Here is a 922,746-nt window from a genome sequence, read left to right as displayed (position 1 = left end):
CCGCCGGTGGCGTCGCTGAGCGCTTGTTCAGCAGCTTTGTGCGTATCGTCGATCGCCTGTTTGGCGCTTTCGGCCGCCTTGCCCATCAACTGCTGGGCACTTTTCTCGGCCTGATCGCAACCGGCCATGAGCAGTAAAGACGTAAACATCAATGCAGGGATTGTGTATTTCATGAGACTTCCTTCGAATGAACAGACAGGGTCACAGACCACCCGTCGATGGCTGGGCATTCTAGGGAGACAAACACTTCAGGAAAATTCGTATTTTTAGCGGCTATACTTCGGCTTTAACGAACTATGACCATCAGTGCAGGAGCTGTCGAAGGCTGCGATCTTTTGATTTTTTTAGCAAGATCAAAAGATCGCAGCCTGCGGCAGCTCCTACAGGGAGGGGGAACCTTAGAGTGCTCAATTACCGACAACTGCATTACTTCTGGGTGGTCGCCAAGACCGGCAGCATCGTGCGTGCCTGCGAGCAACTCAACCTCACTCCGCAAACCATCAGCGGGCAGATTTCGCTGCTCGAACAAACCTACGGTATTGAACTGTTTCAACGGGTCGGCCGCCAGCTGGAGCTGACCGAAGCCGGACGCCAGGCCCTGCCCTACGCTGAGCAGATGTTCCAGTTGGGCGGCGAACTGGAGTTGATGCTGCGTGCCCAGCCCAACGAACAGCAGATCCTGTTTCGCGTCGGCGTGGCCGACGTGGTACCCAAGTCCATCGTCTATCGGCTGATCGCGCCGACCATGGAGTTGCACGAACCGCTGCGCATCACCTGCCGCGAAGACAAACTCGAACGCCTGTTGGCGGACCTGGCGATCCAGCGTCTGGACATGGTGATTTCCGACAGCCCGATGCCGTCGCACCTCGACATCAAGGGCTACAGCCAGAAACTCGGCGAATGCGGGATCAGTTTTTTCGCCACCGCACATTTGGCGGCGCAATATGGGCAAGACTTTCCGCGCAGCCTCAACGGCGCACCGCTGCTGATTCCCGGCGCAGAAACCGTGGTGCGCAGCCGTCTGCAGCGCTGGTTTGCCGAGCAGCAGATCCAGCCACAAATCGTTGGGGAATTCGATGACAGCGCCCTGATGCAGGCCTTCGGCCAATCGGGCAGCGGGATTTTCATCGGTCCGAGCGTGATTGCCGATGAAGTCAAACGCCAGTACGGCGTTGAGGTGATTGGCCAGACCGACGCGGTGACCGAGTCGTTCTATGCCATTTCCGTGGAACGCAAGGTCAAGCACCCCGGCATCGTGGCGATTACCGAAGGTGCCCGACGCGAGCTGTTTACCGCGTTATGAGGTCTGGGCGCACTCTTCGCGCGGCTTGAGCGTCATCAAGACCATGGCGAGGAATACCGACAACAGAATGAACCCGGCAGCGGCGAAGCCGAGAAAGCTCAGGCCAGCACTGTCGATCACCCGCCCGCCGATCATCGCGCCCAGGCCGATACCGAGGTTGGCGCCGGCGATGTTCAGCGACGCGGCAAACGCGGGCGCTTGCGGCGCGGCTTTCATCAGGCGCACATGGCTGACCAGAAACAGCGCCGCCTGGGTGATTCCCCAGATGCCCATGGCCACCGCCAGGCCCAGCGTCGAGTGGATATTCGGCACCAGCGAGACCATGCCGGCAATCATGAACGCGCAGAACAGCACGGACGCCCCCAACGGATGACGATCCACTGCACGCCCGCCCAGCGAATTGCCGATCAGCCCGACCGCACCGAAGCCCATCAGGCACCAGCCAACCACGGTGCCGTTAAAACCCGCCAGACGCTCGAGAATGTCGGCCAGATAGGTGTAGGCGGTGAACATGCCGCTGAACACCAGAATCGACAACAGTACATGGCCGAGCATCAGCGGGCTGCGCAGGATCTTGAACTGCGAGCTGAAGCTGACCTGGTGCTGATGCAGGCTGGTTTTCGGCAGATAAACAAACAGCAGCAAGGCCTTGGCAAAAGCGATCACCGCCAGAATCGCGAATGCACTGCGCCAGCCGAACGCATCGGAAATCAACGTGCCCACCGGGATGCCGAATACCGTGGCGCAGACGATGCCGAAGCCGATCTTGGCAATCGCACGGCCGGCGTGATCCGGGCCGACGATGTCCACCGCTGTCTCGCTGGCCAAGGCCCAGAACACCGGCAGGCCGAGGGCCGGGATCAAGCGCGCAATGGCCATGACCCAGATGTTCGGCGCCAGCGCGGCAACGGTGTTGGCCAGGCCGAACATGATCAAAATGGTGATGAACAACTTGCGCCGCTCGAAGCGGGCGAAATAGGCGGTCAAAAACGGGCCGAACATCGCCACCGTGAAAGCGAACAGCGTCACCAGCAGACCCGCCTGCGGAATGGTTACCGCCAGGTCTCGGGCAATGGCCGGCAACAGGCCGACGATGACGAATTCCGTGGTCAGCACCGTGAATCCGGCAGCAGACAACAGAAGAATGGGCAACAGCATGAGCAACTCCAGCAAAACGACGACACCAGCGATGACCGGAAGGCCCGCTGGCAATGATTAAAATGAGGATGGCGAATCTTAACAGAGTGTTTCAGCAGTGACTTGCATAAACCTGCCGACTTGGCGATCAATCCGGTGGCAGATCGTCACAGGCCTGAAGGATAACGCCTACGCTGTGATAAAGTCCGCGCCCTGAAAAACGTACACCCTGTTCAGCGCCCGTTTAACAGCGTTGATCGCGCGTCAGCCCTTTCGGTTCGTGCCGGTGACCTGCCCCCTTGATGTATCACCGGTTTCACGCAACCTTGCACCCTATAAAAAATCAGAGATGCCGTTATGACCGCTTCATCCCCTTCTCTATTGCAACGCCTGAAAAACCTCAGTCTGGTCACGCAGATCTTGATCGGCCTGATCGCCGGTATCGCTCTGGCGTTGTTCGCCCCGGAAGCGGCAAAAGGCTCGGCGTTCATCGGCAAAGTATTTGTCTCGGCGCTGAAAGCCGTGGCACCGATTCTGGTGTTCGTGCTGGTAATGGCGTCGATTGCCAACCACAAGCACGGTCAGGAAACCCACATCAGGCCCATCCTGTTCCTGTACCTGCTCGGTACTTTCGCCGCAGCCGTGGTCGCGGTGATTGCCAGCATGGCGTTTCCCTCGCATCTGGTGCTGTCCACCGACAACGTGTCGGTCACCGCGCCGGGCGGCATTGCCGAAGTGCTGCAAAGCCTGTTGTTGAGCGTGGTCGACAACCCGGTCAGCGCGCTGATGAATGCCAACTTCATCGGTATTCTGGCCTGGGCGATCGGCATGGGCGTCGCGATTCGCCATGCCGGCGACACCACACGCGAGGTGCTGGGCGACCTGTCCAACGGCGTGACCGTGATCGTGCGTGTAGTGATTCGTTTCGCCCCGCTGGGTATTTTCGGTCTGGTGGCGTCTACCCTCGCCACCTCGGGCTTCGGCGCGTTGATCGGTTATGCGCACCTGCTGGCCGTGCTGCTGGGCTGCATGCTGTTTGTGGCGCTGGTAATGAACCCGCTGATTGTGTTCTGGAAGCTGCGCCGCAACCCGTACCCGCTGACCCTCAAGTGCCTGCGCGAAAGCGGCATCACTGCCTTCTTCACCCGCAGCTCGGCAGCGAACATTCCGGTCAACCTGGAACTGAGCAAGCGCCTGGGCCTGCATGAAGACACCTACTCGGTATCGATCCCGCTGGGCGCCACCATCAACATGGCCGGCGCAGCGATCACCATCACCGTGCTGAGCCTGGCTGCCGTGCACACGCTGGGGATTGCCGTGGACATTCCGACCGCGATCCTGCTCAGTGTCGTCGCGGCGATCTGTGCCTGTGGCGCCTCGGGCGTGGCCGGTGGCTCGCTGCTGCTGATTCCGCTGGCGTGCAGCCTGTTCGGCATTCCCAGCGAGATTGCCATGCAGGTGGTAGCGGTGGGTTTCATCATTGGTGTGCTGCAGGACTCGGCGGAAACAGCGCTGAATTCGTCCACCGATGTGCTGTTCACCGCGGCGGCTTGCCTCGGTGAAGAGGCGAAAATTCAGCGTTCAGTCTGAAGATCAAAAGATCGCAGCCTGCGGCAGCTCTTACATTAGGAATGCATTTCCCTGTAGGAGCTGCCGCAGGCTGCGATCTTTTGCGTTATCCAATAAAAAGCCCGCCAAGGCGTGAACCTTGGCGGGCTTTTTTGTTACGGGGTGTTTTAGTACGCGCCCATGTAATCGCGCTTACCCACTTCAACACCGTTGTGGCGCAGCAGCGCATAGGCAGTGGTGACGTGGAAGAAGAACTGCGGCAGACCGTAGCTCAGCAGGTAAGCCTGACCGCTGAAGCGCTTCTCCTTCGGCGTGCCCGGACGGGTCACGATCTCGATGCCTTCCTTGCCGTTGATCTGCTCCGGCTTGATCTCGCCGATGTAGGCCAGCACCTTGGCGATCAGCGCCTGCAGTTCGGCGAACGTGGTTTCAGTGTCGTCATACTTCGGGATTTCGACTTCGGCCAGACGCGAGGAAACGCCCTTGGCGAAGTCGACGGCGATCTGCACCTGACGCACCAGCGGGAACATGTCCGGGTACAGGCGCGCTTGCAGGAAGGCGTTCGGGTCGATGTTTTTTTCGGTGGCGTGGGCTTCAGCCTTTTTCAGGACATCGCTCAGGGCATTGAGCATTTGTTGAAAAACCGGGACGGATGCGGCGTAAAGGGAAATGGTCATGGCAGTCTCGTGTGGTGGCTGGGTGGAACGTGGAGGCGATTATAGCCATGCTTGATGACCACACGGCTTGCCTTTTGTTAGCCAAGGATTAGGCTAGGCGCCTTCGACTGCTGAGGGAACGCGCGATGACCACCGAACTTGCAACCACCACCGACGAACCACGGCTCAACGCCACGGAAATCCGCATTCTGGGTTCGTTGATCGAAAAACAGGCCACCAGCCCGGAAACCTATCCGTTGACCCTCAATGCATTGGTGCTGGCCTGCAATCAGAAGACCAGCCGCGAGCCGGTGATGAACCTGACTCAAGGCCAGGTCGGCCAGAGCCTGCGGGCGCTGGAAAGCCACGGTTACACCAAACTGGTCATGGGCAGTCGCGCTGATCGCTGGGAGCATAAGCTGGACAAGGCGCTGGAACTGGTGCCGGCCCAGGTGATTCTCACCGGTTTGATGTTCTTGCGTGGCCCGCAGACAGTGAATGAGTTGCTGACCCGCAGCGGCCGCATGCACGATTTCGAAGATGCCGAGCAAGTGGTGCATCAGCTTGAGCGCCTGATCGCCCGTGGGCTGGCGGTGTTGATACCGCGTCAGGCCGGACAACGCGAAGACCGCTACACCCATGCGTTGGGCGATCCGGCGGACATCGAGGCGATCCTGGCAGCGCGACAGAATCCTGGGGAGCGCGCGACCAGCGGCGTTTCGGTCGAGCGCATCGAAGAGCTGGAAGCACGGATTGCCGCGCTGGAAGAGCGCCTGGCGCGCCTCGAATAACCCCCGAAATCCTACTGTGGGAGCGAGCTTGCTCGCGAATGCGGTGTGTCATTTAGCAATGATGTGAATGACACATTGCATTCGCGAGCACGCTCGCTCCCACTGGGGCTGCACCAAGCCGAAGGTCTCTATTTACTCACCATCCCAGTAATCCACCCCGTCCGCCTGCCGCGCCACGGCGACAAAACCTGACGCATTGCCCTCGGCATCAACCTTGAAGTTGTCCATCACTGCGTATTTGTTGGAGTCCGGGTATTCGCAGATATCCGGTTGCTGCTGGGTGCTGACCGCCAGGTAACGCAGTTCCGCGTCGCTGGTATTGATGATCTGATGCGCCGTTTCCGGGCCGCCCGGCGGGCAGGCGATCACGTCGCCCGCGCGGATCGGAAAGCGTTCGGCACCCAAGCGCACTTCGCCCTCCCCGGCCACTACATAGAACATCTCTTCATTGACCCGGTGGCTGTGAAACGGACTACCGCGCATGCCTGGCGGCAAGGCGTACAACCGATAGCCGAGTTTCTGCGCGCCGAGCTGCTGGCCGATGCGCGCCATGCTTTGCTGGTAGCGACCCGCGGTTTCACCTTCCGGGGCAAGGGCTTCAGGCAGGGGTTCGAGTTCGACCTGGTGCAGGTTGAGGATGGGCGGATGCATGGGGTGCCTCGATCAGGTTTTTATGAGGGACAAGTCTTGGCTTGCTGAGGCCGCAGTATAGGCAACCCGATAAACCAAGTTGAATTCATCGCTGGCAAGCCAGCTTCCACAGGATTTGTGGTTGCTCACCTGGTTGTGTTGCAACCTGACACCTGTGGGAGCTGGCTTGCCAGCGATGGGGCCAACTCATCCGACACATAATCCAGAACATCAGCTGCGGGCGAAATTCACCGCCGCCGCAAACTGCTCTTCGCTCGGCCGCACCCCGGTGTACAACACAAACTGCTCCAGCGCCTGGATCGCAATCACCTCCAGTCCGGTAATCACTTTTTTGCCCTCGGCCCGGCCGCGCACGATCAGCGGTGTTTCCGACGGAATCGCTACCACATCGAACACGATCCCGGCTGCCTGGATCACTTCAGGCTCGAACGCCAGTTGCCCCGCCTCCGGCCCGCCGTCCATGCCCACCGGGGTGACGTTGATCAGCATCTGCGGACGTTCTTCACCCAACTCGGCCCGCCAGCGGTAACCCAGCGAGTCCGCCAGCGCCTGCCCGGCGCGCTCGTTACGCGCAACGATCAAGCCATTTTTGTAACCACCATCGCGCAAGGCGCTGGCCACCGCTTTGGCCATGCCGCCGCTGCCGCGCAGGGCGAACGTCGTATCCTTTGGCACCGCGTGGGTTTCCAGCAGCTGGGCGATAGCGATGTAATCGGTGTTATAGGCCTTGAGATGACCCTTGGTGTTGACGATGGTGTTGATCGACTGGATCGCTGCCGCCGATACATCCAGCTCATCAACCAGCGCGATACACGCTTCCTTGAAAGGCATCGACACGCCGCAACCGCGAATCCCCAGCGCACGAATCCCGCCGACAGCCCCCGGCAGATCCTGACTGCTGAACGCCTTGTAATAGAAGTTCAGGCCCAACTGCTCGTACAAATGGTTATGAAAACGCAGACCGAAATTCCCCGGGCGCCCGGACAGGGACATGCACAGCTGGGTGTCTTTGTTGGGATTCATCTGCATGAAACTTCTCCTTCAAACGGACTTTCGGATGGACGGAGTTAGCCATTCCATCGGGTTCTGAACGATCATAAGCGCCTGTCTGCAACGGGCCGCGTGCCCCTTTGACCCACCGGTAAAGAAGCCGGTACAGACCTTACACAAAATTTACCCAGCGGCTGTGCTGATTTTCAGAATTTCGCTGTCATAGAAGTATCCCCGCGACAACGTTGGGCCTGGTGCAGGCCCGGACGCCGGGTCGAAGAACCGAGGAATTATCATGATTCGTAAACTCCCCATCGTGGCCTTGTTGATTGGTGCATTCGCGATCACAGGTCAGGCAGAAGCCCACGGCGGTGGCTGGCAGGGTCCGGCCGTGTTTGGTGCGATCGTCGGCTCGGCCATCATCGGCTCGGCGCTGATCAACCAGGACCGGCCAGTCTACGTACAACAGCCTGTTTACGCTCAACCGGCACCGGTTTATGTGCAACAACCGCCGCCACCGGTCTATTACCAGCCGGCCCCGGTTTACGTGCAACAACCGGTCTACGTGCCTGGCCCGGTCTACTACGGCCCACCACGCGGCTATTACGGCCGGCCACACGGCTACTACGGTGGCCCGCGCTGGTAATCGCCAACAATCAGCCCTGCTTTATAGCGGGGCTTTTTTATGACCGTCGGTCGGGCAACGTCTGAAAAAATCTTGCCAAGGTCGCTGTGAGGACAGTTCCAGCGGCTAAAGTCGGCATGATGGACTTGACCGTTGGGGGCAAAACACAGAACGGTCATCGATTTGTCATGACGGAACCGCAATCTGAATCCGTCCGTAAACAACAGGTTGATAACAACAAGGACGACCCATGCCTACTCAGAATCCGCACCGCATCGTCGGCCTGTGCACTTCAAGCAAGGTGTACAGCGCGCTGACCGAACTCAAACACCTGGAGGGCCACCGCTGCGCCAAGTTCCTTTCGCTGCTGGCGGAGAACCTGGTGCACAAGGGCTTGCTCAACGAGCGCGAAGTGGTGCACATGCTCGACCAGGTTGTCGACTGAACCCGTCCTCACTGTTATCAATGACCACTATCGAGAGCGTTGATTGTCCCTGAGCACAGCGAATCCCTAAGGTAGCTCCACAGATTGATGGAGGTACTGGTCATGGCTCAGGTTCAAATCATGTCGGTCATCGGCAGCGCTGTTCCCGCATCGCTCAGAGCGTCGGGATTGCTCGCCTGCTGGTATCTGGTGCGCGACGGTGAGCCCATCAGCGGCCCGCTGACTTCGCTCCCGGCAGCGCAGGCACTGTCGCAGAAAATCGTCAGCGCGCCGTTCCATGCTTAAGGCAACTGGACTTTCGGTTTGGTCTCGATAAACAGCGCCCAGCTCGACATGAAGAGTGCCGCGATCAGCGGCCCGATCACGAAACCGTTGAGGCCGAACACTGCGAGGCCGCCGAGGGTCGAGATCAGGATCATGTAGTCGGGCATGCGCGTGTCTTTGCCGACCAGAATCGGGCGCAGCACGTTGTCCACCAGACCGATCACAAATACCCCGAACAGCGCCAACACCACGCCCTGCCAGATCATCCCGCTGAGCAGGAAGTACACCGCCACTGGCGCCCAGACGATTCCCGCGCCTACCGCCGGCAACAGCGACAGAAAGCCCATCAGCACCGCCCAGAGCAACGCGCTGGGGATGTCGAGAAACCAGAAAATCGCCCCGCCCAATGCGCCCTGAGTGACCGCCACCACCAGGTTGCCCTTCACCGTCGCCCGTACCACCCGGTTGAACTTCAACTGCAAACGACGTTTGTGGGTCTCTTCCAGCGGCACTGCGGTGCGTACCTTGCGTACCAGTTCGGCGCCATCGCGCAGAAAGAAAAACAGCAGGTACAGCATGATGCCGAAGCTGACCACAAACTCGAATGTGCCCTGGCCGAAACTGAAGGCCTGACTGGCCAGCACCTGACTGCCCTGCATCGACGCCTTGACGATTTTCTCGCGCAGACCGTTGAGTTCGCCCATGCCGAAGCGATCGAGCAAATGCTGAAAGTAAGGGGGCAAGCTGTGTTTGAACTGTGCCAGGTAGGCACCGATGTCCAGTTGACCGCTTTCGATGTTGTTGTACACCGTCGCGCCTTCCTGCACCAACAGGACGCTGAGAATGATCACCGGGAGAATCGCGATCACCAGGCAAATGCCCAGCGTGCAAAGCGCGGTCAGGTTGCGCTGCCAGCCGAATTTGAGCTGTAACTTGCGCTGCATCGGCGCAAACAGAATGCCGAGAATCACCGCCCAGAACACCGCACCGTAGAACGGCAGCAGGATCCAGATGAAGGCGACCGTCACCAACAGCAACAGCACGGTGAGGGATTTGAATTGCAGCGTTTTTTCGTTCATGTCCGATCCATGTCAGTCAGGCGTCACGCACGCCTCGAACCTTAGTCCACCGGGGCGTGCACGAGTGCCATCTTTGTTCATGGAGCATAGATCGCCTGGTAGAAGCAGCTCGCTGCACCTGATGCAGCGGGACCTTGTCATGGTGCCGGCGCGGCACAGATCAGCGGCACCCGCGCAAAGATAGATCCAGATCAATAAACCGCAGTTGCCGCTGCACTACCCTGCCGCGCTTTTGCGACCGATGCCGCCATGATCCCTGACCTCCCCCTCGCCGCCCCGGAGCTGCTGGCCCCCGCCGGCACCTTGAAGAACATGCGTTATGCCTTCGCCTACGGCGCCGATGCGGTCTACGCCGGCCAGCCGCGCTACAGTCTGCGGGTGCGTAACAACGAGTTCGACCACGCCAACCTCGCCCTCGGTATTCGCGAAGCGCAGGCCCAGGGCAAGCGCTTCTACGTGGTGGTCAACATCGCCCCGCACAATGCCAAGCTGAAGACCTTCCTCAAGGACCTGGCGCCGGTGATCGAGATGGCGCCGGATGCCCTGATCATGTCTGACCCGGGCCTGATCATGCTGGTGCGCCGGCATTTTCCGCAGATGCCGATCCACCTTTCGGTGCAGGCCAACACGGTGAACTGGGCGAGCGTCGAGTTCTGGCAGCAACAAGGCCTGAGCCGGATCATCCTGTCGCGGGAATTGTCACTGGAGGAAATCGCTGAAATCCGCGAACAGGTGCCGGGCATGGAACTGGAAGTGTTCGTCCACGGCGCGCTGTGCATGGCTTACTCCGGGCGCTGCCTGTTGTCGGGCTATATGAACAAGCGCGACGCCAACCAAGGCACCTGCACCAACGCCTGCCGCTGGAAATACTCGGCGCAGGAAGCCACGGGAAACCAGCTCGGCGAGATCGTGCAGAGCTTCCAGTCCGAGCCGACCCTGGGCATCGGCACGCCGACCGATCAAGTGTTCCTGCTGCAGGAAGCCAATCGTCCCGATGAGTTGATGCCGGCGTTTGAAGACGAGCACGGCACCTACATCATGAACGCCAAGGATCTGCGCGCGGTGCAGCACGTCGAACGGCTGACGCGCATGGGCGTGCATTCGCTGAAGATCGAGGGTCGCACCAAGTCGCACTTCTATTGCGCACGTACTACCCAGGTTTATCGCCGGGCAATCGACGATGCCGTAGCCGGACGCGAGTTCGATCGCAGCCTGATGACCGACCTCGAATCACTGGCCCAGCGCGGCTACACCGAAGGTTTCCTGCGCCGGCATGTGCATGACGAATACCAGAATTATCAGAACGGCAGCTCGGTGTCGGAACGTCAGCAATTCGTCGGCGAACTCACTGGTGAGCGCCGTGACCGGTTGGCCGAGGTCAAGGTGAAAAACCGGTTTGCACTGGGCGACCACCTGGAACTGATGACGCCCAAGGGCAATTTCCACTTTGATCTGCACCAGTTGCAGAGCGCCAAGGGAGAGGCGATCGAGGTGGCGCCAGGGGATGGGCACACGGTGTATCTGCCGATTCCGGATGCAGTGGATTTGCGCTTTGGGTTGCTGATGCGTGATCTAGCTGCCAATCCGGTATAAGGATACGCAACACCTTGCAGGCGTCACTGATCTTCAGCGACATTGCGGCCGCCATCGCTGGCAAGCCAGCTCCCACAGGGGTTGTGTTGAACACAAAATCCCATGCCACCAACAACCACTGTGGGAGCAGGCTTGCCCGCCAAGAGGCCGGCATGAACAAAACACCCCGCCACTGACCGACCAAAAAAACCCGGCACCAGAGCCGGGTTTTTCTCTACCGGCGATCATCCGACAACGGCGTCGGCTCATCCGCCGGCGGCACATCATCGTCTGTCGCCGGGTCCTTCAAGTCTTCCGGCCGATCGGCATCACTCAACGGATCGCGCCCGGGACTCATGCCCGGTGGCGCATCGTGATCGGCCAGTGTCGGCTCATCCGTGCCGGGCACCGGACGGGTCGGATCGGTCGGCAGCACACCACCCTGAAACAGCAAATCATTCGCCATGACACACCTCACCAAGGAGGTCCGGAAAACCCGGGCCATACCGCTTGGAAGCAGGCCTGCGCAGGCCGTGCCATCGAGCAGACCAACGGCAATCAGCCCTGCGCACCGAAGCGGTCGCGGCTGTTGGTCAGGTGCAGCCACATTGCCGCGCGCGCTGCGTCCGGGTCCTGGCGCTTGATCGCATTCAGGATCGCTTCGTGCTCCAGATGCGCCAACTGCCCCAGCTTGCTCAAATCCGCCGCCCCACGCTCGGCCGCGTTGAGCCGCTGACGCGGAATCATCGCGCTGCCCAGATGCTGCATGATTTCGCTGAAGCAGACGTTGCCGGTGGCTTCGGCGATCAGCAGATGAAAACGCCGATCCGCCTCGACGCAACTGTCGTTGCTGTCCAGCAGACGCTGATAGTCATCCAGCGCCTGGCGCATCTGCAGCAATTGTTGTTCGCTGCGCCGTTGTGCGGCCAATGCGGCGGCCTGAGTTTCCAGGCCCATGCGCAATTCAAGAATGCTGCGCACGCCGAGCGCGGTGTCGACATTCAGGCGCAAACCCTGCTCGGCGGCGCGTTCGATGACAAAAGTGCCAATGCCGTGCCGCGTCTCCACCAACCCTGATGCCTGCAACTTGGAAATCGCCTCGCGCACCACCGTGCGACTGACGCCGTGCTCCTGAACGATGGCGTTCTCCGACGGCAGCTTGTCGCCGGGCGACATCTGACCAAGCAGGATGCTCTGGGTGAGTTTCTCCACCAGATCATGGGCGAGGTTATGCGCACGTTTGGGCGCGGGAGCGTCAAGATTTTCTTGCATGATCGATTCCGGTCATCGGGGCTTGCGGATCGTAGCACTGCACGGTGGCTGACAAGATTGATTTTAGTCCTGGAACAAGCGTCGACTTGTATGACAACACTCAAGAAAACCGGAAATACGGGATTCGCGACAGACCCAGGAACAATGGCGAATAGCAGTTTCCTTAACACCGACAACCAGCTAAACCTCCATACAATCCCAATAAACAGGGATGAATTGACAAAAAAGCAATAAAAAACCAGCCCGCCAGAAAAAATTAATCACCGCACCCCACTTGTAGGACAAAAAATCCAAGTTGTATGATGTCTATCAACAACGCAGCACCAGCCCTACCCCCGCATAAAAATAATCAGTGGGAGAAAACCAAGTGAAAACCTCCGTCTCCGGGATCAACGAGGGCGTCGATTCGACACTCGCGTCCGCCATCTCGAAAGTGAAACGCCACGTCCTGCCGCTCTTCGTGATCATGTTCATCGTCAATTACATTGACCGGGTGAACATCGGTTTCGTCCGCACTCACATGGAACATGACCTGGGCATCGGGGCGGCCGCCTACGGCTTCGGCGCCGGTCTGTTCTTCATCGGGTACGCGCTATTCGAAGTACCCTCCAACATGCTCCTGCAGAAAGTCGGCGCGCGTATCTGGCTGACCCGCATCATGCTCACCTGGGGCCTGGTCGCCGCCGGCATGGCATTCATCCAGAACGAAACGCACTTTTACATCCTGCGCTTTCTGCTTGGCGTGGCCGAGGCCGGATTCTTTCCCGGGGTGATCTACTACTTCACTCGCTGGCTACCCGGCGCCGAACGCGGCAAGGCCATCGCGATTTTCCTCAGTGGTTCGGCGGTGGCCTCGCTGATCTCCGGCCCATTGTCCGGCCTGTTGTTGCAGATCAACGGCCTGGGCATGCACGGCTGGCAATGGATGTACTTCATCGAGGGGATGTTCTCGGTCGGGCTGTGCGTGTTCGTCTGGTTCTGGCTCGACGCCAAACCTCACGACGCGAATTGGCTGACCCGCGCCGAACAGGACGCACTGGTCAGCGCCATCGATGACGAACAGAAGGCCCGCGAAGCGGCGACGCCGATCCGACCTTCAATGGCCAAATTGCTCAAGGACCGGCAGATCATCCTGTTCTGCCTGATCTACTTTTTTATCCAGCTGACCATCTACGCCGCGACGTTCTGGTTGCCAAGCATCATCAAGAAAATGGGCGAGATGAGCGATTTCCAGGTCGGGCTGTTCAACTCGATTCCGTGGCTGCTGTCGATCATCGGCATGTACGCCTTCGCTGCCTTCTCGGCCAAGTGGAAGCATCAGCAAGCCTGGGTCGCCACCGCGTTGTTGATCGCCGCGGCGGGGATGTTCATGTCCACCACTGGCGGGCCGATTTTTGCCTTTGTCGCGATCTGTTTTGCCGCGCTCGGCTTCAAGTCCGCCTCCTCGTTGTTCTGGCCGATTCCGCAGGCGTATCTGGATGCGCGAATCGCCGCAGCGGTGATTGCGCTGATCAACTCGGTGGGCAACCTCGGCGGCTTCGTCGCGCCCACCACCTTCGGCCTGCTGGAACAACACACCGGCTCGATTCAGGGCGGCCTCTACGGTCTGGCCGCGACCTCGATCATCGCCGCGATCATCGTCTTCGCGGCCCGCACCACACCGAAACCGGCTGCTGACCTTGCCGTGGCCGAAGCCGCGCCGAAGCACGCCTGAACTCTGTCTGATTAGGATCAAAACCATGACTGCACACGACACCGCCAAAGCGCCGATCATCACCGCCATGCAAGTGATTCCAGTGGCCGGCCACGATGGCATGTTGCTCAACTTGAGTGGCGCCCACGGGCCGTTTTTTACCCGCAACATCGTTATTCTCAAGGACAACGCCGGGCACACCGGCGTCGGTGAAGTGCCCGGTGGCGAGCGCATCCGCCAGACGCTGGAGGATGCTCGCAGCCTGGTGCTCGGCAACCCGATCGGCAACTATCAGAAAATCCTCAATCAGGTGCGCCAGACCTTCGCCGAGCGTGACGCCGGCGGCCGTGGCCTGCAGACGTTCGACCTGCGCATCACCATTCACGCAGTGACCGGACTCGAAGCCGCCCTGCTCGACTTGCTCGGCCAACACCTCGACGTACCGGTCGCGGCGCTGCTCGGCGAAGGCCAGCAGCGCGACCAAGTGAAGATGCTCGGCTATCTGTTTTACGTCGGTGACCAGCGCGAAACCAGCCTCGCCTACCGCAGCGAACCGGACGCCGATAACGACTGGTTCCGCGTCCGTCACGAGAAGGCCATGAGCGCCGAAGCGGTGGTGCGTCTGGCCGAAGCGGCCCACGCAAAATACGGTTTCCAGGATTTCAAACTCAAGGGCGGCGTGCTCAGCGGTGATGCGGAAATCGAAGCCGTGACGGCACTGGCCGAACGATTTCCCGAGGCGCGTATCACCCTCGATCCGAACGGTGCCTGGTCACTGAAGGAAGCGATCCGCCTGTGCCGCGATCAGCATCACGTGCTGGCTTATGCCGAAGACCCTTGCGGTGCGGAAAACGGTTACTCCGGGCGTGAAGTCATGGCCGAATTTCGCCGCGCCACCGGATTGAAGACGGCGACCAACATGATCGCCACCGACTGGCGTGAAATGGGCCACGCCATTCAGTTGCAGTCGGTGGACATCCCGCTGGCCGACCCGCACTTCTGGACCATGCAAGGCTCGGTACGTGTCGCGCAACTGTGCCACGAGTGGGGCCTGACCTGGGGCTCGCACTCCAACAACCACTTCGATATCTCTTTGGCGATGTTCACCCATGTCGCGGCCGCAGCACCGGGCGACATCACCGCCATCGATACGCACTGGATCTGGCAGGACGGCCAGCGCCTGACCCAGACGCCGCTGCAAATTGTCGACGGTTGCGTGCAAGTGCCGCAGAAACCGGGGCTGGGCGTGGAGCTGGACATGGACCAAGTGGCCAAGGCTCATGAGCTGTATAAAGGCATGGGCCTCGGTGCGCGGGATGACAGCGTGGCGATGCAGTTTTTGATTCCGGGGTGGACGTTCGATAACAAGCGGCCGTGCCTGGTGCGTTGACATTTGCCCTGTAGGAGCTGCCGCAGGCTGCGATCTTTTGGTCTTGATCTTCAAAAATCAAAGTCAAATGATCGCAGCCTGCGGCAGCTCCTGCAAAGGATTTGTGTCAGGCAGAGATTTGCAGCAACCAGTTTTTGAACGCACTCATCGCCACCGTCTCCGGCCGCGACTGCAAACGCGTCAGCCAATAACTGCCGGTGGTGATTTCAATCGCAAACGGCTGACGAATCACATCCGCCGCCAATTGCCGGGCGAACATCAGCGGCGGTGCCAGCGCTACGCCGCTGCCCTGCAGCGCGGCCTCCATCATCGCCAGCGACGAGTCGAACACGATGCTCTGCGGCGGCGCGGCGTGGGTCGCCAGACCGGCGGCGTGAAACCATTGTGGCCATTCATCGGTACGATACGAGCGCAGCAAACGCTGCTGCAACAGGTCACCCGGGGATTGCAACTGCCGGGCAATTTCCGGCACGCACAACACCGACAGTGGCGCATCGAGCAAGCGCGTGGCCTCGATGCCATGCCACGCCCCGGCACCGAAGCGAATCGCGTAATCCAGGCCTTCGGCGGCGACATCGACCCGGTTGTTGTGAGTCGACAGCCGCAAATCTATGAGCGGATGTTTCGCCTGGAAGTCTGCCAGCCGTGGCAGCAGCCAACCGACCGCAAAGGTTCCCACGGCACCCACGGTCAACATTTCCCGATACTGACCGCCCGCCAGCCGCTCAAGCATCTGCGCGATGTGATCGAACGACGTGGTCAGCACGGGCAACAGGGTCTCGCCTTCACTGGTCAGCATCAGCCCACGGGGCAGGCGTTTGAACAGGGTGACGTTGAGTTGCGCCTCAAGGCTTTTCACCTGATGGCTCACCGCCGCCTGAGTCACGCATAACTCCACGGCGGCGCGGGTGAAGCTCAAATGACGCGCAGAAGCTTCGAAAGCGCGCAGTGCATTGAGCGGCAATTGAGGTCGAATCATGCCCAGTCCCAAATTTTTCTAATGGCTCGTCCGAATTTTCATCGTTTGTCGATCGCCGCCGGACTGCCTAAATTGACGGCGCTGATCAGTCGCCCAACAAGAAGATCGCCCGCAGTGTAGCGGGATATCACCCTCAACACTCATGGAGAGTGGGTCACACATGTCCTTCATCAACCCGAGAAAAGTCAATATCTGCAGCGCATTTGGCGTGATTTTCGCTGCTACCACGTGCATGGCCGCCCCCCCCAGCGACGAGCAATTGCAAGCCTTGGTAAATAAAGCCGTCACCCCGGTGATGCAGCAACAACAGGTTCCGGGCCTGGCCGTGGCTGTCACCGTCCACGGCCAACCGCATTACTTTAATTACGGCGTCGCCGCCAAGGATACCGGACAGAAAGTCAGCGAAAACACCCTGTTCGAAATCGGCTCGGTGAGTAAAACCTTTGCCGCGACCCTGGCGGGCTACGCGCAGGCCACCGGCAAACTGGACCTGTCGACCAAAGCCAGCCAGCTCTGGCCGGAACTGAAAGGCAGCGCTTTCGACAACATCAGCGTACTGCAACTGGGCACCTACAGCGCTGGTGGCCTGCCGCTGCAATTCCCTGACCCGTGGGATTCGGCAGACAAGATGCTCGGCTATTACCAACAGTGGAAACCGAGCTTCCCGGCCGGTAGCCAGCGTCTGTACTCTAACCCGAGCCTGGGCCTGTTCGGCTATCTGGCCGCCAAGACTCTTGGCCAGCCCTATGATCAGGCGATGAGTGAAACCCTGCTGCCGAAACTCGGCCTGCAACACACTTACCTACAAGTGCCGAAAGCGCAAATGAGCCTGTACGCGCAGGGCTACGACAAGAACAACCAACCGGTGCGCGTCACCCCGGGCGCGATGGATGCGCAAGCCTATGGCGTGAAAACCAGCGCCGCCGACCTGCTGCGTTACGTTCAGGCCAACCTGAAACCGACAAGCCTGGAAGCCCCACTGCAACAAGCCATCGCCAACACCCACAACGGTTACTACACCGTCGGCGACATGACCCAAGGCCTGGGTTGGGAAATGTACCGTTACCCGATCAGCCTCGACCGCTTGCTGGCCGGTAACAGTACAGAAATGGCCATGCAACCGCACAAGGTGAAGTGGCTCAACCCGCCGCAACCGCAGGCGGATAATGTGCTGCTGAACAAAACCGGGTCTACGGGTGGCTTTGGCAGTTACGTGGCGTTTGTGCCGTCGAAGGATGTCGGCGTGGTGATTCTGGCTAACAAGAACTTTCCGATTCCGGAGCGGGTGAAGATTGCTCACACGATCCTCAGCGCTTTGACCGACTGAAAATCAAATGATCGCCGCCTGCGGCAGCGCCTGCACCGGCCCCATGCAGGAGCTGCCGCAGGCGGCGATCTTTTTGGCGGGCAATAAAAATGGGCGCCTGTAGAGGTCGCCCATTTTTTTAATTCAGGCCATGCCATCAATCATCCGGCATTTCCGGTGGTTTGCTCGGTTTCGCCGGTTTGCTCGCCTTCGCGCCCTTCTCGCCTTTCTTGGCTGCCGGTTCGGCGGCGGTGGCCTTGGTTTCAGCGACCGTCGGTGCGCTGATTTCCTTTTCGCTGGCCGGCAGCGCATCAACGGTGTCGAAGATTTTTTTCAGGTCCACCGACTTCGCTTCATCGCCCGAGGCCGAGAGTTTGGTCTCGCCGTCCTTGCCCAGCAGGAACACTTTCGGGTACGCCCCGGCGCCCAGCTTCAGCGAGCGCAACAGGGCCATGGTGTCCTGCTGGCCGAGATCTTTGCCGTCGAGCTGACCGGCCATATTGAGGATGGTGTAGACCTTGATGTTGCGGTCAGTCACACCTTTCTTGTTCGCCGGATCTTCCAGCGACTTTTTCAACCCCACCCACACGGGGTCGACGGTGCTTTGTGCGATCACGATCAACGGTCGAGCCCGTCCCATATCCCCGGCTATGGGCGAATCGTTGTCAGCGGCGAACAAGGGGCCGGCAATCGCCAGCAAGAGTGTCAGGGTCAGAGACCTGATGAGCATGCGCATCTCCTTTTGATATCCACGCTCTAATGATTGCGCATCGCGGCGATTGTTCCGAACCTGTGCCCGGCAAATATGTTTCGCCTTGTCAGAAGCTTAGGTCAGCCGCGTCATTGCGCAACCGCATCGGCGTAATCGTGACGCAGATTTGATTACGTTTTGTGAGCGCATTAGGCTGGCTGTTCCGCCCATGAAAAGGAGTTCAGCCCATGCACATCGACTACCTGTGCGATCACCCGCATTTGATTGAGGAACTGGCCGAACTCAATTTCAAGGAATGGGGCGAATTCCGTGACGGCGATACCCTTGAGGCTCGTACCGAGCGGATGCGCGCCGCCTGCGGCAAGGGTGCGGTTCCCAGCGTGGTGGTGGCCATTGAAGACGACAGATTGCTCGGTGGCGCGCTGCTGATCGACAGCGACATGAAGATCCGCCCGCAACTGACGCCGTGGCTGGCGGGGGTTTATGTGAAGGCCGAGGAGCGTGGACGCGGGATTGCTACGCAACTGGTCAAACGTATTGTTGAAGAAGCCAGAGCGTTGGGTGTACAGACGTTGTATCTGTACACCGATGCGGCGCAAGCACTGTATGCGCGGTTGGGTTGGGAGGTGGTCGAGGATCTGGTCTACGAGGATTTGCCGGTGACCGTCATGAAATTCAACATCCTTCATACCCCAGTGCAGGAGCTGCCGCAGGCTGCGATCTTTTGATCTTGATTGTAAAAACGAAGATCAAAAGATCGCAGCCTGCGGCAGCTCCTACATCAGAACGCCAGTTTATAGCCGATCAACAGCAACATGGTCGCCAGACACGGGCGCAGCAATTCATCGGAAATGCGCCCGGTCAGGTGGCTGCCCAGCCAGATGCCCGGCAGCGAACCCATCAGCAGGAAACCCAGCACGCCCCAATCCATGTTGCCCATGCTCGCGTGGCCAAGACCCGCAACCAGGGTCAGCGGCACGGCATGGGCAATTTCGGTGCCGACCAGACGGCGGGTTGGCAGCAGTGGATAGAGAATGAACAACGCGACCGTGCCGAGGGCGCCGGCGCCGATCGAGGTCAGGGCTACCATGGTGCCGAGGATCAGACCGGTGACCACGGTCATTACGTTCAGGCGCGCGCCGCTCGGGTTGTAGTTGCCGCCCGCGCGGTTATGGGCGAATTCGAGCAGGCGCTTCTTGAACAGAATCGCCAGCGCGGTGGCGAACAACACCCAGCCCAAGGCTTGCTTGATGATCGCGTTCATCGCCTCGGGCGCGGTGTGCAGACTGCTGAGAAACCACAAGGTCAGGGCGACTGCCGGCACGCTGCCAAGGGTCAGCCAACCGGTGATCGCCCAATCGATGTTGTTGTTCTTCTTGTGAACCAGCACGCCACTGGATTTGGTGATGGCCGCGTACAGCAGGTCAGTGCCCACCGCGGTTGCCGGGTTGATACCGAACCACAGCAGGATCGGCGTCATCAACGAACCGCCGCCGACACCGGTCATGCCGACAATAAAACCCACCACCAGCCCGGCGATGACCAGGCCGAAATTTGCCAATTCCATTAAGACGTCCAGAAAAACGACAGGAAAAATCTGGCCCGCAGCATAGCGATTTTTCATATAACCACATATATCGATGCGGTCTATCGTTATGCCCGATTCCTACATCTAACACTGTAGGAGCTGCCGGAGGCTTCGATCTTTTGATCTTGATTAAAAGACAAAATCAAAAGATCGCAGCCTCCGGCAGCTCCTACACTGGAGGTGTGGTTCAGTGCACGCGCCGGCCCGGCTTGAAACTGTGATGCCGGTTGATCCACACCGTTGCCAGCGCAATCAGCGACAGGATCAACAGCGCCCACGGAAACGACATTGCCCCCGCCTGATCCAGCAGCAACCCGCCAAACAGGCCGCCGCCGGCAATTGCCACGTTCCAGGACGTGGTGAGCATCGCCTGCACCACGTCCACATGCTCGCCAGCCGAATCCGCCGCAGCCGTCAGCAGCAACGTTGCCGAGCCGCCAAATGACAGGCCCCACACGGCCGTGCAGGTGTAGATCAGCCACGGCGACGCAGACATCAGCGCCAGCACCAGTGCAGTCACGGCAAATGCCGCGAGGCTGATCAGGGTCAGCCAGCGCAGCCAGCGATCCACCAGCAAACCGATAATCCAGATCCCGACCAGCGAACACAGGCCGAACACCAGCAGCACCAGATCGACGCGCTCGGCCAATCCGGCTTGCATCAGGAAAGGCGCAATGTAGGTGTAGAGAATGTTGTGCCCGAGCATCCAGGTCAGCACCACGAACAGCACCGGCCGCACGCCCGGCAGGCGCAATGACTGCAGCAACGGCAGGCGCTCGGCGCTGGCCTGGCCCGGACGATCAGGCACCGCCAGCACAATCCACGCAGCCAGCACCAATGCCAGCGCCGACATGATCCCGAACGACGCACGCCAGCCGATCAGGTTACCCAGCCACGTCCCCGCCGGGGTACCCAGCGACAGCGCCACCGGGGTACCCAGCATCGCGATTGCCAGCGCCCGCCCCTGCTGGTGCACCGGCACGATCCCGCGGGCGTACCCGGCCATGATGCCCCACGACAGTCCTGCGGCCATCCCGGCGAGAAAGCGCGACGCGAGGGTCAGGCCGTAATGGCTGGAGAACGTGGTCACAGTGTTGAACAGCAGGAAACCACCGACCGTCATCAGCAGCACCCGGCGCCGTGGCCAGCCCCGGGTGGCCACGGTCAACGGAATCGCCGCGACAATCGAACCCAGCGCATACAGCGTCACCAGTTGCCCGGCGAGCACTTCACTGACTCCGAGCCCGGCGCCGATCTGCGGCAGCAGCCCGGCCGGCAGAGTTTCGGTGAGGATGGCGATGAAGCCGGTCATGGCGAACGCCAGTAACGCGGCGTACGGCAGTTTTTCTGTACGGGCGACGCGGTCGATGCGGTTGAAGTCGGTGCTTGCGGAGTCGGTCATGACAGGTGCAGCTCCCTTTTGAGCTAATTTTTATTTGAAACTGTATACAACTTACACCACCAACCCCTGTAGGAGCTGCCGCAGGCTGGAATCTTTTGACTTGGTTTTTTAAGATCCAGGTCAAAAGATCGCAGCCTGCGGCAGCTCCTACAGGGTTCACTGCACCGGGAGGAAATTCAGGAACAGCAGGCTCTGCGCGTAATTCAGGCCAATACGCCGGTAACGCTCATCGAGCATCTGCGTCAGCAAGTCGAGTCGCGCGACGATCTTGCCGAATTCGGTGGCGAAGCTCAGGTTGCTGCCCTCCTCCGAGATTTCATTGGAGAACAGCAGCGGCTGGCCTTCCTTGTTCTGGCGCTGGGCCAGGATCCACGTGGCTTTCTCGATGTTACGCGCGGCGTTGTGGACGAAGGTCGGGTTGATTGCGTCGGTCATGTAGAACTCGACACGGTTGCCATGAGCGGTGACCAGCATGCTGCCGATGGCATAGATGAAGGCGCCGACCCGATCCCCGAGAAACTCCGGACTCATCGCATAGCTGAGCGCCGCCAGATCCTTGCGCCCGCCCAAAACCGGCAACGGTTGCTGCTGCTCGACCGCCAGGCGCACCTGTTTCACCGCCGTGTTGATGTCGAGGAACCCCGACTTGCGCAGTTCTTCCGGGTTGCGCAAATACAGCTTGCCCATCAATCGATAAAGACTGTTGAGGTTGTCGCGCATCGCCAATGTGGCCATGCGGTCGACGCTGGTCTGCAGGAATTCCTGCGGTTGACCGTCACGCATCTGAGCGATGAAGCCGTTGCCGGTCTGGTGCGTGCAACCGCTGACAAACAGCGATGACAAACAGGCCAGCAGCAGACACGGGCGGCGAACAAATCGGATGATCGGGTGAAAAGCTCTCGGCATGAATTCTCGAACGGGCACATTCCTGCGCGGCGGGCGTCGCCGCATCCTGGCCAAGGATAGAGCCGGCAATTGCAAAAAAGTGCAGTGGCGGATCTGCCCGGTTGATTGGCGGCGAATGAGCGCCAAGCTAATTAGTCAGTCTTTATTGTTGAAATACATGATCGATCAGCTATAAATCTTCTTCAACAACCAAAATAGATTGACTAGTTGCGTGTAGGAGCTGCCGAAGGCTGCGATCTTTTGACCTTCGTTTTTAGAATCAAGATCAAAAGATCGTCCGAACGCGGCCCGAGCCTGCGGCAGCTCCTACAGGGGAATTGTGGTGTTTTCAAAACAACAACAAAAAGGAAGGTCAACCATGCTTCAATCCCGTCACCTGCTTTCCGGCCTCGGACTGTCCCTGATGATCGCCACCCTCTCCGCCAACGCAGCCGGCCTGAGCGCCGAACACAAAGCCTTTGGCAAAACCAATGACGGCACGCCCGTCGAGCAATACATCCTGCGCAACAGCCACGGCATGCAGGCGACCGTCATCACCTACGGCGCCACCTTGCAATCGCTGCTAGTACCGGACAAACACGGCAAAGCTGCTGACGTGGTGCTCGGTTTCGACGATGTTCAGGGTTACCAGAAAGGCACGGCGTATTTCGGCGCGACCATCGGCCGTTTCGGCAATCGCCTGGCCGAGGGTGCATTTGAACTCGACGGCAAGCGCTATCAAGTGCCGCAGAACGACAAGTCCAACGCCTTGCATGGCGGCACCCAGGGTTTCGACAAGAAAGTCTGGAAAGCGCAGGAAACCAAGGACAAGGATTCAGTCGGCGTGACCCTCACCTATCTATCGGCGGACGGTGAAATGGGCTTCCCCGGCAATCTCACCACCGAAGTGACCTACCGCCTGACCGACAACAACGAGTTGCGCATCGACTACAAGGCCAGCACCGATAAACCGACGGTGCTCAACCTGACCAACCACAGCTACTTCAACCTCGCCGGTGCCGGCAATGGCGACATCCTCAAGCAGGTGGCCACCTTGCACGCCAGCCATTACACCCCGGTCACCGGCAAACTGATCCCGACCGGCGAACTGGCGCCCGTGGCCGGCACGCCGATGGACTTCACCCAGCCCACTGCCATCGGCACCCACATCAAGGCTGAACACCCGCAGCTGAAATTCGCCGAACCGAAACAGGGCGGCTTTGATTTCAACTGGGTGCTGGATACCAAAGGTGATGTGAGCAAAGTCGCCGCCGAGGTCAGCGATCCGCAATCCGGACGGCATCTGCAGCTGTTCACCAGCGAGCCGGGCGTGCAGTTCTACACCAGCAACTTCCTCGACGGTACGGTCAAGGGCAAGGGCGGCAAGGTCTATCCGCACTGGGGCGCGTTTACCCTGGAAACGCAGCACTATCCGGATGCGCCGAATCAGCCGGACTTCCCGAGCACGCGGCTGGATCCGGGGCAGACTTACAGCCATAGCGTGGTGTTGAAGTTCTCCGCGAAATAGCACCGGCCTTGTGGTGAGGGGATTTATCCCCGATGGGTTGCGCAGCAACCCTGCTTCTTGGGGGCGCTACGCGCCCATCGGGGATAAATCCCCTCGCCACAGGTTCATCGCCCTCCATTGGAACCCCTGCGCTATCCTGCTGCCCACTAAGGTATGACCATCAGCACAGGAGGTTTGAATGCGTACCCTCGAACTGGCAGGCGTGCAGGTTCCAGTGATCGGCCAAGGCACCTGGCGCATGGGCGAAGACCGCTCGGCGCACTCGCGTGAAGTGTCCGCGCTGCGCCAAGGCATCGAACTCGGCATGACCCTTATCGACACCGCAGAAATGTACGCCGAAGGCGGTGCCGAAGCTGTCGTCGGCGAAGCCATCGCGGGCCTGCGCGATCAGGTGTTTCTGGTGAGCAAGGTCTATCCGCACAACGCCAGCCGCAAAGGTATCCCGCAAGCCTGCGAACGCAGTCTGCGCCGGCTCGGCACCGATTACATCGACCTCTATCTGCTGCATTGGCGCGGCCAGTATCCGCTGGAAGAAACCGTCGAAGCCTTCGAACGCCTGCGCGAGGACGGCAAGATTGGCCGTTGGGGCGTGTCGAATTTTGATGTCGATGATCTCGAAGAATTGTCTTCCCCGGCCTGTGCGACCAATCAGGTGCTGTACAACCTGAAAGAGCGCGGCGTCGAATTCGATCTGCTGCCATGGTGCCAGCAGCAACGCATGCCATTGATGGCGTACTGCCCGATCGGTCAGGGCGGTGCGATGCTGGCTGAACCGGTGCTGAACACGATTGCCACTCGTCACAACGTTAGCCCGGCACAGGTTTCACTGGCGTGGATTCTGCGTCAGGATGGTGTGATTGCGATTCCCAAGGCTGTGCGACCGGAACACGTGCAACTCAATGCACAAGCGGCGCAGTTGCAACTGGATGCCGGGGATCTGGCGGCGCTGGATCAGGTATTCAAAGCGCCACAACGCAAGCAACGGCTGGCGATGGTCTGAGTCGCTGGCCGTTGGCGAGGGCTTCGTCATGAGAAGCACTGATCAGTACGATCCGTTCAATCTGCAGCGTTTCGTCCAGGCGCAGGACCCGGTGTTCGAACGGGTTCAGCGCGAACTCGATGAGGGGCGCAAACGCAGTCACTTGATGTGGTTTGTGTTCCCGCAGTTCGCCGGGCTGGGCGGCAGCGAAATGTCCCGGCGTTACGCCATTCAATCCGCCGAAGAGGCGCAGGCCTATCTGGCCCACGATCTGCTTGGCGCACGGCTGCGCACCTGCACGCAACTGGTGCTGAACATCCGTCAGCGCTCGATAGCCGAAATTTTCGGCCACCCCGACGACCTGAAATTCCACTCCTCGATGACCCTGTTTGCGCAGTTCAGCGCCGACGACTGCCCGTTCGCTCAGGCACTGGAGCGCTACTTCCATGGCATCCTTGACGAATGGACGTTGCAGCTACTGGACTCAAAACAGGCCCAGTTGCCCCCCGATCAGGGTTGAAAAATCGTCATCGACGAACGGCAGAATCGCATCCGCCACCGGTTGCAGTTGGCGAGTGATGTAGTGGTCGTAGTCGATCGCGGCGCGGCGCACTTCCAGCGGTTCCGGCCCGGCCAGGGTGATGACGTAACTGATCCAGCCGCCATTCTGGTACTGCCGTGGACGCCCGTGCTGCGCGTTGTAATCATCGGCCAGCCGCGCCGCCCGCACATGCGGCGGCACGTTGCGTTCGTAGTCATCAAGAGTGCGGCGCAGGCGCTTGCGGTAGACCAGTCGTTCATCGAACTCGCCGGCCAGAGTCTTGCGCACGTAATCGCGCACGTAATCCTGATACGGCTTGCGCTGGAAGATCCGTTCGTAGAGCTCCTGCTGAAATTGCCGGGCCAGCAGCGACCAGTCGGTGCGCACGGTTTCCAGGCCTTTGTAGACCATTTCTTCACTGCCGTCGGCGCGGGTCACCAGTCCGGCGTAGCGCTTCTTGCTGCCCTCCTCGGCGCCGCGAATGGTCGGCATCAGAAAGCGTTTGTAGTGGGTTTCGTACTGCAATTCGAGGGCGCTTTGCAGGCCGTATGCTTCCCGCACGTGCTCGCGCCACCAGTCGTTGACGTGCTTGACCAGCGCTTGGCCGATCTGCGCCGCCTCCTCCTGACCGTGAGGCCGGCGCAGCCAGACGAAGGTCGAATCGGTGTCGCCGTAGATCACCGCATGGCCCTGCGCTTCGATGAGCTGGCGCGTGCGCAGCATGATCTCGTGGCCGCGCAGAGTAATCGACGACGCCAGACGCGTATCGAAAAAACGGCAGCCGCTGGAACCGAGCACGCCGTAGAACGCGTTCATGATGATCTTCAGCGCCTGCGACAGTGGCGCGTTGTGCTCGCGTTTGGCGGTCTCGCGACCTTCGGCGACCCGCGCGACAATCGACGGCAGGCAATGCCGGGTGCGCGAGAAACGCGCGCCGCGAAAACCCGGAACCGAATCGGCATCGTCCGGGTGCTGCAAACCTTCGATCAGCCCCACCGGGTCGATCAGAAAGGTGCGGATGATCGACGGATACAGGCTCTTGTAATCAAGCACCAGCACCGACTCGTACAGCCCCGGCTGTGAATCCATGACGAAGCCGCCCGGGCTGGCCTGTGGCGGATTGGTGCCCAGATTCGGCGCTACGAAACCCTGACGGTGCATCAGCGGCATGTACAAATGGGTAAACGCCGCCACCGAGCCGCCGCTGCGGTCCGCCGGCAGGCCAGTGACGCTGGCGCGTTCGAGCAAAAACGTCAGCAGTTCGGTTTTGGCGAAGATCCGCGTGACCAGTTCGCAGTCCTTGAGGTTGTACTTGGCCAGCGCCGGTTTGTCCTCGGCGAACATGCGGTTGATTTCGTCCATGCGCTGGTATGGGTTGTCGATCGCCTTGCCTTCGCCAAGCAAGGTCTGGGCGACGTTTTCCAGGCTGAACGAAGGGAAACTCCAGGTCGCCGAACGCAGCGATTCAATGCCATCGATGATCAGCCGCCCCGCCGCCGAAGCAAAGAAATGCGTGCGACTGCCGTGTTCGCGCCATTGCATCTCTTCACCGCCACGACCGATTTTCAGCGGCACGCCGAGGCGCCGCGCGTGTTCGTGGAGGACGCGCAGGTCGAACTGCACGACGTTCCAGCCGATGATCGCGTCGGGGTCGTGGAGGGCGAACCAGTCGTTGAGCTTTTTGAGAAGGACGGTGCGCGAATCGCAGTATTCGAGATCGAAGTCGACAATGCTCGCATCACCGTTCGGTGCGCCGAGCATGTACACCTGACGCTGGCCGCAGCCTTCCAGGGCAATGGAATACAGCTCGCCGGTTTCGGTAGTTTCGATGTCCAGCGATACCAGCCGCAGTTGCGGTCGGTAGTAGGGGTCGGGTTTCAGTTGGGCATTGAGCAAGACGCCGTCGTCATCGGCACTGCCACTGAACAGCACCGGCGCGGTGATGAAGCGCTCCATCAGGTAGCGTTCCGGCGGGCGCACGTCGGCTTCAAAGACGTCGACCCCGGCGCGGTTGAGCGCGGTTTCCAGGCGCATCAATTGACCGTGTTGCTGGCAATACAGGCCCAGCACCGGGCGATGCTCGAAATCCTGCAGGGCCAGCGGGCGCAGCTCGACATTCTTTTCATCGTGCAGCAGACGTTCGGCCGCTTCGCGTTGTGCAGCGGGGATAAACGCCACTGACGTCTGCGGCGCCAGACGCACACGGCGCGGTCCGGCGTCGGTCGCCAGCCAGAACTCGACTTCGGTGCCGGCCGGGGTGTCGCGCCAATGCCGGGTCAGGACGAAGCCCTGCTGTAAATCCACCACTGCAACCTCAGGAATTGAATCAGAGGGGCATTCTACGCTGCCATTCAGGGGATAACCCCATACCCTGTGGCGAGGGAGCTTGCTCCCGCTCGGCTGCGCAGCAGTCGCAAAACCAGGCAATGCCGTGCATCAGGCAAACCGAATTCTCAAGGTTTGGGCCTGCTACGCAGTCCAGCGGGAGCAAGCTCCCTCGCCACAGGGTTAGCGGTAAGCCCGAAAAACCGGCAAATGACGTTTTTTGCGTGCTATCTGCCGCTTTGCCACCTTGCCCTGCGCGCCAGCGTCTACGATGCTTGGAGAACAACGACAACACCTGAGTAACCACCATGAAGACCGTCGCCCAACTGCTCAAGCTCAAAGATCAGAAAAATCAGGAAGTGCACCATATCGATCCCGGTCACATGGTGCTCGAAGCGCTGATGAAAATGGCCGAGAAAAACGTCGGGGCCTTGGTGGTGATGGAAGATGACAAAGTGGTCGGCATCATCAGTGAGCGTGATTACGCGCGCAAACTGGTGCTGCACGGGCGCTCGTCAGTGGGCACACCGGTGCGCGACATCATGGTCAAGGACGTCATCACCGTGGACACCCACCAGACCGTCGACACCTGCCTGGGCATCATGTCCGACAAACGCCTGCGCCACTTGCCGGTGGTGGAGAACGGCAAGCTGATCGGCCTGCTGTCGATCGGCGACCTGGTGAAAGAGGCGATTGCCGAACAGGCCGAGCTGATCAAGCAGCTGGAGCAGTACATTCGCGGGGAATAATCCGCAAGATCAAAAGATCGCAGCCTCCGGCAGCTCCTACAGAGAACAGTGTAGGAGCTGCCAGAGGCTGCGATCTTTTGATCTTTACACTCTTAAACCGGCCAATGCCGGGCGAAGACAGGCGCCAGCACCGGGTGCCGGTCAATGCGCTGCAACCATGCGTAGAACCCGGGGCGGGTCTGGCGCAGGTGCTCGCGACTCCCCGACCAGCGCGTCACCACCGCTGCCAGCACGTCCAGGGCGCCGGGCGTCTCGTCGTCCAGGTACAACTCGGCGGAAAACTGGTCGGCAAATACTTCCCAACTCCAGTGCAAGCGCTCGCGGGCACCGGCCATCAGATTCTGTCGTGAGGCTTCGTCCGGCATCACCAGCCAGCGCTCGGGGTAATCGATGACGCCGATGGCCGCGTAGCAATTGCTCGCGATGTAGACCATGCCGCGAATCGCCTGATCGCGATCAGCCGCCTTGGCCGGCAACAGACCGGACTCGGGAAAACTCAAGCCCAGATGAATCAGAATCGCCACACTCTCGGTGATCGCACTGCCATCGGGCAACTGCAGGGTCGGCACCTGTTTCAGTGGATTGAGGCGCGCCAGGGCTTCGGCCGCCTCGCTCGAAGCTTCGATATCGATGAAGCGATAGGCGATCTGGCATAACTCCAGCGCTGCTTCGATGGCTGCAGCACCCGAATTGCGATGTCCGTACAGTTGATACATGCCCCCTCCTCGATCTCGACGGATCTGTGTAGCCCTATTTATAGCGGGTGTATCGGCTTTGGCACGTTTTTCCCATGCATTCGCGACTTGCGAATTCAAACCCCGCAAAACTGCGCTGGCGGTGCCCATCCCGCACCAAGAGCAATCATCGAACGCTATCCGCGTTCTTGTAAGGTGCGATACCGGACCAAAAGTTCGCGTATCCGAACTGGCAACAAGGAGGTCACTGCGTGAATCTTCAATCGTTCTGCCGTTTCACGGCCTGTTTATACCCATCCGCGCAATGTCGAGTTCACCTGAACAGCACCGGCCACCCGCGCATTTACGTCATTACCTGAACCTGATAACCGACCACTCTGCTGGCGCTGAATAATGCGCCGACGGCAGCGTGATATTTATTTTTTAAATAAGACCCATGAAGTTGTTGAGCCAGCACTGAGTTAATCAGCGACTGCCAAATTGTCGAACAATAACTTCAATTGATTTTTTAATTGCACCAAAAGCGTTCCTGCACACGCAACTAACGCAGATCCGGAATACTGATTTCATTTAAACAAAAACAAGGAACATGCGCCGTGACCCGCTAAAACATTGACCCGCACCAAATCAGTCCGTCGCGCACCATCAAGCGCCCTGGAGGACCCGAGCTCAGCGGCTCTATCTGGCTAATCCGGCCGATACAGCGCCCGGTCTGACTCGCCTGCAAAAAAGCCCCGGCGTTCGGGGCCGCGGACAGTCATGCACTAAATAAAATGGGGACTGTCTGTAAAATTTATATAAATGCGACATGGGTAACAGCCATGAAATAACCGCGCTACATTTCAGCAATATTTGGCACAGCGGTTGCAAAATGAATCACGACCATTGAAACAATCCATACCGATACAGAACAACACCAGGGAATGGCGAATGAACAAACGAAGTCATTGGCGTTAAGCCAGTAAGCCTGCACAAGCCTATTCAATAGATAGTTCAACTATCGGCTTGCGTACACCCAAAAGAAAGTTACACCCACCCACTCGAACATCAACGAAATGTTCGGACGGCACCTTATTGCCCTTCATCAACCCGAGGGAGCTTTAATGAACGATGCGGTAAAGCACAGAACCCTGCCGGGGCCGTTACGGGACGCGCCAGTCCCGCCACCACCGGGCAGACCGGCCTTCACGGCCAACACTTCGCAGCCCGGCGGGTTGAACAAGCAGCAGATGCTGTTGCTGGTGGCGGTATCGGCACTGATACACGGCGGTGCCTGGTGGTTTTTCCAGCAGACCCGGCCCGAGCCCCTGCCGACGCCGCCGCAGATTCCGGAAATGACCGTCGAGCTGAGCAGCCCGACGCCACCGGCACCGCCCACACCGGAACCACCACCGCCACCACCGCCCCCTCCACCTCCGGAGCCGGAACAACCGGTGGAGGACGAAGACGCGGTCAAGCCACCGCCCAAACCGGTGGAGAAACCCAAGCCGATCGAAAAACCGAAACCGCTCGAGAAGCCCAAACCGGTGAAGAAGGTCGAGCCGCCAAAAGCCCCGCCCGCCCCGGCACAACCGGCCGCTCCCGCTGCGCCGGCGACACCGAGCGCGCCACCGGCCCCGGCCGCCGCGCCGGGCCCGGTCAAGGAATCGGCCGCGATTTCCGGCCTTGCCAGCCTTGGCAACCCGCCGCCGGAGTACCCGTCACTGGCGCTGCGGCGCAACTGGGAAGGCAGCGTGGTGCTGCGCATTCAGGTGTTGGCCAACGGACGTGCTGGTTCGGTGACAGTGACCAAGTCCAGCGGCAAACCGCAACTGGATGACGCCGCCGTCGCGGCGGTAAAGAACTGGAAGTTCATTCCGGCCAAACGCGGTGACACGCCGATTGACGGCTTTGCCACCCAGACCATCGATTTCAAATTGCCGCAATAACGGCAAACCCAACTCACAACCGACTTAATGCAAGCGAGGTGTAGCGATGAACAATTCACTGTCTTCGATGATTGTCCCCGGTGTGCTCTGGGGCCTGGTGCTGTTTTCCGTGGTCAGCTGGGCGATCCTGCTGGTCAAGTCGGCGCAATACCTGCGCCAGAAAGCCCAGAACAAACAGTTCAGCAAAGCCTTCTGGGGCGCGCCGGATCTGCTCACCGCGGCCGAGCACGCCAGCCAGTATCCGGGCTCGCTGGCGCGCATCGCCAGCAGCGGTTTCGAAGCCTTGCTGGTGGAAGAATCGCCACGGACCACGCAACAACTGGCGCACACCATCAACCGTTCCGATCGCCTGGAGCGCAACCTGCGCCAGCAGATTCAGAAGGAACGCCGCTCGCTGGAAAACGGCCAGGCAATCCTCGCCAGTATCGGCAGCACCGCGCCGTTCATTGGCCTGTTCGGTACCGTGTGGGGGATCATGGAAGCCCTGCAAAGCATCGGCGAAACCGGTTCGGCGAGCCTTGAAGCGGTCGCCGGCCCGATCGGTCACGCGCTGATCGCCACCGGCGTCGGGATCGCCGTCGCGGTCCCGGCGGTGCTGATTTACAACTTCTTTTTGCGCCGCCTGAAACTGGCCTCGGCGGACATGGATGATTTCGCCCACGACTTCGATGCCCTCGCCTCGCGCAGCGCGTTCTCCATCAGCCGCCAGGCCATCGCCAGCAAAACCACTGCCGCCGTGCGGGAGGCCAGCTGATGTCCTTTTCCACCCAAGACAGCGATGAAGTACTCAGCGAAATGAACGTCACGCCGCTGGTGGACGTGATGCTCGTGCTGCTGGTGGTGTTCATCGTCACCGCACCGCTGATGACCAACGCGATCAAGGTCAACCTGCCGAAAACCGACGCCGTCGCCCCCGCCGAGAAGAAAGACCCGGTGGTGGTCAGCGTCGATCAGGACGGCAAGTTCTACCTGGCGAAAACCGAACTGGCACCGGAATCTCTGGAGGCCAGCCTCAAGGAGGTCAAGGCCAAGGACGCCGAAGTGCGCGTGCAGCTGCAGGCCGACGCCAACGTCAATTACGGCCAAGTGGCCAAGGCCATGGCGTCCATCGAACGCTCGGGCATCAGCAAGATTTCGGTGATGACCACCCACTGAGTGCGGTGTCGGGCGCGCGTTGAGAAACGCGCCCGACACCGCGAACCGCTTCCCGTCGCAATCAGCCGACCGAAAAACGCCAGACGTCTTCGGAGGGGATCGGCTTGCTTGAAGAAAGTGGCTTTCCGCATGCGGTATCACCGAAAGCGGAGCAATGAGGGGCTCACAAGGCCAATTCGATAACGTCTGATCAAGTCGGAAACAACCATGCTGATGAACACTCCACGCTTCACGCTCAAACCTTTGGTGGCAACGATTTCTCGTCACCGTTTTGTTCCGTTGTACCTGGTGGCCATGGGGATGGGCGCCGGGACCGTGCAAGCCGCCGAGGACGACAACGTCGCCGTTCCCGCTGCAGCCGCAGTGGTGGCACCGACCACACAATTGCAACGGGTGGAAGTGACCGGCTCGGCGATTCGCCGGGTCGATGCGGAAACGGCCGTGCCGATCACCATTCTGAAAGCCGATGAGCTGCGCAAACAGGGCGTGACCACTACCGCCGAACTGGTGCAGCGGATCACCGGCAGCCAGTCGATCAACAACAGCGCCGGCTCAGTCGGCGCCGCCACCGGTGGCGCCTCGTTTGCCGACATGCGCGGCATCGGCGCGAACAAGACCCTGGTGCTGCTCAACGGTCGGCGCCTGGCCAACAACGCCTTGTCCGGCACCAACTCGGCCGGCGGCGCGGTGGATCTGAACATGATCCCGTTTGCCGCCATCGAGCGCGTGGAGGTTCTGCGCGACGGCGCATCAGCCCTGTACGGCACCGACGCCATCGGCGGCGTGATCAACTTCATCACCAAAAAATCCCTGACCGACGGCCAGCTCACCCTCGGTGGCGAAACCCCGACCCACAGCGGCGGCGGTGCCACCAAAGACATGAGCGCCAGTTGGGGCTATGGCGATCTGGAAGAAGACCGCTTCAACGTGCTCGGCGTGTTCAACTACAACAAGCAACAGAACCTCGACGCCAACGACCGCTCCTTCGCCCGCGACTACGACCCTGGTCGTGGCCTGGACCAGACCTCCGGCACCGCGTTCCCCGGCAACTACAGCCAGAACGGCAACGCCACCAACCCGTTGGCCAACAGCAATTGCAATGGTCCGAACCTGGTCGCGCGCGATGGGCTGTGCCGCTTCAGCACCCGCGAATACATCGACCTGATTCCGCAAACCGAGAAGACCTCGTTCTTCGGCAAGACCACCGGCAAACTCGGCGACGATCACAACGTCAACCTCGAATACTTCTGGTCACGCAACAACAACGCCACCGCGGTCGGCCCGGCCCCGCTCACCGGCCTGAGCCTGGATTCCTCGTCGCCGTACTACCCCGGCAACGGCATCACGCCTGGCCCCACGGGCTTCGCCCTCGACCCGACGCAACCGGTCGATGTGAACTGGCGCGAAACCGCCGCCGGCCCACGGGAATCGAAAGACCAGAACACCAGCCAGCGCTTTCTGTTGAGCTTCGACGGTCTGGTCGGCGGCTGGGATTACAACGTCGGCGCCTCGTACAACCAGAACAAAATCGTCTCCAGCGTCACCAGCGGCTATATCAGCGATCAGGCGATGATCAACGGTCTGGCCAGTGGTCTGCTCAACCCGTTCGGCCCGCAGACCAGCGCCGGTCAGCAATACATCGATCAAGCGATGTACCACGGCGCCTACTCCACCGCCGTCGGCCGCGTGGCCGGTTTCGACGGGCGGGTCAGTCGCGAGATCGGAGACTGGTTCGGTGCCGGGCCGGCCGGTCTGGCGCTGGGAGGCGAGTACCGCAAAGAGAAATTCCATCAGGATTTCGAGTCGTTTGCCGGTGACATCCAGAGCCTCGGTATCGACCCGGCCGGCAGCGTCGAGGGCGACCGCAGCGTGAAAGCCGCGTACGCCGAAATCAATGTGCCGGTGCTCGACAGCCTCGAACTGTCCGCCGCTGTGCGTCACGACAAATACAGCGACTTCGGCAGCACCACCAACCCGAAATACTCGTTCCGTTATCAGCCGCTCAAAGAGCTGGTGGTGCGTGGCGCGTACAGCGAAGGCTTCCGGGCGCCGTCGCTCTACGAGCTGTATTCGCCGCGCAGCATCACCTACACCCAGGGCTACTACAACGATCCGGTGCTGTGTACCGGCGGCGTGGTGCAACCGGGCGGCAACGGCGGGCGCGATTGCGGTCAGCAGTTCCTCAATCAGATCGGCGGCAATGAAGATCTGGCTCCGGAGAAGGCGCGCAACGTGACGCTGGGCTTCGTCTATCAACCGGTCAGCAACCTTTCCGTGGGCCTGGATTTCTGGTGGATTCATATTTCCAACCAGATCCAGCCGTTCCCCGAGTCCACCGTGTTCGATCAGGCCGGCAGCTACCCGGATCGCTTCGTGCGCAACGCCGACGGCACGCTTAACTACATCGTCACCGGCAATGCCAACCTCGGCATCGTCGAAACCAACGGCGTCGATGTGTCGCTGGACTACCGCTTCCCGAACACCCCTTACGGCCAGTTCGGTCTGGGGCTGCAAGGCACTTACGTGGACGAGTACGACTTCCAGAGCACCATCAAAGGCCCGTTCACCGACAAGGTTGGCGACTTCGAAGGGGACGGCGTGATCGCGCGCTGGAAACACAACCTCACCGGCAGCTGGACCTTCGGCGCCGCAAGGGCGTCGCTGACCAACCGCTTCACCACCGGTTACAACGACTACGACCGCGATACCCACGCACGCGTGGCGTCGTATTCGGTGTGGGACCTGTCGGCCGGCTACACCTTCAACAAGGTGCTGGATGTCGATGCCGGGATGAAGAACATGTTCGACCGCAACCCACCGTTCTCCAACCAGGCCTACAACTTCCAGAGCGGCTATGACCCGCGCTACACCGACCCGCTGGGCCGCACGCTGTTTGCGCGCATGACGTATCACTTCTAAAGAACGAGCGCCAAAAAACCCTGTGGGAGCTGGCTTGCCAGCGATAGCGTCGTATCAGTCGACATTTACTTCACTGACATACCGCTATCGCTGGCAAGCCAGCTCCCACATGGGAACCGGGTTTCTTCAGGGATTTTCAGGGTGACCTCATGAGTTTTTTGCGCAACATGGCAGGCCTGCTGCTCGGCGGCGCCTTGCTCTGCGCCGCTGTGCCAGCAATGGCCGCCGGCAGCTATGCACTGACGGTGTACGGCGAAGCGCCGAAGTATCCGGCGGGTTTCCAGCATTTCGATTTCGTCGATCCCGACGCGCCCAAGGGCGGTTCGCTCAGCCGGGCGTCGATGGAAATCGGCCAGTACAACTACATCACCCCGTATGCCGATCAGGGCATTTCCGTGGTGCAGGTCAACGACTGGGTGTATGCGCCGCTGGCGTTCCGTTCGCTGGACGAGCCCTACACCGTTTACGCACTGGTCGCGCAACAAATGGAACGCGATCCCGAGGGGCTCTGGGTGCGCTTCACCCTCAACCCCAAGGCCCGCTTCGCCGACGGTACGCCGATCACCGCCGAAGACGTGCGCTACACCTTCAACCTGCTGATGACCAAGGGCAGCCTCAGTTATCGCCAGCAGTACGCCGACGTGCAGGACGTGCTGATCGAAGGTCCACGGCAGGTGCGTTTCACCTTCAAGAACAACCTCAACCGCACCCTGGCGCTGGACCTGGCGACGCTGCGCGTGGTGCCCGAACACTGGTGGAAGACGCGCGATTTCGCCAACGGCGGCGGCTTCGAACCGCCGCTGGGCAGCGGCCCGTATCGCGTGAGCAAGGTCGACGCCGGGCGCAGCATCAGTTTCCAGCGCGACCCGGACTGGTGGGGCAAGGACTTGCCGGTCAGTCGCGGAATGTACAACTTCGACACGCTCACGGTGAATTTCTACGGCGACACCGACGTCGCTCGCCAACTGCTGCAGGCCGGTGCGTTCGATTACAACCGCGAGTTTTCTTCGTCCGGTTACGTGGTCGGCTACGACAGCCCGGCATTGCGTGACGGGCGTTTGCAACAGGCGATTCTCGCCCCGGAAAAACCCACGGCGGCGCAAGGCTTCGTGTTCAACCTGCAAAACCCGATTTTTCAGGATCGCCGCGTGCGTCAGGCGATCAGTCTGCTGTGGGATTTCGAGTGGACCAACAAGCAGATGATGCGCGGCTTCTACGTGCGTCAGAACAGCTTCTGGCCGAAGAGTGAAATGGCCGCCACCGCCCTGCCCGACGCCGAGGAATTGAAGATCCTCGAACCGTTGCGCGGGCAGATCCCGGACGAAGTGTTCACCGAGGTCTATCAGGCGCCGAAAACCGACGGCAGCGGTTACATACGCGACAAGCAGTTGCAGGCGCTGAAACTGCTCGCCGAGGCGGGCTGGACGCCGCAACACAGCCGATTGGTCAACGCCGCTGGCGAGCCGCTGGCGTTCACCTTCCTCGACGGTCAGGGCGGCTTCGACCGCATGCTGTTGCCATTCAAACGCACCCTCGCGCAGATCGGCATCACCCTGAATCTACGGCGGATCGATTCGGCGCAATACGTCAATCGGCTCAACGCCCGCGACTACGACATGATCGTCACCAGTTTCCCGCGCAGTGGCGATCCGATCGTCTCCCCCGGCCGCGAACTGTACAGCCTGTATGCCTCGCAAAGTGCCACGCAGGTCGGCAGTTCCAACTCAATGGTGCTGGCCAACCCGGCGGTCGATCAACTGATCGACGGGCTGGTCAAGGCCGACACCCGCGACGCCATGGTGCATTACGCCCGCGCCCTCGACCGGGTGCTGCAATGGGGTTACTACATGATTCCCAACTACTACTCCAAAGGCACGCCGACGGTGTATCAGAACCGCTTCGGCAGGCCTCCGGTGCAACCGGCCTACGACGAAGGCCTCAACACCTGGTGGGAGGTCTCGGCCAAGCCGTTGACCACGCAACAGATGCACGCCCAGCTTGCGGGGGGCCAGTGACATGCTGCGTTATCTGAGTCGACGTTTACTGCTGATCATCCCTACGCTGCTGTGCATTCTGGTGGTCAATTTCCTCATCGTGCAGGCCGCGCCGGGCGGCCCGGTGGAACAAGCCATCGCGCGTCTGCAAGGTTTCGGCGGGCACAGCATGGGCGGTGGTGGCGAAGTCGCTGCGACGGGCGGTGCCGGGCGCAGCAGCCGTGGCCTCGACCCGGCGCTGATCGAGGAAATCAAACACCACTACGGTTTCGACAAGCCGATGCACGAACGCCTGTGGCTGATGCTGAAAAACTACGCGCAGCTGGACCTGGGCAGCAGTTTCTTTCGCGGTGCCAAGGTCACCGATCTGATCCTGCAGAAACTGCCGGTGTCGTTGTCGCTCGGCGTGTGGGCGACGCTGATCACCTACCTGATTTCGATCCCGCTGGGCATTCGCAAAGCGATCAGGAACGGCAGCGCATTCGATGTCTGGAGCAGCACCGCGATCATCATCGGCTACGCGATGCCGGCGTTTCTGTTTGCGATTCTGCTGATCGTGGTGTTCGCCGGCGGCAGCTACGTCAACTGGTTCCCGGTGCAAGGGCTGGTGTCGGATAACTTCGACAGCCTCAGCACCTTGGGCAAGGTCGGCGACTACCTCTGGCACCTGGTGTTGCCGGTCACGGCGCTGGTCATCGGTGGCTTCGCCACCCTGACCATCCTCACCAAAAACAGCTTCCTCAACGAGATCAGCCGCCAGTACGTGATTACCGCACGGGCCAAGGGGCTGACCGAACGCCGCGTGCTTTACGGCCACGTGTTTCGCAACGCCATGCTGCTGGTGGTGGCGGGTGTGCCGTCGGCGCTGATCGAAGTGTTTTTCGCTGGCTCCTTGCTGATCGAAACCCTTTTCAACCTCGATGGCCTCGGGCGCATGAGTTACGAAGCGGCGGTGTCGCGGGACTATCCGGTGGTGTTCGGCGCGCTGTTCCTGTTCACCTTGTTCGGCCTGTTGATCAAGCTGATCGGCGACCTCAGCTACACCCTGCTCGACCCGCGCATCGACTTCTCGGCGAGGACTGCCTGATGTTCACACTCTCTCCTCTGGGTCAGCGCCGGGTCGCGCAGTTCAAGGCCAACCGTCGTGGACGCTGGTCGCTGTGGCTGTTCATTGGCCTGTGCCTGATCTGCCTTGGCGGCGAACTGATTGCCAACGACAAACCGTTGGTGATCCGCTACCACGGCGCTTTGTACTTCCCGATCCTCAGCGATTACCTGGAAACCGATTTCGGCGGCGAGCTGCCGTTCCAGCCGGATTACGCCAGCGCTTACGTGCACTCGCTGATCGAGGATCAGGGCGGCTGGATGCTGTTTCCGCCGATTCCGTTCAGCTACGACACCGTCAACTACGACCTCACCGAACCGGCGCCAAGCCCGCCCTCGGCGAGCAACTGGCTGGGCACCGACGATCAGGCGCGGGACGTGTTGGCGCGAGTGATTTTCGGCACACGAATTTCGATCCTGTTTGCGCTGATCCTCACCGGCATCAGTGCGTTGGTCGGTATCGTTGCCGGCGCGTTGCAGGGTTATTACGGCGGTTGGGTGGATTTGCTCGGGCAACGGCTGCTGGAGATCTGGTCGGGACTGCCGGTGCTGTACCTGCTGATTATTCTGTCCGGGTTTGTCTCGCCGAGTTTCTGGTGGCTGCTGGGGATCATGGCGCTGTTTTCCTGGCTGGCGCTGGTGGATGTGGTGCGCGCCGAGTTCCTCCGTGGACGCAATCTGGAATACGTCAAAGCCGCGCGGGCGCTGGGGCTGACCGACAGTGAGCTGATGTGGCGGCACATCCTGCCCAACGCAATGACCTCTACCCTGACCTATTTGCCATTCATTCTGACCGGCGCCATCGCCACCCTCACCGCGCTGGATTTTCTTGGCTTCGGCATGCCGGCGGGCACCGCCTCACTGGGCGAACTGATTGGCCAGGCCAAACGCAATCTGCAGGCGCCGTGGCTGGGCCTGACGGCATTTTTTGCCTTGGCGCTGATTCTGTCGTTGTTGGTGTTCATCGGTGAGGCTTGCCGAGACGCGTTTGATCCGAGGAGCTGACATGCAAAACCATTTGATCGAGATTCGCGACCTGCGTGTAGCCTTTGGCGAGCAGGCCGTGGTGCACGGTTTGAACCTCGACATTCGCCGTGGTGAATGTCTGGCGCTGGTCGGTGAGTCCGGCTCGGGCAAGTCGGTCACGGCGCATTCGATCCTGCGTTTATTGCCAGGTAAAAGCGTCAGCAGCAGCGGTTCGATAACTTACAGCGGAGTGAACTTGCTGCAGGCCAGTGAGCAACACCTGCGCGGTTTACGCGGCAACCGGATTGCGATGATTTTCCAGGAGCCGATGACCTCGCTGAACCCGTTGCACACGGTGGAAAAGCAAGTCAGTGAAGTGCTGGAGATTCATAAAGGCCTGAAGGGTCGCGCGGCACGTGAGCGGACGCTGGAGCTGCTGGAACTGGTCGGTATTCGCCAGCCTTTGCAGCGCTTGAAAGCCTATCCGCATCAGCTGTCGGGCGGACAACGGCAACGGGTGATGATCGCCATGGCGCTGGCCAACGAGCCGGAACTGCTGATCGCCGATGAACCGACCACCGCGCTGGACGTGACCGTGCAGCAGAAGATTCTTGAGCTGTTGATCGAACTGCAACAACGCCTGGGCATGTCACTGTTGCTGATCAGTCACGATCTGAATCTGGTGCGACGCATCGCGCAACGGGTGTGCGTGATGCGCCACGGCGAAATCGTCGAACAGGCCGACTGCGAGACACTGTTTCGCACCCCGCAACATCCTTACAGTCGCTTGTTGATCGAAGCCGAACCCAGCGGTGCTCCGGTGCCAAGTGCGTATCAACACAATCTGCTGGAAGTCGATGATCTGAAGGTCTGGTTTCCACTGCCCAAGGCACTGTTCAGTCGTTCGCAGGCGTACATCAAAGCGGTGGACGGCGTCAGCTTCCGCCTGCAACGCGGCAAAACGTTGGGGATTGTCGGCGAATCCGGTTCGGGCAAATCCACGCTGGGCCAGGCGATCCTGCGGCTGGTGGAATCCGAGGGCGAGATCCGCTTCGGCAACAAGCAACTGAGCCTGCTCAATCAGCGTTTGATGCGCCCGTTGCGGCGGCAGATTCAAGTGGTGTTCCAGGACCCGTTCGGCAGCCTGAGCCCGCGCATGTCGGTGCAGCAGATCATTGCCGAAGGTCTGCTGACTCACGGCATCGGCACCGAGGCCGAGCGCGAGGCGGCGGTGATTCGCGTACTGGAGGAAGTCGGCCTCGACCCGAAGAGTCGCCATCGCTACCCCCACGAATTTTCCGGCGGCCAGCGCCAGCGCATCTCCATCGCCCGCGCACTGGTGCTGGAGCCGGCGCTAATCCTGCTCGACGAACCGACCTCGGCGCTGGATCGCACGGTGCAGAAACAAGTGGTGGAGCTGTTGCGACAATTGCAGATCAAGCATGGGCTGACCTATCTGTTCATCAGCCATGACCTGGCGGTGGTGCAGGCACTGGCTCATGACTTGCTGGTGATCAAGGACGGCCAGGTGGTCGAGCAAGGGGCGTCGCGGGAGATATTTGCTGCGCCGCAGCATCCCTACACCCAGGAACTGCTGAAAGCCTCCGGCCTGAGCGTCCCGCGTAAAACTGCCGAGCTTGTGTAGGAGCTGACGCAGGCTGCGATCTTTTGATGTTGTTTTTTCAAGAGCGAAAGATCGCAGCCTGCGGCAGCTCCTACAGGGGATTGGTGGGGCCTGGAGAATATTTTTCGGGCACTGCATCCAAACGCCTCCGTCACGGGTAGTTCCAGTAGCAGCCCTCTTCGGCTGTCAGCGGTTTACCCCTTTCGGAGATAACACAGATGAACATCACTCAACTGATTGGCCTCACCGGTTTGCTCGCCCTGTCCTCGACAACCTTCGCCCAGAGCAGCTATCCCGACGCGATCAAAGTCCCGGAAGGCCACAAGATCGCCATGGAAACCACCGGCGTCGGCGAGATCACCTATGAATGCCGCGACAAGCCCAACGCGGTCGGACAAACCGAGTGGACCTTCGTCGGCCCGAAAGCGGTGCTCAATGATCGCAGCGGCCAGCAAGTCGGCACCTACTTCGGCCCGCCCGCCACCTGGCAGGCCAAGGACGGTTCGAAAGTCACCGGTACGCAATTGGCCGTCGCCCCGTCGAGCCCGGGCAACCTGCCCTATCAACTGGTCAAGGCCAACCCCGCCGAAGGCAAAGGCGCGATGAGTGGCGTGAGTTACATCCAGCGTGTCGCGCTCAAGGGCGGCGTGGCCCCGGGCAGCGAATGCACGGTGGCGAACAAGGGCAAACAGGAAGTGGTGAAATATCAGGCCGACTACATTTTCTGGGCGGCGAACTAGCTCCTTGATGCTTCTATGGGAGCGAACTGGTGGCGAGGGGATTCATCCCCGATGGGGCGCGAAGCGCCCCAAAATCCGGCAACTGCGGAAGCAGGAATTCATCGCAACCAACGGTTACGGCTGCTGTGCAGCCGGTCGGGGATGAATCCCCTCACCACAAAGGCTCGCTCCCACAGTAGAAGACTGTTGGCTGGATGTTTGAAGAATGTGAGCTAGATTGCACCCCATGTCTTTGCCTGAACCGCTGTTCGATTACGAAGCCCGTCTCACGGCCTGCGCCCGCGGCGAGCACTCGGCCCTGCGCGATTTATATGTGCAGGAAGGCCCGCGCCTGCTCGGCGTGGCCAAGCGGCTGCTACGTGACACGGCGCTGGCCGAAGACATCGTGCATGAAGCATTCATCAAGATCTGGAACGGTGCGGCGCAGTTCGATCCGGCGCGCGGCTCGGCGCGGGGCTGGATGTTCAGCGTGACCCGGCATCTGGCGCTGAATCTGCTGCGCAATCAGGCTCGGGAGACGCCGTTCAGCGAAGATCATGAAATGCCTGCCGAAGAAGATGACGGCTTCTATGCCCAGGCGCATTCGGGGCGCATCCATCGCTGCCTGGAACAACTCGACCCACAACGCCGAAGCTGCATCCTCCACGCCTATGTCGATGGCTACAGCCACGCGCAGATTTCCCAACGATTGGGCACGCCGCTGGGCACGGTCAAAGCCTGGATCAAACGCAGCCTCAACGCTTTGCGGGAGTGCATGGGATGACCACTGAAGCGGCGCAGGAACGCGATGAACTGGCCAGTGAATACGTGCTCGGCACCCTGTCGGCGCCGGAGCGTGAAGCGGTGCAACGACGCTTGCCCCACGAGCCCGAACTGCAAGCGGCGGTGGACGCGTGGGAGCGGCGCTTGCTCGACCTGACCGATCTCGCCGGGACGCAGCAGCCATCGCCGCACTTGTGGCCGCGTATCGAGCGCAGTGTCGAGCAACGCTCACGAAAAACACCGGCTCCGGCGCCCACCTCATGGTGGAATCTGCTGCCGCTGTGGCGTGGGCTGAGTGCGTTCGGACTGGCTGCGACGCTGATCCTGGGCTCGATTCTGCTGACCCAGACCACGCCGAAACCCAGTTATCTGGTGGTGCTGGTCGCGCCGCAGGACAAGGCGCCGGGCTGGGTGATTCAGGCCAGCAACGCCCGGGAAATTCAGCTGATCCCGCTGGGCGTGGTCGAAGTGCCGGCGGACAAGGCGCTGGAGTTCTGGACCAAGGCTGACGGCTGGCAAGGGCCGGTGTCGCTGGGGCTGGTCAAGCCGGGCCAGGCGCTGTCGGTGCCGCTGGACAAGCTGCCGCCGCTGCAACCGAATCAGCTGTTCGAGCTGACGCTGGAAGGCGCCAATGGCTCGCCGATCGGTAAACCGACCGGGCCGATTCAGGCGATCGGCCGCGCCGTCAAAGTGCTTTGAACCCGCGTTAACCGGCCTTGGCCATGCAGCGCTTGTAGCGCTCATCCACGCGTTTGGCGAACCACGCCGTGGTCAGTTTGCGGGTGATTTTCGGGCTCTGCAGGACGATCCCTGGCAATACCGCGCGCGGCAAGGACTTGCCTTCCGCCTTCTCGGCCAGTTCAAACACGCGCTGGTAGAGTTGAGTCTCGTCGAACTCCAGGGTCTTGCCTTTCTCCAGTTGATCGCGAATCGTCGGGTTACGCAGGCCCAGCGCTTTGCCGAGGGTGCGCACCGCCAGTTCGGTGCTGCCGGGCATGATCGAGTCGTAGCGGATCAAGTCGCCATCCAGCGCCAGCGGGATGCCCGAGGCTCGGCTGACGGCGTTCTGGAACGCGGCATTGCGGCTGGCGTACCAGCCGGCGTTGAAGTCGGCGAAGCGATACAGCGGCTCGCGGTAACTCACCGGGTAGCCAAGCAAATGCGCGATGCCGAAGTACATTCCGCCTCGGCGGGTGAACACTTCGTGGCGGATCGTGCCGTCTACCGGGTACGGATACTCCTTGGCGTGCTGCTCGGCGAATTCGATACTGACCTGCATCGGTCCGGCGGTGTGTACCGGGTTGAAGCCGCCGAACAAGGTGCGGCCCATCGGCACCCTGCCGATGAAGTCGTCAAAAATGGCGCTGAGTTCTTTTTCACTGCGCGCCGCGTTCAAGCGTTCGCTGTAGGTCTTGCCGTTGGTGGAGCGCACTTGCAGTGCGCCGCTGACCAACAGGCCGGGGATATGCACTTTGGCGGCACGACGGTCGATTTCGTCGCGAGCGATCTTGCCCAGCCCCGGCACCGTCGGGTCGACCTGATAGGTCGATTCCTGCTCGGCCACGGCCAGCACTGAACAGAGATTCTGTGTGGTCGGGCTGATGTGCTGAGCGGCGAACGCGGCGTAGATGTCGGTGGCCCAGCCCTCGCGGTCGGGCACTTTGGCCGGCATCAGCCGCACTATTTCGGCCTTCACTTCGGCGGGCGCACGCGGCGCCGGCTCCTGACTGCGCTGGCCGGCACAACCGGCGAGCGCCAGCAGCGCAGCGAGGGTAATGAGTAATCGCATGTTGCTCCATCCAGTCCAATAAGCCAGAAACACCATACACAATCCGTGTAGGAGCTGCCGCAGGCTGCGATCTTTTGCCTTGGTTTCTAAAAGACAAGATCAAAAGATCGCAGCCTGCGGCAGCTCCTACAGGTGAATGTGTTTTCCGGATTGATGACAAACTGATTGCAAAACGTTACTGCGAACTCCTATCATTTGCGCCTGGAGTCGTATTTGCGCAAGGAGTTCCCCGCGCAGTTCTAATTTTCTCACCGGCCGTACGCCTCCAGGTATCGACATGCCCGCTTCAACTCGACTCGCTGTCCCGTTCCGCCCGACGCTTCTCGCCCTGCTGTGCTCCTTGACCGTCACCGCCCACGCTGCCGATGAAAACGGCAAGGCGCTGGTGCTCGACAATGTCAACGTCAACGCCCAGGCACCGACGCCCAACGCCCTGCCCCCGGTCTACTCCGGCGGTCAGGTCGCCCGTGGTGGTCAACTCGGCGTGCTCGGCAATCAGGACATGATGGACGTGCCGTTCAGCGCCGCGTCGTACACCGAACAGCTGATTCAGGACCAACAGGCGGAAAACGTCGCCGACGTCCTGCTTAACGATGCCTCCGTGCGTCAGGCTTCGGGCTTCTCCAACCAGGCGCAGGTGTTCATGATTCGCGGCCTGCCGCTGAACGGTGACGACATTTCCTATAACGGTCTCTACGGCGTGCTGCCCCGGCAGATCATTTCCAGCGACGCCCTGGAGCGCGTGGAAGTGTTCAAAGGGCCGAACGCCTTCATCAATGGCGTGACCCCGACCGGCTCCGGCATCGGCGGTGGCGTCAACCTGCAGCCCAAGCGTGCCGGCGACGAGCCGCTGCGCCGCTACACCACCGACATCAACAGTGAAGGCCGGATCGGTCAGCACCTCGATATCGGCCAGCGTTTCGGCGAAGACAACCGCTTTGGCGCGCGGGTCAACCTGTCCCAGCGCGAAGGCGACACCGGCATCGATCACGAAAACCAGCGCTCGAAACTGTTCGCCATCGGCCTCGATTATCGCGGTGACGCGCTGCGTATTTCCGGTGACTTCGCCTACCAGAAAGAACGCGTCAACGGTGGCCGCAACTCGGTCAACCTCGGCACCGCCACGCACATTCCGGACGCGCCGTCGGCCGACACCAACTACGCGCCAAAGTGGGGCTACACCGACATCGAAGACACTTTCGGCATGCTCCGCGCCGAATACGATTTGAACGACAACTGGACCGCTTATGTCGCCGGCGGCGCCAAGCACACCCGCGAAGTCGGCCGCTACAACTCGACCACGCTGGTGGGCAACAACGGCGCCTCGTACACCACCGGCTCGTTCATCCCCCACGACGAGGACAACACCAGCCTGATGGCCGGCCTCAACGGCAAATTCAACACCGGCGCGGTTAGCCACAAGCTCAATTTCGGTTTGAGCGGCCTGTGGGCCGAACAGCGCAGCGCCTATGATTTCGACCTGACCCAGTACGCCAACAATATCTACCACCCGGTGGAAACGCCGTCGCCGGTCGGTAATTTTTCCGGCGGAGACCTCAGCGATCCGGGCATCGTCGGCAAGACCTTCAACCGCAGCCTCGCGCTCTCCGACACCCTCGGTTTCTTCGATGACCGCCTGCTGATCACCGCCGGGCTGCGTCGTCAGCAACTGGTGGTGCAAGGCTACAACTACGCCAGTTACGGCAGCGGTAGCCGCAAGTCGAGCTACGACGAATCGATCACCACGCCGGTCTACGGCATTGTCTTCAAACCGTGGGAGCACGTGTCGTTCTACGCCAACCACATCGAAGGTCTGGCGCAAGGCCCGACTTCGCCGACCAGCACCGGCGGTTTGCGCGTGACCAACGGCAACGAAGTCTACGCACCGGCGCGCTCCAAGCAGACCGAGGCCGGGGTCAAGGTCGACATGGGCACTTACGGCGCGAGCCTTGGCGTGTATCGCATCGAACAGCCGAGCGACGGTTACTGCGAAATCAACAGCGCCACCACCTGCACCTACGTGCGTGAAGGCGAGCAGATCAACAAAGGCGTAGAGATGAACGTGTTCGGCGAGCCGATCAACGGCCTGCGCCTGATCAGCGGCCTGACGCTGATGGACACCGAACTGCGCAACACCCAGAACGGTGCCAACGACGGCAACCGCGCCATCGGCGTGCCGAGCTTCCAGTTCAACGCCGGCGCCGACTGGGATGTACCGGGCCTGCAAGGCGTGGCGCTGAATGCGCGGATGCTGCGCACCGGCGGCCAATATGCCGATGCGGCCAACAACCTCAGCCTGCCAACCTGGAACCGCTTCGATGCCGGTGCGCGTTACGCCTTCAAGGTCGCGCAGAAAGACGTGACCCTGCGTCTGGGCGTCGAAAACCTGGCCAACAAGAAGTACTGGGAATCGGCGCAGGGCGGCTATCTGACCCAGGGTGAGCCACGGGTGGCGAAGTTGTCGGGCACCATCGACTTCTAAGCGTCATCCCGTCGTAACAAAGGCCCCGCAGCTTGACCGTTGCGGGGCCTTTTTTTGTTTTTGTGGCGGGAGGCAAGCCCCCTTCGCGAGCAAGCTCGCTCCCACATTGGAATGCGTTCGACTGTGGGAGCGAGCCTGCTCGCGAAGAGGCCGGCACTGGCTAGCCTTTCCATCTGATCCATACTTGCTCCACAGCCAACGGAGGACAGGCTCATGCACCGCAGCGACGTTCTGATCATCGGCGCCGGCCCGACCGGTCTGGTGCTGGCTCTGTGGCTGAGCAAACTGGGCGTGCGCGTGCGCATCATCGACAAGACCTCCACGCCCGGCACCACCTCGCGGGCGCTGGCGGTGCAGGCGCGCACGCTGGAGTTGTATCGTCAGCTGGATCTGGCCGACACCGTGGTGCGCAACGGGCACAAGGTCGCGGCGGCGCACTTCTGGGTCAAGGGCAAACCGGTTGCGCAGTTGCCGCTGCAGCGCATCGGCGAAGGCCTGACGCCCTACTCGTTCATCGAAATCTTTCCCCAGGACCAGCACGAACGGCTGCTGCTCGAACGCCTCGAAGACTATGACGTGGTGGTTGAGCGCAACACCGAACTCGAAAGTTTTGAAGAACTCGGCGACGGCCTCACCGCGCATCTGCGCTTGCCCGACGGGCAGCAGGAAATATGTCAGGCATGCTTTCTCGCGGGCTGCGATGGCGCGCGTTCGGTGGTGCGCAAAACCCTCGACACCGGTTTCCCGGGCGGCACCTATCAGCAGATTTTTTACGTCGCGGATGTGCAGGCCAGCGGCCCGGCGCTTAACGGTGATTTGCACCTGGATCTGGACGAAGCGGATTTTCTCGCCGTCTTCCCGTTGGCCGGCGAAGGCCGTGCGCGATTGATCGGCACGGTGCGCGATGAGCGTGCCGACCGCGCCGAAACCCTGCAATTCGCCGACGTCAGCCGCCGCGCCATCGAACACCTGAACGTACACATCGACGAGGTCAACTGGTTCTCCACCTACCGTGTGCATCACCGCGTGGCCGAGCATTTTCGCAGCGGTCGGGCGTTTCTGCTCGGTGACGCGGCGCACGTGCACAGCCCCGCCGGCGGCCAGGGCATGAACACCGGGATTGGCGATGCGATCAACCTGGCGTGGAAACTCGCCGCCGTGCTCAACGGCAGCGCCACGGCGCAACTGCTCGACACTTACGAAACCGAGCGTATCGCGTTCGCCCGCCGATTGGTGTCGACCACCGACAAAGTATTCACGTTCGTCACCGCCGAGGGGCGCATCGCCGATCTGCTGCGCACGCGCCTCGCACCGTTTCTGATCCCGAAAATGGCCACGTTCGACGCCAGCCGCGAATTCCTCTTTCGCACCGTCTCGCAAGTCACCCTCAACTATCGCGGCATGCCGCTGAGCCAGGGCAGCGCCGGCCACGTCCACGGCGGCGACCGCTTGCCGTGGGCGCATGATGGTGAGGGCGATAATTACGAGCCGCTACGCCAGCCCTGCTGGCAGGTGCATGTGTACGGCGACACCAGCGACGAGATGATCGCCTGGTGCCACGAACATCATTTGCCGCTGCACGTGTTCGATTGGCGCCCGGCGTTTGACACGGCGGGGTTGGGGCGTAACGGGTTTTATCTGCTGCGCCCGGATACCTATGTGGCGATTGCCGACAACAGTGCGGATCCGAAGGTGATCGAGCGGTATTTCCGCGATCACGGCATCCGGCCCTACTTCAACGGCCCCTGACCCAAGAACACCCTGAATACCTGTGGGAGCTGGCTTGCCAGCGATAGCGATGGATCAGCCAACATTGATTTTGACTGCACCGACGCAATCGCTGGCAAGCCAGCTCCCACAAGGGTTCTGCGGTATTCGTCAGATCCCGGCCAGCGCCAGATCCATCGCAAAGTAAGTGAAGATCAGGTCCGCACCCGCGCGCTTGATTGCGCCCAGGCTCTCGCGCACCACGCGATCCTCGTCAATTGCACCGGCCTGTGCGCCGAACTTGATCATCGCGTACTCACCGCTGACCTGATACGCCGACAGTGGCAGGTTCGAGGCTTCACGGATGTCGCGGATGATGTCGAGGTACGCTCCGGCCGGTTTGACCATCAGCGCATCGGCGCCTTCCTGCTCGTCGAGCAGCGATTCGCGCAGGGCTTCACGGCGGTTCATCGGGTTCATCTGATAGCTTTTGCGGTCACCCTTCAGCGCACTGCCGCCGGCTTCACGGAACGGGCCGTACAGCGCCGAGGCGAATTTGGTCGAGTAGGCCATGATCGGAATCTGGGTGAACCCGGCGGCGTCCAGCGCCTGGCGGATCGCCCGCACCTGACCGTCCATCGCTGCCGACGGCGCGATCACGTCAGCACCGGCACGCGCCGCCGCCACGGCTTGCTTGCCGAGGTTGATCAGGGTCTGGTCGTTGTCGACTTCGTGGTTGTGCATCACGCCGCAGTGGCCGTGATCGGTGTATTCACAGAAGCAGGTGTCGGACATCACGATCATTTCCGGCACTGCGTCCTTGGCAATCCGCGACATGCGCGAGACCAGGCCGTCTTCACGCCAGGTGTCGCTGCCATTGGCGTCCAGATGATGGGACACGCCAAACGTCATCACCGACTTGATCCCGGCACGGGCGTAACGCTCGATTTCGCCGGCCAGCTTGCGCTCGGGAATGCGCATCACCCCGGGCATGCTCTTGATCGGCACGAAGTCATCGATTTCTTCTTCAACGAAAATCGGCAACACCAGATCATTCAGGCTGAACTCGGTTTCCTGGAACAGGCTGCGCAGGCTCGCATTGCGGCGCAGACGGCGGGGACGTGCTTCGGGGAACTGGCTGGACATGAGGCTTTCCTGAAATCGGAAGATGAGACGAAAGTCGTAGGGGGCGAAGCTTATGCCTTCGCCGGGCGCAGGTACAAACCTGGATCAATCAAGACAGCATTACCGGCGGTGCAATAATCCTCGGAACAATCCGATTACCTGTGGGAGCTGGCTTGCCAGCGATAGCGGTGGGTCAGGCAACATAGATATTGACCGTGCCGGCTTCATCGCTGGCAAGCCAGCTCCCACAGGGTCGGGTGAAGGTCAGGAAGGTATGGTCAGCCCGCGAACAACCGCCGGCCGCGCCAGAAACCGCTCCAGCACCCGGGTCACATTCGGGAAATTGCTGATCCCGACCAGATCGCCCGCCTCATAGAAGCCGATCAGGTTGCGCACCCACGGGAACGTGGCGATGTCGGCGATGGTGTAGCGCTCGCCCATGATCCAGTCGCGACCTTGCAGACGTTTGTCGAGCACGTTGAGCAGGCGTCTGCTCTCCTCGACATAACGGTCACGCGGACGCTTGTCCTCGTAGTCCTTGCCGGCGAATTTGTTGAAGAAACCGAGCTGGCCGAACATCGGGCCGATACCGCCCATCTGGAACATCAGCCACTGAATCGTCTCGTAACGCAGCGCGCCCTCCTGGGCCAGCAACTGGCCGCTCTTGTCGGCGAGGTAGATCAGGATCGCGCCGGACTCGAACAGCGCCAGCGGTTGGTCCTCGGGGCCGTGCGGATCGAGGATCGCCGGGATCTTGTTGTTGGGGTTCAGCGAGAGGAATTCCGGTGACATCTGATCCTGCGTGTCGAAGCCCACACGGTGCGGCTCGTACGGCAGGCCGATCTCTTCGAGCATGATCGAGACCTTGACGCCGTTGGGGGTCGGCAGGGAATAGAGCTGAATCCAGTCGGGGTACTGCGCCGGCCATTTCTGGGTGATCGGGAACGCGGACAGATCGGTCATGGGAAACATCCAGTCACATGGAAAGCACTGATCATAATGTAGGAGCTACACGAACCGTAACATCCTGCGGGTAATGTGCATGAACCAAACCGGTCTCAGAGGACTCTGAGCTATGCCCTTCGTAACGGAAGCGCGACACACGACATGGACAACACCCGGTGCAGGGAGCCCGTGGTGCAAGCGTTGGTCAGCCCCAACCGAATTTGCTGAAGAATCCTGTACTCAATGACGAACCTCATGAGTTTCGCCAAACGCTTCAAACATCGCGCCTGCGTGGCCCTGCCCTCCCTGTTGGCGGTCAGTGCGCTGACCTTGTCGCTCGAATCGAGCCAGATTCGCGCGCAACCGGTGGACGGTACGCAGACGCTGATCTTCCTGCGCCACGCGGAAAAACCCGAGGGCGGTCTCGGCCAGCTCAACTGTCAGGGTCTGAACCGGGCGATCGAGCTGTCGACCCTGCTGCCGGAAAAATTCGGCAAGGCCGATTACGTGTTCGCTGCCGACCCGACACGCAATGTCGAGGAAGGCGAGCTGGACAACTCCTACAGCTACATTCGCCCGCTGATGACCATCAGCCCCGCCGCGATCAAGCTCGGCCTGCCGGTGAACATCGAATTCTCTGCCAACGATACCAGCGACCTGGCGCGGGAACTGACCGAAGACAAGTACCACAACGCGACGATCTACACCGCGTGGTCCCACGGTTATCTGCCGGAGCTGATCAACAAGGTCGCGGGCAACGCGGTCGGCGAAAAGCAGACCATCACCGACGACTGGGCCTCAGGCGATTTCGATTCGCTGTATGTGCTGACCCTGACCTGGCACAACGGCAAAGCCAGCCTGCAGAGTCACAGCTACAAGCAGGGGCTGGATAACGGCAAGGCGACGTGCCCGACTTGAGTGATTGGCTGTCTGTCGGTTCCTCATCGCTGGCAAGCCAGCTCCCACAGGGTTTGGGTGATGCTTACATTTACAGCATCCCCAAAACACTGTGGGAGCTGGCTTGCCAGCGATTGGGCCAGCCAAGCCACCCTCACACCCGCTGATTCACTCGCTCGCGCAAATACTCCAGCACCGCCCCGCGCTCCCCGGCGAACTCGATCCGCCCGCCTTTCTTCTCCCGCTGGAACGCATACATCGGGTCGTAGTATTCGCGCAGCAACCCTTCGATCCAGCTACGGTGCAAATCCACCGACCCGCTGCGTGCCTGTTCGGCCAGTGCGTCTTCCATCAGCAGCAACATCCGCCGATGACGCTCACCACCCAGCCGCTTCTGAACTTTGTTCAGGCTCTCCAGCAAGCGCTCGGAGAACAAAGCAAAACCTTCCTCGCCATGCACTGCGCAAAACTCGGCCGACAGATCCACCACGTAGTCGCGCAGGATCCGCTCGACCCGATCTTCGAAACTGTCTTCCAGCCAGACCATCGGGTACTGCTGCATGCCCTGATACAGCGGTAGCGGCAGCGCACAACTGCCAACTACCCGACTCTCGTCTTCCAGAACAAACTGTTCGATACCGGCATCGCGCTTCTTGAGGATATCGATGGCCAGACGGTTCTCGAAATCAATGTTCGACGGTTGACCGGTAGCACGTTTGCCAAAGCTCGAGCCACGGTGATTGGCGTGCCCCTCCAGATCCACACCGTTGCGCAACTGCACCAGGACCTCGGTCTTGCCGGTCCCGGTCATGCCACCCAGCAACACGAAATCACACTGGCCGATCGCCTGCTCAAGCGTATCAAGCAGGAAGCTGCGCATAGCCTTATAGCCGCCGCCAACGCGCGGATAGTCGATACCGGCCTCGTCACGCAGCCACTGCTGCGTGATCTGCGAACGCAGGCCGCCACGAAAACAATAGAGATAACCATCAGGATGGGCCCGGGCGAAATCAGCCCAGGCCTGAATGCGTTCGGCCTTGATCGCGCCGGACACCAGCTGATGACCCAGTTCGATGGCGGCTTGCTGACCGTGCTGTTTGTAACAGGTACCGATCTTCTGCCGTTCGATGTCGTTCATCAGCGGCAGGTTGACCACACCGGGAAACGCACCTTTGTGAAACTCGACCGGCGCGCGGGCGTCCATCAGCGGCCGATCGTTGAGGAAAATGTCGCGGTAATCGGTGCAGTCGCGGTACATCAGATCACCTCGACTGCGTGGGTCTGTCGCTCAACCAGTTCGCCAATCGGCGCCAGGTCCAGGCCCAGTTCGGTGGCCACGGCGAGGAACTCGTCGTTGCCTTCAGGGGTGACCGCAATCAGCAGACCACCGCTGGTCTGCGGGTCGCACAGCACGCGCTTGTGCAGTTCCTGCAGACGGCCAAGCTTGCTCGAATAGCTGTCAAAGTTACGCAGGGTGCCACCAGGCACGCAGCCTTGTTCGAGGTAGTACTCGACGCTGTCCAGACGCGGCACGTGGTTGTAGCTGATGCGAGCGGTCAGGTGGCTGCCATCGGCCATTTCCACCAGGTGCCCGAGCAGGCCGAAACCGGTGACGTCGGTCATTGCGGTGACGCCGGCCAGTTTGCCGAAGCGGCTGCCGGGTTTGTTCAGGGTGCACATCCAGTCGCGGGCCACACCAATGTCGCCGGGGCGCAATTTGCCCTTCTTCTCGGCGGTGGTAAGGATGCCGATGCCCAGCGGCTTGGTCAGGTACAGCAGGCAACCGGCGGTGGCAGTGTCGTTGCGCTTCATGTGGCGCTTTTCCACCAGACCGGTCACCGCCAGGCCGAAGATCGGCTCCGGCGCATCGATCGAATGCCCGCCGGCCAGCGGAATGCCAGCGGCGTCGCACACCGCACGCCCGCCGCGAATCACTTCCCGCGCCACTTCCGGCGCCAGCACATTGACCGGCCAGCCGAGGATCGCAATCGCCATCAGCGGATCGCCGCCCATGGCATAGATGTCGCTGATCGCGTTGGTCGCGGCGATCCGGCCGAAATCGAACGGGTCGTCGACAATCGGCATGAAGAAGTCCGTAGTCGACACCACACCACGCTCGGCATCGATCTCGTACACCGCCGCGTCATCACGCGAGGCATTGCCGACCCACAGTTTCGGGTCAAGGTTCTGCGCACCGCTGCCGGCCAGAATCACTTCCAGCACCTGCGGGGAAATCTTGCAGCCACAACCGGCACCGTGGCTGTATTGGGTCAGGCGAATCGGCTCGCTCATGGGAGAGTCTCTGGCAGTTGATGGGGCGGATTCTAGCAGAGCGCGGGCCGGCAGATTTTTGCGCTGAATGTCCGGCCCCCTTCGCGAGCAAGCTCGCTCCCACAGGGGATCGCTGTCATCCACAAATCCTGTGTTCACTGAAGATCCGTGTGGGAGCGAGCTTGCTCGCGAAAGCTATCGACGGGTCTCCACGGTTTCACGGCCGGGCACAAAAGGTGCCCTGATGAAAAACCATCTGCCACTGCTCCCCCTGCCGCCGCCACACCGAACTGCGCAGACTGTCCGCCGGCACCCGCTGGCCGCCAGCGACGGTATGGCAGTGATATGTCACCAGCGCCGAATCTTCCGACAATTGCTTGAGCGTGAACTGACTGACGTTACGTTGTGCGAAAGCTTGCTGCGGCAGCGCTTCCAGCACATCAAATTTGTTCCAGATGCCGCCGCTGGCGCCGAATTCGACAAAGTCGTCCGCGATCAATCTCGCCAGTTCTGCGGCATCCTCGCGCACGGCGCGCGACAGCAGGCGGTTTTCCAGATGTAACAAATGCTTCGACAGATCCATCTCGTTCCTACCTCAATGCAGAAATCACTCGCCACAAAGACTTTCGATTGTGCAAAAAAAACCGCCCTTTCGGGCGGCTAAAGTACTTCGACCATGATTCAGAAGCTTTGACTGAAGCTGATGTTGAACGCGCTGTCGTTGTTGTCGCTCGACACCTGGCCCGAGTAGCCGATGCCCAGCTTGCCGGTCGGGGTGACCTGGAAGTCGATGCCGGCTTCAAGCAATGCGCTGTCCTTGGCAATCGGCACGCCCTGGGTGCTGAACGAGGCGCCGCCGTCGATGAAGGTCAGGTCGGCGTCAGGTTTGGTGTCGCCGTAGGCGTGCCGCCAGCCGATGGCTGCGCGTGGCGTCAGTTGACTGCCGTTGGCCAGGGTCACCAACTTGCCGATGCGCACGCCGAGGGTCGAGTAAGTGATGTCCTGATCGGCGTCGGCCTTCAGGCGCCCCACTCCGCCTTTTTCCTTGGCGGTATCGCTGTCGTAATTGACGTAGGCCAGACCCGCAAACGGTTCGATGGCAACACCGGCGGCGTTGATCGCGTAACCCACTTCACCGAACACCTGCGCACTGCGCGCGTCGTAATCGGCCTTCAGGCGATCCTTGTAGCTGCCGACGCTGACGTCGCGTTTGGTCTCGATGCTGTGCCAGCTGTAAGCCGCGCCGAGGCGCACCGCCAGTGCATCGAATTGCGAGTTCAGATAACCGGCCAAGTGGTAGCTGTCGACCTTGGCGTCCGAGTTGCGATCATGCGCGTTGAGGTTGCTGCGGGTGTAGCCGGCCGCCATCCCGGCACGCCAGTTGTCATCCAGCGCCTTGTCGGTACCGAGCATGAAACCGCCGAGGTTGCGATCGACTTTGGCTGTGTTGCTGTCGCCGCCCATGTCGCCCCAGGCACCGATGGCCCGGATCCAGCCGACCATTTCACCGTGGCAACCGTTGCTGCTCAGTTGCGTGTCGCTCGGTGCCAGGGTACGACGCGGATCATCCGCAGCGCTGCACGATGGCTGGCGCATGCGGTCGTTGACCGCCTCGCGAATGAAGCGCGAGTCTTCAAGCATGGCGCTGGCGGTGCTGGCGTGGATTTCCCCGGAGAGGCTGTCGAACGCATTGCGCGCACCGGCCACGCTGAGGTTGACGATCTGGTTCTGCAACGCTGCGCCAGCCGCACCGTTATTGGAGAGCGCCGTGGCGGTGCCGCGCTGGTTGCCCGTGGCGGCGACGTCGGCGAACGAGTTGCCGTTGCGGCTGACGGCCAGGGTGACCGAATCGGCGCCGTAGACCAGCGAGCTGTCGAGGAACGCGTACTGCGGCAGATCGGCTGCACTGAAAGTGCCAGTCACGCCGCCACCGGCGGTGATCAGCGAGTAAGTGGTATTGCCGGTGAATGGCGCGAGGCTGTTGACCACCAGACCGCCGCCCAATGCCGCCGTACCGCCCACCGCCAACGGTGTTGCGGTTGGCGAGCTGACCGTCAGCGCCAGCACACCATCACTGCTGTTGGTCAGGTTGCCGGCCACGCTCAAGGTGCCGTCAGCACCACCGGAAGCCACCACACCGTGGTTGACCACCGAACCGACGCTGCCATTACCGCTCAGGCCTGCGCCGTTGGCGACCGTGACTTGTGCGCCCAACGAAGCCCGGGCCGCACGGCTGCCGACTTGCAGCACGCCCTGATCAACCGAGACGGTGCCACTGAACGGCTGATTGCCGGTCAGCAGCAACGTGCCGGCGCCGCGTTTGGCCATCGCCCCGAGTCCGCTGAGGAAGCCGTTGAACTGGCCATTGGCATTCTGCTGGAACACCAGTGTGGCGTTGTCGGTGATGTTGCCTTGCAGGCTCGTGGTGTTACCGATCAGCGTACCGCCACTGACGGTTGTGCCACCGCTATAGGTGTTGGCGCCACTGAGCACCAGCGTGCCGGAGTCAAGTTTCTCGATCCCCCCCGTCCCCACCAGCGGTACGGAAATTTCCGCACTCGCCCCGGCATTGACCCGCACCGGCGCCAGACTGCCGTCGGCACCGTTGACCGGCGTCAGCGTGCCGCCAGCCCCTGGAACCAGGCTGTAACCCCCGGTGAGGAACTGCAGACCGGTGAAGTTCTGATTGCCCTGCACAGTGACAGTACCGGCCTGGCCACCAAACACCGCGAACTGACCATTGGCCGCCAGTGCCTGCGTGCCGCTCGGATCGGTCCAGTTGGTGCCCGGGCCCCACACGCCACTGCCGCCACCGATGCTGCCGTCAGGGTTGGTGGTGCCGCCGTTCCAGAACTGCACTTCACCCGGCGTGCCCTGCACCAGCAGGTTGACCTGATTGGCGATCGCGGTTTGCAGAGTCAGGTTGGCCGCCGACACCGGCAGGCTGCCGTAGACCAGACCGTTGTCGGTCAGGCTGCCACCGTAGCGAAACAGTTGATAGACCCCAGTGCCGAAGCCGCCGGCGTTGCTGATATTCAGCGTACCGTCGAGGGTCAGGTTGCCGGCGACGTTGACCACCGTGGTCGAACTGGCCGCCGAGCCGAGGCTGAAGTCCAGGTTGGTCCCCGAGGACAGCGCCAGCGCACCGACCGACAACGGCGTGGCCGAGCCGCCACCGCTCAGCGTTGCACCGCTGGCCAGTTGCACGTTGCCACCCAGTTGCCCGCTGCCGCCGATTTGCGCACCGCTGGCGACGTTGACGTTGGCGCTGTTGAGCACGCCGTTGACGATCAGATTGCCGGCCTGCACCGAGGTGTTGCCGGTAAAGGTATTGTTGCCGGTCAGGAGCAACTGGCCGGTACCGGTTTTGTTCAGCGTACCGCTGCCGGTGAGGTTGCCGGTGTAGCTGCCGTCGGCGTTCTGTTCGAAAGTCAGCGCCGCGTTGTTGACGATGGCGCCTTGCAGGCTGCTGGTGTCGCCAGTGGTCGTGCCAGCGTTCAGCGTGGTGCCGCCGCTGTAGGTGTTGGCGCCGCTGAGCAGGAGATCACCGCTGCCGTTTTTCACCAGACTGCCGGTGCCTGTAATCGCCCCGATCAGCGCGGTGTTCTGGGTGCCGGCCAAGGTCAGTTGCGCACCAAGGTTGACGGCATTGGCCAGTTGCAGCGCCGAGCTGCTGTCGAGGCTGCCGTTGCCGGTCACGCTCAATGCACCGCTGCTGATTGCGCTGTTGTTGCCCAGCACCAGCGTACCGCCAGCGAGCTGAGTGCCGCCGCTGTAAGTGTTGCTGCCGTTGAGGGTCAGGCTCGAAGCGCCGGACTTGATCAGGTTGCCCGCCCCACTGACTACACCGTCGAGGGTCAAGGCGTTGCTGCCAGCGACGCTCAGGCCACCGTTCACCACCACATCGTTGCCCAGCGTGACGACCGCGTTGCTGTCCAGTGCGGTGCCGTCAGCGGCAGTCAAGACGCCAGTGCCCAGCGCCGTGTTATTACCGACGACAATCTTGCCGCCGTTGAGCGCGGTGCCACCGGTGTAGCCGTTGGCGGCATTGAGCACCAGCGTACCGCTGTCATATTTGCCGAGGGTGCCGCTGCCGTTGAGCGCGACGCCAAGGGTCGCGGTGGCGTTCGGATCGACTCGCACGGTGGCGTTACCCAGCGAACCGTTGACCAGGTTCAGCGCACCGGCCGTGCCGTTCTGCAGGTTGTAGCCATCAGTGACGAACTGCAGGCCGGTGATGGTTTGTGCGCCGTTGACGGTGACCGTGCCGGCTGTGCCCTGGAACACCGCGAAGCTGTTGGTCCAGGCCTGATTGGTGGTGCCGTTGACGTCGGTCCAGTTGGTGGTGCCGGTGCCCCAAGTGCCGCTGCCGCCATCGACCGAACCGTTGGCGACGAGTTGGTTGCCGTCCCAGAACTGCACGGTGACGCCCGGTGCGGTGACCAGCAGATTGATCTGGTTGGCCAGCGCGGTTTGCAGGGTCAGATCCCCCGGGGTGACGCTGCCCGGCACCGTGCCGATCAACATGCCGTTGTCGGTCAGGCCGCCGGTGTAGTTGATCAACCGGTACACGCCGCTGCCAAAACCGCCGATGTCGCTGACGTTGAGGGTGCCGTCGAGGGTCAGGTTGCCACCGACGTTGACCAGCGCATTGCCGCCACCGGAAACCGGCACACCGAGGCCGACATCGAAGTTGGAATTGGCGTTGAACACCAGCGAGTTTACCGACAGGGTGCTGCCGGTGGCGCCGGCCAGATGACCGCCATCGGCCACGGTCACGGCACCGGTCAGTGAGCCGCCGCCAGTCAGGGTGCCGCCGCTGCTGACCAGCACGCTGGCGCTGTCCAGCGAGCCGCTGACGTTCAAGGTGCCGGCGTTGACCGTGGTGTTGCCGGTCAGGCTGTTGAGGCCGGCCAGGGTCAGCGTGCCGGTACCGAGTTTGCTCAATTCGCCAGTGCCGGTGAGTACACCGGCGAAAAGGCTGCTGGCGTTGCTGCCGCCGATGCTCAAGGTGTTGCCGCCGCCGATCAGTGCGGTGCCGCTGCCGGTCAGGCTGGCGAGGCTACCGGAGCCGCCGAGATTCAGCGTCGCCGCAGCGCCGAGATTGACCCCGGCGTTGCTGCCCAGTGCCGAGTTGCCCAGCGTGGTCAGGCTGCCGGACTGCACATCAAAGGTGCCGCTGAAGGTGTTGTTGCCGGTCAGCGTCAGGTCGGCCAGGCCATTCTTGGTCAGGGTGCCCGCCCCGGCAATCACACCACCGAGGGTCAGGTTGTTGTTGCCGGCCACGCTCAGGTTGGCATTGACGTTGACGTTGTTCGCCAGCACCAGCGGCGCGGTGGTGTCGAGGGTCGACGCACCCGCCACGGTGACCGCGCCGGAGCCCAGGCCCGCCGAGGTGCCCAGGGTCACGGTGCCGGCGTTCAGCGTGGTGCCGCCGCTGTAAGTGTTAATACCGTTGAGGGTCAGGTTGGACGCGCCGTTCTTGATCAGACCGCCGGTACCGCTGACCACGCCGCTGAGGGCCACGTCGCTGTTGCCGGTGTTGGTCAGATTGGCGTTGAGCACCACGTTGTTGCCCAGCGACACCGAGGTGTTGCTGTCCAGCGCCGAGGCACCGGCCACGGTCAGGTTGCCCAGACCGAGGGCGCCGTTGCTGCCGGTGGTCAGGGTGCCGGCGTTGAGGGTGACGCCACCGAGGAAGTTGTTGGCCCCGCTCAGGATCAGGTTGGCCGCGCCGTTCTTGGTCAGGCTGCCGGCGCCGTTGATCGCGCCGCTCAGCGTCAGATCGTTGCTGCCGACGATGCCGAGGTTGCCCGCCAGGTTGATCGCGTTACCTGCCGTGAAGGCGCCGCTGGCATCCAGGGTGGTGCCGTTCGCCGCGTTCAGGGTCGCCGAGCCCAGCGCGCTGTTCGACGCCAGAATCAGACCGCCCGCATTCAGCGCCACCGGCCCGAGGAAAGCGTTGTTGCCACCGAGGGTCAGGCTGGCCGAACCGTTCTTGATCAAGCCGCCGGTGCCGGAAATGACACCGTTGAGGGTCAGGGCATTACTGCCCAGCAGGGTGAGATTGCCATTGAGCGTGGCCGCGTTGGCCAGGGTCACGGCGGTGTTGCTGTCGAGTTGCGTGCCGGCATTGGCAATTAACGCGCCGCTGCCCAGGGCGGTGTTGCTGCCGACCACCAGGGTGCCGCCGTCCAGTTGCGTGCCGCCGGTGTAGCTGTTGGCGCCGTTGAGTACCAGGGTGCCGGCATCGAGTTTGTTGAGGATGCCGCTGCCGTTGATGTTCACGCCGACCGTGGCGGTCACGCCCGGGTCGACCCGCACCGCCGTGGTGCCACCGCTGCCATTGACGGCGGTCAACAGGCCCGACGCGCCGTTGATCACGTTGTAGCCATCGGTGAGGAATTGCATCCCGGTGAACAGTTGCGTGCCGTTGACCGACACTGTACCGGCCGTGCCCTGGAACACCGCAAAGTCGCCGGCCCAGGTCTGGTTTAGCGTACCGTTGGAATTGGTCCAGTTGGTGCCGCCGGCAGTCCATGTGCCGGTGCCGCCGTCCACATTACCGTTCGGGATGGTCTGGCTGCCGTCCCAGAAGCGCAGGTTGGTGTTAGGCGCCGACACCACCAGATTCACCTGATTGCCAAGGGTCTGCACAAGGATGTCGCCGAGGCCGTAACCCACCGGTACACCGGCCACGGTCAGGCCGTTGTCGGTCAGTGCGCCGACGTAGTTGAACAGGCGATAGACACCGACGCCGAAGCCGCCGGCATCGGTGACGTTGAGGTTACCGTCGAGGGTCAGGTTGCCGCCGACGTTCATCAGCGAAGTGGTCGATGGCGTGGCGAGGTTCGCATCGATATTGCTGTTGGCGGCCAGCACCAGTGACGCGGCAGACAGGGTGGTACCCGAGGACAACGCCAGGTGGCCGCCGTTGTTGATGTTGAGAGTGCCGAGCAGCGAACCGCTGCCGGTTACGCTCGCGCCGGTATTGACATTGACCTGGGTACTGGCCAGCGACCCGCTGAGGTTCAGGGTGCCGCCGTCGACGGCGGTGTTACCAACAATGCCGTTGATCCCGGTCAGGTTCAGGGTGCCGGTGCCGACCTTGGTCAGGCCGCCGTTGCCACTGAGGTCGCCGTCGAAGGTGCTGGTGCTGCTGACGCCGCCCACAGTCAATGTGTTGCCGCCGGCGATCTGCACGCTACCGCTGCCGCTCAAGCCGTCGAGGCTGGCGTCGCTGCCGAGGTTGAGGCTGGCGCCGGCGCTGATAGTCGCGCCGGAGGTGTTGCCCAGGGCTCCGCTACTCAGGGTGGTGACGCTGCCGGCGGCAATGTTCAGCGCGCCGGTGAAGGTGTTGGTGCCGCTGAGAGCCAGGTCATCCAGGCCGGTTTTGGTCAGGCTGCCCGCACCGTCGATCACACCGCTGAGGGTCAGCCCGTTGTTGCCGGCCAGGGTCAGCCCGGCATCGAGGGTGATGTTGTTGCCGAGGGTGAAAGCGCTGCTGTTGTCCAGCGTCGCGGCGCCACCGACGGTCAGGGTGCCACTGCCCAAGGCGCCGGGCGCACCGACGGTGAGGGTGCCGGCATTGAGGGTGCTGCCGCCGCTGTAGGTGTTGGTGCCGTTGACGGTCAGGTTGGCCGCGCCGTTCTTGATCAACTGGCCGGCGCCGCTGATCACGCCGCCGAGGGTCAGGTTCTGCGTTCCGCCCACGCTCAACGCCGCATTCAGCACGACCGCGTTGGCCAGGCTGACCAGCGGCGAACTGCTGTCGAGGGTTGCCGCACCGCCAACGGTCAAGACACCGGTGCCGAGAGCCGAGCTATTGCCGACGGTCACCGTACCGGCATTCAGTGTGGTGCCACCGACGTAGCTGTTGGTGCCGTTGAGGCTCAGATTGGCCGCGCCGTTTTTCACCAGGCTGCCGGCTCCGGCGACAGTTCCGGTGAGGGTCAGGTCTGCGCTGCCACCCACGCTCATCGCACCGGCCAGATTGACCTGATTGCCCAGCGTAACGGCAGTGTTGGTATCCAGCGTGGTGCCCGCCGCGGCGTTCAATGCGCCGCTGCCCAGCGCGGTATTGCTGCCGACAATCAGCTTTCCGACGTTGAGTGCGGTGTTGCCGAAGTAGGTGTTGGCGCCGTTGAGAATCAGGTCGGCGGGGCCGCTTTTGGTCAACCCACCGACGCCGGAAACCACGCCCGCGAGGGTCAGCGCGTTGCTGCCGCCGACGGTCACGTTGCCGCCGAGGTTGACGTTGTTGGTCAGGCTGGTCGCGGTGCTGGCGTCCAGCGTGGTGTTGTTGCCAGCGTTGAGCACGCCGGTGCCGAGGGCAGTGTTAGAGCCGACGACCAGTGTCCCGGCGTTCAGCGACGTAGAGCCGGTGTAGGTGTTGTTGCCGGTGAGGGTCAGGGTCGAAGAGCCAGTCTTGATCAGATTGCTGCCGCCGCTGATCACGCCACCGAGGGTCAGCGGGTTGGCGCCGCCGGCAGTCAGGTTGGCGTTCAGGGCAATCGCGTTGTTCAGCGTCACGTTGGTGCTGCTGTTGAGCGTTGCGCCCGCACCGCCCACGGTAAGCGTGCCGGTGCCGAGTGCCGCGCCGTTGCCGACGGTCAGACTGCCGGCGTTGAGCGCGGTGCCACCGGTGAAGGTGTTGGCGCCGTTGAGGGTCAGGTTGGCGGTGCCGTTCTTGATCAACTGGCTGGCGCCACTGATCACGCCACCGAGGGTCAGCGCGTTGCTGCCGCCGATCCCCAGATTGTTGTTGAGAATGACGTTGTTGTTCAGCGTCACCGCTGTATTGCTGTCGAGAGTCGCAGCGCCGCCGACGGTGATATCGCCGCTGCCGAGCGCAGCATTGGCACCCGCGGTGATGGTGCCTGCGTTCAACGCAACAGCACCGAGGAAAGTATTGGCGCCGTTGAGAATCAGGTTGGCCGCGCCGTTCTTGGTCAGCCCGCCGCTGCCGCTGACCACACCACCGAGGGTCAGGTTGGCGTTGCCGGCAATGTTCAGGTTACCGCCAAGGGCGACCGCATTGCTCAGCGCCACGGTGGTGCTGGCGTCGAGGGTAGTGCCCGCCGCCGTGGTCAGTGCGCCGGTGCCGAGCGCGGTGTTGCTGCCGACGATCAGCGTACCGGCATTGAGCGCCGTGCCGCCGGAGAAGGTGTTGTTGCCGCTGAGGGTCAGGTTCGCAGTGCCGTCCTTGATCAGGTTGCCGGCGCCGCTGATGACGCCACTCAAGCCAAGCGCCTGAGTGCCACCGATGGTCAGCCCGCCCGCCAGCGCCACAGCGTTGGCCAGCGTCACCGCCGTGGTTGCATCCAGTGTTGTGCCGGCCGCAGCGTTCAATGCGCCTGTGCCGAGGGCAGTGTTGCTGCCGACGAACAAGGTGCCGCCGTTGAGCGCGGTGGTGCCGCTGTTGGTGTTGTTGCCGGCCAAAGTCAGACTAGCAGTGCCGCTCTTGGTGATCGCACCAGTGCCGGAGACGATGCCGCCCAGGGTCAGCGCATTGCTGCCGAGCACGTTCAGCGCACCGGTGATGCCGACGTTGTTGCCCAGGGTCACGTTGCCGGTGCTGTCGAGGCTGGTGCCGTTGCTGGTGTTGAGCACCCCGGTACCCAGTGCGTTGTTGTTGCCGACGCGCAAGGTCCCGGCACTGAGACTGGTGATCCCGGTGTAGGTGTTGCTGCCGTTGAGGGTCAGGCTGCCGCTGCCGGTTTTGGTGAGGTTGGCGGCGCCGCTGATCACCCCGCCCAGGGTCAGCGCACCGGTGCCGGTTGCGGTCAGGGTGCTGTTGAGCGTGATCGCGTTCGCCAGCGAAATGGGCGTCGTTGCCGAGATACTCGAAGAGCCGCCAACCGTGATGCCACCGGTACTGAACGACTGGTTGTTGCCCACCAGCACCACGCCGCCATTGAGCACGGTGTTGCCGGTGTAAGTGTTGATGCCGTTGAGATTGAGCTGGCCGCTGCCGATCTTGGTCAGGCCGCCCGTGCCGGAAATCACACCGTTGAGGGTCGTGCCGTTGATGCCCTGCAGGGTCAGGCCGCCGGCGCCCAGGTTGATCTGGTTGGCCAGCGTCAAACCGGCATTGCTGGCCTGCAGAATCCCGCCGTTGGACGTCAGCACGCCACTGCCGAACGCCGCGTTGTCGTTGAACTGCGCGACACCGCCATTAAGCGTGGTCGCACCGCTGACCAACGGCCCTTGCAAGGTCCAGGTGCCGCTGTTGAGGGTCAGGTTGTTGAAGTTGACGTAGGTCGCGCTGGACGCCGTGCCGGTCCCGGTGGTGCCACCGCCGAGGCCGATCGGGTTTTGCAGGATCAGCGTGTTGGTGCCGGCCGCGCCGCCATCGATCGTCCCGGTCGGGGCGAAGGTCAGGTTGATGCCGATCAGGCCCCCGAGGCCGACGGAGACTTGCACACCGTCGCCGACGTTAACGCTGGAACCGGTGATCGCGTAGAAGGTGTTGGTGCTGCCCGCCCCCATCGACACACCGCCGGTGATGTTGCCGGCGTTGGTGAAGGTGTTGCCCGCAACCGACGTCTCGAACGCAATCCGACCGTTGATGGTGCCGCTGGCGCTGTTGGTCATGTTGACTTGCGAACCGCCATACACCCCGACCACCGGGGTATCGGCCAGGGTGATGCCGCCGACCGACAGCCCGGTGGAAGTGATGGTGCCGTCGTTGGTGATGGTCGTGGTGCCCGACACCGAGTTGTTCACGCCAATCCCCAGCCCGTCGATGCTGGTCAGGTTGAGCCCGAGCAGCATGCCGGTACCGCGAATGATCCCGGTGGCGTTGTTGACGATGCTCACCGTGCTGGTCGCGCCGGTACCGATGAACGCACCGCCACTGAGGATCGACACCAGGCCCAGCAAGGCCGGGTCGAGGGTGCCGGAGTTGTTCAGGTTGATGTTGGCCCCGGTCAGGTTGATGACCTTGCCACCCAGGGTCGCGTTCATCTGCGCCCCGGAGTTGACGTTGACCGTCAAGCCGCTGGTGGCGCTGCTGTAGTCATTGAGAAACAGCGGCAGCGTCGGGACGCCCGAACAGGTAATCGTCGAACCTGCCGCCGAGCACGTCGCGAGCGCCTGCTCGCTGACCCCACCGAACAAAAGTCCGGCAACGCTCAGGTGCACGGCAAGGGAAAGAGGGGAAAAACGCGAAACGAGGGCGACACCAAACCTTGCTTCCACGGGCTACTCCTTGTCGTGGCCAAATTCTTCCTTGAAGGCGTGCACGTCGGGCTTATTCCACACGCGAATCAAGACTGCGACGGTCATCACAAAACCGCGTCATGGCTGACAAGCTAGTAGACGCCCCGCAATGGGGCACTGATTAAATGGTGTTAATACTTTAATACTAGGGCCGTCTAAACCGCGGGTTTCGGCCCCTAAACACAGGACTTTGCCTAAACGACATCCCCCTGTAGGAGCTGCGGCACGCTGCGATCTTTTGATCTTGATCGTTAAAAACAAAATCAAAAGATCGCAGCGTGCCGCAGCTCCTACAGGGGCGAACGGTGCGACTTGGTACGTGTTGTGCAAACGTTTGCGACCTGCCTATATCGGCTTTTTCGTAACAAAACCGTACAGACCCGCAGAACCCGGGCCTTGATCCGCAAAAAAAGGACTTTGAATGCACGCTGCTTCCCTTCTTCGCGCCCCGTTTGCGCGCACGTTTGCTGTTTCCCTGCTACTGACCGGCGTTACCGGAGTTCTCAGCCACAGCGCATTGGCGCAACCGGCACAACAGGCGCTGCCCGACGAATCGGCCCAGGGCGAAGCCCTCAGCCCGGAAGCTGCCCCGGCGAAAAAAGGCGCGTATCTGTCGGACTGGTACAACCAGGACCTGACGTTGATCGGCAGCAAGGACATCAGCTTCGGCCCGCAACCGGCCGATGACATCTATCTGGAATACGAGTACTTCGGGCGCAAGGGGCCGTTCGAGCTGTACGGCTACATCGACATTCCGAAGATTTTCAACATCGGCAACAGCCACGACAAAGGCGTGTGGGACCATGGCTCACCGGTGTTCATGGAGCACGAGCCGCGCATCTCCATCGACTACCTCGCCGGCCGCAGCCTGGCCATCGGCCCGTTCAAGGAATGGTACGTGGCGTTCGACTGGATCTACGATCACGGCAGCCGTAAAGAGAACCGCGCCAACACCCTGTACAGCGGCTTCGGCACCGACATCGACACCCATTCGCGGGTCAACCTGTCGGCCAACCTGTACGGGCGCTACCAGTGGGAAAACTACGGTGCGAGCAATGAGTATTCGTGGGACGGCTACCGCGCGCAGCTCAAATACATCGTGCCCATCGACAAGTTCAGCAACGGCGCGTCGCTGACCTACATCGGTTTCACCAACTTCGACTTCGGCTCCGACATCCACAAGGACAACCCGGCGCGCACCGCCAACGCCACGGTGGCGACCAACGTGCTGCTGTACTCGTTCACCCACTTGCGTTTCACCCTGGTCGGCCGTTATTTCCACAACGGCGGCAACTGGGAGGATGGCAGCGAGCTGAACTTCGGCGACGGCAATTTCCGCGCGCGTTCCAACGGTTGGGGTTACTACGCCGGCATCGGCTACCAGTTCTGAATTCAGGAGATTTTCATGCAAGCAATGACGCGTCTGACTTTGGCCGCTGCGGCCCTGCTCTCTTCCACGGCGTGGGCGGCGCAAGCGCCGATCCAGCCGAAAGTGGTGCTGATCACCATGTTCGCCCCCGAGGCGCAGCACTGGATCGAGCGCCTCGATCTGCAACAGGAAATCCGCGTGCCGGGCCTGTCCGCCGAGTACCCGACCGTGCGCTGCAACGCACAACAGGTGTGCCTGCTGACCACCGGCATGGGTCAGACCAACGCCGCTGCTTCAACCCTGGCACTGGCCCTGTCGCCGAAATTCGACCTGCGCAAAAGCTGGTTCCTGATTGCCGGGATCGCCGGCATCAGCCCGAAACACGGGACCCTCGGCACCGCCGCGTGGGCGCATTACCTGGTGGAGTTCGGTACGCAATGGGAGCTGGATTCGCGCGATGCGCCGGCGAGCTGGCCGACCGGCTACCTGGGCATCAACACCAAGGGACCGAACGAAAAACCACCGCTGGACTACAAGACCGAAGTCTTCGAACTCAACCCGAAATTGCAGGCCAAGGCCTTCGCCCTGAGCCACAAGGTCGAACTGAGCGAGAGCAAGGAATCGGCGGCGTGGCGCCGGAAATACCCGTCAGCCCCGGCCAACCAGCCGCCAGTGGTTACGCGCTGCGACACGCTGGCAGGCAACACCTGGTTTTCCGGTACGCGCCTGAGCGAACGCGCGGAGGTCTGGACCCAATTGCTGACCGACAACAAGGGTGAGTACTGCACCACGCAACAGGAAGACAACTCCACTTACGAAGCCCTGTTGCGCGCCAGTCGCGAAGGCCTGGTGGATGTGCAGCGTCTGGCCGTGGTGCGTGCTGGCTCCGACTTCGACCGCCCGGCGCCGGGCGGCAGTGAAGTGGACAATCTGCTGAAGTACGCCGATCAGGGCGGGTTCGTGCCGGCGCTGGAAAACCTCTATCGCGCGGGTAATCCGCTGGTGCAGGACATTCTGAAAAACTGGTCGGCGTGGGAAAACGGCGTTCCACAATCCTGAGCACAAAACGAGCCCTGTGGGAGCTAGCTTGCCAGCGATGGCGCCAGTTCAGTCAATATCTTGATCGACTGTTCTACCGCTATCGCTGGCAAGCCAGCTCCCACAGGTTATGCGGTGTCTGGAAGATCAGGGGATGAGGATGACCTTGTCCCCACTCCCATGATTCACCTCTGCATAGCTCTGCACTCCCTGCGCCAGAGGCACTTCCACCCACGCCTGCGGCAACGGCAACAGTCCCTCATCGAAGAACCGCCCGAACTGCTCGAGCATCGCCGCACAGGCTTGCACGCCGTACAGCAGCGAGTTGATCCCGACCACCGAACCGCCCTTGCGGTACAACGCCAGCGCTGGCAATTGCACATGGCCGTCGACCGGCGCGGCGATGATCGCGATGCGGCCGAACGCTGCCAATGCCGCCACCGAGGCCGGCAGCCAGAAACCGGTGGTGTCGAAGATTACGTCAGCGCCGCCGCTGTACACCGCGTTGACCTGCGCGCCGAGGTCTTCGGGCTTATCCAGCTGAATCGTCGGATAGCCCTGCGCCTGCAACGCCTTGACCTGCTCCGGCCGCCGCGCAGCCGCGAGGATCTGCGCGCCGCGCACCTTGGCCAATGCCAACGCCGCGGTCGCCACCGCACCACCGCCGATCACCAGCAAACGGGTTTCAGCGCTCACCAGGCTGCGCTCCAGTGCATCCCAAGCGGTGGTGTAAGGCACGCCGAGGCTGGCTGCCTGAGCGAAGCTCAAGTGCGACGGTTTATGCGCCACGCCGTTGGCCGGCAATTTGACGAATTGCGCGTGCGAACCATCGGCAAAAAAGCCCAACTCGCGCCCGGTGCCCCAGACTTCCTGACCGAGCAACGCCTGCGGGCCTTCGACCACGACACCGGCGAAATCGCGCCCGGGAATCCGCGGCAACGTGGTGTAGGGAAAACGCCCGAGCACGTTCTTCACATCGCTGGGGTTCAGGCCGGCGGCCTTGATCTCGACCAGCACGTCATCAGCGCCGGGCATTGGGGTCGGTACGTCGACGAAACGCAGGGAGGACAGATCGCCGGTTTTATCAAATTGCAGTGCTTTCATGAGGACATCCACCAAGGGGAAAAAAAGACATTCAGGACAACCAACCGGCGACCAGTTGCCGGCCCAGCGGCCACAGCTGCTCACCCGCGAGCATGCCCAGCAGCCCCACCAGCGCGATGGCCGGTGGCGCCGGGGAACGAAAATCCAGCGCGCCATAGAGCAGGCCGACGCCCAGACCGATGGCCAGCGAAATCAGGTAGTTCATGGAAAACTCCGCCGCGTGAAAGGAATGGGCAGAGTCTAGGGAAGGATCGGCAGAGGTGTCGGCCAAGGACTTCTGAATTTCGGCCAAAAGACCGACATCCCCCTGTAGGAGCTGCCGCAGGCTGCGATCTTTTGATCTTGTTTTCAAAATCAAAGTCAAAAGATCGCAGCCTGCGGCAGCTCCTACAGGGATCGGGTTCAGGCCGTGGAGAATTGCGAAGGCGCCACACCCAGTTCACGCCGGAACATGTCACTGAAACTGCTCGGCGAATACCCCAGCTCCCGAGCGATCGCATTCACCGGCACGCCCTGAATCAACTCGGCCACCGCCGTCGCCAGTTGCACCTGCCGCCGCCATTCGGCGAAGCCCATGCCAAGGCTGTCCTTGAACAACCGCGCCAGCGTGCGCACGCTGGCCCCGGCGTTTTCCGCGTGCTGCTCGAACGGAATGTCCAGCGACGGCGCCGCCATCACCGCCTGACACAGGTTCATCAGGCGCCGGTCGGAATCGTCGGGCAGCGGGATCTTCAATGCCGAGCGCCGGGCACGCTTGAGCTCCAGCAGCGCCAGCCCGACCAGGGCGTCGTAATAAGCCGGCTCGCCGCTGTCACCCTGCGCCACCAAACCGACGATCAACTCGCGCAACAAACCACCGACCTCGATCACCTGCACGGTCGCATCCAGCGTCGCCGCCAGCGCCGGGCGCAGGTAGATGTTGCGCATCTGCAAGTCCGAGACCACGCGAATTCCGTGCGGCACTCCGGGCGGCAACCACACCGCGCGCTGCGGCGGCACCACCAGCGCCTCATGCGGGGTCTCGACCCACATCACCCCGCTCATCGCATACAGCAACTGCCCCCAGACATGCTCATGCGGCTCAATAAACAAACCACGCGGATAGGTACGCGCCAGCGGTTGCACCGGCACATCGGTATCCGTCAGATCGGGGGGTGCGGCGAGGGCCATGGCGAGTATTCATTGGGGTTGCCGAAAGGCGCATGGCAACCAGTCGGTCACAGCGTCGCCAACGATAGATACCGTCGGACAATCCGAGTGAATTTTCCCGACGCGCCGCGATCCTTCTAATACCACAGGGAGGAATACGGGCTTTATGAACAACGCAAAACTGTTTGTCATCGATTACACCCTTCACGGCACGCCCAAATCGTTCATTATCCGCTCGGACAAAATGGACAACGCCGAGGCGTGGCACTGGGCAAGCTGTGATGCCGGCGTGGGTCGCATCCCGCGTTTCGGCCGGGAAAAAGTGCAAAAGACCAGCAAACCGATGGCGGAGAAATTCGGCGTGGAAAACGTCACATGGCGACCGGCGAGCTAGACTCTCGCCAGGCAATGGGGACTCTTCGGGGGCGTACACAATGACCAGCATCTTCAGCCCGGCGCATCTGGATTATGGCCTGGACACCCTTTTCGGACGTATCACCAGAAGCGTGGACTGTCAGGTGGGTCTTGAAGCTGTCGAAGACGACCCCTATCGCTTCGCCCTGCGCGTACCGGCGCCGTTACCGGAGGACCTCGACCAGGCGAAAACCGTGGTGGTCAGGGTCGAAGGCCGGCGTCTGCAAGGCACGGTTCGCCAAACCGAACGGCTGGATGATGAAAGCCTGAAACTGCAAGTGGAGCCTGATTAGGCTCCACTTTTTTTGCGCGCGGTTATTTGGGGTGGGCGCAATGACAGCCTTTGCTTGAACACTCTTCACCGCCCTTGTGGTGGTGCGCGCAAGCCTCGCAGCAATAGTGTTTGCCGTGCACGGCGTAGGCGTGTTCGCCTTCCTTGATGGTGCATTTGCAGTTGGGGCAGTCGCATTTTCTATCGGGCATGGGGGCAGACTCCTTTTTGGGTGGTTGTCTGGGCTTGTGGGATAAGCCGTAAATAGCAGTGTAGGAGCTGCCGAAGGCTGCGATCTTTTTGATCTGGTGTTTTTTGCGGGATTGGGTGTATATCCGTTTTTTCGGGTGCTAGCGATATCGGGTGAATATCCGTTGCTTCGGGTGTTGCTGATTACGGTTCCGCCCTTACGGCGGGTCACTTTTTCCAAACGCCGAAAAAGTAACCAAAAAGGCTTCCCCCAGCGTACGGCACTTCGCCGAGGCTCAGTGTTCCCTCGCTACGGTGCCCATCCGGGGGCATCGCCTACGGTTTGCTTCGCTGCACCTCCTCTCGATGTATGCGGCTTCGCCGCATGGCGCTACGCGCCTCCCCCCCGGATGGACACCTTCGCTCGGCCTGCCGAAGGGGCTGAAGATCAAAAGCCAGATCAAGAGCCAAAGCCAAAGCCAAAGCCAAAGCAGATCAAAAGATCGCAGCCTTCGGCAGCTCCTACAGGGGATTGGGTGTATTCAGATAGAAATTGGTCGCTGTCAGGCCGCCTTCGCTGGCAAGCCAGCTCCCACAGTGGGATCGGGTGTTTTCAGTTAGAAATTGGTCGGCTGTCAGGCCGCCATCGCTGGCAAGCCAGCTCCCACAACTTTATTCGTGCACACCCCATGCGGCGAAGCCGCCCCACTCAACACGATGAGCGTTAGCTCGAGTACCGCTCTTGATCTGAGGGCCCGTCGGCCGGCTGAGTGGAGGGATTTATCCGGGGGTGGGAGCGCAGCGACCGTTTGGCGCAGCCAAACACAGCGAGAGGAGGTGCAGCGAAGCAAACCGTAGGCGCTGCCCCCCGGATGAATCCCGCAGCGAAGGAACCCGAGCCCAAGCGAGGGCCGAACGTCAGGGTAAAGCCCTTTGGTTACTTTGGGGCGTTTGCCAAAGTGACCCGCCGTCAGGGCGGAACCCTAGGTGGCCGTTACCACAGCAACGGATATTCACCCAAATCTCAATCAGAACGACGAACACTGCTGCGATACATAAAAACCAAAGCCAACCCCAGACAAACCATCGCCAACACCCGTGAAGACGAAAGCTCGATCGCCGGATTCCCCAGCCAGCCAAAATTATCGATCAACATCCCCATCCCCAATTGCCCGACGATCACCGCAACAGTCGCCACCGCCGTACCCACGACAGGCACAGCACCGACCATGACCATCATGTAAACCACACCAAACAGCGCCCCGGTGAGCTGCCACTTCGGCACGTCCAAGAGGCTGACCGCCTGCGCCGGCTCAAAAAACACAATCAACAATCCGGTGGTCACAGCCCCAACGACAAACGTCAGCAGACTACTGCGCAACACCCCGACGGTCTCGCCCAAGCGCCCATTGATCGCCGCCTGCACACTCAACACCGCACCAGCCAACACCACCACTGCCAACAAAATAACCAGACTCATCTCTTCAACCCCGCGCAATCAGAACCAATGCCACCACAATCAACACCAACGCCAGCCAGCGCTCGGCATTGACCTTCTTGCGCGTCGCGCCGAACCAGCCGAAATGGTCGATCAGTACGCTCTTGCCGACCTGCCCCGAGAGAATCGCGATCATCGTCATCGCAATCCCGATATGCGGCGTCGCCAGGGTCAGCACCACCACGTACATCGGCCCCAGAAATCCTCCGATCAACTGCCAGCGTGGCAGCTCGGTCAGCGCCGGGCCCTTTTGCGGCCCTGCGAACAACAGCAGCAAAAACAGAATCGCCGAACCCACACCGAAGATGCTCAAGGTCGCCCACAGATGCCCGACTTGCTCACCCAATGGCCCAAGCAATCCGGCCTCCACCGACAGGCCCATGCCGGCCAGAATCACCAGCGGCAGCAACAACAGGCGCAGCCCCGACCGGGTAACCGGTGCCGCCCCACTTACTTCATCCAGCGTTTGCATATTCAAATTCCCCTGCAAGTAAACGATGGCGCGGATTATCGGCTGGCGCCGCTGTGCGATAAATGGGAGCATCCAGACAACACTTTTGCGCAACTCGCACAACAGGACAGATTCATGCACGGGCTGAACGAACTGGGGTTCAAGACATTGAGGCTGTTTGTGGCGGTACTCGACCACGGCAGTTTCTCTGAAGTCGCCCGTCGCGAGGGCGTGGCGCCCTCTTCGATCTCGCGGCAGATCCAGTTGATGGAGCAGGCGCTGAACCAGCAATTGCTCTACCGCCACACCCGTGCCGTGACGCCGACCGAGGCCGGGCGCATGCTCGGCCACCATGCGCGGCTGGTGCTGGTGCAACTGGAAGAAGCCGAACAGGCGCTGCAGGAGCAGCAAAGCGAACCCACCGGGCTGGTGCGCATCAATGCGCCGGTGGTGTTCGGCCAGCGTCACCTGACGCCGTGGCTGGGGAAATTGTGCGCGCGCTATCCGAAGCTGCAACTGGACATCCAGCAGACCGACCATTACGTCGACCCGCTGCAGGAAGGTGCCGACCTGCTGTTTCGCATCGGCCCGCTGCACGATTCAAGCATGCAGGCGCGGATACTGGCACCGCACAGTTTTCAGGTCGCCGCCAGTCCGGCCTATCTGCAGCGCCACGGCACCCCGCAACACCCGGAAGATCTGGCGCAGCACCAGTGTCTTGCCTACAAAGGCGCAACCGGTCAGCAGCGCTGGTTCTTTCGTCAAGGTCAGGGCGACTGGACGCCGTACTCGGTCAAAGGCCCGATCACCGGCAACCACGCCGACACTCTCACCCAGGCCGCCGAACAAGGCCTGGGCCTGGTGATGTTTCCGTCATGGCTGATTGGTGAGGCGGTGCGTGAAGGCACGCTGGTGCCGGTGTTGCGCGAATATCAGGTGTCCAACAGTCTGGAGCCGCAGCAGATTGCGGTGCTGTGGCCGGGTAGCCGGCGACTGTCGGTGAAGGTGCGTACGGTGATCGACTTCTTCATCGAATGTTTCGGCGAAATCCCCTACTGGGACAGACCCTGAGCCTTACACCGCCCCTGTAGGAGCTGCCGGAGGCTGCGATCTTTTGACTTTGATCTTTTAAAGCAAGATCAAAAGATCGCAGCCTCCGGCAGCTCCTACACGGTTCGGCTAAAACGTTAAATTCGGAACTGCCCCACCAGTCTGCCCAACCGCTGCCCCAGCTCCGCCAGACTGCGCGAAGTCTGCGCGCCCAACTGGGTCTCATCCGCCACGCTGTCAACCGCCACGGCGATCTGATGCACGCTGCGGTTGATCTCTTCGGCCACCGCCGTCTGCTCCTCCGCCGCACTGGCGATCTGCGCGTTCATCGAATTGATGGTCGCAATCAGCTCGGCCATCGCATCCAGCGACGCGCCAGCCTGATTGGCTTGCGCCGAGGTGCCATCGCCCGCCTCGCTGGAGCGGCGCATCGCCTCGACCGCCGACTGCGTGCCCGCCTGCAAACGATCGATCATGCCCTGAATTTCCTGGGTGCTGATCTGCGTGCGGCTGGCCAGTGCCCGCACTTCGTCCGCCACCACCGCAAAGCCACGCCCGGCCTCCCCGGCCCGCGCCGCCTCAATTGCCGCGTTCAGTGCCAGCAGGTTGGTCTGTTCGGCAATCGAGCGGATCACTCCGAGCACGCCTACAATCGACGACACGTCTTGCTGCAGGCTGTCGAGCGATACGCCGCTGCTGCGAATGTCATCCACCAGCGCATGAATCTGTTTGATGCTGCCAGCCACCACGCGCTTGGCGCTCTGGCCCTCCTCGTCGGTCTGCTGCGCGGCCACCGCGGCGTTCTGCGCGCTTTTGGCGACGTCCTGGGCGGCGGCGGACATTTCGTTGATCGCCGTGGCAACCTGATCGGTCTCGTGACGCTGACGCTCCATCGCCTGATCGGAACGCTGGGCCTGATCCGATACTTGGGTCACCAGGCCGGTCAGTTGCGTGGTCATCTCGGTGATCTGTCGCACCAGGCCGTGGATCTTGTCGACGAAGCGGTTGAACGAGCCGGCCAGTTCGCCGAGTTCATCCTGGCTGCTGATGTTCAGCCGGCGGGTCAGATCGCCCTCGCCTGCGGCGATGTCGTCGAGGTTGGCTTTCATCAGGTTCAGCGGCCGCAAAATGGTGTTGGCCAACAGCATGCCCGCTGCGGCGATCACCAACAGCACCAGCACGGCCACGCCGACGATGCTGAGAATCACGCCTTGCATACGCTCCTGCACTTGCGCCTCGACCACCGCCACTTGCGCTTCAATGCCGTCGAGGTTGACCGACGTGCCCACCGCCATGTCCCACTTCGCCAGGTATTCGGTGTAGCCGAGTTTCGGCACCAGCACGTTGGCATTGCCCGGCAGTGGCGAGCTGTATTGCAGATAGTGGGTGCCGTCCTTGGCTACGCTCACCAGGCCGCGATTGACGTAAACCCCGTTGGGGTCGCGGTTGTCCTTGAAGCTTTTGCCCACACCTTCCGGGTCGTTGGCCTTGAACAGGCGTACGGTCTCGGAGTCGTAGCCGAAGAAGTAGCCGTCCTTGCCGTAGCGGATGCCCGACAGCAATTTGATCGCCTGCGCCCGCGCCGCGTTATCCCCGGGGGCGGCCGCGTCGTACAGCGGTTTGATCGTGGTCATCGCCACGGCGACGTAACTTTGCAGCGTGGCCTTGGCGTCGGCGAGCAGGCGTTCGCGGGTCTGCTCGACCTCGGTGTGCGCCTGCTGCTGGAGGATGAACAGCGTGGTCAGACTGATGACCAGCGCAAAGAGCAGCACCGGCAGGACGGCAAGGGACAGGACTTTAGCCTTGAGACTCAAGCGCATTGGGGGGGCTCACTCTTTTGGTTTTATTGGCGTGGTTAAAGGCGTTAACGGCACGCGCGAGCAAAAGTTGAACCCAAAAAAAGATCGCAGCCTTCGGCAGCTCCTACAGATATTGATGTAGGAGCTGCCGAAGGCTGCGATCTTTTGATCTTCAGCTTTTAATCAGAGGACCATCGCCGCCACCCAGCCGAACGCCAGCAGCGGCAGGTTGTAGTGCAGGAAGGTCGGGACCACGGTGTCCCAGATGTGGTGATGCTGACCGTCGATGTTCAGGCCGGAAGTCGGGCCCAGCGTCGAGTCCGAGGCGGGCGAACCGGCGTCACCCAGGGCTCCGGCGGTGCCGACGATGCAGACAATCGCCAGCGGGCTGAAACCCAGTTGCACGCACAGCGGCACGAAAATCGCCGCCAGAATCGGCACGGTGGAGAACGACGAACCGATGCCCATGGTCACCAGCAGCCCCACCAGCAACATCAACAGCGCGCCGATGCCCTTGCTGTGATTGATCCACGACGCCGACGATTCGACCAGGGTCTGCACTTGTCCGGTGGCCTTCATCACTTCGGCGAACCCGGACGCGGCAATCATGATGAAACCGATCATCGCCATCATCTTCATGCCTTCGGTGAACAGGTCATCGGTCTCACGCCACTTGACGATGCCGGACACCGAGAAAATCAGGAAACCGACCAGCGCCCCGATAATCATCGAGTCCAACAGCAGTTGCACAATGAACGCCGCCGCAATCGCCACACCGGCGATCATCAGGCTCAGCGGGTTGTACTGCACGGCCACTTGCTCGACCTGCTCGATTTTCTGCAGATCATAGACGCGCTTCTTGCGGTAGCTGATGAACGCCATGGCCAGGCCGAACAGCATGCCCAGCGCCGGAATGCCCATGGCGTGGGTGACGTTGATGCCACTGATGTCGACGCCGCTGCGCGCGACGTTGGCCAGCAGGATTTCATTGAGGAAGATGTTGCCGAAGCCCACCGGCAGGAACATGTACGGAGTGATCAGGCCAAACGTCATGACGCAGGCGATCAACCGGCGATCGAGTTGCAGCTTGGTCAACACATATAACAGTGGCGGCACCAGCAACGGAATGAACGCAATGTGGATCGGCAGAATGTTCTGCGAGGCAATCGCCACCACCCAGAGCAGGCCGATCAGCAGCCATTTGACGTTGCCGCCCCCGGTCGCGTGTTGCCGATCGACCATCGCCAGCGCCTTGTCGGCCAGCGCATGGGCCAGGCCGGACTTGGCAATCGCCACGGCGAACGCACCCAGCAATGCGTAGGACAAGGCCACGGTTGCGCCGCCACCCAGACCGCTGTTGAACGCCTTGAGCGTGGCATCGATGCCCAAACCACCGGTCAGACCACCGACCAGCGCACCGACGATCAGGGCGATCACCACGTGCACACGGGACAGGCTGAGGATCAGCATGATGCCGACCGCAGCAATCACTGCATTCATTTCATTACCTCAAAAACACGGCGATGACATCATCACCGCCAGACAGGATGAGTCCGCCAACGGTTAACCGGCGGATTGGCAAAGAGGGTCTTATTAGAAGGGCGCGCACTGTGCCGCAGAGTGGCGATGGTGTCAAAGCAACCGAATGCAACAACCGATGAACCACCCTGTAGGAGCTGCCGAAGGCTGCGATCTTTTGATCTTGTTTTTAAAAATCAAAATCAAAAGATCGCAGCCTTCGGCAGCTCCTACAGGGGATTGGTTGCATGCGGCAATCGGTCATATTGCGCTTGAACAATAAAGAAAGCCGAAACGCGGCCGTTACAGTGCAAAGTCTCAGATATTTATCGAATAAGGACGTCTCCATGTCGCTCAGACAACTTTCCATTCAATGGAAAATCACCCTGCTCGCCGGCCTGTGCCTGGCGGGCATCGTGACCCTGCTGGTGGGTCTTTCGCTGTACCGCATGGAGCACAGCTCCGAGCTGGTGAAGGCTTCGAGCATGGAGATGCTGACCGAGTCGGCCCAGGCGCGCATTGAATCGCAAGGCGAAGTGCAGGCTGCCGGGATTCGCCAGCAGTTCATGGACGCCTATCAATATGGCCACGGTTTTTCGCGGCAGGTGCTGTTCCTGCGCGAGCAGGCCGAGAAGCGCTTCCTCGATGCTTTTGACCTGCGCGAAGACATGACCCGCCAAGTCAAGTCCGCGCTGCAGGCCAATCCGGACCTGCTCGGCCTGTCGCTGGTGTTCGAAGCCAACGCGCTGGACGGCAAGGATGAGCTGTTCGCCGGTCAGGCCGAGCTGGGCAGCAACGACAAGGGCCGCTTCGCCCTCTACTGGTCGCAGCCGACTCCCGGCAAAGTCACCTCGATGGCTCTGCCGGAAAGCGACATGACCGACACCAGCACAGGCCCCAGCGGTCAGGCGGCCAATGCCTGGTTCACCTGCCCGCGCACCACGCTCAAACCGTGCGTGATCGAACCGTACTTTTATGTGATCGACGGCCAGAACGTGCTGATGACCAGCATCGTCTTTCCGCTGATGGTCAACGGCAAAGTCATCGCCTCGCTGTCGGTGGACATCAATCTCAACAGCCTGCAGGCGATCAGTCAGGGCGCGAGCAAAAAACTCTACGACGGCCAGACCGCCGTGAGCATCATCAGCCCCACCGGCCTGCTCGCCGGTTACAGCCCGGACGCCAGCAAGCTGAGCAAACGTCTGGATGCCGTGGACACCGTCAGTGGCGCCGAACTGCTGCGTCAACTCGGCGCCAGCAGCAGCGTCAGCAGCCTGCACAGCAACGGCCAGTTGAAAGTGCTGTCGCCGTTCCAGCCGATCCCCGGCGGCCCGTCGTGGGGCGTGTTGCTCGACGTGCCGGAAAAGGTGCTGGTCAGCCGCGCCGAAGCACTCAAGCAGCAACTGGATGCGAGCAACCACTCCGGCACCCTGATCGAACTGAGCCTCGGCGTGCTTGCGGCGCTGATCGGCCTGTTGCTGGTGTGGCTGATGGCACGCAGTGTGACCAGACCGATCCTCGGCGTGGCCAACATGCTTGAAGACATTGCCAGTGGCGAAGGCGATCTGACCCGCCGCCTGGCCTACGACAAAAAAGATGAACTCGGCCAATTGGCCGGCTGGTTCAACAAATTCCTCGACAAGTTGCAACCGATCATCGCCGAAGTGAAACGCTCGGTGCAGGACGCGCGCAACACCGCCGACCAGTCCTCGGCCATCGCGACTCAGACCAGCGCCGGCATGGAGCAGCAATACCGTCAGGTCGATCAGGTCGCCACCGCATCCCACGAAATGAGCGCTACCGCGCAGGATGTAGCGCGCAGTGCTGCGCAAGCCGCCGAAGCGGCCAAAGACGCCGACCGCGCCACCCGTCAGGGCCTGACCGTGATCGACCGCACCACCGCGAGCATCGACACCCTCGCCGCCGACATGAGCGCAGCGATGGTGCAGGTCGAAGGCCTGGCCGCCAACAGCGAGAAGATCGGTACCGTGCTGGAGACCATCCGCGCCATCGCCGAACAGACCAACCTGCTGGCGCTCAACGCGGCAATCGAAGCGGCGCGTGCCGGTGAAGCCGGGCGCGGTTTTGCCGTAGTCGCCGACGAAGTGCGCAACCTCGCCCGCCGCACGCAAGAGTCGGTGGAAGAAACCCGTCAGGTGATCGAGCAACTGCAGACCGGTACCCAGGATGTGGTCGGTTCGATGGGCAACAGCCATCGTCAGGCGCAGGGCAGTGTCGAGCAGGTCGGTCAAGCGGTGACCGCACTGCGCCAGATCGGTGATGCGGTGACGGTGATCAGCGACATGAACCTGCAGATCGCCAGCGCGGCGGAAGAACAGAGCGCGGTGGCCGAGGAGATCAACAACAACGTGGCGACCATTCGCGACGTCACCGAGTCGCTGTCCGGACAGGCCAATGAGTCGGCGCGGGTCAGCCAGTCGCTGAACAGCCTGGCGAATCAGCAGCAGAGTCTGATGGATCAGTTCCGGGTCTGACTGCATCACCCTCGCCTGTAGGAGCTGCCGAAGGCTGCGATCTTTTGACTTTGATTTTTTAAAAACCAAGATCAAAAGATCGCAGCCTTCGGCAGCTCCTACAGGGGGTTTGTGGGGAACCGGGGTTAGCGTTTGGGCAACTCGATCACCACCTTCAACCCGCCCCACTCGCTCTCGCCCAGCACCAGCAACCCGCCCCACGTCTCGACAATATCCCGGACAATCCCCAGCCCCAGACCATGCCCGTCAGTCTGCTCGTCGAGCCGCGTGCCACGGCTGAACACCTGAGTGCGCTGTTCTTCGGGAATCCCCGGGCCATCGTCTTCCACGCTCAGGGCGAAGCCGTCCGCTCGTTCGATCACGCTCAGCCGCACCTCGGCATCCGCCCATTTGCAGGCGTTGTCCAACAGGTTGCCGAGCAGCTCCAGCAAATCCTCGCGATCCCAAGGCAATAGCAGCCCCGGCGGCGCGACGTAGCTCAACGTCAGATGCTCGCCGTGAATCATGTTCAACGTCGCCAGCAGCCCCGGCAGTTCCGCATCACAATCAAACAGCGCGCCGGGCAGTGCATCACCGGATAAACGCGCGCGATTGAGTTCACGATTGAGCCGCTGCTGCACTTGCTCCAGTTGCTCCTTGAGGATCTTGCGCAGCTCCGGATGGGCGTCGAGTTTTTCGTTCGAAGCCAGACTCAGCAGCACCGCCAGCGGGGTCTTCAGCGCATGTCCCAGATTGCCCAACGCATTGCGCGAGCGCTTGAGACTGTCTTCGGTGTGCGCCAGCAAATGGTTGATCTGCGCCACCAACGGCTCGAGCTCGACCGGCACCTGATCGTCCAGTTGCGAGCGCTGGCCCTGTTGCAACTGGGCGATCTGCTCGCGCGCGCGTTCCAGCGGCTTGAGCGCGCGACGCACCGTCAACCGTTGCAGCAGCAGAATCAGCAGCAAGCCGGCCAGGCCCAGCCCGAGGCCGATCTGGCGCATACGCTGGAAACTCTCGCGCACCGGGGTGTAATCCTGGGCGACGCTGATGGAGATTGACTGCCCCAAACGCCGATAATCCGAACGCAACACCAGCAACTGCTGACCGTCCGGCCCCAGTTGCAAATTGCTGTGCAAACCCGGGTGCTCCAGCAGTGGCAGATCCTGATCCCACAGCGAACGCGAGCGCCAGTGGCTGTCGGCAAAATCGATGCGGAAGTAATGCCCGGAAAACGGTCGCTGATAGGCCGGCGACAGGTGCCGCTCATCCAGTTGCAAACCTTGCGGGCCACGCACCAGCGCCACCAGCAGGCTTTCGCTGTCGTTGCGCAGGCCGGCTTCGAGATAACGCTGCAAACCGACTTCGAACAACCACAGGCTGGTTTGCGCCAGTACCAGGCCGACGATCACCATCACGCTGATCAAACCCAGGCTCAAACGGCGCTGGATCGACCTCACGAAGCCTGCCCGCCGAACAGGTAACCCTGGCCGCGACGGGTTTCGATCACCGATTTGCCGAGCTTGCGCCGCAGGTGGTTGACGTGGACTTCGAGGACGTTGGAGTCACGCTCGGTCTCGCCGTCGTAGAGGTGCTCGGCGAGGTGGGTTTTCGACAGGATCTGTTCCGGGTGCAGCATGAAATAACGCAGCAGGCGGAATTCGGCGGCGGTCAGCTGAATCTCGCTGCCGTCACGAATCACGCACTGGCGACCTTCGTCCAGATGCAGGCCGGCGGCCTTGAGCGTCGGCTGGTTGGCCTGGCCCTTGGAGCGGCGCAGCAACGACTGCACGCGCAGGTGCAGCTCTTCAGGGTGAAACGGTTTGGTCAGGTAATCATCGGCGCCGGCCTTCAGGCCTTCGATGCGCTCGGCCCAGGAATCGCGGGCGGTAAGGATCAGCACCGGAGTCGACAGGCCACCGGCGCGCCATTGCGCCAGCACCTCCAGCCCGGGAACGCCAGGCAGACCAAGGTCGAGAATGATCAGGTCATACGGCTCGCTGCTGCCCTGATACACCGCATCGCGTCCGTCCGCCAGCCAGTCCACCGCGTAGCCTTGGCGCTGCAAGCCGGCGATCAATTCGTCAGCCAGCGGCACGTGGTCTTCCACCAGAAGCAAACGCATCGGTCAATCTTCCTTGTCTTTAACTAATTCGCCAGTATCGGCCTTCAGGTGCAGCTCGCGCGCCACGCCCTCGACGGTCAGCAGCTCGACTTCATACACGTAGACGTCGTGCTTTTCCTCCAGCTCGACTTCCAGCAGTTTCGCGCCGGGGTAGCGATCCAGCGCCTGTTGCAGCACCTGCTCCAGCGGCAGGATCACCCCCTGCTGCCGCAGCCGCAGCGCCTCGTCCTGATCGAGATCGCGGGCCATCGCCGCCGAGCAAACAATCACAAGCGCCAACGCCGTGCGGCTGGTGGCGCGAACATTAACCTTCATTACGTATCCTGATGATCCTTGAGAACCTGCCCAGTCACCGCGTCTAATTCCAGATCCCACTCCAGCCCTTGTGGATCACGCATTTCGACCTGGTAGACGTACTTGCCGTACTGCTCTTCCAGCTCGGTATCGGTGATGGTCGACCCCGGATGTCTGGTCAGCGCCGTGGCGTTGAGCTTCTCGAAGGAGACGATAGTACCAGCGTCGCGCAGGCGCAGGGCTTCGTCGGGGCCAAGATCGCGGGCATGGGCGAGGCTGGCGGTCAGACCGATGATCGCGGCAATGGACAGGGCAGTCAGGGTTTTCATGGATGTCTCCGTATTTTTATGTGCAGCTACGGTGAGCACCTTAGCGGGATCAACTTAACTGAAACTGAATTGCCATCATTGCCCCTGAAGGAGCTGCCGCAGGCTGCGATCTTTGATCTTGCCTTTAAAAATCAAAAGATCGCAGCCTGCGGCAGCTCCTACAGAGATCGGTAACATGTGCTTATAATTGTTCGCGTGCTAACGATCGAGACCGGTATGACTGCCATTCACATCAAGTTCCCCGCCCTCACCCTCAAGGCCGGCCCTCGGGCCATGGCGCGCATTCGTGCCGAAGGCCTGAACGCCGCCGACGTCGGCACCCTGCCCGGTGCGGCCGGAGGGCCGAAGGCGCTGGGGATTCAGGGGCTGGACCTGGCGTTGTTCGGCGAATGGCTGCCGAGCGCGCCGCGTGAGCGCTCGCTGATCGGTGCCTCGGTCGGTTCCTGGCGCTTCGCCAGCGCCTGCCTGCCGGACGCCGCTGAAGGCATCCGCCGCCTCGGTCAGTTGTACGCCGAGCAGAATTTCAACAAAGGCGTGACCATGGCCGAGATCAGCGCGAGCTCGCAGCGCATGCTCAATGACCTGCTCGACGGCCGCGACGCCAGCATCCTCAACAATGCCGACTACCGCCTGAACATCATGGTCGTGAAAAGCCACGGGCGCCTGGCCGATGATCACCGCGGACGCCTCGGCCTGGCGCTGGGCTCGGTGATCGCCGATAACCTGCGCGGTCGCGCACGGCTGTCGCGGCACTTCGAGCGCCTGATCGTTCACGACCCGCGCCTCGCCCCACCGGTGAATGCGTTGAATGACTTTCCGTCGCGCTTCGTCGCTCTCAATGCGGGCAACCTGCGCCAGGCGCTGCTGGCGTCCGGTTCGATCCCGATGGTCATGGAAGGCGTGCGCGACCTGCCGGGTGCCGGTGCCGGCACCTTCCGCGATGGCGGTCTGCTCGATTATCACCTCGACCTGCCCTACAGCGGCGATGGCATCGTGCTCTATCCACACTTCACCGACCGGGTGATCCCGGGTTGGTTCGACAAGACCCTGCCTTGGCGCCGCGCCTCGGTCGAGCGCTTGCAGGACGTGCTGTTACTGGCGCCTTCGAAGGACTATCTGGCGCGCCTGCCCTACGGCAAACTGCCGGATCGTAACGACTTCAAGCGCTTCATGGGCGATGCGCCGAGCCGGCAGAAATACTGGCACGCGGCGATGGACGAAAGCCGCCGCCTGGGCGACGAGTTTCTCGAATTGACCGCCAGCGGTCGCCTCGCCGAGCGCTTGCTGACCCTTTAGTCAGTGTTTTCCCGCATCGCCAAACACAAGCTGGTAAACTCGCCGCCTGCCCGAATCGCTGCGGCGAACGCCACCTGAACAGAGCCGAAAATACTGTGGAAATCTTCAAGGAATTTACTTTCGAATCCGCCCACCGCCTGCCGCACGTCCCGGACGGCCACAAGTGCGGACGCCTGCACGGCCACTCGTTCAAGGTGGCGATTCACCTGAGCGGCGACCTCGATCCGCACACCGGCTGGATCCGCGATTTCTCCGAGATCAAGGCGATTTTCAAGCCGCTGTACGAGCGTCTGGATCACAACTACCTGAACGACATTCCTGGCCTGGAAAACCCGACCAGCGAAGTGCTGGCCAAATTCATCTGGAATGAAATGAAGCCTCTGCTGCCGGAACTCAGCGCGATCCGCATTCACGAGACCTGCACCAGCGGTTGCATCTATCGCGGTGAATGATTGAACACAAATCCCCCTGCAGGAGCTGCCGCAGGCTGCGATCTTTTGATCTTGATCTTTAAAAACAAGATCAAAAGATCGCAGCCTGCGGCAGCTCCTACAGGGAAGAGTGTGTTGTCAGGGAAATAGAAAACAGCCTTCGCGGCTGTTTTTTTATGCCTATGCTTTTTGGCTCAAACCCGCCAAGAGGACACCTTGTCCAGGAAAACGCCCCGGAAGCGGTCATCGCCGCCCTGCTCAGATTCCTCTGACCCAACACCCAGCCCTTGTGGGAGCGAGCCTGCTCGCGAAAGCGGAATATCAGCCATTGCAGATGTCGCCTGACACGCCGCCTTAGCGAGCAGGCTCGCTCCCACATTGGGCCCGGGTGCATTCAGTTGCACCGCTTTCGCGCCAATCCACGTGTCTCGTCTATACATAACCCGCGCCAACCGGATTTGGCACGACCACTGCAACCTGCTTCGCGTCCCCCCCTCTTCAGCAAGGAACGCCCCATGACGCAGAACGATCCCGGCAACGACTACCCCCTCAGCGAAGTCCCGATGCATGCGCGAAAAGGCCTGGCCTCGACCGCCATGGTGTTACTGGGATTCACATTTTTCACCGCAACCATGTTTGCCGGCGGCAAGCTCGGCGTGGCCTTCAATTTTGGCGAGATGATGGCGGTGATCATCGTCGGTAACCTGCTGCTCGGGCTGTACGCGGCGGGGCTGGGTTATATCGCCTTCAAGAGCGGGCTTAATTCGGTGCTGATGGGGCGTTTCTGTTTTGGTGAGGTCGGCAGCAAACTCAGTGACCTGATCCTGGGATTTACCCAGATCGGCTGGTACGCCTGGGGCACTGCAACCGCCGCGGTGGTGATTGGCAAATACTTCGCGCTGGAGCAAGGCACGGTGCTGGGCCTGATGGTGCTGTTCGGCCTGGTGTTCTGCGCCACGGCGTATGTCGGTTATCGCGGCCTGGAGATCCTCTCGTACATCGCGGTGCCGGCGATGATGCTGCTGCTGATGCTGTCGATGTGGGTGGCGACCGTGAAAGTCGGTGGCCTCGATGGTTTGCTGGCGGTGGTGCCGAGCGGTTCGCTGGACTGGTCGACCGCGATCACGCTGGTGTTCGGCACCTTCGTCAGCGGCGCGACGCAGGCTACCAACTGGACACGTTTCTCGCGCTCGGCACGGGTTGCCGTGCTGGCGAGCCTGATCGGATTTTTCATCGGCAATGGCCTGATGGTGCTGATTGGTGCCTACGGCGCAATCGTCTATCAGCAGCCCGACGTGGTTGAAGTGTTGCTGCTGCAAGGCTTCGCCATGGCCGCAATGGCCATGCTCTTGCTGAATATCTGGAGCACCCAGGACAACACCATCTATAACTTCGCCGTCGCCGGTTGCAACCTGCTGCGCACCGGGCGGCGCAAGACTGTGACCCTGGCCGGCGCGGTGATCGGCACCCTGCTCGCGCTGCTGGGCATGTACGACATGCTGGTGCCGTACCTGATCCTGCTGGGCACGGTGATTCCACCGATTGGCGGGGTGATCATGGCCGACTTTTTCTTCCGCTGGCGCGGGCGCTATCCGCGTCTGGCCGACACACGGCTGCCGGCGTTCAACTGGCCGGGGCTGGGGGCTTACGCGGTCGGTACGCTCGCCGCGTTCCACTCGCCGTGGGTCGCACCGCTGGTAGGGATTGCCGCCGCCGCGCTAACGTATGTCATCGTTACCGGCCTGCTCGGCGCCCGTCGCGCCAGTGCGCCACTACCAGACCTATAAGAAGGATTCGCCTGATGCATATCATCAACGCCCGGCTGCGCAACCAGGAAGGTTTGCACGAATTGCACCTGGAAGACGGCCTGATCCGCAGCATCGGCCGCCAGACCGAAGCCCCGAGCCTCAACCCCGGCGACCTCGACGCCGGCGGCAATCTGGTGGTGCCGCCCTTTGTCGAGCCACACATCCACCTCGACGCCACGCTGACGGCCGGGGAGCCGCGCTGGAACATGAGTGGCACACTGTTTGAAGGCATCGAGTGCTGGGGCGAACGCAAGGTCACCATCACCGAAGAAGACACCAAAACCCGCGCCAGGAAGACCATTCAAGCCTTGGCCGCTCACGGCATTCAGCACGTGCGCACCCACGTCGACGTCACCGACCCGCAGCTCACCGCGCTCAAGGCGATGCTCGAAGTGCGCGAAGAAACCCGGCATCTGATCGACCTGCAAATCGTCGCGTTCCCACAGGAAGGCATCGAGTCGTACCGCAACGGTCGCGAGCTGATGGAAGAAGCGATTCGCATGGGCGCCGATGTGGTTGGCGGCATTCCGCATTTCGAGTACACCCGCGATCAGGGCGTCAGTTCGGTGAAGTTTCTGATGGACCTGGCCGAACGCACCGGTTGCCTGGTCGATGTGCATTGCGACGAAACCGATGACCCCCATTCGCGCTTTCTTGAGGTACTCGCCGAAGAGGCCCGCAGCCGCGACATGGGCGCGCGGGTCACGGCCAGCCACACCACGGCGATGGGCTCTTACGACAACGCTTACTGCGCGAAATTGTTCCGTTTGCTCGGTCATTCCGGGATCAGTTTCGTCTCGTGCCCGACCGAAAGCATTCACTTGCAGGGGCGTTTCGACAACTTCCCGAAACGCCGGGGCGTGACCCGGGTCAACGAGCTGCTGGAGGCCGGGATGAACGTGTGTTTTGGCCAGGATTCAATCGTCGATCCGTGGTACCCGCTGGGCAATGGCAACATCCTGCGCGTACTCGAAGCCGGGTTGCACATCTGCCATATGCTCGGCTACCGGAATCTGCAGAATGCGCTGGACCTGGTCACCGACAACAGCGCCAAAGCCATGCATCTGGGCGAACGTTATGGACTGGAACAGGGGCGCCCGGCCAACCTGCTGATTCTGTCGGCGGACAGCGATTACGAAGTGATCCGCAGCCAGGGGCTGCCGCTGTATTCGATTCGTGACGGAAAAGTGCTGATGCAGCGAAAAATGCCGGTGGTGGAGTTCAGCAGCCCTCTTGATTGACCGCCATTTCCTGTAGGAGCTGCCGCAGGCTGCGATCTTTGTTTTTGATTCTAAAAACAAGATCAAAAGATCGCAGCCTGCGGCAGCTCCTACAGAATGCTCGCGATCCTGCATGGCTATGCATTGCCCTGTGGGAGCTGGCTTGCCAGCGAAGGCAATCACCGCTTCAACCGATCAAGCGAGCCGTGCCAAACAACCTGACCCGCATCAATTCGCCCCGCTCTTCTTCAAGCAACACCGGCGCCGTCCCGCCCGGCATGACGACGTGCACCTCCCCGCTCGCCACCCAACCCACTGCCCATGCGGCACAGGCCACTGCACTGGCGCTGGTGCCGGAAGACGCCGTCGGTCCTTCACCACGCTCGAACACTCGGGCGACGATGCGCTGCGCTGACTCAAGCGCGGCCCATTGCAGATTGACGCCCGCCGGGCATGGCTGGCCGGCGCCCGTCGGCATCGCGTAGGCGATTCGGGTCAGGCCTTCGGCCCATGGCGATTGGCGCATTTGTGAGTTGTTCGGCAATTCGGCGATGTCGGTCAACAACGTTACGCAATGCGGATTGCCGATGCGCACGAACTGACTGTGCTGCCACGCGGAATCGAGTTGTGCCAACGGTGCTACGTGGCTCACCTCATGACCATTGAACATGCACTTTTCAACCTGCTGCGCACCCACCGCTGAAGGCCCGAAGCCCGGTTGACCAAGGTCCAGCCAGAAACCGTTCACGCCTTCGACTACGGCCGGTTTCACCGAGGTTTCCACGGCAACACCCTTGTCGTGATGCACTCGCAGCGACGCCCCTTCCGGCGGCATCAGCCCTTGCTCCAGCAACGACTGGGAAAAAATTGTCAGGCCATTGCCACTGCGCTCGGCCAAGGTGCCGTCAGTGTTGACGATCAGCACGTCGAACGGCGGCGCTGACTGGAACGGGCCGATCAACAGACCGTCGCTGCGGTGCGACTTGCTCCCCACCGGACGCTGGCCCTCGGGCCAGTCGCAACACAGGGCAATGGCCGCCTGACTCCAGGACGGTCTCGACACCGCACACTGCGCGGCTCCCATCGGCAAATCGATCCCCGACTCACGAAGTGCCTGCGGCGAAATCACCCCGTATATATTGCCCCGCGCATCGTAGAACTGCGTCATCACCGCCCCTGTTCGTCTTGTGGAAGCACTCACTTTAAACCGCGATCCCCTGTCGGCGTGAGCCTGCTCGCGATAACGGGCTGTCAGGCGCCCTGTTCATTGCCTGATCCACCGCTATCGCGAACAGTCTCATGCCTACAGGTTAGGATGTCGGCTGCCCCGCCCCGAGACCTGCGATCGAACCTCGCCGCGCGATGACTGTCATTCGGGGGACGCGACGTTTTTTGCCAAGGATCGATATGACCAGCCTCAACCCCCAAGACACTTTTGTCCCCGGACGCCTGCAGCAGATGTCGACGCGCATCGCTTTCTTCATCGCCGGCCTGGGCATTGCCGCGTGGGCGCCATTGGTGCCGTACGCCAAGGCCCGCGCCGGGCTCGACGAAGGTACGTTGGGCCTGCTGCTGTTATGCCTCGGCGTCGGCTCGATTCTCGCAATGCCACTGGCGGGGATTCTCGCCACGCGCTTCGGCTGCCGCAAAGTCGCCACCGGCGGCACCCTGCTGATCTGCGCGGCGCTGCCGTTGCTGGCGACGGTATCGTCGGTTCCGGCGCTGATCGCCACGCTGTTCATGTTCGGTGCCGGTCTGGGCACGGTGGATTCGACCGTCAACCTGCAAGCGGTGATCGTCGAAAGGGCCAGCGGCAAGCACATGATGTCGGGCTTTCATGGCCTGTTCAGCCTTGGCGGGATTGTCGGCGCAGCGGGGGTCAGTGCCCTGCTCGGCCTCGGTCTGACGCCGCTGGCAGCGATGCTGGTAGTGGTAGCGGTGTTGGCCGGCGCGCTGTTCAAGTGTGTACCGCACATGTTGCCGTACGGCAGTGAAAGCTCGGGACCCGCCTTCGCCATTCCCCACGGCATTGTGCTGTTCATCGGCGGCATGTGCTTCATCGTGTTCCTCACCGAAGGCGCGGCGCTGGACTGGAGTGCGGTGTTTCTTGCGCAGGAGCGCGGGATCGACACGGCGTACGCGGGATTGGGTTATGCGGCGTTTGCATTGACCATGACGGCCGGACGTTTGATGGGTGACCGGATCGTGCGGACTGTCGGTGCAACGCGGATCATTCTGTTTGGTGGTCTGTTGGCAGCTGCAGGTCTGTTTCTCGCGACATTCGCGCCGAGCTGGGAAGCGGCATTGGTCGGTTACGCACTGGTGGGTGCGGGTTGTTCGAACATCGTGCCCGTGCTGTACACGGCGGTGGGCAAGCAGACGGTGATGCCGGAGAGCATCGCGGTGCCAGCCATTACCACCCTGGGCTACGCAGGGATTCTGGCGGGACCGGCGGTGATCGGCTTTGTCGCGCATGCCAGCAGTCTGAGTTTTGCCTTCGGGTTGATGGCGCTGCTGTTGGTGGCCGTCGCCATCGGCGGCAAAGTCCTCAAGGTCTGAACCCCATCATTGTGGCGAGGGAGCTTGCTCCCGCCGGGTTGCGGAGCGCCCCGAAAAAATCGGGCCTGCTGCGCAGTCCAGCGGCAGCAAGCTCCCTCGCCACAGGGTCAGGCGTTATCAGAAACCGACACTGGCCTGTACAAAGAATGTGCGTGGCGCACCGACATACATCCCCGAGTTGTTGTCGCTGGAACGGGTGAAATACTGCTTGTCGAAGACGTTTTTCACCCCGGCGCCGAGCTTCAGGTTCGACACCTGCGGCCCGAAGTCATACCCGCCGCGCACGTTCCACGTCATGTAGCCGGGAATATCGCCGTACTGCCCGTCTGCCGAGCCTTCGGTGATGTAATTGCCGTTGAAGCTGCCGTCGGCGTTCATGCCGGTGCCAGGGGCGCGCTGTTTGGACTGGGCGAAACCGTCGATGTTGTAGGTCCAGCGGTTGATGTCGTAACGCAGCCCCACGGTCGCCACCTGCCGCGAATAGAACGGCAGATCACGGCCCTTGAAGCCCGGAATCTCACCCTCGTAGGTCGCGCGGGTGTAAGTGAAACCAGCGTTGGCGGTCAGCCCGTCAAGGCGTGGATCGAGCGCGGCCATGTCGTAATGCACCGACGCTTCGATGCCCTGATGCTTGGTCGCGCCGAGGTTGGTCCAGCCGACATCGTTGCTGATGTATTGCAGTTCGTCATCGAAGTCGATGTAGAACAGCGTCACTTCCCCGCCCCACACATCATCGTTGTAGCGTGTGCCGATCTCGTAGGTCTTGGCCTTTTCCGGCTCCAGGCCGTTGGCGGTCTGGTCACCCGAGCCGCCCTGGCCGAGCTGGAAATACTGCAGGCTGCCAAACGAGGTTTCGTAGTTGGCGAACAGTTTCCATGCATCCGACAGGTGATACATCACGCTCAGTGCCGGCAGCGGTTCGTTGCTTTCGATGCTGCGGTTTTTCTCCGGCACGCGCTTGCCTGCGGTGTCGAGCACGGCGCGGTCATGCCAGTCGGTGCTGATGTGTTCGAAGCGAATGCCCGGGGTGATGGTCCAGTTGCCGACGTCGATCTTGTTGTCGACGTACACCGAGTTGGCTTCGGTGCCACCGGTGCGGTCCTGGAACACATGGCCATCGGAGGTCGGGGTGACCACCGGCTGATTGTTGACCAGCGCCAGACGGCTCGACTGCTCGTGCATCGCCTCTTTCAGGTAGCGATAACCGACGCTGACTTCCTGAGTGGTCGGGCCGACATCAAACACCCGCGACACACGCGGCTCGACACCGAGGGTGTAGTAGGAACGCGGGTACGAACTGAGGGTTTTCTGGTCGCGGGCGGCGATGGTGCTGCCGCGAAAGCTGTCGGTGTAATAGGTCAGGATTTCTGCCTGGGTACGCTCGTCGATCTGGCGAATCCACTTGAACGATACGTCCTTGCGCCGACCGCTGAAGTTGTCGTAATCGCGCACCGAGTCGTACGGCTTGTCGTCGTACTGTTTCTGCGTCAGACCGCCGGGCATGTTGGCGCTGGCGTCGTAGTAATGGAAGTTGAGGCTGAAATCGTCCTGATCGGTCGGCGCCCAGTGCGTCTTGAGCAGCACATCGTCGATGTCGTTACCGTTGTTGCGCTCGCGGTAACCGTTGCCGTTGACCCCGGAATACAACAACGCCACACCCATGCCATTGTCGGCGGTGCCGCCGAGGAACGCCGTGTCGATGTGTTTCCAGCCGCCGTAACGGGAGGTTTCCAGGGTGGTGCCGATTTCCCCGGTGGCTTTTTCCGGGATGGCGCGGGTGACGAAGTTGATCACGCCGCCGACGTTCTGCGGCCCATAACGCACGGAACCGGCGCCACGCACCACATCGATGCTGTCGAGATTGCCGGAAGAGATCGGTGCCATCGACAGTTGCGGCTGGCCATACGGTGCGAACGCGGCCGGCACGCCGTCGATCAACACCGTGGAGCGTGGCGACAGTCGTGAAGTCAGACCACGCACGCCAACGTTCAGCGCGATGTCGCTGCCGCCGGTGCCGTTGGAGTCCTGCACCTGCACGCCGGGCACGCGCTTGAGCACATCACTGACGTTCATCGCGCCCTGCTCGACCATGGCTTCGCGGCGGATCACCGTACGCGCACCCGGGTGGTTCTGCACCACTGCGGCATCAGCGTCACCGAGCCAGTCGCCGACCACTTTGATGTCGGTCACACCCAGTTCCAGCGGGCCATTGCTGGCAGCGGTCGCGGCCGGTGCAAGGGTCACCGAGCCCTCATTGATCTGATACTCCAGGCCGCTGCCCTGCAACAACTGACGCAGCGCCTGCTCGGGAGAAAGGTTGCCGTCGACCGCCGGTGCCTGTTTGCCAGCAACCAGCTCCGGGCTGAAGAAAACCTGCAGCGAAGTTTGCTGGCCGAGTTCGCTCAGGGCCTGGCCCAGCGGCTGGGCGCGGATGTGAATGGCTTCAGCGGCGAAGGCCAGCGGTACGGCGGCATTGACCGCCAGCGCGAGAGCCAGCGGCAGCCAAGGGGATTTTTTGTTGTGGGCTGAGGTGTTTTTCACGTCGAACGTAGTCCTGTGGATCGCAAGAGTGTGCGTCTGTTAATGCAAACCAGTTGCAGTTGAACAGGAAGACGATGAACTCGAAAAAAACCTGAATGTTATTTGGAAATTATTTCCTGACTGCCATCGGCCAGGGTGCGTACGGCCACCGGCAGGATGTTTGGCAGGGCCTTGAGCAAGGCGTCGGTATTGTCGGATTTGAACACGCTGGTCAGGCGCAGGTTGGCCACCGTCGTGTTGGCGACCTTCAGCGGTTTGTCGCGATAACGCGAAACCTCCGCCACCACTTCGCTGAGGCTGGCGTTGTTGAACACCAGTCTGCCGCTGCGCCATGCCGTCAGTTCGACGGGGTTGACCGCATAGGCCGCAGCGACTTTGCCCTCGGCGTCGACATGGGTGCCGAAGCCTGCGGTCAGGTTGATGAAAGCATTGTCCGGTGCATTGCGCCCCTGCACCTTGACCGTGCCCTGCTCCACCGCAACCCGGGTTTGCGTGGCATCGCGGCGCACATCGAAACGGGTCCCGGTGACCGTGACCTTGCCACTACCGGTCTCGACCACGAACGGTCGCGCGGTGTCGTGCTGAACGCTGAACATCGCTTCACCTTCACTCAATTCGATGAGGCGCCGATCCTGCTCAAAACGCACCTGCAGACGGCTGCGGCTGTTCAGATCAATCACTGAACCGTCCGGCAACGCCACATGCTTGCGTTCGCCCAGCGCCGTGGCGAACTCGGCGTGATAGCCGCCCGGATGATTCAAACCACTGAACAGACCGAGCCCGAGCGCCACCGCCAACACGCTGGCGGCCACGGCATAACGCAGTAAAGGACGTCGCTCGCGGCGGGTTGACGGTGTTTCAACAAGCGCCTTGAGGCGTGGCGACGGTAACAGATCGGCGGCGGTCCACAGACCTTGCAGCAACTGGAATTCATCACGGTGCTGCGGATGCTGGTTCAGCCAGGCGTCGAAGCGCTGCTGCTCGTCGGCACTGATCAGCGGTTCCTGCAAACGCACAAACCAGCGTGCCGCCTCATCGCGCACCGTTGTTTGCCCGCACGCGCAATCACGGGTATCCATCATGGAATGTCCTGTCGGGCTGGGGATGAAAAGCGGCGGCCGCTCATGACTGCATGCCATCGAGACGGTCGCGCAGGTGCCGCAGGGTGCGAATCATATATTTTTCGACCATGTTCCTGGACAGTCCCAGGCGTTCGGCGATTTCTGCCTGAGTCAGCCCTTCGATCTTCTGCCAGACGAAAATCCTCCGGCAATTGAGCGGCAGTTCCTGCAGCGCCCGTTCGATGGAGTCGGCCAACTGGATCGCCTGCATGTAATGCTCCGGGTCGCCGGTTGACGACACACTGTGATCGATCGCCTGCGACTCCATGGCTTCCCGCCGATCCTCACGCCGATAACCGTCGACCGCGATATTGCGTGCGGTCTGGTGCAGATACGCCCGTGGCTGCTGCACCGCTGCCGAATCGGATTCGAGCACCCGCACAAAGGTGTCGTGCGCCAGATCCTCGGCCTGCGCGCGATTGCGCAGGCGCCGGGTCCAGGTGCCGATCAACTCTTCGTAATGCTCGAAAAAGCCGGGTCTGCGGGGCAGCATGGGGTTCATGACAGCGTGCTGGGGGAAAGAGGCGTGAATAGTAATGCTTCCTATTAAGCCCGGCAATTCATTCCTTGGAGACGCTCGATTCAAGGGTAATCGTCAGTAAAAACGCGCCTTCTCCCACCTATTGTGTAAAATGCCGCCCGGGTGCCACCGCAACAACGCGGCAGGGCAGGTTTAATTCAGCGCAGGTCGGGCCGCCGCGCGGAGTTCCCGTGCCTATGAGCCACGATCCGTCACGCCTGCAGGCTGCCCCTGCCCGTCAGCAGTCGCCGTCTGCTTTGGCCTTTCTTTCCCGATTTTTCGCCGCCGAGTCCGCCGGTGGCCTGATCCTGATGGCCGCCGCCCTCGCCGCGCTGCTGGTCGCCAACTCGCCTTGGGCGACCACCTACTTCTCGACCCTGCACATCAAAGTCGCTGGGCTGTCGATCGAACATTGGGTGAATGATGGCCTGATGGCGATCTTCTTCATGCTGGTGGGCCTGGAGATCAAGCGAGAAATGCTCGCCGGTCAGTTGTCGACCTGGGGGCAGCGCGCGCTGCCGGGCTTTGCCGCACTGGGCGGGATGCTGGTGCCCGCCCTGATCTACGTCGCGATCAACTGGGGCAATCCGCAGACCCTCAGCGGCTGGGCGATCCCCGCAGCCACCGACATTGCTTTCGCTCTGGGCGTACTGTCGCTGCTGGGCAAACGGGTGCCAGTGTCGCTGAAAATTTTCCTCTCCGCGCTGGCCATTCTTGATGATCTGGGTGCAGTGGTGATCATCGCGATTTTCTACACCAGCGGCCTGTCGATAAGCATGCTGTTGGCCTCGTTGGCGGTGATCGCATTGCTGGTGATCCTCAACCGCTGCGGCGTCAGAAAGCTGTGGCCGTACCTGATCGCTGGCGCCCTGCTGTGGTTCTTCATGCTGCAATCGGGGATCCACGCGACCCTCGCCGGGGTGATTCTGGCCCTGTGCATTCCGCTGGGTAACCCGGAAGACGAGCACAACTCGCCGCTGCTCTACCTCGAAGAAAAAATGCATCCGTGGGTGGCGTTCGCCGTGGTGCCGATCTTCGGCTTCGCCAACGCGGGCGTGTCATTGAGCGGCATTTCCCCGAGCAACCTGCTTGAGCCGGTGCCGCTGGGCGTCGCGTTGGGCCTGTTGTTCGGCAAGCAGATCGGCATCCTCGGCCTCGGCGCCCTGGCGATTCGCAGTGGTCTGGCGCAACTGCCGCAAGGCGCGAGCTGGCTGCAACTGTACGGCGTCGCCCTGCTCTGCGGGATCGGCTTCACCATGAGCCTGTTCATTGGCGCACTGGCCTTTCCGGGCGCGCCGCATTTGGTCGATTCGGTGAAGGTCGGTGTGTTGCTGGGTTCGATCCTGTCGGCGCTGCTGGCGGTGGTCGTGCTGATGAATGCGGGTAAGGCGAAGGCTTCGAGCTGACTTCAAGGTCTCATCGAAACAAAAAACAATGTGGGAGCGAGCCTGCTCGCGAAGGCACCGGTTCAGTCAACAGCTTCGCTGACTGAACTGACGCTATCGCGAGCAGGCTCACTCCCACAGTTTTTATAGCAGTGCTGCTCAGCCTTTTTCGTCAATCCCGGCCTGCAGGGTCTGGCTGTCCAGATTGCCACTCAGGGTCACCGGACCGACTTTCAGATTGCCGTTATCGAACGATACCTTCGGTGCGTTCTCCTCGGTTTTCTGCGGCAGGTCCAGTCCGGCTTTCACGCCGTATTCACGGTTGACCAAGTCACGGCTACCGACCTTTGAACCGCCCAGATCGACCTTGCCTTCAGCCGATGAAATCCGCGCGCCGGTCAGCTGTGTCGCGCCGTCCACCGCAAGGTTCACCCCCTGATTGCCACTGATGCCGGACGCCTGCGCCACGCTGTCCTTGTGCGCGTATTCGCCCTGCGCCTTCAGCGTTGGTTTGTAGTCGGTGCCGGCGAGTTTTTCCTTGTCACTCGGCGGATTCTTCTTCGCGGTCAGGCCCAGATCGACATCGACCCTGGCTTGCGTCTTCGAGTCCTGACGGCTGTCGACGGTCAGGTCACCGGCAACCTTGCCACTGACAGTGTTCGCGTCGATCCGCGCGCCCGACAGTTGTGCATCGCCTGCGCTGTTGAGGACCACGCTGTCAGCCTTGATCTGGCTGTCCTGCTGAGTGGTGCCTTGCAGGTAATCGACGCCGACCTTGGCCCCGGCGTTGAAGCCGTGGTCGCTGCTGGCCTTCTCATCGGCAGCGGTCGGAGTCTTGCTGCTCAGGTTGCCACCGGCATTCAGCGCGACGTTCCAGTTGTTTCGCGTCTCGGTGGATTGCGCCGACTCCTGAACCAAACCGCCCTTCTGCGCATTGATGCTGACGTTCGGCGCGCTGACTTGCGTGCCTTGCAGGTGCACCGCATCACCGCTCAACACGACGTTACTCTGGCTGTTGAGCTGGCCACCGGTCAGGGTTTGCGAGTGTTCGTTGACCCGACCGATGTTGAAGTTGCCGATCAGATTACCGCCCTGATCGCGACTCTTCTCGCTGCTGGATTTGCTGCCGCCGCCTTTCAAGCCGCCGCCGAGATTGCTGCCGGTCACGCTGTGCGTATCGGTGGCCGCTTGCAGATCAAGCTTGCCGTCAGCGTGCAGATCGATGCCGCCGGCGCTGTCGATCTTCGTGCCCTGGTGAACCTGATTGCCACCGCTGCTCAGTTGCACCGGGCCATTACCGCTGATGCTCGCGACGTGAGCCTGAGTGTCAGTGGTCTGCTTGCCGGTGTGATCGAGCTGGAAGCCTGCGCCGAGGTCAACGTTGGTGCCGTCGGTGCCCGGCAAGGTGCCGACCGTCAGCGAGCCGTTGCCGCGCAGGCTGGAGTCGCTGCTGCTCTGGCGGTCACTGGCCTGATTCAGCGCCAGATCGCCGCCGGTCTTGATGCTCACACCGCCCTGCCCGCCGTCGAAACGGCTGCCAGCGAACTGCGCATCTGCGCCAACGTTGATGTTCACGCCCTGATTGCCGGCATACCCGCCGACTACCGCCGTGCTGCTGTCCTTGCTGCTGTAGCTGTTGCCGCCCGCACCGCTGCCGGCGACGTTCACGTCTTCGCCGGTCTTGGTGTAAACGCGCACGTCGACCTTGGCATCGACTGAGTTATCGGTGCTGCCGTGAGTGTTGCTCGCGGCATCGGCAACCAGTGTGTCGGCGTTGATGTTGACCTTGCCGTTGCTCGCGCTGTACTGAGTGCCCTGGTCGTGCAGGGTGCCGGCGGTTTTCACCTCGACACTGCCGCCGTCGAAACGACTGACCACGGCGTTGCTGTTGTGCTCGGTCTTGTCAGCGCTGCCGTGACCGATCGCCACGTCGAGGCCGACGTTTGGCTGGCCGAGATTGCTCAGGGCTTCCTTGTCCGGCACCTTGCCGTTGAGCACATCCTTGACCGCACCGGCAATCGGGCGGGCGATGTCCTTGTACTCGACATTGGCGCCGATGTCCGCCGACCAGTTGCTCTGGTTATGGCTGCTGCTTTCGGTGTTGCTGGCGGCGCGGTTGTCGATTTCGTTGGCCGCGACGTTCAGACCGTTGCCAGCCTTGACCTGCGCGCCTTCGGTCACCAGCTTGTCGGCATTGATGTTCAGGCTGCCGCTGCTTTGCACGTGGGTGGTTTGCGCGGTGGTTTTGCTGCTGCTGTCTTGCGTGGTGCTGTGGGCAAAATCGACACCACTGCCGGCGCGGTCGAGGCCACCGGTGTAGTAGAAACCACCGCCGGTGCTGGAGGTATCGGTCGAAGTTTTGTGGCTGTCCTGTTCGGCCAGCAACGACACATTATTGCCGCTCAGTGTGGTGTCGCCGGCCGTGGATTTGACTTCACCGCCCTTGATGGTCAGATCGCCGCCGGCCTTTACCTGCACGCTGGCGCCGCTGAGGCTGGAGCCTTGCTGGTTGACGTCGTTGCGGGTGACGGTCTGCTGCTTGTCTTCGTAGTGCACCCCGGCGCGGTATTGCTCCGGCGTTTGCTCTTTGGCGTAGGCATCGAAGCCACGGGTCTCGGTGGTAGAGCTGCTGTCGTGGCTGTTCTGCGTGGAATGCACGTTCACATCACCCGCTGCGTCCGCCGTCAGCGCGCCGCCAGCCTTGACCGTGGAGCCGGCCACTTCGATGTCCTTGGCGCTTTTGAGCTTGAGGTTGCTGTCGGAAACCAGCTCGCTGCGCACCGTGGTGCTGTCCCTGGCGTTCTGCCGCGATTCGTCCTTGCTGATGCCGAAGAACTTGCTGTCCTTGTCGTGGTTGTTACTGTGCGAGGTGTCCTGCACGCCGTCGATCACCAGCGAACCCTGATCGCTGATCACGCTGGCCTCGGTGCCACCACGGACCTGGCTGCCGCTGATGCGCACGTCATCAGCCTTGACGATCAGTTTGCCGGCCGCATTGATTTTGCTGCCCTGATGCCGGGTCTGGCCCTTGTCGGCGTCACCGGTCTTGCCGAAAAATCCGCCGCCGACCAGGTCGCCGGAGTAGCTGTTGTTATTACTGCGACTGGTGCGCGTGGCGGTGGTGACGTCCACTTGCTTGCCCGCCAGTTTCACATCGCCGGCGCTGTTCAGTTCGGCGCCTTCGGAACGCAACAACGCGGCGGTTTGCAGCGCGATATTGCCACCCTTCAACTGGCTGCCAAGGCTGCGCTGCTCTTCGCTGCTGCTGTTCCAGTCAGCCTTCCACAAATGCTTGCGATGGTTGCCCTGATCGGTCTGAGTATGGCTTTCGGTGGCTGCAGTCAGGCGCAGATCACCGCCGCTGTGCACATCGAGATTTTTCGCCGCTTCAACCTTGGCGGCTTTGAGTTCGGTGTCTTTGCCGGAAGACAATTTCGCATCGCGGCTGGCGACGATCTGGCTGCCGTGCTGGCGAGTTTCACTGTCGGTCTGGGTGCGGTCGTAGGTTTCCCAAGTGATGCCGATGGTGCTGTTGCTCCAGTTTTCGCGTTTTTCCTGAAGCTTGCGGCTTTCGACGGTACTCAAGGTCAGGTTGCGCTTGGCATTGACGCTGACATCGCGACCACTGACGTCGGTGGCGGCCAATGTCAGATCGTTGCCGCTGTGCAGGCCGACATCGCCCTGACTGCTGCGAATGCCGGCACGGGTCACGTCGAGGCTATTGGAGATAGCCGCACCGCTGACGCTGAGGTCGCCAGCCGAACGGATCTGCACGCCGTCACGCCCGGCCACTTGTACCGCGCCCACACGCACGCCCGCGCCTTCGGCGGTGCTGACGATATTGATGCGCCCGGCCTGCATCGCCCCGAACAGGCTGGCGTCGATGCGTTGATCGGTGGTGTTGCCCGCCGGGTCCACGGTTTTCACCTGACCGCTGGCGTAGTCCACCTGATTGCGCCCCGCCGTGAGGTTGAGTTGATCGCGGGCGTCAATGCGGCCCTGGCTGTCGATACGCGGGGCAATCAGGTTGACCGAACCCTCGGCATTACGCAGGCCGCCACTCTGAATCTGCAACTGACCACTGGCGTCGCGGGTGTTCAGCGCTTGCAGTTTGCCGTCGTTCAATTCAGGACGACCGACCAGCAGACTGGCGTTCGGCGTGTTGATGAAACTGCCGCCGTTCACCGAGATGCCGTTGGGGTTGGCCAGCACGTAATCGGCAGCGCGGCCGAAGATTTCCTGGGCGCCATTGATCGCCGAAGGGTTACGGCTGATCACCTCGTTGAGGATCACGCTCGCCGCCTGCCCCTGCAGTTGCGGGTTGGCCGCCAGTTGCCCGGCGAGCTGCGATTGCCCGGCCTGCAAGGCGTTGTTCAGCACCAGACCCTGACGGTCGACGTTGTAGTCGAGGAACTGGTTGTGCGACAGGCCCGAGCCGTTGGGCGCGACGATATTGACGATGGGCACGCCGCCCTGAGTCTGCAATTGCGCGGTGCCGCCGGGGCCGGGTGCGACCACCACACCGCCGGCGATAGCGGTCGGCAGGTGCACGGCGAAGAACAGGCTGGCGATCGCCCAGCGCAGTTTGCCCCGAGGAGAAAGATGAAATGCAAAGGTGTGTGCTGGCATAAAAACGTCTCCATGTAAGTACGGCATCACGGCGCGCGATTGAGTGTTGGCCGTGGCTGTCGCGCTCAGATCCGACGGCTGTTTGTTCACTGCTTGATGAGTCTCGGTGGTGCTCATATCTGCAACCCTACGCGCATCAGCCAGGTCTCTGGCTCGTGCTGCAATCCGTTGGGGGTGTTGAGGGCGCGCTGGTAATCGACGTCCACTTGCAGATTCTTCCAGCCCAGATTCAGCCCGACGCTGGCGCCGCTCAGGCGTTGGCCCTGGGCACCGTGATCGGCCTTGAGCCAGCCGTTGTCCAGCGCCACGCGCGGGGTGATCTGCAGCGGCCAGTCGTTGCGCAGGGGCAGACGCAAGGTGTTGCGCCAGATCGCGCCGCTGGCAGCAGATGCGCTGTTGACCCGATAGCCGCGCACTGCCGAATCGTCGGTGCCGAGCAACTGTTCGATGGCTGGCAACGGGTCGGGGCTGTATTGCAAATTGAGCTGGCTTTGCCACTGCCACGCTTGCGCGCCGAACTGGCCGTTGCGCCATTGGCTGAGGCCAGCGCGGTACTTGTGAAATTGCGCTTTGGGCAGATTGTTGACCGCGTGATGGGCGTCGTCATCGGCGCCCAGCCAGCGCAGGCCTTGCGAGTAGGTGAAGTCGAGGTTCCACACCGCACGGTCGAGCCAGAACAGATTGAGTCCGGCTTCGGCCACGGTCAGGGTCGGGCTTTGAATGCCCAGACGGACATTTTCCAGATAGCTGTCGACGTCCTTGTGCGCCAGTTGCAGGTTGGCGCTGAGCTGGCGGCTCTGGTCGCGCCACAACACGCGGTAGGCGCGCAGGCTCAGTTGATCGGTGATGCCGGTGCTGTACAAGGTCGCGCTGGGCAGTTTGAACGGCGCACGATACTCGGCGTGGCTGGCGAACGCGCTATAGGTCCAGTAGCCGTAGGGAATCGCGTAATACAGGCTGGCGTTGCGACTGTAGCGGTCGCCCTGATTCAACGTGTCGCTGGCGCTGAGGCTCAGCAGGTCGTTGAGTTGCAACGGACTGTCGAAGCTCAGGCTGACGCTGTTGCGATCCCGCCCGGTGCTGGCGCTGCCGAGGTTGTCCATGCCCAGCCCCAACGCCCAGCGCGACTGTCCAGAAGTGCGCGAGCGCAGGATGATTCGCGACGCGCCAGGCTGGCTGCCGGGGGCGATGTCGGCGGTCAGGTCAAGCGAGCGCAAGCGGTTCAACTGATCGAGGCCTTGCTCCAGATCGCGCAGGTTCAGCGGTTGGCCGAGCATATGCGGGAACGCGCCCCCCAGCGAAACGGGCAGGCTCTGATCGGCCAGTTCGATCGACTCGATGTAGCCTTCGTCGATCATGATGTCCAGAGGCTGCCCCGCCGCCGGCGCGCTCAACAGGTACGGGCGGCTGGCGATGTAGCCATGCTCGACATAGATCGCGGTGATGGTCGCCAGCAAATGATTGATCTGGCCGACGCCCATGCACGGCGCCAGCAGCGGTTTGATCCGGGCGTTGAGTTTGTCGCTGTCGATCAGCGTGACACCGCCGATGCGCGTACCACTTAGCGGCCAGCAACGTTCATCGGGGGCGACTGTCTGCGGGAGCGCTGGTGTGGCCGGCGCCGGGCCGAACGCACCGCGCTCCAGTTGGCGCTTGCGTTGTTCCATCTGCAGTTGTTGCAGATCGCGCTGTTGCTGTTGCTGCTGGCGCAGCACTTCCTGGCCCGGCGCAACAGAGTCAGCCGCTTGAATCGAGGAGGCACACACACTCAACACAAAGGCCGACAACAGCGGGCAAAGCGTGAAGCGACGACGAGAAACAGCGCAAAGCAAATACGGCACGCAACATCCTTGCAAGCATGAAATGGCGTAATGCCACTTCATCAATGCGAGTGATAGTCAGAGCCTTCCTACACAAATGCAAGACGCTTCCTACAGCGCTTACATTTCTTAAACATTTGATTTTGCTGCGTTCAACGCTAGGCCATCAGGGTTTCCCCGAGGGCTCTCATCGAGTTCTCAAAGACCTGCCCCGCATTACCGGGACTGACATTTCTCGAAACCGCTCCAAACCCCGAGGCCGGGTAAGCAACTGACGATCGGCACAAAAACATAATTGCCACAAAATATTACTTGCGTCATATTACGACTGTAATAACCAATCGTTCCCGCAGGTATTACGCTATGACCGCCATGTCCACCCTCGAGCCCGACCTGTCATCCCCGGTCACCCCCGCCAAACCGCCGTTGCGCAAGCGCTTGCTGCTGACCGGCTCTGGCCTGATCGCGCTGGTCATGGTCGGCGTGTACGCCAGTCATTGGTGGAGCACCGGGCGTTTTCTCGAGGAGACTGACGATGCCTACATCGGTGGCGACGTCACGGTGATCGGGCCGAAGGTTGCCGGCTACATCGAAGAAGTGCTGGTCAGCGACAACCAGTCGGTCAAGACCGGCGATGTGTTGATCCGACTTGATGCGCGCGACTATCGCGCCAACCTCGCCAAAGCCGAAGGCGCAGTAGCCGCCGAAGAGGCACTGCTGGCCAACCTCGATGCCACTGAACAACTGCAGCACGCCGTGATCGGCCAAGCCCGCGCCGGCATCGATGCCGCTGGTGCCGAAACCGCCCGTTCGCGGGACGACAACGCGCGCTATAAACGCCTGGTCAGCAGCAATGCCGTGTCGGTGGAAAGCGCCCAACGCGCCGACGCCAGCTTCAAGACCGCCCAGGCCCTGAGTGCCCGCGCCCAGGCCGAACTGCTCGCCGCCCAGCGCCAACTGGCGGTGATCGACACCCAGAAACAACAGGCCCGTGCCGCCCTGCAACAAGCCCGGGCCGAGCGTGATCTGGCGCAGTTGAACCTCGGCTACACCGAACTGCGCGCGCCGGTTGATGGCGTGATCGGCAATCGCCGCGCACGGGTCGGCGCCTATGCCCAGGCCGGGTCGCAACAATTGTCGGTGGTGCCGGCCAGCGGTCTGTGGGTGGATGCCAATTTCAAGGAGGACCAACTGGCGCGGATGAAACCCGGGCAACGGGTGAGCATCCGCGCCGACGTGCTTTCCGGCCAGGAGTTCCACGGCCGCCTCGACAGCCTCGCCCCCGCCACCGGCTCGCAATTCAGCGTGCTGCCGCCAGAGAACGCCACCGGCAACTTCACCAAAATCGTCCAGCGGGTGCCGGTGCGAATTCTGCTCGATCCGGCCGACGGCGTGCTCGGGCATCTGCGGCCAGGCTTGTCGGTCACCGCTGAAGTCGACACCCGCGCGCCTGCTGAATCCAGCGCCGTGGCCGTCGCACCATGAGCACCACCCTCACCGCCCCGGCGCAACCGTTCAACGCCGCCGACATGGCCACCGCGACCAAAGTATTCGCCTTCGCCACGATGTGCATCGGCATGTTCATTGCGCTGCTGGACATCCAGATCGTCTCGGCCTCGCTGCGTGACATCGGCGGCGGACTCTCGGCCGGCACCGACGAAACCGCGTGGGTGCAGACCAGTTACCTGATCGCCGAAATCATCGTGATCCCGCTGTCGGGCTGGCTGTCGCGGGTGTTCTCCACCCGCTGGCTGTTCTGTGCTTCGGCGGTCGGCTTCACCCTGGCCAGTTTGCTTTGCGGTGTGGCGTGGAACATCCAGAGCATGATCGCCTTTCGGGCGCTGCAGGGCTTTCTCGGCGGCTCGATGATCCCGCTGGTATTCACCACCGCGTTCTTTTTCTTCACCGGCAAACAACGGGTGATTGCCGCCGCAACCATCGGCGCCGTGGCGTCACTGGCGCCGACCCTGGGTCCGGTAATCGGTGGCTGGATTACCGACATTTCCTCATGGCACTGGCTGTTCTACATCAACCTGGTGCCGGGAATTTTCGTCGCCGTGGCCGTGCCGATGCTGGTAAAGATCGACCAGCCGGAACTGGCGCTGCTCAAGGGCGCGGACTACTTGAGCATGGTATTTCTCGCGCTGTTTCTCGGCTGCCTGGAATACACCCTCGAAGAGGGCCCGCGCTGGAACTGGTTCAGCGATCAAACGATTCTGACCACGGCGTGGATCAGCGGTCTGGCGGGTCTGGCCTTTATCGGGCGCACCTTGCACGTGGCCAATCCGATCGTTGATTTGCGCGCACTCAAGGATCGCAATTTCGCCCTCGGCTGCTTCTTTTCCTTCGTCACCGGGATTGGTCTGTTCGCGACGATTTACCTGACGCCGCTGTTTCTCGGCCGGGTGCGAGGCTACAGCGCGCTGGACATTGGTCTGGCGGTTTTTTCCACCGGGGTGTTCCAGATCATGGCGATTCCGTTGTACGCCTTTCTCGCCAATCGCGTGGATTTGCGCTGGATCATGATGCTTGGGCTGGGCTTGTTTGCGGTGTCGATGTGGGAGTTCAGTCCGATCACCCACGACTGGGGTTCCGCTGAGTTGATGTTGCCGCAAGCGCTGCGCGGGATCGCCCAGCAACTGGCGGTGCCGCCGGCAGTGACGCTGACCTTGGGAGGCTTGGCACCGGCACGCTTGAAGCACGCTTCGGGGCTGTTCAACCTGATGCGCAATCTGGGCGGGGCCATCGGCATTGCCGCCTGCGCGACCATTCTCAATGACCGCACCAACCTGCACTTCACCCGCCTGGCCGAGCATTTGAACAGCAGCAACGAGGCGCTGAATCAGTGGCTGGCGCAGGTCGGTGGCAACCTGGAAACACTGGGTCAGAGTGGTGACGTCGGGATCACCGCCGGTCTGCGTCAGCTGTGGCTGCTGACTTACCGCGAGGCGCAGACCCAGACCTACGGCGATACCTTTTTGATGATCATGCTGTGCTTCATCATCGCCACGGCGATGGTGCCCTTGATGCGCAAGGTGCAACCACCGGCTGCGCCGAGTGCAGATGCGCATTGATGCCTCGCCCGTGTAGGAGCTGCCGCAGGCTGCGATCTTTTGATCTTGTCTTTAAAAGATCGCAGCCTCGTTTCACTCGACAGCTCCTACAGGGTTATGGGTTGCGGCTTAGAGCTGCGGGGTTTTGCGGAAACCCACGGCCAGGCGGTTCCAGCTGTTGATGGTGTTGATCGCCACGCTCAGGTCGACCATTTCCTTGGGCGTGAATTGCGCGGCGACGATGTCGTAGTCTTCGTCCGGGGCGTGGGTCAGGCTCAGTTGGGTCAGCGACTCGGTCCACAGCAGTGCAGCACGTTCGCGCTCGGTGAAGAATGGCGCTTCCCGCCAGGCAGTCACCGCGAACAACCGGCGCGGGGTCTCACCGCCCTTGATCGCGTCAGCGGTGTGCATGTCAATGCAGAATGCGCAGCCGTTGATCTGCGATGCACGCAGCTTGACCAGCTCGATCAGGGTCTTTTCCAGCGGCAGTTTCGAGACCGCAGTTTCCAGGGCCATCATCGCTTTCAGGGCGTCTGGGGAAGCAGTGTAGAAATCGGTACGAGCTTTCATGGTGGAGTTTCCGGGGGCCAGTGAATGTGTGACTAAGGTAGTCCCGCCACTGCCCCGGACAAATAGCCAATCTCCCGGAAGACGAGTAGACCACCGCGTCACACGCGCTGGCGCAACCAGTGCAGGAACCCGGTTTTCGCCACCACGGTCGGCACGTCCTGGGTCAGGGTCTGAGCCTTGTGCAGGCGATAATCGAGCAAGGCTTTCATCGCCTCGTTGATGTCGTGGCGGGCATCCAGGCACGGCTTCAGGTAGGTCTTCTCGATGCGATACAGCGCGCAGAAGGTTTTCGCCGCGAAGGTCGCCGGTACTGAAGAATCGGACAGAATCCCGGCCTCGCCGATCACTTCGCCCGGCCCCATGCGCCCGGATTCGAACGGGCTGCCATGGCGGGTCAGGGTCACGCTGACCACGCCGGATTCGATGATGAACAAATGATCGCTGACCTCCCCGGCCTCGAGGATCGTTTCCCCGGCGCGGAAGGTTTGCAGGGTCATGTTCTGGCTGAAGGTGTCTTTCTCTTCCTGGCGCAGGGTGGAGAAAATCGGTGAGCTGTCGAGCAGCGCCCGCGGCCGCGAAAGGTTGCCGGTGACGATCGGTTCGACACTCGACAACAGATTGACCCCGGACGCCTGCAGATGCCGGTAAGCCAGATCGAACAACTGATTGCGCACCGGACGTTTCTGGTCCATCGACGACACAAAGCCGCTGATTTCGTATTCGACACCGGTGCTGCTGGCGCTTTTCAGCGCGACGCTCGGCGCGGGATTGTCCAGCAGCGGACGGCAGCCCTGCATCGCCCGCTCCAGCGCATCGATCACCGTATTGGGCCGGGCATGCGGGCTGACCTGGACACTGACGGCCAGGCCGAACATGTTGCTCGGCCGGCTGAAGTTGATGATCTTGGCCTTGGCCGCCAGCGAGTTGGGAATCACCGCCATGCTGCCCTGGCTGGTCTGCAGACGCGTAGCGCGCCAATCGATGTCGATGACCCGGCCTTCGGTGCCGTCGATGGAGATCCAGTCATCGATCTGATACGGCTTGGTGGTGTTGAGCACGATCCCGGAAAACACATCACTGAGGGTGCTCTGCAACGCCAGACCGACAATGATCGCCAAGGCCCCGGACGTCGCCAGCACGCCTTTGACCGGTAGATCGAGCACGTAGGCCAGAGCGGCGATAATGGCGATCAGGAAAATCACCGCCCCGAGCAGATCCTGCAACAGCCGCCCGGTGTGCCCGACCCGCTGCATCATCACCGCGCCGATCAACACGGTCAGGGTGCGCGCGCCGAACAGCCACCAGCCGATCTGCAACCCGGTCGCCGCCAGATGCAACGGCACATTGTCCGCCCACGGCGCCGGCTCCATCGGGTTGAGGCCTTCGTTGAACAGCACCGCGCTGAACAGGCTGAAAATCAGCACCCGCACCAGCAGCTTCCACTCGCTGCCACGGGCACTGATCAGGCGCCACAGGCCCAGATCGAGCAGGATCAGAATCAACGCGCAAAACAACGGATGTTCGGTCAAGAAAGACAGCATCAAACCACTCCGATACGGGCCAATCGCGAGAAGATCGCACAGATTGGGCAAGTGTAGGAGCAATTGATTTCAGAGGCAGAACACCCGCGCAAAAACACCGAAAATCCCCTGTGGGAGCGAGCCTGCTCGCGAAGGCGGTGGATCCGTCAGACACGCATCGACTGTAAGTCCGCTTTCGCGAGCAAGCCCGCTCCCACAGGGATGAAATTTACCCGTGCATTTGGCCAAAACGCCCGGACTGGAAGTCGGCGAATGCCTGATGAATTTCCTGCTCGGTGTTCATCACGAACGGGCCATGGCCGACAATCGGTTCGTCGATCGGCTCGCCGCTGAGCAGCAGCACCACCGCGTCTTCACCGGCCTCAAGGGTCAACTGACGCCCCTCACGTTCAAACAGCACCAATTGCCCGACACCCGCCGTTTGCGCACCGTTGATCTGCACCGACCCTTTCAACAGCACCAGCGCAGTGTTGCGCCCTTCGTGCAGATCCAGGCTCAGCAACTTGCCGGCATTGAGCCGCAGGTCCCAGACGTCGATCGGCGTGAACGTGCGCGATGGGCCTGTATGCCCCTCGAACTCACCAGCGATCAGCCGCAGGCTGCCGGCGTCGTCCTTCAGCGCGATATTCGGAATATCGCCGTCGAGTATGGTCTGGTAGCCGGGCGCGGCCATTTTGTCCTTGGCCGGCAGGTTGACCCACAGCTGCACCATTTCCAGATTGCCGCCGGTTCTGGCGAAATCATCCGAGTGAAACTCTTCATGCAGGATCCCGGACGCAGCCGTCATCCACTGCACGTCGCCCGGGCCGATGGTGCCGCCGCTGCCGGTGGAGTCACGGTGCTGCACCTCGCCGTCGTAGACGATGGTCACGGTTTCAAAACCACGATGCGGATGCTGGCCAACACCGCGGCGCTCGGTGGTCGGGGTGAATTGCGCGGGTCCTGGGTGATCGAGCAGCAGGAACGGGCTGATGTGCTTGCCCAGGTTGTCGTAGGAAAACAGGGTGCGCACCGGGAAACCATCGCCGACCCAATGGCCGCGAGGGCTGGTGTAGATACCGATGATGTTTTTCATGGTTGCCTCCAGAAAAGTGGGTGACGCAATGGATTAAGCTTAAATCCATGACGGTCGGAGGACTAGACGGCAAAAATCAGCTTAAGTGTTCCATCTGCAGGACAGTAGTGCACCTTTCGCGAGCCATTCACAACCCCCTGTAGGTGCTGCGGCACGCTGCGATCTTTTGATCTTGTTGTTTAAAATCAAAAGATCGCAGCGTGCCGCAGCGCCTGCAAGATTCGTGACTTCTGCTCAACAGTGCTTTGCCCCACCAGCGGTTTTTCTCAAGGACGCAGACGCGGATACTCCCGCCCATTCTCACTGCAACCCTGGAGTCATCAATGTCTGTTCCCGCTTTTGGTCTGGGTACGTTTCGCCTGCAAGGCCAGGTGGTCATCGATTCGGTGCGCAATGCGCTGGATCTCGGTTACCGCGTCATCGACACCGCGCAGATCTACGAGAACGAAGCCGAGGTCGGTCAGGCCATCGCCGCCAGCGGCATTGCTCGCCAGGATCTGTTCATCACCAGCAAGATCTGGATCGCCAACTTCGCCAGGGATCGCTTGATCGACAGCCTCAAGGAAAGCCTGCGCAAGCTGCAGACCGACTACCTCGACCTGACGCTGATCCACTGGCCATCGCCGGAAGATCAAGTGCCGGTCGCCGAGTTCATGGGCGCACTGCTCGAAGCCAAACGTCTGGGCCTGACCCGGCAGATCGGCGTTTCCAACTTCACCATCGAGCTGATGCAACAGGCGATTGCAGCGGTCGGCGCAGACAACATCGCCACCAACCAGATCGAACTGCACCCGTACCTGCAAAACCGCAAAGTGGTCGAGTTCGCGCAAAGCCAAGGCATCCAGATCACCTCGTACATGACCCTGGCCTATGGCGAAGTGCTCAAGGACCCGCTGATCCAGCAGATCGCCACACGCCTGCAAGCGACCCCGGCGCAAGTCACTCTGGCCTGGGCGATGCAACAGGGCTACGCGGTGATTCCATCGTCGACCCGTCGCGCCAATCTGCAAAGTAACCTCGGTGCTACGGCGCTGACCCTGAGCGACGCCGACATGGCGTTGATCGCCACACTGGAGCGTGGCCAGCGCCTGACCAACCCGAAAGGCATTGCCCCGCAGTGGGACTGATCGTTCAAGTCTGAAGGCGCTGCGCGAGACTGAGCATGGTCTCGCGCAGCATCTCGACCGAGCGCTCGACCACCTGAGTTTCGGCGTCTCGGCAGGCCTGCTCAAGGTCCGCACAGGCTGCCGCCACTCGCGCGGCACCGACCATCTGCGCACCGCCCTTGATGTGATGCGCCAGCGTACGCAATTCGCTCAGATTGAGGGGCCGGCATGCGACGTCCAGCCGTTGCAGGTCGTCCAGCAGACTGCACAAGACTTGCTCTCGCAATCGTTGCATCAGCGCATGATCGTTACCGGCCATTTGCTCCAGCGCGCTCAGGTCGAGTTCGGTCAAGGGCAGTGGCGGCTTTGGCTCGCCTGCATTTTCGCTGTGTCCGGCGCCCTGCAATGCCAGCGCCAGATCAGCCAGGCGGATCGGTTTGAACAGGCAGTCATCCATACCGGCCTCAAGACACCGCGCCTTTTCCTCGATCTGCGCATTGGCGGTAAAGCCGAGAATCAGACACCGTGCCCGGCCGCTCGCCGCCTCTTCGCCACGGATGGCCCGCGCGAGTTCGTAGCCGTTGCGCCGGGGCATGTTGCAGTCGGTGATCAGCACGTCAAACGCTTGTGCCCGCCAGCGTTGCAGCCCCTGTTCACCGTCTTCGATATCGACGGTGCGGTGGCCGAGTTCACTCAACTGCCAACAGAGCAGCAGCCGGTTGAGCGGATGATCATCCACCACCAGCACGCTCAGCGAGCGCGCCGGCGTGTCCGCCACCGCGGTGCTTGCAGCCTCGGCGGCAAGCGCGGCCAACGATTGCAATTGCAGACTGATCTCGATCTGTGTTCCATGCCCCGGCTCGCTGGCAAGGCGCAGCGTACCGCCCATCATTTCGCAGAGCTCACGGCTGATCACCAAGCCCAGCCCCGAACCACTGCGCGCGGACTGCCCGGGGTTGCCGGCCTGCACAAACGGGCTGAACAGGCGCTGGCGGTCATGCTCGCTGATGCCGATGCCACTGTCTTCGATCACCACCGTCACGCCCACGCTTGCGAGCGGCATCGCGTGCACTGACAGCCGCACGCTGACCTCGCCTTGCTCGGTGAACTTGATCGCATTGCTCAACAGGTTCGACAGCACTTGCTTGAAGCGCACCGGATCAATCAACACGTCAACGTCGCTGCCCGCCCCCAGCTCGATGTGCCATAACAGGCACTTTTGTCGCGCCAGCCCTTCGAATACCCGGCACACCGAAGCCACCAGTTCGCGCAGGTTGGCCCGCTGCGGCGCGAGGGACAACTGCCCGGATTCGATGCGCGCGATATCGAGAATGTCGCCGATCAGCGCAAGCAGTTGCTGACCGGCGCCCGACGCAACCTGAATCGCCAACCGGTCAGTGACACCCTCCTCGGCACGTTTGAGCGCCAGTTCGAGCATGCCGATCAACGCGTTCATCGGCGTGCGGATTTCATGGCTCATGGTCGCCAGGAAAGTCGTCTTGGCGCGGTTGGCATCGTCAGCCGCCTCCTTGGCTTGCTGCAACTGATGCAACCATTGCTGACGCTGACGTAACTGCCGACGCTGAAAACCGATCCAGGCCAATGCCAACACCAGCAACCCCGCCGCGGTGACAAACCCCAGAACAATCTCGCGGCGGTGGCGCACCCAATAGCTCTCCTCCACCACCACATCATGGCTCCAGCGCTCGACCAACTCGTCCATCTGCTGAGGTGCGATGCTCAGCAGTGCCTTGTTCAGCAATGTGTGCAGCGCCGTGGCCTGCGGTGCGGTCGCCAACGCGATGCGTGCCGGTTGATCGCCAACGGTGTTGGTGATGCGCAAACGCTCGCGGTACTGGCGGGCAAGCAGAAAGCGCGCCACCAGCAGGGAACTGACCGTCGCATCGGCCTGGCCCTTGACGATCAGTTCCATGCCCTCAGCGGGACTGCGCACCTCCACCAGAGTTAATCGTGGCACGCGCCGCTCCAGGTATGCGCGCAACGGATGCCCGCGATAAATGGCCAGTCGTTTACCCTGTAAATCGTCGCGGCTGCGCGGGCTGCCGGCCGTTGTCGCACTGATCAGCACAAACGGGTTGTTCAGATACGCGCGGGTGAACTGCAGCTCGGCTTCACGCTCGCTGCTCGGCGTCACCACCGGCAACACGTCGAGCTCACCGGCCTGGAGCTGTTCGATCTGGCGGTCCAGCGAACGCCCCCGAACCACGTCGAATTGCAAACCGGTGCGCTGGCTGATCAGGTTGAGCAGCTGTGCCGACAGACCACTGAAACGGCCCTCGGCATCAAAAAAACTCAGCGGCGCAAAGTCCTCGATCACCCCCACCCGCACCACCGGGTGCTGCGCCAACCAATCCTGCTCACTGGCACTCAGACGTACCCGCGACTGCGCGGCCATCTGCGCGCGCCCTGCGCTCCAGCGTTGCTCGATAAGCTGACGACGTTCCATGGGAATCGCCGCCAGTGCCTTGTCGATGATGCGTTTGAGGCGTACTTCACTGCGCCGCAGGGCGAAACCGAAGGCGTTGGCATCCAGCCCCGACGGCCCGGCCAATTGCAGGTCATTGCGATAATTGGTGTTGATCAGGTAATTGGTGCTGATCAGATCGCCTAGGTAGCCATCATCGACACCGAAAGCCACTGCCCCCAGTGCGTCCATCGCCGAGGGATAGCGCAGCACCTGCGCCTTGGGATAGAACGCCTGCACACTGGCCAGCGGCAGATAGTCCTCGACCATGGCGATGCGTTTGCCGGCCAGGTCCGCCGGCAACGTTTCGTCTAACCGGGTCACCAGCATCGGCTGATCGTCGGCGTAAGTTCGCGACAGCACAAAGTCGGGGTCGGCGAGTTCAAAGCTGTTGGAGGTGCCCAGCAGGTCGAGTTCGCCCTGTTTGAGCGCAGCCATGACTTGCTCGCGATTGGCGAAACGTTGCACATCGATGCGCACCCCGAGCAGTTGCGCCAGCAGGTCGGCGTAATCGGCGGTGAGCCCTTCCAGCTCGTGTTGATTGCGGGTGATTTCGAACGGCGGATAGTCCGCACCGGAAATGCCCATGCGCAAGACCGGATGCTGGCGTAACCACTGACGGTCACGCTCATCGAGCGCGACAGGGATATTGTCCAGTTCGGCCTGGGCCAACAGTTCCAGGTGCTGCGCCGGCTCACTGGCCCAAGAGGTGGCCGTGATGCTCAACCACAGGACACAGCACCAGCCTTGCAGATTCATCAGGTCACTCAGAGCAGATGATTGCGTTTGGCGAGTTCACGCAAGTGCACCGTCGAGGTGATCCCGAGTTTTTTCATCAAACGGGTTTTGTAGGTGCTGACGGTTTTATGGCTCAGGTGCGTGTCTGCGGCGATCATTTTGTTGGCTTTGCCATGCGCCAATTGCACAAGGATATTCAACTCACGATTGGACAGGTCGTCGATCATCTGTTTTTCGCTGCGGTGCAAAGGGGTCGACGTATAGTCCTTGTCAGACGACGCCGCAAAATAGGCATAGCCTGACATCAACGCCTGAATTGCCTTGTGCAATTGCAGCAACTGGTTGGTTTTGGCCACGAAGCCCAAGGCACCGGCACGCAAGCAGCGGTCCTGATAATACTGCGGGTCTTGAGAGGTGAAGATCAGCACCTTGCATTTGGGGTCAATGGTCTTCAGCCGTTCCAGCAGCTCCAGGCCACCGATCCCCGGCAACTTGAGGTCGAGCACCACCAGGTTGGGTTTGTGCTCACGATTCAGGGCCAAGGCCTCGCTGGCGCTCGCGGCCTCGTGAATCTCCTTGAATCGCTCGGTCTGGAGTACGAGTCTCACGGCTGCGCGCACCACCGGATGATCGTCGACGATCAGCGCTGACTTCATGACGGCTCCCCGTGCAACTACCTGACAAAGGCGCCACAGCGTCGGATGCTGCGGACGCCGTTGCTGTGCAAAGACTGTTACACGGGAATCACGCGGGATCTACCTGTCAGATCTGACAGTTGCAGCAAACGCCAAACCGTGCTCAAGCCCGGCGCTGCGGGGCCGATGCCGGGTTCCAGGCATTCGCTGCGCACACCGGCGAACCATCGGCCCGATCCATCAGGTGCTTGATCGCCGCCAAGTCGGGCAGTGCGACATGGCTGATCTGCATGTTCTCCTGAGCAAAACCTGCCGGCGTCTGCACCGGGGCCGAAGGTTCGTTGTAGATCAGCACATGACGGACATGCGGGTTGTTCAGGAAAAAGCCCGACAGATCCAGCGACCCGGCCGCCAGTTCGGCATTGATGACCACGGCATCGAAGGGGTCGCAGCCGTACTCCACCAGCGTCAGCAACTCCAGCAGACTCTGCACCGGAGCGACGCGGAAGTATTCGAGATGGTTGAACAGCCGCTCGATTTTCATTCGGTGAAAATGCTGCGGATCGGCAATCAGGATGCGCAGGGTTTTATTGATCATGCTCGATGTCCCGAAGCTCGGAGGTGGCGCGCCAAGACTACGCATCTCGCCGGAACAGCTCTGTAGGACCTTTCCTAAAAATCCGCTCATTCGTCTGTTCCTTTGCCGTGGTTGCGCCGTTGCAGCCAGTTCAACAGATCGACCCCGGCCATCGGCCGTGCGTACCAGTAGCCCTGCCCTTGCGTGCAGCCCGGCGCCAGCAGTTCGCGACGTTGCGCGGCGGTTTCGATGCCTTCGATGACCACGCTCATGCCCAGGGCTTCGCCTAACGCCAGAGTGCTGCTGATGGCCGCGCGACAACGGGGTTCATGCGCAAGGTTGCGAATGAAATCGGCGTCGAGCTTGATCTCGTTGAAGGGCAACTGACACAGGCGCTGCAACGAAGAGAATCCGGCGCCGAAGTCATCGATCGACAAGCGACAGCCCATCATCCGCAACCGCACCAGCGTCTCCAGGCTGGTGGCCGGTGCTTCGGGCAGGCCGCTTTCGGTCAGCTCGAAGGTCAGGCCCGAACCGCTGCTTGCCTGTTCGGCCAGCAGGCTGTTCAACGTCGACGTCAGTTGCGCATTGGCCAGTTGCACGGTTTGCAGGTTGAACGCCACGTTCAGGACACAACCGTGCGCCCGGGCGCTGCGCTGCATCTGCAAGTCGCACAGGGCGGTGTCCACCGAGTTCATGACAGCGGCGGCGATTGTAATCGCCGAGAGCCACGCCGAATGGCAGCCCGATATGGTTGCCTTATTCGGTGGTACTCGGACTCCAGAACGCCTGCACCACCAGCGCTGAAGTCGAGATTCGCGCCACCAGTGCGTCCAGCTCGTCACCGTCCACCGAGGTGGTCGCCAGCGTCGCTTCGATCTCGATTTCGTCGGCACCGAAGGCATGTACATCGACGTCGCTGGCCGGGTAATTGCTGCGTTCCAGCTCGGCTTCGAGCAGGGCGAACACGGCTTTCTGCTGCGAGCGCCGGGCGATCACGTAAACGATGTTGGTGACTTCGGCCGAGACCACGTCCAGTGGCTGGCGGTTGATGTTGTTGACGATCGGCCGCAGCAAGGTGTTGGCGGCGAGGATGAACAGCGTGCCGAGCACCGCTTCGGCCAACAGATCAGCCCCGGCGCAAGCGCCGACGGCGGCGGAAGTCCACAAGGTTGCGGCGGTGTTGAGGCCACGGACGTTACCTTCCTCGCGCATGATCACGCCTGCGCCGAGAAAGCCGATGCCAGAAACCACGTACGCGACCACCCGCACCGCGCCTTCTGCGCCGCCGAGACGGTTGGCCATGTCGACAAAAATCGCCGCACCGACCGCCACCAGCACGTTGGTGCGCAGGCCGGCGGTGCGTTGCCGGTACTGGCGCTCGAAACCGATCAGGCCACCGAGGATGAACGCCGCGCTGAGGCTGACGAGGGTGTCGAGCAGCGAGGTGAGGTTGAGGTTGTTGATGGCTTGCATGATGAAGCTCCTTGAATAGTCCACAGTCCCTTTGTCGGGCTTGCTGCCAATTCACTTGAAATACCCGTTCCCTGTAGGAGCTGCCGCAGGCTGCGATCTGTTGATTTTGTTTTTAAAAGACAAGATCAACAGATCGCAGCCTGCGGCAGCTCCTACAGGGGCAGCATTACTGCCAGCCGAACCGGCGGATGTAGAAGCCTTTCACCGCCTGGGTCAACGCCATGTACGCCAGCAGGATCATCGGCAGGAACACGAAGTACAGCGACGGCAGTGCCTGCAGTTTGAAGTAGTTCGCCAGAGGCCCCATCGGCAGGAAGATCCCGACCGCCATGATGATCCCGGTCATCACCAGCAGCGGCATGGCTGCACGGCTTTGCAGGAACGGAATCTTCGGCGTGCGGATCATGTGCACGATCAGCGTCTGGGTCAGCAGCCCCACCACGAACCAGCCGGACTGGAACAGCGTCTGGTGATCCGGGGTGTTGGCATCGAACACGTACCACATCAAGGCGAACGTGGTGATGTCAAAGATCGAACTGATCGGCCCGAAGAACAGCATGAAGCGCCCGACATCCGCCGGCTGCCAGCGCTGTGGCTTTTTCAGCATCTCGTCATCGACGTTGTCGAACGGAATGGCGATCTGCGAAATGTCGTAGAGCAGGTTCTGTACCAGCAGGTGCATCGGCAACATCGGCAGGAACGGAATGAACGCACTCGCCACCAGCACCGAGAACACGTTGCCGAAGTTGGAGCTGGCCGTCATCTTGATGTACTTGAGCATGTTGGCGAAGGTGCGGCGCCCTTCGAGCACGCCCTCCTCCAACACCATCAGGCTCTTTTCCAGGAGGATGATGTCAGCGGCTTCCTTGGCGATGTCCACCGCGCTGTCCACCGAAATACCGATGTCGGCGGTACGCAGCGCCGGGGCATCGTTGATGCCGTCGCCCATGAAACCGACCACATGGCCGTTGCCTTTGAGGATGCGCACGATGCGCTCCTTGTGCGAGGGCGTGAGCTTGGCGAAGACGTTGGTTTTCTCCACCGCCACGGCCAGTTCGGCATCGCTCATGCGCTCGATGTCGTTGCCCATCAGCAAGCCCTGTTGCGCGAGGCCGACTTCGCGGCAAATCTTCGCGGTCACCAGTTCGTTGTCACCGGTCAGCACTTTGACCGCGACGCCGTGCTCGGCCAGCGCCTTGAGCGCCGGCGCAGTGCTTTCCTTGGGTGGATCGAGGAACGCCACGTAACCGATCAGCGTCAGTTCCTGCTCATCCGCCAGGCTGTAAGTGTCGCGACCTTCCGGCATCGAACGGGCAGCCACCGCCACCACGCGCAAGCCTTCAGCGTTGAATGCTGCGGTGACCTGACGAATCCGGGTCAGCAATTCATCGCTCAAGGCTTCTTCGACTTCGCCGTGCTGCACACGGGTGCACACCGCCAACACTTCTTCCACTGCGCCTTTGCAGATCAGCAGATGCGGTTCACCACGCCCTTCGACCACCACCGACATGCGCCGGCGATTGAAGTCGAACGGGATCTCATCAACCTTGCGAAACGCCGTGCCAACCTTCAGTTCGCGATGGATTTCCACGTGTTCCAGCACCGCCACGTCGAGCAGGTTTTTCAGCCCGGTCTGGTAGTAGCTGTTGAGGTAGGCCTTTTCCAGCACATCGTCGGAGTCTTCACCCCAGACGTCGACATTGCGCGCGAGGAAGATCTTGTCCTGGGTCAGGGTGCCGGTCTTGTCGGTGCACAGCACATCCATGGCGCCGAAGTTCTGGATCGCGTCCAGACGTTTGACGATGACCTTTTTGCGCGACAGGAACACCGCACCTTTGGCCAGCGTCGAGGTGACGATCATCGGCAGCATTTCCGGGGTCAGGCCCACGGCAATCGACAGCGCGAACAGCAGCGCTTCGGTCCAGTCGCCCTTGGTGAAACCGTTGATGAACAGCACCAGCGGCGCCATGACGAACATGAAGCGGATCAGCAGCCAGCTGACTTTGTTCACGCCCAGCTGGAACGAGGTCACCGCGCGGTCAGTTGCGCCCACACGCTGTGCCAACGCGCCGAAATAGGTGCTGTTGCCCGTGGTGAGAATCACCGCCACCGCCGTGCCGGACACCACGTTGGTGCCCATGAACAGAATGTTCTCCAGCTCCAGCGGATTGCGCGTGTCGCGGTCGGCCTGACGGGCAAACTTTTCCACCGGCATCGATTCGCCGGTCATCGCCGCCTGGCTGACGAACAGATCCTTGGCGCTGAGCACCCGACAGTCAGCGGGAATCATGTCGCCGGCGGACAGCACAATCAGGTCGCCCGGCACCAGCTGCTTGATCGGCAGTTCGATGCGCGGCTCGTCGCGGCGCATTACCGTGGCGGTGTTGCTGACCATCGCCTTGAGCGCGTCGGCGGCCTGGTTGGATTTGCTTTCCTGCCAGAAGCGCAGCAGCGTCGACAGCACCACCATGGAGAAAATCACCGTGGCGGCTTTCAGGTCTTCGGTCAGCCAGGAGATCACCGCCAACAGGGTCAGCAGCAGGTTGAACGGGTTTTTGTAGCAGTGCCACAGGTGGGTCCACCATGGCAGCGGCTGCTCGTGTTCGACTTCGTTGAGGCCGTACTGCGCGCGCAGTGCGTCGACTTCAAAATCGGTCAGGCCGTCGGTGTGAGTGCCCAGCGACGAGAGCAGTTCGCCGCTGTCGCGATGGGCCGCATCGACCAGGGTGTTGGCCAGCGTGGGCGGGACTTCACGGCTGACCGTGGTGTCGTTGATCGATTCCAGCAGCGCCAGACGGCGGAAGTGCCGGGCGATGTGGCGTGTGCGCAGGAAGCCTGCGAAAAATTCCTTGAGCGTAAGTTTCATGGCTGTTGCCCCTATGGTCAGCCGGGAAACCGTCGAGCAGGTACGACCATGCCTCGTTGACCGGAAAATCCGGCACGGCAAGGCTTGGCGCGCCGGTCAGAAAAGACAGGCGTGTCGATAGGTTTGCGATCGCGACCACACGGTCGCAATCACATACTTTCAGTGTCGATGAGAAGGACGTCGGGACATGGTCTCAACTGACCATGATCGGGATGCCGCTGCTCGCTTTACGGCGAGACAACGGCAGAGAAAGGCTGCGCGTTATCTTGCCGAGAATCTGCCGGTTACCGAGACCGGCCGACAACTGTCACTCGAACAAGTACCCACTGTGGGTCTCCGCTATTGATGAAAACGCGCGAAGCTTACGCCTCGATGATTGGAGAGTAAACCCGCAAAAGGAAGTGTGTCGGGGAATGTGGCGGGTGTTCAGGAAGGGTTCAGGATTCAGATTTTTCGCTGGCCTCCAGGGCCCTATCGCGGGCAAGCCCGCTCCCACAAGAATCTCCAGTGAATACAAGTTTTGCATCCGACACAGATCCTGTGGGAGCTGGCTTGCCAGCGATTGCGGTGTATCAGGCAAAGCAGATTCAGCTGGCCGTCGCCAACAACAGATCCGCCATCGAACGATGCCCACGGTTCTTGTCATGCTCATACAGCGAACCGGCAATCTCGTCGGCACGCACCGGCAACACCGACAGCAAGGTGTCGCTCAGACCATGGCTGGCCTGGCAGAAGCCCTGCATGTAGATGCCGGCCTTGCAGCGTTCGTCGGTGATCAGTTTGTAGTTGCGATCGACCTCGAAGTCACCGAGGTATTCTTCCAGCGGTGCCAACAGTTTGCGGTGCATCTGCCGCTCGTAACCGGTGGCCAGGACCACGGCGTCATAGATACGCACGCTGACTTCGCCGGTAGCGTTGTTGCGCACCGCCAGTTCGATGCCGCGTTCGGTGGCGCTGGCGCTCTCGACGGTGGTCAGGGTGCGGAACGCATGGCGGGCGATGCCCGAGACTTTCTGCCGATAGAAGATGCCGTAGATGCGTTCGATCAGGTCGATGTCCACCACCGAGTAGTTGGTGTTGTGGTACTCGTTGACCAGGCGCTCACGCTCGGCGCTGTTTTGCTGGAACACCAGATCGGTGAACTCCGGCGAGAACACTTCGTTGACGAACGGGCTGTCGTCCGCAGGCTTGAGCGCCGAGCCGCGCAGAATCATGTCCACTTGCACCGACGGGAACGAATCGTTCAGATCGATGAAGGCTTCCGCCGCGCTCTGCCCGCCGCCGATGATCGCGATGCTCATCGGTTGATTGTTGATGCAAGGCTGCTTGGCCATCTGCGACAGATACTGCGAGTGGTGGAATACGCGGCTGTCACCCTTCAGCGCCTTGAACGCCTCCGGAATACGCGGCGTGCCACCGGCACTGACCACCACCGAACGCGCGGTGCGCACGAACTGCTGGCCTTCGCTGTCGCGGGAGATCACGCGCAACGCTTCAACCTGATGGTTGTGCAGCACCGGTTCGATGGTCAGCACTTCTTCGCCATAGCGGCTCTGCTCAGTGAACTGCCCGGCGACCCAGCGCAGGTAATCGTTGTACTCCATGCGGCACGGATAGAAGGTGCCGAGGTTGATGAAGTCCACCAGGCGGCCGTGAGCCTTCAGGTAATTGACGAACGAGTACGGACTGGTCGGGTTGCGCAGGGTCACCAGATCCTTGAGGAAGGAAATCTGCAATTCGCTTTGGGTCGACAGGGTGTTGCCGTGCCAGCTGTAGTCGGCCTGCTTGTCGAGGAACAGCACATCCAGCTCGCCGTGGGTCGGGCCGCGCTCTTGCAGAGCGATGGCCAGCGCCAGGTTCGAAGGGCCGAAACCGACGCCGATCAGGTCGTGAACGATGGGCGATGCAATTGCCTGAGTCATTTCCAGTGTCCTCTGGATGAACCCCTCAACAAGGGGAAAGGAGAGCCTAAGTGACCCGACTGGCCTTGAGCAGGACAGCAGGTCGTCTGTTGAGTAGGAACGAGGACAGGGAAATAAAATTTAGCGACGGCGGCTCAATGGGCATCCCATTGCTTGATGCGCAGGCGGCAATGCTTCATCGCATTGACGATGTGTTTTTCCACCAGTGCCTTGGAAATCCCCAGCTGTTCGGCGATCTGCGGGTGCGACAGGCCTTCGATCTTGCGCAGCAGAAAACTGTCGCGGCACAGCGGCGGCAATTCTGCCAGGGCGCGCTGGAGCATCTCCAGACGCTGGCCGTGATCGAGGGTGCCGTGGGGCGACGGGGTGAAATAACGCTCTTCGCTGTCGAGCACTTCCAGCGGCTCGACCTGACGCAAGGCGTTGCGCCGATGATCGTCGATCACCAGATTCAGCGCAGTGCGATAGAGAAACGCCCGGGGCTGCTCGATGGGCGTGTCGCTGGAGCGTTCCAGTACGCGCACATAAGCGTCATGCACCACATCTTCGGCGACCTGACGGTTGCCGAGCTTGGCGTTCAGGAAACACACCAGCTCGCGATAGTAGTTTTCCAACATGACTCCCGGCCGCTTCGATGCGGATTCGATCCTTGAGCACACTGATCGACGGCCCCGCAAACACGGGTAGCAAGATAGTGGCAACTTGAGGTGCGTAATTTATAGTAATTCTCATATAGATTTAAAGTGGCGTTTGTCGTTGCCCGCCAAATAGTGCCGTTCTATACCTGTAACATCCTGTGTCTTCGCTTAAATTCCCCTGCGCATTCATCGTTTACAGGACAGCTCCCCGTGTCTGTCGTGCCCTGCGACAGCGTTCAGCGGCTGCGCGCTGTGGCGTGCAGCCGAACGACGGGCCGAATTCCACTGGCCGGAACCCTGCATGAAACGTCCCCGCCCCGCCCGACGCGCCCTGCTCGCAGCCCTGTGTCTGATTCCCGTTGTTGCCTACGCCGCGTGGCAAATCATGCCGCCGGGCCGCGAGCGCTTCGCCACCGTTCAAGTCAGCCGTGGCGACATCGAAAGCAGCGTCACCGCACTGGGCACCCTGCAACCGCGCCGTTATGTCGATGTTGGCGCGCAGGCCTCCGGGCAGATCCAGAAAATCCATGTCGAAGTCGGTGACGTGGTCAAGGAAGGTCAACTGTTGGTGGAGATCGATCCGTCCACGCAGAAGGCCAAACTCGACGCCGGGCGCTTCTCCATCGAAAACCTCAAGGCGCAATTGCAGGAGCAGCGCGCCCAGCATGAGCTGGCGCAGCAGAAGTATCAGCGGCAGCGGCATCTCGCCGCCGGCGGCGCCACCCGTGAAGAAGACGTGCAGACCGCCCGCGCCGAACTGAAAGCCACTCAGGCCCGCGTCGACATGTTCCAGGCACAGATCCGCCAGGCTGAAGCCAGCCTGCGCAGCGATCAGGCTGAGCTCGGCTACACGCGGATCTACGCGCCGATGGCCGGCACCGTGGTCGCCCTCGACGCCCGCGAAGGCCAGACCCTCAACGCGCAACAGCAGACGCCGCTGATCCTGCGCATCGCCAAACTGTCACCGATGACCGTGTGGGCCGAGGTTTCCGAGGCCGACATCGGTCATGTCAAACCGGGCATGACCGCCTACTTCACCACCCTCAGCGGCGGTCAGCGGCGCTGGAGCAGCACCGTACGGCAGATTCTGCCGGTGCCGCCCAAGCCGCTGGATCAGACCAGCCAGGGCGGTGGCAGCCCGGCCAGCAGCAGTAAAAGCGGCAGCGCCCGCGTTGTGCTGTACACGGTTTTGCTTGACGTTGATAACGCCGACAACGCCTTGATGGCCGAGATGACCACCCAAGTGTTTTTCGTCGCCAATCAGGCCAAAGGCGTGCTTACCGCACCGGTCGCCGCGTTGCAGGGCAGCACTAGCGCCAACCTGCAGACCGCACAGGTGGTCGCGGCCAACGGCGACATCCAGCAACGCGAGGTGCGCACCGGCATCAGCGACCGGCTCAAGGTGCAGATTGTCGACGGCCTCAACGAAGGCGATCACTTGTTGATTGGCCCGGTCGACGGCAACGGAGGCTGAATGCAAACGCCTCTGATCGACCTGCAGGACATTCGCAAATCCTACGGTGGCGGTGACGCTCCGGAGGTTCACGTGCTGCGCGGCATCGACCTGTCGATCCACGCCGGTGAATTTGTGGCGATTGTCGGCGCTTCCGGCTCCGGCAAATCGACCTTGATGAATATCCTCGGCTGCCTCGACCGCCCGACCTCCGGCGAGTACCGCTTCGCCGGGGAAAACGTTGCCGGCCTCGACAACGACGAGCTGGCCTGGCTGCGCCGCGAAGCCTTCGGCTTCGTGTTCCAGGGCTACCACCTGATTCCCTCCGGCTCGGCCCAGGAAAACGTCGAGATGCCGGCGATCTATGCCGGCACCCCGGCTGCCGAGCGTCACGCCCGCGCCGCCGCCCTGCTCGACCGCCTCGGCCTCGCCTCGCGCACCGGCAATCGTCCGCATCAGTTGTCCGGTGGCCAACAGCAACGGGTGTCGATTGCCCGGGCGTTGATGAACGGTGGCCACATCATCCTCGCCGACGAACCCACCGGCGCCCTCGACAGCCACAGCGGCAAAGAGGTGATGGCGCTGCTCGATGAACTGGCGAGCCAGGGCCACGTGGTGATCCTCATCACCCACGACCGCGAAGTCGCGGCCCGGGCCAAACGCATCATCGAAATCCGCGACGGCCTGATCATCAGCGACAGCGCCCGCGACAACCCAGAAGCTCAGACCAGCGCCAACCCCGGCGCCCTGCAAGCGGTGGATCTGCGCCAGCGTCTGGCCGACGGCGCCGAAGCCACCGGCGCCTGGAAAGGCGAACTGGTCGATGCCCTGCACGCCGCGTGGCGAATGATGTGGATCAACCGCTTTCGCACAGCGCTGACCCTGCTCGGGATCATCATCGGCGTGGCGTCGGTGGTGGTCATGCTGGCGGTCGGCGAAGGCAGCAAACGCCAGGTGATGGCGCAGATGGGCGCGTTCGGTTCGAACATCATTTACCTGAGCGGCTCGGCGCCCAACCCGCGCACGCCGCCGGGGATCATCACCCTCGACGAGGTGCACGCCCTGGCCAGCCTGCCGCAAGTGCAGCGGATCATGCCGGTCAACGGCGCCGAGGCCGGCGTACGTTACGGTAATGCCGACCACCTGAGTTACGTCGGTGGCAACGACACCCACTTTCCGGCGATCTTCAACTGGCCGGTGGTGCAAGGCAGTTACTTCACCGAGGCCGATGAGCAGAACGCTGCAGCCGTCGCGGTGATCGGCCACAAGGTCCGCAGCAAACTGCTCAAGGATGTGCCGAACCCGATCGGCCAATTCATCCTGATCGAGAATGTGCCGTTCCAGGTGGTCGGCGTGCTCGCGGAAAAAGGCGCCAGTTCCGGCGACTCCGACAGCGACAATCGCATCGCCATTCCCTATTCGGCGGCCAGCGTCCGGCTGTTCGGCACGCGCAATCCGGAATACGTGGCCATCGCCGCCGCCGACGCGCGCAAGGTCAAGGACACCGAGCAGGCCATCGAGCAACTGATGCTGCGCCTGCACAACGGCAAGAAGGACTTCGAACTGACCAATAACGCCGCGATGATTCAGGCCGAGGCGCGCACCCAGAACACCCTGTCGCTGATGCTCGGCTCGATTGCCGCGATCTCGCTGCTGGTCGGCGGGATCGGGGTGATGAACATCATGCTGATGACCGTGCGTGAGCGGACTCGCGAGATCGGCATTCGCATGGCCACCGGCGCCCGCCAGCGCGACATCCTCCGGCAGTTCCTCACCGAAGCGGTGATGCTCTCGGTGGTCGGCGGCCTTGCCGGCATCGCCCTGGCGCTGCTCGTCGGCGGCGTGCTGATCCTCAGCGAAGTGGCCGTGGCTTTTTCCATGATGGCGGTGCTCGGTGCCTTCGGTTGCGCCCTGGTCACCGGTGTTGTCTTCGGCTTCATGCCTGCCCGCAAAGCTGCCCGGCTCGACCCGGTCACGGCCCTTACCAGTGAATGATCGATCTATGAAACCGCGCCTCAGCCTGTTGACCGTGTGCCTGTTGCTCAGCGCCTGCGGCAGTCCCGTCCAGCGTCCCGACAGCGGCGTGCAGCCGCCCGCCGCCTGGCAATCGGCGCCGGCGGCCAGCCTTGCGCGCAACAACCCGCAATGGTGGACGCAATTTGGCAGCCCGGAACTGGATCGCCTGATCGAACAGGCGCGCGTCGGCAGTTTCGACCTCGCGGCCGCCGTTGCTCGCGTGCGTCAGGCGCAGGCGGGTACCGTCATCGCTGGCGGCTCACAGCTGCCGGAGGTCAAGGCCGGCCTGAATGCCAATCGGCAGAAACTGCTGCGCGGTAATGGCTACAGCCAACTCGATGCCAACAGCAGCAACAAGGCTGTGGACTATTTCGATACCAACCTCAGCGCCACCTACGAAATCGATTTCTGGGGCGGCAAACGCGCGTCGCGCGACAGTGCCCAGTTCGCCCTGCAGGCCAGCGAATTCGACCGGGCGACGGTCGAGCTGACAGTGCTCAGCAGCGTTGCCAGTACGTATGCGCAAACCTTGTCGCTGCGCGAGCAGAGTCGCATCGCCGAACTCAATCTGGCCAACGCACAAAGCGTGCTGAAACTGGTGCAGACGCGGTTTGATTCAGGCTCCGCCACCGCACTGGAACTGGCCCAGCAGAAAAGCCTGGTCGCCGCCCAGCAATGGCACTTGCCGCGCGTGCAACAGCAAGCCCAGGAGGCGTTGATCAGCCTCGCCGCCCTGCTTGGCCGACCGGTGCAGCAACTGTCGGCGACAGAGTCCTTCGATCACCTGCAATGGCCAGATATCGCCGCCGGCGTCCCCAGCGAGTTGCTCACCCAGCGTCCGGACATCGCCCGCGCCGAAGCACAACTGGCCGCCGCCGAAGCTGACGTCAAAGTCGCTCGCTCGGCCATGTTGCCGGCACTGACCCTGACCGCCCAACTCGGCTCAGGCGCCAATCAGTTCGACGATTTGATTCGCAGCCCTTTCTACAACCTGACCGCCGGACTGGTCGCACCGATTTTCAATAACGGTCGCCTCGGCGCTGAGCGCGACAAGGCCACGGCGCGCCAGCAAGAGCTGCTGGAAACCTACCGTGGGGCGATCATCAACGGGTTCGCCGATGTGGAAAAAGCGCTCAATAGCATTCGTCGCCTGGATGAGCAGCGGCTGTGGCAGAACGAAGAACTGAATCAGGCGCAGACCGCGTTCGACATCGCCCAGAGCCGCTACCAAGCCGGCGCCGAAGACTTGCTGACCGTGTTGGAAACCCAGCGCACGCTGTACGCGGCCCAGGATCAGCATGCACAACTACGGCTGTCACGAGTGCAGGCGAGCATTGCGCTGTACAAGGCACTTGGCGGCGGGTGGCAGACGCTGTAATCGAATCAACACAACAACCCTGTGGGAGCTGGCTTGCCAGCGATGAGGCCAGCACTCCCGACATCAACGTTGCCTGACCCGATGCTATCGCTGGCAAGCCAGCTCCCACATTGATTGACGGTGTTGCCGCTCTCTCGGGCTGACACATAACCCTGTGGGAGCTGGCTTGCCAGCGATGAGGCCAGCACTGCCAACATCAACGTTGCCTGACCCGATGCTATCGCTGGCAAGCCAGCTCCCACATCGATTGGCGGTGTTGCCGCTCTCTCGGGCTGACACCTGAACCTGTGGGAGCGAGCCTGCTCGCGCATGATCGATGACGCAGCCCTCAAGCCGGGCTGGTTTTAGCCTTCAGATTGCGCGCATACCATGGCCGTTGCGGCACGCGACGGAACAGGCCGGCGAGTTTTTCCTCGTCGGTGATGAAGGTGATGCGCAGCGCCAGCTTCATGGTTTCCGGATCCATCTCCACCGACTTGCCCACCTGCAATCCCGGCGTGGTACTGCAACCATGGGTGATCGGCCCGAGCCACGGGTCATCGACTTCCACCCAGCGCCCCGGGGCAAACCATGGCACGCCATTGACCTGCAGCCGCGTGACTTCGCCCGGGTGAAAACGCTCGTGGGCGCGGAACCAGTCCTCGATGCGATCATCGATCCAGCCATGGAAATGCCAGAACGTCGGGTTGACGTGGGAAGAAAACGGATCGCCAAGGAAGTCGTTTTCGGCGTTGTACCAGCGGGCCGCGAAGTCCGCCGGATCGCGGGCAAATGGCACCGGCTGACCGTTGGACGGATCGCGCGGCACGGAGGCCCAGCGCATGTGCAGCCAGTCGTGCAGGCCCAGTTCGACTTCGGAGCCAAACTGGCCGAGGGTGAGCCGGGCCAGATACGCCGGATCGCGGTACTGCGACTCCCAGACCTGGAAGTTGCTTTCGTAGGTTTCGGCGGTCTTGATGTCGCTGACCCATTGGCTGAATTCGTCATCGCCCGCCGCCGTCCAGGTGGGTGGCAAGGCTGAGCCGTCGTGGTTGTCGAAATAGCGGGCGAAGCCGACGCGGTCGCGGATCAGCTCCGGCTGCGGCAGCGGGAAGAATTCCCACGACGGCAGATCCTGCATCGACCGCGCCGTCCCGAGCATGTGCCGGTGCATGAAGAAAAAGTCCACGCCCGAACCATTGCGATCCTTGCGCGGGCCTCGGGCATCGCGCTCCTTGTCGCGCGGGCCGGGCTGCCAGCCGATACCGCGCAAGGCTTCGCGTTTGTCCTCGGGCAGCTTGTGCCACTTGTCCCGGGTCGCATGCCACAACTGGTGAAACAGGCGATGCTCGGGCGAGATCAACCACGCCAGCAACGTCGGGTTGAGCGGCGTGCGCTCGCGCGCTTCGGGAAACAGCCGCTTGACGGCGACAAAGCGGTTGTCCTGCGCCGGCAAGGCCAGCGACCGGTCCAGGCGCAAGGCCTTGCCGCTGAGGGTGCCACTGCCGGCATTGCCGAAGTCGGCCCAGACCTCATCGAGGATCATCTCCAGCTCATAGCTGATCTGGCCATCGGCACCGATCAGGCGCCAACTCAACTTCGCCGCATCGGCTTTCGCGAGGTCGCCAAGAATCCGGTAACGCGGGGTTTCAGCGGAACGCAGGCGCTCGGGCGTGTCGAGAAAACCGCACACCCCGCGCCCCTTCTGGCCGATGTCGAGAAACACTTGCAGACCCTTGGGTGGCAAGCCTTCGAGACCGGCATCGGCACCTTCGAAACGGATATCCCACACCCCGCGCAACGCATTTGCCAAGCGCTGCCCGGCCCTGTCCGCGACGTCGAAAGACGCTTCGCCCGGGGTGATCGTCGGGTCCGGCTTCGTCCATTCACGATGCCCGAAATACGCCGCAGGCACGGCAGCGCCGGTCAGCGCCAGGCCCGCCATGAACCATCGTCGAGAAATCTTCATTGCCCTACCTGTGTCAGCCATGAAGCAGGCTTTATCCAAGCTAGAACGTTTGTTGCGCGGGTAAATTTATGTGGGTTTGAAAAGATCGCAGCCTTCGGCAGCTCCTACAGTGATCGCGTTCCAATGTAGGAGCTGCCGCAGGCTGCGATCTTTTAACCTGGCAACCTAAATTCCACGGCCAACCACTCGTTCTTCCCAGATAGCGAAGGCCCCCGCGCCTGCACCTCGATGGCGAACCTGACTGAGATGGCAATGACAAAACCACGTTCGAAAAAGGCTCTATTCATCGGCCTGCCGTTGGCCCTGGCGATCAGCGCCGGTGCAGGCTTTGCCGTGTGGCACCACTGGTTCAAGGACGACCTCGGCTACCCGGCCAAAGTCATGAAGCAGGCCGATGAGCTGCACGAACGCATGCTGTCTTTCGACAGCCATGTCAGCCTGACGCAAAATTTCGGCACCGACGGCCACGAGGCCGACAAGGACGGCGACGGCCAGTTCGACCTGGCCAAGGCCAGCCGTGGACGCCTGTCCGGCGCCGCGCTGACCATCTTCGGCTGGCCGGAAATGTGGAACGGCCCGAACGCCCCGCACAAGCCGACCCCCGGCTTCGTCGACGAGGCACGCAACCAGCAGGAGATCCGCTTCAAGATCATCTCCGGCATGGTTCGCGATTACCCCAATCAGGTCGCCATCGCCTACACCCCCGACGACTTCCGGCGCTTGCACGGCGAAGGCAAATTCGCGATTTTCATCAGCATGCTCAACGCCTATCCGCTGGGCCACGACCTCAACCTGCTGGACCTGTGGACGGCGCGCGGCATGCGCATGTTCGGCTTCAGCTACATCGGTAACAACGACTGGGCGGATTCGTCGCGACCGTTGCCATTCCTCAATGATTCGCCGGACGCCCTCGACGGTCTCTCGGATCTGGGCAAGCAAGCGGTCAAGCGTCTCAACGATCTGGGCGTGATCATCGACGTCTCGCAAATGTCGACCAAGGCCCTCGAACAAGTTGCGCAACTGAGCCGCACGCCTTTGGTGGCCTCGCATTCGGCGCCGCGTGCGATGGTCGATATTCCGCGCAACCTCAGCGACAAGGAAATGCAGCTGATCAAAAACAGCGGCGGCGTGGTGCAGATCGTTGCGTTTTCGCAGTACCTGCGTCCGCTCACCCAGCAAACCCAGGACAAGCTCAACGCGATGCGCAAGGACTTCGACCTGCCGCCGCTGCCGAACCTGGCGATGGCGTTGATGCCGGGCGACCCGATCATTGCCGCGTGGTCGGAGCAGAAGTTCGGCCAGTACGCCAGTCGCCTGTACGCGATCCTCGAAGAGGAACCGAAAGCCAGCCTCAAGGATCTGGGCGATGCCATCGATTACGCGGTGCGCAAGATCGGCATCGACCATGTCGGCATCAGCTCCGACTTCAACGAAGGTGGCGGCGTCAAAGGCTTCGAGAACGTCGGCGAAATTCGCAACGTCACCGCCGAGCTGATCTCGCGCGGTTACTCCGAAGCGGACATCGCCAAGCTCTGGGGCGGCAACTTCCTGCGGGTTTGGGATCAGGTCGAGAAAGCCGCGAAACCGGCCCTGGCCGCTGCGCCGGGAACTGCCAAGCCATGAGCAATCGTCGTGAGTTCTTGAAGCAGGCGGGGATTCTCGCGGCGGCGCTGCCACTGGGCGCGAGCCTGCCGAATGTCGCCGGTGCCGCGAGCGCTGCGCCCGTGACTGGCAACAAGTGGGCGCAGTTGCAGCAGCTGTTCGATCAGGATCCGGCGTATCTGCACTTCTCCAACTTTCTGATCACCTCACACCCGAAACCGGTGCGCGAGGCGATTGAGCGGCACCGCGCCGCCCTCGACAACAATCCCGGCCTGGCCATGGATTGGGACCACGGCGTGATCGAACAGCGCGAAGAGAACGTGCGGGTCTGGGCCGGTCGCTATCTGCAAGCCGATGCAAAACAGATCGCCCTGACCGGCAGCACCACCGAAGGTCTGGCGACGATCTACGGCGGCGTACACGTGCGCCCCGATCAGGAAATCCTCACCACCGAACACGAGCACTACGCGACCCACACCATCCTCGCCCTGCGCACCGAACGCGACGGCACCCGGGTGCGCAAGATTCGCCTGTTCAAGGATCCGTACAACGCGAGCAAAGCAGAAATCCTTGCTGCCATCGACAGCGCCATCCGTCCCGAAACCCGGGTGTTGGGCATGTGCTGGGTGCATTCGGGCAGCGGCATGAAACTGCCCATCGGTGAAATCGGCGCCATCGTCGACCGGCACAACCGTGGGCGCAGCGACGCCGAGCGCATCGTTTACGTGGTCGACGGGGTGCATGGCTTCGGCGTAGACAACCTGAACTTCGCGCAAATGAACTGCGACTTCTTCATCGCCGGCACCCACAAGTGGATGTTCGGCCCACGCGGCACCGGCATCGTCTGCAGCCGCTTCGCCGAAGTCAGGTACGTGACCCCGATCATTCCGACGTTCTCCGAAGCCACGGCGTTTTCCACCACCATGACGCCTGGCGGCTATCACTCGTTCGAACACCGCTGGGCGCTGGACGAAGCGTTCAAATTGCATCTTGAGCTGGGCAAGGCCGAGGTCGAGGCGCGCATTCACGCGCTCAACAGCTACCTGAAACAACGCCTGCAGCAACGTCCGCAGATCGAACTGGTCACGCCGCTGAGCCCTGAGCTGTCCGCCGGTTTCACCTTCTTCCGGGTCAAGGGCAAGGACAGCGACAAGATCGCCGCGCACCTGATGGCCAAGCGGGTGGTGGCCGATGCCGTGCACCGCGACGTCGGCCCGGTGATCCGCACCGCGCCAGGTCTGCTCAACGACGAAGAGCAAATCGACCGTTTGCTGGCCGTGCTCGATCAGGCCCTTTGACCCGGACGCTCCCTTTTTCCCTTTTAGCGAGACTCGCAATGAACAGTGAACTGCGTCGATTTTCCTTGAAGGCGCTGCCGGCGCTGATGCTCACCGCCCTCGCCGCCGGCCTGCTGCCGGGTGCCGCGCAGGCCGCCACCCCGCCTGCGCCGGGCAAGGTGTTCAAGGACTGCAAGGACTGCCCGGAAATGGTCGTGCTGCCCACCGGCACGTTTACCATGGGCACGCCGGAGGATGAGGTTGGCCGCGAACCGGATGAAGGGCCGATGCACCCGGTGACGTTTGCCAAACCGCTGGCGATCAGCCGTTTCCAGATTCTGCGCGGCGAGTGGGACGCCTACCTCAAGGACAGCGGCTACAAGATGCCCGACGGCGACACGCGCCCCGGTCGCGCGTGCAAGGCGGGCATCCCGGATTATCAGGGCAGCGACCCGCGCAAGCAGTACACCGACAAGCACCCGGCGGTGTGCATGGATTTCCCGGAGGCCGAAGCTTACGTGGCCTGGCTGTCGAAGAAGACCGGCCAGCCCTATCGACTGGTCAGCGAATCGCTGCGTGAATACGCCGCCCGCGCCGGCAGCACGGGGCCGTTCCCTTTCCCGTTTGACGAAGGCAAGGAATACAGCATCGCCAAACACGCCAACACCTACGGCGCCGCCGATGGCTACAACTTCACCGCGCCGGCCGGCAGCTTCCCGGCCAATGCCTTCGGCGTCTACGACATGCACGGCAATATTTATGAGTGGACCGCCGATTGCTACAACGACAACTACGTCGGCGCGCCAAGCGATGGCAGTGCCTGGTTAAGCGGCAAGTGCGACGTGCGGCGCATCCGTGGCAACGACTGGGGCGAGGCACCGGTGTTCTCGCGTTCGGGCAACCGCAACGCCACCTACACCGACACCCGTGGCGACTGGATCGGCTTCAGGGTCGCCCGCGATCTGTAAGGCCATCGCCCGGCTAAATTAGCCGTCCTGCCAGTCGTTCTACAGGTGGGCGCGATCTCCACGGTGCGCCCACCGCCCTCTACGTCATCCAGGCGAACCCCACGCGCAGTGCCGGTGTTCGCCGCTCCTTCAAGCAGGGAACCTCCATGAGCAAACCAACACGCGGGGTGATCAATGAATTGTTCGCCCTGCTCAAACCCTTTCGACTGATCGTCAGCGTGTCGATCCTGCTCGGCATGGTCGGTGGCCTGAGTGTCACCGCGTTGCTGGCGACCATCAACAATGTGCTGCACGCCGAGGGCGCACTGACCAGCACCATGGTCGCGGTGTTCGCCGGCCTGTGCCTGCTGGCGCTGACCAGCTCGATCTTTTCCGACATCGGCACCAATTTCGTCGGCCAGCACATCATCGCTACATTGCGCAAAGAGCTCGGCGAGAAAGTCCTCTCGGCGCCGATCGAGCAGATCGAGCGCTACCGCAGCCATCGGCTGATTCCGGTGCTGACCCACGACGTCGACACCATCAGCGACTTCGCTTTCGCCTTTGCGCCGCTGGCGATTTCCCTGACCGTGACCCTCGGTTGCATGGGCTACCTGGCGATGCTGTCGTGGCCGATGTTCCTGATGATGGCGGTGGCGATCCTGATCGGCACGGTCATTCAGTACATCGCGCGCGGGCGCGGCATGCAGGGTTTCCTCAAGGCCCGCGACTACGAGGACGAGTTGCAGAAGCACTACCACGCGGTCGCCGAGGGCGCCAAGGAACTGCGCATCCACCGCCCGCGCCGGCATCGCATGTTTGTCTCGGGCATCGAAGGCACGGCCGACAAGATCTGCGCGACGCAGGTGCGTTCGGTAAACATTTTCGTGGTCGCCAAGACTTTGGGCTCGATGCTGTTCTTCGTGGTGATCGGCCTGGCGCTGGGCCTGCAATCGCTGTGGCCGAGCGCCGACAAAGCGGTGATGAGCGGCTTCGTGCTGGTGCTGCTGTACATGAAAGGGCCGCTGGAACACATCATCGGCACCTTGCCAATCGTCAGTCGCGCGCAGATTGCGTTCCGCCGCATTGCCGATCTGTCCGAGCAGTTTTCCTCGCCCGAACCGCACCTGTTGCTCAGCGATCAGGGCCATCAAAAGACCCCGGTGCACAGTTTGGAACTGACCGATGTCTCGTACAGTTTCCCGACGGTAGAAGGCGCCAAGCCGTTCCGGCTGGGGCCGGTAAACCTGAAAATCGAACAGGGCGACATCATTTTCATCGTCGGCGAAAACGGCTGCGGCAAGACCACGCTGATCAAATTGCTGCTGGGTCTGTACGCGCCACAGCAAGGCGAAATCCGCCTCAACCAGCAGCTCGTCGACGCCAGCAACCGCGACGATTACCGCCAGTTGTTCACCACGATTTTCGCCGACTATTACCTGTTCGACGACGTGGTTCAGGGCGACACCCATATCCCGGAAGACGCCAACCAATACCTGGAGCGCCTGGAAATTGCGCACAAGGTCAGTGTGCGTGACGGCTCGTTCACCACCACCGATCTGTCCACCGGCCAGCGCAAGCGTCTGGCCCTGATCAACGCCTGGCTGGAGGAACGTCCGGTGCTGGTGTTCGACGAGTGGGCCGCCGATCAGGACCCGACTTTCCGGCGGATTTTCTACACCGAGCTGCTGCCGGACCTGAAGCGTCTGGGCAAGACCATCATCGTCATTTCCCACGACGATCGTTACTTCGATGTCGCCGACCAACTGGTGCGCATGAGCGCCGGCAAAGTGGTCACTGAGCTGCAACCCGCCTGACTGTGAAAAATTTGTAAAAAAAATGGCAGTGAGCTTTCCGGTTTTCGGAAGGCTCAACGTCTTACTAACAGTTAATAGAAATAGTTCTCAGTCAAAACTTTGAAGAGTAGAAGAACAATGCCCGCACCGCACGGACTCCACCCGCTCGCCAAGGCTCTGCTGATCCGCCGCTCCTTCCGTTGCACCTTGCCAGCGTTCTGCGCCATGGCCCTGACCGTACCGATGGCCGGCCAGGCCCAGGCCGCTGCCGTGGCGATCAATATTCCTGCACAGTCGCTGGGGAGCGCGCTGCAGGAATTCGGTCGCCAGACCAACCTCCAAGTGCTGTACAGCCCGGATGAGGTCAGCGGTCTGCGCAGCAGCACGGTCAGTGGCAACCTGGAACCGACCGCCGCCATCGCGCAACTGCTGCAAGGCACGAACATCGCCTACAGCGTCGAGGGCAACAACGTCGCCTTGCGTTCGCGCAGCAGCGGTGGCGCCAGCCTCGATCTGGCCCCGACCAGCATTTCCGCCACGGCAGAATCGGCTTGGGGCCCGGTCGACGGGATCGTCGCCAAACGCAGCGCCACCGGTTCGAAGACCGATTCGTCGCTCAAGGAAATCCCGCAGACCATCAACGTCGTCACTCAAGACGAAATCAAGATGCGCGGCTCGAAGACCGTCACCGAAGCTCTGCAATACACGCCGGGCATGACCGGCGGCGGTTTCTCGGACCGGGTGAAGATCTTCGACGAACCGACATCCCGTGGCTTCTCCCCTACTCCGCTGTACCTCGACGGCCTGCACATGCCTTACGGCGGCGGCAGCACCGGCGGTTCGCTGCAGATCGACCCGTACACCCTGGAGCGCGTCGAAGTGCTCAAGGGCCCGGCCTCGGTGCTGTACGGCCAGAACCAGCCTGGCGGTATCGTCAACATGGTCAGCAAGCGTCCGACCGCGACCCCGCTGCACGAAGTGAAGCTCGGTGGCGGCAGCTATGACCGCAAGTACGGTGCCTTCGACCTCGGCGGCCCGATCGATGATCAGGGCGAATTCCTCTATCGCCTGACCGGCGTGGTCAACGACAGCGGCTCGGCCATCGACTACGCCAGCCAGAACCGCATGCTGCTGGCGCCAAGCCTGACCTGGCTGCCTAACGATCAGACCACCATCACCGTGTTCGGTCAGTACCAGAAAGACCACGACGTACCGGAAGCCCAGGGCCTGCCGGCCAACGGCACCGTGCATCGCAGCCAGGCCGGGCGCATCAGCCGCAGCCTGTTCCTCGGTGAGCCGGACGTGAACAAGTACCACCGCGAGCAGTTCGTGGTCGGTTACGAGATTGCCCACGAACTCAACGACGTCTGGACCCTGAAGCAGAACGCGCGTTACGCCGACATCAACGACCAGTACGTGGCGCCGCTGCACGGTTATGCGTTCCCGACCAACCCGGTCACCGGCCTCAACGACGGCAGCTACCAGAGCCGTTATGCGGTGGACTGGTCGCAGCACAACAAGGTCTACGGCATCGATAACATCGCCCAGGCCAAGTTCAACACCGCCGACGTCGAGCACACCGTGCTGCTGGGCGTGGACTACTACCACTACAATTCGAGATTCCTCGGCCTGTACGACCGCACCGCTCCAGGTCTGGATCTGTACAACCCGGTGTATGGCAGCCAGATCAATTTCCGCCAGCCGTACAAGTGGGACAACACCATCACCCAGACCGGCCTGTACGCTCAGGATCAACTGCGCTGGAACCAGTGGTTCCTGACCCTCGGCGGTCGTTATGACTTCGCCGAAACCGACAACAAGCAACCGCTGAGCGGCGGCCACAGCAACCAGAAGGACGAGAAGTTCACCGGGCGTGCCGGCCTGGGCTACGAGTTCGACAACGGCATCACACCGTACGTCAGCTACGCCGAATCGTTCCTGCCGCAAACCGGTACCGACATGAGCGGCAGCGCCTTCGAACCGACCACCGGCAAGCAGTACGAAGTCGGCGTCAAGTACGAGCCGAAGTCGATCGACGGCTTCATTCAGCTGTCGGCGTACCAGATCGACCAGGACAACATGCTCACCACCGACCTCAACAACCCGGGCTTCAGCACCCAGAGCGGCTCCGTGCGTTCGCGCGGTATCGAGCTGGAAGGCAAGGTCAACGTCACCCGCAACCTGCGCGTGCTGGCGGCGGTGTCGCGTAACCAGACCAAGTGGGAGAAAGACAACGACGGTCGCGAAGGTCGCACCCTGGCCATGCGTCCACCACTGACCGCCTCCGCGTGGGTCAACTACGACTTCGACATCTCCACCGCCCTCGCCGGTTTCGGCATGGGCCTGGGCGCCCGCTACGTGCGCAGCAGCTACGGTTCGGATTACGAGTCGGACTCGTTCCAGATTCCGTCCTACACCGTGTATGACGCCATGGTCTCTTACGACCTGGAGAAATCGCCGCTGCACGTCAAAGGCGTGAAGCTGCAAGCCAACCTGCAAAACCTCACCGACGAGAAATATGTGGCAGCGTGCAACGGTACCCTCGATTGCTACTACGGCGAAGGCCGGACCATGACTGCTGACGTGACCTACAACTGGTAATACGTTTAGCGCTCACTGAAACGCCGGCATTTGCTGGCGTTTTTTTTGGGGGCTGATTGGGGCTTGGCGGCCTTTGGGCCGACCAGGCTCTTGGGGTTTTGGGGGCATATCCGTTGCTGCGGTTATGGCCGCTTAGGGTTCCGCCCTTACGGCGGGTCACTTTTTCCAAACGCCGAAAAAGTAACCAAAAAGGCTTCCCCCAGCGTACGGCACTTCGCTGAGGCTCAGTGTTCCCTCGCTACGGTGTCCATCCGGGGGCATCGCCTACGGTTTGCTTCGCTGCACCTCCTCTCGATGTATGCGGCTTCGCCGCATGGCGCTACGCGCCTACCCCCCGGATGGACACCTTCGCTCGGCCTGCCGAAGGGGCTGAAGATCAAAAGCCAGATCAAGAGCCAAAGCCAAAGCCAAAGCAGATCAAAAGATCGCAGCCTTCGGCAGCTCCTACAGGGGATTGGGTGTTTTCAGTTAGAGATTGGTCGGCTGTCAGGCCGCCATCGCTGGCAAGCCAGCTCCCACAGTGGGATCGGGTGTTTTCAGTTAGAAATTGGTCGGCTGTCAGGCCGCCATCGCTGGCAAGCCAGCTCCCACAAAAGTCACAGCAGACCGCACCCGCTTTTCACCACTCAACACGATGAGCGTTAGCTCGAGTACCGCTCTTGATCTGAGGGCCCGTCGGCAGGCTGAGTGGAGGGATTTATCCGGGGGTGGGAGCGCAGCGACCGTTTGGCGCAGCCAAACACAGCGAGAGGAGGTGCAGCGAAGCAAACCGTAGGCGCTGCCCCCCGGATGAATCCCGCAGCGAAGGAACCCGAGCCTAAGCGAGGGCCGAACGTCAGGGCATAGACCTTTTGGTTACTTTTGGGGCGTTTGCCAAAAGTGACCCGCCGTCAGGGCGGAACCCTAGGTGGCCGTTACCGCAGCAACGGATATTCCCCCCCACCCCGGTCAAGCCAAAGCAAACACCTCCACCAAGCGCCCAGCAATCAACCCCAGCGCCTCCTCAGCCTCATCAACAATCGCCCCCATACGCATAAAGTCGTGGGTCATCCCCTCATAAACCTTCAGCGCCACAGCAACCCCCGCCGCCTGCAAACGCCGCGCATAAGCCACCCCCTCATCGTGCAACGGATCACACTCGGCCAACACCATCAGCACCGGCGCGACATTGGCCGGAACTTCGCCGAGCAACGGCGAGAAACGCGGATCGAGACGATCGCTGGCATCACGCTGATAGTGCTCGTAAAACCACTGCAGCGAAGCCTTCTCCAGCAGATAGCCTTCGGCGAAACGCTCGATCGACGGCGTGCTGCGACTGGCATCGGTGACCGGATAAATCAGCACCTGCAAGCGCGGCTGCTCAGCGGCAGCCGTCAGTTGCGCAGCCAGCACCGTGGCCAGACTGCCACCGACGCTGTCACCGGCAATCGCCAGTCGCGCCGTGTCGATGCCCAGATCTGCAGCACTCGCCACCAGCCAGTCCCAGGCATCGCGGGCGTCATCGGCCGCTGTCGGAAAACGATGTTCCGGCGCCAGTCGGTACGCCACCGACAGCACCACGCAATCGGCCAGCGAGGCCAGCGCGCGGCACAGCGAATCATGCGAGTCGAGGCTGCCGACCACATAGCCGCCACCATGGAAATACAACAGCGCCGGACGACCGGCGCCCGCCTGCAACGGATGATTGCTGTAGATCCGCGCGTGCAACAGTGCGCCGTCACGCACCGGCAATTGCAGCTCATCCACCACGGCCAGTTCTTCACCGCCGGCGTCCATCAGCAACGATGACTGATCGAATTGTTCGCGGGCTTCGGTCGGGCTCAACTCATGCATGCCGACGCGTTTGCCACTGGCCCGGCCGTTGCCGACCAGTTGCAGAAATGCGGCGATATCAGGATTCAATGACATTCAAATCTCCAAAGCGATCGGGCGCCATCAGCGCCCGATCGGTTTTACTTGGGTTTCACAGCAGGTTTCAGGACATGACTACTGATTCAACGATCTGGCCGAGCATTTCTTCAGCCTCGGACAGGAAAGTTTCATCGCGCGGGATCTGGAAGTGCCCGCAATCCAGCCATTCGCCGCCCATGCCCGGCTGACCCAGTTGCGCCGCCAGCTCCAGTGCCTCGGCTTCGCGACCCAAGGTCCACCAGCACACCGGGTTGACGGTCAGCGGCGCACAGCGCTCAAGCTTGAGCGACAACTGCTTGAGCCGGCGCGCCACGCTGAACACATGCGCCAGTTCATCGGCACCCAGTGCCACGTAAGTCGACGCCCCGCGCTCGGCACTCATGGCACGCTGGAACAGCGCGCGCAGGTTGTGCGGCGCTTCTTCACCGTCGATGGACAAGCCCGGTACGGCGTCCGGCAACGTCACTTGCAGGAAGTCGCGCAGGTCGGTTTGCCAGTCATCGACCGCCCCGGCGTCGACCGCCGCCGACGGCACGAAGCTGTCGACCAGCCCGACAAACTTGACCTGTTGCCCGGCCTGCTCCAGTTGCGCGGCGATCAACATCGCCAGCGTACCGCCCAGCGACCAGCCCAGCAGGTGATACGGCCCCTGCGGCTGTTTCTGGCGAATCTGCGCCAGATACTCACTGGCCATTTCCTGCAGCGAGGTGTCGTTGAACGCCGGATCCAGCAGCATCCGCGACTGAATCGCCAACACCTGACGCCGACCGCTCAAACGGCGCGCCAGCGGCTCGTAGTCGAACACCGTGCCGAATCCGGCGTGCAGGCAGAACAGCGGCGCCACGCCCTTGACCTCGGCATTCATCGCCAGCAACCCGGAGGCTTTTTCCGCCGTGCCCTGAACGCTGGCCACTAGTTCGCCGATGCTCGGTTTCTGCATCAGATCGCGCAGTTTCAGGCTCAGGCCCTGAGCCTTGAGCGCGCGGCTGCGGGCCACCACTTGCAGGCTGAGGATCGAATCGCCACCCAGCTCAAAGAAGTTGTCGGTGAGCCCGACCCGTTCGATTTTCAGCACTTCCTGCCAGATCTTCGCCAGGGCTTTTTCCAGCTCGGTGCGCGGTTCGACATAGGCCAGACGCTGTTCGGCGTCCGGATTCGGCAAGGCCTTGCGGTCGAGCTTGCCGTTCGGCGTCAGCGGCATGCGCTCAAGTACCATCAAGTGTGCCGGCACCATGTAATCCGGCAAGCTGGCCTTGAGTTGCTCGCGCAGACGCTCGCCCAAACCGTCGGCCGGCGTGTCGGTAGCGGCCAATACATAGCCGAGCAGTTGCTTGCCGCTGACACCCTCGCGGGCCACCACGGCGGCGTCACGCACGCCCGGCTGCTGCTTGAGGCGCGCTTCGATTTCACCCAGTTCGATGCGGAAACCACGGATCTTCACCTGATGGTCGATCCGCCCGAGGTAGTCGACGGTGCCGTCGGCACGCCGGCGCACCAAGTCGCCGGTGCGGTACAGGCGACTGCCGTCGGCGCTGAACGGGTTGGCAACGAAACGTTCGGCGGTGCCACCGGCGCGTCCCAGATAACCGCGCGCCAACGCACCGCCCAGGTACAACTCACCGGCAATGCCGGCCGGCAGCGGATTGAGGTCGCTGTCGAGTATATAACCCGTGCGCTCGCCGACCACGCTGCCGATTGGCGCATAGGCCGCGCCGCATTGATCGTCGACCGCGGCCTTCCAGATCAGCGGCGTGACCACCGTTTCGGTCGGGCCATAGCCGTTGATGATGTACTGCGGTTGCAGTGCGCGTTTGGCCAGTTCGAAACTCGCCACCGGCACCGCATCCCCGCCGAAGCAGTAGATCCGTACCGGCGGCGGATTGCCGTGCTGCTCAGCGTGTTCAGCCAGTTGTTGCAGATACACCGGCGGGAACGCGGCCACAGTCACGCCATGCTGATGCAAGGCGTCAAAGGTTTGTTCGGCCGTCCACAGATTATCGTCGCGAATCAGCAAACGAGCGCCGTGCGTGAGGGTGGTCAGCCAGCGCTCATGCGCGCCGTCGAAAGCGAACGACATGAAATGCAATTCGCAATCGGCCGCACTCATTTCATATCGCTGGCCGATCGCCTGACAGTGCATCGCCAACGGCCCGTGCGCCACGCCGACACCTTTCGGCTGACCGGTGGAGCCGGAGGTGTAGATCACGTAGGCCAGGTTGCCCGGCTGCACCGTGACCTGCGGCGCCGAATCCGGCTGAGCACGCAGATCCAGCTGATCGAGTTCCAGCACCTGCAGGTTGGCCTGGGTCGGCAGCACCTGACGCAGACTCGAATCGCTGAGCAGCAAGGCGATGCCCGAATCGTGCATCAGATAACTCAAGCGCTCGCGGGGATAGGTCGCGTCCAGCGGCACATAGGCGCCACCGGCCTTGAGCACCGCCAACAGCGCGACGATCATGTTTTCGCTGCGTGGCAGGGCCACACCGACCCGCACTTCCGGACCGACACCTTCGGCGATCAGCGCATGCGCCAGACGATTGGCCCGCGCGTCGATCACGCCGTAGCTGAAGGCTTGCTCATTGAAGATCACGGCGGTTTGTTCGGCCCGCTGCGCGGCCCACCCGGCAATGCGCTGGTGCACCAGCGTGGTCTGCGCTTGCGCGACAACGTGCGGCGCAGGCGCGACGTGCCCGGTCGGCAGACCGATGCGTCCCAGCGCCTGCCCGGCGTCCTGAACCAGCGCGGTGAGTAGGCCTTCCATGTTGCTGCGGATGCCTTCCACGGTCGCCAGATCAAAATGTTCGCGCAGGAACATGTACTCGATCACCAACCCGTCTTCGAGGGTGACCATCAGGTCCATCGGGAAGTTGGTCAGGCCCGAGTTGTTGATCTCGCCAAACGTCAGCGAATCATCGCGCCACTCGCGCAGCGCCTGATCGATCGGGTGGTTTTCGAACACAATGATGCTGTCGAACAGCGACTGCCCGGCACGCCCGCCCCAACGCTGGACGTCGGTCAGCGGGGTGTACTCGCGCTCGCGCATCTCCAGGTTGAAATCCTGCAACTCGCGCAACCAGGCGCCCACGGCCTGCTCGGCCGGCACGTCCTTGATCACTGGCAAGGTGTTGATGAACAGGCCCAGTATCGATTCCGAAGCCGGCAGGCTCGCCGGACGCCCCGCCACCGTGGCGCCGAACGCCACGCAACGCTGGCCGCTGTAACGGCTGAGCAGCACCAGCCACGCGCCTTGCACCAAGGTATTGAGGGTGACCTGCTGCGCCTGGGCAAAGGCTTTCAACTGTTCGGTGCGGGCCTCGCCCAGACGGCTGTACAGCGCCTGGTGACCGCGACCGCTGCCGGTACGCGTCACCGCGTCCGCCAGATAGGTCGGTTCGTCGAGCAGGCTCAGGTGCTGACGCCAGAAACCTTCGCTGGCGTTCGCGTCCTGCTGTTGCAGCCAGTTGATGTAACCGCGATACGGCACCGCGTCGGCCAGTGGTCGTCCGGAATACTGGCTCAGCACCTCACCGATCAACTGCGAACTGCTCCAGCCGTCGATCAGAATGTGATGGTAGGTCCAGATCAACTGATAGCTGTGCTCGCCGACTTGCACCAGCGTCAGGCGTTGCAGCGGTGGCTGGTCAAGGTCGAAGCCCTTGGCCCGCTCGGCATCCGCCAGACCTTGCAAGGCTTCGGCCGAATGATCCCGCTCACGCCAGTCGAGCAGACTGAACGGCAACTGCGGATCGGCGAGCACAAATTGCAGCGGCTCGGCCATGTCCTGCCAGAGGAAGCCGGTGCGCAGAATGTCGTGGCGACGGCTGACGCTTTCCCACGCGGCTTGCAAACGCAACGGCTCAAGGCCCTGCACCGGAACGCTCAACTGGTTGACGTACAGGTCCGATTCCGGCGAATTCAGGCCGAGAAACAGCATGCCCTGTTGCATCGGCGACAAGCGATAGAGCCCGTCCAGTTGCCCGGCCGGCAGTGGTAGTTGCGCGACTTGCGCCTCGCTCAAGCCGTGCAGCGGCAGGTCGATCAGCGCCGGCTCCGGCGCCACACGCCCCTCGGCAGCCTGCACGCACAGGGCCAGTTGCTGAATGGTCGGTTGCTGGAACAGGTCTTTCGGGCTCAGCTCCAGCCCTTGCTGACGGGCGCGACTGACCACCTGAATCGAGATGATCGAATCGCCGCCCAAGGCAAAGAAACTGTCGTGGGTGCTGACCTGCTCAAGGCCCAATACCTCTTTCCAGATCTGCACCAGCGCCTGCTCAATGGCATTCGCCGGTTCGACATGCAACTGCGCGGCGCTGAGTTCCAGTGCCGGCAGGCGCTTGCGATCGATCTTGCCGTTGGGGGTCAGCGGCAACTGCGCCAGCCACAGGCGATGGCTCGGCACCATGTAATCCGGCAGGGTTGTGCCCAGCCAGTTGCCGAGGCTTTGCTGCAGTTCGGCCTGTTGTTCGGCGTTGGCGTCGATGATCGCCGGATCGCTCGGCACCAGATAGGCAATCAGTTGCTGGCTGCCCGACACTTCGCTGGCGACGACCACCGCTTCACGCACGGATGCATGCGCCAGCAGGCGTGCTTCGATTTCGCCCAGCTCGATACGCAAGCCGCGAATCTTCACCTGATGGTCGATCCGGCCCATGTACTCCAGATCGCCCTCCTCGCGCTGACGAATCAGGTCGCCGGTACGGTACAGGCGCTCGCCGTTGCCGCCGAAAGGATTCGGCACGAAACGCTCGGCGGTCATCGCCGCACGTCCCAGATAACCGCGCGTGATGCCGGCGCCGGACAGGTACAGCTCCGCCGAAACGCCCTGCGGCACCGCGTGCAGATCGGCATCCAGCAGATGACTGGCGCTGTGATCAAGGGCACGCCCGATCCGCGCCTGACCGCCAGCACCGCGGCGGGTCCAGGTCGAATAGGTGGTGTCTTCCGACGGGCCATACAGGTCGTAAACGTGTTCGACCGTCGACTGCTGGTACAGCGCCTCCACCAGCGCTTGCTTCAGCGGCTCGCCAGCGAGGTTGATGATGCGCACGTTCGACGGAATCTGCCCGGCACGCTGCAGCGCGGCAATCGCCGACGGCACAGTGTTGATCAAACGAACTTGATCGCGAGCCGGCAAGTGCGGCAGCTCCAAGGCATTACGGGCGATGATCAGCGAGCCACCGTTAGCCAGAGTGACAAACAGCTCCCACACCGACAGGTCGAAGCACACCGACGTCGAGGCCAGTACGCCTTGAATGTCCTCGCGGCGGTAGACCTTGGCCGACCAGTCGATCAGCGCCATGACGTTGCGATGGGCAATCGCCACGCCTTTGGGTTTGCCGGTGGAGCCGGAGGTGTAGATCACGTAGGCGAGGTTGTCCGGAGCGACCGATGTTTGCGGCGCGCTGCTCGGATAATCGCTCAACGAAAGCTGATCCAGCAGCACTTGGGTATCGCCCGGCACGCTCAGGGTCGCGGCAACCGCCTGCTCGGTGAGCAACACCCGCGCCCGACTGTCTTCGAGCATGTAAGCCACGCGATCCGCCGGGTAGTCCGGGTCCAGCGGCACGTAAGCGCCACCAGCCTTGAGCACCGCGAGCAAGGCGACCAGCAACTGCTCGGAACGCGGCATTGCCACGCCCACGCGCACTTCCGGGCCGACACCCAACTCAAGCAGTTTGTGCGCCAGGCGATTGGCCTGGGCGTCCAGTGCGGCGTAGGTCAGTTGCGTATGGGCGAAGGTCACCGCCAAGGCATCCGGGGTCGCCGCCACTTGATGGGCAATGGCTTGATGGATGCATAGATCGGTGGAGAAGTCGGTGTTCGCCTGCGGGCTGTGCTCAATCAGGTTCAGCTCGCTGAGCGAACGCTCCCCCGACTCGCTCATCTGCCCGAGCAAGCGCTGCAGATACCCGGCCAGTTGCATCACGCTGTGCGCGGCAAAGCTTTCGCACTGGTAGCTGAAGTGCATCGACAATTCGTCGCTCAAGTGCACCAGCAGTGTCAGCGGGTAGTTGGTCTGCTCATGATTGTGGATTTCACCGAAGCGCAGTTCTTGTGGTGCGCCCTGCGCCAGCGCCTCGGACACCGGGTAGTTCTCGAACACCAGAATGTTGTCGAACAGCGCCTCACCGTTGCGCTCGGCCCAACGCTGAATATCGAACAGCGGGGTGTGTTCATGTTCACGCAAGGCGAGGTTCTGCGCCTGCACGCTCTGCAACCATTCGCCAACGCTCGATGAGGACTGCGGGCTGGCGATGACCGGCAAGGTGTTGATGAACAGACCGATCTGCTGCTCGACCCCTTTGAGTTCAGCCGGACGCCCCGCCACCGTGGCACCGAACGCCACACACGGCTGGCCGGTCAGGCGCTGCAACAGCAGCAGCCATGCCGCTTGAATCAGCGTGTTGAGGGTGACTTTCTGCTGGCGCGCGAACTCGCCCAGACGCCGCGTCTGCTCAGCGTCGAGCACGCAGAAATGCTCACCATGGCCGTCGCGCGGTGCATCGCCGTGCTGCGCCTGCAACGCTTGCGCGAGCAAGGTCGGCGCTTGCAGGTCAGCCAGTTGCGCGGTCCAGTAACGTTCGCTGGCCTGCACGTCCTGGCGCTGCAGCCATTCGATGTAATCGCGATAACGCCCGGCCAGTGGCGATTGGGCAACTCCGCTGTAGCGTTGCAGGACTTCGCCAAGCAACTGCGAGTTGCTCCAGCCGTCCATCAGGATGTGGTGGTTGGTGTAGATCAAATGGCAACGCTGCTCGTCCAGACGCACCACGACCATACGCAACAGCGGCCCCTGGCTCAGGTCGAAACCTTGCGCCTGTTCGGCTGCGGCCAGCGCATTCAGATCGCTCTGGCAAGCGTCGCGATCACGCCAGTCGAGGACGCGGAACGGCATATCCAGTTGCTTGTGCACCACCTGCACTGGACGCGCCAGTTCACCCTGCCAGACAAAGCTGCTGCGCAGGATGTCGTGGTTGTCCACCGCCGCTTGCCAGGCCTGCTGAAAGCGTTGCGGATCGAGGCCTTCGACATCGAGCCGGACCTGGTTGATGTAATCGCCGGTGGCCTGCTCGTAGAGGCTGTGGAACAACATGCCCTGCTGCATCGCCGACAGCGGATACACATCGGCGACCTGGCGTGGCGCCAGCGGGAACTGATCGAGCTGCGCCTGCGTCAGGCCAGCCAGCGGGAAGTCCGACGGGGTCAGACCTTCGACGCCCGGGGTCAGGCAATGGCCGATCAGTGCCGCGAGTTCTGCGGCGTAATCTGCGGCCAGGGCTTCGATCACCGCGCTGTCGAAACGCTCGCGGCTGAACGTCCAGCCGACCCGCAGCTCGCCGCCATACACTTGACCGTTGAGGGTCAACCAGTTGCCCAGCGGCGCCTCCGGGCTCTGATCAAGGCCGGCGTTGTCCGGCGACGGCACGAACAGCGCAGCGTGATCGCCGGCGAAACTGCCGTCGAACTGCCCGAGGTAGTTGAAGGTGATGCGCGGGCTCGGCAAGGCCTGCAGGCGCTGCTGCGCTCCGGCATCACCGAGGTAACGCAAGGCACCGAAACCGATACCCTTGTCGGGGATCGAGCGCAGTTGTTCCTTGATCTGCTTGATCGACTCGCCAAGCGTGTCTGCCGGTGTCAGGCGCACCGGGAACAGGCTGGTGAACCAGCCCACCGTGCGGGTCAGATCGACGCCGTCGAACAGTGCTTCGCGACCATGGCCTTCGAGCTGGATCAGCGTCGACGCCTGCCCGCTCCAGCGGCCGATGACCCGCGCCAATGCCGTCAGCAACAGATCGTTGACCTGGGTGCGGTACGCCGCCGGGGCCTCTTGCAGCAGTTGCCGGGTCAGCTCGGTGCCGAGGCGGGTTTGTACGGTCTGGGCCAGACGATTGTCCTGGCTGGCGTCAACGCGTTTGCACGGCAGATCGGTGCTCACATCGCTCAGGCAGGCCTGCCAATAATCCAGTTCGGCCTGCAACGCCGGGCTGTTGGCGTAGCGCTGCAAGTGCTCACCCCAGTCCTTGAAGGCGCTGGTCCGGGACGGCAGGCTCAACGGCTGATCATTCAGCAATTGCTGATAAGCGTTTTGCAGGTCTTCCAGCAGAATCCGCCACGACACGCCGTCCACCGCCAGGTGATGAATCACCAACTGCAAACGCTGCGTGCCATCGGCCAGAGTTGCCAGCACCGCACGCAGCAACGGCCCGTGTTGCAGATCGAGGCTGCGCTGGGCGCGATTACCCAAGGCTTCAAGGGCGGCGGCATCAGCAACGTCTTCCTGCCAGAGCAGGTTCTGTGGCAGCGCCTCGACCGCGCGGTGCTCGGCCTGCCACACGCCATCGTGCTGGGTGAAGCTCAGGCGCAAGGCATCGTGATGGGCCACCAGGGCGCGCAACACTTGCTCGATTTTCTCAGCGTCCAGCGTCTGCCGCGGTTGCAGCAGCACCGACTGGTTCCAGTGGTGACGCTGCGGAATCTCGTCGGCGAAGAACTGCTGCTGGATCGGCAGCAACAACGCCGCACCGCTCGCGGCTCGCTGATCAATGCTCGATTCTTCGCCACCCCACTGCGCAACCAGCGCCAGACGCTGCACGGTCTGGTGCTGGAACAGGTCTTTGGGATTGAGGCGAATGCCGGCCTGACGGGCGCGGCTGACCACCTGAATCGAGATGATCGAGTCGCCGCCCAGTTCGAAGAAGTTGTCGTGGATGCCGACTTGCGACAGCTTCAGTACGTCCTGCCAGATCGCGACCAGCCCCTGCTCCATCGCGCTTTGCGGCGCCTGATAGGCCTGCTGCGCCTGGCTGGCGTCCGGTGACGGCAAGGCGTTGCGATTGAGTTTGCCGTTGGCGGTCAACGGCAATTGTGCCAGCAGCAACAGGTGCGCCGGAACCATGTGAGCCGGAAGATTGGCCTTGAGTTCGGCGCGCACGCTGTCGCGCCACAGCGCCTGTTCGGCCGGGCTTGCGTCGAGCAGCGCGGCGTCGCCTGGCACCAGATACGCCACCAATTGCTGACCGCTGAGCCCTGGTTGCGCCAGCACCACGGTCTGGCGCACGGCAGCCTGTTCCAGCAGTTGCGCTTCGATCTCGCCGAGTTCGATACGGAAACCGCGAATCTTCACCTGATGATCGATGCGCCCGATGTATTCGATCACGCCGTCGGCGCGGTAGCGCGCCAGGTCACCGGTACGGTACAGACGCCCGCCATCGGCGGCGAACGGGTCGGGAATGAAGCGCAGGCTGGTCAGATCCGCACGGTTCAAATAACCGCGAGCCAGGCCGGCACGACCGACGTACAGCTCACCGATGCAACCTTTGGCGACCGGGTTCAGATCTCCGTCGAGCAAGTACCAGGACAGGTCCGGGATCGGCTCGCCGATCGGACTGCTGGCATCACGCTGCAAGTCGGCCAGCGAAATCGGCCGGTAGGTCACGTGCACGGTGGTTTCGGTGATGCCATACATGTTGATCAGTTGCGGTGCCTGATCGCCGAAACGCTCGAACCACGGACGCAGGCTCTTGACCTCCAGCGCCTCGCCGCCGAACACCACGTAACGCAGCGCCAGTGCTTGCGCCGCGTGCTCCGGGGCGCAGGCCACTTGCATCAATTGCTTGAACGCCGACGGCGTCTGGTTGAGCACGGTGACGCCTTCGCGGCAAAGCAAGGCGAAGAAATCTTCCGGCGAGCGGCTGACCTCGTAAGGCACCACCAGCAGTTTGCCGCCGTACAGCAGCGCCCCGAAAATCTCCCACACCGAGAAATCGAACGCGTAGGAATGGAACAGGCTCCAGACATCCGTGGCGCCAAAACCGAACCACGCATCGGTGGCCTCGAACAGGCGCAACACGTTGCGATGGGCCAGCAACGTGCCCTTCGGTTGACCGGTAGAACCGGAGGTGTAGATCACGTAAGCCAGGTTATCCGGGCTCATGTGTACGTGCGGATTGCTGTCGCTGTAGCCATCGAGACCGTCGCGTTCCTGATCGAGCATCAGGCTGCGCAGCGAATCGGGTACTGGCAGACGTCCCAGCAGATGACTCTGGGTCAGCAGCAAGGCGATGCCGCTGTCGCCGATCATGTAGCTCAGGCGTTCTTCCGGGTAGGTCGGGTCCAGCGGCACATAGGCGCCGCCGGCCTTGAGAATCGCCAACAGGCCGACCAGCATGTCGAGGCTGCGCTCCACCGCCAGACCGACGCGCACATCCGGGCCGACACCGCTGGCAATCAGCTTGTGGGCCAACTGGTTGGCGCGGCTGTTCAGCTCGCCGTAGCTCAGGGACTGCCCGGCACAGCTCACGGCAATCGCTTGCGGGGCGCGGGCGGCTTGTTGTTCGATGCGCTGATGCAGGCACTGCTCGCTCGGGAAATCGCGGATGGCCGGGTTCCACTGCTGCAAGGTCGCCGCGTGTTCGGCGGCGTCATGCAGCGGCAGTTCGGCGATGCGCTGAGCGCAGTCGGCGACGATGCCTTGCAGCAGACGGGTCCAGTGCTGCGCCAGACGTTCGATGGTTTCGACGTCGAACAGATCGGTGGCATAGGTCAGCTCGGCCCAGACGTTGTCGCTCGATTCAAAGGTGTTCAGGGTCAGGTCGAACTGCGCGGTACTGGACGCCCAAGGCAAGCCTTCAATCGCCAGCTTTGGCAGACGTGTGGCGCCCTGCGCCTGACGCACCTGGCTCTGGTGGTTGTGCATCACCTGGAACAGCGGGCTGTGGCTGAGGCTGCGCTCCGGTTGCAGCGCGTCGACCAGTTGTTCAAACGGCAGATCCTGATGCGCCTGCGCGCCGAGCACCGTATTTTTCACTTGTTGCAGCAGGCTGCGGAACGTCTGCCGACTGTCGAACTCGGCCTTCAGAACCTGGGTGTTGACGAAGAAACCGATCAGGCCTTCGGTCTCGACCCGGTTGCGGTTGGCCACCGGCACTCCGACGCGGATATCGGCCTGACCGCTGTAGCGATGCAGCAAGGTCTGGAACGACGCCAGCAACAGCGCAAACAGCGTAACGTTCTCGCGCTGCGCCAGTTGCTTGAGCGCGGTGGCCAGTTCGCGGCTCAGCGGGATATCGCGACGGGCGCCACGATAGCTCTGCTCGGCTGGACGCGGACGGTCGATCGGCAACTCCAGCAGCGGTTGATCGCCAGCGCCGAGTTGTGCGGTCCAGTAGCTCAATTGACGCTCGCGTTCACCGGCGTCCATCCACTGTTTCTGCCACACGGCGTAGTCGGCGTATTGCACCGGCAGCGCCGGCAATTGCACGCGCTGGCCCTGGCTGTAGGCGGCATACAACGCCACCAGTTCATCAACCATGACATTCATCGACCAGCCATCGGCGACGATGTGATGCAGAGTGATGACCAGTGCGTGGTCATCGGCGGCCAGACGCAGCAGTTTGACCCGCAGCAACGGGCCTTGCTGCAGATTGAACAGGTGCAAGGTTTCGGCGGCGACCAGCGCTTGCAGCGCCGCCTCGTCGAGATCCGCCGCCACGTCCTGCACCTGCATATCGAGCGTGCCGTGAGCCTGGATCACTTGCAGGGTCTGACCCTGCTGTTCGACAAAGCAGGTGCGCAGCGATTCGTGGCGTTCGATCAGCGCGTCGAAGCTGCGCTGCAACGCCGGCAGATCCAGCTCACCGCGCAGACGCAACGCCGCCGGCACGTGATAAGCGGTGCTGGTCGGTTGCAGTTGCCAGAGGAACCATTGACGTTCCTGGGCATAGGACAGCGCTAGCGGTTGCAGACGTGGCAACGCAACAATCGGCGGCTCCTGATGCGCCTGATCGACACCCAGCGCGGCGACAAAATCTTCCAGCGTGCTGTGTTCGAACAACGTGCGCAGCGGCACCTGCACGTTCAGCGCCTGACGGACGCGCGAGACCACTTGCGTGACCAGCAACGAGTGCCCGCCCAGTTCGAAGAAGTTGTCGCTCAAGCCCACGCGATCAAGCTTAAGTACCGCTTGCCAGATCTCGGCGACACTGTGTTGAGTGGCGGTTTGCGGGGCGATGTAAGTCGATTGCAGTTGGCTGGCGTCAGGTGCTGGCAAGGCTTTGCGGTCGACTTTGCCGTTCGGCGTCAGTGGCAGTTGCGCGAGGAACAACAGGTGCGCCGGCACCATGTATTCCGGCAGTTCGGCCTTGAGGCTGGCTTTCAATGCAGCACGCAGTTCGACTTCATCAAAAGCGCCGGCGGTGGGCACCACATAGCCGACCAGTTGCGGGCCGGTCGGGCCGTCCTGAGCGACTACGACGGTTTCGCGCACGCTGTCGAGGGCGAGCAAACGCGCTTCGATCTCGCCGAGTTCAATCCGGAAACCACGGATTTTCACCTGATGGTCAATCCGCCCGATGTACTCGATCACGCCTTCGGCGCGGTAACGGGTCAGATCGCCGGTGCGGTACAGGCGCGCGCCGGTTGTCGAAAAGGGATCCGGGACAAAACGTTCGGCAGTCAGGCTCGGGCGCTGGAAGTAACCACGCGCGAGGCCGTCGCCGCCGATCAACAGCTCCCCCGGGGCGCCGAGCGGATTGAGCTCCAGGTCGCTGCCGAGGATGTACAACGCGGTGTTGTCGATCGGCGTGCCGAGGAATGGACGGCTGTTGTCCGCACTCAAGGCGTGCTGCGCCGACCAGATGGTGGTTTCGGTCGGCCCGTAGAGGTTCCACACCCTCGGCGTCAGTGCGAGCATGCGTTGCGCCAGTTCCTGCGGCAGCGCTTCACCGCCACAGAGGAACGTGCGGCCCGAAAGGATGGGCGCCTGTTCGCTGTCCAGCAGCATGCGCCAGGTCGAAGGTGTGGCTTGCAGCGTCGTCACGGCGTGACGCGCGATCAGTTCGAGCACCGCTTGCGGGTCTTGATGCACGTCCTTGCCAGTCAGTACCACACAAGCGCCGGCCAGCAATGGAGCGTAGATTTCCAGGCCGAAAATATCGAACGAGAAGGTGGTCAGCGACAGCACGCGATCCGTGGCCACGATGCCCGGCTGCTTGATCATGCTCGCGACAAAGTTGCTCAGCGCCGCGTGGCGCACCATCACGCCTTTCGGTTTGCCGGTGGAACCGGAGGTGTAAATCGTGTAGGCCAGATGCTCGCCATTAACTGCAACGTCCGGCGCGCTCTGTGGATAAGCCGCCAGCCACTCGCGAGGTTGATCCAGCAGCAGCGTTTGCACGCCCGGCGGGATCGGCAACTGCGCCTGCAAGTGGCTTTGGGTCAGCAGCAATGGCAGGCCGCTGTCCTCGATCATGTAGGCCAGGCGATCCTGTGGATACGCAGGGTCCAGCGGCACATAAGCGCCGCCGGCCTTGAGGATCGCCAGCAGGCCGACGAGCATTTCCACGCTGCGCTCGACGGCGATACCGACCAATTGATCCGGGCCGACACCGGCCTCGATCAGCTTGTGTGCCAGTTGACTGGAGCGGGCATCCAGCTCGGCGTAGCTCAGCACGTGTTCGCCGATGATCAATGCAGTGGCTTGCGGCGTTTGCTGCGCACGTCGGGAGAAATCCTGCTGCACGCATTCGGCTTGCGTGCTGCGGTCAGCGATGCGCAGCCAATCCTGCAACAGCACGCCGTGTTCGGCGCTTTCCAGCAACGGCAATTCGCCGACGCGCTGGTTCGGTGCGGCGACGATGCCGCGCAGCAAGTTCTGCCAGTGACGCGCCAGACGCTCGACGGTATCAGCTTTGAACAGATCAGTGGCGTAGATCAGCTCGGCGGCAAAGCCGTCGCTGGACTCGTAGGTATTCAGCGTCAGATCGAACTGCGCGGTGCGCCCTTCCCACTGCACATCCTCGACACTCAGTTGCGGCAACTGCGCCGCGCTGCGGCCTTGGTCTCGGCTGGTCTGGTGGTTGAACATCACCTGGAACACCGGGCTGTGGCTCAGGCTGCGCTCCGGTTGCAAGGCTTCGATCAGTTGCTCGAACGGCAGATCCTGATGCGCCTGCGCAGCCATCGCCGCCTGCTTGACCTGAGCCAGCAACTGGTTGAACGGCAACTGCCCGCTGACCTCGGCACTCAGCACCTGCGTGTTGACGAAGAAGCCGATCAGGCCTTCGGTCTCGACCCGGTTACGGTTGGCGGTCGGCACCCCGACGCGAATCTGCGCCTGACCGCTGTAGCGATGCAGCAGCGCCTGAAACGACGCCAGCAGCAGCATGAACAGGCTCGCACCTTCGCGCTGCGCCAGCTGTTTGAGGGCATTACCGAGGTCTGCCGGCAGGTTCAGTTCCAGCCGCGCACCGCGCAGGCTTTGCACGGCCGGACGCGGGAAATCGATCGGCAGTTCCAGCACCGGCTGCTCGCCGTCCAGGGTATTGACCCAGTAGGCCAACTGGCGCTCACGCTCGCCCGCTTCCAGCCAGTGGCGCTGCCAGATCGCGTAGTCGGCGTACTGTATTTCCAGTTCCGGCAGGCTCAGCGTATGCCCGGCGGTGTCGGCGGCGTAATGCTGGATCAGCTCGTTGACCAGGACTTTGATCGACCAGCCATCGGCGATGATGTGGTGCTGGATCAGCACCAGCACATGGTCGTCTTCCGCCACTTTCAGCAGCGCCACCCGCAGCAGCGGGCCCTGCTGCAAATTGAACGGGCGTGCGGTTTCGCTCTCGACGAAGGCCTTGATCGCGGCGTCTTCCCCGGCGGCGTCGAGGCCCTCCGGCAATGGCGTCAGGCTGATGCTCAGCGGCAACTGCGGGTGAATCACCTGGCAAAAGCTTTCACCCTGTTCGGCAAAAGTGGTGCGCAGGCTTTCATGGCGCGCCGCCACGGCGTTGAAGCTGCGTTCCAGTGCCGCCACATCCAGCCGCCCCTTGAGGCGCAGGGCGCTGGGGATGTGATACGCGGTGCTGTGCGGGTCCATTTGCCAGAGGAACAGTTGACGTTCCTGAGCGTACGACAGAGGAATCGCCGCAAACCCGGAACGTGTTTCCGGGATCGGCAGGTTGGCCGGAGAGACACCCTCTTCGAGCATCTTTTCCAGGTACAGCTTACGTTTGTCCAGCGGCAGAGTGATAAAGCGCTTGGCTACCCTCAAAGCAACACTCTTGTCCATCAGACTTCCTCCATATCGTCAAGCAGGGCTTCCAGCTTGCTCAGTTTCTGTTCGTTGATTGCCCCGCCTCCTGTATCGAGTCGAGCGACAAAATCGCTCAGGACGGGGTGCTGGAATAACAGTTGCGGGGTCAGCGTCAGGCCCAGTTCCAGAGCCATGCGCGACACCACGTTGACCGCCAGCAGCGAGTGCCCGCCGAGTTCGAAGAAGTGATCGTTCAAGCCGATGCGTTGCACTTCGAGCACTTGCTGCCAGATCGCCGCGACCTGTTGCTCAAGCTCACTGTGCGGCGCGACATACGCGGCCTGCATCTGGCTGGCATCGACCGCCGGCAGGGCCTTGCGGTCGAGTTTGCCGTTGGGGGTCAGTGGCAACTGCTCAAGGAACAGCAGGTGCGCGGGAATCATGTAGTCAGGTAACGAAGACTTGAGGCCAGTCTTTAGTCCCTCGCGCAGTTGCCGCTGCGCGTCGCCGTCGTGCATGTTCAATTGCGGGGCGACCACATACGCCACCAGTTGCGCCCCGGTGTCGCTGTCGACGGCCAGCACCGCCGCTTCGCTGACCGTCGGCTGGGCGAGCAATCGCGCCTCGATTTCCCCCAGTTCGATGCGGAATCCACGAATTTTCACCTGATGGTCGATCCGGCCCATGTACTCCAGCTCGCCCTCCTCGCGCTGACGAATCAGGTCGCCGGTGCGGTACAGGCGCTCGCCGTTGCCGCCGAAAGGATTCGGCACGAAGCGCTCGGCGGTCATTGCCGCACGCCCCAGATAACCGCGCGTGATGCCGGCGCCGGACAGGTACAGCTCGGCCGAAACGCCCTGCGGCACCGCGTGCAGATCGGCATCCAGCAGATGGCTGGCGCTGTGATCAAGGGCACGCCCGATCCGCGCCTGACCGCCAGCACTGCGGCGGGTCCAGGTCGAATAAGTGGTGTCTTCCGACGGGCCGTACAGGTCGTAAACATGCTCGACGGTCGACTGCTGATACAACGCCTCCACCAGCGCTTGTTTCAGCGGTTCACCCGCCAGATTGATGATGCGCACGCTCGGCGGAATCTGCCCGGCACGCTGTAGCGCAGCAATCGCCGACGGCACAGTGTTGATCAGGCGCACCTGATCGCGCGCCGGCAGGTGCGGCAGCTCCAAGGCATTACGGGCGATGATCAGCGAGCCACCGTTAGCCAGAGTGACGAACAGCTCCCACACCGACAGGTCGAAGCACACCGACGTCGAGGCCAGTACGCCTTGAATGTCGTTACGGCTGTAGACCTTGGCCGACCAGTCGATCAGCGCCATGACGTTGCGATGGGCAATCGCTACGCCTTTCGGTTTGCCGGTGGAGCCGGAGGTGTAGATCACGTAGGCGAGGTTGTCTGGAGCGACCGATGTTTCAGGCGCGCAGCTCGGATAATCGCTCAAGGAAACCTGATCCAACAGCAGCACCTGCGTATCGCCCGGTACGCTCAGCGTCGCGGCAACGGCCTGCTCGGTGAGCAACACCCGCGCGCGGCTATCCTCGAGCATGTAAGCCACGCGATCCGCCGGGTAGTCCGGGTCCAGCGGCACGTAAGCGCCACCAGCCTTGAGCACCGCGAGCAAGGCGACCAGCAACTGCTCGGAACGCGGCATCGCCACGCCCACCCGCACTTCCGGGCCGACGCCCAGCTCGAGCAGTTTGTGCGCCAGACGGTTGGCCTGGGCGTCCAGTGCGGCGTAGCTCAGTTGCGTAAGGGCAAAGGTTGCCGCCAAGGCATCCGGGTTAGCTGCCACTTGGCGGGCGATGGCTTGATGGATGCACTGCTCGGTAACGAAATCGCTGTTCACCGGCGGGCGGTGTTCGATCAGGTTCAGTTCGCTGAGCGAACGCTCACCGCCATCCGCCATCTGGCTCAGCAGACGCTGCAGATGCGCGCCCAACTGCGCCACGCTGGCTGCCGCGAAGCTGTCGCGCTGATAACTGAAATGCACCGACAGTTGCGCGCCCATGTTCACCAGCAGGGTCAGCGGATAGTTGGTCTGTTCCTGATTGGCCACCGCACCGAAGCGCAGACCTTGCGGCGCACCACGCTCCAGTGCTTCGCCGATCGGGTAGTTCTCGAACACCATCAGGCTGTCGAACAGCGCGTCACCGCCCTGCCCGGCCCAGCGCTGAATGTCCGCCAGCGGCGTGTGTTCGAACTCGCGTGAGGCGAGGTTCTGCGCCTGCACCGCTTGCAGCCAGGCGATCACGCTCTGCTGCGCGGACGGCGCAGCGATCACCGGCAGCGTGTTGATGAAAAGGCCGATCTGCGCTTCGGCACCCGGCAGGTCCGCCGGGCGCCCGGCGACGGTGGCGCCGAACGCCACGCAATCCTTGCCGGTGTAGCGCTGCAACAGCAGCAGCCACGCCGCTTGCACCACGGTGTTGACGGTCACTTTCGCGGCCCGGGCAAACTCGCCCAGGCGCTGGCTCAGCTCAGCGTCCAGCACCTGGTAATGATCGCCGTAACCCACGCTCGGCAAACCGGCCTGCGGCCGTGCGATGGCATTGGCCAGGCGCGTCGGTTCCTGCAGATTGCCCAGCGTCGCCCGCCAGTAAGCTTCAGCCGCCGCGCCATCCTGACGTTGCAGCCAGGCGATGTAATCGCGATAGCGACCCGCACCACGGGCGACCGCTTCGCCGCTGTAGTGCTGCAACACTTCGCCGAGCAACTGCGCGCTGCTCCAGCCGTCCATCAGGATGTGATGGTTGGTGTAGATCAGGTGATAACGCTCGGCTGCAGTGCGCACCAGCACCAGACGCATCAGCGGTGCGCAGCTCAGGTCCAGACCCAGTGCGCGCTCCTCATCGGCGAGGGTTTGCAGCGCTGCCTCCAGATCAGTCCTGTCGTGCCAGTCGAGCACGCTGAACGGCACCTCGACCTGACGCTGCACCACTTGCACCGGTTGCGGCAGATCGCCTTGCCAGAAGAAGCCGCTGCGCAGGATGTCGTGGGCATCTACCGCCGCCTGCCACGCTGCGCGGAAGCGTTGCGGATCGACGCCGTCGACGTCCAGGCGCATCTGGTTGATGTAGTCGCCATTGCCGTGTTCGAGCAAGGTGTGGAACAGCATGCCCTGCTGCATCGGCGACAGCGGATAGATGTCGTCGATGCCTTGCGGCTCCAGTACCAGCGCGTCGAGTTGCGCTTGCGACAGTTGCGCCAACGGGAAGTCCGACGGCGTCACACCACGGTTGGCAGTGTCGCAGCAGTGGCCGATCAGCGCCGTCAGTTCCTGCACATAGTCGTCGGCCAGACGCTGAATGGTGGCGGTGTCGAACATCGCACCGCTGTAGGTCCAGCTCAGGTCCAGCTCGCCGCCGAACACCTTGCTGTTGAGCGCCAGCGGATTGCCCAGCGGCCCTTGCAGATTGACCTCTGCGCCGCCGGACTCGCTGGTCGGCACGAACAGAGCATCGCTGGCAGCATCGAAGCTACCGTCGAACTGGCCAAGATAGTTGAAGGTCAGGCGCGGCGCCGGCAAGGCTTGCAGGGCGGTACGTGTCGGCTCATCACCGAGGTGCGCGAGTGCGCCGAAGCCGATGCCCTTGTGGGGGATCGCCCGCAGCTGTTCCTTGATCTGCTTGAGCGACGCGCCGAGTTCCGCAGCCGGTGCCAGGCGTGCAGGGAATACGCTGGTGAACCAGCCCACGGTGCGGGTCAGATCAATGTGTTCGAACAGGTCTTCGCGACCATGGCCCTCAAGCAATACCAACGCATTGCCGTCCCCGGTCCAGCGCACCAGCACCCGCGCCAGCGCGGTCAGCAACAGGTCGTTGACCTGGGTGCGATAGGCCGCCGGGGCTTCCTGCAACAGCTGACGGGTCAGGGTCTGATCGAGTTTGCGGCGCAGGGTCAGCGCCTGATCGTGTTGCTGCCCACCGTTCGGATGGTCGTAAGGCAAAGCCGCCGAAGCGCCCTGCAGCTGCTGCTGCCAGAAGCCCAGTTCGGCCTGCAACGCTGGGGTTTGGGCGTAGTCCTGCAACGCTGCCGCCCAAGCTTTGACTGCGCTGGTTTTCGCCGGCAATTGCACGGGCTTGCCTGCGAGGAGCTGGCGATAGGCGTTTTGCAGATCTTCGAACAGAATCCGCCACGACACGCCATCGACCACCAGGTGATGGACGATCAACAGCAGACGTTGAGTACCATCGGCCAGGTTCGCCAGCACCGCACGGATCAGTGAGCCGCCACTCAGTTGCAGGCTGCGCTGGGCCTTGTCGCCCAGTGCCTCAAGGGCGGCGAGATCAGCGACCTCGACCTGCCAGAGAATGATTTCCCCCGCTTGCGTGGCGACGTCGCGGTAATGCGCCGACCAACCCGTGGCTTGCTCGACAAACTCCAGACGCAAGCTGTCGTGCTGCACCACCAACGCATCCAGCGCCTGCTCCAGTACCTGAGCATCCAACGCCTGCGTCGGCTTGAGCATCACCGACTGGTTCCAGTGGTGACGGTCGGGAATCGCCTCGGCAAAAAAAGCCTGATGAATCGGCAGCAGCGCGGTTTCGCCGGTTTGCGCGTGCTGATCGATGGGCTGCACCGCCTCGCCGGTCTGCGCCACCGTGGCCAGGGCCTGAATGGTCTGGTGCTGGAACAGGTCTTTGGGGCTGAAGCGAATCCCGGCCTGCCGCGCCCGGCTGACCACTTGAATCGAGATGATCGAGTCGCCACCCAGTTCGAAGAAGTTGTCGCTGACGCCGACCTGCTCAAGCTTGAGCACGTCTTGCCAGATCGCCGCCAGTTGCTGCTCCAGCGCCGTGTGTGGCGCGAGGTAGGTCTGTTGCAGTTGGCTGACGTCCGGTTTTGGCAGGTTCTTGCGATCGAGCTTGCCGTTCGGCGTCAGCGGCATGCGCTCAAGACGCAGGACATACGCCGGCACCATGTGCGCCGGCAGGCTGGCCTTGAGCTGCGCGCGCAGGTGGTCGGTGAACTCGGCACTCACTGAATCACCGACCACGTAGGCCACCAGACGCTTGCCACTGCCGGCGCTGCCTTCCTGCGCCACGACCACCGCTTCACGCACGCCGTCGAGGGCTTGCAGCGCCGCTTCGACTTCGCCCAGTTCGATGCGGAAACCGCGAATCTTCACCTGATTGTCGATGCGATCCAGATAGTCAAAGGTGCCGTCGACACGCTGGCGCACCAGGTCACCGGTGCGATAGAGCAAGCCGCCATTTGCGCTGAACGGGTCGGCGACAAAACGCTCGGCGGTCAGCCCCGGACGGTTCAGATAACCCCGCGCCAACCCGGTACCACCAAGGTACAACTCACCGGCCATACCTTGTGGCAACAGGTTCAGATCGGCGTCGAGCACGTAGGCGCTGCGGTCGCCGATCCGGCTGCCGATTGGTGCGTAAGCGGCGCCGCACGGTTCTTCACGGCCAGCCTTCCAGATCAATGGGGTGACCACGGTTTCGGTCGGGCCGTAGCCGTTGATGATGTAGTCCGGATCGAGCGCGCGTTTGACCCGCTCGAAACTGGCGTTCGGCACCGCATCGCCACCGAAGCAATAGATCCGCACCTTCGGCGGGTGGCCGACACGCTCGGCGTGTTCGGCCAGTTGTTGCAGGTACACCGGCGGGAACGCGACCACGCTCACGCCGTGTTCGATCATCGCGTTGTAGGTCTGCTCCGGCGTCCACAGCGTGTCGTCGCGAATCAGCAGCGAAGCCCCGTGGGTCAGGCTGGTCAGCCAGCGTTCGTGGGCGCCGTCGAAGGCGAACGACATGAAGTGGAATTCGCAGTCGCTGTCGCGCATTTCGTAGCGCTGACCGATGGCTTGGCAATGCATCGCCAATGGGCCGTGGGCAACGCTGACGCCTTTCGGATTGCCGGTGGAACCGGAGGTGTAGATCACGTACGCGAGGTTGTGCGGATCGACTGCGACCTGTGGCGCCGTGCTCGGCAACTCGCGCAGGTCGAGACGATCCAGCTCCAGCAACGGCACCGATTCGCCGACCGGCAATTGCGCCGACACCGACGAATCGCTGATCAGCAGCGCCAGCCCTGAATCCTCGATCAGATAGGCCAGGCGTTCACGCGGGTAACTGGTGTCCAGCGGCACATAGGCACCGCCGGCCTTGAGCACCGCCAGCAGCGCGACGATCACCGCCTCGCTGCGTGGCAGGGCCACACCGACCCGGGTCTCGGCGCCGACGCCACGGGCGATCAGCGCGTGAGCCAGTTGATTGGCACGCTGCTCGATCTCGCCATAACTGAAGTGCTGACCGTTGAAGATCACCGCGGTGCGCTGCGGACGCTCGACCGCCAGCGTGGCAATGCGCTGATGCACAGCGATGTCCAGCGGGTACGGCTGCGGCTGGTTTTCGGCTTGCTGGCGGGCATGCTCGTCAGCGCTGGCCAGAGCGATTTCGCCGAGGTTGCGTTCGGCCGACAGCGCAAACTGCTCAAGCAATTGCAACAGATGGGCACTGATGCCTTCGATCACTTCACCGGCAAACTGGCTGCGGTCGAAGCTGTAGTGCAGCGCCAATTGCTGACCGAGGGTGACCGCCACGCTCAGGGCGTAGTGGGTCTGCTCCAGGTTGCCGACCTCACCGAATGTCAGGCCCTGCCCGGCCTCGCTCAGCGCCTGGGCAACCGGGTAGTTTTCGAACACCAGAATGTTGTCGAACAGCGCTTCCCCGCCCTGCCCGGCCCAGCGCTGGATATCCGCCAGCGGCGTGTGTTCGAAGTCGCGCAGGCTGAGGTTTTGCGCCTGCACCGCTTGCAGCCACTGGCCCACGCTTTGGTCCGGACGCGGCGCGCCGATAACCGGCAGAGTGTTGATGAACAGGCCGACCTGCTGCTCGATGCCCGGCAAATCCGCCGGACGCCCGGCCACGGTCGCTCCGAATGCCACCGCTTCATGACCGGTGTAGCGCTGCAGCAACAGCAGCCACGCAGCTTGCACGAGGGTGTTGACGGTGACTTTCTGCTGCCGGGCAAACGCTTCCAGCGCCTGAGTGCGCGGCACGTCCAGGATCAGGTAATGGTCACCGTGGCCACTGTCGCGCTCGCCGCCGGTAGCGGCGCGGGCCAGTCGGGTCGGCTCTTGCAGCGTGGCCAACTGAGCGCTCCAGAAGTCCTGACTCAGTTGCGCGTCTTGACGCTGCAGCCAGGCGATGTAATCGCGATAACGTCCGCCGCCATGGGCCGGGGTGCGACCGCTGTAGCGCTGCAAGACTTCGCCGAGCAACTGCGAGTTGCTCCAGCCGTCCATCAGAATGTGGTGATGGGTGTAGATCAGGTGCCATTCCTCGGCAGCGGTCTGCACCAGCACCAGACGCAGCAACGGTGCATAGCTCAGATCAAATCCTTGCTGACGCTCGGCATCAGCCAGCGCCGCGAGCGCTGCCGGCTGATCGTCGCGCTCGCGCCAGTCGAGGATGCTGAATGGCAACTGCACCTGCTTATGGACGATCTGCAGCGGTTGCGCCAGTTCGCCCTGCCAGACGAAACCGCTGCGCAGAATGTCCTGCGCAGCGACGGTGGCCTGCCATGCAGCGCGGAAGCGCTCAGGGTCAAGACCTTGCACATCCACGCGCAACTGGTTGATGTACTCCCCCGCCGCTTGCTCGTAGAGGGTGTGGAACAGCAACCCCTGCTGCATCGGCGACAGCGGATAGACATCATCGAGCTGACCGGCCGGCACCGGCAGCGCATCCAGTTGCGCCTGGGTCACCCGAGCCAGCGGGAAGTCCGACGGCGTCGCTTGCGCAATGGGTAGCGTGCAGCAGTGTTCGATCAGCGCCTGCAATTCGCTGGCGTATTGATCGACCAAGTGCTGCACCGTGGCGCTGTCGAACATCTCGCGGCTGAAGCCCCAGCTCATCGACAGTTCGCCGCCATACACCTGACCTTCCACGGTCAGCCAGTTGCCCAGAGGCGCCGACGGATCCTGCGCCACGCCGCTGGTTTCAACCGACGGCACGAACAGCGCCGCCTCGTCGAACTGACGGTCGAACTGGCCCAGATAATTGAAGGTGATACGCGGTTGCGGCAACCCGGCCAATTCAGCACGCACCGACGGCGCGGCCAGATGCCGTAGCACGCCGTAACCCAGACCTTTGTCCGGCACCGCGCGCAGTTGCTCCTTGATCGCCTTGATCGAACCGTCGAGATCCTCGCTCGCAGTCAGGTTGACCGCGAACAGGCTGGTGAACCAGCCCACGGTGCGGGTCAGGTCGACGTCATCGAACAGGTCTTCGCGGCCGTGGCCTTCCAGCTCGATCAGCGTGCCCGGCTGCTGGCTCCAGCGACTGATGGTGCGCGCCAGTGCAGTAAGCAACAGATCGTTGACCTGGGTGCGATACGCGGCCGGCGCCTGTTGCAGCAACTGGCGGGTGCGCTCGGCGTCGAGGCGCCATTCGATTTTCTCGCCATGCAAATTGTGCAGGCTGCCATCCGGGCGGTCGCACGGCAGATCCTTGGCGCCCTGATGCTGGGCTTTCCAATAACCCAATTGTTCATCGAAGCGCGACGCATCCTGCGCCAGACGCGCGGTCCAGCTCTGGAAGGCGCTGGTCTTGACCGGCAACTGAATGCCGCCACCCGCCGCGAGTTGCTCGTAGGCCTGCTGCAGATCTTCCAGCAGCACCCGCCAGGAAACGCCATCGACCGCGAGGTGATGAATGATCAGTGCCAGTCGCTGCGAGCCGTCAGCCATCGTCACCAACAACGCGCGCAACAGCGGGCCGTTTTGCAGGTCGAGGCTGCGCTGGGCTTCGTTGCACAGCGCCTGCAATTGTTCGGCAGATTCGGCATCGCGTTGCCACAGCTCGGCGCCGGTCAGCAGCGGGCCGTGGCTTTGCTGCCAGCCTTCGCTGCCTTCGACAAAACGCAGGCGCAAGGCGTCGTGGTGATTGATCAGGTGGGTCAGCGCAACATCGAGCCAGTGCGCATTCAATGCCTCACGCGGAGTCAGCAGCAACGACTGGTTCCAGTGCTCACGCACCGGCATCGCGCGGCTGAAGAAATCCTGCTGGATCGGCCCGAGTACGGCATCGCCGCTCACCGGTCCCTGATCCACCGAGGACAGATGATCGTGGCTCGCGACCAGCGCCAGACTGCGCACGGTCTGGTACTGGAACAGGTCACGCGGGCTGATACGGATCCCGGCCTGCCGCGCGCGGCTGACCACTTGAATTGAGATGATCGAATCGCCGCCCAGCTCGAAGAAATTGTCTTCGAGGCCAACACGTTCAAGGCCGAGCACAGCTTCCCAGATCGCCGCGAGGGCTTTCTGCATGGCGTCCTGTGGCGCCACGAATGCCTGTTGTGGCGCGGCATCCGGTTGCGGCAAGGCCTTGCGGTCGAGTTTGCCGTTGGCGGTGACCGGCAATTTGTCGAGGGTGATCAGGTAGGTCGGCACCATGAATTCCGGCAGGCTGCCGAGCAGCCACACCTTGACCTCTTGCTGCCACTGTTCGTCCGCTTGCGCCTGTTCCAGCACAAGGTAAGCCACCAGATGCTTGCCGCCCTGCACCAGCACCACCGCCTCACGCACCCGCGAGTGCTGCATCAGGCGGGTCTCGATTTCACCCAGCTCGATGCGCAGGCCGCGCAACTTCACCTGATGGTCGAGACGACCGAGGTATTCGATCACCCCGTCGGCGCGCTGCCGCACACGGTCGCCGGTGCGGTACAGGCGCGCGCCGTCATGGAACGGGCACGGCACAAAACGTTCGGCCGTCAGCGCCGGACGCTGGTGATAACTGCGCGCCAGCCCGGCGCCACCCAGATACAGTTCACCGGCGACACCGCTCGGCACCGGCAGCAATTCGGCATCGAGGACATGGGTGCGCAGGTTGGCGATCGGCCGGCCGATCGGCACGCTGTCGGCGCCTTCATCGACACAGGTCCAGTGGGTGACGTCGATGGCCGCTTCGGTCGGGCCATACAAGTTGTAGAGGCTGGCGCTCGGCAGCTTGGCGAAGACTTGCAGCTGCGCATCCAGCGGCAACGCTTCACCGCTGCAGACAATCCGCTTGAGACTGCTACAGCTTTCCACGCCCGGTTCGTGGATGAACGCCTGCAACATCGACGGCACGAAGTGCAGCGTGCTGATGCCGTGGCGGTTGATGCTATCGATCAGTTGCAGCGGATCACGGTGCGCGCCCGGCGCGGCCACCACAAGGCGCGCGCCGGTCAGCAGCGGCCAGAAGAACTCCCACACCGACACGTCGAAGCTGAACGGGGTTTTCTGCAACACCGAATCACGGGCGTCCAGCGCATAGGCTTGCTGCATCCAGCACAAACGGTTGACCAGCGCCGCGTGGCTGTTGCCGGCGCCCTTCGGCTTGCCGGTGGAACCGGAGGTGTAAATCACATACGCCAGATTCAGCGGATCGACACTGATGTCGGGACGGCTGGCACTGTAGCGGTCGAGCAGCCCCGGCTGATCCAGGGTGATGACGTTCACGCCGTCAGTCGGCAGCGTTGCCAGCAGGGCTTCTTGCGTCAGCAGCAACGTAATGCCGCTGTCCTCGATCATGTAGGCCAGACGTTCCTGCGGGTACTCCGGATCGAGCGGCACGTAGGCGCCACCGGCCTTGAGAATCGCCAGCAGCGCGACGACCATTTCCACCGAACGCAGGGCGCAGATGCCGACCAGACTGTCCGCTTGCACGCCCTGTTCGCGCAGCAGATGCGCCAGGCGATTGGCCCGGGCATCCAGTTCGGCGTAACTCAGGGTCTGTTCGCCGAACAGCAGTGCCGGTGCCTGCGGCGTACGCGCGACCTGCGCTTCGATCAACTGGTGAATCGGCGTGTCGCTCGGGTACTGCGCGTGGACGTTGTTCCAGTCATGCACCAGCGTACGCTGCTCGTCAGCTTCCAGCAGCGGCAACTCACCAATGCGCTGCGATGGATCGGCGACCATCGCCGTCAACAAGCGTAGCCAGTGCCGCGCCATGCGTTCGATGGTCGGTGCAGAGAACAGGTCGCTGGCGTAGGTCAGCGCGGCGTGCAGCTTGCCGCCCTGCTCCCAGGTGTCCAGCGTCAGGTCGAACTGGGTGGTGCGGCTCTGCCAGTCGAGGCTGTCGAGTTGCAGGCCGGATGCGGTGCGGAGGGTGGCGATATCGGCCACGTGCGGCTGGTGGTTGTACATCACCTGGAACAGCGGCGTGTGGCTGAGGCTGCGTTCCAGCTTCAGCGCTTCGACCAGTTGCTCGAACGGCAGATCCTGATGCGCCTGCGCACCCAGTGCGGTTTCCTTGACCGCCCGCAGCAACTCGTCGACCCGGGTCTGGCCGTCGACTTGCGTGCGCAGCACCTGGGTGTTGACGAAGAAGCCGATCAGGCCCTCGATCTCGCCGCGATTGCGGTTGGCGATCGGCACGCCGACACGCAGGTCGGTCTGCCCGGTGTAACGGTGCAGCAGCGCATTGAAGGCGCCGAGCAGGAACATGAACACGGTGACCTGATGCTGTTGCGCCGTGCTGCGCAGTTGCTCGGCCAGTTGGCCATCGACCGCGAATTCGTAACGGGTGCCGCGATAGCTCGGCATCGCCGGGCGCGAATGATCCAGTGGCAATTCCAGCACCGGGTGTTCGTCACCCAGTTGCGCCTGCCAATAGTCGAGCTGGCGCGCCTGCTCACCGGCCTCCAGCCAGCGGCGTTGCCACAGCGCGTAGTCGCTGTACTGGATCGGCAGTGGCGGCAATTGCGGCGCCTGACCCGCGTCGAACGCGTCGTAGCAACGGATGAACTCGTCGATCAACACGTTCATCGACCAGCCATCGGACACGATGTGGTGCAAGGTCAGCAGCAGCACGTGTTCCTGCTCGGCCAGCTTGAGCAAGGTCACTCGCAGCAACGGGCCGACCGCCAGATCGAATGGCAGCAGCGACTGCTGTTCGGCGGCATCGATCACCGCCTGTTCGCGCTCACTGGCCGACAGAGCGCTGAAGTCTTCCCGGCTAATCAGCAGCGGCGCGGTGGCCGGCACTTGCAGCAGGCTGTCATCGGCCTGGCGCTGGAACACTGTGCGCAGGGTTTCGTGACGCTCCACGAGGCTGGCGAAGGCTTGCTCCAGCGCTGTCAGGTTCAGCCGCCCGTTGAGCCGCACCGCACCGGGCAAGTTGTAGGCGCCGCTCTGCGGATCGAGTTGCCACAGGAACCACATACGGCGCTGCGCGTAGGACAGCGCCTGACGATCCTCGGCTTCTATGCCGGCGGGTATCGGGAACCGCGCGAAATCCACGCCCTCCTTGTGCAGGGCCGCGAGGAACATCTGGCGCTTTTCCAGGGGCAACCCGATAAACCGGCGAGCAAGTTTCAAGGAGTCTTCAGCATTCATTTCTCAGCATCCGGATCAGTAGGCAGGAAGCACAAAGGCACGTCGTCCCTATAAAACGAATGCAGACCGGAAAAATTAGCGAATGAGAACAAGTGTCAGGCGGGAGGTAGAGCAGGGAATTTCAGATCTGCGAAATACCCTGTGGGAGCGAGCTTGCTCGCGAAAGCGGCATGTCTGCCAATACAGATGTTGACTGATATTGCGTCTTCGCGAGCAAGCTCGCTCCCACAGGTTCTACGGCGTTCAGGCGATTGCGGCCATGATATGCCGGCGATGATGTCCTTCCAGTTGATCCTTGATCACCTTCAGCACTTTGGCTTCATGCTCATGAATGAAAAAGTGCCCGCCGGCGAGCATGTCCACCGAAAAGCTGCCGCGGGTTTCCTTGCTCCAGCCGATCAGTTGCTCGGTGGTCGCGCGATCCGCCTTGCCGCCCAGCACATGCACCGGGCAGTTGAGCAACGGCCGTTGCAACGGTTCAAATTTGCCGCAGAGCAGGAAGTCGGCGCGCAGGATCGGCAGGGTCAGGCTCATCAGCTCGGCATTGGCCAATACCTCTTCACTGGTGCCGTTGAGTGTGCGCAATTGATCGATCAGTTCGGCGTCGGTTTTCGGCTCGGCAAAACCGCGATCGTAATCGGCGCGCATCGTCGGCGCCGCCGTGCCCGAGGCAAACAGCGCCACCGGTTCCGGACAGCCCAATGCGCGCAGCGCGTGAGCGATTTCGCAGGCCAGCAGCGCGCCCAGGCTATGGCCGAACACCGCATACGGCGCCTTGAGATTGGGCCGCAATTCCTTGGCCAGTTGCATCGCCAGCGCACGCATATCCGTGTGCAGCGGCTCGTCGAAACGCGCACCGCGCCCCGGCAGTTCCACCGGTTGCAATTGCAACCATTGCGGCAGTTTAGGCCGCCAGCGGCTATAGACCATGGCGCTGGCGCCGGAGTACGGCAGGCACAGCAGGGTCAGCTTGTTCACCCGGCTTTCCTCGAAAAATGTGTCTGTAGTGAGAAACGGATTACGCCCTCGGCAAATTAGTCGCGCGCCGGTAAATCGCGCCTACAGGCGCTCGTTAACTGTTCAGGCCAAAACCAATAACGAGGATTCACCGTGGACCTGCAGAGCATCCTGGGCAAGTTGTTCGCCAACGCCGGTGCCGTCGGCATCGAAGGCGTTTTCCAATTCGTGTTTGGCCCGCAGCAGGCCTACTGGTCGGAGGTCAAGGCCAGCAGTCGCACCGCGCCCGGACGCCACCCCAGCCCCGACGTGACCATTGAAGTCGCCGAGAGCGATTTTCTCGGGATCATGGGCGGCCGGGTCAATGTCGAAGAACTGTTCGCCAGCGGCCGTCTGAAAATCGGCGGCAACATGGGCCTGGCGACGCTGCTGCCGCAGATCATCGAGCACGCGATGCACGGTGGCGCCGTGGCGCAAAAAATCGACATGAACAAGCGCTACCCGACCCCACCGCGCTTCAGTGAACAACTCACCGCCGGGTTACCGGTCCAGACCCGCGTCGAGCGTGTTGCCCGCAGTGAGTTGTCGGTCAGCGAATTCAAAAGCCAATACTTGCCCAACGGCATCCCGGTGGTGATCAGCAATGCCCTGCAGGACTGGCCGCTGTTCAAGCTCAGTCGTGAAGAGTCGCTGGTGCATTTCGCCGAATTGCAGGGCATCACCCGCCACGGCGATTACGTGAAGAAGACCTTTTCCACCGAACGTGATTTCCGCTCGACGTCGATGGCCGAGTTCATTGCCTCACTCGACCAACCGGCAGTCAAACGGGCTGACGGCGAACCGCCAGCCTACATGGGCAACAACATCCTGCCGGCGCAATTGCTGCAGCAGATCAAGTACCCGCCCTACTTCGATGCCTCGCTGTTCATCCCGCCTCGGATCTGGATCGGCCCCAAAGGCACGCTGACGCCGCTGCATCGCGACGACACCGATAATTTGTTCGCGCAGGTCTGGGGCCAGAAGCAGTTCACCCTCGCCGCCCCACATCACCGCGAAGCACTGGGCACCTGGTCGACGGCGCCAAAGGGTGGCCTGGATGGCTGCGACTTCAACCCCGACGCGCCGGACTATGAGCGCTTTCCCGCAGCACGCGATGTGACGTTCCTGCGCGTGACGCTGGAAGCCGGGGATCTGCTGTTTTTGCCGGAGGGCTGGTTCCATCAGGTGGAGTCGGTGTCAACGTCACTGTCGGTGAATTTCTGGGTGAATTCGGGACGGGGTTGGTGACCGACACCACCAAACGCCTGAAGGTATCGATAACTGTGGCGAGGGAGTTTGCTCCCGCTGGACTGCGAAGCGGTCCCAAGCTCTGAGTCTCAATGATTTCTGAAATCTGGCCGACTGGCTTGCGATTGCTGCGCAATCGAGCGGGAGCAAGCTCCCTCACCCCAACAGCTCATCAATGCCGGCTTATTTCAGGTGCCGATAGCTCTGAAACGCCGACGCCAACACCACCGCCCCCGCCACAATCGCCAGCCAGAAACCGCTACGCGCGCCAAACGCGTCCACCAGCGCGCCGGAGCCGGCGGCGCCAATCGCCACGCCGATACTCAATCCGGTCACCAGCCAGGTCAGCCCTTCAGTCAGTTTGGCTGGCGGCACAATACGCTCGATCAACGCCATGGCAACAATCAGCGTCGGCGAAAAGAACAATCCCGCGACAAACACTGCCAGCGACAAGCTGACAATATTGCTCGCCAGCAACAACGGCAGCGTGGTCACCGCCGTCGCCACGCCGCCGTACAGAAACAGCCTCGGCAACGGCAGTGTCGAACGCATCGCGCCGAAAGCGATACCCGCCAGACACGAACCGATGGCGTACACCGACAACACGATGCTCGCCGCCGCCGGCTGGCCCTGCTGCTGGGCGAAGGCGACGCTGACCACATCGACCACGCCAACGATGATGCCCATGGCGAGCATCAGCGCCAGCAGCCATTGCACGTCGGTCGAGCGAATGATCGAACCTTGCTGCTGTGATTCCTGCGGGTGCACCGCCGGCTCGGTGCTGCGCTGGGCGACAAACGCGGTCACCCCGATTGCCAGCGCCAGCAGCGCGGCCAACGGCCCGGCCTCGGGAAACGCCACCACGCACAAGCCCACTGACAGTGGCGGGCCAACGATGAAACAAACCTCATCGAGTACCGATTCCAGCGCATAGGCGGTCTGCAATTGCGGCTGGCCACGATAGATCTCGGTCCAGCGTGCGCGCACCATCGCCGACATGCTCGGCATGCACCCGGCCAGCGCGGCGAAGATGAACAACGTCCAGGTCGGCGCCTGCAAACGCGTGCACAACAGCAACATCAACAGCGCCCCGCCACCGATCAACGCCGACAGCGGCAGCACGTTGCCCTGGCCGTAACGATCCACCAGCCGCGAGACCTGCGGTGCACAAAACGCCGTGGCCAGGGCAAACGTCGCCGCCACTGCACCGGCCAGTGCGTACCCGCCCTTGAGTTGCGAGAGCATGGTGATCACGCCGATGCCGGTCATGGAAATCGGCATGCGCGCGATCATCCCGGCCAGAACAAAGGCACGGGCGCCGGGGGCGGTGAATAATTCGCGGTAGGGGTTTGCCATGGGTACAGCCTCATCAGGGGCCGCCAAGTTGCCATAAAGGTTGATGAGCGTGGAAGCGGGGAATTGTTGGTGGAATGTGAAGGCGCGAAACTCGACACCTTGCGATTCCAGGCACTCTCCGAGGATCTCTCCCCAAGACCAATGGCATTGCCGCCGACGTCTGGAATCACATAACCAATAATCGAAAATCGCGCACACCTGTCAGGTTTTACAGGTGCCTTTGCATGCGATTGCAGTTCTCATGAGGCCTTGACTCAATGGCATACCGCTCCTGAATGAACGGGCAACTGCTCTTGAGCCTATCCCGTAGCGCACGCGCCAAGGAGCCTTGCCATGGAAGAACAGCTTATTCTGGTATCGCCCAAGGATCGCCAGACCGGTGTAGCCTCAAAGATGGAAGTGCATCACCAGGGACTGCGCCATCGCGCATTTTCGATTCTGCTCTTTGACTCACAAGGTCGGATGCTGATGCAGCAATGCGCGTTGGGCAAATATCATTCTGGCGGATTATGGACCAACACGTGCTGCGGGCATCCTCGACCTGGCGAACGCACGGCCGCCGCAGCCCTGCGCCGACTGCAGGAGGAAATGGGCACGACGTGCAAACTGCAGAAAGTCGCCTCGATGCTCTATTACGAGCAAATGTCCAATCAACTGATCGAGCATGAATTTGACCACGTGTTTGCCGGCCTCAGCCAGCTCGATCCGGTAGCCAATCCGGAGGAAGTCGAAAGTTGGGAGTGGCTGTCGCTGGAGGAGATCACCGAACGGATCGAACAGACACCCGAGCAGTTCACGATCTGGTTTCGCCGGATGTTCGAGCAGTTCGGGACAGGGGGTGTAAGGCAATGGTTCGAGGCCGCCCGCGATGCGTCAGCGGCACGATCAATGCCTGATGCTTTTGGGAAAAACGCAAGATCACCCTGGGCCGTCCCGCCGTTGTATTGTCCGGCGCCGTTCCGGATTGATACGGCGCTGGCCGAGGCTGTCGAAGATCGGCTTATGCCATGGATCAAGGAGGTCGGCATATTTGCGGGACAACTCGAAAAGGTCCGCGCCATGGGGTTCGGTCGCTTCGCCATGCTTTGCCATACCGACACTCACGATCCCGATCGCCTGCTGCTTTCGGCACAGTGCATCGCCGCCCTGTTTGCCGTGGATGATTACTACTGCGATGACGAGCGAACCGGCTCCGAACCGCGCCTGGTAGGGCCCCGACTTTCGCTGGCGCTGGCCGCACTGGAGCCGGCGCACCTGCCCTCTCGCTTTCGTTGCGGTCTTGATCAGGCGCTGAACAGTGACCCGGTACTGGTTGCGCTTCGCGCCTATATGGACCGCGTTCAGGCATTCGCATCTTCCGTACAAGTGGCCAGGGTACGCCACGAAATCATCGCCATGTTTGTCACCATGACTGCCGAAGCGGCCTGGCGTCTGGAAGGATTGACCCCACCCATCTGGGAATACCTCGCGCAACGCCAGACCAACAGTTTTCTACCCTGCATGTCATTGATCGACGTGATCGGCGGATACGAACTGCCAGCACACATTTATAGCGCCCCTGCGGTGCGGCGCGTGACCACGCTGGCCGCCAGCGCCACGATCGTCGCCAACGATCTGTATTCCGCACACAAGGAAAATCAGACCGCAATCGGCGATTTCAATCTGCCGCTGTTACTGGCTCGCGAACACAATTGCACGCCCCGACAAGCGATGATCAAGTGTGCGCACGTTCATGACGAAATCGTGCACCTGTATGAAGCGGCGGAACAAGCCGTGCTGCCGGATGCATCGCCGCTGCTGCAGCGTTTTCTGACCGGCATAAAAAGCTGGGTCTCCGGCAGTCTTGAATGGCACCGGCACAGTGGCCGCTATCACGTCTGAATGTGTCGATCTTTTCATGCATGCGGATGAACTCTCGCAGCTCGCCATGGGTCAGCTGACTGAGCCCTTAACCCAGGCATTTCGAGCATGCAGATTTCCCTCGCCCGCCAAGTAGCACTGGTCACCGGCGCCAGCTCCGGCATTGGCTATGCCGCCGCCAAAGCGCTGGCCGCTGCCGGCGCCGCCGTCGTCATCAATTACCACAGCCAAGCCGAACCTGCTCAAGCGCTGGCGCAGCAAATCATCGCCGACGGCGGTCAGGCACTGGCCATCGGCGCCGATATTTCCAAGGAAGATGAAGTCGAACGGCTGTTCGCCGAGACCCTCGAGGCCTTTGGTGCGCTGGACATTCTGGTGGCCAATTCCGGCCTGCAAAAGGATGCCGCGGCGGTGGACATGACTCTGGAAGACTGGAACACGGTGATCGGCGTCAACCTCACCGGGCAGTTTCTCTGCGCCCGTGCCGCGCTGCGGATTTTCAACCGTCAGGGCGTGCGTGAAGGCGTGTCCCGCGCGGCCGGCAAGATCATTCACATGAGTTCGGTGCATCAGCGCATTCCGTGGGCCGGGCATGTCAACTATGCGGCGTCCAAGGGCGGCGTCGATCAGTTGATGCAGACCCTCGCCCAGGAAGTCAGCCAGCAGCGCATTCGCATCAACGGCATCGCGCCGGGGGCGATTCGCACGGCGATCAATCAGCAAGCCACCGAAGGCGCCGCCGCTGACAAACTGCTGGAGCTGATTCCCTACGGGCGCATCGGCGACGTCGAGGACATCGCCAACGCGGTGGTGTTTCTCGCTTCCGACGCCGCCGACTACATCGTCGGCACCACCCTGTTCATCGACGGCGGCATGAGTCTTTATCCGGAGTTTCGCGGCAATGGCTGAGCATCATTCTGAACGACAAAGCCCGATTGACGCCCACGGCATCATCGGCGACCTGCGCAGTGCCGCGCTGGTCAACGACAAGGGCAGCGTGGATTTTTTCTGCTGGCCGGAATTCGACAGCCCGTCGATCTTCTGTTCGCTGCTCGATACCCCAGAAGCGGGGATTTTCCAGCTCGCCCCGGACTTGCCCGATGCGCGGCGCGAGCAAATCTATCTGCCGGACACCAACGTTCTGCAGACCCGCTGGCTCAGCGAACAGGCCGTTGTGGAAATCACCGACCTGCTGCCGATCGGCGACAGCGTCGATGATCTGCCGCTGCTGATGCGCCGGGTGCGCGTGGTCAGCGGTGAAGCGACGTTTCACATGCGCTGCGCGGTGCGCCATGACTACGCGCGCGCCAACACCCGGGCGCAGATGGATGAACAATCGGTGATTTTCAGCGCCGAGGGTCAGCCGTCGTTGCGGCTGGTGGCGGATCAGGCGTTGCGCATTGATGGCGAATCGGCCGTTGCTTCCTTCAGTTTGCAACAGAATCAACACGCCGAGTTCGTCCTCGGTGGCGCCGACGATCCGCGCTTCAAGGATGACGGTGCGAAAATGTGCCTGGAGCGCACGCTGAAGTTCTGGCGCGACTGGATCGGCCAGTCCAACTACCGCGGGCGCTGGCGGGAGATGGTCAATCGTTCGGCCCTGGCGCTCAAGCTGCTGACCTCGCGCAAGCACGGCGCGATTCTCGCCGCCGCCACGTTCGGCCTGCCGGAAACCCCCGGCGGCGAGCGCAACTGGGACTACCGCTACACCTGGATCCGCGACGCCTCGTTCACCGTCTACGCGTTCATGCGCCTGGGCTTTGTCGATGAGGCCAACGCCTACATGGGCTGGCTGCGCGGACGGGTCAGCGATTGCCATGGTCATTCAACCAAACTCAATATCCTGTATGCCATCGACGGTCGCCAGCAACTGCCGGAAACCGAACTCTCGCACCTCTGCGGCCATGGCGGCGCGCAACCGGTGCGCATCGGCAATGGCGCGTATGACCAGATTCAACTCGACATCTTCGGCGAGCTGATGGACGCGGTGTACCTGGTCAACAAATACGGCGACGCGATTTCCCACCAAGGCTGGAAACACGTGCGCGAAGTGGTTGATCAGGTGTGTGAGACCTGGCAGACCAAGGATGTCGGCATTTGGGAAATGCGCGGTGAGCAGCATCACTTCTTGCACTCGCGACTGATGTGCTGGGTGGCCCTGGACCGGGCGATACGGCTCGCTTCAAAACGCTCGCTGCCGGCGCCGTTCGCCCAGTGGGATCAGACTCGCCAGGCGATCTATGCTGACATCTGGGACAACTTCTGGGACGAGGAGCGCGGGCATTTCGTCCAGTACAAGGGCGGCACCGCGCTCGACGGTTCGATGCTGCTGATGCCGCTGGTGCGCTTCGTCAGCGCCAAGGACCCGCGCTGGCTGTCGACCCTTGAAGCGATCGAAAAGACGCTGGTGCGCGACGGCATGGTTTACCGCTATCGCAATGATGACGCCAACATCGACGGCTTGACCGGCACCGAAGGCGCCTTTGCCGCCTGCTCGTTCTGGTACGTCGAATGCCTGGCCCGGGCCGGTCAGGTGGAAAAGGCGCATCTGGAGTTCGAACAACTGCTGCGTTATGCGAACCCGCTAGGGTTATACGCCGAAGAGTTCGACAGCCATGGCCGGCACCTGGGCAACACCCCGCAGGCGCTGACGCATCTGGCGTTGATCAGTGCGGCGAGTTTTCTTGATCGGCGTTTGAGTGGGGAAAAGGGTGAGTGGCAGCCGTAATTTCGCCAGTATCTGTAGGAAATATGCCGCATCAGCACGCTTCGCTGGGCTAACCCCTACACAGAAATAAACAGATCAGATCTCCTGTGGTGAGGGGATTTATCCCCGATGGGCTGCGCAGCGGCCCCGCTCTTTGCCTGCTTATTTGTTCAGCAGTACCGCATTGCATGGCTTTGCGACTGCTGCGCAGTCGATCGGGGATAAATCCCCTCGCCACAGTTTGGGTAATTTGTTCCTGCTTCTTGTAAACAACACCCAGGCAAATCCCTCCCCCGCAACCTGCACTTACACCCTGAAATACCCTGTTGCCAGCTGTTACATCCCCCCCTACCATCCACCGCAACGGGCACAGCGGAGCTGTCCAATAAAACCCGAATTCAAGGAACCAGAATGACCCAGCACGTCCACCGCCCCATCGCCACGCCCCTGCGCACCGGCCTGACCCGCACCCAACTCTGGGAAGCCGCCGACAAAGGCCTGATCAAGTGCTGGGAAATCGGCCGCCAGCGCGCCAGCCGCTTCCCCGACCTTGCGCAACAATGCCTCGCCGGCGAACTGCCGGTACTCGGCTGGAAAGGTGGCGTCAGCCGCAGCCTGAAGAAAAACGAGAAATACGGCTCGCTGAAATACCTCGCTCAGTGGCAGGGCTTGCGGGGCGAGGATCTGGATATTGATCTGGCTGAAGAGCGCTCGCTGACCTGCTCACGGACAAAGATGCGGGTGACGTTTACCCCGGATCGGACGAAGTATTTCAATCAGGTGGCGGAAGCCGAGGCTTAAGAAGCAACGCCGACAAGTGACGCTTCCCCTGTGGCGAGGGAGCTTGCTCCCGCAGGCCTGCGCAGCAGTGCATTTAAGTATGGGGTCGCTTCGCAACCCGGCGGGAGCAAGCTCCCTCGCCACAACGGAATGGTCTAGTGTTGCCTGACGCCCAATTGCTGTGGAGTCTGCCGTGTCTGACATTCAACGCATACTGACACCGAACCTGACCGTTGCCTTTGAACAGCACGGCCCGTCCAACGGCGACGCGGTCGTATTGCTGCATGGCTTCCCCTACTCGCCCAGGGCGTACGATGAAATCACCCCCGCCCTCGCCGCCCACGGTTATCGGGTGATCGTCCCTTATCTGCGCGGTTACGGGCCGACCCGCTTCAACCACCCCGAAACACTGCGCTCCGGCCAGCAAGCAGCCCTCGCCCAGGATTTGCTGGAGTTGATGAACGCACTGGGTATCGAACACGCCACGCTTTGCGGTTACGACTGGGGCGGTCGGGCAGCGTGCATCGTTGCGGCGTTGTTTCCCGAGCGGGTGCGCGGGTTGGTGACGGGGGATGGCTATAACGTGCAGGACATCGCCAATTCGACCCGGCCTCTGGATCCCGAGACCGAGCACCGTTATTGGTACCAGTACTATTTCCACACGCCTCGAGGCGTCGCGGGCCTGACGCAAAACCGGCGGGCGCTATGTGAATTGCTCTGGAGCTTGTGGTCACCGACCTGGACACGCAACGCCGAACGTTATCCGCTGAGCGCTCCGGCCTTCGATAACCCGGACTTCGTGGACGTGGTGATTCATTCCTACCGTCATCGCTTCATGTACGCCGCAGGCGATCCGGCACTGCAATGGATGGAAGACGCGTTGATCAGACAACCGCCGATCAGCGTGCCGACTATCTCCCTGTGCGGTGCCGACGACGGGGTCGGTCCGGCGCCGGAAGTCGATGAAGACATTGCGCACTTCACCGGGCTGTACGAAAGGCGCGTGCTGCCCGGTGTCGGCCACAACATTCCCGAAGAGGCGCCCCAGCAAACCCTCAAGGCATTACTGGATCTGCTCCAGCACTGACCGAAAACCGCTCCCGATACGCCTGCGGCGTCACGCCCATGGTCCGCAGAAAACTGCGGCGCAAGGTTTCTTCACTGCCAAACCCGCAATTGGCGGCGATGCGTTTCACCGGCAGCCCGGTGTCGCTGAGCAGACGCCGCGCGGTTTCGACGCGGATCAGTTCGATGGCGCGGGCCGGGGTCTGGCCGGTGTCGGCGCGGTAGTGGCGGACGAAACTGCGTTCGCTCATGCCAGCCTGTTCGGCCAGGGTCGGGACGCCGAGGTCGCAGGTGAGGTTTTCGGCGATCCAGGCGTGCAAATCATCGAAACGGTTGCCTTGTTTTTGCAGTGATAACGTCACGCTGAATTGCGACTGCCCGCCCGGACGCTTGAGGAACACCACCAATTGTCGGGCGACGTCCAGGGCCATGTCGCGACCGAGGTCGTCTTCGACCATGGCCAGCGCGAGGTCGATGCCGGCGGTGACGCCCGCCGAGGTCCAGACCGGGCCGTCGTTGATGAAGATCGGATTGGGCTCGACTTGCAATTGCGGGTGCTGCCGCGCCAGTTGTTCGCAGCGTGTCCAGTGGGTGACGACCCGGCGACCGTCGAGCCAGCCGCTGGCCGCCAGCAGAAACGCGCCGGTGCAGACCGAGGCAACCCGCCGGCATCCACCGGCATGTTCACGCACCCAGCTCACCAATTCAGCGTCTTCGGCAGCCGCGTAAACACCCCAGCCACCGGCGATGATCAGGGTATCGCTGGGCTGCTTCGGCAGCGGCTCGGCCAGCATCGCCAACCCGGCGGAAGCGTTCACCGCGCCGCCGCCGCTGGCGATGACTGTTGGCGCGTACGGCGCAGGCAAACCCTGCTGGCGGGCGATATCGTTGGCCGAGGCGAATACTTGCAACGGGCCCGTAACATCGAGCAATTGCACATTGGCGAACGCGAGAACGTGGATGGTTTTCGACATTTGGCGTAATTCGTGGGCTGATTGGCGTATGCGCCAAAACCTACGCGCCTACAGTGAAGCCGTCTACCCCTTTTCACGGAGAAGAATCATGGCGTTGCAGATCGGTTTTCTGTTGTTTCCACAGGTGCAGCAACTCGACCTGACCGGCCCCTATGATGTGCTGGCCTCGTTGCCGGACGTGCAGGTGCATCTGGTCTGGAAGGATCTGGTCCCGGTCACCGCCAGCACCGGGCTGGTGCTGAAACCGACCACAACCTTCGAGGACTGCCCGGATCTGGATGTGATCTGCGTACCCGGCGGCGCCGGGGTCGGGCCGTTGATGGAGGATGAACAGACGCTGGGGTTCATCAAGCGTCAGGCGGCGCAGGCCAGGTATGTGACGTCGGTGTGCACCGGTTCGCTGGTGCTGGGCGCGGCGGGACTGCTGCAAGGCAAACGCGCCACCACGCACTGGGCTTATCACGAGCTGCTGCCAAAACTCGGCGCAATTGCGGTGCAGGACCGGGTGGTGCGCGACGGCAATCTGTTTACCGGTGGCGGGATTACCGCAGGCATCGACTTTGCGCTGGTGCTGGCGGCTGAACTGGTGGGGGCCGAGGCGGCGCAGTTGATTCAGTTGCAACTGGAATATGCGCCGGCGCCGCCGTTCAGCTCCGGAAGCCCGGAGACGGCGCCGAGTGCAGTTGTTGAAGAAGCCCGCAAGCGTGCAGCTCCGTCGTTGAAGTTGCGCACTGAAATCACCGAGCGCGCGGCGGTGAAATTGAACCTGCGCTGATCTTTCAGCCTTGCACGAATCCCTGTGGGAGCTGGCTTGCCAGCGATGGCGGTACATCAGGCGATGAAGATGTCGGCTGTACAAGCCTCATCGCTGGCAAGCCAGCTCCCACATTTTTTTGCGTCAGCCACAGGTCTGCATGTTGTCCCGGTTTCTCGCCTCAACTTCACTTGTACCCTCGCCCCCACCCGTGTAGAAAGCCAGTCCACGAATCGTGCACAAGGACTTTCCATGACAGCTTTGCCATGGCTCTATCTCGGACTTCTCAGCCTCGGTTATGGACTGGCGCTGAGCTTTGGCCAACTCGGCTGGCTGGCGCTGATCTCCTTCGGACTGTTGCTGGTGGCCGGTTTCGCCGTGCGCCAACAACAGGTGCCGGTGGCGCGCCTATTGGGGCATGCCGTGTTCATCTTCCTCGCGCTGTCGCTGGCGCTGCACTGGTTGCCAGGATTCGCCAACGGCCGGGCCATCGCCCCGCTGCGTTTCACCGACAACGCCGTGCCGTTTTCGATGTACCTGAATCTGGACAAACCCCTGATCGGCTTCTGGCTGTTGCTCGCCTGCCCGTGGATTGTCGCGGCACGCTCGCTGCGTCTGACAGTGTTCGCCAGCGTCCTAGGGCTGACGTTGAGCGCCGTAATGGCGCTGGGTGGAGCGCTTCTGTTCGGCATGATTGCCTGGGCGCCGAAGTGGCCCGATCAGGCGTGGCTGTGGCTGCTGAACAATCTGCTGTTGGTGACGCTGGTCGAGGAAGCGCTGTTTCGCGGCTATATACAGGGCGGTTTGAGCCGGCTGTTCAAGCACCTGCCTTACGGCGAAAACCTCGCCCTGCTGCTGGCCTCGCTGATCTTTGCCCTGGCGCATGTGGGCGCAGGCTGGCACTGGGTGCTGCTGGCAGGTCTGGCGGGGGTCGGCTATGGTCTGGCCTACCGTTTTGGTGGGCTGGCGGCGGCGATCGCCACGCATTTCGGGCTTAACCTGCTGCATTTTGCGCTGTTCACCTATCCGATGCTGGCCGGTTGAAGCAAGGGCGGTTTTGCGACGCCGTACTTATATCTGAAAAAAAACTTCAATAATTTCCTGTCAGCGCCGACAACCTTTCAAAGCCTTGCGGATTGAAAAACCATGCGTAACAACCAGCCCATTACACAACGCGAACGGACTTTCCCGGCTCAGCAGCGGTTGATTTCCACAACCGACGCCAAGGGCGTGATCACCTACTGCAACGACGCTTTCGTCGAAATCAGCGGGTTTTCGCGTGAAGAACTGATCCGTGCGCCGCACAACCTGGTCCGTCATCCTGACGTGCCGGCCGCGGTGTTTTCGCACATGTGGGGCACACTGAAACAAGGCTTGCCATGGATGGGCATTGTCAAGAATCGCTGCAAATCCGGTGACCATTACTGGGTGAACGCCTATGTGACACCGGTGTTCGACGGTAATCAGGTGGTCGGTTACGAGTCGGTGCGGATCAAACCCACCGCCGAACAGATCCGCCGTGCCGAAGCGCTCTACCAACGCATCAACCAGGGCAAGTCGGCGATCCCTTCCAGCGACAAATGGCTGCCGGTGCTGCAGGACTGGCTGCCGTTCATTCTGGTCAGCCAGCTGAGCTTCGTGATCGGCGCGACGCTGAACTCGCACTGGGGCTTTGCCCTCGCGGCCGGTTTGTCGGTACCACTGGGCCTGATGGGCCTGCAATGGCAGCAACGCGGGCTCAAGCGCCTGCTGCGCCTGGCCGAGCAGACCACCTCCGACCCGCTGATCGCGCAGATGTACACCGACAGCCGTGGCGCGCAGGCGCGTCTGGAAATGTCGATCCTCAGCCAGGAAGCGCGCCTGAAAACCTGCCTGACCCGTCTGCAGGACACCGCCGAGCACCTGACCGATCAGGCCAAACAGTCCGACGCCCTGGCGCACAACAGCTCCAGCGGTCTGGAGCGCCAGCGCGTGGAAACCGAACAGGTCGCCACCGCCGTCAACCAGATGGCCGCCACCACCCAGGAAGTGGCCAGCCACGTACAGCGCACTGCTGACGCGACGCAAGAAGCCAACCGCCTGACCGGTCGCGGTCGCGACATCGCCGGGGAAACCCGCGAAGCCATCCAGCGCCTGTCGGTTGTCGTCGGGGAAACCGGCCTGACCGTCACCCAATTGGCCAAGGACAGCGACGAAATCGGCGGCGTGGTCGACGTGATCAAAGGCATCGCCGACCAGACCAACCTGCTCGCGCTCAACGCTGCGATTGAAGCCGCACGTGCCGGCGAGATGGGCCGTGGTTTTGCTGTGGTCGCCGACGAAGTCCGCCAACTGGCACAACGCACCAGCGAATCCACCGGGCAGATCCACGCCCTGATCGCCAAGCTGCAGCAGACTGCATCCAGCGCTGTGCAAACCATGGAAGCCGGCCATCGCCAGGCGGAAGAAGGTGTCGCGCGGGTACTGGAAGCGGATCAGGCCCTGGTAGGCATCAGCGAAGCGGTGGCCAACATCACCGACATGACCACCCAGATCGCCGCCGCGACCGAAGAGCAAAGTGCCGTGGCTGAAGAGATCAGCCGCAACATCAGCAACATTTCGGAACTGGCGGACCAGACCTCGGAACAGGCGCATAACTCGGCGCTGTTGAGTGAAGAGCTGACGAAGACGGCTAATACGCAGTATTCGTTGGTGGAGCGGTTTAACCGCTGATTGGATTGGTAATAAAGAAACCCCGGACAGCGAAAGCTTCCGGGGTTTTTGTTTGTTGATTCCTACGATTGACGACTATTGCGGCAACCGAAGCTTGTCCAGCAGCCGATTCACCAGCAACTCGTTCAACATGATCAGCTGTTGCAGCGCCAGCAGCGGTTTGCGCTCCGGGCCTTTTACCGAGTTGGCGATATTGCCGGCCATGGCGTTGGCTGACGACAGCGATTCGCAGGCTTCGACGAGCAGTGTTTCGTCATCGAGCGTGGGATCGACCATGTAGATGGGGCGGGCCTTGGGTGGGAAGTACTTCGGGATTTCGGGGCCGAGATAAAAGTCGAGTGCGCGGTCGGCGGCTTCTTTTGTCTTTTGGGACTCTAGCGCGGGGTCGTTGGAGGTTGGATCGGTTTCTGGCGGATTGGGTGTGGCTTTGAACATGAATAAAACTCCAATTCGAAAAAATAGGAGCCATCACCCTCGCTACCAAACGGCGGGTGGCGGCCATGCGCGGGTTGGTAGACCGGTCGAATTGGGAAACCCGGCGCTCACGAATGAGCCCCACGCATGCCCACCATAAAATGCTGAACCTCAAAAAAGAGACAGCATTGAAGGTGTCGCAATAACCACAACTCGAATCGGGCTACCAAACCCAGTCACTTCTCAGTGACAGGGAAACGATATAGCCCTCTCCAAGCTGCGTAAGCCGGCGGATTCTGGCGTACGCGTAGGCAACGACGCAAGGTGTTGTAGCCCTTATGGCGTAACGGTTCGTGTACTTTAAACGCGCTCGCAAAATTGCGTTTATGCCCTCCCCGACCTACAGCAAAACCGGAATCGACTGACTTGTGCACCAAAGGAGCAGGCCCCATCGTTCGCACTCATTAAGAATTCAAAATCGGGAAACACCAATGACCACCACCAGAAAGAACGACAAAAAACCTGTTCACGATGAACTGAGTTTTCTTGATGTCCGGCAAGCCGTGGTTGATGGACAGAAAGCGTTCGATGAATTTGTGATCTCTGGCGAGTTGCCTGTTGCGGAGCAGCACAATTCGGCATTGCTGAGTTCCCCAGGCTCATTTCTCGCTGGCGGGCGGGTTAACCGTTGATTGGATGGGTGGTAACAAAAAACCGGATGGTGAGAGCTATCCGGTTTTTTTGATTTGGCGTTATTCGCAGCTCTCAACGAATACTGCTGTAAATGGAGCCTGTCCAGCAATCGATTCACCAGCAGCTCGTTCGACACAATCAGCCAAGTAAAATCGGCCGCAATTAACCTAAAACCATCCATGCAAATCGTCACCACCGAACTCGCCAGCCAAACCGAAGAAGACGTAGAACACAATAGTCGCCCCGAATGGCCAGAACTCTCCGATATCACCAGTGAGTACCACACCAACCACGGTCACTGGCCAGGACAGATTTGACAGTTCAGCGAAGCCGGCCCTGCAGCCTCACTACGGCGACGGAGACCGACAATTCGCCATCGTCGGCAGTAACTAACCGTATGCGGCGACGATGCAATTTAGTGGGCGGCAGGTAGATTTTCCGCAACTGAGGGACGATATTCTGGTAGAGCCATATCTACCGATGCAGGCAAAAGGAACATTGCAACCTGAGCCAGAACGACTCCTGCTGAAGCTAAAGCTTGTGTATGCAATACGGACCGTAGCCATCTAATATGAAAAAAGCGGTAGTCGAAGTTCGCGAAAAGGGAGTCATTTTTGATCATCGATCTGTTTTTTGCCGATGAAGCAGAGTGAATCAGGTTCTGCCTTTCGTATAAAATTAGTTTAAAATTCGTTTGTTTCAAACAGAAAAATAAATGATCTATCTTAGATATCCAGAGTGGACGAACGTTAACCAACCTGAAATATTGCGAACTTTTCACACCTCATGAACATCCGCACTCACCTGAGGAGTTTTTATGCATCGACCACCAACAGCTTCTGAAAACCATCTACATCTCAACAAACCCAAGGCATTATCAATAGTAAACAGAGGCAGCAAAAAATGAATAGACTTGAGGAGAGAATCAGGGATTATCTAGCACTAAATCTCAACATCATTGAACCGAACCTAACTATTATCCGCAAGGAGTATAGATTGACAAATGACTTCGGCTCAAACGGAAGCATCGACATACTAGCAAAGGATAACTTTGGCCACTACGTAATAATAGAGATCAAAAGAAGCGATCAAGCTGCTAGAGCAGCTTTGCACGAACTTACAAAATACGTGGCCTTACTTCGATCGTCCTTGGGAATTCCATCTGAAAAAATACGAGCCCTGCTAGTATCAACAGAATGGAACGAGTTATCCATTCCATTTTCCGAGTACCAGAAAATATGCGAAGTCCCTACGACGGGATATACAATATCAGCAACTGACTCTGGCGAGGTTGTTAGCTGCACTATATTCACCCCAATTCATGTAGAACAGGGACTCTCTATCAGCAGACAACAAAGCCTTATACTTTATGAAAATATCGAAAAAAGAAATGATGGAATCAAAATTGTTGCAAAAGCTGCGTGTCATTCACAATTATCAGACTTTGTAATATTGACAGCAGACCACAAAGAAAAAAATAATAAAGTCATCTATCCGTATGGTCTATATTTTGGTTTTTCCTCACCAATTTCAAATCTTGAAAGTGAAGAAGCAAAACGTATCATGCAGACTCTGAACTGGGATGAATACTTAGATGACCCTGATGAAAATTTTCTCTGTGCAATGATGGAGGAAATTCGAGGACATGACACTGTGGAAATAGGCCACCCTGAAAAGCTCAAGCTAATGGAGGAATCTGGATGGTCAATTTCAGTAGCATTTCGCAGTGGTCGCTATCAAAAAAATATTGAGCTTTTATCTGATTACCAGCTTATATCCGAGTTCGCAAAAACTGAAGGAGGAGCTAATTATTACTTACAAAGCACATCCTCACCCAAATACCTACCTAGCTGGAGCAAATTCAAAAATGATGTATTACTGGTACTCATGGGAAGTAAAAAATGGGTATCCTTTTTCAATGCATTAGCGAGTGAGATCGAGGCTGATCCTTCTTACCCCACAGTATCAATCAATATCTACAATCCAGGAAATATATTATTTGGCCTTTGCAAGGCATTTGGAGAAAGAGACTTCAGATACCTACCAAGTTTTCAACTGATCATTTCCGGAGAAAAGCAAACAACCATGTATCTGGGGCAGCTATCTTGGAATGGCGAGATAGTAAACACCAGTGCTCATGAATGGGTGGAGAACTCATACGGTTCACTAGAAGATTTTTTCCTCATGAATGCGTTTGGTGAACAGTTCACGAAGGAAGATTTAGCTTGTAAAAATCTTGGCCTTCAGCACGCCATTTATAAAATAATAAATCCAGGAAGCACCGGCGAGAGCGTATATTCAATCATATTAAAAGGCGGCCTGAATATTTCTAAAGCTCTTCCAAAGGAAGGGCCTCTCACGACAAATGACTTTTACAATTCAAATATGATATTCGGAACGAGATTGGTCACCCTTGTTAAAGGATGTTCCTCGGGGCTCATTGATTAATTCATGTTAGCCCTCACAAATAGAGCACGCACTTTGCCTGCTCTATTAAAACCAGCATGACGGCAATTAGCTGCAACCCCAGCCTGCTATTTGCCCTTGCCGAACCTCGACTTAGATTGAAACACTCCTTTAAGCTTATCCAGTGAAACGTGAATTGAATTCATCGACTCAAGCATATAGTTAAAATCATTCCCGATATTTTCTTTATGCCCGGGCCACATCACATCTTCCTTGATTGCTTCAAGTACATGATTGAGTTTTTCCGACACACGCTTTTGATCTTGATCCACGGGCGACATCGGAAGGCTGAGTGGAGGGATTGATCCGGGGGTGGGAGCGCAGCGACCGTTTGGCGCAGCCAAACACAGCGAGAGGAGGTGCAGCGAAGCAAACCGTAGGCGCTGCGCCCCGGATCGATCCCGCAGCGAAGGAACCCCGAGCCTCAGCGAGCGGGCCGGACGTAGGAGCAAGACCTTTTGGTTACTTTTGGGGCGTTTGCCAAAAGTGACCCGCCGTAAGGGCGGAACCCTAAGCAGCCATAACCGCAGCAACGGATATACACCCCAAAACCAAACCTCAACGAAGAAACCCGGCAACCTTCTCCACCGCCGAAGCCAAATGATCCGAATGCGTAAACCCGGAAACCTTCAGCGGCTTCAAATCATGATCCCCAGAGGCCAGCCAAAACACCTCAATACTCGGCGATAGATCGTAAGCCTCGACAGCCTCCCGATTGCCAAGCGCATCCCGCTCCCCCTGAAGAATCAACGTCCGAGTCCGCAAACAAGCCAAATGCTCAACCCGCGGCTTCTCCGGTTTCCCCACCGCATAAAACGGGTAACCCAGACAAACCAACGCATCAGCCCCCAACTCATCGGCCAAGAGACTGGCCATCCGCCCCCCCATCGACTTCCCGCCAACCGCCAAAACCCCAGCGACATGACGTCGCACTTCAGCGAACACTTCGCGCCAGCACTCAAGCAGTTTCGGCGCCGGATTAGGCGGCCGTTTACTACCGTCGATACGCCGCTGCGCCATATAAGGAAACTCAAACCGCAACACGTTCACGCCCAACCCAGCAAGGCGCCCAGCCATATCCGTCATCCAGTCACTGTCCATCGGCGCACCCGCCCCATGGGCCAGGATCAATGTCGCCGAAGCCTCGCCCGACGCTGCATCCCAAAGCCACCCGTGATCCCGCACGCACTGCGCCCATTGATCCCCGTCAATACTGGCCTTGTGCTGTTTGTCCATGCTTGCCTCGCTTTTAGTCTGCCTATAACTCCAGACGAAGGATTCGCGGCGTTTTCTGCGCGCGCTCACTTCGGCTGAACCGTGGATGGGGAACCATGAACACTTCTATCAGTACCGCCTACAACTACAAGGTGGTCCGCCAATTCGCCATTATGACGGTGGTGTGGGGCATCGTCGGCATGGGCCTCGGGGTTTTTCTCGCGGCCCAATTGGTCTGGCCGGAACTCAACTTCAATTTGCCCTGGACCAGTTTCGGCCGTCTGCGCCCGCTGCACACCAACGCGGTGATCTTCGCCTTCGGTGGTTGTGCGCTGTTCGCCAGTTCGTTCTATTCGGTGCAGCGCACCTGCCAGACGCAATTGTTCGCGCCGAAAATCGCCGCGTTCTGCTTCTGGGGCTGGCAACTGGTGATCCTGCTGGCAGCCATCAGCCTGCCGCTGGGTTACACCAGCTCCAAGGAATACGCCGAGCTGGAATGGCCGATCGACATCCTGATCACCATCGTCTGGGTCGCCTACGCCATCGTGTTCTTCGGCACGATCATGCAGCGCAAAACCAAGCACATCTACGTCGGCAACTGGTTCTTCGGCGCGTTCATCATCACCGTGGCGATTCTGCATATCGTCAACAACCTTGAGTTGCCGGTGAGCCTGACCAAGTCCTACTCGGTGTACGCCGGTGCGACCGACGCGATGGTGCAATGGTGGTACGGCCACAACGCCGTAGGCTTTTTCCTCACCGCCGGTTTTCTCGGGATGATGTACTACTTCGTGCCGAAACAGGCCGAACGTCCGGTGTATTCGTATCGCCTGTCGATCGTGCACTTCTGGGCGCTGATCACCCTGTACATCTGGGCCGGCCCGCACCACCTGCACTACACCGCGCTGCCAGACTGGGCGCAGTCGCTGGGCATGGTGATGTCGCTGATTCTGCTGGCACCGAGCTGGGGCGGCATGATCAACGGCATGATGACCCTCTCGGGCGCCTGGCATAAGTTGCGCAGCGACCCGATCCTGCGCTTCCTCGTGGTGTCGCTGGCGTTCTACGGCATGTCGACCTTCGAAGGTCCGATGATGGCGATCAAGACCGTCAACGCCCTCTCCCACTACACCGACTGGACCATCGGCCACGTACACGCCGGCGCGCTCGGCTGGGTGGCGATGATTTCCATCGGCGCGCTGTACCACATGATCCCGAAAGTCTTCGGCAAAGAGCAGATGCACAGCATCGGCCTGATCAACGCGCATTTCTGGCTCGCGACCATCGGCACCGTGCTCTACATCGCCTCGATGTGGGTCAACGGCATCGCCCAGGGCCTGATGTGGCGCGCAGTCAACGAGGACGGCACGCTGACCTACTCCTTCGTCGAAACCCTGGTGGCCAGCCACCCAGGCTTCATCGTGCGTCTGGTGGGTGGGGCGATCTTCCTCAGCGGCATGTTCCTGATGGCTTACAACACCTGGCGCACCGTGCGGGCCTCGCAGCCTGCTGACGTCGTTGCTGCCGCGCAGATGGCCTGAGGAGTCCGCCATGAAACACGAAACGATTGAAAAGAACGTCGGCCTGCTGATGCTGCTGATGGTGTTTGCCGTGAGCATCGGCGGCCTGACCCAGATCGTCCCGCTGTTCTTCCAGGACGTCACCAACAAACCGGTGGAGGGCATGAAGCCCTACACCGCGCTGCAACTGGAAGGCCGCGACATCTACATCCGCGAAGGCTGCGTCGGTTGCCATTCGCAGATGATTCGCCCGTTCCGCGCCGAAACCGAACGCTACGGGCACTACTCGGTGGCCGGTGAGAGCGTGTGGGATCACCCGTTCCTGTGGGGCTCCAAGCGTACCGGTCCGGACCTGGCCCGGGTCGGCGCGCGTTACTCGGATGACTGGCACCGTGCGCACTTGTACAACCCGCGCAACGTGGTACCCGAGTCGAAAATGCCGGCCTACCCGTGGCTGGTGACGCAAGCGGTCGACAGCAGCCACACCGAAACCAAGCTCAAGACCATGCGCACCCTCGGCGTGCCGTACACCGACGATGACATCAGCGGCGCGGTTGCCAGCCTCAAGGGCAAGACCGAGATGGACGCCCTCGTCTCCTACCTGCAAGTGCTTGGCACTGCGATCAAGAGCAAGAGGTGAGCCATGGTCATTGAAATGAGCACAGGCCTCATACGTGGCCTCGGCACGGTCGTGGTGTTCGTCGCCTTCGTCGGTCTGACCTTGTGGGTATTCAATCGCAAGCGCACCCCGGAGTTTGCCGAAGCACGTCTGCTGCCGTTCGCCGACGAGCCGCAACCCGACACTACCCCCGCATCTGAAACAAGGAGTACCCGGCCATGACCACCTTCTGGAGTACGTGGATCTGCGTACTGACCATCGGCAGCCTGATCGGCCTGACCTGGCTGCTGATCGGCACGCGTCGGGGCGAGACCAAGGGCAGCGTCGACCAGACCATGGGCCACAGCTTCGACGGCATCGAGGAGTACGACAACCCGCTGCCGCAGTGGTGGTTCATGCTGTTCGCCGGCACGCTGGTGTTTTCCGTGGGCTATCTGATCCTCTATCCGGGTCTGGGCAACTGGAAAGGCATCCTGCCCGGCTACGAGGACGGCTGGACCGGTGTCCACGAGTGGGAAAAGGAAATGAGCAAGGCCGACGCCAAATTCGGGCCGATCTTCGCCAAGTTCGCCGCCATGCCGGTGGAAGAAGTGGCGAAGGATCCGCAGGCGCTGAAAATGGGTGGCCGACTGTTCGCCTCCAACTGCTCGGTGTGCCACGGTTCCGACGCCAAGGGCGCGTTCGGTTTCCCCAACCTGGCGGACAAGGACTGGCGCTGGGGCGGCAGTGCCGAGACCATCAAGGCCACCATCATGGGTGGGCGGATGGCGGCGATGCCGGCCTGGGGCGAAGTGCTCGGCGAGACCGGGGTGAAGAACGTCGCGGCGTATGTGCGTCACGAACTGGCCGGCCTGCCGCTGCCGGCCGACAGCAAGGCTGACCTGCAGGCCGGACAGCAAGCGTTCAGCACCACCTGCGTAGCCTGTCATGGGGCAACCGGCCAAGGCACTGAAGCCATGGGTGCGCCGAACCTGACGCACCCGGCCGGATTTATCTACGGCACCAGCCTGACGCAGCTTGAGCAGACCATTCGCCATGGTCGCCAAGGCCACATGCCGGCGCAGAACGAACTGCTGGGCAACGATAAAGTGCAATTGTTGGCCGCTTATGTGTACAGCCTGTCTCACCGATTGAATACAGAAAAACTTATTACTGAAGACAAAAAGCAATAAGCATTGCGTACACCTCTGCCGCATCGTTCTCGATGCGGCAGCATCCCGCCCCTTTGCGACGCATTGTCGCACCCCGTCACACCCTCTCCTTTCGAATCCTCCGAAACGGGTCTACGCTTGCTCGATGCGGACTGGCCCGTGCCGGTTCCAGGTCGACCTTGAGCGATGTGTTCGACAAATCGCCTGACTGACAGGGCGCAAAGCCCGGTACATACCGGCTGTCGCGTCGATGACCGTCCGTCACCCGATCACTGCGTTCGAACACACCTCGTTACAACCGACCTGAACCCCTCGCTTTTTTCGTCCGCTGCGACATTTTGTCCGAGGCCGATTTTGTCCTTACGCGGCGTATGGAAAGGCCGCAGAATCAGCGTTGGAAAGCATTGACCCAGGTCATGGCGCGTTGCAATGACCCCCTGCTCTCTGCATACTTGCGGCCGATTTTAATCCTAATAAAACACCCAAACCGTGGAACCTTAGAATGAGCACAGCAATCAGTCCGACTGCTTATAACTATAAGGTAGTCCGCCAGTTCGCCATCATGACGGTGGTCTGGGGGATCCTTGGCATGGGGCTCGGTGTCTTCATCGCCTCGCAACTGGTCTGGCCGGAATTGAACTTCGGTCTGCCGTGGACGAGCTTTGGACGCCTGCGCCCGTTGCACACAAACCTGGTGATTTTCGCCTTTGGTGGTTGTGCACTGTTTGCCACTTCCTACTATGTCGTGCAGCGAACCTGCCAGACGCGACTGATCTCCGACAGCCTCGCCGCCTTCACCTTCTGGGGCTGGCAGGCAGTTATCGTCGGCGCAATCATTACCTTGCCGCTGGGCTACACCACCACCAAGGAATACGCCGAACTGGAATGGCCGCTCGCCATTTTGCTGGCCATTGTCTGGGTCTCCTACGGGCTGGTGTTCTTCGGCACCATCACCAAGCGCAAGACCAAGCATATCTATGTCGGTAACTGGTTCTACGGCGCGTTCATCGTCGTGACCGCAATGCTGCACATCGTCAACCACGCCTCCTTGCCGGTGAGTTTCTTCAAGTCCTACTCCGCCTACTCGGGCGCGACCGACGCGATGATCCAGTGGTGGTACGGCCACAACGCCGTGGGCTTCTTCCTGACCACCGGCTTCCTCGGGATGATGTACTACTTCGTGCCGAAACAGGCCGAACGTCCGATCTACTCCTATCGCCTGTCGATCGTGCACTTCTGGGCCCTGATCACCCTGTACATCTGGGCCGGCCCGCACCACCTGCACTACACCGCATTGCCGGACTGGGCGCAATCGCTGGGCATGGCGATGTCGATCATCCTGCTGGCACCGAGCTGGGGCGGCATGATCAACGGCATGATGACCCTGTCGGGCGCCTGGCATAAGCTGCGCACCGACCCGATCCTGCGCTTCCTCGTGGTGTCGCTGGCGTTCTACGGCATGTCGACCTTCGAAGGTCCGATGATGGCGATCAAGACCGTCAACTCGCTCTCGCACTACACCGACTGGACCATTGGCCACGTACACGCCGGCGCGCTCGGCTGGGTAGCGATGATCTCGATCGGCGCGATCTACCACATGATCCCGAAACTGTTCGGCCGCGCGCAGATGCACAGCGTCGGCCTGATCAACGCGCACTTCTGGCTCGCGACCATCGGTACCGTGCTGTACATCGCCTCGATGTGGGTCAACGGCATCACTCAGGGCCTGATGTGGCGTGCAATCAACGATGACGGCACCCTCACCTACTCGTTCGTCGAAGCGCTGCAGGCCAGCCACCCGGGCTACATCGTCCGTGCCTTGGGCGGTGCATTCTTCGCCAGCGGCATGTTCCTGATGGCTTACAACGTCTGGCGCACCGTGCGCGCCTCGAACCCGGTTGAAGCCGAAGCCGCCGCCCAGATCGCTGTCGTTGGAGCTCACTGATGAAGCATGAAGCTGTCGAGAAGAATATTGGCCTGCTGGCCTTCTTCATGGTTATCGCCGTCAGCATTGGCGGCCTGACCCAAATCGTTCCGCTGTTCTTCCAGGACGTCACCAACAAGCCGGTCGAAGGCATGAAGCCGCGCTCGGCACTGGAACTGGAAGGCCGCGACGTCTATATCGCCAACGGTTGTGTCGGCTGCCACTCGCAGATGATCCGTCCGTTCCGTGCCGAAACCGAACGCTACGGCCACTACTCGGTCGCCGGTGAAAGCGTCTGGGACCACCCGTTCCTGTGGGGTTCCAAACGTACCGGTCCGGATCTGGCTCGCGTGGGCGGTCGTTACTCCGATGACTGGCAGCGTGCGCACCTGTACAACCCGCGCAACGTGGTGCCTGAGTCGAAAATGCCGGCTTACCCGTTCCTCGTGGAAAACAAGCTCGACGGCAAAGACACGGCCAGGAAAATGGAAGTGTTGCGCACGCTCGGCGTCCCTTACACCGACGAAGACATCGCCGGTGCAAAAGAGGCCGTGAAGGGCAAAACCGAAATGGACGCGCTGGTGGCCTACCTTCAAGGCCTGGGCACCATCATCAAAAGCAAACGGTGATTCTTTATGGATATCGGGATGATTCGCGGCCTGGGCACCGTTGTCGTGATGGTGGCCTTCATCGGTTTGGCGTTGTGGGTATTCAGCCCCAAGCGCAAGTCGGAGTTTGAAGACGCAACCTTGCTGCCTTTTGCGGATGATCCCGAAGCCATCAAGCACGTCGAGCAAGCTTCTAGGAGTAACAAAGAATGACTACATTCTGGAGTCTGTACGTCACAGTCCTCAGTCTCGGTACGATCTTTTCCCTGACCTGGCTGCTGCTGTCGACCCGCAAGGGCCAGCGCAGCGAGCAGACGGAAGAGACCGTGGGCCACTCCTTCGACGGGATCGAGGAGTACGACAACCCACTGCCGAAATGGTGGTTCATGCTGTTCGTGGGCACCATCGTCTTCGCCCTCGGTTATCTGGTGCTGTACCCGGGTCTGGGCAACTGGAAAGGCCTGTTGCCGGGCTACAACTACCTTGATAACGACAAGCAGACCGCGTTCGCCAACGGCCAGACCGGCTGGACCGGCGTGCACGAGTGGGAAAAGGAAATGGCCCGCTCGGACGCCAAGTTCGGTCCGATCTTCGCCAAGTTCGCGGCGATGCCGATCGAGGAAGTCGCCAAGGATCCACAGGCACTGAAGATGGGCGGCCGTCTGTTCGCCTCCAACTGCTCGGTGTGCCACGGTTCCGACGCCAAAGGCGCCTATGGCTTCCCGAACCTGACCGACGCCGACTGGCGCTGGGGCGGCGAGCCGGAAACCATCAAGACCACCATCATGGGCGGTCGTCACGCGGTGATGCCGGCCTGGGCCGACGTCATTGGCGAGCAAGGCGTCGCCGACGTCGCAGCCTTCGTGGTCACTCAACTTGATGGCCGCAAACTGCCGGAAGGCACCAAGGCTGACCCGGCCAACGGCCAGAAACTGTTCGCCGCCAACTGCGTGGCCTGCCACGGACCGGAAGGCAAAGGCACCCCGGCGATGGGCGCACCGAACCTGACCCACCCGGCCGCGTTCATCTACGGTTCAAGCTTCGCCCAACTGCAACAGACCATCCGTTACGGCCGTCAGGGCCAGATGCCTGCGCAGGAACAACTGCAAGGCAACGATAAGGTGCACTTGCTGGCGGCGTATGTTTACAGCCTGTCCCACGGTGAAAAACCCGCTGAAGCCGAGGCCCAATAAGGCCAACGCCTGACGCAAAATAAAGCCCCCGCCAGTGCTCTGGCGGGGGCTTTTTCATGGGCGACTGGCCCAGATCGATTTCACCGGCACTGTGGCCACCGGCTGACGATTGCGCCACTGATTACCCTCGACCAGACTCACCTCCAGTTGTTTGCGGTCTTTGGAAAAGCTCGCCGTCAGGTACGTCTGTTGAGAAGCGGCACCGCTGAGAAACATCGGCACACTGCCCATGTAGGTCTGGCTGCCACCCTCGCCGTGATAATGGCCAGCAAACATCGCCGTCACCTGATACTTTTCAATCATGTCGCGAAAGCGCTTCTGTTGCTCCCAACTGCCTGCCCAGTCATAGGGTTTGTGCATGTTGATAATGATCGCGTAGCCTTGCGCTCGCGCTATTCGCAAATCATTTTCCAGCCAGTCCAGCGACTCTTTGATGTCGAACGAAGTCGGATTCAGCGCATGGGAAATCTTCACCTGGTAAGTCGGTTCATTGTTCAACTGCACCAGGTGGACTTCACCGATATTCTTTGAATACGCCAGACTGCCGAGATAGTGCTTATTCAAAAAGCTGCCGCTCACTTCAAGATCAAACTCATCGACTTTATCCACGTGATGATCGCGATAATCGACAATGCTGCCCGCCGCACAACTCTCACTAAAACAATCATTCACGTTGTTCTGGTAATCATGATTGCCCAACCCATAGAGAAAGTGATCGCCAAAGTATTTGCTCAGCATCGTCCTCATGAAGGAGCGCTGCCAGCCATGGCCGAACGCAGTGATGTCGCCGTTGATCATCAACGGTACGCTGGCCTGGCCGCCCATCTCGTTGCGAAACTGCGCAATACTCGCGAACTGATTCTCCACCAGCCATTTCGAGCGTTTTTCAAAATCCGCGCTCGGCTCATCTTCACCACTGTCCGATTTTTCCGTCCACGGGTATTGCGGGTCCGAGGCAAATACCATGTGCTGCGGAACACCCTCATTGGCACTGGCGAGAGAGGTCAGCGATAACAGGTACAGACAAGCGAACAGCTTTTTAACTTCCTTGATTTTCATAACATTCCATTATTGCGTTAACTTTCAAAACACGAACATGCAACTAGCACGCTGCAGAACAGCCACCAAGCTATTCGAAAATAATAAAAAATTAAAAGCCCTCAATTAACTAATTATATTTCTACGTTATTGGCATAGCCGTTGAAATTAATACTTTGAGACACATGTGCGGTGGACGCGTTTCAGCATGCTCTGTAGGGTCTGCCACAGCCCGGTGACCCGCACCGGAGCCACTTCAAGGATGAAGCCGCTATGTTGAATAACGACAAACATTGTCTTCCGGTTGATCAGCCGCTGACTGAATCTGATCAACCAATTGAATCATTGGAAACAACTGTAGAAACCATTACCGTGACATTCGACAATCCGTCACAACCCGATTCCAAGAGCACCACAAAACGCCATCGAAATACCGGCAGTCTCGACAGCCTGGGCGGCGGCAGGCTGCCCTGAGTCTTGAAGCCACGTGTGAATCAACCTGAGCCGGCCTGCGCCTTGTGCGGGGCTGGCTCGACTAATGCCAGCCATGGACCGACCAACGGACGGCTGAGTCCTGTCTTCCTCGATTGCCGCCCTAAAGGCGGAGTAGCGAGAGGTCAACCATGATGGCAATCACCACCATCTCCAGCCGTGAATTCAATCAGGACACCAGCAGCGCCAAAAAGGCTGCGCGTCTGGGTCCAGTGATCATCACAGACCGTGGTAAGGCTTCTCATGTTCTTTTGAGCATTGAGGAATATCAGAAACTGAGCGGCGCAAACACAAGCATTGTCGATTGGTTGGTCATGCCGGAGGCTGCCGACATCGATTTCGAAACCGAGCGCGCAGTCATCATTCATCGTCCCGTGGACCTGTCCTGATGTATTTACTCGACACCCATGTGATTTCCGAACTTCGCAAGCCGCAAGCCGATGCCAATGTGGTCAGTTGGGCCAAAGGCGTCATCGCCCCGTGTGTGTACATTTCCGCCATTACTCTGAAAGAACTGGAAACCGGAGTCCTGCGAACGGAACGGCGTGATCCTGCTCAAGGAAAGCTGTTGCGCAGTTGGCTGACGCGTCACGTCATGCCGGCATTCGAAGCTCGAATCCTGCCGGTTGATGCTGCAGTAGCGCTACGTTGTGCCAGCCTGCATGTGCCCGACCAGACCAATGAAAGCGATGCATTGATCGCTGCCACGGCCCTGGTGCATGGACTCACGGTGGTCACGCGTAATGTCGATGATTTCCGCTCGAGCGGCGTCGCCGTGATCAATCCGTGGGAACAATGAATTAGCTGCCACTGCAAAACCGTCCATACTCAACAAGTCAATTGATCTGCATCAGGCTTTTCTGCATTCGCTACACCAATAATGCTTTTTTCCCAACGCGACCAAAGGTCGCACCCTTGAGTTAGAGCGACAGGCGTATCATTGCGCCACTGCAACACCCCTTTCTGACCGCGGTCGGCACGTATCGACCGAGGCATTTGTCCACTGCCGTGGGATGCAATGATGAGCAACCAGATTCCGGTACACGACGTCACACCACCGAGCAAAAACGCGAACAACAGCGTCGACCTTTACGCCTCTCGAGAAAAAATCTACACCCGTGCTTTCACTGGCCTGTTCCGCAATCTGCGGATGATGGGCGGCGCTGCGCTGTTCCTGTTGTATTTCGGTACGGTGTGGCTGAACTGGGGCGGGCATCAGGCGGTGTGGTGGAACTTGCCGGAGCGCAAGTTCTTCATCTTCGGCGCCACGTTCTGGCCGCAGGACTTCATCCTGCTGTCCGGCCTGCTGATCATTGCCGCGTTCGGCCTGTTCTTCATCACCGTTTACGCCGGCCGCGTCTGGTGTGGCTACACCTGTCCGCAAAGCGTGTGGACGTGGATTTTCATGTGGTGCGAGAAGGTCACCGAAGGCGATCGCAACCAGCGTATCAAGCTCGATAAAGCGCCAATGAGCGGCAACAAGTTTCTGCGCAAGCTCGCCAAACATTCGCTGTGGCTACTGATCGGTTTCGTCACAGGCATGACCTTCGTCGGCTACTTCTCGCCGATCCGCGAACTGGTATTCGATTTCTTCACTGGCCAGGCCGATGGCTGGTCGTATTTCTGGGTCGGCTTCTTCACCCTCGCCACCTACGGCAACGCTGGCTGGCTGCGCGAACAGGTGTGCATCTACATGTGTCCGTATGCACGCTTCCAGAGCGTGATGTTCGACAAGGACACCCTGATCGTGTCCTACGACCCGCGTCGCGGCGAAAGCCGTGGCCCGCGCAAGAAAGGTGTCGATTACAAAGCCATGGGCCTGGGCGATTGCATTGACTGCACCATGTGCGTCCAGGTGTGCCCGACCGGTATCGACATCCGCGACGGACTGCAGATCGAGTGCATCGGTTGCGCCGCGTGCATCGATGCTTGCGACGCGATCATGGACAAGATGGACTACCCGCGCGGCCTCATCAGCTACACCACCGAACACAACCTCTCGGGCCAGAAAACCCATAAACTGCGGCCGCGCCTGATCGGCTATGCGGTGGTGCTGCTGGCGATGATCAGCCTGCTGGTGACCGCATTCTTCATGCGCTCGCTGGTCGGCTTCGACGTCAGCAAGGACCGCGTGCTGTACCGCGAGAACGCCGAAGGCCGGATCGAAAACGTCTACAGCCTGAAGATCATGAACAAGGATCAGCGCGACCACACCTACGTGCTGGAGGCCGCCGGCCTGCCGGATCTGCGCCTGCAAGGCAAACGCGAGATCACGGTCCCGGCCGGCGAAATCTTCAGCATGCCGGTGGAGTTGTCGAGCGCACCGGAACAATTGCCGTCGAGCACCAACGAGGTGAAATTCATCCTCAAGGACGCCGACGACGACAGCGTCCACGTTGAAGCCAAGAGCCGATTCATCGGCCCACAAACCCGTTGAGAGAACTGAACATGCCCGCCGCAAACGCCGCAAGCCCTTGGTACAAGCACCTCTGGCCATGGATCATCATCGGGATCCTGGCCTGCTCGGTGACGTTGACCCTGTCAATGGTGACCATTGCGGTGAACAACCCGGACAATCTGGTCAACGACAACTACTACGAGGCCGGCAAAGGCATCAACCGCTCGCTGGATCGCGAACTGTTGGCGCAGGAGTTGAAGATGCGCGCCAACGTCCATCTGGATGAACTCACCGGCGAAGTCGACCTGCGCCTGAGCGGTGCCAGCCAGCCGAAAACCCTGGAACTGAACCTGATCTCGCCGACCCAGCCGGAGAAGGATCGCAAGATTGTCCTGACCCGCAGTGAAACCGAAGCCGGCCGTTACATCGGCCAGTTGGGCGACAAGGTCCAAGGTCGGCGTTTTGTCGAATTGCTGGGTACTCAGGACGACCACGTGTGGCGCATGTTCGAAGAAGAACAGGTCAGCCATGACAAGGATCTGCTGCTCGGTGACGAACCGTTGCAGGGCGCTGAAGACCAGAAGAAGTAAACCGAACCCTGTAGGAGCTGCCGCAGGCTGCGATCTTTTGATCTTGCTTTGAAAAACAAAATCAAAAGATCGCAGCCTGCGGCAGCTCCTACAAGGATGGTGTTGATTCAGCAGTATTAGCGAATATTCGATGACCACCCCACTCCCCTGCTACCACTGCGCCCTGCCCGTTCCGTCGGGCAGTCGCTTCACCGCCGTCGTGCTCGGGGAGTCCCGCGAGTTCTGCTGTCCCGGCTGTCAGGCCGTGGCCGAAGCCATCGTCGCCGGCGGTCTGGAAAGTTACTACCAGCATCGCAGCGAAGCCTCGGCCAACCCCGAAGCCTTGCCGGTGCAATTGACCGATGAACTGGCGCTGTACGACCGCGCCGACGTGCAAAAACCCTTCGTCCGTCACGCAGGCGAACTCGCCGAAACCACGCTATTGATGGAAGGCATCAGTTGCGCCGCCTGCGGCTGGCTGATCGAGAAACACCTGCGCACCTTGCCGGCAGTGGCTGAGGCACGACTGAATCTGTCCAACCATCGCCTGCATGTGCAATGGGTCGACGCGCAATTGCCGCTGAGCCAGATCCTCACCGAGCTGCGCCACATCGGTTACGTCGCCCACCCGTATCAGGCCGACCGCGCCAGCGAACAACTGGCCAGCGAAAATCGCCTGGCCCTGCGCCAGCTTGGCGTCGCCGGATTGCTGTGGTTTCAGGCAATGATGGCGACCATGGCCACCTGGCCGGAATTCAACATCGATCTCAGCCCCGAATTGCACACGATCCTGCGCTGGGTCGCGCTATTTCTCACAACACCGATCGTGTTCTATAGCTGCGCGCCGTTCTTCAAGGGCGCGATGCGCGATCTGCGCACCCGCCACCTGACCATGGACGTCTCGGTGTCGCTGGCCATCGGCAGCGCCTACATCGCCGGGATCTGGACCTCGATCACCGGGGTCGGCGAACTGTATTTCGATGCGGTCGGGATGTTTGCGCTGTTCCTGCTCGCCGGGCGATATCTGGAACGCCGTGCCCGCGAGCGCACCGCCGCTGCCACCGCGCAGCTTGTAAACCTGCTGCCGGCCTCGTGCCTGCGTCTCGACACCGACGGCCAGAGCGAACGCATCCTGCTCAGCGAACTGCGCCTGGGTGACCGGGTGCTGGTGCAACCAGGTTCGATCCTGCCGGCGGATGGCAGGATTCTCGATGGCCAGTCAAGCATCGACGAATCGCTGCTGACCGGCGAATACCTGCCGCAACCGCGCACGCTGGGCGATGCGGTCACCGCGGGCACGCTGAATGTCGAAGGCGCGCTCACCGTCGAGGTATTGGCGCTGGGTCAGGACACGCGCCTGTCGGCCATCGTCCGCCTGCTTGATCGCGCCCAGGCCGAGAAACCGCGCCTGGCGGAAATCGCCGACCGCGCGGCGCAGTGGTTCCTGCTGTTGTCGCTGATTGCGGCGGCGGCCATCGGCCTGTTGTGGTGGGAACTGGATGCGTCGCGGGCGTTCTGGATCGTCCTGGCGATGCTGGTCGCGACCTGCCCTTGCGCGCTGTCGCTGGCAACCCCGACGGCGTTGACCGCCGCCACCGGCACCCTGCACAAACTCGGCCTGTTGCTGACGCGCGGGCATGTGCTGGAAGGCCTGAACCAGATCGACACGGTGATCTTCGACAAGACCGGCACACTCACCGAAGGCCGCCTGGTCCTGCGCTCGATTCGCCCGCTGGGCACACTCAGCAGCGACCAGTGCCTGAGCCTTGCCGCCGCCCTGGAAAACCGTTCGGAACACCCGATTGCCCGCGCCTTCGGTCGTGCGCCACTGGCCGCTGAAGATGTGCACAGCACGCCGGGACTCGGTCTCGAAGGACGGGTAGGTACACAGCGCTTGCGCATTGGTCAGGCGGAGTTTGTCTGCGCCCTCAGCGGTTCGCCACTGCCGGCGATGCCGGATGAGCCGGGTCAGTGGCTGCTGCTCGGTGATGACTCGGCAGCGCTGGCGTGGTTCGTCCTCGACGATCGCCTGCGCGACGATGCGCCCGCCCTGCTCGCCGCCTGCAAGGCGCGTGGCTGGCGCACATTGCTGCTGTCCGGCGACAGCTCGCCGATGGTCGCCAGCGTCGCCGCCGAACTGGGTATCGACGACGCCCGTGGCGGTCTGCGTCCGGATGACAAACTGCGCGTGCTGCAACAACTTCATCAGGAAGGACGCAAGGTGTTGATGCTCGGTGACGGGGTCAACGACGTGCCGGTGCTGGCCGCTGCCGACATCAGCGTGGCCATGGGTTCGGCCACCGATCTGGCGAAAACCAGTGCCGACGCGGTGCTGCTGTCCAACCGCCTCGACGCGCTGGTGCACGCCTTCACGTTAGCGCGCAGAACCCGTCGGGTAATCATCGAGAACCTGCTGTGGGCGGCGCTGTACAATGGCCTCATGTTGCCGTTCGCCGCCCTCGGCTGGATCACCCCGGTGTGGGCCGCCGTCGGCATGTCGATCAGTTCGTTGACCGTGGTGCTCAACGCCCTGCGCCTGACTCGCCTGCCGAGCGCGCCGGTTGTCGGCACGCGTTCAGAAACCCGCCCGCTGCCGGCTTGAGCCGTGCGGGCCTGGAGTACCGATGCCAGCTCTTTACGTGATGATCCCCGCCGCCCTGCTGATCGTGGCCATCGCTGTGTACATCTTCTTCTGGGCGGTGGACAGCGGCCAGTACGACGACCTTGATGGCCCGGCCCACAGCATCCTGTTCGATGATCAGGACCCGAACCACACCGCCGCCGTCGACGAAGCCAAATCCGACAAACCGCAGGACAAGGCGCCACCCCATGCTTGAGCTGGCGCCTCTCCTGGTGTCTGCGCTGATCCTCGGCCTGCTCGGTGGCGGGCATTGCCTGGGCATGTGCGGCGGCCTGATGGGCGCGCTGACTCTGGCGATTCCCAAGGAACAGCGCAGCCGGCGCTTTCGCCTGCTGCTGGCGTACAACCTCGGACGGATCCTCAGTTACGCGACGGCCGGGCTGCTGATCGGGCTGGCTGGCTGGGCGGTGGCGAACAGTCCGGCGGCGATGTTCATGCGTATTCTCGCCGGGTTGCTGTTGATTGCCATGGGCCTGTATCTGGCCGGCTGGTGGAGCGGCCTGACCCGTATCGAAAGCCTTGGCCGTGGCTTGTGGCGTTACATTCAGCCGGTGGCCAACCGCTTGCTGCCGGTGTCGAGTTTGCCCCGCGCCCTGCTGCTCGGCGCACTGTGGGGCTGGCTACCGTGTGGACTGGTTTACAGCACGCTGCTGTGGTCGGCGAGCCAGGGCAATGCGCTGGACAGTGCGTTGCTGATGCTGGCGTTCGGGCTGGGCACGTGGCCGGTGCTGCTCGCGACAGGGCTGGCTGCCGAGCGGGTGACGGCGTTGCTGCGCAAACGCAGTGTGCGCGTGGCCGGGGGCTTGCTGGTGATTCTGTTCGGGATCTGGACCCTTCCCGGCCCCCACCAACATTGGCTGATGGGTCACTGATCCGATCAAAGCCCTGAGAAGATCCATTGTGGTGAGGGGATTTATCCCCGATGGGGTGCGAGGCGCCCCTGCATTCTTCCATTCATACATTGCAAACAGGTTTACGACTGCTTCGCAGTCGATCGGGGATAAATCCCCTCACCACAAAGCAGTCACTACCAATCCGCCGTTGATGCAAATCAACAGCCCCGTCGCCGCACCCCGATAGACTCGCCACACTGCCAGCCTATCCGGGGGAATGCCCGCATGCTCGACGCCATTCGTTGGGACACTGATCTGATCCGCCGCTACGACCTGGCGGGGCCGCGCTACACCTCGTACCCGACGGCCGTGCAATTCAACAGTCAGGTCGGCACCTTCGACCTGTTTCACGCCCTGCGCGAAAGTCGCAAGGCGCTGCGCCCCTTGTCGCTGTACGTGCACGTGCCGTTCTGCGCAAATATTTGCTACTACTGCGCCTGCAACAAGGTCATCACCAAGGATCGCGGGCGGGCACAGCCGTATCTGCAACGCCTGGAACAGGAAATCCAGTTGATTGCCTGTCACCTGGAACCGGCGCAGAAAGTCGAGCAGTTGCACTTCGGCGGCGGCACCCCGACCTTCCTCAGCCATGACGAGCTGCGGCAGTTGATGGCGCACCTGCGCAAACACTTCAATCTGCTGGATGATGACTCCGGCGACTACGGCATCGAGATCGATCCGCGCGAGGCCGACTGGTCGACCATGGGCCTGTTGCGCGAACTCGGCTTCAACCGGGTCAGCATCGGCCTGCAAGACCTCGACCCGGCGGTGCAACGGGCGGTCAATCGCCTGCAGAGCCTGGAAGAAACCCGCGCAGTGATCGACGCGGCGCGCACCCTGCAGTTTCGCTCGATCAACATCGACCTGATCTACGGCCTGCCGAAGCAGACTCCGGAAAATTTCGCGCGAACCGTCGAGGAAGTCATCAGCCTGCAACCGGACCGGCTCTCGGTATTCAACTATGCGCACCTGCCGGAGCGCTTCATGCCACAGCGGCGAATCAACAGCCAGGAGCTGCCAAGCCCTGCGCAAAAACTGCAAATGCTCCAGCGCACCATCGAACAACTGACCGCCGCCGGTTATCGCTACATCGGCATGGATCACTTTGCCCTGCCCGACGATGAGTTGGCGATTGCCCAGGAAGAACAGACCCTGCAGCGCAATTTCCAGGGCTACACCACTCATGGCCATTGCGACCTGATTGGTCTGGGGGTGTCGGCGATCAGTCAGATCGGCGATCTTTACTGCCAGAACAACAGCGATCTGAACCAGTACCAGAACACCCTCGCCGCCGCGCAACTGGCGACCAGCCGGGGCCTAGTGTGCAATGCCGATGATCGCCTGCGCCGCGCGGTGATCCAGCAACTGATCTGCAATTTCAGCCTGGAATTCGCCGAAATCGAGCAAGCGTTCAACATCGACTTTCAGGGCTATTTTGGCGCACTGTGGCCGCAACTGCAGGGCATGGCCAACGACGGGCTGATCAAGCTGGAGCGCGAGCGCATCGAAGTGTTGCCGGCCGGACGCCTGCTGGTGCGCTCGGTGTGCATGGTGTTCGACGCGTACCTGGAACAACAGAACCGTCAGCGTTTCTCGCGGGTGATCTGAAACACCCTGCTCATGAAACCGATGTATCGCGAACGCCCCGTGTCTTTGTTTGCCCTGCGGCCTTATGCCCGCAGGGCAATCTCGCCCCAGACTGGCCTGAATGTCCTCCCGTGGGTTACCCTTACGGCTTATGTGTGTTTTCCCACAAGGATTTAAGAAATGTCCGAGCCAGTCAAACTGCGCGCTCACAACCAGGCCCATTGCAAGGATTGCAGCCTGGCTCCTCTCTGCCTGCCACTTTCTCTGAATCTGGAAGACATGGATGCGCTGGACGAAATCGTTAAACGTGGTCGCCCGTTGAAAAAGGGTGAGTTCCTGTTCCGCCAGGGTGACACCTTCGATTCCGTTTATGCAGTACGCTCCGGCGCCCTGAAGACCTTCAGCCTGAGCGACACCGGCGAAGAACAGCTCACCGGTTTCCACCTGCCGAGCGAACTGGTCGGTCTGTCCGGCATGGACACCGAGAAACATCCAGTGTCGGCCCAAGCGCTGGAAACCACCTCGGTCTGTGAAATCCCTTTCGAACGCCTCGACGAACTGGCCCTGCAACTGCCGCAGCTGCGCCGGCAACTGATGCGGGTGATGAGCCGCGAGATCCGTGACGATCAGCAAATGATGCTGTTGCTGTCGAAGAAAACCGCCGACGAGCGCATCGCCACGTTCCTGGTCAACCTGTCGGCCCGCTTCCGCGCTCGCGGGTTCTCGGCCAACCAGTTCCGCCTGAGCATGTCGCGCAACGAAATCGGCAATTACCTGGGCCTGGCGGTGGAAACCGTGTCGCGGGTGTTCACGCGCTTTCAGCAGAACGAACTGATCGCCGCCGAGGGCAAGGAGATCCACATCCTCGACCCGATCCAGCTCTGCGCCCTGGCCGGCGGCTCGCTCGAAGGCTGATCTCGATCCGCGGTTGAGCGAAGCGTTTCAGCCGCGGGTATACTGCGCCGTTTGCAGCCCTGCCAGGACACCTCGACGATGGTCTTCGACTCCTTCGACATCAAATCCCTGATCCGCCCCGTGATCGACTTCCCGAAACCGGGCGTGATCTTTCGCGACATCACCCCGCTGTTCCAGTCGCCCAAGGCCCTGCGCCTGGTGATGGACAGCTTCGCCCACCGCTATGTGGAAGCCGACTTCACCCACATCGGCGCGATGGATGCGCGCGGCTTCCTGATCGGTTCGGTGCTGGCCTACCAGTTGAACAAGCCGCTGGTGCTGTTCCGCAAGCAGGGCAAACTGCCGGCGGACGTGTTGGCCGAAGGTTACGCGACCGAATACGGCGAAGCGTTCCTCGAAGTCCACGCCGACAGCCTGTGCGAAGGTGATTCGGTGGTGATGTTCGATGATCTGATTGCCACCGGTGGCACGCTGATCGCAGCGGCCAACCTGATCCGCCGCATGGGCGCGCGGGTGCATGAGGCGGCGGCGATTATCGATCTGCCAGAGCTTGGCGGTTCGCAGCGTCTGGAAGACATGGGCATCCCTACTTTCTGTCTGACGCAGTTTGCTTTGACCGATAAATAGTAAAGATCAAAAGATCGCAGCCTTCGGCAGCTCCTACAAGGGATGCGTTTCCCTGTAGGAGCTGCCGAAGGCTGCGATCTTTTGCTTTTAAAGCCCCATCTGCTTGCTGATGATTTCGTTCATCACTTCCCGCGTCCCGCCGCCGATCGACAGAATGCGGTTATCCCGATACAGCCGCTCCACCAGGCTCTCGCGCATGTAACCCAGGCCACCGAGGATCTGCACCGCTTCGCGGGTGATCCGGTCCGAGGTGTCCGTGGCGACGTTCTTGGCCATGGAAATCTCCTTGATCACGCTCTGCCCCGCCGCCATTTTCGCCGCTTGCCGATAGGTGAACTCGCGTGACACTTCCAGCGCCGTGGCCATTTCGGCCAACCGATGTTTGATCACCTGAAACTTGCCGATCGGCTTGCCGAATGCTTCACGCTCGCGCGCCCATTTCAGCGCTTCTTCGAGGGCGAGCTGCGAGGTCATGTTGGCCATCAACGCCAGCGCCAGCCGTTCGCTCTGGAAATTGCCCATGATGCAGGCAAAACCCATGTTCTCGGCGCCAATCAGATTGCCCACAGGCACCCGGCAATCGTCGAAGAACAGCTCAGCGGTGTCCGAGGCCCACCAGCCCATTTTTTTCAACTGGCGGCCGACGGTGAAGCCGGGGGTGCCCTTCTCGATCAACAGCAGGCTGACGCCGCCGAAACCCGGCGCTCCGGTGCGCACGGCGACGGTATAGAAGTCGGCGCGTACGCCACTGGTAATGAAGGTCTTGCTGCCGCTGACCCGGTAGACGTCGCCGTCACGCACGGCGCGGGTTTGCAGGTTGGCGACGTCGGAACCCCCGCCGGGCTCGGTAATCGCCAACGCACTGATTTTCTCGCCGCTGAGCACTTGCGGCACGACGCGCTCGCGCACCTCGGGCCGGGCCCATTTGACGATCGGTGGCAGGCCGATATCCAGCGAACCGAGGCCGGCGACCAGACCACCGGAACCGCAGCGCATCAGTTCTTCGCTGGCGGCAACCTTGGCGAACAGATCACCTTCGTGGCTGCCACCCAGCGCTTCGGGATAACCGATGCCAAGAATCCCCGCCGCCCCGGCCTTCATGTACAGCTCACGGGGAAAGCCTTCGGCTTCTTCCCACGCGTCGATGTCCGGCAGGATCTCGCGCTCGACGAAACGTCTGACGCTGTCGCGAACCATTTGGTGGCTGGGGTCGAAGTATTCCTGGAAGGCAGGCATCGGCGAACTCCATCGAAGGGTTGGCCGACGTTAACCGAGCGCTTGCTTGGTTTTCAACACAATTGTGTGAATCAGCCAAATCGAGGTGCGCCCATCGCTGGCAAGCCAGCTCCCACAGGTTTCTTTAGTGTGCACAACATTTGTGAACGACCGAAATCACTGTGGGAGCTGGCTTGCCAGCGATGGGGCCAGATCAGGCGATACACCTGTCAGAGGGAAATCGGTTTACGCCCGGCAAACGAATGCGCCAGAGTCCCGCCATCCACCAACTCCAGCTCCCCACCCAACGGCACACCGTGGGCAATCCGCGAGGCGATCAGGCCTTTGTTGGCCAGAAGTTGAGCGATGTAATGCGCAGTAGCTTCACCTTCCACCGTCGGGTTGGTGGCGAGGATGACTTCGGTAAACGTGCCCGCCTCTTCAATGCGCGCCATCAACTGCGGAATACCGATAGCTTCCGGCCCCAGACCGTCGAGCGGCGACAGGTGGCCCTTGAGCACGAAGTAGCGTCCACGGAAACCGGTCTGCTCCACCGCATAGACGTCCATCGGCCCTTCCACCACGCACAGCAGTGTGTCGTCGCGGCGCGTGTCGGCGCATTGCGGGCACAGATCGTCTTCGGTCAGCGTGCGGCACTGACGGCAGTGACCCACCCCTTCCATGGCTTGGCTCAGAGCCTGGGCCAGGCGCGTGCCGCCGCTGCGGTCACGTTCGAGCAACTGCAACGCCATGCGCTGGGCGGTTTTCTGACCCACGCCGGGCAAGGTGCGCAGGGCGTCGATCAGTTGGCGAATCAAAGGGCTGAAGCTCATGGGTAAAAAGTCCGACAAAACAACGAGACGCGGTTTATACCCGCGCCTCCGGCCAGCGTCAAATGCTCAGTCCTGGGCGACCTTCACCACCAGTTTGCCGAAGTTGCGCCCCTCCAGCAGACCGATAAACGCCTCGGGCGCTTGCTCCAGACCTTCCACCACGTCTTCGCGGAATTTCACCTTGCCGTCACGCACCCACGGCACCATGTGGCTGATGAACTCCGGCTGACGGTCGCCGTAGTCATCAAACACGATAAAGCCCTGAATCCGCACACGCTTGGTCAGCAACGTACGCTGCAGCATCGGCAGGCGATCCGGACCTTGCGGCGCTTCAGTGGCGTTGTAACCGGCAATCAGCCCGCACAGCGGAATGCGTGCCTTGGGATTGAGCAGCGGCACCACCGCATCGAACACATGCCCGCCCACGTTTTCATAATAGATATCGATGCCGTTCGGGCAGGCTTTGGCCAGTTGCTCGGCAAAGTCCGGCGCCTTGTGATCGATGCAGGCATCGAAACCCAGCTCCTCGACCACGTATTGGCATTTGTCGGCACCACCGGCCACACCCACGGCGCGCAGGCCTTTGATTTTTGCCACTTGACCCACCACCGAGCCGACGGCGCCGGACGCAGCAGCCACGACAAGCGTTTCACCTTCTTTCGGCTGACCGATGTCGATCAGCCCCATATACGCAGTCATACCCGGCATGCCCAACACGCCAAGCGCCATCGACGGACTCGGCAGGCCGGACGGGATCGGCATGATGTTGCGCCCATCGCTGATGCTGTGGCTCTGCCAGCCGGTGAGGCCGACCACCAGATCGCCTTGGTGGAATTTCGGATGACGCGAATCCTCGACTCGGCTGATAGCACCACCGGTCATCACTTCGCCGATTTGTACCGGCGCGGCGTAGGACGGTGCGTCACTCATGCGTCCGCGCATGTAGGGGTCCAGCGACAGGTACAGGGTCTTGAGTAGCACCTGGCCGTCTTCCAGGTCAGGCAACGCTTCGCGCTCCAGACGGAAGTTTTCCGGGGTTGGCGCACCGACCGGGCGCGAGGCGAGGACAAAGCGTTGATTGAGGGTCAGAGGGTCGGACATGTCAGCGTCTCCTGTGAATGATGAATTCGGGGGTATAGGGAGCAGACCTTGGTGGCATCACAGCGTTCGATGTTTCTACTAGACGCCTGTGGCGAGGGAGCTTGCTCCCGCTGGAGTGCGAAGCGCTCCCCTGCTTCCTTTCAGGTATACCGGGTTTTCAGGGTTTACGACGACTTCGTCGCCGAGCGGGAGCAAGCTCCCTCGCCACAAACGAATACCGAACGCCCCAGAAACGGAAAAAAAAATGCCAGGCGCGATGCCTGGCATTTTGTGTAGCTCATCCAACCCGCGTTGGCGAATCAGAATGGCAGTTTCATCCCCGCTGGCAGGTTCATGCCGGCGGTCATGCTGCCCATTTTTTCCTGGCTGTTGGCTTCGATCTTGCGCACGGCGTCGTTGACGGCGGCGGCGACCACGGCTTCGAGCATTTCCTTGTCGTCTTCGCTCAGGCCTTCAACCAGGCTTGGGTCGATGCTGACGCTTTTCACGTCGTGACGACCGGTCATGACCACGGTGACCATATCGCCACCGGCCTTGCCAGTGACTTCGGCGTTGGCCAGTTCTTCCTGCATCTTGGCCATTTTTTCCTGCATCTGCTGCGCCTGCTTCATCAGGCCGGCCATGCCACCTTTCATCATGGGAATCACCTCAAAAGTACTTGGATCAAAACAGCGCCCGGCGCTTAACGCCGAACGCCCTCAGTTATTAGCCTTGGGCGACCAAGGCATCGACAGGTTCAATAGTATCGTGTCGCACCACCGCACCGAACTGCTGGACCATCTGCTGGATGAACGGATCGCCGTGGATCGATTCCTCCGCCTCGCGCTGACGGTTGGCCCGACGCCGCGAAGCAGCTTGCGCCGGGGTTTCCTGCTCGGGCTTGATCAGCTCGATGGTCAGGCTCAGCGTGCGACCGTGGAACTGGTTCAACGCATCGTTCAGGCGCCGCTGTTGCGTGGCGTTGAACAGTGCGCTGTGCGCCGGGTCCAGGTGCATCAGCCAATGGTCGCCATCGACCGCAATCAGCGTGCAGTTGGCGGCGATGCTGCCGGTCATGCCGGAGATCGGCAGTTGCGGGAACAGCTCCAGCCATTGCAACGCCAGACCGGTGGCCGGCGCGGCGGCAGGCTCTGGCTCAGGTTCCGGGGCCGGCTCGGCGGTGTGTTCGCTGGCCAGGTCGTCGAGGTAGCTGTAGGCCGAATCCATGTCCGGCTCGATGTAGTCTTCGTCCAGGGGCGGCTCGTCGTCCAGATCCATACCGGGTGTAGCGGCATCAACGTCGGCGACCGACGGTTCGGGAATCGGCGCAGCGGCCCACTCCGGCGCATCCGGCACCACGCTGTCCGGGGTCGGCAACGGCATCGGCGGCAATTCGGGCTGCTCGCTGGCGGTTTCCAGTACTGGCTCGACGGCCGGCTGCTGCACAGGCGCGGGTTCCGGCTCAGGTTCGACCGGATCGTTCCACGGCAGGTCGACCATTGCTTCGGCGACTGGCTCTGGTTCTGCTTCCGGCGCAGGTGCCGGCGCGGCGGTCACCACAGGCGCTGCCTCCGGAACCGGCGCAGCAACCGCCGCTGGCGTTGGCGCAACGGCCGCAGCGACTACCGGCGCAGGCTTGGGCGCGGCAGCCACGGAGTTTGCGGAATCAACTGTGGCCTGGCTGATCCCCACTGGCTTTAGCGGTTGCCTCGGGGCGTCCGCGGTGTCGGCGGGCCGGAAGGCCAGCATCCGCAGCAGCACCATCTCGAAACCGCCACGCGGGTCCGGCGCCAGCGGCAAGTCGCGGCGGCCGATCAGGCCCATCTGGTAATAGAACTGCACGTCTTCGGCCGGCAGCGCCTGAGCCAAAGCCAATACGCGGTCACGGTCGCCATGACCGTTGTCGACACCTTCAGGCAAGGCCTGGGCAATGGCGACACGGTGCAGCACGTTGAGCATTTCCGAGAGCACGCCATTCCAGTCCGGGCCTTGCTCGGCCAGGTGGCGCACGGCTTCGAGCAACGCCTTGGCGTCGCCTTCGATCAGTGCGTGCAGCACGTCGAAGACCTGGCCGTGATCCAGCGTGCCGAGCATCGCCCGCACATCGGCGGCCAATACCTTGCCTTCACCGAAGGCGATGGCCTGGTCGGTCAGACTCATGGCGTCACGCATCGAGCCGTCAGCGGCGCGGCCCAGCAGCCACAGCGCGTCGTCTTCGAACGGCACGTTTTCGGCGCCGAGCACGTGGGTCAGATGCTCGACCACGCGCTCGGGCGTCATGTTCTTCAGCGAGAACTGCAGGCAACGCGACAAAATCGTTGCCGGAAGTTTCTGCGGATCCGTGGTCGCGAGGATGAACTTGACGTACGGCGGCGGCTCTTCGAGGGTTTTCAGCAGCGCATTGAAGGAATGGCTGGAGAGCATGTGCACTTCGTCGATCAGGTAGACCTTGAAACGCCCACGGCTCGGCGCGTACTGCACGTTATCGAGCAGTTCGCGGGTGTCCTCGACCTTGGTCCGGCTCGCGGCGTCGATCTCGATCAGGTCGACGAAGCGCCCTTCATCGATCTCGCGGCACACCGAACACTCGCCGCAGGGGCTGGAAGTGATACCTGTCTCACAGTTCAGGCATTTGGCAATGATCCGCGCAATGGTGGTCTTGCCGACCCCGCGAGTACCGGTGAACAGGTACGCGTGGTGCAGCCGCTGGCTGTCCAAGGCATTGATCAGAGCCTTGAGCACATGGGTCTGGCCGACCATTTCGCGGAACGAGCGCGGACGCCATTTACGTGCAAGAACCTGATAACTCATCGAAAACCGTCGCAACGAAGGAAGCTGAAGCGGCTAATGCTAGCGGAGCAAGGGCAAAATTGCATCCGGTGTGCTCGTCTAATCTGGCTAAGCTGCTGTTGGCGAGGAAATTTCGCTCGTGGTCGGGACTCATCGGAGCATTTATGCGTTGGGCCTTGGGAGCTTTGTTGGGGATCAGTCTGAGCGTGAACGCCGCCGAACCGCCGCTGCGCTTCGTCGTGGCCGACAGCTGGGCGATGCCCATGGTGCAAATCGAGCACGGCCGCCCCACCCAGGGCATTCTCCACGACATCATGCTCAGCCTGGCGACACAGGTCGGCGTACCCGCCGAATTCCATGTGCTGCCGCGCGCCCGGGTGCAGAACGCCATGGAACACGGTGAAGTCGACGTGCGCTGCTATGCCGCACAATCGTGGCTACCGAATCAGTCCGGAGACTACATCTGGAGCCTCCCGCTGCTGTTCCAGCGCGATCTGCTGATCAGCCGCGACAATCAACCGCTCCACATCGATCCCGCCCGCCTGCCCCGGCAATCGATCGGCACCGTGCTCGGCTACACCTACCCGACTCTGCAGCCGCTGTTCGACGCCGACCACCTGCAACGCGACGACGCGCGCAATCAGGAACAAGTGCTGGAAAAACTCCTGGCCGGGCGTTATCGCTATGCGGTGAGCAATCAATGGACACTGGACTGGTTCAATCAGCGCCTGCTGCCCGAACAGCAACTGCGAGGGGTGGCGGTGCTGCAGGAGCAGCATGTCGGCTGCTATGTGAGGAATGATCCGCAGGTGCCGGTGCAGCGGATCCTGCGCACGTTGCTGCGGATGAAAATGTCGGGGGAGATTGATGACATCATCCGGCTGTATACCGGTTCCTCGGAAACCACCCCATAACCCCTTTTTATGGGGGGGGATATTTCCCACAGAGGATTATTCAGTAACCGTGCGACTCACGGAATTTCTGGTAGTCGTGAAACTCGATCCACTCGACCACATCGTACGGCAGATAAAGCTGCTGGCGGGCGCGGGAGATGGCGATGTACACGGCGCAGATCCGCTGATCGAACGCGTAGGCGTCCTTGAACTGCACGTTGGTCAGCAGTTCGGGCGTCAGCAGAACGCGGTCGAACTCCATGCCGCCCGCCTCCTGCGCCGGCATCAGCAGGCAGCTTTTGCCGGGGCTGCCGATCATCCGGTTGAGCCGGGTCAGGTCAGCGACCTTGAAGCCCTTCTCCAGCTCGGCCTCGACCCACAGAAACGCCTCGTCGTATTGGTTGGCCTCGCGCACCTGCTGCCACTTCGGCACGTCGCTGAAATAGCGATGCGCGCCCTTCTCGCTGTGCGTGGAACTGTAGTAATCGACCCTGAACAACTCGATGGCACTGGTCATGAAGTGTTCGAGGTCGCGCTGCGCTTTCATGTCGGCAAAGCTGAACGGGCAATTGGCATCGTGCAGCTGCATCGCCCACTTCATGGTGTCCCACGGTGACGCCGTCAGCACCACACAACCTTGCGGCGGGACAAAGCCCTGTGGATAAAACTCGATGCCGACGTCCGCCTCACGCGCGCCTTCGAAGGGTATCTTGCTCTTTTCCGAGTGCCGGGAAATCAGCGGATTGACCAGACGCTCGACGTTGCACCCCGAACGCACTGAATAAGTGATATCGCTCTGGCGCACTTCACGCTTTCTTTTCACCAGATCGCGCTCGGCGTGCTGGTACTCATCGCCCAGCGTGATCAGCACCTGCCGGCCGCGCTCGATAATCTGCAGCAGCGACGCGGGAATGTCCTGACTCTCGTCGATCAGCACATGGGTATACCGCGGCGGCACCACGCAGCCCGCGAGGCTTGCCCGCTTGATCAGCAACAAGGCTTCGAAGCCGCTCTGCCGGCCCCATGCCGGGTTGGCCTCGAGGTAAGTCCAGACGCGGCTCGAATACTCCAGCAACACCTTGGACTCAAGGCTGGACAAGGACAGTTTGAAATGCGGCAGATGATGCGCCGACAGGCTGTAGTCCCGGGAGTGGCAATAGCGCTCGAGGGTTTCCAGACAAACGCTCAGGGTGCGTTGCGCGTCGTGCTCGCGAAAGCCCAGGATATTCAGCGCCTGCGCCAGACTCTGTTTGCTCGCGACCCGGCCGGCGGCGCCTGCGGGTGGCAGCTTGCGCCCATAAATCAGCCCGCGTGCGAACGCTTCAAAGGTGATGCCGGGTTTGCGGTCACCGGTAACGCCCATGCGTTGGCGGAGCGTCGCGAGTTTTTCCGGCGTGCGTGCCAGCAGCAGGGTTTTCGCGGGATCCAGACACTCGGTCAAGGCGCCGATCAGGTGACTCTTGCCGATCCCGGCGTAGCCTTGGACGTGCAGGTCTTCATCGAGGTTGGCGCGGAAGGTTCTGACCAGTTTGTCTTGCGCAGCGCTGAGCCAGCGCTCGCGGTGTGCCGGGCTGATCATCTGCTGGCTGAACGGATTATTGGCCGCGTGGTGGCGCGTTTTGAACTCATCATCCCACTTGCCATCGGGCAGCAAGTAATCCTGCGCCGACACCTCGTCAGCCAACAGCAAACGCAGATTCAATCCCCTGATGGCGTTCAGGCCGAAATACAGCTGACGCGGATCGAACAGTCGTTGCGCCTCGGACAGCAACCCTGTCCGGCCATCGACCGCCCACGCAATCAGCCGCGCCAGCACCTTCTCCGCCGCAGCGGCAGTGAGATCCTTCTCGGCGGCCTGAGCCAGATTCTGGATGACCAGCACGGCGGCGAGCTGCGCATCGGTCAGCGTGTCGAGGATTGTCACGCCATCGGGCTGCAACAGGCTCGCGCAGGTCTCGTCCGTCACGGGCAAGTAAACGGCGGTGGATAAATCGTGATGTTCCGGGTGCATACAACCTCGTAGCCAGGGCGCGAACTTGTCAACGACGCGCGCAGCAAGACGGTGGAGTATGCCACTGTTCAACCTTGGTGGCTGAACAGGCATCGGGGGGCAGCCTTCGCGAGCAGGCTCGCTCCCACAGGGGCTGGCGTGAAAGCCCAAATCGCGGGCATAAAAAAACCGCAGTGGGCGAAACCCATGCAGTTCTGTTGAAGCGTTCTTTGTTCGTTAAGGTGGTAACCCCACCAGCCACACCCCGGCACACAATGTTCCCGCTGTGGCTGCTTCCTTCCGGATCTGACCAGGTTCACGGGTAATCGTTGCGGGGGGACCGATGGGGTCACCATAACGACACTCACCTGTCGGCGAGCCGCGCCATTGTACCTGTCTGAGATGAAGTTACAACCGTTGGTTGCAGATAAAAATATGAACGGGTTCAAGGACATGCGCTGAGCCCGAAAAGATCGCAGCCTGCGGCAGCGCCTACAGGGTCAGCACCTCGTCCGCTTTGCCGCCCGCCTGCTGGATCACCAGATGAATGAAGTGCAGCTTGGCAATCGCCGCCGCCGGCAGCACGAACGGGTAGAAATCCGGCTGGCCCATGCTGCGCGACAGTTCGTTGAGCATGCCCGCCAGTTCGATCCAGGCGTTGACGAACGACAGGAACGCCGCGCCGCCGGGATGCTCTGGGTCATACAGTGTGCTGGGTGGAAACGGCTGATAGTCGAAGTCCATCTCCCGTGCACTCATGCCGAAACCCAGTGCGGTGTCCACCGCGTCCATCATGTGCAGGTAATGCGCCCAGGTTTCCGCCCAGTCTTCCCACGGGTGCATGGTCGCGTAGGCGCTGACGTAGTGTTGTGGCCAGTCCAGCGGCGCGCCTTGTTGATAGTGACGGTCGAGCGCTTCGGCGTAACTGGCGCGCTCGTCGCCGAACAGGTTGCGGAAGGCTTCGAGCCACGGGCCGTTGGCGATCAGACGATCCCAGTAATAATGCCCGACCTCATGCCGGAAATGCCCGAGTAGCGTGCGATAAGGTTCATGCATCGCCGCCCGCACCTGCTCGCGATGGGCGTCGTCGGCTTCTTTGATGTCGAGGGTGATCAGGCCGTTGGCGTGGCCGGTCATTGGCGCGTTGCCTTCGAGGTCGACGCCGATGAAATCAAAGGCCAGGCCGCGCTCTTCATCCACGGTTTTCGGGATGACCGGCAGCCCGAGGGTGATCAGTTGCGCCACCAGCCGGCGCTTGGCGATTTCCACTTTGCGCCAGCGCTCAGGGTTTTCCGGCACCGAGAGGTCGGGGATGGTGCGATTGAGGCTGCAGGCGACGCACAGGCTGTCGCGGCCGTTATCCGGCAGCAGCCAATTGCAGGCGGCGGGAGTGTCGAGATTGGCGCAGCGGCGGAACAATCCGGCATCGGGATCGGCATCGAGTGTCCAGCTACCGTCCTGCGGCCCGGGCTGCAGCGAGGTCAGGCGACTTGCTTCAGGCTGATAGCCGAGCATGGCGCTGCAAGCCAGGCACTGGCTGTTGCGAAAGAACAGCGACTGGCCGCAGCGGCACGGCCAGATTTTGCTGTTGCGTGAAGACTCGCCCATGAACGGCGCGACGATGCGAGAACTGAGCTGCTCGAAAAAGCGGTACATGGCGATCTCTCCCTGGGGCTTGCCAAGACTAGATCATCCTCGTGCGCTGATCGTTCCCACGCTTTGTGTGGGGAAAAGCAAAAGATCGCAGCCTGCGGCAGCTCCTACAGAATTAGTGTCTTGCCACATTGATCCCCTGTAGGAGCTGCCGAAGGCTGCGATCTTTTGTTCTTAAACGGACAGACCGTGTCCCTTCAGGAAAGCGATAAACGCCTCTTCGTCCATCACCTTCACCCCCAGCTCATTGGCCTTGGTCAATTTCGAACCGGCTCCGGGCCCCGCCACTACGCAGTGGGTCTTGGCCGATACCGAACCGGCGACCTTGGCGCCAAGGCTTTCCAGATGTTCCTTGGCCACATCACGGCTCATCAGCTCGACCTTGCCGGTCAGCACCCAGGTTTCGCCGGACAACGGCAGGCCTTCGACGACTTTCTTCTCGCTGAGCCAGTGCATGCCGAAATCACGCAGCTGTTTCTCCGCCGCTTCGGCAATCTGCCGGTGCTCGGCCACAGCAAAAAACTCACGCACCGAATTGGCCTGCTTCTCCGGCAGCGCCTGGCGCATGTCCAGCCAGTCGGCATTCATTACCGCTTCCAGCGAACCGAATTTGTCCGCCAGTTTTTGCGCGCCGCCCGGGCCGACAAAGGGAATGTGCAACTTGTCGAGCAGACCGCCGAGCGTGGTGCTGGCGGCGAACTCGGCGCCCAACTCGCCCTGATCCTGAATCTGCAAGCCATGCCCCAGCAACTCGCTGATCACCTGCTGGTTGTGCGCATCTTCAAAGAAGCTGTGAATCTCGTGCGCCACTTCCAGACCGATGTCCGGCAGGTAGGTCAGCACTTGCGGCAACGCCTGCTGCACGCGCTCCAGCGAACCGAGCGAGCGCGCCAACACCTTGGCCGTTTCCTCACCGACGTCGGGAATGCCCAGCGCATAAATGAACCGCGCCAGCCCCGGCTGCTTGCTGTCTTCAATCGCCGCCAGCAGCTTGTTGCTGGAGACTTCAGCGAAGCCTTCCAGATCGACAATGTCGTCGAACTTCAGCGCATACAGATCGGCCGGCGAACTGACCAGACCTTCGTCGACCAGTTGCTCGACGCTCTTGTCGCCAAGGCCTTCGATGTCCATCGCCCGACGCGAGACGAAGTGAATGATCGCCTGCTTCAGCTGCGCACCACAGGCCAGACGGCCAACGCAACGGTACACCGCACCTTCGCTGATGGTTTCCTTGCCTTTGCTGCGCTTGACCAGTTGCGTGCGCTCGACATGGGAGCCGCAGACCGGGCAGTTCTCTGGAATCGCTACAGGACGCGCATTCTCGGGGCGACGTTCGGTGACCACTTGCACCACCTGCGGAATCACGTCTCCGGCACGGCGGATGATCACCGTGTCGCCGATCATCAGGCCCAGACGCGCCACTTCGTCCATGTTGTGCAGGGTGGCGTTGGCCACGGTGACGCCCGCGACCTTGACCGGTTTCAGCCGCGCCACCGGGGTGACGGCGCCGGTGCGGCCGACCTGGAATTCCACGTCGAGCAGTTCGGTGAGCTCTTCCATGGCCGGGAATTTGTGCGCAATCGCCCAGCGCGGTTCGCGGGCACGGAAGCCCAGCTCGCGCTGATCGGCGATGCTGTTGACCTTGAACACCACACCGTCGATTTCGTAGGCCAGCGCGTTACGCCGTTCGCCGATGTCGCGGTAATAATCCAGGCACTCGCCGATGCCTTTGGCCAGTTTCAACTCGTGACTGATCGGCAGGCCCCACTTCTGCAACTGCTTGAGGTTGCCGATGTGGGTATCGGAGATATCGTGGGAGACCTGGCCGATGCCGTAACAGCAGAATTCCAGCGGGCGGTTGGCGGTGATCTTCGAATCCAGCTGGCGCAGGCTGCCGGCCGCGGCATTGCGTGGGTTGGCGAAGGTCTTGCCGCCGACTTCCAGTTGCGAAGCGTTAAGGCGCTCGAAACCGGCCTTGGACATAAATACTTCACCACGCACTTCCAGAGTCGCCGGCCAGCCTTCGCCATGCAGCTTCAACGGAATGTTGCGCACCGTGCGCACGTTGACGCTGATGTCTTCACCGGTGGTGCCATCGCCACGGGTGGCGCCGCGTACCAGCACACCGTCCTGATACAGCAGGCTGACCGCCAGTCCATCGAGTTTCGGCTCACAGCTGTATTCCACCGCCGCACCGCCACCGAACAGATCACCGGCCGGCAGATCCAGACCTTCGGTCACCCGGCGGTCGAATTCGCGCATGTCGGTTTCTTCGAAGGCGTTGCCGAGACTGAGCATCGGCACTTCGTGACGCACCTGGGTGAAGGCAGTCAACGCCACGCTGCCGACACGCTGGGTCGGCGAGTCGCTGGTGATCAGTTCGGGATTGGCCGCCTCCAGCGCCTTGAGCTCGTGGAACAACCGATCGTACTCGGCGTCCGGAATGCTCGGCTCGTCGAGGACGTGGTACCGGTAGTTGTGCTGATCGAGTTCAGCGCGCAGCTCTAGAATGCGGTTTTTGGCGGCGGTCATGGGTGTTCTCTCATAAAGCAAAAGAGCAGCCGAGGCTGCTCAATCTCTAAATCACAGTGGCTCAGGGCTATGGACATTGTGGCGAGGGAGCTTGCTCCCGCCGGGCTGCGCAGCAGCCCCAAAATCACGGCGGCTTCGCCACCGAGCGGGAGCAAGCTCCCTCGCCACAACTGCGCTCTGGCCTTAGCGCTTCTGGGTCAGGGCGCGGCGCTCGAATTCGACGATGCGCTGACGGTAGTGCTCGATAGTCTGCGCGGTCAGCACGCTGCGCTGGTCGTCTTTCAGCTCGCCGTTCAGCTCCTGGGACAGCTTGCGCGCTGCCGCCACCATCACGTCAAAGGCCTGCTTCGGATGACGCGGGCCTGGCAGACCGAGGAAGAAACTCACCGCCGGCGTGCTGAAATGGTCGATGTCGTCCAGATCAAAGATCCCCGGCTTGACCGCGTTGGCCATGGAGAACAGCACTTCACCGTTGCCGGCCATGCTTTCGTGGCGGTGGAAAATATCCATCTCGCCAAAACGCAGACCGCTTTCGAGAATGTTCTGCAGCAAGGCCGGGCCTTTGAAGCCGGCGGCGTCACGGCAGATCACGCTGATCACCAGGACTTCTTCGGCTTGCGGCTGATCCTTGTCGGCCACGGCCGGCGCAGGCTTGCTGTCTTCGACGAAGTCGTCATCACGGCTGCTGAAGCTCGGACCGCCGTCCAGATCCAGGTCGAGGTTCAAGTCGCCCTGGGCCGGACCGTTGCTGCCGCGCTTGCCACGTTTCGAACCGGATTCGCGAGGCTCGCGTGCTTCGCGGGCCGGCATGCTCACCGATGGCAGATCGTGTTCGTCCAGTTGTGGCTCTTTGTGCGTATCCAGCACGCGGGCCGGGCCCAACAGCTCAGCGCTGGTGTCCTCGTCCGGCAGGTTGGACAGACTTCGGTCAAGACGGAATTTCAGTTTTCCCTTGCCGCCGCGCATACGGCGCCAGCCATCGAAAAGAATACCGGCTATCACAATGATGCCGATGACGATCAGCCACTCGCGCAGACCGATTTCCATGTAATCCCGTGCCTCTATAAAAAATGCTGAAAAATAAGGGGTTTACATTGTGCAAACCGCTTTAAAACGTGGCGCCAACTCTATGTTCTGACAGGCGTTTTGCCCACGTATACGAAAAATTGACATTAAACTAGCACGACCAAAGACAACTTTACACCGTCTGTCACGTTGGCTTGCGCGAATATGTCGATTGGCCAGCAAGTCGAAGTCGGTAAAAAAGTCCTACAGGCTATTCATACCCTTCCGACACCACGCTGACTCAGGCGTCCACCATCGCCATCGCCTCCTCGACATCCACTGCAACCAGTCGCGAACAACCCGGCTCGTGCATCGTCACGCCCATCAGTTGATCGGCCATTTCCATGGCGATCTTGTTGTGGGTGATATAGATGAACTGCACGGTCTGCGACATCTCTTTAACCAATCGTGCGTAGCGTCCAACGTTAGCGTCATCCAGTGGCGCGTCAACTTCATCGAGCATGCAGAACGGCGCCGGATTCAATTTGAAGATCGCAAAAACCAGTGCCAGCGCGGTCAGGGCTTTTTCCCCGCCGGAGAGCAAATGGATGGTGCTGTTCTTCTTTCCTGGCGGCCGCGCCATGATCGTCACCCCTGTATCGAGTAGATCTTCGCCCGTCAGTTCCAAATACGCGCTGCCGCCACCGAAAACTTTCGGGAAAAGCGCCTGTAAACCGCCATTGATCTGATCAAAGGTATCTTTGAAACGGTTACGGGTTTCCTTGTCGATCTTGCGAATGACGTTTTCCAGGGTCTCCAATGCTTCGACCAGATCGGCGTCCTGCGCATCCAGATAACGTTTACGCTCGGATTGTTGCGTGTATTCGTCGATGGCCGCGAGGTTGATCGCGCCCAGGCGCTGAATCCGCGCATTGATCCGTTCGAGTTCTTCTTCGGCGGCGCGTTCACTGGCCTCAGGCGTCAATGTCGCGAGCACGCCATTGAGATCGTAGCCGTCTTCAAGCAATTGATCCTGCAACGCCTTGCGCCGCACGGTCAGCGCCTGCCATTCCATGCGCTGCTGTTCGAGCTGACCACGGATCAGTTGCGATTGCTGCTCGGCCTGGGTCCGGCGCTTTTCCGCCTCGCGCAATTCGCGGTCAGCGTCTTCCAGCGCGATCTGCGCGGTCTTCAGTTCTTCGTCGACGGTCATGCGCTTGTCGAGCAGTTCTTCGAGTTTCAGGCGCAGCTCTTCCAGCGGCGCCTCGCCCTCCTCCAGATTCAGACTCAACTGTTCGCGTTTTTCGCTCAGGCGCTCGGCCTGCATTTCCAGACGCTCCAGCGCCTGGCGCGTGGAATCGTGCTGCGCACGCAGCGAACCGAGACGCACCGCCAGTTGATGGGCGTGATCCTTGTGCTGGCGAGCTTCCTGGCGCACGCGATCAAGGCGTTCGCGCAAGCTGTCACGCTGGGCCAGCAGCAATTCGCGCTGCTCGGTGTCCAGCGCCATGGCATCGAGCGCTTCCTGCAATTGCATGCGCGCTTCGCCGACTTGTTCGTGCTCAAGCTCGCGCTGCTCGGCGAGCTCGATCAGCTCTTCGTCAAGCCGCGTGCGGCGCAGCGTCAGTTGTTCTGCCTTGGCTTTACCGGCAGACAACTGGGCTTTCAATTCACCTTGGGAACGGGCTTCGTCCTGCAGCAAACGGCGCAAGTGTTCGCGGCCGTTTTCCTGCTGCCGCTGTTGCGCACGCAAGGTCTGCAAGCGGGTTTCCATGGCTTCGACCGTGGCTTCACGCTCTTCGCGTTCGGCCTGCAACGCCTCGATTTCCTGGCCACGGGCGAGCATGCCGCTCTCGGCTTCACTGGCGCGACGTACGCGCAGAAAGTGTCGACCAACCCAGTAACCGTCGCGACTGATCAGGCTCTGCCCGGCACTCAACTGCCCGCGCAGGGCCAGCGCCTGTTCGAGGCTGTCGACCGGTTTGACCTGGCCGAGCCATGGCGACAGATCGATCTGCGCCTCGACTTTATCCAGCAAACTGCCCGCGACGCGCACGCCATCACTGGCGGGGCTGAGCAGGCGCAAATCGCCTTGGGTGAAACCGGACAGATCGAAGCCGCTGAAGTCATCCACCAGCACCGCTTGCAGATCGGCGCCGAGCACGGTTTCCACCGCCAGCTCCCAACCAGCCTCGACCTTCAGGCCTTCGGCCAGACGCGGCCGTTCGGCGAGGTTGTGTTCTTTCAGCCATTCGGCGGTGCCGGTGCCCGGATCGAGCGCAGCTTGCTGCAAGGCTTCCAGCGACGCCAGTCGCCCGTTGAGCCGTTGCAGATCGCCCTGCGCCTGTTGTTGCGCGGTCAGTGCCTGCTGCAATTCCTGACGCAGTTGTTCAAGTTTTTCGACCTGCGCTTCTTCGCTGGTCTGCAAATCTTCGAGGGTCGCTTCGGATTCGGCGAGCTGCTCGTTGAGCGCCATGATCGCCGCGTCTTCCGGGTCGGCGGAGAGCAAGTCGCGCTCCTCGGCGAGACGCTTTTGCCGATCGGCCAGCCGTTCCATGCTGGTTTCCAGTTGCTGGATCCGCGACTGCTGCACTTCGGCCTGGCGCCGGGGTTCGGCGGCAGTCAGGTTGAAGGTGTCCCACTGCTCCTGCCAGCCGTGCATGACGCTTTCGGAATCTTCCAGTGCGGCGGCGGCTTCTTCGGCGGCGGCGCTGGTGACTTCCTGCTCGGGGATGAGCATGTCCAGCTCTTCGCCGAGGGTCAGCAGCAACGTACGGTCATGACCCAGGTGCGATTCGGTTTCCAGGCGCGCGCGCTCGGCTTCTTTCAGATCGTCCTGCAACTGACGCAAGCGCTGCTGGCCGTGCTGAATGCTCTGCTCGACCCGGGCGATGTCGCCGCCGACCGAATAGAAGCGTCCCTGCACCAGATTGAAGCGTTCGGACAGTTCATGGTGCCCGTCGCGCAGGCGCTCGATGGCGGCATCGGCATTGCGCTGCTCGGCGACCAGCGCTTCGAAACTGACTTCCTGGTTGCCGATGATCGATTCGCGCTGGCCGACCTGATCGTTCAGATCCTGCCAGCGCAGGGCCGACAGTTGCGCCTTGAGCTGGCGCTCTTCGGCTTTGTATTCCTGATACTTCTTGGCGGACTCGGCCTGCCGGTGCAGGCGTTCGAGCTGGCGCTCCAGCTCTTCGCGCAGGTCGGTCAGACGCGCAAGGTTTTCGTGGGTGCGGCGGATGCGGTTTTCGGTTTCGCGCCGACGCTCCTTGTACTTGGAGATGCCCGCCGCTTCTTCGATAAAGTTGCGCAGGTCTTCCGGCTTGGCTTCGATCAGCTTGGAGATCATCCCCTGCTCGATGATCGAGTAGCTGCGCGGGCCGAGGCCGGTGCCGAGGAAGATGTCGGTGATGTCGCGACGGCGGCACTTGGCGCCGTTGAGGAAATAGCTGTTCTGGCTGTCGCGGGTGACTTTGCGGCGAATGGAAATCTCGGCGTACGCCGCGTATTCGCCGACCAGCGTGCCGTCGGAGTTGTCGAACACCAGTTCGATGCTCGCCTGACTCACCGGCTTACGACTGGTCGAGCCGTTGAAGATGACGTCGGTCATCGACTCGCCACGCAGGTTCTTCGCCGAACTCTCGCCCATCACCCAGCGAACGGCGTCGATGATGTTCGACTTGCCGCAACCGTTCGGCCCGACGACTGCCGCCATGTTACTGGGGAAGTTCACCGTGGTCGGGTCGACGAAGGACTTGAACCCCGCCAGTTTGATGCACTTTAGCCGCACGCTCAGGCACCCGTCAGGGCGGAGACCACCAGATCGCAGCTGCGCTGGGCATAAGCCGTCAGCACGATGCGGATCTGCGGCAAATCACGGGCGAGGACAGCGGCCAGCAGGCGTTCGAACAGTTCGAGGAACTCGCTCATTTCGGCCTTGCGCTGTTCGAGGGCGAGGAAATACGCACGGCTCATGGCCGGCTGCAGGTTCTCGACGGTCTCTTGCAGGTACGGGTTGTTGGCAAACGGGTACGCCGCGCGCATCACGGCGAAGCTGTCATCGACGAAGGTGCGGATGTCCTGACGCTCATAGCTGGCGGTGAGGCGCTGCTGGATCTGCACGAACGGCGCCATGTCGGCCTGGGTCTGCCAGCCATTGGCGACCGCATTGCCGAGCAGGATGTACAGCTCGCTCATCAGCGTGCACAGGCTCTGCACCTTGTGTGCGGTAAGTTCGGTGACATGGGCGCCACGTCGCGGCAGGATCGCGATCAGGTGACGGCGTTCGAGGATCAGCAGGGCTTCGCGGACCGATCCGCGGCTGACATTGAGGGCCAGCGTGACCTTCTGTTCCTGAATGCGCTCTCCCGGCTTCATTTCGCCGCGAATGATGCGTTCGGCGAGGTGGTGAGCGATTTGCTCGGCGAGGCTGTCCGGCGCCTTGAACGTCATGGTTGTCCTTCAAACTCTTCGATCTGCACAAGCGGCGCAGTGTAGCGCAAATGCACGTGCATGGCGGAGTGCCCGCACGGCGCTTTTTGGCACGATTCAAGCAAAAAAGCAGGGGTTCCGCTCAGGGTCAATACTCAATAGAGCACGCGTTAATCGACAAAACCGATTTTCCTGACCTTTAAGTCAGAAAACCATTGACCGAAAAGTCAGACCTGCTAAATTCGGCTCACGTCGGTTAACAACAATAATGAGTCTGCGAGGCCTTCCGTGATCCAGTTTTTACTTAACCAGGAACTCCGTAGCGAGCACGCCCTGGACCCGAATCTGACCGTGCTCAATTACCTGCGTGAGCATGTAGGCAAATCCGGCACCAAAGAAGGCTGCGCCAGCGGCGACTGTGGCGCCTGCACCGTAGTAGTCGGCGAGTTGCAAACCGATGACGCCGGCCGCGAACACATTCGCTATCGCAGCCTCAACTCGTGCCTGACCTTTGTGTCGTCGCTGCACGGCAAACAACTGATCAGCGTCGAAGACCTCAAACACCAGGGCGAACTGCACAGCGTGCAGCAAGCCATGGTCGAGTGCCACGGCTCGCAGTGCGGCTTCTGCACCCCCGGTTTCGTCATGTCGCTGTTCGCCCTGCAAAAGAACAGCGATGCACCGGATCAGGCCAAGGCGCACGAAGCGCTGGCCGGCAATCTCTGCCGCTGCACCGGCTACCGGCCGATTCTCGCCGCCGCCGAGCAATCCTGCTGCGGCAAACAGCCGGACCAGTTCGATGCCCGCGAAGCCGAGACCATCGCCCGCCTCAAAGCCATCGCCCCGACCGATATCGGTGAACTCAACAGTGGCGACAAGCGCTGCCTGGTGCCGCTGACCGTGGCCGATCTGGCTGATCTGTATGACGCTTACCCACAAGCGCGGCTGCTGGCCGGCGGTACCGATCTGGCGCTGGAAGTCACCCAGTTTCACCGCACCTTGCCGGTGATGATCTACGTCGGCAACGTCGCCGAAATGAAGCGCATCGAAAGCTTCGATGACCGCCTCGAAATCGGCGCCGCCACCGCCCTCTCCGACTGCTACGAAGCGCTGACTGCCGAATACCCGGACTTCGGCGAACTGCTGCACCGCTTCGCCTCGCTGCAGATCCGCAACCAGGGCACCCTGGGCGGCAACATCGGCAACGCCTCGCCGATCGGTGATTCGCCACCGCTGCTGATCGCCCTCGGCGCGCAGGTGGTGCTGTGCAAGGGTGAAACCCGGCGCACCCTGAACCTGGAAGATTACTTCATCGACTACAAGGTCACCGCCCGTCAGGAAAGCGAGTTCATCGAGAAGATCATCGTCCCGCGTGCCACGGCCGAGCAGCGTTTCCGCGCCTACAAGGTCTCCAAGCGCCTGGACGATGACATTTCCGCCGTCTGCGCCGCCTTCAATCTGCGTGTCGAGAACGGCGTGATCACTGACGCACGCGTAGCGTTCGGCGGCATGGCCGCGATCCCCAAACGCGCCGCGCATTGCGAAGCCGTACTGCTCGGCCAGCCATTCAGCAACGCTGTGATCGAACGCGCCTGCGCCGCACTGGGCGAAGACTTCACGCCGCTCTCGGACTTCCGCGCCAGCAAGGAATATCGCCTGCTCAGCGCGCAGAACCTGCTGCGCAAATACTTCATCGAACTGCAAACACCGCACATCGAGACTCGGGTGACCGCTTATGTCTAACCATCACGCCGTAGAGAAGACTCAAGCCGAACTGGCAGAACTGTTCGCCAGGGACCTGACCACCGGCGTCGGCCGCAGCGTCAAGCACGACAGCGCCGCCAAGCATGTGTCCGGTGAAGCGCAGTACATCGATGATCGCCTGGAATTCCCCAATCAACTGCACGTTTACGCACGGCTGTCGGACCGCGCCCACGCGAAAATCATCCGCATTGACACCAAGCCCTGCTACGCCTTCGAAGGCGTGCGCATTGCGATCACCCACGAAGACGTGCCGGGCCTGAAAGACATCGGCCCGCTGCTGCCGGGCGATCCGCTGCTGGCGATCGATGACGTGCAGTTCGTCGGTCAACCGGTGCTGGCCGTGGCCGCGAAAGATCTGGAAACCGCGCGTAAAGCCGCGATGGCCGCGATCATCGAATACGAAGATCTGGAGCCGGTGCTGGACGTGGTCGAAGCCCTGCGCAAACGCCATTTCGTGCTCGACAGCCACACCCATCAGCGTGGCGATTCGGCTTCGGCATTGGCCACCGCTGAACACCGCATTCAAGGCACGCTGCACATCGGCGGCCAGGAACACTTTTATCTGGAGACGCAGATCTCCTCGGTAATGCCCACCGAAGACGGCGGCATGATCGTTTACTGCTCGACGCAGAACCCCACCGAAGTGCAGAAACTGGTGGCCGAAGTGCTCGACGTGTCGATGAACAAGATCGTCGTCGACATGCGCCGCATGGGCGGTGGTTTCGGCGGCAAGGAAACCCAGGCCGCCAGCCCGGCGTGCCTGTGCGCGGTGATCGCGCACCTCACCGGCCAGCCGACCAAGATGCGCCTGCCACGGGTCGAAGACATGCTGATGACCGGCAAGCGCCACCCGTTCTATGTCGAGTACGACGTCGGCTTCGACAGCACCGGGCGCCTGCACGGCATCGCCATGGACCTGGCCGGCAACTGCGGCTGTTCGCCGGACCTTTCCGCTTCGATTGTCGACCGGGCGATGTTCCACTCGGACAACTCTTATTACCTCGGTGACGCGACCATCAACGGCCACCGCTGCAAGACCAACACCGCGTCGAACACTGCTTACCGGGGTTTCGGCGGCCCGCAAGGGATGGTCGCCATCGAAGAAGTGATGGACGCGATTGCCCGCCATCTCAACCTCGATCCACTGGCCGTGCGCAAGGCCAACTACTACGGCAAGACCGAGCGCAACGTCACTCACTATTACCAGACCGTCGAGCACAACATGCTCGAAGAGATGACCGCCGAGCTGGAAGAAAGCAGCCAGTACGCCGAGCGCCGCGAGGCGATCCGCCGCTACAACGCCAACAGCCCGATCCTGAAAAAAGGCCTGGCGCTGACCCCGGTGAAATTCGGCATCTCCTTCACCGCCAGTTTCCTCAACCAGGCCGGCGCGCTGATCCACGTTTACACCGACGGCAGCATCCACCTGAACCACGGCGGCACGGAAATGGGCCAGGGCCTCAACACCAAAGTCGCGCAGGTGGTGGCCGAAGTGTTCCAGGTGGAAATGGATCGCGTGCAGATCACCGCAACCAACACCGACAAAGTGCCAAACACCTCGCCGACCGCTGCCTCCAGCGGCGCCGACCTCAACGGCAAGGCCGCACAGAACGCCGCCGAGATCATCAAGCAGCGGCTGGTGGAATTCGCCGCGCGGCACTACAAGGTCAGCGAAGAAGACGTGGAATTCCACAACGGCCATGTGCGCGTGCGTGACCACATCATGACCTTCGAGGCGCTGATCCAACTGGCGTATTTCAATCAGGTCTCGCTGTCGAGCACCGGTTTCTACAAGACCCCGAAAATCTACTACGACCGCAGCCAGGCCCGGGGCCGGCCGTTCTACTACTTCGCCTTCGGCGCAGCGTGCTGCGAGGTGATCGTCGACACCCTGACCGGCGAGTACAAGATGCTGCGTACCGACATCCTCCACGACGTCGGCGCCTCGCTGAACCCGGCCATCGACATCGGTCAGGTCGAGGGCGGTTTTATCCAGGGCATGGGCTGGCTGACCATGGAAGAGCTGGTCTGGAACAACAAGGGCAAGCTGATGACCAACGGCCCGGCCAGCTACAAGATCCCGGCCGTGGCGGACATGCCGCTGGACCTGCGGGTGAAACTGGTGGAAAACCGCAAGAACCCGGAAGACACGGTGTTCCATTCCAAGGCCGTCGGTGAGCCGCCGTTCATGCTCGGGATTGCCGCGTGGTGCGCGATCAAGGACGCGGTGGCAAGCCTCGGTGACTACAAGCATCAACCGCAGATCGATGCACCGGCGACCCCGGAGCGGGTGTTGTGGGGGTGTGAGCAGATGCGCCAGCTCAAGACGGTGAAAGCGGTCGAAGCTGAAACCGAGTTGGCTCCGCTCTAGACCGAGGCGCGGCCAATCGCTGGCAAGCCAGCTCCCACAGTGATCCGTGGTGATTTCACGATTTGCGGTACACCACAAAACCTGTGGGAGCTGGCTTGCCAGCGATGCGGCCCGAACAGACAACGACAGATGTCGAGGTGAACATGTACAACTGGATCGACGCCCTCGCCGACCTGCAGAACCAGGGCGAACCCTGTGTTCTGGTGACAATCATCGAAGAACTCGGCTCGACCCCGCGCAACGCCGGTTCGAAGATGGTCGTCAGCGCGAAACAGACCTTCGACACCATCGGTGGCGGGCATCTGGAATACAAAGCCATGCAGATCGCCCGCGAGATGCTCGCCAGCGGCAAGCAGGACACCCATCTGGAGCGCTTCAGCCTCGGCGCCAGCCTCGGCCAGTGCTGCGGTGGCGCCACCGTGTTGCTGTTCGAACCGATGGGCCAGGTGCAGGCGCAAATTGCCGTGTTCGGCGCCGGACATGTCGGCCGCGCGTTGGTGCCGCTGCTCGCCAGCCTGCCGTGCCGGGTACGCTGGATCGATTCGCGGGAAGAGGAATTCCCCGACCAGATTCCCCACGGCGTGCGTAAAATCGTCGCCGAAGAGCCTTTGGATGAAATTGATGACCTGCCCGCCGGCAGCTACTGCATCGTCATGACCCACAACCATCAGCTCGACCTGGAACTGACGGCCGCGCTCCTCAAGCGCAACGACTTCGCTTACTTCGGCCTGATCGGTTCGAAGACCAAACGCGTCAAATTCGAACATCGCCTGCGTGATCGCGGTTTCGACAGCAGCGTCGTGCAACGCATGCGCTGCCCGATGGGCATCGGCGAAGTCAAAGGCAAACTGCCCGTGGAAATCGCCATCTCCATCGCCGGCGAAATCATCGCCACCTATAACGCCAATTTCGGCCAGCACAGCGCCAGCGCCGAACCGATTGCCAAACTGCTGCCGGTTTCCCGGCGCAGTCAGGCCGCCACACTCAAAGCCTCAAACTGATTAGAGAACCCTCATGCCTCTGACTCGCAAAGCCTACCGCGCCGCCATCCTGCACAGCATCGCCGACCCCGCCGAGGTCGGTATCGAAGCCTCCTACGAATATTTCGAGGACGGCCTGCTGGTGGTCGATGGCGGCAAGATCAGCGCCCTCGGCCACGCCAGCGAACTGCTGCCGACCCTGCCGGCGGACATCGAGATCACCCACTATCAGGATGCGCTGATCACCCCGGGCTTCATCGACACCCACATCCACCTGCCGCAAACCGGCATGGTCGGGGCCTACGGCGAGCAACTGCTGGACTGGCTCAACACCTACACCTTCCCGTGCGAAAGCCAGTTCGGTGACAAAGCCCACGCCGACGACGTGGCCGATATCTTCATCAAGGAACTGCTGCGCAACGGCACCACCACCGCACTGGTGTTCGGCAGCGTGCACCCGCAGTCGGTGAACTCGTTCTTCGAAGCGGCCGAGAAGCTCGACCTGCGGATGATCGCCGGCAAGGTGATGATGGACCGCAATGCGCCGGACTACCTGACCGACACCGCCGAATCGAGCTACGTCGAGAGCAAGGCGCTGATCGAACGCTGGCATGGCAAGGGTCGTTTGCACTACGCGGTCACCCCGCGTTTCGCCCCGACCAGCACCCCGGAACAACTGACCCTCGCCGGCCAGTTGCTGACCGAATACCCGGATCTGTACATGCAGACCCACATCAGCGAGAACCTCAAGGAAATCGAGTGGGTCAAGGAATTGTTCCCGGAGCGCAAGGGCTATCTGGACGTTTACGATCACTACCAGCTGCTCGGCGAGCGCTCGGTGTTCGCCCACGGCGTGCACCTGTGTGACGACGAATGCGCGCGACTGGCGGAAACCGGCTCGGCGATCTCGTTCTGCCCGACCTCGAACTTCTTCCTCGGCAGCGGCCTGTTCAACCTGCCGATGGCCGAGAAGCACAAGCTGAATGTCGGTCTGGGCACCGACGTCGGTGGCGGCACCAGTTTCTCGCTGCTGCAAACCCTGAACGAAGCCTACAAAGTCATGCAGTTGCAGGGGGCGCGCCTGAGTCCGTTCAAGTCGCTGTACCTGGCGACCCTCGGCGGTGCGCGGGCACTGCGCCTGGAAGACAAGATCGGCAACCTGCAACCGGGTTCCGACGCCGACTTCCTGGTGCTGGACTACAACGCCACGCCGCTGCTGAGCTATCGCTTGAAGCAGGCCAACAACATTGCCGAGACGTTGTTTGTGCTGATGACGCTCGGGGATGACCGCACGGTGCAGCAGACGTATGCGGCGGGTGCACTGGTGCATCAGCGCTGAGTTTTCTCCAGGCATAAAAAATCCCCCGGTGGTGTTCACCCCGGGGGATTTTTTGTTGCCTGTAGGAAGATCAAAAGATCGCAGCCTGCGGCAGCTCCTACATTGGATCGCACTCCCCTGTAGGAGCTGCCGAAGGCTGCGATCTTTTAAAGCTTGGCCGCAGGGCGCCCAGGCTTCTTGGTCTGCAACAAATGCGAGAACACCGCATGCAGGTCATCCGACGCACTTTCCTCATCGAGGTTGAGCTTGCTGTCGATGTGGTCCATGTGGTGCATCATCAGGTCCACCGCCAGCTCACCGTTGCGCGCTTCGATGGCGTCGATCAACTGGGTGTGCTCGTCGTAGGAGCAATGCGAGCGGTTGCCGCTTTCGTACTGGGCGATGATCAGCGAGGTCTGCGAGACCAGGCTGCGCTGAAAGCTGATCAGTGGCGCATTTTTCGCCGCTTCGGCGAGTTTCAGGTGAAATTCGCCGGACAGACGGATACCGGCGCCGCGATCGCCACGGGAGAAGCTGTCGCGCTCGTCGTTGACCATCTGGCGCAGTTCGGCGATCTGCTCGGCGGTGGCGTGCTGCACGGCCAGCTCGGTGATCGCACGCTCCACCAGACGGCGGGCCATGAACACCTGCCGCGCTTCTTCTACGCTCGGGCTAGCGACGACGGCGCCACGGTTCGGCCGCAACAGCACCACGCCTTCATGGGCCAGACGCGACAGCGCGCGGCGAATGATGGTGCGGCTGACCCCGAAGATTTCCCCCAGCGCTTCTTCGCTCAATTTTGTACCGGGCGCCAGACGCTGTTCGAGGATCGCCTCGAAAATGTGCGCGTAGACAATATCGTCCTGGGTTCCGCTGCGGCCGGCTTTGCCTGCTCGCGGTTGTTTCTTGAGGGGTTGCAACTGTTCGTTCATGGGCACTCGAGTCGGGAGAACTGCGGCGAATAGACCGTGACTGTAATACGGCACAGTAGGTCGCTGGCAAGTATCGCGTAAAAAACAGCGCGATTGTACACAATGGATGGTGGCAACACGACTGTATGGCTGTTTGTGACCACGGCTGTATTGCAACGATCCGTTACGATTGAGTTTAGGCTTGATCGCAGAATCCGCTTTTGCGCACACCTGCTCTTATGTAGGAGCTGCCGAAGGCTGCGATCTCTTGATCTTGCTTCCAAACATCAAAATCAAAAGATCGCAGCCTTCGGCAGCTCCTACACAGGTTCAGCGTAAATGCGGGGATCTCCATCTGTATAAGGAACACCGCCGTCATGAACGACGCCACCTACACCCGCCTGCGCCCTCTCGCCGACACTTCGCCCTCGGCGATCGTCGCCGGGTTCATTGCGATGATGACCGGCTACACCAGTTCGCTGGTGCTGATGTTCCAGGCCGGGCAAGCGGCGGGCCTGAGCAGCGGACAGATTTCCTCGTGGATCTGGGCGATCTCAATCGGCATGGCGGTGTGCTCGATTGGCTTGTCGCTGCGCTATCGCACACCGATCACCATCACCTGGTCGACCCCCGGTGCAGCCCTGCTGATCACCAGTCTGGGCGGTGTCAGCTACGGTGAGGCCATCGGCGCCTACATCACTTGCGCAGTACTGGTGACCATTTGTGGGCTGACCGGCAGCTTCGAACGTTTGGTGAAAAAAATCCCGGCATCGCTGGCGGCGGCGTTGCTGGCGGGGATTCTGTTCAAGATCGGCAGCGAAATCTTCGTCGCCGCACAGCACCGTACCGGGCTGGTGCTGGGGATGTTTTTCACCTATCTGCTGGTCAAGCGCCTGTCGCCGCGTTACGCCGTGCTCGCTGCATTGCTGATCGGTACCGCGCTGTCGGGCTTCATGGGGCTGCTGGATTTCAGCGGTTTTCACCTGGAAGTGGCGACGCCAGTCTGGACCACGCCGCACTTCTCCCTCGCGGCGACCATCAGCATCGGCATTCCGCTGTTCGTGGTGGCGATGACCTCGCAGAACATGCCCGGCATCGCCGTGCTGCGCGCCGATGGCTACAACGTCCCGGCCTCGCCACTGATCACTACCACCGGCATCGCCTCGCTGTTGCTGGCGCCGTTCGGTTCCCACGGCATCAACCTCGCGGCGATCAGCGCAGCCATCTGTACCGGGCCGCACGCCCATGAAGACCGCAACAAACGCTACACCGCCGCGGTCTGGTGCGGGATTTTCTACGGGATTGCCGGGGTGTTCGGCGCGACATTGGCGGCGCTGTTTGCCGCGTTGCCGAAAGAACTGGTGCTGTCGATTGCCGCATTGGCGCTGTTCGGTTCGATCATCAACGGTTTGAGCATTGCCATGACCGAGGTGAAAGAACGCGAGGCGGCGCTGATCACGTTCATGGTCACGGCGTCGGGGTTGACGCTGTTTTCCATCGGTTCGGCGTTCTGGGGGATTGTCGCGGGGGTGCTGACCTTGCTGATACTCAACTGGCGTAAAGCTTAAAGCAAAAGATCGCAGCCTGCGGCAGCTCCTACAGCGATCGGTGCAGGAGCTGCCGCAGGCTGCGATCTTTTGATCTTCCCAAAAAAAACGGCGACCCGAAGGTCGCCGTTTTTTTCAGTATCACTTGGCCGCGTTGATCGGCTTTTCCGGATACCAGACGTCCAGCAGCGGGCTGACGGTCATGCCGGTCAGTTCGCTACGGTTTTTCAGCCAGGCTTCAACGGCAGCGCGCTGCTCTTCGTTGACCGAGCCACGCTTCTGCAGGCATACCAGACCGAAGTCATCGCCGCCAACATAACCCAGACCGTTGGCTTCCATGGCTTCTTTGATGAATGCTTCGAGGAAAGCGTCAATGGCTTCTTCGGACAAGTCTTCTTTGAAGTCCAGGTTCAGTTCGAAACCCAGCTCTTGAAATTCATCAACGCACAGTTTTTTGCGCAGACGCTGGGAACGGTTAGTCGCCATTGGAACAATCCTCTTAAGTAATAACGGCCGGCACTTTACCAGTTTAAGCCGTCAATTGCCCGACTCTCTGGGCGCTATGGCCGACCGCCTGTAAAAAAAATAACGAAATGGCCGCCCCGGGCAAGGCACAAGCTGTTACACCTTGGGGCATAATGCCGACACTTTCATGACCACTGAGGGTTTTTTCATCCATGCCCTCGTTATTTTTCCCCTCTTCTGCAGGGTTTTATTTCATATGATCAAATCGTTGCGTCCTCTCTTTCTTGCCGGCCTTATTCTGCCCCTGGCCCTGCCGGTTGCCGCTGCCACCATCAACACCGCCCTCACCCCCAACGTCGAAAAAGCCCTCAAGGCCAGCAAGCTGCAGCCGACCGCGCTGTCGCTGGTGATGATTCCGCTCGACGGCCCGGGCAATCCGACCGTGTACAACGCCGATGTCTCGGTCAACCCGGCCTCGACCATGAAACTGGTCACCACCTACGCCTCGCTGGAAATGCTCGGCCCCAACCATCAGTGGAAAACCGAGTTCTACACCGACGGCGACCTGAGCGGCGGCATCCTCAACGGCAACCTCTACCTCAAGGGTGGCGGCGATCCGAAGCTGAACATGGAAAAACTCTGGCTGCTGATGCGCGACCTGCGCGCCAACGGCGTGACCCAGGTCACCGGCGACCTGATCCTCGACCGCAGCTTCTTCATCCAGCCGCAACTGCCGGAATTCAACGACGACGGCAACGACGAGAACAAGCCGTTTCTGGTCAAACCCGACTCGCTGCTGGTCAACCTCAAGGCCCTGCGCTTCGTCGCGCGCAATGACGGTGGCCGGGTGCTGATCTCGGTGGAACCGCCGATTGCCAGCGTGCGCATCGAAAACACGGTTAAGGCGCTCAATTCCAAGCAGTGCACCGGTGGCGTGCGCTACAACCCGGTGACCCAGCCTGATGGCAGCGTGACCGTGACCGTCGCCGGCCAGTTGGGCGATGGCTGCAGCTCGCAGACTTATCTGTCGCTGCTCGACCACGCGACCTACACCGCTGGCGCCGTGCGCGCGATCTGGAAAGAACTGGGCGGCAGCATCCAGGGCAAGGATCGCCTCGCCGCGACCCCGAGCAGCGCCAAGCTGCTGGCCCGCGCCTACTCGCCGGATCTGGCGGAAATCATCCGCGACATCAACAAATACAGTAACAACACCATGGCCCAGCAGCTGTTCCTGAGCCTCGGTCAGAAGTATCGCAACGAAGCCGACGGTGACGACGCCAAGGCCGCACAACGCGTAGTCCGCCAGTGGCTGGCGAAGAAAGGCATCACCGCGCCGCACCTGGTGATGGAAAACGGCTCCGGGCTGTCGCGCGCCGAACGCGTCAGCGCCCGCGAGATGGCCAACATGCTGCAAGCCGCCTGGCACAGCCCATACGCTGCCGAGTACATCAGCTCGCTGCCAATTGCCGGCACCGACGGCACCATGCGCAAACGCCTGAAAACCACCGCGATGCGTGGCGAAGCCCACGTAAAGACCGGCACCCTGAACACCGTGCGCGCCATCGCCGGCTTCAGCCGCGACGTCAACGGCAACACCTGGGCGGTGGTGGCGATCCTGAACGACAAGGCCCCGTTCGGCGCGTCGTCGGTGCTGGATCAGGTGCTGCTGGACCTGTACAAGCAGCCGCGTTTGCCGCAGACCGCTTCAGCGCTGTAATACGATCCTGCGAACACCACCAAACCCTGTGGGAGCTGGCTTGCCAGCGATAGCGGAATGTCAGCCACCAAAGATGCTGACTGAAACGCCCCTATCGCTGGCAAGCCAGCTCCCACAGGATTGTGGTGTATTGAATCTCAGCTCATCTGCTCCACCCGATCCCTACCACCCTGCTTCGCCGCATACACCCCCGAATCCGCCCGCAGCAGCAGCGCATCCGCGCCTTCCCCCGGACGCCAGCTGGCGATGCCGAAACTGGCCGTCACCACCCCGACCACGTCCACCGGCGCGCTGCGCAGGCCTTGCCACAATTCCACCGCCAGCATGTACGCGTGCTCGCCGTCGATGTCCGGGCACAGCACCATGAATTCCTCGCCACCGAGACGACAGAACACATCGGTCCGCCGCAAGCGATGGCCGATGCGCTCGCACACCGCCTGCAGCACCCGATCGCCGACGGCATGGCCGTACTGGTCGTTGATGCGTTTGAAGTGATCGATGTCGAGCATGATCACCGACAGCTCACCGCCGCCGCGCTCGACCCGGGCCATTTCGGTGGTCAAGCGCTCCTGGAAGTAGCGGCGGTTGTGGATGCCGGTCAGTGAGTCGGTGACCGACAGCGCCCGCAGTTCCTCTTCCACTCGTTTCAAGTCGGAAATGTCCGAGATGTAGCCGTGCCACAGCACGCCGCCGCCCGGCAGTTCCTCCGGCGTCGCCTCGCCGCGTACCCAGCGCAGGCCACGCTCGGGCAACTGCACACGGTATTCCTCGCGCCATGGGCTGAGGCTGTCCGCCGAAGTACGGATCGAGCTGCGCACCCGCGAAACGTCCTGCGGATGAATGCGGGTGAAAATCGCCTCGGCATTGAGCAGCAACACGTCGGGCTCCAGCTCGTAGATCTCGCGGATGCCGTCGCTGGCATAAATCACGCTGAAGCGCCCGTCGAATTCCATCTTGAACTGGTAGATGCCGCCGGGCACGTGGGCGCTGAGCTTTTTCAGCAATACATCCCGCGCCGCCAGCGCCTCGTGCACGCGCTTGCGCTCGGTGATGTCGATGCAGATCGCCAGATGGCCGACCCACAACCCCTGCTCATCCAGTACCGGGGTGGCGAGCATGTTCACCGGCAGATGACTGCCGTCGCGGCGTACCAGCGTCCATTCGCGCGCCTCATGACCGCCGACCTCGCCGCCCTCGACCAGCATCGCGTGGCAGGTCGGAATGCTCTTGCCGTAACGCGCACTCAACTCCGCCGAACGCGCGGCCAGTTCTCGCGGCAGATGCAGGTTTTCCAGGGTCATGTGGCCGACCACATCGGCGCTGCTATAGCCGAGCATTTGTTCCGCGCCGGGGTTGAAGGTGTTGATCACCCCGCGCAGATCCGTGGCAATGATCGCCACCTGGGTCGCGGCATTCAGCACGCCGCGCAACTGACCGTGGGTGCCGCGCAATTCCTGCTCGCGGGCGTGCAGCTCCTGCGTGCGCAGTTCGACCATGCGCAGGGCGCGCTGGCGTTGACTGACCAGCACATACAGCAACGCGCTGAGCAACAAGCTCAGCAGCGCGCCCAGCACCACCAGGCTGCTGATGGAAGAATGGTTGGCCTGTAAAAATGCCTCGCTGGGCTGAATGTCCACTTGATAATCATGGTCGGCCATGCGAACCAAACGTGTGGCCGACAGGTCGCTGGCCCCGGCCTTGTTGGCGGACTCGTAGAGCACTTCATGCTGATCGTCGGTGGACAGGTCGAGAATACGCACCGTGAGGAAATCCTGGGTTTCCTCCGGCAGTCCGTCGGCCAGCAACTGCTGCATGCTGATCACCGCCATCACGTACCCTTGCGCAGAACCTTTCGCCGCGCCCTCCTCGGTGACCGGCGCCAGCAGCAAGACGCCCCGGGCATAGGCCGGATCAATTCCCACCAGATGCAACGGCTGCGACACCGCCATGTGCCCGCTGCGGTCGGCGCGCTCCAGCGTCGCCCGGCGCAACGGTTGCGCCAGCAGGTCATAGCCCAGCGGGGTGGGCAAGCGGCTCTGGCTCTGGGTGTAGATCACCGGAACGTATTCGGGACGATCACCGGCCGTCTGCAACTGGCCGTCAGCATTCAGCTCGCGAAAGGTGAAGGTGCTGAACCCTTCGTTACGCACCGCTTGTTCGATCGCCGGACGCTCGGCACGGCTGACCCGCGGCGCATAAGAATAGGCCTGGGTGCGTAATAGAAGCGGTTTGGCATAGCCGTCGAATTCGCTGCGCGAAACCGAATCGGAATTGGCGAAAAAACGGCGCAGGCCGTCGAGACGTTGTTCCTGATCCTGGAAACGTTCTTCAATGCGGCTGTAACGCTCATTGGCCAGCAGCTGAAAGCGTTGGCGCAGTTGATGGTGAAACTGATTGAGGGTGGCCCAGGCGAGCAGCCCCGTGAGAATCCCGCCGGCGAGCAATACCAGTATCGCGACCAGCCAGGCCGAGACGTCTTCACTGATAAAACCCAGAATCTTTGGGCGCACGGGGTGCAACGACATAGGGGCAACTCACGACGCCATTGTTTCGGGGGAAAACCCATTGGCCATGCGTTGAGTTATAGCTATTAGCCATTAATTTGGCTAGCACTGATCGGATCCAAGAGCCTTTAAAAATCAAGGCTCTGTGGATCCAACCACGACAAGTGTCAACGCGCCGTGATTTTCCAGGCGCGGTGAATCCTGGTATTGCGGGCGAAATCCGGATCAATGGTCTGCGCGCTGATTTCCTCGACCGCGTAACGCTCGGCAAGGTTCTCCTCCAGCTGGAACTTGCGGAAGTTGTTGGAGAAGTACAGCACACCGCCCGGGGCCAGGCGCGCCATGGCCAGGTCGATCAACTGCACCTGGTCACGCTGCACGTCAAAGATGCCTTCCATGCGCTTGGAGTTGGAGAAGGTCGGCGGGTCGATGAAGATCAGGTCGTACTCGTCGCGGCTGCTTTCCAGCCATGCCATCACGTCGCCCTGCTCCAGACGGTTCTTGTCGGAGAAGCCGTTCAGCGACAGGTTGCGCCGCGCCCAGTCCAGATAAGTCTTCGACAGGTCGACGCTGGTGGTGCTGCGCGCACCGCCCTTGGCCGCGTGCACACTGGCGGTCGCGGTGTAGCAGAACAGATTGAGGAAGCGCTTGCCGGCCGCCTCTTTCTGAATGCGCATGCGCATCGGCCGGTGATCGAGGAACAGCCCGGTGTCGAGGTAGTCGGTGAGGTTCACCAGCAGCTTGACGCCGCCTTCGCTGACCTCATTGAACTTGCCCTGCGCGGCCTGACGCTCGTACTGCTTGGTGCCGCTCTGGCGCTCGCGGCGTTTGACCACCACGCGGCTCTTGTCGACGTTCAGCGCCTGCGGGATCGCGGCCAGGGCGTCGAACATGCGTGCCGAGGCCTTTTCCGGATCGATCGACTTCGGCGCGGCGTATTCCTGCACGTGCACCCAGTCGTGATACAGGTCGATGGCCATGGCGTATTCCGGCATGTCAGCATCGTAGACGCGGTAGCAGTCGATGCCTTCGCGCTTGACCCACTTGCTCATTGCCTTGAGGTTTTTCTGCAGGCGGTTGGCAAACATCTGCCCGCCTTCGCTCAGGCGCGGCTGCTCGATCACCGGGGCCGGGGCTGGCGTCGGTTTGATCGGGTTGCCGTTCTTGTTGAACTTGCGCTCTTGCGGCTCGTTCGGGGTTTGATCGTAAGCGGCTTGCTCACGCTCGGCCTGACGCTGTTCCGGGGTCCGCCGCTCGCCGGTGACAAACTGATCCGGCAGCACTTTGATCAACAGCAGTTTGCACGGCAACGCGCCGTTCCAGAACGAATACTGTTTGTGGCTGCGAATGCCCATGCGTTTGCCCAGATCCGGCGCGCCGGTGAACACCGCCGCTTCCCAGTTCAGGCAGGCCTGACGCAGGCGCTCGCCAAGGTTCTGATAGAGGTAAAGCAGGCTGGCTTCGTCGCCCAGACGCTCGCCGTACGGCGGGTTGCAGATCACCAGACCTTTCTGGTTCTGGTCCGGACGCGGCTCGAAGGTCGCGACTTCGCCCTGATAGATCTTGATCCACTCGCTCAGACCGGCACGCTCGACGTTGTTGCGACCCGGTTGAATCAGGCGCGGGTCGGCTTCGTAACCGCGAATCCACAGCGGCGGCTTGGCCAGACCGGCAGCGGCACGCTCGACGGCTTCTTCATGGAGTTTTTTCCACAGCGCCGGAACGTGCCCCAGCCAGGCGGTGAAGCCCCACTGCTCACGGCGCAGGTTCGGCGCCATGTCGGCGGCGATCATCCCCGCTTCGACGAGGAACGTACCGACACCGCACATCGGGTCAGCCAGCGCGCCGCCTTCGGCCGCAATGCGCGGCCAGCCGGAACGGATCAGGATCGCTGCGGCGAGGTTTTCCTTCAGCGGTGCCGCGCCCTGCTGCAGGCGGTAACCGCGCTGGTGCAAGCTGTGACCGGACAGGTCGAGGGACAAAATAGCTTCGCCGCGATCCAGGCGCAGGTGAATGCGCAGGTCCGGGTTGAGCTTGTCGATCGACGGACGGTCGCCTTGCGGGGTACGCAGTTTGTCAACAATGGCGTCTTTGACTTTCAGCGCGCCGAAGTGGGTGTTGTCGATGCCCGAGCCGTGGCCGCTGAATTCGACGGCCAGAGTGCCGTCGGCGAGCATGTGATCCTGCCACTCGACGTCAAGCACGCCGTGGTACAGGTCTTCAGCGTCTTTCATCGGGAAGCGCTTGAGCACCAGCAGCACCCGGTTGGCCAGACGTGACCACAGGCACAGGCGATAAGCGGTTTCCATGGTCGCCATGCCACGCACGGCGGAGGTGTGCTCGCGGGCCTCTTCAAGGCCAAGCCCGACGGCTTCCTCGATGAGCAGGCCTTCAAGGCCTTTGGGGCAAGTGAGGAAGAGTTCGAAACGATCGGACATGGTATTTCCAGAGCCTTTGGCTAGTGAACCGGCAACGCATTGCCGATCCGGTTTTCAATCAGGCGCTTTTCCACAAGAACGCCCGCGTGGCACGAAGGTGTGCCGTTCCATCCCCGCTGCTCGGGTTAAAAGAGCTTAGATGCCGGGACAGATAAAAAAGTTGATGAAACAAAAAGTCTTAAAGCGACCCTTCGTCGCATATTACCCAAGCGCAAACGTGGGTCATTCTCACTAAAGGATTAACCCCATCATCCAGCGCGGGGCTGATCATACCGGGGTTTGCTGCAGAAACCTTCATGAAACCCGTCGTTACTTATGGCTGTAGCACTACTTTCGTTACGTCCTTATGACAAAACGATCATTCCCTCGCTGTGACTCATTGGTTAGAACTGACCACAGGTTGACGTCGCAACGGCGTCAACACCTTGGCTCGCCACGCCGGCAGCGAGCCGCCCAACGGCAGAGTTTTTTCTGCCAGACCTCGATTGAGGTCAACGCGACGAAAACAGTCAACAAGTGAGGGAAACACCCTATGAGAAGACTTAAGCGTGATCCGTTGGAAAGAGCATTTTTGCGCGGATATCAATATGGCGTTGGTGGCAAATCCCGCGAGCTTTGCCCATTTACTCTACCGTCGGTACGTCAAGCCTGGATCAACGGCTGGCGAGAAGGACGCGGCGACAACTGGGACGGTATGACCGGCACTGCGGGGATCCACAGACTCAACGAACTTCACGCCGTCGGCTGACACAGGGCACTTATTGCAACACGACAATCTGAATTTCTAGCGACTTACCATGCACGTCCTTCCCGGACGGCGGGCTACGGCCCAGGGGCTCCTTCGAGGAGCCCTTTTTTATGCTTGCCTGAAATGACACACATCTCATGTAGGAGCTGCCGAAGGCTGCGATCTTTTGATCTTGCTTTTGATATTAAAAAACAACATCAAAAGATCGCAGCCTTCGGCGGCTCCTACATTGACCGGGTCAGCCTGGGTTATTTGCGCAGCGCGGCGATCGCGTCTACCGCTTCACGAATCAAGGCCGGGCCCTTATAGATGAAGCCCGAGTAAACCTGCACCAGGCTCGCACCCGCCACGATCTTCTCGGCCGCATGCTTGCCCTCGGTGATGCCGCCAGCGGCAATGATCGGCAAGCGCCCCCCCAGCTCAGCCGCCAACACCTTCACGGTATGGGTGCTCTTGTCGCGCACCGGGGCGCCGGACAGACCGCCCGCTTCGTCACCGTGCTCCATGCCTTCGACGCCGACGCGACTCAGGGTGGTGTTAGTGGCGATCACTGCGTCCATCCCGGTTTCGATCAATGCCTGAGCCACTTGCGCGGTCTCTTCGTCGGTCATGTCCGGGGCGATCTTGATCGCCAGCGGTACATGTTTGCCGTGGCGCAGGGCCAGTTCGGCGCGGCGCGTGGCCAGGTCCGCCAGCAACTGCTTGAGCGAATCACCGAACTGCAGACTGCGCAGGCCCGGGGTGTTCGGCGAGCTGACGTTGACCGTGACATAGCTGGCGTGGGCATACACCTTGTCCAGGCAAATCAGGTAGTCATCCACGGCGCGCTCGACCGGAGTGTCGAAGTTCTTGCCGATGTTGATCCCCAGCACGCCCTTGTATTTGGCTGCAGCGACCCGCGCCAGCAGGTTATCCACACCGAGGTTGTTGAAGCCCATGCGATTGATGATCGCCTCGGCCTCCGGCAGGCGGAAGATCCGTGGTTTCGGGTTGCCCGGCTGCGGACGCGGGGTCACGGTGCCGATTTCGACAAAGCCGAAACCCAGTTGCGAGAAACCGTCGATGGCCGCGCCATTCTTGTCCAGACCGGCCGCCAGACCGACCGGATTCGGGAAGTCCAGACCCATGACCGTCACCGGCAGGTTAGCCGGCTTCTTGCACAGCAAGCCGTTGAGGCCCAAACGCCCACCCGCGCCGATCAGATCCAGCGACAGATCGTGGGAGGTTTCCGGGGAAAGTTTGAACAACAGCTGACGGGCCAGGGTGTACATGGGCGGCGATGACTCGGGCGGCGAAAAGAGGCGGCGATTATAGCCGGGCATCGCCCCCCGGCGCGAGGCGCACGGGCAAATCAGCCTGACTGGCATATGCCTTGCACTTTCAGGGTATCAGCCCACAGGCCAATGGCGGCGTGCGGGCACGGACAATGGCGTCGTCCTCAGGTTTGCTCGGGCAAAGCCTGGGACGGCGCTTTTTTTTCAAGGTGGTTTTATATGAATGATTCGTCCGTCGGGCCACTGGCCTGGGTCAATGGCAGTGATGCCCCGGAAAAAAGCGTGGTCAATCTCGGTTTCATGGCCTTGAGCGACTGCGCCTCGGTGATCGTGGCCGCCACACAAGGCTTCGCCCAGCCTTACGGCCTGACAATCAACCTCAAGCGTCAGGCGTCCTGGGCGACCTTGCGCGACAAACTGGTCAGCGGTGAACTGGATGTCGCCCACAGCCTGTACGGGCTGATTTACGCGGTGCATCTGGGTTTCGGTGGCGTGGCGCCGAGCGACATGGCGGTGCTGATGGGGCTGAACCAGAACGGCCAGAGCCTCAACCTGTCCCACGGTTTGCAGCAACTGGGCGTGACCAGTCCTGAAGCGCTGGATCGGCACGCGCACCAAACCCGCGCAAAACTGACCTTCGCCCAGACTTTCCCCACCGGTACCCACGCGATGTGGCTGTATTACTGGCTGGCGAGTCAGGGCATTCATCCGTTGCAGGACGTCGACAGCGTGGTGGTGCCGCCGCCGCAAATGGTCGCGCACCTGCAAGCCGGGCGCATCGATGGTTTCTGCGTCGGTGAGCCGTGGGCGGCGGCCGCCGTGCAACAGGATCTGGGGTTCACCCTGGCGACCAGCCAGAGCATCTGGCCCGATCATCCGGAGAAAGTCCTCGGCTGCACCCGCGCGTTCGTCGAGCAATACCCCAACAGCGCCCGGGCGCTGGTAATGGCGATTCTCGAGGCCAGCCGTTTCATTGAACAAAGCGCGGAAAACCGCCGCAGCACCGCGCAGTTACTGAGCGCCCCGGAATATCTCGACGCCCCGCTGTCCTGCATCGAACCGCGTTTTCTCGGGGATTACGCCGACGGCCTCGGCAATCGCTGGCAGGACCCGCACGCCTTGCGTTTTCACGGCAACGGCGAGGTGAATTTGCCGTATCTGTCCGACGGCATGTGGTTCATGACCCAATTCCGTCGCTGGGGCCTGTTGCGCGAGGATCCCGACTACCTCGCGGTGGCCCGCCAGGTTCAGCAACTGGACATCTACCGCGAAGCCGCCACCGCCGTTGGTGTCGCCGCGTGGGGCAAGGAGATGCGCAGCAGCCAGTTGCTCGATGGCAAAGTCTGGGACGGCAGCGATCCGGCCGCTTACGCCCGCAGTTTCAAGCTGCACGCCCTGAGCGACGCCGCTCCTCTGCTCGCCCGCCGCTGACAGGAGACCGCCAATATGCTGCGCATTCTGCTGATCAACGACACCGCGAAAAAAGTCGGGCGCCTGAAGGCCGCGCTGACCGAGGCGGGTTTCGAGGTCATCGATGAGTCCGGTCTGACCATCGACCTGCCAGCGCGCGTCGAAACGGTGCGCCCGGACGTGATCCTGATCGATACCGAGTCACCGGGCCGCGATGTGATGGAGCAAGTGGTGCTGGTCAGCCGCGACCAGCCCCGGCCGATCGTGATGTTCACCGACGAACACGACCCGGGGGTGATGCGTCAGGCGATCAAATCCGGGGTCAGCGCCTACATCGTCGAAGGCATCCACGCCCAGCGCCTGCAGCCGATTCTTGATGTGGCCATGGCCCGCTTCGAAAGCGATCAGGCCTTGCGCGCGCAACTGCTGGCCCGCGACCAGCAACTGGCCGAGCGCAAACGCATCGAGCTGGCCAAAGGGCTGCTGATGAAAATGAAGGACTGCAACGAAGAAGAGGCCTACACCCTGATGCGCCGCCAGGCCATGAGCCGTCAGCAGAAACTGATTCAGGTGGCGGAGCAGATCATTGCCATGAGTGAGTTGCTCGGCTGATTGAAGAGCAAAAGATCGCAGCCTTCGGCAGCTCCTACAAAGGCACGCAATTTCCTGTAGGAGCTGCCGAAGGCTGCGATCTTTTGATCCTTGGCACAAATCTGGCTAAGCATTCAGCACAGGTAACCAACGGCGGTTGCCCCACCCACGACAAAGACGTCGCTCACCCCGCTCGCCCCATCGGCGAACCAGGTAGCGGCGTTTTTGCGTTTTGGCCCCACAGCCCGGGGCCGGTGGTGCGGCCGTGGCGGCGCTCCACCTGCTGTGACTCCTTTCGAGACTCTTTTCAGCTGAGGTGCGCGATGAATTCAAGCTTCTGGAAATCCGGCCACACCCCGACCCTGTTCGCAGCGTTCCTGTATTTCGACCTGAGCTTCATGGTCTGGTACCTGCTCGGCCCATTGGCGGTGCAGATCGCCGCCGACCTGCACCTGAGCACCCAACAACGCGGGCTGGTGGTGGCGACGCCGATACTCGCCGGTGCGGTGCTGCGCTTTGTGATGGGCATGCTGGCCGATCGTCTGTCGCCGAAGATCGCCGGGCTGATCGGCCAGGTGATCGTGATCTGCGCGCTGTTCGGCGCGTGGAAACTCGGTATCCACAGTTATGAACAGGCGCTGCTGCTGGGACTGTTCCTCGGCATGGCCGGTGCCTCGTTTGCTGTGGCCCTGCCGCTGGCCTCGCAATGGTATCCGCCACAACATCAAGGCAAGGCGATGGGCATCGCTGGCGCCGGTAACTCCGGCACCGTGTTCGCCGCGCTGATCGCCCCGGTGCTGGCCGCGTCGTTCGGCTGGAGCAACGTGTTCGGTTTCGCCCTGATTCCGTTGATCCTGACGCTGGTGCTGTTCGCCTGGCTGGCGAAAAACGCCCCGCAGCGGCCCAAGGCCAAAGCCATGGCCGACTACTTCAAGGCCCTCGGCGACCGCGACAGTTGGTGGTTCATGTTTTTCTACAGTGTGACCTTCGGCGGCTTCATCGGCCTGGCCAGCGCCCTGCCCGGCTACTTTAACGATCAGTACGGCCTGAGCCCGGTGACCGCCGGTTACTACACCGCGGCCTGCGTGTTCGGTGGCAGCCTGATGCGCCCGCTGGGTGGTGCGCTGGCGGATCGTTTCGGCGGCATCCGCACCTTGCTGGCGATGTACACCGTGGCGGCGATCTGCATCGCCGCCGTCGGTTTCAACCTGCCCAGTTCCTACGCCGCCCTGGCGCTATTCGTCTGCACCATGCTCGGGCTCGGCGCCGGCAATGGCGCGGTGTTCCAGTTGGTGCCGCAACGCTTCCGTCTGGAGATCGGCGTGATGACCGGACTGATCGGCATGGCCGGTGGCATTGGCGGCTTTGCCCTGGCGGCCGGCATGGGCGCGATCAAGCAAAGCACCGGCAGCTATCAACTGGCGCTGTGGTTGTTCGCCAGCCTCGGCGTGTTGGCGTGGTTCGGCCTGCACGGGGTCAAGCGGCGCTGGAGAACCACCTGGGGTTCGGCGGCGGTCACTGCTGCACGCGTGTGAGGCGGCAATGCCCCTGCAACTGAGCTTTGCCCAGGCCAGCGCCACCGGCCCGCGCGCGGAAAACCAGGACGCCCTGCGCCTGGTGACACCCGCCCCGGCGCTGGCCGCGAGCAAAGGCTATCTGGTCGCCATTGCCGATGGGGTCAGCCAGTGCGCCGACGGCGGCCTGGCCGCACGCTCAACCCTGCAAGCACTGGCGCTGGACTACTACGCCACGCCGCAAACCTGGAGCGTGGCCCAGGCACTGGATCGCCTGCTGCTCGCACAAAACCGCTGGTTACAGGCCAACGGCGGCGGACAGCCACTGCTCACCACCGTCAGCGCGCTCATCCTGCGCGGCCAGCGTTTCACCCTGGCCCACGTCGGCGATTGCCGGGTCTATCGCTGGCACGCCGACGCTTTGCAGCGGATTTCGCAGGACCATGTCTGGGAGCAGCCGGGCATGCAGCACGTGCTCAAGCGTGCGCTGGGGCTGGATCAGCATCTGGTGCTGGACTTTCTCGACGGCGAATTGCGCGAGGGTGAATGCTTCGTGCTGGTCAGCGACGGCGTGTGGTCGACTGTGGGCGATACCGCGATTGCAGCGATCCTGCGCGATCAACCGGATCTCGACAGCGCCGCACACACGCTGGTCAACGCCGCGCATCTGGCCGGCAGCCAGGACAACGCCAGTGCTCTGCTGGTGCGGGTCGATGCGCTGGGTGAAGCGAGTATTGGCGACGCGCTGATCCATTTGCAGCAATGGCCACTGCCGCCAGCGTTGAAAACCGCGCAGATGTTCGAAGGCTGGCAGGTGCAGGGCGTTGTCGCCCAGAGCCAGCAATCGCTGCTGTATCGCGTGCTGGACGGGCAAGGTCGGAGCTGGTTGTTGAAAACCCTGCCGCCACGGCTGGCCGATGATCCACAGGCCGGGCAAGCCTTGTTGTCGGAAGAATGGTTCCTCAGGCGTGTCGCCGGGCGGCATTTTCCTGAAGTCCACAGCGGCACGCAGCGTCAGCATTTGTACTACGTGATGCGCGAATATTCCGGGATGACCCTGGCGCGGCTGTTTCAACACAGCAGCCCGTTACCGTTGGCACAGTGGCAGGACATTGCCGAGCGTCTGCTGCGGGCGGTGGGCCTGCTGCATCGACGGCAGATTCTGCACCGCGACATCAAACCGGAGAATCTACACCTGGGCGACGATGGCGAGTTGCGCCTGCTGGATTTCGGTCTGGCGTATTGCCCCGGCCTGTCCGAAGACGCACCGTCAACGCTGCCGGGAACCCCGAGTTATATCGCCCCGGAAGCGTTTCGCGGCGAGCCACCGAGTGCGCAACAGGATCTGTACGCGGTGGGCGTGACCTTGTATTTCCTGCTCACGGGGCATTTTCCCTATGGCGAAATCGAAGCCTTTCAACGGCCGCGCTTCGGTGTGCCGGTGAGTGCCGGTCGCTACCGCCCGGACGTGCCGGAATGGCTTGCGCAGAGTCTGGAGCGAGGCGTGGCTGCCGATCCGCAACAGCGCTTTGAAACGGCTGAAGAATGGTTGCTGGTGCTGGAGCAAGGCGAACGACGCAGTTTGAGTGTGCGGCCCAGGCCTTTATTGGAGCGCGAGCCGTTGAAGGTCTGGCGGACGGTGGCGTTGCTGGCCCTGCTGGGGAATCTGGTGCTGCTAGTTGTGTTGTTTCACGGCTGAGACCGCGTCGCGTCATTCGCGAACAGGCCAGCCCAATCACAGCAATTCTGTCTGCCTGAATGCCCCGCGAACGAGCAACCCGCGTCGATTCGGTGCAAAAAATCCCCGTCTATAACCGCTTTCGCCTAATAAACACGCCACTCTCCCACTTGGCACAACCACTGCATTACCCGTTTCACCATACATAAAGCCCAACCTTCAACGACGAAGGTTGCGCTTCCCGAGAGAACGGGACCAGGACAAAGGCGTCCTCGCTAGGCAACTAGCGGGACGCCTTTTTTTGTTTGCGCAACTTTTGTCGAGCACGGCCTGACTGCCCACAAGAGGCCAGCCACCGCTCCCCGGAGAACCTGATGAAAAAACTCAAACTGGTGATGATCGGCAATGGCATGGCCGGGGTTCGCACCCTGGAAGAACTGCTCAAGCTGAGCAAAGAGCTGTACGACATCACGGTCTTCGGTGCCGAACCGCACACCAACTACAACCGCATCCTGCTGTCGCCGGTGCTGGCCGGTGAACAGACCTTCGAAGAGATCGTGCTCAACGACCTCGACTGGTACCTGGAAAACCACATCAAGTTGCTGCTCAACCGCAAGGTGGTGCAGATCGACCGGGTCAAACGCCGGGTGATCGCCGAAGACGGCACTGAAGCCGAATATGATCGCCTGCTGATTGCCACCGGCTCGACACCGTTCATCCTGCCGATCCCGGGCAATGACTTGCAGGGGGTGATCGGCTACCGCGACATCGCCGACACCCAGGCCATGATCGACACCGCCAGAACCCACAAGCACGCGGTGGTCATCGGCGGCGGCCTGCTCGGCCTCGAAGCCGCCAACGGCCTGATGCTGCGCGGCATGCACGTCACGGTGGTGCACATCGGCGAATGGCTGCTGGAGCGGCAACTGGACAAGACCAGCGGGCAACTGCTGCAAAGCGCCCTCGAAGCCCGTGGCCTGCACTTTCGTCTGTGCGAGCAGACCCAGGCCCTGCACGACGCGGGCAATGGCCGGGTCGGCTCGGTGCAGTTCAAGAACGGCGAGATCATCCCTGCCGATCTGGTAGTGATGGCGGCCGGCATCCGCCCCAACACCGAACTGGCGGAACGCGCCGGCATCCCGTGCAATCGCGGGATTCTGGTCAACGACACCCTGCAAACCTACGATCCGCGCATCTATGCCATTGGCGAGTGCGCCAGCCATCGCGGCATCGCGTATGGCCTGGTGGCGCCGCTGTTCGAACAGGCCAAGGTGTGCGCCAACCATCTCGCGCAACTGGGTTTCGCCCGGTATCAGGGTTCGGTCACCTCGACCAAATTGAAAGTCACCGGCATCGACCTGTTTTCCGCCGGCGATTTCATGGGCGGCGAAGGCACCGAAACCATCACCCTCTCCGACCCGATCGGAGGCGTGTACAAAAAACTGGTGATCAAGGATGACGTGCTGGTCGGCGCCTGTCTGTACGGCGATACGGCAGATGGCGGTTGGTATTTCCGACAGATTCGTGAGAATCACGCCATCGGCGAGATCCGCGATCACCTGATGTTTGGTGAAAATTCTATCGGCGACGTAGGACATCAGGGCCAGGACAAAGCCATGACCATGGCCGACACCGCCGAAGTCTGCGGCTGCAATGGCGTGTGCAAGGGCACCATCGTCAAGGCGATTCAGGAACACGGTCTGTTCAGCGTCGATGAAGTGAAGAAGCACACCAAAGCTGCAAGCTCGTGCGGCTCCTGCGCCGGGCTGGTCGAGCAGATCCTGATCAACACCGTCGGCGGCGCGGCGGACGTCAAACCGAAAAGCGAAAAAGCCATCTGTGGTTGCAGCGACCTCAACCACGGACAGATCCGCCAGGCGATCCGCGAACAGCATCTGCTGACCATCGCCGGCACCATGAGCTACCTCAACTGGCGCACCCCGAATGGCTGCGCCACCTGCCGTCCGGCGCTGAACTACTACCTGATTTCCACCTGGCCCGGCGAAGCCAAAGACGATCCGCAATCGCGCCTGATCAACGAACGTGCCCACGCCAACATTCAGAAGGACGGCACCTATTCGGTGGTGCCACGGATGTGGGGCGGCGTGACCAACCCTTCGGAACTGCGCCGGATTGCCGACGTGGCGGACAAATACAACGTACCCATGGTCAAGGTCACCGGCGGTCAGCGCATCGACCTGCTGGGGATCAAGAAACAGGACTTGCCCGGCGTCTGGAAGGACCTCGACATGCCCTCCGGCCACGCCTACGGCAAATCCATCCGCACCGTGAAAACCTGCGTCGGCAGCGAGTTCTGCCGTTTCGGCACGCAGAATTCGACGCAGCTGGGCATCGAGCTGGAACACGACCTCTTCAACATGTGGTCACCGCACAAAGTGAAACTCGCTGTCTCCGGGTGCCCACGCAACTGCTCGGAAGCGGGGATCAAGGACGTAGGAATCATCGGCGTCGACTCCGGTTGGGAGATGTACATCGGCGGCAACGGCGGGATCAAGACCGAAGTCGCCGAGTTCTTCGTCAAGCTGAAAACCGCCGAGGAAGTCCGCGAATACAACGGCGCGTTTCTGCAGCTGTACCGCGAAGAAGCCTTCTACCTCGAACGTACCGTGCACTACCTGCAACGGGTCGGCATGGAGCACATCAAGAAAGCCGTGCTGGAAGACCCCGAGCGTCGCAAGGCCCTGAATGAGCGCCTGCAGTTCTCCCTGTCGTTCGAACAAGACCCGTGGAAAGAGCGCCTCGCGCAGCCGCAACTGAAGAAAGAATTCGACGTGATCCCCGTGAAAAACCTGGAGGTGTCGGCATGAACTGGCTCGATATCTGTGCCCTGGAAGAGATCAATGCCCTCGGTTCGCGAATCATTGCCGGGCCGAAAGGCGACATCGCGATTTTTCGGACGAGTGATGATGAAGTTTTCGCCCTCGACGACCGCTGCCCGCACAAGGGCGGTCCGCTGTCACAAGGTTTGATCTACGGCAAACGCGTGGCCTGCCCGCTGCACAACTGGCAAATCGACCTGCAAACCGGCGAGGCCCAGGCTCCGGACATCGGCTGCGCGCACCATCATCCGGCCCGGGTCGAAAACGGCCGCGTGCAATTGGCCCTGCGGGAAGCGGTCTGATGAACCGCCAGACGACCGCCTCGACCTGCTGCTACTGCGGCGTCGGCTGCGGCGTGCTGATCGAGCATGACGGCGAGCGCATTCTCGGCGTCAGCGGCGATCCGGCGCATCCGGCCAACTTCGGCAAACTGTGCAGCAAAGGCTCGACCCTGCACTTGACCGGCGATCTGGCTGCCCGGGCGCTGTACCCGGAGCTGCGCTTGGGCAAAGGCCTGGCGCGCAGCCGTTGCGACTGGGACACGGCGCTGGATCACGCGACCCAGGTTTTTGCCGAGACCATCGTCGAACACGGCCCGGACAGCGTGGCGTTTTACATTTCCGGGCAGTTGCTGACCGAGGACTATTACGTCTTCAACAAATTGGCACGAGCACTGGTCGGCACCAACAACATCGACAGCAATTCCCGGCTGTGCATGTCGTCGGCGGTGGTCGGTTACAAGCGCAGCCTCGGCGCCGATGCGCCGCCGTGCAGTTACGAGGATCTGGAGCTGAGCGATTGCGTGATGATCGCCGGCAGTAACATGGCCTACGCCCATCCAGTCCTATTCCGACGCCTGGAAGAGGCAAAATCGCGCCGGCCGCAGATGAAGGTCATCGTCATCGATCCCCGGCGCACCGACACCTGTGAGCTGGCGGACCTACATCTGGCGATTCTGCCCGGCACCGATGTCGCGCTGTTCCATGGGATTTTGCATTTGCTGCTGTGGGAAGACCGGATCGACCGCGACTTCATCCAGGCGCACACCGACGGTTTGCCCGAGCTGAAAAATCTGGTGCGCGACTACACCCCGCAAATGGTTGCGCAACTCTGCGGGATCAGTGTCGAAGATTTGCAGCAGTGCGCGGAATGGGTGGGCACCGCGCCAAGCTTCCTGTCGCTATGGTGCATGGGCCTGAATCAGTCCACCGCTGGCAGCGCAAAAAACAGCGCGCTGATCAATCTGCACCTGGCCACCGGGCAAATCGGCCGCCCGGGTGCAGGACCTTTCTCTTTGACCGGTCAGCCAAATGCCATGGGCGGGCGGGAAACCGGCAGCCTGTCCAATTTGCTGCCCGGTCATCGTGAAGCGGCCAATCCCGAGCATCGCGACGAAGTGGCAGCCTGTTGGGGTGTCGATCAACTGCCTCAAACCAGTGGCCTCAGCGCTGTAGAGCTGTTCCAGCGGATGCGCAGCGGCCAGATCAAGGCGCTGTGGATTGCCTGCACCAATCCCGCACAGTCCATGCCTGATCAGCAGGCGGTGCGCGAGGCGCTGCAGACCTGCCCGTTCGTGGTGTTGCAGGAAGCCTTCCGCACCACCGAAACCGCCGCCTTCGCCGACCTGTTGTTACCCGCTGCCAGTTGGGGCGAGAAGGAAGGTTCGGTGACCAACTCCGAACGGCGCATTTCCCACGTACGACAGGCCATTCTCCCACCGGGCGAAGCACGGCCGGACTGGGCGATCACCGTGGATTTCGCACAGCGGCTGGAGAAACGTCTGCGCCCACTTCAGCCGAGCCTGTTTGCTTTCGAACAGCCGGCGCAGTTGTTCGACGAATATAAACAACTGACCCGTGGACGGGATCTGGACTTGTCGGGCCTCAGCCATCAATTGATCGATGAACTGGGACCGCAGCAATGGCCCTTCCCCGCCGGCGCCCGGCAAGGCACGGCACGCTTGTATGGCGACGGGATTTTTCCCACGGCTAACGGTCGTGCGCAGTTCGTCGCCGATCCCTATCGCGCCGCCAAAGAACAACGCGATGCACGGTTCCCACTGACGCTGATCACCGGCCGGCTGCGCGATCAATGGCACGGCATGAGCCGCACCGGCACGGCGGCGCAATTGTTCGGGCATGTCAGCGAAGCCGTGTTAAGCCTGCATCCGGACGAGCTACGCCGGCAGCGCTTGCAGCCGGGGGATCTGGTCAACCTGAAGAGTCGGCGCGGTGCCGTTATCGTCGCGGTCGCCAGCGATGACAGCGTGCGCCCCGGCCAGGCGTTTCTGCCGATGCATTGGGGCGACCGGTTTCTCAAGGGCGGGGTCAACAGTCTGACCTTGCCGGCCTTCGATCCTCTGTCGAAGCAGCCCGAACTCAAACACAGCGGCGTGCGTCTGGAAGCGGTAAATCTGCCATGGCACTTGTTCGCCCTGATCGAGGGCGATGTTCAACGGCATTTCGAGACGCTACGCCCCCTCTGCGAGGCGTTTTCCTACGTGAGCCTCAGCCTTGTCGGACGTGAGCGGCCCGCGCTGCTGATACGCGCTGCCAGCGTCACGCCGCCAGAGCCGCAACGGCTGCGCGATATCGACCAGTGCCTGGCGCTGCTCGACGGCCCAGTGCTGGCCTACGACGACCCGCGCCGCGCCATTGGCAAACGGGTACGCATTGAAAACGGCCGTATCACCGCAATCCGCCTCGCGGGCGAAACCCTGGCTCAGCACTGGCTGCAAGGCTTGTGGCTGGAGGGTCGCGCCGATGAACAACTGCGCCGCTGGCTTCTGGCGCCGATGAGTGCACCACCCGGCAATGCCGGCGCTCAGGCCAATCCCGGCAAAACCCTGTGCAACTGCAAAAACGTCAGTCACAGCGCGGTATGTGCCGGAATTCGCCAGGGCCTGGATCTGCAAGGTCTCAAACAACAACTGGGGTGCGGCACGCAATGCGGCTCGTGTGTCCCCGAAATCAAGCGTTTGCTGGCCGCTGATCTGCAGCCGGTATCGGTCATCTGAAGGAAAACACCATGAATGCAAAAGTCTGGCTGGTGGGCGCAGGCCCCGGTGATCCCGAGTTACTGACGCTCAAAGCGGTACGCGCGTTGCGCGAAGCAGAGGTGGTGTTGATTGACGATCTGGTCAATGACGCCGTGCTGGAGCATTGCCCTACGGCGCGAATCATTGCCGTGGGCAAGCGCGGTGGCTGTCGCTCGACGCCGCAGGCCTTCATCCACCGGCTGATGCTGCGTTATGCCCGCCAGGGCCAATGCGTGGTGCGGCTCAAGGGCGGTGACCCGTGCATTTTCGGCCGTGGTGGCGAGGAGGCGCAGTGGTTACGCGAACGCGGGGTTGAGGTCGAGCTGGTCAACGGCATTACCGCCGGACTTGCTGGCGCGACACAGTGCGATATTCCGCTGACGTTGCGTGGCGTGGCGCGCGGGGTGACGCTGGTGACCGCGCATACCCAGGACGATAGCCAATTGAACTGGCAGGCGCTGGCGCAAGGCGGGACGACACTGGTGATCTACATGGGGGTGGCCAAACTGGACGAGATCCGCGATCAACTGCTGGCCGGCGGGATGGCGGCGGATATGCCAGTGGCGATGATCGAGAATGCCTCTCTGCCAGAACAGCGCGAGTGCCGCAGTGATCTGATGAGCATGGGTGACGACGCCTGCAGGTTTGGACTGAAAAGCCCGGCCATTCTGGTCATTGGCGCGGTGGCCGCAGTTGTTGAAAATCAGAGGAGCGCAGCCTTCGGCAGCGCCTACAGGAGCAGCCCCTGTGCAGGAGCTGCCGCAGGTTGCGATCTGTAGCGCTTCAACGCCAAATCGCAGGCAAAGAAAAGCCCGGCCTGAGCCGGGCTTTTCTCGTAGCGGCAGCTAATTACTTAGCTTGAGCTTCAACCTGCGCTTCTACGCGACGGTTAACAGCACGGCCAGCTTCAGTTTTGTTGTCAGCAACTGGGCGGGATTCGCCGTAGCCGATCGACTGAACGCGGGACGACTCAACACCGTACTGCTGGGTCAGAACTTGCTTAACGGCGTTTGCACGACGCTCGGACAGTTTCTGGTTGTAAGCGTCAGGACCGACGGAGTCAGTGTGACCTTCAACAGTGGTGTGAGTGGCTGGATACTGCTTCATGAAGTCAGCCAGGTTCTTGATGTCAGCGTAGCTGTTTGGCTTGACGACCGACTTGTCGAAGTCGAACTTCACGTCCAGCTCTACACGAACAACTTCAGCAACTGCCGGGCAGCCATCAGCGTCAACAGTTACGTTGGCTGGGGTGTCCGGGCACTTGTCAACGTTGTCGCAAACGCCGTCGTTGTCGCTGTCGGAGCAGACTTCAGCTGGAGCTGGAACTGGAGCAGCAGCTGGCTTGCCGCCGCCACCGAAGTTCACACCCAGACCAACCGATGGAGCGTAGTCCCAACGGCCGTTGTCCAGTTTGTAGTCAGCTTCTACGCCAGCACGGGCGAAGAAGTTTTCGGCGAAGTAGTACTTAACGCCAGCGCCAGCAGTCAGGAAAGTCGACTGGTCGCGACCGGTGTGGCCGTCAGCAGCTACGTTGGTCAGGTTGCCGTGCTTAACGCCACCTTCAACGTATGGACGCAGAGCGTCGCCAGCGTTGTTGAAGTGGTATTGAGCGGTCAGACCGAAGTTGTCACCACGCAGTTTCTGGCTGCCGGTACCGTCGTTCGAACGGGTGTGGTTGTTACGATCCCAGCCGAAGTTGATCGAGACGTCATCGGTCAGGAAGTAACCGATTTTGGCGCCTGGGTTGAAGCCGTCTTCGACATGATCAATGCTGTCGTTGTACTGCTTCTTGTAGTTGATCTCGCCTTCAACTGCGCCTTGGCCTTGTGCCAGTGCGCCGAACGAAGTAGCGGCAATAAGAGAACCAATGGCCAAGCCCAAGGTGTTTTTCAGTTTCATCCGTTAAATCCCCATCTGGTGATTGTGAAGCAGTCCCGCAAACCGGGGGACAACTCGGCGGCAAGTCTATCAGAACTTGCCTACACGTAAGAGATATTTGCGCTGAACTAAGTTTCAGCAATGCCTGCAAATTTCTCACGCAATTTGTCTAGAGCACGTTTGTACCGCATTTTTGTCGCACTCAAACCCATGTGCATGATGTCTGCGATCTCCTGAAACTCCAGCTCTGCGACAAATCGTAGCACCAGAATTTCACGGTCAATCGGGTTCACATACACCAGCCAGCGATCAAGTCCGCCCTTCTCCTCGGGTTTCGGCGCCTTTTCTTCCGACGCTTCTTCCAGCGGGTCCAGACTCAAGGCGTCCATCAAGCGACGCTTTCGCCGTTCCTTCCGATACTGCGTGATGCATTCGTTATACGTGATGCTGTAGAGCCAGGTTTTGAACTTCGATTTCCCCTCGAAGTTCTTCAGGCCATACAACACCTTAAGCATCACTTCCTGACAGACATCGTCTGCGTCGCGATCGTTCCCAAGATATCTCGCACAAACGTTAAATAATGTTCTCTGGTAACGCCGCATCAGCTCTTCATAGGCGCGCGTCACGTGAAACAGCTCGGTATGCGAGCGCGCGACCAGCTCCTCATCAGAGAGCTCACGGGGGTCGTAGCGCGTGGATAGCGTTTGGGCTTTATTCAAAACAAGTCGTGCCGACAGTCAGGTCAATGTCCGCCGCACCCCTCTCAGGGCATTTTGCGGCGGCATACATTAGCAGGGTTTGCCGGGTTAGCGGCTACTCACATGCTGTTCCAGCAGGATCCGATTGGAAAGTGAGACTAGCTCACCCTCATCGGTCAGCAATGTGGTTTTAACCGTGCCGATCTCTTCGATCTGGCCTTCGACCTCACCAACACGCACTTGTTGCCCAACCTGGTACAACTCACGCACATAGATTCCCGCAAGAATCTGACCGGCAATTTCCCGGCTTCCCAACCCCATGGCCAGCGCTACGGCCAGACCAACGGTAATCAATACGATGACAATCACATGGTTCAGCAGGTCGGTCTTGACCTCAAGCTGACTGATCGCGACCGAGATGCTGATGATGATCACGAGTCCCTGGGCAATGCGGCCCAAACCCGAAGCGTAGTCCAGCCCTACGCCTTCTGCCGCCCCGCGCACGAGGCCATTGGCCAATTGCGCGAGCAAAACACCCACCAGCAACACCAGCGCGGCGCCGAAAACTTTCGGCAAATACAACGCCAGCATGTCCAGCGTAGCTGAAACTCGCTCAAGTCCAAGGGACTCTGCTGCAGAAACCAGAAAAATCAGCAGAACGAACCAGTAAACGATCTTGCCGATCAAGGTCGAGATCGGCACTTGCAGGCCGGCTCGCGACATCAATTTGGTCAGACCGGTGCCGCCCATCAGGCGATCAAGGCCCAGCTTGGCCAGCAGCTTGGACAGCAAGGTATCGAGCAACTTGGCCACCACGAAGCCCAACAGCAGCACGACCAGTGCGCCGAACAGGTTCGGGATGAAATTGGCGACTTTGGTCCACAACGCAGTCATTGCAGTGACGAGGCTCTGAGTCCAGAGATCAAGTTCCATATTCAATCAGCCTTATCAGCAGTGCGTGCAGTAGTTTTACGAAGACGGGAAACCGGCGAAACGTGGGCCGATCCGTTATTCAGGGCGATCATCAGCGCGGGCAACCAGCGGCCCAGCAGGCTGAACAGATCACCGGCGCCCACCTGGCGGTTGGCGGTTTTGAGTACGCGACCCAGGCAGGCATCGTCGTCGCGGCTGGACGGCGAAGCGTTGAGCATGTCGCGCAAAGACTGTTCAAACGGATCGTGCATACGCACCTCTCGTGATGTCTGTGAAAGACGCGGGCAAATTTGGTCGGGTCACATGTTGCATATTCACACCCAGCGCAAACGGCGGAATAACCACCATTGACCGAAGGCCATCGCCAGCACTGTCAGACAGGCAATCAGGAAACCATAAGGGCTGCTCGAGAACGGAATGCCGCCCACGTTGATACCCAATAGACCGGTGAGAAAACTCATCGGCAAAAAGATGCAGGTGATGATGCCGAAGCGGTACATCGTGCGATTCATGCGCACGTTCAAACGCCGGTCTTCGGCCTCCAGCACAAGCCCCATGCGCTCTCGGGTCAGTTCCAGCTCTTCGAGATAGCGGGTCAGGCTGTTGTTCAATTCGTTCCAGTAGTCGGCGTCATCATCGACAAACCATGGCAGTTTTATCCGCGTCAGTTGTCCGAAAATATCCCGCTGCGGCGCCAGAAAACGTTTCAATCCGGCCGCTCTGCGACGGATGTGCAAAATCGAGCCATGTTCGGGGGTATACCGTTCGTCGGTATCCAGCTTTTCTTCCTCTTCATCGACCAGCTCCGACAGGCAGGTGACCAGATCCTGCACCTTGTGGGTGAGGAATTGCGCCAGATACAGGATCAGTTCAGAAGAGGTTTTCGGGCCTTTGCCTTCGCTCAGCAGCGCCAGCAGTTCATCGGTGGCACGCAACGGGCGCAGACGCAGCGAGATGACGCGCTGGGCGGAGGCGAAAATCCGCACCGAGACCATGTCTTCCGGCTCGGCCCCCGGGTTGAGGTTGACCCCGCGCAGAAACAGCAGCAACTCGGCATCCGGCAACGGCAGGAGGCGCGGCCGAGTGTTCTCCTCCAGCAGCAGGTCGCAGGCGAATTCATTCAGGCCGCTGGATTTGCGCAGCCAGGTCTGGGTTTGCGGATGACTGCGATCCCAATGCAGCCACAGGCTCTCATGGGCCTGCAGTTGCAGATCGTCGAGCTCAGTCCGGGCAATCGAACGCGCACCGCCTTTACCGTCCAGCACCAGGGCATGCACCAGCCCCCACTGCGCGTTTTCTTCCTCGAACATCCGCATCCCTTTGTCGAAAACTTTATTCAGGCATCTGCAGCGGGCTCGGCGAAACGATCACGCCGTTGTTGTCCGCATAGATGTAATGGCCCGGATGGAACGTCACGCCAGCGAAAGTCACCGCTACGTTGAGATCACCGATGCCACGTTTTTCGGTCTTCATCGGATGGCTGGCCAACGCCTGAACGCCGAGATCGGTCTGGGCAATAACGTCGACATCACGGATGCAACCGTAGATGACCATCCCTTCCCAGCCGTTTTTCGCGGCTTTCTCGGCGATCATGTCGCCCAGCAGCGCGCGACGCAGCGAACCGCCGCCATCGACCACCAGCACCTTGCCGTTACCCTTGAGTTCGGCTTGCTCCTTGACCAGCGAGTTGTCTTCGAAACATTTGATGGTCACGATTTCGCCGCCGAAGGAATCACGGCCGCCGAAATTGCTGAACATCGGTTCCAGCACCTGCACCAGCTCCGGATAGGCGTCGCACAGGTCAGGCGTAAGGTAATGGTTCATCGAAAAACTCCTGTAAAAAGGAAGACGATCTAGGATGTCGCACTCTGTTGAAACGAGTCCCGGCGGTCGCTGTTTACCTTAGTTCATGCCATGGTCGCTGAACGAACCTGAACAAACGCTGAAACGTAATAGCTAAACAGCCACCAAATATGACCAGAACCGCACAATGCGTCATATCTTAGCCGCAAGCCGACCTGAACGAAATGCCCTTTTCAGAGCCCCCGGCTCAGACCGCAGCAGCAAGATCCGGCTTGTCGCCGAGCAACGGCGTCTGCTGATCGCTCAACCAGCGCGCCACCAGTGGCCAGACCTCGGCCTGCGCCGCTTTGCTCACCAGCATCTCGACATGCCCGAAGTTGTCGCTGAAGCCCTGCTCGCGCCCCAGATTGACGAACTGTTTGTGCTCGGAGCCGATCTGCTCGAACAGTTTGCGACAGGCCCACGCCGGATCCTGGTGATCCCCCGCTGCCGTCACGGCCAGCACCGGCACCTGCACCTCGGCAAGTCCCGCCCACCAATCCTTGTCCTTGTCGCCAAACCGCCCGAACAGGCCGTACCAGCGCATGCTTTCCAGCGCCAGACCGATGGGTTCGTCTTCCGGTCCGCGCTTGAGGCGTGAGCCCGACAACTGCGCGAAGCGCTTGAGAATGAAGCGCCCGCTCCACTCCACTGGCGGGATCTTCAACGGCCAGTAAGTGCGGCTGACCTGCGTGCCGAAAAACGCCGCCGAGGCCACCGCCGGCTCGCCGAGGTATTCGCCACCGAGCGCCGCCGCCAGGGTAATGCCACCCAGCGAATGGCCGATCCAGTGCGGGACCTGCTCGCTCTGCTCACGGACGAACGCGGCAATCGCCGGCAGATCGTAACGGGCGTAGTCAGCCACGCGGTTGCGCCGGTAATCCTCGTTGCGCTGCGACAGGCCGTGACCACGCATTTCCGGGATCCACACGTCGAAGCCCAGACGCGTCAGGTAAGCGCCCAGGCCCAGGCCTTTGGGGGAAAACCAGAAGCGCCGGTTGGAAAAACTGCCATGCAGCAAAATCACCGGCACGCCGCGCGGCGCCGTGTCATCCGCCATGCCCAAGCGGGTCACGGCGATTTCCACGGACCAGTCGGGACTGTTGCCGGGTTTGAGTCGATAGACATCTTCGCTCAGATCACCGCGACGTTCGGCGCTGATCAGGGCGACAGGAAACAGGTTGCTGCTGCTTTGCATAATGCTCTTGCACAAAAAAGGGCGGCATCTACAGGAGCCCGCCCTACTCAAATCTCAAACCCGCCTCCTGTGGGAGCGAGCCTGCTCACGAAAGCGGAGTGTCAGCCAACATCACTGATGAATGTTGCTCCGTCTTCGCGAGCAGGCGCGCTCCCACAAGGGAACGGGCCGTTCACATCTGCTTACGCCTGCGCTTGGCCTTCAGCGAGGAAGAACCAGGTTTCCAGTACGGAGTCCGGGTTCAGCGACACGCTTTCGATGCCCTGCTCCATCAGCCATTTGGCCAGGTCCGGGTGATCCGAAGGGCCCTGACCGCAAATGCCGATGTACTTGCCGGCCTTGTTGCACGCGGCAATCGCATTGGCCAGCAGCTTCTTCACCGCCGGATTACGCTCGTCGAACAGGTGCGCGATGATCCCGGAGTCACGGTCAAGGCCCAGGGTCAACTGGGTCAGGTCGTTGGAACCGATGGAGAAACCGTCAAAGAATTCGAGGAATTCTTCAGCGAGAATCGCGTTGGATGGCAGTTCGCACATCATGATCACGCGCAAGCCGTTATCGCCACGGGCCAGGCCGTTTTCGGCGAGCAGATCGACCACCTGGCTGGCTTCGCCCAGGGTACGGACGAACGGCACCATGATTTCGACGTTGGTCAGGCCCATCTCGTTGCGCACGCGTTTCAGCGCGCGGCATTCGAGTTCGAAGCAGTCACGGAACGATTCGCTGATGTAACGCGAAGCGCCACGGAAGCCGAGCATCGGGTTTTCTTCTTCCGGCTCGTACAGCTTGCCGCCGATCAGGTTGGCGTACTCGTTGGACTTGAAGTCCGACAGACGCACGATGACCTTTTTCGGCCAGAACGCGGCCGCGAGGGTGCTGATGCCTTCCACCAGTTTTTCGACGTAGAAACCGACCGGATCGTGGTAACCGGCGATGCGCTTGTCGACGCTGTCCTTGATTTCCTGCGGCAGGCCGTCGTAGTTCAACAGCGCTTTCGGGTGTACGCCGATCATGCGGTTGATGATGAACTCCAGACGCGCCAGGCCGACACCGGCGTTCGGCAACTGCGCGAAGTCGAAGGCGCGGTCCGGGTTGCCGACGTTCATCATGATTTTGAACGGCAGCTCCGGCATGGCGTCCACGGAGTTTTTCTTGACGTCGAAGCCCAGTTCGCCTTCGAAGATGTAACCGGTGTCGCCTTCGGCGCAGGACACGGTCACGCCCTGGCCATCCTTCAGCAGTTGGGTGGCGTTGCCGCAACCCACCACCGCCGGAATCCCCAGTTCACGGGCGATGATCGCCGCGTGACAGGTACGGCCGCCACGGTTGGTGACGATGGCGCTGGCGCGCTTCATCACCGGTTCCCAGTCCGGGTCGGTCATGTCGGAGACCAGCACGTCACCGGCCTGGACTTTGTCCATTTCCGAGACGTCCTTGATGATCCGCACTTTACCGGCGCCGATGCGCTGGCCAATGGCACGACCTTCCACCAGCACAGTGCCGGTTTCTTTCAGCAGGTAACGTTCCATGACGTTGGCCTGGGTGCGGCTTTTCACGGTTTCCGGGCGGGCCTGCACGATGTACAGCTTGCCGTCGTCACCGTCCTTGGCCCACTCGATGTCCATCGGGCAGCCGTAGTGCTTCTCGATGATCATCGCCTGCTTGGCCAGCTCGCTGACTTCAGCGTCGGTCAGGCAGAAACGTGCGCGCTCAGCCTTGTCGACATCGACGGTCTTCACCGAACGACCGGCCTTGGCCTCGTCGCCGTAGATCATTTTGATGGCTTTGCTGCCCAGGTTGCGACGCAGGATCGCCGGGCGACCCGCCTCCAGCGTGCCTTTGTGCACGTAGAACTCATCCGGGTTGACCGCGCCTTGGACGACGGTTTCGCCCAGACCGTAGGCGCCGGTGATGAACACCACGTCACGGAAACCGGATTCGGTATCGAGGGTGAACATCACGCCGGCGGTGCCGGTTTCCGAACGCACCATGCGCTGCACGCCAGCCGACAGGGCGACCAGTTTGTGGTCGAAGCCCTGGTGCACGCGGTAGGAGATGGCGCGGTCGTTGAACAGCGAAGCGAACACCTCTTTGGCGGCGCGGATAACGTTTTCCACGCCACGGATGTTCAGGAAGGTTTCCTGCTGACCGGCGAACGAGGCGTCCGGCAAGTCTTCGGCGGTGGCGGAAGAGCGCACGGCCACGGCCACGTCAGGATTACCGGCCGACAGCGCGGCGAACGCGGTGCGGATCTCGGTATTCAGTTTTTCGGGGAATTCGGCTTCCATGATCCATTGACGGATCTGTGCACCGGTCTTGGCCAGCGCGTTGACGTCATCGACGTCCAGGGCGTCGAGAGCCTTGTGGATCTGGTCGTTGAGGCCGCTCAGTTCGAGAAAGTCGCGATAGGCCTGCGCGGTGGTGGCAAAGCCGCCGGGGACCGACACACCGGCACCCGCCAGGTTGCTGATCATCTCGCCCAGGGATGCGTTCTTGCCCCCCACATGCTCAACATCGTGTTTGCCGAGCTTATCGAGGGAAACTACGTACTCTACCAAGGTGATCTCTCCACTAACTGTGTTGGAAAAGCTCAGAAACCGGCAGCTCGGGGGAGCGTTGGCCGGCTGTATGGCCTGGACCTGGAAAATAAGTGAGAATGCGGGCCAATGGCGGCCGGCAAATCGCGCCTATCATATCCAAGAATGCTCATTAGCTTAAGGCCCAAGGTGCAAATGAAACGATCTGCTTTCTTTATCTCCGATGGCACCGGCATTACCGCCGAAACCCTGGGTCAAAGCCTTCTGGCGCAGTTCGAAAACATTACCTTCACCAAGCTCACGCGGCCGTATATCGACAACGCGGACAAAGCGCGGGCCATGGTACAACAAATCAACAAAGCCGCTGAAACCGACGGCTTTCGCCCGATCATCTTCGACACCATCGTCAATCAGGACATCCGTGAGATTCTCGCAACGTCCAATGGTTTCATGATCGACATTTTCTCGACCTTCCTCGCCCCGCTCGAACAGGAGCTGACCGAACATTCCTCCTACACCGTCGGCAAGTCGCATTCGATCGGCCACAACTCCAATTACATGGAGCGCATCGAAGCGGTGAACTTCGCTCTCGACAACGATGACGGCGCACGCACCCACTATTACGACAAGGCCGACCTGATACTAGTGGGCGTGTCGCGATGTGGTAAGACGCCGACGTGCCTGTACATGGCGATGCAATTCGGCATTCGCGCGGCCAACTACCCGTTGACCGAAGACGACATGGAGCGCCTGACCCTGCCAACCGCCCTGCGCGCCCATCAGCACAAGCTGTTCGGCTTGACCATCGACCCCGATCGCCTCACCGCGATCCGTAACGAGCGCAAGCCCAACAGTCGTTATTCGAGCTACGCCCAGTGCGAATTCGAAGTGCGCGAAGTGGAAAACCTGTTCCGCCGCGAAAACATCCCGCACATCAACTCCACGCATTTTTCGGTGGAAGAGATTTCGGCGAAGATTCTGGTGGAGAAAGGCGTCGAGCGGCGTTTCAAGTAACACCACTCGCCTCCTGTAGGAGCTGCCGCAGGCGGCGATCTTTTGATGTTGATCTGAAAAAATCAAAAGATCGCAGCCTGCGGCAGCTCCTACAGTGTTTGGCTTCAAATGACGAACAGGTCGATGAAACGATTCACGGGGGTCGCTTCAAGCTGCGCCTGATTCTTGCACAATGCGAAGATCTCGCCGCTGCGCTGCGCAGTGAATCGGGTCAGCAGATTCGCCTTGAACTTGTCCTCCAGCAATGGAATACCTTCGACCCGGCGCCGACGGTGGCCGATCGGGTATTCGACCACCACGTTCTCGGTGCTCGATCCATCCTTGAAAAACACCTGCACCGCGTTGGCGATCGAGCGCTTGTCAGCCTCCAGGTATTCGCGGGTGAAACGCGGGTCTTCGACGATGACCATTTTCTCGCGCAGCACATCGATGATCGGGTGCGCGGCGTGGAAGTCGTCCTCGTACTGCTCGGCCAGCAGATTGCCGAACGCCAGCGGCACGGCGGTCATGTACTGCAGGCAGTGATCGCGGTCGGCGGCGTTGGCCAGCGGTCCGACCTTGGAGATGATGCGAATCGCTGACTCATGGGTGGTGATGACGATGCGGTCGATCTCATGCAAGCGGTTGCGCACCAACGGATGCAAGGTCACCGCCGCTTCGCAGGCCGTTTGCGCGTGGAATTCGGCGGGGAAGCTGATCTTGAACAGCACGTTTTCCATCACGTAACTGCCGTAGGGCCGCGAAAAACTGAAGGTGCGTTTGCCCTCCGGCTTGAGCGCCAGATCGTTGTTGGTGTGGCTGAACGACACGTCATAGAAGCCCCACTGTTTGGCCGTCAACACCCCGGGAACGCCCATCTCGCCACGCAGGGCGATGTCGGCCAGACGCACGCCGCGGCTGGTCGCATCCCCCGCCGCCCAGGACTTGCGCGACCCGGCGTTCGGCGCATGACGATAAGTGCGCAAGGCCTGACCATCGGCGAAGGCATGGGACAACGCCGACAGCAGCTGCTCGCGATTGGCGCCCATCAGTTTCGCGGTGACGGCTGTGGAGGCGACTTTCACCAGCAACACATGGTCGAGGCCGACGCGGTTGAAGGAATTTTCCAGGGCTATCACGCCTTGAATCTCGTGGGCCATGATCATTGCTTCGAGCACGTCGCGCACGGTCAGTGGCGCTTCGCCGTTGGCGACACGCTTCTGCGACAGGTGATCGGCCACCGCGAGAATCCCGCCGAGGTTGTCCGACGGATGCCCCCATTCGGCCGCGAGCCAGGTGTCGTTGTAATCGAGCCAGCGCACGATGCAGCCGATGTCCCACGCGGCTTTCACCGGATCCAGGCGATAGGGAGTGCCAGGCACCCGCGCCCCGAACGGCACGACAGTGCCCTCGACAATGGGGCCGAGGTGTTTCGTGCATTCGGGGAACCGCAGCGCCAGCAGGCCACAGCCCAACGTGTCCATCAGGCAGTTGCGGGCGGTGTCGAGGGCTTCGGCAGATTCGATGTTGAAGGTGAGGACGTAATCGGCGATGTCCTGCAGGACACGGTCGTAGTCGGGGCGGTTGTTCAGGTCGACGTTGGCGCTCATGTTCGATTCACTCTGGCAGTGGTTCGTTGATGGGACCTCGGTTCAGGCGATGGATTTTTATTTTTGAAAAGCAATCTCTGTAGGAGCTGCCGAAGGCTGCGATCTTTTGATTTTGCTTTTCAAGATCAAGATCAAAAGATCGCAGCCTGCGGCAGCTCCTACAGTTCTGTTCGGTGTTGGATTCAGAAGGAGTCGCCAGGGATGCGCACGTAGCCTTCCATGAGGACGCGCGCACTGCGACTCATGATGGCTTTTTTCACCACCCACTCACCGTTTTCCAGGCTGGCTTCGGCACCGACGCGCAAGGTCCCGGACGGGTGGCCGAAGCGCACGGCATTGCGTTCGATACCGCCCGCCGCAAGATTCACCAGCGTCCCGGAAATCGCCGCCGCCGTGCCGATCGCCACCGCTGCCGTGCCCATCATCGCGTGGTGCAGTTTGCCCATCGACAATGCACGCACCAGCAGATCGACATCAGCGGCAGCAATCGATTTGCCGCTGGACGCGACGTAATCCGCAGGTTTGGCGACGAACGCGACTTTCGGCGTGTGCTGCCGCTTCGCTGCTTCATCCAGAGTCGAAATCAGGCCCATGCGCAACGCACCGTAGGCGCGGATGGTTTCGAACATCTGCAGCGCTTTCGGGTCGCTGTTGATCGCGCCTTGCAGCTCGGTGCCGGTGTAGCCGATGTCTGCGGCGTTGACGAAAATCGTCGGGATCCCGGCGTTGATCATGGTCGCCTGGAACGTCCCGACACCCGGCACCTCCAGCTGATCGATCAGGTTGCCGGTGGGGAACATCGAACCGCCGCCGCCCTCTTCTTCCGCCGCCGGGTCCATGAATTCGACCTGCACTTCGGCGGCCGGAAAGGTCACGCCGTCGAGTTCGAAATCACCGGTCTCCTGCACTTCGCCGTTGGTGATCGGCACATGGGCGATGATGGTCTTGCCGATGTTGGCCTGCCACACGCGCACCACCGCGACACCGTTGTGCGGAATGCGGCTGGCCTCCACCAGACCGTTGCTGATGGCGAACGAACCGACCGCTGCCGAGAGGTTGCCGCAGTTGCCGCTCCAGTCCACGAACGGTTTGTCGATGGAGACCTGACCGAACAGGTAATCGACGTCGTGATCAGCCTTGATGCTTTTCGACAGGATCACGGTTTTGCTGGTGCTCGAGGTGGCGCCGCCCATGCCGTCGATCTGTTTGTCGTAAGGGTCGGGGCTGCCGATTACCCGCAGCAGCAAGGCATCGCGGGCCGGGCCGGGAATCTGCGCGGCTTCGGGAAGATCCTTGAGGCTGAAAAACACGCCTTTGCTGGTGCCGCCGCGCATGTAGGTGGCGGGTATTTTGATCTGCGGTGCGAAATTAGCTGCGTGAGCCATGGTTGTTCCTCAAAGGACCAAGGGATTCATCATCCCTTGGTCGCTTAACTTGTTTTAAACGGCAACCGCCGACTCTTCAAGGAAGTCCTGGGCGAAGCGTTGCAACACGCCGCCGGCCTCGTAGATCGACACTTCTTCTGCGGTGTCGAGGCGGCAGGTCACCGGCACTTCAACGTGCTCGCCATTCTTGCGGTGGATTACCAGCGTCAGGTCGGCACGCGGGGTGCGGGCGCCGATCACGTCGTAGGTTTCGCTGCCGTCGATGGCCAGCGTGTGACGGTCGGTGCCCGGTTTGAACTCCAGCGGCAACACGCCCATGCCCACCAGGTTGGTGCGGTGGATACGCTCGAAGCCTTCGGCGACGATCGCTTCGACACCCGCCAGACGCACGCCCTTCGCCGCCCAGTCGCGGGACGAACCCTGACCGTAATCGGCGCCGGCAATGATGATCAGCGGCTGCTTGCGCTCCATGTAGGTTTCGATGGCTTCCCACATGCGCATCACCTTGCCTTCCGGCTCGACCCGCGCCAGCGAACCCTGCTTGACCTTGCCGTTTTCCTGGACCATTTCGTTGAACAGTTTCGGGTTGGCGAAGGTTGCGCGTTGCGCGGTCAAGTGGTCGCCACGGTGCGTGGCGTAGGAGTTGAAGTCTTCTTCCGGCAGACCCATCTTCGCCAGGTATTCGCCGGCGGCGCTGTCGAGCATGATCGCGTTGGAGGGCGACAGGTGGTCGGTGGTGATGTTGTCCGGCAGCACCGCCAGCGGGCGCATGCCCTTCAGCGGACGCGCCCCGGCCAGTGCGCCTTCCCAGTACGGCGGCCGACGGATGTAGGTGCTCATCTCGCGCCAGTCATACAGCGGCGCGACTTTCGGGCCGGTGTCTTCGTGGATGGCGAACATCGGTATGTAGACCTGCCGGAACTGCTCAGGCTTGACCGAAGATTTCACCACGGCGTCGATTTCTTCGTCGCTCGGCCAGATGTCTTTCAGGCGGATTTCCTTGCCATCGACCACGCCGAGCACGTCTTTTTCAATGTCGAAACGGATGGTCCCGGCGATGGCGTAAGCGACCACCAGCGGCGGCGACGCGAGGAACGCCTGTTTGGCGTACGGGTGAATGCGGCCGTCGAAGTTGCGGTTGCCGGAGAGCACAGCAGTCGCATACAGATCGCGGTCGATGATCTCTTGCTGGATCACCGGATCGAGTGCGCCGGACATGCCGTTGCAGGTGGTACAGGCAAACGCGACGACGCCGAAACCGAGTTGTTCCAGCTCCGTGGTCAGCCCCGCTTCGTCGAGGTACAGCGCTACGGTTTTCGAACCCGGCGCCAGCGAGGATTTGACCCATGGCTTGCGCGTCAGCCCCAGCTTGTTGGCGTTACGCGCCAAGAGGCCGGCGGCGATCACGTTGCGCGGGTTGCTGGTATTGGTGCAGCTGGTGATCGCGGCGATGATCACCGCGCCGTCAGGCATTTGCCCCGGCACGTCGTCCCACTGCCCGGAGATGCCTTTGGCCGCCAGATCCGCTACCGCCACACGGGCGTGCGGGTTGCTCGGGCCGGCCATGTTGCGCACCACCGAAGACAGATCGAAACTCAGGCCACGCTCATATTGCGCGCCTTTCAGGCTGTCGGCCCACAAGCCGTTGAGTCTGGCGTACTGCTCGACCAACTGCACTTGCTGGTCTTCACGCCCGGTGAGTTTCAGGTAGTCGATGGTCTGCTGGTCGATGTAGAACATCGCCGCCGTGGCGCCGTATTCCGGGGCCATGTTGGAGATGGTCGCACGGTCGCCAAGGGTCAGCGCGGAGGCACCTTCGCCGAAGAACTCCAGCCAGGCGCCAACGACTTTCTGTTTGCGCAGGTACTCGGTCAGGGCCAGCACCATGTCGGTGGCGGTGATGCCCGGTTGCAGCTTGCCGGTCAGTTCAACGCCGACGCTTTCCGGCAGGCGCATCCACGAGGCGCGGCCGAGCATCACGCTCTCGGCTTCGAGGCCACCGACGCCGATGGCGATCACGCCCAGTGCATCGACGTGCGGGGTGTGGCTGTCGGTGCCGACGCAGGTGTCGGGGAACGCCACGCCGTCGCGCACCTGGATCACCGGAGACATTTTCTCCAGGTTGATCTGGTGCATGATGCCGTTGCCCGGCGGGATCACGTCGACGTTCTTGAAGGCCTTTTTGGTCCAGTTGATGAAGTGGAAACGGTCTTCGTTGCGCCGGTCTTCGATGGCGCGGTTCTTCTCGAACGCCTGCTTGTCGAAACCGCCCGCTTCCACCGCCAGCGAGTGGTCGACGATCAGTTGCGTCGGCACCACCGGGTTGACTTGCGCCGGGTCGCCACCCTGCTGGGCAATCGCGTCACGCAGGCCAGCGAGGTCCACGAGCGCGGTCTGGCCGAGAATGTCGTGGCAGACCACGCGCGCCGGGAACCACGGGAAGTCGAGGTCGCGCTTGCGTTCGATCAGTTGCTTGAGGGAGTCGGTGAGCGTGGCCGGGTCGCAGCGACGCACCAGGTTCTCCGCCAGCACGCGGGAGGTGTACGGCAGGGTGTCGTAGCTGCCGGGCTGAATCGCCTCGACCGCCGTACGGACGTCGAAATAATCCAGGGAACTGCCGGGCAGGTTTTTGCGGAATGCTGTGTTCATCGGGTCAGGACTCGGGTCACGGTGGTTTCAAAGGGAGAGCCCTCCACACCGCCCCCCTGTAGGAGCTGCCGAAGGCTGCGATCTTTTGATCTTGATCTTGAAAAACAAAATCAAAAGATCGCAGCCTTCGGCAGCTCCTACAGGGGTTGCGCTTTGTGGCTGGCCCTCACCATTCAGCGACGTTCGATTGGCACGAACTTGCGCTGTTCAACGCCGACGTACTCGGCGCTCGGACGGATGATGCGGTTGTTGGCACGCTGTTCGAACACGTGCGCGGCCCAGCCGGTCAGGCGCGAGCAGACGAAAATCGGCGTGAACAGCTTGGTCGGGATGCCCATGAAGTGATACGCCGAGGCATGGTAGAAGTCGGCATTGGGGAACAGTTTCTTCTGCTCCCACATGGTCTTGTCGATGGCTTCGGAAACCGCGAACAACACCTTGTCACCGACTTCGTCAGCGAGTTTTTTCGACCAGCCCTTGATCACCTCGTTGCGCGGATCGCTGTCCTTATAGATCGCGTGGCCGAAGCCCATGATCTTGTCCTTGCGCTCCAGCATGCCGAGGGTGCCCTTGATCGCCTCTTCCGGCGACGAGAAGCGCTCGATCATTTCCATCGCCGCTTCGTTGGCGCCGCCGTGCAGCGGGCCGCGCAACGAACCGATGGCCGCGGTGACGCAGGAATACAGGTCGGACAGGGTCGATGCGCAAACACGAGCGGTAAACGTCGAAGCGTTGAATTCGTGTTCGGCGTAGAGGATCAGCGACACGTTCATCACTTTGACGTGCAGTTCGCTCGGTTTCTTGTCGTGCAACAGGTGCAGGAAGTGGCCGCCAATCGATGGCTCATCACTGACGCAGTTGATGCGTTTGCCGTCGTGACTGAAGCGATACCAGTAGCACATGATCGCCGGGAAAGCGGCGAGCAGACGATCGGTCTTGTCGCGCTGCTCGGAGAAATCTTTCTCCGGTTCGAGGTTGCCGAGGAACGAACAACCGGTGCGCATGACGTCCATCGGGTGAGCGTCGGCAGGGATGCGTTCGAGCACTTCTTTCAGTGCTGGCGGCAGATCGCGCAGCTTGCTCAGCTTTTGCTGGTAGGCGTCGAGTTGCGCCTGGGTCGGCAGTTCGCCGTACAGCAGCAGGTACGCCACTTCTTCGAACTGCGCGTCGGCTGCCAGTTCACGCACGTCGTAGCCGCGATAAGTCAGCCCGGCACCGGCCTGGCCCACGGTGGACAGTGCGGTTTGCCCGGCAACCTGGCCCCGGAGCCCGGCGCCACTGAGTACTTTTGCTTCGGCCATTGCTGTCTCCAATCTTGAATTTGTTAGGGAATCTGCAATTACGGTGTTGTTGGCAAAAGATCGCAGCCTTCGGCAGCTCCTGCATCGACCGCGTTCCTGTAGGAGCTGTCGAGTGAAACGAGGCTGCGATCTTTTGATCTTCGCCTTTATTTTTTAGCGGCAAACAACGCATCGAGCTTCTGCTCGAAGGTGTGGTAGTCGATGCGATCGTAAAGCTCCATGCGTGTCTGCATGGTGTCGATGACATTCTGCTGGGTGCCGTCGCGGCGGATCGCGGTGTAGACGTTTTCCGCGGCCTTGTTCATCGCGCGGAACGCCGACAGCGGGTACAGCACCAGCGACACATCGGCGCCAGCCAGTTGCTCGGTGGTGTACAGCGGTGTCGAGCCGAACTCGGTGATGTTGGCGAGGATCGGTGCCTTCACGCGGTTGGCGAACAGCTTGTACATCTCAAGTTCGGTGATGGCTTCCGGGAAGATCATGTCGGCGCCGGCCTCGATGCACGCGGCGGCGCGATCCAGTGCCGACTCCAGGCCTTCAACCGCCAGCGCGTCAGTGCGCGCCATGATCACAAAGCTGTCATCGGTACGGGCATCGACCGCTGCCTTGATGCGGTCGACCATTTCCTGCTGGGTGACGATTTCCTTGTTCGGACGGTGGCCGCAGCGCTTGGCGCCGACCTGGTCTTCGATGTGAATCGCCGCCGCGCCGAACTTGATCATCGACTTCACGGTGCGCGCCACGTTGAACGCCGAGGCGCCGAAACCGGTGTCGACGTCCACCAGCAGCGGCAAGTCGCAGACGTCGGTAATGCGCCGCACGTCAGTCAGCACGTCATCCAGGCCGGTGATGCCCAGGTCCGGCACGCCGAGCGAGCCTGCGGCCACCCCGCCACCGGACAGGTAGATCGCCTTGAAACCGGCACGCTTGGCCAGCAGCGCATGGTTGGCGTTGATCGCGCCGACCACCTGCAATGGATGCTCGCTGGCGACTGCATCGCGGAAACGCTGGCCTGGAGTGTTCTGCTTGGAACTCATGACTCACCTCGTTCAGTGGCTGTCTTATTGTCGGCGCCGTCCTGGTAATGACGGGCGATGTTGCGTTTCGAGGCGCCGATGTGGCGGCGCATCAACAATTCCGCGAGCTCGCCGTCACGGTCGGCGATGGCATCGAGAATCCGGTGGTGTTCGGCAAACGCCTGACGTGGCCGATTGGGCGTGGTGGAAAACTGGATGCGGTACATGCGCACCAGTTGATACAACTCGCCGCAGAGCATCTGGGTCAGGGTGCGATTGCCGCTGCCCTGAATGATTCGATAGTGAAAGTCGAAATCGCCTTCCTGCTGGTAATAGCCGACGCCGGCCTGAAACGCCGCGTCGCGCTCGTGGGTTTCCAGCACCCGGCGCAGTTCGTCGATGTCTTCGACGCTCATGCGCTCGGCCGCCAGACGGCAGGCCATGCCTTCAAGGGATTCGCGGATTTCGTAGAGTTCGAGCAATTCGGCATGGCTGAGCGACACCACTCGCGCGCCGACATGCGGTACGCGCACCAGCAGGCGTTGACCTTCGAGCCGATGAATGGCCTCGCGCAGCGGCCCGCGGCTGATGCCGTAGGTGCGCGCCAGCTCCGGCTCGGAGATCTTGCTGCCGGGGGCGATCTCACCTTTGACGATGGCCGCCTGGATGCGCCGGAAGACGTTTTCCGAGAGCGTCTCGGAATCGTCGCCGCTGATGACCGGGGGATCGAGTTGATCCAGCATGATTGTCGACACCTTCAAATCCAATGCGGCAAAAACTAGCCAATTAGCCCGCACCAGTCAAAGGATAAATCCACATTGTCGACAATCGTCTAATAACCCTCTCCAACAACCCCAAGGGTTATAGACCGGCGCGAGCGCTGGCGCCATAAAACCACCGTGCTAGAATGCCGCCCGCATTTGCTGGCCATTTGTACGGCTTGTCATAAAAAGCTGATAGGCACACGCAGGCGCTTGCGCAAGTTTTGCCAGGAACCTGAACCGTAAACGGAACGCTGCGCACCAGGATTTATGAGACTCAAGCCCTTCCCCACATTTTTTGCGCTGTTTTGCCTGCCCGGCCTCGCCGCGGCGGGGGAAAAAACCGTGTACGGCCTCAACGAATATGCATCGCTTGACGGCATCAATCTGCAAGTCGCGGCCAAACTCGACACCGGCGCCAAAACCGCCTCACTGAGTGCCCGCGACATTAAACGCTTCAAACGCAATGGCGAGTCGTGGGTACGTTTCTACCTGGCGATCGACGCTGCGCATTCGCACCCGATCGAACGGCCGCTGGCCCGGGTCAGCAAGATCAAGCGCCGCGCTGGCGACTACGACCCGGAAGAAGGCAAGAAGTACACCGCGCGTCCGGTGATCGAGCTGGACATCTGCATGGGCACGGCGCTGCGCAGCATCGAAGTGAACCTGACCGACCGTAGTGCGTTCCAATACCCGCTTTTGATCGGCTCCGAAGCGCTGAAACGCTTCGACGCGCTGGTCGACCCCAGTCTTAAATACGCTGCCGGCAAACCCGCCTGCACCATCGCCGCTCATACCGCCGAGTAATTTCCATGCGTTCTCTAACCTTCCACCTGAAAATCCTGATCACCATTCTGGTGCTCCTGGGCGTTTCGGTTACGGCCTATCAGATTTTCGTGCTCGGCATCCCGGTGACCGAAGACGCTACCGACGACCTGTGGAACATCGACGCCAAAGTCGAGTTCATCGCCAGCACCAAGGATCCGGTGAAAGTCCAGATGTTCGTGCCGCCGCTGAGCCGCGATTACGTCAGCCTCAACGAAAGCTTTATCTCCAATAATTACGGCGTGGCGGTCAACCGCGTCGACGGCAACCGCAAGGTCACCTGGTCCGCGCGCCGGGCCAAGGGCAACCAGACCCTTTATTACCGTCTGGTGCTGACCAAACGCTATACCGCAGAAAAATCCAAGATCAAAGGCCCGACCTTCCGCGACAGCATCGCCATCGAAGGCCCGGAAAAAATCGCCGCAGAAGCCCTGCTCGCACCGATCCGCCAGCACTCGGCCGACGTCGAGACCTTCATCGGCGAAGCGATCAAACGCGTCAACAACGTCAACGACGATAACGTCAAACTGCTGCTGGCCGGCGACCCGTCAACGCCGCACAAGGCGAAGATCGTCGAACTGCTGTTGTCGATCGCCCACGTGCCGGTAGAAAAAGTCCATACCATCCGCCTCGTTGCCGATCAACCGCAAACCCCGGAGCTGTGGCTGCGCAGCTTCAATGGCAACGACTGGCTGTACTTCAATCCGGAAACCGGTGAGCAAGGCCTGCCGACCGACCGTCTGCTGTGGTGGACCGGTGATGAAAACCTGATCACCGTCGACGGCGCGAAGAAAGCCAACGTGACCTTCAGCCTGAACAACAGCGAGATGAACGCGATTCGTCTGGCCAAGCTGACCGACGAAAACACCGATGCCAACTTCCTCGAATACTCGTTGTACGGCCTGCCGCTGCAGACCCAGCAGACGTTCATGATCATGGTGATGATCCCGATCGGCGTGCTGGTGATCCTGATCCTGCGCAACCTGATCGGCCTGCAGACCCTCGGCACCTTTACCCCGGTGCTGATCGCCCTGGCCTTCCGCGAAACGCAACTGGGCTTCGGCATCCTGCTGTTTACCGTGATCACCGCGCTGGGCCTGTCCTTACGGTCGTACCTGGAACACCTGAAGCTGCAGATGCTGCCGCGCCTGTCGGTGGTGTTGACCTTCGTGGTAGTCCTGATTGCCGCCATCAGCCTGTTCAGCCACAAGCTGGGGCTGGAGCGTGGCTTGTCGGTGGCGCTGTTCCCGATGGTGATTCTGACCATGACCATCGAACGCCTGTCGATCACCTGGGAAGAACGCGGCGCCAGCCATGCCATGAAAGTGGCGATCGGCACCCTGTTCGCCGCCTCGCTGGCCCACCTGATCATGACCGTGCCGGAGCTGGTGTACTTCGTGTTTACCTTCCCGGCGATCCTGCTGATTCTGGTCGGTTTCATGCTGGCGATGGGTCGCTATCGCGGTTACCGCCTGACCGAACTGGTGCGCTTCAAGGCTTTCCTGAAGAAGGCTGACGCCTGATGTTCGGTTTCTGGAAGACCTGGAAGGCTCTGGAGGCGCGGGGCATCATGGGCATCAATCGGCGTAACGCCGACTACGTGCTCAAGTACAACAAGCGCAGCCTGTACCCGATCGTCGATGACAAGATCATCACCAAGGAGCGCGCGATCGAGGCCGGCATTCATGTGCCGGAGCTGTATGGCGTGATCTCCACGGAGAAGGAAATCGACAAGCTCGACGCGATCATCGGCGGGCGCAACGATTTCGTGATCAAGCCGGCTCAAGGTGCGGGCGGTGACGGCATCATCGTCATCGCCGACCGCTTCGAAGGCCGCTATCGCACGGTCTCGGGCAAGATCCTTGCCCACGAAGAACTCGAGCACCACATCTCGAGCATTCTCACCGGCCTGTATTCGCTGGGCGGCCACCGCGACCGCGCGCTGATCGAATACCGGGTGACCCCGGATCAGATCTTCAAGAGCATCAGCTACGAAGGCGTGCCGGACATCCGCATCATCGTGTTGATGGGCTATCCGGTGATGGCCATGCTACGCCTGCCAACCCGTCAGTCCGGCGGCAAGGCCAACCTGCACCAGGGCGCCATCGGCGTCGGTGTCGATCTCGCCACCGGCCTGACCCTGCGCGGCACCTGGCTGAACAACATCATCAACAAACACCCCGACACCACCAACGCGGTGGACGGCGTGCAACTGCCCTACTGGGACGGTTTCATGAAACTCGCCGCCGGCTGTTATGAACTGTGCGGCCTGGGCTACATCGGTGTGGACATGGTGCTGGACCAGGAAAAAGGCCCGCTGATTCTCGAACTGAATGCGCGGCCGGGGCTGAATATCCAGATAGCCAACGACTGCGGGCTGACTCAGCGTACGCATGCAGTCGAAGCGCATCTGGAGGAGCTGAAGGCGCGTGGCGTGACCGAGTCGGTCGAGGAACGGGTGGCGTTTACTCAGGAGATGTTTGGGCATATTCCGGCGGTCGAGGGCTGATCCCTGTGGCGAGGGAGCTTGCTCCCCCTCGGCTGCGCAGCAGTCGTAAGATTTTTGGGGAGCGCTTCGCACTCCAACGGGAGCAAGCTCCCTCGCCACAGGTTGCTCGTCAGCCGCTGCGGATCTGCCAATCCCCGACATCCCCTCTAGGAGCAATTCCCGCAGAGGACTACAATCCCCACCCCGCCTCGATGGCCGATCTGCCCCGCCCATGTTGACCTGTTCCGTACACCCGCTGCCCTACCGTGCCAACCCCGCCGACTACTTCGCGGCCATCCGCCATGCACCCGGCGCCGTGCTGCTCGACAGCGGCCGGCCAAGTGCCGACCGTGGCCGTTATGACCTGCTCAGCGCCTGGCCGCTGGCACAACTGGCGGTGTTGCCCGATGAAAGCGGCGACGTATTCCTGCAACGCCTGCGGGATAATCTGACTCGCCTGGGCGAAGCGCAACTGCCTGCCGAATATGACCTGCCTTTCGCCGGCGGCCTGATCGGCTATCTGAGCTACGACTTCGGCCGACATCTCGAGAATCTGCCGAGCCTGGCCCGGGACGATCTGCAACTGCCCGACGCGCGGTTCGGCCTGTACGACTGGGCGCTGATCAGCGATCACCAGACCGCCACCAGTCAATTGGTGTTTCACCCGTCACTGGCCGACAGCGAGCGGCAACGGCTGATTGCGCTGTTCAGCCAACCAATCTCAGCGCCGCTGACGCCGTTCAAGCTGCACACGCCGATGACTGCCGATCTTTCGCCGGACGACTATCGCCAGGCACTGGAGCGCATTCACCAGTACATCCAGGCCGGCGACTGCTATCAGGTCAACTTCGCCCAGCGTTTCCGCGCAACCTGCCAAGGCGATCCATGGCTGGCCTACTGCGCGTTGCGCGAGGCTTGCCCGACACCGTTTTCCGGTTTCCAAAGCCTGCCCGACGGCGACGCGGTGTTGAGCCTGTCGCCAGAGCGCTTCGTCAAAGTCAGCCAGCGCCAGGTGGAAACCCGCCCGATCAAAGGCACTCGCCCGCGCGGCCTGACGCCTGCCGAAGACGCGGCCAACGCCGCCGAACTGCTGGCCAGCCCCAAGGATCGCGCGGAAAACCTGATGATCGTCGACCTGCTGCGCAACGACCTCGGCCGCACCTGCCGCATCGGCTCGGTGCGGGTACCGGAGCTGTTCAGCCTGGAAAGCTATCCGAACGTGCATCACCTGGTCAGCAGCGTGACCGGGGAACTGGCGGATGACCGCGACGCACTCGACCTGATCGCCGGCAGCTTCCCCGGCGGCTCGATCACCGGCGCCCCGAAGATCCGCGCGATGCAGATCATCGACGAACTGGAGCCGACGCGACGCGGGTTGTATTGCGGCTCGCTGCTGTACCTGGACGTACGCGGCGAGATGGACAGCTCCATCGCGATTCGCAGTCTGTTGGTCAAGGATGGGCAGGTGTGTTGCTGGGGGGGTGGCGGGATCGTGGCTGATTCGGATTGGCAGGCGGAGTATCAGGAGTCGATTACCAAGGTCCGAATCCTCCTCGAAACCCTGCAAAACCTCTGAATGACGCAACCCCTGTAGGAGCTGCCGAAGGCTGCGATCTTTTGATCCTGTTTTTAAACAATCAAGATCAAGATCAAAAGATCGCAGCCTTCGGCAGCTCCTACAGAGGGATTGAGGGTTACAAGGACAGGTCGCGGTTCGAAGCCTTGAGGAACTCCTGCTTCAGCTCGGCAAACGTATGCACCGCCGGGAACTGCGGGAACTCGCGAATCACGTTGTCCGGCGCATGGAACAGAATCCCCGCGTCCGCCTCGCCGAGCATGCTCGTATCGTTGTACGAATCGCCCGCCGCAATCACTCGGTAGTACAGGCTCTTGAATGCCAGTACCGACTGACGCTTGGGGTCTTTCTGACGCAGTTGATAACTGGTCACCCGCCCACTGTCGTCAGTGATCAGGCGATGGCAGAGCAAGGTCGGGAAGCCCAGTTGGCGCATCAGCGGCTGGGAGAATTCGTAGAAGGTGTCCGAGAGAATCACCACCTGGAAGCGCTCGCGCAGCCAGTCAACGAACTCCACCGCGCCGTCCAGCGGCTTGAGGGTGGCGATCACTTCCTGAATGTCCGAGAGCTTCAGGCCGTGCTCGTCGAGGATGCGCAGACGCTGCTTCATCAGCACGTCGTAATCGGGAATGTCCCGGGTCGTGGCCTTGAGGGATTCGATTCCGGTTTTTTCGGCGAAGGCGATCCAGATTTCCGGTACCAGTACCCCTTCAAGATCCAGGCAAGCAATTTCCACAAGACACTCCCGTTTGTAGTGATTATCGAGTCGAGCGAGCCCGAACTCTAGCGACTCCCCCGCGACCGCGCAACGCAGCGGGCGCCCCTTACTCCGCCGCTTTTTGTTACCATCGGCGCCATATAGAGCGCCCAGCGCCACCGACCTGTAGGAAGCCGCCCTGATGAGCCCAACGTTCGATGTCGTGGAACTCGCCACGACCTATGCCAACAAATCCGCCCAGGACATCCTGAAACTCGCGTTCGCCGAGTTCGGTGATGAACTGTGGATCTCTTTCAGTGGCGCCGAGGATGTGGTGCTGGTGGACATGGCCTGGAAGCTGAACAAGAACGTCAAGGTGTTCAGCCTCGACACCGGCCGCCTGCATCCGGAAACCTATCGCTTCATCGATCAGGTGCGCGAGCACTACAAGATCGATATCGAACTGGTGTCGCCGGACTACACGAAACTCGAACCTTTCGTGAAGGAAAAAGGCCTGTTCAGCTTCTACAGGGACGGTCATGGCGAATGCTGCGGCATCCGCAAGATCGAGCCACTGCGCCGCAAACTGTCTGGCGTCAAAGCCTGGGCCACCGGCCAGCGCCGCGACCAGAGCCCGGGCACCCGCAGCGCCGTGGCGGTGCTGGAAATCGACACCGCGTTCTCAACCCCGGAACGCACCCTGTACAAATTCAACCCGCTGGCGCAAATGACCAGCGAAGAGATCTGGGGCTACATCCGCATGCTCGAGCTGCCCTACAACAGCCTGCATGAGCGCGGCTTCATCAGCATCGGCTGCGAACCCTGCACCCGCCCGGTCCTGCCGAACCAGCACGAACGCGAAGGCCGCTGGTGGTGGGAAGAAGCCACGCAGAAAGAGTGCGGGCTGCATGCGGGGAATATCATCAGCAAGGCCTGATTTCCAAATCCATTGACATCCCTGTGGGAGCGAGCCTGCTCGCGAATGCGGAATCTCAGTCGACATCTTCGCTGACTGATCCAACGCATTCGCGAGCAGGCTCGCTCCCACTTTTTTGCACCTGCGCGACCTTAAAAATGTGTACACACGAATGTCACCATCGGTGCCATTTATGTGTGCACTTTTTGTTTTCACGCCCTGAAAAGTTACATCCCTTGGCAAAACGCCTCTGTCTTGCCACCTCCGCAAAATCCCCCGCAAAAAATAAATACCTGTTCAATCGGTCAATTTATAACCAAATATTTTCAACCACTTAGCGTTCATTGATAACTTTTCGAAATGAGCGCAGCGCTCCATAGATCGCTAATTGGCACAGATCTGGCTTTGGTGCATACATGTTTTGTATACAAAACTGCAAAACATCTATCCACACTTTCGATCCGCAAGCCTGAAGCGCCCTATCCCGTACAGGCTGCAGATGCCCCGTAACCAGTGATGTTTGCTGGCCGCGACGAAGATTTGTCGAGCCCTGAGCTCATGCACAGTCATCGCGGCCCCGCCCATCAGGAGCCTGCCGGAATGCGTACAAGTCTCTCCAACAACATCGCGTTGAATCTGCCCGCCTCTGCCCTCGACCAACCATCGCCCGACGCGGCTCTGGCCGCCCCGCTACAACTGAGCCCACGCCTGCACAACAGTGACCTCGCACCGACCCGGGCCGAAGGTCGGCGCTGGGGCAAATACAGCATCTTCGCGCTGTGGACCAACGATGTGCACAACATCGCCAACTACTCGTTCGCCATCGGCCTGTATGCGTTGGGCCTGGGCGGCTGGCAGATTCTGCTATCGCTGGGGATCGGTGCGGCGCTGGTGTACTTCTTCATGAACCTGTCCGGCTACATGGGGCAGAAAACCGGGGTGCCGTTTCCGGTGATCAGCCGGATCAGTTTCGGCATTCACGGCGCGCAGATTCCGGCGTTGATTCGCGCGGTGATCGCCATCGCCTGGTTCGGCATTCAGACGTATCTGGCGTCGGTGGTATTTCGCGTGCTGCTGACGGCGATTCACCCCGGCTTCGCCGACTACGACCACAACTCGATTCTCGGCCTGTCAACGCTGGGCTGGGTGTGCTTCGTGGTGATCTGGTTCGTGCAACTGGCGATCCTCGCCTATGGCATGGAAATGGTCCGCCGTTACGAAGCCTTTGCCGGGCCGGTGATTCTGCTGACCGTCGCCGCGCTCGCCGCGTGGATGTACACCCAGGCCAATGCGACCATCGCCTGGTCGATCCGCGACCCGCTGACCGGTGGCGAGATGTGGCGCAACATCTTTGCCGGCGGCGCGCTGTGGCTGGCGATCTACGGCACGCTGATCCTGAATTTCTGCGACTTCGCCCGCTCCTCGCCATGCCGCAAAACCATCAAGGTCGGCAATTTCTGGGGCCTGCCGGTAAATATTCTGGTGTTCGCTGCCATCACCGTCCTGCTCTGCGGCGCGCAATTTCAGATCAACGGGCGGGTCATCGAAAGCCCGACCGAAATCATCGCTTCGATTCCCAACACATTCTTTCTGGTGCTCGGTTGCCTGGCGTTCCTGATCGTCACCGTGGCGGTGAACATCATGGCCAACTTCGTCGCCCCGGCCTTCGTGCTCAGCAACCTGGCGCCGAAATACCTGACCTTCCGCCGCGCCGGGCTCATCAGCGCGACCATCGCCGTGCTGATCCTGCCGTGGAACCTCTACAACAGCCCACTGGTAATCGTGTATTTCCTCTCAGGCCTCGGCGCCCTGCTCGGCCCGTTGTACGGCGTGATCATGGTCGACTACTGGCTGATCCGCAAAGGCCGGATCCACGTCCCGCAGTTGTACAGCGAAGATCCCGACGGTGCCTATTACTACAGCCGCGGGGTGAATTTCCGCGCGGTGGCGGCGTTCATTCCGGCAGCGCTGATTGCCATCGTCCTGGCGCTGGTCCCGGGTTTCCACAGCATTTCGCCGTTCTCCTGGCTAGTGGGTGCCGGCATCGCCGCCCTGCTCTACCTGATCATCGCCAAGCGTCAGCCGCACTACGCCGACGTCAGCGGCGAATCCATCGCCGTCGATAACGTCAGCCATTAATTTCCTCGCGGCCCGGACTTCGGGCCGCCGAACTGCCCGCAATAAGGACTTCTCATGCGTATTCTTGTGGTCAACGTCAACACCACCGAATCCATCACCCAGGCCATCGCCCGCTCGGCGCAAGCGGTCGCTGCCCCCGGTACGGAAATCGTCGGTCTGACGCCGTTCTTCGGCGCCGACTCGGTGGAAGGCAATTTCGAAAGTTATCTGGCGGCCATCGCCGTGATGGATCGGGTGATGTCCTACGACCAACCGTTCGACGCGGTGATTCAGGCGGGTTACGGCGAACACGGTCGCGAAGGTTTGCAGGAACTGCTGAACGTGCCTGTGGTGGACATCACCGACGCCGCCGCCAGCACTGCGATGTTTCTCGGCCACGCCTATTCGGTGGTCACGACGCTGGATCGCACCGTGCCGCTGATCGAGGATCGGCTGAAACTGTCCGGCTTGTGGGATCGCTGTGCATCGGTGCGGGCCAGCGGTCTGGCGGTGCTGGAACTGGAGCACGAGCCACAACGGGCGCTGGAAGCCATCGTGCAACAGGCGGAACTGGCAGTCACCCAGGACAAGGCCGAAGTGATCTGTCTGGGCTGCGGCGGCATGGCCGGGCTGGACGAACAGATCCGCCGCCGTACCGGGGTGCCGGTGGTGGACGGCGTGACGGCGGCGGTGACCATTGCTGAATCGCTGGTGCGGCTGGGGTTGTCGACGTCCAAAGTGCGGACTTATGCGACGCCGCGGCCGAAACAGATCATTGGCTGGGCGGAGCGGTTTGCCCGTTAGACCGGGTTATCGTTCATCGCGGGCAAGCCTCGCTCCCTCAGGTTTCGCGTTGTATCACCATCATGTGAACGACGAAGAACCTGTGGGAGCGTGGCTTGCCCGCGATGGCCACACCTCGGTCCCAAAGTCCTGCTCAAACAGCACTGAACCGCCGAGCCAACCCCCGCTCTGCAAACTGCTCAATCACAAAATCGACAAACGCCCGAGTCTTGCCTGGCAACAATTTATGCTCGGCGTAGTAGATCGAAATGTTGCCGTCATCGATGTACCAGTCCGGCAGTACGCGCTGCAATGTGCCAGCCTCCAGATACCCCACGGCAAACGGCATGCTGACCAGCGCGATCCCCAGCCCCTGCGCTGCCGTGGCGCAGGCGGCTTCGGAGTCGCTCATGGTCATTCGCGTCTTCAGGGTCAAGGGCTGACAGAGCTGACTGCCGCTGCTGATCAACTGCCAGGAGCGCACACGACCGGTTTGCGGCGAACGAATCAGGATGCCATCGTGACGTTGCAGGTCGTCCGGTTCGGCAATCGCCTCGTGCTTTTGCAGGTAGTCAGCAGACGCCACCAACACACGATGCGCGGGTGCCAACTTGCGTGCGACCACGCCTTGGGGCAATTCAAAGCCCCCGCCAATCGCCGCATCGAAACCCTGCCCAATCAAGTCGACCTGACGGTTATCAAAATGCCAGTCCGGGTTGATCGCCGGAAACCGACGTAAAAACTCTTGCAGCAACGGCACGATGTACAAACGCCCGAACACCGTGCCCATGCTGACTTTCAACGTCCCCGCCGGCAGTCCTTCCACACTCGACAGATTGGCCACCGCATTCTGAATCGTCGTCAAACTGCCACTGACCTGACTCAAAAACAGCTTGCCGGCCTCGGTCAGGGTCAGGCTGCGTGTACTACGCTGGAACAGCCGTACACCGAGCCGCACCTCAAGCTTCGCCACACTCTTGCCGACGGCGGCCGGGGTCAGGCTCAAGCGCCGGGCGGCCTCGGCAAAGCTGCCGACTTCGGCGCTGCGCACGAAGCATTCGATACTGCTGAAAGTTTCCATGATCGCCACTATAAACTTCTGGTTTACACAGACTATAGCAATCATGGTCTACACGGTTGTCGATGCGAGGCCGATACTCGGCTCCAACAACAAGGCACCCCGCCTTGAATTTTCTGGAGATCGAACATGACCACTCAACACCTCAGCGGCAAAGTCGCTCTGATTCAAGGCGGTTCCCGTGGTATCGGCGCCGCCATCGTCAAACGTCTGGCCGCCGAAGGCGCCGCGGTCGCCTTCACCTACGTCAGCTCCACCGCCAAGGCCGAAGAATTGCAAAACAGCATCACCGCCAACGGCGGCAAAGCGTTGGCGATCAAGGCCGACAGCGCCGACGAAGGCGCTATCCGCAACGCCGTCAGCGCCACCGTCGACGCCTTTGGCCGCCTGGATATTCTGGTGAACAACGCCGGCGTCCTGGCCATCGCGCCGCTGGAAGACTTCAAACTGGAAGACTTCGACCAGACGCTGGCGATCAACGTACGCAGCGTGTTCATCGCGTCTCAGGAAGCCGCCAAGCACATGGGCGAAGGTTCGCGCATCGTCAACATCGGCAGTACCAACGCCGACCGCATGCCCTTCGGCGGTGGCGGTGTGTACGCGATGAGCAAATCAGCACTGGTCGGTCTGACCAAAGGCCTGGCCCGCGACCTCGGCCCGCGCGGCATCACCATCAACAACGTGCAACCCGGCCCGGTCGACACCGACATGAACCCCGCGCACGGTGATTTCGCTGAAAGCCTGATCCCGCTGATGGCGGTGGGCCGTTACGGCACTGCCGATGAAATCGCCGGTTTCGTCGCCTATCTGGTGGGCCCGGAAGCCGGTTACATCACCGGTGCCAGCCTGACCATCGACGGTGGTTTCGGCGCCTGATTGCGCTGAATCCCGGGTACAAAAAACGCCGCACCTCTTTACAGAGAGCGGCGTTTTTTATGGGCGCGTTACTGGGGGCTCAAGTCCACTCCAGCGCTGGCAAACCGCAGGCACTCGGGGTGAATGCCTTGAGCGTGCGCAGAATCCCGTCGGCGTGAGTGTATTTTTCATCAGCCATGGCCGCGTCGGGAATCGCGATGGCAGTCATCCCCGCCGCTTTCGCCGCGGTAACGCCAAACGGCGAATCCTCGAACACCAGGCAATCCTCAGGCGCGACACCCAGACGCCGGGCCGCAGTGAGGAAGATGTCCGGCGCCGGCTTGGCTGCGCCGACTTCCGGGTCGTCCGCCGTGACAATGAAGTCGAACAGCGCAAACCAGTCGCGGTGCAAGGTGGTTTTCTGGCCGAACGACTGTCGCGACGAACTGGTGCCCACGGCGATCGGGATGTTGTGTGCCTTGAGGTGGCGAATCAGCTCCTCCGCGCCCGGCATCGCCTGAGCATTGGGAAAGCGTTCACGCATCAGCGGCTCGCGGATCACCAGAAACTCTTCAGCGCTGATCGGCAGATCCAGCGCCTGCACCACGTAGTTCGCCAAGTCATTGGCGCCGCGACCGATGATGTTCTGTTTAACGCTCCAGTCGAAGGTCCGCCCATAGCGCTCGGCAATGAGCGAGGTGACCTCGGTGTAGATGCCTTCGGTGTCCAGCAGCAAACCGTCCATGTCGAAAATCACGGCCTTGATCGGGCCAAACGTCTTCATCGGTGCATTCATCATCGGATCCGTTATCAAAAACATCCCGGGCGGCCCAGCTGGCGCCGCTGCTTGGATCTGATTAATGGGTTCAGCAGCATAGCGAGGCCAGCAGACATTGAGCAACGGGCAATGTTTATCGGCCGTGGAATGACTCGCTGATGTTTAGCGAAATGCCCTACAGATAACGCCTGATTTCCCGACATTTTTACCTAGGTGCTGGCGAGACCTTCAGAGTCACACCAGAGGCGCTACTCCTCCTCATCCTCCAACGGCAACTCATCCCGCCCTAAAGGATCCGTAGGAGAAGGCAGCGGATACTCCGGCGTTTGATCGACATCGTCATCTTTCTGCTCACCACCCATCTCACACCTCCCAAGGGCCTGACAGAACCCCAGGCCCTAAAGACTCGCATCACCACCGATCAGGATCAAAAGAACAAGCAATTACTGCTCATCCTCATCCTCTTGATACTCCATGTCTGCTTCATCCGCATCATTCAACGGCACCGTCGCATCATCCATCAGCGACCCCGGATCCTCGTTGCCCGGATCATTGATAAACGGCAAACCGCTCGGGCCTTTTTCTTCCTTGCCTTCGGTTTCGGGCGTCATGGCAAACCTCTACGTCTGGTGGGTTGTATAACGTTCGAAAAGCCCTACAGCCAATCGTTCCAGTGTCCGACCGCCAGACATGAAAAACCCGGCACCAGGCCGGGTTTGCTTTCGAATATTCAATCAATGATGGCGGTTTTTATGTTTGTACTTGTTGTGCTTGTGACCACCGCCGGAATGCCCGCTTCCGCCGTCGTCACCCAGGTTGTTGCCCACCGCACCACCGGCTGCACCGCCCAAACCGGCACCGATAGCGGAGCCGGTGGAGCCGCCCAGGCTATTGCCAACCACCGAGCCGCCGGCAGCGCCGAGACCACCGCCGATGGCGGCTTCGGTGCGATTGTGTTTATTCGCTCCGACCGCGCTGCCTGCTGCGCCACCGACGCCTGCGCCAACCGCGGCACCAGTGCTGCCGCCGAGCTGGCCACCGACCACGTTACCGAGCACACCGCCCAGTCCGCCACCGACGGCGGCGCTACCATCGCCGGCGGCCATCGCACCTTGGGCGACCAGTAATCCGAAAAACAGTGCAGATAATGACAAACGCATTTGAACCTCACAGTTCCCGAATCGGGACGGTATGCCCACAGGGCCTATGTCAGATTGGAGACATTTTTCGGAAAAACGTTCAGCCATGAAAAAGCCCGGCGTCGAGCCGGGCTTTTTCTGACAAACGTTCGCAATCAGTGACGCTTGTGACCTTTGGACAGGTTGGCGCCGACGGCACCACCGGCAGCGCCACCCAGGCCGGCGCCAATGGTCGCGCCATTTCGGCCGCCCAGGCTGTTGCCGATCACCGAACCACCGGCCGCGCCGACACCACCGCCGATAGCCGCCTTGGTGCGGCTGCCTTTGCCGGCGGCCATCGCACTGCCGGCCGCGCCTGCAACACCGGCACCAATCGCCGCGCCGGTGCTGCCGCCCATTTTCTGGCCGACCACATTACCCAGCGCACCACCCAGACCGCCGCCGAGTGCCGCAGTGCCTTCACCAGCCACCGCACCTTGAGCAACCAGAAGCCCCAGAACCAGAGCGGGCAATGTTAGACGCATGACAAAAACCTCAAAAATAGGGAGACCAAAAAGGGGCCGAGATTGAAAGCTGCCGACGCGCTGAAGTCCAGAAAAATCAGCTGCCGCCGAGCACTAGGCGCCGATTGGACAGCGTTTTTGCAAAAGGTTTTATTGCAGGCAAAAAAAAGCCCGCTGGGGAGACGGGCTGGAGACTTGCTTTCTAACGGATGGCTTCACCCTACGTCCGTGGACGTGAAAAGTTTGTGAAAAAAAAACCGAATCTGCCCTATCACTTGTAGGAGATTTCCTTTCATAAACATCAGGCATAAAAAACCCCGTTCATAGACGGGGTTGTTTGGTCTCACCTTACTTTCTTGAACGGGCCGAAACCTTCGGAAGGAATTTGGCTTTCGGCCCCTTGGGCGTGGTGGACTTGATCTTGCCGGTCTGCACCGGGTCCTCGCCAAAGCCCGATTGGTACTCCGTCTGGCCGCAACGGACACAGTTGTTGAATGAAAACTCGGCTCCATCGTCTTCGATATACGGATCAGTCATAGCCTCTCCCCTTTGCAATAGATCGACACCGGCAAAGCCCTTTTGCCTGAAAAAATATCGACCTCCAAGGCTTTTGAGACTAGCCGGTCATTACTGGACTTGCGGTTCAGCTCGACCGATGCCCGACGAATGGCCTACACCTCTTCAACATCCCGTTACCCGAAGGCGCCCTGAAGCTTAAGGGATCCAAGCCATGGCGCTGACCTGCACAACATCAACGCAACTTGACCGCTGTGCCGGTCGCGAACACCACAACCATGCCGCCCTTGCCCGCCGGCATACTGATCTCGAAATCCAGCCCGACCACCGCATCCGCCTGCAACGCTCGAGCCCGCTCCTTGATCTCGTCCGTCGCCTGAACCCGCGCCTCTTTCAAGGCCCGCTCCAGCGTCTGCGAGCGCCCACCGAAAAAGTCGCGCATACCGGCAAACAGATCACGAATCACATTGACGCCCTGCACCGACTCCGCGCTGACAATGTCCAGGTACGCGGTGATCTGGCGGCCTTCGATGGCGTGGGTGGTGGAGATGATCATGGGAACCGTCCTTTTTCTGCGGATAAAGTGGCGATTGTAATGTGCGATGGCACATCAGACCGAGCACTTGCGCGCATGACTTGCGCAGCGGATTAAAATCCAGACGCCAGAAACCACAAAACCCCTGATCTCTTTCGAAATCAGGGGTTTTGTGTATTGAATTTGGCGGTGAAGGAGAGATTCGAACTCTCGATACAGTTTCCTGTATACACACTTTCCAGGCGTGCTCCTTAAGCCACTCGGACACTTCACCGTATCTCTTCAAACATGTTCTGTCTGTCGAGGCGCGCTAATGTAGTCGAAAGCTTTTCTGATGGCAAACTTTTTTTCAGAATTTTCATGCGCTTAAGGCATAAAGGCGTTTCGTCCCACCTTGGGCGATGGCAAACCGGACAATCTCTGGTGACGGCCACCCTTTTATATAGAAGCAGAACGGCGTGCTACGCCGGGCGCGGCCGGAAACGGTGACTGGCGGGTCAGTCACGGCGCTTTACCTGGCCTGCGGTGGTGGGTAACGTCTGCCCATCTTTCTTACAAGGAATAGCGTCATGAGTGAGTTGATTGCCTACCACCTCGAAGACGGTATCGCGACCCTGACCTTGAACAACGGCAAGGTCAATGCCATTTCCCCGGACGTGATTGCGGCGTTCAACGCGGCGCTGGATCAGGCGAAGACTGATCGTGCCATCGTGATCATTACCGGTCAGCCGGGAATTCTGTCGGGCGGCTATGACTTGAAGGTGATGACCGCCGGGCCTAAAGAAGCCGTGGCGCTGGTCACCGCTGGCTCGACCCTCGCCCGCCGCCTGCTCTCTCATCCGTTCCCGGTGATCGTCGCCTGCCCTGGTCACGCGGTGGCCAAAGGCGCGTTCCTGCTGTTGTCTGCCGATTACCGCATCGGCGTCGATGGCCCGTTCAGCATCGGCCTGAACGAAGTGCAGATCGGCATGACCATGCACCACGCCGGCATCGAGCTGGCCCGTGACCGCTTGCGTCGCTCGGCGTTCCACCGTTCGGTGATCAACGGCGAGATGTTTGATCCGAAAAGCGCGGTGGATGCCGGTTTCCTCGACAAGGTGGTGACTGCCGAAGAGCTGCAAGGCGCAGCCCTGGCAGCAGCGCGTCAGTTGAAGAAGATCAACATGAACGCGCACAAGAACACCAAGCTCAAAGTGCGCAAGGCACTGCTCGAAGCCCTCGACAACGCGATCATTCAGGATCAGGAGCATCTGGGTTAAACCCACGCTTCGCGAGCCGAAGAAAAGCCCGACCGTCGTGTCGGGCTTTTTCTTGCGCGTTCGGTTGATCAAGCATCAACGGCTCTAGGACGGGTCTGACGGTCAACTCGGAAACATGCGCTTAAACATCGCCTATCTCCGCACTCTATAGCAGCAATTGCCGAAAACAGTGCACATCCGTACACTGCGCCACCTTTTGTCCCGGTGGGGCCTGAAAATGCTGTTTGTGTTTCGTATGTTATTGATGGGCCTGCACTTTATTCTGGCCGGCGTGCTGGGCGTGATCCTCGGGCTGTGCCGTCCGTTCAACCCGGACAACAGCCGACTGTGCGCCCGCCTCTACGCGCTACCTGCCATGTGTATTTTGCGTTTGCGTGTGAAGGCTGATGTCGGCCCGTTGATGAACAAGCCCGACAGCTGCGTGATCGTTGCCAACCATCAGTCCAACTACGACCTGTTCGTGTTCGGCAACGTGGTGCCCCGGCGGACTGTGTGCATCGGCAAGAAAAGCCTGAAATGGGTGCCGCTGTTCGGGCAACTGTTCTGGCTGGCAGGCAACGTGTTGATTGATCGTGGGAACGCGCACAAGGCGCGCAAGTCGATGCTCACCACCACCCACACCTTGCAACACGAAGACACGTCGATCTGGGTGTTCCCGGAAGGCACGCGCAACCTCGGTGAAGAACTGCTGCCATTCAAGAAAGGCGCGTTCCAGATGGCGATCGCCGCCGGTGTGCCGATTGTGCCGGTATGCGTCAGCAGCTACATCAAGCACATGCGCCTGAACCGCTGGCGCAGCGGGAAAATTCTCATACGCTCGCTGCCGGCGATTCCTACAGCCGGGCTGACCATGGATGACATGCCCATGCTCATGTCCCAGTGCCGTGAACAGATGCGGGAATGCATCGCCGCGATGGATCAGCAGCTGCAAGCTGCGTGAAAAACCAACCCGCCTCGTGCGGGTTTTCTTTTGCCGGGTGAACTGTGCAGATTTCACTGACTCTCAAGCAGCGACACGGCTAAGCTGAAGCCTTGTATTCCCTGCCATCTGCCAAGAAGAAGTGAATCACCACCATGGGTCGAGTTGTTGCTGCTGCGGTTTACAGCGCCGGTAAGAAAGTCACCAATATCACGCTTGACGAAGGCGCCGCCTGGGCCGCAAAAACCGGGCATTTTGTCTGGATCGGTCTGGAAGAGCCGGACGCTCAGGAGCTGGCCAATCTGCAACGCCAGTTCAACCTGCACGAACTGGCCATCGAAGACGCCCTGGAAAAACACAGCCGGCCAAAGCTGGAAACCTTTGGTGACGCCTTGTTTATCGTCACCTACTCGCCGATCCGCGAGCATGGGATTTTGCAGTTCATCGAAACGCATATCTTCGCCGGCAAGGGCTACATCATCACCGCCCGCAACGGCCACTCGGCGTCCTATGCGCATGTCCGCCAGCGCTGTGAGGCGCGGCCGCTGTTGCTCGAGCACGGCGAAGATTTCGTCCTCTATGCACTGCTGGATTTCGTGATCGAAAACTACCAGCCAGTCGGCGAAGCGATTCATGCCGAGATTGATGAACTGGAGCGCAACGTGCTGTGCAGTGCGTTGAACGAGCATGACATCCAGAAACTTCACGGCCTGCGCCGCGATGTGTTGCGCCTGCGCCGTTATGCAGCGCCGATGGTGGAGATTGGCGAGGAGCTGCAGAAACTGAGTTTCCCGTTCATCGACAAGAACATGCGCCCGTACTTCCGCGACGTGCAGATTCACGTCACGCGGCAGATGGAAGACCTGACAACGCTGGCGGACATTGCCAGCCAGACCATCGAGATCGGCGTGTTGCTGGAGGCGTCACGGCAAAGTGTGGTGCAACGCAAGTTTGCCGCGTGGGCGGCGATTCTGGCGTTCCCGACGGCGGTGGCGGGGATTTACGGGATGAACTTCCAGAACATGCCGGAGCTGAGCTGGCATTACGGCTATTTCGCTGTGCTGGGGTTTATCACGGTGGGGTGCGTGAGTTTGTGGGCGAGTTTCAAGAGGTCGGGGTGGTTATAGGGAAGCAAATGCAAAAGATCGCAGCCTGCGGCAGCTCCTACATTGGGATGGTGTACACCCTGTAGGAGCTGCCGCAGGCTGCGATCTTTTGATCTGCTATCAAGCAGCTTCTGGCTTGTGCGCCACAAACCGCATCATCCATTCCGCCACGGTGGTGCCATGGTGCTCCTGCTCCAGGCTGGCCACGCCTTGGGAATAGATCTGTGACCCCAGCGCGTCCTGGCGCAGATCCAGCAGTGCCCGCGAATAGTCGTGGATGAATTCCGGGTGGCCCTGGAAGCACAGCACCTGATCGTTGATGTGGTACGCGGCAAACGGGCAGAAATCGCTGGAGGCAATGACCGTGGCGTTTTCCGGCAACGCCGTGACCTGATCCTGGTGGCTGATCAGCAACGTCAGCTCTTCCCGCACCGGGCTCATCCACGGCGCCTTGGCCGCCAGTTTGTAGTTGTGGGTGCCGACACCCCAGCCCTGAGTGGCGCGCTCACTCTTGCCGCCCAGCAACAGCGCCAGCAGTTGATGGCCAAAGCACACGCCGAGCAGCTTGTCGCCACGCTCGTAACGGGTCAGCAGGTATTGCTTGAGAGTCTGGATCCACGGGTCGGTGCCGAACGAATCGGCCTTGCTGCCAGTGATCAGGTACGCATCGAAGGTCAGATCGTCGCTTGGGTATTCACCCTGCATCACGTTGTACACGGTGAACTCGGCGGCAATCGGTTGCTGCGAGAACAGGCGCTGGAACATCTGCCCGTAACCCTGATATTGATCGACCAGTTCCGGACGCAGGATGTCGGTTTCCAGAATGCAGATGCGTAGCGACATAAAAAATACCTGACACGTGATGGGAATAATGAACACCCAGAGCCTGCCTTGAAACACCCCGGCAAGGCAAGCCCCGCAGCGCTCAGCCGATCACTTAAAACAACTCGCCTTTCGCGGCTTTTTCCAGCAACAACGCCGGTGGCGCAAAGCGCTCGCCGTACTGCTCGGCCAGATACTGCGCGCGTGCGACGAAGTCCTGCACGCCGTACTGATTGATAAATTGCAATGCGCCGCCGGTCCATGGGGCAAATCCAATGCCGAAGATCGAGCCGACGTTGGCATCCGCCGTCGAAGTCAGCACGCCCTCCTCCACACAGCGCACGGTTTCCAGGGCCTGCACGAACAGCAGACGATCACGCACATCCTTCGGCGAAATCTGCCCGTCAGCCTTCTCGAAACGCGTCTTCAGCTCCGGCCACAGATGCTTCTGACCACCCGCCGGGTAATCGTAGAAGCCCCCGCCGGCAGCTTTGCCCGGGCGCTTGTATTCGTTGAGCAGCAAGTCAATCACAGCGAACGCCGGATGCTCTGTCAGCGGTTTCCCTTCCGCTTGCAGGTCCTTGGCCGTTTGCTGACGGATATGGCTCATCAGGCTGAGGGAAACTTCGTCGGAGATCGCCAGCGGCCCGACCGGCATCCCGGCCTTGCGCGCTTCGGTCTCGATCATCGGCGCACTCACACCCTCGCCGAGCATGGCGATACCTTCGTTGGTGAAAGTGCCGAACACCCGCGAGGTAAAGAAGCCACGACTGTCGTTGACCACGATCGGGGTTTTCTTGATCTGCAGGACGAAGTCGAAACCACGCGCCAGGGTTTCAGCACTGGTCTGCGCACCCTTGATGATTTCCACCAGCGGCATTTTGTCCACCGGGCTGAAGAAATGCAGACCGATGAACTTGCTCTGATCGGGTACTGCCGTCGCCAGTCCGGTGATCGGCAACGTTGATGTGTTGGAGGCAATCACCGCGTCAGGACCGACAATCTTTTGCGCTGCAGAGGAAACGTTGGCCTTCAGTTCACGGTCTTCGAACACCGCCTCGATGATCAGATCGCAACCCGCCAGATCGGCATCGCTCTCGCTGGCCTGGATCCGTGCCAGCACCGCCTCGCGTTTTTCAGCCGTCATCTGCCCACGGGCGACTTTCTTGTCCAGCAATGCCGCCGAGTGGGCCTTGCCCTTCTCGGCCGCCGCCAGGTTGATGTCCTTGAGCACCACGTCGATACCGGCCGAAGCACTGACGAAGGCGATACCGGCGCCCATCATGCCTGCGCCGAGCACACCGACCTTGCGCGTGACATAGGGCTCAAAGCCCTGCGGCCGCGAACCGCCGGCATTGATTTCGTTGAGCTGAAACCAGAAGGTGCCGATCAGGTTTTTCGAAATCTGCCCGGTGGTCAGTTCGGTGAAGTAACGCGTTTCGATCAGGTGCGCGGTGTCGAAGTCGACCTGCGCGCCCTCCACCGCCGCGCAGAGGATTTTCTCCGGCGCGGGCAGCGTGCCCTGAGTCTTGCTGCGCAGGATTGACGGCGCAATCGCCAGCATCTGCGCGACCTTCGGATTCGACGGCGTGCCGCCGGGAATCTGGTAGCCCTTCACATCCCAGCGCTGCACCGCACTCGGGTTGGCGACAATCCAGGCGCGCGCCTTGGCCAGCAACTCGTCACGATCCGCCGCCAGCTCATCGATCAGACCGGCCTGCAACGCCTGCTGTGGGCGGATCTTCTTGCCTTCGAGCAGATACGGCAGCGCCTTTTCGATCCCCAGCATACGCACCATACGCACCACCCCGCCGCCGCCCGGCAACAGTCCGAGGGTTACTTCCGGCAGACCGAGTTGCACCGCCGCATCGTCCAGCGCCACCCGGTGATGGCACGCCAGGCAGATTTCCCAGCCTCCGCCGAGCGCCGCACCGTTGATCGCTGCGACCACCGGTTTGCCGAGGGTTTCCAGGGTGCGCAATTGCCCCTTGAGGCCCAGCACCATGTCATAGAACGCTTTGGCCTCGGGTTTACCGACCTTGATCAGCTCATTGAGATCGCCGCCGGCAAAGAAGGTTTTCTTCGCCGAGGTGATGATGACCCCGGCAATGCTGTCTTTTTCCGCCACCAGCCGCGCGACGCAGGCGCCCATGGCCTGGCGGTATACGGCGTTCATGGTGTTGGCGCTCTGGCCCGGCATGTCGATGGTCAGCACGACGATGGCGTCCTGACCTTTTTCGTAACGAATGGCTTCGCTCATAACAAGATTCCTTGAATTCGGGGCTCAAAGGCGTTCGATGATGGTGGCAATGCCCATGCCGCCGCCGACGCACAGCGTCGCCAGGCCGTAACGCAGACCCCGGGTTTCCAGCTCATCGAGCAAGGTGCCGAGGATCGCGCAACCGGTGGCGCCCAGCGGATGGCCCATGGCGATCGAGCCGCCGTTGACGTTGACCTTGTCCGGGTCGACCGCCATGTCCTTGATGAACTTGAGTACCACCGAAGCAAACGCCTCGTTGACCTCGAACAGGTCGATGTCTTCCACGCGCAAACCGGCCTTGGCCAGTGCCTTGCGGGTGGCCGGCGCCGGGCCGGTGAGCATGATCGTCGGGTCAGTACTGGTCACCGCCGTGGCGACGATACGCGCCCGAGGCTGCAAACCCAGCGCACGGCCCTTGGCTTCGGAGCCGATCAACATCAGCGCCGCACCGTCGACGATCCCGGAGCTGTTGCCCGGCGTGTGTACGTGGTTGATTCGCTCGACGTGGCTGTAAACCCGCAGCGCGGTGGCATCAAACCCCATCTGACCGATCATTTCGAAACTTGGCTTGAGTTTGCCCAGGCCTTCCATCGTCGATTCGGCGCGAATGAATTCGTCGTGGTCGAGCAGGATAATGCCGTTCTGGTCCTGCACCGGCACCAACGACTTGTTGAACGAACCGTCGGCCCGTGCCCGCGCAGCTTTCTGCTGCGAGTGCAACGCATAGGTATCGACATCCTCACGGCTGAAGCCCTCAAGGGTAGCGATCAGATCCGCGCCAACGCCCTGCGGGGTGAAGTGGCTGTGCAGGTTGGTCTGCGGGTCCAGCGCCCAGGCGCCGCCGTCGCTGCCCATCGGCACCCGCGACATCGACTCGACGCCACCGACCACCACCAGATCCTCGAAACCGGAGCGGACTTTCATGGCGCCGAGATTCACCGCTTCCAGACCGGAAGCGCAGAAGCGGTTGATCTGTACACCGGCAACGCTGACGTCCCAGTCCGCCACCTGCACCGAGGTTTTGGCGATATCGGAACCCTGATCGCCAATCGGCGTGACGCAACCGAGTACCACGTCATCGACTTGGCTGGTGTCCAGCGCGGTACGGCTCTGCAGTGCGGTCAACAGCCCCGCGACCAGATTCACCGGTTTGACGCTGTGCAGCGCGCCATCGGCCTTGCCTTTGCCGCGGGGCGTACGCAGCGCATCGAAAATCAAAGCTTGGGTCATGACGTCCTCGAACCTGTGCGGTGAGTGAATTTCGTGGTTTCACTGTTATCCCGCGCCGTCGAGGATTCAATGACCACAGCGCTCAATGATGTTGACGCGCACGCTCAGACGGACGGTCATCCACCTTCAGGTGAACCGGTTCAGGTCAGCGAGTTGTCTAGCAAGCGGTCGGCGCAGAAGCTGGCAATACGCCTCATGTCTTTTTTATTGCCAGCAGCAGTAAATACATACGAAATGGATCTAAGCCGCGCGTGACGCGGGCTCTAAGGTAGTACATGTACGTCAGGGTCGTCGGGTTTTGCCGGGGCCGACGTTCTTCTACAGGAAGTGCAGCGTTTGCCGTCATGGATATGCAGGCAAACATCAGGAAATAACAATAAAGGCGGTCAAGCCATGTTCAAACAACCGAAAGTTCGTCAAGCCGGGCTCATTCTTTTCGCCACCACGCTGTTGCTGATTTTGCCGAACCTGACCAAGGTCATTGGCTGACTCAACGGCCGGGTGCATTTCATTGCCATCAACAATGTGACTGGCCCGCTTCCCGGGCCAGCGTGGCTGTGCCAACCTTTGCGCACTCCTACGACATGGAAGGCGATCATTTGAAAACGCTCATTGTGTTCTGGGCCTTGCTGCTGAGCATGCCCTTGTCTGCCGCACAGCTGGATCTGCAGCTCGGCGCAACCCATCACACCTGGCAGACCGAGGAATTGCTCAAGCACCCTCAGGTACAAACCCTGACCATCAAAAATGATGTGTCTTACAAGAAGGACATGACTTATCGCGCCGTCCCGGTCGCGGCGCTGCTCACGGGCATCAAACCGGGCGATCATCTGCAAGCGGTGGCGCTGGACGGCTTTGCCGCCGAGCTCAGCGCTGCACCGTTGCTCAATACCAAAGGCGCACGGGCCTGGCTGGCGATCGAAGACCCGGCGCAGCCGTGGCCGCCGCTGTCCGAAGGCAAGCACAGCGCAGGGCCGTTCTATCTGGTATGGACCGACGCGCAGGCCGGCAATATCAGCCCGGAACAATGGCCGTTCCAGGTGGCAAGCATCAAGCGCATGGCGCCAGTGGCCGAGCGCTTCCCTGCCCTGTTGCCGGATCCCGCGCTGAAAGCGAATGACCCGGTGAATCAGGGTTTTGCGCTGTTCCAGAAGAACTGCCTGGCCTGCCACCGCTTGAACGGTGCGGGCGATGCGCAGTTCGGACCGGACCTGAACATCCCGTACAACCCAACCGAGTATTTCGACGCGGACTTCCTCAAGCGCTACATTCGTGATCCACAGAGTTTGCGCCAGTGGCCGCAGGCGAAGATGCCGGGGTTTTCGGCGGAGGTGTTGCCGGAGGCGGATTTGCAGTTGTTGATTGGCTATTTGCAGCACATGGCTGGGCGCAAGATCAAGCCATAAGCGTTGCGGTGATATCACCAGCCTCTTCGCTGGCAAGCCAGCTCCCACAGGATTACCGCGGCTTCAGAGTCAGCGCATAACCTGTGGGAGCTGGCTTGCCAGCGATAGCGGTATCCCGGATCTACTGTTGCTGCACGGAAATGACTGGCGTCGGCGACACCAACACCTTCGCATGCATCTGCTCGCTCCCCCCGCCCCGGCGCATGCCGCGCACCGGGCAGGCATCCAGATAATCCAGGCCCACCGCCAGTTTCAAGTGCCGCTCCGGGCGGGCCAATTGGTTGGTCACGTCAAAGCTGTACCAGGCGTCATCCAGCCATGCTTCGGCCCAGGCATGGCTGGCCAGATGCTCGGCGTCCTCGCTGTACAGATAGCCGGAAACGTAGCGTGACGGGATCCCCAGGCTGCGTGCACAGGCGAGAAAGGCATGAGTGTGATCCTGGCAAACCCCGGCGCGCCCGGCAAAGGCTTCGGCGGCACTGGTGTCGACTTCGGTGGAGCCCGGCGTGTAGGTCATGTGCTGATTCAAGCCGTGCATCAGATCGATCAGGGCGGTGCGGTCACGTCGCTGCTTGCAGGATTTTTCGGCAAACGTACGTAACGCTTCGTCCGCCTCGGTCAGGCGAGTGAAACGCAGGAACGGCAGCGCCGACTGACTCTCATGCTCGGCCTCACGCAACTCGTCGATATCCACTTGGCCGCGGGCGCCGATAATGATCGCTTCGTGCGGTTCGTCCATGGTCAGCACATGCAAGATGTTGCCGAACGGATCGAGCTGCGCGCGCACCGGTCGCGGCAGGTCAAGCTGCCAGCTCAATACGTGCTGACGCTCGCTGTCGTGCGGGGTCAGGCGCAGATACTGGATGCTCGCCCGCACCTGATCTTCATAGTGATAGGTGGTCTCGTGGCTAATGGAAAGTCTCATGCAGCCTCCAGGTATGAACTGTGAATCGCATTGCCCAACTGGCGCACCAGCGGGATGAATTCGGTGAGCCAGGCGTGCAGGCCTTCGGCAAGGATTTCGTTGATGCCGGTGTAGCGCAGACGCGCGTCCATCTCAGCGGCCAGACGTTGCGCCGGACGGCCGTTGGCCCCCGGCAACTGGGCGAGAATCTGGTCGATTTCCTCGGTGCAGGCACGCAACGAACGCGGGACATCGGCGCGCAACAGCAGCAGCTCGGCGACATGCCGGGCGCCGGGGGCGTCGCGGTAGATCTCGGTGTAGGCCTCGAAAGACGACAGCGCCCGCAACAGCGCACTCCATTGATAGTAAGCGTGGGCGGTGCCGTCACTGACGGCCTCGGCCTGATCGCCAGCCATTTCGTAGCGCGCATCGAGCAGGCGCAGCGTGTTGTCTGCACGCTCGATGAAGGTGCCCAGGCGAATGAAGCGGAATGCATCGTTGCGCATGATCGTGCCGTAGGACGCGCCCCGGAACAGGTGCGAGCGCTCCTTGATCCACTCGCAGAAACGGCTCATTCCGTATCGGCTGAGGCCCTGCTCGGCAATGCCGCGAATCTCCAGCCAGGTGGCGTTGATGTTCTCCCACATGTCTGCGGTGATTCGTCCACGCACCGCGTGCGCACTGGCCCGCGCCGCGCCGAGACAGCTGTAGATGCTCGCCGGGTTGGCCGCATCGAGGGCGAAAAAGTGCAGCAGGCGTTCGGCATGCAGTTCGCCATGACGCTCCAGGTAATCGTCGAGGGTGCCGGTAATCAGCAGCGGCATGGCCAGCTCGTGCAGACCGTCGCCGCGACCGTCCTGCGGCATCAGCGACAGCGAATAACTGACATCGAGCATCCGCGCGAGGTTTTCCGCCCGCTCCAGGTAACGCGACATCCAGTACAGATCCGAGGCAGTTCTACTTAACATGGCAAGCTTCCTTCAATCCTCGACCACCCAGGTGTCCTTGGTTCCGCCACCCTGGGAGGAATTCACCACCAGGGAGCCTTCACGCAGGGCGACACGGGTCAAACCGCCGGGCACGACCCGGGTTTCGCGGCCAGACAGTACAAACGGACGCAGGTCGATATGGCGTGGTGCAATGCCGTTTTCGACAAAGGTCGGACAGGTCGACAGTGACAACGTCGGCTGCGCGATGTACGCGTGGGGTTTGGCTTTGATCCGCTCGCGGAATGCATCGATTTCCGCCGCCGTCGCCGCCGGCCCCACCAGCATTCCGTAACCGCCGGAGCCTTGGGTTTCCTTGACCACCAGATCCGGCAGATTGGCCAGGACGTGGGAAAGTTCCGAAGGGTTGCGGCACTGCCAGGTCGGCACGTTCTTCAGGATCGGCTCTTCGTCGAGGTAAAAGCGGATCATGTCGGTGACAAACGGGTACACCGACTTGTCGTCCGCCACGCCGGTGCCAATGGCGTTGGCCAGCACCACGTTGCCCGAGCGATAGGAAGACAACAGTCCCGGCACGCCGAGCATTGAGTCCGGGCGGAACGCCAGCGGGTCGAGGAAAGCGTCGTCGAGACGCCGGTAGATCACGTCCACCGCTTTCGGCCCGTCGGTGGTGCGCATGAAGACCTTGTCGTCACGCACGAACAGATCCGCGCCCTCCACCAACTCGACGCCCATTTCCCGTGCCAGAAAGGCGTGTTCGAAGAACGCACTGTTGAAGCGCCCCGGCGTCAGTACCACCACGCTCGGGTCGTCGATCGGGCTGGAGCTTTTCAGGGTGTCGAGCAACAGGTTCGGGTAGTGATCGATGGGCGCGATGCGCTGGGCAGCGAACAGCTCCGGAAACAGGCGCATCATCATCTTGCGGTCTTCAAGCATGTAGCTGACGCCGCTCGGGGTACGCAGGTTGTCTTCGAGCACGTAGTAGGTGCCGTCGCCGTCGCGCACCAGATCAACGCCGGAGATATGCGAATAGATATCGCGGTGCAGGTCCAGGCCCTGCATCGCCAACTGGTACTGCTCGTTGGCCAGCACCTGTTCGGCGGGGATGATCCCGGCCTTGATGATGCGCTGTTCGTGATAGAGGTCGGCGAGGAACATGTTCAGCGCCTTGACCCGCTGGATGCAGCCGCGCTCGACGGTCCGCCACTCGCTGGCGGGGATGCTGCGCGGAATGGTGTCGAAGGGAATCAGGCGCTCGGTGCCCTGCTCGTCGCCATAGAGCGTGAAGGTGATCCCGGCCCGGTGGAACAGCAGGTCGGCCTCGCGCCGCCGTTGCGCCAGCAACTCGTCAGGCGTGTCGGCAAGCCAGCGGGCGAACTCCCGGTAATGCGGGCGGACCTGGCCGCCGGCATCGTACATTTCATCAAAATAGGTGCGGATCATGCCGTACTCCTTGTCACCCGGACCTACAGGCCTTCGCAAGGCCCGTGCCATCGGCATAAACGCTTTGATTTCAATCGGTTGGATAATCAAGCCGCAAACACCGCACCATTCCTGTGCGGCAAATGCTCCAACAGGATTGCCCCCGCTTCATTGCGACGCACTGCATCGCCTATCACCAGCATAGTCAGAGTTGATTTCACTGCTTGCGTCGGGCTGCGGATAATCGGCGCATCCGCTGAAAACTTCCCCACTGAAGGCTTCAGCTCCACTGATCCGGACTGCCCACGCAGTCCCCGCAGGCCGTAACCCTGACCGGTTTCCTCTCCTTATCGGTCTTCCCTTTTAGCCACCCTCTCCGGTGGCTTTTTTTTGCCTTTCTGAAATGTTTTGAAAGTAAAAAGCAAAAGATCGCAGCCTCCGGCAGCTCCTGCAGGTGATTGGTGCAGGGGCTGCTGGAGGCTGCGATCTTTTGATCTTTGAAAACGACAACGGCCAACCCGAAGGTCAGCCGTTGCTCAATACCTGAAACCAGAGATCAGTTCAGACGATGGCGGTTGCGCACCTCCTGCTTGACGCCCCAGCCCTCGATGATGCCGCCCAGCGGCTCGACCACGGCAGAAAAGCCCTGCTCGAAATCGCCAATGTCGTCATAGGTCGCGTGCATCACTTTGCTCAGTTCCAGTGACCAGGCGCCATCTTCGCGCGCACTGACCTGGGCATTGATGGATTCACCACGAAATTTGCCCGCCGCCCTGCGCGCCCGCTCCTCGTCCGGGAAAATGGCGTAGAACTCGATGGGATGGAACCGGGAAAAGTCGAAACCGCCTTCTTTCATGCGGCGCAGTACGTTGCTGCTGATGTCTTCTTGATAGGCTGTGCTCATGAAACGTCCCCCTCGGATAGATGGATAGACTTTCCGTATTCCCGCCCCGGGCCTTACAGGCCAGAAGTACATCGGCAACCCGGTTGCCGGCGGGAAACAAGCATGTAGCTGACAAGACCAGACCTTAGCGATTCGTTCGCTGATCTCGCTTGCAGAGTAGCCCCAAGATAGAGCTGCTGCCAAGGCCTGGTTGTTTCGGATGAAAGGAAGATTTTCAGATTGGAGTGATGCTGCGGATCTTGATGCTGTTCTGGGTTTCGAGGCTTTTGACGCCCGCATCAGGGGTTCGCCCTTCCAGATCGTTCAGATCCAGTTTGGCGGCCACCGGCAGGAGCCGTTCCTTGATCAGGCGTGCAGCCTCGTCATCACTGGGGCATTCCGCGCGCTCGAACACCTCATCGACAATTTCACCATGATCGTCCACGAAAGTGACTTTCCACTTTTGCATCGGTGCCTCCTCGATCAAACCCGCAAATGGGCTTACTAGTATCTCGACTTTTGGCGAGATTGATCGTTCAAAAGGATTGCGGCGCACGAACATGAAAAAAAATTAACCGATGGGGAAACAGGCTTGTGTGGCGAGGGGATTCATCCCCGATGGGCGCGAAGCGTCCCTGAATTCAGCGAACGCATAGTGTCAGTTCCAACGCGTCTGCCGATTTTACGACTGCTGCGCAGCCGGTCGGGGATAAATCCCCTCACCACAGGGGATCTATCACCGATCCGGGAATAGTGCGTCAGTCGTTGCTTGGCTTGTTGATCGCCTGCAGCACGTACTGTGGCAGCGCGAACGCGCCGATGTGGATTTCCGGGTTGTAGTAGCGGGTGACGATGCCGCTGCCGATGAAGCGCTGCTGCAGGGTTTCACGGCTCAGCTTGCGGTAAGCCGGGTTGGTAGAACCCCAGGCGAAGGTCATCGAACCGCCAATGTAGGTCGGCACGGCCGCTTGATAGAAGTGCCAGTCCGGGAACAGGCTGCGCAGGCGACCGGCGGTGGTTTTGACTTCGTCGATCTGCATGAACGGCGTGCCGTTCTGGGTCACGAGGATCCCGCCTTCGTTCAGGCAACGGTGACAGGCCTGGTAGAAGTTCTCCGAGAACAGCACTTCGCCCGGACCGATCGGGTCGGTGGAGTCGGAGATGATCACGTCGAATTTTTCTGTGGTGGTGGCAACGAAACGCATGCCGTCGTCGATCACCAGGTTCAGGCGTGGATCGTCATAGGCGCCCTTGGAGTGGTTCGGCAGGAATTCCTTGCACATGTCGACCACGGTGCCGTCGATCTCGACCATGGTGATGTGCTCGACGCTGGCGTGTTTGGTCACTTCGCGCAGCATGCCACCGTCACCGCCGCCGATGATCAGCACGCGCTTGGCGGTGCCGTGGGCGAGGATCGGCACGTGGGTGAGCATTTCGTGGTAGATGAATTCGTCGGCTTCGGTGGTCTGGATCACGCCGTCCAGCGCCATCACCCGCCCCATGCGCGGGTTCTGGAAGATCACCAGGTGTTGGTGTTCGGTGCGCACTTCGTGCAGCAGTTTTTCCATGCGAAAACGCTGGCCGTAGCCTTCGTAAAGGGTTTCCAGGTACTCGCTGGTCTTGGTGACGGTCATGGTCAAGTGCTCCGATGAATGCGCGGGCGTCGATCGTGGGGACGATTGCCCGGGAAAGGCGCGCATTCTACGTTGCCGAAGATGACAGGTCGAACCTCTGTTCATCGACAATCCACAATCCCTGTAGGAGCTGCCGAAGGCTGCGATCTTTTGATCTCTGTTTTAAAAAAAACAAAGTCAAAAGATCGCAGCCTTCGGCAGCTCCTACAGGGGTATTACAGTGTTCTTCAGACCCGCACATTGCCCCGCGGTCCGGCAATCGCCCAGATGATCAGGCCCAGCACCGGCAGGAGGATGATCAGCAGGACCCAGAGGATTTTCATCCCGGTCTCGGCACCGCTTTTCAGTACGTTGATAATGGCCCAGATGTCGAGGGCAAGAATGATCAGGCCAATCAGCCCGTTGAACGTGGAACCCATGGTGTCACTCCAGATTAGTGGCATGCACTTTTAGGATAGACGGTCGCGCGCAGGGTTCCCTTTTATTGCGTTCAGACGTGAACGGCGACTTTCAGCGCTTCCAGCGACGGCGCCGCCGCGATGCCGACTTCGGCACACAGCTCCAGCACTCGTGGCACGTCGTTGCCGTAGACCAGCACCACTTGCAGCTCGTCATCGAGCAGCTGACTGAAGTTCATCAGCGTGTAACCGCCGTTTTCCTTGTTCAGGCTGCTCATCTGCACCTGAATGCGGTTGAGTGCGGTCAGTGCCTCGGTCTTGGCCAGTTGCTTGGGCTTGAGGTTGAATTCGACGCCCGGGCCAAACGAGGCGACGATCTGTGCGAACAGGTCAACGTAGGTGTCGGCCTGGAACAGCACGGTGTCCGGCAGGCTGCCGACCACCACCCACTCACCCAGCGGAATCGGGAAGGTGTCGTCGTAGTTGATGTCCGGGTTGGCCGCGAGGAACGCATCGGCATCGGCGTAAGCCTGCGCCGCTTCGTCGGCCACGTTCAGGATCTCGTCCTCGCCCATGCAGCCGGAGCTGATTTTGCTGATGAGTTCGACGAGTGCGGCTTTCATGGGGGCGGATCCTGTGGCGAAGGTGAATTTCGAGGGCGCGAAGGATAGCGCATTGCGACCTCCGGCTGCACACAGAACAATGTGGCGAGGGAGCTTGCTCCCGCTGGGGCGCGAAGCGGCCCCCAAACAGTGAATTCACCATTTTTACCAGCGCTGCGCACTGGAGCGGGAGCAAGCTCCCTCGCCACAACATCTCGACAGTCCTCAGGCCAGCAGTTTTTCCAGCTGCGCCGTGGTATCGACTGCGCCCATGGTGCGGGCCGCGTCCAGCGCGGTGATGCCGTTGGCATCCTTGGCTTGCGGGTTGGCGCCCTTGCTGATCAGGTATTCAACGATTTCAACGCGGTTGAACATCGCCGCCATCATCAACGCCGTGCGCCCGTCGAAGGACGAACCTTCGATCTCGGCACCCGCTTCCACCAGCGCCTTGACCACCGCCAGATCGCCCTTGAACGCGGCGCCGGCAATCGGGCTCTGGCCGTTGCCGTTACGCATTTCCGGGTCGGCCTTGTGCTTGAGCAGCACCTGCACCGCGTCGACGTGGCCGTAGTAACTGGCGAGCATCAAGAGCGTATCGCCCTTGCTGTTTTTCAGGTTCACCGGCAAACCGGCGCTGATCAGCCGATCAAGCATCAGCGCATCACCTTCGCGCGCCTTGTTGAACACCTGCTCGGTGAATTCGGCAGCTTCTTCAGGGGTCATCTGGCGGCTTTGGTCAGACATGGGGCAACTCCACTTTCGGTTATTCGCAAAGCCGACAGTTTCCCGAGCGCGACGATAGCTGTCACCCCCTTTTTCTCAAGTCCTGCCATAGCCAATCTCAATAGCGGTACTTGCCCTGATGAATATCGGCCAGCACCTGATCCGTCACCTGCACGTAAGTCTGGGTGCCGGGCAACCAGGCATAGATTGGGTCATCCCCCGTCTGGGCGGGGTCGAAGCCTTCGTTTTTCAAACGGGTCTTCTGGTATTTGAACGTCCCGGTGGTCTCCATTTTCACCTTCACCCGCAGGAACAGCGGTACCGCATACGCCGGCATACGCTGACGGGCGAACGCGAGCAATTCAGTGAAATCCAGGGTCGCCAGTGACTCGGCGGGCGTAATGGCGGCCATGCCGGCGCGACCGTTGGTGTTGCGCACTTCTACACCGTAGGCCACCGCCTCGGAAATGTGCGGATGCTGCAACAACAGGTTTTCCACTTCCGTGGTCGAGACGTTTTCGCCCTTCCAGCGGTAGGTATCGCCGAGGCGATCGACAAACTGCGCATGGCCGAAACCGATATTGCGCAGCAAGTCGCCGGTATTGAAGAAGCGGTCGCCCTTGCTGAACACATCGTGCAGCACCACTTTGGCGGTTTTCTCTGGGTCGGTGTAGCCGTCCAGCGGGGCCTTTTCGTCGATCCGTGCCAGTAGCAAGCCCTGCTCGCCCTTGCCGACCTTGCGCATGAAGCCGTTGGCGCTGCGCAGCGGCTGCCCGCTGTCGTGGTCGTAAGCCACCAGTTCCCAGGCCATCAGCGAGAAACCAATGGTGTTGTCGAAGTTGAGAATGTTGCTGAAGCCGATATTGCCATCACTCGCCGCGTACAGTTCGCAGATGTGCTCGACGGCAAACCGGGTCTTGAACTCGGCCCAGGCGCCGGGACGCAAGCCGTTGCCGATCATCTTGCGCACGGCGTGACGGCTGTCATCGGCGCTGGGCGGCTGATCGACCAGGTAGCGGCACAATTCGCCGACATACCCGAGCGTGGTCGCGTTATAGCGACGCACGTCCGGCCAGAACTGGCTGGCGCTGAACTTGCGGCGGATGGCGAACCCGGAAGCGCCATTGATCGCCGAGCCCCAGCACACGCAGAGGCCGGTGGCATGGTACAGCGGCAAGGTGCAATAGACGACGTCGTCGGGCGTCATGTTCAGAGCGATCATGCCGAAGCTGGCCGAGCTGCGCATCCAGCGGCCGTGCTTGAACACCCCGGCCTTGGGCAGGCCGGTGGTGCCGGAGGTGTAGATGTAAAAACACGGGTCGTTGAAGAACACTTCGCCGCTGCTGGGCGGGTTGTCACCGCGCGCATCGGCGCTGGCACTGATCAGGTTGATGTAGCCCTCGGGCGCAATGCCCGGGTGGCTGTAGGTGTCGCGGTCAGCGATAAACCAGGTGCGCTGCGCCGGGATCGACACCTGCTCGCGGATCGCGGCAAACGCCGGTTGCAGTTCTTCACCGAGCACGATCGCCACCGGCGCTACCAGATTGATGCTGTGAATCAGCGTGTCGCGGGTCTGCGAAGTATTGAGCAGCGCACTGACCGCGCCGAGTTTGGCCAAGGCCAGAATGGTCACCAGCAGTTCCGGGCGGTTTTCGATGAACACCGCGACCACATCGCCCTTGCCGATGCCCTGCGTACTCAAATAGTGGGCGATGCGATTGGCCCACTGGTTGACCTGCGCGTAGGTCAGCAAGACGTTGTCCTGCAGGATCGCCAGGCCTTCAGGGTTACGCAGGGTTGCCTGCTCGAAGGTCCAGCCGAGGCCACACGTTTGGGTCGGATCCGTGACGTTGGCGACTTTCATGCCCTTGACCACCCGCGGGATGGCTTTGGCGATTGTCGGCAGTTTGCGGAGCATCATGCTCCAGGTAATCGTGTCGCTCGGCGCGTGACGCATGGCAGTTCCCCGTTCGACCTGACTGGCCGGTTTCTTATTGTTCGGGCCGTGGCATGACCTGCGTTGCGGGCAAGGTCGGGATCGAAAATACGACAGCGCTTCTCAAGCTGTACACGCGGTTTTTGCAATGTTTTGTATCCGCCCGCTCATGCCTGGCAGCGGAGATTGCGCCTTTGCCATTTGGTTCCGTCCAACTGAAGAGAATCCCGCAAAATGCAGGATGCACGATGGCCATTCATGCAGTTTGCACGACCCGTGCAAATTTCATGATTTTTAAGCAATTGATTTTAAAGGATTTTTTATTTTTCAAATGCTGGCACAATCGCTGCAACCTCCTGTGCATGCTTGCCCTTCAAGTGCATACGGAGCTGAAAGACATGAGCCTGATTCAAGAAAAATTTACCTCCCTGTTCTCCAACTTCAACGTCACCACTGCACCGCGTCCTGATGGCGGGATTTTGCTGACCTTGCGCAGCAGCGAAGGCAAAGTGTTCAAGCGCGCCTTGACCTACCAGCAAATGCACAACGCCGACCAACTGTCGTGGGCAATCAGCGCCATCCGTCGTGACCTGGCAGAAGAAGCCAGTGAACTGCCGCAGATTGCAATGCTGCAAAGCCAGCAGCGTTTTGCCCTGCCGACGTATCACTCGCTGTAAAAACGTAAACGCATTAAACAAAAAAGGCCGTGGAGCAGATGCTCCACGGCCTTTTGTTTGTACGCGATTCTTATGTAGAAGCTGCCGAAGGCTGCGATCTTTTGATCTTGATCTTTTAAATCAAAGTCAAAAGATCGCAGCGTTCCGCAGCTCCTACAGGGACTTGTGTGGTTAGAAGGCTTCGGGTTCGATGCCGGTGAAGCTGTCGACGGTGATATGGCTTGCCAGTTCTCCACCCTCGCGGGCCAGGCCACAGGTCTGCAAACCGGCAGCCTGCGCGGCATCCAGTTCCTCGACGATATCCGACAGAAACAGAATCTCCCCCGGCTCGACGCCAATTGCCTGTTGGATGTTGCGATAGGACTGTTCTTCGCGTTTAGGCCCCGACGTGGTGTCGAAATACCCGCTGAACAGCGGCGTCAGATCCCCCGCTTCGGAACAACCAAAGATCAGTTTCTGCGCCTGGATCGAACCGGACGAATACACAAACAGTTGATAACCAGCCTGATGCCAGCGCTTGAGCGCTTCAACGGCGTCCGGGTAAACGTGGCCTTTCAACTGCCCGGCCTGATAGCCCTGCGCCCAGACCATGCCTTGCAGCGCTTTGAGCGGCGTGGCCTTGCGGTCTTCGGCGATCCAGCTCAGGAGGATTTCCACCACCCGTTCAACATCGGCCTGCGGCTCGTTGCTGTCGCGGCGCACGGCGGCGATCTGCTCGGCGACATCGGCGCGCTCGACATTCTGCCGCACGAAGTCCGGCAGGTGTCTGGCGGCATACGGGAACAGCACGTCGAAGACGAAACTCACCGCGCTGGTGGTGCCTTCAATGTCGGTGAGGATGACTTTGATCGACATCGGCTCAGTCCTCCAGACGCGGGAAGCGCCCGGCGATGTCTTCGCCGGTGAAGTTGGCGACCCAGCCTTCCGGATTGTTGAACAGGCGAATCGCCACGAAGTGCGGGTGCTCGCCCATGTCGAACCAGTGTTTGGTGCCGGCCGGCACCGAGATCAGGTCGTTCTTCTCGCACAGCACCGCGTAGACGTAATCGTCGATGTGCAAAGTAAACAAGCCACGACCGGCGACGAAAAAGCGCACTTCGTCCTCGCCATGGCGGTGCTCTTCAAGGAACTTGGCGCGCAGCTCGGCTTTTTGCGGGTGATCGCTGTTGAGGCTGATCACATCGACGGTGATGTAACCGCGCTCGGTCATCAGTTTGTCGATCTGCTCCTGATAGGCGCTGATCACCTCTTCCTGGCTGGCGCCGGGCTGGATTTTCGTCGCGGCTTGCCAGCGGTCGAAGCGTACGCCCTGCTCGGCGAGCGTCGAGGCGATGTCTTCGAAATGGGTCAGCACCTTGTTCGGAATCTCGGGACTGGATACGTGATAAACGGACAGGCTGCTCATGGGCAATTCCTCGGTAACGGCCTTGCCGTCCGGTTCTTGCAGACCGGTCGGGCAGTGCATTTGATCAGGCAAACGGGCGGCTTCTGGTGAAGTCAGCCTTGGCGGTTCATGACGCTGCGGGTTTTCAACTCGCATTCAAACAGAAATTCAAAAGCCTCGATCTGCCGCAGGGCGTCGCTCATCTGCGCACCCCAGGTGTAGAGGCCGTGGCCGCGAATCAGGTAACCGACGCAATCGGGATGGGCGTCGAGCCAAGGCTGCACCTTGGCGGCGAGGCGCGCAATGTCCTGATCGTTGTCGAAGATCGGCACGCGCACCCGGGATTCGTGGGTGGAGATGCCGCTGAAGGCTTTTTGCAGTTCGTAGTCTTCGAACTCGATAAAGTCTTGCGGTGTCAGCCGCGACAGGACCGTGGCGTTCACCGAATGGGTGTGCAGCACCGCACCGATTTCCGTGCGCCAGCTATAGAGCTGGGTGTGCAGCAGGGTTTCGGCGGACGGTTTTTTGCCCGGTTCCAGGCTGTTGCCGGACAGATCCGTGGCGAGCACATCGTCCAGCCCCAACTGGCCCTTGTGTTTACCGGACACGGTCAGCAGCGCTTGGCTCGGCGACAGGCGCGTCGAGTAATTGCTGCTGGTGGCCGGCGACCAGCCGCGACCATAAAGAAAACGCCCGGCGTCGACGATTTGCTGGGCGAGCTGTTCACGCGTAAGGCTCATGGCCTGTCCTCTTGCATACGTGTGGCAATGATAACGGCAGCAGCGAGCGCCGCGAGACTGGCAATACTAAAGGTCAATGTCGCGCCGAGGGCATTCCAGCTGTAACCGGAATACAACGCACCGAGCGCGCCACCGGTGCCGGCCAGCGCGGCGTAAAGCGCCTGGCCCTGACCTTGCTGGCGCGCACCGAAGCTACGTTGCACGAAAGCGATGGCAGCCGCATGAAAGCTGCCGAAAGTCGCCGCGTGCAGCACCTGCGCAAACAACAGCAGCCACAGGAATTCGGCGAACGAACCTAGCAGCAACCAGCGCAGCGCCGCCAGCAGAAAACTCACCATCAGCACCCGACGCAAGGAAAACCGCGCGAGAATCCGGCTCATCGCCATGAACATCAGCACTTCCGCCACTACGCCGACGGCCCACAACATGCCGATCACGCCTCGGCTGTAACCGAGTCGTTCAAGGTGCAAGGTCAGAAAGGTGTAATACGGGCCGTGGCTCATCTGCATCAGCGCGACGCAGACGTAAAACGCCAGCACACCGGGGCTGCGCAGTTGCTTGAGGAAGCCTTCGCCGTTTGGCCGGTTACCCTGCGGCGGTTGCGCATTCGGCACCCACAGGCTACTGAGGACGATACCGGCCATGATCAGCACCAGCGCCGCCGGGTAGATATCGAGACTGAGCCATTCGAACAAGCGCCCCAGCGCGACCACGGTGATGATGAAACCGATCGAACCCCACAAGCGAATCTGGCTGTAGCGCGAGGTTTGTCCCTGCAAATGCGCGAGAGTGATGACTTCGAATTGCGGCAATACCGCGTGCCAGAAGAACGCATGCAGCGCCATGACCATCGCCAGCCAGGCGTAGGTCTTGCTGACGAAAATCAGCGAGAACGTCAGCAGCGTGCACACTGCGCCGAAGCGCACGATGGCCAGGCGTTTGCCGGTGTAGTCGCCGAGCCAGCCCCAGATGTTCGGCGCCACACAGCGCATCAGCATCGGGATCGCCACCAGTTCGCCGATGCGCGCGGGGCTGAAGCCGAGGTGATTGAAATACAGCGCCAGAAACGGCGCTGTCGAACCGAGCAAGGCGAAATAGAACAGATAGAAACTGGACAGCCGCCAGTATGGGAGCGCCGCCACGGTCAGACCGCGACGGCTTGGCGATCAACCATCAAAGCTGACCCAGCACCGGCGTGCTGACGCGCACGTCGGCGTTCTGCCCACGGTGACGCAGCAGGTGGTCCATCAGCACGATGGCCATCATTGCTTCGGCAATCGGCGTGGCGCGGATGCCGACGCACGGGTCATGGCGGCCCTTGGTGATCACGTCCACCGGGTTGCCATGAATGTCGATCGAACGACCCGGGGTGGTGATGCTCGACGTTGGCTTCAACGCCAGGTGCGCAACAATCGGCTGACCGGACGAGATCCCGCCAAGAATGCCACCAGCGTTGTTGCTGAGGAAACCTTCCGGGGTCAGTTCATCGCGATGCTCGGTGCCACGCTGGGCGACGCAGGCGAAACCGGCGCCGATTTCCACGCCTTTCACCGCGTTGATGCTCATCAGCGCGTGCGCCAGTTCAGCGTCGAGGCGATCGAAAATCGGCTCGCCCAGGCCCGGCATCACGCCCTCCGCAACCACGGTGATCTTCGCCCCGACCGAGTCCTGATCGCGGCGCAACTGGTCCATGTAGGCTTCCAGCTCCGGCACCTTGTCCGGGTCCGGGCTGAAGAAGGCGTTCTGTTCCACGGAATCCCAGGTCTTGAACGGAATTTCGATCGGGCCGAGCTGGCTCATGTAGCCACGAATGACAATGCCTTGGGTGGCGAGGAATTTCTTCGCAATCGCCCCGGCCGCCACGCGCATGGCCGTTTCGCGCGCCGAGCTGCGTCCACCGCCGCGATAATCGCGCTCACCGTATTTGTGGTGGTAGGTGTAGTCGGCGTGCGCCGGACGGAACAGATCCTTGATCGCCGAATAGTCCTTGGACTTCTGGTCGGTGTTGCGGATCAACAGGCCGATCGAGCAACCGGTGGTGCGCCCTTCGAACACGCCGGAGAGGATTTCGACTTCGTCGGCTTCCTGACGCTGGGTGGTGTGGCGGCTGGTGCCCGGCTTGCGCCGATCGAGGTCGCGCTGCAGGTCTTCAAGGGAGATCTCCAGGCCCGGCGGGCAGCCGTCGACAATGGCGACCAACGCCGGACCATGGCTCTCGCCAGCGGTGGTGACAGTGAACAACTTGCCGTAGGTATTGCCGGACATGCAGGACGCTCCGTGAAATCAAACCCGAATTCGTGATGCGCGCCAGTATACGCAGGCTAACCGAGTAGTTCATCCTCGAACCTTAGTGGTGTTGGTGAGTCCAACCGGCACCTTGGCGAATGATGGCGTGATGATGCTGCGAGTTCTGATCTTGAGTCTTACCCTGTTGACCGGTTTTGCCCATGCGACTGTCCTGCAGCGCCCGATCTCTCTGGACACCGGCAACGGTGAGCTTTTCGGCTCGCTGTTGCTGCCAAAATCCGACACCCCGGTACCGGTTGTCCTGATCCTTGCCGGTTCCGGTCCTACGGATCGTGACGGCAACAACCCCGATGGCGGGCGTAATGACAGCCTGAAACGGCTGGCCTGGGTGCTGGCCAAACACAACATTGCCAGCGTGCGCTACGACAAGCGCGGGGTCGCTGCGAGCTTCGCGGCCACGCCCGACGAGCGCAATCTGTCGGTGGAGGCCTACGTTAACGATGCTGTGGCCTGGAGCCAGAAGCTGAAAAGTGATCCGCGCTTCGGCCCGCTGATTCTGCTCGGTCACAGCGAAGGCGCCCTCATCGCCACCCTCGCTGCCCCGCGCACGGAGGCTGCTGCGCTGATTTCCCTGTCCGGCAGCGCAAGGCCAGTGGATCAAGTGATTCGCGAACAACTGGCGCGCAGCCTGCCACCACCGTTGATGCTGCGCAGCAATCAGCTGCTCGACAGCCTCAAGGCCGGCCATACCGACGCCAACGTGCCGGCGCCACTGCAACCGATTTTTCGCCCGAGCGTGCAGCCGTACCTGATTTCGCTGTTCCGTCAGGATCCGGCCAAGGCGTTTGCACAGTTGAAGATGCCGGCGCTGATCGTTCAGGGCAGCAACGACATGCAGGTCGGCGTCGGCGATGCACAGGCGCTCAAAGCGGCCAATCCCAATGCCGAACTGGTGGTGATCGACGGCATGAACCACGTCATGCGCATCGTCGCCGCCGATGTGAAGCGGCAATTGGCCTCCTACAAGGACCCGAATTTGCCACTGGCGGCGGAGCTGGGCGGCAAACTCATCGAATTTATTGACGGACTTCGCAGCCGTTAAACGGTGTTTACCCTCCAGTCCTGAAAAAAACGGCCGATAAGCCTTTGTCGCCAGCGTACCGGCTGGCGACAAGCAGGGCTTGGACAGGATCTCGCCGTTATGACTGATACCCAGACTTCACCCGACACCACCGCTGAAAAAGACGCACCGCCAGCGGTCGAGCTGCCATGGGCGGACGTCAGCGTCGAGCACCACAAGATGCTCCGCCTGGCTCCGCTGCAGACTGACCGTCACACCGGTGGCCGGCCGTTGCGTTTTGTCGAATTCGGCTATGCCGAGCGCAACAGCAAAGAGCACAGCCTGATGCGCATGGCAATCAAACTGCCCGGCCAGCGCGTGCGCAAAGAACAGAACCATCTCGATGTGTGGGTCAATCACACCAGCAAGCGTGTACATTTCGGCCCCGACAGCGGCTTGCAGATCGAACCGCTGAACCGTGGCATCGGTCGCTTCCTGGCCGCGCAAGGCATCAATTGGGCGAAAAAACGCTGGCCCGCCTACACCGTCGACGGCATGGACCTGAACAACAAAGACGCGCTGAATGAAGACACCCGCCTGCGTCGCGATCACTTCTTGCGCGTGCATGGGTTTGACGTGGTCTACGCCGACGCCCAACATTTGAAGGGCAGCGTCAAAGAGGTGCAGGTCGGTGACTTGCTGGGCGACTGGAACAGCGAGAAGCTGCAGATCGTCGAGATTCTCGAAGCGGCGCAGATGCTGCAGCAGGCCGAGCAGAACCTGGCCGAGCAGGAAGTAAAGCTGAAGAAGCAGGAAGAGAAGGTCAGCAAGTTCAAGCGTGAAGACGCTGGCTTGCGCTTCACCATTACCTGTCTGGTGGCGTTTGCGGTGTTTCAGGCGGGGTTGTTGATCTGGATTGCCACACACCGCTGAAATCAGCGATGACCTGTGGCGAGGGAGCTTGGTCCCGCTCGGCTGCGAAGCAGTCGTAAAACATGCACATGCAGTATGTCTGGTGCACCGTCATTGCATATTTTGGGTCTGCTTCGCAGACCAGCGGGAGCAAGCTCCCTCGCCACAGAAGTCAGTCAGGTCAAACGCGGGAGGCGAACAGGGCCTGATGAGCGCGGCACTGCTCTGCGGTCAGCATGAACACGCCATGCCCGCCGCGCTCGAAATCGAGCCAGGCGAAATCGACTTCCGGGTACAACGCTTCGACGTGCACCTGGCTGTTGCCCACTTCCACGATCAGCAAACCCTTCTCGGTCAGGTGATCCGCCGCTTCGGCGAGCATCCGTCGCACCAGGTTCAAGCCGTCATCACCACAGGCCAGACCCAGCTCCGGTTCGTGCTGGTATTCGTCCGGCATGTCGGCGAAATCTTCTGCGTCAACGTACGGCGGGTTCGACACGATCAGATCGAAACGCTGCCCCGGCAGACCATCGAAACCATCGCCCTGCACGGTGTACACGCGCTCATCGACGCCGTGGCGCTCAATGTTCTGGTTGGCCACTTCCAGCGCTTCGAACGACAGATCGGCCAGCACCACTTCAGCGTTCTGGAACTCGTAGGCGCAGGCGATGCCGATGCAACCGGAGCCGGTGCACAGGTCGAGAATCCGCGCAGGTTCGTCACCGATCCATGGGGCAAAACGGTTTTCGATCAGCTCGCCAATCGGTGAACGCGGGATCAGCACGCGCTCATCGACGATGAACGACATGCCGCAGAACCACGCCTCGCCCAGCAGGTAGGCAGTCGGGATGCGCTCTTCGATGCGGCGCTTGAGCAGGCGTTGCAGGTTGACCAGCTCGTCGTCTTCCAGCGCGCAGTCGAGGTAGCTGTCGGCGATCTCCCACGGCAGGTGCAAGGCACCGAGGACCAACTGCCGGGCTTCATCCCAGGCATTGTCGGTGCCATGGCCGAAAAACAGATCCTCCCCATGGAAGCGGCTGACGGCCCAACGGATGTGGTCGCGCAGGGTACGAAGTCGGGAAGTGATCACGGGGCAGAACTCCAGAAAAAACGACTGGCGATTCTACCAGCCAAATCGCGCGCCGACGACGCAGGAAAATCCGCGGAGCGACAGTAGGACCTTTCTGTTTTTTGCATCAGCTATTGAACAGAACGTGTAACTTGACAAGGCTGCAGGCCAGTAACGACGGCGTCTACGATGGTAGCGGTTCACAGAAGCGCTCAGCCAGAGGACAATGCCGCAAAAGCCCCACCCCAAGGAGCCCCAGAATGTCCGTTCCAAAAACGATGTTTCAACTCAGCGGCCGCGGTTATGCAGCGGCCACACTGAGCCATGCCACCGTGGTCATCATCGATGCCCAGAAAGAGTACCTCAGTGGCCCGCTGGCCCTGAGCGGCATGGACGCGGCCGTCGCGAACATCAAACAACTGGTCGCTGCGGCCCGTGCAGCCGGTCGGCCGATCGTGCACGTGCGTCATCTCGGCACCGTCGGTGGCCTGTTCGACCCGCAGGGCGAACGCGGCGAATTCATCCCCGGCCTTGAGCCACAAGGTGACGAAACCATCATCGGCAAACTGCTGCCGAGCGCGTTCCACGGCACCGAACTGCTCGACCGTTTGCAGAATCTTGGCTCGCTGGACCTGATCGTCTGCGGTTTCATGAGCCACTCCAGCGTCAGCACCACCGTACGCGCGGCGAAGAACCTGGGCTTCCGTTGCACGCTGGTCGAAGACGCCTGCGCCACCCGTGACCTGCCGTTCAAGGGCCGCGTGCTCAGCGCCGCCGTGGTGCAGGAAGCGGAAATGGCGATCATGGCCGACAACTTCGCCACCCTTGCCCTGACTCAGGATCTGATCTGATCTGCTCTGATGAGCGGCTCACCGCGCCGCTCATCCGCAAAAGCCTCGCATTTGCTTCAATTGCCTTAGCCTCAGGAACAACCCGGTCAACTCCCGGTCGAAGGGCCGATACCCATTGAGGAAGGTCGGAATGAAGTTATCCGATGGATTTGACGCACGCCGCTTGCGGCCCAAAGGCCAAAGCAACTGGCGTTTTCGATTCGGCGCAGCGATCGCCGCCATGCTGGCGACGTTCGGTGTGCTGCTGGCGATGGCCGGTGCCGCCAGCCTGCTGGGACGCCCGCCGGCGCTCGGCGACTTGAATGCCACGCCGATGGGTTCGGCGATCATTCTCGCGGTCGGCTTGTTGTTCCTGTACTTCGGCGTGGCCCTGTGGCGTCGATGCCGGCGTCGCGCCCGGCAATCGCGGGAACTGAACATGTCCCCGCACCTGATGAAAAAACACGACTGACTGCACGGCCTGGCTTTTTGCCGGGCCGTTTTGTTTCGACTTGGGTAAACTGGCCGCCCTTCGCGGAGGCTGACATGCAAGACGACGATTTTTCCCTGTTCAAAAATGCGATCCAAGGCGTCAAGCCGATCAAGCACGACCGCGCCGACACCGGCAAACCCAAGGCTGACCGCGCGCAGATTGCCAAGCTGCGCCAGTCCGCCACCGTGCGCACCGACACCACCACCGTGGATGGCCTGTCCGATCAGTTCGTGATCGACGTCGGCCCCGAAGACGAGTTGATGTGGGCGCGCGACGGGGTGCAGGAAAGCCAGATGCGCAAGCTCAAGATCGGGCAGATCCCGTTCGAAGGCAGCCTCGACCTGCACGGCATGAACGTGGAAAAGGCCCGCGAGACGCTTTGGGCGTTTCTCGCCGAGGCGACCAAATTCGAAATCCGCTGCGTGCGCGTCACCCACGGCAAGGCCGTGCGCCTGGACGGCAAGCGGCCGATGATCAAAAGCCACGTCAACACCTGGCTGCGCCAGCATCCGCAAGTGCTCGGTTTCTGCTCATGTCAGGCAAAACACGGCGGTGCCGGTGCGGTGTATGTGATGCTCAAACGCACCATGATGGAAGGCCGCGACGAATAATCGCGTAACACCGAACTTGCAGGGTTGTGTCCGCCACCGTACCCTTGCCCTTTGCGAAAATCCCCACAGGTAGTTTCATGTCCCTGGAACAGAATTACACCGCGATTCTCGGCCAACTGGGCGAGGACGTCTCCCGCGAGGGCCTGCTCGACACGCCAAAGCGTGCCGCCAAAGCCATGCAGTACCTCTGCCGCGGTTATGAACAGACGCTCGAAGAGGTCACCAACGGTGCCCTGTTCAGCTCCGACAACAGCGAAATGGTGCTGGTCAAGGACATCGAGCTGTACTCGTTGTGCGAACACCACCTGCTGCCGTTCATCGGCAAGGCGCACGTCGCCTACATCCCGAGCGGCAAGGTGCTGGGCCTGTCGAAGGTCGCGCGGATCGTCGACATGTACGCCCGCCGCCTGCAGATCCAGGAAAACCTCAGCCGCCAGATCGCCGATGCAGTGATGCAAGTCACCGGTGCGCTGGGCGTGGCCGTAGTGATCGAGGCCAAGCACATGTGCATGATGATGCGCGGTGTCGAGAAACAGAATTCGTCGATGATCACTTCGGTGATGCTCGGTGAGTTCCGCGAAAACGCGGCGACTCGCAGCGAGTTCCTCAGCCTGATCAAATAATCGGCTGCAGAAAAAACCGGCGTTGATCGCCGGTTTTTTTTCGTCCGTGAAAAATCGGGTAAGCTGCGCGCCCTTCTCTCTTTGCACCGTGAGGCTTTCAACGTGTTCGTAAAAGCGCTTCGTGTCGGCCTTGGCCAACTGATCATCTTCATCGACTTCATCACCCGCCCGGGCAAGAAACAGCGCCCCGCCGAGGTACAGGCGCAAGTCAACGCGGCCGCCAAAGGCCTGACCCTGTATCAGTTCCACGCCTGCCCGTTCTGCGTGAAAACCCGCCGCACCCTGCGTCGCCTGAATGTGCCGGTCGCACTGAAGGACGCGAAGAACAACGAACAGGATCGCCAGACCCTGCTGGACCAGGGCGGCAAGATCAAGGTGCCGTGCCTGCGCATTGAAGAGAATGGGCAGACGACGTGGATGTATGAGTCCAAGGTGATCATTGATTATCTGGATAAGCGGTTTGCTGCGGTCTGATATTGATGTTGTGTTGCTTATGGCCCCATCGCTGGCAAGCCAGCTCCCACAGTGATCTGTGGCGTTCACAAACCTGTGGGAGCTGGCTTGCCAGCGATGCGGCCCGCAAGAGCAACACATTACTCAGACAAAAATAAACCGGCCCTCGAGCCGGTTTATTTATTTTTCACGCCGCTTTATTTATCTGCGCCTGACGCACCACCGCCGCCAGTCGCTTGAGCCCTTCATCCAGTCGCGCCGGGTCGATGTGGCTGAAGTTCAAACGCAGGTGCCCAAGGTTTTTATCCGGTTCGGGAAAAAACGGTTCGCCCGGCATGAACGCCACGTCATTGGCCAGCGCCTCGTTGAGCAGCGTTCGCGTATCCAGCGGTTGCTTGAGCGTCAGCCAGAAAAACAGCCCGCCCTGCGGCATGTTCCAGTCCGCCAGATCAGAGAAATGCGTTTCCAGCACCGCTTGAAACGCATCGCGGCGCTGCCGGTAGAAGCCGCGCAACTCACCCAGGTGCTGCTGATATTTTTCACTGCCGATCCATTGCAATGCCTGCCACTGGCCGATGCGGTTGGTGTGCAGATCCGCCGATTGCTTGAGCTTGAGCAGGTGCGGAAACAGGTCCGGGCTGGCGATCAGGTAGCCGACGCGCAAACCCGGGAGCAAGGTTTTCGACACGGTGCCGGTGTAGATCCAGCTGGCTTTCTTCAAACGCCCGGCAATCGGTTTGGCGCTGCCGCCATCGAACGTCAGTTCGCGATACGGCTCGTCTTCGATCAGGGTCACGCCGAATTCGTCCAGCAGCGCGGCGACGGCAGCGCGCTTGGCTTCGCTGTAGCGCACGGCGGATGGATTCTGAAATGTCGGGATCAGATAGATGAATGCCGGGCGGTGTTGCTCAAGTCGACTGCGCAGTTGAGCCAGGTTCGGGCCATCGGCCTCTTGCGGCACGGTCAGGCAATCGGCGCCGAACAGCTGGAAGATCTGCAACGCGGCCAGGTAGGTCGGGGCTTCCAGAAGAATTTCGGTGCCCTTGTCGATGTACAACTTGGCGGCCAGATCGAGAGTCTGCTGGGAACCGCTGACCACCAGCACCTGACTCGCCGTGCACGCCAGACCCAAAGCTTGCGCCTGCGCCGCCAGCGCTTCACGCAGCACCGGCTCGCCTTCGCTCATGCCGTATTGGCCGAGGGACAGCGGCATGTCGGCCCATTCGACTTTCGGCAGCATGGCTTCAGCAGGCAAGCCACCGGCAAACGACATCACCTCCGGGCGCTGGGCGGCGGCGAGGATTTCACGGATCAGAGAACTTTTAAGGCGCGAAACACGTTCGGAAAAAGCCATGGGAGTCACCGGTAGCGAGGGCTGGAGAAAATGAGTCAAACTGGTTGACTGAAACTACGACAGCTTGAGCGAGTACGTCAACATGCTTGACCTTAAAAACCCCGCCAGCCAGCAGCAGGCGATGGAAGCGTTTTTCTTCGGCTATCAGGCGTTCACCGCCAAGGCCGACGAAATGCTCGAACGTCGCGGCCTGTCCCGGGTGCATCAGCGGATTGTGTTTTTCATCGCGCGTTATCCGAATTTGAGCGTGAAGGAGTTGCTGGGATTGCTCGGCGTGAGTAAGCAGGCGCTGAACATGCCGTTGCGCCAGCTGCAGGAAATGCACTTGGTAGACAGCGTGGCGTCGGAGGCGGACAAGCGTAAGCGCCTGCTGGAGCTGACCGTAGAGGGTGCGAAGTTCGAGCAGGCGTTGCGCCGTGAGCAGGTGAAGTTGCTCGAGCGGGTGTTTGCCGAGGCTGGGGAAGCGGCGGTGAATGGGTGGTTGGCGGTGAACATGGCGCTTGGGAGCACTCAGTCACATCTTGATTGACTGATCCGGCCTGATCGCTGGCAAGCCAGCTCCCACAATGATCGGCAGCGTACACAAAACCTGTGGGAGCTGGCTTGCCAGCGATGGGGCCTCTGAGGGCGATATATCCCTATCGCCTGACCTTTCGTAAACAAAACCAAAAACAATATTTGCTTTATTTGTACACAAAAGCATAATCCACTGCGTGCGAGTTCCTGACCGCATGGTCAACAAATTCGCGTATGCCTCAAAGGGCTGCTGCCACCCCTCATGGGTCCGGCCCTGGAAATAACAATAAAACTCTTGAGGAGTACTCGCTGTGGAAAGCCGCAAATCCGAAGCATCGACGCTGGAACTCTCGCCGCCATTACGCACAGGCGTGCTGGAGCGCATCTTCAAACTCAGCTTGCATGGCACCACGGTGAAGACCGAGCTGATTGCCGGTCTGACAACCTTCATCACCATGGCTTACATCATCTTCGTCAACCCGAACATCATGGCCGATGCCGGGATCGATCACGGTGCAGCCTTCGTCGCCACCTGCATCGCCGCCGCACTCGGCTGCCTGCTGATGGGCCTGTACGCCAACTGGCCGGTGGGCCTGGCACCGGGCATGGGCCTCAACGCCTTCTTCACTTACACCGTGGTCGGCACCATGGGCTACAACTGGGAAACCGCGCTGGGTGCAGTGTTCGTTTCCGGCGTGCTGTTCATGATCCTGACCTTCTCGCGGATTCGCGAATGGCTGCTCAACAGCATCCCGGTCAGCCTGCGCTTTGCGATGGGCGCCGGTGTCGGTCTGTTCCTCGGGCTGATCGGACTGAAAACCGCCGGTATCGTCGTCGACAGCCCGGCGACTCTGATCAAGCTCGGCTCCCTGCGTGAACCCGGCCCGCTGCTGGCGGCGATCTGCTTCCTGATGATTGCGATCCTCAGCTACCACAAAGTATTCGGCGCGATCCTCATCAGCATTATCACCGTGACCCTCGCCGGTTGGGGCCTGGGCATCGTGCACTACGAAGGAATCATGTCGACCCCGCCAAGCCTGGCGCCGACCTTCATGGCAATGAACGTCGCGGGCGTGTTCAACGTCAGCATGATCAGCGTGGTCCTGGCTTTCCTCTTCGTACACATGTTCGACACCGCCGGCACGCTGATGGGCGTCGCCCAGCGGGCCAATCTGGTCAACGCTGACGGGCGTATCGAAAACCTCTCCCGCGCGATGAAAGCCGACAGTGCCTCCAGTGTTTTCGGCGCGGTGGTCGGTGTTCCTCCTGTTACCAGCTATGTGGAAAGTGCCGCTGGCGTAGCCGCTGGTGGTCGGACTGGTCTTACCGCAGTCACCGTGGGTGTGCTATTTATAGCCGCGATGTTTTTCGCACCACTCGCTGGGATGATTCCGGCTTACGCCACCGCCGGTGCGCTGATTTACGTCGCGATGCTGATGATGGGCGGCATGGCCCACATTGAGTGGGACGAAGCCACCGATGCGATTCCGGCGATCGTCACCGCAATCATGATGCCGCTGACCTTCTCGGTCGCCGACGGCATTGCGCTGGGCTTCATCACCTACGTGGCGTTGAAGGCCGGTACCGGCAAGTACAAGGAAATTTCCGTCAGCCTGTGGGTGCTCTGCGCGATCTTCATCGCCAAGTTCATCTTCTTGTAAGCGTCACGCGGTTCAAGCGTCAAACCAGCCTCACCCTCACGGGTGGGGCTTTTGCACATTCTTGAGTACAACAAAAAAAGGAGCAAAGTGATGAGTCTGGAAACCTGGCTGCTGTTCAGCGGCGCTGCATTGGTGGTGATCCTGATTCCGGGGCCGCTGTCTTTGCTGATGATCAGCAACAGTCTGAACTACGGCTTGCGCCGCTCTTACCCGGCGTTTCTCGGCGGCGTGATCGCCTCGATCTGCCTGCTCAGCGCGTCGGCGCTGGGGCTTGGCGCTCTGCTGCTGGCGTCAGAACAGTTGTTCAGCGCCCTGAAAATCGTCGGCGCGCTGTACCTGTTCTACCTCGCCTGGCAGAGCTGGCAGCAATCGCGTCAGCCAGCGGTGGGCGCCGAAGTGCCGCAGGCCGCACCGGTGCCACGTTTCCGCACCCTATTCGGCCGCGCGTTTGTGCTGGGCGCGAGCAATCCGAAGGACATTCTGTTTTTCGCTGCGTTTCTGCCGCAGTTCCTCAGCGCGCAACAACCGTTCTTGCCGCAGTTACTGATCATGATCGCGACCTGGGTGGTGCTCGACCTGTGCTGCAAACTGGCTTACGGGCTGGGTGCGCATGGTGCGGCGCGCTATTTGCGTAGCGGCAAGGGGCAGAGCTGGTTCAACCGGGTGAGTGCCGGGTTGTTCAGTGGTGCGGGCGCTGCGTCGCTGTTGAGCCGTTAAAGAGCAAAAGATCGCAGCCTGCGGCAGCTCCTACAGTTTGGAATGCAATCCTCTGTAGGAGCTGCCGCAGGCTGCGATCTTTTGACTTTAAGGCAGACAAAAAAAAGCCCGCAGTGTGAGCGGGCGAAAGACCAAAGAAGCTATATGCGCAGTCGCTTCCCGGTGGGGGCAGCTGCTTGGGGGTCAGCTGCCCCGGTAGGTGGAATAGCTGTAAGGCGAGATCAGCAGTGGCACGTGGTAGTGATCCTGTTCGGCAGAGATGCCGAAACGCAGCACCACCACGTCGAGGAACGCCGGTTCCGGCAGTTGCACGCCACGGGCGCGGTAGTAATCGCCGGCGTGGAACTGCACCTGATAGACCCCGGTGCGGTAGTCATCGCCTTGCAGCAGCGGCGCATCGACCCGGCCATCGCTGTTGGTAACGGCACTGGCGACCAATTCCAGATGCGAACCTTCAACGCGGTACAGCTCGACCTTGATCGAACTGCCCGGGCAACCGTGTGCAGCGTCCAAAACGTGTGTTGTCAAACGTCCCATTGATTCTGCGCGCCTGGCCGCAAAGAGCAGTCAGACTTCGCGCCTCCCGAAGTCAGGTAAAAGGAGACCGCACCGATTCGGAGCACGAAAAGCTGCGGCGAGCGACTGATTAAGACACTTTTCAAAAAAATTGTACACAATAAAAACGACATTTTTCGCACCACCCCCGCCATTCGGGTGTTTCACCTTGATCTGCCCCTCAAGCGCCAGAGTATTGAACCTCACAGCCATTAGCTGACTGATCAGGCAGGTTTCTTGCAGGCTCACGCCATTAGCAGCAAAAGATGACAGTCGGTGAAAAATGCAAAAATTCAGGCTTACAAATTGCGAATAAAGTTGTATACAATCAGCCCATCGCTGTGACGCCAGCCTGCGCAGGCCGTTACACAAACCTGTCAACGAATAAGAAGGAAGACTGCAGTGAGCGCTGACTACCCACGCGACCTGATCGGTTACGGCAGTAACCCTCCTCACCCACACTGGCCGGGCAACGCGCGCATCGCGCTGTCCTTCGTGCTCAACTACGAAGAAGGCGGCGAGCGCAACATCCTGCATGGCGACAAAGAATCCGAAGCCTTCCTCTCGGAAATGGTTGCTGCCCAGCCGCTGCAAGGCGCGCGCAACATGAGCATGGAATCGCTTTACGAGTATGGCAGCCGTGCCGGCGTCTGGCGGATCCTGAAACTGTTCAAGGAATTCGACATTCCGCTGACCATTTTCGCCGTGGCCATGGCCGCCCAGCGCCACCCGGATGTGATCCGCGCGATGGTCGAAGCCGGCCACGAGATCTGCAGCCACGGCTACCGCTGGATCGACTACCAGTACATGGATGAGGCGCAGGAGCGCGAGCACATGCTCGAAGCGATCCGCATCCTCACCGAACTCACCGGCGAACGCCCACTGGGCTGGTACACCGGCCGCACCGGCCCGAACACCCGGCGCCTGGTGATGGAAGAAGGCGGTTTCCTTTACGACTGCGACACCTACGACGACGACCTGCCCTACTGGGAACCGAACAACCCGACCGGCAAGCCGCACCTGGTGATCCCGTACACCCTCGACACCAACGACATGCGCTTCACCCAGGTGCAGGGTTTCAACAAGGGCGACGATTTCTTCGAATACCTCAAAGACGCGTTCGACGTGCTCTACGCCGAGGGCGCCGAAGCGCCGAAGATGCTTTCGATCGGTCTGCACTGCCGCCTGATCGGTCGTCCGGCGCGTCTGGCGTCGCTCAAGCGCTTCATCGAATACGCCAAAAGTCATGAACAGGTGTGGTTCAGCCGTCGCGTCGATATTGCGCGCCACTGGCACGAAACCCATCCGTATCAAGGGGCCACAAAATGAGCCGCTTTCAAACCCTGCAACCGTCGACCCTGAGCCGCGACGCTTTCGTCAACGCTTTCGCCGACATCTACGAACATTCGCCATGGGTGGCCGAGAAGGCCTACGACCTGGGCGCGGACGCTTCGATCGACGAGATCGAAACCCTGCACCAGCGCATGAGCGACATCCTGTTGAGCGCCGATCACGCCAGCCAGCTTGCGCTGATCAACGCTCACCCGGACCTGGCCGGCAAAGCCGCCGTCCAGGGCCAACTGACCGAAGCCAGCACCAATGAACAGGCTGGCGCCGGTATTCACCAATGCACGGCCGAAGAGTTCCAGCGCTTCACCGAGCTGAACGACGCCTACAAGGCCAAGTTCAAGTTTCCCTTCATCATGGCGGTAAAAGGCAGCAACCGGCATCAGATCCTCGCGGCGTTCGAAACGCGCATTCACAACTCGGTCGACACCGAATTCAAATGCGCGCTGGCGGAGATCAACAAGATCGCCCTGTTCCGTTTACTGACTCTCTAGCGAAGCCTGGCCCGAGTGCGTCAAACGCGGAGAGCACCCAGGGCCTTGCAAGCATCCCCAGCCAACTTATTAAAGGCAGACAAGAAGAATGAAAGCTTACGCCGTACCTTTCGAGAAGTTCGTCAACCTGGCCGATGCCCGTCTGGGCACCAAAATCATCTCGGTCACCGATGACTGGTTCGCAGACGCCAATCGTCTGTTTCAGCCGACCCCGGCCGTGTGGAAGGAGGGTGTGTTCGACGACAACGGCAAGTGGATGGATGGCTGGGAATCGCGCCGCAAGCGCTTCGAAGGCTACGACAGCGCGGTAATCCGCCTGGGCGTACCAGGTTCGATCAAAGGCGTGGACATCGACACTTCATTCTTCACCGGCAACTTCCCGCCATCGGCCTCGCTGGAAGCGTGCTTCCTGGCCTCCGGCGAGCCGGACGAAAACACCCAGTGGACTGAAGTGCTGTCGGCCGTCGAGCTGCAGGGCAACAGCCACCACTACCATGAAATCAGCAACGACAAAGCGTTCAGCCACCTGCGCTTTAACATCTACCCGGACGGCGGTGTCGCCCGTCTGCGCGTGTACGGTATTCCGTTCCGCGACTGGTCCGCAGTTGGCGACAACGAGCAAGTCGACCTGGCAGCAGCCCTCAACGGTGGCCGCGCCCTCGCCTGCTCCGACGAACACTTCGGCCGCATGAGCAACATCCTCAACCCGGGCCGTGGCATCAACATGGGCGACGGCTGGGAAACCGCACGTCGTCGCACGCCAGGCAATGACTGGGTGATCGTCGCGCTGGGCCACCCGGGCGAGATCGAAAAAATCATCGTCGACACCCTGCATTTCAAGGGCAACTACCCGGACACCTGCTCGATCCAGGGCGCGTTCGTCAAGGGCGGCACCGACAGCCAGATCGAAACCCAGTCCCTGTTCTGGCGCGAACTGCTGCCGAGCCAGAAACTGGAAATGCACGCCGAGCACACCTTCGTCGAGCAGATCAAGGCACTGGGCCCGATCACCCACATCCGTCTGAACGTGTTCCCGGATGGTGGTGTGAGTCGCCTGCGCGTTTTGGGCAAGGTCGCGAAGTAATGCTGAGCCTGTAGGAGCTGCCGCAGGCTGCGATCTCTTGATCTTGATCTTGATCTTAAAAAACAAAGTCAAAAGATCGCAGGCTTCGCCAGCTCCTACAGGGATCGCGCAAGACGCACTGACAAGTTGAACAACACAGAATTCGGATAAGAACAGCATGCGCACACTACAGATTGAACCGCTGACCAAAGAAGCCTTCGCCCCCTTCGGTGACGTGATCGAAACCGACGGCAGCGACCACTTCATGATCAATAACGGTTCGACCATGCGCTTCCACAAACTGGCGACGGTCGAAACCGCTACGCCTGAGGACAACGCGATCATCAGCATCTTCCGCGCCGACGCGCAGGACATGCCGTTGACCGTGAGCATGCTGGAACGCCATCCGCTGGGCAGCCAGGCTTTCATTCCGCTGCTCGGCAACCCCTTTCTGATCGTGGTCGCGCCACTTGGCGATGTACCTGTATCAGGCTTGGTCCGCGCCTTCGTCACCAACGGCAGGCAGGGCATCAATTACCATCGCGGCGTCTGGCACCACCCGGTGCTGACGATCGAAAAGCGGGATGACTTCCTGGTGGTTGATCGCAGTGGCACAGGCAATAACTGCGATGAGCATTTTTTCAAAGAGGATGAGCGGTTGATCCTCGCCCCCCACCAATAAGAGAAGGTCTGATCACTCGACAACAAGAGTGACAGGCGAGAGGTAAAGACTGTGGAAGCACATCTGTTGGAATGGCTGAACCTGAGCGTGCGCTGGGTTCACATGATCACTGGCGTGGCCTGGATCGGCGCGTCGTTCTACTTCGTCTGGCTGGAGAACAACCTCAACCGCGTCAACCCGAAAACCGGTCTGGCCGGCGATCTGTGGGCGATCCACGGCGGCGGTATCTATCACCTGGAAAAATACAAACTGGCCCCACCGTCGATGCCGGAGAACCTGCACTGGTTCAAATGGGAAGCCTACTTCACCTGGATGTCGGGGATCGCGCTGCTGTGCGTGGTGTTCTACTCCAACCCCGTGCTCTACCTCGTGGCACCCGGCAGCGGCCTGACCGGCCCTGAAGGCGTGGCCATCGGCATCGGTTCGCTGATCGCCGGCTGGTTCATCTACGACTTCCTTTGCGATTCGGCCCTTGGCAAGAAACCGGCCCTGCTCGGCTTCATCCTGTTCGTGCTGATCATCGGCGCGGCGTATGGCTTCAGCAAAGTGTTCAGCGGTCGTGGAGCGTACCTGCACGTCGGCGCGATCATCGGCACCATCATGGTCGGCAACGTGTTCCGCATCATCATGCCGGCGCAGCGTGCACTGGTGGCGGCGATTGCCGAGAACCGCACGCCGGACCCGGCGCTGCCCGCCAAAGGCCTGCTGCGTTCGCGTCACAACAACTACTTCACCCTGCCGGTGCTGTTCATCATGATCAGCAACCACTTCCCGAGCACTTATGGCAGCCAGTACAACTGGTTGATCCTGGCCGGGATCGCGGTGTTGGCGGTGTTGGTACGTCACTATTTCAACACCCGTCACGACAGCCACAAGTTTGCCTGGACCCTGCCCGTGGCAGCGGTGGGCATGATCACCCTGGCGTACGTCACCGGCCCGGCGCCGATGCCGACCGCACCGGACGTGGCCAAGGCACCCGCGAAAATCGAGTACCAACCGCTGCCGGAAACGGCACTGGGCGGTGGCGCGAAACCGGCTGAAGCGGCGGCACCTGCGGCGCCAGCAGCAGCCCCGGCTGCGGCACCGGCGCAAGCGTCCAACGCCGGTCCGGCCTTCGACAAGGTGCACAACGTGATCCAGGAACGCTGCGCGGTTTGCCACTCGGCCAAACCGACCAGCCCGTTGTTCAGCGCGGCACCGGCCGGTGTGATGTTCGACACCCCCGAGCAGATCCGTCAGAACGCGGCGCGGATCCAGGCGCAAGCCATCACCACGCAGATCATGCCACTGGGCAACATCACACAGATGACCCAGCAGGAACGTGACCTGATCGGTGCATGGATCGCGCAGGGAGCCCAGACCAACTAAGCAACACAAATTGTGGCGAGGGAGCTTGCTCCCGCTGGGTCGCGAAGCGGCCCCTCTCTTTGCCTGAAGAGCAGGGACTGCTACGCAGTCCAGCGGGAGCAAGCTCCCTCGCCACAGACCTGATGCAAAGAAACAGCTGTGAGCAACCCGACAGCTGTTAATCACAAGAATAAAAAAGATCCGAGGTGTTGCATGTCCGAGCTGTCCAAAGCGCGCATCCCCGACGCACCCGCCATTCAGCGTTTGCCCCTTTTGCAACTGATCCTGGTCGGTTTGCAACATGTTCTGCTGATGTACGGCGGTGCCATCGCGGTGCCGTTGATCATCGGACAGGCCGCTGGCCTGAGTCGTGAAGAAATCGCCTTCCTGATCAACGCCGACCTGCTGGTCGCCGGTATCGCCACCATCGTCCAGTCGCTCGGGATCGGCCCGATGGGCATCCGCATGCCGGTGATGATGGGCGCCAGTTTCGCGGCGGTCGGCAGTATGGTCGCCATGGCCGGCATGCCCGGTATCGGTCTGCAAGGGATCTTCGGTGCGACCATCGCCGCCGGTTTCTTCGGCATGCTGATCGCGCCGTTCATGTCCAAAGTCGTGCGTTTCTTCCCGCCGCTGGTGACTGGCACGGTCATCACTTCGATCGGTTTGTCGCTGTTCCCCGTGGCCGTGAATTGGGCCGGTGGCGGAGCCGCCGCGGCGCAATTCGGTTCACCGATTTATCTGGCCATCGCCGCGCTGGTGCTGGCGACCATTTTGCTGATCCACCGCTTCATGCGCGGTTTCTGGGTCAATATTTCCGTGCTGATCGGCATGTGCCTGGGCTACGTGCTCTGCGGCGCCATCGGCATGGTCGACCTGAGCGGCATGGCCAACGCGCCATGGGTTCAGTTCGTCACCCCGCTGCACTTCGGCATGCCGAAATTCGAATTGGCGCCGATCCTGTCGATGTGTCTGGTGGTGGTGATCATCTTCGTCGAGTCCACCGGGATGTTCCTCGCGCTGGGCAAGATCACCGGTCAGGAAGTCTGCCCACGCATGCTGCGTCGCGGCCTGCTGTGCGATGCCGGCGCCTCGTTCGTCGCCGGTTTCTTCAACACCTTTACCCACTCCTCGTTCGCACAGAACATCGGCCTGGTGCAGATGACTGGCGTGCGCTGCCGCTCGGTGACCATCGTCGCCGGTGGCCTGCTGATCGTGCTGAGCCTGCTGCCGAAAGCGGCGTTCCTCGTCGCGTCTATTCCACCGGCAGTGCTGGGTGGCGCGGCGATTGCGATGTTCGGCATGGTCGCTGCCACCGGGATCAAGATTCTTCAGGAAGCCGACATCGGTGACCGTCGCAACCAGTTGCTGGTGGCAGTGAGCATCGGCATGGGCCTGATCCCGGTGGTGCGTCCGGAGTTCTTCGCGCATCTGCCGCTGTGGATGAGCCCGATCACTCACAGCGGTATCGCCATGGCCACGCTCAGCGCACTGACCCTGAACCTGCTGTTCAACATCCTCGGCGGCGCCGAACGCGCCGCGATCAACGACTGCCACGCACATCAGCATTAACCAAGTCACCACAAAACCTTGTGGGAGCGAGCCTGCTCGCGAAAGCGTTGTGTCATTCAACAGTGATGGCGACTGACACGCCCTCTTCGCGAGCAGGCTCGCACCCACAGGGGACGTGCAACACCCTGCCTCAACAATAAAAACAAGAGGGAGCAACCGATGATTCGCACGCAAACCAACGTTCTGTTGAGTGGCGGCCTGCTGGCCGCGAGTCAGGCCATGGCCGGCGATTTACTGCTGTGGCAGACCAACAGCCTGAGCTACCTGTACGGCAAGAACTTCGCGATCAACCCGTCGATCCAGCAGACGGTGACGTTCGAGCACGCCGACAAGTGGAAGTACGGCGACAACTTCCTGTTTGTCGACAAGATCTTCTACAACGGCCAGGAAGACCGCAACAAAGGCCCGCACACCTTCTACGGCGAATTCACCCCACGCTTCTCGTTCGGCAAGATCTTCGACCGGAGAATCGAATTCGGCCCGATCAAGGACGTGCTACTGGCGATGACCTACGAGTACGGCGAAGGCGACAGCGAAGCCTACCTGATCGGCCCCGGCTTCGACCTGAAAGTGCCCGGCTTCAACTACGTGACCCTGAACATTTTCCGCCGCCAGACCGAAGGCCCGCGCCCCGGCGACGGCGTCTGGCAGATCACCCCGGGCTGGTCGTACAGCGTGCCGCTGGGCAACTCCGACCTGCTGATCGACGGCTATCTGGACTGGGTGGTCGACAACGATCAGAACTCGCGCGGCACTTACCACGCCAACCTGCACATCAATCCGCAGATCAAATACGACCTCGGCAAAGCCTTGGGCTGGAGCCAGAAGCAGCTGTACGTCGGCACCGAATACAGCTACTGGAAGAACAAATATGGCGTCGAAAGCAGTCACAACCTCGACACCAACCAGAACACCGCCAGCCTGCTGGTGAAGGTGCACTTCTGAGATGGCCCGCAACCGTGCCCCATACCTGTCGTCGGTGCTCTGTTGCGGGGCACTTGAGAGCTGGCCGAGGAGTCAGTATTCTCCGCGGCCTCTTGAATTCGGTCTAAAAAAAAGCCCGGATTTAATTCCTGACCGACAGGCCAACTTATCCCGGCCCCGGCCAGTACCGAGGCATCCCGAAAACACGCGCAATCGACTGTTTTTCAGCAGCCGAACGGGCGTTTTTTTGCTTTTCGAAAGCGTTGGCCCAGCTCTTGCTATCACCAGCGAAGCTGACCGATCGGATGACTTTTGCAGCAACGAAAAAAGGCGCCACACCAGAGCGCCGATCTTAAAAAAATAAACGTGGAACACCTACTTTGGGAGCAACCGAATGAAACGTATGTGCACCAGCCTGATGCTCGCGGGATCGATGCTGGCCGGCGGCCAGGCCATGGCCGATGGCCTGCTGCAATGGCAGAACAACAGCCTGACCTATCTCTACGGCAAAGACTTCAAGGTCAACCCGGCGATCCAGCAGACCGTCACCTTCGAGCACGCCGATGCCTGGAAGTACGGGGATAACTTCCTGTTCATCGACAAGATCTTCTACAACGGCAAACCAGACGGCGGCGTCGGCAACAACACCTATTACGGTGAGTTCCAGCCGCGCATCTCGCTGGGCAAAGTCCTCGACCAGAAGCTCGAGTTCGGTCCGATCAAAGACGTGCTGCTGGCGATGACTTACGAGTTCGGTGAAGGCGACGTCGAGTCGTACCTGATCGGTCCTGGCTTCGACCTGGCGATCCCGGGTTTCGACTACTTCCAGCTGAACTTCTACCAGCGCCACACCGACGGCTCGCGTCCGGGTGACAACGTCTGGCAGATCACCCCGGTCTGGTCCTACACCATCCCGGTCGGCAGCTCGAACGTGCTGATCGACGGTTACATGGACTGGGTGGTCGACAACGACGTCAACAGCAAAGGCGAATACCACGCCAACCTGCACTTCAACCCGCAGGTCAAATACGACCTGGGCAAGGCGCTGCATTTCGGCGAGAAGCAACTGTACGTCGGTGTTGAATACGACTACTGGAAAGACAAGTACGGGATCGACGACACCCGTGGCTTCACCACCAATCAGAACGTGACCAGCTTCCTGGTGAAGTTCCACTTCTGATCCTGGTATCGCTGGCGTCTGCAAGGACGCCTGCGCTGGCAAGCCAGCTCCCACAAGGTTATGTGTCGTTCACTTTTTTGTACCCATCCAAAAACCTGTGGGAGCTGGCTTGCCAGCGATTCGCCGTACCGCAAATCTCAGGCCGGAACCACCGACTCGGTGATCCCCAGAAACCGGCACAACTCCTCGCGCTTGGCCAACGCATCGCGCCGTCCCAGGTCGATCAGCTCGCTGCAATATCCCGCCTCGAACAGCAGATAACTCAGCACCCCTGCCCCACTGGTCTTGGTCGCCCCCGGGCCGCGCAGGAACAGACGCAACGCCGCCGGTAACTCCTGGCGATGCCGCGCGGCGATCTCGTCGATCGGCTGACTCGGCGCAATCACCAGCACGTCCACTGGCGCTACCCCCAGTTCGCGAGTCGGCACGCCATCGGGCATCAGTCGACTGAACTGGTTCAGACGCTGGAGCAACTCGATGTCGCTTTCCAGACTGTCAATGAACGTGCTGTTGAGCATGTGCCCGCCGATCTGCGCCAGGGTGGGTTGCTGACCGGTGTAGGCGCGTTCCAACGGCTGCTGCGGATCAAAACCGCGCGGGTTGCCGCTCACCCCCACCACCAGCACCCGACTCGCGCCTAGGTGCAGCGCCGGGCTGATCGGTGCCGATTGGCGGACTGCGCCGTCGCCGAAATATTCCTCACCGATTTTCACCGGGGCAAACAGCAACGGGATCGCCGAACTGGCCAGCAAATGGTCCACCGACAATTGCGCCGGCACGCCGATCCGTCGATGGCGCAACCACGCATCGATCGTGCCGCCGCCCTGATAAAAGGTCACCGCCTGCCCCGACTCGTAGCCGAACGCGGTTACCGCCACCGCATGCAACTGCTTGCGGGCGATGGATTCGGCGATGCCGGGCATGTGCAGTTTTTCATTGAGCAGGTCGCGCAGCGGCGAACTGTTGAGCAGCGCCACCGGCAGGTGTCGCCCCATACCCAGCAGGCTGTGACTGACAAAGCGGCTGGCCTGACGGATCACCCCCGGCCAGTCGCTGCGCAGCACCCGATGGCTGCGAAAACCTTGCCAGAACAGCGTGAGGCGTTCGATGGCCGCGCGAAAATCAGTGGCGCCACTGGCCAGGCTGACCGCATTGATCGCCCCGGCCGAGGTGCCGACGATCACCGGAAACGGATTGTCCGCGCCCAGCGGCAGCAATTCGGCAATCGCCGCCAGCACCCCCACCTGATATGCCGCCCGAGCCCCGCCGCCGGAAAGAATCAAACCTGTAACCGGTTCAGCTGGGCTCATCGCAACGCTCCGTGGTGCTTGAAAGGGTGAGTGAATCAGCCGCGCCGTTTCGGGTAAAGCTTCGGCTCGCCCGGTGGACGGCTCTTGAAGCGGCGATGCGCCCACAAGTATTGCTCAGGGCAGGCGCGCAAGGCGCTTTCCACCCACTGGTTGATGCGGATGCAGTCGGCCTCTTCAGTTTCACCCGGAAAGTCTTCCAGCGGCGGATGAATCACCAGCTTGTAACCGCTGCCGTCGGCCAGACGCTCCTGAGTGAACGGCACCACCAGCGCTTTACCCAACCGGGCGAATTTGGTGGTCGCGGTCACGGTCGCTGCCTGAATGCCGAACAGCGGCACAAAGATACTCTGCTTGGCGCCATAGTCCTGATCCGGCGCGTACCAGATCGCCCTGCCCGAACGCAGCAGCTTGAGCATGCCGCGCACGTCGTCACGCTCCACCGCCAGCGAATCGAGGTTGTGCCGCTCGCGGCCGCGACGCTGGACGAAGTCGAACAACGGGTTCTTGTGCTCGCGGTACATGCCGTCGATGGTGTGCTGCTGGCCGAGCAGTGCCGCACCGATTTCCAGGGTAGTGAAGTGCGCGGCCATGAGGATCACGCCTTTGCCTTCGCGCTGAGCCTTTTGCAAATGCTCCAGGCCTTCGACGTGAGCCAGTTTGGCCAGACGCTCACGGGACCACCACCAGCTCATCGCCATTTCAAAAAACGCGATGCCGGTGGAGGCGAAGTTTTCCTTGAGCAGACGCTTGCGCTCGGCGGCGGATTTTTCCGGGAAGCACAGCTCCAGATTGCGTTTGGCGATGCGCCGCCGGTCGCCGGCCACGCGATACATCACTGCGCCCAGCACACGACCGATCGTCAGTAACACCGCATAGGGCAACTGCACGACCAGCCACAACAGCCCCAGACCGCACCAGAGCGGCCAGAAGCGGGGAGAAAGATAGGCTCTTCGAAAACGCGGGCGATCCATTAAAGCTTCCGTAAATTCAGTGGCCGCGCATTCTACATCGTTCGACCCGGCTTGCGGCTCGCGGGCGTTCTCGTTATAAGTCTCGGCACTTTTAGTGACAAGCCGTTGTATGCCGATATGAGCCAAAACGAATCGCCAGACCGAGATCCCGTGTTCCAGTTGAAGGGCAGCATGCTGGCCATTACGGTGCTGGAACTGTCCCGCAACGACCTCGACAGCCTTGATCGGCAATTGGCCGCCAAAGTCGCCCAGGCGCCGAATTTCTTCAGCAATGCGCCGCTGGTCCTGGCGCTGGACAAACTGCCGCCCGGCGAAGGCGCGGTCGATCTGCCCGGTCTGATGCGCGTGTGCCGCCAACATGGTCTGCGCACCCTGGCGATCCGCGCCAGCCGTATCGAAGACATCGCCGCCGCCATCGCCATCGACATCCCGGTGCTGCCGCCGTCCGGCGCCCGTGAGCGGCCGCTGGAAGCCCCGGAACCGGAAGTCAAAAAGAAGCCGGAAAAGCCGCCGGAGCCGACGGTCAAACCGACCCGCGTCATCACCACGCCAGTACGTGGTGGCCAACAGATATACGCCCAGGGTGGCGATCTGGTCGTGGTGTCCTCGGTCAGTCCGGGGGCGGAACTTCTGGCCGATGGCAACATCCATGTATACGGCCCGATGCGCGGTCGCGCCCTGGCCGGCGTCAAAGGCGACACCAAGGCGCGGATTTTCTGTCAGCAATTGAGCGCTGAACTGATCTCCATCGCCGGGCATTACAAGGTTTCCGAAGATTTGCGCCGCGATCCACTGTGGGGCTCCGGTGTACAGGTCAGCCTGTCGGCCGACGTGTTGAACATCATTCGGCTTTAACGGATACTGCCGCATTTTCCAAGCATCTCTAAAACGTAGCGAAAACGGCTCAAACGAAGTAGGAAAAAGGATCAAGGAGCGTTTGCCCCCGGCAAGTGCGACTTGCGCCGAATTCCAGCCAAGGCTGTCCGACTGCAGTAGTTTTCAAGAGATGTTTTTCAGGGGCTAAACAGTCCTTCTTCCTTAGGGGTGAAACACCTTGGCCAAGATTCTCGTGGTTACATCCGGCAAGGGTGGTGTGGGTAAGACCACCACCAGCGCCGCTATCGGTACCGGCCTCGCTCTGCGCGGCCACAAAACAGTGATCGTCGACTTCGACGTGGGCCTGCGTAACCTCGACCTGATCATGGGTTGCGAGCGTCGCGTGGTGTACGACTTCGTCAACGTGGTCAACGGCGAAGCCAACCTGCAGCAGGCCCTGATCAAAGACAAGCGCCTGGAAAACCTCTACGTACTGGCCGCCAGCCAGACCCGCGACAAAGACGCGCTGACCCAGGAAGGCGTGGAAAAAGTCCTGATGCAGTTGAAGGAAGACTTCGACTTCGTGGTCTGCGACTCCCCGGCAGGCATCGAGAAAGGCGCACACCTGGCGATGTACTTCGCCGATGAAGCGATCATCGTGACCAACCCGGAAGTGTCCTCGGTACGTGACTCGGACCGCATGCTCGGCCTGCTGGCCAGCAAATCGCGGCGTGCCGAACTCGGCGAAGAGCCGATCAAGGAACACCTCCTGCTGACCCGTTACAACCCGCAGCGTGTCAGCGATGGCGAAATGCTGGGCGTCGAAGACGTGAAGGAAATCCTGGCCGTGACCCTGCTGGGCGTCATCCCTGAGTCGCAGGCAGTCCTGAAGGCTTCCAACTCGGGTGTCCCGGTGATTCTCGACGACCAGAGCGATGCCGGTCAGGCCTACAGCGATGCCGTTGATCGTCTGCTGGGCAAAGAAAAAGAACATCGTTTCCTCGATGTTACGAAGAAGGGATTCTTCGAGCGCCTGTTTGGAGGTAGGTAATGAACCTTTTTGACTTCTTTCGTGCCAACAAAAAGCCAAGTACCGCCTCGGTAGCGAAAGAGCGTCTACAGATCATCGTGGCGCATGAGCGCGGCCAGCGCAGCACGCCGGATTACCTGCCAGCCTTGCAGAAGGAACTGGTCGACGTGATCCGCAAGTACGTCAACATCGGCAACGACGACGTACATGTTGCACTGGAAAGCCAGGGCAGTTGCTCGATTCTGGAACTCAACATCACCCTGCCTGATCGCTGAGTCGATCCGGCAGTCGCTACGGCGGCTCGGGCTGTTGATAACCCTGTAGGCGCTGCCGAAGGCTGCGCCTACAGGGTTATCAACAGTCTGAGCCGCCGTTGGCATTTGTTACGAGGCTGTTTTAATGCCGTTGTCCAACATCCGCATCATCCATCAGGACGCCGCTGTACTGGTGGTCGACAAGCCGACCTTGCTGCTCTCGGTGCCCGGTCGCGCCGACGACAACAAGGACTGCCTGATCACCCGCCTGCAGGAAAACGGCTACCCGGAGGCGCGTATCGTCCATCGCCTGGACTGGGAAACCTCCGGCATCATTCTGCTGGCCCGTGACGCCGACACCCACCGCGAACTGTCGCGACAGTTTCACGACCGCGAAACCGAAAAGGCCTACACCGCCCTGGCCTGGGGTCAGCCGGAACTGGACAGCGGCAGCATCGATTTGCCGCTGCGCTACGACCCACCGACCAAACCGCGCCACGTGGTCGACCACGAATTCGGCAAACACGCACTGACCTTCTGGCGCGTACTGGAACGTTGCGGCGACTGGTGCCGCGTCGAACTGACGCCAATCACCGGGCGCTCGCACCAGTTGCGCGTGCACATGCTGTCCATCGGGCACCCGTTGCTGGGCGACGGGCTCTACGCCCACGAACAGGCCCTCGCCGCCTGGCCGCGCCTGTGCCTGCACGCCAGCATGCTCAGCTTCACCCACCCGCAAACCGGCGAACGTCTGCGCTTCGAATGCCCGGCACCGTTCTGACAAGCACCACCGAACCCATGTGGGAGCGAGCCTGCTCGCGAAAGCAATTGATCAGTCAGCATCAATGTTGAATGTCATAGCGCTTTCGCGAACAGGCTCGCTCCCACAGGGATCCGGTCCGGATTCAATTCCCCGGCCGATGCGTTAAACTCGCGCCCATTGCTGTCTGGAGCTTCTTATGCGCGAAGAGTTGAACCAAGGCCTGATCGACTTCCTCAAGGCCTCCCCTACCCCGTTCCACGCCACCGCCAGCCTTGTTCAGCGTCTGGAGGCCGCCGGTTACGTGCGCCTCGACGAGCGCGAGCCATGGACCACCGAGGCCAACGGCCGCTATTACGTCACCCGTAACGACTCCTCGATCGTCGCGATCAAAATGGGCCGCAACTCGCCGCTGCACGACGGTATCCGCCTGGTCGGCGCCCACACCGACAGCCCGTGCCTGCGGGTCAAGCCGCAACCGGAACTGCAACGTCAGGGCTTCTGGCAACTGGGCGTTGAAGTGTACGGCGGCGCACTGCTGGCGCCGTGGTTCGACCGCGACCTGTCGCTGGCCGGCCGCGTCACCTTCCGTCGCGACGGCAAGGTCGAAAGCCAGTTGATCGACTTCAAGGCACCGATCGCGATCATTCCCAACCTGGCGATTCACCTCAACCGTGAAGCCAACCAAGGCTGGGCGATCAACGCACAGACCGAGCTGCCGCCGATACTCGCGCAGTTCGCCGGTGACGAGCGCGTCGACTTCCGTGCGGTACTGACCGATCAACTGGCTCGCGAACACGGCCTGAACGCCGACGTGGTGCTGGATTATGAGCTGAGTTTCTACGACACCCAAAGCGCGGCGATCATCGGCCTGCATGGCGACTTCATCGCCGGCGCGCGCCTGGACAACTTGCTGTCCTGCTACGCCGGCCTGCAAGCCCTGCTCAGCGCCGACACCGAAGAGACCTGCGTGCTGGTGTGCAACGATCACGAAGAAGTCGGCTCCTGCTCGGCGTGCGGCGCCGATGGCCCGATGCTCGAACAGACCCTGCGCCGCCTGCTGCCGGAAGGCGACGAGTTCGTGCGCACCATTCAGAAATCGCTGCTGGTCTCGGCCGACAACGCCCACGGCGTACACCCCAACTACGCCGAGAAGCACGACGCCAACCACGGCCCGAAACTCAACGCCGGCCCGGTGATCAAGGTCAACAGCAACCAGCGCTACGCCACCAACAGCGAAACCGCCGGATTTTTCCGCCACCTGTGCATGGCCGAAGAAGTGCCGGTGCAGAGCTTCGTGGTACGCAGCGACATGGGTTGCGGTTCGACCATCGGCCCGATCACCGCCAGCCACCTGGGCGTGCGCACCGTCGATATCGGCCTGCCGACCTTCGCCATGCACTCGATCCGCGAACTGTGCGGCAGCCATGACCTGGCACACCTGGTCAAAGTGCTGAGCGCGTTCTACGCCTCCCGTGAATTGCCGTAATCGCTAAACGATCATCTCTCGGGGTGATCACAAATCTCTGCAGGGGCTGCCGCAGGCTGCGATCTTTTGATCTTGTTTTTTGCAGTTCAAAAGCAAGATCAAAAGATCGCAGCCTGCGGCAGCTCCTACACAGATCAATACAGCTTCAATGAAACCGACCTAGACTTACATCATCCCCTTCGACAAGGCAGTCTCCATGATCTCGATGTCTTCGTTCCATGCCATGCTCGTCCCGATCCTGAGCGGGATGATCCTGCTGGCCATCGGCTTCAACTTCCGCGACAAGAACGCCGGCGTCTTCGCCATGTGGATCGGCATGCTGATGATCCTGGCGACCGTGGTCTACAAGATCCTCGCCAAACTCAACGAATAAATCCGCGCCCGGCTCGCATTGATTCTGACTGCCTCGTACACTCGCTCAATTCGCCCCTTTGCGAGGTTGACCGCCTAGTGTTCGCTCGTCTGTTTGCTCTGCCCTGCCTGTTCCTTGTCTGCCTGATGACGCTGCTGCCGCTGGCCCCTGCCCACGCGGTCGGCTTGCCGGGACTGCTCAACTCCACCAAGGCGCAGCCCGAGGCGCAGGAACCGTTGGGCCAGTCGCTGGATGAAGTCATCAAGTCGCTGGAAAACGACAAGCAACGCGCACAGTTGCTGAGCGATCTGAAAAAGCTGCGCGACGCCACAAAGAAAGCCCAGGTTTCACCGGAAGAAGGCGTGCTGGGCCTGATTGGCGGCACGCTGGCCAGTTTCGAGAAGCAGTTCTCCGGCGACGACAGTCCGCTGACCCGCTGGTCCGACGAGTTCGACCTGGCCAAGGACGAACTCGATAACCTGATGTTGCCAGCCAGCGAGTGGCTGCCGATCATCTTCGGCTTCGCGGTGATCCTGATGGTCTGGAGCCTGCTCGCCGCCGCGCTGATCTGGCTCGGTCACCGGGTGCGCATGCGCTTCGGCCTGACCGAAGAACTGCCGCAGCACCCCAAGGCCCTCGACATGCTGCGCTTCGCCCTGCGCAAGCTCGGGCCATGGCTGATCGCGTTGGTCATCACCGTTTACATGAGCTACGCGCTGCCGTCGTCATTGGGCAAGAGCCTGGCGATGGTGCTGGCGTATGCGCTGGTGGTCGGCACCTGTTTCTCGGCGATCTGCGTGATCGCCTTCTCGCTGCTCGACGGCCCGCACCGGCACCGGGCGCTGTACATCCTGCGGCATCAGGCGTTCCGTCCGTTATGGCTGATCGGCAGCTTCGCCGCGTTCGGTGAAGCGCTCAACGACCCGCGCCTGGTGGAAAGCCTCGGCGTGCATTTGGCGCACACCACCGCGACCGTCACCAATGTCCTCGCGGCGCTGTTCACCGGGCTGTTCATCCTGCGTTTCCGCCGGCCAATCGCCCATCTGATCCGCAACCAGCCATTGTCCCGTCGCCTGACCCGCCGCGCCCTCAGCGACACCATCGATATCCTCGGCACCTTCTGGTACGTGCCGGCGCTGGTGCTGGTCGGGATTTCGCTGTTCGCCACCTTCGTCTCTGCCGGCGACACCAGCACCGCCCTGCGCCAGTCACTGATCTGCACGGTGCTGCTGGTGATGTGCATGGTGATCAACGGTCTCGTGCGCCGGCACTCACTCAAACCGCAACGCGGGCCGAAGCGCCATGCCTTGTACTCGGAACGCCTGAAAAGCTTCTTCTACACCCTCGCCCACCTGCTGGTGTGGCTGATCTTCATCGAACTCGGCCTGCGCGTATGGGGCAAATCGCTGATCGGCTTTGCCGAGGGCGAAGGCCACGACGTCAGCGTCAAACTGTTCAGCCTGATCGGCACGCTGATTTTCTCCTGGCTGATCTGGATCCTCGCCGACACCGCCGTGCATCACGCCCTCACCCGCTCGCGCAAAGGCCTGGCGAATGCCCGCGCGCAGACGATGATGCCGCTGATCCGCAACGTGCTGTTCGTGGCGATTTTCATCATTGCGCTGATCGTCGCCCTGGCGAACATGGGCATGAACGTCACGCCACTGCTGGCCGGTGCCGGTGTGATCGGCCTGGCCATCGGTTTCGGTGCGCAATCGCTGGTGGCGGATTTGATCACCGGCCTGTTCATCATCATCGAAGACTCGCTGGCCATTGATGACTACGTCGATGTCGGCGGGCATCTGGGCACTGTCGAAGGCCTGACCATCCGCACCGTGCGCCTGCGCGATATCGACGGCATCGTTCACACCATCCCGTTCAGCGAAATCAAAAGCATCAAGAACTACTCACGGGAATTCGGCTACGCGATCTTCCGCGTGGCGGTGCCGTACAACATGGAAATCGACGACGCGATCAAACTGATGCGCGAAGTCGGCCAGAAAATGCGCACCGACCCGCTGCAACGGCGCAACATCTGGTCGCCACTGGAGATCCAGGGCGTGGAGAGTTTCGAGTCCGGCAGCGCAATTTTGCGTGCGCGCTTCAAGACCGCGCCAATCAAGCAATGGGAAGTTTCCCGGGCCTTCAACCTGTCGCTCAAACGCCATCTGGACGAGGCCGGGCTCGATCTGGCGACGCCACGCATGAGCGTGCAGGTCATCACTGCCGGTGGTGGCCAGCCGAAGGAATAGCACTTCGCGCAGACACTCGGGTCACAGGCAGGGAAGCCAGAAAAACAATAACCATGGAGAAAACCCGATGCAGCTGACACGTATCACCCAGACCGTTCTGCTCACCCTGCTGGCCGGCACCGCCAGCGCCGCCACCCTGGACAGCACCCGCGAACAGATCGCCACGCAAGCCAAGGCACTTGAACCGGAGCTGCTGGAAACCCGCCGCGACATCCACGCCCACCCGGAACTGGGCAACACCGAAACACGCACCTCTGAACTGGTCGCCAAACAGCTCAAGGCCATGGGCCTGGAAGTGAAAACCAACGTCGCCCGCACCGGCGTGGTCGCCATCCTCAAAGGCGCCCTGCCCGGCCCGACCGTGGCCTTGCGCGCCGACATGGACGCACTGCCGGTCAAGGAAGTCGCCGACCTGCCCTTCGCCTCGAAAGCCAAAGGCACCTACCTCGGCAAAGAAGTCGACGTGATGCACGCCTGCGGCCACGACGCCCACACCGCGATCCTGTTGAGCACGGCGAAAATCCTCACCGGTCTGCGCGACACCCTGCCCGGCACCGTGGTGTTCTACTTCCAGCCCGCCGAAGAAGGCCCGAGCGACTTCATCCCCGACGGCAAGAACACCTGGGGCGCAAAAATGATGGTGCAGGAAGGCGTGATGAAATCACCCAAACCCGACGCCGTATTCGGTCTGCACGTCTGGGCCGGCGTTCCCGCCGGACAGATTGCCTACCGCCCCGGCGCCACCCTGGCCAGCTCCGACGACCTGCGCATCAAAATCCTCGGCAAACAAACCCACGCCGGCCGCCCGTGGGACGGCATCGACCCGATCACCGTCGGCGCACAAACCATCGTCGGCCTGCAAACCGTGGTCAGTCGGCGCACCGATATTTCGTCTTACCCGTCGGTGGTCAGCATCGGCACCATCAATGGTGGCACCCGCTACAACATCATTCCCGAGTCCGTGGACATGAGCGGCACCATCCGCTCCTACGACTACGGCATCCGCCAGAAACTCCACGCCGACGTACGCCAGACCATCGAAAACATCGCCGAAAGCGGCGGCGCGAAAGCCGACGTGACCATCATCGAAAAATACGACCCCACGATCAACAACCCGGCACTGACGGAAAAAATGCTGCCGACGTTGAAGTGGGCAGCCAAGGATGACGTGGTCAATGCGCCGCTGGTGGGCGGCGCGGAAGACTTCTCGTTCTTCGCCAAGGAAGTACCGGGGTTGTTCGTATTTCTCGGCGTCACACCACGGGATCAGGACATGAGCAAGGCCGCGCCGAATCACAATCCGGGGTTCTTTGTGGATGAGTCGGCGCTGGTGGTGGGCGTACGCACACTGGCCTCACTGGCAACAGACTACCTCTACACCAACACCCACTAACCTGAAGGAGCTGACGAGTGCAACGAGGCTGCGATCTTTTAGTGTGCTGAAGATCAAGATCAAAAGATCGCAGCCTTCGGCAGCTCCTACACAGGATGAGCGTTAGCTCGGCTGCAGCTCTTGATCTTGATCCACGGGCGACGTCGGAAGGCTGAGTGGAGGGATTGATCCGGGGTGGGAGCGCAGCGACCGTTTGGCGCAGCCAAACACAGCGAGAGGAGGTGCAGCGAAGCAAACCGTAGGCGCTGCCCCCGGAACAATCCCGGAGCGAAGGAACCCCGAGCCCCAGCGAGCGGGCCGAACGCAGGAGCAAGCGTTTTTGGTTACTTTTGAGGCGTTTGTCAAAAGTGACCCGCCGTAAGGGCGGAACCCTAAGCCGCCGTTACCGCAGCAACGGATATTCACCCAAAACGATCAAACCACATCAACCCCCACATGAATCGCATCATGCCGCCAAAACTCCAGATCACAATCAATCAACCGCTCATGCTGATCATAATTGACCCGAGCAATCCGTAACCCCGGACTCCCCACAGAAACCCGCAAAGCCGCCGCCGCATCCACCGCCAACGACGTCGGCACAATCTCGAACCGCACCCGCCCATAGTGCAAATCGTAATGCCGCGCATACAACTCGGTCATCGACTGATTCAAATCGAACCCCAGAATCCCCGGAAAATACTGCGGATTCAGATAATGCTCCACATACAGCACCAGCCGCCCGTCAATCCGCCGCGACCGGCAAATCTGGATCACGCTGGACAACGCCGGCAACTGCAACCAGGCACACACCGCCGCCGAAGCCGGCTGCAGACGCGCGGAAATCACCTCGGTCGACGGCACCCGGCCCTGCGCACTCACCATCGCGTGAAAGTGACTGCGCTGCATCAGGTTGTACGCCAGACGCGGCGGCGAAACGAACCAGCCTCGGCGCTCCTCGCGATAGATCTGCCCCTGTGCCTCCAGTTGCAACAACGCCTCACGCACCGTAATGCGCGTAGTGCCGAACAACTCACTGAGCTTGCGCTCGGCCGGCAGCTTGCTGCCCGGCGCCAACAGGCCGTGATCGAGCTGCTCCTGCAGCACCTGGCCGATGGCTGTCACCGCTTTTGTTGCCTCATCGCGCATCAACGTTACCTATCTGGACTAGACCAGCACTGTTTCGGGGCAAAAACCGTACGGCCTGCAAGCCGTTTCCATGTCTTGCAAGCCTAGGCAGTGCAGATGACCGAGAGATGACAAACCCGCCCGACGGTCGCCCTCATGACTTGCAATACCTCGGCCAAGTCCCTTGCCAGCCGGGGCTTTGACCTTGGTCTACGCTTAGCGGGCAAGCGCCGAAACCGGGCCAATAAAAGGCCTGCCGGGCGACCGCCGACATCAAAGTGTCATCCAGCCCCCTTAAATTGGCTCAGGTATTGCTGACCTAGACCAACACAAACCGCAATCGCAGCGTTGAACACGACCAAGGAGCTTCGGAATGAAACAGCTTTTCCTGGCAACACTGTTAGGCTCGACCATTGCAATGTGCACCGCCGCCATGGCGGCCGACACCGATCTGAAAACCCTCGAAGCCGCTGCGAAAGCGGAAGGCGCCGTCAACAGCGTCGGCATGCCCGATGACTGGGCAAACTGGAAAGGCACCTGGGAAGACCTGGCCAAGACCTACGGCCTGAAACACATTGATACCGACATGAGCTCGGCCCAGGAAATCGCCAAGTTCGCCGCTGAAAAAGACAACGCCACCGCCGACATCGGCGACGTCGGCGCCGCCTTCGGCCCGATCGCGGTCAAGCAGGGCGTGGTGCAACCGTACAAACCGAGCACCTGGGATCAGGTGCCGGCCTGGGCCAAGGACAAGGACGGCAACTGGGCATTGGCCTACACCGGCACCATCGCCTTCATCGTCAACAAGAAGCTGCTGCACGGTTCCGAAGTACCGACCAAATGGGCTGACCTCAAGGGCGGCAAATACAAGGTTTCCATCGGTGACGTGAGCACCGCCGCGCAAGCCGCCAACGGCGTACTCGCCGCGGCCCTGGCCAACGGTGGCGACGAGAAAAACCTCCAGCCGGCCCTGCTGCTGTTTGCAGACATCGCCAGGCAAGGTCGCCTGTCGATGGCCAACCCGACCATCGCCACCATGGAAAAAGGCGAGATCGAAGTCGGCGTGGTCTGGGACTTCAATGGTCTGAGCTACAAGGCCAAGATGGCCAACCCGGATGACTACGTGGTGCTGATCCCGTCCGACGGCTCGGTGATTTCCGGCTACACCACCATCATCAACAAGTACGCAAAAAACCCGAACGCCGCCAAGCTGACCCGCGAATACATCTTCAGCGACGCCGGCCAGACCAACCTGGCGCGCGGCAACGCCCGTCCGATCCGTGCCGAACATCTGCAACTGCCGGAAGACGTGAAAGCCAAGCTGCTGCCAAACGAGCAGTACAAGAAGGTCACGCCAATCAAGGACGCCGACGCGTGGGAAAAAACCTCCAAGGCCCTGCCGCAGAAGTGGAACGAAGAAGTCATCGTCGAGATGAAGTAATCCTTCATCTGTAGGAGCTGCCGCAGGCTGCGATCTTTTGATCTTGCTTTTAAAAGGCAGAGTCAAAAGATCGCAGCCTGCGGCAGCTCCTACATTGAACGATCCAAGTTTTGTTTTCGGAGTTTTTGCCCCTATGAAGCACAACGTCATCCTTGTCGTGCTCGACGGTCTCAACTACGAGGTCGCGCGGCACGCCATGGGGCATCTGCAGGCTTACGTTGGCGCAGGACGCGCCGCGCTCTATCAGTTGGAGTGCGAGTTGCCGGCCCTGTCCCGACCGCTTTACGAATGCATCCTTACTGGCGTGCCGCCGATCGACAGTGGCATCGTCCACAACAACGTCGCGCGTCTGTCCAACCAGCGCAGCATCTATCACTACGCCCGCGACGCCGGTCTGAAAACCGCCGCAGCGGCCTATCACTGGGTCAGCGAGCTGTATAACCGCTCGCCGTTCGTCGTGGCCCGCGACCGGCACACCGAAAACCTGTCATTGCCGATCCAGCACGGCCACTTCTACTGGAGCGATCACTACCCGGATTCGCACCTGTTTGCCGATGCGGAAAACCTGCGTCTGCGCCATGCGCCGAACTTTCTGCTGATTCACCCGATGAACATCGACGACGCCGGCCACAAGCACGGCCTCGACTCCACGCAATACCGCAACAGCGCACGCTCGGCGGACATCATCCTCGCCGACTACCTGCAAGGCTGGCTCGATGCGGGCTATCAGGTGCTGGTCACCGCCGACCACGGCATGAACAACGACCGCTCGCACAACGGCCTGTTGCCGGAAGAACGCCAGGTGCCGCTGTTCGTTTTCGGTGACGCCTTCAGCTTCAATATTGATGCCGCGCCGAAACAAACCGAGATCTGCGGCACCGTCTGTGAACTGCTCGGCGCCCCCCACGACAAACCTGTATGCCGGGAGCTGCTCAAGTGAATGCCATGACTCGCGGCAAATGGCTGGCAGCCCTGTGCCTGGTGCCGTTCGCCCTGTTCTTTATCGTGTTCGAAATCGCCCCGCTGGTCTGGGTGATGATCAACAGCCTGCAATCGGAAGAATTCGGCTGGGGCTTCGCCAACTTCAGCAAGATCTTCAGTTCCAAGTTCTATCTGCAGGCGATTCAGTACAGCCTGGAGATCAGTTTCTGGTCGAGTGTGTTCGGCATCATCATCGCCGTGCTCGGTGCGTATTCCCTGCGCCGGGTCGACTCGAAACTGCGCAACTTCGTGAATGCCTTCGCCAACATGACCAGCAACTTCGCCGGCGTGCCCCTGGCCTTCGCGTTCATCATCCTGCTCGGTTTCAACGGCAGCATCACCATCATGCTCAAGCAGGCCGGGATCATTCAGGACTTCAACCTGTACTCGAAAACCGGTCTGATCATTCTCTATACCTACTTCCAGATTCCCCTCGGCGTGCTGCTGCTCTACCCGGCCTTCGACGCCTTGCGTGAAGACTGGCGCGAATCCGCTGCGCTGCTCGGCGCCAACGGCTGGCAGTTCTGGCGGCATATTGGTCTGCCGGTGCTGACCCCGGCACTGCTCGGTACGTTTGTGATCCTGCTGGCCAACGCTCTCGGCGCCTACGCCACGGTGTACGCCTTGACCACCGGTAACTTCAACGTGCTGCCGATCCGCATCGCGGCAATGGTTTCCGGGGACATTTCCCTCGACCCGAATCTCGCCAGTGCCCTGGCCGTGGTGCTGGTGGCGTTGATGACTATCGTCACCGTCGCGCATCAATTGCTGCTGAAGAGGAGCTACCATGTCTCGCGCTGAATCCGGCCCGGCCGGCGTCTACCACCGCGTCGTGGTTTATTTGCTGTTCGCGATCCTGCTGCTGCCGCTGGTGGGTACGCTGATCTATTCGATCGCCAGCAGCTGGTCGGCGACCATCCTGCCCAGCGGCTTCACCTTCAAGTGGTACCTCCAGCTGTGGAGCGATCCACGCTTTCTGCATGCTTTCGGCCAGTCGCTGCTGGTGTGCGTGGGCGCGCTGGTGCTGTCGGTGGTGCTGATCCTGCCGTTGCTGTTCGTGGTGCATTACCACTTCCCGAAGCTCGATGCGCTGATGAACATCCTGATCCTGCTGCCCTTCGCGGTGCCGCCAGTGGTGTCGTCGGTAGGCCTGTTGCAACTGTACGGTTCGGGGCCGCTGGCGATGGTCGGTACGCCGTGGATCCTGATCGGTTGCTACTTCACCGTGGCGCTGCCGTTCATGTACCGGGCGATCACCAACAACCTGCAGGCGATCAACCTGCGCGACCTGATGGACGCCGCGCAACTGCTCGGCGCCAGCACCTTTCAGGCCGCGTTTCTGGTGGTACTGCCGAACCTGCGCAAAGGCCTGATGGTCGCGTTGTTGCTGTCGTTCTCGTTCCTGTTCGGGGAATTCGTGTTCGCCAACATCCTCGTCGGCACGCGCTACGAAACCCTGCAGGTATACCTGAACAACATGCGCAACAGCAGCGGCCACTTCACCAGTGCGCTGGTGATCTCGTACTTCTTTTTCGTGCTGGTCCTGACCTGGATCGCCAACATCTTGAACAAGGACAAAAACGAATGAGCTACGTCAGCGTCCAACACCTGCAGAAAAACTACGCGGGCACCACGGTGTTCAGCGACATCAACTGCGAGATCAACAAGGGCGAATTCGTCACCCTGCTCGGCCCGTCCGGTTGCGGCAAGTCCACCCTGCTGCGTTGTATCGCCGGGCTGACGCCGGTGGATGGCGGCAAGATCCTGCTCGATGGCGTCGACATCGTGCCGCTGAGCCCGCAGAAACGCGGGATCGGCATGGTATTCCAGAGCTACGCGCTGTTCCCCAACATGACCGTCGAGCAGAACGTTGCCTTCGGTCTGCGCATGCAGAAGGTGAATCCTGACGACAGTCACAAACGCGTCAGCGAAGTGTTGAAACTGGTTGAACTGCACGACTTCGCCAGCCGCTATCCGCATCAGTTGTCCGGTGGCCAATGCCAGCGTGTCGCCCTCGCCCGCTCCTTGGTCACCCGCCCACGCCTGTTGTTGCTGGATGAACCGCTGTCGGCGCTGGATGCGCGAATCCGCAAACACCTGCGCGAACAGATCCGCCAGATCCAGCGCGAACTCGGCCTGACCACCATCTTCGTCACACACGACCAGGAAGAAGCGCTGACCATGTCCGACCGGATTTTCCTGATGAACCAGGGAAAGATCGTGCAAAGCGGAGACGCCGAAACCCTCTACACCGCACCGGTCGATGTGTTCGCCGCCGGCTTCATCGGCAACTACAACCTGCTCGACGCCGACAGTGCCTCAAAGCTGTTGCAACGGCCGATCAACCACCGCATCGCCATACGTCCGGAAGCCATCGAACTGAGCCTCAATGGCGAACTCGATGCGCAGATCCGCAGCCACAGCCTGCTCGGCAACGTGATCCGCTATCGGGTCGAGGCGCGCGGCGTAGAACTGGTGGTGGATGTGCTCAACCGCTCGGCGGCGGATCTGCATCCCGACGGTCAGCGTCTGGCGCTTTCCATCGATCCGACGGCCCTGTGTGAGGTAGCCTGATGACTTTGCTGACGTTGAAGAGAGAACTGCACTGATGGCCCTGGCAATTTTTGATCTGGACGAAACCCTGATCCACGGCGACTGCGCCACCCTCTGGAGTGAGCAGATGGGGCGCCTGGGCTGGGTCGATCCCGAGTCGTTCATGCGCAAGAACAACGAGCTGATGGACGCCTACAGCCATGGCAAATTGCGCATGGAAGAATTCATGGCGTTCAGCCTCGAACCGCTGATCGGCCGTACCCCGGAAGAGCTCGAGCACCTGGTCGGCCCATGGGTCGAAGACTTTATCGAACCGATCATCTTCAGCGACGCGACCAAAACCATCGCCGCCCATCGCAAGGCCGGCGACCGGATCCTGGTGATCTCGGCCTCGGGCACGCACCTGGTCAAACCGATCGCCGACCGCCTGGGCATCGACGAAATTCTCGGCATCGAACTGGATGTCGCACACGGTGTTTACAGCGGCCAGACCGTCGGCACGCTGACCTACCGCGAAGGCAAGATCACCCGCCTGCTGGAATGGCTGGACGCCGAGGAAGAGAACCTGGAAGGCGCGAGTTTCTACTCCGACTCACGCAATGACTTGCCGTTGCTACTGAAGGTGGATTTCCCGCATGTGGTGAATCCGGATCCGGTGCTGCTGGAGCATGCCGAAAAAGCAGGCTGGCCGATCCATCTCTGGAAGTAAAAACAAAGATCGCAGCCTGCGGCAGCTCCTACAGGGTGTACACCCTCCCACTGTAGGAGCTGCCGCAGGCTGCGATCTTTTGATCTTGCCCTTCCAATCAGCTCAGACTGTCGTCAATCACCAGCACCACTTTCCCCGAAACCGTATTGCTCGCCAGCTCGGCAAACGCCGCCTCGGCGTCTTTCACCGGAAAGGTTTTCGCCAGTTGCGGACTCAACCGTCCTTCGGCAAACAGCGGCCACACATGCAGGCTCAAGTCGCTGAACAGGTCGGCCTTGAACTGATCATCGCGACTGCGCAACGTCGAACCGAGCAACTGCACACGTTTGGCCAGTACCTGTGCCAGGTCCAGTTTCGCCTCACGCCCGCCCATCAGACCAATCAGCACCCAGCGTCCATCCAGCGCCGTCAGCTTGAGGTTCAGCGCCGCATAATTGCCGCCGACCGGATCGAGGATCACGTCAAACGGACCGAAGTCGCGCAGACTCTCCAGGTCATCGCTGCGCACCACCCCGCCCTGGGCGCCCAGCGCTTCACAGTAGGCCAGACGCTCGGGCGAGCCAACGCTGACCCAACAGGGATTGCCAAACGCCTTGCACAGCTGAATGGCGGCTGAACCAATTCCACTCGCGCCAGCATGCAGCAGAACCTTCTCGCCCGGTTTCAACGCCGCCAGTTGAAACACGTTGAGCCAGACCGTTGCATAAACCTCGGGTAATGCCGCGGCCTCGATCAACGAAACACCTTCGGGCACCGGCAGCACGTGCCGTCCGTCGACGACCACCTCTTCAGCCATTCCGCCCCCGGCCAGCAACGCGCAGACCCGGTCGCCGACCTGCCAGGACGAGCCGGCGCCGACTTCGCTGATCACCCCGGAGCACTCAAGACCGAGCACCTGACTGGCACCGGGCGGCGGTGGATAAAGCCCGGCTTTCTGTAATAAATCGGCGCGATTGAGGCCGGCTGCCGCCACACGAATGCGCACTTGTCCTACATCACATGCCGGACTCGACTCTTCAACCCATGCCACTTGACCTTCAACGCCTTGCAATGCCTTCACAGTGCCTCCATAGTGAGTCTGGACTGAGCCCGAAGCTGTAGCGCCGGGCTTTTTGCATTATGCGACCGGCTCTCGTAGAACCGGCGACTTCAAAGACGGCCTAATATGCGTTATCAATTGTCCCCGCGTCGAATCAGCATGAAGCATTTGCTCCCCAGCACCGCCCTCGCTCTTTTCATCGGTATCGGCTTGTTGCCGATGTCGGGCAAAACCTTCGCAGCCAACAGCTGGGACAACTTGCAGCCTGATCGCGACGAAGTGATCGCCAGTCTCAACGTCGTCGAGTTGCTCAAGCGTCACCACTACAGCAAGCCGCCGCTCGACGATGCGCGCTCGGTGATCATCTACGACAGCTACATCAAGCTGCTGGACCCGTCGCGCAGCTATTTCATGGCCAGCGACATCGCCGAATTCGACAAGTGGAAGACCCAGTTCGACGACTTCCTCAAAAGCGGCGACCTCAACGCCGGGTTCACCATCTACAAGCGCTATCTGGACCGCGTCAAGGCGCGTCTGGACTTCGCTATTGCGGAGCTGAACAAGGGCGTCGACAAGATGGACTTCACCACCAAGGAGACCTTGCTGATCGATCGCAAGGACGCCCCTTGGCTCAAATCCACCGCTGAACTCGACGACCTGTGGCGCAAACGCGTCAAGGACGAAGTGCTGCGGCAGAAGATTGCCGGCAAGGATTCCAAGCAGATCCAGGAAACCCTGACCAAGCGCTACAAGAATCAGTTGGCGCGCCTCGATCAGACCCGCGCGGAAGACATCTTCCAGGCGTACATCAACACCTTCGCCATGTCCTACGACCCGCACACCAATTATCTGTCGCCAGATAACGCGGAGAACTTCGACATCAACATGAGCCTGTCCCTGGAGGGCATCGGCGCCGTGTTGCAGAGCGATAACGATCAAGTGAAAGTCGTGCGTCTGGTGCCGGCAGGCCCGGCCGACAAGACCAAGCAGGTCGCACCGGCCGACAAGATCATCGGCGTTGCCCAGGGCAACAAAGAGATGGTCGACGTGGTGGGCTGGCGTCTGGACGAAGTGGTCAAGCTGATCCGCGGCCCGAAAGGCACCGTGGTGCGCCTGGAAGTGATTCCGGCGAGCAATGCGCCGAACGACCAGACCAGCAAGATCGTGCCGATCACTCGCGAAGCGGTGAAGCTTGAAGACCAGGCGGTGAAAAAGTCCGTGCTGAACCTGAAACAGGACGGCAAGGACTACAAGCTCGGCGTCATTGAGATCCCGGCCTTCTACCTCGACTTCAAGGCGTTCCGTGCCGGTGATCCGGATTACAAGAGCACCACCCGTGACGTCAAGAAACTGCTGACCGAACTGCAGAAAGAGAAAGTCGACGGCGTGGTCATCGACCTGCGCAACAACGGCGGCGGCTCCCTGCAGGAAGCCACCGAACTGACCAGCCTGTTCATCGACAAGGGCCCAACCGTCCTCGTGCGTAATGCCGATGGCCGCGTCGATGTCCTCGAAGATGAAAACCCGGGCGCGTTCTACAAAGGCCCGATGGCACTGCTGGTCAACCGCCTGTCCGCTTCGGCTTCGGAGATTTTTGCCGGCGCCATGCAGGACTACCATCGCGCACTGATCATCGGTGGCCAGACCTTCGGCAAAGGCACCGTACAGACCATTCAGCCGCTGAACCATGGCGAACTGAAACTGACGCTGGCCAAGTTCTACCGGGTGTCCGGGCAGAGTACCCAGCATCAGGGCGTGCTGCCGGACATCGACTACCCGTCGATCATCGACACCAAGGAAATCGGCGAAAGTGCCCTGCCGGAAGCCATGCCGTGGGACACCATCAAGGCGGCGATCAGGCCGGCCTCCGATCCGTTCAAACCGTTCCTCGCGCAGCTCAAGTCCGAGCACGACGCACGCAGCGCCAAAGACGCCGAGTTCGTGTTCATCCGCGACAAGCTGGCCCTGGCGCAGAAGCTGATGGAAGAAAAAACCGTCAGCCTCAACGAAGCCGATCGTCGTGCCCAGCACGCGGACATCGATGCCAAGCAACTGGCGATGGAAAACATCCGTCGCAAAGCCAAAGGCGAAGAGCCGCTCAAAGAGCTGAAGAAAGAAGATGAAGACGCGCTGGCCGCAGCCGAGCCGGACAAGGTCAAACCAGAAGACGACGCCTACCTGAGCGAAACCGGGCGCGTGCTGCTGGATTACCTGAAGCTGAGCAATCAGGTGGCCAAGAAGTAAGATGATGGCAATTTAGTGGTGACGCTCCCCGGAGCGTCATCAAACAGTCATCATTCTGTCGTGAAATAAAGGACTGGGAGCGCCTCTTCAAACAAGAGCGCTCCCAGTCCTTTTTTTATCGCCAGAGATTGCCATGACCACGACCGAACAGCTGAGTGCCTTGAGCTCGATCCTGACTCAAAGCGGTTTGCACAGCCTGTTCCAGCCGATCATCTGTCTCTCCGAGCGTCGCATTCTCGGCTACGAAGCCCTTACCCGAGGCCCGTCCAACAGCCCGCTACACTCGCCTATCGCGCTGTTCGCCGTGGCGCGTCAGGCTGGCCGCTTGAGCGAACTGGAGATCGCCTGCCGCCAGTCGGCCTGCCGTCGTTTCAACGAGCAGCAACTGCCGGGCAAGCTGTTCCTCAACGTCTCGCCGGAGTCCCTGCTCGAAGCCGCGCACCAACCGGGACGAACCCTGCAACTGCTGCAGGACTTCGGCATTCCGCCGAGCCAAGTGGTCATCGAACTCACCGAACAGACGCCGATCGACGATTTCCAGTTGCTGCAAACCGCGCTGCATCACTATCGGGCGATGGGCTTTTCGATTGCACTGGATGACTTGGGTGCCGGCTATTCGAGCCTGCGTCTGTGGTCGGAGCTGCGCCCGGACTACGTGAAGATCGACCGGCACTTTATCGACGGCATTCATCAGGACGCGTTGAAACGAGAGTTCGTCGGCTCGATCCTGCAAATCGCCAAGGCCTCGCGCGCGCAGGTGATCGCCGAGGGGATCGAGTTGCCGGAAGAATTGGCGGTGCTGACCGAAATGGGTGTCGATCTGGTGCAGGGCTACCTGCTCGGTCGCCCACAGGAACATCCATCTCGCGATGCCCGGGCCTTGATGCCGAAACACGACAGCAGCGCCGTGGCGTTGAATGACGAAGGCAGCGACCTCAGCGCCCTGCTCAACGACCAACCGGCGGTGCATCGCGACACGCCGACTGCCACGGTGTTGGAGGCCTTCCGCCGCCAGGCCAATCTGAATTCACTGGCAGTGCTCGACGAACAGGGCCAGCCATGCGGCATCGTCCATCGCCATTCGCTGTCCGACGCACTGCTGAAACCGTTCGCCACCGGCCTGTTCGCGCGCAAACCGATCAGCCGCCTGATGAACGACGACTTCCTTGCCGTGGAAATGAGCCAGTCGCTGCAACAGGTCAGCCGCCTGATCACCAGCCGCGCCCGACAGCGCATCGAAGAAGATTTCATCATCACCCTCAATGGCGGCTATCTCGGCCTCGGTCGGGTGATCGACGTGCTCAAACTGATCACCGAACTGAAAATCCAGCAGGCGCGCTACGCCAACCCGTTGACCCTGCTGCCCGGCAACGTGCCGATCCAGCAATGCCTGACCCGCCTGCTGCAACAGGGCCGCGAGTCGATCATCTGCTACGTCGACATCGACAGCTTCAAACCCTTCAACGACATCTACGGCTACGGCCGTGGCGACGAAGTCCTGCTGTGCCTGGCGCAATGCCTGAACGAACGCGTCGACCCGTCCCGCGACTTCGTCGGCCACATCGGCGGCGACGACTTCCTGCTGGTGCTCGGCCCGGAAGACTGGCGCAAACGCCTCAATCAACTGCTCGACGACTTCCAGAGCCAATGCCGCCGTTTCTATCGCCCGGAGCACCTTGAAGCTGGCTGCTTCATCGCGCCGAATCGCCAGGGTGTGCGGCAGGAGTTTTCGCTGCTCTCGTTATCGATCGGCGTCGTCCACCTGCAACCCGAGGCCTGCGCAGAACTGGATGCCAGCCAACTCGCGGAAATGGCTTCGCAGGCGAAGCATCATGCGAAGAATGTTCCGGGGTATAGCGTGCATGTGATTGATAGTCTCACTGCTGCCGACCTGCAACCGCCGCAACTGATTGGCCAGCGCTGACTCCCCGCACGACAGAGATCCCTGTGGGAGCGGGCTTGCTCGCGAAGGGGTCAGTCCATACAGCTCATATCTAACCCCGAGCCAATTTCACAAAGCTTTCGCGCACATTATCAAAAACATCACCACGTAGTTTTTTCTTCGCCTGCAGCCCTTGAGAGATCTTCTTTCCAAACTTCCTGTGCTAATTGATAGACACTCTGAAAAAAACTGCGCGGTTCGTTTAAGGAATACCATTCCTCCCGTGGCCAGCTATTCGCTTCACACTCATCGATTTCAAAGGGTCTTTGAAAGTCAAATTTCGGATCTTCGAGCGCTCGCTCTAGAAATTCAAATAGTACGCATTTATGCCTATAAGAAAGATAAGGCAACACCAAACAATATTTTCTTATAAGAACCTCCCTATCAACTGGATCATCCGGATTATAAACACCAAGCTCTACGCCTCGAGTTTCCTCTCGATCATAAACATCAAACCTACTAACAAACCAAGTCAAACTCGGTTCAAACGGCTCATTCAAAAACGGATCCTTCAACATTACCTACCCTCCGCCGGGAAGCCCGTGAATGGTTCCTGCGTATTTATCTGATCAAATTTCACTTCAAACCAGTTCAAATTCTCATTAAGAGTTGGATTTTGCTCATCTCGTTTATTCGGTCTATATCCGCGCCCCGCACCGGGTAGTTCCAATCTAACTATTGGAGCATGGTTCTGGTCCTTCCCTGTGTGCATTATTCGGCCATTTTTGTCCTTCGTCATCGCTTTATTCAGTGCACCCAAATGCATTCGCCAGTTATGGAACTGAGAGCTAAGATTTCCTCTGGCACCTCTTGGGACTATACCTGTATGAGGATCTGCTCCATTGATGCCACGTTGCTTCAGTGCTGGATCGGATATTTCCGAACTATGTTTTTTCACAGTGTGCATGCCATAAAGATTTTCATATTCATATACCCGACGCTTCGCGTTCTCCTCAGCCACCTCATCAAGCCTCGCCCGCCGCTCCTGCGTTGTCATCTTTGGCAGCGAAGGAGAGCCCTCTTCAACAACTACGCGGCCTGCCTCGTATCGCATCGGGCGACGCGGATTCGTCGGCGGACAACTGCAGCTCAACCCCAACGGATCCACCCACCCCGTCGGATTCGGCACGTACTGGTATTGGTTGAGTCCACCCGCCAACTTGATCGGATCCGGCGTCAGATACCGTCCCAACCTCGGGTCGTAAAACCGATGCCGGTTGTAATGCAGCCCACTCTCCGCGTCGAAATACTGCCCCTGAAAGCGCAGTGGCTGGTCCAGGTAGTCCTCGCCCGCCAGGGTGATCGCGGCGACTTTGCCGTAGGCGTCGTATTGCGCCGACCAGACGATTTCGCCGCTGTAATCGGTCAGTTCCTGCGGGGTGCCGAGGTGGTCGAGCTGGTAGTAGAACGGGCAGGCGCGTTTCGCGCCTTTACCGTCGAGCAGCGCCAGCGGGCGGAAGGTGCCGGGTTCGTAGACGTAGCTGCGGTATTGGACCTTGCTGCTTTCGGCGACGAGATGGTCGCCTTGCCAGAAGAACTCGGTGCTGTGGCCGTCGACGGTCTTGCGGATGCGTCGACCAAAAGCGTCATATTGGTAGGTCGCGGTTTGGCCGTCCGGGCGGGTCAGGCCGATCAGGCGGTGCTGGCAGTCGTAGCGGTATTCGGTGATCAGCAGTTGATCGCGGCCGCGACGCTCGCGGATCAGGTTGCCGAAGGCGTCATAGTCGTAATGCCGGTCGCCCTGCATCAGCAGGCGGTTGCCCTTGATCCGCGTGGGGCCGGGACGGTCCTGCATCAGCAGGTTGCCGGCCGGGTTGTGGGCGAAGGCTTCCGGCAGTTCGTCGCGCGAATGACGTACGCGGATCAAGCGGTCGAGGGCGTCGTAGCCGTAGGTGCGCTGACCGTGACGGCTGTCGGCAATGTGTTCCAGATTGCCGTTGGCGCTGTAGGCATAATCGCGGCGATACAGCGAAGCGTGCTGATGACCTACAGCGTGGGCCAGCAAACGGCCCTGGTCGTCATAGGCGTATTCGCTGAGCAGCAGGCCTTGCTGGCGTTGTTGTTCACGACCCGATTGATAGATGTGGCTGGTCAGCCGTGTGCCATTAAGGTCGATGGCGGTCAGCGCACCGCCCTTGGCGTAGTGATAGTCGAGCTTGCTGTTGTCCGGCAGACGCTGGCGTTTGAGCTGACCGCAGGCGTCATAGGCATAACGCAGGGTGCCCCAGCCCTGATGCTCGGTGATCAGTCGGTCCTGCAGGTCGTATTCAAAGGCCAGTGGATGTTGCTGGCCGTCATCGACGCCGATCAACCGGCCCAGGCGGTCATAGCGATACTCGACCTGAACTCCGTCGGGCAGGGTTTTCAGCAGCAGACGCCCGGCCGCATCACGCGCGTAGGCAGTGACCAGCGTCGAGCCGTCGTCGCCGAACTCGGTCTTCTCCAGCAGGTGCCCGTTACGGTCGTAGGCGTATGCGGTGCGCCGGCCGTCGAAGCCGGTTTCCTGTCGGATCAATCCGCTAGGCGTGTAGTCCAGTCGGTACTTTTCGCCGGATTCGTTCTCGATTTCAGTCAGCAGCAGTTGCGCATGGTCGTAGCGATACTGCACCCGCGTGCCGTCGGGATTGATCCTGCGCGAGACCAGATGCAGGTCGTCGTCATACTCGTAACGGGTGATGCGCCCGAGCTCGTCGCGCTCGGCCGTGACCTGGCCGTACGCGCCGTAGCTGTAGGCGCGGGTGGCGCCTGTAGGCAAAGTCATCTGAACCAGTCGGCCAATGGCATCCCACTGCTGGCGAGTAACGGCACCGTGTTCGTCGCAAGTGGTCGTCCGTCGCCCCAGCGTATCGTAGGAAAAACGCCGTACACCGCCGTCAGGCAGGGTTTCCTCGATCAGTTGGCCGAGGTCATTCCACGACAACTTGTGCCGGCTGCTGTCCGGATAGCGGATCGACAGCAACTGCCCGCGCGTGTCGTAGTAGTAATGGGTGACCTGGCCGTCAGGATCGACCGCCTCGGTGACATCCCCTTCGGCGTTGCGCCGATACGTCCAGACCGCGTCACCACGAGAACGGCTGTGCAGGAAACCGTTGCGATACTCGTAGGACGTTGGCTCATTGTCCGGCGGAAGCAGCGCGATCAGCCGTCCGACGTCGTCGTAGCGGTATTCGGTGACCGCACCCAGCGGATCCTGCTCGGCGATCAACCGGCCCGCAGCGTCATACGCCTTGAGATGCTCACCGCCATCGGCCTCGACCTTGCGCACCAGCCGTGCGCTGTCATCGTGGACGTAGGTTTCCTCGGTGCCATCAACGTAATGCACCGTGACGCGGTCGCTGTCGTCCCAGACATACCGCGTATTCATCTGCGCGAACGAGGCCCAATGGCGCACGCAACGCGCGGCTTTGCCGGAACGCTCCCACTCCCAGAAAAAGCTCGCGCCGCCGCTCAGTTGCCGCTGCAGGATGACGTGCTGATCGTCGTAGTCGTAACGCTCGCTGTCCCCGACGGCATTGGTCGCGGCCAACAATCGCTGACGGGCGTCGTAGCAATAACTGACCAGCGTTTGCTCGGTGCGCCAGCCACCCGCCTCAAACACCTGGTAATCAACTGCCACCAGATGCGCCCGGTCGTAGCGCAACAGCAGCGAGCGCCCGGCCCCGCTATCCAGACGCTGCACACGCTCGGAATGATCGCGATGCACCGTCAGACGATTGCCATATGCATCACTGACCGCCGTCAGTCGCCCGGCACGAAAGTGATAAAACCGCGCCGCATCCCCCGCCAGCGCGAGGATCAGTTCCTCGGGCTCATCGCCGAGAAAAATCGCCGCCCGTGACAGGCTGTTGTGGATCTGCGGCCGTTCAACACTGGGCAATGGGAACCGCGTGCGCCGGTTCTCGTGATCGACCCAGACCACCGCCTCGCCATCGAACTCCAGCCGATGCGCCAGCGAATGGCTCCAGCCAAACCCCAGCCCGACATCGATCTCCACCGCGCTGGTGCGGTACAACCGGGTGAACTCGAACGGCAGCAAGCCATCGAGCGTGCCATCGGTCAGGGTCAGCAGTTCTTCGCCGGTGACCATCGACACCGGGCAGCCGTTGGTGCAGGTCAGCGGCGCGCAATCGGCGCTGTCGCCGTTGGGGTTTTTCGCTTGTTCCGGCGAGTCGTCGTGATGCTCGTTTTTCTTCAGGGCGGCATTGCGCTTCGCATCCCAGCGCAACTGCATGCGGCCCTTTTTAACGCCGGCGGCAATGCCCCGCGCGGCGACAGTTTTGTACTGGTCGACGTAATGGATGAACGTGTTGACGATGCCGAACATCGCCTTGACCAGACGTTTCACAACCGTGAGCAGCTGGGCGGCGCGATCCGCCAGACGTAGCGTCAGATAAGCGATCCCTGCGCCAGCCCCGACGAATGTCAACACAACGCCGATCAGCACATCGAGCAGCACCTGCACGATCATCATCGACGCCATTTCAGCGGTTTTGCCGGCGATCTGGCTGGGCGGCAGCATCTCCAGCCAGAGACTCGCACTGCGCAGCAGCAAACACAGCGCCGCCTCATCGCTGACCAGCAACTGCAGCTTTTGCATGACATCCGGAGCTGATTCTGCGAGGCGGATCAGATCGGCCGCGCCGCTTCCAAGGCGATCGGCAAACGCGCCTGGATCCTGCAGAATTTCCGACAGCATGCCGAGGCTGTCCCACACCCCCTCGATCGCCGCCCAGCTCCCGGCGAGCATGCCGTTGCCTGCCGCTGTCGCCACCGACTGCGACCACTGCGGCTTGAACCCCTGCCACTCGCTGCGCAGCCAGCCCTCCAGATTACCGGTCAAGCCGTCGTAGGACTTGAACAGCGCCTCGATCTGCTCCGAGGTAACCTCGCTGTGCACCTGCACGCGATAGAACTTGCCGGGCGTCCCGGTGAATGTTCCCCGGCCTTGCGCATCAAGTCCGACGGGGAAGATTTGGCCATCATCCACCGCCACCACATCGACCACGATGTCGCCCAGCGGAATGTCGTACACCGACTCGAATTTGCTCTCGATCGTCAGCACCCCGCTTTTCGGGCACTGCACGACGCCGGAGGCAAACTCACTGTCTCCTGTGCTGACAGCGGTGATGCGATCACCGAAACGGATGATCCGCTCCATGCCCATCAGCGACGGCAGATCCGCCGCGTGGCTGACCTGATCCGCCGCGCTGCTGAACCAGTGTTCAAGCTGCTGGCGATAGAGGCTGAGGGTGTCGGGAAAGCTGTCGAGTTCCTGCTCGATACGGCTGACGGCTTCCATCAGCGCACGCAACGATGCGGGGTGGAATGAAAAACCGGGTCAAACATGAGCGTTCCCTCGCGCAAAAATTAGGCGCGGGGACTTTGCGGGGGATCAATCAGGAAAGAAGTCAGGCGAGTAGGCTTTTGCTGTAGGACAAATCTGCAAAGGACTGATTACTACAAAACGTATGGCGATAAACGCAAACGTGGCGTGAGGTTTCCCTCACGCCACGTTTATCGGTCGATACAAAATGATTTACTGGGTTTAATCCCGAGCGCTCAACTCTTGGAGTTTGAGCTCGGCCAACGGGTGGCCGGCCTTGGCGGCCAGCGTCCACCAGCGCGCCGCTTCTGTCGGATCCGGCGCTTTGCTCGGAGTACCGGCCAGGCTGATCACGCCGACCTGATAAGCCGCTTTGCCATCGCCGGCGAGCGCCGCCAGACGCAACAGCCGCACACCTTCTTCGCGGGCGCCCAGGCCAACACCGCGAAACGTCAGAATGTGCCCATAAAAGCTTTGCGCGCCGACATCGCCAAGATTGGCCATGCGCGCAAACTGCCCTTCGAGCCAGCGCCAGCCTCTGGGCTGGCGGACGAACCACGACCAGTGAAACAGCCTGCGGGCCAACCAGTAACTGGCCGACGCCTTGAGTCGAAAGAACACTCAGGCCTCCGCCGATTCCGGGTACTCGTATTCGAAGACCCTGACCACTTCCGACGCATGCCAAGAGGCAGCCGCAACGCCATCGGATGGCCCGGAGAAACGTCCCAGACGTTCAACGCATTCAAAAAAACCGGTTCGGGGCAAACGGCTGGCCCCTTGGCTGATCACCAGCGAACTGCGCAATGGCTGCTCGGCCTTGGCGTCGAGTGCGGCCAGATGCTCAAGTGCCGCGGTCAGCGTCTGCATCGCCGGCGTCGGCAGTTGCAAACGTTCGAGCAAGGCTCGATAGGTCAACAGATGGCGCTGCCTGCGCGCCTGATCCAGCTCCCCCAGCAATCCGTCCCAATGTTGACGACTGATGCGTACGCTCACGATTCATCCCTCCAACCCGGCACCGTCAGTTCCCAGGCCAGGCTGCGGCGAATCGCGGCGTCAGGTTGACGCTCGCCGCTTTCGATCATGGCCAGATAAGACGGGCTGATGCCTACCGTGCGGGCCAGCGCCTCGATGGCGATGCCCTTCCCTTCGCGCAAACTGCGTAGTTGATCCAGACCTGGAAGAATCGGGTCTGGCGCTGCGGCGGCCGGCGCTGGCGCCTGCTGCTGCGGTATGTCGTTGATGCCTGCTGCTTTCAGTAGAGCCTGATACTGGCCCCATGGCAGAACCGCGTATTCGGGTTCGCCATCGCGTGCAATTATCTGAATATCCATGACTACCCCGTAGGACAACAACACTTAGCGAGTCGGCACTTTTCCCTAGAAGTGTAATCCTAACAGCGGCCAAGGTCGCGGGGGGTATCAATCTGCCTGCAGGCGAGGTGAATCAGGTTTTTTTCGGGCCCTGCAGTTGAAGTTGCTCGGGGGTATCGGGCAAACGTTCGACCACTGCGAGTTTTTCCGGCTGTTGTCGATTGCGCCAGAGCCGGAAGACAGCGAGTTCGTCGTCGAGGGTTTTCATCAGCCAGGCGAGAACAGCAATGTCATCGAGCATGCCGAAGACGGGGATGAAATCCGGGATCGCGTCCACCGGGCTGAGGAAATACATCAACCCTGCCACCACCGAAACGATGGCTTTCGGACTGATCGCCCGGTACTCGCCGCGCCAGTAAGCCAGACACAAGGCCTGGAGCAAGCGCAGATCATCCTTGAGCTTGCCCAGGCGATTACCTTGCGCAGCGCCCTTGCTCGCCACGGCGAACAGCAGAGTCGGCAGCCGGCCACGGGCCAGCAGGCGTCCCGCCAGAGGCAGAAACCGGGCGAAATTCCACGGCGCTTTCATCTATTTCTCCCGTTGAAATGTTATCCACACAAATTGTGGATAACCTTGTGAACAGAGCTGCATTTCAGCGCTGAGAGCCCCGTTTCATAAGGGCTTCGCTCAGATCGGGCGTTTTTTACTCACATAAAAAACCCAATATTTCATTGACTTGGCGGCTCAGGACGTCTACCCACGGTGGCCTCAATCTCTAGGACTGCTGTCAGCGGCATCCGTTCGCTCTGTTTACCTGCGCCATCCTTCAGATGCAACAACGCCCCGCATAAGCGAGGCGTTGTTGGCGAAGCCGTTACCGATGCCTGTTACTTGGCAGCGGCGTCTTCTTTGGCTGGATCCTTGATGGCCAGCAGTTCCAGGTCGAAGACCAGAACCGAGTTGGCCGGGATTGCCGGGCTTGGCGATTGCGCGCCGTAAGCCAGATCGCTAGGGATGTACAGTTTGTACTTCTCGCCAACGTGCATCAGTTGCAGACCTTCAACCCAACCCGGGATCACGCCGCTGACCGGCAGATCGATCGGGCTGCCACGTTCCACGGAGCTGTCGAACACGGTGCCGTTGGTCAGCTTGCCGGTGTAATGAACAGTCACTACGTCGGTCGGCTTGGGCTGCGGGCCGTCGGCTTTCTTGACCACTTCGTACTGCAGACCGGAAGCGGTGGTGGTAACGCCAGGCTTTTTGCCGTTTTCTTCGAGGAATTTCTTGCCGGCGGCTGCCGACTCTTCGCTCATCTTGGCCATACGCTCTTCGGCACGCTTTTGCAGCGCGGCGAAAGCTTCGACCAGTTCTTCGTCTTTCAGCTTCTGTTCTTTCTTGCCGACGGCATCTTCGATGCCCTGGGCTACCGCTTTGGAGTCCAGATCATCCATGCCTTCCTGAGCAAGGCTCTTGCCCATGTTCAGGCCGATACCGTAGGAAGCTTTTTGCGCCGGGGTTTTCAGCTCTACGCTGGTCTGCGAATCACAACCCGCGAGGACCAGGCTAACCAGGGCTACCGCCGCCGCCAACCGATGCTGTTTCATGCTATTTCCTTGTTCATGCGCCGAAAGGGCAATCGAGTAAAGCCGCGAGCTTATCAGGCCGCCACGACCAATGGCTACCGGCATGAGAGCAGGAAACGTCCGATAAGTTCAGGGATTAAAACGCATTCGAGCAAAGCGACGATGAAGCTTCTGTCATCTGGGCCTGACAAGGACTGACGAGACTTCCTACGACAGTTGGCGTAATGGCCACTTGCCGCACCTGCAGCAGCTGAGGCATAACAGCGCAACAACTCGACAAGGATGTTTATCTTGCGCCTCTTATTCCGTTTGCTGACTCTGATCGTGGTACTGCTGGGCCTGGTCCTGGCCGTGATTCTGTACTACGTCGCCAACCCGAAACTGCCCTTCTATACCCCCGCCCAACAGGTGCATTACCTGCAACAGTGGAGTGAGGAGGAGCGCCAGACTTACTATTTCACCCCGCAAGGGACGCAGGTCAAAGGCCTGCGCTATGAATGGTTCCAGGCGCTGGAGCTGCCCTTCTCGCAGCAGCGTTTCGCGTCCCCGGAATACCTCGCACGCTTCGGTTTTCTGGTTGATCCGCAGCAGAAAGCCACGCCGAACAATCCGGGCAATCTGCCGGTCGGTTTCGCGCGCCATCAGAACCCCGGCGGTACCGAGCAATACCTCGATATCACCTGCGCCGCCTGCCACACCGGCGAACTGCGCTTCAACGGCCAGGCCGTGCGGATCGACGGCGGGTCGGCGCAGCATGTTTTGCCTTCCAGCGTTCCTACATTGCGCGGTGGCAGTTTCGGGCAGGCATTGGTCGCCAGTCTGACGTCGACTTACTACAACCCGTGGAAATTCGAACGCTTCGCCAGAAATGTTCTGGGCGATGACTACGAGCCGCGCCGCGAGCAACTGCGCAAAGACGTCAAGCAATCGCTGAACACCTTCCTCAAAGTCGCCTGGAACGATACCCATCGCGGCCTCTACCCGACCGAGGAAGGCCCTGGACGCACCGATGCGTTCGGCCGCATTGCCAACGCCACCTTCGGCGACGCGATTTCCCCCGCCAACTACCGCGTGGCGAACGCCCCGGTCGACTACCCGCAACTGTGGGACATGTGGACCTTCGACTGGGTGCAGTGGAACGGCTCGGCGCAGCAACCGATGGCGCGCAACATCGGTGAAGCGTTGGGCGTCGGCGCCACGCTGAATTTCTTCGACAGCAACGGCCAGCCGCTGCAAGGCGATGCGCGTTATGCCTCGAGTGTGCGCGTACGCGATCTGCACACAATCGAGGAAACCCTGCAACGCCTGCAACCACCAGCCTGGCCGGAAGATGTCCTGGGCGCCATCGACAAACCGCTGGCCGCCAAGGGCCGCACGCTGTTTGCCGAGAACTGCGCCGGTTGCCACGTGCCGCGCAAGACTCAGGAAGGCGAGCGCTGGGTGCAGCACTTGCACATGTTGCCGGTGGAGGTGATCGGCACCGACCCGAATGCCGCGACCAATATTGCCACCCACCGTTTCGACCTGACCCCGCTGCAATGGGACCCGAAAGAACTCGAACAGATGGATGTGAAGTTGCATCCGACGCCCACCGAACCACTGGATCTGAGCCAGCTGTCGGTGGCCAAGGGCCTGGCCTACGTCACCGCGTTCGTCGAGAACCGTGCCTATCGCGAGGCCGGCGTCACCGCTGAGGAAAAGCCACAACTCGACGGCTTCGGCCTGCCGATCGGTGTGCGTGAAAAGGTTGCCTACAAGGCCAGGCCACTGGCCGGCGTCTGGGCCACCGCGCCGTTCCTGCACAACGGTTCGGTGCCAAGCCTTTATCAGTTGCTGTCGCCGCAGGATGAGCGCGCGACGACTTTCTATAAGGGTTCGTTCGAGTATGACCCGCGCCATCTGGGTTATCGCACCGAAGCCTTCACCAACGGCTTTTTGTTCGATACGCGAATCACCGGCAACCACAACAGCGGCCACGAGTTCCGCGCTGGCGAGCGCGGCAATGGGGTTATCGGCCGCCTGCTGCAACCGGAAGAACGCTGGGCCTTGCTGGAGTACCTGAAAGTATTGGGCGGGCCATTGGAGGCGCAACTGCCATGATGATCAACTCGTACAAAAAACCCTCCCTTCTCGCCCGCTTCTGGCTGTGGCTGGGGCGACTGCTGGGCAAAACCCTGCTGGCCCTGCTGATTGTCGGCCTGCTGGGCTGGGCGATCGCGAGCGCGTGGTTCATCTGGCAATACAGAGGTCCGGTGTCGGCGCAGGAACAGATTCCCGCCGGTGAAGCGGCCATGACCGAGGACGTGATCCAGACCGCCGTGCGTATCGTCGATCAACACCGCGAAGGCACACGCTACTTGCGCGATGCGCATGCCAAGGCACACGGTTGCGTAAAAGCCGAGGTCACGGTGTTGCCAGAACTGACGCCAGCGCTGCGCCAGGGTGTTTTCGGCGAACCGGGCAAAACCTGGCAGGCGCTGATTCGCTTGTCCAATGGCAACGCCTACCCGCAATTCGACAGCATCCGCGACGCCCGGGGAATGGCAATCAAGCTGCTCGATGTCCCCGGCAAGCAGCTGCTCGGCGACCTTCCGGTGCGCCGTGAACAAGACTTCGTGATGTTCAGCCATCCGAACTTCTTCGTCAGCGATGTCGCCGAGTACCGTCAAAATGTGGCTGCTCAGGCTGACGGCAAAAAAATCATGGCGTTTTTCCCCGGTTGGGATCCGCGCACCTGGCAGATCCGTCACCTGCTCATCGCCTTGGCGACTCTGTCACCGCCGCCGGACAGCCCGACCGCGACCACCTACTTTTCGGTATCGCCTTACAAATTTGGCGAGGCCAATGCCAAGTTTCGCGTTGCGCCGGATCCGGACAACTGCCCGACCTACACCCTGCCCGCACAAAATCACGACCTGCCGAATTTCCTGCGCAGCGCCTTGAACCAACAACTGTCGACAGATCGGGTACCGGCGTGTTTCGTGCTGCAGATTCAGCGCCAGGATGCGAACAAGTACATGCCGATCGAGGACACCAGCATCGAGTGGCGCGAGCAGGATTCAGCGTTCGAAACAGTGGCACGGATCACCCTGCCGGCGCAGGACTTCGACACGCCAGCGCTGAATCTGGCATGCGACAACCTGTCGTTCAATCCGTGGTTTGGTATCGAGGCGCATCGGCCGATTGGCGGGATCAATCGCTTGCGTAAAGCGGTGTATGAGGCGGTGAGCGATTATCGGCACAGTCGCAATGCCGAATAGTGAGAAGACGAGGAGATGATTTGTGGTGAGGGGATTTATCCCCGATGGGATGCGAAGCAGCCCCAGCTTCAAGACTATGGGCCTGCTGCGCAGGCCATCGGGGATAAATCCCCTCACCACACAGGCATTGCAGAAATTCTCAAATCGCAGACAGCAAAAAGCCCGCACTCGGCGGGCTTTCTGTGGTGACCTGGCGTTCAGTGGGTCCAGGTGACCGAATATGGCGCAGCGGACGGGACTCGAACCCGCGACCCCCGGCGTGACAGGCCGGTATTCTAACCGACTGAACTACCGCTGCGCGAAACGCTTGAAACGAATGGTGGGTGATGACGGGATCGAACCGCCGACATTCTGCTTGTAAGGCAGACGCTCTCCCAGCTGAGCTAATCACCCTTCGCTTCGTTACGGGGCGCATTATGCCACAAGTTTTCGTAATGTGTTGATTTAATTGAAGTTTTTTTCAAATAAATCCGAAAACCGGTGAAACGACACAAACCCGATGGAACAAGGTACAAACGTGAGACAGAAAAAAACCCGCTTCAGCGGGTTTTTCCGTGGTGACCTGGCGTTCAGTGGTCCAGGTTACCGAATATGGCGCAGCGGACGGGACTCGAACCCGCGACCCCCGGCGTGACAGGCCGGTATTCTAACCGACTGAACTACCGCTGCGCTAAACACTTGAAACGAATGGTGGGTGATGACGGGATCGAACCGCCGACATTCTGCTTGTAAGGCAGACGCTCTCCCAGCTGAGCTAATCACCCTTCGCTTCGGTGTGGCGCGCATTCTACGGAGCGACCCAACCTCTGGCAAGCACTTTTTTAATTAATTTTCTCAGGCCTTCCAAAGGCTTAGAGAAGGGTTGGCCTATGCCACGGCGAAGACAATAATGCCCCCCTTTGTATAAAGGAGAGACTCACCCCATGTGGTTCAAAAACCTGCTGATCTATCGCCTGACCCAAGACCTGCCTGTCGATGCCGAGGCGCTGGAAACTGCACTGGCCACCAAACTGGCGCGTCCATGTGCAAGCCAGGAGTTGACCACCTACGGTTTCGTCGCGCCGTTCGGCAAGGGCGAAGATGCGCCACTGGTGCACGTCAGCGGCGACTTCCTGCTGATCGCTGCACGTAAGGAAGAACGTATTCTGCCGGGCAGCGTCGTGCGCGACGCGGTCAAGGAAAAGGTCGAAGAGATCGAAGCCGAGCAAATGCGCAAGGTCTATAAGAAAGAACGCGATCAGATCAAGGATGAAATCATCCAGGCGTTCCTGCCGCGTGCCTTTATCCGTCGTTCGTCGACCTTCGCTGCCATCGCACCGAAACAGGGCCTGATCCTGGTGAACTCGGCCAGCCCGAAACGCGCCGAAGACCTGCTCTCCACAATGCGTGAAGTGCTCGGCACCCTGCCCGTGCGTCCGCTGACCGTGAAAACCGCGCCGACCGCGGTGATGACCGAGTGGGTCACCACCCAGCAAGCAGCACCGGACTTCTTCGTGCTGGACGAATGCGAGCTGCGCGACACCCACGAAGACGGTGGCATCGTGCGTTGCAAGCGTCAGGACCTGACCAGCGAAGAAATTCAGTTGCACTTGAGCACCGGCAAAGTCGTCACTCAGCTGTCGCTGGCCTGGCAAGACAAGCTGTCGTTCATGCTCGATGACAAGATGACCGTCAAACGCCTGAAGTTCGAAGACCTGCTGCAGGATCAGGCAGAACAGGACGGTGGCGACGAGGCCCTGGGCCAACTGGACGCCAGCTTCACCCTGATGATGCTGACTTTTGGCGACTTCCTGCCGGCGCTGGTGGAAGCGTTGGGCGGGGAAGAGACTCCGCAGGGGATCTAAACCTCTCTCCGGCGCCCTCCTTTATTGAGGGCGCCTGAAAAAGCAAAGATCGCAGCCTTCGGCAGCTCCTACATTTGGAATGTGTTTTCCTGTATGAGCTGCCGAAGGCTGCGATCTTTTTGCTGGCACCGTATGCTTAGCGTCCTAACGCTTTCACATAATAAGGAACACGCCATGCGAGCACTGGCTGCACTGAGCCGCTTTGTCGGCAACACTTTCGCTTACTGGGTTCTGATTTTCGCCGTGATCGCATTCCTGCAACCGGCGTGGTTTCTCGGTCTCAAGGGTGCGATCGTGCCGCTGCTGGGGCTGGTGATGTTCGGCATGGGTCTGACCCTCAAACTTGACGACTTTGCTGCCGTCGCCCGCCATCCGTGGCGTGTGGCTCTGGGCGTGGTCGCACATTTCGTGATCATGCCCGGTGTGGCGTGGTTGCTCTGCCAGATCTTCCATCTGCCACCGGAAATCGCCGTCGGGGTGATTCTGGTGGGCTGCTGCCCAAGCGGCACCTCCTCCAACGTCATGACCTGGCTGGCCCGCGGCGATCTGGCGCTGTCGGTGGCGATTGCTGCCGTCACCACCCTGCTCGCCCCGCTGCTGACCCCGGCGCTGATCTGGCTGCTGGCTTCGGCGTGGTTGCCGGTGTCGTTCATGGAGTTGTTCTGGTCAATCCTGCAAGTAGTGTTGCTGCCGATCGTGCTCGGCGTGGTCGCGCAACGCGTGCTCGGCGACAAGGTGCGCCACGCGGTGGACGTGTTGCCACTGGTGTCGGTGGTCAGCATCGTGATCATCGTCACCGCCGTGGTGGCCGCCAGCCAGGCGAAGATCGCCGAGTCCGGGCTGCTGATCATGGCCGTGGTGATGCTGCACAACAGCTTCGGCTACCTGCTGGGTTACTTCACCGGACGCCTGTTCAAGCTGCCACTGGCGCAGCGCAAGTCGCTGGCACTGGAAGTCGGCATGCAGAACTCGGGGTTGGGCGCGGCGTTGGCCAGTGCGCACTTCTCGCCGCTGGCGGCGGTGCCGAGCGCGCTGTTCAGCGTCTGGCACAACATTTCCGGGGCACTGCTCTCGACCTGGTTCCGGCGCATGAGCGAGAAGCAAGACCGTGAGGCGCTGGCGCAACAGCCGGCCGACTGACCGGGAAACTTGATCCCCGGATTAATGCTCGGCAGACTGTTGCGCTACGCGGGGACGACCCTGCGGCTCGATCGAGTTATCAATCTGGGGACGGCCCCGTCAATCGATGGAGGTCTCTCATGTCCTGGATCATTCTGTTTTTCGCCGGCCTGTTCGAAGTCGGCTGGGCCGTCGGCCTGAAATACACCGACGGCTTCACCCGCCCGCTCCCCACCGTCCTGACCGTGGCGGCCATGGCCATCAGCCTCGGCCTGCTGGGCCTGGCGATGAAGGAATTGCCGCTGGGTACAGCTTATGCGATCTGGACCGGAGTCGGCGCTGTCGGCACGGTGATTGCCGGGATCATGCTGTTTGGCGAGTCGATGGCGTTGATTCGGCTGGCCAGTGTGGCGTTGATCATTACCGGGTTGATTGGCCTTAAAGTAAGCGCTTAAGCCAATGGCCCCATCGCTGGCAAGCCAGCGATGGGGCCAGCACTATCACCGATTACCTGACGGCCCCGCGCAACGCCCCCACCAACCCCTGCAATTTCGCCGGCTCCGCCGCATCCACCGCCACCGCCGAACCAGCCACCAACGTCACCCGCGACCACAACCGCTTGAACAGCCCCTTGTTCGGATCGCGACTGAAGAAACTGCCCCACAACCCCTGCAACGCCAGCGGAATCACCGGCACCGGGGTTTCTTCGAGAATCCGCGTCAGCCCGCCCTTGAACTCGTTGATCTCGCCGTCAGTGGTCAACTTGCCTTCCGGGAAGATGCACACCAGCTCACCGTCCTTCAGATACTGGGCGATCCGGGTGAAGGCCTTTTCGTAGATCTGGATGTCTTCGTTGCGTCCGGCAATCGGAATCGTCCCCGCCGTGCGGAAGATAAAGTTCAGTACCGGCAGGTTGTAGATCTTGTAGTACATGACAAAGCGAATCGGCCGACGCACCGCGCCGCCAATCAGCAAGGCATCGACGAACGACACGTGGTTGCACACCAGCAATGCCGCGCCCTCGTCCGGGATCGCCTCGAGGTTGCGGTGCTCGACGCGGTACATGGAATGGCTGAGCAGCCAGATCATGAAACGCATGCTGAACTCGGGGACGATCTTGAAGATGTAGGCGTTGACGCCGATGTTCAGCAGCGACACCACCAGGAACAATTGCGGAATCGACAGTTTGACCACACTCAGCAACACGATCGAAACGATCGCCGACACCACCATGAACAGGGCGTTGAGAATATTGTTGGCGGCAATCACCCGCGCCCGCTCGTTCTCGGCGGTGCGCGACTGGATCAAGGCGTACAGCGGCACAATATAGAAGCCGCCAAAAATCCCGAGTCCGAGAATATCGACCAGCACCGCCCAGGTATGCGCAAAGCCCAGCACTTCGATCCAGCTGTGGCCGGTGACGCTTTCCGGGATTCCACCGGAATGCCACCACAGCAACAGGCCAAACACGGTCAGGCCGAACGAACCGAACGGCACCAGACCGATCTCGACCTTGCGCCCGGAGAGCTTCTCGCACAGCATCGAACCCAACGCAATGCCTACCGAGAACACCGTGAGAATCAGCGTCACCACGGTTTCGTCGCCGTGCATCCATTCCTTGGCGTAGGCCGGGATCTGCGTCAGGTAAATCGCCCCGACAAACCAGAACCACGAGTTGCCGACAATCGAGCGCGACACTGCAGGGGTCTGGCCCAGACCGAGTTTGAGGGTGGCCCAGGACTGGCTGAAGATGTTCCAGTTCAGGCGCATTTCCGGCGATGCCGCGGCAGCGCGTGGAATGCCGCGACTGGCGAGATAACCCAGCACGGCAATGCCGACAATCGCGGTCGACACCAGTGGCGCGTAATGGGTCGAGGACATAATGATGCCGGCGCCGATGGTCCCGGCGAGAATCGCCAGAAACGTGCCCATCTCCACCAGCCCGTTGCCGCCAACCAGTTCATCCTCACGCAATGCCTGCGGCAGGATCGAATACTTCACCGGCCCGAACAGCGCCGAATGCGTGCCCATGGCGAACAGCGCGACCAGCATCAGCGACAGGTGATCGAAGAGGAAACCGACCGATCCTACGGCCATGATCGCGATTTCCGCGAGTTTGATCAGACGGATCAGCGCGTCCTTGGCGAATTTTTCCCCGAACTGCCCGGCCAGCGCCGAGAACAGGAAGAACGGCAGGATAAACAGCAGCGCACACAGGTTGACCCAGATCGAACGGTCACCCTCGATGGTCAGCCGATACAGAATGGCGAGAATCAGCGACTGCTTGAACACGTTGTCATTGAACGCGCCCAGCGACTGCGTGATGAAAAACGGCAGGAAGCGCCGGGTGCGAAGCAGGTTGAACTGTGAGGGGTGACTCATCTTCCGTGTTTCCCTGAGGTCGGTAGAGAATGGCCTGGATCTGCTTATTGGAATCTCGATCGGCGCTCCAGGCCACACCTTACCTAAACTTTTCAGGTTATTTCTTCAAACCTGCAATACACGGCGAGACAAACAACTCACCGCGCCACGCGCCTTGCACGGTGCGTTTACCGACGATCAGCCACATCACTGCCAGCAACGCTACCAGCACGCAGTCCACCACACTGAAAAAACCCAGGTTTAGCGTGCTGGCAAGCTTGAGGGTTGCCAGCGAATACACGCCCAGCGGGAAGGTGAAGCCCCACCAGCCGAGGTTGAACGGGATGCCGTCACGCAGGTAACGCGCGGTGATCAGCAGTGCCATCAACATCCACCACAAGCCGAAGCCCCACAGGGTAATCCCGGCAATCAGCCCGAGGCCCGCAGCGATTTCACCGATGCCCGGCAGGCCGTTGGCGGCGAAGATCGCCGGTGCATCGCTACCCAGCAGCAACATGCCCAATGCACCGGTACCGATCGGGCCGAGGGCCAGCCAGCTCGAGGCGGCCATGTTTTCATGCGGCAGTTTATGCAAGGCCATGCGCAGCAACAGGATGGTCAGAATGCTGAACGCCACCGGCAGGGAGAATGCCCAAAGCACGTAGCTGGTGATCAGCACCACCAGTTGCGCGTGAGCATCGGCCAGATGCGGCGCGAGCAAACCGCCGCTGGCCGCCGCCACTTCCGCCGCCACCACCGGCAACAGCCAGACGGCGGTCATCTGGTCGATGCTGTGTTCCTGACGGGTAAACATCATGTACGGAATCAACACACCGCAGGCCAGCGACATCGCCACATCGAGCCACCACAGCACTTCGGCAAGATGAATCACCCCATCGCCCCAGCGTGGCAGACCAAACACCAGAAAACCGTTGATGATGGTCGCCAGGCCCATGGGGATGGTGCCGAAGAACATCGAAACAGTGGAATGGCCGAAGATCCGCCGCGCTTCATCGAAGAAGAGAACCCAGCGCGCGGCATAGGCAAAGGTAAACAGGGTGAACAACAGAATGTTGAACAGCCACAACCCTTCGGCCACCGCGTGCAACACGGGGATCGCCACCGGCAGTTGCGCCAGCGCCAGGGCCAGCACGCCGGTGCCCATGGTTGCGGCGAACCAGTTCGGGGTGAATTGTCGGATCGCTTCACGCGGATGCTGAAGCTGGCTGAACGGCTTGATACCGGGTTTGGCGGTGCTGGGGCAAATCATCATGAACTCCTGTCCTCAGGTGAGGTTGAGTCCATGGTAGAACCGAATCGAATATCTATATAACGGGTAATTTCTCTATCTGTTATCTACTTTGCAGATAAGCGTCTAGACACTGCCTTCGCTTTCGATCACCAGAATCCGCGCCGCGCCCTGCGGATGTGCCACGTGCTCGGTGCCGACCGAAGCGTAGAAAATGTCGCCGACCTCCAGCAGCACCTGCTTTTCCTCGCCCTGTTGGCGATAGTGCATCTGCACCCGCCCATCGAGCACCACGAACACTTCCTCACCGTCGTTGATGTGCCATTTGTACGGCTGATCGGTCCAGTGCAGGCGCGTGGTGATGCCGTTCATGCTGGCGATGTCCAGCGCGCCCCAGGCACGCTCGGCGGTGAACGACTTGCTGCGGATAATCTTCATCTGTCGATCCGTGAAAAGAAGGCCGGACAAAGGTAACTGAAACCACCGCGTTTATGGAGTGCTGCAAGCCTTGACTGCTTGCGGGCGCAGGCTGAGCAACAGCGCGGCGACGGCCAGGACGATCAATCCGGCGCCGTAGCCGTCGGTGGTCGTCAGCAATCCATAGGCGCGGGTCAAATGCCCGGCCAACAAGGCCGGCAGGCAGAACGCCAGATAACTCAGCGCGTAGTACGCCGACATCAAACCGGCCCTTTCATGCGGCGAAGCCAACGGCACCAGGCTGCGCACCGCGCCGAGGAAACCCGAACCAAAGCCGCACCCGGCGATCAGTGTGCCGAGGAAAAACAGCGCCAGACTGGCGCTGTGCACGCCAAGCAGAATCAGCAGCACGCCGACGGGCAGCAGACTGGCGCCGACTTGCAGGGCTTTGCCGGCGGGACGATTGCGCAAAGTGAAAATCATCACGGCACCGGTCACGGTCAGCGCCGAGACGGTCGCACCGCCGATCAGGTTCGACGTCGAGCCCGTGGCGGTGCGCACCAGCGACGGCGCCAGCGAGGCAAAAAAGCCGCCGAGGGCCCAGGTTGCGGTGTTCAGCGGTAGCACACGCCATAAGGTCGAACGCGCCTGAACCGGCACATGCAGGGTTGGCCGCAACGAAGCCCAGGCCCCGGCTTGCGGGGTGACGCTTTCCGGCAGACGCCAGAGAAACACCGCTTGCAACACAAACAGCGCCAGCAACAACCCGTAAGTCAGTTGCAACGGCGCCGGGGCGAATTCGGCCAGCAGGCCACAGCCCATGCTGCCCAGCGCCATGCCGAGCAACGGTGCGACGCTGTTGATCAACGGCCCTTGCTGGCGGTCGGTGTCGAGCAGTGTGGCGCTCAAAACAGCGGTGGCCATGCCGGTGGCAAAACCCTGCAGCACACGGGCGCTGATCAGCCAGGCAACACTGTCGGCGCTGATGAACAGCAGCATCGCCAGCGCGTTGAGCAGCACGGCAGTGAAAATCACCGGCTTGCGCCCCAGGTGATCGGACAGCGATCCGACCGTCAACAACGCCGCCAGCAGACTCAGCGCATACACGCCGAAAATCAGGGTCAGCACCGCTGCCGAGAAGTGCAGTTGATCCTGATACAGGTGATACAACGGCGTCGGCGCTGTGGAAGCGGCGAGGAAACTGAGTAAGGTGATCGCCAGGAAAATCAGGCTGCCACGGTTGGAAGCAAGGCTGGTCATGCGCACACTCCGCAAAAGCTAATTTTTTGCTTTTGCGGAGTGTGCGCTCGACTTTGGCTTAAAGCAAATTCTTTGTGTTAAGGTCTGGCGCATGGCTATTAAAGAAGGTTTACGCCCCGGTGGCCGCAGTGCCCGGGTGCAAGAGTCGATTCATTCGGCAGTCCGCGCACTTCTGCAAGAACAGGAGCGCAGCACCGTGACCGTCCCGCAAATCGCGGCGCGCGCCGGGGTCACGCCGTCGACGATCTATCGGCGCTGGGGTGATCTGGCAGCATTGCTCGCCGATGTCGCCCTCGCCCGCATGCGCCCGGACAGTGAACCGGCGGTGACCGGTGACCTGCGCGGTGATATCCGCGCCTGGGCCGAGCAATATCTGGACGAAATGAGTTCGGAGCCGGGGCGTAACATGATGCGCGACGTGCAGGCCAGCGCCACGCCCGGGTATTGCGTGACGATCATTGGCGCGCAGTTGCAGACCATCATCGAGCGTCACCCTGACGAGCCGGCGCCGAGCGTTGATCATCTGATCAATCTGGTGGTGGCCCCGGTGGTGTTCCGCATTCTGTTTTCGGCGGCGGCGCTGGAGGTGGATGAGCTGCATCGGTTGATCGATATCGCACTGCGACAGGACTGACGCTTTCGCTGGCAAGCCAGCTCCCACAGGGTCTGTGATGTTCACAAAATATGTGCCCACTGGAGTTCCTTGTGGGAGCTGACTTGCCAGCGATGGGGCCTGACCGGTCACCCGAGAAACCACCCGGTTTCAAACCTGCGACACCCCGCCACGCCACGACCTTGGTCGACACTGACTAACCGCCGCACTCATGCGAGACTGTCCGCCCGGGCAGGATTGCCGGGGAGTCTTTTGTCGGGAGTGTTGCATGTCGTTGTCCACCGGGCTGATCGCCGCCGTCGCCCTGGCCTATATGGCCATCATGTTCGCCATCGCCTTCTACGGCGACCGTCGCAGCACGCCGTTGCCGCCGCGGATGCGCGCGTGGGTGTACAGCCTGTCGCTGGCGGTTTATTGCACCAGTTGGACGTTCTTCGGCGCGGTCGGCCAAGCCGCCGAACAGCTGTGGTCATTCCTGCCGATCTACCTCGGACCGATCCTGTTGCTGCTGGGCGCGCCGTGGGTCCTGCAGAAAATGGTGATGATCAGTAAACAGGAGAACATCACCTCGATTGCCGACTTCATCGCCGCGCGCTACGGCAAATCGCAATCGCTGGCAGTGGTGGTCGCGCTGATCTGCCTGGTCGGCGTCCTCCCTTATATCGCCCTGCAACTCAAAGGCATCGTGCTCGGCGTGAACCTGTTGATCGGCGCCGGTGCCGACGCCATGGGCACCCGCGCCCAGGACACCGCGCTGATCGTGTCGCTGGTGCTGGCGCTGTTCACCATCGTCTTCGGTACGCGCAACCTCGACGCCACCGAGCACCACCGCGGCATGGTGCTGGCGATTGCCTTTGAATCACTGGTCAAGCTGTTCGCCTTTCTCGCCGTTGGCGCCTTCGTCACCTTTGGCCTGTATGACGGTTTCGACGACCTGTTCAATCAGGCCATGCTCGCGCCACGACTGGAGCAATACTGGAAAGAAACCATCAACTGGCCGTCGATGGTGGTGCAGACCGGTGTGGCGATGATGGCGATCATCTGCCTGCCACGACAGTTTCACGTCACGGTGGTGGAGAATATCGACCCGCAGGACCTGCGTCTGGCCAAGTGGGTGTTCCCGGCCTATCTGGCGCTGGCCGCGCTGTTCGTGGTGCCGATCGCCCTCGCCGGGCAGATGATGCTGCCGAGCCACGTACTGCCCGACTCCTTCGTGATCAGCCTGCCACTGGCCCAGGCCCATCCGGCCTTGGCGTTGCTGGCGTTCATCGGCGGTGCGTCAGCGGCCACCGGCATGGTGATTGTGGCCAGTGTGGCGCTGTCGACCATGGTTTCCAACGACATGCTCTTGCCGTGGTTGCTGCGCCGTAACAACGCCGAGCGCCCGTTCGAAGTGTTCCGCCAGTGGATGCTTTCGGTGCGCCGCGTGAGCATTGTGCTGATTCTGTTGCTGGCCTACGTCAGCTACCGTTTGCTCGGCTCCACCGCGAGCCTGGCGACCATCGGCCAGATCGCCTTCGCCGCCGTCACCCAACTGGCACCGGCGATGCTTGGCGCGCTGTACTGGAAACAGGCCAACCGCCGTGGGGTATTCGCCGGTCTGGCCGCCGGTACATTCCTCTGGTTTTACACGCTGATCCTGCCGATTGCCGCCCACAGCCTCGGCTGGTCGCTGAGCACGTTCCCCGGCCTTTCGTGGCTGCACAGTAACCCGCTGAACCTGCCGATCACCCCGTTGACCCAAGGTGTGGTGTTGTCGCTGGCGGGCAACTTCACGCTGTTTGCATGGGTCTCGGTGTTGTCGCGCACGCGGGTCTCGGAGCACTGGCAGGCCGGGCGCTTCATCGGCCAGGAAATCAGTGCTCGGCCGAGTGCGCGCTCGATGCTCGCGGTGCAGATTGATGATTTGCTGCAACTGGCGGCACGCTTTGTCGGTGAAGAACGCGCGCGACAGAGCTTCATTCGTTTCGCTTACCGCCAGGGCAAGGGCTTCAACCCGAACCAGAATGCTGACGGCGAATGGATCGCCCACACCGAACGCTTGTTGGCCGGCGTACTCGGCGCTTCTTCGACACGGGCGGTGGTAAAAGCCGCAATTGAAGGTCGGGAAATGCAGCTGGAGGACGTCGTCCGAATCGCTGACGAAGCTTCGGAAGTCCTGCAATTCAACCGCGCCTTGCTGCAAGGCGCGATCGAAAACATCACTCAAGGCATCAGCGTGGTCGACCAGTCGCTGAAACTGGTGGCGTGGAACCGGCGCTATCTGGAGCTGTTCAACTACCCGGACGGTTTGATCAGCGTCGGCCGGCCGATTGCCGACATCATTCGCTACAACGCCGAACGCGGCTTGTGCGGCCCCGGCGAGGCGGAAGTCCACGTTGCCCGGCGCCTGCACTGGATGCGTCAGGGCCGTGCACATACCTCCGAACGCTTGTTCCCCAACGGCCGGGTGATCGAGCTGATCGGCAACCCGATGCCCGGCGGCGGCTTCGTCATGAGTTTCACCGACATCACTGCGTTCCGCGAGGCCGAGCAGGCGTTGACCGAGGCCAACGAAGGTTTGGAGCAACGGGTCAGCGAGCGCACCCAAGAGCTGTCGCAGCTCAACGTTGCACTGACTGAAGCCAAGGGCCATGCCGAGGCCGCGAATCAGTCGAAAACCCGTTTCCTCGCCGCCGTCAGCCATGACCTGATGCAGCCGCTAAACGCCGCGCGCCTGTTCTCTGCCGCCCTATCCCACCAGGACGACGGCTTGAGCAGCGAGGCGCAGAAACTGGTGCAACACCTCGACAGTTCGCTGCGTTCGGCAGAAGACCTGATCAGCGACCTGCTGGATATTTCCCGCCTGGAGAACGGCAAGATCAACCCCGATCGCAAGCCGTTCGCGGTCAACGAGCTGTTCGACACCCTCGGCGCCGAATTCAAGGCGCTGGCACAGGAACAAGGGCTGACGTTCCGGGTGCGCGGCAGCCAGTTGCGTATCGACAGCGACATCAAGCTGCTGCGGCGGATCTTGCAGAACTTCCTGACCAACGCGTTCCGCTACGCCAAAGGGCCGGTGTTGCTGGGCGTGCGTCGACGCGGCAGTGAACTGTGTCTGGAAGTGTGGGATCGCGGACCGGGGATTCCGGAAGACAAGCAACAGGTGATTTTCGAGGAGTTCAAACGCCTCGACAGCCATCAGACCCGCGCCGAAAAAGGCCTCGGCCTGGGCCTGGCGATTGCCGACGGTTTGTGTCGCGTGCTCGGCCATACCTTGCGCGTACGTTCGTGGCCGGGACGCGGTAGCGTGTTCAGTGTCAGCGTGCCATTGGCCCGGGCGCAAGCGCTGCCGCAAAGCGCCGCGGTGGAGTTGAACGGCAAGTTGCTCAGCGGCGCGCAAGTGCTGTGCATCGACAACGAAGACAGCATTCTGATTGGCATGAACAGCCTGCTGACCCGCTGGGGCTGTCAGGTGTGGACGGCGCGCAATCGCGAAGAATGCGCGGCGTTGCTCAACGAGGGTGTGCGGCCGCAACTGGCATTGGTCGACTATCACCTCGACAACGGCGATACCGGGACCGAGTTGATGGCGTGGCTGCGCACCACGTTAGGCGAGCCGGTGCCGGGGGTGGTGATCAGCGCCGATGGCCGCCCGGAGACGGTGGCGCAGGTGCATGCGGCAGGGCTGGATTATCTGGCCAAACCGGTGAAACCGGCGGCGTTGCGGGCGTTGTTGAGTCGGTATGTGCCGCTGTAAAAGCAAAAGATCGCAGCCTGCGGCAGCTCCTACATGGGATTTGCATTCATCCTGTAGGAGCTGCCGCAGGCTGCGATCTTTTGCTCTTTACTCTGGCAGTTCGACCAGCCCATCGACATCGGTCATCGCCCGTTCCAGCAAATCCGCCGGCAGACTCTTGCTGGCCCGCGCGCCGAGCAGTTTGAGCTGCTCACTGCGGCTGACCAGGTTGCCGCGCCCTTCCGTGAGCTTGTTGCGCGCCGAGCTGTAAGCCTTGTCCAGCTGTTGCAGGCGATTGCCGACCTCGTCCAGATCCTGAATGAACAGCACGAATTTGTCGTACAGCCAGCCGGCACGCTCGGCGATTTCCCGGGCGTTCTGGCTCTGCCGCTCCTGCTTCCACAGGCTGTCGATCACCCGTAACGTCGCCAGCAACGTCGTCGGGCTGACGATCACGATGTTGCGGTCGAATGCCTCCTGGAACAACGTCGGCTCGGCTTGCAAAGCGGCGGAAAATGCCGCTTCGATCGGCACGAACAGCAACACGAAATCGAGGCTGTGCAGGCCTTCCAGACGCTTGTAATCCTTTCCGGCCAGGCCTTTGACGTGACTGCGCAGCGACAGCACGTGCTGCTTGATCGCGACCTGGCCGAGGGTGTCGTCTTCAGCGGCGACATACTGCTGATACGCCGTGAGGCTGACCTTGGAGTCGACCACCACCTGTTTGTCGCCCGGCAGGTAAATGATCACGTCCGGCTGGAAGCGCTCGCCGTCCGGCCCCTTGAGGTTGACCTGGGTCTGGTACTCGCGCCCCTTCTCCAGACCGGCGTGCTCCAGCACCCGTTCAAGAATCAACTCACCCCAATTGCCTTGGGTTTTCTGGCCTTTGAGGGCGCGGGTCAGGTTGGTCGCTTCGTCACTCAGACGCAGGTTCAATTGCTGTAGACGCTCCAGCTCTTTGGCCAGCGAGAAGCGCTCGCGGGCTTCGGCCTGATAGCTCTCTTCCACGCGTTTTTCGAAGGACTGGATGCGCTCTTTCAGTGGATCGAGCAACTGGCCGAGACGCTGTTGACTGGTCTCGGCAAAGCGCTGTTCACGCTCATCGAAGATCTTCCCCGCCAGCTCGGCGAACTGCGCGCGCAACTCATCGCGTGAGCCTTGCAGGTCGTTGAGGCGTTGTTGATGGCTTTCCTGTTGCTCGCGCAGTTCGGCGTTCAGCGACGCGGCCTGGGCGTCGAGACGACGCAATTCGGCCTCTTTGTTGGCGCGCTCGATGTTCCAGGCGTGGGACGCGTCACGGGCGTCATCGCGCTCGATCTGCAGCAACTCGACTTCGCGACGCAGGGCCGCCAACTCCGCCTGCCTGGCGGCATTGGCCTGGCCGAGGTCGACGATTTCATCGCGACTGGCTTCCAACTGCGCGTTAAGCCCGTCCTGCGCCAGTTGCGCCATGGCCAGGCGCTCTTCGAGCAAGGCGGCCTCGGCTTGCCGGTCGCTGGCCCGCCGCTGCAGTTGCCAGGCCAGCGCCAGCAGCGGCAATCCCGCGCCCGCCAGACCGAGCAACACGCTGGTCAAGTCCATAGCCATAGCCACTCCTGCCGATCCGATAAAGCCTGAAGGTTAACCAAGGCGTGGGGTGTTGGACAGCTCAGTCTTCGAGCAGACCGAGTTCCCGTTGTGCACGACGGTCGCCGGCGCGAGCGGCCTGGCGCAGCAGATCCTGGCCGATGCGCCGATCCCGGGCATTGCCACACTCGCGGCACATCAATTGGCCGAGGCGACTTTGCGCCGTGACTACGCCTTCGCGTGCCGGTTGCTTGAGCAGGCGCCCCGCCAGATGCTTGGCATTACGGCTATCGCCCAGCCGCGGGCTGTCGAGCAGCCATTCGGCCACACGCACGGAAAATCGCTTGGGAGAGGTAACACGAGGGTGTTCGGAGGTAACAGAGTCTGATACTGAGCGAAACTTCATAAAACACTGTGGGACAGATCGGAAGGCGCGCCACTCTACTCTCTTTTTCGTACAGGTAAAGTCGAAAAAAACCCGGCACGCCCGTGCTAGAGCAAGCGCTAGGGACAATCCACAGAAGCTGTGGATAACTCAGTGGACAACCGCTTCCGAACTCGCGCAAAGCCTTGTGGAATGGGGCTCGCAGTCAAACTGACGATTTTTTCACCAACAAAAAAAGACGATATTTTTCATTGACTTAAACTTTTGATGCAGGCAGCCATCGGGGTCAGGATTGATATGACAGTGAGGTTACCGTCTGCGCAACTAATGTGCACAAGTACCTGTTACCCGGTTATATCGATGCGCTTTTTCGGGTCGTTTTGCACCCTGAGCAGTGGATAAGCGGGTTGGCGATGGGCATGACTGCACGCTTTTGTGGCGACGGACGGCTCCTTCGCGAGCAGGCGCGCTCCCACATTCGGATCCCTGTCTCCTGCGGGAGCGAGCCTGCTCGCGAAAGGGCCAGCCCTGTCACCCACGATCCGCGCCACCGACCGAAATCTTTTTTGCCGCAGGGTTTGCATTGCCCAGGACGTTCCGTTACTATCCGCGGCGTTAGTACCAAGCTGAAAGTCAATTCCGGTCGAACACATCCCCACGGTCAACCTTCTTCCCAGAAGCCCTTCACCGAAAAAAGCGGGAACGACCCCTCGATGGTTTCCAGGTAAATCTTGCGCCAGCACAGCCTTTGAATGAATGCAAAGGGTGCTGCGAAGACCACTTACTCTGACCGAACCAACCTGCAAATTGATCAGGATCTTCACCCCGGGCCCAGAACCTCTGCCCTCGATGTGTTGCCTGTCCTCCTAAGTACCTACCTGCCAGCCCAAGCGCGCCAACTTAATAGCGCTTCAAACTGGCTGCTTTGTTCCAGTCGGGTTCTTTGTTCGACCAATGGTGGTCGACATTACTGGAACGTTTTAACGTTGCACGGTTCTTATCCGTGTCATTTGTAGGAACACCTAATAACTATGTCTACTCAAATCCAGACTCAGGATGCCATTCGCACCCTAACCAACGCTTTTGCCCCAATGAACTGCCTGATCATGGCCGCTCGCAAAGGCTGCTTCAGCTTCACCGTGGTCAATGAACACGGAATCGCCCGCCACAGCGAGCGTCTGTACCCCGATCAATACTCCAGCGCCGAGCCGCTGCAGGCCATTATTGATCGTACGCGTCAGGCGTTGATTGCCTGAGAGCCGAAAAGGCTGCAAAAGCAAAAACCCCGCACACAATGCGGGGTTTTTTATTGCCCGATGTTTCGCTTTTAGCCGCTGGTGCCTAAGCACCATCGGATATAACGCTTTTCGCTCGCTGCTGGAAATATTTTAAAAACAGGCCTTTACGTCGTGAATATGACACTACACTTCAACTCAAGCGGCTTGATCCGCTTCCGGCGAGCCTGAGTCGATCCACCGCTGCCAAAGCCCCTTCAGGTTTCGCCGCCCCATTACAAGAATCGAGGGCATTATGGGTATCGCTGCCAGCGAACTGTGTCGCTACGTGATCCGTCCCACATTGATTTATCTGGGACGTCATTGCGCAACCGCCGAATCCCTGCTGCTGGGAATCGCCGCCAGCCAGTCCGCCCTCGGCTCCGCCCTGCATGACCGCCGTGGCCACGGCCTCTACCGGATAGCCGAGCATCGCCACCAAGCCCTTTGGGATCACTACCTGGCTCTGGATCCGGAGCGCGCGAGCCTTGTTCGCGGTCTCGCCAGCCAGCATGCTTTTCTTAGCGGCCCGCACTTGGAATTGACCGTCAATCTGCGTTACGCCACCGCCATCGCCTGGCTGCTGGTAGAAGAACAACACCCCACCCTCCCCGCCCCGGGCGATCTGCTGGGCATGGCGCGAATCTGGCGTCAGACCTTCCAGCCGCAAGGCCGTCTGCGCGACTTCACCTACGCCTGGCAAACCTGTGTTTCACCGGTGAATCAGGTCGCTTGTTGACTGGCGAGTTTTGAAAGATCGCTCAACAGGTCGCGAATCTGGTCGGATTGTCCTACAAAACCGCTCTAACTCAAGGCATAGGGACTATAGCGCTGGAACGAAAATGTTGGTAATTTTCGCCCCGGTGATCACCAGGAGTTCTAATAATGAAAAAAGTCATGCTCAAAACCACCCTTAGCCTCGCCGTTACCATGGCATCCACCCAGATCTTCGCAGCTGGCTTTGCCATCAACGAACACAGCATCAGCGGGATGGGTACTGGTTACGCTGGGCGATCCTCTTCTGCCGACGACGCAAGCACTGTTTATGGCAACCCTGCCGGCATGTCGCGCCTCACGCGTGAACAAGTCACCGGCGGTGTTGCATTCCTCGATGCCAAGACCGATATCAGCGACGCCAGCTCCAGCCCTAACGGCGGCAGCAACAAAGGCGACATGGTGCCCTTCACCTCCGTACCTATGGGCTTCTACGTCAAACCGATCGACGAGCATTGGGCATTCGGCCTCGGCGTTTATGTGCCGTTCGGCCTGATTACCGACTATGAAAAAGGCTTTGGCGGCCGTTACTTCGGCAGCAAGTCCGAAGTACAAGTCATCACTTTCCAGCCAACTGTCAGCTACAAGTTCAACGATGTGGTGTCGATCGGTTTCGGTCCGACCATCAACCGTATCGACGGTACGCTGGAATCCAACCTGTCGATCACCCAGGCCGCGCCGGACGGCAAGGTCAAGATCAAGGGTGACGACACCGCGCTGGGCTACAACATCGGCGTGCTGGTACAAGCCACCGACACCACGCGTCTGGGTCTGACCTACCACTCGAAAGTCGATTACAAGCTCGAAGGCAACACCAAGGTCAATTACAGCGTGTTGGGCGCAGTCGGTCTGGGCGCCGAGCAGAAGTACGACGCTTCGCTGAAGATCACCACGCCTGAATCGGTGGACTTCTCCATCACTCAAGCGATCAACGATCGCTGGAACGTCTACGCCGGTAGCACCTGGACCCGCTGGAGCCAGCTGGAAAAGATCACCGTCAAGAACTCCGGCGTGCAGCCGCTGTTGGCGGGTCAGTTCGGCGAGATCACCGAAGACCAGAACTGGCACGACTCCTGGGCTTACGCCGTGGGTACTTCGTACCAGCTGAACAAGGAATGGGTACTGCGTACCGGTCTGACCTTCGACCAGTCGCCGACCAACAACGTCGACCGCTCGCCACGCATCCCTACTGGCGACCGCACAATCTTCAGCATCGGTGCCGGCTGGAGCCCGACCGAAGACCTGACCATCGACGTGGCTTACTCGTACCTGAAAGAAGAGTCGGTCAAGGTCCACAACCAGAACGATCGTGGCCAGACCTACGACGCCAAGTATGAAAACTCGGCAAACGGTTTCGGTGTTGGCGCTACTTACCGCTTCTGATGCTGCACGGCGAGGCTAAACCCTCGCCCACAGAAAAGCCCCGCTCTCTTTGCAGAAAGCGGGGCTTTTTTGTGCCTGAGATTTACAACCTGTAGGAGCTGTCGAGTGAAACGAGGCTGCGATCTTTTGATCTTGTTTTTTAAGATCAAAAGATCGCAGCGTTCCGCAGCTCCTACAGGGTCAGGGTTGCAGTGGTTTTGAGGCAATGGCCTTTTCAACTGCCGCGATAAACTCCGGATCATCCGGCTTGGTCAGGCTGGAGAAATTGGCAATCACCTTGCCTTGCCGATCGATCACGTACTTGTAGAAATTCCACTTCGGCGCACTGCTCTGTTCGGCCAGCACCTTGAACAGATGAGTCGCATCGTCGCCTCGGACCTTCTGCGGCTCGGTCATGGTGAACGTCACGCCGTAGTTGGCGTAGCAGACCTTGGCGGTTTCGGCGCTGTCCTTGGACTCCTGCTTGAAGTCATTGGACGGCACACCGAGCATTTCCAGGCCTTGCGCCTTGTAATGCTGATTGAGCGCTTCGAGGCCCTCGAACTGAGGGGCGAAGCCACAGAAACTGGCGGTATTGATCACCACCAGCGGTTTGCCGGCGTAGCGCTGGCACAAATCGACGGATTCCTTGGCGCGCAACTTGGGCAACGAACCTTGCAGCGCCTCCGGGCAATCGGCCGCTTGGGCCAATCCGGTCAACGCCATCAGCAACGCAGGTACAGCACACCAGCGCATGAGCATGTCGGGCATCCTTTGAGCAGTCATCAGACTCCCGACGTTACTCGCCATCCAAGCCTACAAGCAAGCGCCCAGGCCCAACTGCATCAACGCCAGGCCGCCCTGATGCCAGCCCCACCACACCAGCGCCAGCAACAGCGCGCCGAGTGCGGTAAAGGCGATGCGCGGCCAGGAACGCTTCATACGGCACCGACCGCCGGCTGCAGACGCGCCACCGGACGCTCGCGTACCGGCCAGTTCAGCGCGGCCGCCAGCAGACTCAAGAGAATCGCCACTTGCCAGATCAAGTCATAACTCCCGGTACGGTCATACACCACGCCACCCAGCCAGCCGCCGAGGAACGAGCCAAGTTGATGAAAGAGGAACACGATACCGCCGAGCATGGACAGATTGCGCACACCAAACAAGGTCGCCACGGTGCCGTTGGTCAACGGCACCGTCGACAGCCACAGGAAGCCCATGGTCATGCCGAACAGGTACGCCGAAGTCGTCGTCACCGGCAGCCACAGGAACAGCACGATCACCACTGCACGCAACAGGTACAACGCCGTCAGCAGACGCGGTTTGGACATGCGCCCGCCGAGCCAGCCAGCAGTGTAAGTGCCGAAGATATTGAACAGCCCGATCAGCGCCAGCACCGTGGTCCCGACCGTGGCCGGCAGATGCTGATCAACCAGATAGGTCGGCAGATGCACACCGATGAACACCACCTGAAAGCCGCAGACGAAAAAGCCGAATGCCAACAGCCAGAACCCCGAGTGCGAACAGGCTTCGCGCAGTGCTTCAGACAAGGACTGCTCATGGCCCAGCACCGGCAGCGGCTTGTCCTTGAGCATGCTCACCAGCGGCACGATCAGCGCCACCAGCAGGCCCAGCACCAGCAACGCCGCCGACCAGCCGAGCCAGCCGATCAAACCCAGTGTGCCCGGCAACATCGCAAATTGACCGAAGGAGCCGGCGGCACTGGCAATGCCCATGCCCATGCTGCGTTTTTCCGGTGGCACCGCACGCCCGACCACGCCGAGGATCACCGAAAACGAGGTGCCGGACAGGCCGATACCGATCAATAGACCCGCACTCAGCGACAAGGTCAGCGCCGAATCGGACAGACCCATGCACACCAAGCCCAGAGCGTAGAGTACGCCGCCGACCAGCACCACTTTGGCCGCACCGAATCGGTCAGCCAGCGCGCCAGTGAACGGCTGCGCCAGCCCCCAGATCAGGTTTTGCAAAGCGATGGCGAAGGCAAACACTTCGCGCCCCCAGCCGAACTGTGCACTCATCGGCGACAGGAACAGGCCGAAGCCGTGCCGCACGCCCAATGACAACGCCAGAATCAGCGCACTTCCCAGCAACACCCAACCGCACGTACGCCACATCGATGTCATTGTTATTCTCCGTTCGCGGGTATATACCCGCTTAAATCCGGAAAAACCGGCCTTCAGGCCAGTTCGTCCAACAGTCGCAGCAAGGTTTCACGCTTCTCGGCGCCCAGGCGATCGATCAATCGCTGTTGCGCCGCTTCCCAGGCCGGCAGCGCTGCCGCAAGGCGCTGTGCACCGGTTTCGGTGAGCCGGACGATGCGGTTGCGCATGTCCTCGCCCTCGGCCAGCGCCACCAGGCCCTCGCCTTCGAGTACCCGCAGGTTGCGCCCCAAAGTGCTGCGATCCAGGCCCATGGCTTCGGCCAGTTCCGAGATGCTCGGCTGATCCAGACGCTGCAGGTTGCACAGCAAAGAATACTGGGCAACGTTGATCCCGAAGCCGTCGAGAGCGCCGTCGTAATGCCTGCTGACGCCACGAGCGGCGCGACGCAGGTTGGTGCACAAACACTGAGAAGGAAGCATGATGCGTGTATATACCCGCGACTGTGTTAAATCAAGTTACACATGAGTTTATCAATAAGGATTGTGGCGTCTGACACTTCCCCATCGCTGGCAAGCCAGCTCCCACAGTTTTTTGCAAGTGTTCAAAAAATCTGCAAACGCCTCAATACCTGTGGGAGCTGGCTTGCCAGCGATGAGGTCCGAACAGGCAACAGGCACCTGTCAGACCAACACAACCCCAACCAGCACCGCCACCTCCAGCAATTCCAGCAACGCTCCCGCCGTATCGCCCGTGGTCCCGCCCAACCGCCGCATCATCACCTGCCGCAGCCAGACAAACCCGACGAACGCGACAACCAGTGCAACAATCGCTTTCACCCCGGCAATCAGCAAGCAGGCCAGCGCACTTGCCCCCAGCACCCACCAACCGGCCCGGCGCGGCAGATGATCAGCCAACGCCTGCCCCAACCCACCCGCGCGAACATACGGTGTGGTCAGAAACAGCCCCAGCAACGCCGCGCGCCCCAGCAGCGGCACGATGATCAACATCACCGCGTGCCCTTGCTCGACCAGCGCCAACAACGCGCAAAACTTCAGCAGCAACACCAACACCAGCGTCACCACGGCAATCGGCCCGCTGCGCGGGTCCTTCATGATCGTCAGCGTGCGCTCGCGATCACCGAAACCACCAAGCCAGGCGTCGGCGCTGTCAGCCAGACCATCCAGATGCAGCGCGCCGCTGAGCAGCACCCACACCGTCAGCAACAGCGCCGCATGCAACAACAACGGCGCGCCGGCCAATACCAGGTTGAATACCCAGAGGATCACCCCGAACAGCAACCCCACCAGCGGATAAAACAACAGCGAACGCCCGAGTTGTTGCGGCTCCGGCATCCCCGGCAGACGAATCGGCAAGCTGCTGAGAAATTGCAAGGCGATCCACAGTGGCAGCATCTCAGTGACCTTCCTTGAGCACGCCATCGGCCTCGACGCTGAGCGCGAACAGCGAAGCATGCGCGACTTCGACATTGAGCAACTGCTCACGCGGCAAACCTCGCGCCTGCGCCAGCAACAGACGCATCACGCCGCCATGACTGATCAGCAGAACGCGTTCACCGGCATAGGCCTGATGCAACCGCGCAACCGCGCCCAGCACGCGCGCCGCAAAATCACTGACCGGCTCACCCTGTGGCGGCGTGAACGCATACGGATCGGCCCAGAACAACCCCAGCGCCTCGGCATCGGTCTCCATCAGTGCCACTGCGCTCTGCCCTTCCCAGGCACCGAAATGCAGTTCTTGCAGATCTTTATCCAAATGAACCGGCAGCCCCAACTGCTCGCCCAGGTCGGCGGCAAACCGCGCACAACGCTGCAACGGCGAGCTGATCAAGCGATCCCACGGCCCTCCGGCGATCACGGCGGCACGCATCTGCGCCCAACCTTTTTCGGTGAGCGCATCATCGAGACTGCCGCGCAAACCGCCGCCCAGCTCAGTCTCACCGTGGCGCAGCAGGTCCAGACGCAACGTCATGCCGGACGATCCGCCACCGCCGCTTCGGCGAACGTCGCCATCTGCCCGTGCAGGTCGCAGGCCAGACGCAACAGCGGCACAGCCAACGCCGCCCCGCTGCCCTCGCCCAGACGCAAACCGAGTTCCAGCAGCGGTTCGGCATTGAGGGTTTCCAGCACGTGACGATGGCCCGGCTCGGCGCCACGATGGCCGAACAGCAGCCACTCGCGGCAGGCCGGATTCAGCCGCACCGCGACCAACGCGGCGACCGTGCAGATAAAGCCGTCGACCAGCACCGCGACGCCTTCCTGCGCACACGCCAGGTACGCGCCGACCAGTGCGGCAATTTCAAAACCGCCGAGGTTGAACAGGGTTTGCAGCGCATCGCCACGTTGCGCCGCGTGCAGCGCCAGTGCGCGCTCGATCACTTGTGCTTTATGGCTGACGCCTTCGGCGTTCAACCCGGTGCCGGGACCGGTCAGGTGCGCCACCGGGCAATCGAGCAAGGCACACGCCAGCGCACTGGCGGCAGTGGTGTTGCCGATGCCCATTTCGCCGCCGATGAACAACTGTGCGCCGGCCGCTTTGGCTCGCAGCACACTGTCACGACCGGCCTGCAAGGCGAGTTCGCCCTGCGCCTGGGTCATCGCCGCGCCTTTGGCGAAGTTCGCCGTGCCCGGGCCGATGTTCAGATGACGCACGCCCGGCAGATTCAACGTCGGTGTCACGGTGCCCAGATCGACTACTTCCAGCTGCGCATCGAGCTGGCGCGCCAGCACGCTGATCGCCGCACCGCCGCTGACGAAGTTGAGCAGCATCTGCCCGGTGACTTCCTGCGGAAAGGCGGAAACACCTTCCGCGACCACACCGTGATCACCGGCAAAAATCGCGATCCAGACCTGCTCCAGCGTCGGTTTGATCTGCCCCTGCAACCCGGCCAATTGCACCGCCACGCTTTCGAGGCGACCAAGGGAGCCGGCCGGTTTGGTCAGTTGCTGCTGGCGCGCCGCCGCTTGTTCAACGATCTCGGTATTTACGGATTGGCACGGGTTCAACCACCACGCTTGAGTCATAACGCAGGTCCTTTCAGGGTCAGGGGCAGGCCGGCGACTGTCAGGACGACTCGCTGACAACGCTCGGCCAGAGCTTGATGCAGCCAACCGGCTTCATCGACGTAGCGGCGAGTCAATTCGCCCAGCGGCACGACACCCATTCCGGTCTCGTTGCTGACAAAAATGATTTCTCCCGGCAATGACGCCAGGCCGTCCAGCAGGGCTTCGCGCTCGGCGGCGAGACGCGCGGCGTCATCGAGCATCAGCAGATTGGTCAGCCACAGGGTCAGGCAGTCCACCAGCAGGCAACGCTCGGCGCCGGCGTTTTCACGCAGGACGCGGGCCAGTTCTACGGGTTCTTCGATCAGTGCCCATTCGGCCGGACGCCGGGCGCGGTGATGAGCGACGCGCTCGTTCATTTCGCCGTCCAGCGGCTGGCTGGTGGCGATGTAAGTGACCGCCAGCTGGCTGTCGCTGGCGAGTTTTTCCGCCAGGCGACTTTTGCCGGAGCGGGCACCGCCGAGGATCAGTTGGAGCATGGGGACATCCTGAAAATTATGTGTTGAGGCCACCGGCCCCTTCGCGAGCAAGCCCGCTCCCACAGTGATCGCAGTGGCTGAAACACCTCACTCCCCTGTGGGAGCTGGCTTGCCAGCGATGGGGCCTGGGCAGGCCACTCAAATCCCGCAGAGCTCACGCAACAAATCGGTATCCAGATGCCGCTCCACCAGATCCGCCAACCGCTCGATATCGCGCTCGCGCAAGCCGTGGTAATCCACCGTCTGCACATCACTCAACCCGGCCCAGCGCAGTAACGCGACACTGGCTTGCGGTGATTCGAACAAGCCATGCAGATAAGTGCCAAAAACCTGCCCGTCCAGACTCTGCGCGCCATCGCAACGACCATCATCCAGATGCACCGCCGCATTCTCCAGCGCCGGCCCCACCGTCACGCCCGCATGGATTTCATAGCCACTGACCTCGGCGTTTTCCAGCGCCAGATGCCCGCGCACATTGCGCAATTGCTTCTCGGCTTCCAGCGTGGTTTCGAACGCCAGCAAACCCAGGCCGGCACTGGAGCCCGGCGCGCCTTCCAGGCCCAGCGGATCGTGCACCTGCTCGCCGAGCATTTGCAGACCGCCGCAGATCCCCAGCAACTTGCCGCCATAGCGCAAGTGCCGATTGATCGCCGCGTCCCAGCCATTGGCACGTAAATAGGCAAGATCGCTGCGCACGCTTTTCGAGCCGGGCAGGATGATCAGGTCGGCGGCAGGGATCGCCTGCCCCGGGCCGATGAATTGCAGATCGACCTGCGGATGCAAACGCAGCGGATCGAAGTCGGTATGATTGCTGATACGCGGCAGCACCGGCACCACCACTTTCAGCACTTGCTCGGCCTTGTCGGTCTGACGCTGGTCGATACCGTCCTCAGCCTCCAGATGCAGATCCATCACGTACGGCAGCACGCCGACCACCGGTTTGCCAGTGCGTTGTTCCAGCCAGTCGAGGCCCGGTTGCAGCAAGGCGATGTCACCGCGAAAACGATTGATGATGAAACCTTTGACCCGTGCCTGCTCGCTCGGCGACAGCAACTCCAGCGTGCCGACCAGATGCGCAAACACCCCGCCGCGATTGATGTCGGCGATCAGCAGCACCGGGCAATCCACCGCTTCGGCGAAGCCCATGTTGGCGATGTCACCGGCACGCAGATTGATTTCGGCCGGCGAGCCAGCGCCTTCAACCATCACCAGCGGATAGGCCGTGCTCAGCCGCTCGTGCGACGCGAGCACCGCTTGCATGGCGATGGCTTTGTAGTCGTGATACGCCACTGCGTTCATGCTGGTGACCGCGCGGCCATGGATGATCACCTGCGCGCCCGTGTCGCTGTTGGGCTTGAGCAGCACCGGGTTCATGTCGGTGTGCGGTTCGAGATGCGCGGCTTGCGCCTGCACCGCTTGCGCCCGGCCAATCTCGCCGCCGTCGGCGGTCACCGCACTGTTGAGCGCCATGTTCTGCGGTTTGAACGGCACCACCGCCACGCCCTGACGGGTGGCCCAGCGGCACAGCGCCGTCACCAGTGTGCTTTTACCGGCGTCGGAGGTGGTGCCTTGCACCATCAGGGTGGTCATTTCGATTCCTTGGCAAAGGCTTGCAGCGCTTGTTCGAGGCGCGCTTCTTCAGCGGCGTTGGCGGGCAGGCCAAAACGCAAACTGCTGTTGTGGGTGAAGATGCGCAGAAGGATCCCGCGTCGCGCCATGAATTCGTGTAGCGCTTGCGCGTGCTCGGTGATCAGCCACTGAAACAACGCACAACCCCCATGGGGTTTGAAGCCATAACGCTCCAGCAGCAGCGCCAGACGTTCACTGGCCTCATCGCTGCGAATACGTTGCCGAGTGTGCGCTTCAGTGTCCTGCAGACAGGCCTGACCGAGCACCCGTGTCGGCCCGCTCACCGCCCACGGTCCGACCTGTTCCGCGAGCAACCTGAGCAACTTGCGCTCGGCCAGCACAAACCCCAGACGCACCCCCGCCAGACCAAAAAACTTGCCGAACGAGCGCAACACGATCAGGCCAACTTGATGAGTGTGCGAGGCCAGGCTCAGCTGCGGCGTGTTATCCATGAACGCTTCATCGACCACCAGCCAGCCGCCGCGCTGGGCCAGCCGCGCATGCCAGTCGAGCAGCCGCGCCGGGGTCAGGCTCAGGCCAGTGGGATTGTTCGGATTGACCACCACCAGCACGTCGAGGCTGTCGAGAAAGAATTCCACTTCCTGCTCCAGCACTTCGCGCACGATATAACCACTGCGACGCCAGGCTTCGGCGTGCTCGGCATAACACGGCGACAACACACCGACCTTGCCGGCACGGCGCAAACGCGGCAGCAGCTGGATCGCCATTTGCGAACCGGCCACCGGCAGCACCTGCGAAGCACCGTAGTAATCACACGCGGCCTGCTCCAGGCCGTCGTCGGTTTCCGGCAAGCGTGCCCAGGCGCGCAACGGAATCTGCGGCACCGCAAATGGCCACGGCGCAAGCCCGCTGGACAGGTCGAGCCAGTCGGCCTCGGCAATCCCGTAATCGAGTGCAGCCTTGCGCAGCCGGCCACCGTGCTCAAGCATAGAATTCAGCCCCCACGCAGAGAATCAGCAGCCATAACCATACCCCGCGCTGGACCAATTGCCAGCCGCGATCAATCGAATCGGCATCCGCCGGCGCACCTTCGCCCAGTTGCGGACGCTCATGCAGTTCACCGTGATAGATCGCCGGGCCGCCCAGTTCGACGCCTAACGCACCGGCGCCAGCCGCCATCACCGGACCGGCGTTGGGGCTGTCCCATTGCGGGCCCTGGCTGCGCCAGCATTTCCAGGCGAGCCGGGTGTTGCCCAGCAGCGCGTAGGTCAGCGCCACCAGTCGGGCCGGAATGTAGTTGAGTACGTCGTCGATTTTTGCCGCGCACCAGCCGAAGCGCTCGAAGCGTTCGTTGCGATAGCCCCACATTGCGTCGAGCGTATTGCTCAGGCGATAGAGCACCACGCCCGGCGCACCGGCCACGACAAACCAGAACAGCGCGGCGAACACCGCGTCACTGCCGTTTTCCAGCACCGATTCAGTGGCGGCGCGGGCGACGGCGGTGCTGTCCAGTTCGCTGGTCTGACGGCTGACCAGATAACCGACGCGTTTGCGTGCTTCTTCCAGATCATCAGCGCGCAAGGCGCAGGCTACCGGCGCGACATGCTCACCGAGGCTGCGCATGCCGAGGGCACAATACAGCGCCAGAATCTCGACGATCCAGCCCACGTACGGCGCCCAGGAAAACGCGGTGGCGAGCAAGGTCAGCGGCAGCACCGCGATCACCCACGCGGTGACCCCGTGACTGCGCCAGCCGCGTCCGCCCGCATTGAATCGGCGCTCGATGCGCCCGGCAAAATTGCCGAACGCCACCAGCGGATGCCAGCGTTTCGGTTCACCCAGCAGCGCATCCAGCGTGACTGCGGCGACACTCAACAACGCCACACTCATTGACTCACTCCCCAATAATTTTCGTACAGCAACTCATTGAGCGGCCGCGCCTGCGCCCACCCTTCGAGTACCAGCATCGGCGCCGGATAGAATGCCTTGACCGGCCCCAGGCACAACACTGCCAATGGCTTGGCCCCGGCCGGCAACTGCAGCAGATCGGCCAGCGCCTGCGGTTCGAACAGCGACACCCAGCCCATGCCCAGCCCCTCGGCACGGGACGCCAGCCACAGATTCTGAATCGCGCAGGACAGCGAGGCCATGTCCATTTCCGGCAGCGTACGACGGCCGAAAATGTGTTTTTCACGATCGTCCATCAGCGCCGCGACCAGCACTTCGGCGCAGTCGTTGATGCCTTCGACCTTGAGCTTCATGAACTCGTCACTGCGCTCGCCGAGGGCTTCGGCGGTACGCACGCGTTCTTCTTCGACGAGGTTCTGGATCTGCCCACGCAGGGCGCGATCGCTGATGCGGATAAAGCGCCATGGCTGCATCAGACCGACGCTGGGCGCCTGATGCGCGGCTTCGAGCAGACGGCGCAGCAGCTCCGGCTCGACCGTGCCGCCGGTGAAGTGGCGCATGTCGCGGCGCTCGGCGATGGCTCGGTAGACGGCTGCGCGTTCGGCCTCGGAATAGGCGTTGTCGATCATGGCCCCATCGCTGGCAAGCCAGCTCCCACAGGGAATCGCGTTTCTTCAGGCATGACACCGGCCACTGTGGGAGCTGGCTTGCCAGCGATGGCGGCCTTGAGATCTGGCGCAAACAATGCGGCAATCGCCGCCGGATTCGACGGAAAGTAAAAATGCACGTACGACGCCGTCATCCGCCCCTCCCGATAAACCGCCTCCGCCCCGCGCCCGCCATTCGGGCTGACTCCCCGGGCAATCGGCGTCAGTTCGGTGCTGGTCAGGGAATGGTGATAGGTGTGGCCGCGCAACGAACCTTCTGGCAAATCCACCGCTTGCAGTGCCAGTGCCGCCAGACGTTTTTGCATCACCGCCTCACCGCGCAGCAGCCCGACCAGTTTGGCGCGGGTGCCTTCGACATCGGTCAACGCGTCGAGCAGATAGAGCATGCCGCCGCACTCGGCAAGCAGCGGTTTGCCGGCAGCGTGGTGCGCGCGAATCGCATCCAGCATCGCGGTGTTTTGCCCCAGCGCCACATGGTGCAATTCCGGGTAGCCACCGGGCAGATACAGACTGTCGGCGTCGGGCAACTGCGTATCGCGGATCGGCGAGAAGAAACTCAACTCGGCGCCCATCGCCCGCAGCAGATCGAGGCTGGCGCCGTAGGTGAAGGCAAAGGCTTCGTCACGAGCGACGGCAATGCGCACGCCGTCGAGCAGCGGTTCGGCAGGGATCACTTCAGGCGCGGCGAACTCCACGGCCGGTGGCAGCGCTACCTCGCAACTGCTGGCCAACGCTTGGGCGGCCGCGTCGAGACGCAGGTCCAGATCATTCAATTCGCTGGCCTGCACCAGACCGAGATGGCGACTCGGCAACTCGATCCCGGTTTCCCGCGACAGCGCGCCGTACCAACGCAGACCTTCGGTGAGACTGCCTTCGAGCAATTGCGCATGACGCAAGGTGCCGACTCGGTTGGCCAGCACCCCGGCAAACGGCAGGTCCGGCTGATAGCGCGCCAACCCCAGCGCCAGGGCACCAAAGGTCTGGGCCATGGCGGTGCCATCGATCACACCAAGCACCGGCACACCAAAATGGCGCGCCAGATCAGCGCTGGACGGCGTGCCGTCGAACAGGCCCATCACGCCTTCAATCAGGATCAGATCGGCTTCGGCGGCGGCTTCCCACAACAGGCGGCGGCTTTCCTGCTCGCCAACCATCCACATGTCCAGTTGATACACCGGCGCACCGCTGGCGCGCTCGAGAATCATCGGGTCGAGGAAGTCCGGGCCGCACTTGAACACGCGCACCTTGCGCCCCTGGTTGCGATGCAAGCGAGCGAGCGCGGCGGTGACAGTGGTCTTGCCCTGACCGGAGGCCGGCGCGGCGATCAGTACCGCCGGGCAGTGACGTGGTTGATTCAAAGTTCGACGCCTTTCTGCGCTTTGATGCCGGCCTGGAAGGCGTGCTTGAGCATGCCCATTTCGGTGACGGTATCGCCCATTTCGATCATTTCCGGCTTGGCCGCGCGACCGGTGACGATCACGTGCTGCATCGGCGGACGCGCCTGCAGGTCGCTGAGCACTCGATCCAGATCGAGGTAGCCGTGTTTCAGGGCGATGTTCAGTTCATCCAGCACCACCAGGCCGATCGACGGATCACGCAGCAGCTCGCGGGACACTGCCCACGCAGCTTCAGCGGCGGCGATGTCACGCTGGCGATCCTGGGTTTCCCAGGTGAAACCCTCGCCCATCACGTGAAAACGCACTTGCTCGGGGAAGCGGCGGAAGAACAACTCTTCACCAGTGCTATTGCGGCCCTTGATGAATTGCACCACGCCACACTGCATGCCGTGGCCCATGGCACGGGCAAGCATGCCGAACGCCGAGCTGCTTTTGCCTTTGCCATTGCCGGTCAACACCAGCACCAGGCCGCACTCGTCAGGGGAATTGGCGATGCGTTCGTCGATCACGGCTTTTTTGCGCTGCATACGCGCCAGATGGCGTTCGTCGCGCTCGGGGGAATCGGTCATGGGGGAGCTCTCCGTTGAGGCTGGATAACGGCGGGCAGGCACAAGAACAGACGGCAAAAAGCCTGGCATCGCCCACCGTGATGCCGCTGGATGGATCAGGCCGGTCTCCGGGCTCATGAGCGGCGAATCGCCCGACTGCGCGCCTTCCCGCGTCGGTCGACACAGTGGCTCAATGCGCAGTTTTCACTCATTTACCGTTGCGGGGGCAGCGCCGGGATCGTGATCGTGCTTCACCTGAAGACAACCCTCACCGGCTTCCCTGTTTCACTCTGTCGACACGCGTCACAGAGCACCTGAAACAAGCCGCGAAGGTTAGAGGGTTGGGGGTGGAGCGTCAATTAAAGAGGGGGCCGTCGGGCGAATAACTGCCGCCGATCAATTATCTGACGCCAATCTTGTGCCACACTGAGACAAGTGATATCAAAGAGCCATGCTTTTGATTGAAAAAGCACACCACAACAATAAGGATGATGACGATGCAAGGCATGATCATCAGCAACCCGCGCCTGGAATTCCTGCGCCCGGTGCTTGAACGCTGGTTTGACTGTATTGACCGTTACAACGCGGTACGCGGTGACAACGACACGCCCTATTGGCATGACGAGAAAGCCAATCTCGGCTTGCTTTCCGCTGCGGCCTGGATGGCCGAACTGGTGACCCTCTGCGATACCACCACCCGCAAACAGAACGAGGACGGCGAGCGCAATGCCCGCGCCGACCTGTTCATCGCCGGGGCCGAAGACCGCGCCTACCTCCAGGCGACCCAGCGCTGGCCACGGGTCAACAACCTCAATCTGACCCAGGCCCTGCTGGACATCACCAGCGATGCCAAACGCATCAGCTTCGCCAGCGACCTCAAGCTCGGCTGCCTGTTCGTCGCCCCGCAGAAGGCCCAGCACAGCGCCAGCCCCGAAGAGTTGCAGGACATGGTCGACGACCTGCAAAAGGAGCATTGCTGCGCCGTGGCCTGGTATTTCCCCTACGCCTACCGCAAGTTGCGCAGCGAAGCGGGCAATTATCACCCGGGCATCGCCGTGCTGTTCAAAGAGGCCCGCGGATAGCGGTTGAACCATCGGGTGCGCAGGGTTCTCTATGATTAAGCATGCATTCATAGGGAAGATCAGCAATGCGCAAAACCCGACTCGCTCTCGTCATCGCTCTCGCCGGAGGGCTCGCCGCCTGCGGTGAATCCTCCAGCCTGCAAGTTTCCGACGGCACTGGACCGTCACCGAAACTGCCTGAACCGAACAAAACCCTGATCCCGACGGTGAACATCGCCCCAGCGGTCGGCTGGCCTGCAGGTGGCAAACCGACCGCCGCAGCCGGTACGCAAGTGGCTGCATTTGCCGAAGGCCTCGATCACCCACGCTGGCTCTACGTGCTGCCCAACGGTGACGTATTGGTGGCGGAAACCAACGCGCCACCGAAACCGGATGACAGCAGCGGTATTCGCGGCTGGGTGATGAAGAAAGTCATGGGCAAAGCCGGTGCCGGCGTGCCAAGCCCGAACCGCATCACCCTGCTGCGCGACGCCGATCACGACGGCGTGGCCGAGACCCGCACGGTGTTTCTGCAGAACCTCAACTCGCCGTTCGGCATGACCCTGGTCGGCAACGATTTGTACGTCGCTGACACTGATCGCCTGCTGCGCTTCCACTACGAACCCGGTGCGACGGAGATCAACACACAGCCGATCAAGGTTACCGACCTGCCGGGCGGTACGCTGAACCATCACTGGACCAAGAACGTCATCGCCAGCAAGGACGGTAGCAAGCTCTATGTCACCGTCGGCTCGAACAGCAATGTCGGCGAGAATGGTCTGGATAAAGAGGAAGGTCGCGCCGCGATCTGGGAAGTGGATCGCGCCACGGGCAATCACCGGATCTTCGCCTCGGGCATTCGTAACCCCAACGGCCTGGCGTGGGAGCCCACCACAGGCGCGCTGTGGACAGCGGTCAACGAACGTGACGAAATCGGCAGCGACTTGGTGCCGGACTACATCACCTCGGTCAAGGACGGTGGCTTCTATGGCTGGCCTTTCAGCTATTACGGTCAGCACGTGGATGTGCGGGTGAAGCCGCAGAATCTGGATCTGGTGGCCAAGGCCATCGCTCCGGATTATGCCGTCGGCCCGCACACCGCCTCGTTGGGCCTGACCTTCGCCGAGGGCAACAACTTGCCCGCGCAGTTCAAGGAAGGCGCGTTTATCGGCCAGCACGGCTCATGGAACCGCAAACCGCACAGTGGCTATAAGGTGATTTTTGTACCATTCACCGCCGGCAAGCCGAACGGAGCACCGGTGGATGTGCTGACCGGCTTCCTCGACAAGGACGAGAACGCATTGGGCCGCCCGGTTGGCGTAGTGATTGACCAGCAAGGTGGTTTGCTGGTGGCCGATGATGTGGGGAACAAGGTGTGGCGGGTGTCGTCCGCCAAGTAACTTGGGCTCGCCACAAAACAACTGTGGGAGCGAGCCTGCTCGCGAATGCGGAGTGTCAGCATCCATTGAGTTGACTGATACACCGCTTTCGCGAGCAGGCTCGCTCCCACATTAGGATTGCTGCGATTTTTTACTAGGGGTTATGCGCCAGATGCTCCGGCTGCAACACCCGCTTGGCACTCAGATACGCCTTCTGCCAATACGCCTTCGACAGGCTGTCCAGCTTCACTGTGCCGCCGGTGGCTGGCGCATGCACGAAGCGACCTTCCCCCACGTAGATCCCCGCATGGCTGACCTGAGAGCCGCCGTTGGTGGCGAAGAAGATCAGGTCGCCGGTCTGCAACCCTTCCTTACCCACATTCGGCGCCTGCATCACGATCATCTCGCGGGTGGAGCGCGGCAGGGAGATGCCGGCGGCATCGCGGTAGACGAAACCGATCAGACCGCTGCAATCAAACCCGGAGTCTGGCGTGTTGCCGCCCCAGCGATAGGGCGTGCCAACCAAGCCCAGCGCGCGAAACAGCACATCCTCAGCAGCGGGCGAAAAAGCTTGGGAGGGCCCGAACACCACCGGAGCGCGTACCACGGGCGCAGGCGGCGGGGTGCGGCTGGCGCAGGCGCTGAGCAGCGCTGCAAAGAAAATCAATGTGAGGCGGGCCGACATCGTCATAAGCAGAACATCCTGATCTGGCTGCGGCTTTCTCTGCCGAATGGACAGAAACAAAACCGCCTGCGGAGCACGCAGGCGGTTTGCCATCAATATAGATACAGGATTCTAGCGGCTACACGGCAAACTTCAAGTAAGACTTTAACTTCACCTTGTAAAGTCTAGGTCTACTCCCTTGCCGGGATCCGTTTTTGTCGCCACGGACGTGGCGACAACGGGGAATTACTTGCGAGCGGTGACCACGGTCGGTGCCATCGCGAGGGCGCGCTTGGCTTCGATGAAGGTCTTGCTCCAGTAGCTGTCACCCAGGCTGTCGATGCGGACACCGCCGCTGCGACGGCTGCTGGAGTGAATGAACTGGTTGTCACCCAGGTAGATCCCGGCGTGGCTTACACGACCGCGACGACCATTGGTGGCGAAGAACAGCAGATCGCCCGGCTCAAGATTACCGCGCGAGACCAGAGGCGCATCCACGTTGATCATTTCGCGGGTGGAGCGCGGCAGATTCATGCCGGCTTCTTCGCGGAACAGATAACCGATGAAACCGCTGCAGTCAAAACCGGCTTCAGAGGTACCGCCGAAACGGTAACGGGTACCGATCAGGGACATGCCGCGTTCGAGGATGCTGTCGGCCAGAACCGGAAGCTCGTAGGGCTTCTTGCCGTTGAAATCGGCGAGTTCTTTTTCGGTGGCCAGCTCTTCCTGGTAAATAACGGAAGACTGGGCAGTGGCAGAATTTTTAACCTGTTGAGGCTGCTCTTGAACTGGAGAATGAGCAGCGCAACCGAACAACAGGGTGACGAGTGCGAGAGGCACGAGGGGTGCGAAGCGATTTAGCATGGGCACGACCGTGGCTGAAGTTGTAAAGAAGCCGAGACTATGCCCGCTATCGGCCTCATTTGCAAATTCAATCGATCTTTTTGTGACTTCCCGGTTTCTCGTTTACATCTAAGCGCTTAAGCCCATTTGACTCGATACGCAGTCTGCACCCCGTGCGGAAAAGCGGATTTTCTGGCGCCTGAAATACGTCGAAACCGCCTGAAACCTGCGGATTTCAAGGGCTGCACTACCAGCCGAGGGTTTCCTTCAGGAACGGAATGGTCAGCTTGCGTTGCGCCTGCAACGAAGCCTGATCCAGCTGTTCGAGCAGGTCGAACAATGCACTCATGCTGCGGGTGCCACGGGTCAGAATAAAGTGTCCGACTTCATCGGTCAGGTGCAGGCCGCGTCGCGAAGCACGCAATTGCAGGGCACGCAATTTGTCTTCATCGGAAAGCGGGCGCATCTGGAAAATCAGCGCCAGCGTCAGACGCGATTTGAGGTCTGCCAGTTTCACCGGCAGCTCGCGAGGCGAGGTTGAAGCGGCAATCAGCAAGCGTCGACCGCTGTCGCGCAGACGATTGAACAGATGAAACATAGCCTCTTCCCAGTCCGGCTTGCCGGCAATCACCTGCAAGTCATCGAGACAGACCAGTTCATATTGTTCAAGGTTGTCGAGAATTTCGATGCCGCGATCCATCAATTCGGCCAGCGGCAGGTACACCGCCGGCTCACCCATCTGCTCAAAACGCAGGCAAGCCGCCTGCAACAGATGCGTACGCCCTACCCCATGCTTGCCCCACAGGTAGATCAGGCTTTCGGTCCAGCCGGCGTCGGCTTCGCATAGGCGCTCGACATAGCCGAGTGCAGCGGCATTGGCGCCTGGGTAGTAGTTGATGAAGGTGGCGTCGTCACGCAGACGCACACCTAGGGGCAGCTGAATCGGTTTCATGCTGACTGAACAGTTCTCAAGGAACCGTTAGTGGCCTCTGTGTAAAGTTTGCGAAGTTTATACCCGTGAAGCTGAGCGCACAATGCGACAGACCTCAAGCAAAATCAAAGGTTTGCGTTAACACGCTGGTTTTATGACAGTTTCTCTGACGCGGCGCCGAACGAACTCACCGCAAAACACGGGCCAACCCGGCGCAATGCCGGGCCACCCGTGATCGGATCACAGCTCGGGCTCATCGGTCCCGCTGTAAATATCCGAGTCCTTGTACAAATCGTGCACGTGACGCACCAGCACCATGATCACCGCCGCCACCGGTAGTGCCAGCAGCACACCGGTAAAGCCGAACAGCTCGCCGCCGGCCAGAATCGCGAAAATCACCGCCACCGGATGCAGACCGATCCGGTCACCCACCAGCAAAGGCGTCAGCACCATGCCTTCGAGCGCCTGTCCGACCATGAACACCGCCACAATCCCGATCATCGGATACAGATCACCACCGAACTGGAACAAGCCGGCAATCAGCGCCGCGCCAATCCCGATCACGAAGCCCATGTACGGCACGATGGCCGCCAGACCGGCGATCAGGCCGATCAACAGCCCCAGTTCCAGCCCAACGATCATCAGACCTGCTGCGTAGATTACGCCCAGCGCCAGCATCACCAGCAACTGCCCGCGCACGAACGCGCCGAGCACCTCGTGGCACTCCCCCGCAAGCGAGACGATGGTTTCTTCACGATCACGCGGCAACAGGCTGCGGATCTTGGCCATCATCACGTCCCAGTCGCGCAGCAGATAAAAACTCACCACCGGGATCAACACCAGATTCGCCAGCCAGCCGATCAGCGCCAGGCTCGAGGCCGTGGCCTGACTCAGCACCACACCGACGATGTCGGTGGTCTGCCCCATGTGCTCGCTGATCGCGGCCTTGACCTTGTCGAACTTCCAGAAGCCATCCGACAGCCCCAGTTTCGACTGCGCCCACGGCAACGCCGTGTGTTGCAGCCAATCAAGCATCTGCGGCGCCAGTTCGTACAAGCGCAGCAACTGCTTGGCGAGCATCGGTACCAACACCAGCAACAACGTGGTGACAATCAGGGTGAACAAGGCAAACACCGCGATCACGCCCCAGGTTCGCGACAGACCCAGCCGTTCCAGACGATCCACCAGCGGATCGAACAGGTACGCCAGCAGCAACGCCACCAGAAACGGCGTGAGGATCGGGTGCAGCAACCAGACAAACGCGCAAAGCAGGACTACCCCACCGAGCCAGAACCAACGCCGCGTATCGGCCATGTATCACTCCTGCTTCTATATAAGGAAAGACTTACCAGCGAAACCGCAACGAAGGCGCTATCGGTGCAGGCGCTGGAGCCGCAACAGGCGCCGCACCTGCGACGGCTGGCTGCGGCACTGGCACTGGCACTGGCACTGGCGTCGGAGCTTCGGCCGGCAACTCCTGCAACTTCGCCAGCGACAATTGCGCGCGCAACTGATCGGCACTGCCGTTGACCCGATACACGATGCGATCACCATCGACACTTTGCAGACGCACACCGAACGGTTCGAGTAACCGCAGCAGCGAGGCGTAATGCTCAAGATTCATACCCTGCACTTCCAGAGTCTGTTGACCCGAAGCGCCAGGCCTGGCGACAAAGCGCGGCGCCAGACGCTCCGCTACCGCCAGCATCACCGCATCGGCCACGGCAGCCTGATCGGCGCCCTGCACACTGCCGGCCTCTTTCTGATCGCCCAGCCACAGATGCCACTTGGCCTGCCACTGCCCGCCCTCTTCGTGCGCATGCACCGCCAGCAAGGCATCTGCGCCGTAACGCTCCGAAGCCCCGCGCAATGGCGCGGGATCGGTGCCATCCAGCACCGGCGCGGTGGCCACCAGTTGCTCACTCAGATCCGCCAGCGGCAAACGCAAGGGCAAACCACGATGCTGAGCCGCCGCACGCAGTGGTGCCGCCGCTGCCTGACCGTCGCCGACCAGGCTCGAACCTTCAGTCGAATCGTTCAGCCACCAACTCAGGATCGACGGCCGGCTCGCGCCCCACAGCGACAATCCCGCACGACGCAGCGCCTGCTCAGTGGTGGCCGGGTCGAAATCGACTTTCAGCACTTCCGGTGGCCCGGCATCAAAACCGAACTGGCTGATGATCTGCTGCGGGTCTTTGCGAATCGTTGCCAACCCTGGATTTTGCACCGCCTTCGGGTCGCCGGTCAGGCGCAATACCAGCGTATCCAGCGCCGCCTGCGTGGCGCGATCGCGCTCTTCCGGCGCCTGGCTGCTGACCGGCTGACGCACTTGATAGAGACCTTTGAGGTTTTCGGCATGACTCGCCAGGCTGACCACGGACAAACAACCCACAACCAACAATTTACAAAAACGCATGGAAAATTCCCGTCGACAGGAGCGGCTGGAACAGGCCGCGTGAACCGGTTAAGCAAGGCTGTGACAATCTGCCATCGCAAAACATTCACACGGCGGCGGTAAGTTTTTGCACAGGGATAACGATAGACGGTTAATCGGTACACCTTATACAGGCAGCCACCCGGCACAATTGCAAAAAATTTCCGCTGATTATGCCCCTGCCCGTCGGCGCGAGGATGGCCGCTGCCCCTCAAGCCTGATAAAATCGCGCGCCTTCGCAGACCGGCAACAGCCGGGCACCCCGAAATTCGCGTGAGGCCATCGCCCTCTCGATTTCGATGTTCCCGCTGAACTCGGTCGTTACCCCTGAATCCCCTCCCCTAAAGGCCTGGATCATGAGCAAGCAACCCTCCCTGAGCTACAAGGACGCCGGTGTAGACATCGACGCCGGTGAAGCATTGGTCGAACGCATCAAGAGCGTCGCCAAGCGCACTGCGCGCCCGGAAGTCATGGGCGGCCTGGGCGGTTTCGGCGCCCTCTGCGAAATCCCGGCCGGCTACAAGCAGCCTGTGCTGGTTTCCGGCACCGATGGCGTTGGCACCAAGCTGCGCCTGGCGCTGAACCTGAACAAGCACGACAGCATCGGCCAGGACCTGGTCGCCATGTGCGTCAACGATCTGGTGGTGTGCGGCGCTGAACCGCTGTTCTTTCTCGACTACTACGCCACCGGCAAGCTGAACGTAGACGTGGCCGCCACCGTCGTCACCGGTATCGGTGCAGGCTGCGAACTGGCTGGTTGCTCTCTGGTTGGCGGCGAAACCGCTGAAATGCCTGGCATGTATGAAGGCGAAGACTACGACCTGGCCGGCTTCTGCGTCGGCGTCGTGGAAAAAGCCGACATCATCGACGGCTCGAAAGTCGCCACCGGCGACGCGCTGATCGCCCTGCCATCGTCCGGCCCGCACTCCAACGGCTACTCGCTGATCCGCAAGATCATCGAAGTGTCCGGCGCCGACATCGAAACCGTTCAGCTCGACGGCAAGCCGCTGACCGACCTGCTGATGGCCCCGACCCGCATCTACGTGAAGCCGCTGCTCAAGCTGATCAAGGACACCGGCGCAGTCAAGGCCATGGCCCACATCACCGGTGGCGGCCTGCTGGACAACATCCCGCGTGTTCTGCCAAAAGGCGCTCAGGCCGTGGTTGACGTGGCCAGCTGGACTCGCCCGGCGGTCTTCGACTGGCTGCAGGAGAAAGGCAACGTTGACGAGACCGAGATGCACCGCGTATTGAACTGCGGCGTTGGCATGGTCATCTGCGTGGCTCAGGAACACGTTGAAGTCGCCCTCAACACCTTGCGTGACGCTGGTGAGCAGCCTTGGGTCATCGGCCAGATCGCTGCCGCTGCCGAAGGCGCTGCTCAAGTCGAGCTGAAAAACCTCAAGGCTCACTGATGTCCCAGACCTGTGATGTCGTGGTGCTGTTGTCCGGCACCGGCAGTAACTTGCAGGCTCTGATCGACAGCACGCGGACCGGCGACAGCCCGGTCCGCATCGCCGCGGTGATTTCCAACTGCGCCGACGCCTACGGCCTGCAACGCGCCAGTGACGCGGGTATCGCCACCCGCTCGCTGGATCACAAGGCCTTCGAAGGTCGCGAGGCCTTCGATGCGGCCCTGATCGAACTGATCGACGAATTCAACCCGAAACTCGTGGTGCTGGCCGGCTTCATGCGCATTCTCAGCGCTGATTTCGTGCGTCACTACCAGGGTCGCCTGCTCAATATCCACCCGTCGCTGCTGCCCAAATACAAAGGGTTACACACTCATCAGCGGGCGCTCGAGGCCGGCGACGCGGAACACGGCTGCTCCGTGCACTTCGTCACCGAGGAACTCGATGGTGGACCACTGGTCGTACAGGCAGTAATACCGGTAGAGTTGCACGACACGCCGCAGACACTTGCGCAGCGAGTGCATGTCCAGGAACACCTGATCTACCCGATGGCTGTACGCTGGTTTGCCGAAGGCCGACTGGCACTCGGTGAGCAAGGTGCTTTACTGGATGGCCAGTTACTCGCGGCCAGCGGCCACTTGATTCGACACTAGGAGATTTTATGCGTCGCGCCCTGCTCTTCGCTTGTGCTCTGCTCGCCCTGCCCTTCGCGCAGGCGGCAGACCTTCAACCGTTCTCCGCGAGCTACACCGCCGACTGGAAACAGTTGCCCATGAGTGGCACCGCTGAACGCAGCCTGACCAAGGAAGCCAACGGCGTCTGGAAACTCAGCTTCAAGGCGTCGATGATGATCGCCAGCCTGACTGAAGAAAGCACCCTGACCCTGGACAAGGACACCCTGCTGCCGCAGTCCTACCACTTCGAACGTGGCGGTCTGGGCAAGGCGAAAAAGGCTGACCTGGACTTCGACTGGAACAGCAAGATGGTCACCGGCACCGACCGTGGCGACGCGGTGAAAATCCCGCTGAACCGTGGCATGGTCGACAAGTCGACCTATCAACTGGCGCTGCAACACGACGTCGCCTCCGGCAAGAAGACCATGAGCTACCAGGTGGTCGATGACGGTGAAGTCGATACCTATGACTTCCGTGTACTGGGTGCCGAGAAAGTCGACACCAAGGCCGGCAAGATCGATGCGATCAAGGTCGAGCGCGTGCGCGATCCGACACAAAGCAAGCGCACCACCGTGCTGTGGTTCGCCAAGGATTGGGATTACCTGCTGGTCCGCCTGCAACAGGTTGAAACCGACGGCAAGGAGTACAACATCATGCTCCAGGACGGCACGGTCAACGGCAAAACCGTTAAGGGCAGCTGATCCGCCGCTACAACAAAAAGCCCCGCAGATGCGGGGCTTTTTTGTGCCTGCAGTTTTCGCGACGACACATATCCCCTGTGGGAGCGAGCCTGCTCGCGAAGGCGTCAGTTCAGCCGACATGTTTGTGGCGGATACACCGCTTTCGCGAGCAGGCTCTCCCACAGGGTTCAGCTCGATCATCAAGGGTCAGATCAGACCGAAAATCTGGCCACCATATTGTTCAAATCCACCGCCAGCCGCGACAACTCCTGGCTCGCCGCACTGGTCTGATTAGCCCCGGCAGAAGTCTGCGTCGCCAGATCGCGAATATTCATCAGATTGCGGTCCACCTCACGCGCCACTGCCGCCTGCTCCTCCGAGGCACTGGCAATCACCAGGTTGCGCTCGTTGATCAAGGTGAACGCCGAGGCGATTTCCTCCAGTGCCTCACCCGCCGCCTTCGCCAGTTCCAGCGTTGAATTGGCGCGAAGGCTGCTCTGCTGCATCGAATTGACCGCCGAATCGGTACCCTGCTGGATACCGCCGATCATCTGCTCGATTTCCTGGGTCGATTGTTGGGTGCGGTGCGCCAACGCGCGCACTTCATCGGCCACCACCGCGAAGCCGCGACCGGCATCGCCGGCCCGCGCTGCCTCGATCGCAGCGTTTAGCGCGAGCAGGTTGGTCTGCTCGGCAATCGAGCGGATCACATCCAGCACCTTGCTGATGCCGTGAACCTTCTGCGCCAGATCCTCCACCTGCGTGGCATTCGACGTGACGTCATCTGCCAGGGATTCGATTGACGTCACGGTCTGCCGCACCTGCTCGCGACCACGCTGGGCGATGCGATCAGACTCGCGTGACGCCTCGGACGTCGCCACCGCATTGCTCGCCACTTCCTCAACGGCAGCCGTCATCTGATTGACCGCCGTGGCGGCCTGTTCAATCTCCAGGCTCTGCTGGTGCAGCCCACGTGTGGCGTCTTCGGTGACGCAACTCAGCTCCTCCGAAGCCGAAGCCAACTGACTGGACGACTCGGAAATCTGCCGGATGGTGTCGCGCAGGTTGTGCTGCATGCTTTTCAGCGCCTGCAGCAGCCGCGCCGGTTCGTCCTTGCCGGAGATATTGATATCGCCCGTCAGATCGCCACCGGCCACCACTTCCGCCACGCCCAGCGACTGCGTCAGAGGCAGCACGATGCTGCGGGTCAGCAACAGCGCCAGACCGATGGTGATCAGTGCAGTGATGCCGATCATCACCCCGACCCACACCCGAGAATTGATGAAGACCAGGCGCGCCGCTTCGGTGGCAAGGTTGGCGTTGTGCTTGTTCAGCTCGACCAACTCTTTCAGAGTGACCGCCATGTCGTCGGCCAACGGGCTCATCTCACCGTTGAGAATCGCCGCCGCCTCCTCCACCCGATTCTGCGCGGACAACTGCATGACTTGCGCCTGAAACTCCAGATACTGGTGCTCGGCGACTTTGAAGCGGTCGAACAACTTGCGCTCTTCGGGCAGCACGATCAACACGTCATAGCGTTGCTGGGCTTCGCTCAACACGCCGCGCAGGTCATTGAGCTTGGCGACATTCTGCGCCAGCGCCTGCGGATCCCGATTGAGCAACAGACGCATGGTCAGCGCACGCAGGCGCAGCATGTCCTGACTCATCTCGCCAACCGCCATCACACTCGGCAGCCAGTTGTTGTCGACCTCATCCGACTGGGCGCGCATGTTCGCCATTTGCAGCAAGGCGAACGCCCCCAAGGCAAACACCATCAAGGCCAACACACCAAAACCCAGGCCGGCACGCGGCGCGATATTGAGACTACGGATGCTCATTACTCTGGTTCCTTCCAAAAGCGCTGCATCAACCCTGCAGCTGGTTGCTCTAGAAGGTATCGGCCCGGCGCAAATTTGCGTAAGACCAAAAGGTGATATCAAAAGGCCTTGATACTTCGAACCCTCGGCATTAACGATTCAGCGCGGTTGACCGGACTTTGCTGCTGTTCGCGGCAATATCGCCAGGAAGTTATCCCGGGCGACTTTACGCGCCACGTCTTCGGGCAAGGCATCAAGGAACGGCGTGAAACTGCGCATTTCCTCACCGAGCTTGTTGAATCGGCCTACAACATCCGAACCCAGCATGAAGCGCTCAGGGTATTTCTCCACCAATGCCAGCCATTGCGCACGCGGCTTGCCCTGCTCATCCAGCAGATACGGCGTGAGCATGCTCCACGACAGATCGATGAACAGATTCGGGTAAGCCTCCAACATCCGGCTGACGGTGGGCAGAAGGAATTCCAGCTGCGTCTGGTGCCGATGGATCTCCGCACTGGTGCCGGCGTGCGCCCAGATGAACCGGGTGTGCGGGTGATTTCGCAGCGGTTCTTCGACTTCCTTCAGGTACAGCGGATTTTTCTCACGCTTGGAGGTGATGTTGGAATGCAGCATCACCGGCAGATCGTTTTCGGCAGCCAGGTGATATATCCGCTTCATCGCTTCGTTATTGGCCCGAGGGGTATCGCCAGCGGTCAGTGCCGTCAGGTCATCATGGCGGGTGAACACTTCGCCGATACCCTGCCACAGCCCCGGATACAGATCGAGCAGGCGCTGGATGTGTGCGGCGGAGTTCTTGTCGTTAGGGTTGAAGCCCGAGAGGAATGGGTGAAAGTGCAGACGCTGCTCCGGCGTCAGTTTCTGCACGGCATCGGCAACGATCATGTCGGTGGCGCTGTACCAGTAGGCGTCGGCGTCATCACCGGCGTAATAGCGCGGACGTTTGGGTTCGTCTTCATGCCATTTCTTCGCCACGGGAATGCCGGAAATCATCACGTGGTCGATGGAATTGTCCTGCATGGCCGTGAGCAATTTCGCCATGCCGGCGGTTTCCTGGAAAAAATCCACGTAGTGCAGGTGCGCATCGCTGTAAGTGTAATCACGGGCGCTGGCGCTACCGGCAGATGCCAGCAGGCAGGCAAGACTCAAACGAAACAAGGACACAAGTAATCTCCGACAGGTAGGCATAGCCTAGACCCTGAGCCGGACACAAGGGTTCATCCTGCAGGAAAGTGGAACGCGCCTCCTTAGGAATGCTCTATAACTGCAAGGTCTTTTTTGATCGCACGACTTTTTCCTACTGCCAGTGAGGTTGCCATGACTGTTACCGTCAATACCGTCTCCGCCGAAGGTTTTCGTCACACCGTACAGATCGATGACCACGAATTGTTTGCCGACGTGCCGAAGTCTGCCGGCGGCGAAGGCTCGGCCCCCGAGCCACACGACTACTTCGATGCCGCGCTCGGTGCCTGCAAGGCCCTGACCCTGAAAATGTACGCGAAGAAGAAAGACATCCCGCTGACCGGCGTGGGTGTCGAGGTCAAGCGCGACAACAGCGAAGAGCAGAAAGGCAAATACGCCCTGCATGTGACGCTTACCCTCAAGGGCGTCCTCACCGATGCCCAGCGTGAAGAACTGCTGCGCGTCGCCGATCGCTGCCCGATTCACAAACTGATGACCACCAGCGACGTCAGCATTGAAACCCACGCTCCACAAGGCTTCGACAGCCAGTAATCACCCTCTTGCCAGCGGCGGGTTATGCTTCTGGCATCACCCGCTCAGCCTGGAATGCACCATGGACACGCAACCACTGATCATCCGCCCGCGCGCCGAAGACGTCGAAGGCCAGCCGATCCTGCGCCCGCTGCCGTCAGCCAAATGCCGCAGCGTCGGGCCATTTGTATTTTTCGACCACATGCTCGAGACGGTTTATCCGACGGGCAAAGGCATGAACATCCGACAGCATCCGCACATTGGTCTGTCGACCTTGACCTACCTCTTCGAAGGGCAGATCCAGCACAAGGACAGCCTTGGCTCCAATCAGGTGGTCAGCGCCGGCGATGTCAGCTGGATGACCGCCGGCAGTGCGATTGCCCACGTCGAGCGCACGCCCGAGCCGTTGTGGGCGCAAAGCTTCACGATGCACGGCTTGCAGATCTGGCTGGCTTCGCCCAAGGATCATGAGCAAGGCCCTGGGCATTACAGCCATCACCCGGCCGCAACCCTGCCGGTCAGCGACAACCTTGGCGTGCAGATTCGGATGATTGCCGGGTCAGGCTTTTGCCTGGAATCACCGGTACCGGTGCTTTCTCCTACGCTGTATGCCGAAATAAAAATGCAGACCGCGACTACACTGCTGATCCCGACCGAGCACGAAGAACGCGCGGTGTATGTGCTGAGTGGCGATGCGCAGTTGAATGGCGAACCCCTCGAGCCCCACGCACTGGCGGTGTTGCCGGGCGGGGAAGCGATGAGTCTGTTTGCCGAAAGCGGTGTGCACGCGGTGGTGTTTGGCGGCGCCGCACTGGACGGGCCACGGCGGATCAACTGGAATTTTGTCGCGAGCGATCCGGCGGCGATCGATGAGGCGCGACGAAAGTGGGCGGTCGGGGATTGGCCGACGGTGCCGGGGGAAGTTGAGCGGATTGAATTGCCTTAGCTCTGTGTCGCCTGTTAGTCAGCCATCGCTGGCAAGCCAGCTCCCACAGGTTTAGCGCCGGACAAATATCCAGCAAACGAATCGAACACTGTGGGAGCTGGCTTGCCAGCGATGAGGCCAGATCAGGCACCGACCGAGTCAATGCCTGACTGCACAATCAGCCGTTGAACACTTCTTCCAGCAAATCATGCATCGACTTGAACGCACGCTTGGCGGTCTTCGCGTCGTACATCATCTTGCCTGGCACATTGGCATGCGGATCGGTAAATGAGTGCACCGCACCGCCGTAACTCAGCAACTGCCAATCGACCTTCGCCGCGTTCATTTCATCTTCGAACGCCGGCAATTGCTCTTTCGGCACCAACGGGTCGGAAGCACCGTGCAGCACCAGCACCGAGCCCTTGATGTTCTTGGCATCCGCCGGATTCGGCGAATCCAGCGTGCCATGGAACGACACCGCCGCCTTCACCGGCGCACCGGTCCGCGCCAGATCCAGCGCGCAGCAACCACCGAAGCAGAACCCGAACACCGCCAGTTTTGAGGTATCAACCGCCGCCTCACCCTGCTTCTGCAACTGCTCGAACGCCGCCTGCATGCGCTTGCGCAGCAGTGCGCGGTCGTTCTTCAGCGGCATCATCGCCGCGCCGGCCTCGTCAGCATTCTGCGGACGTACTGTTTGCCCGTACACGTCAGCAATCAATACCACGTAACCCTTGGCCGCGACCGACTTGGCGATCTCCTCGGCACCGGCGCTGACGCCCATCCAGTTCGGCGCCATCAACAGACCCGGGCGCGCGCCCTTGTGCTCGGCGTCGAACGCCAGACGACCTTCATAGGGCTGACCATCCAACTGATAGACCACGGAACGAACAGTAACTTGGCTCATTTCTGACTCCTGATTAGTTAAACACCAGAATGAAAAAACCCGCCGAAGCGGGTTTTTCTACATCGTGATTAGGCTGACAGCTCAACCAGCAGCTTGTTCAGACGGGTCACATAAGCGGCCGGGTCTTTCAAGCTTTCGCCAGCCGCCAGAGCGGCCTGATCGAAGAGGATGTGCGACAGGTCGCCAAAACGCGCTTCGTTCTGCTCGCCATCGAGTTTCTCGATCAGCGGGTGGCTCGGGTTGAATTCGAAGATCGGCTTCGACTCCGGCACTTTTTGCCCGCTGGCTTCGAGGATCTGGCGCATTTGCAGGCCCAGGTCCTGTTCGCCGATGGCCAGAATGGCTGGCGAGTCGGTCAGGCGGTGAGAGACGCGAACCTCGGCAACGGAATCGCCCAGCGCGGTTTTCAGGCGCTCGACCAGACCTTCTTTGGACTTGGCGACTTCTTCTGCAGCTTTCTTGTCCTCTTCCGAGTCCAGGTTGCCCAGATCGAGGTCACCGCGTGCTACGTCGACAAAGGTCTTGCCGTCGAACTCGCTGAGGTAGCTCATCAGCCACTCGTCGATACGATCGGTCAGCAGCAGCACTTCGATGCCTTTCTTGCGGAAGACTTCCAGGTGCGGGCTGTTCTTGACCTGCGCATAGGTTTCACCGGTGAGGTAGTAGATCTTGTCCTGACCTTCCTTGGCGCGCGCCAGGTAGTCCGCCAGACCGACGATCTGCTCGCCGTCACCTTCGGTGGTCGATGCGAAGCGCAGCAGACCAGCAATTTTTTCCTTGTTGGCGAAATCTTCTGCCGGGCCTTCTTTCATGACCTGACCGAAGTTTTTCCAGAAGCCCTTGTATTGCTCAGGCTCGTTCTTCGCCAGTTTTTCCAGCATGTCCAGCACGCGCTTGGTCAGCGCCGACTTCATCGAATCGATGATCGGGTCTTTCTGCAGGATTTCCCGCGACACGTTCAGCGACAGGTCGTTGGAATCGACCACGCCTTTGATGAAGCGCAGGTACAGGGGCAGGAACGACTCGGCCTGATCCATCACGAACACGCGCTGCACGTAGAGCTTCAGGCCTTTCGGCGCTTCCCGCTGGTACAGGTCGAACGGCGCGCGGGCCGGCACGTACAGCAACGAGCTGTACTCGAGCTTGCCTTCGACTTTGTTGTGGCTCCAGGCCAGCGGGTTTTCAAAGTCGTGGGCGATGTGTTTGTAGAACTCCTGGTATTCCTCGTCCTTCACTTCAGTGCGCGGACGGGTCCACAGGGCGCTGGCGCGGTTGACGGTTTCCCATTCAACGGCTGGTTTCTCTTCGCCCTCGGCAGCAGCCACTTCTTTCGGCAGCTCGATCGGCAGCGCGATGTGGTCGGAGTATTTCTTGATGATGTTGCGCAGACGCCAGCCATCGGCGAACTCGTCTTCACCAGACTTCAGGTGCAGGACGATGCGGGTACCGCGCTCTGGTTTGTCGATGGTGGCGACTTCGAACTCGCCCTCGCCTTTCGACGACCAGTGCACGCCTTCGCTGGCAGGAGTGCCGGCGCGACGGCTGTACACATCGACTTTGTCCGCCACGATGAAGGCGGAGTAGAAGCCGACACCAAACTGGCCGATCAGGTGCGAATCTTTCTTCTGATCGCCCGAGAGATTCTTCATGAAATCGGCGGTACCGGATTTGGCGATGGTCCCCAGGTGGGTGATCACATCGTCACGGTTCATGCCGATACCGTTGTCTTCGAGGGTGACGGTCTTGGCGTCCTTGTCGAAGCTCACACGGATTTTCAGTTCAGCGCCACCTTCGAGCAATTCCGGCTTGGCCAGAGCTTCGAAGCGCAGCTTGTCGACAGCGTCAGAGGCGTTCGAGATCAATTCGCGAAGGAAGATTTCCTTGTTGGAATACAGCGAATGGATCATGAGGTGCAGCAGTTGCTTTACCTCGGTCTGGAAGCCCAGGGTTTCCTTTTGAGTTTCCACACTCATGGTCATCAAACTCCAATCAGATGGCAGTGGCCGCGACCCGGAGGGTCGGCGGCGGGTTGTTCACTGAGTTGGGGGCAGCGTTCAGGATTTCAAGGGCTCATCGATTTTGAAGTGTGCACGGGCGGTGGCGATCGGTTCGCTTTCGGTACTTTGCCATGCCGTAATCGCGACGTTGGCCACACGCCGGCCCTGGCGGCAGACCTGACATTTGGCCCAGGTGTCGCGAAACTGCCCGGCGCGCAGGTAATCCAGGGAAAAATCGATGATCTTCGGCACCCCGGGCGCTCCGGTGAAGATCAGCAAATGCAACGCGGCTGCCAGCTCCATGAATCCGGCGATCACCCCGCCATGGATCGCAGGCAATAAAGGGTTACCAATGTTGTCCTTGTTCGCCGGCAGCTTGAACAGCAGGTCATCACCGACTCGCGAGCATTCGACGCCGATCAGCCCGGCGTAGGGAATCATCTGCAGCAAAGGCGCGTAATCGCCCTGAGCGTGAGCCAGCAGCAGTTGTTGCTTCCAGTCATCGCTCATCGAAGTTCTCCTTTGATCCTGCCGCCAAATCCCTGGGTGCCTTTCAGCCCCTTGCCCATGCGCATGAAGGTGCCAACAACATGGGCTATGGGTTGCTGCGGGTCGTCCTGATAGGCAAAACCGCGGGCGAAGATCACATCGGTGGTGACCCGATAACACTCGGCGAAACCGTAGACGTCCTTGTTCGGCTCTGCGGCGTGCATGTAGTCGATGCGCAGGTCCAGGGTCGGGCAGACTTCGAATTCCGGCAAAACGCACAACGTGGACATGCCGCATGCGGTGTCCATCAGCGAAGTAATCGCACCGCCGTGGATGACCCCGGTTTGCGGATTGCCAACGATTTGCGCGCTGTACGGCAGCTTCACTGTCAGCCCTTCGCTGCTGGCGCTGTGCACCGTCAAACCGAGCACCTGACAATGGCGCAGGGCGGAGAGAAAGCGTGTCGCGCGCTCAAAAACGGGGTTTTCAGCCATTTGATAATTACTCTCGTTAGAGCCTTTTGCCAGTAGTAAGCAATACGGCAAAAGTTCCACTGAAAAACAAACTTATATATCTGAACAAAATGAGGAACTTAACCTTTGGCGCTGCGCTCTTAAGGCCAGTAGTTATTTTCCATAAGGAGAAACACCCCATGCGTAAGACTTTAGCTATTGCCTTGATGTTGACCGCTTCCCTCGGTCTCGCTGCCTGCGATAAAAAATCCGAGGACAAAGCTCAAGATGCCAACCAACATGCTGAGCAAGCTCAGCAAGACATGAACAAAGCTCAGGATAAAGTGAACGACGCAGCAAAAGAAAACGCCGAAGCTGCCAAAGCTCAGGCTGAATCGAATCAAGCTGCTCAGGAAGAAGCTGCCAAGAAGCAATAATTGCGACTTGATGCAGAAAAAGAAAACCCGCCAAGTGCGGGTTTTCTTTTGCCTGTGATTTTTGGTCAGTCTTGGCTTAGAGGCTTTCTTAGAGCAATACGGTTCTAAAAGTCGGACTAATCATCAGCAACAAACTGCAGAGCAGGCCGACCAGCCACACCAGGCTGCGCAGGGATGGTTTATCCGCCAGATACAACCACACGTAAAGAACCCGCGCGATCACAAAGATGATTGCCAGAGCATCAATCAACCAGCCTTGGGTTTGCGTGGTGTGCGCCATCAGCACACCCACGGCGAACAGGATGAACGCTTCGATGCAGTTCTGATGCGCCGCCAGCGCCCGCGCGCCGTAACCAGTGAGTTGCGCCTGTTGTTGGCGCGGCAGGTGGTTGTTGTAACCGCCCTGCTCTTTCATGGCTTTAGCCACCGGCATACGCGCGATGTAGATCAACAATGCACTGATAAACACACACCAGAACGGAATACTCATCAAACAGCCTCTTTATTGGTTTCGGGCAATGGCGCCTCTGTAGGGGTATAGACCATCACATCGAGCACGTCGGAATGAAACTCGCGACGGTACAACACTAGAACCACACCGGCACTCATCAACATGAACAACCACGGGCTGACAAACCACGCCAGCATGCTCATGCCGAAGTAGTAGGAACGCAGACCGAAGTTGAACTGGTTGGCCGCCATCGAAATCACCCGTGCCGCCCGCAGTGCGAACGCCTTGCGCTCCTGCTCGGACACCTGGCGCTCGCCGATCATTGGCGCTGAGCCGACCAGTACCGCGGCAAAGTTGTACTGACGCATGCACCAGCTGAACGTGAAGAACGCATAGACGAACACCAGCGCCAGGCACAGCAACTTGATCTCCGACATGCCCTGCGATGCCTGTTGCACCATCGGGATATCCGCCAGCAACGACACGGCGCGTTCGGATGCACCGAGCACGGTCAGAATACCGGCAAGAATAATCAGGGTGCTGGAGGCGAAGAACGAGGCGTTGCGTTCCAGATTGCCAATCACGCTGGCGTCGGCGATGCGGTTGTCACGCAGGAGCATGCGGCGCATCCAGTCTTCGCGGTACAGGTGCAACACACTGGCCAGGCACGCGGTATCGCGGGCCTTCCACGACGCATAACGGGTGTAGCCGCCCCAGCAGATGACAAACCAGAGCGCGGCCAGCAGGTGGATCAGGTTGGCTTGGATGAACGACATGCAATTCCCTGTGAAGTATGGATGCTACCTGTGGGAGCGAGCCTGCTCGCGAAAGCGGCGTATCGCACAACATTGATGGCGGCTGACACAACGCTTTCGCGAGCAGGCTCGCTCTCACATTAAGACTTCGGCAACCTTTCGACGTTAGCTCGCGAAAAAAGACACTGCCAGACGCCCATAAAAAATGCCCCGTATCGATTGATACGGGGCATTTCCGTTTAAGCGCTGAAGACCCGCTTGTGGCGGGTCAGACAACGTCAGGCAACGGCTTCGCTGCGCTTGCCCAGCAGGCGATCGCAGACCACGGCGACCACCAGGGTCATCACGCATGGCACCAGCCAGGCCAACCCCTGCTCGCTCAGCGGCAGGTGCGCCAGCTGCGACGGCATCCAGTCAGCCAGACCGGCGCCCTTGAGCGCGTCGATGGTGCCGAACAGGAACGACACCAGCATGACCGGGCCGAGGATCCGCCCGTGTTCATGCCAGAAGTCCTTGCAGAAGCTCAGGGCCACCAGAACGATGCACGGCGGGTAGATTGCGGTCAGTACCGGGATCGAGAACGCGATCAGCTTGGTCAGGCCCAGGTTGGACACCAGCAGCGAGAACGCGGCGAGGATGATCACCAGGGTCTTGTAGGACAGCGGCAGCACGCGGCTGAAGTATTCAGCGCAGGCGCAGGTCAGACCGACCGCGGTCACCAGGCACGCCAGCGAGATCAGCACCGCAAGGAAACCGCTGCCCAGCGAACCGAAGGTGTGCTGCACGTAAGCATGCAGCACCGCCGCGCCGTTGGTGGCACCGACCGCGACTTCATGGCTGCCGGAACCGAGACGGAACAGGCTGATGTACACCAGCGCCAGACCGACACCGGCGATGAGGCCGGCAATGATCGCGTAACGGGTGATCAGCGCAGGCGACTCGACGCCACGGGAGCGGATTGCGTTGACGATGACGATGCCGAACACCAGCGCGCCGAGGGTATCCATGGTCAGGTAACCATTGATGAAGCCCTGGGAGAACGGTGCCGCGACGTATTCAGGCGTGGCCTGGCCAATATCACCGGCCGGCAAAGCGAACGCGGCGATGCCGAGTACCGCCAGGGCGATGATTTTCAGCGGCGCGAGGAATCGCCCCACGGTATCGAGCAGACGGCCCGGATACAGCGAGATGAAGAACACCAGCAAGAAGTACACCGAGCTGTAGAGGAACAGCGCCAGCGGGCTTTCGCCGGTCAGTGGCGCCAGACCCACTTCGAACGACACGGTCGCGGTCCGCGGGGTGGCGAACAACGGGCCGACCGCCAGGTAGCACGCCGCGGCGAGCACACCACCGGCGATCTTGCCGATCGGGCTGCTCAGCGCATCCATCGCACCACCGACCTTGGCCAGAGCGACAACGGTGACCACCGGCAGACCGACTGCCGTGATCAAAAAGCCCAGCGCCGCCATCCAGACGTTAGGTCCGGACTGCAGGCCGACGATAGGCGGGAAAATGATGTTGCCGGCCCCGACGAACAGGGCAAATGTCATAAAGCCCAGTGCCAGGATGTCCTGACCTTTCAAAACTTTCATTAAGGAAATACCACACTACTGAATCGGAATTTAGAGGGGGATTTCCCTGTGGGGTTAGGGAAATGCTGTCAGTCCGTATGGGGCTGACCCGTTTAGCGCGTTGCATGCCTTGTGGGCGGCAGACGCAAAAATGGCTGCTAGCCTAACGAATTTGTCTGACAAACGCACTGTTTGAGGGCGAACTATCCGATACACGACGTGTCGGTGTCGCGTTTACGCATCTAAATTTCATAAAGAACGCAAAGATCAAAAGATCGCAGCCTGCGGCAGCTCCTACAGATAATCCTGTGTAGGAGCTGCCGCAGGCTGCGATCTTTTGATTTTCAGAAACAACAAAGGCCACCCGAAGGTGGCCTTTGTCTGGTGAAGCGTCAGTCAAGCACGAGGCTTACTTGACAGCCCAACCGGTCAGCTCGGCCAGGGCCTTGCCGATGTCTGCCAGCGAACGCACGGTTTTTACGCCTGCGTCTTGCAGCGCAGCGAATTTCTCGTCTGCAGTGCCTTTGCCGCCAGAGATGATTGCGCCCGCATGGCCCATGCGCTTGCCCGGAGGAGCAGTCACACCCGCGATGTAGGAAACAACCGGCTTGGTCACGTGTGCCTTGATGTAGGCAGCCGCTTCTTCTTCAGCCGAACCGCCGATCTCGCCGATCATCACGATCGCTTCGGTCTTCGGGTCTTCCTGGAACAGCTTCAGGATGTCGATGAAGTTCGAACCCGGGATCGGGTCACCACCGATGCCGACGCAAGTCGACTGACCGAAACCGGCGTCAGTGGTCTGCTTCACAGCTTCGTAGGTCAGGGTGCCGGAACGCGAAACGATACCGACCTTGCCTGGCAAGTGAATGTGACCTGGCATGATGCCGATCTTGCATTCGCCTGGAGTGATCACGCCTGGGCAGTTAGGGCCGATCAGGGTAACACCCAGCTCGTCGCACTTAACTTTAGCGTCCAGCATGTCCAGGGTAGGAATGCCTTCGGTGATGCAGACGATCAGCTTGATGCCGCCGAATGCCGCTTCCAGGATCGAGTCCTTGCAGAAAGGAGCCGGAACGTAGATCACGCTGGCGGTAGCGCCAGTGGCTGCGACTGCGTCTTTAACGGTGTTGAACACTGGCAGACCCAGGTGCTCGGTGCCGCCTTTGCCCGGAGTTACGCCACCAACCATCTTGGTGCCGTATTCGATGGCTTGCTGGGTGTGGAAACTACCTTGCGAACCGGTAATACCCTGGCAGATAACTTTGGTGTCTTTATTGATCAGGACGCTCATTATTTGCCCTCCGCAGCTTTGACAACTTGTTGAGCAGCGTCGGTCAGGCTGGTAGCAGCGATGATGTTCAAACCGCTTTCTGCCAGTACTTTAGCGCCCAGCTCAGCGTTGTTGCCTTCAAGGCGAACAACAACCGGGATTTTCACGCCGACTTCTTTCACGGCGCCGATGATGCCTTCGGCAATCATGTCGCAGCGAACGATGCCGCCGAAGATGTTGACCAGTACTGCAGCGACGTTGGTGTCGGACAGGATGATCTTGAAGGCTTCGGTCACGCGCTCTTTGGTAGCACCACCACCTACGTCGAGGAAGTTGGCTGGCTTGCCGCCGTGCAGGTTGACGATGTCCATGGTACCCATGGCCAGGCCGGCACCGTTGACCATGCAGCCGATGTTGCCTTCCAGAGCTACGTAGTTCAGTTCGAACTTGGCAGCGTGCGCTTCGCGCGGATCGTCTTGCGACGGATCGTGGAAAGTCTTCAGCTTAGGCTGACGGTACATGGCGTTGGCGTCGATGTTGATCTTGGCGTCCAGGCAGTGCAGATCGCCGTCAGCCTTGATCACCAGCGGGTTCACTTCCAGCAGGGCCAGATCGTGATCCTGGAACAGTTTGGCCAGACCGACGAAGATCTTGGCGAACTGGGCAACTTGCTTGCCTTCCAGACCCAGTTGGAACGCCAGCTCGCGACCCTGGAATGGCTGAGCGCCAACCAGTGGATCGATAGTGGCTTTCAGAATTTTTTCTGGCGTGTCGTGAGCGATTTTCTCGATGTCCACGCCACCTTCGGTGGAGGCCATGAACACGATGCGACGGCTCGAACGGTCAACGACAGCGCCCAGGTACAGCTCTTTAGCGATATCAGTGCACGATTCAACCAGGATCTTGGTGACTGGCTGACCATTGGCGTCAGTCTGGTAAGTCACCAGACGCTTGCCCAGCCACTGCTGTGCGAAGGCCTTGGCGTCTTCTTTGTTGCGAACCAGCTTGACGCCGCCCGCTTTACCGCGACCACCGGCGTGGACCTGGGCTTTGACAACCCACTCGCTGCCGCCGATTTTGTCGCAAGCTTCTGCTGCTGCTTCCGGGGTGTCTACTGCGTAACCAGTGGAAACTGGCAGGCCGTATTCAGCGAACAGCTGCTTACCCTGATACTCGTGAAGATTCATGCTTTTTACCGTCTTCGTTAGGTACTGCGCATTCGGCGCTGCGCTCTTGATGAGTGCCGCGCCACCTGTGACTGCTGCTTGCGCAGCCTTCCGGTTACCCGGTTCAGCTACGCAAGACTGCGTCCAGCGGACATTCCGCGGTGAGACTTGCTCGCAAGGCTCACGACGGGCCGTTACCGCCGTGGTTTCTTATTTTGTGTCTTAACGCTTCTTGCGGTTGGCAATGTGGATGGCGCCGCCATTCACCGCCAGAGCAGCTTCGTGCAAGGCTTCAGACAGGGTCGGATGGGAGAAAACCATCATGCCCAGGTCTTCAGCGCTGGTGCCGAATTCCATACCGATCGCGCCCTGCTGAACCAGTTCTGCAGCGCTCGGGCCAATCACGTGCACGCCCAATACGCGGTCGGTCTTGGCATCAGCGATGACCTTGACGAAACCACCGGTATCGTTGGCGGCCATGGCACGGCCGGAAGCGGCGAACGGGAAGGTGCCGACGTTAACTTCAACGCCTTCGGCTTTCAAGGCCTGCTCGGTTTTGCCAACCCACGCGATTTCCGGGTGAGTATAAATAACCGAAGGGATCAGGTCATAGTTCATCTGGGCCTTGTGGCCCTTGATGCGCTCGACAACCATGATGCCCTCTTCCGAGGCCTTGTGCGCCAGCATCATGCCGCGAACCACGTCACCGATGGCGTAAACGCCCGGTACGGTGGTGGCGCAGTGATCGTCAACGTGCACGAAACCGCGCTCATCCAGGGTCACGCCGCTGTCGGCAGCCAGCAGATCAGTGGTCACCGGACGGCGACCAACGGCTACGATCAGTTTGTCGAAAGTGATGGTCTGTTCGCCGTTGGCATCGGTGTAGTTAACAACGACTTCGTCGCCGTTCACTTTCGAACCGGTCACGCGAGCGCCCAGCTTGATGTCCAGGCCCTGTTTGGTCAGGGTTTTCAGCGCTTCCTTGGAAACAGCGGTGTCGGCTGCCATCAGGAAAGTGTCCAGGGCTTCCAGGACTGTCACTTCTGCACCCAGACGCGACCACACCGAACCCAGTTCCAGACCGATCACGCCAGCGCCGATCACGCCCAGACGTTTAGGGACGGCCTGGAATTCCAGAGCACCCGTCGAATCGACGATGACTTTCTGATCGACCGGAGCCGGTGGAATGTCGATCGGACGCGAACCTGGGGCCAGGATGACGTTTTCGGCTTCGATGACTTCAACCGAACCGTCCGGCTTGGTGACTTCGACTTTCTTGCCAGCCAGCAGCTTGCCGTGGCCCTGGATCGAAGTAACGCCGTTGGCCTTGAACAGGGTGGCAACGCCGCCAGTCAGGTTCTTGACGATGCCAGCCTTGCGGCCAACCATCGCAGCGACGTCCATTTTGACTTCGCCGGTCGAGATACCGTGAACGTTGAAGCTCTCTTTGGCTTCCTTGTACTTCCAGGAGCTGTCCAGCAGCGCCTTGGACGGAATGCAGCCGACGTTCAGGCAAGTACCGCCGAGGGCCTGTTTGCCTTCAGCGTCGGTGTACTTCTCGATGCAGGCAGTGGTGAGACCCAGCTGCGCGGCCTTGATGGCAGCAACATAGCCGCCAGGGCCGGCACCGATCACTACTACGTCAAATTTCTGCGACATTCAAAAAATCCTCTTTAGCGAAAAGCTTCAAGCCGCGCGCTGCGGGCCGTACCGCCGTTGCCGACGGTACGCCACCCGCAGCGCATGGCTGCTTCTATCAGATATCCAGCAACAGACGAGCCGGATCTTCCAGCAGGTTCTTGATGGTCACCAGGAAGGTTACAGCTTCTTTGCCATCGATCAGACGGTGATCGTAGGACAGCGCCAGGTACATCATCGGACGGATCACGACCTGACCGTTGATGGCCATAGGACGCTGGATGATGTTGTGCATGCCCAGAATCGCTGCCTGCGGCGGGTTGACAATCGGGGTCGACATCATCGAACCGAAGGTACCACCGTTGGTGATGGTGAAGGTACCACCGGTCATCTCTTCCATCGACAGTTTGCCGTCACGGGCTTTTTTGCCGAATGTGGCGATGCCGCCTTCGATTTCAGCCAGGCTCATCAGCTCGGCGTTACGCAGAACCGGAACAACCAGACCACGGTCGCTGGAAACGGCAACACCAATGTCGGCGTAGCCGTGGTAAACGATGTCCGCGCCGTCGATCGAAGCGTTGACCGCCGGGAAGCGTTTCAGCGCTTCGGTGGCCGCCTTGACGAAGAACGACATGAAGCCCAGGCGTACGCCGTTGTGGGACTTCTCGAACAGGTCCTTGTACTTCGAACGCAGGGCCATGACTTCGGTCATGTCGACTTCGTTGAACGTGGTCAGCATGGCCATGTTCGACTGGGCTTCAACCAGACGCTCGGCAACCTTGGCACGCAGACGGGTCATCGGCACACGTTTTTCAACGCGGTCACCGGCAGCGAATACCGGGGCAGCAGCGGCCGGAGCAGCAGCTTTCGCAGGAGCGGCAGCCGGAGCGGCTTTCTTCGCGGCAACAGCAGCCACCACGTCTTCCTTGGTCACACGACCGCCTTTGCCGGTGCCGGCAACGGAGGCGATGTTGATGCCGTTTTCTTCAGCCAGCTTGCGCGCAGCCGGAGCAGCAACAGGATCGTCTTCGCCTTCGGCAGCAGCCGGGGCAGCGGCAGCAGCGGCCGGAGCAGCAGCGGCGGCTGGAGCAGCGGCAGCAGCGCCACCTTCAGTGATGGAGCCCAGGACTTCGTCGGACAGAACGGTGTCGCCTTCGTTCTTGACGATTGCGCCCAGCACGCCGTCGGCGGTAGCCAGCACTTCCAGTACGACTTTGTCGGTTTCGATGTCGACGATCAGTTCGTCACGCTTGACGGCGTCGCCCGGTTGTTTGTGCCAGGTGGCAACGGTGCCATCGGCAACCGATTCCGGGAAAGTGGGGGCTTTGATCTCGATAGCCATTATCTGTGGTTCCTTAAATTCGGTTTCAGGTGCGCGAAGGCGTTAAACGGTAAACGCGTCTTGCAGCAGTTTTTCCTGCTGCTCGGCGTGCATCGATGCGTAACCACATGCAGGTGCAGCAGAAGCCTCACGGCCCGCGTACTCGAGTACGAGAGATTTGTTGAGGTTACCGATGCTGCGACGCAGGTGGTGCTGGCTGCAGTACCAGGCGCCCTGGTTCATTGGCTCTTCCTGACACCAGACGGCCGCTTTGGCGTTGGTGTAAGGCGCCAGGACTTCTTTCAAGTCGTCCTCAGGGAATGGATACAGCTGCTCGATACGCACGATGGCGATATCGTCACGGCCTTCGGCACGACGTTTTTCCAGCAGGTCGTAGTAGACCTTGCCGCTACACAGAACAACACGCTCGACCTTTTTCGGGTCCAGGGCGTCGATTTCCGGGATCACGGTCTGGAACGAACCTTCGGCCAGATCTTCCAGAGTCGAGACGGCCAGCTTGTGGCGCAGCAACGACTTTGGAGTCAGAACGACCAATGGCTTGCGCAGCGGGCGAATCACCTGACGGCGCAGCAAGTGGTAGATCTGCGCCGGCGTGGTCGGCATGCACACCTGAATGTTGTGCTCGGCGCACAGTTGCAGGTAACGCTCAAGACGTGCCGAGCTGTGCTCAGGACCCTGACCTTCGTAGCCGTGCGGCAACAGCATGGTCAGACCGCAGAGACGGCCCCACTTGTGCTCGCCGCTGGTGATGAACTGGTCGATAACAACCTGTGCACCGTTGGCGAAGTCGCCGAACTGGGCTTCCCAGATCACCAGCGCGTTTGGCGTGGTGGTCGAGTAGCCGTATTCGAAGGCCAGTACCGCTTCTTCCGACAGGAACGAGTCATACAGGTCAAAACGTGGCTGACCTTCGTACAGGTGTTTCAGCGGAATGTAGGTGCCGGCATCTTTCTGGTTGTGCAGCACAGCGTGACGGTGCGAGAACGTACCGCGGCCGATGTCCTGACCGGTCATGCGGATCGGGTGACCTTCGAACGCCAGGGTCGCGTACGCCATGGTTTCGGCGTAACCCCAGTTGATCGGCAGGCCGCCGGCTTGCATCTTCTGACGGTCTTCGTAGATCTTCGCAACCTGACGCTGAACCACGAAGCCTTCCGGAATTTCCAGCAGCTTGGCAGACAGTTCCTGCAGGGTCTTGAGATCGAAGCGTGTGTCGTGACGCGCAGTCCAGGCGTGGCCCAGATACGGACGCCAATCCACGAACAGCTCTTTGTTCGGCTCTTTGACCAGCGATTTCACCACGTGCAGACCGTTGTCCAGCGCGTTGCGGTACTCGTCGACTTTCGCCTGTACACGCTCTGCGTCGAGCACACCGGCCTGAGTCAGACGATCAGCGTACAGCTCACGGGTGGTGCGCTGCTTGGTGATCTGCTGATACATCAGCGGCTGGGTGCCGCTTGGCTCGTCGGCCTCGTTGTGGCCGCGACGACGGTAGCAGACCAGGTCGATCACCACGTCACGCTTGAACTGCATGCGATAGTCGATGGCCAGCTGGGTCACGAACAGCACGGCTTCCGGATCATCACCATTCACATGGAGGATCGGCGCCTGGATCATCTTCGCAACGTCGGTGGCGTACTCGGTGGAACGCGAGTCCAGCGGGTTGCTGATGGTGAAACCGACCTGGTTGTTGATCACGATGTGCACGGTACCGCCGGTCTTGAAACCGCGGGTCTGCGACATCTGGAAGGTTTCCATGACCACGCCCTGACCTGCGAATGCAGCGTCACCGTGGATGGAGATCGGCAGAACCTTCTCACCGGTCGGGTCGTTACGACGATCCTGACGGGCGCGAACCGAACCTTCTACCACCGGGGAAACGATTTCCAGGTGGGACGGGTTGAACGCCATGGCCAGGTGAACTTCACCGCCGGCGGTCATCACGTTGGACGAGAAGCCCTGGTGGTATTTAACGTCACCGGAACCCAGCTCGACCTTCTTCTTGCCTTCGAACTCGTCGAACAGCTCGCGCGGGTTCTTGCCGAAGGTATTGACCAGCACGTTCAGACGGCCACGGTGGGCCATGCCGATGACGACTTCCTTGGTGCCGTAGGAACCGGAACGCTGGATCAGTTCGTCGAGCATCGGAATCAGGCTTTCGCCGCCTTCCAGACCGAAACGCTTGGTGCCCGGGTATTTGGTGCCCAGGTATTTTTCCAGGCCTTCACCGGCAGTCACGCGCTCAAGCAGGTGGCTCTTGATATCGGCGGAGTACGTCGGACGACCGCGCACGCTTTCCAGACGCTGCTGGAACCACTGGCGCTGCTCGGAATCGGTGATGTGCGTAAATTCAGCGCCGATGGTGCGGCAATATGTCTGCTGCAACGCTTCGTGAATTTCGCGTAGGCTCGCTTCCTCTTTGCCGATGAACAGGTCGCCGGCACGGAAGGTCGTATCAAGATCGGCATTGGTCAAGCCGTAATGATTGATCGACAGGTCTGCAGGTGCAGGACGCTGCCACAGCCCCAGCGGGTCAAGCTGGGCTGCCTGGTGGCCACGCATACGGTAGGCCTGGATCAATCGCAGCACTTCAACTTGCTTCTTCTCGTGCTCACTGCTCACGCTCCCGGCGGAAACCGGTTGAGCGCGGCGCTGGTTCTTTGCCAGCAGCACGAAATGATCGCGAATTGTGGAGTGCGAAACATCAGTGGCAGAGCTGCCGTCGGCAGGCAGCTTCTGAAAGTAGGTGCGCCACTCTTCTGGCACAGCGTTAGGGTCGTGCAGGTAGAGCTCATAAAGCTCTTCCACATAGGCAGCGTTTCCACCTGAAAGGTAGGCGCTGTTCCACATGCGCTGCATCACGCTTTCTTGCATGCTTGGTCACCCTCGGTTAGGGGAACACCATCGGCGTCAATACCGAGCAAACTTGCAGAAGTCCGAATGCAGCGACCAAAACAAGCCACTTAGGATCACGCTGATAGTCCGGGTACCAGCCCGGATGCCCCTGCTTGTCTCATTTCTTCAAAATAAGAGCTGCAGCTTGTGGCTACTGCTCTGGTTATAGCCATGACGCGGGTTGAAGCCCGCGCCACAGCCTCTTCGTTACAGCGGTTCTACGGTTACAGCAGCTGAATCACACGCCGCTCGAAAGCAGCATGTTACGGATGTGACCGATGGCCTTAGTCGGGTTCAGGCCTTTCGGACATACGTTGACGCAGTTCATGATGCCCCGGCAGCGGAAGACGCTGAACGGGTCATCGAGCGAAGCCAGACGCTCGGACGTCTTGGTGTCACGGCTGTCTGCCAGGAAGCGGTACGCTTGCAGCAGGGCAGCTGGACCCAGGAATTTGTCCGGGTTCCACCAGAAGGACGGGCACGAGGTCGAGCAGCAGGCGCACAGGATGCACTCGTACAGACCGTCGAGCTTTTCACGCTCTTCAGGGGACTGCAGACGCTCGATGGCCGGAGCCGGAGTGTCGTTCTGCAGGTAAGGCTTAACCTTCTCGTATTGCTTGTAGAAGATGCTCATATCGACAACCAGGTCACGGATAACCGGCAAACCTGGCAGCGGACGAACGATCAACTTGTTGCCTTTTACGACAGCGGACAGCGGCGTGATGCACGCCAGACCGTTCTTGCCGTTGATGTTCATGCCGTCGGAGCCGCAGACGCCTTCACGGCAAGAGCGACGATAGGAGAAACCCTCGTCCTGCTCTTTGATCAGGGCCAGCACGTCCAGCACCATCAGGTCTTTACCACCGGTATCGACCTGGAATTCCTGCATGAACGGCGCAGCGTCCTGATCAGGGTTGTAGCGATAAACACTGACTTGCAACATGGCGATCACCCTTAATAAGTCCGGACTTTAGGTTCGAAAGTCGGAACAGTCTTCGGCGAGAAGTTTACGGCACGCTTGGCGACGCGTTTCTCACCCGGGAAGTACAGGGTGTGGCACAGCCAGTTTTCGTCGTCACGGTCTTCGAAGTCTTCACGGGCGTGAGCGCCGCGGGACTCTTTACGTACTTCGGCCGCGATGGCGGTAGCTTCAGCCACTTCCAGCAGGTTTTGCAGTTCCAGAGCTTCGATACGCGCAGTGTTGAACGCTTGCGACTTATCGTTGATCTTCACGTTGGCGATGCGCTTGCGCAGATCGGCCAGCTGAGCGATACCCTTCTGCATGTATTCGCCAGTACGGAATACGCCGAAGTAGTTCTGCATGCAGCTTTGCAGCTCGCGACGCAGGGTTGCCACGTCTTCGCCATCGGAACGGCCGTTCAGCGCGTTCAGACGCGACAGGGCTGCTTCGATGTCGGCTTCGGTAGCGTCGTCGTATTCGATGCCGTCGGTCAGCGCCTTCTCCAGGTGCAGGCCGGCAGCGCGGCCGAATACCACCAGGTCGAGCAGCGAGTTGCCGCCCAGACGGTTGGCACCGTGTACCGATACGCAAGCCACTTCACCTACGGCGAACAGACCAGGAATGATCTGATCCACGCCTTCGGCGTTCTGGGTGATTGCCTGACCATGAATGTTGGTGGCAACGCCGCCCATCATATAGTGGCAGGTCGGAACCACCGGAACCGGAGCAACCACCGGGTCAACGTGGGCGAAAGTCTTCGACAGCTCGCAGATACCTGGCAGACGGCTGTGCAGCACTTCCTCGCCCAAGTGGTCGAGTTTGAGCATTACGTGGTCGCCATTCGGACCGCAACCGTTGCCGGCGATGATTTCTTTAACCATCGAACGGGCAACCACGTCACGACCAGCCAGGTCTTTCGCGTTCGGAGCATAACGCTCCATGAAACGCTCGCCGTGCTTGTTGATCAGGTAACCACCTTCACCACGGCAGCCTTCTGTAACCAGTACACCGGCGCCGGCGATGCCGGTCGGGTGGAACTGCCACATTTCGATGTCTTGTACCGGTACACCAGCACGCAGCGCCATGCCAACGCCGTCACCGGTGTTGATCAGGGCGTTGGTGGTGGAGGCGTAGATACGACCGGCACCACCAGTGGCCAGTACGGTGGCCTTGGCGCGGATGTACGAAGTTTCGCCGGTTTCGATGCAGATCGCGATCACACCGACAAACTCGCCTTCCTGGTTTTTCACCAGGTCGACAGCGTAGTACTCGTTCAGGAACGTGGTACCGGCTTTCAGGTTGCCCTGATAAAGGGTGTGCAGCAGCGCGTGACCGGTACGGTCGGATGCTGCGCAGGTGCGAGCAGCCTGGCCGCCTTTGCCGTAGTCCTTGGACTGACCACCGAATGGACGCTGGTAGATACGGCCTTGCTCGGTACGCGAGAACGGCAGACCCATGTGGTCCAGCTCGAAAACGGCAGCCGGGCCTTCCTGACACATGTATTCGATAGCGTCCTGGTCACCGATGTAGTCGGAACCCTTGACGGTATCGTACATGTGCCAGCGCCAGTCATCGTTCGGGTCAGCGGACGCGATCGCGCAGGTGATGCCGCCCTGGGCGGATACAGTGTGCGAACGGGTCGGGAAAACCTTGGTGATCACCGCAGTCTTGTGACCGCCTTGTGCCAGTTGCAGCGCAGCGCGCATGCCGGCACCGCCACCACCAATAATGATGGCGTCGAAAGAAATCGTTGGAATGTTAGCCATGACTCAGATACCCCAGAGAATCTGCACACCCCAGACGAAGTAAGCGAACATCGCAACGCCGCATACTGCCTGGAAAAGGAAACGTACTGCGGTCGCGGACTTGCCCAGCGCCATTGGCGTCAGGTAGTCGGTCGCGATGGTCCACATGCCGACCCAGGCGTGAGCGCCAAGGGCAACGAGGGCCAGCAGACTGAAGATACGCATCCCGTTGTGAGCGAACAGGCCGTGCCACTGGTCGTAGCCAATGCCCGGATTCACTGCAAGGTATCCGATCAGAAAGATGAAATAAGCCGCGAGAACAACCGCAGACACACGTTGCGCCATCCAGTCATAGAGGCCCGATCGCGAAAGGTTCGTAACGCTGGTTACCATATCCAAACTCCTGCCAGAACGATCAGCACCACGGAAACCGCGATGATAATTTTCGAGCCCAGGCGGCCGCCTTCCAGCGTCTCACCGATGCCCATATCCATGATCAAGTGGCGCACACCGGCTACCAGGTGATACAGCAGAGCGGACAGGAGGCCCCATGCTACGAACTTGGCCAGCGGGCTGGTCAAGCATGCCTTCACGTCGGCAAAACCTTCCTCGGAACCCAGAGACTTGCCCAATGCATAAAGCATGAAGCCGATACCCAGGAAGAGGATGATGCCGGAAACACGGTGAAGAAACGACGTAACGCCGGTGATGGGGAGTTTGATGGTCCTTAGGTCTAGGTTTACAGGTCGTTGGCTTTTCACGGCTTTTTTTTCACACTGAAGAGCCCCTAACAATCAGGGCAAAGTTGTTGGGGAGTGCACTGGTCAGGTAACCACCACCCAGGGATGCGACCCCCAATAAAGCAGGCCCAAAAGCCCTTGGCGGTCGGTGGCCGAGTATAGACAGTTAGGCTACTAATGACAACGCAATCACCTACCCCAAATAGCTGATTGCACAAGTCGTATAAAAGGCGTAAATGGCAGTCAATTTCGAGGAAAAAGTGCGCTTAAAGCCTTCTGGAGCAAGACTTTAGGCAAATTGACATTCGAATTTATCTCACTATAGTGGTGCGGGCCCTGCGTGGGGGGTCTGTCTGATGGTTCAAGCATAAATAGGAGGCCACATGGCTGACAAAAAAGCGCAGTTGATCATCGAGGGCGCAGCCCCCGTCGAGCTGCCCATTTTAACCGGCACCGTTGGTCCCGATGTAATCGATGTTCGGGGCCTGACGGCCACGGGCCGCTTCACTTTCGACCCGGGTTTCATGTCGACCGCCTCGTGCGAATCGAAGATCACCTATATCGACGGCGACAACGGCATTCTGTTGCACCGCGGCTACCCGATCGAACAGCTGGCTGAAAAGTCGGACTACCTGGAAACCTGCTACCTGCTGCTCAACGGCGAATTGCCGACTGCAGAACAGAAGGCCCAGTTCGTCAGCACCGTGAAAAACCACACCATGGTTCACGAGCAGCTGAAAACCTTCTTCAACGGCTTCCGTCGCGACGCCCACCCGATGGCCGTCATGTGCGGCGTAGTCGGCGCCCTCTCGGCCTTCTACCACGACTCCCTGGACATCAATAACCCGCAGCATCGCGAAATCTCCGCGATCCGTCTGGTTGCCAAGATGCCAACCCTGGCAGCGATGGTTTACAAGTACTCCATGGGCCAACCCATGATGTACCCGCGCAACGACCTGACGTACGCGGAAAACTTCCTGCACATGATGTTCAACACCCCGTGCGAGATCAAACCGATCAGCCCGGTACTTGCCAAGGCCATGGACCGGATCTTCATCCTCCACGCCGACCACGAGCAGAACGCATCGACCTCCACCGTGCGCCTGGCAGGATCTTCGGGTGCCAACCCGTTCGCCTGTATCGCCGCCGGCATCGCCGCACTGTGGGGCCCTGCCCACGGCGGTGCGAACGAAGCCGTTCTGACCATGCTTGACGAGATTGGCGATGTTTCCAACATCGACAAGTTCATCGCCAAGGCCAAGGACAAGAACGACCCGTTCAAGCTGATGGGCTTCGGTCACCGCGTTTACAAGAACCGCGATCCTCGCGCGACGGTCATGAAGCAGACCTGCGACGAAGTACTGAAGGAGCTGGGTATCAACAACGATCCGCAACTCGAACTGGCCATGCGCCTGGAAGAGATCGCGCTGACCGACCCGTACTTCATCGAACGCTCGCTGTACCCGAACGTCGACTTCTACTCGGGGATCATCCTCAAGGCGATCGGCATTCCAACCAGCATGTTCACCGTGATCTTCGCCCTGGCACGTACTGTCGGCTGGATTTCGCACTGGAAAGAAATGCTCTCCAGCCCGTACAAGATTGGCCGTCCGCGCCAGTTGTACACTGGCTACGAGTCGCGTGACATCACCAAGCTGGAAGACCGCAAATAAGGCTTGTCTTGCGATAATGTCTTGAAGTTGTATCGGGAACGGCCTCTTATATAGAGGCCGTTTTTGTTTGTCTGGTCGCAGCGGCCTGTGGGCCGACTGGGTTTTGGGGTTTTGGGTGTATATCCGTTGCTTCGGGTGTTGCTGATTACGGTTCCGCCCTTACGGCGGGTCACTTTTTCCAAACGCCGAAAAAGTAACCAAAAAGGCTTCCCCCCGGCGTACGGCACTTCGCTGAGGCTCAGTGTTCCCTCGCTACGGTGTCCATCAGGGGGCATCGCCTACGGTTTGCTTCGCTGCACCTCCTCTCGATGTATGCGGCTTCGCCGCATGGCGCTGCGCGCCTTCCCCCTGATGGACACCTTCGCTCGGCCTGCCGAAGGGGCAAAAAATCAAAAGCCAAGTCAAGATCAAAAGCCAGAGCCAGAGCCAGAGCCAGAGCCAGAGCCAGAGCCAGAGCCAGAGCCAGAGCCAGAGCCAGAGCCAGAGCCAGAGCCAGAGCCAGATCAAAAGATCACAGCCTTCGGCAGTTCCTACAGGGGATTGGGTGTATTCAGTTAAAAATTTGGTCGGCTGTCAGGCCGCCATCGCTGGCAAGCCAGCTCCCACAAAAGTCACAGCAGACCGCACCCGCTTTTCACCACTCAACACGATGAGCGTTAGCTCGAGTACCGCTCTTGATCTGAGGGCCCGTCGGCAGGCTGAGTGGAGGGGTTTATTCGGGGGTGGGAGCGCAGCGACCGTTTGGCGCAGCCAAACACAGCGAGAGGAGGTGCAGCGAAGCAAACCGTAGGCGCTGCCCCCCGGATGAATCCCGCAGCGAAGGAACCCGAGCCTAAGCGAGGGCCGAACGTCAGGGTAAAGCCTTTTTGGTTACTTTTGAGGCGTTTGTCAAAAGTGACCCGCCGTAAGGGCGGAACCCTAAGCCGCCGTTACCGCAGCAACGGATATGTACTCATAACCACCAACCACGAAGGCCCAAGTCCGATAACCGCCCACAAAAAATGCCCCGATCTCTCAACCAGGGCATTCCACTCAAACCATGTGACCAGATCTTAGTGCGAAACCGCCCCACTCGCCCCCAACCCCGTCTGCGAACGCACAAATTGCGGGAAGAACAGCGCCCGCTCGTTCTCGGCCGCCGCCGACTTGTCGGTGATCGAGAAGAACCAGATACCGATGAACGCAATGATCATCGAAAACAACGCCGGGTACTCGTAAGGGAAGATCGCCTTCTCGTGATGCAGAATCTGCACCCAGATGGTCGGGCCGAGGATCATCAGACCCACCGCACTCACCAGCCCCAACCAGCCACCGACCATCGCGCCGCGGGTCGTCAGCTTCTTCCAGTACATCGAAAGCAACAGCACCGGGAAGTTGCAGCTCGCCGCAATCGAGAACGCCAGGCCGACCATGAACGCGATGTTCTGGCTTTCGAACAGGATGCCCAGACCAATCGCCAGCACACCCAGGGCGATGGTGGTGATCTTCGACACGCGAATCTCATCCTTGTCGTTGGCCTTGCCCTTCTTGATCACACTGGCATACAGGTCGTGAGACACCGCCGAAGCACCGGCCAGGGTCAGACCGGCCACCACCGCCAGAATGGTCGCGAACGCCACCGCCGAGATGAAGCCGAGGAAAATACTGCCACCCACTGCGTCAGCCAGGTGCACCGCCGCCATGTTGTTGCCGCCGAGCAGAGCGCCCGCTGCATCCTTGAAGGCCGGGTTGGTGCTGACCAGCAGGATCGCGCCGAAGCCGATGATGAAGGTCAGGATGTAGAAGTAGCCAATGAAGCCGGTGGCATACAGCACGCTCTTGCGCGCTTCTTTCGCGTCACTCACGGTGAAGAAGCGCATCAGGATGTGTGGCAGGCCAGCAGTACCGAACATCAGTGCCAGGCCCAGGGAGAACGCCGAAATCGGGTCTTTCACCAGACCGCCCGGGCTCATGATCGCCTCACCTTTGGGGTGAACCTTGATCGCCTCGGAGAACAGCATGTTGAAGTCGAAGTTGACGTGCTTCATCACCATCAGCGCCATGAACGAAGCACCGGACAGCAACAGCACCGCCTTGATGATCTGCACCCAGGTGGTCGCCAGCATGCCGCCGAACAGCACGTAGAGGCACATCAGGATACCGACCAGAATCACCGCCACGTAGTAGTCGAGGCCGAACAGCAGCTGGATCAGCTTGCCGGCACCGACCATTTGCGCGATCAGGTAGAACGCCACCACCACCAGCGAACCGCAGGCAGACAGCGTGCGGATCTGGGTTTGCCCGAGGCGGTAGGACGCCACGTCGGCAAAGGTGTATTTACCCAGGTTACGCAGACGCTCGGCGATCAGGAACAGAATGATCGGCCAGCCCACCAGGAAGCCGATCGAGTAGATCAGGCCATCGTAGCCAGAGGTGAACACCAGCGCGGAAATCCCCAGGAAGGACGCCGCCGACATGTAGTCGCCGGCAATCGCCAGACCATTCTGAAAGCCGGTGATCTTGCCGCCCGCGGCGTAGTAGTCGGCAGCCGACTTGTTGCGCTTGGACGCCCAGTAGGTGATGCACAGGGTCGCACCGACGAACACCACGAACATGGCGATCGCGGAAACGTTGAGCGGTTGTTTGTGGACTTCGCCGGTCAAGGCGTCAGCAGCCCAGACAGCCGGAGCGAATGCTGCGATGCTCAAAAGAGCCAGTAGACACCGGATCATTGCTGAGCCTCCTTGAGAATCGCATTGTTCAGGTCGTCAAACTCGCCATTGGCGCGTCGCACGTAGATACCGGTCAGGACGAAGGCCGAGACAATCAGCCCGACACCGATCGGAATGCCCCAGGTAATCGAAGACCCGGGGCTGAGTTTCGCGCCGAGCACTTGCGGCCCGTAAGCAATCAACAGGATGAATCCGGAATACAGCCCGAGCATGATCGCCGAGAGTATCCAGGCGAATTTTTCTCTTTTTCTCACCAGCTCCTTGAAGCGCGGGCTGTTTTGAATCGAGAGGTAAATGCTGTCGTTCATTGTTTTTATCCTCGCAGCACAGATTATTGTTGGAACGTATCCACTGTATGCGGCTGCGGAACGGCTTCCAGACGACCTTAGTATTAGAACGACATGACGTTTTCGCCAATTTTCGGACGCTAATTAGCCGAAAGAATTGGAAAGCGGCTTTGAAACAGCCGTAAACCCTGCAAGACGGGACTTGTCGCTGGAAATAAATGTGGGAGCGAGCTTGCTCGCGAAGGCGTCGTATCAGTCAACATTTCTGTCAACTGTTACACCGCTTTCGCGAGCAAGCTCGCTCCCACAGGGGTCAGGCGTTGTTGGTACTTTTATTTGGTCCAGTCAGCCACGCGGTCCGGGTGCTTGGCGACCCAATCCTTGGCCGCCGCGTCAGGCTTGGCGCCATCCTGAATGGCCAGCATGACTTCGCCGATCTCGTCTTTCGACGCCCACTGGAAGTTTTTCAAGAACTTGGCCACTTCCGGTGCCTTGGTAGCCAATTCTTTGCTACCGATGCTGTTTACGGTTTCAGCCGCGCCATACACGCCTTTCGGGTCGTCAAGGAAGCGCAGTTTCCACTTGGCGAACATCCAGTGCGGCACCCAACCGGTGACGGCAATCGATTCGTTCTTCTTCTCGGCACGGGTCAGCTCGGCAATCATGCCGGCGCCGGAACTGGCCTTGAGGGTGTATTTGTCCAGACCGTAATCCTTGATCGCCTGATCGGTCTTGAGCATCACGCCCGAGCCGGCATCGATGCCGACGATGCGGTTCTTGAAGCTGTCATCGGTCTTGAGGTCTTCGATCGATTTCGCCTTGACGTACTCCGGCACGATCAGGCCGATTTTCGCATCCTTGAAGTTCGGGCCGTAATCGACGACCAGATCCTTGTTCTTCGCCCAGTATTCGCCATGGGTCACCGGCAACCAGGCCGAGAGCATCGCATCGAGTTTGCCGGTGGCCACGCCCTGCCACATGATCCCGGTGGCGACGGCTTGCAGCTTCACGTCATAGCCGAGTTTCTGCTTGATCACCTCGGCCGCCACGTGGGTGGTCGCGACGCTGTCGGACCAGCCGTCAACGTAACCGATGTTCAGGGTCTGTTTTTCAGCGCTGGCGAATGTGGAACTCATCGCAAGCACCAGAGCGGCACCTGCGCCTAAAAGTCGTCGCATCTTCATCGTTTACTTCCCCGAAATGCTGCGCCCGACGGATGCCGGGCATCGTCAACGTATTGTTATGGTGCACAGCGCCCCCATCACGCCTGACCGTAAACTCGTCCGAACATCAGTCGTCTTTTCTATAAGGGTACTGACGCTTTCGATCATCGGCCTGACGCCAAACGCGACCTGCTCTGTCAGCGACCTCAATACACCGAGAAACGACATCAGAAGGCCATTAATCACCACTGAATAATTGGCGCCAGACAATCCGCCCGAACTTTGCATGTGCAAATCATGCAGGCCACCAACCCGCGGATAAATGCAGGTAACATGCGTCGCTTTGCAGCCACTCGGCCTGACCATGTCCGCAACCTCCCGCTTCCCGCTTGTTCCTTATCTCTTTGCCTGCCTGCTCGGCCTGTCGGCCCTCGGTGGCTTCTGGTACGGCCTCGGCAAACCGGTGATTCTGCCGGATGCCGCGACCCCGACGCACAAGTTGCAATGCGCCTCCTACACGCCGTTCGACAAGGATCAGTCGCCGTTCGACGTGCCGTTCAAACTGCGCCCGGAGCGCATGGATGCCGACCTCGCCCTGCTGGCGACGCGTTTCGAATGCATCCGCACCTACTCGATGACCGGCCTCGAAGCCCTGCCGGATCTGGCGCGCAAGCACGGTTTGAAGCTGATGATCGGCGCCTGGGTCAACAGCAACCCGGTGGACACCGCAAAAGAAGTCGACCTGCTGATTGCTTCGGCCAACGCCAACCCGGATGTGATCAGCGCAGTCATCGTCGGCAACGAAGCCTTGCTGCGCAAGGAAGTCACCGGCGCGCAACTGGCGAAGCTGATCAACAAGGTCAAAAGCCAGGTCAAGCAACCGGTCACCTATGCCGATGTCTGGGAGTTCTGGCTCAAGCACCCGGAAGTCGCGCCGGCGGTGGATTTCCTGACCATTCACTTGCTGCCGTACTGGGAAGACGATCCGTCGAACATCGACGTCGCCCTGCAACATGTGGCGGATGTACGTCAGGTGTTCGGCAACAAATTCGCGCCCAAAGACGTGATGATCGGCGAGACCGGCTGGCCCAGCGAAGGTCGCCAGCGCGAAACCGCCCTGCCGAGCCGGGTCAACGAGGCCAAGTTCATTCGTGGTTTTGTCGCGATGGCCGAAAAGGAAGGCTGGCACTACAACTTGATCGAAGCGTTCGACCAGCCATGGAAGCGTGGCAGCGAAGGTGCAGTCGGCGGTTACTGGGGCCTGTTCGATGCCGATCGCCAGGACAAGGGCGTGCTCGCCGGGCCGGTGAGCAATGTGCCGTACTGGAAAGCATGGCTGGGCGTCGGCGGACTGATTTTCCTCGGCACCCTGCTACTCGGCGGCCGAGTGCGCACCACCCGATCGGCATTGATCCTGCCGCTGCTCGGTGCGCTGGCCGCCTGTTCGATCGGCGCCTGGGGCGATCTGGCGCGAGTGACCACGCGGTTTGCCAGCGAATGGCTGTGGGTCGGCTTGCTGACCGTATTGAATCTGTTGGTGCTGGCACATGCCGCGCTGAGCCTGAGCGCCCGCCAGGGTTGGCGTGAACGCGCGTTCAGTCTGCTGGAACGCCGCGCCGGATGGCTGGTTGCCGTGGCCGGTTTTGCGGCAGCGGTGATGATGCTGGAGATGGTTTTTGACGCACGCTATCGCAGCTTTGCCAGCATGGCGTTCATTCTGCCGGCGCTGGTGTATGTGTGCCGCCCGGTCAGCGTGCCGCGCCGGGAAATCGCCCTGCTGACCTTTATCATCGGCGCCGGCATTGCGCCGCAGCTGTATGAAGAAGGCTTGTTGAATCAGCAGGCGTGGGGCTGGGCGCTGGTCAGCGGGTTGATGGTCGCTGCGTTGTGGCGCTGTCTGCGGGTTCGCGGTCGCTGATTAGACAGCAAGATCAAAAGATCGCAGCCTTCGGCAGCTCCTACAGGGTTCACTGCCCCTTGCAGGAGCTGCCGAAGGCTGCGATCTTTTTCTGTCAGGCGCTGCGGGATGCCCGGACCAGCCGCAATCCGGCAATCACCACCGCAAACACCGCCAGCGTCGTGTTGTACAACGCCAGCGCCGGCAACCCGAACACCAGCGCCAGCACCGCCAGCCACCACCCTGCCCGCCCCGGCAGCACAAAACCCAGCAGCGCTGCACCCAGCGCGGTCCAGCCCAACACCTTGAAGTGAATCATCAGTCCCAGGTTCGAGCGCACCGCGCATTCCCAGCGGCTCGCCTCATCGACGCAGATGCCGACCCACTGCCCATCCTCCATGAAGCCATAACGCGCGCCATAACTGGCGGCCAGCCACAGCGGCAACAGCACGAGCAATAGAATCACGGGCAAGCGGCGGGACATGAATCTCTCCAATCAACGAAATCGGCGGCCAGCTTAATCTGCCCGCACGCATTGGCAAGCACTAACAACTGTTAACTGGTCATCCGCGCCTTGCAGAGTGTATCGTCCAGCTACTATTACTCCGAATTCTGCCTGTTTGGTGCCGAGGCATGGCACTTTGGCGCAAGCCCGGTGGTCATAGCCTGCGAACTTCATTCGGCACCTTCCTTTAAGGGATCCAGTCATGCTCCGTTCCTTGCGCTTCGCCGCGCTGTTCAGCGGCCTTATTCTGAGTGCGTCCGCACTGGCGGTGGATATCGATGCCGCCAGTTATGGCTATCCCCTGACCAACCCGTTCGAGGCGACCATCGCCACGACGCCGCCGGACCTGCGTCCGGAATTGCCGTCGAACGACGAGATCAATCAGTCCGACCACAGCATCACCCTGCGCCCGGAACGGGCCTTCATCCTCCCGGACAACTTCTGGCCGGTGAAAAAACTCACCTACCGTATCGCCGAGCAGGACAAACCGGCGCCGCTGATCTTCCTGATCGCCGGCACCGGTGCGCGTTATGACAGTTCGCTCAATGAGTACCTGAAGAAGCTTTATTACAAGGCCGGCTACAACGTCGTGCAGTTGTCGTCGCCAACCAGCTTCGACTTCATCAGCGCCGCTTCACGCTTCGCCACCCCGGGCATCACCAAGGAAGACGCCGAAGACATGTACCGGGTGATGCAGGCCGTGCGCGCGCAACATCCGAAACTGCCGGTCACCGAGTACTACCTCAGCGGCTACAGCCTTGGCGCGCTGGATGCCGCGTTCGTCGCGCACCTGGACGAGACCCGACGCAGTTTCAACTTCAAGAAAGTCTTGCTGCTCAACCCGCCGGTCAACCTCTACACGTCCATCAGCAACCTCGACAAGCTGGTACAGACCGAGGTGAAGGGCATCAACAACAGCACCACTTTCTATGAACTGGTGCTGAACAAGCTGACCCGCTACTTCCAGCAGAAAGGCTACATCGACCTCAACGACGCCCTGCTCTACGACTTCCAGCAGTCCAAACAGCACCTGACCAACGAGCAGATGGCGATGCTGATCGGCACCTCGTTCCGCTTCTCGGCCGCCGACATTGCCTTCACCTCCGACCTGATCAACCGTCGGGGCCTGATCACTCCGCCGAAATTCCCGATCACCGAGGGCACCAGCCTCACGCCGTTTCTCAAGCGTGCGCTGCAATGCGACTTCGACTGCTACCTGACCGAACAGGTGATCCCGATGTGGCGCGCCCGTACCGACGGCGGCAGCCTGCTGCAACTGATCGACCAGGTCAGCCTGTACGCACTCAAGGATTACCTGCATGACAGCCCGAAAATCGCCGTCATGCACAACGCTGACGACGTGATCCTCGGCCCTGGCGACCTGGGTTTCCTGCGCAAGACCTTCGGCGATCGCCTGACTGTTTACCCACTGGGCGGCCATTGCGGCAACCTTAACTACCGCGTCAACAGCGACGCCATGCTGGAGTTCTTCCGTGGCTAAATATCTCCTGCTGATTGCAGCGCTCCTCAGTGCAGGCGTGGCCCAGGCCGACAACAGCAAAGCCAACGCGCCAGTGGTGGTCGACAGCGACGGCTTCAAGGAGCCGCTGTCCAAACTCAAGTTCAACCCGGGGCTGGACCAACGCGAGTTCGAACGCTCGACACTCAACGCGCTCAACGTCTATGACCCGCTGGAGTCGTGGAACCGCCGCGTCTACCACTTCAATTACCGCTTCGACCAATGGGTGTTCCTGCCGGTGGTCGACGGTTATCGCTATGTGACGCCGAGCTTCCTGCGCACCGGGGTGAGCAACTTCTTCAACAACCTCGGCGATGTGCCAAACCTGGTCAACAGCCTGCTGCAGTTCAAGGGCAAGCGTTCGATGGAAACCACCGCGCGCCTGTTGCTCAACACCACCATCGGCATTGCCGGCCTGTGGGACCCGGCGACCGCCATGGGCCTGCCGCGCCAGAGCGAAGACTTCGGTCAGACCCTGGGTTTCTACGGCGTACCGGGCGGCGCCTACTTCGTCTTGCCGATTCTCGGCCCGTCGAACATCCGCGACACCGCCGGCCTGGCCGTGGACTACACCGCCGAATCGGCGATCAACTACCTGAACGTGTCGAAAGTCAGCGAAAACCACCCGGAAATCTGGGCCCTGCGTGCAGTCGACAAGCGCTACCAGACCAACTTCCGCTACGGCCAGATGAACTCGCCGTTCGAGTACGAGAAAGTGCGCTACGTCTACACCGAGTCGCGCAAGCTGCAGATTGCCGAGTAACTTCAGCGGCAACAAAAAAGGGCCATTCGATGCGAGTCGAATGGCCCTTTTTCATGGATCACTGAAATCCAGTGTGGGAGCGAGCCTGCTCGCGAATGCGGTGCATCAGACCCGAAAGGGGTGACTGACTCGACGCCTTCGCGAGCAGGGGTGATGGGTTTATCCCTTGATCGCACGCCAGATTTTGCCCACGACCGACACCACCGCCAGCACTGCCGCGCCCGCGATAATCCCCGCTACGCCATTGAGCAACACAGGCACGGCAAACCCGGCACTGCCAGCCGCTGCGCCGACACTTTCAATCCAGTGATGAACCACCGGGATGCCGTGGGTCAGGATGCCGCCACCGACGAGGAACATCGCCGCTGTACCGATCACCGACAGGCCTTTCATCATGTACGGCGCGGCGCGCAGGATCGCATTGCCGATGCTTTTTGCTGCCGAGCCGGATTTCTGCGTCAGCCACAGACCGAGGTCGTCGAGTTTGACGATGCCGGCCACCAGACCATAAACGCCCACGGTCATGACGATGGCGATGCCCGACATCACGATCACTTGCTGGGTCAGCGAAGCGTCGGCCACGGTGCCGAGGGTAATGGCGATGATTTCTGCGGAGAGGATAAAGTCGGTGCGGATTGCGCCTTTGATCTTGTCCTTCTCGTAGGCCACCAGATCGGTGCTCGGCTCGGCCACTGCCGCGCTCAGTTGCGCATGCTCGGCGTCATCTTCGGCCTTGCTGTGCAGGAACTTGTGCGCGAGTTTCTCGAAGCCTTCGAAACACAGGTACGCGCCGCCGACCATCAGCAGCGGCGTCACCAGCCACGGCACAAATGCGCTGATCGCCAGCGCCGACGGCACCAGAATCAGTTTGTTGACGAACGAGCCCTTGGCCACCGCCCAGACCACGGGAATTTCCCGCTCGGCGCGAACCCCGGAGACTTGCTGGGCATTGAGCGCCAGATCATCGCCGAGTACCCCGGCGGTCTTCTTCGCGGCCATTTTGCTCATCAACGCCACGTCATCCAGAACGGTGGCAATATCGTCGATCAGCACCAGCAAACTGCTTCCTGCCATGAATCGTGTTTCCTTATGTGAATAATGCCGCGCAGCATACCGCGACTGCGGGCCACACGGGGCATTCTTGAGCCATGCGCGAGGCCGGTGCTACCATGCGCAACCGCCAGAACAGGCAAGGAACCACCGGGTTTATGAGCACAATCCGCGAGCGCAACAAAGAACTGATCCTGCGTGCCGCCAGTGAGGAATTCGCCGACAAGGGCTTCGCTGCGACCAAAACCAGCGACATCGCCGCCAAGGCAGGATTGCCCAAGCCCAACGTCTACTACTACTTCAAGTCCAAGGAAAACCTCTACCGCGAGGTGCTGGAAAGCATCATCGTGCCGATCCTGCAGGCCTCGACCCCGTTCAACCCGGACGGCGTGCCGAGCGAAGTGCTCAGCGGCTACATCCGCTCGAAGATCCGCATCTCCCGCGACCTGCCCTTCGCCTCCAAAGTGTTCGCCAGCGAAATCATGCACGGCGCCCCGCACCTGAGCGCCGACCTGGTCGAGCAGCTCAACAGCCAGGCCAAGCACAACATCGACTGCATCCAGAGCTGGATCGACCGCGGCCAGATCGCCCCGCTCGACCCCAACCACCTGATGTTCAGCATCTGGGCCGCGACCCAGACCTACGCCGACTTCGACTGGCAGATTTCTGCGGTGACGGGAAAGGACAAGCTGGACGAGGCGGATTACGAGGCGGCGGCGCAGACAATTATCCGGTTGGTGTTGAAGGGGTGCGAGCCGGACTGATAGACCGCGGTGACTGCTTCGCGAGCAAGCTCGCTCCCACAGGGATTTGTGAACGCCGCAGATCCAATGTGGGAGCGAGCTTGCTCGCGAATGGAGCGACCAGGTTTGACTGTCAGACCCAAATGGCATCCCACAGCGGATAGTCGCCAAGCTTCTGCACTAAACCTGCCCGCAATGGGTTGGCCACGACATATCGCGCTATTTTCACCAGATCCTCCTCTCGCCGTAGTGCCCTATCGTGAAATCCCTGCTGCCATAGGCTGCCTTCTCTATTCGCAGCCAGATTCACTGCCCGCGCGCTTAAGGATTTTGTCCGTTGCATCAGGTCACTCAAGGAACCTCGCTTCAAATCGATCAACCAATGGAAGTGGTCAGGCATAACCACCCACGCCAAAGAGTTGGCAAAGCCCTGCTCTTGGGCGCTTCGAAATTGGGCAACGACCAACCTGCCTAACGCAAAATCGCGGAAAACGGGTTCGCGATTTAGCGTATTGGCAGTCAGCAGATAAATTCGGTTGAGCTCGTCGTAACGACCAAAGCGCAAGCGATGTGAAGCGGACAGTTTCGGCATTCCTTTGCCCCTTTCAAGAGATGACTTGAAAGGTTAGATCTGCACACGGGGAGGAAGCGTCAAGACTGTTAGCCAGATGTGTCCGTTGAATCGCCTTCGCGAGCAAGCTCGCTCCCACAGGAGATTTGAGGTGTTCACACTTTATGTGTCAGAACACAAACCTGTGGGAGCGAGCTTGCTCGCGAAAACTTCAGTTCAGACGCTACAAAATCAAGCAGCCACCCCCGCATCCGCCCTCAACTCCAACGCCTCCACAGCCCTGATCGCGACCTGCTCGTCAATATCCGACAGATCACCGCTGATCCCGATCGCGCCCAGCACATTTCCCGCCTGATCACGAATCAACACTCCGCCCGGCGCAGGCACGACGCTGCCCTGGCCCATGCTGTTGAGTGCGGCGATGAACGCCGGGCGTTGTTGCGCATCCAGTGCCAGCAGGCGTGAGCCCTTGCCCAGGGCGATGGCGCCCCAGGCTTTGCCGATGGCGATGTTCGGGCGCAGCAGGCTGGCACCGTCTTCGCGTTGCAGGGTGATCAGGTGGCCGCCGGTGTCGAGTACCGCGATGGTCAGCGGCGCGGCGTTGATCCCGCGCCCGGTAGTGATGGCCTGTTCGACCAGGTTGACTGCGACTTTCAAGGTTAAAGCGCTCATGGTGCCGTCCTCATTTTGTTATTGGGAAAGTCGTGGAACTGCGCGTTTGTGCCGCAGCCCGATGCCACAAATAGAACACAATGAATTATTTTTTTGTATACAATAATTCTCGAAAAGCGCCACATGCGACGAAAAGCCACAGTAAAAATGGCTTCCGACGAATGAAACAGACGCTTGAGAAAATGGATTGACCTGCGCCGTCCGCCGTGAATACACTCTGCGCAAAGCCACTTGTATACAATTACAAAACGTAAAGAGGCACAAAACCATGAGCAAAATGAGAGCAATCGAAGCCGCCGTTCTGGTGATGCGCCGTGAAGGGGTTGATACCGCTTTTGGCATTCCGGGTGCAGCGATCAACCCGCTGTACTCCGCACTGAAAAAAGTCGGTGGCATCGATCACGTCCTCGCTCGCCACGTCGAAGGCGCGTCGCACATGGCCGAGGGGTACACCCGCACAAAGGCCGGCAACATCGGCGTGTGCTTCGGTACGTCCGGCCCGGCCGGCACCGACATGGTCACCGGGCTCTACAGCGCCTCGGCCGACTCGATTCCGATCCTCTGCATTACCGGCCAGGCACCCCGCGCCCGTATGCACAAGGAAGACTTCCAGGCGGTCGACATCACCAGCATCGTCAAGCCCGTCACCAAGTGGGCGACCACCGTTCTGGAGCCGGGCCAGGTACCTTACGCGTTCCAGAAAGCCTTCTACGAAATGCGCTCCGGCCGTCCAGGCCCGGTGCTGATCGACCTGCCGTTCGACGTGCAGATGGCTGAAATCGAATTCGACATTGACGCTTACCAGCCACTGCCGCTGGCCAAACCGACCGCGAGCCGCGTTCAGGTCGAAAAGGCGCTGGCGCTGCTGGATCAGGCCGAGCGTCCATTGCTGGTAGCCGGTGGCGGCATCATCAACGCCGATGCCAGCGATCTGCTGGTGGAGTTCGCCGAGCTGACCGGTATTCCGGTGATCCCGACCCTGATGGGCTGGGGCACCATTCCTGACGATCACCCGCTGATGGTCGGCATGGTCGGTCTGCAGACGTCGCACCGTTACGGCAATGCGACGATGCTCAAATCCGATGTGGTGCTGGGCATCGGTAACCGTTGGGCCAACCGTCACACCGGTTCGGTCGACGTCTACACCGAAGGTCGCAAGTTCATTCACGTCGACATCGAAGGCACGCAGATCGGCCGTGTGTTCACCCCGGACCTGGGTATCGTCTCCGACGCTGCTGCCGCGCTGACCGTGTTCATCGAAGTCGCCCGCGAATGGCAAGCCGCCGGCAAGCTGAAAAACCGCAGTGCCTGGCTGCAGGATTGCCAGCAGCGCAAGGCCAGCCTGCAGCGCAAGACCCACTTCGACAACGTGCCGGTCAAGCCACAGCGCGTTTACGAAGAAATGAACCAGGTGTTCGGCAAAGACACCTGCTACGTCAGCACCATTGGTCTGTCGCAGATTGCCGGCGCGCAGTTCCTGCACGTCTACAAGCCGCGCCACTGGATCAACTGCGGTCAGGCCGGCCCGTTGGGCTGGACCATTCCGGCAGCGCTGGGCGTGGTCAAGGCCGATCCGAACCGTAAAGTCGTGGCCCTGTCGGGGGACTATGACTTCCAGTTCATGATCGAGGAGCTGGCGGTCGGCGCTCAGTTCAAACTGCCTTACATCCACGTCGTGGTGAACAACTCGTACCTGGGCCTGATCCGTCAGGCTCAGCGCGGGTTCGAAATGGACTACTGCGTGCAGCTGTCCTTCGATAACCTGAACGCGCCGGAACTCAACGGTTACGGTGTCGACCACGTCGCCGTCGCCGAAGGCCTGGGCTGTAAAGCGCTGCGTGTGTTCGAACCGGCGGACATCGCCCCTGCCCTGCGCAAGGCCGAAGAGCTGATCGAAGAGTTCAAGGTGCCGGTGATCGTCGAAATCATCCTGGAGCGTGTGACCAACATCTCCATGGGGACCGAGATCAACGCCGTCAACGAATTCGAAGACCTGGCGCTGGTCGGCAACGACGCGCCAACGGCGATTTCGCTGCTCGACTGATCTGCCGGGATTTGATGGCCGCGGTTACTCCCCTGTAGGAGCTGTCGCAGGCTGCGATCTTTTGATCTTGTTTTTCAGGATCAAGATCAAAAGATCGCAGCCTGCGGCAGAACCTACACAAAGCCATCATCATTAATTCGCAACAGGAGACCACCATGCCGCGTTTCGCAGCCAACCTGTCCATGCTGTTCACCGAACAGGATTTCCTTGCCCGTTTCGACGCCGCCGCCAAGGCCGGTTTCAGTGGTGTGGAATACCTGTTCCCGTACGACTTCAGCTCTGCCGAAATCAAGGCAAAGCTCGATGCCAACGGGCTGACCCAAGTGCTGTTCAATCTGCCGGCCGGTGACTGGGCCAAGGGTGAGCGCGGTATCGCCTGCCTGCCGGATCGCGTTGAAGAGTTCCGCGCCGGGGTCGATCTGGCGATTGCCTACGCGCAGGTGCTGGGCAACACCCAGGTCAACTGCCTGGCCGGTATCCGCCCGCAAGGCGTCGACGATGCCACCGTGGAAAAGACCTTCGTCGCCAACCTCAAGTACGCGGCCGACAAGCTGCAGGCGGCGGGCATCAAACTGGTGATGGAAGCGATCAACACCCGCGACATCCCGGGCTTCTACCTGAACAACACGGCGCAAGCCCTGTCGATTCGCGAGCAGGTCGGCAGCGCCAACCTCTTCCTGCAATACGACATCTACCACATGCAAATCATGGAAGGCGATCTGGCCCGCACCCTGCAATCGCACCTGGCCGAGATCAACCATGTGCAGCTCGCGGACAACCCGGGTCGCAACGAGCCGGGCACTGGCGAGATCAACTACCGCTTCCTGTTCGAACACCTGGATCGGATTGGTTATCAGGGTTGGGTCGGCTGTGAATACAAGCCGCTGACTACCACTGAAGCCGGTCTGGGCTGGCTCAAAACGCATAACGCAATCTGATCGAACACGGTCATTCCTGTAGGAGCTGCCGAAGGCTGCGATCTTTTGACTTTGCTTTTCAAGATCAAGATCAAAAGATCGCAGGCTTCGCCAGCTCCTACAGAGAGCCACACAAAAACAAGAGGATTTTCTCATGGCTAAAATCGGATTTATCGGCACCGGCATCATGGGCCACCCAATGGCTTCGAACCTGCAGAAAGCCGGTCACAGCCTGTTCCTGTCGGCGCACCACGACGCCGCTCCGGCCGACCTGGTGGCTGCTGGCGCCGTCGCCCTGGCCAACCCGCGCGAAGTGGCGCAGGAAGCCGAATTCATCATCGTCATGGTGCCGGATACCCCGCAGGTCGATGACGTGCTGTTCCGCGCCGATGGCGTCGCGGCTGGCATCGGCAAAGGCAAAGTAGTGATCGACATGAGCTCGATCTCGCCGACCGCCACCAAGGCCTTCGCCGCGAAGATCAACGAAAAAGGCGCGCAGTACCTCGACGCCCCGGTATCCGGCGGTGAAGTCGGCGCCAAGGCCGCGACTCTGAGCATCATGGTCGGTGGCGACGCCGATGCCTTCGAACGCGCCCTGCCGCTGTTTCAGGCCATGGGCAAGAACATCACCCTGGTCGGTGGCAATGGCGACGGTCAGACCGCCAAGGTGGCGAACCAGATCATCGTCGCGCTGAACATTCAGGCCGTGGCCGAAGCCCTGCTGTTCGCTTCGAAAAACGGTGCCGATCCAGCCAAGGTGCGTGAAGCGCTGATGGGCGGTTTCGCTTCGTCGAAGATCCTCGAAGTACACGGCGAGCGCATGATCAAAGGCACCTTCGACCCGGGCTTCCGCATCAGCCTGCACCAGAAGGACCTGAACCTGGCCCTGCAAGGCGCCAAGGAACTGAACATCAACCTGCCGAACACCGCCAACGCCCAGCAAGTGTTCAGCACCTGCGCGGCGATCGGTGGCAGCAACTGGGACCACTCGGCGCTGATCAAGGGCCTGGAACACATGGCCAACTTCTCGATTCGCGACAAGAAGTAATCTGCGCTTCTGGCTCGCTCCCTGTGGGAGCGGGCTTGCCCGCGATGGCATCGACTCGGTCCGCCTGAATGACCGCGGCGCCTGAATCGCTGGCAAGCCAGCTCCCACAAGGATCGCGTCGCTGCACCGTTGTCGTTCCATCCCAATAACAAGAATTCCGGGAGCCCGCCATGTCGGTCGATCCGCAACAACTGCTGCGTGAGCTGTTTGCCACAGCCATCGACGCGGCCCATCCGAACCAGGTCCTCGAAGCCCATCTGCCTGCCGATCGCACGGGTCGGGTGATCGTCATCGGCGCCGGCAAAGCCGCCGCTGCCATGGCACAAGTGGTCGAGCGCAGCTGGCAGGGCGAAGTCTCGGGCCTGGTAGTGACCCGTTACGGTCACGGCGCCCCGTGCGAAAAAATCGAAGTGGTCGAAGCCGCGCATCCGGTACCGGACGCTGCCGGCCTGGCCGTGGCCAAACGCGTGCTGGAACTGGTCAGCAATCTGACTGAAGACGACCGCGTGATCTTCCTGCTATCCGGTGGCGGCTCTGCCCTGCTCGCCCTGCCGGCCGAAGGCATCACCCTGGCCGACAAGCAGTCGATCAACAAAGCCCTGCTCAAATCCGGCGCGACCATCGGCGAAATGAACTGCGTGCGCAAGCACCTTTCGGCGATCAAGGGCGGCCGCCTCGGCAAGGCTTGCTGGCCTGCCACCGTCTACACCTACGCAATTTCCGATGTGCCGGGCGACCTCGCCACGGTCATCGCCTCCGGCCCGACCGTGGCCGACCCGAGCACTTCCGCCGAAGCGCTGGCGATCCTTAAGCGCTACGGCATCGAAGTCCCGGCGTCCGTGCGCACCTGGCTGCAAAGCCCGGAATCGGAAACCGTCAAACCCGGCGATCCAAGCCTGACCCGCAGCCATTTCCAGTTGATCGCGCGCCCGCAGCAATCGCTGGATGCCGCGGCGGTGAAATGCCGCCAGGCCGGTTTCAGCACGCTGATCCTTGGCGACCTGGAAGGTGAATCCCGCGAAGTGGCGAAGGTCCACGCCGGCATCGCCCGGCAGATCATCAATCACGGGCAGCCACTGGCAGCGCCGTGCGTGATTCTCTCCGGCGGCGAAACCACCGTGACCGTACGCGGCAATGGCCGTGGCGGGCGCAACGCCGAATTCCTCCTCAGCCTCACCGACAGCCTCAAAGGCCAGCCCGGCGTCTACGCGCTGGCCGGTGACACCGACGGCATCGACGGTTCGGAAGACAACGCCGGCGCGATCATGACCCCGGACAGCTACGCCCGCGCCGCCGCCCTCGGTTTGAGCGCCAGCGACGAGCTGGATAACAACAACGGTTACGGCTACTTCGAGGCGCTCGACGCGCTGATCGTCACCGAACCGACCCGCACCAACGTCAACGACTTCCGCGCCATCCTGATCCTTGAGAACTGCAAATCATGACGCCTGATAAAAAGGTCAAAATCCTCGCCACCCTCGGGCCTGCCGTCGACGGCATCGAAGACATCCGTGAACTGGTCGAGGCCGGGGTCAACATCTTCCGCCTGAACTTCAGCCACGGCGATCACGCCGACCACGCCAAGCGCTATCAGTGGATCCGCGAAGTCGAGCGCCAGCTCAACTATCCGCTGGGCATTCTGATGGATTTGCAGGGGCCGAAACTGCGCGTCGGCAAGTTCGCCGACGGCAAGGTGCAGCTGCATCGCGGTCAGGCGTTCCGCCTCGATCTGGACGCGACCCCGGGCGATGAACGCCGGGTGAACCTGCCGCACCCGGAGATCATCGCCGCGCTCGAAGCCGGCATGGATCTGCTGCTGGATGACGGCAAACTGCGCCTGCGCGTGGTCAGCAAATACTCCGACGCGATCGACACTACCGTGCTCGCTGGCGGCGAACTGTCGGACCGCAAAGGCGTGAACGTGCCGCAAGCGGTGCTCGACCTCAGCCCACTGACCGCCAAGGATCGCCGCGACCTGAGCTTCGGTCTGGAACTGGGCGTGGACTGGGTGGCGCTGTCGTTCGTGCAACGCCCGCAGGACATTCTCGAAGCCCGCGAGCTGATCGGCGACAAGGCCTTCCTGATGGCGAAAATCGAGAAGCCGTCGGCGGTTGAGCAACTGCGCGAAATCGCCCAACTGAGCGACGCGATCATGGTCGCTCGCGGCGACCTCGGCGTGGAAGTGCCGGCAGAAAGCGTGCCGCAGATCCAGAAAAACATCATCAGCACCTGCCGCGAACTGGGCAAACCGGTGGTGGTGGCGACGCAGATGCTCGAATCGATGCGTTTCTCCCCGGCCCCGACCCGCGCGGAAGTCACCGACGTGGCCAACGCCGTGGCTGAAGGCGCAGATGCGGTGATGCTGTCGGCCGAAACCGCCTCCGGTGAATACCCACTGGAAGCGGTGCAGATGATGAGCAAGATCATTCGCCAAGTGGAAAACGGTCCGGACTATCAGACCCAACTCGACGTCAGCCGACCGAAAGCCGAGGCAACGGTGTCCGATGCGATCAGTTGCGCGATCCGCCGCATCAGCAACGTGCTGCCAGTGGCGGTGCTGGTCAACTACAGCGAATCGGGCGCTTCGACGTTGCGCGCGGCACGGGAACGACCGAAAGCGCCGATCCTCAACCTGACGCCGAACCTGCAGACCGCGCGGCGCTTGAGCGTGGCGTGGGGTATTCATTCGGTGGTCAACGATCGTCTGCGTCAGGTCGATGAAGTGTGCTCCACCGCGCTGGAAATCGCCCAGGCGCAAGGCATGGCCGAGCGTGGCGATACCTTGCTGATCACCGCCGGTGTGCCGTTCGGGCAGCCGGGATCGACCAACTCACTGCGGATCGAAACGCTGATCTGACCCATATTTTTGATGTGAATACAAAACCTGTGGTGAGGGGATTCATCCCCGATTGACTGCGCAGCAGTCACCGCTTCAAGAGAGTGACGGTTTTCACAGAAAAACCGCATTCACCGATTTGGGGCTGCTTCGCAGCCATCGGGGATAAATCCCCTCACCACAGGTAAGCAAGACCTTTTGATTGTCCAACTGCCCAGATTTTTTCAACATGCCTGCCAATCATTTCAACACCCACTGCCCCGACTGGGCCGAGGCTTTGCTCAACGGTTTCAGTCAGATTTTCCTCCAGCGCCATCCGCTGTGCGGCCTGTTGTGCCTGCTGGCGATCCTGCTCACTGCGCCGGTGCTGTTTGCCGGCGCGCTGCTCGGTGCAGTCGCCGGACTGCTCACCGCGCAACGACGCAACTATGCCAAGGCGGATCGTCAGGCCGGGTTGTTCAGTTACAACGGGGTGCTGCTTGGCTTGGTGCTGAGCCTGTATTTCCCGTGGTCGCCGATGCTGCCGCCGCTGATTCTGGCGGCCGGTGGCCTCAGTGCGATGGTCACTCAGCAATGGCTCAAACACGTCTACCGCAGCCGATCGATACCGGCCTACACCTCACCGTTTGTAGCAATGAGCTGGGTGTTACTGTTGTTCGCCGAACCGTCTGCGCCGATGACTCACATCGAGATGACCACGCTGAACCTGCTCGCCGCTGAACTGCGTGGACTGGGTCAGGTGATGTTCCTCGGTCATCCGCTGGCCGGCGCGTTGATCGGCATCGGTCTGTTGATCGCCGATCGCCGCGCGTTCTGCTGGGCGCTGCTGGCTTCCGGCATCGGCCTGGCATCCAGCCTGCTGCACCACGAAACCGCTGCAGCGTTGCTGGGACTGGGCAGTTACAACGCGGTGCTCGCCGCCCTCGCCTTCAGTTCACAGCGTCAACAACCGTGGCTACCGCTGCTGGGCATCGTCCTGGCGCTGCTGGTCACCCCGCTGTTCGCCGCCCTTGGTCTGGCGACGCTGACCGCGCCGTTCATCCTCGCCGGCTGGCTGATCCGCGCCGGGATCCAGATGCTCGGCAAAGCGGCCGTCGACGCCACGCCTTGCGCACAGGGGGACAATCAACCTAGGCTGCGCTGATCTTCAATTCAGGCGTTATCCATGGACAGCAGCAACAGTTGGCGTGAACGGCTTTACGTGATGATTTTCCAGAGCGACACCCTCGCCGGGCGGCGCTTTGACGGCACCTTGCTGTTGATCATCCTTGCCAGCCTGGTGGTGGTGATGCTCGACAGCATCGACAGCATTCACCAGAACTACGCCGATGTGCTGGCCTACATTGAGTGGGGCTTCACCGTCATTTTTCTCGGCGAGTACATCCTGCGCCTGTATTGCTCACCGAAGCCGTTGCGCTACGCCTTCAGTTTCTACGGACTGGTGGATCTGCTGGCGATCGTGCCGGGGATCCTCGCGCTGTATTACAGCGATGCGCAGTACCTGCTGATCATCCGGATCATCCGGATGCTGCGGATCTTCCGCGTACTCAAGCTCAGCCCATACCTCAAGCAAGCCAACTATTTGATGTCGGCGCTGCGCGGCAGCAAGCAGAAGATCGTGGTGTTCCTGGTCAGCGTCTGCACCCTGGTGACGGTGTTCGGCACCCTGATGTACGTGATCGAAGGCCCGGAACACGGCTTCACCAGCATCCCCAAAGGCATCTATTGGGCTATCGTGACCCTGACCACCGTCGGCTTCGGCGACATCGTCCCGAAAACCCCGCTGGGCCAGGTAATTTCCTCGCTGGTGATGATCACCGGTTACTCGATCATCGCCGTGCCCACCGGGATCTTCACCGCAGAACTGGCCAACGCCATGCGCGGCGAACAGCTGCAACACGACTGCCCGGTGTGCAAGAAAAACAGCCATGAACATGGCGCGGCGTTCTGCTCCCGTTGCGGTAATGCGCTGTTCAAGAAACTGGAATAAGCACAGATCTTTTTAATCTTTAAACGACTATGCATGCCCCGTTATAGTCACTAGCAAATTGGCATCACCCACAATCCCTGTAGGAGCTGCCGAAGGCTGCGATCTTTTGATCTTGTTTTTAAAATCAAAGTCGAAAGATCGCAGCCTTTGGCAGCTCCTACACATAAACAACAAGGAATGCGCAGTGAAAAAACTCTTTGGCGCCTCACTTCTCGCCGCCGGTCTTGCCTTTGGCAGCGTGGCTCAAGCCGCACCGACCCTGCTCAACGTCTCCTATGACGTGATGCGCGATTTCTACAAGGACTACAACACGGCGTTCCAGAAACACTGGCAGGCCGAGCACAACGAAAACATCACCGTGCAGATGTCCTTCGGCGGTTCGAGCAAGCAGGCGCGCTCGGTGATCGATGGCCTGCCGGCTGACGTCATCACCATGAACATGGCGACCGACATCAATGCCCTCGCCGACAACGGCAAACTGGTGCCGGACAACTGGGTCACCCGCCTGCCGAACAACAGTGCACCGTTCACCTCGGCCACCGTCTTCATCGTCCGTAAAGGCAACCCGAAAGCCCTGAAAGACTGGCCGGACCTGTTAAAGGACGGCGTGCAGGTGATCGTGCCGAACCCGAAAACCTCGGGCAACGGCCGCTACACCTACCTCTCGGCCTGGGGCTACGTGCTGAAAAATGGCGGTGACGAGAACAAGGCCAAGGACTTCGTCGGCAAACTGTTCAAGCAAGCGCCGGTGCTCGACACCGGTGGCCGCGCCGCGACCACCACGTTCATGACCAACCAGATCGGCGACGTGCTGGTGACTTTCGAGAACGAAGCCGAGATGATCGCTCGCGAATTCGGTCGCGATCAGTTTGAAGTGATCTACCCAAGCGTCTCCGCCGAAGCCGAGCCACCGGTGTCGGTGGTCGACAAAGTGGTCGACAAGAAAGGCACCCGTGCTGCCGCCGATGAATACCTGAAGTACCTGTGGTCGCCGCAAGGCCAGGAAATCGCCGCCGCCAACTACCTGCGTCCACGGGACCCGGCAGTGCTGGCGAAGTACACCGATCGTTTCCCGAAAGTCGACTTCCTGTCGGTTGAGAAGACCTTCGGCGACTGGCGTTCGGTGCAGAAGACCCACTTCAATGATGGCGGGATCTTTGATCAGATTTATACCGGTCAGTAAGGCGTGAACTGAAATGAAAAAGGCGACCTCAACAGGTCGCCTTTTTTGTGGCGAACCCCTGTAGGAGCTGCCGCAGGCTGCGATCTTTTGACTTGGATTTTAAAAACCAAGATCAAAAGATCGCAGCCCGGCAGCTCCTACAGTTACATCGGCGGCGTGACGCCATCCTTGCCGGCGGAAATCGATTGGGCGGTCAGCGTGCCGTCCGCGCCTTGCGTGACGAACGTCACGATCTTCACCCCAACCTTGAGCAAACTCCGATCCCCTGGCATCAGGTTGACGATCGGCACATCCTCCGGCACCAGAATCTTCTGCTGCCCGCCCTTGTAGTTGACGGTCAGCACCCGGCCATTGCTCACCACCAGATCACCGACGCTGCCATTGGTCATGCTGCTGCCCTTGGCCAGGTCGAACCGCCGATGGCCGTCGCCGCTGCCGGCCAGTTCTGGTGGGAATACATGCACTTCCAGCGCCTTGAGCGTACCGTCCTCTTGCGGCATGGCCGCCGAGCCGATGTAACTGCCGGGTTTGATGTCCTCGATATTGGCCAGGGTGACGGCGCGCACTTTGGTGTCAGCGGTCAATTGAATCACCACGTTCTCGCCGCTATTGACGTGGACTTTCAACGAGTCAGCGCTGACTCCGGTGATCTCGCCGCGTACGCCGATCCGCATCCCCGGGGCATCCGCAGCCTGTACTGCGCTGGCGCCAAGCAGACCGATCAGGACAATCGTGGTGATGTGACGCAGCAGCCGACGCAACATGGCAATCCTCCGTTGGTAAACAGTTGAACAGCAGCGGTAAACATAAGCACGCTATCGAAGAAGATGTAAGTGAATGTATCATCGACGCTCTCCGGCCGGACGCAAGGTTCGCCGATGGACGACACCGCGCTTGAAGCCAATCATTCCGCAACGGAATAACTGATATCGATACAAGGCTTCTACCGCCACGTCGGTGCGTCCCTTAGCCTCACCGCATTCCCTTTCGCTGGATCGAGAAACCTTATGAACGCTACAACTCACGCAATGACCCGAGGCATGGTGCTGCTGTTCGCCTTCTGCTGCGGTGCCATCGTCGCCAACATCTACTACGCGCAACCGATCATTGGTCTGATCGCACCGGACATCGGCCTCTCCGACACCATGGCCAGCTTCATCGTCTCGCTGACACAGATCGGTTATGCGCTGGGTCTGTTTTTCCTGGTGCCGCTGGGCGACCTGCTGGAAAACCGCCGACTGATGATCATCACCACCGTGGTGGCCATTGCCAGCCTGCTCGGCGCGGCGTTCACCAGTCAGCCGAACGTGTTCCTGCTGATCTCGTTGCTGGTGGGCTTCAGTTCGGTGTCGGTGCAGATCCTGATTCCGCTGGCTGCACATCTGGCGCCGGAAGAATCCCGTGGCCGGGTGGTCGGCGGGATCATGGGTGGCTTGCTGTTGGGCATCCTGCTGGCAAGACCGGTATCGAGCGTCGTCGCTGACCATTTCGGCTGGCGCGCGATGTTCATGATTGCTGCGGCGTTGATGGCAGCGATCAGCGTGGTGCTGGCGCTGACCGTGCCCAAGCGTCAACCGGATCACAGCGCCACATACGGCCAACTGATCGGCTCATTGTGGACATTGCTGCGCCAGCAACCGGTGCTGCGTCAGCGCGCGTTTTATCAGGGTTGCATGTTCGCCACCTTCAGCCTGTTCTGGACCGCCGTGCCACTGGAGCTGGCGCGTAACCATGGCCTGTCGCAGAGCGAGATCGCGATCTTCGCCCTGGTCGGCGCCATCGGTGCCATCGCCGCGCCGATCAGCGGACGCCTGGCGGACGCCGGCCACACCCGAATCGCCTCGCTGCTGGCCATGCTGTTCGCCAGCCTGAGCTTCCTGCCCGCCTTCATCCACCCGGCCTACAGCGTCATCGGCCTGGCCGTGACCGGCGTAGTACTGGATTTCTGCGTGCAGATGAACATGGTTCTCGGCCAGCGCGCGGTCTACTCGCTGGACGCCAAAAGCCGTGGTCGCCTGAATGCGCTGTACATGACCAGCATCTTCATCGGCGGCGCCTTCGGCTCGTCGGTCGCCAGTGCGGTATATGAGCACGGCGGCTGGTTGTGGATCGTGATTGTCGGCAGCGCGTTCCCGCTGCTGGCGCTGGTGCGGTTTTTGAGTGCTTCGCAACGTGGTTCATTGGCAACCGCTTAAGACGTCAAAAGCATCGCAAGCAGGTTCGCTCCCACAGGTTGTTCACCGGGCCCATGGGAGCGATGACGCTCAATACCGAACCAGTTTCTCCATCGCCGCATCCGCCAGAAACGAAGAACGGCTTTTGACATTGTGTTCACGCACATAGCGATCGATGCGCTGGATCACATAGCCTGGCAACGTCACGTTGACCTTCTCGGTCTTGCCCATGTACGGCGAGATATCCAGTTCAAGCATGCCCCAGCCCATGTCGGCAAACTCCGGATTATTGCGATGCGCCGCTGCCGACGTCGGCATCGGAATCGATTCGCCGTCCGCCGCCATCTCCTGCAGCATGAGATGGGCGACTTCAACGGCTGCGTTATAGGCGTCCTCGAAAGTGTCCCCGGCCGTGACGGCGCCGGGAATGTCAGGTATCTGAATACCGATGGCGGTGTTGTCGTCACCCCATTCGATGCAGATCGGATATTGCATTATGGATCTCCCTTGCAGCTGGCTGGCGGGTGGTACAACCCGGCACGCCTCCTGATGCTTTTGACCGTCCCCAGCGGCAAATCCTTCTTCGGGTGGGGAACGGGAATGGTGTACGGGTTGTAACGATGCCTGAAGATGTGATGACTGCCGGTGACTCGATCCAGCGTCCAGCCTGCCTCCTCCAGCTCCTTGATCAATAGCCTGCTTTGCACCTACCGCCTCCTTGCTCCGGCCGAATAAAAGTAACTCTAGAGTCATCTTTACTCAAGCACATGAATCTGCTGAACGACGTTCGGTTGTTTTACCGCATGTGATCGATGGCACAGTCTTGTCCACGGATTAAACTCAGCGACTCGCAAAGCTACATCCTGGCCAACACCCTGTTCCCCTGTGGGAGCGAGCCTGCTCGCGAAAGCGGTCTGATATTCAACAAATGTACTGGCTGATCCGACGCCTTCGCCAGCAAGCTCGCTCCCACAGGGCTCGTCTGAATGCTTGAAGATTGCACAAGGACCTGAGATGGACCGCCTCGCCGCCATGGAAACCTTCGTCTGCGTTGTCGAAACCGGCTCGTTTTCCGCCGCCGCGCGACGCTTGAATATCGGCCAGCCCGCCGTGTCGAAAACCATCGCTCAGCTGGAAAAGCGCCTGGCGGTCAGCCTGTTGCTGCGCTCGACCCGTGGCCTGACGCCAACCGAAGCCGGCCTGGCGTTTTTCGAGCGAGCCAGACGCGCCATCGATGAAGCCAACGAAGCCGATAACGCCGCCCGTGGCAGCGCCGGCGGTTTGCGCGGCAACCTGCGGATCAGCGCGGCGGTGACGTTCGGTCGCCTGCACGTCGTGCCGCAAATGGGGGCGTTTCTCGCTCAGCATCCGCACCTGAACATCGACCTGATGCTCGATGACCGCAACATCAATCTGGTCGAAGAAGGCATCGACGTCGCCCTGCGCATGGGCCCGCTCAGTGACTCCAGCCTCACCGCGCGCAAAATCGCCGACTGCCGCCGCGTGGTGCTCGGCAGCCCGGCCTACTTCGCCCGCCACGGTGAGCCGTGCTGCCCGACCGATCTGGATCAGCATCAAGGCATTGTCTACAACCTCAGCGGCGGCGCCACCTGGACCTTCACCAAAGGCAGCGAACAGCAGACACAAACCTTGACCGGCCGCCTGCGCGTCAGCGCCGCCGAAGGTTTGCGCGCAGCCGTGCTGGCCGATCAGGGCCTGGCGATTGCCTCGCAATGGATGTTCGCCCCGGAGCTGGCAAGCGGCGCGGTCAGGGCGGTGATGAGTGATTGGGCATTGCCGGATCAGGATTTGTGGGCGGTGTTCCCCACGGGACGGATGGTCAGTGCGAAGGCGCGGGCATTTGTGGAGTACATGGAAAACTTGCTGACACACCTGAACTGAACCAGCGCCTGTTTCGTTTATTGCGGTTTTCGTTTAATTCGAATAACGTTCAGGCATCTTATTCAGAATGCTGGAATCCATTATGTCGATTGTCCTCCACCCCTCTCTCAACCTCCCGGTGGAGCGCGAAGTCAAAGCCGCCATCGAAGGCAAACGCGCGCTCGCCGCCTATCTGGCGACCCAATTCGAAACACAGCACATCCAGATTTTCGACGAACAGAACCAGGCGCATCAGGTCGAGCTTCCGACGTCGGCACTGCGGCTACTGATGGATATTCTGGCGGAGCTGGCTGAAGGAAACGCCGTCAAAGTCGTACCGGTGCATGCCGAACTGACCACTCAGGAGGCCGCCGACCTGCTCAATGTCTCACGCCCGCACCTGATAAAACTGCTGGAAAGCGGCGAGTTGTCCTACCACAAAACCGGCAAGCACCGACGTGTGCGTTTCGCCGATTTGATGGACTATAAAACCCGGCGCGATACCGCCAGCGAGCAGGCAATGGCGCTTCTCGCGGAGCAGGCACAGGCTTTAAGGACAGGATACGAGTGAGGCATTCCCCTTTCACCGCTGTATACGATGCATGTGTTTTGTACCCCGCCCCGCTTAGAGACTTGCTGATGTGGCTCGCGCTTTCGGGGCGATTTCGAGCCCGATGGACCCAGGAGATTCACGGCGAATGGAAACGCAATTTATTGAAGAACCGAACCGATCTGACGATGGAGCAACTGGATCGCACGTCCGAGCTTATGGATCGTGCGATACCCGATGCCTGTGTCTGTGACTATGAAGCGCTGATCACCGGACTTTCCCTGCCCGATCCCAACGACCGCCATGTATTGGCTGCAGCCATACGCTGCGGCGCTGGGGTGATCGTGACATTCAACCTGAAAGATTTTCCCGATACCTGCCTCGCCCCCTATGGCGTCGAGGCCCAACACCCAGATGAGTTTGTCGAGAACCTGTTTCACCTTGATCCGGCAGCTGTTATCGCGGCGGCGCAACGACAGCGCCAACAACTGAAATTTCCGCCAATGGAGATCGAGCCGTTCCTTGACCTTTTGCGGCGCCAGGGATTGGTCGAGTCAGTTCGGGCGCTAAGCGCCTACCGTGCGATGCTCTGAATACTCGTTTTGGAACACCAGACAAACAAACGGCGATCCAAAGATCGCCGCGTGCTCATCACTGCCCGAACTGTTTGCCCAACCCCGGCGGCACGCCGTGGATGTCGGTGTCTTCCCACGGGCCGTTGGGGCTGATCGAGCGGGTCCAGCCGTTGTTCCAGCGGAAGTACGTGCGCTGGCGGTAGAAGGTGTTGGGCTGATCGTCGAGGACGTAGACGCCGAGCTTCTGGTCCCAGTGGCTGTTGCCGCCCGGTGGCGGGGCGAAACTGGCTGAGGTGCGCGGGACTGGCTTGGACGGTTTGGCCGGGATGCTTTTTCCGGGTGCCGGCGAGGTCGACGGGGTCGGGCTCGGTTGTGACGGCGGGATGGGTGGCAGGTTGGTGGTCGGTTCCGGTCGGTGCACCGCACATGCGCTCATGCTCAAGGCCAATGTAATGACGGTGATGCGGGCGAGGCTGTGCATGGCGGTGCTTTCCTGTGGGTTCCGGGGTTATTGGTCCGGGCTGTCAATGGTCAGTGTTTGCGGCGCGGTGGTGCTGCTGGCCAGCGGGCCGCTGCGACCCACCCACTCCCCGGCGGTCGGTTGACCGGCGCGGGAGATGCGCGCAACCAGTTGGACTTCAGGAAAGTTCGACAGTTTCAACTGCGGCATCATCGCGTCGGCATCGCCCAGTTCGACGGTCACCGGCAGGTCCGCCACGGTCAGACGCTTGGCCGCCAACGGTGCCGGTGGGCCTGAAACGGCGCGGGCGAAGATGAACACGCTGTCGCCCGGTTGCACCTTGCCTTTGAGTTCGCTGGCCAGATCGACGCGCACCTTGAGCAGCGCGGCAACCTTGGCAGCCGGTGCGGCGGCGACCTTGCCGCCGCTGGCTTCAAGCCGTTCGGTGGCGCGGTTGATGCCGCCCTGCAGGGCTTCGCGGGACTTGTCGTCCTCTGGCAATTGCGCCAGCAGGCGATTCCAATAGTCGATGGCTTGCTGATAACGCTCGCCTTCGAACGCGGCGATGCCGAGCAGGCCGAGGCTGGTGACTTCTTTCGGGTCGGCTTTCAGCGCTTCGTCGGTCAGGGCCTGGAGCTTGTCCGACCATTTTTTACCGTCGGCAAAATACTGCGCCTGTGCCCACTGACCGAGCAGCTCCGGCTGGCGACCGGCAAGGTTGGCGGCGCGTTCGAACATCTTCGCCGCGTCCGCCGGGCGATCCTGGGCCATGTAGGTGCGACCGAGGAAGTACAGACCTTCCGCCGAATCCGGTTGCGCGGCGACGGCTCGTTCCAGACGCCGGGTCATCTCTTCCATCGACTGCGGCGCCTGGGCGAACTCGCGGGTCAGCTCGACCTTGTCCGCAGCACCGAAATGCAGGTACAGCCCCAGGCCCAACACCGGCACCAGCACCGCTGCCAACAACGGCAAAGGCTTGCCCAGTTTCGACACACGCGGTGCGGCAACGCCCTCGGTATCGGCGAGCAGTTCACGCGCCGCTTCCGCACGACCGCTGTCCATTTGCGCCGCATCGAGCACGCCTTCGGCCTGCTGCGCTTGCAGCTCGGCGACGCGTTCCTGATACAGCGCGACGTTCAGAGCAGTCCGATCCTCTTCACGCTGGGCGCGACGGCCACGCAAAACCGGGATCAGCAGAAAACTCAGGGCGACCAGAAGCAACAGCCCTGCGGCAAGCCAGAAATCAATCATTCTTGGTTTTTATCCAACAGTTGGTCGAGGCGCTGACGTTCTTCGGTGGACAGCGATGACGGGGTTTCGGCGCGCTGACCGCGACGACGGCGCACGATCAGGACAATCACCACCAGACCGCCAAGCAGCAGCCCGGCCGGGCCGAACCACAGCAGTGCAGTCTTGGCGTTGAGCGCCGGTTTGTAGCGGACGAAATCACCGTAGCGATCAACCATGAAATCGATGATCTGCTGATTGTCCTTGCCCTCGCCGAGCATGCGGAAAATCTCTTTGCGCAGGTCGGCGGCAATCGGTGCGTTGGAGTCGGCGATGTCCTGGTTCTGGCACTTGGGACAGCGCAGTTCCTTGGTCAACTCGCGGAAACGCTCGCGATCGCCTTCCTTGGCGAACTCGTAGGTGTCAATCGCGGCGTGGGCCACACCAGCCAGACTCAAACCCAAGACCACGGCAGCCATAAAACGCTTCATGGCTTGGCCTCATCGACCAGTGCCTGGTATTTGGCTGCGAGTTTTTCGCGCCAGACCTGTTCGTCGATCACCCCGACGTACTTGTCGCGGATGATGCCCTTGGCGTCGATGAAGAAAGTTTCCGGCGCGCCGTACACGCCGAGGTTCAGACCCAGCGAACCTTCGTCGTCACGGATGTCCAGCAGGTACGGGTTGTGGAATTCGGCCAGCCACTTCAACGCATCGGCGTTGGTGTCCTTGTAGTTGATGCCGTAGATCACCACGCCGCGCTCGGCCAGTTTGTTCAGTACCGGGTGCTCGACCCGGCAGGAAATGCACCAGGTGCCCCAGACGTTGACCAGTGCCGGTTTGCCGAGGATGTCGGCCTTGGTCAGGGTCTTGTCGCCCTGCACATTCGGCAGGCTGAATTCCGGGAAGGGCTTGTTGATCATCGCCGACGGCAGTTCCGCCGGATCGAGGTACAGACCGCGATAAAGAAACACCGCCACCAGCAGGAAAATCGCCAGGGGTACCAGCATCAACCAACGTCTCATGCAGCCGCTCCTTGCAGGCCGAGGGCTTCACGCACCTTGGCTTTGACCTTGACTCGATAACGCCGATCCAGCGCCGCCAGCAATCCGCCCAGACCGGTCAGCAGACCGCCGAACCAGATCCAGCGCACGAACGGTTTGACGTGAACCCGCACCGCCCACGCGCCGTTTTCCAGCGGCTCGCCCAGGGCGACATAGAGATCGCGAGTGAAACCGGCGTCGATCCCGGCCTCGGTCATCATCGAACTCTGCACGGTGTACAGACGTTTTTCCGGGTGCAGCACGCTGACTTCCTTGCCGTCGCGGATCACCCGGATGGTGCCCTTGTCGGAGGTGAAGTTCGGCCCCTCGAAGTGCTTGGCGCCTTCGAAGATAAAGTGATAACCGGCCAGGTCCATCGACTCGCCCGGCGCCAGACGCAGGTCGCGTTCGGCACTGTTCTGGCTCGACAGCACCACACCGAGGGCGCACACGGCGATGCCCAGGTGCGCGATCTGCATGCCCCAGTAGCTGCGGGTCAAGGTTGGCAGGCCTTTGATCAGGCCCTTGTGGCGAGTCTTGTCGAAGATGTCGCGCACACCGGCGAGCAGCACCCACGCAGCAAGCAGGAACGTCGCGATCACCGCCCAGTTGAAATCGCCGTAGGCGACACCGGCCACCACGGCCAGTGCAACGCTGCCCAGCAGCACCGGGGTCAGCATGTTCGCCAGCCACTTCACCGGCGTGTCTTTCCAGCGCACGATCACGCCGACCGCCATCACCAGCATCAGCAACGCCATCAGCGGGATGAACAGCGCATTGAAGTAAGGCGGGCCGACCGACAGCTTGGCGCCGCTCAAGGCATCGAGAATCAGCGGATACAGGGTGCCGAGCAGGATCATCGACGCCGCCACCACCAGCACCAGATTGTTGCCCAGCAGCAGGGTTTCCCGCGACCACAGGTTGAAGCCGACCTGGCTCTTGACCACTGGCGCGCGCAACGCAAACAGCGTCAGCGAACCACCGACCACGAACAGCAGGAAGATCAGGATGAACACGCCGCGCTCAGGGTCGGAAGCAAACGCGTGCACCGAGGTCAGCACGCCGGAACGCACGAGGAATGTACCGAGCAGGCTCAACGAAAATGCGGCAATCGCCAGCAACACCGTCCAGCTCTTGAACACCCCACGTTTTTCCGTGACGGCCAGCGAGTGGATCAACGCGGTGCCGACCAGCCAGGGCATGAACGAGGCGTTTTCCACCGGGTCCCAGAACCACCAGCCGCCCCAGCCGAGTTCGTAGTAGGCCCACCACGAACCGAGGGTGATGCCGATGCCGAGGAAAGCCCAGGCGACAATCGTCCACGGCCGCGACCAGCGTGCCCACGCGGCGTCGAGACGACCACCGAGCAGTGCGGCGATGGCGAAGGCAAACGCTACCGAGAAACCCACATACCCCATATAAAGCATCGGCGGATGCACGATCAGGCCGATGTCTTGCAGCAGCGGATTGAGGTCACGACCGTCGGCCGGAATCTGCGGCAGGATCCGCGAAAACGGGTTGGAGGTGAGGATCAGAAACAAGAGGAAACCGGTGCTGATCATGCCCATTACCGCCAGCACGCGAGCGAGCATGACTTGCGGCAACTGCCGGGAAAACACCGATACGGCGAAGGTCCAGCCACCGAGGATCAACGCCCACAGCAGCAGCGACCCTTCGTGGGCGCCCCACACCGCGCTGAACTTGTAGTACCACGGCAAGGCGCTGTTGGAGTTCATGGCCACGTAGCCGACCGAAAAATCGTCGGTCATGAATGCGTAGGTCAGGCAACCGAAGGCAAACAGCAGGAACGCGAACTGCCCCCACGCCGCCGGCTGGGCCAGGCCCATCCACAGACGGTCGCCGCGCCACGCACCGAGCAGCGGCACCACGGCCTGCACCAGCGCGAAACACAGCGCCAGAATCATCGCCAGATGGCCGAGTTCGGGAATAAACAGTGCAGACGTCATCAATCAACCCTCCTTCGCTGGGGTCGGTGCCGATTGACCACTGTCTTTCAGCGCTTTGGTCACTTCCGGCGGCATGTACTTCTCGTCGTGCTTGGCCAGCACTTCATCGGCCACCACCACGCCGTCGGCGTTGAGTTTGCCCAGGGCGACGATGCCCTGCCCTTCGCGGAACAGATCCGGGAGGATCCCGCGGTAGGTGATAGTCACGGCTTTGTTGAAGTCGGTGACGACGAATTTGACGTCCAGCGAGTCCGGCGAACGTTGCAGCGAGCCCTTCTCGACCATGCCGCCGGCGCGGATGCGCGTGTCGTGGGGCGCTTCGCCGTTGGCAATCTGGGTCGGCGTGTAAAACAGGTTGATGTTTTCCTGCAGGGCGCTGAGGGCCAGGCCGACGGCAGCGCCGACCCCGACCAGAATCGCCAGAATGAGGGTCAGACGTTTTTTGCGCAGCGGATTCACTTGCCGTTCTCCCGGCGCAGACGACGCGCCTCTTGTTGCAGATAGCGCTTGCGGGCCGCAATCGGTGCGACCACGTTGAGGATCAGCACCGCCAGACAGATGCCGTAGGCCGACCAGACATACAGGCCGTGGTGGCCCATGGCGAGGAAGTCGCCAAATGAAGCGAAACTCATCGCACGGCCTCCAGGCTGTTCTGCACTTCTTCTTTCACCCAACTGGCGCGCGCTTCGCGCTTGAGCACTTCAAGGCGCATGCGCAGCAACAGCACGGCACCGAAGAAGCAGTAGAACCCCAGCACCGTCAGCAACAGCGGCAGCCACATTTCAGCGGGCATCGCCGGTTTTTCCGTGAGGGTGAAGGTCGCGCCCTGGTGCAGGGTGTTCCACCACTCCACCGAGTACTTGATGATCGGAATGTTGATCACTCCGACAATCGCCAGCACCGCGCAGGCCTTGGCGGCGCTGTCGCGATTGCTGATGGCGTTGCCCAGCGCAATAATCCCGAAATACAGGAACAGCAGAATCAGCATCGACGTCAGCCGCGCATCCCAGACCCACCACGAGCCCCAGGTCGGCTTGCCCCAGATCGCCCCGGTGACCAGCGCCACGGCGGTCATCCACGCGCCGATCGGCGCGGCGCATTGCAGGGCGACGTCGGCCAGTTTCATCTTCCATACCAGGCCGACCACGCCGCACACCGCCAGCATCACGTAAATCGACTGCGCGAGCATCGCCGCCGGCACGTGAATATAGATGATGCGAAAGCTGTTGCCCTGCTGATAGTCCGGCGGCGCGAAGGCCAGGCCCCAGACCACGCCAATGCTGATCAGCAGCAACGCTGCGATGCTCAACCACGGCAGGAACTTGCTGCTGATGCCGTAGAACCACTTGGGCGAGCCGAGCTTGTGAAACCAGGTCCAGTTCATACTGTTTCCATCACGGTGCCGCTCATCGATGTGAGCGGTCTCAGGGTCTTTGCTGGTTAAATTTTAACCAGACCTCATTATTCGCCGACGCTGATCTTCAGGCCAGCCGCTATTGCAAAAGGTGTCAGGGTGATCGCCAGGGCAGTCAGGCTACCCAGCCACAGCAGATACCCGGTCGCCGGCATGCCTTGCAAGGCGGCCTGCAAGGCACCACTGCCAAGGATCAACACCGGGATGTACAACGGCAGAATCAGCAACGCCAGCAACAGGCCGCCGCGTTTCAGACCGACCGTCAGCGCCGCGCCCACCGCGCCGAGCAAGCTCAGCACCGGGGTACCCAGCAGTAACGACAACAGCAACACCGGCAGGCAGGCGACCGGCAAACCGAGCATCAACGCCAGCAACGGCGAGAGCAGAACCAGTGCCAGTCCCGAGAACAGCCAGTGTGCCAGCACCTTGGCCAGCACCAGTAGGGGCAGCGGGTGCGGCGAAAGGACCCACTGTTCCAGGGAGCCATCTTCGAAATCACTGCGAAACAATCCGTCCAGCGACAGCAGGACCGACAACAGCGCGGCCACCCAGACTAACCCCGGGGACAGGTTTTGCAAGACTTGAGTTTCCGGGCCGACGGCCAGCGGGAACAATGCGATGACGATGGCGAAGAAAATCAGCGGATTGGCCAGTTCTGCCGGGCGGCGAAACAGCAGGCGGGACTCACGGGCAACCAGTAGGCCGAACACACTCATACTGCCCAGTTCCCCAGATCGATATCGCGATAACCGGCCGGCATCCGGCTCAGCGTGTGGTGCGTGGTCAGCACCACCAGACCGCCGCGTTCACAGTGCCCGGCCAGGTGCTCTTCAAGTTGCGCCACGCCCTGTTTGTCGAGCGCAGTGAACGGCTCGTCGAGAATCCACAGCGGCGGGCTGTCCAGATACAGCCGCGCCAGTGCCACGCGGCGTTGCTGACCGGCGGACAGGGTGTGACAGGGAACATCTTCGAAACCGCGCAATCCTACGGCAGCCAATGCTTGCCAGATCGCCTCGCGCGCGGCGGGTCGATGCAGGGCGCAGAGCCAGGACAGGTTCTCTTCCGGGGTCAGCAGGTCTTTGATCCCGGCGGCGTGGCCGATCCACAACAGGTTGCGCGCCAGTTCGCTCGGTTGTGCGGTCAAAGGCTGACCGTTGAGCAGCACCTGACCACTGGTCGGCTGCATCAGCCCGGACAACAGGCGCAGCAGGCTGGTCTTGCCGCTGCCGTTGGGGCCGCTGATCTGCACCATATCGCCACTGGCCAGTCTTAATTCGAGATTTTCGAAGAGCAGCCGCAGGTCTCGCTCGCAGGCAAGGGCAACGGTTTGCAGGACAGGACTGGTCAAGGGATCACGGGCCTTATACGGTTCAAGTCGGCTCTGGCGCGGCCGTTAAAGAGATGCAGGATAAATGCAATGACGGTGCGAACCAGAGAGCTGGATCAAACAATTGCTATGTTTTCTGAACGAAGCGCAAGACGCGCGGCATTATACATGGCGTGCCTTACTCCCAAGAGCGCAATTTCCTCAGGTTGTGTCCGCGTATGACAGGCGAAATGAACATCCTCCCGCTTCCGCCCACCACCCCGGCGAACACGCGCCCGCTGGTGATGAGCGGTGAGTTGCTCAAGCTGCTGACCCCGGTCGAAGGCTTGATCGGTGCCGGGCAAAGCGCTCAGGCCGAGGTGTTGTCACTCAAGCAGGCGGATCAGACTTTCCAACTGCTGCTCAAGGTGACCGTCGACGGCGGCCGCCAGACCACCGTGCAAGCCAGCAGCAACCTGCCGTTGCCGACCGGCACCAACCTGGCGGTTACTCAGCCATCGGCGGGCAATCTGGCGATCACCGTGCAACAGGCGATTGCCAGCAGCGTCGCCGCCCTCACCCGCATCGATACCGCGCAGTTGCCGGTCGGCACACTGCTGCAAGGCAAGGTGCTGACATCGCAGACACTGCCGCAAGTGCCGGGGCAGCCGACGGTGTACCGCTCGCTGGTCAGTCTGCTCAACACCGCGCAACGTGGCGCCACGCTGGACATCGACAGCCCGACGCCGCTGCGCATCGGCACCCTGCTCTCGGCACTGGTCGAGGATTCGCAAACCCTCAAGTTCGTGCCGCTGAGCAGCCGCCAGGAGCAATTGGCGGTGAGCCAGCAACTGCTCGGCCAGCAGAGTCGCCAAGGCTCGCTGGACGGTTTGCTCAACGCCTTGCAGAACTTGCCGGCCGACGACGATCAGACCTCGCAGGATCTGCGCGCTGCCGTCGTGCGCCTGCTTGCCAATCTGCCCGATGTACAGCAGATGAGCAGCGCCAAAGGCGTGGCCCTGGCCCTGGCCAACAGCGGTGCCTTCCTCGAAGCTAAATTGCTCAGCGGACAGAATCCGGCGCTGGCCCCGGACATGAAGGCCGACCTGCTCAAGCTGATCGCGCAGCTGTCGCCGGGTGTGCCAGGCAATGCCAGTTTCAACGCGATCATCGCCGCCAACACCTTGGCGCAAGCGCTACCGAGTTTCGTGCGCAACGCCCTCGGCACCCTGGGTCAGGTCAGCGCCAAACCCGTGCCGAGCAGTTTCCCGCTGCCCGACCGCCTGCTGCAAAGCCTGGACGGCGAAGGCGATCTGGAACATCTGCTGCGCCTCGCCGCCGCCGCCGTGTCGCGCCTGCAAAGCCATCAGTTGTCGAGTCTGGAACAGACCGGGGTCACCGATGACGGCCGCCTGCTCAGCACCTGGCAGCTGGAAATCCCCATGCGTAACCTGCAGGACATCGTGCCGTTGCAGGTCAAGTTCCAGCGCGAAGAAGCGCCGGAAAGAGAACCGCAACCCAACGAACGCCGCGACGAGCGCGAACCCAGACAACAACTGTGGCGCGTCGATCTGGCGTTCGACATGGAGCCGTTGGGGCCGATGCAGATTCAGGCGCAGCTGATTGACGGCAGCCTGTCGAGTCAGCTCTGGGCCGAACGCCCATACACCGCCGACCTGATCGAAACCAACCTGTTCGCGCTGCGCCAGCGCCTGCTTGATCGCGGGCTGAACGTCGGTGATCTCGACTGCCACCTCGGCACCCCGCCGCAAGGCAATCAAACCCGCCTCGAACACCGCTGGGTCGACGAAACCGCATGAACGATTCCACTGCTCCACGTCAGGCCATCGCCCTCAAATACGACGGCAACCACGCCCCGACCCTCACCGCCAAGGGCGACGAGGAACTGGCCGAAGAAATCCTGCGCATTGCCCGCGACTGTGAAGTGCCGATCTATGAAAACGCCGAGCTGGTGCGGCTGTTGGCGCGAATGGAGCTGGGCGACAGCATCCCCGAAGAGCTGTACCGCACGATCGCCGAGATCATCGCGTTTGCGTGGAATCTGAAGGGGAAATTCCCCGAGGGGCACGACCCGGATGCGCCGATGGTCGAGAAGGATATCACCGCACGCGGGGATGATTATTGAGCCTTGAAAGCAAAAGATCGCAGCCTTCGGCAGCTTCTACAGGGAAACGCGTTCCAATGCAGGAGCTGCCGCAGGCTGCGATCTTTTGATCTTCAGCTTCAGCTTCTGTGTAGCTTGCGCATCAACTCCGCCTCAGCCTGGGTCAAGCCACAGGACTGAGTCAGCTCATCGACACTCGCGCCCATGCCCACCAGTTTCGCCGCCTGGGCGAACGACAGGCTCGACGGGTCGCGCTGTTCCAGCGCCACAATCTTGTCCGGCAACGGACCAACGACCGAGCGCAGCTCGTGCAGGGCTTCGCCCATGCGCACGTTGCCGTTCTGGTAGTCGTCGACGCGCTTGGCCAGGTCCTTGATGCGCTGATCACGCAGCGCATCGCCCTGAGCCTGTTGCGCCGCGATCACCCGCTGGGCCTTGATGTACGCCAGAAACATTGCCAGCGTGCCTGCCCAGAACAGAAACACGACAATGACCGCAACTTCGAGAATCAATCAGATGCTCTCCAGTTCCGACCATTCTTCTTCGCTCATCATCTTGTCCAGCTCGACCAGGATCAGCAACTCGTTGTTCTTGTTGCACACGCCCTGGATGAACTTGGCCGACTCTTCGTTGCCGACGTTCGGCGCGGTCTCGATTTCCGACTGACGCAGGTAAACCACTTCGGCCACGCTGTCGACCATGATCCCGACCACTTGCTTGTCGGCTTCGATGATGACGATACGGGTGTTGTCGCTGATCTCGCCACTGTTCAGGCCGAAGCGCTGACGGGTGTCGATCACGGTGACCACGTTACCGCGCAGGTTGATGATGCCCAGCACGTAGCTTGGCGCACCCGGTACCGGAGCGATTTCGGTGTACCGCAGGACTTCCTGCACGCGCATCACGTTGATGCCGTAGGTTTCGTTGTCCAGCTTGAAGGTCACCCATTGCAGGATCGGATCTTCAGAACCTTTTGCATTCGTCGCCTGACTACTCATACCCTGACCCCTCGAAAAAACCGCACTGGGCGGTGTGTGTTCTGTGTGGAGGCATTGAAAAATGCCATCGCCTGATTGTTATGTCGGCTGCTATGTCGATTTATGTAGCGGCTTGTGGCCGCCCATGTGCTTTGCCCCGCCGCTGGCGATCAACTCGGCCAGCGCGGCTACATCAAGTAATGCACACATGTGCTCTATCACCGTGCCGGCGAGCCATGGCCGCTGACCCCGGTGACTTCTCCATTTGATTTCATTCGGATCCAGACGCAACGAACGGCTGACCTGATGCACCGCCAGGCCCCATTCGTAACCTTGTACCGAAATCACGTACTGCAGGCCCTGACGGAAGTCATCGCGATAGCGATCCGGCATGACCCAACGCGCGGTGTCCAAGACTTTCAGATTGCCGGCCTGGCTCGGCAGAATCCCGAGGAACCATTCCGGCTGCCCGAACAGCGGCGTCAACTCGTGGCCGGCCAGCGAATAGATCGAGCCCAGGCACACCAGCGGCACCGCCAGCGTCAGCCCGGCGACATCGAACAACAGGCACTCGAACGCTTCGGCAGCCCAGGCCGGACGGCCATCGGTGTCCACCGGGGGCGGCGTATTGCTCGGTGGCAGGTGAACTTCCACCACCGGCGGCACCCGCGTCTGCTCGACGGGTGCCGGCGCAACCGGCGCAGGTTCGGTCACAACCGGTTCCGGCGCGGTTTTCAGCAATTGGGTTTGCAGCAGCGGGGCGAGCGTCGAAACCGGCGCGCGCGGCGGCTCGGCTTGTTCGATCAGCGCCACCGGCGCCTTGGCGATCGGTGCGGCGACAGGCGCGACAACCGGGGCGGCAGGTTTGGCGGCTTTCTGCGCATCACGCGCTTGCTCTTCCAGTACCGCGGCCTGGAACTCGTCCAGCGCCTCAGAGCTTTCGATCACCTCGACCGGCGCCTCGAGTGGCGGCAACTCGTCAGGAACATCCTGCAGCAAGCTGTCCAGATAGGACTGCAGCGCCAGTTGCGGCTTCGACGTCAACTTCAGCGGCCGATTCATACGCCCCCCCCTGTAGGAGCTGCGGAACGCTGCGATCTTTTGATCTTTTCAGAAGCACCACAAAGCAAGATCAAAAGATCACAGCCTGCGGCAGCTCCTACACGAAGAGAGATCATGCTCAAGCCACCTGCGGAACAAGTTGTTGCGCCAGCAGGTGCTTGAGCAAGGCGCGGTACGCCAGCACACCACGACTCTTGCCGTCAAATTGCGAAGGCGTGACCCCGGCCCGGCTGGCGTCGCGCAAACGGGTATCGACCGGGATGTAACCCTGCCAGATTTCGTCGGGGAATTTGTCGCGCAGCACGCGCAAGGTGCCCAGCGACGCCTGGGTGCGGCGGTCGAACAGGGTTGGCACGATGCTGAACGGCAGCGCCTGTTTGCGCGAGCGGTTGATCATCGCCAGGGTGTTGACCATGCGCTCCAGGCCTTTGACGGCCAGGTGCTCGGTCTGCACCGGGATCACCAGTTGTTGGCTCGCGGCCAGGGCGTTGACCATCAGCACGCCGAGCAACGGCGGGCTGTCGATGATCGCGTAATCGAAGTCCTGCCACAGTTGCGCCAGACTCTTGGCGATCACCAGGCCCAGACCGCTTTGCCCCGGCGACTGGCGCTCGAGGGTGGCCAGTGCGGTACTCGACGGCAACAGAGAAATGCGTTCGTCGCTGGTCGACAACAGCAACTGCCCGGGCAAACCCTGCGGCACGCTGCCCTTGTGCAGAAACAGGTCGTAGTTGCTGTGTTCCAGGCTGTCGGGGTCGTAGCCGAAATAGCTGGTCATCGAGCCGTGCGGGTCGAGATCGACCACAACCACGCGCTTGCCCGCCTCCGCCAGCAACCCGGCTAAAGCGATGGAAGATGTGGTTTTACCGACACCACCCTTTTGATTGGCGACTGCCCAGACTCTCATTCGGTTCGTTCCTCCCGGCCGAGATCCTCGACCGAGACATGGCTCAGCGTATTAATGCGGGCGACGGAGAATTGACGGCACTCTCGCGTCCCGGCGTCTTGACCGGGGTCGGTGCAGTTTGTGTGCCAGCACGCTTCAATGCCGCGTCCGGTTGCGCATTGGCGGTTCCGGTCCCCGTCAGACTGCGGCGCACATCGAGGTTGCGCGACACCACCAGCACCACGCGACGGTTTTTCGCCCGGCCTTCGGCGGTGGCGTTATTGGCTACCGGCTGAAACTCACCGTAACCCACCGAGGCCAGACGCCCGGGGTTCACGCCCTGCATCGCCAGCATGCGCACGATGCTCGCCGAACGCGCCGAGGACAGTTCCCAGTTGGTCGGGTATTGCGCGGTGCGGATCGGCTGATCGTCGGTGAAACCTTCGACGTGGATCGGGTTGTCGAACGGTTTGAGGATCGCCGCGACCTTGTCGATGATGTTGAAGGCGATGTCGCTCGGCATCGCGTCGCCACTGCCGAACAACAGGCTGGAGTTGAGTTCGATCTCGACCCACAACTCATTGCCGCGCACGGTCATCTGGTTGGAAGCAATCAGGTCGCCGAACGCGGCACTGATGTCATCGGCAATGCTTTTCAGCGGATCGCTGGCCCCGGCGATACCGGCATCGACCTGCTCGCTGTCCTTGACCAGCGGCTTGGCCGGGGTCACGGTTTTCGGTCGTTCCTCACCAATCGGAATCGGCTTGAGCGAACGATCGGAGTCGGTGAAAACCCCGATCAGCGCTTCGGAAATGACTTTGTATTTGCCTTCGTTGATCGACGAGATGGAATACATCACCACAAAGAACGCGAACAACAGCGTGATGAAATCCGCGTAGGACACAAGCCAGCGCTCGTGATTAACGTGTTCTTCCTGATGCCTGCGGCGAGCCATAGTCCATTACCCCCATCAATCCATGAAGCCCTGAAGCTTCAGCTCGATAGAGCGAGGGTTTTCACCTTCGGCGATCGACAAAATACCTTCCAACAACATTTCGCGATAACGCGACTGCCGCAACGCGATTGACTTGAGCTTGGCCGCCACCGGCAGCAACACCAGGTTGGCACTGGCCACGCCGTAGATGGTCGCGACGAATGCCACGGCAATACCGCTGCCCAATTGCGTCGGATCAGCGAGGTTGCCCATCACATGGATCAGGCCCATCACCGCACCGATGATGCCGATGGTCGGCGCGTAGCCGCCCATGCTTTCGAAAACTTTGGCCGCTTCGATGTCGCGGGCTTCCTGGGTGTAGAAGTCCACTTCGAGGATGCTGCGGATCGCTTCCGGCTCGGCGCCGTCGACCAGCAGTTGCAGGCCCTTGCGCGAGTAGTTGTCGGGTTCAGCATCGGCGACGCCTTCCAGGCCGAGCAGGCCTTCCTTGCGCGCGGTGAGGCTCCAGTTGACCACGCGGTCGATGCCGCCAGCCAGATCCACCCGTGGCGGAAACAGGATCCAGGCGAGAATCTGCATGGCGCGCTTGAAGGCGCTCATCGGCGATTGCAGCAGCGCTGCACCGATGGTGCCCCCGAGAACAATCAGCGCCGCCGGGCCGTTGGCCAGCGCGCCGAGGTGACCGCCTTCAAGGAAGTTGCCGCCGATGATGGCGACGAACGCCAGGATAATCCCGATAAGGCTTAAAACATCCATCAGATACACGCCTCGACAATGTGCTTGCCGATGTCGTCCAGGCCGTAGACCGCGTCAGCCAGATCGGCTTTGACGATGGCCATCGGCATGCCGTAGATCACGCAGCTTGCTTCGTCTTGGGCCCATACCGAGCTGCCGCCCTGCTTGAGCAGACGCGCGCCTTCACGGCCGTCGGCGCCCATGCCGGTGAGGACCACCGCCAGAACTTTGTCGCCGTAGGACTTGGCCGCCGAACCGAAGGTAATGTCCACGCACGGCTTGTAGTTCAGACGCTCGTCGCCCGGCAGGATTTTCACCGCGCCACGGCCGTCAATCATCATCTGCTTGCCACCCGGGGCCAGCAGCGCCAGGCCCGGACGCAGGATGTCGCCATCCTCGGCTTCCTTGACGCTGATGCGGCACAGCTTGTCCAGACGCTCGGCAAAGGCCTTGGTGAACGCCGCCGGCATGTGCTGGATCAGCACGATCGGCGCCGGGAAGTTTGCCGGCAACTGAGTCAGCACCCGTTGCAGCGCAACCGGACCGCCCGTGGAGGTACCGATGGCAACCAGTTTGTAGGCTTTGCGTTTCGGAGCCGGCGACGACGCGCTGGCGGCTGGCGCGCGAGCAGGTGCTGGAGCCGGCGCCGGACGCGTCGGAGCAGCAGTGCTGTGGCTGCTGAAACTCGAAGCCGCCGGGGCTGGCGCAGGCGTCGGTGCAGCGGCCGGAGCCGGCGCACTGTAGGCACTGAAACGACGATTGCTGCGCGAGATGCTATGGACCTTCTCGCACAGCAGTTGTTTGACCTTCTCCGGGTTACGCGAGATGTCTTCGAAATTCTTCGGCAGGAAATCCACCGCGCCAGCGTCCAGCGCATCCAGGGTCACCCGGGCGCCTTCGTGGGTCAGCGAGGAGAACATCAACACCGGGGTCGGGCAGCGTTGCATGATGTGCCGCACGGCCGTGATGCCATCCATCATCGGCATCTCGTAGTCCATGGTGATCACGTCCGGCTTGAGGGCCAGGGCCTGATCGATCGCCTCTTTACCGTTGGTGGCCGTGCCGACCACCTGGATGCTCGGATCCGCTGAAAGAATTTCCGAGACGCGGCGGCGGAAAAAACCCGAATCGTCCACCACCAGGACTTTGACTGCCATAAACACTCCATTAGGTGCAGCGGGACGTCATCGCCCCGCTGCCCCGGATTCAAATACGCTTCGTCGCGTAACGCTTGAGCATGCTTGGAACATCGAGGATCAGCGCGATGCGGCCGTCACCGGTGATGGTGGCGCCGGACATGCCCGGAGTGCCCTGCAGCATTTTGCCCAATGGCTTGATGACCACTTCTTCCTGGCCGACCAGTTGATCGACGACGAAGCCGATCCGCTGGGTGCCCACCGACAGGATCACCACATGGCCTTCACGCTGCTCTTCGTGAGCGGCGGAGCTGACCAGCCAGCGCTTGAGGTAGAACAATGGCAGCGCCTTGTCCCGCACGATCACCACTTCCTGGCCATCCACCACGTTGGTGGTCGACAGGTCGAGGTGGAAGATTTCGTTGACGTTGACCAGCGGGAACGCAAACGCCTGATTGCCGAGCATCACCATCAGGGTCGGCATGATTGCCAGTGTCAGCGGCACCTTGATGACGATCTTCGAGCCCTGGCCCTTGGTCGAGTAGATGTTGATCGAACCGTTGAGCTGGGAAATCTTGGTCTTCACCACGTCCATGCCGACACCACGGCCGGACACGTCGGAGATCTCGGTCTTGGTCGAGAAACCCGGGGCGAAGATCAGGTTGTAGCACTCGGTATCGCTCAGGCGATCGGCCGCGTCCTTGTCCATCACACCGCGTTTTACCGCGATCGAACGCAGGACGTTCGGGTCCATGCCCTTGCCGTCGTCGGAGATCGACAACAGGATGTGGTCGCCTTCCTGCTCGGCCGCCAGTACCACGCGACCGCCACGGGCCTTGCCCGAAGCTTCGCGTTCTTCCGGCGACTCAATGCCATGGTCGACCGCGTTGCGCACCAAGTGGACCAGCGGGTCGGCCAAGGCCTCGACAAGGTTTTTGTCGAGGTCGGTTTCTTCACCCACCAGTTCCAGGTTGATCTCTTTCTTGAGCTGACGCGCCAGGTCACGAACCAGACGCGGGAAGCGCCCGAAGACCTTCTTGATCGGCTGCATCCGGGTCTTCATCACCGCGGTCTGCAAGTCCGCCGTGACCACGTCGAGGTTCGACACGGCCTTGGACATCGCTTCGTCGCCGCTGTTGAGACCCAGGCGCACCAGGCGGTTACGCACCAGCACCAGTTCGCCGACCATGTTCATGATTTCGTCGAGACGCGCGGTATCGACCCGCACGGTGGTCTCGGCTTCGCTGGCCGGTTTTTCCGGCGGCGGTGCAGCGGGCGCACGGGCCGGAGCCGGTGCAGCAGCGGCAGCCGGTTTCGGCGTTTCGGCTTTCGGTTCAGGCTTGGGTGCCGCTTTTGGCGCAGCAGCCGGAGCGGCAGCCTTGGCGGCAGGCGCAGCCACGGTCGACGCGGTGCCCGCAGCAGCGGCGCCAACGTCAGTGAACTTGCCTTTGCCGTGCAATTCGTCGAGCAGCGATTCGAACTCGTGATCGCTGATCAGATCGCTGCCGGCAGCGGCGGCCGCCGGTGCGGCAGGCGCCGCCGGTGCCGCAGCAATAGCCGATTCCAGTGCTTCGACGGCGAAGTTGCCCTTGCCGTGCAACTGATCGAGCAGTGCTTCAAATTCGTCGTCGGTGATGTCCGAGCTGTCACCCGCCGCCGGTGCCGCTGGAGCAGCCGCAGTCGGTGCGACGGCGTCTGGCGCGAACTGGCCTTTGCCGTGCAGTTGATCGAGCAACGACTCGAATTCGGCGTCGGTGATTTCATCGCTGGCGGCCGCATCGGCAGCCGGCGCAGGCGCAGCAGCGGCCGGGGCTTCGGCTTCGGCCTTGACGGCGTTCAGCGAATCCAGCAGCTGTTCAAATTCGTTATCGGTGATGTCGCCCGAATCGTTCGAATCGCCTTCGACGACCAGCTCTTCGATCATCTCGGCCACCGGCGAAGCCGGGGCTTCGTCGGCCGATTGCGGTTCGGCCAGACGCGCCAGCGCGGCCAGCAGTTCCGGAGTGGCGGCCGTGATCGGTGCACGTTCACGGACTTCGCTGAACATGCTGTTCACCGCGTCCAATGCTTCAAGCACCACGTCCATCAGTTCTGCATCAACGCGACGTTCACCCTTGCGCAGGATGTCGAACACGTTTTCGGCGATGTGACAGCACTCCACCAGCTCGTTGAGCTGAAGGAAGCCGGCGCCCCCTTTTACAGTGTGGAAACCGCGAAAAATTGCGTTGAGCAGATCTGCGTCATCCGGGCGGCTTTCCAGCTCGACCAGTTGCTCGGACAGTTGCTCAAGAATCTCGCCGGCCTCAACCAGGAAATCCTGAAGGATCTCTTCATCGGCGCCGAAGCTCATTAATGGGGTGCTCCTACAGGTCTAAAAACCCAAAAAACCTAAAATTCCAAAACTCTAGAATCCGAGGCTGGATAACAAATCGTCCACATCGTCCTGACCGGACACAACGTCTTCTCGTTTATCGGCATGAATCTGCGGACCTTCACCCTGCGAGAGATGTTTTTGTGGATCTTTTTCTGCAAGCATCGCGGCACGGTCGTGTTCGATGCCCGCAAAGCGGTCAACCTGACTGGCCATGAGGACGAGTTTGAGCAAATTGCTTTCGACTTCGGTGACCAGCTGGGTCACACGCTTGATCACTTGACCGGTGAGGTCCTGGTAATCCTGAGCCAGCAGGATGTCGTTCAGGTTGCTCGACACCGCACGGTTGTCCGTGCTGCTGCGTGACAGAAAACCGTCGACCCGGCGCGCCAGTTCGCGGAACTCTTCAGCCCCGACTTCACGACGCATGAAGCGGCCCCAATCGGTGCTCAGCGCCTGGGCTTCTTCAGCCAGGCCATTGACCACCGGGGTCGCGCTTTCCACCAGATCCATGGTGCGGTTGGCCGCGGCTTCGGTCAGCTTGACCACATAGCCCAGGCGTTCGGTGGCGTCGGTGATTTGCGACACTTCCTCGGCCTGCGGCATGTGCGGATCGATCTGGAAGTTGACGATCGCACTGTGCAGTTCGCGTGTGAGCTTGCCCACTTCCTGATACAGGCCACGGTCACGGGTCTGATTGAGCTCATGGATCAGTTGCACAGCGTCGCCGAACCTGCCTTTTTCAAGGCTCTCGACCAGTTCGACCGCGTGTTTTTTCAGGGTCGATTCGAAATCGCCCTGTGAAGATTCGTTATGCTCCATAGCTCCCCCGCGCGTTCATCAGCCGATGCGTTCGAAAATCTTCTCGATTTTTTCTTTCAGCGCCTGAGCCGTGAAAGGTTTGACCACGTAGCCGTTGACGCCGGCCTGGGCCGCTTCGATGATCTGCTCGCGCTTGGCTTCGGCAGTCACCATCAGCACGGGCAGGTGCTTGAGTTTTTCATCGGCACGCACGTGGCGCAGCAGGTCGATACCGGTCATGCCCGGCATGTTCCAGTCCGTTACCAGAAAGTCGATGCTTCCGCTGTTGAGCACCGGAATGGCAGTGGTGCCATCGTCGGCCTCGACGGTGTTGGTGAACCCCAGATCACGCAGCAGGTTCTTGATGATCCGCCGCATCGTTGAGAAGTCATCAACGATGAGGATTTTCATGTTCTTGTCCAATTCGACCTCCAAGCAGTCTTAAACGCGCCCAGCACCTGGACGCGCCATTTCAATCAATCCGGCAAAGCACTCGATGACTGTCTGGAGCACAACAGAGCAAGACCGGTGCCGTTCATCACCGCACCAGCCTCGTTCGCAGTGTCCCCACACTGCCTTCAGCGCGCTCGCCACTCCCCCAAACGCCCCCGCAAACGGGCCGCGCACTGGCTGTGTAACTGGCTGACCCGCGATTCACTGACGCCAAGGACTTCACCGATTTCCTTGAGGTTCAGTTCTTCGTCGTAGTACAGCGCCAACACCAGTCGCTCACGCTCCGGCAAATTGGCAATCGCGTCCGCCAGCGCAGCCTGGAAGCGTTCATCTTCCAGATCGCGTGACGGCTCAAGATGAGCACTGGCGCCATCCTCGTGCAGCCCTTCGTGTTCGCCGTCCTGCAGCAGGTCGTCGAAACTGAACAGCCGGCTGCCCAGGGTGTCATTCAAAATCCCGTAGTAATCATCGAGACTCAATTGGAGTTCGGCCGCAACCTCGTGATCTTTAGCATCACGGCCGGTTTTAGCTTCAATTGAGCGAATTGCGTCGCTGACCATACGGGTGTTGCGGTGAACCGAGCGAGGTGCCCAATCCCCTTTGCGCACTTCATCGAGCATCGCGCCGCGGATCCGGATGCCCGCGTACGTTTCGAAACTGGCGCCTTTGCTGGCGTCATATTTGGTCGAGACTTCGAGCAGGCCGATCATCCCGGCCTGAATCAGGTCTTCGACCTGCACACTCGCCGGCAAGCGCGCCAGCAAGTGATAGGCAATGCGCTTGACCAGTGGCGCGTAACGCTCGATCAACTCGTACTGCGCGTCACGTGCCGATTTCTTGTAGTAGTTCATACCGCTGGCGGTCATAACACTGGCCCTGCCGTTTGCTGCACGAGGCGCTCGACGAAAAACTCAAGGTGCCCACGCGGGTTGGCAGGCAGCGGCCAGGTATCGACCTTCTGCGCGATCGCCTTGAACGCCAGCGCGCACTTGGAACGCGGAAAGGCTTCATAGACTGCTCGCTGCTTCTGCACGGCCTTGCGCACGCTTTCGTCGTACGGCACCGCGCCGACGTATTGTAAGGCGACGTCGAGAAAGCGATCCGTGACCTTGGTCAACTTGGCGAACAGATTGCGCCCTTCCTGCGGGCTCTGCGCCATGTTGGCGAGGACGCGGAAGCGGTTCATGCCGTAGTCGCGATTGAGCAGTTTGATCAGCGCGTAGGCGTCGGTGATCGAGGTCGGCTCGTCGCAGACCACCAGCAACACTTCCTGCGCCGCGCGCACGAAACTGACTACCGAGTCACCAATGCCCGCAGCGGTGTCGATCACCAGTACATCGAGATTGTCGCCGATGTCGCTGAACGCCTGAATCAGACCGGCATGTTGCGCCGGGCTCAGGTGCACCATGCTTTGGGTGCCGGAAGCGGCCGGCACGATGCGGATCCCGCCGGGGCCCTGCAACAGCACGTCGCGCAGTTCGCAGCGGCCTTCGATGACATCGGCCAGCGTGCGTTTGGGGGTCAGCCCCAGCAGAACGTCGACGTTCGCCAGCCCCAGGTCGGCGTCCAGCAGCATGACCCGACGGCCAAGCTCTGCCAGCGCCAGAGACAAGTTCACTGACACGTTAGTCTTGCCGACGCCACCTTTGCCGCCGGTCACCGCGATCACCTGTACGGGATGCATGCTGCCCATGTTATTTCTTTACCTTGTCTTGCATAGACGGAGGCCACATTACTGGCTGCGCGTTCACAACCGGAACAATGCATGGCAGACCATCGATGTAGGTACAAAAACTGTTCATTACCTCAGCCAACCTGCTTGGTCGGGCTGTGGTAGATATCAGCGAACATGTCAGCCATGGCTTCTTCGCTGGGTTCTTCCTGCATTTGCACGCTGACGGCGCGGCTGACCAGCTGATGACGGCGCGGCAGATGCAGATCATCCGGAATCCGTGGGCCATCGGTCAGGTACGCGACCGGCAGTTCATGACTGATCGCCAGGCTCAACACTTCGCCAAGGCTGGCCGTCTCATCCAGTTTAGTCAGGATGCAGCCGGCAAGCCCGCAACGCTTGTAACTGTGATAAGCGGCGGTTAGAACCTGTTTCTGGCTGGTGGTTGCCAGCACCAGATAATTTTTTGAACGGATGCCACGCCCGGCCAGACTTTCCAGCTGCATGCGCAGCGCCGGATCGCTGGCCTGCAGGCCGGCGGTATCGATCAGCACCACGCGCTTGCGCAGCAATGGATCCAGCGCCTGCACCAGCGACTGGCCCGGGTCGACGTGGGTCACCGGCACGTTGAGAATCCGCCCCAGGGTCTTGAGTTGTTCCTGCGCACCGATGCGGAAGCTGTCCATGCTGACCAGCGCGACATTCTGCGCGCCGTACTTGAGCACGTAGCGCGCAGCCAGTTTGGCCAGGGTGGTGGTCTTGCCCATGCCGGCCGGGCCGACCATGGCAATCACTCCACCCTCTTCCAGCGGCTCGACTTCCGGTACGGCAATCATCCGCGCCAGGTGCGCGAGCAACATGCGCCAGGCCTGACGCGGTTCTTCGATGTCAGTGATCATCGCCAGCAGGTCGCGCGACAACGGCCCGGACAGACCGATGCGCTGCAGGCGGCGATACAGATTGGCCTGTGCCGGACGGCTGCCTTGCAGCTGGTTCCAGGCCAGGGTGCCGAGCTGTACTTCCATCAGCTCACGCAGACTGTTCAATTCGAAACGCATCGAATCCAGCGCACGCGGATCGACACCCGCCGATGCCGGTGCAGGTGCCGGCGCCGGACGCGCCGGGGCGGCGTAGGTCGGTTCGCTCAACGGCTCGGCAGCGGTCAGTGGCAGGCCGGCCGTCAACGGCAGCCCGGCAAAGATCTGGCGATTGCTATTGCCATCGGCTTCGCCACGCAGGCTCAGTTCGGCCTGAGCGGTGACGATGCGCGACTGGGTCTTGCGCAGTTCGTCCTCGAGTTCCATGTTCGGAACCCGTGGCGCCAGCGCCGACAACTTGTAATCCAGCGCCGCCGTCAGCTCGACGCCGCCGGCAATGCGGCGGTTGCCAATGATGGCGGCATCAGCGCCCAGCTCATCACGAACCAGCTTCATGGCCTGACGCATATCGGCGGCGAAAAAACGCTTAACTTGCATAAACCACTACCTCAGCCGTTGGGCCCTACTGTCGCAACGATGGTCACTTGCTTGTTGTCCGGAATTTCCTGGTAGGCCAGCACGTGCAGCCCCGGGACGGCGAGGCGACCGAAACGCGAGAGCATCGCGCGGATCGGGCCTGCTACCAACAGGATCACCGGTTGACCTTGCATTTCCTGGCGCTGCGCCGCTTCGATGAGCGAACGCTGCAGCTTCTCGGCCATGCTTGGCTCCAGCAGAACGCCCTCTTCCGAGCCTTGTCCTGCCTTCTGCAGACTATTGAGCAATATTTGTTCCAACCTTGGTTCCAAGGTGATCACAGGCAGCTCGGAGTCAGTGCCTACAATGCTTTGGACGATGGCGCGGGATACGCCGACGCGTACGGCGGCCACCAAAGCGGCGGTATCTTGACTCTTGGCGGCGTTGTTGGCGATGGCTTCGGCAATGCTGCGGATGTCGCGTACCGGCACGTGTTCGGCCAGCAATGCCTGTAGCACTTTGAGCAATTGCGACAGCGACACCACACCCGGCACCAGCTCTTCAGCCAGTTTCGGCGAGCTTTTGGCCAGCAATTGCATGAGTTGCTGCACTTCTTCGTGGCCGATCAGCTCACTGGAGTGTTTGTACAGAATCTGGTTCAAGTGGGTTGCGACCACGGTACTGGCGTCGACCACGGTGTAACCGAGCGATTGCGCCTGCGCGCGCTGGCTGACTTCGATCCACACCGCCTCCAGGCCGAAAGCCGGATCTTTGGCGGTAATGCCGTTGAGCGTGCCGTAGACCTGCCCCGGGTTGATCGCCAGTTCTCGATCCGGGTAGATCTCGGCTTCGGCCAGGATCACGCCCATCAGGGTCAGGCGATAGGCACTCGGCGCCAGATCGAGGTTGTCACGGATGTGCACGGTCGGCATCAGGAAGCCCAGGTCCTGCGAGAGCTTCTTGCGCACGCCCTTGATCCGCGCCAGCAACTGCCCGCCCTGATTGCGATCCACCAGCGGGATCAGGCGATAGCCGACTTCCAGGCCGATCATGTCGATCGGCGTCACGTCATCCCAGCCCAGCTCCTTGGTCTCCATGGCGCGGGCCGGCGACGGCAGCAGTTCCTGCTGACGCTGAACTTCCTGCAGCGCCTGCACTTTGGCGACGTTCTGCTTTTTCCAGAACAGGTACGCGCCACCGGCGGCCAGTGCGGCCATGCTCAGAAACGAGAAATGCGGCATGCCCGGAACAAGGCCCATGACCGCCATCAGACCTGCCGCCACCGCCAGGGCTTTGGGCGAGGCGAACATCTGCCGGTTGATCTGCTTGCCCATGTCTTCCGAACCGGAAGCACGGGTCACCATGATCGCTGCCGCTGTCGATAACAACAGTGATGGCAATTGCGCCACCAAACCGTCACCGATGGTCAGCAAGGCGTACACCTTGCCGGCGTCAGCGAAGTTCATGTTGTGCTGGAAGATACCGACCGCCATGCCACCGATGAGGTTGATGAACAGGATCAGCAAGCCGGCAATGGCGTCACCCCGCACGAACTTGCTGGCACCGTCCATCGAACCGTAGAACTCCGCCTCTTGCGCGACTTCCTGACGGCGCGCCTTGGCCTGGTTCTGATCGATCAAACCGGCGTTGAGGTCGGCGTCGATCGCCATTTGCTTGCCGGGCATCGCATCGAGGGTGAAACGCGCGCTCACCTCGGAAATCCGCCCGGCACCCTTGGTCACCACGACGAAGTTGATGATCATCAGGATCGCGAACACCACGATACCGACCACGTAGTTACCACCGATCACCACTTCACCGAAGGCCTGGATCACCTTACCGGCGGCGGCGTGGCCGTCCTGCCCGTGGAGCATCACCACCCGCGTCGAGGCCACGTTCAACGCCAGCCGCAACAGCGTCGCCACCAGCAGAATCGTCGGGAACACCGCGAAATCCAGCGGCCGCAGCGCGTACACACAGACCAGCAGCACGACAATCGACAGGGCAATGTTGAAGGTGAAGAACACGTCCAGCAGGAACGGCGGCACCGGCAGCATCATCATGGCCAGCATGACCAGCAGCAACAACGGCACGCCCAGATTGCCTCGACTGAGGTCGGCAACATTCGAGCGAGCAGTGTTGAATAACTGAGAGCGATCCACCGGTTTTCCCCGTTCCTTTAAAGCAAACTTTTGACGCCCGAAGCAGGCGCACGGCGGCTATTGCAAGAAGCCTTCCAACTTTTGCCGGGGATTGAAATTGAAGTTTGTTTCGGGGAATTGTCTTGCCTGAAGCCGGGCGCCCTGGAGCCGACCGCAAAACAGACGCAGGACGGCTATCACCATTAGCGCAAGTGAACAAAAATCAGAAAAACCGCGCACTGACGAATTTATCAGGCAATCAAAATTTGCTCTGGCTTAATTTCACCAAGAAGCAAGTCGCGGCCCACCAGATAGCGCGGCCCCTTACGGACCGGCCTACCTCCTACCTCGACATACTCTTGCTCAGGACAGCCAAATGTCACGATTTCCTCAGGCTCATGAAAATGACACATGCCTGACTGACTACGTCGGGAAATACCCCATTACCCGAGAGCGAGTCGCCCCATCGGATAAAAGCACGTTGCGACTGCCCATTCTCCCGTCGCTCTCGAGCAACGAATGTTCGATCGCATACAAGTGCGGGTATGAAAGATTGACCGACACAAATCGCCCGTAATACAAGCCCCGCCCACCATAAATAGGCGTCACGTCAACAAAGTTGGTTTGCAAAATCCCCCATCCCATGGGTTGTCCACTGTTGTCCATGCTGACGGCACCGAATTGCATGAACCAGGCGCCGGCCTGGGCTGCGGTCATGAAGGTATCGTTCAATATCAGCCGGTGGACATTCATCACCCGCACCGGATAGGCCACCTGGTTTCCATCGGCATCCGTCACCGTGATGGTGGTTGATTGATTACTCAGCCCCGACACTTTGCCGTTGGCATCGACCGATGCTATGCCGGCATTGGCTGAACGATAGGTGTAAGGCGGCCGTCCACCCGTTGGCACGCGCACTTGCACGTTGTTGACGACCTCCAGCTCGCGTAATCCATACGCTGCGCCGCCCAACAGTTTCCAGCCATTCAAAAGCATCGGCTGAGTATCAATCGCCAATTTCTGTGTGACTTTGACGGTATACCGCGCCACCGGAAGCACCAGTGCCGTGCCCTCACCATCAGAGCTGCCCAGCGCTATTTTGCAGGTCACCTCACAGCCAGAGAGATCCTTCAGTTCAAAGAACCAGCTTCGCGCCGCCGTGACGCTGATGCCTTGAGTCACTTCTTCGGCAGTCAACGCGGTACCGGGGCGCAATACCAACGGCTCAACGCCCTCGCCGCTGACCATGATCCAGACGCGCTGCCCGACCTCGGCAATCGGCAGCGGCGGCTTGACCACGCATGTGAGGTCAGTCTGGATGATTCTCAGATCGATCAGCGGTACAGCACCGGCTTCGACGATATGCGGCCGAGTCAGGACGGGATCACCGTCACTGATTGTCTTGACCGTCAAATTCAACGGCCTGGACTGGACCGTCTTGCCATTTCTGAGCAGCTCGTAAAGAACTTCAACCCGTTTTCCCAGATTTTCCGCAATGAATGAAGGCCGCAGCACAAAGAATGCAACGTTGTCAGTATTCAACTGCTGAGGAGCAAACGTCGGTGAGCCATCTCCCGGCGCTCCTTTGACCAGCAAGCGCACTTGATCACCCGGGCGCGGGCTGGCCACATGGACACGCGCGCGGGCACCACCATTATTTTCCAGCGGGTCAAGTACGCCATCAGGCGCGCGCCGAACAGTTGGTGGCTGCAACGACTGCGCCGGGTCGCCGATATACAACTCGAGCAACGAGGATGATTGCGGCAGTTCGTCTGGCCGCTCGATCCACCAAAGCAGATTGAAGAACTGCTCCCGATAGAATTCGATAGCCTCGCCGTCCAGCCAGAACTCAAGGTCCTTGCCTGCCTGGGTTTGATCAATCGGCAACTTGTCCCGAAAAACCACCCCGCCCGCATCCCCACGACCTTCCACGTGCACCACATCGCCCAAGCGGGTATAGGCAGCCGCCGCAACTTGAATATCCGTGCCGTACGGCACCTGCGCAGGATTGAGCACACCGTCCACGGCCCCCCCAACCTGCGGCGCTGGCAAGACGGGTTTGAGTTCACCGATGCGCGCATTCGTCGCCTCGGAAACCAGCGCAGGATTCAACGTGGCGTGACTGACTTCAAAAGAGACAACGACCGACCCTCGATTCAATGGGGCGATGTCCTTGCCGGTTACGTTAAAGGCAATAGCCTGGCCGACCAATCGATCACTGACGTCGCGATACGTCTGATACAGGTGCGGACGCCCGGAAGCACTGGTTCCCAGCCACGTCAATGTGACTCTGAAGCCCTTTTTTATCCGGTCATCGGGACCGCACAACACCACAGTCCGGCTTAGCGCAGGATCCAGAGTGCCGCCCACCAGATCCGTTATCAGCGGCGCCGGCAGGCGCAAGGTCTTTCCTTGCAACGTAAAGACATAGATCTCTGAACGATTTTGCTCACCTTCAGCTTTGGTCCGCAGGTAATCCACTTGCACCTGGCCGGAAGCGCTGGCAAGCACAACGGAATTGGGAACTTTAAAAGACTGAATGCCGAGACGACTAATCGATTGCTCTTCACTGTGCTCGACCACTTCACCGCTTTGCGTTGTAGCTGCCCATCGAAGCAGTAGTTTCTCTTTCAGCGCAAAGCCGGGGCGCGTAATGATCTGAACCTCCAGGTCGTCGAATCCAACCTCATCAAGACTGACCCGATCTTCATAGGCGAGAGGAACGAATACCGGATCGAGCCAGTTGTTGTCTGGATCGCTGACGACGGTCGTACGCTCCGAAAAGTCGCTGACGTTCTCTACCTGATCTTCGATCTGATAGACCACCACCGCCGGATTCGCGGGGCTCGCATCCCGGATATTCTCTGGCGAAATGAAAACACTGATCTCTTTTCCGACCTCGCCCTCCAGCACCGTGTAGGGCGTGACAGCAATACCGTGGAAACGGAGTTTCAACTGGTCCCCTTTGGTCATGAAGGGCCAGGGAGGAATGATCGCCGTGACCCCCTCGGCAGCCACTTCCTCGTCAATGACCTGCCCGGGCTTCAACTGAAGTCGAGCCGGTTTGAGTCGTTGATGGCCGGGCAAGTCCGGCTCGGGATCGTTGCCGCCCGGCGGATCGATCTTGAACCAGACCTCGATCTGCGCCCCCTCGGGGGGCTGACCGCTTTTGCGCAGAATCTCGTAGCGCAAGGTATGCACGCCGGCCGGAACCTGATTCGCAGCGATGTGCATCACCACGTCGAGATTACCGTGATCAGCAGGCAACACCGACGTGGCAACCAGATTCTTATCGACGTACAGTCGAATCGTGTCCTCTTGCGCCATATTCAGATAAGCCTGAACCAGTACCCGAAGTCCCTTGGCACTCGTATAAAGCAAGGGGCGGTTGACCCCCACTTGCGCCGGGGGAAAATCGATACCTGTGAACTGCCCGGGGATATTGGGCGGGAACAGCGAAAAGAGCCCCAGACCTCCGCTGGAGTCAAAAGGGACAATGTCATGTTGTGTATCGTCAATTTCATCCGAAATCGGCATCACCATCAAACCAATCATTGCCCTGCTCCTGAAAAAATCTGTGGCGGCTTGCCAAGGATCTGGAGAGGCCATTGAAAACTTCACGACAACGTTCGACCACTGTCAGAACTAACAGGTACGTGCAGATTTCAGACAAACGGCACTGACACCGCGCCCACCTCATACCGGCGTCGCAGCGCAGGACGCAACCGGGGATCGCGCAATTGATAATGCTTGGGGAGCTGGCGGTGAATCGGGCGCTGGATAATCTGCAGTTGCCGCAGTAGAACGCTTCTCTGACCTCTGTAAGAACTGCCGAGGGCTCGGGCCGCGACCGGACGATCTTTCGCTTTTCAAAAGCCAGATCAAAAGATCGCAGCCTTCGGCAGCTCCTACACCGATCTTTGTAGGAGCTGCCGAAGGCTGCGATCTTTTGATTTTGTAGCCGTGCGGTGATTCATCGGGGAAATTGCGGCGCCTGGACTGACGCTTTCGCGAGCAGGCTCGCTCCCACAGTGGAAATGCATTCCAAATCCGGGAGTGAAATACATTCCGAATGTGGGAGCGAGCCTGCTCGCGAAGGGGTCAGTGCAGTCAGCGCAAATTGCTCTTTAAACTCTGGTGTTTAAGACACTTGAAGACACGCCTTTTGGGCTACACATCCTTGCGCCATTGCCTACAGCTAAGCCAGAATCTGCCGGCTTGTGCGCCTTGAGGTCGGGTTCTATTGTGGGTCGGTCGCTGATTGTTCAGTGATCGGGTTTAGCAGCCCGGATTTTTCTCTAGACGCACAAAGTCCGTTGCCGTTATGGCGGCTTTGCGTGGGGCACTTCGGTGCGCCGGGTTCTAGAGTCCTGGTCTGCTAACCCGCGTACAGCCGCCACCTCCTTCGTTAGCAGCGAACGGTGTCGGCCTCACCACTCTAGAGGCTTCACCATGATCAAACCAACACCCAACCCACCCGAAACCGACCCCACCTCCCCCTACGAATCCCTCGATTCAAAAAAACTCCACGAAGCGGCCGACCGCGCACTCGACCACTACCTCTGTGCCTCCGGATCTACCCCTCCGCCGCGCAGAACCCGCCGGATGTACGCCGTCACCGCCGACTTCAAAAACGAAGAACTGCTGGCCGATGCCTGCGAAACACTCGCGTCAGCCAGAACCATCGCCCACGACTTCGCCCACCTCATACCCGCCTCGCAGCGACGAACGCTGCTGGGCATCGCGCAATTGATCATGCTTGGGGAGCTGGCGGTGAATCGGGCGTTGAATAATCTGCAGTTGGCGGGCTAAGAAGGCAGACAAGAACCTGTGGCGAGGGGATTCATCCCCGATCGGCTGCGCAGCAGCCGCAAATCCTGAATCCTTGATATTTCGGGGATCGTGGCGGTAGGTTTTGGGGCTGCTGCGCAGCCCGTCGGGGATGAATCCCCTCACCACAATGACGGCGACGGGAACCAAAATATCATTGGGTCAGGCATAAAAAAACCGCCGCCCCGTCAAATCGGGGCGGCGGTTTTTTCATCACAGTGACGTCAGGAATCGCGCCGCAGATCCGGCGGAATCGGCAAATCGTCCTTGAGCGGATCCGGGCGTTTGCCCTTGCCGGCGCGGTACTGGCGGATCTGGTAGACGTAGGCCAATACCTGAGCGACCGCCAGGTACAGCCCACCGGGGATTTCCTGCTCCAGTTCGGTGGAGTAATAGATCGAGCGTGCCAGCCCGGGCGATTCGAGGAGCATGACGTTGTTGGCCACGGCGATTTCGCGGATCTTCAGCGCGAGGAAATCGCTGCCCTTGGCCAGCAGGACCGGCGCGCCACCCTTCTCCGAGTCGTACTTGAGCGCCACGGCGTAGTGGGTCGGGTTGGTGATGACCACGTCGGCGTCGGGAATCGCCGCCATCATCCGCCGCTGCGACATCTCGCGCTGGGTCTGGCGGATGCGCTGTTTGACCTCCGGCCGGCCTTCCTGATCCTTGTGCTCGTCGCGCACTTCCTGCTTGGTCATCAGCAGTTTCTTGTGGCTTTCCCAGAGCTGCACCGGCACGTCGACCGCCGCGATGATGATCAGCCCGCAGGCCAGCCACAGCGAACTCCAGCCCACCAGCGTCACGCTGTGAATGATTGCCTGCTCAAGCGGTTCATGGGCGATCCGCAGGAAGTCATCGATGTCGGCCGACAACACCATCAGGGCCACAAACAGCGTGATGATGAACTTGGCCAGCGCCTTGACCAGTTCGATCACGGCCTTCATCGAGAACATGCGTTTAAGGCCCGCAGCGGGGTTCATCCGGCTGAATTTCGGCGCCATGGAGCCGGCAGCGAACAGCCAGCCGCCGAGGGAGATCGGCCCGATCAAGGCGGCCAGCAACAAAGTAATCATGACCGGCTGGATCGCAACCAGGGCGATCTTGCCCGAAACCAGCAGGAAGGTGCCCATGGATTTCTCGTCCATGATCACTTCCCGCGAAAGGTTGAAATTGAGGCGCATCAGGTCCATCAACTCCTGCGCCAGCATGCCGCCAAAGATCAGCAGACCACCGGCGCCGGCAAGCATCACCGCCAGGGTGTTGAGCTCTTTGGAGCGGGCAATCTCACCCTTCTCACGGGAGTCCTTTTTGCGTTTCTCCGTGGGGTCTTCTGTTTTGTCCTGACCGCTTTCGCTCTCAGCCATGCCTCAGCGCGCCCGTGCCAGTTCGCGTAACAACTGCAAGGCCTCGGAGGCCAGCGGTTGATACTGGTTGAGGATGTCCGCCAGACCGACCCAGACGATGAACAGACCGAGCACCAGCGTCAGCGGAAAACCGATGGAGAAAATGTTCAGTTGCGGCGCGGCGCGGGTCATCACGCCGAATGCAATGTTTACCACCAGCAGCGCCGTGACCGCCGGCAACACCAGCAACAACGCCGCCCCGAGCACCCAACCGAGCTTGCCGGCCAGTTCCCAGTACTGCGCCGTCATCAAGCCGCCGCCGACCGGCAGCGTGGTGAAGCTCTCGGTGAGCACTTCGAAGACCACCAGATGGCCGTTCATCGACAGGAACAACAACGTCACCAGCATGGTGAAGAACTGGCCGATGACCGCCACCGAGACGCCGTTGGCCGGGTCGACCATCGAGGCGAAGCCCATGCCCATCTGGATCGCGACAATCTGCCCGGCCACGGCAAACGCCTGGAAAAACAGTTGCAGGGAAAACCCCAGCACCGCGCCGACCAGAATCTGCTCGCCAATCAGTAACCAGCCACTGAGCGCCAGCGGATTGACCGCCGGCATCGGCGGCAGCCCCGGGGCAATGCACACGGTAATGGCCACGGCGAAATACAACCGCACACGGCGTGACACCAGGGTGGTGCCGAACACCGGCATGACCATCAGCATCGAGGCGACACGAAACAGGGGCAACATGAACGACGCCACCCAGGTACTGATCTGGGTGTCGGTCAGCTGAAGCAGCGATTGCATGGCTTAGCCGATGACCATCGGGATGTTTTTGTAGAGCTGGATGATGTATTCCATGAACGTCTGCACGATCCACGGACCGCCCACAATCAGCGTCACCAGCATCACCAACAGACGCGGCAGGAAGCTCAGGGTCTGTTCGTTGATCTGCGTCGCGGCCTGAAACATCGCCACCAACAAGCCGACCAACAGACTCGGCACCACCAGAATCGCGACCATCAAGGTGGTCAGCCACAGCGCTTCACGAAAGATATCGACCGCCACTTCCGGCGTCATGGCGAAACACCTCCGAAGCTACTGGCCAGGGTGCCGATGATCAGCGCCCAGCCATCCACCAGTACAAACAGCATGATCTTGAACGGCAGCGAAATGATCAGCGGCGACAGCATCATCATACCCATCGCCATCAGCACGCTCGCCACCACCAGGTCGATGATCAGGAACGGGATGAAGATCATGAAACCGATCTGGAACGCGGTTTTCAGTTCGGAGGTAACGAACGCCGGCACCAGAATGGTCAGCGGCGCCTGATCCGGGGTGGCGATGTCGGTGCGCTTGGACAGACGCATGAACAGCTCCAGATCGCTGGTGCGGGTCTGGGCGAGCATGAAGTCCTTGATCGGTACCTGAGCCTTTTCCACCGCTTGCTGCGCGGTGAGCTTTTCCGCCAGGTACGGCTGCAGCGCATCGTTGTTCACCCGGTCGAACACCGGGGCCATGATAAACATGGTGAGGAACAGCGCCATGCCAGTGAGGATCTGGTTCGACGGCGTCTGCTGCAAGCCGAGGGCCTGACGCAGGATCGAGAAGACGATGATGATCCGGGTGAAACTGGTCATCAGAATCACGGCCGCCGGAATGAAGCTCAGGGCGGTCATGATCAGCAGGATCTGCAGGCTGACCGAATACTCCTGCGCGCCGTTGGCGTTGGTGCCCAGCGTGATCGCCGGAATCGACAACGGATCGGCGGCGAACGCCAACGGCGCGGCCAGCATCAGGGCCAGCGTCAAGACGATGCGTAGCGCAGCCATTACTTCTTATCCTTCTGATCCTTGCCGAGAATCTTCAACAGATGCTGGGCAAATTCCGGGGTCGCTTTTTCGCCGCTGCTCGGCACTTGCACCGGCTCCTTGAGCACATGCAGCGCGGTGATGGTGCCAGGACTGAGGCCCAACAGAATCTGCTCGTTGCCGACCTGCACCAGCATCAAGCGGTCACGCGGACCGAGCGCGCGGGAGCCGATCAGTTCGATCACCTGGCCCTTGCCCGCCGGCCCGGCCTGCTGCACCCGGCGCAGCAGCCAGGCGAGGAAGAAGATCAACCCCAGCACCAGCAACAGCCCGAAGACCAGTTGCGTCAGTTGCCCGGCCACGCCGCTGCTGACCATCGGCGCGGTGGCAGCAGGCACGGTGGTCGCCGTCGACGGCTCGGCGGCCAGCACGCTCAATGGCAATGCCAGCAATGCCCAGAGAAACCGTTTCACTCAGCGCAGCTTCTTGATGCGTTCGCTTGGGCTGATCACGTCGGTCAGGCGGATGCCGAACTTCTCGTTGACCACCACCACTTCGCCGTGCGCGATCAGGGTGCCGTTGACCAGCACGTCCAGCGGCTCGCCGGCCAGACGATCGAGCTCGATCACCGAACCCTGGTTCAGTTGCAGCAGGTTGCGGATGTTGATATCGGTGCTGCCCACTTCCATCGAGATCGACACCGGGATGTCGAGGATCACGTCGAGGTTCGGGCCATCCAGCGTCACTGGATCGTTGTTCTTCGGCACGCTGCCGAACTCTTCCATCGGCAGACGGTTTGAGCTTGCCGCGTCAGCGTCGGCGGCCAGCAGCGCGTCGATGTCAGCCTGGCTGCCATCACCGGTCTCTTCCAGGGCCGCAGCCCATTCGTCGGCCAGTGCCTGATCGTCCTGGGCGTTCATTTCGTCGTTCATCATTTGTCCTCGGCGGGCAACAATTCAGTTAAATGCGTGGGGGTGAGAGCGGCGCTTCAGCGCCGCTCGATCGGCTCGATCACCTGCAACGCGAGGTTGCCTTTGTGCGAGCCCATCTTGACCTTGAAGGCCGGTACGCCGTTGGCGCGCATGATCATGTCTTCCGGCATCTCCACCGGGATCACATCCCCCGGCTGCATATGCAGGATGTCGCGCAGTTTCAACTGGCGGCGGGCCACGGTGGCGCCGATCGGCACGTCGACATCGAGCACGTCCTGACGCAAGGCGTTGACCCAGCGCTCGTCCTGATCGTCGAGGTCCGACTGGAAACCGGCATCGAGCATTTCGCGCACCGGCTCGATCATCGAGTACGGCATGGTCACGTGCAGATCGCCGCCACCGCCATCGAGTTCGATGTGGAAGGTGGAGACCACGATCGCTTCGCTCGGGCCGACGATGTTGGCCATGGCCGGGTTCACTTCCGAGTTGATGTACTCGAAATTGACTTCCATGATCGCCTGCCAGGCTTCCTTCAGATCGACGAACGCCTGCTCCAGCACCATGCGCACCACGCGCAGTTCGGTCGGGGTGAATTCACGCCCTTCGATCTTGGCGTGACGACCGTCGCCGCCGAAGAAGTTGTCCACCAGCTTGAACACCAGTTTGGCGTCGAGGATGAACAGCGCGGTACCACGCAACGGTTTGATCTTGACCAGGTTGAGGCTGGTCGGCACGTACAGCGAGTGCACGTATTCGCCGAACTTCATCACCTGCACGCCACCGACGGCAACGTCCGCCGAGCGGCGCAGCATGTTGAACATGCTGATGCGGGTGTAACGGGCAAAACGCTCGTTGATCATTTCCAGGGTCGGCATGCGTCCACGGACGATGCGATCCTGGCTGGTCAGGTCGTAGCTTTTGACACTGCCGGGTTCGGCAGCGTTATCGGTCTGTACCAGACCATCGTCGACGCCATGCAACAGCGCGTCGATTTCATCCTGGGACAGCAGATCCTGCACGGCCATGTCGTGTTCCTACTGCAGTACGAAATTAGTGAAAAGCAACTGTTCGATCACCACTTTGCCCAGCTCTTTCTGCGCCACTTCCTGGACGCTGGCTGTGGCCTTCTGGCGCAACATCTCCTGGCCGACCGGGGTCGCCAGTGTGGCGAAATCCTGACCGGAGAAGAGCATCACCAGGTTGTTGCGGATCACCGGCATGTGCACTTTGAGCGCGTCCAGATCGGCCTGGTTACGCGCCAGCATGGTGATGCTCACCTGCATGTAGCGCTGACGGCCGTTCTGGTTGTAGTTGGCGACAAACGCCGGCGCCATCGGCTCGAAAATCGCCGGCTGCTTGCCGACCGGCGCGGTCTCGGCCGCGGCGGCAGGCTTGCTCTGAGCACTGTGCATGAAGTACCAGGTCGCGCCCACGGACACACCGATCGCCAGCAGCAGAGCCACCACGATCAGGATGATCATCTTGAGTTTGCCTTTGGTCGCGGGGTCTTTTACAGCTGCTGCTTCGCTCTTCGCCATGCCAATAATCCGTCACTAATCGGGTTTTCACAGTCGCACGGCAAGGCAAGAGCAAGTGTTATGCCAGAAGTGTCGGAGCGTTGGAGGAGCGGGATGCATGAATCGATACAAGCCCTGTGGGAGCTGGCTTGCCAGCGATAGCGATTGGTCTGACACATTGGTTCTGAATGTGCCGCCGCCATCGCTGGCAAGCCAGCTCCCACAGGTTTTTGTGAACACCTTGAATCAGGCGTAATAGTCGACGGCGCTGCTGCCGATCACGCTGGTGGTTTGTGCAGCGGCTTCGGCCACGCTCACAGGCGCCAATTCTTCTTCCGCCGAATCCAGACGCCCACCTGCAGCGCTGGTACGGCCGCTCTGACCGTGCTGCGCCTGTTCCTGACCCTGCTGACCCTGCCAGCCACGACTCTGGTCAGAGACGTTGACGTCAACCTGGCCCATGCCCTGCTGGGTAAACATGTCACGCAGGCGATGCATCTGGCCGTCCAGCGCTTCACGCACACTTGGATGTGCGCTCATGAAGGTCACTTGAGTCTGTTGGTCGGGCACCATGTTCACGCGGATGTCCAGGCGTCCCAACTCTGCCGGCTGCAATTGAATATCCGCCGCCTTCAGATTGGCGCTGGACAGGTACATGACGCGGTTGACGATTTCTTCGGTCCAGCCGCTCTGGTGCATGGCGATCGGTTGATTCACCGGCACCGCGTTCGCGGTTTTCGGCGTAGCCGCCTGAGTCAGCGCCGCCAGACGGTTGGCGAAATCATCGACACGGGTGTCGCTGGTGGCAGCCTTCAGATCTTTCAGGCCATCGTCGATCAGACCGCTGAAGGCTTTCTCGCCGTTCTGACTGGTGCTGTCCTTGTCGGCCTGCACATCGAGCATGCTGGCCATGCCAGCGGCGAAATTCTGCGCTGAAGTCAATTCACCGTCGGCCTGGGTCTGTGCCGGCGTAGCTTTGGGTTGTGCCTGGCTGCTGGCGGAAATGTGGCCGCCCTGCTCCATCGCCATGCGCACCGCCGGCAGCGAATCGAGTGGATCGGCCGCCGGGTCGAAAGCGCTATCGGTCGATGCCGCCGGGTCTTTGACCACGGCTGGCGCAACGGTTGCAGCCACGACCGGCGTCTCGGCCTTGACCGGCTCCGGTGTTGCAGCGACTGGCGCGGGCACCGCCGGTGCAGTCACCAGCGGTTGCATGGTTTGCGCCAGCGCCGGATCCAGCGCCGGATCTACCGGGGTGGTGTCTGCCACTGGCGTCTGCGCGCTATCAGCGGCCGCATCGGTGGCGGCCTTGTCAGCGGCCGCCTGATCATCGGATGCAGTCGAAGCGGTCTTGTCGGCAGGCAAGGCATTGCCGCTATCGGCAACGGCCGGTTGTGTGGCGGCAGACTTGTCCTTGCCGAAATCTTTCTTGTCGCTGTTGTCGGCAACCTTGTCGCGCGAAGGTTTCAGCGAACTGTCAGCGCTCGCCAGCGATTTTTTCGGGCCTTGATCGGCGAACACCTGAGCGAAGCTTGAGGCCTTGTCCCCGGTGTCTGCGGCCATGACCGGCGCTTTGGCAGCAGCGGCTTGCGCCTTGGCCTGGGCGGCAGATTGAAGAAGAACATTGGGGGTCGCAGGCATGACACGGTCTCCGCTGCACTGGGATCGTAGGTACAGTTGACGGGGATTATTGCAAGTGTCGGGCCAGTTTTGTCCGGCGCTGGCGAAAAGCGCCGGACGGCAGGATTCAATGCGTGATGGCGTGCTGGCGTTCGTCTTCGTATACAGGTCGCACATCGGCAAATTCGCTGCTGATGTCCGCCACCAGATCGACGATTTCGGCGGGACTTTTGTTTCTGGCGTCCGCCTCGAGCGCCTGACAGAGCGTCGCCAGTCGCACAGCACCCATGTTGCTGGCGCTGCCCTTGAAACTATGGGCGACCTCGGCCAACACCTTGGCGTCGGCGGTCTTTTGCAATTGATGCAAGCGACTTTCAGAATCGGTCAGGAAGGTATCCAGCAAATCCGGATAGCTGTCTTCCATCACTTCGCGCAACGCATCGAGTACTTCGCGATCCACATGTTGGTCAGTCACTTGTTCACTCCTTGATCAAGAATCGGCGAATTATGCCCTAACCTCCCAGAAAAACTCTACGCAAGCACTGCGACCTTCGTCCGACCAACTGGCGTTATGCCCCAATTGCCGGATCAAGCTGACGCCGCGCCCCGACAGACGGACGCCGTCCAGCGGTCGCTCCATCACGCGCGCCACGTCAAACCCCTTGCCGCTGTCCTCGACGCGGATGACCAGGCAACCACCGGCACCTTGCGGCCTGACTTGCAAATGCACGCGCACATAACCGTCCTGCAACGCCTCGAGTCGTGCATTGCGCTGCTCGTAGTAGCGAGCGAATCCGGCCGCATCACGCTTGAGGCTGGAATCGAGTCCCAGCACGCCATGCTCCAGTGCGTTGGAATACAGCTCGGCAAGCACGCTGTAGATTGCGCCACCCTGGGTGCGCAAGCCATGTACTTCCAGTAACAATTGCAGCAAATATGGCAACGGATTGAAGCGTTTGAGCGTCGCACCGCGAAACTCGAAGCTTACCGACCAGTCCAGCGGACAGGATTGGCCACTGTCGGAATACACCGGCGCCGACGGCACCACCTGCGCCGCCTCCAGCAGACTGATCTCGACCATGCTCACATCGTCGCGGGGCTCGCCACGAAATGCGTGCAAGGCCTGTTCGATCTCGACGAACAGATTGTCCGGTTCACGATTGGCGGCAAACAGTTGCTGCAAACGCTCGACACCAAACAACCGGTCATCGGCGTCAGTGGTATCGATCACGCCGTCTGACAGCAGGAACACTCGGTCCCCTGCCGCCATGGCCTGCACTTCGGTGCGATCGTCGAATGCCTGCGGGCTGAGCACCCCCAGCGGTAAATGCCGCGCCGGCAGCGGCAGCCGTTCGCCCGTGGCGATCCGGTGCAGATAGCCATCGGGCATGCCGCCGTTCCACACCTCCACAGTACGGCGCTGAAAGCTCAGGCAAAGCATGGTCGCGCAGCAGAACATGTCCACCGGCAGGATGCGCTTGAGCTTGGCGTTCATCTCGCGCAGGGTTTCGGCCAGGCCGTAACCTTTGGCCGTCATGCCGTAAAACACTTCGGCCAACGGCATCGCCCCCACCGCCGCCGGCAGACCGTGGCCGGTGAAATCACCGAGCAGTACATGCATGTCGCCGGCCGGCGTGTAGGCCGCCAGCAGCAGGTCGCCGTTGAACAATGCATAGGGCGATTGCAGGTAGCGAATATTCGGCGCGCTCAGGCAACCCGAATGCGCGACCTTGTCGAACACCGCTTTGGCCACGCGCTGTTCGTTGAGCAGGTAATCGTGATGTTTGGCAATCAGGTCGCGCTGCTGCAGCACCGTGGCCTGCAAACGACGCAAGCGATCCATCGCCTTGATTTTGGCGGCAAGGATTACCTGGTTGTACGGCTTCGCCAGAAAGTCGTCGCCGCCCGCCTCCAGACAGCGCGCCAGCGCTTCGCTTTCGGTCAGCGAGGTCAGGAAGATGATCGGCACCAGGGTTTCCCCCGCCAGCGCCTTGATCTGTCGCGCCGCTTCGAAGCCATCCATCACCGGCATCATTGCGTCCATCAGCACCAGGTGCGGCGGCTGGCGCCGAAACACTTCCAGCGCTTCGGCGCCATTGGCGGCGGTCAGCACTTCATGCCCCTGACGCCGGACGATGGTCGACAACAGTAACCGGTCGGCGGCGCTGTCTTCGGCGATCAGGATCGTCAGCGGCTCTTGTGCCTGCATGACCGTCAACTGATGTCGAACAGTTTGTCGAAGTTGGAGATGGCGAGAATCTTGCGCACGTCGGAGTTGCTGTTGACCACCCGCACGTCCGAGTCGTCGCCGCCGGCGTGATCGCGCAGCAGGAGCAGCATGCCCAGCGCGGAGCTGTCTAGGTAGGTGGCATCCTTCAGATCGACCACGATGGAGTCAGGCTTGTGGTTAAGCCGCTCATAGGCCTCGCGAAATTCCTGATGGCGCCCGAAATCGAACCGCCCCCTGACCGAAATCGTCAGTTTTTGGCCATCCGGAGAGACTTCTGTAACGACTGACATTGACTGGCTTCCTTGTCATTGACGAACGTGTACAAGGTTTAGCACTTGGACAGGGTTGGGGCAAGGCTGGAAGCCAGATCAAAAGATCGCAGCCTTCGGCAGCTCCTACATCAATCACCTGCAGGAGCTGCCGAAGGCTGCGATCTTTTGACATTATTCAAGAGGATCGTGCCGCGGCAAACGCTGCGACAACTCGTCCAGTAATCTCTGCTCGCGCTTGTCTTCGAGGCGTTGCGCCTCTTCGCGGTAGCGCTGCACCAGTTTGCGCAGGCCTTCGACCTTGGCGAACGCCTGCTGCCAAGCGTCTCGCGCCTTGATCAGGTTGTTCTGGTGCCAGACCAGGCTTTGCCGCTGCTGGTCGATCGCAGTGTCCAGTTGCGCGAGAAAGCCGTGATACCCCAGCAGCCATTGTCCGGAAACCCCGTCGCTGCCACGTACGATCCACTGCTCCTGATAATCCAGACGAAAGGCGTCGAGGTCGGCGAGTTTGCTTTCAGCCACCTTGACCTGGCCCTGAAAGTATCCCAGACGCTGGACGGCAGTTTTTTCGGCCTGTTCGGCCATTTCCACCACCGGTGCCAGACGTGCGGCGCGACTCACGGCCATGGCCGGTTACCCGCCCGCCGCAGGTGCGAACAGGGTTTCCAGATAGGCCTGGCTTTCGCCCATATTGATCTTGTCGTTCAGCCCCTGCCGCTGGTAGCGGGTCAATTGCGGCTGCAGATTGATCGCCAGATCGGTCTCGCGGTCACCACCGGCGACGTAAGCGCCGACGCTGATCAGATCGCGGCTCTGCTGATAGCGTGACCACAGCTGTTTGAAGTACTGCGCACGCTGCATGTGTTCCGCCGAAACCACCGCCGGCATCACCCGGCTGATCGACGCTTCGATGTCGATGGCCGGATAGTGCCCTTCCTCGGCCAGCCGCCGGGACAACACGATGTGGCCGTCGAGCACGCCCCGCGCCGAGTCGGCAATCGGGTCCTGCTGGTCATCGCCTTCGGACAACACGGTGTAGAACGCGGTGATCGATCCCCCGCCCTTTTCCGCGTTACCGGCGCGCTCCACCAGTTTCGGCAGTTTGGCGAACACCGAGGGCGGATAACCCTTGGTCGCTGGCGGCTCGCCGATGGCCAGGGCGATTTCCCGCTGGGCCTGGGCGAAACGGGTCAGCGAATCCATCAGCAACAGGACGTTCTTGCCCTTGTCGCGGAAATACTCGGCGATGCGCGTGCAGTACATGGCCGCGCGCAGACGCATCAGCGGCGCATCGTCCGCCGGCGAGGCGACGACCACCGAACGCTTGAGGCCTTCTTCACCGAGGATGTGCTCGATGAACTCTTTCACTTCGCGACCCCGCTCACCGATCAGGCCGACGACGATAATGTCGGCCTCGGTGAAGCGGGTCATCATGCCCAGCAGCACCGATTTACCGACACCGGTACCGGCGAACAGCCCCAGACGCTGACCACGCCCGACCGTCAGCAATCCGTTGATGCAACGGATGCCGACGTCCAGCGGTTCGTGGATCGGGTCGCGGTTGAGCGGGTTGATTGTCGGGCCGTCCATCGGCACCCAGTCTTCAGCCTTCATCCCGCCCTTGCCGTCCAGCGCGCGTCCGGCGCCGTCGAGTACGCGACCGAGCATGCTCATGCCCATCGGCAAACGACCGGTTTCCGCCAGCGGTACCACACGGGCGCCCGGGGCAATGCCGGCGACGCTGCCGACCGGCATCAGGAAGACTTTGCTGCCGGAAAACCCCATGACTTCCGCTTCCACCTGGGACGGGTGATAGCTGTCGTCATTGATCACCAGGCAACGTGTGCCCATGGCGGCGCGCAGACCTTCGGCTTCGAGGGTGAGGCCGACCATGCGCAGCAGACGGCCTTCAAGAATCGGCGCGCCAGCGATGTCAGTGGCGTCGGCGTAGGTGCTGAGGCGCTTGGCGAAACTGGTGCGTTCAAGGCGCATCGGGGGTGTCCGCGAGCGGCGCTTGCGGCGCAGCCGCTGATGGGCTTTCTTCAGGAATGTCCAGACTCAGATCCGGCGCAGCCGGGTGCAGAGACTGTTCGTGCAATTGGTCAAACAGCTTGCCCATGACCTGGGTGATGCGGGTTTCAATGCTCGCGTCGATGCGGCTGTGCGCGGTTTCAACCCGGCAGCCACCGGGCATCAGCGACTCGTCCTCGACGATGCGCCAGGTTTCTTCATGGCGTTCGCGCAAGGCCTTGGCCTGTTCGAAGTCCTGCGGATTGACGTACAGGCGCACGTTGTCCACGCCCAACGGCAGCAACTTGAGCGCATCGCGCATGACGTGTTCGATCTGGCTGGAATCGATCGCCAGTTCGCGCTTGATCACCTGTCTGGTGATGTGTTGCACGAGGTCAACCAGCGACTTTTCGATCTGCGTGTCTTGCTCGGCAATCGGCTCGAACAGGTGGGTCATCAGTTGCTCGAGGCTGGCCAGTTTTGCCGCCAGCGCCACTTCGGCTTCCTGACGCACTTTGAGCGTGGCGCTGTGAAAACCTTCCTTCTCACCGATGCCAAAGCCCTCGTTGTAAGCCTCCTGACGGATGCTTTCGAGTTCTTCCAGAGTCAGTGGCTGGACTTCCTCCAGCGGCACTTCTTCCATTTCCGGCGGTTCGGGCTCCGGTTCCGGCTCGGGTTCCGGTTTCGGCGGATCGAAGCTGGGCAACGCCCAGGATTCGAAACCACGGACATCGCGGGCGCGGATCAGGTCCGTCACTGACTCGTCATGCTTGTCCATGGGCTTAGATCATTTCCTCGCCGCCCTTGCCACCGAGCACGATCTCGCCGGCTTCGGCCATACGACGGGCAATGGTGAGGATTTCTTTCTGCGCGGTTTCCACGTCGCTGACGCGCACCGGGCCTTTGGCTTCGAGGTCGTCGCGCAACAGTTCGGCCGCACGTTTGGACATGTTCTTGAAGATCTTCTCTTTGACGCCTTCGTCCGAGCCCTTGAGGGCCAGTACCAGCACGTCCGAGGACACTTCGCGCAACAGCGCCTGGATGCCGCGGTCGTCGACGTCGGCCAGGTTGTTGAACACGAACATGAGGTCTTCGATCTGACCGGACAGGTCTTCGTCGACTTCGCGGATCGAGTCCATGAGCTGGCCTTCGATCGAGCTGTCGAGGAAGTTCATGATGTCCGCCGCACGCTTGATGCCACCCAGGGTGGTGCGCGAGGCGTTCGAGTTGCCGGAGAACTGCTTCTCGAGAATCTGGTTCAGCTCTTTCAGCGCAGCCGGCTGCACGGTGTTCAGCGACGAAACGCGCAGGATGATGTCCAGGCGCACCTTGTGGTCGAAGTTGCCGAGCACTTCACCGGCCTGATCCGGGTCGAGGTAGGCGACGACGATGGCCTGGATCTGCGGGTGTTCGTAACGGATCACATCGGCAACGGCGCGCGGCTCCATCCATTTCAGGCTGTCGAGGCCGCTGGTGTTGCCACCGAGCAGGATGCGGTCGATCAGGCCGTTGGCCTTGTCTTCGCCCAGCGCCTGGGTGAGCATTTTGCGCACGTAGTCGTCGGAGCCGACGCCGAGGCTGGTCTGGTCGCCGACGATGTCGACGAACTCGCTCATGACCTGCTCGACCTGCTCGCGATGGACGTTGCCCATCTGAGCCATGGCCACACCCACCCGCTGAACCTCTTTCGGGCCCATGTGGCGCAGCACTTGCGCGGCATCGGTCGAACCCAGGGACAGCAGCAGAATCGCGGCTTTGTCGACCTTGTTCAGTTTGACGGTTGCGGCTCGGTTATCACTCATCTGCGTTAATCCACTCTTTCACGACCTGAGCCACGCGACCCGGATCCTCGGCCACCAAGCTCTTGATTGCATTCAGTTGTGCGTCATAACCCTCACTCGGGCTCGGCAACAGAATGCTCTGCGGACCACCGAGGCTCACGCGGTCGTTGGCCAGGTCGCCGTCCAGGCCGCCCATGCCACCGAGTTCCACGTCGCTGCCCAGACCGGCCAGCTCCTTGCCTTTGCCGCCACCGGTGATGTTGTTCAACACCGGACGCAGCACACCAAACACCAGCACCAGAATGAACAACACACCCAGTACTTGTTTGACGATGTCCCAGAACCATGGCTGGGAGTAGAACGGAATATCGGCAACCACTTCACCGCGTTCGGCGGAGAACGGCATGTTGATCACGCTGACGCTGTCACCACGGCTGGCATCAAAGCCAACGGCGTCCTGCACCAGACGGGTGAAGCGCGCCAGTTCATCGGCGCTCCATGGCGCGCGGGTGGTTTCCCCGTTGGCCGCATTGACCTTGACCTGATCATCGACCACCACCGACACCGAAAGACGATTCAGGCGACCCTGCTGCTGCTTGGTGTGGCTGATGGAACGGTCCAGTTCGAAGTTCTTGGTGGATTGTTGACGCTTGTCCGCCGGGTACGGTGCGAGCATTGGCTGGCCGGTGGCCGGGTCCATGATCTGCTGACCGTTGGCATCCACCAGTGGCTGACCGGGTTGAACCATGCCGGTAGAGCCTTGCGCGCCACCGGTGGTTTGCGGTGCCGAGGCCGGCGCCGGCGGCTGGTTGCTCAGCGCCCCCGGGACACCTTGCGGACCATTGCTGGCGGTGCGTTGCTCATTGACCGACTGCTCGCTGCGCAACGCAGGCTGGTCCGGGTTGAACTGCTCGGCGGTCGATTCGACGGCACTGAAATCGATGTCGGCCGAGACTTCAGCCTTGTAGCGATCGTTACCCAGCACCGGCTGCAGAATGTTGTGCACGCGCTGAGTGAGCATGCTTTCCATGCGGCGGCTGTAATCGAACTGCTTGCCGGCCATGGTCATTTCGGAGTTCTCCGCCTGATCGGAGAGCAGATTGCCCTTCTGATCGACGACGGTGATCTGCGATTTGCTCAGTTCAGGCACGGAAGTCGCCACCAGGTTGATGATCGCCACCACCTGACCCGGCTCCAGCGAACGTCCGGAGTACAACTCGACCAGAACCGAAGCGCTTGGCTTGCGCTCATCGCGCACGAACACCGAGCTCTTCGGAATCGCCAGGTGCACGCGGGCGCCCTTGACGTTGTTCAGGCTGGAGATGGTGCGTGCCAGTTCGCCTTCGAGGCCGCGACGGTAACGGGTCGCTTCCATGAACTGGCTGGTGCCCAGCCCCTGTTCCTTGTCGAGGATTTCGAAACCGATGTTGCCGTCGCTGGGAGTGACACCAGCGGCCGCGAGTTTCATCCGCGCACGGGACAGATCGTCAGCCTTGACCAGCAAGGCGCCGGAGTTCGGCTCGACGGTGTAAGGGATGTCGGCGGAGGCCAGGGTGTCCATGACCTGCTTGGCGTCCATGCCGGCAAGGCTGCCGTACAACGGACGGTAATCCGGCTGCTGCGACCACAGCACCACGGCAAAGCCAATCGCCACGCTCGCAGCCAGGCCGACCAACAGGCCCACCTGACGCAGCATGGTCATCTCGGAGAGGTTTTCCAGAAAGGACAGGCCGAACAGCGGCGGTTTGCCGTCTATCGGGGTGGCCTTGGCCGGAACGTTATCGGCGACTGCTTCTGCCATGACTCAATCTCGTCCTTAAACCGGCATCTGCATGATGTCTTGATAAGCCTGAACCAGTTTGTTGCGCACCTGGGTCAGAGCCTGGAACGACACGCTGGCTTTTTGCGAGGCGATCATCACGTCGGTCAGGTCAACGCCGCTTTTGCCGATTTCAAATGCGTTGGCCAACTGAGTCGAAGCCTGCTGGGTATCGCTGACTTTGTTGATGGCCTGACCGAGCATGTCGGAAAAGCTGCTGCCTGCCAGTTCAGGGACGGCGGCAGTCGATTTCGGCGTGGCCATGGCGTCCATTTTCATGGCCTTCATGTCCATCATCAACCGATTAAATTCAATACCTTGGCTCATGGTCTACTCTCTTGGGCGGCCCGCAATTTTTTGACACTCACTCGGCGGGTATGCAGGTATTAGCAACAAGGGTGCCAGCTATCGGGCAGCCTTTCAGAAAAGCACTTTCAAACATTCGCTCCACCGCTCACGTGGCGAACAGATAGCCTTCGACGTCCATCCCGGCATCGCGCATTTGCGCCAGCTTGTAGCGCAGGGTTCGCGGGCTGATACCGAGTTTTTCCGCTGCTTCCTTGCGCCGGCCGCGTTCGGTGCGCAGGGTATCGATGATCATCTGAAACTCCCGGCGCCGCAGGTCATCGCCCAGCGCACCGGCGGATTCAGCCTCGACTTCGATCTCGCGCACCAGCGGCTGCACCGGCACGACGGACGGCGCAGTACCAAACGTCACCGCGCCCGTCAGGCAGAAATCCTGGGGCTGGATCAAACCGCCCTGCTGCAGAATCAGCGCCCGTTGAATGGCGTTATCCAGCTCACGCACATTGCCCGGCCACGGATAACCAGTGAGGCAAACCTGGGCTTCTGGCGACAGCTTCGCCGGAGCGTGCTTCATTTTATTGACGTGTTTGTTCAGCAACCGCTCGGCCAGCGGCAAGATATCGGCAGTGCGCTCGCGAAGTGGACGCCACGCCAGAGGAAAAACCGACAGACGGTAAAAAAGGTCTTCACGGAAGCGCCCCGCCGTCACTTCGCCAGCCAGATCGCGGTTGGTGGTCGCGACCACGCGAATATCCAGCGCGATCGGCTTGCGCGCACCGACACGCTCGACTTCACGCTCCTGCAGCACCCGCAGCAACTTGGCTTGCAGGCCCAGGGGCATTTCGGAAATCTCGTCGAGCAGAAGGGTGCCGCCATCGGCTTGTTCAAACTTGCCGGGTTGCGCCGCGATGGCGCCGGTGAATGAGCCTTTCTCGTGACCGAACAGCGTGGCTTCAAGCATGTTGTCAGGAATCGCCGCGCAGTTGATCGCGATGAACGGCTGGCTCGCACGGTGAGATTGCTGGTGGATGTAACGCGCCAGTACTTCCTTGCCGGTACCGGACTCGCCGGAGATCAACACTGTGGAATCGCTGCGCGCCACCCGCGCCGCCAGGTCGAGCAACTGCGCACTGGCCGGCTCGACCGCCACCGGCCCGTCGCTATCAGCCACACTGACACAGCCCAGCGCATGCCGCGAAACCAGGTCCAGCAGAGCCTTGGGCTCGAACGGCTTGACCAGATAATCCGCCGCTCCCTGGCGCATCGCATCGACCGCTCGCTCCACCGCGCCATGTGCGGTCATCAGCAGTACCGGTAGTTGCGGCTGCCGGGCGCGCAACAGTCCAAGCAGTTGATGGCCGTCCATGCCGGGCATGTTGACGTCACTGACCACCAGACTGAACGCTTCGCGCTCAACCGCTTGCAACGCCTCTTCGGCGCTGCCGACCGCGTGGTAGTCGTGGCCTGCCAGCAACAGCGTGTCGGCCAGCGCTTCGCGCAACGAGCGGTCATCCTCGACCAGCAAAACCTTGATGCCCATGACGTTTACTCAGCTCCCTGTACAGCGGAAAACAGCGGCAGGATCACCTGCGCGCACGTGCCGCGCCCGACGCGCGAACGCAGCCGCAATTCTCCCTGATGTGCCCGGGCCACAGCCTTGACCACGGTCAGACCAAGCCCGGTGCCGGTGACTTTGGTGGTAAAAAATGGCTCGCCGAGACGTTCGAGCACCACCGGATCTATACCGCTGCCGCTGTCGCTGACGCACAGGCGCAGGCTGTTGTCGCGGGTGTAGCAATGCACTTTCAGGCGTACGTTGCCGTCACTGGCCTGAATCGCGTTTTCGATCAGATTGAGAAGGGCCCCGACCAGCGTGTCGCGGTTGCACAGCAATTCGCCGGCATGACTGTCGCACTGCCAGCGAATGGGCAAATCCTGCACATGAGTCAGCGCCGCCGCCTGCAGCGATTGCATCAAGGCATTGGGGGTGATGCGATCGGTCAGCGGCAACTCGCCCCGGGCGAACACCAGCATGTCGCGCACCTGATGCTCCAGCTCGTGCAAACGCTCTTTGAGGCGGCCAGCGAAACGCTGCTGGGTGGCGACCGGCAATTCCTGCTCAGTCAAATGACTGGCGTAGAGCAAAGCGGCGGACAACGGCGTGCGGATCTGATGAGCCAGCGAGGCGACCATCCGTCCCAGCGATGACAGACGCTCATGGCGCGCCAGTTGATCTTGAAGGTGGCGGGTTTCTGTCAGGTCGTTGAGCAGCACCAACTGCCCCGGCTCGGCATCCAGCGAGCGGGTGGCAATCGACAGTCGCCGACCGTTTTTCAGAGAGATTTCATGACCGTCGTCCTCGCGCGGGGCGAAGCAACGGGCGATCACGTGGCGCCACAACTCGCCTTCCAGCGGCAGCCCCAACAACTCAATGGCCGCCGGATTGGCCTCGCGAACCATGCCATGGCCGTCAATGACGATGACGCCACCGGGCAACAGATCAAGGAGGTTCTGCAGGCGGTTGGCCAAACGCTCTTTTTCGGCCAGCTCCTGCATGCGCTGGGCACTGACCACCGCCAACTCGCCTTTGAGCTCAGTGACCCGGGCTTCAAGCATGCTGTAGGAGTCGGTCAACTGGCTGGACATCTGATTGAACAGCGCGAACGCCTGTTCAAGACCCTGACGGCTCGCCTGCTCTACGGAAGACGATTGCCCCTCGGCATTGGAGGCAGATGACATCTGGGCGTGGGGCATTGTGTTCTCTCGCTTGGCTGACCGTCAGTTAAACGGAACGTTGCGAGGGACGTAGCAATACCCGTGCCTAAAAAAAACTGCTTATAAATGAAGACGTTAAAAAACAGGCGTCAATCATCCGCCTGTTCATCACCTTCACGCCGGCTCATGCCGTACTTGCGCATCTTCTCCACCAGCGTGGTTCGACGAATGCGCAGGCGTTCGGCGGCACGCGCCACAATGCCATTGGCATCGTCCAGCGCCTGCTGGATCAGACCCTGCTCCAGACCACCGAGGTAGTCTTTGAGGTCCAGACCTTCCGGCGGCAGCAGAGCGTTGGCGGTGAAGTCCGGGGTATGACCGTTGATCGCCACGCGCTCTTCGAGATCGCTGCGCAGACTGTCGACCATCTGCTCGTCTTCATCATCGACGTAGCGGAACTTCTTCGGCAACTCGACCACACCGATGACCCCGTACGGGTGCATGATCGCCATGCGCTCCACCAGGTTGGCCAGCTCGCGGACGTTGCCCGGCCAGCCGTGACGGCACAGCGACATGATCGCTGCCGAGTTGAAACGGATCGAACCGCGCTTTTCGTGCTCCATGCGCGAGATCAGTTCGTTCATCAGCAGCGGGATGTCTTCAACGCGCTCACGCAACGGCGCCATCTCGATCGGGAACACATTCAAGCGATAGTAGAGGTCTTCGCGGAAGGTGCCGACCTCGATCATGCTTTCGAGGTTCTTGTGGGTCGCGGCAATGATGCGTACATCGACGCTCTGGGTCTTGTTGCTGCCCACACGCTCGAAGGTACGCTCCTGCAGCACGCGCAACAGTTTGACCTGCATCGGCAGCGGCATGTCGCCGATTTCATCGAGGAACAGCGTACCGCCGTTGGCCAGTTCGAAACGTCCGGCGCGGCTGGTGATCGCGCCGGTGAAGGCGCCCTTCTCGTGGCCGAACAGTTCGCTTTCCAGCAGCTCGGCCGGGATCGCCCCGCAGTTGACTGGCACGAATGGCGCGTCGCGACGTTTGGAGTGGTAATGCAGGTTGCGCGCAACCACTTCCTTGCCGGTGCCGGACTCGCCGAGGATCAGCACACTGGCGTCGGTATCGGCCACTTGCTGCATCATCTGACGGACATGCTGGATCGCCCGGCTGGTGCCGACGAGGCTGCGGAACAGATTGGGTTCGCGATGACGGCCGCGCTCGCGGGCCTGGTCGTACATCTCGCGATAGACCTGGGCACGGTGCAGGGAGTCGAGCAGCTTGCTGTAGCTGGGTGGCATTTCCAGCGTCGAAAGCACCCGGCGGCGCTGGTCTTCCGGCAGGTCGACGGAAGAATTATCGCCCATCAGCAAAACAGGAAGGAACTCATCCCATGTCGAGAGTGTCTTTAACAAGCCCAACAGTGCACCCGGAGCATTTACCGTCCCGATCAGTACACAGATGACTTCACGACTTGATGACAAAGAGCCGACAGCCTGCTGCCAGTCATGGCTGCCGCAGGGTAAATTTTCTTCGCCGAGAAAATTTAAAATCACCGCCAGGTCGCGGCGGCGGACGCTATCGTCATCGATCAGCAGAATTTTGGTTTCACGCCACATGCAATAGCAACTTCCCTAGTCAACTCAATGCCCGAAAAATGGGGCAAGCGAGACGCTTGCAGGACACCTTGTGCCTGTAGACGCCTGAAATCTGAAAACAGCCACTAGTTAAGTCAAAAAACCGTGCACAGTCAAATTTATGGCGCACATGTCTGGATTAACTGGGGGTTAATTAACCAAACAGATGGTAAACCTTTGCCGCCTTTTGCGCTTGGGTGATCTGCGACATCTCGTTGGCTATCGCCTGCCGCTCACCCATCGCCGCCTCCAGAAGCTCCTTGTAGACGTGGAGCAGCTCCTCAAGGTTATTGCGCAGGGCCTCCTCATCCAGCGAGGCCTCGGCCATGACGTCTTCCATGCAGGATCGGCAAGCCAGATCCAGCTCGCCAATGGCTTCCCAGTTGCGTTCGGCCAGCGCACTGACCAGCGCTTCACGGGTGTCGGCGATTCGCTGCAATACAAGACTCATGGTGCTCTCCTTCAAAACTGCGGAGCAGGCTCGGGGGCGATGGCATCCCAGCCTTCTTTGACCGTGCTCAGCAAGCCGGCAACCTCATCGAGAATGCGCGGATCGCTGTTGATGTTGGCCTCGGCGAGGCGCTTCATCATGTAGATGTACAGCCCGTCCAGATCGGCCAGTTCATCGGCACACTTTTCCAGGTCCAGACCTTCACGCAGCCCGCTGACAATGCCAATGGCCTTGCTGATCGAGGTGCACTTGCCAGGAATGTCCTTGCGCTCGATGGCACCCTTGGCCTGAGCGATGCGGGCCAGCCCGCCTTCCATCAACATTTGTACCAGACGGTGCGGACTCGCCTCGGAGGTCTGGGCGTGCGCGCCGACTTTCTGATATTGCCGAAGGGCTAACATTGGGTTCATGTTCTACCTCATTGCCACAATGACTCGTATAACCAGTGTATCGCCAACGAATCACAGAACTTTAGATCAAAAGACAAAAACCCGGCGCACGCCGATAAAGCGTAGCCGGGTTTTTGTCGTTCTTGCAGGTTACTTCGCGGATTGCTGAGCGTTCAGCGAGCTGAAGAACGACGTGATGTTACTGGCCGTCGCTTTCATCTGCCCTACCAGCAAGTCCATGGCGTTGTACTTGGCCGTCAACGTCTTGGTCAGGTTGGCCACACGCAAATCCAGCGCCAATTGCTGACTGGTCAGGCTCTTGGTGTTGTTGTTCAGGATGGACATGCGCTGATCAAGCAGGCCTACGGCAGTAGGTGCGCTACCGGCAGGTGCCTTCAGATACGGGTCCACCGCCTTGTTCATGCGCGCCAGCAGACCGTTGGTATCGTTAGTCCCGGTGAACATCTGCTGCACCTGGCCAGCCTTCCCGGGCTGAGCCATGGTTTTGGTGAACGCAGCAGTATCAAACGTCAGGTTGCCGGTGTTGCGATCGGTCATCACACCGATCTCCGACAGATAGGACAAAGAACCCTCTGCACCAGCACCAGGAGCAGTCAACTGGCCACGGATGTCGGAGATCAGCGAGCGCGGCAACGAGTCACCGGTGAAAGCGGCCTGCACCGTCAGTTTGCCATCGGCGTCCGGTGTTGCCTTGGACAGGGTGTCGATGGTGGTCTTCAGGGTGTTGTAGGCGTCAACAAACGCCTGAACCGAAGCCTGCAGCCCTTTGGTGTTGGTATCGACGCTGACAACGGTCGGCGTGGCAACGCCACCAACGACAGGGCTGACAGTGGTCAGATTCAGGGTCAGGCCGCTGATTGCACCACTGACCGTGTTACTTTTGCTGGAAACCTGCAGGCCGTCGATGGTCACCTTGGCATCTTGTGCAAGGCCATTGACGTTGCCCGAGGCGCCTGCCGCCGGATTAGTACCCATCGACTGAGTACCGTCGATCTCCAGACCGGCGATCCCGCTGACAGAGAGATCGGTACCCGCGCCAGTCTTGTTGGAGCTGATCACCAGGCGCGAAGCACCACTGCTGTCAGTCACGATGTTGGCAGAAATGCCATTGGCGCCCTGAGCCGTGTTGATCGCATCACGCGTGCTCTGCAAGGTCGCATTGGCCGGGATCGTGACATTGTAATCAGTGCCATTCTGACTGATTTTCAGGGTACCACTCGGAATGGCACTGGCAGCACCGCCGGCGAAAGAAGCGCTGGCAACTTTCGAGCCAGTGGCCAATTGGTTGACAACAACGTTGTAAGTCCCCGACACCGCAGTGTTATCGGAGGTGGCGCCGAGAATCGCTGTGTTGCTCGAGGTCGCCGTGAAGCCGGCAAATGCCGGGTTGGTCTTGCTGCCCAGGTTGGTCATCGCCGTCTGGTACGCGGTCAGCGCACTCTTCAACGTGCCGACACCGGAAATCTTCAGGGTATTGGTCTTGGTCGCGGAATCGATCTGCGTCTGTTTCGGCGACTTGTCGGCGTTGACCAGCGCGGTCACGATCGCGCCGATGTCCAGGCCGGAACCCAGTCCGGAACCCGGTAGAATTGGACTTGCCATGTGCATCTCCCTTCAGATTGTTGCCAGACTTTTGACCCATCCAGGCGTCATTCAAGAAAGACAAACACTATTCATGCCAGCTATCAGACTTTGGCGTCGAACAACACATGGCTTGCGTTGGCGAGGCTGTCTGCGAGCTTGAGTGCTTCTGCGGAGGGGATCTGGCGTACGACCTCACCCGTCTCGCTTGCGATCACCTTGACGATGACCTTGCCAGAGTGCTCGTCGATCGAGAACTCCAGGTTACGCTTGATCGATTGAACGAACTTCTCGATCTCTTGCACGGCCAGTTTCAACTTGGCGTCATCCGTTTGCTGACTTTTCCTGTCAGCGACCGGAGCGTCGGCCGATGCAACTTTTGGCGTCTCCGACGGCTTGTCAGCAACAGGCGTCGCTGGCTTGGGAGCCGGATAAGACACGTTAAGCTTTACGCTCATGTCCATGCTCATCACCTCCTAACGTAAAAAAGCGAGAGAGCGCGACCAGCGCACCCTCCCGCCCAAACTCATTCCGAATTACTGAAGCAGCTTCAGTACAGCGGAAGGCAGTTGGTTGGCTTGAGCCAGAACAGAGGTCGAAGCCTGTTGCAGGGTTTGCTGCTTGGTCAGGTTAGCAGTCTCTGCGGCGAAGTCGGTATCTTGTACGCGACCTTGTGCAGCAGTGGTGTTCTCGGTGATGTTCTGCAAGTTCTGGATGGTGCTGGTCAGACGGTTTTGCGAAGCACCCAGGCTGGCACGAGTTGCACCGATTGCAGCGATAGCGGCGTCGATTGCAGTGATCGCGTTGTCGATGTTCTGCGAAGCAGAACCAGCGCCAGTACCGGTGGTACCGGTCAGAACTACAGTACCGCTACCTACGGACAGGCTGACGGCGTCGAACTTGGAGCTCAGTACCAGGTCGATGTGGTTAGCCGAACCGGTGTTTGCGCCGACTTGCAGGGTCACAGTACCAGCCGAACCGTCCAGCAGGTTTTTGCCGTTCAGGTTGGTAGCAGCCGAGATACGGGTGATTTCGTCAGACATCTGAGCGAATTCAGCGTTGGTTGCGGTCTGGTCAGCAGTGCCGTTGGTGCCGTTACGTGCTTTAACAGCCAGTTCACGCATACGCTGCAGGATGTCGGTCGAAGCTTGCAGAGCGCCTTCAGCGGTCTGAGCAACGGAGATACCGTCGTTGGCGTTCTGGATGGCTTGGGTGTTACCACGGATCTGCGAAGACATACGGTTCGAGATCTGCAGGCCAGCAGCGTCGTCTTTAGCGCTGTTGATTTTCAGGCCGGAAGACAGGCGCTGCATCGAAGTCGACAGAGCGTCGGAAGCGCGGTTCAGGTTCTTTTGAACGTTCAGCGACGTGGTGTTGGTGTTTACTGTTAAAGCCATGACGAATTCCTCGTTGGTTGGGTACTGCGGCTTCCGGCCCTGGCAACCGCCTGGAATGGCCTAGAGAACCTTCGTAATAGTTATCGTCGGGTTGGCAGGTTGCTTGAGGGCTTTTTGAAAAAAATTTGCCATCACCCTGCCACCCCCGAGAAAACAAGGGCTTAGCGCCCCCGCCTGCGAAAAAATGACGCCATAAAACCGACCCGCGCGCAAAGCCGCGGGCCAGCGCGGTCGGTCAGTTTGCCGATCGTGCTTTTTGCAACACTTCGATCAACTCGAACTCCATCCAGTCAGCCAGGCCCAACCAGTCCTGACGCTCCTGACAGTCGAGCATCTGCGTGAGTATCAAGGCCCAGTCCTGCTGTACCGTCGCCAGTGCGGACATCAGCAACTGCTGCGCACCCTCGAACACCTCGACCATATCCAGCGCCGCCTCAACGTCACGCCCCAGACGAAACAGCCCGGCGCACTGACGGCACTCGTCGACGCACTGCTCAATCGTCGTCATTGCACAAACTCCTGATTGAACTGTGTCCCGGCGATCAGTGCACCTGCCCGACTGCTGTTGAAGAACTGCACCTGCGGATGCGCGGCGATATAACGCTCGAGTACGCACAGATAGCCGCGAAAGTTCAGCTGCGTGCTGACCCGCCGGCCATGGCCGTCCTGCACCCAATGCCGCGCCTGATCGACCCCCGGCCCCAGATCACCGTCATTCCAGCCGGCATGGGTCTTGTTCATCGGGAAGGCGAAGTCGGCGCCGAACAGGGTAATGCGCGATGCACCCATCTTTACTGCCAGATCCACCGCCGGATGAATCACGCTGCCACCGACATGCAGTTGTCCGCGCGGGTATTGCTCGCGCAACGCGGCGTAAACCGGGCTGGCCGAGTAACCGCCGTAGCGTTTGCCCTTCCACGCGGTCAACACCGCAGGATCGCTCATGGGCAGATACACCAGCGGGATGCCAGCGGAGTCCTCGAACGGCAGATGCCGGAAGCTGATGCGCTGATCAATGGTGACCACCAGATCCGGGACGATCCCGTGCTCACGCAATGGCCGGTAAGCGGTATCCACACACATCAACAACGGACGTTCAGCCTGCGCGCGCACCGCCGCCAGACGCTGGAAATGTCCTTCGAGCGTCGGCCCGGTGCCAATCACATAGATTTCCCGGCCACTGGCCGTGCCGAACAACTGCGCCACATCATCATCGCCCAGCAACACCGGCAGGCAGTCCTGCAATCGCTGTTGAATGAACGGCAAGTTTGGATCGAACTCGCGATTGTTGAAGCTCAGGTGCACTTCGCTGACCAGCCGATCACGGATCTTCGCGTTGAAGTCATCAGCCAGCAGCATCTCCGCCGGCAACGCGAAAAACGGTGTGCAGATGTCTGACAGATCACCGGCATAGAAAAGCTGCACACGCGGATCTTCCAGCCATTGGCGTTGATCGAGCAGTTGCAGCACCAGGGCGAACAACGCGCCATTGAGGATATGAACGTACAACCGCTCAAGGCCGGCGCGCTCCAGCAGAACCGATGGCAGGTCGCCGAGGCCGGTGCCATAGACGTGCAACTGCGGCTTTTCCGCCAGGCTGGCCGCCTGAATGCGGGCTTCGTGGACGCGGTCGTGGCGACTGGTCAGTTGAATGCCATTGACGCTGAGCGTCGAGCCCAAGCCCTGCACCAGCTCGGCTTGAACGACTGAGGTGTCTTCAGCCTGCAAGCGCTCAAACAACGCCGGCCAGCGTTGCTGGATGACCTGGGCATTGGGTTGGAAAAACTCGCTCATGCCGCCTAGCGCTCCATTCAGGCAAAAAAATAGCGTTCAAGGGTAACCTTGAACGCTATTTTTGTATCCGCCGTTTTTGACCGACTCAAGGACGATAGATGATCGCCGAGCCCCACGACAGACCGACACCGAAACCGCTGATCGCAATGCGCTGCCAGTCGGAATCGAGCACGTGTTTTTCCAGCAGCAGCGGCACGCTCGAAGACACCGTGTTGCCGGTCTCGACCATGTCCTTGATGAACTTCTCCGGCTCGCCTTCGAAACGCCGCGCCACCGCATCGACAATCGCCGCACTGCCCTGGTGAATGCAGAAGGCGTCGATGTCGTCAGCCTTGAGGCCAGAGTCGTCGAGCAATTCGTGCAAGTGCGCCGGGACTTTGAGCAGCGCGAAGTTGAACACCTGACGCCCGTTCATGAAGAACACGCCATCGGTGACTTTCAGGTGTGGCGCGCCGGAACCGTCGGTGCCGAACTTGGCCTTGCCCAGCGCCCAGGCCGGGTCTTCGCCCATCCAGGTCGCCGTGGCGGCATCGCCGAAGAGCATGGTGGTGTTGCGGTCTTCCGGGTCGACGATTTTCGAATACGGGTCAGCGGTGATCAGCAGGCCGTTCTTCAAGCCGGCGGCTTCCATGAAGCCCTTGATCGCGTAGATGCCGTAGACGTATCCGGAGCAGCCCAGGGAAATATCGAACGCCGCGACATTAGTCGGCAGACCGAGTTTGTCCTGGACGATCGCAGCGGTGTGCGGCAGACCTTCTTCGTCACCGTTCTGGGTAACGACGATCAGCGCGTCGATCGACTCACGCTTCAGTTCAGGGTTGCTGGCAAACAGCGCATTGGCCGCTTCCACGCACAGATCGGAGGTTTCCTGCTCAGCGTCTTTGCGCGGCAGGAAGGCCGAACCGATTTTACCGAGGATGAATTCTTCATCCTTCTCGAATTTTGCACCTTGTGCGTAATTGTCCACGCCGGCTACAGGAACGTAGCTCGCAATGCTTTTTATGCCAATCATTACGGCTTCCCAATAAAAAACAGCCCAAAACCACCGCTCGCAAGGATTCGAGGGGCGCCGACAAACAGAAAACGGCCACCACAAAGGGCAGCCACGGGGAGCGCAAAGGGCTATCACTGGAACCGATTACACGGCCAGGCGCCATCTCCCCGGTCAATACAATACAGTGAAGATGCGCGTTATGACTCGCAGGTCACGCTATTTTGCCGAATCGGTGGCAGATCGGGTTATTCGACCAACGACCAGTCCAGCGGCGTGCCGCGTTTGATCGCCTGACGAGCGCGGCGACCGAGGACGGCATCGGTGTGCTTGGGCGGCAGACCGAGACCAGGGCGAATGGCGCGCAGATTGTCCCCGGAAAAGGCTTCACCGGCGGCCATGTCGGCAGTGACGTACAGCGAGCGGCGATAGACCAGCGACTTGCGCTCGGCCTCGGTGACGCCGTAATGCACCTGACCCATGGCTTGCCAGGCGCGTTCGGTTTCGACCACCAGACTGGCCAGCTCCGCAGGTTCCAGCGAGAAACTGGCGTCGACGCCACCTGCCGAACGGTCGAGGGTAAAGTGCTTTTCCACCACCGTTGCCCCGAGTGCCACGGCGGCCACGGACACACCCACGCCCATGGAGTGATCGGACAGCCCGACTTCACAACCGAACAGTTCACGCAGATGCGGGATCGTGCGCACGTTGCTGTTGAGCGGCGTTGCCGGGTAAGTGCTGGTGCATTTGAGCAGCACCAGATCCTTGCACCCCGCCTCGCGGGCGGCGCGCACGGTTTCGTCGAGTTCGGCGATGCTGGCCATGCCGGTGGAGATGATCAGCGGTTTGCCGGTCGCCGCCACACGGCGGATCAACGGCAGGTCGGTGTTTTCGAAACTGGCGATCTTGTACGCCGGCACGTCGAGGCTTTCGAGAAAGTCCACCGCCGTGTCATCGAACGGCGTCGAGAACGCGAGCATGCCCAGTTCTTTGGCCCGAGCGAAAATCGGCGCGTGCCACTCCCATGGGGTGTGGGCCTTCTCATACAGGTCGTACAGCGAAGTACCCGCCCACAGGCTATTCGGGTCCTTGATGAAAAACTCGCCCTCGGCCAGATCCAGGGTCATGGTCTGCGCGGTGTAAGTCTGCAACTTCAAGGCGTGCGCCCCAGCTTTGGCGGCAGCTTCGACAATCTGCAGCGCCAGTTCCAGCGACTGATTATGGTTGCCGCTCATCTCGGCAATGATGAACGGCGGCGCATCGGCACCGATCAGACGCTCGCCAATCTTGAAACTACTCATCGCGGTGATCCTTCAAAACCTTGGTGAACGCGCAGGCACTCTGGGTGAATCCGGCGTCACGAAAAACATTCAAAGACGGACGATTGCCCGGCAGCACCTGAGCGGTAATGGCGGTCATCTGCGGCCAGTGCTCGCGGACGAACGCCTCACCTCGCGCCAGCAGCGCCCTGCCCCAACCCAGACCAAAACGCCCGTGCAGCAGGTACAGAGACACTTCAGCCTCAAATCCACGCAAGTCATAACGCAAGACGCCGACCGGGCCGTCATCGGCCTCGGCAATCAACAGCAGACGTTGCGGATTGCACAGGCTCGCATTCAGCCAGTTCAGGTGCTGCGGCCATTCGATTGCAGCCGTGTCCAGTGACCGCCGGCGCACAGCCTCGGCATTGCGCCCGTCGAACAGCAATTGCGCATCATCGAGGGTCGCCGGGCGCAGCCTGAGCACTGCACCGGCCAGCGCTGCCGCCACGCGCAACGCACCGCGCCCATCGACCAGTTGCCGTGAACGCTCGGCCAGACTCTGGCGCAGATAGGCATTGTCGACGACAAAACCGATGGCATCGCGCAGTTGTTCGACGCTGACCTGCTCGCGAGCCCCCATGAACACATGCGCCCCCGCCGCCGCCATGACTTCGCCGTTGGCTTGCTGGTTGTTCGATACCGCGATGCAGATTGTCGGCAGGCCGAGGGCTGCACGCTCCCAACTGGTGCCGCCGCCAGCGCCGATAAACACATCGGCCGCGGTCATGCGTTGCTGGAAATCGCTGACGAAACTGTGCAGGCGCCAGTGTGGCCGTGTGGCGGCCAGTGCCTGCATTTGTGCCCACGCCGGGTTGTCTGCACCGGCGACGAAATCCACTTCCAGCTCTGCGAAATCCTTCAGTGCCAACATCGCGTGGTGGGTCTGCATCGCCGCATCGAAACCACCGAAATTCACCAGCACCCGCCGCGCCTTGGGTTGGATCGCGATGGCCGGGCAGACGAACTCTTCACGCAGCATGGCGTAGCGCGGGCCGAGCAAGGTACGGCAGCCTTCGGGCAGCAGCGGCGCATAGTTTGCGCTGAGACCGGACAGGTTCTGATTGAGCAGCAGATCGACGCTGTACTGGCGAGTGGCGAGATCGTCTACTGCCGCGATCCGAGGTGCCCAACGGCGCGCTGCGGTTTGCCAGTGATGATCGAGGCCGTAGTGATCGGCGATAATCCAGTCGAATGCGGCGTGACCTGCCAGCAAGGCGTCCAGCGCATCGATGTCCGCCTGCCACGGCAGCATCGATTCGATGGCCTGTTGCGGGTCTTCGCCGGGGTAAATGTCCGGCAAGGCAAAGATCTCGAAACCTTCGGCAGCCAGGGCATCGAGCCGATGCCCGGGCAACCGCCGACAGGCAAACGCGACATGACTGCCCTGTTTGCGCAGCACCCGCGCCAGCGTCAGACAACGGGCAATGTGGCCACTGCCAATGGTCGGCGAAGCATCAGCGCGGATCAGCACTTTCATTGCAGTTCTCCGCCGGCCTTGAGCGCGGCGTAGAGGTATTCGGCGCGTTTCCAGTCTTGCAGGGTGTCGATGTCCTGCACCAGATGCCGCGGCAGAATGACCGGCAGACTCGCGGACGAATACAACACGTCACCGCGCAACCATGCCTCACTGCGGCCCCAGTAGAACTGGCCGGCGTCCTGAAAGGCTTCGGGCAGATCCTGCGAGCGGGTTTGGCGAAATTCCGGGTACAACGCGGTCAATGCGCCCTGCCCGTCCAGCGTCAGTGCCCGCTGTACGGGGAAACCAAAGCTGCACACCGAAAAAGCAAACGACCTCTGCGGATGCTGCTGCAACAACTCGAATCCCTCGCGCAGAAATCGCGCCTGCAACAACGGCGCCGTGGCGTACACGCAGCAGGCGTAATCGAACGCGGGCAGTTGCTGCAAGGCATGCACGATCACCGCAGCAGTGCCGGTGAAATCATCCGCCAGTTCAGCCGGGCGCAGGAACGGCACTTGAGCACCATGAGCCAGCGCCAGCTCGGCAATTTCCGCGTCATCGGTACTGACCACGACCTGTTCGAACAGGCCACTGTCGAGCGCCGTGCGGATCGAGCGGACAATCATCGGCACGCCGTCGAACGGCAACAGATTCTTGCGCGGGATGCGCTTGCTGCCGCCACGGGCCGGGATGATTGCGACGCTGTTCAAGGACGTTTTTCCAGCAGAAACCAGGTGATGTCATCCACCGGGAATTGTGGGTCACGGTGATAACCAAAGCCGTAATCGAGCAATTGCAGGTCGGCATAACGATCAAGCATTTCCCCGGCGAAATCGCGCTTGAACAGCTTGCCGCTGTTGCCGCGATAGGACACTTCCACCGGCACCGGGTTGTAGTACTCGGCGATCAGGATGTAGCGCTGGCTCAACGCATACAACTGCGCATAGGCGGTCGGCAGCAGCTCCGGCGCCAGATGGATCAGCACGCCTTTGCTCAGGGTCAGGTCGTAGCTGCGCTCGCGCGGAAAGTCGAACAGCGAGCCGTGCCAGATCTGCGCGATGCCCAGTGCCCGCGCTTGAGCACAGGCGCTTTCATTGATCTCGACGCCGAACAGTTCACTGTGCGGCAGCAGTTGACGCAGCGCCTGCAGGTTGTTGCCGGCATTGGTGCCCAGCTCAACCACACTGTCGATGCGCCCGGCGCGGCTCAGGGCCTTGGCGAACAACGCCAGGTTGGCCGCGACCAGCGGCTGACCGACGTTGCGATCGACGTACTGGTTGCCGAAATCGCCCTGCCAGAATTTTTCCTGCTCACTCAGATCACGCATTGCACAGTCTCATTCGCCGCCGCAGCGGGGTTTATTCGGTCAGCCGGCGCAATTGCTCGACCACATGATCCTGCTGCTCGTCAGTGAGCAACGGATACAGCGGCAGGCTGATCGCCTCGGCGTAATAACGCTCGGCTTCGGGGAAGTCGCCTTCGGCAAACCCCAGGTCGCGATAGTACGGCTGCAAATGCACAGGAATATAGTGCAGGTTCACGCCGATGCCGGCGGCACGCAAGCCTTCGAACACCTGACGGTGGGTCAGGCCGACACGCCCGGTCTGCAAGCGCACCACGTACAGGTGCCACGCCGATTCCGCCTCCGGCTGCGCGCTGGGCAAAGTCAGTGGCAGGTAGGCCAGCAACCGGTCGTAACGCGCCGCCAGTTCACGGCGACGGGCGATGAAGCCGTCCAGTTTGGCCAGTTGCGACAGACCCAGCGCCGCCTGCAAATCGGTGATCCGGTAATTGAAGCCCAACTCGATCTGCTGGTAATACCACGGACCGTGGCTGGGTTCGTTCATCTGCTGCGGATCGCGGGTCATGCCGTGGCTGCGCAGGCGTTGCAGACGCTCCGCCAGTTGCGGGCGATTGGTCAGGACCATGCCACCTTCGGCGCTGGTGATGATCTTCACCGGGTGGAAACTGAACACAGTCATCGCCGCAAATTCCCCGCACCCCACGGGGCGCCCGGCGTAGCTGGCGCCCACCGCGTGCGAGGCGTCTTCGATCACGGTGAAGTTGTAGCGCTCGGCCAGTTCGGCAATCTTGCGCAGATCGCAACTCTGCCCGGAGAACGCCACCGCCACCAACACTTTCGGCAGTGTGCCGTCCTGCTCGGCCTGATCGAGTTTAGCGGCGAGGGCGAAGGCATCGAGGTTCCAGGTCAGCGGATCGATGTCAACGAAATCCACCTCGGCGCCGCAGTAGCGCCCGCAGTTGGCCGAAGCCAGAAAGGTGTTCGGCGTGGTCCACAAGCGATCACCCGGGCCAAGGCCGGCAGCGAGGCAAGCGATGTGCAGCGCCGCCGTGGCGTTGCACACCGCCACGGCGAAGTCGGCCTGGCAACGTTCGGCCATCGCCTGCTCGAAACGCTCGATGGTCGGGCCTTGAGTCAGCCAGTCCGATTGCAAAACCTCGACCACGGCATCGATGTCCGCCTGATCAACGCTCTGCCGACCGTAGGGAATCATGCCGACAACTTCGCGTGCAGCTCGGCGATCTGCCCGACCGAGAGGTAGTGCGGATTGGTGTCGGAGCGGTATTCGAAATCCTCACTCACCGGCCGGCCATGTTCGCCGAGCTTGTCGATGGAGAAATCGACATCGACGCTGGTAAAGCGGATGGAAGGCTGGATGGTGTAGTGGTCTGCGAATTCCAGGGTCATCCGCGCATCGTCCAGCGGCACCATCAGTTCATGCAGTTTTTCCCCAGGACGAATACCGACGTTCTTGTGCGGCAGATGTTCGGCCATGCCCCGCGCCAGATCGACGATGCGGATCGACGGGATCTTCGGCACGAACACTTCGCCGCCGTGCATCCGCGCAAAGCTGTCGAGGACAAACTGCACGCCATGATCCAGAGTGATCCAGAATCGGGTCATGCGCTCGTCGGTGATCGGCAACTCCTGCGCACCGTCGGCAATCAACTTGCTGAAAAACGGTACGACCGAGCCACGGGATCCGGCCACGTTGCCGTAGCGCACCACGGCAAAACGCGTTTGTTGCTCACCGGCAATGTTGTTGGCGGCGACGAACAACTTGTCCGACAGCAGCTTGGTCGCGCCGTACAGGTTGATCGGGCTGGCCGCCTTGTCGGTGGACAGCGCCACAACCTTTTTCACGCCGTTATCGATGGCGGCGGCGATGATGTTCTCCGCACCATTGACGTTGGTGCGGATGCACTCGGTGGGGTTGTACTCCGCCGCCGGCACCTGCTTGAGCGCCGCCGCATGCACCACGTAGTCGATGCCGCGCATGGCCTGCCGCAGACGGTCGGCGTCGCGCACGTCACCAAGGAAGTAACGCATGCACGGCGCGTTGAACGTCTGCTGCATTTCGTACTGCTTGAGCTCATCGCGGGAGAACACCACCACGCGCTTGGGCTGGTATTGCTCAAGCAGACGGGCGATGAACTTGCGCCCGAACGAGCCGGTGCCGCCGGAGATGAAGATCGATTTACCGTTGAACATATTTTGTATTCCGTTCCTTGGGCGCGGCTCAGGCGAGTAACTGCGACCAGTCCAGCGACGTACTGTCGTTCAGACCATACCCTTTGCCGCTCAAGCTCAGGTTGGCGTTGTACGCCTGATCCTGAGCGAACGCGGCGGCCCATTTTTCCTGTAGCGCGGCCAGTGCCCGGGGTGCCTGGGCAATCGCGCCTTGATGCAGGACCTGCACCGATGGCGTCCATACCGTGAGGTAACCGGCCTGAGCTGCTTTCAGACACAGATCGACATCGTTGAAAGCGTCGCCGAATGTGCTGTCGTCCAGACCACCCAGCGCTTCAAACAGTTCTTTGCGCACCATCAGGCACACGTTCGATACCGCTGAGCAGTTCTGCTCCACCGACAACCGGTACAGATAGCCGTCGGCATCATGTTTTTCACCGACGAACGCCGACCCCACCCCGCCATGCATACCGAGGATCAGCCCGGCCTGGCTGACTTTGCCATCGCGATCAACCAGCTTCGGCCCGACCACGCCGATTTCCGGACGCAGGGCATGGTTGAGCAGCGAGTCCAGCCAGTTCGGGTTGACCACTTCCGCGTCGGCCGCGAGCAATACCAGATACTCGCCCTGCGCCTGGCGGCTGGCAGCGTTGAGCAATGCCGGTACGCTCAGCGATTGCTCGGCACGCAGCACCTGGACTTTCGGATGCTGGTAAGTACCCAGCCAGTCATTGACCTGGGCCGACTGCGTGGCTGTGGTGGCGATCAGGATCTCGTAATGCTGATAACGGGTGCGCAGCTGCACCCCTTCGAGACAGCGTTGCAAGGCTGGCAGGTCATCGCCGGCCGGAATCACGATCGATACCAGCGGACGATCACTGTGGTGGTAATCGATCTGATAAATGCCCGGCACCGCCGAGGTGACCTTGGCCTTGTAGCCGCGATTGCCCAGGTGGCGCAACAGCGCCAGACGCTCATGCGCGTTTTCTTCCAGCGACGCGGCTTCGGTGATCAGCAGCGGTTCGTCGAGGTGGGCCAGGCTGTTCAAACCGTGCTCTTCGATGATGCGCAGCAGCACGTCAAATTCCAGTGCCTTGTTGAAATCGGCGCGGTAGCCACCCACCTCGACCAACGTGTCACGGCGCACCAGCCAGTGCCGTGCCATCAGCCCCGGCAGGCTCAAGAGCAGATCGAGGTTGAAGCCGGGACGGAACACATCCACCAGCGCGCCCTTCTCCCCGCGCTGGATCTCGTCGGTGGAAACGGCACGGCAATCGCCCGCGGACATCAACTCCAGACTGGCGCGCAACAAACCACTGGCGGTGAACTCATCGCCCGCCTCAGCCAGCAGCACCCAGTCGCACGGCGACTGACTGGCACTCTGATTGAGTTTGTCGACCAGGTTGGCCGGCGTAACCCGGACAAAGTGCAAAGTGTTCTGCGCCGTGGTAGCCGCCGGTGCTTCGCCGGTGGTGAACACGACAATTCTGAAAGCCTTGCATTGACCTTCAAGCAAGCTGTCGAGGCTGACCTGCAACTTGTCGATGTCGTTGTCCAGATCCAGCAGGAAAATGCCGAACTGCGGGCCACCGCCGTTGACCGACAGGTGCTCGGCAATCGATGCCAACTGAGCGCCATCGGCCTGACGCGAATCCAGCCACTTGAGCAGTCGACCCGACTGCGTCTGGTCGAATACCTGATGATGGTCTTCCACCGTCAACGCATCGAGACGAGCATTCCAGTCGCGCATGTTCTGCGCTTCTTCGTCCTCGCCGGCCAGTTCCAGCTGTTGCGCCAGACGCTTGACCACGGTGCGGTTGAACGCATTCAGGTCGTGCGCCTGCCACAAACGATCCAGAACACTTTCCGGGGTATCGTTGTTGCGCGCCTGCAGCAAGTGCGCCTGACGGGTCCACACACCCTCCAGGTCCCGCAGTTGAATGCGCCCGGCGGGCATGGCGTGCAGCATGAATTCGAACTGTTCGAGACGATCAAAAAATGGCTGGTTGTAGAACGGCATCTCGACGTACTGCAAAGGCCCGAACCGCCGATCAGGCCTCTTGAGCGACTGATTCCAGGTGGACTGGATAATCAGCTCCGCCGTGAGTGCCCTGCCGCTTTGCAGACTGTCGACCATCGCCTCGAAGCTCTGCAGGGCAAACGCCTTGCCCTGTTGCGCATCAAGATCCTTGATGCCGGTGGGCAGTGAGGCAAGGAACTCGGCAAAGGCTTCACGCTCGGCGACCGATTTGGCATCAACATAGGTCAGCGAGTGATACACCTCGGTGCTGTGCTCGGAATTGCCATAGTTGATCTCGCGCACCACATAGGGCATCGGCAGAATCCGCGCCTTGGCACTCGCCAGCAGGAAGTACACGTGGCCGATTTCCTGCCACTGGAAATTGGTCCCCGCCGGCAATGCCGAGTGCCAGGTTTTCATCAGATCAGTACGGGTCACCGCATAGAACGGCGGGATGTACTGACTCATGTAGTCGATAACCCGATCCTGAGCCCGCTCGGACGCATAGTCTTCCTGGACTTTCTTGTCGCGGCGGTAATAGCTCACTCCACCCGACAGCGTCAGGTACATCAGGCAATAGCCGTGGCACATGCCATAGTCCGGATTTGCCTGAAGGAAACCGACGGACTCGGCCAGCGAATCATGCAGGATGAAATCGTCGTCAGCCGCCAGCACCATGTACGGCGTGGTCAGTCGCTCTACACCGTACGCCAGTTTGGCCTGCATGCCCCAGTAGGCGAACTGCGGCACGTGATGGTAATCGACGGCGGAAAAGTCCCCTTCCGGCCGCTCGGGTGTGGAGTCGAGCACCATGATCCGGCAGGGCAAGCTGCTGTAATACTTCACCGCCCGACGCAGGAACGCCGGCCGATTGTGAGTAATCAGCACCACGGTCAACAGCTCGTTGAGCGGTAGCGCCAGTTCAGAACTGTACTTGCCTTGCATAACTTCTCTCCACAACCGGCGACTCGCCGAGATAACGCTTTGGTGATGTTGCGAATTAACGAACGCGACGCAGATAGCCGTCCGGCGCCACGGTGATCAGCAGCTTGTTTTGCAGTTGCTGGTCGATTTCGAAGTCCTGGTTTTCTTCCAGGTATTTCCACACCGCGGTTTTCGGGTTGTCGCCCGGGCCCCATGGGCGATCCGGGAAGAAATCGGCCGGCATGTCTTCAACCACGGTGTCCATCACCACGCAGTAGCTGTCGACCGAGACCAGCGGCGCATACAGGCGCAGCTCTTCGAGCACGTGGTCGTGGGTGTGGTTGGAGTCGAGCACCAGAATGACCTTCTTGCCCTTGGCCGCAGCCTGCACCTGAGCAGCGATGGCCGGGTCGATGCTCGAGCCTTCGATCATCTTGATGCGCTTGGCCATCGGGTGGCTTTCGATCGCTTCACGGTTGTGCGGGCGGATGTCGAGGTCGATGCCCAGCACTTCGCCGTGACCTTGCAGCTCCAGCAGAGAGGCGTAATAGATGATCGAACCGCCGTGGGCGATGCCGCACTCGATGACCAGATCCGGCTTGACCTGCCAGATGATCTCCTGCATTGCCATCATGTCCTGCGGCAGCTGGATGATCGGGCGGCCCATCCACGAGAAGTGATAGCTGTACTTGTGTTTGGCCGATTCGTTGAAGAAATCACGGGCCAGGCCAGTCAGTTTCTGGTCGTCACCCTGCTGGGCGATCTGTTCCCGGCACTCGGCTTCGAAGGCTTTGTTGATACTGTTGTCGGTCATTTTCAAAATCTCAAGGGTCACTGGAACGAAGCGCTGTCAACGGCGTGATAGACGTAACGTCCACCGGTCATCCGCTTGATTTCTTCGAGGTAATTGGAGTTCATCACAAACAGGTTGGCGCCTTCGGGCAAGGCGTCCATGGCCTCTTGCGGCGAGGACACCCGCGCGCCGCTCAGTGGCAGATAACGTCCCTGCTTGGCGGGGTTGATATCCACCACGCGATCCACCGCGACACCCGCGCGCTGCAGGAACAGCGAATAGATCACGCCTTTGGACGACGCGCCCCAGATCGCCGAACCCTGTTCAGGTGCGGACTGGATGATCTGCACTGCACGCTCAAGGCTCGCCGTGAAACCGTCCGGCAGCGTCAGGCGTGGCACCGGTTGTTCCGGGGTCAGGCGCAACGTCGAAAGGTCGGCGACGATGTACAGGTACTGGCCGCCAAACAGGTGGCCGGCCTCGTGCACGGTGCCGAACATCCGGCGCAGGTCATCGAGGCGGAAATAATTGACGTGCTCGTAGAACAGGTCGAACCACGCTTTGTGCTCGAGGATCCAGTCGAAGCACGGCACTTCGATGTAGATCTGCCCGCCTTGGTTGGCTTCGGCGATCACCGACAGGAAGCTGACCGGGTCTTCGATGTGTTCCAGCACATGACGCAGCACGATGGCGTCCGCGGCCAGGCCGAGACCTCGGGTGAACGGCGCCTTGATTACGTCGGCGTTTTCGCCTTCGTAGGCCGGATCAATCCCGGTGATCGAATAACCGAGGCCCTTGAGCAGCTCAAGAAAGTAGCCCTTGCCGCAGCCGACTTCGATCAGCTCCCGGCCCTTGAAGTGTTTGGCGATGATGCCTTCGACGTCGCTCAGGTGCTTCTGGAACTGGCCCGAATGGGCCTGTTCGTTCTGATAGTCGGCGTCATAGCTGAGCTTGTCGGCATCGAACGCGGCGTTGAAGATCAGGCCGCTGCGCTCATCCTGCACCAGCAGCATGTCGGCGCTGGCCGAAGCCTTTGCCGACTCAGGGTCGGCAAAGGTGCGGTTCTGCAATACCGGCAGGTCGGTGACCCGATACAACTCGTGCCTCATTGCGGCTCTCCCAGTAGCTGTTGCAAACGCTCGGTCACGGCCCAGAACGCCATCGGTTCATGGGTCGGATAAGGGTAATGGCCGAGGTTCAGATTCAGTGCCGCACCGCGCTCGCGCAGACGTTGTTCAACCAGTGCGCGCACCGATACCGGTTGGCCACTGGCGCAATTGATCACGCCGTTGAAATCGCGCTGATGGACGATCGCGGCGAGGTAATCGGCGGCGCTGGCGATCGGCAAAAAGTCCCGCAGCTGCTCGCCGCCAGACATGTTGAATGACGCGTCGCCGCTATCGATCGCCCAATCCAGCGCTGCCAGCAGACTGTTGGGGTTCTGCCCTTCGCCATGCAAATAGAACAGGCGCGCCCACTGCAAAGTGAACGGATGTTCTTGCGCAAGGTTCTGCAAAAACAGGTGCAAGGTGTGCTTGGCCAACCCGTAAGGATTGCTCGGCTGCGGCTCGACGCTTTCGCTGAGCGGGCCGCTTTGCATGCCGTACTCGAAGCAGGTGCCGGTCACCAGCACTTGCTTCACACCCGCTTCGACCGCGTCTTTGATAAAGCGGTAGTCGGCCATCAGGTTGTGCTCGAAATGAAACAGCGCCCGATAGTTCGGCAACCCCGGCCAGGCGAGATGGGCAAGTACGTCGATGCCGTCGGTGAGCGCCGCAATGTCCAGCTCCGCCGCATGAATATCCGCCGCGACGAATTCGACGTGGTTGATCCATGGCATGGTCGCAGCCGTATCTGTATTGCGCGCCACCGCGCGCACGGCGCAGCCACGCGCGAGCAACGCCGCGACCAGATGCCGACCGACGAAGCCCGTGGCCCCGGTGACCAGGACTTTCACAGGACTTTCATCTCAGGCACGGCGATCACGAAGCGCCCGTCCCACTGACGCACCTGCGCCAGTTGCTGACTGACTTCGTGCAGCAGGTTCCACGGCAACACCAGCACGTAGTCCGGTTTTTCGCTGTCGATCTGCGTCGGCGCGACAATTGGAATACGACTGCCCGGCAAAAACTTGCCCTGCTTGTGCGGGTTGGCATCGGCCACCCACGCCAGCAGATCCGGTTTGACCCCGGCGTAGTTGAGCAAGGTGTTGCCCTTGGCTGCCGCGCCATAACCGACCACACGCTTGCCCTCGGCCTTGGCCTGCAACAGGAAGCGCAGCAGTTCATGTTTGATGCGTTCGGCAGCCGGCGCGAGGGTCGCGTAGTACTCAGGGGTTTTCACCCCGGCATCCAGTTCGGCCTGCAACTGTTGCTGCACCGCTGGCTGCACCGCACGACGCTCACCGTCCTGGCGCTGCACGAACACCCGCAGCGAACCACCGTGGGTGCTCAACTGACTGACATCGAACACTTCCAGACCATTGCGTTCACACAAAGTCTGCACGGCGGTCAGCGACAGATAGGAATAGTGTTCGTGGTACAGCGTGTCGAACTGCGCGCCGGCCATCAGCGTCAGCAGTTGCGGAAATTCGAAGGTAGCGACGCCGGTCGGCTTGAGCAGCGTGGCAAAACCACCGAGGAAATCATTGATGTCCGGCACATGCGCGAGCACGTTGTTGGCGGCCATCAGGTCGGCGCCCCAGCCTTCGCTGTGCAGTTGCGCAGCGCTGTCGCGACCGAAGAACACTTCACGAATCTCCAGGCCCTTTTCCCGCGCCGCTTGCGCGGTGCTGCGGGTCGGCTCGACACCCAGACACGAAATGCCGCGAGCAGCGACGTACTGCAGCAGGTAACCGTCGTTGGCGGCGACTTCGACCACACGGCTGTCGGCGTTCAGGTCAAAGCGCTCGACCATCTCAGCGACATAACGCTCGGCATGGGCTAGCCAGGTGCTGGAGAACGAACTGAAGTAGGCGTACTCGGCGTCGAAGAGGCTGTCGGCGCGGGTGTAATCCTCGGTCTGCACCAGCCAGCATTGCTGGCACACCGCAACCTTCAGCGGCACCCATTGCTCGGCCTGTTCCAGGCGCTCGGCGTGCACGTAGGCGTTGGACGGTGGCGAGGTGCCGAGGTCGATCAGCGGCAGGCTCAGCGGTGCGGCGCACCCACGGCAGTTCATAGACGCACTCCGGCAAAGTGTTGATCAAGCGCGGGATGGCTGGAATCCCGCGCTGACAAATTATTGACAGGCAACGGCCAGGCAATCGCCAGCCGTGGATCATTCACCGACAAGCCGCCTTCGTGCTCCGGCGCGTAATCAGCGCTGTGCAGGTAAAGCAGTTCGGCGTCTTCCGTCAGAGTCTGGAAGCCGTGAGCAAACCCGGCCGGAATCAACAGGCTGCGACCGTCGCCTGCCTTGAGATGCTCGGCGTGCCAGTGCAAAAAGGTCTCGGAATCCGGACGCAGATCCACCGCCACATCCCACACTTCACCACGCAGGCAGGTGATCAGCTTGGCTTCCGGGGCATTGGCATTCTGATAATGCAGACCACGCACACTGCCCTTCTCACGGGTGCAGGAATGGTTGATCTGGCGGATATGAAATTCGCGGCCGAACGCACTCAGGCTGCCTTCGCAGAACAGCCGGGCGAAATGCCCGCGCTGATCTTCGAAGCGTCTGTGCTGGACGCTGAACAGCCCGGCCAGCGGCAACGCCTTCAGGGAGAATTCGTTCACAGCGCGCCTCGGTACAGGTTCAGTTGGCCGAGAGTGACGTTGCGCATGTCGTCACCGTTCTGCCACGCCAGGTGCCAGTCGAGGGTCTGGGTCAGGCATTGCTGCAAGGTCCAGCGTGGCTGCCAGCCCAGCACCTGACGGGCGCGACTGCTGTCCAGACGCAACAGGCCAGCCTCGTGCAGTTCGCTTTTCTCGATGCGCAAACCGCGTGCCTGTGGCCAGCGGTTGGCGAGCAGTTCGACCACTTCGCCGACGCTGCACATGTCGGCCTCGCCCGGGCCGAAGTTCCACGCCCCGGCGTATTCCGGGCCTTGCTCGTAGAGGCCGGCAGCCAATTGCAGGTAACCGGCCAGCGGTTCCAGCGCGTGCTGCCACGGGCGCACGGCTTGCGGGTAACGCAGGGTGACCGGCTCGTCTGCGGTCCAGGCTTTCAGTACATCGGGAATCAGCCGTTCAGGGGCAAAATCGCCGCCACCCAGTACGTTGCCGGCGCGCGCGGTGGCCAAGGCGAGACCGTGTTCGGCGTACTTGTCGGCCGGGAAAAACGACGCGGCATAAGACTGCGCCAACAGTTCGCAGCAAGCCTTGCTGCTGCTGTAGGGATCGTGCCCGCCGAGGGCTTCGTCTTCGCGGTACGGCCACAGCCATTCCTTGTTGGCGTAAACCTTGTCGGTGGTCACCAGCACGCAGGCGCGCACGCAACCGACCTGACGAATCGCTTCGAGCAGGTTCAGCGTGCCCATGACGTTGCTGGAGTAAGTGCCGAGCGGATCGCGATAACCTTCACGCACCAGTGGCTGCGCGGCCAGGTGCAGGACGATTTCCGGTTCGGTGTCGGCGATGATTTCCAGCAGCGCGCCGAGATCGCGCAGATCGCCACGCTGATCGTTGATCCCTTCGTGAACCCGCGCCAGTTCATACAGGCTCGGTTCGGTCGACGGATCCAGCGAAAAACCGCTGACTTGCGCACCAAGACTTTGTAGCCACAGGGTCAGCCAACTGCCTTTGAAACCGGTGTGGCCGGTAATCAGTACGCGCTTGCCGCGCCAGAAATCCGCGCTCAGGCCCATTGCTTCCATGGGGCCTCCCCGCTCTGCCACAGCGCTTCGAGGTGGTTCTTGTCGCGCAGGGTGTCCATCGGATGCCAGAAGCCTTCGTGTTCGAAGGCGTTGAGCTGTTCGTCCTGAGCCAGACGCGCCAGCGGCTCGGCTTCCCAAGTGGTTTCATCGCCAGCGATATAGGACAGGACTTTGGGCGACAGCACGAAGAAGCCGCCGTTGATCCAGCCACCGTCGCCGCGCGGTTTCTCGGTGAAACCCAGAACCTGATCGCCTTGCCGCTCGAGGGCGCCGTAACGTCCCGGCGGCTGCACCGCAGTGACGGTGGCCAGGCGACCGTGGGCTTTGTGGTAATCGACGAGTTGAGCAATGTTGATGTCGGAAACGCCGTCGCCGTAGGTGAAGCAGAACGCCTCTTCATCCTTGAGGTAACGGCCGGCACGCAGCAGTCGACCACCGGTCATGGTTTCCTCGCCGGTGTCGATCAGGGTGACGCTCCACGGCTCGCTGTAGTTCTGGTGCACGTCCATGCGGTTGTTGCGCATGTCGAACGTGACGTCGGAGGTGTGCAGGAAGTAATTGGCGAAGAAGTCCTTGATCGCATAGCCCTTGTAGCCCAGGCAGATCACGAAGTCGTGGATTCCGTGGGCGGAATACTGCTTCATGATGTGCCAGAGAATTGGCTTGCCGCCGATCTCGATCATGGGCTTGGGCTTGAGGTGCGACTCTTCACTGATGCGCGTGCCGAGGCCACCCGCCAAAATAACTGCCTTCATCGTCTCCCCTCTCGTTCGTCACCGGGCTGCGCATGGCTTTGTTGAGCGATGCGGGCCGTCTGGCTAACCCTTTTGCCGCCTGCGGCGCCGCTGCGATGACCGCGAGCGCTCGTTTTATGGCGATTTGAGGGGGACTTGCAGGAAACGCGCCAGCTCCGCGAACGCTACGTCGCGTGCGCCGTGAGGCATGAAAAAAGGGATGAATCCAGCAGCGGATTCATCCCTTTCCTTGCGTTGCATCAACAGATCAGTGATCAGCCGAACATGGCGAACCCATCAACCGTCGCCGGCAGGTCGTAGACCTGGCCGTCGGCAGTCTGCAGGTGCTCGATGTTGTTGAACCCGGCGTACCATCCCGCCAGTTTCACGCCGTTGTCCGGCACACCGGCGCTGCCGTCGTTGGCACCATGCAGATAGGCGTCGTCACCGATGCGGGTGACGTTCAACTGGCTGATATTGGCGATGGTGTTCAGGATCAGGGTGTCGTTGAGATCCCAGCCCTCGTCCTGAATCGATACCAGCCCGGTGCTGTTCACAATGTAGGTATCGTCACCCATACCGCCCAGTGCGGTGCCGCCAGTACCGGACTGCCCCTGAAGATTGAGGTTCAGCACGTCGTTGCCACTGCCACCTGACAACAGATAACTGTTGCCGGTGCCGGTGAGCACGTCAAAACCGTCATCACCAAAGGCACTGCCGTTGTGGACCGTGATGGTGTCACTGCCTTGTCCACCGTCCGCCACAGTGCCCAGGTCATTCGCAGCACTAACGATGACGTCATCGCCGTTGCCGCCGAACAATTTGTCAGCCTGCGCCGCGTCGCCGTCGAGACCGGACTTCAGCCCGCCATAGAGATGATCGTTGCCATCGTTGCCGTTCAGGGTATCGTCACCACTGCTGCCTTCCAGAATCGTATCTTCCCTGTTGGCACCCAGCTCATCGTTAAAATGACTGCCACGCAAGCCTTCGACATCGTAATGCGTGTCACCGTCAGCCGTGCCGTTCTGGCCGATTCTCCACAGCGTGGCCACCACACCCGTGTCGCTGTCCTCATAGCTGACGATGTCCGTTCCCGCGCCGCCCACGAAGACATCCCGTCCAGCGCCACCGTAGAACAGGTCATCGCCGCTGCCGCCGAAGATGTAGTTGTCGGAATCATTGCCATAACCGGTGAAATCGGCTGTACCGGTGTAGGTCATTTTCTCGATGAACGGGTCCATCTTCATGACCGACAGGCTGGTGTACAGCTCGTCAAACCCCATGCCTGATTCTGTCTCGACGATGGTCACACCCTCGCTGTTGATCGTGTAGACGTCGCTGCCCCAGCCACCTTCGAAGGTCACGCCGCCCGAGTTGGCAGTGAAGTGATCGTCCAGGTTAGTCCCGACAACCTTTTCCACATTGATCAAGGTGTCGCCCTCGGCGTAACCGCCGGAACCGAAGCCCTTGCCATCACGAAACTCGATGCTGACCGCATCGTTGGAACGGCTGTAATCGACGGCGTCAAAGCCATCGGCACCGTCCATGACCATTGCGCTTGCGCCGGCAAAGATCACATCGTTGAAATTCGAACCCTGCACGGCCTCGATGCTCGAGTAGGTATCGCCGAATGCAATACCAGTGGCGCCCCAAATGCTCGAGAGCTCGATACTGACGCCTTCAAGGCTGTCGGTGTAGCTGACGGTGTCGAAGCCCTCGCCGCCAATGAACTGATCGCCGCCGTCGCCACCCCACAGCCAGTCATCACCGGCGCCGGCAATGATCACGTTGTGCTCGGCATTGCCGTAGCCCTTGAAGTCGCCGGTTCCGGTGAAGGTCATTTTGTCGAGGAACGGGTCCATCTTCTGGATGTTAACGCTGGTGCGCAACTCGTCGTAGCCGCCGCGCTCGTCTTCGATGATCGTCACGCCCTCACTGCCGATGATGTAAACGTCATCCCCGCCACTGCCTTCCAGCGTGACGCCGGAAACCGAACTGGCAAGGGTGTCATCGAGGAAGCTGCCGACCACTTTTTCGATGGCAACCAGCGTGTCAATGGAACCATCTGCCTTCGTGACGCTGGCAAGCCCTTGGCGGATATCGACGCTGACGCCCGAAGACATGATTCGATAATCCACAGAATCAAAACCCTCGCCACCATCCAACAGATCGGCTCCGGCAGTCCCCCAGATCTGATCATCCGATTCCAGTCCGAAGAGCTCGTCGTTGCCTTCACTGCCGCTCATGACATCGGCTTCACTCGTCCCATAAATCACTGCCATTTGCTTCTTCCTTGCATTGTTGTTGAATCCGGAAACCTGCCTCCCGGTAACAAGCCGATCACGCCAGCAGCAACCGTCCGAGGTCAGCGAATAGAGAAGTATCGACAGGAAAAGCGCTATGCTTGAGGCTCTGCGGTAAAAAAGTGTCGATACTGATACGAACAGGATATTGAAGACGCAAAAAAGGCGACTCGAAAGTCGCCTTTTTCAGCAGTGCCGGTCAATCCGCCAGCCAGCCGTTTTCCCAATAGCGCAGGTTGTCGCCCCGCAGTACGTAGTCGCGCAATACGATTTCTCGCAGTTCATCGCCCATGCGATAGCTCGCATCGGGATCGGCCAGGTGCATGCGGATCGCCTGCAGCCATTCATCGGTGCTGTTAGTCTTGACCCGGGTGCACGGCAGGTAGCCGCGATAGGCCTCGGTATCGGTGCAGATCACCGGGTAACCGCAGGCGCCGTACTCCAGCAGACGCAGGTTGCTCTTGCAGTCGTTGAAGATGTGGAATTCCAGTGGTGCCAGCGCCAGATCGAGATTCAGGCTTGCCAGTTTGGCCGGGTACACTTCCAACGGGATTACCCCGTGGAATTCATGCATGTACGGACGCAGATCATCCGGGCACATGCCGAAGAACACCCAGTCGACTTCATTGGCCAGCTCACGCACAACATCGGCGATCACCGCCAGGTCGCCGTGGTGACTGGTCCCCCCGCCCCAGCCGACCCGTGGTTTTTTCGACGTGCGGCGCTGGCTGCGCAAGTCAGTCCACAAGTTGCGCGCGAGCATATTGGGGACGACGCGAATATCGTGGTGCATGTCCGATAACGCATTGGCCAGTGGCTGGGTCGATACCACCACGCGATCACACAGGTTGATCGCACTGCGCACCATCCGCGCCATTTCCTGTTTATTGGGCATGTTGCGAATATGCGCATTGCGATGGGGAACGTCGATCACATAATCATCGAGTTCAAAAATGCGCCGGGCGTGGCAGAACTTCTTCAGCGGCGGAATTTCATCGATGGCACTTTGCGAATAACGCCCTTGCAGAACAATCACGTCCGGGGCCTGACGCTCGATATCAATGATCGACGGCAGGCCATAGCAAATCCGCCCTTCAGCGCGGTTGGCCGCTTCCAGTTCAATCAGCGGCTGGCTCATGCGGTAGTGACCGATGGCCGAGGCGTTGATCGGCACGGCAAGCACGTTCGGCAACTGCGCCCGGGAAAATGCACTCCAGCCCGTACGCAGGCCCGGCTCCAGACTGAAGCTCGTCGCACCGACACCCTGCAACGACAAATTGACGTTGAAGGCCGGATCACGGGCAATGCGCGGCAACCAGCGCTGATAGAAGGTTTCCTGCTCCTGAAGCTGCAGTTGCTCCTCTTCTGCCGTCGCCTGGACACTGGGGCGTGCGCCCAGCGCCAGCAAGGCATAAGGAGTCCACACCACCAGATATCCTTCCTGACCAATCCGCAGGCACAGATCCACGACATTCAGCGCCTGTTTCAGCGCTTGCTCATCAAGACCGGCGACAGACTCGTAAACCGCCTTGCGCACCATCAGGCAATCGCCACCGACGGCACTCAGGTCATGGACCGCTTGCAGCCGGAACATGTAACCATCCGAATGCAACGACTGACCATAGAACGGCAAACCCACTGCACCTTGCAGACCAAGTATCAGACCCGCGTGCAGCACGCACCCATCAGGATTGAACAGCTTGGCGCCGACCACGCCGACTTCCGGGCGCTGCGCATGATTGAGCAGTTCGTCGAGCCAGTCGGCCTGGGTAATTACCGCAAACGAATTGAGCAGCAGCACGTATTCACCACGCGCCTGCCCTACCGCAAAATTATGCAGCGCCGCCGCGTTGCCCTGCTGCGGGTAGTTCAGGACACGAATCCGCTCGCCGCCCAGCTGCGCCATGCCGTCCAGCCAGGCCCGCGCCTCGTGGCTTTCACTGCCGTTGTCGACCAGCAACAACTCGTACTCGGAGTAAGCGGTCTTCTCCAACAGCGTCTCGACGCAGCGCTGCAAGGCAGCCGTCTGATCCTTGGTCACAATAATGATCGACACCAGCGGACGCCGGACATGGTGATAGTCGACACGATTGAGCAGCTCGGAACTGCCACGGCGGATCTCATGGGCAATCCCCAAGCGCTGCAGATGGGCCTCGAGTACACGCGGATTTTGCTCGATGACCGCCGGAGCGGCGAGCCAGGCGGACAGATCGAATGGCGATTGCAGCAGAACTTCGGCGACATGTCCGACCACCTGCGTACCGTCACTTTCGACCATGCGCCACAGCACGTCGTGGGGGGCCAACTCGGCAAACGTCGCCGCGAACCCGCCCAGCGCCAGAAAGCGTTCGCGCTTGAACGCCAGCGCGCGACCGACGTACGGGTAACTGCGCAGCAGGTCGAGGTTGAAATCCGGCTTGAACGCAGGCTCCGCCGATTCGCCGTTGCGCAGGCTGCCTTCATCGCTGTACAGACACGTCAGCGCCGCAGAATGGGCGATGCGCTCGGCCATGATCAACAACGCCGGCACCACCGGACGATCGCCGGCCTGCAACAGGTAGAACCAGTCGGCCCCTTCCAGTTGCGGCAACAACGCATTGATCTGCTCCAGTCCGTCGTCCTGCAACGGCATGCGGAACACTCGACCATCGAGCTCGGCCTCGGAACAGGCAGTGGACAGCACCAGAATCAGTTCCGGCAGATAATCCTGTGCGGCAAGCGCCTCCAGCGTGCGCTCGACGCCGTCGCGACTGCCGTCGCGATCGATGACGATCGGTACGATGCGCGGCTGATGCGACCAGCCAGCCAGGGTCTCCGGCAGCAACTTGCGCTGGCCCTCGGTGAGCACCCGGCACTCCAGCCATTGCGCGTAAAGCTCGGCAAAACTCCAGCTGTCGATGCCGACACACCACTCCTGCCGACTCTGCTTGGTACCCAGGGTGCGGCTCAGGGGCAACTCCTCCCAGACCCGTGGCGCCTCATCAACCTTGGTCAGTGGGATGTAGCGAACCCAGCCCGGGGCAGGCGCAGATTCGCCGCTGCGCGCCTTGAGCATTTGCAGAATCCACTCGCGCTCGACTTCAACCGCATCTTTCATCGACTGCTGGGCGCTCAGGCGCTCCGGGTACAGACGCTCGGCACTGAGCACATTGTTGGACACCGCCACATTGCCGCGCCGCATCAGACAGACGAACAGCGCGAAATCCAGGGTTGCCACAAAACAGTGGCCTTCCTGAGTCAACGCCGGCAGCAACTCGACAAGATCTTCCCGGCGGAACAGCGCATTGGTGAACCCACCCAGCACATTGACCGGAAATTTTTCAAAGATACCCAGCAGGTCGTCACCCTTGAACAAGCCACTGAGCGGAGACAGCGAAGTGTTTTCCAGACGCGCCGGAAGAATGATGTCGTCAGCGTCCCAGAACAGACGCTGAGCCAGCACCAGTCGGACTTCCTCACGCACCATTTCCTGCGCTTGCTGTTCAACACAGGCGGCGTAGAGATGGTCGTCGTCGCACAGAAATTTGACCAATTGGCCCTGCGCCTGTTCCAGGCAGGCCTTGAGATTGCCGACCATGCCCAGGGTGCGCGGATTGCGTACGTAACGCACGGCGACGCCGGACTGCTCGACTACCGCCGCAACGATGGCTTCAATCTCGCTGCCGCGGCTGTCGTCGCAAACGATGATTTCGAGTTGGCCATAAGTCTGGCTCACCGCACTGTTCAACGTCCGCTCGAAGAAGCGCGGATTGAAGGCGGGAATGACCAGACTGACGAGAGGAAGTGAATTCACGGCGGGCTCACAGGCGGTACGAGCCCGCTCGGTAAAGCGAGCCCATGAAACCGCAAAAAAACATTAACTGAGGGACGAGACAAACGGGCACCGAGGCGCCCGTCCAACGTCAGATCTTGTTGAACAGACCCAACTGACTGATCTTGCTGAACGCCAGTTGCGAGGCTTGCAGCATGGTCTGTTGCAACGTCAGGCGGGTCATCACCTCGGCCGGATCCGAATCACGGATCGAACCCTGAGTCGTGGTGTTGGCCTGGATCAGGCTCTGGTTGGTGGTGTCCTGGTCATCCAGCGACTGACCGCGCGCACCGATCGACGTCACGGCGGCGCCAATCTGGTTGGAGGCGCTGTCGATGTTGCTCAACGCCGACTCCATGGCCCCCTGGAATTGCTGTTTGACCACCGGATCACCGTCGACCGGCAGGTTCAGCGCCGTGACCATCTGGCCCAGGGTGTCGAGCACGTTCTGGGTCTGGTGGTTGTTGGACTGGATCGAGAACTGATCGCCCGCGCCCGGCGTACCGCCAATGGCGAAGGTCACACCGGCGGCCGTGGCGTTACCGCCGACCATGGTGCCCGACGACACCGGCTTGCTGTCGGCGGTAACAGGTGCCGCGTACAGATCGAAATCGGTGGCGCTGGTGAACTTCAGCACTGCCCCGCCGCCCGACGGGAAGGCTGCGCTGTAGGCTGCCTGGTTGGTGACGCTGGAGCCGGTGATGACGGCAGTCGACGGGTTGCCCGGGCTGCGCGCGGTGGTGAACGAGTCAGGCGTGGCCGACAGTTGGAAGCTGTGACCGGCGATTACCGCGTCCGGGTTGGTGTCACCGGCCTTGAGGTTGATGTTCAACTTCATGTCGACGCCACGGAAGCTGACCGTCTGGTTGGCACCATTGCTGTTGCTGATCAGGCCGTTCTGGCTGGCCTCGGACGTCACGTCGTTGCCCAGGGCATCGGTGATTTTCAACTGCGTGCTGCTGATGAAATCCACGGTGTATGGCTGGCCCGCCGTGAACTTGGCGTTGTAGGTCGCCGCGGTGCCAACCGTACCGTTGGACAGCACCACACGACCGTCATCCACCGCCGGAGCGGTCATGTTGGTCTGCGTACGGCTGGTGTTGATGGTCTGCTGGAACGCATCCCAACCGGTGGTGTTGGTCGCGACCGACATGCCGTCGCCAATGCCCAGGTTGATCTGGGTCTGGTCACCGTTGTAGGTGTAGGTGCCGTCGACGTTTTGCGAGTACGGCGCGGTATCGGTCTTGGAACCGGAGAACAGATAGTTGCCGTTGGCATCCTTGGAGTTCATCAGGCCCAGCACTTGTTGCTGGATCTGGCTCAGTTCTGCCGCATAGGCCTTGCGGTTATCGTCGGTGGCGATACCGTTGTTGGCCGCCAGGCCGATTTCCTTGGCGCGCTGCAAAGCTGTAGTGATGGAGTTCAGAGTGGACTCCTGCACGGTCAGCGCACTCTTGGTGGTGTCGATGTTGCCCTGATACTGGTCGAGCATCGCACTTTGCTGACCCAGCTTGAGCAGACGACCGGCGCCGATCGGATCGTCGGCAGCGGTGTTGATGCGCTGCAGGCTGCTCGCTTCGTTGGCGGTCGCGACCGTCTTGCTGTAGTTGCGCTGATATTGAGCAGCTTGCGTCGCGTAATACTGGGCGGTGGAAATGCGCATGAATTACGACTCCTTAAAGACTGTTGATCAGCGTGGCGAAAGTTTCCTGCGCAGCTTTGATGATCTGCGAAGACGCTGTGTAGTACTGCTGATACTTGACCAGGTTACCGGTCTCTTCATCGAGGTTGACCTGAGACAGCGAATCACGCGCGCCCTTGGCCTGATCGAGGATCACCGAGGTGGCGTCGTTGTCGGACTTGCTCTGCGCAGCCTTGGTACCGACGTTGGTCACCAGTTTGTTGTAGGCGTCGGTCAGGCTGATGCCCTTGCTGCCGCTGCCGGTGTCCACGGTCTGTTTGGTCTGCAAGCCAACCAGTGCCTGGGCGTTGCGGTTGTCCGAAGAGGCCGCGCCGGTCAGGTTGATGGTGAAGGTTTCGCCGGATTTTGGCGTCGCCCCCACGGTGGTCTGCACAGTGAAAGTCTTCTGCACGTTCGGCGTGACCGTGGTGTCCATCACCGGAGCACCGGTGGAGTCGACCATGCCGACCTTGAGGTTCAAGGTGTTGGCCTGCCCCGGCACGATGGTGCCCGAACCGATGGTGTTGCCCTTGGCGTCGACCATGTTGTACGACTGGCTGCCACTGGCGACCGCACCGAACACCAGCTTGACCGGCGTTGAATATTTGAGCGCATTTTGCAACTCGGTCTGCGACGCCGGGTTGTAGATGTCGACCGTGTCGGTCAGCGTCGGCTGGGTGTAGGTACCGGAATTGTTGGCACTGGCCACGCCGGTCAACGGCGCTGCCGCCGCGACTTTCTTCGGATCGGTCAATACGGTCTGAATCGAGCTCGCCGCGTTACGGGTCGGGGTCACCTTGAACGTGTCGCCCGCGCTCAGGGCGCCGCCGTTGAGGGCCAGGGTGAAACCGTCAATCACAGGTGGCGGCGTGGTCGTGGTGCTGAACGAGCCCATGTCAGTGCCATCGGAGCGCTTGACCGAATAATTGGTGGCGCTGGTGAAGGTCACCTGATAATCGCTGGTGGTCAGCTTGCCGGTGTCCTTGATGGTGACATCGAGGTTGCCCGAGCCGGCGCTATTGCCCGCCTGCGCAATGCTGCGCTGGCTGATCAGCGCGGCACTGTTGATGTTGTTGAAAATCGCTGCACCGAAGTCACCGTTCTTGTCGATGCCCTGGGCTTGCTGGCTGTTGACCTGATCGGCCACCACCAGCGCGACACGACCCAGCTCGTTGAGCGATGGATCGAGCACTTCTTTGCGATAGGTCAGCAGACCACCGATTTCGCCACCGCTCATGGCCGAGGTGATGTCGATGACGCTTGAACCACGGTCCATTTGAATGGCCATGCGCGTCGGATCGTCCTTGCTCGGCACGGTGCTCAGGGTGTTGGTGGTGTTGCCGATCACCAGCGGTTGGCCGGTACCGATGTACACATCAAAACTGGTACCCCGTTCAACGACCTGCGCACCGGTCAGCTCGGAGAGCTGGCGCACGGCTTCGTTACGGCTGTCGAGCAAATCGTTCGGCTGACCGCCGCTGGTGGAAATCTCGCCGATCTTCTGGTTGAGATTGGCAATCGAGGTGGCCAGTTTGTTCACTTGCGACGTCATGTCCGCAAGGTTGCCGTTGATCGTGGTGTTCTGATCGTTCAGCTGTTTGGCCAGGGCATTGAAACGGCTGGTCAGCGCCTGCGCACCGGTCAGCACCGACTGACGGGAGGTGTCGTCCGTGGCCGAGGTCGCCACGCCCTGCATCGAGGTGAAGAATTTCTGCAGCACACCGGTCAGGCCGGTGTTGGTGTCGGACATCGAGGCATCCAGCGCAGTGGCCTGGGCACCGTACGCAGCCGCTTCGCTATTGAGCGAGGTGGCGGTATGCAGCTGGTTTTCGAGGTAAGAGTTGTAGACCCGGCGCACATCGGCCAGGGTCGTCCCCGTCCCGATGAAGACGTTGCCGAACTGCTGCGAGGACTTGGTGCTCTGCACGGTTTGCTGGCGTGAATACCCGGCGGTGTCGACGTTGGCAATGTTGTTACCTGTGGTCGCGAGAGAGGAAGAACTCGCGGACAACCCCGACATCCCGATATTGAGCAAACTCATGATTCAAACCTTACCGTGTGTTTATAGAGGCGTCGTTGAAACGCCGGCCGCAGCGTAGTTTTCGAAACTGTTCATCTGCTTGGCTATCTGCGAAATCTTCGTCGCGTAGTTCGGGTCGGTCGCGTAACCGGCCTTTTGCAACTCGCGTACAAACTGTTCTGGGTTATCGGCCGACTTCACCACATCTTGATAGCGATTGTTGGTCTGCAGCAAAGTCACCAGATCGTGGAAACTGTCCTTGTACGAGGCATAGGAACGGAACTGCGCCGTCTCCTTGACCATCTGCCCGTTGCGGAACTCGCTGGTGATCGCCCGGGCCGAATCGCCAGTCCAGTTGCTGCTGGCCTTGATGCCGAACAGGTTGTGGCTGCTGCTGCCATCCTGGGCACGCATGACCGATTTGCCCCAGCCGGTTTCCAGTGCGGCCTGCGCCACCAGATAACGCGGATCGACGCCAATACGCGCGGCGGCTTCTTTGGCCATCGGCAGCATGGTATTGACGAATTCATCGGCGGAGCTGAAGGCGCGCTTGGCCGGCGCCAGCGGAATCTGCGCCATCGCTCGGCCGTAAATCTGCATCTGCCCGCCGGACGCCTTGGCGTCTTCGGCACGGGTCAGCCAGTCGCCGTTGTACAGCGGACCGGCGCCGGTAGTGGCCGTCGTTGCGGCACGTTGCGGCAAGGCATTGGCGGCGGTCGGCGTAGCGGAAGGCACCAGACCGGCGAGCAAACGATCGGCCAGTTTCGGCGGCAAGGCCAGACGACGCTTGTTGATCATGGCCATGTCATTGCTGTGCGAGGCTTCGGTCGTGGCGACACGCCCGGAACGCGACGCCCACAACGGACGCTCGCCATTGAGCCGCGATAACGGCCCCTGGGTGGCGGTCGTGCCGGCGGCAATCGGCGTCTGCACCGCAGCCGCTTTCGCCGCCTCTTGCTTGGCGGCGGACGCGGCCGCCGCCTCGCCTGGCGCCAGCGGTTTGTTCCTCGACATCTGCTTCATCAGCACGTCGGCCAGACCGATACCCCCGCCCTCACGGGACAGCGAGACCGCCAGTTGCTGGTCGTACATTTCCTGATATTGCTTGGCCGCCGGGGTGTTCATCGGGTTGTCTTTACCCAACGCCTCGGTGGCCGAACGCATCGACTTGAGCATTTCGCCAAGGAACAGCGATTCGAATTCCTGCGCCACCTTGCGCATGTTCGCATCGCTGTTCTTGTCGCCGACCTTGAGCTGGTTCAGGCGATTGAGGTCGGAGTAAGAACCCGAATCGCCAGTGCCCACCAGACTGCCTTTGCGCATATCCATGGTCGCCGTCCTCAGATCACGATCAGGTCGGCTTGCAACGCGCCGGCCTGCTTCAGAGCTTCGAGAATGGCCATCAGGTCACCCGGTGCCGCGCCCACCTGGTTCACTGCCCGCACGATCTCGTCGAGGGTGGTGCCCGGGCCGAACTTGAACATCGGCTTGGCTTCCTGCTGGGCGTTGACCCGCGAGCGTGGCACCACGGCCGTCTGCCCATTGGACAACGGGCCCGGCTGACTGACGATCGGGTCTTCGGTGATGGTCACGGTCAGGCTGCCGTGGGTCACGGCGGCCGGCGAAACTTTCACGTTCTGACCGATGACGATGGTGCCGGTGCGCGAGTTGATGATGACTTTCGCCACCGCCTGACCCGGGTCGACTTCAAGGTTTTCCAGGATCGACAGATAGTCGACACGCTGGCTCGGGTCGAGCGGCGCGGTCACACGAATCGAGCCACCGTCGATGGCTTGCGCCACGCCAGGGCCGAGCATGTCGTTGATCTTGTCGACGATGCGCTTGGCAGTGGTGAAGTCGGAGCGGTTGAGGTTCAGCGTCAGGCTGTTGCCCTGGTTGAAACCGCTCGGCACCGAACGTTCTACCGAAGCACCGCCCGGAATACGACCGGCCGACGGAACGTTGACGGTGATCTTCGAACCGTCACGCCCTTCGGCATCGAAACCGCCGACCACCAGGTTGCCCTGAGCAATGGCGTAGACGTTGCCGTCGATACCTTTGAGCGGGGTCAGCAACAGGGTACCGCCGCGCAGGCTCTTGGAGTTACCGATCGAAGACACGGTGATGTCGACCTGCTGACCCGGTTTGGCGAACGCCGGCAGATCGGCACTCACCGACACCGCCGCGACGTTTTTCAACTGCACGTTACCCGACCCTGGCGGCACCTTGATGCCGAACTGCGAGAGCATGTTGTTGAAGGTCTGCAGGGTGAACGGGGTCTGCGTCGTCTGGTCGCCAGTGCCGTTAAGCCCGACCACCAGGCCGTAACCGATCAACTGGTTGGAACGCACGCCGGAAATGCTGGCGATATCTTTCAGCCGCTCGGCGTGGGCACCAAAGGCTGCGGACAACAGGGCCGCAGCCAGCATGAGGCTCTTGAAATTCAAAGTCGCCACCTAGAAAGGGAACAGCGGGCTGAGGAAGAAACGGTCGAACCAGCCTGGCTGACTCGCATCGGCAAACGAACCGGTGCCCGAGTAGGTGATGCGCGCATCGGCGACACGGGTCGACGACACGGTGTTGTCGGTGGCGATGTCATCGGCACGCACGAGACCTGCGATCCGCACCAGCTCGTCGCCGGTGTTGAGGGTCATCCACTTCTCGCCGCGCACGGCGATGATGCCGTTGGGCAGCACATCGGCCACGGTCACGGTGATCGAGCCGGTCAGGGTGTTGCCCTGCGCGGCCTTGCTGTCGCCCTTGGTCGCGCGGTCGCCGCTGTAGCCGACGTCGAGGCTCAGGTCATTGCCACCCAACGGGTTGTTGGTGGTGCCACTGCCGCCGAACAGCGAGGTCAGGCCGATGCCGGTCTTGCTGTTCTTGGCCACCTGAGAGTTGGCGTTCTTGCTCGCCTGAGTCTTCTCGTTCAGGGTGATGGTGATGATGTCACCAACGCGGAACGCCTTGCGGTCGCTGTACAGGTTTTGCTCGAAGCCGGCCTGATAGATCGAGCCGTTGTTGGCCGCCGCCGGCAGTGGCGTGCGCGGCAACACCGGAGCGTAGTAAGGGTCATTGGGCTTGGGCGTCGGTGCGACGCAGCCCGCGAGCGAGACGACCCCACCCAATGCCAGAACAGATACGAAGCGTTTCATGACCCTACCTCACGGTGTTGCTGGCGGCCTCAGGCCGCCCCATAGACTTGATTACAGATTCTGCGTTACGAACGAGAGCATCTGATCGGCGGTGGAGATCACCTTGGAGTTCATCTCGTAGGCGCGCTGAGTGGTGATCATGTTGACCATCTCTTCAACCGTGCTGACGTTGGAACCTTCCAGGGTGTTCTGCAGGGTGGTACCGAAACCGTTCAGGCCCGGGGTGCCGATTTGCGGCGCGCCGGAAGCAGCGGTTTCCAGGAACAGGTTGTTGCCCACCGCCTGCAGACCGGCCGGGTTGATGAAGTCGGCGGTTTGCAGGTTGCCGATCACCTGAGCGGCCGGGTTGCCTGGCACCGTGATCGACACGGTGCCGTCGGTGCCGACAGTGAAGCTCTGGGCGTTGTTCGGGATGACGATGGCCGGCTCCAGGGCGAAACCGCTGGCGTTGACGATCTGGCCGTTGGAGTCGAGGTGGAAAGTACCGTCACGGGTGTAGGACGTGGTGCCGTCCGGCTGCAGGATCTGGAAGAAACCGCGACCGTCGATGGCCATGTCCAGCGGCTGCTCGGTGGTTTGCAGGCTGCCGGCGGTGAAGTTTTTCTGGGTGCCGACGATGCGCACACCGGTACCCAGTTGCAGACCCGATGGCAGTTCGCTGTCCTGGGTCGACTGGGCGCCTGGCTGACGCTTGATCTGATACAGCAGGTCCTGGAACTCGGCACGGTCACGCTTGAAACCCGTGGTCGAGACGTTCGCCAGGTTGTTGGAAATGGTGGTCAGGTTGGTGTCCTGGGCGGACAGACCGGTTTTGGCAACCCATAGAGCCGGAAGCATTCGATTCTCCTCGTGCGCCTGTTTTACGGCGCGACGTTCTGATAATTAGCTGATCTGCAAGACCCGAGCCATGGCCTGGTCGTCGTCTTTGGCGGTGTTCATCATCTTGACGTGCAACTCGAACTGCTTGGCCAGGGCCAGCACCGAGGTCATTTCTTCCACGGCATTGACGTTGCTCGACTCAAGGAAACCCGACACCAGTTTGACGTTGGCGTCGGCCGGCGCCGGCTGGCCGTCCTTGGTGTAGATCGAGCCGTCGAGGCCTTTGTTGAGGTTCTTGATGTCCGGGTTGACCAGTTTGATCCGGTCGACTTCCGCCATGACGCGCGGGCCTTCGCCCATCGCACGAATACTGATGGTGCCGTCTTCACCGACTTCGACCTGCTGCTCCGGCGGCACGGCGATCGGACCGCCGTTGCCGAGTACCGGCATGCCGTTGCCAGCGCGCAGTACGCCGAGGGCGTCGATGTTGAGGCTGCCGGTGCGCACGTAGCTTTCGCCGCCGTTGGGGTTCTGCACGGCGATAAAACCGTTGCCGGTCACGGCGACGTCGAGGTCGCGGCCGGTCTGCACCAGCGAACCGGCGGTGAAATCAGTGGCGGGCCGTTCGCTCATGGCAAACGCACGCGCCGGAAAGCTGTCACCGAACACCGGCATCGAACGCGCCTGCTCCAGGTCGCGCTGAAAACCATTGGTGGAGATGTTCGCCAGGTTGTTGGCATGGGCCTTTTGCGCCAGTGCGTTCTGACTGGCGCCGGTCATTGCCACATAAAGGTACTTGTCCACACTCTTTCCTCTGCATGCCGGACGTTTGCCGCCCACCGCTGTACTGCTGAGCCATAAGCAATTTGCAGACCAACTTTTTTCTGGCGGCTTGCAGCCCGGTAAACAAAGGACTTGAGGGGGTTTGCGGGGAAATTTGAAATGTATCGAAGTCGAAAAACCGGCGGTGTTATGCCGCTTGGCGGCAATCCCGATTTTTGCAGATGGAAAAAGAACCTGTGGTGAGGGGATTTATCCCCGATGGGCTGCGCAGCAGCCCCAATCCATCCATTGATGGTGTATCGGATGGACCGCATTTGCCGGGTTTGGGGCGGCTTCGCCACCCATCGGGGATAAATCCCCTCACCACAAAAGCTCTTTTCACCACAGTGTTACTGTTAACTCTCGGGGTCTTTACCAACTTCATACTCGCGCAGCTTATTGGCAATGGTGGTGTGCGAAACCCCCAACCGCTTACCCAGTTGCCGACTGCTCGGGTGCTCGGAATACAAGCGCTCCAGCACCGCTTTTTCAAAACGCCCGACGATTTCGTCCAGCCCACCCTCCAGCGAGAAATCGCCAAGCGGCTGACGCACGCCGTAGTCCGGCAAGCGAATATGCTCGGCCTTGACCGTGCCGCCGTCACACAGCGAAACCGCCTGAAACAGCACGTTCTCCAGCTGCCGCACGTTGCCCGGCCAGTGATAGTGACTGAGGCGCTCCATCGCCGCCGGCGCCAGTTTCGGCAGCGAGCAACCGATCTGCCGACTGGCCTGATCGAGGAAGTGCTCGACCAGCGGGGTCAAACCGTCGAGGCATTCGCGCAGCGGCGGGATGTGCAGCGACAGCACATTCAAGCGGTGATACAGATCCTGACGAAACTCGCCGCGCGCGCACAGCTCGGACAAGTCGACCTGAGTGGCGCAGATCACCCGCACATCCAGATACACCTCTTCATCGCTGCCGACCCGGCGGAAGCAGCCGTCCTGCAGAAAGCGCAGCAACTTCACCTGCAAGCGCGGGCTCATTTCGCCGACGCCATCAAGAAACAGCGTACCGCCCGCCGTCAGTTCCAGCAGACCGAGTTTGCCTTCGGCGCGCGCGCCTTCGAACGCGCCGGGGCCGTAGCCGAACAGTTCGGTCTCGGCCATCGACTCCGGCAGCCCCGCGCAGTTGAGTGCCATCAATGGCGACTGCCCACGCGGACTGGCGAGGTGACAGGCCCGCGCCAGCAATTCTTTGCCGGTGCCGGTTTCGCCTTCGATCAATAGCGGCGCATCCAGTGGCGCCATGCGCCGGGCCTCCCGCACCACCGCCGCCATCACCTTCGAACTCTGGAAGATACTGTCGAAGCCACGCAGCTCCTGTTTGCGCACGTTATAGATGCGCTCGCCGACGCGGTCGGCGCGGTGCAGGGTCAGCACCGCACCGGCCATGGCTTCGCTGTCGTCGTGCTCCGATTGCAGCGGCGCGATGTCGGCGAGAAAGATGTCGCCCTTGACCTTGACGCGCATGCCGTTGATTCGCGACTTGTTGGCGCGCACCAGTTCCGGCAGGTCGAAATCCTCGGCGTAGCGCGACAGCGGAATCCCCGGCACCTCGTCCACGCGCACCCCGAGCAACTGCGCGGCCGCGCGGTTGGCGGCAACGATCGAGCCGCCCATGTCGATCGACAGCACCGGAAATTCCAGCGCGCCAAGCAACGCGTTCAACTCCATGTGCCGACGCTCACTGGGCATCAACCCGACGCGCTTGACCCCAAATACCCCGGCAATCGCTTCGAACTTCGGCCGCAGCGCCTGGAACTGAATGTTGATCAGGTTCGGGCAGTGCAGGTAGATCGCATTGCCGTGCTCGCCGCCGACCTCACCGCGCGCCACGTTGATCCCGTACTCCACCAACAGGTTGAGGATGTCGCGCAGGATGCCGATGCGGTTCTGACAGTGGACTTTGATACGCATATGAATGACTCGACAAACCAGCAATAAGGTTGAACACAGACCTGTGGGAGCGAGCCTGCTCGCGAAGGCGGCTGCACACTCAGCATAGATGTGTCAGACAGACCGCATTCGCGAGCAGGCTCGCTCCCACAGGGGGTAACGCCTGACTTTTCTGTCGAGGCGCGCAGATAGTTGTCAAGATTATGTGACAGCCACACGCCTTTTCAAACCTGCAAATCAGCGCAAACGCGAGATACCCGCCAAAGCGTAACGATTTATTTACAAAATACGGTGATTGTTCCTACAACGACCGCGTTCAACCTGCTGCATCCCGCCCCACTCTCGGGTAATCCTGACCCCATCGCTGGACATAACAAGAACGAATTCCCCTAGCAGGAGAGCAGTATGAAGCAGACGCAATACGTGGCCCGCGAGCCCGATGCGCAAGGTTTTATCGACTACCCCGCCGAAGAACATGCGGTGTGGAACACGCTGATCACTCGCCAGCTGAAAGTGATCGAGGGTCGGGCGTGCCAGGAATACCTGGACGGTATCGAAAAACTCGGCCTGCCCCATGACCGCATTCCGCAACTGGGCGAGATCAACAAGGTGCTCGGTGAGACCACCGGTTGGCAGGTTGCCCGCGTCCCTGCACTGATCCCCTTCCAGACCTTCTTCGAATTGCTCGCCAGCAAACAGTTTCCGGTGGCCACGTTCATTCGTACCCGCGAAGAACTGGACTACCTGCAAGAGCCGGACATTTTCCACGAGATTTTCGGCCACTGCCCGCTGCTGACCAACCCGTGGTTCGCCGAATTCACTCACACCTACGGCAAGCTCGGCCTGCAGGCCACCAAGGAAGAGCGCGTGTACCTGGCGCGCCTGTACTGGATGACCATCGAGTTCGGTCTGGTCGACACCCCGCAAGGCCAACGCATCTATGGCGGCGGCATCCTGTCCTCGCCGAAGGAAACCGTTTATTCGCTGTCGGACGAGCCCGAACATCAGGCCTTCGATCCGCTGGAAGCCATGCGCACGCCGTATCGCATCGACATCCTGCAGCCGCTTTATTTTGTCCTGCCCAACCTCAAGCGTCTGTTCGACCTGGCCCACGAAGACATCATGGGCATGGTCAAGCAAGGCATGCAGTTGGGGTTGCACGCACCGAAGTTTCCGCCAAAACCGAAAGCCGCGTGATCCGCGACTTTTGCTGACAATTGAGTCTGTCAGTCGCCGCCACTTTGGTTTAGCGTGACGGCATTGACGGGCCGATAGTTTCTATAAAAAAAACACACTCGATTTCAGGAATCACACCATGTCCACTTTGAACCAAGCCCACTGCGAAGCCTGCCGTGCCGATGCGCCACAAGTCAGCGACGAAGAACTGCCGATCCTGATCAAGCAGATCCCTGACTGGAACATCGAAGTGCGCGACAGCATCATGCAACTGGAGAAAGTCTTCCTGTTCAAGAACTTCAAGCACGCACTGGCCTTCACCAACGCCGTCGGCGAGATCTCCGAGGCCGAAGGTCACCACCCGGGTCTGCTGACCGAGTGGGGCAAAGTCACCGTGACCTGGTGGAGCCACTCGATCAAGGGCCTGCACCGCAACGACTTCATCATGGCCGCGCGCACTGATGAAGTGGCCAAGACCGCAGAAGGACGCAAGTAATGCACTTTGACGCCATCGGCCGGGTACCCGGCGACCCGATCCTCGGTTTGATGGAGGCCTATGCGCAGGACAGTAACCCGCGCAAGTTCGACCTCGGCGTTGGCGTCTACAAGGATGCCCAGGGCCTGACGCCGATCCCCGAAGCGGTGAAAATCGCCGAAGCGCGACTGGTCGAACGCCAGGACACCAAGACCTACATCGGCGGGCACGGCAACCCATTGTTCGGCAAGGTCATCAATGAGCTGGTGCTTGGCGCCGACTCGAAGCTCATCGCCGAACAGCGCGCTGGCGCCACCCAGACCCCGGGCGGCACTGGCGCCCTGCGTCTGGCCGCCGATTTCATCGCCCAGTGCCTGCCGGGCAAGGGCGTGTGGCTGAGCAACCCGACCTGGCCGATCCACGAGACGATTTTCGCCGCCGCCGGAGTCAAGGTCAGTCACTACCCGTACGTGGGCAGCGACAACCGCCTCGACGTCGATGCGATGCTCGCCGTGCTTAACGAAGTGCCGCAAGGCGACGTGGTGCTGCTGCATGCCTGCTGCCACAACCCGACCGGTTTCGACCTGAACCATGACGACTGGCAACGTGTGCTCGACGTCGTGCGCCGCCGTGACCTGCTGCCGCTGATCGACTTTGCCTACCAGGGCTTTGGCGATGGGTTGGAGCAGGACGCATGGTCGACCCGACTGTTCGCCGCCGAAGTGCCCGAGTTGCTGATCACCAGCTCCTGCTCAAAAAATTTCGGCTTGTACCGCGACCGCACCGGGGCGCTGATTGTTTGCGCGAAAACCGCCGACAAGCTGATCGACCTCCGCAGCCAACTGGCCCACATCGCCCGCAATCTGTGGTCAACGCCACCGGATCACGGTGCGGCCGTGGTCGCGACCATCCTCGCCGATCCGGAGCTGAAAGCACGCTGGGCCGACGAAGTGGAAGCCATGCGCCTACGCATCGCGCAGTTGCGCAGCGGTCTGGTCGAAGCACTGGAACCGCACGGTCTGCGCGAGCGCTTTGCGCACATTGGCGTGCAACGCGGCATGTTCTCCTACACCGGGCTGTCGCCGGAGCAGGTCAAACAACTGCGTGAGCAGCACAGCGTGTACATGGTCAGCTCGGGACGGGCGAACGTTGCCGGCATAGATGCCACGCGCCTGGCACTACTGGCCGACGCCATCGCTGACGTCTGCAAATAACGCTGCCACCGCAATTGATCGCTCCCGATCTACACGGCAATACCCTGTAGGAGCTGCCGAAGGCTGCGATCTTTTGATCTTTGTTTTTAAAATCAAAAGATCGCAGCCTGCGGCAGCTCCTACATTGGTTCGCGGCGCTCCCCTGCGGCCATCTGTCGCATTAATTTGAATTAAAAGTCTGATTGTCATTTTTCCTGCTGTATCCTGCGCAGGCTTTCAAGAAGCGCGGATCTACCAGATCTATCAACAGACTTAGCGAGGAGCGCAACCATGCACGAGATTCCTAATCTCCCCTTCCCAAGCCTGCACGTACCTGAGCAGACGACCACGCAACAAGCCGGTGCCCAACAGCCCGAGCCGAAAGAAGCCGCTGAACGCCGCCAGGCTGACAACGAAGAGTAAAACCCCGCCGTACAGACCGTGTGGAAAGCGCTAAGATGCGCTTTCCACACTGCCTGAAACCGAGCCCGCCATGACCGACGAATTCTCCGAAAGCCAAGCCGCCGTCCTGATCGGCGCTACCGAGAAAATGATCGAGATCTGGCAGCGCCTTTCTCCGGAAAAACAGGCTGCCTTGCTCGCCCGTTTCGGCAGCGAAGAAAACGCCCTCGCCGCCCTCGTCACCACGCAACTGGTCGCCCCGGCCAAACCCTGATACCCCCTATCCGGCAAATAGTTTTACTTTTCCCCGCCCCAGATGCGTTCGCGCCGGTATCATAAGCAGCCTATCTAATCCTGCTTTGCCGTGGATCGTTCCCCATGTCGTCCTCTATGCCACAACCCCAGCGCCCCCTGGCGGTCACGCTGCAAGTCGTTTCCATCGTCCTCTTCACTTTCATCGGCTACCTGAACATCGGCATTCCGCTCGCGGTGTTGCCCGGGTACGTCCACAGTGATCTGGGCTTTGGCGCGGTGATCGCCGGGCTGGTGATCAGCGTGCAATACCTCGCCACCCTGCTCAGCCGTCCGTACGCCGGCAAGATCATCGACAACCAGGGCAGCAAACGCGCGGTGATGATTGGTCTGGCCGGTTGCGGCTTGAGTGGCGTGTTCATGCTGATTTCGGCGTGGACACCGAACCTGCCGATGCTCAGCCTGATCAGCCTGTTGATCGGCCGTCTGGTGCTGGGCAGCGCGGAAAGCCTGGTCGGCTCCGGTTCAATCGGCTGGGGCATCGGCCGCGTTGGCGCGGCGAATACCGCCAAAGTCATCTCGTGGAACGGCATCGCCAGTTACGGCGCGCTGGCGGTGGGTGCGCCGTTCGGCGTGTGGCTGGTCGGCCAGTTGGGGCTGTGGAGCATGGGCGTCAGCATCATTCTGCTGGCGGCGCTGGGCTTGCTGCTGGCGTGGCCGAAAACCGCAGCGCCGATTGTCGCCGGCGAGCGTCTGCCGTTCATGCATGTGCTCGGTCGCGTGTTCCCGCACGGCTGCGGTCTGGCACTGGGCTCGATCGGTTTCGGCACCATCGCCACCTTCATCACCCTGTATTACGCCACTCGGCACTGGGATAACGCGGTGTTGTGCCTGAGCCTGTTCGGCGCCAGCTTCATCGGCGCGCGTCTGCTGTTCGGCAACCTGATCAACCGCCTCGGCGGCTTTCGCGTGGCGATCGCCTGCCTGTCGGTGGAAACCCTCGGCCTGTTACTGCTGTGGCTAGCGCCAGACGCACATTGGGCACTGGCCGGGGCGGCGCTGAGCGGTTTCGGCTTCTCGCTGGTGTTCCCGGCGCTGGGCGTGGAAGCGGTGAACCTGGTGCCGGCCTCCAGCCGAGGCGCGGCCGTTGGCGCTTATTCGCTGTTCATCGACTTGTCTTTGGGGATTACCGGGCCGTTGGCCGGGGCCATTGCGTCGGGTTTCGGTTTCGCTTCGATCTTCCTGTTCGCCGCCCTCGCTGCGCTGAGCGGCCTGGCGTTGAGCGTGTACCTTTACAAGCACACGGCGAAGTACCTCGAAGATTAGAAATCCACCTTGCCCCGCCCGGCCTTGATGCTGCCACGCTTGGTCTTGGATTCGAGCCGGCGCTTCTTCGAGCCGAGGGTCGGTTTGGTCGGGCGGCGTTTCTTTTCGACCTTGGTGGCGCTGAGAATCAGCTCGACCAGACGCTGCCGCACATCGGCGCGGTTGGCTTCCTGCGTGCGGTATTGCTGAGCCTTGATAATCAGCACGCCATCGCTGGTGATGCGGCTGTCACGCAGTGCCAGCAGCCGCTCCTTGTAGAACTCGGGCAAGGACGAGGCCGGAATGTCGAAGCGCAGGTGCACAGCGCTGGAGACCTTGTTGACATTCTGCCCACCGGCGCCTTGCGCGCGAATGGCCGTCAGTTCGATCTCGGCATCCGGCAGATGCACGTTGTTGGAAATCACCAGCATGGAAAAGCGTCCGTATTCAGAAGCAGCAGGATACGCCATCAACCCTGTAGGAGCTGCCGAAGGGGCAATAAAAAACCCGGCGCATTGGCCGGGTTTGTCGTTTTTGCCTCAGCGCTTACTTGGAAGCACTGGCCGCGTGCAGCGCCTGCTGCGCACCGCGTTTGTTCTTGATCACGTAGCAGACCCACATGAACACGACCCACACCGGAATCGCGTACACCGATATCTGGATGCCCGGGATCAGCAACATCACGCCGAGGATGAACGCGACGAACGCCAGGCAGACGTAGTTACCGTACGGGTACCACAGCGCCTTGAACAGCGGCGTCTGCTGTGTCTTGTTCATGTGCTGACGGAACTTGAAGTGCGAGAAGCTGATCATCGCCCAGTTGATCACCAGGGTGGCCACCACCAGCGACATCAACAGTTCCAGCGCCTGTTGCGGCATCAGGTAGTTAAGCAACACCGCCACCAGCGTGACCGCCGCGGACGCGAGGATCGAACGCACCGGCACGCCGCGTTTGTCGATTTTCGCCAGACCTTTCGGCGCATCACCCTGCTCGGCCATACCCAGCAGCATGCGGCTGTTGCAGTAAGTACCGCTGTTGTACACCGACAGCGCCGCGGTCAGTACCACAAAGTTGAGGATGTGCGCGGCGGTGTTGCTGCCGAGCATCGAGAACACCTGTACGAACGGGCTGCCGCTGTACGAATCGCCGGACGCATTGAGCGTTTCCAGCAGACTGTCCCACGGGGTCAGCGACAGCAGGATCACCAGCGCGCCGATGTAGAAAATCAGGATCCGGTAGATCACCTGGTTGATCGCTTTCGGGATCACGGTTTTCGGCTTGTCGGCCTCGGCTGCAGTGAAACCGAGCATTTCCAGACCGCCGAAGGAGAACATGATGATCGCCATCGCCATCACCAGACCGCTGACGCCGTTGGGGAAGAACCCGCCGTGCGACCACAGGTTGCTGACCGAGGCCTGCGGACCGCCATGGCCGCTGACCAGCAGGTAGCTGCCCAGCGCGATCATGCCGACGATCGCCACGACCTTGATGATCGCGAACCAGAATTCAGCTTCACCGAAGACTTTGACGTTGGCCAGGTTGATCGCGTTGATCAGCACGAAGAATGCAGCGGCGGTGACCCAGGTCGGGATGTCCGGCGCCCAGTAGTGGATGTACTTGCCGACCGCTGTCAGCTCCGACATGCCCACCAGAATGTACAGAATCCAGCAGTTCCAGCCCGACAGGAAACCGGCAAAACCGCCCCAGTACTTGTGTGCGAAATGGCTGAAGGAACCGGCCACCGGCTCTTCGACGATCATCTCGCCGAGCTGGCGCATGATCATGAAGGCGATGAAGCCGCAGATGGCGTAGCCGAGGATCATCGACGGGCCGGCGGATTTCAGGACCCCGGCCGAGCCAAGGAACAATCCGGTACCGATCGCGCCACCGAGGGCGATCAGTTGAATATGGCGATTTTTCAGGCCGCGTTTCAGCTCGCCTGATTGCGAGTTTTGTCCACTCATGAAAAAGGTCCCACGCAAGGTTTGATGATGTTCAGTAGACGTTGCTGCAAGGTTGCGATTTCAGACAACCCTGATCAAACCCCAGCGCAAGCACCAGGAATTCAGCGTTTTTACAACGGTCATGCGTCACCTGTTTGTTTTTATCTGTGACGAAATCGAACCCGACACGCTTGTGACGTGGCGGAGTGAACAAGGCGGATAGCCTTGAGGTTTGCGCGATTACGCAGAGGGTCACAGTTAAAACGCGGCGCATTGTACACCGCTAACCCCCTGCTGCCAGACCCCGCTGGATCAGCGTGGCGCCTGCCGGGATTGCATGGGGCCGCCTCGAGACACTCGGGCGACTGCAAAAATTGAGTCAGGCCTTTGCAGGCCATCGACGGGGACGAGCGAAAAACCGCCCCACGGAGAGAAGTGAAGATCAATCTCGGCGTTCATTGCGCCTCCTTCTTGTTATGCACCTGCACGACAGGCATGAGGCGCATCTCACCCTGCAAACGAGGCTGAAACAAGCACGCCAGAGCCCTGCGCAAGGCCTTTGCAGGCGGGCGTCGGCAGGTTTTCCTTACAGCGTCGGCAACGGGGTGAATCCACTGGACTTCATCGGCGTTTTCGTAAATTTTTCTTTACAAGGCGTAACGCAGATTTTCCATTTCGGAAAATTCTGTAGGACGTCTGCAAATTGACGGTAGCAAGCTTGCTAATGAAAGTGGCGGCTTAGTTTTTTGTTTTCAAATAAGAAAATCGCCGCTTAAAAACAGAATAAAAAGTTTATTTAAATTTTAAATAAATAATTTTTTGCATTACAAAACACCCTGAACTAGGTTCTTCACGTCTTGCCGGCCACCTCGACCGGCCAGTCATAACCGTGAATGTCATCTAGGAGATCGACCATGCAAGCACTGGAAAAAGACCTGGACACCGAACTGCAACTGGACGAATGGTTTGAAGCGCCAACCCATGAGGCCGCCGTGGAAATGATGCAAGCCGACGCGGTGGTTCCGTTCGGCACGGCGATGTGGCCTCTGTAAGACATCCCCGGGCAGGCACGATCCGGCCGGTCGTGCCTGCCGCTTTCTCACGGTCAGTCAGGGAGGACTCATGGATAAGCCCCGCGCGATCTCGCATTTCCTTTACTACCTCGAACATCACCCTGCCCTTGCCGGTCTCGACTCGGCGAAGGTACTGCTCGGCCACACCGCCGATTACGAAGCCCTGACCGGCGCCATCGCCGAACAGGCCGGCGATCATCCCCGCTTCACCTTCAGCGCCAGACGCCTGGACCTGGAAAGCACCGCAACGCTGACCGCGGCGATTGCCGACAGCGATCTGTACATTTTCTTCTACGACTCTTCCACGCTGCCCAATCCGCGCCCCGACGGCCCGGAGTTCGTGCGCGCCCTGCAAGGCGTGATGGCGGAAAACTGGAAGAAGTCGCTGTTGTTCAAGGATTACGGCGACTATTTTTACGACACCTTCAGCGTGACGCCGCAGCGTATCGCCGGGCTCAACAGTCACTTGATCCAGCGCATGTCCCAAGCGACCACGCTGAGTTTCAAGGACGACCACGGCTCATGGTTTGAAACGCCGCTGAGCAGCATCAAGAAGTGGACCGACATCAACGGCGTCGGCAACTTCGACCTGGCCCCCGGCGAGATCGCCACCCACAGCGAAGCCATCAACGGCCATGTGAAATTCAAGGGCACGTTCCTCAGCACTATCCCGTTTGCGCGCAAGTACGGCGTGCTGGAGTCGCCACTGGAGTTGTGGATCGAAAACTCGACCATCAGCCGCATCGCCACTGATGTGCCGGGGCTGGAGCATGATTTCAACAAGTACCTGGATGCCAATCCGTCAAACCGGCGCATTGAGGAATTGGGGATTGGTACCAACGAAGGCGTGAAGGATCTGTATGCGCGCAACGCCGGTTTCGAGGAGCGCCATTGCGGCCTGCACCTGGGCCTCGGCGGCGGGGCCAAGGGCAGTCATCATCTGGACCTGATTTTCTCCGGCGGGGTGTTGGCGCTGGATGACAAGCCGGTGTTTGACGGACGCTTCGTCTTTTAAGCAGAAATTTCTGTTTTGAAACCACTGCTCCCTGTAGGAGCTGTCGAGTAAAACGAGGCTGCGATCTTTTGATCTTGCTTTTGAAGAGCAAAAGATCGCAGCGTGCCGCAGCTCCTACAGGAACAGCGCGCAACCCAGCCAATAATCCAGACGGATGCATTGTGTTTCAGGCGACTGACGCCTTCGCGAGCAGGCTCGCTCCTACAGGGGATTTGTGTTTGTCGCATCTCCAATGTGGGAGCGAGCCTGCTCGCGAAGAGGCCGAATCAGTCGCTGCATAACTTCTGCCAGACAAAAAAAACGCCAACCCTGCGGTTGGCGTTTTTGTTTTAGCTCGAAGCTTGCCGCTCAAAGCTCACAGCTGCCTTATTCCGGCTTCTTGCGACCGAAGCCTGGACGCTGACCGGAACCGGCCGGTGCGCCACGGCGCTTGCCTGATGGCTTGTCGCCGTCGACCAGTTTGATCCCCGGACGCTTCGGTGCAGGCTTGGCCGGACGCTTGTTGGTGGTGTCCGCAGGACGATCCGCCACTGGCGTACCACGACCGGCCGGCGCACGACCTTCGCCACGCTCGGTGCGACCGTTGGCCGGACGCGGTGCGCGCTCGCCGTCACGGGCCACTGGCTTGCGACCCGGACGCTCGCCTTCGATCTGCGGCTCACGGCTCGGACGCGGACCGGTCGGCGCACCAGCGGCGGGACGCAGAGTTCGCACGCGCTCGGTCTTGGCCATCGGCCGCGACGATTTACGCTGCATACGCTCCAGCTTGTCCTTGCTCTTGGCGTTGAGTTGCGGCATCGCCACCGGCGTCAGGCCGACTTCGGCGCTGAGCACGTCGACTTCGTACTGGCTCATTTCGCGCCAGCGGCCCATCGGCAGGTCGGAGTTGAGGAATACCGGACCGAAACGCACGCGCTTCAGACGGCTGACCACCAGCCCTTGGGATTCCCACAGGCGACGAACCTCACGGTTACGGCCTTCCATCACCACGCAGTGATACCAGTGGTTGAAGCCTTCGCCGCCCGGCGCCTGTTGAATGTCGGTGAAACGCGCCGGGCCGTCTTCCAGCACCACGCCGGCCTTCAGGCGCTCGATCATCTCGTCGTCGACTTCACCGCGGACACGCACGGCGTACTCACGGTCCATCTCGTAGGACGGGTGCATCAGACGGTTGGCCAACTCACCGTCGGTGGTGAACATCAGCAGACCGGTGGTGTTGATGTCGAGACGACCGATGTTGATCCAGCGGCCTTCTTTCGGGCGCGGCAGCTTGTCGAACACGGTCGGACGGCCTTCCGGGTCGTCACGGGTGCAGATTTCGCCATCGGGCTTGTTGTACATGATCACGCGGCGCACCGACTCGGCCGCCTCTTCGCGCTTGATCACCTTGCCATCAATGGTGATGGCATCGTGCATGTCGACGCGCAGGCCGAGGGTGGCGTCTTTGCCATTGACCTTGATCCGGCCCTGGCTGATCCAGGCTTCGACGTCACGGCGTGAGCCGACGCCGATACGGGCGAGGACTTTCTGCAGTTTTTCGCCTGCCGGGCCGATTTCCTGGTCGTCTTTCTGATTGATGTCACTCATCTGGGCACCTCCCGGTGTGGTCTGTTCAGGCGGCGCCTGAAGCATTGAAATCTGGTTTTCGGGCGAAGGGATCGCCGAAGGGTCGCGAATCATACGCGGATGTGCGCCATCGCGCATCAGAGACTAGCTGATCGATCGACAGTTATTTCTTTTTCCGCCGACCGGCGCCACCGAGTTTGATCAGGCGCAGCGCGGCTTCCGCCAGCACTGTGCGCTTGTCGTCCTTGTCGAGTTTCTTCCAGGCGCGGATTTCGCGCTTGCTGCGGCCACAGCCGAGGCAGATGTCATCGCTGAACTTGCAGAGGCTGATGCACGGGTCTTTGGTCGAGCTCATGGGGTCTCCCTTGAAGATCAAAAGATCGCAGCCTGCGGCAGCTCCTACATTGGAATACGGTCCCTGTAGGAGCTGCCGCAGGCTGCGATCTTTTCGGCGCGCATCAGTCCTCGAACTCGCGGCGTTCGGCTTCGATGGCTTCGGCCAGGGCGCGCGCCTCGGCTTCTTCTTCACTCAGTTCGGGCTCCGCTGCAGGTAGTTCGAGGGCAGCGACGGCAGCGAGAAGTTTTTCCCGGGCCTCGGCAACGCCAAGAATGTCCTCTTCCGGTTCGGCTTCAGGCTCGGCCTCAAGTTCAACTTCAATCGGCGGCTCGACGGTCTCGGCTTCCGGCTCAGACGTCGACGTCTCCCCGTCCGCCGCATCGCGCAACAAATCATCGAAGTCGGTCTTGATCCCCTCCTCCATGCTGTCCAGTTCCAGCAGCAAGCTGTGGAAGCTGGTTTCTTCCTTCGGCTCTTCCGGCTCGGCGCTGGCGTCGGCCTGTTCCTGCAGGCCTTGCGGCACCGGTGCGTCGTCGAAATCGAGGACGGGCTCGGCTTCCATCTCACGCAGTTCGGCCAGCGGCGGCAGGTCTTCAAGGTTCTTCAGATTGAAGTGATCGAGAAACGCCTTGGTGGTGGCGAACATCGCCGGCTTGCCCGGCACGTCGCGGTACCCGACGATGCGAATCCACTCGCGCTCGATCAGCGTTTTGACGATGTTGGTGTTGACCGCCACACCCCGCACGTCTTCGATCTCGCCCCGGGTAATCGGCTGGCGATAGGCGATCAGCGCCATGGTTTCCAGCAGCGCACGGGAATAGCGCTGTGGCCGTTCTTCCCACAAACGCCCGACCCACGGCGAAAACTTCTCGCGGATCTGCAGGCGGTAGCCGGAGGCGACTTCCTTGAGCTCGAACGCGCGGCCCTCGCAGGACTTGGCCAGCAGGCTCAGGGCTTTCTTGAAGACCGGCGGTTCAGGGCGCTCACCTTCTTCGAACAGTTCGTAGAGGCGTTCAAGCGATTGCGGTTTTCCCGAGGCCAACAGAAAGGCTTCAAGCAGGGGCGCCAGCTCGCGGGGTTCAGTCAGGTTCATGTTTCGACTCGTTATTCGGCTCGGGCTCGCACGTGGATCGCGGCGAACGGCTCATTCTGCACCAGCTCGACCAAGGATTCCTTGACCAGTTCAAGGATCGCCATAAAGGTCACGACCACACCGAGGCGACCTTCCTCGGCGGTGAACAGCTCGACAAACGGCACAAAACCGCCGCCCTTGAGCCGCTCCAGCACATCGCTCATGCGCTCGCGGGTCGACAATGCCTCGCGGCTGACCTGATGGCTCTCGAACATGTCGCCCCGGCGCAGCACTTCGGCCATGGACATCAGAATTTCTTCCAGCGCGACATCCGGCAACAGCTTGCGTGCCCGGGCTTCCGGGGCGTCGAGCTTGGGCACCACAACATCGCGTCCGACCCGGCTCAGGCCGTCGATGCCTTCGGCGGCGGCCTTGAAGCGCTCGTATTCCTGCAGGCGGCGGATCAGTTCGGCGCGCGGGTCGTCCTCTTCGTCTTCGACGGTTTCGGCCCGCGGCAGGAGCATCCGCGATTTGATTTCGGCCAGCATCGCGGCCATCACCAGGTACTCGGCGGCCAGTTCCAGGCGCACCGACTGCATCAACTCGACATAGCCCATGTACTGACGGGTGATTTCCGCCACCGGGATGTCGAGAATGTTGATGTTCTGTTTGCGGATCAGGTACAGCAGCAGGTCGAGCGGGCCTTCGAAGGCTTCGAGAAACACTTCCAGCGCATCCGGCGGGATGTACAGGTCCAGCGGCATTTCCGTGACCGCCTGGCCATAGACCATGGCAAACGGCAGTTCCTGCTGGGCGCCGGCTTGGGGATCGACAACGGTTTCCACTGCGGACATTCAGGCCTCGACCATGAACGGCGCGGGGTCGCCGCAACCGACGCGGATCACTTCCGGGTCGTCGCCGGTCAGGTCGATCACGGTGGACGCCTTGATCCCGCCGAAACCGCCGTCGATGATCAGATCCACCTGGTGTTCCAGCAATTGACGCATTTCGTACGGATCGCTCAGCGGATCTTCATCGCCGGGCATGATCAGGGTCACACTCATCAGCGGCTCGCCGAGTTCGGCCAGCAACGCCAAGGCAATCGGATGGCTCGGCACCCGCAGGCCGATGGTGCGTTTCTTCGGATGCAGCAGCAAACGCGGCACTTCGCGGGTGGCATTGAGGATAAAGGTGTAAGGCCCCGGCAGATGCGCCTTGAGAATGCGGAAGGTGCCGGTGTCGATCTTGGCATAGTTGCCCAGTTGCGACAGATCGCTGCAGATCAGCGCAAAGTTGTGCTTTTCGTCGAGCTGACGCAGACGGCGCACGCGCTCGATTGCGGTCTTGTCGCCGATCTGGCAACCGATGGCGTAGGAAGAGTCCGTGGGATAAATCACCACCCCGCCCTTGCGGATGATCTCGACCGCCTGTTTGATCAGGCGCGCTTGCGGGTTTTCCGGATGGATCTGGAAAAATTGACTCACATTCTCTACCTGTTCAGACGGCGGCGATAACTGTGTCATGTTTGAACCGACCCCACAGGGGTGGAAGGTCCTCGGGAACCGGCCGGTACTGGCCAATCTCGGACCAGCCACCAGGGCCATGAAAATCACTGCCGGCACTGACCAGCAGACCGAACTCACGGGCAAGGATCGCCAGGCTGCCGACCTGTTCTGCGGGCTGATGGCCATTGACCACTTCGATTGCATGCCCGCCCGCTTGAATATAGTCGGCAATCAGCTTTCGGCGCTTGCTGCGGGTGAAATCGTAGTGCCACGGATGCGCCAGACTGACCCACGCCCCGGCGGCGCGCAGGGTGCCGACGGTGTCTTCCAGCGTCGGCCAGTGCTGCTTGACGTCACCCAGCTTGCCGGCGCCGAGCCATTTGCGGAATGCCTCGGCGCGATCCTTTACGAAACCTTCACGCACCATCCAGTCGGCAAAATGCGGGCGGGCCGGCGCGTTGCCGCTGTCGCCCAGTTCCTGCTGGATCTGCCGGGCGCCTTCGAGGGCACCGGGCATACCTTTGAGGCCAAGCTTGCGGCTTATTTCTTCCGACCGCAGCCAGCGGCCATCGTGCAATCTGGCGATGGCCTCGACCAAGGGCGCGGCGTTGACGTCGAAACCGTAGCCCAGCACGTGGATGGTCGCGCCGCCCCAGGTGCAGGACAGTTCGACGCCATTGACCAGTTGCATGCCCAGTTCTTCGGCGGCGCTGCGCGCTTCGGCGAGGCCTTCGAGGGTGTCATGATCGGTCAACGCCAGGACTCGCACGCCGTTTTCAAACGCACGCGCAACCAGAACCGCCGGCGCCAGGGCGCCATCGGAGGCCGTGCTGTGGCAGTGCAAATCAACATTCACGGGGAGTTGTAACCTCAAATCAGCTGGCGCTATCGCGCGCCCATATGTTTGTTATTATGCCGCCACATCCAGCTTCTGGCTCTCACTGTGAAACAATTCATCGATTTCATCCCGCTTCTGCTGTTTTTCATCGTTTACAAACTGGATCCACGGGTCGTCGACATCGCCGGCCATGAGGTGACTGTAGGCGGTATTTACAGCGCCACGGCGATGCTGATCATCAGCTCCCTCGTAGTCTACGGCGCGCTGTTCATCAAGCAGCGCAAGCTGGAAAAAAGCCAATGGCTGACCCTGATCGCCTGCCTGGTGTTCGGCAGCCTGACCCTGGCCTTCCACAGCGAGACCTTCCTCAAATGGAAAGCCCCGGTGGTCAACTGGCTGTTCGCCCTGGCCTTCATCGGAAGCCACTTCATCGGTGACCGCCTGCTGATCAAACGCATCATGGGCCACGCGCTGACCCTGCCGGATCCGGTCTGGACCCGCCTGAACATCGCCTGGATCGCCTTCTTCCTGTTCTGCGGCGCTGCCAACCTGTTCGTGGCATTCACCTTCCAGAGCATCTGGGTCGACTTCAAGGTGTTCGGCAGTCTGGGCATGACCGTGCTGTTCCTGGTCGGTCAGGGCATCTACCTGTCCCGCCATCTGCACGACGCCGATACCACAACGCCAAAAACCGAGGACTGACATGCTCTACGCAATCATTGCCACCGACGTCGCCAACTCGCTCGAAGCCCGCCTCGCCGCGCGCCCGGCCCACCTCGAACGCCTGCAAGTGCTCAAGGGCGAAGGCCGCATCGTGCTGGCCGGCCCGCACCCGGCGATCGACAGCAATGATCCGGGCGCGGCGGGTTTCACCGGCAGCCTGATCGTCGCCGAATTCGACTCCCTGAGCGCCGCCCAGGCCTGGGCCGACGCCGATCCGTACATCGCTGCTGGCGTGTACGCCAATGTGATCGTCAAACCGTTCAAGCAAGTCCTGCCGTAAAGAGGCAATCTTGTGGCGAGGGAGCTTGCTCCCGCTGGGTCGCGCAGCGGCCCCGCTTTTCAAAGGCAATGGGACTGCTGCGCAGTCCAGCGGGAGCAAGCTCCCTCGCCACAGTTTCAACAGGTGCCTTATCTCTGCATTGCCTCTGGCACTGAACCTTCCCGCTTCTCACTGCTCTCAATCGCTCATTATTCTCGTTTGCCTGCCGACAACCTGCCCAATATCCATTTGCTAGCAGGAATCGCAATGCGCAAAGGTCCGTTGTGTCTGATGTGGGTCACGTTGACGATCATGGCGCCCGCCCATGGTGAAGAAACCACCGAAAGCGGCAGCTCCACGCCATTGTCATTAAGTGCCGGCAGCCAGATTACCGAGTTGCAGCAGCGCCTGAAGGCCAGCGAGCAGCAGCGGGAAGAATTGAGCAAACAACTGCAAAATGCCGACAACACCCGCGAAAGCGCCGTGCTCGCCAGGTTGCGCCAAGAGAATCAGCGCCTGAAGCTGCAACTCAAGGAAGCCCAGGCCAGTCCCTTGCCGCGTTTGCTGACCGAACAGCAGCAATGGTTCGTTACGGGCGCCGGGGTAGCGCTATTGGCGCTGCTGTGCGGTATCTTTGCCAGTGGAGCAAGCCGAAAACGTCGGCAATGGCTAAATTGAGTGAGTCATGAGCGAGCTGTTACTGATTGATGATGACCAGGAGTTGTGTGAACTCCTGAGTAGCTGGCTGAGCCAGGAAGGCTTTCTGGTGCGTGCCTGCCACGATGGCCAGAGCGCGCGCAAGGCGTTGGCCGAATCGGCCCCGGCGGCGGTGGTGCTGGACGTGATGCTGCCCGATGGCAGCGGTCTGGAACTGCTCAAGCAATTGCGCAGCGAGCACGCAGAGCTGCCGGTGCTGATGCTCTCGGCCCGGGGCGAACCGCTGGACCGTATTCTCGGTCTGGAGCTGGGGGCCGACGATTACCTGGCCAAGCCCTGCGATCCGCGTGAACTCACCGCGCGCCTGCGCGCCGTGCTGCGCCGCAGCCACCCGGCCGCCGTATCCACCCAACTCGAACTCGGCGACCTGAGCTTCAGCCCGGTGCGCGGCGTGGTCAGCATCGACGAAAAAGAACTGACACTTACCGTTTCCGAAAGCCGCCTGCTCGAAGCCCTGCTCAAGCAGCCCGGCGAACCGCTGGACAAACAGGAACTGGCGCAACTGGCCCTCGGTCGCAAGCTGACCCTGTACGACCGCAGCCTCGACATGCACGTGAGCAACCTGCGCAAGAAGATCGGCCCGCATCCCGACGGCCGCCCACGGATCGTCGCCCTGCGCAGCCGTGGTTATTACTACAGCCTCTGATCCACGTCCGACACAACGACATCCCCCTGTAGGAGCTGCCGAAGGCAGCGATCTTTGCTTTTAAAGATCAAAAGATCGCAGCGTGCCGCAGCTCCTACAGGGGATATGTGTAAGGCTGGAGACAAAGCGTCTTTACCCAAGCTTTACGCAGCGCTGACCGCCGCTGACCTTGATCTCCGTAATCTGAACTCATCCGGAACGTACCGGGAACGAGACAAGGAGATACACCATGCGCAAGACTCTTATCGCTCTGATGTTCGCTGCCGCTCTGCCAACCGTCGCCATGGCCATGCCACAGGATGGTGGCCCGATGGGTGGCCCACTCGACGGCCCACGCCACGGCGGTCAGATGCACGGCGAACACGGCAAAGGCCCGTACAGCCAACTCGACCTGACCCGCGAACAGCGCGATCAGATCCGCAAGATCATGGGCGAGCAGATGCACGAACGTCGCCAGGTGGTCGAGAAGTACCTGGAAAAACTCTCGCCGGCTGACCAGAAAGCCATGAAAGACGAGATGGCGGCCAACCACAAGAAAGCCGAAGCTGACGTACGCAACCTGCTGAAACCGGATCAACAGAAGAAATTCGACGAGATCCAGAAGAAACAGGCTGAACGCCGCGCCGAATGGGCCGAGTTCAAAGCGTGGAAAGCGCAACAGCCGCAAAAGGCGCAATAATGTTCTGATCACAGGCCCGACGGCTGATACCGTCGGGCCTGTTTACATTCGAAACGGTAGGAGCTGCCGAAGGCTGCGATCTTTTGATCTTGATCTTGAAAAACAAAATCAAAAGATCGCAGCCTTCGGCAGCTCCTACAGGGCTTACGCGTTTGTTTGAGGATTTTCTGTGCGTTCACTGTTCTGGCGTATTCTCGCGAGCTTCTGGCTGGCCATCGCCCTGGTGGCAGGGCTGTCGATCCTGCTCGGGCACATGCTCAATCAGGACGCGTGGATCCTCAGCCGCCATCCGGGCCTCAACACGCTGGCCGCCGAATGGACGCAAACCTACGAAGCCCAGGGCGAAGACGCCGCGCAGGACATCCTTCAACAGCGCAAACGCCAGTACCACATTGACGTCCAGGTGCTGAACGAAAGCGGCGACCCGGTGGTGCGTGGCACCTTCCCGCGTCGCGCCGCCGCCTTCGAAGCCAGACAGAACAACGATGACCGACGTCTGCCCTGGCGCCGCCTGACCGACGAATTCACCAGCGAAAAAACCGGCGACACTTACCTGTTCATCTTCCGCATCCCGCACCCGGAACTCGATGCGTGGCACCGTGAAAGCCTGCTCTGGCCGCTGAGTGCGCTGGGTATCGCACTGGTGGTACTGACCCTGTTCAGCCTGCTGGTGACCTTCTCCATCACCCGCCCGCTCAGCCGTTTGCGCGGTGCGGTGCATGATCTGGGGCAGACCACCTACCAACAGAACAGCCTGGCGAAACTGGCCAACCGTCGCGACGAATTCGGTGTGCTGGCCAACGACTTCAACCGCATGGGTGCGCGCCTGCAAAGCCTGATCGGCAGTCAGCGCCAGTTGCTGCGCGACGTGTCCCACGAACTGCGTTCACCTCTGGCGCGACTGCGCATCGCGCTGGCGCTGGCGGAACGGGCCAATCCTGAAGAACGGGAAAAACTCTGGCCACGCCTGACCCGCGAGTGCGATCGGCTGGAAGCGTTGATCAGCGAAATTCTGGTGCTGGCACGGGTCGATGCCGACAACGCCAGTGCCGAAGCGGTGGACCTGAACGCCCTGCTCGGCACCTTGCAGAAAGATGCCCAGCTCGGCTCACCCGAGCAGAGCGTGCGCCTGAACGCCGAGCCACAGCTGAGTCTGACCGGATGGCCGACCATGATCGAGCGCGCCGTCGACAACCTGTTGCGCAACGCCCAGCGTTTCAACCCGGTGGGCCAGGCGATCGAGATGCAGGCTACGCGTCAGGGCGAGCGGATTGTCGTGAGCGTGCGCGACCACGGGCCGGGCGTACAGGCCGAACACCTGAGCCAGTTGGGCGAACCGTTTTACCGGGCGCCGGGGCAAACGGCGGCGGGACATGGCCTGGGCCTGGCAATTGCCAGGCGGGCGGCGGAGCGGCATGGCGGGAGTCTGACCCTGGCCAATCATCCCGAGGGCGGGTTTATTGCCAGCCTGGAATTGCCGCTGGTGCCAGGGGCTGTCGTCCAACCTTAGACTTTCGATGAAAAAAAAGATCGTCCGATCGCGGCCCGAGCCTGCGGCAGCTCCTACAGAGCCGAAACACCTGTAGGAGCTGCCGCAGGCTGCGATCTTTTGACTTTAAACCTTGCCCGGCCAGGCGCTGACGAATTCGGCCAGATCAACTTTCTCGGCAACGCGCGGCTCTTTCTGCGGCGTGCCGAGGTACAGGAAGGCAATCACCTGCTCGCCTTCAGCTAGGCCCAGCCCCTTGGCCACATGCGCCGAATAGGCCAGATCACCGGTACGCCACACCGCACCAATCCCCTGCGCATAGGCCGCCAGCAGAATTCCGTGCGCCGCACACCCCGCCGCCAGCAACTGCTCGGCCTTCGGATACTTGACGTGCTCCTGCAGTTTCGCGATCACCACGACCACCAGCGGCGCCCGCAGCGGGCCGTTGCGCGCCTTGTCGATCATCGCTTCAGTGACTTCACCTTCCTGCATCTGCGCCGCTTCGGCCAGCAACTCGCCCATTTGCTCGCGCGCCGCACCTTCGACGGTGAGGAAACGATACGGCTGCAGATGGCCGTGATCCGGCGCACGCAGGGCCGCACCGAACAGCGCTTCGCGCTGCTGCGCGGTGGGGGCCGGTTCGACCAGGCGTGGAACGGAAACACGGTTGAGCAACGCGTCGAGAGCCTGCATCGGCCACCTCCTGAGAAAAATGTGCGGCTATTCTAGCTTCATCTGCCAACGGGATGCCGGTTTACATGCCCTGCCTCACGGGTAGAATGGCGCCCTTCCCACTTCAGCCCGAGCGGACTTCATGGCGTTGCCGACCTTACGGATCATTGGTTTCATCATCGGCATCTTCCTGATCACCCTGGCCGTCGCCATGGTCGTGCCCATGGCCACCCTGGTGATTTTCGAGCGCACCAGTGACCTGCCGTCGTTCCTCTGGGCGAGCATGATCACCTTCCTCGCCGGCCTTGCGCTGGTGATTCCCGGACGCCCGGAACACATCCATCTGCGCCCGCGTGACATGTACCTGTTGACGGTCAGCAGCTGGCTGGTGGTGTGCATTTTCGCCGCGCTGCCATTCCTGCTGACTCAGCACATCAGCTACACCGACTCGTTCTTTGAAAGCATGTCCGGCATCACCGCCACCGGCTCAACCGTGCTCAGCGGGCTGGACAGCATGTCGCCGGGAATCCTGATGTGGCGCTCGCTGCTGCACTGGCTCGGCGGCATCGGCTTCATCGGCATGGCGGTGGCGATTCTGCCGTTGCTGCGCATCGGTGGCATGCGCCTGTTCCAGACCGAATCCTCCGACCGTTCAGAAAAGGTCATGCCGCGCTCGCACATGGTGGCGCGCCTGATCGTGGCCGCCTACGTCGGCATCACCATCCTCGGCAGCCTGGCATTCTGGTGGGCCGGAATGAGCCCGTTCGATGCGATCAACCACGCGATGTCGGCGATCTCCACCGGCGGCTTCTCGACCTCCGACCAGTCATTGGCGAAGTGGACACAACCGGCGGTGCACTGGGTCGCGGTGGTGATCATGATTCTCGGCAGCCTGCCATTCACCCTCTATGTCGCGACCATGCGCGGCAATCGCAAGGCATTGATCAAGGATCAGCAGGTGCAGGGCCTGCTCGGCATGTTGCTGGTGACCTGGCTGGTGCTTGGCACCTGGTATTGGTGGACCACCAAGCTGCATTGGCTGGAGGCCCTGCGGCACGTGGCGCTGAACGTGACCTCGGTGGTCACCACCACCGGTTTCGCCCTCGGCGACTACAGCCTGTGGGGCAACTTCTCGCTGATGCTGTTTTTCTATCTGGGCTTTGTCGGCGGCTGCTCCGGTTCGACCGCGGGCGGGATCAAGATCTTCCGTTTCCAGGTCGCCTACATCCTGCTCAAGGCCAACCTTAACCAGTTGATTCACCCGCGCGCGGTGATCAAGCAGAAGTACAACGGTCACCGTCTCGACGAAGAAATCGTGCGTTCGATTCTGACTTTTTCGTTCTTCTTCGCCATCACCATTTGCGTGATCGCCCTGCTGCTGTCGCTGCTCGGCGTGGACTGGATGACTGCGCTGACCGGCGCTGCCAGCACCGTGTCCGGCGTCGGCCCGGGCCTGGGTGAGACCATCGGCCCGGCGGGCAACTTCGCCACCCTGCCGGATGCCGCGAAGTGGATCCTGTCGTTCGGCATGCTGCTCGGCCGACTGGAGATCATTACGGTGTTTGTGCTGTGTATTCCGGCCTTTTGGCGTCACTGACCGGCGCCTGCAACAGCCGCGCCCGGTAATCGCCGGGCGTGGTGTCAAACCAGCGACGGAAGGCGCGGAAGAAGTTGCTCGGATCGGCAAACCCCAGCAGATACGCAATCTCCAGCAGGGTCATGCTCGGCTGGGCCAGGTATTGCTCGGCGAGTTCGCGGCGGGTGTCGTCGAGCAACTGCTGAAAACTCGTGCCCTCCTCCTGCAACCGCCGCTGCAAGGTGCGCTGCGACAGATGCAGGGTCTGCGCCACCGTATCGCGCTTGGGTTCGCCCTGCGGCAACAAGCGACATAGCACCTGCCGAGCCTTGTGGGTCACGCGGCTTTCAGAGAATCGCGCCAGGTACTCCCCGGCAAACCGGTCGTGCAACAGCGCCATGGCTTCGTTGGCGGTGGGCAGTGGCGCCTCCATGTCGGCCCGTTCGAAAATCAACGCATCGTACGGCGCGTTGAACATCAGCGGCGCATGGAAGGCTTGCCTGTAAGGTTGCAGGTCTGCGGGCTCGTCGCCCTGAAACAGCACTTTGACCGGATGCAGCGTGCGCCCGGTCAACCAGCTGCACAGGCCCAACGCACAGGCCAGCGAGGCTTCGGCACTCTGTCGGGTCGGTGGCAGGTGATCGCCATGCACCGTCAGAATCAGCGCATAGCCTTCTTCGAGCAGGCGAAAACTCAGGTCGGCACTTTCGGCGATGATCCGCTGATAACGCACCAACCGTTGGAAGCCTTCGGCCAAGGTGTTGCTCGACATCAAGGCATAGCCGGCGACATGGAACGAGGCCGGACGCACCACTTTGCCCATGTTCAAGCCGATCGCCGGGTTGCCGGACAGCTCGACCGCCCGTTGCCAGAGCCGGGTCATGGAATCTTGCGGGAAACGCGCATCCGGATCATCCAGGGCGGCGTAATCGAGCCCCAGTTGCTTGAACAGCACCCGGCAATCCAGGCCGTCCATCTCCAATGCTTTGACAATCCCCATCGCCCAGCTTGCAGAAGTCGTTCGTTCGCTCATGGCGTCATTCTTTTACATGATGGATCACATGTTGCGACCCGATTTGCGAAGGATACTAAAGTGGCGCCCATTGTCACTGGCTGATACCAGTGTTCACTCTAGACTCAAATAGGCTACCCGCCGAACAACTTGCCGTCAGAACAATAACCACAGAGATCGCAGTCGTGGAAAACATCAAGCCATTCAATAGCTTCGCCGAGTTCTATCCGTATTACCTCAGCGAACACGCCAACAGTACCTGCCGCCGATTGCATTTTATCGGCACCACGCTGGTGATTTTCATTCTGGCCATGACCCTCGCCAAGGGCGCCTGGCTAATGTTACTGGCCCTGCCGCTGGCCGGTTACAGCTTTGCCTGGGTCGGGCACTTCTTCTTTGAGAAGAACCGTCCGGCGACTTTCCAGCATCCGCTGTACAGCCTGCTCGGCGATTTCGTCATGTACCGCGACATGATCCTCGGCCGCGTGGCGTTCTGAAACCCGACACACCTGGAGGCTTGCCGATGAACGCCAATGCCCGCTTCACCCACATGCAGGATGGTACGCCGGAAGACTGGGCGATCATCGCCGCAGACTTCAGCGCCTACGCCCGGCAATTGCCGTCGCGGATCGTCGCGCACCTGAAGTTGCTGGAAGGTGATTTCGGCGGCTTCCCGGTGGATCGCCTGACCCACTCGCTGCAAACCGCGACCCGCGCCTATCGCGATGGCCGTGACGAGGAGTACGTGGTCTGTGCGCTGCTGCATGACATCGGCGACACCCTCGGCTCCTACAATCACCCGGACATCGCGGCGGCGATTCTCAAACCGTTCGTCAGCGCCGAAAATCTGTGGATGGTCGAGAAGCACGGAATCTTTCAGGGTTACTACTTCTTCCATCACCTGGGCATGGATCGGCACCTGCGCGAGCAATTCGCCGCGCATCCGCAGTACCAGGCGACGGCGGAATTCTGCGCCAGGTACGATGCGGCGGCGTTCGACCCGGCCTATGAAACCCTGCCGCTGAGCTTCTTCGAGCCGATGCTGGAACGGCTGTTTGCGCAGCCGAAGCATTCGATCTACAAGGCGGCGATGGAAGAACACGCCCCCGCCTGATGTTGTCTGTACCGGCCTCATCGCTGGCAAGCCAGCTCCCACAGGTATTGCGAGCGCCCCCGATCACTGTGGGAGCTGGCTTGCCAGCGATGAGGCCCTTTTGTATAGCCGAGAAATCAGGCGAGTTCAGCGACCTTGGCCGCCTTGAGCTGCGCCTCCCGTGCCTGGGCATCTGCCAGGCGATACAACTCGATCGTGCCATCCCAATGCTCGATCAACGCCGTGCACGACTCCACCCAGTCGCCGCAATTGAGGTAGTCCACCTCGCCGACCTTGCGGATCTCGGCATGGTGAATATGCCCGCAGACCACGCCGTGCAATTCGCGTTTCACACATTCGTGGGCGATCGCTTCTTCGAAGTCGCTGATGAAGCTCACCGCCGTCTTCACCTTGTGTTTCAGGTACGCCGACAACGACCAGTAGCCGTAGCCATAACGGGCACGCCAGTGATTGAGCCAGCGGTTGAGGGTCAGGGTGAATTCGTAGGCCGAGTCGCCGAGAAAGGCCAGCCAGCGGTGATAGCGGGTGATCACGTCAAATTGATCGCCATGGATCACCAGCAAGTGCCGGCCATCCGCCGTGACGTGCACCGCCTCGTCGACCAACTGGATGTTGCCGAGGATCAGCTTCGAATAACGGCGCAGGAATTCGTCGTGGTTGCCGGTGACGTAGATCACCTCGGTGCCGCGCTTGCTCATGGTCAGCAGGCGGCGGATCACGTTGGTGTGCGCCTGTGGCCAGTACATGCCACCGCGCAGCTTCCAGCCGTCGATGATGTCTCCGACCAGGTAGATCTTGTCGGCGTGGTAGCCCTTGAGAAATTGCGACAAGTGCTCGGCCTGGCAGTCCCGTGTGCCCAGATGCACATCGGAAATCCACAAGGTGCGCACCCGTTGTTTACGGCTGGGTCTGGCGAGCTCGGCGCTGGTCATGGGCAACCCTCTGCGATGTTTTCGCCACTGTGCACGCGCCTAGTGAATCGACCATGACAGACAGGCGTCAGTCGTGTGACAGCGCGCAAGCCCGTTGCCCCGGTGTAGACTGGCGCTCACTTCGGAGACCTCTGCCATGCGCCCGATCCTGACTCTGCGCCAATACACCCACGACCTGATCGTCCACAGCCACGACCACGCGCAACTGGTGTTCGGTCTGTCCGGCGCGCTGGATTTCGAAGTCGAGGGTCAGGGCAGCCAGGTGCGTCAGCAGAGTTTCGTGGTCGTCCCCGGCGGCGCGCATCATGCCTGCGGCAGTCCCGATGGCAGCCGTTGTCTGGTACTGGACGTGCCCGACGGGCCATGGCTGAACGATTCGCTGGGCGAGCACGCCGACGCCAGTCAGCGCTTGCTCGACCAGCCTGCGCGGTTGTCCCTTGATGCCGGGCAAAGCCAATTGGTCAATTGGCTGGCGAACAGCCCGGTCACGGATCCGCTGATCGCCCAGCAAGGCGCGGTGTTGCTGCTCGCCAGCCTGAATCACGGCAGACCTGCCGAACACTCGGCGCGGCGTCTGCCCTACGCGGCGCTGGATGCGCACATCGAACAATACGCCGCCTACCCGCTGCAAGTGGCCGATCTGGCGCAGATCGCCGGATTGTCCAGCGCCCGCCTGCACGCACGGTTCATGGCGGAATGCGGGCAGACGCCGATGGACTACATTCGCAGCCGGCGGCTGCACAAGGCGGTTTGCCTGCTGCGCGACACGGCGCTGCCCATCGGCGAAATCGCCTGCCGGGTCGGCTACAGTTCGCAAAGTGCGTTCGCGGCGGCAGTATTGCGGGAGTTTGGCGCGTCCCCGGGCCAATTGCGCCGCGATTCCTGCGACAAAAAACGCTAGTTCGCCGACAGACTTCTGCGCCGCAACACGTTTCAATGTTTGCCCATGCTCCCTGTAGGAGCTGCCGAAGGCTGCGATCTTTTGACTTTGGCTTTTCAAGATCAAAAGCAAGATCAAAAGATCGCAGACTGCGGCAGCTCCTGCATTTGAAACCGTGTTCGGATTAAGGATTGCAATGACTCCGCGTACCGCCCTCGGCGCCCTGCATATCGGCGCTCTGATGTTCGGCCTGACCGGTGTGTTCGGCAAACTCGCGGCCGCCTCACCGGCGGTGATCGTCTTCGGACGTGCGGCGTTTGCCGTGCTCGCCCTGGCCTTTTTCGCCCGCTTCGCCAGCCAGCACGGCTGGCAGAAACTGCAGGCGGTCGACTGGCGCCGCCTGGCACTCAGCGGCGTGTTGCTGGCCGGGCACTGGGTGAGTTTTTTCATCGCAGTGAAAGTCGCCGGGGTGGCGATTGCGACCTTGGGCTTCGCGAGTTTCCCGGCGTTCACGGTGATTCTTGAAGGGCTGATTTTCCGCGAACGCATCCGCGCCAATGAAATTATGCTGGTGGTGCTGGTCAGCGTGGGTCTTGTGCTTGTAACTCCGGCGTTCGATCTGGCCAGCGGCGCCACCACCGGATTGCTCTGGGCGGTGCTGTCGGGCTTGCTGTTCGCCCTGCTGTCGCTGACCAACCGCGCCAGCTCCGGACGTATCCCGGCGGTGCAGGCGGCGCTGTGTCAAAACGTGGTGGTGGCGCTGTGTCTGCTGCCGGTCGCGGCCCCGCAACTGAGCGAAGTACGCGCGATGGACTGGCTGTGGATCGGCCTGCTCGGGGTGTTCTGCACCGGCGTTGCGCACAGCCTGTTTGTCGCCAGCCTCGCGGTGATCAAGGCGCGCACCGCCGCCGTGGTGTTCGCCATGGAGCCGGTCTACGGCATCACCGTCGCCTGGCTGCTGTTCGATGAAAACCCGAGCGTGCGCATGCTGATCGGCGGCGCGCTGATCATCGTCGCCATCGTGGTCTCGGCGCGGATGTCAGGCAGCGCCGACAAGAAAACCGTCGCGGCCGAAGCCGCGTCTCACTGAGTGCGGTCGTTGTGGCCGAGGTCGCGCTCAGGGTCGATCTGATCGCGGACTCGCTGCTTGAGCACCTTGGCCTCGGGAAAGCCGCCGTCGGCCTTGCGCTCCCAGATCTGCACATCGTCGCAGCTGATGTGAAATACCCCGCCGGTGCCGGGCACCAGAGACACCTTGCCGAGGTCGTCGCCGAAAGTGCTGAGCAGTTCCTGCGCCAGCCACGCGGCGCGCAGCAGCCACTGGCATTGAGTGCAATACGTGATGACGATTTCCGGTTTTGCAGCAGACATGTTCGCTGAAACTCCTGAGACAGAGGGCGCCGCTATAATAGCCGGCTTTATCGCTTGCCCCGAGACTCACCATGTGCCGTTTGCTGTTCTGCCTGTTGCTTGGCTTTCTGCCGTTCTTTATTGATGTCAGCGTGCATGCCACCGAAGCCCCCCGCCCGAAAGTCGGCCTGGTGCTGTCCGGTGGTGCTGCCCGTGGTCTGGCGCACATTGGCGTGCTCAAGGCCCTTGAGGAGCAAGGCATCAAGATCGATGCAATTGCCGGCACCAGCATGGGCGCGGTGGTCGGTGGCCTGTATGCCTCGGGCTACAAGATCGATGAGCTGGAAAAACTCGCGTTGAACATCGACTGGCAACAGGCGCTGTCCGATGCCCCGCCCCGGGAAGACGTGCCGTTTCGCCGCAAACAGGACGACCGCGACTTTCTGGTGAAACAGCAACTGAGTTTTCGTGATGACGGCAGCCTCGGCCTGCCGCTGGGGGTGATTCAGGGCCAGAACCTGGCGCTGATGCTGGAAAGCCTGCTGGCGCATACCAGCGACACCCGCGACTTCGACAAGCTGCCAATCCCGTTCCGCGCGGTCGCCACCGACATCGCCAACGGCGAAAAAGTGGTGTTCCGCAAAGGTCACTTGCCGCAGGTAATCCGCGCCAGCATGTCGATCCCGGCGGTGTTCGCCCCGGTCGAACTGGACGGCCGGCTGCTGGTGGACGGCGGCATGACCGATAACATCCCGCTCGACGTAGCGCGGGAGATGGGCGTCGACGTGGCAATCGTGGTCGACATCGGCACGCCACTGCGCAACCGCAAGCAACTCGCCACCGTGGTTGATGTGCTGAACCAGTCGATCACCCTGATGACCCGGCGCAATTCCGAAGAACAACTGGCCGCCCTCAAACCCGGCGATGTGCTGATCCAGCCAGCGCTGGCGGCGTTTGGCGTCACCGACTTCGGCAAGGCCCAGGAGATGATCGATGCCGGTTACCGCGCCACGCGGATTCTCGACGCCCGCCTCGCTCAGCTCAAACCCCACGAATCTCAAGACGCCGAACTCAATGCGGCTCGCGCCCCGGGCCAGCGCACGCCGATCATTACCGCGATCAAGGTCGAGAACAATTCGAAAGTCGGTGACGACGTGATCCGCTACTACATTCGCCAGCCCATCGGTGAACCATTGGATCTCGGTCGACTGCATTCGGACATGGGCACGCTGTACGGCCTCGATTACTTCGAACAGGTGCAGTACCGCGTGGTGCACAAGGGCGCTGATCACACGCTGGTGATCAGCGCCCGAGGCAAACGCAGCGGTACCGATTACCTGCGGGTCGGCCTAAACCTGTCGGACGACATGCGCGGCGCCAGCGCTTTCAACCTCGGCGCCAGCTATCGGATCAACGGCATCAACCGTCTCGGCGCGGAATGGCTGACCCGGGCGCAGATCGGCGACAAACAGGAGCTGTACACCGAGTTCTATCAACCGCTGGATGTCGGCTCGCGCTACTTCATCGCGCCCTCTCTGGTGTTCCAGGCGCAGAACGTCGACGCCGTGCTCGACAACGATCCGATCGCCCAATACCGGGTCGAACGCTACGGTATGGCCCTGAATGTCGGACGGCAGATCGGCAACAACGGCGAAGTGCGTTTCGGCGTCGGCGAAGCCTGGGGCAAGGCCGACGTGCGCATTGGAGATCAGGACCTGCCGAGCGAACACTTCAACGAGGGCTTCTACTCGCTGAAGTATTCGTTCGACTCGCTGGACAACGTTTACTACCCCCACGACGGCAAAGACATCAGCCTGACCTTGCTGCAATTCGAACCAAGCCTGGGTTCGGACACCCGTTACCGCCAGTGGGAGTTCAAGCTGGACAAGGCCATGAGTCGCGGTCCGGATACGCTGATTCTCGGTGGACGCTATGGACGTACGCTGGATGACACCAACGTGGTGACCTCAAGCTTCCTGCTCGGCGGCGCACGGCAGTTGTCGGGTTTTCGCGAGGACTCGATCTCCGGGCAAAACGTCAGCCTGATGCGCGCGGTGTATTACCGCCGGTTGACCCCGCGTTCGTACCTGCCACTGGACTTCCCGTTGTATGCCGGCGCCTCGCTGGAACGCGGCCGGGCGTGGAACAACGACAACGAATTCGACAGTGGCTACATCAATGCCGCCAGTGTGTTCATCGGTTTCGATACGCCGTTGGGACCGTTGAATTTCACCTATGGCTTGAATGATGCGAATGAACAGGCGGTTTATCTGAATCTGGGGCAGACGTTCTGATCATTCAGGTGGATTGATGTTGCCAGCCCTGAGGCCTTCGCGAGCAAGCTCGCTCCCACAATGGAGCGCATTCCAACTGTGGGAGCGAGCTTGCTCGCGAAGGTGAAAGTCCAGTCACTGCACAATTGCGGTGACTCAACATCAGCGAATACCCGCGAGTAACGTCCGCGCCGTTTGCTTGAGAGGCTCGTCCCCTTCCTTGAGCAACTCATTAAGCAGCGCAATGGCGCTGTCGATATCCCCGTCATCAATACAGGTTTGCGCCTGTTCAAGCTTCACCGAAGCGACAGCAGGTTCCGGCTCCTGCAGTGTCAGTGGCTCCAGCGCCAGTGATGGCGGCGGGTCACCAAATTCATTGAGAAAGTCATCATCCAGTGGCTGCGCGTCAGGTTCGGGAATCCACTCCAGCTCCGCCTCGTCACTCGCGGCGACCTCGGGCAACTCGAAGTCCACCGGCAGCACTTCAAGGCTTGAGTCCGACGCGGGGGCGCCCGCGGATGGCTGATCTGCGGCCGTCCGACTGTCTTCAAGATCCCAACTTGAAGCCATCGACAGCTCCCCCAGGTTCAATTCGAAATCGTCCTCAGGCGCCGGTGGTGCTGGCGCAATCGGTGCTGCAGCGATGACAGGCAACACCGGTGTGATCGCTGCAACACGGGTGAGCTTTGGATGACGCGCCCGGATTGCCTCCAGTTGCAGAGGATCGACTCCTGCCCCGCGCAATTGGTTTTCCTGTTGCTCAAAAGCGGCACTGTCGCCCTGACGTCCCAACACTTCAAGCAATTGCACGCCCAGATCGGTGCGTTCCGGCTCTTTGTCCAAGGCATCGCGCAACAGCCCGACGGCCTCGTTCAGGCGTCCGTAGGCCAGGTAAATTCCCACCGCCTCCAGCACATCTCCCGCCGCCGGCTCTTCACGATGCTCGGGTGTTGCACCGAGGCCTATCGAGGGCGCAGTGGATCTGTCGTCCAGATCCGGCTCGTGACCGGTCGGGGCAAGCGCCAGCGGCGCTGCATTTTCGGCCAGTTGCCGGCGACGGCGCACGAACAGCCCGCCCGCCAGCAGGCCCAACAACAGCAGCAAGCCGCCGAACAGCGGCCAGTTGAGATCATTGTCCTCGACTGGCAGCGCGGCGGGTGCTGGCGCTGGGGTTGGCGGCGTAATCACCGGTGCCGGAGGCTTTTGCAATTCAGTCAAACGCGTTTGCAGATCACTGACCTGTTTTTTACCGTCGGCAATCTGCACATCCTGCGCCTGCAGTTTGACGTTGAGTTCGTCCACCGTCTTTTGCAGTTGCTGATTGAGCAATACGCTGGTCGCCAATTGCTCCGCGAGGGCATCGCTGGCGGGCGAAGCCGCCGCTGGAGATGTCGGCGCCGAGGACGGTGCATCGCGTTTGCCCTGGGCTGCCTGAGGCGCCGCGGTGGCAGGCTCGACGGCGGGAAATTCAGAGGATTGCGGATGGGGATCGGGTTCATCCGTGGCCGGTACGATACTGGGCGATCCAGGCGGATCGATCAGCACCGTATACTCGCGCAGCAGGCGGCCATTGGGCTGATCGAGCTGCAGCAGAAAATTCAGAAAGGGTTCCTTGACCGGCTTGCGCGAGGTCACCCGGATCATCTGACGATTGCCATGCAGGATCGGGGTGAACTTGAGGTCATTGAGGAAGAACACCCGTTCCACCCCGGCCCGGCCGAATTCATCTGCCGAAGCCAGGCTGGCCGAGAGATCGCTGGCACTCAAGCCAGCGGCATCCACCAGCGCAATGTCGGCCTTGAATGGCTGATTGAGACCCGAGTGAACCGTGATGTCTCCCAGGCCCAGTGCCATCGACCAGGCCGAATAGCTGAAAACGCCAGCGACCAGCAGCCATTTGGCGCCACTGCGCAGTACCACGTGCCGACTTGCGTGCATGAGCATCCCTTAGATAAGCAAAACCGGTTTCTATGCGTTCGCACATCCGGTACGAACACGATATTGCCCAGTAGTTCTTATAGTCTGCTCAGCGCGATCTCTCAAAAAACCGGCACGCGGTTATGCCTCAAGATTTTTCCAGGTTGCCCAGAATGTGCCCGTGAACCCGCATGCACACCTTCAAATCCGCCTCGTCGACGCCTTCGAACAATTCATGGCGCAGTTGCGTGGCAATGGTTTCGATTTGTTCGATCAGCGGCAGCGCAGGTGCGCAGAGCACGATTTTTTTCGCCCGGCGGTCTTCCATCACCGACTGGCGTTGCACCAGGCCCTGGCTTTCCAGACTGTCGAGCAAACGCGCGAGGGTCGGCCCCTCGACGCCGACACTTTGCGCCAGCTCGCGTTGGGTCGGCGCCTCTTCGAAACGCGCCAGATGCAGCAGCACCAGCCAGCGCGCCTGGGACAATCCCAGCCCCGCCAGTCGGCGATCCAGTTCGGCGCGCCAGCCACGGGACATCTGGGCCAATTGCATGCCAAAGCGGTGTTGATCGGTTAACGGCATAAAACACTCATGAGTAGACTGACAAATAGAGAAAAACTAATTATTAGTCAGCTAAGCATGACATTTGGCTATAGGCAAGAGCCGACCTGTACTGAATCGTTACAACTGCCTGACGGTTGGCGCAAACGCCCTCTTACATTTCAAACTCAGATTGCAACGCAGCCCTGACGCAGTAAAGAACGCCTTCCGGAACCCGACCGGCGAACAGCTCGGCCACTTCGGCGACCGACGGCAACTCGCCTTCGCCGTCGAGGAACGCATCCTGCACCTCGCCCATCAGTTCTTCAGGCAGGTCGAGCGCCTGCTCCAGCGACAATTGCTGCTTGCCAATGGCCTCGGCGAGCATGGTGTAGACGTTCTTTTCCGAGCACTGCAACTGCCCGGCGATCTGCATCGGGGTCATGCCGGCGCGGGCCAGGGTGATCAGTTCGTGGCGCACGTCGGCCACCGCTTTCGGCGCTTCGGCTTCGCCGCCAAGCACTTCGAGGAAGGCCTCGCCGTAACGCTCCAGCTTGCGCGCACCCACGCCGCTGACCCGCGCCATGTCGGCCAGCGAGGTTGGCTGGCTGCGGAGCATTTCCAGCAGCGTCGAGTCGGGGAAGATGACGTACGGTGGCACACCATGCTCTTCGGCGAGTTTGCGCCGCAGCGCACGCAGGGCTTCCCACTGTTCGCGCTCTTCGCCGCGCACCAGTTGGCTGGCCGGGCTCTTGCTGGCGGTCTTGGCGGTGACCTGCGGCTTGAGGTCGCGGCGCAGTTCCAGCGTCACCTCGCCCTTGAGCAATGGCCGACAGGTGTCGCTCAGGCGCAAACCGCCATAGCCCTCGTGATCGACGTCGGCCAGACCACGCGCCACCAACTGACGAAACAGCGAGCGCCATTCGCTTTCGCTCAGCGCCTTGCCGACGCCATACACCGACAGATGCTGATGACCGAAGCTGCGGACCTTTTCGTTATCCTTGCCCAGCAACACGTCCACCAGATGGCCGACGCCATAGCGCTGGCCGGTGCGATAGATCGCCGACAGCGCCTGACGCGCCGGCTCGGTGGCGTCCCAGGTCTGCACGCCGTCGACGCAGTTGTCGCAGTGGCCGCACGGCTCGGGCATGTCTTCGTCGAAATAGGCCAGCAACGTCTGCCGGCGGCAGCGGGTTTCTTCGCAGAGCGAAAGCATGGCGTCGAGCTTGTGCTGCTCCAGGCGCTTGTGGCGCTCGTCGCCTTCGGAGTTCTGCAGCATCTGCTTGAGCATCACCACATCTTGCAGACCGTAGGCCATCCACGCATCCGCCGGCAGGCCATCACGACCGCCGCGCCCGGTTTCCTGATAGTAGGCCTCAAGGGATTTGGGCAGGTCGAGGTGCGCGACGAAGCGCACGTTGGGCTTGTCGATGCCCATGCCGAACGCCACGGTGGCGACCATGATCAGGCCCTCCTCGTTGAGGAAGCGTTTCTGGTGGTAGGCGCGCAAATCGTTGGGCAGACCGGCGTGATACGGCAGCGCCGGGAAGCCCTGCTCGGTGAGGAACGCGGCGACTTCCTCGACCTTTTTGCGCGACAGGCAGTAGACGATGCCGGCATCGCTGCGGCGCTCGGCAAGGAACGCCAGCAACTGCTTGCGCGGCTGCTCCTTGGGCACGATGCGGTAGAAGATGTTCGGCCGGTCGAAACTCGACAGAAAGCGCTCGGCGTTCTGCAGGTGCAGGCGGGTGACGATTTCTTCGCGGGTGCGCTTGTCGGCCGTGGCGGTCAGGGCGATGCGCGGCACATCGGGGAACATTTCCGCCAACTGGCCCAGTTGCAGGTATTCCGGGCGGAAGTCATGACCCCATTGCGATACGCAATGCGCCTCGTCGATGGCAAACAGCGCAATGTTCAGCCCTTGCAGGAACGACAGCATGCGCGGCTGTACCAGACGTTCCGGCGCCAGATAGAGCATCTTCACTTCGCCACGCTTGATTCGCGCCGCCAGATCGCGCTGCTGTTCGGCGCTCAGCGTGGAGTTCAGTGCAGCAGCGGCCACGCCCAGCTCTTCGAGGGTGGCGACCTGATCGTCCATCAGGGCGATCAACGGCGACACCACCACCGCCAGGCCTTCGCGCAGTAGCGCCGGTACCTGGAAGCACAGGGATTTGCCGCCACCGGTAGGCATCAGCACCAGCGCATCACCGCCGCTGGCCACGCGCTCAATGATCGCACCCTGGCGGCCACGGAAACTGTCGTAGCCGAAGATGTCCTTGAGGACGCGTTGAGCCTGTTCGAGCATAAAAACTCCAAAAATCTACCGAAACATCCCTGCACAGGCTGGTTCAGGACAGCCAAGGCTGCTTAAACAAAACGTAAGAGCGCATTGCAATGACAGCCGCGCGACAAGCAGGGAGCGCAAAACGCGGCAGTATACCCGAGCCCTTCCCGACGAGGGGTGCCGCTGAGTAGAGTCATTCCTGCCCCCCTCTGCAGGAGCTGCCGAAGGCTGCGATCTTTTGATCTTGATCTTGAAAAAACAAAATCAAAGGATCGCAGCCTTCGGCAGCTCCTACAGGAATCCTCGGTGGATCTGCGGGCCATGGCAGGGCAAATCTGCCATGCGGCTGGCTTGAGCGCGCAAGAAGGCCTAGAATTCCCGCATTGTTTATTCCCCAAGGTAGCCCCGTAATGTCCTTCGCTGAGCAACTGACCCGCCTGCAAGTCTTCCTCGACGCCGACGAGCTGCACGAAGAGGCGCTGGATTACGTGGCCGCCCACGGTTACCTGACCGCCCTGTCGATCTGTGCAGAAGATGTACCGGAGCGTGAGTGGATCGACGCCCTGTTCGCCGAAGAGCCGCATTACAGCAGCGACGCACAGCGCGAAGAGATCGAAGCCACGCTGATCGGCCTCAAGGCACACATCGCCCGCCAACTGGCGTCCGACGAAGAATTCGAGCTGCCGTGCGATCTGGATCTGGGCGACGAGCCGGACGACTCCGAACTGCGCGGCTGGTGCATCGGTTTCATGGAAGGTGTGTTCCTGCGCGAAGCGGCCTGGTTCGAAACCGCTGAAGAAGAAGTCAGCGAAATGCTCCTGCCGATCATGGTCGGTTCGGGTCTGTTCGACGAGCAGCCAGAGTTCGAAGACATCGCCAAGGACGCCAACCTGATGGACGACATGATCGTGCAGATCCCGGAAGCCCTGACCGCGCTGTATCTGCTGTGCCAGGCCCCGGACGAAAAACCGGCGATCCTCAAGCCACGCCATCACTAAGATCCGGCCTATGGACAACCCCATAGGCAACCGCCCCCTGATGTTGCGCTACTTGCTGCTGGCCATCGGCTGGATCAGCGTGGTATTGGGGGTGATCGGGATTTTCCTGCCCGTGCTGCCCACCACTCCCTTCCTTCTGCTCGCAGCGGCCTGCTTCGCGCGCAGCTCTCCACGTTTCTATCAATGGCTGGTCGAGCATCCAAAGCTTGGGCCATGGATCCGCGACTACCTCGATGGCAATGGCATTCCGCTCAAGGGCAAGGTCTACGCGATCGGCCTGATGTGGCCGAGCATTCTGTTCTCGTGCTATCTGGTGCCACTGCCATGGGCGCGGGGGTTCATGCTGACCAGTGCGGTGCTGGTGACGGTCTATATCCTGCGGCAGAAAACCCTGCACAAACCTTGATTCCCACTGTAGGAGCTGCCGAAGGCTGCGATCTTTTGATCTTGTTGTTTAAAAATCAAAGATCGCAGCCTTCGGCAGCTTCTACAGGGGGACGGCGTTCGCGCAGGATTTTGTTGTTTAGCCCGAAGCTCTGTGACCGCTCGTCTTAAACCTGCCCGCACCTGTCAGATCTGACAGTAGGCAGCCGCCTCCACCTGATGTGAGATGAGTCAGGTCCGTCTGGACAGACTTCTTTCACTCAAGGTACGCGCCATGGATATCCAGTCATCAACTCTGAATCAGTTATTCGTGTTGTACCCGTTGATCATCCAAGGCTCGATAACACCGGTCAAACCCGATGGCATCGCTGACGTGGGAGTGTCCAGAGCGCTTGTAACCGCCGATCCAAGTGGGCTTGAAGTATTGATTGACCCTTGGGTCGAACTGCAAATGCTTGCCTCGACCAAGGCCGCCCATGATCGAGTCGACGTCTACGTTGACGGCGAAAAAACCCCCGCGGGCAAGACCATTGCTCCAGGTGAAGAAAATCAACGCCTCTCGCTGTACATACCATCCGATTTTTTCAACCAAGGGGTCAATACGGTTAACTACGTCGTCACGCGCGTGGGTGGGAATGTTGAAGAATCAAGAAAATTAACCGTGCTGTACAACCTGCGTCCTTCGACGAGTCTGGTATTGACGATTCCACCCGACGTCGTCACCCATGGCGTGAGTGCCGATCGGGCTGCGCAGGGCGTTGTGTTCACGTTCACTTACACTAACCGCCGGTCATTTGATCGTATCGAGTTTAAGTTGGGCGATACCATTTTCAGATTCAACGTCCCGGATGCCCCGGCTCCGATCACCCTGACGCTGTTCACGGCAGACTTCGAAAAGGCAGGCGACGGCCCCGATGCGGTCGCCGAGTTCTACGTCATCGATCAGTTGGGCAATCGCGCACGATCTTCTGAACAAATCATAGACATACACCTCAGCCGCCTTGATCTGCGCGCCCCGACCGTCATCGGTCAGTCCGGCAACAACTTCAGCCCGACCCAGCCGCAAATCCGCGTGATGATCCCCACAGGCTTGTTGCCCAGCGACTTGGTTTTCGTGAATTGGACCGGTTCGACAGCCGCCGCAGACGGCTCCTACACCAGCCCGCAACGACTGGTCAGTGCCGGCCTGGAAATCGCGGTGCCGCGCTCAGTGCTGGCCTTCTCCCTGAACAGCCCCATCACCGTGGACTACACCGTTATCCGCAACGGCGTATCCACCACATCACCGCCGTTGAAACTGAACATTCTTCCGCTACCCGCATCGGCCCTGATTCCTCCAAAAATCATCGACGCCGACGCAAACAACGTGCTCGACGTCAACGCACTCGGCACTAAAGACGCGACCATCCACGGCTTGCTCTGGACGCTGATCGACGTCGGTCAGCACGTATGGCTGCGGCTGGAAGGCAAGAAAGCCGACGGCAGCGCGCACAACCTGACGGTCTGGAATGGCGGCGGCAATTACGTCAACGCGACGTGGCTGAACCAAGGGTTCTGGCCACGGACATTCGCCAACAGCTTCCTCAAGCAACTTGGCCACAATACTCCCCTGACCCTCCACTTCCTGGTAGCGCTGGATAAGAGCAACATCAAAGACAACGCGGTGGTGTTTCCACTTCGCACCTACACCATCCGATCGGTCGCCCTGGTGGCACCGACAATCACTTCGGTGAAGGACTTGAGCGGCTGGGAAATTCCCGACAACGGCTACACCGTGCATAAGGAAGCGACCGTCAGCGGCACGGCGCCCGCCGGTCAGGAGGTGGAGGTTTTCGTCGGCAGCCTTGCCAAAGGCAAGGCCAAGGCCGCAACGAACGGCGCATGGAGCCTCCCGCTCACCGGCCTCACGCAGGACGTGCCGCTCAGCATCAAAGCCGTCGGCCAATATGCAACCAATCCGTCATCGAACGTGAGAAAACTCACCGTCGTGTACGGCCAAAGACCGGCCATTACCGCCGCGCATGACGCCAGCGGCGTTGTGATTGCCAATGGCGGCACGACCTCCGATACCAGCGTCACACTGTCGGGCACGGCCAATGCATTTCTTGAAGTCGAAATCTTCGATGGCACCACGTCCAAAGGCAAGGTCAAGGCAGACGGCAGTGGTAAATGGAGATTCACACTCACGGGTCTGACCCGAGCCAGTCACGGATTCACGGCAAAAGCGCTGTACGGGTCGAGTACTGTTTCGCCAGTGTGGACGGTGATCGTAGGGCAGGAGGTGGCGCCGACGATTACTTCGGTAAAAGGCACGATCAATACCAGCGAGATTGCCAACGGTGCGTCTACCTATGAGAAAAAAATCGTCTTGACCGGTGCAGCGAGCCCCAATGCGCTGGTCGAAATTTACGACGGCAGTGTCCGCAAGGGACAGATCAAGGTGAACGCTTCGGGAGTGTGGACGCAGACAGTTTCCGAACTCATCGCCGGCCTGCACAGTTTCACCGTAAAAGCCGTGTATGGCTCGGGCGCCGTTTCGGCGCAGAGGAAACTGACGGTGCAAGTCGTGCTTTCGGAGAACTTCGATAGTTATCCATCCCGAACCATAACGGCTGGCGGACAGATTACTTTGCCCAGCATGACAATTGCATTTTCCGGAGGAAGTGGAAGCCTCGGGATCACCGCTCTTTCGAGTATCAAGCCAACTCACGGAGGACCATTCAGCGCCATAGCCAACAGAAGTTCGGGGCAGATTCTTGAAATGCACGTGGACGCTTCGGGTACCTCGCAAGACATGCGCATAAACTTCAACTGGGGTTATTCCGCTGTCAGTTGCTATTGCAGGTTCGCCCAGTTCAGCGACATTTCAGTCTATTTTTACAACCAGACAAATCAGCAAATACAGCATGAATATCTTTTGAACCAGGCCGAGCCGCAATTGGTGTCATGCACGTCCAGTGAAAACAACATCTGGAGCATGCGGATCGTCACAAAAAGAATGGACCTGATCGCCTTTGACTTTTTCACCATGCAGCGACGGTAAAGATGGAGTGCGACCACGGGAGCAAGACGACTACCGCTCCCTGCCACTCGTCCAGAATGTTCACGGGTGGACAATCTGGCGGTGCAATTGCCCGATATCCAGGCTGTGATGTTTCAAACAGAAAAAACCCGCCGTCCCGATCAACCGGGGCGGCGGGTTTTGTCGTTTCAGACCCTGATCACACCGTGTCCACCTTCAGCGAATGATCATTGAGCATGCCGCTGATGATCGTCGCCGTGTCGTGCCCGCCGGCCACCACGCCGCCCGCTCCCGGGGTCACGCCGTAGTGGCTGGCGAGGTTGACGCCGGCCAGGTCGATGAAGTGCAGGTAGTCGTCGAGCGACGCGGTGGTGCCGTTTTCACCTTGCAGCAGTTGCGACAGGTCGAGCTTATCGGTGCCGGGGGGTGAAGTCGGTGATGGTGTCGTGGCCGCTGTTGCCCTTGAGGTACTGGAAGGTGTCCGCACCGCAAAAGGGGACGCATTTATTTTTCATCCCAACCCAAAGCCCGTGCTTTCCTTAATACCGGGAGTGCGGGTTTTGTCATTTCAACGCCTTCGAAATTAGCTAAACGTGTTCAAGGACATATCCGCAAAACCACACAACCTTGCGCCTTTAACTGCGCATTCGCCCGAATCCGCCGACTTGTGTTCCTTGGGGACGGGTTTTAGTCCTGTCAATGTGCCAGACGGGCTGGCATTGTCGGGCCGCCGCCCCGGAAGAAGCCGCTCTCACCAGCCAACCACTCGTCCTGAAACCCGTTCACCTGTCAGATCTGACAGGTGACGACCCTCTCCGCTCACGGTGTAATGAAGTCCTCCCGTAGAGGGTTCTCAACGCACGTCAGGAGAGCAGCATGAGCATAAATGTCAACTCGGCAGAGACTAAGGCCTTGCTTAGGTTGTTCCCCATGGCCATTCCGGGAGCAGAGCAAAAGGTATTTCCGCCTGGGGTCTACCATCTCGGTGTTCCCCTGAGCCTTCATTCACCGACCACCGCGCTGTTCATGGTGATCGACCCAGTCACGACACTGGCCACCACGCTGCAAGCAAATGACTCCGTTAGGTTGTGGGTCAACGGCCTGGCGACCTCTGTGATCAAGATCATCAAACCGGGCGAGGAGAACGACCCCATCGACATGGAACTGCCGTGGGGCGGGCTGGTGGATGGCGGCAACACCCTGTTTTATCGGGTAACCCGACCCAGCGGCAACTTCGACGATTCCACCCCGGTACTCAACGTGCTGTTCAACAACCCGGCCTCCGGCATCACGGCCAGCCATCCGGCCAGTGTAGCCCCGGGGCAGCCTGCCACGTTCACGTTAACTCGCAACTACCCACGCGAATATGACGTGGTGACGCTGACCGTGGGGAGGTGGAGCAAAACCATTCCCTACGCCCACCCTGCCAACCCGATCAGCTACACCCTGAGCAGTGCCGATCTGCAGCAGATCGGTGACGGCACCCATCCGGTAAGCGCCACGGTGGTCGATCAGTTGAGCAACAGCAATGTGTCACCGACGACGTCCATTGTGATCAACGCCAATCAGCGCGTCCTGAACCCGCCGATCATCGTGGAAGCCGAACCGGGCAAGACGCTTGACGTGGTGGCGCTGAAGGGCAGAGACGCCACGATTCACGGCCAGTCATGGACGGCCATCGCGTCGGGGCAGCAGGTGTGGCTCAAACTGACAGGCCGCAATCGTGCCGGGGTAGCCGTCACCTTGCAGATCTGGAATGGCGGTGCCAGCCGGGTGAATGCGACCTGGGTCAGCCAGGGTTTCTGGCCCAAGCCCTTGCCAGCCAGCTTTCTGTCCCAATTGGCGGACGGCTCCGGTTTGCTGATGGAGTTCTGGGTGTCGGAGGACAAGAGCGGAAACTTAGCGACGGCGACGAAGTTCCCGGACCAGGTTTACACCGTCCGGGCGATTGCGCCGGTGGCACCCACCATTACCTCGGTGAAAGCCGATTCCGCCACCGGCCCGGAAGTGCCCGATGGTGCTTCCACCACTGCCACGACGTTCGTGCTAACGGGCAAAGGAACGGCCAGTCAGAAGATCGTACTGCGCGACAATGGTGCCGTGACAGCCAGCATCAACGTAGGCGCCACGGGTGACTGGAGCCATACGCTCTCCGGGCAGGAACTTGGCGACCATGCTTTTACAGTCGAGCCGGCTGATGCTTCGTTCCCGGCCTCCCAGGCGAGAACACTTTCACGGGTGCACGCGACCGACTTTCAGGACGACTCTTACAATGGCTGGGTCCCTTTCACAGGTGCCCGCTCCGGATTCATCCGCGTACATTCGGGCGTCAAGGCGTTCTTCAACTTCACGGACATAAACCCTGCTACAGGCTACGCGGGAGCCGTGTTCTACCAGGACTTCATACTGTCCCCCGGCACTTACATACTGAGCATGAAGGCGACTCACGTTCCCGATTCTCCTGCGCCCAATCTGGTCAATCCACTCCTGTCGATCTCCACCAGTTTGCCCAATGGCCCGCAAGTCGCTTATGAGTTACCGAAGAACGGGGTCTGGTATGACTTCTCGATGCCATTCACCGTCCCCGTTCGCCAGCTCATCAGGCTTTATATCGTCAATCATCAGGACTACGGCATCGGCAACGATTTCGGCATACGCGGCATCGGCCTGAAGAAACAGGGGGCAAGCTTGAGCGGGGTGATGGAATCGCTCAACACACTGCCGCCCTACACAGGTCTGTTGGCGAAAGTTGTATTGCCCTGAGCGAGGCGCGGCAAACGGAGGCTTCATTCGACAAGTGTAAAAACCCGCCGCTCCCCAACCGGAACGGCGGGTTTTGTCGTTTCAGACCTCAGTCAAACTGTATCCACCTTCAACGAATGATCATTGAGCATGCCGCTGATGATCGTCGCCGTGTCGTGCCCGCCGGCCACCACGCCGCCCGCCCCCGGGGTCACGCCGTAGTGGCTGGCGAGGTTGACGCCGGCCAGGTCGATGGTCTGGTTCGGCGTGGCGCCGGCCAGGGCGCTGACGTCGATGCTGGTAAGCACCGACGCGCCGCTGCCGGTGACGGTGAAGTGCAGGTAGTCGTCCAGCGACGCCGTGGTACCGTTTTCACCTTGCAGCAGTTGCGACAGATCGAGCTTGTCGGTGCCGGGGGTGAAGTCGGTGATGGTGTCGTGGCCAGTGTTGCCCTTGAGGTACTGGAAGGTGTCCGCTCCCGCTCCACCGGTCAGGGTGTTGTTGCCCATGCCGCCGATCAGCAGGTCATCGCCACCACCACCGTTGAGGATGTCGTTGCCCAGCCCGCCGTTGATCACGTTGTTATTGTTGTCGCCGGTCAGGGTGTCGTTGAAGTTCGAGCCGACGAGGTTTTCGATGTTGCTGATCGTGTCAGTGCCGGCGCCGATGGTGTTTTGCGCACCGAGCAGGCCGAGGTTGACCGTAACCCCGGCGGTGGCGTGGGCATAGCTGACCGTGTCGATGCCGGTGCCGCCGTCGAGAATGTCGTTGCCCGGGCCGCTGTAGAGCAGGTCGTTGCCCGCACCGCCGTGCATCTCGTTGTTGCCGGACCCGGCGGTCAGTACGTCGTTGCCGTCACCGCCATTGAGGAGGTTGTTGCCGCTGCCCGCCACCAGAATGTCATCCCCGGCAGTGCCGGTGAGGGTGTGGCCATCCTGATAAGTGATGCTGACGCTGGCCGTGTCGCTGCCGCCATGGTTGTCGTTGGCGGTGTAGGTGCCGTTGAAGTCCGGCGTCACGTCGTGGGCGCCGGCGTAATTGACTGTCATGGTCAGTTGATAGTTTTCCGCTGCATTGGGGTTGCCGCCGCTGGTGTTGCTGATGTTGGTCACGTGGATCTGGTAGGTACCATCGGCGTTGGCGGTGATGGTGTCGCCGTCGGCGATGCTGACGAACGCGCCGCCGTTGACCGAGTACTCCATGGTGACGTGGCCAGCCGCGAGGTTGTGATCCAGGTTGAGGGTTTCGCCCTGCTTCAGTTTGACGGTGATCAGGTCTTCATCGTTGGCATTGGCGTTGGTCACCGCACCGAGGTAACCACTGACCACCAGCACCGCGGTCATCGCGGCGGTGTTCGCCGCGAACGCGTTACGCACGTCGGCCAGGTTCTGGTTGGCCGCCGTGTTGCTGGTGCCGTTGAACGTGATCGCGCCGGTACCGGTGAAGTCCGCGCCCTTGGCCACCCAACCGGTGTTGAAGCTGGTTGGCGAGGCGTTGAGCGTGTCGCCGTCCGGGTCGGTGTCGTTGGCCAGCAACAGTTCGCCCGGCACCGTGACGCTGCTCGACAGCACGTTGGTGATGACGTGGTCGTCCACCGCCACCGGTGGCGAATTGGGGATCACTTTCACGGTCAGCGTCGAGCTGGCGAGGTCGCCGTCATTGTCGCTGAGGGTGAAACCGATGTTCTCGGTGATCACCGTGGTCGTGGTTTTCTGCGAGGTGTAGCTGTAGTCGCCGGTATCGAGGTTGATCACCAGCGTGCCGCTGTTGTTGGTAGCAATGCTGATCGTGTTGTTCACGGTGTTGAACGTGCCGTGGTTGGTGCCGCCGCTTGCGGTCAGCGAACCCTGACCGCTGTTGGCGCGCGGGTCATAGGTGTAGGTGGTGCCGTCGACCACGATGGATTTGATGAAGCCGCCATCGGCGCCGAACGTACCGCCCTCGCCTAGCAGCGAGCCAGTGACCGGCGCGCCTTCGACAGTGCCCGACAGCACCGAGTTGAGCTGATTGAGGTCGGTGACCACCACTGCGTTGGTGTTGGTGTGGCTGATGCCGTCATAGGCCAGCGGGTCGAGGTTGGCGTTGCTCACGCCGCTGCCCAGGCCGATCGCATAGTTCTTGATGTTGTTGGCATCGAGGAAGTTTTTCAGCGCGGTCTCGTCGGCGGTGCCGATTTCCTGGCCGGTGGTCGGTTTGCCGTCGGAGAAGAAGTAACCGACGTTCTGCGCCCCGGTGAGTTTGCCCGAAGTATTGAAGGCGGTTTGCATCATCGCCACCGCCGCATCGTAGTTGGTGCCGCCGCCCGCCGTGAGGCCGGCGAGAATCGATTTGGCGGTCGCTACGTCAACCCACACCGAGGTCCTGTCGGTGGCGCTGCTGCTGAAGGTGACGAGCTGCACCTTGACGTCGCCGAGGTCGTCATATTTGTCGAGCAAGGCACTGATCGCCTGTTTCGCCAGATCCAGCCGCGACAGGCCCGGCACGCCGGACGGGTCGACCATGCTGCCGGAAATATCGAGGACGATCAGCAGATTGGAATCGATCTCCACCGCCGCCACCGAGCGGTCCGACGCCACGGCTTTGGGCACGTCATCGACGATGTTGACCACGATTGTGCTGGTGGTGCTGTTGCCCAGCGCATCGGTGGCTTTGTAGGTGAAACTTTCGCTCAGGGTGTTGGCGCCGTCGTTGGCGTTTGGCGTGGTTTTCGGTGCCGAGGTCAGGGTGTAGGTGTAAGTGCCGTCGGCGTTGAGCTGGATCTGCCCGTAGGTGCCGGTGGCGCTGCCGACCAGGCTGTAGGTGATCGCCCCGCTGCCGCCGGTGACCGCACCGACCAGCGTACCGGTGGCGGTTTCGCCGGTGTTGCTCGGGTCGCTACCGGTGACCGTGCCGGGGGCCAGGTCCTGGCCGTCCTTGGTCAGGTCGAGGGCTTTTTCATAGACCGTCACGTCCTGATCGACCGAGGCCACCAGTTTGCTGTCAGCGACGTTAATGGTGAGGGTGGTGGTGCTTTCGTCGCCGTCACCGTCGCGGATGGTGTAGGTGAACGTGTCGGTGGCGCCCGGTGGGCTGACCGAGTTCGGGTTGCTGTGGTAAATGGCGTTGCCCGCCGCGTCCAGCGTCAGGTAGCCGTAAGTGCCGATGATGTTGCTGTTGAGGCCGCCGATCGCCGAGCTTGAAGTGTCGCCGCCGGCGCGCACGCCAACCACAGCACCACCCGCCGCTGCGCCGTCCGCACCGGTGACATCATTGCCCAACACGCTGACATTCACCGTACCGCCCTCCACCACCGAGCCGGTGTCGGCCTTGGCGGTCGGCAGATCATCGATGATGTTGACGTTGATCTGGCCGCTGGCGGTGCTGCCGTCGATGTCAGTCGCGACCACGTTGAAGTTTTCGGTGAGGCTGTTGGCGCCGTTGCCGGTCGGATGATTTTCGTTATCCACCAGGGTGTAGCTGTAACTGACCACGCCGGTCGCCGGGTTGTAACCGGTGACGGTGAACGTACTGCCCAGCGGCGACACCACCGATTGCGGGAAGCCTGCGGCGACCCCGTTGGTCACGACGGCAATGCCACCGACAGTGAGGGTTTGCAGGCCATCCAGGGCCGTGACGGTGAACGTACCGCTCTGTGTCAGCGCCGGGGTGTCAGGGCTGGTGCCGTCACTGAGGTTTTTCTCGTAGACGGTGAGTTCGCCGCCATTGACGTCGAGGCCGTTGAGCACCACCGGATCGTCGTTGTTGTGGATGTTCAGCACCAGGTTGGCGGTGCTGGTATCGCCGTCGGCATCGGTGAGCGTGTAGGTGAATGTCTCGGTGCCGTTTCCACCGCCGTGCAGCGCCTTGAAAGCGGCGTCAGCCGGGTTAAGCGTGTAGGTGTAAGTGCCGTTGGCATTGAGCACCAGCGTGCCGTAAGTCCCGGTGAACGTACCGGCAGTGATCGGCCCGGCATTCGGTCCGATGGCGACCACGTCCGCGCCTTGCACGTCGTTAGTCAGCACGTTGCCGGTCAGGGTCAGCTGGGTTTCCGAGGCACTGGTGGCGTTGCTGTCGTTGAGGGCTTTGGGCACGTCATCGACGATGCTGACGACGATGGTGCTGGTGACCACATTGCCCAGCGAATCGGTGGCCTGATAGGTGAAGGTTTCAGTCAGGGTATTGGCCCCGTCGTCGGCATGCGGTGTGGTGGTCGCGGGCGAGGTCAGGGTGTAGGTGTAAGTGCCGTTGGGGTTGAGCACGATCTGCCCGTAGTTGCCGGTGGCACTGCCGACCAGCGCATAGCTGATGGCGCCGACCGCACCGGTGACCGAACCGACCAGTGTGCCGGAGGCGGTTTCGCCCGTATTGGTCGGGTCGCTGCCGGTGACCGTACCCGGGGCCAGATCGGCGCCGTCCTTGGTCAGGTCGAGGGCTTTTTCGTAGACGGTGACGTCGGTGTCGCTGGTCGCATACAGCTTGCTGTTGGCGACATCGATGGTGATGGTGGTGGTGCTTTCATCGCCATCGGAATCGCGCACGGTGTAGGTGAACACATCCACCGCACCGGGGCCGTTCACGGCATTGGGGTTGCTGTGATAGACCGCGTTGCCGTTGGCGTCCAGCGTCAGGTAACCGTAGGTGCCATTGATGTTGCTGTTGAGGCCGCCAATGGCCGAGGTCGAGGTGTCGGAGCCGGCGCGCACACCGACCACCGCGCCGGTCACCGCCGGGCCGTCGGCGCCGCCGATGTCATTGTCGAGCACGTTGCCGCTGACGGTGCCGCCCTCCGCCACCGAGGCGGAATCGGCGTGCGCGCTCGGCAGATCATCAATGATGTTGACGTTGATCTGGCCGCTGGCGGTGCTGCCGTCAGTGTCAGTCGCCACCACGTTGAAGTTCTCGGTGATGCTGTTGGCGCCATTGCCGTTCGGATGGGTTTCGTTATCGACCAGGGTGTAGCTGTAGCTGACCACGCCGGTCGCCGGGTTGTAGCCGGTGATGGTCAGCGTGCTGCCCAACGGCGTGACGGTTGATTGCGGGAAACCTGCGGCCACACCACCGGTGACGACGTTGATGCCGCCCACGGTCAGGGTTTGCAGACCGTCGAGCGCGGTCACGGTGAAGGTACCGCTCTGAGTCAGCGCCGATGCATCGGGACTGGTGCCGTCGCTGAGGTTTTTCTCATAGACCGTGAGTTCGCCACCATTCACGTCGAGACCGTTGAGGATCACCGGATCGTCGTTGTTGTGGATCTGCAGGACGAGGTTGGCGGTGCTGGTATCGCCGTCGGAATCAGTGAGGGTGTAGGTGAAATTTTCGGTGCCGTTGCCGCCACCGTGCAGGTTTTTGAAGTCGGCGTCGGTCGGATTGAGCGTGTAGGTGTAAGTGCCGTCGGTGTGCAGTTCCAGGGTGCCATAGGTGCCGGTGAAGGTACCGGCGGTGACGGGGCCGGTGGGTACGCGGTCAGCGCCTTGAACGTCGTTGGTGAGGACGTTGCCGGTGAGAGTCAGATTGGTTTCTGACGCGGTGTTGGCGTTGGAATCGTTCACCGCTTTGGGCAGGTCATCGATCACGTTCACATCGAGGGTTGCATTGGCAGTCGTACCGTTGTCGTCCACGACGGTGACGGCGAATTGCTCGGGCAGGTTGTTGGCGCCGTTGGCGGTTGGGTGGGCTTCGTTATCGACCAGGGTGTAGCTGTAGCTGACAACTCCGGTCGTTGCGTTGAAACCGGTGATGGTCAGGGTGCTGCCGAGCGGTGTGGTGACCGATTGCGGGAAGCCGGCTGCCACGCCGTTGGTGACCACGGCGATACCACCGACAGTCAGGGTGGTGACGCCGTCCAAAGCGGTAATCGTGAACGTGCCGCTCTGAGTCAGTGCATTAGCGTCCGGCGCGCTGCCGGTGCTGAGGTTTTTCTCGTAAACCGTCAGCTCGCCACCGTTTACGTCGAGACCGCTGATGACCACCGGATCGTCGTTGTTGTGAATCTGCAGCACCAGATTCGCGGTGCTGGTGTCACCGTCAGAATCGGTGATGGTGTAGGTGAAGGTTTCGGTGCCGTTACCGCCGCCGTGCAGGTTTTTGAAGTCGGCATCGGTCGGGTTGAGCGTGTAGGTGTAAGTGCCGTCGGTGTGCAGTTCCAGGGTGCCGTAGGTACCGGTGAAGGTACCGGCGGTGACGGGGCCGGTGGGTACGCGGTCAGCGCCTTGAACGTCGTTGGTCAGGACGTTGCCAGTCAGGGTCAGATTGGTTTCTGACGCGGTATTGGCGTTGGAATCGTTCACCGCTTTGGGCAGGTCGTCGATCACGTTCACATCGAGGGTTGCATTGGCAGTGGTGCCGTTGTCATCGACCACGGTGACGGCGAATTGCTCGGGCAGATTGTTGGCGCCGTTGGCGATTGGGTGGGCGTCGTTGTGGTCGAGGGTGTAGCTGTAACTCACCACCCCCGTAGTCGCGTTGAAACCGGTGATGGTCAGCGTGCTACCGAGCGGCGTGGTGACCGATTGCGGGAAGCCTGCGGCCACACCGTTGGTGACCACGGCGATACCGCCGACAGTCAGCGTGGTGACGCCGTCCAAAGCGGTAATGGTGAAGGTGCCGCTTTGGGTCAGTGCATTAGCGTCCGGCGCGCTGCCGGTGCTGAGGTTTTTCTCGTAAACCGTCAGCTCGCCGCCCTCGGCGTTCAAACCATTGATCAGCACCGGATCGTCGTTGTTGTGGATCTGCAGCACCAGATTCGCGGTGCTGGTGTCGCCGTCCGAGTCGGTGATGGTGTAGGTGAAGGTTTCGGTTCCATTACCGCCGCCGTGCAGGTTTTTGAAGTCGGTATCGGTCGGGTTGAGCGTGTAGGTGTAGGTACCGTCGGTGTGCAGTTCCAAAGTGCCGTAGGTGCCGGTGAAGGTACCGGCGGTGACGGGGCCGGTGGGTACGCGGTCAGCGCCTTGAACGTCGTTGGTGAGGACGTTGCCGGTCAGCGTGAGCGTGGTTTCCGACGCCGTGCCCGTGTTGCTGTCATCAAGCGCTTTGGGCAGGTCATCGATCACGTTCACATCGAGGGTTGCATTGGCAGTCGTACCGTTGTCGTCCACCACGGTGACGGCGAATTGCTCAGGCAGGTTGTTGGCGCCGTTGGCGGTTGGGTGGGCTTCGTTATCGACCAGGGTGTAGCTGTAGCTGACAACTCCGGTCGTTGCGTTGAACCCGGTGATGGTCAACGTGCTGCCGAGCGGCGTGGTGACCGATTGCGGGAAGCCGGCTGCCACGCCGTTGGTGACCACGGCGATACCACCGACAGTCAGGGTGGTGACGCCGTCCAAAGCGCTAATCGTGAACGTGCCGCTCTGAGTCAGTGCATTAGCGTCCGGCGCGCTGCCGGTGCTGAGGTTTTTCTCGTAAACCGTCAGCTCGCCGCCCTCAGCGTTCAGGCCATTGATCAGCACCGGATCGTCGTTGTTGTGAATCTGCAAAACCAGATTCGCCGTACTGGTATCGCCGTCCGAGTCGGTGATGGTGTAGGTAAACGTCTCTGTGCCGTTGCCGCCACCGTGCAGCGCTTTGAAATCTGCGTCGCCGGTGTTCAGGGTGTAGGTGTACGTGCCATTGGCATTCAACACCAGCGTACCGAAAGTGCCGGTGAAGGTACCGGCAGTGACCGGCCCGGTGGGCACGCGATCGGCACCTTGCACGTCGTTGGTCAGCACGTTGCCGGTCAGGGTCAGCAGGGTTTCCGACGCGGTATTGGCGTTGCTGTCGCTCACCGCTCTGGGCACGTCATCGATGATGTTGACGTCGAGCGAGCCGGTGGCAATGTCGCCATTGCTGTCACCGGCGGTCACGGTGAAATGTTCGCTGAGGCTGTTGGCGCCGTCACCGGCCGGATGGGCGTCATTGCCGTTGAGGGTGTAGCTGTAACTGACGACCCCGGTCGCAGCGTTGTAACCGGTGATGGTCAGGGTGTTGCCCAGTTGCGTGGTGATCGACTGCGGGAAACCCGCCGCCACGCCGCCACTGATCACGCTGATGCCGCCAATGTTCAGACTGCTCAAGCCGTCCGGCGCCGACACCGTGAAGCTGCCGCTCTGAGTCAGCGCGCCGGGGTTGGCCGAGGAGCCGTCGGGCAGGTTGGCTTCGTTGAGGGTCAGCTCGCCCCCCGGCACCGCGAGGCCACTGAGGGTCACCAGATTGTTGACCGGCGGCGGCACGATCGGCGTGTTGTCGCCATTGTCGATCACCGCGTTATGCCGCTCTTCGGGAAACTCGGGAATGCCATTGAAACCGGCGGTCGGGAAGCCGATCACCGGATCCACTCGTCCACCGACTTCAGTCAGCAACACAAAGCTGTGACCACCGCCCGCCTCGCCCGGCACGCCAGTCGGCGCGTTCGGGCCCGCAGCGGTGGCTTCAGCGGCTTTGGTCGGGTCCTCACCGGCAGCGATGGCTTTCTGAATCTGCTCGACATCGGTCAGTTGCGCTTCGCTCGGCGTCAGCGCTTCAGGGGAATCAATGTGCACCGCCTGATTGGCCAGTAGTTGCCCGGACAGGGTCATGCTGCTGTCGCGACCCAGGGTCAGTTCGTGGCCATTTTGCAAATGAATGGCGACAGCGCCTTCTGCGCCGGTGATCACTTGATCACCGGCAAACAAGCGGTCGCCCTCGACCAGCGCGCGGCGAGTGCCGTCGGTGCCTTGAGCAAACACCTGACCAATGACTTTAGTGACGATCCCGATGAGCGTTGCCATGTGAAACTCCTCCGCTGCCGAACACCGTCGGCACTGGTTCGCGAAGCACGCCCATGGCTCAAGCGGGTTGCCGGGGTGACGCTCGCACCTCGACAGTTCGTTTCGCAGGTAGCGCAAACAAGGAAAGGTCGGTGCTTTCAAGCACTGCGCAATCCTGATCGATGCCGCAAACCCACTAGCGCTACGTAACGGTGGTGAATCACCCGAGTGACAAAAAACCGTCACCCATCTGCCGCTACGCGTCCCTCCCCTTCAGCATTACTTCGCCGTATGTCGCAAAGTGAATGGAACTTTCCTCAAGCCTCTCTGTGCTCCATGAAGCGCATAAACAAAGGCTTTCGTCCTGAACAATGTGCCGATTTTGGCCAAGCGCATAAGTTTTTTTCGGCATAAGCCTTATGAAAATTTTTTCTTAGCTACGCTTCAGGATGTTCTTAGCTCTGTTGTTACAAGAGTGAAACGCTTACACCTTAAATTATCGTCAAATATTTGGCGACAGTAACACACCATCAGGACCAGGGAGATGCACCCCATGCGCGTTTTAACCCCCCTTTGCAGCGCGGTTTTGCTGGCCATGGCTTGCACTTCTCAAGCCCAGGCCATGAACCTGACCGAAGCAATCCAGAGCACCATTGCCACCCACCCGGATCTCGCCTCGCGTGTGGACGCCAAACTGTCGGCCGATGAGCAAGTGAAAGTGGCCAAGGGCGGCTTCTACCCGTCCGTCGACTTGAATGCCGCGTATGGCCGTGGTTACAGCGACAACACCAACACCCGGGCCTTCGGTAATCACCACACCGAAATTCTCAATTACACCCAGTCAGAGCTACGGCTGCGGCAAATGATCTTCGACGGCTTCAACACGGCCAACGAAGTCGAGCGCACCAAGGGCGTGTCCAACTCGCGCGCCTACTACGCGCAGGGCACCGCCCAGGATCTGGCGCTGCGTACCATCGAGGTCTACCTCGAAGTGCTCAAGCGGCGTGAATTGGTGACCCTGGCCAAGAACAACCTGCAAGCGCACCTGCGCGTGAATGATCAGATCGGCCTGCGCACCCAACGCGGCATCGGCAGTACCGCCGACTCCGATCAATCGGTCGCCCGTAAGGCGCTGGCGCAAAACAACCTCGACACCGCCGAAGTCGATCTGGCCGACGCCGAATCGAACTTCTACGCCGTGGTCGGACGCATGCCCGATGAACTCGAAGCGCCACCGTCGACCCGCGGCGAAATCCCCACCAGCCTGCCGGAAGCCCAGCAGAGCATGGTCGAGAACAACCCGTACCTGAAATCCGCGCAGGCGGACGTGCAGTCAGCCGAGAGCCAGTACGAAGTTGCCAAGTCGCCGTTCTATCCTCGTTTCGATGCCGAAGCGGCGGTGGGTGCGAACAACAACGTGCAAGGCGATGAGGGCCACGACAACGAATGGCGCGTGGGCGTGATCATGAACTACAACCTGTTCCGTGGCGGCAGCGACAAGGCCCGTCTGGCGTCCGATGCGCACCAGATCAACCAGGCGATGGACATCCGCAACAACGCCCTGCGCCAGTTGAACGAGAACATTCACCTGGCCTGGAACGCCATGGTCAACGCGAACAAACAGACCCCGACCGCCCGTGAATACGCCGAGACCACCAAACGCGTGCGCGCGGCGTATCAGGATCAGTTCGGCCTCGGCCAACGCACCCTGCTCGACTTGCTCGACAGTGAAAACGAGCTCTACAACGCCAACCGCCGCTACACCGAAATCCGTTACACCGAGGAATATTCGATGTACCGCGTGCTGGCGAACATGGGCCAGTTGCTGAGCAAGCAACGGGTGGTGCTGCCGGCGGATGCGATTGCGGCGACCGAGGTCAAAAACGAAGCGCGCCTGCCTGAGCTGAAATGAAGTAACCCCTGTAGGAGCTGCCGAAGGCTGCGATCTTTTGATCTTGATCTGCAACAGCAAAATCAAAAGATCGCAGCCTGCGGCAGCTCCTACAGGGGAGATGTGTCGATAGCCGAGTCCGTTCAACAGGGGCGATCAATATGACCAGCATGGCCGAAGGCGGACACACCGGAATCGATCCGCGGCTGAGCTTCGATGACCCGTTACTCGACGGTCTGTTGATCCTCTGCAAGCTCCACGGCGCGACGGTCAGTCGCGCCAGCCTGAGTGCCGGGCTGCCCCTGAACAAGCAACGCCTGAGCCTGGACCTGCTGCCCCGTGCAGCCGCCCGGGCCGGTTTGCAGGCGCGCCTGTTGCGGCGTGAACTGAAGGATATTTCTGCACTGAATCTGCCGATCCTGTTGCTGCTCAAGGATGGGCGCACCGCCGTCCTGCGGCGTTTTGGCGATGACGGCAGGGCGCTGATCCTGCCCAGCGAAGCCGATGGCGGCGAGCAATGGGTCGAGCGCGAAGAACTCGCCGAACACTACAGCGGCCAGGCCTTGTTCGCCCGTCCGCGCCACGAACTCGAAGACTTGCGTTCACCGCTGGTGCCACGGGTGCATGCCTGGTTTCGCGACACGCTGAAGCTGTCGAAATGGCTGTACAGCGATGCAATTCTCGCCAGTTTCCTGATCAATTTGCTGGGCCTGATGGTGCCGCTGTTCGTCATGCAGACCTACGACCGCGTGGTGCCGAATCAGGCCACCTCGACCTTGTGGGTGTTGGCGATCGGCCTGCTGATCGGCACCGGTTTCGAACTGGTGCTGCGGGTGGTGCGCGCGCATCTGCTCGATACCGCCGGCAAGAAAACCGATGTGATCCTTTCCGCGACGTTATTCGAGCGCATCACCGGCATGTCGATGAAAGCGCGGCCGGCGACCATCGGCGGTTTCGCCCAGAGCATTCATGACTTTCAGGGCCTGCGCGAATTCCTCACCGCCGTGACCCTGACCAGCCTGATTGATCTGCCCTTTGTGGTATTGATGCTGGTGGTGATCGGCTTGCTCGGCGGCTGGCTGGTGGTGATTCCGCTGCTGGCGTTTCCGATCACGATCATTTTTGCCCTGGCGATTCAGGTGCGCCTACGCGACACCGTGCAAAAAAGCCTGAGTCTCGGCGCCGAACGGCAGGCGCTGCTGATCGAAACCCTCGGCGGCCTGGAAACCCTCAAGGCCTGCAGCGCCGAAAGCGAGCGCCAGCACAAATGGGAAAGCACCCACGGCGCCCTCACCCGCCTCGACAGCCATGCGCGCAACCTCTCGGCGCTGGCGACCAACGGCACACTGTTCATCCAACAGTTCTCGGGGATGGCGACGATTGTTGCCGGGGTCTACAGCATCATCGCCGGCAACCTCAGCGTCGGTGCGCTGGTGGCCAGCTACATGCTCGGCAGCCGTGTGCTCGCGCCACTGGGACAGATCGCCGGGCTGATCACCCGCTATCAGCAAGCGCAACTGACCATGAAAAGCACCGACGCGCTGATGGGCCTGCCGCAGGAGCGTGACGGCAAGCAGCGGCCACTGGAACGCACACAGCTACAAGGTGCGCTGGACGTCAGTGGCGTGACCTTTCACTACAACGGTCAGAATGCACCGGCGCTGGGCAACGTCAGCTTCAGCATGAAACCCGGCGAGCGGATCGGCATCATCGGTCGCAGCGGCTCGGGCAAAAGCACATTGGCGCGGCTGTTGATGGGCTTCTATGAACCCGAGGAAGGCCAGTTGCTGCTCGACGGCCTCGACCTGCGGCAACTGGATGTCGCCGACCTGCGCCAGCAGATCGGTTACGTCGCCCATGACCTGCCGCTGTTGGCCGGCAGCCTGCGCGACAACCTGACCCTCGGCGCCCGCTACATCAGCGACTCGCGCATGCTCGAAGTCGCTGAACTGACCGGCGTTACCGAACTGGCGCGGCAGCATCCGCAAGGTTTCGACCGGCCGGTGGGCGAGCGCGGACAACTGCTCTCCGGTGGCCAGCGCCAGGCAGTGTTGCTGGCCCGGGCGCTGCTGCTCGACCCGCCGATCATGCTGCTCGACGAACCCACCAGCGCCATGGACAACAGCAGCGAAGACCTGCTGCGCCAGAAGCTGCACGGCTGGGTGCAAGGCAAGACCCTGCTGCTGGTCACCCACCGCACCTCGATGCTGAGCCTGGTGGACCGGTTGCTGGTCCTGGACAACGGCCGGGTCGTCGCCGACGGCCCGAAAGAAGCGGTCATCGATGCACTGCGCAAGGGCCGCGTCGGTTCGGCGGCGGTCTAGATGCGCGCACATAATTTTATGGCTCTCACAAAACCTGTGGCGAGGGGATTTATCCCCGATGGGCTGCGCAGCGGCCCCAAAGGCTCTGAGGGCGCTTCGCACCCTATCGGGGATGAATCCCCTCACCACAAGTAAGTGTTACGGGCGACGCATGGGTAGTGCGGTTTGATGTTTTATTAACTGAGGGGTATCGCCCCATGTCTGCATCTTCAGGTAGCAAATCACGCGGTTACTTCGACAGTTTCGGCAAAAGCGCCGAAGCCGAGTTCATGCCGGAAACCGCCGGCGCGACGCTGCAGGATTCGCCGCGCTGGTCGCGGATCACCGTATGGCTGGCGGCAGCGCTGTTGATCAGCGCGCTGGTCTGGGCCAAGTTCGCGGTGCTTGAAGAAGTGACCATGGGCGAAGGCAAGGCGATTCCGTCGAGCAAGGTTCAGGTGATCCAGAACCTTGAGGGCGGGATCGTCACCGAGATTTTCGTGCGTGAAGGGCAAATGGTGAACAAGGGCGACAAACTGTTGCGCCTGGATGACACGCGGTTTCTGTCGAACAAGGGCGAGAGCGAGGCCGACCGTTATGCATTGATGGCGCAGGTCGAACGTTTGTCGGCTGAAGCTGAAGGGCGGCCGATGAAACTCTCGGACGAAGTCGTCAGCAAGGCGCCGCAAGTGGCAGAAGACGAACGCGCGTTGTACGACCAGCGCCAGCGTCGACTGGCCAGCGAACAACGCACCCTCACTGAACAGCTGCGGCAGAAAACCCAGGAACTGGCGGAGTTTCGTTCCAAGCAAGGTCAGTACAGCTCCAGCCTTGCGCTGTTGCAACAAGAGATGAACATGTCGTCGCCCCTGGTTGGCACCGGCGCCGTATCGCCAGTGGAAATCCTGCGACTCAAACGCAGCGCGGTGGAGATTCGCGGTTCGCTGAATGCGACGACTCTGGCGATCCCACGGGCGGAATCGGCAATCAACGAGATCAAGAGCAAGATCGACGAATCGGAACAGACCTTCCGCTCCGACGCGGCCAAAGACCTCAATCAGAAACGCACCGACCTGTCGAAAATCACCGCCTCGAGCATCGCCATCGACGACCGCGTCAGCCGCACCACCGTGACCTCGCCGGTGCACGGGGTCATCAAGCAGCTCAAGGTCAACACCATCGGTGGCGTGGTGCAGCCAGGCAGCGACATGGTCGAAATCGTGCCGCTGGAGGACAACCTGCTGATCGAAGCCAAGGTGCGTCCGCAAGACGTCGCGTTTCTGCATCCGGGCCAGAAAGCCATGGTCAAGTTCAGTGCCTATGACTACACGATCTACGGCGGGCTGAGCGCAAAACTGGAGCTGATTGGCGCCGACACGATTACCGATGACAAGGGCAACAGCTTCTACCTGATTCAGGTGCGCACCGATAAAAACCATTTGGGCGGCGATGTGAAACCGCTGCTGATCATCCCGGGGATGGTGGCGACGGTAGACATTATTACCGGGGAGAAAAGTGTGCTGGATTACCTGCTGAAACCGGTGCTCAAAGCCCGGACTGAGGCGATGCGCGAGCGGTAGAAGTTTCTGGATTTGGTGGTGAATTGACTGGCCTCATCGCTGGCAAGCCAGCTCCCACAGTGTCCGTGTCGAACACAAAATCTGCGAACACATCAGAACCTGTGGGAGCTGGCTTGCCAGCGATGGGGCCAGCCCAGACATCAACTATCTGTCGCCATGATTGCGCTGAAAAACCTCCTCCCCCATCGCCGCAATCTGCCCCTCGATCAACGCTTCGAACGGCTTGAGCAACGGCGCAAACGTCGTCGGCGCTTCGAGGGTTTCCAGCGCCTGCACGATCGCCTCAATCGTCGACAACGCCCCCGGCCCCGGCGCTTTGCGCAACCGGTAGCGCGATACCCCGCCCGCCGCCAGCGTCACCCGCGGCAACGCCGCCAGCAACGGATTGAGATGAAGCATCTTGCGCGCCTTGCGCCAGGTGCCGTCCGGCACCACCAGCAACAACGGTTCTTCGGACTCACGGTAAGCCTGCAGCGGCTGCGCATCGTCGGCGGGAAACAGCAACCGGGCCTGATACCCCGGCCGATTGAGCAGCGCCGGCAGATCCTCGAAGACCTCGCCGACAATCAGCTCGGCGTTGGGCAGACCCAGCGCCGCCAGCCGCGCAGTATTCAACGCATGGTTAACCTCGCTCGGATGCTGCAACAGCAGAATGCGGGTGCGGCTGTCGAGGCGTGGGATCAGCGAGCACAGGCAGTGAGTTTGTGGGCGCAGGCAGCGCGGGCATTGGGGTCTGGACATGTTCTTCAGGCCTGATTGAGCTGTGCTTTGAGCAAATCACGGAAGGTCTGGATCAGCGGTTCGCGGCTGCGGCCCCGGCGCATGATCATCGAAAACGGCGCCTGATAACCGAAGGTCGCCGGCAGCAACACGCGCAAGTCTCCTTTGTCGGCCCAGGCCTGAGCGTAGTGTTCCGGCAGGTAACCGATGTAGGCGCCGGACAGCACCAGAATCAGCTGTGCCTCCATACTTTCCACAGTCGCCGCGCTGTGTTTGAAACCGTGGCGCGCCAGTTCCGCCTGACTCCAATAACCACGGCCGACCATGCGTTGCTGGGTGATGACCTGTTCGGGAATCCGCCGCTCGTTGAACAACGGATGGCGGCTGCTGCAGTACAGCCAGTGCTGCTCGCGGTACAGCGGCATGTACACCAGGCCGCTCATGCGAGTGGAGAACGCGCCGATGGCCAGATCGAGGCGGTTGTCCTGCACACCGAGTTGCAGTTCGTAGGGGCTCATCACCGACAAGTGCAAATGCACCGCCGGGTGCTCCTGGCTGTAAGCGCCGATAGCTTCGGCGAACGGCAAGGCCTTGTCGCTGACGGTGGAGTCGATCACCCCGAGATTGAGCGTACCGCGCAGTTCGCCCTTGAGTGCAGCAGCGTATTGCTCGAAACCTTCAAGTTCGGCCAGCAGGCGCAGGGTTTCCTGATGGAACAGCTCGCCCTTGCTGGTCAGGCTGAACCCGCCCCGCCCGCGATGACACAACACCAGACCAAGCGCGGCTTCGAGCTGGCTCATGTAGGTGCTGATCGCCGAGGTCGACAGGTTGAGTTCCTGCTGCGCGTTGGCAAAACCTTGATGCCGGACCACGCTGACGAAGATGCGCAATAGTTTCAGGTCGGGTAAAGCGTTGGCCATCAGGTACTCCAAAAACCATTTGAACTCGCCGATCCCTGTAGGAGCTGCCGCAGGCTGCGATCTTTTGATCTTGATTTCTGGCAGCCTCGAAGGCGCCGAAAATCAAAAGATCGCAGCCTTCGGCAGCTCCTACAGGGTGATTCGGCGGCGGGAGAAGTCTAGCTCGGGCATCGCCATTAGTTTAGAAAAATCTGAACTAAGTTTTTGCCCGTAGCGATTCTTCCGCCGCACTACATTTCGCAGAATCGGCCCCACAGCGGCGTCCGAACCTGTGCTCGACGGTGCGCCGACATAAATAAAACAAAGACGATGAGGCCCTACCCGTGGACAAGATTCTTCACCAACCACTGGGCGGCAACGAAATGCCGCGCTTCGGCGGCATCGCCACCATGCTCCGACTCCCCCATGTACCGACCGCTGCCGGCCTGGACGCTGCTTTCGTTGGCGTGCCACTGGACATCGGTACTTCGCTGCGCCCCGGCACCCGCTTCGGGCCGCGCGACATCCGCACCGAATCGGTGATGATCCGTCCGTACAACATGGCCACCGGCGCCGCGCCGTTCGACTCGCTGTCGGTCGCCGACATCGGTGACGTGGCGATCAACACCTTCAACCTGCTCGACGCCGTGCGCATCATCGAAGAAGCCTACGACAACATCCTCGAGCACAACGTGATCCCGATGACCCTGGGTGGCGACCACACCATCACCCTGCCGATCCTGCGCGCCATCCATAAAAAGCACGGTAAGGTCGGTCTGGTGCACATCGATGCCCATGCTGACGTCAACGATCACATGTTCGGCGAGAAGATTGCCCACGGCACGACCTTCCGTCGCGCCGTCGAAGAAGGTCTGCTGGACTGCGACCGCGTGGTGCAGATTGGTTTGCGCGCGCAGGGTTACACCGCTGACGACTTCAACTGGAGCCGCGATCAGGGTTTCCGCGTGGTGCAGGCCGAAGAGTGCTGGCACAAATCGCTGGCACCGCTGATGGCCGAAGTGCGCGAGAAAGTCGGCGGCGGCCCGGTGTACCTGAGCTTCGACATCGACGGTATCGACCCGGCCTGGGCACCAGGCACCGGCACCCCGGAAATCGGTGGTCTGACGACCATTCAGGCGATTGAAATCGTGCGCGGCTGTCAGGGCCTCGACCTGATCGGCTGCGATCTGGTAGAAGTCTCGCCCGCTTACGACACCACCGGCAACACCTCGCTGCTGGCCGCCAACCTTCTGTACGAAATGCTCTGCGTACTGCCGGGCGTGGTCCACCGCTGAGGGGTCGGCCATGAACGAACGTGATCAGGTGTTGAAAGCGGCGGCCGATCTGGTGTCCGCCTTCGCGCGTAACGATCGCGAAGCTTACTTCGGCGCGTTCAGCGCCGATGCAAGTTTCGTGTTTTACACCCTCGAACAGCCGCTGCTGTCGCGCGATGCCTATCAGGCGTTGTGGGACAGCTGGCGCGCCGAGGATGGCTTTGAAGTGCTGTCGTGCACTTCAAGCAACGCTTTCGTCAGCCTGCAAGGTGACGTGGCGGTGTTTATCCATGACGTGGCCACCGAGCTGCGCATGCAAGGGGAGCAACACTTCAGCCAGGAGCGCGAGACGATTGTTTTCAGGAAACAAGCGTCGAGCCTAGAACAACAAGGCCATTGGCTGGCCTGCCACGAACATTTGTCCGCAATGCCGGAAGGGCTGCCATCCCCTTAGCCAAGACAGGTGACGCTCACGCACGATGAGCGCGCCTTTATGATCGGAGCAGATCATGAATAACAACAACAACGACCAAAGCCTTACGCAAATTGAAACCCACGGGGTCGAACAGATCCCGGACCACGAACGCACCGCAGGCCCGACGGACTTGTTCCGGATGATCTTCGGTGGTTCAAACACCTTTGCCACCGCCGTGCTCGGCAGTTTCCCGGTGCTGTTCGGCCTGTCGTTTCAGGCCGGCGTCTGGGCAATCGTGCTGGGCGTGCTGCTCGGCTCGCTGATCCTCGCACCGATGGGCCTGTTCGGCCCGCTCAACGGCACCAACAATGCCGTGTCCTCCGGCGCGCACTTCGGCGTGCACGGGCGGATCGTCGGCTCGTTCCTGTCGCTGTTGACCGCCATCGCGTTTTTCTCGCTCTCGGTGTGGAGTTCGGGCGATGCATTGATCGGCGGAGCGAAACGCCTGATCGGTCTGCCGGAAACCGACCTGACCCTGGGCCTGGCCTACGGTCTGTTCGCGATTCTGGTGCTGACCGTGTGCATCTACGGCTTCCGCTTTCTGCTGTGGGTGAACAAGATCGCGGTGTGGAGCGCCAGCCTGTTGTTCCTGCTGGGCATCTTCGCCTTCGCCGGTCCTTTCGACGTCAACTACGCCGGCACGGTGAACCTCGGTCAACCGGGCTTCTGGGCGGCGTTCATCGGCGCGGCGCTGGTGGCGATGAGCAACCCGATCTCGTTCGGTGCGTTCCTCGGCGACTGGTCGCGCTACATCCCGCGTGACACCTCCAAGCAGCGGATCATGGCCGCCGTGGTGCTGTCGCAGATCGCCACGTTCATCCCGTTCCTGTTCGGCCTGAGCACCGCGACCATCGTCGCGATCAAGGCGCCGGACTACATCGCGGCGAACAATTATGTGGGTGGTCTGCTGGCGGTATCGCCGAGCTGGTTCTTCCTGCCGGTGTGCCTGATTGCAGTGATCGGCGGCATGTCCACCGGCACCACCTCGCTGTATGGCACCGGGCTGGACATGTCCAGCGTATTTCCACGGGTGCTGTCGCGGGTCAAGGCGACGCTGCTGATCGGCGTGCTGTCGATTGCCTTCATCTTCATCGGGCGCTTTGCGGCGAACCTGGTGCAGAGCGTGTCGACCTTCGCCGTGCTGATCATCACCTGCACCACCCCGTGGATGGTGATCATGATCATCGGCTTGCTGGTGCGTCGCGGCTTCTACTGCCCGGATGACCTGCAGGTGTTCACCCGTGGCGAGCAAGGCGGACGCTACTGGTTCAACCACGGCTGGAACTGGCGTGGTCTGGGTGCATGGATCCCGAGCGCGGCGGTCGGCCTGTGCTTCGTCAATCTGCCGGGGCAGTTCGTCGGCCCGCTGGGCGAGCTGGCCGGCGGCATCGACATCAGCCTGCCGGTAACGCTGGGTCTGGCGTCGGTGGTGTATCTGACGTTGCTGAGCCTGTTCCCGGAACCGCGCGAGGTGTTTGGACCGAAGGATGCGCGCAGCCAAGGCGCGGCGGCGCAAGCAAAATCGGCACTGCGCCAGGCGGCCTGATTCACACAGAAAATTTGAAGGATTGGAGTTCTTGTGGCGAGGGAGCTTGCTCCCGCTCGACTGCGCAGCAGTCGCAATGAAGCTGTTGGGGCCGCTTCGCAGCCCAGCGGGAGCAAGCTCCCTCGCCACAGAGAGGCATTCGATTCAGCTTTCCACATAAAAAAGACAATCGGAGACACGCCATCATGGCTTTGGATTTATTCGTCGTCCTCATCTACGCCGCCGGCATGCTGTTGCTCGGCTACTACGGCATGCGCAAGGCCAAAACCAACGAGGATTTTCTGGTTGCCGGGCGTAACCTGGGCCCGAGCCTGTACATGGGCACCATGGCCGCGACCGTGTTGGGTGGCGCGTCCACCGTCGGCACCGTGCGCTTGGGTTACGTGCACGGGATCTCCGGTTTCTGGCTGTGCGCGGCACTGGGTTGCGGCATCGTCGCGCTGAACCTGTTCCTCGCCAAACCGCTGTTGAAACTGAAGATCTACACCGTTACCCAGGTCCTGGAAAAACGCTACAACCCGATGGCCCGCTCGGCGAGCGCGGCGATCATGCTGGCCTACGCACTGATGATCGGCGTGACCTCGATCCTGGCGATCGGCACCGTGCTGCAAGTGCTGTTCGGCCTGCCCTTCTGGATATCGGTATTGCTCGGCGGTGGCGTGGTGGTGATCTACTCGGCCATCGGCGGCATGTGGTCGCTGACCCTGACCGACATCGTCCAGTTCATCATCAAGACCGTGGGCCTGATGTTCATCCTGTTGCCGATCTGCCTGTACCGCGTCGGCGGCTGGGACGAACTGGTGCTGAAGCTGCCGGCAGCGGCGTTCAACTTCACCACCATCGGCTGGGACACGATCATCACCTACTTCATGATCTACTTCTTCGGCATCCTGATCGGTCAGGACATCTGGCAACGGGTGTTCACCGTCAAGACCGCCAAAGTCGCGCAGTACGCCGGCAGCATCGCCGGTATCTACTGCATCCTCTACGGGCTGGCCTGCGCGCTGATCGGCATGGCTGCGCACGTGCTGATCCCGGACCTGGACAACGTCAACAACGCCTTCGCCGCCATCGTCAAACTGTCGCTGCCGGACGGCATCCGTGGTCTGGTGATCGCTGCTGCTCTGGCGGCGATGATGTCCACCGCCAGCGCCGGCCTGCTCGCCGCGGCCACCACCCTGACCGAAGACCTGCTGCCGAAACTGCGCGGCGGCAAACAGTCGAGCTTAGGCGTCAACCGCCTGTTCACCCTGCTCACCGGTGTGGTGGTGCTGGGTATCGCACTGGTGGTGAATGACGTGATCAGCGCCCTGACCCTGGCCTATAACCTGCTGGTCGGCGGCATGCTGATTCCGCTGATCGGCGCGATCTTCTGGAAACGCGCGACCACCGCCGGCGCCATCGCCAGCATGGGCCTGGGGTTCGCCACCGCGCTGCTGTTCATGTTCAAGGACGGTCTGGATGCGAACACGCCGATCTACTACAGCCTGGCCGTGGGCCTGGTGAGTTTTGTGGTGGTCAGCCTGGTCTCCCCTCGCCCGGCGACGGTGGCGAGTGCGATCTAAACTTTGATGTAACGACTTGATGCTTTCTTCGACGGGTGTGGCACGGGCGTGTCCTCCCTTATTTCCTGCACCGCGTTGCGCCTAAAAGCGAGCCAGGCAAGACGCAGTCCGTAGGTAAGGGTTGTTTCCTTGCCAAGGACTGCAACGCAGCCTGGCTCGCTTTTAGGCACAACCCGGAGGGCCGGAGCTGATGTCGTGCAGGGCTGCGTTGCTCGGAGCTTATTTGGAAAAACCAAACTACGCTCCTCGCGCCTTGCCCTGCACGACATCAGATCCGGCGCGGTGCAGGAAATAAGGGAGGACACGCCCACTTGCCACACCCGTTTTTTTACGTCTGGAGAAATGGTTTATGAAGATCGTTTCGCGCGATCAGTGGTTCGAAGTTCTGAATTTGAGCGATGGCATTCGCCTGATTCACGAGCCGTATATTCGCCCGTTCTACCGCTGCAACCTCTGGCACATCCAGGGCCGCGACAGGGATCTGCTGCTCGACAGCGGTTCGGGACTGGTCAGCCTGCGCGAACAGTTGCCCTGGCTGACTGAACGGCCGCTGGTGGCCGTCGCCAGCCACTGCCACTTCGACCACATCGCCGGGCATCACGAATTCGCCGAGCGCCTGGTGCATCGCGCCGAGGCCGACATCCTCGCCGCGCCGGACGGCGAGAACGATTTGAGCCGGGCCTTTGTCGGCGACGACATGTTCGAAGCACATCCGGACTGTCCGCTGTGCTACGCCGAATACCGGGTGAAGGCCGCGCCGGCCACCGGGTTTGTCGAGGATGGCGATGTGCTGGATCTGGGCAATCGCACCTTGCAGGTGCTGCACACGCCGGGGCATTCACCGGGCGGCATCAGCCTGTATGAAGCGGCGACCGAAACCTTGTTCAGCGGCGACATCATCTACGACGGGCCGCTGATCGAAGACGCCTACCACTCCAATCTGCAGGATTACGCCGCCAGCCTGCGGCGCTTGCAGGCGCTGCCGATCCGCACCGTGCATGGCGGGCATTTCGGCAGTTTTTCCGGTGGGCATTTGCGTTCGATGATTGACGCATGGCTGCGCGGGCACGCTTGAGTTCACCACAAAAGCAAAAGATCGCAGCCTTCGGCAGCTCCTACAGGAAACACATTCCCGTGTAGGAGCTGCCGAAGGCTGCGATCTTTTGATCTTTTATTTGAGCACTACCGCCGGCGAGGCTGACGCCGGCGCTGTTCGTCATCGGTGCGGATCGGTACGGGTTGCAGAGGCGGTTCGATCAAGCCGAGGGCAACACCCAAATCGTGCAGCCAGTTCTGAATTTTCTCTTTCATCGTCATGCCCCCTTCAGGGTAGTGCTGAGCAGCCGGAATTCTGAGGCCGCTTCGCACTGATAATAGTCCGAAGTCCTACGCAATGCTCGGCCAAATCCGCAATGATCTGTTACTGAATTGAACAGAATTAGGATCAGTTGGTTCACGCCGTCTGCCGGGTTTCATTCGCAGCCACGGGATAGAGCGCTTGCTGCTGTTCAATCCAGGCATTGAGGTTGGCCCCGACCATGCCTTTACGCCACATGAGCCATGTTGTCGCACTGGCAAACGGCTCGACCAACGGGTGCACCGCGACGCTTTCACGCCCCGGCAGACTGGCCAGCATCGACTCCGACATCAGCGCCACACCGCTGCCGGCAATCACACAAGCAAGCATGCCCTGATAGGACTCGATCTCCATCGCCCGGCCCATCGCCGCCTGATAGTGAACAAACCACGCCTCCAGCCGCGCGCGATAGGCGCAGCCATGACGGAAGGTGAACACCGCCCTGCCCTCGACGTCCTTGGCGCTATGGATCGGCGGATGATCGGCTTCGCTGATCAGCACCAGACGCTCGTCGCACAGCGGCACGCCGTCGATCCCGGCCAATTGCGGCGGACCGTCCACCAGCGCCGCATCAAGACGCCCGGAGACCAAGCCCTCGAGCAACTCGCCGCTGGGCCCGGACTGCACTTGCAGATTCACCGCCGGGTATTGCTTGTGATATCGCGCCAGCAACGCCGGCAAATGGATCGCCGCGGTGCTGTACAGCGTGCCGAGAACGAAATCCCCGGCCGGCTGCCCGCCCATCACCGCTGCACTGGCCTGATCGCGCAGGGCGAACAGCTTGCCGGTGTAGTCCAGCAGGACTTTTCCCGCAGGCGATAACTGCAAACGCTGACGCTCACGGACGAACAGTTCGACACCCAATTGCTCTTCCAGCTGTTTGAGCCGGGTCGACAGATTGGACGGCACTCGGTGCAGACGCTCGGCGGCGCGGGTGATCGAACCCTCCTCGGCCACCGCCTGAAAGATCCGCAATTGGCTGAATTCCACGCTCATTCTCCACAACAGAACAAGTTGCTCACTATTATTCAATTTTAAAGAAAGTCAATCGGTTCTAGCCTGACGGTCATTGCTCCTCTGAAGGAATCCCGACCATGTCGCCACTGATTCGCTTATCCGCCTGTTTCGTCGCCCTGATGATGGCCATGGGCATCGGGCGTTTCGCCCTCACCCCGCAACTGCCGCACCTGCTCAGCGAAGGTCAGGTCGACCTGACGGCCGCCGGTCTGATTGCTGCGGCCAACTACCTCGGTTACCTGCTGGGCGCGGTGGACGCGATGTTCGCCCACCGTTCGCAGCAAGTGCAGCGCCGGTTACATGGCGGTTTGTGGCTGTGTGTGCTGCTGACCCTGGCATCGTTCTGGGCCAACGGCTTCTGGGCGCATTTGCTGCTGCGCTTCGGCACCGGAGTGGCGAGTGCCTGGGTGCTGGTGATGATCACGGCGCTGAGTCAGCCCTTGGCAGCGGCGGCAGGTCGGCCACGGCTGGGGGCGCTGGTATTTGCCGGCCCCGGACTGGGAATTTTTCTGACCGGGTTGCTGGCACTGTTCTCACATCTGCTGAACCAGACATCTGCCACCTTGTGGCTGATCTATGCCGCCGTGGCGCTGGTGATGTTGCTGGGGATCGTGCGGATCCTGCCGCAACCGGGCGTGCACACGCCGGTCGCCACCCTCAATGCCAGTCACTCGAATCGCGGCATCCCGCGACTGGCGGCGGTGTATGCGCTGTATGGCGTGGGTTACATCATTCCGGCCACGTTCCTTTCGCAAATGGCCAACGCGCAGTTTCACGGGCAATGGCAGGCCGATCTGTTCTGGCCGTGCTTCGGCCTTGGCGCGGCGATTGGCGTGTTGCTGGTGAGCCTGCGTCGCCACGATCCGAACACCACGCGGCACTGGCTGACCGCCACCCTGTGGTTGCAAGCGCTCGGGGTCTTTGCCTGTCTGTTGGGCAGCGGTTATGGCCTGGCGCTGGGGGTAATGTTGTGCGGCATGCCGTTCCTCGCTTGCATGCAACTGGTGATGCAACGCTCGCGGGAACTGGCGCCGCACAGCACCCAGCGCAACGCCGGGCTGCTGACAGCGTGCTTTGCCGTCGGCCAGCTCAGCGGCCCGCTCCTGGCGGCGCTGAGCAGCCATTTCAGCGGCGGCCTGCAACCGGCACTGGTGATCGCCGGCAGCGGTCTGCTGATTGCCGGCGGGCTGGCCTTGCAGTCAGTCAGCGCTGTCCGAGGGCTTGGCGCAAACGCCGACGCACCCACTGTTCAGCGCTGACAAAGGTGATGCCGAGCAATACCAGCACCGCGCCGATGACGAAGTTCACGCTCAATTCTTCACCGAGCAGCAGCACGCCGAACGTGACGCCAAACAGCGGCGTCATGAACGAAAACACCGCCAGATTGGCCGCCAGATAGCGCCGCAGCAGCCAAAACCAGGTCAGGTAACTGAAGAACGACACCACCAGGCCCTGGAACAGCACGCTGGCCACCGCCACGCTGGTCAGACTGACGTGGCTGATCTGGCCGCTGAACAGTGCGATCAACAGCAGGCCGACGAAGCCGACGATCAACTGATAGAACAGAGTCAACGTCACCGGTGCTTCCGACAGCCGTGACGCACGCACCACCACAGTGGTCGCGCCCCAGCAGGCGCCGGCAATGACCCCGAACGCATCGCCCAACAGCATGCGCCGGTCGAGGTTATCCCACGACACGCCGCCGGCGAAGGCGATGGCGATACCGACGAACGCGAGCAGAATTCCCAGCCATTGCAGCGGCCGCAGGCGCTCGCTGGCCAGCAGGAAATGCACGCCCAGCGCGGTGAAAATCGGCGCGGTGTAAAGGAACACCGACATGTGCGCGGCGGTGGTCAGTTGCAGGCCTTCGGCAATGAAGAAGAACTCCAGACCGAACAACGCACCGGCCAGCAGTCCCCCACGCCAGGTGTTGCCCACCTGATCCCAACCGCCCTTCCAGCACAGCAACAGGCCTACCAGCAGCGCAGAAATCCCCGAGCGCCCGGCCGCCTGCATCACCGGCGCGATGTCCGGCGCGGCCCATTTGATCATCACTTGCTGCACGCCCCAGATCAGGCAGAGGCCGATCATCACCTGCAAGGCAAACCCGTCGGCATTGCGCCGCTCGACACTCACCGCAACACCTCAAACACACACAACATGGCAGCCGTCCACTGGTCGAAAATCTGTGCCGGGGATTATCAATCACTCGGGCAGAAAAAGCCGTCTGAAAAAGACTTTGTCTGAGTCAGTAACGTCAGCGGTGAATGGCCATCGGCTGCGCCGCCATTCGCTGGCAAGCCAGCTCCCACAATGACCGGGTCGCTCACTGATTCTTTGTTCGCCACAAAACGCTGTGGGAGTCTGGCTTGCCAGCGATGACGTCAGTTTGATCAACGCAGATCAGGGAGCTGAACTCAGTAGTCGTTTCGTCACCAAAAATCCAACCGAGCAGGCAACAGCCGTGGCAAACGCCCCCCAAGCCCAATCCATCAAACTCACCTGCACCGACCACCCGCGCAATGTCGCCCAGTTAGTCAGGTCATACGTGCCGTACGCCACCAGCCCCAGCAGCGCGCCCATCTTTGCCGCCCGTTGCCAGCTCAGCGCCGGCAACACCACAAATTGCACGCAACCAACAACGTACAGGCAATAAAAAACCGCTGCCGGAACCAGCAGCGGTTTTTCGAGCATCAGCGAACCGAGCAGCTCGCGGTAGGTTGGCGCCATCAGCACGCCGAGCCAGATACCGTCGAGCAATAGAAACGCCACCAGTGTGGCGAGGTAAGCAATCAGCGCTTTCTTCATCTGCAAACCCTCATGTAGGAGCTGCCGCAGGCTGCGATCTTTTGCCTTTGAAGATCAAAAGATCGCAGCCTGCGGCAGCTCCTACATGGGGCCGGCGGTCACTCAGGTTAGTTCAATGCGATCGGCATGAATGACGATCTTGCCTTCCTTGTACAGCGAACCGATGGCCTTCTTGAAGTTGCCCTTGCTGACACCGAACAGACTGCTGATCAACGCCGGATCGCTCTTGTCGCTGACGGCCAGCGTGCCATTGTTTTCACGCAACTTGGCGAGGATCTTCGAGCTCAGGCTGCTCGCCGCTTCCTGGCCAACCGGCTGCAGGCTGAGGCTGATCTTGCCGTCGGCGCGCACTTCCTTGATGAAACCCTTCTCGCGCATGCCGGAGCGCATGAACTTGAAGATTTCATTCTTGTGGATCAAGCCCCAATGCTTGTTGTTGATGATCGCCTTGAAGCCCATGTCGGTGGCTTCAGCCACCAGCAGATCAACTTCCTGCCCGGCGCTGTAGTTGGCCGGGGTCTTGTCGAGGTAGCGATCCAGACGTGCGGTCGCGGTGATGCGGCGCGTGTGTTTATCGAGGTACACGTGCACCACGCAGTACTCGCCAGCGGTCATCTGCCGCTTTTCTTCGGAATACGGCAGCAACAGATCCTTCGGCAAGCCCCAATCGAGAAACACGCCAATGCTGTTGACTTCAACTACTTTCAGGCTGGCAAATTCACCGACCTGAACTTTTGGTTTTTCAGTGGTAGCGAGAAGTTTGTCTTCGCTGTCCAGATAAATAAATACGTTGAGCCAGTCTTCATCTTCGCTGGGAATATCTTTAGGAATATAACGGTTGGGCAAAAGAATTTCGCCGTCGGCACCGCCGTCCAGATATAAACCGAAGTTAGTGTGTTTAACCACTTGCAAACTGTTGTAGCGCCCGACTAAAGCCATTTTCCAAAACCCTCATTGCGTGGCGGCATTCTACCCGGTTTTGCCGGTCTCGTTCGCCGCGCGAGCAGCCGGGCGAAGAAAATCCGCGGGGCACCTTGATTTTCCCGGATTTGGCGCAAGCGACTCGCCATTCGTCAGGCCAGTGCGGCACCTCGCGCAGCGTTTCACGGCTTACCTTTTGCGTAATGAGCAATAAATGTTGTTATTTAAAACAGTGGCTTAGGCGGATATTTCGAATAATTAAGCGAGAATAATCCACCCGCACCCTCAGTTATTCCCGGGGATATTTACCAAGCAATTGTCAAGTTATTCCTGTACGATGCCTGGCCGAGTTACTTTTCTACAGGTTAATGGCCGCCATGCGTGTAAAAGCATCCACCAGCAAAGCAAAGCCAGCTCCAGCCGTTGAAACCAGCGAATCGATCAACGATCAGATCGCGGCGTTTCTCAAGTCCGGCGGTGAAATCCAGCAAATTGCCAAAGGCGTCAGCGGCCAGACGTTCGGCCCGTCCAAGCAGATCAGCCTGGGCAAGAAGTAACACCCGGTAAAACACCCGTCCTGAGACGCTTTGAGCTTCGAAGCGTCTGGACAGGCACCCGCGCAACACCCTCACTCCTGTTTAATCAATCTTTTGAAAATCGACGAACGGCCATCATTGCCGAGCATTCGCCGGTATCCTTGCACGCGTCTGGATCAAGCGTTTCAGCAGGCTCAGCCCTGCCCTCGCTGTTCATGGAGTGACGCATGCTCAAATCAAATTCCTGTTTATTGCTTGTGGGCCTACTGGCCTGCTCGTCGGTGCACGCGCAGATTTTCCAGCGCGAGCTCGGCGACTTCGACCTCAAACTCGGCACCACGCCCAGCCGCAGCATGGCCCAAGGCCTGGTCAAGCCGGCAGCCGTCGGCTCGTTCCACGGCGGACTCGATCTCAGCCACGACAGCGGCCTGTATGTCGGCCAGTACGCACCGAGCATGGGCCTGACCCCGGGCAAGAACCTCGAAATCGACTCCTACATCGGCTTTAAACAACCTTTCGATCAGACCCTCGGCTACGAAGTCGGGATGATCCACTACAGCTATCCCAAGGTCGATACCCTCGATAGCCAGGAGCTGTTCGGCGGCCTGACCCTGCTCGGCAGCCGTTTCGGTATAGCCGTCAGCAACGACCCGGACAAACAGAACAACACGCTGTTCGCCGATCTGGGTGGCAATCAGCCGTTCGGCATCGGGATCAGCATGAAATACACCACCCATCAATTGAACACGCCGGTGTCAGTGGACGGTGGTTATGTCAGCAGTTTTACCGATTGGTCAGTGAAATTTTCCCGGCCGTTCATGGGTGTCGATCTCGACCTGATCTACAGCAATTCCAACCTCAGTGGCAGCGATTGCTCGGCGTATTCCGGGCACAACAGTCAGTGCGACGGACTGGTGACGCTCAAGGCAGAGCGCGCATTCTATTGATCGGCTGAACTGCCGGGAGCATCCTGCGTTCACATGAGAATCAGACGTCAGGCCTCGCAAGGATTCGCCCATGTCTCGCTGGTTCAAACACCTCGCCACCCTGCTGATCTTCACCCTCGCCCTCGGCGCCTGCAGCCGCGTCGGCCTGGCCTACCGCAATCTCGACGTGATCATTCCATGGACGCTTGGCGACTACCTGGACATGAACGGCGAGCAGAAGGACTGGTTCAACGAACGGCTCAAGGAACACCTGAACTGGCACTGCACCACGCAATTGCCGGGCTACCTCGATTGGCTGGACCGTTTGCAGAACATGGTTGAAACCAATCAGGTGACCGACGCGGCACTGCAGGCGCGAACCGAGGAAGCAAAAAAAGCCATTGCCGAAACCGCACGCCAGATCACACCGTCGGCCATCGAATTGCTGCAAGGGCTGGACGACAAGCAAGTCGCCGAGATGAACGATGCGTTTGCCAAGGATCTGCGCAAACGTGAGAAGGAATACGTCAAACCGCCGCTGGCGCAACAGATTGCCGAACGCGGCGCACGCATGGACAAACGCCTGACTGATTGGCTGGGTCCATTGAGCGTCACTCAGGAACAACGGGTAATGGCCTGGTCGACTGCCCTGGGCGATCAGAACACTCAATGGATCGCCAACCGCGCCCACTGGCAGCAACAGTTCAGTAACGCCGTTGCCCAACGCAAAAGTCCGGAATTCCCACAGCGAATCGAGACACTTCTGGTCAACCGCGAGCGTTTATGGACAGCGGATTACCAAAAAGCCTACGCCAACACCGAAGCGCAGGCGCGTTCGCTGGCGGTGGATCTGATGGCCGAGAGTACGCCGCAGCAGCGTCAGCGGTTGCTCAAGAAAATCGAGGGTGTGCGTAAGGACTTCAATGATTTGAAGTGTCTGAAGGCAGTAAAGCAGTAATAGAAGATCAAAAGATCGCAGCCTTCGGCAGCTCCTACAGGGTTATGTGTAGGAGCTGCCGAAGGCTGCGATCTTTTGCTTTCAGGCAATCTGCGCCTTTGAAGCTACTTCATCGAATGTCGCTTCATCCAGCGCATCCTCCTGCTCATCCAGTACTTGCCGAGGATGATCATTGCCGGGAATGCTGCTGTCGATCAGGCTCAGCAGGCTTGATCCGCGTGGCGTCAGAATGAAATTGTTGCCGGTACTGCCTGCGTGATCCGGACGCGGTTCAATAAATCCACGATCAAGCAACAAGCCTTCGTAATCGCAGGCCACCGTTTTCAGGTGATCCAGATTCTCTATCGGCTCGCCTGCACTGGCTTTCTGCGCCGCATAATCCTCTGCGTATTTACGCGGCGCGAAACTTTCGCCTGCACTGTTCTGCACTTCATGCAGCAGGCGTTCAATCAAATCCCAGTTATAAGTCGTCATCCTGATTCAACCTCCGGTGCGCGTGATTGGGGGCGCTGTCATAGGTTGTGACCCGGACGCATCGTAGCCGTTCACCCGCATTTTCCGCAGCGACCGACATGCTGTTTGCGACAACTCTGAACTTTTCGTCGCATCCAGGCCTCCACCCAATAACCCGCCTTAACCGGAACGGAGGCCTGCCCCCATGAAAACCCTGCTCATGCTCACCCTCGCCGTCACCCTCGCCTGCGCCCTGCCGGTCTGGGCCTGTACACCAGAAGAGGCCACCGCCAAACGCGAACAACTGGCCAAGGAAGTGACCAGGCTCACCGAACAGAATCCGGCCAAGGCCAAGGAAATCAATGCCGAGTTGCAAAAGATGGACTTGGGCACGGCCAGTGCAGATTTGCCGGACAAGTGCCAGTTGATTGATCAGCGCTTGAAGGAATTGGGGACGGCTGAGAAAAAAGCCGACAGCTAAAAGCAAGATCAAAAGATCGCAGCCTTCGGCAGCTCCTACACCGAACCCTGTAGGAGCTGCCGAAGGCTGCGATCTTTTGACCCTAAAAATGCATTAATGCATTTATATACTTGCACAAATGCATAGGCAGGCTAAGGTTACCTCGAGCAAGGAGATCGGCACCGTTCATCGCAGATGAAACCCGTTAACCACCGATCGCTCGGCAATACCGCAACACCACCACAAGCTGGACGCTTGTTTTCATTCATGGAGGACTGAAAAAATGTTAACCACTCAAGCCACATCATTCACCGGCGAGAGCCTGCCAAGGTGCCTTGTCGGCCGCCTGCTCGACCCGCAACTGGTCGAGGTTCAAGCCACTGCGCAAACCGCTGCACTGGCCGCTGCCAGCCTCAACTTCAGCATGCAGAAACAGACTCAGACCAACTGGTGCTGGGCCGCTGTTTCCGCTTCGGTCGGCAACTATTACGGCACTGGAAACTGGACCCAATGCGGCGTCGCCAGTACCCAACTGGATCGCAATTGCTGCAGCCAGCCAGGACCGTGCAACGTCTACGGCTATCTGGATTCAGCCCTGCAAACCACCCGCAGCTATAACGGGATGAATCAGGGTTCGCTGCAGATGTCGGCCATTCAGAACCAGATCAACATGGGCCGCCCGGTCGGCCTGCGCTGTGCCTGGTACGGTGGCGGTGCGCACTTCCTGGCGATCTACGGCACCAACGGCAACTACGTGCTGGTCGCCGACTCGATCTACGGTTATTCGACCCGCGCGCTGAACTCATTCCCGGGTTCGTACAACGGCGGCGGCAACTGGACTCACACTTACTTCACCGCGAAAAACTAGGAGGGTGACATCATGCAACTGACTTATCCAAAGGCGCCTTCCAACGGCGTACAGACTTTGCGTCCGGTGCTGCAAGCCGCGCTGCAAACACAGGGTTTCGGCATTAATCGCCAGTTCGCCGCCGCGACACCGGCCAAAGTCAGCCTCAGCGAAGCCTATCGCGGCTACTCGCTGACACTCGACGACTTGAGCCAAGGCAAGGGTCTGAAAGACGCACGTATCGGCGACTGGCATTACCTGGTGTTTGCCGGCGGCGTGAGCATTGCTGATGCGCAACTGGCCGAGGTGCGTGGCCATGTCGAGTTCGCTTCGCTGAACCACGGCACCCGGGCCGCCGACACCGTGGGCGCGTTGAAACTGGCGGAACAGGCGCCGCAATTGCAGGGCAAAACCGTTGAACTGCGCGTGCTGTTTGTCTCGGCGCTGCACGTCGTGGCGATCTGGCTGCATGCGGACGGTGAGGATGTGCTGATCCCGATTGAGCCGACGCCAAAAGAGCTGGGCGACTCGCGGCTGTACAGCGAAGCCGCGCTGCTCGCGCTGCTCAAACCGGCGGCAGATCGCGCCAAACAGCGCTTTGACGCGGACAGCAGCGGACAGTTGGGGAACTGACAAACCCCGCGCATAAAAAAACCCGGACACTGTCCGGGTTTTTTATTGGCCATTTGTGGCGACTTATTCAGCCGCAGGCTCGGCCGGCTTGCGGCGCTTGAGCGGGGCCATGCCATCGCTGCTCACCAGCGAATCCGGCTTCGGCCGATTGGCGCTCTTGCGCTTGGTCGGGGTCTTGGCGGCGGTTTTCTTCTTGTCGCCCTTGGCGTCGGTCTTTTTCTTCTTCACGCCGACAGCTTTGCCCGAGGCCTTGACCTTTTTCGGCCCGCCGTAGGTGCCTTTGACTTCCTTGATGGTGCGGCGCTCGAAGCTCTGCTTCAGGTAGCGCTCGATGCTCGACATCAGGTTCCAGTCGCCATGGCAGATCAGCGAGATCGCCAGACCGTCGTTGCCGGCACGGCCGGTACGACCGATGCGGTGCACGTATTCGTCGCCGCTGCGTGGCATGTCGAAGTTGATCACCAGATCCAGGCCATCCACGTCCAGACCACGGGCCGCGACGTCGGTGGCAACCAGAATCTTCACGCCACCTTGCTTCAGACGATCGATCGCCAGTTTGCGATCCTTCTGGTCTTTCTCGCCGTGCAGCACGAACGCCTTGTATTCCTGAGCCACGAGGCGGCCGTAAATACGGTCGGCCATGGCGCGGGTGTTGGTGAAGACGATGGCCTTCTGGTAAGTCTCATTGGCCAGTAGCCAGTTGACGATCTGCTCTTTGTGCTGGTTGTGGTCGGCAGTGATGATCTGCTGACGAGTGGTCGAGTTCAGCTGGCTGACCGCGTTGAGCTGCAGGTGCTCAGGGTTGTTCAGCACCTTGGCGATCATCTCGCGCAGGCCGGAACCGCCGGTGGTGGCGGAGAACAGCATGGTCTGCTGTCGGTTCGGGCATTCGTCGACCAGACGCTGCACGTCTTCGGCAAAACCCATGTCGAGCATGCGGTCGGCTTCGTCGAGCACCAGCACTTCGACTTCTTTCAAATCAAGGTTGCCGGCGTTAAGTTGCTCGATCATCCGGCCCGGGGTACCGATCAGGATGTCCGGCACCTTGCGCAGCATCGCCGCTTGCACCTTGAAGTCTTCACCGCCGGTGATCAGGCCGGACTTGATGAAAGTGAACTGCGAGAAGCGCTCGACTTCTTTCAGAGTCTGCTGGGCCAGCTCGCGGGTCGGCAGCAGGATCAGGGTCTTGATGCTGACGCGAATCTTCGCCGGGCCGATCAGGCGGTTGAGGATCGGCAGGACAAAAGCGGCGGTCTTGCCACTACCGGTTTGCGCCGTCACCCGCAGGTCACGCCCCTGGAGCGCCAGCGGAATGGCCGCTGCTTGCACAGGCGTTGGCTCGACAAATTTCAGCTCGGCCACGGCTTTGAGCAGGCGTTCGTGCAGGGCGAATTGGGAAAACACGGGTGCTACCTCGAAGATATGCAAAAAAACAGCTGCATAGGTTACCGGTTTCGAGCGCTCAGGCCGAGTTTCTTTATACAAACGGGCGTAATCAGTGGCTTTTTTGTTGCTCGATTTGTCTCCAACGGTAATACACAGCGTCTTAAATGCTCTAATCGCCCATCGCGCCTTACAGAAGAATCGTTGCTCACATGGATTTCAAACAGCTCTGGCTCAACGCCCAAGACCTCTGGGGTGCCCTCGAAAAGCACCCGTTCCTGCAATCCGGCCTGGCGCTGATGCTGCTATTGGTGATCGCGCTGATCCTCGGACGAGTGGCACGCTATCTGATCCTGCACGCCAGCCGCATGCTCGGGCGCCAGCCGGCGCTACACTGGATCAACGACTTTCGCCACAACAAGGTGTTTCAGCGTGTGGCGCAGATGACGCCATCGCTGGTGATCCAGTTCGGTCTGCACCTGGTGCCGGAACTGAGCAAAACCGCGATGACCTTCCTCGGCAACGTGGCGCTGTCCTTCACCATCCTGTTCCTGCTGCTGTCGGTCAGCGCCCTGCTCAATGCGTTGCTGGACATCTATGCGCGCACCGAACACGCGCGCACCCGCTCGATCAAGGGCTATGTGCAACTGGCGAAAATGGTCTTGTACGTGTTTGGCGCGATCATCATCGTCGCCACCCTGATCGACCGTTCGCCGTTGTTGCTGCTGTCCGGTCTGGGTGCGATGTCGGCGGTGATTCTGTTGGTCTACAAGGACACCCTGTTGTCGTTCGTCGCCAGCGTACAGCTGACCAGCAACGACATGCTGCGGGTCGGCGACTGGATCGAAATGCCGCAAGTCGGCGCCGATGGCGACGTGGTCGACATCACCTTGCACACGGTCAAGGTGCAGAATTTCGACAAGACCATCGTCTCGATCCCGACCTGGCGCCTGATGTCCGAATCGTTCCGCAACTGGCGCGGCATGCAACAGTCCGGTGGACGACGGATCAAGCGCAGCCTGTTCATCGACGCCAGCGGCGTGCGCTTCATCCGCGACGATGAAGAAGAAAAGCTCTCTCAGGTGCACCTGCTGACCGCCTACATGGGCCGCAAGAAAGCCGAACTCAAAGCGTGGAACGAGGCGCAGGGTAATGTAGCGGCAATGGCGGCCAATCGTCGGCGCATGACCAACATCGGCACCTTCCGCGCTTATGCACTGGCTTATCTGAAAAGCCATCCCGAGATCCAGCCGAACATGACCTGCATGGTGCGCCAGATGCAGACCACGGCGCAGGGCATTCCGCTGGAAATCTACTGCTTCACGACTACCACGGTGTGGGCCGATTACGAGCGGATTCAGGGGGATATTTTCGATTATCTGCTGGCGGTGCTGCCAGAGTTTGGCTTGAGTCTGTATCAGCAGCCGAGCGGCGGGGATTTGCGTTCGGGGTTGTTGCCGGCGGTGCTGGGTTCGGCGCACATTGCGGAACCGCAAAAACACCTCATGTAACCCACAATTACCGTGTAGGAGCTGCCGCAGGCTGCGATCTTTTGATTTTAAAGATTAAAAGATCGCAGCCTTCGGCAGCTCCTGCACCGGGTCATGCGGTGCGGCGGATACCCAACCGGCTGATCCATACGGCCGCCAGAATGACACTCCCGCCAAGCAAAAGCCTTCCCAGTTCCTCATGCTGATTCCAGATCAGCAGATTCAGCAGCAGCCCCACCGGCACATGCAGGTTGTTCATCACCGCCAGCGTGCCGCCGTTGACCATGCACGCGCCCTTGTTCCACCAGTACATGCCCAGCGCGGTGGAGACCAGGCCGAGAAACAGCAACACGCCCCATTGCAGCGGCGCTTCGGGCAGGAAGTTGGCTTTGCCGAACAGCAGGAATGCCGGCAGCACCACCGCCAGCGCGCCGAGGTAGAAGAAGCCGAAACGCCGGTAATGCGGCAGGTCACTCGGGTGTTTCGCCACCAGATGCTTGTACAGCACCTGGCCGGCGGCGTAGGTGAAGTTGGCCAGTTGCAGCAACAGGAAACCCATGAAGAAATCCGGGTTGATCCGATCAAAACGAATCACTGCCGCACCGCCCACCGCTACCAATGCAGCGACCAGCGCCCATGGATTGAAGCGTCGGTTCAACGCATCTTCGATCAACGTCACATGCAACGGTGTGAGGATGGTGAACAGCAGCACCTCCGGCACCGTCAGCACGCGGAAGCTCAGGTACAGGCAGACATAGGTGATGCCGAACTGCAACGCGCCGATCAGCAGCATGCCGCGCATGAACGCCGGTTCCACCGAACGCCAGCGGGTCAACGGAATAAACACCAGCCCGGCCAGCACCACGCGCACCAGCACCGCGAAGTAGCTGTCGACATGCCCGGCGAGGTACTCGCCGATCAGACTGAAGGAAAACGCCTGGATCAGCGTGACAAAAAGTAGATAGCCCATGGTCGCCTCTGTTTCGAATGGCGGCGACGATAGCCGGTTTTACATTCCGCAACCAACACAAAATCCCCTGTAGGAGCTGCCGCAGGCTGCGATCTTTTGATTGTAAAAAACAACATCAAAAGATCGCAGCCTGCGGCAGCTCCTACAGGGAGAGCAGTGAATCAGAGAAATCCCAGACAAAAAAAAGCCCGATCTCGCTAAAGCGTTCAATCGGGCTACAGCACTCAGGAGCAACAAGTGCAAAGGGAGGTTCGATGCGCGTAGAGCCTTGAAGGGGTTGCGCCAGGTCACTTAAACAAGCGGCGATTATCTGGCGATTAACCCATCAAGCGACTTGGGACAGTTTGGCGTTGGCCTGATTCAAGCCCTTCTCCTGGAAGTCGCCGCCCAGATTCATGCCTTCGGCGTGAATGAAGGTCACGTCGTGGATGCCGATGAAGCCCATGACCTGACGCAGGTACGGTTCCTGATGGTCGGCCGGGCCGCCGGCGTAGATCCCGCCGCGAGCGGTAAGTACGTAGGCACGTTTGCCGCTGAGCAGGCCTTGCGGGCCGGTTTCGGTGTACTTGAAGGTCACTCCGGCACGCAGCACGTGGTCGAGCCAGGCTTTCAGAGTGCTCGGGATAGCGAAGTTGTACATCGGCGCCGCCATCACCAATACGTCGGCGGCCAGCAACTCCTCGGTCAATTCGTTGGAGCGGTCCAGCGACGATTGTTCGTCGGCGTTGCGCTGCTCGGCAGACTTCATCCAGCCGCCCAGCAGATTGGCGTCCAGGTGGGGTACCGGGTTCACGGCGAGGTCACGCACGGTGATCTGATCGTTGGGGTGCGCGGACTTCCACTGGCTGATGAAGGTCTGGGTCAGTTGACGGGAAACCGAGTCTTGCTGGCGGGCGCTGCTTTCGATGATCAGAACGCGGGACATGGTGTGTAGTCTCCATCCGAGAATGTTGTAGGTCGATGGAGTGAAGGTTAAACAGGGTTGTATCGATGAAAAAGCGCAAATAATTGCTGCAAAGCATCGAATAATTCGTTTAGATGCAGTTTGTACCTTGTGGGAGCGATCCTCCTCGCGAAGGCGGCGTGTCAGCCAGAGAAGGTGTCGACTGACACTAGGCCTTCGCGAGCAGGCTCGCTCCCACAGGGATCGCCGTTATTTCGGGCTGCAGCTCAAATCGATGCGCAGCCTGATGATCTCGCGAGAGAACTTGGCCGTGGCGTTCGTATGCTTGCGGGCCGGGACTTCGATGTTGCGCGTACGTGGCGCTTCCGGGCCATTGTTGAAAACGGCTTTGCAGACGGCATCGACATCACCGAAGTTGACCACTTTTATGGAGCCGATGTCCTTGTCGGTGTCATAGGTTTCGTAGTCGATCTTCAAGCCATTGAGATTTTTCTGCACATCGATCGGGTAAGCAAACGCTGGCAGCGGCAGCAGCGCCAGCAACACACAACAGAATTTTTTCATTCGCCAGTCTCCATGAGGGATGGCCAGCTTAGGACAAGAGGAGCTATTGATGAAAGCGCCCCGCGTGACCCTTGATCAATGGCGAACATTGCAGGCCGTGGTCGATCACGGCGGCTTCGCCCAAGCCGCCGAGGCACTGCACCGTTCGCAATCGTCGGTGAGTTACACCGTCGCCCGCATGCAGGACCAGCTCGGCGTGCCCTTGCTGCGCATTGACGGGCGTAAGGCGGTACTCACCGAAGCCGGTGGCGTATTGTTGCGCCGCTCGCGGCAACTGGTGAAACAGGCCAGCCAACTGGAAGACCTCGCCCACCACATGGAGCAAGGTTGGGAGGCCGAGGTGCGGCTGGTGGTTGATGCGGCCTACCCGAGCGCACGCATCGTCCGGGCGCTGACCGCGTTCATGCCGCAAAGTCGTGGCTGCCGCGTGCGCCTGCGCGAGGAGGTGTTGTCGGGGGTCGAAGAAGTGCTGCTGGAAGGCGTGGCCGATCTGGCGATCACCGGTCTGAGCATTCCCGGCTATCTCGGTGCGGAATTGAGCGATGTCGAGTTTGTTGCCGTCGCCCACCCGGACCACGCCTTGCATCGGCTCAATCGCGAACTGAGCTTCCAGGATCTGGAAACCCAGATGCAGGTGGTGATTCGCGACTCCGGGCGCCAGCAGCCACGCGACGTCGGCTGGCTGGGTGCCGAACAGCGCTGGACGGTCGGCAGCCTTGCCACTGCCGCAACGTTCGTCAGCAGCGGCCTGGGTTTCGCCTGGTTGCCCCGACACATGATCGAACGCGAATTGAAGGAAGGCACGCTCAAGCTGCTACCGTTGGTTCAGGGCGGCAGCCGCAACCCGAGTTTCTATCTCTACTCGAACAAGGACAAACCGCTGGGCCCGGCGACACAAATCCTCATCGAACTGCTGCGCACCTTCGACACCTTGCCGCTGGACGCACCGTTCGCCGCCCCCGAACAAGCCTGACACGGAGTTCACCGATGGCGTATTTCGAGCACGAAGGTTGCAACCTGCACTACGAGGAATATGGCCACGGTACGCCGTTGCTGCTGGTTCACGGGCTCGGCTCGAGCACCCTGGACTGGGAAATGCAGATTCCGGCACTGTCGGCGCATTACCGGGTGATCGTCCCGGATATACGCGGTCACGGTCGCTCGGACAAACCCCGCGAGCGCTACAGCATCGCCGGTTTCAGCGCTGACCTGCTGGCGTTGATCGAGCACCTGAACCTCGGTCCGGTGCATTACGTCGGGCTGTCGATGGGCGGGATGATCGGTTTCCAGTTCGGTGTCGATCACCCTCACCTGCTCAAAAGCCTGACCATCGTCAACAGCGCCCCCGAAGTCAAACTCCGCAGCCGCGACGATTACTGGCAGTGGTTCAAACGCTGGAGCCTGATGCGTGTGCTGAGCCTGGCAACCATCGGCAAGGCGCTGGGCGGCAAACTTTTTCCAAAACCGGAACAGGCTGATTTGCGGCAGAAAATGGCCGAGCGCTGGGCAAAAAACGACAAACGTGCTTATCTCGCCAGCTTCGATGCGATTGTTGGCTGGGGCGTTCAGGAACGACTTTCCCGGGTGACCTGTCCAACCCTCATCGTCACTGCCGACCGTGACTACACACCGGTGGCGCTGAAAGAAACCTATGTAAAACTGCTGCCCGATGCGCGGCTGGTGGTCATCGCCGATTCGCGCCACGCCACCCCGCTCGATCAACCCGAACGTTTCAATCAAACGCTGCTGGAGTTTCTCGCCGCAGCCGACATTCAATCTCAGGATCACTGACCCATGCTGAAAAAACTCGCCCTCGCCGCCGGCACTGTGCTGTTCGCTGCCAACCTGATGGCTGCCACGCCGGCAAAAGCGCCGCACGTGCTGCTGGACACCACCAACGGCCAGATCGAAATCGAACTGGACCCGGTCAAGGCGCCGATCAGTACCAAAAACTTTCTGGATTACGTCAACAGCGGCTTTTACACCAACACCATTTTCCACCGCGTGATCCCGGGCTTCATGGCCCAGGGCGGCGGTTTCACGCCACAGATGCAGCAGAAAGAAACCAAGGCGCCGATCAAGAACGAAGCCAGCAACGGTCTGCATAACGTTCGCGGCACGCTGTCGATGGCACGCACCTCCAACCCTGATTCGGCCACCAGCCAGTTCTTCATCAACGTGGCCGACAACGCCTTCCTCGATCCGGGCCGTGACGCCGGTTACGCGGTATTCGCCAAAGTGGTCAAAGGCATGGACGTGGTCGACATCATCGTCAACTCGCAAACCACCACCAAACAGGGCATGCAGAACGTGCCTTCCGACCCTGTGATCATCAAGTCGGCCAAAGTCATCGACTAAGCTGTACAGGGCGTTTCGAGCGGCGCAGGCCTGACGCCACGCCGCTCACACCGATAAAAGGAGAGCCCGGCCTCCGGGCGGTTATCTGATGCTCTATCGCCGTTTCGAACAACTGATCGACATATTCCGCGATGCTCCGACGGCGGCTCCGCCCAATCGCGTGCTGCCCTTCTATACCTATTACCTGAAACAGGTCTGGCCGAGCTTTGCCGCTCTGTTGGTGGTCGGTCTGTTTGCTGCGTTGATCGAAGTGGCGCTGTTCAGTTACCTGAGCCGCATCATCGACCTGGCCCAAGGCACGCCCAACCCGAATTTCTTCAGCGACCACGCCCTCGAACTGACGTGGATGGTGGTGGTTGCGCTGGTACTGCGACCGATCTTTTTCGGCCTGCACGACCTGCTGGTGCACCAGACCCTGAGCCCGGGGATGACCAGCATGATCCGCTGGCAGAATCACAGCTATGTGCTCAAACAAAGCCTGAATTTCTTCCAGAACGACTTCGCCGGGCGCATCGCCCAACGCATCATGCAGACCGGCAACTCGCTGCGTGACTCCGCCGTGCAAGCGGTCGACGCGCTGTGGCATGTGGTGATCTACGCGATCAGTTCGCTGGTGCTGTTCGCCGAAGCCGACTGGCGCCTGATGATTCCGCTGCTGACCTGGATCGCCGCCTACATCGGCGCCCTGTATTACTTCGTGCCACGGGTCAAGGATCGCTCCGTGGAGGCCTCCGATGCGCGCTCGAAACTGATGGGGCGGATCGTCGACGGCTACACCAACATCGCCACGCTGAAGCTGTTTGCCCACACCAACTTTGAACAGCATTACGCCAGGGAAGCCATCGAGGAACAGACGGTCAAGGCGCAGATGGCCGGCCGCGTGGTGACCAGCATGGACGTGGCAATCACCGCCATGAACGGTCTGCTGATCGTCGGCACCACCGCGCTGGCGCTGTGGCTGTGGACGCAGTCGTTGATCACGGTCGGCGCTATCGCGCTGGCTACGGGTCTGGTGATTCGCATCGTCAACATGTCCGGCTGGATCATGTGGGTGGTCACCGGCATCTTCGAAAACATCGGCATGGTGCAGGACGGTCTGCAGACCATCTCACAACCGGTCAGCGTGACTGATCGCGAACAGGCCAAACCACTGGCGGTGGCCCGTGGCGAAGTGCGTTTCGAGCATGTGGATTTTCACTACGGAAAGAAGAAAGGCATCATCGGCGACCTCAACCTGACCATCAAACCCGGCGAGAAAATCGGTTTGATCGGGCCGTCCGGCGCCGGCAAATCGACGTTGGTCAACCTGCTGCTGCGCCTGTACGACGTCGAGGGTGGACGGATCCTGATCGATGGGCAGAACATCGCCGAAGTCGGCCAGGAAAGCCTGCGCGCACGGATCGGCATGATCACGCAGGACACCTCCCTGCTGCACCGCTCGATCCGCGACAACTTGCTGTACGGCAAGCCTGACGCCACCGACGCCGAACTCTGGGATGCGGTGCACAAGGCTCGCGCCGACGAGTTCATTCCGTTGCTGTCGGACGCCGAGGGCCGCACCGGTTTCGATGCACACGTCGGCGAGCGCGGGGTGAAACTGTCCGGCGGCCAGCGCCAGCGCATCGCGATTGCCCGGGTGCTGCTCAAGGACGCGCCGATCCTGATCATGGACGAAGCAACCTCGGCACTGGATTCGGAAGTCGAAGCAGCGATCCAGGAAAGCCTCGAAACCCTGATGCAAGGCAAAACCGTGATCGCCATCGCTCACCGCCTCTCGACCATCGCCCGCATGGATCGGCTGGTGGTGCTGGAAAACGGCAAGATCGCCGAGAGCGGCACCCACGCCGAATTGCTCGCCCATCGCGGGTTGTATGCGCGGTTGTGGGCGCACCAGACCGGAGGATTTGTCGGCATCGATTGATCACAAAAAACCCGATTTTGTGAGCTTTTGTGGCGAGGGAGCTTGCTCCCGCTCGACTGCGCAGCAGGCGCAAAGCCCGCCAACTGTGTGAGTCTGACACTACCGGTGCAGATAGTTTTGGGACAGCTTCGCTGTCCAGCGGGAGCAAGCTCCCTCGCCACGCAATGTTTGTCCGCCAAAAAACCGCCCCAGCCCGCCAACCATGGGCTCTGGCGGTTTTTTCATGTCTGCTGGCAATCCATCCAAAGCCTGCTGTACTCAGCCAAGGTTCCAGCACGGAACCTGTCGTAAATCTGCAAGGAAGCACAACTCGATACAGTCTCGATAGCACGCCTATCAAGGACTCTCTCATGTCTCTGTTCAAACGTTCAGTTACTGAGTTGTTGGGTACGTTCTGGCTGGTTCTGGGTGGATGCGGCAGCGCAGTGCTCGCTGCGTCTTCGCCCTTGGGCATTGGAGTGCTGGGGGTGGCCCTGGCGTTTGGTCTGACGGTGCTGACCATGGCGTTCGCCATTGGCCACATCAGCGGATGTCATCTCAACCCGGCCGTCTCGGTCGGTCTGTTCGTTGGCGGCCGGTTTCCGGCCAAAGAGTTGCCCGCCTATATCATCGCGCAGGTGCTCGGCGCGATTCTCGCCGCGGCGCTGATTGCGCACATTGCCAGCGGCAAGGAGGGTTTCGATATTGCCGCAGGTCTGGCCTCCAACGGGTATGGCGAACACTCACCGGGCAAATACTCGATGGCCGCAGGCTTTGTCACCGAGTTGGTGATGACCGCCATGTTCGTGATCATCATCCTCGGCGCTACCGACAAACGCGCTCCGGCGGGCCTTGCACCGATCGCCATCGGCCTGGGTCTGACGTTGATTCACCTGATCTCGATCCCGGTCACCAACACCTCGGTCAACCCGGCGCGCAGCACCGGGCCGGCGCTGATGGTCGGCGGCTGGGCGATCGCACAGTTGTGGATGTTCTGGGTCGCGCCGCTGCTGGGCGCGGTGGTGGGCGGCGGAATCTATCGCTGGCTGGGTAAAGAAGAAACCTGAAGGATGCCTGAGCTCCCTTTGTAGGAGCTGCCGAAGGCTGCGATCTTTTGACTTTTAAAGAGCAAAAGATCGCAGCCTCCGGCAGCTCCTACAGGGATCTAGGTTTGACGGTAGGGCAAGGCAGTTTTTGCTTCTTCGGCATAGGCGAGGATGCCGGCACGTTCCTGTTTCAGAAAATCCTTCACCGCCGCTTTCAACCCGGGATGGCGCAAGTAGTGCCACGAATGCGTGATCACCGGTTCAAAGCCGCGAATCAGTTTATGTTCACCCTGGGCACCCGCATCAAAGCGCTGGTAGCCGTGGGCGATCGCGTAATCCATGCCCTGATAGAAACACGTCTCGAAATGCAGCCGGTCAAACTCGGCCAGACATCCCCAATAGCGTCCATAGAAGCTGTCGCCCCCGACCAGACTGAAGGCCATCGCCACCGGCCGTGAACCCTGTCTGGCGAAGACCACCCGAATCGCCTCCGGCATCCGCGCAGCCAACAGACTGAAGAACTCGCGCGTCAGGTACGGCGCCTGTCGGCGCACGGCATAGGTGTTGGCATAGCAGGCGTAGACAAAATCCCATTGCGCCTCGTCCAGCTCACGCCCTTCCAGCCATTCGAACTCGAAGCCCTGCCCCGCCACTTGCTCGCGTTCCTTGCGCATCTGCTTGCGCTTGCGCGAGCTGAGCACGTCGAGAAAGTCCTGAAAGTCCCGGTAACCGCGATTCTGCCAGTGGTACTGACAGCCGATGCGTTGCAACCAGCCCGGTTGCTCGGCCATGGCGGCATCGGTGAACGGGTCGGTGAAATTGATGTGGGCGCTGGAAAGTTCTTCGATTTCCAGATAACCCGGCAGGCTTTTGAGCAGTTCGAAGCCGTCCTCGACATTCGCCGCCAGCAGGCGCGGGCCACTGACTGGACTGAACGGCACCGCGGTCAGCAGCTTGGGGTAGTAATCGATCCCGGCGCGAGCGCAGGCATCAGCCCAACCGTGATCAAAGACGTACTCACCGTAGGAATGCCATTTGCGATAACCGGGCAGCGCGGCGATCAACCGATCGCCTTCAACATGCAGCAGATGCTCGGGTTGCCAGCCGGTGTGCGGGCCGACGCTGCCACTGTCTTCCAGTGCGCCGAGGAACGCATGGCGCAGAAACGGCTGGTTCTCGGGCACCAGCGCATCCCAGGTCGCGGGGGCGATTTCTGACAGGTTTTGCAGACGTTGCAACGGCATCAACTGGCTCTCCACATCTTGGCGTCAAAGCCCCGCGAGTATCGCTGATCAGCTTCCATTGCACACGCTCATTCGGGCGACAGTGCTCTGGCTCGATAGTTCACGAGGACTTTGCATCGTCATCGACATGACATCACTTAGCCACTGCTCTGTCATAAACCATCGCGATACTCGCTCCTGTTTTTAGAGCGCCGGGTTCTACCCGGACACTGTTTTCCGACGTGCGCGTCGGTGTGCCCAGGATGGTTCAGCCATCCCTCTCATCTTCGGAGATTGCTATGCGTCTTGCTTCCACGAAAACTGCGGCGGCCCTGTGCGGTGGCCTGTTGCTGGCCATGAGCGTTCCGGCCAGTGCTGCAGTCGACGCCAAACTGCTCGACATGCTCAAGGCTAACGGTTCCATTTCCCAGGCGCAGTACATTGAACTGCAAACTGAACTGGCCAAGGATCAGAAGGCTCAGCAAATCGCGCAGCAGGCGCAGCAAGAGACCAACGAGCAAATCGCGGCAACCGCGAAGAAAACCAATGAGCTGAGCTCCTTCGACCAGAAGCTTGCCTGGGCCGCCAAGACCCAGTTCAAGGGTGATGTGCGTATCCGTCAGGAGACCGTCAAGATCGACGGCGAATCCAACAACGGTGGTCGCGACAAGGATCGCCAGCGTATCCGTGCCCGCCTCGGCGCCTACACCGAGATCAACCCGCAAGTCGACACCGGTATCCGTATTGCCACCGGCGGCGGCGACGATGCCCGTTCGACCAACCAGGACATGGACAACTACTTCGACAAGAAGCAGATCTGGCTCGACCTGGGTTACATCGACTACCACCCCGACGCCATCAAGAACCTGCACGTGATCGGCGGCAAGATGCTGCAACCCTGGGTCAGCATGGGCGACGTGATCTGGGACAGCGACATCAACCCGGAAGGTCTGGCCGTGACCTACAAATACCCGCTGGGCAGCAGCGCCGAACTGTTCGGCAGCCTGGGTAACTACACCCTCAAGGACAACGTCGACGGCGAAGGCGTGCAATTTCGCCACGACCTGCGCCTGACCGCAGGCCAGTTGGGCAGCCGCTTCGCGATCACCGACAACCTGAAACTGACCCTGGGCGGCAGCGTCTACGCCTACCAGAACGACGAGGACAGCCGTTGCACCGGGACGTCCACACCGTGCGCACTGTCGGTCAACGGCAACTCGGCCAACAACGAATTCCGTCTGTACGAGGGCTTCAGCCAGATCGATATCGGTGGTTTGCCAATGCCGCTGTCGTTCTACGGCCAGTACGTGAAGAACAACGATGCGGTGACCGATGCCGACACTGCGTGGCTGGTCGGCGCCAAGTCGAAAGTCTTCGGCCTGAACCTGGACTACAACTATCGTGACGTACAGCGTGACGCCGTGGTCGGCGCATTCACCGACTCCGACTTCGCCAACGGCACCACCGGTTCCCGTGGCCACAAGTTCAAGGTCGGTTACGACATCGACAAGAACTTCGCCATCGGCGCCACCTACTTCCTGACCAAGGCCGACTTCTCCAGCCGTACCCAGCGTGACGCAGACACCAACACCCTGCAGCTGGACGCGGAAGCGAAGTTCTAAAAAGCGTCACCTGTAGCCTGACGCGGGCGGGACGATCCCCATCATCCGTTCGTTTCATCCGCGTCGGGCTATTTCTGCAAGATGCAAGAACACTGTAGGAGCTGCCGGAGGCTGCGATCCTTTGATCTTGTTTTTGAGGATCAAAAGATCGCAGCCTCCGGCAGCTCCTACAGGGGGCTCTATTTTTCTTTGCGGCGTTGCTCGGCCAGGCGTTCGGCCAAAGCGTCAATACCCGCCTCGGTTTTCTCCGGCATCGCCTTCAATGTGGCCTGCATCAAACGCATCTGGCGAATGAAACGCCGACAGTTGGGGCAGAACATCAGGTGGTGGCGCACCAACAGTCTCTCGCGAAAGCTCAACTGGCCATCGAGGTAATCGCTGGAGCGCGCTACTTGTTCCTTGCAGGTCAGCATTCGCCGGTCTCCTCAAAATGCTCCACCGTGGCGAAGACTTTCAGCCGCGCACGATGCAGCAGCACACGGACATTGGAGAGCGAGATCTCCAGAAGATTACAGATCTCCTCCAGCTCCAGGCCCTGACGCTCGCGCAGCAGCAAAACACTGCTTTGCAGTTCCGACAGGCTGAGCAAGGTGTGCTCCAGGCAGTCGCGCAATTCGCTTTCCGTCAGCAAGGCTTCCGGCGTGTCCTGATGCCAGGCGAACGGCGCCACCAGCCAATGACCGTCACCGGGAGAAAAGCGGTCATCGTCGATGGTGCCGTGGGGTGACGGCAGGTCATCCATCAAGACTTCGCGACGATTTTGTTTGTAACGACTCTTGGCCGAGTTGGCAGTGATGGTCAGCAGCCAGGTCTTGAGACTGGAACGGCCCTCGAAGCTACCGATGTGGCGCACCACCGAAAGCCAGGCGTCCTGCACCACTTCTTCGACATGGCGCTGGCCGACAATCGCGTAAGCCACAGCACGCATGGCGCTCTGGTAGGTGCTGACCAGTTCCTTGAAAGCTTTTTGCTCACCGGCCAACAGGCGTTCGAGCAGTTGGGTGTCGTCCGTTGCGGCCATGCGCGCCTCGTTTTCAGATGGTCGAAAGCAAAAGATCGCAGCCTGCGGCAGCTCCTACAGAGATCAGTGTAGGAGCTGCCGCAGGCTGCGATCTTTTCAGGCGCACTCAGCGCTTGCGCAGAATCACGCTGCCGATCGAGTAACCGGCGCCGAACGAGCTCAGCACGGCCAGCGAACCGGCGGCCAGATCGTCCTGATATTTATGGAAGGCAATGACCGAGCCCGCCGAACTGGTGTTGGCGTAGGTGTCGAGAATCACCGGGGCTTCTTCTTCAGTGGCTTCACGGCCCAGCAGCTTGCGCACGATCAGGTGGTTCATGCTCAGGTTGGCCTGGTGCAGCCAGAAGCGCTTGACGTCGCCGACGTTGAGTTTGTTCTCTTCCAGATGCTCACCGATCAGCTCGGCGACCATCGGGCAGACGTCCTTGAACACCTTGCGGCCTTCCTGCACGAACAGTTTGTCGCGGGCCCCGATGCCCTCCTCCGCCGCACGGTTGAGGAAGCCGAAGTTGTTGCGAATGTTGTTGGAGAACTTGGTCAGCAGTTTGGTGCTGACCACATCGAACTGGTACTTGGAGGTCGCCAGGTCGGCGCGCTCAATGATGACCGCCGTCGCCGCGTCGCCGAAGATGAAGTGGCTGTCGCGGTCGCGGAAGTTCAGGTGACCGGTGCAGACTTCCGGGTTGACCATCAGGATCGCCCGGGCCTGACCCAGTTGCACGCTGTTGGCCGCCGCCTGAATGCCGAAGGTCGCCGAGGAGCAGGCCACGTTCATGTCGAAACCGAAGCCCTGAATGCCCAGTGCTTCCTGGACTTCGATGGCGATGGCCGGGTAGGCGCGCTGCAGGTTGGAGCAGGCGACGATCACGCCGTCGATGTCGGCAGCGGTCTTGCCGGCACGTTGCAGCGCCTGTTCGGCGGCGCCGATGGCCATCTGGCAGAGGACCGACCATTCGTCGTTGGAACGCTCCGGCAGACGCGGGGCCATGCGTTGCGGATCGAGAATGCCGTCCTTGTCCATGACAAAGCGGCTCTTGATGCCGGAGGCCTTTTCGATGAACGCGGCGCTGGATTCGGTCAGCGCCTGGACTTCACCACGGGCGATGGCATCGGCGTTGTCGGCGTTGAATTGCGCGACATAGGTATTGAAAGACTGCACCAGCTCTTCGTTGGAAATGCTGTTGGCCGGGGTGTACAGGCCGGTGCCGCTGATGACGACGTTATGCATGGTCGTTTCTCTAATCTGTTCAGGCAGAAAGCGCTGGCACCGACGTACCAACACACAAAGGGTCTGTTCCCGTCCGCAGGACGCTGACCTGGCATCGCTTTATTCCGCCACGTGACCCGACCGAAGGCTCTGGGTCACGAAACCGGCGTTTATGGTCGCGAAGTTTGCCATAAACCTTGGCTTTTGGCGCCTTTCTCATGCCAAACCCAATCACTGTAGGAGCTGCCGAAGGCTGCGATCTTTTGATTCTGTTCCTGTAAAAAGCAAAATCAAAAGATCGCAGCCTGCGGCAGCTCCTACAGGGGTGATGCAGGGTTGGGGATCAAGCCTCGACCTGACTCCATTGCTTGCTCAGCCGCTTGTCCGAGATCGGCACTTTCGTTCCCAACTGCTGGGCGAACAGCGACACCCGGTATTCCTCCAGCCACCAGCGGTACAACTCCAGCTGCGGATCGCGTTTGCCTTCCTGGGCATGTTTCGCCGCGCGGACCTGGTATTGCGCCCAGAGGCCGGCCAGTTCACCGCTCCAGACGCGATCCTTCTGTACTTGCGCACCGAGTTTCTCGAAACGCTGCTCGACCGCCTTCAGATAGCGCGGCAACTCCTTGAGCCATTGCATCGGTGTTTCCCGGACGAACCCCGGATACACCAGATGGCTGATTTGCTGCTTGATGTCATTCAGCGCCACCGCCTGAGCCAGATCGATCTTGCCCTTGAAGCGCTTTTGCAGGCCGTGCCACAGCTTGAGAATCTCCAGGGTCAGCCGCGCCACGCGCTCGGCGTGTTGGGTCCAGCTGCCGCGTTTGCGTTCGGCCAATGCCGCCAGCCCGGCACCGTCACGCGGCAACGGGTCTTCGCCCTCCAGAATGCAGCTGTCGAGACTGGCCAGCAGAATGTCTTCCACCAGCGCGTCCACTCGGCCCAACTCACGATACAGCAGGCCCAGCTCGGTGATGCCCGGGAGTTTGCTGCGCAGGAACTTCGCCGGTTCCGTCAGTTGCTGCATCAGCAGCCGCTGCAAGGCGCGGCGATGCTGGAATTCGGCTTCGGCCGGGGTCGAAAACCGCCCTTCCTTGACCGTGCCGCCTTCTTCCACCAGTGCCGGATAGACCGTCATCGACAGGCCGGCAATCTTCTGCTGAGTCTTTTCCGCCACCGGAGCGAAGACCTTGGCCTCCACCGGTTGCTGACTTTTCGCACTTTGCGGCACGGCCAAAGCCGCTTGACTGGCTTCGGCGAAGCGCGCGGTGAGCTCGGCCAGATCGCGTCCCTCACCAAGAAACTTGCCTTGGCCGTCGACGATTTCCAGGTTCATCCGCAGATGGCTTTCGACCTGCTGCGCCGCTTCCGCCCACGCCTCATCGCTGACTCGGGCGCCGGTCATGCGCAGCAGTTCGCGACCCAGCGATTGCGGCAACGAGCCCTCAGCGAAGGTCATGCGCTGCAACGCCGCTTTGATGAAATCCGGCACCGGCACGAAGTTTTTGCGCAGGGCTTTCGGCAGATTGCGCACCAGCGCAATGCACTTGGCCTCGATCAGCCCCGGCACCAGCCATTCCAGACGCTCCGGCGGCAGCATCGGCAGCAGCGGTGCCGGCACGCGCAGGGTCACGCCGTCGCGCGGGTGATTGGGTTCGAAGTGGTAGCTGAGCGCCAGCTCCAGATCGCCGATGTGCAACGTGTCAGGGTAGTCGCGCGCGGTGACTTCGCTGGCCTCGCGGGCCAGCACGTCCTCTTCGCGCATGATCAGCAGCTGTGGGTTCTTCTGGCTGTTGACCCGATACCAACTGTCGAAGGTCGCGGTCTGGTGAATCTCCGCCGGCAACCGCGCATCGTAGAACGCGTACAGGGTTTCTTCGTCAGCGAGAATGTCGCGGCGCCGGGCCTTGGCTTCCAGTTCGTCGAGCTGTTCGAGCAATTGTTTGTTGGCGCTCAGGCACTTGGCTTTCGACTGAATCTCGCCGCGCACCAGACCCTCGCGGATAAACAGCTCACGCGACACCACCGGATCCACCGGGCCGTAATGCACCGGGCGGCGACCGACCACGATCAGCCCGAACAGGGTAATCTGCTCGTAGGCCACAACCTGGCCGCGCTTCTTCTCCCAGTGCGGTTCGAAGTGGTTTTTCTTGATCAGGTGCCCGGCCAGCGGCTCGATCCAGTCGGCGTCGATCTTGGCGACCATGCGCGCGTAAAGCTTGGTGGTTTCCACCAGTTCGGCGGTCATCAGCCACTGCGGGCGTTTCTTGCCGATGCCCGACGACGGATGAATCCAGAAGCGCCGCTGACGGGCGCCAAGGTAATCGCCGTCTTCGGTTTTCTGACCGATCTGGCTGAGCAATCCGACCAGCACCGCTTTGTGCAGTTTCGGGTAATCCGCCGGTTCCTTGTTGAGGCTCAACTGCATGTCGCGGCAGATCAGACTCAGCTGGCGATGGGAATCACGCCACTCGCGCAGACGCAGATAATTGAGGAAATTCTTCCGGCACCAGTTACGCAGTGGGCTGGCGGTCAGCGCTTGGCGCTGTTCTTCAAAACCACGCCACAGATTGACCAGACCGGCGAAGTCCGAATCGCTGTCCTTCCACTGCGCGTGGGCCTGATCCGCCGCTTGCTGACGCTCCGGCGGACGCTCGCGCGGGTCTTGAATCGACATCGCACTGGCGACGATCAGCACTTCCTGCAAGCTGCCGAGCCTGGCCGCTTCGAGCAGCATGCGGCCCATGCGCGGGTCCACCGGCAGGCGCGCCAACTGGCGCCCGAGCGGGGTCAGCTGACTGTTGCGATCCACCGCCGAGAGTTCTTGCAGCAGGTTGAAACCGTCGCTGATCGCCTTGCCGTCCGGCGGCTCGATGAACGGAAACGCAGTGATCTCACCGAGGCGCAGGTGCAGCATCTGCAAGATCACGGCGGCAAGGTTGGTGCGCAGAATTTCCGGGTCAGTGAATTCCGGGCGACCGAGGAAATCTTCCTCGCTGTACAGCCGCACGCAAATCCCCGGTTCGACCCGGCCGCAACGACCTTTACGCTGATTGGCACTGGCCTGGGAAATCGCCTCGATCGGCAGGCGTTGGACCTTGGCGCGATAGCTGTAGCGACTGATGCGCGCGGTGCCGCTGTCGATCACGTACCGGATGCCCGGCACGGTCAACGAGGTCTCGGCGACGTTGGTCGCCAGCACCACGCGGCGTCCCGGATGCGACTGGAAAATCCGCTGCTGTTCAGCCGGCGACAGGCGCGCGTACAGCGGCAGGATTTCGGTGTGTTTGAGCTGAGCCTTGCGCAGCATGTCGGCGGCGTCGCGAATCTCGCGCTCGCCGGGCAGGAACACCAGCACATCGCCGGGACTGCGGCGTTCACTGCGCTCGTAGGCGGCGATCTCGTCGAGGGTGGCGAGGATCGCCTGATCGACGGTCAGGTCGTCTTCGACGCGGTTGCCCTCTTCGTCCTGCTCGAGCGTCAACGGGCGATACCAGGTTTCAACCGGGAAGGTGCGGCCGGACACTTCGACAATCGGCGCGTCATCGAAATGCTTGGAGAAGCGCTCCAGATCGATGGTCGCCGAAGTGATGATGACTTTCAGGTCCGGACGACGCGGCAGCAGGGTTTTCAGGTAACCGAGCAGGAAGTCGATGTTCAGGCTGCGTTCGTGAGCTTCGTCGACGATGATCGTGTCGTAGCGTTCCAGATAACGGTCATTCTGGGTTTCCGCCAGCAGGATGCCGTCGGTCATCAGTTTGATCAGGGTGTTGGCATCGCTCTGATCTTCGAAACGCACCTGATAACCGACCAGCGCGCCCAGTGGCGTACCGAGTTCTTCGGCGACCCGACTGGCCACACTGCGCGCCGCGATTCGGCGCGGCTGGGTGTGGCCGATCAAGCCATGCTGACCGCGACCGATTTCCAGGCAGATTTTCGGCAACTGCGTGGTTTTACCCGAACCGGTTTCGCCGGCGATGATCAGGACCTGATGCTTCTCCAGCGCAGCCTTGATCTCATCGCGCTTGGCGGCAATCGGCAGGCTGTCGTCGTAACGAATCACCGGCAGGCTGGCACGGCGCGCCAGCACTTGATCACAGGACGCCTGCAGGCGCGTCACCCACTGGGCCAGCTTGGCCTCGTCGGGTTTCTTGCGCAGCTCGAGCAACTGCCGCCGCAGCCGGTGACGGTCGGCGAGCATGGCGTGATCGAGGTTTTTCAGCAGTTTGTCGATGGAGGGCGATTCGTCGGTCATCGGGTACGCAATTCGGTCGTCTATATGTGCAGGGGGCGGATTGTCGCAGATTTGCTCTCGATTGACCTGCTTCCCCTGTAGGAGCTGCCGCAGGCTGCGATCTTTTGACCTTGTTTTTAAAAATCAAAGTCAAAAGATCGCAGCCTGCGGCAGCTCCTACAGGGGGGAGTTATTCGTTGTCGAGGCCTTTACGGCGGTAGGGGAACACGTCGATGACTTTCCCGGCGCGAATCGCCTCTTGCAAACCCTTCCAGTAATCGGCGTTATACAACTCGCCGTGCAGTTGATCGAACAGTTTGCGCTGCCCGGCATCGGCGAACAGGAACGGCGGAAACTCTTCCGGGAACACATCCAGCGGCCCGATCGAATACCACGGCTCGGAAGCCATTTCGTCCTCGGGGGTGCGTGGCGCGGGGATGTGGCGGAAGTTGGCTTCGGTCAGGAAGCAGATTTCGTCATAGTCGTAGAACACCACCCGCCCGTGCCGGGTAACGCCGAAGTTCTTCAGCAGCATGTCACCGGGAAAGATATTGGCCGCCGCCAGTTGCTTGATCGCCAGGCCGTAATCCTCCAGTGCCTCGCGCACCTGCGCTTCGTTGGCGTTGTCCAGATAGAGGTTGAGCGGGGTCATGCGGCGCTCGGTCCAGCAGTGGCGGATCAACACCGTGTCGCCTTCGACCGAGACCGTCGACGGCGCGACGTCAAGCAGCTCTTCCAGGCACGCCGGATCGAACTTGCTCAGTGGAAAACGGAAGTCGGCGAATTCCTGGGTATCGGCCATGCGCCCGACGCGGTCGACACTTTTCACCAATCGGTATTTTTCGATGACCGTTGCCCGGTCGACGTTTTTCGACGGCGAGAAACGGTCCTTGATGATCTTGAACACGGTGTTGAAGCCCGGCAGGGTGAACACGCTCATGACCATGCCGCGCACGCCCGGCGCCATGATGAATTGATCGTCGGTGTTGGCCAGGTGATTGATCAGCGCGCGGTAGAACTCGGACTTGCCGTGTTTGTAGAAGCCGATCGAGGTGTACAGCTCGGCGATGTGCTTGCCCGGCAGAATGCGCCGCAGGAAACCGATGAACTCCGCCGGCACCGGCACATCGACCATGAAATACGAACGGGTGAAAGAGAAGATGATCGACACATCGGCTTCGTCGGTGATCAGCGCGTCGATCTGAATCCCGCGGCCTTCACGGTGCAGCAGCGGAATCACCAGCGGCCACTGCTCGTTGGGGGTGTAGATGCGCCCGACCAGATACGCGCCTTTGTTGCGGTATAGCACCGAGGAAAACAGCTCGACGCTCAGCTCCGGATCCTTGCACACCCAGTCCGGCAAATTCTCGCGCAGTTGCGCTTCGAGGCGCTGCAGATCACCGGGCAGATCGGCGTAATCCTCGCTGAAACGGTAGTCGGCAAAGATGCTCGCAAGCATCGACGACAGCTGACCTTGCGGCTTGTAGGTGCGGGTTTGCGCAGCCCGGGCGCGGCGCAGGCTCGGCCGGGTGGTGTGGATGAACATGCAGCCGTCGCTGATCAGGTCGTGGCTGAACAGCCCGCAGAAGATCGAGTTGTACCAGGTCTCGGACAGCTCATCGTCGAAGCGCAGGTCGATCACGCTGATGTAGGCACTTTTCACCAACGGCCAGCTGCCGACATTCATCAACGTCTCGTCGTCGAAATGCTCGCGCAGGCGGGCGATGGTTTCGCCGACCTTTTCCTCGTAGAGATTGATCCGCGCCGCCGAGGCGGTCTGCGTTTCCTGCCAGCGCGCCTGCTCGAAGCGCTCGCGCGCGCCATCGGTAATCCGCCGGAAGTGCTCGCGGTAATCGTCAAAGCCATCGAGGATCATGCGGGCGATGTCGGTGGCTGGCCATTGCTGCGGCATAGAAGAGACCTCGGCGTACAAGTGGAAATCTGTGCCTGAGCTTAGCCACGGAACCGGGTGCAGGTGAAGTGCAATTTCTGCCAAAACCGGAACGCCAGCGCGCATCGCTGGCATTTTTCACCAGGCAACCCGCTGCAGCGAATTAAATGCCCGATTAGCGGTTGCCATCGCCGGGACGCTCGGCAACACTCTCGTCCCGATCAAGGAAGGAGTGCCATCGTGAGCGCTGTCGATATTTTCCGCATGCTGTCGCTGGCAGCCATCTGGGGCGCGAGTTTCCTGTTCATGCGCATTATTGCGCCGGTGATTGGCACCATTCCGACCGCGTTCTTTCGGGTGTCGATAGCGGCCGTCGGGCTGCTGGTGATTCTCGGGTTGATGCGCATCAGCTGGGACTTCAAAGGCAAACTGAAAACCGTGATGTTGCTGGGGGTGATCAACTCGGGGATTCCGGCGACGCTGTATTCGGTGGCGGCGCAAGTGTTGCCGGCCGGTTACTCGGCAATCTTCAACGCCACCACGCCGTTGATGGGCGTGTTGATTGGCGGGCTGTTTTTCAGTGAAAAACTCACTGTCGCGAAACTGACCGGGGTGTTTCTCGGCTTGTTCGGTGTCGGTGTGCTGACGCGTGCAGGGCCGGTGGCTTTCGATCTGCCATTGCTCATGGGCGCCCTCGCCTGCCTGCTTGCCACCACCTGCTACGGTTTCGCCGGATTTCTCACGCGACGCTGGCTGGATCACAGCGGTGGGCTCGACAGTCGTCTCTCAGCCGTGGGCAGCATGCTCGGCGCTTCGCTGTTTCTCTTGCCGCTGTTCGGCTACAGCGTGATCACCGCACCACCGGCAAGCTGGGGCGGCTGGAGTGTATGGCTATCGCTGCTGGGCCTGGGGCTGGGTTGCACCGCGTTCGCCTACATCATCTATTTCCGCTTGCTCAGTTCCATCGGCCCGGTCAAATCGATGACCGTCACCTTCATGATCCCGGCGTTCGGCGTGTTGTGGGGTGCGTTACTGCTGGATGAGCCGCTGTCGATGGCTCACTTGTACGGCGGGGTGTTGATTGCGCTGGCGTTGTGGTTGGTGTTGAAGCCGGCGGTAGCAACCGCCCGCTGATTGGCGGCGTCGATAAGTCAGTCTTCGCGAGCAAGCCCACATTTGGAATGCATTCCCCTGTGGGAGCGAGCCTGCTCGCGAAGGCGGCCGAACAGCCGCCATCAGTTTACGGATCAGCCGGTTTTACGGAACACAAACGCCAGACCGACAATGATCAACAGCATCCCCAGCACACTCAGCGCCGCCAGACGATTGCCGAAAATCAGATAGTCCATCAGCGCCGTCACCGCTGGCACCAGATAGAACAGACTGGTGACGTTCACCAGATTGCCCCGAGCGATCAGGCGGTACAGCAAAAGCGTCGCCAGCACCGACACCACCAGTCCCATCCACAACACCGGCACGATGAAACCGGCGCTGTGCTCAAAGTGGAACGGTTGAAACGGCACAAATATCCCGCACAACAACAGTCCGGCCAGGTATTGCACTGGCAGCGTGCCGAGGGGATTGTCGGTGATGCGTTTCTGCATGATCGAACCCAGAGTCATGCTCGCCAGTGCAAGCAGGCCGAACAGCATCCCGGCCCAGGACATCCCCGCCAGACCGATCCCCTGGTAAACCACCATGATCAGCCCGGCCAGGCCCAGCGCCAGACCGAACATCCGGCTCGCCGAGCGCTGCCGCTCCATCAACACCACAGTGAGGATCGGCTGTACGCCCATGATGGTCGCCATCACCCCCGGCGTGACTTTGGTGTTGAGCGCCAACAGATAAAAAATCTGATACGCGCCCAACAACACCAGGCCCGTTGCAATCGCGAACAGCATCGGTTTGCCACCCTTGGGCAGCTTCAACTTGAGCAGCGGCGTCAACAGCAGCAGCCCGCACAGGGCGATCACAAAGCGAATCAGCAGAAAGGCAAAGGGCGAGGCATGGGCCAGGCCCCATTTGGAGAAGATCGCACCACTGCTCCACAGCAGAACGAACAGGCTCGTGGACATCGCCGCAAACGCGGATTGTTTCGAAAGGACAAACATGAATACCACCTGTAGTCAGGCAAATAGCCAACTCAGCCGAGGCTGAAATTCAGTAGGTGTTTCTGGGGGGCGCAGGGGTCAGCAAAGAATGCCGATCAGCCCGAAACGCCAACGCCCGGCGGTGATACGACGGCGCACACCGGCGTGCTACTGACAGGTGGAGGGTAATGACTGATCTGCCCGGGCTGCTGATTCCCGCACGGCACGACGCCAGCGTTGACCGCTGAATCGACTACCGCGTTGATGAGGGATGCAGGCATTGGGACTGATCTTTTTTGAAGGATTTGAAATGTGAATCAGCTGATTCACGAGCGCCGACTATAACCAGCGCGGGACATGGATTGCAATGATTTGGCCAAAGGGCCAGCAGGGACAGTTGGCGGCGAGGTGAATAGGCTGATGAGCAAGGGATAGGCCCATTGATGGGGAGACAGGGAATGCTCGGGATCACATGCCAAGGGAACGGACATATTTGCGGTATCAGGTCTATCGGTCAGAGGCGCGGAAGCAGGCTGCTATCGTTACCCTTCAACTACAGCTTCAGTTGGAACGCCATGGTCCGACTGCCATCGATTTGTCGAAAGTACGTTTCGAACCTATCAACCAACAAGCACTTCAGGCATCAACTCTCTGGAGAGACCAGCACTTTTGCTGGAATGAGGTCATTGAGTGGAAAGGTCGAGAGCCTTTATCTCTGGACATCGCTATCTGGTTTGAAGAGGAACTGTGCGGGCTGTGTTTCGCAAATCCAAATGCCAGCAAAAACAGAATACGAATTGTGCGTCTGGAGGGACGCCCCTACGAATCCCATCCGTTAAAAAGACGTATCGGGGCACTGGCGATGATTGTGATTGAACAATACGCCCAACTCATAGGCAGCAAGGTTCTCGAGATCCAAGAACCTTTGAAGGGCGCGATTTCACACTATCAAGAGCTTGGCTTCGGCTTCGACGCTGGTGGCCGCCTTGTCAAAACCCTGGAGAACCTAGTATCGTGAAAACTGTTCAATTATCGATCAACTCAGGAGGAGAAATGAGCAAATCAACAAAGAAGCCGTCCTCCAGAAACGAGATACCCCCTCTCGGCAAAAAATCCGATGAGATAACGCTCACTGCGAGTCAGAGGCGTCTGCTGCAGTTACTGATAAAGGGTACTGAAAGCGAAGAGCCGAATGTACTCGCCGCTGGCCGACTTTAGATTTATCAGCAGACAAAAAACCGCTCACCAGGAGCGGTTTTTTTATTTCAACATCCAGCCTCAACCAAACAGCCAATACCCCAGCAACGTCAGCACCAACACCGCCAGAACCGGACGCAGGATGCGGTAAGCCTTGGGGTTGCGGCGTTTCCACTGTTTGACCACGCCACTGAACTTGTCGCTGAAGCTCTTGCTCCAGGCATAAGCCTGGTTAATGCCGCCGACACGTTCGTCATCAAGGTTCTGCGGGGCGGTGGCGCGTCCCAGCCAGGCGCTGATGGCGCGGTTGATGCGGGTCATCAGACGGTTGCTCAATGGGCGTTCGACGTCGCAGAACAGGATGACGCGAGTCTGCTCGGTTTCGTTTTTGACCCAGTGCACGTAAGTCTCGTCGAACATCACGTCTTCCCCGTCGCGCCAGGCGTACACCTGACCGTCGACGAAGATCCGGCAATCGTCGGAGTTCGGCGTCGACAGGCCCAGGTGATAACGCAGCGAGCCGGCAAACGGGTCACGGTGCGGGTTCAGGTGACTGCCACCGGGCAACAGCGCGAACATCGCACCTTTGACATTAGGGATCGCACTGACCAACGCCACGGTTTTCGGGCACAGGGTTTCGGCCGACGGCAGCGGTTTGTCGTACCACTTGAGGTAGAAACGCTTCCAGCCCTTCTTGAAGAACGAGCCGAAACCAGCGTCGTTGTTCTTCTCCGCGGCGCGGATATAGCCCTCGTCGAACAGGTGCATGGCTTCGTCGCGAATGGTTTCCCAGTTATCGCGCAACACATCCAGTTCCGGAAACTTGCTGCGATCCAGATACGGTTTGGACGGAACGCCGGAGAACAGGTACATCAGCGCATTGTACGGAGCGAACAGCGCCGAGTGGTTGACGAACTGACGCAGGACCGGCAGACGCGCCTTGCCGCGCAAATGCACATAGAGGATGCTGCCCACAAACAGCAGCAACACCAACACCTTGGCGGCTAACGAAAAGGTCATCAACGACTCCTTGAATAAAGACAACGCTGCGCAATGCCTTTTACCCGGCATGGCAGCCGGCCATGATAAACACTACCGGCCTCGGGAAAAACCCGCTGAACCCAAGATTCAGTGTTAAGAATTGCGCAACAAAGCATTTATTAGCATAACGATCCTGAACCCCGGCTGATCTGAGTCAATTCGACTATTGCTGATTCTCCTGCTCGGTGAACAGATCGCTGAACAACATGCTCGACAGATACCGCTCACCGGAGTCCGGCAAAATCACCACGATGGTCTTGCCCTGCATTTCCGGCTTCTCGGCCAGACGCACGGCCACGGCCATGGCCGCGCCGCAGGAAATACCGCACAGGATGCCTTCTTCCTGCATCAGACGCAGCGCCATGGCTTTGGATTCGTCGTCGGTGACCTGTTCCACCCGGTCGACCATCGACAAATCGAGGTTCTTTGGTACGAAACCGGCACCAATCCCCTGAATCTTGTGTGGGCTCGGCTTGATCTCTTCCCCCGCCAGGGCCTGGCTGATCACCGGCGAAGAGACGGGTTCTACGGCGACCGACAGAATCGGTTTGCCCTGGGTATTCTTGATATACCGCGAAACGCCGGTGATGGTTCCGCCGGTCCCGACACCTGCGACCAGTACATCGACAGCGCCGTCAGTGTCGTTCCAGATTTCCGGACCGGTGGTTTTTTCGTGAATCGCCGGGTTGGCCGGATTATCGAACTGCGACGGCATGAAGAATGAGCCAGTGTCGCTGGCAACAATTTCGGCAGCCTTCTCGATTGCGCCTTTCATGCCTTTGGCCGGCTCGGTCAGGACCAGTTCTGCGCCGAGGGCCTTGAGCACCTTGCGCCGCTCGATGCTCATCGAGGCCGGCATGGTCAGCATCAATTTGTAACCACGGGCGGCGGCAACGAAGGCCAGACCGATGCCGGTATTGCCCGACGTCGGTTCGACGATGGTCATGCCCGGCTTGAGTTTGCCGCTGCTCTCGGCGTCCCAGATCATGTTCGCGCCGATTCGGCATTTGACCGAATAACCGGGGTTGCGTCCCTCGATCTTGGCCAGAATGGTCACGCCACGCGGCGCGATGCGGTTGATCTGCACCAGCGGCGTATTGCCGATGGAATGGGCGTTGTCAGCGAAAATACGGCTCATGGCTGGGTCCTTATGCAGCGTTGAATTCAGCCTTCCAAGGTATGCCTGTTGCCTGACGCAGTCCAGTCGGGTCGAACGTCTGCGACGCGCAACAGTCAATCGCTTACATCGTTCGGGAACTACCGCCATGAAGCGTCGCTACAGCTGGCCCATCGGAATTTTCGCCATCATCGTCGTGCTGCTGATCGCCCTGCACATCGCCCTGCCCTACGTGGTACGCGATTACTTGAACGGCAAGCTCGCCGACATGGGCGATTACCGCGGTCAGATCACCGATGTCGATCTGGCCCTTTGGCGCGGCGCTTATAAGATCAACGGCCTGAAAATCGTCAAGGTCGACGGCAAAGTACCGGTGCCGTTCGTCAACGCGCCGGTGATTGATCTGGCGGTCAGTTGGCACTCGCTGTGGTACGACCATGCCGTGGTGGCGCAGGTGCAGTTCTTCAATCCCGAGATCAACTTCGTCGATGGCGGGGCCGACAAGAAGAACTCGCAGACCGGTAAAGGCACCGACTGGCGCGCGCAGCTGGGCAAGTTGCTGCCAATCACCCTCGACGAAGTACAGATTCACGACGGCAAGATCAGTTTTCGTAATTTCAACTCCAGACCGCCGGTCAACATGAACGCCAGCAACGTCGAAGCGAGCATCTACAACCTGACCAACGTGGTCGACAAACAGGGCAAACGCGACGCCCGTTTCGAAGGCAAGGCCAAGCTGCTCGGCCATGCACCGCTGGAGACCAGCGCCACCTTCGATCCGCTGAGCAACTTCGAAGACTTCCAGTTCCGCCTGCGCGCCCGCGACATCGAACTCAAAAGCATGAACGACTTTGCCTCGGCCTACGGCAAGTTCGATTTCAACGCCGGCCATGGCGACGTCGTCATCGAAGCCCAGGCGAAAAAAGCCCAGGTCAGCGGCTACATCAGACCCTTGCTGCGCGACGTCGAAGTGTTCAACTGGCAGCAGGATGTGGAAAACAAGGACAAGAGCATCTTCCGCTCCGTCTGGGAGGCCATCGTCGGCGGCACGGAAACCGTGCTGAAGAACCAGGCCAAAAACCAGTTCGCCACCAAGGTCGAACTCAGTGGCAACGTGCATCAGCAAAACATCAGCGCGTTCGAAGCGTTCTTGCAGATTTTGCGTAATGGCTTCATTCAGGCTTTCAATGCGCGGTATGAGCGGCCGAAGCCGGATGCGGGCTAATTCTTACGATTAACGACATATCGACCAGACTCTTCAGCCGCCAGCGTGGACTTTTGCTGCAATGAGTCCCAACCAAGACAAGCCAAGGCTAATGACCTTGGCACCGCCTCCCGCCCATTACTGTATCGGCTGATGCTGCGGGCACTGACACCCAGCGCCTCGGCTGCCTGATTCAGTGAGAGTCCGGTACGTGCACGCCAATCGATGAAAATCCGAGTGTTTTCATCGACAGTGTTTTGGGCCAGCGCATCCATATAAAGCGTGTCTGCGCCAATCTGTATATCGGGCTCAAGCCATTCGACCGTCCAGCCATTGTCGTCAAGGGTCGCAGCCGCAAACACTTCGGGATCAAGCAATGGTTGCAGACCTGGATAAGCGTGGATATCTCGGCTCAGGTCAAGGGTCAGATCCTGACCATCAATAAAGGTCAGTTTCAATCGAAAACCTGACAGTGCCTGCACAGCCGTCAGACGAGGCCTTTTCATGGGTAACATCGTTTCCAGTCCTCCAGCAGTTGCACTTGATGAGCCGCAACCCAAGCCAGCGCTTCATTGATAATCAGCGGCGGTGCCTTGCCCGTCATGACTTCGACGGTTTCAAGGCTCAGCATCACGTCCACACCGCCACCGATCAAGTGGACATGGGGTGGCGGGTGATCCTTCTCACGTAACTGAATGCGGTATTTGTCGCGAAATCGGTATTTAGTCGTCATGCCCGACAGGCTATCGCCAAATCGGCGATACCTGAATACTGGCCTCTGGCCGAAACCGAGTCAACATGTGACGCCCCATTCAGAGACTGAATAAGCCGTCTGCGTTCACAGTCGACCGGGCTGCGCGTTATAGTCGGGGCATCCGATTTTTTCACCCCCGCCCTGCCCGTGCAGGTCGGCGTTACCGTTCGAGGATTAGCAGATGAAGTTCGAAGGCACCCAGGCCTACGTCGCCACCGATGACCTGAAGCTGGCGGTCAACGCCGCCATCACCCTGGAGCGGCCGCTGCTGGTCAAGGGCGAACCGGGCACCGGCAAGACCATGCTCGCCGAGCAACTGGCCGAATCGTTCGGCGCCAAGCTGATCACCTGGCACATCAAGTCCACCACCAAGGCCCATCAGGGCCTGTACGAGTACGATGCGGTCAGCCGTCTGCGCGACTCGCAACTGGGCAACGAAAAAGTCCACGACGTGCGCAACTACCTGAAGAAGGGCAAGTTGTGGGAGGCGTTCGAGTCCGAAGAGCGGGTGATCCTGCTGATCGACGAAATCGACAAGGCTGACATCGAGTTCCCCAACGACCTGCTGCAAGAACTCGACAAGATGGAGTTCTACGTTTACGAGATCGACGAGACCATCAAAGCAAAAAAACGCCCGATCATCATCATTACCTCGAACAACGAGAAAGAGCTGCCGGACGCCTTCCTGCGCCGCTGCTTCTTCCACTACATCGCCTTCCCTGATCGCACGACCCTGCAGAAAATCGTCGACGTGCACTACCCGGACATCAAGAAGGATCTGGTCAGCGAGGCGCTGGACGTGTTCTTCGACGTGCGCAAGGTGCCGGGTCTGAAGAAGAAGCCGTCGACCTCGGAACTGGTCGATTGGCTGAAGCTGCTGATGGCTGACAACATCGGCGAAGCGGTGCTGCGCGAGCGCGATCCGACCAAAGCCATTCCGCCACTGGCCGGTGCTCTGGTGAAGAACGAGCAGGACGTGCAGTTGCTTGAGCGTTTGGCGTTCATGAGCCGTCGCGGTTCTCGCTAAGAGGCTGATGCCATGTTGCTCAACCTGTTCAACGAAATGCGTGCCGCCAAGGTGCCGGTGTCGGTGCGCGAGCTGCTCGACCTGATCAACGCGCTGAAACAGCGCGTGACCTTCGCCGACATGGACGAGTTCTATTACTTGTCGCGGGCGATTCTGGTCAAGGACGAACGGCATTTCGACAAGTTCGACCGTGCGTTCGGCGCCTACTTCAATGGCCTGGAAAAACTCGACGATCACCTGCAGGCATTGATTCCCGAAGACTGGCTGCGCAAGGAATTCGAGCGCTCGCTGACCGATGAGGAACGCGCGCAGATCCAGTCCCTCGGCGGCCTGGACAAGCTGATCGAAGAGTTCAAGAAACGTCTGGAAGAACAGAAGGAGCGCCACGCCGGCGGCAACAAATGGATCGGCACCGGCGGCACCAGCCCGTTTGGCTCCGGCGGCTTCAACCCGGAAGGCATTCGGGTCGGCGATGCCGGCAAGCGCCAGGGCAAAGCGGTGAAAGTCTGGGATCAGCGCGAGTACAAGAACCTCGACGATTCGGTGGAACTGGGCACCCGCAACATCAAGGTCGCTTTGCGTCGCCTGCGTAAATTCGCCCGTCAGGGGGCAGCGGAAGAACTCGACATCGACGGCACCATCGACCACACCGCCAAGGATGCCGGCCTGCTGAACATCCAGATGCGCCCGGAGCGGCGCAACACGGTGAAGCTGTTGCTGCTGTTCGACATCGGCGGCTCGATGGACGCCCACGTGAAGATCTGCGAGGAGTTGTTCTCGGCGTGCAAGACCGAGTTCAAGCATCTGGAGTACTTCTACTTCCACAACTTCATTTATGAATCGGTGTGGAAGAACAACATGCGCCGCACTTCCGAGCGCTTCTCGACGCAGGACTTGCTGCACAAGTACGGCGCCGACTACAAAGTGATCTTCATCGGCGACGCCGCCATGGCGCCCTACGAAATCACCCAGGCCGGCGGCAGTGTCGAGCACTGGAACGAAGAGCCGGGTTACGTGTGGATGCAGCGCTTCATGGAAAAGTACAAGAAGCTCATCTGGATCAATCCGTATCCGAAGGACACTTGGGGCTATACCTCGTCGACCAATATCGTGCGCGATTTGATCGAGGACCAGATGTATCCGTTGACGTTGCGCGGGTTGGAAGAAGGGATGCGCTTCCTGTCCAAATAAAAGCAAAAGATCGCAGCCTGCGGCAGCTCCTACAGGGAAGTTCGCGTTTCCCTGTAGGAGCTGCCGCAGGCTGGGATCTTTTGATCTTCAACCAAAGCGCTGCAAATACTCGACATGCTCCCGGTGCGCCACTTCCTGCACCACCGGCCTTAACCGCACCTGCGCCCCAGGCAGACACTGCGCCAGTCGCGCCAGCGCCAACGGCGTCAACGCTCCCAACCGTGGGTAGCCACCAATCGTCTGCCGATCATTGAGCAAGACAATCGGCTGCCCGTCCGGCGGCACCTGCACCGCGCCCAGCGGAATGCCCTCGGAAATCATCGGCCGCCCCTGGTACTGCAACGCCTTGCCCAACAGTCGAATGCCCATGCGGTCGGCACGACTGTCCAGTGCCCATGGACTGTTGAACACATCAAACAGACTCTGCCCGCTGAACTGGCCGATCTGTGCGCCGAGCACCAGATCCAGCGGTGCATTGAGGCGCAAATCAGGTCGATGCACCAGCGGCACTTCACGCACCTGCAGAACCTCCCCGCGATAACTCAATGTCGCGCCCTTGGTCAGCGGCAACCCCATGCCATCCAGTCCACCCAGCTCTTCGCGCACCACCGTGGCGCTGCTGCCCAGCACCTGCGGCGCGTCGAAACCACCGGGCGCGGCCAGATAAGCCCGGGCGCCGACCAGCGGTTGGGTGAACCTCAATGTCTGGCCTTGGCCCAGCTTGAAACTGCGCCACGGCGCCAGCGCCTGACCATCGATCTGCGCACCGAGATCAGCGCCGGCCAGCGCCAGCAAGCAATCGTCCTGCGCCACTACGGCAAATCCGCCAAGGGTGATTTCGATTGCAGGCAGATCCAGCCGGTTACCCAACAGCCAGTTGGCCCAGTTCATCGAACACCAATCTGCTGCGCCGCCCTGCGTCACGCCCAAATGGCGCACGCCAAAACGCCCGGCGTCCTGCAATAAACACAGCGGCGTGCTGGCTTCAATCGTCAGTCGGCTCATGCCAGCGCCTCCAGCGGTGTGTCATCACCGCCCAGGTTGATGAACTCGGCGTGGCTCACCGCTTCGAAACGCACGGTGTCGCCGGGTTGCATCAGGCTGTAGCCGTCGCGATGACGGTCGAACAGTTTCGCCGGGGTACGGCCGATCAGGTTCCAGCCGCCGGGGGACACCACCGGATAAGCCGCGGTCTGCCGTTCGGCGATGCCGACACTGCCGGCCGCGACTTTTTTGCGCGGGGTGTCCAGACGTGGCGCCGCGAGGATTTCTTCCACCAGTCCCATGAAGGCGAATCCCGGTGCGAAGCCGAGGGCGAACACCTGATATTCACGAGAGCTGTGACGGCGGATCACCTCCTCCACCGCCAACCCGCTGCGCTGCGCCAGCAGACTCAGTTCGGGGCCGACACTCAGGTCGTACCAGACCGGCAACACATGGCACTGGCCACGGGTTCGTGCATTTGGCGACAGGTCGATCAACGCTTCAGCGATCAATTCACGGGCCTGACTCGGGCTCAGCGCGGTCAGGTCGTAATGCACCATCAACGTGGTGTAGGACGGCACCAGATCGATCAACTGCGCGCCAAACACCGCACGCAGTCGCTCACTGGCGGCGAGCATCCACGGCATGTTGGCTTCGGCGATTTCATCGAACAGGCGCAGCATCAGGCAATCCACCGCCACCACTTCAATCCTTGGATTCATGGCGCACTCTGCTGATTCAGGGCCTCGCGAATGCGCCGCACGGCGGCCACCGAACTGGCGTTGTCGCCATGCACGCACAAGGTGTTGGCCTGCAGATGCAGCGCACTGCCGTCGCTGGCCACGAGGTCGCCGCCACGGGCGATAGTCAGGGCCTGTTCGATGATTGTTTCTGGTTCGTGATGCACCGCGCCCGCCAGTTGCCGCGACACCAGTCGACCTGCACTGTCGTAGGCACGGTCGGCGAAGGCTTCGAACCACAGGGTCACGCCGTATTCATCACCGAGCTGCTGCGCCGCCGCATTGTCGCGGGTGGCCATCAGCATCAGCGGCAACGAGCGATCGTAAGCGGCGACGGCCTGAATCACCGCCCGCAACTGTGCCGGGTTGGCCATCATGTCGTTGTACATCGCGCCGTGGGGTTTGACGTAGCTGACTCGCCCGCCCTGCGCGCGGCAAATGCCGTCGAGCGCGCCGATCTGGTAATGCAGGATGTCTTGCAGCTCTTGCGCGGAATAGGCCATGGAACGCCGGCCGAAACCGACCAGATCCTGATAGGCCGGGTGCGCGCCGATCTGCACGCCGTGGCTCAGGGCCAGACTGACGGTCTTGCGCATGATGCCCGGGTCACCGGCATGGAAGCCGCAGGCCACGTTGGCGCAGTCGATGAAGGGCATGACTTCGGCGTCCAGACCCATGGTCCAGCTGCCGAAACTCTCGCCGATGTCACAGTTCAATAGCAGGCGGCTCACGGTGAACACTCCTGTAGCTTCTGGTCTTTTTATCTGTAGGACACTTGCAAGGCAGGTTATCAGTTACTGCGCATCCAGTTGCTTGCCACGGGTTTCCGGCAGGCTCAAGGCGGCCAGAATCACCACGCCGTAGGACACCGCCGCAAACGCACCGATCCCCACGCTCAGCGGTACCTTCTGGCTGAGCAGGCCAATCAGCAGCGGGAACAGAGCCGCCAGCGCCCGGCCGATGTTGTAGCAGAAGCCTTGCCCCGAGCCACGAATCCGCGTCGGAAACAACTCGGTGAGAAACGCGCCCATGCCGCTGAAAATCCCCGAGGCGAAGAAGCCCAGGGGAAAGCCCAACCACAGCATCACGCCATTGCTGACCGGCATCTGCGTGTATAGCAAGACGATGGTGAACGAGCCGACCGCGAACAGGATGAAGTTCTTTTTTCGCCCAAGCAGATCAGTCAGATAAGCGCTGATCACATAGCCGACGTAGGAACCGACGATCACCATCGCCAGATACCCGCCAGTGCCGAGCACACTCAAGCCGCGTTCGTTCTTGAGAAAAGTCGGCAGCCACGAGGTGATCGCGTAGTAACCGCCGAGCGCACCGGTAGTCAGCAAGGAGGCACGGAACGTGGTGAACAGCATGCCCGGGGCGAAGATCTCATAGAACTTCGCCGGATTTTCCGGGGTTTGCGCCGCCTTGGCTTCGCGGTAGATCTCCGGGTCTTTCACCAGCCGACGCACGAAAATCACGAACACCGCTGGCACGATGCCAAGGATGAACAGCGCCCGCCAGGCCTCTTCCGGCGGCAGCAGCGAGAACAGCAGCGCGTACAGAATCGCCGTCAGCCCCCAGCCCAGGGCCCAGCCGGATTGCACCATGCCCACCGCTTTGCCGCGATCCTTGGCGCGAATCACTTCACCGATCAGCACCGCGCCGGCGGTCCATTCGCCGCCAAAACCGAAGCCCATCAGGGTGCGGGCGATCAGCAACTGTTCGTAGTTCTGCGCGAAACCGCAGAGGAAGGTGAAGAAGGCGAACCACAGCACCGTCAGTTGCAAGGTGCGCACGCGGCCGATGCGGTCGGAAAGAATCCCCGCCACCCAGCCGCCAATGGCCGAGGCGATCAGCGTGCTGGTGTGAATCAGCCCGGCCTGCCCGGTGGTGATGCCCCACATGGCGATCAGGGTCGGCACCACGAAGCTGAGCATCTGCGTGTCCATACCGTCCAGGCCATAGCCGATCTTGCAGCTCCAGAAGGTGCGACGCTCTTGCTGATTGATGTTGCGATACCAGTCGAACGGTCCGGGGCGGGCCGTGCTCTTGGGGAGGTCGAGGGTGTCGGGCGCACGCATGGCAAGTCTCCGCAGGCTTTTATTGGTCTTGTTCGAAGTTCCGACGACGCCTATCGTGGGAACCGGATGCGCCGATTTTTCGTCGCCCGGCCCTGCTGCGTCCAACGAATAAAAACCCGCCTTAGGCATAAGAAAAATTTGTCACCGAGCCGTTGCCATGAACCTGAAGTTTCTCGAGACCTTTGTCTGGGTCGCCCGGCTGAAGAGTTTTCGCCTGACCGCCGACAAGCTGTTCACCACCCAGGCGTCGATTTCCAGCCGCATCGCGGTGCTCGAAGGCGAGCTGGGGGTAAAGCTGTTTCTGCGCGATTCACGCGGCGTCAGCCTGACGCCCGAAGGCCTGAAAGTGCTGGATTATGCCGAGCAGATGCTCGATACGATGTCGGCGCTCAAGCAATCAATCGAGACCCGCTCGAGCAAGGTCGGCCGGGTGCGCATCGGCGTGATGGACACGGTGATCCACACTTGGCTCAGCCCGTTGGTGGCGCAGATGACCGAACGGTATCCGCGGGTGGAAATCGAGCTGGTGGCCGATACCTCGCTGAATCTCTGCGATCAGCTGCAAAAAGGCTTTCTCGACATCGTTCTGCAAACCGATCTGGTGCGCCACGAAAGCGTGCGCAGCCTCGAGCTGGCCAGCCATCCGCTGGGCTGGATCGTTGCGAGCAATTCGATCTACAACCGCGAGTACGCCGACCTTGGTGAGCTGGCGCGGGAACGGATCATCACTTATTCGAAAAACTCCCGACCGCACCAGGACCTGCTGGCGTTGATGCAGGCCAACGGCGTGCTGGCGCCGCGCCTGAACTGCGTGAATTCGGTGTCGGCGATTACCCGGTTGCTAGGTGATGGATTCGGCATTGGCGTATTGCCGCCGGTGCTGGTGGCTGAGGAACTGGCGCGGGGTGAACTGACTTTGCTCGACATCGACCAGCGACCGCCGAATCTGCAGGTGGTGGTGTCGTGGCGGGTGGGCGTTGAGTGGGTCGAGGAGATGGTGACGTTGTGTCAGCAGGTGCTGGCGGGGTATGCGCGCAAGGTCGGTGAAAAGTACATCACCCTCACTCAGTAATCACACCTGTGGTGAGGGGATTTATCCCCGATGGACTGCGCAGCAGTCCTGAAACCTGAGCAATCAGGTTTATCTGACACACTGTTGAGGGCCGCTTCGCGCCCCATCGGGGATAAATCCCCTCGCCACAGAGAACTTTGCAAGCTTTAGAGGCCGCGCACGTCGCGATCTTCAATCGGGCGGCTCTGGCGCAAACGCCGGCCACCCAGCACCACCCAGTCAATCAGACGAATCAGGCACTCGATGCCGAACGACAGCAGCAACGCGCCGCTCATGCCCCAGATCATCGCTTCCGGGGTCAGCAGGATCTGGTAGCTGTAGCCGTTCCAGGTTTCCTTGCGAATGTCCGGATCGGCGGCCAGCACCACTTGCAGGAAGCGGATGTACCACGGGCCCTGCATCGCCTGGAACTGTTTATCCAGCGCCGTCTGGCGGTTGAGCAAAGTGCTCAGGCTGTCGGCATCGCTGCGAAATACCGGGTCGTCACTGGCGCGGTAATGCGCGACCAGCGCCTGCAAATCGCCCTTGAAGAACTGCTCGGCGGTACCCTGAAAACCGCGCAGACCGGTCTGCGCTTCGATCAGATGGGCTTCGACGCGTTTGGCATAATCGTTGATGAACCCCGGCACCTGGACACCGATCAACAGGCCCGCCGCAAACAACACCAGCCGTAGATAACTGAGCAACATCGAGGAGAGATCCTTTATTCGGTCGTGCCCTGGCTGACGCATTCGCCGCGTCGCCACAGGCTCCATTGGCCCGGTTGGTAACGGGTCCAGGTTTCGTTTTCGGTCAAAGGCTCGGTAGCGATCACCGTGACCACGTCGTTGGGCGTGGTTTCCGCCTGGAAATCGACGATCACATCGACATCCTTGAGCCGCGCCGGGCCGAACGGTGCGCGCCGGGTGATCTGTGCCAGTTTGGTCGAGCAATAGCAGAACAGCCAGTCGCCGTCACTGAGCAGGCAGTTGAACACGCCTTTGCTGCGATATTCAGCACACGCGGCGACCAGATCCGGCAGCAGCACTTCTATATCGACCGGTTCCGGGAAGGCTGCACGCACGCGGTTGAGCAAATCGCAGAACGCCGCTTCGCTGTCGGTGTCGCCCACCGGGCGGTAGAAACTCTTGATCGGGGTGAAATCGGCGAGCTGGCCGTTGTGCGCGAAACACCAGTTACGGCCCCACAGTTCGCGGACGAACGGGTGGGTGTTGGACAGGCAGACCTTGCCGACGTTGGCCTGGCGGATGTGGCCGATGACCACCTCGCTTTTGATCGGATAGCGCTGCACCAGATTGGCGACTTCCGACTCGCTGCTGGCGGCCGGGTCCTGAAACAGGCGCAGACCGCGCCCTTCATAGAAGGCGATGCCCCAGCCGTCGCGGTGCGGGCCGGTACGCCCGCCGCGCTGCATCAGGCCGGTGAAGCTGAACACGATATCGGTCGGCACGTTGGCACTCATGCCCAGTAGTTCACACATGTGCTGACTCTCGTGGTTACAGACGCGGCTCGACGCGCATGCGCTGCGGATTGTTTGGCAATGGCGGGCGACCGTAGCGGTCATCACCGGCAGCGCCGAACGGCTGATCGTCGTCGCGATCATCGGCACGCGCCGCTGCCTTGGCGGCTTCGGCCTGCTCGCGACGGGCGCGTGAAGCGCGTTCGATCGGGAAGCGGATCAGCACGAAAACCAGGTAGATGCCGAACGCAATCATGCCGTACATGAACAGGTCGGAAATCGCCCGCCAGGCGTTGTTGCCGACCTTGAAGGCCAGATCCAGCGCAGTGATGGCGATCGACGGTGCAACCTTGGCTTTCACCGGGTCAATGATGGTCGGGCTGAACAGCAACACTGCCATCAGCACCCGCAGCGGCTCGCGCAGCCAGCGCCACATCCAGCGGGTCAGGCGCATCCATACCAACAGGCAGCCCACAGCGGCGAAGGCGTAGAGGCCCCAGGCGATCAGATAGTCGTTCTCGGTCATGGTGTCCATGGCAAGGCAGGCAAAGAGGCGCTTATAGTAACGACTTTTCGCCCGCCAGGCTTGTCCCAATGCCAGACGGCCAACAGCAAACCCTGTGGGAGCGAGCTTGCTCGCGAAAGCGTCGGGTCAGTGAAACAAATGTCATCTGACAGGACGCCTTCGCGAGCAAGCTCGCTCCCACAGGAGAGGGCGATGGTTTCAAGAGCTGCGAAAACCATTATTACGAATACTGTCCGAGAGCCTTCCATGCCCGAATCCGCCCACGTCATCCGCGCCCCGATCGCCCACAAGGCTGCCGGTGCCGACCCGTATGCCTGGCTGCAGGAACGCGACACCGACGCGGTGCTCGACTACCTCAAGGCTGAAAACGCCTATCAGGAAGCACAGACCGCCGATCAGGCCGCCCTGCGCGAAAGCCTGTTCGAAGAGATCAAGGGCCGGATCCTCGAAACCGACCTGTCCCTGCCCTCGCCGTGGGGGCCGTATCTGTATTACACGCGCACCACGGCGGGTGACGAATACGCCCGGCATTACCGCTGCCCGCGTCCGGCCGACGACAGCCTGACCCTCGACGAGAGCCGCGAGCAACTGCTGCTCGACCCCAACGAGCTGGCCAACGGCGGCTTCTTCTCGCTCGGCGCGTTCAGCATCAGCCCGGATCACCAGCGTCTGGCCTACAGCATCGACGCCTCGGGCGACGAGATCTACACGCTGTTCGTCAAGGAACTGGCCAGCGACAAGGTCAGCGAGCTGGAATTCCAGGACTGCGATGGCAGCATGACCTGGGCTAACGACAGCCTGACCTTGTTCTTCGGCGTGCTCGACGACACCCATCGCCCGCACAAGCTGTTTCGCTATCGCCTCGACGGCACCGCTGCCGAAGAGGTGTTCCATGAGCCGGACGGACGTTTCTTCCTGCATTGCTACCGCTCTAGTTCCGAGCAGCAATTGCTGCTGACCCTGGGCAGCAAGACCACCAGCGAAGTCTGGGCCCTGGACGCGCATCAGCCGCACCTGCCCTTCACCTGCCTGGCGCCCCGGGTCGAGGATCACGAATACGATGTCGACCACGGCGCGCTGGATGGCGCGTGGACCTGGTTCATCCGCACCAACCGTGACGGCATCAACTTCGCCCTGTATCAGGCACCGGACACCGGTGTCGTGCCGAGCGAGGCCGACTGGCAGAACCTGATTCCGCACAGCGACACGGTGATGCTCGACGGCGTAACGCTGAACACGGCGGCCATGACCCTGAGCCTGCGCGAAGGCGGTCTGCCGATCATCGAAGTTCACCCACAGGGCCAGACGCCGTATCGCGTGCAATTGCCGGACGCGGCCTACAGCCTCTATGTGCAGAACAGCCTGGAGTTCGAGAGCGACCGCATCCGTCTGCGTTACGAGGCGTTGAACCGTCCGGCGCAGGTGCGGCAGTTGCTGCTGGACAGCGGCGAGCAAACCGTCCTGAAAGAAACTCCGGTGCTCGGTCCGTTCGACGCCGACGCCTACGTCAGCCAACGCCTGTGGGCCACCGCGCCGGACGGCACGCAGGTGCCGATCAGCCTGGTGATGAAACGCGAGATGGTCGGCAAACCGGTGCCGCTGTACCTGTACGGTTATGGCGCCTACGGCTCCAGTCTCGACCCGTGGTTCTCCCACGCGCGCCTGAGCCTGCTGGATCGCGGCATGGCGTTCGCCATCGCCCACGTGCGTGGCGGCGGTGAGCTGGGCGAAGCGTGGTATCGCGCCGGCAAACAGGAGCACAAGCACAACACCTTCAGCGACTTCATTGCCTGCGCCGAATTTCTGATCCTCAACGGCATCACCACCGCTGAAAAACTGGCGATCAGCGGCGGCAGCGCTGGCGGCTTGTTGATTGGCGCAGTGCTGAACCAGCGTCCGGACCTGTTCGGCGTGGCGATTGCCGAAGTGCCGTTCGTCGACGTGCTCAACACCATGCTCGACCCTGATTTGCCGCTGACCGTCACCGAATATGACGAGTGGGGCAACCCCGCAGAGCCGGACGTCTACGAGCGGATCAAAGCGTACGCGCCGTACGAAAACGTCACCGCGCAGGCTTACCCGGCAATGCTGGTGATCGCCGGCTACAACGACAGCCGCGTGCAGTACTGGGAAGCCGCCAAGTGGGTGGCGAAACTGCGCGCGACCAAGACCGACGACAACCTGCTGCTGCTCAAGACCGAACTCGGCGCCGGGCATGGCGGAATGAGCGGGCGTTATCAGGGATTACGTGACGTAGCGCTCGAATATGCATTTGTGTTCAAGGTTTTGGGCCTGGCCTGAGGAACTCCATCGGTCACTTGGGTCTTAACTCCAGACCCAAGAGGCCGATACTCATGAACCCGTGTAGGAGCTGCCGAAGGCTGCGATCTTTTGATCTCGCCTTTCAAAATCAAAAGATCGCAGCCTTCGGCAGCTCCTACAGGGGATCGTGTAGTGCCTTGAAAATGTGAAAACAATAAAGACCGCAACGACATGTCAGAACCGACCTTACTGAACAACGAAATCCGCGACTGGCTGATGGACTGTGGCCTGTTCGATCAATTGCAACTGGCGGACTTCGCCGCGGCCTCGGGCTACTTCAGCATCAGCACCGTGGCTGAAGGTGAAGCGATTTTCCGTGAGGGCGATGCCGGCAGTTTCATGTGCATCCTCCATACCGGTCAGGTCGCGGTGCAGAAGACTGGCCCTGACGGCCAGGTCATCACCATGGCCACCCTGCGCAGCGGTCGGGCGTTCGGGGAAATGGCCGTGCTCGATGGTGAGCGCCGTTCGGCGACCTGCGTCGCGGCGAGCAACTGCCAACTGCTCAACCTGGGCAAGGACTCACTGGAAAAAATGCTCAACGACGCGCCGAAGATCGCCGCCAAGATCATTCGCGCCCTCGCCGTGTCCCTTTCCAAACGCCTGCGCATGGCCGACGGCCAACTGGCGGCGCAACAGGTTTAACCGCCGGGGGATTTGGCCTTGGTGCTGCTCGGCTCGATACCCGGCACCGGTTGATCCTTGCTCGGCGGGCTGGGCATTTCGATTGGCACCAGTGGCGGGCTGCCACTGCCGGCGCCGGCCTTCGGTGCGCTAATCGGGGTGATTTGCGGATACGGCGTTGGCGTGGCGGTACCCGGTGATCCGGGTTGCGGCGTCGGGCTGACCGGAATGGTCTGCTGCGCCTGCACTGCAGTAATCGCGAGCGCGGCCAGGGCAATGGCCGTTAGAATGATGCGCTTCATCAAGGGCTCCGTTTGGCCTCTAGTCTGCGTTCAGGCTACTCCCAACGGGCCTGCTTGCCTTCCCCCCTTGTAGAGATTTCCATGAAACGTTTCGTTCTGCTCGACACCACGCCGATCCCTGACAGCGGCGGCGCCCTGTGCCTGTTCGAGTATGGCGAGGATTTCGTCATCAAGATCCAGGGCGGCGACGGCGGGCAATTGATGAACACGCGCATGCACGGTTCCGAAGATGCGCTGGCCGAGATTCCTTGCCGCAAGGTGGCCGGACGGCCGAATTCACGGGTGTTGATTGGCGGTCTGGGCATGGGCTTCACCCTCGCCTCGGCGCTCAAGCATCTGGGCAAGAGCGCCGAAGTGGTGGTCGCCGAACTGGTGCCAGGGGTGGTCGAGTGGAACCGTGGGCCGCTTGGTGAAAAGTCCGGGCGACCGTTGCTCGATTCGCGCACGGTGATCCGCCAGGACGACGTGGCCAAGGTCCTGCAAAGCGAGCCGAACGGCTTCGACGCGATCATGCTCGACGTCGACAACGGTCCCGAAGGCCTGACCCAGAAGGCCAACAGCTGGCTGTATTCCGCCGCCGGTCTGAACGCCTGCGCCAAGGCCCTGCGGCCCAAAGGCGTGCTGGCGGTGTGGTCGGCCAGCGCTGACCGGCAGTTTTCCGACAAATTGAAGAAGGCCGGTTTCAAGGCCGAAGAAGTCCAGGTCTTCGCCCACGGCAACAAAGGCACCCGCCACACGATCTGGATTGCCGAGAAGCTCAAGGGCTGAGCTAAACTCTGCACATAACCGTCATCAGTCTTTTACAAAGGTGAACCCATGAGTTCGTCCACTCCGACCAACACGTCGAAACTCGATCGCATCCTGGCCGACAACCAGCGCGACAAGGAAATGGGCTACCGCGACAAAGCCCTGAAGATGTACCCGCACGTCTGCGGCCGCTGCGCCCGTGAGTTTTCCGGCAAGCGCCTGAGCGAACTGACCGTGCACCACCGCGATCACAACCACGACAACAACCCGCAGGACGGCTCGAACTGGGAACTGTTGTGCCTGTATTGCCATGACAATGAGCACTCGCGCTACACCGACCAGCAGTATTTCGGCGACGGCTCGCTGAGCACACCGAAAATCGCCAAGGCGACGCATAACCCGTTTGCCGCCCTCGCCGGCCTGATGAAAAAAGAAGACTGATCTTCATTGCCATTACTGGCCCCATCGCTGGCAAGCCAGCTCCCACAATGATTTTGGTCGCTCACAAATTTTGTGAACACCCGAGATACCTGTGGGAGCTGGCTTGCCAGCGATGAGGCCAGACCAGACACCACAGATCTCGAATCTGCCCGCCCTCCCCCAATCCCCGTATAATCGCCCTCTTTTTCCCGAAGGCACCCCGCTCGTGGCAGACAAACGTTACAGCTGCATTGGTTTGTACAACCCCAAGTCACCGGAGAACGTCGGTTCGGTGATGCGCGCCGCAGGCTGTTACGGCGTGGCGTCGGTGTTCTACACCGGCAAGCGTTATGAACGCGCCGCCGACTTCGTCACCGACACCAAGCGTGTGCACTACGACATCCCGCTGATCGGCATCGACGACCTGAAAAAGATCCTCCCGCTCAACTGCGTCCCGGTCGCCGTGGAACTGGTCGAGGGCGCCCGCCCGCTGCCGGAATACACCCATCCGGATCGCGCGCTATACATCTTTGGCCCGGAAGACGGCTCACTGGATAAAGAGATCCGCGACTGGTGCGAAGACGTCGTGTACATCCCGACCACCGGCTGCATGAATCTGGCAGCGACGGTCAACGTGGTGCTCTACGACCGCATGGCCAAAGGCCTGAATACCCGCTCCGGGCCGAAATTCCGCTGAAACGTCGCACATCCGATGGAACGAGCCGGGCGCTGTGGCAGTCAGCTTATCTATCTATTGCACATTGCCTGGGAGACAGATCATGACCGAACTCAAACGTGTCCAACGTATCGATTCCACCCCGTTCCAGAGCCCGACCGAGCAGAACGTCCAAGGCTGGGAGCGCATCGGCTCGCTGGCCGGTGGCGTGATCATGGTCGGCAAGGGCCTGCGCCGTGGCGGCGTGTTCGGTCTGATTCAAGTGGCGATTGGCGGTGTGGCGATGGCCCGTGGCATCACCGGGCACAGCTCGGTGAAGAGCCTGCTGGAGAAAAGCCGTCAGGACATGAACAACGTGCGGGCCAAAATCGAGCGCGCGGGTGAAGAGCTGAGCCAGCTCAAGGCCAATGCCGAGGCGGCGACCAGCACCGCGACGGTGACTGGCAATGATTCGGTGAAATCGCCGAAGGCCGGGGTTTAAAAGCAAAAGATCGCAGCCTGCGGCAGCTCCTACATGTGGAATGCGTTTCCCCTGCAGGAGCTGCCACAGGCTGCGATCTTTTGATCTTTACTGGAGTAACACGGTATCGAGGACTTTGGAAGACTCGCCCAGAACACTCTCGGCCAGTTGCACAAACTCCTTGGTACTCACCGCCCCCAGATGCATCGCCCCGCGCAACACATCATCCAGCGAGCGCTTGTTGCGCGTCTTCAAGCGAATCTCGCGATCCAGTTCCTGCAAGACAATGACCGTTTTTGCAAGCTGCGCCGCACTGATCTGTTCGCCGCGTAACGTCGTCACCTTCTGACTGTCCCGGGTCAACTTCGCCTGCAACGCCTGATAGCGCTCATCGCTCATGCCGCCGGCACGGCGCACCAGTTCGATCGCGTAATACTCGGCAAAGCCTTCACTGATCCAGTCGCTGCGATGTTCATCGTTGATGCGCCCGAACACCTGCGCCAGCTCACGCACCAGCGCACTGCTGCCGCTCTCGCTGACCAGCGGCAAGCGCGTATTCAGATAGATCGACTCATGCGCGCCGAGACTGCCGCGCCACATCGGGTCGTTGGCGCCGACGATCAGCAGTTTTTTCGGATGCCGGGGATAGACCGCTTGCACCTGCGGCCAGACAAACGTCAGCAAGGTCAGCACATCCATGCGGCGCATGCCCTGCCCTTGCGGCGAAGCCACGCTGACTTCGGTTTCGCCCAGGCGCGTGCGGCGGCTGCCGAGGTGACCGGCGAGCATCCAGCCCGTCGGACGGTCGAACAGGCGTGATGGGTTGTCGATGCGAAATGTGTTTTTGCCGATGCGCGGCCAGGCGGTTTCAACGCTTTGCCAGCCATTGGGCAGTTCGAATTGCAGACGTGACACCAGCTCGATGCCATCCTGCTGATCGAGCCGGGCCGGCGGCACCAGATCATCACCGCGCAGTAGCGCCCAGGTCGGGGTCATGCGCGTGTCGAAGCTGCCGCTCTTGCGGCCGTGGCTGATGCTGACGCGGTAAGTCAGGCTGGGCTTGTCGCCGCTCGGACGCCAGAGGCCCCGAGCATGCTTGCCCGGAGACAATTGCCACTGACCATCAGCCTTGAAGTCGCTGTAGTGGCTGCCATCGCCGAGGTCAAAATCGAGGCTGCGTACCGCTTCGCCCTTGGCCACGGTCAGGCGCACTTCGGCCTGATCGCTTTGCGGCAGCAGGCGCACGTGGTAATCCAGATCGACTTTCTTTGCCGCCCACACCGGTGCGCTTAGCGCCAGCAGGGCGATCAGCGATGCCCGCAGCAATCCCCCAGCCATACACACTCCTTGTTCAATCCTGGAAACCCTGGGTACTTATCCGGCGCGGAAAATCAGATGATCTTCCCAGTCATCCTCCGGCACGCTGCCTTCGGCGAGCATGCGTCCGGACTGGGAAATCCGTTCGTGGTGCACAGCGTCACGATCGCCACACACCAGGTGGTGCCACAGCGGCAGATCCTTGCCTTCGCTGACCAGCCGATAACCGCAGGTCGGCGGCAGCCATTTGAAAGCTTCGGCCTGGCCCGGAGTGAGCTGAATGCAGTCCGGGACAAACTTGATGCGGTTCGGGTAGTCGCTGCACTGGCAGGTTTTCAGGTCCAGCAGTTTGCAGGCGATGCGCGTGTAATAGACGCTGTTGTCTTCTTCATCTTCGAGTTTCTGCAGGCAGCACAGACCGCAACCGTCGCACAGCGATTCCCATTCCTCGTGATCCAGTTGATCGAGGGTTTTGCGTTTCCAGAACGGTTCGACTTTGGCGGCCATGGCTCAAGCATCAACATCAGGTGGTGAAAAGGCCGCCAGTCTAGTGCCCAAGGCCTTGCGGGCCAAGCGCTGGCGACTGTCGGTAAATCGCGCTTGTCAGCCGAATCGCCGCCCAGTAGGGTTTTGCCACGAATTCATGACGCAAACACAGCAAGGAATCTTTTGATGAGTGCCAACCCTCGCGTTGCCGATTACGCCATTCACCCGCAGTTCACCGATCGCTGGTCGCCTCGTGCCTTCACCGGCGAAGCGATCCCGGAAGAAACCCTGCTGAGTTTTTTCGAAGCCGCACGCTGGGCGCCTTCGGCGTACAACTCGCAGCCGTGGCGTTTTCTGTATGCGCGTCGTGATACGCCGAACTGGGAGCGCTTCCTGGGCTTGCTGAACGAGTTCAACCGCAGCTGGGCGCAACACGCGTCGGCGCTGGTGATCGTGATTTCGAAAACCACCTTCACCGCCCCCGGTGCCAGCGAAGAGACCCCGGCGCTGTGGCACACCTTCGACACCGGTTCGGCCTGGGGCCACCTGGCGCTGCAAGCGAGCATCAGCGGCTGGCACACCCACGGCATGGCCGGTTTCGATCAGGAGCTGACCCGCAAGGAGCTGAATATTCCGCAAGGTTATGCGCTGCATGCGGCGGTCGCTGTCGGCAAGCTGGGTGACAAGGCGACCCTGGCCGAGTACCTGCAGGCCCGTGAAGAGCCGAGCCCGCGTCGCCCGCTGAGCGAGCTGGCGGCGGAAGGCAACTTCACCCTTTAAACGCAAAAGATCGCAGCCTTCGGCAGCTCCTACAGGGATCAATGTAGGAGCTGCCGAAGGCTGCGATCTTTTGATTACACCTCAGTAACCGCGGTTGAAGTCCACTTCTCCGCGCAACGCTTCTCCCGCCTGATACGCCTTCAGGTTCTCGACGAACAACTGCACCATCAACGCCGGCGACGTCGGCGCCGAGCTGTGTCCAGTCAGCAGCAGGCCCCAGGCAGTCCAGAACGGATGGCGCTGCGGCAACGGCTCCTGACGGCAAACGTCGATCACCGCACCGGCCAGATGCCCTTCCTTCAAGGCTTCGACCAGATCGGCATCCACCACCGCCACGCCGCGTCCGACGTTGATGAACAACCCGGTCGGCTTGAACTGCTTGAACAGCGCCGCATCGTAGATATCGTGGGTGTGCGCGGTGTTCGGCAGCAGGTTGACCACATAATCGACCGCGCCCACCAGCCGTGGCAGATCGGCCATCGAACCGACTTCGATGAACGGCGCCTGCTCACGCGCACTGCTGGCAATGCCGTACAACTCGACGCCGAACGGCAGCAGGAACTGCGCCACGCTCTGACCGATATCGCCGGTCCCGACGATCAGCACCTTGCGCCCGACCAGACTCTGGCCGGTGCGGTTATCCCACTTGCGCTCGACCTGGCTCACGAGGCGCGCGAGCACTTCCCGTTCGTGACCGAGCATGTAGGTCAGTACGTATTCGGCCATCACCTGACCGAAGATTCCCACTGCGCGGGTCAGGCGGTAATCGCGGCGCAGACCATCAGCGAGCAGCGGCGTGATGCCGGCCCAGGTCGATTGCAGCCATTGCGGCTGGTGGCCCTGACGCAGCAGGGTCGCCAACAGGTCCGGCTGCCCCAGCCACACCGGGCAATCGGCAGCCTGACGCGCCAGTTCGGCAGAGTCGCCACTGGTCAGGACTTCAAGTTCGGGGGCCATCTGGCGCAGCAGCCGGGCGTACACCGCGTGGTCGTGTTCAGCAATCAGAACGCGCATCTTCAAACCTTTCGCAAACCGTGCAGGCAACCGCCGAAAGAGCAGTGCTCCTTCGTGGCGGTCGTCGCCGTAAAATCAGTTCCAGGGTGGCAAGAGGCCCAGAACAGGGCCTCGCAGATCAGACCGGGTCGTTGCGTCGCAGCAACTCTTCGGGCAGGTGTTCGATGTACTCGTCCTCGGCCGGTGGCATCTGCAGGTGATAGCCCTGCTTGTCGAGGTTTTCCAGAACCACGGTGATGTCCTCGCGCGCCAGTGTGCGCTCGGGGGTCAGTACCAGGTCAAAGGAATGCTTCGCCTTGCCGAAGGCCGCCATCAGCGCCTCGGGCACGCGCTCAAGCGCATCGCTCTTGAGCACATAAAGATACATCCCGGGTTTCTTCGAACTTTGGTAAATGGAGCAAATACGTTTCAAGGCTGTTCTCCGGCGGTGGCCAAGCTGTCGAGCAGCTTCTGGCCCATGAGTTCGCGGCGCCAGCCACGCAGCGACTCAGGCAATTGATAAGGGCCCTCGGGGAAGCCGCTTTTAACCAGCGCTTCGAGGGTTTTCTTGCGCAGCATCAGTTCCGGCGCGATGCCCAGACGCTCGGCTTCGACCTGGCCGAGGGCGCGCAGTTGCTTGATCAGCGCAGCGGCTTCGACCGGCAATGGCTCCGGCACCGCCGGCGGCCATTGATCAGGCCCCACACTGCCAGAGCGCTTGATCAGATCAAGCAGAAACTGGCCGTCCTGACGCACGGTACGCGGGTGCATGTCTTCGATCTTGCCCAACGCCGCAAGGTTGTCCGGTTGCGTGCGGGCCAGCGGCCACAGCGAGTGCTCACGGACGATGCGGTTGCGCGGCAGATCACGGGCGCGGGCTTCTTTTTCACGCCAGGCGCACAGTTCACGCAGCACCGCCAGTTGCGCGCGGGACAGTTTCCACGCCAGCTTGGCTTCGCGATAGACCTCGTACGGGTCGGTTTCACGGCGCAGGTTAGCCACCAGTTCGGCGCCGTCCTCCAGCACCCAGGCGAATTTGTCGTCAGACAGTTTCGGCCGCAGCTGTACGAAAACTTCCGCCAGATGCACTGCATCTTCGGCGGCGTAGCTGATCTGCGTGTCGGACAGCGGACGCTGCAACCAGTCGGAACGGGTCTCGCCCTTCGGCAGCTCGATACCGAGTACCTCCTGCACCAGCCGCGAATAGCCCATCGAGAACCCGAGGTTCAGATAGGCCGCGGCCAATTGAGTGTCGAACAGCGGCGCCGGCAAGCTGCCGGTCAGACGCAACAGCACTTCGAGGTCTTCGCTGCAGGCGTGCAAGACTTTAAGCACCGCCGGGTTTTCCAGCAGCGCCGCCAGCGGTTGCCAGGCGTCGATGGTCAGCGGATCAATCAGGCAGGCGCGTTTGCCGTCACCGACCTGCAGCAAACCGGCAATCGGGTAGAAGGTGTCGACCCGCATGAATTCGGTGTCGAGGGCAACGAACGGCAGTTGCTGCCACTCGGCGCAAAGCTGCGCGAGGCTTTCGTTGTCGCGAATCCAGTGAATATCGATGGCCACACGGCTCTCCCTTGAAGAATGGCGCGCAGTATATATCGCCGCCGGCGTTTTACGCGCCTGCGCAGGACCAGAGCTGTAACGAAATATCCTGCCAGAGATAAAGAATAGTCTGACAGCGTGGTCAACAAGAGGAGTCCGAACCTCACCCTGTAGGAGCTGCCGCAGTCTGCGATCTTTTGATTTTGTTTTTCAAGATCAAGATCAAAAGATCGCAGCCTGCGGCAGCTCCTACACGGGGAGAGTGATATTTAGTTTTTAAATAGTACCGGGGAAATCTGATTTGCCGATACGTGCGCCGCACCGCCTAATCCGCAGCCTCCGCAATCCAGAGTCTGCCGATGGAAAACCTCCGCACCACCACTCGCCCTGCTGTCTGGCTGATGTTCGGGATCATCCTCGTCGCGCTGAATCTGCGCCCGTCCATGGCCGCCGTCGGTCCCTTGCTGTCGGCCATACGCGGCGACATTGCACTGAGTTTCAGCCTGGCTTCGCTGCTGACCATGCTGCCGGTGATGGCAATGGGACTGGCGATGTTTTTCGGTATTGCCGTCAGTCGACGTCTGGGCGAGCAACGCGCGGTGATCCTGTCGCTGCTGATTATCGGGCTGGCGACGCTGTCGCGGCTGTGGCTCGATTCGGCGCCGCCGTTAATTGGCAGCGCGGTGCTGGCGGGGATTGGCATTGCCTTGATTCAAGCCTTGATGCCGGTGCTGATCAAGTCACGCTTCCCCGACCATGTGGCGCTGTGCATGGGCCTGTATGTCACGTCGATCATGGGCGGCGCCGCCCTGGCCGCCTCGTTGTCGCCGCTGGTGCTGGTGCAGTCCGGCAGTTGGCGTACCGGGCTGGCGATCTGGGCGGCACTTTCTTTGCTCGCGTTGCTGGTCTGGTGGACGCAGTCGCCCTCGTCATCCATCCAGAACACAGCTGCAGGAAAAGAATCCTTCGCGCGTAATACCCGTGCCTGGCTGCTTGCCATCTTTTTCGGCCTCGGCACGGCGTCCTACACCTGCGTACTCGCCTGGCTGGCGCCGTACTACGTGGAACAAGGCTGGAGCGAACAGGATGCCGGGCTACTACTGGGTTTTCTGACCGCCATGGAGGTGATTTCCGGGCTGCTGACGCCAGCTATCGCCAACCGCAGCCGTGATCGTCGCGCGGTCCTCGCAGCTTTACTGCTGCTGATCATCGCAGGCTTCTGCGGGTTGATCCTCAGTCCGCAACACCTCAGCCTGCTGTGGCCGTGCCTGTTGGGGCTGGGCATTGGCGGACTCTTTCCGATGAGCCTGATCGTCTCGCTCGATCACCTCGACAACCCGCAGCGCGCCGGCGGCCTGACCGCATTCGTGCAAGGTATCGGCTACTTGATCGCCGGGCTTTCGCCGCTGCTGGCCGGAATCATCCGCGACCGGCTCGGCAGCTTCGAATGGGCCTGGTGGTCGCTGACTGCGGTAATGGTGGTGATGTTGCTGATCGTGCTGCGTTTCGACCCTCGGCAATACGCCCGACACATCCGCTGAAGCCAGATACCATCGCCGGGGTAGAGGCTTCTTGCCATCTTTTTGCGGTTTATCTGGCGACGTCGTGTTGCTAAAACTTTCTGTCCCACAACTGACATTGAATCGTCCTACAAGGCTTTGTCCTGGCACCATCGTTCCGTTACGATCATGCGCACACGTTTGCGCGGATCCAGCGCAAGGAGCACAGCGAGACGGAACGGATGCTGAACAGTAACTTGCTTCGAAAGCTCGACATGCAGGACCTCATGGTGTTTATCGCCGTGTATGAGCAAAGCAGCGTCACGGATGTCTCGGAGACGCTGTGCGTCAGCCAGTCCACTGTCAGCTACTGCCTGAAAAAATTGCGCACCAGTTTCGAAGACGATCTGTTCATCAACACCCGCACGGGCATGCGCCCCACCTACAAGGCCGGCACCATGTACGGCCATGTGCAGAAAATTCTCGAAAGCATCAATCTGTGCCATGCCGGTGCCCCGGCCTTCGACCCGACCCACCAAGCGAAAACCTTCAACATCTGCGCGCCGGAATACTTCGAGCAACTGGTGTTGCCACGCCTGTTGAAGCGTTTCGACTTCGACGATTTACCGGTGGTGGTCAACATGCACAAGTTCGAGACCGACGTACCCGCCGACGAACTGCGCGAAGGCAGCCTCGATCTGGTCATCTGTTTCGGCCCCAACTTCCACCGCAGCCACACCGACCTCAAGTCGCGAATGCTGCTGGAAGACGATCTGGTCTGCGTCTTCGACAAACGCGCCACGCCATTGGAACCGCGCCTGAGCCTGCAGGCCTTCACCGAGCGGCGCCATGTGTTCCCGACACCGTGGACGTCCAGCACCAACATGGTCGATGGCTGGCTGGCCCGTCAGGCGCAGAAACGGCAAATCGTCGCCCGTTCCAACAGCTACAGCGCGGCCCTGAAAATGATCACCGGCACCGACTTCATCCTCACCCTGCCCCGGCGCATCCAGCGTCTGCTGACCAACGACGCGGTGTTCAATCACTGCGAAGCGCCGAACGGCCTGCCGGGGTTCACCCTCGACATGCAATGGAGCCAGAACGCCGATCAGGACAGCGCCAACGTCTGGCTGCGCGAGCAGGTCATCAAGGTCTGCAATGAGCTGGAAGCGGCCTGAGTCCTACACGCCGATGGCGGTCTTGGTGTAGGAATCGCGGTCGATATCGAGCAACTCCACACAGAGCTGCACTTCAACCCCGGCCGGCCACTCGCACAGATCCTGCAACACCGCCAACAGACTTTCCGAGAGCTGCTTCTTGATTTGCGGCGAACGACCGCTGAGCAGCGCCAGTTTCACGTGGACAAAGGCGCGTTCGCCCATGCCGGTGCCCACCTTGAAAGTCTCGACCTTCACCGCCCGGCTCTTGATATCGAACTCCGCCGCGAACTGACCAGACCCCACCAGCGTGTTGTTGAGACGGATCAACGCCACATCCGCGTTCAGCTGCGGCAGGTTGGCGGTGTATTCCATGTGCAGATGTGGCATGCGGTGCTCCAGTCAGTCGGCAGAAAGGTCGTACATATACCACAGCATTGCCCTGCTCCCGTGCGGGTTTTTGCCTGCTCCCGATGAGGGCGTGTCAGTCACATCAATGTTGTCTGATACTGCGCTTTCGCGAGCAGGCTCGCTCCCACAGGGGAGATTTGTGGTGGGATTCAGGGCGCGGTCAGTGGCCGTTCGCTCATGAATGCCTCAAGCCGCGAACGCAGCCAGCGTTCGGCCGGATCGCTGTCGACATGGCTGAGCCAGACCATCGACAGGTCCAGCATCGGGGTCTTGAACGGGAACGGTTCTTTGAACAGTCGACCAGAAGCCGCCATGGCTTCGGCGGTATAGTCCGGCAGGCTGGCGATCAGGTCGGTACCGGCGAGCAACGCCGGCAGCGCACTGTATTGCGGCACCGACAGCACCACATGCCGGGTGCGGCCGATTTCCGCCAGCCACTCATCGGCATAACCGCTGATGTTGGCCGTGTGCGACACCAGTACGTGCGGACGTGAACAGTATTCGTCGAGGGTCAGCGGCGAATCCGAGGCGTCGGCGCGCAGGATGCTCGGCTGGATATGCCGCAGCAGCTTGCGTTTGGCATTGGCCGGCAAGCCACGGGTCTGGCTGATGCCGACGGTAATGTCGCCGGCCGCCAGCAGATCGGGAATGCGCCAGTAGTCGACGTGTTGCACCACGAACACCACGCTCGGCGCCTCCTGGCGCAGTGCCCGCAACAGCGGCGGCAACAGGCCAAACTCGACATCATCGGACAGGCCGATCCGGAACGTCATGTTGCTCACCGCGGGGTCGAAGTCGTGGGTCAGGCTCAGCGCCACCGACAGCGAGTCGAGCGCCGGCGACAGATACCTAAACAACTCTTCGGCGCGGGCGGTCGGTTCCATGCGATGGCCGACGCGGATGAACAGCGGGTCATTGAACATCGCGCGCAAGCGATTGAGGGCCGAGCTGATGGTCGGCTGGCCGAGAAACAGCTTCTCTGCCGCCCGGGTGACGTTGCGTTCGAGCATCAAGGTCTCGAACACCACCATCAGGTTGATGTCGGCCTTGCGTAATTCATTTCGATTCATCCATTGCCCCCGATCCCCAGACTGCTGGCAGTGTATGAAGTCCTTGGGATCGGCGTCTATCAGACGATTGGCGGTTTGTTCGACAATTTCACTGCACCGTCAGGGTTTGCAATCCCAGCCCCATGACTCGCGCATCGTCATTGAAACCGAGTTTTTTCGGGCTGACCGCATCTGGCAGATGCAGCTGGACATTCAGATACTCCTCGGCGACCTGCGCCGCGCTGAGCGGAATTTCCAGCCGATTGCCCTGCACCTGGGTCAGACGCGTCGACAACGCCTCGACGCCATTGATGCTGACGATCACCCGCTGACCGAGGTTCGGCGGCATGGCAAACGCCAGCGCCTCAATCACCAGCGCATGCGACCCGGGGGCCACGCGCAGCAGCAGTTGCGCATCCTGTCCGTCACTCCAGGTGCCCCAGGCTTCCGGTGTGGACCAGCCTTTGACCAGTTGCCGAGTGCTGCGGTTGAACGTCTGCACCAGCCCCGGCTGGCTCAAGGGTATCGCCGACAGCGCCCGCCCCTGATCGACCATCGCCAGACAGTCATTACAGTGTTTCCAGCCCGGGGCCAGCACGACAAAGTCGTCGACGCGGGTCAACAGATCGGTTTCGCTGTGGATGCTCTTGACCGCCAACTCCAGCGCGTCGTCATCGAGGATGTACAGCGAATCGCTGTCGTACTGGCCGCTGGCGAGTTGGCTTTGCGTCGTGAGCGACAGCTTGTCCAGCGCCTTGGGGCTCGTACGCCCCAGGTAAGCCGCGTCGGTTTCCAGCCCATGGGTGGCGGCGAAATCGGCAATCGCCTGCCACTGGTCCGGTTGATTTTTCGGCATCACGGCACGGATGCTCTTGTAGTGCGCCGCCGCACTGGCCCAGAACGGATCATGCATCGGGCTGGCCCAGGCCGACGCTTCGGGCAGCATTTTCGCTGCTCTCAAACCTGCCCAGGCAATCCGGGTGTCGGTGACTTGCACCATTAACGCCAGCGCCAGCAGCCCCATGGCGACTCGCGTTCGATAGCCGCGCACCACCAGATAAGTCAGCAATATCACGATGGCGTAAAACACCGGCCAGAACATCCGACCCGAGGCACGAAAAATACTCGCTGCACGCAGCACGAATTCTGGCAGCAGATAGCTGAACGTCTGCAGGCCGAATCCGATCTGGTTCGACAGCGCGAACAGCGTTAATCCGATCAACGCCAGCAACAAGGACGGGCGACTGCACAACAAAGCCTTCAACGAGATACCACTTTTGTACCAGCCGATAGCGGCCAGCGGCAGCAGCAACAGGACACCCAGCCCCAGGTAGTTGAAACCTTCGTAATCGCCTGCGCCCTTGGGGATGCCCGGCAAGACAAATGACCAACCGTCTGGATCCACCAGCGACAACAAGTTCATTCGATAAAAGCCGAAACCGCCGCCCGCCGCGCCATCGGTAATACTGAAATAACCCGCCTGCCAGCAGCACACGCTCACCAGCACGAACAAGCCGCCCAGCTCGATAAAGACCTGACGGCGCGTCAGCTTGCCAGCCCACAACTTGCCAAACAGATCCGCGACCCAGATCAGCGCCACCATGCCCAACAGGTAAGCGTGAACCAATGCCGTCACGGCGAGCAATGCTGCCCACGCCAAACGTCGGCGCTCGAGTGCCGGGTGGAGTGCCAGATACAACGCCGCGAGAATCAGGAAGTGCCCGACCAGCGAAAGATGTCCACCGGTACGCAGAAACATCGGCGGCGAAAACACCAGGAGCCCTGTGCCGAGCAGGCGCAACACGGGGTTGTCGGTGATCAAGCCGAGCAGCTTCCAGGCAAACCAGGCCTGCAGAACGAAACACAGCAACAACCACATGCCGAAGTACTGGAATGTTTCCGGCAGCCACGCATCGAACGGCTTGAACAGCAACGCCAGCAGCGGATTGGAATCGGAAAAAATGATCGCACTGCCCAACTCCATTCCATAGGACGGATTCAGCCCGAGCGGAAAGGACCATGGAGAATGGCGGAAGAACACCCAGCCCAGGTAATGCGTCGCCGGGTCGCCGTCCTTGAGCCAGGCAATGTTTTGCGGATCAAGGGCACGCGGGCCGATTACCAGAAAAAACGCCAGCGCTCCCAGCAGGAGCGGCAACAGCGCCAAGGCCGGATGCTTGTTCAAGCCTTTCATCGATACGTCCAGAAATTGTGCAGCACAAAGGTGAACGCCGGAATGATCAGTGCCACGGCACCGATGCCCAGCAAATAGTGCAGTCCAGCCAATTGCGCTGCCCACGCAACGAACATCGCCAGCAAGAACCCGCCGAAGGACACCAGCATGAACCGCACCAATGTTCTGCCATGCAGCTGCGCGGAGAAACTCCAGGTGGTGTTGATCACGTAGGACACCACCGTAGCCACAGCGAATGCCACACCGTTGGCCAACGGCGGTTGCGGGGCCACGAAGTTGATGAACAGCACCGCCACCAGCGCATGCAGCGCGGTGACGAACAGCCCGGTCACGGCAAAGCGCAAACCGCGCTGGATCAACGCCGATCGGTCGGCTGAAGTCACGGTTTGCACGCCAGCACAAACACGCTCAGACCAGCCAGACGGTTCATCCGCATCAGCGGCAGTTCAAGGCGGCAGAGGGTCTTGAGCACGCCGTTGACCAACGGATGATGACGCTTGAGTTGAGACTGCGGCGCGGCGGCCTGCGGGCCTTGGGGCAGCAAACGCAAGACCGCCGCGATCGGAAACACCGCGCCGAAATAGTAGGCACCGCGCTGCACAGTCAAGCCGGCGTCACGGGCCAGGGCTTCAAACTGCGCCAGGGTGTAGCGGCGTTTGTGTTCGAGGAAGTCGTCATGCCCGCTCCACAGAAACTGGAACGCCGGCACGGTCATCAGGAAACGGCTGCCGGACGGCACTTTATCGACGTAAGCCTTGAGCAGGCCGAGGTCGTCGTCGACATGCTCCAGCACGTCCATCAGCAGCACCAGGTCCGCGTCGACGGCTTCGATATCGCGACGATAATGCACCGGTTTGCCGGCAGTGCTTGCATCAGAATCGGCTGGGTAGCTGATATCGACGCACCACGCCTCCTGCGCCGAGGTTTGGGTCAACAGATGATGCGAAAAAAAACCCGATCCGGCGCCCACGTCGAGAATCCGCGTGATCGGTGCCTCACCGAGCAGACGACGCGTTGCCGCCGCTTTGGAGCAGTAATACCAATGCTCGCCGATGCTGTCGCCGAGGATGTCGGTTTCCTTGAGATCCATGTATCAGTCCTTGGGGTCATAGACGCGACGCACCAGAAAAACCGGCCGGCGTTTGGATTCGATGTAAGTGCGCCCCAGGTACTCGCCGAGTACGCCGATGCCGATCAACTGCAGGCCACCGAGGAACGTCACGGCTACCATCAACGAGGCATAACCGGGCATGTCGATGCCGTGGATCAGTGTGCGCACCACAATAAAAATGGCGAAGGCAAACGATACCAGCGAGACCACCGCGCCGATGTAAGTCCAGATTCGCAGCGGTTCGGTACTGAAACTGGTGATGCCCTCGAGGGCAAAATTCCACAGCCGCCAGCCGTTGAACTTGCTCTGCCCTGCCACGCGCTCGGGCCGCTCGTAATCCACATGGGTGGTGCGAAACCCCACCCAGGCAAACAGGCCCTTCATGAAGCGCCGGGACTCGGGCAAGGTCAGCAAGGCGTCGACCACGCAACGGTCCATCAGACGGAAATCACCGACGTTTTCCGGCAGCGGTTGCTCGGCAATCTTGTTGTGCAGGCGATAGAACCAGTGGGCGGAAGTCTGCTTGGCCCAGGTGTCGCTGCGGCGACTGATGCGATGGCCGAGCACGACTTCATAGCCTTCGCGCCAGCGCTCGATCATTTGCAGAATGACTTCGGGCGGGTCCTGCAGGTCGGCATCGATGGGGACAATGATCTGCCCGGTGGCGATCTGCAGGCCAGCGGACAAGGCGGCCTCTTTGCCAAAGTTACGGCTCAGATCGACGATACGCAGCCGCGAATCGTGCCGCTGACGTTCCAGCAGCCCCTCAAGCGTGGCATCGGTACTGCCGTCATTGACGAACACCAGTTCCAGAGCAATCGAGGTCTGGTGCCGGAAGACTTCATCAATGCGCCGAATGAACGCGTCGAGACTGTCCTCCTCGTTAAAAACCGGGACAACCAGCGATAACGTGACCCGTGTGGCCTGTGCTGTTCCATGCTCAGTCAAGGGAATGCTCTTTTTATAGTGTTTGTCGGTCGTCGAAACATTTTCAACGCCATGAGCCGTCCCGTATTAAGCAGTAGCGCCGTTAGCCTTGCAAGGCGCAATTGGCGACATTCCGGCCAATCCAGACGCCATTGCGCACGCTCTAGTCCGCACTCCTCAGAAACATCTGCCAACGATTGGAAACAAATGCCCGATAGCGAAAAAAACTCGCTCCGCTAGGCTTGCGTCGATGCGACACACAGGTTGTCGCAAACACCATCGCAAGGAGCGAACTGAATGTATTTCGAGATCTACAGGCAATCCCGAGGCACCCCGAGCACCGGCAAAGGCCAATGGCGCTGGCGGCTGCGGGCGGGAAACCACGAGACGGTTGCCAGTGGCGAGTCCTATGTGAACAAGGCTGACTGTTTACACGTGATCGAGTTGATCAAGGGTGTGCAGAGCGATACGCCGGTGAAGGAGATCTGACTCCGCGATTGGCAGAGCGCCACGTCCTACAGCCTCTTCCTTTTTTGCCTGAAGCGCTGGCGAAGCACTTCCGCGCCCCTACGCTCTCTAGCGTGTGGGGCGATCCAGCCCTGTTACGCCATTTGACGTTCAACTCAAAAAAGGAGCCGCACCATGGCTAGAGACAAAGCGAAAGACGACAAGCACTTCAATTGCACCCAAACACACGAAGCCGACTACGTCGCCAGCCTCTATCCGCACGCCAAGGACGAAGTGAAGACCTTCCTGGCCTCGGCTTGCAAGGACAACACCCTGCGTAACTCGACACACAAGGAAGTGTATGACTTGATCAAGCAGAAGCTGGGGCATCCGCAGCCGTGAGGAGCTGAGGCGGGGTCTCTAAAACCTGCAGAAACAAAAAAGCCCCGTAGCTCTTCAGCTACGGGGCTTTTTCTATGTAATGGCGGAGAGATAGGGATTCGAACCCTAGGTACCGGTGAAGGTACAACGGATTTCGAATCCGTCCCATTCGGCCACTCTGGCATCTCTCCAACGGCGCGCATCATAACAACACTTCTGCCGAAAGCAAACCCTCTTTCGAAAATTTTCTCCGTGCTATCAGATGCTTGCGTCGATTAAAGCGGTACACCCAGACGATTGGCGACTTCTTCGTAAGCTTCGATGACGTCACCGAGGCCCTGGCGGAAGCGGTCTTTGTCCATCTTCTTCTTGGTGTCCTTGTCCCACAGACGGCAGCCGTCCGGGCTGAACTCGTCGCCCAGGACGATAGAACCGTCGCTGAACACGCCGAACTCAAGCTTGAAGTCCACCAGCAAGAGGCCTGCGTCGTCGAACAGTTTGCTCAGGACTTCGTTGACCTTCAGCGACAGTTCTTTCATGCGCGCCAGTTGCTCGGCGGTGCCCCAGCCGAATGCCACGACGTGGGATTCGTTGATGAACGGGTCGCCCTTGGCGTCGTCCTTCAGGAACAGTTCGAAGGTGTACGGGTTGAGCTTCATGCCCTCTTCGACGCCCAGACGTTTTACCAGGCTGCCGGCAGCGTAGTTACGCACGACGCACTCGACCGGGATCATGTCCAGCTTCTTCACCAGGCACTCGTTGTCGCCCAGCAGCTTGTCGAATTGGGTCGGGATGCCGGCCGCTTCGAGTTTTTGCATGATGAAGGCGTTGAACTTGTTGTTCACCATGCCTTTGCGGTCGAGCTGCTCGATGCGCTTGCCGTCGAACGCCGAGGTGTCGTTGCGAAACAGCAGGATCAAGCGGTCAGCGTCATCGGTCTTGTAAACCGATTTGGCTTTGCCGCGGTAGAGTTCTTCACGTTTTTCCATGATGGGCTCCGCTTGCTAAGTAGATGGGCTAGGCGATATGGCGCCAGTCGAGCCCTGAATCTTGATCGGCCAGTTGCAGCCAGTCCGGGTCGCACCCGAGGGTGTCGACAAAACATTGCCGGGCCAGCTGCGGCAGGTTGTTCTTGCTGCTCAGGTGGGCGAGAACCAGATGCTGCAAGCCCTGCCACCCCAACTCGGCCACCAGGAATGCCGCCTGATGGTTGTTCAAATGTCCCAGCTCGCCGCCCACCCGCTGCTTGAGAAAGTGCGGGTAATGACCACGTGCCAGCATGTCGCGGCAATGGTTGGACTCGATCATCAATGCATCGAGATCCCGATAACCGTCCAGCACCCGTTCGCAGTAGGAACCCAGGTCGGTCAGCAGGCCGAAGCGCCGCTGCTCGTTGTCACTGAATACATACTGAGTCGGCTCTTGCGCATCATGGGCCACGGCAATGACCCCGATGTTCAGTGCGCCGATCTGCAACTGCTCGCCGCCGGCGAGAAAGCCTGCGGGTTCGATCGGTTTGCGCATCCCGCGCAGTGTGCCGCGACTGAGGTAGACCGGCAGATTGTAGCGCCGAGACAGCAAACCCACGCCATGCACGTGGTCGGCATGTTCGTGGGTTACGAGTATCGCGCTCAGCTGCGCCGGATTCACACCCAGGCGCAACAGGCGTTTTTCGGTTTCCCGCAGGGAAAAACCACAATCCACCAGCACATACGTATCAGCGCTGGCGATCAGCGTGCCGTTCCCTTGGCTACCGCTGCCGAGAACGGCAAAGCGCATGTGATCAGCCCAGGTTGTCCTGAATCACGCTCAACACTTTGCGGGCCACATCGGCCGGCGCAACGGTGTTGATGTTCTTCTCGACGGTTACCTGAACGTTTTCGCCGACCTTGCTCAGGCGCACCTGATAACGCTCGGCGCGGGCTTCAACTTCTTCCTTGGTCGGCGCACTGCCGAACAGGCTGCTGAAGAAACCAGGCTTCTCGTCCTTCTTCTCGGCTTTTTCGGCCAGGTTGATGTAATACAGACCCAGGCTGCGGTTGATGTCCTCAACTCGCCATTGACCTTGCTCCAACGCACGACCGACGCTCGACCAGGCACGATCCAGATCCGGACCGACGTTCAACACCGGGTTGCCGCTGCCGTCTTCGCTGAGGCTGACACGGCTTGGGGTATCGAAATCACGCGAAGCCAGCATCGACACCGAACCACCCTTCTCGGATGTCCGGCTCATGCTCGCCAGCATGTCGTCGACCAGCGCTGCGTCCAGGCCAGTGTTGACCGAACGGTTGGTGAAATCGACGTCAGCGGTGCTGCCGGCAGGACGCTCGGCGCTGACCACGTAGATTTCACTGGTGTTGCGCTGCACGCCTGGCTCGATGCGCACCCGCACGCGGGTTTCGCTGTCGGCGCCGACACCCGCTGCGCTCAGGCGCTTGGCCATGGCGGCGGACAGCTCGTCGGAATGCTGCCAGGTGGTGGTGAATTCACCGGTTTGCGGACGCTGTTCATCCAGACGGAAACCGTTGTCCTGGAAGAACTGCACCGCCACTGGCCAGACTTCGGCCGGTGGGTGCTGGGCCACGACCCAACGCGAGTCACCGCTCTTCTGCAGCGAGTAGTCGGTTGCATCGGCAATCGCGGTCAGCGGTTGTGGACGCGGCACCACGTATTCGCCCTTGGCAGTGTCATCGGCCACGTTGCGCGGAATCGGCAACAGTGGATCAAGACGCTTGGAGGTGCTGACATTCGGTGGCAATTGCATCGGTGCAGTCTGTTGCGCTTCCAGGTAATCGCTACCACGGTCACGGAAATAACCTTCCGGGCCCCAGACCCATCCGCAGCCACTGGTGCTGGAGATAATCAAGGCAAGTGCGGAAAGTCCGGCCATTCGCTTCATGCGTTGTACTTCCTCAATTAAACCAGGACGCTGCACTGGCGCAGGGCCGTGCGAAGCGTTTCATGACAAGGAGCGCTCAGCCAGGTCAGCGGCAGGCGGATGCCTTCGTGCATCAGGCCCATTTCAACCAAAGCCCACTTCACCGGAATCGGGTTGGCTTCGATGAACAGGTCCTTGTGCAGCGGCATCAGTTTTTCATTGATTGCCCGTGCGGTATCGGCGTCGCCTTTCAACGCGGCCTCGCACAGGTCAGCCATTTCGCGCGGGGCGACGTTGGCTGTTACGGAGATGTTGCCTTTGCCACCCAGCAGGATCAGCTCGACCGCGGTCGGATCATCGCCGGACAGCACGATGAAGTCCTTGCTCACGCCGTCGATGATGGCTTTGGCGCGTTTCAGGTCACCGGTGGCTTCCTTGATGCCGATGATGTTCGGCACGGTGGACAGGCGAATCACCGTCTCGGCCTGCATGTCGCAGGAGGTGCGGCCGGGAACGTTGTAGAGAATCTGTGGAATGTCGACGGCTTCGGCAATGTGCTTGAAGTGCTGGTACAGGCCTTCCTGGGTCGGCTTGTTGTAGTACGGAACTACCAGCAGGCAGGCGTCGGCGCCGGCTTCCTTGGCATTGCGGGTCAGCTCGACGGCTTCGCGGGTCGAGTTGGCGCCGGTACCGGCGATCACCGGAATGCGCCCGGCTACCTGTTTGACCACGGCTTTGATGACGGCGATGTGTTCTTCTACATCAAGGGTCGCCGACTCGCCGGTAGTACCGACCGCGACGATGGCATGGGTGCCGTTCTTGAGATGGAAGTCCACGAGTTTGCTGAGGCTGTCCCAGTCAAGACGCCCTTGTGCATCCATGGGAGTGACCAGTGCCACCATACTGCCCGCAATCATGAAACCGCTCCTGCCGGAAAAAGAGAGCGGTAATGGTACTGGCGCCAAGATGCTTGCACAAGCGAAGTACTGCGCCGCCATTCCCCTTGGCGTCGGTTTTCGCTACCCTTCAGACTTTGATCGGTACAGATCAGCTTGTACGCCGGGTTCCAGCCTCCCCTTTCGGCCTCCCAGGCCCCGTTCCAGGGTCGCAGTTGCACGTTCCGCCTTTATTGGAGCGAATTGCGAGCCAGGGTCCGGGGCATTCTGAACGGGCACGCGCAGACGCATCCCGACGGCCAACGCCCATCGACCTACCGACCGCTCATCGCTTTAGGAATGCTGCATGTCCACCCCCACAGTTCGCGAACAATTCCTTGTCATCAGTGCCCTTGGCGCCAACCCCATGGAGCTGACTAACGTCCTGTGCCGCGCCAGCCATGAAAATCGCTGCGCCGTCGTCACGTCCCGCCTGACCCGCCACGGCGAGTGCAGTGCCCTGGTGCTGGAAGTTTCCGGTAGCTGGGACGCGCTGGCCCGCCTTGAAGGCAGCCTGCCGACCCTGGCCAAGCGCCACGCCTTCACCGTCAACGTGGTACGCAGTGCGGCGCTGGAAAATCGTCCGCAAGCACTGCCTTATGTAGCTTATGTCAGCTCGGCGTATCGCCCGGACATCATCAATGAGCTGTGCCAGTTTTTCATGGACCACAACGTCGAGCTGGAAAACCTGACCTGCGACACCTATCAGGCCCCGCAGACCGGCGGCACCATGCTCAACGCCACGTTCACCGTAACGCTGCCGGCCGGCACCCAGATCAGTTGGCTGCGCGACCAGTTCCTGGACTTCGCCGACGCAATGAACCTGGACGCGCTGATCGAACCTTGGCGCCCCCAAAACCCAATGTAAGGAAGCTTTCATGGCCGTTGTCATCGACCAACCGGTTGCGGATTTCGAAGCACCTGCCACCAGCGGGCAGACCATCAGCCTGTCTGCCTTGAAGGGCAAGCAAGTGGTGATCTACTTCTATCCGAAGGACAGCACCCCGGGCTGCACCACCGAAGGCCAGGGCTTTCGTGACCAGTATGCGGCGTTTCAGGCTGCCAACACGGAGATCTTCGGTATTTCCCGCGACAGCCTGAAGTCCCACGAGAACTTCAAGTGCAAGCAGGAGTTTCCGTTCGAGCTGATCAGCGACAAGGACGAAGCGGTCTGCCAGCTGTTCGACGTGATCAAGTTGAAGAAGCTGTACGGCAAGGAATACCTGGGCGTCGATCGCAGCACGTTTCTGATCGACAAAAACGGTGTGCTGCGTCAGGAATGGCGCGGCGTGAAAGTGCCGGGGCATGTGGATGCGGTACTGGCTGCGGCTCAGGCGCTGAATAAAGCCTGAAGATCAAAAGATCGCAGCCTGCGGCAGCTCCTACATTGGAATGTGTTTCCCTGTAGGAGCTGCCGCAGGCTGCGATCTTTTGGCTTTTATAGTAACGGAGCCACCACAGGCTCCTTACGCGGCCATGCATCCAGCACGGCCTTGAACAGCGTCGCCAGCGGAATCGCAAAGAACACGCCCCAGAAGCCCCACAACCCGCCAAACAACAGCACCGCGCAGATGATGGCCACGGGGTGCAGGTTGACCGCCTCGGAAAACAGCAAAGGCACCAGCACGTTGCCATCCAGCGTCTGAATGATTCCGTAGACCGCCATCAGATAAATGAACTGATCGCTCCAGCCCCATTGGAATAGCGCGATCAGCAGCACCGGTACGGTCACCACCACCGCACCGACGTACGGCACGACCACCGACACCCCGACCAGCAACGCCAGCAGCGCCGCATAGTTAAGGCCGAGGGCGACGAAGGCGATGTAGGTCACGCCGCCGCAGATCACGATTTCGATAACCTTGCCACGAATGTAGTTGGCAATCTGCCGGTTCATCTCCTGCGCGACCCGGGTGATCAGCGCCCGCTCGCGAGGCAGATAGCCGCGCACCCACTCGCCGATCATGGCCCGATCCTTGAGAAAGAAAAACACCAGGATCGGCACCAGCACCAGATAGATCATGATATTGACCAGCAGCGGCAGGCTCGACAGCGAAAAGGTCAGCGCCCACTGCCCGAATTTGCCGATTTCACCACGCGCGGCTTCGATGGCCTGCAGCACCTGCTCATCCGAGACCAGGTGCGGATAGCGCTCGGGCAGCAACAGCAGCAGCGACTGCCATTTGGCGAGCATGCCCGGCAGTTCGTTGAACAACGTGATCAACTGATGCCAGAGCAGCGGCAACACCACCACGATAAACACCAGCAACACGCCCATGAACAGCGCAAACACCAGGCCCACCGCCGCCGCACCGGGCACGCGCATACGCTCAAGAGCAAGCACCAGCCCCTGCATCAGGTACGCCAGCACCATCCCCGCCAGTACCGGCGCGAGCATGCCACCGAGCGTGAGCACTGCGGTGAAGGCGAGAAACAGCAGCACTGCCAGCACCACCGCTTCTTCGTCGGAAAAATAGCGCTGAATCCAGTCGCGTAACACTTTGAACATCAATAATCCCTAGGTCTTTTACGCGGGGGGGGTCAGGCTTTTTTCAACCAGTAACGGTAAACGCCTGCTTCGTCTTCTTCGCGCAGCAGCGTATGACCGGCCAAACGGGCAAAGGTGCGGAAGTCGCGCTGCGAGCCCGCGTCCGTGGCGATTACCTTGAGTATGGCGCCGCTGGGCAGCTTATTGAGCTCCATTTTGGCCTTGAGCAACGGCAACGGGCAATTCAGGCCACTGGCGTCCAGTTCACAATCATGGGCTACAGCGTCAGTCATTGCGTCACTCCGGTTCAGATGGTCGAGCGGCCTAGAATATCTGGTCGCGGGCCCGGTGTCCGGCTACAGTAAGGTCTTTGTCTTCTAAGGCTTTGTGCATGACATTTCTGCGCCCTACCCTGTTGACGCTCGCTTGCCTGCTCGCCTCACCGGGCTTTGCCGACGATCTGCCGTCACTTGGCGACGCCAGTTCTGCCATTGTCTCACCGCAACAGGAATACCAGCTGGGCCGCGCCTGGCTGGCGATGTTGCGCAGTCAGGTTGCACAACTCAACGATCCGCAACTCAAGGACTACGTCGAGTCCAGCGTCTACAAGCTGGTGGAAACCAGCCAGGTAACTGACCGCCGCCTGGAATTCATCCTGATCAACAGCCCGCAACTCAACGCCTTCGCGGCGCCAGGTGGCGTGGTCGGGGTCAACGGCGGGCTGTTCCTCAATGCGCAGACCGAAGGCGAATATGCCTCGGTACTGGCTCACGAACTGGCTCACTTGTCGCAACGTCACTTTGCTCGCGGCGTCGAAGCTTCGCAACGGATGCAGGTACCGATGATGGCGGCGCTACTGGCTGGCATCGTGATTGCCGCTGCCGGTGGTGGTGATGCCGGGATCGCGACCATTGCCGGCAGTCAAGCAGCAGCCATTCAATCGCAACGTACCTTCTCGCGCCAGAACGAACAGGAAGCCGACCGTATTGGCATCCTCAACCTGGAAAAGGCCGGATACGACCCTCGCTCGATGCCGACCATGTTCGAACGCCTGATGCGCCAGTACCGCTTCGACGCCAAGCCGCCGGAATTTCTGCTGACTCACCCGGTAACCGAGTCGCGTATCGCTGACACCCGTAACCGCGCAGAACAAGCGCCAGCCGGCGGCATTGAAGACAGCATGCGCTATCAGTTGATCCGCGCCCGCGTTCAGCTGATCTACGAAGAAACACCGGGACTGGGGGCCAAGCGCTTCCGCGCACAACTGGACGAGAACCCGAAGAACGACGTGGCGCGCTATGGCCTGGCAATCGCCCAGATCAAGGGTGGTCAGCTCAATGAAGCGCGGGAGAACCTCAAGCAGTTGCTGGCCAAGTCGCCCAACGAGATCATCTACAACCTCGCGCAGATCGACCTGGACATCACCAACAACCGCCTGCCGGACGCGCAAACCCGGGTTGACCGGATGCTCACGCAATACCCGGGCAATTACCCGCTGAATCAGGTTCGTGTCGATCTGTTGCTGAAACAGAATCGCACCGCCGACGCGGAAAAAGCCCTCGACAGCTTGCTCAAATCTCGTCCGAACGATCCGGACGTGTGGTATCAGGTCGCTGAAACTCGTGGCCTGTCCGGCAATATCATCGGCCTGCATCAGGCTCGCGCCGAATACTTTGCGCTGGTGGGGGACTATCGTCAGGCGATCCAGCAGCTCGATTTTGCCAAACGCAAGGCGGGCAGCAACTTCCCGCTGTCCTCGCGAATCGATGCGCGCCAGCGTGAACTGATGGAGCAGGAACGCATGATCAAGGACATGATGGGCTAAGTGTTCATCAGCGACATAAAAGTTTCAGGCAGAAAAAAACCGCCTCTTTCGAGGCGGTTTCTTATTTCACTGCAACCTGATTATTCAGCCAGTTTGAAGGTGATGAAACTCGCGCGACCTTCGCGCAGAACGCGCATCGACACTGAACGGTTCTTCGGCAGCGCCTTGGCGATCTCGCCGAACTCTTTGGTAGAGCCAATGGCCTGGTTGTTCAGGTGCGTGATCACGTCACCCGGCTGCAGACCGATCAGCGCCGCAGGACCATCCTGAACCTCCTTGATCACCACACCGCCCTTGAGGTCGTAGGTTTTCTTCTGCTCAGCGGTCAATTCCGCCACCGAAACGCCGAGGCGATTGCTGCTGCTTTCCGCACCGGACTTCGGCAGTGCTGCCAGCTCTTTGTCCTCATCAGGAATCGCGCCGACAGTCAGCTCGACATTCTTGCGCTTGCCGTCACGAATCACTTCGAGGTTGGCCTTGGCGCCTGCCTTAAGTGCACCAACCAGATGTGGCAAGTCAGCGGACATGACGATCGGCTGACCGTTCATGCTCAGGATCACGTCACCCACTTGCAAGCCACCCTTGGCTGCCGGACCGTCATCCTGAATCTGCGCAACCAGCGCTCCGGCCGGCTTATCAAGACCGAACGATTCAGCCAGATCCTTGTTTACTTCCTGAATAACCACGCCCAGCCAGCCGCGGCTGACCTTGCCACCGCTTTTCAGCTGATTGGAAACGTCCATCGCCACGTCGATCGGGATGGCGAACGACACGCCCATGAAGCCACCGGAACGGGTGTAGATCTGCGAGTTGATCCCTACCACTTCACCGTTCAGGTTGAACAGCGGGCCACCGGAGTTACCCGGGTTGATCGGCACGTCGGTCTGGATGAATGGCACGTAGTTTTCGTTCGGCAGGCTACGGCCAACGGCGCTGACAATGCCTTGGGTCACGGTGTGGTCAAAGCCGAACGGCGACCCGATCGCCACCACCCACTGACCGGCTTTCAGGTCCTGGGACTTGCCGAGTTTGAGCACCGGCAGATCCTTGCCATCGATTTTCAGCAGGGCCACGTCGGAGCGCGGATCGGTGCCGATCAGCTTGGCTTTCATTTCACTGCGATCTGCCAGACGCACGAGGATTTCGTCGGCATCGGCAATCACATGGTTGTTGGTCAGGATGTAGCCATCCGAAGAAATGATGAAGCCCGAACCCAGCGATTGTGCTTCACGCTGACGGTCGCCGCGCGGCGAACGCTGCTGAGGCGGCATGCCACGCTCGAAGAACTCGCGCAACATCGGCGGCAAGCCTTCCAGGTCAGGCATCTGCTGGTTCACCTTGCGATCCGGCAGTTTCTGCGTGGTACTGATGTTCACCACCGCAGGCGAGGCCTGTTCAACCAGTTGGGTGAAGTCAGGCAAGTCGGCCGCCTGGACAGCGGGGACAGCCTGACCCAGCACCAGCACGGTGGCGAAAATGGAGAGATAAGACTTCAAGCTAAGTATCGACATACAGCTCCCGTTACGACGAGCAGGGTTAAGCGATATGGAGCAAGGAACACCGGGAACCGCGGGCCGGTATTTTTGTTCCGGGAACAACAGACAAGGCCAGAGCCGTGAGGCTCTGACCTATAAAAAACTTTCGGGTGATTTGCAAATGAAAATGCTGAGCAAACATTTCATCTACGTCTCGACGAAGAGGTGGAAATGACTGAAATCAGCTCACTGCTTGCTGGTTGCAGCGCCATCATTGCGCATCGACAAAGCAATGCGTTCAGCTGTGCCAATTGGAATTTCTCCGACCACCGTGACCATCATCTCACCCTCGGGCGTGGTGAGGCGGCGAGAAACGGCAACAGTCGGCCCCAACTGCGTGCGGGTGTCAGTCACTGTCGCACCGTTGAGTGGCTCCAGGAACACCGAGAAACGCGCCAGACCGTCGTCATACATCAGGCTGTTGACCTGAGTCTTGGTTTCCGGATCTTTGTGCGAAGTACTGCTGGTCAGCACGAACCCCGGAGGGAGCCAGTCCGAATGCCAGACCTGAGCCGTCTTCACCGCAGACGCTTTGTCACTGTCCAAGGTGATGGCCTTGCAATCGGTGCCCGCCTGCAAATCTTTATCCGACGGGACATCAGCGGTATCAAGGCTGGTGAACTGGAAACGCTCGAGCAACTGCCCCTTGTCATTGAGCAGCAGTGACTTAAGCGGCAGAGCGGTCTGTTTGTCCAGATGAAGTTCGAAACCATAGCGATGCTGGTCTCGCGGCGTCAGCGATACGATAACCGCATCCCGCCCGGCCACACGCGACTTGCCGATGACAGCAAGGTCATACCAGTTTTTCAGCTTTTGGGGATCAAACGCACGAGCGGTCGAGTTGGAAGAGTCTCCCAACCCCGCAATCAGAGTGCCACTGACACATTGAGTATGCCCATCAATGCGCACCACTTCCTGTGCCGAACCGTCCAGCTGAACCAGGCGCTCGCGAACCTGACCGTTCTGGACACGATGCCAGATGTTATGGGTAGAAAAACTACCGTTACGCTCGTAAACGAAGGTGCCTTGAAAGCTTTGCTGCTGTTCGGCCTGGCCCAGACGGTTCAACCAGTCCTGGGCCTCATCAGCGTGGGCTGGAACAACGAACCAGCCACTGAGCAGAAGCGAAAGTAAAGGTATGGCGCGCATGATCCTCCTTAACGGTTTTCCATGCTTGCTGCACGCGCATAAGGCAAGGCGCTTTCAGTACCTTTCAGTGCAGCCTGCTGGGCATGCTGGCGCAGATAACCTGGCAGACGCTGATCATGCCAGCCTGGCTGACCTTGCAGAACGCCATTGGCCATCGGACCGGTGGTTTCCGAGCTTTCCTTATAGCCTGCCAGCACTGCAGGGCCTTTGGCTTGCGGTGCTACCAGCGAAGGCTGATTGGACTGCTGAGCCAACTCGACACCCGCGATTTCGTCCTGGTTGTACAGACGAACACCGGCCAGTACGGCAACGGTCACCGAAGCGGCAACGGCCAGACGACCGAGGTTACGCCATGGACCACGGGATACTTTGGCTGGAGCCGTTTCGTCTTCCAGCGCAGCAGAGACTGCCGCAGCGATGTCCAGACGCGGAAGCAGCAGGTCCTTGTGCATGGCTGCCCGGGCGATCTGGTAACGAGCCCAGGTCTCACGGGTTTCAACATCGTCCAGTGCATTGATCACTCGACGCAATTCCAATTCGTCCGCTTCGTTATCCATCACTGCGGACAGCGATTCCTGCAGGGCTTCACGACTCATGGCGTTCCTCTCTTGGCTGTCGCCGCTGTCTCAGTTTTCCTGCAACAACGGCTGCAGGGCTTTATCGATGGCCTCCCGAGCGCGGAAAATCCGGGAGCGCACGGTACCCACCGGACACTGCATGACACTCGCAATGTCCTCGTAACTCAGACCATCGAATTCACGTAAAGTTAACGCCGTACGCAAATCCTCTGGCAGTTGCTGAATGGTTCGATGGACGGTGCCTTCGATCTCATCCCGCAGCAACGCGCGTTCCGGTGATTCGAGATCCTTGAGGCCATGATCGCCATCGTAGAACTCTGCGTCTTCAGAACTTACATCACTATCCGGCGGCCGGCGGCCGCGTGAAACCAGATAGTTTTTTGCCGTGTTGATGGCAATGCGGTAAAGCCACGTATAGAACGCGCTGTCTCCGCGAAAGTTTCCTAATGCTCGGTACGCCTTGATAAAGGCTTCCTGAGCCACATCCTGGGCTTCATGGGTGTCGTGCACAAAACGCACGATCAACCCGAGAATTTTGTGCTGATATTTCAGCACCAGCAGATCGAAAGCTCGCTTGTCGCCACGCTGAACGCGCTCGACCAGCTGCTGATCCTCTTCCTGGGTTAGCATGAACACTCCTCGATAAGCATGGAGGAGGCTTGCATAACTAAACGACCAGACTTGCAAACATAGACTCGGGCTTTTCGCAAAAGTTCTCCCCCTCCAGGCAAGTTTCCTGCGGGCTCTGATTTGGCACGCACGAAAAACGCAGCGCGGGATAAACCGGCTGCGCGAATAATCTTGTCATCGGTTCGCCGGCAAAAACCCAATCGCAGGTTCTGCATTGAAGCCGACACTGTCCCGTGTTTCTGGCAACTGTCTATTGATCTTGGGCCTCTGGCAAAAGTTCCAATTATTTATAGCCATGCTGGAGCGACATTGAGCGACCGTGCGCTGAAAAAGCCTGTTTCATCCTCGATACAGTTGCCTTTTTCCAAAACGATGAAAAAAAACCTCCGACGAAACGTCAGGCTTTTGTCGTCACAGTAGTTTCACAATGCCATACAAGCCCGGCTATTGTGCCGCTCCACCCCTCTATATACTAGTGGGCTGTGTGGCTGTCTTGACTCGCCGATCCAGCTGTCTTGCGCCAACCCCGATCCGGGTCGCTTTGAGCGGAATCCTGAAATGAGCCAACAGTTTCAACACGATGTTCTGGTGATTGGCAGCGGCGCTGCCGGTTTGAGTCTCGCGCTGACCCTGCCGGGTCATTTGCGCATTGCCGTATTGAGCAAGGGTGATCTGGCCAACGGTTCGACCTATTGGGCCCAGGGCGGCGTCGCTGCCGTGCTGGACGATACCGACACTGTCGAATCCCACGTCGATGACACCCTGAACGCCGGCGGCGGTCTGTGCCATGAAGACGCGGTGCGTTTCACTGTCGAGCACAGTCGGGAAGCCATCCAGTGGTTGATCGACCAGGGCGTGCCGTTCACCCGCGACGAACAGTCCGGCACCGAAGACGGCGGCTTCGAATTCCACCTGACCCGCGAGGGCGGTCACAGTCATCGGCGCATCATCCACGCCGCCGACGCAACCGGCGCAGCGATTTTCACCACCCTGCTCGCCCAAGCCAGAGAGCGCAGCAATATAGAGCTGCTGGAACAACGGGTTGCCGTTGATCTGATCACCGAACGGCGTCTGGGCCTGGACGGCGAGCGCTGCCTCGGTGCCTACGTGCTGAATCGCGCGACCGGCGAAGTCGACACCTACGGCGCACGCTTCGTGATCCTCGCGTCCGGCGGCGCGGCCAAGGTCTACCTCTATACCAGCAACCCCGATGGCGCCTGCGGTGATGGCATCGCCATGGCCTGGCGTTCGGGCTGCCGGGTGGCCAACCTGGAATTCAACCAGTTCCACCCCACTTGCCTGTATCACCCACAAGCCAAGAGTTTCCTGATCACTGAAGCCTTGCGCGGCGAAGGTGCGCACCTGAAGCTGCCCAATGGCGAACGGTTCATGCCGCGTTTCGACAAACGTGCCGAACTGGCACCACGCGACATCGTCGCCCGTGCCATCGACCATGAAATGAAGCGCCTGGGCGTCGACTGCGTCTATCTCGATATCAGCCACAAGCCGGAAGCCTTCATCAAAAGCCACTTCCCGACTGTTTATGAGCGCTGCCTGGGTTTCGGCATCGACATCACCAGGCAACCGATCCCGGTCGTACCGGCGGCGCACTACACCTGTGGTGGGGTGATGGTCGATCAACACGGTCGCACCGATGTGCCTGGGCTGTACGCGATTGGCGAAACCAGCTTCACCGGTTTGCACGGCGCCAACCGCATGGCCAGCAACTCGCTGCTCGAATGCTTTGTCTATGCGCGTTCGGCGGCGGCGGACATTCTTGCGCAACTGGATGCCGTCACCGCGCCAAACGCCCTGCCCGAGTGGGACGCCAGCCAGGTAACCGATTCCGACGAAGACGTGATCATCGCCCACAACTGGGATGAGCTGCGCCGCTTCATGTGGGACTACGTGGGGATCGTGCGCACCAACAAGCGCCTGCAACGGGCGCAGCACCGCGTGCGCCTGCTGCTGGACGAGATCGACGAGTTCTACAGCAACTATCGCGTAAGCAGAGACCTGATTGAATTGAGGAACCTTGCTCAAGTAGCGGAACTGATGATCAGGTCTGCCATGAAACGTAAGGAATCTCGGGGTCTGCACTACACGTTGGACTATCCAGAGCTGCTGCCAGAGGCGAAGGATACGATCCTTACACCCGACAAATGAGGCACGTTAGGAGCCATAGCGTAGCACCATGGGGCCCCAGTTTGTAACAGCTTTGGCGCACATTTGTCCCAACGCTGAGGTCCTTATCACCTGCCCGCAAGGGTCCTTATCGTGCGCCTGAGCGAGCATGCGAGGGCCTATGGGGGTAAGCGCGCAGGTTAGTAGTTACAGGTGGTCACTCAGATTTTTGTGCCAGATCCTCATGAGGTGCCCTTGAGGCACCCATACAGCCAGAAGGCCACATGAACACCAACGCAGGCCCGTAGGCCGCGCTAAACGTGTCCATGAAGTTGTCCTAAGAGTTAAGGGATCGGTGAACCGTCAGGTTTGTGAGACCGTATTGAGTGGCAATCTCAAGGATGCCCTCATAGGATTTAGGCCAGCCTCCACCACTTGAGTCGTTGGTGGCCCCTGACTGGAGCAGGGCAAAGCAAACGGCTGCATATGGGGTCAGGTGATCGACTTGTATCTTCGTAACCACCCGTTTGTCCTTGTAGGTATAACAGAGAGTAAAACTCATGGCTGGCCTTGCCGTAACATGGTCGATGCCCAAGCATAGCAACTAAACAGCTCGCCCATGAGGCCCATTACGGACCTCATGGATACAGCGGGTGTTACGGCTTGACGACCACACGGGTGATCAGCGGAAAGTCTACGGTCTCGACCTGAAGTTTCTCAGTAGGGTCCGCTGGGTTTGCCAGCTTCAGCTTGACCTTGGCCTGAGCCATTACGTCAGCGATACCGGTGATTTCGATGTCCCAGCCCTGTACCGAGGCGTTACGGCTGGCGAGGATTGACCACACATCACCGTCGTTACCTTCACGGAACGACAGGGAGGCGAAGCCTTTAGGGAGCATGAAGACGCCACGGTTGCCATCCGAATAGAACTGGGTACGGCAGCCCAACAGGTCCTCAATATCATCTACGCCTGCACGCTGGGCAGCACGCTCAAGGATTGCCTGTTCGGTCATGTGCATCAGCAGCACGAAGTCACTCAGGGAGTTGCCCACTGAGTGGTTGATGCTCAGTGTTAGTTGGTCAATCCAATCCTCAGCACGATCACGTGGTCCAGTGCCAGCAATGGTGACTTCCTTGACCTCGACACTTGGGGACTTCAGGAGAATGTCCACGATGGTAGAGCCGCACGCTTTCTCAAAGTCCTGCATGGCCTTATCCAGCATTTGGCCGATGGAGTTGCTGGTGAAACCTGCCACCACATGAGCATCTAACAGAGTCATACGGTGCGAGAAGAACGCGGCGGTATCAGTGGGCTCCGTAAAGATCACGTCACCGGCAACAGCTTCACCCTTTGTAATGGTCGAGGTGTCGTAGATCGACTTACGTGGGTCGAACTCGACGTTGCGGTCGACCATGTTGACCAGTTGCACAGGGGTCGGCTCAGTGCCCTTAGGTCGAAACTCACACGGGATAGCATCAACGGCGTTCTGGTGCCATTCGCCACCATTAAAGAAGTCGTCAAGGACCGCAACGATACCTTCAGCGGCGACGCTGCCGTCACTGCATGGGGCGCTTGTGGATGCCTGGGTGTTGAACTGAAGGTTACCACCATTGCCCCACACGGCCTGCTCATAGGCAGTCGGTGCGCTGTAACGGTCAGTGTTCTCGCGGTGGTCGGCGGATTTGAAAGCGTTCTGTTTACGAGTAGGCATGATTGAGTATCTCCTGAAAGTTTACTTGAAGGGGTTCAACGGGACGCCAACAAGAGCCAGCGCCACCGGAGGCAAGACGGTGTGAGTCAGTAGGTTGCCCGTGAGTCATTCCCACGAGGACCATGAGGACCGGCCATTAGCGGCACGGATAGCAGCACCACGTGCACGGTATTCAGCTTCGCGGGCCTCACGCTTGGCACGGCGACGGGCGACCTCAAGGGCCGTAGGGGTCGCATAGGAAGCAACGCGCTCAGCATGGGCACGAGACTCAGCTAACTGGCGCTCACGCTCGGCTGCTGAATGGGCCTCACGAGCACGAACTGCTCGGACCACAGCGGGGAACGCATCAGCGATCAGACCAGCGTCAAGGTATTGCTTAACGATGGCCTCACGGGCCGAATCATTCTTACCTGCACCAGCGATCAGCCCAGACAGCATCACGCCTTCAGCGAAGGTACGGGTCACGCTCTGGCCTTGGACTTCAACAGTTTCGGGCGTTACGTTTTGAATGTTCAATTGCATGGTAGGTGTCTCCTAAATTCGAGACATTGATTCATGGCCCTGCCGCATAGAGGCAACGTGACCAGATGGCAAGGAGTAGCCGCACGGACCTCTCAAGGACATGATCAATATCTTCTGGGTTTGGGTTGGTGCGATCACGGGTCTGTAACTTGGCGGGGTGTGATCTTGGTGCCGATAGCGGACGGCGTTACAATAGATGGATGATGCGTTGAGCTTTCCCTAAAGGGACCTTTAAGCGTGCACGGAGTACCCCGTCGATGTGGAGCGATGGTGACCCGATGATCGACTTAACGAAGGCGCTCAGACCGGGGTGATTGGCTTCGAGGTGGGCCAGTAGGGAATCCAAATGGACCCCGCATGATGACTCGCAATAGAAGCTGTTACGGGCACGTCGATCACGCCAGATGCCACGGAGGGTCAGCAACTTCACGCGGGACGCGGGGGTGACGCACAGGGCATTGAGCTGGTCGAGGAAGGAACTGCTCATAGCTGTGCCTCCTTGCATGCACGGCCCCAGCGATCCACACGGGATGCCTGAGTGGCCTTCTTAGCTTTGGCCTGAGCGGCCTTGGCTTCAGCTACGCCGACGTTGATGGTCTCAGTATTTGCACGCAACCAGTCAAGGCCACGGGGTTTGACCCTCCAGCCTTCACGGTTGCCGAAGTCCGATGAGATCGCCACAAAGGCGCCTGATGAGAAACCTTGCTGCTTCGGTCGGATCTGACCAGTACGGCTACCAAAATCGTCACAGACGTGAACGAACATCGGCCCCTTTGCGAGAAATTCAAGAGCAAGTCGAGGCTGTTGAATACCAGCCACACGGCAAGCCTCGGTCCATGTCAGACCCGCGCCGCGAGCCTTCATGTCGAGAGTCGTAGCCTTGGGCATGTTTGCGTCCAGAAGGGCATCTTTATGGCGCAGCTCACGGACGGCACTGTTACGCATGGCGATGAACGCACGAATGACCATCAGGTAAAAGTCGGTTGAAACCCACATGGCGTATGCAATTGCGCCCTCTTCTGTTGCAAGGGTCCCGTTACCGTGGGAGACATGCAAATTTGCATCTTTGATCAGGGCAGCTTGAACAGCATTACGCCACTGACCCGGTTCCCGAACATTCAGAGTCTTGGCGATCTCGTTGAGATTCCACATTCCATCTTCGTTCGGCTTGAAGGTCTGCCCCTCAATCACGATAGGCAGCAGATCAGTTTGGTTATTGGTGTTGGCCAGCATAGTAGTGGACTCCTTTTGAATGCCCCCTGAGTTCGCTCCCACAGGCCGACCGTCAAGGCCCCACTACGGGCATCGACTATGGCTCAAGAAGCATTCAGAAAGACTTGACGTTGATAAAAGCCCAGCGACGGGCGTAGAGGAATTCAGAGCGACCGATTAGCTTAGCGGTCTGTCCCTGTTCTTGTGAGGGTTTTTAATCTGGTCATACTGGAGCACCAACGAGCCGCTACGGTCACACTTCTACAACCACGACATCGAAGGTAGACCCAAGATCTTAATGATCGACCTTAAGGTAACTCTAAGAGCATTCTCTTTAAGTTTTTATTATTTATAGAACTAAACTAATAAAACTTAATCTTAGAGTCATCTTGTAGAGATCTTTAAGTTAAAAGGCCCCTTTATACTGTGCGATCAGAGATAGGAGGCCCAAACCTATCAAGGGTCTATTCACACGAAGTGCGCAGACAGAATCGCTACAGTGGACCTGATGCTGGCCCCGCAGATCCCGTTAGGGCTGCGCTTGGTGGTCGTGGTGTCTTGGACATTGGTCTACCTGAAAGAGGTAACGTTGATCACTGGACGTACACGCCTTGCCCGCAGAGGGCCACCTTTGAGGTGACCTTGCGGCATCTTGAAAGGAAAGCAACGCTGATTTAGCCTGTCCCTCTTTGGGTGAGGGTTTTTAAATCTTCGACGAACGTGTAGCTAACACGTCAGGACTCACAACCGCTCGCATGTCCTTATCGAACCTAACGGCTGGTCTTCCCTGAAGTGACATCAAGGTAGACCTTATTGTTGACTTTCATACCGCCGCAATAAGTGAAGTACACACCTTCGCCACGATTCGTTGAGGCCATCCAGCCACCAATTTCCTTGAAGTCATCCTCAGTACAAGTGCCGTCATCTATCAATGCCCGCGCTGCTTTAGCAAATGGGTCCTTATAAATCCTATAATCGTCTGAACCTTTTACGAGAGAGTAATCTCCACTTGCATCCTCTGAAGGGTCCTTAGGGCGATCTCGGCTAAAATCTTTGCTCTGAACCCATTCAGCAAACTTCCCGTCCTTGATGCCATTAACGGCCGTACAGGCTTTATTTCCAGACTTAATGTACTCGCTGACGCCGCCAGTACAGGATGCAGAATAGGTTTTAGTAATACGCACCCACTGACCTTTACGCTCTAAGATGTCAACGCCTTCCCTGAACATAAGTCGGCCTGCGACCCCACACTCTGTAGATGGGCAAGTGTGTCGATCAGTACGATCTGTGGTGACCCATAGTTTTTCCTGCCCCAGCGCATGAGCCGCAAAGACTTGAAGCACTGCACAAAGAGCGAGGCCACTGAAGAAACGTCCATTGTTCAATTGACAGCTCCGTTACTTAGTTAATGTTCCATGATGTCCGCATACTAAGCGCTCGTTGGCGACCAGCATAGATGCAGCCTTAGCTTACCAGCTTCAAAGCTTTCACCAGAGCGTCCGCCATACGGCCCACCTCAACGGCACTCCCAGCCCCGTACAGGTCATAACTGATAGACCCTGAAGCGTGACCCAAGATGGACTCAGCGGTTCCCACAGGCACCTCAGCGGCCTTCAAGGCACCGGCCAGTGAGTGACGCAATGAGTGGAAAGTCTGGGTCCGATCAGCGTTCAAGCTCAAGACATCCCGTAACGCACCATTAAGCAGGTTCGAGAACTGACCAGCGCCCAAGGTGAACAGCCGAGAGTCGGCCTTCCTGACAAACTCAAGGAACGCCTTAAGGTCGAAGCCATAGGCCCCGTCAGTCAGCGGTACGACACGTAGAGCATTCTTGGTCTTGGCTGTCTTGCCATCGTTCCTATTGATGTCGATGACCCACACAGTCCCGACCTGCTTAACGTCAGCCTTGGTCAACTGCCTGAGTTCCTCAATACGGGTCCCAGTGATCACTCCAAGGGACAACGCCCAGCGCTGCCAAGCGTCCACTGGAAGCGACTTAGCGTGAGCCATCAGGGCCTTTACCTGATCCTGAGAGAGCGCCTCACGGGAGCTGTCAGCTCCTTTAGTTGGCTTCAGGCCCTTATCGAAACTCTTATCGAGGTAGCCATTGTTCACAGCCCAATCCATGACCGTTGATAGCCGGGTCAGCAGCTTCTTAACTGTCGAAGGCTTACGGGCCTCAAGGAGCTTTTCCCTGAGGCCCTTCATGTCTTCCCGTGTGTGGCTCTTCATGTCCAAGTCACCAAGGACCGCACCGATGGCCTCACACGATGACTTCACGTCCCGCATGGTGCTGGCCTGAATGCTGTCCTTGCGTTCCTCCATGTAGAGCGCAGAGAGAGACTTAAAGGTCAGACCCGGAGAAGCATTTACAGATTGGGAGAGAAAGAGGGCTTCAGGCGTGCCACAAGGTTCATCGTTGAGGTCCTTAACGATCTCGACCAGCTTCCCTGAACGGCCCCGCATACGCTCCTGAGAGGCCTCAAGGATCTCAAGGGCCTTACTGACTGCCCGCTGCTGATTCACACTCAGAGGCAACGTTGCGGACGCCTTACGCAACGCCAAGTGATGCTCATCGTTGATCATCTCGTAAGCGACCAGTGAGCTGTCACCGTGTGCCATCGTCAAGTTGTACTCAGCGAAGTCAGTCAGGCGCGCGCGCAGTTCATCCCATGACGCCTCTGGGTTGTCCAAGTGGTAGGCCTTGAGGGTCGAAAGGATGTCGTCTGAGATGGTCATTGCGGTGGCCTTGTCGGTGGTCCTGAGTGACAGCGTGAAGAAGCCCTTAACGGTTCCTTGCGGGCGAAGGCGAAGGTAATAGCGACCAGACCGGCGATAGTGGTATGGCTTGGCGAGCGCAGTTTGTAACAGGTTTGTCCCACTTTGGGAGCGGTGGTTGACGGTCATCGGCTGAAACCCCTGTATCCATTGGGTTTAGCCTCACAGGGTCGAGTTCTACAGCAACTATAAGGTCAGCCGCGACCTGATCGAGTTGCGTAATCTGGCGCAAGTCGCCGAGCTGATGATCTGCTCAGCCATGGAGCGCAAGGAAAGTCGCGGCCTGCATTACACGCTCGACTATCCGAACCTGCTGCCCGAGGCGCTCGACACTATTCTGGTGCCGCCCACCTACGCCGGCTGAATTTGAGCCGCACTCGCAGGCGTCGGTGCACATCCGCTGCCTGCGAGTCTCGCGGTACGCAGATCGAACGCACTCGCCGCTCCCCACGCAGACGAAAGCGCAACACCACGATCAACGGCAACGCCAGGCTGTCCGGGCGCAACTGCACCGCTTGCCAGCCGCCCGCCTGATTCCACAACTGCCAGCCATCGGCGTCGCGGCGCAATCGGCAAAAGGCCTGCGGATGCTTCAGCAGTATCTGCCGTGGCAACACCCATGCGGCGTGCAGCACACAGGCGAAAGCTCCGAGCAGACTGGCCCAGAGTGGAATCGACAGGAGAAACAAAACACCCACAGCGAACGCCTGGGCCAACAGGTACGCCGCCAGCAACTGCCGTGAGGCATGCCAGCGGCATTCGAAGGTGTTACTTGGGCTGAACACGGTCCAGGATCATCCGGACCATGCGCTGCAGTTCCGGATCTTCGGATTCGCTGCGCTCCATGAACCAGCCGAACATGTCCTGGTCTTCACAGGTCAGCAGTCGGACATACAAGTCGCGATCGACCTGGTTGAGGTGCGGATAGACCTCCTGCACGAACGGCACCAGCAGCACGTCAAGTTCCAGCATGCCGCGGCGGCTGTGCCAGAAGAGGCGATTGAGTTCAACTTGTTCGACCATGGAGCCCTCCTCAAATAGGCGCGCAGTATACAGCCCCGGCGCAGGTCGCACAGTCGGCTTTGGTCGGGCCCCACCGATCCTTTATCAACTACCCATTTCAACAACGCGCCCTTATGATGTGCCCCAGACTTTTTTACCTGCGATGAACCATGGCCGATTCTGCTTTTTTCTGCACCCTGTCTCATGAAGGCGTACTCGCGGTTCGCGGCGCGGATGCCGGCAAATTCCTGCAAGGCCAGTTGACCTGCAACATCAATTACCTCAGCGACAGCCAGGCCAGCCTTGGCGCACGCTGCACGCAAAAAGGCCGGATGCAGTCGAGCTTCCGCATTCTGCTCGAAGGTGACGGTGTGCTGCTGGCGATGGCCAGCGAACTGCTGGAGCCGCAACTGGCAGATCTGAAAAAGTACGCCGTATTCTCCAAGTCCAAGTTGACCGACGAAAGCGCCGCCTGGGTGCGTTTTGGCCTGGAGCACGGCGACGCCGCATTGGCCAGCCTGGGGCTGGAACTGCCGCGCGAGACCGATGCCGTGGTGCGCAACGCAGGCCTGATCGCGATTCGCGTCTCGGCGGATCGCGCCGAGCTCTGGACACCGGCCGATCAAGCCAATGCCATCAAGGCCAAACTCGTCGCCGCCCTGCCGGAAGGCGAGTTGAACCAATGGCTGCTGGGGCAGATTCGCGCCGGTATCGGTCAGGTCATGCCGTCCACCCGCGAGTTGTTCATCCCGCAGATGCTCAACCTGCAGGCCGTCGGCGGCGTGAGTTTCAAGAAAGGTTGCTACACCGGACAGGAAATCGTCGCGCGCATGCAGTACCTGGGCAAGCTCAAGCGTCGCCTCTATCGCGTGCGACTGGACGCGAGCGAACTGCCTGAGCCGGGTACCCCGCTGTTCGCCCCAAGCCACAGCAGCGCCATCGGCGAAGTGGTGATTGCCGCCCGCGCCGCAGAAAAGATTGAACTGCTGGCGGTGTTGCAGGCCGAAGCTGCCGAAGCGGGTGATCTGCACCTGGGTGCCCTCGAAGGCCCAGCGCTGCATTTGCTCGACCTGCCCTACGAACTGGATCGCGACCGCGAAATCCAGCGCTGATCGCAGCTTTTGTTGCAACACCCTAGAGAATCTACATGAGCGAGCTGGCGGATAAGGTCCAACAGGATTTGGTTGAGGCCATCGATAACGATGACCTGGTTCTGCCAACGTTACCGGAAGTGGCCCTGCAAATTCGCAAGGCCGCCGAAGATCCGGAGATCAGCGTCAGCGATCTGAGCAAAGTCATTGGCCGCGACACGGCACTGTCGGCGCGCCTGATCAAAGTGGTCAACAGCCCGTTGCTGCGTGCGACCCAGGAAGTCACCGACCTGCACACCGCGATCACCCGGCTGGGGGTGAACTACAGCAGCAACCTGGCGATCGGGCTGGTGATGGAACAGATCTTCCACGCCCGCTCCGACGTGGTCGAACAGAAGATGCGCGAAGTCTGGCGCAAGAGCCTGGAAATCGCCGGCGTCAGCTACGCCCTGTGCCGCCGCCACACCCAACTCAAACCTGATCAGGCAGCGCTGGGCGGACTGGTGCATCAGATCGGCGTGCTGCCGATCCTGACTTACGCCGAAGATCACTACGAACTGCTGTCGGATCCGGTCAGCCTCAATCATGTGATCGACCACATTCACCCGCTGCTGGGCGACAAGCTGTTGCGGGTCTGGGAATTTCCCGAGCAATTGGTGGAGCTGCCTGGGCTGTATCTGGATTTCAAGCGCGACTCGGCACAGATCGATTACGTCGATCTGGTGCAGGTGGCGAGCCTGTATTGCCACAAGGACAGCGATCATTCGATTTCACGGATTGACCCACTCAGTGTGCCGGCATTCAGAAAGCTTGGGATCGATCCGGAGAACAAGCAATTGTGTGCAGATCTGGAAGAGTCGCGGACGATGTTTTACTGACCTGTGGCGAGGGAGCTTGCTCCCGCTGGGCTGCGAAGCAGCCCCAAAACCAGGCGGCCTCCCTTCACCAGGCAAACCTTGCACTCAGGAATCACGACTGCTGCGCGGCTGAGCGGGAGCAAGCTCCCTCGCCACAAAAGCCATCTCGGCTGCTATCCGGCAATAAAACTCACCCGAACCTTCAAACCGGCCTGCTCGCCATCATGCAAGGTGATCTGCGCCAGATGCGCCCGGCAGATCTCTCCGACAATCGCCAGCCCCAACCCTGAACCCGCCACCTGTTGATTGCGCCGGTAGAAGCGTTCAAACACCCGATCACGCTCCTCCAGCGGAATCCCCGGCCCGTCATCTTCAACCTCAAGCACCGCCGGTGCCGCGACCCGCAGAATCACGTTGCCGCCCGGTGGCGTATGCGCCAGGGCGTTGTCCACCAGATTGCTCAACAGTTCATTGAGCAACGTCGGCTCGCCGCGCAGCCATACCGGTTCATCCGCCTCCAGCGCCAGTGCGACGCCGCGCGCGTGGGCGAGAGGCGCCATGGCCATGCCCAGTTCGCGGGCCAACTGACTCAGATCCAATAATTGCGCGCCGCCCTCGGCAATCGCCCGGGCACCGTTTTCCACCCGTGCCAGCGACAGCAGTTGATTGGCCAGATGGGTCAGGCGGTCAGTGCTTTGCGCCGATGACTCCAGGGTCGTGCGCCAGGTTTCCGGCTCGCTGGAACGCAGCCCCAACTCCAGCCGCGCCTTCAATGCTGCCAGTGGCGTGCGCAGTTCGTGGGCGGCATCGGCGATGAACTGCGCCTGCCGCTCGAACTGCCCACGCAGGCGCTCGGTGAAGTGATTGAGCGCGCGCACCAGCGGCCACAATTCATGTTGCACCTCCACCAGCGGCAGCGGCCGCAAATCATCGGGCTGGCGCTCCTCCACCGCCGTGCGCAGACGTTCCAGCGGGCGCAGCGCAGCACTCACCGCGAACCACACCAGCAACAATGCGCCGATCGCGAGCATGCCCAGACGCAACAGCGTATCGGCCGCCAGACTGCGCGCCATGGCGACGCGCGCCTCATCGGTTTCGGCGACGCGGATTTCCGCCATGCCGTTCATGTTCGGTTCGGTGACCGCTTTGAGCAGGCTGACCACGCGCACGTTCTGCCCGCGATAGGTCGCGTTGTAGAAGCGCGCGAGCGCCGGGTAATCGTCGGTTCTTGGCGTACCGGGTGGCGGCCCGGGCAGGTTTTCGTAGCCGGAAATCAGCTTCTGGTGGATGTCGTTGACCTGGTAATAGATCCGCCCGGCACTGTCGTAGGCGAAAGTATCGAGGGCCACGTAGGGCACATCGGCGCTGAGCGTACCGTCGCGTTGCGAGAGGCCGGCGGCGATGGTTCGCGCCGAGGCCAGCAGGGTTCGGTCGTAAGCCGTGTCGGCAGCTTCGCGTCCGTTCCAGTACGCGCTCAAACCACTGGCGAGCATCAATACCACCAGCAACAACGCGAGGTTCCACAGCAACCGCCAGCGCAGGCTGCTGGGCTTATGCATCGCGGCTTTCCAGCAGGTAACCGAGGCCACGGAAAGTCACGATCGCCACAGGCTGGCCGTCGAGTTTCTTGCGCAAGCGATGCACGTAGATTTCGATGGCGTCGGGGCTGGCTTCTTCGTCGAGCCCGAACACCTGCGCGGCGAGTTGCTCCTTGCTCATCACCCGTCCCGGGCGGGCGATCAATGCTTCGAGCACGGCCTGTTCGCGAGAGGTCAGGGTCAGCAATTCTTCGCCGAGGCTGAAACGTCGGGTGTCGAGATCGTAGGCCAGCACGCCGCAACGCTGCTGGCGTTCGCCGCCGAGCACACTGCGTCGCAGCAGGGCTTTGACCCGCGCTTCGAGTTCGCTCAGTTCGAACGGTTTGGCGAGGTAATCGTCAGCGCCGAGATTCAAGCCGTGTACGCGGTCCTTCACATCGCTGCGCGCCGTCAGCATCAACACCGGCAGGTTCTTGCCGCGTGCGCGCAGGCGCGCCAGCACCTCGAACCCGTCCATGCGCGGCAGGCCGACATCGAGGATCGCCATCGCGTATTCCTCGCTGCCCAGCGCCAGGTCGGCGGCCACGCCATCGTGCAGCACGTCCACGGTCAGACCGGTGCTCTTGAGCGCCTGGGCGACGCTTTCGGCCAGCTGCAAATGGTCTTCGACGAGCAGAACACGCATGGATCCTTACCTCATTCAGGGATGGCCGACGCCATTCTTTGCCGCGGAGTTTACAGCCGCAACCGCCACTGTGAAGCCCGAAAACCGCGAAATCCAGCTGAAAGGTTAGCGAAAGGTTAGGCCGTTAGAGTCCGGTCACGGACAGTTTCGACTGCCGTCGCTGCTGCCACACAGCGCTACGAAAAACGCCACGAAGCGTTTTCGACCAATAAGAACAATAAACGGAGTACACCGCGCATGCCGTCCTTGCAGACCAAGGCTTTCACGCCCGCTCGCCCTTTGCGTTTCAGCCACACCGCCCTCGCCAGTGCCGCCGCCCTCGCCAGTTTTTCACCGCTGAGCTACGCCGACTTCATCAAAGACAGTTCCGCCACCTTCGAAACCCGCAACATGTACTTCAACCGTGACTTTCGCAACGGCACCAGCGCCCAGCAAAGCAAGCGGGATGAATGGGCCCAGGGTTTCATGCTCAACCTGCAATCGGGTTACACCGACGGCACCGTGGGGTTCGGTGTCGATGCGCTGGGCATGTTGGGGGTCAAACTTGATTCGAGCCCGGATCGCACCGGCACCGGCCTGTTGCCGACCCACGATGACGGGCGCGCCGCTGATGAATATTCCAAGGTCGGCCTGACCGGCAAAGTGAAAATCTCCGCCACCGAACTGAAAATCGGCAGCCTGATACCTGAATTGCCGATCCTCAAACCGAACGACGGGCGCATCCTGCCGCAGACCTTCGAGGGCGGTTTGCTGACCTCCAAAGAGATCAAGAACCTGACCTTCACCGGCGGGCGTCTGGAGAAAGCCAAGGATCGCGACAGCACCGATTTCGAGGACATTGCCCTCAATAACAAGAACAGCCGTTTCGCTGGCACCGTGGCCGGCAAGCATTTCGATTTTGCCGGCGTGGACTACAAGTTCACCGACAAGATCACCGGCAGCTATCATTTCGCCCAACTTGACGAAGTCTACAACCAGCATTTCTTCGGGCTGGTCGCCTCGCGGCCGATGGGTCCGGGCACATTCGCCACCGACCTGCGTTTTGCGGTCAGTGACGATCAGGGCGCGGCCCGTGGTGGCGAAATCGACAACCGCTCGCTCAATGGCCTGGTCAGCTATGCCCTGAGCGGCCACAAGTTCAGCGCCGGCTATCAGCACATGTCCGGCGACAGCGCCTTCCCGTATGTCGATGGCAGCGATCCGTACCTGGTCAACTTCGTGCAGATCAACGACTTCGCCGGCGCCGAAGAACGCTCCTGGCAGGCGCGTTACGACTTCGACTTTGCGCGCCTCGGCATCCCCGGCCTGTCGTTCATGAGTCGTTACCTGAGCGGTGACAACATCAAGCTCAAGAACGGCGATGAAGGCAAAGAGTGGGAACGCAACACCGAGATCAAATATGTAGTACAAAGCGGCGCCTTGAAGGACGTTGCCGTCCGCCTGCGTAATGCCACCTACCGTTCCAACTACTCCGCTCGCGATGCCGATGAAGTGCGTCTGCTGGTGAGCTATAGCGTTGCCCTTTGGTAATTGATTGAAATGCTGCGGGTTGGAAGATCAAAAGATCGCAGCCTGCGGCAGCTCCTGCAAAAAGCCCTACAACAAGAAGACCGTGGAGAAACCAATGAACTTATCACTGCGTAAAGTTGCTCTGGCCGCTGGCGTCATGCTGTTCGCCGGCCAACTGATGGCCGAACCGAAGCGCCCGGAATGCATCGCCCCGGCCTCCCCAGGCGGCGGTTTCGACCTGACCTGCAAACTGGCGCAAAGCGCGCTGGTCAACGAAAAACTGCTGACCAAACCGATGCGTGTGACTTACATGCCCGGCGGTGTCGGCGCGGTGGCGTACAACGCGGTCGTCGCTCAGCGCCCGGCCGATGCGGGCACGCTGGTGGCGTGGTCCAGCGGTTCGCTGCTGAACCTGGCGCAAGGCAAGTTCGGCCGTTTCGATGAAACCAATGTGCGCTGGCTCGCGGCCGTCGGCACCAGCTACGGCGCCATCGCGGTGAAAAGCGATTCGCCCTACAAGACCCTCGACGATCTCGTCAAAGCCTTGAAGAAAGATCCGAGCTCGGTGGTCATTGGTTCCGGCGGCACCGTCGGCAGCCAGGACTGGATGCAAACCGCCCTGATCGCCAAGGCTGCCGGGATCAACCCGCGTGACCTGCGTTACGTCGCCCTCGAAGGTGGCGGCGAAATTGCCACCGCGCTGCTTGGCGGGCACATCCAGGTCGGCAGCACCGACATTTCCGACTCCATGCCGCACATCCAGAGCGGTGACATGCGCCTGTTGGCAGTATTTGCCGACAAACGCCTCGACGAGCCGGAAATGAAAGACATCCCGACCGCCCGCGAGCAGGGTTACGACATCGTCTGGCCAGTGGTTCGCGGTTTCTACCTCGGGCCAAAAGTCAGCGACGAAGACTACGCCTGGTGGAAAGACGCCTTCGACAAACTGCTGGCCTCGGACGATTTCGCCAAGCTGCGCGATCAGCGTGAACTGTTCCCGTTCGCCATGACCGGCCCGGAGCTGGACACCTACGTGAAGAAGCAGGTGGCGGACTACAAGGTGCTGGCCAAAGAGTTCGGCCTGATTCAGTGATCGTCTCTGTCTAGCGGCTGTGGCCTCGCGCATCGAGGCCTCGGCACAGGAGTTTCCCATGCTCTTACAACGCATTTTCGCCTCGGTGCTATTGCTGGCCTGCGTCGGCCTGGCGCTGATGGCGTGGCCGTATCAAGCGGCTTTTTCTTATGAACCGGTCGGCCCGCGTGCCTTTCCCCTGCTGATGCTCGGCCTGATGGGCCTGGCGCTGCTGTACATGGTGTTCCGCCCGGCACCGATCAAACACAGCGCGGACGAACCGCCGCTGGATCGCGAAACCCTGATCAAGATCGGCATCTGCGTCGTCCTGCTGTTGGTGTTCGCCGGCACATTTGAATCGCTGGGTTTCATCATCGCCAGCGTCATCACCGGCTTCCCGATGGCACGCCTGTACGGCGGTCGCTGGTTGCCGAGCGTGGCGATCATCAGCCTGATGGCCATCGGTCTTTACCTGCTGTTCGACCGTTTGATGGACGTTCCGCTGCCCCTTGGCCTGCTCAGCGTTCTGGAGAACTGATATGGATACTCTTGGCTATTTGGGTCAGGGTTTTGGCGTTGCGCTGAGCCCCTACAACCTGGTGACCGCGCTGTGCGGCACACTGATCGGCACTGTTGTCGGCCTGTTGCCGGGCCTGGGTCCGATCAACGGTGTGGCACTGCTGATCCCGATCGCATTCGCCCTTGGCCTGCCGCCGGAGTCGGCGCTGATTCTGTTGGCGGCGGTGTATCTGGGCTGCGAATACGGCGGGCGGATCAGCTCGATCCTGCTGAACATTCCAGGCGAAGCCTCCACCGTGATGACCACCCTCGACGGTTACCCGATGGCCCGCAAAGGTCTGGCCGGTGTGGCGCTGTCGCTGTCGGCATGGAGTTCGTTCATCGGTGCATTCATTGCCACCTGCGGCATGGTGCTGTTCGCCCCGCTGCTGGCGAAATGGGCGATTGCTTTCGGCCCGGCGGAATACTTCGTACTGATGGTGTTCGCGATTGTCTGCCTTGGCGGCATGGCCGGTGATCGTCCGCTGAAGACGTTTATCGCGGCGCTGATCGGCCTGTTCCTGTCGACCGTCGGCATCGACGCCAACAGCGGCGTGTACCGTTTCACTGGCGACAACATTCACCTGACCGACGGCATTCAGTTCGTGGTGCTGGTGCTGGGCCTGTTTTCCATCAGCGAAATTCTCCTGCTGCTGGAAAAAACCCACCACGGCCAGGAAGCGGTGAAAGCCACCGGCCGGATGATGTTCAACTTCAAGGAGGCGGCTTCGGTATTCGTGGTCAACGTTCGCTGCGGCGTGCTGGGTTTCATCATGGGCGTGTTGCCGGGTGCCGGCGCGACCCTCGCCAGTGCCGTGGCCTACATGACCGAGAAACGCATCGCCGGCGCCAGCGGCAAGTTCGGTGAGGGTGATGCCCGTGGCCTCGCCGCGCCGGAAACCGCCATTGGCGGTGCCGCCTGCGGTGCGCTGGTGCCGATGCTGACCCTCGGCGTTCCCGGTTCGGGCACCACGGCGGTGATGATCGGCGCCCTGTCGCTGTACAACATCACTCCGGGGCCGCTGCTGTTCCAACAGCAACCGGACATCGTCTGGGGCCTGATCGCTTCGTTGTTCATCGCCAACGTCATGCTGGTGATCCTCAACATCCCGATGATCCGCATCTTCACCCGCATCCTCGCCGTGCCGAACTGGGCGTTGGTGCCCGTCATCGCCATCATTACCGGGATTGGCGTGTATGCGGTGCATGCCACCACGTTCGACCTGTTCCTGATGATCGGTATCGGCATCTTCGGCTACATCCTGCGCAAGCTGGACTTCCCGCTGTCGCCGCTGTTGCTGGGCTTCATCCTTGGCGAACTGATGGAGCAGAACCTGCGTCGCGCCCTGTCGATCTCCAACGGTGCGCTGGAAATCCTCTGGTCGAGCCCGATCACGCTCGGCGTCTGGGTACTGACTGGGATCATGCTGCTGATGCCGATCATCCGCATCTGGCGCAAACGTGCGGCAGCGCAACGCACCATCGCCGATGTCTGATCGTTCGTCCCTCAGAAGCTGGTGGGCTACCCCGCTGGTCGGTCTGCTTGGCGGTTTTATCGCCAGCCAGATCGGCTGGCCGCTACCGTGGATGGTCGGCTCGTTGCTGGCGATCATCCTGGTGCGCTGCCTGACCCCGTGGCAACTTACGGAAATCCCCGGCGGGCGCAAATGCGGGCAATGGATTGTCGGCATCGGCATCGGCCTGCACTTCACCCCGCTGGTGTTGGAGCAGGTGCTCAGTCACTTCGGTCTGATTTTCTTCGGTGCACTGGTTACCAGCCTCTCGGCGGTGGTCGGCGTGTGGCTGATGCGCCGCACCGGCGAAGATCGCGCCACGGCGTTTTTCTCGAGCATGCCCGGCGGCTCCGGGGAGATGGTCAATCTCGGCGCGCGCAACGGTGCGCTGCTCAGCCATGTCGCGGCCGGGCAGAGTCTGCGGGTGCTGGCGGTGGTGCTGTGCGTGCCGGCGGCGTTCAAATATCTGCTGGGCGACGGCACGCCGATTTCCCACGCCGGCAGCGTCGATTGGCGCTGGCTGGCGATTCTGTTTCCCACAGGCGCCCTGCTCGCCTGGCTCTGGCAGCGTTTGCGTCAGCCCAATCCGTGGCTGTTCGGCCCGTTGCTGGTCAGTGCCACGGTGAGCATTGCCTGGGATTTGCACATTGGCCTGCCGGACGGAGGCAGCCAGATCGGCCAGTGGCTGATCGGCAGCGGACTGGGCTGTCACTTCAATCGACAGTTCTTCCGGCGCGCGCCGTCATTCATGGGGCGGACGTTGATCGGCACGGCGTTGACCATGTTGATCGCCACCCTGGCGGCACTGGGCTTGAGTGCACTGACCCATCTGGATCTGCGTTCGCTGACGTTGGGCATGATGCCCGGCGGCATTGCCGAAATGAGTCTGACGGCGGAAACCCTGCAACTGTCGGTGCCGCTGGTGACGGCGATGCAAGTGATGCGACTGTTGTTTGTGCTGTTTCTGGCGGAGCCGTTGTTCAAGTATTGGAATCGTAATCCCGAGTGATACCGAGTCGACTTCATCGCTGGCGAGCCAGCTCCCACAGGATTGTGGTTGCCACAAATCGTGTGTACACCCCTGAAACCTTGTGGGAGCTGGCTTGCCAGCGATAGGGCCAGCCCGGTCAACCGATCAAACCGGCGGCAACCGCCACTCGATCGGCACTTCACCATTCTGCTCAAGAAACTTGTTGGTCCGGCTGAAATGCCCGCAGCCCAGGAAGCCACGATATGCCGACAACGGCGACGGGTGCACCGAGGTCAGCACCAGGTGCTTGGTCGCATCAATCAGCTTCTGTTTGCTCTGCGCATGCGCGCCCCACAGCATGAACACCAGATGCGGCTGGCGTTCGCTGACCACCTCAATGATCCGGTCGGTGAAGAACTGCCAGCCTTTATCCTTGTGCGCGTTGGCATTGGCGCGCTCGACGGTCATGGTGGTGTTGAGCATCAACACGCCCTGATCGGCCCAGCTCTGCAGGTAACCGTGATTGGGGATGTCGATGTTCAGGTCGCGTTTCAACTCCTTGTAGATGTTGACCAGCGATGGCGGCGCCGGCACGCCCGGTTGCACCGAGAAGCACAAGCCATGGGCCTGGCCCGGGCCGTGGTACGGGTCCTGGCCAAGGATCACCACTTTGACCTTATCCAGCGGCGTCGAATTCAGCGCGTTGAAAATCAGCGGCCCCGGCGGATAGATCTCCTTGCCGGCCGCCCGCTCCTGCTGCAGAAAATTGCGCAACTCTGCCATGTAAGGCTGGTCGAATTCAGCACGCAGTGCCTCCTTCCAGCTCGGTTCGAGTTTGATACGGTCGTCAGCAGTCATGGTCATACCCGGCAAAAACAATGGGGCGAACCCTAGGAAAGCCGACCACGCTTGTCAATTGATCTGACACAGATCCGGCACTTTCCCGCACAGCGATCATACTGATCGTTCAAATTCCCGATCGAGGTCACGATGAATCTGCACTTCGAAGAACTCACCGGCACTGACGGCGCCCGCCTCGGTATCGCCAGCCTGGATGCTGAAAAGTCGCTCAACGCGCTGTCCTTGCCGATGATCAACGCCCTGAGCGACAAGCTCAACGCCTGGGCCAAGGATCCACAAATCGTCTGCGTGCTGCTGCGCGGTAACGGCGCCAAGGCATTCTGCGCCGGCGGCGAAGTGCGCAGCCTGGTGGAAGCCTGCCGCGCCCATCCCGGCGAAGTCCCGCCACTGGCCGCGCAGTTTTTCGCCGCCGAATATCGCCTGGACTACAGCCTGCATACCTACCCCAAACCGCTGATCTGCTGGGGCCACGGTTACGTGCTCGGCGGCGGCATGGGCCTGTTGCAAGGTGCCAGCACGCGGATCGTCACGCCGAGCAGTCGCCTGGCGATGCCGGAGATCACCATCGGATTGTATCCGGACGTCGGCGCCAGTTGGTTTCTCTCCCGGTTGCCGGGCAAGCTCGGCTTGTTCCTCGGTTTGACCGGTGCGCACATGAACGGGCGTGATGCGATCGATCTGGATCTGGCCGACCGCTTTCTGCTTGAAGAGCAGCAACCGCAACTCATCGAAGGCCTGCTGCAACTCAACTGGCAGGAACAGACCGACATGCAACTCAACAGTCTGCTCAAGGCCCTGCAACAGGAAGCCGTCGAGCAGATGCCCGAAGCGCAGTGGTTGCCGCGCCGCGAGCAGATCGACGAACTGCTCGACGTCAGCAACGTCATCTGCGCCTGGAAAACCATCAGCCTGCAACGCGACAGCAACGACCCGCTGATCGCCCGCGCCGCGAAAACCCTGAGCGAAGGCTCGCCGCTGACCGCACATCTGGTCTGGGAACAGATCCTCCGCGCCCGCTACCTGTCACTGGCTGAAGTCTTTCAGATGGAATACACCCTGAGCCTCAATTGCTGCCGGCATCCGGAGTTCAGCGAAGGGGTGCGGGCGCGATTGATCGACAAGGATCAGAAACCGCACTGGCATTGGCCGGATATCAACAATGTGCCGGAGGCGGTGGTCGAGGCGCATTTTCACAAGGTCTGGGAAGGTCGGCATCCGTTGGCGGATTTGACGGTTTACTGACGGCCCGGCAAATCGCAGGCAGAAAAAAAGCGGCGCTCAATGCGCCGCTTTTTTGTTTGCGGTGAATTACCAGCGACCGCCTCGCCCGCCGTGGTCACCGCGGTTACCGTGATGATCACGGCCACCACGATCCCGATCCCAACCCCCACCGCGGTGGCCGTCCCAGCGCCCGCGATCGTTGTCGTGCCAGCGACGACTTTCGTAGTAGCGCGGCGCTGGTTGGTAGTAGCGCGGCGCCGAGTAGTAACGCGGAGCCGGTTGGTAGTAACGCGGGGCCGCCTGGTAGTAGCGAGGGGCCGAATAGTAGGTACTGCCACCGCTGTAATACCTGCCGCCAGTGTTGTAGTACGCGGGAGCGGGTGACGTGTAGACCTCCGAGCTGTAGTAACTGTCTGCGTAGGAGTAAGGAGCGCAACCGGCAACGGAAAACATCATCGCAGCAAGTAGAAGAATTCGTCGATACATGGCGGCCTCCTGGACCGCGGGTAGCCGCACCAGCGACGCTGGCAGGCATCAGTCGTTCATTCGGTGACTGACGCAATATCTGACAGCGTTTTCCGAATCTGGTGCGCTTTCGTAACAAGTTGAAACATGTGATTGATGAAATCCCGTTCATTTGGAAAACGCTTTCATTCAGCCACCGATCAGTGGTGCCCACCGTGATAGCCGCCGCCGTGGTAACCGCGTCCATAACCACCGCGATAGCCGTAGCCGCCGTAGTAATAATGAGCACCGCCGTAGTAATAATGAGCACCGCCGTAGTAACGCGGTCCGTAATATCCGCCGTAGTAATACGGCGAATAATAGCCGGGGTAGTAGTAAGTGGCGGGATAAGTGTCGTAAGGCCCGGCGTAGTAATAACAACCGGACAGACCCAGGCCGAGCACCGCTCCCAGCAGCACCCGGCGCAACAGTTTTGAAGTACTCATGACGGCCTCCTGAAAGACCAGCGGCCGCAGCAAGACAGCGCAGCCGACACAGTTTTGACTGTCAGGTCCGGGGCAAGTGCCGGGCGTGGAAAGGCTTCAGATCAGCGGCGTCAGTCACACTGCCCCCCTGTGGGAGCGAGCCTGCTCGCGAAGAAGGAGTGTCAGACGACATTTACGTTGGCTGACCCACCGCTTTCGCGAGCAGGCTCGCTCCCACAGTTAGCCTGCGTAATGTCCGGGAATACATCGGTGCCACCACCGTACATGCTCATGACACCTTGCATACCCTGCTGTCTCGGGCCGATCATGCGATGTAACGGGCCAAGCAAACCGGCCGTAACCGCACCTGCGTGGAAATGCCTCATCCGACTTATGCCTGATTCCGACACCAAACCCGACCTCTGCCCGGCCTGCGGCGCGCGCAACGACTGCACCCTGGCCGACCCGCGCACCGCCGACCGCGCCTGCTGGTGCTACGGCGTATCCATCGATCCGGCAGTCCTTGAAGCGCTGCCGCCGGAGCTGCGTGACAAGTCCTGCCTGTGCCCGCGTTGCGCCCAGGTCGAGGCGCAACTGCAAGCGGCCAAGCCGTCGATCCCGTAAGATGCGTGCCCCGCTACCTGCCGATTTCTGACCATGCGCGTCGACCGTTTCCTCAGTAACCTGCCCCGCTTCAACCGCAAGCAGGTTCGCCTGTTGCTGGTGGAAAAGCGCGTGCGCATTGACGGAAAAGTCGTCAGCGATCCCCACAGCGAAGTCCTGGAATTCAGCCGCGTCGAAGTCGACAACGAAGTGCTGCAAAGCGGTAAACCGGCGCGCTACTTCATGCTGCACAAACCGCCTGGCTGCGTCAGTGCGACCCGCGATCCGCAGCACCCGACCGTACTCGATCTGATCCATGAACCGGACAAGGACGACCTGCACATCGCCGGGCGCCTGGATTTCAACACCACCGGGCTGATGCTGATCACCAACGATGGCAGCTGGTCACGACGTCTGACCCAGCCACAGACCAAACTGCCAAAAGTCTATTACGTCGAAACCGAACAGGAGATCGGGCCGCAATACGCGGTCACGTTTGCCGAGGGCCTCTACTTCGCCTTCGAAAACCTGACCACCCAACCGGCGCAGCTGGAAGTGCTCGGCCCACGAGCTGCGCGGCTGAGCATCGTCGAAGGTCGCTACCATCAGGTAAAACGCATGTTCGGTCACTTCAACAACAAAGTGCTGCGCCTGCACCGCGAATCCATGGGCCCGCTGGCGCTGGATCACGCGCTAAAACCGGGCGAGTACCGCGCTTTGCGCACCGAAGAGATTCATTTGTTCTAAGCCGGCGACCGCTCAGCAGAAGTTGTCGAACAATTTACCAACGGCACTTGCGCGATCCCCATCCCACTGCTTGAATCAGGACGTCGGCCAAATTGTGACCGACGAGTCACAACATACATCCAAGAAACTTTTTGCCGGTCGTCAGCCCTCCGGGTTGCGCCTCAGCCGGCAGACTGCCCGCCAATAACAACACCCGTCGACCGCAGTCATGGATCGACATGGGCCAAGCAAATTCCAGGCGTATGCCTACCTGTCACAAAGCTCGTGCAATCTCTATTTGCGCGCATACCCGCTTGCTTGCCAGGAGTCTTATGACATGAGGCCAGAAATCGCTGTGCTGGATATACAGGGTCAGTATCGGGTTTACACGGAGTTCTATCGCGCAGACGCCGCAGAAAAGACCATCATCCTGGTCAACGGCTCGATGGCCACGACTGCGTCGTTTGCTCAAACCGTGAAAAATCTGCACCCGCAATTCAACGTGGTTTGCTATGACCAGCCCTACGCGGGCAGGTCGAAAATCCACAACCGTCACGAGAAACATCTGACCAAGGAAGTCGAAGGGGAGATCCTGCTGGAGCTGATCGATCATTTCGGTGCCGAACACGTGCTGTCGTTTTCCTGGGGCGGCGCCGCGACCATGGTCGCCCTCGCCCATCAGCCTCGGCGCATCGAAAAAGCCGTGATCAGCTCGTTCTCGCCAGTGATCAACGCACACATGCTTGATTACCTGGAGCGCGGTGTCGACTACCTCGGCCAGCGCGATGGTGATCGGGTCGGGCACCTGGTCAACAACACGATTGGCAAACACCTGCCGTCACTGTTCAAGCGCTTCAACTATCGCCACGTCAGCAGCCTGGCCGAGCACGAATACGGGCAGATGCACTTTCACATCAACGACGTGTTGCACAGTGATCGTCAGTGCTATCTGAACGCAGCGAAGAAAATCAACGTGCCGGTGCTGTTCCTCAACGGCGAATGGGATGAATACACCGCCGCCGAAGACGCCCGACTGTTCGGCAACCACGTGGCGCACAGCACCTTCACCACGCTGCAGGCTACTGGGCACTTCCTCGACATGGAGCACAAGGCTGCGTGCCGCGATAGCCAGAACGCCCTGCTTGGTTTCCTGAAACCGTCACAGCAAACGAGCCGAACGCGTTATGCGTTCGTTCAGGATCACCATGCACTGGCCATTTGAAAAAGTGTCGTCGCGAGCGGGTCTGTGGGGCTGAAAAACCAGTATCGATGGCCCTGCAGATTCGCCCGCGAATGACCGTTTTCAATGATGTAACGCGCTGCGAGGAAAAGAAAAACTTCAAATTCGCGCCCGACTCTGGTACAAAGTCAGCCGCTCTGAGCGGGTATAGTTTAGTGGCAAAACGAAAGCTTCCCAAGCTTTAGTTGAGGGTTCGATTCCCTCTACCCGCTCCACTCAATCAGGTCTTACGTCGTGGTTATGACGGGGGATGCAGGAACAGAAAAAACCGGCCTACAAGGCCGGTTTTTTTGTGTCCAGGATTTGTCCGCGTTGCCCCGTAAAGGCCTGCAACACACCCATCATTTCAACGCGAAGCCCCAGCCTAGACTGGACCTGGCCAGCGAGCCAATTAAATGACGATGACCGCTCGGTGGTTATAGTGTTGATCAAAAAAAATCAGTAGTTATAGTACCCACCAAGCACACCACAAGGAGGTGTTGTGAATAGCCGCTTTTTAATCGGTCAACTCGTCGCAGACGGTTGGTATCTGGTGCGGGTCAAGGGCAGTCATCATCACTTCAAACATCCCATCAAACCTGGTCTGGTGACGGTGCCGCATCCAAAGAAGGATCTGCTTAAAAAAACGGCCATCAGCATTTTGAAACAGGCGCTGCTTTGACTCACGCCACCGACAGCGTCCAGGAGGTCCACGAACATGCTTTACCCGATCGCAATTTCAATAGGTGATGAAGAACATGCCTGGGGAGTGGAAGTGCCGGATATTCCCGGCTGTTTTTCTGCCGGGGATGATCTGGATGATGCCGTCGCGATGGCTCGCGAAGCCATTGAGGGTCATTTCGAAATTCTGGCAGAGGACGGTGCGCCGATCCCGCCAGCCAGCAAGCTTGGCGTGCACGTAGCGAATCCGCAGTACGCCGGTTGTGCCTGGGCTGTGGTTGATATCGACGTTACCAAATACCTGGGCAAGGCGCAGAAACTCAACATCACACTGCCCGGCTATCTGCTCAACCGCATTGATGAATATGTGCTTCATCACCCGGAAGAAAAAAGTCGTTCGGGGTTTCTGGCCTCGGCAGCGTTGAAGGTCTTGCAGCAAGGTTGAATACAAATCCGGCCCTCCGCTAGCATTTCCCCATCACCCACCACCCTCCCCTGCGCGGCCATCGACGAATACGCGTTTTGACTTTCGAGGGACTCCATGGCGCGGCCCCTGTGCCGCTGATGACCGAACTCAAAAGAGTATTTCCCCATGACGCAAAATATTTACGACGATCCTGATTTTTTCCAGGGTTATAGCCAGATGAACCGCTCCATCGGCGGCCTCGATGCCGCACCGGAGTGGCCGGCGCTCAAGGCGTTGTTGCCATCAATGCACGATTTGCATGTGGTCGACCTCGGCTGCGGCTATGGCTGGTTCAGTCGTTGGGCCAGTGAGCACGGCGCCGCCCATGTACTGGGGCTGGATGTCTCGGAAAAGATGCTCGAGCGCGCGCGCGAAACCACTGCGGCGGCGAACATCCGCTATGAGCGCGCCGACCTTGAGCATCTCGACCTGCCGGTCTGCCGTTTCGATCTGGCCTACAGTTCGCTGGCACTGCACTACATCAAGGATCTGCCAGGGCTGTTCGCTCATCTGTACGCGGCGCTGAAACCGGGTTCGCATTTTGTGTTCTCCATCGAGCATCCGATCTTCATGGCGCCGCGCAATCCAGGCTGGCTGGTCGACAGCGATGGCCACAAGCGCTGGCCGCTGGACAGCTATCAGATGGAAGGCGAGCGGGTGACCCACTGGCTGGCCGAAGGGGTAATCAAGCAGCACCGCACGATGGGCACGCTGTTGAATGCGTTGATCGCGGCGGGCTTTGCCATTCGCCATGTCAACGAATGGGGACCAAGCGATGCAGAGGTGGCGGCGCAACCGGCGCTGGCGGAAGAACGGGAGCGGCCGATGATGATGTTGGTGGCGGTGCAGCGCTGATCTGAACAAACAATATGTGGCGAGGGGATTTATCCCCGATGGGTGCGCAGCACCCGCTTAAAGGGCCTGCTGCGCAGTCCATCGGGGATAAATCCCCTCACTACAGGCGGCTGAAGGCTGGCTTCAGCGAGTCGCGACGATAAACAACCGCGGAAACGGCAACAGTACCGAGCCATCCGGCAACGCCGGATAAGCCTTGGCCACCGCCGCCAGATACTGCTGCAGGTATTGCGCCCGCTCCTCTTCAGTCAGCGGGTTCAAGAACGGAATCAAACCACTGCCCTTGAACCACTCCACCACACCCGCCGCGCCGTCTGCGAGTTGATGGTGATAGGTGGTGCGCCACACATCTACCCGCGAACAGTGCGGACGCAACATCGAGAAGTAATCGCTGGCACTCGCCATGTCGGTGCGCTGCCCGGCGGCGCCAGCCAGTTTGGTGGCCCATGGGCCATTGGCGGCGACTTCGCGCATCAGTCGATGGGAAGGCTCGTTGAGGTTGTCCGGCATCTGGATCGCCAGACTGCCTCCGTCCGACAGCTTACCCGCCAACGCCGGCAGCAACGTCGCGTGATCCGGCACCCATTGCAGCACGGCATTGGCGAAGATCACATCGAACGGCCCTTGATCCGCCCAGCTATCGATTTCCGCGATTTCGAACTGCACGTCAGGCAAGCGCTTGCGCGCCGCGTCAATCATGTCCGGCGAGCTGTCCAGTCCCCGGACCTGCGCCTGCGCAAAACGCTGCACCAGCAGCTCGGTGGAGTTACCCGGGCCGCAACCGATGTCGACCACCGATCGCGCCTGAACCGTGGGAATCGCCGCCAACAGATCACGGGCCGGGCGGGTGCGTTCATCTTCAAAAGCGACGTATTGTCTGGCGGACCAACTCATTGCGTTCTCCTGTCGGGACATTCCAGCGGTTCGTCACCATACAGGCAGTGCTGCGGACAGTTCCAGGGAGGCCTATTGCCAAGAGTGTCTGGTTGCTCGCAATGATTGGCAGGTTTCAATTGTAAGTAGAATTTTCATCGCATCCCGGGTGTCTGAATTTCATGCACTCCCAATAAGGAACATCGCAATGAAATTCGCCAAAATCTCCCAGACCCTGGCCCTTTGGGCCGGCAGCCCGAAAACCTTCATGGGCGCGTTGATCCTGATTTTTCTGTGGGGGTTGAGTGGGCCGATTTTTGATTTCAATGACACCTGGCAACTGATCATCAACACCTCGACCACGATCATCACCTTTCTGATGGTGTTCCTGATCCAGAACACGCAGAACCGTGATACCGACATCCTGCATCTGAAGCTTGATGAGTTATTGCGGGTGAACAAGGAGGCGCAGAACGCGATGCTCGGGTTGGAATCGCTGGATCTCAAACAACTCGAGGCGCTGCGCAAGCATTACCGCAGCCTGGGGGAAAGCGAGGTGTTCGATCTTGAGGGTCTGGGGGAGAAGAGCAAGCCGAAGCAGGATTTGAATGACTGCTAAATACAGTTAAAAAAGCAAAAGATCGCAGCCTGCGGCAGCTCCTGCACCGTTCTATGCAGGAACTGCCGCAGGCTGCGATCTTTTGCTTTACAGGCGGTATCAGCGGCTGGCTTGCAGCGCCCGGGCCATTTGCAGATGGCTTTGCAGTTTTGGCAGTGTCTCGTCGGCAAAAGCCTTGATTTCCGGCACATCGGTCGACTGCGCTTCCTGCTGGATCTGCTGGATGGCCTCTTCGGTCGCTTTCACCTGACTGGCGGCGTAGGCCTGGTCAAAGGTTTCACCGTCCTTGACCTGCGGGATCATGCTCTTGGCCTTGTCGGCGATTTCTTCACGGGGTGCGACCGGCAAATCGAGTTTCTTGGCGATCTTCGCCAGATGCTGGTTGGCCGTGGTGCGGTCATTGATCACCACGATGGTGTAATCCTTGACCTCTTTGGATTCGGATTTCTGGTGCGCCAGGCGGCTGGCTTCAATGTCGGCCATGCCTTTGGCAGACGCATCGTTGATGAAGTCGGCAGGCGACTGGGCGAATGCCGTGCCAGCGAACAAACCCAACAGGGTGGCAACACTTAAGTGACGTATCTGCGTGGCCATCCGGCTCATGGTCGCGCCCTCCTATCTTTGCAAATTCAAGCGGGGGCTTGCGCCCCCGCCTCTCAATCAAAACAACCTCGCCGACTACTTCGACTTCTGAGCTGGCTTGCGGCCCATTTCGGCTTTCGCAGGCTCTTTGTCGACTGTCGTGGTGGTGGTTTTCCCACCTTTGCGACCGGCTTCAGAGGCCTTCGTTCGATCGTTGGCGAAGTTTCCCGAGTTGGAGTTTCTTGAATTAGGCATGATTCTCTTCCTCTTGGTGTAGATCGTTGGCGAGCAGGTGCCCGCCTAGATTGAGAATTGCCGGGCTGCCAAAGGTTTAGAAAAGTTGCCTGCGCCGCGACGAACGGCGCGCACCGGTTCAGATATCAACCAGCCGATGATTGAGGCGTTTGGCGGCGTACATCGCCTGATCGGCATGCCGGAACAGTTGCTGCTCCTCGCTGCCATGTTCGGGATAACGGGCCACGCCGATGCTTGGCTCGATATGCAGGTTGTGACCGTCCAGACGCATGGGTTGCACAAGCACCTGGCGGATTTTCTCGGCCACGCTGTCGGCGTCTTCAGCGGCTTGGATACTGTGCAGCAGTACCACGAATTCGTCGCCACCAATGCGCGCCACGGTATCGGTATCGCGCACGCAGCCCTTGAGCCGACTCGCCACGGTTTGCAACAGCATGTCGCCGACCGCGTGGCCAAAGGTGTCGTTGACCTGTTTGAAGCGATCCAGATCGACGTACAGCAGCGCCATGTTTCCCGACGCGTCCCGGGCGCCGGCCAGTGCAGCCTTGAGACGGTCTTTGAGTAATCCGCGATTGGGCAACTGGGTCAATTGATCGTACTGCGCCATGCGCTTGAGCCGCGCGTACAGTTGCTGGCGCTCGATGGCGGTGGCGACCTGGGCGCAGACGTATTGCAGCAGTTCCTTGTCCTGTTCGGTGTAACGTTCGCCGCCCGGCAGGCTTTTGACGATCAACGCACCGATGGTGCCGTTTTTCGAATTCAGCGGCACACCAAGCCAGCACGGTGAATCCTGCCCCGCCACCAGCGCCGCGAAATCGGATGAGGCGTCGGGGTTGTCGGGCGTCAGCAGAATCGGCTGACCGCTGCGGATGACTTGGGCACACAAACGCCCGGTGACGGTGCCCGGTTGCTCGGGCTGCGATTCGAGGTCATCAACGTGATAGGGAAAATTCAGCTGCGCACCGTGCTCGTCGTACAGCGCCACGGAAAAATTAAGCGCCGGCAGCCATTCACCGATGATCAAGTGAATGCGTTTGAACAGCGCCAGCAAGTCTTCGGCGACATGCGCCGCTTCGGAAATGGCATACAGCGCAGCCTGACGCGATTCCGCCTGCTTGCGCTCGGTGATGTCGCGGGCCACGGCGATGCGCAGCTGATCGACCTCCGACCAGCGCGCCGACCACAGTATGTTCGCGATGCGCCCATCTTTGCGCACGTAGCGGTTTTCAAAGTTGTGTTTCGGTTCACCGCCCATGATGTCACTGGCCGCTGTCAGGGTGCGCTGGCGGTCGGCCGGATGCACCAGTTCGATCATCGGCCGGCCGATCAACTCGTCAGGCGTATAACCGAAAATGCGCTCGCAGGCGGCACTGACAAAAACGAAACGGCCCTGCCTGTCTACCGCACAGACGGCATCCAGCAACAGGTCCATATAACTCGCCAACGGCGCGGAGTTTCGGCTTTCCATGGTTCAGCGTGGGTGTCCGGACAATGCAGCACTGTTCAACCATCCTTGCCCTTGATCAAGCATCCCTGCACACAATTTCAAGCCTTGTTCGGCAGCAATCCCGGTAGTGCGTGCATCAGTGCGTTTATGGCAAAACCGATAAACATCACGCCACATAAACGCGTGATCATCAGCTCGTGGCGCTGATACAGCGTGCGTACGCGACGGGCGCCAACCACGCCGATCAGAATAGCGTAGGCCAGCAAACCGCCAAGGAAGCTCAGGGCGATCAGCGCCGGCAGCATCGACCAGTTGAGCAGTTCGGCACGACTCGACAGCAACGCGGTAAACGTTGCCACCGCCACCGGGTAGGCCTTGGGATTGGTCAAACCAAACAGGATTCCGTGCCAGAACGGCTGACGCGCAGCGCCCTGCGGCTGATCATCGCTGCGCCGCTGGGCGCGCACTGCGCGCCAGCCAAGCCAGAACAGGTACAAGCCGCTGAGTACGCCGAGCACGTCAAAGGCCGTGCTGCCGATTTCCCGGGCACCGACGATGGCGATCAGCGCGGTACTGCACCAGACCACATCTCCAAGCAAATGCCCGCAAAGAAACCCCGCCCCGGCCCGACGCCCGTGTGCCGCGCCGATGCCGAACACCGCCAGAACGCCCGGCCCGGGTGTGATGCCGTAAATGAAACCAGAAGCCAGAACGGCCATTAGCAGCGATGGAGTCATGAAAAACCTGCTGTCGCCAGTGCAAATGATGGCCAGTCTATATCAGCCTGCGACGCCTGATCATGACTCGTCGTAAAAACGCATCCCCGAGTACGGTTTCAAGCGACAGGCTGCCAGTCGCGAGGCCAGATCGCCGACGTGCGCTTCGAGCTTGTGGCCATCAGGATCAAGGAAGTAGAACGAAGCACCTTCGCTGCGGTTGTCACGCCACTCCCGCACGTTCGCCGCTTTTAGCGTTTGCACGAACAACGCAAAATTCGCCTCAGCCAGGCTGAACGCGTAATGCGTGTAGTCGACGGACGGCTCGCCGCGGCGCTGCGCATCCAGCGACAGGCACAGCCACAGCCCGGGCAGCGACAGATAGGCCCCGGCGTCCCACGTGGCTTCTACACGCAGATTCAGCACGTCACGGTAGAACGCCAGACTGCGTGGCAAGTCGCTGACGGCAAGGGTCAGGTGATTGAGGCTGGTGAGCATCGGGATCAGTAACCTCTGAGGTCTTCGGGGACGGCGTACTGCTGGCCATCGTACGTCAGGGTGACCTGCTTTTTCTTCAACTCGGTGGTTTTCGATACGCACTGATTGCCAGATTGGGTGTTTTTCATTTTGCTGCCACTGGTGGTGACGATCAGATCGGCAAAACCATGGTGCATCGCAGGCCCGATCTCGACGGTGCGGCGGATTTTTCGGTTATAGCCCTCACACTTGCTGGTGAATTCACCGTGGTGCTTGTACACCACCAGCCCTTCGAGCACCGGACGCAGTTCGTCGCCCTCGCGCACATACAGCGCCAGATCGGTTTTTTCGTAGGGGATGGCGTGGGAACTGTGCGCGAATTTCGCCCGCAGCCCAAAAGCCCGGACGTCCGGGGTCAACCGGTAGCGCGCCGTATCGATGCGTACATCCTCCAGACGCACGGCATCGGAGTTGTACGCGCCCGGTTTATGGTAAGTGGCGATGGGTTTGGCGTTGCTCGCATTGAGGAGCGCCAGCTCCAGATCGAACGCCCCGGCATCGTCGCCACCGGAGTCGGCGAGGTAGGTGGACTTGACGGAAATCGCCTGACTCGGAAATGCCGGCCAGACGTTGCAACGCGACATGGATTTGCCGTCGAAACTCTGGGTGGTGCAGGCGGCGTGGGCATGGGTGGTGATGGCCAGCAAACCGAGGGCGAGCAGGAGTCTGGTGGGGTTGAGCATGGTTCTTCCTTGATAGCTGTTGTGTATGGCTGGCGGGTTACAGGCCTTGGAAACCGTTTGGCAAAACGTAGGATTTTCCGTCGTAGTGCAATGTTGTCAAAACGGGTTGGTTGTCAGTGGTTTCAGTTTTACATGCGTCTCCCGTCCCCACACTTGTTGTGTCTTTCTCCAAGGTTTTGACAATCAGATCTGCATAGCCGTGAGAGCTCGTTTTAGCGATTTCTACTGTTCTTGAAATCTCATATCGCTCGCCTTCGCAGTCACCATCCCACTCGCCGCCATACCGATAAACCACTAATTTATCCAATACCGGGCGCAATTTTTCGCCCTCTTTCACGTAGAGCGAAAGCAGGTTTTCTTCCATCGGATTGATCCGGGATCCGTTAGTGGATAACGCACGTACGCCAAAGGCACGAAGATCGGTAGTCAGTGTGTAGCGAGCCGTATCGAGCGTTATTTCTCGCAAACTGACGCCATCCAATACGAATGCAGCCGCTTTGTAGTACGTCGCAATGGGCTTCGATTGAGCAGTGTCCAGAACGGACAAGTCGAAATCGTAGGTACTCAGCGCCTCAGGGTCATCAGATGGGGATCCGCGCTTAAACTGTGCAGTGGCGTTGATGGTTAATCCTGGATATGCAGGCCACTCCTTGCAGACAGAAAGATCCAGATCTCCTGCCATCGGTGTTGGCACGCAATCAGCCAACACCTGCCCCGCCATCAACCACCCACTCAGGGCCACCCAGCCGATCCATCCAGACTTCACTGTCACATCCCACTCCTTGATAACGTGTTCAGCCGCGCACTATCCCCTCCTCAATCCGGCGATTCAACCAGTTCAACGCCTGATCCCCACCCCGGCGCTTATGCCACGCCAGCACAAAGGTGAACGGTGCAATCTCGAACGGTGGTGGCAGCACAATCAATTGCTGTTGATCAATGTCGCGCACGCTGCGCGACGACACGGTGAGAATCAGATCCGTACCTTTGATCAACTGTGGCGCGACGTTCCAGTGCGGCAGGCTGATGGCGACGCGGCGGCGTTCGCGCAATGCGGTCAGGGCCCGTTCGATTTCCGGGGTGCCGCTGCCGCGCATTTCCAGCAACACGTGCGGGCGCGACAGGTAGGTCGGCAAATCCAGTACGCCGTCGGCCGGCAAGCTGCGGCGATCCAGCAGGCAGACGTAGCGTTCTTCGAACAGCACGCTGCTGCGCAATTCGTTGGGCATTTCCGGGAACACCCCGGCGGCCAAATCGATGTCGCCGTTGAGCACACCGTCGAGCATGCCTTCGCGGCTGGCGTGGCTGATCTGCAGATCGATGTCCGGTGCCTCGCGGCGCAAGGTGCGGATCAGTCCAGGCAGGATGATGGCCGCGCCGTAGTCGGACATCGCCACGCGAAAGGTCCGCCGCGCAGAGGCCGGAACGAACGTGTTCGGCGCCAGCAGCGATTGCACCTGGGCCAACGCTTCGGCGAGCGGCGCGACCAGTTCCAGCGCCCGCGCCGTGGGCACCAGCGTCGAACCGGCGCGCACCAGCAGCGGATCGCCCAGCACGTCGCGCAGACGCGCCAGCGCATGGCTGACCGCCGGTTGACTCAGGTGTAGCCGCTCGGCGGCGCGGGTGACGTGTTGCTCGCTGAGCAAGGCATCGAGAATCACCAGCAGGTTGAGATCGATACGGCGCAGATCATTCATCTTGTGCATGTTCTGGATGACAAAACGGAATTTAAATCTGCTCGACGAATACTCTAGAGTCCAGCAAAACCTGTTGGAGTGTGATCATGAGTGCGTTGCAGTGGGCCGGCCTGTTGCTGCTGGCCGCGTTAGCCGGGGCGGTGGTGCCGTTTCAAAGTGCGATCAACAGCAATCTGGCGCGGAACCTCGGCCATCCGCTGTGGGCAACCCTGGCCTCGTTGCTGGTCAGTGTGTTGGTGTTGTTGCCGGTGATTCTGGCGTTGCGCCTGCCGCTGCCGTCGCCGGGGTTTATCAGCAAGGCACCGTTGTGGATGTGGGCTGGCGGTATGTTCGGTGTGTGTTTCGTGGCGCTGGCAGTGATGTTGCTGCCGAAACTCGGCGCGTCGGGGTTTGTGGCGCTGGCGTTGGCCGGGCAAGTGATTGCGTCGATGCTGCTCGATCACTTCGGGTTGTTCGGGCTGGTGGAAAAACAGCTGACGGTGTCGCGGGTGTTGGGCGCGTTGTTGCTGATTGGCGGGGTGGTGTTGATTCAGTTTGGTGGGGTATTTGAGCGCAATGGGTTGCCTGTTGGCTGACGTTCTGAATCATGGTTCCCCAGTGCCTGGAATTCAGTTTTCGCGAGCAGGCTCGCTCCCACAGAGATCGCATTTCTTCAACTCAAAGGCGTTCAAAAATGTGGGAGCGAGCCTGCTCGCGAAGGGACCGGAGAGCTCGGCTAAAAATATCAGAACGACGCCTATCAAAACGCGTTGCGGAAAATCTCCTCGATCTGCCGCTGATCCGCCGCCCGTGGGTTGGTGAAGCCGCAGGCATCTTTCAGCGCGTTGGTGGCGAGCACCGGAATGTCGGTGCACTTGGCGCCCAGATCACGCAGACCACCAGGAATTTCGACGTCTCTGGCCAGGCAACGGATCGCATCAATCGCGGCTTTTGCACCCTCCTCCGCACTGAAACCACGGATGTCCGCGCCCATGGCGTGGGCGACGTCGGTCAGGCGTTCGGCACAGACCAGTGCGTTGAAGGTCTGCACATGCGGCAACAACACCGCGTTACAAACGCCGTGAGGCAGATCGTAGAAACCGCCCAACTGATGCGCCATCGCGTGCACATAACCGAGGGACGCATTGTTGAATGCCATGCCGGCGAGGAACTGCGCGTAAGCCATGTTCTCCCGCGCCGCGAGGTCGCTGCCGTCCCGCACGGCCAGGCGCAGGTTGTTGCTGATCAGGGTCATGGCCTTCAGCGCGCAGGCATCGGTGATCGGGTTGGCCGCCGTCGAAACGTAAGCTTCGATGGCGTGGGTCAGCGCGTCCATGCCGGTGGCGGCAGTCAGGCTTTTCGGCATGGCGACCATCAGCGCCGGGTCATTGACTGACAGCAGCGGCGTCACGTTGCGGTCGACAATGGCCATTTTCACGTGACGCGATTCGTCGGTGATGATGCAGAAACGGGTCATCTCGCTGGCGGTGCCGGCGGTGGTGTTGATGGCGATCAGCGGCAACTGCGGCTTGCTCGATTGATCAACGCCTTCGTAGTCGCGGATCTGCCCGCCGTTGGTCGCACACAGGGCGATGCCCTTGGTGCAGTCATGGGGCGAGCCGCCGCCCAGCGACACCACGAAATCGCAGCGGCTGTCCTTGAGCAGCGCCAGCCCGGATTCTACGTTGGCGATGCTCGGGTTCGGTCTGGCGCCATCGAAGATCACCGAGTCGATGTCCTGCATCGCCAGCTTCTCGGCGACCATGGTCGCCACGCCAGCCTTGGCCAGCCCCGCGTCGGTGACGATCAGCGCCTTGCGAAACCCATAGTTGCGGATCGCAACCATGGCCTCGTCGAGGCATCCATTGCCCATGATGTTTACGGCCGGAATGAAAAAGGTGCTGCTCATGCGCGTCTCCTGACTGGGGCCGAATCGACTGCTCCGATCCGGCGGATGTGCACAGGATCGACTGATCGGTCACGGCCGATGTTGATCTGGCTCAACGCCCGCTCGTGATAAAGTCGCCGTCCATCCGCCCTTTGTTTTGAGACTGCCCACGCAATGACCGATTTTCTGGATGTCGACGCCACCCTCGAAGACTGGAGCGCCCTGCGTGCCACCACTGACTTCAGCGGTCTGCTGGTGGGCAACGGCGCCAGCCGCGCGGTGTGGGACGACTTTGGCTACGACTCGCTGTTCGAAAACGCGCGCACGGTGGAAGAGAAACCGCTGAGCCCGTCGGAGCTGAGCGTGTTCGATGCGATGCAGACGCGCAGCTTCGAGCAGGTGCTCGGTGCACTGAAAACCACCAGTCGGGTCAACAAAGCGCTGGCCGTCAGCTCGGCGGCACCGCGCAATCGCTATTACGCGATCAAGGAAGCACTGATCAATACCGTGCACGCCGTACACATTCCGTGGCGGCTGGTGCAGGCCTCGACCCTGGCCACGCTCAACCAAGAGCTGGCGCGTTATCACACGGTGTTCACCACCAATTACGATCTGCTCAACTACTGGGCGATCCAGCACCGCAGCGAGGTCATCGACGACCTGTTCAACGGCCCCGACGCCAGTTTTGATCTGAGCGACAGCACCAGCGCCAAACCGCGTCTGCTGTACCTGCACGGCGGTCTGCACCTGGTGCGCAATCAGGACGGCACCGCGCGCAAACTGACCTCGACCGAGGGCACCCTGCTCGGCAGTTTTGCGATCAACAACACGATCAAGACGCTGGACGACGTGCCGCTGTTCGTCACCGAAGGGCCGAGCGCGGACAAGCTCAAGACCATCCGCAGTTCGGATTATCTGTCGTTCTGTTATGAACAGTTATTGGGGCACGCGGATAACCTGTGCATCTTCGGTCATGCCTTGGGCGAGCAGGATGCGCACATCGTGCGGGCGCTGCGCCTGGCGAAACCGGCGAGCGTGGCGATCTCGATCTATCCGCGCAGTGCGGCGTTCATTCAGCATCAGAAGCGCCATTACGCGAAGGTGTTCGAAGGGACCAGCGTTGCGTTGCGGTTCTTTGATGCGAAGACGCATGCGTTGGGCAATCCGAAGCTTTCAGTGCCGGTCGAGGTTTGATGTAACCGGACTGACGCCTTCGCGAGCAAGCTCGCTCCCACATTGGAACGCGAACTACTGTGGGAGCGAGCTTGCTCGCGAAGCTTTTGGGGGCACCTCATTCTTCGCTGCTGTGCACCACCACCAGCAACTGCGCCTGCACCTCGCCCACCGATCTGATCCGGTGCGGCTTCTGCGCGTTGAAATGCAGCGCATCGCCGCGTTCCAGCAGCACCCGTTCGTTCATGAAATCCACTTCCACCTGCCCTTCGTGGACGAATAGAAATTCTTCGCCCAAGTGCTCCTTGAAGGTCTTGTCGGTGAATTCGCGCGGCGGGTAGATGATGAACGGCAGCAGGTTGCGTTCACTGACCTGATGCGCCAGCACCGCATACCCCGGGCTCTGATCGTTGGCCGCCAGTGACTGGCGTTCGTGGCTGCGCACCAGGCTGTAGCTGTCGAGGCTGACGTTGTCTTCGGAGAACAGTTCCTCGACCTTAACGTTCAGCGCCTTCGCCAATTTCAGCGCGGCCGCAATCGACGGAGTGTTCAACCCGCGTTCGACTTTCGACAGATAACTCTTGGTCATGCCGGATTTTTCGGCCAGTGCCTCAAGCGTTACCCCAAGTTTTTTTCTCAATAATTTCAAACGGATAGACATGCGCAGCGGTTATTCCATCAAGGAAGCGACGATTCATGCTTGCTTATGACACTTTGTGTCATATAGGCTCTTTCGTGTCATTTGCAATCACCCAAAGGACACAGACATGGCCAAGACATTAGCACTACCCAAAGAGCAACTGGTCAAGCAAGCGCTGACCCAAATGCAAAAAAGCCTGGCGGATAATACGTGGACTGACCGGCAAAAGCTGGCGCTGACCTGCCGGATCCTGTTCGAGAGCGGTCACGACTCCGGTCTGGCCGGACAAATCACCGCTCGCGGTCCGCAACCGGGAACCTATTACACTCAGCAACTGGGCCTGGGTTTCGATGAAATCACCGCGAGCAATCTGCTGCTGGTCAACGAAGACCTGGAGGTGCTCGAAGGTCACGGCATGGCCAACCCGGCCAACCGTTTCCACAGCTGGGTCTACCGCGCCCGGCCGGACGTGAACTGCATCATCCACACCCACCCGACGCACATTGCCGCGTTGTCGATGCTCGAAGTGCCGTTGGAAATCTCCCACATGGACCTGTGCCCGCTGTACGACGACTGCGCGTTTCTCGAAGGCTGGCCGGGGGTGCCGGTGGGTAACGAAGAAGGCGAACTGATCGCCGGTGCGCTGGGCGACAAGCGCGCCATTCTGCTATCGCACCACGGCCAGCTGTCGACCGGCAGCACGATCGAAGAGGCCTGTGTCATCGCCCAGCTGATCGAGCGCGCCGCCAGACTTCAACTGCTGGCAATGGCCGCCGGTACGATCAAACCGATCATTCCGGCGCTGGGGCGCGAAGCCCACGACTGGGTGTCGAAACCCAAGCGCCACGCCGCCGCTTTCAATTACTACGCTCGGCAGAACCTGCGCCAACACGCCGATTGCCTGAACTGACTTCAGCTCTTCAAGGAGACACCGCATGTCCAACATTCACGGCATCATCGGTTACACCATCACCCCGTTCAGCGCCAACGGCGAAGGCCTCGATCTGCCGGCCCTCGGCCAATCCATCGATCGCCTGATCGACAGCGGCGTCCACGCCATCGCCCCGCTGGGCAGCACCGGCGAAGGCGCCTATCTGAGCGACGCCGAATGGGATCAAGTCGCCGAGTTCAGCATCCAGCACGTCGCCAAACGGGTGCCGACCATCGTCAGCGTGTCCGACCTGACCACCGCCAAAGCCGTGCGCCGCGCGCGCTTCGCCGAAGCCCACGGCGCCGATGTGGTAATGGTGTTGCCCGCCTCCTACTGGAAGCTCACAGAAGCGGAAATCCTCGCCCATTACCGCGCCATCGGCGACAGCATCGGCGTGCCGATCATGCTCTACAACAACCCGGCCACCAGCGGCACCGACATGTCGGTCGAGCTGATTCTGCGCATCGTCAATGGCGTGGAAAACGTGACCATGGTCAAGGAGAGCACTGGCGACATTCAGCGCATGCACAAGCTGCAATTGCTCGGTGAAGGCCAGGTGCCGTTCTACAACGGCTGCAACCCATTGGCGCTGGAGGCGTTTGCCGCCGGGGCCAAAGGCTGGTGCACCGCCGCGCCGAACCTGATCCCGCAGTTGAACCTGGATCTGTATGCGGCTGCGCTGGCCGGTGATCTGGAACACGCACGCAAGCTGTTCTATCGCCAGTTGCCGCTGCTGGATTTCATCCTCCAGGGCGGTTTGCCGGCGACGATCAAGGCTGGATTGCGCGAGACGGGGCTGGAAGTCGGTGATCCGCGGTTGCCGGTGTTTCCGTTGAGCGAAGCTGGGCAAGCTCAGCTAAAAGCAATCCTCAAGACCCTGCGTTGATCTCACACACAATTACCTGTGGGAGCTGGCTTGCCAGCGATAGCGGTGTATCAGTCAACATCAATGCTGAATGATAGGCCCTCATCGCGGGCAAGCCCGCTCCCACAGGAGCTGTGTGAAATTTGAGAGGGAATTCAGAGTACCGGCAAGGTCTTGTCCTTGATCACTTTGCTCGGCCCGTTGGCCTTGACGCTGGCGATGCCTTTGGCACACGCGGCGTCGTTGGAGTAGGACTCGCTGCTGCCGATGATCTGGTGGTTGGCAGCCTTGAGGTTGAAGTAAGGATGACCATCCTTGGTGGTCTTTTTCTCGTAGCGTTCATCCAGCGGGCTGTTGGTCTGCACCGCTGCAATGCCATTTTCAACAGCGCTGCGGGTGGTGTAGAGCTCGCTGGTGAGAATGGTTTCAGCGTTAGCGGCCTTCAGCACAAACCTGAACTGGCCGTTGCTGCTTTTGCTCACTTCGTACCATCCGGACATGCTCGATTCTCCTTGGCGGTTGAGGGGTTTCGCGCTTCAGAGTAAAGACCAGCCCAACACTTCTGTCGCCTGTACCGGCCCCATCGCGGGCAAGCCCGCTCCCACAGAGTTCGTCAGCGATCACAACATTTGTGAGCACCAGAGAAACCCGTGGGAGCGGGCTTGCCAGCGATGGGGTCAACTCGGTCAGGACTGTTTCACCACTGCTCGCACCACCGACAACTGCGGCTCCGTCCCCCGCCGCTGACTCAGATAGCGCGTACAACTCACCCGCAGAAACGAAGCAAAGTTCACCACCTCGCCGCGATAATCCATCACCTCTTCATACAGCTTGGCGATCAACTGGTTGGTGGTCATGCCATCGACTTCGGCGATTTCGCTGAGGATGTCCCAGAACTGATTTTCCAGGCGCAGCGTTGTCACCACGCCGCAGATGCGCAGTGAGCGCGAGCGGGATTCATAGAGAATCGGGTCGGCCTTGACGTAGAGCTCGCACATCGGCGAATCCTCGTTACAGGGTGATTTGGGTGCCGAGCAGGCCAAGGAAACCGGCCAGCCAGTTCGGATGCGCCGGCCATGCTGGCGCAGTCGCCAGATTGCCTTGAACGTGGCCGTCGGTCACCGGGATATCGATGAACGTGCCGCCAGCCAGTCGCACTTCCGGGGCGCAGGCCGGATAAGCGCTGCATTCGCGACCTTCGAGAACCCCAGCCGCTGCCAGCAATTGCGCGCCGTGGCAGACCGCGGCAATCGGCTTGCCGGCCTTGTCGAAGGCGCGCACCAGTTCCAGGACTTTATCGTTCAGGCGCAGGTATTCCGGCGCACGGCCACCGGGGATCAGCAGCGCGTCGTAATCGGCCTCGGCGACCTTGGCGAAGTCGAAGTTGAGGGCGAACAGGTGCCCGGGTTTCTCGCTGTAGGTCTGATCGCCTTCGAAGTCATGGATCGCGGTGCGCACGGTCTTGCCGGCGGCCTTGTCCGGGCACACGGCGTGCACGGTGTGGCCGACCATCTGCAGGGCCTGGAACGGCACCATCACTTCGTAGTCTTCGACGTAATCGCCGACCAGCATCAGGATTTTTTTCGCGGCCATGGGGAGGACTCCTCTGGGAATGGGCTTGCAGGAGTCTTCAAGGTAGACCTTATCCGTTCGGGCGGGTAACAACCGGCTACTACCGAGTTGACTTCATCGCTGGCAAGCCAGCTCCCACAGGTTCTGAGGCGATCACCGATTTGGCGCTCAACGCCATCACTGTGGGAGCTGGCTTGCCAGCGATGGCAATCTCGAACTGTACGGATAAGTCTTTGCCTAGCTGTAACAGCCAGAAGTCCACGGTTTATGGCTTGATGAAGGTCGTTCTCTGCCACCTTCGATTTCGGTGTTCCTATGTCCTCACGCGAAAACACCGGCATGGCCCTCGGCCTGCTCGGGGTTGTGATTTTCAGCCTGACCCTGCCCTTCACCCGGATCGTGGTGCAGGAACTGCATCCGCTGCTCAATGGCTTGGGCCGGGCACTGTTCGCGGCGATTCCGGCGGCGGCGCTGTTGCTCTGGCGACGCGAGAAGTGGCCGACCTGGCAGCAGATCAAAGGCCTGAGCCTGGTGATCGCCGGGGTGATTCTCGGCTTCCCGGTGCTGTCGGCATGGGCCATGCAAACCTTGCCGGCGTCCCACGGTGCGCTGGTCAACGGTTTGCAACCACTGTGTGTGGCGCTGTATGCGGCGTGGCTGTCCCATGAACGCCCCTCGAAAGCCTTCTGGGCCTGCGCCGCACTGGGCAGTGCGCTGGTGCTCGGTTACGCGTTGTACACCGGGGCCGGCAGCATTCAGGCCGGCGACTTGTTGATGCTCGGCGCGATTGCCGTGGGTGGTCTGGGCTATGCCGAGGGTGGCCGGTTGGCCAAGGAAATGGGCGGCTGGCAGGTGATCTGCTGGGCGCTGGTGCTGTCGACGCCGCTACTGATCGGCCCGGTGTTGTACCTGGCGCTGCAGCATCATGGCGCGGTGTCAGCCAAGACCTGGTGGGCGTTCGGCTATGTGGCGCTGTTTTCGCAGTTTCTCGGCTTCTTCGCCTGGTACGCCGGGTTGGCGATGGGCGGGATTGCGCGGGTCAGTCAGATCCAGTTGCTGCAGATTTTCTTCACCATCGCGTTTTCGGCGTTGTTCTTTGGGGAACATGTGGAACCGATTACCTGGCTGTTTGCCTGCGGGGTCATCGCGACGGTGATGCTCGGGCGCAAGACCGCTGTGCGTCCTGCCCAACCGGCCACTGCATGACCACCGCCCCTCGAATGACGAGCGCATGCCCCTGTAGGAGCTGCGGCACGCTGCGATCTTTTGATGTTGCCTTTAAGATCAAAAGATCGCAGCGTGCCGCAGCTCCTACAGGGTTTCGTGTCGGATCAGTATCGGGTGTCAGGCGAGGAAGCCGTCGGCGCGCAGCAGGGTTTCCAGACAGTGTTCGCTGATGTTGTAGAAGTCCTTGAGTTCCTGAATCTTCACCAGCAGTTGGGCCGGGTCCACCGGCTCGGCGCGCTTCACCGCGAGAATCATCTTGTTCTTGTTGGTATGTTCCAGTGAGATGAACTCGAACACCTTGGTCTCGTAACCACAGGCTTCGAGGAACAGCGCACGCAGGCTGTCGGTGACCATTTCCGCCTGTTGGCCCAGGTGCAGGCCGTATTGCAGCATCGGCTTGAGCAGTGCCGGGCTCTGGATCTGCAGGCGGATCTGTTTGTGGCAGCACGGCGAGCACATGATGATCGACGCGCCGGAACGGATGCCGGTGTGAATCGCGTAGTCGGTGGCGATGTCGCACGCATGCAAGGCAATCATCACGTCCAGTTCGCTCGGCGCCACGCTGCGCACGTCACCGCACTTGAACACCAGGCCCGGGTGTTCCAGTTTCGCTGCGGCGGCGTTGCACAGGTTGACCATCTCCTCGCGCAGCTCGACGCCGGTGACTTCACCCTCGGCCTTGAGCGTGTTGCGCAAGTAATCGTGAATCGCGAACGTCAGGTAGCCCTTGCCCGAACCGAAATCCGCGACCCGCACCGGTTTGTCCAGCGCCAGCGGTGACGAGGTCAGGGCGTGGCTGAAGACTTCGATGAACTTGTTGATCTGCTTCCACTTGCGCGACATCGCCGGGATCAGCTCATGCTGCGCGTTGGTCACACCCAAGTCCTTGAGGAACGGTCGGCTCAAGTCCAGAAAACGGTTTTTCTCGCGGTTGTGCTCGGCGGACGGCGCTTCCCGCAATTGCTGAGGTTTGCTCTTGAACAGCGAAGGCTTGCCCTTTTTGCTGTATTCGAGCTGCGCTTCGTCGGTCACGGTCAGCAGATGCGCATTCTTGAACGCCGCCGGCAACAGCTCGGCAATCACCGCCACGCCTTCGCTCAGCGGCAGGTTCTTGGTGATGTCGCGGGTCTTGTAGCGATAAACGAAGGACAGGTTGGGCTGCGCCTTGACCGTCACCGCTTTGATGATGATCCGCTGCAGCTCCGCCTCTTCGCCCACGTATTTGGCCAGCACCAGTTTGATGAAGCCGTTCTGTTCGAGGCTGGTTTGCAGCAGCTCGATGAACTGGGCGTGATGATCGGGCGCCGGTTTGGCAGACGGCGCGGATGGGGCGTTAACGGACATGAACAAGCAGCCTCGGGCGGGGCGAAACGGGAATGGCGGGTATTTTAGGGGGGATGGCGGTTGGGGACACGCTCTTATTTACCCAACGGCAAAAATCAAAAGATCGCAACCTGCGGCAGCTCCTACAGAAGACAGTGTAGGAGCTGCCGCAGGCTGCGATCTTTTGATCTATGCCAACACAATCAACCGATTGGGCAATTCATTCCTCACCTGCGTCACCGGCACATGCACCTTGAGCAATTCGCCGCAGGCCTCGATGCAGGTGATGAACCCCTCGAGCGTGCGCCCCTGCCGCACCTGCTCGGTGAACGCGGCAACAATCGCGTCCCAGCTCTTGTTGTCCAGCCGCCGGGAAATCCCTTCGTCCACCAGAATCTCCACGTAACGTTCGGCCTCGCAGACAAAGATCAGCATCCCCGTGCTGCCGACGGTGTGGTGCAGGTTTTGTTCGAGAAACTGTCGCCGCGCCAGATTCGACGCGCGCCAGTGCCGCACACGGCGCGGGATCAGGTGGGTGGTGACTTTCGGCAGACGAAACAGCAGGCACAGGACGATAAACAGCCCCCATTGCACCAGCAACAGGCTGCGCATGGTCAGCCAGCCAGTCAGGTAATGAACGATGCCCGGCACCAGCAGCGCCAGCAGGCTGGCCCACAGCAGCGGGATGTATGCGTAGTCATCGGCGCGCGCCGCCAGCACCGTTACCAGTTCGGCGTCGGTGTCGCGCTCGACCCGGGCAATCGCCTCGGCGACTTTGCGTTGTTCGTGTTCGGTCAGTAATGCCATGTCGAAAAGTGCCTGATCATTATTGTTGTGTGTTCACCAGCCGCCGGACGATCCGCCGCCGCCAAAACTGCCCCCGCCGCCGCTGAAGCCCCCGCCTCCACCGCCGCCGCCAAATCCACCCCCACCGAAACCGCCGCCACCGGAGCCGCCACGACCGGCGGGAAGGATACCGAGCATCTGGCAGACAAACACCGTCAGGATGAACACCACCACCAGAAAAACGAACAACAACGGATGCCGCGAGACGAAATCGTTTTGCGGATCACCGCTCGACTCGTACACCGTCGACGGCTCGTCCAGCGGATTGCCGCCGAGCACCACCAGCATCGCCGCGACGCCGTCGCTGATGCCCTTGCTGAAATTGCCGGCCTTGAACGCGGGAGTGATCACTTGATGAATGATCACCGAACTCTGTGCATCGGTCAGTCGATCTTCCAGCCCGTAACCGACTTCGATGCGCAGTTTGCGCTCGTCCCGGGCGACGATCAGCAGCGCACCGTTGTTCTTGTCCTTCTGGCCGATGCCCCAGTGCCGGCCCAGTTGCACGCCGTAGTCTTCGATGGTGGTGCCCTGCAGATCAGGCACCGTGACCACCACCAGTTGCTCGCCGGTCGCCTGTTCATGCGCCTGCAACTGCTGGCTCAACTGGGCGCGCACCGCGGGCTCGAGCATCTGCGCCTCGTCCACCACTCGCCCGCTCAGCGCCGGGAACGTCAACTCGGCCCGGGCGCTGACGGCGAACAGCCACAGCATCAGCACCAGGCCTATCTTCAACACACGCATGAATAACCTCGGGTCAGAACTTCACTTCCGGGGCCTTTTCCGCGCCGGGGGTGGTGGCTTCGAAGGTTTCGCGAATTGGCAGATCGCTGTACATCACGCTGTGCCAGAGGCGCCCGGGAAACGTGCGGATCTCGGTGTTGTACTTCTGCACCGCCAGAATGAAATCGCGCCGCGCCACGGCAATCCGGTTTTCCGTACCTTCGAGCTGCGACTGCAAGGCGAGGAAGTTCTGGTTGGCTTTCAGGTCCGGATAACGCTCGGACACCACCATCAGCCGACTCAGGGCACCGCTCAACTGATCCTGGGCTTGCTGGAACTGCTTGAGTTTTTCCGGGTTGTCGAGGGTGCTGGCATCGACCTGGATCGACGTCGCCTTGGCCCGCGCTTCAACCACTGCCGTCAGGGTCGCTTCTTCATGCTTGGCGTAGCCACGGACGGTTTCCACCAGATTGGGGATCAGGTCGGCACGGCGCTGATACTGGTTCTGGACCTGGCCCCAGGCGGCTTTCGCCTGTTCGTCGAGGGTCGGGATATTGTTGATGCCGCACGCGGTCAACAAGGTGGCAAGCACCAGCAACGTGGCGACCTGCAGACGCGAGCGGTAGGTTGGACTGACATTCATCAAAGTGATGCTCCCTGGCGTATTTCATAAAAAACCGACCGTGAAACCTTCTGCATCGGCGGTTGGGGCATAATCGGCCGCGCCACTGGATTGCAACGGGCCGATGGGCTAAAAAGAGGCCCTGCGCAAACGCTGCCGACGGTCGGCGGGCGTTTTTGGCTCGGTCATTTTGAGCCTGCACCCGAACAACAATAGTCGCTCCCTAACTTTTGGCTGGCCGGCATTGCATTGCCGTTTGGGCCCTCGAGAAAAATATTCATGAAGAAGCTGTGTTTGCTGGGCCTGTTCGTCAGCCTGGCCAGTCATCAAGTATTGGCCGCCACGACCCCGGTACCCCTGGAAAACAAGGACGCGTTCATCAGCAACCTGATGAAGCAAATGACCCTCGATGAAAAGATCGGCCAGTTGCGCCTGATCAGCATCGGCCCGGAAATGCCTCGCGAACTGATCCGCAAAGAGATCGCCGCCGGCAATATCGGCGGTACGTTCAACTCGATCACCCGCCCGGAAAACCGTCCGATGCAGGACGCGGCAATGCGCAGCCGCCTGAAGATTCCGATGTTTTTTGCGTACGACGTGATCCACGGTCATCGTACGATTTTCCCGATTCCGCTGGCCCTGGCCTCGAGCTGGGACATGGCCGCCATCGGCCAGTCCGGGCGTATTGCCGCCAGGGAAGCGGCGGCCGACAGCCTCGACATCACCTTCGCACCGATGGTCGACATCTCCCGTGATCCGCGCTGGGGTCGCAGCTCCGAGGGTTTCGGTGAAGACACCTATCTGACTTCGCGCATCGCCAAAGTGATGGTCAAGGCCTATCAGGGCGATACCCCGAGCGCCGCCGACAGCATCATGGCCAGCGTCAAACACTTCGCCTTGTATGGCGCGGTCGAGGGCGGTCGTGACTACAACACCGTGGACATGAGCCCGGTGAAGATGTACCAGGACTACCTGCCGCCGTACCGCGCCGCGATTGACGCCGGCGCCGGTGGCGTGATGGTCGCGCTGAACTCGATCAACGGCATCCCGGCCACCGCCAACACTTGGCTGATGAACGACTTGCTGCGCAAGGACTGGGGCTTCAAGGGCCTGGCCGTCAGCGACCACGGCGCGATCTTCGAACTGATCAAGCACGGCGTGGCCGCCGACGGTCGTGAAGCGGCGAAGCTGGCGATCAAGGCCGGCATCGACATGAGCATGAACGACACCCTGTACGGCAGAGAGCTGCCGGGGCTGCTCAAGTCCGGCGAGATCGAACAGAAAGACATCGACAACGCGGTGCGCGAAGTGCTCGCCGCCAAGTACGACATGGGCCTGTTCAAGGACCCGTACCTGCGTATCGGCAAGGCCGAGGATGATCCGGCCGACACCTACGCCGAAAGCCGTCTGCACCGCGCCGAAGCGCGTGACGTGGCGCGACGCAGCCTGGTGCTGTTGAAGAACCGGAACGACACCCTGCCGCTGAAGAAAGACGCGAAAGTCATGCTGGTCGGTCCATTGGCCAAGGCGCCGATCGACATGATGGGCAGTTGGGCTGCCGCCGGTCGTCCGGCGCAATCGGTGACCCTGTTCGACGGCATGAGCAATGTCATCGGCGACAAGGCCAACCTGATCTACGCCCGTGGCGCCAACATCACCAGCGACAAGAAGGTCCTCGACTACCTGAACTTCCTCAACTTCGACGCCCCGGAAGTGGTCGATGACCCGCGCCCGGCCAATGTGCTGATCGACGAAGCGGTGAAGGCCGCCAAGGACGCAGACGTGATCGTCGCCGCCGTTGGCGAATCCCGTGGCATGTCCCACGAATCCTCCAGCCGCACCGACCTGAACATCCCGGAAAACCAGCGCGAGTTGATCCGTGCCCTGAAAGCCACCGGCAAACCGCTGGTACTGGTGCTGATGAACGGCCGTCCGCTGACCATTCTCGAAGAGAACCAGTCGGCTGATGCGATTCTGGAAACCTGGTTCAGCGGCACCGAGGGCGGCAACGCCATCGCCGACGTGCTGTTTGGCGACTACAACCCGTCGGGCAAACTGCCGGTGACCTTCCCGCGCTCCGTGGGCCAGATCCCGACCTACTACAACCACCTGAGCATTGGCCGGCCGTTCACGCCGGGCAAACCGGGCAACTACACCTCGCAGTACTTCGATGACACCACGGGCCCGCTGTTCCCGTTCGGTTACGGCTTGAGCTACACCCAATTCGCCCTGAGCGACATGGCGCTGTCGTCAACCACGCTGAACGCCACCGGCAAGCTCGACGCCAGTGTCACCCTGAAAAACACCGGCAAACGTGACGGCGAAACCGTGGTGCAGCTGTACATTCAGGACGTCACCGGCTCGATGATTCGCCCGGTGAAAGAACTGAAGAACTTCCAGAAAGTCATGCTCAAGGCCGGCGAACAGAAAGTCGTGCACTTCACCATCACCGAGGATGACCTGAAGTTCTACAACGCCCAGCTCAAGTACGCGGCCGAGCCTGGCAAGTTCAACGTGCAGATCGGCCTGGATTCGCAGGATGTGACGCAGCAGAGCTTTGAGTTGCTGTAATCCCTGAAACCCTATGCAAAAACCTGTGGGAGCTGGCTTGCCAGCTCCCACAGTGTTACGGGTGTGACTGCTAGCCGCGGCGATCGAGAATGTTGACCACCAGCCGATCCACCCAGCCCCAGATCCGCTGCTTCACCCGCCGCCACAGCGGCCGGCGCTGCCACTCCTCCAGACTGACCTGCTGACTCAGGCCGAAGTCCTTCTCGAAACTCTGCACCACCGCTGCCGTCAACGACGGATCCAGTGCCTCCAGATTCGCCTCCAGATTGAAGCGCAGATTCCAGTGATCGAAGTTGCACGATCCAATGCTCACCCACTCGTCCACCAGGACCATTTTCAGGTGCAGGAAGCACGGCTGATACTCGAAGATCTGCACTCCGGCCTTGAGCAGGCGCGGGTAGTAGCGATGCCCGGCGTAACGCACCGACGGGTGATCGGTGCGCGGCCCGGTCAGCAGTAATCGGACGTCGACACCCCGGGCAGCGGCCTTGCGCAGCGAGCGGCGGATTTTCCAGGTCGGCAGGAAGTAAGGCGTGGCCATCCAGATGCGTTTCTGCCCGCTGTTCAAAGCGCGAAACAGCGACTGCAGAATGTCGCGATGCTGGCGGGCATCGGCGTAAGCCACGCGGCCCATGCCCTCGCCCATGTCCGGAACCTTGGGCAAGCGTGGCAGGCCGACATGCGCCGAAGGTTTCCAGGCCCGGCGATGGCGGTTGGCGATCCATTGGCGGTCGAACAGCACTTGCCAGTCGAGCACCAGCGGACCGCTGATTTCCACCATCACTTCATGCCATTCGCTGCTGTCCTGCCCCGGCGTCCAGAACTCATCGGTGACACCCGTGCCGCCAACCACCGCCAGACGCTGATCGACCAGCAACAGTTTGCGATGATCGCGATAAAAGTTGCCCACCCAACGCCGCCAGCTCAGTCGATTGTAAAAACGCAGTTCGACCCCGGCCTTGATCAGGCGCTGACGCAGGTGCAGGGTAAACGCGAGACTGCCGTAGTCATCGAACAGGCAGCGCACCCGCACCCCGCGCTCGGCGGCCTGCACCAGCGCCTGCACCACGGCTTCGGCGCAGGCGCCCGCCTCCACCAGATACAACTCGAGTTCGACCTGTTCTTCGGCGCGGGCAATTTCCACCAGCATGCGCGGGAAGAATTGCGGGCCGTCAATCAACAGTTCGAAGCGGTTGCCGTCCCGCCACGGGAACACCGCGCCGCGCATGTCAGCGCGCCGTGAAAATCAGCACCGCACCCACCGGCACCGACGGACTGATGGCCGACAGGCCAGCGAGGTTACGCAGGGTTTCCAGGCCCGGCACCAGATCGAAATCCTCGGCGTTGATCACCAGCGGTTCCAGGGTCACCACTTGAAAACGCCGGTCATCGAGACGGGTGGCCAGCAACTGCGCCGGGTATTCATGTTGCTTGCCGTGCAGGTTGACGGTCAGCGGCAGACGCAACTCCAGCTGCGCACCAGGGGCCAGATCGTTGATCGGGCGCAGGTCGATCCGGGTGCTGATGGTCGCTTCGGGGAATTGCTCGATCTGGAACAGCTCCTTGCGCATGCGCTCGTCGCGCAGCGGGATGCCGCTGTTGACCGAATCCAGCTCGACTTCGACTTCGGCGCGACCATCCGGATCGACCTTGCCGTGCAGCACCAGAAAGCGCTGTACTTCGGAAATGTGGGCGTTTTTCGTGCTGACGAACGACAGCCGCGACGACTCGCCATCCAGATACCAATTGGCCTGCGCCGGCAGCGCGGCGGCGGCCAGCAGCAGACTGGCGAAGGCTTTATAGAGGGAGCGGTTGAACATTGAATACTCGTGGGGGCGATAAACCTGCACGAACCTTAACCGCCCACGCCGTTATTGCAAACTGATCGGCGCAAATCTATCGATTGGTGGAAACCTGCTGTGGGAGCTGGCTTGCCAGCGATAGCGTCGGGACAGGCTATCTCTCTGTTGACTGACACACCGTCATCGCTGGCAAGCCAGCTCCCACAGGGTTATCTATTGAATTGAGGATTGAGGCGGCAACCTTGCCGTTCACCCAGCCACTGCGCGCGGTTGCTGCGGCCCATGCCACTGACGGTGACGGTTTTGCTCGCGCTGTCATCGGTAAAACCGCTGGTCGGCAGCCACTGTTTCACATAACCCCGGCAATATTCAGCCTCGTTGTTCATCACGTAGCGACACGAACAATATTCCTTGGCCGTGTACGCACTGATGATGTCGGGGAACGCCCACAGATTGTCGCGTTCGAGCCAGATCCAGCCGAGCAGCACGATCAGCGCCAGCAGCAACACCCGCTTCAACAGCTTCATGGCTGCACCGCCTTGAGCACGCGCTTGAGCAATTCGTTGTGGCGATAGCTGCCGTCGCGATCATCGGCGTAACGCACGATCAGCAGTTTCTCGCTGGGGATTACATACAGCGCCTGCCCCCAATGACCGAGGGCGGCGAAGGTGTCGGGCGGCGCGGCGGGCCATGGCGCGGCGGCGCCATCCGCCGGGCGATTGAGCCACCACTGGCCGCCGGGCACCGCTTCGTCCTGATGCGCCTTGTAGCCGGCAAATGGCTCACGGTTGAAGGCGATCCAGTCCTTGGGCAGTAATTGCCGGTCGCGCCAACGTCCGTCGCGCAGCATCAACAGGCCAACCCGCGCCAGATCACGGGCGGTGAGGTAGGCATAAGAGGACGCGACAAACGTGCCGCCGGCATCGGTTTCCCACACGGCATGGCGAATGCCCAACGGCTCGAACAACGCCGTCCACGGGTAGTCGGGATAACGCTCGGGGCCGACCATGTTCTTCAGCGCCGCCGCCAGCAGATTGCTGTCACCACTGGAATAACGGAACGCCTGCCCCGGCGGCGCATAAGCGTCGTGATCGGCGGTGAACGCGGGCATGTCGCGCTGCCCACGGGTGTAGAGCATCGCCACCACCGAGGATTTCAGCGGGGCGTATTCGTAATCCTCCTGCCAGTCCAGACCGGAAGCCCAGTGCAGCAGGTCCGCCATGGTGATCGCCGGGTGTTTTTCCAACGCCGGATAAAACTTTGAAACGGGATCATCCAGTTTGAACAAGCCTTCGCCATACGCCACGCCAAGCACCGTGGCCATCAGACTCTTGCTGATCGACCAGGTCAGGTGTGGCGTTTCGGCACGGGTCGGACCGGCATAGCGTTCGTAGATAACCTGACCGTCGCGAATGACCAGCAAGGCGTCGGTGCGGATGCCCTGGCGGGTGTCGTCGTCGCGGGGCGGGAAGGCGTAGGTGTCTAATGCCTCGACTGCTGCGCCGCTGATTTTTGCGCCCGTCGGCCATTGTTCATCCGGCCATTGCTCGGCCTGGACCGTGAAGCTGATCAGCAGCAGGAACAGGGACAGGCCTTTGATCATGGAAAAATCTCAACGGACGGGTGCAAAGATCATGGCCCAGAAAAATGACAATCTCCCGATCACTGCAGGAGCTGCCGCAGGCTGCGATCTTTTGATTGTGCTTTTAAAGATCAAAAGATCGCAGCCTGCGGCAGCTCCTACAGGGGAATGTGCAGGGCTTTGGCCAAGCGCTTGGCCCGCGCGCCCGCCGCCAACTGCATCACCGACTGATCACGCTGCCACATCTGCGCCCACTCCGGATTGCCCTCGGCCAACGCCTGATCGATCTCGCTCTTCAGCGCATCAAACTGCGCAAACAACCCACCCAGCAACACATGTCCGGCCGGATTGTTCGGCGGCTGGCGACTCGCTTCCGCACAGCCGGCCAGCAGCGCCAGCAAACGCAACAGCAGCGGCTGCGACCAGCCACTGTCCTGACCGACGCCATACAGCCACGCGGTCATCGCGCTCAACACATAGACATCTTCCAGGGTGCGGAACGGCTTCACATAAGCATTCCAGCCATCCCCCGCGAGCAACTCGCACAACGCGCCGTCCAGGTGCAGCCGACCGTGACTGATGTCCGGCATCAGCGGCAGCGCCGGGAGTTTTTCCACGCGCACGCCGGGCTCGCCGGGATAGACCACCGCCAGGCTCAGGCGCGGCGTTTCACCGGGCTCTTCACTGCGCGCGGCGACGAGCAGCCAGTCGGCGGCATCCCCAGCGGTGACGAAATCCTTGCGCCCGCTCAAGCGCAAATCACTGAGACGGGTCTGCATGTCCGCCGGGCGCAAGCTGCGCTGTTCGGTCGCACACAACGCGCCAAGACTCGGCGGCGCGCTCGGCCAAAGCATGCGCAACGCCGCCTGATACCCCACCAGAAACGCCAGCCCCGGCGTCGCCATGCGCCGCCCTCCGGCCACCGCCAGTTCGAACCGCGTCACGTTGCCCACTTGCTGCAACAAAGTGGCGAAACCTTCCGCCAGATCAGTCACGGCGGGCAGGCGTTCAGGGCTATCGAGCAGGCTGGGCCAGGGCATAAGAGGCTCCTTGAGGGCTGTCATACAAGCATCACCAAACGTTCATGGCGATGACACCGGGGCTACATAGCCTGACTTTGCACAACATGGCTGCATAAAGAAAGTCGATCGGCTGCAACCCACGACGGGTTCAAGGCCCGTACGGAGATTCAAATGACTCAGATCGCCCGCATCAGCGACACCGGCAATGAACGCCGCCTGCAAGCCGAACGCCTGATCGGCGCCGAGGCCTTGCAGCAAGCCCAGGCCTTGCGCTTCAGCGTCTTCAGCGGCGAATTCAACGCCAAGCTGAAAGGCGCGGAACTGGGTCTGGACATGGATGACTATGATGTTCACTGCAGCCACATCGGCGTGCGTGACCTGAACACCGGGCGTCTGGTCGCCACCACTCGTTTACTCGATCACACCGCCGCCAGCAGCCTGGGCAAGTTCTACAGCGAAGAAGAATTCAGCCTGCATGGCCTGGCCCATCTGCAAGGACCGATCCTCGAAATCGGCCGCACCTGTGTCGACCCGGCCTACCGCAACGGCGGTACCATCGCTGTGCTCTGGGGTGAACTGGCCGAAGTGTTGAATCAGGGTGGCTACAGCTACCTGATGGGTTGCGCGAGCATTCCGATGCAGGACGGCGGCGTGCAGGCTCACGCGATCATGCAGCGTCTGCGCGAACGCTACCTGTGCACCGAACACCTGCGCGCCGAACCGAAGAATCCGTTGCCGTCGCTAGACATTCCGTCGAACGTGATCGCCGAAATGCCACCGCTGCTCAAGGCCTACATGCGCCTGGGCGCGAAGATCTGCGGCGAGCCGTGCTGGGACGAAGACTTCCAGGTCGCCGACGTATTCATCCTGCTCAAACGCGACGAACTCTGCCCGCGTTACGCCAGGCACTTCAAGGCGGCCGTGTGATGAGCCGGCTGCGCGTGTACGCGCGAATCGCGCGGGTGCTGCTGGTGGTGACGCTGGGCCTGACCATGGCCAGCGTGTTCGGCGTATTCGAACGTCTGGGCCTGGCGCACTCGATGCAACGTCGGCAGCGCTGGTCGCGTTTCTTCATGGCACGTTTGAGCAATGCCCTGCCCTTTCGCGCAACGGTGCACGGCGAGTTGCCACAGCAGCCAATGCTGTGGGTCAGCAATCATGTGTCATGGACTGACATTCCACTGCTGGGCATGCTCACGCCGCTGTCGTTTCTGTCCAAGGCCGAAGTGCGCACCTGGCCGGTGGCTGGCTGGCTGGCGGCCAAGGCCGGCAGCCTGTTCATCCGTCGCGGCTCGGGTGACAGCCAATTGATCCGCAAACAGATGACCCGCCATTTGCAGACGCAGCATCCGCTGCTGATGTTCCCGGAAGGCACCACCACCGATGGCCGTTCGCTGCGCACCTTTCATGGTCGCCTGCTGTCGGCGGCCATCGATTCCGAGGTGATGCTGCAACCGGTGGCGATCCGTTATCTGCGCAATGGCGAAATCGACGCGCTGGCGCCGTTCATTGGTGACGATGATTTGCTGTCGCACCTGATGCGTCTGTTCAGCCATGATTGCGCCGATGTTGAAGTGCATCTGCTCAAGCCGATCGCCTGTCAGGGCCGCGAGCGTGCGGCACTGGCGTTCGAAGCGCAGCAGGCGGTGCAGAAGGCGTTGTTTGGCGCGATTCCGGAAAAGCAAAAAAAACCGATGCGCCCGGCCATCGCCGCCTGAAATACAACCGCTAAAATCACCCTCGGCCCCTGTGGGAGCTGGCTTGCCAGCGATAGCGGTAGACCAGCCGACACGAATGTTGAATGTGCCGATGCCATCGCTGGCAAGCCAGCTCCCACAGGGACTCAGGGTGTTGTTGAGGATTGTGCGAAGTCTTGCAATTGCGGGTAGAACAACGCGAAGTCCTCACTCAGCGGCTCATACAACCGCCGCAACTCCTGCATCGCCATCGCCAGCTCCTCCGGCCGGGTCAGGCGCCGGGAGATCCCGCGCAGCACCTGCTCCAGCACTTCAAACGACTGATACGAACCCAGCCAGTCATTGGCAACCATGTGCGGTGCGATCTTCGCCAGGCGTTCGGGCAATTGCCGTTCATTCGACAGCACCCGGTACACGTCGCGGGTGAAGTGCTCCAGCGGCTGATCGGCGTACAGCGTCCAGTCCCGCGCCAGGCAATGGTCGAAAAACACATCGAGGACAATCCCCGCGTAGCGCCGCCGGGTCGCGGTGAAACGTCCGAGGGCGATGTCCACCACAGGGTGGCGATCGGTGAACACATCAATCCGCCGATGCAGCTGAATCGCCGCTTCAATCTGCGGAGCAAATTGCCCTTGCAGGCGTCCTTTGACGAAATCGCCATACAGACTGCCGAGTAATTGCTCGGGGAGCTGGCCTCCGAGGTGTAAATGTGCGAGATAGTTCATGGGCGCAGCTTAGCACTGCGCGCTTTCATCGTTACAACACACATATCGTTATAACCCGATATACCGATTTATGCGGTCGTCAGATCAAATTCATATTGGTATATCGCGAAATACCGATTTAAAGTTCGCCTCATCGCGATATAGCGCTACACATCACGAGCACAAAGCCATGAACCTCGACCTCGACGAAATAATAAAAGCCCTGGCGCACCCAGTACGGCGAGACATCCTCATCTGGCTGAAAGACCCCAAAGCCCAGTTTCCTGAGCAGATTCACAACCACGAGTACGGCATCTGTGCCGGGCAGATCGATCAACGCTGCGGCCTGTCGCAGTCGACCGTCTCCGCCCACCTGGCGACCCTGCAACGTGCAGGTCTGATCAGCAGCCAGAAAGCCGGCCAGTGGCACTTTTTCAAACGCAACGAGGACGTGATCCAGGCGTTCCTCGACGCCATCGTCAAAGAGCTCAGCGCTCCCACAAGGAATTGATTCAAATGCCCCTCTCGCTACTCATCCTGGCCTTGAGTGCCTTCGCCATCGGCACCACTGAGTTCGTCATCATGGGCCTGCTGCCCGATGTGGCGACCGATCTCGGTGTGTCGATCCCGGGCGCCGGCTGGCTGGTGACCGGTTACGCCCTGGGCGTGGCCATCGGTGCGCCGTTCATGGCGCTGGCCACCGCCAGACTGCCGCGCAAGGCCGCACTGATAGCGCTGATGGGAATTTTCATCGTTGGTAACCTGCTGTGTGCCATCGCCAGTGATTACAACGTGCTGATGTTTGCCCGCGTCGTCACCGCGCTGTGCCACGGTGCGTTTTTCGGTATCGGTTCTGTGGTAGCTGCCGGGCTGGTCGCGCCAAACAAGCGCGCATCCGCCGTGGCACTGATGTTCACCGGCCTGACCCTGGCCAACGTGCTTGGCGTGCCACTGGGCACGGCGCTGGGTCAGGAAGCCGGCTGGCGTTCGACCTTCTGGGCGGTAACCGTAATTGGCGTCGTGGCGCTGATCGGTCTGATCCGCTTCCTGCCGGCCAAGCGTGACGAAGAAAAACTCGACATGCGCGCCGAACTCGCCGCCCTCAAGGGCGCCGGCATCTGGCTGTCGCTGAGCATGACCGCACTGTTCGCCGCGTCGATGTTCACCCTCTTCACCTACGTCGCGCCGCTGCTCGGTGATGTCACCGGTGTCTCGCCCAAAGGCGTGACCTGGACCCTGCTGCTGATCGGCCTCGGTCTGACGGTGGGCAACATCATTGGCGGCAAACTGGCGGACAAGCGTCTCGGCGCCACTCTGATCGGTGTGTTCGTGGCGATGGCGGTGGTTTCCACCGTGCTGAGCTGGACCAGCGTTGCGCTGATCCCGACGGAAATCACCCTGTTCCTCTGGGCCACCGCTTCGTTCGCCGCCGTTCCGGCGCTGCAAGTCAACGTGGTGACCTTCGGCAAGGCGGCTCCGAACCTGGTGTCGACCCTGAACATCGGCGCTTTCAACATCGGCAACGCGCTGGGCGCCTGGGTCGGCGGCAGCGTCATCGCCCACGGTTTCGGCCTGACCAGCGTGCCCCTGGCCGCCGCCGCGCTGGCCGTGCTCGCGCTGCTGGTGACCCTGATCACTTTCCGTCAGAACGGCGACGCCGGTCTGGCCCCTGCTACCCACTGATTAACCACTTCACTGACGAGGGTTGTACACATGGCAACTATTTTCGATCCGATCAAACTGGGCGACCTCGAGCTGTCCAACCGCATCATCATGGCTCCGCTGACCCGCTGCCGCGCCGACGAAGGCCGCGTGCCGAATGCGCTGATGGCTGAATACTACGTACAGCGCGCGTCGGCTGGCCTGATCCTGTCCGAAGCCACCTCGGTCACCCCGATGGGCGTTGGCTACCCGGACACCCCGGGCATCTGGTCCAACGATCAGGTCCGCGGCTGGACCAACGTGACCAAAGCCGTGCACGCTGCCGGCGGCAAGATCGTCCTGCAACTGTGGCACGTCGGCCGCATCTCGCACCCGTCGTACCTCAATGGTGAAGCTCCGGTCGCGCCGAGCGCCATCCAGCCTAAAGGTCACGTCAGTCTGGTGCGACCACTGGCCGACTACCCGACCCCGCGCGCGCTGGAAACCGCTGAAATCGCCGAGATTGTCGAGGCCTACCGTACCGGCGCCGAGAACGCCAAAGCCGCCGGTTTCGATGGCGTGGAAATCCACGGCGCCAACGGCTACCTGCTCGACCAGTTCCTGCAAAGCAGCACCAACCAGCGCACCGACAACTACGGCGGCTCCCTGGAGAACCGTGCGCGTCTGCTGCTGGAAGTGACTGACGCGGCGATCGACGTCTGGGGCGCCGGCCGTGTCGGCGTGCACCTGGCACCCCGCGCCGACTCCCATGACATGGGCGACGACAATCTGGCCGAGACCTTCACTTATGTCGCTCGCGAGCTGGGCAAACGTGGCATCGCCTTCATCTGCTCCCGCGAGAAAGAAGGTGCCGACAGCCTCGGTCCACAGCTCAAAGAAGCCTTCGGCGGTGCGTACATCGCTAACGAGCGTTTCACCAAAGACAGCGCCAATGCGTGGCTGGCTGAAGGCAAGGCTGACGCCGTAGCGTTCGGCGTACCGTTCATTGCCAACCCGGACCTGCCGGCACGCCTGAAGGCCGATGCCCCGCTGAACGATCCGCGCCCAGAGCTGTTCTACGGCAAGGGCCCGGTCGGTTACATCGACTACCCGACGCTGTAAGCGTTATTCAGTACAAAGCAGCCGAAACGCAAAAGCCCCCGACTCGTGAGAGCCGGGGGCTTTTTCTTGGGCGTCCGGTACGGGGCAGCTAACATTCGTTCACAGGGACGACACAAAATCCCTACAAAATCCGTAGCTCGCTACGTTTAAACTCGCGGTTCGGGCGTCTGTAAAAGCAGGCCAATTGACATAACCTGTGTCAATTACGCATTTTGTTTCATTTGCGCAGGCTGGGGCTCAGGCGCAGCATATCCAACCCTGTATCGACCCAACGCTCGGCCTCGGCATGCAGCTCGAAGCTGTCCGGCGCCAATAGCCATCCATACAGGAGGCCATCGATATCCGCATGAATGCTGATGGCCGCGCGGGCAGTGTCGAGATCTTCCGGCAACTGGCCGCGATTGACCGCATTACGCAGGGTCAGTCCGATGCGCAGATTGCAATCGAGACTGGCCGTGCGGCGCTGCTGGCGCAGATCGCACATTTCATCGGTGAATTCGCACTTGTGAAACAGAATCTCGTTAATGCGACGGGTCTTCGGATCCAGGGCAACCTGATGGAACAGATGGATCAACAGCTTGCGCATGCACCCCAGCGGATCGAGTTCATCTTCGCTCTCGCTGGCCTTGGCCAATTCATCCAGCGGTTCATGCAGGCTGTCGAGCATTGCCTGCACCAGATCGGCCTTGTTGCTGAAATGCCAATAAATGGCACCGCGCGTAACGCCGGCCATTGTCGCGATATCCGCCAGGGTCGTGCGGGCCACGCCCCTTTCATAAAACGCTTTCTCGGCCGCTTCGAGAATCTGGCTGCGCGTTTCCTGAGCTTCCTCTTTGGTACGACGGACCATGGCAGTAAAACCTCAAACAGGATGTTTCAGGGATGGCTGAATATCCGCTGAATAAAGAGGGGGCCGATTTCTCACGAATCGGCTCCCCGGCCTACAATTTCAAACCTTGCGACGCATTTTGTAACAGGGTGGGTACGACGCCAAGCTATTTACAAACAACCATGAACGTAAGTATATTCCTTAGCAAGCTACTTATCCACTCGACCCGATTTTTTTACCCTTCCACACTTCTTGTGCGCATTTTGCGCGCCTGACCCGAGGATCTTCATGCAATTCAAGCCAGCTGTTACCGCTCTGGTCACTGCCGTCGCCCTGGCATCGCTGCTCAGCGGATGTAAAAAGGAAGAAGCGGCCCCGGCCGCTCCGCCTCCTCAGGTCGGCGTCGTCACCCTGCAACCACAAGCGTTCACCCTCACGTCGGAACTGCCGGGGCGCACCAGTGCGTACCGCATCGCTGAAGTCCGGCCACAGGTCAACGGCATCATTCTCAAGCGTCTGTTCAAGGAAGGCGCCGACGTCAAAGCCGGTCAGCAGCTGTACCAGATCGATCCGGCAGTCTATGAAGCGACCCTGAAAAGCGCCGAAGCCAATCTGCGTTCGACCAAGTCGATCTCCGACCGCTACAAGCAACTGGTCGACGAGCAGGCCGTGAGCCGCCAGGAATACGACACCGCCGTGGCCAACCGCATGGAATCGGAAGCGTCGCTGCAAAGCGCGCAGATCAATGTGAAATACACCAAGGTCTACGCGCCGATCTCCGGTCGTATCGGCCGTTCTGCGGTGACCGAAGGCGCGCTGGTCAGCAATGGTCAGGCCGACGCGATGGCGACGATCCAGCAACTGGACCCGATCTATGTCGACGTCACCCAGTCCTCGGTTGAGCTGCTGGAACTGCGCCGCGAGCTGGAAAGCGGTCGTCTGCAGAAAGCCGGTGACAACTCGGCAGCGGTCAAGTTGACCCTGGAAGACGGCAGCCAGTACAAGCTCGACGGCAAACTGGAATTCTCCGAAGTATCGGTTGATCCAACGACCGGTTCCGTGACCCTGCGTGCCGTGTTCCCGAACCCGGATCACACCCTGCTGCCCGGCATGTTCGTCCGCGCCCAGTTGCAGGCCGGGGTCAACGCCGCCGCCATTCTGGCGCCGCAACAAGGCGTGACCCGTGACCTCAAGGGCACCCCGACCGCACTGGTTGTCGGCCCGGACAACAAGGTCGAGCTGCGTCAGCTCAAGGCCAGCCGCACCGTCGGCAGCCAGTGGCTGATCGAAGATGGCCTGAAAGCCGGCGATCGTCTGATCACCGAAGGCCTGCAATATGTTCGCCCAGGTGCTCAGGTCAACCCGACCGAAGCGACCAACGTAGCCAAGAACCCGGCCCCCGCTCAGGCAGCTGACAAAGCCGCTGGCGGCAAAGGGGAGTAACTCATGTCGAAATTTTTTATCGACCGTCCGATTTTCGCCTGGGTAATTGCCCTGGTGATCATGTTGGTCGGGGCACTCTCGATCCTCAAATTGCCGATCAACCAATACCCGAGCATTGCGCCTCCGGCCATCGCGATCTCCGTGACCTACCCGGGTGCTTCGGCACAAACCGTGCAGGACACCGTGGTCCAGGTGATCGAGCAACAGCTCAACGGTATCGACAACTTGCGTTATGTGTCTTCGGAAAGTAACTCCGACGGCAGCATGACCATCACCGCGACCTTCGAGCAAGGCACCAACTCCGACACCGCGCAGGTTCAGGTGCAGAACAAGCTGAACCTGGCGACCCCGCTGCTGCCGCAGGAAGTGCAGCAACAGGGTATCCGCGTGACCAAGGCAGTGAAGAACTTCCTGCTGGTGATCGGCGTGGTATCGCGTGACGGCAGCATGACCAAGGACGACCTGTCCAACTACATCGTGTCGAACATGCAGGACCCGATCTCGCGGACTGCCGGTGTCGGTGACTTCCAGGTCTTCGGTGCCCAGTACGCGATGCGCATCTGGCTCGATCCGGCCAAGTTGAACAAGTACAACCTGACCCCCGCTGATGTCAGCAGCGCGATTTCGGCGCAGAACGTTCAGGTGTCTTCCGGTCAGCTCGGCGGTTTGCCGGCGCTGCCAGGCCAGCAACTGAACGCCACGATCATCGGCAAGACCCGTCTGCAGACTGCCGAGCAGTTCAAGGCGATTCTGCTGAAGGTCAACCAGGACGGTTCGCAAGTGCACATCGGCGATGTCGCCGACGTCGGTCTGGGTGGTGAAAACTCGACCATCTCGGCGCAGTTCAACGGCAAGCCGTCGTCCGGTCTGGCGGTCAAACTGGCCAACGGCGCCAACGCCCTCGACACCGCCAAGGCGCTGCGCAAGACGATTGACGAACTCAAGCCGTTCTTCCCGCAAGGCATGGAAGTGGTGTTCCCGTACGACACCACGCCAGTGGTGACCGAGTCGATCAAGGGTGTGGTTGAAACCCTGGTCGAGGCGATCGCGCTGGTGTTCCTGGTGATGTTCCTGTTCCTGCAGAACTTCCGCGCCACCGTCATCACCACGATGACCGTGCCGGTGGTATTGCTCGGCACGTTCGGCATCCTCGCGGCTGCCGGTTTCAGCATCAACACCCTGACCATGTTCGGTATGGTATTGGCCATCGGCTTGCTGGTGGACGACGCTATCGTCGTGGTGGAAAACGTCGAGCGGGTGATGGCCGAAGAAGGCCTGTCACCGAAGGAAGCGACCAAGAAGTCCATGGGGCAGATCCAGGGCGCGCTGGTCGGTATCGCTCTGGTGCTGTCGGCAGTATTGCTGCCGATGGCGTTCTTCAGCGGTTCCACCGGTGTGATCTACCGTCAGTTCTCGATCACCATCGTCTCGGCCATGGCCCTGTCGGTGCTGGTTGCGCTGATCTTCACCCCGGCGCTCTGCGCGACCATGCTCAAGGCCATCCCGAAAGGCGAGCACGGCACGCCGAAAAAAGGCTTCTTCGGCTGGTTCAACCGCAACTTCGACCGCAGCGTGCGCAGCTACGAGCGCGGCGTTGGCAACATCCTGCAGCGCAAGGCGCCGTATCTGTTGGCCTACCTGTTGATCGTGGTCGGCATGATCTGGCTGTTCACCCGCATTCCGACTGCGTTCCTGCCGGAAGAAGACCAGGGCGTATTGTTCGCCCAGGTACAGACTCCAGCGGGTTCCAGTGCCGAACGAACCCAGGTCGTGATCGACGAAATGCGTTCGTATCTGCTGGATAAAGAAGCGGGGGCGGTGTCTTCGGTGTTCACCGTGAACGGCTTCAACTTCGCCGGTCGTGGGCAGAGCTCGGGTCTGGCGTTCATCATGCTCAAGCCGTGGCACGAGCGTGATTCGAGCAACAGCGTGTTTGCCCTGGCCCAGCGCGCCCAGCAGCACTTCTTCAGCTTCCGCGACGCGATGGTGTTTGCCTTCGCCCCGCCAGCGGTACTGGAGTTGGGTAACGCCACCGGTTTCGACGTGTTCCTGCAGGACCGCGCCGGTATCGGTCACGAAAAACTGATGGAAGCGCGCAACCAGTTCCTCGGCATGGCCGCGCAGAGCAAGGTGCTCTACCAGGTGCGTCCGAACGGTCTGAACGATGAGCCGCAATACCACCTGGAAATCGACGATGCGAAGGCCCGCGCCCTGGGCGTGAGCATTTCCGACATCAACAGCACCCTGTCGATCTCCTTCGGTAGTAGCTACGTCAACGACTTCATCGACCGCGGTCGGGTGAAAAAGGTGTACGTGCAAGGTCAGGCTGGCGCTCGCATGAGCCCGGAAGACCTGAAGAAGTGGTACGTACGCAACAGCGCCGGGACCATGGTGCCGTTCTCCGCATTCGCCAAGGGCGAGTGGATCTACGGTTCGCCGAAACTGGCACGCTACAACGGTGTGGAAGCGATGGAGATCCTCGGTTCTCCGGCGCCGGGTTACTCCACCGGTGAAGCGATGGCCGAAGTCGAAGCGATTGCCAAGAAGCTGCCGGCCGGTGTCGGTATCTCCTGGACCGGTCTGTCCTACGAGGAACGGCTGTCCGGCTCGCAGGCGCCAGCGCTGTATGCCCTGTCGCTGCTGATGGTGTTCCTGTGTCTGGCGGCGCTGTACGAGAGCTGGTCGATTCCGATCGCCGTGATGCTCGTGGTACCGCTGGGGATCATCGGCGCGCTGATGGCCACCAGCCTGCGCGGGCTGTCCAACGACGTGTACTTCCAGGTGGGTCTGTTGACGACCATCGGTCTGGCAGCTAAAAACGCCATTCTGATCGTCGAATTCGCCAAGGAGCTGCATGAACAAGGGCGCAGTCTGCGCGATGCGGCGATCGAAGCGTGCCGCATGCGTCTGCGACCGATCATCATGACCTCGCTGGCGTTCGTTCTCGGTGTAGTACCGTTGGCGATCTCCACGGGCGCAGGTTCGGGTAGCCAGCATGCGATCGGTACCGGCGTGATTGGCGGTATGCTCACGGCCACGATCCTGGCGATCTTCTGGGTCCCACTGTTCTTCGTCACGGTTTCGTCCATGGGCCAGCGCAAAATCGCCGATCCGGACGAGACGACTGAAACTCCTAAAGAGGCTGGCCAATGAGCAAGTCGCTACTCTCCATCGCAGTCGCCGCCTTCGTGCTGAGCGGTTGCTCGCTGATCCCCGATTATCAGCAGCCTGAGGCTCCTGTCGCAGGTCAGTACCCGCAAGGGCCGGCCTATTCGCCGGCCCAGGCGCCGGCGCAAGCCGCTGCCGAGCAGGGCTGGAAGCAGTTTTTCCATGACCCGGCCCTGCAGCAGCTGATCCAGGTGGCACTGGAAAACAACCGCGACCTGCGTGTCGCGGCGCTGAACATCGACGCTTACGCGGCTCAATACCGCATCCAGCGAGCGGATCTGTTCCCGGCCGTATCGGCCAATGCCAGCGGCAGCCGTCAGCGGGTTCCGGCACGAGCGTCGCAGACCGGTGATTCGACGATCACCAGTTCCTACACCGCGACCGTCGGCATCAGCGCCTACGAACTCGACCTGTTCGGACGGGTGCGCAGCCTGAGCGAACAAGCGCTGCAACAATACTTCGCCACCGAAGAAGCGCGTCGCAGCACCCAGATCAGTCTGGTGGCCAGTGTGGCCAACGCCTACATGACCTGGCAGGCCGACAAGGAACTGCTCAAGCTGACGCAAGACACCCTCGGTGCCTTCGAAGAAAGCTACAAGCTGACCAGCCGCAGCAACGAAGTCGGTGTGGCCTCGGCGCTGGACCTGGCGCAGTCGCGCACCTCGGTGGAAAACGCCCGGGCGCAACTGGCCAAGTACACCCGTCAGGTGGCTCAGGACGAGAACAGCCTGACCCTGCTGCTCGGCACCGGCATCCCGGCCAATCTGCAAGCGGCCAAACCGCTGTCGGATGATCTGCTCAGCGACGTACCGGCCGGTCTGCCTTCGGATCTGCTGCAACGTCGTCCGGACATCCTGCAAGCCGAGTACAACCTGAAAGCGGCCAACGCCAACATCGGCGCCGCCCGTGCAGCGTTCTTCCCGAGCATCAGCCTGACCGCCAATGCGGGCAGCCTGAGCCCGGACCTGTCCGGTCTGTTTAAAGGTGGTTCGGGCACATGGCTGTTCCAGCCGCAGATCAACCTGCCGATCTTCAACGCCGGCAGCCTGCGTGCCAGCCTCGACTACGCCAAGATCCAGAAGGACATTGGCGTGGCGAACTACGAGAAGTCGATTCAGACCGCCTTCCAGGAAGTCGCCGACGGCCTGGCCGCCCGCCAGACCTACACCGAGCAGTTGCAAGCGCAGCGTGACTTCGTCGCGGCCAACCAGGATTACTACCGCCTGGCCGAGCGTCGTTACCGCATCGGTGTCGACAGCAACCTGACCTTCCTCGACGCCCAGCGTCAGTTGTTCAGCGCGCAACAGGCCCTGATCACCGACCGCCTCGCGCAGCTGACCAGTGCGGTCAACCTGTACAAGGCCCTGGGGGGTGGCTGGAATGCGCAGACCGCGCAGAACGAACCGCTGAAAGAAGAAGCACCGAAGATGAAGCTGTTCTGATCATCATCAGGTGAAATCAGGAAGCCCACCGATTGGTGGGCTTTTTGTTGCCTCAGGAAAAGTTTAGGTGCCTGCACTGACCCCATCGCTGGCGAGCCAGCTCCCACAGGTTTTCAGGGGTCCGCAAAATATGTGTTCACTGAAGATCCTTGTGGGAGCTGGCTTGCCAGCGATGAGGCCTTCACAGACACCCTGAAATCCAACTGAATCTTGCGTTCGATAATCGCCCAGAACCCGCTTTTACCAATTGAATCAACACATCCGCCCCCCGCACCATTCGCTCCACAAAACCAATAACAACAGGTTCGATACCATGCTTCCGCGCCCTGTCCCGCCCGGCTGATCGCCGCCGCTTCATTCCTGATCTGCATTGTTGTGCTCGCCCCCAAAGTGGCGGCAGCGAACCCGTTCGTCCCCAAAAAAATAACAAGAGACCCTGCGATGACTCATCCCACTGCGCCGTACGCACTCCCCGGCCTGATCGCCCTGGCCCTGACCGGCGCCGCCCTGCCCGCCGCAGCCGAAGAAGCCGGTTTTATCGAGGGCGCCAGCGCCAACCTGAACCTGCGCAATTTCTACATCAACCGCAACTTCACCAACCCGACCAAGGCGCAGGGCAAGGCTGAAGAGTGGACGCAGAACTTCATCCTCGACGCCAAATCCGGTTTCACCCAGGGCACCGTCGGTTTCGGCATGGACGTGCTCGGCCTGTATTCGGTAAAGCTCGATGGCGGTAAAGGCACCGGCGGCACGCAACTGCTGCCGCTGGATCACGACGGGCGTCCGGCGGACAACTTCGGCCGCACCAACGTCGCGTTCAAGGCCAAGCTGTCGCAGACCGAAATCAAGGTCGGCGAATGGATGCCAGTGCTGCCGATCCTGCGTTCGGACGACGGTCGTTCGCTGCCGCAAACCTTCCGTGGTGGCCAGATCACCTCGAAGGAGATCAACGGCCTGACCCTCTACGGCGGCCAGTTCCGCGCCAACAGCCCGCGCGACGACAGCAGCATGAGCGACATGTCGATGGTCGGCAAAGCGGCGTTCACCTCTGATCGCTTCAACTTCCAGGGCGGTGAATACCAGTTCAACGAAAAACGGACACAGATCGGTCTGTGGAACGCCGAACTCAAAGACATTTACAGCCAGCAATACGTCAATCTGACCCACAGCCAGCCCCTCGGTGACTGGACGCTGGGCGCCAACCTCGGCTTCTTCTACGGCAAGGATGACGGCAGCGCCCGCGCCGGCGAACTCGACAACAAGACCTGGTCGGGGATGTTCTCGGCCCGCTACGGCGGCAACACCTTCTATGTCGGCCTGCAAAAACTCACTGGCGACAGCGCCTGGATGCGCGTCAACGGCACCAGCGGCGGCACCCTGGCCAACGACAGTTACAACTCCAGCTACGACAATGCTCAGGAACGTTCCTGGCAGGTGCGCCACGACTACAACTTCGCCGCCCTGGGCATTCCCGGCCTGACCCTGATGAACCGCTACATCAGCGGCGACAACGTGCACACTGGCACCATCACCGACGGCAAGGAATGGGGCCGCGAATCGGAACTGGGCTACACCGTACAAAGCGGTACCCTGCGCAACCTCAACGTGCGCTGGCGCAACTCGACCATGCGCCGCGACTTCAGCAACAACGAGTTCGACGAAAACCGCCTGATCATCAGCTATCCGATCAGCTTGCTCTGATCCCCACGCCGGCGCTGCATGAGTGGCGCCGGCCTCAACCACTGGTCAGCCCGGACTGGCGATTTGTCGAGGCACAGATACAGTGAAAGAGGTGTGTAAACTCTCCAGCCCGCTGTAGGAGCCCTTAGTTTTCTTCCGTTATCTCCGGATGCTGTACGCGAAGCTGCCTTGGCCACGGAGGTCAGGTATGAGCAAGCGAATAGTTATCGTCGGTGGCGGTGTAGGCGGAACCATGCTGGCCAATCAACTGGTCGGCAAGCTGTATCCGGAAGTTCTACGCGGCGACGTCTCGATCACATTACTGTCCAGTTCCCCCGATCATTACTACAAACCTGCGTTCATGTATGTGGCGTTCAGCCAGTTCTTCGAAGAGGAACTCAAGCGTCCGGAACGCTCACTGTTGCGCCCGGAAATCAGTTTCCACGTTGAAGAAGTCACCCGTTTCGACATTTCCGGGCAGCAATTGCGCACCCGAACCGGCAAACGCTTCGACTATGATTTTCTGGTGATCGCCACCGGCTGCGTGCCGGCGCCGGAACGCATCGAGGGTCTGCAGGAAGCCGGCGACCACTTCTATCAATACCTTCCTGCCCGGCAACTGGCGCAACGCCTGAACACCATCGAAAAGGGCCGGATTTTCATTACCGTGTCCTTCCCGCAGACACCCAATGTCCCGCACCAATGCGGCATCGCGCCCGTGGAAACGACATTGATGCTGGATGATTTGTTGCGTCGCCGGGGCGTTCGCGAGCAAGTGGAAATCATCTACACCTACCCGACAGTTGCCCAGCTATTGCGCAATTGTCTGTTCTTGCAGCGCCCCACGGGTGAAATTCTGCCGAGCATCTTTGCCCGGAAAAACATTCAGTTTCAGCGTGGCTTCACCCTGAGCCGTGTGGATCCCGATGCAAAAGTCGCCTACTCGGCCGAGGGCGATGCGCAACCCTTCGACATCCTGATGGCGACTCCGCCAATCCAGGCCGTCGAGGTGGTGCGCGAGTGCGGCATCTCGCAAGCCGCCAATGATGAAGGATGGCTGCCGACCAATCACGAAACGCTGCAAGTCTACGGTCTGGAGAATGTCTACGTGATCGGCGACACCGTCGACCTGCCGGTCAGCAAGGCCGGCGGCGCCTGTCATAACCAGGCACCAGTGAGCGCCAACAACATCACGGCCCAGATCCGTCTTGGCGCACCCAACTCGGTATACGACGGTCGGGTACAAGCGGTAGCACAAATGGGCCTGAATGCCGGGATGCCCCTGTGGTACGACTACGCCCACGATGTATTGCCGACACCCCCGACCAAATTGGGCGGCCTGCTCAGAAACGGTTTCAATCGCGGTCTTTACTGGGCGGTGGCCCGGGGAATGCTTTGACCCTGCACAGGGAGGAGTGATTGCTCATGCACATGCCCGAGGAAATATCAGCCACGCCCGGGTTCACGGCCCTGATGGCAAAACTGCAGCCGTTAATCGACGGCGGACGCCTGGAGAATATTGTCGACCTGCTTTCCCTGGTGTCCGATATCACCGATCTGCTCGACGCGGCCATGGTGGAAAAGCTCGCGCAATTGTTCGAGAACAGCACTGCCGCCACCTGGGCAGTCAGTAATGCAGTGCGCGTGGCCAAAGCCGAGATATCGGCACAGTCAGCGGCGCCGGGCACTCTGGCGTTGCTCAAACTGCTGAATGAAGAGGACACACGCAAAGGCGTGGCCGTTGTCCTGAAAACCCTCAACGTCATTGGACGACAACTGTAATCCGCCAGAGAGGACCTCCTCATGAGCGCCAAACTCGAAACGGCAGGGAACGCCTGCACCCACTGGGACGCCAAGGCGTACCAGCAGTTCTCCCGTCTCAGGCAACGCCCGGTCAACGAACTGCTCGACCGTGTCGATCTGCACGACCCCGAACGCATTTATGATCTGGGCTGCGGCACCGGCATTGCCACGCAGTTGCTGGCCGAGCGCTGGCCGCGAGCGCAGTTGCTGGGCGTCGACAGCTCACGGCAGATGCTGGATCAGGCCCGATGTCTGCCGATCGACGCCCGCTGGCAAGAGTGCGACTTGCTCGACTGGCACCCCGAGCAACCCGCCGACCTGCTGCTCGCGGCGGCGGTGCTGCATTTCATTGGCGATCATCAACAACTGCTGCCGCGCCTGCTCGGTCATCTCAAGCCCGGTGGCTGTCTGGCAGCACATATGCCGGACTGGCGCGATGCCTTGTGGTATCGACTGATGCTCGACACCCTCGACGATGCCGGCCCGGGACACACCCCCATCGGCACACCAGAACTGCGCCGGCGCATGGCCGCGCGTCCGTTGTTGGCATTGGAGGATTACTACCGCTTGCTGGCGCCGCTGACCACGTCACTGGACATCTGGGAAACCGAGCAACTGCAAGTGGTTGACGGCAAGTCGCCGGTGTACGACTGGATCAAGGTCTCGGCGTTGCGGCCAGTGATGCAGGCGCTGACGTCACAGGAGCAGGCGCGGTTTATCTACCACTTCCTGATGCGCGTGCATGCGTATTATCCGCCGGAGAAAAACGGGCAGACGCTGTTTCCGTTCAAGCGGATTTTCATTGTGGCCAACGTTTGAAGATCAAAAGATCGCAGCCTGCGGCAGCTCCTACAGGGGAGTGCATTCCAATGTAGGAGCTGCCGCAGGCTGCGATCTTTTGATTCTGATGCTTACTCCCGAGACTCAATCCCAAGCTCATCCCACACCGACTCCGCCAGATGGAACGTCGCATTGGCCGCCGGAATCCCGCAATAAATCGCGCTCTGCATGATCACTTCCTTGATCTCGCCCCGGCTTACGCCATTGTTCGCCGCTGCGCGCAAATGCAGTTTCAGTTCGCCTTCGCGGTTCATCCCGATCAGCATGGCGATGGTGATCAGGCTGCGGGTATGCCGCGGCAGGCCCGGGCGGGTCCAGATGTCGCCCCAGGCGTGACGGGTGATCATCTCTTGGAATTCCGAGTTGAACTCGGTCAGTGTGGTCAGGCTGCGATCGACATGCGCATCGCCCAGCACCGCACGGCGTACTTGCATGCCTTCGTCATAACGTTGTTTCTCGTCCACAAAAACTTCCTCACTGAGCGTTCAGAAACGCCAACACAAGATCACTGAATGCGGCACCGGCCTGCACGTTGGACAGGTGCGCGGCAGGGAACTCGGCGTACTCGGCGCCGCGCACATGCTCTTGAATGAAATGCCCGCCAGACGGTGGCGTCACCGCGTCTTCGGTGCCGGCAATCACCAGCAGCGGCAGATTGATCGAGGCCAGTTGCTCGCGGAAATCGGCGTCGCGCACCGCTGCGCAATTGGCCGCATAACCTTCAGGCGAAGTCGCCGCGAGCATGTCGGTGATCTTCTTCGCCGCGGCCGGATTGGCCGCCGAAAAATCCGGGGTAAACCAACGGGCAATCGACGCATCACGCAGTGCGACCATCGCTGCCGGGCCATCACGCAGCACGGTTTCGATGCGCGGGTTCCACACCGATGGATCACCGATCTTCGCGGCGGTGTTGCACACGATCAGTTTGTGCAGACGATGACCGGCATTGATCCCCAGCCACTGGCCGATCAACCCGCCCATCGACAAGCCGCAGAAATGTGCGCGTTCGATATGCAGCGCATCCAGCAGACCCAGCACGTCGCGGCCCAATTGCTCAATGCTGTACGGCCCCGGCGTCACCAGCGATTGACCGTGACCACGGGTGTCGAAACGCAGCACCCGGAAGTGCTCGGTGAACGCCGGCATCTGCGCGTCCCACATGTGCAGGTCGGTGCCCAGCGAGTTGGACAGCACCAGCACCGGTGCGTCGACCGGGCCTTCAATAACGTAATGCAGTTCGCCATCGGCGAGTTGAACGAAAGCCACAGCCCTCTCCTTTCAGACAGACAATGCGTTGTGTTCGGCCACCGCGCGCTCGACCCAGGTTTGCGCCTGGCCGAGGTAATGCGCGGGATCGAGCAGATGATCCAGTTCGGTGCTGCTCAGTTCGGCGGTCACTTGCGGCTCGTCACCAAGTACCGCACGCAGGTGGCGCTGCTCGGCCACCGCGCGTTTGCAGCATTGTTCGAGCAAGTGATGCGCGGTGTCGCGGCCGACCCGCTGGGCGAGGACGATGCTCACCGCTTCGGCCAGCACCAGCCCTTGGGTCAATTGGAGATTGCGCGTCATGCGTTCGGAATCGACCTCCAGCCCATCGGCCAGCAAGCGCGCCTGTTGCAGCGCACCGGACACCAGGCAGCAGATCTCCGGCAGGGTTTCCCATTCGGCATGCCACAGACCGAGGCTGCGTTCGTGCTCCTGAGGCATGGCGCTGAACAACGTCGAGACCAGCCCCGGCACCCGCGTCGCCGCACCGATCAACACCGCCGCACCCACCGGATTGCGCTTGTGCGGCATGGTCGACGAACCGCCTTTGCCCGGCGCCGACGGCTCGAACACCTCCGCCGCTTCGGTCTGCATCAACAGACTGACGTCGCGCCCGAGCTTGCCGAGGCTGCCAGCGATCAAACCAAGCACCGCGCCGAACTCGACGAGGCGATCACGCTGGGTGTGCCAAGGTTGTTCAGGCAAGGCCAATTGCAGCTCTTCGGCCAGCGCTTGCGCGATCGGCAGCGCTTGCTCGCCGAGCGCCGCAAGGGTGCCGGAAGCACCGCCGAATTGCAGCACCAGCAGCCGTGGCTTGAGTTCGCGCAGACGCTGACGGCTGCGGGTCACCGCGCCGAGCCATCCGGCGATTTTCATCCCGAAGGTGACCGGCGTGGCGTGTTGCAGCCAGGTGCGCCCGGCCAATGGCGTGGCCGCATGCCGTTGGGCCTGAGTGGCGAGCGATTCGGCGAGCGCTGCCAGGTCGCTTTCAACCAGTGCCAGCGCCTGACGCAATTGCAGGACCAGCCCGCAATCCATCACGTCCTGACTGGTGGCGCCCAGATGCACATAACGCTCGGCCTCGGCACTGCGCGCGGCGATCTGCTTGCCCAACGCCTTGACCAGTGGAATCGCCGAGTTGCCGGCGGTGGCAATCGCCTCGCCCAGCGCCGCGAAGTCATACAGACCGGCGTCGCAAGCGGCGGCAATCGGCGCGACGGCGGACGCCGGAATCACCCCGACCCGCGCCTCGGCCCGGGCCAGCGCCGCTTCGAAATCGAGCATCGCCTGCACCCGGCCCTGATCGCAGAACACCTCGCGCATGTCGCGGGCCGTGAAGTAGGCATCGAACAATTGATTGCCCGGTCGCTGAGTCATAAACAGTCCTTGCCGGCGCGGGCCTATGCGGCCCGCGCACATCGGTTTACAGATCGTGGTGCAAGTACGCCGCCTGTTTCGGCAGGCGCAGGCTGAACAGGAACGCCACTGCCATCATCACCGTGACGTACCAGTAGAAGGCGTTTTCCATGCCCCCGGCTTTCAGGCTCAGGGCCACGTATTCCGCCGAACCGCCGAAGATCGCGTTGGCCACCGCATAGGCCAGACCGACGCCGAGGGCGCGGACTTCCGGCGGGAACATTTCGGCTTTCACCAGGCCGCTGATCGAGGTGTAGAAACTCACGATCGCCAGCGCCACGGTGATCAGCACGAAGGCCAGAATCGGGCTGCTGATGCTTTTCAGGCTCAGCAGGATCGGCACGGTGAACAACGTACCGAGCGCGCCGAACCAGAGCATCGAATTACGTCGACCGATCTTGTCGGCGAGCATGCCGAACAACGGCTGCATGCACATATACAGGAACAGCGCGCCGGTCATGATGTAGCTGGCAGTCTTGGCGTGCATGCCGGCCGTGTTCACCAGGTACTTCTGCATGTACGTGGTGAAGGTGTAGAAAATCAACGAGCCACCGGCGGTGTAACCCAGCACGGTGATGAACGCGGCTTTGTGATCACGGAACAGTGCGCGGATGCTGCCGGCGTCTTTGTTCTCGCGCATTTCCTTGCTGGTGGTTTCTTTCAGGGAGCGACGCAGGAACAGTGAAATCACCGCCGCCACCGCACCGACCACAAACGGAATCCGCCAGCCGTAGGCACGCAGTTCATCTTCACTGAGGAACTGTTGCAGGATCACCACCAGCGACACCGCCAGCAGTTGGCCGCCGATCAGGGTCACGTACTGGAACGAGGCGAAAAAGCCGCGCTGGCCCTTGAGCGCAACTTCACTCATGTAGGTCGCGGTGGTGCCGTACTCGCCGCCCACCGACAGGCCTTGCAGCAGACGCGCGAACAGCAACAGCAGCGGTGCCCAGACGCCGATGCTGGCGTAAGTCGGCAGGCAGGCGATGAGCAATGAGCCGAAGCACATCATCAGCACCGAAATCATCATCGAGGTCTTGCGGCCCTTCTTGTCCGCCAGCCGCCCGAAGATCCAGCCGCCAATCGGGCGCATCAAGAACCCGGCAGCGAACACCCCGGCCGTATTGACCAGTTGCACTGTCGGGTTGTCGGAAGGGAAAAACGCTGGGGCGAAATAGATCGCGCAGAAGGCATAGACATAGAAGTCGAACCATTCGACCAGGTTGCCGGACGAGGCACCGACAATCGCAAAGATGCGCTTGCTGCGCTCCTCGCCGGTGTAATGAGCGGTGGTAGTTGTCATTGTTTTTTACTCTGAAGGGACAGGTGAGAGTCTAGACACACTTCGCAACAGTCCCGTTCCACAGATATATCCACGAGGCATTACACAGCCCCTCTTCTGAAAGAGGGCTTTTGTGGCGAGGGGATTCATCCCCGATCGAGTGCGCAGCACTCGCAAATCCGGCAGACGCGGTGTGTCAGTTTCACCGTGAAATCCGGTCTTGGGGCTGCTTCACAGCCCATCGGGGATAAATCCCCTCACCACAAACTCACTCCAACGGAATGAGCTGCGATCAATAATCGAAAAACACCGTCTCCGCCTCAGTGCCCTGCAAAATCACATTCCACTGATAAACCCCTGCCGCATCCGGCTTCGCCAGCAACGTGGCGCGTCGCTCGGCCGGCACACATTCGAGCAGCGGATCATTGACGTTCGCCGGCTCACCTTCAAAGTAGATGCGCGTCAGCAAGTGCTTGACCAAGCCACGGGCAAACACCAGCACCACCAGATGCGGCGCCTGGGTCGTGCCCTTCAGGCCCTCGACCGTGCCCGGTTTGATCGTGGTGAAACGGAAGCGCCCTTCGGCGTCCACCGGCACCCGGCCGAAACCTTCGAAATGCGGGTCCAGCGGTTTGTCCTGCTCGTCTTCCGGGTGTGCGTACTTGCCGGCAGCGTTGGCTTGCCAGACTTCGAGCATCGCGTCGTTGACCACATCGCCGTTGCCGTCAACCACTTGGCCGGTGATCGCCACGCGCTCGCCGAGGGTTTGTTCGACCGCGAGGTTTTCGCGATTCAGCCAGGTCAGGCCGATGTGGTAGTACGGCCCGACGGTGTGGGACGTGGTGGCAGTCAGCGTCATCTTATTTCTCCATCGGCGTGGCGTCGCGGCCGCGCAAGACGATGTCCCAGCGATAGCCGAGGGCGTAGGACGGAATGGTTTTTTCCAGATCGAAAGCGGCGATCAGACGTTCCTTGGCGGAGGTGTCCGGCACGCAGTTGTAGATCGGATCGTAGGCCAGCAGCGGGTCGCCGGGGAAGTACATCTGCGTCACCAGACGGGTGAGGATGCTCGGCCCGAACAGCGAGAAATGAATGTGCGCCGGGCGCCACGCATTGTGGTGGTTACCCCACGGATAGGCGCCGGGCTTGATGGTCTGGAACTGATACCAGCCGTCGGCATCGGTTACGGTGCGGCCGGTGCCGGTGAAGTTCGGGTCCAGCGGCGCGTCGTGCAGGTCGCGCTGGTGGTTGTAGCGGCCGGCGGCGTTGGCCTGCCAGATTTCCACCAGAATCCCTGGCACCGGCAAACCGTTTTCGTCGAGCACACGGCCGTGAATGATGATGCGCTCGCCCAACGGCTCGCCGTCGTGCTGGGCAGTCAGGTCGTTGTCCTTGTCGGCGACACGTTCGGCACCGATGGTCGGGCCGGTGATCTCCGACAACGAATGCGGCAGGAACACCAACGGCTTGGACGGCGAGCGCAGGTTGGTGGATTGATACGTCGGGTGCAGGTATTCAGGCTGGGTGCCTTCCTGCGGACGACGGTAGCCAGGCTTGTCAGTCATTTCGCTTTCCTCTGTTCTTATCAGTCGACGCGCTGCGTCAGACGCGTTCGATGGCCAGGGCCAGACCCTGCCCGACGCCGACGCACATGGTCGCCAGACCTTTCTTGCCGCCGGTCTTTTCCAGCTGATGCAGCGCGGTCAGCACCAGTCGCGCGCCGCTCATGCCCAACGGATGGCCCAAGGCAATTGCGCCACCGTTCGGGTTGACCTGCGGCGCATCGTCGGCCAGACCCAATTCACGCAGCACCGCCAGACCCTGGCTGGCGAAGGCTTCGTTGAGTTCGATCACATCGAAATCGCTGACCGCCACACCAAGACGCTCGATCAGTTTGCGCACCGCCGGCACCGGGCCGATGCCCATGACGCGCGGCGCAACGCCGGCGCTGGCCATCCCGAGCACTTTGGCGCGGGCGGTCAGGCCGTGTTTCTTCACCGCCTCGGCAGACGCAAGAATCAGCGCAGCAGCACCGTCGTTGACGCCGGACGCGTTGCCGGCAGTAACCGTCTTGTCCGGGCCGTTGACCGGCTTCAATCTGGCCAACGCTTCAAGCGTGGTGTCGGCGCGTGGATGCTCGTCCTGGCTGACCACGGTTTCGCCCTTCTTGTGGGCGATCCGCACTTCGACGATTTCCTCGGCGAAGTAGCCCGCCGCTTGTGCAGCGGCGGTGCGTTGCTGGCTGCGCAGGGCGAACGCGTCCTGGTCGGCGCGCGACACCTTATAGTCGTCGGCGACGTTGTCGGCGGTCTGCGGCATCGCATCGACGCCGTACTGGGCCTTCATCAGCGGATTGATGAAACGCCAGCCGATGGTGGTGTCTTCCAGCTTCATGTTGCGCGAGAACGCTGCGTCCGCCTTGCCCATCACGAACGGCGCGCGGGACATCGACTCGACGCCGCCGGCAATCGCCAGCTCCATCTCGCCGCTGGCAATGGCACGGAACGCAGTACCAACCGCGTCCATGCCCGAAGCGCAGAGACGGTTGAGGGTCACGCCCGGCACGCTCTCCGGCAAGCCCGCCAGCAGCAGCGCCATGCGGGCCACGTTGCGGTTGTCTTCGCCAGCCTGGTTGGCGCAGCCGAGGAACACTTCATCGATTGCATTCCAGTCCACCGACGGATTGCGTTCCATCAGCGCCTTGATCGGCACAGCGGCCAGATCGTCGGCACGGACGGCGGCCAGTCCACCGCCGAAGCGGCCGATGGGCGTACGGATTGCGTCGCAGATATACACGTCACGCATCATGCTTCTCCCGGTGCCTGGCCGTGGGCGGCGGCGGTGCGCGCTTCGAGATCGCGCAGCGCGGTCAGTTCGACCTCGGTCGGTGCCGCCGTGGTTTCCACGTTGTCGGCAAAACGAATGGCCCAACCGGTGGCGGCGACCACTTGTTCACGGGTCACGCCCGGATGCAGAGCGGTGACCACGAATTCGTGGGTGCCCGCTTCCGGCTCCATGATGCACAGGTCGGTGATGATCCCGACCGGACCGGCGCCCGGCAGGCCCAGACGCTTGCGCGAATCGCCGCCCTCGCCGTGACCGACCGAGGTAATGAAGTCGAGCTTGTCGACGAACGAACGCGCCGACTGCTTGAGGATGATCAGCACGCTCTTCGCCGAACCGGCGATTTCCGGCGCGCCACCGGCACCCGGCAGGCGTACTTTCGGTGCGTGGTAGTCGCCGACCACGGTGGTGTTGATGTTGCCGAAACGGTCGACCTGCGCCGCGCCGAGAAAACCGACGTCGATGCGCCCGCCCTGCAGCCAGTAGCGAAAAATCTCACCGGTCGGCACGACGGTGTCGGCGGTCTCCGCCAGCTCGCCGTCACCGATCGACAGCGGCAGCACGCTGGGCTTGGCGCCAATCGGGCCGGATTCGTAGATCAGCACCACGTCCGGCGACGACGTCAGGCGCGCGAGGTTGGCGGCTTTCGACGGCAGGCCGATGCCGACGAAGCACACCGAGCCGTTCTTCAGGCGACGGGCCGCCGCGACGGTCATCATTTCATTGGTGGTGTAAGTCATTACTTGGCCTCCGAAGCAGCGGCCAACTTGGCCTGGAACGCGCTGAAGTCAGCGCAGCCATGGATGTATTCGTTGATCCACGCGGTAAACGTCTCACGGTCACGGGCGATCGGATCCCACGCCTGATAGAAACGATTGTCACGCTCGGTGTAACCGTGGGCGTAGGACGGATGCGCGCCGCCGGGTACGTGGCAGACCGCGCTCAAGGCCCAGGTTGGCAACACGCAGGCGTTCATCGGCGCGTTGAGGTTGTCGACGATTTCTTCGACCGTGACGATGCAGCGCTTGGCTGCCAGCGCGGCTTCTTTCTGCACCCCGAGAATGCCCCACAACAGCACGTTGCCTTGGCGGTCGGCTTTCTGCGCGTGGATCACGGTCACGTCCGGACGCACCGACGGCACCGCGGCCAGCACTTCATCGGTGAACGGGCAGGTCACGGATTTGATCAGCGGATTGACTTTCGGCAGGTCGGAACCGGCGTAGGCCCGCAGCACGGCGAACGGCAGGCCGGAAGCGCCGGCGACGTAGGCGTTGGCCAGGTCGGCGTGGCTGTGTTCTTCGATTTCCAGGGCATGCGGCCATTGCTTTTCGACCGCGTCGCGCAGACGGTGCAGCGAACCCACACCGGGGTTGCCGCCCCAGGAAAAGATCAGCTTGCGTGCACAACCGGCACCGATCAGTTGGTCGTAGATCAGGTCAGGCGTCATCCGCACCAGGGTCAGATCTTTCTTGCCCTGACGAATGATTTCATGACCCGCCGCCGTAGGGATCAGGTGAGTGAAGCCTTCGAGCGCGACGGTGTCGCCGTCGTTGACGAATTGCTTCACCGCGTCGTGCAGCGAAAGGATCTCAGCCATGGAGCAGGCTCCCGTTTTTGTAGTGAATCGCCAGTGAGAAAAAGGCGCGAGGTTCAGCGCCGGAGTCACTGCAGATTAAGCCGCAGAAAATCGCCAAACAATCCGATAATCGACTGAGTGTTCGTTTATCGAACGGATTGTTATCACCCTATCGTTCCGTGTTGATCGCCAAAAGATCGCAGCCTGCGGCAGCTCCTACAGGGTTACGCGTTCACATGCAGGAGCTGCCAAAGGCTGCGATCTTTTCGCTTTACATCGAAATATCAGGTCGCATCCGCATGACTGACCACACCTTTGATCACCACCGCCGCCGTCGCCAACCCCGCCGGAATCACCAGCGCCGTCAGCACCTGTTCGAAGTTCCAGCCCAGCCCCAGCAACGTCGCGCCCATCCACGCCCCGAGAATCGCGCCGAACCGGCCAATCCCGAGCATCCACGACACCCCGGTCGCGCGTCCCTGCGTCGGATAAAACCGCGCTGCCAGCGAAGGCATCGCCGATTGCGCACCGTTGACGCACATACCCGCCACCAACACCAAGGTCGCGAGCAGCGTGATATTGCCCAGGCTCTGCCCTACCGCGTAGGCAAACACCCCGGCCAGCAGGTAGAACGTGCCGATGACCTTGTGCGGATTGAAGCGGTCCATCGCCCAGCCGACAGCGACCGCGCTCAACACCCCGCCGAACTGGAACAACGCGCCGATAAACGCCGCCTGCTCCATGCTCGCACCGCTGTCACGCATCAGGGTCGGCAGCCAACTGGTCAGCAGATAGACGATGACCAGGCCCATGAAGTAGGTCAGCCACAGCAACAAAGTGCCGACACTGTAAGTGCCGGAGAAAATCACCGCGAAGACGTTGCGCGCCTTGACGGTTTTCTGCTCCGGAACGCTGAAACTCGAGGCTTGCGCCACGGCGACCGGATCGATTGGCGACAGGGTCTTGCGCACTTTCTCGGTGCCGCGATTGCGCACCACCAGATAACGCGCCGACTCCGGCAGCCAGAACAGCAGCACCACCGCGAGGATCAGCGGCAGGATCCCGCCGATCAGCAGCAGGCTGTGCCAGCCGAACGCCGGGATCAGCTTCGCCGAAATGAAACCGCCGCCGGCCATGCCGAGGTTGAAGCCGCAAAACATGCTGGTCACCAGCAATGACTTTTTGCGCTCCGGGGTGTATTCCGAGAGCAGCGTGGTGGCGTTGGGCATGCCGGCGCCCAGGCCGAGACCGGTCAGAAAACGCAGCACCAGCAATTGCTCGACGTTGGTGCTGTAGGCCGAGGCCAGGCTGAAAGCGCCGAACAGCAGCACCGCGCCGACCAGCACCACTTTGCGCCCGAAACGGTCAGCCAGAGGGCCCGAACCCAGAGCGCCAAAGACCATGCCGATCAACGCGGCACTCATTACCGGGCCGAGGCTGGCGCGGTCGATGCCCCAATCCTGGGACAACGCCGGGGCGATAAAGCCCATCGCCGCTGTGTCGAGGCCATCGAGAAACACAATCAGGAAACACAGGATCACCACCCGCCACTGATAGCGCGAGATCGGTTGGGCATTGATGAAGGTCTGCACGTCGAGGCAGTTACCTACAGCGGACTGAGGCTGGTTCATTATTTTTATTCCACGCAAAAAACGCAGTCGAACGGCGGCCGGCCAGAGAGCGGCACGGTCACAAGAATAGAAGGTCGGGATCAGGCGTTGCGGTGAATCCGGCAACAGGGAACGGAGTTGAGACAGTCGGGGAGCATGCGCATGGTGAGTTGCCTCTTGTCATTATTATGGGAGTCGACAATCCGGCAGGCTCATTCATATCGGCGCCGGATGACGCTGCCGCGACATTAATGATCCGAGGGTTTTAGCGTCAATTCGATAAACGCAACACTGTGCGTTTATCGAACAGCTTCATCAGGCGAACAGTTGCGCGCTGAGGTCGCGGCTGGCGCTGAGCAGGCCCGGCAGGAAGCGTTGCTCCAGCTCGGTGCGACTGACGCGGCCGGCGTGGGTACTGACGTTGAGCGCCGCCACCACTTGGCCCGATGCATCGTAGACCGGCACCGCAATCGAGCGCAGGCCCTGCTCCAGCTCCTGATCGACGATGCACCAGCCCTGTTGCCGCACTTCCTGCAGGCATGCGAGCAGACTTTCCGGGGTATGCAGGGTGCGGCTGGTCTTGGCCACCAGTTCGGCATGGTCGAGGTATTCGCGCAGCGAAGTGTCGTCCAGCGCCGCCAGCAGGATACGGCCCATCGAGGTGCAATAGGCCGGCAGACGTCCGCCCACCGACAGATCCACCGAGATCAGCCGTTGCGTGGTCGCCGAACGGGCAATGTACAGAATGTCGTCACCTTCGAGCGTGGCCATGTTACAGGCTTCGTGCAGTTGCTCGCTCATGCGGTCGAGGTACGGCTGGGCCGAGACCGCCAGCGGCGTCGACGACAGATACGCGTGGCCGAGGGTCAGCACTTTGGGCAACAACGAGTACGTGCGGCCATCGGTGGTGGCGTAACCCAGTTTGATCAAGGTGTGCAGACAACGGCGCACGGCGGCGCGGGGAATTTCCGTGCGATGGCTGATCTGGGCGATGGTCAGGTGCCGCTTGCGCTCCTGAAACGCCTGCACCACCGCCAGGCCACGGGCCAGCGAGGTCATGAAATCCGGATCGCCCGTCAGCGCCTGGATACGCTTGGCTGGCGACGCGACGATCGGCGGCGCCACGGAGGTGAAGGAGTTGCGCATTTGATCGTTCATCTTTTGTCCTTTTTTCCGGCACGGATCAATGGCCATACAAGCGGCTCGCCGGCAAATGCACAAGGACCGGGACGCCAAGATTGGGCGATTATCGAACCATCGACCGATTATCGCAATCCGCGGCACAGGCTCTTCATGGTTTGCCGGGTCGACCATGGAACGGGTTAATCCAACTTTCCATCGTGCGTTAGTTGTTCGACTTAATGGCGTCAGAAACACAACACTGAGCGCATAAAGGTTTCAGCGGATTTCAACTAGCGATAAAAATTGTCAGTCACAAAAACAATCACACATCCGGAACCGTTTTTAACTTGGCAAAGATAGTCAATCCCGAATCGACCGCTATAATGCCTCTCAGTGGGGCCGGTTTTATTCACCGAAGCCGCCACCTGCCGAAGCGATGCCAATCGCCGACAGCTCCGGCCAGCGCTGACGCGCATGACTCATGCAACGACAGCGCCCGCTGAAACAGGCAACTGATGCTGCGTCAGTTTTAATCTGGTGTCGCAGCCGCCTGCAACATGGAAGTCTTGACCGCCCTGCCGATAACTCCAATGCCTTTACGGGCATGACCTTTCGGTGGACGCGCTCAATCGACTCGTTGCCGTGCGTTTCACCAGACATTCATCTCAACTCAAACAGGTAGCACTGTGACGAAAGACGAACTGCGCGCGGAACTTGAGCGCCAGGAACAACGTTACAAGGAAGTTTACGGCGGGGAAGTCACCACCTACGCCGCTCAACCGGAACCGGAACGCAAAGCATGGCGTAAACGCCCCACTGTTCAGGATCAGGTTTTCCAGCAAGAACTGAAAAAGATGGAAGAAGAACTCAAAACCGAAGAGCCATGAATCGGCGATTGTGAGTTTTTCGAGGGTCTGCGTCGCCACCGGCTACAAGCGCGGTGACCCGACAATGCCTTGCGCGCCCGCTATCCGCGGGCAGCGGCCACCTCCCCCGTGTTGCGCGGGAAAGGAGCGTGTCTGGCTCGTTTCAGAGATATTTCACACAAGCGTTTGAGGCCCTCGCGCACTCGACGAAACGCCTGCTGCCTGAAGGTTTTCTCAAGAGAATCAAACACTTGAAAAACCCTGCAACACGCTCGGGCTTTGCACCTTGCAACAATTTAATTCGACATTGATTGCTACCGATGAGCAGGTAGGGGATCGATTTCCAGTCTTTTCTGGCATAATCGCGCCCCCTTATGACCGGGTCAGAAAACCTTCATGATCGATTTATTCAGCGGACTGGATGCTTGGGTGCTTGTGAGCCTCTTGCTCGCCCTGACGTTTGTCCTCGCCTTCGAGTTCATCAATGGATTTCATGACACCGCTAACGCGGTAGCCACTGTTATCTACACCAAAGCCATGCCGCCTCACCTGGCGGTGTTCTTCTCCGGTGTGTTCAACTTCCTCGGCGTGTTGCTGGGCGGCGTTGGCGTGGCGTATGCCATTGTTCACCTGCTGCCGGTAGAACTGCTGATCAATGTGAACACCGGCCATGGCCTGGCGATGGTGTTCTCGTTGCTCGCCGCGGCGATCACCTGGAACCTGGGCACCTGGTACTTCGGTATCCCGGCCTCCAGTTCCCACACCCTGATCGGCTCGATCCTTGGCGTCGGCCTGGCCAACGCCCTGATCAACAACATCCCGTTGGCCGACGGTGTGAACTGGCAGAAAGCGATCGACATCGGCGCTTCGCTGGTGTTCTCGCCAATGGCTGGTTTCCTGATCGCCGCGCTGATCCTGATCGGCCTGAAGTGGTGGCGCCCGCTGTCGAAGATGCACAAGACCCCGGAACAGCGCCGCAAGATCGACGACAAGAAACATCCGCCGTTCTGGAACCGCCTGGTCCTGGTGATCTCGGCCATGGCCGTGAGCTTCGTGCACGGCTCCAACGATGGCCAGAAAGGCATCGGCCTGATCATGCTGGTGTTGATCGGTATCGTGCCTGCGCAGTTCGTCCTCGACCTGAGCAGCACCACTTACCAGATCGAACGCACCCGCGACGCGACCCTGCACCTGAGCCAGTTCTACAAGCGCAATGCCGATTCTCTGGGCGAATTCCTGGCCCTGGGCAAAAGCGTTGAAGGCGACCTGCCGGAGAAATTCCGCTGCAACCCGCAGCAGACCGAACCGACCATCAACGCCCTGCTCGATACGCTTAAAGGTGTAGCGGACTACCATTCGCTGTCCTCGGAAAGCCGCATCGAAGTGCGTCGCTACCTGCTGTGCCTGGACGACACTGCGAAGAAAGTCGGCAAGCTGCCAGGCCTGGAAGCGCGTGAAAAGGCTGACCTGGACAAACTGCGCAAAGACCTGACCACCACCACCGAATACGCCCCGTTCTGGGTGATTCTGGCGGTCGCGCTGGCCTTGGGCCTGGGCACCATGGTTGGCTGGAAACGCGTGGTACTGACCATCGGCGAGAAGATCGGCAAGCAAGGCATGACCTATTCCCAGGGCATGTCGGCGCAGATCACCACCGCGAGTCTGATCGGCATGGCCAACATCTTCAGCCTGCCGGTATCCACCACCCACGTGCTGTCCTCGGGCGTGGCCGGCACCATGGTCGCCAACAAGAGCGGCCTGCAAGGCGGGACTGTTCGTACCATTTTGCTGGCGTGGGTGCTGACCTTGCCGGCGACGGTGGCGCTGTCGGCCGGGTTGTTCTGGCTGGCGTCGAAGGCGTTGGGTAGCTGATAGACAGCGGTGCATGAGAAAGGCGTGATTCGTGAGGATCGCGCCTTTTTTGTTTGGGTTGTATTGGGGGCATATCCGTTGCTGCGGGGTTGCTGATTACGGTTCCGCCCTTACGGCGGGTCACTTTTGACAAACGCCTCAAAAGTAACCAAAAAGTCTTGCCCCGGCGTACGGCACTTCGCTGAGGCTCAGTGTTCCCTCGCTACGGTGTCCATCCGGGGGCATCGCCTACGGTTTGCTTCGCTGCACCTCCTCTCGATGCATGCGGCTTCGCCGCATGACGCTGCGCGCCTACCCCCGGATGGACACCTTCGCTCGGCCTGCCGAAGGGGCTGAAGATCAAAAGCCAGATCAAGAGCCAAAGCCAAAGCCAAAGCCAAAGCAGATCAAAAGATCGCAGCCTTCGGCAGCTCCTACATGGGATTGGGTGCTTTCAGTTGGAGTTTGGTCGGCTGTCAGGCCGCCATCGCTGGCAAGCCAGCTCCCACACTGGGATCGGGTGCCATCAGTTAAAAATTTGGTCGGCTGTCAGGCCGCCTTCGCGAGCAGGCTCGCTCCCACAACTTTATTCGTGCACACCCCATGCGGCGAAGCCGCCCCACTCAACACAATGAGCGTTAGCTCGAGTACCGCTCTTGATCTGAGGGCCCGTCGGCAGTCTGAGTGGAGGGATTTATCCGGGGGTGGGAGCGCAGCGACCGTTTGGCGCAGCCAAACACAGCGAGAGGAGGTGCAGCGAAGCAAACCGTAGGCGCTGCCCCCGGATGAATCCCGTAGCGAAGGAACCCGAGCCCAAGCGAGGGCCGAACGTCAGGGTAAAGCCTTTTGGGTTACCTTTTCGGCGTTTGGAAAAGGTGACCCGCCGTAAGGGCGGAACCGTAATAAGCAACACCCGCAGAAACGGATCTACACCCAGAACCCCAAGAACATGGTCGGCCCAAAGGCCGCCAAGACAAAAAAAAAGGGCAACCGAAGTCGCCCAAAATGCCTTGCGTGCTCATCAAACCCTAAAAGACCTACTTCTTGCGCTTATGCGCGTCCTTCCAGATAAAAAATCCAAACCCTGCAAAAAACAGAACCATGAGACCTACGGTCAGAACCCCGGCAAACACCACGTTATCGAAAAACATGACTGTGGCCTCCTGGCCCCTGCTTTGCTGCGATGGAGCTAAGTTAACCAATCGCGCAGGCGCAGAAATTGACCAGGATCAAGTCCGGTCAACACAGAGGATAAAGGCGGGAAAATAACTGACCTGCATCAAAGGATGCAGGGGGAGATCAACGCTTTTTCGGTTTCTTTTTCGGCTTTTTCTGGGTTTTTCCCAACGGCATGGCCTGCTCGAAGGCCTTGCGCACTTCGTTCAGCCGCTTTTCGTTGAGATCATGCACACGCTTGGCGCGTTCAGTGCCGAGGTCGATCAGTTTTTCATCTTGGCTCATGGCGTTCAGCGCATCACTTGGAAGAAAACACAACTGCCGCATCAGCGGCAGGGCTGCGCCAATCATGCAGCCTGACACCGGCACCCGACAACAATTCGTGTAAATCGGCGGGCTCAGATCTCGATATCGACCCACAAGCCCTGGCGCGGCTGATCTTCCATCAGCGGCACCACCGGCACAGTGTTGTCGGCATTGAGCTCGGTGCCCGGCACGGCGAGGTGTTCTTCCGGGTCTTCGTCGGCTTCGCGACGGCGCCGATCGCGTTCCTGTTGACGGCGCTGTTCTTCGCGCGCCAGCAGACGATCCTCTTCCGGGTCGCGCTTTTGCAGGTCGATCGTGCTTTCGTTGGAGCTTTCCTGCACCGGCACCACCGGAGGAATGTCCGGCCGCTGGCGAATCGGATCCTGCTGGGAAGTGATCGGCACAGCGCTCAGGGGGAGCATCGGTGGCAGCATATAAAGGGTCTCCTGTCAGCAGGCTATCGGCTGCGGCAAAGGCGCCTTGAGCCATCCGTCGCAAATCTGTGATCGGGTTGGCACTGCAGGAGCTGCCGAAGGCTGCGATCTTTTAATGGGACAACGTAGAACTCAGGTGTTTCCGTAGATCAAAAGATCGCAGCCTGCGGCAGCTCCTACCCAGTAATCTTTGGCCCTGAAGCCTGCATTCCGTTAAGATAGCCCGCTTTTTCAAGGTGGGAGTCAGGCAGCATGGCGCAGCAGTATCAACCGGGGCAACGCTGGATCAGTGACAGCGAAGCAGAGCTTGGTTTAGGCACCGTTCTGGCACAGGACGGCCGCTTGTTGACCGTGCTCTACCCGGCCACTGGCGAAACCCGCCAGTACGCGCTACGGAATGCGCCCCTCACCCGCGTGCGGTTCTCGCCGGGTGACACCATTACTCACTTCGAAGGCTGGAAAATGACCGTGCGCGAAGTCGACGATGTCGACGGGCTGATGGTCTATCACGGTCTCAACGGGCAGAACGAAGCCGTCACCCTGCCGGAAACCCAGCTGTCGAACTTCATTCAGTTTCGTCTGGCCAGCGACCGCCTGTTCGCCGGACAGATCGACCCGCTGCCATGGTTCTCCCTGCGCTACAACACCCTGGAACACACCAGCCGCCAATTGCAGTCCTCGGTCTGGGGCCTGGGCGGCGTGCGTGCGCAACCGATCGCGCACCAGTTGCACATCGCCCGTGAAGTCGCCGACCGCATCGCGCCACGGGTTCTGCTGGCAGACGAAGTGGGTCTGGGGAAAACCATCGAAGCCGGCCTGGTGATCCATCGCCAACTGCTCTCGGGCCGCGCCAATCGCGTGCTGATTCTGGTGCCGGAAAACCTGCAGCACCAGTGGCTGGTGGAAATGCGCCGCCGCTTCAACCTGCAGGTCGCGCTGTTCGACGAAGAACGCTTCATTGAAAGCGATGCCACTAACCCGTTCGAAGACACCCAGCTGGCACTGGTTGCCCTGGAATGGCTGGTCGAAGACGAGAAGGCGCAGGATGCCCTGTTCGCCGCCGGCTGGGACCTGATGGTGGTCGACGAAGCCCATCACCTGGTGTGGCACGAAGACAAGGTCAGCCCGGAGTACGCGCTGGTCGAGCAACTGGCGGAAGTGATTCCCGGCGTACTGCTGCTCACCGCGACCCCGGAACAACTCGGTCAGGACAGCCACTTCGCCCGTCTGCGCCTGCTCGACCCGAACCGTTTCCACGACCTGGCCGCCTTCCGCGCCGAGAGCGAGAACTATCGCCCGGTGGCCGAAGCCGTGCAGGAGCTGCTCGACAAGGGACGCCTGTCGCCCGAAGCGCACAAGACCATCCACGGTTTCCTCGGCAACGAAGGCGAAGCCCTGCTGACCGCGGTCAACGATGGCGACAGCGAAGCCAGCGCCCGTCTGGTGCGTGAGCTGCTCGACCGCCACGGCACCGGCCGCGTACTGTTCCGTAACACCCGCGCCGCGGTGCAGGGTTTCCCCGAGCGTAAACTGCACCCTTACCCGCTGCCATGCCCGGACGAATACCTCGAACTGCCGCTGGGCGATCACGCCGAGCTGTACCCGGAAGTCAGCTTCCAGGCCCAGCCGGACGCCAGCGAAGAAGAGCGCTGGTGGAAATTCGACCCCCGCGTCGAGTGGCTGATCGATCAGCTGAAAATGCTCAAGCGCACCAAAGTGCTGGTGATCTGCGCCCACGCCGAAACCGCGATGGACCTGGAAGACGCCCTGCGCGTGCGTTCCGGCATCCCGGCCACGGTGTTCCATGAAGGCATGAACATCCTTGAGCGTGACCGCGCCGCCGCCTACTTCGCCGACGAAGAGTTCGGCGCGCAAGTACTGATCTGCTCGGAAATCGGCAGTGAGGGTCGCAACTTCCAGTTCGCTCATCACCTGGTGCTGTTCGATCTGCCATCGCACCCGGACCTGCTCGAGCAGCGCATCGGTCGTCTCGACCGGATCGGCCAGAAGCACATCATCGAACTGCACGTGCCATACCTGGAAACCAGCCCGCAAGAGCGCCTGTTCCAGTGGTACCACGAAGCGTTGAACGCGTTCCTCAACACCTGCCCGACCGGCAACGCCTTGCAGCATCAGTTCGGCCCGCGCCTGCTGCCGCTGCTCGAAGAAGCCGATGACGGCGAGTGGCAAGCACTGATCGACGAGGCCCGCACCGAGCGCGAGCGTCTGGAACAAGAGCTACACACCGGTCGCGACCGTCTGCTGGAACTCAACTCCGGCGGTGCTGGCGAAGGGGATGCACTGGTCGAGGCGATCCTTGAACAGGACGACCAGTTCGCCCTGCCGATCTACATGGAAACCCTGTTCGACGCGTTCGGCATCGACAGCGAAGACCACTCGGAAAACGCCCTGATCCTCAAGCCGAGCGAGAAGATGCTCGACGCCAGCTTCCCGCTGGGCGACGACGAAGGTGTGACCATCACCTACGACCGCAACCAGGCGCTGTCGCGCGAAGACATGCAGTTCATCACCTGGGAACACCCGATGGTGCAGGGCGGCATGGACCTGGTGCTGTCCGGTTCGATGGGCAACACCGCCGTCGCGCTGATCAAGAACAAGGCGCTGAAACCGGGCACCGTGCTGCTGGAACTGCTCTACGTCAGCGAAGTGGTTGCCCCGCGTTCGCTGCAACTGGGCCGTTACCTGCCGCCGGCCGCCTTGCGCTGCCTGCTCGACGCCAACGGTAACGACCTGTCGCCACGGGTCTCGTTCGCAACCCTCAACGATCAACTGGAAAGCGTACCTCGCGCCAGCGCCAACAAGTTCATCCAGGCCCAGCGCGATCAACTGACGCCACGGATCAACGCGGGTGAAGACAAGATCACCCCGCGTCACGCCGAGCGCGTGGCCGAGGCCCGGCGCCGTCTGGCAGCCGATACCGACGAAGAACTGGCGCGCCTGACCGCATTGCAAGCGGTCAACCCGACCGTGCGCGACAGCGAACTCGATGCGTTGCGCCAGCAGCGTGAACAGGGTCTGGCGATGCTGGATAAAGCGGCGCTGCGTCTGGAAGCGATTCGGGTACTGGTGGCGGGTTAAACCACCCTGCCCCACCGCTGTAAATGAAAAGGCCCGCAGTGATGCGGGCCTTTTTGTTTGTCTGGTATTTATCAGCTGATGCTGATGGCCCCATCGCTGGCAAGCCAGCTCCCACAGGGTTTGGAGTGTTTACAAATTATGCGTGTGACTCGGTCACTGTGGGAGCTGGCTTGCCAGCGATAGCAATCATGCAGTCGCCACAGAAACATCAGGCTCAACCACTGCCACCAACCCCTCCTTCATCCGCTGCGCATCCCGGACAAAACACCGCGCCGCCAGAAACAGAAACACCATGGTCAAGAACAGCGCCACCGGAATCAGGTACATCGCATCATGCAGGCCGACAGCCTTGAACGCCTCGGTCATCTGTTCGGCGCCTGCAGAGACCATGGCCGATTTCGCAAAGTGATCGGACAAGGCCCCCACCACCACCGGCCCCAATCCACCGCCGAGCAAGTACAGCCCGGCAAAGAACAACGCCATCGCCGTCGCACGCAGACGCGGCTCGACCACGTCCTGAATCGCCGTGTACACGCAGGTGTAGAAGTTATAGGCAAACAGCCAGCCGACGCTGAACACCGCGACGAACACGCCAATCTCGACCCGTCCGGCGTGCAACGCCCAGGCCGTGCACACGGTCGAGATGATCAGGCTGACGCCGGCAAACAGCAGCCGGCCGTTGGCGACTCGTTGATGAATCTTGTCAGCGATCCAGCCGCCGAGTGTCAGACCGATCAACCCGGTGATCCCCACAATCACCCCGGTTGCCACCGCCGCGTCCTGCAACGGCATCAGGAAATACCGCTGCAGCATCGGCACCAGAAACGAGTTGCAGGCATAGGTGGCGAAGTTGAAACACAAGCCTGCCATCACCAGCCACAGGAATGTCGGCACGGCGAGGACACGGCGGATCGGTCTGTCGACTTTATCCTGGGACACCTGCACGATTTCCGCCGCACCGCGCTTGGGTTCCTTGATGAAGAACATGAACACCGCGAGGATCAGCCCCGGCACCGCCGCGATAAAGAACGGCGCGCGCCAGCTGTCGAACGCCTTGACCATCGCACCGATGGTGAAGAACGCCAGCAACAATCCCAATGGCAACCCGAGCATGAAAATGCCCATGGCCCGCGCCCGGCGGTGCGCCGGGAACAGGTCGCCGATCAGCGAGTTGGCGGCCGGCGCGTAACTGGCTTCACCAATGCCGATCCCCATGCGCACCAGCAGAAAGCTCCAGAAGCTGCCAACCAGGCCGTTGACCGCCGTCAGTGCGCTCCAGGTCGCCAGGCCCCAGCCCATCAATTTGCTGCGCGAGCCAGTGTCGGCCATGCGGCCTAACGGCAGACCGGCAATCGCATAAACCAGGGTAAACGCGGTACCGACGATCCCCAGTTGAAAGTCACTCAGGTGCCACTCCATGCGGATCGGCTCGATGATGATCGCTGGAATGGTGCGGTCGAAGAAGTTGAACAGGTTGGCAAGGAACAACAGGAACAGAATGCGCCAGGCATTCGCCGCTTGGGTCGAGTTCTGCATGGGTCCGTCTCTTTATTGTTATGAGGGCTTCACTGCCGACGCATCCGAGCCCGGAACCTGCAATCTAGACAGGCGGTGCGTAGCTGTCTGTGATCATTCGTCAAGCTGATAATGAGCCATGGCACTGTAAAGAAACGTAAGCCCTTGATAACGCAGCAATCCCCCGTAAACCGGGGGTTTTGCGGCAAAACCCGGCTACAAAAAAATACTTTCGCGCCCCCCTTCCCAAGTTCATGGCGAAGCCTAGAATAGCCGCCGGATCCGTCCGGATTCGCCGATCAACCCCTTTGATGCCCTCCTAATGTCCGAAGTCAGTCCGTGTCTGAATTGCGGTGCCTGCTGTTCCCATTTTCGCGTGTCTTTTTTCTGGGGTGAATGCGCCTCCTCCGGTGGCACAGTGCCCGATGAGCTGGTGACGCAGATCAGCCCGAGCCGGGTGGCGATGAACGGCACCGATTGCAAATCACCGCGTTGTACGGCGCTGGTCGGCGAGGTGGGCAGTCAGGTCCAGTGCTCGATTTATGAGCAGCGCTCCAGCCCCTGCCGCGAATTCGAATCGTCCTGGGAGAACGGCGAACAGAATGTCGATTGCGACAAGGCCCGCGCCCGCTTCGGCTTGCCGCCGCTCGAGAAGGACTGGAATCAGATCCCCTACGACCAGAGCGCCTGACGCTTAGCGCCAATCGCTATGAGGCTCATGCCGAAATGGTTGCCGCCAATATGCCACTATCGCTTGCACGATAAAAACCGCCTCTATACTCCTCTCATTCGCCTGCGTTTCTGACGCAGAAGGGACGACTTCAGAGACGGGGATGCTATGGAGTGGCTTGGTTTGCAGTTTGTTACCGAGCTGCCGGACGGCGGGCAGGTCATTCTCGATTGCACACATAATCCCTTGCTGGTGCTGGTGGCTTATCTGGTCGCCTGCGCCGCGAGTTTTGCCACCCTCGACATGGCCGAGCGGGTCGGCCATGCCGAAGACCCGGGCTCGCAACGGGTCTGGCGCTGGATCGGCGCCACTTGCCTGGCCGGCGGTATCTGGGCCATGCACTTCATTGCCATGCTGGCGTTCCAGACCCCGATCGAAATCCATTACGAACTGGCCACCACCCTGTTTTCCCTGGTGATCGCCCTGCTCGCTTCGTGGCTGGCGATGCACACCCTGAGCGTGCCCCATCCCTCACGGGTGCATTACCTGAAAACCGCCATCGTCATTGGCTTGGGCATAGCCGGCATGCATTACGTCGGCATGGCGGCGATGCACTCGGTGGCCACCGCCTATTACGAGCCGCTGTTGTTCTGCCTGTCGATCGTGATTGCGATCAGCGCCAGTTTCGCCGCGCTGTGGGTCGCCGGTTACTTGCGTGAAGGCAGTGGGCGTTTTCATCAACTGTTCAAATACACCGCCGCGATCATCCTCGGCGCCGGCATCATCAGCATGCATTTCACCGGGATGGCCGCGTTGCATCTGGTGTTGCCCGAAGGCGCCACGCCCACATTGAGTGCCGAAACCAATCACCTGCAACTGGGCCTGACCATCGCGCTGATCACACTGTTGATTCTCGGCAGCGCGATCAGCGCGGCACTGGCCGACAAGAAACTGCAGAGCAAGGAGCAGGATCTGCGCCGAGTCAATGCCCTGCTCAGCCAGCTCGATCAGGCTCGGATGTCGCTGCAACAAGTGGCCAATTACGACGCCCTGACCAACCTGATCAACCGTCGCGGTTTCAACCAGATCTTCGCCGAGAAACTCAGCCAGAAAACCAGCGAAGGCGGCATGCTCGCGGTGATGTTTCTCGACATCGACCACTTCAAGCGGATCAACGACAGCCTCGGCCATGACGCCGGCGACGCCCTGCTCAAAGTGATCGCCAACCACATCAAAGGCTCGGTGCGCAGCCATGACGACGTGGTCGCACGCTTTGGCGGTGACGAGTTCTGCATCCTGATCGGCCTGCACGACCGCGAGGAAGCGCGCAGCATGGCGCAACGGATCATGCAGAAAATGAAGGAGCCGATCGAACTGGCCGGACGTCGTATGGTGATGACCACCAGCATCGGCATCAGCCTGTTCCCCGACGACGGCACCACCTGCGAAGAACTGCTCAAGCACGCCGATCTGGCGTTGTATCAGTCCAAGGGTGCCGGGCGTAACGGCCTGCATTTTTTCAGTTCGAACATGAAGACCCGCGCCAGCCTCGAACTGCAACTGGAAGAAGAACTGCGCCAGGCTTTGCGTGAAGACCACGGGCTGACGCTGTATTACCAACCCATCTTCGAACTGAAAACCGGCCGGGTGACCAAACTCGAAGCGTTGATTCGCTGGCAGCATCCGCTGCATGGCCTGCTGGCCCCGGACCGTTTCATCGCGATTGCCGAAACCAACGGCCTGATCGCCGAACTGGACAACTGGGTGTTGCGCCGGGCCTGCACCGACCTCGGCGAACTGACGCGCCACGGCTGCAACGAACTGAAAATCGCCTGGAACTGCTCACCGCTCAACCTGGCCCGGGAAGAACTGGCCAACGAAATCGAAAGTGCACTGCGCAGCGCTGGCGTCGCGCCGGAACGGCTGGAGCTGGAAGTCACCGAAAACGCGCTGATGGGCAACATCGCCAACACGCTGGTGCTGTTGCGGCAGATCCGGGCCCTCGGCGTATCGCTGTCGATCGACGACTTCGGCACCGGATACTCATCATTGGCCTACCTCAAACGCCTGCCGCTCAATACGCTGAAAATCGATCGTTCGTTCATCCTCGACATTCCTGCGGCGACTGCCGACATGGAGATCGTCCAGGCGATCATCGTCATGGCCCACACCCTGCACTTGCAGGTGGTGACCGAAGGCGTGGAAAGCCTGGAGCAGTACGAGTTTCTCGAACGTTCGGGCTGCGACTTCATTCAGGGGTATCTGCTCAGCCGCCCGGTGCCGCTGGATGAACTCCGTCCGGTGCTCGAGGAAATCAATCAGCGCAAACACGCACATTCGGTCAATCCACTGAGTCTGGCGCGCGGTACAGGTGTACCAGAGTCGCTGGATCCTTCTGCAAAAAACCCTGCGCCCCATGCAGGCGCATCAGTTGTGCGGCCAATCCGCTGATCGGCGTGGCCGAGCCTTGTTCGCGGGAGAATTTCACCGCCGTATCGAGATCCTTGAGCAGCGTGCGCACGTGCCATTTCACCGGTTCAAAACGGCTTTCGGCCATTTGCGGGGCGAGGATCTGCAGCGGTTTCGAATCGGCAAAACCACCGGCCAGCGCTTCGGCAATCAGGCGCGCATCGACTCCGGCCTGTTCGGCCAGCGCGACCACTTCGGCAATCACCAGCGCGTTGCAGGCGACGATCATCTGGTTGCAAGCCTTGGTCACCTGCCCGGCGCCGATGCCCCCCATGTGCGTGACACGCTGACCGAGGCTGAGCAGCACCGGGCGCACCCGATCCAGATCCGTCACCGCACCACCGACCATGATTGCCAGGTTGCCCGCCTCGGCACCGGCCACGCCGCCGGACACCGGTGAATCAAGCCAGGCCATGCCGGTTCTGCCTGCCAAGTCGGCGGCCATCTCGCGAGTAGCCGTCGGTTCGAGGCTGGAGAAGTCCACCAGCAACTGGCCGTTTTTCGCACCTTCAACAACACCGCCGGCGCCAAACACCACCTCGCGCACCACCGCCGTATCGGCCAGACACAGCATCACCACGTCCGCGTGTTCGCACAACTCGGCTGGAGTCGCCACCTGCCGGGCGCCAGCTTCAACCAGGGGCGCGCACTTGGCCGGGTTGCGGTTCCACACGGTCAACGGGTAGCCCGCCGCCAGTAAACGCTGGCACATCGGCAAGCCCATCAGGCCGATTCCGGCAAAGCCCAACGAAGGTAGCGTTGACATCATTTTGCCTCTTTTCGATTAAAGATCACTGAATAATGGCCGATTCATGAACGATCAGGAAAGGATTCCCCCGCGCGACGATCAGGCCAAGCCCCTGACGCCCGGGCCAAATACGCGCAGTCAAAGACGCGAGATCCTCTTTCCGTGAGGCTCGATGACAACGGTCGCCGAGCCAACCCTGTCCAGGTATATGGCGCACAATGACTTCTAAAAACAATCCGGCCACTGCGGTATCCGATCTGACCCAGAGCCCTGCGGCGAACAGCCCGGCTCCGATGAAGCCATTGCCTCCCTCGCGCCCGCTGGGCACTCAGCAATATCTGTACTACACCGAAACCAACACCGACCGCATCCTCGACAACCTCGACGGGTTGCGCGATCTGGTGTTCCCGCGCCCGCCCCACCTGGAAGGCGACAACGAACAGCACAACGACCAGGAATTCCCGTCGGTGTGCCTGATCGGCCTCGGTCGCTGCGGCTCGAACATCGCCCTCGACGTCGCGGAGCTGGTGTACAACGCGCGCAAGTTCTACCTCAACGAATTCAACAACGAAGACCGCGCCGCGGATCGGCGTCTGGCCGACAAGGGCTACAGCCCGGCGCAGTGGATCAAGCAGAATCTGCGGATCGGCCCGAACAAGTCGAGCAAACCGGTGTTCCTGGTCGAACCGCTGGTGATGCTCGGCGACCTCGACAAGGACATCGCCGGGCGCATCCGGTTCTCGCGCAAGGGCGAGAAAAGCGGCTTTCTGCGCGACTACAGCAAAATGAAGATCATGGATTTGTCCGAAGTCCATGCCGGTGGCGCCGGTAACGCGCCGATCCTCGGTCAGTACCTGGCCAAGATCATCCTCAACAAGGACACCCAGCGTTTCTCCAGCCCTGACTGGAAAATGATCCACTCGTACCTGATCGACAGCTGCGGCATCAAGGCCAACCAGTCGCGCCTGTACTTCTCGATCTTCAGTGCCGGCGGCGGTACCGGTTCGGGCATGGCTTCGGAATTCGGCCTGGCCCAGCAGCACTCGTACATGAACAAGACGTTCGACACCAAGCCGATGGACGAGCATGACGGCAAGAGCGGGCATTCGTTCGTGTTCGAGCCGATCTTCACCAGCGGCATCTGCGTGCTGCCGAACATTTCCGATCACCGCAGCGAAATGTCCGAGGCGCTGCACATCAACGCCGGACGCCTGTTGTGCAAATACCTGTCGGAAGAATGGGATTTCTCCTACAACTTCGCCAATGAAGACAGCAGCGAAGCCAGCGTCATGGGCCGTATTCGCCCGTGGAACGCGATGATGCTGATCTCCAACGACATCATGCGTTACGCCGAAGAGAGCGATGACGGCAACATCCAGAACATTGATGTCAATGCGATGGAGAAGCACGCCAACCAGTACATCTCGCAGCAGATCTTCAACATTCTGACGGCGCAGGCGGTGACCACCGACTACGACCAGAACTACTTCCGTCGCGCCGGCATCGACATCGGCGAAACCATTCGCCTCGACGCCAACGACCTGTTTATGAGCCTGGCCGGCCCGGTGGCGATTGCCTACGCCGAATCGGTGGTGCCGGAAACCCCGCCGCCGAGCAGCGACAAGTTCAAGGTATTCGACAAAGAGCCGCAGCGCCTGAACATCGACGATCTGTTCTTCCGCTCGATCGACCTGCCGCACTTCAACAAGGTGACCCAGGCCATCGAAGGCATCAGCCTGCTGCCAATCGAATCCAAGCGCTATCGCGCGTCGCTGGAGCAGTACAAGAATTCCGGCTACGACGCCGCCGCGCTGCACGACCTGCACTTCTTCAAGAACTGCTCGTCGGTGGTGTCGATCGTTTCGTTGCCGAAAGACTACAAGCTGTCCTACATGGATCTGAACCGGTTGAAGACCCACCTCAACAGCCTGTTCCCCAACACCACGCTCAAGCGTTATGCGCTGGTGATCGGTGCGTCGGCCAACCTGTCGCTGACCACCCTGATCGCCAAGAGCCCGTGTCTGTCGGACGACTTCCTGACCCTGATCGTGGCGTTCATCAAGCGTTGCTTCGCCAAGACCCCGTACCGTTTCGACGAGACCCTGGACAACTCGATCCTCGACTTCATCATTAATGAAGACTTTGACGAAGACCGCATCGACGATCTGCTCAACGAATTCGAGAACCCGGCGAAGATCCTCGACACCAACTGGTACGCGATCAAACCGATGTACGAGAAGAAGTACCGCGAACTGATCAACGACAAGGACAAGTTTGTTTCGATCAACGACATTCGCCTGTCGCGCGATTGCGTGAAGAAATCGATCAAGTACCTGCGCGAGATCTACCGTCACCGGATCGGCAAGACCAAGGTTATTTCGCTGAATAACCATACCGGGAAGACTTACTCGGTCTGATCGAAGACCGAGTCGCCCAATCGCTGGCAAGCCAGCTCCCACCGGGTCCATGTGAACACAACCATTTGTGAACACCACACAACCTGTGGGAGCTGGCTTGCCAGCGATGGGGCCCGCAAATTCCCTGAAAATCTCAGCCCTTCCAACATCCAGAAACAATTAAGCAGCCCTCAGGCTGCTCAATAAACTGTTCCCGTTACGTTTACGTCACCGTGAGGCCACGCACGCTTGTGGCCTTTCTCTACGGCAACGTGCCATCACGCTACTCGGCTACACACTTTTCGTTGACGATCATGAGCACCAAAAAGGTGCACAGGCTCAGGCGACCGCCCTTTCCTGGATCAGAATCCACGGACTCACCACCACCGCCCACAGCGCTGGATCACGCTCGAAAATATCCAGCGCCCGCGTTTCAGACAGCTTGGCGACCTTGTCTTCGGCCAGCCAGGCGGCGACTTTCTCGCCATCGTCCGAGGCCACGGCCTCGGCGGCGGCGATCAAATCCAGGGCCGGGTCGACCCACAATAGGGCACCCTTGGCGAAGAACGGCTCCAGCTCTTTCCAGGTAATAGATGCGGTTTCACCAAGCAGCTTGGCATAGAGGGTGCTAGGTTCTTGATTCATGGGACTGTCCGGAAAAGAAATCGACGCGAATGATAACGTCGGTGGTCCGGCAGAAAAACCCAGTTGCAAATGGCTTCACCGAACGAAAAGAGCAGGAACGCCAAGGAATGCTGCTGTTTGGGGCATAAGCCCCTCGAAAGCCCCGCCGCAATTCTGTCTTTTTCATTCAAAAATGCGACACCCACAAGTTTTGCCCCCTGGCGCCAGCTTCCCAGGCCAACAACCGGCGCTCTACACTGTACCGGTACAGTTGCCGGGGGCATTTCCGGAGGGTATCGCCAAGATATCTGACCCGGTTCTGCTGCTACGGCGCCAGAACTCAAAAAAATTACAACAGTAAGAGTGGAGCACTATGACTAAGGCTACTAAGCAGATTTCCAAACTGTTTGCCGCTATGGTTCTGGCCGGGGTTGCCAGCCATTCGTTCGCCGCTGACACCATCAAGATTGGTATCGCCGGCCCTAAAACCGGTCCTGTAGCCCAATACGGCGACATGCAATTCAGTGGCGCGAAAATGGCCATCGAGCAGATCAACGCCAAGGGCGGCGTCGACGGCAAGAAACTCGAAGCCGTTGAATACGATGACGCGTGCGATCCGAAACAAGCCGTAGCGGTTGCGAACAAGGTCGTCAACGACGGCGTCAAGTTCGTGGTTGGTCACCTGTGCTCCAGCTCCACTCAGCCAGCTTCGGACATCTACGAAGACGAAGGCGTGGTGATGATTACCCCGGCTGCCACCAGCCCGGACATCACCGCCCGTGGTTACAAAATGGTCTTCCGCACCATCGGTCTGGACAGCGCCCAGGGCCCTGCCGCCGGTAACTACATTGCCGATCACGTGAAGCCGAAAATCGTTGCCGTACTGCACGACAAACAGCAATACGGTGAAGGCATCGCCACCGCCGTCAAGGCGACTCTTGAGAAGAAAGGCGTAAAAGTCGCCGTGTTCGAAGGCGTCAACGCCGGCGACAAAGACTTCTCCTCGATGATCGCCAAGCTCAAACAAGCCAACGTCGACTTCGTTTACTACGGCGGCTACCACCCGGAGCTGGGCCTGATCCTGCGTCAATCCCAGGAAAAAGGCCTGAAAGCCAAGTTCATGGGCCCGGAAGGCGTGGGTAACGACTCCATTTCGCAGATCGCCAAAGAGTCCTCCGAAGGCCTGCTGGTGACCCTGCCGAAATCCTTCGACCAGGATCCGGCCAACGTCGCCCTGGCAGATGCGTTCAAGGCTAAGAAAGAAGACCCGAGCGGCCCGTTCGTGTTCCCTTCCTACTCGGCGGTTGAAGTGATTGCCGAAGGCATCAAGGCAGCCAAGTCCGAAGACGCAGCCAAAGTGGCCGAAGCCATTCACGCCGGCACCTTCAAGACCCCTACTGGCGACCTGAGCTTCGACGCCAAGGGCGACCTGAAGGACTTCAAGTTTGTGGTTTACGAGTGGCACTTCGGCAAACCGAAAACTGAAGTTTCGCCTCAGTAAGGCGCGCCCTGACTGACTGCCAATAAAGCCCACGGCGTGCCGTGGGCTTTGTTTTACGAATGTATGGGCCGCGCTGGCGTGATCCGCCAGTCTCCCCACCTGAAAATCTCAAAACCGTCATCAGCGGTTCGCTGGCAAAACCCGGATTCGAAGTGGATAAAGATCCACGGGGCCGGGCGGGAAAATGACTCCACCAGTGAAATGCGTATCAGGTTTTTAGGAGCGTTGTAATGCCTGACATCTATCACTTCTTCCAACAGCTGGTTAATGGCCTGACCATTGGCAGCACGTATGCCCTGATCGCCATCGGCTATACGATGGTTTACGGCATCATTGGAATGATCAACTTCGCCCATGGCGAGGTGTACATGATCGGTTCCTACGTGGCGTTCATCGCCATCGCCGGGCTGGCCATGATGGGAATCGACAACGTCCCGCTGTTGATGACCGCCGCGTTCATCGCGAGCATCGTCGTCACCAGTTCCTACGGTTACAGCATCGAACGGATTGCCTACCGCCCCCTGCGCGGCAGCAACCGTCTGATCCCGCTGATTTCCGCGATCGGTATGTCGATCTTCCTGCAGAACACGGTTCTGCTCGCGCAAGACTCCAAGGACAAATCCATCCCCAACCTGATCCCCGGCAACTTCTCCATCGGGCCAGGTGGCGCACATGAAGTGCTGATTTCCTACATGCAAATCGTGGTGTTCGTGGTGACCCTGGTCGCCATGCTCGGCCTCACGCTGTTCATCTCCCGCTCTCGCCTGGGTCGCGCCTGCCGCGCCTGCGCCGAAGACATCAAGATGGCCAACCTGCTGGGCATCAACACCAACAACATCATCGCCCTGACCTTCGTCATCGGTGCCGCGCTGGCAGCCGTTGCGGCTGTGCTGCTGAGCATGCAGTACGGCGTGATCAACCCCAACGCCGGTTTCCTCGTCGGCCTCAAGGCCTTCACTGCTGCGGTACTGGGCGGCATCGGCAGCATCCCCGGCGCCATGCTCGGCGGGCTGGTGCTTGGGGTGGCGGAAGCCTTTGGCGCCGATATCTTCGGCGACCAGTACAAGGACGTCGTTGCTTTCGGCTTGTTGGTTCTGGTGCTGTTGTTCCGTCCGACCGGCATTCTGGGCCGTCCGGAGGTTGAGAAAGTATGACTAGGAATCTTAAACAGGCACTGTTCAGTGCCTTGCTGGTGTGGGCCGTGGCCTACCCGGTACTCGGTCTAAAACTGACCATCGTCGGCATCAACCTCGAAGTGCACGGCACCAGCCCGGCCATTCTGGCGACCATCGCCATCTGCTCGGTGCTGATGTTCCTGCGGGTGCTGTTCAACCAGCAGATCAGCAAGGCGTGGAAATCCTCGCCGGGCCTGCCGTTGATCCCGGCCAAGGCCAGCAACTTCCTGACCCTGCCGACCACGCAGCGCTACATCATCATTGCGCTGATTCTGGGTGCGCTGGTGTGGCCGTTCTTCGGCTCCCGTGGCGCGGTGGACATTGCCACGCTGATCCTGATCTACGTGATGCTCGGCCTCGGCCTGAACATCGTGGTGGGTCTGGCCGGTCTGCTCGATCTGGGTTACGTCGGCTTCTATGCCGTCGGCGCCTACAGCTACGCGCTGCTGTCGCACTACTACGGCCTGAGCTTCTGGATCTGCCTGCCGATTGCCGGCCTGATGGCGGCGACGTTCGGCTTCCTGCTGGGCTTCCCGGTGTTGCGTCTGCGCGGTGACTATCTGGCGATCGTGACCCTGGGTTTCGGCGAGATCATCCGGCTGTTCCTGCGTAACCTGACCGACATCACCGGTGGTCCGAACGGTATCAGCAATATCGAGAAACCGACGTTCTTCGGCCTGACCTTCGAACGCAAAGCGGCGGAAGGCCTGCAAACCTTCCACGAGTACTTCGGCCTCGAATACAACTCGATCAACAAGGTGATTTTCCTGTACCTGGTTGCTCTGTTGCTGGCACTGGCGGCGCTGTTCATCATCAACCGTCTGCTGCGCATGCCGATCGGTCGTGCGTGGGAAGCGCTGCGTGAAGACGAAATCGCCTGCCGCGCGCTTGGCCTCAACCCGACCGTGATCAAGCTGTCGGCGTTCACCCTGGGCGCGAGCTTCGCCGGTTTCGCCGGCAGCTTCTTCGCCGCTCGTCAGGGACTGGTGACGCCGGAATCGTTCACCTTCATCGAGTCGGCGATCATCCTCGCCATCGTTGTGCTGGGTGGCATGGGCTCGCAGCTGGGCGTGATTCTCGCGGCCGTGGTGATGATCCTGTTGCCGGAAATGATGCGTGAGTTCAGCGAATACCGGATGTTGATGTTCGGTGCGCTGATGGTGTTGATGATGATCTGGCGTCCACAAGGTCTGCTGCCGATGCAACGCCCACACATGGAGTTGCGAAAATGAGCCGCGAGATCCTGAAAGTCGAAAACCTGAGCATGCGCTTCGGCGGCTTGCTGGCGGTCAATGGCGTGGCCCTGACCGTGAAGGAGAAACAAGTGGTGGCGCTGATCGGGCCGAACGGCGCGGGCAAGACCACCGTGTTCAACTGCCTGACCGGTTTCTACCAGCCATCGGGCGGCAGCATCCTGCTCGACGGCGAGCCGATCCAGGGCCTGCCGGGGCACAAGATCGCCCTCAAGGGCGTGGTGCGCACCTTCCAGAACGTGCGGTTATTCAAGGACATGACGGCGGTCGAGAACCTGTTGATCGCGCAGCACCGTCACCTGAACACCAACTTCCTGTCCGGCCTGTTCAAGACCCCGGCGTTCCGCAAGAGCGAGCGCGAGGCCATGGAATACGCCGAATACTGGCTGGAAAAGGTCAACCTGAAAGAGTTCGCCAACCGTACCGCCGGCACCCTGGCCTACGGTCAGCAACGGCGTCTGGAAATCGCCCGCTGCATGATGACCCGTCCGCGGATCCTCATGCTCGACGAACCGGCCGCCGGCCTGAACCCGAAGGAAACCGAAGACCTCAAGGCGCTGATCAGCGTGCTGCGTGAAGAGCACAACGTCACCGTGCTGCTGATCGAACACGACATGAAACTGGTCATGAGCATTTCCGACCACATCGTCGTGATCAACCAGGGCACGCCGCTGGCCAATGGCACGCCGGAACAGATCCGCGACAATCCTGAAGTGATCAAAGCCTACCTGGGGGAAGCGTAAATGCTGCAGTTCGAAAACGTTTCCACCTTCTACGGCAAGATCCAGGCCCTGCACAGCGTCAACGTCGAAGTCCGCCAGGGCGAGATCGTGACCCTGATCGGCGCCAACGGTGCCGGCAAGTCCACGCTGCTGATGACGCTGTGCGGTTCGCCGCAGGCGCACAGCGGCAGCATCCGCTACATGGGTGAGGAACTGGTCGGCCAGGACTCGTCGCAGATCATGCGCAAGAGCATCGCCGTGGTGCCGGAAGGTCGTCGGGTGTTTGCCCGTCTGACCGTTGAAGAGAACCTGTCGATGGGCGGTTTCTTCACCGACAAGGGCGACTATCAGGAGCAGATGGACAAGGTCCTCGGCCTGTTCCCGCGCCTGAAAGAACGCTTCAACCAGCGCGGCGGCACCATGTCCGGCGGCGAACAGCAGATGCTCGCCATCGGCCGTGCGCTGATGAGCAAGCCGAAACTGCTGCTGCTCGACGAGCCGTCGCTGGGCCTGGCACCGATCATCATCCAGCAGATCTTCGACATCATCGAACAACTGCGCAAGGACGGTGTAACGGTGTTCCTGGTCGAGCAGAACGCCAACCAGGCGCTGAAAATCGCTGACCGTGCGTACGTTCTGGAGAACGGCCGCGTGGTCATGCAAGGTACCGGTGAAGCACTGCTCACCGACCCGAAAGTACGCGAGGCGTACCTCGGCGGTTGAGGCTTTTCGCTGAGCAAAAAAACGGCCTTCGGGCCGTTTTTTTATACCTCACACATCCTCCGTGTAGGAGCTGCCGCAGGCTGCGATCTTTTGATCTGGCTTCTGGTTTAAAAATCAAAGTCGAAAGATCGCAGCCTGCAGCAGCTCCTACAGGGTTTTGCATTTTTTCTGAAAAATTTCAGCTGCGCTGTAACGCATCGCCATGAGCGTTCTCTAGTGGGGTAAGCAAGCGCACTTCGCTTGTAAAACCCAAGCTCAAATCTGGAGAAACATCATGACTGCTACCACTCGCACCCTGTCCGCCGCTGCACTGGTTCTGGCTCTTGGTTCCGCCCTGAGCATGACTGCCGTTTCCAGCGCCAACGCCGCCGACAACAGCAACATGGAAAAATGCTTCGGTGTGGCCATGAAGGGTCACAACGATTGCGCCGCGGGCGCAGGCACCACTTGTGCCGGCACCGCGAAAATGGATTACCAGGCCAACGCCTGGAAGTTCGTGCCAAAAGGCACCTGCACCACCACCGAGAGCAAGACCTCGCCGACCGGCTTCGGTCAGATGGAAGCCTTCAAAGCCAAGTCCTGATCCACGACCTGCCCGAGTGACGCTCATGTTCACCCTCAACGAACCTGTCCCACCGCGCACTCGGGCAGCCCTCTGCGGGCTCCCGCCCCGCGCGGGGCTGGGACTCAAGACCGGGCACTTTCGTGAAGTGCTCGGCACCCGACCGGACATCGGTTTCTTCGAAGTCCACGCCGAAAACTACATGGTCGACGGCGGTCCGTTTCATCATTTTCTCGGGTTGATCCGCGAGCAGTATCCGCTGTCGCTGCACGGCGTCGGGCTGTCGATCGGGGCCGAGGGGCCACTGGATCTGCAACACCTGCAACGCCTGCAAACACTGATCGAGCGTTATCAACCGCAAGCCTTTTCCGAACACCTGGCCTGGTCGAGCCACGGCCCGGTGTTCCTCAATGACCTGCTGCCGCTGGCGTATGACACGCCGACGCTTGACCGCGTCTGCGCGCATATCGACCAGGTGCAGAACACCCTCAAGCGTCCGATGCTGCTGGAAAATCCAGCGACCTATCTTGGCTTCGAGCGCTCGACCATCGATGAGCCGGCGTTCATCACCGAGGTGATCCGCCGCAGCGGTTGCGGCCTGCTGCTTGACGTCAACAACGTCTACGTCTCGTGCATAAACCATCAACGCGATCCACTGACCTACCTCGAGGCACTGCCTTTGCACGCCGTCGGCGAGATTCACCTGGCCGGGTTCGCTGAAGACGCCGACAGCCTCGGCGATCGCTTGCTGATCGATGATCACGGCGCGCCGGTTGATGATGCCGTCTGGGCGTTATACCGACAGGCACTCGAACGTGTTGGCCCGGTGGCAACCTTGATCGAACGGGACAATCACCTCCCGACGTTCAACGTGCTGCTGGCCGAGGCGCAGCAGGCCGAAGCGTTGCTGCGGCACGCAAGGAGTCAGCCATGAGCACTCAAGCCGACTTCGGCGCCGCCCTGCTCGACACTCACCTGCCCTGCCCCGCTGGCCTGTACAGTGCCAACGGCGCTGATCCTGCCAGCCGGTTTTCGGTGTATCGCAATAACGTGCAAGGCTCATTGATCAACGCGCTGGCCGACAGTTATCCGGTGGTGCAGCAGTTGGTCGGCGAAGAATTCTTTCGCGGCATGGCCAGCATTTTTATTCAGCAGCAGCCGCCGCACAGTCCGTTGATGAGCCGTTATGGTGACGGACTGGCGGACTTCATTGATGCATTCGAACCGGCGGCCGAGGTGCCGTATCTGGCCGACGTCGCACGGCTCGAACGCTTGCGCACCCGCGCTTATCACGCCGCCGATGCGGCGACAGTCAGTGCGCAACAGATCAGCGCTGCGCTGGCCGATCCGCAAACACTGGCCGAACTGAACATCACCCTGCATCCCTCGCTGCACCTGCTCAACTCCGCCTACGCAGTGGTTTCGATCTGGGCCGCACATCAGCAGGACACCACACTGGCGGGTATCGATATCCATCAAGGGCAACACGCACTGGTGCTGCGCAACGGTCTGGAGGTCGAGGTCTTTGCCCTCGATCACGGCGCCAGCGTATTCATCCGCCATCTGCTCCATCACCGACCGCTGCTGCAAGCGGCGCAAGACAGCCCGCCCTTCAATCTGCCGCAGACCCTCGCCCTGCTGATCGGCCACCACGCCATCACCGACCTGAACAACAAGGTATCGCCATGAACAACCTCATCACTCGCGCCATCGGGCTAATGGAAAAGATTCCCCACAGCCTGATCGCCTTCATCGCCCGGTTCTCGATTGCCGCGGTGTTCTGGAAGTCCGGGCAGACCAAGGTCGAGGGCCTGGCCATCGATTTGATCGAGGGCACCGTTCAACTCGGCTGGCCACACTTGGCGGACTCGACGATTCCGTTGTTCCAGAGCGAATACCACGTACCGCTGCTGGCACCGGAAATCGCCGCGCACATGGCAGCGTTCGCCGAACACTTTTTCCCGGTGCTGATATTGATCGGCTTCGCCACGAGATTTTCAGCGTTGGCGCTGCTGGGCATGACGCTGGTCATCGAGGTGTTCGTCTATCCCGATGCCTATCCGACCCATGGCACCTGGGCGGCGGTGTTGCTGTACCTGATGGCGACCGGGCCGGGGAAATTGTCGATCGATCACATGATCGCCAGGTACTACAAACGCTGATGTCTGATGTCTCTGTAGGAGCTGCCGAAGGCTGCGATCTTTTGATTTTCAAGGTCAAAAGATCGCAGCCTTCGGCAGCTCCTACAGGGATATCACAGGCATCGTGGTCAATGCGCCAGGCGATCCAGCGCCTCGCCGCTGCGTTTGAACCAGCCAATCAGATAATCCGCCAGCACCTGCGTGCGTTTGGGCAACCCGCCCTGATAGGGGTGGACCAGATACATCGGCATCCGGCGCGTCTGAAAATCGCGCAACAGCCAGCGCAACCGGCCGTCAGCCAGTTCCGTTTGCAGCAGATACGACGGCAACCGTGCGATACCGGCGCCGGCCAGGGCGGCTTTCTTCAGCAGGTTGTAATGGTTGCTGGCGAACGGCCCCGACACCCGCACCCGCAGCAATTCGTGCTGTTGGTGATACAGCCATTCTTCACGGCCACTGTAATGACTGTTGAGCAGGCAGCGGTGTTCGGCCAGCTCCTGCGGGGTCAGCGGTTCGCCGAATTGTTCAAGGTATATCGGGCTGGCGCAGGTCATTTCCTGCCACGCCAGCAGGGGTTTGGCCACCAACCGCTCGTCATTGGCCACCTCGGAGCGAATCGCCAGATCGAAGCCGTCCCGGGACAGGTCGCGATAGTGGTTGTTCAGCTCCAGCTCGATCTGCACCTCTGGATACTTCTGCGAGAACTCCAGCAGCAAGCCGTCGAAAAACGTTTCCCCCAGCGACACCGGCACTGTCATCCGCACCGGACCGGCCATGTCGTCTTTCAAACGCGCCAACGCCTGACGTGCCCGCTCCACTTGCACCACCAGCGCCTGGGCTTGCGGCAACAATGCCGCGCCCGCCGCCGTCAGGCTCAAGCGGCGCGTGGTGCGTTGCAGCAACACCACGGAAAACTGCGCCTCCAGCTGACTGATACGTTTGGACAACTGGCCCTTGCTGCAACCCAGCTGCTGCGCCGCCAAGGTAAAACTGCCGGCCTCGATCAACACCGCGAACGCCGCGAGATCATCCATTTCACTCATGGACTGTTTCCATTTGAAAACCAAAGGTTGCCTATTAGTGCGCTTATCCGCAGAAAAAACCACTCTAGACTGAACCCTCGTTCAACCCATTGAGGAACAGTCCCATGAAGATTCTGTTGATCGGTGCCGCCGGCACCATCGGTTCGGCCGTGGATAAAGAGCTGAGCCAGCGTCACGAAGTGATTCGTATCGGTCGCAGCAGCGGCGACTTCCGGGTCGACATCAGCGACAGCGACTCGATTCGCCGGCTGTTCGAGCAAACCGGCAAGTTCGACGCGCTGATCTGCGCAGCCGGCAACGTGACCTTCGCCCCACTCGGCGAGATGAACGCCGACAGCTTCGCCCTCGGCCTGAAAGACAAACTGATGGGCCAGGTCAACCTGCTGCTGATCGGCCGCGAATACGCCAACGACGGCGCCTCGTTCACCTTCACCAGCGGCGTGCTCAGCCACGACCCGATCCGTACCGGCGCCTCGGCGGCATTGGTCAACGGCGCACTGGACAGCTTCGTCAAAGCCGCCGCCATCGAACTGCCGCGCGGTCTGCGGGTGAACTCGATCAGCCCGACGGTGCTGCTGGAAGCCATGGGCAGCTACGCCCCGTACTTCCGTGGCTACAAGCCGGTGCCGGCGGCGGATGTGGCGCTGGCCTACGCGAAAAGCGTCGAAGGCCTGCAAACCGGTCAGACCTTTCACGTCAACTGACGACCGCGCAGGCAGGGGTGCATCAGCGGGCCACTTCGGCTCCTGCGGTGCGCCCGCCCGCACGTTCGCGCAACCAGCGCTGCAGCGGCCGTTCGAACCAGTAATGACATAGCAGGCTGCTGCCGATCAGCACGGCAAAGAACAGCAGCAGGCTCCACGGCTGATAAAACACGGCACGTCCGGGCAGGAATTTATCAGCCAGCAGGGCCGCGACAATCTGCAGCGGAAAGTGCAGCAGGTAGGATGCATAGCTGATGTCCCCAAGCCAAGACAAACGGCGCGCTAGCGGTTGCAACCATGGGTGGCAAGCCGCAACGGCAACGATGGTCAACGGGAACAGCACGGCAAACCTGATGCGTTGTGATTGCACCTCATCGCTGCCGATCAACAACCAGCCCGCCACACAGGTCAGCACCAGCCCGGCGGCGACCCAACGCAAATCAAAACGCCGCAACAACCCGTCCACGGCGATGTAAGCCAATCCACCACTGAAAAAACCAAACACCCCGAGGCTGATTTTGTACTGCGCCGGAAACAGCCACAGGCTCACGGCAATCAGCAACGCGCTGGCCAGCAACGGCGGAAGCGAGTAACGCCACAGCAGGAAAAACCCTGCATAAAGCAACACCTCCACCGATATCGACCAGGCCGGGCCGTTAAATGACCAGCCCTGCTCAAGCCCCCAGGCCGGCGCCAGAAACACATTGAGGAGCGCGTGCCAGGCATCGTTGAACGGGTAAACAAACGCGTTGCCGGTATGCGCGCTGTAGATTTTCTGCAGCATGGCTACCGCAAAAAAAGTCGCCAGGTGCAAGGGATAGATCCGACTGAAACGTTCAATGAAAAACTGTTTGCCGCTGATTTCGCGTTGCGCCAGCGCTCGGGCGAACAACCAGAAAAAAATGAATCCGGAAAGACTGAAGAAGAGCGATACGGCATCACCGCCATGTCGGTAGAACAATGAAAACAGGCTGTACAACGGCTGGTCTTCACGTTGCAACGGCCCGGGCGCTGCGCCTTGAAAAAAGAAGTGCTGCCAATGCCAGAACACCACAGCCAATGCCGCGATGCCGCGCAGGGCGTCCAGCGCGTACAGCCGCTCAGGGAATACCGAAGGGTTTTGCTTCATGCACCATCAATCCATGCCCGCACAGGTACGTCACTATGCTGGCGGGCAACGGGCAACTCAATAGCAAGCCCGAGCCGCCCACTCAAGTCTTGTGATCGACGGTCAGCCTGCGTAACGTGGCAGCACTTGTCTGGAGAGCCGAAGATGCGTGTTGCCCGTTCGTTGATCGTTGTTGCCTTGCTGCCATTGTTCGCCGCCTGCCAATTGCTTGATGGCCCGCGCGAAAGCGCATCCCATGTCGGGCAATCACGGATGCAGGGGCAATTGACGGCGGCCGACGGCAAACTGGTGTTCCAGCCCTGTGGCGAACACCGTCAGTACGTGGTCAATGACATCGGCGGCACCAGCGTGCTGCAAGAGGCCGCGACCCTCGCCGATCAGCAGGGCAAGCTGTTTGCCGATGTACGCGGGAAGATCGACGGCGACCGCCTCGACCTCGGTCAGTTGTATCGCGTCGAAAGTTCCGGCACCGCGTGCGATGACCCGAACTTCAAACTGTTGATCCTGCGCGCCGCCGGCCACGGTCCCGAGTGGAACGTCAAAGTCAGCGGCAAGGGCATGGTCATCGACCGTGAAGGCCAACCGGCGCTGGCCGTGCCGTATGTCGAAGAACAACTGGGCGACGGCCGCTTCAACCTCAGCAGCGAAGCCAACAACCAGCGCATCGAGCTATGGGTCGCGCCGCAACGCTGCGTCGACAGCAGCACCGGCAGCGTGCAGCACATGAGCGCCGAGCTGCGCATCGACGGCAAGGTCGAGCGTGGTTGCGGGTATTTCGGCGGATCGCGTAACGACTGAGCGTTTTAGCCTCACCGGATCCGGCCTTTGCGGCTTATAATCGCGGCCTTCAAACGCCCTGGCGCAGTTGTGCGCCCCGCGAATCCGGATCCTCGCCATGTTACGAATCACCGAACTCAAGCTGCCAATCGACCATCCCGAAGAAGACCTGCGTGCCGCCATCGTGCAGCGCCTGGGCATCGCCAGCGATGACCTGCTCGATTTCACCTTGTTCAAGCGCAGCTACGACGCGCGCAAAAAGTCCTCCGAACTGTGCTTCATCTACACCATCGACCTCACCGTGCGCGACGAGGCCAAGGTGCTGGGCAAGTTCGCCGACGACCGTAACGTCAACGTGGCGCCGGATGTCAGCTATAAATTCGTCGGTCAGGCGCCGAGCGACCTGAACCAGCGCCCGATCGTGGTCGGTTTCGGCCCGTGCGGGATCTTCGCCGGCCTGTTGCTGGCACAGATGGGCTTCAAGCCGATCATCCTCGAACGCGGCACCGAAGTCCGCCAGCGCACCAAGGACACCTGGGGTCTGTGGCGTAAAAGTGTGCTCAACCCCGAGTCCAACGTGCAGTTCGGCGAAGGCGGCGCGGGCACGTTCTCCGACGGCAAGCTGTACAGCCAGATCAAGGATCCGAAGTTCCTCGGCCGCAAAGTCCTGCACGAATTCGTCAAGGCCGGCGCGCCGGAAGAAATTCTCTATGTCAGCAAACCGCACATCGGTACCTTCCGTCTGACCGGCATGGTCGAGACCATGCGTGAAGAGATCCGCGCCCTGGGCGGCGAAGTGCGCTTTCAGGAGCGCGTCACCGATGTGCTGATCGAAGACGGCCAACTGGTCGGCGTCGAACTGGCGAGCGGTGAAACCCTGCATTCGAAACACGTGATCCTGGCCCTCGGCCACAGTGCCCGCGACACCTTCCGCATGCTCCACAGCCGTGGCGTGTTCATGGAAGCCAAGCCGTTCTCGGTGGGTTTCCGCATCGAACACCCGCAGTCGCTGATCGACCGTGCGCGGCTGGGCAAATACGCCGGCCACCCGAAGCTCGGCGCTGCCGATTACAAACTGGTGCACCACGCCAAGAACGGCCGTTCGGTCTACAGCTTCTGCATGTGCCCGGGCGGCACCGTGGTGGCGGCGACGTCCGAGCCGAATCGCGTGGTCACCAACGGCATGAGCCAGTACTCGCGTAACGAGCGCAACGCCAACTCCGGGATCGTCGTCGGCATCACTCCGGAAGTCGATTACCCGGGTGGCCCGCTGGCCGGTATCGAGTTGCAGGAGCGTCTGGAATCCCACGCGTTCATCCTCGGCGGCAGCGATTACAAGGCCCCCGCACAACTGGTCGGCGACTTCATCAACGGCACCCCGTCGACCGAACTGGGCGAAGTCGAGCCGTCGTACAAACCGGGCGTGGCCCTGGGCGACCTGGCCCTGGCGCTGCCGGACTTCGCCATCGAAGCGATCCGCGAAGCGTTGCCGGCGTTCGAGAAGCAGATTCGTGGCTACTCGCTGCACGATGCCGTACTGACCGGCATCGAAACCCGTACTTCGTCGCCGCTGCGCATCACGCGTAACGAGTCGCTGCAGAGCATGAACGTCAAAGGTCTGTTCCCGGCTGGTGAAGGCGCGGGGTATGCGGGCGGGATTCTGTCGGCGGGTGTGGACGGGATTCGGATTGCGGAAGCTGTGGCGCGGGATATTCTCGGCCTGGAAGCCTGATCAGCCAAATCTGCAAAACGCGCAATCCTGTGGGAGCTGGCTTGCCAGCGATGACGGACTCAGATTCGACATTGATGTTGACTGACAATCCGCTATCGCTGGCAAGCCAGCTCCCACAGTGGTTTTCGGTGTATCAGATATTCGCGCGCAACACCGAGGTCGGCAACGGCTCACCTTTCTCGGCACTCGCCGCCACCGCCGCAATCAACCCCTCCAGCTCATAGCCCTGCGCCTTTAGCCAGTCCTGATCGTAATAGGTATCGGCATAGCGCTCGCCGCCATCGCACAGAATCGCCACGATCGACCCCGACTCCCCCGCCGCTTTCATCTGCTGCGCCGCCATCAGCGCGCCGATCAGGTTGGTGCCGCTCGACCCGCCGACATGCCGTCCCAGACGCTGCGCCAGATAATGCATGGCCGCCAGCGACAAGGCGTCCGGCACCTTGACCATCGCATCGATCACCTGCGGCAGGAACGACGCCTCGACCCGGGGCCGACCGATGCCTTCGATCCGCGAACCGCAGTCCAGACGCAGGCTCGCGTCGCCCGTCTGGTAGTAATCGAAGAACACCGAGCGCTCGGCATCGGCGCACAACACCCGGGTACAGTGCTGGCGATAACGCACGTAACGGCCGAGAGTCGCGGTGGTGCCGCCGGTGCCGGGGCTGGAAATCAGCCAGCTCGGTTCCGGGTGTTTTTCGAACCGCATCTGCTGGAAGATCGACTCGGCGATGTTGTTGTTCGCCCGCCAGTCGGTGGCCCGCTCGGCGTAGGTGAACTGGTCGATGAAGTGGCCGCCATGCTCGCGGGCCAGACGTTCGGACTCGGCGTAAATCTGCGTCGGATCCTGAACCAGATGGCTCTGGCCACCGTAGAAGGCGATCTGCGCGATCTTCTCTTTCGAAGTGGTCGCCGGCATCACCGCAATGAACGGCAAGCCAAGCATGCGCGCGAAATACGCTTCGGAAATCGCCGTCGAACCGCTGGACGCCTCGATCACCGGCGCGCCGGGTTTGAGCCAGCCGTTACACAACGCATACAGGAACAGCGAGCGCGCCAGGCGATGCTTGAGGCTGCCGGTGGGATGGCTCGACTCGTCTTTGAAGTACAACTCGATGCCTGCGAAGCCCGGCAGCGGCAAGGGGATCAGATGGGTGTCGGCGCTGCGCTGGAAGTCCGCTTCGATGATGCGGATCGCTTCACGGGCCCACTGTCGGTTGTCGCTCATGGTCATGTTCTCGTTGATTCGGGCAGGAATTGCCTCGTCACAGGCTCAGCTCTCAAGCATAGGAAAAAACCTGCAGGCCTCACAGATACAGCTGAGGCTCAATTCTTCCACCAACTGCCAGATTCTGGGCAAATGGGTATCAGGCTTTTGCAGTAACGGCACAGAACCTTCCCTCCGTTCTTGAGCTGAAGCGGCCTGCTCGCCCCCTGCCTGACCAATAGCGAACAATCCGCACTTAATCAAAGATCCGTCCTACAGCCAGCCTTTGTCCGCTTCGTTAACGTCGCACAGCCCTTTCGAGGGCCTGTCGATGGATGAACGAAAGGACGCTCAGTGGCTCGCAACAAGGACATTCCCCGGGTCCCCAACCCGCCGGCGGGCGACGGTCATCACGTCACCTGGCGCTACATGACGGCCACTGAACTGGCCGAGCGCGAAGCCCGGCAAAACGCTTACGACGCCATGCTGGCGCGGCAGGAGGCCTTTGAGCGCAGCCGCGAGATAGCGGCCCAAAAGCCAGATCCGGTGCGTGCCGGATGCGTGTTCGCCAAGTCCTGCAAATTGCCGGACGCGATCATCGACTACGCAAATCCTTCGGGGATGGTGCCGACCGACAGCCTCAAGGATTACGGCGAGCTGATCCTGCTGGGTGCACGCGAAAGCGATGAAACGGGCGGCGTTGCCCTGAAGAAAATCGGCGCCACAGCCATTCCCGCCGGATTCGGCAGTTTCGCCCTGGCCGGCGCCGCCTTCGAGGCGCTACCCGCCATCGCCGCCGGAACGGCCACCGCCACCCTGGCAGGACTGGTGGCGCTGCTCCTGCCTTCCAGCCTCGGCGACAGCGCACTCTATAGCGACGAGCAACTGCGTAGCCTCAAACAGGCGCGCACCCGCGTGCGCCTGCGCGTCGAACAACAAGCCGACGGCAGTCTGCGGGGCTACGGCTTCTACACCGGCAGGAATCGCGATTGGGAAATGGTCGATATCGTGCAGTTCAGCACGCGTGGCAGTCAATTCATTGCGGACCTTGGTGAAGGCGTCGAACTGATCTGGACGCCGGCGGTGGATGGCTCGGACGTTCTCGGTATTCCGGCGCTGGAGGCTGCACCGCAAGCACCGCACATCTGGGTGTATCCGCCGACGAAAGCGGCGGACGGGATTCTGGTGAATCCGGTTTATCCGCCGGAGTATCGGGATTTCATTCTGGTGTTTCCGGCGGATTCGGGGGTAGCGCCGGTATACATCGTTCTGAATATTGCTGGGGATATCAAATATCATCCGGCCCCAAACTCCCTTACAGCCTTTCCTGAGGCCAAATCCGCACCAATGAAAACGTCTGTTCGTGGGGGAGGAAAAAAACGCAGGCGATGGAAGGATCTATCAGGGAAAATTTATGAATGGGATTCCCAGCACGGCAAGGTTGAGTTGTACACCAAACAAGGAAAACACCTTGGAGAATATGACCCGAGAACCGGGGAACAGACCAAGCCTGCTGACCCCAAAAGGAGAGTAGAAAAGTGAAACATATAGTTGAGGTATTTGATCAAAAAACCGAGGTTTTACTCCTAAGCGTTGATATCGCCGAACATCATGAGGACGCGCTGAAGGTACTCATGAACTGGAAGCAACCGGAAGATGAGTTTGATGGGTACGACCTGTCTGAGGAACAGATTAATATTTTGGAAGACTGGACCGGGAAACAGCTATCAGGTGTAAATCGTATAGTTCAACTGGTATGCATCGAATGACATGTCGCTACCCAAAACTTAATCATACTGTCGATGCCTATGATAAAAAAACGTCACTCCTTGTTTTCGAAATACCTGTTCCAGACGGGAAAATCGACCAGCTCAGAACAATCATGAAGTGGACCGTGCCAGAAGACGAAATCTACGGCTACGATCTCGACCCCAAGCAAATAACACAACTCGAAGTTTTAATCGGCCGGCCATTTTACGTTCCGGAATATGACTTTCAATTGAGCTGTTATGGAAGTGAGTAATACTGATTAGTCTTGACAAAAAAAACCCGACCAGTCACCTGATCGGGTTTTTGTTTTACCGCTCGTTCGCGCTTAGTGCGAAACGCGGCTGGTGCCACCGACGGTGGAGATGCGTACGCGCTCACCGACACGGAACACTTCGTTTTCCTGAACCTGTTGCACGTAGGCGCGCATGCTGCCGTCGTCTTCGCGCACGGTGATTTCCACGCCCTGGGTGCGGGTCAGGCCTTCTTCAGTGGCCGAACCGATCAGGCCGCCGGCCACGGCGCCGATGACCGCCGCAACGATGCTGCCCTTGCCGCCACCGATGGCGCTGCCGCCGACACCGCCGACCACTGCGCCTGCAGCGCCGCCGATCGGGGTCTTGGTGCCTTCGATTTTCACCGGACGCAGGGATTCGATGGTACCCATGCGAATCGTCTGCACACGACGCGCTTCGTCACGGGAGTAGGAGTCACCGGTCAGGCTCGACTGGCAGCCGGTCAGCAACATCGCCATCGTGGAAAAAGAAGCAACCAGCAGAACAGACTTACGCATAGCATCAACTCCAAAAGAACAGGTGTTCATTAAACCCCGCTGCTTGACGCCTGTCACGACGCAGCCCGGATAAACTTGATTTTATTCAGGCCCGGTACAGGCACCTGCAGCCCCACCCAACAGTAGCGCCAAATCGCCCAATCCGCCCTGCCAACCCAAGGGTTTTCATGGATTACCTGATCATTTTCGTCACCACCGTCGCCGGCCTGTACTTCCATGGGTGGCTGTACGTGCGGATCAAACGCTGGATGGATCGTGATCTGGCCCTGTCGCTGGCGGGCAAGGATGAAGACAAACGCGCCTTCATGCTGCAACGACTGGCCGATGCCCGCGTGCAGAAGATCAAGCGTCGGGACCTGCCGAAGTGGCTTGAGGCCGCTGCGGCAAGCTATCCCGCTCGGTAGACTGCTTAAGGCGCCAGACGTTCAAGAATCCAGTCGGCACCCTGCTGACGGTAGTTCAGGCGATCGTGCAGACGACTTGGACGGCCCTGCCAGAACTCGATGCGCTCAGGCAGCAGGCGATAACCGCCCCAGTGTTCCGGACAGTGCGGTTGCGTATCGCTGAAACGCTGCTCGGTGGCCTTGAGCAACTCTTCCAGTTCGCCGCGCCCGTTGATCACCCGGCTCTGCGGTGAAGCCCAGGCCCCGAGCCGACTGCCCAGCGGACGCACCTGATAATAAGCATCGGACTCAGCAGGCGTGACTTTCACCACACACCCTTCGATGCGCACCTGGCGCTCCAGGGTCGGCCAGAAGAACGTCATGGCAGCCAACGGGTTGGCCGCCAGATGCTGGCCCTTGGCGCTGTCGTAATTGGTGAAAAAGGTGAAGCCCTGCTCGTCCAGGCCCTTGAGCAGCAGAATGCGACAATGCGGGCGACCGTCTGCATCGACCGTGGCCAGGGTCATGGCGTTGGCCTCCACCGGCGCCTGTTCGGTTTTCACCGCATCGGCGAACCACTGGTGGAACAACGCAAAGGGTTCAGCCGGGGCTTGCGCCTCGGTCAGACCATCCCGGGTGTAATCACGACGCATATCTGCCAGAGCCTGGGTCATGGCGCATTCCTTTTCGTTAGCGGATCACTGCTTGGAAGTATCGCTGGCGGCAACTTTCTTGTCAGTCGTCGCGGCTTTGGCCGGAGCGGTTTTCTTGGCTGGGGTTTTCGCCGGAGCCTTGGTCGCCGCCTTCTTCGCTGGTGCCTTGGCAGCGGCTTTCTTCGCCGGAGCCTTTTTGGTTGCAGGTACGGCGGCCTTCGAAGCGGCCGGCGCCGGGGTTACCGGTTTGGCTGCCGGTTTGACGTCCTGTGCGGCAAGCATCGTGGTCGGTGCAGGCGCCGGCATGTTGTATTTGCTCAGCAGGGCCACCATGGTGTTCTGCGGGGTCACCAGCAGTTCGACGCGACGGTTCAGGGCACGGCCTTCGGCGCTGTCGTTGGCCGCACGCGGGGCATCGCCACCCATGCCGCGCAGCATCAGGCGATCACGCTGCAAGCCGCTCAGGCGGAAGATTGCCGCCACGGACTGAGCGCGCTCCTGGCTGAGCTTGACGTTGGCCGGCGCGGCGCCAGTGTTGTCGCTGTGACCAAGCACCAGAACTGCAGTTTTCGGGTCAGCTTCGAGGATTTTCGCGACATTGGTGAACGGGCTGAGGGTCACCGGCAACAGCATCGCTGGACGTTTCGGGTTGAACGAGCCTTCAACCGGCGCGATCACCACCAGAACGTTGTCACGGCGCTCGAGTTGCAGATTGCTGTCCTTGATCGCTGCACGCAGGCGCGGCTCGTAGTCATCCAGCCAGGCCTGAGTGACTTTCGGGTCAGGCATCGGCACCACTTTCGCCGTGGACTGATCCTTGCCGCCGAACGGCCACCACCACTTTGTGCCGGTGTCAGCATCGGCCTTGGCCACTACCGCCGGTTTTGCTTCTGGTTTGACTTCGGGTTTCACGTCGGCCTTGGCCGCCGCGTCATCAGAGCTGCCGAACGGCCAGTACCAGTGGCTGCTGCTTTCAGTCTTGGCCACGGGTGCGGTCGCGGCAGGTTTGAGCGGGGCTGGAGCCGGGGCCGGCTCTTTGGCCGCCACTTTGTCGGAAGATCCGAACGGCCACCAGCTGCCGCCGTCCGCATCGTTTTTAGGAGTCTGTGCACAACCGGTCATTGCAACGCACAGGGCCAGGGCGAGAGTTTTTTTGGATGACATTGAAAATCCACAAAGTGAAGTAATGAAAGATCAGAGCTCTTTTGCCCGGATAAACAGACGCTTTGAATCAAAAATCCGAATCTGGTTCCAACCCTGGAACCTCATGTAACGCTTTACAGACAAGTGGCAAGTACCCGCGCCAGTTGCTGCGCGCGCGGATCCATCAAGACGTAAGGCCCAAGGGTATTTGTCACAAAACCGAACGCGACATCATGCTCGGGATCAGCAAAACCCACCGAACCGCCCGCACCCGGATGACCAAACGCCCGCGGGCCGAGGCCATAGGTGGCATTGGCCATGTCCGGCTGATCGAGCATGCAGCCCAGGCCGAAACGGGTGCGGGTCAGCAGGGTCTTGTCTTCGCCGTAACTGTGTTCGCGGGTCAGTTCTTCGAGCATTTCGCTTTCGAGCAGGCTGCCATCGAGCAAGCCAGCGTAGAAACCGGCCAGGCTGCGCGCGTTGCCATGACCATTGGCGGCCGGCTGCTGCATGCGTCGCCATTCCGGTTTGTTGGTGCTGGTCAGCACCGACGGCGGATTAGTAAAGGCGCGAGTGGTCATGGCGGTCGGTTCGCGCATAGTCACCTGCAGCAGACGCTGAGCCGCGGCATCGCCGACATTGCCCTTGCCGCGAGCAATATGCGCCACGCGGTGGAACTCTGCGTCAGCCAGACCGACGTGGAAATCCAGCCCTAACGGTCTGGCGACGCGGGCGACGATCGAATCGCCCGGCCCACGACCGTCAGCACGACGCAGCAACTCCCCGACCAGCCAGCCATAAGTGATGGCGGCATAGCCGTGACCGGTGCCCGGCGTCCACCACGGCGCTTCGGCCGCAAGGGCGTCGACCATGGTTTGCCATTCGTAGAGGGCGGCGGGTGCGAGCAACTCGCGCAGCGCTGGCAGACCGGCCTGATGGCAGAGCAATTGGCGCAGGGTGACGGTTTCTTTGCCAGCGGCGGCAAATTCCGGCCAGTAGCGGGCAACCGGTGCGTCCAGTTGCAGTTTGCCTTCGGCCACCAGTTGCAGCGCGGTGACCGCAGTGAACGTCTTGGTGCAGGAGAACAGGTTGGCGATGGTGTCGCTGTGCCAGGCTTCGGTACCGTCCTTGTCGGCCGTACCGGACCAGAGGTCGAGGACGGTTTCTCCGCCGACCTTGATGCACAGCGCTGCGCCGCGTTCCTGGGGATCGTCGAACAGTGCCGCGAAAGCCTCGCGCACCGCTTCGAATTGAAGCTCGTAATGGCCCTGAATCTGCACCCGCAACTCCCCCGCGAAAACGCTCTACAAAGTGGCCCGCATTGTTCCAGCCCTTGAGGGATTTGGGAACAGCTGCGGGCCGGGTGGTCATTTCAACGCAAAATCAAAAGATCGCAGCCTGCGGCAGCTGCTACAAAATTCCATTCCCTGCAGGAGCTGCCGAAGGCTGCGAACTTTAAGGCATCAAACCTCAATGACCATTGCCCGAATGCCCACCCGCATGCCCGGCCCCCGGGCCTTTTCCAGCTTCACCCTTGCGCCCGCCCTCCGCTTCATGACCGACAGCGGCCGCGGCCTTCTCAGCCTCTTTGCCCAATTGATCGATCGCCTGCAGATTGCTCTTGCGCACCGCTTCGACGAAACCCTGATACGGCAGATCGGTAATCCCCACCAGACCAAAGTGCCCGTTCTCGCCATCAAGCAGACGCCCGGTCACCGGTTGATCCAGATACTGGAACCAGTGCACGCCGACAATCGACGGTTCGCTTAACGCCTGTTTGAGGAAGTTGGCATACGCCGGGCCGCGATCTTCTTCCTTCGCCAGTTGCGTCACGCCACCCCAGAACGGGCCGCGATCACTGGAGCCGAAGTTGAACTCGGTAATCAGCACCGGTTTGTCGAGGGCACGCAGAGCGGCGAAGTCATAGCCGTCCTGCGGTTTCAGCGTATACAGGTTGAAACTCAGCACGTCGCAATACTGTGCACAGGACGCCACGGCTTCCGGGGTGCTGGTGGCGAAACGACCACCGAGCAGCAACTGATTCGGCGCGTGCCACTTCAGCGAATCGGAGATGGTTTTGAAGTAGGTGTCGGCGAACACCTTCTGGAAGTATTTGAAGTCGTTTTCGATTTCCGGGTGCTCCGGATTCGGCATCGGTGGCACGAAACCCGGGTCTTCCATCAACTCCCATGCCGGCAGATCAATGCCCCAGGCTTTCGACAGGCCCGCCTGGTTGCGGTACTTGTCGCGCAGCTGCTTGAGAAACGCGCGTTTGGCCGGCACGTCGGTAGTCATCTTCAACGTGCCATAGGCCAGGGCATAGCGCGACTGCGGATCATCGCCCGGACCGGCCCAGGCCAGTTCGTTGTCGGCGTAGTAGCCGATCAGCCACGGATCATCACGATGATCGCGGGCGGCGATGGCCACGGCGCGCTCGGTGGCCATGGCGAAACGCGGGTCGAACGGATCAGGCATGCCGCCCCACCAGTCGCTGCCGGTGCTGATGCTGGTGTAGTCGCCGACGATCGACAGCGGCAAGGTGTACGGCACCCGCTCGGCGTCGGCGAGCGCGTCGGCACTCCAGTTGCCGACCGTGTTAAAGCCCCAGGCCTGGAGGCGGTCGAGGGTGTGGGTGGCCCACTTCTGCTGATCGACAGTGGCCTTGCACGGCGCGGCTGGTGGTTCGGCTTGCGCCTGTGCCGCGCAAGGTTCACCGTACAGGCGTTGCAGGTTGGCGCCGTAAAAATCGTACCAGCGCCCGTTGCCATAGCCTCGGCCCTGATCGGCACCATTGCCGCCACGGTTGTCGCCTTCGCCGAAATGACTGGCGAGTGGCTCGTCGGCCTTGGGCAGGGATTCGAACATCCACTCACGCCCAGCCACGTAGGTCTGGTTGACCTGCGGGCTGACGGTGTTGACCCCCAGCGAATAGAACGGATGCCCTTCAGGGGTCACCAGATACCAGCGACCGTCACGCTTTTCAGTGCGGAAAAAGCCGCTGGCCTTGAACGCCGGCCCCTTATTCCAGCCACCGAACTTGTCCAGCGAAGATTTTTCGCGCTCGGCCAGCCAGGTTTTCAGCTGTTGCTGTTCCTTGGCGGCGGCAGATTTCAGTTGTTCGTCGTTGCTGATTTTTTCCGGCCATTTGCTGCGGGTCGACTGCCCGTAGGCGTCCACCAGATTGCCGTAGACGGCCCGGGTCACGGTATCGCCGTCCTGCACACCGAAACGTTCGAGCAGCAGGCTTTGCGCGGCTTTCGGCTGATCCATCCACAGGCTGACCGACACCACCTGGCTGCGATCCAGTTCGCCGCTGCTGCTGGCCAGCAGAATGCGCTGGCCATCGACGGTCATCGGCATCGGCGGCCCGGCCTTCATGCCCTGGCTCAGCGGCGAAGTTGCCACCAGCGGCACCAGCAGGGTTTGCGCAGGGCCGGCCGGCAGGTCAACGCGGCTGGTCAGGGTCTGGCCGTTGTTGCTCTGGATTTGCACGTAAACCGTCACGGCCCAGTTCATTGCGCTCTGCAGACGCAGGCTCATCATGCCCGACTGCGACCAGTCCCAGGCGCCGGTTTGCGGGGTCAGGCGCAGGGTCGGGCGGGCTACCGGGTTGAACGTCACCCGGCGCAGCACTTCACCTTCCGGGGTTTGCTCGGCGTTGGCTTGTGGCAGATCAGTGTTTTCGGTGACGACTTTCACCACATCGGCAGGGCGGACGAAGTTGAACAGGGTCTGCTGACCCGCAGGCGCCGCCAGTAACGGGGCAGCGAAAATCAAGGCGAATACGGCAGGCAACGAACGGCGAATCATAAGAACGGAGTTCTCCCTAACGACCAAAAGGCCAATGGAAAAGCATGGCAGAGAGATAGACAGCGCGGCGGGCAAAACTGCCCACCGTTGTCTCAGGATATTTCACGACGGAATGGCGGTAACGCATTGAGGATCGCCTTGCCGTAGCGCTGGGTGACCAGTCGCCGATCGAGCAAGGTGATGGTGCCGCGGTCTTCTTCGGTGCGCAGCAGACGGCCGCAGGCCTGAACCAGTTTCAAGGATGCGTCGGGCACCGAGATTTCCATGAACGGATTGCCGCCCCGGGCCTCGATCCATTCCGACAGCGCCGCCTCGACCGGATCGTCCGGTACCGAGAACGGGATCTTGGCGATCACCACGTGCTCGCAGTAGGCGCCCGGCAAGTCCACCCCTTCGGCGAAACTGGCGAGGCCGAACAGCACGCTGGAATCGCCGCCATCGACCCGCGCCTTGTGCTTGTTCAGGGTTTCCTGTTTCGACAGGTTGCCTTGAATGAACACTTGTTTGCGCCAGTCGCGGTCGAGGCCGTCGAACACGTCCTGCATCTGTTTGCGCGAAGAGAACAGCACCAGACTGCCGCGCGAGCCTTCCACCAGTTCCGGCAGATCGCGGATGATCGCCGCCGTGTGGGCCGCCGCATCACGCGGATCAGCCTTGAGGTCCGGCACGCGCAACACGCCGGCGTCGGCGTGATGAAACGGGCTCGGCACCACAGCGGTGACGGCTTTCTTCGGCAGCCCGGCGCGCATGCGGAACCGGTCAAAGGTGCCCAGCGCGGTGAGCGTTGCCGACGTTACGAGGCAGCCGTAGGCGACGTTCCACAGGCTGCGGCGCAGGGTTTCTGCGGCGAGAATCGGGCTGGCGTTGACCTCGATGTCGAACAGCGAGCCGCTTTCGGCCAGCGTCAGCCAGCGAGCCATCGGCGGGCTGTCCTCCGGGTCTTCGGCGGTGAACGCGGTCCACAGTTCCCAGTTGCCCGAGGCACGGGACAACAGGCTGCCGAACAGCGGATACCACTCTTCGGCCTGATTGCTGGCGATGCCGATGTTGACCTCGCCGTCCATGCCTTCCTTGAGTAGGTCGGTCAGACGGGTGAACAGGTCGTTGAGACGTGAGTAGCCTTTCTTCAGCTCGATGCCCATTTCGCGCATGTGCTCGGGAATCACCCCGCCGACGAAACGATGGCGTGGCCGCTCGCGACCTTCGACGTCTTCGCCGGGTTTGAAATCGGCAATCTGCTCGCACGCGGTGAACATGAACTGCTGCTGGGTCTTGATCTCCCGCGCCAGCTCCGGCACCTGCTCGATCAGCTTGCCGAGGTCGCCCGGCAACGGATGCTGGGCCAACAGTTTGGTGAGGTTCTTCGCCGTGGTTTCCAGCCAGTCGGCGGTGGAACGCAGGCGCGTGTAATGAGCGAAGTGGCCGATGGCCTTGTCCGGCAGGTGATGGCCTTCGTCGAACACGTAAATGGTGTCACGCGGATCCGGCAGCACCGCACCGCCGCCGAGGGCCAGGTCAGCCAGCACCATGTCGTGGTTGGTGACGATCACATCGACCTTGCCCATGCCTTCGCGCGCCTTGTAAAAGGCGCACTGGCCAAAATTCGGGCAATGGCGGTTGGTGCATTGGCTGTGATCGGTGGTCAGCCGTGCCCAGTCGGCATCTTCGAGAGCGTTGGGCCAGCTGTCACGGTCGCCGTCCCATTTATTGCCGGCGAGCTTCTCGATCATGCTGGTGAACAGCTTCTGACTGGCCTCATCGACCTCGATCTTGAAGCCTTCTTCTTCAAACAGCTGCGCGGTGGCGGTTTGCGCGTGGCCTTCCTGCAGCAACATGTCGAGCTTGGACAGGCACATGTAGCGGCCACGGCCCTTGGCCAGCGCAAAGCTGAAGTTCAGCCCGCTGTTGCGCATCAGGTCGGGCAAGTCCTTGTAGACGATCTGCTCTTGCAGGGCCACGGTCGCGGTGGCGATCACCAGACGCTTGCCGGCCAGCTTCGCCGTGGGAATTGCCGCCAGGCTGTAGGCCACGGTCTTGCCGGTACCGGTGCCGGCTTCCACCGCGACAATCGCGGGGTCGCCACTGCGCCGGCCTTCGTCGTCGGTGTCGATATCCCCGAGGACTTTGGCGACTTCGGCGATCATCAGGCGCTGGCCGTAACGCGGTTTGAGGCTCTTGGCTTCAAGAAAACGCGAATAGGCGCCCTGGATCGTGGTTTTGAGTTCAGTGCTGATCATTGAATGTCGGGCGTAAAAACGCTGGATAAATTTTCAGTAGTTCGGATCGGCCGCTATCATACCCCGCTAATCAGTCCCGCGCAGAACGGAGTACCCCAATGACACCTTTTAGCCTCGTTTATCCACTGCATGTCCTGTCCGCCCTGGTCTGGGTCGGCGGTATGTTTTTCGCCTGGATGGTCCTGCGCCCCGCGGCGGTGAAGGCGCTCGACGGCCCTGCCCGCCTGACCTTGTGGGTAGAAGTGTTTCAAGGTTTTTTCCGCTGGGTCTGGGTCGCGGTGATCCTGTTGCCGATCAGCGGCGTGGGCATGTTGCACTTGCAGCAGGTCGGCTTCGAGACCGCGCCGAAATACGTGCAGGTGATGATCGGACTGTATGTGGTGATGACGGCGCTGTTTATCCGGATTCAGGGTTTGATGCTGCCAGAGTTGCGCAAAGCCGTTGAAGCCAAAGAATGGCCGGTGGGTGCGGCGGTGCTGGGGCGGATTCGCCGGGTGGTGGGGATCAATCTGATTGTGGGGTTGGTGCTGGTGGCGATTGCGGCGGCGCGGCCGATGTTCTGACCCGCTGACGACCTGCACTTTTTGTGATGAGGGGATAGATCCCCTCACCACAATCAAGAGTGCTGCGTTTTAGAGGCGCTGCACAGTCACCGCCCCCGCCGCACCCGTCGGTCCAGGCTGACCATCCGCCCCGGGCTTGCCGTTCTTGCCGCCATCGGCGCGATACACCAGGCAGCCCTTGGACTTGCCACCCTGGCCGGCCTTGCCGCCGACACCCGCCGGGCCGCCGGCGCCGCCCGCGACGTTGACCTTGATCAGCTCAGCCGGAAACTCACGCGGCACTTCCAGGCGCACCAGCGCTCCCGGCGCTCCCGGCTGGCCATCGCTACCGTTGCTGCCATCAAATCCGTGACCGGCCGCGCCCCAGGTGCAGCCCGGATCCTCACCGTTGCCGCCATCGAGGCCAACAAAACCCGGCGCGCCGGTACCGCCGCGAGCATCCACAAACAGTTTTGGCGCGCTCAAGGCCTTGAACTGCAAATTCAGATTGCGCCCGGCACGGGCGGCTTTCTCATACGTGCCCGGCGCACCGCGCGCGGTGATCAGGCTGCCTTCAGACAGTTCGGCACGAATGACTTTCATATCCAGCGCCTGTTCGCTCGGGACGATCGCGATGCGTGCTTCGTGACCCAGACGCAATTCGCCGACGGTCAGCTCGGTCACGTTGGCAGGAATCAGCAAGGTGCCGTAGTCCGCGACGTCCAGCCGCTCCAGCTGCAGGGTGCTGGCCGTGTTGGGCAAACGCATCAGGGAATTGGTTTCGACACTGACCACCTGGGCGCAGGCCAGGGGACTGATGAATGCAGCAAGCAGGCAAAGTTTACGCATGGGAAGAAGCCTCCGGAGCGGCCGGGGCCGGGATGGTTTGCAGGTGAAAAACGCCGAACAGCAGGATGCGCAGACGATCGCGCCACGGGTTGGCACGCCCCTTGAGGCGAGAGAACAGCAACTCCAGCCCATGCAGCGCCAGCAACAAGGCGCCAGCCAGATTGACCAGCAGATGCAGCGGATGCACAAACGGCAGCAGCAGATTGACCACCACCACGCACCAGAACAGCAGGGTCAGCAAACGCCCCAGCCCCCAGAAAACCTTCATACGCTCCCCCGTCTCGGAATTATTCTTTGGGCGCACAGTAACGGCTTACGCGGGGGATAAGCCAGAGGGGCAAAAGAAAAAACTTTTGTCAGTCGTCGGATCGCTGCCGGTTCGACGATGATCGTCGCCCGGCAGCTCTAGCCTGCGGACTACAGACAAGTCCTAGCGATTGATATGCAACTCCACCCGACGGTTTTTCGCCCGCCCTTCGTCCGTCGCGTTATCGGCCACCGGCTCGCTCTCGCCGCGCCCTTCGCTGGTCAGTTTGGCCGGTTCCAGGCCCTGGCTCAGCAGATACGCCGCCACACTGCTGGCACGCCGCTCCGACAACGCCTGGTTATAGGCGTCCGAACCCTTGCTGTCGGTATGGCCGATAACCTTGATGCTGACCACGTCAGCATTGCGCAACTTGTCCATCAGCGTATCGAGCTGGGCTTTCGCGGCTGGGGTCAGGTCCGACTTGTCGAAATCGAACAACACATTGCCGGCATCGCTGAGGGTGATGACTTCCGATTGCGGTGCAGGCTCGGGCGCTTTTTCCGTGACCGGGTATTGCGGCAGCGGACAACCACGATGATCGACCGGGGTATTGGCCGGAGTGTCCGGACAACGGTCGCGGCGATCGAACACGCCATCGCCATCTTCATCGCCATCCTGGGCATAACAGATCAGCCCGCCGGTAAGGATCCCCAGCGCGGCACCGCCACCGGCCCAGCCGCCACTTTCAATGGCGCCAAGGCCGCCACCTACCAGCCCGCCGATCAGGCTGCAAATCGGCCACGTACGTTGATTGAGGGGCGCGTCGCCGTCGCTGTGAGTGGCGCAACCGGTGAGCAAGCTGCCCAGCAGCAGCACCGGCAAGACGGACCTTGAGAAAACAGTCATTGTGAAAGCTCCTGTGTCACCGGCCCATACCGGTTACACAGGAGTAAAGACGCGCATCCGCGACTGCACAAGCCGCGGATGCGTGAGGGGCTAGCGGACGATTTTGATTTCGGTACGACGGTTCTGTGCGCGACCGTCAGCGGTTTTGTTATCCGCCACTGGCTGGCTTTCACCCATGCCCGAGACCGAAACGAAGCTGGCACGCGGCACACCTTGCTGGATCAGGTATTCCACCACCGAGTGCGCACGACGATCCGACAGTTTCTTGTTGTAGGCATCGCTGCCCACGCTGTCGGTGTGACCGGTCACGGTCAGTTGCGCCGTGGACGACTCTTGTTTCAGGCGCGTGGCAACTTTGTCCAGCACCTGTTTATCGGAGCCGGTCAGGGTGGCTTTGTCGAACTGGAAGTGCACATCGCGGATGACGATGGTTTCTTCCTTGACCACAACCGCCTCTTCTACCACAGGCGCCGGGGCTGGTGGAGGGCAGCCGTCAGCATCGACCTGCACGCCTTTAGGCGTGTGCGGGCACTTGTCGCGGCTGTCCGGCACACCGTCGCCGTCTTCGTCGCCATCACCGTGCACCCAGCAATAGGCCGCTGCCGTACCGCCGACCAACAGTGCGCCGTAGCCGGCCCACGCCGAACTTTCCGTCGCACCGAGACCGGCCCCGACCACACCGCCGACCGCCGCACAGGTCGGCCAATCGGTTTTCTGCAAACCTGCGCAACCAGTCAACACACTGGTTAGCAGAATCAAAGGTAATGCTGTCCGAACTATGCTCATCTGGTTTTCTCCTGAGGGATCGGCTTAGAACCGATTCACGGAGTAAAGACCGGAGTTTTAATCTCCGCCAGCAATAGGCCACTGGCATTTGGGACCGTGTTCACAGGGATTCGGCACTTTTGCCACGCGCGACAAATCGGGGTCTAGGCCGGATCCGTCTGGCGCGCTAGTCTTGGCGATCTGATTGAGGAGCTTCGATGAACGTCGCCATTTCTTCGCGCACGCCGCAACAGGCGCTGGCTGCTTTACTGGATCGCTATGCCCCGGCGCGTTTGCTGCTGATCGGCGCCAGCGAATTTCCGGCGCTCGCCGCTTTCAAACAGGCGCACCCGGATTGCTGCGTGGCCCACGCCGAACCCGGTGCGTTGCCCGCCGAACTCGCGGCGCGGCGCTTCGACCTGGCGCTGGTAGTCGATTGCCTGGAGCACTTGCCCAAGCGTGACGGCCTGAACCTGCTGGGCGGGATTCGCAACCTCAACGCCAGTCGCATTGCGGTGCTGGCGGATCTGCCAGCCAGCAGCTGGCAGGAAACCGATTTCTACTCGCTGGCGCTGCAAGCCAGTGAGCGCTTTCAGCGTGACGAGCAGGTACTGACCCTGTTCACCTACGATCTGCTTGACTACAAACAAGTCCCCGACTGGCTCAATTCGCGGTTCTGGGCCAATCCGGAAAACTTCGGCAAATACTGGTGGTAATGCAATGAGTACAGCCATTTGCCCATGCGGCAGCGGCAACCTGCTGCTGGCCTGCTGCGGTCCCTACCACGAAGGCCACCCGGCGCCGTGCGCCGAAGCGCTGATGCGGTCGCGCTACAGCGCCTACGTTTTGGGGCTGATCGATTATCTGGTGGCCACCACCCTGCCCGCCCAGCAGACCGGACTGGATCGCCAGTCGATCAGTGCCTGGAGCGCGCAAAGCACCTGGCTTGGCCTTGAGGTTGAAAGCTCGGAAGTGTTCGGCGGTCAACCCGAGCACGCCTTCGTTACCTTCACCGCGCGCTGGCACGACAGCCAGGGTGAACACAGCCACCGCGAGCGCTCTTCATTCGTGCAGAACGCCGGGCGCTGGTACTTCATCGACCCGACCGTGCAGTTGAAGCTGGGGCGCAATGACGCATGTCCATGTGCCAGCGGGCAGAAGTTCAAGAAGTGCTGTGCGGGGTATTTCGGCGCATAAGATCAAAAGATCGCAGCCTGCGGCAGTTCCTACAGAGGACGCGACTCATGTAGGCGCTGCCGCAGGCTGCGATCTTTTAGCGTCTAGACTGCCAGCAAAGGGAGTTAACTCATGCTCGGACTATGGCGCACACTCAACATTCTTCCCCTGCTGCTGATCCTGAACCTCGGCGGTTGCGCCTCATGGTTCAGCGACGACAGCGTCGATCCCGCCGTCCACCTCGTGAAAGTCGAGGTGGTGCGGGCCAAATTGCTCGAACAGAAATTCATCCTGCATTTTCGCATCGACAATCCCAACGACAGCGACCTGACCGTGCGCGGCATGGAATACCGCATTCATCTGGCGGATATGTTGTTGGCCGAAGGCGAGCATGAACACTGGATCACCGTGGGGCCGAAAAGCAGCGCGTTCTATCGGATACCGATCCGCACCAACCTGTGGCCACGGGTCAAGGAGGTGGTGAAAATGCTGAAAAGTCCGCACCAGCAGGTGCCTTACCGACTGCAAGGCGAGATGGAAACCGGTTTATTCATCGCCCACTACGTGCACCTGGAGCGCAATGGCGTGATAATCCCCGCCGATTTAATTCCGGAGCACAACCGATGACTCAGCAACCTCATGTCCATGGCCCTGACTGCAACCACGATCATGACCATCATCACGATCACGACCATGGCCATGTCCACGGCCCGAACTGCGGCCACGCTCACCAGGAACCGGTGCGCAACGCCCTGAAAGACGTCGGGCGCAACGACCCTTGCCCTTGCGGCAACGGCAAGAAATTCAAGAAGTGCCACGGCGCTTGATTTTCCGGTGAAGATATTCTTCGCCTGAAAGATCGCTATCGCGAGCAAGCTCACTCCTACATTCGAGCGTATTCCTCCATCTGGAATGCGATCACTGTGGGAGCTGGCTTGCCAGCGATGAGGCCGGCACATCCAGCATTGATGTAGCCTGACGCTCCGCTATCGCTGGCAAGCCAGCTCCCCACAGGTTTCTCAGGCGACTGCGAGAATCTGCGCAGCACTGACCACCGTCGCATACTCCCCGTGCAAATTCCCCAGCGACATCCCGTGCACCTCTTCGGCTGAACGCGGCGTACCGAAATAATCGGCCTTGTCGAAGGTAAAACACGCGTCCTCCGCCACCCAGGCGTCAAATCCCAGATTGCCCGCCGTACGCGCTGTGGATTCCACCGAGTTGTGGGTCGCCACACCGACAATGATCAATTGCCCGATCCCCGCCTCACGCAACCGTGCCTCCAATCCCATGGCGCAAAAGGCGTCCGGCACCTGTTTCTGGATCAGCCATTCGCCGTCCTGCGGCATGAATCGCTGCTGAATCTCCACCCCGGACTGCCCGGGCCAGAACACCGAATCCGCTTCACGGGACAGATGCTGCACATGAATCACCGGCCGCCCGCTGCTGCGCCACGCCCTCAGTAAATCGAGCATGCGTTCTTCGGCCTGCGGATTATTCCGTCGGCCCAGGCGCGGCTGCAGAATGCCTTGTTGCTGGTCGATGATGATCAGTGCCGCGTTGGCCTTGAGTTCCATGGCGTTTTTTCTCATGCGGGTCAGTGAACTTCCCGCACTTCAACATCACCTCCAGGTATCAGGCAAGTGCATAAGACCAACCCTCCAAGATCAAAAGATCGCAGCCTGCGGCAGCTCCTACAGGGTGTACTCAATCCAATGCAGGAGCTGCCGCAGGCTGCGATCTTCTCCATTCGACAGAATTACACAAATAACCCCCGCGCCCGCTTGCGCGGCCACCGCCCGCTCACTAACGTAGCGGCTTTATTGCGCCCCCAGCCTCTACACCCCCGCAGGAGCTTTGCCATGGCCTCGCCAGCCCTTACACATTTTCTTCCCCGGTTCGGCGTTGCCGCAGCAGTGACCGGTGTCTTGAGCCTGTCCGGTTGCCAGACCTGGAACGCGCAGGACACCCTCCCGCCTACCTCCGGCGTACAAGCGCTCAAGGGGCTGGCACAGAACGTTTCGGTGCGTCGCAATGCGATGGGCATGCCGTTGATCGAAAGCAACAGTTTCCACGACGCGCTGTTCACCCTCGGTTACGTGCATGCCAGCGACCGCATCAACCAGATGGTCACCCTGCGCCTGCTGGCCCAGGGCCGTCTGGCGGAAATGTCCGGCGCCTCAATGCTCGACGCTGACCGCTACATGCGCGCGGTCAACCTGAAGAAAAGCGCCGACGAGCTGTACAAGGCCTCGTCGCCCCGCCTCAAGCGTTTCTTCGAAGTCTATGCGCGAGGCGTCAACGCCTACCTGTTCCGTTACGCCGACAAATTGCCGGGCGACCTCGCATCCAGCGGCTACAAGCCGGAATACTGGAAACCGGAAGACTCGGCGCTGCTGTTCGCGCTGCTGAACTTCAGCCAGTCGGCCAACCTGCCGGAGGAAATTTCCTCGCTGGTGCTGGCGCAAACCGTGACCAGCGACAAACTCGCCTGGCTGACCCCGTCTGCACCGGATGAAAACCTGCCGCTGGCCGAGGCCGACAAGCTGCAAGGCCTCAAACTCAACGGACAGATCCCTGGCCTGAGCGAACTGAGCAACGCCAGCCAACAATTGGCGGCGGTGAATCTGCTGGGCGCCAGCACCTCGAACAACTGGGCGATCGCCCCGCAACGCAGCCGCAGCGGCAAGAGCCTTCTTGCCAGCGACAGTCATGGGCCATTGGCCGCGCCGTCGCTGTGGACCTTCGTGCAGATCCGCGCGCCGAAATATCAGGCTGCCGGTGTCACGCTTGCCGGTTTGCCGATGGTACTCGGCGGTTTCAACGGCAAAGTGGCGTGGAGCGCCACCAGCGTGCTCGGCGACAACCAGGACCTGTTCCTGGAAAAAATCCGCCGTCAGGGCAGCAGCCTGACCTACGAGGTCAACGGCAAATGGCAGCCGCTGAGCGTGCGCAACGAAACCTATTTCGTCAAAGGCCAGCGGCCGATTCGCGAAGCGGTGTATGAAACCCGACACGGTGCACTGCTCAACAGTGCCCAGGCGGCGGCACAGGGCAACGGTTTTGGCCTGGCCCTGCAAACCCCGAACTTCATCGACGACAAATCGCTGGACGCTTTTTTCGACCTGACCCGCGCGCAGAACGTTGAACGCGCTTCGGACGCCAGTCGCGAAATCCGCGCCATCGCCCTGAACATGGTGTTCGCCGACGCCAGCAATATTGGCTGGCAAGTCACCGGGCGTTTCCCCAACCGTCGTGAAGGCGAAGGCCTGCTGCCATCGCCGGGCTGGGAAGGCCGCTACGACTGGGACGGTTACGCCGACCCGATGCTTCACCCCTACGATCAGGACCCGACCCAGGGCTGGCTCGGCACGGCCAACCAGCGGGTGATTCCTCACGGCTACGGCATGCAGTTGTCCAACTCGTGGGCGGCGCCGGAGCGCGGCGAGCGTTTGGCGGAACTGGCCGGCAGCGGCAAACAGGACGGTCGCAGCGTGATCGCCATGCAGTACGACCAGACCACCACCTTCGCCGCCAAGCTGAAGAAAATGTTTGAAGCGCCGGGCATGAAGCAGCCGCTGAAACAGGCGATCGACGCCCTGCCGGAAGCCGATCGCAGCAAGGCGCGCGAGGCCTTCAGCCGCTTGATGGCGTTCGACGGCAAACTCAGCCCGACCTCGGCGGATGCGGCGATCTATGAGCTGTTCCTGCAAGCAAGCATGAAGCAGATCTTCCTCGATGAGCTCGGCCCCGAGTCGAGCCCGGCGTGGAAAGCCTTTGTTGCCAATGGCGACTTGTCCTACGCGGCGCAGGCCGATCACCTGCTCGGTCGCGAAGACAGCCCGTTCTGGGATGACATCCACACCCCGCAGAAAGAAGACAAGGCGCAGATTCTGGCGCGCAGTCTGGCGGCCGCGATCAACGCCGGCGACAGTCAGTTGGGTGGCGATCACAAGGCCTGGCAGTGGGGCAAACTGCACAGCTACACATGGAAAAACGCCAACGGCCAGACCGTTCGCGGCCCACTGGCAGCCGGTGGCGATCACACCACGCTCAATACCTCGGCATTTGCCTGGGGTCAGGACTTCGACACCACGCGGGCGCCGTCGATGCGTTTCATTGTCGACTTCAGCCAGACCGAACCCTTGATGGGGCAGAACGCTACCGGCCAGTCCGGCAACCCGGCCAGCCCGAATTACCTCAATGGCATTGATGCGTGGCTCAAGGGTCAGTACATCGGTTTGCCGATGCAGCCGCAGAACTTTGACCGGGTGTATGGCAAGACGCGTTTGACCCTCACCCCGGGCAAATAAACGCTAGAGCAAGATCAAAAGATCGCAGCCTTCGGCAGCTCCTACATGGGAATGGTGAACATCCTGCAGGAGCTGCCGAAGGCTGCGATCTTTTGCTTTTCGCCCCACATAAAAACCCGATAGAACTTCCGGACTCGCGCCCACCTCATAGCTAACAAGCCCTCCATCCTGGTAACGACATGGACCTTGTTATCGCCCGCCCTGAAGGTTTGTACTGCCCTGCCGGGGATTTCTATATTGATCCGTGGCGCCCGGTCGAGCGCTCGGTGATCACCCATGCCCACGGCGATCACGCCCGTAACGGCAATCAGCACTACCTTGCCAGCAGCGCCAGCGAAGGGATTTTGCGCGCGCGCCTGGGTCAGGACATCAACCTGCAAACCCTCACCTACGGCCAGCGGCTGACCCACCACGGCGTGACCTTGAGTTTCCATCCGGCCGGGCATGTGCTCGGTTCGGCCCAGGTGCGTCTGGAATACGGCGGTGAAGTCTGGGTCGCGTCCGGCGACTACAAGATCGAACCCGATGGCACCTGCGCGCCGTTCGAACCGGTGCGCTGCCACACCTTTATCACCGAATCGACCTTCGGCCTGCCGATCTACCGCTGGCAGCCACAGGCGCAGGTGTTCAGCGAGATCAACCAGTGGTGGCAGGCAAACATCGCGGCGGGCAAGGCCAGCGTGCTGTTCTGTTATTCATTCGGCAAGGCTCAGCGGATCCTGCATGGCATCGACGCCAGCCTCGGTCCGATCCTCAGTCACGGTGCCGTCGAGCCGCTGAACCGGGTCTACCGCGAGGCCGGCGTGTACCTGCCGCCGACGATCTACGCCGGCGACATCAAAAAATCCGACCCGATCATGCGTCAGGCGCTGGTCATCGCCCCGCCCTCGGCCGGTGGCAGCACCTGGATGCGCCGGTTCGGTGATTTCAGCGATGCGTTTGCCAGCGGCTGGATGCGCCTGCGCGGCACCCGCCGGCGGCGCGGCGTGGATCGTGGTTTCGTGCTGTCGGATCACGCCGATTGGCCGGGCCTGCTCTGGGCGATCGAACAGACCGGCGCCGAACGGGTGATGGTCACCCACGGTTCGATCGGCGTGCTGGTGCGCCATCTGCGTGAACAAGGCCTGGATGCGCAGGGCTTCAACACCGAATACGGCGACGATGAAGAGGAAAACATTGACGCCGAACCTGCTATCGCCGAGGTGCAAGCATGAAAGCCTTCGCCGAGTTGTATGCCGAACTCGACGCCACCACGTCCAGCAACGCCAAACTGGCCGCCATGCAAGCCTACTTCGCCCAGGCGGCGCCGCAGGATGCGGCGTGGGCGGTATATTTTCTGTCCGGCGGACGCCCGCGACAACTGGTGCCAGTGCGCATCCTGCGCGAACTGGCGGTGGAGGTTTCGGGGCTGCAGCCATGGCTGTTCGAAGAAAGTTATCAATCCGTCGGCGATCTGGCGGAGACCATTTCCCTGGTGCTCCCGGAAAATTCGCACAGCTCCGAGGCCGGCCTGGCCGAATGGATCGAAGACAAGCTGCTGCCGCTGCGCGGTGAAACCCCGGAGTATCTCGCCCGCCAACTGCCCGCACTGTGGGCGCAGCTGGACCGGCCGAGCCTGATGTTGTGCATCAAATTGATCACCGGCAGCTTTCGCGTCGGCGTGTCGAAACTGTTGGTCACTCGCGCATTGGCATCGATGGCCGGCCTCGACAGCAAACGTGTGGCGCAGCGTCTGGTGGGTTACACCGACCTGTCGAACCGGCCGAACGCGGCCAGCTACCTGAAACTGATCGCCCCGGAATCCGCCGACGAACACGCTCAGCGCGGCGGCCAGCCCTACCCGTTTTTCCTCGCCCATGCCTTGTCGCAACCGGTGGAAGAGTTCGAAACCTTGCTGGGCCCGGCGAGCAACTGGCAGGTGGAATGGAAGTGGGACGGGATCCGCGCGCAGGTGGTCAAGCGCGAGGGTCGGTTGTGGGTCTGGTCGCGCGGTGAAGAACTGGTGACCGAACGCTTTCCCGAATTCGATACGTTGATCCACGCGTTACCCGACGGCACGGTGATCGACGGCGAAATCGTGGTCTGGAAAAGCACCCACCCCAGCACTGAAGACGCGTTCGACCCGCAATCAACAGTTGCGCCGGCGGTGCAACCCTTCGCCCTGCTGCAGCAACGGATCGGGCGTAAAACCCTCGACAAGAAGATCCTCGAAGAAGTGCCGGTGGTGCTGCTCGCCTACGACTTGCTGGAGTGGCAGGGCGAAGACTGGCGCAATCGTCCGCAGGCCGAACGGCGTGCGCAACTGGAACAAGTGATCGCCCACGGTAACAACCCGGTGTTACTGGCCTCGCCGATGCTCACTGGCAGTGACTGGTTCGACCTCGCCCGGCAACGCGAAGCCTCACGGCGACTGGGGGTCGAGGGCATGATGCTCAAGGCCCGCGACGCCCTGTATGGCGTGGGCCGGACCAAGGACATGGGCGTGTGGTGGAAGTGGAAGGTCGACCCGTTCAGCGTCGATGCGGTATTGATCTACGCCCAGCGCGGCCATGGCCGGCGCGCCAGTCTGTACAGCGATTACACCTTCGCCGTGTGGGACGGACCGCCCGAATCCAGCCAACGGGCGCTGGTGCCGTTCGCCAAGGCCTATTCGGGGCTGACCGACGAGGAGATGCGTCAGGTCGACAGCATCGTGCGCAAGACCACCGTGGAAAAATTCGGCCCGGTCAGCAGCGTCAAACCGAGTCTGGTGTTCGAACTGGGTTTTGAAGGAATCGCCCTGTCGCGACGGCACAAGAGCGGCATTGCCGTGCGTTTTCCGCGCATGCTGCGCTGGCGCCAGGACAAGACAGTGGATGAGGCCGACAGCCTGGCGACGTTGCAGGATTTGCTGGCCTGACCCGGTTTCCGGGGACAAACCTCCAATCATCCTGAATGAATTCCCTGTGGTGAGGGGATTTATCCCCGATCGGCTGCGCAGCAGCCGCAAATGCGGTACGCGCGGTTTGCTGAAAGAACACTGGGGGCCGCTTCGCAGCCCATCGGGGATAAATCCCCTCACCACAAATCACCTCACCCCTGGTCCTCTCAACCACAGAAAAATGCGTGTCTCGACCCAACTTGGTGCAGCCTTCAACAGCCGCCCGGTTCCGCGCACCAAACCCTCTCCCTCGTCCCTCCCCCAACCTTTTAAAACACTTGTTCGGGACTCTGGTTCGGAAATTGCTACTTTCTATAGGTCGTACGCGTTCCAGTAACAATAATTCTGCGCCACAAGCGCTCATATTGGTTCTTAGGGATTGAATAATGAAAAAAGCATTGCTGACCCTTTCTGCACTGGCGTTGTGCATGGCTGCCGGCTCCGCGCTGGCCAAGGAATACAAAGAGCTGCGTTTTGGCGTTGATCCTTCCTACGCACCGTTCGAGTCGAAAGCGGCCGACGGCAGCCTGGTGGGCTTCGACATCGACCTGGGCAACGCGATCTGCGCCGAGCTGAAGGTCAAGTGCAAATGGGTTGAAAGCGACTTCGACGGCATGATTCCGGGCCTCAACGCCAACAAATTCGACGGTGTGATCTCGTCGATGACCGTGACCCCGGCCCGTGAAAAGGCGATCGATTTCTCCAGCGAACTGTTCTCCGGCCCGACTTCCTACGTGTTCAAGAAGGGTTCCGGCCTGAGCGATGACGTCGCTTCCCTCAAGGGCAAATCCGTCGGTTACGAGCAAGGCACCATCCAGGAAGCCTACGCCAAGGCCGTACTGGAGAAGGCCGGGGTGAAAATCCAGGCTTACGCCAACCAGGACCAGGTCTACGCCGACCTGAAAAACGGCCGCCTCGACGCCTCGATCCAGGACATGCTGCAAGCCGAACTGGGCTTTTTGAAGTCGCCGGATGGCGCCAACTACGAAGTCAGCAAGCCGGTCGACAGCGAATTGCTGCCAGCCAAAACCGCTGTCGGTATTAAGAAAGGTAACAAAGAGCTGAAGGCGCTTTTAGATAAAGGTATCAAAGCGTTACACGATGACGGCAAATACGCCGAGATTCAAAAGAAACACTTTGGCGATCTGAATCTGTACAGCGGTAAATAATGCCCTGGCGCCCATCATTCGATGGGCGCCTTTTCCATCCGCTCAGGTTGCTGATTTATGTTCGAAAACCTCTTACAAAATCTGGGGCTCTCCGCCTTCAGCCTCAAGGGCTTCGGTCCATTGCTGTTGGAAGGCACCTGGATGACCATCAAATTGTCGGCGTTGTCGCTGCTGGTGGCCGTGTTGCTCGGTCTCTTGGGCGCCAGTGCCAAACTGTCGAAATCCAAACTGCTGCGCCTGCCTGCCCAGCTCTACACCACGCTGATCCGCGGCGTGCCGGATCTGGTGCTGATGCTGCTGATTTTCTACAGCCTGCAAACCTGGCTGACCGCCCTGACCGACGTCATGGAGTGGGACTACATCGAAATCGACTCCTTTACCGCCGGGGTGATCACGCTGGGCTTCATCTATGGTGCGTATTTCACCGAAACCTTCCGTGGCGCGATTCTCGCCGTACCGCGCGGTCAGGTCGAAGCGGCCACCGCCTACGGCCTGAAACGCGGCCAGCGCTTTCGCTTCGTGGTGTTCCCGCAAATGATGCGTTTTGCCCTGCCGGGCATTGGCAACAACTGGATGGTAATGCTCAAGGCCACTGCGCTGGTGTCGATCATCGGTCTGGCGGATCTGGTCAAAGCCGCGCAGGACGCCGGTAAAAGCACCTATCAACTGTTCTACTTCCTGGTACTCGCCGCCTTGATCTATCTGCTGATCACCAGTGCATCCAACGTTATACTGCGCTGGCTTGAACGTCGTTACGCCGCCGGTGCCCGGGAGGCCGTACGATGATCGAACTCCTGCAGGAATACTGGAAACCCTTCCTTTATACCGACGGCACCAACATCACCGGGCTGGCGATGACGATGTGGTTGCTCAGCGCCTCGATCTTCATCGGGTTCCTGGCATCGATCCCGCTGTCGATTGCCCGGGTCTCGTCGCGCTTCTATGTGCGCTGGCCGGTGCAGTTCTACACCTACCTGTTCCGTGGCACGCCGCTCTATATCCAGTTGCTGATCTGCTACACCGGGATCTACAGCCTGGCCGCCGTGCGCGCGCAGCCGTTGCTCGACAGTTTCTTTCGCGATGCGATGAACTGCACGATCCTCGCGTTTGCCTTGAACACCTGCGCCTACACCACGGAGATTTTCGCCGGGGCGATCCGCAGCATGAACCACGGTGAAGTCGAAGCGGCCAAGGCCTACGGTCTGACCGGCTGGAAGCTGTATGCCTACGTGATCATGCCCTCGGCGCTGCGCCGTTCGTTGCCGTATTACAGCAACGAAGTGATCCTGATGCTGCACTCGACCACCGTGGCCTTCACCGCGACCATCCCCGACATCCTGAAAGTGGCACGGGACGCCAACTCGGCGACCTACCTGACCTTCCAGTCGTTCGGCATCGCCGCGCTGATCTACCTGACCATCACCTTCGCGCTGGTCGGCCTGTTCCGCCTCGCCGAACGCCGATGGCTGGCCTTCCTCGGGCCGACCCACTAGGAAACCCTGTAATGCGACACCAGATCCATGACCTGTTGGCCCCGGTGCCGGGGACCGCACGCCAGATCCACAGCTTCCACTTCGGCCCGGAGCAGGCCCAAGGCAAGATCTACATCCAGTCCTCGCTGCATGCCGACGAAATGCCCGGCATGCTCGTGGCCTGGCACCTCAAGCAGCGCCTGGCGGAGCTGGAAGCCGCCGGGCGCCTGCGCAGTCAGATCGTGCTGGTGCCGGTGGCCAATCCGGTCGGCCTCGAACAAGTGCTGATGGACGTGCCGCTGGGCCGTTACGAGATGGAAAGCGGGCAGAATTTCAATCGCTGGTTCGTCGACCTCAGCGAAGAAATCGGCAACGCCATCGAGGGCCAGCTGGGCGACGACCCGCAGCGCAACCTTGAGCTGATCCGCGCCAGCCTGCGCAACGCCCTCGCCCGCCAGACACCCGCCACACAACTGCAATCCCAGCGCCTGACCCTGCAACGGCTGGCGTGTGATGCCGACATGGTGCTGGATCTGCACTGCGATTTCGAATCGGTGGTTCACCTCTACACCACGCCCGAGGCGTGGCCGCAGGTCGAGCCGCTGGCGCGTTACATCGAAGCCCAGGCAAGCTTGCTGGCCACCGATTCCGGCGGCCAGTCGTTCGACGAATGCTTCACCCTGCTGTGGTGGCAACTGCAGGAACGCTTTGGCGAGCACTTCGAGATTCCGCTGGGCAGTTTTTCAGTGACCGTGGAGTTGCGCGGCCAGGGTGACGTCAATCACCCGATGGCCAGTCGTGACTGCCAGGCCTTGATCGATTACCTGATCCAGTTCGATGCGATCGTCGGCGAGACCAAGCCGCAGCCGCCCCTGCCCTTCCCCGCCACGCCGCTGGCCGGCGTCGAACCGGTGACCACGCCGGTCGGCGGCTTGCTGGTGTACACCGCCACGGCCGGGCAATACCTGCAAGCCGGGCAACAGATTGCCGAAATCATCGACCCGATCCACGACCGGGTCACCCCCATTCATTGCACCGCTGCCGGCGTCATGTACGCCCGCTCGCTGCGGCGCATGGCCACTGCCGGCATGGTGATCGCCCACGTGGCCGGCGCCGAAGCCTATCGCAGCGGCTATCTACTTTCGCCTTGAGGATGTCTGTCCCATGTACAAATTGACGGTTGAAGGTCTGCACAAAAGCTATGGCGACCATCAGGTACTCAAAGGCGTTTCGCTCAAGGCCAGAACCGGCGACGTGATCAGCCTGATCGGCGCCAGCGGCTCGGGCAAAAGCACCTTTTTGCGCTGCATCAACTTCCTCGAACAACCCAACGATGGCGCCATGAGCCTCGACGGCCAGGCGATTCGCATGGTCACCGACCGCCACGGCATGCATGTCGCCGACCCGAATGAACTGCAACGCCTGCGCACGCGACTGGCGATGGTGTTCCAGCACTTCAACCTGTGGAGCCACATGACCGTGCTGGAAAACATCACCATGGCCCCGCGCCGGGTGCTCGGTTGCAGCAAACAGGAAGCGGAAGACCGCGCCCGCCGTTATCTGGACAAGGTTGGCCTGCCGGCGCGCGTCGCCGATCAGTACCCGGCGTTTCTCTCCGGCGGCCAGCAACAGCGGGTGGCGATTGCCCGGGCGCTGGCGATGGAGCCGGAAGTGATGCTGTTCGACGAACCGACCTCGGCCCTCGACCCGGAGCTGGTGGGCGAAGTGCTGCGGGTGATTCAGGGGCTGGCCGAGGAAGGCCGGACGATGATCATGGTGACCCATGAAATGAGCTTCGCCCGGAAGGTCTCCAGCCAGGTGTTGTTCCTGCATCAAGGGCTGGTGGAAGAAGAAGGCGCGCCGGAAGACGTTCTGGGCAACCCGAAGAGCGAACGGCTGAAGCAGTTCCTCAGCGGTAACCTCAAGTAACCCGAATCCCTTGTGTAGGAGCTGCCGCAGGCTGCGATATTTTGATCTTGAAAGGCAACATCAAAAGATCGCAGCCTGCGGCAGCTCCTACACGGGGATTGCGGCGTGATTAAACCTTTCGCCAGTCGGCGCGGTCACTGAAGGAACACGTTCAGAGCGCACGCCGCCGGTATGCCCACCTCCACCGACCTCGCAAAAACCTGGTTCAACGCACGCAACTGGAAGCCGTTCGCCTTTCAAAAGCAGGTGTGGGCCGCCGTCAAACAAGGTCAGTCGGGGTTGCTCCACGCCAGCACCGGCGCCGGTAAAACCTATGCAGTGTGGTTCGCCGCGCTCAACCGCTTCGCCCGCATCAAACCCAGCGTTGCAGACAGCAAAAAACGCAAAGCGCCAGCCGAACCGCTGACCGTGTTGTGGATCACGCCGATGCGCGCCCTCGCTGCCGACACCGCGCGTGCCCTGCAAACGCCCGTCACTGATTTGCAGATTCCATGGAGTATCGGTCTGCGCACCGGCGACACCAGCAGCGCTGAACGCGCACGTCAGGGCCGACGCCTGCCGACCACGCTGATCACCACCCCGGAAAGCCTGACCCTGCTGCTCGCCCGCGCCGACGCACAAACCGCACTGTCGAGCCTGCGCATGATCGTCGTCGATGAATGGCACGAACTGCTCGGCAACAAACGCGGCGTACAGCTGCAACTGGCCCTCGCCCGCCTGCGCCACTGGCAACCGGAACTGATCGTCTGGGGCGTGTCCGCGACCCTCGGTAATCAAGCTCACGCCGAACAGGTGCTGATCCCACAGGGCGGCGGGATCAGCGTGCAGGGCCAGAGCGAAAAATCACTCAAGGTCGACACCTTGATCCCGCCCGCCATCGAACGTTTTCCGTGGGCCGGGCACATGGGTCTGAAGATGCTGCCGCAGGTTGTCGCCGAACTCGACGCCTGCGCCAGCAGCCTGGTCTTCACCAACACCCGCGCGCAGTCGGAGATCTGGTATCAGGCGTTGCTCGAAGCGCGGCCTGACTGGGCCGGGTTGATCGCACTGCACCACAGTTCGCTGGCCCGCGAGACCCGCGACTGGGTCGAGCAAGCGTTGAAGGACGGGCAGTTGAAAGCCGTAGTCTGCACCTCGAGCCTGGATCTGGGCGTGGACTTTCTGCCCGTCGAGCGGGTGTTGCAAATCGGCTCGGCCAAGGGCGTGGCGCGGCTGATGCAACGCGCCGGGCGCTCCGGTCACGCGCCGGGGCGCACCTCGCGAGTGACGCTGGTGCCGACCCACAGCCTGGAACTGATCGAAGCCGTCGCCGCACGCGATGCCGTGGCGCAGCGACTCATCGAACCGCGCCTGTCGCCGCACCAACCGCTGGATGTGCTGGTGCAGCATTTGGTCAGCATGGCGCTGGGCGGTGGCTTTATTCCCGAGGCGCTGTACGAAGAAGTCCGTGGTGCCTGGGCTTATCGAGACCTGACGCTGGCGGACTGGGCCTGGGCGCTGGCGTTCGTACGTCACGGCGGGCTGTCTCTGACAGCCTATCCGGATTACCGCCGGGTCGAACCGGACGAAAACGGCGTCTGGCGCGTCCCCGATGCACGGCTCGCCCGCCGTCATCGCATGAGCATCGGCACCATCGTCAGCGATGCGAGCATCCATCTGAAATTCTGGAGCAAGGGTGGCGGCGGCAAGCAATTGGGCAGCGTCGAGGAAGGTTTTATTGCGCGGCTGAAACCGGGTGACGGCTTTCTGTTCGCCGGACGCTTGCTGGAATTGGTGCGGGTGGAAAACATGACCGCGTACGTCAAACGCAGCACCGCAAAGAAAGCCGCCGTGCCGCGCTGGAATGGCGGGCGGATGCCGCTTTCCAACGAATTGGCCGCCGCCGTGGTCAGTCGCTTCACAGCAGCCGCGCGGGGTGAGTTTGTCGGCCCGGAAATGCACGCGCTGCAACCGTTGCTGCAAACCCAGGCGCGCTGGTCGGGTCTGCCCACTTCCGACAGTCTGTTGGCGGAGGTGCTGAAATCCCGCGAAGGCTGGCATCTTTTCCTCTACCCGTTTGCCGGGCGCCAGGTGCATTTGGGGCTCGCCAGCCTGTTGGCGTGGCGCATGAGCCAGCGCCAGCCGCTGACGTTTTCGATTGCGGTCAATGATTACGGGCTGGAGTTGCTCAGCGCCACACCGGTCGATTGGTCCGGGCAATTCGATGCAGCACTGCTCAGCCCCGAGCAGCTGCTGCGCGACGTGCTCGCCAGCCTGAATGCCGGGGAGCTGGCGTTGCGGCGCTTTCGCGAAATTGCGCGAATCGCCGGGCTGGTGTTCGCCGGCTATCCCGGCGCACCGAAAAGTACCCGTCAGGTGCAGGCCTCCAGCGGATTGTTCTTCGAAGTATTCAAGCAATACGACGCCGACAACCTGCTGCTGGCCCAGGCCGGGGAAGAAGTCTTGCGGGAAGAACTGGATATCCGTCGTCTGGAACAGACATTGGAGCGAATCAACCGGATGAAACTGGACATGCACCTGATCAAACGGCCTACACCGCTGGGCTTTCCGTTGCTGGTGGAGCGCATGCGCGAAAGCATGAGCTCGGAAAAACTTGCCGATCGCATCCGGCGCATGGTCGGCGATCTGGAGCAATCCGCCGACAAGGGTCAAGCCTCATGAGTGCAGCGTATCCCGTGCGCCTGGCCGGCGAGGAACTCTGGCTGCTGCCGGAAAAGGCTCTGTACTGGCCAGCGCAGCAAGCGCTGCTGATCGCCGACGTGCATTTCGGCAAGGCTGCGGCGTACCGCAGCCTCGGCCAGCCGGTGCCACAAGGCACCACGACGGCGAACATCGAAGTGCTCGACCGTTTGCTGGCGAGGCTGCCCTGCCGGCAGCTGATTTTCCTCGGTGACTTTCTGCACGGTCCCGGCTCGCATTCGGCGGGCACGCTCAATGCCTTGGCCGAATGGCGCGCACGTCACGCGGATCTGCCGATGACACTGATTCGCGGCAACCACGACAAACGCGCCGGGGACCCGCCAGCGGCACTGAATATCCGCGTGGTTCCGGAACCGATGCTGCTCGGGCCGTTTGCCTTGCAACACGAACCCGACCCGCACCCGGAACGGCATGTGCTGGCCGGGCACGTGCATCCCGTCTATCGGCTTAACGGCAAAGGGCGGCAGCGCTTGCGTCTGGCGTGCTTCCGGCTGGGCGAAGGTTTGAGCCTGCTGCCAGCGTTTGGCGCGTTTACCGGCGGCTTTGCGGTAGAGAAAGATGGCAACTGCAGGATTTTCGTCGTCGGCGACAACGAAATATGGCCAGTCAGCTGAGGTACAGGGCACACCTCGGCCAACTGGCCATTATCGGGCAGCGGCTCAAGCCACTGGCGCGGGTGGCGGCTCGTCCGGCAGCGTCGGCTCGCCCGGTTCGGTCGGTTGTTCGTTGGGAGTATCGGGATCAGGCTGACCGGGAATGCCGCCAGCCATATGGAAAGCCGGGTGTGCCAACAATGACCAGGCCAAAACGCCAACCTGATTGGGCTCAAGCCTTGCCAGTTCGGCGGTGATATGCGGATCGATCTTCATGCAACCTCCTCGGCGAAGGCCCGTTTTGCCAGAAGCAAAAACGGGCAGTACACCCCATAGAGTGCCTGCCCGCCAAAGAATTCCCGCGAACTGCCGGACGGATCAGGTACGCGGCAGGGTCACGCCACGCTGGCCTTGATACTTGCCGCCGCGATCCTTATAGGAAACTTCGCATTGTTCGTCGGATTCGAGGAACAGCATCTGCGCCACACCTTCGTTGGCGTAAATCTTCGCCGGCAGGTTGGTGGTGTTGGAAAACTCCAGCGTCACATGACCTTCCCACTCAGGCTCGAGCGGGGTGACGTTGACGATGATGCCGCAACGCGCATAGGTGCTTTTACCCAGGCAGATGGTCAATACGTTGCGCGGAATGCGGAAGTACTCGACGGTGCTGGCCAGGGCGAAGGAGTTCGGCGGAATGATGCAGACGTCGCTGTGGATGTCGACAAAGCTGCCGGCGTCGAAGTTTTTCGGGTCGACGATCGCCGAATTGATGTTGGTGAACACCTTGAAATGGTTGGTGCAACGCACATCGTAGCCGTAGCTCGACACACCGTAGGAGATCACACGGCTGTCGTCGCTGCCGCGCACCTGGCGCTCGACGAAAGGCTCGATCATGCCGTGTTCCTGCGCCATGCGGCGAATCCACTTGTCCGATTTGATGCTCATGGCGGGTGTCCTGAATAGCGAGGTGGAAAAAATCTGTCCGGCATCTTACCGGGCGCGCCGCCGGGTTCAAAGTGTGCGCTGCAATTCTCGGCGAACACGCTGGAAATACGCGTCCTGGCGACGAAGCGTCACACCGCCGATCCTTAAAACAGAGAAACCTTCGCAAGAAGCATTGGCACGTTCCGGAAAAAGGGTTAAGGTGGCGCCACTGTGCTGCTTGTGTCACTGAGAATCTCTACACGATATGTTGAATTTCGATCCAACCATCTACAAGAATTTTTCCTGCTCTTTGCACTCAGTCTCGGCCAGGGTTCTTCCTGAGTCGCAGTTATCTTTGTTCAAGGAGTTACACCATGTCTAATCGCCAAACCGGTACCGTTAAGTGGTTCAACGATGAAAAAGGCTTCGGCTTCATCACTCCACAATCCGGTGACGACCTGTTCGTTCACTTCAAAGCTATCCAATCCGACGGCTTCAAAAGCCTGAAAGAAGGCCAACAGGTTTCTTTCATCGCTACCCGCGGTCAGAAAGGCATGCAAGCTGAAGAAGTACAAGTTATCTAACTTGTAGCTTCTTTAGAAAAGAGCCCCGCCCTCAAAAGCGGGGCTTTTTTGTGGGTGTCTGTTTTCCAGACGCAAAAAAAGATCGCAGCCTGCGGCAGCTACTACGGGATAAATACCATTCCCCTGTAGGCGCTGCCGCAGGCTGCGATCTTTTGCTTGTGCCTTACCAGGCCACGCCAAACCCTGCGGTGTAGCGGGTCTTGTTCAAATCTGCGTCCTTCGTGCCACTGATGATGTCGCGCTCGGCCTTGAGATTGAGCGACGCCCAGTCAGTAACCTTGTAACGCAGCCCCATCTCGGCATCCAGCGCGTAATTGGCCACATCCGACAGCGGCTTGCCCAGTTCGCCGTTGGTGAAGAACTCGACCTTCTTGCCAATCAGGTAGCGGTTGTAATCCCACTTCATGGCGACCGAATAGAAATTATCCTTGCCGCCATCGCTGTACTCGTAATCGGTGCGGTTGAGCAGCGAGCCGAGCGAGAACGCCCCCAGCTCGTCGTCCCAGAACTGGTAGCCCGGACCGGTACCGACCACGCGCTGACGTGACAGCTCTTCAACGTAATCACGCTTGTAGTTCAGGCGCCCCTGCCAGAACCACTTGTCGGTGAGGAAACGGTCGAGCGCGTATTCAGCGCGCCAGTTATTGGTGGTGACTTCGTCGTCCTGCACCTCGCGGTTGTATTCGCCCTCGGCAGTGTGCCGCCAGCGACCATGACGTGCCGTGGTCTTGAAGTCGATGTCGTAATCGTCGGTGTCCTTTTCCGCCCGCTGATAGTCCATCGCCAGACCGATATTGCCTTTCCACACCAGATCTTCGACCACCGGTTTCGGTTTGAGAATCTGCTGGATACTCGCCAGCTCGACGGTTTTCGGCGCCTCGCCGTTGGCCAGAGTGACCTTGCCGTCATCGGCGGCGGTCAGCGACTTGGCCTTTTCACCGTTGTAGGCGTCCTGTTTGACCAGCAGTTCCTGATCGCTCTGCAGGGTCTTGACCTCTTTCCAGTCAATGGTGACCGCACCCGCATACTGGGTCTGAATCAGCAATTTGCCGCCATCGAAAACGGAAATCTTGCCACTCATTTTGTCACCGTTCTTCAACCAGACGGTGTCGGCAAGTAGGGGCGTAGACGCACTGAAAACAGCAAGGCACAGCAGGGTTCTGGACAGCATAAGCAGTTCAAGGGCTCAAGTTTGCGAAAAAAGGTCGGCATTATCCGTAGGAATAAGACCCTGACAAGGACTGACCGAGCGATTTCCATTGAGTTCATTTCTCATCTGGCCGACGAGCGATTACGCTTAAGCCCATCCACACGACTGATGTTCAGGAACCGCACCGGTGAAAGAGCCGAACCCTCCCGATGAAAGCGAAGTGCAAATCCGACGCACGGCGCTTTATTCGACCCTTGCCCAAGTACCTGAAGGCAAAGTGGTCAGCTATGGTCAGCTGGCCGAACTCGCGGGTCTGGGGCGTGCCGCCCGCTGGGTTGGCCGGACCCTCAGCCAACTACCCGGCGATACCAGACTGCCGTGGCACCGGGTATTGGGTGCCGGCGGTCGGATCAGCCTGCCGCTGGGCAGCCCTTCGGGGGACGAACAACGGGCACGATTACGTTCTGAAGGCGTCACCATCCTGAACAATCGTGTGGATATTCAGCGCCATGGCTGGCGTCCGATAGAGCACAGCGGTTAGAGTGCGCGCTTTGTTTTCGCAATCTTGAGGCAGACTTCAGCCCATGCCCCGTAAAACCTGGCGCGCCGCGCTAGCCGCCTATGCCAGTCCTTCGACGCTCGTGCTGTTGTTGCTCGGTTTTGCTGCCGGCCTGCCGTACATGCTGGTGTTTTCGACGCTGTCCGTCTGGCTGCGCGAAGCCGGCGTTGCCCGTGAGACCATCGGCTACGCCAGCCTGATCGGCCTGGCCTACGCCTTCAAATGGGTCTGGTCACCGCTGCTCGACCAATGGCGCCTGCCTTTATTGGGCAAGCTCGGCCGCCGCCGTTCGTGGCTGGTGCTCTCGCAGTCTTTAGTGATTTTGGGCCTGATCGGCATGGGCTTCTGTGATCCGCAGAAACACCTGTCCTGGCTGATCGCCATTGCCGTTATCGTCGCCTTTGCCTCCGCCACCCAAGACATTGCGGTCGACGCCTATCGCCTGGAAATCGCCGACGACAGCCGTCAGGCCGCACTGGCCGCCAGTTACATGTCCGGCTACCGCGTCGCCGCCCTGCTGGCCACGGCGGGCGCGCTGTTTTTCGCCGAAGGCTTCGGCTCCACCGGCTTCAACTACCAACATTCAGCCTGGACCGGCACCTACGCCCTGTTCGGGGTGTTGATGGTCCCTGCCCTGTTGACCTCGCTGCTGATGCGCGAACCGCCCGTGCCATTGCGCACGCAGTTGCAGGCCGGTCGCTACAGCTTCGTCCATCAACTGGCCTCGGTATTCGTGCTGATCGTGTTGCTGGTATCGGTTCCGGCAATGTTCACTCAGCTCTACAACACCGATTTCGCCAGCGTACTGTTCGGTCAGATGAGTCCGCTCGACCTACTGCTCGAAGACCGCGCCTTCTTGCGTGCAATCCTCTATACCCTGCTCACCGGCCTGTGCCTGTCGACCATGGGCCGTCGCGGCCTGGCGCCAGTGCTGACGCCGGTCAACGACTTCATCCTGCGCTACCGCTGGCAGGCGTTGCTGCTGCTCGGACTGATCGCCACGTATCGGATGTCCGATACGGTAATGGGCGTGATGGCCAACGTGTTCTACATCGACCAGGGCTTCACCAAGGATCAGATCGCCAGCGTGAGCAAGATCTTTGGCCTGATCATGACCCTCGTCGGTGCCGGCATGGGCGGCCTGCTGATCGTGCGGTTCGGCATCCTGCCGATCCTGTTCATCGGTGGCGCGGCTTCGGCGGCGACCAACCTGCTGTTTGTGATGCTGGCCGACATGGGGCCGAACTTGCAGATGCTGGTGGTGACCATCTCCCTCGACAATTTCAGTTCCGGGCTCGCCACCTCGGCGTTCGTCGCCTACCTGTCGAGCCTGACCAACCTCAAGTTCTCGGCCACCCAGTACGCCCTGCTCAGTTCGATCATGCTGTTGCTACCGCGTCTGATGGGCGGTTACTCCGGCGTCATGGTCGAGAAGTTCGGCTACCACAACTTTTTCATGATCACCGCGCTGCTCGGTGTGCCGACGCTGGTGCTGATCGCCCTGCACTGGTTCCAGGAAAATCGCCGTGCGGGCCCGACGCCAACGCCCGAGCCTGCACCGACCTCCGTCGTCGAAGAGTCGTAGGACATTCCAGATACGGCGGGAGGATTCCCGCCGTCGAGCCTCACCGCCAAGCGCAATCCTGTACGTCGGCAAATCTCGCCGGTACACTGCTCCGTCATTTCCAGTCATAGCAACCGACAACGGCCAACCATGCGCACCAGTCAATTTTTGCTCGCCACACAGAAAGAAACGCCTTCCGATGCGGTCGTCGTCAGCCACCAGCTGATGCTGCGCGCCGGCATGATTCGCAAACTCGCTTCGGGCCTGTACACCTGGCTGCCGATGGGCTTGCGGGTAATGCGCAAGGTTGAAGCCATCGTTCGCGAAGAAATGAACGCTGCCGGTTCTCTTGAAGTGTTGATGCCGAGCACCCAACCGGCCGAGCTGTGGCAGGAATCGGGGCGCTGGGAAGAATACGGCCCTGAGCTGCTGCGCATCAAAGACCGCCACGGTCGCGACTTCTGCGCGGGCCCGACTCACGAAGAAGTGATCACCGATCTGATGCGCAACGAATTGAGCAGCTACAAGCAGCTGCCGATCAACCTGTACCAGATCCAGACCAAGTTCCGTGACGAAATCCGCCCACGCTTCGGCTTGATGCGTGGTCGTGAATTCATCATGAAGGACGCCTACTCGTTCCACGCCGATAAGGCTTCGCTGCAGGTCACCTACGACCGCATGCATCAGGCGTACTGCAACGTGTTCACCCGCCTGGGCCTGAAGTTCCGTCCGGTTGAGGCCGACAATGGTTCGATCGGTGGCGCTGGCTCTCACGAGTTCCACGTGCTGGCCGAGTCCGGCGAAGACGACATCGTCTTCAGCAACGGTTCCGACTACGCGGCGAACATCGAGAAAGCCGAAGCCGTGCCACGCGAAACCTCGCGTCCGGCACCGGCCGAAGAGCTGCGCCTGGTCGACACCCCGGAGACCAAGACCATTGCCGCGCTGGTGGAAAAATTCAATCTGCCGATTGAAAAGACCATCAAGACCCTGATCGTCCACGCCGAAGAGCCAGGCAAGCTGATTGCCCTGATCATCCGTGGCGACCACGAGCTCAACGAAATCAAGGCGGCCAACCAGCCAGGCGTCGCCAGCCCGCTGGTCATGGCTTCCGATGCCGAACTGCGTGACGCCATTGGCGCCGGCGCCGGTTCCCTCGGCCCGCTGAACCTGCCACTGCCGATCATCATCGATCGCTCGGTCGAACTGATGAGCGACTTCGGCATCGGTGCGAACATCGACGACAAGCACTACTTCGGCGTGAACTGGGAGCGCGATCTGCCGGTTCCGACCGTCGCCGACCTGCGTAACGTCGTGGCCGGCGACCCAAGCCCGGACGGCAAAGGCACGCTGGAAATCAAGCGCGGCATCGAAGTCGGGCACATCTTCCAGCTGGGCAACAAGTACAGCAAGGCGATGAAGTGCGAAGTGCTGGGCGAGAACGGCAAGCCGGTCACGCTGGAGATGGGTTGCTACGGTATCGGCGTATCCCGCGTGGTCGCTGCCGCCATCGAGCAGAACAACGACGACAAAGGCATCATCTGGAGCGACACCCTGGCGCCGTTCCAGATCGCCCTGGTACCGCTGCGCTATGAAACCGAGCAGGTGCGCGAAGCCACTGACAAGCTGTACGCAGAACTGACGGCGGCCGGTTTCGAAGTGTTGCTGGACGATCGCGACAAGAAAACCAGCCCGGGCATCAAGTTTGCGGACATGGAGCTGATCGGCATTCCTCACCGGATCGTGGTCAGTGACCGCGGCCTCGCCGAAGGCAACCTGGAATACAAGAGCCGCACCGAGGCCGAAGCGCAAGCGCTGCCGGTCGCCGATGTGCTGTCCTTCCTTCAGGCCCGTATCCGCCGCTGAATCCAGATAGAGACCTCATGTTCAAGCGAAACACCTTGGGCCTCGGTGGCGCCGCCTTGTGCGGCGCCCTGCTGGTCAGCGGCTGCGCCAATCAGATGTCACAGCGCAGCGAGCACGAAGAGCGGGTCGAGCGCAAACTGCTCGACCATAGCCTGCAGATCGATGTCGGTGAGCCTAAGGTGCTCGAACTGCCGCAACGACGTGTGAAGATCAACGAACAGAAGACCTTCGAAGTCACCGAGTTCGAAGTCACACGCCGTTACGACCGCTACACGCCTTACCAGCCCTGGCGCGAAATCTATGAGATTCCGTTGGGTGCAGTGGCGGTGGTTGCCGGTCTCGGCGCCAATGTGGTCAATGTGTTCGCTTTGGGCAATCTGCCGGACAGCGTGACCAAGGACTGGCTGAACTACGGCATTGCCGGGGTCAACCCGTTCATGAACGTGCAGTCTCACGGTCGTGCACAACAGAACCTGGCCGGTATCGATGAAGTCCAGCGCGACAAGCGCACGGAATATTCGAGCCTGCCGTGGAGCGAACGCCCGGTGCAGGTCAAGGCTGGCAAGCAGACCTTTGACATGACCACTGACCGCAACGGCGTGCTGCGCCTGAACCTGCTGGACAGTCCGTTCGCCGAAAATGACCTGAATCATATCGGCAAGCTGCAAATCAGCGTCGAAGACGGCAAGGATGACGTGCACAGCGATTCGTCCCTGGCGATCAGCAGTCATTTGCGCAGCAAGTTGCTCGAAGCCCACGGGTTGATTTACGACGATCTGGAAGACGACGAAGTGAGCCAGTGGGTCCACCGGGTCAAGCGCCTGTCGGAGCTGGGTCTGGAAGAAGAAGCCAGCGAGCTGGAGCAAAGCCTGATCGAACTGACGCGCAACGATCCTGAGTTGCAGGCCGAGTTTCTCAAGTCGCTGACCAAGGATGCCGGGCGCCTGGTGGCAGATCCGGGACCGAATTAAGCCTTAAAAGATCGCAGCCTGCGGCAGCTCCTACAGGGAACGCATTCCAACGTAGGAGCTGCCGCAGGCTGCGATCTTTTGACTTTTAACGCTCAAACAACTCCATCTGCTCAAACCCACCGCGCAAATCCTCCAGCCGGACCCCCACGCCCAACAAGCGCACCGGTTTCCCGCCACGATTGAATGCCTGCGTCAGCATCAACTGATAACTGCCCAGATCCCGCCCTGCCCCGGCCTGTTCCAGTGTGGTCTGGGTAAAATCGTGAAACTTCACTTTGACGAACGGCTTGCCCGGCCGATAACTGCTGTCGATCCGTTCCATGCGGGTTTTCAGGGTGTCCAGCAGCTCAGGCAGCTTGTCGAGGCAACTGCGCAGATCCGGCAAATCGACGTCGTAGGTGTTTTCCACGCTGATTGACTGACGGCGACTGTCGTTATGCACCAGCCGGTCATCAATCCCACGGGCCAGACTCCAGAGTCGCTCACCGAAACTGCCGAATTCGCGCACCAGCGCCAGCTTGTCCCACTCGCGCAATTGCAGACAATCGGCAATGCCGAGTTTGCCCAGCTTGTCCGCGGTGACTTTGCCGACGCCGTGCAACTTGCTCACCGGCAAACCGCTGACGAAATCTTCCACCTGATCCGGAGTAATGACGAACAGCCCGTTGGGCTTCTTCCAGTCACTGGCGATCTTGGCCAGAAACTTGTTCGGCGCCACACCCGCAGACACGGTGATGTGCAACTGATTGGAAACGCGCCGGCGGATATCCTGAGCGATACGCGTGGCGCTACCGCCAAAATGCGCACTGTCGGAGACGTCAAGATAGGCTTCGTCCAGCGACAGCGGTTCGATCAGGTCGGTGTAATCGCGAAAGATCGTATGAATTTCCTTCGAGGCTTCGCGATAGGCGTCCATGCGTGGCTTGACGATGGTCAGGTCGGGGCACAGCTTCAAGGCATGGCCTGATGACATTGCCGAGCGCACACCATACGCCCGCGCTTCATAGTTGCAGGTCGCAATCACTCCACGCCGATCCGCCGACCCACCCACCGCCAGCGGCTTGCCGGCCAGGTTCGGGTCGTCGCGCATCTCGATGGCGGCGTAGAAACAGTCACAGTCGACGTGGATGATTTTTCGCTGGGTCATGACAGAAAAAGCAACATGGTGAGCCGGAAACGCAGTATCTCACTCACACCTGTATATAGCACCAGTGGTCCGAATGTTCTTTTCAGTCTGTAGGGCAACGACAATGAATTTATTTTCTCAATCGAAAATCATTGACCAATAGAGCTGAAAGCCTTGTCCCACCTGCCCTGCGTCCCTTCTCCCGCCCTGCAAAAAGCGCTAAGCGATTGAACAGGAACAGATTTATCCAGATTCAAGGTTGACACTTCGGCGATCCTCTGTAGAATGCCGCCACACAGACGCGGGATGGAGCAGTCTGGTAGCTCGTCGGGCTCATAACCCGAAGGTCGTCGGTTCAAATCCGGCTCCCGCAACCAAACATCAAAAAAGGCTACTCGAAAGAGTGGCCTTTTTTGTGCCTGCCTGTTTCTCAGAGCGGCCTCCGCATCACGCACATTGGGCGAACAGGAATTCGTTGCATTTCCGAAACTTACCGTTGCGCTGCGACCGTTTGACGCAAATTCACACTTATTTGACCCTTTACGGGATTAGCGGTTGACACCTCGCCGTTCGCCTGTAGAATGCCGCCACACAGACGCGGGATGGAGCAGTCTGGTAGCTCGTCGGGCTCATAACCCGAAGGTCGTCGGTTCAAATCCGGCTCCCGCAACCAAACATCAAAAAAGGCTGCTCGAAAGAGTGGCCTTTTTTGTATCTGTGGAAAAAGTCCTTTCGCAACAATGATCTGTCACGCTGCAGTGAAACGCTCAGGATCATCAGACCCGCCCGGTTGCGACTATGCTTGAGTCGCAGGCAAGACGTCTGCAATCCATGACCCGCCCTCGCCGATCCCGGATGAGAGGCGTAGTATTTTGTGATTATTTTTTTCTACAGGGATTGGTAACTTGGCTGGATACCTCCATCCTGTCGCGCACAATCCAAGAGGTGATTGATGCGCGCCAACTCGTCTGATTCACAAGACACCGTCACAGCAGAACATCCGATCAAACCCGAGCGCCTGCGCTTGCTGGATCGGTTGAGCAAATACCGCCAGCCGATCGGTCTGGCGGTCACGTTGCTGCTGTTTGCCATTGCGCTGATTGCCTGCCGCCATCTGCTGAGCGAACTCGATCTCTACGCCCTGCATGACTCGATCCTGGCCGTGCCGAAACCGGCCCTGCTGGGAGCCGTGAGTGCGACGGTGGTCGGCTTCATCATATTGCTCGGCTATGAATGGTCGGCCAGCCGCTATGCCGGCGTGGCCTTGCCGCCGCGCACCCTGGCACTGGGCGGCTTCACCGCGTTTGCGATTGGCAACGCCATCGGCCTGTCGCTGCTGTCCGGCGGCTCGGTGCGCTACCGTTTATATGCACGACATGGTCTGGGGGCATCGGAAGTCGCGCACATGACGCTGTTCGCCAGCCTGTCGCTGGGTTGCGCCCTGCCTCCGCTGGCCGCCCTCGCGACCCTGAGCGACCTGCCCGCCGCCTCCACTGCATTGGGTTTGTCAGAAGGCCTGCTCGGCACGATCGCCGCGGTGGTGCTGGGGCTTGGCGCGATTCTGGCCGTCGGCATCTATCGCCGCCGCCTGCCGGAGCAGCCATACCGCGACAACCTGCTGGTCAGGGTCGGTCGCCGCACATTGCGCCTGCCGGGCCGACGCCTGACCTTCCTGCAACTGATCATCACCGCTCTCGACGTCGCCGCAGCGGCCACCGTGCTCTATCTGCTGCTGCCGGAAGCCCCGCCGTTCGGCGCCTTCCTGCTGGTGTACCTGCTGGCCCTGGCCGCTGGCGTCCTCAGCCATGTACCGGGAGGTGTCGGGGTCTTCGAAGCGATCCTGCTCGCCGCGTTCGCCGATACCCTCGGGGCCGCGCCACTGGCCGCCGCCCTGCTGCTGTATCGCCTGATCTACGTGGTGCTGCCGCTGCTGGTGGCCTGCCTGTTTTTGCTGATCAACGAAGGCCAGCGCCTGTTCCAGACCCAGACCATGCGCGCCGCGTCCGGTCTGGCCGCACCGATTCTGGCGGTGCTGGTGTTTCTGTCCGGCGTGGTGCTGCTGTTTTCCGGTGCCACCCCGGAGATCGATACGCGCCTTGAACACATCGGGTTTCTGATTCCGCATCGGCTGGTCGACGCCTCGCACTTCGGCGCCAGCCTGATTGGCGTGTTGTGTCTGTTGCTCGCTCAGGGCCTGCGCCGTCGCCTGTCGGCCGCGTGGATGCTGACCACCATTCTGTTGCTGGTCGGCGCCCTGCTCTCGCTGCTCAAAGGCTTCGACTGGGAAGAAGCCACGCTGATGACGCTCACCGCGGCGCTGCTCGGGGTGTTCCGCCGTTCGTTCTATCGTCCGAGTCGCCTGACCGAATTGCCGTTCTCGCCGCTGTATCTGGTGGCCAGCCTGTGTGTATTGGGCGCTTCGACCTGGCTGCTGCTGTTCGCCTATCAGGACGTGCCGTACAGCCATCAACTGTGGTGGCAGTTCACCCTCGACGCTGACGCCCCGCGCGGCCTGCGTTCGCTGCTCGGCGCGGCGGTGCTGTTGCTGGTGATCGCCCTGACCTGGCTGCTGCGCACCGCTCGCCCTGTGATTCATCTGCCCACCCCGGACGAACTGGATCGCGCCGCGAAAATCCTGATGGCCTCGTCGCAACCCGATGGCGGTCTCGCCCTGACCGGTGACAAGGCGCTGCTGTTTCACCCCAACGACGAGGCGTTCCTGATGTACGCCCGTCGCGGCCGCAGCCTGGTGGCGCTGTACGACCCGATCGGCCCCGGCCAGCAGCGTGCAGAGATGATCTGGCAGTTCCGCGACCTGTGCGACATCCATCACACCCGTCCGGTGTTCTATCAGGTACGTGCGGAAAACCTGCCGTACTACATGGACATCGGCCTGACCGCGATCAAGCTCGGCGAAGAAGCCCGGGTCGATCTGCATCGCTTTGACCTGGAGGCCAAGGGCAAGGAGATGAAGGACCTGCGCTACACCTGGAACCGTGGCACCCGCGACGGTCTGTCGCTGGAGATCCATGAGCCGGGCCAGGCGCCGATGGATGAGTTGAAAGAGATCTCCGATGCGTGGCTGACCGGCAAGAACGTGCGCGAGAAAGGCTTCTCCCTCGGCCGTTTCAGCGACGATTACCTGAAGCATTTCCGCATTGCGGTGATTCGCTTCGAAGGCCGCCCTGTGGCGTTCGCCAACCTGCTCGAGACTTACAGCCATGACCTGGCCAGTCTCGACCTGATGCGCTCGCACCCGGACGCCCCCAAGCTGACCATGGAGTTCCTCATGGTCGGCCTGATTCAACACTATAAGAGTCACGGATACGCGCGCTTCAGCCTGGGCATGGTGCCGTTGTCGGGGTTGCAACCCCGGCGAGGTGCACCGCTGACCCAGCGTCTGGGCTCGATGGTCTTCCGCCGTGGTGAGCAGCTGTACAACTTCCAAGGCTTGCGCCGCTTCAAAGACAAGTTCCAGCCTGACTGGGAACCCCGTTATATGGCAGTGCCCGCCGGACTCGATCCGCTGGTGGCGCTGGCCGATACTGCTGCCCTGATCGCGGGCGGCTTGACTGGATTGGTGAAACGCTGATGATTCAACGCTCCCTGAAGTACATCCTGGCCGCACTGATCGTGCTGGCCGTGATTGCCGGCGGCGGTTACTGGTACCTCAAACGCCCGGCACCGCAACCGACACTGCAACCACTGACGGCTGCCGACGGCACGGTCATGACCCGCGTCATTCCCGGCACCCAGCCCAAGGCTCAGGTGCTGGTCGCGGTCAATGACGACCAGAAGCTGACCGACAACCAATTGAGCACCCTGAGCCGCAGCGCCTCGGCGCAGATCGTTCAGGTGATTCTGCCCAAGGACTGCCTGCAACAGAGCCGCGCCCTGCAAACCGGCCTGCGCGAACTGAATGGCCCGGCCACGCTGGTCAGCGGGATCGGCCCTGGCGCGGTACTGGCCTGGCGCTGGTTGTCCGAGCAGAAGGACGACAAGGCCCAGGCGATCTCGGTCGACCTGGCCCTGGAAAAACCTGGCTGCACCCACCTGCTGCCGAAATCTGCCGCCCACGGCCACTGGCTGGTGGCGTGGAACGACAATCCGGACGACACCAGCGCCGGTTTCGTGCGCGATCAACCGAACGCCGAAACCAGCATCAGCGACTACGACATCAACCTGCCGCAGGTGCTGAACAACGAACTGCGCAAGATCCTCGTCGGCGGCGACAAGGCCAATGGTGGTCTGGCGATCCCGGTGGTTGAAGTGCCGGCCGGTCAGGCCAAGGACACCGTGACCCTGTTCCTCTCCGGTGACGGCGGCTGGCGCGACCTCGACCGCGACGTGGCCGGCGAGATGGCCAAGATCGGTTACCCGGTGGTCGGCATCGATACCCTGCGCTACTACTGGCAGCACAAGAGCCCGGAACAGAGCGCCTTGGACCTGACCGAACTGATGCAGCACTACCGCCAGAAATGGGGAACCAAGCGCTTCATCCTCACCGGTTACTCGTTCGGTGCCGACGTCCTGCCGGCGATCTACAACCGCCTGCCGGAGACCGAGCAGCAGCGCGTCGACGCCATCATCCTGCTGGCCTTCGCCCGCACCGGCAGCTTCGAAATCGAAGTCGAAGGCTGGCTCGGCAACGCCGGCAAAGAAGCCGCCACCGGCCCGGAAATGGCCAAGCTGCCAGCGGCCAAAGTGGTGTGCATCTACGGCGCCGAAGAGACCGACGAGAGCGGCTGCACCGACAAGACTGCGGTGGGCGAAGCAGTGAAACTGCCTGGTGGCCACCACTTCGACGAGAACTACCCGGCGCTGGCCAAGCGTCTGGTGGACTTGATCGAGAAGCGTCAGAGCAAGGATCAGCCGGCAGAGTGATCTGAGCTGATAAAAAAGCCCCCGCAGCCTCACGGTTGCGGGGGCTTTTTACATTCCAGCCTCCAGCTAAATTCCCTGTGGGAGCGAGCTTGCTCGCGAATACGGCGGGTCAGTCAACAGATTCGCCGGCTGACACTACGCCTTCGCGAGCAAGCTCGCTCCCACAGTGGAATTGCGCTGGACTCAAGTAATCATTAGCCCCGGCAGGCGTATCTTGCCCGCATATCGTAATGGCTGATCGCTTGAGCCGGATCGAAGTTGATCAATCGCTCCATAGCTTGCGCTTCAATCCGAAGGTTCTCGAGATCATCCTGCTTTTCTTGTTTCGATGATTCCGTCATACGCGTCTCGCTCATTTGCACACGCCAGTTCGTGTCAGACGTTTAGTATCGTTTACTTCCAGTTTCGCAATATCAGATGACGCCCACAGACCTTGTAGGCAAACTCCGAAACTCGTGTTCGGGCGCTTTGCGGCTCTATTGCGCTGTTTTTTGACGAGATACTCTCCGGACGTCGCTGACCCATTCAGCGATCGGGTGTGGTAACCCGGAGAAACCAGCGCAAAAGCCCGCTCATCGAGTAATGGCGGCTGTGCGTGGGACGCTTTCGAGCGTGCCGGTTTCCTTGGTTCCCGGTTTACCACCCCGCGTACAGTTGCCTCCCTTTCGTGTGGTAACGAAAGTCGCGGCACTTCGAACCAAGGAGTAACACGATGACCGAAACTGATCTGCACGGACCCGCAAACGTTAAAACCATCGGCTGCACCCCCTTCCTCTACCACTCGGATCAAGCGTTCTTCAACGTCCGCGCCGGCATCCCGATCATCGATGCCCTGTCCCAATCTTCCGACCTGCTGTCCCTCGCCAAATCCTTCGCCGAGGACGCTGCCTTCATCAAAGACACCGACCGCCATGCCTGGGCTGCGCATTACCTGACGGTGATGGGCAAGGCTTTGCTTGATGATGTGATCCAGGCATTGATACCGCGACCTGCGCGCACGAAGACCGAGTCTGAAACAGAGATACCTGAAAGCCTGTAGAGGTTTAAAGATCAAAAGATCGCAGCCTTCGGCAGCTCCTACATGGAATGCGAAACCTGTAGGAGCTGCCGAAGGCTGCGATCTTTTGATCTGAAGTTGCCGCCCACAAAAAAGCCCCCGCCAGCCACAAGGCTGACGGGGGCTTTTCAGTGGATGTAGAACTACATCTCCACCTGCGTCCCCAGTTCAATCACCCGGTTCAGCGGCAGATTGAAGAACCGCAGGTTGCCGTTGGCATTCTTCAACATGAACGCAAACAGCGCCTCGCGCCAGCGGGCCATGCCTTCGAGTTTCGAGGCGATCACCGTTTCGCGGCTGAGGAAGTAGGTGGTGCGCATCGGGCTGAAGTCCAGTTCCTCCAGGTGACACAGTTTCAGCGCCTGCGGCACGTCCGGCTCGTCGGTGAAGCCGAAGTGCAGGATCACCCGGAAGAAGCCTTCGCCGTGGGCCTCGACTTCGAAGCGTCGCGATGGCGGCACGCGCGGGATGTCTTCGTAGACCACGGTCAGCAGCACCACTTGCTCGTGCAACACCTGGTTGTGCAGCAGGTTGTGCAACAAAGCGTGCGGAACGGCGTCGGAACGCGCGGTGAGGAACACCGCAGTGCCCTGCACGCGGTGCGGCGGTTGCACGCGGATGCTGCTGATAAAGATCGGCAGCGGCAGCGCGCCTTCATCCAGGCGCTCGACCAGCAATTGCTTGCCGCGCTTCCAGGTGGTCATCAGCACAAACAGCGCAATACCGGCGATCACCGGGAACGCACCGCCCTGCACGATTTTCGGCACGTTGGCGGCGAAGTACAAACCGTCCACCAATAGGAAACCGATCAACACCGGCACCGCGAGAATCGGCGGCCATTTCCACAGCAGCAGCATGACGGCCGACACTAGAATGGTGGTCATCAGCATCGTGCCGGTCACTGCCACGCCGTACGCCGAAGCCAAGGCGCCAGAGGATTCAAAGCCAAGCACCAGAAGCACTACGCCGACCATCAGCGACCAGTTCACCGCGCCAATGTAGATCTGGCCCTGCTCGTCGCTGGAAGTGTGCTGGATGTACATGCGCGGGATGTAGCCGAGCTGGATCGCCTGACGGGTCAGGGAAAACGCACCGGAAATCACCGCTTGCGAAGCGATCACCGTGGCCAGGGTCGACAGCCCCACCAGCGGAATCAGTGCCCAGCTTGGCGCCAGCAGGTAAAACGGGTTACGTGCCGCTTCCGGGTTTTCCAGCAGCAAGGCGCCCTGACCGAAGTAGTTCAGCACCAGTGCAGGCAGCACCAGCAGGAACCACGCACGGGCAATCGGCTTGCGGCCAAAGTGGCCCATGTCGGCGTAAAGCGCTTCAGCACCGGTCAGCGCCAGTACCACCGCGCCGAGGATCGCCACGCCCATGCCGGCGTGCACCATGAAGAAACGCACCGCCCAGACCGGGTTCAGCGCATGCAGCACTTCCGGGTAATGGCTGATGCCATACGCCCCAAGGGCGCCGAGCACCAGGAACCAGGTGACCATGATCGGCCCGAACAGAATGCCGATCCGCGCCGTACCGTGGCTCTGGATCAGGAACAATCCGACCAGCACCACCAGCGACAGCGGCACCACCCAGTGGTCGATGCCGTCGAACGCGAGGCCCAGGCCTTCGATCGCCGACAACACGGAAATCGCCGGGGTGATCATGCTGTCACCGTAAAACAGCGCCGCGCCGATCAGCCCGCAAACCACCAGCAACGAACGCAACCGCTTGCGCTTGCCCGCCGCACGACGTGCCAGTGCGGTAAGCGCCATAATGCCGCCCTCGCCCTGGTTGTCGGCGCGCAGGACGAACATCATGTATTTGATTGAAACGACCCAGATCAGCGACCAGAAGATCAACGACAGAATGCCCAGCACTCCATCGTGATTGACGGGTACGCCGTATGCGCCGGAAAACACTTCTTTGAGGGTGTACAACGGGCTCGTGCCGATGTCGCCGTAAACCACCCCGACTGCCGCGACCAGCATGCTCAGCGGTTTTGCAGCCGAATGCTCGGCGCCCGCCGCCTGACTACTTGCCTGACCCATCCAACACTCCTGATTCTCAAACCGGCTTCTTTGAATGAAGCACTATGCTTTATGGTGCAGCATGCGCTGTTTTACCTGTTGTTACAGACGTTTTGTTGACTGTAAAAAATTGGTAAAGCTCAACGGCGCGAAGCATAGCGCAGCACTCGTCGTATTTCCCTGCATAAAGCTGGTCAAGTGCGTTGCTCATCGCTAGAATTGCGCACTTTTTGATCAGAGGCGCATCCTGAGCGCCCGTCCGTCGACTTTTCCACACGGCAAGCGACGTCACAAAACACCGAGGTTAGACATGTCCACCACTCCTGCGCCGGCCAATCCAAAGGTTGGCTTTGTATCTCTGGGTTGCCCGAAAGCACTGGTCGACTCCGAGCGCATCCTGACCCAGCTGCGCATGGAAGGCTATGACGTGGTGTCCACCTATCAGGACGCCGACGTGGTGGTGGTCAACACCTGCGGTTTCATCGACTCGGCCAAGGCTGAATCGCTGGAAGTGATCGGTGAAGCGATCAAGGAAAACGGCAAGGTCATCGTCACCGGTTGCATGGGCGTGGAAGAAGGCAACATCCGCGACGTACACCCGAGCGTGCTGGCCGTGACCGGTCCACAGCAGTACGAGCAAGTGGTCAACGCGGTGCACGAAGTGGTGCCACCGAAACAGGACCACAACCCGCTGATCGACCTGGTGCCGCCGCAAGGCATCAAGCTGACCCCGCGCCACTACGCGTACCTGAAGATTTCCGAAGGCTGCAACCACAGCTGCAGCTTCTGCATCATCCCGTCGATGCGCGGCAAACTGGTCAGCCGTCCGGTGGGTGATGTGCTCGACGAAGCCCAGCGCCTGGTCAAGTCCGGCGTCAAAGAGCTGTTGGTGATTTCGCAAGACACCAGCGCCTACGGTGTCGACGTGAAATACCGCACCGGGTTCTGGAACGGCGCGCCGGTGAAAACCCGCATGACCGAACTCTGCGAAGCGCTGAGCACCTTGGGCGTGTGGGTGCGTCTGCACTACGTTTACCCGTACCCGCACGTTGACGAGCTGATCCCGCTGATGGCCGCCGGCAAGATCCTGCCGTACCTGGACATCCCGTTCCAGCACGCCAGCCCGAAAGTCCTGAAGTCGATGAAACGCCCGGCGTTCGAAGACAAGACTCTGGCGCGGATCAAGAACTGGCGTGAAATCTGCCCGGACCTGATCATCCGTTCGACCTTCATCGTCGGCTTCCCGGGCGAAACCGAAGAAGATTTCCAGTACCTGCTCAACTGGCTGACCGAAGCCCAGCTCGACCGCGTCGGTTGCTTCCAGTACTCGCCAGTCGATGGCGCGCCGGCCAATGACCTGGACCTGGAAGTGGTCCCGGACGACGTCAAGCAAGATCGTTGGGAGCGGTTCATGGCGCACCAGCAGGCGATCAGCTCGGCACGCCTGCAAATGCGCATCGGCCGCGAGATCGAAGTGCTGGTGGACGAAGTCGACGAGCAAGGCGCCGTCGGCCGCTGCTTCTTCGATGCCCCGGAAATCGACGGCAACGTGTTCATCGACAACGGCAGCAACCTCAAGCCGGGCGACAAGGTCTGGTGCAAGGTGACTGACGCTGACGAATACGACCTGTGGGCTGAGCAGATCTAAACACCGCACACCCGTAGGCGCTGCCGAAGGCTGCGATCTTTTGATCTGAAAAGATCGCAGCCTCGTTGCACTCGACAGCTCCTACAGGGATAGCGCTGTATTCAAAAGCCCCGCTCTTTTTACGAGATGCGGGGCTTTTTTACGGCTATCGTTTGCTGTGGGAAGGACTCCCGCTCATCCATTTGAAAAGAGGCAGCCGGGCATGCGTCAGCATTCGGTCATTCATACACCGAAACTCAGCGATTATCAGGAACTGACCCGGGTCTGGGAGGCCTCGGTCCGCGCGACCCATGATTTTCTGCCGGACAGCTACATCGAATTGCTGCGTAATCTGGTGCTCACCCGTTACCTGGATGCGGTGATGCTGATCTGCACCAAGGATCATCAGCAGCGCATCACCGGATTCGCCGGGGTCGCGGCGGGCAAGATCGAGATGCTGTTCATCGATCCCGCGCATCGCGGTCAGGGGCTGGGCAAGCAGTTGCTGAATTACGCCATGCAACATCTGAATGCCGATGAACTGGACGTCAACGAACAGAACCCGCAGGCGCTGGGGTTTTACTTCAAACAGGGTTTTGAAGTGATCGGCCGCTCAGAAGTCGACGGCATGGGCCAGCCGTACCCGCTGCTGCATATGCGCCTGCGCCAGAGCCAGCAGCGCTCCAGCCATGCCTGACACACCACAATCCCACTGTAGGAGCTGCCGAAGGCTGCGATCTTTTGCTTTGTGAAGATCAAAAGATCGCAGCCTTCGGCAGCTCCTACAAATGGAACCGGGCTTAACCGGCGCCAGGCAGGTACAATGCCCACCCCTTTTTTGTTACGGCCCTGTCATGACTGACCCGATTCGCCTCTCCAAACGCCTCATCGAACTGGTCGGTTGCTCCCGCCGGGAGGCCGAGCTGTTCATCGAGGGCGGCTGGGTCACCGTGGACGGCGAAGTGATCGACGAACCGCAGTTCAAGGTCGGCGACCAGAAGGTCGAACTCGACAAGGACGCCAAGGCCACCGCGCCGGAGCCGGTCACGATTCTGCTCAACGTGCCGGCCGGTATGGACGTCGACACCGCCATGCAATCGCTCAGCGCCGACACCCTCAGCGAAGAGCACCGCTACGGCAAACGGCCGTTGCGCGGACACTTCCTGCGTCTGACCGCCAGCGCCGACCTGCAGCCCAAGGCCAGTGGCCTGCTGGTATTCACCCAGGACTGGAAAGTGCTGCGCAAACTGACTGCCGATGCGGCCAAGATCGAGCAGGAATACGTGGTCGAGGTCGAAGGCGACATGGTTGCCCACGGCCTCAATCGCCTGCAGCATGGTCTGACCCACAAGGGCAAGGAGCTGCCGCCGGTCAAGGCCAGCTGGCAGAACGAAAACCGCCTGCGCTTCGCCATGAAGAACCCGCAGCCGGGGATCATCGCGCAGTTCTGCGAAGCGGTTGGCCTGAAGGTCGTCGGCATCCGCCGCATCCGCATCGGCGGCGTGTCGATCGGCAAGGTTCCAGTCGGCCAATGGCGCTACCTGTCCGGCAAAGAGAAGTTCTGACACCTCTGTTGCCGCCACACATTCCGGCAGCGTGCCTGCGCGTTGCCCACAACGATTATCAGGATGACCCACATGATTCATAACGACGTATTGCGTAGCGTGCGCTACATGCTCGACATCAGCGACAAGAAAGTCGTGGAGATCATCAAGCTCGGCGGCATGGACGTGGAGCTGAAAGACGTCGTCGCGTACCTCGACAAGAAAGAAGAAGACGAAGAAGGCTTCGTGCGCTGCCCGGACGAGGTCATGGCGCACTTTCTCGATGGCCTGGTGATCTTCAAGCGTGGCAAGGACGAAAGCCGTCCGCCGCAGCCGATCGAAGTGCCGGTGACCAACAACATCATTCTGAAGAAGCTGCGCGTGGCTTTCGAACTGAAGGAAGACGACATGCACGCGATCCTCAAGGCTGCCGAGTTCCCGGTGTCCAAGCCTGAGCTGAGCGCGCTGTTCCGCAAGGTCGGCCACACCAACTACCGCCCGTGCGGCGATCAGTTGCTGCGCAATTTCCTCAAGGGCCTGACCCTGCGCGTTCGTGGCTGATCACGCAACATGACTTACAGCGTCTCCCCCATTGGTTTTGTGCGCTCCTGCTTCAAGGAGAAGTTCGCCATTCCGCGCCAGCCACAACTGGCCCCCGCCGCTCGTGGTGTGCTGGAGCTGGTGGCGCCGTTCGATCAGGGTGACGCGGTGCAGGGTCTGGAGCAGGTCAGCCATGTCTGGCTGCTGTTCCTGTTTCATCAGGCGCTGGAAGAAAAACCGCGCCTGAAAGTGCGCCCACCGCGTCTGGGTGGCAACAAGTCCATGGGCGTATTCGCCACCCGCGCCACTCACCGTCCCAATGGCATCGGTCAGTCGGTGGTAAAGCTGGACAGGGTCGAGGGGCATCGGCTGTTCATCTCGGGCATTGACCTGCTCGACGGCACGCCGATCCTCGACATCAAACCCTATGTGCCTTACGCCGATATCATCCCCAAAGCGTCCAACAGCATCGCCAGCGCCGCGCCACAGCTGATCGACGTGCAGTGGACGACCGCTGCGCTGCATCAGGCGCACGGCCATGCTCAGCGCCTTGGCGAGCCACTGGTCGAGTTGATCGAGCAGTGTCTGGCTCAGGATCCGCGTCCGGCGTATCAGACGCCAGCACCGGAGCGCGAGTACGGTGCGCAATTCTGGGATCTGGACGTGCGCTGGCATTACCCGACGCCGGAGCAGATTTGCGTACTGGAAGTCATCCCGGCCAACACCTGAGACCTCGCTCAATGTAGGAGCTGCCGCAGGCTGCGATCTTTTGATTTTGTCTTTTCAAGATCAAAAGATCGCAGTCTTCGGCAGCTCCTACATGGATTGTGGCAGGCAGGAAGGAAGGGAATATTTCGGGCATGAAAAAGCCCCCATTGCCTTCGCCGGCAATGGGGGCTTTTTCGTGGGGCTTACTTCTCGACGAACGCACGCTCGATCAAGTAATCACCCGGCTCGCGCATCCGCGCCGAGATCTTCAGGCCGAAGCTGTCGAGCACTTCGCTGGTCTCGTCGAGCATGCTCGGGCTGCCGCAGATCATCGCGCGGTCGTCCTGCGGGTTGATCGGTGGCAGGCCGATGTCGCTGAACAGCTTGCCGCTGCGCATCAGATCGGTCAGACGGCCCTGGTTCTCGAACGGCTCGCGGGTCACGGTCGGGTAGTAGATCAGCTTGTCACGCAGCGCTTCACCGAAGAACTCGTTCTGCGGCAGGTGCTCGGTGATGAACTCGCGATAGGCGACTTCATTGACGTAGCGCACGCCGTGCACCAGGATCACTTTTTCAAAGCGCTCGTAGGTTTCCGGGTCCTGAATCACGCTCATGAACGGCGCCAGACCCGTGCCGGTGCTCAGCAGATACAGGTGCTTGCCCGGGTTCAGGTCGTCCAGTACCAGAGTGCCGGTAGGCTTCTTCGAGATGATGATCTCGTCGCCTTCCTTCAGGTGCTGCAACTGCGAAGTCAGCGGACCATCAGGCACTTTGATGCTGAAGAACTCGAGATGCTCTTCCCAGTTCGGGCTGGCGATCGAGTAAGCGCGCATAAGCGGGCGGCCATTTGGCTGTTGCAGGCCGATCATCACGAACTGACCGTTCTCGAAGCGCAGGCCCGGATCGCGGGTGCACTTGAAGCTGAACAGAGTGTCGTTCCAGTGATGAACACTGAGGACACGCTCGTGGTTCATGTTGCTCATGTACGTGGGACTCCTGGATATTGGGTCTGCGCTCGCCTTGCGGCCGACTGTGCGCAATTGCAACGCATTCTAATAGCGACGACAATATCTGTTAACTGGATTATTAAGATAAGGGTTATCGGTTATATCGATATGCGATTTACTCTTCGTCAACTGCAAGTCTTCGTTGCCGTCGCCCAGCAGGAAAGCGTATCCCGTGCTGCGGGTCTGCTCAACCTCTCGCAATCGGCGGCAAGCACCTCTATTACCGAACTGGAGCGCCAGTCCAGCTGCCAGCTGTTCGACCGCGCCGGCAAACGCCTGAGCCTCAATGCTCTGGGCAAACAGCTGCTGCCGCAAGCGGTGGCCCTGCTTGATCAGTCCAAGGAAATCGAAGACCTGCTCAACGGCAAATCCGGTTTCGGCTCACTGTCGGTGGGTGCCACCCTGACCATCGGCAATTACCTGGCGACCCTGTTGATCGGCGGCTTCATGCAACGCCATCCCGAAAGCCAGGTAAAGCTGCATGTGCAGAACACGGCCAATATCGTGCATCAAGTCGCCCACTACGAAATTGATCTGGGTCTAATCGAAGGTGACTGCAGCCACCCGGACATCGAAGTGCAGAGCTGGGTCGAAGATGAGCTGGTGGTGTTCTGCGCGCCGCAACATCCGTTGGCCAAACGCGGCAGCGCGACCATGGAAGAGTTGACGCACGAAGCGTGGATTCTGCGCGAACAAGGCTCTGGCACACGGCTGACGTTCGATCAGGCCATGCGTCACCATCGCAGTGCGCTGAATATCCGTCTTGAGCTGGAGCACACTGAAGCGATCAAACGCGCGGTGGAATCAGGATTGGGGATTGGCTGTATTTCGCGGCTGGCGCTGCGCGATGCGTTTCGGCGCGGCAGCCTGGTGGCGGTGGAAACCCCGGATCTGGATCTGGCGCGGCAGTTCTACTTCATCTGGCACAAGCAGAAGTATCAGACGTCGGCCATGCGCGAGTTTCTCGAGCTGTGCCGCGCTTTCACCGCCGGGGTGCAGCGCAGCGACGAGATCGTCTTGCCAAGTATCGCTTAAAGCAGAATCACCGCCCACACCAGGGCAATCATGCTCAGGGCCACGAATTGCGCGGCGCTGCCCATGTCCTTGGCGTTCTTGGACAGTGGGTGAAGTTCCAGGGAAATGCGGTCAATCGCCGCTTCTACTGCCGAGTTCAACAACTCGACGATCAGCGCCAACAGGCAGACGGCGATCAACACTGCCTGTTCGACGCGGCTGACGTTCAGGAAGAACGTCAGCGGAATCAGCACCACATTGAGCAGCACCAGTTGGCGAAATGCCGCTTCGCCGGTGAAGGCTGCGCGCAGGCCGTCCAGCGAATAACCGGAAGCGTTGAGGATGCGTTTCAGGCCGGTCTGGCCCTTGAAAGGTGACATAAGGTAAAAACCAACCAGAAAGGAGTGGGAAAGCTAGAGCAACAAAAGTCAAAAAAGCGTGAAGACGCCAGCCTTTATTGGCTCGGAATTGACTCAAGTTGTTGCAGAAGTAATGCCGCCTGTGTCCGGGTGCGTACGTTCAACTTGCGAAAGATCGCCGTAACGTGAGCCTTGATGGTCGCTTCGGACACGTTCAGCTCATAGGCAATCTGCTTGTTCAGCAGGCCTTCACAAACCATGGTCAATACGCGGAACTGTTGCGGAGTCAGGCTGGCAAGGCCGTCGCTGGCAGCTTTGGCTTCGGCGGAGACGCTGACCGCTTCGAACGCCTGCGGTGGCCAGAACACATCGCCATCGAGCACCTTGCGCACGGCTTGCTGAATCATGCTCAGGTCGCTGGACTTGGGAATAAAGCCACTGGCACCGAACTCGCGGGACTTGACCATGACCGAGGCCTCTTCCTGCGCCGAGACCATCACCACCGGAATCTGCGGATATTGCCCGCGCAGCATGACCAGACCGGAAAAGCCGAAAGCGCCGGGCATGTTCAGGTCCAGCAGGACCAGATCCCAGTCGGACTTTTCGGTCAGGCGCGCTTCCAGCTCGGCGATGCTCGCCACCTCCACCAGTCGTACATCCGGGCCAAGGCCCAGCGTCACCGCTTGATGCAGTGCGCTACGAAACAGAGGGTGATCATCGGCAATCAGGATGTCGTATGTGGCCATTATTCAAATGATCCTGTTTTTGATGGCAGACCCGACGCATTCGGGCCTCGCCAAAGCAACTCAAGAGAGCGCTGCACAGCGCTATCCACAGGGGCACGTTCAACGCCAATCACAAGCAAACACGGCGTTTCAAACCTTGGCCGCACCCTAATCGGCGCCAAGCATGCCCAGCGAAGCCGGGGTGGTCAAGCAGCACCGCCGCCGCTGCGTGAAGTATGGGCCACTATGGCGCCAACACTGCCTGCGGCTTTCGTATATAAGGCAGCAACTCGGCGTGGGCCGGGGTCGACTCGTTCATGTCCAGCTGTTGTTTGGCGCCCAGGTAATGCTGGCTGAACACATCGAAATACGCGTCCAGTGCCGAGGCCGCATCGCTGTCCCCCGCCAATTCGAGGCACAACGCCGCAACTTCGGCAGTGCACAGGTGTTCGCTACGGGTGGAGCGACGCAGGCGATAACGCGAGAGTCTGTCGGGCAACAGGCTGAGAATCGGCAAGCGATCGAAATACGGACTCTTGCGGAAGATCTTGCGCGCCTCGGTCCAGGTTGCATCCAGCAAAATGAACAGCGGACGCTTGCTGCAATCGACGGCGACGGTGTTGGTCACCCGTGACGGTTCTACGTATTCGCCAGGAAATACCAGGTACGGCTGCCATTGCGGGTCGTTGAGCAGCGCGAGCATCTGCGGGTCAGGCTCGGTGCGCGACCAGATGAACGCGTGGTTGTCGCGCACCACATCGGCAATCAGCCAGCCGGTGTTGCTCGGTTTGAACACTTCCTTGCCGGTCATGATCAGGCACACGCCGGAACGGGACTCGACCGTTGGTCGCCAGGCGCACAGGCAATGGCTGATGATCACCCGGCAGTCGCGGCAACGTTCGGAGCGAAAACCTCGGGCCTGAATCGGCTTGATGCCCTCGTCCTCGCGCTGGTCGCGCAAACGGGCTACAGCGTTGGGGGCATGTTTGATCACAGGCAACGCACCACAGCAGGAAAACTCGACACGCACAGCACTCGGCAAGGTAATAAAGGCCGGCAGTTTACCAGAGCGGCGAGCGCAAACCTGTACCGTCCCGACCGGCTCCCCTATAATCCTGCGCCACTGAACGCACAGCCACAGGGCTGGTCGAACCACCAGTCACTGAATCAGGAGAGTTTCATGCTGCGCCTTATCGTTCCCACCGCCGCCATCGCGCTGGCGTTGTCCTTCAGCGCACAAGCAGCGTCGTTGAAAGAGCAGAATCTGAACAAAGAACTGCGCAACATCGCCGAACAAAGCAGCGTCGGTACGCCACGGGCGATCAACGAAGACATTCTCGATCAGGGCTACACCGTTGAAGGCATCACCCTGATCAACCACCTGAGCGTGCAGGCCAGCCACGCCGAAAAGATGCGCGCTGATCCAAAAGCGGTGTATTTCCAGCTGGGTGCTTCGGTGTGCAATAACCCGTCGTACCGCAAGCTGATGGCCAAAGGCGCGGTCATGCGTTACGACTTCACTGAATATAAAACCAACAAAGCCATCGGCTCGGCCAGCTATCAGGATTCCGATTGCCCGAAAGCGGCCCCGGCGAAGAAGAAGTAATCACCGGGTATTGGCGCGCCGCTGTTCATCCTCGGCGCGCAATTCGGCCACCAGGGCCTGTAAATAGCGTGAACGCCGTTCACCACCCGCCAGACGTCGGCAGCACTCCTCTTCGAGACTGACTTGATTGGCCTCGGCTGACGCTTTCAACATCCGATACAGCTGCGTATCGATTTCCAGAACCACTCTGGCCATCTATCCCGCCTCCTTGCCTGCTACCCGCGAATCCCTGAAAAGCGCGCACCCTGCGTACGTCGGCTGACTCCAAGCTGTCGTACAGTGCCTGTAAGTTAGTAAATCAGAGCGATTGCTCTACGGCGTACGTTCGGACGAGCGGTGAACATTCTTTGCCAATCGATACCCAAGACCTGCCAGAAAATACTGCTCGGCGTAATGATCAACTCAGCGCAATGGCTCGCGAGGGTCTAGATTCAAAGTATTCCCGATCATCTGTTCACGGCAGGACAAGGAGCTGCCGAATGTGTGTTTTTTTGCAGCGCGGCACTGACGCCGCACGTCAGGGCCACAAGCTCTGTGCAGAAGGAGACGTTGAATGCCTTACCAACCGAATGACCTGCTCAGCCTGCATTTTCAGGAACAACTTCCCGACCTCATCAACAAGGTCGAAGAACAACTCAACCAGGTTTCTCCCAACAGCCCGAACCTGCCGATCTATCGCGACATGATCCTGACCGTGCTGCGCATGGCCCAGGAAGATCACAACCGCTGGAACGCCAAGATCACCCTGCAGGCCCTGCGTGAACTGGAGCAGGCGTTCCGGGTGCTGGAACAATTCAAGGGGCGACGCAAGGTCACCGTGTTCGGCTCGGCACGCACGCCGGTCGAGCATCCTCTGTATGCAATGGCCCGGGAACTCGGCGCGGCCCTGACACGTTCAGACATGATGGTCATCACCGGCGCTGGTGGCGGAATCATGGCCGCCGCGCACGAAGGTGCCGGACGTGACCACAGCCTCGGATTCAATATCACCCTGCCTTTCGAACAGCATGCCAATCCGACTGTGGACGGCACAGGCAACCTGCTGCCGTTCCACTTCTTCTTCACCCGCAAACTGTTCTTCGTCAAGGAAGCCGATGCGCTGGTGCTGTGCCCTGGCGGGTTTGGCACACTGGACGAAGCACTGGAAGTCCTGACATTGATCCAGACCGGCAAAAGTCCTCTGGTGCCTGTGGTATTGCTGGATACACCGGGTGGAACGTTCTGGCGGGGAGCACTGGATTTCATTCGCCAGCAACTTGAAGAAAACCGCTACATCCTGCCCACCGACCTGAAACTGATGCGACTGGTCTATAACGTCGATGAGGCGGTGCAGCAAATCAACCAGTTCTATAGCAACTTCCACTCCAGCCGCTGGCTCAAGCGTCAGTTCGTTATTCGTATGCACCACAAGCTCAGCGACCAGGCATTGGCGCATATGCAGACGGCTTTCGCCGATCTGTGTCTGAGCGACCAGTTCCATCAACACGCCTACAGCGGTGAAGAACACGACGAAGCGCAGTACAGCCATCTGGTGCGGCTGGCGTTCGCCTTCAACGCCCGGGACCACGGCCGACTCAGGGAACTGGTGGATTACATCAACCTTCCGGAGAATTGGGCCCACAGCAAACCGCAGACCACACAACGCACGCGAGAACCCTCGAAGGTTATTTGAAGGCAAAAAAAAACGGCCCGCTATTTTCATAGCAGGCCGTTTCTATTTAAACCGACTTAGTCGTCCATCCCTCTGCCGCTGAACAAGCGGTTGATCATCTCCATCGAAAAGCCCCGATAGGCGAGGAATCGACCTTGCTTGGCGCGTTCCTTGGCATCGATCGGCAAGTGTCCGGAGAACTTGCGTTGCCACGTCTCGCGAAGCTGCTCCTGCCAGTCGATACCGCTTTCACGCAGGGCAAGTTCGATGTCGGCGCGTTGCAAACCACGCTGCCCCAGCTCTTCGCGAATGCGCAAGGGGCCATAACCGGAGCGGGCACGGTAGGAAACAAAGCTTTCAAGGTAACGGGCTTCAGAAAGCAGTCCCTCTTCCGTCAACCGGTCGAGTGCTGTTTCGATCATTTCCGCCTCAGCGCCGCGCTGACGCAGTTTACGCGTCAGCTCAACTCGACCGTGCTCGCGTCGAGCAAGCAGGTCCATGGCGGTTCGCCGCACCGCGACGAGGGTATCCAGTACAGCGGTGGTCATCGCTGCGATCAGATATCAGCGTCAGCCAGGTCATCTTCGGTCTCTTTGACCGCAGAGGCCTTGGAGTCCGCAATCACTGCTGGCGACAGCAGTTTGTCACGCAGCTGCTTCTCGAGCTTGGCAGCGACTTCCGGGTTGTCTGCCAGGAACTTGGCCGAGTTGGCCTTGCCCTGACCGATCTTGGTACCTTCATAGGCATACCAAGCGCCGGACTTCTCGACGAAACCGTGCAGCACGCCCAGGTCGATCATCTCGCCGTTAAGGTAGATGCCCTTGCCGTAAAGGATCTGGAACTCGGCCTGACGGAACGGCGACGCCACCTTGTTCTTCACAACCTTGACGCGGGTTTCGCTGCCGACCACTTCGTCGCCTTCCTTCACCGCGCCGGTACGGCGGATGTCGAGACGGACTGAAGCGTAGAACTTCAGCGCGTTACCACCGGTGGTGGTTTCCGGGCTGCCGAACATTACGCCGATCTTCATGCGGATCTGGTTGATGAAGATCACCAGGCAGTTGGCGTTCTTGATGTTACCGGTGATTTTACGCAGCGCCTGGGACATCAGACGGGCTTGCAGGCCCACGTGCATGTCACCCATTTCGCCTTCGATTTCAGCCTTCGGTACCAGTGCCGCCACGGAGTCGACGATGATCACGTCGACGGCGTTGGAGCGCACCAGCATGTCGGTGATTTCCAGTGCCTGTTCGCCGGTGTCCGGCTGCGAAACCAGCAGATCGTCGACGTTGACGCCCAGCTTGCCGGCGTACTCAGGGTCGAGGGCGTGTTCGGCGTCGACGAAGGCGCAGGTCGCACCGGCTTTTTGCGCCTGGGCGATCACGGACAGCGTCAGTGTGGTTTTACCGGAAGATTCAGGACCGTAGATTTCAACAATACGGCCTTTTGGCAGACCGCCGATGCCGAGTGCGATGTCCAGACCCAGAGAGCCGGTGGAGATGGCCGGGATCGCCTGACGGTCCTGATCGCCCATACGCATTACGGCACCCTTGCCGAATTGACGTTCGATCTGACCCAGGGCCGCAGCCAAGGCTTTCTTCTTGTTGTCGTCCATTAAAGTCCTCACGTAATCAATAAGGCCTGACGGCCAACACCTGTATAAGTAGCCAGTATTATTCCACAGCGTTCGCGGATCGCCTACCCCTGATTTTCGATTTCTCGTGCCGCTAGTCGCAACAGCCCCTCTAGCGCGGCCTTCACCGTTTGTCGGCGCACTTCGTCGCGGCCGCCGGGGAAGTGCTGAACCTCGCTGGAAATCGCATCGCCCACGCCCCACGCCAGCCACACCGTGCCCACCGGCTTGTTCGGTGTACCGCCATCGGGCCCGGCCACGCCGCTGACGGCGACGGCAAACCGCGCCAGGCTGTGCTTCTGCGCACCACGCACCATCGACTCGACGACTTCGCGACTGACCGCACCCACCGTACCGAACAAGTCGGCGGGCACATTCAGTTGCCGGGTCTTCTGCCGGTTGGAGTAGGTCACGTACCCGGCCTCGAACCACGCCGAACTCCCGGGAATCCGCGTGATCGCCTCAGCAATCCCGCCACCGGTACACGACTCGGCCGTGGTGACGTGGGCGTTGAGCAACTGCAAACGTCGGCCAAGCTCGGCAGCCAGTTGAGTGATCTCTTTCACGGTGCGCTCCGGATCGGGTGGAATGACTACCACCGTACACGACCCGGTTGCGCTTTCAATACACAGACTCATTCAAAATGTTCGGGCGCCAGCGCTCTGACATAGGCCTGACAGGCCTGCAGGGCAATCAGTCCGCGGTCGCCGGCGTCGGTGATGGCGATAATTCGTTGAGCATGCGCCGGGTCAAGTCGGGCGCGTACGGCTGCATGATCCACGCCGCCGGGGCCGGCGGTGGCTGGCACCCCGCAGCCTTGGGCAGCGTCGCCGGCGTCGATGAGGACTGACAGGCGCAGATCAGCAGTGGCAAGACGATCGCGCAGGCGATCTTGATCACGTTGGGCATCGCTCATGGCTCGATAGTGGGTTTGTTCACTGGCCGCCAGGCGTTGCTCAAGGGCCAGACGTTTATCCTGCTCGATCTGCTGCGCGGTGGCTGCGGCCACATTCAGCTGATTGAGGGTGTCGGCGTTTAACCGCGCCTGCTCCGCGAGTTGTCGACCGTAGCGCCAGTCCTGAAACTGCCAGGCCAGCGCAGCGGCCACCGCAGCCAGCAGCAAAATGCCGATCAGGCGCCAGGAGATGGACATAGCACCGCCCTCGCCCGCGCCCAGATGTCGAGCCGATCCTGCAGGCCATTCAACCCGCCGTTGATCCGCCGGGTGATGCTGTTGAACTGGTCGCGGTCGGCCAGATCGTTCAGGCCGTTCTGTTCCCAGAACCATGCCGCCGATTCCGCTGCCCATTGCGGTTGCTCAAGCAATTCAGGCAAGGACAGCAGACGCTCATCGCCGAACAGGCCGAGGCTGCACTGGCGATAGTTGCTGCGCCCGGTGATCTGGATCAGCCCGCGACCCCGGTACTTCTGCCCGTCGCCGTCGGCCTCGGGCGTGTTCCCCAGACGCAAGGCCAGCGTGCCGGTGTCGTATTTGCTCAGGTACTGGTTGTTGCCCAGTTCGCGCACGTACTGCAACTGCCCCGACTCGTGGCCGATTTGCGCGAGAAACGCGGCGATGCGTTTTGGCGAGTCGATATGGCGGCGAGTCATTGCGTTATTCAGTGCAGAAACAAAAACGCCCGCTTGGGAGCGGGCGTTGGGCATGATGGTTTTAAGGTTGTCTTCAGTGATTTGCATGATGCGTAATCCTCCCTGGATGCTCCGATTGAATCATGGATGGCGGACAACGCCCCCCAGCCATTTTTTTGCCAGAGTTGTCAGGGTGTTGTTCGGTGCCGCGACTTCGGGGGCTGTGAACACCCAGCCGAGGGTGCCGAAGTTGGCGCTCCAGTCAATTTGCGGTAGCGGAGTAATGTCGGTGATATCGACCCAGATCAGATCCGGGTGAAACATCTCGGCCATGTTGCCGTCAGTCGAGAACAGTTCGACCACAGTGTTGTTGACGATGCGTGCGTAGGTTTTCATCAGGCGTACTCGTAGATGATCACAACGCCACGGGCTCCGGTGGCGCCGGGTCTGCCCGGTTGATTCATAGCATTGGCGATGCCGCCCGCGCCGGAACCATAACCCGAGCCGGGTGCAGCCACAGCTGCCGCAACGCTGCTGCCAAATCCGCCCGCGCCCAAGGGTGAAAGCGCTCCATGCCCGGCAAGAATCGAACCGTTGACGCTGATTCCGGGACTGCCCGCAGCCCCTGCGCTGCTGACAATATTTGCGCCAGTGGCCGCAGTGCTGGGGAAACCACCGACAAACAAGCCAAAATCAGCGAGTCCAATCACACCGACGTTTGGTGCGCCGCCACCACCTGGTGCGGAGACCAAGGATCCGATTGAACTCGTTCCACCGGGCCCGGCATTACCACCGGTTACTCCCCCAGCACCTGCTGCGCCCACTGTCACGATCTGGCTAGCGCCAACACTTGAGGAAGGGATCCAGGCCTCGGCATAACTGCCTGAAGCACCACCTCCCGAGACGGTGATCTGACTGGCATTCGTCGCGGCAATCCCTGCGCTCCCGCCACCTCCGCCGACAATTTTCACCAACACATTCTTCATCCCCACCGTCGGTATATAAGTGCCAGACGAGGTAAACGTCTTCACTCCCAATAACCGTCCACTCGCCGCACCAGCACCGCTGGCATACACCAGTACCCAACTGTCCAGCGCCGCGCTGTACACCACCGAACACACACTGCCGGCGACAATCTCGGCAGGCCGCAACGCACTCAGCGCCAGGCTCACCAGCGGCTTGGGCAGCAAGCCATTCGGAGCAAACGTACTCGCCCCGGTGTTGGCGTTGCCAGCGGTGAAGCGCAGCGCCAGACCGTCCTTCAACGTAGTGATGGCGGGCAGGTAGTTGGCCATGTACAGATTGGTCGCACCGATATCGGTCGCATGCTTGTCTTCACCGGCCTGACTGATTTTTTTCAGCGCCTGCAACAGTTGTGTGGCATCGGTTTCGCTGGGTTCAAGACCTGCAGATTTGACGACATTCAACAGTTCATCGGTAACGCTGTTGCCCCAGGTTGCCGGGATCAGCGATCCGGGCAGGCCAGCGACGGCGTCTTCATTGACGAACTTGCCGTTCACCAGCCCGACGCTGGGAACGCTTTTTGGATAATCCATTTCAACTTCCCTGATGAATTACAGCGCAGCAGCCAGCCACCTCGGCGCTACCGGCCGGTGCTCGGTGAACGGAAAAAAAGAATCTTGCGGCCAGTCTCGCAACTCACGGCGATAGGTTTGCAGTTCGGCGTATTGCTCGGTGGTCAATGTAGTGCCGCCGCCGTCCTCGAGTTCATCGCGGTCACGTGCTACCAGACCGTCGGTGGCGGCGAGTTGCGCGGTGCGCCAATGACGTTCAGCGTCGGCCGCCTCTTCTAATGAAGGCGGCGGCGGGTCAACGAGAATGGGGAAGCCATTATCGGGCCGCACACCAATCACTTTTGCCGAGACCGACAACTGCTGCAGGAGCGAGGTCCAATAGGCTTGGGGAATTTCGATAACGTCGTCGGGAATGTGCGACAAATGGATACCCGGTACATAAACGCCCCGGGTGCTGGCGCTGAAGAGAACACTGTAGACGTTCATTCAATAACCCTTCACCTGATAGTGGACAGTCCAGCCGGCAGAGACCGTGCCGAGATAGCTGCGTATTTTCAAATGGCACCCGAATTTGTTTGCCGCCGGGTTGCCACTCAGAATCACTATGGCGCTATCGCCCCCGGCATGAGTCGCCACGATGTTGCTGAATGCATTGGGGAAAGCGATAGGGAATACGACATTGATATCGCCGTTGGCATCCGAAACTGCCGATCCCCACTGCTCGATAACGCCGCTCGCAAACCGCTGATAGCCGGCATCACCAAAGACACCGGAATGAATCGAAGCGAACCGGTCGCTGACCGAGCCGCCATAAAGGCGCCAGTCGTTACCTGTGCGGAAAAGCTGCGCGGAGTCACCGATACCCAGTACCAGCGACCCCACCGTATTACTGCTGACAATACGGTCGTTCGGCGCCGGGTTGATCGTCAGTACACCAGTGCCAAGATTAAGGATGGTCAGCGTGCTCGTGCTTATGACACTGGTGGTGACCGGCATCGTGGCCGTGACCGACGTGTTGCTGTTGAAACTTACTACTCCCCCCGCTTGAGCCGCTGTCAGAGCAGCGCTAGTCGCATAGGTTGTGAAACCGGAAAATTGCGTACCGCTGCGGTTCACAAACCCGGTGGTGGCTACGTTCTGGCTGTTATCGAACTGTTGTGGTGTCGCAAACAATCGGTTGCTGCGCAAGGCAGTCAGCAGCTGATCGGTCTTGGCTTCTGACGCGGCGAGGCCCGCTGCCTGGATGACATTCAGCAACTCTTGGGTAACGCCGTTGCCCCAACTGGCCGGAATCAGCGACCCCGGTTTGCCGGCGATCGGGTCTTCATCGACAAACCGGCCGTTGACCAGACCGGCACTCGGAACACTGTTTGGGTAGTCCACGGTACTTCTCCTTGTGTGTGAGTCAGGTGTTTACTGCTGACCCGGGCGCAACCGGCCAGGTGATTTCATCGGGGAAACCAGCCTGTTTTTCGATCCGGTTCAGCTCTACGCTGTAAAGCTTCCACTCGATCAGCAGCAGTTGTTCGTCATCGCTGGCATCGCCGATATCTTCGGCGTATTGCAGCGGGGCGATGCGCAGGACGGCATCACGTAACAATGCGTCGCGCTGGCCGAGCGATTGCTGTCTGATGCTCGCCAAACGAGCTTGCTCATCCAGTTCCCAAGCGTTGTCGCGCCAGATGTGGAATTCACCTGGCCATGGTTGCGCGGTCAGGGTGTCCGGCAACTCACCCAGCTCGGTCCAGATCTGTTGCGCACCGCCGTCCTTGCGATAAACCATGCCTCGACGATCGATCACCTCACGCGGTACACCGTTGATCAGTGCCCAGCTACGACCGGTTTCCGGCTCAGGTAACTCGTACGCCAGCTCAACAGCATTACCGGGTAGCTGGACACCAATGCCGGGCGTGACAATGAACTCGACGGGCCCGGACAGAGCGCCCGAACCATCAAATAGATAATTGAACATAAAGTGCCTCAGATGAGTTTGATGCGGCCGGGATAGGCGATGTTGCGCGGGCGGGATTTGAAGGCGTAGAGCAAAACTGCTGCGGTATCCCTCTGGTAGGTGGTGTTGACCGGAAAGATCGGGCCGCCATTGACCAGCCCTGTAACGTATTGGGGCTCTTCACGCGTATCTGCGCCAAAGTAGGTCAGGCTATCCGACCAATAAGCGCCGACAGCACCTCCGCCGTTGGCGCCCTGGGCATACGAGTGCAAAGATCCAGGCTGAAAAGTACCCATCGCCCGCCCTGCATCCACACCACGGCCTTCATCCAGAACCCGCAGAAATTCCCCTCGCCCTTCGGGGCCACGAAAGGTCGTCGCACCGTCACCTATGGTCCATTTTCCCTCGGAGCCTACGCGTGAGGCTTCAGTCCCCAGCATTCCCGATTGCTGGGCGTGATCCCACAGCCACGGCCATTCCGCACGCTTCATCACGGTGCCGTTCAATGCACCGTAACCGCCGGGACTGAGCATCAGAGTCGTCTCGAAAAACGGCCGTCCCAGCGGGGTATTGTCAAAGCGACCTACCGGCCACCAGCTCCCAGCCCCGTCACTGCGCAAATGCCACCAGTCACCGCCGCCCATCAATACGAAGAACGGATAACCGCTGGCCGACAGATGGGTGTGAAAACGAATCCCGTCAGTACCTGACGCCTGGATGACCATGCGATTGCCGCTGTTGTCCACCCGCCGAACAATCACGTCGCGCACACCGAGTGCGGCGTTGGCCGGTGGCAGCAGCACGGTCACAGCCCCCGGGCTGCCGTCGATCAGCACCAGGCCGAGCTCGGCCTCGGTCAGGGTTTTCGACGCGGACAATCGGGTGATGACCGAACGCATCGGGCTGGCTCTGCCGATAATCGACTGAATCGCCTTGTACAACTGACCGGTATCGGCTTCAGCAGCCACCAACCCGCCACCGTTAATCACACTCAGAATTTCCTGAGTCACGCTGTTGCCCCACACCGCCGGAATCAACGAACCCGGCGTGCCAGCCACAGGGTTTTCATCGACGAAGCGACCATCGACCAGGCCGACGCTGGGGACGCTTTTTGGATAATCCATAGGTTTCTCGTTCCTCTGAAATACAAATGATCCGCGTCGCGGCGATCGCGAGTACGAGCCAGCGGCGGTCTGTTTTCTGAAAATAAAAAGCCCACATCGAAGTGGGCTTGGGTGATGCAGAACGAAGGCGTTGCGACTAGAGATTCTGGCTGCTGACCAGTTCGCGAATCGCCGCCAACGCGTCATCGCTCGCTCTTCGCGCCAGATCGGGATTGCCTTTGGCCGCGTGCGCACGGATCTGCTGTTTGGCCTTCAGACGCAAAGTGCGCAGGGCCAACAAGTGATCGGTAAGCTGATCGGCCTTGCTCAGAATCTGTTCGGCAGCCTGTTTGGCAGTTCGACCTTTGACTACCCAAGCAGCAACCGAAAGTGGCACCTCTTTTTTCGGATAACCGGCGTCCTGATAGGCCTGGGCGTCGGCGGCGGCCTGGGCGTACTCCATGGCTTTGAGCGGGTCGCCGGCCAAAACGGTGCGAGCACTGTCGGCCGCCGAGTCGACCTTGGAACACCATTGCTCGGCTTCGTGAAGCTCCAGCTCGGCGACTCTGGAAGCGTTCAACTGCCACGTTTCTCCATCCCAGACATGGGCACTGGAGGGCTGTGCTGGACGCAAGCCTTCCTCGAACTGATGCAGCTCTTGAATGATGATCATCGGATCAGCTCCCAGGAAAAGTTCACGTTCACGGCGGCGGCGAAATTGACCGCAATGCCATTTGCGTAATCGGCCGGGCCAACACTCTTGAGCCCCATGCTGAACAATAATTCGTCACTGGCGGCATTACTTGCGCCCAACGTGTGTTCGGCCTGATACGACTGCCACAGCGAGCGCAATTCGTTGTGATCGAAGCTGGCAGTCAAGGTCGAAACGGTTGTGTCGCTGACCACATTGCTGGAAAAAATCAGTACGGCGCCGCCCGCTGTTGCCCAGCCATCCCAGTTGTTGGACGTCCCGACAGTCGGGTTGAGGTAGCAGTAATTGCCTCCAAGCCAACCCGTCGGCGCGAAGTTCACGCTGGTAATCCCGGTGGGATGCGGCGTCGGGTTACCCACCACCAACCGTGCCGCTCGGGCATGCGGATCAAGTGGCAGGTAAACCACGCCATTGCCATTGACGGTCTGCGTCCACGACAAGCGGTTACGGTTGTAGATCGCCCTGACAATGGGTATAGACCCGGGTCCCGCCGTAACGACCCAGGCCAGACAGATGTCCAGCGGCGTCGACTGGAAACCACCGCCCGCCGCACCATTGACCGTCCCTTTCAAACCGTCTGGCGTAGCGTCGTAAATCGTGCCGCGCTGCATGTAAAAGGTCAGCGCGCCCGCAATCACCTGCGCCCGGAGAAAGTAGCCGGTACTCGGCAGCAAATCGGGACTGCTCCACATCTGGGTGGTGAACGTACGCGCACGCCCCAACTGCCCGGCCACCACCTCCTGACCAAGGCTGATCAGCACTCCAGCCGGAATTGATACCCGACCACCACCCGTCGAAACCGCCGCCGGCGTGATCGCCAGACGACCGTCCGGCGTCGCCACCGTCGCGGTCGGGAGAGCACCGATCGGTAGCGCCGAATCCAGATTCCAGCCCTTGGCCGAAACGCTCTGAATCGCCTGCAACAACTGGTCGTATTTCTTCTCGTCCGGAGTCAGATCCCCAGCCTTGATCACGTTGAGAATTTCCTGCGTGACCCCGTTGCCCCAATCAGCAGGAATCAGCGACCCCGGCGTCCCGGTCAGCGGGTTTTCATCAATAAACTTGCCATTCACCAGACCGGCGCTGGGCACACTTTTTGGATAGTCCACGGACGGACCTCCCGTTATTCAGAGTGATGGATTTTTTAGACAGGTTTTCAGGCTTCCGACCGGAACAGTTCTCAGGCGGGCAGCACAGGCCAGACCACGTTTTGCGGATAGCCCGGCTGCTTGTCGATCTTGTTCAGCGCCAGTTTGTAGGTCGCGAATGCCTTGAATCGCTGCATATCGTCTGCATCGAGCAGGCCCGCGATGTAGGCGTCCGCCATGCCGACGGTTTGCTGATCGGCTTCGGCCAACAGCTCATCACGGCGCGCCAAGGCGGCAGCTCTTCGCTCGCCATCAACCACTTGCGAAGCGTTCGGCAAAGAATGTTTGGTGACCTTGCCGTCGGTATATCGCCAGATGCCGTCGCGCTCATCAATCGTGCGCAGGAACAGTTCTTCTGAGATTTCCACCGCGCTGACAGGAATCTGCAGGTGAATAGCCGAGTCGTATCGCCCAAGAAGTTCGCCCTGGGCATCGAAATCAATGTATTTCATGGTGTTCACCTCCGATTTCAAAAGCCCATGGCGAACCAGTTCCAGCCACCAGGATCGATATTGGAGAAGCGCTGGAACTGGCTGAGCGAGAGTCTGTAAAAAGAAAAACGTATATCCGCGAATCCCGGTGAGATATCACTGCCAGACAGAAAAAGTACCGAGTTCGGAAAGGCAATCGGGTAGGTGATGGTTTCACTCAATGCACCACCGGTGGCAAGGCCCCATTGCAAAATCAGGCCGCTTGGAAGACGTTGGTAGCCCCCGCTCGTACCCAGTGAAGCGGTGAACATCGGCGAATATTTGAGCGCGCCATCGCCGGAGTCCAGCCCCCACCCCCCACCCAATAGCAGTCGCCTGAAGGTTACGAAACACCCCCCTGCAAATGACAAGGACGTAGCGGATACCCCATTGATGGTGCTCAGACTTTCACCATTACGAGCCTTTACCGTCAAACTACCGGTGCTGCTCAGAATCCTGACCAGTCCACCAGGAGAAACACTGGACCAATCAGGCAGAGTCACCGTACATGGGCCAGTGAAGACTGAAAGCTTGCCAACATCAGCAGCCGTCAGCGTGACATCCCCTGCATAGTTGGTCTGCCCTGCCAGACTGCCCAGCGCGCGCTGAACAAATTCTGTCGTCGCAACCTTCTGACTGACATCGAACTGCGGTGGCGTTTCATACAGTTTCTTGCCACGCAGCGCCTCGAGTAACTGCGTGTTGAGCCCCTCGGTGGGTTCAATCCCGGCAGCCTTGATAACCGTCAAAACCTCTTCGGTCAGGGCGTTGCCCCACTCCGCAGGAATCAACGATCCGGGGGTTCCGGTGATCGGGTTCTCATCGACAAAACGACTGTTGACCAAACCGACACCGGGCATGCTCTTCGGATAATCCATCCCCTCATTCCTCCCTAGTCATAATTGATGTGCACCTTGGTATGCGCCGGCGCACTGCGGTGGATCAGGCATTCAAGCGCCGAGCCCGGGTTCACGCCAAAGCGCTCGCCCCAGTAACTCGCGCCGTAGCGCCGACCCAGCAGCAGGCGGCCGCCGGTGTTGAGGGTCCACATGAACTGAGCTTCCCAGGTCCCCCAGTGCGCTGCGCCAAAACGCGAGCGGCCCATGCGTGGGGCTTCGTGTTCGGTGATGCTGGCGTTGGGGTAGCCCTGGCTTTTGGCGATGTCGAGGTAGTAACCGACGGCCTGGCTGCCGACCGCGAGCAAGCGGCGGCGTACGGCGAGGCGGCGGTCGTCGAACAGCGGTGTAGCGCCCAGGCACGGGTCGGGCAGCTCCATCACTCGCTCCCAGTCCGGCACCAGTTCGCTGACGCCTGCCGGGTCCATCTCGTTGAGCAGGTCGGCGGCACGGGCATCGAGACGGGCCAGCTCGACGGCGACGCCTTGCAGCACGTCCTCGAGTTCCGGGACGCGTTCCGGATCCCATGCTGGGCCGCTCGGCAGCAAGGCGCGTAGTTGCGCCTGGTATTGCGCGGCGGTTCTTATGCCCCCCATACGCAACCTCCGAAGGTGAGCAGCTCGCTTTGCCCGGCAGGCACGTCAGCGGCCGGTTCGGTCAGCGTGTGATCGTACTCACCGCCGGCGCTGCTGATGGCTTCGCGGATATGGCTGATCAGCAGCGCCACACCGAGGTCGGCCTCGCGGTTGTGCAAGTCGCGCAGCTGCGCTTCCACGGCGGCGCGCAAAGCGGTGGTGTCCGGATTGACGCTCTTGAAACGGTACACCACCGGTACCTGAATCGGCCGCTGCACATGCACTTCCGCGGTCACCGGACGCAGCGGTTCGATGTACGCCTGAACCTCCGCCAGTTGTTCATCGTTGGGCACCGGTTGCGGGTCTTCATCACGCATGATGAACACCGTCACTGTGCCTGGCCCGAGCAGGCCGCCACGGCACCAGGCCCGCGTCACACCCGGCACTTCCAGCGCCCAGGTCTCGTAATCGCTCGCCGAACCGCCGTGGGGGATCACGCGATAAGAGCGGATCACCCGCGAGCGCAACGACTCCAGGCTTTCTCGCGCCACGCCACCACTGAGGCCGGGTGCGAGCACCACAAAACTGTTGCCGACCACGCCGGCGATCGGCTGCACCGGGTTCAGCGCCAGACCGGCGTCGGCATTGCCCAGGCTGCCAGCGTCGAGTGCAGCAATCGTGGTGGTGTTGCCGCCACTGACGGTAGTGCGCGCGGCGGTGACTTTGTAGGTACGGCCATCGCTTGCTTGCAGCAGCGTGTCAACGTCGAGCACCGCGCCGGCAGTGGCGGTAAAACTGACGCTGCCGGTGGCGACTTGCGCCGGTTTGCGTGGCTGGTTCAAACGCAGTGCGGCAATGCGTTCCAGGGTCGATTCGTCGGCCTTGTCCGGCAGGATCTGCTCGGCAATCCAGTCGAGATAACCGTACAGACCATAAGCCGCGCCACCGAGGGTGCGGGCCAGCACTTGCGCATCGGACTGGCGCAGCGAATCGCCGGCCAGGTCGCTTTGGGTGCGCTTGATCAGCACCGGCAGCGAAGGGGTTTCAAACGGCATAGATCACCTGCCAACTGTTATCGGGGTTGATGTCCAGACGTTCGCCGTCGGCCAGGGTCAGGACCGTGCGCAGGTTCAGGCGCTGGGCGTCGAGGCGTTCGCTGATGATGTCGATGGCGTTGCAGTGGCCGTCGTCGATCAGCCATTGCAGGGCTTCGCGGGCATAGAACTCGGCGTCCATCTGGGTCTGTCGGGTCAGCTTGACCCGACGCAAAAGCCACAGCCGCGAACCGATGCGATCGTCGGCGACGCTGGGAAAGCTGTCGCCCCACCAGCCGAAGCGCTCATCGTCGTCGAGGGCGTCGTCATCGGCGGCGCGGCGCCAGGTGAACAGGCTGATGAGCACGGCGCGGGTCAGTGCGGCGTGGAGGTTCTGGCTGATAAACATCATTGGCCTCCTGCCGGCGCACCGGTCTGGCCGCTGCCGGCCTGCACGCCGACGTGCACGTGTTTGATCTGGCTGATGCCACCGGCGAGTTGATCGCCGGTGGAAACGATCTTGCCGGTCTGGTTGATCACCGGCGTGTCGACGTTCACCGCGCTACTGGCGCGGATGTTCAGGGTGGCGGTTTCGATGTCGATGATGCGCCCGCGCTTGAAGTGAATTTTGTCGCCCTCGTCGGTGTAGATCGCCACTTCGCCCGAGGCCAGCGACTGCAGGCGATAACGGCGATCGGCGACCACCAGGGCAATGGCGTGGGAACGGTCGCCGCCGAGAAACGTGACGATGCCCTCGGCGCCGGCCAGCGGGTTGCTGGTGAAACCGTACGGTTCGAAATGCTCCAGGTCGTCGTTCACTTCACCGGCGGTGAGGCGCATTTGCAGCGATTGCAGCTTGGAAGCCGAGTTGGCGAGCACGACAGTGCCGCGCGCCAGCAGGCGTGTCAGTAGGCTCATGAATTGATCCTCGATACTTTGCCAACACAAAACCTGTGGGAGCGGGCTTGCCCGCGATGGCGGCGTGTCAGGCAAAGAAGTGTTTGCGGTAACCTGCGCTATCGCGGGCAAGCCCGCTCCCACAGGATCAGGTGATGCCCTTCGGTTTCGGTGTCAGGCCGGCGTTTTTTTCGGGGGCGTTGGATCAGGATCGAAGGTATGCGGTGGCGCCACTTGCAACGTGGTCACCGAGCCTTGAGACGACAGCGAATACGTGACTTTGGAAATCAGCATGTCGCTGTCGAACCCGAGCACCGGATCCGTGACCTTCACCAGCGTGTTGTGGCGCCACAGATCGCCATTGGACTGACGCCAGCCCTGCACCTGATAGGTGGTGGTCTGCGCCCGGCCCATGCGGGTGGCGCTTTCCCATTGGGCGCGTTGCTGGGCCAACTCGAACGTCAGTGCGGTGCCCTCGTTGATGATCGTGGTGCGGCGGCGCTTGAAGCTTAGATCAGCCGCGCTGGATTGAACCTCGCTGACGGCCGCCCCGCTCTTCTTGTCCGAGCCTTTCTGCTGACCGATCACTCGGTACTCAGAAAACACCTGGCTCTGATCCATCGGCGCGTTCGCCGACAGAATGTTCTTGCCCAACTCCAGCGCGTCACTGGCCCGACCACCACTACCGGGCTTGGCCAGAACCAGCCGGCCTTGCTCGTCATCAGTGGAAAACACCCGGAACAGCGAGAGCAGACGGTCGATCGACTGGAACACCGTTTCGCCCGGCACGATGGTGTGTTTGGCGAGCCGCGCGGTCTCGGGAATTTCGTTGACCACGTACAGCGAGTATTCCGCCGCCAGAGCCTGGACGATGCTCAGCAGCGGTTGCTCCTGCCATTGGTTCGGCCGGTTGGTGGCTGCGCAATCGACCAGATCCTGGGTCTTGGAGCTGCCCTCGATGCTCAGGCTGATCTGGCGTCCGTCGTAGCTGATCGGGGCCTTGAACACGTAGCCGGTGAGCACCAGGTCCTGGCCGATTTTCACTTCGCACGGGTCACCCGGTTTGATCCGCTGATCCACCGTCTGCCCCGGCCACTGCCAGGTGATGTCGAGTTTGAAGGTCCGGAACTGACGCTCAAGATCGGCGGTGATTTCCACGCTTTTCCAGCCGCCGTATTCCATATTGTTGACGGTCAGCGTGACGCGGTTGTCTATCTCGCTCATGGTTTACTCCCCGGAGACTTTCACTTCGTTGGGTGAGAAACCGGGATGGGTGATCCCGTTGCGTTGAGTGATTTCCGTGACCCGCGTCGCATCGCCAAGGTACTTGTAGGCCACCACCAGTGCCGGAAAGCTTTCCTGGAACGACTTGCTGACTTGCCGCACACCCGACGACGCGACGGCCTTGAGGTGCGCAAGCAGCGCCTCTTTCACATCGCTGATGGCCTGGTAGTGCGCCGGGTCGGCCTTGTCCAGCATCGGGTTGATTGCCACCGCCACGGCGTCACGCAATGCCTGCATGTCGTCACTGACCGGGACTTCCTGGCGGGTCACCGGGCTCGTCGCCTGCTGCCCTACCGCCGGTGTCGATGACAGTTTCACCGGGCTTGTCGCCACCGGCATCGATGCCACCCATTGCGCGACTTTGACCAGCACCGTGTCCTGCACCAGATCGGCCATGGCTTGTGCCGCCGCGTTGGTGTCCTTGCCGGTGGTGATCTTCGGCGCATCGGCCTTGCGGATGGCTTCGAGTTGTTGGGACACGTCGGCAATCACGCCACGGTAGCCCTCCTTCGCGAATGCCTTCAGTTCCTTGATATCGCCGAGCAAGCCTTTGAACTCCGCCGCGACTTCCTTGGGCAACTCCTTGACTGCTTTGACCAGTTCGGTGATTTGCCGATACTGCTCGATCAGCGGTTTGAGCTGCTCCTTGATCACCTCGTAGACCCCGGTCAGGCTATTGCGCAAATTGGCGATGCCGATGCGCGCCGCCTTGATCAGCGTCATCGCCTGCTCGAAGCGCGCCACCGCCGAACCCAACAGCGTGTCAGCTTTGGCCAACAGGACTTTTTGCGTACTGACCGTGGCAGTCGGAAACGGCAATGGCCGGTCGGGATAGAACTTCAGACTGAACGTCACCAGCCCGCCGTCCTGGCGGGTGTGGGTCATGTCGCATTCGCCGACCTTGACCTGCAAACGTCCAAGCCATGGATGCACCAGTTCACCACTGCCCGCCTCCAAGGCCTTGAGCAGCTTGTCGCGCTGCTCCAGGCAGTCGGCGCCGATGATGAACGCCGTGATGTCGTGGGTCTTGGCCTGCTGGCCGAGATCCTCGAAATACGGCAGGTCGCGTTGCGGGTATTCGTGCAACTGACCTTTACGACCGACCGGGGTTTTCGCCTGATCGATCCAGAACCCGACACCGCGAAACGATGCCGGCAACAAGCGGTCACGCCAGTTCATTGGAACCTCCTGCCGACAACGAGCGATAGCCGATGCGCGACGACAACGCCAGGCCCGGTTGATTGGTTTGTGGTTGATCGGTACGCAGGCCCGCCGGTGCGTTTTCGAAGCGCACGGTCAGGCCGCCTTCGAGTTGCGTGCGGTTGTTGGCAGCACTTTGCTGGATCAGGGCGCTGGAGGATTGCGGCAACGTGCTGTTCAGTGCCGCGCCGCCGGCAGGTGCCGCCGTGCTGGTGCCGGTGAGGGTGGCGAAGATAGCGGTGAAGTTGCCACCGAGCAGTTCTTTGACCTGCCCGAAGATGCCTTGCAGCTTGGTCCACATCTCACCGAACCAGGTCAGCACTGGTTGCCATTTCTGCTGGATCGACTCCAGCGGCGACTGGCTGAACAGATCGCCAAAGACGCTCTTCAGCACCTGTGCATCCGTGGTCAACGACGCCCACAAACCGGAGAAATACCCGCTCACGCCGCTCCAGGCCGCCGTTGCCGACTCCACCGGCAAGACGTCGAATACGCTGCGCAGGTTTTCCTGCAACGTGGCCATCGATGCCCGCAGGACATCCCAAAGCGCCGAAAAAACGCCAACCACGGGTTGCCAAGCCGATTCAATCGTCGCCACCGGCGATTGCGTGAAAATCGATTTGACCTGCTCCCACTGCGCGGTGGCGTTACCTGCAACACCGCCAACAAGATTGCCAAACACATTGTTCAGCGAACCCCAGGCGCCGGTAATCGTCTGCACCGGCGACCAACTGAACTTCGCCTTGAGCGCGTCCACACCGGCAGCAGCTTTGGCCTGTGCGCCAGCGAAGAAATCACTGACGACATTGCTCGCAGTTGCAAAAGCCTTGCTCATCACTTCACTCGGCGAGAAACCGAATTTCGCCCTGAGCGTGTCGATACCCGCTTGCGCATCCGCCATGGTGCTGACGAAGAATTCACTCACAACACTGCTGGCTTTCGCCAATGCCTTGTTCCACACCTCACGCGGTGAGAAAGCGAACTTCGTACTGAGCTTGTCGATCCCTGCTTGTGCATCCGCCATCGTGCTGGCGAAAAAATCACTGACAACGCTGCTGGCTTTCGCCAACGCCTTGTTCCACAGCTCACGCGGCGAGAAGTCGAAAGCCGCCGCGAGCTTGTCAGTGCCTGCCTGCGCTTTCGATACCAAGCCGTTGTAAATATTGACGACGCTGTCGACGCCGGCAAAGAAGTCCGCGCTGATCTCTCCCCATGTTTTGCTGATCGATGCGCTCATCGACTCGATTGCCTGTGTGGTCGCCGCGACTCCAGCCTTGAATTTCGTCGAGACGTAGTCCCACATCCCGCCGAAGAATCCGGAAATCGACGCCCAGTTATTGGTAATCAACCGCGCGCCGATCACGATGATGGCCACCGCTGCGGCGATAGCCGCCGCAATCAGCCCGATGGGTGAGGTCAAAATCCCCAGCACCGCGACCAGCCCCATCGCCCCGACCGTGACCACCGTAAACGCTACGGCAGCGGCCGCCAGCCCTTCGACCAGATACGGATTGTTGGCGACAAACTGGCCAATCGAAGTCATTACCGGCGTCAATGCAGTGACGATGCCGTTAACCGCCGGCAACAACGCCTGACCGATTTTCAGCGAGATGTTATCCAGCGCCTTGTTGAATTTTTCCAGGTTGGCCGAGGTTTCGCCCTGCACCACCTTCGGCACTTTAAGGCCCTTGAGTGCCCTGGCTTTCTTCGCCAGCGCATCCTGCGCTTCGATGGCTTTTTTGATGCCGTCCTGAAACGGCTTGAGCAAACCACCTTCGGCAATGAAACCGGCCACGTCCAGCGGCTCAAGGCCGCTGTCTTCCATGCTTTTCTTGAATGCTGCAACCTTGCCGCGCAGCCCCTTCATCTCGACCTCCATCTTCTCGGCGCCCTTGAGCACCACAAGCATGTTGACCGTGACGGGAAAGTTCTGCGGGATCAGGCTCAAATTAGTATTCGCCATCACTGCACCTGCTGCATCGCATTGATCCGTTGCGCGTGCTCCAGCGACTCGCGGAGCACATCCAGTGGCCTGGCCATCATCTGTTCGGGGTCAACCTTCCAGAACCAGGCCAGGTCATAGGCGACTGCGATCAGGTCGGTGATGGCTCCGACGCCGCACTCATGAAAAAACTCGCAACGGCCCAGCTCAGCGCATTGAGGTCAGCCAGATTGAGCTGGTTGACCGACGACGGTGGAATACCGGCGCACACGGCGATGTATTTGGCCGCCACGTCCATGTCGAGGCTGACTTCTTCGCTCTTGTCGATCTTGTACGGCAGCGCCTTGATCGCTCGCACTTCCTGCACCGTCGGACGGCGCAGGACGAGTTCGGTCAGGGGCTCGCCGTGAGCTTCGATCGCAACCTGAAGCTTCACGGCGCCGCTCATTGCCAAGTCCCCTTGATGCCTTCGAATTTCAGTTCGATGGTGGCGTCATCGCCTTTGGAAACCGGCTCTTCGACCAGATAGGCACCAGCCAGCACGTAGACTTTGCCGTTGCTGAATTCGCAGGTGACGGTGATGTCGGTGCCTTCGATCAGCTTCTTCAGCGGGAAGTCGGCGGTGTGCAGCGCGGTCACTTTGAACGACGGCGCGACGTCGGTTTCCTTGTAGAAACCCGGTACGACGGTTTCGCGTTTGACGGCCATCAGCGGGGCTTCGCAGCCGCCGTTGATAGTCAGTTGTGCACCGTCGACTTTGACGTAGCAGGTGCCTGCAATCACTTGACCCATGGTGTTACTCCCTTCAAATAAAAAAGCCCACCGAGGTGGGCTGAATGCTTACGGCCAAGCGCGGCGATCAGGCCGCGTCGTCGTATTGCAGACGGAATTGGTTGAGCAGTGCGAACACGCGCAGACCGTTGATGTAATCCGGCGGGAACAGCACGTTCACGCGGCTCGGGTCCTGCACGTCGCGTTCGACGATCAGGTGCTCGGCGAACAGCTCGGCGTTCTCCACGTGGCCTTCCAGTTCCAGCTTGGCGTACTGCGCGATCAACTCGCCGCGAATGGTCGCCGGAGTGACGATCGGCTGGCCAGCGCCGAAACGGGTGCCGTCGGAAGCCAGTTTGTGGCGCCCGTATTTGCTGGTGATCACGCTTTGCAGACGACGCACGATGAACGCCGACTGGTGCATGGTTTCGCTGTCCAGGTAGGAGTTGTCGGCCTGGCCGTAAGCGTTTTTCTGGTAGGTGGTAATCGAACGCTGGATGCGCACGTAACCGCCTTCGTAGTACGCAGTGGCGATGCCGTAGTTGAGCAGCGACTGACGCTCGGTCAGGGTGAAACGCTCGCTGGCCGGCGCCGGATCAACACCCGGCAGGCTGCCGCTTTGCGTCGGACGGCTGGCATCGGCGGAGATGAACACCGCGGTGCGCGCAGCCAGTGCGGCAGCTTGTACCCAGAACGGTTGCGGGACGCCCGGTTCCAGCGCCTGAATGGTCATGTGCTGGTCGTTACGTGCTTGGCCTGCTGCAACCAGGGTGCCGACGGTGCCGCGCTTGGCGCTGTAAACGTGACCGAACAGCTGCTTGGCCCAGGACCAGCGACCGGTGCTGTCATCCATCACCGCTTGCCAGGTGTTGAGGGTCGACAGATCCGACCACGGCAGAGCGATGAACTCGAACGGCTCGTCGCCCAGTGCGGCCACGGCTGCGACCTGGTCCGGTACACCGGCGCCACCGGTCATGGCGGTGATCGCAGTGGTCAGGCCGGCCGGGGTTTCTTCGCCGTTGCTCTTGCCCAGACGATTGAACTGCAGGCTGATGTCGTTACCGCTGTCGCCGGTCCATTTGGCGGTCAGAGTGACCACGCCTTCAGCAGCCGCAGCGCTGACTGGCAGATCGGCGGTGGCGTTGATTTTCTGCGCCAGAGCGGTAGCCGCCTGAGCAGCGGTGGCACCGTTGACCACGGTGGCCTGCACCCGCACACCAGCGACGTACAGGTTGAGTACGCCTGCCTGAGTGGCGGTACCGGTCAGGGTCAGCACGCCTTTGGCGATGGCGCCTTCGGTGTTGTGCAGCGGCAGGCACCAGATCTCGCCGATCGGGTCGGCCTTGCGGAAGGTCTCGTACATCGAGGCGAGCATCGAGCCCTGACCGCCGATGCTTTTTGCCAGCGCGACGCTGGAGACCAGCACCAGTTTGCCAACTTCAGTCGGGGCAATGTTGTCGTTGACCTGAGCGACGATCAAGCGACGCAGGCTCGAGCTCGCGCTATTGGCGGCCGAGTTGTCCATTTCGGCATAGAACAGCGGTACACGAATGTCCGCGGGGATGTTGCTGAATCCGATCGCCATCATTTGGCTCCCTGTGGTTTAGCCGCTTTTGCGGTTTTGAGTGTGATATCGCCGTCGGCCAGACGCCGGCGCCACCAGGCGCTGTCCAGCACTTCACGGCCTTCCTTGGGCAGCAGATCGCCCGCTTCCGGGTCAGGCACGGCACGGCCAGCGGCCGGCAGTACGGTAATGCGATTGCTCATGGGGTTACGTCTCCAGAGAAAGTCAGTTCCACGCGCCCGTCAGGGCCCGGGTGTTTCAGATTGGGGTCGGCCGGGTCGATCGCATCGACCCGCACGGTGACCCCGGTAAAGGACGACAAACCGTCCAGTTCACGTTCGTGCCAACTCTCCGCAGGCTGACTGGGCAGATTGCGGCCGAGCTGGAACTCGGCAAAAAAGCGCAGCCGGTAAAAGGCGCGGCTGCTGTTGATCGAGACCGTTTCGCCGCCGTCATAAACGATGGCGCTGTAGTCGTTGCCGGGCTTGAATCCCACCAGTGCGCGCCACAGTTCGGCGCGCAGGTCGTGCAACAGATCCAGCGCTTTTGTAGCGTCGGTTGCGTCAAGCGCGAGGACGATTTCGAAGCGGTCGCGGATCGGTTGGGTGGTGAGGTTTTGTGCGGTGCTGTTGCTGGCCAGATCGGCCAGCGGCAGCACGTGGGCCGAGGGTGTTGGCAGATCGGCATTGCCTTGCAGCAAAGCCAGATCGACACCCACCGAAATGTGATTGGCAAAGCCAGGGCATTGCGCACGCAGTTGCGTGAGGATCGGGGTGATCTTCATGGGGATGTTCCAGAGTTGAATGAAAAGCGGTCTGCAGAACACTGCAAAACCTGTGGGTGCGGCTTGCCAGCGATGGCGGTGGATCAACCGGCGTCTCTTTTGAATGGGCTGGCCTCTTCGCGGGCAAGCCCGCTCCCACAGGGATCTTCATCGCAGTGATAAAGCGGGGAATCAGTCCTTGGCAGCGGCCTTGGGATCAAGGCCGCTGGCATCAATCACGCAGCGATAGCTGTTCTCGCGATTGCCGCTGGCGGTGACTTTTTCAATCGACCAGCGCCCGCGCATGAAGTCTGGCCAGGTGTCATCGAGCAGCACCAGACCTTCGGCCGCCAGCAGTGGATTGCCGGGACAGGTGATCTTCACCTTGTACTTCTGCCGGAGCATCTTGCGCACTTCGCCCTCGCCGACGGCGATCGCATCGGCTTCAGTGGGTTGTTTCTGGCGCAGGGTCTTGAACGGCGCAAGCCCCGTTTCAACCCAGCGCAACACACCTGCGGCGCCATCCCAGAAACAGGTCTTGCAGCCCTTGGTCTGCTCGCGGGCAGACTCCTCCAGCGTGGCGCTGACGAACGCGTGATCGCCCGGACGGTTGTTGCTGGTCACCGACAAAGTCACGTCCGCCAGCACCTGGCCCGACAACGACTTGGTCTGGCCGGGACGGGCCAGCACGTACACGTCGTTGTAGGGTTTGGTCACCGCGTTGTACTTTTTTGCCAGGCGCGTCAGAAAGCTCATGTCGGTTTCGTTGGACTGGTCGACGTGCTCGATCCTGATCATCGCCACCTCGGGCGCGACGCGCGGTGAAAAGCCATGGCTCGACACCAGTTTGCGAAACAGCGCACCCAAAGTGGTCGGGCCATGACTGGCCGTGCGACGTTGCTTGAAGCCCGTTTCATCCTCCTTGCTGAACGGCGCCGCCGTGGCCACCAGCGTCAGGCGAAACGGGAACAGCGTCGGCGTCAGACGTGTCACTTTGAACTGGCCCTTGTCGACCAGCCCCGACTCCAGATAACCGACCTCCAGGCCGATTTTCCCGCCCAGATCCGGCAGCCCTTCGAGGCCTTCAAGATCGATGGTCAACGTCAGTTGATCAGACTCGAAACCGGCAGCGTCGATGTGTTCCCAACTGATCAGGCGTTGATTGAGCAGGGCCGAATGGGCCCCGTAGAGTCTTACCGCCGGGGTGAAACCCAGTGCCATGCAAACCTCCTTAATCCCACGCCGTGAGCGGTTTGATCGTGGCCGGTTTCGAGTCGAGTTCCGGCAACGTGACCCAGACGCCCGCAGGCAGGATCGGGCCGTGTTCGGCCAGGGTCGGGTTGAGTGTCCACAGGGCCTCTTCGGCGGTGTCATCACTGCGCCCGGTTTCGCGGTAGAGCAGCAGATTCAACGAATCACCGGCCACGCTTCGTACCTTACGCATTGTTGAACTCCGCTAGCTCAATGACCCAGTCAACGACCATTGCCGTGCCGTCATCGATGATCTGGCTCTGGGTTTCCTGAATATTGTTGATTCGCCACAGGCCCCAATTGCGACCGATGCCGTCAATCAACGGCAGCGGGATACGCTGGGCCTGCAACGCGCGCAATTCGTCGAGCCGATCCATGGCCACGGCATACATCGACTTGCCGGTGATAGTCAGGGTTTCCGGTTTTTGCCCGGTCTGGCTGGACTTGGGTTTGCTGGTGAGAATCTGGATTTCGCTCCAGCCTCCATCGGACTTGCGCGCCAGCGAGCTGTAAGCGAAGTCGCGCGACAGGCCGAAGATGAAACTGCCCAGCGCCATTTGTTGTTTCATCAGGCGACTCCATCGGTCAGGGCTGCGTCACGGCGGGTGGCGAGAGCGTTGGGGCCTACTGCGGGTGTGAATGCGGTATCGAAATGGTTGCGCATAACCTGCGAAACCACATCGCCGATTTTTTCGGCATTGAGCACATCACCGCCGCTGATCTGCACTAACGGCGAGTAGGTGTAATTGGACAGTTGCGTCTGAGCGCTGGTCAGATCCTTGGCCACTTGCGCGGGGGGCGCGAGTTTGTCATCGGCAGGTTTCCCCCATTGTTCCCCCACATAGGAGCCGAGCATTCCGCCCAGAGTGCCGCCGATGAATGTGCCAATACCAGGTGCAATGAACGAGCCGATCGTGGCACCAATCGCCGTTCCAGCCAACTCGCCGGCAGCACCTTTGACAGCTTGATCATCGCCGTCACGCCAGCCCTTCAAACCTGCGTAAGCGGCATGACCAATCGCCAGCGGAGCGCCCATCTTGAAGGCGGGCAATGATTTGACCAGCGGCGGTAGAAGCTTGGATTTGGCGCCATCGACCAGCGGCATGAGCTTGGCAGTCGCGCCGCTGAGCCAACTCGGGCGCATGCTTTTGGCCATCTCGCCGACCATTTTCACGCGGGTTATCGCATCGTCAAACATCGGGGCGATTTTGGCCGTCATCGTGCTCAAACGTCCGCCTCGACCGGCGCCAGAGGAAGGAACACGAGACCGCGCGCTGGAAGATGCGCGTCGACCGGGGCGCTTTCTTTTAGGCCCCTCGCCGCCGCCGTCGTCACCGCCATTGATCACATCGGCAATATCAGCGGGCAATCGCGCCGTCGCCAGACGCAACAGTTTCGAGTTGACCGCATCCAGCACCGAGGCGACCCCGGTCTTCAGGACACCACCGACGAACGGCATGGCGGCCACACCGGCCAGCGTGAGGCCAGCCGCCAGGAACGGCAGTGCTTCAGCAGCTGAACTCAAGCCATTGACCACAGCCGTTAGCGACACTGCCAGCGCGTCAGTCATGGGCGCGAGTGCATTTCCCACCGCTGTCGACAAACGATTAAGACTCGCATCCAGCGCATTCCAGCGCCCTTGTGACGTATCGCCAAAGGCTTCGGCCGTTTTCGTCGCGGCACCGGCGCCGGAACCCAGTTCCGACGTTGCGTAGTGGTGCTTGTCGGACACCCGAGTGAAGGCGGTCTTGACGTCGTCGGGCTTCTTCAGCAACTCAAGAATGCTGGTACTGCTCTCGCCAAACAGCGTCTTCGCCGTGGCTGCACGTTCGGGTACGGATTGTTTGCCAAGTGCTGCGAGTACCGAATCAATCGCACCCGGCGCATCCGTGCGCATCTTCTCACGCAATGAATCGGGGTCCAGGTGCAACCGGGTCATCGCCGAACGCTGTTCGGTTGACGCAGCATTTTCCTTGCCGAAGACCGAGGTAAAGCTCTTCAACGCCGTACTCGCAGCGTCCTTGTCGGCCCCGCTGTTCAACAGCGCAGTGGCAAATGCTGCAACCTGTTCCGGTGTCATTCCCGATGCAACAGCGCTCTCGCCAGAGCGTTGAACGACCACGCCGATATCGGCAGGTTTGGCGTCCAGACCGCTGCTGCCCAGATAACTGACCGCATCGGCCAGATCCTGACCTTGGTATCGATCCAGCTTCAAGGAGGAACGCCAGACCGCAAGCATTTCCCCCGCGGCCTTGACGTCAAGCCGGAAGGCCGTGGCATTGATCGCCGCGTCGCCGGAGTACGCTCTCAGCTCTGTCGCTCGCTGATCACCCTTGGCGCCGTCGGCAATACCAGCTCGCGCCCCGACCTGCTGGATTTGCAACAGATCCGCACCCGTCGCGCCACTGGCTGCAACCGACCGCTGAGTCGCGAGTTCCAGCGTTTGCTCCGAATGCGCTTGAAGCTGGTCTTTGTTGAGTCCAATCAACTGATTGAGCTCAACCAGCGCCGTCTCGTTAGCCATCGCCGGCTGCAGTTTTTTCGGGGGTGGACGCTGCTCGATTTCCGCCTTGAGTTTTGACTTCGGCTCACTGTTGGCGGCTGGCGGCGCCGCGATGACCTTGAACAACGACTGCTGGCTGACCAGCAGCTCGCGCAACTTGATCTGCTCCTGCGTCAGCAACCGAATGTCCTGGCTTGCCAACGCCAGTGTCAGGTTCAGATCCTGCAGCGGTTTGCCGAGGTTATCGGGCAACGTAAATCCGCCGTTTGTGTTACCGCTCTCACCGGCGTATGCGAGCGCATATTTACTCTCTGCCATGCCGCTCTACTCCTGTTTCACGCCAAGGCGAGTGATCGCTATGTCGTAGCGGCGCAACGCCTTTTCGGCGTCCCACTCCAGAATCTCCGCCTCACTTACCGGGTAAATGAGCGGGACGATATCGAGGATTACTTCGATGTCGCGTTCCGAAAGTAGGCCGCCGGCTGGTTTAAAAAATCGTCGATGCGCACCTGCAATTGGGTCCAGTCCGGGACGCTCATGTTGGCCAGATCGGGGATCATCAGACCGGTGCAGTGGGCAGTGATGAACTCGGCGCGTTCCTTGGCCGTTTTCAGTTTCTTCATCACTTTGGTCGCGCGCAGTGCCGGCATTTCCAGCGACAGCGAGGTCACGGTACGGCCGGTCACGGCGAGCGGTTGCAGCAGCTGCACTTCGTCAGGATCGGCGGACTTTTCCGCGTCCTCGACCTGCTCCAGAAAGTACGACGCCGGACGGGTCGACATCTCGTGCACGTACTGGGCGATGCTCACGTAGTCCGGGCGTTTGAGCTGGTCGAGTTCCTTGACCGACAGGCCGGTGGCGAGCAGCGCCAGTTCGAAGAACTGATCGTCTTCATCATCACCGGCGCGCTCCAGCGCTTCTTTCTGCGCGGCGTAGAACAGTGGCTTGAGCTGGATCTGCTCGATCTGCGCGCCGTCGTCGCCGGTGATCGGCGACAGCAGGTCATGCTGGGGTGGCATCCACGACATGTATGAATTCCTTTGTGTTTCTTTTAGATCCACTGTGGGAGCGAGCTTGCTCGCGAAAGCGGCCTGACATTCAGCATTGATGGCCACTGACCTGGCGCCTTCGCGAGCAAGCTCGCTCCCACAGGGTTTTATGATTGCCTGTAAGCCGGGGTTACGGCATCAGCACCGCACGACGCGCATCACCGAGGATGTCAACGCCGTTGAGCACGAATTTCTGGGTGCGCACGTCGATGTCGATCACCGGTACGCCGTTTTCCAGGCGGTTGTAAGTGCGGCAGGACAGCTCCAGGTTGGTCTTGGGTTTTTCGCCCATTTTCACGGCGGTTTCTTCAAGAGATTTCAGCTTGCCGCCGACCGTGTGATAGGTGAACCAAGTGTTGCCGTCCTGATCCTGACCGGCTTCACGCACGTTCAGCAGGATGTCGTCGCCCAGCTTCACGCCCAGTGCGAGCATGACTTCGGCACCCAGGCCCTGCAGGGTCAGCTTGGCGTTGAGCGCTTTGCCACCCTTGGCCATTTCTTCGACGATGAAACGGCCGCCACGCATTTCTTCCACGTCGAATTCGATCTTCGGTGGCGTGAATTCCTCAACGGTCGCCGACAACGGCAGGCCTTGCAGGGTGGCCGCGATGGCCTGTCTTACGCGGTTGGTAAACATTAGAGAACGTCCTCCAGGAACTGCTCGATGATTTCATCGCGGGCGTTGAGTTGATAAACCATGTGTTCGTTCGGCGCGTAGCGGCCGTAGTCGATGACCACGTACCAGGTGCCGTTCTTGTACTTCTCGACGCTGTTGAGTTCCGGGTGCAGGTAAACGCTGCCGCCAGGAATGGTTTCGTCGGCGACCAGGGTTTGCAGCCAGTCGTTGATACGCTTGACCTCCTGATCCATGAACGACTTGGTCAGGTTCTTGGCCATGGCTTTCTGGCCGGCCTTGACCAGCTTGCGGCTGATCGCATCTTCGAGGCCGACGTAGCTGATGAACTTGCCGGTGATCGAACGGTTACCCAGCAGCGAGAAGCCGCCGAGCACGGTGCGGGCGTAATAGCTGACGCCGTAACGGTTGAGCAGATCGCCTTCGGTGGAGGTGTCGAGGATGTTGTACTCAACGACCCGGGACACGTCTTCGGCGTAGGTCACTTGGTTGCCCGGGCTCTCCCACTGCTTGACCTTGGCCAGCGCGGCAATCGCCAGGCTGGACGGCGCGAGGAAGACATTTTTCTTCGCCGCTTTCGAGTACACCGCCGGCATGTTGTGCACCACCAGGCAGCGGTCGAAACCGAGGTCGGCGCCGCCCAGTTCCTGGCTGTAAGTCACTTGATCAGCGACCGAGGCATCCTTGCCGTCCAGCACCACACGGGCCTTGATGCGCTTGCCGAACGAGGCGAACTCGCTGGCCACTGCTTTGGTGCCGGTGAAGCCCGGCGCGCCAATGATGGTCAGGTCTTCCGGGACACTGCCCAGTGCCGCCAGACCGAGCTTGCGGCCGGTGGTTGGATCGACACCGCCGATCACTGCGTTGACGGTGTCGGCCGGGGTCGCGCCCGCCTCGACGATCACCACGTACACCGGCACCTTGACCACTTTGAGAATCTGGTAAACCGCGTGGTACAGCGTGCCCTCTTCGGCACCGGTCGGATCGAGCAACGCGTGAGTGGTGAAGCTGTTGATGCGGAACGGGGCGTTACGCGGGATCAGCGGATCGGCTTTCGGCGCGGTGCCGACCAGACCGATGACGTTGTCACCCAGGCCACCCATGGCCTCGGGGGATTCGGTGGCATTCACGGTAATGCCGTTGTGCTCGAAGTTCAAAACCTCAGCCATGGTTAGTCAGCCTTCTTGGCAGCGGCCTTTTTGGCCTGGGTGGTAGGTGTTTTCAGTTCCAGTCGACCGGCGCTGTGCAGCGCACTGGCCTCGACGTCGAGCAGATCCAGGTCTTGACCGACGCTCGACCAGTGCCCACCGCCGGTGGGGAATGGAACGAGCACGGTGTAGGTTTGGCGGGTTGCCATTTTTCGTTTCTCCATAAACGGGAAAGCCCCTCGTGGGGAGGGGCTTTGGCGGGTGTTGAAATGTTTTTGGCGGGTAAGAAAACGCCCCGAGGTGCGGGGCGTTTACTGAGGCTGTGCAGCGATCCAGGAGGGCACGACCGGACGCGATTCTGGCGATGGAAAAGCTGCCGATTGGGGCCAGTCGCGCAAGTTGCGAATGTAGATCAACAGTTCACTAAACTGCTCAGTTGTCAGCGATGCTGTCTGGTTCAGATCGAGTTGGTCGCGATGACGTTCGCGCAACCAAAGAACACTATTGATCTGTTTGTCTCGCCAACTGCGTTCCTGCTTTGCTCTCTCCTTTGAAGTCAATTCCGGCGGATCAATCAAGATCGGCAGTCCGTTTTCATCCTGACTTCGGACTTTTCCGAACTCGGGATTGGCAAAGACTTCCTGATAGAGGGCATCACTGATTTGAATTACGTCATCCGGCATCACCGAATGCACACGGTCCAAATAAGTGCAGTCTGTTGATTTGCTGTAATAACGCATTTTAGTTACCTATGGCCAGATAGCGGAGGTTCGTCGTCGCCACGTTACTCCAAGCGGTGAAGCCGGTCGTTACTGGACTTACACCCAAAGGATGAGCCCCCCCACCCCCATCAGTAGCTATCATTTGAAAGACGTTGTTACGGAAGGCAATTGGGAAAGTGAAGTTTGCGGATGTCCCCGGCATGTTCGCCAACCCCCATTGCAGCATCAAGCCACCGAGCCACGAGGGGAAAATGATGTATCCATTGGTGGCGAGGCTGATCTCGAATCCGAGGCGCAGTTTTTTTGGCGATACAATGACTGTATCGTCGGTTCCTGCGTTGGTTTGATTCTGGGTAGCGACTTTCGCTGTGCCTTGGTTGGTTTCAGTGGCCTGTTGCGACAGAACGGCCAGAGCCGCGATATCGATGCCTCCCTGATTGACCGGTGCGTTCCAGGCCTTGATGCACCACATGACGGCGAGGTTGCGGGGGCGGGTTTCAGTTCCGCCAGTGTTCACCGTATTTTGGGCGTTCACCATCTGCATAGTGGAACCGCTATCTACCGGGGAAAGAAATGCACCCACTGAGATACTCGCTGCCGCACCATTAATATTGCCTGCCTGCCAATTACCTGCGGGATCAAAGGTCGCAGCAGTGCCATCAAAATAGCGGTGGTTGTGCGCAGCAAATGCCTCTGCTTGAGTCGTGCCGACACCCCTTCCAGCATCCACACCACGCCCATGGTCCCAGCCACGCAGGAACTCACCGCGCGACTCCGGCAAGCGGAAGTTACCCGCCCCCTCGTTACCCTTGTTGTAAGTGGTACCGAGAAAAGCCGCTAGATCCGGATAAGTCGCAATGCTCTGCACACTGCCATCCAGTTCCAGATAACCGGGAGCGACGATGCCTGTCGGGAATGCCAGAACAGCGCCCACCGGAACGGCGGATTTGAGCCGTTCGACTTCCTTCGCCAAGGCCGCTACATCGATGGTTCCCTGATTGACCGGAGCGTTCCAGGCTTTGATGCACCACATGACGGCGATGTTGCGTGGGCGTGCCTCCGCCCCACCCGATGCCTTTGTTACAACATCGTCCGTATTGTTGTACTGCTGGAGATAGTTCCGCCTGACGTCGCCGGCCATGAAAATATCGGCGATAACGTCGTAGGTCGTCCCGTGAATATGGGATTTGTTGTCGTCCGCCTGCCAACTACCAAGACCACGTCCAGCATCCACCCCACGCCCATGATCCCAACCGCGCAGGAACTCACCACGCGCCTCAGGCAAGCGGAAATTCCCAACCCCCTCATCCCCCTTGTTGAACTTGCCACCCAGATAAGCGCTCAAGTCCGGGTAAGTCGCACTGCTCTTGACGCTGTTATCCAGCTCAAGAAAACCCGGCGGCGGGGCGTCAACTGGAAACGCGACAATCGAACCCACAGGCAACGCCGATGCCTTGGCAATCAACGCTTCGACTTCAGCCTTGGTGTAGGAATCCTTGATCCCGAACCCGGCCAGCGTTTCAGGATTGGCCCCGGCAGTCGCCCGACCATACTCATCAACGGTCAGACTCTTGTAAGTGCCGGCAGCAATCCCTGTGCGCCCCGCCAACATCTTGAACGTCAGCGCAGTAGTGCCAAGGGTAATCGGCGCATTCGTGGTCAGGTGCCACAGCGAATCACCGTTGGCCGTACCCTCCTCCACCATGACCGTCAGGCCTGGCGTGACCTTGGCGCTGGTATTGGCATCAGTCGCCCGCACCCAGTCGCCATTGGCGACAATCCACAGGCCGTTGTCCTTGGCCAGGGTCTGGTTCGCCAGCAGCACACGGTCGCCGGCAATCACGGCCACGCCGTCGATTTGCTGCGCGCCGCTCAACACGATATTGGTGGAAGCCGCGACGCGCACCGATTGCTTGCCATCGAGTTTGCCGAGTTCTTCGGCGAGGTAACTCATTACCCAAGCGCGGGTGGCTTTGACCACCGTGTCGTCGATCAGCAAGGTCACCAACGACGCATTGCTGGTCTCAAAAATCGAGCGAATGTAGAACTCTTTACCCGAGCCCGACGTCGCCAACACCGGCTTGAACGACTCCGGGTATTTGACGATGGCGTAGAGAATCCCGGTGTCGGTCCACAGCCCGGCTTCACGCACATACCAACCGCCAACGTCCGGCGGAATGGTCACTTCGGCGAGCAGCCAGCTCGGGTTCTTCTCGTCCTGGAACAGGGCATTGAGCGGACCGCGCCAGACTTCGCGTTTCAGCGCGGTAGCCGTCGCGGCCGGGTTGTAGACCGCGCCGCCGCCGTCGCCGACGGAAATCTGCGTCAGCTTGATCGGCAGGCCCGCAGCCTTGCACGCCGTTTCGTAGGCAATCCCTGCGTTGGTGAGCAGGGTGTAATAGTCAGCCATTCAGGCCCCCTGAGGATAAATAGTGGATGTTTCGACGGTGTACATGCCGGCAGCCAGGAGCGCCTCTCCCGAGGTTTCGAGCCCTTCGATGAACACCGGATAAACCGTGGTCAGCTCACCGCAAAAGGTCGCAGCGGCAATGGAATGACTGCCGAACGCGCTCAAGCCAACTGTCACCGAAAGAATGTCCCGTTCGCTCTTGGCATCGGCCAGACGCCGGTCGAGACGGGTGTCGATTTCTGCGCTGTAAGGCTGCTCGCTGAAGGCGCGTACGCTGAAGCTGTAAGGCACGCCGGGCGGCGTCTGTTCGTACCAGGCGCGGACTTCGGGGCGCAGTTGCAAGCCCTTGGCCGCGTTCTCCAGCGCCTTGCGGGTGCCGGCCTGGCGTGCGGTGGGCCAGGCCAGTTCGACGGTCAGGCGCTTCTCAGTTTCCGGTGCGCTGGTGCTCCATTCGGCGACACCGCGATCCGCTGCCAGATACGGCAGGAATGCGACCGGTGTTTCGTTCGGATTCATCAGTTCGGGGAACGGCGGCGCGATGCGATCAAGCAGTGCGCCGAAGCCCAGATCCAGTCCACGTTCGAGTGCCGAGCTGTTGGCCGGCAGCAACGTCGGGCGATGCGTTGGCTCACTCATAGCGTCAGCACCTCGACCTCGACCGCCGTGCAGTACGGCGCCTCGAAGGCGCTGGTGATGATCGGCGCCAGCGGCTCAAGAATCTGCAGTTGCACGGCGCCGGCGCTGTGCAGTGTGTAGTCGATCCAGCTCGGATCGACCCGCCCTTCGAGGCGATGGCAACTGTCGGCGTAGGCTTGCAATTGCTGTTGTGCGGCGACTTTGGTCAGGCCCGAGTCGGGGCCGGAATTGATCTTCGCCACCACGCGAATCTTGTAGCGGTGAATGTCAGCTGCCTTGACCGTGACCAGGTCGGTTTCCGGTCGCACATCAGGGCGGGCGAAGTGCTGACGCACGCCATCAAGCAGGGCTTGCGACGGTGTCCCATCTCCCTCCCGAGCGAGCACCGTGACCTGCACTTCGCCCGGTGCGGTGCGGCGACCGTTGCCGTCCTTGACCTGTGCGGCGAGGCCGTCCGGGTTGAAGGTGTAGGTGACATTCACCACACCTCCATCCGTCGATTCGACCTTCACCGTTGGCCGTTCACCGAGGGTGAATACCTCGCGGCGATACTGCATCCGCGAGCCCGCAGCCGGGGCATGTGGCGCCAGGTAATAACGCAACCGGGCGTCGTCGTCGCTTTCATAAATCGGTGGTATTGGCGGGAAGGCTGCCGGGTCGCCCGCGTCGAGCAACTGCCTTTCAAGGCCCATGTCCGCCAGCCGTGCATCGAGGTTGCTGCCAGTCGCCCACCACGCCAGCATCTGCTTGATGCGGGCGTTGTATTTGCGCTCGTGGGTTTGCAGGCGTACGCAGAAGGCTTCCAGCGCGAGGGTCAGCAGTTCGCTCTCGTTGTCGAGGCTGGTCTTGAGTTTCGCTGCGCTGTCCGGCGCTCGGGCGCCGACGTACTCGACGACGAAGGTCTTGAACTCGGCGAGCAAGTCTTCGAAGGCGTCGACAGTGATCAGCGCCGGTTCGGCCAATTGATTCTGGCCGGGGATCAACATGCTCATGTCACGACCTCGAATGTCTGTTGACGGTTTTTCCAGGTGCCGGCGAAGCGCAGCAGCAGACCCGCGCCCTGGCGGCTGGCGACGATCACGCTCGGCTGAAAATCGCTGATCCCGTTCTGCGTGTTGTAAAACGCTTGAGCCGCGTGGCTCTGGGCCAGAAGCAAAACGTCGTCACCGAGGTTCTGCCCCAGCAGCGTGGGGATCAGCGAGCCATAAAGGGGCCTTTTTTGCCGGGTGCCCAGCGGCGTGGTCAGGGCCCGTGTCGCGCGCTGCACGAACTGCAGCCAGTCGTCGACCGTGGCCCCGGAGTCTCTATCGATTCCGATCATGGGAAGCTCTTGATTCAGGGGCTGATGACGCGGCCCTGGTGATCCACCAACGGGCCGCTGAAGTGCACGCCCGAGGCGTCGATGCTCAGGCCGACGCCGCCGAGTTGCAGGCTGATCAGCTGCGGCGTCATCGTCAGTTGCGCCGGGCCGATGCTCAGTGCAAGCGACTCGCGAGAACCGGTGAAAGCCGCCGGGCCGTTCTGCCAGTGCAGAATGTGTGTGGCGTCGTCGTAACCGCTTTCAGTGCCGTCGACATAAACGCGGCGCGTCAGCGTCGGTACCGTCGCCGTCGGCGGAAATCGGTCACTGTTGAGGCCGAACAACGCCACGCTCTGCGCGCCGCTTTCACCGCTGCCGTAGTTGAGCAACAGACACTGCTCGCCCACGCTGGGAATCCGCGATTCGCTCTGCGCTCCGGCGCTCGGGTTGAAGAACTTGATGGCTGGTGTCAGCAGTCCTCCGTGGCTGACATGGCAAGTATTGCTTGCCGCATCGACTGCCTGACAGATGCCGATGCGACAGAAACTCTCGGCGCGGCGGTGCAGGTCGTCGATCTCCGCTTCCATCTCCGCCAGCCGCTCGATGATCGGCCCCAGTTGCATGCGCAGTAATGCGTCGAACATCGGTCAGGCCTCCAGCGCGGTGTATTGGTCGGGGTCGTCGATATTGCTGACTTCCCAGGTACGGGCGAATTTCGGCGTACCGAGCGGGTCGTCGAGCAGCGTCGGGCCGAGGTAGAGGGTCTGGGTGAAGGTCAGCGTCCACGCCTTGTATTGCTGCTCGGCGCGGGTGAGCACTGACGGCAGACCATCAATGTTCATCGGCAGGTCACATTGAGCGCCGGGTAGGTTCCAACGGTTGTCGGTGATCAGGTTTTTCAGCACCGCGATCAGATCGCACGCGGCAAAGGCACTCGCAGAAAGTGCCGGAATGACTTGCAGCGATACGGTCATGACGTGGGCGATACGTCCGTCGGCGCCACGCACTCCGGGCGCATTACGGTCGAAGTCAATCAATGCCCAGGCCTGAGCGCCGGGAGCGGTGAAGTCGTCGTGATTGCCAACCTGCAGATTCAGGCCGGCGCTGTTGCGCAGGGTTGTCGCCATCGCCGTGAACAGCTGCGAAGGCTGCTGGATCGGTGCGGGCATGCATGACCTCCTTTTCAATTGTCCACGCGCAGCCCCGCCGCATCAGTTGCAGCGAGGCAGGAAAGTGTTGAGTTACTGGGGATCGCGCGGCGGGGGAACTTCGCAGACGCCAATACGCTTGGCGGCCCAGCGTTCGTACAGACCGATGGCCACGTCGGCACCGGCCATGGCGGTCAGGCAACCGAAGGCACCAGCGGCCCAGATGGATAATCCGGCGGCATACAGCAGCATGATCGCCGAGACGCCGCAGATCATGCAGGCGCCGGAGCGCAGCGCCAGACGCCGTAGCAATGACCAGCCACGAGCGCCTTCCTTGTCGGCGCGCCACATTTCGCCGGACACCCCGCCCACCACGGCGAGGAGGATGACCAGCCAGATCGGCATGTCCGCCAACACTTGTTGCTCGTGTGTCATGTCACGCCTCCTGGTTTCAGTTGATGAGTGATGTGTGTTGGGTTCAAGCGATGTCTCTTCAGGTAGGCATTCCAAAAAGCCCGGTGGTGAGACCGGGCTTTTCAGTAATGCGCCCTAAAAGCGATTGCGTTGTTGCATTCGTATCAGAACGGCGCGACTGGCCAATTAATGACTGACGGGTAGCCAGGCTGTTTTTTTACTTCGCTGACAGCAACGAAATATTGCTTGTAAGCCGACAATGCCGTCTCATCATCAGAAGTCGCGGCGCCAATATCTTTTTTGTATTGCAGCGGATTGAACGTCAGCCAGTGAATCGCCGCATCAAACCGCTCGCTCATCCGCGCATTGGCAAGTACGACATAATCCTCATAAGTCGGCTCGGCAAAAACCCACTGGAATGTCTGGAACTGCGCCAGCCAACCCGCTTGAACAATCGTGTCTTGTGGCACGTCAATCCAGTAAGCAGGTCCACCAGGCAACGAAGGAAAGTCTTCAGCATCCACCACCTGGAGGACGACTTTGAAGTTCAGTTGGTAAACCGGCTCGATAAGTACGTAACGATTCATTTCATTTTCCCTATGGTTAATTTTTTTCAGTCGCGATTCCGCGGTTCTGCATACCGATCAGCGGGGAACGATGTCGGGCAGGCATTCCAAAAAGCCCGGCAATCCGCCGGGCTTTTCAGTAATGCGCTCCTTCGCCTTCCTTCAAATCCTGTATTCGAGAAGGAAGCTGACTTTTCGGCGCTACTGGCGCGGTACGAGTCCGTTCAAATTGTTTTTCCGACCGCGGTCCCTGCCCGCCGGATAACTGCTTCTGGTGCTTTACGCTGCACACCCGGGTCAGTTGCCAACCCTCTGAACCGTTGAGGCCGGTTCATCGCTGCCTGTTCTTGTGGAACTAAAGAGCTGTTGTTGCCAGCCGCTTTGTCGAGCGGCTTGGTGGCAAGAATATGCATGGATGCATATACAGTCAATGCATAAATGCATTTATTTATGCGCGAGAAATGCGCAGATGCATGAAAGCCACGTTGTACGAGGGTTTGAGGTTTTTGCGCAGACGAAAAAAAACCCGCCGATGGCGGGTTTTATCTGACTGGATTGCGGTTAACGGGCGTACATGCCCCACCAGAAGACGTGACCGAGGATGACGATCTGCTCGTCCTGCATATCCTGGAAGCTGTAGTCCTCGTCTGGATGCTCATCGCGATTGAAGCTGCGCAGACGGATGCCGGTCGGCAGGCGGTAAAGCTGCTTCACGCGCAACTGACCGTTGTGATTGATCGCATACAGGTCGCCATCGATGATGTCGCCGATGCCACACTTGCCCGCATTCACACCGACGGTGGCGCCGTCACGCAACACCGGCAACATGCTGTTGCCGCGCACTGTCACGCATTTGGCCTGGTCGAACTGCACACCGTTATGGCGCAGGCTGCGCTTGCCGAAGCGCAGGCTAGAGCGTTCGCTCTCTTCGATGACGAATCTTCCTGATCCAGCAGCCAATTCAACCTCGCGAAGAAAGGGCACCGACACCTCGTCGTCATCGACAGGGGTATCGTCGTCCCACAGGCTTATGTCCTTGAGTTCCGCATGCACGTCATCGCGCGCGCCACCGGTCGCGGTCGCCACATCGGCGCGGCCACGCAATTGATCAGTGCTCACATTGAAGTATTCGGCGATCTTCGAGATGTGTTTATCCGAAGGATCGACGATCTTCCCGCTGAGAATCCGCGAGAGCGTTGATTGAGGCACGCCGGTGCGACGGTGGAGCTCCGTGGGGGAGATCCCGTGCTGGTCGAGCAGTGCTCTTAAGACGGAGGATACGTTGCGTTTTTGCATAACGCGCATAGTGCTTGAAGTTTTTTCCGAAGACAAATGCTGATTTGCATAAATCGTGCATATATCACAATTAAACGCAGAAAGTGCCAGCAGGCCGTCATGCCTGCGTCGAGCCGACCGCCCATGGTAACCTTGCGCCCATCGCGGAAAAGCCCGGCGGTTGCCCTCGCTTTTGCCCTACATCATTTAACGAGTTACCTGACAATCCGATGAATAAAGCCGTCTCCGACCTGTCCTCCCACACCCCGATGATGCAGCAGTACTGGCGCCTGAAGAATCAGCACCCGGATCAGCTGATGTTCTATCGCATGGGCGACTTCTACGAGATCTTCTATGAAGACGCGAAGAAGGCTGCCAAGTTGCTCGACATCACCCTGACCGCGCGCGGTCAGTCGGCGGGGCAAGCGATTCCGATGTGCGGAATTCCATACCACGCGGCGGAAGGTTACCTGGCGAAACTGGTCAAGCTCGGCGAGTCGGTGGTGATCTGCGAGCAAGTCGGCGACCCGGCCACCAGCAAGGGCCCGGTGGAACGTCAGGTGGTGCGCATCATCACCCCGGGTACGGTCAGCGATGAGGCGTTGCTGGATGAACGGCGCGACAACCTGATCGCGGCGGTACTGGGCGACGAGCGCCTGTTCGGTCTGGCGGTGCTGGACATCACCAGCGGCAACTTCACCGTGCTGGAGATCAAGGGCTGGGAGAACCTGCTGGCGGAACTGGAACGGGTCAACCCGGTGGAACTGCTGATCCCGGACGACTGGCCAAAAGACCTGCCGGCGGAAAAACGCCGTGGCGTGCGTCGTCGCGCGCCGTGGGATTTCGAGCGCGATTCGGCGTTGAAAAGTCTCTGCCAGCAGTTTTCCACGCAAGACCTGAAAGGCTTCGGTTGCGAAGCCCTGACCCTGGCCATCGGCGCCGCCGGTTGCCTGCTGGCGTATGCCAAGGAAACCCAGCGCACCGCTCTGCCCCATCTGCGCAGCCTGCGTCATGAGCGTCTGGACGACACCGTGGTGCTCGACGGCGCGAGCCGCCGCAACCTGGAACTCGATACCAACCTGGCGGGCGGGCGCGACAACACGTTGCAATCGGTGGTCGATCGTTGCCAGACCGCGATGGGCAGCCGCCTGCTGACTCGTTGGCTGAACCGTCCACTGCGCGATTTGACCGTGCTGCTGGCGCGGCAGACCTCGATCACTTGTCTGCTCGATGGCTATCGTTTCGAAAAGCTGCAGCCGCAGCTCAAGGAAATCGGCGACATCGAGCGGATTCTGGCGCGGATCGGCCTGCGCAACGCGCGCCCCCGTGACCTCGCTCGTCTGCGCGATGCCCTCGGTGCCCTGCCGCAACTGCAAGTGGCGATGACCGACCTGGAAGCGCCTCACCTGCAGCGCCTGGCAGCCACCACCAGCACCTACCCGGAACTGGCGGCGCTGTTGGAAAAAGCCATCATCGACAACCCGCCCGCGGTGATCCGCGACGGCGGCGTATTGAAAACCGGTTACGACAGCGAACTCGACGAGCTGCAATCGTTGAGCGAAAACGCCGGCCAGTTCCTCATCGATCTGGAAGCCCGGGAAAAGGCCCGCACCGGCCTGGCTAACCTGAAAGTCGGTTACAACCGCATTCACGGTTACTTCATCGAACTGCCGAGCAAGCAGGCAGAATCCGCGCCGGCCGATTACATCCGTCGCCAGACTCTCAAAGGCGCCGAGCGCTTCATCACGCCGGAACTGAAAGCATTCGAAGACAAGGCGCTGTCGGCCAAGAGCCGTGCCTTGGCCCGCGAGAAAATGCTCTACGAGGCGCTGCTGGAAGATCTGATCAGCCAGTTGCCGCCGTTGCAGGACACCGCTGCTGCACTGGCCGAGCTGGACGTGCTGAGCAACCTTGCCGAGCGTGCGCTGAACCTTGACCTGAACTGCCCGCGTTTCGTCAGCGAGCCGTGCATGCGTATCACCCAGGGGCGTCACCCGGTGGTTGAGCAGGTGCTGACCACGCCGTTTGTGGCCAACGACCTGAGCCTGGATGACAACACCCGGATGCTGGTGATCACCGGGCCGAACATGGGCGGTAAATCCACCTACATGCGCCAAACCGCATTGATCGTGCTGCTGGCGCATATCGGCAGCTTCGTCCCGGCGGCCAGTTGCGAGTTGTCGCTGGTGGACCGGATCTTCACCCGGATCGGCTCCAGCGACGACCTGGCCGGCGGCCGCTCGACCTTCATGGTCGAGATGAGCGAAACCGCCAACATCCTGCACAACGCCACCGAACGCAGTCTGGTGCTGATGGACGAAGTCGGTCGCGGCACCAGCACCTTCGACGGTCTGTCGCTGGCATGGGCCGCTGCCGAGCGCCTGGCACATCTGCGCGCCTATACTTTATTTGCCACACACTATTTCGAACTGACCGTGTTGCCGGAAGCCGAGCCGCTGGTGGCCAACGTGCACCTCAACGCGACCGAGCACAACGAGCGCATCGTGTTCCTGCACCACGTCTTGCCGGGACCTGCCAGCCAAAGCTACGGCCTGGCCGTGGCGCAACTGGCCGGCGTACCGAGCGAAGTCATAGTGCGTGCCCGTGAGCATCTGAGCCGACTGGAAGACACCGCATTGCCGCACGAAGCGCCGAAGCCTGCCGTCAAAGGCAAACCGGCGGTCCCCCAGCAAAGCGACATGTTTGCCAGCCTGCCGCATCCGGTACTGGACGAATTGGCGAAAGTGGATCTCGATGACCTGACCCCGCGTCGAGCACTCGAATTGTTATATGCACTTAAGAACCGGATCTAAGCAGCAAAGAACCGGATATAACGCAAACGGCTTCAAGCTGTTAGAATCTCGCGCGGTTCGGGATGCTGCCGGTTAATAGCCTGGCTGGCAGACATCGCTCCCGAACCTGGCGACCCCAACCGTGAAGGGGCTACGCTGCCGCCGCCTGAGGAGAAAATTAGAAATGACCTTCGTCGTCACCGACAACTGCATCAAGTGCAAGTACACCGACTGCGTAGAAGTCTGTCCGGTGGACTGCTTTTACGAAGGCCCGAACTTCCTGGTGATTCACCCGGACGAGTGCATCGACTGCGCCCTGTGCGAACCGGAATGCCCGGCCGTCGCGATTTTCTCCGAGGACGAAGTTCCGGAGGATATGCAGGAGTTCATTCAGCTGAACGTTGAATTGGCTGAAATCTGGCCGAACATCACCGAGAAGAAAGAATCGCTGCCGGACGCCGAAGAGTGGGATGGCGTCAAAGGCAAGATCAAAGACCTCGAACGCTGATCTGTCGCGCGTTATGAAAGGCCCCTTGCGGGCCTTTTTGCTTTTGCGGGTTTTGCTTTTCTACAGGCAAAAAAAGGGGCGGTTTGACCCGCCCACATTTTTTCCCTATTCCCTGTATTCCTATTCATCGTCCTGATGAATCGCGTCCTGCGATGTCCGTTCCCCTCGTCCTTGAAGGGCGTGTCTGTCCGTCGACACAGTGCTGATATTAGAGAGTTCCCTGCCGAGAGCAATCGGCCTTCCAGGCTGGAAAGCACTGAAACAAGTCCTTCACATTAAAAAATAAGTATATTAATCAGTAGGTTATGTTTATTGTCGGGAAGCAATCGACGTCTGCCGTCCTGCAAAAATAGGGAACGCTTACGAAAGAGTAAGCCAAGGCTTACGCCGCGAGACTACAAATCCCAGCCCTCTCCTCTGTATCTGTAGGAACTGCCGAAGGCTGCGATCTTTTGATCTTGCTTTAAAGATCAAAATCAAAAGATCGCAGCCTTCGGCAGCTCCTACAGGGAGAGATTTCAGACAATAAAAAAGCCCCGAACCATTCGGGGCTTTTATGGACGGTTCTCAGAGGCGCTTACTGAAACAGCGACTCGCTCGACAGACCATTCTTCTCGAGGATTTCACGAAGGCGCTTGAGGCCCTCTACCTGGATCTGCCGCACCCGTTCCCGGGTCAGGCCGATTTCCAGGCCTACATCCTCCAGCGTGCTGCTCTCATGGCCGCGCAGGCCAAAGCGGCGAACGACCACCTCGCGCTGCTTGTCGGTCAGTTCCGAAAGCCATTGATCGATGCTCTGCGACAGGTCGTCATCCTGCAGCAGTTCGCATGGATCGGTCGGACGGTCATCCGTCAGGGTGTCCAGCAGGGTTTTATCCGAATCCGGACCCAGCGAGACGTCAACCGAAGAAACCCGCTCGTTCAGGCCGAGCATGCGCTTGACCTCGCCCACCGGTTTTTCCAGCAGGTTGGCGATTTCTTCGGGTGAAGGTTCGTGATCGAGCTTTTGCGTCAGCTCGCGTGCCGCCCGCAGGTACACGTTGAGCTCCTTGACCACATGGATCGGCAGCCGGATGGTCCGGGTCTGATTCATGATCGCACGCTCGATGGTCTGACGAATCCACCAGGTGGCGTAGGTCGAGAAGCGGAAGCCGCGCTCGGGATCGAACTTTTCCACCGCGCGGATCAAGCCGAGGTTGCCCTCTTCGATCAGATCCAGCAGCGACAGCCCCCGATTGACATAACGCCGAGCGATCTTCACGACCAGCCGCAGGTTACTTTCAATCATGCGCTTGCGCCCGGCAGGGTCGCCACTTTGCGACAGACGCGCAAAATGAACTTCTTCCTCCGGGGAGAGCAGTGGTGAAAAGCCGATTTCGTTGAGATACAGCTGCGTGGCATCGAGTGCCCGAGTGTAGTCGATGTACTTATGTTGTTTAAGTGAAGCGGAGTGTTTGGATTTGGAACGAACGGAAGGTGGAGCAGCCCCTTCATCATTCGACATCGAAGAATCCGAATCGATGCCGGCCTCCATAAGGAGAACCTCATCGTCGATGTCAAACTCCGGCACTTCTTTACTGAGAGCCATTGTTATAGTCCTTTGGTGAGTTCGACCCCAAGCTCAAGCGACGCCTTTATCCTTGGCAGCGCTGGAGCCTGTCCCCTCTACGCGACGGAACAGGCTGGCCTCAAATCAACGTCTGGGCAGGAACTGCAGCGGATCTACAGGTTTACCTTGTCGGCGAATCTCAAAATGCAGTTTCACCCGGTCTGTACCCGTTGACCCCATTTCGGCAATTGTCTGTCCGACCTTGACCTGCTGCCCCTCCCGTACCAACAGCCTGCGGTTATGTCCGTAGGCACTGACGTAGGTTTCGCTGTGTTTGATGATGACTAATTCGCCGTAGCCCCTTAAGCCACTCCCGGCGTAAACCACCGTCCCATCAGACGCAGCTAAAACAGGCTGTCCCAAATCTCCGGCGATATCAATTCCTTTATTCAAACTACCGTTTGAAGAGAATTTTCCAATCAGAATGCCATTAGATGGCCATCCCCAGCCGGTCGGGGCTGGCCCCGGTGGAGGCAGCGGAGCCGGGGCCGGTTTGCTCGCGACGGACGGTGCAGCCCCCGCAGAACCGGCGCCGGAACCGGTCACGGTAGTGGTCGTCGTGCCATTCGCCTGACGCCGGATTACCGTGGTTCTACTCGACGAAGACGGCGAAGAACTGCTGTTGCTGACCACCGCCGTCGGCGTTGAGCCGGTGCGGCCGTCAAAGCGAATTGTCTGACCCGGGTGGATCGTATACGGCGTAGGAATATTGTTCCGGGCCGCGAGGGCTTTGTAGTCCCAGCCGTAGCGAAAAGCGATGGAAAACAGCGTATCGCCCGGACGGACTACATACTGCCCGGTCGTTACCGCAGGACGTTGAGCCGCCGCACTGTTGCGATCGACCACCCGCACGTTGCTCGATTTGGTGCTGGAGCAACCGACCAGCAAGGTGCTCAATACAAGGCCAGTCACCAGGCGCTGAAAGCTCGTGTTACCCATACGCTGCGCAATGACTGTGAGACTCACCCGCCGCTCCCTTTGTGGTGGCTTAAATATGTGGAATGCCGAATCGCGGCAAGTAGTGTCGCAAGTATAACGGGCCGAATGGGCTTTACCGTTAAAGATGCGAAAACGCTTCACGCACACGTTTGCCTTTGGGCAATTCGTAGCGTTTAAACCTTCGCTGCCGGTGTAAGACACAGGCCAACGCAAGGAATTCAGCGCGCGCAAATAAATGCTCAGGCCAGTGGGCCATTGAGCAATGGCACGAAGCGCACCGCCCCCAGCACGTGACGGGAAAACCCGTGTTCTTCACGCACGATCAGCATCAGTTGCTGCACTTCTCCGGAGCCGACCGGAATCACCATCCGCCCGCCCGGTGCCAGCTGATCGAGCAACGCCTGCGGCACGTCGGTCGCAACGGCGGTGACGATGATGCCGTTGTACGGCGCCAACGCCGGCCAGCCTTCCCAGCCATCGCCCCAGCGGAACACCACGTTGCGCAAGTTCAGCTCGACCAGACGTTCCTTGGCCCGGTCCTGCAGGACCTTGATGCGCTCGACCGAGAACACCCGCTCAACCAGTTGCGACAGCACCGCCGTCTGATAGCCCGAACCGGTACCGATTTCCAGCACCTTGTCCAAAGGCCCGGCCTCCAGCAGCAGCTCGCTCATGCGCGCCACCATATAAGGCTGGGAGATGGTCTGGTTGTGGCCAATCGGCAGCGCGGTATCTTCATAGGCACGGTGCGCCAGCGCTTCATCGACAAACAGATGACGCGGCGTACGGCGGATCACTTCCAGCACCTTGGCGTTGGACAGGCCTTCTTCATAGAGGCGCTGGATCAGACGTTCGCGCGTACGCTGCGACGTCATGCCGATGCCGCTGCGCATTCTGTCTTCGTGTTCACGAGCCATTAGCGCAGTCCCTCCAGCCAGCCGTCGAGATGCCTGAAGGCATCATTGAAGGTGCGATCGAGCCGCAACGGGGTGATGGAAACGTAGCCCTGCATCACCGCATGAAAGTCGGTACCTGGCCCGCCGTCTTCGGCATCGCCGGCAGCGGCAATCCAGTAACCGGCCTTGCCACGCGGGTCGACCACTTTCATGGGGGCTGCGGCGCGGGCGCGATGGCCCAGACGGGTCAGTTGAATGCCACGAATATGGTCGATCGGCAGATTGGGAATGTTCACGTTCAGCACCGTGCGCGGTGGAAGGTCCAGCCCGGCATGGGCCTCGACCAGTTTGCGCGCGAAATGTGCGGCTGTCGCCAGGTTGTCCACCTGGCGCGAACACAGCGAAAACGCAAACGAAGGGCGCTCGAGAAAGCGCCCTTCGAGGGCGGCGGCCACCGTGCCGGAATACAGCACGTCATCGCCCAGATTGGCACCGAGATTGATCCCGGAAACCACCATGTCCGGTTCACGCTCCAGCAGGCCGTTGAGGCCCAGATGCACGCAGTCGGTCGGTGTTCCGTTGAGGCTGATGAAACCATTGGCCAGGTATTGCGGGTGCAGCGGACGGTCGAGCGTCAGCGAACTGCTGGCGCCGCTTTTGTCCTGCTCCGGGGCGATAACCACGCATTCGGTGTAATCCGCCAGCGCAGCATAAAGCGCGGCGAGACCGGGTGCGGTTACCCCATCGTCGTTAGAAATCAGAATACGCATGGGCTGTCCGTCTGCCCCACCGGCACCAGATCAACGAGTTCGCGCACCAATACGGTGGCGAAGCATCCGGCCGGGAGGACGAATTCCAGTTGCAGAATGTCAGGCTGGGGATAATGCCACGACAACCCGCCAATGGGCAGCCGCAGGATGCGACGTTCGTGGCTCATTCCGGCATTGATCAGCCAATCGCGCAGATCCGCCTCGCGAGCAGCAATCCCCTGCTCCAGATCATGGACAGCGCCGGTGGCCGGTGAGTCACCTTCGCCCCACTGCGGGCCGGTCGGGTGCAGGTCGAGAATCGCCAGGCGCGGATCGCTGCATTCGGCCTCACCGGCCGGGAAAAAACTGCGGCTGTCGGTGAACGCCAGCAGATCGCCGACTTGCGCCTGCTGCCAGGTGCCATCGGCCACCCGCGCCGCCAGCACTTGATTGAACAGAAAACTGCGCGCCGTCGACAGCAGACGCGAACGCACATTGCGCTGCTCGGGCAATGCCTTGCGCGCCGCCCACGCACGCGCATCAACGACGTTGCCGCCGTCATGGCCGAAACGCTGGGCGCCAAAATAGTTGGGAATGCCTTGTCTGGCGATCAGTTGCAGACGCTGCTCGATTGCGTCCTTGTCGCCGGCGAACTGGGTCAGGCGCAAGGTGAAGCCGTTGGCCGAATGCGCGCCGCGTTGCAGCTTGCGTTTGTGGCGCGTGGTCTTGAGGATCTTCAGCGTGTCGTTTTCCGCCGCCGAGAGATCCGGATCAGCCTTGCCCGGCAGTTGCACGCTGAACCACTGACGGGTCAGCGCCTGACGATCCTTGAGCCCGGCATAACTGACGGTGCGCAACGGCACCCCGGCGGCCTTGGCAATCCGCCGCGCTGCCTCTTCGGTGTTCAAACCGCGTTTTTCCACCCAGATCCACAGGTGTTCGCCATCACCGCTGAACGGGATGTCGAGCACCTCATCGACCTGAAAATCTTCGGCGATGGCTTTCAGAACCGCAGTGCCGAGGGGTTCGCCATAGGCGCGCGGGCCGAGCAGTTGCAGTTCGTTCATGCGCGCAGCAACAAGGCAACGGAATGCACGGCGATGCCTTCTTCGCGACCGACAAAGCCGAGCTTTTCAGTGGTGGTAGCTTTCACGTTCACTTGATCCAGTTCAACTTGAAGATCGGCGGCGATCAACGCACGCATCGCTTCGATATGCGGGGCCATTTTCGGTGCCTGGGCGACGATGGTGTTGTCGACGTTGCCGACTTTCCAGCCCTTGGCGTGGATCAGCGCGACCACATGACGCAGCAGCACGCGGCTGTCGGCGCCCTTGAATTGCGGGTCGGTGTCCGGAAAGTGTTTGCCGATATCACCCAGCGCGGCCGCGCCGAGCAAGGCATCGCTCAAGGCGTGCAGCAGGACGTCACCGTCGGAGTGAGCGAGCAGCCCGAAGCCGTGTGCAATGCGCACGCCGCCCAGAGTAATGAAATCGCCTTCAGCGAAACGGTGCACATCGTAGCCGTGGCCAATACGCATAAAAAAAACGCCCCGATTTTTGTCAGGGCGTGATTCTACCTGCATTAACCGCGCAGGGCGCGTGCGTGATGCTGCAAGTGGTCATCTATGAAGCTTGAGATGAAGAAATAGCTGTGGTCGTAGCCCGGTTGCAGGCGCAACGTCAGCGGATGACCCGCTTGTTTTGCCGCTTGTTGCAGGGCTTCGGGCTTGAGCTGGTTTTCGAGGAAGTCGTCGCGATCACCCTGATCGACCAGTAACGGCAGTTTTTCGCCGGCCTCGGCAATCAGCGCGCAAGCATCCCATTCTTTCCACTTCGAACGGTCTTCACCCAGATAGCGCGAGAACGCCTTCTGTCCCCACGGGCAATCCATCGGATTGTTGATCGGCGAAAACGCCGAGACCGACTGGTAACGCCCCGGATTGCGCAGCGCACAAACCAAAGCGCCGTGGCCGCCCATTGAATGGCCGCTGATGCTGCGTTTGTCCGACGCCGGGAAATGCGCCTCAACCAGTGAAGGCAATTCCTGCACGACGTAGTCATGCATCCGATAGTGCCGCGACCACGGTTCCTGCGTGGCATTCAGGTAGAACCCGGCGCCGAGGCCGAAATCCCAGGCGCCATCCGGATCACCCGGCACATCTGGGCCGCGCGGACTGGTGTCCGGTGCGACGATGATCAGGCCAAGTTCGGCGGCCATGCGCATCGCGCCGGCCTTTTGCATGAAGTTCTCGTCGGTGCAGGTCAGACCGGACAGCCAGTAAAGCACTGGCAACTTGCCGCCCTGTTCCGCTTGCGGCGGCAGGTACACGGCAAACATCATGTCGCAACCAAGCACATCGGAACGGTGGCGATAGCGCTTGTGCCAGCCGCCGAAACTTTTCTGACAGGAGATGTTTTCCAGACTCATGTAAAGACTCCTACGCGGCCCCGGTTACAAACCCTTCAAGGTTCTGTAGCCGGGACGTCGCGATTGATCAGAAATGAATGACGGTGCGGATGCTCTTGCCTTCGTGCATCAGGTCGAAGGCCTTGTTGATGTCTTCCAGACCCATGGTGTGGGTAATGAAGGTATCCAGCGGGATCTCGCCGCTCTGTGCCATGTCGACGTAGCTTGGCAATTCGGTACGGCCACGCACGCCGCCGAATGCCGAACCACGCCAGACGCGCCCGGTCACCAATTGGAATGGACGGGTCGAAATTTCCTGACCGGCACCGGCCACGCCGATGATCACCGATTCGCCCCAGCCCTTGTGGCAGCATTCCAACGCTGCGCGCATCAGTTGCACGTTGCCGATGCACTCGAAGGAGAAGTCGACGCCGCCGTCGGTCATGTCGACGATCACTTCCTGGATCGGACGATCGAAATCTTTCGGATTGACGCAATCGGTGGCGCCCAACTGTTTGGCGATTTCGAACTTGGCCGGGTTGATGTCGATGGCGATGATCCGCGCGGCCTTGGCTTTCACCGCACCAATGACGGCCGAAAGACCGATGCCGCCCAGACCGAAAATCGCCACGGTGTCACCCGGCTTGACCTTGGCGGTGTTGATCACCGCACCGATACCGGTGGTCACGCCGCAACCGAGCAGGCAGACCTTTTCCAGTGGCGCATCCTTGGCGATTTTCGCCACGGAGATTTCCGGGAGCACGGTGTACTCGGAGAAGGTCGACGTGCCCATGTAGTGGAAAATCGTCTCGCCCTTATAGGAAAAGCGCGAAGTGCCGTCCGGCATCAGACCTTTGCCCTGAGTAGCGCGAATCGCCTGACACAGGTTGGTCTTGCCCGACTTACAGAATTTGCACTGGCCGCATTCCGGGGTGTACAGCGGAATCACGTGGTCACCGACGGCGACCGAGGTAACGCCCTCGCCGATCGCTTCAACGATTGCGCCACCTTCGTGGCCAAGGATCGACGGGAAGATACCTTCCGGATCCGCACCGGACAGGGTGTAGGCGTCCGTGTGGCAGACTCCAGAAGCCACCACGCGCAGCAATACTTCACCGGCCTTGGGCATGGCCACATCGACTTCTACGATTTCCAGCGGCTTCTTGGCCTCGAAGGCAACGGCGGCGCGCGACTTGATCATGCTGACTCTCCAGTGAATCCATTGAATAAAAAACCAGACCGGCAGTGTAGTACAGCGCGATCTGGTGAATAATCCGGGCCAAAGCAAAACATTATTGCCATACAGGGATAATCCCAATGTCGGAAAACCGCTGGGAAGGCATTGACGAGTTCGTCGCCGTTGCCGAATGCAGCCAATTCACCGCCGCTGCGGAACGTCTGGGCGTTTCTTCCTCGCATATCAGTCGACAGATCGTACGACTGGAAGAGCGCTTGCAGACGCGTCTGCTCTATCGCAGTACCCGCCGCGTGACGCTGACCGAAGCCGGACAAACCTTCCTGCAGCATTGCCAACGCCTGCAGGACGGTCGCGAAGAAGCTCTGCGCGCGGTTGGCGATCTGACCAGCGAGCCCAAAGGCATGTTGCGCATGACCTGCGCCGTGGCCTATGGCGAGCGGTTCATCGTGCCGCTCGTGACACGCTTCATGGGGCAATACCCGCAACTGCGCGTCGACGTCGAGTTAACCAACCGCCAACTCGACCTGGTGCATGAGGGGCTGGATTTGGCGATCCGATTGGGCCGGTTACAGGATTCGCGATTGGTCGCCACTCGCCTGGCGCCGCGTCGGATGTACCTGTGCGCGTCTCCGTCCTACGTGGAACGGTATGGCCGCCCACACAGTTTGTCGGAACTGAGCCGGCACAATTGCCTGATCGGCAGCTCGGATCTGTGGCAACTGGAACAGAACGGGCGGGAATTTTCCCAACGTGTTCAGGGAAACTGGCGCTGCAACAGTGGGCAGGCGGTACTGGATGCGGCGCTGCAAGGGGTCGGTTTATGTCAGTTGCCGGACTATTACGTGCTTGAGCATTTGCACAGCGGGGCACTGATTTCGCTGCTGGAGGCGCATCAGCCGCCGAATACGGCGGTGTGGGCCTTGTATCCGCAGCAGCGGCATTTGTCGCCGAAGGTGCGCAAGCTGGTGGATTTCTTGAAGGAAGGGTTGGCCGAGCGGCCGGAGTATCGAATTTAAAAGCAAAAGATCGCAGCCTGCGGCAGCTCCTACAGGGAAACCGCGAACTCCCTGTAGGAGCTGCCGCAGGCTGCGATCCTTTGATCTTTCAGCGGCGGTTAGCCCAACGCTGACGCAACCACTCCAGATCTTCCGGCCGGGTGACTTTGAGGTTGTCCGCCCGCCCTTCGATCAAACGCGGTGCCAGACCAGCCCACTCCATTGCCGAGGCTTCATCGGTAATCACCGCGTCCGCCACCAGACTGTCAGCCAACGCCCGATGCAAGGCACCGAGGCGGAACATCTGCGGTGTGTAGGCTTGCCAGATCACGCTGCGATCCACGGTTTCCACCACACGACCGTGCTTGTCGACCCGCTTCAAGGTGTCGCGCGCCGGCACGGCCAGCAGACCACCGACGGCATCGTCCGCCAGCTCAGCCAGCAATTTGTCGAGATCGTCACGGCTCAGATTCGGGCGCGCGGCATCGTGCACCAGCACCCAGTCTTCATCGTCGGCACCTTGCGCATGCAAATGCAGCAAGGCATTGAGCACCGACCCGGAACGCTCCGCACCACCCTCGACCCGCTGAATCCGCGGGTCGCTTGCGCAGGCCAGACTTGGCCAGTAAGGATCATCAACAGCAAGACTGACCACCAGCCCTTTGAGGCGTGGGTGATCAAGGAAACAGCCAAGGCTGTGTTCGAGAATTGTCCGTCCGCCCAGTTGCAGGTATTGCTTGGGACGGTCCGCAGCCATTCGGGCACCGACGCCCGCGGCAGGAATCACGGCCCAGAAGGCCGGCAGGGAATCGATCATTGCGCGAGCTGGTAAAGGGTTTCACCGTCCTTGACCATGCCCAGCTCATGGCGAGCCCGCTCTTCAACGGTCTCCATGCCTTTTTTCAACTCGCTGACTTCAGCATCCATCACCCGATTGCGCTCCAGCAGGCCTTCGTTCTCGGCGTGCTGATCAGCAATCTGCTGCTTCAGCTCGGCGACCTGCGCCAGACTGCCATTGCCCACCCACAGGCGGTACTGCAGACCGGCCAGCAGCAAGAGCAAAACGAGAAACAACCAGTAAGGACTGCGCATCGAATATCAGGTATCCAGTGAAAAAAGACAGCCACGCGAAAACTTTGAAACGTCTGATAGCACGAAGCCTGGAAGATCCAGGCTTGTGCATGTAAGGCATCAGATTAGTGGCAAATCCATCGCTGTCACGACTTTTCCGACACAATCCGGTGTCTTTTTACCATCTACAGCTTAACCGCGGAACTCGGCGCGACCGTTGTACTTGGCTTTGCCATTCAACTGCTCTTCGATACGCAGCAGTTGGTTGTACTTGGAAACGCGGTCGGAACGGCACAGCGAACCGGTCTTGATCTGGCCAGCCGAGGTGCCAACGGCCAGGTCGGCAATGGTCGAATCTTCGGTTTCGCCCGAACGGTGCGAGATCACGGCGGTGTAACCGGCGGCCTTGGCCATCTGGATGGCTTCCAGGGTTTCGGTCAGGGTGCCGATCTGGTTGAACTTGATCAGGATCGAGTTGGCGATCTTTTTATCGATGCCTTCTTTCAGGATCTTGGTGTTGGTCACGAACAGGTCGTCGCCGACCAGTTGGGTTTTCTCGCCGATCTTGTCGGTAAGGATCTTCCAGCCAGCCCAGTCGGACTCGTCCAGACCGTCTTCGATCGAGATGATCGGATAACGTTCGGTCAGGCCTTTCAGATAATCGGCGAAACCTTCAGCGGTGAACACCTGGCCTTCGCCGGACAGGTTGTACTTGCCGTCTTCGAAGAACTCGCTGGCAGCGCAGTCCAGCGCCAGGGTCACGTCGGTGCCCAGCTTGTAACCGGCGTTGGCCACGGCTTCGGAGATCACTTTCAACGCGTCTTCGTTGGATGCCAGGTTCGGTGCGAAACCGCCTTCGTCGCCAACGGCGGTGCTCAGGCCACGGGCCTTCAGCACGGCTTTGAGGTGATGGAAAATCTCGGTGCCCATGCGCAGCCCTTCCGAGAAGGTCTTGGCGCCAACCGGCTGCACCATGAATTCCTGGATGTCGACGTTGTTATCGGCATGCTCGCCACCGTTGATGATGTTCATCATCGGCACCGGCATCGAGTACACACCCGGGGTGCCGTTCAGGTTGGCGATGTGGGCGTACAGTGGCAGATCCTGGTCCTGTGCAGCCGCCTTGGCCGCAGCCAGGGACACGGCGAGGATGGCGTTGGCGCCCAGGGTTGCCTTGTTTTCGGTACCGTCGAGCTTGATCATCGCGTGGTCGAGGGCTTTCTGGTCGCTTGGGTCAGTGCCCAGCAGCAGATCGCGGATCGGACCGTTGATGTTGGCTACCGCCTTGAGCACACCCTTGCCCAGGTAACGGCTCTTGTCGCCATCACGCAGCTCGAGCGCTTCACGCGAGCCAGTGGATGCACCGGACGGCGCGCAGGCGCTGCCGATGATGCCGTTGTCGAGAAGCACGTCCGCTTCCACGGTGGGATTGCCACGGGAGTCGAGAACTTCACGACCTTTGATGTCGACGATTTTTGCCATTGTTGTAAACACTCCAAAGTTGACGAAAACGACGCAGCTAGAGGAAATCTTTTTACCGTCGGCAAGTGGTGTGCAGCGGGCAGCTTGCAGACGACAACGCACATGCCCGAGGGCATGTGCGACAAATCGTGCGGTACTTTACCGGAGAATTGAGGTTTACGCGGTTTCTACCGTCGGAAAACTCTTCACCAGTTCGTCCAGGGCTTTGAGCTGGGCCAGGAATGGCTCCAGTTTGTCCAGACGCAAGGCGCAAGGGCCGTCGCATTTGGCATTGTCCGGATCCGGATGCGCTTCAAGGAACAGACCGGCCAGCGACTGGCTCATGCCTGCCTTGGCGAGATCGGTGACCTGGGCGCGGCGACCGCCGGCGGAGTCGGAACGACCGCCAGGCATTTGCAGCGAGTGGGTCACGTCGAAGAATACCGGGTATTCGAACTGCTTCATGATGCCGAAGCCGAGCATGTCGACCACGAGGTTGTTGTAGCCGAAGCTCGAACCGCGCTCGCAGAGGATCAATTGATCGTTACCCGCTTCCACGCACTTGTTCAGGATGTGTTTCATTTCCTGAGGCGCGAGGAACTGGGCTTTCTTGATGTTGATCACCGCGTTGGTCTTGGCCATCGCGACGACCAGATCGGTCTGACGCGACAGGAAGGCCGGCAGCTGGATGATGTCGCAGACTTCAGCGACGACCGCGGCCTGGTCAGGCTCGTGGACGTCGGTGATGATCGGCACGCCGAAGGCTTGCTTGATGTCCTGGAAGATGCGCATGCCTTCTTCCAGGCCAGGGCCGCGATACGAGGTCACAGAAGAGCGGTTGGCCTTGTCGAAGCTGGCCTTGAACACGTAAGGGATACCGAGTTTCTCGGTGACCTTCACGTACTCCTCGCAAACCTGCATGGCCATGTCGCGGCTTTCCAGCACGTTCATGCCGCCGAACAGCACCATGGGTTTGTCGTTGGCAATCTCGATGTCGCCGACGCGGATGATCTTCTGTGCCATCGGGTTACGCCTTCTTCTGGTGTTGAGCCAACGCTGCTTTTACGAAACCGCTGAACAGCGGGTGACCGTCACGAGGCGTCGAGGTGAACTCCGGGTGGAACTGGCAAGCGACGAACCATGGATGATCCGGTGCTTCAACCACTTCAACCAGCGCGGCGTCAGCGGAGCGACCGGAAATTTTCAGGCCGGCTTCGATGATTTGTGGCAGCAGGTTGTTGTTCACTTCGTAGCGGTGACGGTGACGTTCAACAATCACGTCCTTGCCATAGCAGTCGTGTACCTTGGAGCCGGCTTCGAGCAGGCATTCCTGAGCGCCGAGGCGCATGGTGCCGCCCAGATCGGACGCTTCGGTACGCACTTCAACCGCGCCGGTGGCATCTTCCCACTCGGTGATCAGACCCACGACCGGATGGCCGCTGGCGCGATCGAACTCGGTGGAGTTGGCGTCTTTCCAGCCCAGCACGTTACGGGCGAACTCGATGACCGCCACTTGCATGCCCAGGCAGATGCCCAGGTATGGAACCTTGTTCTCACGAGCGTACTGAACGGCCGTGATCTTGCCTTCCACGCCGCGCAGACCGAAGCCGCCCGGGACGAGGATCGCGTCGACACCTTCGAGCAGCGCAGTGCCCTGGTTCTCGATGTCTTCGGAATCGATGTAACGCAGGTTGACCTTGGTACGGTTGGTGATGCCGGCGTGACTCATCGCTTCGATCAGCGACTTGTAGGCGTCCAGCAGCTCCATGTACTTGCCGACCATCGCGATGGTCACTTCGTGCTCAGGATTGAGCTTGGCATCGACAACCTTTTCCCACTCGGACAGGTCGGCGCCATTGCATTGCAGGCCGAAACGCTCGACGACGAAATCGTCCAGACCCTGGGCGTGCAGCACGGCCGGGATCTTGTAGATGGTGTCGACGTCTTCCAGGGAGATCACCGCACGTTCTTCAACGTTGGTGAACAGCGCGATCTTGCGACGCGACGACACATCCACCGGATGGTCGGAGCGGCAGATCAGCACGTCTGGCTGCAAGCCGATCGAGCGCAGCTCTTTAACCGAGTGCTGGGTTGGCTTGGTCTTGGTTTCGCCAGCGGTGGCGATGTACGGAACCAGGGTCAGGTGCATCAGCATCGCGCGCTTGGAACCGACTTCCACGCGCAGTTGACGGATGGCTTCGAGGAACGGTTGCGACTCGATGTCGCCCACGGTACCGCCGATTTCCACCAGGGCCACGTCGGCATCGCCGGCACCCTTGATGATGCGACGCTTGATTTCGTCGGTGATGTGCGGAATCACCTGGATGGTTGCACCCAGGTAGTCACCACGGCGCTCTTTGCGCAGCACGTGCTCGTAGACACGGCCGGTGGTGAAGTTGTTGTTCTGGGTCATGGTCGTGCGGATGAACCGCTCGTAATGGCCCAGGTCCAGGTCGGTCTCGGCGCCGTCGTGGGTGACGAACACTTCACCGTGCTGGAACGGGCTCATGGTGCCCGGGTCGACGTTGATGTACGGATCCAGCTTAAGCATGGTGACCTTAAGCCCCCGCGCCTCCAGGATGGCCGCCAATGAAGCCGAGGCAATGCCTTTCCCCAATGAAGAAACAACACCGCCCGTGACGAATATGTAGCGCGTCATGAAAAACCCTAGAAGTCTGCGTTAAAGCGGTACGAGCCGCCGGGGAAAGCGAAGGAAGGCCGAAGCCCCCGATCACCTGCATTAATCACAGTGCACCTTTCAAAAAAACCGCCGCGTTGGGACAGACCGGCAGATGAAACACCGGTACGTTGCTCGCTACACATTTTTTGGAATCGCCCAGCAAAGACTGCTTGGTAATCGGCAACTCCTGCAATTCAGGCGAATCCACAGAAGTTGTATCAAGAAGGGAGCGTAGTCTACCGGAATGCCCCTTTCATCTCAAACCTTGATCTTCGTCTGTTGGCTGCCAATGCAATTTCCAGCCGTCCGGCCCCTGCCCGTCAAGGCCCGGCAGGTTCGCCACGGCGAGCAATTCTGCGCCGCGAAACAGCAGCGGCAATCTGCCACGGACGAAGCCCGGCAGCGCGCGCTCATTGAGCAGGCGCTTGAGATCGCGGTGCCCGCGATCGGCCAGGTGCATGACTTCGCCGCCCTGTCGATAGCCAATCCGCAACGGCCCGATGGGAGTCTGCCCGCTGAACATGACACGCCCGTTATTCGCCAAGCGCAGCGCTGTCGACGGGTCAGGCCACTCACCACTGCCCGTCGGCGCTCGCAGCCAGTCGCCGCTCAACCACCAGAGCCGGCCGGCGCTGCGATGCAGTTCGCCATCGGCCAGACGCCAGACCGGGGATGCATCGTTGGCAGCACCGCACAGGTCGTCCCAACCCGACCAATGGTCAGAGTCGGGCAGCCGACTCAGCGGTTGGAGCCAGTGGCTGAGTGCGTTGCGCTGACGAGCGGCGGACAACTTCGCCAGCGGCGCCAACTCCAGCGACGGCAGGGCCAGCCATGGCAACTCGCTCGGCGTGGCGGCGTCTGCCAGATCGAGCTGCGCCAGCTCATCGAGCAGGCCTTGCGCCTCACGCAGGTGCGCCGCGCTGCGGACCATGCTCGCCTGCGCCTGCGGCCAGCGCGCGGTTAGCAACGGCAGCACCTGATGACGCAGATAGTTGCGCGAGAACTGTCGATCCTGGTTTGACGGGTCTTCGATCCAGTGCAACTGATGCGCACGGGCGTACGCCTCAAGCTCGGCACGCGAGACATCGAGAAGAGGCCGCAACAGCGTGCCCTGCCCCAACGGCCGCTGCGCCGGCATCGCCGAAAGTCCGCGGACGCCGGCACCGCGCATCAGGCGAAACAACAGGGTTTCGGCCTGATCATCACGGTGCTGCCCGGTCAACAGCACGTCATCCGCTTCGGTCAGCGACATGAACGCCGCGTAACGCGCCTCCCGCGCCGCCCGCTCCAGGCTGGCGCCGGGTTGCACAGTCACCCGAACAACCTGCAAGGGAACCCCCAGCGCATCGCAGACCGACTGACAATGCGCCGGCCACGCATCGGCCGCAGCCTGGAGGCCGTGGTGGATATGGATGGCGCTGAGCGCCGGCAGGGAATGGTGTTTAGCGAGATGCGCAAGCAGATGCAGGAGGACGGTGGAGTCCAGACCACCGGAGAAGGCGATGCGCCACTGAGCGGCGTTGCACCAAGGCTCAAGGCTCGACATGAGCCGCGACGGCAAATCACTCTTCGAAGGATTCATAGAGAAGGTCGCTTCTTAAAAAACCTGTAGGAGCTGCCGCAGGCTGCGATCTTTTGATTTTGCTGTATCAAGATCAAAAGATCGCAGCCTGCGGCAGCTCCTACAGGGTTACTGCGCCGTCGACTTAGAGACCGTAGCTCATCAGACGATCGTAACGGCGCTTGAGCAGCGCTTCGTTGTCGAACTTCTTCAGCATCGCCAGTTGCGAGCTCAGTTCGGCACGGATCGAGGCAGCAGCAGCGGCCGGATCACGGTGGGCGCCGCCCAGTGGCTCGCCGATCACCTTGTCGACGATACCCAGACCTTTCAGGCGCTCGGCGGTGATGCCCATCGCCTCGGCAGCGTCCGGCGCTTTTTCGGCGGTTTTCCACAGGATCGAAGCGCAACCTTCCGGCGAGATCACCGCGTAGGTCGAGTACTGCAGCATGTTCAACTGATCGCAGACACCGATCGCCAACGCACCGCCGGAACCACCTTCACCGATCACGGTGGCGATGATCGGGGTTTTCAGGCGCGCCATCACGCGCAGGTTCCAGGCGATGGCCTCGCTCTGGTTGCGCTCTTCGGCGTCAATACCCGGGTAGGCGCCCGGGGTGTCGATGAAGGTCAGGATCGGCATCTTGAAACGCTCGGCCATTTCCATCAGACGGCAAGCCTTGCGGTAGCCTTCCGGACGCGGCATGCCGAAGTTGCGGCGTACCTTCTCGCGCACTTCGCGACCCTTCTGGTGACCGATGACCATCACTGGCTGGTCTTCCAGACGGGCCACGCCGCCGACAATGGCGGCGTCGTCGGAGAAGTGGCGGTCACCGTGCAGTTCGTCGAACTCGGTGAAGATGTGCTCGATGTAATCAAGGGTGTACGGGCGTTTCGGGTGGCGCGCCAGGCGAGCGATCTGCCAGCTGGTCAGCTTGCCGAAGATGTCTTCGGTCAGCGTGCGGCTCTTGTCCTGCAGGCGGGAGATCTCATCGCCGATATTCAGCGAATTGTCATTACCGACCAAGCGCAACTCTTCGATCTTGGCTTGCAGGTCGGCGATCGGCTGTTCGAAATCTAGAAAATTCGGGTTCATAGGCGTCCGTCTTGGGTCGTGTCCCAAATGAGCTTGGGCCGGCCGGTTGTCTATTCGCGCCCTACCTTAAGGGAGAGGCGCGCTGAGGTCGAGATTAAAAATTCAGGTTGTGGGCAAGCGCAATGATGGCACTTGCCGGTCAACGGTATTGGAGGAAGACGTTGTCTCGCCCGAACTGGTCACGCAGGGCTTGAATCAACGCATCTGCCGGGTCGATTCGCCAGGTCTCGCCGAACTGCAGCAAGGTCTTCGCATCGGGACTGGTGTACTCCATGGTGATCGGGCACGCCCCGCGGTGACGCTTGAGCAGTTCACCCAACCAGCGTAGCTGATCGCCTTTCAAATCCTGAGTGTGCAGCTTCAGGCGCAGGCTTTCGGCCAGATTGGTCCGTGCATCCTCCATGCTCATCACCCGCTTGACCCGCAGGCGCAGGCCGCCGGAGAAGTCGTCGTTGCTGACTTCGCCTTCGACCACCACCATCGCGTCGGTCTGCAACAGCGACTGCGCAGAATGGAACGCATCGGCAAACAGCGAGGCCTCGATCCGTCCCGAGCGGTCATCAAGGGTGATGAAGCCCATCTTGTCGCCCTTTTTGTTCTTCATCACGCGCAGGGCAATGATCATCCCGGCCACGGTTTGCGTGTCACGAGCCGGTTTCAGGTCGATGATGCGCTGACGGGCGAAGCGACGAATCTCGCCTTCATATTCGTCGATCGGGTGACCGGTCAGGTACAGACCCAGGGTGTCTTTCTCACCCTTGAGACGTTCCTTGAGGGTCAGCTCCTTGGCCTTGCGGTGCGTTGCATAGACGTCGGCATCTTCCTCGACGAACAGCCCGCCGAACAGGTCGGCATGGCCGCTGTCGCGGGTGCGCGCTGTCTGCTCGGCCGACTTGATTGCCTCTTCCATCGCCGCCAGCAGCACGGCGCGGTTGCGGTCGATGTTGGCCTGATAAGCCTTTTGTTCATCGTGGAAGTACGGGCCGAGGCGATCCAGCGCGCCGCTGCGGATCAGACCGTCCAGCGTGCGTTTGTTGATGCGCTTGAGGTCAACCCGGGCGCAGAAGTCGAATAGATCCTTGAACGGACCGGCCTGACGGGCTTCGGTGATCGCTTCCACCGGGCCTTCACCGACACCTTTGATCGCGCCCAGGCCATATACGATGCGGCCTTCGTCATTCACCGTGAACTTGAACTCCGAAGTGTTCACGTCCGGCGCGTCGAGGCGCAGCTTCATCGTGCGCACTTCCTCGATCAAGGTCACGACCTTGTCGGTGTTGTGCATATCCGCCGAAAGCACCGCCGCCATGAACGGCGCCGGGTAATGGGCTTTCAGCCAAGCGGTCTGGTACGACACCAGGCCGTAAGCGGCGGAGTGGGACTTGTTGAAGCCGTAACCGGCGAATTTCTCTACCAGGTCAAAAATGTTACCGGCAAGATCCGCATCGATATTGTTCGACGCACAACCTTCAATGAAACCGCCGCGCTGCTTGGCCATTTCCTCGGGTTTCTTCTTACCCATCGCCCGACGCAGCATGTCTGCACCACCGAGGGTGTAACCGGCCATGACCTGGGCGATCTGCATCACCTGTTCCTGATACAGGATGATGCCGTACGTCGGCGCCAGCACCGGTTGCAGGCCTTCATACTGGTAATCCGGGTGCGGATAAGCCAATTCGGCGCGACCGTGCTTACGGTTGATGAAGTCATCCACCATGCCCGATTGCAGTGGGCCCGGACGGAACAGGGCCACCAGTGCGATCAAGTCTTCGAGGCAGTCAGGCTTAAGCTTTTTGATCAGCTCTTTCATGCCCCGGGATTCGAGCTGGAACACCGCAGTGGTTTCAGCTTTTTGCAGCAACTGATAGGTCGGTTTGTCATCCAGCGGGATGAACGCGATGTCCAGCGGCGGCTCGTTGACCTTGGCGCGGTCGCGGTTGATGGTTTTCAGCGCCCAGTCGATGATCGTCAGGGTCCGCAAGCCGAGGAAGTCGAACTTCACCAGACCGGCCGCCTCGACGTCGTCCTTGTCGAACTGGGTCACCAGGCCATCGCCGGCCTCGTCGCAATAGATCGGCGAGAAATCGGTCAGCTTGGTCGGGGCGATTACCACACCACCGGCGTGTTTACCGACGTTACGCACCACGCCCTCGAGCTTGCGCGCCATCTCCCAGATTTCCGCCGCTTCCTCATCGACCTTGATGAAGTCGCGCAGGATCTCTTCCTGCTCGTAGGCTTTTTCCAGGGTCATGCCGACTTCGAACGGAATCATCTTCGACAGACGATCCGCCAGGCCGAACGACTTGCCCTGGGCTCGCGCCACGTCGCGCACCACCGCCTTGGCGGCCATGGAACCGAAAGTGATGATCTGGCTTACCGCGTTGCGGCCATATTTCTCGGCCACGTAGTCGATCACCCGGTCACGACCGTCCATGCAGAAGTCGACGTCGAAGTCGGGCATCGAGACCCGCTCCGGGTTAAGGAAACGTTCGAACAGCAGGTCGTATTCCAGCGGGTCGAGGTCGGTGATCTTCTGCACATAGGCCACCAGCGATCCGGCACCCGATCCACGGCCAGGGCCTACCGGCACGCCGTTGTTCTTGGCCCACTGGATAAAGTCCATCACGATCAGGAAGTAACCGGGGAAGCCCATCTGGATGATGATATCCAGCTCGAAATTCAGCCGGTCGACGTAGACCTGACGCTTGGCCTCATAGTCTTCGGTGGTGTCCTTGGGCAGCAATACGCTGAGGCGGTCTTCCAGACCATCGAACGACACCTTGCGGAAGTATTCATCGATGGTCATGCCATCAGGAATCGGGTAGTCAGGCAGGAAGTGCTTGCCCAGCTTCACGTCGATGTTGCAACGCTTGGCAATCTCGACGGTGTTTTCGATCGCGTCGGGAATGTCACTGAACAGCTCGGCCATTTCCTCGGCGCTTTTCAGGTACTGCTGATCGCTGTAATTCTTCGAGCGCCGCGGATCGTCGAGGGCGCGGCCCTCACCGATGCACACGCGGGTTTCGTGGGCAGCAAAGTCTTCTTGCTTGATGAAGCGCACATCGTTGGTCGCCACCAGCGGCGCACCGAGCTTGTCGGCCAGGACCACGGCGCCGTGCAATTGCTCTTCGTCGTTGGGGCGATTGGTGCGCTGGATTTCCAGATAGAAACGATCAGGGAACACCGCCATCCACTCGCGCGCCAACGTCTCGGCTTCGGCCGGGTTACCGCCAATCATGGCCATGCCGATTTCGCCTTCCTTCGCGGCGGACAGCATGATCAGACCTTCGTTGGCCTCGGCGACCCATTCGCGCTCGATGATGATCATGCCATTGCGCTGACCCTCGATGAAGCCGCGCGAGATCAGCTCGGTGAGATTGCGATAGCCCTTGGCGTTCATTACCAACAGGCTGATCCGGCTCAATGGCCCGTCCGGATCCTTGTTCGACAGCCACAGGTCGGCGCCGCAGATCGGCTTGATGCCGGCGCCCATGGCGTTTTTATAGAATTTGACCAGGGAACACATGTTGTTCTGATCGGTGACCGCCACGGCCGGCATGTTCATGCCGGTCAGCGCCTTGACCAGTGGCTTGATCCGCACCAGCCCGTCGACCAGGGAGTATTCAGTGTGCAGGCGTAGATGAACGAATGAAGCCGGCATAGTGATCCTGTCCAGTTACATAGAGACAACAAGGCCCGGATTGTACCGGGCCTCGAACAAAACATCAGCCTTGCGCCTAAACCTGCGTCAGACCTTCCAGCGCCTCGTAAGCCTGTCGCACCGGGGCGAACGAGCGCCGGTGAATCGGTGTAGGCCCCAGCCGTGCCAACGCTTCCAGATGAACGGGCGTCGGGTAGCCTTTATGGCCGCCGATGCCGTACCCCGGGTAGATCAATTCGAATGCCGCCATTTCCCGGTCGCGGCTGACTTTGGCCAGAATCGACGCGGCAGCAATGGCCGGCACCTTGCCGTCGCCCTGCACCACCGCTTCGGCGCGCATCGGCAGTTTCGGACAACGATTACCGTCGATCATCGCCAGTTTCGGCTGCACATGCAGCCCGGCCACCGCGCGCTGCATGGCGAGCATGGTCGCGTGTAGGATGTTCAGCTCGTCGATTTCCTCGACTTCGGCGCGGGCGATGCACCAGCTCAGGGATTTTTCGATGATCTCGTCGTAGAGCTTCTCGCGCCGGGCTTCGGTGAGTTTCTTCGAGTCGTTGAGACCAAGGATCGGCCGGTTAGGATCGAGGATCACCGCCGCCGTCACCACCGCGCCGCACAACGGACCACGACCGACTTCGTCGACACCGGCCACCAGTTCTTCGACTTCGGCGACCAATGTGAAATCCAGGCCCATTTGCATCGTCTTGCTCATTGTTTCTGACCGATCAGGTTGAGGACGGCATCCGCCGCCTGATTGGAAGCGTCCCGCCGCAACGTGCGGTGAATCTCGTCGAAGCCACGGGTCTGCTCTTCGCCGCCGTCGATCAACGGCGACAGGGTCTGCGCCAACGCCTCGACCGTCGCATCATCCTGCAACAACTCTGGCACCAACAGACGCTGGGCCAACAGGTTGGGCAAGGACACGTACGGGCTCTTGACCATTCGCTTGAGGATCCAGAACGTCAGCGGTGCCAGGCGATACGCAACGACCATCGGCCGCTTGTACAGCAACGCCTCGAGCGTCGCCGTGCCGGAGGCGATCAGCACCGCGTTGCACGCCGCGAGGGCCAGATGGGATTTGCCATCGAGCAGGGTCACCGGCAAGTCGCGGCCAACCAGCAACGCTTCGAGTTGCGCGCGACGCTCGGCATTGGCACACGGGATGACGAAGCGCAGCCCCGGGCGAATGGCCCGCAGACGCTCGGCCGTATCAAGGAACAGCGCCCCGAGACGGCCGACTTCACCACCGCGACTGCCGGGCATCAACGCCACCAGCGGACCGTCGGGCAAACCGAGTTCGGCACGCGCTGCGGCGCGGTCGGCCTGCAGCGGAATGGTATCGGCCAGCGTATGACCGACGAACCGCACCGGCACGCCTTTCTCTTCGTAGAATTTTGCTTCAAATGGCAACAGGGTGAGCATCAGATCGCAGCCTTCGCGAATTTTCAGCACACGCTTCTGACGCCATGCCCACACCGACGGGCTGACGTAGTGCACGGTCTTGATCCCGGCCTGACGCAGCTTGAGTTCGATATTGAGGTTGAAATCCGGGGCATCGATGCCGATGAACACGTCCGGTTTCTCGGCGATCAGCGTAGCGATCAGGTCCTTGCGGCGCTTGAGCAACTCGCGCAGCCGACCGAGCACCTCCACGAGCCCCATGACCGACAGGCGCTCCATGGGGAAATACGACGTCAGGCCTTCGGCCTGCATCAACGGACCGCCGACACCGATGAACTCGACTGCCGGATGTTGCGCCTTGAGGGCGCGCATCAGACCGGCGCCCAAAATATCCCCGGAAGCTTCGCCCGCCACCAGCGCAATACGCAGATTGGCCATGATCAGCGGGTGATGCCGCGAGTCGAGGACTGGATCGAATCACGGAACAGCGCGACTTCCGGGAATTGCGCAGCAGGTTCGACCAGTTCGGCCAGCGCTTGCTCCACGGTCAGCCCCTGGCGATACACCGTTTTATAGGCGCGGCGCAGCGCATGAATTGCGTCTTCACTGAAACCGCGGCGGCGCATGCCTTCAAAGTTCATGCTGCGCGCTTCGGCAGGGTTGCCGAAGACGGTGACGAACGCTGGAACGTCCTTGCCGATGGCAGTGCCCATGCCGGAAAAGCTGTGCGCGCCAATATGGCAATACTGATGAACCAAAGTGAACCCGGACAGGATCGCCCAGTCGTCAACGTGCACATGCCCGGCCAACGCGGTGTTGTTGACCAGAATGCAGTGGTTGCCGATGACGCTATCATGCCCGATGTGGGCGTAGGCCATGATCAGGTTGTGATCGCCCAGCGTGGTTTCCGAACGGTCCTGCACGGTGCCACGGTGAATGGTCACGCCTTCGCGGATGACGTTGTGGTCACCGATCACCAGACGGGTTTCTTCACCTTTGTACTTCAGATCGGGCGTGTCTTCGCCTACCGAGGAAAACTGGTAGATGCGGTTGTGCTTGCCGATGCGGGTCGGGCCTTTGAGGACCACGTGCGGCCCGATCACAGTACCCTCGCCGATTTCCACACCTGCGCCGACGATCGACCACGGGCCGACTTCGACGCCGTCAGCCAGAACGGCCGACGGATCGATGATTGCACGAGGGTCAATCAAACTCATAGCTTGCGTTCCGCACAGATGATTTCCGCCGAGCAGACCGGCTTGCCGTCGACCGAGGCCTGGCATTCGAATTTCCAGATCTGACGCTTGCAGCTGATGAACTTGGCTTCAAGGATCAACTGGTCGCCCGGCAGCACTGGCTGGCGGAAACGCAGTTTGTCGGAACCGACGAAGTAGTACAGGGTGCCGTCGGCCGGTTTTACGTCAAGCATTTTGAAACCGAGGATCCCGGCAGCCTGGGCCATCGCTTCGATGATCAGTACGCCCGGCATGATCGGGTGCGCCGGGAAGTGGCCGTTGAAGAATGGCTCATTGATGCTGACATTCTTGTAGGCGCGAATGCGCTTGCCTTCAGTGTCCAGTTCCACCACCCGGTCCACCAGCAGGAACGGGTAACGGTGAGGCAGGTATTCGCGAATCTCGTTGATGTCCATCATTTCGGGGGGAAGCCTATGTAAAGATTGGGAGCGCGACTGACGCGCACTCCTCTAGCAAATCAAGGAGGCAGTCTAGAGGCTGTGCACACTTGATATGGAAATGGTATCAGCCATCAGATGAAGCATTGCTGCCGGGGGTCACTTCCCCGACGCGCTTTTCCAGCTGCTTCAAACGTCGCGCGAGGTCATCGAGCTGACGGATGCGGGCCGCGCTTTTGCGCCATTCGGCCGCCGGTTGCATGGCTGTGCCGGACGAATAGGCACCCGGCTCGGTAATCGAGTGGGTCACCATGGTCATCCCGGTCAGGAAAACGTTGTCGCAAATATCGATGTGCCCAACCAGGCCGACACCACCGGCGAGCATGCAATGCTTGCCGATTTTGGTGCTGCCGGAGATACCGACACACGCCGCCATGGCGGTGTGATCACCGACCTGGACGTTGTGCGCGATCTGGATCTGGTTGTCGAGCTTCACGCCGTTGCCGATCACGGTGTCCGCCAACGCGCCACGGTCGATGGCGGTGTTCACGCCGATCTCGACATCGTCGCCGATGGTCACGCCACCGATCTGGGCGATCTTCTGCCAGATACCTTTCTCGTTGGCAAAACCGAAACCTTCACCACCAAGCACGGCACCGGACTGGATCACTACGCGCTTGCCGATGCGCACGTCGTGGTACAGCGTCACCCGCGGAGCGAGCCAGCCGCCCTCACCGATTTCACTGCGGGCACCGATGACGCAATGGGCACCCAACGTGACCTGCGCACCGATGCGGGCACCCGCCTCGATCACCACGAACGGGCCAATGCTGGCGCTTGGATCAACCACCGCATCCGGCGCAATCACCGCTGTGGGATGAACACCCGCAGCGGCTTTCGGCTTCGGATCGAACAGATGCGAGATGCGTGCATAAGCCAGGTAAGGATCCGGCACCACCAGCGCGTTGCCGGTAAAACCGTCGGCATCGGCCTCCTTGAGCAATAGCGCAGCCGCCTGGGAACTTGCCAGGTATTTGCGATATTGAGGATTTGCCAGAAAGCTCAACTGAGCTGGGCCAGCCTCCTGCAAGGTGGCTAGCCCAGTAATTTGCGTCTCGGGGTCGCCACGCAGGGTGGCGCCGAGGAACTCGGCCAACTGGCCGAGCTTGATAGTCACGGTCATGGGTTACTTCAGCTGATTCATGCGCTCGATAACCTGGCGCGTGATGTCGTACTGAGGTTTGACATCGATCACTGCGCCACGCTCGAACACCAGGTCAAAACCACCTTTCTTGATGACTTCTTCCACTGCGCTATCCAGTTTCGGCTTCAGTTGCTTGAGCATTTCGCGGTCGGCAACTGCCTTGGCTTCGTTCAGTTCCTTGGACTGGAACTGGAAGTCACGGGCCTTTTGCTTGAACTCAAGCTCCAGACGCTCACGCTCGCCCTGCTGCATCTTGTCGCCACCGGCCATCAGACGGTCCTGGATACCCTTGGCGCTGCTTTCCAGCGTCTTGAGCTTGGTCAGTTGCGGACCGAACTTCTTCTCGGCATCCACCGCGTATTTCTTGGCCGCATCGGATTCCAGCAATGCCATCTGATAGTTCAGAACGGCGATTTTCATGTCGGCGAACGCCGGGCCTGCCACCAGTACGGAGGCCAGGAGAACCAATTGAGTCAACTTACGCACGATGCACTCCTACAAAATCCATTGTCGTTATCTTGGGTCAGACGCTTAGAACGTCTGGCCGAGGGAGAATTGGAACACTTGAGTTTCAGCGTTATCCGGTTTCTTGATCGGTGTAGCCAACGCGAAGCTCAAAGGCCCCAGTGCGGTTACCCAGGTCACGCCAACACCGACGGAACTGGCCATGTTGCTCAGACTGATGTCGTTGCACTGTGTGTTGGCTTTTGTACCGTCAGCATTGGTGGTCGACTTGCAAGTCGAGTCGAACACGTTACCGACGTCCCAGAATACCGAGGTACGCAGGGATCGCTGATCTTTCACGAACGGCAGCGGGAACAGAACCTCTACACCACCCTGGATCAATACGTTGCCACCGAACGGCAGCGGATCCTGATCCGGGTCGGCAATGGTACCGGCGTTACCGGTGACCGCCTGACCACGACTCGGGGTACTGCGAGGACCCAGCGTACTGTCCTTGAAGCCACGTACCGAGTTGAAACCACCAGCATAGTAGTTTTCATAGAACGGCAAGCCGTCGGTCGAACCATAACCGTCGCCATAACCCAGTTCGGTGTGCAGACGCAGGGTGTAGTTTTCGGTGATCGGCTGGAACAACTGACCACGGTAGTCGAGTTTGTAGAACGACAGGTCGCTGCCCGGAATCGTGGTTTCCAGGGTCAGGCTCTGGGAACGACCACGGGTCGGCAGTACGCCCTTGTTCAGGGTCGACTCGGACCAGCCGGCCGACGCCTTGAAGTTCAGATAGTTGTCGCCTTCCTTGTTAACGAAGTCGAAGATTTCGTCAACGGTGTACTGACCGGTCTTGATCTTGTCCTGCTGAGCGGACAGACCGAAGGTCAGACGCGACGTCTCGCTGATCGGGTAGCCAACGTTGACGCCGGCACCCAGGCTATCTACCGCATAGCTCGCTACATCGACATCAAGGTTTTTGTAGTCAGTGGTGCGATAGAACGCGTTGTAACCCAGGCTCACGCCATCGGCGGTCCAGTAGGGGTCAACGTAGCCGAAGTTGTAACGGCTCTGGTATTCGCTGCGGGTCAGGCCCACGCTCACACGGTTACCGGTACCCAGGAAGTTGTTCTGGGTGATCGAACCCCCGAGGATCAGACCGGCGCTCTGGGCGAAACCGACGCTGGCGGTGATCGAACCGGAAGCTTGTTCTTCAACGGCATAGTTCACGTCCACTTGGTCGTCGACACCCGGTACAGCCGGAGTCTCGACGTTCACTTCCTTGAAGAAGCCCAGACGTTCAAGACGGGTCTTGGACTGGTCGATCAGGTAGGTCGAAGCCCAGCCGCCTTCCATTTGACGCATTTCGCGACGCAGCACTTCGTCTTCGGACTTGGTGTTGCCACGGAAATTGATACGGTTGACGTAGGCACGCTTGCCCGGGTCGACGGCGAACAGGATGTCCACGGTGTGATCGTCGTCATGCGGCTGAGGAACGCCGTTCACGTTGGCGAAGGTGTAACCCTCGTTACCCAGGCGACGAGTGATCAGTTCGGAAGTGGTGGTCATCAGCTTGCGCGAGAACACCTGGCCTTTCTGCACCAGCAACAGCGACTTGACCTGGTCTTCAGGGACTTTCAGGTCACCGCTGAGCTTGACGTCACGTACGGTGTACTTCTCGCCTTCGGTGATATTGACGGTGATGTAGACGTGCTTCTTGTCCGGGGTGATGGATACCTGGGTCGAAGCGATATCCATGTTGATGTAACCACGGTCCAGGTAGTAGGAACGCAGACGCTCCAGGTCGCCGGACAGTTTTTCACGGGCGTACTTGTCATCGTTCTTGAAGAACGACAGCCAGTTGGTGGTTTTCAGCTCGAACAGGTCGATCAGGTCGTCATCAGGGAAGACCGTGTTACCCACCACGTTGATGTGCTGGATCGCGGCCACGGTGCCTTCGTTGATCTTCACTTTCAGCGCCACACGGTTACGCGGCTGCGAGACCACCTCGGTATCGACGGTCGCCGAGTAACGGCCCTGGGCAACGTACTGACGCTGCAGCTCGTTACGGACACCTTCGAGGGTGGCGCGCTGGAAGATTTCACCTTCGGACAGACCGGACTGCTTCAGGCCTTTCATCAAGTCTTCGGTAGAGATCGCCTTGTTACCCTCGATCTCGATACTGGCGACCGACGGACGTTCGACGACCGTGATCACCAGAACGTTGCCTTCGCGGCCCAGCTGGATATCTTGAAAGAAACCGGTTTTGAACAACGCACGAGTGGATTCCACCAGGCGACGATCATCCGCCTGCTCGCCGACGTTCAACGGCAAGGCACCAAAGACGCTACCCGCGGAGACCCGCTGGAGGCCGTTGACGCGAATATCAGAGATAGTGAAGGACTCGGCGTGAACTTCGGCGATCATCAATACGGTGAGAACCGCAGTTAGCAGCAGACGTTTCATGAAGTCCTTTCTTATTCCAACTGGCAATAAACAAACTGCCGCAAAATGCGGCAGATTCGCAATTCAGCGAAGCTTCACAGTCGACCCAGATCATTGACCAGAGCAAGCAACATCACTCCGACCACCAAACTGATACCGATCTGCACCCCCCAACCTTGCACCCGATCCGACAAGGGGCGACCACGCACCCACTCAATCAGATAAAACAACAAATGCCCCCCATCCAGTACAGGAATGGGCAGCAAATTCAGAACCCCCAGGCTAATACTCAGATAAGCAAGGAAATTCAGGAAATCAGCAACGCCCGACTGGGCAGAAGCGCCCGCCACTTTAGCAATGGTTATCGGCCCACTCAAGTTTTTTACCGAGAGCTCGCCAAACAGCATTTTCTTCAACGAGTCCAGCGTCAGCACGCTCATGGTCCAGGTACGACGGGCACCCTCGCCAATCGCGGCCAACGGACCATAACTGACCTCGCGAATCATTTCCGGCGGCCAGTCCACGGCTTTTACCCCCGCCCCGAGATAACCGCTTGGCGACTTGCTTTCGCCGCGCGCCGCCAGGGTCACCGGGACGTCGATTTGAGCACCATCACGCTCGACTTTCAGCATGATTTTGGTATCAGGACGCGTACGAACGCTGTCGACCACTTGCTGCCAGTCATTCAGCGCCAGGCCGTCGAGCGCCAGCAGGCGATCACCGGTTTTCAGACCGGCGGCTTGTGCCGGGCCTTTTGGATCGAGTTCAGCCAGTACTGGCGGCAAAGCCGGGCGCCATGGGCGAATACCCAGCGAGCGAATGGGATCGGGCTCGTCAGCGCCTTTGAGCCAATGGTCCAGCGCCAGCTCACGCGGCGCGTCGACGGTCGAACCCTGCTCGCGCACGAGCAATTGCAGGGAACCACTTTCCCCCAGACGACGCACCAGTTGCAAATTGACGGCAGCCCAACCGGAGGTAGGCTCACCATCGATGGCGACGATCTCCTGGCCCGCGCTCAAACCGGCCCTGGCCGCAATGCTGCCGGACTCGACGGCACCGATCACCGGACGGATCTGCTCGCTGCCGAGCATGGCCAGCACCCAGAAAAACACCAGGGCCAGCAGGAAGTTGGCAATCGGCCCCGCCGCGACAATGGCGATGCGCTGGCGCACCGATTTACGATTGAAGGATTGATGAAGCTGATCGGCCGGGACTTCGCCTTCACGCTCATCGAGCATCTTGACGTAGCCGCCCAGCGGAATCGCGGCGACGACAAATTCAGTGCCCTGCTTGTCGTGCCAGCGCAACAGGGGCATGCCGAAGCCGACGGAAAAACGCAGAACCTTGACGCCACAGCGACGCGCGACCCAGAAGTGGCCGAATTCGTGAAAGGTGACCAGCACACCCAAAGCGATCAGGGTGCCGGCAATCATATAGAGCGCGCTCATCTACTTTCTCCGCAATCCTGTTCAGTGCCGCGTGACGCCATGGTACTGCAACGGCTATCGCCCGTGACGATTCAGCCACTGCCCGGCCAGAGTCCGCGCTTTCGCGTCTGCGGTAAACACCGCGTCCAGATCCTCCAGCGCAACCACTGGCTCGAGGCTCAGCACGTCCTCGATGATACTCGCGATTTCCAGATAACCCACACGTCCGTCGAGAAACGCGGCGACCGCCACTTCGTTGGCCGCATTGAGCATCGCCGGCGCACTGTTACCCGCCTCGGCCGCCTGTCGCGCCAGGCGCAGGCAAGGAAAACGCTCTTCGTCCGGCGCCTCGAAATCCAGGCGCGCGATGGCAAACAGATCCAAGGGCGCTACACCGGAGTCGATACGCTCAGGCCAGGCCAGTGCATTGGCAATCGGCGTGCGCATGTCGGGATTGCCCAACTGCGCCAGCACCGAGCCATCGACATAATCGACCAGCGAGTGAATCACACTCTGCGGATGGATCACCACCTCGACCTGCGACGGCTTGGCGTCGAACAGCCAGCAGGCCTCGATCAATTCCAGACCCTTGTTCATCATGCTGGCCGAGTCCACGGAAATCTTGCGCCCCATGGACCAGTTCGGGTGCGCACACGCCTGATCAGGCGAAACGTGCGCCAGCTCGCTCAACGGCGTCTGGCGGAAAGGCCCGCCCGAAGCCGTGAGCAAAATCCGTCGCACGCCGACTGTACTCAGCCCACGGGAAAAATCCTGCGGCATGCACTGGAAGATCGCGTTGTGCTCGCTGTCGATCGGCAGCAGCACCGAGCCGCTCTTGTGGACGGCCTGCATGAACAGCGCGCCGGACATCACCAGCGCCTCTTTATTGGCCAGCAGGATTTTCTTCCCAGCCTCCACCGCCGCCAGGGTCGGTCGCAGGCCTGCGGCACCGACGATGGCGGCCATCACGGCATCGACTTCAGGTGCAGAGGCAACCTGACACAGGCCCTCCTCCCCCACCAATATGCGAGTGGGCAGACCGGCAGCCCGCAGGTCGTCCTGCAAACCACGCGCCGCCGCCACTTCCGGCACGACTGCGAATTGCGGCACATGGCGCACGCACAAGGCCAGCAACTCGCTCAGACGCGTGAAACCGCTCAGGGCGAACACCTGATAGCGCTCGGGATGACGCGCGATGACGTCGAGGGTGCTCAGACCAATCGAACCGGTGGCCCCCAGAACAGTGATCTGTTGAGGACGGCTCACGGTGCAGCCATCCACAACAATACAGCGAAAATCGGGATCGCCGCGGTCAGGCTGTCGATGCGATCAAGCACACCGCCATGACCGGGCAGCAGGTTGCTGCTGTCCTTGATGCCGGACTGGCGCTTGAACATGCTTTCGGTGAGGTCGCCCACCACCGAAATGAAGACGATCAGCGCAGCACCGATGAGCCCCTTGAGCAGTTCAGCCACCGTCCAGTCGCGAACCAGGCCGACGATCGCGGTGATCACCAGACTCAGCGCCAGGCCACCGTAAACGCCTTCCCAGCTTTTGCCCGGACTGACTTGCGGCGCCAGTTTGCGCTTGCCGAAAGCACGACCGGAGAAGTAAGCACCGATGTCGGCACCCCAGACCAACACCATCACCGCCATGATCAGCCAGTTACCCAGTGGGTATTGCTTGATCTGCACCAGTCCCTGCCAGGCCGGCAGCAGGATCAGCAAGCCGATCACCAGTTTGGTGGCTGCTGTGGACCAATGCTCGCTTGAGCGTGGATACGTCAGCACCAGGTAAGTCGCCACCGCCCACCACAACACCGAAGCGCCCAACACCCAAGGGGCCAGGCCCGGCAGGACGTACATGACGAACAGCATCAGCGCGACGACAACGGCAAAGCCGACACGGAACGACTGCGCGGTAAAGCCCGCCAGACGCGCCCATTCCCAGGCACCCAGACTCACGACCAGACCGATGAACAGCGCAAAACCGGATCCCTCGAGCAGGAAGAAACCGCACAGAGCGATCGGCAGCAGGATCAGCGCAGTGATGATTCGTTGTTTAAGCATTAAACCCGGGCTCCAGCTTCGACCTGTTCGCTCGTTTTACCGAAGCGACGCTGGCGCGAAGCGAAATCGGCCAGCGCAGTGCGCATGGCTTCGTGTTTGAAGTCCGGCCAGAACAGGTCGGAGAAGTACAACTCGGCATACGCCAGTTGCCACAGCAGGAAATTGCTGATGCGGTGCTCGCCACCAGTGCGGATGCACAAGTCTGGCAGCGGCAGGTCGCCGGTCGCCAGACAGGTTTGCAACAGCTCCGGAGTGATGTCTTCCGGACGCAGATGCCCGGCCTGAACCTCACGCGCCAGACGTTGCGCCGCCTGGGCAATATCCCACTGACCGCCGTAGTTGGCGGCGATCTGCAGAATAAAGCGGTTGGCACCGGCGGTCATGGCCTCGGCTTCGCGCATCGCCGCCTGAAGCTCAGGGTGGAAGCGCGAGCGATCACCGATGATGCGCAAGCTGATGTTGTTGTCGTTGAGGCGCTTGGCCTCACGACGCAGGGCCTTGAAGAACAGGTCCATCAAGGCACTGACCTCATCGGCCGGGCGCTGCCAGTTTTCACTGGAAAAGGCGAACAGAGTGAGCACTTCGACCTTGGCCTCGGCGCACACCTCGATTACCGCCCGCACAGCATCCACGCCGGCTTTATGCCCGGCGACACCCGGCATAAAGCGTTTTTTCGCCCAGCGATTATTGCCATCCATGATGATCGCGACATGGCGCGGCACCGCGGACGGCGCAGACTGCTTGGTCTTTTCCATTGAAACGCGACCCTTATACGGCCATCAGGTCTTTTTCTTTCTCGTCCGTGGCCTTGGTGATCTGGGCCTCGGATTCTTTGGTCAGCTTATCGATATCAGCGATGGCACGACGTTCTTCGTCTTCACTGATTTCCTTGTCCTTGACCAGTTTTTTAAGCTCACCCAATGCGTCACGACGAATGTTGCGCACGGCAACGCGCGCGTCTTCCGCTGCGCTACGAGCCTGCTTGGTGAAGCCCTTGCGCGTTTCCTCGGTGAGGGCAGGCATCGGGATCAAAAGCAACTCACCCAGGTTGGTCGGATTGAGGTTCAGACCGGCGCTCTGGATCGCCTTGTCGACGGCAGCGAGCATGTTGCGCTCGAAAGCCACGACTTGCAGGGTACGCGAATCTTTCACGGTGACGTTGGCGACGCTGCTCAGCGGGGTGTCAGTGCCGTAGTAAGGCACCATGACACTACCGAGAATGCTCGGGTGAGCCTTGCCGGTACGAATCTGGCCGAACGCGTGGTTCAGAGATTCCAGGGATTTCTGCATACGCGCTTGGGCGTCTTTCTTGATTTCGTTGATCATTGTTGACCTTCCTCGATCAGAGTGCCTTCAGCGCCGCCATGCACGATGTTCAGCAGGGCGCCGGGCTTGTTCATGTTGAATACGCGCAGCGGCATCTTGTGATCGCGGCACAGGCAGATAGCAGTCAGATCCATCACGCCCAGCTTGCGATCCAGCACTTCATCATAAGTCAGATGATCGAACTTCTCGGCATGCGGGTCTTTGAACGGGTCTGCGGTGTAGACGCCATCAACCTTGGTCGCTTTCAGCACGACGTCG

825 protein-coding genes, 9 tRNA genes, 1 other RNA gene, 1 pseudogene and 1 riboswitch (2 of these 837 running past the window's edge) are annotated in these 922,746 nt (G+C 60.6%); of the genes and pseudogenes, 344 read left to right on the top strand and 492 right to left on the bottom strand.

Going from position 1 to position 922,746, the window contains the following annotated elements:
• Positions 1-173, bottom strand: partial view of a hypothetical protein gene (locus GTQ41_RS10075; protein WP_047291572.1) — the 5' portion only. Its footprint begins 70 nt before the window's first position; only the first 173 of its 243 coding nucleotides appear in the window; the start codon lies at positions 171-173; the stop codon falls past the left edge of the window.
• 230 nt (positions 174-403) lie between these two features.
• On the opposite strand from GTQ41_RS10075, the gene nhaR reads away from it, so the two are divergent.
• Positions 404-1,303, top strand: a complete 900-nt coding sequence (gene nhaR / locus GTQ41_RS10070; protein ID WP_047291570.1) for a transcriptional activator NhaR — start codon at positions 404-406, stop codon at positions 1,301-1,303.
• Here nhaR and GTQ41_RS10065 read toward each other — a convergent pair.
• Positions 1,298-2,461: an MFS transporter gene (locus tag GTQ41_RS10065; RefSeq protein WP_047291568.1), complete on the bottom strand. Its 1,164-nt coding sequence runs from the start codon at positions 2,459-2,461 to the stop codon at positions 1,298-1,300. The genes nhaR and GTQ41_RS10065 overlap by 6 nt on opposite strands.
• A gap of 336 nt (positions 2,462-2,797) precedes the next feature.
• Between GTQ41_RS10065 and sstT the strand changes: the two genes are divergently transcribed.
• On the top strand, positions 2,798-4,030 hold the full coding sequence (sstT, locus tag GTQ41_RS10060; protein WP_047291566.1) for a serine/threonine transporter SstT: 1,233 nt from the start codon (positions 2,798-2,800) through the stop codon (positions 4,028-4,030).
• A 146-nt stretch (positions 4,031-4,176) separates the two neighbouring features.
• On the opposite strand, the gene GTQ41_RS10055 is transcribed toward sstT, so the two are convergent.
• Positions 4,177-4,686: a DUF1993 family protein gene (locus GTQ41_RS10055; protein ID WP_047291564.1), complete on the bottom strand. Its 510-nt coding sequence runs from the start codon at positions 4,684-4,686 to the stop codon at positions 4,177-4,179.
• A gap of 125 nt (positions 4,687-4,811) precedes the next feature.
• Between GTQ41_RS10055 and GTQ41_RS10050 the strand changes: the two genes are divergently transcribed.
• Complete coding sequence (locus GTQ41_RS10050) at positions 4,812-5,456, top strand: YceH family protein (RefSeq protein ID WP_047291562.1); 645 nt, start codon at positions 4,812-4,814, stop codon at positions 5,454-5,456.
• Positions 5,457-5,588: 132 nt separating this feature from the next.
• Here GTQ41_RS10050 and GTQ41_RS10045 read toward each other — a convergent pair whose 3' ends face one another.
• Positions 5,589-6,107: a cupin domain-containing protein gene (locus GTQ41_RS10045; protein WP_047291559.1), complete on the bottom strand. Its 519-nt coding sequence runs from the start codon at positions 6,105-6,107 to the stop codon at positions 5,589-5,591.
• Positions 6,108-6,317: 210 nt separating this feature from the next.
• A complete protein-coding gene (locus GTQ41_RS10040) occupies positions 6,318-7,136 on the bottom strand; it encodes a shikimate 5-dehydrogenase (RefSeq protein ID WP_047291557.1) in 819 nt (272 codons plus the stop codon).
• A gap of 256 nt (positions 7,137-7,392) precedes the next feature.
• Between GTQ41_RS10040 and GTQ41_RS10035 the strand changes: the two genes are divergently transcribed.
• The 3 genes from GTQ41_RS10035 to GTQ41_RS10025 all read left to right on the top strand — a co-directional run bounded on the left by GTQ41_RS10035 (position 7,393) and on the right by GTQ41_RS10025 (position 8,452).
• The gene (locus tag GTQ41_RS10035; RefSeq protein WP_007965394.1) at positions 7,393-7,743 is read left to right on the top strand and encodes a hypothetical protein; all 351 of its coding nucleotides are present in this window, start codon (positions 7,393-7,395) and stop codon (positions 7,741-7,743) included.
• A 229-nt stretch (positions 7,744-7,972) separates the two neighbouring features.
• Complete coding sequence (locus GTQ41_RS10030; RefSeq protein ID WP_025108897.1) at positions 7,973-8,167, top strand: hypothetical protein; 195 nt, start codon at positions 7,973-7,975, stop codon at positions 8,165-8,167.
• 102 nt (positions 8,168-8,269) lie between these two features.
• Positions 8,270-8,452 (top strand): hypothetical protein, encoded by a 183-nt coding sequence (locus tag GTQ41_RS10025; protein WP_041074091.1) that lies wholly within the window; start codon positions 8,270-8,272, stop codon positions 8,450-8,452.
• Here GTQ41_RS10025 and GTQ41_RS10020 read toward each other — a convergent pair.
• Entirely contained in the window at positions 8,449-9,510 is a 1,062-nt protein-coding gene (locus GTQ41_RS10020; protein WP_047291553.1) for an AI-2E family transporter, read from the bottom strand. The genes GTQ41_RS10025 and GTQ41_RS10020 overlap by 4 nt on opposite strands.
• A gap of 249 nt (positions 9,511-9,759) precedes the next feature.
• On the opposite strand from GTQ41_RS10020, the gene yegQ reads away from it, so the two are divergent.
• Positions 9,760-11,103 (top strand): tRNA 5-hydroxyuridine modification protein YegQ, encoded by a 1,344-nt coding sequence (gene yegQ / locus GTQ41_RS10015; RefSeq protein ID WP_217325492.1) that lies wholly within the window; start codon positions 9,760-9,762, stop codon positions 11,101-11,103.
• A gap of 214 nt (positions 11,104-11,317) precedes the next feature.
• On the opposite strand, the gene GTQ41_RS10010 is transcribed toward yegQ, so the two are convergent.
• The gene (locus GTQ41_RS10010) at positions 11,318-11,548 is read right to left on the bottom strand and encodes a hypothetical protein (RefSeq protein ID WP_047291549.1); all 231 of its coding nucleotides are present in this window, start codon (positions 11,546-11,548) and stop codon (positions 11,318-11,320) included.
• A 92-nt stretch (positions 11,549-11,640) separates the two neighbouring features.
• Positions 11,641-12,354 carry a FadR/GntR family transcriptional regulator gene (locus tag GTQ41_RS10005; protein ID WP_047291547.1) on the bottom strand — a complete coding sequence of 238 codons (714 nt, stop codon included), beginning with the start codon at positions 12,352-12,354 and terminating at the stop codon, positions 11,641-11,643.
• Between the two features lie 367 nt (positions 12,355-12,721).
• Between GTQ41_RS10005 and GTQ41_RS10000 the strand changes: the two genes are divergently transcribed.
• Together GTQ41_RS10000 and gudD are read left to right on the top strand one after the other, a co-directional pair.
• Positions 12,722-14,068, top strand: coding sequence for an MFS transporter (locus GTQ41_RS10000; RefSeq protein ID WP_047291545.1), 1,347 nt, complete (start codon positions 12,722-12,724; stop codon positions 14,066-14,068).
• Between the two features lie 25 nt (positions 14,069-14,093).
• Complete coding sequence (gene gudD, locus GTQ41_RS09995) at positions 14,094-15,437, top strand: glucarate dehydratase (protein WP_047291543.1); 1,344 nt, start codon at positions 14,094-14,096, stop codon at positions 15,435-15,437.
• Positions 15,438-15,543: 106 nt separating this feature from the next.
• Here gudD and GTQ41_RS09990 read toward each other — a convergent pair whose 3' ends face one another.
• Positions 15,544-16,416, bottom strand: coding sequence for a LysR family transcriptional regulator (locus tag GTQ41_RS09990; protein WP_047291542.1), 873 nt, complete (start codon positions 16,414-16,416; stop codon positions 15,544-15,546).
• A 160-nt stretch (positions 16,417-16,576) separates the two neighbouring features.
• On the opposite strand from GTQ41_RS09990, the gene ampC reads away from it, so the two are divergent.
• Entirely contained in the window at positions 16,577-17,743 is a 1,167-nt protein-coding gene (ampC, locus tag GTQ41_RS09985) for a class C beta-lactamase (RefSeq protein ID WP_047291539.1), read from the top strand.
• 136 nt (positions 17,744-17,879) lie between these two features.
• Here ampC and GTQ41_RS09980 read toward each other — a convergent pair whose 3' ends face one another.
• A complete protein-coding gene (locus GTQ41_RS09980; protein ID WP_047291537.1) occupies positions 17,880-18,452 on the bottom strand; it encodes a DUF4174 domain-containing protein in 573 nt (190 codons plus the stop codon).
• A 209-nt stretch (positions 18,453-18,661) separates the two neighbouring features.
• Here GTQ41_RS09980 and GTQ41_RS09975 point away from each other — a divergent pair, with 209 nt between their 5' ends.
• Positions 18,662-19,162 carry a GNAT family N-acetyltransferase gene (locus GTQ41_RS09975; RefSeq protein WP_047291534.1) on the top strand — a complete coding sequence of 167 codons (501 nt, stop codon included), beginning with the start codon at positions 18,662-18,664 and terminating at the stop codon, positions 19,160-19,162.
• A gap of 53 nt (positions 19,163-19,215) precedes the next feature.
• Here GTQ41_RS09975 and GTQ41_RS09970 read toward each other — a convergent pair whose 3' ends face one another.
• From GTQ41_RS09970 to GTQ41_RS09960, 3 genes are all read right to left on the bottom strand, one after another.
• Positions 19,216-20,001, bottom strand: coding sequence for a sulfite exporter TauE/SafE family protein (locus GTQ41_RS09970; protein ID WP_047291532.1), 786 nt, complete (start codon positions 19,999-20,001; stop codon positions 19,216-19,218).
• A 208-nt stretch (positions 20,002-20,209) separates the two neighbouring features.
• Entirely contained in the window at positions 20,210-21,424 is a 1,215-nt protein-coding gene (locus tag GTQ41_RS09965) for an MFS transporter (protein WP_047291530.1), read from the bottom strand.
• 156 nt (positions 21,425-21,580) lie between these two features.
• Positions 21,581-22,330 carry a hypothetical protein gene (locus tag GTQ41_RS09960; protein ID WP_047291528.1) on the bottom strand — a complete coding sequence of 250 codons (750 nt, stop codon included), beginning with the start codon at positions 22,328-22,330 and terminating at the stop codon, positions 21,581-21,583.
• A gap of 358 nt (positions 22,331-22,688) precedes the next feature.
• On the opposite strand from GTQ41_RS09960, the gene GTQ41_RS09955 reads away from it, so the two are divergent.
• From GTQ41_RS09955 to GTQ41_RS09945, 3 genes are all read left to right on the top strand, one after another.
• The gene (locus GTQ41_RS09955; protein ID WP_047291526.1) at positions 22,689-23,837 is read left to right on the top strand and encodes an aldose epimerase family protein; all 1,149 of its coding nucleotides are present in this window, start codon (positions 22,689-22,691) and stop codon (positions 23,835-23,837) included.
• Positions 23,838-24,015: 178 nt separating this feature from the next.
• A complete protein-coding gene (locus tag GTQ41_RS09950) occupies positions 24,016-24,837 on the top strand; it encodes an aldo/keto reductase (RefSeq protein ID WP_047291524.1) in 822 nt (273 codons plus the stop codon).
• 28 nt (positions 24,838-24,865) lie between these two features.
• Positions 24,866-25,336 carry a DUF1810 domain-containing protein gene (locus tag GTQ41_RS09945; protein ID WP_047291522.1) on the top strand — a complete coding sequence of 157 codons (471 nt, stop codon included), beginning with the start codon at positions 24,866-24,868 and terminating at the stop codon, positions 25,334-25,336.
• Here GTQ41_RS09945 and GTQ41_RS09940 read toward each other — a convergent pair.
• A complete protein-coding gene (locus GTQ41_RS09940; RefSeq protein ID WP_196302415.1) occupies positions 25,301-27,661 on the bottom strand; it encodes a DNA polymerase II in 2,361 nt (786 codons plus the stop codon). The two genes, GTQ41_RS09945 and GTQ41_RS09940, sit on opposite strands and share 36 nt — an antisense overlap.
• Positions 27,662-27,990: 329 nt before the next feature.
• On the opposite strand from GTQ41_RS09940, the gene GTQ41_RS09935 reads away from it, so the two are divergent.
• Positions 27,991-28,431 carry a CBS domain-containing protein gene (locus GTQ41_RS09935; protein ID WP_027613875.1) on the top strand — a complete coding sequence of 147 codons (441 nt, stop codon included), beginning with the start codon at positions 27,991-27,993 and terminating at the stop codon, positions 28,429-28,431.
• A gap of 92 nt (positions 28,432-28,523) precedes the next feature.
• Here GTQ41_RS09935 and GTQ41_RS09930 read toward each other — a convergent pair whose 3' ends face one another.
• Positions 28,524-29,147 (bottom strand): glutathione S-transferase N-terminal domain-containing protein, encoded by a 624-nt coding sequence (locus tag GTQ41_RS09930; RefSeq protein WP_047291518.1) that lies wholly within the window; start codon positions 29,145-29,147, stop codon positions 28,524-28,526.
• 1,082 nt (positions 29,148-30,229) lie between these two features.
• Between GTQ41_RS09930 and GTQ41_RS09925 the strand changes: the two genes are divergently transcribed.
• The 11 genes from GTQ41_RS09925 to GTQ41_RS09875 all read left to right on the top strand — a co-directional run bounded on the left by GTQ41_RS09925 (position 30,230) and on the right by GTQ41_RS09875 (position 43,017).
• On the top strand, positions 30,230-31,054 hold the full coding sequence (locus GTQ41_RS09925; protein WP_047291516.1) for an energy transducer TonB: 825 nt from the start codon (positions 30,230-30,232) through the stop codon (positions 31,052-31,054).
• A gap of 46 nt (positions 31,055-31,100) precedes the next feature.
• Entirely contained in the window at positions 31,101-31,808 is a 708-nt protein-coding gene (locus tag GTQ41_RS09920; protein ID WP_007966644.1) for a MotA/TolQ/ExbB proton channel family protein, read from the top strand.
• Positions 31,808-32,209 carry a biopolymer transporter ExbD gene (locus GTQ41_RS09915; protein ID WP_003223575.1) on the top strand — a complete coding sequence of 134 codons (402 nt, stop codon included), beginning with the start codon at positions 31,808-31,810 and terminating at the stop codon, positions 32,207-32,209. The genes GTQ41_RS09920 and GTQ41_RS09915 overlap by 1 nt, the downstream gene beginning before the upstream one ends.
• Positions 32,210-32,416: 207 nt before the next feature.
• Positions 32,417-35,128: a TonB-dependent receptor gene (locus tag GTQ41_RS09910; RefSeq protein WP_047291513.1), complete on the top strand. Its 2,712-nt coding sequence runs from the start codon at positions 32,417-32,419 to the stop codon at positions 35,126-35,128.
• A gap of 149 nt (positions 35,129-35,277) precedes the next feature.
• Positions 35,278-37,143: an extracellular solute-binding protein gene (locus GTQ41_RS09905; RefSeq protein WP_047291511.1), complete on the top strand. Its 1,866-nt coding sequence runs from the start codon at positions 35,278-35,280 to the stop codon at positions 37,141-37,143.
• Position 37,144: 1 nt separating this feature from the next.
• Positions 37,145-38,209 (top strand): microcin C ABC transporter permease YejB, encoded by a 1,065-nt coding sequence (locus tag GTQ41_RS09900; protein ID WP_047291509.1) that lies wholly within the window; start codon positions 37,145-37,147, stop codon positions 38,207-38,209.
• On the top strand, positions 38,209-39,231 hold the full coding sequence (locus GTQ41_RS09895) for an ABC transporter permease (RefSeq protein ID WP_047291506.1): 1,023 nt from the start codon (positions 38,209-38,211) through the stop codon (positions 39,229-39,231). The genes GTQ41_RS09900 and GTQ41_RS09895 overlap by 1 nt, the downstream gene beginning before the upstream one ends.
• A 1-nt stretch (position 39,232) precedes the next feature.
• Positions 39,233-40,837, top strand: coding sequence for an ABC transporter ATP-binding protein (locus tag GTQ41_RS09890; RefSeq protein WP_047291504.1), 1,605 nt, complete (start codon positions 39,233-39,235; stop codon positions 40,835-40,837).
• A gap of 197 nt (positions 40,838-41,034) precedes the next feature.
• The gene (locus GTQ41_RS09885; RefSeq protein WP_047291502.1) at positions 41,035-41,556 is read left to right on the top strand and encodes a DUF3455 domain-containing protein; all 522 of its coding nucleotides are present in this window, start codon (positions 41,035-41,037) and stop codon (positions 41,554-41,556) included.
• Between the two features lie 226 nt (positions 41,557-41,782).
• A complete protein-coding gene (locus tag GTQ41_RS09880; RefSeq protein ID WP_047291500.1) occupies positions 41,783-42,319 on the top strand; it encodes a sigma-70 family RNA polymerase sigma factor in 537 nt (178 codons plus the stop codon).
• Positions 42,316-43,017 carry an anti-sigma factor gene (locus GTQ41_RS09875; protein ID WP_047291498.1) on the top strand — a complete coding sequence of 234 codons (702 nt, stop codon included), beginning with the start codon at positions 42,316-42,318 and terminating at the stop codon, positions 43,015-43,017. The genes GTQ41_RS09880 and GTQ41_RS09875 overlap by 4 nt, the downstream gene beginning before the upstream one ends.
• A 7-nt stretch (positions 43,018-43,024) precedes the next feature.
• On the opposite strand, the gene GTQ41_RS09870 is transcribed toward GTQ41_RS09875, so the two are convergent.
• Positions 43,025-44,107: a DUF1615 domain-containing protein gene (locus GTQ41_RS09870; RefSeq protein ID WP_047292030.1), complete on the bottom strand. Its 1,083-nt coding sequence runs from the start codon at positions 44,105-44,107 to the stop codon at positions 43,025-43,027.
• 277 nt (positions 44,108-44,384) lie between these two features.
• Between GTQ41_RS09870 and GTQ41_RS09865 the strand changes: the two genes are divergently transcribed.
• Positions 44,385-46,589: a TonB-dependent siderophore receptor gene (locus GTQ41_RS09865; protein WP_047291496.1), complete on the top strand. Its 2,205-nt coding sequence runs from the start codon at positions 44,385-44,387 to the stop codon at positions 46,587-46,589.
• Between the two features lie 213 nt (positions 46,590-46,802).
• Positions 46,803-48,338, top strand: a complete 1,536-nt coding sequence (locus tag GTQ41_RS09860; RefSeq protein ID WP_217325491.1) for an FAD-dependent oxidoreductase — start codon at positions 46,803-46,805, stop codon at positions 48,336-48,338.
• Positions 48,339-48,467: 129 nt separating this feature from the next.
• Here GTQ41_RS09860 and hemB read toward each other — a convergent pair whose 3' ends face one another.
• Positions 48,468-49,442: a porphobilinogen synthase gene (gene hemB, locus GTQ41_RS09855; RefSeq protein ID WP_047291491.1), complete on the bottom strand. Its 975-nt coding sequence runs from the start codon at positions 49,440-49,442 to the stop codon at positions 48,468-48,470.
• A 243-nt stretch (positions 49,443-49,685) separates the two neighbouring features.
• The gene (locus GTQ41_RS09850; protein ID WP_047291489.1) at positions 49,686-50,384 is read right to left on the bottom strand and encodes a glutathione S-transferase family protein; all 699 of its coding nucleotides are present in this window, start codon (positions 50,382-50,384) and stop codon (positions 49,686-49,688) included.
• Positions 50,385-50,609: 225 nt separating this feature from the next.
• Here GTQ41_RS09850 and GTQ41_RS09845 point away from each other — a divergent pair, with 225 nt between their 5' ends.
• Positions 50,610-51,284, top strand: coding sequence for a hypothetical protein (locus tag GTQ41_RS09845; protein WP_047291488.1), 675 nt, complete (start codon positions 50,610-50,612; stop codon positions 51,282-51,284).
• Between the two features lie 133 nt (positions 51,285-51,417).
• Here GTQ41_RS09845 and mnmH read toward each other — a convergent pair whose 3' ends face one another.
• The 4 genes from mnmH to GTQ41_RS09825 form a co-directional block, all read right to left on the bottom strand.
• Positions 51,418-52,521: a tRNA 2-selenouridine(34) synthase MnmH gene (gene mnmH, locus GTQ41_RS09840; protein ID WP_047291486.1), complete on the bottom strand. Its 1,104-nt coding sequence runs from the start codon at positions 52,519-52,521 to the stop codon at positions 51,418-51,420.
• Positions 52,521-53,555 carry a selenide, water dikinase SelD gene (gene selD / locus GTQ41_RS09835; protein WP_047291485.1) on the bottom strand — a complete coding sequence of 345 codons (1,035 nt, stop codon included), beginning with the start codon at positions 53,553-53,555 and terminating at the stop codon, positions 52,521-52,523. The genes mnmH and selD overlap by 1 nt, the downstream gene beginning before the upstream one ends.
• 196 nt (positions 53,556-53,751) lie before the next feature.
• Positions 53,752-54,117 (bottom strand): DUF4440 domain-containing protein, encoded by a 366-nt coding sequence (locus GTQ41_RS09830; protein WP_047291482.1) that lies wholly within the window; start codon positions 54,115-54,117, stop codon positions 53,752-53,754.
• A 98-nt stretch (positions 54,118-54,215) separates the two neighbouring features.
• Positions 54,216-64,736 carry an autotransporter-associated beta strand repeat-containing protein gene (locus GTQ41_RS09825; RefSeq protein WP_047291480.1) on the bottom strand — a complete coding sequence of 3,507 codons (10,521 nt, stop codon included), beginning with the start codon at positions 64,734-64,736 and terminating at the stop codon, positions 54,216-54,218.
• 442 nt (positions 64,737-65,178) lie between these two features.
• On the opposite strand from GTQ41_RS09825, the gene GTQ41_RS09820 reads away from it, so the two are divergent.
• Together GTQ41_RS09820 and GTQ41_RS09815 are read left to right on the top strand one after the other, a co-directional pair.
• Entirely contained in the window at positions 65,179-66,147 is a 969-nt protein-coding gene (locus GTQ41_RS09820; RefSeq protein WP_047291478.1) for a nucleoside-specific channel-forming protein Tsx, read from the top strand.
• Between the two features lie 15 nt (positions 66,148-66,162).
• A complete protein-coding gene (locus tag GTQ41_RS09815; RefSeq protein ID WP_047291475.1) occupies positions 66,163-67,185 on the top strand; it encodes a purine nucleoside permease in 1,023 nt (340 codons plus the stop codon).
• Positions 67,186-67,311: 126 nt separating this feature from the next.
• On the opposite strand, the gene GTQ41_RS09810 is transcribed toward GTQ41_RS09815, so the two are convergent.
• From GTQ41_RS09810 to GTQ41_RS09800, 3 genes are all read right to left on the bottom strand, one after another.
• Positions 67,312-68,268: a zinc-binding alcohol dehydrogenase family protein gene (locus tag GTQ41_RS09810; RefSeq protein WP_217325490.1), complete on the bottom strand. Its 957-nt coding sequence runs from the start codon at positions 68,266-68,268 to the stop codon at positions 67,312-67,314.
• Between the two features lie 31 nt (positions 68,269-68,299).
• Positions 68,300-68,473, bottom strand: a complete 174-nt coding sequence (locus GTQ41_RS09805; RefSeq protein WP_073471384.1) for a DUF1427 family protein — start codon at positions 68,471-68,473, stop codon at positions 68,300-68,302.
• A 197-nt stretch (positions 68,474-68,670) separates the two neighbouring features.
• Entirely contained in the window at positions 68,671-69,438 is a 768-nt protein-coding gene (locus tag GTQ41_RS09800; RefSeq protein ID WP_047291473.1) for a helix-turn-helix domain-containing protein, read from the bottom strand.
• 145 nt (positions 69,439-69,583) lie between these two features.
• Here GTQ41_RS09800 and GTQ41_RS09795 point away from each other — a divergent pair, with 145 nt between their 5' ends.
• Both GTQ41_RS09795 and GTQ41_RS09790 read left to right on the top strand, forming a co-directional pair.
• The gene (locus GTQ41_RS09795; RefSeq protein ID WP_003223528.1) at positions 69,584-69,811 is read left to right on the top strand and encodes a DUF6555 family protein; all 228 of its coding nucleotides are present in this window, start codon (positions 69,584-69,586) and stop codon (positions 69,809-69,811) included.
• A 40-nt stretch (positions 69,812-69,851) separates the two neighbouring features.
• Positions 69,852-70,124: a hypothetical protein gene (locus GTQ41_RS09790; RefSeq protein WP_047291471.1), complete on the top strand. Its 273-nt coding sequence runs from the start codon at positions 69,852-69,854 to the stop codon at positions 70,122-70,124.
• 22 nt (positions 70,125-70,146) lie between these two features.
• Here GTQ41_RS09790 and GTQ41_RS09785 read toward each other — a convergent pair whose 3' ends face one another.
• The 3 genes from GTQ41_RS09785 to GTQ41_RS09775 form a co-directional block, all read right to left on the bottom strand.
• Positions 70,147-70,314: a metallothionein gene (locus GTQ41_RS09785; RefSeq protein ID WP_080963240.1), complete on the bottom strand. Its 168-nt coding sequence runs from the start codon at positions 70,312-70,314 to the stop codon at positions 70,147-70,149.
• Positions 70,315-71,315: 1,001 nt separating this feature from the next.
• A complete protein-coding gene (locus tag GTQ41_RS09780; protein WP_047295127.1) occupies positions 71,316-71,771 on the bottom strand; it encodes a DMT family transporter in 456 nt (151 codons plus the stop codon).
• 4 nt (positions 71,772-71,775) lie between these two features.
• Positions 71,776-72,261, bottom strand: coding sequence for a DMT family transporter (locus GTQ41_RS09775; RefSeq protein ID WP_047295129.1), 486 nt, complete (start codon positions 72,259-72,261; stop codon positions 71,776-71,778).
• Between the two features lie 114 nt (positions 72,262-72,375).
• On the opposite strand from GTQ41_RS09775, the gene GTQ41_RS09770 reads away from it, so the two are divergent.
• A complete protein-coding gene (locus GTQ41_RS09770) occupies positions 72,376-73,311 on the top strand; it encodes a LysR family transcriptional regulator (protein ID WP_047295132.1) in 936 nt (311 codons plus the stop codon).
• Positions 73,312-73,427: 116 nt separating this feature from the next.
• Here GTQ41_RS09770 and GTQ41_RS09765 read toward each other — a convergent pair whose 3' ends face one another.
• Both GTQ41_RS09765 and GTQ41_RS09760 read right to left on the bottom strand, forming a co-directional pair.
• Positions 73,428-75,110 carry a methyl-accepting chemotaxis protein gene (locus GTQ41_RS09765; RefSeq protein WP_047295134.1) on the bottom strand — a complete coding sequence of 561 codons (1,683 nt, stop codon included), beginning with the start codon at positions 75,108-75,110 and terminating at the stop codon, positions 73,428-73,430.
• 162 nt (positions 75,111-75,272) lie between these two features.
• Positions 75,273-76,589 carry a Na+/H+ antiporter family protein gene (locus GTQ41_RS09760; protein ID WP_047295136.1) on the bottom strand — a complete coding sequence of 439 codons (1,317 nt, stop codon included), beginning with the start codon at positions 76,587-76,589 and terminating at the stop codon, positions 75,273-75,275.
• A 365-nt stretch (positions 76,590-76,954) separates the two neighbouring features.
• On the opposite strand from GTQ41_RS09760, the gene GTQ41_RS09755 reads away from it, so the two are divergent.
• Positions 76,955-79,102 (top strand): methyl-accepting chemotaxis protein, encoded by a 2,148-nt coding sequence (locus GTQ41_RS09755; RefSeq protein ID WP_047295138.1) that lies wholly within the window; start codon positions 76,955-76,957, stop codon positions 79,100-79,102.
• Between the two features lie 125 nt (positions 79,103-79,227).
• Here the strand turns inward: GTQ41_RS09755 and GTQ41_RS09750 are convergent, their stop codons facing one another.
• From GTQ41_RS09750 to GTQ41_RS09735, 4 genes are read right to left on the bottom strand one after another with little or no spacing between them, the layout of a single operon-like run.
• Positions 79,228-80,541 (bottom strand): sensor histidine kinase, encoded by a 1,314-nt coding sequence (locus GTQ41_RS09750; RefSeq protein WP_047295140.1) that lies wholly within the window; start codon positions 80,539-80,541, stop codon positions 79,228-79,230.
• Positions 80,538-81,206: a response regulator transcription factor gene (locus GTQ41_RS09745; protein WP_041070845.1), complete on the bottom strand. Its 669-nt coding sequence runs from the start codon at positions 81,204-81,206 to the stop codon at positions 80,538-80,540. The genes GTQ41_RS09750 and GTQ41_RS09745 overlap by 4 nt, the downstream gene beginning before the upstream one ends.
• A 3-nt stretch (positions 81,207-81,209) precedes the next feature.
• The gene (locus GTQ41_RS09740; protein ID WP_041070842.1) at positions 81,210-81,521 is read right to left on the bottom strand and encodes a PepSY domain-containing protein; all 312 of its coding nucleotides are present in this window, start codon (positions 81,519-81,521) and stop codon (positions 81,210-81,212) included.
• Entirely contained in the window at positions 81,521-81,829 is a 309-nt protein-coding gene (locus GTQ41_RS09735; RefSeq protein WP_041070839.1) for a PepSY domain-containing protein, read from the bottom strand. Before GTQ41_RS09735 ends, GTQ41_RS09740 begins: the two co-directional genes overlap by 1 nt.
• A gap of 216 nt (positions 81,830-82,045) precedes the next feature.
• On the opposite strand from GTQ41_RS09735, the gene GTQ41_RS09730 reads away from it, so the two are divergent.
• The 4 genes from GTQ41_RS09730 to codA all read left to right on the top strand — a co-directional run bounded on the left by GTQ41_RS09730 (position 82,046) and on the right by codA (position 86,605).
• Positions 82,046-83,125 carry a patatin-like phospholipase family protein gene (locus GTQ41_RS09730; RefSeq protein WP_047295142.1) on the top strand — a complete coding sequence of 360 codons (1,080 nt, stop codon included), beginning with the start codon at positions 82,046-82,048 and terminating at the stop codon, positions 83,123-83,125.
• Between the two features lie 95 nt (positions 83,126-83,220).
• Entirely contained in the window at positions 83,221-83,577 is a 357-nt protein-coding gene (gene queD, locus GTQ41_RS09725) for a 6-carboxytetrahydropterin synthase QueD (RefSeq protein ID WP_003223505.1), read from the top strand.
• A 494-nt stretch (positions 83,578-84,071) separates the two neighbouring features.
• The gene (gene codB / locus GTQ41_RS09720; protein ID WP_047295144.1) at positions 84,072-85,343 is read left to right on the top strand and encodes a cytosine permease; all 1,272 of its coding nucleotides are present in this window, start codon (positions 84,072-84,074) and stop codon (positions 85,341-85,343) included.
• A 14-nt stretch (positions 85,344-85,357) separates the two neighbouring features.
• Entirely contained in the window at positions 85,358-86,605 is a 1,248-nt protein-coding gene (gene codA, locus GTQ41_RS09715) for a cytosine deaminase (RefSeq protein WP_047295146.1), read from the top strand.
• A gap of 166 nt (positions 86,606-86,771) precedes the next feature.
• Here codA and GTQ41_RS09710 read toward each other — a convergent pair whose 3' ends face one another.
• On the bottom strand, positions 86,772-87,752 hold the full coding sequence (locus GTQ41_RS09710; RefSeq protein ID WP_047295148.1) for a DeoR family transcriptional regulator: 981 nt from the start codon (positions 87,750-87,752) through the stop codon (positions 86,772-86,774).
• 239 nt (positions 87,753-87,991) lie between these two features.
• Here GTQ41_RS09710 and GTQ41_RS09705 point away from each other — a divergent pair, with 239 nt between their 5' ends.
• Positions 87,992-89,143: an MFS transporter gene (locus GTQ41_RS09705; protein ID WP_047295150.1), complete on the top strand. Its 1,152-nt coding sequence runs from the start codon at positions 87,992-87,994 to the stop codon at positions 89,141-89,143.
• 117 nt (positions 89,144-89,260) lie between these two features.
• Here the strand turns inward: GTQ41_RS09705 and GTQ41_RS09700 are convergent, their stop codons facing one another.
• From GTQ41_RS09700 to GTQ41_RS09690, 3 genes are all read right to left on the bottom strand, one after another.
• Complete coding sequence (locus tag GTQ41_RS09700; RefSeq protein ID WP_047295152.1) at positions 89,261-91,684, bottom strand: TonB-dependent receptor; 2,424 nt, start codon at positions 91,682-91,684, stop codon at positions 89,261-89,263.
• A gap of 98 nt (positions 91,685-91,782) precedes the next feature.
• The gene (locus tag GTQ41_RS09695) at positions 91,783-92,766 is read right to left on the bottom strand and encodes a FecR family protein (protein ID WP_047295154.1); all 984 of its coding nucleotides are present in this window, start codon (positions 92,764-92,766) and stop codon (positions 91,783-91,785) included.
• Positions 92,767-92,806: 40 nt separating this feature from the next.
• Positions 92,807-93,307: a sigma-70 family RNA polymerase sigma factor gene (locus GTQ41_RS09690; RefSeq protein ID WP_047295156.1), complete on the bottom strand. Its 501-nt coding sequence runs from the start codon at positions 93,305-93,307 to the stop codon at positions 92,807-92,809.
• A gap of 215 nt (positions 93,308-93,522) precedes the next feature.
• On the opposite strand from GTQ41_RS09690, the gene nhaA reads away from it, so the two are divergent.
• On the top strand, positions 93,523-94,731 hold the full coding sequence (nhaA, locus tag GTQ41_RS09685) for a Na+/H+ antiporter NhaA (protein WP_047295158.1): 1,209 nt from the start codon (positions 93,523-93,525) through the stop codon (positions 94,729-94,731).
• A gap of 138 nt (positions 94,732-94,869) precedes the next feature.
• Here nhaA and GTQ41_RS09680 read toward each other — a convergent pair whose 3' ends face one another.
• Positions 94,870-99,339 carry a hemagglutinin repeat-containing protein gene (locus GTQ41_RS09680; RefSeq protein WP_217325489.1) on the bottom strand — a complete coding sequence of 1,490 codons (4,470 nt, stop codon included), beginning with the start codon at positions 99,337-99,339 and terminating at the stop codon, positions 94,870-94,872.
• Positions 99,340-99,452: 113 nt separating this feature from the next.
• Complete coding sequence (locus tag GTQ41_RS09675; protein WP_047295162.1) at positions 99,453-101,180, bottom strand: ShlB/FhaC/HecB family hemolysin secretion/activation protein; 1,728 nt, start codon at positions 101,178-101,180, stop codon at positions 99,453-99,455.
• Positions 101,181-101,522: 342 nt separating this feature from the next.
• On the opposite strand from GTQ41_RS09675, the gene GTQ41_RS09670 reads away from it, so the two are divergent.
• Positions 101,523-102,644: an HlyD family secretion protein gene (locus GTQ41_RS09670; protein WP_047295164.1), complete on the top strand. Its 1,122-nt coding sequence runs from the start codon at positions 101,523-101,525 to the stop codon at positions 102,642-102,644.
• A complete protein-coding gene (locus GTQ41_RS09665; protein WP_047295166.1) occupies positions 102,641-104,233 on the top strand; it encodes a DHA2 family efflux MFS transporter permease subunit in 1,593 nt (530 codons plus the stop codon). The genes GTQ41_RS09670 and GTQ41_RS09665 overlap by 4 nt, the downstream gene beginning before the upstream one ends.
• 108 nt (positions 104,234-104,341) lie before the next feature.
• Here GTQ41_RS09665 and GTQ41_RS09660 read toward each other — a convergent pair whose 3' ends face one another.
• From GTQ41_RS09660 to GTQ41_RS09650, 3 genes are all read right to left on the bottom strand, one after another.
• On the bottom strand, positions 104,342-104,782 hold the full coding sequence (locus GTQ41_RS09660) for a carboxymuconolactone decarboxylase family protein (RefSeq protein ID WP_047295168.1): 441 nt from the start codon (positions 104,780-104,782) through the stop codon (positions 104,342-104,344).
• Positions 104,783-104,880: 98 nt separating this feature from the next.
• Positions 104,881-106,323: a mechanosensitive ion channel domain-containing protein gene (locus tag GTQ41_RS09655; RefSeq protein ID WP_047295170.1), complete on the bottom strand. Its 1,443-nt coding sequence runs from the start codon at positions 106,321-106,323 to the stop codon at positions 104,881-104,883.
• Positions 106,324-106,531: 208 nt separating this feature from the next.
• Positions 106,532-107,398 carry a pirin family protein gene (locus tag GTQ41_RS09650; protein ID WP_047295172.1) on the bottom strand — a complete coding sequence of 289 codons (867 nt, stop codon included), beginning with the start codon at positions 107,396-107,398 and terminating at the stop codon, positions 106,532-106,534.
• Positions 107,399-107,721: 323 nt separating this feature from the next.
• Here GTQ41_RS09650 and dkgB point away from each other — a divergent pair, with 323 nt between their 5' ends.
• Positions 107,722-108,525 carry a 2,5-didehydrogluconate reductase DkgB gene (gene dkgB, locus GTQ41_RS09645; RefSeq protein WP_047295174.1) on the top strand — a complete coding sequence of 268 codons (804 nt, stop codon included), beginning with the start codon at positions 107,722-107,724 and terminating at the stop codon, positions 108,523-108,525.
• 4 nt (positions 108,526-108,529) lie between these two features.
• Here dkgB and GTQ41_RS09640 read toward each other — a convergent pair whose 3' ends face one another.
• From GTQ41_RS09640 to GTQ41_RS09605, 8 genes are all read right to left on the bottom strand, one after another.
• Positions 108,530-111,748 carry a transporter substrate-binding domain-containing protein gene (locus GTQ41_RS09640; RefSeq protein WP_217325488.1) on the bottom strand — a complete coding sequence of 1,073 codons (3,219 nt, stop codon included), beginning with the start codon at positions 111,746-111,748 and terminating at the stop codon, positions 108,530-108,532.
• 8 nt (positions 111,749-111,756) lie between these two features.
• Positions 111,757-112,383, bottom strand: a complete 627-nt coding sequence (locus GTQ41_RS09635) for a response regulator transcription factor (RefSeq protein WP_047295178.1) — start codon at positions 112,381-112,383, stop codon at positions 111,757-111,759.
• Positions 112,384-112,525: 142 nt separating this feature from the next.
• On the bottom strand, positions 112,526-112,960 hold the full coding sequence (locus GTQ41_RS09630) for a hypothetical protein (protein WP_047295180.1): 435 nt from the start codon (positions 112,958-112,960) through the stop codon (positions 112,526-112,528).
• An 86-nt stretch (positions 112,961-113,046) separates the two neighbouring features.
• The gene (locus GTQ41_RS09625) at positions 113,047-113,637 is read right to left on the bottom strand and encodes an EAL domain-containing protein (RefSeq protein WP_315438492.1); all 591 of its coding nucleotides are present in this window, start codon (positions 113,635-113,637) and stop codon (positions 113,047-113,049) included.
• A 61-nt stretch (positions 113,638-113,698) separates the two neighbouring features.
• The gene (locus GTQ41_RS09620) at positions 113,699-114,415 is read right to left on the bottom strand and encodes an MgtC/SapB family protein (protein WP_007968289.1); all 717 of its coding nucleotides are present in this window, start codon (positions 114,413-114,415) and stop codon (positions 113,699-113,701) included.
• Positions 114,416-114,581: 166 nt separating this feature from the next.
• A complete protein-coding gene (mgtA, locus tag GTQ41_RS09615; RefSeq protein WP_047295184.1) occupies positions 114,582-117,281 on the bottom strand; it encodes a magnesium-translocating P-type ATPase in 2,700 nt (899 codons plus the stop codon).
• 587 nt (positions 117,282-117,868) lie between these two features.
• Complete coding sequence (locus tag GTQ41_RS09610; protein ID WP_047295186.1) at positions 117,869-119,203, bottom strand: lysine N(6)-hydroxylase/L-ornithine N(5)-oxygenase family protein; 1,335 nt, start codon at positions 119,201-119,203, stop codon at positions 117,869-117,871.
• A gap of 134 nt (positions 119,204-119,337) precedes the next feature.
• A complete protein-coding gene (locus GTQ41_RS09605) occupies positions 119,338-119,820 on the bottom strand; it encodes a sigma-70 family RNA polymerase sigma factor (RefSeq protein WP_047295188.1) in 483 nt (160 codons plus the stop codon).
• A 322-nt stretch (positions 119,821-120,142) separates the two neighbouring features.
• Between GTQ41_RS09605 and GTQ41_RS09600 the strand changes: the two genes are divergently transcribed.
• The 3 genes from GTQ41_RS09600 to GTQ41_RS09590 are packed head-to-tail and all read left to right on the top strand — an operon-like array spanning position 120,143 to position 124,688.
• Positions 120,143-121,315 carry an efflux RND transporter periplasmic adaptor subunit gene (locus GTQ41_RS09600; protein ID WP_047295190.1) on the top strand — a complete coding sequence of 391 codons (1,173 nt, stop codon included), beginning with the start codon at positions 120,143-120,145 and terminating at the stop codon, positions 121,313-121,315.
• A complete protein-coding gene (locus GTQ41_RS09595; RefSeq protein ID WP_047295192.1) occupies positions 121,316-123,289 on the top strand; it encodes a MacB family efflux pump subunit in 1,974 nt (657 codons plus the stop codon).
• Between the two features lie 7 nt (positions 123,290-123,296).
• Positions 123,297-124,688 carry an efflux transporter outer membrane subunit gene (locus GTQ41_RS09590; protein ID WP_047295194.1) on the top strand — a complete coding sequence of 464 codons (1,392 nt, stop codon included), beginning with the start codon at positions 123,297-123,299 and terminating at the stop codon, positions 124,686-124,688.
• A gap of 328 nt (positions 124,689-125,016) precedes the next feature.
• Here the strand turns inward: GTQ41_RS09590 and GTQ41_RS09585 are convergent, their stop codons facing one another.
• Positions 125,017-126,636, bottom strand: a complete 1,620-nt coding sequence (locus GTQ41_RS09585; RefSeq protein ID WP_131670070.1) for a PvdJ/PvdD/PvdP-like protein — start codon at positions 126,634-126,636, stop codon at positions 125,017-125,019.
• 252 nt (positions 126,637-126,888) lie between these two features.
• Between GTQ41_RS09585 and pvdM the strand changes: the two genes are divergently transcribed.
• The 5 genes from pvdM to GTQ41_RS09560 all read left to right on the top strand — a co-directional run bounded on the left by pvdM (position 126,889) and on the right by GTQ41_RS09560 (position 134,859).
• A complete protein-coding gene (gene pvdM / locus GTQ41_RS09580; protein ID WP_047295198.1) occupies positions 126,889-128,259 on the top strand; it encodes a pyoverdine-tailoring dipeptidase-like protein PvdM in 1,371 nt (456 codons plus the stop codon).
• Positions 128,256-129,536, top strand: coding sequence for an aminotransferase class V-fold PLP-dependent enzyme (locus tag GTQ41_RS09575; RefSeq protein ID WP_047295200.1), 1,281 nt, complete (start codon positions 128,256-128,258; stop codon positions 129,534-129,536). The genes pvdM and GTQ41_RS09575 overlap by 4 nt, the downstream gene beginning before the upstream one ends.
• A 38-nt stretch (positions 129,537-129,574) precedes the next feature.
• Entirely contained in the window at positions 129,575-130,483 is a 909-nt protein-coding gene (locus tag GTQ41_RS09570) for a formylglycine-generating enzyme family protein (protein WP_047295202.1), read from the top strand.
• A 146-nt stretch (positions 130,484-130,629) separates the two neighbouring features.
• Positions 130,630-132,279: a cyclic peptide export ABC transporter gene (locus tag GTQ41_RS09565; RefSeq protein ID WP_047295203.1), complete on the top strand. Its 1,650-nt coding sequence runs from the start codon at positions 130,630-130,632 to the stop codon at positions 132,277-132,279.
• 117 nt (positions 132,280-132,396) lie between these two features.
• Complete coding sequence (locus tag GTQ41_RS09560) at positions 132,397-134,859, top strand: TonB-dependent siderophore receptor (RefSeq protein ID WP_047295206.1); 2,463 nt, start codon at positions 132,397-132,399, stop codon at positions 134,857-134,859.
• A gap of 948 nt (positions 134,860-135,807) precedes the next feature.
• Here the strand turns inward: GTQ41_RS09560 and GTQ41_RS09555 are convergent.
• The 4 genes from GTQ41_RS09555 to GTQ41_RS09540 form a co-directional block, all read right to left on the bottom strand.
• Positions 135,808-136,767: an alpha/beta hydrolase gene (locus GTQ41_RS09555; RefSeq protein WP_047291357.1), complete on the bottom strand. Its 960-nt coding sequence runs from the start codon at positions 136,765-136,767 to the stop codon at positions 135,808-135,810.
• Positions 136,768-136,834: 67 nt separating this feature from the next.
• Complete coding sequence (locus tag GTQ41_RS09550) at positions 136,835-151,828, bottom strand: non-ribosomal peptide synthase/polyketide synthase (protein ID WP_217325487.1); 14,994 nt, start codon at positions 151,826-151,828, stop codon at positions 136,835-136,837.
• A complete protein-coding gene (locus GTQ41_RS09545) occupies positions 151,828-164,148 on the bottom strand; it encodes a non-ribosomal peptide synthetase (protein ID WP_217325486.1) in 12,321 nt (4,106 codons plus the stop codon). The genes GTQ41_RS09550 and GTQ41_RS09545 overlap by 1 nt, the downstream gene beginning before the upstream one ends.
• A gap of 243 nt (positions 164,149-164,391) precedes the next feature.
• Positions 164,392-165,078 carry a thioesterase II family protein gene (locus GTQ41_RS09540; protein WP_047291365.1) on the bottom strand — a complete coding sequence of 229 codons (687 nt, stop codon included), beginning with the start codon at positions 165,076-165,078 and terminating at the stop codon, positions 164,392-164,394.
• Positions 165,079-165,258: 180 nt separating this feature from the next.
• Between GTQ41_RS09540 and GTQ41_RS09535 the strand changes: the two genes are divergently transcribed.
• Positions 165,259-166,392, top strand: a complete 1,134-nt coding sequence (locus tag GTQ41_RS09535) for a cupin-like domain-containing protein (RefSeq protein WP_047291353.1) — start codon at positions 165,259-165,261, stop codon at positions 166,390-166,392.
• Between the two features lie 183 nt (positions 166,393-166,575).
• On the opposite strand, the gene GTQ41_RS09530 is transcribed toward GTQ41_RS09535, so the two are convergent.
• Positions 166,576-167,748, bottom strand: coding sequence for an MFS transporter (locus GTQ41_RS09530; RefSeq protein ID WP_047291351.1), 1,173 nt, complete (start codon positions 167,746-167,748; stop codon positions 166,576-166,578).
• 333 nt (positions 167,749-168,081) lie between these two features.
• Between GTQ41_RS09530 and GTQ41_RS09525 the strand changes: the two genes are divergently transcribed.
• From GTQ41_RS09525 to GTQ41_RS09505, 5 genes are all read left to right on the top strand, one after another.
• Positions 168,082-169,629, top strand: a complete 1,548-nt coding sequence (locus tag GTQ41_RS09525) for a family 2 encapsulin nanocompartment cargo protein terpene cyclase (RefSeq protein ID WP_052912703.1) — start codon at positions 168,082-168,084, stop codon at positions 169,627-169,629.
• A gap of 87 nt (positions 169,630-169,716) precedes the next feature.
• Positions 169,717-170,517, top strand: a complete 801-nt coding sequence (locus tag GTQ41_RS09520; RefSeq protein WP_047291349.1) for a glucose 1-dehydrogenase — start codon at positions 169,717-169,719, stop codon at positions 170,515-170,517.
• Entirely contained in the window at positions 170,510-172,336 is a 1,827-nt protein-coding gene (locus tag GTQ41_RS09515; protein ID WP_047291347.1) for a glycoside hydrolase family 15 protein, read from the top strand. Before GTQ41_RS09520 ends, GTQ41_RS09515 begins: the two co-directional genes overlap by 8 nt.
• Before the next feature lie 390 nt (positions 172,337-172,726).
• Positions 172,727-173,116 (top strand): hypothetical protein, encoded by a 390-nt coding sequence (locus GTQ41_RS09510; protein WP_047291345.1) that lies wholly within the window; start codon positions 172,727-172,729, stop codon positions 173,114-173,116.
• A gap of 172 nt (positions 173,117-173,288) precedes the next feature.
• On the top strand, positions 173,289-174,182 hold the full coding sequence (locus GTQ41_RS09505; protein ID WP_047291343.1) for an alpha/beta fold hydrolase: 894 nt from the start codon (positions 173,289-173,291) through the stop codon (positions 174,180-174,182).
• Here the strand turns inward: GTQ41_RS09505 and GTQ41_RS09500 are convergent.
• Positions 174,151-175,134 (bottom strand): GlxA family transcriptional regulator, encoded by a 984-nt coding sequence (locus GTQ41_RS09500; protein WP_047291340.1) that lies wholly within the window; start codon positions 175,132-175,134, stop codon positions 174,151-174,153. The genes GTQ41_RS09505 and GTQ41_RS09500 overlap by 32 nt on opposite strands.
• A gap of 88 nt (positions 175,135-175,222) precedes the next feature.
• Between GTQ41_RS09500 and inhA the strand changes: the two genes are divergently transcribed.
• The 3 genes from inhA to GTQ41_RS09485 all read left to right on the top strand — a co-directional run bounded on the left by inhA (position 175,223) and on the right by GTQ41_RS09485 (position 178,600).
• Positions 175,223-175,909, top strand: a complete 687-nt coding sequence (inhA, locus tag GTQ41_RS09495) for an isonitrile hydratase (RefSeq protein ID WP_047291338.1) — start codon at positions 175,223-175,225, stop codon at positions 175,907-175,909.
• A 231-nt stretch (positions 175,910-176,140) separates the two neighbouring features.
• Positions 176,141-176,932, top strand: a complete 792-nt coding sequence (locus GTQ41_RS09490; RefSeq protein ID WP_047291336.1) for a CPBP family intramembrane glutamic endopeptidase — start codon at positions 176,141-176,143, stop codon at positions 176,930-176,932.
• A 102-nt stretch (positions 176,933-177,034) separates the two neighbouring features.
• Complete coding sequence (locus tag GTQ41_RS09485) at positions 177,035-178,600, top strand: PAS domain-containing methyl-accepting chemotaxis protein (RefSeq protein ID WP_003223402.1); 1,566 nt, start codon at positions 177,035-177,037, stop codon at positions 178,598-178,600.
• Between the two features lie 75 nt (positions 178,601-178,675).
• Here GTQ41_RS09485 and GTQ41_RS09480 read toward each other — a convergent pair whose 3' ends face one another.
• Positions 178,676-179,035 (bottom strand): hypothetical protein, encoded by a 360-nt coding sequence (locus GTQ41_RS09480; RefSeq protein WP_047291334.1) that lies wholly within the window; start codon positions 179,033-179,035, stop codon positions 178,676-178,678.
• Positions 179,036-179,505: 470 nt separating this feature from the next.
• Here GTQ41_RS09480 and GTQ41_RS09475 point away from each other — a divergent pair, with 470 nt between their 5' ends.
• Complete coding sequence (locus GTQ41_RS09475) at positions 179,506-179,706, top strand: hypothetical protein (RefSeq protein ID WP_047291332.1); 201 nt, start codon at positions 179,506-179,508, stop codon at positions 179,704-179,706.
• Between the two features lie 904 nt (positions 179,707-180,610).
• Entirely contained in the window at positions 180,611-182,155 is a 1,545-nt protein-coding gene (locus GTQ41_RS09470; protein WP_080963237.1) for an endonuclease NucS domain-containing protein, read from the top strand.
• Positions 182,156-182,731: 576 nt separating this feature from the next.
• On the opposite strand, the gene GTQ41_RS09465 is transcribed toward GTQ41_RS09470, so the two are convergent.
• Entirely contained in the window at positions 182,732-183,409 is a 678-nt protein-coding gene (locus GTQ41_RS09465; RefSeq protein WP_047293097.1) for an alpha/beta family hydrolase, read from the bottom strand.
• Positions 183,410-183,504: 95 nt separating this feature from the next.
• On the opposite strand from GTQ41_RS09465, the gene ccoN (GTQ41_RS09460) reads away from it, so the two are divergent.
• The 8 genes from ccoN (GTQ41_RS09460) to ccoP (GTQ41_RS09425) all read left to right on the top strand — a co-directional run bounded on the left by ccoN (GTQ41_RS09460) (position 183,505) and on the right by ccoP (GTQ41_RS09425) (position 190,403).
• On the top strand, positions 183,505-184,929 hold the full coding sequence (gene ccoN / locus GTQ41_RS09460; protein ID WP_047293096.1) for a cytochrome-c oxidase, cbb3-type subunit I: 1,425 nt from the start codon (positions 183,505-183,507) through the stop codon (positions 184,927-184,929).
• Between the two features lie 10 nt (positions 184,930-184,939).
• Positions 184,940-185,548, top strand: coding sequence for a cytochrome-c oxidase, cbb3-type subunit II (gene ccoO / locus GTQ41_RS09455; RefSeq protein WP_003223389.1), 609 nt, complete (start codon positions 184,940-184,942; stop codon positions 185,546-185,548).
• A 3-nt stretch (positions 185,549-185,551) separates the two neighbouring features.
• The gene (locus GTQ41_RS09450; protein ID WP_041067875.1) at positions 185,552-185,749 is read left to right on the top strand and encodes a cbb3-type cytochrome c oxidase subunit 3; all 198 of its coding nucleotides are present in this window, start codon (positions 185,552-185,554) and stop codon (positions 185,747-185,749) included.
• Positions 185,746-186,699: a cytochrome-c oxidase, cbb3-type subunit III gene (ccoP, locus tag GTQ41_RS09445; RefSeq protein ID WP_217325485.1), complete on the top strand. Its 954-nt coding sequence runs from the start codon at positions 185,746-185,748 to the stop codon at positions 186,697-186,699. The genes GTQ41_RS09450 and ccoP (GTQ41_RS09445) overlap by 4 nt, the downstream gene beginning before the upstream one ends.
• Before the next feature lie 481 nt (positions 186,700-187,180).
• Positions 187,181-188,623 carry a cytochrome-c oxidase, cbb3-type subunit I gene (gene ccoN, locus GTQ41_RS09440; RefSeq protein ID WP_047293093.1) on the top strand — a complete coding sequence of 481 codons (1,443 nt, stop codon included), beginning with the start codon at positions 187,181-187,183 and terminating at the stop codon, positions 188,621-188,623.
• The gene (ccoO, locus tag GTQ41_RS09435; RefSeq protein WP_041067866.1) at positions 188,623-189,231 is read left to right on the top strand and encodes a cytochrome-c oxidase, cbb3-type subunit II; all 609 of its coding nucleotides are present in this window, start codon (positions 188,623-188,625) and stop codon (positions 189,229-189,231) included. The genes ccoN (GTQ41_RS09440) and ccoO (GTQ41_RS09435) overlap by 1 nt, the downstream gene beginning before the upstream one ends.
• A gap of 6 nt (positions 189,232-189,237) precedes the next feature.
• A complete protein-coding gene (locus tag GTQ41_RS09430; protein ID WP_003175465.1) occupies positions 189,238-189,423 on the top strand; it encodes a CcoQ/FixQ family Cbb3-type cytochrome c oxidase assembly chaperone in 186 nt (61 codons plus the stop codon).
• Entirely contained in the window at positions 189,420-190,403 is a 984-nt protein-coding gene (ccoP, locus tag GTQ41_RS09425; protein ID WP_047293090.1) for a cytochrome-c oxidase, cbb3-type subunit III, read from the top strand. Before GTQ41_RS09430 ends, ccoP (GTQ41_RS09425) begins: the two co-directional genes overlap by 4 nt.
• 54 nt (positions 190,404-190,457) lie before the next feature.
• On the opposite strand, the gene GTQ41_RS09420 is transcribed toward ccoP (GTQ41_RS09425), so the two are convergent.
• Positions 190,458-191,462 carry a metallophosphoesterase gene (locus GTQ41_RS09420; protein ID WP_047293089.1) on the bottom strand — a complete coding sequence of 335 codons (1,005 nt, stop codon included), beginning with the start codon at positions 191,460-191,462 and terminating at the stop codon, positions 190,458-190,460.
• 252 nt (positions 191,463-191,714) lie between these two features.
• Between GTQ41_RS09420 and GTQ41_RS09415 the strand changes: the two genes are divergently transcribed.
• The 11 genes from GTQ41_RS09415 to GTQ41_RS09365 all read left to right on the top strand — a co-directional run bounded on the left by GTQ41_RS09415 (position 191,715) and on the right by GTQ41_RS09365 (position 201,563).
• A complete protein-coding gene (locus tag GTQ41_RS09415) occupies positions 191,715-191,915 on the top strand; it encodes a hypothetical protein (RefSeq protein ID WP_080963258.1) in 201 nt (66 codons plus the stop codon).
• A gap of 152 nt (positions 191,916-192,067) precedes the next feature.
• Complete coding sequence (locus tag GTQ41_RS09410) at positions 192,068-192,322, top strand: type II toxin-antitoxin system Phd/YefM family antitoxin (RefSeq protein ID WP_041067899.1); 255 nt, start codon at positions 192,068-192,070, stop codon at positions 192,320-192,322.
• The gene (locus tag GTQ41_RS09405; protein WP_047293087.1) at positions 192,322-192,732 is read left to right on the top strand and encodes a type II toxin-antitoxin system VapC family toxin; all 411 of its coding nucleotides are present in this window, start codon (positions 192,322-192,324) and stop codon (positions 192,730-192,732) included. Before GTQ41_RS09410 ends, GTQ41_RS09405 begins: the two co-directional genes overlap by 1 nt.
• Positions 192,733-192,954: 222 nt before the next feature.
• Entirely contained in the window at positions 192,955-194,370 is a 1,416-nt protein-coding gene (gene ccoG, locus GTQ41_RS09400; protein WP_047293085.1) for a cytochrome c oxidase accessory protein CcoG, read from the top strand.
• 11 nt (positions 194,371-194,381) lie between these two features.
• Positions 194,382-194,921, top strand: a complete 540-nt coding sequence (locus tag GTQ41_RS09395) for a FixH family protein (protein WP_047293083.1) — start codon at positions 194,382-194,384, stop codon at positions 194,919-194,921.
• Between the two features lie 130 nt (positions 194,922-195,051).
• Entirely contained in the window at positions 195,052-197,502 is a 2,451-nt protein-coding gene (locus GTQ41_RS09390) for a heavy metal translocating P-type ATPase (RefSeq protein ID WP_047293081.1), read from the top strand.
• Between the two features lie 22 nt (positions 197,503-197,524).
• Positions 197,525-197,737 carry a cbb3-type cytochrome oxidase assembly protein CcoS gene (gene ccoS / locus GTQ41_RS09385; protein WP_025110359.1) on the top strand — a complete coding sequence of 71 codons (213 nt, stop codon included), beginning with the start codon at positions 197,525-197,527 and terminating at the stop codon, positions 197,735-197,737.
• Positions 197,730-198,413, top strand: coding sequence for a sulfite exporter TauE/SafE family protein (locus GTQ41_RS09380; protein ID WP_047293079.1), 684 nt, complete (start codon positions 197,730-197,732; stop codon positions 198,411-198,413). The genes ccoS and GTQ41_RS09380 overlap by 8 nt, the downstream gene beginning before the upstream one ends.
• 246 nt (positions 198,414-198,659) lie before the next feature.
• On the top strand, positions 198,660-200,042 hold the full coding sequence (gene hemN, locus GTQ41_RS09375) for an oxygen-independent coproporphyrinogen III oxidase (protein ID WP_047293078.1): 1,383 nt from the start codon (positions 198,660-198,662) through the stop codon (positions 200,040-200,042).
• 159 nt (positions 200,043-200,201) lie between these two features.
• Complete coding sequence (fnr, locus tag GTQ41_RS09370; protein ID WP_025110355.1) at positions 200,202-200,936, top strand: fumarate/nitrate reduction transcriptional regulator Fnr; 735 nt, start codon at positions 200,202-200,204, stop codon at positions 200,934-200,936.
• 78 nt (positions 200,937-201,014) lie between these two features.
• Positions 201,015-201,563 carry an adenine phosphoribosyltransferase gene (locus tag GTQ41_RS09365; protein WP_003223345.1) on the top strand — a complete coding sequence of 183 codons (549 nt, stop codon included), beginning with the start codon at positions 201,015-201,017 and terminating at the stop codon, positions 201,561-201,563.
• A gap of 87 nt (positions 201,564-201,650) precedes the next feature.
• Here GTQ41_RS09365 and GTQ41_RS09360 read toward each other — a convergent pair whose 3' ends face one another.
• The 5 genes from GTQ41_RS09360 to dnaX all read right to left on the bottom strand — a co-directional run bounded on the left by GTQ41_RS09360 (position 201,651) and on the right by dnaX (position 207,502).
• Positions 201,651-202,799, bottom strand: coding sequence for an acyl-CoA dehydrogenase family protein (locus GTQ41_RS09360; RefSeq protein WP_047293075.1), 1,149 nt, complete (start codon positions 202,797-202,799; stop codon positions 201,651-201,653).
• A 209-nt stretch (positions 202,800-203,008) separates the two neighbouring features.
• Positions 203,009-203,611, bottom strand: coding sequence for a recombination mediator RecR (gene recR / locus GTQ41_RS09355; protein ID WP_007965550.1), 603 nt, complete (start codon positions 203,609-203,611; stop codon positions 203,009-203,011).
• A 66-nt stretch (positions 203,612-203,677) separates the two neighbouring features.
• Positions 203,678-204,712 carry an NADP-dependent oxidoreductase gene (locus tag GTQ41_RS09350; RefSeq protein WP_047293071.1) on the bottom strand — a complete coding sequence of 345 codons (1,035 nt, stop codon included), beginning with the start codon at positions 204,710-204,712 and terminating at the stop codon, positions 203,678-203,680.
• A 299-nt stretch (positions 204,713-205,011) separates the two neighbouring features.
• Positions 205,012-205,350, bottom strand: coding sequence for a YbaB/EbfC family nucleoid-associated protein (locus GTQ41_RS09345; protein ID WP_003223337.1), 339 nt, complete (start codon positions 205,348-205,350; stop codon positions 205,012-205,014).
• Between the two features lie 67 nt (positions 205,351-205,417).
• Entirely contained in the window at positions 205,418-207,502 is a 2,085-nt protein-coding gene (dnaX, locus tag GTQ41_RS09340; protein ID WP_047293069.1) for a DNA polymerase III subunit gamma/tau, read from the bottom strand.
• Between the two features lie 143 nt (positions 207,503-207,645).
• Between dnaX and GTQ41_RS09335 the strand changes: the two genes are divergently transcribed.
• The gene (locus GTQ41_RS09335; RefSeq protein ID WP_047293067.1) at positions 207,646-208,395 is read left to right on the top strand and encodes an ABC transporter substrate-binding protein; all 750 of its coding nucleotides are present in this window, start codon (positions 207,646-207,648) and stop codon (positions 208,393-208,395) included.
• Between the two features lie 40 nt (positions 208,396-208,435).
• On the opposite strand, the gene GTQ41_RS09330 is transcribed toward GTQ41_RS09335, so the two are convergent.
• The 7 genes from GTQ41_RS09330 to GTQ41_RS09300 all read right to left on the bottom strand — a co-directional run bounded on the left by GTQ41_RS09330 (position 208,436) and on the right by GTQ41_RS09300 (position 220,006).
• Positions 208,436-210,385 (bottom strand): hypothetical protein, encoded by a 1,950-nt coding sequence (locus GTQ41_RS09330; protein ID WP_047293064.1) that lies wholly within the window; start codon positions 210,383-210,385, stop codon positions 208,436-208,438.
• 228 nt (positions 210,386-210,613) lie between these two features.
• Positions 210,614-210,710, bottom strand: an RNA gene (gene ffs / locus GTQ41_RS09325) — signal recognition particle sRNA small type.
• A 146-nt stretch (positions 210,711-210,856) separates the two neighbouring features.
• Positions 210,857-212,020: a putative zinc-binding metallopeptidase gene (locus GTQ41_RS09320; RefSeq protein ID WP_047293062.1), complete on the bottom strand. Its 1,164-nt coding sequence runs from the start codon at positions 212,018-212,020 to the stop codon at positions 210,857-210,859.
• Between the two features lie 171 nt (positions 212,021-212,191).
• Positions 212,192-214,549 carry an NAD-dependent DNA ligase LigA gene (gene ligA / locus GTQ41_RS09315; RefSeq protein WP_047293060.1) on the bottom strand — a complete coding sequence of 786 codons (2,358 nt, stop codon included), beginning with the start codon at positions 214,547-214,549 and terminating at the stop codon, positions 212,192-212,194.
• A gap of 183 nt (positions 214,550-214,732) precedes the next feature.
• Positions 214,733-215,596 (bottom strand): cell division protein ZipA, encoded by an 864-nt coding sequence (zipA, locus tag GTQ41_RS09310; protein ID WP_047293036.1) that lies wholly within the window; start codon positions 215,594-215,596, stop codon positions 214,733-214,735.
• Between the two features lie 259 nt (positions 215,597-215,855).
• Entirely contained in the window at positions 215,856-219,344 is a 3,489-nt protein-coding gene (gene smc, locus GTQ41_RS09305) for a chromosome segregation protein SMC (RefSeq protein WP_047293034.1), read from the bottom strand.
• A gap of 2 nt (positions 219,345-219,346) precedes the next feature.
• Positions 219,347-220,006: a GntR family transcriptional regulator gene (locus GTQ41_RS09300; RefSeq protein ID WP_047293032.1), complete on the bottom strand. Its 660-nt coding sequence runs from the start codon at positions 220,004-220,006 to the stop codon at positions 219,347-219,349.
• A gap of 267 nt (positions 220,007-220,273) precedes the next feature.
• Here GTQ41_RS09300 and xdhA point away from each other — a divergent pair, with 267 nt between their 5' ends.
• From xdhA to guaD, 4 genes are all read left to right on the top strand, one after another.
• A complete protein-coding gene (xdhA, locus tag GTQ41_RS09295) occupies positions 220,274-221,728 on the top strand; it encodes a xanthine dehydrogenase small subunit (RefSeq protein WP_047293029.1) in 1,455 nt (484 codons plus the stop codon).
• On the top strand, positions 221,721-224,120 hold the full coding sequence (xdhB, locus tag GTQ41_RS09290) for a xanthine dehydrogenase molybdopterin binding subunit (RefSeq protein ID WP_047293027.1): 2,400 nt from the start codon (positions 221,721-221,723) through the stop codon (positions 224,118-224,120). Before xdhA ends, xdhB begins: the two co-directional genes overlap by 8 nt.
• A 143-nt stretch (positions 224,121-224,263) precedes the next feature.
• The gene (gene xdhC, locus GTQ41_RS09285) at positions 224,264-225,121 is read left to right on the top strand and encodes a xanthine dehydrogenase accessory protein XdhC (RefSeq protein WP_047293026.1); all 858 of its coding nucleotides are present in this window, start codon (positions 224,264-224,266) and stop codon (positions 225,119-225,121) included.
• Positions 225,122-225,134: 13 nt separating this feature from the next.
• Entirely contained in the window at positions 225,135-226,439 is a 1,305-nt protein-coding gene (guaD, locus tag GTQ41_RS09280) for a guanine deaminase (RefSeq protein WP_041067772.1), read from the top strand.
• A 146-nt stretch (positions 226,440-226,585) separates the two neighbouring features.
• Here guaD and GTQ41_RS09275 read toward each other — a convergent pair whose 3' ends face one another.
• Positions 226,586-227,350: a GntR family transcriptional regulator gene (locus GTQ41_RS09275; RefSeq protein ID WP_007961054.1), complete on the bottom strand. Its 765-nt coding sequence runs from the start codon at positions 227,348-227,350 to the stop codon at positions 226,586-226,588.
• A 356-nt stretch (positions 227,351-227,706) separates the two neighbouring features.
• Between GTQ41_RS09275 and GTQ41_RS09270 the strand changes: the two genes are divergently transcribed.
• The gene (locus tag GTQ41_RS09270; protein ID WP_217325484.1) at positions 227,707-228,897 is read left to right on the top strand and encodes a benzoate/H(+) symporter BenE family transporter; all 1,191 of its coding nucleotides are present in this window, start codon (positions 227,707-227,709) and stop codon (positions 228,895-228,897) included.
• A gap of 120 nt (positions 228,898-229,017) precedes the next feature.
• On the opposite strand, the gene GTQ41_RS09265 is transcribed toward GTQ41_RS09270, so the two are convergent.
• Positions 229,018-229,362, bottom strand: coding sequence for a YggL family protein (locus tag GTQ41_RS09265; protein WP_003223308.1), 345 nt, complete (start codon positions 229,360-229,362; stop codon positions 229,018-229,020).
• 235 nt (positions 229,363-229,597) lie between these two features.
• On the opposite strand from GTQ41_RS09265, the gene dacB reads away from it, so the two are divergent.
• Positions 229,598-231,058 (top strand): D-alanyl-D-alanine carboxypeptidase/D-alanyl-D-alanine-endopeptidase, encoded by a 1,461-nt coding sequence (gene dacB / locus GTQ41_RS09260; RefSeq protein WP_047293022.1) that lies wholly within the window; start codon positions 229,598-229,600, stop codon positions 231,056-231,058.
• 137 nt (positions 231,059-231,195) lie between these two features.
• Here dacB and GTQ41_RS09255 read toward each other — a convergent pair whose 3' ends face one another.
• Positions 231,196-233,583: a diguanylate cyclase gene (locus tag GTQ41_RS09255; RefSeq protein ID WP_047293020.1), complete on the bottom strand. Its 2,388-nt coding sequence runs from the start codon at positions 233,581-233,583 to the stop codon at positions 231,196-231,198.
• A 146-nt stretch (positions 233,584-233,729) separates the two neighbouring features.
• On the bottom strand, positions 233,730-236,000 hold the full coding sequence (gene rlmKL, locus GTQ41_RS09250; RefSeq protein ID WP_047293018.1) for a bifunctional 23S rRNA (guanine(2069)-N(7))-methyltransferase RlmK/23S rRNA (guanine(2445)-N(2))-methyltransferase RlmL: 2,271 nt from the start codon (positions 235,998-236,000) through the stop codon (positions 233,730-233,732).
• A 532-nt stretch (positions 236,001-236,532) separates the two neighbouring features.
• On the opposite strand from rlmKL, the gene GTQ41_RS09245 reads away from it, so the two are divergent.
• Positions 236,533-236,748: a ribosome modulation factor gene (locus GTQ41_RS09245; protein WP_003223300.1), complete on the top strand. Its 216-nt coding sequence runs from the start codon at positions 236,533-236,535 to the stop codon at positions 236,746-236,748.
• A 248-nt stretch (positions 236,749-236,996) separates the two neighbouring features.
• Here the strand turns inward: GTQ41_RS09245 and GTQ41_RS09240 are convergent, their stop codons facing one another.
• On the bottom strand, positions 236,997-238,019 hold the full coding sequence (locus tag GTQ41_RS09240; RefSeq protein ID WP_047293015.1) for a quinone-dependent dihydroorotate dehydrogenase: 1,023 nt from the start codon (positions 238,017-238,019) through the stop codon (positions 236,997-236,999).
• A gap of 222 nt (positions 238,020-238,241) precedes the next feature.
• Between GTQ41_RS09240 and GTQ41_RS09235 the strand changes: the two genes are divergently transcribed.
• The 8 genes from GTQ41_RS09235 (at position 238,242) to cobA (ending at position 249,871) form a co-directional block, all read left to right on the top strand.
• The gene (locus GTQ41_RS09235) at positions 238,242-239,453 is read left to right on the top strand and encodes a CmpA/NrtA family ABC transporter substrate-binding protein (protein WP_047293013.1); all 1,212 of its coding nucleotides are present in this window, start codon (positions 238,242-238,244) and stop codon (positions 239,451-239,453) included.
• Between the two features lie 15 nt (positions 239,454-239,468).
• Positions 239,469-240,044, top strand: coding sequence for an ANTAR domain-containing response regulator (locus GTQ41_RS09230; RefSeq protein ID WP_047293011.1), 576 nt, complete (start codon positions 239,469-239,471; stop codon positions 240,042-240,044).
• Between the two features lie 302 nt (positions 240,045-240,346).
• Positions 240,347-241,558, top strand: a complete 1,212-nt coding sequence (locus GTQ41_RS09225) for a NarK/NasA family nitrate transporter (protein ID WP_217325483.1) — start codon at positions 240,347-240,349, stop codon at positions 241,556-241,558.
• 7 nt (positions 241,559-241,565) lie between these two features.
• The gene (locus tag GTQ41_RS09220; protein WP_047293009.1) at positions 241,566-243,236 is read left to right on the top strand and encodes a bifunctional protein-serine/threonine kinase/phosphatase; all 1,671 of its coding nucleotides are present in this window, start codon (positions 241,566-241,568) and stop codon (positions 243,234-243,236) included.
• A 353-nt stretch (positions 243,237-243,589) separates the two neighbouring features.
• The gene (gene nirB, locus GTQ41_RS09215) at positions 243,590-246,043 is read left to right on the top strand and encodes a nitrite reductase large subunit NirB (RefSeq protein WP_047293007.1); all 2,454 of its coding nucleotides are present in this window, start codon (positions 243,590-243,592) and stop codon (positions 246,041-246,043) included.
• Positions 246,040-246,357, top strand: coding sequence for a nitrite reductase small subunit NirD (gene nirD / locus GTQ41_RS09210; protein WP_041067740.1), 318 nt, complete (start codon positions 246,040-246,042; stop codon positions 246,355-246,357). Before nirB ends, nirD begins: the two co-directional genes overlap by 4 nt.
• Positions 246,357-249,071, top strand: a complete 2,715-nt coding sequence (locus GTQ41_RS09205) for a nitrate reductase (protein WP_047293005.1) — start codon at positions 246,357-246,359, stop codon at positions 249,069-249,071. The genes nirD and GTQ41_RS09205 overlap by 1 nt, the downstream gene beginning before the upstream one ends.
• An 11-nt stretch (positions 249,072-249,082) precedes the next feature.
• A complete protein-coding gene (gene cobA, locus GTQ41_RS09200; RefSeq protein WP_047293003.1) occupies positions 249,083-249,871 on the top strand; it encodes a uroporphyrinogen-III C-methyltransferase in 789 nt (262 codons plus the stop codon).
• Between the two features lie 70 nt (positions 249,872-249,941).
• Here cobA and GTQ41_RS09195 read toward each other — a convergent pair whose 3' ends face one another.
• From GTQ41_RS09195 to ppsA, 8 genes are all read right to left on the bottom strand, one after another.
• Positions 249,942-250,991, bottom strand: coding sequence for an OmpA family protein (locus GTQ41_RS09195; RefSeq protein WP_027613290.1), 1,050 nt, complete (start codon positions 250,989-250,991; stop codon positions 249,942-249,944).
• A gap of 107 nt (positions 250,992-251,098) precedes the next feature.
• Positions 251,099-251,689: an RNA polymerase sigma factor SigX gene (gene sigX, locus GTQ41_RS09190; protein ID WP_011333251.1), complete on the bottom strand. Its 591-nt coding sequence runs from the start codon at positions 251,687-251,689 to the stop codon at positions 251,099-251,101.
• Positions 251,690-251,776: 87 nt separating this feature from the next.
• Complete coding sequence (locus GTQ41_RS09185; protein WP_007916401.1) at positions 251,777-252,601, bottom strand: mechanosensitive ion channel domain-containing protein; 825 nt, start codon at positions 252,599-252,601, stop codon at positions 251,777-251,779.
• Positions 252,602-252,603: 2 nt separating this feature from the next.
• Positions 252,604-252,852: a hypothetical protein gene (locus tag GTQ41_RS09180; RefSeq protein WP_003223293.1), complete on the bottom strand. Its 249-nt coding sequence runs from the start codon at positions 252,850-252,852 to the stop codon at positions 252,604-252,606.
• Positions 252,853-252,915: 63 nt separating this feature from the next.
• The gene (locus tag GTQ41_RS09175; protein ID WP_047292999.1) at positions 252,916-253,911 is read right to left on the bottom strand and encodes a zinc transporter ZntB; all 996 of its coding nucleotides are present in this window, start codon (positions 253,909-253,911) and stop codon (positions 252,916-252,918) included.
• 22 nt (positions 253,912-253,933) lie between these two features.
• Positions 253,934-254,425: a ribonuclease E activity regulator RraA gene (gene rraA, locus GTQ41_RS09170; protein ID WP_041067666.1), complete on the bottom strand. Its 492-nt coding sequence runs from the start codon at positions 254,423-254,425 to the stop codon at positions 253,934-253,936.
• Between the two features lie 226 nt (positions 254,426-254,651).
• The gene (locus GTQ41_RS09165) at positions 254,652-255,641 is read right to left on the bottom strand and encodes an alpha/beta fold hydrolase (RefSeq protein ID WP_047292997.1); all 990 of its coding nucleotides are present in this window, start codon (positions 255,639-255,641) and stop codon (positions 254,652-254,654) included.
• Between the two features lie 182 nt (positions 255,642-255,823).
• Positions 255,824-258,199 (bottom strand): phosphoenolpyruvate synthase, encoded by a 2,376-nt coding sequence (gene ppsA / locus GTQ41_RS09160; protein ID WP_041067660.1) that lies wholly within the window; start codon positions 258,197-258,199, stop codon positions 255,824-255,826.
• Positions 258,200-258,373: 174 nt separating this feature from the next.
• On the opposite strand from ppsA, the gene GTQ41_RS09155 reads away from it, so the two are divergent.
• On the top strand, positions 258,374-259,192 hold the full coding sequence (locus tag GTQ41_RS09155; RefSeq protein WP_007960912.1) for a pyruvate, water dikinase regulatory protein: 819 nt from the start codon (positions 258,374-258,376) through the stop codon (positions 259,190-259,192).
• A gap of 104 nt (positions 259,193-259,296) precedes the next feature.
• On the opposite strand, the gene prpD is transcribed toward GTQ41_RS09155, so the two are convergent.
• From prpD to GTQ41_RS09125, 6 genes are all read right to left on the bottom strand, one after another.
• A complete protein-coding gene (gene prpD, locus GTQ41_RS09150; RefSeq protein ID WP_047292995.1) occupies positions 259,297-260,781 on the bottom strand; it encodes a 2-methylcitrate dehydratase in 1,485 nt (494 codons plus the stop codon).
• 182 nt (positions 260,782-260,963) lie between these two features.
• On the bottom strand, positions 260,964-262,166 hold the full coding sequence (gene prpF / locus GTQ41_RS09145) for a 2-methylaconitate cis-trans isomerase PrpF (RefSeq protein ID WP_047292994.1): 1,203 nt from the start codon (positions 262,164-262,166) through the stop codon (positions 260,964-260,966).
• Between the two features lie 54 nt (positions 262,167-262,220).
• Entirely contained in the window at positions 262,221-264,815 is a 2,595-nt protein-coding gene (gene acnD / locus GTQ41_RS09140; protein WP_047292993.1) for a Fe/S-dependent 2-methylisocitrate dehydratase AcnD, read from the bottom strand.
• Between the two features lie 173 nt (positions 264,816-264,988).
• On the bottom strand, positions 264,989-266,116 hold the full coding sequence (prpC, locus tag GTQ41_RS09135) for a 2-methylcitrate synthase (protein WP_047292992.1): 1,128 nt from the start codon (positions 266,114-266,116) through the stop codon (positions 264,989-264,991).
• Between the two features lie 146 nt (positions 266,117-266,262).
• Positions 266,263-267,153 carry a methylisocitrate lyase gene (gene prpB, locus GTQ41_RS09130; protein ID WP_041067638.1) on the bottom strand — a complete coding sequence of 297 codons (891 nt, stop codon included), beginning with the start codon at positions 267,151-267,153 and terminating at the stop codon, positions 266,263-266,265.
• Positions 267,150-267,872 carry a GntR family transcriptional regulator gene (locus tag GTQ41_RS09125; RefSeq protein WP_174377155.1) on the bottom strand — a complete coding sequence of 241 codons (723 nt, stop codon included), beginning with the start codon at positions 267,870-267,872 and terminating at the stop codon, positions 267,150-267,152. Before GTQ41_RS09125 ends, prpB begins: the two co-directional genes overlap by 4 nt.
• Before the next feature lie 291 nt (positions 267,873-268,163).
• Here GTQ41_RS09125 and GTQ41_RS09120 point away from each other — a divergent pair, with 291 nt between their 5' ends.
• The 4 genes from GTQ41_RS09120 (at position 268,164) to pabB (ending at position 272,782) form a co-directional block, all read left to right on the top strand.
• Complete coding sequence (locus tag GTQ41_RS09120) at positions 268,164-268,700, top strand: ATP-dependent zinc protease (protein ID WP_025110318.1); 537 nt, start codon at positions 268,164-268,166, stop codon at positions 268,698-268,700.
• Between the two features lie 5 nt (positions 268,701-268,705).
• Positions 268,706-270,241: an inactive transglutaminase family protein gene (locus GTQ41_RS09115; RefSeq protein WP_047292989.1), complete on the top strand. Its 1,536-nt coding sequence runs from the start codon at positions 268,706-268,708 to the stop codon at positions 270,239-270,241.
• The gene (locus tag GTQ41_RS09110) at positions 270,241-271,227 is read left to right on the top strand and encodes an alpha-L-glutamate ligase-like protein (RefSeq protein ID WP_041067621.1); all 987 of its coding nucleotides are present in this window, start codon (positions 270,241-270,243) and stop codon (positions 271,225-271,227) included. Before GTQ41_RS09115 ends, GTQ41_RS09110 begins: the two co-directional genes overlap by 1 nt.
• A 211-nt stretch (positions 271,228-271,438) precedes the next feature.
• Positions 271,439-272,782 (top strand): aminodeoxychorismate synthase component I, encoded by a 1,344-nt coding sequence (pabB, locus tag GTQ41_RS09105; protein WP_047292988.1) that lies wholly within the window; start codon positions 271,439-271,441, stop codon positions 272,780-272,782.
• Between the two features lie 118 nt (positions 272,783-272,900).
• Here the strand turns inward: pabB and thrH are convergent, their stop codons facing one another.
• The gene (gene thrH / locus GTQ41_RS09100) at positions 272,901-273,518 is read right to left on the bottom strand and encodes a bifunctional phosphoserine phosphatase/homoserine phosphotransferase ThrH (RefSeq protein WP_041067615.1); all 618 of its coding nucleotides are present in this window, start codon (positions 273,516-273,518) and stop codon (positions 272,901-272,903) included.
• Positions 273,519-273,681: 163 nt separating this feature from the next.
• On the opposite strand from thrH, the gene GTQ41_RS09095 reads away from it, so the two are divergent.
• The 3 genes from GTQ41_RS09095 to GTQ41_RS09085 all read left to right on the top strand — a co-directional run bounded on the left by GTQ41_RS09095 (position 273,682) and on the right by GTQ41_RS09085 (position 277,317).
• Positions 273,682-274,416: a phosphoadenylyl-sulfate reductase gene (locus tag GTQ41_RS09095; protein ID WP_047292986.1), complete on the top strand. Its 735-nt coding sequence runs from the start codon at positions 273,682-273,684 to the stop codon at positions 274,414-274,416.
• A 579-nt stretch (positions 274,417-274,995) separates the two neighbouring features.
• Positions 274,996-276,534 (top strand): NCS1 family nucleobase:cation symporter-1, encoded by a 1,539-nt coding sequence (locus GTQ41_RS09090; protein ID WP_047292984.1) that lies wholly within the window; start codon positions 274,996-274,998, stop codon positions 276,532-276,534.
• A gap of 54 nt (positions 276,535-276,588) precedes the next feature.
• Positions 276,589-277,317, top strand: a complete 729-nt coding sequence (locus GTQ41_RS09085; RefSeq protein ID WP_047292982.1) for an aspartate/glutamate racemase family protein — start codon at positions 276,589-276,591, stop codon at positions 277,315-277,317.
• A 133-nt stretch (positions 277,318-277,450) separates the two neighbouring features.
• Here the strand turns inward: GTQ41_RS09085 and GTQ41_RS09080 are convergent, their stop codons facing one another.
• Complete coding sequence (locus GTQ41_RS09080) at positions 277,451-278,377, bottom strand: LysR family transcriptional regulator (protein ID WP_047293057.1); 927 nt, start codon at positions 278,375-278,377, stop codon at positions 277,451-277,453.
• A 126-nt stretch (positions 278,378-278,503) separates the two neighbouring features.
• Between GTQ41_RS09080 and GTQ41_RS09075 the strand changes: the two genes are divergently transcribed.
• Positions 278,504-279,250: a 3-oxoacyl-ACP reductase family protein gene (locus tag GTQ41_RS09075; RefSeq protein ID WP_047292979.1), complete on the top strand. Its 747-nt coding sequence runs from the start codon at positions 278,504-278,506 to the stop codon at positions 279,248-279,250.
• Positions 279,251-279,329: 79 nt separating this feature from the next.
• Here the strand turns inward: GTQ41_RS09075 and GTQ41_RS09070 are convergent, their stop codons facing one another.
• From GTQ41_RS09070 to GTQ41_RS09040, 7 genes are all read right to left on the bottom strand, one after another.
• Positions 279,330-280,025, bottom strand: coding sequence for an HAD-IA family hydrolase (locus GTQ41_RS09070; protein ID WP_047292977.1), 696 nt, complete (start codon positions 280,023-280,025; stop codon positions 279,330-279,332).
• A 425-nt stretch (positions 280,026-280,450) separates the two neighbouring features.
• On the bottom strand, positions 280,451-280,618 hold the full coding sequence (locus GTQ41_RS09065) for a hypothetical protein (RefSeq protein WP_166495567.1): 168 nt from the start codon (positions 280,616-280,618) through the stop codon (positions 280,451-280,453).
• 123 nt (positions 280,619-280,741) lie between these two features.
• Positions 280,742-281,167: a YMGG-like glycine zipper-containing protein gene (locus GTQ41_RS09060; RefSeq protein ID WP_041067599.1), complete on the bottom strand. Its 426-nt coding sequence runs from the start codon at positions 281,165-281,167 to the stop codon at positions 280,742-280,744.
• Between the two features lie 134 nt (positions 281,168-281,301).
• Entirely contained in the window at positions 281,302-281,670 is a 369-nt protein-coding gene (locus tag GTQ41_RS09055; protein WP_007960728.1) for a glycine zipper domain-containing protein, read from the bottom strand.
• A gap of 327 nt (positions 281,671-281,997) precedes the next feature.
• Positions 281,998-282,186 (bottom strand): hypothetical protein, encoded by a 189-nt coding sequence (locus tag GTQ41_RS09050; protein WP_041067596.1) that lies wholly within the window; start codon positions 282,184-282,186, stop codon positions 281,998-282,000.
• A gap of 214 nt (positions 282,187-282,400) precedes the next feature.
• Positions 282,401-282,721: a YbjQ family protein gene (locus tag GTQ41_RS09045; protein WP_007960724.1), complete on the bottom strand. Its 321-nt coding sequence runs from the start codon at positions 282,719-282,721 to the stop codon at positions 282,401-282,403.
• Positions 282,722-282,884: 163 nt separating this feature from the next.
• A tRNA-Ser gene (locus GTQ41_RS09040) sits at positions 282,885-282,974 on the bottom strand.
• A 295-nt stretch (positions 282,975-283,269) separates the two neighbouring features.
• On the opposite strand from GTQ41_RS09040, the gene GTQ41_RS09035 reads away from it, so the two are divergent.
• The 3 genes from GTQ41_RS09035 to GTQ41_RS09025 all read left to right on the top strand — a co-directional run bounded on the left by GTQ41_RS09035 (position 283,270) and on the right by GTQ41_RS09025 (position 286,005).
• Positions 283,270-283,959 (top strand): crotonase/enoyl-CoA hydratase family protein, encoded by a 690-nt coding sequence (locus GTQ41_RS09035; RefSeq protein ID WP_086794750.1) that lies wholly within the window; start codon positions 283,270-283,272, stop codon positions 283,957-283,959.
• 217 nt (positions 283,960-284,176) lie between these two features.
• A complete protein-coding gene (locus GTQ41_RS09030; protein WP_047292972.1) occupies positions 284,177-284,899 on the top strand; it encodes a 1-acylglycerol-3-phosphate O-acyltransferase in 723 nt (240 codons plus the stop codon).
• 134 nt (positions 284,900-285,033) lie between these two features.
• On the top strand, positions 285,034-286,005 hold the full coding sequence (locus GTQ41_RS09025; protein WP_027613314.1) for a magnesium and cobalt transport protein CorA: 972 nt from the start codon (positions 285,034-285,036) through the stop codon (positions 286,003-286,005).
• A 99-nt stretch (positions 286,006-286,104) separates the two neighbouring features.
• Here the strand turns inward: GTQ41_RS09025 and GTQ41_RS09020 are convergent, their stop codons facing one another.
• The 3 genes from GTQ41_RS09020 to GTQ41_RS09010 all read right to left on the bottom strand — a co-directional run bounded on the left by GTQ41_RS09020 (position 286,105) and on the right by GTQ41_RS09010 (position 290,296).
• The gene (locus GTQ41_RS09020) at positions 286,105-286,827 is read right to left on the bottom strand and encodes an amidotransferase (RefSeq protein WP_047292969.1); all 723 of its coding nucleotides are present in this window, start codon (positions 286,825-286,827) and stop codon (positions 286,105-286,107) included.
• 94 nt (positions 286,828-286,921) lie between these two features.
• Positions 286,922-289,066 (bottom strand): 3-hydroxyacyl-CoA dehydrogenase NAD-binding domain-containing protein, encoded by a 2,145-nt coding sequence (locus GTQ41_RS09015; protein ID WP_047292968.1) that lies wholly within the window; start codon positions 289,064-289,066, stop codon positions 286,922-286,924.
• 24 nt (positions 289,067-289,090) lie between these two features.
• Complete coding sequence (locus GTQ41_RS09010) at positions 289,091-290,296, bottom strand: acetyl-CoA C-acetyltransferase (RefSeq protein WP_047292966.1); 1,206 nt, start codon at positions 290,294-290,296, stop codon at positions 289,091-289,093.
• Between the two features lie 584 nt (positions 290,297-290,880).
• On the opposite strand from GTQ41_RS09010, the gene GTQ41_RS09005 reads away from it, so the two are divergent.
• Positions 290,881-291,702 (top strand): cytochrome c, encoded by an 822-nt coding sequence (locus tag GTQ41_RS09005; RefSeq protein ID WP_047292965.1) that lies wholly within the window; start codon positions 290,881-290,883, stop codon positions 291,700-291,702.
• 121 nt (positions 291,703-291,823) lie between these two features.
• Here the strand turns inward: GTQ41_RS09005 and GTQ41_RS09000 are convergent, their stop codons facing one another.
• From GTQ41_RS09000 to GTQ41_RS08955, 10 genes are all read right to left on the bottom strand, one after another.
• The gene (locus GTQ41_RS09000; protein ID WP_047292964.1) at positions 291,824-292,627 is read right to left on the bottom strand and encodes a transglutaminase family protein; all 804 of its coding nucleotides are present in this window, start codon (positions 292,625-292,627) and stop codon (positions 291,824-291,826) included.
• Positions 292,624-293,574: an alpha-E domain-containing protein gene (locus GTQ41_RS08995; RefSeq protein WP_007960702.1), complete on the bottom strand. Its 951-nt coding sequence runs from the start codon at positions 293,572-293,574 to the stop codon at positions 292,624-292,626. Before GTQ41_RS08995 ends, GTQ41_RS09000 begins: the two co-directional genes overlap by 4 nt.
• Before the next feature lie 12 nt (positions 293,575-293,586).
• Positions 293,587-294,996 (bottom strand): circularly permuted type 2 ATP-grasp protein, encoded by a 1,410-nt coding sequence (locus tag GTQ41_RS08990; protein WP_047292962.1) that lies wholly within the window; start codon positions 294,994-294,996, stop codon positions 293,587-293,589.
• A 535-nt stretch (positions 294,997-295,531) separates the two neighbouring features.
• Positions 295,532-295,879 (bottom strand): ribonuclease E inhibitor RraB, encoded by a 348-nt coding sequence (locus tag GTQ41_RS08985; protein ID WP_041068892.1) that lies wholly within the window; start codon positions 295,877-295,879, stop codon positions 295,532-295,534.
• A 214-nt stretch (positions 295,880-296,093) separates the two neighbouring features.
• On the bottom strand, positions 296,094-296,327 hold the full coding sequence (locus GTQ41_RS08980; protein WP_041068889.1) for a hypothetical protein: 234 nt from the start codon (positions 296,325-296,327) through the stop codon (positions 296,094-296,096).
• A 289-nt stretch (positions 296,328-296,616) separates the two neighbouring features.
• On the bottom strand, positions 296,617-297,492 hold the full coding sequence (gene speE, locus GTQ41_RS08975; RefSeq protein ID WP_041068886.1) for a polyamine aminopropyltransferase: 876 nt from the start codon (positions 297,490-297,492) through the stop codon (positions 296,617-296,619).
• Positions 297,493-297,719: 227 nt separating this feature from the next.
• Positions 297,720-297,911, bottom strand: a complete 192-nt coding sequence (locus GTQ41_RS08970; RefSeq protein WP_007960694.1) for a PLDc N-terminal domain-containing protein — start codon at positions 297,909-297,911, stop codon at positions 297,720-297,722.
• 71 nt (positions 297,912-297,982) lie between these two features.
• Entirely contained in the window at positions 297,983-298,513 is a 531-nt protein-coding gene (locus tag GTQ41_RS08965; protein WP_047292960.1) for a hypothetical protein, read from the bottom strand.
• A gap of 204 nt (positions 298,514-298,717) precedes the next feature.
• Positions 298,718-299,236: an ankyrin repeat domain-containing protein gene (locus GTQ41_RS08960; protein WP_047292959.1), complete on the bottom strand. Its 519-nt coding sequence runs from the start codon at positions 299,234-299,236 to the stop codon at positions 298,718-298,720.
• Positions 299,237-299,333: 97 nt separating this feature from the next.
• Complete coding sequence (locus GTQ41_RS08955) at positions 299,334-301,172, bottom strand: long-chain-acyl-CoA synthetase (protein WP_047292958.1); 1,839 nt, start codon at positions 301,170-301,172, stop codon at positions 299,334-299,336.
• Positions 301,173-301,549: 377 nt separating this feature from the next.
• Between GTQ41_RS08955 and GTQ41_RS28825 the strand changes: the two genes are divergently transcribed.
• Positions 301,550-301,828, top strand: a complete 279-nt coding sequence (locus GTQ41_RS28825; RefSeq protein WP_027613327.1) for a DUF3509 domain-containing protein — start codon at positions 301,550-301,552, stop codon at positions 301,826-301,828.
• A gap of 171 nt (positions 301,829-301,999) precedes the next feature.
• On the opposite strand, the gene mtnC is transcribed toward GTQ41_RS28825, so the two are convergent.
• The 5 genes from mtnC to aroC all read right to left on the bottom strand — a co-directional run bounded on the left by mtnC (position 302,000) and on the right by aroC (position 306,217).
• Positions 302,000-302,683 carry an acireductone synthase gene (mtnC, locus tag GTQ41_RS08945; protein WP_047292957.1) on the bottom strand — a complete coding sequence of 228 codons (684 nt, stop codon included), beginning with the start codon at positions 302,681-302,683 and terminating at the stop codon, positions 302,000-302,002.
• A gap of 4 nt (positions 302,684-302,687) precedes the next feature.
• A complete protein-coding gene (locus tag GTQ41_RS08940) occupies positions 302,688-303,233 on the bottom strand; it encodes an acireductone dioxygenase (RefSeq protein WP_047293056.1) in 546 nt (181 codons plus the stop codon).
• Between the two features lie 92 nt (positions 303,234-303,325).
• On the bottom strand, positions 303,326-303,952 hold the full coding sequence (locus GTQ41_RS08935) for a methylthioribulose 1-phosphate dehydratase (protein ID WP_047292955.1): 627 nt from the start codon (positions 303,950-303,952) through the stop codon (positions 303,326-303,328).
• Complete coding sequence (locus GTQ41_RS08930; protein ID WP_047292953.1) at positions 303,949-305,094, bottom strand: MFS transporter; 1,146 nt, start codon at positions 305,092-305,094, stop codon at positions 303,949-303,951. Before GTQ41_RS08930 ends, GTQ41_RS08935 begins: the two co-directional genes overlap by 4 nt.
• Positions 305,095-305,125: 31 nt before the next feature.
• Complete coding sequence (aroC, locus tag GTQ41_RS08925; RefSeq protein WP_041068866.1) at positions 305,126-306,217, bottom strand: chorismate synthase; 1,092 nt, start codon at positions 306,215-306,217, stop codon at positions 305,126-305,128.
• Between the two features lie 130 nt (positions 306,218-306,347).
• Here aroC and GTQ41_RS08920 point away from each other — a divergent pair, with 130 nt between their 5' ends.
• A complete protein-coding gene (locus tag GTQ41_RS08920; protein WP_047293054.1) occupies positions 306,348-307,301 on the top strand; it encodes an alpha/beta hydrolase in 954 nt (317 codons plus the stop codon).
• Positions 307,302-307,400: 99 nt separating this feature from the next.
• Positions 307,401-308,192, top strand: a complete 792-nt coding sequence (locus GTQ41_RS08915) for a hypothetical protein (RefSeq protein ID WP_047292952.1) — start codon at positions 307,401-307,403, stop codon at positions 308,190-308,192.
• Positions 308,193-308,352: 160 nt separating this feature from the next.
• Here the strand turns inward: GTQ41_RS08915 and prmB are convergent, their stop codons facing one another.
• On the bottom strand, positions 308,353-309,261 hold the full coding sequence (gene prmB, locus GTQ41_RS08910; protein WP_047292951.1) for a 50S ribosomal protein L3 N(5)-glutamine methyltransferase: 909 nt from the start codon (positions 309,259-309,261) through the stop codon (positions 308,353-308,355).
• A gap of 239 nt (positions 309,262-309,500) precedes the next feature.
• On the opposite strand from prmB, the gene GTQ41_RS08905 reads away from it, so the two are divergent.
• The 5 genes from GTQ41_RS08905 to GTQ41_RS08885 all read left to right on the top strand — a co-directional run bounded on the left by GTQ41_RS08905 (position 309,501) and on the right by GTQ41_RS08885 (position 312,271).
• Positions 309,501-310,091: a cysteine hydrolase family protein gene (locus tag GTQ41_RS08905; RefSeq protein WP_003223193.1), complete on the top strand. Its 591-nt coding sequence runs from the start codon at positions 309,501-309,503 to the stop codon at positions 310,089-310,091.
• A 130-nt stretch (positions 310,092-310,221) separates the two neighbouring features.
• The gene (locus GTQ41_RS08900) at positions 310,222-310,542 is read left to right on the top strand and encodes a hypothetical protein (RefSeq protein ID WP_041068857.1); all 321 of its coding nucleotides are present in this window, start codon (positions 310,222-310,224) and stop codon (positions 310,540-310,542) included.
• Between the two features lie 74 nt (positions 310,543-310,616).
• The gene (locus GTQ41_RS08895) at positions 310,617-311,174 is read left to right on the top strand and encodes a Smr/MutS family protein (protein WP_047292950.1); all 558 of its coding nucleotides are present in this window, start codon (positions 310,617-310,619) and stop codon (positions 311,172-311,174) included.
• A gap of 77 nt (positions 311,175-311,251) precedes the next feature.
• Entirely contained in the window at positions 311,252-311,797 is a 546-nt protein-coding gene (gene folE, locus GTQ41_RS08890; protein WP_003442011.1) for a GTP cyclohydrolase I FolE, read from the top strand.
• A gap of 102 nt (positions 311,798-311,899) precedes the next feature.
• Positions 311,900-312,271 (top strand): glutathione S-transferase N-terminal domain-containing protein, encoded by a 372-nt coding sequence (locus tag GTQ41_RS08885; protein WP_007960660.1) that lies wholly within the window; start codon positions 311,900-311,902, stop codon positions 312,269-312,271.
• 166 nt (positions 312,272-312,437) lie between these two features.
• Here the strand turns inward: GTQ41_RS08885 and GTQ41_RS08880 are convergent, their stop codons facing one another.
• Positions 312,438-313,604: a PLP-dependent aminotransferase family protein gene (locus GTQ41_RS08880; RefSeq protein ID WP_047292949.1), complete on the bottom strand. Its 1,167-nt coding sequence runs from the start codon at positions 313,602-313,604 to the stop codon at positions 312,438-312,440.
• An 82-nt stretch (positions 313,605-313,686) separates the two neighbouring features.
• On the opposite strand from GTQ41_RS08880, the gene GTQ41_RS08875 reads away from it, so the two are divergent.
• The 3 genes from GTQ41_RS08875 to GTQ41_RS08865 all read left to right on the top strand — a co-directional run bounded on the left by GTQ41_RS08875 (position 313,687) and on the right by GTQ41_RS08865 (position 316,498).
• On the top strand, positions 313,687-314,133 hold the full coding sequence (locus GTQ41_RS08875; protein WP_047293052.1) for a MarR family winged helix-turn-helix transcriptional regulator: 447 nt from the start codon (positions 313,687-313,689) through the stop codon (positions 314,131-314,133).
• 298 nt (positions 314,134-314,431) lie between these two features.
• Entirely contained in the window at positions 314,432-315,781 is a 1,350-nt protein-coding gene (locus GTQ41_RS08870; RefSeq protein WP_027613339.1) for an NCS2 family permease, read from the top strand.
• A gap of 90 nt (positions 315,782-315,871) precedes the next feature.
• Positions 315,872-316,498, top strand: coding sequence for a LysE family translocator (locus GTQ41_RS08865; protein WP_003223174.1), 627 nt, complete (start codon positions 315,872-315,874; stop codon positions 316,496-316,498).
• Between the two features lie 183 nt (positions 316,499-316,681).
• Here the strand turns inward: GTQ41_RS08865 and uraH are convergent, their stop codons facing one another.
• Positions 316,682-317,035 carry a hydroxyisourate hydrolase gene (gene uraH / locus GTQ41_RS08860; protein ID WP_007913983.1) on the bottom strand — a complete coding sequence of 118 codons (354 nt, stop codon included), beginning with the start codon at positions 317,033-317,035 and terminating at the stop codon, positions 316,682-316,684.
• 420 nt (positions 317,036-317,455) lie between these two features.
• On the opposite strand from uraH, the gene puuE reads away from it, so the two are divergent.
• From puuE to GTQ41_RS08820, 8 genes are all read left to right on the top strand, one after another.
• A complete protein-coding gene (gene puuE / locus GTQ41_RS08855) occupies positions 317,456-318,382 on the top strand; it encodes an allantoinase PuuE (RefSeq protein WP_047292947.1) in 927 nt (308 codons plus the stop codon).
• Positions 318,379-318,894, top strand: coding sequence for a 2-oxo-4-hydroxy-4-carboxy-5-ureidoimidazoline decarboxylase (uraD, locus tag GTQ41_RS08850; RefSeq protein WP_047292945.1), 516 nt, complete (start codon positions 318,379-318,381; stop codon positions 318,892-318,894). The genes puuE and uraD overlap by 4 nt, the downstream gene beginning before the upstream one ends.
• Positions 318,895-318,982: 88 nt before the next feature.
• Positions 318,983-319,978: an allantoicase gene (gene alc, locus GTQ41_RS08845; RefSeq protein ID WP_007960036.1), complete on the top strand. Its 996-nt coding sequence runs from the start codon at positions 318,983-318,985 to the stop codon at positions 319,976-319,978.
• Positions 319,979-320,135: 157 nt separating this feature from the next.
• A complete protein-coding gene (locus GTQ41_RS08840) occupies positions 320,136-320,639 on the top strand; it encodes an ureidoglycolate lyase (RefSeq protein ID WP_041068829.1) in 504 nt (167 codons plus the stop codon).
• A 51-nt stretch (positions 320,640-320,690) separates the two neighbouring features.
• Complete coding sequence (locus GTQ41_RS08835) at positions 320,691-322,007, top strand: urate hydroxylase PuuD (protein WP_041068826.1); 1,317 nt, start codon at positions 320,691-320,693, stop codon at positions 322,005-322,007.
• A gap of 192 nt (positions 322,008-322,199) precedes the next feature.
• The gene (locus GTQ41_RS08830) at positions 322,200-323,558 is read left to right on the top strand and encodes a nucleobase:cation symporter-2 family protein (protein WP_047292943.1); all 1,359 of its coding nucleotides are present in this window, start codon (positions 322,200-322,202) and stop codon (positions 323,556-323,558) included.
• A 159-nt stretch (positions 323,559-323,717) separates the two neighbouring features.
• Positions 323,718-324,503, top strand: coding sequence for an outer membrane protein OmpK (locus GTQ41_RS08825; protein ID WP_047292942.1), 786 nt, complete (start codon positions 323,718-323,720; stop codon positions 324,501-324,503).
• Positions 324,504-324,876: 373 nt separating this feature from the next.
• The gene (locus tag GTQ41_RS08820; protein WP_041068818.1) at positions 324,877-325,662 is read left to right on the top strand and encodes an outer membrane protein OmpK; all 786 of its coding nucleotides are present in this window, start codon (positions 324,877-324,879) and stop codon (positions 325,660-325,662) included.
• A 137-nt stretch (positions 325,663-325,799) separates the two neighbouring features.
• On the opposite strand, the gene GTQ41_RS08815 is transcribed toward GTQ41_RS08820, so the two are convergent.
• Both GTQ41_RS08815 and GTQ41_RS08810 read right to left on the bottom strand, forming a co-directional pair.
• Positions 325,800-326,972, bottom strand: a complete 1,173-nt coding sequence (locus GTQ41_RS08815) for a patatin-like phospholipase family protein (RefSeq protein ID WP_047292941.1) — start codon at positions 326,970-326,972, stop codon at positions 325,800-325,802.
• A gap of 35 nt (positions 326,973-327,007) precedes the next feature.
• Entirely contained in the window at positions 327,008-327,943 is a 936-nt protein-coding gene (locus GTQ41_RS08810; RefSeq protein WP_047292940.1) for a lipid A biosynthesis lauroyl acyltransferase, read from the bottom strand.
• Positions 327,944-328,060: 117 nt separating this feature from the next.
• On the opposite strand from GTQ41_RS08810, the gene minC reads away from it, so the two are divergent.
• The 8 genes from minC to GTQ41_RS08770 all read left to right on the top strand — a co-directional run bounded on the left by minC (position 328,061) and on the right by GTQ41_RS08770 (position 336,289).
• The gene (gene minC / locus GTQ41_RS08805) at positions 328,061-328,798 is read left to right on the top strand and encodes a septum site-determining protein MinC (RefSeq protein WP_027613349.1); all 738 of its coding nucleotides are present in this window, start codon (positions 328,061-328,063) and stop codon (positions 328,796-328,798) included.
• A gap of 199 nt (positions 328,799-328,997) precedes the next feature.
• Entirely contained in the window at positions 328,998-329,810 is an 813-nt protein-coding gene (gene minD, locus GTQ41_RS08800; protein WP_007960626.1) for a septum site-determining protein MinD, read from the top strand.
• On the top strand, positions 329,810-330,064 hold the full coding sequence (minE, locus tag GTQ41_RS08795; RefSeq protein ID WP_003223146.1) for a cell division topological specificity factor MinE: 255 nt from the start codon (positions 329,810-329,812) through the stop codon (positions 330,062-330,064). Before minD ends, minE begins: the two co-directional genes overlap by 1 nt.
• Positions 330,065-330,188: 124 nt before the next feature.
• Positions 330,189-330,824 carry an RluA family pseudouridine synthase gene (locus GTQ41_RS08790; protein ID WP_007960625.1) on the top strand — a complete coding sequence of 212 codons (636 nt, stop codon included), beginning with the start codon at positions 330,189-330,191 and terminating at the stop codon, positions 330,822-330,824.
• Between the two features lie 178 nt (positions 330,825-331,002).
• Positions 331,003-332,292: a M18 family aminopeptidase gene (locus GTQ41_RS08785; RefSeq protein ID WP_047292939.1), complete on the top strand. Its 1,290-nt coding sequence runs from the start codon at positions 331,003-331,005 to the stop codon at positions 332,290-332,292.
• A 196-nt stretch (positions 332,293-332,488) separates the two neighbouring features.
• The gene (locus tag GTQ41_RS08780) at positions 332,489-332,665 is read left to right on the top strand and encodes a hypothetical protein (protein WP_177327380.1); all 177 of its coding nucleotides are present in this window, start codon (positions 332,489-332,491) and stop codon (positions 332,663-332,665) included.
• Between the two features lie 77 nt (positions 332,666-332,742).
• A complete protein-coding gene (locus GTQ41_RS08775) occupies positions 332,743-334,896 on the top strand; it encodes a mechanosensitive ion channel family protein (RefSeq protein WP_047292938.1) in 2,154 nt (717 codons plus the stop codon).
• Between the two features lie 67 nt (positions 334,897-334,963).
• On the top strand, positions 334,964-336,289 hold the full coding sequence (locus GTQ41_RS08770) for an amidohydrolase (RefSeq protein WP_047292937.1): 1,326 nt from the start codon (positions 334,964-334,966) through the stop codon (positions 336,287-336,289).
• A gap of 414 nt (positions 336,290-336,703) precedes the next feature.
• Here GTQ41_RS08770 and GTQ41_RS08765 read toward each other — a convergent pair whose 3' ends face one another.
• Positions 336,704-337,417, bottom strand: a complete 714-nt coding sequence (locus tag GTQ41_RS08765) for a UTRA domain-containing protein (RefSeq protein ID WP_047292936.1) — start codon at positions 337,415-337,417, stop codon at positions 336,704-336,706.
• Between the two features lie 352 nt (positions 337,418-337,769).
• Here GTQ41_RS08765 and GTQ41_RS08760 point away from each other — a divergent pair, with 352 nt between their 5' ends.
• From GTQ41_RS08760 to GTQ41_RS08735, 6 genes are all read left to right on the top strand, one after another.
• Entirely contained in the window at positions 337,770-338,837 is a 1,068-nt protein-coding gene (locus GTQ41_RS08760; RefSeq protein WP_047292934.1) for an ABC transporter substrate-binding protein, read from the top strand.
• Between the two features lie 133 nt (positions 338,838-338,970).
• A complete protein-coding gene (locus GTQ41_RS08755) occupies positions 338,971-339,777 on the top strand; it encodes an alkaline phosphatase family protein (protein WP_047292932.1) in 807 nt (268 codons plus the stop codon).
• A gap of 5 nt (positions 339,778-339,782) precedes the next feature.
• Entirely contained in the window at positions 339,783-340,619 is an 837-nt protein-coding gene (locus tag GTQ41_RS08750; protein WP_196302421.1) for an ABC transporter permease subunit, read from the top strand.
• Positions 340,606-341,406: an ABC transporter permease gene (locus GTQ41_RS08745; RefSeq protein WP_047292928.1), complete on the top strand. Its 801-nt coding sequence runs from the start codon at positions 340,606-340,608 to the stop codon at positions 341,404-341,406. The genes GTQ41_RS08750 and GTQ41_RS08745 overlap by 14 nt, the downstream gene beginning before the upstream one ends.
• Positions 341,403-342,392 carry an ABC transporter ATP-binding protein gene (locus GTQ41_RS08740; protein WP_047292927.1) on the top strand — a complete coding sequence of 330 codons (990 nt, stop codon included), beginning with the start codon at positions 341,403-341,405 and terminating at the stop codon, positions 342,390-342,392. The genes GTQ41_RS08745 and GTQ41_RS08740 overlap by 4 nt, the downstream gene beginning before the upstream one ends.
• A 34-nt stretch (positions 342,393-342,426) precedes the next feature.
• On the top strand, positions 342,427-343,080 hold the full coding sequence (locus GTQ41_RS08735) for an HAD family phosphatase (protein ID WP_047292926.1): 654 nt from the start codon (positions 342,427-342,429) through the stop codon (positions 343,078-343,080).
• Between the two features lie 97 nt (positions 343,081-343,177).
• Here the strand turns inward: GTQ41_RS08735 and GTQ41_RS08730 are convergent, their stop codons facing one another.
• Positions 343,178-344,140 carry a zinc-binding dehydrogenase gene (locus tag GTQ41_RS08730; protein ID WP_047292925.1) on the bottom strand — a complete coding sequence of 321 codons (963 nt, stop codon included), beginning with the start codon at positions 344,138-344,140 and terminating at the stop codon, positions 343,178-343,180.
• A gap of 138 nt (positions 344,141-344,278) precedes the next feature.
• On the opposite strand from GTQ41_RS08730, the gene GTQ41_RS08725 reads away from it, so the two are divergent.
• Together GTQ41_RS08725 and GTQ41_RS08720 are read left to right on the top strand one after the other, a co-directional pair.
• Positions 344,279-346,363, top strand: a complete 2,085-nt coding sequence (locus tag GTQ41_RS08725) for a carboxy terminal-processing peptidase (RefSeq protein WP_182404143.1) — start codon at positions 344,279-344,281, stop codon at positions 346,361-346,363.
• Positions 346,364-346,496: 133 nt separating this feature from the next.
• Positions 346,497-348,287, top strand: coding sequence for a bifunctional diguanylate cyclase/phosphodiesterase (locus GTQ41_RS08720; RefSeq protein ID WP_217325482.1), 1,791 nt, complete (start codon positions 346,497-346,499; stop codon positions 348,285-348,287).
• Positions 348,288-348,406: 119 nt separating this feature from the next.
• On the opposite strand, the gene GTQ41_RS08715 is transcribed toward GTQ41_RS08720, so the two are convergent.
• From GTQ41_RS08715 to GTQ41_RS08685, 7 genes are all read right to left on the bottom strand, one after another.
• Complete coding sequence (locus GTQ41_RS08715; RefSeq protein WP_080963254.1) at positions 348,407-348,823, bottom strand: hypothetical protein; 417 nt, start codon at positions 348,821-348,823, stop codon at positions 348,407-348,409.
• Positions 348,823-353,604, bottom strand: coding sequence for an RHS repeat-associated core domain-containing protein (locus GTQ41_RS08710; RefSeq protein ID WP_047292921.1), 4,782 nt, complete (start codon positions 353,602-353,604; stop codon positions 348,823-348,825). The genes GTQ41_RS08715 and GTQ41_RS08710 overlap by 1 nt, the downstream gene beginning before the upstream one ends.
• Positions 353,605-353,850: 246 nt before the next feature.
• Positions 353,851-354,249, bottom strand: a complete 399-nt coding sequence (locus tag GTQ41_RS08705; protein ID WP_047292920.1) for an SEL1-like repeat protein — start codon at positions 354,247-354,249, stop codon at positions 353,851-353,853.
• Entirely contained in the window at positions 354,250-354,621 is a 372-nt protein-coding gene (locus tag GTQ41_RS08700; protein ID WP_003223109.1) for a hypothetical protein, read from the bottom strand.
• Positions 354,618-354,959: a helix-turn-helix domain-containing protein gene (locus GTQ41_RS08695; RefSeq protein ID WP_041071888.1), complete on the bottom strand. Its 342-nt coding sequence runs from the start codon at positions 354,957-354,959 to the stop codon at positions 354,618-354,620. Before GTQ41_RS08695 ends, GTQ41_RS08700 begins: the two co-directional genes overlap by 4 nt.
• 112 nt (positions 354,960-355,071) lie before the next feature.
• Positions 355,072-355,527, bottom strand: a complete 456-nt coding sequence (locus GTQ41_RS08690; protein WP_217325481.1) for a YkvA family protein — start codon at positions 355,525-355,527, stop codon at positions 355,072-355,074.
• A gap of 299 nt (positions 355,528-355,826) precedes the next feature.
• Positions 355,827-356,543, bottom strand: coding sequence for an FKBP-type peptidyl-prolyl cis-trans isomerase (locus GTQ41_RS08685; RefSeq protein WP_007966725.1), 717 nt, complete (start codon positions 356,541-356,543; stop codon positions 355,827-355,829).
• Between the two features lie 270 nt (positions 356,544-356,813).
• Here GTQ41_RS08685 and GTQ41_RS08680 point away from each other — a divergent pair, with 270 nt between their 5' ends.
• Both GTQ41_RS08680 and GTQ41_RS08675 read left to right on the top strand, forming a co-directional pair.
• The gene (locus GTQ41_RS08680) at positions 356,814-358,622 is read left to right on the top strand and encodes a di-heme-cytochrome C peroxidase (RefSeq protein WP_047292917.1); all 1,809 of its coding nucleotides are present in this window, start codon (positions 356,814-356,816) and stop codon (positions 358,620-358,622) included.
• A complete protein-coding gene (locus GTQ41_RS08675) occupies positions 358,619-359,782 on the top strand; it encodes a catalase family protein (protein ID WP_047292914.1) in 1,164 nt (387 codons plus the stop codon). Before GTQ41_RS08680 ends, GTQ41_RS08675 begins: the two co-directional genes overlap by 4 nt.
• 221 nt (positions 359,783-360,003) lie before the next feature.
• On the opposite strand, the gene GTQ41_RS08670 is transcribed toward GTQ41_RS08675, so the two are convergent.
• The 4 genes from GTQ41_RS08670 to GTQ41_RS08655 form a co-directional block, all read right to left on the bottom strand.
• Positions 360,004-360,080: transfer RNA gene (locus GTQ41_RS08670), tRNA-Asp, on the bottom strand.
• A 19-nt stretch (positions 360,081-360,099) separates the two neighbouring features.
• Positions 360,100-360,175: transfer RNA gene (locus GTQ41_RS08665), tRNA-Val, on the bottom strand.
• A gap of 199 nt (positions 360,176-360,374) precedes the next feature.
• Positions 360,375-360,451, bottom strand: a tRNA-Asp gene (locus GTQ41_RS08660).
• A gap of 19 nt (positions 360,452-360,470) precedes the next feature.
• Positions 360,471-360,546, bottom strand: a tRNA-Val gene (locus GTQ41_RS08655).
• 159 nt (positions 360,547-360,705) lie between these two features.
• Between GTQ41_RS08655 and rdgC the strand changes: the two genes are divergently transcribed.
• The 3 genes from rdgC to sugE all read left to right on the top strand — a co-directional run bounded on the left by rdgC (position 360,706) and on the right by sugE (position 363,200).
• Positions 360,706-361,626, top strand: a complete 921-nt coding sequence (gene rdgC, locus GTQ41_RS08650; protein ID WP_003223096.1) for a recombination-associated protein RdgC — start codon at positions 360,706-360,708, stop codon at positions 361,624-361,626.
• Between the two features lie 174 nt (positions 361,627-361,800).
• On the top strand, positions 361,801-362,766 hold the full coding sequence (locus GTQ41_RS08645; RefSeq protein ID WP_047292912.1) for a bile acid:sodium symporter family protein: 966 nt from the start codon (positions 361,801-361,803) through the stop codon (positions 362,764-362,766).
• A gap of 119 nt (positions 362,767-362,885) precedes the next feature.
• Positions 362,886-363,200: a quaternary ammonium compound efflux SMR transporter SugE gene (gene sugE / locus GTQ41_RS08640; RefSeq protein ID WP_047292910.1), complete on the top strand. Its 315-nt coding sequence runs from the start codon at positions 362,886-362,888 to the stop codon at positions 363,198-363,200.
• 52 nt (positions 363,201-363,252) lie between these two features.
• Here sugE and GTQ41_RS08635 read toward each other — a convergent pair whose 3' ends face one another.
• From GTQ41_RS08635 to GTQ41_RS08620, 4 genes are all read right to left on the bottom strand, one after another.
• Positions 363,253-365,127 (bottom strand): MFS transporter, encoded by a 1,875-nt coding sequence (locus GTQ41_RS08635; RefSeq protein ID WP_047292908.1) that lies wholly within the window; start codon positions 365,125-365,127, stop codon positions 363,253-363,255.
• Positions 365,128-365,224: 97 nt separating this feature from the next.
• Positions 365,225-366,376 carry a TDT family transporter gene (locus tag GTQ41_RS08630; RefSeq protein WP_047292906.1) on the bottom strand — a complete coding sequence of 384 codons (1,152 nt, stop codon included), beginning with the start codon at positions 366,374-366,376 and terminating at the stop codon, positions 365,225-365,227.
• Positions 366,377-366,481: 105 nt separating this feature from the next.
• On the bottom strand, positions 366,482-366,793 hold the full coding sequence (locus GTQ41_RS08625; protein WP_047292904.1) for a cupin domain-containing protein: 312 nt from the start codon (positions 366,791-366,793) through the stop codon (positions 366,482-366,484).
• Between the two features lie 51 nt (positions 366,794-366,844).
• A complete protein-coding gene (locus GTQ41_RS08620; protein ID WP_047292902.1) occupies positions 366,845-368,032 on the bottom strand; it encodes an MFS transporter in 1,188 nt (395 codons plus the stop codon).
• A 91-nt stretch (positions 368,033-368,123) separates the two neighbouring features.
• On the opposite strand from GTQ41_RS08620, the gene GTQ41_RS08615 reads away from it, so the two are divergent.
• Both GTQ41_RS08615 and GTQ41_RS08610 read left to right on the top strand, forming a co-directional pair.
• Positions 368,124-368,666: a TetR/AcrR family transcriptional regulator gene (locus tag GTQ41_RS08615; protein WP_047292900.1), complete on the top strand. Its 543-nt coding sequence runs from the start codon at positions 368,124-368,126 to the stop codon at positions 368,664-368,666.
• Between the two features lie 247 nt (positions 368,667-368,913).
• Complete coding sequence (locus tag GTQ41_RS08610; RefSeq protein WP_047292899.1) at positions 368,914-372,384, top strand: PAS domain-containing hybrid sensor histidine kinase/response regulator; 3,471 nt, start codon at positions 368,914-368,916, stop codon at positions 372,382-372,384.
• A gap of 87 nt (positions 372,385-372,471) precedes the next feature.
• Here the strand turns inward: GTQ41_RS08610 and rmuC are convergent, their stop codons facing one another.
• Both rmuC and GTQ41_RS08600 read right to left on the bottom strand, forming a co-directional pair.
• Positions 372,472-373,836 (bottom strand): DNA recombination protein RmuC, encoded by a 1,365-nt coding sequence (gene rmuC, locus GTQ41_RS08605; RefSeq protein WP_179294988.1) that lies wholly within the window; start codon positions 373,834-373,836, stop codon positions 372,472-372,474.
• Positions 373,837-374,011: 175 nt separating this feature from the next.
• Positions 374,012-374,335, bottom strand: a complete 324-nt coding sequence (locus GTQ41_RS08600) for a sel1 repeat family protein (protein WP_080963253.1) — start codon at positions 374,333-374,335, stop codon at positions 374,012-374,014.
• Positions 374,336-375,345: 1,010 nt separating this feature from the next.
• On the opposite strand from GTQ41_RS08600, the gene GTQ41_RS08595 reads away from it, so the two are divergent.
• The 3 genes from GTQ41_RS08595 (at position 375,346) to GTQ41_RS08585 (ending at position 377,745) form a co-directional block, all read left to right on the top strand.
• Positions 375,346-375,570: a hypothetical protein gene (locus tag GTQ41_RS08595; RefSeq protein WP_007962908.1), complete on the top strand. Its 225-nt coding sequence runs from the start codon at positions 375,346-375,348 to the stop codon at positions 375,568-375,570.
• 274 nt (positions 375,571-375,844) lie between these two features.
• Positions 375,845-376,327 (top strand): hypothetical protein, encoded by a 483-nt coding sequence (locus GTQ41_RS08590; RefSeq protein ID WP_041074321.1) that lies wholly within the window; start codon positions 375,845-375,847, stop codon positions 376,325-376,327.
• Between the two features lie 146 nt (positions 376,328-376,473).
• Positions 376,474-377,745 (top strand): OmpP1/FadL family transporter, encoded by a 1,272-nt coding sequence (locus GTQ41_RS08585; protein ID WP_047292892.1) that lies wholly within the window; start codon positions 376,474-376,476, stop codon positions 377,743-377,745.
• 180 nt (positions 377,746-377,925) lie between these two features.
• On the opposite strand, the gene GTQ41_RS08580 is transcribed toward GTQ41_RS08585, so the two are convergent.
• From GTQ41_RS08580 to cobO, 14 genes are all read right to left on the bottom strand, one after another.
• Positions 377,926-378,486: a glutathione peroxidase gene (locus GTQ41_RS08580; RefSeq protein ID WP_047292891.1), complete on the bottom strand. Its 561-nt coding sequence runs from the start codon at positions 378,484-378,486 to the stop codon at positions 377,926-377,928.
• 54 nt (positions 378,487-378,540) lie between these two features.
• Complete coding sequence (locus GTQ41_RS28790; RefSeq protein WP_256588587.1) at positions 378,541-378,666, bottom strand: hypothetical protein; 126 nt, start codon at positions 378,664-378,666, stop codon at positions 378,541-378,543.
• Complete coding sequence (locus GTQ41_RS08575) at positions 378,663-379,871, bottom strand: MFS transporter (protein ID WP_047292890.1); 1,209 nt, start codon at positions 379,869-379,871, stop codon at positions 378,663-378,665. The genes GTQ41_RS28790 and GTQ41_RS08575 overlap by 4 nt, the downstream gene beginning before the upstream one ends.
• A 53-nt stretch (positions 379,872-379,924) precedes the next feature.
• Entirely contained in the window at positions 379,925-380,329 is a 405-nt protein-coding gene (locus GTQ41_RS08570) for a MarR family winged helix-turn-helix transcriptional regulator (RefSeq protein WP_007950413.1), read from the bottom strand.
• Positions 380,330-380,530: 201 nt separating this feature from the next.
• Positions 380,531-381,262: an adenosylcobinamide-GDP ribazoletransferase gene (locus tag GTQ41_RS08565; protein ID WP_047292889.1), complete on the bottom strand. Its 732-nt coding sequence runs from the start codon at positions 381,260-381,262 to the stop codon at positions 380,531-380,533.
• 1 nt (position 381,263) lies between these two features.
• Positions 381,264-381,839, bottom strand: coding sequence for an alpha-ribazole phosphatase family protein (gene cobC / locus GTQ41_RS08560; protein WP_047292888.1), 576 nt, complete (start codon positions 381,837-381,839; stop codon positions 381,264-381,266).
• Positions 381,836-382,891: a nicotinate-nucleotide--dimethylbenzimidazole phosphoribosyltransferase gene (gene cobT / locus GTQ41_RS08555; RefSeq protein ID WP_047292886.1), complete on the bottom strand. Its 1,056-nt coding sequence runs from the start codon at positions 382,889-382,891 to the stop codon at positions 381,836-381,838. Before cobT ends, cobC begins: the two co-directional genes overlap by 4 nt.
• Complete coding sequence (gene cobU, locus GTQ41_RS08550) at positions 382,888-383,409, bottom strand: bifunctional adenosylcobinamide kinase/adenosylcobinamide-phosphate guanylyltransferase (protein WP_047292884.1); 522 nt, start codon at positions 383,407-383,409, stop codon at positions 382,888-382,890. The genes cobT and cobU overlap by 4 nt, the downstream gene beginning before the upstream one ends.
• 138 nt (positions 383,410-383,547) lie before the next feature.
• Positions 383,548-384,999: a cobyric acid synthase gene (locus GTQ41_RS08545; RefSeq protein WP_047292882.1), complete on the bottom strand. Its 1,452-nt coding sequence runs from the start codon at positions 384,997-384,999 to the stop codon at positions 383,548-383,550.
• Complete coding sequence (cobD, locus tag GTQ41_RS08540) at positions 384,996-385,988, bottom strand: threonine-phosphate decarboxylase CobD (RefSeq protein ID WP_047292880.1); 993 nt, start codon at positions 385,986-385,988, stop codon at positions 384,996-384,998. The genes GTQ41_RS08545 and cobD overlap by 4 nt, the downstream gene beginning before the upstream one ends.
• Positions 385,981-386,889 carry an adenosylcobinamide-phosphate synthase CbiB gene (gene cbiB, locus GTQ41_RS08535; protein ID WP_047292877.1) on the bottom strand — a complete coding sequence of 303 codons (909 nt, stop codon included), beginning with the start codon at positions 386,887-386,889 and terminating at the stop codon, positions 385,981-385,983. The genes cobD and cbiB overlap by 8 nt, the downstream gene beginning before the upstream one ends.
• Positions 386,886-387,536 carry a 5,6-dimethylbenzimidazole synthase gene (bluB, locus tag GTQ41_RS08530; protein WP_047292875.1) on the bottom strand — a complete coding sequence of 217 codons (651 nt, stop codon included), beginning with the start codon at positions 387,534-387,536 and terminating at the stop codon, positions 386,886-386,888. The genes cbiB and bluB overlap by 4 nt, the downstream gene beginning before the upstream one ends.
• Positions 387,533-388,933: a cobyrinate a,c-diamide synthase gene (locus GTQ41_RS08525; protein WP_047292873.1), complete on the bottom strand. Its 1,401-nt coding sequence runs from the start codon at positions 388,931-388,933 to the stop codon at positions 387,533-387,535. Before GTQ41_RS08525 ends, bluB begins: the two co-directional genes overlap by 4 nt.
• Positions 388,930-389,541 (bottom strand): cob(I)yrinic acid a,c-diamide adenosyltransferase, encoded by a 612-nt coding sequence (gene cobO, locus GTQ41_RS08520; RefSeq protein ID WP_041074346.1) that lies wholly within the window; start codon positions 389,539-389,541, stop codon positions 388,930-388,932. The genes GTQ41_RS08525 and cobO overlap by 4 nt, the downstream gene beginning before the upstream one ends.
• An 80-nt stretch (positions 389,542-389,621) precedes the next feature.
• Positions 389,622-389,853, bottom strand: a riboswitch (cobalamin riboswitch).
• A gap of 164 nt (positions 389,854-390,017) precedes the next feature.
• On the opposite strand from cobO, the gene GTQ41_RS08515 reads away from it, so the two are divergent.
• Together GTQ41_RS08515 and GTQ41_RS08510 are read left to right on the top strand one after the other, a co-directional pair.
• On the top strand, positions 390,018-390,602 hold the full coding sequence (locus GTQ41_RS08515) for a hypothetical protein (RefSeq protein ID WP_041074348.1): 585 nt from the start codon (positions 390,018-390,020) through the stop codon (positions 390,600-390,602).
• A gap of 65 nt (positions 390,603-390,667) precedes the next feature.
• Positions 390,668-391,981: a sorbosone dehydrogenase family protein gene (locus GTQ41_RS08510; RefSeq protein WP_047292871.1), complete on the top strand. Its 1,314-nt coding sequence runs from the start codon at positions 390,668-390,670 to the stop codon at positions 391,979-391,981.
• A 133-nt stretch (positions 391,982-392,114) separates the two neighbouring features.
• Here the strand turns inward: GTQ41_RS08510 and GTQ41_RS08505 are convergent, their stop codons facing one another.
• The 5 genes from GTQ41_RS08505 to GTQ41_RS08485 all read right to left on the bottom strand — a co-directional run bounded on the left by GTQ41_RS08505 (position 392,115) and on the right by GTQ41_RS08485 (position 396,814).
• Complete coding sequence (locus GTQ41_RS08505) at positions 392,115-392,651, bottom strand: C40 family peptidase (protein ID WP_034156233.1); 537 nt, start codon at positions 392,649-392,651, stop codon at positions 392,115-392,117.
• A gap of 219 nt (positions 392,652-392,870) precedes the next feature.
• A complete protein-coding gene (locus GTQ41_RS08500; RefSeq protein ID WP_041074354.1) occupies positions 392,871-393,488 on the bottom strand; it encodes a C40 family peptidase in 618 nt (205 codons plus the stop codon).
• A gap of 226 nt (positions 393,489-393,714) precedes the next feature.
• The gene (gene hda / locus GTQ41_RS08495) at positions 393,715-394,419 is read right to left on the bottom strand and encodes a DnaA regulatory inactivator Hda (protein ID WP_025111852.1); all 705 of its coding nucleotides are present in this window, start codon (positions 394,417-394,419) and stop codon (positions 393,715-393,717) included.
• Between the two features lie 219 nt (positions 394,420-394,638).
• Entirely contained in the window at positions 394,639-395,712 is a 1,074-nt protein-coding gene (locus tag GTQ41_RS08490) for an AI-2E family transporter (protein ID WP_041074356.1), read from the bottom strand.
• Positions 395,713-395,743: 31 nt separating this feature from the next.
• Entirely contained in the window at positions 395,744-396,814 is a 1,071-nt protein-coding gene (locus GTQ41_RS08485; protein WP_047292869.1) for a DUF2066 domain-containing protein, read from the bottom strand.
• A gap of 374 nt (positions 396,815-397,188) precedes the next feature.
• On the opposite strand from GTQ41_RS08485, the gene purM reads away from it, so the two are divergent.
• The 3 genes from purM to GTQ41_RS08470 are packed head-to-tail and all read left to right on the top strand — an operon-like array spanning position 397,189 to position 399,619.
• Positions 397,189-398,247, top strand: a complete 1,059-nt coding sequence (gene purM, locus GTQ41_RS08480; protein WP_047292867.1) for a phosphoribosylformylglycinamidine cyclo-ligase — start codon at positions 397,189-397,191, stop codon at positions 398,245-398,247.
• The gene (gene purN, locus GTQ41_RS08475; protein WP_047292865.1) at positions 398,247-398,897 is read left to right on the top strand and encodes a phosphoribosylglycinamide formyltransferase; all 651 of its coding nucleotides are present in this window, start codon (positions 398,247-398,249) and stop codon (positions 398,895-398,897) included. Before purM ends, purN begins: the two co-directional genes overlap by 1 nt.
• Positions 398,898-398,905: 8 nt before the next feature.
• Positions 398,906-399,619, top strand: a complete 714-nt coding sequence (locus GTQ41_RS08470) for a DUF3108 domain-containing protein (RefSeq protein WP_041074363.1) — start codon at positions 398,906-398,908, stop codon at positions 399,617-399,619.
• A gap of 191 nt (positions 399,620-399,810) precedes the next feature.
• Here the strand turns inward: GTQ41_RS08470 and GTQ41_RS08465 are convergent, their stop codons facing one another.
• Together GTQ41_RS08465 and GTQ41_RS08460 are read right to left on the bottom strand one after the other, a co-directional pair.
• Complete coding sequence (locus GTQ41_RS08465; RefSeq protein WP_047292863.1) at positions 399,811-401,436, bottom strand: methyl-accepting chemotaxis protein; 1,626 nt, start codon at positions 401,434-401,436, stop codon at positions 399,811-399,813.
• Positions 401,437-401,574: 138 nt separating this feature from the next.
• Positions 401,575-402,597, bottom strand: a complete 1,023-nt coding sequence (locus tag GTQ41_RS08460; RefSeq protein WP_196302420.1) for an amidohydrolase family protein — start codon at positions 402,595-402,597, stop codon at positions 401,575-401,577.
• Positions 402,598-402,750: 153 nt separating this feature from the next.
• On the opposite strand from GTQ41_RS08460, the gene GTQ41_RS08455 reads away from it, so the two are divergent.
• On the top strand, positions 402,751-403,167 hold the full coding sequence (locus GTQ41_RS08455) for an OsmC family protein (protein ID WP_047292859.1): 417 nt from the start codon (positions 402,751-402,753) through the stop codon (positions 403,165-403,167).
• 61 nt (positions 403,168-403,228) lie between these two features.
• Positions 403,229-404,092: a pirin family protein gene (locus tag GTQ41_RS08450; RefSeq protein ID WP_047292857.1), complete on the top strand. Its 864-nt coding sequence runs from the start codon at positions 403,229-403,231 to the stop codon at positions 404,090-404,092.
• Positions 404,093-404,249: 157 nt separating this feature from the next.
• Here the strand turns inward: GTQ41_RS08450 and GTQ41_RS08445 are convergent, their stop codons facing one another.
• The 4 genes from GTQ41_RS08445 to GTQ41_RS08430 all read right to left on the bottom strand — a co-directional run bounded on the left by GTQ41_RS08445 (position 404,250) and on the right by GTQ41_RS08430 (position 407,958).
• Positions 404,250-404,978 carry a dienelactone hydrolase family protein gene (locus GTQ41_RS08445; RefSeq protein WP_047292855.1) on the bottom strand — a complete coding sequence of 243 codons (729 nt, stop codon included), beginning with the start codon at positions 404,976-404,978 and terminating at the stop codon, positions 404,250-404,252.
• Between the two features lie 68 nt (positions 404,979-405,046).
• On the bottom strand, positions 405,047-406,951 hold the full coding sequence (htpG, locus tag GTQ41_RS08440) for a molecular chaperone HtpG (RefSeq protein WP_047293050.1): 1,905 nt from the start codon (positions 406,949-406,951) through the stop codon (positions 405,047-405,049).
• Between the two features lie 81 nt (positions 406,952-407,032).
• Complete coding sequence (locus GTQ41_RS08435; RefSeq protein WP_041074374.1) at positions 407,033-407,485, bottom strand: PaaI family thioesterase; 453 nt, start codon at positions 407,483-407,485, stop codon at positions 407,033-407,035.
• Complete coding sequence (locus GTQ41_RS08430; protein ID WP_047292851.1) at positions 407,482-407,958, bottom strand: PaaI family thioesterase; 477 nt, start codon at positions 407,956-407,958, stop codon at positions 407,482-407,484. The genes GTQ41_RS08435 and GTQ41_RS08430 overlap by 4 nt, the downstream gene beginning before the upstream one ends.
• Before the next feature lie 158 nt (positions 407,959-408,116).
• Between GTQ41_RS08430 and GTQ41_RS08425 the strand changes: the two genes are divergently transcribed.
• Positions 408,117-408,353, top strand: a complete 237-nt coding sequence (locus GTQ41_RS08425) for a hypothetical protein (RefSeq protein WP_007962865.1) — start codon at positions 408,117-408,119, stop codon at positions 408,351-408,353.
• A gap of 88 nt (positions 408,354-408,441) precedes the next feature.
• Here GTQ41_RS08425 and GTQ41_RS08420 read toward each other — a convergent pair whose 3' ends face one another.
• From GTQ41_RS08420 to sdhC, 12 genes are all read right to left on the bottom strand, one after another.
• Positions 408,442-408,843, bottom strand: a complete 402-nt coding sequence (locus tag GTQ41_RS08420) for an MAPEG family protein (RefSeq protein ID WP_047292849.1) — start codon at positions 408,841-408,843, stop codon at positions 408,442-408,444.
• Positions 408,843-409,580: a DUF599 domain-containing protein gene (locus GTQ41_RS08415; protein WP_047292847.1), complete on the bottom strand. Its 738-nt coding sequence runs from the start codon at positions 409,578-409,580 to the stop codon at positions 408,843-408,845. Before GTQ41_RS08415 ends, GTQ41_RS08420 begins: the two co-directional genes overlap by 1 nt.
• Before the next feature lie 257 nt (positions 409,581-409,837).
• The gene (brnQ, locus tag GTQ41_RS08410) at positions 409,838-411,151 is read right to left on the bottom strand and encodes a branched-chain amino acid transport system II carrier protein (RefSeq protein ID WP_047292845.1); all 1,314 of its coding nucleotides are present in this window, start codon (positions 411,149-411,151) and stop codon (positions 409,838-409,840) included.
• A 388-nt stretch (positions 411,152-411,539) separates the two neighbouring features.
• Positions 411,540-412,421: a succinate--CoA ligase subunit alpha gene (sucD, locus tag GTQ41_RS08405; RefSeq protein WP_003223019.1), complete on the bottom strand. Its 882-nt coding sequence runs from the start codon at positions 412,419-412,421 to the stop codon at positions 411,540-411,542.
• Positions 412,421-413,587 carry an ADP-forming succinate--CoA ligase subunit beta gene (gene sucC, locus GTQ41_RS08400; protein ID WP_003223015.1) on the bottom strand — a complete coding sequence of 389 codons (1,167 nt, stop codon included), beginning with the start codon at positions 413,585-413,587 and terminating at the stop codon, positions 412,421-412,423. The genes sucD and sucC overlap by 1 nt, the downstream gene beginning before the upstream one ends.
• A 201-nt stretch (positions 413,588-413,788) precedes the next feature.
• Entirely contained in the window at positions 413,789-415,225 is a 1,437-nt protein-coding gene (gene lpdA / locus GTQ41_RS08395; RefSeq protein WP_041074385.1) for a dihydrolipoyl dehydrogenase, read from the bottom strand.
• Between the two features lie 97 nt (positions 415,226-415,322).
• Positions 415,323-416,546 (bottom strand): 2-oxoglutarate dehydrogenase complex dihydrolipoyllysine-residue succinyltransferase, encoded by a 1,224-nt coding sequence (gene odhB, locus GTQ41_RS08390; RefSeq protein WP_047292841.1) that lies wholly within the window; start codon positions 416,544-416,546, stop codon positions 415,323-415,325.
• Positions 416,547-416,588: 42 nt separating this feature from the next.
• Positions 416,589-419,420: a 2-oxoglutarate dehydrogenase E1 component gene (locus GTQ41_RS08385; protein WP_047292838.1), complete on the bottom strand. Its 2,832-nt coding sequence runs from the start codon at positions 419,418-419,420 to the stop codon at positions 416,589-416,591.
• A 259-nt stretch (positions 419,421-419,679) separates the two neighbouring features.
• A complete protein-coding gene (locus tag GTQ41_RS08380) occupies positions 419,680-420,384 on the bottom strand; it encodes a succinate dehydrogenase iron-sulfur subunit (RefSeq protein ID WP_003223007.1) in 705 nt (234 codons plus the stop codon).
• 11 nt (positions 420,385-420,395) lie between these two features.
• On the bottom strand, positions 420,396-422,168 hold the full coding sequence (gene sdhA / locus GTQ41_RS08375) for a succinate dehydrogenase flavoprotein subunit (RefSeq protein ID WP_047292836.1): 1,773 nt from the start codon (positions 422,166-422,168) through the stop codon (positions 420,396-420,398).
• Positions 422,169-422,171: 3 nt separating this feature from the next.
• A complete protein-coding gene (sdhD, locus tag GTQ41_RS08370) occupies positions 422,172-422,540 on the bottom strand; it encodes a succinate dehydrogenase, hydrophobic membrane anchor protein (RefSeq protein WP_047292833.1) in 369 nt (122 codons plus the stop codon).
• Complete coding sequence (gene sdhC, locus GTQ41_RS08365; protein ID WP_047292829.1) at positions 422,534-422,908, bottom strand: succinate dehydrogenase, cytochrome b556 subunit; 375 nt, start codon at positions 422,906-422,908, stop codon at positions 422,534-422,536. Before sdhC ends, sdhD begins: the two co-directional genes overlap by 7 nt.
• Before the next feature lie 362 nt (positions 422,909-423,270).
• Here sdhC and gltA point away from each other — a divergent pair, with 362 nt between their 5' ends.
• The gene (gene gltA, locus GTQ41_RS08360; RefSeq protein ID WP_003222994.1) at positions 423,271-424,560 is read left to right on the top strand and encodes a citrate synthase; all 1,290 of its coding nucleotides are present in this window, start codon (positions 423,271-423,273) and stop codon (positions 424,558-424,560) included.
• A gap of 1,052 nt (positions 424,561-425,612) precedes the next feature.
• On the opposite strand, the gene GTQ41_RS08355 is transcribed toward gltA, so the two are convergent.
• The 3 genes from GTQ41_RS08355 to GTQ41_RS08345 form a co-directional block, all read right to left on the bottom strand.
• Complete coding sequence (locus GTQ41_RS08355; protein ID WP_047292630.1) at positions 425,613-427,271, bottom strand: cation acetate symporter; 1,659 nt, start codon at positions 427,269-427,271, stop codon at positions 425,613-425,615.
• Positions 427,268-427,579 carry a DUF485 domain-containing protein gene (locus GTQ41_RS08350; RefSeq protein ID WP_041072887.1) on the bottom strand — a complete coding sequence of 104 codons (312 nt, stop codon included), beginning with the start codon at positions 427,577-427,579 and terminating at the stop codon, positions 427,268-427,270. Before GTQ41_RS08350 ends, GTQ41_RS08355 begins: the two co-directional genes overlap by 4 nt.
• A gap of 311 nt (positions 427,580-427,890) precedes the next feature.
• A complete protein-coding gene (locus GTQ41_RS08345; protein ID WP_047292628.1) occupies positions 427,891-428,742 on the bottom strand; it encodes a glycine betaine ABC transporter substrate-binding protein in 852 nt (283 codons plus the stop codon).
• Between the two features lie 301 nt (positions 428,743-429,043).
• Between GTQ41_RS08345 and GTQ41_RS08340 the strand changes: the two genes are divergently transcribed.
• Positions 429,044-430,639, top strand: a complete 1,596-nt coding sequence (locus GTQ41_RS08340) for a beta (1-6) glucans synthase (RefSeq protein WP_047292626.1) — start codon at positions 429,044-429,046, stop codon at positions 430,637-430,639.
• Positions 430,640-430,733: 94 nt separating this feature from the next.
• On the opposite strand, the gene GTQ41_RS08335 is transcribed toward GTQ41_RS08340, so the two are convergent.
• On the bottom strand, positions 430,734-431,102 hold the full coding sequence (locus GTQ41_RS08335; RefSeq protein WP_047292624.1) for a hypothetical protein: 369 nt from the start codon (positions 431,100-431,102) through the stop codon (positions 430,734-430,736).
• A gap of 223 nt (positions 431,103-431,325) precedes the next feature.
• On the opposite strand from GTQ41_RS08335, the gene GTQ41_RS08330 reads away from it, so the two are divergent.
• Together GTQ41_RS08330 and GTQ41_RS08325 are read left to right on the top strand one after the other, a co-directional pair.
• Positions 431,326-432,624, top strand: a complete 1,299-nt coding sequence (locus GTQ41_RS08330; RefSeq protein WP_041072894.1) for a serine/threonine protein kinase — start codon at positions 431,326-431,328, stop codon at positions 432,622-432,624.
• Positions 432,617-433,405 (top strand): VacJ family lipoprotein, encoded by a 789-nt coding sequence (locus GTQ41_RS08325; RefSeq protein ID WP_041072896.1) that lies wholly within the window; start codon positions 432,617-432,619, stop codon positions 433,403-433,405. Before GTQ41_RS08330 ends, GTQ41_RS08325 begins: the two co-directional genes overlap by 8 nt.
• Before the next feature lie 159 nt (positions 433,406-433,564).
• Here GTQ41_RS08325 and GTQ41_RS08320 read toward each other — a convergent pair whose 3' ends face one another.
• Positions 433,565-434,479 (bottom strand): DUF808 domain-containing protein, encoded by a 915-nt coding sequence (locus tag GTQ41_RS08320; RefSeq protein WP_047292621.1) that lies wholly within the window; start codon positions 434,477-434,479, stop codon positions 433,565-433,567.
• 134 nt (positions 434,480-434,613) lie between these two features.
• On the opposite strand from GTQ41_RS08320, the gene GTQ41_RS08315 reads away from it, so the two are divergent.
• A complete protein-coding gene (locus GTQ41_RS08315) occupies positions 434,614-435,219 on the top strand; it encodes a TetR/AcrR family transcriptional regulator (protein WP_047292618.1) in 606 nt (201 codons plus the stop codon).
• Positions 435,220-435,331: 112 nt separating this feature from the next.
• Here GTQ41_RS08315 and GTQ41_RS08310 read toward each other — a convergent pair whose 3' ends face one another.
• Both GTQ41_RS08310 and GTQ41_RS08305 read right to left on the bottom strand, forming a co-directional pair.
• Entirely contained in the window at positions 435,332-435,790 is a 459-nt protein-coding gene (locus tag GTQ41_RS08310; protein ID WP_047292616.1) for a transposase, read from the bottom strand.
• A 210-nt stretch (positions 435,791-436,000) separates the two neighbouring features.
• Complete coding sequence (locus GTQ41_RS08305) at positions 436,001-436,441, bottom strand: heme-binding protein (RefSeq protein ID WP_047292613.1); 441 nt, start codon at positions 436,439-436,441, stop codon at positions 436,001-436,003.
• 268 nt (positions 436,442-436,709) lie between these two features.
• On the opposite strand from GTQ41_RS08305, the gene gcl reads away from it, so the two are divergent.
• From gcl to GTQ41_RS08265, 8 genes are all read left to right on the top strand, one after another.
• Complete coding sequence (gene gcl / locus GTQ41_RS08300) at positions 436,710-438,485, top strand: glyoxylate carboligase (protein ID WP_217325480.1); 1,776 nt, start codon at positions 436,710-436,712, stop codon at positions 438,483-438,485.
• Between the two features lie 155 nt (positions 438,486-438,640).
• Positions 438,641-439,423, top strand: coding sequence for a hydroxypyruvate isomerase (hyi, locus tag GTQ41_RS08295; protein WP_007961652.1), 783 nt, complete (start codon positions 438,641-438,643; stop codon positions 439,421-439,423).
• Between the two features lie 133 nt (positions 439,424-439,556).
• Complete coding sequence (locus tag GTQ41_RS08290; RefSeq protein WP_047292610.1) at positions 439,557-440,450, top strand: 2-hydroxy-3-oxopropionate reductase; 894 nt, start codon at positions 439,557-439,559, stop codon at positions 440,448-440,450.
• A 170-nt stretch (positions 440,451-440,620) separates the two neighbouring features.
• Complete coding sequence (locus GTQ41_RS08285) at positions 440,621-441,895, top strand: glycerate kinase (protein ID WP_047292609.1); 1,275 nt, start codon at positions 440,621-440,623, stop codon at positions 441,893-441,895.
• Positions 441,892-443,307 carry a pyruvate kinase gene (pyk, locus tag GTQ41_RS08280; protein ID WP_047292607.1) on the top strand — a complete coding sequence of 472 codons (1,416 nt, stop codon included), beginning with the start codon at positions 441,892-441,894 and terminating at the stop codon, positions 443,305-443,307. The genes GTQ41_RS08285 and pyk overlap by 4 nt, the downstream gene beginning before the upstream one ends.
• 208 nt (positions 443,308-443,515) lie before the next feature.
• A complete protein-coding gene (locus GTQ41_RS08275) occupies positions 443,516-444,430 on the top strand; it encodes an urea transporter (protein WP_041072909.1) in 915 nt (304 codons plus the stop codon).
• 21 nt (positions 444,431-444,451) lie between these two features.
• Positions 444,452-445,276 (top strand): ion transporter, encoded by an 825-nt coding sequence (locus GTQ41_RS08270; RefSeq protein ID WP_047292605.1) that lies wholly within the window; start codon positions 444,452-444,454, stop codon positions 445,274-445,276.
• Between the two features lie 184 nt (positions 445,277-445,460).
• Complete coding sequence (locus tag GTQ41_RS08265) at positions 445,461-446,459, top strand: sulfate ABC transporter substrate-binding protein (RefSeq protein WP_047292603.1); 999 nt, start codon at positions 445,461-445,463, stop codon at positions 446,457-446,459.
• 143 nt (positions 446,460-446,602) lie between these two features.
• Here the strand turns inward: GTQ41_RS08265 and GTQ41_RS08260 are convergent, their stop codons facing one another.
• Positions 446,603-447,223, bottom strand: a complete 621-nt coding sequence (locus GTQ41_RS08260) for a DUF5666 domain-containing protein (protein ID WP_047292601.1) — start codon at positions 447,221-447,223, stop codon at positions 446,603-446,605.
• Positions 447,224-447,466: 243 nt separating this feature from the next.
• Between GTQ41_RS08260 and GTQ41_RS08255 the strand changes: the two genes are divergently transcribed.
• Positions 447,467-448,654, top strand: coding sequence for an MFS transporter (locus GTQ41_RS08255; protein WP_047292599.1), 1,188 nt, complete (start codon positions 447,467-447,469; stop codon positions 448,652-448,654).
• Between the two features lie 69 nt (positions 448,655-448,723).
• Here GTQ41_RS08255 and GTQ41_RS08250 read toward each other — a convergent pair whose 3' ends face one another.
• Positions 448,724-449,128, bottom strand: coding sequence for a type II toxin-antitoxin system HicB family antitoxin (locus GTQ41_RS08250; RefSeq protein WP_007961664.1), 405 nt, complete (start codon positions 449,126-449,128; stop codon positions 448,724-448,726).
• The gene (locus GTQ41_RS08245) at positions 449,128-449,340 is read right to left on the bottom strand and encodes a type II toxin-antitoxin system HicA family toxin (RefSeq protein WP_041072921.1); all 213 of its coding nucleotides are present in this window, start codon (positions 449,338-449,340) and stop codon (positions 449,128-449,130) included. The genes GTQ41_RS08250 and GTQ41_RS08245 overlap by 1 nt, the downstream gene beginning before the upstream one ends.
• Positions 449,341-449,647: 307 nt before the next feature.
• On the opposite strand from GTQ41_RS08245, the gene GTQ41_RS08240 reads away from it, so the two are divergent.
• From GTQ41_RS08240 to GTQ41_RS08230, 3 genes are all read left to right on the top strand, one after another.
• Positions 449,648-450,535, top strand: coding sequence for a LysR family transcriptional regulator (locus GTQ41_RS08240; protein WP_047292597.1), 888 nt, complete (start codon positions 449,648-449,650; stop codon positions 450,533-450,535).
• An 82-nt stretch (positions 450,536-450,617) separates the two neighbouring features.
• A complete protein-coding gene (locus GTQ41_RS08235; protein ID WP_047292596.1) occupies positions 450,618-451,085 on the top strand; it encodes a helix-turn-helix domain-containing protein in 468 nt (155 codons plus the stop codon).
• Positions 451,082-451,657, top strand: coding sequence for a PIN domain-containing protein (locus GTQ41_RS08230; RefSeq protein WP_047292593.1), 576 nt, complete (start codon positions 451,082-451,084; stop codon positions 451,655-451,657). Before GTQ41_RS08235 ends, GTQ41_RS08230 begins: the two co-directional genes overlap by 4 nt.
• Positions 451,658-451,715: 58 nt before the next feature.
• Here GTQ41_RS08230 and GTQ41_RS08225 read toward each other — a convergent pair whose 3' ends face one another.
• From GTQ41_RS08225 to ccmA, 10 genes are all read right to left on the bottom strand, one after another.
• Entirely contained in the window at positions 451,716-452,120 is a 405-nt protein-coding gene (locus tag GTQ41_RS08225; RefSeq protein ID WP_047292591.1) for a hypothetical protein, read from the bottom strand.
• Positions 452,121-452,147: 27 nt separating this feature from the next.
• Positions 452,148-453,350: a c-type cytochrome biogenesis protein CcmI gene (ccmI, locus tag GTQ41_RS08220; protein ID WP_047292588.1), complete on the bottom strand. Its 1,203-nt coding sequence runs from the start codon at positions 453,348-453,350 to the stop codon at positions 452,148-452,150.
• Entirely contained in the window at positions 453,347-453,817 is a 471-nt protein-coding gene (locus GTQ41_RS08215) for a cytochrome c-type biogenesis protein (protein ID WP_041072928.1), read from the bottom strand. Before GTQ41_RS08215 ends, ccmI begins: the two co-directional genes overlap by 4 nt.
• Positions 453,814-454,350, bottom strand: coding sequence for a DsbE family thiol:disulfide interchange protein (locus tag GTQ41_RS08210; protein WP_041072930.1), 537 nt, complete (start codon positions 454,348-454,350; stop codon positions 453,814-453,816). Before GTQ41_RS08210 ends, GTQ41_RS08215 begins: the two co-directional genes overlap by 4 nt.
• Positions 454,347-456,335 (bottom strand): heme lyase CcmF/NrfE family subunit, encoded by a 1,989-nt coding sequence (locus GTQ41_RS08205; RefSeq protein ID WP_047292586.1) that lies wholly within the window; start codon positions 456,333-456,335, stop codon positions 454,347-454,349. The genes GTQ41_RS08210 and GTQ41_RS08205 overlap by 4 nt, the downstream gene beginning before the upstream one ends.
• A gap of 3 nt (positions 456,336-456,338) precedes the next feature.
• Complete coding sequence (gene ccmE, locus GTQ41_RS08200) at positions 456,339-456,794, bottom strand: cytochrome c maturation protein CcmE (RefSeq protein WP_041072935.1); 456 nt, start codon at positions 456,792-456,794, stop codon at positions 456,339-456,341.
• Entirely contained in the window at positions 456,791-456,967 is a 177-nt protein-coding gene (gene ccmD, locus GTQ41_RS08195; protein ID WP_003222944.1) for a heme exporter protein CcmD, read from the bottom strand. Before ccmD ends, ccmE begins: the two co-directional genes overlap by 4 nt.
• On the bottom strand, positions 456,964-457,719 hold the full coding sequence (locus GTQ41_RS08190) for a heme ABC transporter permease (RefSeq protein ID WP_047292583.1): 756 nt from the start codon (positions 457,717-457,719) through the stop codon (positions 456,964-456,966). The genes ccmD and GTQ41_RS08190 overlap by 4 nt, the downstream gene beginning before the upstream one ends.
• Positions 457,720-457,796: 77 nt before the next feature.
• Complete coding sequence (gene ccmB / locus GTQ41_RS08185) at positions 457,797-458,465, bottom strand: heme exporter protein CcmB (RefSeq protein WP_003222942.1); 669 nt, start codon at positions 458,463-458,465, stop codon at positions 457,797-457,799.
• Entirely contained in the window at positions 458,462-459,097 is a 636-nt protein-coding gene (gene ccmA, locus GTQ41_RS08180; RefSeq protein WP_047292581.1) for a cytochrome c biogenesis heme-transporting ATPase CcmA, read from the bottom strand. The genes ccmB and ccmA overlap by 4 nt, the downstream gene beginning before the upstream one ends.
• Before the next feature lie 197 nt (positions 459,098-459,294).
• On the opposite strand from ccmA, the gene GTQ41_RS08175 reads away from it, so the two are divergent.
• Together GTQ41_RS08175 and GTQ41_RS08170 are read left to right on the top strand one after the other, a co-directional pair.
• The gene (locus GTQ41_RS08175) at positions 459,295-460,875 is read left to right on the top strand and encodes a flagellar hook-length control protein FliK (RefSeq protein WP_047292579.1); all 1,581 of its coding nucleotides are present in this window, start codon (positions 459,295-459,297) and stop codon (positions 460,873-460,875) included.
• Positions 460,872-461,201 carry an EscU/YscU/HrcU family type III secretion system export apparatus switch protein gene (locus GTQ41_RS08170; protein WP_047292576.1) on the top strand — a complete coding sequence of 110 codons (330 nt, stop codon included), beginning with the start codon at positions 460,872-460,874 and terminating at the stop codon, positions 461,199-461,201. Before GTQ41_RS08175 ends, GTQ41_RS08170 begins: the two co-directional genes overlap by 4 nt.
• 98 nt (positions 461,202-461,299) lie before the next feature.
• Here GTQ41_RS08170 and GTQ41_RS08165 read toward each other — a convergent pair whose 3' ends face one another.
• The 15 genes from GTQ41_RS08165 to GTQ41_RS08095 form a co-directional block, all read right to left on the bottom strand.
• Positions 461,300-461,692, bottom strand: coding sequence for a DUF2802 domain-containing protein (locus tag GTQ41_RS08165; RefSeq protein ID WP_047292574.1), 393 nt, complete (start codon positions 461,690-461,692; stop codon positions 461,300-461,302).
• On the bottom strand, positions 461,693-462,178 hold the full coding sequence (locus tag GTQ41_RS08160) for a chemotaxis protein CheW (protein WP_003222936.1): 486 nt from the start codon (positions 462,176-462,178) through the stop codon (positions 461,693-461,695). It lies immediately after the preceding gene.
• 90 nt (positions 462,179-462,268) lie between these two features.
• Entirely contained in the window at positions 462,269-463,219 is a 951-nt protein-coding gene (locus GTQ41_RS08155) for a CheW domain-containing protein (protein WP_047292572.1), read from the bottom strand.
• Between the two features lie 118 nt (positions 463,220-463,337).
• On the bottom strand, positions 463,338-464,126 hold the full coding sequence (locus tag GTQ41_RS08150) for a ParA family protein (RefSeq protein ID WP_047292570.1): 789 nt from the start codon (positions 464,124-464,126) through the stop codon (positions 463,338-463,340).
• Between the two features lie 43 nt (positions 464,127-464,169).
• Positions 464,170-465,060, bottom strand: coding sequence for a flagellar motor protein MotD (gene motD, locus GTQ41_RS08145; protein WP_003222931.1), 891 nt, complete (start codon positions 465,058-465,060; stop codon positions 464,170-464,172).
• 15 nt (positions 465,061-465,075) lie between these two features.
• Positions 465,076-465,816: a flagellar motor protein gene (locus GTQ41_RS08140; protein WP_007967839.1), complete on the bottom strand. Its 741-nt coding sequence runs from the start codon at positions 465,814-465,816 to the stop codon at positions 465,076-465,078.
• Positions 465,816-466,952 carry a chemotaxis response regulator protein-glutamate methylesterase gene (locus tag GTQ41_RS08135; RefSeq protein ID WP_041072948.1) on the bottom strand — a complete coding sequence of 379 codons (1,137 nt, stop codon included), beginning with the start codon at positions 466,950-466,952 and terminating at the stop codon, positions 465,816-465,818. Before GTQ41_RS08135 ends, GTQ41_RS08140 begins: the two co-directional genes overlap by 1 nt.
• 49 nt (positions 466,953-467,001) lie before the next feature.
• The gene (locus GTQ41_RS08130) at positions 467,002-469,281 is read right to left on the bottom strand and encodes a chemotaxis protein CheA (RefSeq protein WP_047292568.1); all 2,280 of its coding nucleotides are present in this window, start codon (positions 469,279-469,281) and stop codon (positions 467,002-467,004) included.
• A 54-nt stretch (positions 469,282-469,335) separates the two neighbouring features.
• A complete protein-coding gene (locus tag GTQ41_RS08125) occupies positions 469,336-470,124 on the bottom strand; it encodes a protein phosphatase CheZ (RefSeq protein ID WP_027613919.1) in 789 nt (262 codons plus the stop codon).
• Between the two features lie 18 nt (positions 470,125-470,142).
• A complete protein-coding gene (locus GTQ41_RS08120) occupies positions 470,143-470,514 on the bottom strand; it encodes a chemotaxis response regulator CheY (protein WP_003183998.1) in 372 nt (123 codons plus the stop codon).
• Positions 470,515-470,681: 167 nt separating this feature from the next.
• On the bottom strand, positions 470,682-471,422 hold the full coding sequence (gene fliA, locus GTQ41_RS08115) for an RNA polymerase sigma factor FliA (RefSeq protein WP_007920004.1): 741 nt from the start codon (positions 471,420-471,422) through the stop codon (positions 470,682-470,684).
• Positions 471,419-472,249, bottom strand: a complete 831-nt coding sequence (gene fleN, locus GTQ41_RS08110; protein WP_003222917.1) for a flagellar synthesis regulator FleN — start codon at positions 472,247-472,249, stop codon at positions 471,419-471,421. Before fleN ends, fliA begins: the two co-directional genes overlap by 4 nt.
• Positions 472,250-472,362: 113 nt before the next feature.
• Complete coding sequence (gene flhF, locus GTQ41_RS08105; RefSeq protein WP_047292565.1) at positions 472,363-473,703, bottom strand: flagellar biosynthesis protein FlhF; 1,341 nt, start codon at positions 473,701-473,703, stop codon at positions 472,363-472,365.
• Between the two features lie 11 nt (positions 473,704-473,714).
• On the bottom strand, positions 473,715-475,844 hold the full coding sequence (flhA, locus tag GTQ41_RS08100) for a flagellar biosynthesis protein FlhA (protein ID WP_041072957.1): 2,130 nt from the start codon (positions 475,842-475,844) through the stop codon (positions 473,715-473,717).
• 402 nt (positions 475,845-476,246) lie between these two features.
• Positions 476,247-479,378 (bottom strand): Ig-like domain-containing protein, encoded by a 3,132-nt coding sequence (locus GTQ41_RS08095; protein ID WP_047292562.1) that lies wholly within the window; start codon positions 479,376-479,378, stop codon positions 476,247-476,249.
• A gap of 897 nt (positions 479,379-480,275) precedes the next feature.
• Between GTQ41_RS08095 and GTQ41_RS08090 the strand changes: the two genes are divergently transcribed.
• Complete coding sequence (locus GTQ41_RS08090; protein ID WP_047292560.1) at positions 480,276-480,635, top strand: hypothetical protein; 360 nt, start codon at positions 480,276-480,278, stop codon at positions 480,633-480,635.
• A gap of 242 nt (positions 480,636-480,877) precedes the next feature.
• On the opposite strand, the gene flhB is transcribed toward GTQ41_RS08090, so the two are convergent.
• The 53 genes from flhB to GTQ41_RS07825 all read right to left on the bottom strand — a co-directional run bounded on the left by flhB (position 480,878) and on the right by GTQ41_RS07825 (position 539,367).
• Positions 480,878-482,017, bottom strand: a complete 1,140-nt coding sequence (flhB, locus tag GTQ41_RS08085; RefSeq protein WP_047292558.1) for a flagellar biosynthesis protein FlhB — start codon at positions 482,015-482,017, stop codon at positions 480,878-480,880.
• A 3-nt stretch (positions 482,018-482,020) separates the two neighbouring features.
• Entirely contained in the window at positions 482,021-482,806 is a 786-nt protein-coding gene (fliR, locus tag GTQ41_RS08080; protein WP_047292556.1) for a flagellar biosynthetic protein FliR, read from the bottom strand.
• A 3-nt stretch (positions 482,807-482,809) separates the two neighbouring features.
• The gene (fliQ, locus tag GTQ41_RS08075; RefSeq protein WP_041072975.1) at positions 482,810-483,079 is read right to left on the bottom strand and encodes a flagellar biosynthesis protein FliQ; all 270 of its coding nucleotides are present in this window, start codon (positions 483,077-483,079) and stop codon (positions 482,810-482,812) included.
• Positions 483,076-483,834 carry a flagellar type III secretion system pore protein FliP gene (gene fliP, locus GTQ41_RS08070; protein WP_047292554.1) on the bottom strand — a complete coding sequence of 253 codons (759 nt, stop codon included), beginning with the start codon at positions 483,832-483,834 and terminating at the stop codon, positions 483,076-483,078. Before fliP ends, fliQ begins: the two co-directional genes overlap by 4 nt.
• Positions 483,834-484,286 (bottom strand): flagellar biosynthetic protein FliO, encoded by a 453-nt coding sequence (fliO, locus tag GTQ41_RS08065; RefSeq protein ID WP_047292553.1) that lies wholly within the window; start codon positions 484,284-484,286, stop codon positions 483,834-483,836. Before fliO ends, fliP begins: the two co-directional genes overlap by 1 nt.
• A complete protein-coding gene (gene fliN / locus GTQ41_RS08060) occupies positions 484,287-484,748 on the bottom strand; it encodes a flagellar motor switch protein FliN (protein WP_196302417.1) in 462 nt (153 codons plus the stop codon).
• Between the two features lie 53 nt (positions 484,749-484,801).
• Positions 484,802-485,770, bottom strand: coding sequence for a flagellar motor switch protein FliM (gene fliM, locus GTQ41_RS08055; protein WP_003222890.1), 969 nt, complete (start codon positions 485,768-485,770; stop codon positions 484,802-484,804).
• A gap of 9 nt (positions 485,771-485,779) precedes the next feature.
• Positions 485,780-486,283, bottom strand: a complete 504-nt coding sequence (fliL, locus tag GTQ41_RS08050; RefSeq protein ID WP_041072981.1) for a flagellar basal body-associated protein FliL — start codon at positions 486,281-486,283, stop codon at positions 485,780-485,782.
• Between the two features lie 225 nt (positions 486,284-486,508).
• Positions 486,509-487,903 carry a flagellar hook-length control protein FliK gene (locus GTQ41_RS08045; protein ID WP_047292547.1) on the bottom strand — a complete coding sequence of 465 codons (1,395 nt, stop codon included), beginning with the start codon at positions 487,901-487,903 and terminating at the stop codon, positions 486,509-486,511.
• A 106-nt stretch (positions 487,904-488,009) separates the two neighbouring features.
• The gene (locus GTQ41_RS08040; RefSeq protein ID WP_047292545.1) at positions 488,010-488,357 is read right to left on the bottom strand and encodes an Hpt domain-containing protein; all 348 of its coding nucleotides are present in this window, start codon (positions 488,355-488,357) and stop codon (positions 488,010-488,012) included.
• 30 nt (positions 488,358-488,387) lie between these two features.
• Positions 488,388-490,091, bottom strand: a complete 1,704-nt coding sequence (locus GTQ41_RS08035; protein ID WP_047292543.1) for a fused response regulator/phosphatase — start codon at positions 490,089-490,091, stop codon at positions 488,388-488,390.
• Positions 490,092-490,096: 5 nt separating this feature from the next.
• Entirely contained in the window at positions 490,097-490,402 is a 306-nt protein-coding gene (locus tag GTQ41_RS08030; protein WP_047292541.1) for an STAS domain-containing protein, read from the bottom strand.
• Positions 490,403-490,555: 153 nt separating this feature from the next.
• Complete coding sequence (gene fliJ, locus GTQ41_RS08025) at positions 490,556-491,008, bottom strand: flagellar export protein FliJ (protein WP_047292539.1); 453 nt, start codon at positions 491,006-491,008, stop codon at positions 490,556-490,558.
• Between the two features lie 6 nt (positions 491,009-491,014).
• On the bottom strand, positions 491,015-492,373 hold the full coding sequence (gene fliI / locus GTQ41_RS08020) for a flagellar protein export ATPase FliI (RefSeq protein ID WP_047292537.1): 1,359 nt from the start codon (positions 492,371-492,373) through the stop codon (positions 491,015-491,017).
• Entirely contained in the window at positions 492,363-493,169 is an 807-nt protein-coding gene (gene fliH, locus GTQ41_RS08015; RefSeq protein WP_047292536.1) for a flagellar assembly protein FliH, read from the bottom strand. The genes fliI and fliH overlap by 11 nt, the downstream gene beginning before the upstream one ends.
• A gap of 4 nt (positions 493,170-493,173) precedes the next feature.
• Positions 493,174-494,193 (bottom strand): flagellar motor switch protein FliG, encoded by a 1,020-nt coding sequence (gene fliG / locus GTQ41_RS08010; RefSeq protein WP_007920042.1) that lies wholly within the window; start codon positions 494,191-494,193, stop codon positions 493,174-493,176.
• Entirely contained in the window at positions 494,186-495,973 is a 1,788-nt protein-coding gene (gene fliF / locus GTQ41_RS08005; protein ID WP_047292533.1) for a flagellar basal-body MS-ring/collar protein FliF, read from the bottom strand. The genes fliG and fliF overlap by 8 nt, the downstream gene beginning before the upstream one ends.
• Before the next feature lie 15 nt (positions 495,974-495,988).
• The gene (gene fliE / locus GTQ41_RS08000; RefSeq protein WP_003222869.1) at positions 495,989-496,318 is read right to left on the bottom strand and encodes a flagellar hook-basal body complex protein FliE; all 330 of its coding nucleotides are present in this window, start codon (positions 496,316-496,318) and stop codon (positions 495,989-495,991) included.
• A 127-nt stretch (positions 496,319-496,445) separates the two neighbouring features.
• Positions 496,446-497,837: a sigma-54 dependent transcriptional regulator gene (locus tag GTQ41_RS07995; RefSeq protein WP_047292531.1), complete on the bottom strand. Its 1,392-nt coding sequence runs from the start codon at positions 497,835-497,837 to the stop codon at positions 496,446-496,448.
• Positions 497,838-497,842: 5 nt separating this feature from the next.
• Positions 497,843-499,036, bottom strand: coding sequence for a PAS domain-containing sensor histidine kinase (locus GTQ41_RS07990; RefSeq protein ID WP_179294989.1), 1,194 nt, complete (start codon positions 499,034-499,036; stop codon positions 497,843-497,845).
• A 125-nt stretch (positions 499,037-499,161) separates the two neighbouring features.
• Positions 499,162-500,637, bottom strand: coding sequence for a sigma-54 dependent transcriptional regulator (locus GTQ41_RS07985; RefSeq protein WP_041073001.1), 1,476 nt, complete (start codon positions 500,635-500,637; stop codon positions 499,162-499,164).
• Between the two features lie 172 nt (positions 500,638-500,809).
• Complete coding sequence (locus GTQ41_RS07980; RefSeq protein ID WP_003222861.1) at positions 500,810-501,106, bottom strand: hypothetical protein; 297 nt, start codon at positions 501,104-501,106, stop codon at positions 500,810-500,812.
• 11 nt (positions 501,107-501,117) lie between these two features.
• Positions 501,118-501,516 (bottom strand): flagellar export chaperone FliS, encoded by a 399-nt coding sequence (fliS, locus tag GTQ41_RS07975; protein ID WP_027614233.1) that lies wholly within the window; start codon positions 501,514-501,516, stop codon positions 501,118-501,120.
• Positions 501,517-501,645: 129 nt separating this feature from the next.
• A complete protein-coding gene (fliD, locus tag GTQ41_RS07970) occupies positions 501,646-503,118 on the bottom strand; it encodes a flagellar filament capping protein FliD (RefSeq protein ID WP_047292526.1) in 1,473 nt (490 codons plus the stop codon).
• Between the two features lie 83 nt (positions 503,119-503,201).
• Positions 503,202-503,561: a flagellar protein FlaG gene (locus GTQ41_RS07965; protein ID WP_047292524.1), complete on the bottom strand. Its 360-nt coding sequence runs from the start codon at positions 503,559-503,561 to the stop codon at positions 503,202-503,204.
• Between the two features lie 72 nt (positions 503,562-503,633).
• The gene (locus GTQ41_RS07960; protein ID WP_007958307.1) at positions 503,634-504,494 is read right to left on the bottom strand and encodes a flagellin domain-containing protein; all 861 of its coding nucleotides are present in this window, start codon (positions 504,492-504,494) and stop codon (positions 503,634-503,636) included.
• Positions 504,495-504,729: 235 nt separating this feature from the next.
• Positions 504,730-505,002 (bottom strand): hypothetical protein, encoded by a 273-nt coding sequence (locus GTQ41_RS07955; RefSeq protein WP_047292521.1) that lies wholly within the window; start codon positions 505,000-505,002, stop codon positions 504,730-504,732.
• On the bottom strand, positions 504,999-506,288 hold the full coding sequence (locus GTQ41_RS07950; RefSeq protein WP_047292519.1) for a motility associated factor glycosyltransferase family protein: 1,290 nt from the start codon (positions 506,286-506,288) through the stop codon (positions 504,999-505,001). Before GTQ41_RS07950 ends, GTQ41_RS07955 begins: the two co-directional genes overlap by 4 nt.
• An 85-nt stretch (positions 506,289-506,373) precedes the next feature.
• Complete coding sequence (locus GTQ41_RS07945; RefSeq protein ID WP_047292517.1) at positions 506,374-507,300, bottom strand: ketoacyl-ACP synthase III; 927 nt, start codon at positions 507,298-507,300, stop codon at positions 506,374-506,376.
• Positions 507,301-507,527: 227 nt separating this feature from the next.
• Positions 507,528-508,580: a pseudaminic acid synthase gene (pseI, locus tag GTQ41_RS07940; protein ID WP_047292515.1), complete on the bottom strand. Its 1,053-nt coding sequence runs from the start codon at positions 508,578-508,580 to the stop codon at positions 507,528-507,530.
• Positions 508,573-510,078 (bottom strand): UDP-2,4-diacetamido-2,4,6-trideoxy-beta-L-altropyranose hydrolase, encoded by a 1,506-nt coding sequence (pseG, locus tag GTQ41_RS07935; protein ID WP_047292513.1) that lies wholly within the window; start codon positions 510,076-510,078, stop codon positions 508,573-508,575. Before pseG ends, pseI begins: the two co-directional genes overlap by 8 nt.
• Positions 510,075-510,770 (bottom strand): pseudaminic acid cytidylyltransferase, encoded by a 696-nt coding sequence (gene pseF, locus GTQ41_RS07930; protein WP_047292511.1) that lies wholly within the window; start codon positions 510,768-510,770, stop codon positions 510,075-510,077. The genes pseG and pseF overlap by 4 nt, the downstream gene beginning before the upstream one ends.
• Positions 510,767-511,387, bottom strand: coding sequence for a pseudaminic acid biosynthesis-associated methylase (locus tag GTQ41_RS07925; RefSeq protein WP_047292509.1), 621 nt, complete (start codon positions 511,385-511,387; stop codon positions 510,767-510,769). Before GTQ41_RS07925 ends, pseF begins: the two co-directional genes overlap by 4 nt.
• Positions 511,388-511,418: 31 nt before the next feature.
• Entirely contained in the window at positions 511,419-512,576 is a 1,158-nt protein-coding gene (gene pseC / locus GTQ41_RS07920) for a UDP-4-amino-4,6-dideoxy-N-acetyl-beta-L-altrosamine transaminase (RefSeq protein ID WP_047292507.1), read from the bottom strand.
• Entirely contained in the window at positions 512,573-513,574 is a 1,002-nt protein-coding gene (gene pseB / locus GTQ41_RS07915; protein ID WP_047292505.1) for a UDP-N-acetylglucosamine 4,6-dehydratase (inverting), read from the bottom strand. The genes pseC and pseB overlap by 4 nt, the downstream gene beginning before the upstream one ends.
• Positions 513,575-513,602: 28 nt before the next feature.
• On the bottom strand, positions 513,603-516,518 hold the full coding sequence (locus GTQ41_RS07910) for a TIGR00180 family glycosyltransferase (protein WP_047292503.1): 2,916 nt from the start codon (positions 516,516-516,518) through the stop codon (positions 513,603-513,605).
• Positions 516,519-516,573: 55 nt separating this feature from the next.
• The gene (locus GTQ41_RS07905; protein ID WP_047292500.1) at positions 516,574-517,311 is read right to left on the bottom strand and encodes a cephalosporin hydroxylase family protein; all 738 of its coding nucleotides are present in this window, start codon (positions 517,309-517,311) and stop codon (positions 516,574-516,576) included.
• Positions 517,312-517,328: 17 nt separating this feature from the next.
• Entirely contained in the window at positions 517,329-518,399 is a 1,071-nt protein-coding gene (locus GTQ41_RS07900) for a class I SAM-dependent methyltransferase (RefSeq protein WP_047292498.1), read from the bottom strand.
• Positions 518,396-519,247: an NAD(P)-dependent oxidoreductase gene (locus tag GTQ41_RS07895; RefSeq protein ID WP_047292496.1), complete on the bottom strand. Its 852-nt coding sequence runs from the start codon at positions 519,245-519,247 to the stop codon at positions 518,396-518,398. The genes GTQ41_RS07900 and GTQ41_RS07895 overlap by 4 nt, the downstream gene beginning before the upstream one ends.
• Positions 519,244-520,470: a class I SAM-dependent methyltransferase gene (locus GTQ41_RS07890; RefSeq protein WP_047292494.1), complete on the bottom strand. Its 1,227-nt coding sequence runs from the start codon at positions 520,468-520,470 to the stop codon at positions 519,244-519,246. Before GTQ41_RS07890 ends, GTQ41_RS07895 begins: the two co-directional genes overlap by 4 nt.
• Positions 520,467-521,027 (bottom strand): dTDP-4-dehydrorhamnose 3,5-epimerase family protein, encoded by a 561-nt coding sequence (locus GTQ41_RS07885; protein WP_047292492.1) that lies wholly within the window; start codon positions 521,025-521,027, stop codon positions 520,467-520,469. Before GTQ41_RS07885 ends, GTQ41_RS07890 begins: the two co-directional genes overlap by 4 nt.
• The gene (rfbG, locus tag GTQ41_RS07880) at positions 521,024-522,106 is read right to left on the bottom strand and encodes a CDP-glucose 4,6-dehydratase (protein WP_047292489.1); all 1,083 of its coding nucleotides are present in this window, start codon (positions 522,104-522,106) and stop codon (positions 521,024-521,026) included. The genes GTQ41_RS07885 and rfbG overlap by 4 nt, the downstream gene beginning before the upstream one ends.
• Positions 522,088-522,861 carry a glucose-1-phosphate cytidylyltransferase gene (gene rfbF, locus GTQ41_RS07875; protein ID WP_047292487.1) on the bottom strand — a complete coding sequence of 258 codons (774 nt, stop codon included), beginning with the start codon at positions 522,859-522,861 and terminating at the stop codon, positions 522,088-522,090. The genes rfbG and rfbF overlap by 19 nt, the downstream gene beginning before the upstream one ends.
• Before the next feature lie 254 nt (positions 522,862-523,115).
• Entirely contained in the window at positions 523,116-525,122 is a 2,007-nt protein-coding gene (locus GTQ41_RS07870) for a calcium-binding protein (RefSeq protein ID WP_047292485.1), read from the bottom strand.
• 220 nt (positions 525,123-525,342) lie between these two features.
• Complete coding sequence (locus tag GTQ41_RS07865) at positions 525,343-528,936, bottom strand: glycosyltransferase (RefSeq protein ID WP_047292483.1); 3,594 nt, start codon at positions 528,934-528,936, stop codon at positions 525,343-525,345.
• Positions 528,937-529,045: 109 nt separating this feature from the next.
• Positions 529,046-530,617 carry a flagellar hook-associated protein 3 gene (locus GTQ41_RS07860; RefSeq protein WP_047292481.1) on the bottom strand — a complete coding sequence of 524 codons (1,572 nt, stop codon included), beginning with the start codon at positions 530,615-530,617 and terminating at the stop codon, positions 529,046-529,048.
• A gap of 13 nt (positions 530,618-530,630) precedes the next feature.
• Positions 530,631-532,676: a flagellar hook-associated protein FlgK gene (gene flgK / locus GTQ41_RS07855; RefSeq protein ID WP_047292479.1), complete on the bottom strand. Its 2,046-nt coding sequence runs from the start codon at positions 532,674-532,676 to the stop codon at positions 530,631-530,633.
• Positions 532,677-532,697: 21 nt separating this feature from the next.
• Positions 532,698-533,984 carry a flagellar assembly peptidoglycan hydrolase FlgJ gene (gene flgJ, locus GTQ41_RS07850; protein ID WP_047292477.1) on the bottom strand — a complete coding sequence of 429 codons (1,287 nt, stop codon included), beginning with the start codon at positions 533,982-533,984 and terminating at the stop codon, positions 532,698-532,700.
• 11 nt (positions 533,985-533,995) lie between these two features.
• The gene (locus GTQ41_RS07845; protein ID WP_161794916.1) at positions 533,996-535,084 is read right to left on the bottom strand and encodes a flagellar basal body P-ring protein FlgI; all 1,089 of its coding nucleotides are present in this window, start codon (positions 535,082-535,084) and stop codon (positions 533,996-533,998) included.
• Positions 535,085-535,111: 27 nt separating this feature from the next.
• Entirely contained in the window at positions 535,112-535,807 is a 696-nt protein-coding gene (gene flgH / locus GTQ41_RS07840) for a flagellar basal body L-ring protein FlgH (RefSeq protein ID WP_007965503.1), read from the bottom strand.
• Between the two features lie 51 nt (positions 535,808-535,858).
• Positions 535,859-536,644 (bottom strand): flagellar basal-body rod protein FlgG, encoded by a 786-nt coding sequence (gene flgG / locus GTQ41_RS07835; RefSeq protein WP_003222804.1) that lies wholly within the window; start codon positions 536,642-536,644, stop codon positions 535,859-535,861.
• Positions 536,645-536,689: 45 nt separating this feature from the next.
• Positions 536,690-537,430 (bottom strand): flagellar basal body rod protein FlgF, encoded by a 741-nt coding sequence (locus GTQ41_RS07830; protein ID WP_007965507.1) that lies wholly within the window; start codon positions 537,428-537,430, stop codon positions 536,690-536,692.
• A gap of 374 nt (positions 537,431-537,804) precedes the next feature.
• Positions 537,805-539,367, bottom strand: coding sequence for a sigma-54-dependent phenylalanine hydroxylase transcriptional regulator PhhR (locus GTQ41_RS07825; protein ID WP_047292474.1), 1,563 nt, complete (start codon positions 539,365-539,367; stop codon positions 537,805-537,807).
• Between the two features lie 384 nt (positions 539,368-539,751).
• Between GTQ41_RS07825 and phhA the strand changes: the two genes are divergently transcribed.
• The 6 genes from phhA to GTQ41_RS07800 all read left to right on the top strand — a co-directional run bounded on the left by phhA (position 539,752) and on the right by GTQ41_RS07800 (position 544,170).
• On the top strand, positions 539,752-540,543 hold the full coding sequence (phhA, locus tag GTQ41_RS07820) for a phenylalanine 4-monooxygenase (RefSeq protein ID WP_047292472.1): 792 nt from the start codon (positions 539,752-539,754) through the stop codon (positions 540,541-540,543).
• Between the two features lie 118 nt (positions 540,544-540,661).
• Positions 540,662-541,018 carry a 4a-hydroxytetrahydrobiopterin dehydratase gene (locus tag GTQ41_RS07815; RefSeq protein ID WP_003222798.1) on the top strand — a complete coding sequence of 119 codons (357 nt, stop codon included), beginning with the start codon at positions 540,662-540,664 and terminating at the stop codon, positions 541,016-541,018.
• On the top strand, positions 541,018-542,211 hold the full coding sequence (locus tag GTQ41_RS07810) for an amino acid aminotransferase (protein ID WP_047292470.1): 1,194 nt from the start codon (positions 541,018-541,020) through the stop codon (positions 542,209-542,211). Before GTQ41_RS07815 ends, GTQ41_RS07810 begins: the two co-directional genes overlap by 1 nt.
• A 270-nt stretch (positions 542,212-542,481) precedes the next feature.
• Positions 542,482-542,613, top strand: a complete 132-nt coding sequence (locus tag GTQ41_RS28785; protein ID WP_257012244.1) for a hypothetical protein — start codon at positions 542,482-542,484, stop codon at positions 542,611-542,613.
• 70 nt (positions 542,614-542,683) lie between these two features.
• Positions 542,684-542,866 carry a hypothetical protein gene (locus tag GTQ41_RS07805; protein WP_007965516.1) on the top strand — a complete coding sequence of 61 codons (183 nt, stop codon included), beginning with the start codon at positions 542,684-542,686 and terminating at the stop codon, positions 542,864-542,866.
• Between the two features lie 116 nt (positions 542,867-542,982).
• Positions 542,983-544,170, top strand: coding sequence for an MFS transporter (locus GTQ41_RS07800; RefSeq protein WP_183082875.1), 1,188 nt, complete (start codon positions 542,983-542,985; stop codon positions 544,168-544,170).
• Here GTQ41_RS07800 and arfB read toward each other — a convergent pair.
• Complete coding sequence (gene arfB, locus GTQ41_RS07795) at positions 544,167-544,580, bottom strand: alternative ribosome rescue aminoacyl-tRNA hydrolase ArfB (protein WP_047292466.1); 414 nt, start codon at positions 544,578-544,580, stop codon at positions 544,167-544,169. The genes GTQ41_RS07800 and arfB overlap by 4 nt on opposite strands.
• Positions 544,581-544,695: 115 nt before the next feature.
• Positions 544,696-546,114, bottom strand: coding sequence for an amino acid permease (locus GTQ41_RS07790; RefSeq protein WP_047292463.1), 1,419 nt, complete (start codon positions 546,112-546,114; stop codon positions 544,696-544,698).
• An 893-nt stretch (positions 546,115-547,007) separates the two neighbouring features.
• Between GTQ41_RS07790 and GTQ41_RS07785 the strand changes: the two genes are divergently transcribed.
• Together GTQ41_RS07785 and GTQ41_RS07780 are read left to right on the top strand one after the other, a co-directional pair.
• Positions 547,008-547,145 (top strand): hypothetical protein, encoded by a 138-nt coding sequence (locus GTQ41_RS07785; RefSeq protein ID WP_003222780.1) that lies wholly within the window; start codon positions 547,008-547,010, stop codon positions 547,143-547,145.
• Between the two features lie 70 nt (positions 547,146-547,215).
• Positions 547,216-548,181 carry a hypothetical protein gene (locus GTQ41_RS07780; RefSeq protein WP_041073062.1) on the top strand — a complete coding sequence of 322 codons (966 nt, stop codon included), beginning with the start codon at positions 547,216-547,218 and terminating at the stop codon, positions 548,179-548,181.
• A gap of 366 nt (positions 548,182-548,547) precedes the next feature.
• Here the strand turns inward: GTQ41_RS07780 and rluB are convergent, their stop codons facing one another.
• The 6 genes from rluB to GTQ41_RS07750 form a co-directional block, all read right to left on the bottom strand.
• Positions 548,548-549,768 (bottom strand): 23S rRNA pseudouridine(2605) synthase RluB, encoded by a 1,221-nt coding sequence (gene rluB / locus GTQ41_RS07775; protein ID WP_003222775.1) that lies wholly within the window; start codon positions 549,766-549,768, stop codon positions 548,548-548,550.
• A gap of 142 nt (positions 549,769-549,910) precedes the next feature.
• Positions 549,911-550,102, bottom strand: coding sequence for a DUF1289 domain-containing protein (locus GTQ41_RS07770; RefSeq protein WP_047292462.1), 192 nt, complete (start codon positions 550,100-550,102; stop codon positions 549,911-549,913).
• A 103-nt stretch (positions 550,103-550,205) separates the two neighbouring features.
• The gene (gene scpB / locus GTQ41_RS07765) at positions 550,206-551,177 is read right to left on the bottom strand and encodes an SMC-Scp complex subunit ScpB (protein WP_047292460.1); all 972 of its coding nucleotides are present in this window, start codon (positions 551,175-551,177) and stop codon (positions 550,206-550,208) included.
• Positions 551,178-551,188: 11 nt separating this feature from the next.
• Positions 551,189-551,887, bottom strand: coding sequence for a ScpA family protein (locus GTQ41_RS07760; protein WP_171061841.1), 699 nt, complete (start codon positions 551,885-551,887; stop codon positions 551,189-551,191).
• A gap of 123 nt (positions 551,888-552,010) precedes the next feature.
• A complete protein-coding gene (locus tag GTQ41_RS07755) occupies positions 552,011-552,640 on the bottom strand; it encodes an L-threonylcarbamoyladenylate synthase (protein ID WP_007966016.1) in 630 nt (209 codons plus the stop codon).
• 13 nt (positions 552,641-552,653) lie between these two features.
• Complete coding sequence (locus GTQ41_RS07750) at positions 552,654-553,517, bottom strand: PHP domain-containing protein (protein ID WP_047292458.1); 864 nt, start codon at positions 553,515-553,517, stop codon at positions 552,654-552,656.
• A gap of 87 nt (positions 553,518-553,604) precedes the next feature.
• Here GTQ41_RS07750 and GTQ41_RS07745 point away from each other — a divergent pair, with 87 nt between their 5' ends.
• The 6 genes from GTQ41_RS07745 to GTQ41_RS07720 all read left to right on the top strand — a co-directional run bounded on the left by GTQ41_RS07745 (position 553,605) and on the right by GTQ41_RS07720 (position 558,033).
• Positions 553,605-554,201 (top strand): septation protein A, encoded by a 597-nt coding sequence (locus GTQ41_RS07745; protein WP_027613975.1) that lies wholly within the window; start codon positions 553,605-553,607, stop codon positions 554,199-554,201.
• 1 nt (position 554,202) lies between these two features.
• Entirely contained in the window at positions 554,203-554,502 is a 300-nt protein-coding gene (locus tag GTQ41_RS07740; protein WP_047292455.1) for a YciI family protein, read from the top strand.
• Between the two features lie 246 nt (positions 554,503-554,748).
• A complete protein-coding gene (locus tag GTQ41_RS07735; RefSeq protein ID WP_047292453.1) occupies positions 554,749-555,159 on the top strand; it encodes a translation initiation factor 2 in 411 nt (136 codons plus the stop codon).
• Between the two features lie 7 nt (positions 555,160-555,166).
• Positions 555,167-555,844, top strand: a complete 678-nt coding sequence (locus tag GTQ41_RS07730; RefSeq protein WP_041073070.1) for a response regulator transcription factor — start codon at positions 555,167-555,169, stop codon at positions 555,842-555,844.
• A 229-nt stretch (positions 555,845-556,073) separates the two neighbouring features.
• Entirely contained in the window at positions 556,074-556,523 is a 450-nt protein-coding gene (locus tag GTQ41_RS07725; protein WP_041073072.1) for a Spy/CpxP family protein refolding chaperone, read from the top strand.
• Positions 556,524-556,692: 169 nt separating this feature from the next.
• Positions 556,693-558,033: a HAMP domain-containing sensor histidine kinase gene (locus tag GTQ41_RS07720; protein WP_047292450.1), complete on the top strand. Its 1,341-nt coding sequence runs from the start codon at positions 556,693-556,695 to the stop codon at positions 558,031-558,033.
• 105 nt (positions 558,034-558,138) lie between these two features.
• Here GTQ41_RS07720 and GTQ41_RS07715 read toward each other — a convergent pair whose 3' ends face one another.
• The gene (locus tag GTQ41_RS07715; protein ID WP_047292448.1) at positions 558,139-558,705 is read right to left on the bottom strand and encodes a nitroreductase family protein; all 567 of its coding nucleotides are present in this window, start codon (positions 558,703-558,705) and stop codon (positions 558,139-558,141) included.
• Positions 558,706-558,826: 121 nt separating this feature from the next.
• Here GTQ41_RS07715 and GTQ41_RS07710 point away from each other — a divergent pair, with 121 nt between their 5' ends.
• On the top strand, positions 558,827-560,281 hold the full coding sequence (locus GTQ41_RS07710) for a TrkH family potassium uptake protein (RefSeq protein ID WP_047292446.1): 1,455 nt from the start codon (positions 558,827-558,829) through the stop codon (positions 560,279-560,281).
• On the opposite strand, the gene GTQ41_RS07705 is transcribed toward GTQ41_RS07710, so the two are convergent.
• On the bottom strand, positions 560,238-561,293 hold the full coding sequence (locus GTQ41_RS07705; protein WP_217325479.1) for an AraC family transcriptional regulator: 1,056 nt from the start codon (positions 561,291-561,293) through the stop codon (positions 560,238-560,240). The two genes, GTQ41_RS07710 and GTQ41_RS07705, sit on opposite strands and share 44 nt — an antisense overlap.
• 164 nt (positions 561,294-561,457) lie before the next feature.
• Here GTQ41_RS07705 and GTQ41_RS07700 point away from each other — a divergent pair, with 164 nt between their 5' ends.
• Together GTQ41_RS07700 and GTQ41_RS07695 are read left to right on the top strand one after the other, a co-directional pair.
• On the top strand, positions 561,458-561,769 hold the full coding sequence (locus GTQ41_RS07700) for a DUF962 domain-containing protein (RefSeq protein WP_217325478.1): 312 nt from the start codon (positions 561,458-561,460) through the stop codon (positions 561,767-561,769).
• 26 nt (positions 561,770-561,795) lie between these two features.
• The gene (locus GTQ41_RS07695) at positions 561,796-562,386 is read left to right on the top strand and encodes an HD domain-containing protein (RefSeq protein WP_047292438.1); all 591 of its coding nucleotides are present in this window, start codon (positions 561,796-561,798) and stop codon (positions 562,384-562,386) included.
• Positions 562,387-562,502: 116 nt separating this feature from the next.
• Here GTQ41_RS07695 and GTQ41_RS07690 read toward each other — a convergent pair whose 3' ends face one another.
• Positions 562,503-563,318, bottom strand: a complete 816-nt coding sequence (locus tag GTQ41_RS07690; RefSeq protein ID WP_047292436.1) for a UDP-2,3-diacylglucosamine diphosphatase — start codon at positions 563,316-563,318, stop codon at positions 562,503-562,505.
• A 136-nt stretch (positions 563,319-563,454) separates the two neighbouring features.
• Here GTQ41_RS07690 and GTQ41_RS07685 point away from each other — a divergent pair, with 136 nt between their 5' ends.
• Complete coding sequence (locus GTQ41_RS07685; protein WP_047292432.1) at positions 563,455-564,219, top strand: AraC family transcriptional regulator; 765 nt, start codon at positions 563,455-563,457, stop codon at positions 564,217-564,219.
• A gap of 175 nt (positions 564,220-564,394) precedes the next feature.
• A complete protein-coding gene (locus GTQ41_RS07680; RefSeq protein WP_047292430.1) occupies positions 564,395-565,288 on the top strand; it encodes a DMT family transporter in 894 nt (297 codons plus the stop codon).
• Here GTQ41_RS07680 and GTQ41_RS07675 read toward each other — a convergent pair.
• Positions 565,282-565,569, bottom strand: a complete 288-nt coding sequence (locus GTQ41_RS07675; protein WP_027613985.1) for a SelT/SelW/SelH family protein — start codon at positions 565,567-565,569, stop codon at positions 565,282-565,284. The two genes, GTQ41_RS07680 and GTQ41_RS07675, sit on opposite strands and share 7 nt — an antisense overlap.
• A 71-nt stretch (positions 565,570-565,640) precedes the next feature.
• Here GTQ41_RS07675 and GTQ41_RS07670 point away from each other — a divergent pair, with 71 nt between their 5' ends.
• Positions 565,641-567,842, top strand: coding sequence for a patatin-like phospholipase family protein (locus GTQ41_RS07670; RefSeq protein WP_047292427.1), 2,202 nt, complete (start codon positions 565,641-565,643; stop codon positions 567,840-567,842).
• Between the two features lie 141 nt (positions 567,843-567,983).
• Here GTQ41_RS07670 and GTQ41_RS07665 read toward each other — a convergent pair whose 3' ends face one another.
• From GTQ41_RS07665 to recQ, 3 genes are all read right to left on the bottom strand, one after another.
• Positions 567,984-569,759: a FimV/HubP family polar landmark protein gene (locus GTQ41_RS07665; protein WP_047292425.1), complete on the bottom strand. Its 1,776-nt coding sequence runs from the start codon at positions 569,757-569,759 to the stop codon at positions 567,984-567,986.
• Between the two features lie 127 nt (positions 569,760-569,886).
• Complete coding sequence (locus GTQ41_RS07660; protein WP_016984207.1) at positions 569,887-570,321, bottom strand: MarR family transcriptional regulator; 435 nt, start codon at positions 570,319-570,321, stop codon at positions 569,887-569,889.
• A gap of 133 nt (positions 570,322-570,454) precedes the next feature.
• On the bottom strand, positions 570,455-572,584 hold the full coding sequence (gene recQ, locus GTQ41_RS07655; RefSeq protein WP_047292421.1) for a DNA helicase RecQ: 2,130 nt from the start codon (positions 572,582-572,584) through the stop codon (positions 570,455-570,457).
• 389 nt (positions 572,585-572,973) lie between these two features.
• Here recQ and GTQ41_RS07650 point away from each other — a divergent pair, with 389 nt between their 5' ends.
• The 3 genes from GTQ41_RS07650 (at position 572,974) to GTQ41_RS07640 (ending at position 576,988) form a co-directional block, all read left to right on the top strand.
• Positions 572,974-573,561 (top strand): YecA family protein, encoded by a 588-nt coding sequence (locus tag GTQ41_RS07650; RefSeq protein WP_025110580.1) that lies wholly within the window; start codon positions 572,974-572,976, stop codon positions 573,559-573,561.
• Positions 573,562-573,571: 10 nt separating this feature from the next.
• Positions 573,572-573,967 (top strand): YbaN family protein, encoded by a 396-nt coding sequence (locus tag GTQ41_RS07645; RefSeq protein WP_047292418.1) that lies wholly within the window; start codon positions 573,572-573,574, stop codon positions 573,965-573,967.
• Positions 573,968-574,219: 252 nt separating this feature from the next.
• Positions 574,220-576,988, top strand: a complete 2,769-nt coding sequence (locus GTQ41_RS07640; protein ID WP_155416798.1) for a hypothetical protein — start codon at positions 574,220-574,222, stop codon at positions 576,986-576,988.
• Between the two features lie 178 nt (positions 576,989-577,166).
• Here the strand turns inward: GTQ41_RS07640 and GTQ41_RS07635 are convergent, their stop codons facing one another.
• Positions 577,167-577,454, bottom strand: a complete 288-nt coding sequence (locus GTQ41_RS07635) for a type I secretion C-terminal target domain-containing protein (protein ID WP_217325477.1) — start codon at positions 577,452-577,454, stop codon at positions 577,167-577,169.
• A gap of 389 nt (positions 577,455-577,843) precedes the next feature.
• Here GTQ41_RS07635 and GTQ41_RS07630 point away from each other — a divergent pair, with 389 nt between their 5' ends.
• Entirely contained in the window at positions 577,844-579,730 is a 1,887-nt protein-coding gene (locus tag GTQ41_RS07630; RefSeq protein ID WP_047297517.1) for a hypothetical protein, read from the top strand.
• Positions 579,731-579,822: 92 nt separating this feature from the next.
• On the opposite strand, the gene GTQ41_RS07625 is transcribed toward GTQ41_RS07630, so the two are convergent.
• A complete protein-coding gene (locus tag GTQ41_RS07625; RefSeq protein WP_217325476.1) occupies positions 579,823-588,432 on the bottom strand; it encodes a retention module-containing protein in 8,610 nt (2,869 codons plus the stop codon).
• 532 nt (positions 588,433-588,964) lie between these two features.
• Between GTQ41_RS07625 and GTQ41_RS07620 the strand changes: the two genes are divergently transcribed.
• The 3 genes from GTQ41_RS07620 (at position 588,965) to GTQ41_RS07610 (ending at position 594,185) form a co-directional block, all read left to right on the top strand.
• On the top strand, positions 588,965-590,323 hold the full coding sequence (locus tag GTQ41_RS07620) for a TolC family outer membrane protein (protein ID WP_047292413.1): 1,359 nt from the start codon (positions 588,965-588,967) through the stop codon (positions 590,321-590,323).
• A gap of 140 nt (positions 590,324-590,463) precedes the next feature.
• Positions 590,464-592,626, top strand: a complete 2,163-nt coding sequence (locus tag GTQ41_RS07615) for a type I secretion system permease/ATPase (protein ID WP_047292411.1) — start codon at positions 590,464-590,466, stop codon at positions 592,624-592,626.
• A gap of 197 nt (positions 592,627-592,823) precedes the next feature.
• Positions 592,824-594,185, top strand: a complete 1,362-nt coding sequence (locus GTQ41_RS07610; protein WP_047292409.1) for an HlyD family type I secretion periplasmic adaptor subunit — start codon at positions 592,824-592,826, stop codon at positions 594,183-594,185.
• Positions 594,186-594,329: 144 nt separating this feature from the next.
• Here GTQ41_RS07610 and GTQ41_RS07605 read toward each other — a convergent pair whose 3' ends face one another.
• Both GTQ41_RS07605 and GTQ41_RS07600 read right to left on the bottom strand, forming a co-directional pair.
• A complete protein-coding gene (locus GTQ41_RS07605) occupies positions 594,330-594,926 on the bottom strand; it encodes a tRNA-uridine aminocarboxypropyltransferase (protein ID WP_047292407.1) in 597 nt (198 codons plus the stop codon).
• Between the two features lie 5 nt (positions 594,927-594,931).
• Entirely contained in the window at positions 594,932-595,825 is an 894-nt protein-coding gene (locus tag GTQ41_RS07600) for a LysR family transcriptional regulator (protein ID WP_007956593.1), read from the bottom strand.
• Positions 595,826-596,148: 323 nt separating this feature from the next.
• On the opposite strand from GTQ41_RS07600, the gene speB reads away from it, so the two are divergent.
• The 5 genes from speB (at position 596,149) to GTQ41_RS07575 (ending at position 601,739) form a co-directional block, all read left to right on the top strand.
• Positions 596,149-597,099 (top strand): agmatinase, encoded by a 951-nt coding sequence (gene speB / locus GTQ41_RS07595; protein WP_003222717.1) that lies wholly within the window; start codon positions 596,149-596,151, stop codon positions 597,097-597,099.
• 10 nt (positions 597,100-597,109) lie between these two features.
• The gene (locus GTQ41_RS07590) at positions 597,110-597,532 is read left to right on the top strand and encodes a nuclear transport factor 2 family protein (protein ID WP_047292404.1); all 423 of its coding nucleotides are present in this window, start codon (positions 597,110-597,112) and stop codon (positions 597,530-597,532) included.
• A gap of 55 nt (positions 597,533-597,587) precedes the next feature.
• Positions 597,588-599,099 (top strand): cytosine permease, encoded by a 1,512-nt coding sequence (locus tag GTQ41_RS07585; protein WP_047292402.1) that lies wholly within the window; start codon positions 597,588-597,590, stop codon positions 599,097-599,099.
• A 185-nt stretch (positions 599,100-599,284) separates the two neighbouring features.
• The gene (locus GTQ41_RS07580; protein WP_041070225.1) at positions 599,285-600,664 is read left to right on the top strand and encodes a sodium:solute symporter; all 1,380 of its coding nucleotides are present in this window, start codon (positions 599,285-599,287) and stop codon (positions 600,662-600,664) included.
• 349 nt (positions 600,665-601,013) lie between these two features.
• Complete coding sequence (locus GTQ41_RS07575) at positions 601,014-601,739, top strand: MBL fold metallo-hydrolase (RefSeq protein ID WP_047292400.1); 726 nt, start codon at positions 601,014-601,016, stop codon at positions 601,737-601,739.
• Between the two features lie 107 nt (positions 601,740-601,846).
• On the opposite strand, the gene GTQ41_RS28780 is transcribed toward GTQ41_RS07575, so the two are convergent.
• Complete coding sequence (locus tag GTQ41_RS28780) at positions 601,847-601,975, bottom strand: PA1414 family protein (protein ID WP_003184145.1); 129 nt, start codon at positions 601,973-601,975, stop codon at positions 601,847-601,849.
• A gap of 142 nt (positions 601,976-602,117) precedes the next feature.
• Positions 602,118-603,011: a LysR family transcriptional regulator gene (locus GTQ41_RS07570; RefSeq protein ID WP_047292641.1), complete on the bottom strand. Its 894-nt coding sequence runs from the start codon at positions 603,009-603,011 to the stop codon at positions 602,118-602,120.
• Between the two features lie 104 nt (positions 603,012-603,115).
• On the opposite strand from GTQ41_RS07570, the gene GTQ41_RS07565 reads away from it, so the two are divergent.
• Positions 603,116-604,297, top strand: coding sequence for an MFS transporter (locus tag GTQ41_RS07565; RefSeq protein ID WP_047292398.1), 1,182 nt, complete (start codon positions 603,116-603,118; stop codon positions 604,295-604,297).
• Here GTQ41_RS07565 and GTQ41_RS07560 read toward each other — a convergent pair.
• The 3 genes from GTQ41_RS07560 to GTQ41_RS07550 all read right to left on the bottom strand — a co-directional run bounded on the left by GTQ41_RS07560 (position 604,242) and on the right by GTQ41_RS07550 (position 606,785).
• Positions 604,242-605,174 (bottom strand): DMT family transporter, encoded by a 933-nt coding sequence (locus tag GTQ41_RS07560; RefSeq protein ID WP_047292396.1) that lies wholly within the window; start codon positions 605,172-605,174, stop codon positions 604,242-604,244. The two genes, GTQ41_RS07565 and GTQ41_RS07560, sit on opposite strands and share 56 nt — an antisense overlap.
• A gap of 267 nt (positions 605,175-605,441) precedes the next feature.
• Positions 605,442-605,846: a DUF2177 family protein gene (locus GTQ41_RS07555; RefSeq protein WP_047292394.1), complete on the bottom strand. Its 405-nt coding sequence runs from the start codon at positions 605,844-605,846 to the stop codon at positions 605,442-605,444.
• Positions 605,847-605,948: 102 nt separating this feature from the next.
• The gene (locus GTQ41_RS07550) at positions 605,949-606,785 is read right to left on the bottom strand and encodes a S1 RNA-binding domain-containing protein (RefSeq protein WP_041070234.1); all 837 of its coding nucleotides are present in this window, start codon (positions 606,783-606,785) and stop codon (positions 605,949-605,951) included.
• Between the two features lie 350 nt (positions 606,786-607,135).
• Between GTQ41_RS07550 and GTQ41_RS07545 the strand changes: the two genes are divergently transcribed.
• From GTQ41_RS07545 to GTQ41_RS07535, 3 genes are all read left to right on the top strand, one after another.
• Positions 607,136-607,324: a hypothetical protein gene (locus GTQ41_RS07545; RefSeq protein ID WP_016985943.1), complete on the top strand. Its 189-nt coding sequence runs from the start codon at positions 607,136-607,138 to the stop codon at positions 607,322-607,324.
• 206 nt (positions 607,325-607,530) lie between these two features.
• Complete coding sequence (locus tag GTQ41_RS07540) at positions 607,531-608,250, top strand: TorF family putative porin (RefSeq protein WP_047292392.1); 720 nt, start codon at positions 607,531-607,533, stop codon at positions 608,248-608,250.
• Positions 608,251-608,320: 70 nt separating this feature from the next.
• Complete coding sequence (locus GTQ41_RS07535) at positions 608,321-609,187, top strand: DUF6279 family lipoprotein (protein ID WP_047292390.1); 867 nt, start codon at positions 608,321-608,323, stop codon at positions 609,185-609,187.
• An 81-nt stretch (positions 609,188-609,268) separates the two neighbouring features.
• Here GTQ41_RS07535 and GTQ41_RS07530 read toward each other — a convergent pair whose 3' ends face one another.
• Positions 609,269-609,661 (bottom strand): hypothetical protein, encoded by a 393-nt coding sequence (locus GTQ41_RS07530; RefSeq protein ID WP_047292388.1) that lies wholly within the window; start codon positions 609,659-609,661, stop codon positions 609,269-609,271.
• 184 nt (positions 609,662-609,845) lie between these two features.
• Here GTQ41_RS07530 and GTQ41_RS07525 point away from each other — a divergent pair, with 184 nt between their 5' ends.
• From GTQ41_RS07525 to GTQ41_RS07515, 3 genes are all read left to right on the top strand, one after another.
• On the top strand, positions 609,846-610,121 hold the full coding sequence (locus GTQ41_RS07525) for a hypothetical protein (protein WP_047292386.1): 276 nt from the start codon (positions 609,846-609,848) through the stop codon (positions 610,119-610,121).
• 262 nt (positions 610,122-610,383) lie between these two features.
• Positions 610,384-610,968, top strand: a complete 585-nt coding sequence (locus GTQ41_RS07520) for a papain-like cysteine protease family protein (RefSeq protein WP_047292384.1) — start codon at positions 610,384-610,386, stop codon at positions 610,966-610,968.
• 12 nt (positions 610,969-610,980) lie between these two features.
• Positions 610,981-611,580: a hypothetical protein gene (locus GTQ41_RS07515; protein ID WP_047292382.1), complete on the top strand. Its 600-nt coding sequence runs from the start codon at positions 610,981-610,983 to the stop codon at positions 611,578-611,580.
• 63 nt (positions 611,581-611,643) lie between these two features.
• Here GTQ41_RS07515 and GTQ41_RS07510 read toward each other — a convergent pair whose 3' ends face one another.
• The gene (locus GTQ41_RS07510) at positions 611,644-612,984 is read right to left on the bottom strand and encodes a DEAD/DEAH box helicase (RefSeq protein WP_041070247.1); all 1,341 of its coding nucleotides are present in this window, start codon (positions 612,982-612,984) and stop codon (positions 611,644-611,646) included.
• 191 nt (positions 612,985-613,175) lie between these two features.
• On the opposite strand from GTQ41_RS07510, the gene GTQ41_RS07505 reads away from it, so the two are divergent.
• Complete coding sequence (locus tag GTQ41_RS07505) at positions 613,176-614,474, top strand: mechanosensitive ion channel family protein (protein ID WP_047292380.1); 1,299 nt, start codon at positions 613,176-613,178, stop codon at positions 614,472-614,474.
• A gap of 91 nt (positions 614,475-614,565) precedes the next feature.
• Here the strand turns inward: GTQ41_RS07505 and GTQ41_RS07500 are convergent, their stop codons facing one another.
• The 3 genes from GTQ41_RS07500 to GTQ41_RS07490 form a co-directional block, all read right to left on the bottom strand.
• A complete protein-coding gene (locus GTQ41_RS07500; protein WP_007965993.1) occupies positions 614,566-615,423 on the bottom strand; it encodes a carboxylate/amino acid/amine transporter in 858 nt (285 codons plus the stop codon).
• A 325-nt stretch (positions 615,424-615,748) separates the two neighbouring features.
• Entirely contained in the window at positions 615,749-616,348 is a 600-nt protein-coding gene (locus GTQ41_RS07495; protein ID WP_047292378.1) for an FMN-dependent NADH-azoreductase, read from the bottom strand.
• A gap of 228 nt (positions 616,349-616,576) precedes the next feature.
• Positions 616,577-616,891: a hypothetical protein gene (locus GTQ41_RS07490; RefSeq protein ID WP_047292375.1), complete on the bottom strand. Its 315-nt coding sequence runs from the start codon at positions 616,889-616,891 to the stop codon at positions 616,577-616,579.
• A gap of 49 nt (positions 616,892-616,940) precedes the next feature.
• Between GTQ41_RS07490 and GTQ41_RS07485 the strand changes: the two genes are divergently transcribed.
• The 5 genes from GTQ41_RS07485 (at position 616,941) to aqpZ (ending at position 622,216) form a co-directional block, all read left to right on the top strand.
• Positions 616,941-617,864, top strand: a complete 924-nt coding sequence (locus GTQ41_RS07485) for a LysR family transcriptional regulator (RefSeq protein ID WP_041070257.1) — start codon at positions 616,941-616,943, stop codon at positions 617,862-617,864.
• A gap of 14 nt (positions 617,865-617,878) precedes the next feature.
• Positions 617,879-618,682: an alpha/beta fold hydrolase gene (locus GTQ41_RS07480; RefSeq protein ID WP_047292373.1), complete on the top strand. Its 804-nt coding sequence runs from the start codon at positions 617,879-617,881 to the stop codon at positions 618,680-618,682.
• A 3-nt stretch (positions 618,683-618,685) separates the two neighbouring features.
• Positions 618,686-619,249 carry a peptidylprolyl isomerase gene (locus tag GTQ41_RS07475; RefSeq protein WP_047292371.1) on the top strand — a complete coding sequence of 188 codons (564 nt, stop codon included), beginning with the start codon at positions 618,686-618,688 and terminating at the stop codon, positions 619,247-619,249.
• Between the two features lie 88 nt (positions 619,250-619,337).
• Positions 619,338-621,170, top strand: a complete 1,833-nt coding sequence (locus GTQ41_RS07470; protein ID WP_047292369.1) for an ABC transporter ATP-binding protein — start codon at positions 619,338-619,340, stop codon at positions 621,168-621,170.
• A 350-nt stretch (positions 621,171-621,520) separates the two neighbouring features.
• Positions 621,521-622,216, top strand: a complete 696-nt coding sequence (gene aqpZ / locus GTQ41_RS07465) for an aquaporin Z (RefSeq protein WP_047292367.1) — start codon at positions 621,521-621,523, stop codon at positions 622,214-622,216.
• 98 nt (positions 622,217-622,314) lie between these two features.
• Here the strand turns inward: aqpZ and GTQ41_RS07460 are convergent, their stop codons facing one another.
• Positions 622,315-623,439, bottom strand: coding sequence for a GNAT family N-acetyltransferase (locus GTQ41_RS07460; protein ID WP_047292365.1), 1,125 nt, complete (start codon positions 623,437-623,439; stop codon positions 622,315-622,317).
• Between the two features lie 278 nt (positions 623,440-623,717).
• Between GTQ41_RS07460 and GTQ41_RS07455 the strand changes: the two genes are divergently transcribed.
• Positions 623,718-625,040 (top strand): putative porin, encoded by a 1,323-nt coding sequence (locus tag GTQ41_RS07455; protein WP_007966005.1) that lies wholly within the window; start codon positions 623,718-623,720, stop codon positions 625,038-625,040.
• Positions 625,041-625,219: 179 nt separating this feature from the next.
• On the opposite strand, the gene GTQ41_RS07450 is transcribed toward GTQ41_RS07455, so the two are convergent.
• The 5 genes from GTQ41_RS07450 to aceK all read right to left on the bottom strand — a co-directional run bounded on the left by GTQ41_RS07450 (position 625,220) and on the right by aceK (position 633,414).
• Entirely contained in the window at positions 625,220-625,453 is a 234-nt protein-coding gene (locus GTQ41_RS07450) for an anti-sigma factor (protein ID WP_047292363.1), read from the bottom strand.
• Complete coding sequence (locus GTQ41_RS07445; protein ID WP_003222662.1) at positions 625,447-626,061, bottom strand: RNA polymerase sigma factor; 615 nt, start codon at positions 626,059-626,061, stop codon at positions 625,447-625,449. Before GTQ41_RS07445 ends, GTQ41_RS07450 begins: the two co-directional genes overlap by 7 nt.
• A 106-nt stretch (positions 626,062-626,167) precedes the next feature.
• On the bottom strand, positions 626,168-627,289 hold the full coding sequence (locus GTQ41_RS07440; protein ID WP_047292361.1) for a beta-ketoacyl-ACP synthase III: 1,122 nt from the start codon (positions 627,287-627,289) through the stop codon (positions 626,168-626,170).
• Positions 627,290-627,611: 322 nt separating this feature from the next.
• Positions 627,612-631,523 carry an ATP-dependent RNA helicase HrpA gene (gene hrpA / locus GTQ41_RS07435; RefSeq protein WP_047292359.1) on the bottom strand — a complete coding sequence of 1,304 codons (3,912 nt, stop codon included), beginning with the start codon at positions 631,521-631,523 and terminating at the stop codon, positions 627,612-627,614.
• Between the two features lie 169 nt (positions 631,524-631,692).
• The gene (gene aceK, locus GTQ41_RS07430; RefSeq protein WP_047292357.1) at positions 631,693-633,414 is read right to left on the bottom strand and encodes a bifunctional isocitrate dehydrogenase kinase/phosphatase; all 1,722 of its coding nucleotides are present in this window, start codon (positions 633,412-633,414) and stop codon (positions 631,693-631,695) included.
• Between the two features lie 219 nt (positions 633,415-633,633).
• On the opposite strand from aceK, the gene GTQ41_RS07425 reads away from it, so the two are divergent.
• A complete protein-coding gene (locus GTQ41_RS07425; RefSeq protein WP_047292355.1) occupies positions 633,634-634,527 on the top strand; it encodes a DMT family transporter in 894 nt (297 codons plus the stop codon).
• Positions 634,528-634,640: 113 nt separating this feature from the next.
• On the opposite strand, the gene GTQ41_RS07420 is transcribed toward GTQ41_RS07425, so the two are convergent.
• Complete coding sequence (locus tag GTQ41_RS07420; RefSeq protein WP_047292353.1) at positions 634,641-635,504, bottom strand: DMT family transporter; 864 nt, start codon at positions 635,502-635,504, stop codon at positions 634,641-634,643.
• A 472-nt stretch (positions 635,505-635,976) separates the two neighbouring features.
• On the opposite strand from GTQ41_RS07420, the gene GTQ41_RS07415 reads away from it, so the two are divergent.
• Positions 635,977-636,501, top strand: coding sequence for a hypothetical protein (locus GTQ41_RS07415; RefSeq protein ID WP_306453279.1), 525 nt, complete (start codon positions 635,977-635,979; stop codon positions 636,499-636,501).
• A gap of 260 nt (positions 636,502-636,761) precedes the next feature.
• On the opposite strand, the gene GTQ41_RS07410 is transcribed toward GTQ41_RS07415, so the two are convergent.
• Both GTQ41_RS07410 and cysK read right to left on the bottom strand, forming a co-directional pair.
• Entirely contained in the window at positions 636,762-637,700 is a 939-nt protein-coding gene (locus tag GTQ41_RS07410; protein ID WP_047292347.1) for an aspartyl/asparaginyl beta-hydroxylase domain-containing protein, read from the bottom strand.
• 184 nt (positions 637,701-637,884) lie between these two features.
• Entirely contained in the window at positions 637,885-638,859 is a 975-nt protein-coding gene (gene cysK / locus GTQ41_RS07405) for a cysteine synthase A (protein ID WP_047292345.1), read from the bottom strand.
• A 127-nt stretch (positions 638,860-638,986) separates the two neighbouring features.
• Between cysK and GTQ41_RS07400 the strand changes: the two genes are divergently transcribed.
• Positions 638,987-640,063: a DUF748 domain-containing protein gene (locus GTQ41_RS07400; RefSeq protein WP_217325475.1), complete on the top strand. Its 1,077-nt coding sequence runs from the start codon at positions 638,987-638,989 to the stop codon at positions 640,061-640,063.
• On the opposite strand, the gene GTQ41_RS07395 is transcribed toward GTQ41_RS07400, so the two are convergent.
• Together GTQ41_RS07395 and GTQ41_RS07390 are read right to left on the bottom strand one after the other, a co-directional pair.
• On the bottom strand, positions 640,060-640,557 hold the full coding sequence (locus tag GTQ41_RS07395) for a helix-turn-helix domain-containing protein (RefSeq protein WP_041070304.1): 498 nt from the start codon (positions 640,555-640,557) through the stop codon (positions 640,060-640,062). The two genes, GTQ41_RS07400 and GTQ41_RS07395, sit on opposite strands and share 4 nt — an antisense overlap.
• The gene (locus tag GTQ41_RS07390; RefSeq protein ID WP_047292340.1) at positions 640,545-640,775 is read right to left on the bottom strand and encodes a DUF4160 domain-containing protein; all 231 of its coding nucleotides are present in this window, start codon (positions 640,773-640,775) and stop codon (positions 640,545-640,547) included. The genes GTQ41_RS07395 and GTQ41_RS07390 overlap by 13 nt, the downstream gene beginning before the upstream one ends.
• A gap of 202 nt (positions 640,776-640,977) precedes the next feature.
• Between GTQ41_RS07390 and GTQ41_RS07385 the strand changes: the two genes are divergently transcribed.
• Together GTQ41_RS07385 and GTQ41_RS07380 are read left to right on the top strand one after the other, a co-directional pair.
• Positions 640,978-641,823 (top strand): MoxR family ATPase, encoded by an 846-nt coding sequence (locus GTQ41_RS07385; RefSeq protein ID WP_025110627.1) that lies wholly within the window; start codon positions 640,978-640,980, stop codon positions 641,821-641,823.
• Positions 641,824-641,835: 12 nt separating this feature from the next.
• Entirely contained in the window at positions 641,836-643,014 is a 1,179-nt protein-coding gene (locus tag GTQ41_RS07380; RefSeq protein ID WP_047292337.1) for a VWA domain-containing protein, read from the top strand.
• Positions 643,015-643,101: 87 nt separating this feature from the next.
• On the opposite strand, the gene GTQ41_RS07375 is transcribed toward GTQ41_RS07380, so the two are convergent.
• The 4 genes from GTQ41_RS07375 to GTQ41_RS07360 form a co-directional block, all read right to left on the bottom strand.
• Positions 643,102-644,019, bottom strand: coding sequence for a biotin-dependent carboxyltransferase family protein (locus tag GTQ41_RS07375; protein WP_047292335.1), 918 nt, complete (start codon positions 644,017-644,019; stop codon positions 643,102-643,104).
• The gene (gene pxpB, locus GTQ41_RS07370) at positions 644,016-644,720 is read right to left on the bottom strand and encodes a 5-oxoprolinase subunit PxpB (RefSeq protein WP_047292332.1); all 705 of its coding nucleotides are present in this window, start codon (positions 644,718-644,720) and stop codon (positions 644,016-644,018) included. The genes GTQ41_RS07375 and pxpB overlap by 4 nt, the downstream gene beginning before the upstream one ends.
• Positions 644,717-645,469, bottom strand: a complete 753-nt coding sequence (locus tag GTQ41_RS07365) for a 5-oxoprolinase subunit PxpA (RefSeq protein ID WP_047292330.1) — start codon at positions 645,467-645,469, stop codon at positions 644,717-644,719. Before GTQ41_RS07365 ends, pxpB begins: the two co-directional genes overlap by 4 nt.
• 63 nt (positions 645,470-645,532) lie before the next feature.
• The gene (locus GTQ41_RS07360; protein ID WP_047292328.1) at positions 645,533-646,819 is read right to left on the bottom strand and encodes an MFS transporter; all 1,287 of its coding nucleotides are present in this window, start codon (positions 646,817-646,819) and stop codon (positions 645,533-645,535) included.
• Positions 646,820-646,976: 157 nt separating this feature from the next.
• On the opposite strand from GTQ41_RS07360, the gene GTQ41_RS07355 reads away from it, so the two are divergent.
• Positions 646,977-647,891, top strand: coding sequence for a LysR family transcriptional regulator (locus GTQ41_RS07355; RefSeq protein ID WP_047292326.1), 915 nt, complete (start codon positions 646,977-646,979; stop codon positions 647,889-647,891).
• A gap of 146 nt (positions 647,892-648,037) precedes the next feature.
• Here the strand turns inward: GTQ41_RS07355 and GTQ41_RS07350 are convergent, their stop codons facing one another.
• Genes GTQ41_RS07350 through GTQ41_RS07340 form a run of 3 tightly spaced genes read right to left on the bottom strand, consistent with a single transcriptional unit; the run spans position 648,038 to position 649,885 of the window.
• A complete protein-coding gene (locus GTQ41_RS07350) occupies positions 648,038-648,580 on the bottom strand; it encodes a DUF2937 family protein (RefSeq protein ID WP_007969600.1) in 543 nt (180 codons plus the stop codon).
• Positions 648,581-648,594: 14 nt separating this feature from the next.
• Complete coding sequence (locus GTQ41_RS07345; RefSeq protein ID WP_007969599.1) at positions 648,595-649,371, bottom strand: class II glutamine amidotransferase; 777 nt, start codon at positions 649,369-649,371, stop codon at positions 648,595-648,597.
• A gap of 16 nt (positions 649,372-649,387) precedes the next feature.
• A complete protein-coding gene (locus tag GTQ41_RS07340; RefSeq protein ID WP_047292323.1) occupies positions 649,388-649,885 on the bottom strand; it encodes a hypothetical protein in 498 nt (165 codons plus the stop codon).
• A 237-nt stretch (positions 649,886-650,122) separates the two neighbouring features.
• Between GTQ41_RS07340 and GTQ41_RS07335 the strand changes: the two genes are divergently transcribed.
• Positions 650,123-652,177: a S9 family peptidase gene (locus GTQ41_RS07335; protein WP_047292321.1), complete on the top strand. Its 2,055-nt coding sequence runs from the start codon at positions 650,123-650,125 to the stop codon at positions 652,175-652,177.
• Between the two features lie 192 nt (positions 652,178-652,369).
• A complete protein-coding gene (locus tag GTQ41_RS07330; protein ID WP_041070525.1) occupies positions 652,370-652,843 on the top strand; it encodes a cyclic nucleotide-binding domain-containing protein in 474 nt (157 codons plus the stop codon).
• On the opposite strand, the gene GTQ41_RS07325 is transcribed toward GTQ41_RS07330, so the two are convergent.
• Entirely contained in the window at positions 652,840-653,124 is a 285-nt protein-coding gene (locus tag GTQ41_RS07325) for a hypothetical protein (RefSeq protein WP_047292319.1), read from the bottom strand. The genes GTQ41_RS07330 and GTQ41_RS07325 overlap by 4 nt on opposite strands.
• Before the next feature lie 81 nt (positions 653,125-653,205).
• Between GTQ41_RS07325 and GTQ41_RS07320 the strand changes: the two genes are divergently transcribed.
• The 4 genes from GTQ41_RS07320 to GTQ41_RS07305 all read left to right on the top strand — a co-directional run bounded on the left by GTQ41_RS07320 (position 653,206) and on the right by GTQ41_RS07305 (position 655,448).
• Positions 653,206-653,892 (top strand): spermidine synthase, encoded by a 687-nt coding sequence (locus GTQ41_RS07320; RefSeq protein ID WP_047292317.1) that lies wholly within the window; start codon positions 653,206-653,208, stop codon positions 653,890-653,892.
• 48 nt (positions 653,893-653,940) lie between these two features.
• Positions 653,941-654,312 carry a YajD family HNH nuclease gene (locus GTQ41_RS07315; protein WP_003222612.1) on the top strand — a complete coding sequence of 124 codons (372 nt, stop codon included), beginning with the start codon at positions 653,941-653,943 and terminating at the stop codon, positions 654,310-654,312.
• Between the two features lie 205 nt (positions 654,313-654,517).
• Positions 654,518-654,988 (top strand): RNA methyltransferase, encoded by a 471-nt coding sequence (locus GTQ41_RS07310; protein ID WP_007911337.1) that lies wholly within the window; start codon positions 654,518-654,520, stop codon positions 654,986-654,988.
• Positions 654,989-655,070: 82 nt separating this feature from the next.
• Positions 655,071-655,448 (top strand): DUF2892 domain-containing protein, encoded by a 378-nt coding sequence (locus GTQ41_RS07305; protein WP_041070334.1) that lies wholly within the window; start codon positions 655,071-655,073, stop codon positions 655,446-655,448.
• 87 nt (positions 655,449-655,535) lie between these two features.
• Here GTQ41_RS07305 and GTQ41_RS07300 read toward each other — a convergent pair whose 3' ends face one another.
• Both GTQ41_RS07300 and GTQ41_RS07295 read right to left on the bottom strand, forming a co-directional pair.
• Positions 655,536-656,765 carry a hypothetical protein gene (locus tag GTQ41_RS07300; protein WP_217325474.1) on the bottom strand — a complete coding sequence of 410 codons (1,230 nt, stop codon included), beginning with the start codon at positions 656,763-656,765 and terminating at the stop codon, positions 655,536-655,538.
• A 36-nt stretch (positions 656,766-656,801) separates the two neighbouring features.
• Positions 656,802-657,251 (bottom strand): YcgN family cysteine cluster protein, encoded by a 450-nt coding sequence (locus GTQ41_RS07295; protein WP_047292311.1) that lies wholly within the window; start codon positions 657,249-657,251, stop codon positions 656,802-656,804.
• A 165-nt stretch (positions 657,252-657,416) separates the two neighbouring features.
• On the opposite strand from GTQ41_RS07295, the gene GTQ41_RS07290 reads away from it, so the two are divergent.
• The gene (locus GTQ41_RS07290; RefSeq protein ID WP_047292309.1) at positions 657,417-658,010 is read left to right on the top strand and encodes a nitroreductase family protein; all 594 of its coding nucleotides are present in this window, start codon (positions 657,417-657,419) and stop codon (positions 658,008-658,010) included.
• 81 nt (positions 658,011-658,091) lie between these two features.
• On the opposite strand, the gene GTQ41_RS07285 is transcribed toward GTQ41_RS07290, so the two are convergent.
• From GTQ41_RS07285 to rnd, 3 genes are all read right to left on the bottom strand, one after another.
• Positions 658,092-659,024 carry a D-2-hydroxyacid dehydrogenase gene (locus tag GTQ41_RS07285; RefSeq protein WP_041070342.1) on the bottom strand — a complete coding sequence of 311 codons (933 nt, stop codon included), beginning with the start codon at positions 659,022-659,024 and terminating at the stop codon, positions 658,092-658,094.
• A 118-nt stretch (positions 659,025-659,142) separates the two neighbouring features.
• A complete protein-coding gene (locus tag GTQ41_RS07280; RefSeq protein ID WP_003222599.1) occupies positions 659,143-659,436 on the bottom strand; it encodes a YcgL domain-containing protein in 294 nt (97 codons plus the stop codon).
• Positions 659,433-660,566 (bottom strand): ribonuclease D, encoded by a 1,134-nt coding sequence (gene rnd / locus GTQ41_RS07275; protein WP_047292306.1) that lies wholly within the window; start codon positions 660,564-660,566, stop codon positions 659,433-659,435. Before rnd ends, GTQ41_RS07280 begins: the two co-directional genes overlap by 4 nt.
• Before the next feature lie 338 nt (positions 660,567-660,904).
• On the opposite strand from rnd, the gene GTQ41_RS07270 reads away from it, so the two are divergent.
• Both GTQ41_RS07270 and GTQ41_RS07265 read left to right on the top strand, forming a co-directional pair.
• On the top strand, positions 660,905-662,086 hold the full coding sequence (locus tag GTQ41_RS07270) for a cyanate transporter (RefSeq protein WP_047292303.1): 1,182 nt from the start codon (positions 660,905-660,907) through the stop codon (positions 662,084-662,086).
• A gap of 200 nt (positions 662,087-662,286) precedes the next feature.
• Entirely contained in the window at positions 662,287-663,222 is a 936-nt protein-coding gene (locus tag GTQ41_RS07265) for a LysR family transcriptional regulator (RefSeq protein ID WP_047292301.1), read from the top strand.
• Positions 663,223-663,225: 3 nt separating this feature from the next.
• On the opposite strand, the gene GTQ41_RS07260 is transcribed toward GTQ41_RS07265, so the two are convergent.
• From GTQ41_RS07260 to GTQ41_RS07235, 6 genes are all read right to left on the bottom strand, one after another.
• Entirely contained in the window at positions 663,226-663,591 is a 366-nt protein-coding gene (locus tag GTQ41_RS07260) for a 5-carboxymethyl-2-hydroxymuconate Delta-isomerase (protein WP_041070350.1), read from the bottom strand.
• A 170-nt stretch (positions 663,592-663,761) separates the two neighbouring features.
• Complete coding sequence (locus GTQ41_RS07255) at positions 663,762-664,682, bottom strand: LysR substrate-binding domain-containing protein (RefSeq protein ID WP_041070352.1); 921 nt, start codon at positions 664,680-664,682, stop codon at positions 663,762-663,764.
• Between the two features lie 88 nt (positions 664,683-664,770).
• Entirely contained in the window at positions 664,771-666,855 is a 2,085-nt protein-coding gene (locus GTQ41_RS07250; RefSeq protein ID WP_047292299.1) for a DUF6311 domain-containing protein, read from the bottom strand.
• On the bottom strand, positions 666,852-667,238 hold the full coding sequence (locus tag GTQ41_RS07245; RefSeq protein WP_047292297.1) for a GtrA family protein: 387 nt from the start codon (positions 667,236-667,238) through the stop codon (positions 666,852-666,854). The genes GTQ41_RS07250 and GTQ41_RS07245 overlap by 4 nt, the downstream gene beginning before the upstream one ends.
• A complete protein-coding gene (locus tag GTQ41_RS07240) occupies positions 667,235-667,945 on the bottom strand; it encodes a bifunctional 2-polyprenyl-6-hydroxyphenol methylase/3-demethylubiquinol 3-O-methyltransferase UbiG (RefSeq protein WP_047292295.1) in 711 nt (236 codons plus the stop codon). The genes GTQ41_RS07245 and GTQ41_RS07240 overlap by 4 nt, the downstream gene beginning before the upstream one ends.
• Positions 667,946-667,948: 3 nt before the next feature.
• A complete protein-coding gene (locus GTQ41_RS07235) occupies positions 667,949-668,914 on the bottom strand; it encodes a glycosyltransferase family 2 protein (RefSeq protein WP_047292294.1) in 966 nt (321 codons plus the stop codon).
• 276 nt (positions 668,915-669,190) lie between these two features.
• Between GTQ41_RS07235 and GTQ41_RS07230 the strand changes: the two genes are divergently transcribed.
• Together GTQ41_RS07230 and GTQ41_RS07225 are read left to right on the top strand one after the other, a co-directional pair.
• Positions 669,191-669,382 carry a DUF1508 domain-containing protein gene (locus tag GTQ41_RS07230; protein WP_041070360.1) on the top strand — a complete coding sequence of 64 codons (192 nt, stop codon included), beginning with the start codon at positions 669,191-669,193 and terminating at the stop codon, positions 669,380-669,382.
• Positions 669,383-669,535: 153 nt separating this feature from the next.
• Positions 669,536-669,742: a hypothetical protein gene (locus GTQ41_RS07225; RefSeq protein WP_027614505.1), complete on the top strand. Its 207-nt coding sequence runs from the start codon at positions 669,536-669,538 to the stop codon at positions 669,740-669,742.
• An 80-nt stretch (positions 669,743-669,822) separates the two neighbouring features.
• On the opposite strand, the gene GTQ41_RS07220 is transcribed toward GTQ41_RS07225, so the two are convergent.
• From GTQ41_RS07220 to dapA, 5 genes are all read right to left on the bottom strand, one after another.
• A tRNA-Ser gene (locus GTQ41_RS07220) sits at positions 669,823-669,912 on the bottom strand.
• A gap of 84 nt (positions 669,913-669,996) precedes the next feature.
• Positions 669,997-670,710, bottom strand: a complete 714-nt coding sequence (purC, locus tag GTQ41_RS07215) for a phosphoribosylaminoimidazolesuccinocarboxamide synthase (RefSeq protein WP_007963288.1) — start codon at positions 670,708-670,710, stop codon at positions 669,997-669,999.
• 28 nt (positions 670,711-670,738) lie between these two features.
• Positions 670,739-671,500 carry an MBL fold metallo-hydrolase gene (locus tag GTQ41_RS07210; protein ID WP_047292293.1) on the bottom strand — a complete coding sequence of 254 codons (762 nt, stop codon included), beginning with the start codon at positions 671,498-671,500 and terminating at the stop codon, positions 670,739-670,741.
• A gap of 4 nt (positions 671,501-671,504) precedes the next feature.
• Positions 671,505-672,620, bottom strand: coding sequence for an outer membrane protein assembly factor BamC (bamC, locus tag GTQ41_RS07205; RefSeq protein WP_041070366.1), 1,116 nt, complete (start codon positions 672,618-672,620; stop codon positions 671,505-671,507).
• Positions 672,621-672,637: 17 nt separating this feature from the next.
• Positions 672,638-673,516 carry a 4-hydroxy-tetrahydrodipicolinate synthase gene (gene dapA, locus GTQ41_RS07200; protein WP_047292292.1) on the bottom strand — a complete coding sequence of 293 codons (879 nt, stop codon included), beginning with the start codon at positions 673,514-673,516 and terminating at the stop codon, positions 672,638-672,640.
• A gap of 325 nt (positions 673,517-673,841) precedes the next feature.
• Between dapA and GTQ41_RS07195 the strand changes: the two genes are divergently transcribed.
• Together GTQ41_RS07195 and GTQ41_RS07190 are read left to right on the top strand one after the other, a co-directional pair.
• Positions 673,842-674,402: a glycine cleavage system protein R gene (locus GTQ41_RS07195; protein ID WP_047292291.1), complete on the top strand. Its 561-nt coding sequence runs from the start codon at positions 673,842-673,844 to the stop codon at positions 674,400-674,402.
• Between the two features lie 10 nt (positions 674,403-674,412).
• Complete coding sequence (locus tag GTQ41_RS07190) at positions 674,413-674,886, top strand: peroxiredoxin (RefSeq protein WP_047292290.1); 474 nt, start codon at positions 674,413-674,415, stop codon at positions 674,884-674,886.
• Between the two features lie 86 nt (positions 674,887-674,972).
• Here the strand turns inward: GTQ41_RS07190 and GTQ41_RS07185 are convergent, their stop codons facing one another.
• Both GTQ41_RS07185 and GTQ41_RS07180 read right to left on the bottom strand, forming a co-directional pair.
• Complete coding sequence (locus GTQ41_RS07185; protein ID WP_027614463.1) at positions 674,973-676,043, bottom strand: AI-2E family transporter; 1,071 nt, start codon at positions 676,041-676,043, stop codon at positions 674,973-674,975.
• Positions 676,044-676,075: 32 nt separating this feature from the next.
• Complete coding sequence (locus GTQ41_RS07180) at positions 676,076-676,315, bottom strand: sulfurtransferase TusA family protein (protein WP_047292289.1); 240 nt, start codon at positions 676,313-676,315, stop codon at positions 676,076-676,078.
• 98 nt (positions 676,316-676,413) lie between these two features.
• On the opposite strand from GTQ41_RS07180, the gene GTQ41_RS07175 reads away from it, so the two are divergent.
• Complete coding sequence (locus GTQ41_RS07175) at positions 676,414-677,847, top strand: M48 family metalloprotease (RefSeq protein WP_041070373.1); 1,434 nt, start codon at positions 676,414-676,416, stop codon at positions 677,845-677,847.
• A gap of 80 nt (positions 677,848-677,927) precedes the next feature.
• On the opposite strand, the gene GTQ41_RS07170 is transcribed toward GTQ41_RS07175, so the two are convergent.
• The 4 genes from GTQ41_RS07170 to rpoE form a co-directional block, all read right to left on the bottom strand.
• Entirely contained in the window at positions 677,928-679,358 is a 1,431-nt protein-coding gene (locus tag GTQ41_RS07170) for a DegQ family serine endoprotease (protein ID WP_047292288.1), read from the bottom strand.
• 210 nt (positions 679,359-679,568) lie between these two features.
• On the bottom strand, positions 679,569-680,531 hold the full coding sequence (locus tag GTQ41_RS07165) for a MucB/RseB C-terminal domain-containing protein (RefSeq protein WP_047292287.1): 963 nt from the start codon (positions 680,529-680,531) through the stop codon (positions 679,569-679,571).
• An 8-nt stretch (positions 680,532-680,539) separates the two neighbouring features.
• Entirely contained in the window at positions 680,540-681,127 is a 588-nt protein-coding gene (locus GTQ41_RS07160) for a sigma-E factor negative regulatory protein (RefSeq protein ID WP_041070379.1), read from the bottom strand.
• Between the two features lie 30 nt (positions 681,128-681,157).
• Entirely contained in the window at positions 681,158-681,739 is a 582-nt protein-coding gene (rpoE, locus tag GTQ41_RS07155; RefSeq protein ID WP_003172477.1) for an RNA polymerase sigma factor RpoE, read from the bottom strand.
• A 558-nt stretch (positions 681,740-682,297) separates the two neighbouring features.
• Here rpoE and nadB point away from each other — a divergent pair.
• Positions 682,298-683,905, top strand: a complete 1,608-nt coding sequence (gene nadB / locus GTQ41_RS07150) for an L-aspartate oxidase (protein WP_047292286.1) — start codon at positions 682,298-682,300, stop codon at positions 683,903-683,905.
• Positions 683,906-684,519: 614 nt separating this feature from the next.
• Here nadB and GTQ41_RS07145 read toward each other — a convergent pair.
• The 6 genes from GTQ41_RS07145 to GTQ41_RS07120 form a co-directional block, all read right to left on the bottom strand.
• Positions 684,520-685,575 (bottom strand): hypothetical protein, encoded by a 1,056-nt coding sequence (locus tag GTQ41_RS07145; protein ID WP_020301034.1) that lies wholly within the window; start codon positions 685,573-685,575, stop codon positions 684,520-684,522.
• Positions 685,576-685,680: 105 nt separating this feature from the next.
• Complete coding sequence (locus tag GTQ41_RS07140; protein WP_020301033.1) at positions 685,681-686,097, bottom strand: hypothetical protein; 417 nt, start codon at positions 686,095-686,097, stop codon at positions 685,681-685,683.
• Positions 686,098-686,284: 187 nt separating this feature from the next.
• Positions 686,285-686,584, bottom strand: coding sequence for a hypothetical protein (locus GTQ41_RS07135; RefSeq protein ID WP_120247646.1), 300 nt, complete (start codon positions 686,582-686,584; stop codon positions 686,285-686,287).
• The gene (locus GTQ41_RS07130; RefSeq protein ID WP_120247645.1) at positions 686,581-687,330 is read right to left on the bottom strand and encodes a hypothetical protein; all 750 of its coding nucleotides are present in this window, start codon (positions 687,328-687,330) and stop codon (positions 686,581-686,583) included. Before GTQ41_RS07130 ends, GTQ41_RS07135 begins: the two co-directional genes overlap by 4 nt.
• A gap of 749 nt (positions 687,331-688,079) precedes the next feature.
• Positions 688,080-688,694, bottom strand: a complete 615-nt coding sequence (locus GTQ41_RS07125) for a hypothetical protein (RefSeq protein WP_046784947.1) — start codon at positions 688,692-688,694, stop codon at positions 688,080-688,082.
• A 79-nt stretch (positions 688,695-688,773) separates the two neighbouring features.
• Entirely contained in the window at positions 688,774-690,216 is a 1,443-nt protein-coding gene (locus GTQ41_RS07120; RefSeq protein ID WP_046784946.1) for a tyrosine-type recombinase/integrase, read from the bottom strand.
• A gap of 43 nt (positions 690,217-690,259) precedes the next feature.
• Here GTQ41_RS07120 and GTQ41_RS07115 point away from each other — a divergent pair.
• Positions 690,260-690,451 (top strand): annotated as a pseudogene (locus GTQ41_RS07115) (L-aspartate oxidase); the annotation flags it as partial.
• Here GTQ41_RS07115 and GTQ41_RS07110 read toward each other — a convergent pair.
• Positions 690,420-690,872, bottom strand: a complete 453-nt coding sequence (locus GTQ41_RS07110) for a protein YgfX (protein ID WP_047292284.1) — start codon at positions 690,870-690,872, stop codon at positions 690,420-690,422. The pseudogene GTQ41_RS07115 and the gene GTQ41_RS07110 overlap by 32 nt on opposite strands.
• Positions 690,856-691,110: a succinate dehydrogenase assembly factor 2 gene (locus GTQ41_RS07105; protein ID WP_007963266.1), complete on the bottom strand. Its 255-nt coding sequence runs from the start codon at positions 691,108-691,110 to the stop codon at positions 690,856-690,858. The genes GTQ41_RS07110 and GTQ41_RS07105 overlap by 17 nt, the downstream gene beginning before the upstream one ends.
• A 149-nt stretch (positions 691,111-691,259) precedes the next feature.
• Between GTQ41_RS07105 and GTQ41_RS07100 the strand changes: the two genes are divergently transcribed.
• Positions 691,260-692,201: a folate-binding protein YgfZ gene (locus GTQ41_RS07100; protein WP_047292282.1), complete on the top strand. Its 942-nt coding sequence runs from the start codon at positions 691,260-691,262 to the stop codon at positions 692,199-692,201.
• Positions 692,202-692,236: 35 nt separating this feature from the next.
• The gene (locus tag GTQ41_RS07095) at positions 692,237-693,058 is read left to right on the top strand and encodes an HDOD domain-containing protein (protein ID WP_047292279.1); all 822 of its coding nucleotides are present in this window, start codon (positions 692,237-692,239) and stop codon (positions 693,056-693,058) included.
• A gap of 152 nt (positions 693,059-693,210) precedes the next feature.
• Here GTQ41_RS07095 and GTQ41_RS07090 read toward each other — a convergent pair whose 3' ends face one another.
• Together GTQ41_RS07090 and GTQ41_RS07085 are read right to left on the bottom strand one after the other, a co-directional pair.
• Positions 693,211-694,596: a sensor histidine kinase gene (locus GTQ41_RS07090; RefSeq protein ID WP_086792025.1), complete on the bottom strand. Its 1,386-nt coding sequence runs from the start codon at positions 694,594-694,596 to the stop codon at positions 693,211-693,213.
• A complete protein-coding gene (locus GTQ41_RS07085) occupies positions 694,589-695,260 on the bottom strand; it encodes a response regulator (RefSeq protein ID WP_041070394.1) in 672 nt (223 codons plus the stop codon). The genes GTQ41_RS07090 and GTQ41_RS07085 overlap by 8 nt, the downstream gene beginning before the upstream one ends.
• A gap of 237 nt (positions 695,261-695,497) precedes the next feature.
• Between GTQ41_RS07085 and GTQ41_RS07080 the strand changes: the two genes are divergently transcribed.
• The 5 genes from GTQ41_RS07080 to GTQ41_RS07060 all read left to right on the top strand — a co-directional run bounded on the left by GTQ41_RS07080 (position 695,498) and on the right by GTQ41_RS07060 (position 700,922).
• Entirely contained in the window at positions 695,498-696,790 is a 1,293-nt protein-coding gene (locus tag GTQ41_RS07080; RefSeq protein ID WP_047292274.1) for an OprD family porin, read from the top strand.
• A gap of 94 nt (positions 696,791-696,884) precedes the next feature.
• A complete protein-coding gene (locus GTQ41_RS07075; RefSeq protein ID WP_041070529.1) occupies positions 696,885-697,862 on the top strand; it encodes a tripartite tricarboxylate transporter substrate binding protein in 978 nt (325 codons plus the stop codon).
• A 58-nt stretch (positions 697,863-697,920) separates the two neighbouring features.
• Positions 697,921-698,379 carry a tripartite tricarboxylate transporter TctB family protein gene (locus GTQ41_RS07070; RefSeq protein ID WP_047292272.1) on the top strand — a complete coding sequence of 153 codons (459 nt, stop codon included), beginning with the start codon at positions 697,921-697,923 and terminating at the stop codon, positions 698,377-698,379.
• Position 698,380: 1 nt separating this feature from the next.
• Entirely contained in the window at positions 698,381-699,895 is a 1,515-nt protein-coding gene (locus GTQ41_RS07065) for a tripartite tricarboxylate transporter permease (protein ID WP_047292269.1), read from the top strand.
• Positions 699,888-700,922: an AbrB family transcriptional regulator gene (locus GTQ41_RS07060; protein WP_047292267.1), complete on the top strand. Its 1,035-nt coding sequence runs from the start codon at positions 699,888-699,890 to the stop codon at positions 700,920-700,922. Before GTQ41_RS07065 ends, GTQ41_RS07060 begins: the two co-directional genes overlap by 8 nt.
• Positions 700,923-701,048: 126 nt before the next feature.
• Here the strand turns inward: GTQ41_RS07060 and ung are convergent, their stop codons facing one another.
• Positions 701,049-701,741: a uracil-DNA glycosylase gene (ung, locus tag GTQ41_RS07055; protein ID WP_047292639.1), complete on the bottom strand. Its 693-nt coding sequence runs from the start codon at positions 701,739-701,741 to the stop codon at positions 701,049-701,051.
• Positions 701,742-701,873: 132 nt separating this feature from the next.
• On the opposite strand from ung, the gene GTQ41_RS07050 reads away from it, so the two are divergent.
• Positions 701,874-702,986 carry an enoyl-CoA hydratase/isomerase family protein gene (locus tag GTQ41_RS07050; RefSeq protein ID WP_047292265.1) on the top strand — a complete coding sequence of 371 codons (1,113 nt, stop codon included), beginning with the start codon at positions 701,874-701,876 and terminating at the stop codon, positions 702,984-702,986.
• A gap of 66 nt (positions 702,987-703,052) precedes the next feature.
• Here the strand turns inward: GTQ41_RS07050 and GTQ41_RS07045 are convergent, their stop codons facing one another.
• Both GTQ41_RS07045 and GTQ41_RS07040 read right to left on the bottom strand, forming a co-directional pair.
• On the bottom strand, positions 703,053-703,451 hold the full coding sequence (locus GTQ41_RS07045) for a hypothetical protein (RefSeq protein ID WP_047292263.1): 399 nt from the start codon (positions 703,449-703,451) through the stop codon (positions 703,053-703,055).
• Positions 703,452-703,630: 179 nt separating this feature from the next.
• Positions 703,631-703,915 (bottom strand): hypothetical protein, encoded by a 285-nt coding sequence (locus GTQ41_RS07040; protein WP_047292256.1) that lies wholly within the window; start codon positions 703,913-703,915, stop codon positions 703,631-703,633.
• 372 nt (positions 703,916-704,287) lie between these two features.
• Here GTQ41_RS07040 and GTQ41_RS07035 point away from each other — a divergent pair, with 372 nt between their 5' ends.
• The 7 genes from GTQ41_RS07035 (at position 704,288) to GTQ41_RS07005 (ending at position 708,444) form a co-directional block, all read left to right on the top strand.
• Entirely contained in the window at positions 704,288-704,518 is a 231-nt protein-coding gene (locus GTQ41_RS07035; protein ID WP_047292254.1) for a cysteine-rich CWC family protein, read from the top strand.
• Between the two features lie 33 nt (positions 704,519-704,551).
• Positions 704,552-705,244 carry a pseudouridine synthase gene (locus GTQ41_RS07030; RefSeq protein WP_047292253.1) on the top strand — a complete coding sequence of 231 codons (693 nt, stop codon included), beginning with the start codon at positions 704,552-704,554 and terminating at the stop codon, positions 705,242-705,244.
• Between the two features lie 316 nt (positions 705,245-705,560).
• Complete coding sequence (locus GTQ41_RS07025; protein WP_047292252.1) at positions 705,561-706,445, top strand: alpha/beta fold hydrolase; 885 nt, start codon at positions 705,561-705,563, stop codon at positions 706,443-706,445.
• Positions 706,446-706,604: 159 nt separating this feature from the next.
• Positions 706,605-706,678: transfer RNA gene (locus GTQ41_RS07020), tRNA-Gly, on the top strand.
• A gap of 266 nt (positions 706,679-706,944) precedes the next feature.
• On the top strand, positions 706,945-707,124 hold the full coding sequence (locus GTQ41_RS07015; RefSeq protein WP_007963251.1) for a type II toxin-antitoxin system HicA family toxin: 180 nt from the start codon (positions 706,945-706,947) through the stop codon (positions 707,122-707,124).
• Between the two features lie 36 nt (positions 707,125-707,160).
• Positions 707,161-707,568: a type II toxin-antitoxin system HicB family antitoxin gene (locus GTQ41_RS07010; protein WP_047292246.1), complete on the top strand. Its 408-nt coding sequence runs from the start codon at positions 707,161-707,163 to the stop codon at positions 707,566-707,568.
• A gap of 147 nt (positions 707,569-707,715) precedes the next feature.
• Positions 707,716-708,444, top strand: coding sequence for a bifunctional 2-polyprenyl-6-hydroxyphenol methylase/3-demethylubiquinol 3-O-methyltransferase UbiG (locus GTQ41_RS07005; protein WP_047292245.1), 729 nt, complete (start codon positions 707,716-707,718; stop codon positions 708,442-708,444).
• A 123-nt stretch (positions 708,445-708,567) separates the two neighbouring features.
• Here the strand turns inward: GTQ41_RS07005 and tam are convergent, their stop codons facing one another.
• Positions 708,568-709,338 (bottom strand): trans-aconitate 2-methyltransferase, encoded by a 771-nt coding sequence (gene tam, locus GTQ41_RS07000; protein ID WP_047292235.1) that lies wholly within the window; start codon positions 709,336-709,338, stop codon positions 708,568-708,570.
• A 187-nt stretch (positions 709,339-709,525) separates the two neighbouring features.
• On the opposite strand from tam, the gene GTQ41_RS06995 reads away from it, so the two are divergent.
• Positions 709,526-709,936 carry a low affinity iron permease family protein gene (locus tag GTQ41_RS06995; RefSeq protein ID WP_027614440.1) on the top strand — a complete coding sequence of 137 codons (411 nt, stop codon included), beginning with the start codon at positions 709,526-709,528 and terminating at the stop codon, positions 709,934-709,936.
• 99 nt (positions 709,937-710,035) lie between these two features.
• Here GTQ41_RS06995 and GTQ41_RS06990 read toward each other — a convergent pair whose 3' ends face one another.
• The 8 genes from GTQ41_RS06990 to GTQ41_RS06955 form a co-directional block, all read right to left on the bottom strand.
• A complete protein-coding gene (locus GTQ41_RS06990) occupies positions 710,036-710,539 on the bottom strand; it encodes a DUF4142 domain-containing protein (protein WP_047292232.1) in 504 nt (167 codons plus the stop codon).
• A gap of 75 nt (positions 710,540-710,614) precedes the next feature.
• Positions 710,615-710,773, bottom strand: a complete 159-nt coding sequence (locus GTQ41_RS06985; protein WP_080963245.1) for a KGG domain-containing protein — start codon at positions 710,771-710,773, stop codon at positions 710,615-710,617.
• A gap of 118 nt (positions 710,774-710,891) precedes the next feature.
• Positions 710,892-712,241 (bottom strand): bifunctional diguanylate cyclase/phosphodiesterase, encoded by a 1,350-nt coding sequence (locus GTQ41_RS06980; protein WP_047292230.1) that lies wholly within the window; start codon positions 712,239-712,241, stop codon positions 710,892-710,894.
• 77 nt (positions 712,242-712,318) lie between these two features.
• Complete coding sequence (locus GTQ41_RS06975) at positions 712,319-712,957, bottom strand: LysE family translocator (protein ID WP_047292229.1); 639 nt, start codon at positions 712,955-712,957, stop codon at positions 712,319-712,321.
• Between the two features lie 60 nt (positions 712,958-713,017).
• The gene (fos, locus tag GTQ41_RS06970) at positions 713,018-713,434 is read right to left on the bottom strand and encodes a fosfomycin resistance glutathione transferase (protein WP_047292227.1); all 417 of its coding nucleotides are present in this window, start codon (positions 713,432-713,434) and stop codon (positions 713,018-713,020) included.
• Positions 713,435-713,439: 5 nt separating this feature from the next.
• Positions 713,440-714,156 carry a hypothetical protein gene (locus GTQ41_RS06965; protein WP_047292225.1) on the bottom strand — a complete coding sequence of 239 codons (717 nt, stop codon included), beginning with the start codon at positions 714,154-714,156 and terminating at the stop codon, positions 713,440-713,442.
• Between the two features lie 37 nt (positions 714,157-714,193).
• Positions 714,194-714,928, bottom strand: a complete 735-nt coding sequence (locus GTQ41_RS06960; protein ID WP_052912709.1) for a hypothetical protein — start codon at positions 714,926-714,928, stop codon at positions 714,194-714,196.
• 22 nt (positions 714,929-714,950) lie between these two features.
• Positions 714,951-715,862: a LysR substrate-binding domain-containing protein gene (locus GTQ41_RS06955; protein ID WP_179294934.1), complete on the bottom strand. Its 912-nt coding sequence runs from the start codon at positions 715,860-715,862 to the stop codon at positions 714,951-714,953.
• A 77-nt stretch (positions 715,863-715,939) separates the two neighbouring features.
• Between GTQ41_RS06955 and GTQ41_RS06950 the strand changes: the two genes are divergently transcribed.
• Entirely contained in the window at positions 715,940-716,428 is a 489-nt protein-coding gene (locus tag GTQ41_RS06950; RefSeq protein ID WP_047292223.1) for a DMT family transporter, read from the top strand.
• A gap of 164 nt (positions 716,429-716,592) precedes the next feature.
• On the opposite strand, the gene yiaY is transcribed toward GTQ41_RS06950, so the two are convergent.
• Complete coding sequence (gene yiaY, locus GTQ41_RS06945) at positions 716,593-717,741, bottom strand: L-threonine dehydrogenase (RefSeq protein ID WP_217325473.1); 1,149 nt, start codon at positions 717,739-717,741, stop codon at positions 716,593-716,595.
• Positions 717,742-717,894: 153 nt separating this feature from the next.
• Here yiaY and GTQ41_RS06940 point away from each other — a divergent pair, with 153 nt between their 5' ends.
• Complete coding sequence (locus GTQ41_RS06940; RefSeq protein WP_047292218.1) at positions 717,895-718,914, top strand: DUF4917 family protein; 1,020 nt, start codon at positions 717,895-717,897, stop codon at positions 718,912-718,914.
• Between the two features lie 97 nt (positions 718,915-719,011).
• Here GTQ41_RS06940 and GTQ41_RS06935 read toward each other — a convergent pair whose 3' ends face one another.
• Positions 719,012-719,554 carry a helix-turn-helix domain-containing protein gene (locus tag GTQ41_RS06935; protein WP_027614428.1) on the bottom strand — a complete coding sequence of 181 codons (543 nt, stop codon included), beginning with the start codon at positions 719,552-719,554 and terminating at the stop codon, positions 719,012-719,014.
• A gap of 106 nt (positions 719,555-719,660) precedes the next feature.
• On the opposite strand from GTQ41_RS06935, the gene GTQ41_RS06930 reads away from it, so the two are divergent.
• Entirely contained in the window at positions 719,661-720,443 is a 783-nt protein-coding gene (locus GTQ41_RS06930; RefSeq protein WP_047292216.1) for an aldolase, read from the top strand.
• Positions 720,444-720,468: 25 nt separating this feature from the next.
• Positions 720,469-721,350 carry a dihydrodipicolinate synthase family protein gene (locus tag GTQ41_RS06925; RefSeq protein WP_047292213.1) on the top strand — a complete coding sequence of 294 codons (882 nt, stop codon included), beginning with the start codon at positions 720,469-720,471 and terminating at the stop codon, positions 721,348-721,350.
• Positions 721,351-721,484: 134 nt separating this feature from the next.
• Here GTQ41_RS06925 and GTQ41_RS06920 read toward each other — a convergent pair whose 3' ends face one another.
• From GTQ41_RS06920 to GTQ41_RS06910, 3 genes are all read right to left on the bottom strand, one after another.
• A complete protein-coding gene (locus GTQ41_RS06920) occupies positions 721,485-721,829 on the bottom strand; it encodes a YegP family protein (protein ID WP_217325472.1) in 345 nt (114 codons plus the stop codon).
• A 186-nt stretch (positions 721,830-722,015) separates the two neighbouring features.
• Positions 722,016-722,327: a ribbon-helix-helix domain-containing protein gene (locus GTQ41_RS06915; RefSeq protein WP_047292209.1), complete on the bottom strand. Its 312-nt coding sequence runs from the start codon at positions 722,325-722,327 to the stop codon at positions 722,016-722,018.
• Between the two features lie 13 nt (positions 722,328-722,340).
• On the bottom strand, positions 722,341-722,922 hold the full coding sequence (locus tag GTQ41_RS06910; protein WP_047292206.1) for a DJ-1/PfpI family protein: 582 nt from the start codon (positions 722,920-722,922) through the stop codon (positions 722,341-722,343).
• A gap of 294 nt (positions 722,923-723,216) precedes the next feature.
• Here GTQ41_RS06910 and GTQ41_RS06905 point away from each other — a divergent pair, with 294 nt between their 5' ends.
• A complete protein-coding gene (locus GTQ41_RS06905) occupies positions 723,217-724,107 on the top strand; it encodes a DMT family transporter (RefSeq protein ID WP_047292203.1) in 891 nt (296 codons plus the stop codon).
• Between the two features lie 138 nt (positions 724,108-724,245).
• On the opposite strand, the gene GTQ41_RS06900 is transcribed toward GTQ41_RS06905, so the two are convergent.
• The 4 genes from GTQ41_RS06900 to GTQ41_RS06885 all read right to left on the bottom strand — a co-directional run bounded on the left by GTQ41_RS06900 (position 724,246) and on the right by GTQ41_RS06885 (position 727,663).
• Positions 724,246-725,472 carry an SAM-dependent methyltransferase gene (locus GTQ41_RS06900; RefSeq protein ID WP_047292201.1) on the bottom strand — a complete coding sequence of 409 codons (1,227 nt, stop codon included), beginning with the start codon at positions 725,470-725,472 and terminating at the stop codon, positions 724,246-724,248.
• 168 nt (positions 725,473-725,640) lie between these two features.
• Positions 725,641-726,258 (bottom strand): TPM domain-containing protein, encoded by a 618-nt coding sequence (locus tag GTQ41_RS06895; RefSeq protein WP_047292199.1) that lies wholly within the window; start codon positions 726,256-726,258, stop codon positions 725,641-725,643.
• A 33-nt stretch (positions 726,259-726,291) separates the two neighbouring features.
• On the bottom strand, positions 726,292-727,041 hold the full coding sequence (locus GTQ41_RS28775; RefSeq protein WP_217325471.1) for a YgcG family protein: 750 nt from the start codon (positions 727,039-727,041) through the stop codon (positions 726,292-726,294).
• 13 nt (positions 727,042-727,054) lie between these two features.
• Positions 727,055-727,663, bottom strand: a complete 609-nt coding sequence (locus tag GTQ41_RS06885) for a LemA family protein (protein WP_007963199.1) — start codon at positions 727,661-727,663, stop codon at positions 727,055-727,057.
• 258 nt (positions 727,664-727,921) lie between these two features.
• On the opposite strand from GTQ41_RS06885, the gene bglX reads away from it, so the two are divergent.
• On the top strand, positions 727,922-730,213 hold the full coding sequence (bglX, locus tag GTQ41_RS06880) for a beta-glucosidase BglX (RefSeq protein ID WP_047292194.1): 2,292 nt from the start codon (positions 727,922-727,924) through the stop codon (positions 730,211-730,213).
• Between the two features lie 70 nt (positions 730,214-730,283).
• Here the strand turns inward: bglX and GTQ41_RS06875 are convergent, their stop codons facing one another.
• The 5 genes from GTQ41_RS06875 to GTQ41_RS06855 form a co-directional block, all read right to left on the bottom strand.
• Entirely contained in the window at positions 730,284-731,441 is a 1,158-nt protein-coding gene (locus tag GTQ41_RS06875) for a phosphatidylserine/phosphatidylglycerophosphate/cardiolipin synthase family protein (RefSeq protein ID WP_041070472.1), read from the bottom strand.
• Between the two features lies 1 nt (position 731,442).
• Positions 731,443-732,033 (bottom strand): YceI family protein, encoded by a 591-nt coding sequence (locus GTQ41_RS06870; protein WP_047292191.1) that lies wholly within the window; start codon positions 732,031-732,033, stop codon positions 731,443-731,445.
• Between the two features lie 191 nt (positions 732,034-732,224).
• Positions 732,225-732,542, bottom strand: a complete 318-nt coding sequence (locus GTQ41_RS06865; protein WP_047292189.1) for a hypothetical protein — start codon at positions 732,540-732,542, stop codon at positions 732,225-732,227.
• On the bottom strand, positions 732,539-733,618 hold the full coding sequence (locus tag GTQ41_RS06860) for a serine hydrolase (protein ID WP_047292186.1): 1,080 nt from the start codon (positions 733,616-733,618) through the stop codon (positions 732,539-732,541). Before GTQ41_RS06860 ends, GTQ41_RS06865 begins: the two co-directional genes overlap by 4 nt.
• A 137-nt stretch (positions 733,619-733,755) precedes the next feature.
• Positions 733,756-734,637 carry an acyl-CoA dehydrogenase family protein gene (locus GTQ41_RS06855; protein WP_047292184.1) on the bottom strand — a complete coding sequence of 294 codons (882 nt, stop codon included), beginning with the start codon at positions 734,635-734,637 and terminating at the stop codon, positions 733,756-733,758.
• A 153-nt stretch (positions 734,638-734,790) separates the two neighbouring features.
• On the opposite strand from GTQ41_RS06855, the gene olsB reads away from it, so the two are divergent.
• Entirely contained in the window at positions 734,791-735,546 is a 756-nt protein-coding gene (gene olsB, locus GTQ41_RS06850; RefSeq protein ID WP_047292182.1) for an L-ornithine N(alpha)-acyltransferase, read from the top strand.
• Positions 735,546-736,337, top strand: a complete 792-nt coding sequence (locus GTQ41_RS06845; protein WP_047292180.1) for a 1-acyl-sn-glycerol-3-phosphate acyltransferase — start codon at positions 735,546-735,548, stop codon at positions 736,335-736,337. Before olsB ends, GTQ41_RS06845 begins: the two co-directional genes overlap by 1 nt.
• Before the next feature lie 125 nt (positions 736,338-736,462).
• Here the strand turns inward: GTQ41_RS06845 and GTQ41_RS06840 are convergent, their stop codons facing one another.
• The gene (locus GTQ41_RS06840; RefSeq protein WP_047292178.1) at positions 736,463-737,041 is read right to left on the bottom strand and encodes an ACP phosphodiesterase; all 579 of its coding nucleotides are present in this window, start codon (positions 737,039-737,041) and stop codon (positions 736,463-736,465) included.
• 169 nt (positions 737,042-737,210) lie between these two features.
• Between GTQ41_RS06840 and GTQ41_RS06835 the strand changes: the two genes are divergently transcribed.
• The 3 genes from GTQ41_RS06835 to GTQ41_RS06825 are packed head-to-tail and all read left to right on the top strand — an operon-like array spanning position 737,211 to position 739,783.
• Positions 737,211-737,531 carry a helix-turn-helix transcriptional regulator gene (locus GTQ41_RS06835; RefSeq protein ID WP_003222436.1) on the top strand — a complete coding sequence of 107 codons (321 nt, stop codon included), beginning with the start codon at positions 737,211-737,213 and terminating at the stop codon, positions 737,529-737,531.
• Positions 737,532-737,536: 5 nt separating this feature from the next.
• On the top strand, positions 737,537-738,703 hold the full coding sequence (locus GTQ41_RS06830) for an MFS transporter (RefSeq protein WP_047292176.1): 1,167 nt from the start codon (positions 737,537-737,539) through the stop codon (positions 738,701-738,703).
• 30 nt (positions 738,704-738,733) lie between these two features.
• Positions 738,734-739,783: an alkene reductase gene (locus tag GTQ41_RS06825; RefSeq protein ID WP_047292174.1), complete on the top strand. Its 1,050-nt coding sequence runs from the start codon at positions 738,734-738,736 to the stop codon at positions 739,781-739,783.
• Positions 739,784-740,000: 217 nt separating this feature from the next.
• Here GTQ41_RS06825 and emhR read toward each other — a convergent pair whose 3' ends face one another.
• Positions 740,001-740,633 (bottom strand): efflux system transcriptional repressor EmhR, encoded by a 633-nt coding sequence (emhR, locus tag GTQ41_RS06820; protein ID WP_217325470.1) that lies wholly within the window; start codon positions 740,631-740,633, stop codon positions 740,001-740,003.
• A gap of 267 nt (positions 740,634-740,900) precedes the next feature.
• On the opposite strand from emhR, the gene emhA reads away from it, so the two are divergent.
• The 7 genes from emhA to GTQ41_RS06785 all read left to right on the top strand — a co-directional run bounded on the left by emhA (position 740,901) and on the right by GTQ41_RS06785 (position 750,967).
• A complete protein-coding gene (gene emhA / locus GTQ41_RS06815) occupies positions 740,901-742,055 on the top strand; it encodes an efflux RND transporter periplasmic adaptor subunit EmhA (RefSeq protein ID WP_041070493.1) in 1,155 nt (384 codons plus the stop codon).
• A 3-nt stretch (positions 742,056-742,058) separates the two neighbouring features.
• Positions 742,059-745,208: an efflux RND transporter permease subunit EmhB gene (emhB, locus tag GTQ41_RS06810; protein WP_047292171.1), complete on the top strand. Its 3,150-nt coding sequence runs from the start codon at positions 742,059-742,061 to the stop codon at positions 745,206-745,208.
• Positions 745,205-746,665 (top strand): efflux RND transporter outer membrane subunit EmhC, encoded by a 1,461-nt coding sequence (gene emhC / locus GTQ41_RS06805; RefSeq protein ID WP_047292168.1) that lies wholly within the window; start codon positions 745,205-745,207, stop codon positions 746,663-746,665. The genes emhB and emhC overlap by 4 nt, the downstream gene beginning before the upstream one ends.
• A gap of 441 nt (positions 746,666-747,106) precedes the next feature.
• Positions 747,107-748,366, top strand: coding sequence for an OprD family porin (locus GTQ41_RS06800; RefSeq protein ID WP_047292167.1), 1,260 nt, complete (start codon positions 747,107-747,109; stop codon positions 748,364-748,366).
• Positions 748,367-748,553: 187 nt separating this feature from the next.
• On the top strand, positions 748,554-749,744 hold the full coding sequence (locus GTQ41_RS06795; protein WP_217325469.1) for an FAD/NAD(P)-binding oxidoreductase: 1,191 nt from the start codon (positions 748,554-748,556) through the stop codon (positions 749,742-749,744).
• A gap of 26 nt (positions 749,745-749,770) precedes the next feature.
• Positions 749,771-750,127 carry a DUF1641 domain-containing protein gene (locus GTQ41_RS06790; protein ID WP_095667329.1) on the top strand — a complete coding sequence of 119 codons (357 nt, stop codon included), beginning with the start codon at positions 749,771-749,773 and terminating at the stop codon, positions 750,125-750,127.
• Positions 750,128-750,148: 21 nt separating this feature from the next.
• Entirely contained in the window at positions 750,149-750,967 is an 819-nt protein-coding gene (locus tag GTQ41_RS06785) for a methyltransferase domain-containing protein (protein ID WP_047292163.1), read from the top strand.
• Positions 750,968-751,059: 92 nt separating this feature from the next.
• Here the strand turns inward: GTQ41_RS06785 and pcaC are convergent, their stop codons facing one another.
• From pcaC to pcaR, 11 genes are all read right to left on the bottom strand, one after another.
• A complete protein-coding gene (gene pcaC, locus GTQ41_RS06780; protein WP_047292161.1) occupies positions 751,060-751,452 on the bottom strand; it encodes a 4-carboxymuconolactone decarboxylase in 393 nt (130 codons plus the stop codon).
• A gap of 10 nt (positions 751,453-751,462) precedes the next feature.
• The gene (gene pcaD, locus GTQ41_RS06775) at positions 751,463-752,254 is read right to left on the bottom strand and encodes a 3-oxoadipate enol-lactonase (RefSeq protein WP_047292159.1); all 792 of its coding nucleotides are present in this window, start codon (positions 752,252-752,254) and stop codon (positions 751,463-751,465) included.
• Positions 752,255-752,266: 12 nt separating this feature from the next.
• Entirely contained in the window at positions 752,267-753,631 is a 1,365-nt protein-coding gene (locus GTQ41_RS06770) for a 3-carboxy-cis,cis-muconate cycloisomerase (RefSeq protein ID WP_047292156.1), read from the bottom strand.
• A gap of 46 nt (positions 753,632-753,677) precedes the next feature.
• Positions 753,678-754,973: an MFS family transporter gene (locus GTQ41_RS06765; RefSeq protein WP_041070509.1), complete on the bottom strand. Its 1,296-nt coding sequence runs from the start codon at positions 754,971-754,973 to the stop codon at positions 753,678-753,680.
• Positions 754,974-755,244: 271 nt separating this feature from the next.
• The gene (gene pcaG, locus GTQ41_RS06760) at positions 755,245-755,811 is read right to left on the bottom strand and encodes a protocatechuate 3,4-dioxygenase subunit alpha (protein ID WP_047292153.1); all 567 of its coding nucleotides are present in this window, start codon (positions 755,809-755,811) and stop codon (positions 755,245-755,247) included.
• Position 755,812: 1 nt separating this feature from the next.
• Positions 755,813-756,517, bottom strand: a complete 705-nt coding sequence (gene pcaH, locus GTQ41_RS06755) for a protocatechuate 3,4-dioxygenase subunit beta (RefSeq protein WP_007963162.1) — start codon at positions 756,515-756,517, stop codon at positions 755,813-755,815.
• Between the two features lie 37 nt (positions 756,518-756,554).
• Positions 756,555-757,760, bottom strand: a complete 1,206-nt coding sequence (gene pcaF, locus GTQ41_RS06750) for a 3-oxoadipyl-CoA thiolase (protein WP_179294935.1) — start codon at positions 757,758-757,760, stop codon at positions 756,555-756,557.
• The gene (locus tag GTQ41_RS06745; protein WP_007963157.1) at positions 757,757-758,536 is read right to left on the bottom strand and encodes a CoA-transferase subunit beta; all 780 of its coding nucleotides are present in this window, start codon (positions 758,534-758,536) and stop codon (positions 757,757-757,759) included. The genes pcaF and GTQ41_RS06745 overlap by 4 nt, the downstream gene beginning before the upstream one ends.
• A complete protein-coding gene (locus GTQ41_RS06740) occupies positions 758,536-759,393 on the bottom strand; it encodes a CoA transferase subunit A (protein ID WP_047292145.1) in 858 nt (285 codons plus the stop codon). Before GTQ41_RS06740 ends, GTQ41_RS06745 begins: the two co-directional genes overlap by 1 nt.
• A gap of 263 nt (positions 759,394-759,656) precedes the next feature.
• Positions 759,657-761,003: an MFS transporter gene (locus tag GTQ41_RS06735; RefSeq protein ID WP_047292142.1), complete on the bottom strand. Its 1,347-nt coding sequence runs from the start codon at positions 761,001-761,003 to the stop codon at positions 759,657-759,659.
• Between the two features lie 294 nt (positions 761,004-761,297).
• Positions 761,298-762,140, bottom strand: a complete 843-nt coding sequence (gene pcaR, locus GTQ41_RS06730) for a pca regulon transcriptional regulator PcaR (protein WP_041070522.1) — start codon at positions 762,138-762,140, stop codon at positions 761,298-761,300.
• A gap of 650 nt (positions 762,141-762,790) precedes the next feature.
• Here pcaR and GTQ41_RS06725 point away from each other — a divergent pair.
• On the top strand, positions 762,791-762,991 hold the full coding sequence (locus GTQ41_RS06725; protein ID WP_003222398.1) for a hypothetical protein: 201 nt from the start codon (positions 762,791-762,793) through the stop codon (positions 762,989-762,991).
• Between the two features lie 375 nt (positions 762,992-763,366).
• A complete protein-coding gene (locus GTQ41_RS06720; RefSeq protein ID WP_007963152.1) occupies positions 763,367-764,842 on the top strand; it encodes an inorganic phosphate transporter in 1,476 nt (491 codons plus the stop codon).
• A 1,016-nt stretch (positions 764,843-765,858) separates the two neighbouring features.
• Here GTQ41_RS06720 and ccoM read toward each other — a convergent pair.
• From ccoM to GTQ41_RS06710, 3 genes are all read right to left on the bottom strand, one after another.
• Positions 765,859-765,972, bottom strand: coding sequence for a cytochrome c oxidase subunit CcoM (gene ccoM / locus GTQ41_RS28770; protein ID WP_041070550.1), 114 nt, complete (start codon positions 765,970-765,972; stop codon positions 765,859-765,861).
• 148 nt (positions 765,973-766,120) lie between these two features.
• Positions 766,121-766,348 (bottom strand): hypothetical protein, encoded by a 228-nt coding sequence (locus GTQ41_RS06715; RefSeq protein ID WP_047292140.1) that lies wholly within the window; start codon positions 766,346-766,348, stop codon positions 766,121-766,123.
• Positions 766,349-766,395: 47 nt separating this feature from the next.
• Positions 766,396-766,737, bottom strand: coding sequence for a hypothetical protein (locus tag GTQ41_RS06710; protein WP_003222394.1), 342 nt, complete (start codon positions 766,735-766,737; stop codon positions 766,396-766,398).
• A 252-nt stretch (positions 766,738-766,989) separates the two neighbouring features.
• Between GTQ41_RS06710 and rapA the strand changes: the two genes are divergently transcribed.
• Positions 766,990-769,836 (top strand): RNA polymerase-associated protein RapA, encoded by a 2,847-nt coding sequence (rapA, locus tag GTQ41_RS06705; protein ID WP_047292138.1) that lies wholly within the window; start codon positions 766,990-766,992, stop codon positions 769,834-769,836.
• Between the two features lie 186 nt (positions 769,837-770,022).
• Here rapA and GTQ41_RS06700 read toward each other — a convergent pair whose 3' ends face one another.
• Positions 770,023-771,372 (bottom strand): MFS transporter, encoded by a 1,350-nt coding sequence (locus GTQ41_RS06700; protein WP_095667335.1) that lies wholly within the window; start codon positions 771,370-771,372, stop codon positions 770,023-770,025.
• 301 nt (positions 771,373-771,673) lie between these two features.
• On the opposite strand from GTQ41_RS06700, the gene GTQ41_RS06695 reads away from it, so the two are divergent.
• Complete coding sequence (locus GTQ41_RS06695; protein ID WP_041070557.1) at positions 771,674-772,042, top strand: YkgJ family cysteine cluster protein; 369 nt, start codon at positions 771,674-771,676, stop codon at positions 772,040-772,042.
• A 147-nt stretch (positions 772,043-772,189) separates the two neighbouring features.
• Positions 772,190-774,472, top strand: a complete 2,283-nt coding sequence (locus GTQ41_RS06690; protein WP_047292134.1) for a bifunctional diguanylate cyclase/phosphodiesterase — start codon at positions 772,190-772,192, stop codon at positions 774,470-774,472.
• Here the strand turns inward: GTQ41_RS06690 and GTQ41_RS06685 are convergent.
• Entirely contained in the window at positions 774,363-775,259 is an 897-nt protein-coding gene (locus GTQ41_RS06685) for an NAD(P)-dependent oxidoreductase (RefSeq protein WP_196302416.1), read from the bottom strand. The two genes, GTQ41_RS06690 and GTQ41_RS06685, sit on opposite strands and share 110 nt — an antisense overlap.
• A gap of 197 nt (positions 775,260-775,456) precedes the next feature.
• Here GTQ41_RS06685 and GTQ41_RS06680 point away from each other — a divergent pair, with 197 nt between their 5' ends.
• Positions 775,457-777,655: a hypothetical protein gene (locus GTQ41_RS06680; RefSeq protein ID WP_047292132.1), complete on the top strand. Its 2,199-nt coding sequence runs from the start codon at positions 775,457-775,459 to the stop codon at positions 777,653-777,655.
• 318 nt (positions 777,656-777,973) lie between these two features.
• Here the strand turns inward: GTQ41_RS06680 and GTQ41_RS06675 are convergent, their stop codons facing one another.
• Complete coding sequence (locus tag GTQ41_RS06675) at positions 777,974-778,279, bottom strand: DUF2288 domain-containing protein (RefSeq protein ID WP_047292130.1); 306 nt, start codon at positions 778,277-778,279, stop codon at positions 777,974-777,976.
• Positions 778,280-778,631: 352 nt separating this feature from the next.
• Here GTQ41_RS06675 and GTQ41_RS06670 point away from each other — a divergent pair, with 352 nt between their 5' ends.
• The 9 genes from GTQ41_RS06670 to GTQ41_RS06630 all read left to right on the top strand — a co-directional run bounded on the left by GTQ41_RS06670 (position 778,632) and on the right by GTQ41_RS06630 (position 786,356).
• Positions 778,632-779,759: a branched-chain amino acid ABC transporter substrate-binding protein gene (locus tag GTQ41_RS06670; protein ID WP_047292128.1), complete on the top strand. Its 1,128-nt coding sequence runs from the start codon at positions 778,632-778,634 to the stop codon at positions 779,757-779,759.
• A gap of 230 nt (positions 779,760-779,989) precedes the next feature.
• Positions 779,990-780,913 (top strand): high-affinity branched-chain amino acid ABC transporter permease LivH, encoded by a 924-nt coding sequence (gene livH / locus GTQ41_RS06665; protein WP_027614381.1) that lies wholly within the window; start codon positions 779,990-779,992, stop codon positions 780,911-780,913.
• A complete protein-coding gene (locus GTQ41_RS06660; RefSeq protein ID WP_047292126.1) occupies positions 780,910-782,166 on the top strand; it encodes a high-affinity branched-chain amino acid ABC transporter permease LivM in 1,257 nt (418 codons plus the stop codon). Before livH ends, GTQ41_RS06660 begins: the two co-directional genes overlap by 4 nt.
• Positions 782,163-782,930, top strand: coding sequence for a high-affinity branched-chain amino acid ABC transporter ATP-binding protein LivG (gene livG / locus GTQ41_RS06655; RefSeq protein WP_047292124.1), 768 nt, complete (start codon positions 782,163-782,165; stop codon positions 782,928-782,930). The genes GTQ41_RS06660 and livG overlap by 4 nt, the downstream gene beginning before the upstream one ends.
• Positions 782,931-783,632 (top strand): ABC transporter ATP-binding protein, encoded by a 702-nt coding sequence (locus tag GTQ41_RS06650; RefSeq protein WP_003222380.1) that lies wholly within the window; start codon positions 782,931-782,933, stop codon positions 783,630-783,632.
• A gap of 274 nt (positions 783,633-783,906) precedes the next feature.
• The gene (locus tag GTQ41_RS06645) at positions 783,907-784,215 is read left to right on the top strand and encodes a DUF2282 domain-containing protein (protein WP_047292122.1); all 309 of its coding nucleotides are present in this window, start codon (positions 783,907-783,909) and stop codon (positions 784,213-784,215) included.
• A gap of 25 nt (positions 784,216-784,240) precedes the next feature.
• The gene (locus tag GTQ41_RS06640) at positions 784,241-785,128 is read left to right on the top strand and encodes a DUF692 domain-containing protein (protein ID WP_047292119.1); all 888 of its coding nucleotides are present in this window, start codon (positions 784,241-784,243) and stop codon (positions 785,126-785,128) included.
• Positions 785,125-785,883 (top strand): DUF2063 domain-containing protein, encoded by a 759-nt coding sequence (locus GTQ41_RS06635; protein ID WP_047292118.1) that lies wholly within the window; start codon positions 785,125-785,127, stop codon positions 785,881-785,883. Before GTQ41_RS06640 ends, GTQ41_RS06635 begins: the two co-directional genes overlap by 4 nt.
• Positions 785,880-786,356, top strand: a complete 477-nt coding sequence (locus tag GTQ41_RS06630; protein ID WP_047292114.1) for a DoxX family protein — start codon at positions 785,880-785,882, stop codon at positions 786,354-786,356. The genes GTQ41_RS06635 and GTQ41_RS06630 overlap by 4 nt, the downstream gene beginning before the upstream one ends.
• A gap of 107 nt (positions 786,357-786,463) precedes the next feature.
• Here the strand turns inward: GTQ41_RS06630 and GTQ41_RS06625 are convergent, their stop codons facing one another.
• Positions 786,464-787,378, bottom strand: a complete 915-nt coding sequence (locus tag GTQ41_RS06625; protein ID WP_047292112.1) for a LysR family transcriptional regulator — start codon at positions 787,376-787,378, stop codon at positions 786,464-786,466.
• 104 nt (positions 787,379-787,482) lie between these two features.
• Between GTQ41_RS06625 and GTQ41_RS06620 the strand changes: the two genes are divergently transcribed.
• Positions 787,483-788,082 (top strand): short chain dehydrogenase, encoded by a 600-nt coding sequence (locus GTQ41_RS06620; protein ID WP_047292110.1) that lies wholly within the window; start codon positions 787,483-787,485, stop codon positions 788,080-788,082.
• 22 nt (positions 788,083-788,104) lie between these two features.
• Here the strand turns inward: GTQ41_RS06620 and GTQ41_RS06615 are convergent, their stop codons facing one another.
• Entirely contained in the window at positions 788,105-789,211 is a 1,107-nt protein-coding gene (locus tag GTQ41_RS06615) for an acyltransferase (protein ID WP_047292108.1), read from the bottom strand.
• Positions 789,212-789,355: 144 nt separating this feature from the next.
• On the opposite strand from GTQ41_RS06615, the gene GTQ41_RS06610 reads away from it, so the two are divergent.
• Positions 789,356-790,009 (top strand): COG3650 family protein, encoded by a 654-nt coding sequence (locus GTQ41_RS06610; RefSeq protein ID WP_047292106.1) that lies wholly within the window; start codon positions 789,356-789,358, stop codon positions 790,007-790,009.
• Between the two features lie 97 nt (positions 790,010-790,106).
• A complete protein-coding gene (locus tag GTQ41_RS06605; protein WP_041070589.1) occupies positions 790,107-791,720 on the top strand; it encodes an NAD(P)/FAD-dependent oxidoreductase in 1,614 nt (537 codons plus the stop codon).
• Positions 791,721-791,853: 133 nt separating this feature from the next.
• Here the strand turns inward: GTQ41_RS06605 and GTQ41_RS06600 are convergent, their stop codons facing one another.
• Positions 791,854-792,954, bottom strand: coding sequence for a PLP-dependent cysteine synthase family protein (locus GTQ41_RS06600; RefSeq protein ID WP_179294937.1), 1,101 nt, complete (start codon positions 792,952-792,954; stop codon positions 791,854-791,856).
• Between the two features lie 327 nt (positions 792,955-793,281).
• Between GTQ41_RS06600 and GTQ41_RS06595 the strand changes: the two genes are divergently transcribed.
• Both GTQ41_RS06595 and GTQ41_RS06590 read left to right on the top strand, forming a co-directional pair.
• Entirely contained in the window at positions 793,282-794,469 is a 1,188-nt protein-coding gene (locus tag GTQ41_RS06595; RefSeq protein WP_047292101.1) for a colicin E3/pyocin S6 family cytotoxin, read from the top strand.
• Positions 794,466-794,696 carry a hypothetical protein gene (locus tag GTQ41_RS06590; protein WP_047292099.1) on the top strand — a complete coding sequence of 77 codons (231 nt, stop codon included), beginning with the start codon at positions 794,466-794,468 and terminating at the stop codon, positions 794,694-794,696. The genes GTQ41_RS06595 and GTQ41_RS06590 overlap by 4 nt, the downstream gene beginning before the upstream one ends.
• A 326-nt stretch (positions 794,697-795,022) precedes the next feature.
• Here GTQ41_RS06590 and GTQ41_RS06585 read toward each other — a convergent pair whose 3' ends face one another.
• Positions 795,023-795,487 (bottom strand): glycine zipper 2TM domain-containing protein, encoded by a 465-nt coding sequence (locus GTQ41_RS06585; protein WP_007969461.1) that lies wholly within the window; start codon positions 795,485-795,487, stop codon positions 795,023-795,025.
• 167 nt (positions 795,488-795,654) lie between these two features.
• Here GTQ41_RS06585 and GTQ41_RS06580 point away from each other — a divergent pair, with 167 nt between their 5' ends.
• Entirely contained in the window at positions 795,655-795,891 is a 237-nt protein-coding gene (locus GTQ41_RS06580; protein WP_047292092.1) for a hypothetical protein, read from the top strand.
• 5 nt (positions 795,892-795,896) lie between these two features.
• Here GTQ41_RS06580 and pdxH read toward each other — a convergent pair whose 3' ends face one another.
• The 5 genes from pdxH to dinG form a co-directional block, all read right to left on the bottom strand.
• Positions 795,897-796,544, bottom strand: a complete 648-nt coding sequence (pdxH, locus tag GTQ41_RS06575; RefSeq protein WP_047292090.1) for a pyridoxamine 5'-phosphate oxidase — start codon at positions 796,542-796,544, stop codon at positions 795,897-795,899.
• Between the two features lie 24 nt (positions 796,545-796,568).
• Entirely contained in the window at positions 796,569-797,687 is a 1,119-nt protein-coding gene (locus GTQ41_RS06570) for an OmpA family protein (RefSeq protein WP_047292087.1), read from the bottom strand.
• Between the two features lie 113 nt (positions 797,688-797,800).
• Positions 797,801-798,946, bottom strand: a complete 1,146-nt coding sequence (locus GTQ41_RS06565) for a serine hydrolase domain-containing protein (RefSeq protein WP_047292085.1) — start codon at positions 798,944-798,946, stop codon at positions 797,801-797,803.
• Positions 798,947-799,136: 190 nt separating this feature from the next.
• Positions 799,137-801,476, bottom strand: coding sequence for a beta-galactosidase (locus tag GTQ41_RS06560; protein WP_047292083.1), 2,340 nt, complete (start codon positions 801,474-801,476; stop codon positions 799,137-799,139).
• Positions 801,477-801,568: 92 nt separating this feature from the next.
• A complete protein-coding gene (dinG, locus tag GTQ41_RS06555) occupies positions 801,569-803,713 on the bottom strand; it encodes an ATP-dependent DNA helicase DinG (RefSeq protein ID WP_047292082.1) in 2,145 nt (714 codons plus the stop codon).
• A gap of 98 nt (positions 803,714-803,811) precedes the next feature.
• On the opposite strand from dinG, the gene GTQ41_RS06550 reads away from it, so the two are divergent.
• Positions 803,812-804,276: a DUF2269 family protein gene (locus GTQ41_RS06550; RefSeq protein WP_041070611.1), complete on the top strand. Its 465-nt coding sequence runs from the start codon at positions 803,812-803,814 to the stop codon at positions 804,274-804,276.
• 69 nt (positions 804,277-804,345) lie between these two features.
• Here GTQ41_RS06550 and GTQ41_RS06545 read toward each other — a convergent pair whose 3' ends face one another.
• The 4 genes from GTQ41_RS06545 to GTQ41_RS06530 form a co-directional block, all read right to left on the bottom strand.
• Positions 804,346-805,104 carry a hypothetical protein gene (locus GTQ41_RS06545; RefSeq protein WP_047292080.1) on the bottom strand — a complete coding sequence of 253 codons (759 nt, stop codon included), beginning with the start codon at positions 805,102-805,104 and terminating at the stop codon, positions 804,346-804,348.
• Entirely contained in the window at positions 805,097-805,372 is a 276-nt protein-coding gene (locus GTQ41_RS06540; RefSeq protein ID WP_047292079.1) for a DUF1145 domain-containing protein, read from the bottom strand. Before GTQ41_RS06540 ends, GTQ41_RS06545 begins: the two co-directional genes overlap by 8 nt.
• Before the next feature lie 162 nt (positions 805,373-805,534).
• Positions 805,535-806,257 (bottom strand): OmpA family protein, encoded by a 723-nt coding sequence (locus tag GTQ41_RS06535; protein WP_041070617.1) that lies wholly within the window; start codon positions 806,255-806,257, stop codon positions 805,535-805,537.
• Between the two features lie 90 nt (positions 806,258-806,347).
• Positions 806,348-807,043: an OmpA family protein gene (locus GTQ41_RS06530; protein ID WP_041070618.1), complete on the bottom strand. Its 696-nt coding sequence runs from the start codon at positions 807,041-807,043 to the stop codon at positions 806,348-806,350.
• A gap of 197 nt (positions 807,044-807,240) precedes the next feature.
• On the opposite strand from GTQ41_RS06530, the gene GTQ41_RS06525 reads away from it, so the two are divergent.
• The 4 genes from GTQ41_RS06525 (at position 807,241) to GTQ41_RS06510 (ending at position 809,025) form a co-directional block, all read left to right on the top strand.
• Positions 807,241-807,738 (top strand): DUF6231 family protein, encoded by a 498-nt coding sequence (locus tag GTQ41_RS06525; RefSeq protein WP_047292075.1) that lies wholly within the window; start codon positions 807,241-807,243, stop codon positions 807,736-807,738.
• 4 nt (positions 807,739-807,742) lie between these two features.
• Entirely contained in the window at positions 807,743-808,219 is a 477-nt protein-coding gene (locus tag GTQ41_RS06520; RefSeq protein WP_047292073.1) for a YchJ family protein, read from the top strand.
• 111 nt (positions 808,220-808,330) lie between these two features.
• Positions 808,331-808,825 carry an LEA type 2 family protein gene (locus GTQ41_RS06515; RefSeq protein WP_047292071.1) on the top strand — a complete coding sequence of 165 codons (495 nt, stop codon included), beginning with the start codon at positions 808,331-808,333 and terminating at the stop codon, positions 808,823-808,825.
• Positions 808,822-809,025, top strand: coding sequence for an SEC-C metal-binding domain-containing protein (locus GTQ41_RS06510; RefSeq protein ID WP_003198420.1), 204 nt, complete (start codon positions 808,822-808,824; stop codon positions 809,023-809,025). Before GTQ41_RS06515 ends, GTQ41_RS06510 begins: the two co-directional genes overlap by 4 nt.
• A 192-nt stretch (positions 809,026-809,217) precedes the next feature.
• On the opposite strand, the gene GTQ41_RS06505 is transcribed toward GTQ41_RS06510, so the two are convergent.
• Entirely contained in the window at positions 809,218-809,775 is a 558-nt protein-coding gene (locus tag GTQ41_RS06505; protein ID WP_047292066.1) for a cysteine hydrolase family protein, read from the bottom strand.
• Between the two features lie 285 nt (positions 809,776-810,060).
• On the opposite strand from GTQ41_RS06505, the gene GTQ41_RS06500 reads away from it, so the two are divergent.
• The 10 genes from GTQ41_RS06500 to pdeM all read left to right on the top strand — a co-directional run bounded on the left by GTQ41_RS06500 (position 810,061) and on the right by pdeM (position 823,315).
• A complete protein-coding gene (locus GTQ41_RS06500; RefSeq protein WP_047292063.1) occupies positions 810,061-812,511 on the top strand; it encodes a penicillin acylase family protein in 2,451 nt (816 codons plus the stop codon).
• A gap of 179 nt (positions 812,512-812,690) precedes the next feature.
• Positions 812,691-813,725 (top strand): ligase-associated DNA damage response exonuclease, encoded by a 1,035-nt coding sequence (locus GTQ41_RS06495; RefSeq protein ID WP_047292062.1) that lies wholly within the window; start codon positions 812,691-812,693, stop codon positions 813,723-813,725.
• Entirely contained in the window at positions 813,722-815,410 is a 1,689-nt protein-coding gene (locus GTQ41_RS06490; RefSeq protein ID WP_047292060.1) for an ATP-dependent DNA ligase, read from the top strand. The genes GTQ41_RS06495 and GTQ41_RS06490 overlap by 4 nt, the downstream gene beginning before the upstream one ends.
• A 407-nt stretch (positions 815,411-815,817) precedes the next feature.
• Complete coding sequence (locus tag GTQ41_RS06485) at positions 815,818-816,600, top strand: transporter substrate-binding domain-containing protein (protein WP_003222321.1); 783 nt, start codon at positions 815,818-815,820, stop codon at positions 816,598-816,600.
• 57 nt (positions 816,601-816,657) lie between these two features.
• A complete protein-coding gene (locus GTQ41_RS06480; RefSeq protein ID WP_003222319.1) occupies positions 816,658-817,386 on the top strand; it encodes an ABC transporter permease in 729 nt (242 codons plus the stop codon).
• Positions 817,383-818,093, top strand: a complete 711-nt coding sequence (locus GTQ41_RS06475; protein WP_047292057.1) for an ABC transporter permease — start codon at positions 817,383-817,385, stop codon at positions 818,091-818,093. Before GTQ41_RS06480 ends, GTQ41_RS06475 begins: the two co-directional genes overlap by 4 nt.
• 11 nt (positions 818,094-818,104) lie before the next feature.
• A complete protein-coding gene (locus tag GTQ41_RS06470) occupies positions 818,105-819,223 on the top strand; it encodes a succinylglutamate desuccinylase/aspartoacylase family protein (RefSeq protein WP_047292055.1) in 1,119 nt (372 codons plus the stop codon).
• 13 nt (positions 819,224-819,236) lie between these two features.
• Positions 819,237-820,001 (top strand): ABC transporter ATP-binding protein, encoded by a 765-nt coding sequence (locus GTQ41_RS06465; protein ID WP_047292052.1) that lies wholly within the window; start codon positions 819,237-819,239, stop codon positions 819,999-820,001.
• A gap of 171 nt (positions 820,002-820,172) precedes the next feature.
• Complete coding sequence (locus tag GTQ41_RS06460) at positions 820,173-822,662, top strand: ligase-associated DNA damage response DEXH box helicase (RefSeq protein ID WP_047292050.1); 2,490 nt, start codon at positions 820,173-820,175, stop codon at positions 822,660-822,662.
• The gene (gene pdeM / locus GTQ41_RS06455; protein ID WP_047292049.1) at positions 822,659-823,315 is read left to right on the top strand and encodes a ligase-associated DNA damage response endonuclease PdeM; all 657 of its coding nucleotides are present in this window, start codon (positions 822,659-822,661) and stop codon (positions 823,313-823,315) included. Before GTQ41_RS06460 ends, pdeM begins: the two co-directional genes overlap by 4 nt.
• Before the next feature lie 45 nt (positions 823,316-823,360).
• Here pdeM and GTQ41_RS06450 read toward each other — a convergent pair whose 3' ends face one another.
• Both GTQ41_RS06450 and dcd read right to left on the bottom strand, forming a co-directional pair.
• Positions 823,361-823,570, bottom strand: a complete 210-nt coding sequence (locus tag GTQ41_RS06450; protein WP_047292047.1) for a hypothetical protein — start codon at positions 823,568-823,570, stop codon at positions 823,361-823,363.
• A gap of 102 nt (positions 823,571-823,672) precedes the next feature.
• Positions 823,673-824,239: a dCTP deaminase gene (gene dcd, locus GTQ41_RS06445; protein ID WP_003222308.1), complete on the bottom strand. Its 567-nt coding sequence runs from the start codon at positions 824,237-824,239 to the stop codon at positions 823,673-823,675.
• A gap of 353 nt (positions 824,240-824,592) precedes the next feature.
• On the opposite strand from dcd, the gene GTQ41_RS06440 reads away from it, so the two are divergent.
• Entirely contained in the window at positions 824,593-824,802 is a 210-nt protein-coding gene (locus tag GTQ41_RS06440; protein ID WP_002554837.1) for a cold-shock protein, read from the top strand.
• 163 nt (positions 824,803-824,965) lie between these two features.
• On the opposite strand, the gene GTQ41_RS06435 is transcribed toward GTQ41_RS06440, so the two are convergent.
• Entirely contained in the window at positions 824,966-825,973 is a 1,008-nt protein-coding gene (locus GTQ41_RS06435; RefSeq protein ID WP_047292045.1) for a DUF481 domain-containing protein, read from the bottom strand.
• 166 nt (positions 825,974-826,139) lie between these two features.
• On the opposite strand from GTQ41_RS06435, the gene GTQ41_RS06430 reads away from it, so the two are divergent.
• From GTQ41_RS06430 to GTQ41_RS06415, 4 genes are all read left to right on the top strand, one after another.
• Positions 826,140-826,493: an MGMT family protein gene (locus GTQ41_RS06430; RefSeq protein WP_047292044.1), complete on the top strand. Its 354-nt coding sequence runs from the start codon at positions 826,140-826,142 to the stop codon at positions 826,491-826,493.
• 43 nt (positions 826,494-826,536) lie between these two features.
• Complete coding sequence (locus tag GTQ41_RS06425; RefSeq protein ID WP_041070722.1) at positions 826,537-828,096, top strand: AmpG family muropeptide MFS transporter; 1,560 nt, start codon at positions 826,537-826,539, stop codon at positions 828,094-828,096.
• Between the two features lie 129 nt (positions 828,097-828,225).
• Positions 828,226-829,941, top strand: a complete 1,716-nt coding sequence (locus GTQ41_RS06420) for a proline--tRNA ligase (protein ID WP_047292016.1) — start codon at positions 828,226-828,228, stop codon at positions 829,939-829,941.
• Between the two features lie 17 nt (positions 829,942-829,958).
• A complete protein-coding gene (locus GTQ41_RS06415; protein WP_047292014.1) occupies positions 829,959-830,912 on the top strand; it encodes a hypothetical protein in 954 nt (317 codons plus the stop codon).
• A gap of 85 nt (positions 830,913-830,997) precedes the next feature.
• On the opposite strand, the gene dinB is transcribed toward GTQ41_RS06415, so the two are convergent.
• Positions 830,998-832,059, bottom strand: coding sequence for a DNA polymerase IV (dinB, locus tag GTQ41_RS06410; protein ID WP_047292012.1), 1,062 nt, complete (start codon positions 832,057-832,059; stop codon positions 830,998-831,000).
• Positions 832,060-832,338: 279 nt separating this feature from the next.
• On the opposite strand from dinB, the gene GTQ41_RS06405 reads away from it, so the two are divergent.
• From GTQ41_RS06405 to GTQ41_RS06390, 4 genes are all read left to right on the top strand, one after another.
• A tRNA-Met gene (locus GTQ41_RS06405) sits at positions 832,339-832,415 on the top strand.
• Between the two features lie 219 nt (positions 832,416-832,634).
• Positions 832,635-832,711: transfer RNA gene (locus GTQ41_RS06400), tRNA-Met, on the top strand.
• 279 nt (positions 832,712-832,990) lie between these two features.
• On the top strand, positions 832,991-835,630 hold the full coding sequence (mprF, locus tag GTQ41_RS06395) for a bifunctional lysylphosphatidylglycerol flippase/synthetase MprF (protein WP_047292010.1): 2,640 nt from the start codon (positions 832,991-832,993) through the stop codon (positions 835,628-835,630).
• The gene (locus GTQ41_RS06390; RefSeq protein ID WP_047292008.1) at positions 835,630-836,922 is read left to right on the top strand and encodes a virulence factor family protein; all 1,293 of its coding nucleotides are present in this window, start codon (positions 835,630-835,632) and stop codon (positions 836,920-836,922) included. Before mprF ends, GTQ41_RS06390 begins: the two co-directional genes overlap by 1 nt.
• Before the next feature lie 194 nt (positions 836,923-837,116).
• Here GTQ41_RS06390 and GTQ41_RS06385 read toward each other — a convergent pair whose 3' ends face one another.
• Positions 837,117-837,278 carry a hypothetical protein gene (locus tag GTQ41_RS06385; RefSeq protein ID WP_179294938.1) on the bottom strand — a complete coding sequence of 54 codons (162 nt, stop codon included), beginning with the start codon at positions 837,276-837,278 and terminating at the stop codon, positions 837,117-837,119.
• Between the two features lie 356 nt (positions 837,279-837,634).
• Between GTQ41_RS06385 and GTQ41_RS06380 the strand changes: the two genes are divergently transcribed.
• Complete coding sequence (locus GTQ41_RS06380) at positions 837,635-837,961, top strand: DUF3077 domain-containing protein (RefSeq protein ID WP_047292006.1); 327 nt, start codon at positions 837,635-837,637, stop codon at positions 837,959-837,961.
• A gap of 161 nt (positions 837,962-838,122) precedes the next feature.
• Here the strand turns inward: GTQ41_RS06380 and GTQ41_RS06375 are convergent, their stop codons facing one another.
• Positions 838,123-840,024 (bottom strand): potassium transporter Kup, encoded by a 1,902-nt coding sequence (locus GTQ41_RS06375; protein ID WP_047292004.1) that lies wholly within the window; start codon positions 840,022-840,024, stop codon positions 838,123-838,125.
• Between the two features lie 289 nt (positions 840,025-840,313).
• Between GTQ41_RS06375 and rimO the strand changes: the two genes are divergently transcribed.
• From rimO to tsaA, 5 genes are all read left to right on the top strand, one after another.
• Positions 840,314-841,651, top strand: a complete 1,338-nt coding sequence (rimO, locus tag GTQ41_RS06370; RefSeq protein ID WP_047292002.1) for a 30S ribosomal protein S12 methylthiotransferase RimO — start codon at positions 840,314-840,316, stop codon at positions 841,649-841,651.
• 202 nt (positions 841,652-841,853) lie between these two features.
• Positions 841,854-842,327: a GNAT family N-acetyltransferase gene (locus tag GTQ41_RS06365; protein ID WP_047292000.1), complete on the top strand. Its 474-nt coding sequence runs from the start codon at positions 841,854-841,856 to the stop codon at positions 842,325-842,327.
• Positions 842,328-842,484: 157 nt separating this feature from the next.
• Positions 842,485-843,195, top strand: a complete 711-nt coding sequence (locus GTQ41_RS06360) for an rRNA pseudouridine synthase (RefSeq protein ID WP_047291998.1) — start codon at positions 842,485-842,487, stop codon at positions 843,193-843,195.
• Positions 843,196-843,267: 72 nt separating this feature from the next.
• Positions 843,268-843,735 (top strand): DUF1456 family protein, encoded by a 468-nt coding sequence (locus GTQ41_RS06355; protein WP_047291996.1) that lies wholly within the window; start codon positions 843,268-843,270, stop codon positions 843,733-843,735.
• Positions 843,736-843,744: 9 nt separating this feature from the next.
• Entirely contained in the window at positions 843,745-844,443 is a 699-nt protein-coding gene (gene tsaA / locus GTQ41_RS06350; RefSeq protein ID WP_047291994.1) for a tRNA (N6-threonylcarbamoyladenosine(37)-N6)-methyltransferase TrmO, read from the top strand.
• Positions 844,444-844,625: 182 nt separating this feature from the next.
• Here tsaA and fpr read toward each other — a convergent pair whose 3' ends face one another.
• Positions 844,626-845,405 carry a ferredoxin-NADP reductase gene (gene fpr, locus GTQ41_RS06345; RefSeq protein ID WP_003222277.1) on the bottom strand — a complete coding sequence of 260 codons (780 nt, stop codon included), beginning with the start codon at positions 845,403-845,405 and terminating at the stop codon, positions 844,626-844,628.
• Between the two features lie 132 nt (positions 845,406-845,537).
• Between fpr and GTQ41_RS06340 the strand changes: the two genes are divergently transcribed.
• Positions 845,538-846,464, top strand: a complete 927-nt coding sequence (locus GTQ41_RS06340; protein WP_027611091.1) for a LysR family transcriptional regulator — start codon at positions 845,538-845,540, stop codon at positions 846,462-846,464.
• Here GTQ41_RS06340 and GTQ41_RS06335 read toward each other — a convergent pair.
• Together GTQ41_RS06335 and erdR are read right to left on the bottom strand one after the other, a co-directional pair.
• Positions 846,461-846,823 carry a diacylglycerol kinase gene (locus tag GTQ41_RS06335; RefSeq protein WP_042607041.1) on the bottom strand — a complete coding sequence of 121 codons (363 nt, stop codon included), beginning with the start codon at positions 846,821-846,823 and terminating at the stop codon, positions 846,461-846,463. The genes GTQ41_RS06340 and GTQ41_RS06335 overlap by 4 nt on opposite strands.
• A 74-nt stretch (positions 846,824-846,897) precedes the next feature.
• Positions 846,898-847,548 carry a response regulator transcription factor ErdR gene (gene erdR, locus GTQ41_RS06330; protein WP_041072218.1) on the bottom strand — a complete coding sequence of 217 codons (651 nt, stop codon included), beginning with the start codon at positions 847,546-847,548 and terminating at the stop codon, positions 846,898-846,900.
• Here erdR and GTQ41_RS06325 point away from each other — a divergent pair.
• Positions 847,541-847,699 (top strand): hypothetical protein, encoded by a 159-nt coding sequence (locus GTQ41_RS06325; protein WP_155416796.1) that lies wholly within the window; start codon positions 847,541-847,543, stop codon positions 847,697-847,699. The two genes, erdR and GTQ41_RS06325, sit on opposite strands and share 8 nt — an antisense overlap.
• 72 nt (positions 847,700-847,771) lie before the next feature.
• Here the strand turns inward: GTQ41_RS06325 and GTQ41_RS06320 are convergent, their stop codons facing one another.
• Entirely contained in the window at positions 847,772-848,518 is a 747-nt protein-coding gene (locus GTQ41_RS06320; protein WP_047292042.1) for a tRNA-uridine aminocarboxypropyltransferase, read from the bottom strand.
• Between the two features lie 189 nt (positions 848,519-848,707).
• Between GTQ41_RS06320 and GTQ41_RS06315 the strand changes: the two genes are divergently transcribed.
• A complete protein-coding gene (locus GTQ41_RS06315; RefSeq protein WP_041072220.1) occupies positions 848,708-849,133 on the top strand; it encodes a PA3611 family quorum-sensing-regulated virulence factor in 426 nt (141 codons plus the stop codon).
• Here the strand turns inward: GTQ41_RS06315 and GTQ41_RS06310 are convergent, their stop codons facing one another.
• Positions 849,134-849,328 carry a hypothetical protein gene (locus GTQ41_RS06310; RefSeq protein WP_041072222.1) on the bottom strand — a complete coding sequence of 65 codons (195 nt, stop codon included), beginning with the start codon at positions 849,326-849,328 and terminating at the stop codon, positions 849,134-849,136. It lies immediately after the preceding gene.
• A 358-nt stretch (positions 849,329-849,686) separates the two neighbouring features.
• Here GTQ41_RS06310 and GTQ41_RS06305 point away from each other — a divergent pair, with 358 nt between their 5' ends.
• Positions 849,687-850,805, top strand: a complete 1,119-nt coding sequence (locus GTQ41_RS06305) for a TIGR00730 family Rossman fold protein (protein ID WP_047291990.1) — start codon at positions 849,687-849,689, stop codon at positions 850,803-850,805.
• A gap of 56 nt (positions 850,806-850,861) precedes the next feature.
• On the opposite strand, the gene recX is transcribed toward GTQ41_RS06305, so the two are convergent.
• The 45 genes from recX to GTQ41_RS06080 all read right to left on the bottom strand — a co-directional run bounded on the left by recX (position 850,862) and on the right by GTQ41_RS06080 (position 886,929).
• On the bottom strand, positions 850,862-851,332 hold the full coding sequence (gene recX / locus GTQ41_RS06300; protein ID WP_003222270.1) for a recombination regulator RecX: 471 nt from the start codon (positions 851,330-851,332) through the stop codon (positions 850,862-850,864).
• 8 nt (positions 851,333-851,340) lie between these two features.
• The gene (gene recA / locus GTQ41_RS06295) at positions 851,341-852,399 is read right to left on the bottom strand and encodes a recombinase RecA (protein WP_003222269.1); all 1,059 of its coding nucleotides are present in this window, start codon (positions 852,397-852,399) and stop codon (positions 851,341-851,343) included.
• Between the two features lie 83 nt (positions 852,400-852,482).
• A complete protein-coding gene (locus tag GTQ41_RS06290; protein ID WP_047291987.1) occupies positions 852,483-852,983 on the bottom strand; it encodes a CinA family protein in 501 nt (166 codons plus the stop codon).
• Positions 852,984-853,051: 68 nt separating this feature from the next.
• Entirely contained in the window at positions 853,052-853,570 is a 519-nt protein-coding gene (locus tag GTQ41_RS06285) for a lysis system i-spanin subunit Rz (RefSeq protein WP_047291985.1), read from the bottom strand.
• The gene (locus GTQ41_RS06280; protein ID WP_047291983.1) at positions 853,549-854,115 is read right to left on the bottom strand and encodes a glycoside hydrolase family 19 protein; all 567 of its coding nucleotides are present in this window, start codon (positions 854,113-854,115) and stop codon (positions 853,549-853,551) included. The genes GTQ41_RS06285 and GTQ41_RS06280 overlap by 22 nt, the downstream gene beginning before the upstream one ends.
• Positions 854,116-854,148: 33 nt before the next feature.
• Positions 854,149-854,403, bottom strand: coding sequence for a hypothetical protein (locus GTQ41_RS06275; protein WP_047291982.1), 255 nt, complete (start codon positions 854,401-854,403; stop codon positions 854,149-854,151).
• Positions 854,403-855,563 carry a hypothetical protein gene (locus tag GTQ41_RS06270; protein ID WP_047291981.1) on the bottom strand — a complete coding sequence of 387 codons (1,161 nt, stop codon included), beginning with the start codon at positions 855,561-855,563 and terminating at the stop codon, positions 854,403-854,405. Before GTQ41_RS06270 ends, GTQ41_RS06275 begins: the two co-directional genes overlap by 1 nt.
• Positions 855,564-855,581: 18 nt before the next feature.
• Positions 855,582-856,028 carry a phage tail assembly chaperone gene (locus GTQ41_RS06265; protein ID WP_047291980.1) on the bottom strand — a complete coding sequence of 149 codons (447 nt, stop codon included), beginning with the start codon at positions 856,026-856,028 and terminating at the stop codon, positions 855,582-855,584.
• Positions 856,029-856,925, bottom strand: a complete 897-nt coding sequence (locus GTQ41_RS06260; RefSeq protein WP_047291979.1) for a hypothetical protein — start codon at positions 856,923-856,925, stop codon at positions 856,029-856,031.
• Between the two features lie 22 nt (positions 856,926-856,947).
• Complete coding sequence (locus tag GTQ41_RS06255) at positions 856,948-857,514, bottom strand: tail fiber assembly protein (protein ID WP_047291978.1); 567 nt, start codon at positions 857,512-857,514, stop codon at positions 856,948-856,950.
• 8 nt (positions 857,515-857,522) lie between these two features.
• Positions 857,523-858,617, bottom strand: coding sequence for a hypothetical protein (locus GTQ41_RS06250; protein WP_047291977.1), 1,095 nt, complete (start codon positions 858,615-858,617; stop codon positions 857,523-857,525).
• Positions 858,618-858,753: 136 nt separating this feature from the next.
• Positions 858,754-859,269, bottom strand: a complete 516-nt coding sequence (locus GTQ41_RS06245) for a hypothetical protein (protein WP_047291976.1) — start codon at positions 859,267-859,269, stop codon at positions 858,754-858,756.
• Positions 859,266-860,417, bottom strand: coding sequence for a hypothetical protein (locus tag GTQ41_RS06240; protein ID WP_047291975.1), 1,152 nt, complete (start codon positions 860,415-860,417; stop codon positions 859,266-859,268). The genes GTQ41_RS06245 and GTQ41_RS06240 overlap by 4 nt, the downstream gene beginning before the upstream one ends.
• A 71-nt stretch (positions 860,418-860,488) precedes the next feature.
• A complete protein-coding gene (locus GTQ41_RS06235; RefSeq protein ID WP_131671869.1) occupies positions 860,489-860,908 on the bottom strand; it encodes a tail fiber assembly protein in 420 nt (139 codons plus the stop codon).
• A gap of 17 nt (positions 860,909-860,925) precedes the next feature.
• Entirely contained in the window at positions 860,926-861,804 is an 879-nt protein-coding gene (locus tag GTQ41_RS06230; RefSeq protein ID WP_047291972.1) for a hypothetical protein, read from the bottom strand.
• Between the two features lie 14 nt (positions 861,805-861,818).
• Complete coding sequence (locus GTQ41_RS06225) at positions 861,819-862,418, bottom strand: YmfQ family protein (RefSeq protein ID WP_108181847.1); 600 nt, start codon at positions 862,416-862,418, stop codon at positions 861,819-861,821.
• Positions 862,406-863,452, bottom strand: a complete 1,047-nt coding sequence (locus GTQ41_RS06220) for a baseplate J/gp47 family protein (RefSeq protein WP_047291969.1) — start codon at positions 863,450-863,452, stop codon at positions 862,406-862,408. The genes GTQ41_RS06225 and GTQ41_RS06220 overlap by 13 nt, the downstream gene beginning before the upstream one ends.
• Positions 863,442-863,840: a phage GP46 family protein gene (locus GTQ41_RS06215; protein ID WP_047291967.1), complete on the bottom strand. Its 399-nt coding sequence runs from the start codon at positions 863,838-863,840 to the stop codon at positions 863,442-863,444. Before GTQ41_RS06215 ends, GTQ41_RS06220 begins: the two co-directional genes overlap by 11 nt.
• Complete coding sequence (locus GTQ41_RS06210; RefSeq protein ID WP_047291966.1) at positions 863,840-864,349, bottom strand: phage baseplate assembly protein V; 510 nt, start codon at positions 864,347-864,349, stop codon at positions 863,840-863,842. The genes GTQ41_RS06215 and GTQ41_RS06210 overlap by 1 nt, the downstream gene beginning before the upstream one ends.
• 153 nt (positions 864,350-864,502) lie before the next feature.
• On the bottom strand, positions 864,503-865,552 hold the full coding sequence (locus GTQ41_RS06205; RefSeq protein ID WP_047291965.1) for a phage baseplate assembly protein: 1,050 nt from the start codon (positions 865,550-865,552) through the stop codon (positions 864,503-864,505).
• A gap of 3 nt (positions 865,553-865,555) precedes the next feature.
• On the bottom strand, positions 865,556-866,791 hold the full coding sequence (locus tag GTQ41_RS06200) for a DNA circularization protein (RefSeq protein WP_095667372.1): 1,236 nt from the start codon (positions 866,789-866,791) through the stop codon (positions 865,556-865,558).
• Entirely contained in the window at positions 866,778-868,775 is a 1,998-nt protein-coding gene (locus GTQ41_RS06195) for a hypothetical protein (RefSeq protein WP_047291960.1), read from the bottom strand. The genes GTQ41_RS06200 and GTQ41_RS06195 overlap by 14 nt, the downstream gene beginning before the upstream one ends.
• 130 nt (positions 868,776-868,905) lie before the next feature.
• Positions 868,906-869,202 carry a phage tail assembly protein gene (locus GTQ41_RS06190; RefSeq protein WP_047291958.1) on the bottom strand — a complete coding sequence of 99 codons (297 nt, stop codon included), beginning with the start codon at positions 869,200-869,202 and terminating at the stop codon, positions 868,906-868,908.
• Positions 869,199-869,546, bottom strand: a complete 348-nt coding sequence (locus GTQ41_RS06185; protein WP_007964335.1) for a phage tail tube protein — start codon at positions 869,544-869,546, stop codon at positions 869,199-869,201. The genes GTQ41_RS06190 and GTQ41_RS06185 overlap by 4 nt, the downstream gene beginning before the upstream one ends.
• Positions 869,547-869,613: 67 nt before the next feature.
• The gene (locus tag GTQ41_RS06180; RefSeq protein WP_047291956.1) at positions 869,614-871,110 is read right to left on the bottom strand and encodes a phage tail sheath subtilisin-like domain-containing protein; all 1,497 of its coding nucleotides are present in this window, start codon (positions 871,108-871,110) and stop codon (positions 869,614-869,616) included.
• Complete coding sequence (locus GTQ41_RS06175; protein ID WP_041072263.1) at positions 871,110-871,292, bottom strand: DUF2635 domain-containing protein; 183 nt, start codon at positions 871,290-871,292, stop codon at positions 871,110-871,112. Before GTQ41_RS06175 ends, GTQ41_RS06180 begins: the two co-directional genes overlap by 1 nt.
• Positions 871,289-871,873 (bottom strand): hypothetical protein, encoded by a 585-nt coding sequence (locus tag GTQ41_RS06170; protein WP_047291953.1) that lies wholly within the window; start codon positions 871,871-871,873, stop codon positions 871,289-871,291. Before GTQ41_RS06170 ends, GTQ41_RS06175 begins: the two co-directional genes overlap by 4 nt.
• 171 nt (positions 871,874-872,044) lie before the next feature.
• On the bottom strand, positions 872,045-873,073 hold the full coding sequence (locus GTQ41_RS06165) for a phage-like tail protein (RefSeq protein ID WP_047291950.1): 1,029 nt from the start codon (positions 873,071-873,073) through the stop codon (positions 872,045-872,047).
• A 10-nt stretch (positions 873,074-873,083) separates the two neighbouring features.
• Positions 873,084-873,296 carry a tail protein X gene (locus tag GTQ41_RS06160; protein WP_047291948.1) on the bottom strand — a complete coding sequence of 71 codons (213 nt, stop codon included), beginning with the start codon at positions 873,294-873,296 and terminating at the stop codon, positions 873,084-873,086.
• Entirely contained in the window at positions 873,289-873,672 is a 384-nt protein-coding gene (locus tag GTQ41_RS06155; protein WP_047291946.1) for a phage tail protein, read from the bottom strand. Before GTQ41_RS06155 ends, GTQ41_RS06160 begins: the two co-directional genes overlap by 8 nt.
• Positions 873,672-875,924: a phage tail tape measure protein gene (locus GTQ41_RS06150; RefSeq protein WP_047291943.1), complete on the bottom strand. Its 2,253-nt coding sequence runs from the start codon at positions 875,922-875,924 to the stop codon at positions 873,672-873,674. The genes GTQ41_RS06155 and GTQ41_RS06150 overlap by 1 nt, the downstream gene beginning before the upstream one ends.
• Positions 875,925-876,052: 128 nt before the next feature.
• Complete coding sequence (locus GTQ41_RS06145) at positions 876,053-876,634, bottom strand: phage tail assembly protein (protein ID WP_047291941.1); 582 nt, start codon at positions 876,632-876,634, stop codon at positions 876,053-876,055.
• 151 nt (positions 876,635-876,785) lie between these two features.
• Complete coding sequence (locus GTQ41_RS06140) at positions 876,786-877,292, bottom strand: phage major tail tube protein (RefSeq protein WP_016985055.1); 507 nt, start codon at positions 877,290-877,292, stop codon at positions 876,786-876,788.
• Positions 877,292-878,458: a tail protein gene (locus tag GTQ41_RS06135; RefSeq protein ID WP_047291938.1), complete on the bottom strand. Its 1,167-nt coding sequence runs from the start codon at positions 878,456-878,458 to the stop codon at positions 877,292-877,294. The genes GTQ41_RS06140 and GTQ41_RS06135 overlap by 1 nt, the downstream gene beginning before the upstream one ends.
• Positions 878,459-878,460: 2 nt before the next feature.
• Entirely contained in the window at positions 878,461-878,646 is a 186-nt protein-coding gene (locus tag GTQ41_RS06130) for a hypothetical protein (protein WP_047291936.1), read from the bottom strand.
• 102 nt (positions 878,647-878,748) lie between these two features.
• The gene (locus GTQ41_RS06125; RefSeq protein WP_047291934.1) at positions 878,749-879,177 is read right to left on the bottom strand and encodes a hypothetical protein; all 429 of its coding nucleotides are present in this window, start codon (positions 879,175-879,177) and stop codon (positions 878,749-878,751) included.
• Between the two features lies 1 nt (position 879,178).
• Complete coding sequence (locus GTQ41_RS06120) at positions 879,179-881,569, bottom strand: phage tail protein (RefSeq protein ID WP_047291933.1); 2,391 nt, start codon at positions 881,567-881,569, stop codon at positions 879,179-879,181.
• Positions 881,570-882,205: a phage tail protein I gene (locus tag GTQ41_RS06115; protein ID WP_047291931.1), complete on the bottom strand. Its 636-nt coding sequence runs from the start codon at positions 882,203-882,205 to the stop codon at positions 881,570-881,572.
• Positions 882,202-883,197: a baseplate J/gp47 family protein gene (locus GTQ41_RS06110; protein WP_047291929.1), complete on the bottom strand. Its 996-nt coding sequence runs from the start codon at positions 883,195-883,197 to the stop codon at positions 882,202-882,204. Before GTQ41_RS06110 ends, GTQ41_RS06115 begins: the two co-directional genes overlap by 4 nt.
• Entirely contained in the window at positions 883,194-883,526 is a 333-nt protein-coding gene (locus tag GTQ41_RS06105; protein ID WP_047291927.1) for a phage baseplate protein, read from the bottom strand. The genes GTQ41_RS06110 and GTQ41_RS06105 overlap by 4 nt, the downstream gene beginning before the upstream one ends.
• A gap of 14 nt (positions 883,527-883,540) precedes the next feature.
• On the bottom strand, positions 883,541-884,149 hold the full coding sequence (locus tag GTQ41_RS06100) for a phage baseplate assembly protein V (RefSeq protein WP_047291925.1): 609 nt from the start codon (positions 884,147-884,149) through the stop codon (positions 883,541-883,543).
• Between the two features lie 3 nt (positions 884,150-884,152).
• Complete coding sequence (locus GTQ41_RS06095) at positions 884,153-884,674, bottom strand: hypothetical protein (protein WP_047291923.1); 522 nt, start codon at positions 884,672-884,674, stop codon at positions 884,153-884,155.
• 72 nt (positions 884,675-884,746) lie between these two features.
• Positions 884,747-885,088 (bottom strand): phage holin family protein, encoded by a 342-nt coding sequence (locus GTQ41_RS06090; RefSeq protein ID WP_047291921.1) that lies wholly within the window; start codon positions 885,086-885,088, stop codon positions 884,747-884,749.
• Positions 885,089-885,231: 143 nt separating this feature from the next.
• Positions 885,232-885,654 (bottom strand): tail fiber assembly protein, encoded by a 423-nt coding sequence (locus GTQ41_RS06085; RefSeq protein WP_047291919.1) that lies wholly within the window; start codon positions 885,652-885,654, stop codon positions 885,232-885,234.
• A gap of 540 nt (positions 885,655-886,194) precedes the next feature.
• Entirely contained in the window at positions 886,195-886,929 is a 735-nt protein-coding gene (locus tag GTQ41_RS06080; RefSeq protein WP_047291917.1) for an XRE family transcriptional regulator, read from the bottom strand.
• Between the two features lie 209 nt (positions 886,930-887,138).
• On the opposite strand from GTQ41_RS06080, the gene mutS reads away from it, so the two are divergent.
• The gene (gene mutS / locus GTQ41_RS06075; protein WP_047291915.1) at positions 887,139-889,721 is read left to right on the top strand and encodes a DNA mismatch repair protein MutS; all 2,583 of its coding nucleotides are present in this window, start codon (positions 887,139-887,141) and stop codon (positions 889,719-889,721) included.
• A 163-nt stretch (positions 889,722-889,884) separates the two neighbouring features.
• The gene (gene fdxA, locus GTQ41_RS06070; RefSeq protein WP_003222178.1) at positions 889,885-890,208 is read left to right on the top strand and encodes a ferredoxin FdxA; all 324 of its coding nucleotides are present in this window, start codon (positions 889,885-889,887) and stop codon (positions 890,206-890,208) included.
• A gap of 577 nt (positions 890,209-890,785) precedes the next feature.
• Here fdxA and rpoS read toward each other — a convergent pair.
• From rpoS to GTQ41_RS06030, 8 genes are all read right to left on the bottom strand, one after another.
• Entirely contained in the window at positions 890,786-891,796 is a 1,011-nt protein-coding gene (gene rpoS / locus GTQ41_RS06065; protein WP_047291913.1) for an RNA polymerase sigma factor RpoS, read from the bottom strand.
• 105 nt (positions 891,797-891,901) lie between these two features.
• Entirely contained in the window at positions 891,902-892,783 is an 882-nt protein-coding gene (locus GTQ41_RS06060; protein WP_047291909.1) for a peptidoglycan DD-metalloendopeptidase family protein, read from the bottom strand.
• A gap of 212 nt (positions 892,784-892,995) precedes the next feature.
• Positions 892,996-893,631, bottom strand: coding sequence for a protein-L-isoaspartate(D-aspartate) O-methyltransferase (locus GTQ41_RS06055; RefSeq protein ID WP_169841266.1), 636 nt, complete (start codon positions 893,629-893,631; stop codon positions 892,996-892,998).
• Between the two features lie 41 nt (positions 893,632-893,672).
• Positions 893,673-894,422 (bottom strand): 5'/3'-nucleotidase SurE, encoded by a 750-nt coding sequence (gene surE / locus GTQ41_RS06050; RefSeq protein ID WP_047291906.1) that lies wholly within the window; start codon positions 894,420-894,422, stop codon positions 893,673-893,675.
• Positions 894,410-895,468, bottom strand: a complete 1,059-nt coding sequence (gene truD / locus GTQ41_RS06045; RefSeq protein WP_047291903.1) for a tRNA pseudouridine(13) synthase TruD — start codon at positions 895,466-895,468, stop codon at positions 894,410-894,412. Before truD ends, surE begins: the two co-directional genes overlap by 13 nt.
• Complete coding sequence (gene ispF / locus GTQ41_RS06040) at positions 895,465-895,938, bottom strand: 2-C-methyl-D-erythritol 2,4-cyclodiphosphate synthase (protein WP_027611044.1); 474 nt, start codon at positions 895,936-895,938, stop codon at positions 895,465-895,467. Before ispF ends, truD begins: the two co-directional genes overlap by 4 nt.
• A gap of 44 nt (positions 895,939-895,982) precedes the next feature.
• Positions 895,983-896,828 carry an S-formylglutathione hydrolase gene (fghA, locus tag GTQ41_RS06035; RefSeq protein WP_047291900.1) on the bottom strand — a complete coding sequence of 282 codons (846 nt, stop codon included), beginning with the start codon at positions 896,826-896,828 and terminating at the stop codon, positions 895,983-895,985.
• 67 nt (positions 896,829-896,895) lie between these two features.
• A complete protein-coding gene (locus GTQ41_RS06030; RefSeq protein WP_047291898.1) occupies positions 896,896-898,008 on the bottom strand; it encodes an S-(hydroxymethyl)glutathione dehydrogenase/class III alcohol dehydrogenase in 1,113 nt (370 codons plus the stop codon).
• 116 nt (positions 898,009-898,124) lie between these two features.
• On the opposite strand from GTQ41_RS06030, the gene GTQ41_RS06025 reads away from it, so the two are divergent.
• Positions 898,125-899,021, top strand: a complete 897-nt coding sequence (locus GTQ41_RS06025; RefSeq protein WP_047291896.1) for a LysR substrate-binding domain-containing protein — start codon at positions 898,125-898,127, stop codon at positions 899,019-899,021.
• Between the two features lie 88 nt (positions 899,022-899,109).
• Here the strand turns inward: GTQ41_RS06025 and ispD are convergent, their stop codons facing one another.
• The 21 genes from ispD to pyrH form a co-directional block, all read right to left on the bottom strand.
• Positions 899,110-899,817 (bottom strand): 2-C-methyl-D-erythritol 4-phosphate cytidylyltransferase, encoded by a 708-nt coding sequence (ispD, locus tag GTQ41_RS06020; protein WP_047291894.1) that lies wholly within the window; start codon positions 899,815-899,817, stop codon positions 899,110-899,112.
• Positions 899,814-900,092, bottom strand: a complete 279-nt coding sequence (gene ftsB / locus GTQ41_RS06015; protein WP_007964293.1) for a cell division protein FtsB — start codon at positions 900,090-900,092, stop codon at positions 899,814-899,816. The genes ispD and ftsB overlap by 4 nt, the downstream gene beginning before the upstream one ends.
• A gap of 171 nt (positions 900,093-900,263) precedes the next feature.
• The gene (eno, locus tag GTQ41_RS06010) at positions 900,264-901,553 is read right to left on the bottom strand and encodes a phosphopyruvate hydratase (RefSeq protein ID WP_041072316.1); all 1,290 of its coding nucleotides are present in this window, start codon (positions 901,551-901,553) and stop codon (positions 900,264-900,266) included.
• Positions 901,554-901,709: 156 nt separating this feature from the next.
• Positions 901,710-902,555 carry a 3-deoxy-8-phosphooctulonate synthase gene (gene kdsA / locus GTQ41_RS06005; RefSeq protein ID WP_007954807.1) on the bottom strand — a complete coding sequence of 282 codons (846 nt, stop codon included), beginning with the start codon at positions 902,553-902,555 and terminating at the stop codon, positions 901,710-901,712.
• Between the two features lie 4 nt (positions 902,556-902,559).
• The gene (locus tag GTQ41_RS06000) at positions 902,560-904,191 is read right to left on the bottom strand and encodes a CTP synthase (RefSeq protein ID WP_003222153.1); all 1,632 of its coding nucleotides are present in this window, start codon (positions 904,189-904,191) and stop codon (positions 902,560-902,562) included.
• A gap of 274 nt (positions 904,192-904,465) precedes the next feature.
• The gene (gene tilS / locus GTQ41_RS05995) at positions 904,466-905,794 is read right to left on the bottom strand and encodes a tRNA lysidine(34) synthetase TilS (RefSeq protein WP_047291890.1); all 1,329 of its coding nucleotides are present in this window, start codon (positions 905,792-905,794) and stop codon (positions 904,466-904,468) included.
• Positions 905,795-905,918: 124 nt separating this feature from the next.
• Positions 905,919-906,866, bottom strand: coding sequence for an acetyl-CoA carboxylase carboxyltransferase subunit alpha (locus tag GTQ41_RS05990; protein WP_041072320.1), 948 nt, complete (start codon positions 906,864-906,866; stop codon positions 905,919-905,921).
• 139 nt (positions 906,867-907,005) lie between these two features.
• The gene (dnaE, locus tag GTQ41_RS05985) at positions 907,006-910,527 is read right to left on the bottom strand and encodes a DNA polymerase III subunit alpha (protein WP_047291887.1); all 3,522 of its coding nucleotides are present in this window, start codon (positions 910,525-910,527) and stop codon (positions 907,006-907,008) included.
• 76 nt (positions 910,528-910,603) lie between these two features.
• Entirely contained in the window at positions 910,604-911,230 is a 627-nt protein-coding gene (gene rnhB, locus GTQ41_RS05980) for a ribonuclease HII (RefSeq protein WP_025110878.1), read from the bottom strand.
• Between the two features lie 8 nt (positions 911,231-911,238).
• Positions 911,239-912,369 carry a lipid-A-disaccharide synthase gene (gene lpxB / locus GTQ41_RS05975; RefSeq protein WP_047291885.1) on the bottom strand — a complete coding sequence of 377 codons (1,131 nt, stop codon included), beginning with the start codon at positions 912,367-912,369 and terminating at the stop codon, positions 911,239-911,241.
• A 2-nt stretch (positions 912,370-912,371) separates the two neighbouring features.
• Complete coding sequence (gene lpxA / locus GTQ41_RS05970) at positions 912,372-913,148, bottom strand: acyl-ACP--UDP-N-acetylglucosamine O-acyltransferase (protein ID WP_047291883.1); 777 nt, start codon at positions 913,146-913,148, stop codon at positions 912,372-912,374.
• Positions 913,145-913,585, bottom strand: coding sequence for a 3-hydroxyacyl-ACP dehydratase FabZ (fabZ, locus tag GTQ41_RS05965; protein ID WP_003222142.1), 441 nt, complete (start codon positions 913,583-913,585; stop codon positions 913,145-913,147). Before fabZ ends, lpxA begins: the two co-directional genes overlap by 4 nt.
• Before the next feature lie 106 nt (positions 913,586-913,691).
• Positions 913,692-914,747, bottom strand: a complete 1,056-nt coding sequence (gene lpxD, locus GTQ41_RS05960) for a UDP-3-O-(3-hydroxymyristoyl)glucosamine N-acyltransferase (protein WP_047291880.1) — start codon at positions 914,745-914,747, stop codon at positions 913,692-913,694.
• Positions 914,748-914,750: 3 nt separating this feature from the next.
• Positions 914,751-915,254, bottom strand: a complete 504-nt coding sequence (locus GTQ41_RS05955; protein ID WP_003222140.1) for an OmpH family outer membrane protein — start codon at positions 915,252-915,254, stop codon at positions 914,751-914,753.
• 45 nt (positions 915,255-915,299) lie between these two features.
• Complete coding sequence (gene bamA, locus GTQ41_RS05950) at positions 915,300-917,687, bottom strand: outer membrane protein assembly factor BamA (RefSeq protein WP_217325468.1); 2,388 nt, start codon at positions 917,685-917,687, stop codon at positions 915,300-915,302.
• A 74-nt stretch (positions 917,688-917,761) separates the two neighbouring features.
• The gene (gene rseP / locus GTQ41_RS05945; protein WP_047291874.1) at positions 917,762-919,114 is read right to left on the bottom strand and encodes a sigma E protease regulator RseP; all 1,353 of its coding nucleotides are present in this window, start codon (positions 919,112-919,114) and stop codon (positions 917,762-917,764) included.
• 54 nt (positions 919,115-919,168) lie between these two features.
• The gene (ispC, locus tag GTQ41_RS05940) at positions 919,169-920,359 is read right to left on the bottom strand and encodes a 1-deoxy-D-xylulose-5-phosphate reductoisomerase (RefSeq protein WP_047291872.1); all 1,191 of its coding nucleotides are present in this window, start codon (positions 920,357-920,359) and stop codon (positions 919,169-919,171) included.
• Positions 920,356-921,162, bottom strand: a complete 807-nt coding sequence (locus GTQ41_RS05935; RefSeq protein ID WP_047291870.1) for a phosphatidate cytidylyltransferase — start codon at positions 921,160-921,162, stop codon at positions 920,356-920,358. Before GTQ41_RS05935 ends, ispC begins: the two co-directional genes overlap by 4 nt.
• Positions 921,162-921,917 (bottom strand): polyprenyl diphosphate synthase, encoded by a 756-nt coding sequence (uppS, locus tag GTQ41_RS05930; RefSeq protein WP_041072340.1) that lies wholly within the window; start codon positions 921,915-921,917, stop codon positions 921,162-921,164. The genes GTQ41_RS05935 and uppS overlap by 1 nt, the downstream gene beginning before the upstream one ends.
• Positions 921,918-921,930: 13 nt before the next feature.
• Positions 921,931-922,488, bottom strand: a complete 558-nt coding sequence (frr, locus tag GTQ41_RS05925; RefSeq protein ID WP_047291868.1) for a ribosome recycling factor — start codon at positions 922,486-922,488, stop codon at positions 921,931-921,933.
• Positions 922,485-922,746: the final stretch of a UMP kinase gene (gene pyrH, locus GTQ41_RS05920; RefSeq protein ID WP_003222124.1), read on the bottom strand. 482 nt of this gene lie beyond the right edge of the window; the window shows 262 of its 744 coding nt (coding positions 483-744); the start codon falls outside the window, past its right edge; the stop codon is at positions 922,485-922,487. The genes frr and pyrH overlap by 4 nt, the downstream gene beginning before the upstream one ends.

Source organism: Pseudomonas sp. AN-B15 (assembly GCF_019056475.1).
Classification (GTDB): domain Bacteria; phylum Pseudomonadota; class Gammaproteobacteria; order Pseudomonadales; family Pseudomonadaceae; genus Aquipseudomonas; species Aquipseudomonas parakoreensis.
This window is presented reverse-complemented; position numbering and strand designations above follow the sequence as displayed.

Coding starts and splice junctions, on each gene's coding strand:
- GTQ41_RS06770 (WP_047292156.1), bottom strand. CDS start 753,631: ATGACTCAGCGACCGGGCAATCAATTGTTCGATGCCTACTTCACGGCC.
- GTQ41_RS09175 (WP_047292999.1), bottom strand. CDS start 253,911: ATGTTCGAGGAAGAAAACGCGCAGTGGGGGCTGGTGCATGCCCTGGTG.
- selD (WP_047291485.1), bottom strand. CDS start 53,555: ATGAGCGAGCCGATTCGCCTGACCCAATACAGCCACGGTGCCGGTTGT.
- GTQ41_RS07600 (WP_007956593.1), bottom strand. CDS start 595,825: ATGGCCAACGCTTTACCCGACCTGAAACTATTGCGCATCTTCGTCAGC.
- GTQ41_RS07535 (WP_047292390.1), top strand. CDS start 608,321: ATGTCTCGCTGGTTCAAACACCTCGCCACCCTGCTGATCTTCACCCTC.
- GTQ41_RS06920 (WP_217325472.1), bottom strand. CDS start 721,829: ATGTCCGGATGGTACGAAGTGAGCAAAAGCAGCAACGGCCAGTTCAGG.
- GTQ41_RS07495 (WP_047292378.1), bottom strand. CDS start 616,348: ATGTCCCGCGTTCTGATCATCGAAAGCAGCGCCCGCCAGCAAGACTCG.
- GTQ41_RS09810 (WP_217325490.1), bottom strand. CDS start 68,268: ATGAAAGCACTGCAATTTGATAAAACCGGCGATCTGTCCTCCCTGCGT.
- GTQ41_RS09785 (WP_080963240.1), bottom strand. CDS start 70,314: ATGCCCGATAGAAAATGCGACTGCCCCAACTGCAAATGCACCATCAAG.
- rfbF (WP_047292487.1), bottom strand. CDS start 522,861: ATGAAGGCAGTTATTTTGGCGGGTGGCCTCGGCACGCGCATCAGTGAA.
- GTQ41_RS08710 (WP_047292921.1), bottom strand. CDS start 353,604: ATGGAAGCCGTCAGCCGTATCGAGCAGGAACTCGACAGCTTTCCCGAC.
- GTQ41_RS06615 (WP_047292108.1), bottom strand. CDS start 789,211: ATGAAGCAAAACCCTTCGGTATTCCCTGAGCGGCTGTACGCGCTGGAC.
- GTQ41_RS08340 (WP_047292626.1), top strand. CDS start 429,044: ATGCAGGTAACATGCGTCGCTTTGCAGCCACTCGGCCTGACCATGTCC.
- erdR (WP_041072218.1), bottom strand. CDS start 847,548: ATGGCCACATACGACATCCTGATTGCCGATGATCACCCTCTGTTTCGT.
- GTQ41_RS06495 (WP_047292062.1), top strand. CDS start 812,691: ATGGACCTTGTTATCGCCCGCCCTGAAGGTTTGTACTGCCCTGCCGGG.
- flgK (WP_047292479.1), bottom strand. CDS start 532,676: ATGAGTTTGCTCAATATCGGGATGTCGGGGTTGTCCGCGAGTTCTTCC.
- GTQ41_RS07035 (WP_047292254.1), top strand. CDS start 704,288: ATGCCTGATTCCGACACCAAACCCGACCTCTGCCCGGCCTGCGGCGCG.
- GTQ41_RS08825 (WP_047292942.1), top strand. CDS start 323,718: ATGATTCGCACGCAAACCAACGTTCTGTTGAGTGGCGGCCTGCTGGCC.
- GTQ41_RS06485 (WP_003222321.1), top strand. CDS start 815,818: ATGAAAAAAGCATTGCTGACCCTTTCTGCACTGGCGTTGTGCATGGCT.
- GTQ41_RS06985 (WP_080963245.1), bottom strand. CDS start 710,773: ATGCCTAATTCAAGAAACTCCAACTCGGGAAACTTCGCCAACGATCGA.
- GTQ41_RS09350 (WP_047293071.1), bottom strand. CDS start 204,712: ATGTCCGACCCTCTGACCCTCAATCAACGCTTTGTCCTCGCCTCGCGC.
- GTQ41_RS09165 (WP_047292997.1), bottom strand. CDS start 255,641: ATGCAAAGCAGCAGCAACCTGTTTCCTGTCGCCCTGATCAGCGCCGAA.
- GTQ41_RS07390 (WP_047292340.1), bottom strand. CDS start 640,775: ATGACGACTAAATACCGATTTCGCGACAAATACCGCATTCAGTTACGT.
- GTQ41_RS08545 (WP_047292882.1), bottom strand. CDS start 384,999: ATGACCACCCTGATGGTGCAAGGCACCACCTCCGACGCCGGTAAAAGC.
- GTQ41_RS06825 (WP_047292174.1), top strand. CDS start 738,734: ATGGCAACTATTTTCGATCCGATCAAACTGGGCGACCTCGAGCTGTCC.
- dkgB (WP_047295174.1), top strand. CDS start 107,722: ATGTCTGTTCCCGCTTTTGGTCTGGGTACGTTTCGCCTGCAAGGCCAG.
- GTQ41_RS07650 (WP_025110580.1), top strand. CDS start 572,974: ATGTCCTTCGCTGAGCAACTGACCCGCCTGCAAGTCTTCCTCGACGCC.
- GTQ41_RS09560 (WP_047295206.1), top strand. CDS start 132,397: ATGCCCGCACCGCACGGACTCCACCCGCTCGCCAAGGCTCTGCTGATC.
- GTQ41_RS09195 (WP_027613290.1), bottom strand. CDS start 250,991: ATGAAACTGAAAAACACCTTGGGCTTGGCCATTGGTTCTCTTATTGCC.
- GTQ41_RS07550 (WP_041070234.1), bottom strand. CDS start 606,785: ATGGCTTTAGTCGGGCGCTACAACAGTTTGCAAGTGGTTAAACACACT.
- GTQ41_RS08120 (WP_003183998.1), bottom strand. CDS start 470,514: ATGAAAATCCTCATCGTTGATGACTTCTCAACGATGCGGCGGATCATC.
- pvdM (WP_047295198.1), top strand. CDS start 126,889: ATGACAAAACCACGTTCGAAAAAGGCTCTATTCATCGGCCTGCCGTTG.
- GTQ41_RS07480 (WP_047292373.1), top strand. CDS start 617,879: ATGGCGTATTTCGAGCACGAAGGTTGCAACCTGCACTACGAGGAATAT.
- cbiB (WP_047292877.1), bottom strand. CDS start 386,889: ATGAGTGTGGCGTTGTTGAGTGTCGCCGCAGTCACGCTGGATGCGCTG.
- rluB (WP_003222775.1), bottom strand. CDS start 549,768: ATGAGTGACATCAATCAGAAAGACGACCAGGAAATCGGCCCGGCAGGC.
- GTQ41_RS07680 (WP_047292430.1), top strand. CDS start 564,395: ATGACTCCGCGTACCGCCCTCGGCGCCCTGCATATCGGCGCTCTGATG.
- hemN (WP_047293078.1), top strand. CDS start 198,660: ATGCTCGACGCCATTCGTTGGGACACTGATCTGATCCGCCGCTACGAC.
- gudD (WP_047291543.1), top strand. CDS start 14,094: ATGACTGCACACGACACCGCCAAAGCGCCGATCATCACCGCCATGCAA.
- GTQ41_RS07300 (WP_217325474.1), bottom strand. CDS start 656,765: ATGGCTGGGGGATTGCTGCGGGCATCGCTGATCGCCCTGCTGGCGCTA.
- pcaG (WP_047292153.1), bottom strand. CDS start 755,811: ATGACGCTGACTGCCACCACGTCCCACACCGTCGGGCCGTACTACCAC.
- eno (WP_041072316.1), bottom strand. CDS start 901,553: ATGGCAAAAATCGTCGACATCAAAGGTCGTGAAGTTCTCGACTCCCGT.
- GTQ41_RS06505 (WP_047292066.1), bottom strand. CDS start 809,775: ATGGAACTCAAGGCCAACGCGGCACTGATCATCATCGACCAGCAACAA.
- lpxB (WP_047291885.1), bottom strand. CDS start 912,369: ATGGCCAATCTGCGTATTGCGCTGGTGGCGGGCGAAGCTTCCGGGGAT.
- GTQ41_RS07175 (WP_041070373.1), top strand. CDS start 676,414: ATGACATTTCTGCGCCCTACCCTGTTGACGCTCGCTTGCCTGCTCGCC.
- GTQ41_RS09705 (WP_047295150.1), top strand. CDS start 87,992: ATGACCAGCCTCAACCCCCAAGACACTTTTGTCCCCGGACGCCTGCAG.
- GTQ41_RS07730 (WP_041073070.1), top strand. CDS start 555,167: ATGAGCGAGCTGTTACTGATTGATGATGACCAGGAGTTGTGTGAACTC.
- GTQ41_RS07685 (WP_047292432.1), top strand. CDS start 563,455: ATGCGCCCGATCCTGACTCTGCGCCAATACACCCACGACCTGATCGTC.
- GTQ41_RS09635 (WP_047295178.1), bottom strand. CDS start 112,383: ATGAAGTCAGCGCTGATCGTCGACGATCATCCGGTGGTGCGCGCAGCC.
- ampC (WP_047291539.1), top strand. CDS start 16,577: ATGTCCTTCATCAACCCGAGAAAAGTCAATATCTGCAGCGCATTTGGC.
- GTQ41_RS07470 (WP_047292369.1), top strand. CDS start 619,338: ATGCTCTATCGCCGTTTCGAACAACTGATCGACATATTCCGCGATGCT.
- GTQ41_RS09600 (WP_047295190.1), top strand. CDS start 120,143: ATGAAACGTCCCCGCCCCGCCCGACGCGCCCTGCTCGCAGCCCTGTGT.
- GTQ41_RS08690 (WP_217325481.1), bottom strand. CDS start 355,527: ATGAAAGCGCCGTGGAATTTCGCCCGGTTTCTGCCTCTGGCGGGACGC.
- pcaH (WP_007963162.1), bottom strand. CDS start 756,517: ATGACTGACAAGCCTGGCTACCGTCGTCCGCAGGAAGGCACCCAGCCT.
- pcaF (WP_179294935.1), bottom strand. CDS start 757,760: ATGATGCGTGACGTGTATATCTGCGACGCAATCCGTACGCCCATCGGC.
- GTQ41_RS09245 (WP_003223300.1), top strand. CDS start 236,533: ATGAGAAGACTTAAGCGTGATCCGTTGGAAAGAGCATTTTTGCGCGGA.
- GTQ41_RS08755 (WP_047292932.1), top strand. CDS start 338,971: ATGAAGCACAACGTCATCCTTGTCGTGCTCGACGGTCTCAACTACGAG.
- GTQ41_RS07030 (WP_047292253.1), top strand. CDS start 704,552: ATGCGCGTCGACCGTTTCCTCAGTAACCTGCCCCGCTTCAACCGCAAG.
- aroC (WP_041068866.1), bottom strand. CDS start 306,217: ATGTCCGGCAATACCTACGGCAAGTTGTTCACTGTCACCACCGCTGGC.
- GTQ41_RS07520 (WP_047292384.1), top strand. CDS start 610,384: ATGTTAACCACTCAAGCCACATCATTCACCGGCGAGAGCCTGCCAAGG.
- GTQ41_RS09420 (WP_047293089.1), bottom strand. CDS start 191,462: ATGAAAATCAAGGAAGTTAAAAAGCTGTTCGCTTGTCTGTACCTGTTA.
- GTQ41_RS07625 (WP_217325476.1), bottom strand. CDS start 588,432: ATGGCAACGCTCATCGGGATCGTCACTAAAGTCATTGGTCAGGTGTTT.
- emhR (WP_217325470.1), bottom strand. CDS start 740,633: ATGGTCCGTCGTACCAAAGAGGAAGCTCAGGAAACGCGCAGCCAGATT.
- GTQ41_RS06000 (WP_003222153.1), bottom strand. CDS start 904,191: ATGACGCGCTACATATTCGTCACGGGCGGTGTTGTTTCTTCATTGGGG.
- GTQ41_RS10035 (WP_007965394.1), top strand. CDS start 7,393: ATGATTCGTAAACTCCCCATCGTGGCCTTGTTGATTGGTGCATTCGCG.
- GTQ41_RS05935 (WP_047291870.1), bottom strand. CDS start 921,162: ATGCTTAAACAACGAATCATCACTGCGCTGATCCTGCTGCCGATCGCT.
- GTQ41_RS06845 (WP_047292180.1), top strand. CDS start 735,546: ATGAGCCGGCTGCGCGTGTACGCGCGAATCGCGCGGGTGCTGCTGGTG.
- GTQ41_RS08420 (WP_047292849.1), bottom strand. CDS start 408,843: ATGAGTATTCCGTTCTGGTGTGTGTTTATCAGTGCATTGTTGATCTAC.
- GTQ41_RS09920 (WP_007966644.1), top strand. CDS start 31,101: ATGAACAATTCACTGTCTTCGATGATTGTCCCCGGTGTGCTCTGGGGC.
- GTQ41_RS06135 (WP_047291938.1), bottom strand. CDS start 878,458: ATGGCTGAGGTTTTGAACTTCGAGCACAACGGCATTACCGTGAATGCC.
- GTQ41_RS06515 (WP_047292071.1), top strand. CDS start 808,331: ATGCTCGGACTATGGCGCACACTCAACATTCTTCCCCTGCTGCTGATC.
- GTQ41_RS09205 (WP_047293005.1), top strand. CDS start 246,357: ATGAACCGCCAGACGACCGCCTCGACCTGCTGCTACTGCGGCGTCGGC.
- cysK (WP_047292345.1), bottom strand. CDS start 638,859: ATGAGCCGTATTTTCGCTGACAACGCCCATTCCATCGGCAATACGCCG.
- GTQ41_RS07450 (WP_047292363.1), bottom strand. CDS start 625,453: ATGCTGACCTGCAAGGAACAAGTAGCGCGCTCCAGCGATTACCTCGAT.
- rdgC (WP_003223096.1), top strand. CDS start 360,706: ATGTGGTTCAAAAACCTGCTGATCTATCGCCTGACCCAAGACCTGCCT.
- arfB (WP_047292466.1), bottom strand. CDS start 544,580: ATGCTGGTGATTTCCAACAACGTGCATCTGCCGGATGCCGAGATCGAA.
- GTQ41_RS09745 (WP_041070845.1), bottom strand. CDS start 81,206: ATGCGTTTGCTTCTGGTGGAAGACCACGTGCCGCTGGCTGACGAATTG.
- cobU (WP_047292884.1), bottom strand. CDS start 383,409: ATGCTCCAACTGATCCTCGGCGGTGCCCGCTCCGGCAAAAGTCGCCTG.
- yegQ (WP_217325492.1), top strand. CDS start 9,760: ATGATCCCTGACCTCCCCCTCGCCGCCCCGGAGCTGCTGGCCCCCGCC.
- GTQ41_RS07455 (WP_007966005.1), top strand. CDS start 623,718: ATGCGTCTTGCTTCCACGAAAACTGCGGCGGCCCTGTGCGGTGGCCTG.
- xdhB (WP_047293027.1), top strand. CDS start 221,721: ATGTCTAACCATCACGCCGTAGAGAAGACTCAAGCCGAACTGGCAGAA.
- GTQ41_RS07810 (WP_047292470.1), top strand. CDS start 541,018: ATGCACTTTGACGCCATCGGCCGGGTACCCGGCGACCCGATCCTCGGT.
- GTQ41_RS08190 (WP_047292583.1), bottom strand. CDS start 457,719: ATGAACTGGACCTGGTTTCACAAGCTCGGCTCGCCCAAGTGGTTCTAC.
- GTQ41_RS08330 (WP_041072894.1), top strand. CDS start 431,326: ATGCTCCGTTCCTTGCGCTTCGCCGCGCTGTTCAGCGGCCTTATTCTG.
- GTQ41_RS09590 (WP_047295194.1), top strand. CDS start 123,297: ATGAAACCGCGCCTCAGCCTGTTGACCGTGTGCCTGTTGCTCAGCGCC.
- alc (WP_007960036.1), top strand. CDS start 318,983: ATGAAAGCTTACGCCGTACCTTTCGAGAAGTTCGTCAACCTGGCCGAT.
- surE (WP_047291906.1), bottom strand. CDS start 894,422: ATGCGTATTCTGATTTCTAACGACGATGGGGTAACCGCACCCGGTCTC.
- GTQ41_RS08840 (WP_041068829.1), top strand. CDS start 320,136: ATGCGCACACTACAGATTGAACCGCTGACCAAAGAAGCCTTCGCCCCC.
- GTQ41_RS07530 (WP_047292388.1), bottom strand. CDS start 609,661: ATGACGACTTATAACTGGGATTTGATTGAACGCCTGCTGCATGAAGTG.
- GTQ41_RS09885 (WP_047291502.1), top strand. CDS start 41,035: ATGAACATCACTCAACTGATTGGCCTCACCGGTTTGCTCGCCCTGTCC.
- GTQ41_RS08915 (WP_047292952.1), top strand. CDS start 307,401: ATGACTGATACCCAGACTTCACCCGACACCACCGCTGAAAAAGACGCA.
- cobD (WP_047292880.1), bottom strand. CDS start 385,988: ATGCTTGAGCACGGTGGCCGGCTGCGCAAGGCTGCACTCGATTACGGG.
- GTQ41_RS07440 (WP_047292361.1), bottom strand. CDS start 627,289: ATGCATAACGTCGTCATCAGCGGCACCGGCCTGTACACCCCGGCCAAC.
- GTQ41_RS06480 (WP_003222319.1), top strand. CDS start 816,658: ATGTTCGAAAACCTCTTACAAAATCTGGGGCTCTCCGCCTTCAGCCTC.
- GTQ41_RS08045 (WP_047292547.1), bottom strand. CDS start 487,903: ATGCCTGCGACCCCCAATGTTCTTCTTCAATCTGCCGCCCAGGCCAAG.
- rfbG (WP_047292489.1), bottom strand. CDS start 522,106: ATGGAAGCAATGGGCCTGAGCGCGGATTTCTGGCGCGGCAAGCGCGTA.
- GTQ41_RS09665 (WP_047295166.1), top strand. CDS start 102,641: ATGAGCACCACCCTCACCGCCCCGGCGCAACCGTTCAACGCCGCCGAC.
- recA (WP_003222269.1), bottom strand. CDS start 852,399: ATGGACGACAACAAGAAGAAAGCCTTGGCTGCGGCCCTGGGTCAGATC.
- GTQ41_RS07815 (WP_003222798.1), top strand. CDS start 540,662: ATGTCCACTTTGAACCAAGCCCACTGCGAAGCCTGCCGTGCCGATGCG.
- pseC (WP_047292507.1), bottom strand. CDS start 512,576: ATGATTCCCTACGGTCGGCAGAGCGTTGATCAGGCGGACATCGATGCC.
- ccoM (WP_041070550.1), bottom strand. CDS start 765,972: ATGTTTTTCGATAACGTGGTGTTTGCCGGGGTTCTGACCGTAGGTCTC.
- GTQ41_RS06605 (WP_041070589.1), top strand. CDS start 790,107: ATGTTACGAATCACCGAACTCAAGCTGCCAATCGACCATCCCGAAGAA.
- GTQ41_RS08580 (WP_047292891.1), bottom strand. CDS start 378,486: ATGCTCATGCGCTGGTGTGCTGTACCTGCGTTGCTGATGGCGTTGACC.
- sstT (WP_047291566.1), top strand. CDS start 2,798: ATGACCGCTTCATCCCCTTCTCTATTGCAACGCCTGAAAAACCTCAGT.
- GTQ41_RS06950 (WP_047292223.1), top strand. CDS start 715,940: ATGAGTGCGTTGCAGTGGGCCGGCCTGTTGCTGCTGGCCGCGTTAGCC.
- aceK (WP_047292357.1), bottom strand. CDS start 633,414: ATGCCGCAGCAATGGCCAGCCACCGACATCGCCCGCATGATCCTCGAT.
- GTQ41_RS06315 (WP_041072220.1), top strand. CDS start 848,708: ATGCTGCGCCTTATCGTTCCCACCGCCGCCATCGCGCTGGCGTTGTCC.
- GTQ41_RS08345 (WP_047292628.1), bottom strand. CDS start 428,742: ATGAAGATGCGACGACTTTTAGGCGCAGGTGCCGCTCTGGTGCTTGCG.
- GTQ41_RS08995 (WP_007960702.1), bottom strand. CDS start 293,574: ATGTTAAGTAGAACTGCCTCGGATCTGTACTGGATGTCGCGTTACCTG.
- GTQ41_RS09490 (WP_047291336.1), top strand. CDS start 176,141: ATGACAGCTTTGCCATGGCTCTATCTCGGACTTCTCAGCCTCGGTTAT.
- sdhA (WP_047292836.1), bottom strand. CDS start 422,168: ATGGCTAACATTCCAACGATTTCTTTCGACGCCATCATTATTGGTGGT.
- GTQ41_RS08865 (WP_003223174.1), top strand. CDS start 315,872: ATGAGTCTGGAAACCTGGCTGCTGTTCAGCGGCGCTGCATTGGTGGTG.
- GTQ41_RS07380 (WP_047292337.1), top strand. CDS start 641,836: ATGTTGCTCAACCTGTTCAACGAAATGCGTGCCGCCAAGGTGCCGGTG.
- GTQ41_RS07375 (WP_047292335.1), bottom strand. CDS start 644,019: ATGAGCCGACTGACGATTGAAGCCAGCACGCCGCTGTGTTTATTGCAG.
- GTQ41_RS06675 (WP_047292130.1), bottom strand. CDS start 778,279: ATGAATCAAGAACCTAGCACCCTCTATGCCAAGCTGCTTGGTGAAACC.
- GTQ41_RS07195 (WP_047292291.1), top strand. CDS start 673,842: ATGTCCACCCCCACAGTTCGCGAACAATTCCTTGTCATCAGTGCCCTT.
- codB (WP_047295144.1), top strand. CDS start 84,072: ATGACGCAGAACGATCCCGGCAACGACTACCCCCTCAGCGAAGTCCCG.
- flhF (WP_047292565.1), bottom strand. CDS start 473,703: ATGCAAGTTAAGCGTTTTTTCGCCGCCGATATGCGTCAGGCCATGAAG.
- GTQ41_RS06600 (WP_179294937.1), bottom strand. CDS start 792,954: ATGACCATGAGCGACAACCGACAGTGGGCCCGTGAAGCGATCCGCATC.
- recX (WP_003222270.1), bottom strand. CDS start 851,332: ATGACCACCGCTGTACTGGATACCCTCGTCGCGGTGCGGCGAACCGCC.
- GTQ41_RS10020 (WP_047291553.1), bottom strand. CDS start 9,510: ATGAACGAAAAAACGCTGCAATTCAAATCCCTCACCGTGCTGTTGCTG.
- GTQ41_RS07900 (WP_047292498.1), bottom strand. CDS start 518,399: ATGAGGCACGAGTTGTATCGGGTCACCGACCTGCCGGTATTGCAGAAC.
- GTQ41_RS09500 (WP_047291340.1), bottom strand. CDS start 175,134: ATGTCGAAAACCATCCACGTTCTCGCGTTCGCCAATGTGCAATTGCTC.
- GTQ41_RS09050 (WP_041067596.1), bottom strand. CDS start 282,186: ATGACTGATCCGTATATCGAAGACGATGGAGCCGAGTTTTCATTCAAC.
- GTQ41_RS08160 (WP_003222936.1), bottom strand. CDS start 462,178: ATGAGTAGTCAGGCGACGAATGCAAAAGGTTCTGAAGATCCGATCCTG.
- livH (WP_027614381.1), top strand. CDS start 779,990: ATGCCTGACATCTATCACTTCTTCCAACAGCTGGTTAATGGCCTGACC.
- GTQ41_RS06840 (WP_047292178.1), bottom strand. CDS start 737,041: ATGAACTATCTCGCACATTTACACCTCGGAGGCCAGCTCCCCGAGCAA.
- GTQ41_RS08425 (WP_007962865.1), top strand. CDS start 408,117: ATGCGTAAGACTTTAGCTATTGCCTTGATGTTGACCGCTTCCCTCGGT.
- GTQ41_RS09620 (WP_007968289.1), bottom strand. CDS start 114,415: ATGCAAGCCATCAACAACCTCAACCTCACCTCGCTGCTCGACACCCTC.
- GTQ41_RS07290 (WP_047292309.1), top strand. CDS start 657,417: ATGAGTGCCAACCCTCGCGTTGCCGATTACGCCATTCACCCGCAGTTC.
- GTQ41_RS09380 (WP_047293079.1), top strand. CDS start 197,730: ATGCTTGAGCTGGCGCCTCTCCTGGTGTCTGCGCTGATCCTCGGCCTG.
- inhA (WP_047291338.1), top strand. CDS start 175,223: ATGGCGTTGCAGATCGGTTTTCTGTTGTTTCCACAGGTGCAGCAACTC.
- bluB (WP_047292875.1), bottom strand. CDS start 387,536: ATGATCGACAACGCCTATTCCGAGGCCGAACGCGCAGCCGTCTACCGA.
- fliF (WP_047292533.1), bottom strand. CDS start 495,973: ATGGCAGAAGCAGTCGCCGATAACGTTCCGGCCAAGGCCACCCCGATA.
- GTQ41_RS09465 (WP_047293097.1), bottom strand. CDS start 183,409: ATGGACAAACAGCACAAGGCCAGTATTGACGGGGATCAATGGGCGCAG.
- GTQ41_RS09405 (WP_047293087.1), top strand. CDS start 192,322: ATGTATTTACTCGACACCCATGTGATTTCCGAACTTCGCAAGCCGCAA.
- GTQ41_RS09650 (WP_047295172.1), bottom strand. CDS start 107,398: ATGAAAAACATCATCGGTATCTACACCAGCCCTCGCGGCCATTGGGTC.
- GTQ41_RS07400 (WP_217325475.1), top strand. CDS start 638,987: ATGAAGCGTCGCTACAGCTGGCCCATCGGAATTTTCGCCATCATCGTC.
- GTQ41_RS06790 (WP_095667329.1), top strand. CDS start 749,771: ATGCACATGCCCGAGGAAATATCAGCCACGCCCGGGTTCACGGCCCTG.
- GTQ41_RS06745 (WP_007963157.1), bottom strand. CDS start 758,536: ATGACTTACACCACCAATGAAATGATGACCGTCGCGGCGGCCCGTCGC.
- kdsA (WP_007954807.1), bottom strand. CDS start 902,555: ATGGCACAGAAGATCATCCGCGTCGGCGACATCGAGATTGCCAACGAC.
- olsB (WP_047292182.1), top strand. CDS start 734,791: ATGACTCAGATCGCCCGCATCAGCGACACCGGCAATGAACGCCGCCTG.
- GTQ41_RS09450 (WP_041067875.1), top strand. CDS start 185,552: ATGGTCATTGAAATGAGCACAGGCCTCATACGTGGCCTCGGCACGGTC.
- GTQ41_RS09220 (WP_047293009.1), top strand. CDS start 241,566: ATGCCCCTGCAACTGAGCTTTGCCCAGGCCAGCGCCACCGGCCCGCGC.
- GTQ41_RS07710 (WP_047292446.1), top strand. CDS start 558,827: ATGGCGTTGCCGACCTTACGGATCATTGGTTTCATCATCGGCATCTTC.
- GTQ41_RS09550 (WP_217325487.1), bottom strand. CDS start 151,828: ATGGACAAGAGTGTTGCTTTGAGGGTAGCCAAGCGCTTTATCACTCTG.
- ispD (WP_047291894.1), bottom strand. CDS start 899,817: ATGATCGATTCCCTGCCGGCCTTCTGGGCCGTGATTCCTGCCGCGGGC.
- GTQ41_RS06025 (WP_047291896.1), top strand. CDS start 898,125: ATGTCGGAAAACCGCTGGGAAGGCATTGACGAGTTCGTCGCCGTTGCC.
- GTQ41_RS07075 (WP_041070529.1), top strand. CDS start 696,885: ATGAACTTATCACTGCGTAAAGTTGCTCTGGCCGCTGGCGTCATGCTG.
- GTQ41_RS09775 (WP_047295129.1), bottom strand. CDS start 72,261: ATGCAAACGCTGGATGAAGTAAGTGGGGCGGCACCGGTTACCCGGTCG.
- GTQ41_RS09530 (WP_047291351.1), bottom strand. CDS start 167,748: ATGGCAAACCCCTACCGCGAATTATTCACCGCCCCCGGCGCCCGTGCC.
- GTQ41_RS09760 (WP_047295136.1), bottom strand. CDS start 76,589: ATGAATGCAGTGATTGCTGCGGTCGGCATCATGCTGATCCTCAGCCTG.
- GTQ41_RS07590 (WP_047292404.1), top strand. CDS start 597,110: ATGAACGAACGTGATCAGGTGTTGAAAGCGGCGGCCGATCTGGTGTCC.
- ligA (WP_047293060.1), bottom strand. CDS start 214,549: ATGACCGCCGCCAAAAACCGCATTCTAGAGCTGCGCGCTGAACTCGAT.
- GTQ41_RS09015 (WP_047292968.1), bottom strand. CDS start 289,066: ATGAGCGAAGCCATTCGTTACGAAAAAGGTCAGGACGCCATCGTCGTG.
- GTQ41_RS06685 (WP_196302416.1), bottom strand. CDS start 775,259: ATGATGTCAACGCTACCTTCGTTGGGCTTTGCCGGAATCGGCCTGATG.
- fliE (WP_003222869.1), bottom strand. CDS start 496,318: ATGAGCCAAGGTATTGAATTTAATCGGTTGATGATGGACATGAAGGCC.
- ccoS (WP_025110359.1), top strand. CDS start 197,525: ATGCCAGCTCTTTACGTGATGATCCCCGCCGCCCTGCTGATCGTGGCC.
- pxpB (WP_047292332.1), bottom strand. CDS start 644,720: ATGAATCCAAGGATTGAAGTGGTGGCGGTGGATTGCCTGATGCTGCGC.
- GTQ41_RS07305 (WP_041070334.1), top strand. CDS start 655,071: ATGACCGAACTCAAACGTGTCCAACGTATCGATTCCACCCCGTTCCAG.
- GTQ41_RS07185 (WP_027614463.1), bottom strand. CDS start 676,043: ATGTTCAAAGTGTTACGCGACTGGATTCAGCGCTATTTTTCCGACGAA.
- GTQ41_RS06975 (WP_047292229.1), bottom strand. CDS start 712,957: ATGACTCCATCGCTGCTAATGGCCGTTCTGGCTTCTGGTTTCATTTAC.
- GTQ41_RS06915 (WP_047292209.1), bottom strand. CDS start 722,327: ATGTGCGAGCTCTACGTCAAGGCCGACCCGATTCTCTATGAATCCCGC.
- GTQ41_RS07870 (WP_047292485.1), bottom strand. CDS start 525,122: ATGGCAGTGATTTATGGGACGAGTGAAGCCGATGTCATGAGCGGCAGT.
- GTQ41_RS07905 (WP_047292500.1), bottom strand. CDS start 517,311: ATGACCGACAACAGTATCAACAAAGCCTTCGAAGCCGAGTGCCGGGAA.
- GTQ41_RS06860 (WP_047292186.1), bottom strand. CDS start 733,618: ATGATCAAAGGCCTGTCCCTGTTCCTGCTGCTGATCAGCTTCACGGTC.
- GTQ41_RS06365 (WP_047292000.1), top strand. CDS start 841,854: ATGCGTCAGCATTCGGTCATTCATACACCGAAACTCAGCGATTATCAG.
- GTQ41_RS09910 (WP_047291513.1), top strand. CDS start 32,417: ATGCTGATGAACACTCCACGCTTCACGCTCAAACCTTTGGTGGCAACG.
- GTQ41_RS09485 (WP_003223402.1), top strand. CDS start 177,035: ATGCGTAACAACCAGCCCATTACACAACGCGAACGGACTTTCCCGGCT.
- GTQ41_RS10065 (WP_047291568.1), bottom strand. CDS start 2,461: ATGCTGTTGCCCATTCTTCTGTTGTCTGCTGCCGGATTCACGGTGCTG.
- GTQ41_RS06225 (WP_108181847.1), bottom strand. CDS start 862,418: ATGGGGGGCATAAGAACCGCCGCGCAATACCAGGCGCAACTACGCGCC.
- GTQ41_RS06115 (WP_047291931.1), bottom strand. CDS start 882,205: ATGAGTGAGCCAACGCATCGCCCGACGTTGCTGCCGGCCAACAGCTCG.
- cobC (WP_047292888.1), bottom strand. CDS start 381,839: ATGACGTTGCGTCTGGACCTGCTGCGCCACGGTGAGACTGAGCTGGGC.
- GTQ41_RS06870 (WP_047292191.1), bottom strand. CDS start 732,033: ATGTTCAACCGCTCCCTCTATAAAGCCTTCGCCAGTCTGCTGCTGGCC.
- GTQ41_RS09035 (WP_086794750.1), top strand. CDS start 283,270: ATGAGTGAGTTGATTGCCTACCACCTCGAAGACGGTATCGCGACCCTG.
- codA (WP_047295146.1), top strand. CDS start 85,358: ATGCATATCATCAACGCCCGGCTGCGCAACCAGGAAGGTTTGCACGAA.
- GTQ41_RS06795 (WP_217325469.1), top strand. CDS start 748,554: ATGAGCAAGCGAATAGTTATCGTCGGTGGCGGTGTAGGCGGAACCATG.
- GTQ41_RS08450 (WP_047292857.1), top strand. CDS start 403,229: ATGGACACGCAACCACTGATCATCCGCCCGCGCGCCGAAGACGTCGAA.
- lpxD (WP_047291880.1), bottom strand. CDS start 914,747: ATGACCGTGACTATCAAGCTCGGCCAGTTGGCCGAGTTCCTCGGCGCC.
- GTQ41_RS09970 (WP_047291532.1), bottom strand. CDS start 20,001: ATGGAATTGGCAAATTTCGGCCTGGTCATCGCCGGGCTGGTGGTGGGT.
- fdxA (WP_003222178.1), top strand. CDS start 889,885: ATGACCTTCGTCGTCACCGACAACTGCATCAAGTGCAAGTACACCGAC.
- GTQ41_RS09155 (WP_007960912.1), top strand. CDS start 258,374: ATGAAACGATCTGCTTTCTTTATCTCCGATGGCACCGGCATTACCGCC.
- rnhB (WP_025110878.1), bottom strand. CDS start 911,230: ATGCAAATGGGCCTGGATTTCACATTGGTCGCCGAAGTCGAAGAACTG.
- prpD (WP_047292995.1), bottom strand. CDS start 260,781: ATGAGCGCCAACGTCGACCTGAACAACCGCCCCGACTACGACCGTGTC.
- GTQ41_RS08935 (WP_047292955.1), bottom strand. CDS start 303,952: ATGAGCCTTACGCGTGAACAGCTCGCCCAGCAAATCGTCGACGCCGGG.
- GTQ41_RS06895 (WP_047292199.1), bottom strand. CDS start 726,258: ATGGCATTACTGACCGAACACGAACAACGCAAAGTCGCCGAGGCGATT.
- GTQ41_RS08570 (WP_007950413.1), bottom strand. CDS start 380,329: ATGCTTCCTTCTCAGTGTTTGTGCACCAACCTGCGTCGCGCCGCTCGT.
- GTQ41_RS09875 (WP_047291498.1), top strand. CDS start 42,316: ATGACCACTGAAGCGGCGCAGGAACGCGATGAACTGGCCAGTGAATAC.
- GTQ41_RS06835 (WP_003222436.1), top strand. CDS start 737,211: ATGAACCTCGACCTCGACGAAATAATAAAAGCCCTGGCGCACCCAGTA.
- GTQ41_RS06160 (WP_047291948.1), bottom strand. CDS start 873,296: ATGCGTAAGGTACGAAGCGTGGCCGGTGATTCGTTGAATCTGCTGCTC.
- GTQ41_RS06620 (WP_047292110.1), top strand. CDS start 787,483: ATGAAGATTCTGTTGATCGGTGCCGCCGGCACCATCGGTTCGGCCGTG.
- aqpZ (WP_047292367.1), top strand. CDS start 621,521: ATGTCTCTGTTCAAACGTTCAGTTACTGAGTTGTTGGGTACGTTCTGG.
- GTQ41_RS06200 (WP_095667372.1), bottom strand. CDS start 866,791: ATGAACTGGCGTGACCGCTTGTTGCCGGCATCGTTTCGCGGTGTCGGG.
- flgJ (WP_047292477.1), bottom strand. CDS start 533,984: ATGGATATGCGCAAAGGCAGTCTGGTGGGCACTGGCGATTCGGGTTCT.
- GTQ41_RS06855 (WP_047292184.1), bottom strand. CDS start 734,637: ATGCCCTGGCCCAGCCTGCTCGATAGCCCTGAACGCCTGCCCGCCGTG.
- GTQ41_RS08155 (WP_047292572.1), bottom strand. CDS start 463,219: ATGAATCGGCCGCTGAAGTTGACGTCGAAGCCGCAACTGGCGCTGCAG.
- GTQ41_RS07320 (WP_047292317.1), top strand. CDS start 653,206: ATGAAACGTTTCGTTCTGCTCGACACCACGCCGATCCCTGACAGCGGC.
- GTQ41_RS09275 (WP_007961054.1), bottom strand. CDS start 227,350: ATGAACGAACAGTTGCAACCCCTCAAGAAACAACCGCGAGCAGGCAAA.
- GTQ41_RS08335 (WP_047292624.1), bottom strand. CDS start 431,102: ATGTCCCGCCGCTTGCCCGTGATTCTATTGCTCGTGCTGTTGCCGCTG.
- GTQ41_RS07190 (WP_047292290.1), top strand. CDS start 674,413: ATGGCCGTTGTCATCGACCAACCGGTTGCGGATTTCGAAGCACCTGCC.
- GTQ41_RS07410 (WP_047292347.1), bottom strand. CDS start 637,700: ATGACCTTTTCGTTAGCCGCCAAGGTGTTGGTGTTGCTGCTGTTTGTG.
- GTQ41_RS08985 (WP_041068892.1), bottom strand. CDS start 295,879: ATGAGCACAGCCTATCAAGAAGACATCAGCAGCAACGTACTGCGCCGC.
- GTQ41_RS09085 (WP_047292982.1), top strand. CDS start 276,589: ATGCGTATTCTTGTGGTCAACGTCAACACCACCGAATCCATCACCCAG.
- GTQ41_RS08285 (WP_047292609.1), top strand. CDS start 440,621: ATGTCGGTCGATCCGCAACAACTGCTGCGTGAGCTGTTTGCCACAGCC.
- GTQ41_RS08820 (WP_041068818.1), top strand. CDS start 324,877: ATGAAACGTATGTGCACCAGCCTGATGCTCGCGGGATCGATGCTGGCC.
- GTQ41_RS08895 (WP_047292950.1), top strand. CDS start 310,617: ATGCAAGACGACGATTTTTCCCTGTTCAAAAATGCGATCCAAGGCGTC.
- GTQ41_RS06420 (WP_047292016.1), top strand. CDS start 828,226: ATGCGCACCAGTCAATTTTTGCTCGCCACACAGAAAGAAACGCCTTCC.
- GTQ41_RS08095 (WP_047292562.1), bottom strand. CDS start 479,378: ATGATTGGTTTGATGGTGATGCCGATTTCGGATGAAATTGACGATACA.
- uraD (WP_047292945.1), top strand. CDS start 318,379: ATGAGCCGCTTTCAAACCCTGCAACCGTCGACCCTGAGCCGCGACGCT.
- rseP (WP_047291874.1), bottom strand. CDS start 919,114: ATGAGCGCGCTCTATATGATTGCCGGCACCCTGATCGCTTTGGGTGTG.
- GTQ41_RS09795 (WP_003223528.1), top strand. CDS start 69,584: ATGAACAACGCAAAACTGTTTGTCATCGATTACACCCTTCACGGCACG.
- brnQ (WP_047292845.1), bottom strand. CDS start 411,151: ATGAAAGTTTTGAAAGGTCAGGACATCCTGGCACTGGGCTTTATGACA.
- GTQ41_RS09925 (WP_047291516.1), top strand. CDS start 30,230: ATGAACGATGCGGTAAAGCACAGAACCCTGCCGGGGCCGTTACGGGAC.
- GTQ41_RS07255 (WP_041070352.1), bottom strand. CDS start 664,682: ATGAATCGAAATGAATTACGCAAGGCCGACATCAACCTGATGGTGGTG.
- truD (WP_047291903.1), bottom strand. CDS start 895,468: ATGAACGAACTGCAACTGCTCGGCCCGCGCGCCTATGGCGAACCCCTC.
- fliP (WP_047292554.1), bottom strand. CDS start 483,834: ATGGCTGCGCTACGCATCGTCTTGACGCTGGCCCTGATGCTGGCCGCG.
- GTQ41_RS07825 (WP_047292474.1), bottom strand. CDS start 539,367: ATGCGTATCAAAGTCCACTGTCAGAACCGCATCGGCATCCTGCGCGAC.
- GTQ41_RS09565 (WP_047295203.1), top strand. CDS start 130,630: ATGAGCAAACCAACACGCGGGGTGATCAATGAATTGTTCGCCCTGCTC.
- GTQ41_RS09415 (WP_080963258.1), top strand. CDS start 191,715: ATGTTGAATAACGACAAACATTGTCTTCCGGTTGATCAGCCGCTGACT.
- GTQ41_RS06155 (WP_047291946.1), bottom strand. CDS start 873,672: ATGAAACAACAAATGGCGCTGGGCAGTTTCATCTTCGGCCTGTCGCGC.
- recQ (WP_047292421.1), bottom strand. CDS start 572,584: ATGCTCGAACAGGCTCAACGCGTCCTCAAGGACATCTTCGGCTACGAC.
- GTQ41_RS08920 (WP_047293054.1), top strand. CDS start 306,348: ATGATGCTGCGAGTTCTGATCTTGAGTCTTACCCTGTTGACCGGTTTT.
- GTQ41_RS08645 (WP_047292912.1), top strand. CDS start 361,801: ATGCGAGCACTGGCTGCACTGAGCCGCTTTGTCGGCAACACTTTCGCT.
- flhB (WP_047292558.1), bottom strand. CDS start 482,017: ATGGCTGAGAGCGAAAGCGGTCAGGACAAAACAGAAGACCCCACGGAG.
- GTQ41_RS07660 (WP_016984207.1), bottom strand. CDS start 570,321: ATGCCGTTAACCGATCAACACCGCTTTGGCATGCAATTGGCCCAGATG.
- GTQ41_RS07575 (WP_047292400.1), top strand. CDS start 601,014: ATGAAGATCGTTTCGCGCGATCAGTGGTTCGAAGTTCTGAATTTGAGC.
- GTQ41_RS09955 (WP_047291526.1), top strand. CDS start 22,689: ATGCTTCAATCCCGTCACCTGCTTTCCGGCCTCGGACTGTCCCTGATG.
- GTQ41_RS09690 (WP_047295156.1), bottom strand. CDS start 93,307: ATGAACCCCATGCTGCCCCGCAGACCCGGCTTTTTCGAGCATTACGAA.
- GTQ41_RS08510 (WP_047292871.1), top strand. CDS start 390,668: ATGCGCAAAACCCGACTCGCTCTCGTCATCGCTCTCGCCGGAGGGCTC.
- GTQ41_RS06570 (WP_047292087.1), bottom strand. CDS start 797,687: ATGTCATCCAAAAAAACTCTCGCCCTGGCCCTGTGCGTTGCAATGACC.
- ccmI (WP_047292588.1), bottom strand. CDS start 453,350: ATGATTGATTTCTGGCTTGCCGCAGGGCTGTTGCTTCTGGTCGCCCTG.
- GTQ41_RS06170 (WP_047291953.1), bottom strand. CDS start 871,873: ATGAAGATCACCCCGATCCTCACGCAACTGCGTGCGCAATGCCCTGGC.
- GTQ41_RS09570 (WP_047295202.1), top strand. CDS start 129,575: ATGAACAGTGAACTGCGTCGATTTTCCTTGAAGGCGCTGCCGGCGCTG.
- GTQ41_RS09555 (WP_047291357.1), bottom strand. CDS start 136,767: ATGTCATTGAATCCTGATATCGCCGCATTTCTGCAACTGGTCGGCAAC.
- prpF (WP_047292994.1), bottom strand. CDS start 262,166: ATGGCTCACGCAGCTAATTTCGCACCGCAGATCAAAATACCCGCCACC.
- GTQ41_RS06250 (WP_047291977.1), bottom strand. CDS start 858,617: ATGGATTATCCAAAAAGCGTCCCCAGCGTCGGCCTGGTCGATGGTCGC.
- dacB (WP_047293022.1), top strand. CDS start 229,598: ATGATCAAATCGTTGCGTCCTCTCTTTCTTGCCGGCCTTATTCTGCCC.
- GTQ41_RS06965 (WP_047292225.1), bottom strand. CDS start 714,156: ATGCTCAACCCCACCAGACTCCTGCTCGCCCTCGGTTTGCTGGCCATC.
- pseG (WP_047292513.1), bottom strand. CDS start 510,078: ATGAAAGTGCTGATCCGCGCTGATGCTTCGCCGACCATTGGCAGTGGC.
- GTQ41_RS09235 (WP_047293013.1), top strand. CDS start 238,242: ATGAATGATTCGTCCGTCGGGCCACTGGCCTGGGTCAATGGCAGTGAT.
- GTQ41_RS06215 (WP_047291967.1), bottom strand. CDS start 863,840: ATGTTTATCAGCCAGAACCTCCACGCCGCACTGACCCGCGCCGTGCTC.
- GTQ41_RS07610 (WP_047292409.1), top strand. CDS start 592,824: ATGTCTGCATCTTCAGGTAGCAAATCACGCGGTTACTTCGACAGTTTC.
- tsaA (WP_047291994.1), top strand. CDS start 843,745: ATGACTTACAGCGTCTCCCCCATTGGTTTTGTGCGCTCCTGCTTCAAG.
- minC (WP_027613349.1), top strand. CDS start 328,061: ATGAGCCAAAACGAATCGCCAGACCGAGATCCCGTGTTCCAGTTGAAG.
- GTQ41_RS08205 (WP_047292586.1), bottom strand. CDS start 456,335: ATGACGTCTGCACTGTTTATTCCCGAACTCGGCCATCTGGCGATGATT.
- GTQ41_RS08130 (WP_047292568.1), bottom strand. CDS start 469,281: ATGAGCTTCGGCGCCGATGAAGAGATCCTTCAGGATTTCCTGGTTGAG.
- GTQ41_RS07230 (WP_041070360.1), top strand. CDS start 669,191: ATGTATTTCGAGATCTACAGGCAATCCCGAGGCACCCCGAGCACCGGC.
- GTQ41_RS06245 (WP_047291976.1), bottom strand. CDS start 859,269: ATGATCATCATTCAAGAGCTGCATCAGTTCGAGGAAGGCTTGCGTCCA.
- GTQ41_RS06510 (WP_003198420.1), top strand. CDS start 808,822: ATGACTCAGCAACCTCATGTCCATGGCCCTGACTGCAACCACGATCAT.
- GTQ41_RS07860 (WP_047292481.1), bottom strand. CDS start 530,617: ATGCGCATTTCCACCGCCCAGTATTACGCGACGCAAGCTGCTCAATAT.
- GTQ41_RS09770 (WP_047295132.1), top strand. CDS start 72,376: ATGCACGGGCTGAACGAACTGGGGTTCAAGACATTGAGGCTGTTTGTG.
- GTQ41_RS06635 (WP_047292118.1), top strand. CDS start 785,125: ATGAGCACTCAAGCCGACTTCGGCGCCGCCCTGCTCGACACTCACCTG.
- GTQ41_RS08215 (WP_041072928.1), bottom strand. CDS start 453,817: ATGAAGCGTTTTATGGCTGCCGTGGTCTTGGGTTTGAGTCTGGCTGGT.
- guaD (WP_041067772.1), top strand. CDS start 225,135: ATGCCTCTGACTCGCAAAGCCTACCGCGCCGCCATCCTGCACAGCATC.
- rapA (WP_047292138.1), top strand. CDS start 766,990: ATGGCGCAGCAGTATCAACCGGGGCAACGCTGGATCAGTGACAGCGAA.
- fliL (WP_041072981.1), bottom strand. CDS start 486,283: ATGGCGAAGAGCGAAGCAGCAGCTGTAAAAGACCCCGCGACCAAAGGC.
- GTQ41_RS07460 (WP_047292365.1), bottom strand. CDS start 623,439: ATGCCGTTGCAACGTCTGCAAAACCTGTCAGAAATCGCCCCCGCGACC.
- tilS (WP_047291890.1), bottom strand. CDS start 905,794: ATGAATCCTTCGAAGAGTGATTTGCCGTCGCGGCTCATGTCGAGCCTT.
- GTQ41_RS06270 (WP_047291981.1), bottom strand. CDS start 855,563: ATGGATTATCCAAAAAGCGTTCCCAGCGTCGGGCTGGTGAACGGCAAG.
- GTQ41_RS07705 (WP_217325479.1), bottom strand. CDS start 561,293: ATGAGCGAACGAACGACTTCTGCAAGCTGGGCGATGGGGATTGTCAAA.
- frr (WP_047291868.1), bottom strand. CDS start 922,488: ATGATCAACGAAATCAAGAAAGACGCCCAAGCGCGTATGCAGAAATCC.
- GTQ41_RS08815 (WP_047292941.1), bottom strand. CDS start 326,972: ATGAGCCCAGCTGAACCGGTTACAGGTTTGATTCTTTCCGGCGGCGGG.
- GTQ41_RS07980 (WP_003222861.1), bottom strand. CDS start 501,106: ATGAGTCTTGTATTGCAGCGAATCGCCGACACCCGTGAAGCGCTGGTC.
- GTQ41_RS08685 (WP_007966725.1), bottom strand. CDS start 356,543: ATGAAACAGCATCGGTTGGCGGCGGCGGTAGCCCTGGTTAGCCTGGTC.
- GTQ41_RS08635 (WP_047292908.1), bottom strand. CDS start 365,127: ATGAGTCACCCCTCACAGTTCAACCTGCTTCGCACCCGGCGCTTCCTG.
- GTQ41_RS06085 (WP_047291919.1), bottom strand. CDS start 885,654: ATGAATCGTTACGTACTTATCGAGCCGGTTTACCAACTGAACTTCAAA.
- GTQ41_RS09005 (WP_047292965.1), top strand. CDS start 290,881: ATGGAAGGCGATCATTTGAAAACGCTCATTGTGTTCTGGGCCTTGCTG.
- hda (WP_025111852.1), bottom strand. CDS start 394,419: ATGAAACCGATTCAGCTGCCCCTAGGTGTGCGTCTGCGTGACGACGCC.
- ccoO (WP_041067866.1), top strand. CDS start 188,623: ATGAAGCATGAAGCTGTCGAGAAGAATATTGGCCTGCTGGCCTTCTTC.
- GTQ41_RS10030 (WP_025108897.1), top strand. CDS start 7,973: ATGCCTACTCAGAATCCGCACCGCATCGTCGGCCTGTGCACTTCAAGC.
- GTQ41_RS08720 (WP_217325482.1), top strand. CDS start 346,497: ATGACCACGACCGAACAGCTGAGTGCCTTGAGCTCGATCCTGACTCAA.
- GTQ41_RS08210 (WP_041072930.1), bottom strand. CDS start 454,350: ATGAGACGTTGGTTGATGCTGGTACCCCTGGCGATTTTCCTGCTGGTG.
- fliH (WP_047292536.1), bottom strand. CDS start 493,169: ATGGACAAGCATGACGAGTCAGTGACGGACCTGATCCGCGCCCGCGAT.
- GTQ41_RS09010 (WP_047292966.1), bottom strand. CDS start 290,296: ATGACCCAAGCTTTGATTTTCGATGCGCTGCGTACGCCCCGCGGCAAA.
- GTQ41_RS08430 (WP_047292851.1), bottom strand. CDS start 407,958: ATGGCTGAAAACCCCGTTTTTGAGCGCGCGACACGCTTTCTCTCCGCC.
- GTQ41_RS07240 (WP_047292295.1), bottom strand. CDS start 667,945: ATGGATCTCAAGGAAACCGACATCCTCGGCGACAGCATCGGCGAGCAT.
- GTQ41_RS08225 (WP_047292591.1), bottom strand. CDS start 452,120: ATGCACAGCCTCGCCCGCATCACCGTCATTACATTGGCCTTGAGCATG.
- GTQ41_RS06925 (WP_047292213.1), top strand. CDS start 720,469: ATGTCCAACATTCACGGCATCATCGGTTACACCATCACCCCGTTCAGC.
- GTQ41_RS09950 (WP_047291524.1), top strand. CDS start 24,016: ATGCGTACCCTCGAACTGGCAGGCGTGCAGGTTCCAGTGATCGGCCAA.
- GTQ41_RS09660 (WP_047295168.1), bottom strand. CDS start 104,782: ATGAAAGCTCGTACCGATTTCTACACTGCTTCCCCAGACGCCCTGAAA.
- GTQ41_RS08490 (WP_041074356.1), bottom strand. CDS start 395,712: ATGGCCGATACGCGGCGTTGGTTCTGGCTCGGTGGGGTAGTCCTGCTT.
- GTQ41_RS06090 (WP_047291921.1), bottom strand. CDS start 885,088: ATGACACACGAGCAACAAGTGTTGGCGGACATGCCGATCTGGCTGGTC.
- bamA (WP_217325468.1), bottom strand. CDS start 917,687: ATGAAACGTCTGCTGCTAACTGCGGTTCTCACCGTATTGATGATCGCC.
- GTQ41_RS06385 (WP_179294938.1), bottom strand. CDS start 837,278: ATGAGCGAGACGCGTATGACGGAATCATCGAAACAAGAAAAGCAGGAT.
- GTQ41_RS06735 (WP_047292142.1), bottom strand. CDS start 761,003: ATGAACCAGCCTCAGTCCGCTGTAGGTAACTGCCTCGACGTGCAGACC.
- GTQ41_RS07340 (WP_047292323.1), bottom strand. CDS start 649,885: ATGGACACCATGACCGAGAACGACTATCTGATCGCCTGGGGCCTCTAC.
- GTQ41_RS07335 (WP_047292321.1), top strand. CDS start 650,123: ATGCCCGAATCCGCCCACGTCATCCGCGCCCCGATCGCCCACAAGGCT.
- GTQ41_RS06765 (WP_041070509.1), bottom strand. CDS start 754,973: ATGACAACTACCACCGCTCATTACACCGGCGAGGAGCGCAGCAAGCGC.
- GTQ41_RS09905 (WP_047291511.1), top strand. CDS start 35,278: ATGAGTTTTTTGCGCAACATGGCAGGCCTGCTGCTCGGCGGCGCCTTG.
- pcaR (WP_041070522.1), bottom strand. CDS start 762,140: ATGAACGATCAAATGCGCAACTCCTTCACCTCCGTGGCGCCGCCGATC.
- GTQ41_RS06255 (WP_047291978.1), bottom strand. CDS start 857,514: ATGTTCAATTATCTATTTGATGGTTCGGGCGCTCTGTCCGGGCCCGTC.
- GTQ41_RS07330 (WP_041070525.1), top strand. CDS start 652,370: ATGTCAGAACCGACCTTACTGAACAACGAAATCCGCGACTGGCTGATG.
- dnaE (WP_047291887.1), bottom strand. CDS start 910,527: ATGCCGGCTTCATTCGTTCATCTACGCCTGCACACTGAATACTCCCTG.
- GTQ41_RS06800 (WP_047292167.1), top strand. CDS start 747,107: ATGACTCATCCCACTGCGCCGTACGCACTCCCCGGCCTGATCGCCCTG.
- GTQ41_RS28780 (WP_003184145.1), bottom strand. CDS start 601,975: ATGAAAGAGAAAATTCAGAACTGGCTGCACGATTTGGGTGTTGCCCTC.
- GTQ41_RS06715 (WP_047292140.1), bottom strand. CDS start 766,348: ATGATTGGCGCAGCCCTGCCGCTGATGCGGCAGTTGTGTTTTCTTCCA.
- GTQ41_RS06930 (WP_047292216.1), top strand. CDS start 719,661: ATGGCCAAGACATTAGCACTACCCAAAGAGCAACTGGTCAAGCAAGCG.
- GTQ41_RS07780 (WP_041073062.1), top strand. CDS start 547,216: ATGGATAAGCCCCGCGCGATCTCGCATTTCCTTTACTACCTCGAACAT.
- GTQ41_RS06340 (WP_027611091.1), top strand. CDS start 845,538: ATGCGATTTACTCTTCGTCAACTGCAAGTCTTCGTTGCCGTCGCCCAG.
- GTQ41_RS07145 (WP_020301034.1), bottom strand. CDS start 685,575: ATGCCTACTCGTAAACAGAACGCTTTCAAATCCGCCGACCACCGCGAG.
- GTQ41_RS05990 (WP_041072320.1), bottom strand. CDS start 906,866: ATGAACCCGAATTTTCTAGATTTCGAACAGCCGATCGCCGACCTGCAA.
- GTQ41_RS08590 (WP_041074321.1), top strand. CDS start 375,845: ATGGGTATCGCTGCCAGCGAACTGTGTCGCTACGTGATCCGTCCCACA.
- GTQ41_RS06125 (WP_047291934.1), bottom strand. CDS start 879,177: ATGCGTTATTACAGCAAATCAACAGACTGCACTTATTTGGACCGTGTG.
- pseB (WP_047292505.1), bottom strand. CDS start 513,574: ATGTTCAACGGTAAATCGATCTTCATCTCCGGCGGCACCGGCTCGTTC.
- GTQ41_RS08735 (WP_047292926.1), top strand. CDS start 342,427: ATGGCCCTGGCAATTTTTGATCTGGACGAAACCCTGATCCACGGCGAC.
- GTQ41_RS08875 (WP_047293052.1), top strand. CDS start 313,687: ATGCTTGACCTTAAAAACCCCGCCAGCCAGCAGCAGGCGATGGAAGCG.
- GTQ41_RS06980 (WP_047292230.1), bottom strand. CDS start 712,241: ATGGAAAGCCGAAACTCCGCGCCGTTGGCGAGTTATATGGACCTGTTG.
- GTQ41_RS06830 (WP_047292176.1), top strand. CDS start 737,537: ATGCCCCTCTCGCTACTCATCCTGGCCTTGAGTGCCTTCGCCATCGGC.
- GTQ41_RS08455 (WP_047292859.1), top strand. CDS start 402,751: ATGACTGTTACCGTCAATACCGTCTCCGCCGAAGGTTTTCGTCACACC.
- GTQ41_RS07955 (WP_047292521.1), bottom strand. CDS start 505,002: ATGACGACGATTGAGCAGTGCGTCGACGAGTGCCGTCAGTGCGCCGGG.
- ccmB (WP_003222942.1), bottom strand. CDS start 458,465: ATGAGTGTGTTCGGCCTACTGGTTGCCCGTGAGTCCCGCCTGCTGTTT.
- GTQ41_RS07225 (WP_027614505.1), top strand. CDS start 669,536: ATGGCTAGAGACAAAGCGAAAGACGACAAGCACTTCAATTGCACCCAA.
- GTQ41_RS07355 (WP_047292326.1), top strand. CDS start 646,977: ATGAACCTGAAGTTTCTCGAGACCTTTGTCTGGGTCGCCCGGCTGAAG.
- GTQ41_RS08255 (WP_047292599.1), top strand. CDS start 447,467: ATGAACGCTACAACTCACGCAATGACCCGAGGCATGGTGCTGCTGTTC.
- GTQ41_RS07105 (WP_007963266.1), bottom strand. CDS start 691,110: ATGGTCGAACAAGTTGAACTCAATCGCCTCTTCTGGCACAGCCGCCGC.
- gcl (WP_217325480.1), top strand. CDS start 436,710: ATGAGCAAAATGAGAGCAATCGAAGCCGCCGTTCTGGTGATGCGCCGT.
- fnr (WP_025110355.1), top strand. CDS start 200,202: ATGTCCGAGCCAGTCAAACTGCGCGCTCACAACCAGGCCCATTGCAAG.
- GTQ41_RS09335 (WP_047293067.1), top strand. CDS start 207,646: ATGCGTTGGGCCTTGGGAGCTTTGTTGGGGATCAGTCTGAGCGTGAAC.
- GTQ41_RS07065 (WP_047292269.1), top strand. CDS start 698,381: ATGGATACTCTTGGCTATTTGGGTCAGGGTTTTGGCGTTGCGCTGAGC.
- GTQ41_RS09930 (WP_047291518.1), bottom strand. CDS start 29,147: ATGTATCAACTGTACGGACATCGCAATTCGGGTGCTGCAGCCATCGAA.
- GTQ41_RS06660 (WP_047292126.1), top strand. CDS start 780,910: ATGACTAGGAATCTTAAACAGGCACTGTTCAGTGCCTTGCTGGTGTGG.
- GTQ41_RS07665 (WP_047292425.1), bottom strand. CDS start 569,759: ATGCACGCAAGTCGGCACGTGGTACTGCGCAGTGGCGCCAAATGGCTG.
- dinB (WP_047292012.1), bottom strand. CDS start 832,059: ATGACCCAGCGAAAAATCATCCACGTCGACTGTGACTGTTTCTACGCC.
- GTQ41_RS07890 (WP_047292494.1), bottom strand. CDS start 520,470: ATGAACTGCCGTGGGTGCGCCGCACCGCTGAGCCTGCCGCTGATCGAC.
- GTQ41_RS06275 (WP_047291982.1), bottom strand. CDS start 854,403: ATGAAAACCTACGCACGCATCGTCAACAACACTGTGGTCGAACTGTTC.
- GTQ41_RS09610 (WP_047295186.1), bottom strand. CDS start 119,203: ATGACTCAGGCAATTGCATCGCCCATCGTTCACGACCTGATCGGCGTC.
- GTQ41_RS06080 (WP_047291917.1), bottom strand. CDS start 886,929: ATGCAAAAACGCAACGTATCCTCCGTCTTAAGAGCACTGCTCGACCAG.
- GTQ41_RS08140 (WP_007967839.1), bottom strand. CDS start 465,816: ATGGATGTTTTAAGCCTTATCGGGATTATCCTGGCGTTCGTCGCCATC.
- GTQ41_RS07605 (WP_047292407.1), bottom strand. CDS start 594,926: ATGTCCAGACCCCAATGCCCGCGCTGCCTGCGCCCACAAACTCACTGC.
- GTQ41_RS06030 (WP_047291898.1), bottom strand. CDS start 898,008: ATGATCAAGTCGCGCGCCGCCGTTGCCTTCGAGGCCAAGAAGCCGCTG.
- GTQ41_RS07385 (WP_025110627.1), top strand. CDS start 640,978: ATGAAGTTCGAAGGCACCCAGGCCTACGTCGCCACCGATGACCTGAAG.
- GTQ41_RS06680 (WP_047292132.1), top strand. CDS start 775,457: ATGACTTCTAAAAACAATCCGGCCACTGCGGTATCCGATCTGACCCAG.
- GTQ41_RS09680 (WP_217325489.1), bottom strand. CDS start 99,339: ATGCCAGCACACACCTTTGCATTTCATCTTTCTCCTCGGGGCAAACTG.
- ccoG (WP_047293085.1), top strand. CDS start 192,955: ATGAGCAACCAGATTCCGGTACACGACGTCACACCACCGAGCAAAAAC.
- GTQ41_RS07250 (WP_047292299.1), bottom strand. CDS start 666,855: ATGAAAGGCTTGAACAAGCATCCGGCCTTGGCGCTGTTGCCGCTCCTG.
- GTQ41_RS09520 (WP_047291349.1), top strand. CDS start 169,717: ATGCAGATTTCCCTCGCCCGCCAAGTAGCACTGGTCACCGGCGCCAGC.
- pseI (WP_047292515.1), bottom strand. CDS start 508,580: ATGAGTAGTTTCAAGATTGGCGAGCGTCTGATCGGTGCCGATGCGCCG.
- GTQ41_RS07395 (WP_041070304.1), bottom strand. CDS start 640,557: ATGTTACCCATGAAAAGGCCTCGTCTGACGGCTGTGCAGGCACTGTCA.
- GTQ41_RS06885 (WP_007963199.1), bottom strand. CDS start 727,663: ATGAATGTCAGTCCAACCTACCGCTCGCGTCTGCAGGTCGCCACGTTG.
- ccoN (WP_047293096.1), top strand. CDS start 183,505: ATGAACACTTCTATCAGTACCGCCTACAACTACAAGGTGGTCCGCCAA.
- GTQ41_RS09265 (WP_003223308.1), bottom strand. CDS start 229,362: ATGGCGACTAACCGTTCCCAGCGTCTGCGCAAAAAACTGTGCGTTGAT.
- GTQ41_RS09800 (WP_047291473.1), bottom strand. CDS start 69,438: ATGGCCCTCGCCGCACCCCCCGATCTGACGGATACCGATGTGCCGGTG.
- GTQ41_RS06140 (WP_016985055.1), bottom strand. CDS start 877,292: ATGTTTACCAACCGCGTAAGACAGGCCATCGCGGCCACCCTGCAAGGC.
- GTQ41_RS07540 (WP_047292392.1), top strand. CDS start 607,531: ATGCTCAAATCAAATTCCTGTTTATTGCTTGTGGGCCTACTGGCCTGC.
- GTQ41_RS07420 (WP_047292353.1), bottom strand. CDS start 635,504: ATGTTTGTCCTTTCGAAACAATCCGCGTTTGCGGCGATGTCCACGAGC.
- GTQ41_RS09075 (WP_047292979.1), top strand. CDS start 278,504: ATGACCACTCAACACCTCAGCGGCAAAGTCGCTCTGATTCAAGGCGGT.
- GTQ41_RS09410 (WP_041067899.1), top strand. CDS start 192,068: ATGGCAATCACCACCATCTCCAGCCGTGAATTCAATCAGGACACCAGC.
- GTQ41_RS06935 (WP_027614428.1), bottom strand. CDS start 719,554: ATGTCTATCCGTTTGAAATTATTGAGAAAAAAACTTGGGGTAACGCTT.
- mnmH (WP_047291486.1), bottom strand. CDS start 52,521: ATGTACCGCGACTGCACCGATTACCGCGACATTTTCCTCAACGATCGG.
- GTQ41_RS07170 (WP_047292288.1), bottom strand. CDS start 679,358: ATGTCGATACTTAGCTTGAAGTCTTATCTCTCCATTTTCGCCACCGTG.
- GTQ41_RS09300 (WP_047293032.1), bottom strand. CDS start 220,006: ATGACGTTCAAGGCGCCGGACAGCCTCGCCGAGCAAATCGCTCACCAC.
- GTQ41_RS07265 (WP_047292301.1), top strand. CDS start 662,287: ATGCTGAACAGTAACTTGCTTCGAAAGCTCGACATGCAGGACCTCATG.
- hemB (WP_047291491.1), bottom strand. CDS start 49,442: ATGTCCAGCCAGTTCCCCGAAGCACGTCCCCGCCGTCTGCGCCGCAAT.
- GTQ41_RS07160 (WP_041070379.1), bottom strand. CDS start 681,127: ATGAGTCGTGAAGCCCTGCAGGAATCGCTGTCCGCAGTGATGGATAAC.
- GTQ41_RS07800 (WP_183082875.1), top strand. CDS start 542,983: ATGCCACAACCCCAGCGCCCCCTGGCGGTCACGCTGCAAGTCGTTTCC.
- GTQ41_RS09225 (WP_217325483.1), top strand. CDS start 240,347: ATGAATTCAAGCTTCTGGAAATCCGGCCACACCCCGACCCTGTTCGCA.
- GTQ41_RS06695 (WP_041070557.1), top strand. CDS start 771,674: ATGTCCGAAGTCAGTCCGTGTCTGAATTGCGGTGCCTGCTGTTCCCAT.
- GTQ41_RS08125 (WP_027613919.1), bottom strand. CDS start 470,124: ATGGAGCATAACGAATCTTCACAGGGCGATTTCGAATCGACCCTGAAA.
- GTQ41_RS07615 (WP_047292411.1), top strand. CDS start 590,464: ATGACCAGCATGGCCGAAGGCGGACACACCGGAATCGATCCGCGGCTG.
- GTQ41_RS09345 (WP_003223337.1), bottom strand. CDS start 205,350: ATGATGAAAGGTGGCATGGCCGGCCTGATGAAGCAGGCGCAGCAGATG.
- dapA (WP_047292292.1), bottom strand. CDS start 673,516: ATGATTGCGGGCAGTATGGTGGCACTGGTCACTCCCATGGATGCACAA.
- GTQ41_RS09475 (WP_047291332.1), top strand. CDS start 179,506: ATGACCACCACCAGAAAGAACGACAAAAAACCTGTTCACGATGAACTG.
- GTQ41_RS06550 (WP_041070611.1), top strand. CDS start 803,812: ATGACACCTTTTAGCCTCGTTTATCCACTGCATGTCCTGTCCGCCCTG.
- GTQ41_RS09860 (WP_217325491.1), top strand. CDS start 46,803: ATGCACCGCAGCGACGTTCTGATCATCGGCGCCGGCCCGACCGGTCTG.
- GTQ41_RS06435 (WP_047292045.1), bottom strand. CDS start 825,973: ATGCTGTCCAGAACCCTGCTGTGCCTTGCTGTTTTCAGTGCGTCTACG.
- GTQ41_RS07960 (WP_007958307.1), bottom strand. CDS start 504,494: ATGGCTTTAACAGTAAACACCAACACCACGTCGCTGAACGTTCAAAAG.
- GTQ41_RS08305 (WP_047292613.1), bottom strand. CDS start 436,441: ATGAGCGCTTTAACCTTGAAAGTCGCAGTCAACCTGGTCGAACAGGCC.
- GTQ41_RS09470 (WP_080963237.1), top strand. CDS start 180,611: ATGAATAGACTTGAGGAGAGAATCAGGGATTATCTAGCACTAAATCTC.
- GTQ41_RS09575 (WP_047295200.1), top strand. CDS start 128,256: ATGAGCAATCGTCGTGAGTTCTTGAAGCAGGCGGGGATTCTCGCGGCG.
- GTQ41_RS07070 (WP_047292272.1), top strand. CDS start 697,921: ATGCTCTTACAACGCATTTTCGCCTCGGTGCTATTGCTGGCCTGCGTC.
- GTQ41_RS06105 (WP_047291927.1), bottom strand. CDS start 883,526: ATGATCGGAATCGATAGAGACTCCGGGGCCACGGTCGACGACTGGCTG.
- GTQ41_RS07545 (WP_016985943.1), top strand. CDS start 607,136: ATGGCCGCCATGCGTGTAAAAGCATCCACCAGCAAAGCAAAGCCAGCT.
- GTQ41_RS06285 (WP_047291985.1), bottom strand. CDS start 853,570: ATGTCCATCTCCTGGCGCCTGATCGGCATTTTGCTGCTGGCTGCGGTG.
- GTQ41_RS07945 (WP_047292517.1), bottom strand. CDS start 507,300: ATGATTGGCATAAAAAGCATTGCGAGCTACGTTCCTGTAGCCGGCGTG.
- GTQ41_RS09065 (WP_166495567.1), bottom strand. CDS start 280,618: ATGACGCCCGAAACCGAAGGCAAGGAAGAAAAAGGCCCGAGCGGTTTG.
- GTQ41_RS08790 (WP_007960625.1), top strand. CDS start 330,189: ATGCCGTTGTCCAACATCCGCATCATCCATCAGGACGCCGCTGTACTG.
- GTQ41_RS07120 (WP_046784946.1), bottom strand. CDS start 690,216: ATGACCGTCAACCACCGCTCCCAAAGTGGGACAAACCTGTTACAAACT.
- GTQ41_RS07925 (WP_047292509.1), bottom strand. CDS start 511,387: ATGCGTGATCTGAGTGAGCAGGAAAAATTCTGGCAGGGCGATTTCGGC.
- GTQ41_RS07005 (WP_047292245.1), top strand. CDS start 707,716: ATGACGCAAAATATTTACGACGATCCTGATTTTTTCCAGGGTTATAGC.
- GTQ41_RS07770 (WP_047292462.1), bottom strand. CDS start 550,102: ATGAGCTCGACCAAAGACCCGTGCATCAGCCTCTGCAAGTTCAGCGAT.
- GTQ41_RS07690 (WP_047292436.1), bottom strand. CDS start 563,318: ATGACCAGCGCCGAGCTCGCCAGACCCAGCCGTAAACAACGGGTGCGC.
- GTQ41_RS08695 (WP_041071888.1), bottom strand. CDS start 354,959: ATGGATATTCAGATAATTGCACGCGATGGCGAACCCGAATACGCGGTT.
- GTQ41_RS08250 (WP_007961664.1), bottom strand. CDS start 449,128: ATGCAATATCCGATCTGCATCGAATGGGGTGACGACAACACCGCCATC.
- sucC (WP_003223015.1), bottom strand. CDS start 413,587: ATGAATCTTCACGAGTATCAGGGTAAGCAGCTGTTCGCTGAATACGGC.
- purN (WP_047292865.1), top strand. CDS start 398,247: ATGTCCCAGACCTGTGATGTCGTGGTGCTGTTGTCCGGCACCGGCAGT.
- bglX (WP_047292194.1), top strand. CDS start 727,922: ATGAAGAAGCTGTGTTTGCTGGGCCTGTTCGTCAGCCTGGCCAGTCAT.
- GTQ41_RS07995 (WP_047292531.1), bottom strand. CDS start 497,837: ATGGGCATCAAGGTTTTGCTGGTCGAGGATGACCGCTCGTTGCGCGAA.
- GTQ41_RS08780 (WP_177327380.1), top strand. CDS start 332,489: ATGATCTCGATGTCTTCGTTCCATGCCATGCTCGTCCCGATCCTGAGC.
- ccoO (WP_003223389.1), top strand. CDS start 184,940: ATGAAACACGAAACGATTGAAAAGAACGTCGGCCTGCTGATGCTGCTG.
- GTQ41_RS07640 (WP_155416798.1), top strand. CDS start 574,220: ATGGATATCCAGTCATCAACTCTGAATCAGTTATTCGTGTTGTACCCG.
- GTQ41_RS07445 (WP_003222662.1), bottom strand. CDS start 626,061: ATGGCCGCAACGGACGACACCCAACTGCTCGAACGCCTGTTGGCCGGT.
- GTQ41_RS08135 (WP_041072948.1), bottom strand. CDS start 466,952: ATGGCAGTCAAAGTCCTGGTGGTGGACGATTCGGGTTTTTTCCGCCGC.
- nhaA (WP_047295158.1), top strand. CDS start 93,523: ATGAGCCACGATCCGTCACGCCTGCAGGCTGCCCCTGCCCGTCAGCAG.
- GTQ41_RS09820 (WP_047291478.1), top strand. CDS start 65,179: ATGCACGCTGCTTCCCTTCTTCGCGCCCCGTTTGCGCGCACGTTTGCT.
- GTQ41_RS07010 (WP_047292246.1), top strand. CDS start 707,161: ATGCTTTACCCGATCGCAATTTCAATAGGTGATGAAGAACATGCCTGG.
- GTQ41_RS07080 (WP_047292274.1), top strand. CDS start 695,498: ATGCCGTCCTTGCAGACCAAGGCTTTCACGCCCGCTCGCCCTTTGCGT.
- fliN (WP_196302417.1), bottom strand. CDS start 484,748: ATGATGAACGACGAAATGAACGCCCAGGACGATCAGGCACTGGCCGAC.
- GTQ41_RS08610 (WP_047292899.1), top strand. CDS start 368,914: ATGTCGTTGTCCACCGGGCTGATCGCCGCCGTCGCCCTGGCCTATATG.
- nadB (WP_047292286.1), top strand. CDS start 682,298: ATGAGCCAACAGTTTCAACACGATGTTCTGGTGATTGGCAGCGGCGCT.
- GTQ41_RS08595 (WP_007962908.1), top strand. CDS start 375,346: ATGTCTACTCAAATCCAGACTCAGGATGCCATTCGCACCCTAACCAAC.
- GTQ41_RS09515 (WP_047291347.1), top strand. CDS start 170,510: ATGGCTGAGCATCATTCTGAACGACAAAGCCCGATTGACGCCCACGGC.
- recR (WP_007965550.1), bottom strand. CDS start 203,611: ATGAGCTTCAGCCCTTTGATTCGCCAACTGATCGACGCCCTGCGCACC.
- GTQ41_RS09020 (WP_047292969.1), bottom strand. CDS start 286,827: ATGTCGCTACGCATCTGCATTCTGGAAACCGACATCCTGCGTCCGGAA.
- GTQ41_RS07805 (WP_007965516.1), top strand. CDS start 542,684: ATGACCGACGAATTCTCCGAAAGCCAAGCCGCCGTCCTGATCGGCGCT.
- hrpA (WP_047292359.1), bottom strand. CDS start 631,523: ATGACCGACGAATCGCCCTCCATCGACAAACTGCTGAAAAACCTCGAT.
- GTQ41_RS09510 (WP_047291345.1), top strand. CDS start 172,727: ATGACCCAGCACGTCCACCGCCCCATCGCCACGCCCCTGCGCACCGGC.
- GTQ41_RS07025 (WP_047292252.1), top strand. CDS start 705,561: ATGAGGCCAGAAATCGCTGTGCTGGATATACAGGGTCAGTATCGGGTT.
- GTQ41_RS06540 (WP_047292079.1), bottom strand. CDS start 805,372: ATGAAGGTTTTCTGGGGGCTGGGGCGTTTGCTGACCCTGCTGTTCTGG.
- GTQ41_RS06165 (WP_047291950.1), bottom strand. CDS start 873,073: ATGGCACTGGGTTTCACCCCGGCGGTAAGACTCTACGGGGCCCATTCG.
- GTQ41_RS06625 (WP_047292112.1), bottom strand. CDS start 787,378: ATGAGTGAAATGGATGATCTCGCGGCGTTCGCGGTGTTGATCGAGGCC.
- GTQ41_RS08600 (WP_080963253.1), bottom strand. CDS start 374,335: ATGAAGTTTCGCTCAGTATCAGACTCTGTTACCTCCGAACACCCTCGT.
- GTQ41_RS08310 (WP_047292616.1), bottom strand. CDS start 435,790: ATGCCGAAACTGTCCGCTTCACATCGCTTGCGCTTTGGTCGTTACGAC.
- sugE (WP_047292910.1), top strand. CDS start 362,886: ATGTCCTGGATCATTCTGTTTTTCGCCGGCCTGTTCGAAGTCGGCTGG.
- GTQ41_RS09975 (WP_047291534.1), top strand. CDS start 18,662: ATGCACATCGACTACCTGTGCGATCACCCGCATTTGATTGAGGAACTG.
- GTQ41_RS08355 (WP_047292630.1), bottom strand. CDS start 427,271: ATGATCCGGTGTCTACTGGCTCTTTTGAGCATCGCAGCATTCGCTCCG.
- GTQ41_RS06280 (WP_047291983.1), bottom strand. CDS start 854,115: ATGCAAATCACTGAAGACAACCTTAAAACCATCATGCCCAACGCCCGC.
- GTQ41_RS08275 (WP_041072909.1), top strand. CDS start 443,516: ATGCCTGCCAATCATTTCAACACCCACTGCCCCGACTGGGCCGAGGCT.
- fos (WP_047292227.1), bottom strand. CDS start 713,434: ATGCTCACCAGCCTCAATCACCTGACCCTTGCCGTCAGCGACTTGCCA.
- GTQ41_RS06500 (WP_047292063.1), top strand. CDS start 810,061: ATGGCCTCGCCAGCCCTTACACATTTTCTTCCCCGGTTCGGCGTTGCC.
- GTQ41_RS08270 (WP_047292605.1), top strand. CDS start 444,452: ATGGACAGCAGCAACAGTTGGCGTGAACGGCTTTACGTGATGATTTTC.
- GTQ41_RS28790 (WP_256588587.1), bottom strand. CDS start 378,666: ATGAAGCGTTCCTGGCCGCGCATCGCCTTTACCGCACTCGGCGCGCTG.
- GTQ41_RS06230 (WP_047291972.1), bottom strand. CDS start 861,804: ATGGATTATCCGAAGAGCATGCCCGGTGTCGGTTTGGTCAACAGTCGT.
- GTQ41_RS09585 (WP_131670070.1), bottom strand. CDS start 126,636: ATGAAGATTTCTCGACGATGGTTCATGGCGGGCCTGGCGCTGACCGGC.
- GTQ41_RS09915 (WP_003223575.1), top strand. CDS start 31,808: ATGTCCTTTTCCACCCAAGACAGCGATGAAGTACTCAGCGAAATGAAC.
- GTQ41_RS09960 (WP_047291528.1), bottom strand. CDS start 22,330: ATGCCGAGAGCTTTTCACCCGATCATCCGATTTGTTCGCCGCCCGTGT.
- GTQ41_RS08955 (WP_047292958.1), bottom strand. CDS start 301,172: ATGCGTCACGCGCCGAGCGACACGATTACCTGGAGCATGATGCTCCGC.
- xdhC (WP_047293026.1), top strand. CDS start 224,264: ATGTACAACTGGATCGACGCCCTCGCCGACCTGCAGAACCAGGGCGAA.
- ccoP (WP_047293090.1), top strand. CDS start 189,420: ATGACTACATTCTGGAGTCTGTACGTCACAGTCCTCAGTCTCGGTACG.
- nirD (WP_041067740.1), top strand. CDS start 246,040: ATGAACTGGCTCGATATCTGTGCCCTGGAAGAGATCAATGCCCTCGGT.
- GTQ41_RS08445 (WP_047292855.1), bottom strand. CDS start 404,978: ATGAGCCAAGTTACTGTTCGTTCCGTGGTCTATCAGTTGGATGGTCAG.
- GTQ41_RS06180 (WP_047291956.1), bottom strand. CDS start 871,110: ATGGCGATCGGATTCAGCAACATCCCCGCGGACATTCGTGTACCGCTG.
- GTQ41_RS09045 (WP_007960724.1), bottom strand. CDS start 282,721: ATGATCATCTCCACCACCCACGCCATCGAAGGCCGCCAGATCACCGCG.
- lpxA (WP_047291883.1), bottom strand. CDS start 913,148: ATGAGTTTGATTGACCCTCGTGCAATCATCGATCCGTCGGCCGTTCTG.
- pyk (WP_047292607.1), top strand. CDS start 441,892: ATGACGCCTGATAAAAAGGTCAAAATCCTCGCCACCCTCGGGCCTGCC.
- GTQ41_RS09735 (WP_041070839.1), bottom strand. CDS start 81,829: ATGAAAACCCTGACTGCCCTGTCCATTGCCGCGATCATCGGTCTGACC.
- GTQ41_RS09605 (WP_047295188.1), bottom strand. CDS start 119,820: ATGTTGGAAAACTACTATCGCGAGCTGGTGTGTTTCCTGAACGCCAAG.
- GTQ41_RS09080 (WP_047293057.1), bottom strand. CDS start 278,377: ATGGAAACTTTCAGCAGTATCGAATGCTTCGTGCGCAGCGCCGAAGTC.
- GTQ41_RS09865 (WP_047291496.1), top strand. CDS start 44,385: ATGCCCGCTTCAACTCGACTCGCTGTCCCGTTCCGCCCGACGCTTCTC.
- tam (WP_047292235.1), bottom strand. CDS start 709,338: ATGAGTTGGTCCGCCAGACAATACGTCGCTTTTGAAGATGAACGCACC.
- rpoE (WP_003172477.1), bottom strand. CDS start 681,739: ATGCTAACCCAGGAAGAGGATCAGCAGCTGGTCGAGCGCGTTCAGCGT.
- GTQ41_RS07085 (WP_041070394.1), bottom strand. CDS start 695,260: ATGCGTGTTCTGCTCGTCGAAGACCATTTGCAGCTGGCCGAAAGCGTC.
- GTQ41_RS06145 (WP_047291941.1), bottom strand. CDS start 876,634: ATGTCGTGGATGCCACCCCAGCATGACCTGCTGTCGCCGATCACCGGC.
- minE (WP_003223146.1), top strand. CDS start 329,810: ATGAACCTTTTTGACTTCTTTCGTGCCAACAAAAAGCCAAGTACCGCC.
- GTQ41_RS09480 (WP_047291334.1), bottom strand. CDS start 179,035: ATGTTCAAAGCCACACCCAATCCGCCAGAAACCGATCCAACCTCCAAC.
- GTQ41_RS08505 (WP_034156233.1), bottom strand. CDS start 392,651: ATGACGATGTCGGCCCGCCTCACATTGATTTTCTTTGCAGCGCTGCTC.
- GTQ41_RS06990 (WP_047292232.1), bottom strand. CDS start 710,539: ATGAGCCGGATGGCCACGCAGATACGTCACTTAAGTGTTGCCACCCTG.
- emhA (WP_041070493.1), top strand. CDS start 740,901: ATGCAATTCAAGCCAGCTGTTACCGCTCTGGTCACTGCCGTCGCCCTG.
- ccoN (WP_047293093.1), top strand. CDS start 187,181: ATGAGCACAGCAATCAGTCCGACTGCTTATAACTATAAGGTAGTCCGC.
- fabZ (WP_003222142.1), bottom strand. CDS start 913,585: ATGATGGACATCAACGAGATTCGCGAATACCTGCCTCACCGTTACCCG.
- GTQ41_RS07785 (WP_003222780.1), top strand. CDS start 547,008: ATGCAAGCACTGGAAAAAGACCTGGACACCGAACTGCAACTGGACGAA.
- GTQ41_RS06545 (WP_047292080.1), bottom strand. CDS start 805,104: ATGCGTAAACTTTGCCTGCTTGCTGCATTCATCAGTCCCCTGGCCTGC.
- GTQ41_RS09710 (WP_047295148.1), bottom strand. CDS start 87,752: ATGACGCAGTTCTACGATGCGCGGGGCAATATATACGGGGTGATTTCG.
- GTQ41_RS06235 (WP_131671869.1), bottom strand. CDS start 860,908: ATGAAATACATTGATTTCGATGCCCAGGGCGAACTTCTTGGGCGATAC.
- GTQ41_RS08715 (WP_080963254.1), bottom strand. CDS start 348,823: ATGTTGAAGGATCCGTTTTTGAATGAGCCGTTTGAACCGAGTTTGACT.
- GTQ41_RS09900 (WP_047291509.1), top strand. CDS start 37,145: ATGCTGCGTTATCTGAGTCGACGTTTACTGCTGATCATCCCTACGCTG.
- GTQ41_RS06465 (WP_047292052.1), top strand. CDS start 819,237: ATGTACAAATTGACGGTTGAAGGTCTGCACAAAAGCTATGGCGACCAT.
- fliA (WP_007920004.1), bottom strand. CDS start 471,422: ATGACCGCCAGCGGTATGAACTACTACAAGAAATCGGCACGTGACGCG.
- GTQ41_RS07725 (WP_041073072.1), top strand. CDS start 556,074: ATGCGCAAGACTCTTATCGCTCTGATGTTCGCTGCCGCTCTGCCAACC.
- ccoP (WP_217325485.1), top strand. CDS start 185,746: ATGACCACCTTCTGGAGTACGTGGATCTGCGTACTGACCATCGGCAGC.
- GTQ41_RS08240 (WP_047292597.1), top strand. CDS start 449,648: ATGGACCGCCTCGCCGCCATGGAAACCTTCGTCTGCGTTGTCGAAACC.
- bamC (WP_041070366.1), bottom strand. CDS start 672,620: ATGAAGCGAATGGCCGGACTTTCCGCACTTGCCTTGATTATCTCCAGC.
- GTQ41_RS07095 (WP_047292279.1), top strand. CDS start 692,237: ATGAGCGAGCTGGCGGATAAGGTCCAACAGGATTTGGTTGAGGCCATC.
- GTQ41_RS07735 (WP_047292453.1), top strand. CDS start 554,749: ATGCGCAAAGGTCCGTTGTGTCTGATGTGGGTCACGTTGACGATCATG.
- GTQ41_RS06440 (WP_002554837.1), top strand. CDS start 824,593: ATGTCTAATCGCCAAACCGGTACCGTTAAGTGGTTCAACGATGAAAAA.
- GTQ41_RS08150 (WP_047292570.1), bottom strand. CDS start 464,126: ATGAGAGTCTGGGCAGTCGCCAATCAAAAGGGTGGTGTCGGTAAAACC.
- pdxH (WP_047292090.1), bottom strand. CDS start 796,544: ATGACCCAGGCTCTGGCAGATATGCGTCGTGATTACACCCGGGATGGT.
- GTQ41_RS06710 (WP_003222394.1), bottom strand. CDS start 766,737: ATGCTGCCACCGATGCTCCCCCTGAGCGCTGTGCCGATCACTTCCCAG.
- hyi (WP_007961652.1), top strand. CDS start 438,641: ATGCCGCGTTTCGCAGCCAACCTGTCCATGCTGTTCACCGAACAGGAT.
- zipA (WP_047293036.1), bottom strand. CDS start 215,596: ATGGAAATCGGTCTGCGCGAGTGGCTGATCGTCATCGGCATCATTGTG.
- GTQ41_RS07060 (WP_047292267.1), top strand. CDS start 699,888: ATGTCTGATCGTTCGTCCCTCAGAAGCTGGTGGGCTACCCCGCTGGTC.
- GTQ41_RS08960 (WP_047292959.1), bottom strand. CDS start 299,236: ATGTCTGACCAAAGCCGCCAGATGACCCCTGAAGAAGCTGCCGAATTC.
- rimO (WP_047292002.1), top strand. CDS start 840,314: ATGTCCACCACTCCTGCGCCGGCCAATCCAAAGGTTGGCTTTGTATCT.
- GTQ41_RS08675 (WP_047292914.1), top strand. CDS start 358,619: ATGATGATCAACTCGTACAAAAAACCCTCCCTTCTCGCCCGCTTCTGG.
- GTQ41_RS08385 (WP_047292838.1), bottom strand. CDS start 419,420: ATGCAAGAAAGCGTGATGCAGCGCATGTGGAACAGCGCCTACCTTTCA.
- GTQ41_RS10040 (WP_047291557.1), bottom strand. CDS start 7,136: ATGCAGATGAATCCCAACAAAGACACCCAGCTGTGCATGTCCCTGTCC.
- GTQ41_RS06095 (WP_047291923.1), bottom strand. CDS start 884,674: ATGCCCGCACCGATCCAGCAGCCTTCGCAGCTGTTCACGGCGATGGCG.
- GTQ41_RS10010 (WP_047291549.1), bottom strand. CDS start 11,548: ATGGCGAATGATTTGCTGTTTCAGGGTGGTGTGCTGCCGACCGATCCG.
- GTQ41_RS07620 (WP_047292413.1), top strand. CDS start 588,965: ATGCGCGTTTTAACCCCCCTTTGCAGCGCGGTTTTGCTGGCCATGGCT.
- GTQ41_RS07525 (WP_047292386.1), top strand. CDS start 609,846: ATGAAAACCCTGCTCATGCTCACCCTCGCCGTCACCCTCGCCTGCGCC.
- GTQ41_RS07740 (WP_047292455.1), top strand. CDS start 554,203: ATGCTCTACGCAATCATTGCCACCGACGTCGCCAACTCGCTCGAAGCC.
- fghA (WP_047291900.1), bottom strand. CDS start 896,828: ATGAGTCTGGAAAACATCTCCTGTCAGAAAAGTTTCGGCGGCTGGCAC.
- GTQ41_RS07315 (WP_003222612.1), top strand. CDS start 653,941: ATGAGTTCGTCCACTCCGACCAACACGTCGAAACTCGATCGCATCCTG.
- GTQ41_RS08880 (WP_047292949.1), bottom strand. CDS start 313,604: ATGGCTTTTTCCGAACGTGTTTCGCGCCTTAAAAGTTCTCTGATCCGT.
- GTQ41_RS07490 (WP_047292375.1), bottom strand. CDS start 616,891: ATGAAAAAATTCTGTTGTGTGTTGCTGGCGCTGCTGCCGCTGCCAGCG.
- GTQ41_RS09625 (WP_315438492.1), bottom strand. CDS start 113,637: ATGAACTCGGTGGACACCGCCCTGTGCGACTTGCAGATGCAGCGCAGC.
- GTQ41_RS07670 (WP_047292427.1), top strand. CDS start 565,641: ATGTGCCGTTTGCTGTTCTGCCTGTTGCTTGGCTTTCTGCCGTTCTTT.
- GTQ41_RS08260 (WP_047292601.1), bottom strand. CDS start 447,223: ATGTTGCGTCGGCTGCTGCGTCACATCACCACGATTGTCCTGATCGGT.
- GTQ41_RS08830 (WP_047292943.1), top strand. CDS start 322,200: ATGTCCGAGCTGTCCAAAGCGCGCATCCCCGACGCACCCGCCATTCAG.
- GTQ41_RS09360 (WP_047293075.1), bottom strand. CDS start 202,799: ATGCCTGCCTTCCAGGAATACTTCGACCCCAGCCACCAAATGGTTCGC.
- flgG (WP_003222804.1), bottom strand. CDS start 536,644: ATGCTTCCGGCTCTATGGGTTGCCAAAACCGGTCTGTCCGCCCAGGAC.
- GTQ41_RS06360 (WP_047291998.1), top strand. CDS start 842,485: ATGACTGACCCGATTCGCCTCTCCAAACGCCTCATCGAACTGGTCGGT.
- GTQ41_RS07360 (WP_047292328.1), bottom strand. CDS start 646,819: ATGCGTGCGCCCGACACCCTCGACCTCCCCAAGAGCACGGCCCGCCCC.
- GTQ41_RS09765 (WP_047295134.1), bottom strand. CDS start 75,110: ATGCGCTTGAGTCTCAAGGCTAAAGTCCTGTCCCTTGCCGTCCTGCCG.
- GTQ41_RS07485 (WP_041070257.1), top strand. CDS start 616,941: ATGAAAGCGCCCCGCGTGACCCTTGATCAATGGCGAACATTGCAGGCC.
- GTQ41_RS08030 (WP_047292541.1), bottom strand. CDS start 490,402: ATGTCAGTCGTTACAGAAGTCTCTCCGGATGGCCAAAAACTGACGATT.
- GTQ41_RS08760 (WP_047292934.1), top strand. CDS start 337,770: ATGAAACAGCTTTTCCTGGCAACACTGTTAGGCTCGACCATTGCAATG.
- GTQ41_RS06785 (WP_047292163.1), top strand. CDS start 750,149: ATGAGCGCCAAACTCGAAACGGCAGGGAACGCCTGCACCCACTGGGAC.
- GTQ41_RS08470 (WP_041074363.1), top strand. CDS start 398,906: ATGCGTCGCGCCCTGCTCTTCGCTTGTGCTCTGCTCGCCCTGCCCTTC.
- GTQ41_RS08615 (WP_047292900.1), top strand. CDS start 368,124: ATGGCTATTAAAGAAGGTTTACGCCCCGGTGGCCGCAGTGCCCGGGTG.
- GTQ41_RS06905 (WP_047292203.1), top strand. CDS start 723,217: ATGTCCTCACGCGAAAACACCGGCATGGCCCTCGGCCTGCTCGGGGTT.
- GTQ41_RS08435 (WP_041074374.1), bottom strand. CDS start 407,485: ATGAGCGATGACTGGAAGCAACAACTGCTGCTGGCTCACGCTCAGGGC.
- GTQ41_RS09055 (WP_007960728.1), bottom strand. CDS start 281,670: ATGCGTCTAACATTGCCCGCTCTGGTTCTGGGGCTTCTGGTTGCTCAA.
- scpB (WP_047292460.1), bottom strand. CDS start 551,177: ATGAACCTGACTGAACCCCGCGAGCTGGCGCCCCTGCTTGAAGCCTTT.
- GTQ41_RS08940 (WP_047293056.1), bottom strand. CDS start 303,233: ATGAGCAGCCTGTCCGTTTATCACGTATCCAGTCCCGAGATTCCGAAC.
- GTQ41_RS06335 (WP_042607041.1), bottom strand. CDS start 846,823: ATGTCACCTTTCAAGGGCCAGACCGGCCTGAAACGCATCCTCAACGCT.
- GTQ41_RS09240 (WP_047293015.1), bottom strand. CDS start 238,019: ATGTACACCCTGGCCCGTCAGCTGTTGTTCAAACTTTCCCCGGAAACC.
- cobA (WP_047293003.1), top strand. CDS start 249,083: ATGAATGCAAAAGTCTGGCTGGTGGGCGCAGGCCCCGGTGATCCCGAG.
- GTQ41_RS07965 (WP_047292524.1), bottom strand. CDS start 503,561: ATGGACATGAGCGTAAAGCTTAACGTGTCTTATCCGGCTCCCAAGCCA.
- ccmD (WP_003222944.1), bottom strand. CDS start 456,967: ATGAGTTTCGCTTCATTTGGCGACTTCCTCGCCATGGGCCACCACGGC.
- GTQ41_RS08170 (WP_047292576.1), top strand. CDS start 460,872: ATGAACGATTCCACTGCTCCACGTCAGGCCATCGCCCTCAAATACGAC.
- GTQ41_RS08575 (WP_047292890.1), bottom strand. CDS start 379,871: ATGACATCGATGTGGCGTACGTGCGGTTGGGTGTTGCTGGGAAGTGCG.
- GTQ41_RS08785 (WP_047292939.1), top strand. CDS start 331,003: ATGCGCGAAGAGTTGAACCAAGGCCTGATCGACTTCCTCAAGGCCTCC.
- fliS (WP_027614233.1), bottom strand. CDS start 501,516: ATGAACCCAATGTTAGCCCTTCGGCAATATCAGAAAGTCGGCGCGCAC.
- GTQ41_RS07045 (WP_047292263.1), bottom strand. CDS start 703,451: ATGTATCGACGAATTCTTCTACTTGCTGCGATGATGTTTTCCGTTGCC.
- GTQ41_RS09110 (WP_041067621.1), top strand. CDS start 270,241: ATGTTCGGTTTCTGGAAGACCTGGAAGGCTCTGGAGGCGCGGGGCATC.
- GTQ41_RS07990 (WP_179294989.1), bottom strand. CDS start 499,036: ATGTCATCTGCCTCCAATGCCGAGGGGCAATCGTCTTCCGTAGAGCAG.
- GTQ41_RS08290 (WP_047292610.1), top strand. CDS start 439,557: ATGGCTAAAATCGGATTTATCGGCACCGGCATCATGGGCCACCCAATG.
- dcd (WP_003222308.1), bottom strand. CDS start 824,239: ATGAGCATCAAATCGGACAAGTGGATTCGCCGCATGGCGCAGGAACAC.
- GTQ41_RS06940 (WP_047292218.1), top strand. CDS start 717,895: ATGACCGATTTTCTGGATGTCGACGCCACCCTCGAAGACTGGAGCGCC.
- GTQ41_RS06390 (WP_047292008.1), top strand. CDS start 835,630: ATGATTCAACGCTCCCTGAAGTACATCCTGGCCGCACTGATCGTGCTG.
- GTQ41_RS09230 (WP_047293011.1), top strand. CDS start 239,469: ATGCTGCGCATTCTGCTGATCAACGACACCGCGAAAAAAGTCGGGCGC.
- GTQ41_RS07585 (WP_047292402.1), top strand. CDS start 597,588: ATGAATAACAACAACAACGACCAAAGCCTTACGCAAATTGAAACCCAC.
- GTQ41_RS09895 (WP_047291506.1), top strand. CDS start 38,209: ATGTTCACACTCTCTCCTCTGGGTCAGCGCCGGGTCGCGCAGTTCAAG.
- GTQ41_RS08090 (WP_047292560.1), top strand. CDS start 480,276: ATGATCAAACCAACACCCAACCCACCCGAAACCGACCCCACCTCCCCC.
- GTQ41_RS08630 (WP_047292906.1), bottom strand. CDS start 366,376: ATGATTTGCCCCAGCACCGCCAAACCCGGTATCAAGCCGTTCAGCCAG.
- GTQ41_RS09330 (WP_047293064.1), bottom strand. CDS start 210,385: ATGCACCCGGAACATCACGATTTATCCACCGCCGTTTACTTGCCCGTG.
- GTQ41_RS08415 (WP_047292847.1), bottom strand. CDS start 409,580: ATGTCGTTCATCCAAGCCAACCTGATCCACCTGCTGGCCGCGCTCTGG.
- rlmKL (WP_047293018.1), bottom strand. CDS start 236,000: ATGTCCGATCGTTTCGAACTCTTCCTCACTTGCCCCAAAGGCCTTGAA.
- GTQ41_RS09655 (WP_047295170.1), bottom strand. CDS start 106,323: ATGCTGTCTTTCTTGACCGAACATCCGTTGTTTTGCGCGTTGATTCTG.
- GTQ41_RS07210 (WP_047292293.1), bottom strand. CDS start 671,500: ATGCGCTTTGCCGTTCTCGGCAGCGGTAGCCAAGGGAACGGCACGCTG.
- GTQ41_RS08900 (WP_041068857.1), top strand. CDS start 310,222: ATGAAGTTATCCGATGGATTTGACGCACGCCGCTTGCGGCCCAAAGGC.
- GTQ41_RS09695 (WP_047295154.1), bottom strand. CDS start 92,766: ATGATGGATACCCGTGATTGCGCGTGCGGGCAAACAACGGTGCGCGAT.
- GTQ41_RS06490 (WP_047292060.1), top strand. CDS start 813,722: ATGAAAGCCTTCGCCGAGTTGTATGCCGAACTCGACGCCACCACGTCC.
- gltA (WP_003222994.1), top strand. CDS start 423,271: ATGGCTGACAAAAAAGCGCAGTTGATCATCGAGGGCGCAGCCCCCGTC.
- pabB (WP_047292988.1), top strand. CDS start 271,439: ATGTTGACCTGTTCCGTACACCCGCTGCCCTACCGTGCCAACCCCGCC.
- purM (WP_047292867.1), top strand. CDS start 397,189: ATGAGCAAGCAACCCTCCCTGAGCTACAAGGACGCCGGTGTAGACATC.
- GTQ41_RS07515 (WP_047292382.1), top strand. CDS start 610,981: ATGCAACTGACTTATCCAAAGGCGCCTTCCAACGGCGTACAGACTTTG.
- GTQ41_RS07090 (WP_086792025.1), bottom strand. CDS start 694,596: ATGCATAAGCCCAGCAGCCTGCGCTGGCGGTTGCTGTGGAACCTCGCG.
- GTQ41_RS06110 (WP_047291929.1), bottom strand. CDS start 883,197: ATGAGCATGTTGATCCCCGGCCAGAATCAATTGGCCGAACCGGCGCTG.
- GTQ41_RS08515 (WP_041074348.1), top strand. CDS start 390,018: ATGCAAGGCATGATCATCAGCAACCCGCGCCTGGAATTCCTGCGCCCG.
- GTQ41_RS06185 (WP_007964335.1), bottom strand. CDS start 869,546: ATGGGTCAAGTGATTGCAGGCACCTGCTACGTCAAAGTCGACGGTGCA.
- GTQ41_RS06305 (WP_047291990.1), top strand. CDS start 849,687: ATGCCTTACCAACCGAATGACCTGCTCAGCCTGCATTTTCAGGAACAA.
- GTQ41_RS06630 (WP_047292114.1), top strand. CDS start 785,880: ATGAACAACCTCATCACTCGCGCCATCGGGCTAATGGAAAAGATTCCC.
- GTQ41_RS09790 (WP_047291471.1), top strand. CDS start 69,852: ATGACCAGCATCTTCAGCCCGGCGCATCTGGATTATGGCCTGGACACC.
- GTQ41_RS08725 (WP_182404143.1), top strand. CDS start 344,279: ATGAAGCATTTGCTCCCCAGCACCGCCCTCGCTCTTTTCATCGGTATC.
- GTQ41_RS06560 (WP_047292083.1), bottom strand. CDS start 801,476: ATGATTCGCCGTTCGTTGCCTGCCGTATTCGCCTTGATTTTCGCTGCC.
- GTQ41_RS07695 (WP_047292438.1), top strand. CDS start 561,796: ATGAACGCCAATGCCCGCTTCACCCACATGCAGGATGGTACGCCGGAA.
- fliD (WP_047292526.1), bottom strand. CDS start 503,118: ATGGCAAGTCCAATTCTACCGGGTTCCGGACTGGGTTCCGGCCTGGAC.
- GTQ41_RS08380 (WP_003223007.1), bottom strand. CDS start 420,384: ATGTTGCAAGTCAGTGTTTATCGCTACAACCCTGATCAGGACGCTGCG.
- GTQ41_RS09740 (WP_041070842.1), bottom strand. CDS start 81,521: ATGAAGGTTAATGTTCGCGCCACCAGCCGCACGGCGTTGGCGCTTGTG.
- GTQ41_RS06720 (WP_007963152.1), top strand. CDS start 763,367: ATGATCGATTTATTCAGCGGACTGGATGCTTGGGTGCTTGTGAGCCTC.
- uraH (WP_007913983.1), bottom strand. CDS start 317,035: ATGGGACGTTTGACAACACACGTTTTGGACGCTGCACACGGTTGCCCG.
- GTQ41_RS07580 (WP_041070225.1), top strand. CDS start 599,285: ATGGCTTTGGATTTATTCGTCGTCCTCATCTACGCCGCCGGCATGCTG.
- GTQ41_RS09730 (WP_047295142.1), top strand. CDS start 82,046: ATGACTGCCATTCACATCAAGTTCCCCGCCCTCACCCTCAAGGCCGGC.
- GTQ41_RS06535 (WP_041070617.1), bottom strand. CDS start 806,257: ATGACTGTTTTCTCAAGGTCCGTCTTGCCGGTGCTGCTGCTGGGCAGC.
- GTQ41_RS09670 (WP_047295164.1), top strand. CDS start 101,523: ATGACCGCCATGTCCACCCTCGAGCCCGACCTGTCATCCCCGGTCACC.
- GTQ41_RS09390 (WP_047293081.1), top strand. CDS start 195,052: ATGACCACCCCACTCCCCTGCTACCACTGCGCCCTGCCCGTTCCGTCG.
- GTQ41_RS07565 (WP_047292398.1), top strand. CDS start 603,116: ATGTCGCCACTGATTCGCTTATCCGCCTGTTTCGTCGCCCTGATGATG.
- GTQ41_RS06195 (WP_047291960.1), bottom strand. CDS start 868,775: ATGGCGAATACTAATTTGAGCCTGATCCCGCAGAACTTTCCCGTCACG.
- speE (WP_041068886.1), bottom strand. CDS start 297,492: ATGACCGTCACCAAGACCAGCGAGTACCTGGAAACCCTTTACGAAGGC.
- GTQ41_RS09430 (WP_003175465.1), top strand. CDS start 189,238: ATGGATATCGGGATGATTCGCGGCCTGGGCACCGTTGTCGTGATGGTG.
- GTQ41_RS06265 (WP_047291980.1), bottom strand. CDS start 856,028: ATGAACGTCTACAGTGTTCTCTTCAGCGCCAGCACCCGGGGCGTTTAT.
- GTQ41_RS09000 (WP_047292964.1), bottom strand. CDS start 292,627: ATGAGACTTTCCATTAGCCACGAGACCACCTATCACTATGAAGATCAG.
- GTQ41_RS07790 (WP_047292463.1), bottom strand. CDS start 546,114: ATGAGTGGACAAAACTCGCAATCAGGCGAGCTGAAACGCGGCCTGAAA.
- emhC (WP_047292168.1), top strand. CDS start 745,205: ATGAGCAAGTCGCTACTCTCCATCGCAGTCGCCGCCTTCGTGCTGAGC.
- GTQ41_RS07180 (WP_047292289.1), bottom strand. CDS start 676,315: ATGACTGACGCTGTAGCCCATGATTGTGAACTGGACGCCAGTGGCCTG.
- GTQ41_RS07345 (WP_007969599.1), bottom strand. CDS start 649,371: ATGTGTGAACTACTGGGCATGAGTGCCAACGTGCCGACCGATATCGTG.
- GTQ41_RS07040 (WP_047292256.1), bottom strand. CDS start 703,915: ATGAGTACTTCAAAACTGTTGCGCCGGGTGCTGCTGGGAGCGGTGCTC.
- GTQ41_RS06530 (WP_041070618.1), bottom strand. CDS start 807,043: ATGAGCATAGTTCGGACAGCATTACCTTTGATTCTGCTAACCAGTGTG.
- GTQ41_RS06900 (WP_047292201.1), bottom strand. CDS start 725,472: ATGTCCGTTAACGCCCCATCCGCGCCGTCTGCCAAACCGGCGCCCGAT.
- GTQ41_RS06100 (WP_047291925.1), bottom strand. CDS start 884,149: ATGTTCGACGCATTACTGCGCATGCAACTGGGGCCGATCATCGAGCGG.
- GTQ41_RS09640 (WP_217325488.1), bottom strand. CDS start 111,748: ATGAATCTGCAAGGCTGGTGCTGTGTCCTGTGGTTGAGCATCACGGCC.
- GTQ41_RS06690 (WP_047292134.1), top strand. CDS start 772,190: ATGGAGTGGCTTGGTTTGCAGTTTGTTACCGAGCTGCCGGACGGCGGG.
- GTQ41_RS09115 (WP_047292989.1), top strand. CDS start 268,706: ATGCGTTCTCTAACCTTCCACCTGAAAATCCTGATCACCATTCTGGTG.
- GTQ41_RS06175 (WP_041072263.1), bottom strand. CDS start 871,292: ATGAGCAATCGCATTACCGTACTGCCGGCCGCTGGCCGTGCCGTGCCT.
- GTQ41_RS09805 (WP_073471384.1), bottom strand. CDS start 68,473: ATGAACTACCTGATTTCGCTGGCCATCGGTCTGGGCGTCGGCCTGCTC.
- mgtA (WP_047295184.1), bottom strand. CDS start 117,281: ATGAAACTTACGCTCAAGGAATTTTTCGCAGGCTTCCTGCGCACACGC.
- GTQ41_RS09945 (WP_047291522.1), top strand. CDS start 24,866: ATGAGAAGCACTGATCAGTACGATCCGTTCAATCTGCAGCGTTTCGTC.
- GTQ41_RS07130 (WP_120247645.1), bottom strand. CDS start 687,330: ATGCTGGCCAACACCAATAACCAAACTGATCTGCTGCCTATCGTGATT.
- GTQ41_RS09320 (WP_047293062.1), bottom strand. CDS start 212,020: ATGTACCGCTTTTTCGAGCAGCTCAGTTCTCGCATCGTCGCGCCGTTC.
- GTQ41_RS08745 (WP_047292928.1), top strand. CDS start 340,606: ATGTCTCGCGCTGAATCCGGCCCGGCCGGCGTCTACCACCGCGTCGTG.
- htpG (WP_047293050.1), bottom strand. CDS start 406,951: ATGAGTGTGGAAACTCAAAAGGAAACCCTGGGCTTCCAGACCGAGGTA.
- GTQ41_RS09395 (WP_047293083.1), top strand. CDS start 194,382: ATGCCCGCCGCAAACGCCGCAAGCCCTTGGTACAAGCACCTCTGGCCA.
- GTQ41_RS07140 (WP_020301033.1), bottom strand. CDS start 686,097: ATGCAATTGAACATTCAAAACGTAACGCCCGAAACTGTTGAAGTCCAA.
- GTQ41_RS09980 (WP_047291537.1), bottom strand. CDS start 18,452: ATGCTCATCAGGTCTCTGACCCTGACACTCTTGCTGGCGATTGCCGGC.
- GTQ41_RS09030 (WP_047292972.1), top strand. CDS start 284,177: ATGCTGTTTGTGTTTCGTATGTTATTGATGGGCCTGCACTTTATTCTG.
- GTQ41_RS28775 (WP_217325471.1), bottom strand. CDS start 727,041: ATGCGTGTGTTGAAGATAGGCCTGGTGCTGATGCTGTGGCTGTTCGCC.
- GTQ41_RS08235 (WP_047292596.1), top strand. CDS start 450,618: ATGTCGATTGTCCTCCACCCCTCTCTCAACCTCCCGGTGGAGCGCGAA.
- GTQ41_RS09365 (WP_003223345.1), top strand. CDS start 201,015: ATGGTCTTCGACTCCTTCGACATCAAATCCCTGATCCGCCCCGTGATC.
- GTQ41_RS06740 (WP_047292145.1), bottom strand. CDS start 759,393: ATGGCTGAGATCCTTTCGCTGCACGACGCGGTGAAGCAATTCGTCAAC.
- GTQ41_RS06585 (WP_007969461.1), bottom strand. CDS start 795,487: ATGCGTAAGTCTGTTCTGCTGGTTGCTTCTTTTTCCACGATGGCGATG.
- GTQ41_RS08770 (WP_047292937.1), top strand. CDS start 334,964: ATGCAGCTGACACGTATCACCCAGACCGTTCTGCTCACCCTGCTGGCC.
- GTQ41_RS07325 (WP_047292319.1), bottom strand. CDS start 653,124: ATGAAGCGCATCATTCTAACGGCCATTGCCCTGGCCGCGCTCGCGATT.
- folE (WP_003442011.1), top strand. CDS start 311,252: ATGTCCCTGGAACAGAATTACACCGCGATTCTCGGCCAACTGGGCGAG.
- GTQ41_RS06650 (WP_003222380.1), top strand. CDS start 782,931: ATGCTGCAGTTCGAAAACGTTTCCACCTTCTACGGCAAGATCCAGGCC.
- GTQ41_RS09755 (WP_047295138.1), top strand. CDS start 76,955: ATGTCGCTCAGACAACTTTCCATTCAATGGAAAATCACCCTGCTCGCC.
- GTQ41_RS07950 (WP_047292519.1), bottom strand. CDS start 506,288: ATGAGCGAGTTTTTCCAACCCAATGCCCAGGTCATCCAGCAACGCTGG.
- GTQ41_RS06700 (WP_095667335.1), bottom strand. CDS start 771,372: ATGCAGAACTCGACCCAAGCGGCGAATGCCTGGCGCATTCTGTTCCTG.
- GTQ41_RS07630 (WP_047297517.1), top strand. CDS start 577,844: ATGAGCATAAATGTCAACTCGGCAGAGACTAAGGCCTTGCTTAGGTTG.
- GTQ41_RS28785 (WP_257012244.1), top strand. CDS start 542,482: ATGCACGAGATTCCTAATCTCCCCTTCCCAAGCCTGCACGTACCTGAG.
- GTQ41_RS09270 (WP_217325484.1), top strand. CDS start 227,707: ATGAACGACGCCACCTACACCCGCCTGCGCCCTCTCGCCGACACTTCG.
- GTQ41_RS06955 (WP_179294934.1), bottom strand. CDS start 715,862: ATGCACAAGATGAATGATCTGCGCCGTATCGATCTCAACCTGCTGGTG.
- GTQ41_RS06470 (WP_047292055.1), top strand. CDS start 818,105: ATGCGACACCAGATCCATGACCTGTTGGCCCCGGTGCCGGGGACCGCA.
- GTQ41_RS07505 (WP_047292380.1), top strand. CDS start 613,176: ATGGATTTCAAACAGCTCTGGCTCAACGCCCAAGACCTCTGGGGTGCC.
- GTQ41_RS10005 (WP_047291547.1), bottom strand. CDS start 12,354: ATGCAAGAAAATCTTGACGCTCCCGCGCCCAAACGTGCGCATAACCTC.
- mprF (WP_047292010.1), top strand. CDS start 832,991: ATGCGCGCCAACTCGTCTGATTCACAAGACACCGTCACAGCAGAACAT.
- fleN (WP_003222917.1), bottom strand. CDS start 472,249: ATGGGCAGCATGCATCCCGTACAGGTGATCGCGGTGACCGGCGGCAAA.
- GTQ41_RS07270 (WP_047292303.1), top strand. CDS start 660,905: ATGGAAAACCTCCGCACCACCACTCGCCCTGCTGTCTGGCTGATGTTC.
- motD (WP_003222931.1), bottom strand. CDS start 465,060: ATGGCTCGCCGCAGGCATCAGGAAGAACACGTTAATCACGAGCGCTGG.
- GTQ41_RS06210 (WP_047291966.1), bottom strand. CDS start 864,349: ATGAGCCTACTGACACGCCTGCTGGCGCGCGGCACTGTCGTGCTCGCC.
- GTQ41_RS07135 (WP_120247646.1), bottom strand. CDS start 686,584: ATGAGCAGTTCCTTCCTCGACCAGCTCAATGCCCTGTGCGTCACCCCC.
- GTQ41_RS06460 (WP_047292050.1), top strand. CDS start 820,173: ATGCCCACCTCCACCGACCTCGCAAAAACCTGGTTCAACGCACGCAAC.
- GTQ41_RS06670 (WP_047292128.1), top strand. CDS start 778,632: ATGACTAAGGCTACTAAGCAGATTTCCAAACTGTTTGCCGCTATGGTT.
- GTQ41_RS08465 (WP_047292863.1), bottom strand. CDS start 401,436: ATGAGCATCCGTAGTCTCAATATCGCGCCGCGTGCCGGCCTGGGTTTT.
- GTQ41_RS08905 (WP_003223193.1), top strand. CDS start 309,501: ATGTCCGTTCCAAAAACGATGTTTCAACTCAGCGGCCGCGGTTATGCA.
- GTQ41_RS08035 (WP_047292543.1), bottom strand. CDS start 490,091: ATGCAGGCACAAGAGCCGCTGACGATCCTGATCGCCGAAGACAGCGCC.
- GTQ41_RS07285 (WP_041070342.1), bottom strand. CDS start 659,024: ATGCGCGTTCTGATTGCTGAACACGACCACGCGGTGTACGCCCGGCTG.
- GTQ41_RS09780 (WP_047295127.1), bottom strand. CDS start 71,771: ATGAGTCTGGTTATTTTGTTGGCAGTGGTGGTGTTGGCTGGTGCGGTG.
- lpdA (WP_041074385.1), bottom strand. CDS start 415,225: ATGTCGCAGAAATTTGACGTAGTAGTGATCGGTGCCGGCCCTGGCGGC.
- GTQ41_RS08320 (WP_047292621.1), bottom strand. CDS start 434,479: ATGGCAGGAAGCAGTTTGCTGGTGCTGATCGACGATATTGCCACCGTT.
- GTQ41_RS06475 (WP_047292057.1), top strand. CDS start 817,383: ATGATCGAACTCCTGCAGGAATACTGGAAACCCTTCCTTTATACCGAC.
- GTQ41_RS07715 (WP_047292448.1), bottom strand. CDS start 558,705: ATGCAGGCTCTCGACGCGTTGCTCAACCGTGTTTCCGTTCCACGCCTG.
- sucD (WP_003223019.1), bottom strand. CDS start 412,421: ATGAGCGTCCTGATCAATAAAGACACCAAAGTTATCTGCCAGGGTATT.
- ispF (WP_027611044.1), bottom strand. CDS start 895,938: ATGCGTATTGGCCACGGCTACGATGTGCACCGTTTCGCTGAAGGCGAT.
- GTQ41_RS06995 (WP_027614440.1), top strand. CDS start 709,526: ATGAAATTCGCCAAAATCTCCCAGACCCTGGCCCTTTGGGCCGGCAGC.
- rpoS (WP_047291913.1), bottom strand. CDS start 891,796: ATGGCTCTCAGTAAAGAAGTGCCGGAGTTTGACATCGACGATGAGGTT.
- GTQ41_RS06640 (WP_047292119.1), top strand. CDS start 784,241: ATGTTCACCCTCAACGAACCTGTCCCACCGCGCACTCGGGCAGCCCTC.
- GTQ41_RS09845 (WP_047291488.1), top strand. CDS start 50,610: ATGACGAACCTCATGAGTTTCGCCAAACGCTTCAAACATCGCGCCTGC.
- GTQ41_RS06580 (WP_047292092.1), top strand. CDS start 795,655: ATGGATTACCTGATCATTTTCGTCACCACCGTCGCCGGCCTGTACTTC.
- fliI (WP_047292537.1), bottom strand. CDS start 492,373: ATGCGCCTTGAACGCACCAGTTTCGCCAAGCGCCTCAGCACCTACGCC.
- mtnC (WP_047292957.1), bottom strand. CDS start 302,683: ATGTCGATCAAAGTCATCCTCACCGACATTGAAGGCACCACCAGCGCG.
- purC (WP_007963288.1), bottom strand. CDS start 670,710: ATGGAAAAACGTGAAGAACTCTACCGCGGCAAAGCCAAATCGGTTTAC.
- GTQ41_RS08990 (WP_047292962.1), bottom strand. CDS start 294,996: ATGATCCGCACCTATTTTGATGAAATGTACGATGCCGGCGGCCAGGTC.
- GTQ41_RS09540 (WP_047291365.1), bottom strand. CDS start 165,078: ATGGTCTATAGCCGCTGGCGGCCTAAACTGCCGCAATGGTTGCAATTG.
- GTQ41_RS06875 (WP_041070472.1), bottom strand. CDS start 731,441: ATGCGCGGCGCGGTGTTCCCGTGGCGGGACGGCAACCGCTTCGAACTG.
- fliQ (WP_041072975.1), bottom strand. CDS start 483,079: ATGACGCCGGAAGTGGCGGTCGATATCTTTCGTGAAGCGCTGTGGCTG.
- GTQ41_RS06865 (WP_047292189.1), bottom strand. CDS start 732,542: ATGAAGCTGTTGAAGCGGGTGTTGCTGCTGGCGCTGATCGTGCTGCTC.
- GTQ41_RS08970 (WP_007960694.1), bottom strand. CDS start 297,911: ATGGGTTCCACGTTCAACGGGCTGATTGGCCTGATCATTCTTGCCCTC.
- ftsB (WP_007964293.1), bottom strand. CDS start 900,092: ATGCGCAGTCCTTACTGGTTGTTTCTCGTTTTGCTCTTGCTGCTGGCC.
- GTQ41_RS07295 (WP_047292311.1), bottom strand. CDS start 657,251: ATGGCCGCCAAAGTCGAACCGTTCTGGAAACGCAAAACCCTCGATCAA.
- GTQ41_RS08765 (WP_047292936.1), bottom strand. CDS start 337,417: ATGCGCGATGAGGCAACAAAAGCGGTGACAGCCATCGGCCAGGTGCTG.
- GTQ41_RS07260 (WP_041070350.1), bottom strand. CDS start 663,591: ATGCCACATCTGCACATGGAATACACCGCCAACCTGCCGCAGCTGAAC.
- GTQ41_RS07165 (WP_047292287.1), bottom strand. CDS start 680,531: ATGCGCGCCATACCTTTACTTTCGCTTCTGCTCAGTGGCTGGTTCGTT.
- GTQ41_RS09990 (WP_047291542.1), bottom strand. CDS start 16,416: ATGATTCGACCTCAATTGCCGCTCAATGCACTGCGCGCTTTCGAAGCT.
- GTQ41_RS06190 (WP_047291958.1), bottom strand. CDS start 869,202: ATGAGCGGCGCCGTGAAGCTTCAGGTTGCGATCGAAGCTCACGGCGAG.
- GTQ41_RS08315 (WP_047292618.1), top strand. CDS start 434,614: ATGAGCACAATCCGCGAGCGCAACAAAGAACTGATCCTGCGTGCCGCC.
- prpC (WP_047292992.1), bottom strand. CDS start 266,116: ATGGCCGAAGCAAAAGTACTCAGTGGCGCCGGGCTCCGGGGCCAGGTT.
- GTQ41_RS09025 (WP_027613314.1), top strand. CDS start 285,034: ATGGGTCGAGTTGTTGCTGCTGCGGTTTACAGCGCCGGTAAGAAAGTC.
- acnD (WP_047292993.1), bottom strand. CDS start 264,815: ATGAACACAGCATTCCGCAAAAACCTGCCCGGCAGTTCCCTGGATTAT.
- GTQ41_RS06310 (WP_041072222.1), bottom strand. CDS start 849,328: ATGGCCAGAGTGGTTCTGGAAATCGATACGCAGCTGTATCGGATGTTG.
- GTQ41_RS10025 (WP_041074091.1), top strand. CDS start 8,270: ATGGCTCAGGTTCAAATCATGTCGGTCATCGGCAGCGCTGTTCCCGCA.
- uppS (WP_041072340.1), bottom strand. CDS start 921,917: ATGGAAAAGACCAAGCAGTCTGCGCCGTCCGCGGTGCCGCGCCATGTC.
- GTQ41_RS09185 (WP_007916401.1), bottom strand. CDS start 252,601: ATGGAACTTGATCTCTGGACTCAGAGCCTCGTCACTGCAATGACTGCG.
- phhA (WP_047292472.1), top strand. CDS start 539,752: ATGAAGCAGACGCAATACGTGGCCCGCGAGCCCGATGCGCAAGGTTTT.
- GTQ41_RS06415 (WP_047292014.1), top strand. CDS start 829,959: ATGTTCAAGCGAAACACCTTGGGCCTCGGTGGCGCCGCCTTGTGCGGC.
- GTQ41_RS08980 (WP_041068889.1), bottom strand. CDS start 296,327: ATGCAAAAGTGGAAAGTCACTTTCGTGGACGATCATGGTGAAATTGTC.
- fliJ (WP_047292539.1), bottom strand. CDS start 491,008: ATGGCCGTGAGTCGCGCCGCACGTCTGGCACCGGTGGTGGAAATGGCC.
- fliG (WP_007920042.1), bottom strand. CDS start 494,193: ATGAGTGATAACCGAGCCGCAACCGTCAAACTGAACAAGGTCGACAAA.
- GTQ41_RS09255 (WP_047293020.1), bottom strand. CDS start 233,583: ATGTCGTTGCACCCCGTGCGCCCAAAGATTCTGGGTTTTATCAGTGAA.
- GTQ41_RS09595 (WP_047295192.1), top strand. CDS start 121,316: ATGCAAACGCCTCTGATCGACCTGCAGGACATTCGCAAATCCTACGGT.
- GTQ41_RS08750 (WP_196302421.1), top strand. CDS start 339,783: ATGACTCGCGGCAAATGGCTGGCAGCCCTGTGCCTGGTGCCGTTCGCC.
- dinG (WP_047292082.1), bottom strand. CDS start 803,713: ATGATCAGCACTGAACTCAAAACCACGATCCAGGGCGCCTATTCGCGT.
- fliR (WP_047292556.1), bottom strand. CDS start 482,806: ATGCAATCGCTGCTTCAGCTGACCGACACCCAGATCAGTACCTGGGTG.
- GTQ41_RS07050 (WP_047292265.1), top strand. CDS start 701,874: ATGAATCTGCACTTCGAAGAACTCACCGGCACTGACGGCGCCCGCCTC.
- GTQ41_RS28825 (WP_027613327.1), top strand. CDS start 301,550: ATGAGCCTGATTCAAGAAAAATTTACCTCCCTGTTCTCCAACTTCAAC.
- GTQ41_RS08965 (WP_047292960.1), bottom strand. CDS start 298,513: ATGAAAGCCGCACTCGTCGAACTCATCAGCAAAATCAGCTCCGGCTGC.
- GTQ41_RS07555 (WP_047292394.1), bottom strand. CDS start 605,846: ATGAAGAAAGCGCTGATTGCTTACCTCGCCACACTGGTGGCGTTTCTA.
- GTQ41_RS07845 (WP_161794916.1), bottom strand. CDS start 535,084: ATGCTGGCTGCGGCCCTGTTGTCCGCAGCCTTTGGTGCCCACGCCGAG.
- GTQ41_RS09850 (WP_047291489.1), bottom strand. CDS start 50,384: ATGACCGATCTGTCCGCGTTCCCGATCACCCAGAAATGGCCGGCGCAG.
- GTQ41_RS09060 (WP_041067599.1), bottom strand. CDS start 281,167: ATGCGTTTGTCATTATCTGCACTGTTTTTCGGATTACTGGTCGCCCAA.
- cobO (WP_041074346.1), bottom strand. CDS start 389,541: ATGACCGATTCCCCCGAGCGCGACGAACGCCATCTGGCGCGTATGCAG.
- GTQ41_RS06375 (WP_047292004.1), bottom strand. CDS start 840,024: ATGGGTCAGGCAAGTAGTCAGGCGGCGGGCGCCGAGCATTCGGCTGCA.
- GTQ41_RS06425 (WP_041070722.1), top strand. CDS start 826,537: ATGCCCCGTAAAACCTGGCGCGCCGCGCTAGCCGCCTATGCCAGTCCT.
- flgH (WP_007965503.1), bottom strand. CDS start 535,807: ATGAAACGCTTCGTATCTGTTCTGGCATTGGGTGGGGTCGTCTCGCTC.
- GTQ41_RS06450 (WP_047292047.1), bottom strand. CDS start 823,570: ATGAAGATCGATCCGCATATCACCGCCGAACTGGCAAGGCTTGAGCCC.
- GTQ41_RS10055 (WP_047291564.1), bottom strand. CDS start 4,686: ATGACCATTTCCCTTTACGCCGCATCCGTCCCGGTTTTTCAACAAATG.
- GTQ41_RS06205 (WP_047291965.1), bottom strand. CDS start 865,552: ATGAGCGAGATAGACAACCGCGTCACGCTGACCGTCAACAATATGGAA.
- GTQ41_RS06910 (WP_047292206.1), bottom strand. CDS start 722,922: ATGGCCGCGAAAAAAATCCTGATGCTGGTCGGCGATTACGTCGAAGAC.
- GTQ41_RS07645 (WP_047292418.1), top strand. CDS start 573,572: ATGGACAACCCCATAGGCAACCGCCCCCTGATGTTGCGCTACTTGCTG.
- GTQ41_RS07100 (WP_047292282.1), top strand. CDS start 691,260: ATGGCCGATTCTGCTTTTTTCTGCACCCTGTCTCATGAAGGCGTACTC.
- GTQ41_RS06120 (WP_047291933.1), bottom strand. CDS start 881,569: ATGGCTGACTATTACACCCTGCTCACCAACGCAGGGATTGCCTACGAA.
- sdhD (WP_047292833.1), bottom strand. CDS start 422,540: ATGGTAACCAGCGTTACGAACCTTTCGCGATCGGGCCTCTATGACTGG.
- GTQ41_RS09090 (WP_047292984.1), top strand. CDS start 274,996: ATGCGTACAAGTCTCTCCAACAACATCGCGTTGAATCTGCCCGCCTCT.
- dnaX (WP_047293069.1), bottom strand. CDS start 207,502: ATGAGTTATCAGGTTCTTGCACGTAAATGGCGTCCGCGCTCGTTCCGC.
- GTQ41_RS09120 (WP_025110318.1), top strand. CDS start 268,164: ATGAGACTCAAGCCCTTCCCCACATTTTTTGCGCTGTTTTGCCTGCCC.
- GTQ41_RS09525 (WP_052912703.1), top strand. CDS start 168,082: ATGGAAGAACAGCTTATTCTGGTATCGCCCAAGGATCGCCAGACCGGT.
- prpB (WP_041067638.1), bottom strand. CDS start 267,153: ATGAGTTCCAAGCAGAACACTCCAGGCCAGCGTTTCCGCGATGCAGTC.
- mutS (WP_047291915.1), top strand. CDS start 887,139: ATGAATAAAGCCGTCTCCGACCTGTCCTCCCACACCCCGATGATGCAG.
- GTQ41_RS07985 (WP_041073001.1), bottom strand. CDS start 500,637: ATGTGGCGTGAAACCAAAATTCTGCTGATCGATGACGATAGCGTCCGC.
- GTQ41_RS06130 (WP_047291936.1), bottom strand. CDS start 878,646: ATGGCAACCCGCCAAACCTACACCGTGCTCGTTCCATTCCCCACCGGC.
- GTQ41_RS07910 (WP_047292503.1), bottom strand. CDS start 516,518: ATGCAAGGCAAGTACAGTTCTGAACTGGCGCTACCGCTCAACGAGCTG.
- GTQ41_RS08500 (WP_041074354.1), bottom strand. CDS start 393,488: ATGCTAAATCGCTTCGCACCCCTCGTGCCTCTCGCACTCGTCACCCTG.
- GTQ41_RS06150 (WP_047291943.1), bottom strand. CDS start 875,924: ATGGCAGAGAGTAAATATGCGCTCGCATACGCCGGTGAGAGCGGTAAC.
- GTQ41_RS07500 (WP_007965993.1), bottom strand. CDS start 615,423: ATGGGCTATCTACTTTTTGTCACGCTGATCCAGGCGTTTTCCTTCAGT.
- GTQ41_RS07350 (WP_007969600.1), bottom strand. CDS start 648,580: ATGTTGCTCAGTTATCTACGGCTGGTGTTGTTTGCGGCGGGCCTGTTG.
- GTQ41_RS10045 (WP_047291559.1), bottom strand. CDS start 6,107: ATGCATCCGCCCATCCTCAACCTGCACCAGGTCGAACTCGAACCCCTG.
- GTQ41_RS09180 (WP_003223293.1), bottom strand. CDS start 252,852: ATGCACGATCCGTTTGAACAGTCTTTGCGCGACATGCTCAACGCTTCG.
- yiaY (WP_217325473.1), bottom strand. CDS start 717,741: ATGAGCAGCACCTTTTTCATTCCGGCCGTAAACATCATGGGCAATGGA.
- GTQ41_RS06380 (WP_047292006.1), top strand. CDS start 837,635: ATGACCGAAACTGATCTGCACGGACCCGCAAACGTTAAAACCATCGGC.
- GTQ41_RS08565 (WP_047292889.1), bottom strand. CDS start 381,262: ATGCTGCCACTGTGGATCGCCTTGCAATTTCTCAGCAGCTTGCCGATT.
- ung (WP_047292639.1), bottom strand. CDS start 701,741: ATGACTGCTGACGACCGTATCAAACTCGAACCGAGCTGGAAGGAGGCA.
- GTQ41_RS06610 (WP_047292106.1), top strand. CDS start 789,356: ATGCGTGTTGCCCGTTCGTTGATCGTTGTTGCCTTGCTGCCATTGTTC.
- GTQ41_RS08485 (WP_047292869.1), bottom strand. CDS start 396,814: ATGCGTTTTTGTAAATTGTTGGTTGTGGGTTGTTTGTCCGTGGTCAGC.
- GTQ41_RS09545 (WP_217325486.1), bottom strand. CDS start 164,148: ATGAATGCTGAAGACTCCTTGAAACTTGCTCGCCGGTTTATCGGGTTG.
- GTQ41_RS06355 (WP_047291996.1), top strand. CDS start 843,268: ATGATTCATAACGACGTATTGCGTAGCGTGCGCTACATGCTCGACATC.
- rraA (WP_041067666.1), bottom strand. CDS start 254,425: ATGAACCATTACCTTACGCCTGACCTGTGCGACGCCTATCCGGAGCTG.
- GTQ41_RS08350 (WP_041072887.1), bottom strand. CDS start 427,579: ATGAACGACAGCATTTACCTCTCGATTCAAAACAGCCCGCGCTTCAAG.
- fpr (WP_003222277.1), bottom strand. CDS start 845,405: ATGAGCAACATGAACCACGAGCGTGTCCTCAGTGTTCATCACTGGAAC.
- GTQ41_RS08625 (WP_047292904.1), bottom strand. CDS start 366,793: ATGAAGATTATCCGCAGCAAGTCGTTCACCGCCGAGCGTGCCTGGGGC.
- cobT (WP_047292886.1), bottom strand. CDS start 382,891: ATGACTCAAGCGTGGTGGTTGAACCCGTGCCAATCCGTAAATACCGAG.
- GTQ41_RS09965 (WP_047291530.1), bottom strand. CDS start 21,424: ATGACCGACTCCGCAAGCACCGACTTCAACCGCATCGACCGCGTCGCC.
- GTQ41_RS06055 (WP_169841266.1), bottom strand. CDS start 893,631: ATGACGTCGCAGCGTACGCGCGAACGTCTGATCCAGCGCCTCTATGAA.
- GTQ41_RS06525 (WP_047292075.1), top strand. CDS start 807,241: ATGAACGTCGCCATTTCTTCGCGCACGCCGCAACAGGCGCTGGCTGCT.
- emhB (WP_047292171.1), top strand. CDS start 742,059: ATGTCGAAATTTTTTATCGACCGTCCGATTTTCGCCTGGGTAATTGCC.
- GTQ41_RS08585 (WP_047292892.1), top strand. CDS start 376,474: ATGAAAAAAGTCATGCTCAAAACCACCCTTAGCCTCGCCGTTACCATG.
- GTQ41_RS07475 (WP_047292371.1), top strand. CDS start 618,686: ATGCTGAAAAAACTCGCCCTCGCCGCCGGCACTGTGCTGTTCGCTGCC.
- nirB (WP_047293007.1), top strand. CDS start 243,590: ATGAAAAAACTCAAACTGGTGATGATCGGCAATGGCATGGCCGGGGTT.
- GTQ41_RS08620 (WP_047292902.1), bottom strand. CDS start 368,032: ATGACCAGCCTTGCTTCCAACCGTGGCAGCCTGATTTTCCTGGCGATC.
- pdeM (WP_047292049.1), top strand. CDS start 822,659: ATGAGTGCAGCGTATCCCGTGCGCCTGGCCGGCGAGGAACTCTGGCTG.
- GTQ41_RS09815 (WP_047291475.1), top strand. CDS start 66,163: ATGCAAGCAATGACGCGTCTGACTTTGGCCGCTGCGGCCCTGCTCTCT.
- GTQ41_RS06645 (WP_047292122.1), top strand. CDS start 783,907: ATGACTGCTACCACTCGCACCCTGTCCGCCGCTGCACTGGTTCTGGCT.
- GTQ41_RS08740 (WP_047292927.1), top strand. CDS start 341,403: ATGAGCTACGTCAGCGTCCAACACCTGCAGAAAAACTACGCGGGCACC.
- GTQ41_RS07675 (WP_027613985.1), bottom strand. CDS start 565,569: ATGTCTGCTGCAAAACCGGAAATCGTCATCACGTATTGCACTCAATGC.
- GTQ41_RS10050 (WP_047291562.1), top strand. CDS start 4,812: ATGACCACCGAACTTGCAACCACCACCGACGAACCACGGCTCAACGCC.
- GTQ41_RS09630 (WP_047295180.1), bottom strand. CDS start 112,960: ATGATCAATAAAACCCTGCGCATCCTGATTGCCGATCCGCAGCATTTT.
- GTQ41_RS08175 (WP_047292579.1), top strand. CDS start 459,295: ATGACAGGCGAAATGAACATCCTCCCGCTTCCGCCCACCACCCCGGCG.
- GTQ41_RS09830 (WP_047291482.1), bottom strand. CDS start 54,117: ATGGATCTGTCGAAGCATTTGTTACATCTGGAAAACCGCCTGCTGTCG.
- GTQ41_RS09935 (WP_027613875.1), top strand. CDS start 27,991: ATGAAGACCGTCGCCCAACTGCTCAAGCTCAAAGATCAGAAAAATCAG.
- GTQ41_RS08810 (WP_047292940.1), bottom strand. CDS start 327,943: ATGGATCGCCCGCGTTTTCGAAGAGCCTATCTTTCTCCCCGCTTCTGG.
- GTQ41_RS09890 (WP_047291504.1), top strand. CDS start 39,233: ATGCAAAACCATTTGATCGAGATTCGCGACCTGCGTGTAGCCTTTGGC.
- GTQ41_RS06520 (WP_047292073.1), top strand. CDS start 807,743: ATGAGTACAGCCATTTGCCCATGCGGCAGCGGCAACCTGCTGCTGGCC.
- livG (WP_047292124.1), top strand. CDS start 782,163: ATGAGCCGCGAGATCCTGAAAGTCGAAAACCTGAGCATGCGCTTCGGC.
- GTQ41_RS09070 (WP_047292977.1), bottom strand. CDS start 280,025: ATGAATGCACCGATGAAGACGTTTGGCCCGATCAAGGCCGTGATTTTC.
- GTQ41_RS09870 (WP_047292030.1), bottom strand. CDS start 44,107: ATGCGATTACTCATTACCCTCGCTGCGCTGCTGGCGCTCGCCGGTTGT.
- GTQ41_RS06220 (WP_047291969.1), bottom strand. CDS start 863,452: ATGCCGTTTGAAACCCCTTCGCTGCCGGTGCTGATCAAGCGCACCCAA.
- fliM (WP_003222890.1), bottom strand. CDS start 485,770: ATGGCCGTGCAGGATCTGCTGTCCCAGGATGAAATCGACGCGCTGTTG.
- odhB (WP_047292841.1), bottom strand. CDS start 416,546: ATGGCTATCGAGATCAAAGCCCCCACTTTCCCGGAATCGGTTGCCGAT.
- GTQ41_RS09095 (WP_047292986.1), top strand. CDS start 273,682: ATGAGCCCAACGTTCGATGTCGTGGAACTCGCCACGACCTATGCCAAC.
- GTQ41_RS09880 (WP_047291500.1), top strand. CDS start 41,783: ATGTCTTTGCCTGAACCGCTGTTCGATTACGAAGCCCGTCTCACGGCC.